The organism is Bifidobacterium sp. ESL0820 (assembly GCF_052606235.1).
On sequence record NZ_CP199594.1, the window covers coordinates 1,038,089 to 1,960,834 of the forward strand.

The following is a 922,746-nucleotide window of genomic DNA, read 5'->3' on the forward strand; positions in this document are numbered from 1 at the left end:
GCCCTGGGCGTACTGGCAGGCGGCCTCTACGGCTATACATTGACCGTCATCTCCGGAGCGCTGATCGGCATGAACCTGGGCTCCGGCTCGGGCGGACACCTGACAGCCGGCGAACAGGGCATGGTCACCTCGGCCCTGCTGATAGGCGCCGCGCTGGGATCCTACCTGGCAGGCAAGTTCAACGACCGCTTCGGCCCCAAGCACATCATCCTGGCCGGGGCCCTGCTGGCCATCCCGGGAGCCCTACTGAGCGCCCTGGCCCCCAGCCTGGCCTTGCTGGGACTGGGCAGATTGATCATCGGAGCCGGCATCGGCATGACCTCGACCATCGTGCCCATCTACCTGGCCGACATGGTCGGCACGGCGGAACGCGGACGGGTGGTTTCGGTCAACTCGGTCATGATCGTGGTCTGGCAGCTGCTGGCGGTCAGCGTCAACGCCATCCTGGACCGGATGGGTGCCGACTGGCGGACCATGCTCTGGGCCCTCGTGCCGCCGGCCATCCTGCTGGCCCTGCTGGCCTGCTTCCTGCATGACAGCCCGGCCCACCTGATCCGCCGAGGCCAGCCGGACCAGGCAGCAGCCTTCCTTCAGTCCACCCGCGACCAGGCAGAGGCCCGGGTGACCATGCAGGAGCTGTCGCAGCCGGCGAGCGCGAAGACCCCCAGCTTCAAGGCCCCCTGGCTGCGGCGGGTGCTGATCGTGGGTATCGGCGTGGCCATGATCAACCAGCTGACCGGACTGAACATCGTCAACTACTACGCGCCGACCATCTTCACCGACACCCTGGGCTTCGACCCCTCCCTGTCCATGGTGGCCACCGTGCCCGTCATCCTGGTCTCCGCCGTAGCGGCCACCATCGGAGGGCTGGGACTGATCGACCGCTTCGACCGCCGCGTCATTCTGGCTGCGGGACTTGCAGGCACCATCGTCTTCCTGGCCGCTATCGGGGTCTGCTACCGGTTCGTCGGCGCCCCGGGCAGCGGGTCACGAACGGCCGCTTGGATCATGATCGGCATGATGATGATCTACGTGGTCTTCGTCCAGGGCCTGGTGGCCCCGGTCACCTGGCTGCTCCTGTCCGAGATCTTCCCCCAGCAGATCAAGAGCCGCGGCATGGGCTACGCCAACGTGGCCATGAACCTGACCAACTTCGGGCTCTCCCTGGTCTTCCCCACCCTGCTGGCCCGTCTGGGCGGCACCGGCACCTACCTGCTCTTCGCCCTGATCAATGTGTGCGCCCTGGTATTCGCCTGGATCATGGTGCCTGAGACCCGAGGCAAGAGCCTGGCCCAGATCGAGCAGGAGGCCCGGGCCCGGGCATGAAATCGGTCATAAAAAGAGGGCGGAACCGAATACCGGCCCGCCCTTATGGAATCTGACACTTCAGATTCTGATGCCTCAGATGTTGAAGGCCTTCTTGGCCAGCTTGGCGATGGTGTCGCCGCCCAGCTGTGCGACATCATTCTTGCACTGGTTAATCCTGCCGAAGAGCTGGTCCGCGTCGTTGTACGACAGCGGCTGGCCGATCTCCTTGGACAGATCAACCAGCTGGTCGATGGTCTCCAGGTTGCCTAGCTTCTCTACCAAGGTCTTCTCGTCCATGAATCACTCCTCTGTAAGCGGCGGTGCAGACACCGGGGGCCTTGCGCCATCGATGCCCACCTTTCTCCTCCCATCATAGCCAGCGACCGGATGAACCGGGCGCGCATAAGGGCTCAAATCAGGTCGTAGGAGAAATCGTGAATCTGATCCAGAGTCTGTCGGCTCTCCTCCAGCCAGGTCATGGCCACCGGATAGACGTGTCCCAGGGTCTGCAGACGGTTGGGTCTCAGGTCGTGCAGCTCGAAGTCGCGGCCCTTCCTGCACAGGATCTCGGCCATCTTGAGCGCGTCGCCCTGCAGGAAGTCGTCGGCGCTGGTGTTCAGGAATACCGGCGGCAGGTGAACCATGTCGACCATCGTCGTCAGGTCTGCCACCTGATCGCCCCCAGCCTGCACGAAGCTCCTGAAGAAAGATGGTGCGACCCTTGTCAGGTCATCGGTGGGCGAACCGGTTGGATGGAAGTCTTCCAGATCCACCGATAAGTAAGGAGTCAGATCGAGCAGGCCTGAGACGAAAGCAGCTCCCCTAGGCCGCAGACCGGCAGGCTTCAGCCCCAGCCTCTGCGCGAATTGGTCATCGGACTCCACAGCCAGCATATAGAGCGCCAGGGTGCCGCCGGCCGAGTCACCCGTCAGAAAGATCCGGTCGGGCGAGACCGGATACTCGTCCAGGTTGCTCTTTATCCAGGTCAGGGCCGTCAGCACGTCGCCCAGCTGGCCCATGAAGTCCGTGCTGGGGATCAGCCGGTAGTTGAGCGAGAAGACCGCAAAGCCACGTTGGGCCAGGTGGGTGCAGAAATTCCGGTTGAGCTCCTTGTAGCCGTACATGAACCCGCCGCCATGGATGTCGATATAGACCGGCGTAACCCTGCCGTTGCGCAGCAGGGCATCATGAGGCAGGTAAAGATCCAGCTTGTGGGCGCGCAAGCCGTCGTCCATATAGGCGATGTCGTTGAAGCAGTCCACCCCCTCGGGCACCTGCCAGTGACGGGAACGGGGAGCATCCATGCGCCCGAAGGTCAGCCGGGAGCCCAGAACAGTCTTGGCCATATCAGGACTGCAACCATCCAGGTCCCCGTCGACCTCGGTCCAGCCCTCCAGGAGTTCACGTTCCTCGTCGGTTACCGTCGTCTCTGCATCCTTGCTCATCATTCAGTCCTCATCACTCCAACCCGCACAGCTCCTCGCATCCGGTCTTTTGGGTTTACAGCCAATATACATTGCCGGCAGACGGACACTCTTGCCCCTGGTCGCACTCCTGCCGGTAGAATAACGGAAACAGCGACAGAAAGGCCAAGGATGACAATCGCAAGCTACGAAGGCGTATCCGCGCGCTCCCTGGGCCTGCCGCCCACCACCGCCATTCCAGCAGCCAAGGGCGAACTGCCTATACGCGCTTTCACCACGCGGCCGCCCGTCTCCTCACGGCTGCGTCAGCACTTCTCCACCAGCGTCGACAAGATTGTCATGCTGGCCCTGCTGCGGCCCGGGACTATCCCTGTAAAGGATGGCGCACACTGCCATGAGGTGCTGGTCATGGCCATCGGGCTGAAGACCCCCGATGTGCCGGAGGATGTGCTGGAACACATCGCCGCCATGCGCTCCTCAGGCATGGTCTTTATCACCATTCACCAGGGCGAAGAGGGACTCGTCTGCACACCGGCTGTGCGCCGGGCCCTGCCGACCAAGGCCGGTCATGAGACCAGGCATACGCTCCACTTGGGCAGGCCCCGTCATGCCGATCAGACCAGTCTGACCCTGGTCGGCGACGATATGGACCAGCTCTGGGACAGCCTGTGCGCCCAGGTGACCCTGGACCAGACTGACGGCAGAGATCTGGACAGCCGACTCGCCGTCCGCGAGCGCATCGAACTGCTCAAGGCCCAGGAGGCCAAGCTAACCGGGGATCATAGCCGGGCCAAAACCACCCAGGACCGCAACACAGCCTTCGCCAAGCTCCAGAAGGTCCGCGCCGAGCTGAAGCAGCTTTCCGCCGATAACCAGGCAGCGGAAGCCGCAGGGCCGAGCCAGGCCTAGTCTGACCTAGTCCATACCTGCCCAAGCGGATCGTGAACCTCATCTGCTCCATGGTCGTGCCCGAACCCATGCTGTCACCCATCGCCGGAATCCTCATGGTCGCCGCCACTTCCACAAGCGTCATCCTGGGCAGCAGCTCCCTCACCAAGTCCATGAACCTGACCTGGGCAAGCACGGTGGGGGCGGCCCCCTTTGAATAGCGGGTAGGCCTTACTATGACTCTGGTGGCCATGCTGGTCTATCTGGTCTTCCGAAGCGACGAGTCAGGAAAGGTCACAACCATGAAAATCATCATTGCACCCGACTCCTTCAAGGGCAGCCTGACCGCCAAGAAGGCTGCAAAAGCCATCGAACGCGGGTTGAGACGCAGCCCTCTCAAGGCCGAAATGGTCCTTGTGCCCATGGCAGACGGCGGCGAGGGCACGGTCCAGTCCCTGGTCGATGCCACCCAAGGCCATATGATCCAGACCCAGGTCACCGGACCCCTAGGCCAGACCGTCACCGCCAGTTACGGCATCCTGGGCGACGGACATACGGCCGCCATCGAGATGGCTGCGGCCAGCGGCATCCAGTTCGTCAACGAACAGACCCGCGACCCGATGATCACCACCACCTACGGTACAGGCGAGCTGATCAGCAAGGCCCTGGACCAGGGCGCACAGGAGATCATCGTTGGTCTGGGCGGCTCGGCCACTAACGACGGCGGCGCCGGCATGGCCCAGGCCCTGGGTGCCCGGCTCCTGGATGCCGAGGGACGTGAGCTGACCCAGGGAGGAGCAGCACTGGCCCGGCTGGAGCGGATCGATGTCTCCGGGCTGGATCCCAGGCTGGCAAGCACCCGCATTCGCTTGGCCTCGGACGTGACCAATCCTTTGACCGGCCCCGAAGGAGCCTCAGCCGTCTTCGGGCCGCAAAAGGGGGCTGACCCATCCATGGTCGCCACGCTGGATGCGGCCCTGGCCCATTATGCAGCCGTCATCCGCAAGGACCTGCACCGTGAAGTGGAGACCAAACCGGGCGCAGGGGCCGCCGGAGGTCTGGGTGCAGGATTCCTGGCCTTCACTCCGGCCGTCATGGCCTCGGGCGTCAATATTGTCGTGGAGACCACCCGTCTTAAAGAGCTGGCCCGCGACGCCGACCTCTGCTTCACCGGCGAGGGCGGCATCGACTTCCAGACCGGTTTCGGCAAGACCCCCATGGGCACAGCCCAGGCCGTCAAGGAGTCCTCCCCCGGCTGCAAGGTCATCGCCCTGGCGGGCAGCGTGGGCTCCGGGACCGAAGAGCTTTACAAGGCGGGCATCGACGCCATCTTCAGCATCAGCCCCGGGGCCGTCAGCCTTGAGGATGCCATGGCCAAGGCCGCCGACAATCTCGCCGCAGTGGCCGAGAACATCGGCAGGCTCCTGGCCTGATCCGGCCTCGGATCAGCAGAACAACAAAGGGGCTCCGGATACCTTGCGCACCCGGAGCCCCCTGTAATCTGTTCGGCATAACCTTCAGCAGTCATGCCGTTAAGTTGGAAAGGATCAGTCGAATTCGGTGATGACCGAACGGATGACCTCGCCGTTGACCAGCTGCTTGTAGGCCTCGTCGATCTGGCTCAGCTTGATGTGCTGGCTGACGATGTCATGCATGTTCAGCCGCCCGTCCACAGCGAAGTCGGCATACATGGGGATGTCGTGCTTGATGTTGGTGGAGCCCATCCACACACCCTTGAAGCCGCGCTGATGAACCAGCAGGTCGGCCGGGTTGATCTCCAGAGAGATTGTGGCATCCGGCTTGGCCAGGCCGATCGGGTAAGCGGTGCCGCCCACGCCCAGTATGTCCCAGGCCTGCTTCATGGTGACGGGCAGACCGATGGCCTCGAAGGCCTTGTCCACGCCGCCGTTGGTCAGCTCACGCACCTTGGCCACGGGATCCTCGTTCTTGGAGTTGATGACGTCGGTGGCACCGAACTTACGGGCGAACTCCAGCTTGTTGTCCAGCAGGTCGATGGCGATGATCCGCTTGGCGCCGCAAATCCGGGCTCCCGAGATGATGTTCAGACCGATGCCGCCGGTGCCGATCACGGCCACGGTATCGCCGGGGCGCACATGGGCGGTGTTGATGGCCGCTCCTGCTCCGGTGATGGTGGCGCAGCCGATGCAGGCTGCCTCATCCCACTTGACCTGGTTGTTGACCACGGCCAGCTGGTTCTCGTGGACCAGTGCCTTCTCGGCGAAGCCGCCGACGCCGAAAGCCTGGGTGATGGGCCGGCCGTCGGGGAAGGACAGACGGGGCTTTTCATCCGCGCCACGCACGCACTCCTGCTGCTGGGTGCAGGACTGAGGCTGGCCCTTGAGGCAGTTGGCGCAGTGTCCGCAGACCTGCTCCAAGGAGGCCACCACGTGGTCGCCAACCTTGATGCCGGACACCTCGGGGCCCACAGCCTCGACGATGCCCGAGATCTCATGGCCGATCACAGCCGGGAATGGGAAGAACTTGTCGTCATCCTCGACCAGATGCAGATCCGAATGGCACAGACCCGAGGCCTGCACGTCCACCAGGACCTCCGCGCCGATGGGATCGTCAATGACGACCTCCTCGGGCTGGGCGAATCCCTTGCCGATACCGTAAGCAATCGACGCCTTGATCTTCTGAGGCATAAGCCATCTCCTAATAACCATGTTCCTGCCGGTTCCATCCGACAGGACAAATGTATATCGTTAAATACTGTACTGCAGCCACGGTGGTCTTCAATGCATACGCCATTGTTGCAGACCACCTTCTATGGTAGCAGGGAAAGGCCTCAACTACCATGCAACTTTCCTAGCAGAGGCCCTCCGGCGTTTCCTCGACGCTGGCTCCAAGCCCCCATAGAATGAGGACCATGTGTGGACGATTCGCGGCTGACCTAGACTACTCCAGCCTGGCCGAGCACTATGGTGCCCGGCAGGCTCCGGGACTGCCCAAGCCCTCATGGAACATCAGTCCCGGATCGGCCATCGCCCTGGTGGCCCAGGACCGACATGGGCAGCGGCACCTGCATACGGCCCGCTGGAACCTGGTCCCCTCCTGGTCGGACAGCGATCAGATGGCCTACCCCACCCACAACGCCCGAGTGGAGAGCGCCCTGACCAAGCGGACCTACGCGGACTCAGCCAGGAGTCAGAGGGCCATCATTCCGGCCAGCGGCTACTACGAGTGGACACCTGACCACCAGCCCTACTACTTCCAGGCTCCGGACGGCCACACCCTGAGCATCGCCGGCCTCTACTCCTGGTGGCGTGCCAGACCTGGCCGACCCTGGCTGCTGACGGCCACCATCCTGACGACACAAGCCACGCCTGAGGCCGCCCGGGTGCACGATCGGATGCCTCTGCTGATCACTGCTGAAAACCTGGACTCCTGGTTGAATCCGAGCATAGAAGGCCAGGAGATCCTGCCCAAAGCCGTGGAGCCTGGCCGCCATGCCTCTGAGACACTGACCATGCACCCGGTGGCACCCCTGAAGGGTGATGGACCGGAACTGACTGAGGATATAGCTCTGGATCAGAAGGTCACAAAGGTTCAGAGAGTGAAGAGAGCCAATTAATAAAGTGGCATATTGAGATGATTACAGCAAAGGAATCTATGCCCTTTTTCAGTAGCTAGCGCAAGCATCTTAATAAAATTATTCAATGAGCGCAGTAATATAGACATATAGCTGAGGAAAGAACCGGCCAGCAGATTTCTTTCGGTTGGATACCGCGTTCGTACTTTCGGTAGACGTTGGAGAAAATATGCCAGCCAAGAGGATCACCATAAGGGATGTTGCCAAAAAGGCTAACGTATCCATTAAAACCGTCTCAAACGTCATCAATGACCGCGATGACCAGATGAGACCAGGCACTAAGTCACGGGTCGAAAGAGTAATCAAAGAGCTTGGTTATCAGGTGAATCGCTCGGCTAGGGCGCTGAAAACAGGCAAAACCAAGGTGCTTGGTTTAGCTATGCCAGATTTCGACCAGCCTTTCATTGGATTCCTGGTGAACGCTTTCAACGAGGCTGCCCACCGGAGGGGATACGCCACGGTAAGCAGTCTTTTCGGTTTCTCCACTGGTCGACGTAGAGACTTCGCAGATAGTATTCCTAGAATTAATGCGGACGGTTGGGCCTACCTCTTTGAAGAGCCCTTTGACTCCGAATCGCCTCTTTTTCAGCAAAACGTGCCTCTAGTCCTGATCAGTGACTATTCCTCCGCTGGCATGTATGACATCATCGCTATGCCTAATACGGAATCTTGTCAATATCTAACCAACACTCTGTTCGACCAAGGATGCTCAAGCATTGGCTTTATAGGGGCTCCCGAAAGCCTGTGTGAAAAAACGGGGGCAGATGAAGCTCAACTTGAGCGTACCATTGTGAATGCAACAGACGGCAATAGCATCCTACGTTTGAAGGGGTATGCGCTAGCCCATCTTCAGCACAAAAAAGCAATTCCCTGGAATTTGATTATACCCACCAAGCACATAACCAGCTTCGACGGAGTTACCGCGACATATAATCTTCTTAGAAACCGAGTTCTACCTGATGCTGTTATCTGTGTCAATGATGCTGTAGCTATGGGAGTTGTCTCCACATTAGCCCGTAATGGTATCTCTATTCCTGAGCAGATCCGCATATGCGGTTTCGACAACATTCCTGAAAGCGAGATCTCAGCTCCTCCGCTGACTACCATCAACTTTCATATAGAACAATTTGCTCAGCTTACAGTTGATGCTCTAGTGAGTAGAATCAACGGAAATCAAGAGCCCGCGAACACATTCACCTCCAGTTTCAATCTCATAGAGCGTGAATCGACTAGAATTCGCCGACCATCACAAAGATGCGGGGATTGTTGAGCAAAAGTGTCGCCTAATGTGATGATTCGATTTTATGCACCTTCATGGAACCAAAAAGCTAATACTTGTTATCGGGGTTCGCATAGCAATCCCTCCCCGATTCGAATAAGTAAGAGGATAAATAACCGTTCAGCCATCCTGGATTTGTCCTCGTCTAACAGCGAGATAATCACTAGTTATCCGCTGAACCAGCAGGTGGGGGGGGGGCTTCCAGCACAGGCCTCCCCCACCAGGTAGAGACGATTTTACTTATTATTCCTTAACTTCAAATCCCTGATTCTTTCCATATTCCAAAAGTCCTTTGCGCCAGTTGTTCAATGCCTCTTTTAGAGTTACATTACCTGCAACAGCCTTGCCTATTGCATCCCCGCTGGTCGTCTGCGCATAAACGTGATAGGGCAAAAATTGCCATTTGGTATCCACGGTATCGGGCGCCTTAGCAAGCACTTCGTTTATCTTTTGGTCACCAAAATAAGGATCAGAACGCTCTTCAAAATCTTTGCTCTGCAGAGTCCTTTTATCTGCAGGAAACTGTCCCTTCTCAACGCGTGCTTTGATGCCAGCCGAGTTATGAGAAACAAAATCTATGAATTTGTAAGCTGCATCAGCCTGCTTGCTTGAATCAAGGATGGCAAGCGATGAGCCACCATCTTCACCGTTTGAAGGATGTCCTTCATCAAGCATTGGCATGGGGGCGACGCGCCACTGTCCCTTAGCATCAGGAGCGGAATCATCCAACATCGAACTCATCCACGCCCCGCACAAAAGCGAGGCGATGTGCCCATTATTCAAACTATGATTCCACTCATCTGACCATTCCACGGACTTAGTATCGAGCAATCCTTCATCGAGCATTTTCTGCCAGATATCAAGAAGTCTGTCTAGTTTGGGGTTATTATCAAAATTAATACCAATTGTTTTGCCTTTGACAGTAAAGGGATGGCTTCCTACGGCCCACATCAAATTCACTAAAGGAGCAAATCCACCCGTATCATTGATGATGTAATAGTCACTGCCAAGCGCATGAATCTTCTTAGCTGCTTCATAATATTGCTCCAAAGTCTTAGGAGCTTCAGTCACACCCGCCCTATCGAAGATGTCCTTATTATAAAAAAGTGCCATAGGACCTGTATCGACAGGCAAAGCATAAATATCACCATTCACATTAACTGAGTTCCAAGCACCCTTAGTGTAAAAGTCCTTGTAGGAGTTGGCTCCATAGCCAGAAAGTTTTTTCAGTGAGCCTTGCATGGCAAACTGAGGAACTGCAGCGTATTCAATCTGGGCTACATCCGGAGCTCCTGAACCCGCGGAGATGGCATTGCTCAGAGCTTGGTATTCTTTGTTGCTGGTGCCTACATTCGTTATCTTGACCTTAATAGAAGGATTCTTCTGCTCAAAGAGTTTGACAGCACCCGTATAGTTTGGATCCCAGGCCCAGACATTTAGGACAACTTTGTCGCCCTTACCTCCCGCGCTGCTGGAGTGACCGCTTCCAGACCCGCAAGCTGATATCGACAGAAGCATTGCACCCGCGATACATCCAGTCAATAATTTCTTCATTGAAACCATTTTGTTATCTCCTTCTTGTTATTTAATTCTCTAGAAACGCTTAAATTGCGAAACCATGTCGTCTGTTTATTACTCTTTGACTGCACCTGCAGCCAAGCCTGACTGCCAATAACGTTGCAAGATCAGGAAAGCAACAATTAAAGGTATGATCGTGATCAAGCTTCCTGTGATAACCAGGTTCTGGATAGCCTGACCTCCGGCTGTGCTCGCCTGATCTTTCCATTGGTTGAGGCCGATGGTCAGCGGATACCATTGTGCATCTTTGAGCATGATCAGAGGTAGGAAGTAGTTATTCCAAGTGGCGACAATCGTAAAAAGCGAACAAGTCACAACACCGGGTGCAAGAAGCGGCAGGCTAATCTGCCGGAACGTACGCCATTCAGAAGCACCATCCACTCTCGCTGCTTCCAAAAGCTCAGAGGGTACAGCTTGTTCCGAAAAAACCCACATCAAGTAGAGTCCGAACGGGCTAATCAGACTGGGAATGATCATGGACCAAGGGGTATTAGTCAACCCAAGTTTGGCAAAAAGAAGGAACTGAGGCACAGCAAGTGCTATACCGGGCACGCTGATTGAGCCAATAATCACAGCGAATACTGCCCGACGGCCTGGGAACCGGAACTTAGCCAAAGCGTAACCGCCCATTACAGCAAATATTGTGGCTCCGCCAGCACCGATGACGACGTACAAAAGAGTGTTAAGAAACCATCTTCCGAAGATACCGTCCTGATAAGTGAAGACAGTTCGGATGTTGTCCCACAAAGCGAATGAGTGTCCTAAGCCCAGACCAAACGTACCAGTGAAGTCAGACTGAGTCTTGGTGGCGTTGATAATCAAATAAACAAAGGGAAATAGACAGTAGATAGCAAAGATACCGCAGACTAGCGTCATCCACATGGACCGGCGGGGATTGGAAGGATTGTAAAACCCTTTAGTCGCAGCTCTTTTCCGCTCAGCTCGTTCATCCTTGGCAATTCTGCGCTGACGTAGCTGTTCACGTCGCTTGACCAATCTGGCATTTTTGATCAAGGTGATATACCTACTCATCGCATCTGCTCCTTCATGCTGTTCAGCTGAACCACGTATGCGATGGCCATAGTTACAGCAGCCATCACAATAGCCAAGGCTGCTGCATAGTTACTTTGATTCCCTGAAAAACTCAGATTATACGCATACATGTTTGGGGTGAAATATGAAGTAATCGAATTCTCCGGCACCATACTTTTCATAACACTTGGTTCATTGAACAGCTGGAAGGACCCGATGATACTGAAAATCACAGTGATCGCAAGCGAACCGCGTAACTCGGGCATCTTAATATTTCGTACTATTTTCCACTCCGAAGCTCCATCAATAGCCGCAGCCTCATAAAGAGAGTGGGGAATCGTGGATAAGGAGGAGTAGAAAATCAGCATGTTGTATCCCGTAAACTCCCAGGTAACGATATTGCCTATCGAGGCAAGAAGAACCGAAGGCTGTAGTACATCTATGCTGGTCCCGAAAAAGGAATTGAACGTACCTACGAGGCCATATTTGGCCCCATACATGAAACCCCAGATCAGTGCTGAAACCACAGCCGGAACCGCATAAGGCAGGAAAGTCGATATACGGAAGAACCTGGTGCCATGTAGTCGCATGGAATCCAGGGCAAGGGCCATCAAAGCTGACATACAGAGCATGATGGGAACCTGGACGATAGTGAATACGCAGACTCTACGAACAGAGGACCAGAATTGAGCATCACGGAAAAGGCGTGTGTAGTTTGCCAAACCAACAAATGAATTGCCGCCAACCAGACGTTGCTGGTAGAACGAGAGCCAGATTGCATAGATGATGGGAATAACGAAGACCAGAACAAACATTATTGCGAATGGACCCATGAACTTCCAACCGCGCCAATCCTTACGGTGACTCATTTCTCTTGTCACGTGGCCTTCGCTACTTTCTCCCCTGGGAATCGTCGGTGAGGTACTGACCCTATCCATCACGTCCTCCTCTTTGAAGGAAAACTTACGGTGTCGTAAGCACAACAACGTTATAGAAGTCAAAGCTGATTATTCATCATGACAATGAATGAGTCGCTTAATTCGAAGAAGACTTCGCAGTCCTAGTTTCTATAACGTTATAGTTATAACATGAGATTATCGTTTTTGCAAAGAACTATTATTGGTAAAACCGTTAGACGTTTACTACATGGAAGAGAAACGTTCTGAATAAATAACTTACTGCATTCGCATGTCTATATACTTTTAATGTCTACCTGCCTGACCCAAGTTGGACATCGCTCCCCAATATGGCACGGGGTTTCGATACAGGATGAGGTAGCTCCAAACACCCCAAAAGATAGGCTGGATCAAGCAGGTAGTGAGAGTTTTCGTACAATCGTCCCGACAAGTAGGTCTATTCCGAACAGCAAATTTAAAACGAAAACCCCAACTCCTTAGCTGCTTCTGCAGGTACCGGGTCAAAAGCCCAGTATTCGCTCAGGTTATCGTCTGAAGAGAGGCTGCGGATCTCGGCCCGGTCTATATATACTTCTCCCGAAAGATGGTCGGTCTCATGTTGAAAAATTCGGGCCGGCCATCCGTGCATGGCCTCCCGATGCTTCTTGCCAGTCTCATCCTGCCAGTTGGCGGTGATGTCAAGCCAACGACTGCGGACAGCCTGGTACCCCTCCAGGGAAAGGCATCCCTCATAGAAGGCCTTCTTGGCAGTACCCATAGGTTCATATGAGGGATTGATGATGGCCCTAAAAGGTAGTTCTGCAATCTCGCGAGGATCGTCTTCGTCATCACGCAAGTGGTCTTCAACCACCGCAATGGCTAGGCTCAGACCAATCTGGGGAGCGGCCAATCCCACGCCGGGAGCATCTAGCATTGTCCTGCGCATGGCCTTCACCAAACGGTTCAAGGTCCTTTTGGAGAGTTGACCAGTATAGGCTTGCGTCTTCTGACGTAGCACTGGCTCTCCCATCTGGACAATGGGTAGGGTTCCCTGTCTCCCAGCGCTAGAGAGCATAGTATCGACCTGACGGTTGAGGGAAGTGTCTATTCTGGCGTTTCTTTCGAACATGGTGTCCTTCCTGGTTTCCAGACAGGCGAGCAATTGGCTCTGCTGAGCTTTAGATGGCCAGCTCGTCGGCCACGACCGACGCCAGCCGCTGGCATACCTGGTCGGCCTGCTCCTGGGTGGCCGCCTCGACCATGACCCTGACCAGGGGTTCGGTGCCCGAGGGCCGCAGCAGGACCCGGCCGGTGCTGCCCAGCATCCGCTCCTCCGCCTCGACCGCATCCTGGACCTTGGCGTTGGTGCGGGCCGCGTTCTTGTCCACACCGGACACGTTGATCAGCTGCTGGGGCAGCTGGGGGAAGTCGGCGGCCAGCTCCTTGAGGCTCTTGCCCGAGCGCACGACCTCCTTGGCCAGAGTCAGGGCTGTCAGGGTCCCGTCGCCGGTGGTGGCGAACTCCCGGTTGATGACGTGCCCGGACTGCTCGCCGCCCAGGGTGTAACCCCCGCGCAGCATCTCTTCAAGGACGTAGCGGTCGCCCACAGCCGTCTGGACGGTGACGATGCCCATCTGCTTCAGGGCCAGCTTGAGCCCCAGGTTGCTCATGACGGTGACCACCAGGGTGTCGTTGGCCAGCTTGCCCTCACGCTGCTTGGCACGGGCCAGGATGCCCATGATCTGATCGCCGTTGACCATGTGTCCCTCTTCGTCCACGGCCAGACAGCGGTCGGCATCCCCGTCGAAGGCCACGCCCATGACCGCGTCTGAGGCCTGGACCATGGCCTGCAGCTGCTCGGGGTGGGTGGATCCGGCGTGCTTATTGATGTTGTAGCCGTCAGGCGAGGCGTTGATGACCACCACGTCCGCCCCGGCCCGGCGCAGGGCCTCGGGAGCGACCACCGAGGTGGCTCCGTTGGCGCAGTCGGCCACGATCCGCAGACCGTCCAAGGGCTTGGTCTCGGTTTTGTCGGGGGCGACAGGGGCAACTGCTTCAACAAGGTGGTCGATGTACATATTGGTGGCGGTCACTGTGTCATGGGAGACGCGGCCCACGCCCTCGCCCACCGGGCGCTCCCAGTCCTGGCCCAGGACCGCTTCGATGTCGTCCTCCTTGGAATCCTGGAGCTTGAACCCGCCCCGGGCGAAGAACTTGATGCCGTTGTCGGGCATGGGGTTGTGGGAGGCGGAGATGACCGCCCCCATCTCCACGTTGAGCACGCTGGTCAGGTAGGCGATGCCCGGAGTGGGGATGATGCCCACATCAATCACGTCGAAGCCGCCCGATGACATGCCGGCAGCCAAGGCCGATGCCAGAAAGTCCCCGGAGACCCGGGTGTCGCGGCCAATCAGGGCCCGTCGGCGGCCCGCGGACCGATCCGCGCCACGACCTAGGACACGGACCGCTGCATCGCCCAGATCCAGGGCCAGCTGTGCAGTCAGGTCTCTATTGGCTAAACCGCGTACACCATCGGTACCGAATAATCTGGGCATTGCTCTCCTCCGAACCTACCATTCTGCATACAGGCGACAGATTCATTATGGCCCCGCCCCTGACCCGTCGCCACTCGGATCGGGGGCGGGCAGGTCGCTCAGCGCAGACGCTCGTTGTATTCGCGGACCTTGAGGATGCGCCTGGAGGACTCCGTGTTCTGGATGATCATCCCGCGCAAGGCCTTGGGGGCTTCGGCGTGGTCGGCCAGCCAGGCGTCGCCCGCCTTGACCAGGGCGGCCGGGTCGGCCTTGGTCGGGTAGAGCCCGCCTGCCGACAGGGGGTTGAGCAGGGTCTCCGCGATGTGGAAGGTCTTCTGGGCCCAGACCTCGTCCACGGCTGCGAAGAAGCGATCCACGTAGGGTGCGAAGAGCTCCTGGTCCCCCGAGCCGGAGAAGCCGTCGGCCAGGGCCTCGATCTGCGAGTTGGTCAGATCCTCGTTGTGCAGGGCCTGATCCCAGGCCCAGGCCTTGGCCCCAGCCGTCGGGCGGGCGGCCCGGGCGCCCATGGCGAACTCGCGGTTCTCCGTGGTGTCTCGAGCGGCCAGCTCCCGGTCGATCTCGCCGTCAGCCAGCAGGTCATGGGCGGACAGGGCGTGGATGATCAGCCAGCGGGTGTTGTTGTCGATGGTCAGCCCCTCCAGCTTCAGGTCGCCGCTCAGCAGACCGCGGGCGTGATCCTCGAAGTCGGCGTCGTCCCCGTAACCCAGGTAGGCGCGGACCAGCTGGAACTGCTCGTCCGAACCGGGCTGGGCCTTCATGGCCAGGTCCCAGAGGGTGCCGGCCACCAGCTGCAGCATGGGCTGACGACGACGGGAGGCGGTGAAGTGGTGGGCGGCCGTGGAAATCTGCGACAGGGCGTAGCGGAAGGTGGTGGACTGGTGCTCGGTGGCCAGGGCCTTCAGGCTCAGGCTGATGAAACGCTCAGCAGGGAACCGCGCATCCCGGGTCATGTCCCACAGGCTGAGCCAGACCACGGCACGGGCCAGGCGGTCCTCGATCCGGTACAGGTTCTGCGTGGCATACTCCAGGGAATCCTGATCCAGACGCAGCTTGGCATAGGTCAAGTCGTCGTCGTTGATCAGGATCAGGGCCGGACGCTTCCTGCCCACAGCCTGGGGCACCTCGGCTCCCTGGCCGTCCAGATCCAGCTCGAACCGGTCTGTACGCACCACCTTGCCGGACTGGCCCTCGTCATAGAAGCCCACAGCCAGGCGATGCGGACGCAGGACCGGGTGCTCCTCGGGGGCGGTCTGGTCGATCCGCATGGCGGTGATGGTCCCCTGCCCATCGGTCTGCACCTGGCTGGTCAGCGTAGTGATGCCGGCCTCCTCAAGCCAGAGCCGGGACCAGTTGCCCAGGTCGCGGCCGCTGGTCTTCTCCAGCTCGGTCAGCAGATCCTTCAAGGTGGCATTGCCGTGGGCATGGGCCGTCAGATAGTTGTGGATGCCCTGGAAGAAGCGCTCACGGCCCACATAGGCGACCAGCTGCTTCAAGACGGAACCGCCCTTGGCATAGGTGATGCCGTCGAAGTTGACCTCGGTGTCGTGCAGGTCGCGGATGGGGGCCACCACGGGGTGGGTGGTAGGCAGCTGATCCTCGGTCAGGGCCCAGCTCTTCTCGCCGGAGCAGAAGGTGGCCCAGTCGTCGGTCCACTCGGTGGCCTCGGCGGTGGCCAGGGTTGACATGAACTCGGCGAAGGACTCGTTCAGCCATAGGTCGTTCCACCACTTCATGGTCACCAGGTCGCCGAACCACATGTGGGCCAGCTCGTGCAGGACGGTCTCCACGCGGCGGTTGATCTGGGCACCGGTGGCCTTGGACTCGAAGACGTAGGAGTCGCGGAAGGTGACCAGGCCGATGTTCTCCATGGCGCCCGCGTTGTATTCGGGCACGAAGATCTGGTCGTACTTGGCCCAGGGGAAGGGCAGGTCCCAGGTCTTGGCGTAGAAGGCGAAGCCCTTCTTGGTCACATCGAAGAGGTACTCGGCATCCCCGTCAAGGGAGTCCTTCAGCGCCTGGCGGCAGTAAAGGCCCATGGGGATGGTCCGCCCATCCTCGTTCTGATACTCGCTGGTCCACTGGGCATAGGGCCCGGCGGCGAAAGCGGTCAGGTAGGAGCTCATGACCGGGGTGGTCTGGAAGACCCAGCGGGTCACGCCCTCGGTGCGGCCGCCCTCCAGGGTTCCCTCAGCGGTGCGGCTGTCCAGATCCTGATGGGAGGCGGCAGGCATGTTGGACAGGACCGTCCAGGATGCCGGGGCGTCCACGGTGAAGTCGAAGACGGCCTTGATGTCCGGCTGGTCGAAGACCGCGTAGACCCGGCGGGCGTCGGGCACCTCGAACTGGGAGTAGAGGTAGACGTTGCCATCCGAGGGGTCCACGCTGCGATGCAGACCCTCGCCTGTCCGCGAATAACGGCAAAGGGCCTCCACCCGCAGCTGGTTGTGCTCGCGCAGGTCGTTAAGCTCAATCCGGTCATCCCGGAAGGCCAGGGCCGGGTCCAGACGCTGGCCGTTGAGCTCGATCAGACTGACCTGGTCGGCGATCAGGTCCACAAAGGTGGACTCCTCCGGCCGGGCATCGAAGTCGATCAGGGCTGTGGAGGGGAAGGTGGCAGGCCCCTTGGTCAGGTCCAGATTGACCTTGTAGCTGACATTGGATACGACGACGGCTCGCTCTTCGGCTTCCACACGAGTCAAATTTGCTCCAGGCATAGGTTCCTTTCCTTTTATGCGGTTGGTGCCGCTAGGCGTATGGACCGACAAGGGGGCCGAGGCTCCTCCGAGCCAATCACTGCTCATGTAGAACAAGTTTAGCCAACCATGCCGAGCAGGAATCAGCGCATCAGAAACAGGGCTACCTGCTCCGCATCGTCATGAATTGACGCTGTAAGCCCATACAAAGCCACATACTCCAGGAGAAGCATAGGACTAACCCCGTTCGTCGCAGTGATCCTCTTGATAAGCATGGCGAGGTCCTTCTATACCTCAGCCATGAATTGGCTATTTCGCGTCAACACAAGCATGATTCTATGCATATTGACTTGTTACGGTAAGGTATGCTATCGTAACTTGTTGAAACGTTTCGATGATGATCGTAAGCATAAACAACGAGGTGGAGATGCCTGGCATAAAGGATGTGGCTCGACTGGCCGGAGTATCCGTGAGTACAGTCTCGTATGTCTTTTCCGGCAAACGCTCCATTTCTCCGAAAACCGCTGAAAAAGTTCGTCAAGCAGTAGAAGAGCTGGGCTACATTCCAAATGCCAGCGCGCAGCGCCTGCGGGGCGGACATAATCGGATCATTGCTATAAGTGAGCCCATCCGCGATGAAATGAACCAGACCCAATACAATGCGTATTTTCTGGAAACCGCCAAGCAGGCTAAGGACGCTGGGTACGATGTACTTATATTGACCAGCGAAGACGCTGTGATCGACATCCAACGAGTGACGGGCAGCAATCTAGTCGAAGGGGTAATCCTTCTCGACTTGATGCACAACGATCAACGGGCCGCGCTAGCTCATCTGTATAGCAAGCCATGTGTGGCCATCGGCTACCCTGTCGAGCATCAGGACTGTGCCTGTATTGACATCGACTTCACTAAAATGGGACAAATGGCCGCACAAACCCTCTACCGCCTTGGACACCGTACCATCGCCTTTCTCAGGGGCCTGGAAGAGGACTATCAGCGCGGAGCGGGTTACATGATTCTGTTCTACGAAGCACTTCTCAAGGAGACACAAGCTCTAGGTATTACGTTGATCGAATCGGAAAAGGTGGATCATCACAACTTCGATGCTGATCAATTTACCCATAGGATTATCAACGGTTCAGAACATCCCACAGCCCTTATCAATCAGTCCGGCTCGGATATACTCAATGCCGTTTTGGATTCCATGCAGAATGCCGGAATCTCTATACCAGATGACTGTTCTGTTCTTTCCTGTGGAACCTACTTGGAAAAGGAACTTGTTCATCAGCCCATCAGTGAAATCCCATTTACCCCTGGCAAACTGTGCACCGGAGCCGTCAGCATTCTGCGGAATGCCATCGAAGATAAACGCGATATACGGGGAGCTGTCCGTCTATTTGAGCCAGAACTGGTCGATCGTGGTTCCTTGGCCAGCGTTCAGTCCCTGACTGAAGGAGGTACAGTATGAAATAATCATTCAGCACCTTGCATCAACGAGGCAAAGCGATGAAGCTCCTCAGTCTTATAAGTTCCGACCGATATTCACAAGTTTATGTCCATAAATATCACAAATAGGGAGGTATATTTTTTTGAATCGAAACGTTTCGACCACAGATTAGTTTTCGTCAAACGCAAAAAGGAAAGTGAAGAATAATGAGAATGAAGAAAGCGCTAGCTACTTTATTAGTTGCCGCATCGACCGTAGCGACCTTGGCAGCATGCGGGAGCGGCGGAAGTCAGTCGGAAGAACAAAAGCCAGAGAGCATTTCCTTCTGGCACTATGACAAAGAGACCTCCGCTCAAACCATGGCTTGGAAAGAAGCTGCAGCCGATTTTACGAAGAAGACAGGGGTCAAGGTCAAATTCGAAGTCAAGTCCTTCGCCCAGATCGCACAGAACAGCAGCCAATTCCTGAATTCTGACCAAGCTCCAGACATTATGGAGTCCAATAGAGGAAACGGCAGCGCTGGCATGCTCTCCTCCATGGGACTCCTCAGCGACTTGGGCCCCTATGTCAAGAAGTATGGGTGGGACAAGAAAGTGACCAAAGCAGATTCCTCCATGGCCAGGTACAACGACAAAGGTGTTATGGACGGCGATACTTGGTACGGTGCCCCCAATTATGCCGAGTACCAGCGCGTCTACTACAACAAGGATCTGTTTGCCAAGCACAACATCAAGGAACCGACCACTCTAGCCGAGTTCGAGGAAGCCTGCCAAAAGTTCAAGGATGCAGGCGTTACACCCATCGCAGCTGATGCCGGTGAGTTCGGCGTGCTCTGGCTCTGGTGGCAGTTGGTCTCTACCAAGGCAGATAAAGGCTTGATTCAAGATTGGCAGATGTATAAGCACCCGGTAAATTGGAAAGATCCAGCCCTTTCCTATGCCACCGAGACTTTGAATGATTGGTTGAACAAAGGATACATCTCCCGTAATGCCACCGGTCTCAAGGCCGAGGACACCACAACTTCCTTCATCAAGGGCGATTACCCGATTTACCAGACCGGCACTTGGAACCAAGGTCGTTTTGTGGAGCAGATTAAGAACTTCGACTGGGATGCCTCTATTCTGCCTGGTTCCAAGTTCGCCCAGGGATGCACCGGCAATCTGCTGACCATTCCTGAGAAGAGCAAACATAAGGAACTGGCCGCTCAGCTGATCGACATCGTTCTGTCTAAAAAAGAGCAGAATGGAATCGCCAAGCATGGTGGAATCCCTGTTGCCGCAGATAACAACAGCATCGACAACCCCAAGAACAAGGCCATGGCCGAAGAGTACACAAAATTCTCCAAGAAGAACGCACTCTCCTATTACCCTGATTACCCAGCTGCCAATCTGACAGATGCCATGCCTGCCGCCCTTCAGGAGCTTGTCAATGGCACCAAGAACCCAGATCAAACCCTGAACGCCATTAAGGATGCCTACACTTCAGGCGTCAAAGACATGGATGTTAAGGACTAGGCTCTACGCAATCCAATCATTATCTGGGCTGGACGGTGCTTGTCATGTTCGGAAAGCACCGTCCATCCTTCCCAATATTAACTAGCAAATAAGGAGATCGGGAGGCTGCCATGTCCCAAGGCGCTAGCAGTAAACAGTCGACAGCGTCAAGACTGCCCGGCAACAAATCGACCAAGTTCATCCCCTATCTGATTCCAGGGATATTGTCCTTGGCTGTAATCATCATTGTTCCTTTTATCTGGAATATCTATCTCAGCTTTACGCGCTGGCGGGGTGTCGGCCCGGTTCGATTCGTGGGCCTGCACAACTGGCAACGACTGATCGGTGACGCGACTTTCTGGAAATCGTTCATCAACTCTTTCTGGATCATCGTGGCAATAGTCGTCATTCCCACTATTTTGGGCCTGCTTATTTCATCTGTCCTGACAGATGTGATTCAGAAAAAGTTCAACTCCGGCAGTGCTTCTTTCATCAGGGCACTCTACTATCTTCCCCAGCTGCTTCCAGTCGCGGTGGCTTCCATCATTATGGGGTGGATCTTCCGGCCGGAGGACGGCGCTTTCAACGCACTCTTACAAAAAATAGGACTTGGCGGTCTCCAGCACAACTGGCTGGGAGACCCAGGCAGCGCATTGCCCGTACTCATGTTCATCTTGATCTGGATACAGCTGGGCTACCCAATTGTCATCTTCATGTCCGGGCTGCAGCGCGTTGACCCCGAACTCTACGAAGCCGCCAGCCTAGATGGGGCCAACTGGTGGCAGAAGTTCAGAGTAGTAACCCTCCCATCCATTATCCCAGAACTCCTGGTAGTCATTCTGACCGCCACCATTGGAGCCTTGAAAACCTTCGGGCCAGTCTACCTGCTGACCAAGGGCGGACCCGGCACAAGCACCATTGTGCCTTCCTACTACTCTTACAATCAGTTCTTCCAACTTCATCAAGTGGGTTACGGTGCTGCAATCTCCACAGCTCTGACCATTGTGATCATCGTCTTTTCTATCGTGTTCACCCTGATTCAGGGACGCGTCGAAAAGAACATGGACTAGAGAGGGGAAACCATGACACAAGCAAATGCGGAAATGGTAACCGAACAGTCAGGCTCTACACTTCCAATCACATCCAATGACAAGAAAAGCAAGCATATTCGTAGTTGGGGCAACTGGCTGGCTCTGATCCTCCTTGTTCTGGGCGCGGTCATCATGCTCTTCCCTCTGCTCATCTTGGCCATGAATGCCTTTAAGACCATCGGAGACTATAACGCAACAGGGCCGCTCTCTCTTCCAGCGCACCCGACAATGAGCGGCATCACATCTTTCTGGGTCAGCAGCAACTTCCCCATGAAATTTGTCAACAGCTTGGTTATCTCTCTTGTTGTCGCAGTGATGGGGGTTGTACTCTCGGTTCTCAACTCGTTCGCCCTGGGCATCGGGCGCGTCAAAGGTAACCGGTGGATCATACTCTTGATTATGCTGGCCAATATGCTGCCTCAAGAGTCCTTGCTCTACCCGCTCTATACCGTCTTTAAAGACATCGGTCTCTATAACACTCAGCTCTCCATAATCATCATTTTCACCGTGATTCAGAGCGCATACGGCACCTATCTTCTCTCGGCGGTATATGGCACTTTCCCACAAGCCATTCTTGAAGCAGCCTCCATAGATGGCGCCAACCGCCGACAGGTGCTGAGCAAGATCGTCCTTCCCATCTCGTGGCCAACCATCAGCGTACTGTTCGTGTTCTTCTTCGTATGGACCTGGAACGAGTACATGATTCCCATGGCTTTCCTCATGGACGACTCAGTGCAAACCGTCCCTCTGGCCTTGGCCACCATTCAGGGACAGCACACCATGGATGCTACTTCCCTGGCTGCAGCTTCACTGCTCAGCATCATCCCGACCATCATCTTCTACGTGATCTTCCAGCGCAAGCTCAACCAAGGGATCGTAGCAGGCGCTGTCAAGTAGACGACGCTTCTTCTGTTGCATTTGGGACGATCCCCTCATCGGGAACCGTCCCAAAACTCCCATTACTGGGGCTGCATATCAGCGGTAATATAGGAATCAGGTGGTCTCCAACGAAGGAGCGTCACCTACCAGCAAGGATGTCATGTTGGGTATTCAACTGCGTCCGTGCAGGATCTATACGCATATCAGAGAGGATATACGATATGAAAGCGTTGATGTACTACGGCAAGGAAGATGTGCGTCTGGAGGACGTGCCCGAGCCTGAGCTCAAACCCGGGACCATCAAGATCCACCCCGCCTTCACCGGTATCTGCGGTTCCGATGTCCATCTGTACTACGACGGAGCAGTCAACGGGGGAGGCAATTCGCCCGACCATCCACATCCCCTGACGGGAGAGACCCTGCCGGTAGTTTTCGGCCATGAGATCTCTGGTACCGTCGAGGCCATCGCCGACGACGTGCACACTGACATGAAAGTGGGCGACTCGGTGGTGGTCGAGGCCGAAATCGCCTGCGGCGAATGCCCAGCCTGCAAGGCCGGCAACTACAATGACTGCGACAAGCTGGCCGGCATCGGCATCAACGGAGGCGGCGGCGGACTCAGCGAACACATCGTGGTTCCGGCAGAGCACGTCTTCCCCGTGGGCGACATCCCCCTGGACCAGGCTGCCATGATCGAGCCCTTCGCCGTGGCCCATCACGCCATCCGCGCCATGGATCCCCAAGAAGGACAGACCGCAGTGGTCGGCGGCGCCGGGCCAGTGGGGTTGCTCATCGGCACCATCCTGCGGGCGAAGGGAGTCCGGGTGATCATGTCCGAGCTCTCCTCGGCCCGTAAGGAGAAGGCCTTGCAGTCCCATTCGGCCGACATTGTGGTCGATCCCAGCAAGGAGGACCTGGCGGAGCGGGTCCGCCGCGAGACCGACGAAGCCGGGGCCGATCTGGCCTTCGATGCAGCTGGAGCCGAGCCGGTCGACCACCAGCTTTTGGAGGCCCTGAAGGCCACTGGCGGGCTCATGGTCGTAGCCCTGCATGGCAAGCCCATTACGCTGAACCTGACCAAAGAGCTGGGCTTCGGCGAGAAGTTCATCCGCGGTACCATGGGATACGCCAACGACCATCCTGACGCCATCAAGCTCATCCATGACCGGAACATCGACCTGTCCACTTTCATCACCGACCGGATCAAGGTCGAGGACATCGTGGACAAGGGGTTCCGCCAGCTGCGTGAGGACGCGGAAAACCACGTCAAGATCATCGTGAGCATGTAAACGCTCCCTATTTACTGATAACACTGAAGGCTCCGGCCGTCCATCTGGGCGACCGGAGCCTTCGGTATCAGTATGCGGGCAGTGGCGTCAGTCCTGCGGCTGCACGTCGGTGGCGATGTCGGCCACCACGGGCACGATCATGGGCCGGCGGTGCAGCTTGCGTGAGATCCAGCCGCCCAGGGTGCGGCGCATCATCTGCTGGAGCTGGTAGGTGCCGGTGGTTCCCTTGGACATGGCATCCTCAAGCTGATCGACAATCTGGGCGTTGATGGACTTGAACTCGCTCTCGTCCTCGGCCACGGCGTTCAGGTAGAGCTTGGGGCCGGAGACAACCTTGCTGGTCTCGGTGTCGACCACGGCGAAGGCGGAGACGAAGCCCTCGGTGCCCAGAATCCGGCGCTGCTCCAGCTCGTCGTCGGTCAGCTGGCCCACGGAGTCGCCGTCCACATAGACGTATCCGCAGGGCACGGATCCGACCACAGCGGCCTGGCCATGGTAGAGGTCCACCACGTCGCCGTCCTCGGCCAGGACCACGTTCTGCGGATCCACGCCGGTCTTGACGGCAATCAGTCCATTGGCCACCAGGTGCCGGTTCTCGCCGTGGATGGGCATGGCGCACTTGGGCTGCACGATGTTGTAGAAGTGCAGGAGCTCGCCCTCGTCGGAGTGGCCGGAGACGTGGATGGCCGCGTTGTCGCGGTTGACCACCTTGGCGCCCAGGCGCACCAGCTTGTTGATGACCTTGTAGACCTCATGCTCGTTGCCGGGGATCAGCGAACTGGCCAGGATGACCGTGTCGAACTCATTGATGGTGATGTCACGGTGGGTCCCGTCGGCGATGCGGCCCAGAGCCGCCATGGGCTCGCCCTGGGATCCGGTGCACATGTAGACGATCTTCTCATCAGGAATGCTGTGGGCATCCTTGAGGTCGACCACGGTGTCCTCGGGCAGGTGCAGGTAGCCCAGGTCGGAGGCGATGGACATGTTGCGGACCATGGACCGGCCGGCGAAGACCACCTTGCGGCCGAACTTGTGGGCGGCGTCGACCACCTGCTGCACCCGGTGGACGTGGCTGGAGAAGGAGGCCACGATGATCTTGCGCTGGGCCTCGGCGAAGGCCTTGTCCAAGGCGGGGGCGATGGAGATCTCTGGCTTGACGAAGCCGGGGACCTCGGCGTTGGTTGAATCGACCATGAGCAGGTCCACGCCGGACTCGCCCAGCTTGGCGAACTCCCGCAGGTCGGTCAGCCTGTGATCCAAAGGCAGCGGGTCGATCTTCATATCGCCGGTGTCGATGATATGACCCGCCGGAGTGCGCACCGAGACGGCCAGGGCGTCAGGAATGGAGTGGGTGACCGCCACGAACTCCAGGTTGAAGGGGCCTACCTTGAGCTTGTCGCGACCCTTGACCTCCACCTCGGTGGGCTTGAGATGGTGCTCCTCGCACTTGGCATCGACGAATCCCAGGGTCAGCTTGGAACCGATCAGGGGGATGTCCGGACGCAGCTTGAGCAGGTAGGGCACGCCGCCGATATGGTCCTCATGCCCGTGGGTCAGCACCAGGGCGTCCACCTGGTCCAGCTTGTCCTTGATGTAGCTGAAGTCGGGCAGGATCAGGTCCACGCCCGGCTGCTCCACCTCAGGGAAAAGCACGCCGCAGTCGATCAGCAGGATGTGGCCGTTGTACTCGATCACATTCATGTTCCGGCCGATCTCGCCTAGGCCACCCAGGGGAACGATGCGCATGGATCCCTTGCGGTACTTGGGAGGCGCCACCAGATGCTGCTCGGTCTGGGTCCCCTTGCCGCGGGCGATGGCGCCGTTGCGGCGGCTGCGGGATTCGCCCCGGGACCTGCCTGACCCCTGCTTGCCGTTCTTGGAGGAGGACCGACGGTTTCTGCTCTTGCCGGTCGTATTTGATTCTTCTTGTTTTCTTGCCATTGTCACTTGTGTTTCTATCATCTGTGCCCCTGCCTATACAGGGGCGACGTTGCTTTCAGGACTGATTCAGATCAGCCCCGCGGCCTTCATTCCCTTGCGGGCGAGAGACACCTGGTCCTCATCGGGACCCAGATTGGGCAGCCTCATGGCCGTCTGATCCAGTCTGCCTGCCACCTTCAGAGCGGCCTTGGCCATGACGGCCTGCTGACCCTGACCGTTCAGAGCCTGGACCAGCGGATCCAGACGTGCGGCCAGTTCCCTTGCGCCATTCAGATCGCCTGCATCGAAGTCGTCGGCCAGACGCTTCATGGGCCCGGATGCCACATGAGCGATGACCGAGATGACGCCGACCGCGCCCAGGGCCAGGAAAGGCAGATAGAGCCCGTCGTCGCCTGAATACCAGGTCAGGCCGGTCTCCTGGCGCTTGCGGGTCATGGAGGCCAGGTCGCCCGTGGCATCCTTGACGGCTGCGATCCCATCCAGCTCAGCCAGCCGCCGGTAGGTGTCCAGCTCGACGTGCAGTCCGGTCCGCCCGGGCACATCGTAGAGAATGATCGGTCGCTGAGCCGACTGGCAGACCGAGCGGAAGTGGGCCACCACCCCGTCCTGGGAGGGCCGCGAGTAGTAGGGCATGACCACCAGCAGGGCATCGGCCCCGGCCTCCTGGGTCATCTCCACCATGCGTACCGTGTGCGCTGTGTCATTGGAGCCAGCTCCGGAGATGACGGGCACATCGACAGCATCCTTGACGGCCCTGACCAGGTTGACCTTCTCCTCCATATGGGTGACGGGAGACTCGCCTGTGGTGCCGTTGACCAGAATGCCGTCGGCCCCATCGGCCACCAAGGTGCGGGCCAGATTGGCGGCAGCCTCGTAATCCACGGATCCGTCCTTATTCATAGGCGTGATCATGGCGGGGATCACCCGTCCGAAGGGTGCAGAAGGAAGCAGATGGGTAACGGTCTCAGTCATATCTTCACGCTACTTGCAGATGGGGACGCTCTTGCGGATATCAGAACAGGTAGTGGTCCAGGCCCACGGTCAGTCCTGGAATGCTTCCAGCACGGCGCACGGCCAGGAGAACTCCGGGCATGAAGGAGACACGCTCGAAGCTGTCTGCGCGGATGGTCAGCTGCTCGCCGGGGTTGCCCATGAGGATCTCCTCGTGCGCGTTCAGGCCCCGCAGCCGGACGGCGTGGACATGGACACCGTCAACCACCCGGCCCCTGGAAGCATCAGCCTGCTGGGTCGCGTCGGGCATGGGACCCATCCCAGCCTGACGGCGGGCCTCGGCGATGGCGGCAGCGGTCCCCAGAGCCGTGCCGGAAGGGGCATCGACCTTGTCAGGATGGTGCATCTCGACCACCTCGGCTGACTCGAAGTAACGGGCAGCCATGGCTGCGAACCGGTCGGCCAGCACTGCGGAGATGGCGAAGTTGGGAGCGATGAAGACACTGAGCCCGGGATGGCCGTCCAAGGCCTGCCTGACCTGGTCCAGACGCTCCTTGGTCCAGCCGGTGGTGCCGATGACCGAGTGGACCCCCTGCTCTATCAGGGTCAGGGTATTGGCGAGGACGGCATCGGGGCTGGTGAAGTCGACCGCCACATCCGTGTTGCTCGGATTGATGGACGACGGATCGTCATCCGGCCCCAGCAGCAGGGCCGTCTGCATATCCTGCGCGCCCTTCAGAGCACGCACCACCTCGGTTCCCATGCGTCCGCCTGCACCCAGCACCGATACGCGGATCATCGGCTGCCTCCTTCTTCACTGTTCATTCACTGTGCATTTTCGGTCTTTTCCACGACCATACCCCTCCTGCGGCTCCTGGCCCAGCCCAGCAGCGCCAAGGGGACAGCGCAGCAGGTGACCACCGCCGGAATGGTCATGCCGCCGTGAGGCCCGAACTGATCCAGGGCGACTCCGGCCAGGGTTGATCCCAGGGAGGTGCCAATGGATCCGCCTGTGGACAGCCAGGAGAGCCCCTCGGTCAGGGCGCGGGCATCCACGTTCTCGCGCACGATCAGGTTGCCGGTGGCGAAGATGGGCGAGACGCACAGGCCGGTCAGCACCTCGGCCAGACCCAGCAGGACCAGGTTGTCCATGACCAGGCGGAAGACCACGTAGCCCAGGGTCAGCAGCACCAGGAAGGTCGTCAGATAGCGCCAGCGGGATCCTTTGAGCTTGACCGAGCCGAAGATCAGCGCTCCGCAGAGGGAGCCCAGGGCGAACAGGGCCAGCTGCAGGCCTACCGCACCCTCTCGTCCCATGGACTTGGTCAGGGCGGTCACCGAGACGTCCACCGCCGAGAAGCTCATGTTGAAGACGACGAAGATCACCACCAGCAGAAGGATGCCCGGGTAGACCAGAGCCGAACGAGAGCCCTGGTGACCGTCAGTGTCGCTTGGCAGGACGTCCCCATGGGCGTCCACCGGGGAATGATCCGCTGCAGACTGGCTGACGGCCTCCATGCGAACGACGGCCGGAGGCTCGGTGGAACGCATGGCGAAGAAGGTCAGCCCGCCGACCAGCAGGGCCAGAGCGGGCAGGTAGAGCTGGGAAACCGGGCTGACCGAGGTGGCCAGGTAGGCGGAGAGGATGGGTCCCAGGATGAAGACGCACTCGTCCAAGCCTGACTCCAGGGCATAGGCGGTGTTGAGCAGATTGGTCTTGTCGTCGCGCAGCACCCAGGCCCAGCGGGTGCGCACCAGGGCTCCGAAGGCGAACTGGGTCAGGCCCATCAGGGCCGCCAGCACAAAGAGTACTCCCAGGGGAACCCGGCGCATGGCCCCCACGGCGAATCCTAGGATGGCCAGAGCCTGTACGATCAGGGCGGTCACCCCGACCCGACGCTGGCCGAACCGGTCGAACAAGCGCGCGTAGAAGGGGGTGACCAGGGCCGCGCAGAGCGTGTAGACGGCACTCATCAGCCCGGCCGAGGTCCAGTTGTCATAGATGTTGTTCAGGGCCAGCACGATGCCCAGACCCATCATGCCCAGGGGCAGACGGGCCAGGACGGCCGACAGGCAGAAACCGGCGGCGCCCGGGTAGGTGAACAGGCGCAGGAAGGGGGATTTAGCGGCCGCCATGATCACCGTCCTTGCCCAGCTGGTCGCTCACGCGGGCGCCGTAGATGAAGATGTCGTCGATCCCCTCGAAGAACTGCGGATCGTCGGAGGGGTCGCGACCGGCGAAGGCCGCATGGTCCCGGCCCTTGAGCTCGGCCAGCCGCTCCATGCCCTGATGGTCGTAGAAGCCCACGTCGCAGGAGGAATCCGTGTGCAGGTAGAAGCGCTCAATGCCCGCCTGGTCCAGATGCTCCAGGGTGTCACGCCACAGGGCGCCGCCTACGCCTCGTCCCCGGGCACGGCTGGAGACCAGGAAGAGCCTCAACTCAGCCTGGGGCGAGACCGCCAGGCCACACTGCTCCTCCAGCCTGACCTCGGTCAGCTGCCACTGGCGGGCCCGGTCCAGGGTCTGGGCGCCCAAGGTTGTGGCAGACAGCTGCTGGTCCACTCGCTCCAGTTCCTCTTGCGCCTGGGGGAAGCACAGTTCGCCAACCCCCTCGGCCAGCAGGGTCACCCCCAGAAAGTCCTGCCCATCGACAGCTATCCGGGCCCTGGTGGCACCCACCAGATAATGCAGGATGAAGTGGGCGGCACTCAGCCGGGACACAGTCCCCTCGGGATCCTCCTGCACCTTCCAAGTAGCGTCGAAAGTCCCCACCAGGTCGGGCATATCCGCCCAGACCATGGGTCGTATTTCCACGCTCCCCCTCCGCCCGGAGGCCTGGTCGTGAATACTGGACGTTGTCATCTGTCTCATTGCTCCATTCGGGCGTGCCCGGCCCAACGACGGCACTTGGCCGTCTGCCGATCGCCTGCTGTTCATGATTGCTGATGCGCGGCACCCATCGCCTTATCCGGCGGGGTCTGCCGCAGACTCAGTCCTCGTCCGACTGCTCGGGTATGCCCTCGGCCAGGGATGCGAGAATTTCTTCTTCGGTCCTGGCACGGGCCCTGATGAGTCGATCCTGGGGCCGGTCTTCGCTTACATAATAAAGGCAGGCGTCGATGGTCGACAAGCCGATACCCTCCAAGCGTGACAGGAGCAGCCGGTAGAAGTCCAGCTGGACCAGACGGCGGTTGGTCGACTCCTCACCGTGCGGTCGGGCACCGGTCTTCCAGTCCACGATGGTGTAGCGCAGATCCGGGCGATCAGGGTCCAGTCCGCCTGCGAAGACGGCATCCAGCTTGCCCTTGACGATTTGGCCTGCCAACACCGCCACGATGGGCCGTTCCACCCAGACAGGGGTGCGCTTGGCCCAGTCAGACTCAGCCAGCCGCTGCTCCCAGGTCAGCAGACGGGCCTGCACGGGATCGGCCTGGGGATCCAGAGACCCCTGCTCCTGGTCAAGCCCGGCCAGCATGCGCGCCCGCTCAGCCATGGCCCCGGGACCCAGCGGACCATCGAGCAGATTCGGCGCTTCCGCCTGATCGGGCAGGTCCACCAGTCCTTGAGGGTCGGAAATCTCGGGCAGGATGAAGCGTCTGGCCCAGTCATGGAAGCGGGTGCCCGCCTCAGCCTGCGGGGAGGCCACCTGGGGTATGGGTCTGACCAGCCCCTGCCAGTAATCCCTCTCCATCTTGGGGTCGCCCCCTGCCGAACCAGCCTGAATGGCAGTGACGCTGCTAGCCCCATGCCCCAGGATCCGTCGGCCGGTGCGCCGCAGCAGATCCAGATCCGTGAGCAGCTGGTCATCAGCGACACCCAGACGACCCGTGCTGACCTGCAGGACGCGGACCGCATTGGCGTAGAGCCCGCCATCGCCCTCCTCATCAACTGCGGGGTCGCCCGGTTCCCCGGCGCGCACCCAGGCGGCCGAGCGATCCAGGGCTTCACGGGTCCGCGCATTGAGCACCGGAGGCCAGAGCGCCTGGTCACGCTGGCCGTCGCGGGCAGCGACCTGGTCCACCTCTTCCAGGGCACGATCGACAATGGCCTGGCGGTAGGATTGGGCGTGCTCACCGACAAAGAGCCCCAAGGGCGGCGTTGACTGGCCCTCCTGCGCATCCTCTGCCTGCTCCAGCTTGACCGCATCGGGCTCTTCCTGGAAAAGCTCCGCCAGCTCGGTCCAGAAGTTGGAGGCCTTATCCGGGTCTGGAGCTGGCGTGTTCAGGGCCGCAGACTCCGCCTGGGAATCCTGGCTGAAGGTCAGCAGCAGGTCATGTCGGGCCCTGGTCGCCGCCACATAGATCAGCCGCCGCTCGTCGTCCAGCAGCCGACGGCCGTACTGTTCGCGCTGAGAAGGGGCTATGGCATCGGCCCGGACCGGGCGCGCCTGGTCATCCAGCCCGCTCTCCCGAGACAGGCCCATGGCCTCCTCCTCCAGGCCCGCAAGGTCCAGCCGACCCAGCAGGTCTTCAGGGTCAGCTCCCAGGGGGGCGTCGTGGGGAAAGCGGGGCAGAATCATGGCATCAGCCCGCACCGGCACCGGCACGGACTCGGGATCGACCAGCCAGGTACGGGCCGTGCAGTTGTACTGGTAGACCGGGCCATCCGGGGATTGGACCACCGGCCGGTCCGAGTCGGGCTTGACCGTGAGCCGGTCGCCCTGGCTGCTGGGGAAGGCTCCACGCTTGAGCCCGACAACCGCCACGGCATCCCACTCCAGTCCCTTGGCCTGGTGGACGGTCATCAGGGCCACATCGGCATGGCGGTCGTCCCCGTCAGTAGGCATTTCGGGACTCTGGTCCAGGGATGACAGCCAGGAGACGAACCCGCGCAGGCTGGGCCCCAGGCCTTGGGGCAGCTCGGACAGGTAGACATCCACCTGATCCAGCAGGGCTTGGATGCCCGCCTTGGCCTGGCTGGGCTCCAGAGGATGTCCAGGATTGGCCAGGGAGCGGGCCAGCACCAGGTCCACGTCCAGATCCAAGGCACGGATGGCGGCGATGACCACCTGGCGCAGGGGGGCCGAGGACTCGGCCTGGACCTGGCAGATGACCCGGGCGGCCTCGGCGGCCAGGGCCCGCCCTCTGGCAGAGAGCCCGGAGCCCTTCAAGAGGTCTGGCAGGTCGTCGCGCAGGAGCAAATCCACCAGGAAAACGTCGTTGGGAACCTGGTCACGGTAACGGTGCAGATCCTCGCGACGGCGGCGCGGATCGGGGTCGGACTCGACCAGGCCGGCCCTAACCAGGGCCCGGTACTGGCTGTCCTCATTGACCTTGGCGGCCAGGGAGGCCAGAGCGCTCAGGTCGGCCGCGTCCATGCCGAACCGGGCCGAGGCCAGCAGACGCATCAGAGAATCGCTGTCGGTATGGTCGCAGACCAGGGAGAGCAGGGCTCTAAGATCCATGACCTCGGGTCGGTCGAAGAGGGAGGAGTACCCGACGACCTGGCAGCTCAGCCCTGCAGCCTCCATGGCCTCGCGGTACCTGGGCAGGGCAGCCTTGGAGCGGAAGAGAACAGCCACGTGCGGCGCGTCGCCTCGGTTGCCATAGAGTTCGCGCGCCCTGAGGGCGAACCTGACCACCCCATCAATCTCCTGACCGCCGGTACTGTAGCCCAAGAGGCCCACGGTACCCGGGTCGGCATCCTCACGGGGACGGAGCCTGGCCACATCCACCTCGCGCAGTTCCGCTTCGGACCGGCTCTCCTGGCCCCGATGGCGCAGGGGGACGGTCAGCTGGTTGGCGGCCTTGAGCACCCAGCTGGAGTTGCGGAAGGTGCGTGACAGGGTCAGCGGATCCTGGTCCTGTGAGCGCCCAAAGGCCGTCACTCCAGACAGAGGGCCGCCGCCGGAGGCGGGCCGGTCGGCCAGCATGCCGAACTGGGCCTGGAAGGTGCGGAAGGCCCCGGGACTGGCCCCGCGCCAGGCATAGATGGACTGGAAGGGGTCGCCCACGGCGGTCACGGCCGACCTGCCGGGAGCCTGTTCCTCCCTCCCCCGGCCCTCCTGCCGATTCTGCGGATGGAAGATGGCCGCCAGCAGCAGGGCCTGGGTGGTGGAGGTGTCCTGGTATTCGTCCAGAAAAACGTGACTGTAGCGGCGACGCAGCTGGGCGCTGATGGAGGGGAAACGCTCGACCAGCTGGAAGGCGGCCAGGGTGAAGTCGCCGAACTCGGCCATGTTGGCCTGACGCTTGGCCCGCTGGTAGTCCTGGACCAGGGTCAGCAGCTTCTCGCGTGTCAGAACCGCCCGTCGCATGGCATCCACCCGGTAGAGGCGAATGCTCTGCCGCTTGTCTTGGAAGGCCTTGATTTTGCCTTGATAGTGCTCGTCGGTCTCCTTCTTGCTGCGCTTGGGCGGCGTCCCGCTGGGTTTGGTCTCGGCGGCCGGCACGGGCTGGTCGCCGATGAGCTGGTCCGCTCGATCCACAAAGGCGCAGTCCCAGGCGCGGATCCGTTCCACAGCCTGGTCGAAATCAGGGCAGTCGCTGCTGATCATGGAGGTGGTCACCGCCCCGGTCAGGGCCAGGACCCGGTTGACGGTGGTCGAGAAGGTCGCAGAGCCCAAGTCGTCGGAGTCGCCCTCCTGCGCCGAGGAACCAGCGGGAAAGATCAGATCCAGATGGTCGGCGACCACCTGGGAGGCCAGCTGGTAGGCCCCTGCCGAACTCAGGGGACGCGTGTCCTGGTCCATGCCCACCAGCAAGCCATACTGGCGCACGATGGACTGGAAGAAGGCATCATAGGTGGACACGGTCGGCTTGAGGAAGTTGCGTTCGGGATCCACGGTCGAGGCGCCCCTGCCCTGGTCGCGTCGGATGACCGCCGCTCCTACCCTGGATTGAAGCTCGGAGGCGGCCTTGCGGGTGAAGGTCAGCCCCAGGATCTGCTCGGAGGGCACTCCCCGGCGGATCAGGGCGATGATCCGGCTGGTCATGGTCATGGTCTTGCCCGAGCCGGCGCCGGCCACCACCAGAAGATCCTCATTGACATCCGCATCGACGATGGCGGACTGTTCGGCAGTCTGCTTCATTCCTGATCCTCCAGTAGATTGGGCGCCACCAGTTGCCATGCCTGACATTCCTGGCCATTGCCGGCCCGATGGCAACGGGCAGGGTCGAAGACCGCGTCATCCAGGCCAGCCGCCAGTTTGACCCCGGCAGCGAAGAAGACCCTGGCTATCATGGTCAGCCCCCATACAGCCTGGGAGGAGACCCTGGCGGCTCGGACCATGGCCCACAGGTCCGCATCCACCCCGGGCGGCACCTGATCAGGCAGGTCCGCAGGCTCGGCCTTGGACTTGAGCGGGGAGGGCATGCCGGTTCTGGGCTGAGCGACAGTGACCAGCCTGTCACCCTCGAACAGGGGCGGCTGATAGGCCATCTCCTCCCGGCGCAGGCCCGTTTGCGCATCCTTGGGCGGGGCTTGCAGCTGCAGGAGCAGGGACTGGCTCAGCCTCATACTTTCGGTCCTCTCCAGGTCGGGGGCCTGCGACAGGCTCCAGGCCGCCCCCACCTCCGGACTACTGCCGGGCGTGGGCGGGAAGGCCAGTCCCAGCTGATAGCAGACCAGCTGCAGGTCGTTGAAGAGCTGCCCCTGGGTATAGGGGACCCTGCCGGTCTTGTAGTCCACCAGCCGCAGACGGATGCCCTCGGGCAGGGACCTGACCTCCAGACGGTCGATGCGGCCGGTCAGCCTGACCGTCGTCCTGGCATCCAGGGCTGCGGGGAAGCCGTCGACCAGGCCTGACATCAGGGCGAAGAGCCCGTCGGCATCCAGAGGCCTGTCAGGGAAGGTGGCTTTCCAAAGAGGGACCAGGTCCTCTACGGACAGGCTGACGTCGAAGGAACGCTCGCTCTGGACCCCCAGCAGGTCGCCGACCGGGACCGGGCTCTTGCCCTCCAGGCCGTATTCGGAATCCGAGGAGCGGACGAAATAAGAGGCCAGGTTGTCCAGGATGGGCCCCACCCTGCTGCTGCGACCGCGCTGGTCATAGAGTTCGTCAGGGTCCCGCAGGCGCTGTTCCTGGGGAGCCAGATCCTGGTAGATGTCCAAAAGCGCATCCCGCACCGGCTGCTGGCGGGCGTCAGGATCACCCTGGCCGGGACGGTCCAGACCCTGGGCTGTGCCCTCGCTGGCCACCTTGTGAATCAGGGAACCGAACTCCGTGGGCACCCTGGATGGGGAAGGGCCGGAGAACTGATCGCCCAGGGCCCACTCCAGCGGACAGTTCCAGATGGCATCGACCGCTGAGGGCGAAAGGAGAACCACCTGGCGGTCGGACCGGTGCTCATGGCGATGGTCACGACCCTGGTCACGGCTTTGTGTTTGATCCGCCTGCCCGACTTGATTGACGGAAGCGTGTGCAGAACGAGGGGCATGGTCCCTTTCAGTAACCGATGTGACAACTGTGGCGGTGGCCACGGCCCTTGACTCGGCGGCCTGTGCAGTATGAACTTCTTCCTCCGAGGCCGGCTCAGCAGCGCCATCCTGGCCATAGTCATAGAGGAAAGGCCAATGCCGGGGATCGGCAGAATCCTGGCCCTGGTCGGCCAGCAGCCGCAGGGCTTGCACGGCATCGTCCACTCGCTCACGGTCGACTTGATCTTCCGGAAGCAGCGCCTGGACAGCCAGGATGGACCGGGCGGCCGCCGTCAGGCCCCTGGCAGACACCTCCAGCCCTCCGTAGCGCTCACTGCCGCCTGAGCCAGCGCCGACCATGCTGAACTCGGCCTGGCTCATATCTGCAGTGCGCGGATAACGTTCAGGCAGATAGCCGTAGAGGAAGTCCGATGGAACCAGGTCATCGTTCCAGACCGCGCTGATGCGCACCTGGGTCCGGGCCCGGGTCAGCGCCTCCAGGAAGCCCTTCTTCTCGGCGTAGAGGATGGAGCGCAGGGCAGGATCATGGCTGAGCGTGTCCGCCAGGGGGTCGCCGATGCGGTCGTGCAGGACCAGATCGGCCAGCTCCTCGGCTCCGAACATGGTGTCGCGGGGGATCAGATTGGGCCAGACCCCGTCCTGGACGGCGGGCAGCCAGACCAGGGGCCAGTCAGTGGCCAGGGCGGCGGCGCCGGCGGGTGTGGTCAGGGTGACGGCGTGCTCGATGGGCCCGATCCGCGCCAGTGAGTCGGCCTCGATCTGCATGGTGCGCACCTGGTCCATGAAGGCCTCGACCGTGGGGAAACGACGGGAGCCGACCGCGTATTGGAAGAGCCGCATGAGCGCGTCCAGACGGTCATTGGCCTCCTCACCCTCCTGGGTGGCCATCAGGGCCCGCCGCTGCCAGTCGTCGGCCAGGTCCAGGCTCCGCCAGGCCTCCCAGAGCACGTATTGGGGCTGACGGTCCTCCAGGGCGCTGATGCGTGTGGCCGTCAGGCGCAGAACCTGCAGGGCCTTGTCCAGGACCTGAACGTCAGGATCCTCACGGCGACCTCCTGCGATGGCGGTCATGGCCTCCAGAATGATCCCTGAGGACCGGTCATCCGGGTCCAGGACCAGCAGGGTCTCCAGGGCCTGAACCGACAGAATTGCTGGCTGTTGACCATCCCGGTCTCCCAGATCCACCGGCTGGTCTGGGGCCGAGGCGGCGGAGAAGAGACCAGACCCGTCCCCTGGCTCGACGGAATCGTGCCTGGTCAACAGGGAGTCATCGACGCTGATGCCGGATGAACGGTCCCTTTGAGCCCGCCGCTCGGCCAGGTCCTCGACCCAGGCCTGCCAGGCCTGTCCCAGGAGGGGCAGGTCGTCCAAGGAGCCTGATGAGTCCGGATCGCTCCCCTGCTGGCCGGACAGGGGGGCCAATGCGGCCATGGTCTCCATGATGGACTCCAGGCGTTCCATCCTGACGGGACGCTCTTGACGAGCGGCGGTGGCGGGAACCCGGAAGAGCGGGCCAGCCATCAGGGTGCGCAGGCGCGAACGGATCCAGGCTGCCACCTGGGCGGGATCGTCCGGGGCGCTTCCGGCGGTGCCAGGGTCCAGCGCCGATTGGGCCAGCTCGACCAGGGCGAAGAGCCCCTGGATGGCGGGCTCCTGGCTGAGCGGACGGGTCACCGAGGAGAAGCGCACCGGCACGCCCTGAACGCGCAGCTTGCGGCCCAGGTTGCGCAGGGTCATGTTGTCGTGGGCGATGACGGCCATGTCGTTCCAGTCACGATCGTTGGCCAGAAACTCATGCTTGATCTGCCAAACCAGGTCATCGTCCTCCTGGTCAGGGGTGTGGAAGAGCCTGGTCTGCACGCTGCCGTCGCAGATAAGGCTGTCACCGGCGGCCAGGGGCGCCACCGGGCCGGCGCCGGGCCAGGCGGGCAGCTTGCCGGGTCTGTCGGGCAGAGGGGTGTCGCTCTCCTCAACCCCGGCGATGCCCAGGCTGACCCTGGCAGCCACCAGATCGGCGTAGGAGCCCTGGACGCTTTCGGCATGCTCTGCGGCCGCTTCAGGAACCACCATCCTCCGGGGTTTCAGGGTCACGGTGGCAGCGCCCAGACAGGCGAAGTCCTGGGCCAGGAGAGGGGCGGCGGCGCCGGGCATGGGCTTGGACAGGGCCTTTAGGCGAGTGGCCAGAAACTCAGGATAGGAGCCGCGGAAGGACTGGACCGACTGATCGGGGTTGCCCACCAGAAGGAGTCGGCAGCCAGCCTGGTTCAAGCCCTGCAAGAGGCCCATCCCGGCCAGGGTGATGTCCTGCCAGTCGTCCACGACCAGCAGGTCAGGCAGGTCGTCATCAGCCAGCCCGCCTAGGCTGCGGGAGGCTTCGACCATAAGCATGGAGGGATCCAGACGGAATTCGTCCGGGTAGCTCTCGGTAATGCTCTGGCGATATTCATCTTCCAGGGCGAAAGCCAGCCGCCACTGCAGGCCCAGCCGGTCGCGACGGTCAGGATCCATGGGCTGTACGGCCAAGGCATCCAGAAGCTGGTCCCGGTCACCCCTGTCCAGGCCTAATTCCGTCATGCGGGCGAACATGTCCCGCAGCTGGGCGATGAACCTGTCGGCGACCCCTACGACCCGTCCTTGACCGTCGCCAACCAGGACGGCCGACCAGCCCGCCCCGTTGCGGAAGTAGCGTTCCAGGAGTCGGCAGACCGCACAGTCATCCCCGGCCTGTACATGCTCCAGATGGACGGTCATGACCTGCCTGAGCAGGGCATCCTCCTCAGCGCCGTTGAGCAGTCTGGGCAGGAGCGGATCGTGGCCCCCCTGGGCCAGCCGGGACCGTGTCAGCAGCCGGAAGGCCAGGGCCTGCAGGGTGCCCACAGGCCGGGTGCGGTCGGACCTGCCCCGCTCAAGAATGACCTGGCGGCTGACCTGGTCGGCCGCGGTCCTACCTGATACGGCCATGCTGGCACCGTCGCCGAACTGCTCCATGCCAGCCAGCAGGGCCCGGGTGGCCAGCCTGGTCTTGCCGCTGCGGGGGGGACCGGCCACCACCAGGGCCCGGGCGGGCCGACCCTCCTCGTTCCGGAGCCGATCACCGATAAGGGCGCGGACCGGTTCCATGGCCTCTTGCGGATCCACCGGTGGCTGCTTGCTCATAGCTACAAGAATAGGGGTCGGCATGGTCCATCTGCAGGCCCGGAACCCACTGGTCCTGAACCGTCCGCAGGAGGCTCAATCGATGCCTGATCGGGAACGGCGTGCTGTTATCGTGGATAGCAGTTTCCAGACAGTCCTTAGGAGGTGATGTCCCTTGCAGCAGAATGGTTCCCAGGCCCGGCGCCCGGGTGCGGTTCCAGCCATGGACCAGGCGCCGGCGCTGCCCGGGCTGCGGCTCCTGCGACCCCTGGACCTGGGAGGCACCGCCGCCGTCTACCTGTACGAGCAGGAGGGGCTCAACCGACCTGTGGCGGTCAAGGCGGCCCTCCAAGGCAGCATGGACCAGCAGACCCATCAGCTCTTTCTGCGCGAGGCCAAGACCCTGGCCAAGCTCTCCACCCATCCCTGCATCCTGAGCATCCACCAGGCCCTGGTCAGCGATGACGGACGGGATTGCCTGGTGCTCGAATACGCTCCGGGCGGCAGCTGCAAGACCATCATGCTCAAGGGGGGCATGGATCAGGAAGGCGTGCTGGACCTGGGAGTGCGCATGGCTTCGGCCCTCTGCTGCGCCCATGAACGCGGGATCCTGCACCGGGACATCAAACCCAGCAACTTTCTGATCACCGACCAGGGCCTGCCCGTCCTGGCCGACTTCGGCATCTCCTCTGGCATCTATGGAGGCGAACGGGCCGGCGGGCTTTCCATACCCTGGGCGGCCCCGGAGGTCCTGGCCAACCGCTCGGGAGGGTCCGAGGCCAGCGACATCTACTCCCTGGGCGCCTCGCTCTTCGGCATGCTGGCCGGCCGCTCCCCCTACGAGTACGCCTACCGGGCCAGGGATGAGGATCACCTGGCCCAGCTGATCCTGACAGCGGAAACCCCGATTCTGCACATGGGTGAGGCCTCTCCTATGCTGGCTGCGGTTCTGGAGAAGGCCATGGCCCATGACCGGGACGACCGCTACTACTCGGCGCTGGAGTTCGGCCGCGCTCTTCAGGAGGTCCAGCAGCAGCTTTACGGCCATGCGACGCCCTTCATCGGCGAGGGAATCGCCCCCTATCCGGAGGGAGATGCACGCTCGCACGCCCATAGCGGAGCCATGGCAGGCCGGACAAAAAGCAAGGAGTCTGGTCACTCCTGGACCGGGACTGGGGTCAGCTCAAAATCGCGCCTGCAACAAGACAGGGAGGCCGTCACTGACCATGAAGGCAGCCAGGCTAGGCGGTTTCCCGGCGGCCGCCGCCGTGTGATTCTTCTGGCGCTGATCCTCGCTGCCATCCTGGCCGTTGCCCTGGTCTGGGCCTTGGTTGTCGGCCTGCCAAACGGATCCGAGCGAGGTTCACAGCCGGCTGCAGGTTCCTCCCAGGTCCAAACCCAGCAGGCGCAGTCCCCGGATCCGACGGATTCGAGCGACCCTCATGACCTGCAGGAGGGCTCAGTTCCCTCGCCCACCCAGGGTCAGGGCCGCTACCAGGGCACCACGGCAGTTTTCACCTGGGCCAATCCCGACCCCAAACCGGGAGACAGCTATGTTTGGCATCCCTTGGACCAGGGCGGCACCGAAGATCGTGGCCGCAGCGTACAGACCCGACAGCCGACCGCCCGCATCGACGATCCGCAGGGGGGCCAGACCTGCATCAGCGTCACCCTGGTGCGGGCCGACCGGAGCATGTCCCAGGAACCGACCATCATCTGCGCCGTTCAGTGAACCCTCGGTGGATGAATTTTCACATTCGACCACCCCGACTTTCACAGACCGCCAAGACCCTGCAAACCAGCTAAAATCAGTCCTCAGAGAGAGCATTGACGGCGGTCCGGGACGAGTTAAGAAGCCAAGCCTGTGTGGCAGGACAGGAAAGGAACCCAGGGGATTATGGACTTGCAGGGACGATTCCTGCGGATGCGCCGGGCCGGGCTGCGCCTGCGGCATGCACTGGCCGTCCGCGCCAGGAACCCTGCCGCCATCCTGGCCGTCACGCTGACGGCGCTGGTCCTGCTCGTCCTGGGCGTCTTATTCGTGCATGGGGTGGACCGCCGTGCCGTTCAGGTGGATGACGGCAGCATCTGGATCACCTCCCAGAACGAGCGCAAGGTAGCCCGGTTCAAGCCCGACATCGGAGAGGCGGACGTGGCCCTTTCGACGGGCACCGACCGCTTCGACCTGGCCCAGAGCGGATACGCGGTCATCCTGGGCCGGGAGGGAGGCATGGCTCCCATAGCGGCCTCCACCGCCACCCTGGGGGACACCACCCGGTCGGATGCCAGGGTTCAACGGATGGTCAACGGGCCCACTCTGGCCCTCTTCCAGGCACGGACCGGCAGAATCTGGGTGGGCCGGGCCGCTTCGCCGGGAGATCTGGACCCTCAGCGCCGAGACCCTGTGCTGACCCTAGGCTCCGGGGCCGCCGTCACTGTGGATGCCTCCGGGGCCGTCTACGCCTACCGGCCCTCGGACGGGGTCGTGTTAAGGATCGACGGACCGGACTCCCGGGCCCACCGTGAGCTGGACTCTCTGACGGACCACACTCCCGTCCGGGCCACTGCATTCAGCGTCATCGACGGAAGACCCGTCCTCTTGGCAGGCGACCGGCTCTACTGGCCTAAGGGATCCATCCGGATACCGCACCGGGGAGACCTGCAGCTCCAGTCCACTCCAGTGGATATGGACCGTCAGGGACCCTGGGTGGGCCTGACCGATCAGGAAAGCGTCCACCTGGTCGATCTGGATCACCCCCGGAATCAGGTTGAGACTCTAGGCACCGGCGGCAGCGGCCAACCCGCCCAGCCGGTATCCTCGGGCGGATGCCTTTGGACGGCCTGGGCCTCCTCGGGGAACAATTTCCTGCGGCTGTGCGCAACAGGGACAGCCGTACCGCGGGTCCGGTCACCCCAGCCGCGCCCCTCCACCCTGGAGGCCATCAGTCCCACCTCGGATCTGGTCTTCCGGGCCAACCACCGGAGGGTCATCCTCAACGACGTGCTGACTGGCGATGTCTGGAATCCTCGATCCTCCACCAAGGTGATTCGGCCGCAGTGGCAGACCATGGAGGTCAAGCACGCGGACAGGACCGATCAGCGTCAGGAATCGGCCGACAATCGCCAGCGGTTCGCGGCCACCTGTCGATCAGGATCCCAACCCATCCAGGCCGAGGACGACAGCCTGGGCATCCGGGCCGGTTCCAGAGCCGTGCTGGACCCCCTGCGCAACGATCGCCAGACCGACTGCTCGGTTCTGCGAATCGAGGATGCGCGCAGCTCGCAAGGGAATCTGCGCCTGACTCCGGTCATGAACGGCCGCTACCTGCAGGTGGATGCCAGCGACGCACCTGTGGGACGGGCCCGAATCAACTACTCCATCACCGACGGACGCGGACAGGTCTCCTCGGCTGGCATCGACCTCAACATCGCCCCTGCCAAGATGGACCGAGGCGACCAGGCACCGGTCCAGAACGACACCCCTCCCGAGTACGAGGTGGAGCAGGGCGCCACGACCACTGTCAACGCCCTGGCCGGCTTCGAGGATCCTGATGGGGACCCGCTGACCCTGGCCGGCGCCGAGTCCGTCAATTCGGATCGGATATCCCTGTCCACCAGGGCTGACGGACAGCTGACCATGAGCGCCGGGTCGGCCACCTCCGGTCGGCTGGCTGTCAAAGTCACTGTTTCGGACGGAGTCATGAGCGGTCAGGGACTGATCTACTTCACCGTCAAACCCGTCAATACCCTGGCTCCACTGGTCGATCCGGTCATTCGCCAGGCCACTGCCGGCAGAGAGGCCACCGTGGACCTGAGCAGGAGCGTACACGCCAATGCCGCTCAGCCGCTCCGCCTGGTCCGGGTCGACAAACCCGATGGAATCCAGGTGGAGGTCAACGCCGAAAGCCTTTCCTTCACCGCCACCGCCGCCAACCCGGGCACCTATTATGTGCCCTACCGGGTGGCCCAGGGTGACCAGGAGACCCAGGGGCTGGTCAGGCTGGAGGTAGAACACGGCCAGGGCGGATCCGCGCTGCCGGTTCCTGTCAACGACGTAGCCCTGCTGGGGGCCGACCAGACCGCCATCGTCGATCCGCTTGACAACGACCTGGATCCCATGGGCGGAGTGCTGGCCCTGACCGATGTGCGCGTGGATCCGGACTCCGGCATCAAGGTCGGCATCGTGGATCACCGCCGGATCTACCTGTCTGCCAGAAAAATCCCCACACGGCCGCTCAGCATCGCCTACACAGTTGCCAACGCCGATGGTACGGCTCAGGGGACCATCGTCCTGCAGCCCCCCTCCCTGAGCAGGGCGGCCTCGGCGCCCAAGGCCCCGAATCTGACGGTTGGGGTCCGCTCATCGGGCCTGGTCACGGTTTCGGTCATGGACAAGGTCGCTCACGCTGACGGGACCAGCGTCACCCTGGACCAGCAGCTGACTACGGATCAGCGGACCTTTGCAGGCTTGGCCTTCGTATCCGGGGACACGGTCAGATATCAGGCCAGCGAGCGCACCGGGGACTTCCCGGCCGCCTATACGGTCAGGGACGATCTGGGCAACGCGGCCTCGGGCACCATCACCTTCCGGGTGCATGCCTCCGACCCGGCCAGCAAGCCCGCGCCTACACCCAAGGATTTGCGTGCCCAGGTGGCTGCCGGGACCAAGGTGCGCATCCCCGTCCCATTGATCGGCATCGACCAGGATGGAGACTGCGACACCCTGTCCGGCTTGGGCAACCAGGCGCCCAGGCTGGGCAGGATCGTCAAAGCCGGGGCCGACTACCTGATCTATGAGGCCTATCCCGACTCGCACGGCACCGACGAGTTCACCTACGCTGTGGAGGACTGGGTGGGGCAGCGTGCCCAGGCGCGCGTACGCATCGGGGTCTTCCCTGACTCGTCGGTGACCGGGGTCTTCGCCCGGGACGACAAGGTCAGGCTGCGGCCTGGGACCGTGGCCGATGTGCCAGTCCTGCTCAACGACATCTCCGGGGATGATGACTCCTTGAGTCTGGACCCCCACCTGGAGCGCCAGGGCCTGGACCAGGCCAGCGTGGAAAACGGCATGATCCGGCTGACCGCCCCCTCACAGCCGGGCACCTCCTACCTGGTCTACCAGGCACGCAACCGGGCGGGACTGAGCGACCAGGCCACCCTGACCGTGGTCTCGGATCCTCAAGCCCCCATCCAGCCGCCCATAGCCCAGGATTACCAGGTGGCTCCCGAGGACACGGTGGACAAGCGCAGCGTGGAGGTCAATCTGGACGACTCCATCAGCAATCCATCCGGCACCCTCGATGACCTGCGCCTTGGGATTCATCCTGGAGCCAGGGCCCACGCCAGGACCGCAGGCGAAGCCGGCTCCGCCAAGCTGGTCATCGATCTGACCGACCAGGCCAGGGCTGTGCCCTACACCGTCACCAACACCCGGTACAAGATCACCTCAATGGCCTTTGTGAAGGTCCCCGCCTATGGGGTATTCCCCCCTGTCCTGAGGCCTCGGGCTCCGGCCCTCAAAGTGCGGGCTGGTCAGAGCATCACCATCGACATCGCCGATCAGGTCAGGGTGGGTGCAGGCAAGACCGCACGGATCACCTCCCGCCAGTCCGTTTCGGCCACCAAGTCCGACGGATCCGACCCCTATGTGGACGAGCACACCCTGAGGTTCACCGCCGCCAAGGACTATGCCGGTCCAGCCTCACTGACCTTTGCCGTCCGTGACGGGGATCCGGGCGGTCAGGCCATCGTCAACGAGTCGGTGCTGACCCTGCCCATCACCGTGGTGGGCGGCAGAGCAGCCCCGCCGGTCCTCTCGGCACCGGTCATCGATCTGGTGGCCGGGGAGCCGGCACAGACCATATCCCTGCCTGCCATGACCCGTTGGCCCCAGGGAAGCGACCCGGCAGACAGCACCTTCTCCTCCGGGGACCCCCAGGGGCCGATCCATGCCAGGCTGAGCCCTCGGGGCCAACTGAACGTGTCCGCTGACAAGACCGCAACGCCTGGCACCAAGGCCACCCTGCCGGTGACCATTACCAGTTCATCCGGCGATGTACATACGGCCCTGGCCTTCCGCATCGTCGCCACCACCCGGCCCCTGGCTTCGGTCCCCTCACGTCAGGTGGGGCTCAAGGCCGGTCAGAGTCTGGAATTGAACCTATTCGACGATGCCCTCAACCCCTTCCCCGACACTCCGCTGCGCTTGGTCGGCCTGGTCAGCGACGACACCTCACGACTGACAGCCAGCAACCTGGGCGACGGGCGGATCGCCATCAAGGCCGATCGTGACATCGGCGCCTCCACCAACACCATTCTGGCCACGGTCGAGGATGGCAGCCGGGATCCGGGCCGCCGGGTGAGCGCCACCATCACCGTGGGCATCATCGACCGCCCGCAGGCCCCCAGAATGCTGGCGGGCGCCGCCCAGGCCGGCGACGGAACGGTTCGCCTGGCCTGGGAGCCGGGCGCAGCCAACGGCAGTCCAGTGGACGAGTACCGGGTCTCCTACACCTCATCGGCAGGCTCGGGACAACGCTCCTGCGGCAATGCCGTCACCTGCCGGGTCGACGGGCTGGCCAACGGCCATGACTACTCCTTCACTGTCCAAGCCCACAACCAGGTGGGCTGGTCCCCTGCCTCCTCGCCGGCGGCAGCCAGACCGGACGCGCTTCCCGGAGGCGTGCAGGCACTGACCGTGGACGGCGGCAGCAAGGAAACTCTGACCGTCACCTGGCGCCCGCCAGAGAATCATGGCTCGCCCATCCAGGGCTATACGGTCCACGGCGAGGGTTCCGGCTGCGGTTCGCCACGATGGCGCGCGGCCACCGCCACCAAGGCGGTCTTCGATGTCGGCCATGACGAGGCAGGAGCCACCTGCACGGTGAGCGTGACTCCGGCCAATATGGCCGGATCCGGACCTGTGGCCTCAGCCTCTGGAGCCACCTGGTCGCATCCGGATCCCCCTGCATTCCAGACTCTGGAGTACCAGGGCAAGGACCAGGTCAAGCTGGTCCTTGCCCCCGGGGGCGAACACGGCCGGTCCTGCGCAGACATCCAGGTGAGCATCGATGGCCTCGACTCCGACAAGGCCTCCTGGACCCTGCCCTGCAACCAGCCGGAGGTCAGTGAAGTCATCACCCTGCCTGCTGGATCCGCCAAGCCAGGTGACACGCTGACCTTCCGGGCAGTCGCTCGCATCCGCGGGATGGGGTCCGAAGGCCATTCGCCTGCCGCCACCAAGGAGATGACCCTGCCCAAGGAGACCGACAAGCCAAGAGACAAGACCCTTACCCGTCAGGGGTCCCCTCAGCAGACAAGGATGAATGACCATGGATGAACGAAACGCACAGGAACCCATCCAGCAGGACGGCACCATCCCGGATGACGCGACCAGGAGAAGTACCCCCAAAGCCGTCCGCGAGGAGGGCAGCGAGAGCCGACGGATCCCTGCCGACCGACTGGATGTACTCAAGCGGCAGCGCCAAGCCCTCATGGCCGGTCTGGGCCAGCAGGAATCCACTCCTGCGGTGAGCGATGACCGGACCCGGCCCGGTCGCATCCCTGTGTCTGCCAGACAAAGAACAAGCCGGGAGTCCGGAGCGGAATCCAGCCCATCTGACCGCACCATGATTGAAGACGGGACCATCCCCGGCCGCCAACCGGTCCGTGACCTGTTCGCCCGGCCCTCATCAGCTCCTGCAAGGCCTGACCTTGTCGATGTCACTGATCAGTCCCGTCACCCCCAGCCGGGGAAGACCTCGGCCCCCACGTACGCAGTCAGGACCGACGAACCCGGGGAGGTGGAAGAGACAGAACGGGACAGGCGGTCTTCCACCGAAGCAGCGGATCGGGCAGCAGGCACCAGGCAGCAGAGGCGATCAGTCCAGACCGCAGGCAGCAGCCAGGCCGCCGTGGATGTGCCGACCTTCGCCGGCCTCTTCCGCTCCATCGTGGACAACGTCGGCCAGGCGGTGCTGGGCAAGGAGGAGACCATCGCCCTGTGCGTCACTGCCCTGATCGCGGGAGGCCATGTGCTCCTGGAAGACAATCCAGGCACCGGCAAGACCCAGCTGTCACGCGCCCTGGCTGCCTCCATCGCCGTGGACTGCAAGCGAATCCAGTTCACCCCCGACCTGCTGCCCTCTGATCTGCTGGGCGTGACCTTCTATGACCAGTCTCAAGGACGATTCTCCTTCCGGCCCGGGCCGGTCTTCGCCTCCCTGGTTCTGGCCGACGAGATCAACCGAGCCTCCCCCAAGACCCAGTCGGCCCTGCTGGAGGTCATGGAGGAGGGTCAGGTGACCGTGGATGGCCGCACCTACCGCCTCCCCCGGCCATTCATGGTTATGGCCACCCAGAATCCCATCGAGCAGCTGGGCACCTATGCCCTGCCCGAGGCGCAGATGGACCGCTTTCTGATCCGCACCTTGCTTGGGGCGCCTGGGCACGATGCCAGCATGCGCATCCTTCAAGAGGCCGACATCCGCGACCGGGCAGGCCTGGTGGAACCGGTGGTCGACGCCGCCCAGGTGGAGGCCATGGCCGCCTGCGCCTCCAAGGTCTTCTGCGATTCCTCCATCATGGAATACGTCATCCACATCATCGAAGCCACACGGCACAGCCCCGCCATCCGGGTCGGCTCCTCCATCAGAGGCGGGCTGGCTCTGGTCCGTTGCGCCAGGATCCGGGCCTGTGCCCAGGGCCGCGACTACGTGATCCCCGATGACGTCAAGGGCCTGGTCGACCCCATCCTGGCCCACCGGCTGGTCCTGACCGCCCAGAGCAGGCTGGCGGACATGGATGAACACCAAGCGCTGGCCGAAGCCCTGGCCAAGGTCCCCGTCCCCACAGGAGAGCAGTGAGCCATGACCGCCTTCGCCAGCCGACCTGCCCCGAAAGCAAGACCGGCATCCTCGACGGGATCCAGACAGAGCCTGCGATCCCGGGCCGCCGGCCTATGGCAGTCGATCACCGCCCTGGGCCGGGCTATGGCTCTGGCCGCACTCCTGTGCGCTTTGGCCTTCGTCCCTACAGGCTGGCGTGAACTGCTGGCGGGCGCTCTGCTGGGCGCGGGCATGCTGCTGTTTGGGCTGCTGACGAGCCTGGGCAACCTGTCCTGCAACGCTGAAACGAGTCTGGACCAAGGCCATCTGGAGGTGGGTGGCCAGGCCGAGCTGGTCCTGGTTCTGACCAACCCAGGCAGCCGTTCCACCCGTCGCGGCCGAATCGGTCTGGCTCTAGGCCAAGGAACGGTCATTGCGCCCCTGCCAGCCCTGGCCCCCGGCCAGAGTCACCAGATCCGCTTGAAGCTGGAAGCCAGGTCCCGTGGCGTGATTGACCTGGGCCCGGTGACCATGGAGGCCGGCGATCCGCTGGGGCTCATCCGTCGCCGCCGAATTCTGACCGGCGCCCGAAAACTCTACATCCATCCCCGCACGGTGGCCCTGCCACCCCTCGAAGCCGGACTGGAACGCGACCTGGAGGGGGATCCTGGTTCCGGCATTGTCGACGATGATCTGGAATTTCATGCCCTGCGCCCCTACGTTCCGGGCGATGACATAAAACGGGTCCACTGGTTGTCCACTGCCCGGGCCGGCACCCTGATGGTCCGCCAGTACGAGCCCACCCTGCGCACCAGGACCGAACTGATCCTGGACGGCCAGGCCGCCTCCTACCGGAACGCGGATGAGTTCGAACTGGCGGTCGAAATTTATGCTTCCCTTGGCTGCCGATGCCTGCTTGACAGCCGTCGGCTGCAAGCGTTGGCTCCGGAACCGGACGATCCTGATGCCCATGGAACCACCCTGCCTACGGAGGATCCCCGTAGCTTTCTGGATGCCTGCAGCGCCATCCGCCCCCGTCAGGACAGCTACGACAAGCCCGACCTGGCCGAGGCTCCCGAGCGGACCAGTCTGACCATCCTGGTGACCGGTTCGCTGGGCGACCGCCAACCCTCAGCCCTGATGGACGGATCGGCCCAAAGCGCATCCCCGGTCATGCTGCTGGCTGCTGACTTGGGCGCCAATCCAAGCCTGCAGACGCAGCCGGGGTTGGTCAACGCTGTTTTGGGCAACAGGAAGGACCTTCCCATCCTCTTGGAGACCCAGCCATGAGCACATCAGCATCGTGGATGGACCAAGCCCAGAGGGAGCCTATCCGCCTGATCGACCGGGCTGGTCTGCAGTCCACTGTCGACCCGACCAGGCGCCGCTCCCCCATGATTCTGGTCGCCGCATTGGCTCCACTCGATCTGCTGGCCGGACTGCAGCTGCTGCCGGTCTATGGCAGCCTGCCCTTTTGGCTGACAGTGGGAGCCGCAGCATGTCTGGCCGGACTGTTGATCGCCATGCTCCCCCGCCGTGGCATTGCCACAGCCCTCCTGCAGCCTCTGCTGCTGATCGCAGCCCAGTTCCTGCTGGGCCCCATCCTCGCTCTGAACGGGACCACCCTGGCCCATGTCCTGCCCACCTGGGCAACCCTGGGACAAGGTTGGTCCGCCACCTTCGGCGCATTCAAGACCCTGGCAGCCATCGATCCCCCACTCGGCCAGGAAGCAGGCGGACTGATGGCTCTGTGGACGCTGATGCTCTGGACCTGCTATCTGGCCGTGCTGCTGGCCCGCCATGGCCTGGGTCGCAACCTGGGACAGCCCGCGCACCCCGTGGCCGTCCTGACAGCCACGCTGCCCATCCTGGCCGCCATGGCTGTGTCAGCAGCCCTAGGCACCAGCAGGGGCCTCTACCCGGCATTGACGGGTGGCATCCTCTGGCTGCTCCTGCTGATCTGGTGCGCCAGCGGACTGGGGCTGCTCCGTCTGCAAGGGCTCGCATCCACTCTTCTGGCCTTGGCATTGACAGCTGGACTGATTTTCTCCGCTGGACTGCTGCCCGCCCCGACCCGGCTGGTCATTCGTGACCACTATCAGCCGCCCATGGACCCCTACCAGTTCACCAGCCCTTTGAGCGACTACCGGGCGTACAGCAAACGCCACCGCGACGATACCCTGGTCACGGTCCGCAACCTGCCCGCTGGCACCCCGGTCCGTATGGCCGTCATGGACCGTTATGACGGCAAGGTCTGGAATCTGTCCGACTCCTCGGGCGCAGGAGCAGCCGACTACCGGCGCATCGGCGCCAAGATCCGCACGGAAAGGCAACAGGAGCAGGCCCAAGACAGCGGACAGGCCGGACAGCCTTTTACTGCGACCTTCCTGATCCGGGAGGGGTTCGACCATGCCTGGTTGCCCTCCGCCGGACAAGTCGACGGCATCGATACGGATCAGGGCCTGCAACGCAAGGACCTCTACTTCAACAAGGCCACAGACACCGCACTGACCGATCAGCCCCTGCAGAAGGGGACCAGCTATTCGGTGCACGGCGTGGCCGAAGGCCGACCCACAACCCGTCGTATAGCTGACAGCGATCCGGGAGATGCGCAGGTGCCTCCCCTGGCGGATGCACCTGAGAGCCTGCCCAAGGCGGCTGCTTCCATGACCTCCATGCAGGTGCGCGGCGGCGCCAGGGCCCTGGCCATTGAGGAACGGCTGCACCGGGAGGGATGGTTCTCCCACGGTCTGGCAGGAGACTACCCGTCGCCCTCCGGCCATGGCGACTATCGGATCAATCAGCTCCTGCAAGGCCAGGCCATGGTGGGCGACAGCGAACAATACGCCTCGGCCATGGCCCTCCTGGCCCGGCAGATGGGCCTGCCATCCCGAGTGGTCTTGGGATTCCTGCCCAAGAACCGCGATGGCTCCATCAGCCGGGCACGGACCAGGACCCAGGCGGACGGGAGCACCAGAATCGACTTCACCGGACGCGATGCCCAGGCCTGGGTGGAGGTCAGTCTGAAAGGACTAGGGTGGGTCCCCTTCTACCCCACGCCACCGGAGACCAAGATCCCGGACAAGTCCCTGGACTCCACGCCACCCAATCCGCGCACCCTGGTCCGCCAGCCGCCGCCCCCGCTGGTCGATCCTCCCCGCGACGACCGGGCCACCCAGGGTCGAACTACCGTCGGCGGACAGGAAGCATCGCGACAATCTTCACCCTCCTTCTGGAAACGGTACGGACCTTTGATAGCCAGAGTGACGCTCTGGACCATGCCGCTCTGGCTGCCGGCTCTCCTGGTTCTGGCCCTGCTGGCTGTCAAGGCTTGGCTACGCCGACGGGCCCGGTCGACCGGCGACCCGAAGACGCGCATCCGCGCCGGCTGGCGACAGATCGGCAACCTGGGCAGACAGACCGGCCTGCCCCTGGAAGGCACCCGTAGGGAGCAGGCCGCTCTGATCGCCCAGACCCTGCTGGCTGACCCCCCAGGGTCCTCGTCGGCTGGTCTGCGCCGGGATCTGGAGCGACTGCGCAACATGGCCGATCAGGCCTCGTTCGACCGGCACCCTTCAGATGAGCAGGAGGCCGTAGACTGCTGGCAGCTGGTAGACAAGCTGCGATCCGCTATCCTGGCATCCCTGCCACGAACCCGACGCTGGCGGACCCTGCTTTCCCCTAGGCACCTGCGCTGACCTATCTGCCACTGTCTGCCGGCAACCTAGACCGCGAGAAAAAACAAGATGAGGGCCCGTGCGATCATAGCGATCGCACGGGCCCTCATCCTTTATCACATATCCGGCAGCCGAATCCGCTAGGCCGGGTCATCCGGCCCAAGCGAATCTGCGGCTATCGGTTGTTCAGACTCTCACTGGTTGGAGTGCTGGTCCTCCGAGGAGGAGAAGGTGGCCGAACCAGGCTGCTGGGACGGCTTCTGATCGGAGTCACTGCCATCGGCGGCATCCGAAGATCCGGCGCCCGCGGCAGCCGTCTGATCGCCGGCCTCAGCTGACGGATCCTGCACGTTGGGGGTGTCCAGATGGCTCTGGCCGCCCTGGTCGTTGAGGAAGTCGTCAGGGTTGAAGTCGTCGCCCAGCTTCAGATCCCCGAAGTCGATGTTGGAGAAGTCCACATCGTTCAGGTCGGCGTCGCTCAGATCCACGTCGCCGCCACCCAGGCCGAAGTTGGGGTAGATGGTGTCGCGGATGGCCTTGTCGGGCTCCACAGTGGCGTTGCGGTACCTGGCCAGGCCGGTGCCGGCAGGGATCAGCTTGCCGATGATCACGTTCTCCTTGAGGCCCTTGAGGTCGTCGACCTTCTGGTTCAGAGCGGCCTCGGTGAGCACGCGGGTCGTCTCCTGGAAGGAGGCGGCCGACAGCCAGGAGTCGGTGGCCAGGGAGGCCTTGGTGATGCCCATGAGCTCGGGGCGTCCAGCAGCCGGCTTGCCTCCGGCCTTGACGGCCTTCATGTTGGCAGCCTTGAACTTGGCCTGGTCAACCAGCTCGCCGGGCAGCAGATCGGTGTCGCCCGAGTCGATGACCGTGACGCGGCGGAGCATCTGGTGGACGATGACCTCGATGTGCTTGTCGTGGATGTCCACGCCCTGGGAGCGGTAGACCGTATGCACCTCGTTGACGATGTTCACCTGGGCAGCGCGCGGGCCGAGGATGCGCAGGATCTTCTTGGGATCCACGGAGCCCTCGATCAGCTGGGTGCCGGCCTCGACGTGCTGTCCGTCCTTGACCATCATGGGCGCACGGCGGGTGACTGGGTAGGTCAGCGCCTCCACGGAGGTGTCATCGGGGGTCAGGGTCACCTGGCGGCCGCGATCAGTGTCCTCCACCTTGACGGTGCCGGGGAACTCCGCGATGGGAGCCTCGCCCTTGGGGGTACGGGCCTCGAAGAGCTCGGTGACACGGGGAAGACCCTGGGTGATGTCGGAGGCCGAAGCCACGCCGCCGGAGTGGAAGGAACGCAGCGTCAGCTGGGTGCCGGGCTCGCCGATGGACTGGGCAGCCACAATGCCCACAGCCTCGCCCACATCCACCAGCTTGTTGGTGGCCAGGGACCAGCCGTAGCACTTGGCGCACACCCCGCGGGTGGACTCGCAGGTCAGGACCGAACGGGCCTTGACCTCCTCCACGCCGTGGGCGACCATGTCGCGAAGGACATCCATGGACAGGGCATCGCCACGCTTGTAGAGCACGGTCTTGCCGTCCTTGGGGTCGATGACGTCGGCGGCCAGGAGCCTGGAGTAGGGTCCGCCGTCGGCGGCCTTGACCAGAACCAGGTTGCCCTGCTCGTCGCGCTCGGCCACCTTCATGGTCAGACCGCGCATGGTGCCGCAGTCCTCCTCGCGCACGATCACGTCCTGGGAGACATCGACCAGGCGACGGGTCAGGTAGCCCGACTCGGCGGTGCGCAGTGCGGTGTCGGCCAGACCCTTGCGGGCGCCGTGCTGGGAGATGAAGTACTCCAGCACCGACAGGCCGTCGTGGTAGTTGGACTTGACGGGTCGAGGGATGATCTCGCCCTTGGGGTTGGCCACCAGGCCTCGCATGCCGGCGATCTGGCGGATCTGCATCCAGTTGCCTCGTGCCCCGGACTGGACCATGATGTTCACATTGTTGTCCGGAGTGAAGTGTTCCTGCATGGCGTCGGCCACCTTGTCGGTGCACTCGGTCCAAAGGTTGATCAGCTCCTGACGGCGCTCCTCGTCGGTCAGCAGACCCATGTCGTACTGGGAGTTGACCTTGGCGGCCTGCCCCTGGTAGTCGTTGACGATCTTTTCGCGCTCGGGCGGCACCACGATGTCGGAGAAGGCCATGGTCACGCCGGACCACTGGGCCCGGGTGAAGCCCAGATCCTTCAGGGCATCCAGGGTGGCAGCGACCTGGGCGGTCGAGTACCGGGTGGCGATGTCGTCCACGATGCCTGACAACTTGCCCTTGGGCACCTGCTCGTTGATGAAGGGGTAGTCCACAGGCAGCGTCCGGTTGAACAGGACCCGCCCGTAGTTGGTGGCGAAGAGCCTGGAGCCGTCCTTGAAGACCTCCTCCTTGACCACGTCGGGGCTGCCGGGCTCGGGGTCGACGACCTTGAGGTCGCCGGGCTTCCAATCCTTGGGCATGACGAAGTCGGCGGGCACCCGCAGCAGGATCTTGGCCTGCATGTCGATCTCACCCAGGTCCAGAGCCATCCGGGCCTCGGCCAGGCTGGAGAAGATCCGGCCCTGGCCCTTGGCACCGTCAACCACAGTGGTCAGGTAGTACAGACCCAGAATCATATCCTGGGAGGGCATGGTGACCGTGTGGCCGTCGGCGGGCTTGAGGATGTTGTCGGAGGCCAGCATGAGCGAACGGGCCTCAGCCTGGGCCTCTGCCGACAGGGGCAGATGGACTGCCATCTGGTCGCCGTCGAAGTCGGCGTTGAAGGCCGCGCAGGCCAGCGGGGGCAGGTGGATGGCCTTGCCCTCGACCAGGATCGGCTCAAAGGCCTGGATGCCCAGACGGTGCAGCGTAGGCGCACGGTTGAGCAGGACGGGATGCTCGGAGATGACCTCCTCCAGCACGCCCCAGACCTCGGGGTCGCCGCGGTCGACCAGCCGCTTGGCGCTCTTCATGTTCTGCGCGTAGTTGAGGTCCACCAGCCGCTTGATGACGAAGGGCTTGAAGAGCTCCAGGGCCATGGGCTTGGGCAGGCCGCACTGGTGCATGCGCAGGGAGGGCCCGACCACGATCACGGAACGGCCCGAGTAGTCCACGCGCTTGCCCAGCAGGTTCTGACGGAAGCGGCCCTGCTTGCCCTTGAGCATGTCTGCCAGGGACTTCAGGGGGCGGTTGGAAGCTCCGGTGACGGGACGGCCACGGCGGCCGTTGTCGAAGAGGGAATCCACAGCCTCCTGGAGCATGCGCTTCTCGTTGTTGAGCATGATCTCGGGGGCGCCCAGCTCGATCAGGCGCTTGAGCCTGTTGTTGCGGTTGATGACGCGCCGGTAGAGGTCGTTGAGGTCGGAGGTGGCGAAGCGGCCGCCGTCCAGCTGCACCATGGGGCGTAGGTCGGGCGGAATGACCGGGACGACGTCCAGGACCATGGCCTCGGGCTTGTTGCCGGTGTTCAGGAAGGCGGAGACCACCTTGAGCCGCTTCAGGGCACGGGCCTTGCGCTGGCCGGAGCCAGTGTCGATCTCGTGGCGGAGCTCCTTGGCGGCACCCTCCAGATCGAAGTCCTGCAGGCGCTTCTTGATGGCCTCGGCGCCCATGCAGCCCTCGAAGTAGTCACCGTAGCGGTCCTGCATCTCCCGCCACAGATCCACGTCGCCCTCCATGTCGCCGGGCTTCAGGGTCTTGAAGCGGTCGAAGACGGCGGTGACCCTCTGGATCTGGTCGTCGTAGCGCTTGCGGATGGCGGTCATGTCCCGCTCGGCCCCGTTGCGCAGACGGGCCTTCATAGAGCCCTTGACCTCGTCGGTCTTCTCCAGCTCGGCCAGGTCCTCCTCCAGCTTCTTGGCGCGCTTGTCGATCTCCAGGTCGCGCTTCTTCCCCAACTGGGTGATCTCGTTGTCGAACTCGTCCTGCAGGTCGGGCAGATCCTTGTGGCGCTTGTCCTCATCCACCTTGGTGACCATGTAGGCCGCGAAGTAGATGACCTTCTCCAGGTCCTTGGGCGCGATGTCCAGCAGGTAGCCCAGCCGGGAGGGCACGCCCTTGAAGAACCAGATGTGGGTGACGGGGGCGGCCAGCTCGATGTGGCCCATACGCTCGCGGCGGACGCGGGAGCGGGTGACCTCCACGCCGCAGCGCTCGCAGACGATCCCCTTGAAGCGCACGCGCTTGTACTTGCCGCAGGCGCACTCCCAGTCGCGGGTGGGTCCGAAGATCTGCTCGCCGAACAGGCCGTCCTTCTCGGGCTTCAAGGTACGGTAGTTGATGGTCTCGGGCTTCTTGACCTCGCCATAGCTCCAGCCGCGGATGTCGTCGGCCGTGGCCAGTCCGATTCTCAGTTTGTCAAATGCATTGACGTCCAGCACTCTATGTCCTGTCTCTGATCTTGTAACTGCTCTGAAGTTTGCCTTTTAGCGGGATGCCCGTCGTGCGGGCATCCCTGTGACTGGTGGCTCAGCGATACTCCGGCTCGGGAGCTGACTGGTCGGCCTTGGCGGCGGCGTCCGGGCGGGCGCCGATGTTGAAGCCCAGATCGTCGGAGGCGGCGTTGGGGTCGTCGTCCTCGTCCTTCATCTCGATCACGTTGCCTTCGGCGTTGAGCACCTCCACGTTCAGGGAGAGCGACTGCATCTCCTTGAGCAGCACCTTGAAGGATTCGGGAATGCCGGCCGCCGGCAGGTTCTCCCCGCGCACGATGGCTCCATAGGCCCGCACACGGCCGTCCACGTCGTCGGACTTGGTGGTCATCATCTCGTGCAGGGTGTAGGCGGCACCGTAGGCCTCCAGGGCCCAGACCTCCATCTCGCCGAAGCGCTGGCCGCCGAACTGGGCCTTGCCGCCCAAGGGCTGCTGGGTGATCATGGAGTAGGGGCCGGTGGACCGGGCGTGGATCTTGTCGTCGACCAGGTGGTGGAGCTTGAGCATGTACATGTAGCCCACGGAGATCGGCTTGGTGAAGGGTTCGCCGGTGCGGCCGTCGTAGAGCACGGCCTTGCCGTCGTCGCCCACCAGGCGCTCGCCGTCACGGTTGGGCAGGGTGGTCTTGAGCAGGCCGTTCAGGGCATCCTGCCGTACGCCGTCGAAGACCGGTGTGGCCACGGCTGTGCCGGGCTCGGCCTTCTCCGCACCTGCCGGAATGTGCTTCTTCCACTCGGCCTCCAAGTTGGGATCCAGGCTGATGTCCCAGCCGGAGTGGGCGATCCACCCCAGGTGGAGCTCCAGGACCTGGCCCAGGTTCATACGCGAGGGCACGCCCAGGGGGTTGAGCATGATGTCGATGGGGGTGCCATCAGCCATGAAGGGCATATCCTCCTCGGGCAGGATCCTCGAGATGACGCCCTTGTTGCCGTGGCGGCCGGAGAGCTTGTCGCCCTGGGTGATCTTGCGGTGCTGGGCGATGTAGACCCTGATCATCCGGTTGACGCCGTTGGGCAGCTCGTCGCCGTCCTCCTCGGCATCCTCGCGGGTGACCTCCTTGACCTCGATGACCGTGCCGGTCTCGCCGTGGGGCACCCTGAGGCTGGTGTCGCGCACCTCGCGGCTCTTCTCGCCGAAGATGGCCCGCAGGAGCCGCTCCTCGGGGGTCAGCTCGGTCTCGCCCTTGGGGGTGACCTTGCCGACCAGGATGTCTCCGGCCTCGACCTCGGCACCGATGCGGATGATGCCGCGCTCGTCCAGGTTGGCCACTGCGTCCTCGCCCACGTTGGGCAGGTCGCGGGTGATCTCCTCGGCGCCCAGCTTGGTCTCGCGGGCGTCGGTCTCATACTCCTCGATATGGATGGAGCTCAGGGTGTCGTCCTGTACCAGACGCTGGGAGATGATGACGGCGTCCTCGTAGTTGTAGCCGTTCCAGGGCATGAAGGCCACCAGGAGGTTCTTGCCCAGGGCCATCTCGCCCTTCTGGGTGGCGGGGCCATCGGCCAGGACCGTGCCGGCCTCGACCCGCTCCCCATCCTTGATCAGCGGGACCTGGTTGTAGCAGGTGGTCTGGTTGGACCGCTGGAACTTGGCCAGCTTGTAGGAGGACTGGGTGCCGTCGTCATTCATGACGCGGATCATGTCGGCGGAGACGTAGGTGACCACGCCCGGCTTCTCGGCCAGGATGACGTCACCGGAATCGATGGCGGACCGCCACTCGGAGCCGGTGCCCACCAGGGGACGCTCGGACTTGACCAGGGGGACGGCCTGACGCTGCATGTTGGTGCCCATCAGCGCTCGGTGGCCCTCGTCGTGCTCCAGGAAGGGGATCAGGGAGGCGCCCACCGAAACCATCTGCCGGGGGGAGACATCCATCAGATCCACCTGGGAGACGGGCACATCCTTGGCCTCGGCCTCGGCGTCACGCACCAGGGCCTCGTCCTCGACGAAGTGTCCGGTCTCGTCGATCTCCTGGTTGGCCTGGGCGATGGTGTGCTCGGACTCCTGGTCGGCGGTCATGTAGACCACGTCGTCGGTCACCTGGCCATCGATGACCTTGCGGTAGGGGGTCTCGATGAAGCCGAAGGGGTTGACCCGGGCGAAGGTGGCCAGGGAGCCGATCAGACCGATGTTGGGGCCTTCAGGGGACTCGATGGGGCACATGCGTCCGTAGTGGGAGGGGTGCACATCGCGCACCTCCATGGAGGCGCGGTCGCGGGACAGGCCGCCGGGGCCCAGGGCCGAAAGACGACGCTTGTTGGTCACGCCGGCCAGCGGGTTGTTCTGATCCATGAACTGGCTCAGCTGGGAGGTTCCGAAGAACTCCTTGATGGTGGCGTTGACCGGGCGGATGTTGATCAGGGACTGCGGGGTGATGGCCTCCGCGTCCTGGGTGGTCATCCTCTCGCGGACCACGCGCTCCATACGGCTCAGGCCGGTGCGCAGCTGGTTCTGGATCAGCTCGCCCACCTGGCGGATGCGGCGGTTGCCGAAGTGGTCGATGTCGTCCACGTCCACCCGCAGCTCGATGTCCTGGCCGTCGCGGCGGCCGGGGAAGGTCTGCCCGCCGGCATGCAGGGTCACCAGGTACTTCAGTGTGGCGATGATGTCCTCGGGGTGGAGGCTGCGGTCGTTGAAGTCGGTCTCGAGGCCGAGCTTGCGGTTGATCTTGTAGCGGCCGACCCGGGCCAGGTCGTAGCGCTTGGTGTTGAAGTAGAAGGAGTCCAGCAGGTTGCGGCCGGCCTCGGGCGAGGCGGTGTCCGCGGGCCGGATCTTGCGATAGAGGTCGGTCAGGGCCTCGTCCTGGGTCTCGATGGTCTCCTTCTCCAGGGCGTCCAGCACCAGCGGGTAGCCCTTGAAGGCCTTGCGGATCTGCGGCTTGGTCATGCCGATGGCCATGAGGAAGACGATGGCGGACTGCTTGCGCTTGCGGTCCACGCGCACGCCCAGCACATCGCGCTTGTCGATCTCGAACTCCAGCCAGGCGCCCCGGCTGGGGATGATCTTGGCTCCGAAGATCTCCTTGTCGGAGTTGCGGTCCTGGGTGCGGTCGAAGTAGACGCCAGGAGAGCGGACCAGCTGGGAGACGATGACGCGCTCCGAGCCGCCGATGATGAAGGTGCCGTGGGGGGTCTGCAGCGGGAAGTCGCCCATGAAGACGGTCTGCGACTTGATCTCGCCGGTGTCCCCGTTCTCGAACTCGGCATTCACATACAGAGGAGCCGAGTAGGTGTAGTCCTTCTCCTTGCACTCCTGGACCGTGTGCCTGGGCTCCTCGAAGTAAGGATCCGAGAAGGTCAGGCTCATGGTCTGAGCGAAGTTCTCGATGGGTGAGATCTCTTGGAAGACCTCATCCAGGCCGGAGACGGGGGCCACGGTATGGGTCCCGTTGACCTGGTCCTCCTCGACCCGCTTCTTCCAGCGGTCGTTGCCGACCAGCCAGTCGAAGCTGTCGGTCTGCACACCCAGGAGGTAGGGCACCTCGATGGGTTCGCGGATGGATCCGAAGTTGACACGGTCGGTGGCCTTGTGCAGTTTGATGTCGTGTTCGTCAGCGCGTGCCTGCGTAGTGGTGGTACTTCTTACAGCTTTATTGGCAGCCAAAATGGACGTTCCTTATCGCTCGCCGTACTCGATCATTCCTGTTACCCCAGGGAGATGCCGAATGGCCGCCATATGCCTATTCGCGGGCATCTCCTCGATGATGCATGCCCGCTATATGACACACCTCATGCAAAGACAAAACTATAGCAGACAAGAACCATGGACGCAATCGGCGTGTCGTATTTGGAAAGCTGCTATTGGACCATGACCGGCACAGGCTGGGAAGCCACCCGGGGATTGGCCTTGAGGACCAGCTTGGCCTGGTAGGAGCCGACATTGACTCGAGGCAGCTGATCGTCGGGCAGGCAGCTGTCCTGGCTGCTGTCGGCATTCCAGGTGATGGTCTGCACGTCCTTGTCACCGGTGGCCATGAGCAGGGTGCGCGCCCCAACCGGACAGGCGTCGGAACGCCAGATGGTCTCCTGGCCGCTGGTGATGATCAGCACCCGGCCGCCGTCGGAGCCGTCCACCAGACAGGAGCCCGTTCCCTTGTGACGAATGGTCGCCGTAAAGTCGATGGATCCGCCGACCCCAGTGCTGGGATCGGGCGCGGCCAGCTCCAAGGCCAAGTCCTCCTTGCCGCAGTCAGGAGCTCCTGAGGAACGCTTCTTGCCGGAGTCCTTCTTCTGATCCTTCTTCTGCTTGTCCTTGTCCTTGGATTTGGTCTTTGGAGTCTGCTCCTGGGCGCTGGTCGAGGCTCCCTGGGCCCCGCTGCCTCCACGCAGTGCTCTGATGCCGGCCCCCACGCCCCAGACCAGACCTGCGCAGACCAGCAGGAAGAGCACCGCCAGCAGGGCAGCCGCAATCCTCCGGCGACGGTACATCCGCCGCTTCTTCTCGCTCATGCGTCGCTTGGCCATACTTCTCCACTCTAATCGTCAGGGCGGCCTTCACTGCGGCAGACTCAGGCTGCCGTCCTGTCCGATCTCCAGAAGGCCGTCCTCGTCCAGGGAGGCGATGCACCGATCAAGTCGGATTTCGTCGTCGCACAAGGGTTTCAGATCCTTCCTGAAGACGGGCGCGCCCGAAGCCTGCCGCAGTGCCTGGAGGATGGATCCGCGAATCTGCCGGTCGGTGCCTGCGAAGCGCTGCCGGGGCCTGGTCCTGCCTGAACCCAGACCGGGCAGCCCAGCCTTGAGGAAACGGCAGTGGCCGGCTAGAGGGCAGATGTCGCAGGCCGGCTTGCGGGCCACACAGACCGTGGCGCCCAGCTCCATGACGGCCTGGTTCCATCGGGCCGAGGGCGGCTCCCGCCAGGCTGCCGACTGGATCTGCGGGTCAGCCGTTTCCAAGCGGTCGTCACCGTTCACGCGATGATCAGAAGCTTCTGGATCTTCGTCCTCAGGCAGGACCTGCCAGGCCAGCTGGCGCTCTTCTCGGCTGGCAGCGCCCCCTTTGGATTCACGCCCAAGAAAGACCCTGGAGAGCACCCTGCGGATATTGGTATCAATGACGACGATCCTCTCGCCGTAGGCAAAGCTCATGACAGCGCTGGCCGTATAGTCGCCGATGCCGGGCAGGGCCACCAGCTGGTCGTAATCCCGGGGCAGACGGTCTGCATACTGGCCGGCCACCTGCCGCGCGCACTCCTGCAGGCGCAGGGCTCGGCGCGGGTAACCCAACCTGCCCCAGGCCGTAATGACCTCAGCCTTTGGGGCGGCGGCCAGTGAGGCCGCATCCGGCCAGACTCTCATCCAGGCCGTCCAGTAGGGCACCACCCGACTCATCTGGGTCTGTTGGCTCATGACCTCGGAGACCAGGACCCCCCAGGGCGTGGTTCGCCCGAAGCGCCAGGGCAGATCGCGGGCATATCGGCTCCACCAGTCGAACAGCCGCAGACGGATGGGCTCCGTCTCCGCCAAGGTCGTCTCCGCACGCTCCATGGGTCACACCGCCCTTCACCATCCGATTCCGCCTCATTCAACCGCCGTATTCTGCCCGACGGTGCCGACCGTCACTGCCTGGCCTGTCGTTTGGCGACGGTAGGTTGGCCTCATGAGCAGGCAGGAGCAGGAGCGGTCCGGTGACCCGTCGAAAGCCGTCGAAAGCATGTACGAGTATGGATACCGCAAATCGAACTATGGTCCCGACGAGCTGGTCACCGACGCCCACGGCAACCCCATATCGGTAGTGGACGCCATGATGAAGGCCGATCAGGCCAGCCGGGTGAAGACCTCCACGCCCCACCTGTGCTACTACTCGCCGCGGATCCCCGGCAACACCGGCTCGGCCATCCGCCTGTGCGCCGTGACCGGGACCATCCTGCATCTGATAGAGCCCTTGGGCTTCAACCTCAAGGACACCAAGCTGCGCCGGGCCGGCCTGGACTACCATGACATGGCCCACGTGGTCCTGCACCCGGACTTCGACGACCTGGTCCGCTCCATGCCCGACAGCCGGATCATCGCTTTCACCGCCCACGCCGACAAGCTCTACACCGAGGTCAGCTACCGGCCGGACGACATCCTCCTGTTCGGCCCCGAACCGGGCGACATCCCCGACCCCATGGACATCATGGCCGGCCCTCATGTAGCCGAGCAGGTCAGGCTGCCCATGCGGCCCAGCCTGCGCAGCCTGAACCTGACCAACTGCGCCTCCATCGCCATCTACGAGGCCTGGCGGCAGCTGGGATTCCAAGGCGGCCGCTGAACCCCGCGAGCGCACTCAGTTCTTGAAGCTGTGAATGGGCGCCGGAATGTGTCCGCCTCGATTGACAAAGTCGGCGCAGGAACGGGTATTGACGGGCACGACCGGCCCGCCGCCCATGAGCCCGCCGAACTCGGCCCACTCGCCCACCTGCTTGCCGATGACAGGAATGACCCTGACTGCGGTGGTCTTCTGATTGATCATGCCGATAGCCGCCTCGTCGGCGATCAGACCGGAGATGGACTCCGCAGAAGTGTCCCCTGGGATGGGGATCATGTCCAGCCCCACCGAACAGACGCAGGTCATGGCCTCAAGCTTCTCCAGGGTCAGGCTCCCCTCTTGCGCAGCCTGGATCATGGCGGCGTCCTCGGACACGGGGATGAAGGCCCCGGACAGCCCGCCCACCGAGCTGGAAGCCATGATGCCGCCCTTCTTGACCTGATCGTTGAGGATGGCCAGGGCCGCAGTGGTCCCGGGGGCGCCCACCTGCTCCAGGCCCATGGTCTGCAGGACCTCCCCCACTGAGTCTCCGACAGCCGGGGTGGGCGCCAGGGACAGGTCGATGATGCCGAAGGGCACCTCCAGGCGACGGCTGGCCTCCTGGGCCACCAGCTGACCCACCCGGGTGATCTTGAAGGCCGTCCGCTTGATGGTCTCGCAGAGCTGCCCGAAGTCCGCTCCCTTGGCCGATTCCAAGGCGGTCTTGACCACGCCGGGTCCGGAGACCCCCACGTTGATGACGGCCGACCCCTGGCTTACCCCATGGAAACCACCGGCCATGAAGGGGTTGTCGTCCGGAGCATTGCAGAAGACCACCAGCTTGGTGCAGCCAGAGCTGTCCGAGTCGGCGGTGCTCTCAGCAGTGGCCTTGACGACCCGTCCCATGAGGGCGACGGCATCCATATCGATGCCCGTTCTGGTGGAGCCCACGTTGACGCTGGCGCAGACGCGTTCAGTCTGGCTCAGCGCCCTGGGCAGGGACTTGATCAGCAGCCGCTCAGCCGGGGTCATGCCCTTGCCTACCAGGGCCGAGTAGCCGCCGATCAGGTTGACCCCGACCTCCTGGGCCGAGCGGTCCAGGGCCTTGGCCACGGCCACATAGTCCTCCACGCTGTGGCAGGCTCCGGCGGCCACTAGGGAGATGGGGGTGACGGTGATGCGCTTGTTGACGATGGGAATGCCGTACTCACGGGCGATGGCATCGCCTGTGGACACCAGGTCGCCTGCCAGGGAGACGATCTTGCGATGAATGTTCCGGCAGAGCATGTCCACATCCTGGCTGGCGCAGTCCAGCAGGCTGATGCCCATGGTGATGGTGCGCACGTCCAGGCGCTCCCGGTCGATCATGTCGTTGGTCTCGAGGACCTCGTCGCGTGTGATCATGGCCGCCTCCTCAGACCCGATGCATCCTGGTGAAGATCTCCTCGCGCTGACAGCGGATGGAGACCCCGATCTCTTCTCCCAAGGATTCCATCCGATGGCTGAGCGCGTCGAAATCATCCCGGCAGGAGGTGCAGTCCACGATCATCATCATGGTGAAGAAGCCGTCCAATATGGTCTGCGAAATGTCCAGCACATTGACACCCTGCTGGGAGAGGTCTGTGCAGACCCTGCCGATGATGCCGATGGCATCCTTGCCCACCACTGTGATGATCGCCTTGTCCATGGCCGTCCTCCTCATCCACCTCGCCCTTGACCGGCCCCTCTGAAAACCGGGACCCCGCTCCCCCAGCTTAGAGGAGCGCCGGGAGAAGCGGGGTCGCAAAGGTCTGCAGTCCGATTCAGGCTTCGCGCACGGCCGCCGATGAGGGCAGGGCGATCAGGGCTCTGGGAGCCTTGAATCCCCTGGAGGCGAATCGTTCGGCGACGTCGCGGGCAAGATCGGAGCCCTTGCCGGCATCAGCCAGGGCGATGATGGATCCGCCGAACCCGCCGCCGGTCATGCGAGCCCCATAGGCCCCGCCCTGACGTGCCGCATCCACGGCCTCATCCAGCTCCGGGCAGGTGACCTCGTAGTCGTCCCTCAGGGAGTCATGGGAGGCGTTGAACAGGCGGCCGGCCAGGACGTAATCGCCCCTGCCGAAGGCCTCGATAAAGCGGTCCACCCGTCCTACCTCGCTGACCACGTGGCGTACCCGCCGACGCATGGTCTCATCGGGCAGCTGCTCCAGCAGGGCAGCCAGGGCGGATGGGGGATCAGCAGCGCCGTTGACCTGGTCTGCCGCCTGGCGCAGGTTGGCCACTCCCAGCAGATGCGCAGCCTGCTCACAGGTGGCCCGTCGCTGATCGTATTGGCCGTCGTTGAGCTGGTGCTGGGCCCTGGTGTCGACCACAAGCAGCTCTAGCCCCGCAGCCTCCAGGTCGAAGGGGACCTGGCGCACATTGCTCATGGCATCCAGTTCTGGCCGGCAGTCCAGCCGCAGGGCGCAACCGGATCGACAGCGCATGGAGGCGCTCTGATCCATGCCACCAGTGGAGGCTCCGGCCATATCGTTCTCCGACGCAATGGCAGCCTGGACCAGCCTGACCCGGCCAGCCTCGTCACCGCCCAGTCCCAGATCGAACAGGTCATCCAGGGCCAGTGCCACGGCACAGGTCATGGCCGCCGAAGAGCTCAACCCGGACCCCACGGGCACGCAGGAGGCCAGGGCCAGGTCGAACCCTCGAACCTGAGGGAAGCCGTCCCGCTGCAGGGCCCATGCCACCCCGACCGGATAAGCTGCCCAGCCTCTCACTCCCCGAGCCTGAAGACCATCCAGATCAGCCTGGACCGGATGCTCGGGATCCATGGTGGAGACCAGACGGACCCGGCTGTCCGTCCTGGGACTGACGGCCACATAGGTACGAGTAGGCAGGGCGATGGGCAGGCAGAGCCCGGCGTTGTAATCCGTGTGTTCGCCGATCAGGTTGACCCGGCCGGGGGCGCTCCAGACGCCCTGAGGATCCTCCCCATAGACCTTTTGGAAGAGCTCCCGGGCCTTGGTAGCGCCTTGGCCGTCGGCGCCCTGGGTCCAGGCCTGCATGAATTCCACTGTCGTCGTCATTGATTCTCTCCATTCTCCAGATCCAGGGGTCCCAGCTGGCGGAAACGGTCGGCGATCCGCTCGGGGGTGGTGTCCGACACCCAGGCAGCCATGCCTGACTCGGATCCGGCAAGATATTTGATTTTGTCCACGGCTCGACGGAAGGAGAAGAACTGCAGGTTGAGCCGGTAGTCCTCCCGCCGCGGATCGTGCAGCGGGGCCTGGTGCCAGGCAGCGATGTAGGGCAGATCCATCCCCCTGCCGTCGCCCTTGTCGAAGAAGGCGTTGCCCCGCTTGAGCAGGGTCGAATACATGACGGCCAGGTCCCAGCGCTCCTGGTCGTTGAGCTGATCCAGGCTCAGGATCCCGTCACGGATGGGGGCCACGTGGACCTCCAGGGGCCAGCGGGCGGCGGCAGGCACATAGGCCACCCAGGTGGCGTTGCGGAAGACCACCCGCCGTCCGGAGTCCAGCTCGGCCTTGAGGATGTCCGCCAGGAGGTTGCCGCCGGTGCGCTCCCGGTAGTCGGCGCACTGCCTCAACTCCTGCTCCAGCCGGGGGGCGATGAAGGGGTAGCAGTAGATCTGTCCGTGCGGGTGGGCCAGGGAGACGCCGATCTCCTGGCCGTGGTTCTCGAAGGGGAAGATCTGTTCGATGCCCTCCATGGCCGAGATCTCAGCAGTCCGGAAGGCCCAGGCCTCCACCACCGTCCGCAGACGGGAGACCGGCAGATCGGCGGGGAGCGCATGTTCGTCAGGGTCGAAGCAGACCACCTCGCAGCGCCCGTTGGCCTCGCGCACCGGCCAGAGGGGGTTGCCGTCCACCAGGGAGGGCTGGTTGGCCGCCTGCGTACTGGGCACCTGCATCATGGAGGGGAAGCGGTTCTCGAAGACCGCCACGTTGTAGTCCACATCGGGGATCTCCCCATCCTGGTAGGGGTCTCCCGGCTTTCTGGCGGCCAGGGGGTTGCCCTTGGCGGTGGCCTGTGGGCCGGCGGTGATGGGCCGGTTCATCCGGGCCGTGGCCATGGGGATCCAGTCACCGGTCAAAGGATCCCGGCGCATCTGCGGCGGCTGGAAGGGCACCGTCCTGCCCTCCTGATCCTGATGGGGGGCGAACCGGTCGGTCAGTGGACGGGGATCGTCCAGACGCCTGGTCCTGCGGCCGGAGACGTACTCGGGATCGTCGTCCAGGTAGAAGAACCGTCGCCCGTCGGCCAGCCTGGTGGGGGTGATGCGGATATGCCCCCTGGCGTAGTCGCCGGGAACATACCGTTGGGGGACATACTGCTCTGACTTCATGCTGCTCCTTCATCGTCCGTGATGATTGACAATCCATGGCAACCAGCTATGGCAACCCGCACACCCCTGTGTGACCTACCGCTCATTGAACCTGGTCCCCAGACCCGTCGGAGGCTCCGTCCTGAGACTGGCCTTCCTCGGGATTAACCGGCACCAGCACCAGCCGTTTGACCAGTGACCGGGTGGCTTCGGCCGACTCCTGGTCCAGCTGGTCGTCGGTGATGACAGTGTCCACCTGGTCGAAGGAGGCGAACAGGGACAGGGAGGTGCAGCTCCACTTGGTGTGGTCGGTCAGGATGATGGTCCGGTCGGCGATGTCCATGAGCGCCATATCGGTGGCCGCCTCCAGGGAGTTGGGCATCAGGAAGCCGCGGGGTATGGAGACCGAGTGGGTCCCCAGAAAGACCGTGTTGACCCGCAGGGAGGCGATGACCTTGTCCGCGATGGGGCCTACCAGGGAGTTGGACCGGGTGATGACGCCGCCGGTGACGATGACCTCGACGTCCTTGCTCTCCATGGCCTGCACCAGTTCGGCCACGGGGATGGAATTGGTCAGCAGGGTCACGCCGGCGCACTGACGGCTCTCCAGGAGGTGCTGGGCGAAGACATAGGCCGTGGTCCCGCCGCCGATGGCGATGACATCGCCCGGGGAGACATAGTCGATGGCGTGACGGGCGATGGTGTCCTTGAGGCCCATGTCCATCTGCGACTTGACCGAGAATAGCGGCTCAGCCAGAAGCGAGCTGGTGGTGACGGCCCCTCCGTGGACCCTCTTGAGCAGGCCCTTGTCTGCAAGATCGGCAATGTCCCGACGGATGGTCATGGCGGAGACGCCCAGCTCCTTGGAGAGAGCGGTGATACGGACTGCGCCACGAGTACGCAACCGGTTCAATATCAGGTGTTGGCGTTGTGACGATATCATTCGAACATTATCGCACACATTCGCCCAAATTGGCAAACCGGCCATTGGACTGCGGTCGCCGTCCAAAAGCAGGGGCGAAAAATCGACATTTCTTCGATGCCTGGACCATTCTTCCATATGCCAGAGGCCTGCCGCGGCTATTGCAGAAATCTGTCAACCAAGGCGAAATCCGTCTTCAAGACGCCAACAAGGGTCTGCAGTGTCGCTTAAGAAAGCGAACACGATGGTGATGCAATGTCAGTTTCGATGGGTCAACCGTTCAAGTCCCCACAGGGTCACCTGGACCATGGCCTCCAGAACGATCCCCGCATCCATCTTCGAACTGCCACGGACCCGCTCCACGAAGACAATAGGCACTTCTACGACGCTCAGGCCCATGGCCTGGACTCGGCGCAGCATATCCACCTGAAAGACGTAGCCGCTGGAGCGAACCCTTCCCAGATCGATCCGCCTCAGCACGTCCGCTCGATAGACCCGCAGGCCGGCGGTCATGTCCCGCACGGAGGACCCCAGGGCGGTGCGAGCATACCAGGATCCTGCACGCGAGATCAGATCCCGATACCAGGGCCAATGTTGAGTGCGGCCTCCACGCACCCGGCGCGAGCCGATGACCAGACCCGGATGCGCCTTGCCTCGGGCCACCGCCAGCATCCTGGCCAGATCCTGGGGCCGATGGGAGCCATCCATGTCCATCTCGCAGATCAGGTCATAGCCATGCCCCAAAGACCAGCGGAAACCCTGCACGTAGGCTGGACCCAACCCGCGGCGGTCATGCCGATGGATGACGTGCACGCGAGGGTTGCGCTTGGCCATGTCCTCGGCCTTGGCGCCGGTGCCGTCCGGCGAGTTGTCGTCGACGACCAGGACATCGACCTCGGGACAGCAGGCCAAGAGCTGCGGAAGGATCACCCCGATATTGTCGGCCTCCTGATAGGTGGGCATGACCACAATGGTCCCTGCTTCGCCACGAACAGCGTCCATGGCCGCTCTCAGCGTGCGATGCCGTAGGCCCCGCGCCGGTAAGGCTCAGGGTAGGGTGCCTGCTGAGCGGACAGCCCCAGTTTGTAGGCGGCCCTGAGCGGCCAGTAGGGGTCGCGCAGGCTGGCTCGACCGATCTCGACCGCATCGGCCAGACCCTTGCGTACGATCCGGTCAGCCTGCCTGGGCTTGGTGATCAGCCCCACCGCTGTGGTGGGAATCAGCACCTGGCTGCGCACCTGGTAGGAGAAGGGCACCTGGTAGTTGGGAGCGGCCGGGATCTTCACGCCTGGCACCAGCCCCCCGGTGGAAACGTCAATCAGATCCACCCCGTGCAGCTTGAGCACCTTGGCAGTGCGGATGGTCTCGTCCAGACCCCAGCCGCCAGTGGCCCAGTCGGTGGCGGACATGCGCACCAGCAGGGGCATGCCCGAGGGAATGACCTCGCGCACGGCATCGGTCACCTGGATCAGCAGGCGCATTCTGCCGGACAGGTCACCCCCGTACTCGTCGCTGCGGCGGTTGATCAGGGGATCCAGGAATTGGGAGAGCAGGTAGCCGTGGGCGGCATGCAGCTCCACGCCCAGGAAGCCGGCTTGAACGGCCCGCACGGCAGCAGAACGGAAGTCAGCCACAATGGAGGCTATCTGCGCCCGTGAGAGCTGGACCGGAACCGCCATCCTCCCGAAGGCGATGGGGCTGGGGCCCACGGGTTGCCAGCCTCCTTCGGCCACGGGCACGGTGGCGTTGATATAGCCCATGGAGGAGCACCCGGAGGAGCCCTTGCGCCCCGAATGGTTGAGCTGGACGATGGGGACGGCTCCAGCGGCCTTGACATCCCGGACGATGCCCTGCCAGGCCCTGGTCTGCTCGTCATCCCACAGCCCCACGTCGCAGGGAGAGATCCGCCCCTGGGGGTTTACGGCCGTGGCCTCCCCGATGACGACTCCGAAGCCGCCCAGGGCCCTGGACACATAGTGTTGATAGTGGAAGTTGGTAGGAACCCCGTCATGCCGCAGGGACGAATAAGTGTCCATGGGCGGCATCCAGATCCTATTGCGGATGTGCTGGTCGCGCAGTTCCATGGGCTGGAAGAGCGCAGGCAGGGCCTTCTCCCGTCTTCTTCCCGATTTTGGTTTCCTGGCCTTTTTGACTCTTTTCGCCTTCTTGGCCTTCTTGTCCTTTTTGGACGATTTGATCCCCTTGGCAGCCTTGCCAGTCTTCTTCTTTCCGTCGGCGGCATCCGACTCAAAGGACCAGATCGGTTTGGACACATCCAACCTGCCAGAGCCGCTCACCGGCCCCGGCATGGCCTGATCCTCGTTAACCCGGCCGTCGGCCCGAGGGGCCTTGTCATCCAGCTCTGAATATTCCTGGACCATCTGTTCCTGCCTCTCCCGGCGGACGGCCGTACCCCTCGTGGTCCCGCCCGTCGACGAATCCCTGATGGTCTCCATTGTAGGCACAGCCTCGCTCGGATCCCAGCCGGGATTCGACAAGCAGTCATCCAGCCAGGTACTAGTCGGCCGCGGGCACTGTTTGAGCCTCTTCCGAGGTCAACTCCCCGATCTCCGGCTCCTGCGCTTCTACGCCACGGGTCATCTGACGCTGCTGCATCGGAGCCGGCTGCTGAGGCTGGACCCCGCCAGTGAAGCGTGCATCGGGATTGCCATAGGAGTTGTCCGGTTGAATGTTGGCAGCGGCCAGGTAGGTGTTCATGAACTCCTTCCATGCCGGGGTGGCGATGTACATGCCGTACCAAGTGCCCATGGACCGTCCGTTGATGACCTTGCCATTGAAGGAGACCTGACCCTCGGCATTGCCCACAGTGACGAAGGAGGCCACCTGGGGCACGAATCCGCCGGTCAGCATGTACTTGTCCTCATGGGTGCCCGTCTTGGCGAAGGTCTTGCGACCCCCGTCCAGCTGGGTCACGGCCGCCTCGCCTCCGGGCTGGACCACGCCCTGGTTGAGGGCATAGGCGGTGGTCTCGGCGATGCCCGGGTCGATGGCCTGATGGCAGTTGGCCTTGGGCACCTTGATGGAACGCTTGTTCTTATCGATCACCTTGGTCATGGCGATAGGGCTGCAGGCCACGCCCTTGGCCGCGATGGTGGCGTAGACGTTGGCCATGGTCAGCGGGGAGGCCTGGACCGATCCGATGGTCATGGGCGGCTGGAAGCTGTTGTCTGAGTGGATGTCCATCTGGTCCTTGGGCGAATTGTGATAGCCCATGTCCTTGGCTGTATCCGCTATCGTGCACAGGCCGATCTGCTGGGCCATGGAGGCCTGGGTGGTGTTGTGCGAGCGGATCAGGCCCTGCAGGGGGCTCTCCGGCGAAGTGGTGCCGCCGCCCGAGTTCTCAACGTGCCAGCTGCCAGTGCCGAATCCATAGGAGGTACCGTCAGCCGTCTTGCAGGCGAAGGCGGTCTGCGGATAGCTGGTGGAGGTGCGCAGGGGCTGGTTGATGGACTTGCCGGCCTTCATCCAGGCCACCAGGTTGATGGGTTTCCAGGTGGAGCCCACGGGGAAACCCCAGCCGCCGCCGTCCTGCTGGTCCACTGCATAGTTGATGGCCGTGCGGGTGCCGCCGCCGGAGTTCTGGGTGGCGTCGTAAATGCGGTTGATGCCGAAGCCCAAGACCTCGCCGGTGCCCGGGCGAATGGCCGCCATGGTGACTTCGAAGCCGGACGGATCATCCACGGGGATGGTGTCCCGGGCCGCCTTCATGGCTGCGGCGTTGGCGTTGACGTCCATGGTGGTGTAGATGTCCAGGCCGCCCTCCTTGAGGAGTTTGTTGCGATCCTCCTGGCTCTTGCCGAACTCCTTGGAGTTGAGGATCTGCTTGGTCACGTAGTCACAGAAGAAGGCAGCGTCCCCGGCCGCCTGGCAGCCGGCGTCCGCAGACTGCACATGCAGCATCTGATCCAGCGGCTTGGCCTTGTTCTCCTCATACTGGCGCTGGCTGATGTAGTTCTCCTGCCTCATCAGATCCAGGACGATGTTCCGCTGCTCCTGAGCGGCCTTGATATTGACGGTGGGATCGAAGCGTGCGGGATTCTTGGTCACGGCGGCGATGGTAGCCGACTCGCCCGGATCCAGATCCTTGGCCGACTTGCTGAAGTAGCGCCTGGCTGCCGACTCAACCCCGTAGACGTTGGTGCCGAACTGGGCGATGTTCAAGTACCCTTGAAGAATCTCGGCCTTGGAGTACTTCTTCTCCATCTGCACCGCGATCAGCATCTCCCGCATCTTGCGGGCTATGGTCTCCTCCTGGGCGTGGTACTCGGCGATGGGGTCGTTGTTTTCCTCGGCCTGGTTCATGAGCACGTTCTTGACGTACTGCTGGGTCAGGGAGGAACCGCCCTGGGTGTCGCCCTGCTTGATGTAGGTCTGGATGAAGGCCCTGAGCACGCCCTGGGTATCCACGCCTGCATGCTCGAAGAAACGACGGTCCTCACGGGCCACCACGGCCTTCTGCATGTAGTCGGAGACGTCCTTGATGGGCACCACGATCCGGTTTTGCGCATAGAAGGTGGCGATGACGGTATGCCCGTCGGAGGCGTAGAGGCGGGACTGCTGGGGCAGATCGTTGACGTTGAAGTCGATGTTCTCCGTCTTCAGGGCGGGCATCAGATTCCTGGAGACGGCGTTGATGCCGAAGACTGCGGGGAACAGGAAACCAGAGACGACCACGCCACCTGCGACGCAGAAGATGAGGTAAGCCAGCAGCAGCGTGAAGAAGCGCCTGACCGACATGGATTTCTTTTGTTCGGGCATGGTCTCCATCCTAGGCCGTCGGCTCTACCTGGCAGCGGCGTTCACATGCGTGAGCGTCGAATCAAAGGTCCGGGCTGGAAAATGATGATGGTGCGGCCCTTGCGAGAGATCCATCCCCGGTTGGAGAAGTCCATCAGGGCCTTGTTGACGGTCTCCCGTGAGGCTCCGACCAGCTGGGCCAGCTCCTCCTGGGTCAGATCGTAGGGGACCATCAGCCCCTGCTCGAAGGGCTCGCCGAAGCGTGTGGCCAGATCCAGCAGGGTCTTGGCCAGACGGGCCGGCACGTCCAGGAAGACCAGGTCGGAGATGCGCTCGTTGTCGGTCCGCAGGCGGTGGGCCAGCACCTGAAGCATGTCCACAGCCACCTTGGGATGCTGGTTGAGCCAATCGAAGAGGGCATCGTGATCCAGGGCAGCCACCTTGGTCTTGTTGACCATGACCACAGCCGAGGCGGTGCGCGGCCCGCCGGAGGGGTCAAAGACGGGAATCTCGCCCAGGATCTCCCCGCGCCCATGGATGCTGAGCAGCTGGATGCGGCGGTCGGGCGACTGGCGGACCAGCTTGACCCTGCCCTCCTCCAGCAGATACATCCGATGGTCGGTGTCCCCCTGTCGGAAGACCGTGGACCCCTTGGCATAGGTGGACTCGTGCATGGTGTCCAAAAGCTGGTCGGCGTCCTGCCTGGGCACCTGTTTGAATAGGGCGGTCTGCCTGAGGGCGTTCCCGTCATCGGGAATCTCGTTGGGCTTGTGAACCGCCATACTCTGCACTCCTTTTCGCCATGTCTGGCGGGTCTGCACCGACTCACGCATGGTTGATGACCTCGCGCCGGGTTCGACGCGACTGAGCACGATTATACCCATACACATCAACCCCCTTGCCGGTCAGGCGATCTGGGCGGTCCACTCCCCACGGCCGTAGCGCTGCTGGGCCAGAGTGCGGGCCCGTTGCTCGACCTCGGGCGCAGGACTTGATATGCGTAGATCCGACACCAGGGAGGGCAGGGTGTCCAGAAGGGCATCGATCAGGGATCGGCGGGACAGCCTGGTCTGCCTGTCGATGGGATCCACCCGGCTTCTGACCGAGGTCACGGCCTTGTCGTGGAATTTCGCCGGATCCACCTTGAGCACCTGAGCCATCAGACCGGCATCCACTGAATAGGAAAGGGTGGTGTGGTGGAGCAGTCCGCCCGGTCCGCGGGAGCCTGCTGGCAGCCTGCGCTGGGCGGCGCCCCCCATCTTGCCCCGCGGGGAGGCGATGTCATTCATGCCCTGCCATCCGGCCTGAATCCCCTGCATGCGCAGACCGCGAACCAGCCAGTAGTCGCAGATCCGGTAGGAGTCGATCAGGTCGGTCCCCTTGACGAAGTCCAGGGGCAGATAGAGCGAATAGGTGATGGCCCGGTCGGGCTGAATGACCATGGTGCCACCGCCGGTGCATCGGCGAACCAGGGTGAAGCCCAGGCTGCGCGCCCGCTCCGCGTGGACCTCCTGGCTCAGGGACTGGAAGCGCCCCAGGATCACCGCCGGCGCCGACCAATCCCAAATGCGCAGGGTGGGCAGCAGCTGGCCCTGGGCTACGGCATCATTGAGAGCCTGATCCATGGCCATCTGCATGACCGGCTCCCGTGGGCGGTCCCTGATCAGATTCAGCTTCAGGCCAGACCAACGGCGGCGGCATTCGACCTCGTCCGGCTGCGGCTGTTGAAAAGACGCCTGGTCGGGCTCTTCGTGCCTGTGGATGACCAGCCCAGCCGGCAGGGCGCGCTCCAGTGCGGTCACCAGGGTCCATGGGGACACGCCGACTACCCGTTGACCATCCCCCTCTGCCATGACCTTGTCCAGCCTCTTCAGAGCCCGACCAGGATCCAAGGGCAGCGGGATGCCGCAAATTGCGGATTCCAGCCGGGGTACCGGACTGCGATCCTCCTCGTATTCACGGGAGGCTGCCAGGGCCGGCTCCGTAAAGAAGTCGCCGTCAATCCTGCAGGAAGCAATGACTGGACGGGAGTCTGGCCCCTGGCCCAAGGTCAGGGTTACGGCCGCAAGCTTACCGCCCATCTGCTTGCCGACGCCGCGCAGAAGGGCCGGATTCAATCCGTCAACTCCCACCCGCGAGCGTCACGATGCCAGAAGGAGCCGGATGAGGATGCCAGAATCAGGATGCCTTCGATCAGCCCCCAAATCATGGCGATGGTCGGCCCGATGAAGAAGAAGAGGAAGCCGATCAGGGTGAGCATGAGCTGAGCCACACCCCGGCCGGTTCTGCCCAGGTAGAAGTTGCCCACGCCGAAGCAGCCCAGAAAGATGCTGAGCAGTCCGGCAGCCAGCTTGCTGTGCGGAGTGGGTGATATTGGATAGGGACTCCTGCCGCTGGGCATAGCCCCGGGATACCCGCCCTGGGGCATCCCCGGGTAGGGCCAAGGCATAGGAGCCTGCGGCGGATACTGCCCGCCAGGATACTGATTGCCTGGATACTGTCCTGTTGGGTATCGATTGCCCGGGTACCCGCTCGGTGGGTACTGGCCAGACGGGTACTGGCCGGGATAGCCCGGTCCCGGTTGATAGGGACTTGGAGGATTCTGGCCCCCAGGATACTGGCCACCGGAATACTGCCCAGCAGGATACTGCTGACCGGTCGGATACTGCTGACCAGCTGGATACCCGGCCGTCGGATACTGACTGGGCCGATAGGGCCCTGCCTGATACGCCCCAGGATATTGTTCGCCCTCCTGAGGGGCAAACGGGTATCCGGCATTGCCCCTCTGCCCTGTCGGATACCCGTCATGGGGATACTGACTGGCGGGAAACCGACCGGTCTGATAGGGGCTCTGGTTCCCCCCGCCGACATCCTGGCCAGCTGGATAGCCCGAAGCCTGCTGCTGCCCGTCGGCTGCATCTGGACCTGACTGGCCCGGCTGGGCTGCTCTGGCATCGGTGTCTCCCCCGGCAGGTTCCTGATGCTCGGGCGGAACCTGCGGGAACGGGGAGGGACCGAAGCCGGGATTCCCTGTCGGCATATCGCTGGACTGCCGGTCGTCCGGCTGGGGGGCATCATCCATAGTCATGCCCTCCAGTCTAGCCGCCATCCGGCCCGATCACAGACGGCTTAGGATATCCCTGCCGATCTGCTCCGTGCTCCGCTGGGTGGAGCCGGAGCGTTCGATGTCGTCCTCCACGGCCCGTTCGATGCTGGCCGCCTCATCCTCGAAGCCCAGATGATCCAGGAGCATCCCGGCCGAGAGGATGGCCGCCGTGGGGTTGGCGATCCCCTTGCCGGCGATGTCGGGGGCGGACCCGTGGATGGGCTCGAACATGGATGGGTAGGTGCCCGAGGCGTTGATGCAGCCGGAGGCCGAGTAGCCCACGCCTCCCACCACAGCCCCTGCTTCGTCCGTGAGGATGTCGCCGAAGAGGTTGTCGGTCACGATCACGTCGAAGCGGCTGGGCTCGGTCACCAGGAATATGGTGGAGGCGTCGATGTGCAGGTACTCGCGCTCCACATCGGGATACTCCTGGCCCACCTGGTCGACCAGCCGCTGCCACATGTCTCCCGCGTTGGTCAGCACGTTCTTCTTATGGACCAAGGTCAAGCGACGGCGACGCTTCATGGCCAGCTGGAAGGCGTAGCGGATGACCCGTTCCGCCCCGTAGGCCGTGTTGATGGAGACCTCGGTGGCCACCTCCTGGGGGGTGCCACGGCGAATGGAGCCGCCGGCCCCGGCATAAAGCCCCTCGGTGCCCTCCCGCACGACCACGAAGTCGATGTCACCCGGATTGGCCAGGGGCGACACCACGCCCTTGTAGAGCTTGGATGGACGAAGGTTGACATACTGGTCCAGCTCGAAACGCATTTTGAGCAGCAGTCCCCGCTCCAGGATGCCGGCCTTGATCCGGGGGTCGCCGATGGCCCCCAGGAGGATGGCATCCTGCTGCTTGAGCCGGTCCAGATCCTCGTCGGGCAGAACGGCTCCATCACGCAGGTAGCGCTCAGCGCCCAGGTCGAAGTCCTCATAGCGGATATCAGCCTTGCCTCGGGTCACCTTCTCCAGCACAGCCTGAGCCTGGGGAACGATCTCCTTGCCGATGCCGTCACCGGCAATGACCGCAATGTGATATGTTTTCTGCTTGCTATTTGTCATACCCCGAGCATAACGAGCCTGCCAGGGCCCTTTCCCGACCCCGACCGAATCCCGGACAGGCCAGGTTCAGCAGCTTTGAGGGACCATGATGGACAGACACCAGGCGTTCTCGAAGGCCAGCTCCTCCCACTGCCGGTAACGTCCGCTGATGCCTCCGTGGCCTGCCTGGACCTCGATCCTGATCAGCGCATCGGCCCCCACCTGCGGCTCCTGCAGCCTGGCCACCCACTTGAGCGGCTCCACGTAGAGCACCCGGGTGTCGTTCATGGATGTGGTCACCAGGATGGCAGGGAAGTGGTCGCTGCCGAAGAGCCGGCGCCTGCTATCAGCGTCAGGCACGTTCTCGTAGGGCGAGTAGGAGCGCATATACCGGTAGACCTGCTGATCATGCAGGGGGTCTCCCCACTCGTCCCATTCGGTCACGGTCAGCGGCAGGTCCGGGTCCAGGATGCTGGTCAGCGCATCCACGAAGGGCACATCCGCCTCGATGCCGGCATAGAGCTGAGGGGCCATGTTGGCCACGGCCCCCATCAACAGCCCGCCGGCCGACCCGCCGTTGGCCACCGTATGACGTGGATCCGCCCAACCCTGGGCCTGCAGGGCGGCAGTCACGTCGATGAAGTCCAGGAAGGTGTTGACCTTGTGCAGCCGGCGGCCCTGCTCGTACCAGGCGCGGCCCATCTCCCCGCCGCCGCGCACATGGGGAACAGCGTAGAGCACGCCTCGGTCCAGCAGGCTGAGCCTACCGGTGGAGAAGCCCGGATCCTGGCTGATCTCGTAGGCTCCATACCCGGTGATGAACATGGGTGCAGACCTGTCCGGATCACGGTCCGGCCATGGGCGGCGTTCAGGGTTTCCGGGAGCCTGGATGACCGTATCGTCGGGCCCGGTCCTCCCGCAGGCATCCAGCTCCGGATGCATGCCCCGACGCCAGACCAGAGACACCGGCACCAAAGCCCCATCCCTGACACGTACCAGAACCCGACGCTCGGCGTAGCGCTCGGGCCGGAAGTCGCCCAGCACCCGGGCCCGCTTGAGCAACCGGTCCACGCCCCGGACCGGGTCCAGCTCGCGCAGCTCGGCCGGGGTCCCATAGCTGCCCCGGATGTAGCGCAGCCCGGGGGCCTGGTAGGAGGGATTGTCCGTGGGGCCGATGCTGTAGAGACGGTCAATGCCGTCCCTGGCCTGGCCGGGCAGGACCTCATGGAAGCGCCAGGGCCGACCAGCCCGCAGATCTTCAAGTGCCTGATCCTTGGCGATGACAGCCATATGAGGCAGGCTGTCGGCCCGGTAGGTCAGAACCACAAAGCTGCGGTGGATGCCCAGCCCCTCGATTCCCAGCCCGCGAGCGCCTTGAAGAATGGCGGGATTGCCCGGGTCATGGTAGGGCTTTTCGGGCGGCAGGGTGGCCAGGCCTCCGGAGCGCTCGCAGCCATAGGGGCTGCCCTGGGCCAGCCGCACCCCTTCTCCCAGGCGAAACGGCGGACGGTGGCTGCGCAGATCGATCAGATCCACCTCGAAGTTGGGGTTGTTTACATTGTGGTAGACCACAGCCACCGGCAGGTCCTCCCCTGCCGGACCGGCATCTTCGAATCTGGCCAGGCTGATGTCGTACTCGACCCCCTCCTTGCGGGGGATCAAGGGCACAAACTCGCCCTGCGGGTCCTTCAGGTCCAGCATGAGCACCTCGCTGGTGGTCTTGGACCCGGTGGCAATCAGCATGGCGGATTCGTCGTAGCTGAGGCCCAGCCCCACCCAGAAACGCTCGTCGCCCTCCTGGTAGACCAGGACATCCTGGTCGGCCGAAGTGCCCACCTTATGCCGCCAGACCGTGTCCGGACGCCAGGCCTTGTCCAGGCCGGTGTAGAAGACCCATCGGCCGTCGGGGGTCAGCACTGCCCCGGAGGAGACCTGGTCGATCCGATCAGGCAGGTCTCGGCCTTGGGAAAGATCCCGGATGCGCAGGTCGTAGCGTTCGTTGCCCCTGGTGTCCAGCCCGTAGAGCATCCATCGACCGTCGGCGCTCAGATCCAGGCAACCCAGGGAGAAAAAGTCGTAGCCCTCCGCCTCGGCGTTGGCGTCGAAGATGACCTCCTCGCCCGGTATGGACCCGGGCGCCGATGAAGCCTGAACCGTTGGAGGATCCCAGTCATTCTGGCCGCGCACCGGCAGACGGCACTGCACCCCGTACTCCTGGCCCTTGAGCGTCCGTGAGAAGTACCAGTAGCCGTGCATCCGGGTTGGCACCGACATGTCGGTCTGCTGCACCCGGTCGGTGAACTCCTTGAGCAAGGTAGCCCGCAGGCCCTTCTGGCCGGCCAGCCGTTCCTGGCAGTAGCTGTTCTGGTCGCGCACATAGGCCTGGGTGGCAGGATCCTCCCGGTTGCGCATCCACTCGTAGGGATCTTCGAAGTGATCCCCATGGAAGCACCGATCAGCGGGACGGCGTTGTGCATGAGGAGGCGCGGGATTGACGGCCGAAAAACTCATGGGGCGATTATATTCTGGCGCGACGACGCAGATAGGGCAGCAGGGTTCGCATCAGGTTGGCGCCCGTGGTCCCGTAGAAGACCGGCACCTGCGTCACCGGCATCGGCTGGGTGGCAGTGCGCTTGAACAAGGATCCCAACCCGGTCTCCTGGAGGCTCAGCTGGCGGATGCCGATGGCCAGGACCCGGTCCGGATATTGGCGCACCACCTGGGCGAAGGTGGCGGGGTCGCTCTGCCCGTCATCGCCCATGAGCACGAAGCGCATCCGAGGGAAGTCGGCCATGAGCTGGTGGATGAACTCCATCTTGTGCTGCACGATGGAGGGCACGAAAGTCTTGGGCCTGGGATCCAGATCCCGCAGCAGCAGGGGGCCGGCCGGAAAGCCGTGGTCGCGAATGAAGCCGCGTATGGACCCTTCCACATTCCAGGGCGAGGCCGACAGGTAGAAAAAGGGCATCCGGGGATCCAGGTCGCGGATGCGGTTGTAGAGCACGGCCATGCCCGGCACCGAGGACCTGCGGTGCGGATTTGACAGGAGCAGGTTCCAAGCAGCCTTCCAATGATTGGGCACCTGGCTGATCATGATGGTGTCGTCCACGTCGGATATGACGCCGACAGGGGTCTGACCGGGCACGATGTACAGCGGCGCATCCACAGGCCGGCGGCCCCGCACCTGGTAGGAGACCCGGTGCACGCCTGGGGTCAGCCGATGCTCGGCCACCAGATCAAGGTAGCCCGATCGGTCGGAGAAGACCGCATCCGCGCTCAGGCTGCGGCTGGGATCAACGGCATCGTAGACCGAGGAATCGCCCACCTGGACCCTCCCGATGGCGGTGCTGTCAATGGCCAGCCTGACCCTGGTCCTGGGCGCGGGTACGGTCAGCAGACCGCGGATGCCCCGGATGGCCGGATCCTCACGTCTGCGGCCGTCGGTCAGAATAGTGCGACAGATCAGCCGGGAGTATGACTCAGTGCCATAACCCACATAGGGTTGGACGTCGGCCGACCAACCCATGCGGCCTGTCATATTGATGGACAGGCCCACCCAGAGGTCGAAGGCGCCCGTTACCAGATGCCTCAGCAGACGCACCGGAGCAGGTCTGCTCTGGATGTCCTCCCCGGGCGTAGCTGAATCGAAGGTGGTGCTGACCGATCGAACCCGCAGGGGCCCTCCGTCACGGCCGGATCGCCTGGTCATATCCGAACCGTCAGTTCAGGCTCTTCAGCAGCTGACCGTACTCCTCGGCGCTCATCAGATCGGGCTCGTCATCCTCCAGGTCGATCTTGGCTATCCAGCCCTCCCCATAAGGGTCTGAATTGATGACTTCAGGATCGTCCGAGGCCGCCCTGTTGACGTAGGCGATGGTGCCCGCCACTGGGCAAACCACCGGCTCCACCGCCTTGGAGGACTCAAGCTCGATGACCTCGTCGCCAGCATCGACGTGGGTGCCGGTCTCGGGCAGATCCAAAAATACCAGGTCTCCCAACTGGTCCGCCGCATATTCGGTCACGCCCATAGGCGCAGGAGACTGACTGGGGTCGATCCAGACGTGATCCTGGGAATACCGCAGGTGGTCGGGCACGTCCAAACGGGAGGTTCCATCACTGTGTTCATCGCTCATGGTTCCAGCCTACTCGACCGTCTGCCGTGACAGGTGCATCTACCGGGCCGGACCCGGCGGAACCTGCCCCTCCACCTTGACCATGGTCCCGGCCGGGGCGTTGTCGTAGATCCACTTGGCATCCTGCTCGTACATATTGATGCAGCCGTGGGATCCGTAGTGGGTGGGGTCGCCCTTGGCGATGCCCCCGTAGTTCCAGTCGGCCGTATGGAAGCCCTCGCTGCCGTTGTAGTAGGAGACCCATCTGACATTGGGCGAGACGTAGCCGGGGCCGCGCATGGTCTGGACTGTGTAACGCACGTTGATGAAGAAGGTGCCGGTATCTGACTGGTCCCCATCGTAGGGCTTACCCGAGCAGATGGGGAAGGTCTTGACCTCGGTGGTGCCATGGTAGGCGGTGGCGGTCTGATCGCTCAGGTTGACCTGGATCCAGGTGTCACCGTCAGGCACGTCGTAGCGGGCCACACGTGTCTGCTCCTTATGCGGGGTGACATCGGCACGCGCCTGAACCGGGTTCGCGTCACCCTGGACCAGAGCTTTGACGACCAGATCAGCTGTGGCGGGTACATCCGAAACCCGGACCCCGTCCACACCCTTGGTGGTCTCAGCCACCACTTCGCCCTTGGTGTTCTTGACGTTGACGGCGGTGACCATATCCCGATCCAGATGCCGGGCCAGCTCCTGGTCCAGATACTGCTGGATGGCCTGCCGATCGAAGCCCAGCTCCATGGTCCCCTTGCCGAGGTCTGTCACCGGCTTGACCCAGGTGGCCACGGTGGCGGCCGGAACAGTCATGACATCGTCATCGGTCCCCTTGATGACCAGGTCCTTGGCCAGCCGTTGATTGGCTTGAGAAGCCACCTGATTGGCCGTATCCAGGCTGATGGGCATGCCCACGTCCTTGTAGACCAACCCTACGGCCAGCCGCCTGCCGGGCTTGTCTATCAGGGAGGAGACAGCATTTTGCACACGGCCCAGCTCGGGCCCCTTGCCGCCACGCCCCTCCTGGGCCCTGAAAGCGTGGGCGCCGGAATCAAAGACGATGGTAGAGGGGACGGAACGGTCCTGGCGGTCGATGAAGTGCTCGGTCAGATACTTATTCATGGCCAGTTGGTCCCGCTCGGCCACCAAGGGTACAGCTTCGCTATGGAAGGGGTTGAGCCGGGAGAGGCCTGCAGAGCCCTTGGCAGTCATGACCCGTGTGACCGTGGCATCCTGATCCACGCTCACACCCAAGTCCTTTAGCCCGGCCCGGGCGGAGGCCCCTTCGCCTTTGAGCTCCACCTGGGAGTCACGCACCTGTTGATCGACGATCTGACGGACCTGGTCGCTGGTCCGGCCCATCATCATCTTTCCGCCCAAGGTGACGCCGGGGGCCACCCGATCACGGAAGAAGGCACGGGCGCCGAACCAGCACCCTACCAGAATCAGCACAGCCAGAAGCAGCAGGGCCAGGATGGTACGCCCCCGATGACGGCTCGACTGGGCCTCGTGGGCGGGACCTGCGCCTAGTGCCCGATTCGCCTGCTTATCAGCGGACAGGTCCACAGGGTCGGGCCCGTCACCGGTCGCCGGCGGCATGGTCACAGTTTCGGCCTGGTCGACGTCCGAGATACGAGGCTCTTCTTGCCCCTCCATGGCCATAGCACACCTTTCGCTGCTTACAGTTCCCTGTAATATCTTACGACAGGACCAGGTCCGAAAGCACGGGACTTCCCAAATGGGTCAGAGCTCGCTGCCATACCATTGCTCAATCATGTACCTGGCCACGCTGGCCGTCTGGGGTATGCGCAACCGGCCCGAGGCCAAGGCAGCGCCGAGTTCCTCCCGCGTGAACCAGTTGGCGTCATCGGTCTCCTGACCATCCACCCGGATGTCCGTATTCAGGGATCTGGCTCTAAAGGCCACCATCAGAGAGGATGGGAAGGGCCAGGGCTGGGAGCCCAGGTACCGCATCTCCCCCAGGTTCAGGCCCACCTCCTCCAGGGTCTCCCGCCGGACTGCATGCTCCAGATTCTCCCCGGCCTCGACGAATCCAGCAGTGACTGAACGAAAACCGGGAGCCCACTGCCGATTGTGCTGGAGCAGAAGCCGATCGTGGCTGTCCACCACGGCCGTGATCACTGCGGGCTCGATGCGGGGAAAGAGCGTGTGCCTGTCTCCTGATGCACTCCCCTGGCAGATCTGAGCCCATCCGGCCTGGCAAGGATGGACCGGAGCGCCGCAGCGGGGGCAGAAGGCCTGGCGTCCATGCCACACTGACAGGGCGACCGCGCAGGTTGCCAGGCCCACCTGCCGCGGACGGCCATGAGGAGCGTACTCGCGCAGGGCGAGCCAATCGAAGCGCTGGTCCGCGGCCTGAGCCAGGTCACGAAGAGGGTCCTGGACAGCCCGACCAGCGCAGGCAAGATTCAGATCCAGGGCCAGCCAGGACTGACGGTCGGCCGTCCCCAGGTAGTAGCAGGGAGGCTCAGACTGGCCCGTCGAGCCTCCCAGAGGACCCCGCAAGTATGCGGCAGGCAGGGTAGCCAGACGGATGCTGGCCCCGGTGCGAGAGGCCAAGGCCGCCTTGCCCCTGGGCACGGCCACCTTCTCGCCCCGCACCAGGATGACCCCAGTGCCTTCCTGTTCCAGCAGATGGTCAAGCAGCCCGGGCTGTTGCCGCGATGCCGTGTCATAGTCCACGTCCCCCTGAGCCAGGGGCAGGAAGGGCAGGGGCCCGGTAAGGGCCAGCGGGGAGAAGACCGTTTCAGGATCGCTCATGCTTGCCTCCCTACGCGATGAACCAGGTCCAGCAGGGCAGCGGCCACCTGATCGGGATGCTCGACGGCGCTGAAGTGGCCGCAGTCGTCGACGGCGGTGAAAGTCACGTCGGTTCCAGCCTGGCGCATGGCCTGAGCCAGAGGCTCCATGGCGTGTGGAGGGCTGGAGGGATCGCAGCGGCCGCTGACCAGGGCCACGGGCACTCTGATGCTGCCGGCCAGGCCGCTCTGATCCGGGCGGCCTGCAGCCATCCGTTCCCGCCAGGCGATGCCCCGGGGGTCCTGGGACTGTATCCATTCGGTCATGGTCTGCACGAAGGCGGGCGAGCGCTTGACTGTGGAATCGCCCTCCTGGGGCCTGGCGAAGTGCATGACCGGATCCAGCGTCCCCTCCACCTCGCAGGTTCTGGCGATCTGCAGGCGGTTGGCCCTGGAGGCCGGACGGTCAGCCATCATGGTGGTGTCGCACAGGGCCAGCCCGGCCACCGTCTGCGGATAGAGCCTGGCCACGGCCTCGACCAGGTAGCCTCCCATGGAAAGCCCGACCCAGATGGCCTTCTGCGCCCCCGTGGCGGCGATCATGTCCACAAAGGCTTGAGCCATGGCATCCAGGGCGCCAGGCAGGGCGCCATCAGAGTCTGCCGGGCCACAGGACGCTGGCCCAGGCAGGGGGCAATCGCCTGCCCCGGGCATATCCGGAGCATAGACAGGGAAGGGGGCCATACCCGCACGATCCGCCTGGTCGATCAGCGAGGCCGCACAGCGATCCCACATGCGGTGGTCCACGGGAAAAGCATGGACCAGCACCAGCGGCAATCCCTCCCCATGGCGATATACGGTATTGGCAATGGTCATGCTCGCCTCCAAGGATTCGCGATTCACAGCGCACCGGCCCAGGTCAGGGCGCTCATCAGCACCTTGCCGTGCCCGCCGGGCATCTGGCTTATGAAGGACTCCAGCATGTCGCCCTTGGGATCGATCCACTCCACATCCAAGGTCTCATCCTGGGGCTTGCAGTCCCCGGCCACCGGCACCAGATAGCACAGAGCGATGGCATGCTGGCGCGGATCGTAATACTCCGAGACCCCTGGCGTGGGGAAGAACTCAGCCACAGTGAAGGGCTGGGGGCTGGCAGGCAGTACAGGCAGGGCCAGCTGGCCCAGATCCTTGGCGATGTTTCTGGCCAGAGCCTCCCTGATGGTCTCATGGTAGAGGATCCGTCCGGTGATCAGGGTGCGCTCGATATTGCCCTGATCATCCACGCGCAGAAGGGTACCCACCTGGGTGACGGCGCTCATCTCATCCACGCGAACCGGCACTACCTCTACATAGGGCATGGGCAGACAGCGCCGCGCACGGTCGATGGCGTCACGGTCCAGCCATCCGGGGGGATTCGAACCCGAAAAGCCTCGGTTGAAGTCCTCTGGTGTGATGTGGGAGAAGGCGCCACGGTCGCGATCGGCATCGAAGTCGTCATCATCGGGAATCTCGTCGTTCAGCACTGGCATGGTTCCATTATCCGTACCAGGCTTGACCGCCCGCAGGACCCCGCCGGACATCTCCACCCAGAGCATATTCGGGCGCTTTCTCCAGCCTTGATGGAATGCTGAGGATTGAAAGCGGTTGCTAAGCACGGGAGCTTCCCGCGCGTCAGTCAAACTACTTCAAGGAGCGTTATCATGGCCACCACGACTATTACTTCGGATAACTTCGAGCAGACCATCAAGGACAACGACCTGGTGCTGATTGACTTCTGGGCCACCTGGTGCGGACCCTGCAAGGCCTTCGGCCCCATCTTCGAGAAGGCTTCGCAGGCCAACACCGACATCGTTTTCGGCAAGGTGGACATCGACCAGAACCAGGATCTGGCCGCGGCCGCCGACATCCAGGCGGTGCCCACACTGATGATCACCAAGCAGGGGCAGATCATCTTCAAGCAGGCTGGTGCTCTCAGGTCTTCTGACCTGGACGACCTGATCGACCAGGCACGCAAGGCCGATTTGTCAACCCCGGCACAGGTCTGAGCCGGTCGAGTTGGTTCCAAGGCAGGTTTGCACTAAAGTAGAGCTGTGTTTGTCCAGTGACCCTTTCGGCGCTGCCGGAAGCGTGCGGTCGATAGGAACTGACCAGTCGACTGATCACTGAGGATCTGTCGGTCCAACAGAGGAGAGTAATGGCGAACCACCGTAGAGGACGGATGAGTGCGGTCAAGGCTCTGACCAAGCGTCAGTGGCTGCGATTGGCTGCCGGTGTCACCGCTCTCGGCATGGTTATTGGCGCGGGCTTTGTCTCGCGCGACTTTTACACTTCCAACGAGAGTTCCGCCAAGGCAGGAGTGGCATCGTATTCAGCCACCCAGGGCCTTGGTACGGTATCCCGTGGGAGCACCAGGCAGGCCATCCGCAATGGTGCGGGCGGTGCCAACTCCGATACCTCATATGTGAATGTGCAGATCAACGGGAAGAACAAGGTGGTGCTGGGCAACGGCTTCACCAATGTCAAATCGGTCTTGGAGGCCGGAGACATCACCTTGCAGCCGGGCGACCAAATCACCCCCTCGCTGACCAGCCGGGTCAGCGAGAAGACCGTCATCCGCATCGACCGGGCCAACGCCCAGGTCAAGACGGATGAATCGCCCATCCCCTTCAACACCATCGAGGAGAAGACCGACTCCCTGCCGTCGGGCACCACCAAGGTCAAGACCGAGGGACAGAACGGCGTCATGGAGACCACCAGCCTGGTCACCGCAGCCGGCAACAAGCACCTGACCAGCAACATCTTCGCATCCTTCGTCAAGACAGTCCCCGTGGACAAGGTGATCCTGGTGGGCACTGGCGGCGGCACCCCTGCGCAGTCCGGCTCGACCACCTCCACGACCCCTGTAGGCGAAGCCCAGAGCATCGCCCATGATCTGGTCACCTCCCGCGGCTGGGGCGAAGACCAGTTCACCTGCCTGGTGCAGCTGTGGAACAAGGAATCCGGCTGGCGGACCAATGCCGCCAACCCCTCGGGCGCTTATGGCATTCCCCAGGCATTGCCCGGTAGCAAGATGGCCTCGGCTGGCCCCAACTGGCAGACCGATGCCCACACCCAGATCGTCTGGGGACTGGGCTACATCCAGGGCCGTTACGGCAATCCCTGTGGCGCGTGGGCCCAATCCCAGTCATCCAACTGGTACTGATCCCTTTTCATAAAACTCAATCAGGAACTTCCGGCAGGCTTCTTCGGTTTGCCGGAAGTTCTTTTTGTATATACGAAACAACCAATCCCAATTTCCTGCCGACTATCCGACCGTCGAGGCAAAAGGAAAGGCATCACCGAGGACTTGGTATTCCAGAGCCATATGATATAAGCTGACTTTGATTGAAACGTCATGCACGCTGGCCATGGGGATTGAGCTGGGGATGCAGATGCCACGTTGCATGCGCCGTTGCTTTCAAAGGGGACTGTATGCAATCGTCATATAGGAATCGTGCATGCTGCGTAGCTTCTCTTGCAGCCATTATCGCCTCAGTGTTGATATTGGGAAATCTCTCGGGGATTGACCTGGCGCAGGCGGATGCAACCGCGTCCCCAACAGCATCGCAAAGCACGGAAAATGAAGCTGAGGGGGTGACCCCTAATATACCTAGCTCAACCCAAGCTCCCCCTAATGCTCCAACGCCAACAGTAACTCAAAAGCTGGATTCCCCTATCCAAACAACACCTTCTCCCCCCTTTCCATCCCCCACTTCACTAGGCTCAGCAAGCCCTGCTCCTTCCACCCGGTCGACAAGCCCCTGTCTAAATAATCAATGTTCGGTCACTTTTGACACGGCACAAGCTGACACAACGACCCCTAACACTCAGACCGTCCCTTCGGAAGGTCAGGCGAAACGGCCGACCGATCCCACCAGGCACGGGTACCTCTTTGACGGCTGGTTCATTGGCCAGGTAGCCTATGACTTCAACCAGCCCGTCACCAGCAACCTGAAGCTGACCGCAAAATGGACAACAGGCGATGGCCATTGGTCCCTGGCACCTGCACATGGAGCTATATCAGGGGGCACCACCGTGACGGTGACTCCCCCAGCAACACGGGGGATCAAATTCTCACAGATCACGTCAGGATCCACCCAGTCACTGGCTTTAGGATCGGACGGCAACATCTATTCCTGGGGCAAAAATGCTTACGGTCAACAGGGCGACGGCACAAACATCGATCACCAAGCCCCAATAAAAGTAGCCAAACCAGCAAATGTACCAGCAGGATTCATTTTCACGAAGGTAGATGCTGGTGATCATTCAGCCCTTGCTATGGGTTCGGATGGCAACCTCTACACTTGGGGATTCAATGCTTCTGGACAGCTGGGCGATGGAACTACCGAAAACCGCAACAGACCTGCTCCGGTGAAAAAGCCGGATGGGGCCGCGCCTGGATTTACCTGGAAGCAGGCAAACACCAGGTGGGACCATACTGTGGCCTTGGGATCAGACGGCAATCTTTATGCATGGGGACTGAACTCATATGGACAACTCGGCAATACCAGCGTTCCGAGAGGTCCTAACAATCCAGCTGCATATAGCACTAAACCCGTCCCTGTCAGCAAGCCGGCGGGAATCACTCTTACCCGGGCGACCACGGGACGATACAGCTGCTTGGCCATGGGATCCGACGGAAAACTGTATGCCTGGGGATGGAACAGTTATGGGCGCCTAGGAGACGGCACCACCACAGATCGTTTGACGCCCACCCAAGTCCTTCAGCCCAATGGGGTCACCTTCTCGCAATTCAGCGTAGGAGCCGACCACAGTTTCGCCATCACTACGAATGGGGATCTTTACGGTTGGGGATGGAATGACAGCGGGCGCCTGGGAGACGGCACCACCACAGACAGGCATGTACCTACGCTTATACCTCGCCCAGCTGGGACACCTGCAGGATTCACCTGGAAGCAGGTCATGGGCAGGGACTACCACAGCATGGGCATCGGTTCAGATGGCAATCTTTATATTTGGGGCGTCAACCGGTACGGCGAGCTGGGCTTTCCGGACGTCCCCACCGGCGAGACCAGCACCGTCATCAGACCCCGGCCTGTGCAAAAGCCGAAACCATCAGTGGCCGGGGAGGAAACCAGCTGGGTTCAGCTCTACGCTGGCTGGGAGCAATCCTTAGCCCTGGGGTCAGACGGAAACCTGTATACCTGGGGATGGAACTGCGGGGGCCAACTAGGTGATCCGACCATTCCCACAGGTTACGACAACAGCAAAGCCAAGAGGCTGACACCGGGTCTGGCGGCATTCCCGCTTACACCGGAGCTTACTGCGGTCAAATTCGACCAAACACTGGGCAGCAATCTCAAAAAAGCAGGTACAAACTGGCAGGTGGTGACACCAGCTCATAGGAAGGGGCGAGTGGATACGGCCATCACCTGGAATCTCTATGGTCCGCAACCCGATGACATCCTGGATTACATCTATGACCCGCCTACCTATGTCGTCACTTTCGACAAGGCCGACGGCAGCCAGCCCACCAGTCAGTCGGTCATCGAAGACCAAATGGCTTCCAGACCGGATCAAGACCCGACCCGTCCCGGCTTCCTATTTGATGGCTGGTTCAACGGCGATGCGGCCTACGACTTTTCTTCCCCCGTCAAGGGTCCCCTGAAACTGACAGCCCACTGGACGGCAGGCAGCGGTCAATGGACCACCTCTCCCAAACAGGGTCCCGACAGCGGTCAGACCAAGGTGACCCTGGTTCCACCTGCAGCGCGAGGCATTAGGTTCAACCAGGTCAGTGCCGGCGATGATCATTCATTGGCTCTCGGATCGGATGGGAACGTCTATTCCTGGGGTGCCAATAAATACGGACAGCTTGGCGATGGGACCACAACGGACCGCTTGACCCCGGTTCAGATTCCCAAGCCGACAGGCGTGAACCGATTCACACAGGTCAGTGCAGGAAAGGCCTTCTCATTGGCCTTGGATGACCAGGGCCACGTCTGGGCATGGGGTCTTAACAGCTCCGGACAGCTGGGCAACAATACCATTGCTACCAATGGCTCATCTGCATACAGTTCAAGCCCGATTCGCGTGCAAGCCCCAAGCGGGATGACGGCAACAAGCTTCAGCCTCACCGGCATCAGTGCTGGAATCACTCATGTCCTCGCCGTAGACGGGCAAGGCAGAGCCTGGGGCTGGGGATCCAATGAATTCGGCAAACTGGGTGTTTCCTCTGGCACTGTGGCGATGACAGGAATCACCACCAGACCCGTCCAGGTCGCAACCCCGCAAGGTGAGACGACGGGATTCCGCTATGCACAGGTCAGTGCGGGCGGCTCACATTCTTTGGCGACCGACACCCAGGGCCGTGCCTGGGGCTGGGGATCAAACCAGAACGGTGACCTGGGCAATACGAGCGATGTGGCGCTTAATAGCTACACCTTCACACCTGTCCAGGCCAAGCCGGGCACCAACCCGACAGGCGGCTTCAAGCCTGTTCAGATCATTGCCGGCAACGGCCACTCCTCCGCCCTTGATGATCTGGGACGTCTATGGACCTGGGGCGGGAACAGCAATGGAGAGCTCGGCCTGGGCGACACCACCACAAGGACTGCCCCATCTCTGGTAGCCATGCCTGCAAACGTCAGCACGTTCACGCAGTTGACAGGCAGCAGAGTTAGCGGCAATTCGCTGGCTCTGGACCAGAATGGAAGCATCTGGGGCTGGGGTCAAAACTCAACAGGCATGTTGGGGACTGGAGGCACAGGCAGCCTAAACAAACCAACCAGGATGAGCAATCCATCAGGCATTGACCACTTCGTCAAGGTCAGCGCCGGCACTGGCCACACCCTGGCCATCGCCTCCAACGGCAGCACATTGGGGTGGGGAAACAACAGCCAAGGAAGGCTGGGAAACAACGCGACACAAACAACTTATTCTCCTGTCAACGTGCTCTTCCCCTTCAGACTCGGCACCCCGTCCGCAGTACAATTCGGAGGCACCTCAGGAACCAGCCTAAGCTCCACGGGGCAGAAGGACGGCGCCTGGACTGTGCTGACGCCGAACCACCAGGCCGGCGACACGACTGTCAGCATCGCTTGGACGCTCAATGGGGCTCCACAACCCAACGATGAGACCAATGCCTTCCGTTTCATCCACTATGGCATCCTCCCCCTGACCGGAGAGGCAGGCATCCTAGTGACCATCCTAACCGGCTTGCTGGCCGCAGTCGCTGGCCTGGCCGCCAACCGGCAACGCCTTGAAGCACAAAGCGCACAAGGCGGAAAAGCAGCCGCTCGGCACAAGCACTGACATGCACGAACGAGCAGGGCCCCGCCACTAAAAGGTGTCGGGGCCCTGCTGCGGTCTCTGTGCCTGATTTGCTCTCTGCGCACCCTCAAACAGTCAGGTCAACCTGACAACAGCATGACGACGAACCGCACTGCTGAACAATGGTTCTGAAGAATGCTGCTTGTGGAGAGCTCGTAATTCTAAAACTGGCTCAGAGCACAGCCTGAAGCACAAAGTCCAGGATGAAGAGGGCAGAGACCGCCCAGATGATGGGGTGGACCTCCTTGCCCTTGCGCTTGCAGACCATGGTCAGGCAGTAGGTGATGAAGCCGGCGGCCACACCATAGGAGATGGAGTAGGCAAAGCCCATGAAGATGGCCGTGAAGAAGGCCGGAATGGCCTCAGACAGCTCGCCCCACTCAATCTCGGCGAAGGAGCTCATCATCATGCAGCCCACAATGACCAGGACGGGTGCAGTGGCCGCCGAAGGCACAGCCGAGATCAAGGGAGCGAAGACGGCGCTGAGCGCGAAGCAGGCGGCGATAACCACCGAGGTCAGGCCGGTTCGGCCACCAGCTGCGATGCCCGCTGCGGACTCCACATAGGTGGTGGTGTTGGAGGTGCCGAAGAGGGCGCCGATGGAGGTCGCCGTAGCATCGGCGAACAGGGCCTTATCCATCTTGGAGCTGAAGCCTCGGCCGTTTTCCAGAGCCTGCTCGTCCTCGGCTGAGAAGATGCCTGAGCGCCGGCCGGTGCCCACAAAGGTGCCGATGGTGTCGAAGGTGTCCGACAGGGAGAAGGCGAAGATGGTCACCAGAACCACTGGCAGCTTGGCCGGGTCGGAGAAGAGCGCAGGGAATCCATCCTGGCTGAAAATGGCCAGGAAGGTCTGCGGCAACTGTGACCAGGCCTGACCCAGATCGACCGACTTGGCCATGCTGGTAACCCCCATGGGAATGCCCAGGAGGGTGACCACGATGATGGCGATGACAAAGGCGCCCTTGTTGATGAAGGCCAGGTGACCCTTGAACTTGAAAATCAGCAGGAAGACGGTCAGCAGCAAGCCGATGACGAAGAGGATGACCCCAGGGGTGTTAAAAGTGGTCAGCCCAGGGTTGGCGCCGGCCGCCGAGGTCTTGTCAGGGGTGAACTTGATGATGCCCACATTGAGCAGACCCACATAGGCGATGAAGACGCCGATGCCACCACCGATGGCGTGCTGAAGCAGGGGTGGAATGGCCTGGATGATCATCTTGCGCAGCTTGGTGGCCGTGACCAGGATGTTGATCAGGCCGCACAGGAAGACCATGCACATGGTCTGCTGCCAGGTGAAGCCCAGCCCCTTGACCACGGTGAAGGTGAAGAAGGCATCCAACCCGACTCCTGGCGCCACGCCGTAGGGCACGTTGGCCACCAGCCCCATGATCAGGGTGCCGATGATGGCAGCGATCAGAGTGGCGAGAAAGACAGCGCCCCAGGGCATGCCCGCTGTAGAGAGCACCGAGGGATTCACCACGATGATGTAAGCCATGGCGAAGAAGGTGGTGATGCCTGCTACCACTTCCGTAGAGACTGTGGTATTATTATCCGAAAGCCGAAATAGCTTATGCATATTCGATTCCTTATTGTCTTATTTGGCGATGAGACAAGGAAAGAATATCACGAGCTCTCGGCTTTTTCTGTTACAAGTCCCCCACCCTATTGAGCTCTAGAGTTATACGCCAAGATTTGTGCCCGTTAGTCTGCGATTTCAGAGTATTTGACTGATACGTGGAACTCGTCCCAGTCACTGGTGGTACCTAGGTGTTGTGCTAGTGAAATCAGAAAGCTATTGGGATGTCAAAAGCTTTCCCGACAGATGTGTTCTAGCTTTCATCTCTGTTTTCAATGGTGCGCAACCTTGTTTCCATGAAATACAGAGTTTGTGCGATGCCTGTCCAGACTGTTGCAGCTTGACTCGTGGAATGATGCTGCTGATGAAGGACCGTGTTGCCGGGTGCATGATTTAATCTAAATCGGCTTCGGATCCTTCCAACGAAACCAGGAAGTTCTAACTCGTATCCTGATCTGTGATTCACAGACTCCTTTAATATATGACCACAAGCCATACCCAGTATGGCCCGGACTAATCGTGCAATATGCGAAAGGCTACCGCCTAAGCAGAGTGCGCCTTATCGCCATGCTTCAAGGTATGACCCTACAATTCACAGCACTTTGCTCCAGTTGAATCCCGTGGTGGTGAAGCCTACGGATTCTTTCACGTTCTGAACAGGATCTCGGTACCTATCAGCAGCTTGCATGATCTGAGACTGGAAATTAATAGGGGGTGCCGTGGGTGAGGAAGTATGGGGCTTCGTTGTGTTTGGTCTGGAAGGCCGAAATCCTAGTGTTGGTTCAAAATCTGAGATAAGGGGTGATGACTTATGGAGCCTTCAGGGAAAGTGCCTGCAGCGTTCTTGTAGTTCCATCAAGTCATACATAAAACATATGAGGCTATGAGGTTAGTCTGGTTTGGGAATAGGAGTGTTAGGACTCTTAGTCGTGGCAGACATATCTCATTGTTACCTGCCCTGTGAAACAGCCGGGCACCTTCTGGCCGTCTTTGGTTTGGTAACCGATGACCCGTCCGCCTTGGCAGTCGACTTCGTATAGATTCCTCACAGCGAACCAAGCCTTTCTCTTTTGATACCGCTTCCTGTATGCCGGAGGATCGTATCCTTTCGGCCGCTGTACGTCGTTCCCATAGCCGTAGGCGACGATTTCACCTACGGCCGCTTTCTTGCCTCCAGCATCAACCAGGAGGATTTCCCTGAGGCGGGATCTGTTCTTTTCTAGCGGTGGTTTCCCGACGGTCATAAAGGTGCGTCCTCCATGACTCTGTGAGTTCTTCAGTTGGGCTTCAATGATCTCTTCCCCGCTGTAGGAACCACTGGAGGTCAGCTTGTAGGCCACGATTTCCTGGCTAGAGGGGAGCGGATCGTTTTGCTGGTAGGACTGCAGCAGCTCCGGGTAATATTTGAGTTTGGCCACTGTCCGATAAGTGCGGCCTGTTTGGTCCATGACCCAGTCACTAATGTAGAGGTCGATGGCCGACAGGACTGCGAGCATCTTATCCAGGTACAGGTCCGTTTGAATACTTAGGACGTTCTCGCCATGGGAGACCCTGTTGCGCAGGCGGCGAATTCTGTCGATATCAAGCAGGAGTTTCACCCGTTGCTGATCATTGACCTTGCTATGGGTCATCTCCGGAAAGGCCTTATGCAAAGCCTCTTTCCAGAGCTGCCGTGCAGCCGCCGCCCTCTTGAGGACTGTTGGGTCTTTGCTCTTGAAATCCGTAGGTCCAAGTAACCGTTGCCAACCTCCGAACATCAAATGCGAGAATGCATCATGCCTGTTCGGGTATTGGCCATGCTTGTGGTGATTAGAATTCTTTTCCCATATCCGGTATACCCTGCGGCATGAGTACCACAGCTTCCCTATTTGGTCTGCGCCCAGTAGTTCCTCAATAAGAGGTGGCGCCTGGCTCAGAGGGGCAGTCTCATGACCTTCGAACCATTCGGGCTGCGGCGTTTTCCCAAGCCAGTCGTCATATCCATTAGCACGAGCCCAAAGTATCAGCTCCTTGTCCATCGCATTGCGCACACTCATCTCGACAAAGGAGATCTGCGTGACTGCCACTCCGGAGAATAAGGTATTCCAACGGTATAAGTCAGCGGCTTCCACTCCCGGGTGTTTCCGGGCCTCTTTCTTATAGGGTTCCAAGCGCTTCTCTGATATCGCCAGATCCATAATCGAGTGAGTTGCATCTTCCATAAGTCTATGATAATTTATAAAAGCAATAAGTTCTTCGCCCCTGTACCGTAAGATATAGGGGCGTCGTATTTTTGGGTCATATGCCAAAATGTTTACAAATTAGTCGGTGCTGCTGAGGTATCTGATGGAGTGTGCAGTTCGTTCCAGTCGATAGCGGTGGCCTGGTGTAGATCTTGTTGGCTGTGTTGCCAAGCGAGATCGTTCAACCATTCGAGATTCTGATCGCTGCAAGCGTAGGCGGCCGGCCGGGCATCTCTCTGGGGGTCGGCGGCGTGTTGATGACCCCGCTGGCAGATGGCTCTGATTTCGTGTTCCGGGCCCAGCCCATTGTGGTTCCTGGGCAAGGCGCGCAGTCGTTAGTTAATGATTCGAGCAGATTTTTATTCACGGGAATCGGGGCCTCGCACCGCTAGCACCGCCACTGGGTGCGACCTGTGCTGGTAGCCCAGGCCAGGCAATTCGGTGTCTTTATGCTTTCTAAGGAAAGCAGGCATCTACTGGACGCTTCTAGCCCTACCCCGATAAGGGCTTAGAGGATGAAAAACGCACGCATTTTGGCGTATAGCCCGAGCTCCAATACCGCCGCAGAACTGTCCGCCCACCTATAATCGGCATACCGGCACGGCCCTGAAGACGTCCCACATGGGATGCGTTAAAGGGCACGGCGCTTTCAAGGAGGGGCATATGGCCAGGAACAATCATTGGGATCCGGACGATCAGAAGCAGTATCAGCACGTGCATGACAGCGAAGTCGATCGTGGACAGGATGAACGCGCCGCTGAGCGGATCGCAGCAGCCACGGTCAACAAGCAGCGCACCCGTGAGGGCCGCACCCTGCGCCAGGAGCAGGAGCGCCGCGGCCAGGGCACAGACGACAAGAAGGACAAGAAGAAGGGCTGAATCTTTAGATGGCGCCCATCAGCAAGTGCGCCAAAACCATGAGCACCGCGCCGATCACCGCAGTCAGGGCCAGGGTGAATCCGGCCAGACGGGCGTTGCCCAAGACCTTGTCGGTGAACATGGTGGCGAAAACCGCCGTCGGAGCCAGGCAGCACAGGGCCACCGCCTGACGAATCAAGGGTTCGAAGGGCAGCAGATACCATGCGACCGTTGCGAACAGGATGCCGAAGGGCAGCCGCCAGGCCAGGATCTGCAATACGGACTTGACATCATCCCGTCCGCCAGGCAAGTCCATGAGCATGCCCACCATAAGCATGGAGCAGAAGGCGTTGGCCGCCGATAATGGGCGGGTGATCTGGGCCGACCAGTCCGGCAGCGAGATTCCGGCCAGCGTAAAGCCCACCATAACCAGGTAAGTGTCGAAGGAGGGCGAGCTCAAGAAGCCTTTGAATATGGAGATGGCCGCGGCCTTGCGATGGAGTTTGCGAGCATCCGGATCATCCAGCTTGACCGGCTCCCCCGCATCGGGATCCAGGGACTGGCCCGGTCGAATATGCAGAAGCCCCTGGGTCATGACGTTGGTTCCAGCGGATACCATGACTGAGTTGCCGATGTCGAACATGGCGGCGGGCACCAGAGCCGCCGTGCCAAGCAGCGACTGAAGCATGGGAAAGCAGAAGCATCCTATGTTGAAACCCGATCCGTTGAGCATCAGAAAAGCCCGCTGAGCCGTAGGCCGATGCCTGCTGGTCAGGAAGATGGCCAGGGGCGGAATCAGCGCGGCCACGAAGGCGAAGGCCGAGACCAGAAGCAGGCTAGGATCGTGAGGGTTGGTAGCGAAGGAGTAGATGATGGCCCCGGGCAGGACCAGGTCGAACACCACGGTCTGCAGCACCCGGTAGTCCAGCGGGCGAAAGAGCCCAAACCGCTTGAACAGGTAGCCCACCAGGATGATGCCCAAGAGGGTGGCCGGTTCCAGCAGTACTCCCATGCCCTCGCTCCTTCCGTGGATGCCGGAACCATGATACCTGACGGGCGGAGGCGCAGACCGGTTCTGTCTCAGCCGAAGCGACCGGAGATGTAGCGCTCGGTGTCCGGCTCGTGCGGGTTGGAGAAGATGGTGGTGGTGTCGTCCATCTCCACCAGATGGCCGGGCTGACCCACGGCCTTGAGATTGAAGAAGGCTGTATAGTCCGAGACCCTGGCGGCCTGCTGCATGTTATGGGTGACGATGACGATGGTGTAGTCCCGCTTGAGCTCGTTGATCAGGTCCTCCACAGCCAGGGTGGAGATGGGGTCCAGGGCCGAGCAGGGTTCGTCCATGAGCAGGACCTGGGGGTGCACGGCCACGGCACGGGCGATGCAGAGCCGCTGCTGCTGACCGCCCGAGAGCCCGATGCCCGGCTTGTCCAGGCGGTCCTTGACCTCATTCCAAAGGTTGGCCCCACGCAGGGCCCACTCCACCAGGTCGTCGGCGTCCGACTTGGCGATGTGCTTCTTGTTGAGCCGGATACCAGCCAGGACGTTCTCCCGGATGGACATGGTCGGGAAGGGGTTGGCCCTCTGGAAGACCATGCCCACATCCCGCCGCACCTCGACCGGGTCCACATCCGGTCCATAGAGGTCGCGACCCTCCAACAGCACCTGCCCGCTCACATGCGCCCCCGGAGTGATCTCGTGCATGCGGTCCAGGGTGCGCAGAACCGTGGACTTGCCACAGCCTGAGGGACCGATGAAGGCGGTGACCTTGTTGGCCTGGATGCGCATGTTCACGTCCTCAACGGCCAGGAAGTCGCCGTAGTAGACGTTGAGATGGCTGATGTCTATGCGTTGGCCCATATTCCGGCCTCCGTTTCTCTCATGGCGGCGCTCAACGGGTCCGCCCAACAGCAAAGATGCGCGAGACCAGCCGCCCCAGCAGGTTGAGCAGCAGGACGATAAGGATCAGCACCAGGGCCGCAGCCCAAGCCCGCTGCATGTGGATGTCGGTCAGGCATCCCGGGTCGGCACCTGGCCCGCAGACGGCCAGCCCCTGGGAATACTCGTTGTATACGAAGACCGGCAGGGTGGTCATCCTCCCGGAGAAGAGGTTGGGGTTGGTGGTGGCGATGAAGCCCGAAGCTATCAGCAAGGGCGCCGTCTCACCGATGACCCGTGCCACAGCCAGGATGGTGCCCGAGACGATGCCGGGCAGGGCCGTGCGCAGAACAATGCTGGTGATGGTACGCTGCTTGGTCACCCCCAGGGCATAAGCGGCCTCGCGCAGGTCGTTGGGCACCACAGCCAGCATATCCTCAGAGGTCTTGACCACCGTGGGCAGCATAAGCAGCGAGAGGGCCACCGAGCCGGCAAGTCCGTTGACGGTACCTGGTCCGACCACCATGGCGAACATGGAGAAGGCAAAGAGGCCGGCCACGATGGAGGGGATTCCGCTCATCACGTCCACCATGAGACTGATGGCCTTGGCCAGGCGGCCTCCGTGGGCGTATTCGACCAGGTAGACCGCGCACATGACGCCCACTGGAATGGATATGACCATGGAGCCAAAGGTGATCTCCAGGGTCCCGATTACCGCGTGCAGGATGCCGCCATAGCCTCCGGTCGGCGTGGGGTTGCCCCCTACCACACCGCTCATATTGTGGGTAAGAAAGTCCGGTGTCAGCCGTCGCACCCCCTTGGACAGGCTGACCCAGAGCACCGAAACCAGAGGAATCAGGGCCACCAGGAAGGAGAGCCCGATCAGGACGGTCATCAGCCGGTCCTTGCGCTTGCGCGCCCGGATGGAGGACCTGGTTGGCCTGAAGCGGTCAAAATCGATAACTGGACCGCGATCAGTTCGGCTTGCCATCATGCACCCGCCTTTGCTGTGATCCTGCGCGCCAGATAGTTGACGATGAAGGTGATGATGAAGAGGACCAGACCGGTGGCCACCAGGAGGGCCACACCCTGGGAGTCCGCCTCCGGGAACTGGGCGGCTATGTTGGCGGCGATGGTCTGGCTTTTCGAAGCCTGCAGCAGCCGAAGGGAGTAGCTGAGGCCTGGCGAGAGGATCATCAGCACCGCCATGGTCTCGCCCAGGGCGCGGCCCAGCCCCAGCATGGAAGCAGAAATGATCCCCGAACGACCGAAGGGCAGGACCGCGAGCCGGATCATCTCCCACTTGGTGGCGCCCAGAGCCAAGGCGGCCTCCTGCTGGAGTCGAGGGGCCTGGATCAGGATGTCGCGGGTGACCGAGGTGATGATGGGCAGAATCATGACCGCCAGCACCAGGGCTACGGTGGCCACGGACCGGGCCGGGGCTGCAACGGGTCCGGAAAACAGCGGAATCCATCCCAAATGAACGGACAGCCAACGCCAGAAGCCGGTGATGTTGGGAACCAGGACCAGAGCCCCCCAGAGCCCGTAGATCACCGAAGGCACGGCGGCCAGCAGGTCGATTACCGTGCTAAGCAACGTGGACAGGCGGGCGGGAGCGTAGTAGCCGATGAAGAGGGCGATGCCCAGGGAGACAGGGAAGGCCAAGAGCAGGGCCAGACCGGCAATCAAAATGGTGCCGAAGACCAGGGGGCCCACATAGCCCAGGAAACTGCTCGCCCGCCCCCCGCTCAGGGAGCGGATGGCCTGGGTGCGGGAATCCGGGTCCCCGGTGAAGGCCGGAAAGGCCCGCAGAATCAGAAAGAGGGTGACCGCAGCCAGGGCCAGCAGGATCAGAATTCCCGCCCCTGTGGCGCAGGCCTTGAAGATCCGGTCCACCCGTCTGGCCTGGTGCAGGGTTGCGGTCTCCTCCGGTTTCTCGCTCATGCCTTCCCTCCGATGGTCTCCACCGAGGCCATGGCCTGACTGCGCAGCCCCTGCCCCAGCTCGGCGCTGCCCGCATTGGCCGCTGCCATGCGCTGACCCTGCTCGCTCAGCAGATAGGTCAGCCAGGCCTTGGCGAACCGAGCCTTGGATCCGTCCGGATCATGTCGATAGGCGGTGCAGACCACATCGTAAGAGACCAGGACGATGGGATAGGTATGCTCCCGGCTGGTGCGATGGTCCACAGCCAGGACCACCCGTCCGGGCTGGCTGGCCTGGGGATCCCGCTGGGCCAGATCAAGCAAGTTGGCTGCGGTCTTTGCTGTAGGTGGCTGCCAGGTCTTCCCCACCTGGACGGCCACAGTGCCCAGCCCGGTGGTCTGGGCTGCGTCCGCATAGCCGAAGGTGCCCTCTGCCTGGTTCATGGTCATGACCACTCCGGCAGTGCCCTTGGCGCCCTGCCCCAGGTCGTTGGGCCAATTCTCGCCCGCTGGATAAGGCCAGGCAGACCCGGCTGTGTCGTGCAGATAGGACAGGAAGCTTTTCGTAGTGCCGGACTTGTCCGAACGATGGATCACAGTGATGTCCAAGTCAGGCAGATTGGCTCGCGGATTGAGGGCTGCGATGCGTGGATCCCGCCAGTTGGTGACCTTTCCGGAGAAGATCATGGCGATCAGAGCCGGGTCCATCCGCAGATGGCCGCCTGAGCCCTTGGGCCACAGGTCAGGGAGATTGTAGGCCACGGCAATCGGAGTGGCGTAAACGGGCAGGTCAATGGCCGTGCCGGAACCGCAGACCTGACGCGAGCGCTCAAGCTGCTCCGTTGTCAGCGGTGCATCGGAACCGGCCCAGATGGTCGAGCCTGACAGGAAAGCCGTGACTCCAGCACCTGAACCTGCCGGATCATAGGAGATGCGCGCCCCAGGATGCTGCTTGCGGAAACCGGCTATCCAGGCCTCGTCGGCGCTCTGCTGTGAGGATGCGCCAGAGCCGGCGAATTCGCCCTGGAAGAGTGCTTGATCTGCAGTATTGCCTGTTCCGCTGCTTGCGGCAGGGACATTGTCACCGCAGGCCGCCAGGGGAATCATCATTGCCAGGGACATGAGGAGGGCCGGGAATCTACCACGACCACGACCATGTACGTGCATGCTACCTACCTTGACCGCCGTTGCATTTCAAACGTCCGTCCTCATCAGTCCGTGTTGGATCCTCACGTATTCACATTACCGAAGCTCGCCTCACACAGCATACTGGAAACGCTGACTGCCGGACAAGGTCGCCACATCCGCGTCAGCCATGTGGAAAAACCCCATCACAATCCACAACTGGGTATATTATAAGGTCATTGTCAGACGCTTAGCTCTCTTGTTCTTTTCTTAGTGTCACCGGTATCGGTATGCCCTGATTTGCTTTCTAGGACGGCACCGCAGGGAGCGGTATGCGCAGTGAAAACCGAACCCAAAGGAAGTGGTGGTTGCATGAGGAAGCAGGAGCTCGCCAAGCAAGGGCGGACCCTCAGCAAGGATGGAGCCTTCGTCAACGGAAAGCTCACCCATGAGGCCTTCCTGTCGCTGGCCATCCTGACCGTCATCACCTTCCTGGGCAACTTCACCCAGCTGCAGCTGGCCTCCGCCCTGCCCACCATTGTGGACGAGTTCCACATCACCCTGACCACCGGCCAGTGGCTGACCTCGGTATTCCAGCTGGTCATGGGCGTCATGGTGCCGTTGACCGGTTTTCTGACCAAACGCTTCTCCACCAGGCAGATCGTCATCACCTCCATGGCCGTCTTCACCCTGGGATCCCTGTTGAGCTGGCAGTCGCAGACCTTCGCTCTGGTCCTGCTGGGCCGCATCCTGGAAGCCATAGGCACGGGAACCATGTGGCCCGTTCTGCAGATCACCGTCTTCTCCATCTATCCGTTGTCCAAGCGCGGCATGGCCATGGGCACTGTGGGCCTGGCCATGAGCGTGGCCCCGGCCATCGGCCCAACCCTGGGCGGCTGGCAGACCGACGCCAACGGCTGGCGCTCCATCTTCCTGACACTGAGCATCTGCGGGGCCGTGGCGCTGCTCCTGTCCATCTTCGGCCTGCGCAACTTCGGCCAGCGCGACACCAGCGTCAAGGCGGACTTCTTCTCGGTGGCCCTGTCCATCTTCGGATTCGGCGGCCTTATGTTCGGCTTCACCAACATCGAGAACTTCCCCATCACCTCCTTCATGACCTGGCCCTTCATGCTGGTCGGCCTGATCGGGATCGTCTGGTTCGTTCTGCGCCAGCTCCATCACGACAAGCCCCTGCTGGACCTGCATGTGCTGCGGATCAAGAACTTCACTGTGGGCACCATCATCGCCTCCATGTCCTTCTTCGCCTTCAGCTCGGTCACCGTCATCCTGCCCATGTACATCCAGACTGACCGCGGCTTCTCGGCCACCATGAGCGGTCTGGTCATGCTTCCAGGAGCCATCGGCACCGCCATCGCCCAGTTCTTCGGCGGCCGGCTGCTGGACCGCTGGGGCGCACGTCCCGTGGCTATGACGGGCTGCTCGGTCCTGCTGCTGGGCACCATCGCCATGAGCCTGATCGGCGCCAATACCTGGATCGGCCTGGTCTCCATATGCCAGTTCATCCGCCAGATCGGCATGGGCTTCACCCTGATGCCCTTGACCACCTGGTCCCTGAACAACCTGGCTCCCAAGGATGTTTCAGCTGGTTCGGCCGTCACCAACACGGCCCGGCAGATCGCCGGCGCTGTCGGCGCACCCATCCTGGTCATCCTCATGGAGACCATCACCACCCTGCGCCACAACGCCATGGGCGGCGGTCACTCCACCCAGATCGCAGCCAACATCTTCGGCGTGCAGTGGGCCCTGCGCATCTCGGCACTCATCTGCCTGGGCATGGTCCTGCTGGTCTATTTCGGCGTTCGCGGAAACGGCGCCGGCTCCGGACGCCAGATGACCCGTATGCTTCTGCGCCACATGCACATCATCCACACCGACGCCCCTGCCATCACCGCCTCCACCGCCGACTCCAAAACCCAGGACTGATCACCTGGTGGTTTTGCGGGCTATGACTTGCGATCCGACAACAAGATCCTGGGGTGCAGTAGCTCTGCCTCCGATACGTCCCAGGACGCGGTCGACGCAGGTTCGTGAGATCCACCCCAAGCAGGAATCCATGGTAGTAAGCGGAGTCTGCAGATAAGCTGACTCCTCGATGTTGTCAAACCCGATGATCTGGACCTGGTCAGGTACGGCTCTGCCGTAAGCAGTCAGTGCTGACAATGCACCGATAGCCAGCTGATCATTGAGAGCGACCACCCCATCGAAGGGCACGCCCGCCTCTAATATCCGTTGCATGGTCAGGTACCCGCTGCCCAAGGTCCAGTCATAACCGGTTACACCCAGAAGCCGGTCATCCAGTTGCAGTCCTCTTGCGTGAACCGCCTTAAGCACGCCTTTCATCCTTAACTCGGCATTGCCTTCGATTGCAGCCTCCAATTGATTCTGGTCAAGCGGCGCATGCAGACCGATGACTGCCAGTGAACGCACCGACCGATCAAATAGATACTCTGCGGCCATCCGAGCTGCCTCGGCATCATCGACCATGACATGATCCGCCACCCCATGGGTAGTCCGCGCGCCTACGCAAACCAGGGGGTAGCGCACATCCAGATCCTCCACGGCAAACCGCTCAAGCTCCGACATGGACAGGATTATGCCGTCGCTGATAGTGCTGTTAAAGGAGGCCAGAATCTCATGCGCTCCCTTGGCAGACCCCTCGGCATATGTGCTGACATACACTGCATAGTCCCGCAGGCGAGCGCTGTCGATGACCCTATTAGCCAATTCGGCCAGATAGGGAGGTGTCAGCGAAGGCACAGCCAGCGTAATGATACCGGTTTTGTTCCGATGCAAATTACGGGCCGCAGCATTGACCTTGTATCCCGATTCGTCGATCACCTGCTGCACCCGCGCACGGGTCGCATTGGACATACGGCCATTGCCGTTGATCACGTTGGATGCGGTCTTCAGCGAGACACCCGCCTTGCTGGCCACCTCGCGCAGGGTGATCCGTTTACCTGGACGACCTTCATCCGTAGCCATAGACACCCCCTAGAATGCGACAACCTCCAAGGCACTATGGCGATCACATCTACTGACGGGTGACCACCACACCATGCACTCCTATAGTGTACCGATTGCCGGATAAACCACCCCCACTGCACCGGGCTGCTCGTTGAACCACCAAAGCCTCACCCATGGTGGACACATCTCTGACAACTGTCGACCCCCGGTTGAAATAGAAATGATAACGGCCCTGTGGCCCGGATCTGATCAGGTGCACCAACCGTGGGTCGCCGTCACGTCCGTTGTGCAACCCTGCCCCTGCTGCGCCAGTGAGGAAATCAGGAGGAACAATCCGATTGATCACCGAGACCAGCGATTCCTTGGTGAAGCCCGTCCCCAGATAGAGAACGCTGCCCTGACCGTAACCATGGATGGTCACCGCAGGCTTCCCAGCCATGTCGAGGTCATAGGAACGACGTCCTTGGTAACGAGCCAGCACCCTTACCGAATCCTCTATGCTCAAGGGCTCGTTGACCCATATATTGCCCTCAATGCCCTCTGATACCAGGATGGATCCACCGCCTTGGTCACTCGTGCCCAAGGCGATCATCTCCTGGGAAGCGATACCTGTCAAATCACGCAAAACCGCAGGATATCCGCCCAAGCCAACATGCATATGGTCGTCCATAATGCCGCTGGCGAAGTCCACCACCAGCCGGCCACCCCTGCTCACATAATCGCGCAGACGGCCGGCTTGCTCCTGATCCAGCAGAATCAGGGCCGGCAACACCACCACGTCATAGCGCTCCCATTGCCCTCTCAGTGGCATTACGTCCGCCCTGTATCCGGCATCAAGCAGAGCCTGATACCAGGTATAAACCTGCTGCCAATGATCTACAGAACAATCGGGCAGAGTCGAATCAGCCATAGACCACTGGCAGTCGGCATCAAAAAGCAGGGCAATGGACGAGGGTTCCAATTGGGTCCCGGCCAGTCCGCTCCGGGAAAGTCCGCGCAAAATGCCTCCCAAATCGGCAACCTGTGCATAAATCGCCGAATCGGGCCCTGCGTGGGGGATCATGGCCGAGTGGAAGGCCTCTGCACCGAAGGCGGACTGCCGCCATTGGAAGAAGTTGATTGCATCCGCCCCCATAGCTACGTGGGCCAGAGCGTCCCGGATCAGTTCGCCTTGACGCTTGGAGGCGTTGAAATTGCGCCAGTTGACGGCTGATGTGGAATGCTCCATCAGGCACCAAGGATGACCTTGGGCATAGGCATCCACCAGTGAATCCGAGCAGAGCAGCTCATCCAGGTGTCCGGGTCCATGGGCGAAATAGTGGTCATTGGCCACGAAATCGACCTGATGGGACCAACGCTCATAATCAAGGACGCATTGGTCTGTCGAGACCATGAAGTTGGTAGTCAGCGGTTTATCAGGGGTGAGCTCCTGCAGCTGATCACGTTCTGCACAGAAAAAATCCATCAACGCATCTGAGCAGAATCTACGGAAATCCAGACGCAGCGCCGGATTGATGAAGGCATCACGCACGCCAGCATGTTCAGGCAGGGGAACCTGATCGAAGTTCTGCAGACGCTGGGACCAGAAATCGTTGCCCCAGGCCCGGTTCAGCTCCTCGATGCTGCCATAGCGCCGGCGACACCAGCCTTGGAAGGCCTTCAAAGCATCCTGCGAGTAGTCAGCAGCGTTGTTCCATCCATATTCATTGCCTACATGCCAGGCAACCACAGTCGGATTGTCGCGGAAGTGCTCTCCCATGACCCTGCAAAGGCGAAGGGCATAGCGTCGAAAAACAGGCGAGGTGGGCCTCCAGGATTGTCGAGCCCCCGGATGGACCAGGGTTCCATCCGCCTCCACGGGCAACACCTCAGGATGTGCCTGGTAAAGCCAGTATGGGGCCGTGGCCGTAGCCGAAGCCATGTCCACGGCGATACCGGCTTCTCCTAGCAAGGTCACCACCCGATCCAGCCATCCGAAATCCCAGACTCCGTCACTGGGCTCCAGACGTGCCCACGAGAAAATGCCCAGTGTCACCATGGTGACGCCGGCCCGTTTCATCAGCGCAACATCTTCGGTCCATACCTGCTCTGGCCATTGGTCCGGGTTGTAATCCCCGCCGAACCAGATTCCTCCCGAATGACCGTTGGGCTCCTTCGGCCATCGGTAAGGTCTATATGGTTGGGGCTGCCGACGGTCATGATGGTCCGTTTTGCTCATGCCTAATCCCGTCTGCGTGTTTCTGCTATTCCTTGACAGCACCAGCAGCCAAGCCGGATTGCCAGTATTTCTGCAGCAGCAGGAAGGCGACGATGATGGGAATGATGGTGACCAGGCTGCCCGTCACCACCAGATTCTGAATGGCATGGGCACCAGCTGTCGATGCCTGATCCTTCCAATTGTTGAGCCCGATTGTCAGCGGATACCAATTGGAATCCTTGAGCATGATCAAGGGCAGGAAGTAGTTGTTCCAAGTGGCCACAATAGTGAAAAGCGCCGTGGTCACGATGCCGGGGGCCAGCAGAGGCAGGCTGACCTGCCAGAAAGTACGGAACTCCCCAGCCCCGTCGACTCGGGCTGCCTCCAGCAGCTCAGTAGGCACTGCCTGGTCGGAAAAGATCCACATCAGGTACAGGCCGAAGGGCGAGATCAGACTGGGGATGATCATGGCCCAAGGCGTATCGGTCAGTCCGATCTTGGCGAAGAGCAGGAACTGAGGCACAGCCAGAGCGATGCCCGGCACGCTGATGGCTCCGATGACTACTGCGAAGACCAGGCGACGGCCAGGAAAGCGGAACTTGGCCAGGGCATATCCACCCAGTACTGCCAGCAAGGTGGCGCCACCGGCTCCCACAACCACGTAAAGCAGGGTGTTGAGCAGCCAGCGCCCGAAGATCCCGCCCTCATAGGTGAACACTTCGCGCAGGTTGTCCCAGAGGGCAAACTTGTGCCCAAAGGCCAAGCCGAAGGTGCCAATGAAGTCCGACTGGGTCTTTGTGGCATTGATGACCAGCCAGATCAGGGGAAACAGGCAATAGAGCGCGAAGATTCCCGCAACCAGGGTCAACAGCCAGCTGCGCCGCGGATTGTCCGGATTGGAGAATCCCGTTCGAGCCGCCCTTCGACGTTCCGCGCGCTCATCACGTGCGACGCGTCGAGCACGCATACGCTCAGCCTTGGCCCCGTCGGTAGTCCTCGAATCAACCGTGCTCATTGCATCTGCTCCTTCATTCCCCTGAGCTGGACGGCGTAGGCAGCGACCATGGTAATGATGGCCATGACGATGGCCAAGGCCGCCGCGTAATTGCTCTGACCGCCCATGAAGCTCAGGTTGTAGGCATACATATTGGGGGTGTAATAGGTGGTAATCGCATTTCCTGGAACCATGGTCTGCAGGACCGAGGGCTCATTGAAGAGCTGGAAACTGCCGATGATGCTGAAGATGACCGTGATGACCAGGGAACTCTTGAGTTCAGGAACCTTGATGCTGCGCACGATCTGCCACTCCGAGGCCCCGTCGATGGCCGCTGCCTCATAGAGCGAGTGCGGCACAGTCGACAGCGAGGAATAGAAAATCAGCATGTTGTAGCCCGTGAACTCCCAGGTATTGATGTTGCCGATGGCGGCCAGAAGCACGCTGGGCTGCAGAACATCGATATGCGTGCCCAGCCATTGATTCAAGGAACCCACCATTCCGTACTTGGTGCCGTAGATGAACCCCCACATCAGAGCCGCCACCACAGCAGGCACCGCATAGGGCAAGAAGGTGGTGATTCTGAAGAAGCGCGTGCCGTGCAGCTTGAGCGAGTCCAGGGCCAACGCCATCAATGCCGCCAGAAGGAGCATGATGGGCACCTGAACCACAGTGAAGAGCGCCACACGGCCAACTGATGACCAGAACTGCCCGTCCTTGATCAGCCTGGCGTAATTGGCCAGACCCACAAAGACGTTCCCTCCGATCATGCGCTTCTCATACAGACTCAGGTAGATGGCATAGAGCACCGGCAGGACGAAAACGAATACGAAGACCAGGACAAAGGGTCCCATGAACTTCCATCCACGCCAGTCGGGCCTGTGAGGCCGCTCCCCAGTGCGACTCTCGCTGGTTCCGCCAGGGCCTTGAGCCCGCGCGGGGGCCGGAACCCGCACAGTCGAACCTTCGACTTCACTCATGATGCCTCTCCTTCTTTCCTGTCGCTGCCCGGAGACGGCCATGGTCAGCCGCCTCCATAATCACTCACTTATTGACCTGGTACCCCTGCTGGTTGCCGTGATCCACCAGCTTCTGCTGGTAGTCCTCAAAAGCCTTCTCCAGTGTGGTCTGCTTCATGTAGGCCTTGCCGATGGAATCTCCATAGGTCGACTGGGCGAAGGGGTTGTAGGGCAGATACTGGAACTTGGAGACCTTGAGGTTGGCTGCCTCGGTCAGAACCTTGTTGACTTCCTGACCTCCGAAGTACTCGTTCTTCTTGCTGGTGAATTCAGTCGAGCTCAGGATGCGTTTCAGCGAGGGGAAGCTGCCCTGGTCGGCCATGACCTGAGCTCCCTTGCCGTGCGTCAGGTATTCTGCGAACTTCCAGGCGGCCGCCTTGTTCTTGGCTTTCTTGGGCACAACAAGAGCCGAACCGCCGTCCTCTGCGGACACGCTGTCTCCCTCTTTCCACTGAGGTAGAGGCGCGACCCTCCAGTTGCCCTTCTGGTCGGGTGCACCGGACTCCAAATTGGTGGGCATCCAGGCACCGATGGTCAGCGAGGCCACCGATCCATCGTTAAGCGCCCTGTTCCAGTCATCGGACCAGTTGGCGGTCTTGGTATCGAGCAGGTCTTCGTCGATCAGCTTCTGCTGAAAGTCGATATACCGCTTCATGCCGGCATCCTTGGTCATGTTGATGGTGATCTTGTCACCATCGACCTTCCATGGGTGGGCCCCAGCCTGCCAAGCCTGTGCAGTGAATGGCTGATAGGCGTTCTTGTCGCCGGCGTTGTTGGTGATGTAAGAACCCACAGCTCGGATCTTCTTGGCATCCTGATAGTACTCATCCCAGGTCTTTGGGGGCTCGGGAATACCAGCCTTGTCGAAGACCGCCTTGTTGTAGAAGAAAACCTCGGGACCGGCATCAATGGGCAGAGCGTAGGGCTTGCCGTCGTACTGGACCTTGTTCCAGGGCCCTGGGGTGAAGTCGCCGGCAAACTTGTCGGCCCCATAATCCGACAGGTTTTCCAGGTTGTCTTCAATCGCGAACTGCTGGACGGTAGGATCCTCCAGCATGGTGACATCGGGGATGCCCTTGCCTGCAGCGACTGCGTTGGACAAGGCCACTTGGGTGTCACCGGCAGTGCCCGTGTTGTTGTACTTCACAGTGATGCCGGGGTTGGCCTTTTCAAAAGCAGCAATGGTCTCCTTGATACCATTGCCCCAGCCCCAAAAGACTATGCGCCCAGAGGCCTTGCTGGTGTCCGCTGGCTTCGATGTTGATCCAGACCCGCTGCTTCCACAGGCAGCGAACGAGGCCAAGGCGACCATGGTGACGCCCATGGTCAGGATTTTCCTTGCAGAATTCATGATGAACCTTTCGATGTTTGTAAAAACCACGTCCTTGATAAGGTTTTGACGCCCTACTCCTTCCAATCGTTGGTACAACTGTGTACCAACGTGTTTCTCAGTATAATCCATAGCCTTGGATTGTCAATTCCGCTCAATGAGACGTCGCCGACAGTACACGGCTACGACCATGGACAGAATGCCCGCCAACAGGCAGCTCGCTACGAAAATTGGAGTGTGGCCGATAGCGATGCCCGTGGCAGCCAAAGTGGAGGATAGACCGCCGCTGCCAGCGACAGGACGGACAGGCAGGGATTTGTCTGGCTCTACAGAACCGGACGCGGACCCTCCAGGGCCTGCCGGCGTACCATTTCCGTCATGATCGGCCACATCATTGGTCTCATTTCCCTTTTCAGGCACACCTGTCAGGGACACGTCATCAACATGCAGGGTCTGGCCTGAACTGCCGGAGGCATCAATAGTGATCTTGGTCTGCCCGCCGGGCAGATCGACCAGCAAGGAGGCTTGCTTCCAGTCTGTGCCGGTAGAGGCAGCCAGGTTAATCTCCGAGGTCTTCCCGCCGGATTCAATCGCGATCCTGGCCTGATCCATGCCTTTGGGGTTCGCATAGGAGAGTTTCAAAAGGAAACGGCCGGCGTGCAGGGGAACATGCCCTGGTTCATCCAAATCCTGGACAATGGAGGCACTGCGGGATCGTCCAGGGGCGAATCGCAGATCATAGTCGCCCACTCGCCCATAGGCATCGGCTACGTTGTTCACGGCATCTGGATTGACCCGCCGCCATCCGGCGATATCGGCAATCACGTTGCCGTCCTTGTCCCGATACCCCTGTTCACCCACCGAAACCCTGTCCGCTTCGAAGGAACCGTTGAGCACATAGTCATTGGCATCGTCAACCGACCAAAGGCCGGTATCGGCATCCAGCTTCCACCGACTCATGGAATTGAAGCGAGGCGTGCCGGAATCATCAAAACTGAGCGGATTCCACTGGTTGTATCCAAGCCCATTACCCGCAAAGTCAGCCCATCGATCGCCGCAGTGAATGACGGTCTCTGCTCGGCTGCCGTGCAAGGTGTAGTAAAAACCGGTCTGAGTGATGTGGCCGAAATCCGCTCGGCTGCCATCCATGATCACCGTCTGATTGACGGGCTGATAGGGACCAAACAGATGATCTGCTACCTGAAAATGAATTCGGGATGCATCCCACCCGAATAGATCGGAACCAGCCAGATAATACCGGCCAGCATACTTGAAAAGCGCATTGCCTTCACGCCCGAAGCCCTGGTAGAGTTTAGTAGGTTCAAGCAGATCCACCTGACCCCCTTTAGCGCCTATTCTGGCCGCCCAAACACTGCCACGGCCACGGCCATAGGAATAAATCAGATAACCTGTGCCATCCTCATCCTGGAAGACGCTCTGGTCACCGGTATTGCTGGTACCCAGCCCGTAATCGCGCATGTCAATACGCCTCTGGGCTTTGAACGGTCCAGCAGGCGAATCGGCTGTAGCGATCATCACCTTTTTGTCGAAATTGCGACCCGTTGCATCCGTTGGCATTTCATGCTGGATAAGCATGGCATAGGTGTGCAACTCAGGGACATAAGCAACTCCCATTCTGCACACCCAACCCGCACGACGACCGCCAAAGTCACTGGCGAATGCATCAGCCTGCGCCCTGTCCAACGCCACGCCTTGATATCTCCAATCGGTCAGATTCGCGGATTTGTAGACATCCACCGAAATGAAATCATTGCCAGTGAGCGCATGTGTTGGGTCCTGGCGATAAGCTTCGGCCTGGGAAAAGTGAACACCATACCAAAAATGAGAAACCTTCCCCGTAGCAGGATCCGGAAAATCGAAAATCCCTCCGCCCTGCATATACATTGGGTTACCGTCAACGTCATTCCAAAAACGGTCATTGACGATCAGCCCATTTCCGCCTGCAGAATCGGACTTTTGCCCTGCTCCTTGAGCGGCAACCGCCTTTGGCGTTCCAAAGGACAAGCCCATAATCATCGCTAGGGCGACAAGCAGAATGGTCAATCTGTGCCTTGCCAGCGTATGATCCCGAATACGGTTTCCGGTTCCGGGTATATCCGAGCCGATATTCTCATTCATAGTCAACCTCTCTGTTGCTGATTGTTGCGGTCATAGACCCTGATCAAATCGAAATCTATGCTGTTGATACAACTGTGTATCAAACTGCAACAATGCTATCACACCTTAAGAGGTCCAGTTCAGTGCAGAAAGTCAGGCTATCAAGCACCTACGCGAATAGACCCTTACATGGCAGTCAATTCCGTTTGTCAGCCAAGGCCAGCGATCAGCGATCCTGCGGGAGGGGCTGGCCCGGGCAGGTGTGCAGAACGGCCAGCATGGCCTGTTTTTCCGAGCTGGTGACACTCAGGGAGTACTTATCCTTGACTCCTATCTGACGGGCCACATACGAGCACTGATAGTCCTTGTTCTCGGGCAGCCAGTAGTCGGCCGAGGCGCTCCCCTTGGCCTGGTTGGCCGGGCCGTCCACAGCAAGCAGATTGTAGGGGTCGTTGCCAAACCGATAGCGGCGGGCCGTGTCCCACTTGCTGGCTCCTGACCGCCAGGCATTCTCCAGAGCGACCACGTGGTCGATCTGCACGGCCGAGCTGGTTTTCGGCCCTCTGACGAATTCGATGATTCGCCCGGTATAGGGATCCTGCAGACGACCGCTGGCCACCTTGCACCCGCCGGGAGTAGTGGTACGCAGGTCAGTCAGGTCGCGGGTCAACACATCCTCGCGCACATTGCAGCCGTTGCCGTCCTCATCGGTCTCCTTGAAGCCGAAGGACTCACGCCGGTACTGGCGGCCAGGGCGGGAATGATCGTCCACTGTCAGACTCTGCAGGGTCTGGGCCGCATCGCCGGTTGCCGTATATCGGCCGGTCAACCGTCCGACTCCACCGTTGACCCTTGGCAATATCAGGCCGATGGTGATGCCTAGGACCACAGCCACTACCAGAAGAATCAGCACCCGTTCAGTGAGCGATTCGCGACGGAAGCGGGCCGGTGCGGGATTGCGCCAGACAGAACCATACCGGCTGCGGCCTCGATACCGATATCTTCTGCGTCTCGGACCGGTCATCTACCGCCGATACCTCCTATGTCGACTGCTTGCATGAATCATCCATCATAGCGGTCAGGCATAGGCGTAGGTCATCGGGTCGTGTCCTGCACGCACCGGGGAGTCCATGGCATCGATGGCGGCATGCTCTTCAGCGGTCAGGCTGAAGCCGAACAGGTCCAGGTTCTCCGCCTGCCTTTCCCGGTGGGCGGACTTAGGGATGATGATGGTCCCGTTCTCGATATGCCAGCGCAACACCACCTGGGCCGGCGTGACCCCGTGGGTCTGGGCGATTTGCTCCAACCTTCCGCCTCCGACTGTCAGATCTGCGCCACGTGCCAATGGCGAGTATGCCTGTACGGCGATGCCATGCTCCTTGCAGAAGGTGGTCACCGTGCGCTGCTGCCAGCTGGGGTGCAGCTCGATCTGATCCACGGCAGGGTACTCCCCCGTCTCCCTGTGTAACCTCTCCAGATGCTCTGGCAGGAAGTTGCAGACCCCCAGGGTCCGCACCCGCCCCTCATCGCGCAGCCGATGGAATGCACGCCAAACCTGGTCGGCCCGCCAATCAAACGGCGTGGGCCAATGGATCATATACATGTCGACATAGTCGGTGCCCAGCAGAGCCAGCTGGCGGTCGAAAGCCCGCAGAGCGCTGTCATAACCTTGTTCGGAGTCACGCAGCTTGGTAGTCAGCCACAGGTTGGCACGCTCAGGTCCGCTCTGGCAGCCGAAGGCCTTAAGGCCACGGCCCACGCCTCCTTCATTGCGGTAGCCCGCTGCCGTATCGATGTGGCGATAACCCAGTTCCAGGGCAGAACGCACTACTCCAGCGGTTTGATCATCGTCGATCCTGAGCACGCCCAGGCCCACCTGCGGAATGCGATTGCCGTCAGACAATTGGATGTCAGGAACTGCTGTCATGGTCCACACCTTCCCAGGATGCCGCCCGGCAGTCTGCCGGGCCATGCTCGCTCCATTTTAGAGCCAGGCAAAAGCCCGGCTGCAACAGAACAGACCTATGTGGTCAAACCTGCCCGCTCATGCACCGACTTACATTTTGCTGATGCTGAAGAAGTACAGCACGTGGGTATCGAACCAGTGGTAGCCAAGGTCGAATACGGGCAGCAGGCTGATCTTCATCATCATGCCGACCGTGCCCCAGGCGAAGAACAGGCCGAGCACCGCCAGCAGCCACATAAAGGCGCTGCAGATTCGTCGGGTTTTGATCAACCGGCGACGGCGTGTGGCTTCTGAACGGGTCTCCTGCTCATGGCTGACCATGATCGTGGCCAGCGGCTCCCCCATAGTCCCAGGTCCTGTCGCCCGAGATTCCAGATGCTCCATCTGCTCCAGCTCATGACGGCAGTTGCGCCTGCGGCGTGAGAGCAGATACCAACCCACCAGGCAGGCCAGGAACAGCGCCAGCAGCACCCAAACCATGTAAATGGGCGCCCCTTCAGGTTGGGTGGGAGGCACATCATCGCCGATATAGTGCCCGCGCACGATCAGGCGGTGGGAGTTGACGCCATAGGGATAGCAGGTCAGCAGGGTCACATAGTTGGAATTCTGGACTGGCTGCAGGGCACTGACATCGGTAGGCAAGATGATCTTAATCTGGTCCACCTTGTAGCTCATGTGCCGCTTGAGTACTCGTATCTGGAAGACGTCCCCCTTGCGCAGCTGCGTCAGGTTATCGAACAGCATGTAGCCGACTTCGCCGGTGTGCCCCGTAATGACGGAGTGGATGGTTCTGTTGTCGGTAGGCACGTGGGTCGTGGCGATGTGCCCCGTGCCATCCTTGAGCACAGCATCGCTGGTGCCGTGCCGCACGGGCAGCTTGACATTGATCTTGGGGATCTCCACATAGGCCATCATGCCTTTGCCGTCTACATTGAGGATTTTGTAGTAGCGACCCAGTGGTTCCTTGACTTCCTTGTACTTGAAGGGGTCCCTCAGCGTAGGCTTGCCTAATTCCTCGTCATACTTCTTGGCATCACGCCACATGGCTCTGCGCTGTGCAGGTGAAAGTGCATCCACGATCTGGTCGTAGTTGTCGACTGCTGAGGAATCCTTGGAATAGTTTACGTAGGCCGCTAACAGCGGATAGAGGAAGATTGCCAGACCAATCAGGAAGGCCAAGGTCTCCAGGAGACCGAACCCTCGCCCTGACTTGCTAGCCTTGCCAGCGTTCTTGGCCTGCTTATCTGCAGTAACAGCTGCCTGACCGGCGTCGCCATTTTGGCTTGCGTCCTGAGCATGATTGCCTGAAACGACAATTATTGGAGCCGACGTTGTAGCTTGACCTGGGACAGACACAGGAGCTGCAATAGCATCTGCATCATCCGATTTCGAAACTCCGCGATCCTTAGGGGTTGCCGAAGGCGGATAGGAAGGCGGCAGATCGGAACTAGGAGCATAGGTAGGCGGCATGTTCACTTGCTCAGCAGGCTCGTCAGACGAGGACGATTCAGTCGGAATGGACTCATAGGCAACATCACCGTTGCCGGCGGCATGAACTGGGCTCATAGTAGCGGAGTCAGTGTTCTGGTCCATCTATAGCCTTCCTCGCACAGCACTTCAAATAGTCCCGTTACTACCTTTTGACATACAAAGACCGGCGGCACCTATATGATACCGCCGGTCCTTAGGCATCCTCACAGATGCCTACAATGCCATTTGCTAGCATCACACCGACATGTGCATGAGAATACCTAGTGTTCATCCCTGTTCCAGGAATGGGCAACAACCGCCAAGTAGAGGCCCATCATGGCCAAGATCATAAGCAAAATGCCAGGCGCTACCATGGATACGCCGGTAGCGGCAAGCTTGCCTGGTCCTGGTCGCACTACTGGCACGACCTGAGGCACGTCCACAAGCTTGGGGCTTATAGTCACATCATAAAGCGGATGGACTTCACCCTGTTCGCGGTAAAGCGGCAACTGCACGACCACTGGGTCGGCTTTTACCTTTGCATTCTTGGGTGTGGCCACCAGAGTGACCAGCCAGTACGAGGCGTGGAAATAGTCACCGTCGAAAACAGCAGGACTTCCGCCTGTCAGACTGGGTACATCTGAATCGAGCTGAGCTCCTGTAAGCCAAACACCTTGCGATTTCGCTTCAGATGCGTTTGTTATGGTGCCTTCTTGATCAGAGACACCGTAGTATTCAGCGGGTTGTGTCTTGTCCTTGAAAGCATCTGGGTTGGCTGCCACCTCGTTACTGATGGCCGCCTGTGCCTTATCAGCGCCAGGATTGTGGTCTAGTGCCTCCACCCGGCTCTTCAGAGTACCAGCATCCAGCCTCAGGGCACGAAAGACATATCCTGCTCCAGCAGATACAGGAGCACTCGGCAGGATGTCGTTCTGACCACCTTGACCTGAATGCCCTCTCTTGAGTTGCACCGTCAGGGTCGGGTTGACCGTCTCCGCCTCTGCCGCCGGCGTCATATCGAAAGCGGTGAGGCCTAAGCAGGCCAAGGCCGCGATCAGACAGGGCAGGACCCGGTGGGTGAGGCATTTCGGCAAGGCAATTCCCTTCATAAACCTTCCCTTCCAAGGCCGCCTTTCGACGACGTGGTTGCGTCAGTTCTGCTGATCCAAAAACCAGACCAGCATCCCGACATGTGCGGACCGCAGAAGTTCAACGTTCCGTATTAAAATGGCGGACGATTCACGGAGGAACCGTCCGCCATCGGGTCACCTCACATGATTCTTGATGTGACCGTGATCATCAGGCCCGGGCGGCGTTATTGCGCCGATTGCGGGCGTAGAGCGCACCACCCATGATCAGGGCACCTACAACCAGCAGGAGCAGGATGCCACGACCACCAGTCAGAGGCAGGGCTAATGGTGAATCACCATCAGTAGTCGCATAATGCATCAGATAAGTTTCGACTGGCACATTATTAAACTTCATCACCTGGCCACCAGCAGCCGTTATATCCGCAGGTGCCTTTCCGAACTTGCCGAATAGCAGCTTAGCATAATCGGGCTGAACCGTGGCATGAGGTCCATACTCCTGTGCTATGTCCTGCTCAGTCTTGCCGGCATCCTTAAACGTCACCTTCTGGAAGGGGAAGCCAGGGCTACGCCAGCCATTGGGAGTCTTGGTCTCGAGCAGCCACCAATCGCCAGCTTGCACCGTCTTACCAGGATCTCCAGCAGCCTTTGGTGTACTCGTTGCATCGCCAAAGATAGGCAATGCAGCAAATGCCACCACACCCTTGTCGTTAGCGGTTGCCTTGTAGAGCTCGACACCAGACGGCAGCGTCTCAGCAGTGGTATAGAAGTTGCCATCGGAGGCAAGATACTTGTCTGACTCGGCTTGCGACTTAACCAGACGGAACTCAGACCCAGGCAGAGCTGCAAACTTCGATGCTTGATTCTTCACATTACCGAAGGCAACGACACCGTTGATCAAATTCGTATGTTCAGGAATAGGATCCTGGTGTTTACCGCTGCTATCAAGGTTTTCGATGAAATCAGAAGCCGCATCGTTGGCAACACCATCAGTGCCGGTAGAATCACCATTTCCGGTGACCTTGGCATCATAATAGATGTTGAGCCGGAAAGATGGGGCATGGAAACCCTGTACCTTGCCAAGAGCCTTGAAGAAGTTGAACTGATAATAAGAGACATCTTTACTTGGCACATCATTTGCAAACATCTTCTTACCAGTAACCAGGCTATCAGGATTTTCTGTCGGTCTTGCCTCGGTATAATCCGTATCCTTTTCGAGATTTACAGGTTCAGGAGTAGTGCCATCGGATTCCAGCTTAACAGTGAAATTACCAACCAACTTTAGGGAGCTCGACATCCGATCTACAATAATCAGATCCTTGCTATCGCCCTGTAATTCACTAACATCAAGCTTGCCATCATTCTGAGTCTTCTCGCCAGCGTTGTAGAGCCTCTGCGACAGCTTGTAAGAAACCGTATCACCGGCGACAGCTGTCCGCTGAGGCTTCGGGTTACCTTGCAAATCTTTGACGGCCTGCACGGTCTTGGAGAACTGTGTGGTGTTCATGTTCTTCGGATACAGGTGCAGATTATAGATATATCCTTGAACCTTATTTGCAGTATTGGTGTCGTCGGTGAGCGAAGTGGCTGCATAGGGCAGGCCGAAGAATGAGGGTGCCGCGTCTGCATACTTCGAAGAATCAATCTTGTTTGGATTATCCTTGTTAAAAGCCCACGACTTGTCACGATTTTCCTGGAGGATGTACCAATGGTTGGCTCCTGCCGGGAAGGTGGCTTCTGCCGTACCATCAGGCGGCATAGCCCCGCCGTCACCCGCCGGGTACCACTTAGTGATTACACCCTGGCCGTTAGTCACACCGGCATACGTTTTCTGGACACTGTATGTACCAGGAGTCATTGGATCGATGTCAGCCAAATTACCTGACGTAGACGTGACATCCAAGACATTGAAAGTGACGTCCTTAGCGGGAACCAGATCTGCCTTCGAACTCAAAACGTCAGCATCTTTAGAGGAACCCGTGGGGCTGTACCCCTGAACCAACGACAGGTACTTGGTGACTGTCAGCTTAGGATTCACTGTTGATTGCAGCGGACCCGGCCTGAAGTCATCTTCGGCATTATATCCGTAGGTCTCAGCGGCTGAAGCGTGGGCGGCAGGCAAAACTACCATGCCCGCCAGGAGCGTCGCTCCGGCAACCGCCAAGCCTAAAAGCTTAGGGAGCCTTATCCCTTCATTATCTCGTTGCATGTGCATGCACGCATTCCCTTCTTTGTTAATAGGCACAGGATGGCCAGGCACATCTTCGCCTCCCCAACCGATCACTTCCCCGACTCAGGGGGGTGGGCAATATGTCAACTTTGGGACATGCCACTGTTCCCATTGCCTAATCATCACTGTACCGACAAAGTAGGGACAACGCAAACCGACAAGCCGAATGTCAAAGGCCCCACCACATGTGTTGTGGCAGGGCCTTGCAACCTTTTCTGAGACAGGCAATCAGTGCCGGTTGTCCAGCCGATGGTAGAGCTCGGCTGCACGCAGATCGGCCTCAAAACGGCGCGGTTCGGTGTTCTCGTCGATGACGGCGAGCTCCACGCCGGCCATCCGGGCGAAGTCCTCCCAGGCCTCGCGACCCACGGTGGTGGTCATGCAGGTATGGTGGGCCGCGCCGGCGCGCAGCCAGCACTCAGCCGAGACCTTGAGCGAGGGCCGGGGCTTCCAGAGGGCACGTGCCACAGGCAGTTTGGCCAGGGACCCGCCGGGCTCGACCACATCCACTACGTTCATGACCAGGCGGAACCGTTCGCGTACATCCGCCAGGGAGACGACCACAGCATCAGTGCAGGGGGTGGCCGTGAAGACCAGACGCACCGGGTCCTCCCTGTCGCCGATGGACAGGGGGTGGATCTCCAGGCGGGGCCGCCCCTCGGTCAGCAGCGTGGGCGAGACCTCCAGCATGTGGGCGCCCATGATCTCCTCGTGGCCGGGCACGAAGTTGTAGGAGTAGTCCTCCATGAGGGAGCAGCCGCCCTTGAGACCGTAGCCCATGACGTTGCCGATCCGGATCAGAACCGAGGTCTTCCAGTCGCCCTCTGCCGAGAATCCGTACCCGTCGGCCATCAGCCGCTGGGCTCCCACGCCGGGCAACTGACGAAGGCCTCCCAGGTCCTGGAAGTTGTCAACGGCGGCAGTGGCGCCCACCTCTTCCATCATGGCCCGCATGCCGAGCTCCTCGCGGGCGGCCACCACCAGGGAGTCGTACCGGGAATCCAGAAGTTCGGGAGCCACCTCATAGCTGCGCTTGTAGTCCTCGATCAGATCCTTGACCTGGTCGTCGGTGACAGCATTCACATGCTCCACCAGCTCGTTGACCGGCCAGGTGTTGACGGAGACGCCGAAGACCCGCTCGGCCTCGGTCTTGTCGCCCTCGGTGACGGCGACGTCGCGCATGTTGTCTCCCCAGCGGCAGACCTTCATGTTGTTGGCTGCATCCCAGCCGGCGCAGGCGCGCGCCCAGACGCCGATCTTGTCGGCAACCTCGGGATCAGTGTAATGGCCGACCACGATCTTGCGCGGGATTCCCAGCCTGGTCAGGATGTAGCCGAACTCACGGTCGCCATGGGCCGACTGGTTCAGGTTCATGAAGTCCATGTCGATGGTGTCCCAGGGGATCTCCACATGATGCTGGGTGTTCAGCTGCAGCAGCGGCTTGCGCAGCTTCTCCAGGCCCCTGATCCACATCTTGGCCGGGCTGAAGGTGTGCATCCAGGCCACCACGCCGATGCAGGCCGGGTTCGACGAGGCATCGACCATGAAGTTCAGGATGGAATCCGAATCCTTCAGCGTGGGCTTCAAGACCAGCTTGACCGGGATCCGACCCGAGTCATTGAGTGACTTGGCGATGTCCGCCGCCTGGACGCCCACCTGGCGCAGGGTCTCCTCGCCGTAAAGGTCCTGCGAACCAACAGCGAACCAAAGCTCTTTGCCCTCGAAGGGATTTTTCATGCTCATACTTCTTGCTCCTTTGCTTATGCTTTCCAGCTCAGTGCTGGCCGTAGACGTGCTGGTACCGGTCGTTGAGCTTGGCTATGTCGGCCGGATCGATGGGCTTGGGCGTGCCGATCTGCTCGGCTGCCCAGACCGTGTGGGCCACCTCCTCGGTCATGGCCGCCGCCTTGACGGCGGCCTCGGCATCGGCTCCCACGGTGAAGGGCCCATGGTTGCGCATGAGCACGGCCGGGCAGCCCGGGTGATCCTTTAAAGTATCAACCACGCCCTTGCCGATGGCCTCGGAGCCGATCAGCTCGAAGGGACCCACCGGCACGGGGCCACCGAACTCGTCGCCCATCATGGTCAGCACGCAGGGAATGTCCCTGCCGGTGGCCGCCCAGGCGGTGGCATAGGTGGAATGGGTGTGGACCACGCCGTAGACCTCGGGCATGTGCCGGTAGATATAGGCGTGGGATAGCGTGTCCGAAGAGGGAGCCTCGGCACCGTCAACCACATTGCCATCCAGATCGGTGACCACCATGGATCCCGGGGTCAGGTGCTCATAGCGCACCCCCGAGGGCTTGATGACCATCAGATCAGCAGAGCGCAGGCGCTGCGAGACGTTGCCCGCCGTCCAGACCACCAGATTCCACCTGGTCAGCTGCGCATGCAGGGTGGCTACCTGCTCACGTACCAGTTTCACCTCGTCGCGCACCTCGGGCGAATAATCAGCCAAGGACACCATCAGCAACTCCTTTTCCCGGCCCGATCCCGCTGATCCGGCCGCTTGACGTTTTCAGCTCCCGGTCTCATCCCTGCAGGGGGATGGTCTTCACGGCCGCCTGCTCGATGGGCAGCCCCTTGGTGAAGCGGTCGAAGAAGGCTCTGAAGCCCTTCACATCAGCCGGGTCCGGCTGTTCTGTTGTGGACTGGACACCCGCAAAGACATTGGCATCCAGGTAGTCGGCCAGGGTCTGGTCGGCATGGCCCAGATAGTCGGCCAGGACGGCCATGCCCCAGGCGCCCCCTTCCACAGCGGTGGACATGACCTTGATGGGGGCATTGAAGGCGGCGGCCAGGATCCGCTGGGCTACCTTGGGCGTGGCGAAAATGCCGCCATGCCCGACCATGGTGTCCACCCGGACATGCTCCTGGCGGGTCATCACATCCATGCCGATAGTGACCGGCGAGAAGGCCGAGAAGAGCTGGGCGCGCATGAAGTTGGCCAGGGTCATCCGCCCCTCGGGGCCGCGCGCAAAGACCGGCCGGCCCTCCTCCAGGCCAGCCAGGAACTCCCCTGAATAGAAGCAGTAGTTGATCAGCCCGCCGGCGTCCTTGTCTGCCAGGAGGGCCTGGTTGAACAGGGTGGCGTAGAGCTCATCCCCCTTGATGTCCAGTCCAGCAGCCTTGGCGAAGTCACCGAACAGCCCCACCCAGGCGTTCAGATCCGAGGTGAAGTTGTTGGCATGGCTCATGCCGGCAGGATCCCCAGCCGGCGTGGTGACCGGATCCACCTCGGGGTGGAAGTCGCGCAGGGGATGCTCCAGGACCACCATGGCGAAGATGGATGTGCCTGCAGACACGTTGCCGGTGCGGGGACGAACCGCGTTGGTCGCCACCATGCCGGTTCCCGCGTCGCCCTCGGGCGGGGCCATGGGCACGCCGGGCTGCAGCTGGCCACTGGGATCCAACAGGGCGGCACCTTCTGCAGTCAGTGCGCCCGCATCGCTGCCGGCGGTCAATGGCTCAGGCAGCAGGTCGTGGATGTCCCAGGGCTGGGCCTTGACCTGGGGCAGTCGGGAGAAGATGTCCAGCAGGCCCTGGTCGAACTCCTTGCGGGAGGAGTCGATGGGGAACATGCCCGAAGCATCGCCTATGCCGATGACCTTGCGACCGGAAAGCCTCCAGTGCATGTAGCCGGCCAGCGTGGTGATGTAGGCCACCCTGGGCACATGCTCTTCACCGTTCAAAATGGCCTGGTAGAGGTGGGCGATGGACCAGCGCTCGGGAATATTGATCTTGAAGACCTGCGACAGCTCCTCATGGGCCTGGCGGGTGTTGGTGTTGCGCCAAGTGCGGAAAGGCACCAACAGCTGACCATCCTTGTCGAAGGCCAGGTAGCCGTGCATCATGGCCGAGATCCCCATGGCGCCGATCTTGGTCAGCGTCACCCCGTACTGACGACGGACATCCTCGGCCATGGCCGCATAGGCCGCCTGCAGACCCTGATGAATCTGGTCCATGGAGTAGGTCCAGAGGCCGTCCTCCAGCCGGTTCTCCCACTCGACGTCCCCGGTGGCCAGCGTCCGGTAGTCATGGTCGATCAGCACAGCCTTGATACGGGTGGAGCCGAATTCGATGCCCAGACTGGTCGCGCCCTCCTTTAATTCACTCACGATGACGCCTTGTTCGCCAACAACCATGTCTGCTCCTTTGCCTGATATGTTAACGCTCACATAGTCTGGTTACGATTGTAACCGAGACCAGAGCATCAGGCAAGCCCGCGGGATGCGGTCCGACAGTGGTCAGATGCGCTTGATTGCATAGCCCAGGGACCGACGCTGGATCACATCCGCCTGGATCAGTCCAACACCGTGGTGGGTGACCGGGAAGTCCACCGGCTGCCCCTGGTGAAGCAGGGCCAGGACCTGCCGCATAGTGGCCACCCCCAGATCCTCAAAGCGGGGACGGACCGTGGCCAGCGGCGGAAACATGTTGTCTACCGTAGGTACGTCGTCGAAGCCCACCAGACTGATGTCACTGGGAATGCGGATGCCATGCTCCTGCAGGGACCGGGCCACGCCCACAGCCTGATTGTCATTGGCGGTGACCACGGCCGAGGGCAGGGAGGTGCCGCTCATGCCCCGCTGATCGATCAGGTGGTTCATCAGCGTGTAGGACTCCCCTGCCTCCCAGCTGCGGGCGTGGACCACGGCTGTTCGTATGCGGCAGCGAGCGCAGGCCACTTTCCAGGAGGCCAGCCGGGTGGCTGCATCCCGCCACTGCGCAGGTCCTGCCATGTAGAGCACCCGCCTATGGCCCCGGGAGACCAGCAGTCGGGCCAGCCGCTGAACGGCACCCCACTGGTCGATTCCGGTCAGGGCTATCCGCCCATCGCCCCGTCGGCGACTCAGGGCCTCTTCGACGCTGGTGATGCCATGCGTGGAGGTGACGATGACCCGGGGCTGGCTCACCTCAACCTGGCAGGCAGCCTGGAACATGGTGTCGGTGGGGGTCAGAAAGATGAAGGCGTCCACGTTCTGTTCCAGGAAGGTGCCGCAGAGCTCCTGGAATCCGGCAAGGGTGCAGGCTGATTCGTCCACCATCATGACCGACATGAACAGTCCATGGGAACGGGCCACGGTCTCGATGGCCGTGATTGACGAAACAGGCCCAAAGAGACTGACACCGCCAGCCACCAGTCCGATGGTCCGGCTGCGGCTGGATGCCAGGGCCCGCGCAGAGTTGCTGGGACGGTAGCCCAGCTTCCTGATGGCCTGCTGAACCCTGATCCGAGTGGCCGGAGAAACGTCCTTGGAATTGTTGATGACCCTGGACACAGTCTGGTGGGAGACCCCGGCCAGCCGGGCAACCTCGAACATGGAGGGGCGTTTGGACCGTGACCTGCCCCCGCTGCCTGCGGGCATGTGACCTTCTTCCGATAGCCGTACGATAGCCGTGTCGACCGTTCCGATATTAGCCCCTGCCGGGACCGGACGAGGGCAAATGCCAGCTGACCCGGTGCAGACGGCTGGGTCCCAGACGGCGAATGGCCTCCAGGTGCGCAGGCGACCCATAGCCCTTGTTGTGCTCCCACTGGTAGGGGGCCAGGGCAGGGTCAGAGGCGGCCAACCGGACCATAAGCCGGTCACGGGTGACCTTGGCGATGACCGCCGCGCAGGCCACACTGGCACAGTGGGCATCACCCTTGACCTGGGTGGAAACCTTGGGCAGAACCGGGAGGTCGGGGGCGTCAAAGCTGTCGGCGGCCGGGGTGATGTAGTCATTGGGGCCGTCAAGGATGGCAGCCAGACGGCGGCCGGGCCCCAGGTCCATCCCATGCTCCAATTCGGCCAGCGCGCGCAGGGCGGCGATGCCCAGGGCGTGGACGATGCCCCACTGGTCGATCTCATGATTGGAGCAGGCCCCCACCGCCCAGCCGGCAGCCCAGTCCTCCAGGTCACGGTACATGGCCAGCCGACGCGCAGGGGTCAGCATCTTGGAATCAGCCACCCCGTCAGGGACCTTCAAATCGGGCAGGTCAGCGGAACGGACCGCCACCACGCCGACCATGGCCGGACCCGCCAGGGCTCCGCGGCCGACCTCATCCAGCCCCAGCACATACTCGGCTCCCTGATCAGCCAAGGCAACCTCAGTGGCCAGGGTCGGCAGGATCCGCCTCATAGCCGGTTCAATCCTGCGTCGGCTCGGGCACGGCATCGAAGACCTTGTGCTGGTTGTTGAGCAGCTTCCAGCTGCCCACCGGGTAATAGGTCAACAGCGCAGTGCCCTTGATGTTGTCCATGGGGACCAGGCCATTGTGTCCGTCGTCCTTGTGCAGACGGGAGTCGGCGGAGTTGGAACGGTTGTCGCCCATGACGAAGACATACCCAGGGTCCACCTTGACCTTGAAGGCAAAGGAGCTGGGCTCCACTCCTGGACGCAGGTAGGAGCTCTCGTCCAAGGCGACGCCGTTGACGGTGACTGGGGCGCCATGACCCTTGCAGGCCACTGTGTCGCCGGGCATGCCGATCAGGCGTTTGACCAGGTGACTGCCACGGAAGCTGGGTGTGGACTCTTCGCCCAGCCAGTTGGCAGGATCAGTGAAGACCACCACATCCCCACGGCGGGGGGCCATCATGGATCTGGTCAGCCTGTGAGTGGTCAGGATTCTGTCCCCGATGCCAAGGGTGTTCTCCATGGAGCCGGAGGGGATGACGTAGATGCTGAACAAAAATATGCGCAGGATGGCGACGACGGCCAAGAGGGCAACCAGCTCGAACAGAAACTCGGGCAGGAAACCGCGTTCGCCCAGACGCGGGTGGCTGCCCTTGGTGGAGCCGCGTCCACCGGGGCGGTCGAAGGCATGACGGGGCGGCACCGGGGCTGAGGTGGCCTGTCTGCCGTCCGGGTACCAAAGTCCCGACGAGGTCGCTTCCTCATCCCGAAAGGCCATATCCACTCCTTGTCATCCGCTGGAACCCGCCCACAAACAGATTCCGCATGCCTCATAGCGTACACACCCAAGCATGGAAAAACCCGGGAGAATTGCATCCCGGGTGTTAGCGGCCTGGCCTGGGCTGGGTCGCCCTGGCTGAATCCTACTTGTTGGACTCGGCCTTGTTGTCGCGACGCTCGACAATGCGGGCGGCCTTGCCGTGCAGACCACGCAGGTAGTAGAGCTTGGCGCGGCGGACACGGCCGTGGCGCAGCACCTTGATGGAGTCAATCTGCGGGGAGTGCAGAGGGAAGCGACGCTCGACGCCCACGCCGAAGCTGACCTTGCGCACCAGGATGGTCTCGCGCACGCCGGAGCCCTGACGAGCGATCACCACGCCCGTGAAAGCCTGGATACGGGAGTTGTTGCCCTCAGTGATGTTGACGTTGACCTCGACGGTATCGCCGGGGCGGAAGTCTGGGATCTGCTCCGCAGGCTTCATGTGGCTGGCGTCAAATTCCTGAATCGCGTTCATGCTGTTCCTCCATGGCCGCCGCACATCGACCCATGACATGGACCGCAACCATCAAAGGAAGCGATCCTGGACGGAACCCGGCGGTCTGCCGTCGGGGGTGCCGATCCGCCGGAGCATCCGGCTGGACCTGAAAGGAAGGGAGCCCATGCGGCAGCTGCCCTTCCGGCAAACAACTGTCCAATAATATACCACCAACCGGACCCGCAGGGACCCGGCATGACATCAGCGGCGGTGGGCCCTGTAGAAGGCGATCAGGGACTTTGTGGACTGATCCTGCTCGGCCAGGGCCTGGTCGTCCCGGGAGATGGCCGGGGTGATCTCGCGGGCCAGCTTCTTGCCCAGCTCAACGCCCCACTGGTCGAAGGAGTCGATGCCCCAGACCGTGCCCTCGGTCAGCGTGATGTGCTCGTAGAGGGCGATCAGCTCGCCCAGGGCGGCCGGGGTCAGCGCATCGCCGAAGATGGAGGTGGTGGGCCTGTTGCCGGTGAAGACCCGGGCCGGGACGATGGCCTCGGGAGTGCCCTCAGCGCGGACCTCGTCGGCGGTCTTGCCGAAGGCCAATGCCTTGGTCTGGGCCAGGAAGTTGGCCAGGAAGAGCTCATGCACGTCCTGGTCGCCGTCCTTGGCCGGGTTGGGGGTATTGGCGAAGGCGATGAAGTCGGCGGGGATCAGGCGGGTGCCCTGGTGGATCAGCTGGTAGAAGGCGTGCTGTCCGTTGGTGCCGGGCTCCCCCCAGAAGATTTCGCCAGTCAGGCTGGTCACCGGCGTGCCGTCCCAGCGCACGGACTTGCCGTTGGACTCCATGGTCAGCTGCTGAAGGTAGGCCGGGAAGCGGTGCAGATACTGGTCATAGGGAAGCACGGCGTGCGAGTGGGCGCCGAAGAAGTTGACATACCAGACGTTGAGCAGGCCCATCAGAGCAACTACGTTTCGATCCAGGGGGGTGGCGCGGAAGTAGCGGTCGACAGTGTTGAAGCCCTTGAGGAACTCCTCGAAACGCTCGGGGCCGATGGTGATGGCCAGGGAGGTGCCCACGGCGGAATCCACCGAGTACCGGCCGCCGACCCAGTTCCAGAAGCCGAAGACGTTGTCCGGATCGATGCCGAAGTCGCGCACCTTGTCCAGGGCAGTCGAAACGGCGATGAAGTGCCGACGGATGGCCTCGGCCGAGAGGTCCTCGCCGTCCTTGGACAGCAGGCCACGCTCCCCCAGGCTCTTCAGGAGCCAGGCGCGGGCCTGGCGGGCGTTGGTCAGGGTCTCCAGGGTGGTGAAGGTCTTGGAGACGATGATGAAGAGCGTGGTCTCCGGATCCAGATCGCGCGTCTTCTCAGCCAGGTCGTTGGGATCGATGTTGGAGATGTAGCGGGCGCTGATGCCGGCATCCGCGTAGGGCTTCAGGGCCTCGTAAGCCATGACCGGGCCAAGGTCGGAGCCGCCGATGCCGATGTTGACCACGGTGGTGATGCGCTTGCCGGTCAGACCGGTCCAGCTGCCCGAGCGGACCTGGTCGGCAAAGGCATAGATGCGCTTGAGGGTGTCGCGGACGTCGCCGACAACATCCTGGCCGTCCACGATCAGCCGGCCGCGATCCTCCTCGGGACGGCGCAGGGCTGTGTGCAGGACGGCCCTGTCCTCGGTGTTGTTGATGTGCTCGCCGTTGAACATGGCCTCGATCCGCTCCTCAAGGCCGACCTCGCGGCCCAGCTGGGCCAGCAGTGACAGGGTCTCGGGCTGAATCAGGTTCTTGGACAGATCAATATAGAGATCACCCAGCTCGAAGCTGAGCTTTTCGGTGCGCTGCGGGTCCTTGGCGAACCATGCGCGCAGATCGATCCCTTGGCGCTGCATGTCGTCGAAGTGCTGGTGCAAGGCCGCCCAGGCCTTGGTGCTGGTAGCGTCCACTGGAGGATTGATGGCCATGGTTGTTCGGGTCCTTTCATGAGGTGATGCCCGGTCTACCGAGCACCCGGTTCTGTAACCCAAACTACTCACAAAAGCAGACAGAAGACAACAAAATCAGCCAATCTACTTGACCGAGCCGAATCGCTGTCAAAGTATGTCGTCACAGCCGTACTGGGCCAACTTGGCCACCATGTCCTTGACTTCCTGACTGCGGGCCCGGGGGGCCACCAGGAGAGCATCGGGAGTGTCGACGACGATCATGTCATCCACACCCAGAAGGGCGACCGTGCGTTCCGAGCCTGGCACGACCATGTCTCCTGCTGAATCCAGATACATGACCCGGTCGGCATCCCCAAGAATCTTGATGTTGCGCCTGTTGGAGGAGGGCAGCAGGCCGGCCACCGAATTGAAGTCGCCGATGTCATCCCAATCGAAGCCCCCTGGAACAACCGCCACGCCACCAGCCGCCGATAGGGGCTCGGCTACGGCATAGTCGAAGGCGATCTTCTCGATGCCCGGCCAGTGCTCCTCCATAGCCTGGCTGCGGGCCTGCTCGCCCTGGTCCCAGACCTGGGCAATGGCCATGACTGCGGCGTGGAGCTCAGGCTTGTAACGACGCAGGCAGTCCAGGAGCACCTGCGCTTGCATGACGAACATGCCGGCGTTCCATCGATACTCCCCTGTGGACAGGTAAGCCTGGGCCGTAGAGGCATCCGGCTTCTCGACGAATTCGCTGACCAGGTGGGCATCAGGGGCCCCGGGAATGCGATCGGCCAGGGAGGGGCCTTGGTGGATGTAGCCGAAGGCGGTGGAGGGACGGGAGGCGGCGATGCCGATGGTAGTCACATAACCGGCCCGGGCCGCTGCCACCGCCTGCTCCACTGAGGACGCGAATGCTTCGTCGTCTCGGATGACGTGGTCGGCGGCAAAGGAGCCCACGATGATTTCCCCGCCATGCCGCTGGGCCAGCACGGCAGTCGCCAGGGCTATAGCCGCCGTGGAATCGCGAGGAACCGGCTCGGCGAAGAGCGCGTCCTCAGCCAGATCCGGAAGCTGCTGACGCACCTGGTCCACATGCCGCTGGCCAGTGGAGACGACCACATGGTCAGCCCCGCAGATGCCGGCCAGCCGGTCAAAGGTGCCCTGGATCATTGTTCTGCCTGATCCCAACAGATCATAGAGGAACTTGGGCCGGTCCTGGCGGCTCAATGGCCAGAGCCGGGTGCCCACGCCACCGGCCGGAATGACGGCATAGAAATCATTGAGATCCATGCCCTCCATTGTGTCAAGAAGCTTGTACACCCTCGGCCCGAAGTGCAAGGCGTTTTTATCGCGCGCATCCAGTATGATGTGACATGTTGTCTTCTTCCGGTAGGTCCGGACGGGAGGCGAAGGCCACTTTAGCTCAGTTGGCAGAGCGTCTCACTCGTAATGAGAAGGTCGACAGTTCGATTCTGTCAAGTGGCTCTTTCACCAGCTGCCCTTTCAACGGCAGGGTATGTCGTACGCGCGAGTGGCGTAATGGTAGCCGCGCAGGATTTAGGTTCCTGTGTCTTCGGACGTGTGGGTTCGAGTCCCATCTCGCGCACAGGTATTAAGAACAGGGCCTGCAAGAACAGGCCCTGTCTTACGTTGCGGGGATCAGCGTCGGCTTTCCTGCCTGTTCCTCAGGCAGGCCACGAAGCCGACCAGACCTAGGGCTATCAGCAGCAGGATCCTGAGCACGGAAAGCGGCCATCCGCCGGTAAGCGGCAGGGAGGAGGTCGAAGGCCGGAACTCCAGCTCCTGCGACACCGAGGCCGACTGGTTCCCGCCTTGGAACTTGCCCTGCGCGTCAGGGCCCTCGGCATCATCCGAAAGCACCTGGACGGCGACATCCCCCTGCTTCATCCCCTCAGGAGGAACCGCCTGCCATATGCCCTGGTCCCCCACAGCCACATCCGTGCCAGTGTTGTCAGGCCAGGTCACATGCACCATGGTCCCCTTGGTCTCAGGAATCTTCCTGTCCCCGTCCACATACTTGTAGGCCCTGCCGGCCACCTGGAAGACGTCATGGCGGTCAATGGTCAGTGTGGTGGGCGTCATGTCGATTTTCCGCTCGATGGATGCCGGGCCCGAACGGAGGTTCATCGGGTTGATCATCTCAACCTGGAAAGTATAGGTCTGCGTTTCATCGTCACCGTTGTAACCGGTGAACTTGTCAGCAGGGATATTCAGCGACCAGGACCAAGTAGAAGCCGCCGTCTTGGTCAGGTTCAGCGTGAGACCTGATGTGGGGTCAGCGACGGAAGGAACAGCGCCGACCGCCGCATCCCTCTGGAAGGTGTTGGCCGGAGTGGTCAGCAGACTGGTCCAGCCCGAGGCAGCATTCTGCTTCATCGAAACGACCATCCTCGAATCAGTCATTCCCAATCCTGCCGAGGACCAGGCCGTATACACAGGCGACGCCTCACCCTTGAACTCGACGACCGAATCCGCCGGCAGGCTTCCGTTGACGGTATGGGGCACCGTGACCGAGAACTTGCTGGCATCCGGGACATCCTCGCCCGAGACGAAATAGGCCGTGCCGATATTCGAGAAGTAGGAGGTCAGGCCGAACCCGGAGACAGACTCAGTCACCCAGGCATGGTAACGCCTGTAGCCGCTGTACTTGTTGCCAGAATCCGGCGACGGATACAGCTTGTTGGTGTCCTGTATCCGCCAGGAACCCCCTTGTTTGCTGCCAGTGTCGACCTGGCACTCAGCCTCGCCAAGCCTGAACCCCCACGTGTCCGTCCCTTTCACCAGGTCATCGCCATTCGTGCCCTGCCCCTCCACAATGGGATTATTGGGATCCTCGCCGTAGAGAACGACCTTGTTGGGACGCGCAGGATCCTTGGAGGGCATGCACTCACCACTGATTACCGGCTCAAGCTTGGTCGTATACACGCTTCCAGAAGCATCCAAACCGGCATCAGCATCGTTTTCGATCTTGGTAATCGTAGGATCATCAGGACGAGGCACATCATACTTATAGAAAGCGGTATTGATAGTCCACCCCGCAGAGATATTCGTATCCTTCTCCACGGTGGACATACCGTCGTTTATCCCTACAAGACCAGCGCTCTTGGGGTTGTACACTTCAGGGCTGACGGTACAAGCGCTGCCGTCCCGGTTCGTGGTGACAGGCCAGGTGACCATCTTGAAATAGCCGTCAAGATCCTGCTTCTCCTTGGCCTCCTTGAAATCAATCCCGCCATCAGCCTTCTGAGCAGGCATGGGATTGCCATCCTTATCAGTGGCAAAAAGCACGTTGGGGTTGTCGAGATATTGAGGATCCTTTGGACTCACGTTGAAAGCGGAATACTTGCTGACTTGGGACGCCTTGCTGGTCGTGGTGGTCGCCGTATTGGGGGACGGCTGCTGGCCCGTCACCAGGACCGGCTCAGGGGTCAGCTCATTGACAGGCACCCACTCGCTATCCTTCAGAGCCACCCACTGGTAATAATACGAATTGGTCTCAGAACATATGCCATCAGGATTGTCATTTGTACTGCCACGCGGATTCAGCCAGTACACAAAGAACGACCGTGCCGGAGCTGTTCCCGGAGCAGTACCGGCGATTGGCCCAGTAACATTGCTCTTATAATCAGGAAAACCGTAATCCGTCACCATGCCCCAATTAGCCTGATTGTTTTGGTAGAGATTTGGATTGTAGTCCCAACCGACCCAAGAATAAGGGCCACTGCACTTCATATCCTCTTTGCTGTCCAAACAGTAACCCATATACACTTTCATCTGTTTGTCCTGGGACATGCTTGCCGTGATATTTGAATATCTATCCTGAGCCTGTAAATCACTCATGGAAGCAGGATCAAAATTGGTGCAGTTATTGGTAGTCCAGGACCAGGAAGAATTGCCGCAAGACAGGGCGGTATTCTGGTCACCAACGATGGCAAAGACATTCAAGGGCTCAGGGTGACCGCCAACCGCAAATTTTGCGGGATCTGGAGACTTATCCTTAATGTTCATATCACCCTCAATGGATATGGTCAGGTAGTCATACAAACCAGAATTGATGATCTTGTGAACGGTGAAGAACTCATCCTGATTCCTGGCCCAGGCTAGGGCACCATCATAAGCGTTGGCATTTTTATTGCTGTCTACGTAATCATCCGGGGTAATAGTGTTCATATACCGCACGCGTCTGTAATAGTCAGGATTTTCAGAACCAACAAACTGATATATGAAAGACAAATTGCATTGTGACGGATTTTTGGTATCAGTCCCACCAACACCGACGCAATCCGGCTTAAATTCATTGTGCTTCACGCGCAGGATGAAGTCCATGCGCAGCTCATCCTGGTAGGCATCGATCCTGTCGTTGAAGGCCATCATCCTATAGAGCTTCGGTGTTCTACTGGCTGTTTCGTCCTGTCCATCAACGGCATTGGCCCGATTGACCGAAAGCGCGCTCAGCCCCAACGGGACAACCATGGCCAGCGTCGCCAGAAGGGTTACCAGAACGGCGATAATCTGACGGCTCACATGCTGTGAACCTTTGGCGCCCCGTTCTTGCAGTCGCTTCAATACAATCCCCCCAAATCAAGATACAATTATGTTCTAGAGCGGCTCTACTTTGCCTTTAATTTATCCCCAGTTGCTTCGACTCTATCATAGAGATAAATAAATAGCATCTTCGCCTTTTCCATACATGCTCCAGGAGCACTGGAATTGCAAGCATTATCCAGGATTCCCATAGGGTGTTTCACGAACGGCATTTCACAACCGTTTACGGTCTTCATCTGGCTGGTCCGGGTTGGAGGTGGAGGCCACCTTGGCAAGGAAAGGCAGACAGTTCGACGCTGTCAAGCGGCTCTCCCGCCAGCTGTCCTTCAGATGTCTGGGCTCGAGTCCCATCTTGCGCACAGGAAACACAAGCAGGGCCTGCCCTCATCCCCCGAATTCCTTGGAGATGAGCACAGACCACCCTGCCTTATGCCCGCCGGAGAATCAGTATCGGCTCTCCTGCCTGTTCCTTAGGCAGGCCACAAAGCCGGCCAGACCCAGTATCAACATCAACAGGATCTTGAGCACGGAAAGCGGCCATCCTCCAGCGAAGGGCAGGGATGAGGTGGAGGGCCGGAATTCCAGCGCATGCGACACCGCGGCTGACTCGTTTCCGCCTTGGAAGTTGCCACTTTGAGGATCGGCGCTTTCGGCATCATCGGAAGAAACCTGAGCGGTGAATTTTCCGTGATTGATGCCCTCAGGTGGAGTCGCCTGCCATGAACCTTGGTCTCCCACGGCGACATCTGTGCTGCTGTTGCCGGGCCAGGTTATATGGACCAGGGTGCCTTTGGTCTCGGGAACCCTGGTGTTTCCGTTGACATACTTATAGGCCTTGCCCGCTACCTGGAAGACATCGTACCGCTCCAAGGTCAGCGTGGTCGGCGTCATGTCGACCGTCCGGTTGATGGAAGCCGGGTCCGAAGGGACATTCAGAGGGTTGATCATCTTGACCTGGAAGGTATATTTTTGCGTTTCGTCGTCGCCGTTGTAACCGGTGAACCTGTCAGCCGGTATGGTCAAGGTCCAGGACCAGGTCGAAGCCCCTGTCTTGACGACCTTGAGCACAGAGCCCGATGTGGGGTCAGTGACGGAAGGAGCAGTGCCGACCGCCGCATCCCTCTGGAAGGTGTTGGCCGGAGTGGTCACCAGACTGGTCCAGTCCGAGGCAGCATTCTGCTTCATGGAAATGGCCATCCTGGAATCAGTCATCCCCAGCCCTCCCGAGGACCAGGCCGTATATATAGGCGAAACCGAGCCCTTGAACGTGACCACCGAACCCGCCGGCAGAATCCCGTTTTTCGTATGAGGCACCGCAACGGAGAGCTTGCCATCCGGAGCATTCTCGTTGGAGACGAAATAGGCTGTTCCTATGTTCGAGAAGAAGGAGGTCAGGCCGAACCCGGAGGCGGACTCAGTCACCCAGGCATGATAACGCCTGTACCCATTGTACTTGTTGCCGGGATCCGGCGATGGATACTGCTTATTGGTGTCCTGTATCTGCCAGGACCCTCCCTGCTTGCTCTTAGGATCGACCTTGCACACCGTTTCTCCCAGCTTGAACCCCCAGGAGTCCGAGCTTTTCACCAGGTCGTCACTGCTCTTGCCCTGCTCCTCCTTGAAAGGATTGCCGGGATCCTCGCCGAACAGAGTAACCGTGTTGGGATGCGTGTCGTCTTTGGAGGGAGTGCACTCACCGCTGACCACCGGATCAAGCTTGCCGGTATAGACGCTTCCCGAAGCATTCAAGGAGCCATCGGTGTCATTCTGAATGTTGGTGATGGTCGGATCATCGGGACGAGGCACATCATACTTATAGAAGGCAGTATCGATAGTCCAGCCTGCAGTCAGGTTCTCATCTTTCTTCGCGTCAGACATGCCATCATCGATGCCCGCAAGACCTTGGCGCATGGGGTTGTATACTTCGGGATTGACGTTGCAGTTGTTGTCGGTGCCGGTGTCATTCAAATTCTTGGTCACAGGCCAGGTAACCAGTTTGAAGTAGCCGTCAAGGTCCTGGTCTTCCTTGGCCTTCTTGAAGTCAATGGAGCCATCAGCATTCTGAGCGGGCATAGGCTGGCCGTTCTTGTCCGTGGCAAACATCTCATTGGAATTATTCGGTTTTTTAGGCAAATTGAACGCCGCATTATCATCGACTGTTCCTTGAGTCCAGAACGTAGAAGTCAGTGTGTTAGGACTCGGCTTCTGACCCTCCACCAGGATCGGCTCAGGGGTCAGATCATCGACAGGCACCCATTGAGTGTTGTTTTTGAGACCTACCCATTGATAGTAATATGAGGTGGTCTCAGAACATATGCCCTTGCCGACATTGCCTCCACGAGGATTTTCCCAATACACGAAGAAAGAACGGGCCGGCGCAACCCCTGGTTGAGTACCGTTGATATTTCCAATAACATTTCCATCGTTAATGTCAGAATAGTCAGGAAAACCATAATCGGTCACCATGCCCCAGTTAGCCTGATTCCCGCCATAGAGCTTTGGCTGGTCATCCCATCCGATCCAGGAGTACGGTCCGCTGCATTGAAGATTAGCACCCGAGCCTAGGCAGTCACCCATATACAGCTTGAAGTTCTTGCCGTTCGCCGTTAAGGATTCGGTAATATTGGATGTTCTATCCGGCGCATTAATCATGGTCGTAGAGTCAAAAGTGCCACACTCATCAACTCCGGAACTCCAATTCCACGGAGAACCAGGACTACCACACGACAGTGATCCCTGCTGTCGACCAACGACCGCGAACACATTTAAGGGCTCGTTCGTACCACCAGCTTTATAATATGAAGAATCTGAGGAACTATCCCTGAGGTTCAAATCGCCTTCAAGGGAAATGGCAAGGTAGTCATATAAACCAGAGTTTATTATCTTATGTACTGTGAAGTATTCTTCTCTATTTTGCGCCCACTTGTAGGCTCCAGACCAAGGCTTACTCGTAGACGATGCTGAAGCTATAGTGTTCAAATACTTTATCCTGCGATACCAGGTTCGATTCTGCGAACCCCAGAACGGATAGACAAAGGATAAATTACAAGTGCCCTGAGTATCGGCACCGTTGGTAGCATTGGCGCAATTAGGATTGAAATCGTTATGTCTCACGCGCAGGATAAAATCCATGCGCAGCTCATCCTGATAGGAATCAATCTTGTCGTTATAGGCCAGCATCTTATAGAGCAAAGGCTTCCTGCTGGCCGTCTCACCCTGGCCATCAATGGCATTGGCCTGATTGGCCGAAAGCGCGCTCAGCCCTAGCGGAACAACCATGGCCAGCGTCGCCAAAAGGGTTATCAAAACAGCCACTATAGGGCGATCCACATGCCGTGGACCCTCATTGACCCCTTCTTGCAATCGGTTCAACACGCTACCCCCCACACCTCAATGCAACCATCTCCAGAATCAGATGGACTGCACGCTTGATTGGTCCCCGGTGCAGGCCACGAAACCCTGGAGCACAAGTACCGCATCCTCACTTATGGCATCTTCTTGTCCCCTTTACATGCTTTAAGAGTACCGAGACTGAAAGCGTGATCTGGGATTCAGATAGGGTGTTTCGCGACCGTCCACCATCTTGACTAAGGACAGTCTGAATTAGGGGTAGGGGTTACTGGCAACGGCAGGGCCCCCACTCATCCTCTCAACTTCATGAGGTGGGGGCGGGTCCTGTCTGATGCTGCCGGGGTCAGTGCCGGCTTTCCTGCCTGTTCCTCAAACAGGCCACGAAGCCGGCCAGGCCGAGGGCTATCAGCAGCAGGATTTTGAGCACGGAAAGCGGCCATCCGCCAGTAAGAGGCAAAGCCGAGTTGGAAGGACGGAACTCCAACGCGTGCGACACCGAGGCCGACTGGTTCCCGCCCTGGAACCGGCCCTGGGCATCAGGGCCCTCGGCATCATCGGAATGCACCTGAGCAGAGAACTCACCCTGATTGATGCCCTCAGGAGGAACCGCCTGCCACGAACCTTCGTCCCCCACAACGACATCCGTACCACTGCCGCCGGGCCAGGTTATATGGACCAGGGTGCCTTTGGTCTCGGGAACCTTCCTGTCCCCGTCCACATACTTATAGGCTTTGCCTGCCACCTGGAAGACGTCGTACCGCTCCAAAGCCAGCGTTGTCGGTGTCATGTCGATCTTCCGCTCGATGGATGCCGGGTCCGAACGGATGTTCGTCGGGTTGACCATTTCAATGCGGAAATCATACAGTTGCGTCTCGTCGCTGCCGTCGTAGCCGCTGAACCAGTCAGCAGGGATGTTCAGCGTCCAAGACCACGTGGAAGCCGCCGTCTTGGTCAATCCCAGCGTAAGGCCCGTTGCGGAATCCGCGACGGAAGACGTGGTGCCGGCTGCTGCATCCCGCTGGAAGGTGCTGGCCGGAGTGGTCAGCAGGGGCGTCCAGTCCGAGGCGGTCTTATGCTTCATCGAAACAGCCATGCTCGAATCCGTCATCCCCAGCTCTCCTGAGGACCAGGCAGTATATACAGGAGACACTTCACCCTTGAACACAACGACCGAATCCGCCGGCAGGCTCCCGTTGACCGTATGAGGTACAGTTACCGAGAGTTTGCTCGCATCCGGCACATTCTCACTCGAAACGAAATAGGCCGTCCCGATGTTCGAGAAGTAGGAGGTCAAACCGAATCCGGAGATTGACTCGATCACCCAGGCATGGTAACGCCTGTAGCCGCTGTACTTGTTGCCTTGGCCCGGCGACGAATACAACTTGTTGGTGTCCTGTATCTGCCAGGACCCTCCCTGCTTGCTCTTGGGATCGACCTGGCATTCAACTTCGCCCAGCCTGAACCCCCACGTGTCCGCGGCTTTCACCAGGTCATCGCCATTCGTGCCCTGCCCCTCCACAATCGGATTGGCTGGGTCCTCGCCGTAGAGAACAACCTTGTTGGGACGCGCGGAATCCTTTGAAGGCGTGCACTCACCGCTGACCACCGGATCAAGCTTCGACGTATACACACTGCCCGAAGCATCCAGAGCGCTGCCGGCATCGTTCTCAATCTTCGTGATCGTCGGATCATCAGGACGAGGCACGTCATACTTATAAAAGGCACTATTGATTGTCCAGCCCGCTGAAATATTCCGTTCTATATCCGAGCTGTTCATGCCGTCACGTATACCGACGAGGCCTTTCTGATCAGGGTTGTACACTTCAGGGTTGACGGTACAAGCGCTGCCGTCCCTATTCGTGGTGACAGGCCAAGTCACCATCTTGAAATAACCGTCAAGATCCTGCTTCGCCTTGGCCTCCTTGAAATCAATCCCGCCATCAGCCTTCTGGGCAGGCATAGGCTGGCCGTTCCTGTCAGTGGCAAACATCTCATTGGGATTGCTGGGCTGTTTGGGCAAATTGAAAGCCGAATACTTGCTGACTTGGGCTGCCTTGCCAGTCGTGGTGGTGACCGTATTGGGGGACGGCTGCTGACCTGTCACCAGGACCGGCTCGGGAGTCAGCTCATCAACAGGCACCCACTCGCTATCCTTCAGAGCCACCCACTGATAATAATAGGAATTGGTCTCAGAACATATGCCATCAGGATTATCTCTAGTGCTGCCGCGCACATTGAGCCAGTACACGAAGAACGACCGTGCCGGAGCTGTGCCCGGAGCAGTGCCGGCGATTGGCCCAGTAGCATTGCTCTTGTAGTCAGGAAAACCGTAATCGGTTACCATGCCCCAGTTAGCCTGATTGCCTCCGTAGAGATTTGGGTTGCTGTTCCAACCAACCCAAGAATACGGGCCGCTGCACTTAAGATCAGCACCCGTGCCAAGGCATTCTTGCATATATAGGGTGAAGTTCTTGTCGTTCGCCGCTAAAGTTGAAGTAATGTTGGATACCCTGTCCGGCGCATTGATCATGGTGTCAGGGTCAAAATTGCGACAATTATCGATTCCGCTAGACCAACTCCACGAGTTGCTAGGGCGCAGGCAGGACAGTGCATCGTCCTGTTTACCAACGACTGCGTAGATATTCACCGGCTCGTTGGCCCCACCAGGTTGGTAATATGACGCATCAGCAGAATTCTTCAGCGCCAGATCACCCTCAATGGAAATGGTCAGATAGTCATATAAACCGGAGTTTATTATGGTGTGCACGGTGAAGTACTCATCTTGATTTTGCGCCCACTTGTAGGCTCCGGACCAGGGCTGATCCGAGGATGATGCTGAGGCTATGGTGTTCAGATACTTTATTCTGCGATAAAAGGAAGTGTCATCTGACCCCTTGTACTGATAGACAAAGGCCAGATTGCAATTGCCCTTGGTATCGGCACCAGAAGTGGCGTCGGCGCAAGAAGGGTCAAACTCGTTGTGTTTTACCCGCAGGATGAAGTCCATGCGCAGCTCATCCTGATAGGAATCAATCTTGTTGTTGTAGCCCAACATCCTATAGAGTTTGGGCTTCCTGCTGGCCGTTTCGTCCTGCCCATCGATGGCGTTGGCCTGATTGGCCGAAAGTGCGCTCAGCCCCAACGGAACAACCATGGCCAGCGTCGCCAGAAGGGTTACCAGAACGGCAATGATCGGACGGTTCACACCTTGTGAACCCTTAGCGCCCCGTTCTTGCAAACGCTTCAATACAATACCCCCCCAAACAACAATGAAATCATGCTCCAGAACAAATCAAGTCTGCTTTTGACCTACCCCCAATTAAGGCAACTGCACATAGAGCACAACAATGCATATAACTTGTTCTTTGCCTTTTCAAGGCTACAGAAATGAAGGGCAAAATCTGGGATTCAAATCGGGTGTTTTGCGGCGGTTCAAGTTCTCGACCATGCAGGACCAGCACCCAGCTGGTGAGAAGCGATATGTTGTCTTCTTCGGGTCGTTCCGGATTGGGGGCGAATACTGCCTTGGCAACGGCAGCAACACGGGAATTAAAAAACAGGGCCCGGGCTCATCTCCATGAAATTGGAAGGATGAGAGCGGTCCCTGTCTTATACGACCGAGGTCAGTGCCGGCTTTCCTGCCTGTTCCTCAGGCAGGCCACGAACCCGACCAGGCCCAATGCCATCAGCAGCAGGATTTTGAGCGCGGAAAGCGGCCATCCCCCGGTAAGCGGCAAAGCCGAGTTGGAAGGCCGGAACTCCAACGCGTGCGACACCGAGGCCGACTGGTTCCCGCCCTGGAACCGGCCCTGCGCGTCAGGGCCCTCGGCATCATCCGAAAGCACCTGAGCAGAGAACCGCCCCTGATTGACGCCCTCAGGCGGGGTCGCCTGCCACGAACCCTGATCCCCCACAACGACATCCGTACCGCTATTGCCGGGCCAGGTCACATGCACCATGGTCCCCTTGGTCTCAGGAACCTTCCTGTCCCCGTCCACATACTTATAGGCTTTGCCTGCCACCTGGAAGACGTCGTACCGCTCCAAGGTCAACGCGGTGGGCGTCATGTCGACCTTCCGCTCGATGGATGCCGACCTTGAACGTACGTTCATCGGGTTGATCATCTCAACCTGGAAGGTATAGGTCTGCGTCTGGTCGCTGCCGTCATAGCCGGTGAATTTACCGGCGGGGATATTCAAGGTCCAGTACCAGGTGGAAGCCGCCGTCTTGGTGAGATTCAACGTGAGGCCTGATGCGGGGTCAGTAACGGAAGGCGCAGTATTGACCGCCGCATCCCTCTGGAAGGTGTTGGCCGGAGTAGTCACCAAGCTGGTCCAATCAGAGGCAGCATTCTGCTTCATGGAAATGGCCATCCTGGAACCAGTCATCCCCAACTTCCCCGCCGACCAGGCTGTGTAGACAGGTGATACCTCACCCTTGAACGTGACCACCGAACCTGCGGGCAGACTCCCGTTGATCGTATGAGGCACCGTGACCGAGAACTTGCTGGCATCCGGGACGTTCTCCCCGGAGACGAAATAAGCCGTGCCAATATTCGAGAAGAAGGAAGTCAAACCGAACCCGGACATGGACTCGACCTCCCAGGCATGGTAACGCCTGTACCCGTCGTACTTGTTTCCTGGATCCGGTGATGGGTATTGCTTGTTGGTGTCCTGTATCTGCCAGGACCCTCCCTGCTTGCTCTTGGGATCGACCTGGCATTCAACTTCGCCCAGCCTGAACCCCCAAGTATCCGCGATCTTCACCAAGTCTCCGCCGTTCTGGCTCTGCTCGTCGCTGATGGGATTGGCGGGATCCTCGCCGTAGAGAACAACCTTGTTTGGGTGCGCTGCATCCTTGGAGGGCGTGCACTCACCACTGACCACCGGATCAAGCTTGGAAGTATACACACTGCCCGAAGCATCCAAGCTGCCATCTGCATCATCCTGGATGTTAGTAATCGTCGGATCCTTAGGACGAGGCACATCGTACTTATAGAACGCACTATTGATTGTCCAGCCCGCTGAAATATTCCGTTCTATATCCGAGCTGTTCATGCCGTCACGTATACCGACGAGACCTTTCTGATCAGGGTTGTACACTTCAGGGCTGACGGTACAAGCGCTGCCATCCCTATTCGTGGTGACAGGCCAGGTGACCATCTTGAAATAACCGTCAAGACCCTGCTTCGCCTTGGCCTCCTTGAAATCAATCCCGCCATCAGCCTTCTGGGCAGGCATAGGCTGGCCGTTCCTGTCAGTGGCAAACATCTCATTGGGATTGCTGGGCTGTTTGGGCAAATTGAAAGCCGAATACTTAGCGGTTTGAAATTGCTTACCTGCCGTGGTGGTGACCGTATTGGGGGACGGCTGCTGGCCTGTCACCAGGACCGGCTCAGGAGTCAGCTCGTCAACAGGCACCCACTGGCTGTCCTTGAGTGCCACCCACTGATAATAATAGGAATTGGTCTCAGAACATATGCCATCAGGATTATCTCTAGTGCTGCCACGATCATTCAGCCAATACACGAAGAACGACCGTGCCGGAGCAGTGCCCGGAGCAGTGCCGGCGATTGGCCCAGTAGCATTGCTCTTGTAGTCAGGAAAACCGTAATCGGTTACCATGCCCCAGTTAGCCTGATTGGCTCCATAGAGTAATGGATAGTTATCCCAGCCTACCCAAGAATACGGGCCACTGCATTGAAGATCAGCACCCTTACCCAGACAGTCGCCCATAAATAGTTTGATGTACTTACCATCTGCTGCCAAAGATGCTGTAATATTCGATACCCTATCTGGCACATTAATCATAGTTTCAGGGTTGAAAGTGGTACAGTCATCGATTCCGCTAGACCAACTCCACGAGTTGCTAGGGCGCAGGCAGGACAATGCCCCGTTCTGCTGTCCAACGACCGCGTAGATATTCAGGGGTTCGTCGGCACCACCAGGTTGGTAATATGACGCATCAGCAGAATTTTTCAGCGCCAGATCACCCTCAATGGAAATGGTCAAATAATCATATAAACCAGAATTGATTATCGTGTGCACGGTGAAGTACTCATCCCTGTTCTGCGCCCACTTGTAGGCTCCAGACCAGGGCTGATCCGAGGATGACGCTGAAGCTATGGTGTTCAGATACTTTATTCTGCGATAATATGATGGACTATCTGAGCCCTTGTACTGATAGACAAAGGCCAGATTGCAATTGCCCCGGGTATCGGCACCACCGCTACTATTGGCGCAAGATGGGTCGAACTCGTTGTGTTTCACGCGCAGGATGAAGTCCATGCGCAGCTCATCCTGCCATGCATCCACCTTGTTGTTGTAGCCCATCATCCTATAGAGCATTGGCTTCCTGCTGGCCGTTTCATCCTGTCCATCGATGGCATTGGCCTGACTGGCCGACAAAGCGCTCAGCCCCAACGGAACAACCATGGCCAGCGTCGCCAGAAGGGTTACCAGAACGGCAATGATCGAACGGTTTACGTGCAATGATCCCTTATTGTCCCGTTCTTGCAAACGCTTCAATACAATACCCCCCAAACCACGATGAAATCATGCTCCAGAACAGATCAACCCCGTTTTTGACTCATCCCCAATTAAGCCAACTGAATATAGAGCACAAAAATGCATCTTCATTCCTTGTTTACGCGTTCCAAGAGTACAGAGATGGAAGGCATAATCTGGGATTCAGATAGGGCGTTTTGCGACTGTCCAAGGTCTTGACCCCGGCAAGCCCAGGACCTAGCTGATCAGAAGCAGTATCTTGTCTTTATCGGAGGACACGCTGCAGGCGTGAGTGGCGTAACGGCAGCATCACAGGAATAAAAAAAAAAGAACAGGGCCCGCTCTCATCTCCATGGAATTGGAAGGATGAGGGCGGACCCTGTTCTTATGCTGCCGGGGTCAGTGGCGGCTTTCCTGCCTGTTCCTCAGGCAGGCCACGAAGCCCACCAGGCCTAGGGCTATCAGCAGCAGGATCCTGAGCACGGAAAGCGGCCATCCGCCGGTAAGCGGCAGGGAGGAGGTCGAAGGCCGGAAGTCCAGCTCATGCGACACCGAGGCCGACTGGTTCCCGCCTAGGAACCGGCCCTGCGCGTCAGGGCCCTCGGCATCATCCGAAAGCACCTGAGCAGAGAACTGCCCCTGATTGACGCCCTCAGGCGGGGTCGCCTGCCATGAACCCTGATCCCCCACGGCGACATCAGTGCTGCTATTGGTCTTGCCGGGCCAGGTTATATGGACCAGGGTGCCTTTGGTCTCAGGAACCTTCGTGTTTCCATTGACATACTTATAGGCCCTGCCCGCTACCTGGAAGACGTCATGGCGGTCAATGGTCAGCGTGGTGGGCGTCATGTCGATCTTCCGCTCGATGGACGCTGGGTCTGAATGAATGTTCATCGGGTTGATCATCTCAACATGGAAAGTATAGGTCTGCGTTTCGTCGTCACCGTTATAACCGGTGAACTTGTCAGCAGGGATGTTCAGCGACCAGGACCAGGTGGAAGCCGCCGTCTTGGTCAGGTTCAGCGTGAGGCCCGAGGCGGAATCCGCGACGGAAGGAGCAGTGCCGACCGCCGCATCCCTCTGGAAGGTGTTGGCCGGAGTGGTCAGCAGGGGCGTCCAGTCCGAGGCAGCATTCTGCTTCATCGAAACAGCCATCCTGGAATCCGTCATCCCCAGCCCGCCCGACGACCAGGCCGTATACACGGGCGACACCTCACCCTTGAACGTGACGACCACATTCGACGGCAAACTCCCATTGACGGTATGGGGCACAGTGACCGAGAACTTGCTGGCATCCGGGACGTTTTCTCCCGAAACGAAATAGGCAGTTCCAATATTCGAGAAGAAGGATGTCAGGCCGAACCCAGAGGTTGTTTCGGTCACCCAGGCGTGATAGCGCCTGTACCCGTCGAATTTGTTGCCAGGGTCTGGTGATGGGTATTGCTTATTGGTGTCCTGTATCTGCCAGGAGCCGCCTTGTTTGCTGCCAGTGTCGGCCTTGCACTCAGCCTCGCCCAGCTTGAATCCCCAAGTGTCCGCAGATTTTACCAGATCGTCATTGTTTGCACCCTGACCATCGTTAAAGGGTTTGCTGGGATCCTCACCGTAGAGCGTCACAACATTCGGATGCGCACTGTTTTTGGAAGGAGTGCACTCACCGCTGACCACCGGATCAAGCTTGCTGGTGTAGACACTCCCAGAAGCATCCAGGGCGCCGTCAGCACCATTCTCAATCTTGGTGATCGTCGGATCATCGGGACGAGGCACATCGTACTTATAGAAGGCGGTATTAATGGTCCAACCCGAGTCCAAATTCTGGCTCTTATGCGAAGCATCCATATCATCTGTTATGCCCGCAAGACCTTTGCGCATGGGGTTGTATACTTCGGGATTGACGTTGCAGTTGTTGTCGGTGCCGGTGTCATTCAAGTTCTTGGTCACAGGCCAGGTAACCATTTTGAAGTAGCCGTCAAGATCCTGGTCTTCCTTGGCCTTCTTGAAGTCAATGGAGCCATCAGCATTCTGAGCGGGCATAGGCTGGCCGTTCTTGTCCGTGGCAAACATCTCATTGGAATTATTCGGTTTTTTAGGCAAATTAAAGGCCGAATAAGAGTCAGCCGTGCCTTGGGTCCCATTAGTAGTAGTCAGCGTATTTGGACTCGGCTTCTGACCCTCCACCAAGATCGGCTCAGGAGTCAGATCATCGACAGGCACCCATTGGCTATCTTTGAGACCTACCCATTGATAGTAGTATGACGTGGTCTCGGAGCATATGCCCTTGCCGACATTGCCTCCACGAGGATTTTCCCAATACACGAAGAAGGAGCGGGGCGGCGCCACCCCGGGTCCAACGGCCTTTATTCCATGACTGGAATCGGCAGGAAGACCATAGTCAGTCACCAGGCCCCAATTAGACTGATGGCTAAGATAAAGCTCCGGATTGTTGTCCCAACCTATCCAGGAATAGGGACCGCTGCACCTGAGATCAGGGCTTTTGGAATCAGAACTGGCGTCATAACAATCCCCCATATACAGCTTCATGCTCTTGCCCTGTTTGGCCAAATCATCCATGATGTTGGCTGACCTATCTTGCAGATTGCTCATCGTATTAGGGTCAAAGTGGTCACAATCATTGGTCCCATAAGCCCAGGAGCCGCCGTTGCAAGACAGCGCATCCTTCTGTTGCCCTACGATCGCATAGACAGTCAGGGGCTCTACGTGGCCGCCGGCTTGGAAATATGGAGCAACCTCAGCCTTCGGCAGATAATTTTTTATATCACCAGCATTATTCAAGAGATCCATATCGCCTTCAATGGAAACTACCAGGAAATCATACAAACCTGAGTTGATCACCTTATGAACAGTGAAAAACTCATCCTGGTTTTTTGCCCATTGCTCAGCACCGCTAGAGGTGTCGTCCGATGCAATAGTGTTGAGATACTTTACTCGGCGATAATGTGCTGGATTACGTGTTCCGTTATACTGATATATAAAGGATAAGTTGCAAGAGCCATTGGTATCAGCGCTGCCTGTTTTCACACAATCCGGTTTGAACTCACCGTGTGCCACGCGCAGGATGAAGTCCATGCGCAGCTCATCCTGATACGAATCGTTCTTGTCGTTGTAAGCCAACATCGTGTAGAGCAGGGGTCTCCTGTTGGCTGTTTCGTCCTGTCCATCGATGGCGTTGGCCTGATTGGCCGAAAGCGCGCTCAGTCCCAGCGGAACAACCATGGCCAGCGTCGCAAGAAGAGTTACCAGAACGGCAATGATCGAACGGCTTACGTGCAGTGATCCCTTATTGTTCCGTTCTTGCAATCGCTTCAATACGAAACCCCCAAATCCCGATAGAATCGTGCGCTATGCCTAATCGACTTTGCTTTTGGTTATCCCCAATACCGCCGACTCTATCACAGAGATAAAATAATCTCTTCTTGGCGATTGCTTTACATGCTTCAGGCGCACTGGCACCTCATGGCATGATTATCGATATTTCGTGACCGTTCACCGCACTGGATCTATAAAGTGAATATATAAAGATTTATCAGTCTCTGCTATGGCCGTCGCCCAGCACCCAGTTGACGAGAATCGGCATGATAGCCGCCAGGGCCTTGCCCCTGTGCGAAATGGCGTTCTTTTCATCCGCGGTCATTTCCGCCGAAGTCAGAGGCTGCTGGCCGCTGGCGCGCCGAGGCTGATCAAGGGGCACGAAGATCGGGTCGTAGCCGAACCCATTGTCCCCTCGTGCCTGACGGATGATGCTTCCGGGCATCTCGCCGATCCTAGTCACCTGATGCCCCCGGACGGCATACCCCGGCACATCCGGAACGACCAAGGCGGCAGCACAGACAAACCGCCCTCCCCTGTGATTATCGGGAATGTCGTTCAGCTGGTTCAGCAAGAGCTCCAAGTTGGCCTGGTCGTCGCCGTGGCGGCCGCTCCACCTTGCCGAAAGGATCCCCGGGGCAGAGCCCATCACATCAACGACCAGCCCCGAGTCGTCCGCCAGCGCGGGCAGACCGGACTCACGGGCGGCCTGCCCAGCCTTGAGAAGAGCGTTCTCCTGAAAAGTGGTGCCGGTCTCTACCGGATCGGGCAGGCCCAACTGGCCGGCCGAAACCAGCTCGATCCTCTGACCCTCAACGGACAGGAAACCGTCGAGGATGCGACGAAGCTCACGCAGTTTGCCCTCGTTGTGCGTGGCCACAACCACTTTTCTGGCCTGCCCCATATCGATCCTCCTCGCTGAAATGCCTGCCCCTGGGCGTCAGTCAGATGCCAGAGCCTTGCGCTGAGCGGCCTGAAGCTCCTTGTTCCCCTTGGATGCCAGGTCCAGCAAGAGGCCGAGCTCCTGACGGCTGAAGGGGCGATGCTCCGCCGTCCCCTGTATCTCGATGAAATCGCCGGCTCCGGTCATCGACACGTTCATATCGGTCATGGCCCTGCTGTCCTCCAGATAAGGAAGGTCGAGCATGGGCTTGCCATCGATGATGCCCACCGAGACGGCCGAGACGCAATCCTTGGTCACCTTGTCGGCACTGCGGATGTGATGGTGGTCCTGGGCCCATCGGAGGGCATCGACCATGGCCACATAGGCGCCGGTGACCGAGGCTGTACGGGTGCCGCCATCGGCCTGAAGCACATCGCAGTCCAGCTGGATCTGATTCTCGCCCAGGGCCTTCATGTCCACCACACCGCGCAGGCAACGGCCTATCAGCCGGCTGATCTCCTGGGTGCGGCCACCGACCTTTCCCCGGACCGACTCGCGTGCAGTACGGTCGCTGGTGGCCCTAGGGAGCATGGCGTACTCGGCCGTGACCCAGCCCAGCCCGGAGTCCTTGCGCCAACGGGGCAGCGTCGGCGTGAAGGAAGCCGTGCACATGACTCGGGTCTTGCCGCACTCGATCAGCACCGATCCCTCGGGGGCCTCCGTCCAATGCCTGGTGATGACGACCGGCCGCAACTCATCAGCCGCCCTGCCGTCAGGCCTCAGCACGGCACCCTCCTGGAGCATGTCCTTGATAGCAACCATCAGTGATGATCCTTTCCCGTTCCGCCCAGGCTCCCCTGGTCTGGTCTCTATTATTCCGTCAGCCGTCTACCGATCAATGGTCAGCGGTGTCTTGGCCGGCAGGATGCGATCAATCAGGAAGACGACCAGCGACAGAGCAAAGAAGACGACCAGATACTCAGCCAGGTTGACCGTCAATTGGGCCCAGCCCAAGTGCTCGAGGTCCAAGAAGGCATAGGGGTAGGGATTGCCGCCCGGCTGCGGTCCCGAATGAGGCCAGATGGCGGCTCTGATCAGCACGAAGGCTACGTAGAAGGGGAAATAGATCAGCCAGGTCAGCACGTTGTGCCAGTGGAAACGACGATGAGGGTCGAACAAGAGGAAGTCCACCGATGCCAGGATGGGGCTGATGACGTGAATCATCCATGTGGTCCGGATGCCCAGGACCAGCTGGTAGTCCGTGCTGTTCAGCCCCAGAACCAGGATGGCCACCAGCCCGGTGATGACGATGTAGAGCGTCAGACATCCTTTGAGCCAGGCGGGAGGCTGGATGCCCTTGAGCAGGGTGGCCGCTCCGGCCCAGAGCATGACCAGGCCCAGGGCGATATTGGTCTGGAAGGTAAAATAGACCCACTTGTTGCCGATTCCCAGCAGCCAGGCCTCGTAGGTGCCGCCCAGGCAGAAAAAGGCGATCAGCAATCGGTAGATGCCCACGACGAATCTCATGCGGATCAGCATAGCCCGACCTTGGGAGGGCAGGGCGAGCCAGTAGGTCGGCAGAGGATTAGACTGGGGGCCAACCAAGGGCTTTTCCACCCACAAAGGGGAAGATATGAACGCTGAAAACAATAGCAAGGACACCGGAACCTCTACGGCTCTGATGACCGACATGTATGAATACACCATGCTGGATGCCGCCTTGCAGGACGGTACGGCCGGACGACGATCCGTCTTCGAGGTATACACCCGGCACCTGCCGGCGGGGCGCCGCTACGGAGTGGTGGCAGGCACTGGGCGGATTCTGGATGCGCTGGCGGATTTCCACCTCAGCGAGGACGAGCTTCGCTTCCTGTCCGACCGTCACATCGTCAGCCAGACCACCATCGACTGGCTGGAACACTTCCGCTTCACCGGAACCATCCGCGGCTACCGGGAGGGCGAGATATTCTTCCCCGACTCCCCCATTCTGCAGGTCGAAGGCGGCTTCGGCGAATGCACCCTGCTGGAGACCCTGGTCCTGTCCATACTCAACTACGACTCGGCCGTAGCCTCGGCCGCCTCCCGCATGGTCACCGCGGCCAAGGGCCGGCCCTGCATGGACATGGGCGCGCGCCGGGCCAATGAATATGCAGCCGTGGCAGCAGCCAGAGCGGCCATAGTCGGCGGATTCCAGGGGACCTCAAACCTGCTGGCGGCCAAGCGATACGGCTTTAAGGCCATCGGAACCGCAGCCCATTCATTCACCCTCCTTCATGACAATGAACGCGAGGCCTTCCAGGGGCAGATCCAGGCCCTGGGCAAGGGAACCACCCTGCTGACCGACACCTACTCCATCGAGGAGGCCGTCAGGACAGCCGTCGATGTGGCCGGACCAGAGCTGGGCGGGGTCCGCATCGACTCTGGAGACCTTGGCTCGCTGGCCCAGCAGGTCCGCGCCCAACTGGACTCCCTGGGAGCCACCAAGGCCACCATCACCGTCACCAACGATCTGGACGAGTACGCCATCGCCTCCCTGCAGGATGCCCCAGTGGACTCCTACGGGGTAGGCACCATGCTGGTCACCGGTTCGGGAGCCCCCACCTGCGCCATGGTCTACAAGCTGACCGAGCGCGAGAACTCCGACGGGGTCATGCAGGCCGTCGCCAAGAAGTCGGTGGGCAAGGCCTCGGTGCCAGGACGCAAGCTGGCCTACCGCTCCTATCACAACGGGGTGGCCGATGCCGAGCACGTCATCTCGGGCGCTGAGGATGCGCTGGCAGCCTTTACTCCTGAGCAGGACTGGCGGGATCTGCTGGTCACCTACGTGGACCATGGCCAAAGCAGGCCGGAGTTCCAAGGCGAGCAGGCAGTCCTGGATGCCCGGGAGCACCGGGCCAAGGCCCTCGAGGAGATGCCCATCAACGCCCTCAGCCTGATGAAGGGCGAACCGGTCCTTCCCACCCTAGTGAGGAGCATCTGATGAACGCACAATCCGAAACCTACCAGCCTGACCCGAACCGATATGATTGCACGACCTACCGGCACTGCGGCGACAGCGGTCTGAAACTGCCGCCCATCTGCCTGGGCTGCTGGCACAACTTCGGCGACACCACGCCCTTGGACCGTATGCAGGAGCTATGCACGACGGCCTTCGACCACGGCATCACCCATTTCGACCTGGCCGACAACTACGGGCCTGGACCAGGCGCCGCCGAGCGCAACACGGGAATCATCCTGCGCCGGTGCTTCAGCCGCCACCGCCAGGAGCTGGTCATCTCAACCAAGGCCGGTTATGGAATGTGGCCTGGCCCTTATGGGGACTTTGGCTCACGCAAGCATCTGCTGTCCGGACTGGACCAGAGCCTGAAACGTCTGGGGCTTGATTATGTGGACATCTTCTACCACCACCGCCCCGACCCGAACACTCCCCTGGAAGAGACCATGGGCGCCCTGGCCCAGGCGGTCACCAGCGGCAAGGCCCTCTACCTGGGACTGTCCAACTATGACGGGCCGACCATGGCACGGGCTGCGGCCATCCTGACTGAGATGCACGTCCCCTTCATCATCAACCAGAACCGCTACTCCATCTTCGACAGAACCATCGAGGACAACGGACTCAAAGAGGCGGTGCTGAAAGAGAAGAAGGGACTGATCACTTTCAGCCCGCTGGCCCAGGGGCTGCTGACCGATCGCTACCTGCATGGGATTCCCGAGGACAGCCGGATTCGTGCCGACGGCCGCTTCCTCAAGGAGTCTGCGTTGACCCCCCAGCGGCTGAAGCAGATTCAGGATTTGAACGATCTGGCCCACCAACGCGGCCAGAGTCTGGCAGAAATGGCCCTGGCCTGGTTGCTCAGGGACCCCGCTGTCACCTCGGTGCTCATCGGCGCCTCCAAGCCCGAGCAGATCCTGGACAATCTCAAGGCCGTCCAGTCGGCCGACTTCAGCCAGGAAGAGCTGGAGATGATCGACCGGATCGCCTTGGGCAAGCGGTCCTGAAGCAGCCTGGACCGTTCAGTAGCGCTCAGTGGCTGCCGCCCGTCATCTGTTCGTAGATGCGCTTGCAGTCCGGGCAGACCGGGTACTGGGAGGGATCGTGCTTGGGCACCCAGACCTTGCCGCAGAGGGCCACGACAGGCCGGCCGGTCAGCTTGGACTCGGCGATGCGCTCACGGGAGACGTAGTGGGCGAACCGGTCAGCGTCGCCCTGGTCGCTCAGCCGGGTCTTCTCGGCGGTCTCGGTGTCCGGACGATCCAGCACGGCCGTGCCAGTGCCCTGGTCGGGGTTCTGCTCCCGCTCCGGATACTCCATGCGAATGCTCTTGCTTGCAGTCATGACATCCATGGTACGGCGGCGAGCTGCACGTTCGCTCCCTATGACGCGCTACGCTGAGAATCATGACTATCGCTGTATGCCCTGGCTCATACGATCCGGTCACCTCCGGCCACATGGATGTGATCGAACGCTGCGCCTGCTTCTTCGAGACGGTCCACGTGGTTGTGGCCGTCAACGCTGCCAAGACCCCCATGTTCAGCGAACAGGAGCGGGTGGCCATGATCCGCCGGGCCCTGGACGAGGACGGATACCCGAACATCACCGTAGCCTCTACCGATGGCCTGATCACCGACTACTGCCGTAAAGTGGGCGCCTCGGTCATCGTCAAGGGACTCAGGCAGAACGGGGACTATGAGGCCGAGCTGGGCATGGCCCTGGTCAATCGCAAGCTGTCCGGAGTGGAAACGCTCTTCCTGCCAGCCGATCCGGTGAGGGAACACATCTCCAGCACCATCGTCAAGGACGTAGCCAGACATGGAGGGGACATCACCGGCATGGTCCCTGACAGTGTCGTGGATGCACTGATAGACACATTGCACAGGGACACACCGCACACGGAAAAGAGCCAATGATGAACGAGCAGACCCAGGAAAGGGACGATGACGAGCCTATCGACGACTCGACCAGAGCGAGCGCGCCCAAGCCAGCAGTCGACATGAAGGACCTGCCCGACCTGCAGGAGGACCGCAACGAAAGCGGGAACCCCCGATCGGAATTCACCACCGTCTATGACATCATCGATCGGATCCAGGCCATGCTGGATGAGGCCAAGGCCCCCATTTTCAGTCCGGGACTGGTCAAGGTTGACCGAGACGAGCTGACCGACGACCTCAACGAGCTCAAGAAAATGCTGCCAGTGCAGCTGGAGCGAGCCTCGGCGCTCATGAGGGAGGCGGAGCGTCGGCTGAATACGGCGCAGACCCAGGCCAACGCCACCATGTCCGACGCCCAGAGCCGGGCTGCAGACATCGTCAAGGAGGCCGGCGAGCAGGCCCGCTTCCTGGCCGGCCAGGAGAATGTGGTGGCCATAGCCCGACAGAAGGCCCAGACCATCATCGACACGGCCCAGGCCCAGGCAGACCGTCTGGTCCAGGGGGCCGATGGGTATGCCGCCCAGGTCATGGGCGAGCTTGACACACAGCTGGGCAAGATGAGCCAGGATGTGCGTGCCGGCCTGGAGGTTCTCCACCAGCGTGAGCAGGAGGCAGCGCGTAGCATGAACGCGTCAGTCTCGGACCAGGGAGAGGAGACGCAGGGATGAGCAGACCGGAAGATTCACCCTGGGCGGTTTCAGTGGCCCAGGTGTCGACGCGGGCAGGGCAGAGCACGCGAGTGGATCGCGATTTTCCAGCCCCGGAGGGCATCGGGGACCAGGTGGTGGGCATCCCGGCAGGAACACCCGTGCATGTGGAGGGCAACATCGACTCCCTGGTGGACGGCCTCTTGTTGCAGGCCCATATCAGCGTACCGCTGAAGACCGAATGCACCCGCTGCCTGAGGCCTGTCGATACCAGCATCCAGGACGATCCGGTGGTCTTCTTCCCCTACAAGGATCCCGAACCGGAGCCGACCCATGGCAAGGAGGAGATTCTGGCCGAGCAGGAGGAGGCCAGCGGCCAGACCTATCCTCTGGCCAGAGGGGGCGCCTTCATGGATTTGGAAGCCCTGCTGCGTGACACCCTGGTGGAGGCCCTGCCCCTGCAACCTCTGTGCCGACCCGACTGCCGGGGCCTGTGCCCCCAGTGCGGCATGGATCTGAACGATCATCCCGATCACCACCACGAGATAATGGACGACCGCTGGGCGGCCCTGGAGGGACTCAAGCAGCGTCTGGAGCAGGAGGAGAACCCCGGCAACGACGGCCAGACTGGCGAATGACCGGAGGTTGCGGTAGACTGCTCTACGCTTAAGCTCGAAGTATTCGATCGAAACAGAGGACAATATGGCACTGCCAAAGTACAAGACCTCGCGCGCCAACACCCATTCCCGGCGCGCCAACTGGAAGACCCAGGCCGCCGCTACGGTGACCTGCCCCAACTGCGGGGCTCCTGCGCTGCCGCACATGGCATGCCCCAGCTGCGGCATGTACCGCGGGCGCGTCTACCGCGACGCCATTCGCTCGCAGTTCAGCAAGTGAGCCAATCGGCGATCGACACGCAATGAGAAAACCCCGGCCATCGACGGGTGGCAGGGGTTTTTCCATATCATCAGACGGCAAGGCCGAGAAAGCGAGAAGGGCTATGCAGACAGGGCACTCCAGGAAGGATCAGGAAGACCACATGCGGCAGGAGGAACAGGAGCAAGTGGATTCCGGCAACCAGGCGGCTGAGGAGCTCTTCCAGGCCTTGGGCGGCAGGATCAGCCCGGAGCTGCTGGTGCACGCCTTGACCCATCGCTCCTTCGCCCATGAGCACCCGGGCATGCCCAACAACGAACGGTTGGAGTTCCTGGGCGACGCGGTTCTGGAACTGGTGGCCACCGAGACCCTGTACAAGGTTCATCCAGACATGACCGAGGGCCAGTTGGCCAAGATGCGGGCCAAAGCGGTCTCCGAGGAGGCCCTGTCGGCCATCGCCCGGGAGAAACTGCACCTGGGGCGGTATATTCTTCTGGGCCGCGGAGAGAGCGAAAACGGCGGGGCTGACAAGGACTCCATACTCTGCGACACCGTCGAATCGCTGATCGGGTCGGTCTTCGTGGAGCACGGCATCGAGGGGGCCAGGACCACCGTCCATACCATTCTTGACGACACCCTGGCCGAAGTGGCCACTGAGGGACCGGCACTGGATTGGAAGACCTCGATCACCGTCAAGGCCCACAAGCTGGGCCTGGGCGAGCCCCGGTACGCCATGACGGTCTCCGGGCCGGAATACGCCCAAGTCTTCACCGCCGAACTGCGCCTGGAGGACGGCGGGACCGTGATCGGCAAGGGCCAGGCCAGCAGCAAGCGGAAGGCCCAGCTGGCTGCTGCCGCCCAGGGGTGGAAGCAGCTGGACGACCAGGACCTGCTTGCGACCCTGCGCGCCGAGCAATCCTCCTGAGATTTCAGACGGAGTTCCGGCATGCGGTACTGTGCCAACGCCCCGACCAGACCCCTGTTTAGACTATGGGCATAACCCGGAGGCACGCCGTCACGAACGGCACAGGTGCCTCCTCCTGATCGGGAATCGTCCGCCCACCCCGCCGACGCTCCGACAGGTTCGTATTTCGACATGCACGGCCGCAGGTCGGCGCGCAGTCTGGAGGTCGAGAGGAAACATGAGTCTGCCGACACCTCTGCAAGCATTCAGCTCGGTACCCAAGAACTGGGACCATGACGACAAGGATGTCCCCGCCCAGGGCGAGCCCATGACGGGAGCCCAGGCGCTGATTCGGTCCCTGGAGGATCTGGGGGTCACCCAGGTCTTCGGCGTTCCAGGAGGCGCTATTCTGCCCGCCTACGACGCCATTGACGAGCAAGTGCGCTTCAACTTCACACTGACTCGCCACGAGCAGGCAGCCGGCCACGCAGCCGAGGGCTACGCCGTCTCCACGGGCAAGGTGGGGGTCTGCCTGGTGACCTCCGGACCCGGGGCCACCAACATGGTCACCCCCATAGCCGATGCCATGATGGACTCGGTTCCCCTGGTAGTGGTGACCGGCCAGGTGGGTGTGGACTCCATCGGCACCGACGCCTTCCAGGAGGCCGATATCGTGGGCATCACCTACCCGGTGGCCAAACACTCCTATCTGGTGACCAAGGCCCAGGACATCCCCCGGGTCATGACCGAGGCCTACCACATCGCCCGCTCGGGAAGGCCCGGCCCGGTGGTAGTGGACCTGAGCAAGACGGCCCAGAACGGCAAAATGCTTTACTCCTGGCCCCAGGAGATGATTCTGCCCGGCTACAACCCGGTGACGCGGGCCCACGGGCACGTCCTGGACGATGCCGCCCGGCTCCTGGTCCAGTCGCACAGACCGGTCCTCTATGTGGGCGGCGGCGCAGTCCGGTCCGACGCGCGTCGGCAGGTCCAGGAACTCGTGCGAGCTACCGGTGCCCCCATGGTCACCACCCTGCCGGCGCGAGGCATCGTGCCTGATTCCGACCCAGCTGTTCTGGGTATGCCCGGCATGCACGGCACGGTGGCCGCCAACGGGACCATCCAGCACTCCGACCTGCTGGTGGCCGTGGGCACTCGCTTCGACGACAGGGTGACCGGCAGCTTGGAGGACTTCGCCCCGGTGGCCCGGGTCATCCACATCGACATCGACCCGGCCGAAATCGGCAAGAACCGGCAGGCTGATGTACCCATCGTCGGGGACGTGGGCCAGGTGCTGGACGATCTGATTCCGGCGCTCAAGGCAGCCCAACGCACCTGGGGCAAGCCCGATCTCAAGCCCTGGTGGCGGCTGATCGACGGCTGGCGGCACGACTACCCCACCACCTTTGAGCCCAGCCCGGACGGCACCCTGGCACCCCAGTGGGTGGTCCAGACCCTGAGCAACAAGGCCGATCCGGATACCATCTGGGTATCCGGAGTGGGCCAGCACCAGATGTGGGCCAGCCAGTTCATCGACTTTGAACGCACACGCTCCTGGGTCTCCTCCTGCGGACTGGGGACCATGGGCTACGGCCTGCCCGCCGCGATAGGAACAGCCATCGGCACCAGGGAAGAGGAGGATCCGCGGCCCGTCTGGCTGATCGACGGGGACGGCTCCTTCCAGATGACCTCCGAGGAGCTGGCCACGGCCGGGCAGGCAGGACTGCCCATCCGCATCGCCATACTCAACAACTCGGTCTACGGCATGGTCCGTCAGTGGCAGACCCTCTTCTACGGCAGCCACTACTCCCAGACCAACCTGGAGGACGGCGGCGCCAAGCCCACAGACGGCAACGGCATCCCCGACTTCGTCAAACTGGCCGAGGCCTATGGCTGCCTGGGACTGCGGGCCTTTACCCAAGAAGAGGCCCTGGAGGCCATCGATAAGGCCAACGCAGTGACCGACCGACCGGTCCTGATCGACTTCCGCGTCTGGAAGGATGCCATGGTATGGCCCATGGTCCCGGCAGGCGCCTCCAACGACACCATCATCTACAAGCCGGGCGTGCAGCCCCTGGCCGGCATCCGTCCTGAGCAGGAGCAGCCCGAGCCGCATGAGCAGACCGGAGCCGACCGGGCAGCCATGGCCAGCGACGCCGCCGGTCGCATGAACAAGTAGGAAAGGGGCACCACATGGCCAATTATCCAGCATCCAAGCCCGGTTCCGAACGGCACACCCTTTCCGTTCTGGTCGAGAACCGCCCCGGCGTCCTGGCCAGGGTGGCCGGCCTGTTCGCCCGGCGCGCCTTCAACATCAACTCCCTGTCCGTCTCGTCCACTGAGCGAGACGACATCTCCCGGATCACGGTCACAGCAGATGTGGAGGCCGTCCCCCTGGAACAGATCATCAAGCAGCTCAACAAGCTCCTGCACGTGCTCAAGATCGTCGAACTCAAGGGCGACGAGGCCGTGGAACGCGAACTGGTCATGATCAAGGTCAAAGCCAACGAACGCAACCGCTCCGATGTGCTGGAGATCGTCAAACTCTTCCGTGTGCGCGTAGTCGACGTCCACCCCGAGTCCCTGACCATCGAAGCCACCGGGGCCGAAGGCAAGTTGGAAGCCCTGCTGCGGTTGCTGCGGCCCTTCGGCATCATCGAGCTGGTCAGGTCGGGCGCCGTGGCCGTGACTCGGGGACCCCGGGCCCTGAGCGAGAAGGTGCTGGGCTCCCAGATCACCGACCGCTGACTCATCCCATTATCCTGGAAGGCGGTGCCCATGACTGACGATGTGACGGCGGAAATGAGCCGGACCGGCCGAATCGAATGGGAGCGGATAGTATCCGGTCAGGTCTATCAGGACACCCATCCCGACATCGATCGCCAGAGGGAACGGGCCGAGAACCTCTTCCTTGAATATAACAGGACCGGCCCCGGACAGAAGCAGGAACGCCGACGGATTCTGGAAGACCTGCTGGGCCAGGTGGGACAGGATGTCGTCATCAATCCGGACTTCAGATGCGAAGTCGGTTGCAACATACGGATCGGCAGTCAGACGCTAATCAATTACGGCGCCGTTATGCTGGATAACGCTCCGATCATCATAGGCAGGAACGTGTGGATAGGCCCCGGCGCAGGGCTCTTCTGCACCAACCATGCCCTGGACTATGAGGAACGGAAGGCTGGCGCCTGCCAGGCCCGACCCATCGAAATCTGCCAGGGTGCCTGGCTGGGCGGTCACGTGGTCGTCCTGGGAGGAGTGCGGATTGGCCGTGGGGCCGTCATCGGAGCGGGGTCTGTCGTCACCCATGACATACCGGATCAGGTAGTTGCGGTCGGCAACCCCTGCACTGTCCTGCGACCTATCACCGATGCGGACAGAACCGGCTATCTAGACAGAATTCGTCAGCGGGACCAGGAAAACAGCCAGGACCAATAACCCCTGAAAGCCCAGAGCTCATTCCATCCAAGGCTGGCGGTAGATTGGGGAATCATGCCCATCTATGATCTCGGTCTGGAACACGTCGCTCTATCCTTTGCCACCAAAACCATCTTTACGGATGTGACGCAGGGCATCTTCGAGGGCGATCGGATCGGCATCGTGGGCCGAAACGGCGACGGCAAGTCCACCCTGCTGCACCTGCTGAAAGGCACCCAGGAACCCGAACAGGGCCGGGTGACCATGCGCAATGGACTCACCTTTGGCATGCTGGACCAACGTGATCCCCTGAAGGACGAGGACACGGTCCGCAAGGCGGCCCTGGAGAATCGACAAGACTACGAATGGGCTGCCGACCCCAGATCCCGCGAAATCGTGGAGTCCCTCCTAGGTGGCATGGAGCTGGAGGCCAAGGTGGGCACCCTGTCAGGCGGTCAGCGCCGCAGGGTGGACCTGGCCCGGCTGCTGCTTCAGGATTGGGACATCCTGGCCCTGGATGAGCCGACCAATCATCTGGATCTGCTCACCATCCACTGGCTGGCCGAGCATCTGAAGAACCGCTGGGCCAAGAATTCCGGAGCCCTCCTGCTGGTCACCCACGACCGCTGGTTCCTGGACGAAGTCTGCACCTCCATGTGGGAGGTGCATGACGGAACCATCGACCCCTTCGAGGGCGGCTACAGCGCCTACATGCTCCAGCGGGTGGAGCGCGAGCGCCAGGCGGATCTGGCCGAGACCAAGCGCCGCAACCTGGCCCGCAAGGAACTGGCCTGGCTGACCCGAGGAGCCCGGGCCCGGTCGACCAAGCAGAAGTTCCATGTCAAGGCCGCGCAGGAGCTGATCGCCGACGTGCCGCCCATGCGCAACAGCCTGGAACTCAAGCGGATGGCCACCTCACGCCTGGGCAAGCAGGTGGTGGACCTGGTCGACGTGACCAAGATCTATCCAGGGGCCGACTCCGATGCCGATGGAAACAAGAACGACCGGGTCCCCTCCCCTTATGCCGAGCGCCCACTGATGGGCTCGGTGACCGTGGCCGCCGATCCCGGCAAGGACCGTCCGGGCACTGCGGCAGCCGACACCCTCACCATCAGCGGACACAAGGTCCTGGACGACGTGACCTGGCTGATCGGCCCCGGCGACCGATTCGGCATCGTAGGCGCCAACGGAGCGGGCAAGTCCACCCTGCTGGGTCTGATTGACGGCAGCGTGGCTCCCACGGCAGGACACGTCAAGGTGGGCAAGACGGTCCGCTTCGCGGTGCTGACCCAGCGTCTGGATGAACTGGAGAAGCTGGGCCGCTATCGGATCAAAGAGGTCCTTAGCCGCTACAAGCCCACCTATCTGGTGGAGGGCAAGGAGGTGTCCCCGAGCCAACTGATGGAGCGCCTGGGCTTTGAAAGCTCCCAGCTGATGACCAGAATAGGCGACCTGTCCGGCGGACAGAAGCGCCGCATGCAGCTCCTGCTCATCCTGCTGGACGAGCCCAACGTGCTGGTCATGGACGAGCCAGGCAACGACCTGGACACCGACATGCTGGCCGTCATGGAAGACATGCTGGATTCGTGGCCGGGCACTCTGATCGTGGTCTCCCACGACCGCTACCTGCTGGAGCGGGTGACCGACCAGCAGTTCGCCCTGATCAACGGCAAGGTGGTTCACCTGCCCGGCGGCGTCCAAGACTACCTGGACATGGTCGAATCGGCCGACCGGGAAGCTGCGGATGCACCGGGCCAGGCATCAGCCAAGGAGACCGGGAATCATAATCAGGCCAAGGCCGAACGTGTTGCCAAGCGAAATCTTAACAAGCAGGCCTCCGCCATCGAACGCAAGCTGGCCAAGCTGGCTGATCAACGCAAGGAACTTGAGCGACAGATGGCTGAGCACGACCCAGGCGACTACCAGGGTCTCAACGAGCTCAACAGCAAGCTCAAGGATCTGACCGGGCAGTCGGACCAGCTAGAGGAGGAGTGGCTGACCATCGGGGAGGAGCTGGAGTAGCCTCAGGCGGCAGCTAGCTGGGCGGCCTGAGTCGAGCACCTGGCCGCAAAGGCAGAGAAGATAGCATCGGCCAGAGGCTGCATCTGCGGCATCCCTTTGATAAATTCTTCGCGCATTTTAGCGATCTTGGACTTCTTCATCGTGCCAACCATGCTCGGCACCTGCATCCACTCCTCGAAAATGGGCGCCGTCACCTCCAGGTGGAACTGCAGACCCAAGGCCGATCCAAGCCGAAAAGCCTGAACCTTGGTTGCCTGGGAGCGGGCCAGAAGCTTGGCCCCCGGCGGGAGGGTGACCTGGTCGGCGTGCCAGTGCAGCACATCCGTGTTCTTGCTCCACATGGCCACGTCGTCGTCCTGCCCCACCCAGCGGATGGGGCCCATGCCGTATTCGGGATCCTGATCCCGCATCAGGGTGCCTCCCAGGGCCCGCGCCAAAATCTGATGACCCAGGCAAATCCCCAGAATGGGCTTGTTGGCAGCCATCGCCGCCTTGGCCAGCTTGGTCTCCGCCTTGAGTCCGGGGTGATGCGCGTAGTCGTCAGCCGACATGGGCCCGCCCATGATGACCAGTCCCGCCAACTCCCGCGAGCGCGGCAGCTTGGGCTTCTTCTCATCCACGATATTGGTGATCTCGGTGTCCAGCCCGCACTCCTGGAGGTTGTCGAGAATGCGACCCGGCTTCTCCCAATCCACATGCTGGACCACCAGCACCCTAGGTTTCGCCATGATTCCATTCTTGCACACATGCCATCGGACCGGGTCTGCAGGCTCGGCATTTCCCCCTGGGCAGTCAGCAAGCCTTGGTAGGCTCAAGGATATGGATACGAGTTCGCAACCGCATGATTCCAAGGCTTCAGTCAGCCTGGCCGCAGCTGGTCTGCGTCTGTATGACACAGCTGGTCACCAGGTGACCCCCTTCCGGCCTATCGAACCGGGCAAGGTTGGCATCTACGTGTGCGGGGCCACGGTGCAGAGCTCGCCCCACATCGGCCACATCAGGACCACCTTGGCCTTCGACGTGATCAGGCGCTGGCTGCTCAGGCTGGGCTACCAGGTGACCCTGATCCGCAACGTGACTGATATCGACGACAAGATCCTGACCAAGGCGGCGGCCAACGGCCAGCGCTGGTGGGAGCGGGCCTACATCTACGAGCGCGAATTCACCCATGCCTATGAGACCATGGGAGCCCTGCCACCCACCTACGAGCCCCGAGCCACCGGGCACATCCCCGAGATGATCGACCTGATCCAGCGCATCATCGACCGCGGCCACGCCTATGTGGTGCCCGACGAACAGGGCCGCCCATCAGGCAACGTCTACTTCGACGTGGCTTCCTGGCCTGAGTATGGTGCCCTGACCCACCAGCAGACCGGCACCCAGCCCGCTGACGAACAGGCCGCCGCCAACGACCGGCTGGGACCCAGCATCGACACTGATGACCAGGCTGCCGATACCGATGAGGAGCCCGGCAAGCGAGACCCCCGCGACTTCGCACTTTGGAAGGCACCCAAGCCTACAGACCCGCCCACAGCTCGCTGGCAAACCCCCTTCGGCACAGGTCGGCCGGGCTGGCACCTGGAATGCTCGGCCATGAGCCACCGCTATCTGGGCGCGGAGTTCGACATCCACGGAGGCGGCCTGGACCTGCGCTTCCCCCACCACGAGAACGAGATGGCCCAGTCGCACGCAGCCGGCTGGGGGTTCGCCCATCGGTGGATGCACACGGCCTGGGTGACCCAGAAGGGCGAGAAGATGAGCAAGTCCCTGGGCAACGGGCTGTCCGTGGACCAGGTGCTTTCGCAGCATCCGGCCTGGGTGGTGCGCTACGCCCTGGTCTCGGTGCAGTACCGGTCCATGCTGGAATGGTCCGACCAGTCCCTGCAGGAGGCCGAGGGCGCCTATGAGCGCATCCGCAACTTCGTGGACCGGGCCGGGCGGATCCTGGGCGCACAACCCGAGCGTGACCGTGTGGCGGGACTGAGTGCGGACGATCTGCCGGAGGACTTTGTGCAGGCCATGAATGACGACATCAACGTCTCAGGCGGCCTGGCCGCCCTCTATGCACTGATCCGTCAAGCCAACGCGGCTATGGATGCGGATCCGAATGCTCTGGATCGGAAGTGGCTGGCTAATGCCCTGCTCCAGGTCAGAGCCATGCTGGATGTCTTCGGCCTTGATCCTCTTGATCCCCACTGGGCCGGGGCTGCAGCCGACCATGACGATCAAGCCATGAACACCCTGGATGCCTTGGTAGGCCAGCAGTTGAAGGAACGCGATCAAGCACGAAAGGATCATGACTTCGCCCGGGCCGATGCCATCAGGGATCAGCTGACGGCGGCCGGCGTGACCGTGGCGGACACACCCGCTGGCAGCACCTGGGATCTGAACCGCTGACCTCATGTCCGATATACGCGATGTCGCCAGAAGGGCCGGAGTCTCGGTCAGCACAGTCTCTTATGCCTTCTCTGGCAAGCGTCCCGTCTCTCCGGAAACCTACCAGCGGATCATGTAGACTGTCGCTGAGCTTGACTTGGCTCTGGCTTCAGGAGGCAAGATCAGCTTCAGCCCACTCTTGAGCTGCAGGACATCTTCAAGACGTACCTTTCTCCTTCCCCCTGTGTTCTATAGTTTTAAATCTGCTGACCTAAACCTTGGCCAGGGGTCCCCTGGCCGATTCGGAACAACCTGGAGCAGCAGTCAGCGATCAGTCGCGCTTGCATCAGATGCCAGAATCGAAAAGCCGCCTCAACAATCGGGCTTAATCAGAATTTTTCAACGAGGCCGACGATCCCGTTCCCCTGTCTCCAGCACCTTTTGCGGGAAAGGTTGGTGGGGCTCCTGCTGGTACCAATACGCCACGCTGGCCAAGTCGTCCTGACGCTCGAAGTATCCCTGCTCATCCACACCTATTTGTTGCAAGGTCACCTTGATGTCACTGGCAAAAATGATGGGGTCGGGTATGTGCCAACGATAGAATCCCCTAGTCACCGGGGTGTCGGCATCCCAGTACTGGGATTCGCGGTTGTCCAACTGCCTGGAGTGGAAGGGGAAGCCCATGTAAGCCCCGCTGTAGGTGGCCTCGTGCATCCGGCCATCCGGATCCTGCCCGGCAAAGCTCCAGGCACCGCCGAAGTAGTCCTCGCTACCTGTGGAGCACCAGGTGGGATAGTCCTTGTCCCCGTCCAGGTAGACCTTGACCTCACCCTCGCCCCACCAACGGCTCTCCAGAGCGGTTAGAGCCAGGTAGGTGCCCACGTAAGAGCCCCGACCATGCACCCCGTCCAAGATGACGTAATCCTGGCCCAGTTCGGTGACCCGCTGACGGCGCCACTGGGCATGGAAGGTCATAACATCCTCGGGCAGCTCGTCCTTTTCCACATAGTCGATCTGGTAGAAGAAAGCCTCAATGGGCTCGTTGTGCCGGTTGCGCAGGACGACCCGCGCCCCGTTATGGAAGGGCATGGGCCAGAAGCAGTTGAACCCGCGGCGCGGGTAGACGGCCACAGGAACGGATTCTACCCGACAGGCCTGTGCATGGCCACAGCAGAAGAAGTCGCCAAGGGGCACGCTGACGGACGGTGTCTGTTCACCATCCCAGTAGCATTCCAGGATCAGATTGCGCAATACGTTGGGTCCTGTAGGCGAAGTGGCATCGGTCACAGTCATCCAGATATGACGGATCTCTCCCGCGCCGGACAAGTCGGCGAGGACGACATCCTGTCCCGAGTCAATATTTTTGAGACAGGGAGTCCCTTTCCTGGAGGGACCCAATTGACTGGCCGTCATAGCCGCCCTGCCCTTGCCCCCCTGAGGGTTCTCAGCATTGACGCAGCGAGTTCGGTCCGTGGTTGTGCGAGTCAGTGCCTCTAGGCCGTTTGCGTTGTTCGGCATGGTCATACCCATGATTATGGTTGCCTTTCGTGTTCGGGCCCTCTGCTCTTCTCCCCTGCTTTTCTAGCGGACGGCCATGTTCAGTGTACTTGCAGCTTGTTAGTTACTTGACAGCGCTCTCCGCTATTCCTTGTGAACGCTTTTGCGAAAATACGATAAAGAAGGCGCTGACAGTCTGCCAAGGCACCCGCAACGATGGCCAATTCCAAACCAATCTGGGAGGGAAGAACCCATAAAACGCAGGAAACGGCTGGGCGCCGTAGCAACACAGAAAGTCAAGGAGGTCGATCCAGCAGCACTGCACGCCACACACTGTACCCAAAAGAGCGATTCGCAGCATTAGCTGGAGGAAACCGAGCCAAAGTAATTGTCCAGCTCTTTGTCGACAGATAGGCCAAAACGAAAGTCGTTCCAGACTCGTTCGACGAGGCGAAGGGAACGGTTCGTAGTTCAAAAATTATGGAAAAAGAAATGAGGACATGGGACCTAGGCCATGAGTAGTTCCGACCGAGATTGCTCGGTTCGACTGTGTTCAAGATGCCAGTAATCGTGCCGCATTCGGCTTGGCATTGCAGGCTGAGGATGAAGACAACGACTCCAGGCAGGTCCTGAAGTCCGCAACCGAGAACCCGACACCTTCCAGAAGCAACATAGCCGATCTCCTTCCGGAACAATCCGGTCAAGCTAAAAGCCATTTCGGGCCTTTGTTTGGCTTTCATGCCGGCTCCCTGCTCCCTCGCATTCATCGACTACGATTCAAGATGTCAACAAGTTTTCGAGGAAAATGCATCACGAGATAGCAATCCTCAGAACGCGCAACAACAATATCGAATCGTTTCGACTTAGTATAACGTCTTAACCGAGTCTATGTCAATAAACAAGATATGCTCAAAAGGTTCTGCAAGCTCAAGAACATTCATTTTCTGCGCTTAATACAGCTGCGAAAGCACTAGGTAGCCAATAGACAGCCACAAGCAGGAGCACAAGGAAGCAGTCACCATCTCCTTATGTCTTGGCGCAGGCGGGCTTATTGCCAGCAACTGCCGGCCAATCTCCCGGCTGACAGGTAGACTTGGGGCATTATGGCAGCATTTTCATCTTTGACCGACCGGCTCTCCCAGGCCTTCACCCATCTGCGTTCCAAGGGGAAGCTGACCGAGGCCGACATCGACGGCACAATCCGCGAGATCCGCCGCGCCCTCCTGGATGCCGATGTCTCCCTGGACGTGGTGCGCTCCTTTACCGGGCGCATCAGGGAACGCGCCCTGGGCGAGGAGGTCTCCAAGGCCCTGAACCCGGCCCAGCAGGTAGTCTCCATCGTCTACGACGAACTGACTGACATTCTGGGCGCTGGAGTGGATCGACCGCTCAATTTCGCCAAGAACCCGCCCACAGTCATCATGCTGGCTGGCCTGCAGGGTGCCGGCAAGACCACGTTGGCCGGCAAGCTGGGCTACTGGCTCAAGGACGCCGGCCACACCCCCTTGCTGGTGGCGGCCGACCTGCAGCGGCCCAATGCGGTCACCCAGCTCCAGGTGGTCGGCGAGCGCGCCGAAGTGCCGGTATACGCACCCGAGCCAGGCGTGCAGACCAGCGGATCCGAGCTGACAGCCCCGGGGCAGGTCACAGGCGATCCGGTCAAAGTGGCAGCCGACTCGATCAGAGTGGCCAAGGACAAGCTCTATGACGTGGTCATCATTGATACGGCCGGTCGGCTGGGCGTGGATCAGGAGCTGATGGAGCAGGCCCGCAATATCCGCGATGCCGTCCACCCCGACGAGATCCTCTTCGTCATCGATGCCATGATCGGCCAGGATGCAGTCGCCACAGCCAAGGCCTTCGACCAGGGCGTGGATTTCACCGGCGTGGTCCTGTCCAAGCTGGACGGCGATGCCCGAGGCGGTGCGGCCCTGTCGGTGGCCTCGGTGACCGGCAAGCCCATCCTCTTCGACTCCAACGGCGAGGGCCTCAAGGACTTCGAGGTCTTCCACCCCGACCGGATGGCCTCCCGCATTCTGGACATGGGTGACATCCTGACCCTGATCGAGCAGGCCCAGCGCCAGTTCGATGAGGAGGAGGCCCGCAAGGCCGCCGGGAAGATGTCCGAGGGCAGCTTCGGTTTGGACGACTTTCTGGAGCAGCTCCAGCAGGTCCGCAAGCTGGGTTCCTTCAAGAGCATCCTGGGCATGATCCCGGGCATGGCCCAGCACCGCAAGGAGCTTGAGCAGTTCGATGAGAAGGAGGTGGACCGGACCCAGGCCATCATCCAGTCGATGACTCCCCAGGAACGACGCGACCCCAGCATCATCGACGGCTCACGGCGGGCCCGGATCGCCTATGGCGCCGGCACTACGGTTTCGGCTGTCAACGGCCTGCTGCAGCGGTTCGAGCAGGCGGCCAAGATGATGAAGCGGATGACCAATGGCAGCCGTTCGATCCCAGGCATGGGCGGCATGGGCGCTGGCGGCGGCAAGAAGGGCAAAAAGGGCAAGAAAGGCCGCAAGGGCTCCCGTTCAGGCAATCCTATGAAGCGGGAGGCCGAAGAGAAGGCGTTACGCGAGCGCCTGTCCGGCAAGGGCAAATCCTCCGGCGGCTCCGCCTTCGCCAAGCGCCCCGAAACTCCGCAGATGCCTGAAGGCCTGCCGGACCTGCCGCCCAACCTTGGCGGTGGACTGGGCGGTCTCTTCGGCGGCCGCTAAACCCCTCTCTCCTGCAGGAGACAATGGCACGTGAACACCCTTCTCTGGATTCTCCTGGGCCTCATCGCCTTGTGGATGGCCCTGCGCTTCCTCCCTGCCGGAGCTGACTGGCACCGCCCTCTGGTGGAGCTGATCGCTCTGATCGACCTCTTGGCCGTTCCCCTGTTGGTCATCTTGGTCTGCGCCATTGTGATCCAGGCCTGGCCACAGTCCGCCCTGGCCCTGATTGAGCTGACTCTGGTCACCTTGTGGAGACTCCAGTACAGGTTTCACCTGTCCTCTCCAACGGGCTCGGGGCACAGAACTGGGCTGCTGTCAAACAATAGGCATCGCACGGATACTAGTAATAAAGCAGATGCCTATGCAGACAGTCCCAAATCAAACCAGCTCAATCAGGTCACGCCTGATTCAGCACAGGTCCACACAGAAACTCGCGACCTGGCTCCAGCCGCTAGCCATCCAGCCCTTTCCTTGAGAGTCATGACGCTAAACTGCCGCTATGGCAAGGCGGATGCGCAGACCATCATGGAGCAGGTTCAAAGCCATGATGTCGACGTTTTAGCCCTGCAGGAAGTGAACTCGACGCTGCTGACTCATCTGCAGAAAGCAGGAATGAGGCAGATCATGCCATACCTGGTGGAGGGGCCGCAGACCCAGAATGACAATGGCGGCAGGAACGCCCTCTTCTCTCGTCTGGAGCCCATATGGCATCAACCATCAGGCCTTGATTTGGAAGCTTCAGCCGTCCCTCTGATGCTTTTGCATACCCAAGCTGGAACAATCCGCGTGGCTTCAATCCATCCCAAGTCGCCCCAACGCGGCGCCAGACAATGGGGCTTAGGCATTGAGCGCCTGGCTCTCTTGAACAGCGAAAAGACGGCGGCCGCCCCAGACATGGAATCGCCCGCATTCACCGTCATCATGGGTGACTGCAACGCCAACCTGCACCACCCCACCTTTCGCGCTATGCTGCAGTCCGGCAGGTTGCGTGATGCCTCCCTTTCCCTAGGTTGCGGGCCGCATCCGACCTTTCCGCATTGCCAGGCACTTCTACCGCCGCTGATCGAAATCGACCATATCCTGGTCAGCCAAGGCATCAGGGTCGAATCGATGAAGGTCATGAAAGTCCCGCACACCGACCACTGCGGCCTTTTGGCTCAACTGCGCCTGTGAGCCTGAGCAGAGGCTGCTCACTTATGATCACCGTGCAGGCAAGGGCCCGGTCCGGTGGACTGCCTGCTGATTATCCGGAAAGGCAGAAAACGCGAACCCGGCTTGTCTCCGGACAGCAGGGCCTTGACTCCCTCCACTCCCATACGGTAAAAGGCCTGGGTGACGCTGGTTATGGTGGGCCTGACCATTTCTACAATGTCCGTGCCGTCAAAGCTCATGACACTCACGTCACCGGGCACATCCAACCCCTGGTCCCTGGCCTGGTTGATGGCACCCATAGCCACCAGGTCGCTGGCACCGATAAGGGCAGTGATCTGTTCTTTCGTCTTTAGACAGCGCTTCATGGCGGCTATCCCATCCTGGTAGAGACATCCCCCACGGAAAACCAGACTTTCCCTATAAGGGATGCTGTTATCCTCCAGGCACTGCCGGTACCCGCTGATGCGCAGAGTGATTGAACCATGCTTAGGAATGCCCGCCAACCCGATCCGTCGGTGACCTTGGTCAATCAAAAACTGCGTGGCCTCATACCCCATCTGATAGTCATCTGAAGTAATGCAGGGCAGCCGTCCGCCGCCCACAAAGGATGAGAGCGATATGCAATCCATTCCCACCTGCTCTATGGTGGCGATCAATGACTCCTGGAGCTCGAGGGAGACCAGAATAATTCCTCTGACGGCACGCTCTACCGCAGTGGTGATGGCCCGCCGCTGGGCTTGCAGATCAGCGTTGCCAGCATGGAGAATCAACACATCCAGGTTCCGTTCCGCAGCTGATTGTTCGATCCCCTCGATGATTGAAGAATCGAAATTGGTCTTGGTGTTGGAGAGGATGACAGCCAAAGCATGGCTCTTGCCCTGAACGAGGTCGGCCGCTGCCGTGTTGCGGATGTACCCCATCTCCTTGGCCGTCTCCTTGACCAAGCGTACCGTCTGATCCCTGTGTTCACCGGTGTCGGAAAGGGAACGCGAAACGGTAGCCGTCGACAGCCCCAACCGCTGGGCTATGTCCTTTAAGGTCACTCTGGAAGCTTCAGCCATGACCTCCATCTTTCCCTCTGCCGAACCCATGCCGGACCCAGTTTCTACGTCATCGGCCATCATAGCCACACGCCCGGGCATGAAAAAGATGAATGAGGCTGTATACTCATACCGTAAACGTTTACAGTAATTGTTTACAAAAGATCAAAGGAGATACCTTGAGCGCACCTCAAATGACGAGTGATGCCTCCACCAAGAAACGGCATTCGCTACCGGATATCACCATGAAGACCATGTTCGCCATCACCTTCGGCTACTGCGGCGTCAACATGGCCTTCTCCCTGCAGACCTCACAGATGAGCCGCATATTCCAGACTCTGGGTGCCGACCCAAGCAAGCTTGGGTTCTTCTTCATACTGCCGCCCCTGATCGGAATGATCATTCAACCAATCCTGGGACGATTCTCTGACGGACACTGGTCCCCACGCTTCGGCCGCCGGATGCCCATCCTGCTTTGGGCGGCTCCCCTGGCTGCCATCGTCATGGTCTTGCTGCCGAATTCCGGTTCCTTTGGTTTTGGTTACGGGTCCCTGACTGCTCTGTGCTTCGGAGCAGCAGCCATCGTCCTTATGGACCTGTCCAACAACGCCTGCATGCAACCCTTCCGCATGATCATCGGCGACATGGTCAACGAGAAGCAGAAGGACCAGGCCTGGTCCTGGCAACAGTCCTTCAGCAATCTGGGAGGCGTCCTGGCCAACCTCTGCCCCTTCCTGCTGACCGGGCTGGGCATTGCCAACATCGACAAGAAGGGAGTGGTCCCCATGTCCGTCCGGCTCTCCTTCTACATCGCCGCGGCCGTCCTTCTGGCCACCTCCATCTACACCATCCTCTCGGTCAAGGAATACGATCCTAAGACCTACGCGCAATACCATAACTTCGAATATGAGGAGAAGAAGCCGCAGAAGTCCTACTGGACCCTTCTCAAGGAGGCCCCCAGCACATTCTGGCAGGTTGCAGTCATCCAGTTCTTCGCCTACTTCGGCGTCCAGTACCTCTGGACCTACACCACCGGGGCCATCGCCCAAAACGTCTGGCACACGGCCGACTCTTCCTCAGCGGGATTCCAGGCCGCCGGCAACTGGTATGGCATCCTCACCTTCGTCCAGTCCATCGTGGGCATCATCTACGGATTCCTGGTTCTGTCCAGGACCAGCCAGTACAAGCGCAAGTTCTGGTACCGGATTGGACTGCTCTGCGGCGGCCTGGGAATGATCTGGACCGCTTTCACCCACAACCAGTACGCCCTGATCGGCTCCTTTACACTGATCGGTATCTGCTTCCTGACCATGCATGCCGAACCTTTTGCTATTTTCACTACGGAAACCGACGGGGCCAATGATGGTGCCTATATGGGGCTCTTCAACATCTTCATCTGCCTCCCGCAGATAATCGCATCGGTCAGCAGCTTCGCGATCTTCCCGTTGGTAGGCAGATCGATGCCGACCATGCTCTTGATCGGAGGCATCTCCTGGCTGATTGGCGCAGCTCTGATGGACATCATCAAGAGCCAGAAGCCCGAATCCAACGAGGCTTAAGAAACTTTACGAAAGGAATACGTCTGCCATGACGAACCTGCATTACACCGCGAAAGGTCAGACCATCACCCTGAGTTCCGACCAGGGAGCATTGATCCTGACCGTGCTGACGGACCAAATCATCCGCGTCTTTCAGGATCGGGGACGACATACCAACTCCTACGCCATCGAAGGCGAGAAGAAGGTGGAGACTCCCTTCGATCTGAAGGAAGTCGACAACCATCTGGAACTGTCTACAGGGCAGCTGACCGTCAAAGTCGGACCTGACCTGCTCTTGGACGTCTTCGACGCTCAAGGCAATCCGTTGATCCTGGACTACCGCGGCAAGAGACGTCCCATCGCTAAGACGATTGATGCCGCCCACCAGAGCATCATGCGGGCCGAAGGCCACGAAGTTTCCGGCGTGAGCCAGACTGAGGATCACTACTACCAGGTAGTCAAGGCCTTGGATCCGGACGAACAATTCTACGGACTGGGCGACAAGACCGGGTATCTGAACAAGCGGTCCTATCAATATGACAACTGGAATTATGATGAGCCACGACCGCATATCGAAACCTTCACCAACCTCTATAAGTCCGTCCCGGTCCTCTTCGGACTGAAAAAAGGCCACCCTTGGGGGATCTTCTTCGACAACACCTACCGGAGCCATCTTGACCTGGGCAGGGAGAACGCCGACTACTACTTCTACTCGGCCGTCGACGGAAACCTGGACTATTACATACTGGGCGGATCCTCCTTGAAGGAGGTGGTCTCCAACTACACCTATCTGACTGGCCGGGTCCCTCTCCCCCAGCGTTGGATGCTGGGTTACCAACAGTCACGTTGGGGCTACAGCATGAGCCAGGACCGGGTGGAGCAGATCGTCGACACCTTCGCCAAGTATCACCTTCCCCTGGAAGCTGTCCACTTCGACATCGACTATATGGACGGCTACCGCGTCTTCACCTGGAACAGGAATATCTTCAAGGATCCCGCCGGGTTCCTGGCGGATATGAAAAGACGGGGAGTCAGAGTCATCCCCATCCTGGATCCTGGAGTCAAAGAGGATCCCGACTATCCGATCTATCAGGAGGGTTTGGATAAGGGGTACTTCGCGACCAACCCGGACGGCAGCGTCTATGTCAACAGGGTCTGGCCCGGCAAGTCCGTATTCCCTGACTTCGGTCGATCCGAAGTCCGCGACTGGTGGGCCGGGCATTGCCGTTTTCTGGTCGACAGCGGGGCAGCCGGCATCTGGACAGACATGAACGAACCCGCCGTATTCGACGGAGAGATACCGGAAGACACCGTCTTCAGCGATGAAGATCAGCAGTCCGACCTTGCCAGGATGAACAATGTCTACGGCCACAACATGGCCAAGGCCACCTATCAGGGCCTGAAAAAAGCCACCGGCAGACGGCCCTACGTCATCACACGCGCGGCCTACGCGGGAACGCAGAAATACTCAACGGTCTGGACCGGCGACAACCAAAGCCTCTGGCCGCATCTGCAAATGTCGATCCCTCAGCTCTGCAATATGGGGATGAGCGGATTCAGCTTTGTCGGGGCCGACATCGGTGGATTCAGCGCCGATACAACCCCGGAGCTGCTGACCCGATGGATCGAAGCCGGCATTTTCAGCCCGCTTCTGCGCAACCATTCCGCACTCCAGGCACGAGACCAGGAGCCTTGGGTCTTTGGCCCTGAGGTCCTAGACATTTACCGGCACTTCCTGCACTTGAGGTATCGCTTCATTCCCTACCTCTACGATTGCTTCGCCAAGCAGATGAAAGACGGCCTGCCGGTTATGCGTCCCCTGGTCCTGAATTACCCAGAAGATGCGCGCACCCGGAACTTGAACGATGAGTACATGGTCGGCGACCGGGTTCTGGTAGCACCGGTGGTAGAGCAGGGGCAGGTCTCAAGAATGGTCTATCTGCCCAAGGGCGACTGGGTGGATCTGCGTACCATGGTCACTTTCGGCGGCCAACGAGATATTTTGGTTGAGGCTCCTCTGGACCAGCTGCCGATCTTCGTCAGGGCCGACACCGTTCTGCCTTGGGGTCGACTGGTGGAGCATATGGACGACCAGCCCGAGGAGTCCATGACATTCAGACTCTTCGGCCAGCATGGCGACTACACCCACTATCAGGATGACGGATACAGCTTCGACTACGAGCAGGGGGCCTACAACCTCTATCAGATCCGCATGGAGAGCCAAGGCCAGTGCTCGGTTACCGTGACCCACTATGGATTCAAGCCTCTCTATCGAAGGATCCATTTGGTCCTGACTGAGCGAACCATGACCCTGATCCTGGACGACAAGAGCCAGGCCCCGGTCTATAGGGAGGCCGAAGCCTAGACCTAGGTCAGAACAGGTTGGAGAAAACCGAACCAAGGGTCTGTTGAGGCATATGCCACAGCAGACCCTTAATCCTATGGTTGAGGTATACTTTTGCTGTTATTCATGTCCGGAGGAGCCCTCTCATTCCGACGGCCGTGAGGAACACGCCAGGAGCGCCACCATGCCCCACATGGAGACGCCGCCGGGCACACCAAGTACCAAGGAGAGCCGTTTTGGCAACCAGAATTCGTCTGAAGAGAATGGGCAAGAAGTTCTACCCCTTCTACCGCGTGGTCGTGGTCGATTCCCGCAAGAAGCGCGATGGCAAGGTCATCGAGGAGATCGGCACCTACGATCCCAACACCCAGCCCTCTTCAATCAAGATCGACTCCGAACGCGCCCAGTACTGGCTGGGTGTAGGCGCTCAGCCAAGTGACCCTGTCTTCAACCTTCTGAAGATCACCGGTGACTGGCAGAAGTTCAAGGATCTGCCCGGCAAGGAAGGCACTCTGAAGGTGCCCCAGGCCGAGATCGATGCCCAGGCCCGCATTGAGCAGGCACAGAACGAAGCTCAGAAGCTTAAGGCTGCCAAGTCCGAGGCTGACGCCAAGGCCAAGGCCCAGGCGGAGAAGGAAGCCCCCAAGGCCGATGAGTCGGCAGATGCCGCCCAGGCCGAGCAGGCAGCTGAGTAAGGCACATTTACTGAGGATTGGAAGGACCGGCTATCATGCTTGCACAGGCCGTTGAGCACCTGATCAGGAACATCGTGGACTTTCCCGATGACGTGTCGGTCAAGTCCCACGAGAACTCTCGCGGAGAGCTGTTGCGGGTGCGGGTCAACCCCGAGGATATTGGCCGCGTGATCGGCAGAGGCGGCAGGACCGCCAACGCCATCCGCACCGTGATCCAAGCGCTGGCAGACCACAAGGTGCGCGTCGACATCATGGACGTGCGCCGGTGAGCCCCAGCCGGTCCACCAATCACGACCCGCAGGGTCCGGACCCTCAGCAGCGAAGGTTGCTGAGGGTCTGCCGTATTGGCCGCGCCCAGGGACTCAAGGGCGAGGTCAACGTATATGCCTACACCGACGAGCCTGAGCGGCGCTTCGCCCCCAACTCCCAGCTGCAGACCGAGGACGGACAGGTTTTCACGGTGGTCTCCTCCCGCCGCTTCAAACAGCGTTGGATCGTCCTCTTCAAAGGCGTGGAAGACAGGAACGCATCCGAAGCGCTGAACGGCATTGAACTGTATGTCCAGGCGGATCCAGCCCAGGAACTGGCGCAGGAGGATGCCTGGTATCCCGAGGATCTGATTGGACTCGAGGTTCGCATGGCTCCGGGCAACTCTCTGGGCGAGCCCTCCGGACGAGTGGTCGGCCAAGTCAGCGACGTGCTGGACGGCGTAGCCCAGCAGCAGCTGCAGATCCGCATGACCACCAAAGAAGACGACGAGGAGGCGGAAGGGCTGATACCCTTCGTCGAAGCCCTGGTACCCCAGGTTGACATTGAAAACGGGTACGTGGCCATCGACCCACCTGGAGGGCTTCTGCCTGGCCTGGTCTGAACCCGTCTTTCAGCAGAAGCGAATGTGGGGGTCAGCGTCCTTCTTCGAGCCGCTGACCCCCACATATGGGAAATGCGCCCTGCCTAAGCAGGAAATGTTATAGAGCTACATGTCTTCAACCACAAGATATGTCATATCCAGGGGGCCATGCACGCCCACCACGATCACCATCTCGATGTCGCCCGTGTTGGAGGGGCCGGTGATGAAGTTGATGTTGGAGGTCTTGAGCTCACCTGAGACCAGGGCCGGATCATAGTAGTCCATGGCTTGCCGTGTTCGGGGCAGGATCTTCGACTTGCGGATGATGCTCAGATAGTGCACCGGCAGGAAGTGGAAGGCACGGCCCTGACCCGGGGTGGTAGCCACGGTGATGGTGCCCGACTCGGCCAGCAGGAAGTCCGCAAAGGCTATGGCCGTCCCGGACTCGTCGGCGGTCTTGATGTTCTCCTCGCGGCTGGCCCCCGGCTTCCAGAAAGTGGCGGGCGGGTTCAGACCGTCCCTCCACTCCTCCAGGCCGAAATCTGCAAACAGGTCGGAGGTGGGCAGCATCACATGGTCGCTGTCATCCTTGCGTGAATCGATGAACTCATCCAGGGCAGTGGGCAACTCGGCCTTGGTGCAGGTGCGGAAGTCCACATGGACGGCTTCGCTGCTCTTCCGGGCGATCTCCAGCAGCTCGTCCTGGGTGTGGCCGGACAGGGTGGTCTCCGGCAGGTCGTTGACCGGCACCAGAGGGTGGTCCTTGAGCTGGTGGCGGGGCCGTCCGCTCTTCTTGGCCAGATAGTCCAGGAATACCTCACGATCGGTCATGCCTGCTGCTCCTTCTTGTGATGAGCGAACCAACTGCGGAAGTTCTGCCCGTGCTTGGGCGGATCTGGCAGATCACGAACCTTGGTCCATCCGCCGAAGACGAAGGGCATCCATTCCACGTGCCGATCACTGGCGAAGAGGTTCTTGGCTGTCTCCGGCTGCTTCTTGGATATGGGCGTCAGCATGGTGTGATCCACCCCTAGGGCGGTGCGGAAGAGCGAGGAATGGCCGGTGCCCAGACCCATGACCCTCATGACCGTGTCGTCGATCAGATTTGCCTGGGACTGGTCGTCCATCATGATCCGCCTGTGTTCGATCATGAGTTGATGCAGGGGGATTTTGACCGGGCAGGTGGCCGTGCATGCTGCGCACAGGCTGCAGGCGTAGGGCAGGTCCCCGAAGTCGTCGTAGCCACCATCCAATACCGGCGAGAGCACCGAGCCCACAGGACCGGGATAGATGGAACCGTAGCCATGACCGCCGATGTGCCGGTAGATGGGGCAGACGTTCAGGCAGGAGGCACAGCGGATGCACTGGAGGATGGGCTCGAAGACCGTCCCCAGGGCGTTGGAGCGGCCGTTGTCCAGAATGACCACATAGACATCGTCCGGTCCGTCCGACTCCTGGCCGGTGCGCGGCGCAGTGTAGGTCAAATAGGAGGTCAGCTTCTGGCCGACGGCGGACCGGGCCAGCATGTTGTCCATGGTCTCGGCCTCCTTCATGGTCGGCACCAGACGCTCCATGCCCATGACCACCACCTGGGTCTTGGGGATGCACATGGCCAGGTCGGCGTTGCCCTCGTTGGTCACCAGGTTGATCATGCCCGTATCAGCCACGGCGAAGTTGCAGCCGGTGATGCCCATGTCCGCCTCGAGGAAGTGCTTGCGCAGAACCTTGCGCGAGAACCGGGCCATGTGCTGGGGGTCGTTGTCGCCCTTGTAACCCAGCTTCTTCTCGAAAACCTGCCGAACCTGCTCGCGGTTCTTGTGCAGAGCGGGGAAGACCAGATGGGTGGGCTGGTCCCAGTCGTCCTCTTCCAGGATGAACTCGGCCAGGTCGGTCTCCAGAACCTCCAGGCCGGGCACCGTCATCAGCGTCGGATCCAGGTTGATCTCGCTGGTCACCATGGACTTGCTCTTGACGACGTGCTTGGCCTTTTTCTCGATGGCGATCTGCTTGATGTACTGGGCAGCCTCATCGTCGGTCTGGGCGAAGAAGACATGGCCGCCGCGCTTCTCCACGTTGTCGGCGAACTCCTCCAGGTAGTCAGGCAGATAGCGGATGACGTGCTGGCGGATCTGCTCGCCCAGGTCGCGCCACTGCTCCCAGTTGCCCAGTTCCTGTCGGGCGGCCTCACGCTTGACCCACTGCGCATCCTGGGCCTTGGCCACAGCCTGCTGGGCGAATTTGTCCTGCTCGGACTCTTTGACCCTGGTCAGGAAAGGAGCCTTGCTGGTCCGCAAATATTGCGCGGCCTTCTTGCCATTGACCATGCTGCTCATACCAGAGCCCCCTCTTCCTTGGCGGCTCTGACGGAGCCCGTAGCCCCATCGCCAGCAGAGCGGCCTTCCACATACTTGACGCGGCTCATATCCACGTTGTGATTGAGCACCTCAGCCAGGTGCATGATGGTGATCTTCTCGCCACGCCGGTTGAAACGGCCTCCGATGTTCATCAGGCAGCCCGGATCGCAGGAGATGAGGACGCTGGCATTGGTGCTGAGCACGTCGTTCACCTTCTCATCCACCATCTGCTTGGAGATCTCAGGCTCCTTCATGGAGAACATGCCGCCGAACCCACAGCAGTTCTCGATATGCGGCAGGGGTATCATGGTCAGACCCTTGACATGGTCAAGCAGGGCGAAGGGACTGGTCCGCTCCCCCAACAACCGGGTCATGTGGCAGGAGCGGTGGTAGGTGGCCACGGCATCAAGCTCAGCGCCCGCATCCAGCACACCCAGCACACGATAGAGGAACTGCGAGAACTCATAGGTCTTGTCAGCCATGGTCTGGGCCTTGGCGGCATAGACCGGGTCGTTCTTGAGATGGAAGGGCAGCTCCTTGAGCATATTCACGCAGGAGCCCGCTGGACCCACGATGTAGTCGGCATCCACGCTCAGCAGGGCATCGACCTCGTTGCGCATGACCTGCATGCTTCCCTTGACATACCCGCTGTTGAAGGTGGGCTGGGCGCAGCAAATCTGCTCCTTGGGAAGGTAGGTGTCGCAGCCAAACCGCTCCAACACCTCCACCATGGCCTTCCCCACGTTCGGAAACATGAGGTCCACCACGCAGGTGGAGAATATCACTACTTTCATTACCACACCTCTCTACAACCTTGCACGCCAGGTCCGAACCATCTCCGGATCGCAGAGAAACCCAACATCACTTGAACCCCTGATCCTCCCACCGCATCGCTGCCTTGCGACCAACCACGCCCATGCAGGCACCGATGTGCAATCCTGAAAGGACCCATCATTATCATGGTATCGACCTGGAATTCGCACCGTCGGGAATCGCCCACCCTCAGCTTTTGAACGTGTGAGATTTACCACATATATGCTACCACGGCAGGCTGGAAAGCAGTGACATGTCAAGGACGAGCGGCGGCTCGTCTGTTCGCTACAGTGGAATAAAACCCTGCCAGTTCGTCCTCGGGAAGGGAAATCAAGGCATGACCAACTATATGCAGCTCCTCCTGCTCTATGCACCCGCCATCATCTTCGGCCTGCTCTTCCTCTGGGACCTGCACAAGGAGCCACGGCAGTTCCGCAATGCCATCTGGTTTCTGCTCCTGCTGCTGACCCTGGGCGGAGCGCTTCTTCTGCAGTTCGGCATGCGCTGGCTGATCCTGCCCCTGGTCATCCTGCTCATTGCCTCTCCCCTGCTGGTGATCTGCTTCCTGCTGGCCAACACGGTCATCGTCATCCGACATGAGGGAATCTCCCTGACCACTCTGTTGCCCGGGCTGCTGGCGCTGGCCGTGGTGGCCTACATGTTTCTTTCGCCCCTCCTCGCAGGCTTTGGTGCCCCCTCATGGTTGCAGAAGCTGGCTGGACTGATCGACCTGGAAGCCACCTGGTTCTTCTTCTCCTTCCTGGCCCTGCTGCTCTATTCCAGTTTTTACAGGCTGCTGCCCCGCAAGCGTCGCTACGACTACATCATCATCCACGGAGCGGGTCTGCGCGGCGAAGAACCTACGCCCCTGCTCCGGGGACGGCTGGACAAGGCTGTAGACCTCTGGAAGCGGCAGGGGCGCCTGGGGCGCTTCGTGGTCTCCGGCGGACAGGGCCCCGATGAGGTCATCAGCGAGGCAAGGGCCATGGCTCAGTATTTGCGCAACTCCTGCGGGGTGCCAGGCGAGGCCATCATCATGGAGGACAGGTCGACCACAACCCTGGAGAATCTGCGCTACTCCAAGCAGATCCTGGACGACCGCTACGAGATGGGCACCGGACCTGAGCATTACCGGGTGGCCCTGGTCACCAGCGACTACCACGTCTTCCGGGCCAGCGAATACGCCAGCAAGGTCGGACTGAATGCCGACGGAATCGGCTCACACACCAAGGGCTACTACTGGCCGACCGCCTTCATCCGGGAGTTCGTGGCCATCACCCGCATGCACTGGTGGCCCTACCTGGTCCTTGCGATAGGCTGGGCCGTCTGGATCGGCATTTCAGTCCTGCATTAACACCATCAACCCTTCAGAAGGAATCAGAGGTCATGCAACCTGAATCCCATCCCTATCCTGATCGGCCAGGCTGCGCTCCAGGAACCATGCCACCAGGAGGATGCCCAGGACGATGAGAAAGACGAAGACGAAAGCCCAGACGGCGCCGAACTGGAAGGCCTGAGGACCGGCATGGATCCCTCTGGCCTTGGGCATGCCAGTGATGATGGCAGCCAGGACGCCGGTCGAGGCGGCGCCTGAATACTGCTGAAGGGTGTTGAAGAGCGCGTTGCCGTCAGGCACCAGTTTGGCTGGGATATGCTGCAGCCCGACTGTGAGCAGGTTGTTGAAGACGCAAGCCTGCCCGACCATGTAGCAGGCGTAGAGAAGGACCATCAGCGGGACGGACAAGTGCCGGCTGAGGACCAGGAAGCCTAAGGCCGAGAGGAAGAAGGCAGTGCTTCCCACAGCGAGCAGTCCACGCAGGCCATGGCCATCCAAATAGCCGCCCGTGATGGGCTGGCAGAGGGCCGAGAGCAGGCTCCCCGGCAGCAGTAGCAGGCCGGCCACGGTGGAGGTCTCTCCCAGTACGGACTGGGCCATGTTGGGCAGGATGAACGTCAGGCCTATCTGAACAAACTGGACCAGGAAGTAGAGGATCAAGGCAAGGGTGAAAGTACGGTTCCGGAAGACCGCGATGTTGATCAGCCTGGTCCGCTGGCGCACAAGAGTACAGACCCCTGCAACAAGTGCCAGGGCACCGATAAACAAGGACAGCCAGGTGATTGGTCCATGCACATCCAAGGTGCTCAAACCCATGGTCAGACCGGTCAGGAAAATACCCAGAAGAAGGAACTGGAGCCAGGCAAAGGGACCGACATGGGCGCTCTCCCTGTCAACCGAGATGAGGGCAATAATCCCGAATACCAGCTCAATGGGCAGCACGATCAGGAAGATGGCTCGCCAGGATAAGGTCTGGATGACTGCTCCGCCAAAAGTCGGGCCCAGGGAGGGAGCCAGGGCCACCGCCATGCCGGCGCTGCCCACGTAACGACCCTGGATGTGGAGAGGAACCTTTTTCATGATCAGAGAGAACACCAAGGGAAGAGCAATACCAGTGCTGATGCCCTGCAGGAGGCGTCCTGCCATAAGGACAGGAAAGCATGGAGCGAGGATGCACATCAGGTCGCTGCCCAGGAATATTCCGACGCTGGCCAGGATCAATGCGCGGGTCGTGAATGAATGCTCCAGCCAGGCGGCGGCCAGAACCGTCAAGGCCACCACCAGCAGATAGCCGGTAGTCAGCCATTGGACTGTGCCCAGCCCGGTCTTGAAGTACCTGGTCATCTCCGGAAAGGTGACATTGAGCGAGGTCTCCAAAAGCACCCCGCAGAAGGCAAGGCCGGCAGTGCCGGTAATCAGCAGTTTTGTTTTCTTGTCAACATGGTCGACCATGGACCGTCCGCTCCTCACACATCAGACTGTTCGCATAGCCATCTCCACGGATCCGTACGGCATGGCATCATCCGATGCCGCTCTCATTGCTGTTTACACAACGGTTATAGCTCTCTGGCTGCGTTGATGACATCTCCCAAGCCGGATTCATACGCGACTTGAAGACCCAGACAGTGTAACACTCATAGGTGTATCAATCCGTGCCCGATTCCGACCCGAACAGGCTTGGGTAGAGTTGGTGACATGCAAATCGATATCGTCTCTGTCTTTCCCGAGTATTTTGACGTAACTGGACTCAGTCTGCTAGGCAAGGCCCAGGAGAAAGGTCTGGTGGCCATACACGCCCACAATCTGCGCGACTGGACCCATGACGTGCACCACTCCGTGGACGATACGCCGGTTGGCGGCGGAGCAGGTATGGTCATGAAACCCGAAGTTTGGGGTCAGTGCCTGGACGATCTGCTGGACATGCCAGATGGACCGACTCAGCAACAACCGCCTTCGGACCAGACAGCCAACACCGCTGATGTTAATGGACAAAAAGAAGCGATGAAGAGGTCCGGCGAGAAAAGCGATGGCACAGCAGCCGAGGCAGATTCACCGGCAGACAGCTACAAGGCTGGTGCGGCCGGTCCAGTCCTGATCTTCCCCAACCCATCCGCACCCCTGTTCACCCAGGCCGATGCAACCGAACTGTCACGGGCGGAGAGGCTGGTATTCGGTTGCGGCCGCTACGAAGGCTATGACGCACGCATCCCCGACTACTACCGGAATCAGGGGATCGACGTCCGGGAGTACTCCATCGGCGACTACGTGCTCAATGGGGGCGAGGTGGCCGTCTCGGTCATGCTGGAGGCCATCACCCGGCTACTGCCTGGGTTCATGGGCAATCCGGAATCCATCGTGCAGGAATCCTACACAGGTGATGAGCCCCTGCTGGAATATCGCCAGTACACACGCCCCACCACCTGGCGTGGCATGGCCGTGCCCGAGATACTGACCAGCGGCGACCACGGAAAGGTGGACCGGTTCCGGCGCGATGAGGCCATCAGGCGGACCAATCGGATCCGTCCCGACCTGATTGCCCGCTTGGACTGCTCAACCTTCGATAAGCATGACCGCCGTCTCTTGGAAGACCTGGGCTGGGACACACTGGAAACGCATCCGAGACCTCTGGATCAGCCGTCAAATTCCATGGATGATCAGCGGGCTGTCAGATAGTAGACTGCTGTCTCCCCATAGGTGCGGGCCTGATCAGTGGCCCATCCTTGAGGAGCCGCGGGCGACGGGGTACGTGTCGATCGCTCCAGAATGATCATGCCTCTATCGTCCACCATTTTTCGGCCAGTCAAACCGGTCATAATGCTTTGGCAGTCCTCCGTCGACAGATCGTAAGGCGGATCCATGAAGACCAGGTCGAAGCAGGCCTCGGACAGACCGGCATCCTCATGACCGGAGGAGAGGGGACGAACAAAGCGCTCGGCACGGTTTCTGCTGACGCGAATGTCCATGGCTGAATCCCAGGCCGGATGATGTCGCAACCCTGCGGCCGAGCGTGACAGCAGTCCGGCGACACGACCAGAAGACTCCACAGCCACCAGGCTCTGGGCACCGCGGGATAGGGCTTCGAATCCCAAGGCACCGGTTCCGGCGAACAGGTCCAGGACCCGAGCACCGGACAGCAGGCCTTCGGACTCCAGATGGGAGAAAATGGCCTCCTTGGTCCGATCGGTGGTGGGCCGGGTGCCCTTGAGGGCTGCGGGAATGGGGAATCCCTTGAAACGGCCGGCGATGATGTGCATATGGTCTGTTGTCCTTTCAGCTGGAGACCAGGAAACCTTCGTTGCCTCTCATAAAGTCCAAGACAGCGCCAGCCAGCTCGGGCTGCCCGGCCAGAGTGGGGTCGGATTCCAGGAGTTGGCCTGCCTGGGTGCGGGCACGGGCGATCATGGGCGCATCGGTGACCACCCGCAGAAGCTTCAGGGAGGAATGGCCGCCGGACTGGGCATCGCCCAACACATCGCCGGCTCCTCTGATGCGGATATCCTCCTCGGCGATTTTGGCCCCGTCAGTGGTGTCGCGAATGACTTCGAGCCGATCGGCAGCAGGGGAATCCGCAGGGGCACGCGAGATCAGGAAGGCCCAAGAGTCGGTGCCGCCGCGCCCCACCCTGCCACGCAGCTGATGAAGCTGGGAGAGTCCGAACCGATCGGCATCGAAGATGACAATGCAGGAGGCTTGGGGCACATCCACCCCCACTTCCACAACCGTGGTAGCCACCAGCAGGGGGGTGCGACCCGAGGCGAAGTCCCCCATGACGGCATTCTTGGTGGCATCGTCATCTCGTCCGGTCAACGTGGCCATGGCAATGCCCTGGAACTGCGGCAGGGCGGCCAGGCGCTGGCTCATTTCGACCACCGAGTGCAGAGGCGGACGCTGGCCATCACCTTGGCCTTCCTCAACAAGAAGCTCAGGCTGAGCATCGGAACCGCCAGATTGGCCGGGCCGGTCAGAGGCAGACGAGGGGTCGTCCTCCTCATCGATGCGGGCGCAGATGACATAGGCCCGCTCCCCAGCCTCGATCCGTCGGCGCAGATGCAGGAACATGGCACCCATGGTCGCCCCATCCGATTCAGCAATGACATGCGTGCGGACCGGTTTCCGGTTGCTGGGCAGCTCGGTCAGGGCGGAGATGTCCAGATCACCGAACCAGGTCATGGCGGCTGTTCTCGGGATGGGCGTGGCGGTCATGATCAGCAGATGGGGAACGCGCTCGGATTTGCGGCGTAGCTCCTCGCGCTGCTCGACCCCGAAACGATGCTGCTCGTCGATGACGGTCAGGGCAAGATTGGGGGCCTGGAAGGTCTTGGAGAAGGCCGCATGGGTGGCGATGACAATGCAGGGACGGCCCGAGGCCGAGACAGCCAGGGCAGAGCGGCGTTGGGCCAGTCTCATGCCTCCGGTCAGCAGCACCAGAGGCAGAACCAGCTGATCCGTCATACGAATCATGGTGACGTTGTCCACAGGCTTATGGCGGCCTTCGACGGCAGTAGCGGTCACATCGGTGCCCATGGCCTTCAGCATGCCGCCGATGGATGCATAGTGCTGTTCGGCCAACACCTGGGTCGGAGCCACCAAAACAGCCTGATGACCGGCCTGAACCGCCTGGAGCATGGCTGCCAGGGCCACCACGGTCTTGCCGGAGCCGACCTCGCCCTGCAGAAGCCGCTGCATGGGCTGATCCTTGGCCATGTCGACACCGATATCATTGATGACCTGACGCTGGCCATCGGTCAGCTGGAATGGCAGAGAGTCGATGAAACGGGCAGGCAGGGTGTCTGGATGGTCGGCACCCGAATCCGCGCATGGATAAGTGGGCTGTTGCTGGGTCTGTCGGCGGGTCTGCAGAAGGGCTGTCTGCGAGACGAAGGCCTCCTCATAGCGCAGGGTCTTGCGTGCCGCAGCGAAGTCGTCAGGGCTGTCGGGCGCATGCATGCCCAGCAGGGCACGAGCGCGATGCATCAGCCCTTGGTCGACACGGACCTGCTCGGGCAGCACATCAGGTATGGCCTGGCTCAGCGCTTCTGGATTGATGCGGACCTCGGCACTGTTGTGTTCCTCTTCTGCGGCACCGGCTGCAGGGATGGTGCCAGATGCATCATCGGCCTGCGCCAGCAGACGCAGAAAACCCAGAATGACATCGTGAATATGGTCTGAGGAGATGCGGGAGCTGGCATGATAAACCGGCCGCGGTCGACGGACCCGCTCCAGGGCCTCGTCAAGGCTGGCTGCATCAGGCCGGGAAGCGTCCGATGAAACCTCCTGATCGGCATCGGCGACAACCAGGGTCTCGGGATGGGTGAACTGGAGCTGATCCATGTAGATGCCGGGCTCACCGGCCACGACCAGATCCGCCCCTACCTGCAGCCGACGGACCATCCAGTCCATATAGGGCTTCTTGTGAGAGAAGAAAACCAGCCTGACAGCCAGTGGAGTGCCGCCTTGACTACTGACGAAGGCTGCATCGTCCACCATCACGTCCAGCCGGAAGCCCCGGTGACCGCTCAGAGGCACCAGACGCACCTGGTCCACCCGGGCGGCGAATGCACAGGGCTCACCCAGCCGAATGCCGGCAATAGTGGTGACCTGCATGGGATCGGTAATGCGGAAAGGATAGTAGGTCAGCGCATCCCCCACCGTGACCACACCCAGAGCCTTGAGGGCGCTCACCCGACGCCTGTTGGCCACCAGCGAGGCCACGGTACTGTGCAGACCAACACGAGCCACTGCCGACATACCCGATCACCTCCCGCAAGCGCCGACCATCATCCCTCAGGATGACAAGAACCCCCGGAGCTTATGCCCCCGGGGGTCCATATACGACCGACGAACCGCACTCAGGCGGCGATGCGCTGCACCTTACCGGCCTTGAGGCACTTGACGCAGACACGTAGACGCACGTTCTGACCATCAACGGTGGTGTGCACCGACTGCAGGTTGGGGCGGAAGATGCGCTTGTTCCGGATATGCGAATGAGAAACACTGTAACCGGTCTGCGGGCCCTTGCCGCACACCGCGCAACGAGCTGCCATGATGACTTCCTTTACGTTGTTTTCCAAGTCGTCCCAGGTGCTCCAGACCGTAGCACAAGGCTACGGATGAACACACAACTTTGTTAGACTACTACATTCCGCCGAGTAAGGCAAATCAGCGGTCTCAAGCACGAGGAGGCTTGCGGAAGATGCCGATCAGAGACTGGAGCACCCCGCAGAACACCCCGCCGATGATCCAGATGGCCCAGAATGGGATGCGCCAACCGAAGAGGTTGTCGTAATTGCCCGAGAAGAGCATAGTCAGGGCCACCAGCGTACAAAGGCCCATGATGGTTCCGCTGATGGCATTGCTTATCCGGTGCTCGTAACGATAGGTATCCCAGCGACCGTCATCGACGGAATCAACCTGCCTGTTGTAGGCACGGAGGTTCATCATCCTATGGCTTGTTCCAGCGTGGACCAGCAGAAAGACCCCCAGAGCCAGAAGAAGGAAGAAGACAAACCCTCTGACCTGATCGGACCAGCCCCAGATCAGGTATCCGGCAGAGTTGATACCCACATCCAGGAGCACGACAGCCAGACCGCAGACCAACTCCCAGGTAGTCTGCCGATAAACTCGCGAGCGCTCCTCATCGGTATAGAAATCCGCCACATAGGGATGCCTGCGGCGAAAGTCCTTCCTGGTGGAAATCGCCGGTATGAGACAGGCCAGGCCCAGGACGATGCCAATCATCAGAGCAAGAAAGGCCAGACCATTCTGGGCGTCGGTCGGTTGACTGACTCCGGCAAAAAGACCACCGAAAGCCAGTCCCAGCATGATAAGGGCGATGCCGAAAGCCATCCGAAGACTGTAGACATTGCTGAAGGAGGCGTAGCCGGTAACGTCTTCCATAGCAGACGGGACAGGCAGCATAGTCGCATGGATTGGCGGAGTCGCCTGGGTGGTTTCCTGATGGTCCGGCCTGGATGCACGCTGCCCGGAACCCGGATGCCGAACATCGCCCAGGACCAGGTCATCAAGGGTGCAGCCGAAGAGGTCACAGATGGCCAGGAGCTTGTCCATCTCAGGATATGCCTTGTCCGACTCCCACTTGGACACCGCCTGACGGGACACCCCCACCAGCATGGCCAGCTGCTCCTGAGTCATGTTGCGCTGCGAACGCAGATACTGCACGTTGGTTCTGAAACTCATATTGTTCTTTCTCCCGATCGGCAGATTGCCGATTCAACCAGCAACGAGGCCATGATGAAACGTGCGGGGCTCCGGCCGCCACCAGCTTTGGGTTGCACCCGGCGAAGACACCGATATTTGCCGTCAACCGACGGTTGCATCCTTGCAATTCCAAGGAAATAAGCAATCACCGAATCCCTGTCATCCTGATGACGACCCGCACATCAATCCCCCTTCCGGCAAGAGATACGACCCCCTACGTTCACGATACATACCTTTCAGGAGCAAATGCGAATCATGGGATTCCACCCTGAACCGTCCCCGATTCGACCCTGAAAACACCCTGACGGGAGCTCTTGCCATGGTCTTATAGAAGAAGGACCATGCAGGCGACGACCGAAAGGAAGACAACGATGCAGCATCGGATGGCCAAGGATCCATACGCACAGACCCCACTCATTCTGAACAAGATCTGCTATGACTATGGAACACGGCAGAAGCAGGGCGCCCGGGTGTTGGACGAAATCAGTCTGGAATGTCAGGCGGGAACCTGGACGGCCATCATGGGACCTTCGGGCGCCGGCAAATCGACCCTCCTCTATTGCGCCGCGGGACTGCTCCAGGTCAGGCAGGGCAGAGTGGCCATCGCCGGGGAGGACCTGACCCGGATGAAAGAGAAAGAGCTGACCAGGCTCCGGCGCGACCATATCGGCTTCGTCTTCCAGGACTACAACCTGGTCAACGCCTTCACCTGCCTGCAAAACACCATGCTGCCCAGCCTCTTCGGCGGCAGGAAAATCTCCGCCCAAGCGGCCCTGTCTGCCCTGTCGAACGTCGGATTGGAAGGGTTCGCCAACACCTATCCGGCCGATATGAGCGGGGGCCAGCAGCAGCGCGTGGCCATCGCCAGGTCCCTGGCCGCCATCCCGGAGATCATCATGGCCGACGAGCCCACCGGCGCCCTGGACACCCATAGCTCGCGGGAGGTCATGGACCTCTTCGACCTGGCCGTCCGCAGCGGCCAGACCATCCTCATGGTGACCCACGACCCCAACGTCGCCGCCCGCGCCCACCGGGTCATCTTCCTCCAGGACGGGCGCATTCAGGCAGCATGCCCGGGCGGAGACCCACAGACCATAGCCCAGCAGCTGGCCAGCATGGATGCTGCGCCAAACCAGGAGGCCTTCAGCCCACCTCTGGCAGTTCCATCCGATCAGCCTCGGTGATGGTACGAATTACCCGGCAGGGCACACCCACGGCCAGGGAGTCAGGGGCAATGTCATGGGTGACCACGGATCCGGCACCGATGACCGCACCATCGCCGATGGTCACTCCCCCGGCCACAGTCACGTTTGACGCCAGCCAGCAGTTCGATCCGATGGTGATCGGGGCACCCAACTCGTAGTCGTAGAGGGAGCCATCCTCATGGCGCCTCAGATTCCGCTCCTGCCACCGCAGGGGATGCAGGGGGGTGGCCAGGGTGACATTAGGGCCGATCATCACATCGTCGCCGATCTGCACAGGGCAGGTATCCAGAACAGTGAAGTTGAAATTGGCGAAGATGCGCGAGCCAAGCTTGGTGAAGCACCCATAGTCGAAGTAGATAGGCCCCATGAAGTCGACGTCCTGACCATGTTGGGGCACCAGATCGTCCAGAAGCCGGCTACGCAGGTCCCGCTCCTGCTCAGAAGAAGCGTTGAAAAGGCGGCAAAGCTCATGGGCCTTGACTCGTAGCTGGCCCAGTTCTGGATCTGAGGCGTCATAGAGCTCGCCGGCAAGCATCCGCTCCCTCTGCGAGCGCCGATTTCCTTTACCGGCTTCGCCAGCCGCACCTGTCAGTTTTGAATCCTTGCCCATGACCAATCCCATCGCTCCCGCATCACTTCAGTATCTCTATTGCAAGCTCGCACTGCTTGCAGAGTCCTCATCCATGTAATCGTCTGGGTCAGACAGCCGACAGCCCCAGGTACCGTTCGTCGTCCGGTTGCGGACATCCGTTCATGCCGAGGGTCAAGCTTGGTAGATTGGAGGCAGCTGAGGACCATGGCGAGGAGGAAGCATGCGGTATGAGGTGAGCGAGGCCATTCCCGAGGATGCCAGGGCCATCCGTAAGGCCGTATTCGTGGAGGAGCAGGGCTTTCACAACGAGTTCGACCGAACCGACGATGCCAGCCTCCATATCGTGGCCTATGACAGGGATGAACCCGTCGGAGTATGCCGAGTCTTCCCCGACCAGGGCAAGACATGGACACTTGGCCGCTTGGCTGTTCTAAAGCCCTACCGCGGTCAACATTGGGGTGCCAATTTGGTAGGCAAGGCTGAGGAAACCGCTCGGAGCCACGGGGCCGACCGGCTCACACTCCATGCCCAAAAACGGGTAGCGGGCTTCTATAAGTCCTTAGGGTATCGGGATATGGGCATTCACGATCAGGACGAGGGATGCCCGCACATGTGGATGGACAAGTCCCTGACGGACAGCACCGGAAACGAGCCGGAGGACCAGGCCTCATGAATCCGACCGTCGATTTTGCCAGCACGAGCATCGCAAGCGTCAATCCGGACAAGGATCCCATGGGAAGGTCCGAACAGGCCATCTCCAGCTTCAGCGATGCCGTCATCTACTGGTTCCGCCAGAATTTCGGAAAGATCGTCCTTCTGATCGTCGTGGCTGTCTGCGCTGCCTTGATCTCCAAGATTGTAGCGGCGGCCATGCGACGTGCCCTGGAGCGAACCAACCTGCCCAGTGCCTCCATCTTCGTCAACATCGTCCGCGCCCTGATCTGGATCTTCGCCGCTGCCACAGTCCTGCAACCTGTCTTCGGAATCAACCCATCCACTGTGGTCGCCGCCCTGGGCGTCAGCGGCCTGGCCCTCTCCTTCGGATTGAAGGATACGATCGCCAACATCGTCGGCGGCTTCGGACTGATGGTCAGCAAGGTGGTCCAGCCCGGCGACATTATCACCATCCAGGGCACCACCGGAACCGTCCGCGACGTGACCTGGCGTCATACCATCGTCATCGACAGGACCGGCAACCAGCTGCTGATCCCCAACTCCATCCTCAACACCACGGCGCTTGAGAAGATCACCGAGGCAGGCGAGGCCGCCACCACGGTTCCCTTCACCCTGCGAGGAGATGCCGATATAGCCAGGTCCTCCCGTTCCATTGCACAGGTGGCGGCCCAGGCAACCAAGGGCATGGCCATGCCAGCCAATCCGCCCATCGTCCAGCTCCAGGGCTTCACCCCTTACGGCATCAAGGGCCAGATAGTCATGTTCGCCAAGCAGGGCGTCATCGCCGCCGATATGCAGGATGCCGCCACCCGCGCTTTGGCGGGCCAGGACTACTTGGTCCAGGAGGCCAAATCACAGATAGGCGGCATGGAAGCCAACAAAAGCTAAGGATGCTCATCCGTTCTGAGCAGACTCTTTATAGTCCACCAGCCCTAATCTCGTAGAACAAGAAGACGTCTCTGACAATCATTAAGAAGCGGTCACAATAGTAACGGACAACCCTATCCTCGCCATGTCTGCTCTTGTCAGTCAAATTCAGAAGGGGACCCCGCAGCGAAAAATCACATTAGAGTAGGACGTTGTTTCACCAGTGCGTATGACGAATCGCACGCCATTCACTCTAGCCTTGAAACCATTTTCGCCGTCGTGTGGGCAGTATGTTAGGGGAATATCGAAACGCTCTTTCACCCAGCGTTCAGCTTCGGTCCCTCTAGCTTCATCCGCCATAAGACCTGTCTCCAGAATCAACTCCGGTTTAAGCACATCCAAGACCTGACAAAAACGAGGCACACCAAAAGCCAATGCCAGATCAATCACTTCCACTCCATCCGGAACTGGTAGGCCCGCATCCGATATCACAAACCTATCCTTGTGTCTGAGCCGAGCCACTGCAGCGGCCATCTGCGCATTCAATATCCCATGAGTTAGCATTCTTGTTTCCCTTACATGCTTTGCGCACACGATGGCACGGGTGTGGCAAGAGCCACACCCGTGCCGTTCGCACGCCTATCTTTTACTGGTATTGCGAGACGTTTTCCTTGGTCACGGTCTTCACCTCAATGGCCTGCGTCTTTTGGACTTTCTGACCCTTGAGAATCTTCGAAGCCGCCTGTACGGCCTTTTGACCCAGCACCTTTGGTTGCTGGGCTATGGTGCCCACAGCCTTGCCATCGGCAACTGACTTGAGTCCATCTTTGGTTCCGTCGAAGCCGAAGATCTTGACATCCTTGCCGGCTTTATCACCCAACGCTTGGACGCCGCCTAACAGCATCTCGTCGTTCTCAGCATAGATACCTGTGGCATCAGGGTGTGATTGCATGAGGTTGGTCGTGACATTGAGAGCTTCAGCACGATCGAAGTTGGCGGTCTGCTCAGCTACGACCTGAATACCAGAGTACTTCTTAATCCGATCCTTGAAGCCCTTGCCACGATCACGAGTAGAAGCTGCTCCGGGAGTCCCCTGCAGGATGATGACCTTGCCTTTTTCGCCGATAGACTTGGCAAGCTCATCAGCTGCCTGGGCACCGCCTGCCACATTGTTAGAAGCAATGTGAGAGTCGACGCTCTCACCAGTGACGGCACGGTCCACGGATATGACCGGCACCTTAGATGAGAGGAGAGGAGCAACGGCTGATGCAGCTGCATCAGAATCCACTGGATTGATGATCACAGCCTTGGCTCCTTGGGATTGAGCATTCTGAGCTTGGTTCTGCTGTGTCGCTGAATCATTCTGAGCATCCGAAACCTGAAGGTCGATACCCAGCTTCTGGGCCTCGGCCTTTGCCCCATCCCGAAGATCCACGAAGAAGGGATTATTGAGTGTGGATACGAGGAGGGCCACCTTTTCATTGCCGGAAGATGAGCTTGACGATCCGCATGCCGACAGACCCACCATGAACGTGCCGGCACAAACCAGTGCCAGAGCCGCTTTCAAGCCCTTTTGGAATTTCACATTAATCATTTCATTCTCTTTCCTTGTTTTTGTTACTTGTTTGGTTTCGATACGGGTACTGCTAAAAGCCGTGGTTTCAGTGAGCATCCTCTTTGCGACGCAAGGTATCAAAGCTCACAGCAGCTGCGATCACAAGACCGATGACAACCTGCTGCCAGAAGGAGGAGACATTCAGGATGTTGAGGCCATTACGGATTACTGCAAGAAGGATGGCACCCACAAAAGTCCCGGAGACTTTACCTTTGCCGCCGGAAAGGGAGGCTCCACCAATGACAGTCGAAGCAATGGCATCCATTTCATATCCCGTAGCAGCCTGCGGCTGTGCAGAGTGGAGTCGACCTGCAATAACCAGCCCAGCCACCGCCGCGAAGATACCTGAAAGAATGAAGACGACAATCTGCGTCTTATGAACTGAAATGCCGGACAACCTGGAAGCCTCCATGTTGCCGCCGACGGCATACATCGACCGTCCAATAGTGGTGAAATTCAAAATAATGGCTGCGATAATCCCCATGATGATCATCATGACAATGGGGACAGGGATATTGAGGATCGTGCCGCCGAAGAAATTCACCACACCAGATGTGCTGATAGGTCTGCCGTCCGATATGACCAGTGTCAACCCTCTGGCAACCGACATCATGGCCAGTGTAGCAATGAAGGATGGAAGCTTGAGATACGCATTGGCGATGCCGCTCAAGGCTCCGAAGACAGCACCGGCTACAATGCCAACGACAACAGTCAACCAAGCCGGCATGCCCATGGAGGCTCCGGCATATGCAGCGAACATACTGGAGACAGCCGCAACAGATCCGACGGAAAGATCAATACCCGCGGCAACAATGGCGAAAGTTTCCCCGAAAGCCAGGATGGCGACTGTCGCGGCCTGTATGCCTACATTAAGGATGTTCGACCCTGTGAGGAAGGCAGGTGTAGCAAGGGAAAGAATGATGGCCAGCAGTATAAGGCCAATCAAGGCCCCGTTCCTCATGGCGAATTTCTTGATTTCTTCCCCTGCGGATCTCCCGACAGCTGTGTTGCCCTCATTCATCTTTTCAGACATTTCTTTTCTCCTTCGCGCTTTGATCAGTCGTTGACGGCTGCTTCATCCATGTGGGAAACTGCCAGAGCCATGACTTTTTGTTGATTGGCCTCTGCGGCGGTCATGGAACCGCTGACCTTGCCATTGCTCATGACGATGATTCGATCGGACATGCCCAAGACCTCCGGCAGGTCGGAGGAAGCCATGAGCACTGCCCCACCATTGGCAGTTACCTGGTTGATCAGCTCGTAAATTTCGACACGGGCGCCGACATCCACACCACGTGTAGGTTCGTCCAAAAGCAGGACCTTGACCTGGGCCATGGCCCACTTACCGAATACGACTTTCTGCTGATTGCCTCCAGACAGGGATCCGGCGTTCTGATCGGTGCCCGCCATGCGGATTGATAGTTTTTCTGCAGTCAGCTCTTCGCGTTTCTTTTGTCCAGAGCGATCCACGAATCCCATACGGGCGGTTGAACGCATGGTAGGCAAGCCCAGATTCTCACTGACTGCGGCCTCTGCGATAAGCCCCTGTGCGCGTCTGTCTTCGGGTACTAGACCAACACCAGCGTTGATAGCCGCATTGATGGAATTCTTAGGAAGGACCTTGCCTTCTACAGTCACAGAACCAGAATCATAATCATCAGCGCCGAAGATGGCACGGATGACTTCCGTCCTGCCCGCACCAACTAAGCCGGCCATGCCGACCACCTCTCCGGCCCTGACTTCAAAAGAAACATCCTCCATGGTGCCTTGGCGCGTCAGGCCGTCTACTTTCAGAAGCACCTTTCCCGGCTTCTGTGCCTGGCGAGGATACTGATCCTCAATGTTGCGCCCAACCATGAGCTTTATCAGTTCAGGCTCCGGCGTGGTTGCAGGAACGGTGTCGATATACTGCCCATCGCGTAAGACAGTAACGATATCGCCCACCTTGGCAAGCTCATCCAGATGGTGGGAAATGAAGACCATGCCCACACCCTTGGCCTTGAGGTCACGCATAATCTCGAAGAGATGTTCACACTCATGATGAGTCAAGGCAGCGGTGGGCTCGTCCAGGATAAGAATGGATGCATTCTGCATGAGCGCCTTTGCTATCTCTACCATCTGCTGGCGGGCCACGCCTAGCTCCCCCATGGGTCTGGAGACATCCTCATCCAGCTGTATCAGCTTCAAGGCCTCTTTGGCCTTGCGCTTCATTTCTTTCTTATTCACTAAGCCCGATGAGGAGGGCAGATTACCCAAGAACAGATTTTCCATGATCGAGAGTTGGGGAACCATATTCAGCTCTTGATGGATGACTGCAATCCCCAGCTTCCTGGCAGCATCGACATTCGGGATGCGTACCTGTTGACCGTCGATTTCGATATGTCCTTCATCCGGCTGGTAAATTCCGCTCATCATTTTGATAACTGTTGACTTACCTGCACCGTTTTCCCCAAGAAGAACGTGTACCTTGCCTGGTTCGACGGTAATAGATACTTGATCGACCACCTTAGTATCGCCGAATTTTTTTGAAACTCCGACGAGAGATAATTGTGTCATAGTGTTCACTTTCATATAAACTCAATGAGCTCCATTGCGGCTGCGCTTATTGAAATCATTCATCAGGCCGTGCGAAAAGCGGGCTACAGCAGTGAAGTACCGCTCTTCATAATCGGCTTACCCATGCGAACTGGGTGGTCGTCGGTTTCCTCTCCCCCTAATGAAGGAGAGACGAAGGTGATTACCGTATTCTCGGAGTACCTAGTGAACCCCGGGGTATGTAAATCGTCTTCACCCGCTCATGAAACTCGATTTCCTTGCCAGCCAACATATCCAGGAAAAGACGTGCGCCTTTGTGGCCGATTTCCTGCACTTGTTGAGATATGACCGAGATCTTGGGAGATGAAAGCGAAAAAAGATCCAGATCATCAAACGAGATCATTGACATTTCCTCACCCGGTGTGGCACCTGTGTCATTCAACAGGGACATCGCTCTCACCGCATCCGGCGAATACCCGAATATCATGGCGTCCGCACCTACATCACTCATGCGATGAAGGACAGAAGCGCAGGAAGCCTGATCGAAACTGGTCGATTCCACGAATAGGTTTTCTTCTCCAAACAAACGAGATGCCACCTGCCGAAAAGCCAGTTCGCGCTCTTGTAAGGACGGAGAATCCAACACTGGGCCGGACACATAACCAACCTTGCTGAATCCGTGGTCACGAACATCACGCAGAGCCGACTCCATACCAGGGAAAGGATCGGAATCCACCACCGGGACATCTCGCATACCTTTGACATGCCGATCAACGAAGATAACCGGCAGACCGCGTGCTACGAGCTGGCGCAGGGCTTTCGTCTGCTCGCCCTGTGGGACGATGATGGCTCCATCGATTCGCTGCGACAGAATGCTCATGATAAAGGCATCCTGACGAGAACCGCTTTCTGAAGAGGTACCGATGAACGTGCTGTAATTTTGCTTGAATAAGGTGTCTTGAATCGCATACGCCAAGTCTGCAAAGTAACCGTTTCGGATATCTGGAACCAGCAAACCTACGGTCTTGGTCCTGGAAGAACGCATGGCTCGGGCCCGCGAATCCGGTATGTAATCCAGTTCCTTGGCGATTTGTTCTATTCTCGCTTCGGTCACCTGGGATACACGTCCAGCATGGTTCAATGCCCTGGAAACCGTAGATACCGATACCCCGGCGCGTTGAGCCACTTCGCGGATTGTCACGTATGCCATCACACCTCCTCTCAATAAACGCTAGCATTCAGTGCTCACCTGACAACGTTCCTTACATACCAACCTGATTGCTCTATCAACCGAGTAGGTAGCAAGAAGTTCCAGAAGAGTAGGGACGAATGTTTGTCTTGATTCATGCGACTTCTAGAGATCCGCAACGTCGACGATACGGACCTATTGCACTCTTTGGATATGAGTGAACAGTCGTCGTCCACATCCATAGCCAGTGCAAGAACGTTCCCGCTATTTTATGCTCTCTCCTTTCAGAAAAGAGCGGTAACGTTGCCACAAGTATATAACTGTCTGTCCAAAGGCCACAACCTGGTTGGAACAAAAGGCGTGTCGTACGGGAAAATTCGGGAACCCACGCACTCGAAAGCTGGCCGCCCCGAGCATCAGATCTGATCAAGCAAGGCAGAGCAATAAGAGCTGGCTGCAACTTTCAAGACGCAAAGCAAACGATCAGCAAGGTACAAAGGCACCATCGATAGCGTAAAAAGTGATACGGCATCTTTTCATGCTCGGGTTCCAGCTGATGAGTTTGAGGCACACGATCATATGCTGTTCCTATGCAATCGAGCACGGACAACAAACCAATTGACTCCGTGGCTCAGCTAACTGCCCAAGATCAGGCCCGCTCGACTTTGCAGAAAGCAGGATTATTGAGCACCAATATATATATCGCTTATGACTGCGAGCACTCTCTCTAGGGCGAAAAGGAGAAAATCTGCAAGAAAGACGGCAGACAATTGAAAGGGCTCCCACTATCAGAACTGACTTTGTCCGCTCGTGCAACCGTCAGTCCACGGCAACTTCAATCAGCTCGGTAATCAGATCGGTGTAGGTGATCCCGGTGGCCTCCCAGGCCTTGGCATACATGGAGATGGGCGTGAAACCAGGCATGGTGTTGATCTCGTTGACGATGACCCTACCCTCGGGCGTTACAAAGCAGTCGACACGGCTCAGACCGGCGCCGTCCACGGTTCTGAAGGCCTTGGCAGCCAGGTCGCGAACCTTCTGAAGAGTCTCCTCCGGCAGGTCGGCGGGAACCTCTACGTGAGAGGCGGAGGAGTCCACATACTTGCTGTCGAAGTCGTAGAAGGCCTCGTCCTGATCAGCCTTGTCCAGTACCACCTCGCCTGGCCAGGCTGTACGGGGCTTTCTGTCCTTGCTCGATGAAAGCACGGCGCACTCGATCTCCCGCCCCTCAATGCCCTCCTCTATCAGAACCCGCCAGTCATGCTTTGCTGCCTCTGCGACCGCAGCAGCCAGGGCTTCGCCTTTGGGCTCTTCCACCTTGACCACGCCAAAGCTGGATCCCGCACGGGAGGGCTTGATGAAGAGCGGGTAATGCAGCTCTGCCTTCTCCACAGCGGCCAGCAGGCCGGCTCCGGATCGCTGTTCACGGGAGTCTATGGTGATGCCAGGAGCCACAGGTATGCCGGCTTGGCTGAGCAGAATCTTGGTATAGTGCTTGTCCATGCATGCGGCAGAGGCGAAGACCCCGCACCCAACGTAGGGCAGGCCCATCATTTCAAGCAGACCCTGTAGGGTGCCATCCTCACCGTATGGGCCGTGCAGCACCGGAAAGACCGCGTCAACATGCCCCAAAGGCTCCAGGGAACCTACTGCCCCGGAAGATTGGGCTCCAGAGACCAGGTCGGCATGGTCGCCGATCAGAAACCCATCTCTGCCACGGGCCATGTCGAGGATGACCGGACGGCTGCCTTCGGTTATCTGCACCCTTGGCAGACTGGCATCGCCCAGACCCCATTGCCTGGGATCCTGGCCGCCGATGGTCCATCGACCGTCCTTGGTGATGCCGATGGGGACGGGCTCATACCGGTCGGTATCGATGGCATTGAGCACGCCGGCCGCTGACACGCAGGATATGGAATGTTCGTCGGCACGCCCGCCATAGAGCACCACAACACGTTTCCTGACCATCATCCCTCGGCTTTCCTCATCCTGGGCACGCATTCCGACCTCACGCACATGCCCGGGCAGATACATCACTCAAGACAGCAGAATATCCCCTTGGCGGTCAGCTAGGCACGGGTGGAGTCGCTCATCCACAAGCTTGGCACGAACAAGGCATGATTGAGCTGACGCAGGCACCAGACAAGTCAGGCGCACGATTGAGTTATAACCCGTATATCGTCAAGCACAATGCTGGTAGCGCCGGCTTCAAAGTCTTCGCGCCCTCTATAGTCGTCAGAATGTTCTGATGGCCGCCAGACTCACTCTGTGGTGATCTGCCCCCCAAACAGCTCGTCGATCATGCCCCGGCAGCTCAGACCTTGACCCAGCACATGGCTCATGGCCGTAGCCAGCGGGGTCGCCACCTGGTAACGCCTGCCCAGGGCGACGACAGCATCGGTGGTGGGCACGCCCTCGGCGACACCCTTGCTGACGCGAGTGGCTTCCTCAAGGCTTTTGCCCTGACCCAGATTAAAGCCGAAGGTGTAGTTCCTGCTCAGGGATGAACCGCAGGTGGCCACCAGGTCGCCGACCCCGGCAAGACCGGCGAAAGTCTTGGACTTGGCCCCGCAGGCCTCCCCTAGAGCAGTGAGTTCGGCCAGACCCCTGGCCTGGATCATGGCGGCTGTGTTCTCCCCGAATCCAGCCCCTCGTGACATCCCGACTGCCAGCGCAGTGACGTTCTTCAGCGACCCGCACATTTCCAGGCCGATCACATCGTCCGAGACGAAGGCCTTGAAATAGTCGTTCGTGCAGGCACGGGCTACTCTCATGGCTGTATCGGCATCAGTGCTGGCGACCACGGTGGCGCTCGGCTCGCGGGCGGCCACCTCCTTGCTCAGGTTGGGGCCGGAGACAGCCGCGAACCTGGCTGAGTCCAGATCCAGTGTCTGGCGGACCACCTGGTCCATCCGTCTGTCAGTGCCTCGTTCAATCCCCTTCATCAGGGAAACCACAATGGCATCATGACCCAGCAGACCCCTGAATTCCGTCAAGGCCTCACAGGCATGCTGAGCGGCTATGGCCACGATCACGATTTCAGCCCCCGAGACAGCCTTGGCCCGGTCACCCTCAGCGCTGATGGCGTCAGGCAGCCTCTTCACGGTCGGCAGGCGACGGGCATTCGAATGCTTGCTGTTGATTTCGTCCACGACATCCGGGTCGATGTCCCACATGATCACCTGATTGCCTGCGTCAGCCAATACCTGGGCAAAAGCGGTTCCCCATGCGCCTGCTCCCAATACCGCGATCTTCGTCATCATTCTCCTTTGCATAATGCCGTGCGCACGGGAACGCCGACCAGCAGCCTCATTCTTGTCTCTACCATCCTATGACACCGCCGCCAGGCAGCTGGAATTAGAGGCGGGTTCCGGCCTTATTGCTCGCTTCTGGGCCGACGGGTCATGGTCACGTAATCGAAGTATCCAGCCGCTGGGGGCTCTTCGCCGCGAATCTCGGCCATGACCTCCTCCATTCGGTTGCGCAGGCGGACACAGAGGGCATGGACGGACTGCTTGGGGGGTTCCGCTCCCCACTGATCCACGTCTTCCAGAAGGTCGGAATAGTCAAGGAGCCGGTCATAGCACATGACCACGTTCTTTCGAGGCCAGGGCCACTTGTGATTGATCGAAGCCGCCCCCCAGGTGATGCTGGGATACAGGGGAACCATGCGGCCCAGCTGCCGCGAGGCCTCCAGGGCGATGAATCCGACACCGGGCTTGAGCGACATGGGCCACTTCAGAGGGTCACGGGACACCGTTCCCTCAGGCCAGATGGTCAAAGGCCTGCCCGAGGTGATGATGCTGATCGACTCCTCCTCAATCGACCTGGCCTTGCCGGACTTGCGCTCCACCGGCTGCATGCCCACCATGCGGAACCAGCTGCCGATCAGGGGCCAATGGGCCATCTCGGCCTTGGCCATGTATCGGGGACGACGACCCAGGTGGAAGAGCGCCATCATGGGAATGAACACGTCAAACTGGGTCACATGGGTGGCTGCGGTGATAAATGGGCCGCTCTGAGGCACCCGCTCCAGACCCCAGGCATAGACCCGGCAGGAGTCTCGCACCACCTGGGAAACTCCGCGCAACAGACGGGTAGTCCCCACAGGGTGTTGACCGTCTATCTCGTCCAGGGCCGGTATGCGGTGTCCGGTGGGATAGTAGCGGGTTGGATCCACCAACCTGTGCCGCTGCGCCAGCAACGCCACCTGCTGGTCGGACAGGGCCGGCACCGCAGAGCGTGGGGAAGGTTTGCCTTTGGAAGCCATCTATGCCTGCCGGATCAGTCGATCTGCGCGTCCAGGGCCAGCAGCTTGTCGCGGAAGTCCTCGTAGCCGCGGTCGATCAGGGAGATGCCGTGGACGGTGGAGGGGCCGGATGCCGTCAGTGCGGCGATCAGGTGGCTGAAGCCGCCACGCAGGTCGGGCACGTCGATGTCCTGGCCAGTCAAGGGGGTGGGACCGAAGATGACCGCCGAATGGTTGAAGTTGCGCTGCTGGAAGCGGCAGGGCAGGGATCCCAGGCACTCCTTGTAGAGCTGGATGGTGGCACCCATCTGAATCAGGGGCTCGGTAAAGCCGAAGCGGTTCTCGTAGACCGTCTCGTGAACGATGGAAAGACCCTTGGCCTGGGTCAGAGCGACCACCAGGGGCTGCTGCCAATCGGTCATGAACCCGGGGTGCACATCGGTCTCAATGGCCACGGGCCGCAGGTCGCCGCCCGGATGCCAGAAGCGGATGCCGTCGTCGCGCACGTCGAACTGGCCGCCAATCTTGCGGAAGACATTCAGGTAGGTCATCATATCGGGCTGATGGGCGCCCTTGACCATAATGTCGCCATGGGTGGCCAGGGCGGCGGAGGCCCAGGAGGCAGCTTCGATCCGGTCGGGCAGGGAGGTATGGGTGAACCCCTTGAGGGATGGCACCCCCTCGATGCGGATGGTCCGGTCCACATCCACGGAGATCTGCGCGCCCATCTTCTGCAGGACCGCCACCAGGTCCATGATTTCGGGCTCGGTAGCCGCCCCTGACAGCTCAGTGCGCCCCTCGGCCATGACGGCTGCCAGCAGGGTCTGCTCCGTGGCGCCCACCGAGGGGTAGGGCAGGTGAATCTTGGCCCCATGCAGACCATCGGGCGCTGTGATGTGTATGCCGGCCTCATGCTCCTTGTCGACATTGGCCCCCAGCTTGCGCAGGGTCTCCAGATGGAAATCGATGGGCCGGCTGCCGATGCGGCATCCGCCCAGAACGGGGATGAACGCCTCCCCCATCCGATGCAGAAGCGGTCCTGAGAAGAGGATGGGAATGCGGGAAGAGCCCGACAGGGTGTCTACATCAGCCACGTCGGCCAGCTCCACATGACTGGCATCGATGGTGACCACACCCTCCTGGGGACGAACATCCACCTTGACCCCATGCAGCCTCAGCAGGTCCGAGACCACATGGACATCGCGGATCTCAGGAACGTTCTTGAGCACTGAAACACCGGGAGCCAGAAGGGCCGCCACCATGGCCTTGCTGACGAAGTTCTTGGCCCCGCGGATCTGGATGGTACCGTGCAGGGGTCTGCCGCCCACCACATGCAGCACATCATTCTGTGTATTCACCTTGGGCATATATCGGCTTCCTTCTCGTATCTGCTCAGAGCCGGGCTTTGGCGCATCATCGGCCCTATCTGCAAGTCTGCCACAAGGGGTGTGGGGACACCGTGAATTGTCGCCTCGGGCATAGGGCGTCCAACCAGTCGGATACTGGTCAGGCGCCAGCTGAAACGAAGGGGGTCAGCATCGTGAAGCCCATGATCAGCAGCAGCATGATGAAAAATGGGCAGGCCCAGGCGCCATAGACGTTCGTATAGGTGCGGTTTTCCCGCAGAAATGCGGTAATCCGATGACGGCCCAAATAGAGGACCAGGACGGCCGCCAGCAAGCCTGCCAGCATCATGAGCACGTTGATGTAGGAGGACATGTTGTCGCTCATAAACCCGAGAAGGAGTTCCAGCCCGTCGCTGACGACCAGGTTGTTGAACACGTGCAGGGCTATGGACCAGAAGATGGAGTATTCGCAGGCCAGATAGCCCAGGAGCAGACCCATGATGAAAGCGAAGAACCCCTGGCCAAGGTCACCATGGAAGAAACCGAACATGACCGCGGAGGTGACGATGGCGAAGACGTGGCCGTAGGGCTTCAGCGCATGCAGGATGGCACCTCTGAAGACCAGCTCCTCGATGACGGGGGCCAGCAGGCTGACGTAGATGAACATGGGAATGGTACCCGAGGCCTGCTGGATCTGCTCGGTCGTGGTCCAGGACTGCTGCACTCCCAGCCGCGCCGTGGTCCAGTCCATGCCTGACTGATACCAGTCGGCCAGGGTCTGCCCGGTCAGCGTCAGCGCAAAGCATCCCAGCAGCACCTGCCAGGTCATGGGGTGCAGATCAGTATGGAAGATGCCCAGAGGACCGGAATCGCAGATCTGCCGACGTCGTGTGAAGACCAGGAAGCAGAGGCCTGTGCAGGCGGCGATCAGGTTGATGATGCCCCCATACTCCTTGTCCGCATGGCTCATCACATATATAAATCCCGAGTGGGCAGGCACTGGATCGAACACGGCATTCCACTCCATTTGAGCCAGCACACCGAACAGAAGACCGACGCTGTTGATGATAAGCAGGTAGACCAGCAGCAGGGCGGCCTGTCGGTTGAGCATACCTCTGGCCGCACTCATCCATGCACGATCCGCCACGCCTCGTCTGGGCTTTTGAGCCTGCCCGGTCCCTGACGCGTCGGGCGCCGTCGCTGTCTGCCCCATGTCACCATGCCCTTTCATGATCCTCTGCAGGTTCGGCCATCCGGCATTGACCTCCAGCTTGTCCAAGTCTACGCCACCACCGCAGCGCCAATGCGTCATGCCTCAGAGCAGGCCGGGCACGAACTTGAAGACCGTCAGCAGCAGGCAGAGCAGCAAGTAGAGCAGGAACCAGGGCTGCCTCCAGGAAACATATGTACCCTTAGGGGCTCGATAGCGCCGCTGGTAGTCCAACAGACTGGTGCGGTGCAGGAAGAACATGAGCAGCCCAGCCAGAACCAAGACCAGCGCCACTGCCAAAATCGACAGACGAGCAGTTCTCGGAGCGCTCATCAGATATCGATTGGGCAGGCCGCTGAAGAGCAGATCACCGAGCACACGGGCTCCGACGGCCCAGATCAGACCATACTCCAGGGAGCAGTATCCCAATGCCAGCCCCAGCAGGAAGATCCAAAGCCCGGAGACCGGATCACTCTGCAGCAGGGCGCAGAGCAGGGATGCAGTCAGAATGGCAAAGACCCGGCCATACCGACGCAGCCCGTTGAGGATGATGCCGCGGAAGACCAGCTCCTCAGCCAGGGGGACCGCCAGGAGGGCATACAGGGCCATCATCGGCGAGGAAGCCCCGGTGACCAGCAGGCTGTGCGAGGCCAGGGAGGGGATGTGCAGAAGCAGACCGAAGTGATTGAAGAACTTGTTCAGTTCATGAACCATCCCTTGGCCCAGCAGGAGCACAGCGACCAAGGCCAGCAGAGCCGCCAGGGTCATTCTTCGATCCGTTCGCCAGCGTACGGCATCCTGTCCCCGCTGATCCACACCTCGAATAACGCTCCACTCTGAAATGCAGGCATAGGTCAGCGCCAGCAGGACCGACAGGAGAGTAATCCCGTCGGATAGGAAGGCGATGGATCTGGGGTCCTTGACCTGTTCCATGACGACTGGCAGGATCATCCCCGAACCGACCATGAGCACCAGAACCGATATGGCCAGATAGACGAAGGCGAAGGCGGCCTGTCCGTTGACGGCGTGGAGGACCCCGGAACTGGCTGTGTAGGTGTTGGACTTGCCGGTGGTGGGCTTGGCCACAACTTCAGCAGCTGGCGCGACAGCGTCAAGTTCACTTGGAACAGCGATCGGCTGCGAGCTGACTGGCTCCGGCCGGCCTGTCCCTGTGACCGGTCCTGCCGAAGCATTGGAAACGACCCGCGGAGCTGCCAACTCGGCTGAAGGACGGGTACGGTTGCGAGCAGCCTGCCGCTTGGACGAGCGACGGGCTCCCCTCTTCCTTTCACGGCTTCTGGCAGATAGGCCGAAATGAAGACCATGCGAAGAACGGGTCGGCTTGGTTGCATTCGCTGCGGCTTCCTCGGTCTCTGAGGACTTGGCCTTGGCCGCCACAGCAGCTGCAGCAGCCTCGGCAGCCTTGGCGGCGAGAGCCACAGAAGCGCCTGGAGCGGATACGGATGTCGACGAAGACGCAAACTGGACGACCGACTGCGTCGCCGGCGCTGCGTTCACAGCCTCTGAAGATTCGGCAGGGGCAGGCTGAACGGCAATCGCTGCCTGACCGGTCTGCATGGGCTGGCCGTCATGATCCTTCTGCGCGAGCGCCGTCTCCTGTCCGTCAATAGCCTTTGACGAAACGACCCGACCACCGGTATCGTCACCGGCGACTGCGGCAGGCTGGGCAACTACCCGTGGAGTCGAACAGACCCGACGCCCCTGATGATCGGTTCCACTGGACACGGATTGTGCAGCAGCACCGTTGTCCCCAGAAGCCGATGAACCAGTGACCAGGGAATCCCAGTCGGCATCCGAGCGACGGACAACGACTGGCCGGTCGGCGAATACCACAGGGGCCTCAGACGCATGAACAGAGGCTGCGGGTGCAGGAATCTCCGAACCCGGTTTCGCAGACATCGAATCCTCAGCGCCGGAACCCGAGGGCGCCTCGAGCATAGTCGCCGACTTTGGTTCGGCTGTTCTGACTGCGGAAGGAGCGGAAGCCGCAGGTTTGCCTGCACGGGTGCTTGCGGACGGCTTACGACGCTTGGGCATATTCCAAGAGAAGACCGGGCCATTGTTCTTTTCGGGCTTCGTCCAGGACCAGACGACCTTGGCCGCAGGCTGCTGAGGCTGCGCCGGGATCTCCTTGGCCTTTGCGGCTTCCGGCTCTCGGCGAACCACCACACGCCGCGGAGACGACTCCTTGTCAGATTCCTTTCCGCCATGCCCGTCTGCTGGCAGATCTTCAGGGGGAAACGCGGGAACTCCCGGTTGACTGGCCATGGTGACCGAGTCCAAAAAATCATAGGATCCTGGAAGCACTGAAGGTCGTTCACCGACTGGTCTGGCACCCTTGCCGCCAGCTCCTTCATCACCCAGAACCGCGGTCTTCCTATGGGCTATCCGTCCCGGGTAGGCCAAGCCATCATCCACGGCCTCCCCCGGCAGGCTCAAGGGCGGCAGGTCGATGGACCCTTCCTCATAATCCCAATGACGGGCGTAGTCCTTGCTGGCACTGTGGCTTGCAGTCATGAGGGCAATAGAGGAGCGCGACATCTTCCAGCGCCCCTGATCGCTTTGAACATCAGCAGACTCGCTGCCGCTGCCGCGATCCTCGTCATCCCTCATCCGTCGATGATCCTTCCCCTTCATGCACTACCGTACGACCGCCAAGGGCGTCCAGCGACACGAACCTTTCCCCACGTTCATATCAACAATACATATCCGAGTCTAGCCCGACCCCGCCCTTCCCCGACGGAATCCCGACAATGGGCCGGCCGCCATCGACTGTCTGGTCAGGCCAGTCCTGGCACGAATTCGCTCAGGGCCATCAGCAGGCATGCCAGGCAGAAGAGCAGGAACCAAGGCGCCCGCCAGGAAGCGTAGATTCCCTTGGGAGCACGATTGCTGCGGCAGTAATCACGGAGAGTCCTTATCTTGAACAGCAGCCCGACGACGCCAACCAGCAGCACCAGGATCATGAGAAAGCCCAGGCCGATGCGGACCACCTCGGGTGCCAGAGGCATGTACTTGGCCAACAATCCTGAAGAGAAAGCGTTGTTGAGCATGTGCACCAGCAGGGACCAGACCAGCCCATACTCCATGGCCAGATAGCCCAGAACCAGGCCGGAAATGAAACCGAACAGACCCTGGACCAAGGAACCATGCATGAAGCCGAAAAGCAGAGAAGAAGTAATAATGGCGAAGACCCGGCCAAAGCGGCGCAGACCGTTCATGATGACCCCGCGAAAGACCAGCTCCTCGGCAAAGGGCCCCAAAAGAATGCCATAGAAGAGCATGATCGGCGTTTCCATGCCTCCATCACCTGGTGCGGACGGCGGATGCAGGCCAGTACTGGACAGAATGGCGCTCAGTCCGGAGTTGGCTACCCCGGCCACCAGCTGACTGAGGAAGAAGCAGGCCAGGGCGATGATCAAGGCCAACAGGCTGAATCGTCGCGCAGTGACCCACTGCACCTGATCCTGGCCATGGCGTTCATGGCCCACGATGACCGGCCACTGGCTGATCAAGGCAAACAGCAGGGCCAGCACTACGGAGATGGCCACCGTCCAGTCACCCAGAGGGCCGTTGATCTGTGCCTCGGAAGCATGCGGGAAAAGAGCAGGCAGAACCGCCTTGCCCCCCAAAAGACCTGCCAGGGTCTCTATGGCCACGTAGATGAAGGCAAAAGCACTTAGGGTATTCACTGCCCGTCTAACGCCCCAGTCGTGCACATCGCCGCTGCTGTGCCTCATGATAACCGCTCCTCTTCACTCGCCAACTAGTCACAGGCGATCAATGGCTGTCTCATTCCATGGTAAGCGAAGAGGGAGCAAATGGCTTTCATATGAGGGCTCACGGCCCGTCGGTCAAATGATGCCGCGGTCAGCCAGGGGTCCAGGCCAGTCGATTTGACCCTCCCTGGCTGAAGTGACCGGCTCTTCGGGCATGTGCTGGGCCGGCAGAGTACGCGGCTTGAAGGGGAATCGCTCGGCCCGCATACGCTCATAGGCACGGATGTCATCCTCGTGCTGGAGGGTCAGATCAATGTCGTCGTAACCGTTCATGAGCCGCCACCGCACATAGTCGTCTACCTGGAAGGGCAGAGTCACATCCGCGCAGGTGACCGTGCGAGCGCCCAGGTCCACGGTCATCTCGGTGCCGGGGTCCTCCTCCAGGAGCTTCCAGAGCAACTCCACTGATTCCTGGGGCATGATGGCGGCCAGAACACCGTTCTTGGCGGTGTTCCCATAGAAGATATCGGCGAAGCGGGGGGCGATGACCACACGGAAGCCGTAGTCCCGCAGAGCCCAGACCGCATGCTCGCGCGAGGAGCCGATGCCGAAGTCCGGCCCGGCCACCAGAACTCGGGCACCTGAATATTCGGGCCGGTTGAGCACGAAATTCGGATTCCTTCGCCAGGCGTAGAAGAGCGCGTCCTCGAAGCCGGTCTTCTGCACCCGCTTCAGGAATACGGCGGGGATGATCTGATCGGTGTCGACGTTGGAGCGGCGCAAGGGCACCCCGACCCCGGTGACAACGGAAAGTGGCTCCATGATGACCTCCTGCCTGCTGGATGGCGATGACGATGACGAATGATTGATGGGCTTACAGATCGGCCGGGGAGCAGATGGTTCCCCGGATGGCCGTCGCAGCGGCCACCTCGGGCGAGGCCAGATGCGTCCTGCCGCCCTTGCCCTGACGACCCTGGAAGTTGCGGTTGGATGTGGAGATGGAGCGCTCCCCCGGCACCAGCTGGTCGGGGTTCATGCCCAGGCACATGGAGCAGCCAGCGTTGCGCCATTCGGCTCCAAAGTCCTCGAAGATGCGATCCAGCCCCTCCTTTTCGGCCTGAATGCGAACTCGCGAAGAGGCCGGAACCACCAAGACGCGATGCAGGTTCTTGGCCTTGTGGTGTCCCTTCATGATGGCTGCCGCCGCGCGCAGATCCTCGATGCGCCCGTTGGTGCAAGAACCAATGAACACGGTGTCCACGGCGATGTCCCGGATGGGCATCCCTGGCTTCAGACCCATGTAGTCGATGGCCTCCTGGGCTGCCTGACGCTTGGCCGGGTCGGCGATCTTTTCGGGCACAGGCACATCAGCGGCAATGGGCAGACCCTGTCCGGGATTGGTGCCCCAGGTCACGTAGGGGGTCAGCTGGTCGGCATCCAGGATGACCTCCTTGTCGAAGACTGCGTCCGGATCGGTGGGCAGGGTACGCCAGTAGTCCAGTGCCTGATCCCACATGGTCCCCTTGGGGGCGTGCGGCCGGCCCTCCAAGTAAGCGAAGGTGGTATCGTCCGGCGCGATCATCCCGGCCCTCGCCCCGGCCTCGATGGACATGTTGCAGATGGTCATGCGCGCGTCCATGGACATGCGCCGAATGGCCTCGCCCCGGTACTCCAGAACGTGCCCTTGGCCGCCGCCAGTGCCGATCTTGGCGATGACGGCCAGGATGACGTCCTTGGCGCCCACGCCCGGCTTGAGCTGCCCGCGGACGGTGATGGCCATGGTCTTGAAAGGCTTCAGGCTCAGGGTCTGGGTGGCCAGAACATGCTCCACCTCGGAGGTGCCGATGCCGAAAGCCAGGGCCCCGAAGGCCCCGTGGGTCGAGGTATGCGAATCGCCGCAGACGATGGTCATGCCGGGCTGCGTCAGTCCCAGGACGGGTGCAAAAGCGTGAACGATGCCCTGGTCCGCATCCCCCAATGGGTGCAGACGGACGCCGAACTCCCGGCAGTTGCGCTCCAGGGTGGAGATCTGCAGGGCCGAGACCTTGTCGGCGATGGGCCGATCGATGTCGATGGTGGGGGTGTTGTGATCCTCGGTGGCGATGACCTGGTCCAGGTGACGGATCTTGCGGCCTGCCAGGCGCAGCCCCTCGAATGCCTGTGGGCTGGTCACCTCGTGCATAAGCTGCAGATCGATGTAGATCAGATCGGGCTCGCCTCCCTGGCCCTTTCTGACCAAATGATCGGCCCAGACCTTTTCCGCCATTGTGCGTCCCATATCGCCTCCTGAAAACCTGCGACCAGCCGGAGCGCCAATCTCATCGGCACCCCGCCGGCCTCTTATCACCGAGTATGGAACTGCCCAACCGTTATGAACTTTTGCATTTCATATACTGAGATGGCATAATTCAACCATGGACACACCTTCTATGAACGATGACGACAGATATCCCTCCGCAAATGATCCGAACATGCATCAGGAGGAGATTCATTCGGGCGTCGGCGTTCTGGACAAGACGGTGCGAATTCTGGACACCCTGGAGACCGGACCCATGACCCTGGGCCAGCTGGTCAACGCCACAGGGTTGGCTCGACCCACAGCCCACCGACTGGCCATCGCCTTGGAGCGCCACCGCTTCGTGCTGCGGGACGCGCATGGTCGCTTCGTCCTAGGCTCCCGCTTCGCCGAGCTGGCCGCTGCCGCCGGCGAGGATCGACTGCTGACCGCCTCGGGGCCCATCCTGCATACACTGCTCAACCGTTCGGGCGAGTCAGCCCAGATTTTCCGCCGCCAAGGCGAAGTCCGTGTCTGCATCGCCGCGGTGGAACGCGCCTCGGGCCTGCGCGACTCCATCCCCGTAGGCGCCCTGCTGTCCATGGAGGCCGGGTCGGCAGCGCAGATTCTGCTGGCCTGGGAGGAACCCGAGCGCCTCCATCAGGGTCTGCGGCACGCCAAGTTCAACGCAGCGACCCTGGCCACGGTCCGCAAGCGCGGCTGGGCCGAATCCATCAACGAGCGGGAAGAAGGCGTCTGCTCCATCTCGGCCCCCATCCGCAACGGATCCGGACAGGTCATGGCCGCCATATCCATCTCCGGGCCAGTCAACCGCATGTCCACTACGCCGGGAAGGCGCTACGCCCCCCTGGTCATGGCTGCCGGCAAATATCTGACAGAAGCCCTGCTGCGAGCCTCATCTCCCGCCCGTCGCAGGGTCTGAGCGGGAATCCCTAACGCCTTGGTCCTGACCGCCGCCTGCTGGATCCCCAGGAGGCGATCAGCCCGGCAAGAGCCGTCAGGCCGCCCGCCAAGAACCCGGGCCGACGCAAGAGGTTGACCGCATCCCCGGTTGAGGTGGGCACATGGCTCATGGCGAAAGTGTAGACCTTGTGGGATCCTGGTCGCCCCACCAATTGCCCGAACTCCAGGAGCTGAGTGCGAGGATGATGGGGATGGCGGATGTCGAACTCGAAGAGCCGGGCAGCCCGCTTGCTGGGCACCGGACCGTATGAGCCGAATCCGCATGTAGGCGTGGCCCCCAGCGTCAGATCACCGCTACGGCCGACAAAGCCATTGCGATGGTCATGCCCGGCGAAGAGGGCGAAATAGCCCCGGTTCCGGGTCAGCAGGTCATACTCTCCGCTGTCCTCATCCGGGCAGGAGACCCCCTCGCCCAGGTAGGAGCCGGGGCAGGTGCGCGATTCGTCCAGGATGTAGCAACGGGAGTCGAAACTTCTGTAGCCCTGGACCGCATAGGCTGTGGTGGCTGGCACCGGCTTGAGCAGATCGTAGAACTGGGGAATGGGCATGTGCTGGAAGACTATGGACCGGTTGCCCAGAAGATCGGGAGCGGCCGCCAGAAAGTCCAGGGCCTGCGCCGACGGTGAGCCATAGCCTCCTGCCCGGGCATAGTCGCCAGAGTCCAGCAGGACCAGGCCCATGACCACCCCGTGACCGTCGCAATCCGCCACAGGCAGCGCGAAAGTGCCCGGAGCGCAGACGAAAGCCGTCTGGGAGGGCAGGGCCGACCCGATCAGCGCATGGACTCGATCAGGATGGGCGACCGTGGCCTCCGGGTTCAGGCAACCGGGCACCTCCCGATAGATGGCATCCATCTGGTCGGTGTCCAGCCCACACTGGAAGTCGTGGTTGCCATAGGTGACGACGAAGGGAATCCCGCGTTCAACCAGCGGGCCGGTGATCAGGCCAACGGTTCTGCGGACCAGATCCTCAGTGTGCTTGATGTTCTGCTGGCGTACACGCTCGGCATCCCTGCGGTCTGGTTCCCGGCGGTCCGCAGCAGCCTGACCATCCTGGGACTTGGCAGAGCGCTTCAGGGAGGCTCCCCCAAATCCCAGAGCGCCACCCATGCTCAGACCAGCCGAGTAGATGCCGTCCAAGGGGGTGCTCCAGCGCCTCTTACGGAAGGTGCGCTCGTAGGCCGTGTCGTAACCGGCTACCTGGTTGCCTGAGAAGACCACGAGATCGGGCTTTGCCGCATCGCAAGCCGCGCCTATCAGCCTGATCGTGTCCGGAGAGACCTTGGGACCTTCCTGGACGTCGGCCAGCTGCAGGAGTCTGAACTTGCCTGAGTAATGGAACTGAAGTCGCCCCAGCCGGGCCGAAACGGACAGCGGTCGATCATGCTCTCCCTTGCCGCCTTGTGGGGAGACCTGATCCGCGTGGTAATGCTGACTCATACATCCAGCCTACTTCACCCGACTTCGCCTCTAGGCCGATGTATGCAGTCCTCTTACGAATCGGATTCAGGCCGCAACGTCACCACCGCAGGCCGGCACCCTGATGTTAGCTTGACCACAGTGATTACGATGACGGCAAGGACCGGGCCGACAATCTTCAGGCCTGGCCCCGGTCTTGGTATATTGGATACGTTGCGGTTCTTAACGAGATAGAGGGAGCGTACCTCCATGGCAGAAGGACAAGAGCTCCTGTTGCGCAAGGATCTTGAGCGGGTTGTCGACCGCCTGCACCAGGAACGTACTCATGTAGCGCCCTATCAGGAGGATTACCGTCGACTGCTGGATAACCACGGCAAGATGATTCGCGCTGCCATGGTGGTTCTCTTTGCGCGGGCCGGAGCGCAGATCGAAGGACGCTTGGACGATACCGTCATCACCGGCGCCGCCGCCATCGAGATGCTTCATCTGGCCACCTTGGTCCACGACGACGTTCTGGACAACGCCCCCATCCGCCGCAACAAGCCCACGGTCCACACCATCCGGGGCAACAAGGCCGCCATCTATCTAGGTGATCTGATCCTCTCCCGCTACATGGAAATCATGGCCTCCATCGCTCCTGACACAGGCTTTATCCGCGAACAGGCCGGCACGGTCTGCGAGATCGTAGGTGGAGAGCTCTACCAGGAGTCCGACCGCCACCACACCCACATAACCATTGACGATTACGACAGAGCCATCTCCGGCAAGACCGCAGCCCTCTTCCGTCTGGCCTGCCTGACCGGGATCCGCCTTGACGGCCAGCCAATTGACCCGGCATTGGAGCAGACCGCCAGAGACTTCGGCGGCAATCTAGGCATGGCCTTCCAGATCATCGATGACATCAACGATTTTGATCTGGATCGCGACACCGGCAAGCCCAAGCTGGAGGATATCCGCGACGGAATCTACACTCTGCCGGTTCTGTTGGGGTTCCAGAAGGATGAGAACTTCAGAGCCCTGGTCCAGCAGGACGATCCCGAACAGGTAATCGACTACCTTAGAGCACATCCCCAGTTGATGGAAAGCAGCCGTCAAACCGCCAAAGACTATCTGCGGCGGGCTTCAGACAGCCTGGAGGATTCCCCCATACCTGAGGGCATACGCAGCTTGCTGCAGCGGATTGTAAGCAAGCTGACTGCCCAGGTCTGACCGAATCGGCGCGACGGAACCGGCGCAGCATAGCTAGAGCGAGTGAGACCAGCCTCCTATCAGCCGCGAGCCGAACATCCGTCATATCTGCCACTTCATGCTTGGCATTGCTCTCTTTTCTGAATCTCACCACAGCTGGCAGCCGCTGATCACAAACACCCTATGACAGCAAATCCCCCGTTCCAGACCATACGATCCGAAGCGGGGGATTTGCCGAAGGGGAAGGGAGTGTTTAAGATCAGCCGACCATTAGGCCAGGGCCACCCGAGCTGGTGCGCCGTGCACCTTGGCAGGCTGGGGTCCATTGCCGTCGTCCGGCTTGTAGAAGGGTCCCTGGTGCAGGGTCCTCCTGGTGTAGAAGATCATGACTCCGCCCAGAACCAGGAAGAGCAGGAAGTAGACAATGCAGGTGAAGAGCAGGTTCGGCACCGTGCTGGTGGGCGAAACGCCATCGGCAATGGTCTGATAACCATAAACCAGCCATGGATAGCGTCCAAGCTCAGTCACCAGCCAGCCACTGGTCGTCGCAGCGAAGGGGGCGAAGGTAAAGATACCCATGATCCAGAGCTTCCAGCGTGTGGTGAACAGGGTGTTCTTCTTCTTACGTGTGAACCAGAGCACCAATGCTGATATCAGGGCAAAGGCAAACCCGATTCCGACCATCAGACGGAAGACCCAGAATAGGGTGGTGACCGGCACGTAGTAGTTCATGTCCTTGCCATACTTGGCATCGTACTTCTCGTGCAACTCCTTGTTGACGGTGTTCATGCCCTTGACGGCGCCTGTCTTCTTGCCGTAAGCCAGCTGTGACATGGCTCCGGGAATCTCGACGGACCCTTCAATCTTATGGTCCTTCTCATTGATCAGAGCCACGGCATTCCAGGGAGCGGGATCACCGGTGTCCTCGTAGATGGCCTCGGTGGCGGCCAATTTCATAGGCTGATCGGTCACGATGAACTTGCCCTGCAAATCACCGTAGGTGATCACGCAGATGGAACCGATAAGCCCGAGCAGGGCGGCCAGACGGATGGACTTGGTGAACAGGTTGACCTTGGCCTGCTTCTCGGAGTCAGCCTCCACAGCGGCCACGGCCTGGTCCTTGTTCCCCATATGCATCCTCAGCAGGCTGAAAGCGCTGCAGCCCATGACCACAAAGGCCCCTGTGCAGACGGCGGCGAAGAAGACGTGGGGGAACTCGATCCACAGCTGGGGATTGGATATGACATCACCAAAACTGCGCAGCCGCACATGACCGGTGGCCTGGTTGATCTCGAAACCAACCGGGTGCTGCATGAAGCTGTTGGCAGCCAGAATCCAGATGGCCGACATGGAGGAACCCAGGAAGGTCAGCCATATGAAGACCGCATGCACGGCCGGCTTGAACCTATTCCAAGTGAACATCCATACGCCGATGAAAGTGGACTCCAGGAAGAAGGCCAGCAGGGCCTCGATGGCCAGGGGGGCGCCGAAGATGTCACCCATGAACCTGGAGTAGTTTGACCAGTTCATGCCGAACTGGAACTCCTGGATGATGCCCGTGACCACGCCGACCGCGAAAGAGAGCAGGAAGATCTTGGACCAGAACATGGTCATCTTCTTGTAGACATCCTTCTTGGTCACCACATAGGTGGTCTCCATGATGGCGACCGCCAGGGCCAGACCGATGGTCATAGGGACATAGAAGAAGTGGAATATCGTCGTCATGGCGAACTGGAATCTAGACAATCCCAATACAGTGAACATCGTTCCTCCCAATCTCTGCAGGGTTCGTCGGGCGCGGGTACACGGGTCGAATCCGGACGGATTCAGATATGACCAGGCTTGTGCCCACAAGAACCTTTCAGCTCTCCCCGACTTCGCGACCTGGTCGCTTCCACGGGCTCCGGTTTCCTCACCGTCCAGTCCATGAACCGACGGCGCACGGTGACCGGCCGGGAAGCCATCCGACAAGATCGGCGACCCGACAACCGTGCAAAATTCATTGCTCGGGAAACAGCCTGATGGTCATTCAACAGGGTTCCGTCCATCTGAATCTGACTGCTTCTTTAAGTATATCCCTTGACCGGCACCATTGTCCACGTCCGAGACATCCATGCGATAAAGTTCACGGAAACGGGCGTTCTCATGGTACAAATCAACAGGTCGACCCTGCATGGCTATATGACCATCCTGCATAAAGATGACCTGGTCGGCCTCCTCCAGCCCCTGGAGGTGGTGGGTCACCCAAAGAAGGGTGCGGTCCTGGCTGACCTTGAAGATCATGGCCATGAGCCGCCGCTCGGTTATGGGATCCAGACCGATGGTTGGCTCGTCCAGAAGAATGATCGGCGTGCGCTTGAGCACAATCCTGGCCAGGGCCAGACGCTGGCGCTGCCCGCCTGAAAGACGGCCGCCAGCCTCATCCACCGGCGTGTCGATTCCCTGGGGCATGTCATCTACGACCTGATCCAGCTGTACAGCCTTCAGAGCCTGGCGAACCTGATCATCATCGGCCTGGGGAGCGCCCAGACGCACGTTGGAGGCGATGGTGGTGTTGAAGAGGAAGGCCTGCTGGTTCAGGTAGCCAAAGAGCTCAGGACGCTGATCCTGCAAGGCATCGACCGGTATTCCATTGATCAGGATGCGGCCACTGGTGGGGCGCAGGTCGCCCAGGAGCAGCTGAAGGACCGTCGTCTTGCCCTCGCCGCTGGGACCGAGCAGGGCCACGCGCTGCCCACCTTCGATTCGCAGGCTGAAGTCGTCCAGCAGCAGGGGGTCATCAGGACCATAGGAGAAGCTGACATGGTCGAAGACGATTGACTTGATCGGCCCCTCCAGCCTGGTCTGGGCGCTCGGCTCAATTCGCCGGGACTCGACCCGCTCGGTCAGATCATTCAGGTGATCCAGCGAGTCTGTGTAGAGGGGAACCTCGGCCACGGCCTGGGAGACCACGATGAAGCAGTCGACCAGAGGGAAGACCGCCAGGACCACGGCTGCCGCGAAGTCCGCAATGGAGGTGGAGCTGGTCATACGCAGATCCGCTCCAACAATCAGAGCCACCACCATGAGGGCGAAAATCATCTGGATGCCGCAGTTGCGCCAGCGTTCAAACCGCTTCTGCTCTTTGCGGCCGGTGGCGATGTCGTTGAAGTCACCGGACGCCGTGTCCACGAAGCGCCGCCGACGGCGGGTAATCACCCAATCCCCCAGGCCCATGTAGCTCTCGGTCACTGCAGTGTATTGATCCTGCCGCCGTGCCTTCTCCATGTCGTAACGCCCGTCTGAATAAGCCAGCGAGACCAGCGGGATCAGGATCAGGATCAGGGCGAAAAGCAGGAAGAGCAGGAGCGAGGTCAGCCAGGAGAAGACGCCTACGGCGATGGTCACCACCACCCACATCATGTAGGCTACGACCGTGGGGAAAATGGTGCGCAGGTAGAAGTTCTCCAGATGGTCCAGGTCGTCCGAGAGCATGCCCAGGACCGTGCCTGTGCGCTCATGCTCGTTCAGGAAGGCCGCATCCTGCGAGAGGGTGCGGTAGAGCTGAACCCGCAGCTTGGAAACCACCCGGAGCACCCAATCATGGCTCTTGATGCGCTCCATGTACTTGAATGTGGGTCGTCCGATGCCGAAGGCCCTGGTAAGGACCACCGGCACGTATACGGCGAAGATGTTGAAGGGATGGCGGGCCGACCTGCTGATCAGGAATCCCGATGTGAACATCAGTCCAGCCGCGCACACGAAGGTGATGGTCCCCAGGAAGAAGATCAGGGCAAGCAGCCCCTTGTTCTCACGCAGGTAGGGCCAGAACCAATGGTCCCGGTGCCAGATATGCATGTAGCCTGACAGCCCGCGGCCGCGGCGGGAGGTCTTCGACGATCCCGTGCCATTTCTTCCGGCGGTTTCAGTCCTGCTGGTAGTCGGCAATCTGGTTCCCTCCCATCTCATCGATCAGCGCATCCAAGGGTCCGCCTTGACCAATCAGCTTGCGCGGATCGCCCTGGGCCACAATTCGTCCATGCTCCAGCATGATCACCCAGTCCATGTTGGCCAGCCAGTGCAGCCGGTGGGTGGCCAGGACAACCAGGTGCCCGTCCATGATGGGCAGCAGGGTCTGCTTCAGGTCGTATTCGGTCTCGATGTCCAGGTGGGCTGTGGGCTCGTCAAAGAACAGAATCTCGCGTGAGGGGTCAAGGATCCCCCTGGCCAGGGCAATTCGCTGGGCCTGGCCGCCGCTGATGCCTCGGTTGCCCTCTCCAATCCGCGTATCCAGACCGTCAGACAATGTTTGCAGCCAGTCGGTCAATCCGGCTCGGTCGGCTGCACGGGCCACGGCGGCATCGTCTGCATCCTGCTTGTAGAAGCGGATGTTGTCGGCCACTGTGCCGTGGAAGATGAAGGGGTTCTGCGGAATATAGCTGATGTGCCGCTGCCAGGCAGCCACGTTGCAATGCTCCAGCTGATGACCATCCAGGTCGATGGCGCCTGCCTTGGGCTGGTCAAAGCCGGCCAGCAGATCCATCAACGTGGACTTGCCGGCTCCAGAACGACCGACAATGGCCACCTTGGAAAAACCATTCAGGTTGAAGTCCAGGCCGCTCAGTGCCAGAGGCTGTTCCTGCGAATCCACAGCTGCCTCGTCTCCAGTTCCCTGCGATGCAGTGGAACCGACCTCAGCCGAGGCCGCTTCCCCATTACCGTCATGAACCTTGGAAGACTTGCGCTTGCTGCCCTTCTTGCCGGACTTTTGGCTCTCGGACTTGGCCATGGCATCCATCTGCGCACCGGCTGAAGCGTTGCTCTCTACCGGCTTGGGGCCAGGATAGGCGAAGTCTATTCTTTCCAGGCGCAGGTGGCTGTCCTCCTTCCACCCGGACCAGTCCAGTTCCTCCAAGCGCTTGGGCTCTGGTTGCGCCAGCATATCCGCAATATCGTCCAAGGCGTTCTTGCCGTTCAGCGTGGCGTGGAAGTCGTCTCCGAACTGGCGGATGGGCATGAAGTATTCAGGGGCCAGAATCAGGGCCAGGAGGGCTGGAAAGAGCTCCACCTTGGCATTGATCAGATTGTTGCCCAGGAAGACGGCCATGATGGCGATGGCCAAGGTGGCAAAGAAGTCCAGAGCAAATGTGGAGGTCATGGCCACCCTGATAACGCTCATGGTCCTCTTGCGGAAGCGGTCCGAGACCGAATAGATCTCGTCCTCGTACTCCTTGTCAATGCCCAGCATCTTCAGGGTCGGCAGGCCCAGGACCGTATCCATGAACCTGGTGTTGAGCTTGCGGAACTGAGCGTACTGCCGACTGGAACGATCCCTGGCTGCCAGGCCCAGGATGACCATGAAGAAGATAAGCAGGGGCAACATGAGCAGGAGGATGAGCCCGGAACCTGCATCCTGGGTCCAGACCACAACCAAGACAATCAATGGGATGAAAATGAGATCCATCATCTTTGGCAGGACCGTCAGCACGTAGGTGCGCACCTGGTCAAGCCCATCCACCAGCATGGTGACGGCCGAGCCCGTGCCACGCCGGGCCAGAGCCGACGGCCCCAGCGAGAAGACCTTGTCCTGAATACGGGGCCGAAGTTCGGCTACGATGGCGTCGGCACGGTCAGTGGCAAAACGATCCTTGGCCACATCGCAGAGCTGTCGACAGGTGTAGGCGGCCAGAAAGATCAGTACCGGCACTACCAGCACCTTGAGGTTCTGAAGGTGCCAAATACGTACCAGAGCCAGGGTCAACCCATAGGCCTGAACCACCACGCCTATTCCCTGGACCAGGGACAGTGCGGCCAGCAGACCCAATGTGGACCGGACTCCGTCGAAACGGAAGAGATTTTTGTCAATCAATGCATTATCCTCCGGATGCGCTCCGGTCCTGCCAGCACTGCCCCCCTGCCTCCTTTAACTTTCAGACGGTCTCAGCCACAGTGGCCGAAGGGGCCACAGGAGAGGCCAGATGGGCACCATCGGTGTCCAGCCGCTTGCGCTGGATGAAGTAGCTCCAGATGAAGTAGGCCAGCATGATGGGCAGGAAGATGCAAAGCACCACAGTCATGATCTTCATGGTCAGCGGCGAAGCCGAAGCATCCTGAATCAGCAGGTTGTGAGCCGGATCATCAGCGATCATCACCCGCGGGAAGAGCCCGTTGAAGATAAAGGCGATGATGGCCATCAGGGTGATGCCCGAGCAGGTGAAAGCGTAGCCGCCATGCTTCTTGAAAACGGCAACGTGACCTCCAATAACCGAGGCCAGGATAATTACGGTGATCAGCCAGGTGGACAGGGGACGCGCCTTGTAGAAGTCGGTGTTGAAGATGGCCAGGAGCACGAAGACGACCAGAGCCGGATAGGCGATCCAGTAAGCCTTCTCGCTGACGTTGAGCATCCGACGGGAATCCATGACCCCCATCTTCAGGCTCAGGAAGTGCAGGCCATGAACGAAGCTGAAGAAGACGACAGCGATGCCGCCGACCACAGACAGCCAGTTGAACACGTCGAAGAACCCGGGCCACGCATCGCCGTTCTTATCCATGGGGATGCCCTGGATCAGGCTGGTCAGCATCATGCCCAGGAAGAATGGCGCAAAGAGCGAGCCGATGAAGTTGGCCCACTGCCAGACACCACGCTCACGGCTGGTCAGCGCGTGGGAGGCGAACTCGAAAGAGACGCCGCGCAGGATCAGGGAGACCAGCACCAGGAAGAGCAGGAGGTAATACCCGGAGAAGAGGGAGGCGTACCAGAGTGGGAAAGCAGCAAACATAGCGCCGCCGGCGGTGATCAGCCAGACCTCGTTGCCATCCCAGTGGGGACCAATAGCCCTCATGAAGGTGGCGCGCTCATCACCATCGCGGGCCACGAACCTGGTAGCCATGCCAACGCCAAAGTCGAATCCTTCAAGCAGAAGGAATCCTGCAAAAAGCAGGCCGATGACAAAGAACCACAAACCTTGTAGAAAACTCATGCTAATGCCACTCTCCTCTCGCTCCTGCCGATCCGCGCACGGGCACGGGGGCCTCCAACATTCTGGCGGAGGCCACAGTCGGCCACGGTCTTCGCCAGAATGAGGAGGAGCAGGAGGTAGTCAATGATGTCGATGGACGCAGGGCCGATGGCCATCGTCGCCCAGAACGATCCAATCCGAGGCTGGGACGGGACGAACATGCGCCGCTTCCACATGACCTGAATCATGTTCGTCCTCCTCTCCCTCGTCGTCTAGCCCTTTGCGTCCCTTGAGACGCTGGTTCAGTTGCTCTCCAACATGGTACGCACGTCAGCCAATTCCAGGACCGACCGCTCGTTCACGATCCACTTCAGGACCGAGACCACCTTGCCCTTGAGCTTCAGCGTGCCCATACGGTCGATTTCGGCAACCCCATCGTGAGGACCGAGAGAGCACACGGTCCCCAGGCTTCGGAAGGTGAACCGCTGGGGCTCCTGCCCCCGCATTCTGGCGAGGACATTCGCGGCCGCGGTATCAGCCTGGGCCATCGAAATCTGTGCAGTGGTTGGATAGAGCCGACCCGATTGGGGGTCGGGAACGGCGCTGACATCACCCACCAGGAATTCCTCTGGATGCTGCTCCACCGACAGGTCATCCCTGACCACTACACGGTTACGCTTCTGATTATACCCGGAATCGGCAATAACGTGGCTACCACGCACACCCGTTGTCCAAATGATTGTATGGGCCTTGAACTCCTGGTCATTGGAGACCACAGCATCCTGCCTGACCTCGGTAATGGGGGTCGAGGTGTGGAAGTTGACTCCCCGCTTGCGCAGGTAATCCACAGCCCAGTCGACCAGGTCCTTGCTGAACATAGGCAGAATCTTGGGCGAAGCCTCTATGCAGTCCACCTTGACCTGATCCATGGGGAAGCCCAGGCGCTTTGAGAGCTGAGGCAGACGGTAGACCAACTCGCCCAGGTACTCGATGCTGGTGAAGCCAGCGCCGCAGACCACGATGCTCAGATCCAGCGGATCATGGCTGGTCTGGTAGCGGGCCAGCGTCTGTTCCAGCTTCTTGCGGGCCGCCAGAGCGGTGTCCACGTCAACGAGCGGCCATCCGTACTCTTCGGCACCCTTGATGCCGAAGGTTTCCGACTCGAAGCCCAGGGCGTTGACCAGGTAATCATAGGACAGAGGATCGTGATGCTCCAGGCTGACCTTGCGGTTGTCCTGATCGATGCCAACCACCTTGTCAATAATCAGCTCCACCGAATCAGGCAGGGACTTGCGCAGGTCGAAGACCACGTCCGCCGGCTCCTTGGTTCCCGCCGCCACCTGGTGCAGCTGGGTGGACTCGTAGTGGTACTCGTTCTGATTGACCAGGACTATATGGGCATCGGTCTTTGCATGAGCCAGCTTCTTGACCACGCGAAGACCCGCATAACCAGCTCCCAACACCATGATTGTCGTCATAATCACACACCTTTATCGAAAAAATCGTACAATGATTCATATACCGGGTGATGTAGCCCGATCAGCCGATGATTGGGTTCCTCACTCAAGCTTCTATGCTCAAAGTATCAGATTCCATCATCGGAAACTCTGACATAGCAGTCTGCCGGGCCTCCTCTTTTTGTTTGCTTGCTCACACCGTGGGCAACTCTGGTGGACGCCTCCGACCGCCGCCTTGCAAACCAGAAGCATCCCTAGAATCCATGGTAATGCGTAAATAAGAAGAGCGGAACACCGTGTCGGTATTCCGCTCCTCGGGACTTCATGTCTCTATCGCTGGGGTACCTGGACTCGAACCAAGAATGGATGAACCAGAATCACCTGTGTTGCCAATTACACCATACCCCAATTGGCTGTGCGACAATCGCTTGGACGATTGCCACATGTCGTACCCCCGACCGGATTTGGACCGGTGTTGGCGCCGTGAGAGGGCGTAGTCCTAGACCGCTAGACGACGGGGGCTTCACTTTTCGCCGCGTACGAACCCGGTTCAGCAGGTCAGTAGCACAACAAAAAAGAAATATACCCGCTCAGAGGTTTTGGCGCAAGTTGGTCATCCTTCGGAGTGTTGTGCCCTTGCCCAGGATCTCCAGGGACTCAAACAGGGGCGGTGAGACCCGCCTTCCCGAGACCGCCACCCTGACCGGGCCGAAGGCCAGACGGGGCTTGTAGCCGCCCTCATCCACCAGCGCCTGAGTGAGCAGGTCGTGCAGGTGATCGGTCTTCCAATCCTGGTCTGGCACATCCTGCAGGGCGGCAATGGCCAGGTCCAGAACCTGTCCAGCGGAGTCCTTGAGCTGTTTTCGGGCATCCGGCTCGGGTTCCAGGTACTCCTCCTGGCTGAGCAGACTGCCTACCATGCCGGAGACCTCGCCCAGCAGACGCACTCGAGGCTGGACCAAGGGGGCGGCCGCGGTCAGAATTCGCTGTTCACGATCGCTCAGATCCTGCCAGCGCTCGGCACTCACCAGCCCGTCGCGCTTGAGATAAGGCAGGGACCGGTCCAGGAAGTCCTGCGGCTCCAGCATGCGGATGTGCTCGGCGTTGATGGCCACGGCCTTATCGATGTCGAAGTGGGCCGGATTGGCCTTGACGTCGCGGATGTCGAAGTGCTCAACCATCTCCTCCATGGAGAAGACATCCCGGTCGGGGCCGATGGACCAGCCCAGTAGAGCCAGATAGTTGAGCAGGCCCTCTGGAATGAAGCCGTGTTCCCGGTGCAGGAAGAGGTTGGACTCGGGGTCGCGCTTGGACAGCTTCTTCTTGCCCTGACCCATGACGTAGGGCAGGTGTCCGAACAGGGGCATGGCCCGAGCGATGCCTAGCTTCATCAAATAGCGGTAGAGGACGATCTGCCGGGGGGTGGAGCTGAGCAGATCCTCGCCGCGCAGAACCACGTTGATGCGCATCAGGGCATCATCCACTGGGTTGGTCAGCGTGTAAAGGGGATCGCCGTTGGGGCGCACAATCACATAGTCGGGCACGGACCCGGCCTTGAACTCGATGTGTCCGCGAATCAGGTCGTCAAAGGCAATGTCCTCGTCAGGCATGCGGACGCGCAGGGCTGGTCGCCGGCCCTGATCGCGGAAGGCCTGACGCTGCTCCTCGCTCAGATCGCGGTCGTAGCCGTCGTAGCCGAAAGCGGCAGGACGGCCGGCGGCCAGGTTGCGCTCCTTGATCTCCTCGGCGGTGGAGTAGGACTCGTAGGCGTAGCCGGCATCCAGCAACTGCCGGGCTACATCGCGGTATATGTCGCCACGCTCGGACTGCCGGTAGGGGCCATCCGGTCCGCCAACCTCCACACCCTCGTCCCAGTCCAGACCCAGCCACTTGAGGGCCTCCAGAATCTGCTGGTAGCTCTCCTCGCTGTCGCGCTGGGCATCGGTGTCCTCGATGCGGAAGACGAAGGTGCCATGCGAGTGCCTGGCCTGGGCCCAGTTGAAGAGGGCCGTGCGGACCATGCCCACATGCGGAGTGCCGGTCGGCGAAGGGCAGAAACGGACCCTCAGATCCTTAGGCAGGTCGGGTTTAGCGTCGTGATCATGCTCATCAGTCATGACACCCATTGTGCCCCGGCAAGGCGACGTAGACCAATTCAGAGCAGGAGCCGGTATCAGCCCCGCTGCTGCTCCTGCTGACGGTCCTTGCTGTAGGTCTCGGGAATGAACCTGGTCTGGTCGTGCAGCTTGGGCCAGATGACCACCTGGCCCTGCTCCAAGGACCGTGGCACGTCGATGATCCGCTGGTTGTCCGAGCCTCGGAACTGGAGCAGGCTGTTTTTCCGATTCTCCAAGTAGCGTCCATCCACCAGCACGTCAAGGTAGGAGATCAGCTGGGCCTTGTCCGGGGTCTCCCCCGGCCGGTTCAGCTCCTCCCAGGTGTAGCCGGTCCAGCACCAGATATCCTTCTCGTGGCCGAACTCGCGCCGAATCCGCTCCGAAAGGCCCAGCAGCATGGGGGTGTTGAGCAGGGGCTCCCCGCCCAGGTAGGTGATGCCCTGCACATAGGACAGCGACAGGTCCTTGATGATGCGGTCTTCAAGCTGCTGGGTATAGGGGTGCCCGGCGCCGAAGTCCCATATGGAGGCGTTGTAGCACCCCTGGCAGCGGAAGGGGCATCCGCTGACGTAGAGGGAGCAGCGGATCCCCTCGCCGTCGGTCATGACCAGACGCTTGTAGTCCGCCACGATTCCCCGACTGAGCCTGCGACCGTCCCACTGGCCGGCCTTGGGATTGTTGGTCAGTGCAGAGGGAACCCCCGGACCGCGCCCCTGCTCATTAGCTGCGAAGTCACGGTGGCCGCCCGTCTTTCTCATGACTGCCTGTTTGTCCGTCATCTGGTCCTCCTCATGACAATGGCGGGCCGCAAACTACCTGGCCCGCCATCAACTGCGTCTTGTCAGAGCTTATTCGTCAGAGCTTATTCGGCCTTGTCGTCGAACCACTCCTTGGTGGATCCATCCTTGAGGACCACGTGGCCGGTCTCGCCCTCCATGTGCTTGACGCGGTGGGCGATCTCCTCGTGCCTGCCGTGGACCATGGGCCGCTGGACGGGGTTGCCCAGGTAGCCGCAAGTGCGCTTGGTCACGTTGCACTTGTCAGGGTCGTCATTGCCGCACTCGGGGCACTTGAAGCCCTCCTCGGTGGGCTCGAAGTCACCCTCGTAGCCGCAGACGAAGCAGTGATCGATGGGCGTGTTGGTGCCCAAGTAGCCGATGCCGATGTCGTAGGCGTAATCCCAGACCGCTTCCAGGGCCTTGGGGTTCTGCTGCATGGAGGGGAATTCGCAGTAGTTGATGAACCCGCCCGAGGCCAGGTAAGGAAAGTCCCGCTCGTAGCTGAGCTTCTCCATGGGCGTGGGCCGCAGCCAGACCGGGTAGTGGAAGCTGTTGGTGTAGAAGTCGTGGTCGGTCACGCCGTCGACTACGCCGAACTTCTCCTTGTCCATCCGGGCGAAGCGGTCGGTCAGCGACTCGGCCGGGGTGGAGTAGACCGAGTAGTGGTATCCCTCAGCCTTCTCCCACTGCTTGCAGAGCTGATTCATCCGGCGCACGATGCTCAGGGCGAATTCCTTGCCCTCCGGATCCCAGGAGTGGTCTTTCATCCAGTCCTTGCCATAGAAGACGCTGGTGGCCTCATAGAGACCGATGTAACCCAAGGAAACAGTGGCACGGCTGTTGCGGAAGAGGGTGTCCACGCTGTCGGTCGGCTTCAGCCTGCCGAAGGCGCCGTATTGGTAGAGGGTCGGGGCGTTGATGGGCGTGGCCTGCTTGCAGCGCATGATGCGGAACTGCAGAGCGTGATGGGCCACCTCCATGCGCTGGTCGAAGATCTTCCAGAAACGATCCTTGTCGCCGCGGGATTCCAGGGCGATACGCGGGATGTTGACGGTGACGACGCCCAGGTTCATGCGACCGTCCTCTTCGTCCTCCCCGGTCTCCGGGTTGGTCCAGGCCTGGAGGAAGGAGCGGCAGCCCATGGGGGCCTTGAAAGAACCGGTGATCTTGATCAGGTTCTCATAGAAGACCACATCGGGGTACATGCGCTTGGTGGAGCACTCCAGGGCCAGCTGCTTCATGTCGTAGTTGGGATCACCCTCGTCGGCGTTCAGCCCATGCTTGATGGTGAAGACCAGCTTGGGGAAGATGGCCGTGTGGCGGTCCTTGCCAAGACCACGGATGCGAATCAGGAAGATGGCGCGCTGAATCTCGCGGGCGAACCACGAGGTGCCCAGGCCGAAGCCCACGGTAACAAAGGGGGTCTGGCCATTGCTGACACGGTTGGAGTTGATCTGGTACTCCATGGTCTGCATGGCATCATAGATGTTCTTGCGGGTCAGGATCTTGGCATAGACCTGGCGCAGCCGAACAATCTGCGGAGCGTCCAGATCGAAGGGGGCGTCCTCGCCGATGGGAGCACGATCGTCCAAGTGGAGCCAGTCAGCCTCCCGGGCCTTGAGGCCGCGGACGACATCCTTGGCCACATCGATGGGCTCCTCGTCCGGCAGGACGGCCTCAGCCATGGAATAGTTCTTCTTGTAGTCCAGACGAGCGTACTTGTCCAGCATCTCGTCGCAGCGGTTGACGGTCTGGCCGCCGTACTGGGAGCCTGCGATGTCCTTGATGATCTGGGTGATCTGCGTGGCGGCCGTGCCGATGGACTTGGGCGAGTCCATCATGGCGTTGCCCAGCTCGAAGCCGTGGGCCAGCATGTCGCCGAAGTCAGGCAGGGAGCAGTTGGTCTCGGCCGTAAAGGGCGAGTAGTCCGCGTCGTGGAAGTGGATGTCGCCCTTCATATGGGCGTTGGAGACATCCTTGGGCAGCATGGCGAAAGCCGAGGCCTTGGAGACCGCGCCAGCCAGCAGGTCGCGCTGAGTGGCGTAGACGTTGGCGTCCTTGTTGGCGTTCTCGCGCACCAAGGTCTCGTCCTTGCTGGTCAGACGGTGAACAGCCTCGTTGACATCAGTGGCCTTGGCCCGCTGAATGTCACGGTCGAGACGGTAGGAGGTATAGGAGCGAGCGATCTCGTAAAGATGGGCATTGACCAGGGCATGCTCGACCAGGGTCTGGATGTCCTCGATCTTGACCGGGTTGGTGTAGCGATCGGTGATCTCGGACTGGACGGTCAGGGCCATGCCCCGGATCTGCTGGCTATCCTCAGGGCTGACCTCGTGCTTGACATCCTTGAAGGCGGCTTCGATGGCATTCATGATGTTGACGGGATCAAAATCGACGATCCGGCCGTCGCGCTTCTCGACCAGAATGCCATCGACAGCATCGCGATCCGAAATGCCACGCTCCTTCACGCTATCGGTCATGACCTCAGTATCCATCGTCACTCCTCATACGACTCATACGGTTACTCATGTGCAGTTGCTTTGGCGTTCCCAAATTCCAGACCGGGAACGGCGAATCACATGGATGTCATTCTTTGCTGACAGAACTCACTCTATCACGCCGAGACCACCATATGTAGTGTCTGAGAATGATTCGTTGCCCACATTTAGTAATTTATCTGTTTTGTGAACTGTGTCACAAATAGCAGGGTCTGGACAAGGGCGGCAAATAGCCGAAAGGCCATTGGAGGTCATCAACAGAGACGACACAGCCGCCCGACACGCACGTATTTTGTCCAGCCCCGACTCCTGCATCAACCAGGAAGAGGCCTAGGCCAGCAGACCCCTGGGCACGAAAAGGGTTTGGGTGCGCAGACGGCGATCCACGCCCATGCCCTCCGGAGCCTGCCGCCCCGGCTCGATCATGGATAGGAGCATATCAACGCCCTGACGGCCCATGCGATCCACCTGCTGGGAGATGACCGACACCTGGGGGCTGATCAGTTGAAAGACCTCCAGGTCGTCGAAGGAGACCATGGGCACGCGCGAGCGCAGATCGCCGTCCCACTCCATGGCGACGGCCTTGATGGCATCAGCCGAGTATCCGAAGATGACAGCGTCAACCCCTTGGCCAAGCAGGCCGCGCATGGTCGCAGCCGCCCGGGGACGATCCTCAAACCCCTGACGGACCACCAATCCTGTCAGCCCCTGACGGACATCTACGCAGTCCAGAAAAGCCTGCTCACGCTCGCGAAAAGTATAGGAGCGGCTCTCCGGGCCCGGGACAAAGGCCACTCGTCTGCATCCCCTGGCTGCCAGAGCGTCCATGGCCGCCTCCAAGCCGGGCACAGGATCGGAATCCACCAAAGGGACACCGGGCAGGGTCCGGTCGGGACGATCCACGAAAACCACAGGGAATTCCCTTGCCAACATGGTGCGCAACATGGGCGAGGTGGGCCCGTCAGGCACGACCAAAACACCGTCCATATGCCGAGACAGAAGGATGCGGTAATAGTCCTCCTGCCTGCTGGCTTGGCAAGAGGACACGCCGATCAGGGGCGCGTAGCCTGCCGAGTAGAGCTGGTCCTGGACGGCGTAGACCAGCTCAGAGAAATAAGGATTGCGGATATCGGGAACCAGCAGGCCAACGGCATGCGAGCGCGAGGAACGCATGGAGCGGGCCCGGCTGTCGGGGATGTAGCCCAGCTCCATGGCCGCCCTGCGGATCCTGTCCTTGGTGGGCGGCGAAATGCGCCCCTTGTCGTTGAGCGCCTGGGAGACCGTGGACACGGACATGCCCGCCTGCTTGGCCACATCACTGATGGTCACCGACATGGGAACCCTCCGTCGACCCCTACCGAGATCGGTTGTCTTGTTCCGGACGAGACCGACAGCGGCCGGCCCGCACGGACCTCTCGTGAGTTTCCAGTATAGAGGCATACGATGCAACCTTTCATCACGGCGAGGCAGGACCGGCAGGCTTGGACTAGAGTGGTCTTGTTCGCGCGGCTGGTGGCAGCAGCCGTGGCACACATCGCAGAATTCCATCGGTCAAGACCGTACCGGATCGTCGCGCGGGCTCCTCACCTTCCCGTAGCGGCCCCGATGCGGATAGGCACCAGGAGTGCCGGAGAGGCAAGGTGACAGTGATGAGCATGTCGAGGAACAGTGGCTTCAGGAGAGTTCCCGGCCACAACCTGATCGTGCGGGCGCTCGCCCTGACAGCTGCGCTCTGCATGGCAGCCACGAGCGCAGCCTGCGGGGCCAAGGGGGCAGACGACAAGGCCGATGACGGCTCCAAACTGTCCTTCATGCTGGATTGGACGCCCAACACCAATCATGTGGGCATCTATGTCGCCCGGCATCTGGGCTACTTCGACAAGGCCGGCCTGAAGCTGACCATCCTGCCCACGGCCCAGGCAGGAGCCGAGACCTCCGTTCAGAACGGGGTCGCCGATGTAGGCTTCTCCAAGCTGAGCAACCTGGCCACCTTCAACTCCCAGGGAGCCGACCTTCGACAGGTCTTCAACATAGGCCAGCATTCCGTGGCGCGCTGGTGCTCGCTGGCCTCGCGCACCGACATCCAGACCCCCAAGGACTTCGACGGCAAGACCTTCGTCAGCTTCGGATCGGCCGAACAGACGGCCGTGGTCAAGCAGATGATCCGCTATGCAGGCGGCAAGGGCGACTTCAAGCGGGTGACCAGCGGCACCAACACCTTCGCCACCCTGACCAGCGGCAAGGGCGACTTCGCAGGTTTCTACGCCAATTGGGAGGGGGTGGAGAGCGAGCTCAAGGGCCCGGCCCTGCACTGCTTCACCCAGGCCGACTGGGGAGTGCCCGGCAACCCCGACCAGCTGGGCTTCGTGGCCAAGAATTCCTGGCTGCAGCAGGCCGGCCACCGTCGCGCCCTGACGGCATTCGTCAAGGCCTGTCTGAAGGGATACGACTACGCCCTGAGCCATCCCGACCAGGCGGCGGACATCCTGGTCCAGGAGACCAAGGGGTCGGCCATCGACCCGACCCTGGCCAAGCGCTCCATGGAGAGCATCGTCAAGGAGGGGTACTGGGTTGACAGTCCAAATCAAAAGAGCATCAGCGGACTGATCAATGTCAAGGATGCCCAGGACTATCTGGACTTTCAGTTCAAGGCAGGCACTTACCGGGACGCTAAGAAGGGCGATCCCAACAAGGCTCCTCAGGCCACGGACCTGTGGACCGATCGCTACGTTCGGGAGGCAGCCGGTCGATGAAGGTACGCAAGCAGAGCAGAACCCGGGCGTTGCCTCCGACCCTCACCCTGCTGGCGCTCTTGATCATCTGGGAGCTGGCAGCCCGCCTGGGCGGAGTCAGCGAACAGGCCCTGCCGGCACCCAGTCGAATCCTGGTTGCCACAGTGCAGTCCCGAGAGGATCTGCTGCCCGCCACCGCCATCACCGCCCTTGAGGGTCTGCTGGGCTTCCTCCTGGCCTCGGTCCTGGGGATAGTGATCGGTCTGGCACTCTACAGCTGGCGCACCCTGCATGATGCCCTCTACCCTCTGATCGCCGGCGCTCAGATGATCCCGCTGATCACCATCGCCCCCCTGTTCGTGATCTGGTTCGGATTCGAGCCACTGGGCAAGGTAGTCATCGTGGCCGTCTTCGCCCTCTTCCCCATCGTGGTCCAGACCTACCGGGGCCTCAAGTCCGTGCCCCGCTTCTATCAGGACGTGGCCCTGAACTGCGGGGCGACTCGGACCTGGACCCTCTGGCACGTCAAGCTTCGGGTGGCCGCAGGACAGATCTTCGGCGGCCTGCGCATCAGCGCCGCCTATGTCTTCGCCACAGCGGCCACCTCAGAGTATCTGGGCGCCAGAAACGGCCTGGGCATATGGCTGCAGTCGGCCTTCAATTCCTTCAGAACACCGCTGATCTTTTCAGCCACCTTGGTCATCATCCTGCTGACCGCCCTCCTGCTGGCCCTGATCACCCTGATCGAGCGCCTCCTGCTGGGCGATGCAGGCGATGATCACATGGTCAATCCAGACGACGAGTGAAGAGTCCCCCCATCCCCTGCACTATTCATGGCTATCAAGCGGAAGAACCGGCCTGCCATAATAGGAACATACGGAAAAGTCAGATTCAGGAATATCAATAGAAGATGAGAGGGACGACATCCATGAGCCATCCAGATGATACGAACGACGGGAACCAGACCCCCAATGACCAAGGTTCGGCCAACGGCTGGCCCCAGAATGACCACGCAGACGGAACCGGCTCAGGGCCCGCAGCCTACCTGAATCAGCCTCAGCCAGGACAATCCGGCCATGCGCCGGCAGCTTCGGATCAGAGCGACGTGTACCATCCGATCAGCGAAGCCCAAAGACCTGCCGACGATTACCGCCGGGAACAGCCGTACCAAGGGCAGCCATACGGTCAACAGCCGCAGGGTCAACAGCCAGGCTACAACCAGCAACAGCCCTATGGTCAGCAGTACTACGGGCAGCAGCAGGCACCCTATGGTCAAGGCCCGAATCCCGGCCAAGCCAATGGTCAGCCCAATGGCGCAACCCCTCCGACTGGCTATGCGCCGGGCAACCCTTATCAATCGCCCGCGGGTTGGCCGCAGGCAAGCTACCAGCCCGGCCCCCAGGTCCCGCAGTATCCGGCCTACCCCTATGCGGATGCCGGATTCAACGGCGAGCCGCCACTGAACGCACCCTGGTACGGCATTGACTTCGTAAACGCTTGCAAGCGTTTCTTCGTCAAATATTCCGTCTTCTCCGGGAGGGCCTCCCGCGGGGAATTCTGGTGGGTTGTTCTGATGATCTTTTTCATCGACCTTGCGATCTCGATCATCACCTCAGGATCCATCTTTTTGGGACGGATTCTGTCCCTCCTGGTCACCCTTGGACTTTTCATACCCAATCTGGCTGTAGGCATACGGCGGCTTCACGACACCAACATGTCCGGCTACTGGATACTCCTGCCCTTTGCAAGCGAGCTGGTGGGCGCCATCCCTCTGGTCTTCGCCATCGTGGCTATTATTGACGGGCATCCGGGATCCTCGCTCTCCCTGCTTGGCTTGGGCGCATTGATCATGATCGCCGGAACCGTCGCCGGGATCATTCTGCTGGCCCGACCCAGCGATCCACGAGGAGCCCGTTTCGATCGCTGAGTCCAGCCAGCCCTTCGCCTTGGACGATAGCAGGGCGAAGGGCAGAAGGTCTCAGAGCTCCACAGGAGGCTTGTTGGGATCCTCGGGCACATGGGCGAACTTGGCCTGCAGGGCCTCGCGGCTCTTGCGCTCGTCATCTTCCTTGGCCTTGCGCTTGGCCTCCTCGGGGTCCCAGAGCACCTCCTGACGATGATGGTCCCACTCGGCACCTGCCAGAGGAGCCAGCAGGTCCGCGAAAGCCTCAGGATCATCCAATAATCCCAGCGCCTGGACGACATCCTCGCCGGACAGGAAAGCCCGGGGAATGCCCAGCCGCTCGTTGAGCTCATTGACATAGACCAGTATTGGCGCAGCGGCCGCTGCGTGATCGGGGTCAGCGCCTGCACGCCGGAGCAGATCACGACAAATCGCCAGGCTGGTGGCCAGGGCCCGGGCCACCCCCTCCTTGTCCTGCAGAGATTTTGGGGATGCGCTCTGGTCATTCAAGGACTGCTCGGCCTTGGCCACGCCGGCGGCTACATCCTGCTGCCGAGCCTGGTCCCAGCCGCTGCCCAAGGTTTCAGCCAAATCCGCAAGCATCCTGGACCGGTCTTCCTGCGCCTGTGCAGCAGCCTCGATGGCATCGTTGGCCGCCATGAGGGCATCCACCAGATCCTGGGGACGACCAGGAATGTCCTCAGCGCCCTCATAGACGTATTCAGCGTCGGGGATGGTCACATCCTCTCCCGTCATCAACTGCGCCAGCACCATGCTGATGCGCACCTGCAGGTCCTCCGCATACTTGGCGTCGTTGGCCAGATGTTCAGCATTCGTCAAGGGCCAAAGGTCTACCAGCCTGGCCCCCTGTTCAGCCGCCTGGGCCACGGCGGGCCGCCCGGCTATGGCCTCCAGGCTTCCCTCTACATCCACCATGATCATCACGCTCCTTCATCGGGTTCTCGGACAGTCATCCACGACAGTATCCTCAGCCATCCTAGGCCGTGCAAGCGGTCTTCACACGCCTGCCGCCGGGTCCGCGTAAGTGATTCCCAGCACTTTGCCGGTCTCACAATCCAGGGTGATGGAGGTCACCGAGGCCAGAGCGGTGGCTCGAAGGAACATATTGTGCTCGGGGTGACCGGTCTCCAAAAGATGACGGTAGGACCAGATGGGCGACTCATGCGAGACAGCCAGGATCTGCGCATCAGGATGGCTACGGACCACCTGCCGGACGAAATCCCCCACTCGCCGGGCGATCTGCCGATAGGACTCCCCCCAGCTGGGTCGGCGCAGGTCCAGGATCAGCCGCAGGTTGGAGGGCCGCCAGAGGGCCCCCTGCCCGCGTCCGATACGCTTGCCGCGGAATTCGTTGCCGGCCTCGATCAGACGACGGTCATAGACAGGCTCCAATGGTTTCAAACCGTGCTGGACACGAGCTGGGTTGATCTGCTCAAGCAGGATGGCTGTGGTCTCCCTGGTCCTGTCCAGCGGAGATGAGTAAACGGCTTCCAGATCGCGCATGCCAGGAGCCTCGGCCATAAAGCGGGCCGTCGCTTCGACCATGGCCCTTCCTCTGGCGGACAAATGGAATCCCGGCAATCGCTCATAGAGAATATGATCGGGATTATCGACCTGGCCATGACGGACGAAATGAATGGTCGTCGCAGGCACGACCCACCTCCCAAGCTCCCCGGCAGACCCGATAAGAGACCATGGCGGGGGGTAGAATTATCAGTATCCCAATGGCACCCATCAGGCGCCGATATGGTTACCACTGTAGCAGTCCCCCAGCAGCCCCACATTCCTTTCATACATCTGGAAGGTTCTGGAGAAAACATGCTTCGGGACTGCAAAAACACTCAAGGAATGCGAGGTGAACAACCCATGCCACGGCAATTGAAAGCGGCCCTGGTCGAAGCCGGTCACAGGGTCTTCGGGGGATACTCGGCGCTCCTGCGACTGCCTCACACGGCACGGTTCGCAGTGGGGTCGGTTATCGCCTCCATGCCCTTCCCCATGGTGGGCATGACCATCACCATCTCGGTGCAGCACTACTACGGCAGCTACTCCCTGGCCGGTGCCCTGACCGCCATCCAGGCCGTGGCCCTGGCCCTGGTCAGCCCCATGCTGGGCAAGATGGTCGACAAATTCGGCCAGCGACAGGTCTCCATCCCCACGGTTCTGGTCTGGATCGTCGCAGCCACGGTCCTGATCACAGCCATCACCGCCCACGCTCCCACCTGGGTGCTCTACCTGGTCACCCCGTTCATGGCGGCCATTCCGCCCTGGGGAGCCATGAGCCGTAGCCGGTGGACGCATCTGCTGCGCGGCGACCACCGAGCCACTAATCAGGCCCTGTCCCTGTCAGGGGTCTTCGACGAGGCCATGTGGGTGATCGGCAATCCTCTAGCCTCCATCCTGGCGGTCATTTCAGGCGTATTGGCCTTCTCCTTTACCGGGATCTGTGTGCTGGTCGGGGCCTTTATGTTCCTATCCTGCCGAGAGACCGAGCCGCCCTCGCAGACGGACATGTCCCGCGCCCAGGGCATCACCCGCAAGGAGTACCGGGAGCGCCAGGCTCAGCAAGTGGCGCGCCTGCGGGACCAGGAGTGCGGAAACGGCCGTAGTGGCGCCTTCTGGAGCGCCGGCATGATCGCCGTCTGCGCCACCTGGTTCGGCCTGGGAGCCTTCCAGAGCGCCGCATCCATCTCCATCATCGCCTTCGCCACCGAACAGGGGATGAAGCAGATGACCGGATTCGTCTTCGCCTGCTTCTCCTTCAGCTCCCTGGTCGGTGCCCTGCTTTACGGGGCCAAGAACTGGACCATCCCCCTCTGGAAGCGTTTCTACTTCTGCCTGCTGGTGGTCAACCTGGGCATCGGAACCTTCATGTTCGCCAGGAATCTGTGGACCATCATGATCATCTACCTGATCATCGGCGTCTGCCAGGCACCCACTTGGATCAACGGCAACCAGCTCATGCTCCACCTGGTGCCGCCCATCCGCTTCACCGAAGGCATGGCTTGGCTGAGCGCCATGAATTCGATCGGGTCCTCAGCGGGTTCGGCTGTGGCCGGGCAGTTCATCGACCGTTACGGATCCCAAGGCGGGTTCGGGGTGGTCACTACTCTGGCTCTGACCTCGCTGGCCATCGCCTTTGTAGGGTTCCGTCAAATCCGAAACAGCACCGAGGAACCCATTCTGACCGAGCTGCCCGCCTGAGGGCGCAACGTAAGGCTTTTGCGCACAAGCGGCTCCCGCTACCCCGCGAACACAGCAGGAATGATTGAATGGGCTATCGTGCGTAGATTAATCGGACAGCTGCTCAAGTTCGGCATCGTGGGCGTCATCGCCTTCCTGATTGACATCGGCATCATGAACCTGCTGATCATGGGGCCGCACCTGAACAACGTCCTGGCAGGGGCCATCTCCTTCCTGATCTCCCTGGTCTTCAACTATCTGGCCAGCATGCGCTATGTATTCAAACACCGGGAGGACATGGCCCGGTGGATGGAGATGGTGGTCTTCTTGGTCTCCTCGGTGATCGGCCTGGGGATCAACGAGGTGATCCTGTGGATGGGCACTGCCATGCTGCCGCCGGACGCCATTACCACCATGCACGCCCGTTACCTGCTCTACGCCAACATCGCCAAGATCACAGCCACCGTGGTGGTGGCTATCTGGAACTTCCTGATCCGCAAGTGGCTGCTGGATGCGCCCGCACCCGGCAAGCCGGTCGACCCCCGTTCTGTGGCCCACCGTCTGGGGGCCTGGTCCCTGAGTCATCGTCCCTTCGGCTGGCGCTAGCCTCGATCAGCTTGGTCGAGGCTACTATGGGACGGGAATAGTCAGCCATCCAGCATACGGACCGAGTCATCCTGATTGGTCATGCCGGACGGACCGGAAAGGAAGCACCATGCCCGTCATCCACACCCATGTAAGCACACCCATCACCGCAGAACAGCGCGAACGGATCAAGACCGCCTACGGCAAGGCCATCACCGCTGTCCCCGGCAAGTCCGAGGGCTGGCTCATGTGCCCCTTCGAGTCGGACATGCCCATCTATTTCGGCGGTGACGACAGCAAGCCTGCAGCCTATGTTGAGGTCAACGTCTTCGGCAGCGACGTACCCAAGTCCGCCTGGGAAAGCTTGACCAAGACCATCATGGACACGCTGGAATCTGAGCTGTCCATCCCCAAGAACCGCACCTACATACGCTATACGGCCACCACTGACTGGGGCTGGAATGGCGGCAATTTCTAGGCGAACGAACCTCTGTAACACATAAAGAGGCCTTCCCGCGCATATGTCTGCTGCGGGAAGGCCTCCTGCTTAAGCCCAGATCCCTATTGCAAAAAGGATCGTTATGGGAAGATAGGTCAGATTTACTACTCAGCGACGACCTTGACCGTGAAAGCGGCCGAGATTTCGGGGTGCAGGGCCACGGTGGCCGGGAACTCGCCAGTGGTCTTGATGGTCTCCACCGAAATGGCTCGGGGATCCACATCGGCCAAGGGGCGAAGAGCCTGGGCGATGGCATCATTGGAGATACCGCCGAAGAGCTTGCCCGAATCAGACACCTTGGCAGCGATCTCGACGGTCTGCCCATCGATGGCGGTCTTGGCAGCCACGGCATCCTCACGGGTGGCCATAGACTTGGCACGACGTGCCCTCTGCAGGGATTCGATCTGTGCAGCAGCGCCCTTGGACCAGGCGAAAGCCAGTCCCTGGGGGATCAGGAAGTTGCGCGCATAGCCAGGCTTGACCCCGACAACGTCGCCCTTATGACCCAGATCGGTCACGGTATCGGTCAGAATTACCTTGGTTTCCTTTGCCATAATCCGGACCTCCCTCAGCGACCGTTGGTGGCGTAGGGCAGCAGGGCCATCTCGCGGGCGTTCTTGATAGCCTTGGAGATCTCGCGCTGCTCCTGGACGGTGACACCGGTGATGCGGCGGGAACGGATCTTGCCGCGGTCAGAGATGAACTTGCGCAGCAGAGCCACGTCCTTGTAATCGATGGTATGAATCTTGGCAGCCCTCAGAGGATTCGGCTTCTTCTTGAAGGGCTTGACCGGCGGTTGCGGCCTTTTACGTGACATTGGTACTCCTTAAATGAATGATGACGCTATGAAACTTCAGAACTCGGGATCGTCTCCAGAACCACCGAACTCGCCGGTGGACCCAAAGGATCCGAAGGAATCGCCGGATCCGGTCGATGACCAAGGATCCTGGGCCGGGGCCTGCTGGCTCTGCGCTGGCTGCTGACGACCCATAGGGGCCGATGCCGCGCCGGCGCCGCCCTGGTAGGATGCCCCACCCTGGTAGCCGCCGTTGCTGGAGCCGGCGAAACCGCCGCGAGATCCTCCGCCACCGGTGTTGGCGTTCCTGGTGACCTGAGCGGTGTTCCGTGTCAGTGCAGGTCCGATCTCGTCCAGACGCAGCTCCACAACCGTGCGGTTGTTGCCCTCACGATCCTGATAGGAGCGCTGCACCAGACGACCCTGGGCTATTACCCTCATGCCCTTGGTCAGGCTGGCCTGAATGTTGGAGGCCATGGGACTGTATGTAGAATCCCAAGCCGAGCAACGCATGAAGAGCGAGTCGCCGTCCTCCCACTGCCCCGAGTTCCTGTTGAACTGCCTGGGCGTGGACGCGATGGTCAGGTTGGCCACCGTGCCTCCGTTGGAGGTCGTACGCACCTCCGGATCCGCAGTGAGATTGCCCACCACGGTGATGTATGTATCTCCCGCCATGTCACGACCTTTCCTCGGAGTGAGGACTTGGGAATGGGCCTACTGGGGCGAATCCCGCACCCTTGGACCTTCGACGCGAGAACTGGATGTCAGCCGACGCTTCGATGTCCTTTTGCTGTTTGCTTACTTGTCATCCTTGCGAAGAATCTTGGTGCGGATGACGGACTCGTTCAGGTTGAGCACACGATCGAGCTCAGCGCTGGCGGCAGGCTCGCAGGTGTATTCGACCACCACGTAGTTGCCTTCCTTGTGCTTGTCGATCTCATAGGCCAGCTTGCGACGGCCCCAGACGTCGATGTTGTCGACGGAGCCGCCTTCCTTGGTGACCACCTCGAGATACTGGTCGGTCAGCTTCTTCAGCGAGCGCTCATCCATGGCCGGATCGGCAATGAACATCAATTCATACTTGTGCGCAGACATCACCCACCTCCTTTGGACTTACAGGTCACGGACCTTCCGTGACAGGAGGGTGTTTAAAGCCGGCGGACCGGCTTGTATGTAACGCCGGAACCACCAAACAATGTTTCTATAATATACCGCTAGCCGGACTGAACCACGGCAGGGATGCTGAACAAAAAATCATTTGCTTCACACCCCATCAGAAGCCCTCCGTCTACAATTTGCTGTAGCCGCTACAAAACCGAGACAAATCGGTATGCATAAAGGGGAGGACTACAAGTATTAAATATAGGTCGGCCCTCCGCACAGTACAAGATCATGAGAAGACTCCACTAGACTGGCTGCTATGACAGTTAGCCAAGACCTGGTATCCATCATCATCCCTGTGTACAACTCGGCCCAGTACTTGCCATACTGCCTTGATTCCATCTGCGGGCAGACCTACCAACACCTGCAGATTATTCTCGTGGACGATGGATCCACAGACGGATCCAGCGACATTTGTGACCGATACGCGGCCCGAGATCATCGCATCCAGGTGATACACCAGGAAAACAAAGGCATCTCCATAGCCCAAAACGCAGGGCTTGATGCCAGCAAGGGCCGCTATTTGGCTTTCGCTGACAACGACGATGTCCTTGACAGGAGAAACATCGAGCTACTTCTCCACGCCCTGAAATCTACTGATGCCGACATGAGCAAAGCCAGATGGCAGCAATTTGGCTCTTCCCAAATGGGATTTATTGTCAATGAAGCTGCTCACGGTGCTGCCACACCCAGGAGCATCAAGGTTTTCACTAACCCCCTCAAGGCCTATCAAACCTACTTCTGCAAGAGCCTTCGGATCTTTATGGACATGACGGGTAAATCTGGTGAGGCCAGGTATTTCAACGAGGCCAATTGGTGCAGACTCTACAAAGCTGGGCTGTGGGAAGGCATCCGCTTCCCCCCCGGCCGCTATGCGCAGGACATCATGGTGGCTGGCCCGCTATACCGACGAATGTCTAAGGTAGCAGACATTGATACGGTTCTGTACTACTGGCTGCAGTCTCCCTTGTCCGTAACGCATGCCCTCCGCAGTATGAACTTCTACCGAGATAACGTCGCTGCAGGCCTGACAAATTTCAAACTAGCTCTTGACAATGGGATTACCCCTATGCGTAGCTACTACTCTATTTGGGATGGACTCCGGTCGGAAACCGCTGCAGCAGGGTCAGACCCGAAAAACCAGCAGAAACTGCGTCTAGACCGGAAGCGAGCCGATGCCCTCTTCCAGAGCATGGGGCTTTTCCAGAGAATCCGTTGCACCATCTCGACCTGGGTCAGACATCTAGAAAAGCTGGTCTATGACGCCCGGATCAAAAATATGGCCTAGCCGGCTGGATATTCAGTCCTCTCGGATCCAAAAGTTACCTGAAGTTCTGGAGAGATTCGGGTTGTAGTAGGGATCGTTTTCAACCGCCTCGACGTGTTTGCGTCGGAAAACCTCCGACTCTCTTTCCAACCTCGCCCTTTTCTGCTTGTCCTTGGCATCGCTTCCCCGGGTCACCGATTCGAAATGGTAGAGCTCAGCCTCATGGGCCCAGACATTGTCCTTGCCCAGCTGATCATGAATCCGCGCACACAAATCAACGTCGTTGTATGCAATCGCCAGATCCTCATCAAAACCGGACACAGCTTGGAAATCCTTGGCCTTGACCATACAACATGCCGCCGTTACGGCGTAGTAGTTGACGTTCTCGACGAGTCTGCCGAAATAGCCAAGGTGGGTCCGCGGCGTGCCGACCATGATATGCCCGGCCACGCCTCCAAGCCCCAGAACAATGCCGGCATGCTGAATGGTGTTGACCGGGTAATAGAGCTTGGCGCCAACAACCCCCACCCGCTGCAGCTGGGCGAAGGAGACCATGCGCGTCATCCAGAGCGGGCTGATGACCTGGGTGTCGTCGTTCAGGAAGAGAAGATACTCCCCTCTCGCCTCCCTGGCGGCCAGGTTGTTGATGCGGGAGAAGTTGAAGGGAATGTCCAGTTCCAGCACCCTGAACCGGTCGCCCAGGCGCTCCTTGTACCTGGCATACAGCTTCTTCATGGCCGGGTTCCTGCTGCCGTTATCGGCAATGAGCACCTCATAGTTGGGGTATTGGGTCTTCCCGATCAGCGAATCCATGCACCGCTCGATATTGTCATAGCCATCCTTGGTGGGAATAATCACCGACACCAAGGCCGAGCTGTCAATGGCATAATGGACGTCGTAAATGCCACTTGGGCCCGCGGATACCACCTCGGCGTCAATTCCCCTGCGTCCCATGGCCGAGCGAAGCGCACGTACTCCTGCTTCGGATGCATAATCTTTGGCACCACTGCTGGAGGCGGTCGAGGTTGGCAGAGTTCTCCAGTGATAGAGCACCTTTGCTATGTGCTGGATCCTTGAAGACTCGGTCTGCTCAATGAACCGCAGAAGCATGTCGTAATCCTGGGAACCTTCATATCCCGTCCGAAAACCACCGATTTTATTGACAATAGACCTTCGGTAAACACCCAAATGACTGATGTAGTTTGTGCTCAGGAGAAGATCAGGCTCGTAATCAGGCTTAAAATGCGGATCAAACCGATGACCCTGCTCGTCCACCTTGTCCTCATCGCTATAGACCAAGTCCGTTTCAGGTTTTGCGTTGAGTCGCTTAACCACCTCAAAAAGGGCCTGAGGAGGCAGTTCATCATCATTGTCGACTAGAGCTATGAATTCTCCGGTTGCAACATCAAGAGCTGAGTTGGTTGCCCGCGATATGTGCCCGTTCTCTGTTCTGAACACAACCTTGATACGCTCGTCCTCTGTGCTCAGTTGTTTGAGAACTTCAGCCACACGTGGATCCGTGGAACAATCATCAGCCAGGCAGAGCTCCCAGTTGGAGTAATACTGGTTGCGGACGGAATCCACACAGGCACGCAACCACCGTGGCTCGACGTTATAGACAGGTACCAGGATAGAGATCAGAGGCTTATATGCGAACCCTTCGATATTGGACTCAACAACCGCTCTATCGTAATGCTCTGTGCGAGCGATGAGCTTTCTGTAAGCTTTCTTCTGCCGGCGAGGTGCCAAGAAGCGATCAGAAATGCGCCGGGCAAGACGACGCGGATGCCTTATAGCAGCAGCCCGTCTGAGCAGATCCTCGAACCTTGACATCGCCCGTGAGTGAGGCACTTTCAAAGCCATTGAAACCTGACCGGAAGGGCCTGAAAAGACCAGCGCGGGGCGCTCAGAGCGAAAGGCCGCCAGCCCGTCTGGCAAACCGATCCTTACCTTGAACCCAAGCTCTGAATCGATGGGCATGGCCATGGCCATATTCACGTCTGGACGAAGTACCCGCTCCATTTTTTCCAGACGGACATTCTCATCGGGTGATATGTCGATCAACGCCGGCTCATGCGCTTCTAAGTCAGCAGCCCAACCTGTAACCGTAATGGCGGAGGAATCCGAAGAAATCAGAATCTGGTCAATGGATCCCTCGACGGGGGCGTGGCCTGGCTCCAGGGAGGGGAAGAAAGCCGAGGCGAAAGGATCAACCAAGTCCTTATGAGCAGCCAGATATCTATCCAAGTCGTCGCGGGATATCTCCGTCAGATTTTCTGTTTTGTCGACAAAGAGGGAATAAGGCTGCCAGAGAGTGGTAAGCCCATGCTCCTGCTGCAGTCTCGCACAGTAGTCAATGCCCTGAAGACCTGCAGGAAGAGACTCATCGAACCCTCTCATTCTCTCGAAATCCTGCCGTCTAGTGACCATGCAGTCCTCCGTAACGGCGAACATATCTCGAGGTAGAAGGTCACGGAAGTAGTAACCGATGCCCTGATCCCAATCTCCTCGCATTTCAAAAGGCCGACCTGCTTTCATTGCCCGAAGAGTAACCCCCACATTGGCAACACGGCCTTGATCATCCATGATTTTGCCACCGACTACGCCAACCTTATTGTCGCGGATATAGTTGACCATCTCGATCAGCCAGTCGGCCCTCTTGGGACTCTTCCTATCCAAGAAAACCAAGAGGTCCTCGTCGCAGCCGCACGCAACTTCGTCACAACTTTTCCCGCCAGTCGGCACAAACTTCACTCGGGGATAGTCCGTTCTGTCCTCAAGTTCATGGAGCTTTTCTTTCGAATATCCTGAAGCAACAACAGCCACAGAGGGTATTCCGCCATGGTAGTCGATCTTGTAAGTGCCCAGGTTATCGAGCATACTGACATTGCCGTCTATCCCCCGACGCTCAAGGGCATTTTCGAGCGCAGACTTGCCGGCCTTATAAGCATACATCTTGCTACGGGGGTCCCCCGCCACGGAGCTGGAAAGGGTCCTCCAGTGATACATAATTTGTGGAATGTGGTGAACCTTCTTCGCCTGCTCGGTCGCTCTGAGAACGAAGTCGTAGTCCTGGCTCCCGTCGAAGGCTGGGTTCAAGCCTCCGACTTTCTGCAGTAAGGCTCTAGAAACGGTCACGAAGTGGGTAATGTAGTTATGGCTCAGCAAGAGGTGTGGAGAAAAATCCGGCTTGAAGAAGGGATCAAATCTGATTCCTTTTTCTGTGATCTTATCCTCATCCGTGTAGATAAAATCAATGGTGGGATCTGAATTGATCGCCACGACCACTTCGTAGAGGGCATTGGGGGCAAGCTCATCGTCATTGTCCATGAAGCCGATATATTGCCCCTTGGCTAGCTCGATTGCAGAGTTCGTGGCAGCAGCTATGCCACCATTCTTCTCCCTGAACACTGCGTGGATTCGAGGATCACTGGCGGATATGTCTTTCAGCAGTGTCCGCACTGACCCATTAGAAGAGTGGTCGTCAGCCAAGCACAGTTCCCAGTTTGAGTACCATTGGCCTCTCATGGAGTCCACGCACTTGCGCAGCCATTGCTCATCCACGTTGTACACGGGAATCACTATCGAAATTAGTGGTTTCTCGGCAAACCCCTCTATGGCACGCTTCGCCGTCTCGGGATTTTCTACCTCGTGGGTCCGTATCCACTCGTCATAGAACTTCTGCCGCTTGGTAACCTTTCTCTTCAAATGCTTCAACAAAGCCCTCACATTGGCCGAGAAGGAATCTCGAATAAGACGGTAGGCAATCTGCTTCAGGCGTTGCCTCTTCCTATCTTTTCTTAGTCTCTGTTCCAAGCGGGACAGGTCTATCTGAATCGGTCGCTCAGCACCATTAATCATGAAGAAAAGACTGAATGACTTCTTGTCAGCGGGAACTACAGCAGCAAATCCTGGTCGAGCCGACGATTCCAGCTCAAAAGTCGTGGTGATGTCCGGTCTGGCCTGCCGTTCAACGGTTACATCCTTATCTTTTGATCGCATGCCCAACTCGATCTTGCGATAGGTATCCACAGCCCAACCGGACACCGTTACGGTGCCAGCCGTGGGGTTTCTCACCAGATCCTCAATGGAAATCTCATAATTTGTGGCGCTATGAACGATCATCCTTTTTCTTCCTCGTCTTCGCACTTCTGAGAGCCCTACGGATTTTGATCAATAAGGCCACAAGCGGCTGACTCCTGAATCGTTGCCACCGCTCAAGATCAGCACGGTCGCTGTCCTGATGCCTTCGGATCCTTTCGGTCAATATGGCCAGAGGCTGAGGAGGGACATGGTCAAGAGGATATACGCGAGCAGTCAGTGATACCTCCCTGCCCGGCGGATCTGTTTCAATATAAAGTTGAGGATCAGCAGAGAGAAAGAACATAGTACCCGCATTCTCAAAAGAGGCATTTGAGCTAACTTTCACCTTGGCTGCAGCAGCTGCATGGACAGTTAGATCGGTAATCAGGCATGGCAGTTCGCCAAAATCGATTCGAAAGATGCTATGATCCCCCGCCGGTATTTCAAGATGGTTCTCCTCATGCATGGATTCACAAAGTGTCGTCTGGTCGTCAATAGAAAAAGCTCTATTCTTACCTCGGAACAGTTGGATCTGTTGCCGGTAAAAAGCCAATCTGGGGTTGTTGGCTAGTTGGTTGGAGCGGACATAATCCTCGACCATCTGGCTGTTCCGAAATAGATAATCGACATAACCCTTATCTATGCCTGTTAAAGACTCTGGTCTGGCAGACATATCGCCAACTACCCGGTCCACGGCCCCGTCAATGGCAAAGCGACGAATGAACTCATCGTGCCGAGCTGTCTGAAAATCGCAGGCGGCAGTATATCCCTCAAGAATCTGAGCCGCTAAGGTCGGGCCATCGATTATGCTCCCGGCATGGCGATTGATTTCATCAACCAAGGATGGGCAGGACCCCTCCATTCTGCCAGAGAAATTGAACCGAGCAGCCTGCTCATAGTTTTCCGCCGTCAAATAGCCTGGTCCGCCAAATCTGTCATAGATGAAGACTGGTATGCCCTGAACCAGGCAGTATTGCACGGTCTTACCGATGGTTACGACACAATCATATCTGTCCAGCAGATCCGGCGTCGTCAAAGAGTTGGCTTGCTCGGTCACATCGCCCAGCCGGTCCACCATTAGGCCCCGCGCTTTGAGGGAGTCAACTGCTCGGAGAAGTTCGGACGGTGTATGGTTTGAGACAATGAGAATTCTGCCCAAGTCAGGTCGAATGGTATGACGCTTCTCGACGAAGCTCATCGGTGCAGGGTTTGGATATATGGCAAGGCGTGAATCGTCCTTGGAAAAGTATCCCTGCTGAGCCTCGAGAGTTCCCGAGGAATTGAATACGATCCGATCCGCAATCCGGTTCTCCAAATCATATGTATAGGGCTGCTCCAGATGGACTTCACGATAAGGAGACATATGAGAGAAGACCACGCACGGGCGCGGACCGGAACCCAGTCCTTCGAGCTGTTGGAAAAAGGTCTTAGGCAGGACCTCATGCTGTACCCAGATGAGGTCAAAATCCGTCATGTGCAAGTCTGCAGACTCCACCATATTGCTGGTAATGATCCGAACACCGGACTGAGCGAATAAGGAACCGACAAGATCATCGACAATCCAGGCATAGACCGTAACGATACATCCGACACTCTGAAGATATCGGGCCAGCTCTAGAGCTTGGACCTCACTACCTCCTATGCGATCCAAAGAGCTCTGGGTAATGAGTACACGTTTGCCCTGCATTCGCCTAGATGTCATCATCAAATCAGCTTTACACTGATCCTAGGGTGAGTCAAGCTTTGGTCATAGAGCTTAGCCTTGCGAACCTGGAACTGATACACAGTCGATTGCTTGAGTAGAAGGTCGTTTCCTGAGGCGGCTGCGATATTGACGTGATAATCTCCAGAAGCCAACACATTCTCGATTTCGAATACAATTTCATGACGTCCCTTAGTGAAGGTGTCTTTGTCCGAATTGACCTTGTTCGAGGTGGCCAGAGCCACCCTGCCCTGCTGATCAATTAGGTTGATGGCGAAGACTCCACGAGGTATATCCCGATCACACTCGAACACGATCTTTATAGTGAAGTTCTGGTTTATATCGAGGAGCTGTGTGCTCCTCCCGTTGGTTGTGACCTGTACATCAACCATCCGGATTCCGTTACCATGCTCCAGGCGAACCGCCTCATTATCTTTCTGCACAGCTTTCTGCTGCTGTTCTAGGAAGTAGTCGGAATATGCGCTGGCCACGTCATCCGGCATGCCAAACTTGGAGATTACCCCATCTTGTATCAGCATGGCCTTGTTGCAGAACTTGCGCACATCGCTCATAGAGTGGGTGACCAGGATTATGGTTTTCTTCTCACGCTTGGCTTCGAAGAAATAATCCTGACATTTCTTTTGGAAAGCCTCGTCTCCTACAGCCAGTACCTCATCCAAAACAAGGATGTCACCCTGCGATTTGATTGCTACAGAGAAAGCAAGACGCACCTGCATACCACTGGAGTAGTTCTTCAGCTTCTGCTCCATGAAGTCACCCAACTCAGCAAAATCGACGATATCATCATACATATCGTCGATTTCTTCCCGGGTAAACCCTAGCATGGCCCCATTCAAATATACGTTCTCCCTGCCCGTAAGTTCAGGGTTGAATCCCACGCCCAGCTCGATGAAAGGCACCAATTTTCCATTGACCTGGACTTTACCGCTGTTGGGAGAGTAAATCCGGGAGATGATCTTCAGAAGGGTGGACTTTCCAGAACCGTTCTTGCCGACGATACCGAAGAAGTCGCCTTTCTTTATCTCGAAGGAAATGTCCTTGAGCACGTGCTGAATGGTGTATCCATTCTGACGACGAATAGTGTTGAAGACGACACCTTTAAGGCTGTTGGTCTTCTCATAGGGCAGTTTAAAGTCTTTGGACACATGGGAAACCCTCAGAGCCACATCATCAGGCAAGCTGTCGGTTTTATTTGAAAACTTCATTTATACCAGCTCCGCGAAGTACTTAGATTTAACGGTGAAGAACCTCAGTCCTAACAGGAAGATCAGCAGGGAAAAAACAACAGGCCAGCAGGCAATGAAAAAGTTGCTTCCCCATTCCCATAAGGTGGGATTGGCCGGAGAAATCAGCACATGTCGGGCATCCTGCACTATCTGAGCCATAGGGTTGAGCAAGAGGTCCAGCTTGGCAAAAATAGGGCCATAGATGCCAGCCTTGGAGGAAATCATACTAATCGGATAGATGATTGGCGTGGCATAAAAACCAGCCTGAGTCACGACCTCCCAAATAGGGTTCAGGTCGCGCAAGTTAACGTAGAGCGCACTAAGAAAGAAAGCGATGCCCAAGGCCAAGAGATACAGTTCAAATACAATTGGCACAATGAGCAGGTTAGACCACGATGGTTTGACACCATTGATCAAGGCGAAGACGATGACAACGATGAAGTTGAACCCGAAATTAATCAGGGCACTCATAGATGATGCCACAACAACCACATACTTGGAGAAGTAGATCTTACGCAGAAGATCTCCATGCCCTACAATCGAGAGCATACCTCCTGTCGTTGTTTCATTGAAGAGGTTCCATAGTATGATGCCAAGTAAGAGAGCCACAGCGAAGTGCGGGACATCTGCTCCGAAACGCATGAAGCGCACAAAGACAACATACATAATGGCAAAGAGCATAAGAGGCTTGAGAACCGACCACAGGTACCCCAAGACAGATTCCTGATACCGCAACTTGAAGTCTGTGGAGACCATGGCCTTGAGCAACAGTCGATTCTTTTTGTTGAAAATTTCAGTAATCTTCAATTCTATCTCCCCAGTGGTTCCTGAGTACAGAATCTGCGTCTCTCGATGCAGGTTCCTGAATCGTCAGGCTTGATCCACATGCTTCTTGAAGATGATCTTATTGTTGGCAACATCCAACAGATGCTGCCCGTATGGAGACTTGCCATACCTCTGGCCTGCTTCAACCAATTCTTCACGGGTGATCCAGCCATTCTCATAGGCCACCTCCTCCACAACAGCGATAGGCAGGCCTTGAGCCTTTTGAACAGTTCTGACGAATTCGCCGGCTTCATAGAGGGAATCCATGGTCCCTGTGTCCAGCCATGCATAGCCACGTCCCAGTGTCTGAACACACAGCGATCCATCTTGAAGGTAAAGACGATTAAGATCAGTGATTTCCAACTCGCCGCGTGCCGAGGGCCTAACCTGTTTAGCGAACTCAGTGACTCTCTCGTCATAAAAGTACAGTCCGGTCACCGCATAGTTGCTGGCCGGATGCTCCGGCTTCTCCTCGATGCTGACGACCTTGTTGTCTTTGTCGAATTCGACCACGCCGTACCGCTCCGGATCGTCCACGTAATAGCCGAACACCGTTGCCCCGTGCTGGTTGCCGGCTGCATTCCTCAAAGTGCGGCCAAGACCGTTCCCATAGAAGATGTTGTCGCCCAGGACCAGAGCACAGGGTTCGCCATCGATGAAGTCCTCACCCAAGATGAATGCCTGGGCCAGACCATCCGGGCTGGGTTGGACCTTGTAGGAGAGGCTGATGCCGTATCGGCTCCCGTCACCTAGGAGTCGCTGGAAATTACCGATGTCCATCGGGGTGGAGATGATCAATATCTCGTTTATTCCCGCCATCATGAGAACACTCAGGGGGTAATAGATCATAGGCTTGTCATACACCGGAAGCAGCTGCTTGGAAGTGACGGTTGTCAGCGGATACAGCCGCGTGCCTGAACCGCCTGCAAGAATGATGCCTCTCATCACGTGACGCCTTTCTTATAACTCATGCACTAATGACTGCATACATCTGTGTCAAACCGAAAACAGCTTACTGCCAACCACCGGCAGGAATCGGTCAGCTGTAAAAAATCTCTGCCGTTCCCCCGCATAAGGTCAGCGGGAAGCAAAAAAAGACTTGACGTAGTCGGACAATGGTGCAATCTTCTGGCTCGGTTCCTACAGCATTTGCGTAGTTGCCCTCAGACGATAATGGCTTCACTTGCCACAGTTGCCATTGCGCGAACGAAGACACAGCTTGCTGTTTCATCCCGGCAGAAAACAAACGATAGACTTCGAATAAGTAGGATATAAGAAAACTGCATTGCCTGCAAATTCAAGAGAAGAAAAATCGCAGCACACGCATCTTAGGTGAAGGTCATCCTGCCGGACCAAGTCAAGATCATTATGCGGATTTCCCATCAGTGAGAAAATCATCATCCTGGCAAAAGCATGTCCTGAACCGCTCACCCAACTGGTTCGAAGCAAGTGGTGCCTGAACAGATCCATAATCATAATATTTCTTATTTGCCATGTTCTCTTTACTGCCCCTCGAAGGTATAACCGCTGAAGACTTCTGCCACTCTGACGATCTTGACCGCCCCCTTGCCCTAGATTTCCGTCCACTCTGATGGCCATAGTTTGTCTCTGCCCCGTCAACCATGAGATAAGCCGAGCATTGATCACACCGTGCATACTCTGGTCGAGCTGGCAGGCTTTAGAGGTTGAAGAAATCAAAACACTCGATGCATGAAATTTGAACCCCTGAAGGTCACAACCTAATACGCACGTAAGGATGGCCTGCCGCAGCCGACCACCTGTACCATTCACCATATGAAGCAGGACCTCGAGTTTAGACCTAGACCAGCATATGATGATTCGAATCAGCTTCGTTCAGTTCGCATTGGGCAAGTAACATAGACTACTCGACGTGTAACTGAGAGCCGGTAAGACTGACAGAGAGATAAGTTTCTCTGTCCAAGGACCAGCGACGATTCGCTGGGAGTACACAGCTCGCGTAGTTAGTCTGTAAGATGTTGCCTGTTCTTTCTGAAGTATGAAATAGTCTCGAGGATGTCCAGACAAGTGACGAGGGGCCGGCCGAAGCCTTTGCCCGAGCCGAGTACACCCGGAGCCGAGAGTTCTCTACTGCCGATGGAAATGAACTTGGACTATAGCACGATATGAATGACCCAGTTGACTACCAAGTGGGTGTTGAAGCTGATATTGTTCTGCACTACGTAAAAATCTTCGTCATCTTGTCTTACTGTCAGTACTACTTTAACTAGCCATGGCTACCGCCATGTACTGGCAGAATAAAACAAAAAATCTGGGAACATTAGTTTTGCTAGCCGTCATCTTTTTTCTTAGAACACAAGATATGGTTGCTCTTCAGTCACTTTCTGAGGAGTAATCAAGCAACAGTTGGTTGAAACAGAAGATGACCTCGCAATCCAACTAGCTACGCTGCTCACGATCTTGTCTTGGTGTCGGTGATTATTCCCACCAAGGATGGCTATGACAATATCGAGCGGTGCATGGATTCGCTGATCGGGAAGACCCAATACCCCAACTATGAGGTGCTCATTGCCGATAACGGCAGCAGGAACCCGGCCATGAAGAAGCTGTATGCCAGGTACAAGGAGCGCCTGGGCGACCGGTTCAGGGTGCTGGAACTGGACATTCCCTTCAACTTCTCCCGCATCAACAACCTGGCCGCCAGGGAGGCGAGAGGGGAGTATCTTCTCTTCCTGAACGACGACACCCAGGTCATCAGCCCGCTCTGGATGACGCGCATGGTCTCCTTCGCCCAGCTGCAGCGGGTGGGGGTTGTTGGCGCCAAGCTCTATTACCCGGTCAACACCATTCAGCATGCCGGCATTGTTCTGGGGCTTGGAGGCGTGGCCGGGCATATCATGGTCGGCACGCCGCGGACCCACCTTGGCTATTTCGGCAGACTCGTCGAGAACGTCAACTACTACGCCGTGCCTAGAGTTAATTTGAGCCGAATACGAAGAGGCGCCTTGTCTTTCATTAAATTGTGAAAGTATTGAAATGACGGAGATCGGATCAGGAGGAGCGCCTTTTGATAAGGCAGAAAGAGCAATAAATCGTTCTCAGCCCACTCGCCTCAACTTGGTTCGGCAAACAGTATAGGCAGAAGCTTTGCCTATAAATCCCGCCATCATACGGAAGGTGGTCCGGTGACTTTATGCACTTTATTCGTAATAGGGCCTCGATTAGACAGACCAGAAGTCACGAACTGATAAACCTTATTATAACCTTTCTGAACCTCAATTATCAAGGCGGAGCATCAGTGCTGAACTTCACCCAGGAATTAACGGTTACTGAAATACCAAACAGTGCGCCAAAAGCATGCCCACATATGACCACACCACAAAAACTGCAACAACTTTTCGCATTACTTTGGGGCGGTCAAAATGTATCCCGATATTTGGCATGAGTAAAACCAACACGGAATACAGAGGAATGTAATATCTGCTCTGAAGCCCTCCAATATATTTGCCCAAAGAACGAGAGCCCCATGAAGATTCCAAACCCGTTCCTGTTAGAGCAAAAAAGGCCAATACTATAAACACCACAACCATAAAGCCGATTCGACCACCATGATGTATACCCGCGCATCCTTTAATAATCAGCAGACAGCAAACTATAAGTACCGGAACCACAACTCCAGCCGGCAAAAGTGCATCTGGCCCGATACCTGTAAACAATTGAACGTTTCGTTCGATATCGTGACTGTCCCCCGTGGTATTGATAGGTTGGATGAAAGATATGGCCAAGCTCCGGATCATCAGAAACGGATGCTGAAGAATCCTATTTTTGGCCAAAACGAATCCATGCTGGTCAATTACCGCACTAGGCGGTATTTGCGAAGTTAAAAACATCCAAGTCAATGAGGCAGAAATTGTGCATGCAGTGGAGAGAACCGCGACTGACCACAAAATTTTAGCCTTGTCCTTACCTTTTCTGGAAAGAGGCAACAACCAAACCAGCAACACCAATATGACACAGGTGATTTTAATGAAGCCCAACAATATCGACATACAGCACAGAACTATTAAAGAACGCCGCTTCAACGGACCAGCTTGTTGAAGGAGAGAAAGTACATAGGCTACAAATACAATGCTGAAAGCATTTGTGACCGCATCGGCCGAAGGCCAGCAGATAGAGGTAAATACAATTGGCAAAAGTCCTATGCCCAAGAATGCAGGGGAGTAGAGGCCTGAGATACGGATACCTACAGCAATGGTCAGAGCACATATTATCAATGTGAACAGAGCTGCCAAGCGCTGGTGCCCACATCCCAGTACCGCTGGAAAATAGACTAATGGTGAATTGATAGCCGTATTATTGAAAACCTGAAAAACACCGTTTGAATCCAGGCCGCCATACCCACCACTGCCATCAGGATTCGGTTGAGCAAGAAGATGACCACTGACTATTTGAAGTACTCGATGCCAGTGATCTTGATAATCAGGCCATGAACGCCGCTTGTCAAATACAATCATACATATACCCGAGGGAAGCGTTACTAACAAATAAAACAAGGCCGAGCAACCCGCCCATTGTCTAAATCTCCTCCAGTATGCCTTTATTTGAGAGCTAAAAGGTGTGAAGTTGTTTGACTGTTTCGTGATATTCTCCTCGAGGGTATTGGCAGGGACAAGCACACGCAGTTCTTCCAGATCAGCAACAAGTATATTAGTGCCAGCTTATCAGGCCTAATCAATCTAAAATAATATGACAAGACTGCACTCTGAATTACTTTCCGGCAGCACCTGACTGATTAAAACATCTCAGCATCGGATAGCTTATTGCTAGCTTGATGATTTTCAAGCTGTAGCCAGCACGATCGTACAGGCGTATGATTCCACCGCACATACCGTGGATTGTCTGAATCCCATCTGGAATCTGTTTTACATCGTTTCGAGCATTGCACTTATCGATAGTAGCTCTACAATTAATTTTGCAGAGATATACAATCAATACTCAAAGCATGATCTTCGCATCAGCATTGCGTATCAAAACGACAGCAACACAAGCTAAGTATAAAATGTCAGCGGTAATCATACAAGGAGAAGATTCCTGGCATTTGCCTGTAATAGCGACATTCTTGATAGGGGCAATATCAATTAGTTCCTGATGGCGCTTATATCGACGAGAGCCCTGAATGGGCAACTGCTTCCTCGAAGAAGTACGCATTTAGGATGTTTACGCGATAGGAGACCTGTATGCCTGCATGGATAAGATTCCTGGCATATATGCTTTGCTTTGTTACCGGTTATTAAGGCCAGACTCGATCAAATATTGAGGAAGAGGTTCTAACTTCTCAATGACAATTTCACAGTTGGCATCTATAACATGTATAACCCCATCCTGTCAGAGAACATCGGCATTACATCCTCCAGGAGTTATTGAACAATCACAGCAGACTACACAACTAACTGCTCCACAAGGTACAACCTGTGCGATTCTGCGATTTAACCGTTTGAACGAAAAACACGTTCATGATCTTTTGGTCAGGGACATGCTCTTAACCCAATTCTATTAATTGACTTCCACCTCATAAAGATTCAGATGATTCTTTGCCTCTATCTTGCGCAAGAGCCTATGACCGTCCACAAATTCAGTGAGCTCACGACCGGTCAACACATGCGTGACTCCAATTTTATGCAAATCCTTAATGGGAATGCTAACAATCATCTTGTCGGGCGTCGCCAGGCTGAATGCAGGACGTCCTGTATTAGTAAAGTCAATATCTACATAGGCATATCGGTTATAAACCCATTCACTTGTATGTTGCGGATCAATCATATGCCATCGCTTAAGTTGCGGATAGATATTCACAGAATTGACGGTAGGGATGCCATTAGCAATCAATGCCTGTCCATGAATAGAATCATCTGTTATAAATACCGCGGCTCGCCCATCTTCTGAATTATGAATTCGCGAGACCTCTTTCAGTGCCATCTCAACAAATGGGCCCTCACGGATACTCTGGGAACCTCGCTGTATAGGATTAACACAGAACCCAGCAAGAGCCACAATCAAAATTGATGAAAGAAACAGTCGACTTGCGTATCCTCGTCCGTAAATCCATTCAAAAACAGCAAGCAGCATGATAGTCAGTGACGACATTAAAAAAATCAGATATACTTTACGCAATGGGTAAGCTGGCGACAATATTGTTGCACCAGTCAGCAGGGCTGCTAAGACAACCGCTAAAGCAACATTACGCAAAAGACGTGTTTTAACTGGATCTTTCTTGGAGGCGACCAACAATTCTTCATCATCCACATCGTTATGCAGCATGGACAAAGACCTGAACAAAAGAATCAAATCAATGAATCCCAAAGCAAATTTGACCCTGCCTGTCGTCGTTCGTCCCATCAGAGTGATGCGGCAAAGCCAATCAGGGAAACCGAACAATCCATAAATCATGAAAATTAAATCACAGATAAACAGAAGTATAATCAGACCGTCGCGTTTTTTTAAGAGGGTCCAGATACTCAGAATGAGCCCGATTGGAAACAAAGTAAAGAACACAGCCCGTTCCGGAGCATTGGGAATAACCTGATGCTCTTCCAAGGGCATAAACAAATTCGCAGTATAATCCATGAGACATTGAAATAGTCCCTGTCCATGGCTAATACGCGATCCTGGATAAACAGTTGAACTCTCCATCAAAATTGCCTGCCGGGATGTATAGATAATCAACAGGATACAAGCGATTAGAGCCACAAAAGTCACTGTTATAGGAGCAATCATGGATAACAGGGAACGCTTCGGGAGCAGCACATCACGATGACGGCAGACAATGAGCCAGATGACGAGCAATCCATAAACATAGGCCAATGGAATCTGCAGAGGTGGGTACAAGACTAGCGAAAAGCCACCCAGGCAGTATGTGGCGGCCATTGCCAGAAGCCATATATAGAGCTTTGAATTGGTATGTAGGTACCTTTTGAAAAGAAGAACCGCAGCTTGACCAAATATCAGCACTTCAGCTGTGCCATTGACGGCAAACCACCATTGGACTATTGGCGCCAAACCTATGAGAATACCGTAGGCCGCGGCTAATTGACGATTATCCTCGGTTAGCCATCTGCCGAATTCATAAGAAACAAGCAGAAGGACAACTAACCGCGCACACCAGAAGAAAGCCAGGCCCCTATCGCTGCCAAAAAGCATAAAGCCCCATAAAAAAGGTCGAAAGAAGGTGGCCAAAGCCCATGCCGGTTGTGCATAGATCATGGTCATATCGATCGATCCGGCCTCAGGTATGGACGATATTCGTGAATACCCTGAATGCGCTTGCGAAAAAGCCAGCGGAGTAAATACCGCCCATTCATCAGAACGAATTGACCGAGGCATGCCAAACAAAGTACCCTTATAAGGCTCACTGCCTATATAGTTGGATATGAATGCCAGTGAAGATCCACTGATGCACAAGAGTGTAAATATAATGATGACCAAACACCCGATCCACCAGCGGTAAGCATGCAAGGCATGCAGAAAACGACGCGCATGAAAATTGAGTATGTATAAGGTGACGAATGCCAGCGTTATCAAAACTACAAGACGTAGAGCATGTTCGGGCTGCCCATGGCCAGAAAAGATCCCCGAAGGCGTGTGTGTACGATCTTCGTGCGCAACTTCTAAAAACATCTCCAAATAAGTTGCAATAAGCACAGCGATACTGAACACGCCAATCCTGTGAACCAGCCCATCAACCTTAAATGCTGATAACCTCGAGTTCATAGGTTTCTTCTCCTTCAAAAAGCGTTCAAGAGCGTGGTTCCAATTGTCTATAGGCTTTAACCCAAAACGGGCAACTGCTGCTTGGATGCGACTGTGGCCAGTGGATACGGACGAGCATACGAGCTACCGTATAGGACTATACATTTTATCTAAATCCCCGTTTCTTAAAGAAATGTACGACTTGTGTTCTTGGAATATCGATCAGTTCATTGTTTCCTCAGCACCTGTTGGAACGAGATGCCATTCAATGTGAGAGTCGCATGCAAAGCGTCAACGCTGCGATCCAGTCAGCCGTTTGACATAATCCTCCAGTTCCTTTTGCCAATCCCGTGGGTTGTAGCCAACCGATTCGATTTTGTCCAGATTCAAGGCGCTATGAGTCGGCCTGGGCGATACAGGGTTCTCTGAACCGGAATAATATGTCTCCGTGCTCACTGGCTGCACAGCATTCCCATTGCCATTGGCCAGATCGAAGACCGCTCTGGCGATATCAGCCCACGACTGGATTTTGCCAGCCCCTGTGAGGTTATATGTTCCATAAGGAGCTTGGCAGTTCAAGAGATGAAATATCGCTCCTGCCATATCCTCAGTAAAGGTCAGACGGCCAAATTGATCATTCACAACCGTCACATGGTCCAAAGCATCGGAGGGATCAGCAACACGATTGGACAATCCGATCATGGTTCGTACGAAATTATGGCCCTGCCCGATAACCCAGCTGGATCGAAGGATATAGTGCCGGGGCACATTAGCCACAGCGAGGTCACCAGCAGCCTTGGTCTGGCCATACACACCCAATGGCGCCAGTGCCTCGTTTTCATCATGCATATCCGTTTGGCCGTCAAAAACATAGTCGCTGGAAATATGAATCAGCGTGATATTGTGTGCGGTCGCAACTTGTGCCAGCAAAGCTGGTCCCTGAGCGTTTGCCTTCCAGGCGGATTTTCGTCCTTGTTCACTTTCTGCCTTATCTACAGCGGTAAAAGCTCCCGCATTGATAATGGTTCCATACAGATCCCAGTTATAACGTGTATATGCTTCGACATCTGAGAAGTCGAAATCATCGATATCAGCGAAATCAAAACCCTGAAGATGATGATCTTCGACGTATCTGTGCACAGCTTGGCCCAGTTGCCCATGAGCTCCTGTCACCAAAGTACGCCGTGGTGCCATGGCAATGGCGTCATGGAGCATGGGATGCCGCAAATCAGCCTCGCTCCGTTCGCTTTCCTCCAATGGAATCGGCCAAGGAATATTGAGATCAGGATCAGCTAAGTTGACGAATGTATAATTCTTCTTCTGCTCGGCAGACCAATGAGCGTTAACCAGATAGGTGTATACGGTTCCGTCCACCAAAGCTTGGAAGCTGTTGCCGACCCCTCGAGGAACATAAATCGCCTTCGACGGATCGAGCCTGGTTGTATACACCTGTCCGTACGTATCCCCCTGGCGCAGATCCACCCAAGCGCCAAATATCTCACCAGAAGCAATGGAAATATACTTGTCCCAAGGCTCTGCATGAATTCCCCTGGTTACTCCGCGCTTGGCGTTGAAGCTAATATTGTTCTGAACCGGGCCAAAATCCGGCAGACCCAGCCGCAGCATTTTCGCACGCTGCCAGTTCTCTTTGAACCAGCCACGGTTATCACCGTGCACTGAAAGGTCAAAGACCAACAACCCAGGGATGTTGGTCCGCTCTACACGCAATTCTTTTTCAAATTCCAAAGACATTGGAACCCCATTAAGCCTTTCCTGCCGCTCTGAATCGGCATTTCCCTGCGAATTAAAAAGTTGACAAGCTGAGCAAACTATCCACGCTTACTGAGCTCGTTTGCTCACTCTATTGTCATTGTCCCTGGCGCTTGTACCTGGCTTCTGTTGCAGCTTTTGCTGGCTCCCACCACTCCCGGTGATTTTCATACCAAGCGATAGTCTGTCTCAGCCCTTCCTCAAAATCGGTATGTTCGGGCCTCCACCCGAGCTCGGTGCGTAGTTTCGTGGAATCGATGGCATATCTCCGGTCATGGCCAGGCCGGTCTTTGACATGATCGAAGGCATCTTCTGGCTTGCCCATAACACGAAGGATATCTTGTAGAACCGTGATATTGTCACGCTCTCCATCGGCGCCGATCAGATACGTCTGCCCCATTCTTCCCTTAGTCAGAATCGTCCACACAGCTGAAGAATGATCCTCTGTGTGGATCCAGTCCCTCACATTGCGACCATCCCCATACAACTTGGGACGGATACCCTCCAATATGTTGGTGATCTGACGCGGGATGAACTTTTCCACGTGCTGATATGGACCGTAATTGTTTGAGCAATTGGACAGGGTCACACGTAACCCAAATGTGCGATACCAAGCCCTGACAAGCAGATCAGAAGCAGCTTTGGTCGACGAATAGGGTGATGACGGGCGATAGGGGGAATCCTCGGTGAATCTGGCAGGATCGTCCAAGGCGAGATCACCGTATACCTCATCCGTGCTTATGTGATGATAGCGGATGTCATACTTTCGGGCAGCTTCCAGCAGACGGTATGTGCCAACGACATTCGTCCTGACAAATGGCTCAGGGTCAGCGATGGAGTTGTCGTTGTGGGATTCAGCAGCATAATGCACAATCGCATCATGCCCAGGAACAATTTGATCCAGCAACGCCGCATCACAGACATTTCCATGAACGAACTCAACTCTGTCCTCAGGCAAACCTTTAATGTTATTAATGTTACCGGCATAGGTCAGCGCATCCAGAACGGTAACATGTACGTCAGGATGATGATCCACCACATAATGCACAAAATTAGAACCAATGAATCCGCATCCACCGGTAACGATGATGTTGCGCGGAACAAACATAGTAGTCATAACCGCCATAGTACTTCAAGGGGATGAATGACTGACGCTTGTTCCTATCCAGCCTTGTATCCGAATGCCGGTAGACTCTATATTATGACGATTCCGGCAAAACATACTGCCTCGGTGGCTGTACTTCTTCCATGCTTCAATGAACAGCCCACCATCGGCAAAGTGATTGATGATTTTCGGGCAGCGCTCCCTTCGGCGACCATTTATGTGTATGACAACAATTCCACTGACGACACAGCACGAATCGCCACGCAGGAAGGCGCAGTAGTCAAGAAAGAACCACGCCAAGGCAAAGGCAACGTCATCCGTGCCATGTTCGAAGACATCGATGCCGATGTTTATATCATGGCCGATGGCGACGACACCTATCCAGCTGAAGCGTCTCCAGCCATGGTCGCTAAAATCCTCGAAGGTTATGACATGGTCATCGGAGACCGCCTAAGCTCGACATATTTCGAAGAGAACAAGCGGCCTTTCCACAACATAGGAAACAGGATGGTTCGTGGAGCAATCAATGGGCTTTTCCACGCTAATATCACCGATGTGATGACAGGCTACCGCGCATTCTCATTCACCTATGTCAAGACCTACCCGATTCAGTCCGAAGGCTTCGAAGTCGAAACGGAAATGACCATCCACAGCTTAGATAAAAACATCCGTATCTACGAGATGCCTATACAATATCGAGATCGGCCGGCCGGATCGGTGAGCAAACTGGACACAGTAGGCGACGGCATCAAAGTGCTATCCACTATTTTCCGTATGATCCGCGAATATAAGCCGCTGCCGTTCTTCGGTGGTTTAGGAACCGTCATTGGTCTGATTGGCTTTGGTTTTCTTTGCTCGGTCATGATTGAGTTCTGGCACACTGGTCTGGTGTCCCGCATCCCCACACTGATCGGATCCGTATTGCTCATACTTGCGGGTCTTTTGATGTTCATTACCGGGATCATTCTCGACGTGATCGCCAAGAATGATCGAAAACGCTACATAGAGAACAATAATCTCTTTGCATGTTTGCGGCGGCACTTTGGATGAATAATTTTGGGAGTATTCGTTCCTGCAAAGAAAATTTACATATTACTGCTCTACCGGGTGAACTTCCACCGCTGAGCTCCTGTGGAGTTGCTAGCATACAGCTGCAGAGGGTTTCCGTTGGTGATACGCCCTGAAGGAATATCTATGAGTTTATCGGTGTTTAAAGCTGAAATAATGCTATAGGCGCCATCGGATTCCCGTCTGATGATCCACTTTTGGGCATCGGTGCCGTTGGCGCGATATTGTTGGACTCTTGCACCATTGCTCGAAGCTGCTCCAGCCGCTTCGAGCACCTTCCCAGAATGCTCATTCACGATAGTGCGATATCCTGATACGTCCTGGGTCACGGACCACTGCTGGGCACCAGTGCCGTTGTCAGAATATAGCTGTACTGTCGCTCCATCTTCATAAGAGCCTCCAGACACGTCAATGACATACGAGCCATTAATCTTCGAGCGTATGCGATAGTGTCCGTCCGGCAAATCATTCCGATGCAACGAAGCAAGCCGATCAGGTTCAGTCATCTCTTTTGTAAGTTTCCATTGCTGAGCCTTCGAACCGTTTTGGGTGTATATTTGTAATCCTTTTCCGGCTATGGCCAGGCCTGAAGGAACATCCAGAGCCTTATTGGAGGCACTGCCTATGAAACCAAACGATTGTCCACCGAAATCTCTGATCATCCACCGCTGAGCCTGCGTACCATTACCAGCATACTGCTGAACTTTCGCACCGTTACTATTGCGACCACCCTGCACTTCTACCTGTTTGCCGCTCGCAGCATTCTTGATAGTATAAACACCGTTGCCCACCTGCGTGAATGCATAAAGCTGTGCATCGGTGCCATTCCAGCCATACAGCTGCAGACCAACGTCATTGTTGTGGGAAGCACCCGGCACATCAAGGACAAGATCTGCACCTGCCGCCGATTCCAGCCTGTAGTGCGATGAGACATCCACTGATGTCGTGGACGCCAGTTGGAAGCGCTGACAATCACTGCCATCAGGCGAAGAAAGAACGATGGTCGAACCATCCGCAAAGGAACCAACAGTCACATTAAGCACCCAATTGCCTAGTGCTGACTGCAAATAATAGGCATTGCCAGCATCGCGCAAATACCAGCGCTGCGCAGCAGTACCATTGAAGTCATATTGCCACACAGTGGCTCCGTTATGAGCTTGTCCACTGGAGACATCCAGCACCTTGCCGGAATTCACATTGGCAATTACGTAGCTGCCATCACCCTGCCGCTTGAATTCAAACTGTTGAGCTTTAGTGTTGTTATAGGAATATATCTGCAAGGGAATTTCACGGCTGAGACTGCCGCCGGCTATATCGATACTTGAGGCATCACGCTTGTGCAGATTGATGTAGTACTTCCCATCAGGCAGATTGATGGGTTCTAGACGATTCATATCAATGGAGGCCTCTGGAGTCAGTACTCCGCATGCATTAAGATCTACAGCTCCGGCGATACCTGAAATTCGTCCATTGTCAGCGTACTGCCAGCACCGGCGATTTGCAGGAAAAGCAAACCCTGTTCGGGAGCCGTAACTGGCGACCCAGTTAGTCCTTTGATGAATTCGCGTGCTGTTAAGCGCTGTATTCAAATAGCTGGTATACGAGTATACGGAGAGCCGGGCAAAACTTGCTGCTTGTAGCTGTTCGTACCAAGCCTCGACAATGCTGTCGTAGACTGCTGGACTAGTGGGCGGCACATGACCTTTCCAGGCCCAGTGTTCAAGGTCATAATATATCGGCATGCTCAAGTCAGAAGGCTTTACCCCTGCCTGTCGAAGCAGATCTGCAGTGCCTTCCCCTTCTTGCCGGGCGGTAGCGGCATCATAGGCATATGAATACAGGTAAAGGCCGAAAGGTATACCCAACCTTTTGCATTCGTTGATGTTACGACGAGCCTTGTTGTCAAGATCATTCCCCCATCCGTACCCTAAGCGGATGATGGCCGCCTCGACTCCAGCGCCTCGAGCCGCATTCCAGTCAATATCCCCCTGCCATTGGGAAACATCAATGACTCCTTTGGCCTGCTGTGCGAACAAGGTGCCATCGGCCTCGAAAAAGGCCTGTGAACCTCCGTATGTTCCCCAATGAGCGCCATAGCCATTGTTTTGTAATGACAGAACACCGATCTGGGCAGATTCAGGCACGCCGACAGAAGGAGCTATTGATGACCTCTCGAAAGATGCAGACGCATGGTTATCATGCTCAATCCCCTCTCTAACCTCGCTTACCTTATGGGGAATGAACCCTGTTCCACCTGTTCGGTAGAGAGGATCAGCCGGATGAGCATCCGTGCCGATAATTTTCGGATCACCGACTGTCTCACCTGTAACGATATTCTTCACTTCTCCATTTGTTGTTACTGCAAAATTTTTGGACACCATGGTCGCATTGTCCGGAATATTGTCAGCGACCGATCCCGCCGGCTGGCTGTCGTTCATCCCAGACACCCCATTGCTGCCAGAATATCCATACTCAACATTCTGCTGATGAACGGTATCGTTTAATCCCTGAAAGGCAGAAGAAGAAGTCGGCGCAAATATCATTCCTAACATAAGGAACAATGCACACCATCTAGACATCATTTACAGAGCCTCCCAAGCCAATGGGCCAAGCGTCACTAAATGTCCCTTATCGAACATAGCGCATGCGCGACACCATAGATGCGAATACCCAAATCCAACTACACTTTGACCGCTACATCAATCTCAATCATACTTCATCAATGACAGGAGAATCTGTATAACGCCCAGTCTTCGTGAGCCTCTGGTGGCGCAACATACTTCTGCACTTTATGCATAGCACCCGACTGTACATAATCATCTATCAGACGTTTATTATGAAAAGGATTGTACTGAGCCCTATAGGTGAACATCTGCAGACTAGGTGCCTGCGGCCCCATATCCAGGAAATATTTGGGATCGGATCTGGCTGGCTGATGACTATGGCTGGTATAAGAAGGATCTACTGGACAAACAGTTTCCAGAAGCTGCTTATCATCTCCTGAAGCAAACGCTTTTTCTACATCTGCAAAAACTTTGCCGTTTTTAGTGTCCATAGGGTTATATACCGGATATAGCATATTCAGCCCGTACAGGGTCATGCCGTACATGGACCCATTCAGGGGATCAGCAATGATCACTCCACGCGTGCCAACAGCCTCATGAACACGTGTCAAAACAACGTATTTGTCACGGGTGAGCTGCTCGTTCCAAGCCGTCTGCCAATTGGTATTACCTCTCGCGATATCAGCTTGTAAAGCCCTGGTACCATTGCCGATGTTGGCCATTACCAGTAAGAGAGCGAGCATTGCGCAAGTCACGGTTCGCAATAATTCGATAAAACCCGGAATTTTATATAGTTCGTCGGAACTTGGCTCGATGCCAATTCGATGGTTATGAGCATTGACCGCCTGGGCAATTAGTCGTGGACCGTGGGCATCAATTGACAGAAGCAGGCAGCGGCACCCGAAGACAAGAAGCGGAATCGTTGCCAGGGGAATCATTGTCAGTGGTCTGGTTTCACCTCGATACCAAGCCGCAGTGATGACGTTAGCCAATGGTCCAGATAGGGCAGCGCTGCATACGAAAATGACACCAGTCAGCACATATGAGCAGACCAGAGCCAACCCATCCTTGAGCCTGTCTCCCGACCATAGCAATGCAGCAATGACTGCCAGCCCTACGCATAATGACATCACCCAGCCGCTAACGCCTGGCAGATAATTGGTTACGACAATCCGTAAGGACTCACCTACGCTACGCGTAGGACGAAAGGTATGGAACCATGTTGCGGGTTGGGAGAAGTTCTTGCCGTGGTCACGGTGGGATACATACCAGTAAAAGGCAATTCCAGCGAAACCTACTGCGCAAAGCATAGATAGCACCGACTGCCAACTTGATTTGAATAATATAAAGAATCCCATAAGTACCAAGTAAGTAAAAGCTATACGTGGATGAGCAAGCAACACGACGAGCCAAAGCACGAGATTCACTACAAGCCAGCAGGCTATATTATGCAGTGAACGGTCGGACACCGTTGTAGCCGCATCAATCAGCTGCCATCCCGCATACAATAAAAATGGAAGTAGCGACATAGCTAAACCATAGGAGAACAAAGGCCCAGCATTGAAAAGCCAGTAGGGATGAGCTGCCGAAGAGACCGATAGACCAGGGATGAGCAGGGCCAACATGGCTTTATACCTGATTCTCAGATCTTTAAAGAAGCAGGAGCACCATAGCAGCATCCCGACGGGGAATACAAGACCTGAAGTGACGATCCAAACCAAATTGACCGCTGCGAATAGCCCCATTCGAATTCCAAGTGATTCACTCAACCGCATCAATCCATAGACGATCAGATGAAATAGCGGAGGATAAAAGCCATCGTTGGGGTTAAGTCGAATCGCTGCAGAAAGCCCATCATTAAGCAGCTTTCTGACGAAATAGTAATGCGAAGGCGCATCAATAGCATGTATAGGCTGGGTCCATACTGCAGAATCTTTCGGAAACCAAGCAAGCACTATTAACAGTGCAACAAGCGTGCCACAAAAACAAGCTGTGGGCATCGCCCAAGCACGGAATGCAGCAAGAATCCGCGGATGCATCACATCACTGCAAGAGGAGCAAACTGGTCCGCGCTCTTCAGAGAAATCAGCTGTACCAGTCGAAGATATTCGTTGGAGCTCCTGCCGGTCATCCGTACATGGATACATCCCGTGATCCTTCATCTTGTATCGTTGACGTATTCAAACTGGTATGAGCCTACACCTCGTTCACAAAAGACTGACCTGAATCAGGGCAGCATGCTCTGCAGACAAGACCAAGGGATCCTTCAACGAGACCTCGGAGTTGAAGCATAAACCTGCAAGACTCACGACGAATCCATCATTCGTCTGCCGAGTCCCAATCTTTACCAAGCAACCCGGCCGTATATTGTGATCGCTGAGCGTACGAAGTATTTGTGGATCCTCGTCGCTGACTCGTTGCACCCTTACCGTCGCCCCGTCGGCTACATCCGAGAGAGGTCTGATGGTTGTTGGCATAGGCGGCAGATCTCCGTCAGCCGATGGTATGGCATCCCCGTGTGGATCCGCAGTAGGGTGTCCGAGATATTCATCGATGCGGTCCACCATCTTGTCAGAGACGGCGTGCTCAAGGCTGTCCGCCTCCTCATGCACCTCATCCCATCCGTAACCGAGGACCTGCACCAGGAAGGTCTCCAGCAGCCTATGGCGCCGGACCATGGTGACCGCATAGCGACGACCGGTCTCGGTCAGCTCCACCTTGCCGTAAGGCCTGTGAGTGACCAGACCGGCATCGACCAGACGACCCAGCGCGCCCGAAACCGTCGACTGTTTCATGCCCGTCCTTTCGGCTACCGCAGTGGGCTGTACAGGGCCCTTGTCCCATTCCTGAAGATCCCAGATGACCTTGAGATAATCCTGGGCGCTGGAAGACAATTCGGCAATTCCCATGTTCCACAGTCTATAGCACAGATCCAAGGCGCGATCCGAGAGCAACCCTGCAGGCATATTTCGACATTGTCACAGATCACCTCTGGTATTCTTCATCAAGCGCCATTAGACTTCGAAGGGTCGAAGTCTATAGACAGCCGCGCGACCGCCATGGTCCACAATCAAGGAAGGTGACATGCCGAACACTCAGACCCGACCCGCCTCAGGGTCCGCCAGTCCAGCCGGATCCGAAGTCAGGACTCCGCCGTCCAGTCGGCAGCACCAATCCCATCCCATCATCGAGACGGCCAACGGACGCTCCCTGGAGGAGATCAATGCCACGGTCTCCGTACCCAACTCAACCTCCTCCTTCTGGAAGAACCTGGCAGCCTTCTCCGGCCCGGGCGCTCTGGTGGCAGTCGGCTACATGGATCCAGGCAACTGGATCACCTCCATCGGCGGCGGCGCCCAGTATGGCTACCTGCTCATGAGCGTCATCCTCATCTCCAGCCTGATCGCCATGATGCTGCAGTACATGTCGGCCAAGCTGGGAATCGTGACTGGTCTGGACCTGGCCCAGGCCACCCGCCAGCACACCAGCCGTCGGCTCAGCTTCGCCCTCTGGATCTGCACGGAACTGGCTGTGATGGCCACCGACATCGCCGAGGTGATCGGCGGGGCCATCGCCCTGAAATTGCTATTCGGCATTCCGTTGATCCTAGGGGTGACGCTGACCGTCCTGGATGTGCTTATCCTTCTGCTGCTGACCAAGATCGGCTTCCGGCGCATCGAGGCCATCGTAGCCACGCTGATCCTGGTCATCATGGCGGTCTTCCTCTACGAGGTTTTCCTGGCCAGGCCGGACGTGCCTGCAGTCTTCCGCGGGTTCATCCCCGACAAGGCCATCCTGGGTAACGGCCAGCTGACCATGGCTCTGGGCATCGTGGGTGCCACGGTCATGCCTCACAACCTCTACCTGCACTCATCCATCGTCCAGACCCGCGACTTCGACCGAAACGACGACCGTCAGGTTGCCAACGCGGTCCGCTTTGCCACCTGGGATTCCAACATCCAGCTGTCCGCCGCCTTCGTGGTCAACTGCCTGCTGCTGGTGCTGGGTGCGGCCATGTTCTTCGGACACGGCGAAGGGCTGGACACCTTCACCGCCCTCTACAACGCTCTCGGCGACAAGACCATCGCCGGCCCGGTCGCCTCCGGTCTGCTCTCCACCCTCTTCGCCGTAGCCCTATTGGCCTCAGGTCAGAACTCGACCATCACCGGCACCCTGACCGGACAGATCGTCATGGAGGGCTTCATCCGCATGAGGATCCCCCTCTGGCTGCGCAGGCTGGTCACCCGTGTGATCTCCATCATCCCCGTGCTGATCTGCACGATCGCCTTCGGCGGCAAGGAGTCCGCTCTGGATAGCCTGCTGGTCTACTCCCAGGTCTTCCTGTGCGTGGCCCTGCCCATATCCATGATCCCCTTGGTCTGGTTCACCTCCTCCAAGAAGATCATGGGCAAGTACGCCAACCCTCGATGGATGGCCTTCCTGGCTTGGATTGTGGTGGCTGTCCTGACCGGACTCAACCTTCAGCTGGTCATCCAGGATGTGGGCGAACTGATACAGATGCTCTGAGCACCAGTGCTCTAATGGGAGCCGCCGCCGTTTGCCGATTGAATAAGGCATCGTCGGCGGCTCTCTTGTAATTCCGCCCGCAACAGACACATCACTCTTCGTCGTCATGAGCATCTTGCTTGATTAGTGACATATCTGACTCTCGCTCTGCGCGCATATCCACCAACTCCATCCCTTGTCAGATACGGTGGAGAATAGCAGGATTTTATCAAGAGTCCTGCTATCAGCGACCGGACAGTCGACCAGAAGCAGGGTCGCAGACCAGGCCCGCATGGAACTGCCGATCGCAAAATCATAGATGTCACAGGAATCGAGCAGATATGAACGATAAACTCACTACCAACGAAGGGCAGCCCTGGGCAGACAACAACCATAGCCAGACGGCGGGCACCCGCGGACCCATCCTCATGCAGGACTACCAGCTCCTCGAAAAGCTGGCCCACTTCAACCGCGAGCGCATACCAGAGCGCGTAGTCCACGCCAAGGGAGCCGGAGCCAAGGGAACCTTCACCTTGACCAAAGACATGAGCGCCTATACCAAGGCCGATGTATTCAATGGAGCCGGCAAGACCACGCCCATCCTGCTGCGCTTCTCCCAGGTGGCCGGCGAATCCGGCTATCCCGACACCCTGCGCGACGTGCGCGGTTTCGCCCTGCGCTTCTACACCCAGGAGGGCAACTACGACGTGGTGGGCAACAACACCCCCATATTCTTCGTCAACGATCCCCTGAAGTTCCCTGACTTCATCCACTCGCAGAAGCGTGACCCGGCCACCCACCTGCGCAGCCAGGAGATGCAGTGGGACTTCTGGTCGCACTCCCCCGAGTCGGTACATCAGGTGACCTACCTGATGGGCGACAGGGGCAACCCTGCCAGCTACCGGAATATGAACGGCTACGGAAGCCACACCTTCAAGTGGGTCAATGCGAAAGGCGAGCAGTTCTGGGTCAAGTACCACTTCCTGAGCGAGCAGGGCGTGAAGAACATGACCGACGAGACCGCCGCCAAGGTCGCCTCCGAGGACACGGACTTCCTCCTGCATGATCTCTACGATGCCATTGACCGGGGCGACTACCCCAAGTGGAAGGTCTGCGTGCAGATCCTTCCCTACCAGGAGGGCCTGGACTACAAGGACGATATCTTCGACGTGACCAAGGTCGTCTCCAAGAAGGACTATCCGCGCATTGAGATAGGCGAGTTCGTGTTGGACACCAACCCGACCAACTATTTCGATGATGTGGAGGAAGCCGCCTTCTCCCCCGCCAACTTCGTTCCTGGCATTGAGCCTTCCCCCGACAAGCTGCTGCAGGGCCGTCTTTTCGGGTACAAGGACGCCGAACGTTACCGTCTGGGCGCCAACTACGAACAGCTGCCCATCAACCGCCCGGTCAGCGAGGTCCACAACTACGAGCGGGACGGTTTCATGTCCCAGGGTCAGGATGGATCGGTCAACTACGAGCCCAACAGCAAGGGCGGCCCCGTGGAAGACAACGATGCCAAAATGCACAGCGATGCCGTCCAAGGGCAGACCGAGTACTCCCGCCCCTATGACAATGATTACTATTCCGCGGCCGGCCGTCTCTATAGGCTGATGAGCCCGGAGGAGAAAGACCGCCTGATACAGACCATCAAGAACACCCTGGGCTCTGTCGATGACCAGGAGATCCAGGTTCTCGAGACCAGGCAGTTCTACCAGGCTGACCCGGAGTACGGCCAGCGCGTGGCTGAGGCTCTTGGCCTTTCCATGGATCAGATCAAGTAATGCAAGAACAGGGTGGGAACTGCCGGCGACACGTCTGGACTGGCCTGCAATCCCCGCCCTGTGTTACTATTTCCTAGTTGCCTTGATCAGGGTCACATAGACTACGACCCCATTCATTGCAGCCATGGAGGATTCGCCTAGTGGTCTATGGCGCACGCTTGGAAAGCGTGTTGGGTTCACGCCCTCACGAGTTCGAATCTCGTATCCTCCGCCAGCAGAGTCTTGGACAATGGCCCAAGACTCTTTTTGTACGCACAATATCGACATTGCCATTCTTTGCACTGTCGATCCTCTTGCTTTCCCCTTTGTTTGGTCTTAGCAGGTCGTTTAGTATAGCGAGCTAGGCGGTCTTGTTACGATAAGGTGCCTCATCATCTAAGCACCTCGCAAGTGAGGAATGTCCGGAGGCGACAAGAGGCTGCGAGCAGAGCGGGACAGAGAAAGTTCAGAGCCATGCCTTTGCAGACTTACGGCAAATGCAGGCGAAGATGTGCTCAGGCCCGTCATCAGCTACAAGTTAGCACCCATATGCTGTGCGACGGGTGATCTTACTTAAGCGAATCACCGGTCGCTTCCTCGCAGGTTCGAGACCGGGTGGAAAAGTCACTGGCAATTCTGGTCGCCAGGCTGATAGGCGCCTCTTCTGGTCTAAGCGCTGAGTACATCCACAGTAGATTGCAGGTTATGCGATGAGAAAACGTGCTTCAAATCAGTTTGTATTTCGTACATCTATATCAGCGTCATACCTTTGCTGCAATCGGGCATTAGCACAAGGGTATGGTCGCCGGTGCATGCAATTGTTCTGCTATTGTTCTGCTATTTTTAGGATGCATCGCCGGCAAGAGCATAACTGATTCGATTACCGAGGGCTTCCTTCGCCCCGTATTGGATAACGCTTTTCTCTTCCTTGTCGAATTCCTGGCCTTGCCCTGCACAATAGTTGTTTTCTACCTCCTCGGTATTTCCCTGCTTGACTGATTCTGGTATCTTTTCGGGCTTGAGTTATTCCGGATGGTGTTGGTCTGCGCCCGAGAAGCAGTCTGGATCCGAAATGGGTTGCCAGGCACTGCAAAAGACGCTCGATAAGTAAAAACCTTTATCTTCATCCTCACTTATGTATGCCTGTCTGGGGCCTACAATAAATTTCCCAATCCAAGCATTTCCCGACAGCAAAGGTTCTCTTCGCCGCTCCAGAATCCTACTCACATTATGCAGTTAGCATTTTTCGATAGTTTTAAACATCAAATTATGGCTGTGCATGCATCCCTGCCCGTTGGCATTATGAGCCAATCCATGTCCGTATAAACCTCTGCATTGAGACGAAAAGACGCCTTTCTTGCTCAGTTATAGTTCTGCGCGAAAGGCCTCACTGGTATCGTCATAGAGCATAATCTGCACTTCATCAGTCATGCCGACTGGGTGATCGATCTGGGTCCATGGGCCGGGAGTGAGGGCGGCAAGGTGCTGTTTGAAGGGGCTCCTCTTGCACTGATGCGCCGCAATGACACTCCCACAGCCCGAGCCATGAATACCTATTTCGGCTTTACCAAGGATTCAGCAACGCAACCTTAAGCGGCTGCATTCAGATCAACAAGAGTTCAGCAATCTTGCAGACGACGCTTCTGCCTGCCATCCTGATCGAAATTGTCATCATCAAGCCAGGTCTCCAGCCGCTCTTTCATTGCTGGCCATTCACTATCTGTTACGGAAAACCAATCCGTATCCCGAGTTCGGCCCTTGTAGACCATATCGTTTCTGAAACGGCCTTCAGCCTTGAATCCCAGCCTCAGCGCAGCTGCCCGGGAGGGCGCGTTGAGGCTGTCGCACTTCCACTCGTATCGGCGATAGCCCAAGTCCTCGAAGACATGCCGAGCCATCAGATACTGGGCTTCAGTTGCCTGTCTGCTTCTCTGCAACTCCCTGGTATAGATGACATGGCCCATCTCGACGCTTCCCATATCCGCCCGAATCCGCATCAAGGCATACATGCCCAACAGATCCGACGAACGATCAAGCTTCACCAGCTCCGGTAAATACGAATTCTCCCCGCCCGCAAGCCGTCCAATACCAAGATCGGATGTGGAGGGCTTACGCAGAATGGCAAAGAAGAGAGGATCCCGGCTTGCAATCATAGATGCGAAGTCTGAGTCGAATGCTGGTCTATCAGGGTAGAGATCGTGGGTGCTATAGGTCATGATGGATTCGTCGCATTCCGGACTGAAAATCCGCTCATAGAAGGCATCACCTTGGTTTTCGTCCAAGGGCACTACCAGAACGGTCCTGCCAGTCAAGTTGACAGGCTCCGGCATCATGGCCCCGGCAAACGAAATCGCATCCCCAATATGTTGACCAAACTCATTGGTCCTCATACCCGCATCTCCTCCTTTGGAACGATGCCCGCTCCGTCATCGTACGGAAGAGGTGGCCCCAAAAGCATCAGCTATAACTCCGTACAATCCTGGCACTTAGGCTACCAAGCAAACACCCAAAAAGTCCGTATGGATCCGCCTCACGCAACCACGTATGATCACCCTTGCTACCTCCTTATCATCTCGTGCACAAAATGCTGATTCGCCGCCATATTTGTCCACATGCATTCAAGCTGGAGGACCGACGCATCTGCGAGAATTAGACTGATACGCACGAGGAAATGAACGAGTAACTCCATCCGGTATTCCCTCTGCCTACCGTCAGCATCGACCAAGGGAGTGATCACCATGTCCAAGGCTTTGATCGTCGTGGATGTTCAACCGACCTTCTGTGAAGGAGGTGAGCTGGGAGTCGAGGGCGGCAACGTCACAGCCGGCAAAATCGCCGACTATGTCCACAGCCGTGCTGGGGACTACGCTTACATGGCCACCACCCAGGATTGGCACATCGAGCCTGGATCTCACTGGTCCGATCATCCGGATTTCGTGGACACCTGGCCCAAACACGGCGTAGCGGGCTCGCATGGGGCGGAGCTGCATCCCAGTATTCGTGGGCTGGGTATCACCCATCACTTCAAAAAGGGTCAGTATTCCGCCGCCTACTCCGGGTTCGAAGGCATCGAAGACAACACCGATCGGATCCAGAGCAGGGAAGAGTTCGCCTCGGCCAAGTCATCAGGCATCACCTTGACCGACGCCCTGGCACATGCTGGGGTCAACCAAGTGGATGTAGTCGGCATCGCCGAATCCCACTGCGTCAAGGAAACGGCCCTGGATGCTGCGAAACTGGGCTACCAGGTCACGGTCTTCGAGGATCTGACTGTCCCGGTCAGCGAGGATCAGGGCGTTGAGGCTCGAAAGGCCATGGCCCAAGCCGGCATTCGTCTGCTTTCCTCCAGCGGCAACTGAAGGCAGCGGCAGAGGAGTTCACCAGGGCTGGATGGTAGGGCCTACGGTGAACTCCGATACATTGGTATCCTCAGGCTGATCGATGGCAAAGGCCACCACTTGGGCCACCCGTTCGGGATCAATCTGGTAGCTGTCGTAGGTCTTGTTCATATCAGCCAGAGTCTGCTTGTCCGTGATAGTACCCAGCAGTTCAGTCTTAATGGCCGCCGGGTAAATGGTAGAGGTGCGGATATGTGTCCCCTCCTGGGCGGACTCCATCCTGAGCACCTCCATCAGATCACGCAGGCCCCACTTGGTTGCCCCGTAGACCGCTCCGCCAGTATAGGCTTTGAGCCCAGCAACTGAAGAGGTGGCGATGAACTGCCCGTGACGCTGCCCGGCGAACTCCGGCAGGGCCGCAGCAATGCCATACAATGCGCCTTTGAGGTTGACGTCAATGGTGCGGTCCCACTCGTCCACATGCAGGGCCGACAAGGGCGAGTTAGGCATGAGTCCAGCGTTGAGGAATACCACGTCCACTCCGCCAAACTGCTTCTTGGCGAAAGCCACGAAGTCCTTATTGGCCTGCCGATCGGTCACATCCAGAGCCATAGAGGCCGCCTGGCCACCACCCTGAACGATGTCGTTCACGATTGCATCCAGCCGATCCTTGCGGCGAGCGCCCAGCACCACCTTGGCACCTCGCTGCGCCAACAGCCTCGCTGTGGCCTCCCCGATGCCGGACGAAGCTCCGGTGATCAACACTGTCTTATCTGCAACTGTCATAACAGTCCCACCTTTCCTTTATCTTCAATCGGCCTGATGGTACAACCTCGAGTCGCTGGAAGTGCAAGTCACAAATGGGCCGCCTGTGACTTACCCATCAGAATCTATGATTTCAAAATCGACAGACCGAACCGGCACGAGGCCACAAACCCCCCTACTAATAGCAAGAATCCGAAATAAAAGGACAATTTTACTGGTCGCAACCCAATTATCCGGCCTTAGTGTGAGACGTAAGGAGACAGCATCGGAGCTGCTTCGGGCCGCTCGACTCCCCCAGACATAACCTTAAAAGACAAAGGAGCAGGTAATGTCGTCAACCGAACAGGTCAAAATTTCGGACACCACCTTGGTCATTCCCACCTACGGAGTCGGCAAACCGGATAAGAATCCTCAATTTATTGAAAAACGCGTCTATCAGGGATCCTCGGGCAAGGTCTATCCGTACCCTGTAATCACTTCCATCAAAGACACTAAGGAAGACAAGTCATACAAAGCAGTCATCATTGAGAATGAATATATAAAGGTAACCGTGCTCCCCGAGCTAGGGGGCAGAATCCAATATGCCCAGGATAAGACCAACGGGTACGATTTCGTTTACCGAAACGATGTCATCAAGCCTGCACTGGTCGGCCTTACAGGACCGTGGATCTCGGGAGGCATCGAATTTAACTGGCCTCAGCACCATCGCCCCACTACTTTCAGTCCAGTTGATTACCGTCTTGTCGACCTCGCCAATGGTGGCAAGGGTGTCCAATGTCATGATGTCGACCAGATGTACGGCACCGAGGTCGTCACTACAATCGCCCTCTATCCAGGTAAAGCGTACATAGCCATCACGGGAGATCTCTACAATGGCACAAGCCTTCCCCAGACTTTCCTTTGGTGGGCTAACCCAGCCGTATCTGTCAACGACCATACCAAGACGGTCATGCCTCCGGATGTGACAGCGGTGATGGATCACGGCAAACGCGACGTGAGCAGATATCCTATCGCCACAGGCACCTATTACAAGCACGACTATTCAGAAGGCGTGGACATAGGCAGATACAAGAACGTCCCCGTTCCCACCTCCTATATGGCTGCTGGAAGCAAGTACGACTTCGTTGGTGGATACGATTATGCAGCTCAAGCCGGCATCCTGCATTATGCCGACCACCACATCAGTCCCGGCAAAAAACAGTGGGTCTGGGGTAGCGGCGATTTTGGACATGCCTGGGATCGGAACCTGACCGATGACAATGGCCCCTATGCCGAACTCATGACCGGTGTATTCACAGACAACCAACCGGATTTCAGCTGGCTCAAACCCTTCGAAACCAAACGCTTCACTCAGTATTTCATGCCGTATAAGGCCTGCGGTCTGGTAAAAAACGCTACGTTAGACGCTGCTGTGAACATGGAGTTTGGCCCTGTTGATCCCGCGAAAGCCGCCGGAGAGACCGAAGGCGTCGATGGCAGCGGCTTGTCGGATGGGCAGGGCCGGGTAACCGTGTACGCCACACACCTTGTAGACCATGGTCTGGTCAAGGTCACGAATCGTAAAGGCGAGACCCTACTCGAACGAACCACTCGACTGAGCCCCGTCAATATCCTCACTGAAGAGTTCGACACTCATGGGGCGGCTCCCACAGACATGACCGTATCGGTCACTGACCAAGACACCGGCAAGGAACTCGTCTCTTACACTCCGGAACCAGATACTATCGACAAACTGCCCAGCCCCGCAAAAGCCGCACCCAAACCGAGCGATGTCGCCACCAATGAGGAGCTATTCCTAATCGGCACCCATCTCGAACAATACCGCCATGCCACATATCGTCCCGATCCCTACTATCTGGAAGGACTGCAACGTGACCCCGGCGATGCCAGGATCAACAATGCCTATGGCCTGCTTCTGCTACGACGTGGCGTATTCGAAAAAGCAAAGGAACATTTCCAAAAGGCCATCGATCGCATAACCAGCCGTAACCCCAACCCCTATGATTCAGAACCATACTTCAATCTCGGCTTGGCCAATTGGTATCTGGGACTGGAAGATCAGGCATACGATGCCTTTTACAAGTCGACCTGGGATGATTCCCAGCAAGAAATGGGCTTCTTCTATCTCGCCGCAATCAGCGCACGCCGCGGCGACTGGTCTCAATCCTTGGACTTCGTCAACAGAAGCCTGGTGAAGAACTCCGAGAACATCAGGGCTAGAGGGCTCAAAGCCTACTTGTTGCGTAAATTGGGCCGAACTGACGAGGCCGCCAGCCAGGTGGAGAAGAACCTCGCCTTAGACGCATTTGACTTCGTCTCACAATACGAACACTACCTGACCACAGGCAACAAACACGATTTGGACCTTACCCGGGGATTCACGAAGAACCACATCAAAGCAGCTCGCGAATACGCGTCCTTCGGAGCCTACGATGAAGCCTTGGCCATGCTGAACCAAGCCAAAGGCCAGGATCCGATGCTGGACTACTACAAAGGCTATTACCTGGCAGCCATGAATCGTACTGACCAAGCCAAGGAAGCTGTCCTGAAAGGCGAGGAAGACGACAGCTACTGCTGCTTCCCCAACACCTTGGACGATATTCAGGTCCTTCAGACTGCGATGAAGATGGGCGCCAACGCCAAGGCACCTTATTATCTGGGATGCCTTTATTACGACAAGCTTCAATCAGACAGGGCTATCAAGCTGTGGCAGACCAGTGCTCAGAACGATCCGAACTTCCCCACTGTCCACCGCAATTTATCCCTGGCATACTATAACAAGCGACATGACGAAGCCGGTGCCCTAGAGCAGATGGAAAAGGCCTTCAGCCTCGATCCAACAGATTCCAGCATTTTCCTGGAGCTGGATCAACTCCGTCGGATGCTTGGATGGACCTACAGCCAGCGTCTGGTCGAATACCGCCGCAATCTCAACGCCGTTCAAGAGCGAGATGACTTGTACATCGAGTATCTGACAGTGCTCAACATGACCGGCAACTATCGCGAAGCCTATGAACTGATGGGCAAGCGGCATTTCCATCCTTGGGAAGGCGGAGAGGGGAAGATCACAGCCCAATACCGCATCAGCCTGACGCTCATGGCAAAGGACGCAATGAATGCCCAAGACTGGCAAACAGCTAAGGATCTGCTGACCAAGGCCCAGTCCTATCCAGAAAATCTGGGCGAGGGCAAGCTCGAAGGACAGAAAGACAACGATCTGCATTATCTCTTAGGCCTGGTCGAGGCACAGATGGGTCATGATGATGCTGCAAAAGCTCAATTCCGTCAAGCGACCATCGGACCGGACGAGGTCAAGGGGGCAATGTTCTATAATGATCAGCCTGCAGAAATGATCCTGTACCAGGGCCTAGCCCATGCTGCACTGGGTGAACACGGACCTGCCAATGCCAGGTTCTACCGCCTGCTGGACTTCGGCGAACAGCACCTGAACGATCAAGCAGCTATAGAATACTTCGCAGTATCCCTTCCTGACTTCGTAATCTACGACAAGGATTACACAAGAATGAACCACATTCATTGCTTGTATGTCATGGCCTTAGCCAACATCGGATTGGGCAAGGCGCAAAAGGCGTCGGATCTGCTCGCCAAGGCTATGTCCGAAGATCCCAGCCACATCCAGGTCAACCTATTTAGCGACGAACTCTCACATCGACATATATTGATGAACAGTTCCGCCGCAACCAAGGCGACAGCATGAAGGCAGCGGACATGTCTGCCAGCGAATTCGGCAGATTAGACGATGATAGAGCCGCACACCTGTTCAAGCTCCGGAATGGACAGGGGCAATCGGCAACAATCACCGATTACGGAGCGCGGCTTGTCTCTTTCCTCACCCCGGACAGTGCCGGAGATCTTAGACAAATCGTCTTAGGGTGCCCGGATTTAGCGAGCTATTGCGCTGACGCCTGCTGTCTGGGTGCCATCATCGGACGCAATGCCAACAGGATATCCAATGCCCAGTTTCAGCTGAATGGACGCACATACCGATTAGAGGCGAACGACGGCAAGAACAACAACCACAGCGGCCCTGACGGTTACGAGCACCGGCTGTGGACGACTGATTCGTACGACGACCGGCATGTCACCTTGAGGATGGATACCCCAGACGGCGATCAAGGCTTTCCGGGAGCCATGTCGATCACGGTATGCTACAGACTTCAGGATGACGGACTCGAAATAACCTTCGAAGGCGCCACGGATACAGACACCATATGCAATCTCACCAATCATGCCTACTTCAATCTGGATGGCGATGGATCTGGCAATATTCTGGATCACACACTGCAGATAAATGCAGATACGTTCTGCCCCATCCTCGGTGAGGATGCCATACCAACAGGCTCTCGACAGGCCGTGGCCGATACTCCGATGGATTTCAGGAAACCCTGCAGCATCGGTGAGCGGCGCGATCCGGCTTTCGACCAGATCAGACTTGGGCACGGCTACAACCATGCCTATCCGATCGACAAAAGCCCCCGGCAGTTCGGCCATATGGCCACGCTAACCAGCGCGAAGACCGGCATTCGACTCGACGTCTTTTCTGATCTGCCCGCAATCCAGATCTACACCGGTGACTATCTGAGCAACACCCGAGCTAGAGATGGCCACCGCTATGGGCCTAGGGAGGGCATAGCGCTTGAGTGCGAATTTGTACCCAACGCCATCAACAGCGACGACCCCATAAAACCCATCTTGAGAGCAGGCGACATTTATGCCGCCAGGATCTACTACCGAACGAGCATCATCTCTTGAAACAACAGCGATCCGTCAACAACATAGAAAGAAGTTTCTCACATGTCTCATCCAACTAAAACCGGCATACCGCCGGCAAAAGGCTTATCCAACGGCAATAGGATCAAACTCATTATCGTTTGTGCGGCCGCTGCCGTCGGCGGATTCATGTTCGGTTACGACACATCCGTCATCAATAGCGCCGTCAAGGCACTGACCAGTCCGGATTCGGGATTCGGCGTCACAGGCTTCATGTCCGGATTCACAGTTTCATCGGCGCTCGTCGGCTGCGCTGTAGGAGCTTGGTTTGCTGGCAAACTCGCCGATCGCTACGGTCGCACCAAGGTTCTTATCGGCGCATCCATACTTTTCGTGGCCTGCGCCTTGGTATCGGGCCTGACAAGCAACGTTTGGGTGTTCTTCATATTCAGATTCCTAGGAGGGATCGGGGTCGGCTTCACCTCTGTCATCGGGCCTTCATACATATCGGAGATCGCTCCTCAGAATCTGCGCGGCATGCTAGGTTCCATGCAACAATTCGCCATTGTCCTTGGACAAATAGCAGCTTTAGGCCTCAATGATCTGTATGCGATGGGCGCAGGCGGTGCTGAAAAGACCTGGTGGCTGGGTCTGGCGGCTTGGCGATGGATGCTGATGACTATGGCTCTGCCAGGCATACTCATGTTCGTGGTGGCACTGATGCTTCCGGAGTCCCCAAGATACCTGGTGATGAAAGGGGAGAACGAAAAGGCCAGGACTATCCTCTCCGAAATCACAGGCGAGCCCGATCCCGACGACAAGGTTCAGGAAATACGTGGAACCATGCTCGAACGTCCGGCGCGCTTGTCTGATCTGAGGGGCAATTGCTTCGGATTGCGCAAGGTCATGTGGGTGGCAATCGGAGTAGCCATGCTGCAGCAGCTCCAAGGTACGAACGTTATCATGTTCTATGATTCGTCCATGTGGCAGATGGTCGGATTCTCCGAGCAAAGCGCATTGCATATGTCGTTCATTCGCACGATCTTCGCTCTGATTGCAACCATGATCGGCATGGCCTACATCGACAAGATCGGTCGGCGCAAGCTGCTGACGATTGGCTCCGTAACCATGACCATTGGTCTGGCGCTTATGGCCGTAGGGTTCTTCACCGGCAAAGTGGTCAACGGTGAAGTGAACGTGACCACAGGCTGGGCCTGGTTCTTGCTGATCGTAGCCAATGTATTCTGGTTCTGCTATTCCGCTACCTGGGCACCTGGCATGTGGGTCGTCATCTCCGAAGTGCTGCCAAACTCCATTCGCGCCATAGGAGTGTCAGTGGCGACTTTCTTCTGCTGGATTGCTTCAGCCGCCTGCAACTGGGTGTTCCCTTCGATGCGTGACGGGATTGGCTTGGGCTGGTCCTACGTGATCTTCGCCCTTTTCGGCGTAGTAGGTTTCCTCCTAGTCACCAAGGCCCTGCCCGAAACCAGCGGCGTGGCGCTAGAAGACATGAGCGAGAACTGAAACCGGGCCCTACACGGGCATTTTGATGATGGCAGGGGCCATAACCACACGGCTCCTGCCATCATCCTTACCCACTTAAGGACCAGACTTATAGCATATCGTTAAGGAATATGGACAAAGAGGAACAGTAATCATGAAACCCGCCGAGCACTTCATCGACTTGGCCAAGTCGGACTTCGTCATGCGAATTCCTTCAGCCACAGCCCGGCGTACATTTCTTTACTTGCTTAGGTCTGGCCTGTTCAGCTACCAGCCCGGCTATCGTCTTGATCGCCGCTCCTTTGACAGTTTTCTCGTCATGCTAGTGCTCTCAGGATCCATGGATTTGGATCTGCCTGCAGGTCATTTGCGGGCCGTGGCTGATCAATTCGTTCTCGTTGACTGCTATTCCCGCCATCGTTATGGGACTGACACTAAAACGGACGTGTTGTGGATGCACTTCGATGGAATAACGGCACGACCGTATTATGATTTGATCACAGCAAAACTTGGAAACGTAATTACCCTTCGCAACCCTTCATATGCGCGGACTCAGTTGCGTGAAATCCACGATATGGCCACGGATCAAGGTGGATACTCCGAACCGGAGATGGCTCGTCATATTACCGATCTGCTCACGGAATTTGCTGTAGAGAACAAGCCTGGAGTCACAGCAAAGCGCTCACATACCATCGATGACTCGATAGCATACATCGCCGATAATCTCAATCAGTCACTAACGGTGAGCTCACTGGCCGAACGGGCATATATGAGCGAATACCACTTTATTCGCATCTTCAAAAAACAAACAGGTCTGACACCTCACGCATATATCACTGCTTCACGTATTGATGTGGCCAAGTTCCTACTTGCCAACAGCGACCTTTCCCTGGACGAAATCCGCAAACAGTGCGGATTCTCTTCGATATCAATCCTGTGCACCACTTTCAAACATCAAGTAGGTATGACTCCTATACAGTACCGCCGTCAAAGCGGTGATTACTGAGTGTTCACTACTCTTCAACATTCAAAAATCCTATTAGGATAATTCGTGCCCATATTGGCATCCTCATCGCAGATTCCGCAACAACATATTGGTATCATCCCACGCAATTCGATCTGCGCGCTATGCTAAGCGCAAGCATCCTTTTGCTGGTTTTAGGCTGTCTGGCAGTTCTACGTCTGCGGATTCATCATGGGCGTGGGCATGCCGGCTGTACTTTACCTAGCCGTACCCATCTTGATCAACGCATGGTTCTGCAAGCGCATCGGATTCAATATAGGTTTGTGCATGGTCTTCACAGGTGTAGGCGGTGCTATTTTCAACCAATTAGGCAACTTGATCATCCAATCCGCACCCGACGGATGGAGACGTAGATGCCTGACCGTTGGACTTATCATCCAGGTCGCCGCTCTTCCATTTACCATATTCGTCGTCCGCTCACATCCATCAGACCTAGATCTACAGCAAAACCCACGAGCAAGGGCATAACAGCACATCAGACCCCGCGTACCCCGGCTTTCTGATCCTTGGAGATATTCTGCGCACTGATCACCATTGATCAGACTGTCTACCAATTCCTGCCCCCCTATGCGACATCCATTCCCTCCATGGCCTCCATGGCAGGTCTGATTGCTTCCTCCTGCATGATTGGACAAGCAATCGGCGAGATCACACTTGGATTCATCAACGACCGGAATGCGGTCCTTAGTTTAGGGGGGGGAGATCAGTAGCGGACTGATGGGCATCTTTGCGATATGAGCTTTCACCAACCAGGGCATCCTGCTGCTGCTCAGTTCTTTCGGATTTGGATTCGTATATACTTGCACGACGGTCGAAACACCTCTGTTGGTGCGCTCGGGCTTCGGAACCTTGGACTATACGGAGATTGATGCCTGCGTACAGATGGACGATTCCGCAGCCTCAGCCGTCGCAGCGATCCTCTGGGAAATAATTGTTGACCGCCACATGGTTGTGCCATACTGCTCACCTTGAGCGCGCTGATCATGGTAACAGCTCTGACAACTGGCTCTCTTCCACTGGTCGATGGCCACAGGATAGAGAGCCTGTATACATGAAATAATTTTTACAGTAATTTCTGTATCGCTGCTTGTTCAAAGATAAGGTACCAAGCTACAAAGGCCGATGAGTGCGGATACGTTATTGACCCAAACTAATTCGTGAACAATACAGTTGGCATCATGCTGATTTACGCCATATAGCATCGCTTTTGAGGTCGAAAAATCTCATCGAGTTACAGCCAGCAGGCTTGGCGAAGCAGTAATACAAATCCACATACCAACCGCAGGAGACGTATCATCCCGAATGGCTCATGCAGCAACCATCAGTATGGGCATGCCATCACATAGGATGAAATACGACAGCACATCTCTATAAAGGAGTGGATATGACTGATCGTCTACAAGGTAAGGTGGCCATCATCACCGGAGGAACCGGCGGCATGGGCATAGGCATCGCCGAATGCTTCGTCCGCGAGGGAGCCAAGGTGGCCCTTACCGACATCAAGGAGACCGATGCCTCCCGCAGCTTCATGCAAGAGCATCCCGGGCAGGTCGTCTTCCACACCCTGGACGTGACGGACGAGGACCAGTGGGTCTCCACCATCGACACCGTTGAAAAGGAGCTGGGCCAGCTGACCACCGTGGTCAATAACGCCGGCGTCGGCGACAAGGGCGTCACCATGGACGAGGAAAGCTACGATGACTGGAAGAAGATCATCGCTATCAACCTGAACGGAACCTTCCTGGGCACCAAGCATGGCATGCGGGTCATGAAAGGCCGCGGCGGATCCATTATCAACATCTCCTCCATCGAGGGCTTCGTGGGCCTGAGCCGGGCCGGAGCCTACAACGCCAGCAAGGGCGGCACCAGGCTACTGACCAAGTCCGCCGCTCTGGATTCCGCCAACAACAACTACGGTGTTCGCATCAACTCGGTCCATCCCGGATTCATCAAGACCCCTCTGATCAGCCAGAGCCTTGAGGACAGGATGAGCAAGCTGACGCCCCTGGGCCATATCGGCGAGCCCCAGGACATCGGCGAGATCTGCGTCTACCTGGCCAGCGACGAATCCAAGTTCGCGCTGGGTGCCGAATTCGTTGTGGACGGTGGATTCATCGCCCAGTAAGGAGTTCCAGTAAGGAATTGCCCCAACCCCTTCTTCTGCCAGTCCGCTTCACAGTGATACAAGTGGCTAGGCTGAAGGAGGGGTTCACTTATGCCCTCAACGAGGGGGCGTCATGCGACTGTGGCATCAAGATTTGATCCGGCTGCTTCCCAGACAGCAGCTGCTGGGCCAGCATAGGGAGATCACCGCCCTGCGGGGCCTTGGATGGGGTCGACGGCATGCCACCGTTGACTATGTCTTCGACCACTGCCCATACAAGCTCTTTCAATTTCATCTGCTGGTCATGGCAACGATGCGCGAGCGCGGCTATCATCCTGATCCTGCCTGGTATGATCCGTTCTACCGCGGCAGGCATTGCCCGCCATACAAGGATCTGACTGCCGTGCCGTTGACGGACCCCATCTACCCCGAGCACGATGCAGCCTATCTGCAGGAGTGTTTGGCTAACCTGGCAGGGAAGGGCATCCATTTGCCCTAAAGGCGATCCTCAGGGCCGGTGTCGACTGGCTGCTGTGGCCATAAAATTCACTGACGTGTACGGCAATATTTGGGAACGGCTGTTTGAATCCGAGTACCTGCCCAAAGATTGTGCTTCGCCCGACAACCGGTTGGCGGAGTTTTGCCAACCGAAGGGCGTCATTCCCGAGTGAGCCTGGACACCGGGGGCACCAGGAGGGTGACCGCCACCAGCAAGAACGCCAAGGGCAACAGCGCCGGCCTGACACCGGTATGGTCGGCCAGAAACCCGATAGCCGGAGGGATGATCCAGGAGACCCCGTAGTAGGCAGTAGAGATGACCGAAGCACGCTGGGCCGCCACGGCTGGATCCTTGGTTGCCAAAGTAGTAACAATGGGTACGCCTAGAGCAGCTCCGACACCCCAAATTCCAGTGCCCACAAGGCTCAATACAAAAGAGGGCGAAAGAGCATAGACCAGGATGCCCAGAGCCGAGACCAGGAGGGTCAGGACCAGCGAGCGCATGTTCCCCAACCGCTCGATCAGATGTGTCCCCAACAGCCTTGAAACGATCATGGCTGCAGCGAAGATCGTGGGAGCAAGACCGGCTTGGGACTCGGGGACGCCGAAGGCATCGACCAGGCCGATCCCGCTCCAGTCGTTGACGGCACCCTCGCTGGCCTCCAGGGCCACATTAATCAGGGCAAGCATGAGAACCAGTGCATCGCCCCAAGCAGCCAACTGCTTGCCGAAGGCGGACGATTGCCCTGAACCCGCCTGCTGATCCGAACGTTCGTCGTCAGCGCCGCCCTTGTAATCCCCTAGAGGCTGAGCCGGGCAGAGCAGAACGCAGGCAATCACCAGAGCCAGGCTGACTAGCGCATTGACCGCCAGGTGCGCACCTATGGCTACACCCAGGTGAGATAGGAGCGAGCCCAGTCCCAGAGCAAGAAACATGCCCAGGCTATATGAGGCATGGAAGCGCGGCATTATGGACCGAGAGGAGAAGCGCTCCACCGCGCCGGCCTCAACGGTGTTGACCGTTCCCCAAAGGCTGATCCCCGCCGAATTGAAGAGCAGGCCCAAAACCACCCCTGGCACCGAACGCAGAGTGACGGCCAAAGCCGCGATCACCATTCCCAGGCACCAGGTGGAGGCTGCCAGCAGCATGGCCCGGCGCACACCCAGCCGATCGGTCAGCACTCCCGAGACCAGCATGCCGACCAGAGCGCCGCATCCGCCCAGAATGGTCATCAGAGCCAGGCCCGAAGGCTGCAGACCGAGACCTGCCTTGACTGTTGGCAGTCGAGAAATCCAGGCCGAAGTACCGATGCCCATGATGATGAAAAACCCGTAAACGGCCGACCGCTCGCGCATTCCGTGACCTGGAGGACCGACCGCCGAAGGCTCACGATGATCCCGTTCACTCATGCGGGTCTCCTTGTTCTGTCCATAATTGACTCTTTTCTTCGGAGTCGCATATCAATAGCGGGATCATAGCCAGTGATTTTGTATACTGCTCTATAGCATTATTATCGGATGACTCAATAACCATCGTAGACAGTCGACCGGATGACCTGAAAGGGATGCCCGGCCCGACGCCCCAGGCGGTCGTCGGCGCTCAAAAGGAGAAACGTGGCAAAGGGTAATTTGAGCGGAAAAGTCCTGGCCGGCCTGATGGCTATGGCCATGTTGATACCCACCATGGCCTTGGCTGATGGCGGGCAAACAGCGGATGCCCAGACCACGGGCTCCACGTCGACATCTCCAACGGCACATGCACAGCAAGCGACTGACACAAACCAGGCATCGTCCACGTCGACCCAAACCTCGACTCCACAGTTAAACACCGCCGCGTCCGGGGCAGCCCAAACCGCTCAGAAGTCGGAGTCAACCTCCTCGAGCCAGGCCGCGCCCATACAACCCAGCACAGGGCCGACCACCAAATCGGCAATCAAGGACATGCTGGACACCGACGACGCCGTGGTCACCACACTGTCCCAAGCTTCCCGCTCCACTGGCACGGCTCCTTTCGACAACGACAACAACCCCGGCGACGACCACGATGCAGACAATGACATAGTGCGCACTTTCGATAAGGTGTCCTACACCTACTCTTTTGCCGTAAATACCCGCAGCGAGACAACCAGCTATCGCCGAGGCCGAATAGGCTTCCAATTCAAACTGAGCCAGCCTGAGGACCAGGTCACCTTTGATGTGAATTCCATGGGCTGGGTGGACACTACGCCGGAATACCAGCCAAAGCAAACTACAGAGACTATCGACGGTCATCCGACACAGGTGCTTACCGTTTACAGGCTACTCACCGCCCCACAGAATTTGTCTACCGTTATTCCGGGATCCTCCAGCGTCACTCTGGTCCTTCGGGTCCGAAGCATGCCCAATGGCAGCAAATTCGCCCCCGAGGTCCAAGCCTGGGGCGCTCCGAATACCACCACCAAGACCGATCCTGCTTCAGCCACATCCGATCAGGTCACCGTGTCGGCCAAGCTTAATCTGAACCTGCGAATCACTGGCGGAACCAATGAAGGCTCCGGCAACCAAACCTTCGACTTCAACACCCCAGCCGCCAGCAATTACCCCAACCATGAGCTGGGTAAGCGCAAGGGGATAATCAGCAAGTTCAACTGGGCCGTTGACATGCGTTGGCCCGATCGAACCAAGGGCCTCAAGGGTCTGGAGGTTCCCACTGGCCCCATTACCTTTTCCCTGTCACTGAGCAATTTGTGGCAGACCGCTGGCGGAGATGCCTACCCGAAGATAGCGGATCTGCAACCCTACTTCTGGGACATCGGCACCATCGACGGCGACTTCAACAACAGCGGACGCAACACCGGCGATCAGGGCTGGAGACCCACTCTCAGCAACTATGGCTATGCCCGATCCACGGGTGGCACGGCTGGAAAGGACCAAGTCCAAGGCAATGGTCAATACACCGTGGCTGAACAGCGCAACAGCCAGGGCCTCAGGCTGGACCTGACTTTGAAGGACTATAAAACCAACGACCCCTTCCCCTACCTGGGACACACCTATGCACCAGACGCCAAGTGCACGCCTGCCCTGGCCTCGACTGACTGCACGCGACAAGAAGTGGCCGAAATCTCCACTGGTTACCTATATGTCTTCAACCCCTCCACTGTCGACGGCAAAGACGTGGCCAACTACTATGGACAGACCGGTCTCAGCTTGCAGAGCAAGGTCGACGACGGCAACCTGAGTGCGAAATCGCTATCAAACCAGTCTTTACCCCATGCCTCTGGCCCCACGGACACGTCAAACCAACCCGACCAGTCCGATGACATGTGGCACAACGTCATCTTCACGCTAGGCTCCAACACAATAAAGGCAGGCATCAGCAACATCATTCAGTACAGTTGCATGACGGCTCCTAACTTTTTTGATGACGGCGTGGACTGCGGGTGGTGGACTGCTCCTGACAATCTACGGGGGACCGACTCAGCAGTCGCAGGGACCAAAGTGCGGGTAACGGCCGGTTTTAACTTCAAAACCAGCAAGGCTGATCTGCCTCTGCTGGGAATGTCCTTGGTCAAGATCGACCCAAAGGTAGTTGGACTGCCAAACTCCGACGGTCTGGATCTTCCCTGGGGCAACGGCATCTGGCAGAACGGCAAATACAATGATCCAACGAGCGATAAAAACCCGTTGCTGGATCTGGTCATGTACGCCACCAAACCCGACGGGAAAGACTGGAAAAACGACACTGAGCAAGCCAATGCCGACATAGAGGATCTGAACTTTTATAGCACGCAGGAGGATGCAAAGAAGCATGGCACGGTTGTAGGCATGCTGCTGGGCGGGCGCACCGCCGCGCCCTCCAGGTTTGCCGAAGAGAATTCCCGATTCGGCTTCGGTGGATTTGTGATCAACGTCCTCCCCGATGCCAAAGTAGGTTCGGTAGCCCAGCTGACATCAGTTTCACGCACTTTCACCCGCAGCCAATTAGCAGCTATGGCCGGGCTAAGCCCCGAGAACTCCAGCGATCAGGAATGGGAGGAGTGGGCCAAGAAACAGAACCCCTACGATCTGGCCAAAATCAAATCTCCCGTCTTAGCCACGTCAGTCGGAGGCTATACCAAGGCCAACTATGACCAAATAAACGGTTACCTGGGCGGAGACACCGGCGGCAATGAACACGGGGACAGCCTCTATGTAGCCGGCGAAACCAACACCATCTCCAACGCCGTAGCACAAGCAAGCACCAATTCCAAACCCAAAGAATACTTTGACATAGACAGCGATCAACGGTTCGTTGACTGGCGGCTAACCATCAACACCGGCACATCAGCTTCCCAAGCCAACAAGGGCGCCAAAACCGAACTCTACATCACCGACAAACTACCGGCAAAGCTCCACTACATCCCCGGCAGCGCCCGATTGGGTGGCACATATACGGAAGCCACGCCTGAAATGGGCCACATAGAGGGCGGAACCGCCTGTGAGCCATCAGTGAGCACGGACCCCGGAACCGGAATCACCACTCTGTCCTGGACACTGACCGACATCCCTGTGGACGGCAACAACCGCGTCATCCACTTCTCCACCTCCCTGGGTGACTTGACTGACCCTAACAAAGACATCGGCTCCAACGAAGACCTGACGACCTCTGCCACAGTTCAGTCAAAACAGAATATGTCCCAGCCCAACACATACTTGAAGACTGCCGACTCCTTCACTATCCACGCTTGGCGGACCAACACCACCAGCCTTTCCACTTCAGCCGTACAGGATACGAATGAAGCCGGCGCACCAATCGGCTTCACCAACATGCTGAGCAGCACCTCAGGCAGTGGCAAGCAGCATCACTATGCCATCGACATCATGCCGTACAAACAGACAAGCGGCAAACCCGACTTCCACGGGGAACCTACTTTTGCCGATATGAGCGTAAAAGCTTCGGCGGGGGCTAGTCTGAGCCGAATCACCATCCGCTACACCACAGATTCTCGATGGCGAGTGAATGACACGAGTTCCATACAATCCCAGGAATACCTCTCTTGGGACAAGGCTGACTTGGACACAACAAGTGGCGAAGTGAAAATGCCTGCAAACGTGGTGGCCTGGGCCTTCGTCATCGATGGGCAGCCCAACCAATTCCGCTATGACATTACTTTCCATATAAACCCCGGAAACAACTCCTCCGGCGACCTCTATCGGAATCGCTGGGGCAATGCACTGAACCAAATGCCGGCCCAGGCCATGGTTGTTCAACGTTCCATCAGTGGCATCGTATGGTACGACGTCGATGGGGACGGCACCCGCTCTTCGGAAGATATTCTGCTTAAAGATGTCAAAGTGACCCTGCTCAACGATTCTGACGACAAGCCCGCCAAGTCGGTCGTCACCCCACATGATGATCTAAGCACAAAATCTGATTCCCAGGGCAAGTACGAACTGACCAATATACCGGCAGGGCAATTCCATCTGCGGTTCGACCCCGCTCCGAGTACGAACTGGACCCACCTGTCTACGACAATCCAGAAGGCCAGCGGAGCCAGCCCGAGCGAAAACTCCTCAGCCAGCGACATACTGGAGGACGGAACTATGAAAGGCGCCGTCATCAAGGATATTAAGTTCCAGAAGGCCGAGGATATGGTGGACGCAGCCAGCCAATCCCTGGATTTCAACAACTGTGGCTTGACAGGAACAATGGACACCAATGAAGTGTCTGCAGGAGTCAAAGTACAGATCCAAGGCAGGAACTGGCTCAACTCAGACTCCTTCACGTTAACTGCCGAGCCCTTGGGTGGCGCACCGTCCGCAGCGTTGCCCAGCCAAATCACCGTAGACGCCGACAACCAAAATATTCAGGTGCCCGTCAACGTGTCTGCTCTGCCCGACGATGGCAGCTACGAGTATCGTATACGCCAGGAAACCGGCTCCATTCCTGGCCTGACGTATGATCAGAGCACTGCAATCCTGACCATCACTTTGACAACCGATGCAGCTCAGCTACACCGTACAGCCAAGGCGCAGTGGACTGACAGCAAGGGCAAGAAGATAGACACGGCGGTCTTCACCAACACCTACCAGGCCAAGCCGGCCACGGTCAGGCTCACCGCCTCCAAGCACCTGGAAGGCCGGGGCCTGAAAGCCGGGGAGTTCGACTTCCTCCTGCAGAACACCAAGGGCGGGAAGCCGGCCCAGGCATCCAACAAGGCCGACGGGACCGTCGCATTCCCCGACCAGACCCTGACCGAGGCCGGCGACTACGCGTACTCCGTGAGCGAGGCCCAGGGCAGCCTGCCCGGCATCACCTACGACCAGAAGACGCACCGGATCACCGTCCACGTCACCGACGACCAGCAAGGCCAGCTCCAAGCCACCATCGACGGCAACAACCCCACCTTCACCAACCATTACCAGGCCAAGCCAGCCAAGCCCGTCATCACCGCCACCAAGCACCTGCAGGGCCGGGACCTGAAAGCCAACGAGTTCACCTTCCACCTGTACGACGGGCAGACCGGCCATGAAGCGGGCTCGGCATCCAACGACGCCCAGGGCAGGATCGCCTTCAACGACCTGACCCTGGACCAGCCCGGCGACTACCACTACACCATCCGCGAGGACCAGGGCAGCCTGCCCGGCATCACCTACGACCGGCACGCGGCCACGGTCGACGTCCACGTCACCGACGACCTCAACGGCCAGCTCCAAGCCACCATCACCAGCAAGGACACCACCTTCACCAACACCTACCAGGCCAAGCCGGCCACGCCAGATAACCCTGACAACCCTGGCAACTCTGGAGGACATGACAAGCCGAATCCACCGGTAGAACCGAGCAAACCGAGCGAGTCCGATCATGCATCCAACAAACCAGATCAAACCAGTTCCAATAGCCAAAAACCGGTGCCAGGAAACCAATCTTCTGATGACCAAGCAAAGCCATCTGCAGATTCTCAAGCCCTAGCCGCCTCAGGCTCAGACATGGTCATGCCTGTAGCACTGACTGTCGGCACTGCCGTCCTCGGCCTGGCACTGATGTGCTTGTTGCGGCATCGCAGGGATCAGGATGCTGACCTGGGCTAATCGTTCCCCGCATGAGAACACAGCTGGGCCTCTTCTTCACTAGTGACAGGCACCTATGGCGAACCTCACGGTTCCCTGCCCCTATCTGCAGGCGAAATTTGCTATTCTTGCAAGTGGAAGGAATCTTGCATCCAGAGGTCACCGTCGACGATGGACGGTCACCTGAACGGTCATGGCCCTGCACGGTCATGATGTCGATTGTCACACGTGCAGGCCGTCATACAGAAAGGTCAGTCATGGCAGACGATACAGTCATTGTTGTTGATACTTCCATGTTCGAAAAAGACGCCGACGCGAAAACCGCCAAGGCCAACGAGGTCGCACGCAAGTACGGCATCAGCGACGAGGCCCTCAAGAAGGTCGAGGATTACAAGGATCAGTTGAGCTACCACCAGGCATGGGATCTGCCGTTCCTGGGCTACGTGGACGAGGACGGCTATGGATACGCCTACGTGCCCAACAAGGCTGTCGCAGCCGATGGATGGGACGCCCACAAGGCCTTCCTGGATCTGCCTGATGATGTCCAGACGGCCTTCGCCATCCGCATGCTCTTCACCCATCGCGACGTCGACCGCCACGGTGCAGAGATGTTCCTTCACCACGGCCGCGGGCTGACAGTCCGCTTCCAGGAGCCCACCTCAGCCAGCTACTGAGCCTGAGCTACCTTAACTCACTCGACCCCCGGTCCCGTCGTAATAACCCCCTGACAGGACCGAGGGCTTTTCCATGCCGACAATCAAGGCAGAAGCCCCATCCAGGCAGGAGCTAGCACACCGACGCAGGCTCCGACGATCGGCCCGGCAAAGGGTATCCAGGCGTAGCTCCAGTCCGCATCCTTCTTGCCGGACATGGGCAAAAGGCAGTATGCCAATCGAGCGGAAAAGTCACGTGCCGGATTCATGGCCGCACCGGAAACCCCGCCGAGGGCCATGACCAGAACCGTGATGACCAGGGCCACGCCCAGGGGCCCGACCTGGGTAGGCGTCCCCCCATTGAGAAAAACCCAGGTAACCAGAATGGCCGTGCCGATAGCCTCCGATGTCAGATTCCAGAAATTCGAACGTATGGCCGGCTTGGTACAGAAAACCATAAGTTTGGTATCTGTATCGGTCGGAAGTTCGAAATGCTTGCGAGTGCCCAGGTAGCCCAGGCAGGAACCAAAGAAAGCCCCCAGGAACTGGGCGGAAATAAAAATGGCTACGTTGGCTAAGGTAACCGGAATGCCACCCTTGCCCACAGCCAGACCGTTCAAAGTCGCCTGCGGATCAATCCAGTGACCGACCACCCTGGCCAGGGTCACAGCCGGATTGAGATGGCCGCCCGTTCTCCACCCCGCATATACGCCTACATAAACAGCAAGACCCCAACCCAATGAAGCGTTGATCCAGTCAGCCCGATAGGCCCCCGTCTTGGGGAGTGACCTGCTGGCTGCGACCATGACCGCGATGGCCATCATAATGGCTGTACCCATAAACTCTGAGCAGAACATCTGCACACCGCTGATCATGCTTTCCCTCCAAGCTTCCTGCCATCAAAGGAGCTGAAGGTGACCAGACTCCCAGAACCGAATAGTCAACTGCTGCCAAATCGACAAAACCACCGGTGGAGCAACCAACAATCTGCTCATACATATAGTCTTTCGATTTGACTAATACATCAAGAATAACCGAAGCCGTGACCCAAGGGTCTCGTCACCATGATGCTGTATTCATGACCATTGACTAGTAGATCAGCAGCCGTTTCGGATCAGCTCAGCAGGGCCAGGAGGTCCTTTCTGCTCAGCCTGGCCACGCTGGCAGCACCGGTGGAGGCAGCCGAATCGACAAAGCGCGATGCCAGGTCGCTCTTGCTGTGCTGCAGGTTGAGGATGCGCTCCTCGATGGTGTCCTTGGCTACGATCTGGTAGACGTTGACGTCCTGGGTCTGGCCGATCCGGTGGGCGCGGTCGTTGGCCTGCTCCTGGGCTGCGGCGTTCCACCAGGGGTCCGCATGGACCACCACACAGGCTCCGGTCAGGTTGAGCCCGGTGTTGCCGGCCTTCAGGGAGATCAGGAAAACCGGCGTGGCATCCCTATTGAACTGTTCCACCAGCTCCAGCCGCCGCTTCTTGGAGGTGGCGCCGGTGATCAGGTCGTAGGACACGTCCAGCCGACGGAGCCGCTGGGCTATCAGGTCCAGGTAGGAGGTGAACTGGGAGAAGATCAGCATCTTGCGTCCGGCATCCTGGCAAGAGGCCACCAGATCCTCGATGGCATCCAGCTTGGCCGAATCGCCGCGCCGGTCTCTACCCTGATCCTGATAGACCAGACGCGGATCGCAGCAGACCTCCCGCAGCCTGGTCAGCTGGGCCAGGACCTGAATCTTGCCGACCTCGTACTCCTGGTCCCTTTCCTTGTTGAGCGTGGCCCTCAGCTCCTGCTCCAAGGCCGCATAGAGCTTGCGCTGGCGACCCTGGAGGGGCACGCTGATCACGTTTTCGATCTTCTCGGGCAGATCCGTCAGCACCTGGGACTTGAGCCGGCGCAGAATGAAAGGCCCCACCAGGGCCTGGAGCCGGGATTGGGCATCCTGGTCGCCGCTGAGTATGGGCATCTCGAAGCGGTCCCGGAACCGGGAGTAGGGACCCAGCATCCCGGGCATCAGGAAGTCGAAGATGCTCCAAAGCTCGGACAGCCGGTTCTCGATGGGCGTGCCGGTCAGGGCGTACCGGTGCAGGCTGTCCAGAGCGCGTACGGCCCGTGCGGCCTTGGTGGCATGGTTCTTGATGTACTGGGCCTCATCCAGAACCAAGGCATACCAGGGCAGGCTCCGATACCGGTCCAGGTCCCGCCTGAGCAGATCATATGAAGTGATCAACAGGTCGTAGGACTGCGCCTGATCCAGCAGAGCCTGACGTTGGCTGCGCCCTCCGGCCAGGGTCGCCACCCGCAGATCCGGCGTAAAACGGCGGCACTCGGCCTCCCAGTTATAGACCAAGGAGGCCGGACAGACGATCAGCGACGGTCCCCGACCCCTGGCCTGATCCCGACGGGAGAGCAGGTAGGCCAGCATCTGTATGGTCTTGCCCAGACCCATCTCGTCGGCTAGGATGCCGCCGAATCCGCGGTCGCTCAGGGTGCATAGCCAACGCAGCCCCTCGACCTGGTAGGGCCTGAGCTGTCCGCGCAGCCCGTCAGGGACCCTGAACCCCTGAGGGTCGGGCTTGCGCTCCTTCAGGTAGTCTCGAAAGCTGGGATCGCGGTCCTGCTCGGGCACCAGCGCATCCAGGTAGCCAAGCTGGAATTCAGGCACATGGACCGGCCCCTTGGCCAGATCAGCAGGGTCGATGCCCAGGTCTTGGGCCAGGGTGTCCACAGCCTCGGTATTCAGATCATCCAATTCGACGAAAGCCCCGTTGCGCAGGCGATGGAAGCGCCGACGGCGGCGATGGTCGGCCAGGATGGCAGCAGCCTCCTCGGGCTGCACCTCATCGGCGATGGGCGAGATCTCGACCAGACCGGAGCGCACCCGCACACCCACGCGGATCTGCGGATGAGAGACGACGCTCAGCCCGTCGAAGGCCGGGGTGGAGAAGACCTGTCCCAGACCCTTGAGCACAGGCAGGCCCCGGGTCAACAGGGTGTGGATGGCCTCCTCGTTCTCCTCGGGGATACGGGCCAGCCCCTCCTCCATCAAGGGGAAATAGCGGCGAACCGTCTGCCGGGCCAAAGACTCGCTCTCCCGATCTCTGCCGGGTTCATCCTCCGAGGCAGGATCAGCGCCGACGGACAGAAGACGGTCCCCGTAGCGGGCCTTGAGGTCACAGCTGACCCCCTGCCGATCCCTGTCCAGGTAAAGTTCGATCCTGCAGGGCGGCCGCCGCCGGGCATCCAGCTCCTCGGGCAGACTGGCAGAGAGCCCGGATCCTTCCTGGGCGCCCTGATCCAGGTCAGGCAGGACGGTCCGGGCGAACAGATCCAGGTCGTCGGCGTCCAGATGCAGATCCCGATCCTCGCCAGGACGGCAGAGGGTCTCCAGCAGATCCCGATGACGCATGAAACGCGCGCTGCAGCGGTGGATGACCGGCCCCGGATCCAGCCCTAAGCCGGGTTGCGAAGGGCGCACGATAACGAAGGAAGAGACCTGACCGACGATGAAGCGCTCCACGGCCAGGGCATGGGTGATCCGGTAGCCATCCGCCTCCTTGCTGACCGCGATGCCAGGGTCCGGATCCCCGTCGAGGACGGGGGCAGGCATGGTCTGCAGGAAGGAGTCCTCGGGAGGCGTGTAGTCCAGGGTGAGCCCGGAGTCTACGAACAGGTCGAGAATCTGCGCCACTTCGTCGTCGCTGAGCCGGATCCCCGCCAATCCTGCGCGTGCAAGGCGGCGGCGCATGCCCCCCTCCTGTTCGGCCAGGCTGCGGCGGATGGCACCGGCCCTTTCAAGAATGGTCAGCAGAGCCTGGGCCCGGTCATCAAAGGTGTCACGAGAATGAATGAAGGCCAGCCGCCGCCCGTAAGACATGAATTCGCCATGGTCCACGGCACGCAGCAGGGCCGGAAGGTCCTTGACCAGGTAGGCGACCCCGTGGGAGGACAGGGTGATGTGCAGACGGACCAGCCAGCCGCCGCGCTCACTGGTCAGATCGGGGATAAGCCCGACCGAGCCGATGGGCAGGTGACGGCCGCCAACCGGTCCGCTCTCCTGCTTGAGCAGGTTCAGCTGGCGGTCACGAAAGGCCTGCCGACGCCGACCCTCCTGCCGGCGCATGTAGGCTGCCAGGGGTCCCGAGGTCGACCGGGCGGAACTGGATCGACCCTGGTCGCCGTCCCAGTCATCCGATCCTGCAAAGGATTGGCTGGACTCGTTGTAGGCCATGATCAGGGCGACGACATGCTTGCAGGCAGGACCCTGGCGCCCAAAGGCCCGGCAGGTGCAGGAGGAGTCGATGACCCGATGGGCCTGCTCGTCCAGCCGAGCCTGGACCATGCAGTCGCCATCCGGCTGATAAGTGGCGGGCACACGCCCCTTGAGAACGGTCAGAGCCCCCAGGTGCCGCAGGCGCAGGTCTGTAAAGCGGCGGTCATCCAGCAGTTGATGGGCGCGGAAGTAGGCCTTGCCGCCCAATCGGCGCAGAGCGGCGTCAGAGATGGTGTCTGGATCGCCGAAGGTCCGCCCCTCCTCATCGTCGCCCGGATCATAGAAGCCATGGTCTCCTGAACCAACGGCTCTTGACCCGTAGACCGCTGCATGCCAATCCACACGCACCCTCCTTATGGTCTCTGACGACCATTCCCGAGCATAACCTTTTCCGTTCCAATGCGGCACGCCTTCGGCGAAGCGAGTAGACATGCCGACTTACGAAAAAATGACCGCCTCCCTAAGATGGCGTGCTGTTTGTCTGAAGAAGGAGATCATCATCGTGCAAAACACGTCCACCTCTGCCTCTGTTCACCGGTCACGACCGGCCGTCCCCCATCCCTGGCCGGCCATCGCCGCGCTGATGATCGGGGCTTTCGTGGGCATGCTGAGCGAGACCTCGCTCAATATCGCCCTGCCCAACCTGATGGAGAGCTTCCAGATCCCCGCTGCCACCGTGCAATGGCTGGTCACGGGGTACATGCTGGTCATCGGCATCGTCCTGCCCTTCTCCAGCCTGATCTCCAAGTGGTTCACCACCCGGCAGACCGTGATCTTCGGCCTGGTCGCCTTCCTGGCAGGATCGGTGGTCTCGGCCATGGCCCCCACCTTCCCCGTCCTTCTGACGGGACGGCTGATCCAGGGCATCGGCACCGGCCTGATCCTGCCGCTCATGTTCACCGTGGCCATGCTGATCTTCCCGCCAGCCCGTCTGGGCACGGTCATGGGCATGTGCGCCCTGGTCATCATGTTCGCTCCCGCCATCGGCCCGACCCTGACCGGGATCATCCTGGGCAAGCTGACCTGGCACTGGATCTTCTGGTTCTTCACCCCCTTCCTGGTTGTGGCTCTGGTCTTCGCCGTCTGCTTCCTGAAGAATGTGGGGACCATCACCCACCAGCGGCCCGACCTGGCCTCCATTCTGGAATCCATTGTCGGCTTCGGCGGACTGGTGGCAGGTGTCAGCCTGGCCAGCCGGTACGGATGGCTCTCCCCCGTCACCCTGATCATCCTGGTCGTGGCCCTAGTAGCCCTTGTCCTCTATATTCGTCGTCAGCTGGGCCTGGAACACCCGGTGCTCAACCTGCGCATCTTCTCCATCCCGGCCTTCCGCTACGGCGCCACCCTGGTCATGCTGGACTTCGCAGTCATCCTCTCCTCCATGTATCTGCTGCCCCAGTTCCTGCAACGTGGGCTGCTCCTGCCCGTGGCCATGACCGGCATCCTCATGCTGCCCGGCGGGGCCATCAACGCCCTGGTCTCGGCCTTCGCCGGCCGGCTCTACGACGGCTTCGGGGCTCGTATGCCCGTCCGCTGCGGCTTCCTTGTCGCCCTGCTCGGCACGGTCATCCTCCTGTTCACCGGCCCGCACACCCCTGTGGCCCTGGTGGTGGCGGCCCACATCATTTTGATGATCGGCTGCCCACTGGCCATGTCACCGGCCCAGACCTACGCGCTCAACTCTCTGAGCGGCCCGCAGTCCGGCGACGGAAGCACCATCATCAACACCATGCAGCAGATTGTGGGAGCCGTGGCCACGGCCGTCACCACCTCCCTGCTGGCCATGGGCGAGGGGCAGGCAGCCGGAGTTGACAAAGCCCAGGCCTTCACCAGGGGCACCCACTACGGATTGATCTTCACCCTGGTGCTGATTCTGGCCGCTCTGGCCGTCTCCCTGAAGGTGCGCAACTTCTCCCACGCCGAGCAGCCAGAGGCCGAACGGGACATTCAGCAAGCTCCAAGTTCGCACCGCTAGCTTGGGAGCGTCCCTGGCTAGACTGGAGGACGGCGACCGGACTTAAGGCCCGCCATCGTGGGCCGCCCGGTCATCCCTGGAACGCTATCAGGAAGGGTGTCATGTTCGTTCTCAAGAACGCCTGGTTCACCATCAGGCGGCATGCGGCGCGGAGCCTGGTCATGGTCCTGGCCTGCCTGGTCGTGGCGGCTCTGACCACGACGGCGGCCACCGTGCTCCAGGCTGACACCAAGGCACGCACCACAGACTACGAATCCCAACAGGTGGATGCCGTCATCAGCCCGCGCAAGGGAACCAAGGCCTCTCCCCTGGGCTGGAACGAGTATTCCAAGTACGCCCAGCGCCTGCAGATGGACGGCATGCAGTACAAGGCCTACTTCCATGAGACCGCCGACATCAGCCCGGAGGGACTGCCCCAGTCAGGCACCTACTCCCTGGTGGGCGTCTCCGACAAGGAGGCCGAACCCACCCTGCCTCACGGCCCCTTCGCCGTGGATCAGGGCAAGGGGCTGGACTACGCCTCCCAGAATGCCTCCGGCGCCCAGACCGTGCTGATCTCCAAGCAAATGGCGCAGGCCAACAAGCTCAAGGTGGGCGACACCCTGACCATCAAGGATCCCCGCCAGCAGGATCAGCAGGTCAAGCTGACCATCTCCGGCACCTACCACTACCGCAAGGCCGCCGATCAGACAGCCAACCGGGCCATTTACACGGCCTATCCCACTTTTGCCATGCTGGGGCTGGATGCAGCCACCAAACCCGGAGACCCCGGCCATGAACTGCTCGTGGCCTTCGTCCTGGATTCGCCGAGCACCTACCAGAAGTTCATCAAGGAGCTGCGCAAGGACGGGCTCAAGGCCTCGCAGTACGACATCGACTCCCCCAGTCTGAAGAACTACCAGCGGCGGATGGAGCCGGTCCACCGGGCCGCCGACCAGGCGCGAATCGCCATTATCCTGGTCTGCCTGCTGGGCGGGCTGGTTCTGCTGGGCTGCCTGTTCCTCATGCTGCGCGGCCGTGCCAACGAAATCGGCATGGCCATCACCATCGGGGTCCACAAGGCTCGGCTGGGTTGGCAGTTCGCCCTGGAGACCCTCTTGCTCACCCTGCCCGGACTGGTGCTGGGCCTGGCTCTGGGCACCGCGATCAGTCGGCCCCTGGGCCGGTCGCTCTTCCGGCTGGGGAGCCTGGCCAGCATGCCGCATGCTGGTCTTATCTGGAAGATGATCCTGATTGGCCTGGCCGTCTGCCTGGTCCTCGCTCTGGCAGCAGCCGCCAGGGTAGCGGCCTTCAGAACCGCCCAGCTATACACCAACGACCTGGAGGACGAGGCATGAGCAAAAAGACATCGGACCAGCAGCCGGACGAAAACTCCCAGGAAAAGGCCGAGACCAAGGCCGCCGATCAGAAGCAAGCCGCTCAAGCAACGGCCGATGCCGAGCGAAAAGCCGACGAGAACACCAGCACCGAACCGCTGCCCGAATCCGGGGAAGAAGCAGCCACTCAGACGGGCGAAAAGTCCGAGGAGGATGATTCCTCTGAAGAGGACGTGTCGATGGCTGCCTTCAAGGTGGTCATCGAGCAGGAAAATGCCGAAGATCCCGACGGCGATCGGGAGGAGGACCCGCTGCTGGAGACCGATGAACAGCGGATTCTGGTTCCTGGCGGCTACCCGGTGCTCTCCCTGAAGCATGTGGATTACACGCGCAAGGTCCAGGGTCGCCCCGAACAGATCCTGGACGATGTCGATCTGGAATTCCAGCGCCGCCGCATCTATTCAGTGGAGACCACTACGCCTTCCGGACGGGCCGCTCTGATGGCCCTAATGACCGGTCTGCGCGCTCCTACCCAGGGCAGCGTGCTCTTCCGGGGCACGGACCTGCGCCAATTGCTGGCTTCCGACTATCGCGGCCATCAGATCGGAGCCATCTTCGGCACCGATGCCCTGAGGCGCGACCTGACCGCCGTACAGAATCTTGTCTACACCATGGAGGCCAGCGGACGCACCTTCCTGGGCCCCAAGGACAATCTGGCCCGTCAGCTGCTGGACGAGGTGGGCTTCCCGGAGCGCCTGCAGGACAAGCTGACGGCTGATCTGGGCCACTTGGACTTCCGCTTGGCCTCCGTGGCCCGTGCCCTGTGCTGCGAGTGCGACGTGCTCATCGCCGACGAACCCACCGAGGGGCTGGAGCCGAGCGACTGGGACACCCTGCTGGCCACCCTGAAGCGGGTCTCCCGCCGTCATGACTGCGCAGTGATCATCCTGACCTCCGGCGGTTCTGACACCGTGGACGAGGGCACCTACGACGACCGATTCATCGTCGATTGAGCCCCAGCCTTCCCGGCCGGGGACGGACAGCACTGCACTGATTTGTTCGGTCATCACCCATGAGGAGTGGATACCCCGGGTCATGACCGAACAAATCGGTTCATGCAACAATGACCCACACCGGCAAGGGAGGGTCATCCTGCATCATCACCATGGATTCGGACCCGTTCGGGAGGTCGGCGTCAAGGAAGCCATATGGATTACCCCAGGGCTGCTGATCGCTCAGAACGCCTGGCTGGCATCCCAAGGCCGTCCCTCATGGGCCCTGTCAGCCCCACCGACTTTGTGGCTGGATGAACTGGACCAGTCCCTGACCGAACGCAGGATTCTGACTGTGACGGCAGAAACCATCCTGACCTGGCGTCGGCTGCCATCGGGCTTGGGACAACGTCCCTGGTCGCAGCTGGCCGCCGGCCGGGTATCGGGCCTGCCTGCGGCCCGACGGACCCTTGAAGGCCTGCAGAGCGATCTGCGGACAGCCCCTGCGCAATCGCTGATTCGAATCCAGACCCACCTGCCCAATATCCATGAGGAGTGGCGGGTCATCATCGACAGGGATCGAATCGCGGCCTCCAGCGGATACTGCCTGCATGAGGACGAGGGCTCTCGAGCCATTACCACGGTCTTCGACGGCGCCATCTTCGATCCCAGGCATCGAACGATCGCCGAGAACTGCGCCCTCCAGGCAGCCAAAGGTCGATCTCCTGCTCCGATCAGCGTGGATCTGGCCTTCCTCCGTGGATCGGATCGGCCTCTCGTCCTGGAGGGAAACCCGGTCTGGTGCGCAGCCCCTTACGCTTACGGGCCGCAGGGCATGGTCTCGTTCTTGAAAGCCGTAGCGACCTGCCGGACCGATCCAGTCGATCCCTATCAACCAGACCCGTGGATGCTGCGCGAATTCGGCGGCCGCTTCCGCAGTTCCTGGGGGCCGGCCCGGCCGGATCAGACGATGGTCATGCCGTAGTGCTTGGCCAGGGGCTGCAGATCCGGCACCCCATACCGGGCCACCAGTTGCCTCCAGCGGGCCAGGTTGTCAGGACCATACTTGGCTGTGCGCTTGGCGGCAGTGGGCTCGGAGACGAAGATGGGCGGCTGGTGCTTGCTGTGGAACTTGTCCGCATACATGACCACCTCCTGCTCAGGGTTGACCGGCAGGTAGTCGTCAGGCGGCAGGTTCAGATGCTCCTCCTCAACCTGGCGGCGGGTCAGCCCCACCCCGGTATGGTTGCGGGCGAACTGGGCCACCGACTCGTCCACCCCAGCGTCCAGCAGCAAGTGGTAACCCTCCAGCCCATGTTCGATGTACCGCTCGCCCTGGAAGGTCAGGGGGCGGCCCTGGGAACCATCGTCCTTGAGGATCCGGTAGGTACCGATGTCGTGCAGCAAGGCGCCCGTGCGGACCAGGTCACGGTCCAGAGGCCGCTCGGGCAGAACCCCGTCAGGATCATCATCACGCAGCAGGCGTTCGTTGACCTGGTCGGCCATACGCACCGCGAGGGCGGCAATGATCTGGCAGTGGGTGTGTATCAGTTCATAGGCGGCTTGGGAGGGCGCATACTGACGGTGCAGGGCCTCGGCCATGGGAACATTGGGAATCATACCGACCATTCTAGGGATTCCTGCCGCAAATGTGACCTTTGCGACGCTTATGCACACTTCAGCGGATAATCGGCCCTGCCCTTCTGCCGCCGACAGTACACTAGGAGCCACAGCATTTCACGAGGAGCACTATGGACACTTCACCACTTGTGCGCTCCGCCGACCAGCCCGCTCCTCCAGACGAGGACGGCGGCCGACAGGCGCCCTGGCACAACCCCCTGCTGGACCCGCGCGATCTGCGCATGCCGCGCATCGCGGGCCCCAGCTCATTGGTCATTTTCGGCGTCACCGGAGATCTGGCCAAGAAAAAGCTCTTGCCGGCTGTTTATGACCTGGCCAACCGGGGGCTGCTTCCAGCCAGCTTCGGGCTGATCGGCTTCGGACGGCGCGACTGGAGCGACCAGCAGTTCGTCGCCTTTGCGGAGGAGAACGTCCGCGCCCACTGCCGCACCCCCTTCAACGAATCCACCTGGCGACATCTCAGCCAGGGCATGCGCTTCGTCAAGGGCAGCTTCGACGATGCCGAGGCCTTCCGCCGCCTGTCGGCCACCGTCTCGGAGCTGGATCGGGTCCGGGGCACACGCGGCAACCATGCCTTCTACATGTCGGTGCCGCCCAAGGCCTTCCCCCAGGTGGCCCGTCAGCTGGCCGAGTCGGGGCTTTCCCACTCCAAGGAAGGGGCCTGGCGCCGCGTCATCATCGAGAAGCCCTTCGGCCACGACCTGGCCTCGGCCAAGGAGCTTGACCGGGTGGTCTCCGAGGTCTTTGAGCCGGATTCGGTCTTCCGCATCGACCACTACCTGGGCAAGGAGACCGTGCAGAACATCCTGGCCCTGCGCTTCGCCAACATGATGTTCGAGCCGGTCTGGAACTCCAACTACGTCTCCCACGTGCAGATCACCATGGCCGAGGACATGGGCATCGGCGGCAGGGCCGGCTACTACGACGGAATCGGAGCAGCCCGGGACGTCATCCAGAACCACCTCCTGCAGCTGATGGCCCTGACGGCCATGGAGGAGCCGGTCTCCTTCTCAGCGTCGGATCTGACGGCTGAGAAGACCAAGATCCTTTCTGCTGTCCGTCTTCCCAAGGACCTGGCGGCCCACACTGCTCGAGGCCAGTACACGGCCGGCTGGCAGGGGTCCCAGCACGTGGTCGGCTACCTGGACGAGGACGGTATCGACCCCTCCTCCACCACTGAAACCTATGCGGCCATCAGGCTGGATGTGGACACCCGCCGCTGGGCCGGCGTCCCCTTCTACCTGCGCACGGGCAAGCGCCTGGGCAAGCGGGTCAGCGAGATCGCCATCGTCTTCAAGCGTGCCCCCCACCTGCCCTTCGAGGCCACGGCCACCCGGGAACTGGGCGCCAACGCCGTAGTCATCCGCGTGCAGCCCGACGAGGGCGTGACCATGCGTTTCGGGGCCAAGACCCCTGGCTCGGCCATGGAGGTGCGCGACGTCAACATGGACTTCTCCTACGGGCGTTCCTTCACCGAGGCCTCCCCCGAGGCCTACGAGCGGCTGATCCTGGACGTGCTCCTGGGAGACCCGCCCCTCTTCCCTACCACCGAGGAGGTCAATCTCTCCTGGAAGATCCTGGACCCCATCGAGGAGTTCTGGGCCGGACAGGGCCAGCCCCAGCCCTACCGAGCCGGCACCTGGGGTCCGCGGGAGGCTGATCTGATGCTGGCCCGCGACGGATACCACTGGAGGATGCCATGATCGTCAGACTGAACAACACCACTACCTCCGCCATCGCCCGGGAGATCGACGAACTCCACGTTGAACGCGGGGAGGCCGCCCAGGGACGGGTGCTGACCCTGGTCATCATCACCGAGCAGGCCCATCTGGAGACAGCCCTGGAGACCATAAACGCCGCAAGCCGCGAACATCCCTGCCGGGTCATCGCCATAGTGACCGATGCCGAAGACCATCAGGCCGGTCAGGATGCGGACCAGAGGACCGCTGCAGCACAGACCTCTGATGACTGCGTCTCCTACAAGAACACCGACCACAACGGGGATCGCACGCTGGATGCCGAAATACGTTTCGGCTCGGATGCCGGTGCCGGCGAAGTGGTGGTCCTGCGTCCAGTGGCAGCCCTGCTGGACCATTCCGATGCCCTGGTCATTCCCCTCCTGGTGCCGGATGCGCCTCTGGTAGTCTGGTGGCCCACCAATCCGCCCCTGGATCCCTCGCAGGATCCCATCGGGACCATGGCCGCCAGCAGAATCACCGATGCCATGGAGGCCGACGATCGCCAGGCCACCTTCGCCGGGCTGCTGGCCCATTCGCACGCTGAGGACGTGGACCTGTCCTGGACCAGGATCACCATCTGGCGAGCGCTGTTGACCTCCATGGTGCAGCAGCCGCCCCACCTGCCCATCCGTTCGGTCAGGGTGACCGGCCAAGCCCACTACCTGCCGTTGGAGCTGCTGGCCTCCTGGCTGGCTCTGAAGCTAAAGGTGCCGGTCACTGTCGAGCGCGACCCGCAGGCTCAGGCGGTCACCGGCGTCTACTTCGAACGTCCGGACGGGGTCATGAGCATGGAGCGCCACCATGACGACCAGGCCCGGATCAACCAGCCCGGTCAGGCCTCGCAGACCATCTCCATGCCCCTGCGCTCTGCCGTGGACTGCATGAGCGAGGAACTGGGTCGACTGGATCCTGACGAGGTCTATCAGGAGGTTATCCACACCGGCTGGGGAATGGTTGACCACCAGTAGACCTCTGCAGTGACTCAATTCATATGCAAACGTCTGGGTGTAGGCTGAGGCCAGCTTCACCTGCATGCAAGGAGGATCAGATGACCGATCGTCGTGTCGTGACTTATGCCACAACCAAGCTGCTCAATCAAGCCACCGCAGCCCGGATCCTGCTGGAGCTGGGCGACCTCCTGGCCCGTCAGGACCGGGCCGACCTGGCGTTGACCGGCGGCCGGGACGCTGCGGAGGTCTATGCCCTGATGGGCGCTGATCCCCTGAGCCAGAGCGTGGACTGGAGCCGGGTCCACCTCTGGTGGAGCGATGAGCGGTTCGTGGGACTGGAAGACCCGGACCGCAACGACGAACAGGCACGGCGGGCCTGGTATGGCTCGCTGATCGACCAGGGGCTGCTGCCCCAGGCCAACGTGCATCCCATGCCCGTGGACACCCGCAGCCCAGCCCAGGTGGAAGCCGCTGACCAGGAGGAGAACGAACAGGCTCTGGCCCAGGCGGCAGCCACCTACCAGCAGGAGATCATCGACCAGCTGGGCCCTGAGGGCCATATGGACCTGGCTGTCTTTGGCGTGGGACCCGACGGCCACTATGCCTCCCTTTTCCCCGACCGGTCCGAGGTCAGATTGCAGGATGACGATCTGCTGGTGACGGGCGTCAGCAACTCCCCCAAGCTGCCGCCGCTCAGGGTCACCATGACCACGCCATTCATCCGCCGGACCCCCAAGGTCTGGCTCTTCACCTCAACCGCTGAAAAGGCTTCGGCCGTGGCTGCAGCCCTGGGAACCACAGACGACCCCCATGTCCCCTCCTCGTATGCCAGGGGCACCCTGGAGACCCTCTGGCTCCTGGACGCTGATGCCGCCTCGAAACTGCGCTGATCCTTCAGCAACAAGAGCCTCTACAGATTTCAGGACTCCGAAGATTCCTCATCCGCAGCAGGGACGGAGCTTTCGGAGTCTTTTCTAGTCATTTGTTCGATAGCCCGGTCGGATTCGTCGACGATCCAATCCATGGCGTGGCGGGCACCCTCTGCATCGCCCCGCCGTATCAGCGCAGCCACGTCCCCGTGCAGCCGCAGCGCCTTCTCATCAGCCTTCCTGGGCATAAGCTCATGCCGGGTCCGCCCAGACAGCACTGAAGCAATCACATCGCCCAGGGCCGCGAACATAGCGTTGCCCGATGCCTCAAGCAGGGTTCGATGGAAGGTTTCGTCAGCCCGAAGATAGTCCGGCCCGTCGGCCCGGTCAGCGTTGGCAACCATGTCAATGGCGGCCCGCGTCAGCTTCGCCCACTGATCCTGATCAGCGTGGCTGGCTGCCAGCTGGGCAGCCATGGGCTCCACGCATGCCCTGAGCTCGGACAGCTCATGCAGGGTTCGCCCCCGGCCAGGTCCGCGCAGCCTCCACTCGATCACCCGCGGATCATAGATGTTCCAGAGCCGACGGGGGTTGACCGTGGCACCGACCTTGCGTTTGACGGTGACCAGACCCATGGCTTCAAGAACCCTGGTGACCTCCCTGGTCACCGTGCGCGAGGGCCTCTGGCTATCCAGATTAGGGGCAGGCAATCGGTCGCCCGGAGCGATGGCGCCATCGACGATGGCCGCCCCCCACTGGTCCAGGAGCCGGTCATGCAGGGTGCCTTCTGTAGCGGTTTCGTCCTCAGGCTTGCTCGCGCTTTCCACGAATTCCACTCTAGCAACCGGGCTCGTTCCCAAAGGGATCAAACGATTCTGCAAACAAGCGGAGGCTCAATCCTGTCCTCAGCATGCCATCTTCCAAACCGTCACAGGTTCGTGTAAGATATGGTCTGTTAAGGCATACGTAATATCACACTGTCGATATTATGTAATGCAAAAATAAGAGCCGGAAAGCTGCTCAGGCCGAACGGTTCGCATCCTCAGAGAAGAGGCAGCAATGCTTTTAGCGTCGCAGCCGACAGCCGGCGGGTACCTGACCCTGGCGGCGAGTCAGGCCGTTTCCCTGAACACCACCCAATTGGGCATCAGTCTGGTGCTCAGCCTGGCAGTGCTCATTTTCCTGGTCACCGTCGTTAAGCTTCACCCCTTTGTCTCCCTGCTGGGTGCCGCCCTGGTGGTCGGCATCGGTTCCGGCTATGGTCCCGTGGCCACCCTGACCAGCTTCACCGGCGAGTTCGGCTCCACCATGGGCTCCGTGGGCATTCTGATCGGCCTGGGAGCCATGATCGGCAAGGTCCTCATGGACACCGGAGCCACCGACCAGGTGGTCAACACCCTGGTCGCCAAGTCCAAGCCCGCCACCATCCCTTGGATCATGGCCCTGATCGGCGCCCTGATCGGCCTGCCCATGTTCTTCGAGGTTGGCCTGGTCATCCTGGTCCCGGTCATCATTCTGGTGGCCCGCCGTACCAAGCTCCCGCTGATGCGGGTGGCCATCCCCACCCTGGCAGGCCTGTCCATCATGCACGCCTGCGTGCCTCCCCACCCCGGCCCCCTGGCAGCCCTGAGCCAGTTCAAGCAGACCGGCAATGTGGGCCTGACCATGATGTTCGGCATCCCCTTCGCCCTGATCACCCTGGTCGTCGTGGGCCCGGGCTTCTCCCGGCTGGCCTCCCGCTGGGTGCCCATCCAGGCACCGACCGACTTTGTGGCCAAGAGCGAGCAGGCGGGCAAGGAGGAGACCCGACTGCCCTCCTTCGCCATCTCGGTCTGCTGCATCCTGCTGCCGGCAGTCCTCATGCTGCTGACCTCCATCTTCGAGATCGCCATTCCCGGCTTCAAGGATCGCACGGACGGCCTGGCACAGACCATCAACTTCATCGGCAACCCGGTCATGGCCCTGGCCATAGCACTGATTGTCTCCATGCTGGTCCTCAAGGCCGCTTCGGGCATCTCCTGGAAGACCGTCAATGACTCCCTGGGAGCCTCGCTGCCCGCTGTGGCAGGCATCCTGCTGATCGTGGGCGCAGGCGGCGGCTTCAAGGGCGTACTGGTCTCCACCGGCATCGGCAAGATCATCGGCACCTTTGTGGAGCACTCCAACATCTCCATCTTCCTGCTGGGCTGGGTCATCGCCGTCTTCGTGCGCATCGCCACAGGCTCGGCCACCGTCTCCATCCTGACCACGGCCGGCATCCTCAGCAACGCCATGACCATGATGCATGCCGGCTCCACGGCCACTACGCTCCTGGTCATCGCCATCGGCGCCGGCTCCATCTTCCTCTCCCACCTCAACGACGCAGGCTTCTGGCTGATCAAGGAGTACTTCGGCCTGAGCGTTGGCGAGACTCTGAAGACCTGGTCGGTTCTGGAATGCCTGCTGTCGGTAGTGGTTCTGGTTCTGGTCATGATCGCCAGCATCTTTGTGCCCATCACCGCCTGAACATCATTGTCAGATTACTTTTCAGAAAGGTTGCACATGGTCGACACATCATCAAAGAATTCCGACGCGCTGAGCGCAGAGGATCACCCGGAGCCCCAGGTCCCCTCGGCAGTGGACAACACGGTTCCCCCGGACTACTTCCAGGGCCGCACGCCCGTTCTGGTCATCATGGGGGTTGCCGGCTGCGGCAAGACCACCATGAACGAGCACCTGGGCAACAAGCTGGGCTGGGACATGGCCGAGGCCGACGACTTCCACCCCCAGGCCAACATCGACAAGATGGCCCGCGGCATCCCCCTGAACGACGAGGACCGTTGGCCCTGGCTGGACAGCATCCATGATTGGATCGAGGATCACATGCGCCGTGGGGTGCCTGGGACCGTCACCTGCTCGGCCCTGAAGCGGATCTATCGTGACCGGTTGCGGATGCCTGGGGTGGTTTTCATCCACCTGAGCGGGGACTACGACTCCATCATGGAGCGGCTCTCCAAGCGGAAGGGCCATTTCATGAAGCCGCAGATGCTCCGCTCCCAGTTCGACGATCTGGAGCCCCTGGGACCGGACGAGGTCCACCTGACCATCGACGTGGGTCTGCGCATGTCGCCCGAGATCGAGGCCGAAGAGGTCATCGACACCCTGGGCCTGCAGTGCGACGTCAAGGCGCACACCGCCCAGGTTCAGGCCGAGCGCGCCCGGCAGGCAGCCCGCCAGTAGCACCGACGATTCGGCCCGACCGCGGCCGACCACCAACCATCGCGGTCAACTTCACACTGTTGCAGTCAATGGAGAGGAACTGACACTATGAAGATTGGCATGATCGGCCTGGGACGCATGGGCAAGAACATGGCGGACCGCCTGCGCACCGGCGGCCACCAAGTGGTCGGCTACGACATCGCGCCGGACTCGGGCAGGGATGTGGACAGCCTGCAAGCCCTGGTCCAGGCCCTCGAGGCCCCCCGAGTGATCTGGGTCATGGTCCCGGCCGGCAAGCCCATCGAGTCCACGCTCGATCAGCTGGGTGAGCTGATGGAGCGCGGCGACCTGGTAGTGGACGGGGGCAACACCCGATTCACCCAGGACCAGGAGCACGCCCAAGCCCTGGCCGCCAAGGGCATAGGCCTGGTGGATGTGGGCACCTCCAATGGCATCTGGGGCAAGGAGAAGGGCTACGCCCTGATGGTCGGCGGATCGGACCAGGACGTGGCCCGGATCCAGCCCATTCTGGACACCCTGAAGCCCGAGGGCGACTACGGTCTGGTCCATGCGGGAGGAACCGGTGCGGGCCACTATGCCAAGATGGTTCACAACGGCATCGAGTACGGGATGATGCAGGCCCTGGCCGAGGGATATGCGGTCCTGGAGGCCTCGGACCTGATCAAGGAGCCAGGCGAAGTGGTGGAGTCCTGGCGTAAGGGTTCGGTCATCCAGTCCTGGCTGCTGGACCTGCTGGCCCAGGCCCTGAAAGAGGACCCGCACCTGAGCGGAATCGCCGGCAAGGCCGATGAGACCGGCGAGACCAAGTGGATGATCGCGGACGCCCTGGAGCTGGGGGTGCCCACGCCGGCCATCACCTCGGCCCTCTATGCCCGCCAGTCCTCCAAGATCGAGGACCCCATGACCATGAAGGTGGTCTCCGCCCTGCGCAGCGCCTTCGGCGGCCACCCCATCGTCAGGGAGTGACCGGGTTCCGGGCCGGGTACCAGTAGGATCCTACCTGCGGACGGACCTGGACCATGGCGCCGTCATCGGCGAAATCCAAGGGAGCGAAGACGATTTCGCGATGACAGCCGTCGCCCCGGCCGTCCTTGGCGAACCTGTGGTAGGCCACGATCCAGTCGTCCTGGCCTGGCACACGGGTGATGCAGTGGTGCCCTGTAGCCAGGATCCCCTTGGCATGATCAGCCTTGATCAGGATCTGGGGCGCGGTCCAGGGCCCGTCCAGCGATGGCGCCTTGGACCAGCGGATCCGGTAGCTCGGATCCCTGGTGTCGTTCTCCGACCAGGAGGCATAGTAGGTGTCTGCCCGTCGGCAAACAGTGATGGCTTCGCGGAAGTTGTCGGGCACAGCGGAACGCACTGAGCCATCTTCCAGACGCAGGCCGTCCGGACTCAGCTGCCCCAAGTAGGCACGGCCATTGCCCCAGAGCAGATAGGGCACATCGTCGTCATCCACAAAGACCGAGGGATCGATGGGCAGGCAGTCGTAGTCCCCCCGGGCGATGAATGGCTCCTGGGCTGCCCGAAAGGGTCCAGTTGGCCCAGGAGCGACAGCCTGGCCAATCTGCCCGTCGGCCACAAAATACAGAATGCAGCGTCCCTGGCGCACCAGCAGGCATGGAGCCCAGGCACCCTGTCCTCCATGCCACCAGGGAACCTGGTCCAAGTCCAGGATTTTTCTGCGGGTCCAGTGGCAAAGGTCCCCGGATTCATAGACATAGAAGGCATGCGAGGACCATTCAGGCAGACCGTCCTCGGTGCAGTAGAGGTACCAGCGGTCCCCGATCATGACCAGATCCGGGTCCGCACAGTAGCGATGCAAGGGGTTGCTCGCCAATCCCATCCCCTTCGACCCTTGATGTGCGCTTGCGAATTCCTCCATGGACTGTGACTCCGATTCCTTACGAGTGCGGCGGCCGGAACCTCCGACCGCCGCCATTGACTACGACCTTGCGACCGGCCGCCTTACCCCTTGACTGCCCCGGCAACCAGTCCGGAGACGATCCACTTCTGGCAGAAGATGAAGAAGACGAAGACCGGGATCAGGGCCAGGACCGTGATGGTCATGAAGCTGGGCCAATCAGTGGTGAACTGGCCGACTGCGTTGTAGACCTGCAGGACGATGGTGCGCAGGTTGGAGCTGCTGATGAAGACGTTGGCCGTCATGAAGTCGTTCCAGGTCGACATGGTCTGGAAGACCACCACCGTGGTCAGGATGGGCCTGATCAGAGGCAGCACGATGCTCCAGAAGATCCTTAGGGGGCCGGCCCCGTCGATCCTGGCAGCCTCGATGACCTCGAAGGGCAGGGACTGCATGTAGCCCACGATCAGGAAGTAGCAGAAGACCGCACCGCCCAGGTACATGATGATCAGGCCCAGGAGCGTGTTGACCAGCCCCACGCTGGACTCCATCCGGTAGAGGGGGATCAGGGTGGACTGGGTGGGAATGACGAAGGCGATCATGAGGATCACCCCGATGACCGAGGTGAAGATCGACTTGCGCTGGATCATCCCAGCGTGGTCTTGGACCCGTCAGCGCCACCAGCCCCGCAAGCACCCATGGCCGACACCACCATGCCGACCCCCAGCGCCGCAGCTATGCCCTTCCATGCTCGCTTCAGCTTCATGACTCCTCCTTGCAATCAATCCTCTGAGCATCCGTCCGGGCTGTTCAACGTCGAGGCCCGGGAATTGACACGATTCACCTGCTGTCACCATATGGTATAGCACGTTGGTTGAATCGTGTCAATTACATCCTGATAAGGCCACCCGCGTGCCTAAGATAATGGCTGAACCCCGGGAAAGGTGCGAGATGGTGACGATGAGCGATGTGGCCAAGGAGGCGCAGGTCTCTCGGGCCACTGCCTCCTATGCCCTTCGAGGCGATACACGCATAGCGGATGACACCAGGCGCAGGGTCCTGCTTGCCGCGCGCAAGCTCCGCTACTCGGCCAACCTGTCAGCCAGAAGCCTGCGCTCAGGCAAGAGCGGCATCATCGGGGTGGCCATCTTCGAGCTGGACAAGCCCTATCCTGCGCAGATGAGTGCGGCCATCTCCCGGCAGATCAACGCCCACGGCATGCAGGCCATCATCCAGCAGACCTCCAACTCCAAGCAAGACGAGGTCTCCATACTCCGGCATGTGACCAGCCAGCTCTGCGACGGCACCATCTTCAGCCCAGGCAGCATCACCAACGAGGAGATGCAGGAGCTGGCCGACGGCAAGCCTCTGGTCCTGCTGGACGACCCCTCGGCCCAGCCGGTCTTCGATTCGGTCATGACGGCCGGATTCGAGGGAGCCGCCATGGCTGTGCGGCACCTGCTGGACTGCGGATGCCGACGAATAGGCGTAGTGGGTTCCGACATGACGGACAGCGCTGATCCGGTCCAACGATATTCGGTCCGCGGCCGCAGGGTAGCCGGCTGCCTGAAGGCTCTGAAGGACGCCGGAATGAAAGCCCGCCCCAAAGACTTCCTGCCCCTGGACCGCTGGGACGGGGAGATGGCCCGCGATCTGGGCCATCATCTGGCGGAAACATCCGGCCTGCCCTTTGACGGCATCTTCTGCATGACCGACTCTCTGGCCTTAGGTCTGATTCGAGGACTGCACGAATGCGGCGTGGAGGTCCCCCGAGACCTGGCCGTCGTGGGATTCGACGGCATCCAGGAGGGAGAGTCCTACATACCCTCGCTGACCACCATCAGCACCGACAAGGAGGATCTGGCCCGCAAGGCGGTGGATGCCCTCCTGGCCCGTCTGCAGGGCGACGACGATAGTCGTCCTCCCACTCGGACGACTGCAGCCTGCCGGCTGGTGGTCCGGGAATCCACAGCCAAGATCCGTTGACAGGTTGACAAAAGGGTCCGCGCTGCCGATTGAGCGGCTGTGCGGACCCTTGCGATTCTGGCGAGAAGCTCAGTCCTGCTTGATCTCGGACTTGTCCTCGGCCCAGAGGGTGTGGAAGGCGCCTGGCTGATCCACGCGCCCATAGGTGTGGGCGCCGAAGAGGTCACGCTGGCCCTGAATCAGGGCGGCGGGGAGCCTATCGGAACGTAGCCCGTCGTAGTAGGACAGGGAGCTGGCGAAAACAGGGATGGGGATGCCGGCCTGGGTGGCGCGGGCCACGACACGCCGCCAGGAATCCTGGGCCTGCTCGACCGCCTGCTTGAAGAAGGGGTCGAAGAGCAGGGAGCCCGGCTCACGGCCAGAGGCGTATGCATCGGAGATCCGATTCAGGAACTTGGCCCGAATGATGCAGCCGCCGCGCCAGATGCGGGCGATGGCACCCATGTCCAGCTTCCAGCCGTAGACCTGGGCACCCTCCTGCATCTCGTTGAACCCTTGGGCATAGGCCACGATCTTGGAGGCGTAAAGCGCCTGGCGGATGTCCTCGATGAAGGACTTGCGAGCCTCGGGGTCGTCGGCCAGGTCGGCCATGACGGCCTTGGGCTGCGGCCCCTTCAGACCCTCTTGGGCCGCCTGACTGCGCAGCTCCGGCGAGGAGGACAGCCCCCGGGCAAAGACGGCCTCGCCGATGCCGGTCACGGGCACGGCAAGATCCAACGCGGTCTGCACGGTCCAGGTGCCGGTGCCCTTCATGCCGGCCTGGTCGGTGACGATGTCGATGAAGGGCTTGCCTGTGGCAGCATCGGTGTGATGGAGCACCTCAGCGGTGATCTGCACCAGATAGGAGTTCAGATCCCCCTGGTTCCACTCTTCGAAGACCTGGGCGATGGACTCAGGCTCCATGCCCAGGCCCCGGCGCATCAGGTCATAGGACTCGGCGATCACCTGCATGTCGGCGTACTCGATGCCATTGTGGACCATCTTGACGAAGTGGCCCGCACCGTCGGTGCCGATATGGGTGACGCAGGGCTCGCCATCGACCTTGGCGGCAATGGACTCCAGGATGGGCCCCAGGGTCTTCCAGGACTCATCGGTCCCGCCGGGCATCATGGAGGGCCCCAGGAGGGCGCCCTGCTCGCCACCAGAGACGCCGCAGCCCACGAAGTGCAGCCCACGGGCCCTGATGGCCTTCTCCCGACGGATGGTGTCCTTGAAGTAGGCGTTGCCGGCGTCGACGATGATGTCACCGGGCTCCATCAGGTCGGCCAGGTCATTGATCATCTGGTCGGTGGGATCCCCGGCCTTGACCATGATGATGGCCGTGCGGGGCTTGGTCAGCGAGGCCACGAACTCCTGCAGGGTCTTGGCCGGAACGAACCGGCCCTCCTGGCCATGATCGTTGATCAGGGTCTCGGTGCGCGAATAGTGGCGGTTGTAGACCGCTACGGTATTGCCGTGCCGTGCCAGGTTCCTGGACAGGCTGGCACCCATGGCGGCCAGACCCACGACTCCGATATTGGCTTGAGCTTGTGTCATCACATCACCTTTCGACGGTAGCCCGGAAAGGCCGGGCACCAGGTTCCATGCCGTCAATTCTATGGCCCGGACTCGATTTGGGCCAGGCTCCCCAGGGTGAGATTCCACTCACTCAGCCCTTGTGGTGCTTGCCGCCCTTGATCTTGCGGGAGGGCAGGACCACACGCGTCAGCTTGGGAACGGCCCTGGTGGAGACGAACAGGGGTTGCACCTCCACAATGGGATTGTAGGGAGCCAGACCGAACCATTTGATCGGCGAGCCCGCCACCTTGCGGATGGCGTACTTGACCTTCAGCGAGAAGGCGCCGCGGGAGTCGATCTTGGACTCGGGCATCAGTGCCTTGTGGACCAGCACATAGGTGACTGTGCCGATCTGCGGGTCTTCGTCCACCTTGGGGTAGATGGAGGGCTGCTTGGGCAGCTCGCCGCTGTCGATCAGCTCGTGCATGATCTGGTGCAGGTAGGTGGCCACATTCTGATCCACCTTGAAGCCCAGCCTCATACGCACGCGGAAGAGGTAGTTGGTGCCGAAGTTCTCCACCGAGTACTTGCGGGTGTAGGGGGCGTCCGTGGTCTGGACCGAGACGGCCCACCAGGCCCGGGCCCGCTTGGGCCGGTTGGCGAAGATGGAGAAGAAGATGTCGGTGTCCAGCCGCCGCATCTCTGCGTCCGAGGTCAGATAGACCAGGTTGTCCGCATAGTAGGGGACGCGGAAGTCGTTATGGAGCATCTCCAAGGCGGGCAGACACTCCTTGGCCGTCATATGCCGGCGTTGCGAGCGCTCCACCTTGGTGCCCACATCCCAGGTGTACATGATGTAGAGGATGGCCGCGGTCAGCAGCATGGTGAACCAGCCGCCGTGCATGAACTTGGCCATGGAGGCCATGAAGAAGAGAATCTGGATGGCCAGGAAGACCGCAGCGAAGAGCAGGGAGAGCGCCCGCTTGCCGTCGTGCCAGATGTAGTCAGCCAGCAGAACGGTGGTGGTGATCATGGTCACCGTCAGAGCCAGTCCGTAGGCGGCTGAGATATGCTCGGAATCCTTGAATATGGCCAGCACCGTCAACGTGGCCACACACAGGACCCAGTTGATGGTGGGGATGTAAAGCTGGCCACGGGTCCGTGCAGGATAGCGCACCTGAAGGTGAGGCATCCAGTTGAGGCCGGTGGCCTCCGAGACCATGGTGAAGGCTCCCGTGATCAGGGCTTGCGAGGCGATGACGCCGGCCGTCACCGACAGGAGGACCGCCACGTACCGCACGGTGGTGGGCATCATCTGGAAGAAGGGGTTGAGCCCGTCCACACCCTGCAGGGCCTTATTGTCGCGGTTTCGCAGGATCCATGCCCCCTGGCCGAAGTAGTTGAAGACCAGGGCGATGTTGATGAAGGGCCAGGTGGCGTAGATGTTGCCGCGGCCCACGTGGCCCATGTCGGAGTAGAGAGCCTCGGCTCCTGTGGTCGACAGGAAGACCGTGCCCATGATGGTCAAGCCCACCGGATTCTGCGGGCTGAAGAGGAAGCGGATCCCGTAGACCGGGTTCAGCGCCTCGAAGATGGACCAGTCGTTGCCGATGCAGTAGATGCCGATCAGGGCCAGGAAGGCGAACCAGACCATGACCACGCTGCCGAAGACCTTGCCGATCCGCTCGGTTCCGCGCGACTGGACCGCAAACAGGATCAGGATGACCACGAAGGTGATGACCATGGTCAGGTTTCCGTTTTCACGGAAGATCGGAGTCAGCACAGGGATGGTCTTGAGTCCTTCGACTGCCGAGGATATGGAGACCGCCGGAGTCAGCACCGAATCAGCCAGGAAGGCTGCGCCGCCGACCATGGCCGGGATGGCCAGCCATTTGCCGTAGTGCCGGACCAGGGTGTACAGGGCGAAGATGCCGCCCTCGCCCTTGTTGTCGATGCGCATGGCCACCAGAACGTACTTGACCGTGGTGATCAGCGTGATGGACCAGAAAACCAGGGAGAGCATGCCCAGCACGGCCGCCCTGTCCACACGGGCCATGCCGCCCTGCCCGGCCACGAAGGCCTGCATGGTGTACAGGGGCGAGGTGCCGATGTCTCCGTAGACCACGCCCAGGGCCACAATGCACATGCCCAGGCTGATCCTGTCTGGCGAGGACTGCACCCGCCGCCACCAGCGGCCCAGAGGACCCTTTGGCGGGGTGCGACGACGCTGGGCTGCCCGCTGGGCCTCGCGCCGGACCCGCTTGAGCTCGTTCTCCTCCTCCCGGGTGCGGGACTTGGCAGAAATCTTGGGAGCCTTGGTGAAGCTCTCCTGAGGAAGTATCGATTCTTTCGTCGGCCGACCCTTACGACGGGCCGTCGTCGGCTTCGCCGCTTTTTCACCGGATAACCGGGGTGGTTCGTCAGCGCCCCTGCCATCATCCTGAGCCGCCAACTCATGCCGCTCATCCGCCATAGAGCCCTCCATCGGCCAATGCCTTCACTCATCTACTTCCGGGTGCCGTATGTTGCTGTGCGCACACGTGCGACGACAACCGTAGCACTCTCCCCCCACACTTGGCGGGGGCGATTCAGACCGCGACACTCCATAAGCTTAATCCCGGTCTGGCACTGTCCGTCGGACATCCCTCACAGGCCATAAACCCGGCGCGTGGTGGTTGCCGTTGCTCGGGCCACCTGGGCCAGGGGGCAGTCCAGCGCATCGGCCATAGCACGCAGGGTGTAGGGAATCATGTAGGGGGAGTTGGTGCGTCCCCGGTAAGGCATGGGACTCAGGTAGGGCGCATCGGTCTCCACCATGATGTGGTCCATGCCGACCACGGACAGGGCCTGGCGGATCCCCTCGTTGCCCTTGTAGGAGACCGTCCCCGAAAAACTCAGATACCAGCCGTGCTCGGCGGCCACCTGGGCCATCTGCGCATCCCCCGAATAGGAATGGAAGATCGTGCGCTCGGGGGCGCCGTCCTCCAGCAGGGTCTCAATAACCTGCCCATGGGCGTCGCGGTCGTGGATCTGCATGGGCAGGTCCAGCTCCTTGGCCAGGGCGATGTGATCACGGAAGGCCTGCCGCTGGATCTCTTCGGCCCCTTGGCCGGTTCGGAAGAGGTCCATGCCCGTCTCTCCGATGGCCACCACCTGGTCGGGATATGCGCGAGCCAGGCGGGCGACCTCCTCAAGCGCCTGCTCGAAAGAAACCTCATGCCAGGGCTGATATTGCAAGGGCAGTCCATCCGGTCCCGGCACCCCTCGATGGCCGTGCAGGACGGCCTCATTGGGATGGATGGCCAAGGCCGCGTGAACCACCCCGGGATGGGCCAGTGCCAGGTCCACAGCCGTCTGCAAGTTGGGCAGCTCGCAACCCACGTCGATGGCCCCGACCACCCCCACAGCACGGGCCCTTTCCAGCTGCTGGTCGACTGTGCGGACGGGGACCGGATCCTGCCCGCGCTCCCTGGCCTGCCGGTCCATCTCCTGGGCGAAGGGGACCACGGAGGCCATGTGGGTGTGATCGTCGATGACTCCGATGCCTTCGGGCAGTGGCTCGGGATCGGGAGCCCAGCTGCGGTTGCGATGATGCTTGCTCATGGTCCACAGTCTAAGGTCTTGTGCGGCCCAATCTTCGACCCGCCCAGGTGGCCGACTCCGCCAAAAGGGAGGACTGCAGCTAGAATCACCTCTGACGGCCCAGGACCAGCCGGATAGGAAGAACGAAGAAGCAGCCGTCGTCCGTCTGCCAGTCCCCCGCCGCCGCGGTACCGTTGCCGAACGCAGAAAAGGTGGATTATGTCTATGGATTGGCAGCCCTCGTTCGAGGCGACCAGCGCCTACCTCTTCGTCCACTTCACCGGCCATGAACAGGCTGAGACGGATGAGCAGCTCTACTTCGCCCTCAGCCGGGACGGCCTGCACTGGCATGACCTGCGCGCCCAGGGAGACCCTGTTCTGACCTGGAGCGAGGGCGAGGGCGGCGTACGCGACCCCTATATTGTTCGAGGCCCTGACGGCCTCTTCCACATCATCGCCACCGACCTGTCCGTCTACCACAGGGGCGGCTGGCAGGAGGGCCGGTCCACGGTGGATGGATCCACCGGCCTGGTCATCTGGGATTCGCCGGACCTGGCCCACTGGGGCAGACCCCGCCTGGTGGACGTGGCCTCGGCCATTCCCAAGGCGGGCATGGCCTGGGCACCGGAGGCCTGCTGGGATGCCGACAGGGGGCAGTGGATAGTCTTCTGGGCCACGGCTGCCGCCGACAGCGCCGAGGACCCGGCCACAGCCGACCTGGCCAACGAGCTGGGTGACGGCATCAACATGTACTACGCCACCAGCACTGATCTGGTTTCCTTCTCCCGCCCGGTCAAGTGGATCGACCGCAGCAACGGCATCATCGACACGACCATGCTCAAGGCGCCTGACGGCTGGTGGTACCGGGCCTCCAAGGATGACCAGATCACCCTGGAACGCACCCGCAACCCCTATGCAGCCACCTACGAGCTGGTGCGTACCGACGACGACCAGGCCTGGTCATACCTGTCCAACCTGACCGACATCTTCGGCCAGGGGCGCTACTCCTCGCGGTATCTGGAGGGCCCCGAGCTCTTCCTCTACAACGATGCCGACGCCGCAGGACCCGACGGCCGGGCCATGCCTTTCGGCTTGATCTGCGACCAGTTCGCCGAAGGCCGGGGCTATCTGCCCTTCCGCTGTGCCGATCTGTCTTCCAGAGAGCGGCAGGACTGGGATCTGGTTACAGATATGAACTTCGGCCGGCTGACCAAGCGCCACGGTTCCATCATGCCCATCACCGAGAGCGAGTACCGAATTCTGAAACGCACCCTGACCCGCTGAGCGGCTCCTTGGCGTATGCGAGCACATGTAGATCCACTGCCCTTCATGCATAACCGAAAATAGGCGGTCAACACGTCCCTAAAGCTCGGCAGGCCCAGGCCGAAAGACATAGGTCAAAGCGGCCGGGCATATGCCCGAGTATGCAGGTCTGGCAGTAATCGTAATAATTCTTGTCCGTAGCCCACATTCAAGAAAGCTTCAGATCTGGTCAAACAAGAGGTTCTGGGTTGAAGTAGAAAAGCACAGATGCAGATACGAACGCTTGACCAAGCGGTAACTAGGCGGATACTTACACCGGTCATGATGCATTCGACGAGGGCAGGGGGCGGCAAAGCACCGCCCCCATTTACCTACCAGAGATTCAGTTCTTTGAAGCCTGGATTTCGGCAGCCCATCCGTCTACGAAACGATGGACAACCGTATTCCAATCACCGGTTCCCTGCGCATACTCCAGCATGGCATCATATATGTTGTTTTGATAAGTAGCAGAAGGCTGCATGGTGTGAACCCAAGGTATCTTCTCGGTCTTCGACTTAGTATCCTTCTGGGATATTTCCACCAGAGGATTGTCTGTCTTAACATCAGCAAAACTCTTGAAAGGTGTGGTGAACCCCATATCTTCGCTCATGGCCTTCTTGCCCTCTTCGGAAGTTATGACCCACTTCAGAAAGTCTTCAGTGGCTTTCCGATCCTGCTTGGATGCTTTCTTATTGATGCACCAGTAGTTCATGGTTCCAGTGGTCAGCCCCTGCTTCTCCTCGCCTTTAATGCCGATGTACATTGGGATCATCCCCACATTCTCTGGCTTAAAGCCTGCATCGCGCAGGTCTGTCCATGCCCAAGTACCGTTTTGGTAGAAGGCCGCACTACCGGTGGCAAATTCAGAGTTGGCATCGTCCAGAGTCAGGGAACCCAGCTTGGATGGTTCGACAGTAGAATCTTTGAGATAGAGATCCCATATCTGCTTGAATTCCGGCAGGTATGTGCCCTTGATGGTTGCGGGCTGCTTTTGGACGGTATTCTCATCCTTGAATTCATAATAGAGAGGCACGGCGGCAAGCTGCTGGCCGAAACGCCAATTGGAAGAGGAATCCATACCCGCCGAGGTGAAGGCCCCCTTGATCCCAAGATCATCCTTATGCTTCTGCAGACCGTCGGCGACTGCTTTGAGTTTCTGGAAGGATTTAATCTCACGCGGGGACTTGACTGCGGCATCAGACAGCTGGCAGTACTTATCCAGAATTTCCTTGTTGTAGATGATGCCAATAGATTCGGTCACAAATGGGACAGCCACCACGTGGCCAGCATCATCTTTGAGTGCTGTTGACTTGTCTTCAAGTTGTTTGTAGGGTTCAGTCCCTGAAATGTCAGAGACGTAGTCCTTCCAGGTCCTTAAACCCACAGGCCCGGTGACCTGAAAGAGTGTGGGGGCCTCCGTCTTCGACATCTCGGACTTCAATGCCTGATCGTAGGTCCCAGAAGCAGCCGTCTGCACATGAACCTGAACGCCCGTTTCGTCAGTGTACTGCTTGGCAAGATCCTCCCACTGCGTAGCCACCTCTGGCTTGAAGTTCATATAGTAAACTTTGCCCCCTGAGGCCTTGCTTCCATTGTTGCCGCCTTGGCTTCCGCACCCCGACAGACCAACAAGCCCCATGGCCAGCGTCACACCGACCACTGTCAGCTTCCGTATGCTTCTTTGCATAATGGTTCCTTTCATTGTTATTTGTTGACAAAATTCCACTTCAGCGAACGCTGACTCTTCTCCCATAATCTTCTTGGAAGAAGAGGGCATGGCCGCCTCGGAGAATCATCCCTTCACCGCACCAGCCGTCACACCGGCAATGATGTATTTCTGGCAAAAGATATAGAAGATGATGATAGGAATAATGGTCAGCACCAGGCAGCCCATCATGGCCCCCATATCCACAGCACCGTATCCGCCTTTGAGATATTGAATGGCTATGCTGGCGGTCTTGTACTTTCTCATGTCAAGCGTCAAGTAGGGCAGCAGGAAGTCATTCCATATCCACATGGTCTCCAAAATGGCCACCGACACTAAGCTAGGCTTCATAATTGGGACCAAAATCGTGAAGAAGGTCCGAGGCACACTGGCTCCGTCAATCATGGCAGCCTCTTCAATATCCATGGGCAGAGACTTGATGACGCCTGTAAACATGAAAACGCACATACCACAGCCGAACCCCAAGTAGAGGACCCAGAGCCCCCAAGGCGTGTTCAGCCCCAACATGTCGGCTATCTTCGAGAGCGGGAACATGACCATCTGGAACGGGACGATCATACTGAAAAGAAAAAGCAGGTAAATGACCTTTGAGGGAATGTTGTTGACCCGAACTATCCACCAGGCACACATAGAGGTGCACACCAGCATCAACCCTACTGCTCCCACAGTCACGACCACGGTCCAGCCAAAGCTGGCGATGAGATTGGTTCGTCGTATTCCACGGGCATAGTTTTGCAAACCTACGAATGTCTTTGAGGTCGGCAGTGAAAAAGTGCTTTGCGAGATGTAGATCTTGTTCTTGAAAGAGTTGACTACCACCAAGGCAATAGGGAAGATCCAGAAAATGGATAATATTGCGAAGATAACGGTCCAGATCCATCCATGTTTAAGATCAGTCCTTTTCATGCCGTCACCTCCTTCCGAGTCGTCAATCTGTTCTGGATCAGAGCCACGATGGCCACAATGATGAAGAAAATCACGGCCTTGGCCTGACCAACTCCCTCATAGCCAGTACGTCCGTAAAAAGTCCGGTAGATGTTCAAAGCCAGCATTTCCGAGGTATTGGAGGGTGCCCCATTCGTCAGAGCAAGGTTCTGATCGAAAAGCTTGAAACCGTTGGTCACGGTCAAGAAGGTGCATACGGTGATGCTGGGCATCATCAAGGGTATAGTGACCTTGAAAAGAATCTGTCTGGACGAAGCCCCGTCGACGGCAGCTGCCTCCATCACGTCATCAGGCAGGGCCTGCATTCCAGCTATGTAGATGACCATCATGTATCCGATCTGCTGCCAGCACATGAGAATGACCAAACCCCAGAACCCATAGGTACCCGAATAGGTCAGCGATCGGCCCCAGTGCCCAAAGACCGCGTTCAAAAGCAACTGCCAAACATAACCCAGAATGATCCCACCGATCAGGTTGGGCATGAAGAACACCGCGCGGAAAAGGTTTGCCCCCTTCATCGCCTTAGTGAACATGTAGGCCACGAAGAACCCAGCCACATTGACCACTAAGGTGGTGACTACAGTAAATAGAACTGTAAAAACCAAGGCATGCTGGAATTCCTTGTCGGAAAACACCCCTCGGTAGTTGTCCAGCCCCACCCAGTGTGAATCGCTGACAGTGGTGAACCTGGTAAAGCTCAAGTAAACCCCCATGATGAAGGGAACCAAAAACCCTATCAGGAACGCCACGATAGTAGGCAGGAGAAAGATGATCCACCATCGGCGTATGGTTTTACCAATCATTGATGTCATAATTGGCCTTCTTTCTTATATTGAACCGGTTCAACTTTCAGGTGCCGAAAAGTCCCCCGACTTAATCGGTGTCGGATAAAGCGTCAGATCTAGATCAGGCCACGCAGACCATGATCCTTACCGTCCCTGGCAAAGAGCGGCACTACGTCCAATGGGGCCTGGACATTTACGGTGGACCCGCCTTTGAAGTCCTCACCGGTTGACAAGCATGTCCACTTCACTTTTTCATCCCCCGGAAGGTAAACACGCCGGCTATCGACGCCGGCATCAGTGACCGGAGCAACTAAAAGATCAGGGCCGAACATATATTCATCGGCGATATCGGAACAGTTCGAATCGTCCTGAAACTCGTAGAAAAGCCCACGCACGATTGGATCGCCATCCTCATGGGCAATCCTGAAAAGTTCCCGCAAATATGGACGCATGGCCTCTCTAATGGTGATGTACTTGCGGAATACTGCCTCCACCTTCTCCCCGTAACTCCAAGGCTCATTGTCTGCACCGGAAGGCAGGCGAGGGGTGCCATCTGATGCATAGATTGGTTCCTTAGGATTGCCGTCCTCACCAATACGGCTGCGATCACCATGGTTCCGCATGACAGGCAAGAAGCAAGAGAAGGCACACCAGCGCATCAGGAGCTCTTTGAATTGGGGGTCTTCGATGTCCCCGTCGTGGAAGCCTCCCATGTCGGTGGTGAACCAGGGGATGCCGGCCATGCCCATGTGGATGGCGCAGGTGATCTGCGCCTTCAGATCCTGGAAGGAGGACCCCACATCCCCCGACCAGACCAGCGCCCCGTACCGCTGCGAACCAGCCCAGGCACAACGGGTCAGATTCACGATCCGGCCCTCCCGGCCCGCCTCCAGCTGACCCTCATAAAAGCCCTTGTTGTACTCCAGGGGATAAATGTTCCCCACCTCCACATTGGGCCCGGCATAATACCGGTAATTGCCGAAATCATACGTCCCGTACTCAGGCTCAGCCTCATCCAGCCAGAACGCATCCACCCCCTTGTCCGCATAGTTGCGCTTGCAAAGATCCCAAACAAACCTGCGAGCCTCAGGATTGGTCGCGTCATAAAACTGGTTGGGCTCCATGAACATCATGCCGACATCAATTCCCTGCTCTGCATTAACCAGGAGGTTGTTGGCATGCATATAAGCATAGTTTTCGCTGGATAATGCTACTTGTGGCCAGACGGAGACCATGACCTTGACGCCCTGGGCATGCAGCCGCTCGCACATGCCCTCAGGGTCAGGCCAGAACTCATCCTCAAACCGGTAATCGCCCATATGCGGCCAATGGAAGAAGTCCACCACCACAACATCCAACGGGATCCCACGACGACGGAACCCCTCCACCACATCCTCCACCTGGCGCTGATTCCAATAGCGCAGCTTGCACTGCCAAAAACCCAGCCCCCACTCCGGCATCACCGGCGCATGCCCCGTCACATCAGCATACCGGCGCACCACAGCCCGCGGCGACGAGCCAGCAGTCACCCAGTAATCAATCTGCCGCGTCGAACCAGCGCACCACCTGGTCCCATTCGACGCAAACGACACCCGGCCAACCGCCGGATTATTCCACAAAAACCCATACCCCGCACTCGACACCACAAACGGCACCGACGCCTGCGAATTCCGATGCGCCAGCTCAAACGAACACCCCTTCAAATCCAACCGATCCTGCTGATACTCACCCATCCCATACAAACACTCATCATCAGGAGCCAGGAATGAGGCCGCCGCCGATAGAGCACCGCCTCCGACTGGCTCGTACTGGCGGGCTTTCAGATTCAAGGAACCACCCGAAGGCATTTCACGGAAGAGAGTCTTCCCAGCATCATCCAAGAAGGTCAACGAGCACCGACTCTGGATACCGCCAGCACCTGCGTTGAATACCTGCTCGATGGTCAACCTTACAGTCAAGGCACCATTAACCAGCTCGGCTACCGAACCGTCCTGGCTAACGGTTACTTTTGGGTGGCCACTGGAGGCCAGTTGGTTTTTGGGCAGGAGAGCCCAATCGGTGTCGAAGATCCTCTGTAGCTTAGAGGCCCTGACACGAACGCTGTCGTCACCCCAAGGCTCGACCTGCAAGCACTCTCCATCGCCCTTCCAGCAGATGATTCCACCCCTGACTGTAAATGATGAAAACATGCGCTCGTCCTTCCCTTTCTGCGAGAACTTCCTTGTCATCAACCCCCTGCATTTATCGCAGGCGGAATCGTCCCTGATCGCTTCGCTTACCAATGCACCGACTACGCAAGACCCGACGTCAGCGTCTGCGACAGGATTCTTGAAGAATCACAATCGGTACCGATTTAGTGAACCGGTTCAACTAAATAATATATTAGAGTGTTCCTATTCACTTCGCAACTTTTGGTGAATCGGTTCAAAGATTAAGTATTGATCCTTCTTCATGCCAAGTGGTATCTACTAAGGTAGTACGCGGCTCACTATCCGGGTGCTCGATCCGCCAGAGCAAAGTATCCACCACGGCCGATGCAATGTCCCTAGTATTAATAGTTACTGTGGAAACCGGCATCCTCATCTTTTCATAGACCACATCAGCCAAGAGGACGGCAACTGATATGCCTCCGGGTACCGCCACCTCTTCCTTCGTCAGTTCCATGCGGGCGCCAACGGCCATCTCCTGATCTTCGACGATCACGCCCGTAACACCAGGATGCCGCTGTATGGCCTGCCGTAGAGACCATCCGGACTGACCACCAAACCACTCTCGCTCGATTCTTAGACCATTGCGTTCAGCTTCCATGTTGACAGACCGAGCAAAACGAAGAGAATAGTTCAAAGGGTTCGGATCGTTCACATCAAAGCTAGAAATCAAAAGAATGCGCCGATGTCCATTGAGCGCGAAATGGGCCACCAGGTCGGCTGCTGCCTGCTCAAAATTCGTATCAACTACATCCATACCGCCGGTCTGCTCGGGCATTCCAAAAAGAACTGTAGGGATACCAGCTGCGAGCGCAGTCGCCACCCGGTTATCGTGGCTGTTGACATCCATGAGGATGAGCCCGTCAATCTTTCGTGCCAGAGCAGCGTCTTCAATTTCCTTGCATCCATCCTCATCAACCATCAGGAGGAGGTCATACCCAAGTTTTCTGGCGTGGCTCGAAAGTCCAGTGAAGTAGATTCCCTTTAAGAGGGGAGATGAGACAACGTCTTCAATATCGGAAGTGGCCACGCCCAGAGTCATAGTGCGGGAAGTAGAGAGGGCACGAGCGGAATGGTTAACGGTATATCCGAGCTTTCGCATGGCTTTACGGACCTTGTCGGTCGTCTTCCTGCTGATTTTCGAGTTACCAGATATAACGTAAGAGACGGTGGTCTTTGATACGCCAGCCTCACGGGCAACATCAAGTATATTAACCATGCGCACTCCCAAAATCCATGCCCTTAAAGACGGCCCCAGAAGTCCTAGTCCTCGGTTCAACAGTATAGGGTTCAGAACTACGTATCTATCTTCTCCCACGATCCGTTTACAATGACAGCCGAATCAAACCAAACTATTGCTCAGGGTCACTCATATGACCCCTTCAGTCTGGATTATGGTCTCCAAAGCGCTTTTTTATGCCTTTTCCAACTAAGCCACAATTAGAGAGAAAGAATAATCGCTTACCTGCTCGAGGTCCTTGAGGACTCCACTGCATGGGCGGCATCTATACCAATGAGACTTTTTCATGTCCAAGGAAATTATGCAGGATTCGGAATAAATTAGTGGGGGGGGGGGAGGATGAGGTGACCGTATACTATCTTCTTGGGAAAATCCTTATATTCTCCGTATGTATACGGAATCCTTGGAGCGGGACAGTCAGCAGAGACATTATTTTAGACTTGACGGCACATGCCCTTCAGATAATATTTTCACTATACAATCGTCCATCAATGAACTTTTGAAGCTATCAATGTAGGACTTACAGGTTAGATAAAGGTTCTTCTTCGATTCCAACACCAATACAAATCAATAATCCTAGCATATAGGAGGTCTCAACGCCTGACTCACCAAGGTCTTTTATTTCTACACCCTGCCATTGGCCATTTGAAACCAAGCAATTTCGTGTTTAACCCTTGCTCGACACTTAAACCTCCCGAGGATGCCCCTGGACTTTAATTTGTATCTGAGGCCCGGAAAGCCGTTCAAGTCTCACCTCATCCCTAGTCACTATCACTTGAAAGCGAGTATCCCCTACTTGCAGCTGATAGGAGAGAGATTCCCACTCCTTAGGCAGGCGGGGGTCAATGCTCAGCCCGGTCCCACCGGTATCCCGAAGGCCGCCGAAGCCGCAGACCAGGCTGGACCAGACGCCTCCGCAGGCAGCCAGGTGGATGCCGTCGGTCGTGTTGGCATGCAGATCGTCCACGTCCGTAAACAGGGACCGGCGGAAGTACTGCATGGCCAACTGGTCGTGCCCCACCTCAGCGGCGAGGATGGACTGGGATGCTGCTGACAGGGTCGAATCCCCGGTGGTCAGCGGATCGTAATAGTCGAAATCAGCCCGCTTCTGCTCCGGAGTGAACCAGGAGCTGAGCAGGTAGAGAGCCATGACCACGTCGGTCTGCTTGAGCACCTTGTGCCGGTAAATGACCAGCGGATGGTAGTGCAGCAGCAGAGGCCTGGCCGTGAACCGATCAAAATGCCAGCGAGGGCGTTGCATGAACTGGGCATCCTGGGCATGAACCCCCTCCTGATCGTCGAAGGGGACGAACATGGCCTCTGCCGCGCTGGACCATTTGTCGGCCTCCTCGTCGTTGAAGTGCAGCCTTTCGCGTATGCCGCCGATCAGATCTGGATGCTTCTCCCGTAGGTGCTGGTAGCCCTTGTAAGCGGCCAGAAGGTTGAACCGGGCCATCTGATTGGTGTAGAGGTTGTCGTCAACCAGGACCGTGTACTCGTCGGGGCCGGTCACGCAGTGAATGTGGAAGCGGCCGTCCTCCTTGTAGCGCCCCAGGCTCATCCAGAGACGGGCCGTCTCCACCAGGATGTCGATGCCCTCAGCCTGCAGGAAGTCTTCATCGCCGGTGACTTGCACATACTGGGCCACCGCGTAGGCGATATCGGCATCGATGTGGTACTGGGCCGTGCCCGTAGGGAAGTAGGCGGAGGCCTCCTCACCGTCGATGGTCCTCCAGGGGAAGAGGGCGCCGTTCAGGTTGAGTGCGCAGGCCCTGCGCCTGGCGGCAGGCAGCATCAGGTAGCGGTAGTGAAGGACGGCTCTTGCCCGGGCAGGCGCTGAATAGATCAGGAAGGGGAGAATGTAGATCTCGGTGTCCCAGAAGTAGTGGCCGCTGTAGCCAGATCCACTCAGACCCTTGGCACCCACGCCGTTCTCGATCTGGGCTGTGGACTGGGCCAGCTGGAAGAGCTCCCAGCGCACCATTTGCTGGGTACGACCGCCATCGTCGGCCTGGATGCGGATATCCTGACGCTCCCAGAACCGATCCAGCCATTCCCGCTGACGCCGCTCCAGCTGATCAAGAGAGAGGGTGCTGACCTCCTCCAGCCGATCGCGGCAGTCCTCGACCAGATTCCTGGTCCCCTCGCCCCGGGTCTGCACGACCAGACCATTGCCGCTGGTGCCAGCCGGAAGAATGGGGTGGCTGCGATAGACGGCGTAACGGACCAGACGGGTGGAACCGCCCTTGGGCACGTCCATGCGCCAACCGGAGCCCTCGACAGGCCGGCCGTCCCTGAACTGCCTGACGCCCAGGGCCAGGCTGAGTCGTGAATTATTGCAACGGAAGACCCTGCAATCCGCACTCAGCTCACCGTAGACCGCATTGTCCAGCACCTCATGGATTCCACAGCCGTCCACAAAGGTCGACTTGCGGGGGTCGCTGGAGTTGACATGGCGGGGGTTGTCGGCGTTGACCGGACCCTCGACGACCACAGCCATGTCCCGGTCGGGCGACTCGACGGTCAGCGTGCAGACGCTCAGGCTGCGGTCATACAGGCAGACCATGCGGGTGAGCACGGTCTTCAGGTGAATGCCGTGGCCCAGATCGTACAAATTGGTGGTGGTTGCGATTCCGGTTCGGAAGTCCAAACGCTGCGTGGTCTTCTCCGGCCTACCTAGGGGCAGTCCCTCCACCTTAAGGGTGAAGTCCGAAGCATCGGGCACCCCTTGGATCAGCTGACCCACTTGGGCGTATCCGTAGGCGCTTTCGGGATGGGCTATCCGGAAGGTGTCATGGAATCCGCTCAGAAAGGTACCGTTGCCCAGGCAGCGTTCCCCGCCGCCTTCGCCCCTGACGCCGACGGAGCCGTTGGTGACCGAGAAGACTGTGGCGCTGACCGCATCGGGCCGACCGTTCTCGCTGAACCCCCACTCTTCTACAGGGAAGCGATCCTCATCCAGACTGGGGTCCTCCGCCTGTGCACGCTCGCTGGCATCGTCGTCGATCAGCTCGATCAGCTGGTCCACCACCAGGTCCGCGCCCGCCTTGAGCAGCTGCTGGCGACCAGCGCCCCTGTTCACGCCCACGACCAGGCCAAACCTGCCCGCGTGACCGGCGGCCACGCCAGAGAGGGCATCCTCGACCACAACGGCATCCTCATTGCGCAGGCCCAGCACCTTGGCCGCATAGGCGTAGGTGTCCGGGGCCGGCTTGCCCTGAAGACCCATCTCGTCCTTGAGGTTGCCGTCCACCACAGTGTCGAAGTATCCGGCGATCCCAGCGGCCTGGAGGACCTGGGCCGTGTTGCGCGAACTGGACACCACAGCCAGACGCTTCTTGTCGGCGCGCAGATGCCTGAGCAGATCCACGGTGTCCGGGTAGGGATCGATGCCCTTCTGCTTCAGCATCCGCTCAAAGGTCATGTTCTTGCGATTGCCGTATCCGCAGACGGTGTCCAGCTGCGGATCGTCATCCGGGTTGCCCCAGTCCAGCTCAATGCCCCTGCTGCGCAGCAGGGCGTCGACGCCGTCATAGCGGGGCCGGCCATCCACATAGGCGTAGTAGTCCTGCTCCGTGTAGGCCGGGACGTTCCCGGGCAGGACCTGATCGAACAACGCCTTCCAGGCGGCCTTGTGCAGGATGGTCGTGGGCACCAGCACCCCGTCCAGATCGAAGAGCACACAGGCGAATTGGGCAATCTTCATGGTTACTCATCCTATGGGTCTTCCATGACGAAAGAACCCGGCGGTTCGAAGAGCCGCCGGGCGAGAAGAGAGAGAGAAGAAGGGGTTCAGTTATCGGGGCCGCACGACCCCCATCGGCCAGTACTTCAACCGACAGAACAAATATAACCAGCGCTACCTTGGAGGAAGTGCCCGAAAACCTCAAAGTTCTCTGTGAATCACGAATGCCGTCCCGGGCGCGTCGACCGTCACTTGCCCTGGTCGCCCAGCTTGGCCTGCTCCGCCTCGAATCGGGCGCGCTCTTTAGCCTTGCGGCGGTCCAGTTGCTCCTGGAAACGATCCAGCTCCTCCTGCACGGCCTCCTTGGGAATGCGCGGAAAGATAGGTGTGGGCCGTTCGATCGGCGTGCCGTCCCTGAGGGGCTCACGCGCCCAAGGGTGGACCGTCTCCCCCAGCCGGTAGTCGCCGGTGATGATGGGATAGTGGAAGCCGGACCGATCCAGGTCGTCAACCTCCTCGACACGAGGCAGGGGCGAGAAGGTGCCCTTGCCGCCCATGGTCTCCCAGACCCGCTGAGAAGCATGCGGCAGGAAGGGGGCCAGCATGGTGTTGGCGTCCAGCACGGCCTGCGCTGCGGTGTGCAGGACGGCAGCCAGTCGGTTCTGGTCATCCTTGATCTTCCAGGGCTCCTGGGCGGAGATGTACTTGTTGATATCGCCCACCAGAGCCATGGCCTCGACCAGGGCGGCCTTCTGGCGATGGTGCTCGATCAGGGAGCCCACGGTATCGAAGGCCTGCAGGCTGCGTTCCAGCAGGGCAGTATCCTCCTCGGTCAGCCAGTCCTCCTCGATGCGGGGGATGCTGCCGAAGTCCTTGTTGAGCAGGTTGGCCACGCGGTTGACCAGGTTGCCCCAGGAGGCGGCCAGCTCCTCGTTGTTGTGCCGGACGAACTCCGCCCAGGTGAAGTCCGAGTCCGAGGTCTCCGGACCAGCGATGGAAATGTAGTAGCGGACTGCATCGACCGGGTAGCGTGCCAGGATGTCCTTGACGTAGATGACGATGCCCCGCGAGGAGCTGAACTTCTTGCCCTCCATGGTCATGAACTCGCTGGCCACCACCTGCTCGGGCAGGTTGAGCTCGCCGTAGGATCCCGGCTGTCCGCCCTTGGACCCCTGGCCGTTGTAAGCCAGAATCTCCGAGGGCCAGATCTGCGAGTGGAAGGTGATGTTGTCCTTGCCCATGAAGTAGTAGCCCAGGGCCTTGGGGTCATTCCACCACTTGCGCCAGGCCTCGGGGTCGCCCTGACGGCGGGCCCACTCGATGGACGCCGACAGGTATCCGATGACGGCGTCGAACCAGACATAGAGCTTCTTGTTGGGGTCGTCGACCCAGCCGTCCACAGGCACGGGAATGCCCCAGTCGATGTCGCGGGTGATGGCTCGCGGCTTGACCTCCTTGAACAGCCCCAGGGAGAAGTTGAGCACGTTGCTGCGCCAGCCCTTGCGGGTCTTCAACCAGGCCAGGTTGGCCTCGGCCAGGGCGGGCAGGTCCAAGAAGAAGTGCTTGGACTCCTCGAACCGGGGCGTCTCCCCGTTGATCTTGGATACGGGGTTGATCAGCTCGTCCGGATCCAGCTCGTTGCCGCAGTTGTCGCATTGGTCGCCGCGAGCGCCGTCAGCACCGCAGATGGGGCAGGTCCCCTCGATATAGCGGTCCGGCAGGGTCCGGCCAGTGGAAGGCGAGATGGCCACCTTCTGCTGGCCTTCATAGATGTAGCCATTGGCCCTGCACTGGCGGAAGAGCTCCTGCACCACCTTCTCGTGATTGCCGGTCGTGGTCCTGGTGAAAAGGTCATAGCTGAGCCCCAGATCGCACAAATCCTTGACGATGACCCGGTTGTAGCGGTCGGCGATCTCCTGGGGACCCACACCCTCGGCGTCAGCCTCCACCAGGATGGGAGTGCCGTGCTCGTCAGTCCCCGAAACCATAAGGACATCATTGCCTTTCATGCGTTCGTAGCGTGCATAGACGTCCGAGGGGACGCCGAACCCAGCGACGTGGCCGATATGACGGGGCCCATTCGCGTAGGGCCAGGCGACGGAAACAAGGATATGACTCATACCAGCAAGATTATCGGCTCAGGCCTACAATCCCCCTGCTCGTCCACAGGACTGCCGTCGAGCAAGCAGATTATCCACAAGTACACAAATTTGGCCCTCCTTCAGGCAAACTCGGGACCAGCCATTTACAGTCGAACCATGAATCGAGAACACGTCCTCGGGGGAGTGACGTGGACGCCTACCACTGCCCATGGCGCCAGTCGCACCCTCAGAGCTAGAACAAAGCCGCCAGGCCGAACACCGCACGCCGACACCGCTCAACAGTGGCCCGGACCACCAGCCGGGGCAGCGCCGATGCGCACCCGCGGCCGTCCTCCTACGACCGATTTTGGGGCCCTGACCCCCGATCCCAAGCCGCTGCCCAGTCTGATCCAAACCGGAGATCTGCCCGGCCCGCTCAGCCTCAGCCTGTTGGTGAATGAGGGGATCGTGACCTGTCTGGACCGATCCTGCTGCTATCTGAACGAACAGGCTGAGGGACTCTACGGTCGCGCCTCCATCGTCATGCCCATGGTCCCTTACGGCGCAGCAGCATGTGGCGGACTGGCGCTCTGGATATGGATCAACGGCCGTTTCCCCGACACGCTGGACATTATCTCCAACTCCCACTTCCGCACGCCCGTTCACGGCAGGCCCCTGCACCCCCACCAGCGACAGCTGGATGCCCGCTATCTGATGAAGCTTGGGAAACTTTGGGTGACTTCGCCGCTCTGGACGGCCTGCGATCTGGCCTGCGACCCCTCTGGCCAGTGCAACGGAGAAGAGACCATGGCGGTCTTGCATGAGCTCATGGAGCGATATCAGGTCAGCTGCGGATCCTGCGAGGCGCTTCTGTCCTCCAACCCCCGCTGGCCTGGCCACGCTCAAGGGCTGGAGACCATAAGAAGACTCAAGGCGATCCTATGAGTCTGACAGTGAGGTATGCCCGAGGTACGCACGGCCATCATCGGCACCGAGGCAGGGCCCGGAGCCATCGTGGGTTGTCCGCCACTGAACGCATGGCCCGGCTCATGACTGCCATCAGCAGCCGGTCGCACTCCCCAGCAGATGACGATTTGAGCCAAGACGAACCTGATGGCATCCACCCGATGGCCCAGATGCGTGCCCCGCCACCGGAGCCTCCCCTGGTGCCCACAGCGCTGATGGCCACAGACCCCGCGACCGACCCGAGCATCCTCTGGGCTATCGCCCGAGAAGAGCCTGAGCTGCGCCGGTGGCTGGTGGCCAATCCCGCTGCTTCGCCAGCCCTGCTGGAGACCATCTCCCAGCTGGGCGGGCCCGGTGTGCGCAGAGCGCTGGAGGTGCTGCTGGATGAGGGAAAGGGGAATCAGTCCTCCTTATCCTCTTGAACGGCCAGGGCATAAATCCGCTTGCGATTAGGCAGGCTGCCATCAGCCAGGGGGTGCTCGGCAGCTACCCGCGCGATGGCCTCCTTGAGCCGCAGGCCCTCGGTTCGAGCCAGATCACGTGCTAGAACCGCCAGCCGCCGATTATCCATGGCCTCAGGATCGTTGCGCCTTGCCTCCAAGGCGGATGCACCAGCCACGACCAGGACCATCTCTCCCCGGGGAGGATCCTCCTGGAGGGAACGCACAATTTCTCCGACTGTGCCCCGCCGGATCTGTTCATGTTCCTTGGTCAGCTCCCGGCAGAGGGCCATGAGCCGGTCGGGGCCGAAGACCTCCTGAAGGTCCTGCATAGCCTGATCAATGCGGTGGGGCGTCTCGTAGAAGACCATGGTCCGCTCCTCGCTGCGCAGGGTGCGCAGATGCCGCAACCGCTCCTGGTGCCGACGGGGAAGAAACCCCTCATAGCAGAAGCGGTCGGTCGGCAGACCAGAGAGGGCCAGGGCATCCAGCACGGCGCTGGGGCCAGGGGCACAGGTGACCGGTATGCCTCGCTCGATGGCCCGCCTGACGATGGCCATGCCCGGATCGTTGATGGTGGGCATGCCTGCATCTGAGACCACCAGCGCGCAGGCTCCGTCACGCACCTGATCCAGGATGGGATCGGCCATCCGCCGCTCGTTATGATCGTGATAGGCCACCACCCTGCCGCCTACGCGCACCCCCAAACGATTGGCCAGATCATAGAGCCGCCGCGTGTCCTCTGCTGCCACCAGGTCCGCCGACTGCAGAAGCTCCACCAAGCGTGTCGAGGCATCGGCGACATTGCCTATAGGCGTGGCCGCCAGCACCACTGTTCCACGTGAAACACTGGGTGAATGCGACCCTGCATGGCTTTCTCCACCCTGTATATGTCCATCACTCCGGCCGTTCATGCTGCTCATGCCTTCAGTATGGCCTAATCTAGGGGTGATGACATCTTTGGCAGGGCTTTCTTCGCAGCATCGCTCCTCCAGACACGGCAGGCACGCCGCCCGCCGGTCCGGTCGCCCTGCCATGCTGTCCATCTTCAGCAAGCCCAAGGGTCACCATACTAAACGAGGGATCTCGATACCCCGGTTCTCCCGGCGGCAGAGCAGCTGGCTGGCCTGCATACTCATGGCGCTTCTGGGCGGGCTTCTGCGGTTCGTGCGGCTGGGCAGCCCTCGGGCCATCGTCTTCGACGAAACATATTACGTCAAAGACGCCTGGACCATGCTGATGACCGGCGAGCCGCGCAACTGGCCCAAAAAAGCCGGCCCCCTTGACCTTCCCATCGACCAGATCTTTGCCCAGGGGCATACCAGCGACTGGCTGCCCCAGGCCGAATACGTGGTTCACCCGCCGGTGGGCAAGTGGTGCATCGCCTTGGGTCTCAAACTGTTCGGCGGAGCCGGGAATCCCTTCGCCTGGCGAGCGGCCACTGCCCTGGCGGGCACCATAGCCATCCTGCTGCTCTGCCGAGTAGCCCTGCGCCTCTTCCATAACCTGCCCATCGCCCTGACAGCTGGCTTCCTCATGGCTATCGATGGTCTGGGCATCGTTATGAGCCGAACCGGCCTGCTGGACAACTTCGTCATGATCTTCGTCCTGGGAGCCTGGCTGTGCCTGATGGGCCACCGGGACTGGGCTCGGACCAGGCTGCGACAATCCTGGGCCAAGGATCAGGCTGATTTCCGCCTGCACTACCGGGTGAAGGTCATTCAGTCACAGGGACAGCAAGGACGGCAAAGCCGTGTCGAACTGCCCGTGGCCACTACCGGCCCCTTCATCGCCTGGTCCTGGTGGCGGACAGGAGCCGCCCTGCTCCTGGGCCTGGCCACCGGCACCAAGTGGTCAGGCGCCTACTTCTTCGCCGTCTTCGCCCTGATCTCAGTGCTCTGGGATGGCTGGGAACGCCATCAGGCAGGATACGGATCCTGGCTGCAGAGCGCCGTGTTCAGGGACGGGCTGCCGGCGGCCCTGCTTATGATCCCCGTCTGGGCGGGCACCTATCTGGCCTCCTGGACGGGATGGTTCCTGCACGGGGATTCCTTCATGCACAGCTGGGCGGCCCAGCACCCTGGCCAGGGTCTGACCTGGCTGCCGGAGGGGTTGCGGTCCCTGGCTGAATACCACCGGCAGATGTGGCACTTCCACACCACCCTGCATACCCGACACCCATACATGGCCAACCCCCTGACGTGGCCCTTGCAGATCAGACCCACCAGCTTCTACTGGCAGAAGATCACAGGCTTCCCCGGCTTGTGCGGACTGGCCAAGGACTCCCCCTGCGTGGCCGCCGTCACATCCTTGGGCAATCCCCTGACCTGGTGGTTGGGCAGCATCTGCATGGTTCTGGCCATCGTCATCGCCGTCGTGGTCAAGCACGGAGATTGGCGGATCTGGGGGGTCTTGGCAGGCATGCTGGCCGGCTGGCTGCCCTGGATCCAATACATGAACCGAACCACCTTCACCTTCTATTCCATCGTCATCCTGCCCTGGATGATCCTGGCAATCTGCTATGTGGTCAACTGGCTACGGCAGAATTCGGACAGCATCCTCTACCGGCAGACCATGATCATGGGCCTGACCCTGCTGGGCCTGACCTCGGTCTTCTTCTATCCGCTGTGGACCGCCATGCCCATCCCCTATGACTTCTGGCGCATGCACATGTGGCTGTCCAGCTGGATCTAGGACAAAGGAGGCGGCCGGACAGGGATGCCCGACCGCCTTGCAGCAGCGTTTGTGTGCCGTCGTGCTCAGACTGCACGATCATGGATGATCTGCGCGTACCGCAGACCGGAATCCTTCCAGATCCTCTCCTGGGTGTCATAGTCGACCCTGATCAGCCCAAAGCGCTTGGTGTAGCCCAAGGCCCACTCAAAGTTATCCAGCAGGGACCAAGCGAAGTAACCGGTCACCCGGGCTCCTTCATGGATGGCCCGGGCCACGGCACGCAGGTGCTCCTCCAGATAGGCCACCCGCTGGGGATCGTGCACCCCTTTGCCGCCGGGGAAGGATGGATCCATGCTGACCTGGTCCTCCCAGGCAGATCCGTTCTCGGTGATCATAAGATCCAGCTTGGGGAAACGGCCGGAGACCTCCATGAGCAGATCGGTCAGCCCCTGAGGCTCCTGGTTCCAGCCCATGGCGGTCAACGGCCCCTGAGGAGGCAGAGTCTCGACCATCTCCTGGGCGGGCATGGGGTTGCGCTCGGAACCAGCACCGCTTCGACCCCGCACGTGGTTGGTCGAGTAGTAGTTGATGCCCAGCACGTCCAAGGGCTGATGGATCTGTTCCAGATCACCGTCACGAACGAAGCTCCAGTCAGTGATACCCTCAGCGGCATCATGGATGCGTTGGTCATAGGTTCCGGCCAGCATGGGGCCCAGCCATACCTCGTTGGCGAACAGGTCTGCCCGGGTCTTGGCCGCCAGATCCGCCGGATCGTCGCTATCGGCCCGGTTGACCTGCAGGTTCAGGGTCACCGATATGCGCGCCCTGTCACCCAGCTCGGCACGGATGGCCTGGGCTCCCAGACCGTGAGCAAGATTCAGATGATGGACCGCTGCCAGAGCCTGCCCGTAGTCGCGGATGCCTGGAGCATGGCCGCCATCGCCATAGCCCAGATAGGCCGAGCACCAAGGTTCGTTCAGGGTTGTCCAAGTCTGCACCCGATCGCCCAGAGCCTTGGCCAGGACGGCTGCATAGTCGGCATATCGTTGGGCGGTGTCGCGGTTGGCCCAGCCTCCAGCCTCCTGCAGGTACTGAGGCAGATCCCAGTGGTAGAGGGTGACTACAGGCTTGATGCCGTTTTCCAGCAGCATGTCCAGCACCCGCCGGTAGTGGTCCAAGCCAGCCTGGTTGATGGCGCCGTCTGCCTGGGGCACAATGCGAGGCCAGGCTACAGACAGCCGGTAGGCCCCCACCCCCATCTGCTTCATCAGAGCAATGTCCTCTGGGTAGCGGTGGTACTGATCACAGGCGACATCGCCATTGGATCCATCCGCTATCCTTCCTGGCTGCCTGCAGTAGACGTCCCAGATGGAGTCTCCCCTGCCGTCCTCATGCGCCGCACCCTCTACCTGGAAGGATGCCGTTGCCGTGCCCCAGGTGAAGTCCTCAGGGAAGGCGAGTCGTTCGTCATTGACCATATGTCCACTCCTCGATTGTGTGACCCTTCCTGCCTATCTTCGCACAGGAGGACCGACGACAGGACCGTGGCCGACAGCCGATAAGTCCGGCAACGATGGGTTGTGTTGTCCTCGCAAGGAATCAGACCGGGGAGTACCAGGTGCCAAGGCCAGCTTGTTAAAGTGTGTCTCGGTTCTGGAAAAGCACACATCGACGGAATGGAACGCGATTCATGGGGTTCGTCAACTGGCTGATACACCTGCTCAAGGATCCGCGCAGCGCCATCGCGAGCTGGATCGCCATGGGGCTGGTGCCGACCTACGGGTTCATCTTCCTGATCATCTTCATCGAGACAGGCGTGGTCTTCATGCCCTTCCTGCCGGGCGACTCCCTGCTCTTCGCCGCCGGCGTCTTCGCCCATGACCCATCCAGCGGCATGGCCTTGGACGTGCTCCTGCCCGTCGTCTGGCTGGCCCCCATCCTGGGCGACCAGAGCAACTACTTCATCGGGCACTTCTTCGGCCGGGCCATCGTCCGTTCAGGGCGCGTGAAGTCACTGACCCCCGAACGAATCGCCAAGACCGAGGGCCTGATCGACAAGTGGGGCCCTCTGGCCGTGGTCCTGGGACGCTTCCTCCCCTTCATCAGGACCTTCATGCCGTTCATATCGGGCATCTCCGGAATGCGCTGGCGGCGCTTCACCCCTTTCAGCATCCTGGGCGGTCTGATATGGTCCACCCTCTTCACCCTCCTGGGCTACTTCTTCGGGGGCATCCCCGCAGTCCAGCAGCATTTCGAGCTGGTCATCATCCTGATCCTGGTCATCTCGGTCCTGCCCACGGTCATCGGCCTGCTCAAGGCAAAGTTCGGCCGCAAGAAGGCGACCACCGAGGAAACCAGCGCCAAGGCGGACTGATGGCTGATCTGAGATATTTTGCGTTTGGCCAGGGCACGCGCTAAAGTAACCTTCTGTTGTTCGGCTACGGTCGGGCAACGAATGGGGCTGTAGCTCAGTTGGTAGAGCGCTTCGTTCGCATCGAAGAGGTCGGGGTTTCGACTACCCTCAGCTCCACAGTGTCGAGATAGTTTTTCCCGCTTTACTTTTTGCCCTTTTCACTGCGTCAAGATGTTGCGCAATGCTCCAAGTCGTCATCATGACCTATAAAAGCTCCGGCAGATTCCAGGCGCATCAACGCAGCGCGTCCCCTCTCCTGTCAGAACCAATCAGGCAGGTAGGCGCATAGCCGCATGATTCAACGATATAAGCAAGAACCCCTGGCATGGGGCCAGGGTTAGCTTGCACGACAACCATGGAATCGGCAGAGTCGTAATTCCTCGCCAAGCGCTCAGCAATGCTTCAGCGAAGACAGCGTAGATCCGATCAGTATCAATAACGGCGATGGGCGCATTATGCAAACGCGCCCATCGATGAATCAGCGCCTGGATGCAGAGCGGAAGGGGTTACCGTCACGACGATGGCGGCGATGACCACGACGGAATCCATGACGGTCAGCATCAAAACGAGAGCCAGCACGACCGCTGCCATGACCGTGGCTATGACGGTCGGTCCGCTCGCTGCCGCCAGTATGACGATGTCCTCTGGTCCGGCCGTCCAAGGGGCCATCCTCGCGATCGAATGCCGGTCGGTCCTCTGAGGACCGCCTGGAACGGGAAGGTCGACGATCCCGATCCCGGCTCCGGCCACCACGATCAAAGCGCCTGTCCGAGCGAGAACGGCCCCGATGTCCGCTCCGGCCACCACGTCCACTATGCGCAGACCGACCATTGGAGGCCTGCGGCTGCTCGACCTGCAAGGACCAGCCATGTACTGGTTTGGCCAACGGCCCCACGAGTTCGGTAACCTCAGGCGAATCGGCGGTCACCTGAACCGGCTTGGCATCGATATGGGCCATGCGCAGCATCCGCCTGGTGTCGCGCCACTGGTCGGGCAGGACCAAGGTGACCACGTCGCCGGAACGGCCGGCCCGAGCCGTACGCCCTGACCGATGCAGGAAGGACTTGGAATCGGCCGGCGGATCCACCTGAACCACAAGGTCTACGTCACTGATGTCCACGCCGCGGGCGGCCACGTCGGTAGCCACCAGGACCTTCACCTCGCCCCGTGAGAAAGCCCCCAGGTTGCGATCGCGCTGGTTCTGAGAAAGGTTGCCATGCAGCTGTGCGGCCGGTATGCCGTTGTCAATCAGGTTCTTGGCCAGCTTCTTGGCCTGGAACTTGGTCCGGGTGAAGAGAATACGACGTCCGGTGCCCGAAGCCAGCTTGCGCACGAGATCATGCTTGGCGGCCTGGGTGGTGCGGAAGATGTGGTGGGTCATCAGATCCACATGCTGGGTTGCCGAGTCCACCTCGTGAATCTTGGGGTCCTTGAGGAAACGCTTGACCACGGCATCCACACCGTGGTCCAGGGTGGCCGAGAAAAGCATGCGCTGACCGCCGGGGCGAACCTGGGCCAGGATCCGCTCCACGGCAGGCAGGAAGCCCATGTCAGCCATCTCGTCGGCCTCGTCCAGCACGGCGATCTCCACGTCCTCCAGGCTGAGCTTGTGCTGACGGAGCAGATCCTCCAAGCGACCAGGGCAGGCCACCACAATCTTGGCCCCGCGCCGAAGGGCATCGACCTGACGGCCCTGGCCAACGCCGCCGTAGACGGTGCAAGTCCGCATGCCGTAGGCCTGGGCCAGGGGGTTGAGAACCTCGTCGATCTGATTGGCCAGCTCGCGGGTGGGAGCCAGAACAAGACCGCGCGGGCGGGGCAGGCTGCCTGATCCGGCGGCACCCCCCCGGCCGTGGCGAACCCGTCCTTCCTCTTCGGCAGCCAGTCGAGCCACCAGGGGGATGCTGAAAGCCAGGGTCTTGCCGGAACCTGTCCGGCCCCGACCCAGGATGTCGCGGCCAGCCAGAGCATCAGGCAGGGTGTCGCGTTGGATGGGGAAGGCGCTGGTCTTGCCGTCCTTGCGCAGGACACGAACCAAGGGTTCAGGCACCCCCAGCTGGTCAAAAGCCATAGGTTCTACAGCAGAATTGTCGGAATTGGACGAATTGGAATCGGGCATGGATGAAGCAGTCACAATGACCTTTCACAACAGGGAAGAAAACGGTACTGTCGGTCGACAGTTCGCAGGCCGCGTGCAAAGCAGAGAATGACGAATTTCGCGCAAGCGGTTTCCCCGTACTCATAGCATTCAGGCGACGATCAGCCGCAGCTCTTGGGCTAGCGGCCAACCTGTACACCATAGCACAGGCCACTCACCTGCTTCAGGAGCGTACGCTCCAGACGATCAGCGATTTGGACTCAGTCGGATCGGCCTCGTCATGCGTCGTGTCCTGCCGCCAGAGCCGGGCCCTGCTGGACCGCCTGACTTCGACGACCCGGCCGTCGGCAGCGGCGGCGAACATGCTGGATCCCTGTGACTGGTGGGAGCGGCGCAGCTGGCGCCTCAGCTGACGATTCTCCTCGGCTAGGGCCAGGATCCTGGTCACCCCGGCCAGGTTGATGGACTCGTCCTGGCTCAGATGCTGAGCCTGACCCAGCCGGTCCAGATCCCGCAGGGAGTATCGGCGTGCACCCCCCTCGGTCCGTTCCGGCACGATCAGACCCAGCCGGTCGTATTGGCGCAGGGTCTGCGGATGGATGTTGGCCAACTGCCCGACCTGGCCGACGCTGAAGACCGGCAGCTCAATGTCCAAGCCGGCATCATCGGCAGCATCCAGACTGATGCGCCCGGCCACCAGACCGCGAGCGCAGGCCAGATAGATCCGCCTGGTCTCGGGATCCACCCTGACCATGATCATCACTCCTCTCCGCTGTTCGTTCCAACCTGATCCTGCATCGGGATCGTCATATCTTCATGCGCTCCCCGGCGATCCGCTCGTCGAAGTCGCCGCTGGACTTGGCAAAGTCACGCATGGCCTTCTTCTGGGCCATGCCCAACCGACCAGGCATGCGGATCTCAAGTCGCCCCACCAGGTCGCCCTTGCCGCGCCGGTCTTGTACCCCCTTGCCGGCGATGCGGATCTCGTCGCCGCTGGAGGAGCCGGCCGGGATCTTGAAGGTGACGACCTGGTCGTCGATATCCCGGGCCTGGACCTTGGCCCCCAGGGCAGCCTCGGATACCGTCACCGGCAGGGTCATGACCAGGTCCCTGTCCTTCATGATGAACCGCTGGCTGGGCTGAACGCTGATCTGCAGGTAGAGGTCGCCATTGGCGCCCCCGTCCCTGCCGGGCCGACCCTTGCCAGCCAACCTGATCCGCTGGCCATTGCGAACCCCAGCAGGGATATGCGTCTTGAAACGCTTGCCGCCCACGCTTAGAGAGACCGTAGCCCCCTTGACCGCCTGACGGAAGGACAGGCCGATGCGCGAATTGCGATCCTCGCCCTTGACTGGCCTGGGCCTGCTCTCCTGGTAGGCGGTCCGGCCGCCACCGCCGGCACCCCCGCCGAAGGAGGAGAAGATGTCAGCGAAGTCCGGCTGCCCCGAACCATCGCCGAAACGGATACGGGTGCCTCCAGGCGCTCCAGCCCCACCGAACATGGAGCCGAAGATGTCCGAGAAGGCATCGGTGTTGAAGCCGCCCTGGCCGGAACCCCCGGCGAACCGGGCTCCCCCCATGCCGAACTGGCGGATGGCGTCGTACTTCTGACGTTGCTCCTTGTTGCTGAGCACGTCGTAGGCCTCGGAGATGTCCTTGAACTTCTCCTCGGCCTCCTTGGTCTTATTGAGATCGGGATGGTATTTGCGGGCAAGCTTGCGGTAGGCCTTGGTGATCTCCGCTTCGCTGGCGTCCTTGGAGACACCAAGGACCTTGTAATAGTCCTTGCTCAGCCATTCATTCTCAGCCATCCATGTCTCCTTTCCTCATAAGCTACGAATATATCGAATTGGAATCCGCCCTTTCGCGTGCGGCGGCGGGCAGGGCCATAACCCACCAGCCGCCGCGTGCGAAGGCGTCTATTCAGCCTGCGGAAGGTCCGCAATCACCGTCCCTGCTACTGACCGGGCGAAGTCACCACTACCCTGGCAGCACGAATCACCCGGTCACCGATCCGATAGCCTGCCTCAACGACCGTGTCAACGGTCTCTTTCTTGGCATCGGGGTCCGGCTTGTGCAGGATGGCCTCATGCTTGGTGGGGTCGAAGTCCTCGCCTTTCTCACCGAACTTCTCGACGCCGAATTTCTCGAAGGTCTTGTCGATCTTCTTGGCTACGGCCTGGAAGGAGTCGTCCATCTGCCCGTGCTCCTTGATCCGGTCAATGTCATCAAGGGCCGGAAGAAGGGCGGTCAGCACATCCACGATGCCGTGCTGGCGGAAGATGTCCTGCTCCTTCTTGGCGCGGTTGCGGAAGTTGACGAACTCGGCCCGCTCGCGCTGAAGGGCCTCCAGGTAATCGGCGGCCTCCTTCTTGGCCTGGCCCAGAGGAGTCAGCCCATCTGATCCCTTGTCTGCGCTCTCCTCCTTGGCCGAGTCAGCATCAGTCTTGTCATCAGCCTGAGCATCCGCTGACGACGCGTCCTTGACGGAGGAATCCGACGAGGACTGGCTAGCCGCCTGGCTCTCGTCTGCAGCGCTCTCGCCGGCATGACGGCCGCGCGCCGCTTTCTGATCGGGTGTCGAAGCGGCGTCAGAGGCCTTGGCCTCGTTCCCATCCGGTTCGCCGGCGGCGGCCGGGTCGCCCTTCAGCGGCCCGGCATCATCCTTGTCGAAGGCCGACATGTCACTCGCCGTCCTTCTTCTTGTCGTCGTCGTCCACGACCTCGGCATCCACCACGTCGTCATCGGCGGACGAGGAGGAGCCTGCACCCGAGGCGGCACCTGCAGCGCCCTGGGCGCCTGCACCGTCAGCGGAGCCTTGCTGGGCGTAGAGGGCCTGGCCGATCTTCTGGGCAGAGGTCATCAGCTCGCTCTGGGCGTTCTTGATCTTGTCCATATCCTCGCCCTTCAGAGCCTCTTTCAGGGCGTTGACCTTGTCGGTGACCTCCTTGGCCACCTCGTCGGAGATCTTGTCCTTGTTGTCGTTGACCAGCTTCTCGGTCTGGTAGGCGGCGGACTCGGCGGCGTTGCGGGTGTCGGCGTCCTCACGACGCTGCTTGTCCTCGGCCTCGTGAGCCTCGGCCTCCTTGACCATGCGGTCGATCTCGTCCTTGGGCAGGGCGGAACCGCCGGTGATGGTCATGGACTGCTCCTTGCCGGTGCCCTTGTCCTTGGCGGAGACGTGCACGATGCCGTTGGCGTCGATGTCGAAGGTGACCTCGATCTGAGGAACGCCGCGCGGAGCCGGAGCGATGCCCGTCAGCTCGAAGGTGCCCAGGGGCTTGTTGTCACGTGCGAATTCGCGCTCGCCCTGATAGACCTGGATCAGCACGGAAGGCTGGTTGTCCTCAGCGGTCGAGAACACCTCGGAGCGCTTGGTCGGGATGGCGGTGTTGCGGTCGATCAGCTTGGTCATGATGCCGCCCTTGGTCTCGATGCCTAGGGAGAGCGGGGTCACGTCGATCAGCAGCACGTCCTTGCGGTCGCCCTTGATGACGCCGGACTGCACGGCAGCGCCGACAGCCACGACCTCATCAGGGTTGACGGTCTGGTTGGCTTCCTTGCCGCCGGTCAGTTCCTTGACCAGGTCCTTGACGGCGGGCATACGGGTGGAGCCGCCGACCAGCACCACGTGATCGATGTCCTGAACCGAAATGCCGGCATCGTGCAGCACGTTGTTGAAAGGCGTGCGGCAGCGGCCCAGCAGGTCAGAGGTCATCTCTTCGAAGTGCGCACGGGTCAGGGTCTCGTCCAGGTGGACTGGAGTCCCGTCGGGGGTCATGGCCAGGTACTGCATGGAGATGCTGGTGGACGAGGAGGAGCTCAGCTCCTTCTTGGCCTGCTCAGCAGCTTCCTTGAGCCGCTGCAGGGCGATCTTGTCCTTGGACAGATCCACGTTGTACTTGTTCTTGACCTCGCTGACCAGCCAGTCGATGATCTTCTGATCCCAGTCATCGCCGCCCAGCTTGTTGTCGCCGTTGGTGGCCTGAACCTGGATGGTGGAGAAGCCGTCGTCGTCCTTGCCGATCTCCAGCAGGGAGACGTCGAAGGTGCCGCCGCCCAGATCGAAGACCAGGATGCGCTCATCCTCCTTGCCCTTCTCCAGGCCGTAGGCCAGGGCCGCGGCGGTGGGCTCGTTGATGATGCGCAGGACGTTCAGACCGGCAATCTTGCCGGCATCCTTGGTGGCCTGGCGCTGAGCGTCGTTGAAGTAGGCAGGGCAGGTGATGACCGCGTCGGTGACGGGTTCGCCCAGGTAGGACTCGGCATCCCTCTTGAGCTTCATGAGGATCTGGGCCGAAATCTCCTGCGGGGTCCACTTCTTGCCGTCGATCTCGACGGACCAGTCGGTGCCCATGTGACGCTTGACCGAGCTGATGGTCCGGTCCACATTGGTGACCGCCTGGCGCTTGGCCACTTCGCCGACCAGAATCTCGCCGGACTTGCTGAACGCCACCACCGATGGCGTGGTCCGCGCGCCCTCAGCGTTGACGATTACGGTGGGTTCGCCGCCCTCCAGGGTTGCAATGCAGGAATTGGTGGTTCCCAGATCAATGCCAACTGCACGTGCCATACTCATTACCTCCTGATGAAATTGGGGCGCAGGGTCTGGCCCTGCACCTCATCGTTCACGTTCTCCGCTCGCGCTTCGTTCGTGGTCCCGATGGTCGGCTCCCGTCGGCCCGGGCAAGCAGCCATCATGACCACTCCGAAACTTGAGCCTACATCACTCAACTTCTTCTGGCAAATATTATTCCCGTTGCGTCTGAATTGCCGATCTGGATAAACTTGATGGTAATGAAAACGTGTGCAATTATGTATCTTCATATTTCAGTCTCAACCGACTTGATTTGGAAATAAGCCCTATTGAATGCTGTTCAAAACACGAAAACCGATGACCGATGGTATTGCTATCGTTGTCATATGAAAGCTAATCAGCAAGACGGCCTGTTTCAAGGAGGAGATGTGCATGACTAACAACAACATGAACGACGACTGGTGGAAACAGGCGGTCGTATATCAGATATATCCACGCAGCTTCAAGGACGTCAACGGCGACGGCATTGGCGACATCCGAGGCGTGACCGAAAAAATGGAATATCTTCGAAACCTGGGCATAGACGCCATCTGGCTGTCACCCTTCTACCCATCGGAATTGGCCGACGGCGGTTATGACGTCAAGGATTACCGAAACGTCGACCCACGTCTGGGCAGCATGGCCGATTTCGACGAAATGGCCGAGACAGCCCACAAAATGGGGCTCAAGGTCATTGTTGACATTGTGCCCAACCACACGTCGAACAAGCACGAATGGTTTCAGAATGCCCTGCGGGCAGCTCCGGGCTCTCCCGAACGGGACAGGTATATCTTCCGCCGTGGCAGGGGTACGAATGGAGAACTGCCGCCAAATGGCTGGATGTCCTTATTTGGAGGACCTGCTTGGGAGCGCGTTGACGATGGCGAATGGTACTTGCATATATTCGCCAAGGAGCAGCCTGATCTGAACTGGAAGAACAAGGAGGTCCATGAAGCCTTCAAGGACATATTCCGTTTCTGGTCCAATCATGGCACGGACGGCTTCCGCATCGACGTGGCCCATGGGCTGGCCAAGGATCTGGACAGCCGCCCCCTGTCCGAGTTGGATAAGTGGCCCGTTCAGGAACAGTCTGAGTACCACAGCAGCGAGCATCCGTTATGGGACCGACCCGAGGTGCATGACATCTATAAGGAATGGCGAAAGGTCTTCAACGAATTTGAACCTCACCGCTTTGCAGTCGGAGAAGCCTGGGTCGTGCCCGAGCACCAGCATCTGTACGCATCCGAGAATGAGCTAGGGCAGGTCTTCAACTTCGAGTTCGCCAAGGCCAATTGGGACTGCCAGGCCCTGTACACCGCCATCGCCGAAGGCCTGCAATCCGCCGAGGATTCAGGATCGACCACAACATGGGTGATGAGCAACCACGATGTAGTCAGACAGGCCACCAGATACGCCCTGCCTCAGGTGGACAGCTCCACGTATCATCAGCTTGACAAGGATTGGCTTCTTCGAGATGGGCAGACATACTTCGAAGACCGGGCCAAGGGCACGCGCAGGGCACGCGCAGGGTTCGCCCTGGAAGCCGCCTTGCCCGGCTCCGTATATATCTATCAAGGTGAGGAACTTGGCCTATTCGAGGTTCCTGATATTCCTTGGGACCGTCTGGAGGATCCAACTGCGCACCGAACCCGCGGCAAATATACTGAAAAAGGTCGCGATGGGTGCCGGGTCCCCCTGCCTTGGGTCGCCGGAAACACACCTGCCCCTGCAAACTGGAATCCCGCCTTTGGAGAAGGGGCCTCCTTCGGGTTCTCCCCCGCTCGCAACCAGGACGGAGGACCAGCCAGTAATCCTCACCTGCCCCAGCCGCTCTGGTTCAAGGACTTTGCTGTCGATAAGGAGGAAAGCGACGAGAACTCGATGCTCTCCCTCTATCGGAATGCCCTGAATTTACGGTCCACACTGCTGACCCCTACAGGCAACGCGAAAATCACGGCTCTGTCCGCCACGGATGGCCGGATCTCATACACACGCAAGGCGCTTGTCAATTTCAAGCCTGCGGAACTGACCTGTCTGACCAATTTTTCACAGACAGCGACCCCCCTTCCACAGGGTCGAACCATACTCGTATCAGACAGCCTTACTGACGACGGCCTGCTTCCCCAAGACACAACCGCTTGGGTGGTTCGCCTAGTGCAGGAATGACGGACAAGGGACGCTAAGACCAAAGCGAACACAAGGGTCCTGTAACAATCCTCCCTATTGCTGCAGGACCCTTGAACAAATCTGGTACGCACCAGGACACCGCTTATCCTTCGAAATACCCGCAGCTCAAGCAGCATCCTGAGAGGTAACTGCGACCACTTATCGCAATATTGCGAGACGACCTCAATGAGTGGTCTTCTTCTGATCTGCTGCAACAGCGGTGGCTCGTGGCATGGAAGCATTTGCAAGAAAATGCTTGAAGGCGCCATTGAGCAGGGGTGTATGCACCATGATCAGGGTTCCGTAGCCGCAAAGTAGCAGCAAAAAGAGCCCTTGGGGCATATAGAACCACGAGAGGATCAGTAGGGCAAAATACAGTGCATCGCAAAACACCATGATCAAAGTCCGCCCAAGGTTGGCCAAGGCAAACACCCATGCATTGAACAAGGTCCGACCTATGGTGTTTTCAAAACGCGCCTGCAAGGCCCAAACCCACTCAAACCCCAACACACACAAAATACTGAAGGCAAATTTAATGATCAACAGCGGCGCGATTTGGAGAACCACCCAAGCATAAAGCAACAGTAGCAGCAATGGCGCAAAAACAAGCCAGATCATAGTTGCCTTGATGAAGTTTGCACGGAAAGCACGAAAATAGTTCGATGTCACATGCCCTTGCCCCTCGAGACTCCTCCTGGCGGCATCATGGCCAGCAGTCAGAGCAGCCCCGATGGATATCAGGGGAATAGACGTGACCATCATGAGGATATTGATCCAAATAGCATCAACAAGATCGGCGAGGCCTTTCATAAAGCCTGAATCAGGAGAGAGAAAATTCAACGGAACCCCCAAGCCGGGAAAGGGCAGGAAACCGGCGACGACACCTGTTCCATACCATGTTGCCGTTTTCCATGATAACCCACTGCAAACCGCCGTAGATTCTGCCATCCTTTGATGACGCATTTCCTGCTCATCGATGGCTCTTGTGGCAGCTGAAGGTCACATATGCTGAGCTGACCGTATTTCAATCAAACGCGCTATCATCAGATAGCTGAGCACCGCTACGGCATCCGATTGCAGGCGCTGGTCCTGGCTCAGCATTGACGAGGAGTATCCATGGAACCCACAATCCAGGACGTGGCCAGACAAGCGAATGTTTCCGTGTCCACCGTCTCCCGGTCGTTCACCCGGCCGGAACTGGTTTCCGAGCACACGCGCTCAAGGGTCCTGTCAATCGCGCAACAATTAAATTTTTCGATTTCGCGCTCTGCGACTGCTCTGAAGTCAGGCCAGTCCTTGCGTGTGGCTGTGCTCATCAGCGGCCACTTGAATACCTGGTTCAACTCGACCATCGTGGAAGGCTTCAACGAGGTCTTTTCACGCAACGGATATGACATCTCCATCTGCCAGATCACCAGCGGCCAAGCGCGAAAAGAATTCTTCCAAGCATTGCCCGTGAAGCGCAACGTCGATGCCGTCATCGTGACCTCCTTCGACATCGAGTCCTCCGAGGTCTCTCGTCTTAGCAGCATCAATGTGCCGATCCTCAGCCTTAACGTCACCGAGGAGAACGGCTTCATGGCTTCGGTCCGCAACGACGATTTCAATGGCGGCATGCTGTCGGCCAACCATCTGATAGCTCTAGGACACACACATATTGCCTATATTCGGTCAACTCCCGTTGCGTCCCTTCGCTTCAGCGTTCAAGCCAGATTGGAGGGATTCTTGAGCGCCTGCAGGGCAGTCGGCATCAAACCAACGGTTCTGGCGGCACCGGCAACCGAAAACCCCACCAGTACTGTACTGGCAAAGCTGGGCAGCATGAGGAACAGGCCCACCGCGATCGCCAGTCAGGAGGATTCTTTGGCGATATCGCTGATTTTCCAACTGCAACGGTTCGGCATCGCCGTTCCCTCGAACATGTCCGTCATCGGATATGACGACAGCAGATTCGCAGGGGCCATCGGACTGACCACCATACGGCAGAAACCCTATGAGATGGCTGTTTCACTGGCGAAGAAGACCCTCCAGCTTATTGAGGGGAACACGCCGGAGAATCTGCATGAGCTGATCGCTCCCACATTGATCCTCAGGTCGTCCACCGCTCCGCTCAAACGCTGAAATCTTCCTTACGATCAACCGATACTTATTGGCCTGATACTTTCCCGCCCAGCGCCATCCCAGCCGGCTGCGGCGTATTCAAGCATGGCACCGAGATCATCCTTCCAAGGCTCCGAAGGCGCAAGCGCGAAGCTCCAGCCCACATGCTCATACTTGGCATCAAAATCTTTCCGCATAGCTGAGACCAGAGGGTTATCAGTCTTTACCTTATTGAAAGTCTTGAAAGGAGTGGTGGAACCCATATCCTGGGCTATGGTATTCTTGCCCTGCTCTGAAGCGATCGTCCAATTGAGGAACTTCTTGGTAGCCTTGATGTTCTTGGAATCGGCCTTCTTGTTCAAGTACCAGTATTGCGTGGTACCGGTCGCCAATCCCTGCTTCTGCTCGTTGCGCAGACCCATGTAGACGGGTATCATACCGACCTTGTCGGCATCCATCCCAGCATTCTGCGGATCAGTCCAAGCCCAAGTGCCGTTTTGATAGAATGCAGCATCCCCCAGGGCAAACTCAGAGTTCGCATCATCGAGGCGCTGGCAGCAAGTCGCGGGGGCAAGGTTTTGACGACAGTCTGCACGCTCGCGGGTGCAAGGTAATCCCGATCCCCATCAAGAACCCAAACAGATAGAAGAGATCGCGACCAGAAAAGTCGTGGACCTGACCACTGGCAAGCGCAATCAACCATCTCATGCAAAACAGTGTCCAGCCAGGTCGATTCTAGGTAGCAGCATGTCTGTCCAAGGCATGGGGCTGAAAGCCTAAGGTCTGGGCTATAATAATTAGGGCCGACAGGGATTACTTCCTGAGCGGGTTTCGAAATCGTCAAACCCACTAAGACAAACTGATATTCAGCTCAATCACACGTTCCACTGCCTGAGCACACGCTTGCCCTGGTAGATGCCAAGAACACCGTAATGCGCCGTATTCATCCGGAACAGCTGGGCCTTATGGGGATCCAAGTCAAGCCACTGCGTCGTCAGGATGCGCAGGATGTGGGCGTGCGCCACCAGGAGCACATGCCGCCCCGAACACACCAGGGGCTCGAGCCATTCGACGATTCCACGCGCACGGGCAGCTACCTGATCCAGACTTTCGCCCTGAGTCACATGTACGGAAACGGGACTGCCCGAAGGCAGATCGACCACCCGGTCGCCACTCAGCTCATCGATGCCCAAAGCATGCGGACCGTCGATCCACAGTTTCCACTCACGGCCAAGGCTGGCCACCACATCCTGAGGACGGTGCCCCTCGGCCGGACCGTAATCCCACTCCAAGATCTCATCCATCGGAGCCGAATCAGGGAAACCGGCCAGCTCGGCTGTCTGTCTGGCTCGTTGCAGGGGGCTGGAAAAAATGCAGTCAGGGTCAAACCCATTGGGGAAGGCCTTAGCCAGCCTTTGACCCGCCTCTTTGGCCTGTTCGCGCCCTTGGTCAGTCAGGGGGATATCAGTGCGCCCCGTATATTGTCCGGTTTCGCTCCAAACTGTCTGACCATGCCGCAGCAGCACAGCGTAGCCTTCGCTCTCGGTCGAGGCATCATTGCCCGACGTATTCTTCGCAATGTCCATGAATAGCAGTTTAACCCACGGTCCGGTCACGCCCCAGACCCCCAGGCGTGTGGGATAATGGACCCATGACGGACTCAGGACGGGAACCTGGCGGGATGGCCGACCAAGTGGTCGGCATGCTTCATCAGGTGGATGGCAAGGTGAATGACATGCGCAACTCGATTGAATCGGACCCGGAATCGCTGACAGACAAGCTGGTCAAGTTTGCGCTTCCCAGCATCGCCGCACTGCTGGCTGGCAAGCTCTTCCAAGCCTTCTGGGGCGGACTGGTCCGCAAGCGCAACGGAGGCGCGGACAGCCCTGAAGAGGATCAGGAGAGCGCTACCGCCGGCCTCCTCTTTGGCGTTCTGTCGGCCGCCGTCACCGCTCTGGTCTCAGGCCTGTTCGAGCGTGGTTCCCAGGCTCTGATCGATCGCCGCCATCAGCGCTGAAAGCACAGGACGCTGACTGATAACCAGGCTGGTCCTGATAACGCTGATTGCGTGATTTTGACGACAAGGTCTTGCATTGGCAGGCGTTGACGGCCAGAATGTCAAAATGACCTTATCAAATTCACAGAAAACCCCGGCCTCGAATCCGGCCGACAATCCCACCATACGGACCTTGCTTGAGCGACGCTCCATCCGCGGATTCACCGACGAACCGGTTGACGACCAGACCATCGCCCTGCTGGAGCAGGCGGCCCAGCATGCAGCGACCAGCCGATACTTCCATGAATGGTCGGCCGTCAGGATCACGGATCATGATGAGGCGCTGGCTATCGCCGATATGGCCCATCAGCGCTATGTTGCCGAAGCCCCGTTGCTCTACATCTTCCTGGCCGACCAGCGCCGCAATGCCGATCTGGTCCGACAATTCGCTGATGATCTGGATCCGGACACCACCCTGCTCAACACTGGTTATGTCTTCCTGCAGTCCCAGAACGATGCGGTCCTGGCCCTGCACGCCATGGAGACCGCCGCCAACGCGCTGGGCCTGGGCGGCGTCATTCTGGGCAGCGTCATCAATGACACGAACAGGTTGATTGATCTGCTGAAGCTGCCCAAACTGGTCTATCCGGTGCTGGGTCTTGCCATCGGCCATCCGGCCCAGGATCCGGATCCCAAGCCCAGGATGCCTCGTCAGGCGCAAATCTTTACCAACACCTATCAGCGGGCCGACGATGATGCAGACATGAAGGATGCCTTGGCTGACTTCGATCAGACAGTCACCCGCTATTATCGCGACATCCGGCACCTGGACGACCCCCACCGCTCGTTCAGCGCCATGATGGCTGACAAGGTTCGCAATCCCGCCTCCGGCCACGAACCCATGCTGGATTCGATCCGCCGACAGGGCTTTGACCCAGCCTGCTAGGCAACGAAGTCCCTGCTGGCCAGACAACTGCAGAGCTCACCTGATATGTTCACCAGCCTAGTTCACCGGCCTTAGGTGAACAGACAAAGCCCAATCGGCCCCAAGCAGTGAGATCAGCGGAATCCGATCTTGCTGCCTGGGACCGTCTGGATCACCTCGGCGACCACCGAGAATGTCAAGTCGAATGCTGGGGCTGCAAGGGGCAATGACTGCTCCTACCGACGACGAGGCTTGTACCCACGTTTGCGGCTATGCGGTTTCAAAGTTCGCGAGCCCATCCTCGTGCGCTGGTAGGAACCCGGCTCATGACTGGTCAGATGCCAGCTCCCGCAGTAGTCGCAACGGTAGACCCACAGAAGAACGTTGCGTTCGACCATGCTGCGGTCGGCGGCCTGCTGGGCCTTGGCCCGATCGTGATACATGATCTTGGACGTAGCAGCGCAACGTCGTGGGGTGAAATAATGCATGACAGCGTACGACTACCTCGAAACCGATCTGACTTTCCTTCTGCGCACTTATACACTCATAGCGCCCAACGCCCGGCCAGACAGGCCCTGCCAGATGACGCAAGCCGATGATGCAAAATCAGACTGGCAGGGCGCAATCGTTCATAACCCGAAGCAGTTAAAGCCGGGTGGAGGTGAGCGACCCTAGAGCACAGATCAGGGCAGGTCGTGACCGGCGCTCAGGTAGAGGTCGTACCATTCCTGGGCGGTCAGATCCACATCCGCACCAGCGGCCATCTGCGTGATGCGCCCGGGGTTCATAGATCCCAGAAGCACCTGTATGCCGGCGGGATGCCGCAGAATCCAGGCCACAGCAATAGCGCTGTTGGCTACCCCATGTTGCTTGGCCAGTTTGTCCAACTCTGCATTGAGTTCGGGATAGCGGGGATTGTCCAGGAAGACCCCGTCGAAGTATCCGGTCTGGAAGGGGCTCCAGGCCTGAATGGTCATGGACTTCAGCCGCGAATAGGCCAGAAGACCGCCATCATGATCCAGGCTGGGATCGTCGCCCATATTGACGTGGATCTCCTGGTCGACCATGCCGGTGTGCCCCAGGCCGAACTGCAGCTGGTTGACCTCCAACCGCTGGCTTACCGCGCTCTGCAGCAGCTCCACCTGCATGGGGTTGACGTTGCTGACGCCGAAGTGCCGAACCTTTCCACTGGTCTGCAGTTCATTGAAGGCCTCGGCCAGATCGTCCAAGTCGACCAGGGTGTCGGGACGATGCAGCAGCACGAAGTCGACATGGTCGGTCTGCAGGTTGACCAGCTCCTCATCCAGGGCCTTCAGCAGGTGATCCTTGGAGAAGTCGTAGCGGGTGATCTGGTCGCTGTCCGGGTTGCGGAAGATGCCGAACTTGGTCTGGATGCCCACGCTGTCCCGGTCTACGCTCAGATCCTTCAGAGCCTGTCCCAGAGCCCGGCTGCTGGCCCCGGCATGGTAGCAGTCTGCAGTGTCGAAGAAGTCAACGCCCGCATTCATGGCCGTCTCCACAATGGTCCGCGCTTCCTCGCGGCTCTTCTGATCGATCCGCATGACCCCCAGGGCCACACGGGAGGCCCGGAATCCGGACTGTCCTAAGTTCATGTATCGCACAATGTCCTCCTCGCAATTAACGTCTAGGCTCGAGTCTACCCGCTCCAGCCGCCTTCCAGCCTTATGCGGTTACTCAAGCAGGTTGCGACGCAGGGCCTCCACCTGGTCTGGCCCGAACCCTAGGGCCTGCCGCGCATAGGTAAAGACGTCCCCATAGGCCTCGATCATGGTCTGTTGGGCATGAGCCAGGTATTCTTTCTTGACGCAGAGCGCAATCTCTAGCGCGTCCAACGAATCCTGGTCGAAGCCTTTGTCGCGGAATTGGTCCAGCAGCTGATTGTTGGCCGCGACCCTCTCTTGGTTGGTCTTCAGATAGTCCGCGAATACCTGGGTGTCGTCCACCTCCAGCAGCCAGAGCACCAGGGCCGCGGCGAACCCGGTCCTGTCCTTGCCGGCAAAGCAGTGGAAGAGCGTAGCCCCCTGGATGTTGCCCACGACGATGCGCAGGAACTTCCCATACCCCTGCTGGGCCGCAGGATTCATGACCAGGTCATGGTAGACATTCAACATGTGGCCGTTGACCTGATCCGCCAAACCCAGCGAGGCGAAATCGTCCAGGCTGGCGCCACTGGCGCCACTTTGCTCCAGCAGATCGATGTTGGTGAAGGTCACACCATCGATCCTGTCGTCCGGACTTTCCTGTCTCTCAAAGGGCCGGCGGAAATCCACAACCTGTGTCACCTGGTAGCGGTCGACCAACTCCCTCTTCGTATCTTCGTCCAGATCCACCAGCTGCCCTGATCGGATGAACTTGTGCTGGCGGACCCGGCGGCCGTGGATGGTCCGAATGCCTCCCAGATCGCGAAAATTGGTGATGTTCATTGACGACCTCCTTCGTTGCGCCCAGTCCCCACGCCAACCCCACCTTCATAAAGGTCACTGGGACACAGTGCACCCAGCGCGCAATCAACAGCAAGAGACAACAGGCAATGCAACCAAGGTATCATTCCTGTTGCTGTGCAGACACACGATGTCTGTAGGTGGGCTTCGTGCTTAAGGAATTGGTCGGTTCCGTTACTGCTGTGCAGTCAGGGCCTGTCTGATGGGCGTGCTGCCTCCGATGATGTTGTAGATCCTGCCTATGGTCTGCTCCAGGTCGACGCAGTCGGCCAGGCATTGTGCCACATCGGCGATCGGTATGGGACCGGGCCCGTCTGGCTCGACCTGGATGGTTCCTGTGCCTTCCTGCTCGGTCAGGCTGCCTGGCTCGATGATGGTGTAGTCCAGCCCGGAGCTGATCAGGTATTGGTCGGCCATGTTCTTGGTCACGTAATAGTCAGCGAGGGCATCGATAGCAGGTTTGACCTGGGGCTGCTCCCAGCGCAGCCAATCGGCTGCATACATGGCTCCCAGCATGACATACCTCGTGATGCCGACCGCTTTAGCGGCCTCTATGGTCTTCATGGCTCCCAGAGCGTCAATCTGGGTGATGTCCTTGCCACGCGATCCTGCAGTGAAGACGACAGCATCCGCATGCGACTTGCGGAATGCGTCGGTTACCTGGGAAAGCGGGTCATGCAAATCCAGAGTCATTGGCTCCACCTGCTGGCTGGCGGGAATCTTCGAGGCCCCTCGTGCGCAGGCAACCACTTCATGACCGGCTTTTACCAGATCAGCGCAGGTCAATACGCCTACTCTGCCTGTGGCTCCTACAAGAATGATTCTTTTGCCCATGTTTATCCGCTTTCTTCGCATATGTGTTTTGTGCGACAGATTCGTCTGCTTTCCATTCTAGATGTCCCGGACCAGAAACAACAGGCGGCAAAACAAGCCAGAGCTTCCGGATCAGTGATTTCGAATATCAAATCGCAGGCTGCTCAAATACAAGTCAGCATGAGTACGAAGCAGCTTTTTCATATTCCGCTTAACCGCGTTCAGTTACTTGGAATGTGGCTTTGCGAGAAGGCATGAATCTTTAAGCCCAGGTCTGTTGCGGATATGGAAAAAGGAGGCATCTCCAAGGATATTGTCCTTGAGATGCCTCCCGTAATCACGTGTTGTGGCGGCGGTGTGCTACTCTCCCACACTCTTCCGGGTGCAGTACCATTGCCGTGCTGGGTCTTAGCTTCCGGGTTCGGAATGGGACCGGGCGTCTCCCCCAGGCCATGACCGCCGCGAATCTTCAATTCTTCCGACCCTGCCGGGTCGGGGTCTCCTGGCGGCTTGGGGACCGGATGGTGGACGCGTGCTCCGATTGTCTGATCGCCTGTGCGTGTTCGTGTTCATTGCCGCAGGCATGTGTTTCGCAGTCGGGTTGATGCCGCCGCCCCTCATGGGGGCGGGTGTGGTGTTGTCTTCGACCATTAGTGCCGGTCGGCTCCGCCCCTTACGGGGTGTCCACGTCCGGTCTATCGACCATGTGTTCTGCATGGGGTCTTCAGAAGCCGCAAGGCTTCATGGAATCCTTATCTTGGAGGGGGCTTCCCGCTTAGATGCTTTCAGCGGTTATCCCATCCGAACGTAGCCAACCGGCCGTGCCGCTGGCGCGACAACCGGCATACCAGAGGTTCGTCCACCCAGGTCCTCTCGTACTATGGGCAGGGCTCCTCAAGATTCCAACGAGCGCAGAGGATAGAGACCAAACTGTCTCACGACGTTCTGAACCCAGCTCGCGTGCCGCTTTAATCGGCGAACGGCCGAACCCTTGGGACCTGCTCCAGCCCCAGGATGCGACGAGCCGACATCGAGGTGCCAAACCATCCCGTCGATATGGACTCTTGGGGATGATCAGCCTGTTATCCCCGGGGTACCTTTTATCCGTTGAGCGATGCCGCGTCCGTACGCCGGCACCGGATCACTATCTCCGACTTTCGTCCCTGCTCGACCCGTCGGTCTCGCAGTCAAGCTCCCTTGTGCGATTGCACTCAACACCCGATTGCCAACCGGGCTGAGGGAACCCTTGGGCGCCTCCGTTACTCTTTGGGAGGCAACCGCCCCAGTTAAACTACCCGCCAGGCACTGTCCCTGGCCGGGATGACCGGCCGAGGTTAGAGGCCAGATGAGGACAGAGCGGTATTTCACATTCCGGCTCCACGGATGCTGGCGCACCCGCTTCGAAGCCTCCCGCCTATGCTACACAGTCCGCACCTAACGCCAATACCAAGGTATAGTAAAGGTCCCGGGTCTTTTCGTCCTTCTGCGCTTAACGAGCATCTTTACTCGTACTGCAATTTCGCCGAGCTCCTGGTCGAGACAGTGGGGAAGTCGTTACGCCATTCGTGCAGGTCGGAACTTACCCGACAAGGAATTTCGCTACCTTAGGATGGTTATAGTTACCACCGCCGTTTACCGGGGCTTGAATTCACCGCTGCCCCCTCCGAAGAGGGATGACGGATCCTCTTAACCTTCCGGCACCGGGCAGGCGTCAGTGCATATACAGCGACTTACGTCTTCGCATGCACCTGTGTTTTTGGTAAACAGTCGCTACCCCCTGGTCTGTGCCGCCCCCACCGGCTCCGCGCGCAAGGCGCCTCACCGGCAGGGGCCTCCCTTATACCGAAGGCACGGGAGTGATTTGCCGAGTTCCTTGACCAGGATTCGCTCGATCGCTTTGGTATACTCTACCTGACCACCAGTGTCGGTTTAGGGTACGGGCGGCGCCACTCCTCACGCCGAAGCTTTTCTCGACGGAACGGCACACCGGATTCGGGGCACAAGGCCCCCCATCATCACACCTCGCGCTCATGCCGGGCGGATTTGCCTGCCCGACGCGCCGCATGCTTGACCACGGATAACCACCACCGCGGCCCGGCTCCCGTTCCGTGTCACTCCTGCGCTACCCGCCACGCATCCACACGCCGGTCCCACCACATCGGCAGGTCCGAAGACCAGCCTCCGAGGCAGGTAAGGGCACGCTTCCGCGTCTTGGATTGGACGGCTTGACGCCGGTAGGAGAATATCGACTCCTTCATCCATTCGACTACGCCTGTCGGCCTCGCCTTAGGACCCGACTCACCCGGGGACGACGAACGTGGCCCCGGAACCCTTGGTCATCCAGCGGGCGGGATTCTCACCCGCCTCTCGCTACTCATGTCTGCATTCTCACTTCCACACGGTCCACGGCCGGCTCACGCCGCCGCTTCGCCCCATGCGGAACGCTCTCCTACCCAGCACAGCAAACTGCGCTGCCGCGTCTTCGGTGGCGTGCTTGAGCCCCGCTACATTATCGGCGCGGAACCACTAGACCAGTGAGCTGTTACGCACTCTTTCAAGGATGGCTGCTTCTGAGCCAACCTCCTGGCTGTCTATGCGACTCCACATCCTTTCCCACTTAGCACGCGCTTAGGGACCTTAGACGACGATCTGGGCTGTCTCCCTCTCGACGACGGAGCTTATCCCCCGCCGACTCACTGCCGCGATACACCTCGCACGTATTCGGAGTTTGGCTGCTGTCGGTACCCGATACGGGCCCTCAAGCATCCAGTAGCTCTACCCCATGGAGGCACTCACGCGACGCTGCACCGAAATGCATTTCGGAGAGAACCAGCTATCACGGAATTTGATTGGCCTTTCACCCCTAGCCCCAGGTCATCGGCCCGGTTTTCAACCCAGGTCCGTTCGGTCCTCCACGCGGTCTTACCCGCGCTTCAACCTGCCCAGGGCTAGATCATCCCGCTTCGGGTCCAGGACACGCGACTGGAAACGCCCTTATCGGACTCGCTTTCGCTACGGCTGCCCCACACGGGTTAGCCTCGCCACGCACCACTGACTCGCAGACTCATTTTTCGATAGGCACGCCGTCACCCCGAAAGGCTCCGACGGATTGTAGGCACACGGTTTCAGAAACTCTTTCACTCCCCTCCCGGGGTGCTTTTCACCTTTCCCTCACGGTACTCGTACGCTATCGGTCAGACAGGAATATTCAGGCTTACCCCACGGTCGGGGCCGATTCACACGGGATTCCACGAGTCCCGCGCTACTTGGGAACAAGAACCGGCAGGCGGCGCGCCTTCGGCTACGGGGCCATCACCCTCTACGGCCGGGAATTCAATCCCGTTCGCCTCACACGCCGCTTTATCACTGCCGCCGGGCCCGTCGGAGCCCGGACGCCAAGTCCCACAACACCCATGCCGCAACCCCCGACGGGTCTCACACGGCACCGGTTTGGCCATCATCCGCTTTCGCTCGCCACTACTCACGGAATATCCTTTCCTGCAGGTACTGAGATGTTTCACTTCCCTGCGTACCCCCCGCACGAATGCGGTGCCGGCCCATAACAGCCGGCGGGTTACCCCATTCGGACACCCTCGGATCAAAGCCCTGTCGGCGGCTCCCCGAGGCCTATCGCGGCCCCACGCGTCCTTCATCGGTCCTGTCTGCCAAGGCATCCACCATGCGCCCTTGCCGACAACACGGCCACAGGCCATGCCACGACAACAACAACTGCGAACTGCCAGACGACAAATCATCACACTAAACGATCACAAAACGATCGACCCGAACCCACCAAAAAAATAGGCTCGGACGAAACAATACAGCAGACAGCCAGCCAGAAAAGCCAGCCATCCGCTCGCGTCCACTATCCAGTTCTCAAGCCACCAGCGCGCCGCCAAGACCCCACAGGGCAACACCCCATGCAGGAACCCGACGGGCGGCAGGAACACCACCCAAAACAAGGTGGCGGTCCGGGAACCCAACAGCGCATCCATGCCACAGCGCTTCCGACCGTTCCACGCCAGCACGCCCACACCATCCGGCCAACCGGCCGGACCCATGGACTCGACCCCACGACCCATAAACAGGCGGGGGATTTCACTCATATCTCCGTAGAAAGGAGGTGATCCAGCCGCACCTTCCGGTACGGCTACCTTGTTACGACTTAGTCCCAATCGCGGACCTCACCTTAGACGGCTCCCCCCCAAACGGGTTGGGCCACCGGCTTCGGGTGCTGCCCACTTTCATGACTTGACGGGCGGTGTGTACAAGGCCCGGGAACGCATTCACCGCGGCGTTGCTGATCCGCGATTACTAGCGACTCCGCCTTCACGGAGCCGGGTTGCAGGCTCCGATCCGAACTGAGACCGGTTTTCAGGGATCCGCTCCATGTCACCATGTCGCATCCCGTTGTACCGGCCATTGTAGCATGCGTGAAGCCCTGGACGTAAGGGGCATGATGATCTGACGTCATCCCCACCTTCCTCCGGGTTAACCCCGGCGGTCCCCCGTGAGTTCCCACCATAACGTGCTGGCAACACGAGGCGAGGGTTGCGCTCGTTGCGGGACTTGACCCAACATCTCACGACACGAGCTGACGACGACCATGCACCACCTGTGAACCGGCCCCGAAGGGAAGCCGCGTCTCCGCGGCCGTCCGGCACATGTCAAGCCCAGGTAAGGTTCTTCGCGTTGCATCGAATTAATCCGCATGCTCCGCCGCTTGTGCGGGCCCCCGTCAATTTCTTTGAGTTTTAGCCTTGCGGCCGTACTCCCCAGGCGGGATGCTTAACGCGTTAGCTCCGACACGGAACCCGTGGAACGGGCCCCACATCCAGCATCCACCGTTTACGGCGTGGACTACCAGGGTATCTAATCCTGTTCGCTCCCCACGCTTTCGCTCCTCAGCGTCAGTGACGGCCCAGAGACCTGCCTTCGCCATCGGTGTTCTTCCCGATATCTACACATTCCCCGTTACACCGGGAATTCCAGTCTCCCCTACCGCACTCCAGTCCGCCCGTACCCGGCGCCGATCCACCGTTAAGCGATGGACTTTCACACCAGACGCGACGAACCGCCTACGAGCTCTTTACGCCCAATAAATCCGGATAACGCTTGCACCCTACGTATTACCGCGGCTGCTGGCACGTAGTTAGCCGGTGCTTATTCGAAAGGTACACTCACTCTCGCTTGCTCCCAATCAAAAGCGGTTTACAACCCGAAGGCCGTCATCCCGCACGCGGCGTCGCTGCATCAGGCTTTCGCCCATTGTGCAATATTCCCCACTGCTGCCTCCCGTAGGAGTCTGGGCCGTATCTCAGTCCCAATGTGGCCGGTCGCCCTCTCAGGCCGGCTACCCGTCGAAGCCTTGGCAGGCCATCACCCCGCCAACAAGCTGATAGGACGCGACCCCATCCCATGCCGGTAAACCCTTTCCCGCACCATCATGCGACAGCGCGGAGCATCCGGCATTACCACCCGTTTCCAGGAGCTATTCCGAAGCATAGGGCAGGTTGGTCACGCATTACTCACCCGTTCGCCACTCTCACCGCCAAGCAAGCTTGGCGGATCCCGTTCGACTTGCATGTGTTAAGCACGCCGCCAGCGTTCATCCTGAGCCAGAATCAAACCCTCCACAAAAAACCATGAAGAAGCCGAAACGACTCTCATAATAAATTGACGGGCCAGCTTCCATAAGGAGGAAACCAACCCACGAAAAACCCCGACACCCCTCACAACGCTCCCACGTACCCGACAACAGCCGGGCGGGCATCGGACTGGCAATCAAAAAGCTATAAGTAGCACAAACACGCTCTTGAGTTCTCAAACCACCACCACACCAACAAGCCATTCAACTTCCTCCCGGAAGAAGAACCGCCGTGTTGAGCAGCAAGAGATAAACTTACCACGAGCCGGCCAAAACGCAACTCGGCCCTCCCGCGAAGACCCTAAAAACAAGCAATAACAAGCCTTTAAACGGCGTGTCGCAACACGTCCTTTTATAACTTCGAGCCTCACCGAGGCGGGACTTCAGCGCAGCATCACAGCTCCATGCACACACTTTATTCACAAAGTATCGGTCAGACCACAGCTGAATCGGCGTGTCAGCATCGCCCTGTCATAATCCTTCCGAATTTTGTTTATAGGCGGCCATATCCGGTGCGGAGTCCTCTTTCCATCTTCGATCGTCAGTCATCCACAACTCATAAATGTTCATGTTGATATAGATGCATATTCGCGCACCATGCTGGTCTTCGGACCATGGATTCTGTTGGCGGATGGTAAGACGGGTGTATGAGCACAACAATTGCAGTACTGACCGGTGCGGGCATCTCGACTTCCGCCGGCATACCGGATTTTCGCGGGCCTGACGGGGTTTGGACCAAGCATCCCGATCAGATGAACGTCTATGACCTGGACCTGTTCATGAGCGACAAGAAGCAGCGGGAGTATTCATGGCGGTGGCAGAAGGAGTCACCTGTCTGGAATGCCCAGCCCGGAGTAGCCCACAAGGCACTGGCCAAGCTGGAGCAGGCAGGCATGCTGAACCTGCTGGCTACGCAGAACTTCGATGCCCTCCACGAGAAAGCCGGCAACTCCGAGGACGTCATCGTGAACCTTCACGGGACCATCGGCAGTTCCCATTGCATGAAATGCGGTCAGGCATATCGGACGGCCGACATCATGGCCAAGCTCGATCAGGAACCCGATCCACACTGCCACAAGCCCATGCCTTACCAAGGCAACATGCCTTGCAATGGCATCATCAAGACTGATGTGGTCTATTTCGGTCAGGCCCTGCCCGAGGGAGCCATGGAAAAGAGCATGAGGCTAGCCAGCCAGGCTGATCAATTCTGGGTGATCGGCTCCACCTTGGAGGTGTATCCGGCGGCCTCACTGGTGCCGGTGGCAGCCCAAGCAGGCGTGCCGATCACCATCATGAACATGGGTTCGACCCAGTATGATTCTCTGGCAACCCGACTCATCCACGAACCCATCGAAGAGGCACTGCCCAAACTCGTTGACAAGACCATCGCTGGGCAGGAATGATTTGCTGGCTGCTCCGCATAACTGTTGGGGCAGAGTAACAATCTGCAGATTCCTGATGGCCCTGCGGCAATTTGCAGGGTCATCAGCCAAGATCAGCGATGGCGCTGGCCATGCTGACTGTTCGTCCGGCCGCGATCCTTATCGCGGAACCTTGGAAGACGGGTACAGGACCACCGGATCCAATCGGGACATAGTGCTCAGTAGTTCTGATGGACCTGGAAGCCTCGGCTACGCAAGGTATCCAGGATCTGGGTGATGTGGTCGGGGCCGTTGGTCTCCACAGTCACCTCCAAGAGCACGCCGTTGTCATAGTGGCCGGAGGATTTGAACTGATCGTGGTTGAGCTCGATTACATTGGCACGCAGATCGGCCAGGACCGTGGCCACCTTGACCAGCTGGCCGGGGACGTGGCCGGGGACGTCGGGCAGCTCCACGCCGAACTGCATGATGCGCCCGCGGGAGATCATCCCCCGCTGGATGACCGCACCCATGGTGACCGTGTCGATATTGCCTCCCGAGATGATGGGGACGATCACATGCGGACCCGGGGCCGACCGGAAGACATCGGACTGCAGATCCAACTGGCCCAAGGCCGCCAAGGAGACCGCTCCGGCTGCCTCGACCACCAGTTTGTGCTTCTCCAGCATGAATAGGATCATCTCGGAGATGTCGCTTTCGGTCACCTGAACCAGATCATCCATATAGCGGCTGAGCAGGGCATAGTTCAGATCGCCGGGACGTCTGACGGCTACGCCCTCGGCAGCCGTACGCATCTGATCCGCTGCGACCACATGACCAGCTGTCAGAGATTCACGCCAGGCCGGAGAACCGACCGGGGTGGCTCCGATGACTCTGACGTCTGCTTTGAAGGTCTTTACGGCGAGCGCCACTCCGGCGCCCAGCCCGCCCCCACCGAGGGGAACCACGATATCGGTGACATCGGGCACATCCTGAAGAATCTCCATGGCGATGGTTCCCTGACCGCAGACGACCTCGTAGTCGTCAAAGGGCGGGACGAAGGTCATGCCGCGATCACGTGCCAGACCCAAGGCGTAATCGGAACTTTCGTCGAAGACCTCGCCCTGCAGGACAACCTCGGCGCCATAGGCCCGAGTGGCATCGACCTTGAGGGGCGGAGTGATCCGGGGCATGACAATCGTGGCCTTCGCGCCACGGCTGCGTGCGGCAAAAGCCACCCCCTGGGCATGATTGCCGGCGGAAGCGGTGACGATGCCGCGGTCCAGCTCGTCCTGATCCAACGAGGCCACCTTGTTATAAGCTCCGCGAATCTTGAAGGATCCGGTCAGCTGCAGATTCTCCGGCTTGAGCAGAACGCGATGGCCTATCCGAGCACCCAGATCATCGGATTGCTCGATAAGGGTGTGACGGGCCACACCTTCCAGACGTTGGGCGGCTTTGCGCAGATCAGCGGCATGATCGGACTCAAGACAGGCAGTGATTGTTGAAGTATCCATGCTCCAAGTATGGTCGGCAAGGCCCGACCAACGGGGTCAGCCGTCAACATGGTGGACACCCAAACCTGCCGAAAACCAAAATATGTGAGCACTCGAACGTTTGGATACCCGAAAAGTTGCCGACAGTTCTCGATAGTCGCCACTAAGAGGTAGCGACAGGCAACAGTCGCAACTACAGCCCATGATCATCCGTCCGCGGTCATCACAGGTTGTCGCCGCAGTGAGCGCCAATCACCGCCAGCTGCCCATGAACTTACCGGGCTTCACGAGCAGTCACCGGTGGGACAAGCGATCGTCTGCCTGACTTGTCCCCGCCTCACTTCTCATCAGTGAGCTGGGCATGCGCCTCGTCGACCACGGTATGGTCGTCGCGGAAGTCGTGGGATGCCACGGGCTCATTGGAGTCACGGGCCACACCGGCACCCAGGTCGGCCAGCAGCAGAGTGACCGCGGTCGGATCGTTGACCCGCAGACGGGCCTTGGTCTGGCCCGGCCCAACCTTGATGGTCCAGCCCTTATCGGGCATGACAGCGAACATGGTCTCGTCTGTTTCATCGTCGCCCAGAGCCATCATGAAGTCGTAGTCGCCGCTGTTGACGAAGGGCAGGATGGCCTGGCCCTTACTGGTGGCCACAGGCGTGACCTCAACGACCTTGGAGTTCTCCATGATCATCAGTCCCAGACCGACCACAACGCCACGCAGACGATGGAGCAGATCCTGACGCTCCTGTTCGGCCACCTGGGCATCGCTCATCCGGTAGTGCCAGGCCACCGCATCGGACTTGCTCTCCACAAAGGAGTTGGGGACCCTGGTGGCCGACTCATCCATGATGGGCCGGATCACCTTCTGCCAGGTATCGGAGTCGGGCAGGCCTTGCGCCCGCTGCCACTCGTCCGAGTCGCTGCCGGGCAGGTTGCGGTTCCAGGCGCCATGCTCGGCAATCAGCCCCACCGGCAGGTCACCGAACCAATCCTGCATGATCTGATGGCTGCGGCCGGAGACCAGCAGGAAGTCCACATCGGGATTGCTTCCCACCTGGGTCAGCAGGCGGCGAAGGGCCTGGGTGGGCTTGGCCCGCTCAGGACGGCGAACAAGCGGGGTCAGCGTCCCGTCATAGTCGCACAGGACCAGACGACGATGGGCGCCGTCCCACTGACGAACGATGGCGTTGTGGTGATCCATACGCAGCCTCCTGTCTGTCATGCCCGGAGTGGAGACCTGCCGCAGGGAGTCGAGGAACGAGGTGCACCAGTTGGCTGCGGTGCGCACCTTGAGCCGGGCCTGCATGCGGATGTTGCGCCGCTTGGACTCCTCGGGGGTGATCTCCAGGGCGTTGTGCAGGGCCTCGCAGACCATGTCGATGTCGTAGGGATTGACGATGAAGGCATCGGTCAGCTCGTCGGCAGCCCCGCACATGTCCGACAGGACCAGGGTGCCGTCGCGTCCGTCATGGCAGGCCAGGTACTCCTTGGCCACCAGGTTCATCCCATCGCGCAGGGGGGTGACCAGGGCTACGTCTCCAGCCGTGTAGATGCCGCAGACCGGCTTGATGGACAGGGAGCGGGTGATGTAATGGATGGGGGTCCAGGCCAGCAGGGAGTAGCGGCCGTTGATCTCCCCCACCAACTGGTCCACCTGGGCCTTGAGCCGCTGATAGGACTCGACGACCTCACGCGAAGGGGTGGCCAGCAGGTAGTAGGTGACATGGCCCACCCACTCAGGGTACTTGTCCAGCATGCGGCCGAAGGCCTGAAGCCGCTCGGGCAGACCCTTGGTGTAGTCCAGCCGATCCACCGAAACGATGACCTTGTTGGAGCGGCTGCCCACCGAGGAAGCCGCCTGCTTGGCCAGCGTGGACTCGGGGATGTCCTTCTCCATGTAGTGGCTCCACCAGTTGGCGTCCGATGTGGCGGCTTCGTTAGCCGCCACGCCCTCGGCAGTCACCGAGGTGCGGTAGCGATGACGGGGGGACTTGCCGCAGACCTCGTCGATTCCTCGACGCATGGCCCGGGCCAGGCCGGAGTGGGCGGTACGCCGGTAGAGGTTGTAGTCGATGCCGATGGGGAAGGCGTCGATGGCTGCTCTGTGGCCGTCAGGCATCTCGACCACGCCGTCCCGGTTGACCGGCAGTTCGGGCAGCAGCCTGTGCAGCGAAGCCAGGAAGCTGGCGGAGAAGTCCACCGTGTGGAAGCCGATCAGGTTGGCGCCCAGGACGCCCTCCAGGATCTCGCGGCTCCAGGGCAGGGAGCGGAAGATCTCGGCGCTGGGGAAGGGCACGTGCAGGAACCAGCCGATGGAGGCATCAGGGTAACGTTCGCGCAACATCTTGGGCAGGAGCATCAGGTGGTAGTCCTGGACCCAGATGGTGTCGCCCTTGCGGATGAGCGGCTCCACCACCTGTGCAAAACGCATGTTGACCTTGCGGTACATCTCCCAGTCCTCCTGGCGGAAGACGGCCTCGTGCGAGAAGTCATGGAAGAGCGGCCAGAGGGTGTTGTTGGAGAACCCGGCGTAGTATCCGTTCAGCTCCTCCTTGCTCAGGAAGATAGGAATGCACCGGCTCTCCCGGTAGGCCTGACGGATGCGGTCCAGCTCCTTTTCCGAGTACTTCTGAGGATCGATGCCGCTCCAGCCGATCCAGAGGCAGTCCTTATGGGAACGGTGGTAGGGGCCGATGGCCGTGGCCAGTCCCCCCACGTTCTGGTGCAAGGTGTAGGAGCCGTCTTCCTGCGCCTGCAGTGACATGGGCAAACGATTGGAGACAATGATCAGACGAGACATGCAACCCGCTTTCTATTCCCGTCCGTGCCGGAATCGTCGGGATTGACCACGGCGCGGACCCATCGCCCCTGGACCCGGGGGACCCATCCGGTCCCACAGGCCCATCGGGGCATCGCTGACTTCCACTCTAGCCTGGAAGTTGTGCCGGCGACGGGGTTTCCTCAGAGTCGGTAGACGAAACCCTCCCATGGGGAGAGACGACCGGTCAGCAGTGAGCTGGCAGTTTGCTCGGGCCGGTAGGTGGATATGAGGATCCGGTCGGGGTCCACAGCCCCAAGAGCCATAGAGGTGAATCCGGTCTGGTCCAAGCCCAGAAGCGCTGCGGTTTCAGGAGGCAGTGAGGCCGGGCGGCTGCTCAGATTGACCACAACCAGCAGGCGCTGGCAGGGCAGGGCATCCAGAACACTGGCAGCCTCGGGTCCCGACTTGGGCTCCGGCGCCTGGTCCAGGCAACGGGTGAATGAATAGATCTGGTCCGCATCCGGATCCAGAAGGGTGAAGTCGCCGGCCGCCACGACCGGATTGGTGTGACGCAGACGAATCAGCTCACGGTAGAAGGCCAGGACCGATTCAGGGTCACGCAGCTCGGTCTTGGCGTTGACCTTGTCCCGGTTGGCATTGACGGCCAGCCAGGGCTCCTTGGGAGCATAAGAAGCCGTGAAGCCGGCGAACTTGGTGGAATCCCACTGCATGGGGGTGCGGGCATTGTCGCGGCTCATATAGGCCAGGGCTGCCATCATGGACTCCGGATCCTGCTCGTGCGCCTGGTCGACCCGCTGATGGTAGAGGTTGATGGATTCCAGATCCTGGTACTGGTCAAGGCTGGTGAAACCGGCGTTGGTCATGCCCAGCTCCTCGCCCTGATAGATGTAGGGGGTCCCCCGGTGCATGTGCAGGAGGAGCCCCAGGGCCTTGGCCGAACGCGAGCGCAGCTCCTCGCTGGAGGTGTCGCCCCAACGGGAGACGATCCTGGGCTGGTCGTGGTTGTCGAAGTAGAGGCTGGCCCATCCGGTCTTGGCCACGGCCTGCTGCTGCTCGTCCATGACCGCCTTGAGCCGGGAGACCTGGAAGGGGCGGATGTCCCACTTGCTGTCCCCGGTGTCAACCTCGGTCTGGGTGAAGAGGAAGAGCATGTCCAGCTCGTGGTTGGCCGGATCGGTGATCTGCCCGCTGCGGGCAGGCGCCAGACTGGGAGCCTCCCCCACGGTCAGGTAGCCCTGCCGACCCTGGAAGACCTGGCTGCGCATCTCTTGGAGGAACTCATCCAGCCTGGGGCCGTCCACGCAGAAGGGCACCGAGGACGAGTACCCCTCAGGCCCCACGGGACCGTCAGCGATGGCCGATCCGTCCTCGCCGGGCAGACGACCCTCGGGGTCGACGGTCTTGGAGATCATGACGATCACATCCATGCGGAACCCGTCGATGCCCCGGTCCATCCACCAATTCATCATGTCGAAGACGGCCTGCCGGACCTGGGGGTTCTCCCAGTTGAGGTCAGGCTGCTTCTTGGAGAACAGGTGCAGGTAGTATTCGCCTCGCTGTGGATCGTACTGCCAGGCGGAGCCCCCAAAGTAGGACCCCCATTGGTTGGGCTCTGCGCCCGGGGTGCCGGGTTCGTGGCCGGCCTTGGCGGGACGCCACCAGTACCAGTCGGCGTGCGGGTCATCCTTGTTGCGGGAGGCCTGGAACCAGGCGTGCTCGTCCGAGGTGTGGTTGACCACCAGATCCATGACCACCTTGATGCCCCGACGGTGGGCCTGGTCCAAAAGCTCGTCCATATCGTCCATGGTGCCGAAGATGGGGTCGATGTCCTGATAGTCGGAGATGTCGTACCCGTTGTCATCCTGGGGAGATCGGTAGACAGGGCTCAGCCAAATCACGTCCACGCCCAGATCGGCCAGGTAGTCCAGACGCTGGGTAATGCCCGGCAGGTCGCCGTAACCGTCGCCGTTCGTGTCCTGGAAGGACCGTGGATAGATCTGGTAGACCACCGCATTGGCCCACCAGGGGTTGGGGGTGGCTCCGTTGGTCCGCACCCGGTCGGGCAGCTGCATGCGTTCTTCCTGGGTCATGATCCTCCTGGCCGGACGGGTTCGGACGTCCTTGTGCCACCCCCACTATAAATCACCCATTCACCCCTGGTTGGCCTGCTCCTCATGATGGACGCGGAAGGCCAGCTCGGCCAGATGGACGCCGTGGGTCAGGAACTCCTGGGTCCGGCAGACGTAGTCATGCTCGCGTCCCAGACGTGCCAGATAGCCGTTGATGTAATCCACCTCGGTCGGGCGGCCCTTGGACATGTCCTGATACATGGAGGGGTAGTGGAGGGGATTGCCCACGCGGCTGACATAGTCCACCTCGTCCAGGGTCTCCTGACGGGTCTGGATCAGCTGCTTGCCGGCCCGCTCGCAGGCGTCATAGGCCTCGTCGATCAGCTGGCGGGACATATCCTTGGCGCCCGGGTAGGAGATGAACTGGCCCATGGTGATCTGGTACATGGTGCAGATGGTGTTGACCACCGAGTTGAAGATGATCTTGGCCAGACAGGTGCCCTCGAAGTTCTCGGTCAGGATGGGGTTGAGGTTGGCGGCCTTGAAGTCCTCGGCCATTCCGCGCTCCAGGTCGCTGGTCTGCTCGGTCATGGCGCACAGGTGCATGGAGCCGGCCCCGGATTTGCCGATGAAGTCCACGTCGCCCGGCCCGTTGAGGACTGTGCCGATCATGGCCGTGCCGCCGTAGATGCGCTCCTTGGGGAAGTACTTGAGCAGCTTGTCGAAATGCCCCCAGCCGTTCATGGCCGAGAAGACCACCTGATGGTCGCGGAAGAGCGGTGCGCAACGCTCCAGGACAGCCTCCAGCTGCATCTGCTTGAGCATGACGATCCAGACATCGGGGTCGCCCTTGTAGTCCTCGGGGGTGTAAATGTTGACGGGCACCAAATGACGATTTTCGTGATCGCGGGAGACATAGACGCCTCCCTGGTCATGAACCTTGTCAATATTGGGCATCCAGGTATCCACGAAATCCACCTGCAGGCCGGCCTGCTCCTGCAGCAGCACACCCAGACGATAGCCCATGGCTCCGGCACCGATGACCGTATATCGCATCGAAACACACCCTCTTCATTTTCTTGATCAGACAACGCACCTCCGGGGACCGGCCCGGGGGATACCAAGCAGTATGCCCAGGCGGCAGAAGGGAACCAAGGCGACGGTCGCATGGTGGACATAAGGACTGGAATATGCCAGGATTCCTGCACCTTGGAGGACTTGGCCGCATACACGGACATCCTGCAATCCCGACGAAAACGTCGACCTAGGCTGGAACCCATGCAGAAAGAACAGAGAGGAGCCGGAAGGATGGATCGGCGGACCCTGGCCATCCTGATCCTGGTGGGCGTGATCAGCGGATTCCTGTCGGGGATGTTCGGCATCGGCGGCGGATCGATCATCGTGCCTGCCCTGGTATGGACCGGACTGCAGCAACGGCAGGCCTCGGCTACCTCGCTGGCATCCATGATCCCCATGTCGCTGGCCGGTGTGGCCTCCTACGCCCTGGGCGGGCATGTGGACTGGCTGGCCGCCCTGCTGCTGGCCGTGGGCACGGTCATTGGGGCGCAGATCGGCACCTGGCTGCTGGACCGGCTTCCAGAGGTGATACTCAGGTGGCTCTATGTGGGCTTCCTGATGGCAGTCATTGCCCAGCAGCTGCTGTCCACGCCCTCCAGAGATAGCAGCATCCAGCTGAGCCCGGCGGTGGCTTCGATCATTCTGCTGGTCGGAATCCTGATCGGAACCCTGTCAGGGTTGCTGGGCGTTGGCGGCGGAGCCATAGCGGTCCCTGCCCTGGCTCTGCTGGGCGCCAGCGACCTGATAGCCAGGGGGACCTCCCTGCTGGCCATCCTGCCCAGTTCACTGTCAGGGACATTCACCAACCTTCGGCACCACCTGGTCCACGCAGGCCAGGGGCTGCTTCTGGGCATCGTGGCTGCTCTGACCACGCCGGTGGGCACCTGGGCAGCCTCAGGAGTCAGCGCGCGAGTGGGCGCCAATCTGTTCGCCGCCTACCTCTGCCTGATCGTCCTGCGCTGCATCTGGGCGGCCCTCCAGGTCACCCCGGCCTTCCAGCGGTACAGAGCAAATCACAGCCACCGCTGAAAACAGGACTCAGTCCCGGCGGTGCCGGGCGAAGAAGTCGGCAAGAATCCCGGCGCATGCCTGTTCACACACGCCGCCCAGCACCTCGACCTTTGACCCGGTGTGCGGGTCACGGGGCAGATCCCAGACCGACCCGCAGGCTCCCATCTTGGGGTCCCAGGCGCCGAAGACCACCCTGCTGAAGTGGCAGGCCATCAGGGCTCCGGCACACATGGGGCAGGGCTCCAGGGTGACGACCATGGTGCACCCTGCCAGATCCCAGCCCGCGTCGGATTTCCCGATGGCCTCCATCTCGGCATGAGCCAGGGGACGGCCCAGGGCCTGCCGCTGGTTGAAGCCCCGACCGATGACCCGGCCCGAGGCATCCAAGACCAAGGCGCCCACGGGCACGTCCCCCTGGTCTCCGGCTATCCCGGCCAGCCGCAGGGCCTCCTCCATGGGCGCCTTCCACCGTTCCTGCACGCGTTCAGTCTGGCAGTCCAGCCCGACAGGCCAGTTCAGTTGATCATGCCTGCGATGCGGCGGCGCATATGGTGCAGGTGGCTCTTGGGCCGCCCGGACGTGTCGATGCCCCGCTTGGCCAGGAAGGCACGAACCATCTTGTCGCCCTCGCTGAAGATCAGGACCGTCAGTCCAATCCCCAGGCAGATGAGCCACTGGCTCGCGCTCAAGGGGGCCATGCCCAGAACGCCCGCAACCGGAGCCAGATACATGGCCCCCGCATGGATGCCCAAGGCCACGAACGAGGCCACCAGAAGGAAGGTGTTGTCCAAGGGATTGAGCTGGAAGATCAGCCTGTTCTCGGATCTGGCCGACATGGCAACGAAGAAGTTGAAGAGGACCAGCAGGGTCAGGGCCATGGTCCGGGCTTGGGCCAGATCCATCCCCGCGTTGATGTTGAGGCGGAAGAGAACCAGGATGCAGGTGGCCATCCAGAGCCCGCAGACGGCAAGTCGCGCCCAAAGCACTCGCGAGAGCAGGCCCTCTCCAGCCGAACGCGGGGGCGACTCCAGCTCATCCCCGTTGCCTGGCTCGAATCCCAGGGCGATGTCCTGGACGCCGTTGGTCACGAAGTTGATCCAGAGCATCTGCAGGGGCAGGAAGAGCAGGGGCTCCTCGGCGATCACATTGACCCCCACGGCGATCATGGCGGCCGCAGCCGTGGACAGGAGGAAGTAGGCGGACCCGCGGATGGCCTTGAAGATGACCCTCCCCTGGCGCACGGCCTGGGTGATGGTGACGAAGTTGTCGTCGGTCAGGACCACATCGCTGGCCTCCCGGGCCACGTCAGTGCCGGAACGGCCCATGGCGATACCCACTGAAGCTGCCTTCAATGCCGGGGCGTCATTGACGCCGTCGCCGGTCACAGCCACCACGTGGCCTTCGTCCTGCAGGGCCTCCACAATGCGCAGCTTGTCCTGGGGGGAGACGCGGGCGGCGATGGAGGTCTCGCGCAGACGGGCCCGGAGGACCTCGTCGCTCATCTCCAGCATTTCGCTGCCGGTCAGCGCCTGGTCGGTGTGCTCCAGACCCAGGCGGCGGCCTATGGCGGCCGCGGTCACCGGGTGGTCGCCGGTGATCATGACCACGCGGATGCCGGCCCCTGCGCATTCGGCGATAGCCTCGCGCACGCCGGGTCGCGGCGGGTCGAGCATGCCCTCAAGCCCCAGGAAGGTCAGGTCGTCGGGCCGACGGCGGGAGGCGGGATCCTGGTCGGAGGAAAGGACCCTGCTGGCCACGCCTATGACGCGCAGCCCCTGGGAGCCCATGGCTTCGTAGGACTTGTGGACGGCCTGCGTGTCCAGGGGAACGACCTGGCCATCCGGGTCCAGCATGGTTCGGCTCATGGCCATGACCGCGTCAGGGGCGCCCTTGACGTATTGGGTCAGGGTGCCGTCCGGACTGCGGCGGATGGTCATGGAATGGAGCAACTCCGGCTCGTAGGGAGTCTCCATGACGATAGGAGCGTCTAGGTCTTCAGCAGTCACAGCCCCGGTCTGGTCGGCCAGGCGGGCCATGGCCATGTCGACCGCGTCGCCGCTGTATTCGATGCCGCCTTCTTCATTCGGCTGCCGGTGGGCCTCATTGGTCAGAGCCCCGGCCCGGGCAAGGGCGGCCAGGCCGCTCATACGGTCGTCGTCGGATACAGCCGCTGCACCCAGGTCCAGGCCCTCTACGGGGACCGGCTGGCCGCCACCCAGGGTGAACTGTTCCACAGTCATGCGGTTCTGGGTCAGCGTGCCGGTCTTGTCCGAGCCGATGACGGTGATGGAGCCCAGAGTCTCCACCGCTGGCAGCGAACGGACGATGGCATGGTATTCGGCCATCCTCGAGACGCCCAAGGCCATGGCCACGGTCAGCACGATGGGCAGAGCCTCGGGCATGGAGGCTACCACCAGAGAGACTGCAGACAGGAAGGCCCCCGTGGCATCGCCATTGAGGATGGCTCCGCCGATGAAGACGAAGATGGCCACCAGGATGACAGCGACGGCGATGCCCACCTCGGTGCGGTGGATGATTCGCTGCAGGGGCGTGCGGCCCTTGGCCACATGGACCAGATCGTTGATCTCGCCCAGCTCGGTGTCGGAACCGGTGGCCACCACCAGCCCTCGGCCACGGCCGCTGGTGACCATGGTGCCCGAGAAGGCCATGCATCGCCTGTCGCCCAGGGCTGCGTCACGGTCCACGGGGTCCGTATTCTTCTTGGCATCCTCGCTCTCGCCCGTCAGCATGGCCTCGTCGATGCGCAGGTGGAGGGCCTCGATCAACCGCAGGTCGGCGGGGATGCGATCGCCGCTCTCCAGGAGGACCAGATCACCCGGAACCAGCTGGTCGGCGTCGATCTGCTCCATCCGGCCCTGGCGCACCACCCGTGTGGTGGGGGTGGACAGGGTCGTCAGGGCCTCCACGGCCTTGTCGGCCTTGGACTCCTGCACATAGCCGATGATGGCGTTGAGGAAAAGGACCAGGAATATGGCCGCAGCGTCCACATAGTGCTGCAGAAAAATGGTGATGATGCCGCAGACCATCAGAACGGCGATCAGGGGGCCGGCGAACTGCTCCAGGAAGAGCTTCCAACGGGGTTTGGCCTGGGCCTCAGCCAGGCTGTTGGGCCCGAAGATCTCCAGTCGGCGTGCGCTCTCCTGCGTATCCAAACCCTGATCCCCGGCGTGCAGGGTCTCCAGCACAGCCGAGGTCTCCAAGCTGTGCCAGTCGGTGTCGTCGAAACGCATGTCAGCCCCTGCCGCCGCTGCGTTCTGATTCTTGATATTTGTAGATGTCATGGATGATGTCATCGGTCAACCTGGCCTTTCCAAACCGGATCGGTCATTTGTCCCCGCATGCGACCCTCTGCAGTCGTTCTTGCAATCTTCCTTCTGGACCGGGGGATGTCCAAAAGCGTCGGGGAAACAATAGCGTGCGCGCAAGTCCCCGGGGTCAGGAGATGGGGGCTCCATGGTCAGCCGCCGCAAGCAGTGCCCGCTGGGAGGTTCGGAGCCTTCCCGGTCTTCACGAGTATACCGATTAAGCCGGCCTTTCATGCGCTTGCGGGGATCCCCGGGCCGGATTTTCACAAATGTTCGCCTATCGCGAGCGCAGTCTGTCCACCGTTTTGACTGGAGGTGTCAACTTAGCGCACATTGTCCATCAATACTGTTCCTGGATATCGCCATTCCGTATACTGGACTATGCGACGTCGATCCTCATACGACCCTGCACTCGAAGATTCCTTCATTGGTCGAACGAACCCTGCTAGTCGGGCCTGCGGCAGCCCGCCCGGGATTGCGTGGCGGAAAGGAAGCCCGTGGAAACATTCATCCTCATTCTGTGCATACTTGCTGCCGTCCTCGTCTCTTCCTTCATTTCCAGATTCATTCCCCGGATCTCCACCCCTCTGGTCCAGATCGCCCTGGGCGCAGTCATGGCCCTGCTGCCCATTTTCCCGCGGATGCGGCTGGATCCTGAGCTGTTCATGGTCCTCTTCATCGCGCCCCTGCTCTACTACGAGGCCCACACCATCAACAAGGTGGAGCTGCTCAAGGGCTTGCGGTCATCCCTTTCCCTGGCCATTGGCCTGGCTGCCCTGACCATGATCATGGTGGGCGTCATCCTGCATGCTGCCTGGCCCATGTTCCCCCTGGCTGCAGCCATGGCCCTGGGCGCCGCCCTGGGGCCCACCGATGCCGTGGCCGTCTCCTCCCTGGGCGAGAGCGCCGACCTCACACCGGACGAACATTCCATTCTTGCCGGCGAATCGCTCTTCAACGACGCCACCGGCGTCATCGGCTTCCAGTTCGCCATCCTGGCCACCGTGACCGGGTCCTTCTCCCTGCCCCGGGCCCTGGGCGAGTTCCTCCTCGAGTTCGTGGGCGGCATCGGCTTCGGCCTGATCATGGGATTTGTGGTCAACTGGCTTTTTGAGTCCGCTCGCCGCCTGGGCTGGGAGACCACAACCACCAGGATCCTGCTGGAGCTCTTCCTTCCTTTCCTGATCTACATGGTCGGGCAGAACATCCTGCATGTGTCCGGGGTCCTGGCCGTGGTCTCCACCGGGCTGCTGGTCCGTTTCGACCACACCGGAGTGGGACCCAATACCTCCAAGGCCAACATCGTCTCATCAAGCGTCTGGAAGGTGCTCTCCTTCAGCCTCAACGGCGCGGTCTTCGTCCTTCTGGGCATGCTGCTGCCAGCGGCCATGGGCACCAGCTGGCGAGACCGGCGGGTCAGCAACTGGATGCTGGTGGCCACCATCACCCTGGTCTGCCTGACCGTGATCGTGCTGCGCTTCCTCTGGACGGCCAGCGTCCTGATCTTCACCAAGGACCATGAAACCGGCAGCAGACGAAGGATCACATCCAAGCTCCTGAGGTCGGCGGCCGTCATGACCTTCGGCGGCCCCAAGGGGACCATCACCCTCTCCTTGGCCCTGACCATCCCCTATATGACCGACGACGGGTCCGCCTTCCCCATGCGCAGCGAGCTGATCTTCGTGGCCGCTGGGGTCATCATCGTCACCCTGGTGCTGGCCAACTTCGCCCTGCCGCTGCTGGCCCCCTCACAGCAGAGCAGCGAGGTGCCGGCCCAGCAGGTCGAAAAATCCATCAAGGTGCTCAGGGGCACGGTCCGGGAGCTCTCCAGCAGGATCACTGACGAGAACCGGCTGGCCATCCAGCAGGTGATCAAGCAGTACAACCACCGCATCGCCAAGCTCAAGTCGCGGATCGGCCAGTACTCCCCCAAGGACTTCCAGGACCTGCAGGTGCAGACCATGGAATGGGAGCAGGACTACATGGAGGAACGGCTGAGCCGGATCGAGGAGGCCCAGGACCAGCTGGAGGAGCGGCTCAAGAGCGAGAACACAAGTATTGAGCAGGCACCTGCATCAACACAGCCTGCGGCCGAAGCCGAACCCAGCACCGAGGCCGAGACTGTGGCCGACAGGGATGCCGACGCCCAGCTGATCGACCGGCGCAGCGACCGCGGAGACGACCAGGAGGAACTGCTGAATCTGCGCAGCCAGGAACAGGCCGCCCGCAGAATCCTGTCCACCATATCCGGATCCCTCTTCCACCTGGACAGGGGCGGGGAGCTCCGCTGGAGGGCCTACACGGCTCGCAGACGACTCAGGGGCCTGCTGCACAGCCAGTTCCACCGCCTGAAGCACCTGACCCAGCCGATCGACAAGGACCGTGTCTTCGTGGCAGGACGCCACCTGCAGGCGGAGATGAACCACTTCCTGATCGAAAAGCTTTACTCCGAGCTGGGCAAGGGCCGATTCAAGACCGAGGATCTGCTCAACACCATCATCAACCATCAGATGATCGAATCTTCGGCGGAGGGCAAGACCGAATACGCGGGCATGCCTGCTATCAGGGATCAGGTGGAGGAGGCCAAGCGCGAGGGCTACGCCATTGAGCTGGGTCAGATCCAAGACATGGTCGAATCCGGGGAGATCTCGCGTACGACAGCCAGGAAGATGCGCCGCAACGTCTACGTCATGCAGGTAGACGCCGACTCGGCCTTGTGAGCCGATCTACATGAGGCCCGAGGTCACGTCAATCTCGCCCAGCCACTGGCGAAGGTCGTTCATTTCGCGCATGTCGACGGCATGATCCAAGTGGTCGTACTCGGTGGTGTGCAGCCATACGTGCTCGTCCAGCCAGGCGGCCAGGGCCCGGAATTCGTACTTGGGCACCGTGGTGTCATCCGAACCGAAGCCCAAGAAGACCGGCTTGTTCAAGCCAGCCAGGCGCTCATCCGCCGGAGCAGTGCCGGGCACCAGGCCTGGGGCAAGGAACCCGGACAGGCATATGGATGCCCGGTAGCGCTCAGGGTTGACCCGAAGCAGATGAACCGCCAGCATGGCTCCTTGGGAGAAGCCCATGGCCACCACAGGTCGGTCCTCGGGGATGTTGGCTGAAACCCAGGCGTCCACAGCCCGGGCCGCTGCATAGCCATCCCGATCCAGGTCCTCCTGCTCGGGGCGCATATCGTGAAACCAGGTGTAGCCCGGACCGAACATGCCGCGCTCGCTGCCTGGCACCACCATGGGCGCCCGAAGGGATGCGTAGTCGTTGTAGGGGGCCACGTAGCGCATCAGGTCGGCCATGTCCTCCTCGTTGGAGCCCCAGCCGTGCATGAGTACAAAAATAGGCCGCGAGGGGTTGCCCGTGCCCTGCTTGCGGGACCAACGGACCTGCTCGACCTTGAGCTCCTGCCCAAAACGTCCGGGCACCACCGTGGAGGGCCGACCCACCAATCCGCCGTCATCCTTTTGTGCTTGATCCATATCTGCCACGATAGTCGACTGGCCCGGTCATTCACTGCTGGCTCATGAGCGGCTCGGCCTGGCCACCCCACTGGCCCTGCAGCCCGGTCACCTGGGTCTTGCTGCCCACCACCATCCAACGCTTGCCGGTCAGCATCCATAGATCCTGAGGCTGCAACCCGCCTCCATAGCGGGAGAGCAGATCAGGCACACGGGCGCGGATAGGCCCTTTGGCCAGGGATGCCGCTGAATCGTTGTCGAAAACCACGTAGGCCATGGTCGTATCGGTGCAATACCGGGCTTGGGAGATGCCCACATACCCGTCTAGGCCGATGTCATGCCAACCCGAAGCACACTGACCGACAGCCTTGTCGATACCGCCGGTCATAGCCTGGGCCGAACTGATGGGCGCTTCGTCACGCGCAGGAGCCTTGATAATGCCCTTGGGAAAAGAGTTGGCGATGAGCAGGCCTGCTACGGTCAAGAGCATTCCACAGATAAGAAGAATAATGCCCGCTGAGCCCACCGAGGGCCGGTTCGGGACTGGTCCGGAATGACGGGCTATGACGACCAGGATTATGGTCAACAGGGCAAAGGCCACAGAGACGCCCACCCAGGCTGAGATGCCCACCTGGCCTATGACCCCCAGCCTGGAGGGTGCTATGGCATGGGCCAGCAAGGCCGCGCCCGCCAGGGCCGAGACCAGTCCCGTAACCGCGGCAAACCGACTCCAGATGTTGGCATGGGCTATCTGGATAGGACGCTCGTCCATACCGGGGTGGGGAGGGTAGGAGGCTGGCAGACCCTCGTCATACCCGCTGTCCGCCAGCCGCTGATCCAGCTGGTTGAATCCATCGGCCATCGACCTCGCCACCTTTCACGGTTGGTTTCAGTCTATGGGGGCGGACACAAGCAGACCAGCGAGGGCGGCCAATGCTTCACCATCCCAACATCCTGCTAGGCTGATAGACGGACATAGTTCTATGGGCATAGGTGCTTATCGCCGCGATGTTCGGCACATGCACAGGCCCGGTGACGGCGAAAGGTCCCAGAGCTCAGTTAGCGTTCACCCCTTGATGTCTCGGGGATCCTTCTTGCCTATGGTGCGCTTGTCGCGGATTTTGTTGCCTCCCTTGTTATGGATGTTGACCTCGCCGCCGCCGGACCGGTCTGCAAAGACCTTGGCCTGCTTGGTGGCCTCCGCTTTGGTGGCGAAGGTGCGGGAGACGCGTGTGGCCCCGGCCCGCTTGACTGTCCAGAGATCGCGATCCTCGTCGTATTGCACGTGATAATCAGCCATGATGGCCGTCCTTTCCGTACTTCCCTGTACCCCCTCATCTTCCACTGCCCGACCTGAGGCACCGTGCTTCGACACTCCGGAATTTTCAGGAATATTGTTCAACAAAGACAAGGCTCTGCAAATACCAAAAAGCACACGCATGACTTCGGCAACGTCGAAGTACCAATAAGACCTGTCACGAACCACTGCTAATAAATACCAATGGGCTATTGCCAAATAATTCGGCTCATGCAGAACAGTTCAAGCTTCGTCATGCGTTAGAACCTGGTTACAAGAAAAGCGGAAATCAGCGTATCAAGTTAGCCTAACAACCGATCACAAAGAACCGTCCGGCTCTGCACGTGTAAGTAAGTTCATAACTTTGATTGACAGAGCAGCGAACATCACCAAGCCTGATCACTTTTCTATAATCACATCCTCAACACCAGTGGGATTGCCCATGTCGGTTTTTCGATGACATCGGCATCGTTGATTCCGTAGGAGTCAACGATCTTGAGAACGGACTGGATTTGAAGGATAACCTCTTAAACCAAGGAAACAGCTGAATTCCAGTTCTAAACGACAGAAGCTACCTGAAGAAGAAATACGAAATGCCATACCTCTTACACTGATTCTATGAGACAAAAGAAATGGACCATACCTGCTCTGATAGCCGGCTCATTCCTCTTTTGCGTTATTCCATACTTCTACCAATGGCTTACTGGCAACACCTCTGACTGGCAAGCTTGGTGGGCTTTTGGCACCTTCCTCATCGCCCTTATCGCAGCCATCATCGCTTATAAAGAGTACAACGCCCATATCAGCGCAACTGAGCCGCTCATCATAGCTCGGGTTGCAAAGGTGAAAGGCAGCACTCTTGATACGGTATTTCTCACCAACGTAGGCGGTTCCATTGCCATCGATATAAAATTTTCGCTTTCGCCAGGAATAAAGCTAAAAAACTATGCAGGCGTAGAATATCTGGCTCGGAATCTTCCAAAACTGAAACCAGACGAAGAAACAATTATTATCGACGCACAATACTTGACCGCGGTTCAACTCCTAGTGGGATCAAACCGTTCTCGCCAGATACTCCACGTTGAGTGGAAAGATGCATTAGGCAGACAGTACGTGAATGATATTCAAAAGCTTGACTTCGGCATTTATTCTTCCGCGTTTGTTACTGAGAAATAATTTTCAAGAGCATCCTTACCGAGAACCAACGAAAGCCGTCTAGGAATAAGGCGCTTCGTGGAGATATGCAGACTCGACAAGTGTATGGCCAACGAACAACCACGTAGGCACCTCATATTCCATATGTGAGATCTGTGAAATAAGACGCGATCTCAAAACCAGATTACATCAATAAAAGTTCGAAATGCATGCGAATATGAAAGGTCTGAAATTCTAACCTTTATTGACACACCTGTAAATCCGACTGGAGCGGGCGACGGGAATCGGACCCGCCTCTGAAGCTTGGGAAGCTTCCATTCTACCAATGAACTACGCCCGCAAATCCGGCTACCAGGGTCAGGCCCCGGCCAACCGCATGCGAGTCACCATAGTAGCAGGTCTCGGCGGTGTGCGCGAATCACCGGAATCGATTGCCATGTTTGGCGGTGCCAATGAAGGTAAAAGTGAGGAGTTTCCATGCGAAAGGGGTGGCGGCGAAAATGTCTGTTCGTACGGAGCAATCCCCCATGGTCAAACTCATCAATCCCAGGCCCATCCACTTTTATATGCACAGTTGTAAGGCGCATTGACGAAACGCTCATCATGCGCAAGCCCTAACCTGCAAACCGGGGAATGAGGAGGGGAATCTCGGTTCACACCCAATCACGGCCATTCCTTGAACACCCGCGGTATGAACGGCATCACAGCCGCAATCATCTGGCCAAACACCAAGCAAGGCCATCTCGCACCAGCACACGTAGTTGCTAAACCAATCTAGCCAGCCGCACCATGCACGACAACACCGCCAGATGCCAAGTGGAACAGATGCATAAGGAACACCTAATTAGAACCGGGTAAGTCCACCCCACCCCCATACCGTCAATAGCCATACTTGTGCATGAACCATTCCAAGCTCACTTACAAACAGACAGCGCCACAACCTTCGAAAAGCAGGAAGATGGGTGTAGCCTAATGCCGTAAAGGTAGATCCGACAATGTTCAGCGCGATCATCAGCCGGCCTCCACAAACCAGGACAGCCAGATGACTGTCAGTTGTGGAGGTATTACAAGTAACCAGCATCAGATTCAAGCCGTACTCATTCAATCCGGATTCCGGTATCGTCTAGGTTAGTCTCTACATCATTTACTCAGGGTGCATATAGACAGCAAATAAACACACGCAGTTCGTGTTCCCCACCACCATCTCGAACCGCTTATGTAAGCAAAAACTGCAATGCTCCGCCCATCCACTACTGTATAGACTGCCAAGTGATAGCACTCGGCTCCAGAACAAAGTCGCAAGATGAGCCATCAGGCAGTCGAACCGTTGTCCTCTGCCTAACCGAGGTGTTATTCACTATGCAGTAGTTCCCACTGGCGGGGAAAACAGCAACCTCGCACTCAGGATTCGACGAACTCCATATCCGGTAAGCCTTTTCCCTATGGGCCGCATAGAAGAGTGATCGCTCCAACAGACGAGCATTGGTGGCGGAGTATGGCAATCCCGCGATATATACAGCACGCCCCTCGCCATAATCATTTGCAGCGAGCTGTACCGCACCATTGCTGGCACGCAGTATATGCACCTGTTCATTGATCGGATAGATATTGATCAGAGGTTGGCCAAAATCGATCACCGACGACGGATCCAAATCCTCTAGGATGAAGTTCCGGTTTTCCTCGTTAGGGAAGTATTTGTCAATGGACAGTGTCTGATAGCGCTCCTCGTCGACTCCCAGGACATCGGCCAGCTGGAAGAACCTCCCTTGCCACGCTGTAGCGGTTGGCTCCCCTAACCCGAGAAATCCGCCTCCTAAACGCACCCAACTCCTAACCACCGTTACAAGACGTGGATTTTGCCAGATATCTCCGCCGCTGAAAGACGTGTTAGCCGGTCCCGCGTTGACTAGTACATCGATATCCGGACTCACGCCTTTTTCCAGCACATCCTCGAAACTTAGAAAGACGACTTTCACCCGCATGCCGCTCAAGGCCTCCAGGAGACCGTAATACGGCTCCGTTTGCTGATTCGGCAACGCATGGGCCACAGTGAATGCCATCCATGTACGCAGAGTTCCCCACGAGTTAACAATCCCTACTGTCAGGTCAGAAGCGGCTGGCTGACTACCGGTCATATCGTGTATTTGTCTGAACTCGTCTGTGATGGAGGATACGGTGTCAATGAAAGTTGGGAATTTATCTGCAAGGGAGAGGTAGCCCCCATATCCCATCCTGTCGATAGGGCTGCGCAGGATCGCTCTGCGAGCTTTGCGCCAATTGTCGAGTGCTGCCAGGCTGGGATCATTGCCCTCGTGGAAGGTGTCGGGAAAGAAGTAGGGCAAGAATCTTCCCTCCGTATACTTGACCCCGGTGATATCAGCAATCATTCGCAGGGTTACGCCGTCGCCTACAGAACCGACGACGGCATCAAGCCCCAAACGTTCGAAACCTTCCCGGTATGGTTCAGTCCCTATCCACTGGTCGCCGAGGAACATCATCGCTTCCTTGCCGGCCTTATGAGTGTCCTCTACCATTTGCGCGACATTGGAACGTACAAAATCACTGATAAATTCGATCCAATCACGCTGAGCCCTACCCGGAATGCGGAAAGTCGAGTTATAGGAGCCTTCGTCAACGAAATCCTCAGGCCTCAACCGATAGCCCTTGACCCGCTCGAATTCATCAAGAGCCCCGGGCGAAACCGTAGCGCCGTAGCCGAACCAATCGACGATCTTCTCCCTGTGCGACTGGTCAAAGACCAGCGTAAACTGGTAAAAGAAAGTGGTGAAACGGACTACGTCAGTGTCTGGATTGTCAGCCAGCCACTTGCGAAAGGTGTCGAACACGAACCTACGGGTATCGGAATTACGAATATCAAAGGGAATCTCGTGCTCACGATCTCCCCAGTTATTGGTCAGATGGTTATACATCTCAACTGGATCCCAGATAATCAAGGCCAGAAAAGTAACGGTATATTCGTGCATCGGCACTACTGCCCGCACATGCACGGTATCTTGCTTGGCATCCAGATCCCACAGGGATTCATCGACGACTTGTCCAGTGGTTCGATCGACGACTTCCCAGTATCGGTGGGGATCCGCTGACCGGTTGGGACGGAGCTGTTCGCTGTAGAAAGAGTCCATGAGCGGAATGTCTAGCCGGGCGTCGACAGCGAGTGCGCGGTCAGTCAGCAGATATATTTGTGGTACTTCATCCAGACGCGGGCGTATCCATTCATTATGTCCGCGCACAGGGAAGTAGGCGCTGTATATCTTCTTACCCAGTGCCTTGACTTCATCGTCTAGTTGCGTACCATCAGAGTTCCTGATGGCGTCAGCCCCCCAGAGTTGGGCTATGCGCTCGGTCTCACTCGCAAAATTTTCTTCACTAGGCAGCGTTACACGTCCTGTTGTCATGGTCCATGTCCTTTCATGGCTTCACCGCTTATTCGTCAATCCGGCACTAGGTCAGCCGGCTCCCGCTAAATCAGCGTTTGTTCAGAATTGTTGACGCACCCGGAGCAAGGTCAATGCAGCGCATAACAGCAGTATCGCTCCTGCGACAGCGACCTCTACATTAACGCCCGTGGAGGCCAGCGATTCTTTCGATGTATCAGTCTGATTACCAGCGGTAGAAGACCCTTTGTGGCTGGATCTGTTCCCTGCATTCAGATTCAAAGAACCATCGTCCACTCGTCCGCGATCAGAGATTCGTTGTAGACCGGTTCGAGCTGTTTCCAAGGCACGGACGGCTCCGTCCACGGCCTCTTGATCGGCCGAGGGATCCGCCAGCACCCGCTTAGCCTGTGCTACTGCCTCTGAAAAACTCTTCCATGAGGCAGGCGTGTAATCACTGGCTATGAATTTATTAGCGGTTTCCACGGCAGCATGCAACGAGTTCTTATCAACGTGATTTGCCGCTTTCCCTTGAACCACGGTGAGGGGAACCCGCAAACTTACCCCCGACTGGAATTCAAATTGAAGACCATAATCTGCCGATGCCTTATCAGCCAAGAAAGCGGCGCTGACTTTGATGGATACCGTGTCTCCATGCTCTTCAGCTGTGTAATCGTCAGGCCCGAGACTGCCTAGCACGTTACCCTCACCGCCGATCCAGCGAACAGTGTCAAGCACGTCACCATCTAGGTTGACAGTATAGCTGGGTAAATCCTGAGGCATGGCTGAGTCGAACCTGTCATGAACAACGGTCACTTTAGGATGGTGGTTTGCCCCATTCTCCCGTTTGTATACACCGATCTCCGTAAGCGTCGGCGTCCACACTACACCTGACTTGACCGAATCGAGACTAACCCTAAGTTTGGTAGAATGCTGCTCAGGGAACATGACCGCTTTGCTTGAACCTATACCTGCTCCTGCCGCACTCTTCCAGAAACGGACCCAACTGCCTGATTCTGCGTCCCACTTCCAGAGGGAATAGTCCGCAATCCTCGCTTCTGTATTTCCATCCAGGAATTCATGAAGGTCTACCTCATCAAACGTAATTTGCTTGCCGAATTCCAAATCAAGTGAGATCGGATAACTCGCCGAGTCAGCCGCAGCCCACCGCGTATCCTGTCTGCCATCAACCAATAAGCGTGCTGAATTCGGCAGCTGCGGATGGGTAGAGCTGGCCGTCACCTTCGCGCCCAAGGCCAGATTGATGCGCGTGTCCTTGCCTTCCTGCTCAATCGGGTCATCGTCAACCGGATTGTTGATTGTTTGACCCTGTTGGACTTCAGCAAGGCCTATATCAGGGGCCTTCCCGCGGTAAGTACCATTGCCAAGCATATCCTTCTGTCCCAGATGCTCGTTATATCGTCCCGCGTCAATCAACTGCGAGTCAGAAGACAGCTTGAATAGAGGCGCAACCTCGGCCAGTTTCCCGGTCGGCGTAGCATCACTCCCGCTGAAGCCAGCGAAACGCGGATCGACGGCCAGACCATGCTTGTCCTTAGGCTGCGTGGCGGATGCCTTTCCACCGGTTTCGTAGAAATCATTATTGGAGAAGACTGCCTTATCGAGTGCTCCATCCTTCCGATACCACTGGGTCGGCTTGGACGAGGTGTTGTAAAAGACATTGTTCATGAAATAAACCGTGTCCTTAAGGATCTCATCGTGGAAGTGCCCACCCTTGGAAGCGTCATAAATCAATACATTGTTGGTGATATATGTAGGTGAATAATTCGTGGACAGCATGTTTTTGAGCATGACCCCATTGTCATTGATAGACAGGTTATAGCGGGCTATAGAATTGCCGCTGTTGCCCATGTAGGCCATCCAACCGGCCTTGTTGTCATGTGAATAATTGAACTGATAAGTCACATTAAAATTGGTGTATTCCAAATCCCAGGGTGTGCCATCGTACTGATTCGCCGGACCATCGTACACTTCGTTGTACTGCATCGTCGAATCAGCACTTGCCCACATGTACAGCGCGCAGGAAACCTCAGAATACCGTTTGAGGTATCCGTTAATTTCGTTGTATTCGGTCAGCGCATTCTTCGTATGGCCTATCTGGATCGCACCCTGCCCTATGCTTTCACAGTAGTTGTGTCCTATATAAACATCACGACTATAAAGATCACGGGAACGCACCCAGTAGTCTTCCCAGCCCTCATGGAATTTACCGGTATCGTCCGTATACCCTTGGTCTTTACCCATCCAGTTGAACCCAAATTGAATAGCATTCAGCTCAACATTGCGGAATTGGTTGTGCTCGATGCGCACATTAGAGAAATAGTAGCCACCTTTACCATATTCCGTGCAAGCCTTGTCGCCGAATACCTGGAAATCAACACCAGCTGCGTAAATGCTCTGCCATTTACTTGCAGCATCAGTATTATGCACATACACATTTGAAATACGAAAGCCGCTCATGATCGTATCTGATGACTTGACATTCTTATCGAACAAATCGGCATTGATGGAGATCGAGATACCGTCGCGTATCCTGCCATCCTGCTCTGTGATATCGCTCGCGAAGTCATCGTCGTTGGACAGTTCGAGGTCGCTGATGCTCCAATGCTGTTGATTACGTAATACCACTGCGCCGGTAGTGCCAACCGTCTGCACATCCTTGTGTGGACTGCGCCCGCCTACACCTGAGTCAAAGGGCACTGCCACATTCCCATCAGTAGCGATGTATGGACGCTGCGGCGCAGTGCCGTAGGCCCCTATGGTTATGGGTTTATCGGCACTGCCTGATCCCTTGGGCCACAATTGCTGCCGATGCCAGACTGAACCTGCTTTCAGCAGGATCCGATCCCCAGGATCGAAGGTGGTGGCATTCGCCTTATTAAGGCTCTGCCAAGCCTGCCCAGGACTCGTCCCTGCCCGTGCATCGTCTCCCTGTTCGGCATCGATATAATAATCGGTGCCCGCATATGGATTCGTATCATTTCCTGCCCACGATTGGTCATGCGTATTTTGGCCGACACTTTCATCAGCGCTAGCTGGAGTACCTGGCAGCAGTGGCATCAACATACAGAGACAGGTGACCGCTGCCAAGAATCCAACTGCTGCTTTTATGCATAGTTTGAAGTATTTCATCTTTGAACTTTCCTTCCAATTAACGGTTGTCATCTCCTGTCATGGACGATGAGTAACGCCCATTACAGGAATGCCTCAGGGTGGATCTATTGCAGTACAGACATGAGTCGTTCATCATCAACCTTGATGTGTGTTTTGCCAGCCTGCTTCCTTACCAATGCCGTCAGTTTCTCCTGCTCAAGTCGGTCAGTAATACGTCCCTGGTATGTACGCCAATCCTGGTCTTCATCTGCAGCATTCACCATGGTGACCAAGTAAGCGACTGCCTGGTCACCTTCTTGACGGAAAGGTAAGAATCCACCAGGCTGCAACTTCGACAAATCTTCCATATTGACTGGCTGATCGATCGGAGAGATCATGCCCGTAGGCATTGGATCAACCCGGCATCCCGGCAGAGCGGCCTCAGCCGCATTCACCAAATCGCTCGGAACCTTGCCCCGCAGCGCGTCCGCAAGCTTGCTATCTAAAACCTTGGTATCCAAGTTGGCTGGTCTGGTTAGCCTTACGCTGAAGATTTTTCGACTGTCAGGCGCATGCCATTGCCAGCGGTGGGCCCTAAAGTAGGCCTTGGCTTCTTCATTCGAGACATGGAGCGGATCTCCGGCCTGTGTCGCGAGTTTGCCCTTCAGGTATTCCTGAGCTTGAGTAAGTACACGGGATCGGAAATCCATCGGTGTGTAGGTCGTCATTCCGTACACTGTTTGGCCATTTTGAACCTGTCTCCTCCTTTGGTCATTGGTCCGCCTCATGGCAGCGGTAAAAGATTCGTACGTGCTGACATCCATGAACCCGTGCTCTCTCGCGAGTACAAGGAGAGCTTTATCCTGACCGATTTGATCCTTTATGGCCTGTCCGCGCTTTTCAATGTCTTTCGCGGAGGATTCGACTTGTCCAGCCGGCAGACTGCCACACCTCTGCACAGCACAGACCCTCGCGTAAAGCTTAAGCTCACCTTCCCCTATTGCGATGGTGGTTTCCTCAGTTGGGGAAGCAGTGGCGGAAGATCTCGACCACACCGCCCAAATCGCACACACGACAATTGCAGCAATGATCGAAACGGCTGAAGTCCTCACCCAGAATCGTTGAGCACGGGTTCTCATGTTAACCAGCCTCGACAGCAGCGCAGAAAGACAGCATCGGAGTCGCCCTGAATTCGTTAATTCTGAGTTCAAGATGCGAGATCTCTACAGGTTCAAACCGCCAGATACGCTGGTATCCAACCGACTCAGAAGCAGCCAGAAGACGCATATCGGAACCCAAGCCACCGTATAGTTCTGCCCGCTCCACCCGCTGCCCCAATTCAATGTGCTCACGTAGGACAAACGCATCAATGCGACGCTGCCGATCAAAATCGATGACGATTTTCGGCATCCGATCGCCAGCATCGGCCATCCAATAGCCAGTGTCGGGATCCATAGAGGTCAACTGATCCTTCCGGGCCCTTAACGGATTCGAAGAATAATACATAGACATTCCGGTTGTAATGAAGCGACGATGAAAGTCACGGATACGGGCACCCAGACCTACCAAAGAACCAATATCACTTGAGGCGAACCGTCCATCCCGGTCTGGAGGGACATTGAGAAGAAAGCAAGCGTTGCCTCCGACGGCGGAAAGCCACAGATTAAAGAGTTCGTCGGCCGTGCGCACTTCGTTGTTCTCGCTGGCATGATAAAACCAACCGGGACGGATCGAGGTATTGACCTCCGCGGGATACCAGACGAGAGGCCCGTCATAATCGGACAGCACAGACCGACTCCCCAGATCTTCTTCATCGGATCGGACCAGACGAGAGAAATGCCCATCGTCACACTTTTGCGACTTCTCCGCCGTCAATTCTGCTGATTGCAAGCGTCGAGGCACAACACTCCACTCGTTCCGGCGCACATGGCCCGCTTCGTTACCACACCATCGCACGTCCGGCCCCGAAACACTAATCACGGCCTCTGGCTGTAAGCTGCGAATCACTTGATAGTAACGTTCCCAATCGTACCGCTGTCGCCTGCCATTAGCTCCCTCTCCACAGGCGCCATCGAGCCAGACACTGAAGATCGGCCCATACTGAGTAAGCAACTCAACCAATTGATTGACATAAAAATCGTCATATGGCTCCCCTTGACCGTACGTCGCCTCAGTACGGTCCCAAGGAGACAAGTAAATGCCGAATTTCATACCATAGCGCCGAGCCGAATCCGAAACCTCCCGGACCAGATCCCCATGCCCCTTACGCCAAGGGGAGGCAGCCACGGTGTGCCTGCTGTATTTGCTAGGCCAAAGGCAAAAACCATCATGGTGCTTACAGGTCAGGATAATGCCGGTCATACCAGCGTCTTTCAAGACCTCCATCCACCGGTCGGTGTCCACATCACCGGGGTTGAACAGAGCCGGGTCCTCATGACCGATTCCCCATTCTCTATTTGTCATCGTGTTCATGCCGAAGTGGATGAAAGCATACATCTCCATACGTTGCCATAGAAGCTGGCGATGCGCCGGCTTGATATTGGCCAAGTATTCTAGATTCATGACCCCTCATCTAAATTTGCGGTTGTAAGACCATATGAGACAGAGAATTCCGACAACGCCCAGCCCCATTAAGCCCAGACCTGCCCAGCTCACAATTTCGTGCCCTTTAATAACCAATGCGACGAAGAAAACGAACAGCACCACTTTCAGGGCGACAGTGGCGACTGCTATCAATCGCTCGTTCACTTGATACCTCCCTGGGTATTGCTCTCCAAGAGCTTCTTTTGAATTACCGCATAAAAGATCAGCACCGGTACCATGACGATGACCATTCCGGCGTACAGGCGGCCATAATTGGCTGCGGCCTTTTGAGCAGTCATCAGATTGAGCAGTCCGACCTGCAGAGTTTTCTGCTTGCCCGTCATAAGGGTCAGGGAAATGATGTAATCATTCCAGAAACTCAAGAAGTTGAACAGGAGAGCCGTGGAGATCGCTGGCGCGGCCATGGGGAAGAAGATTTTCACCATCACTGTGAAGTGCGATGCTCCGTCTATCTCCGCCGCCTCTTCATAGTCCTTAGGGATGGCAGCAAAATAATCCTCTAACAAATAAATGCAGAAGGGCAAGGAAGTCGCTGCATAGACCACAGCCAACACAAAGATGTTGTTGATGAAGAACCCACCGGGGAAAATCGCCACGAGTGCCTTGTCCCAACCCACCAGCATCAGGAAGATAGGAACGACTATGTAATTGACATTAATGAACAAGCCGCCCTGTATACACAAGTTGAGCAAGGTCCTCCCGGGGAATTCAAACCGAGCCAGCACGTAGGCCGCAGGCAAGGCGATGGCCATAGACAGAATCATCGCCATCGCCGTGACCAGGATCGAGTTGATGAAATACTGTCCCATGTGAGCATCAACGAACGCATCAACATAGTTCTGCAGGAAGAGGCCTTTCGGCAGTGCCCAGGGATTTCGGTAGAATTCACTCTTCTGCTTGAAGGAAGCAAAGATGACCCATATCGTCGGAATGGCAATACTTGCCGCGGCAAGGATCAGGACCACATGCTTAAAAATGCGCGAAACTGACCACCGATCCTCAATACTACGGTTCTCCGGCAGATTCGTCCCGCTTTCCCTGCCGACGCTGGCAGCTGTTGCAGTCATATCTAGAGTCTCCTTAATTTGCCAGTTTTGGACGCCAAGTGACTCGACTCACCACTAGTGAGAGGACAAAGGAGAAGATGAAGATGATCACCCCGATGGCCATGCCATAACCATATGAGGAGTTGGTATAAGCCTGATCATACATATAACCGAGCAACACTTGGGAAGAGTTATCGGGGCCGCCGCCTGTCATTGCCTTGACCAACACGAAGCTCAAGTTCACCGAGCTCATGATGAAGAAAGTCAGGGTGGTTCGAATGTTCGACCAGATCAGAGGAAGCGTAATAGAGAACAACTGCCGCGCTTTCCCTGCACCGTCTATTTGCGCAGCTTCGTAAATCTCTCTATCGATGCCAGTCATGGCCGACATGTACATGACCATGTAGTACCCAACCGATTGCCAGATCATAGCGAAGGCAACCGAATATATAACTATCTTCTGGTCTCCCAACCATACCCGTTTTAGAGCATCAAGCCCGAGAAATCCTAATGTGCCGTTGACCAAGCCCGTGTTCTGGTCATAGATTGCCGAGAACATAGCCGCTATTACAACGGCCGAAAGCACATTCGGTATATAGAGAATGAATCTCAGCAGACTGCCGCCCTTGATTTTGTTCTGAACCATGATAGAGGCAAAAATCACTGCCACGGGCAACGTAATGCATGTAACGATGACCAGCAGAAGTAACGTATTGCCAAAGGATTGCACAAATTTCATATCCTTGAACAGGATTTTGAAATTCTGCAGACCTACGAACGTCGAATTATCCGAGAAACCACTCCAAGTAAACAGGGACATCCGGAACACATTGATGCTCGGCAATAGTATGAAGACGACAAAAAGAATCGCAGCCGGCAGGGCGCACAGCACGCCGAACAGACTCCTCTTACGCTTACCTATAGAACGCCCCGGCCGATTAGCTGGGACTTTACCAACTGACCCCATCAGCATTCACCTTTCCTCTTATGCCTCGCTCCAAACATAAACGAAACAAGACAAGACTGACTCCTTTGTCCCCCTACACCCGCACTTCGGAGCCAGCCTCTTAAAAACTGACTTCACTACTTAGCGTCAGCCAATGCGTTACTTGCTTTGTTGAGCGCGTCGATCCACTGCTGCTCGGTCTTATCGCCGGAAATGATCGAACTAACCGTGCCGAACAACGTTTCCTTAATATCGACACCAGGCACAGGCTTCGTGCTGGCGAAGCCGCCGACCACCGGCTTAACACCTTCTGCCTGGTAAGTGTCATAGAAAGGCTTGAGGGTATTGTCGATCTTGCTCTCCACCCCCTTGACAGGCTGGACCGCACCAGCCTTAGCGAAGATATTTACTGCATCATCGGAATAGAAGTATGCCAAGAACTTCTTAGCTTCGTCCTTGTGCTTGGCCTTGGTGGGCACCCAAGCTGTTTCAATGGATGTAGTCAGGTAACGTGTATCACCTTGGACACCGGGCAACGGGGTGAAACCCCACTCGAATCCATCGGTACGCGGGGCATCTTTCATCTCGTTGACGATCCATGTGCCATTGGGCATGAAGACCGACGTGCCATCCAAAATCTGCTGCTGGTTCTTTGTGAAATCCTGCTCATTGGCATAACCGACGGTATCGGGGTTGATGTACTTAACCAGCTTGGTCGTCAAATCCAGAGACTTCTTGGCATCGGCGGACTTCCAAATGTCTTTCTTATAGGTCATCACATCCTTGTAGAAGGATTCACCACCGACATCCGGTAAAAGGGAGAAGAAATAAGCATCCAGATAACCAGTTGTTGGGAAGGTGAACAAGGATATGTTCTTGGCCTTGGCCTCATCGCCTAGCTTGTACATTTCATCCCACGTAGTCGGCACCTGCCAGCCGTTGTCAGCCAGCAATTTTTTATTGTAAACGAGGCCGGTAGGAGCATAGTTCATCGGCATCAAATAGACCTTGTCATCGCCGTATGGATTCGTACCGAGTCCACCAGTGATGCCGGGCATGAGCTTGTCCTTGACCGTCTTGCTTTCACCCGGGATCTTCTCTCCCAGAACGCCAGTCAGGTCATCGATCGCCTTATCTTTGATCATCGTCTCGGTCAAAGCTGCCTTTCTGCCTTGACCAAGCCACACGAGATCGGGATAGTTGCCAGCTTTCATGCTTGGGGTAATCTCATCCTCTATGCTTTTGGAAGCCTGCAATTCAACTTTGACATTTGGGTTGAGCTTTTCGTATTGCGCTATGACCTGCTTATACATATCGATGCCATAACCGCCTTCAAGGGCTGCCATCTTAAGGGTAACTTTATCGCCCTTGTCCCCGTCCGCAGATGAAGACGACCCACATGCTGCCATCGGTATAATTACAGCGCAGGCAACCAAGCCTGTTACCAATGTTTTAAAACTTGAAGAGTACCTCATTTGCTTTCCCTTCTCTTGCTACTCGGTGGGAGAGCACCTTCGCCTTTTCCCCATCGATTTTCCATTTTTACGTCCATCCCACCGCTAACAAAACATCGTCCACGACGGGCTATTCAACTATGAACACTTATAACAATAGAACAATTGGACTCATTTGTAAAGTATCCTTACGTATTTGATTTGTTTAGTACATGATGATAGCGGAAGAGCCAAGGGATTCTGAACCTAATGGACAGGGCAAACAATCCATTCATAGAGGAATATCCCATGACCGCTCTGCCCATTCCCCTCTCCTGCGGCGCATGAAGAAGACGCTGGCAACAGACCCTGTCGTGCCATCTGGGCCGTAGCAGAAACCGACACAGTGGGTCCAGTACACCAATGCAGCAGGCTTCAACACATGTTCAAACGGTGTCGTCAGGCTCGATCAGATCGGCCACCACTGTGGCGCAAGCCCCCAATAGCGCGGCATCCTCACCCAAGGCCGAACGGTCAACCACAAGAGGTCGTCGGAAATCGGCAGCAAGGGCATCATTCATGGTCTTCTCCATGGCACTGAGAAAAATGCGGTTGACCACCCTGGAATCTCCTAGAACAACAACATGAGGAAAGTCCATAAGGCCGGCCGACATGGTTAGCACATGGCCCAGCAATTCACCAGCCCTCCGCAGAATGCCAGCCAGATGGTCGGGATCCCGGTCCATTGCAGCAGTCAGCTTGGGAACACTGATCAGCGATTCCAAGCAGCCGCGTTTACCGCAGCGGCACTGAGGACCAGAGGGATCCACCACCACATGGCCGATCTCGCCAGCCGAGCGATTGCAGCCAGTCACCAGCTCGCCGGCGACCAGTAGCCCTGCCCCCACTCCGTCGCCCAAATGGACAAGCAGTAGGTCTGGCTGACCTGAGCCAAACTGCCGCTCTGCCAAGACCTCGTTATTGGCATCGTTGTTGACAGTCACCTCCAGGCCTGTCTTCTCATGCAAATAGCCACGCAGGTCAGTCTGAACCCAGCCCAAGTTGGTGGCATCATCGACCACCCCTTCACCACTAACGATGCCTGGACTGGATACGCCGATGCCCAAGATTGGGTGGGCTGCACGCTGCATCAACGAATCGGTCAGATCTCCCACCAAGCCCAGGGGAACCTTGCCGTCAGAGGTCAGAGGGATCTCCTCACGCGCGACCACCTGCCCGGTCAGATTGAGCACCGCCCCCCTGAAGACGTAGGGCGTGGAAAGATCCAGGGCCAAGATGCTGCGCCCGTCGGGATTGATGCGCAGCAGCCGTCCACGCTTGCCCGGCCCAGTGGATTTGCTATAACCCACCTCCATGAGCAGATGCTCACCCAGCAACTCAGCCACGATATCCGATATAGCGACCCTGGTCAGCCGGGAGGCTCGGGCCAGATCAGCCCTAGTCATACTGACATCGGGGTAAAGCAGCCTGAGTAGGATGGCGCGGTTATGCTGCCGCACCGACGTAGGTAGCGCCTTGGACAGGTTGCCGGTATTGCTGGTCATGATTCGCCTGACGATCGGTAGGGCGGGAACGGGGACCCCGCCATGGGGATTGGGCATTGAACCCCGTGACTATGCCCAATCCATAATTGCTCTTTAAGCCTTCACCTCATATTGTAAACTTCCTTGACCGGCCGGATCCAGGCTCGGCATGGAGGCCCCAGAACAGTTTGTTTTCGAAACCGTGCACTAGGATCACAGCTAAGTAGGAGTGGCAAGTACAACAAAAAGTTTATTTTCCTAACAATTACGTGTTAGGCTGTGAACAGATACCAGAAACAGCTGCATCCCCTCGCTGAGCAAAGGAGCGATCGCCATGACCACGACACCGGACCATTCGGGAACCTCACCGTCCGCTACCAATCCCCGGTACCTACTAGGCAACGAGGCCAACCGCATCTTCATGGCCTCTCAGACCTACGGTTTCCTGGACTTCGGGCGCGGGTTCCCCACCGAGCAGGGCGGCGCCGGCTGGCTCAATGACGACGGCAGCATCGACCCCGACCAGGGCATTCAGACCTGGATCACCTGCCGGATGACCCACGTCTACGCCATCGGCAGCCTCCTGGGCTACCCGGGAGCGTCGGAGCTGGTCCACCGCGGCGTCCAGGCCCTTCAAGGCAACCTGCACGACGATGAACACGGCGGCTGGTACCCTTCAGTCTCATGGCAAGGCCAGCCCGAGAGCGGCAAGTCCTGCTACACCCACGCCTTCGTAGTCCTGGCTGCCTCCTCGGCCATGCTGGCCGGTGACCCCGACGGGCAGGAGCTGCTGGATCAGGCACTGGAGATTTTCAACCGCTACTTCTGGGATGACGAGAAGGGCCTGGCCGTCGACACCTGGGACAGCGGCTTTACCCGGCTGGACCCCTACCGGGGACTCAACGCCAACATGCACAGCACCGAGGCCTTCCTGGCCGTGGCCGATGCCACCGGCAAGGAGGACTACCGCGAGCGCGCCGGCCGCATCATCGACCAGGTCATCAGCTGGGCCGAGAACAACCAGTGGCGCATTCCCGAGCATTTCAACAGCGACTGGCAGGCCGACCTGGACTACAACCAGGACAACAAGGCCGACCAGTTCAAGCCTTACGGTGCCACGCCGGGCCACGGAATCGAATGGGCCAGGCTGATCACCCAGTACGCATTAAGCAGGTTCGATCAAGAGACCGACCGCCGCCGCTACATCGAAGCTGCCGAGCACCTGTTCGCCAGGGCTGTTGAGGATGGCTGGGCCGCCGACGGAGCCGAGGGCCTGGTCTACACCACGGACTGGCAGGGCCGCCCGGTGGTCCACGACCGCATGCACTGGACCCTGGCCGAGGCCCTGAACACCTCGTCCACCCTCTACGCAGCCACCGGCAAGGCCACCTACGCCGACTGGTACGCCACCTTCTGCAGCTACGTGGACCACTATCTGATCGACCACCAGGACGGGTCCTGGTGGCATCAGCTGGATGCCGACAACCATGTCATCGGCACGGTCTGGCCCGGCAAGTCCGACCTCTATCACGCCTTCCAGTCCACCCTGATTCCCTACAACGACCCGGCGGTCTCCATCGCTACGGCCATCAAGCAGGCCTGCGGACAGGGACAGACGGACCAGGGCCAGGCCCGCTGAACCCCATGGCAACATCAACCCCGCATCCCAGGGCGGACAAAGATAGCGTCCAGGCCGGCCCGATCAGCCTGGGAATTGACATCGGCGGCACCAAGATCGAGGGCGTGGCCATAGATGGTGACGAACACCTGCTGGCCTGCCATCGAACCCCCACGCGCCAGGGCAACCAAGCGGTTCATGACGACACAGCGGCACTTATCCGCCACCTGCTGGATCAGGTGGGCCCAAACCAGGGTCCGGTCACCGTAGGCTTGGGCATCCCGGGGCGAGTGGATGCCAATCGGGGGATGGTGGATGACGCGGTCAACCTAGGCATCCGCCACATGGCTCTGGGCCCTGCCGTTGCCAAGACGACCGGTCTGCCCGTCCGCGTCGAGAACGATGTCAACATCGCTGCTCTGGGAGCTGCCTCGCAGGCTGGCAATACCCTGATGACCCATGGAACCACACCCCACTCCGAGGCTGCCCGGGACCAGGCCCGACGTTCCGCATCAGAGCCCGGGCGTGACGAACCCAGGGCCGTGCCTGACCAGGACGACCATGTGGTGGCCTTCATCAACCTAGGCACCGGTCTGGCAGCGGGCATCATCCGCGGGGGCAGGATCGAACACGGAGCCAGCGGGGCAATCGGCGAAATCGGCCACATCTCAGTGGATGCCCACCAGTTCCCCTGCAAGTGCGGCCAGCGCGGCTGTCTGGAGACCGTGGCCTCAGGCTCGGCCGTGGAAGCCCTCTGGCCGGGAATCGCCCATCCCCTGCCCGACCTGATCGCCCAGGCAAGTCAAGGGAATCAGCGCGCCCAGAGAGTGGAGGACATCATCGGCCATGGCATTGCCCTGGCCGTGCAGATCGTGGCCCTGACCATCGATCCCGCAATCATCATCCTGGGCGGCGGCATGAGCAAAACCGGCCAGCCCCTGCTGGATCTGGTCACCGAGCATCTGAATAGGAGCGCGGCCTGCAGCCACTTCATCGCCTCGCTGAATCTGCCCGACCGGCTGCGCCTGGCCACGGCCGACCTGCCCATCGCAGCCATCGGCGCCGCCCTGGCAGGACGCATGGCCGCCGACAGTCGCCCATTTGACTTTATCGGAAAGGAAATCGCATCATGACCGAAATCATCATCGTCAAGTCCCAGGAGGAAGCCGGCCGAATCTATGCCCGCTGCACGGCCGACCTGATCCGGCGCAAGCCTGACTGCGTGCTGGGTCTGGCCACGGGTTCCAGTCCCCTGGCGGCATACCAGGCGCTGGCCGATCTGGTCCACAAGGAGGGGATCGACGTCTCACAGGTACGCGGCTTCGCCCTGGACGAGTATGCAGGGCTGGATCCGGCCCACCCCCAGTCCTATCGGTCCACCATCGACCGGACCGTGGTCGAACCTCTGGGCCTGGACCCTGCCAAGGTGAGGGTGCCCAATGGGAACCTGGACACCATCAAGGACGCTGGCCGTGTATATGACCAGGCCATCGAGGATGCCGGCGGCGTCGACCTGCAGATCCTGGGCATCGGCACCGACGGGCACATCGGCTTCAACGAACCCGGATCCTCCCTGGCCTCGGGCACCCGCATCAAGACCCTGACCGAACAGACCCGCATCGACAACGCCCGCTTCTTCGACAACGACATGGACCAGGTGCCCACCCACTGCATCACGCAGGGAATCGGGACAATACTCAAGGCCCGCCAGCTGGTCCTCCTGGCCTTCGGGGCCGGCAAGGCAGAAGCCGTGGCCGAGAGCGTGGAGGGCGGCATATCATCCTTCTGCCCGGCATCCGCCCTCCAGATGCACCCCCACGCCACCGTGATCGTGGACGAGGCCGCCGCCTCCCGCCTGCGCAACCGCGACTACTACAAGTGGGCCTATGCCAACAAGCCTGACTGGCAGTCCATCTAGAAGGCAAACCAAACATGTGCAAGGAAGCATACGAGTCGGCGGGGCTAGCGGTCGAGTCATCCCTGAATGGACCGGCCCATCCCCTTGTCCTGACCGGCGCAAGACTGATAGACGCTCGAGGAATCAGGGAAGATAGCTGGATTTTGGCCCTAGAGGGCAGGATTGAACAGGTCGGACAAGGTAGAGAGAGCCTGGAATCCGCACTGCGAGTCGCTGGCCTGCCCAGCCTACCCCCCTCCGTCCAAACTGAATCAGATAACCATGACGTGAATGCGGACGGCGTAGAGTTCATCGATGCGACCGGCTTCATTCTCACCCCAGGGTTCATCGACATCCACTCCCACGGCGGCTGGGTTCACTCCTTCGATGACGGTGACGAGGCCATTCGCACAGCCAGGGCCTGCCATATGGTCCATGGAACCACCCGGCAGGTGCTCAGCCTGATCACCAACCCGGTCGACACGATGTGCACCAATCTGCGCTCGGTCAGGCGGGTCATGGACTCCAGACCCGACGTGCTGGGCACCCACCTGGAGGGGCCCTTCATCGCCCTCTCCCGCAAGGGGGCGCACGATCCCAAGTGCCTGCGCGACCCTGAACCCGCGGTTCTCGACAGTCTTCTGGAGGCCGCCGACGGTTGCATACGCCAGGTGACGCTGGCCCCCGAGCGCGACCATGGCTACGAGGCCATTTCCCGCCTGGCCGGATCCGGTGTGGTGCCCGCGGTCGGCCATTGCGATGCCGACTATGACCAGACCCGCCGCGCCTTTGATGCCGGCGCCCGCATACTCACACATGTCTTCAACGCCATGAACGGCATCCGCCACCGTCAGCCAGGACCCATTCCGGCCGCCGTGGAGGACCCTCGGGTCACGGCCGAGCTGATCAACGACGGTTTCCATGTGCAGGACCCCTGCGTCGATCTGGCCTTCAGGCTCTTCCCCCATCGGATAGCCCTGGTCACCGACGCCATGGAGGCCACCGGCTGCGAGGACGGCGCCTACAAGCTGGGTTCCCTGAATGTAACCGTGAAGGGCGGCCACGCCCGCCTGACCTCCAACGGAGCCATCGCTGGTTCAACCCTGACCCTGGATGTGGCAGTCGGCCGAGCCGTCCAAGCCATCGGCCTCCCAGCCCCACAAGCCGTGGAAGCCGCCACTCTGACACCTGCCCGGGCCCTGGGACTTGACCGTCCCAACCCGATCACCGATGCTCCGCTGGGTCTTCTGGCACCCGGCTATGCGGCCGACCTCCTCCTCCTGAACCCGGCAGACTGGTCCGTCAAAACCGTGGTCTGCAACGGGCGCAGAATTCAGATCTAAAGCACGGATAACCTAAAGCCTCGGGTTCCTCGTTGCCTCTATGACGAGCTGGATTCTTCGCAACTGAGGGCACTAAGGCGGAAACGGTCACCACTATCGACAGGGGTACAGGCGCCTCGGCCCACTGTTCTCTCAGTACCCCACCTGGGCTCCATGCCCGGAATTCACCTGGGTCTGACCCATCTCCTGGCTCATCTGCATCAGGCGGGCTATGCGCTCATCGGTGGGCGGATGGGTGGAGAAGAGCCTGCTGAATCCCCGGACAGAGAAGGGATTCTCGATCATCATGGCGGCGGCGCTCTGGGTGCCGGCGGTCTGCGGCATGGGCGCGGCCTGAGACCCGTAGGATATTTTGTTCAGCGCCGATGCCAGAGCCGCCGGGTCCCCAGTCAGCCGACTGCCGTCCTCGTCGGCGTCATACTCGCGGGTGCGCGAAATGGCCATCTGGATCAGGGAGGCGCCCAAGGGGGCCAGAATCGAACTGATCAGCACGCCCAGGAGGCCGAAGACGCCGGAATCGTTATCCCTGTCCCGGCTGTCGCCGCCGAAATACATGAGGGAGTACCCCAGGTAGGTGATGACCGTGGCCATGGCCGAAGCAACTGCAGAAGTCAGAATGTCATGGTTGTAGACATGCATGAGCTCGTGGCCCAGCACCCCGCGAATCTCACGCTCGTTGAGGATGCGCAGGATCCCCTGGGTGCAGCAGACGGCGGCATGGCGCTCGTTGCGGCCTGTGGCAAAGGCATTGGGCGAGTCGGTGGGGGCGATGTAGATGCGGGGCATGGGCTTGCCGGCCCTCCCCGACAGCTCCCGGACAATCCGATAAAGGTCGGGAGCCTCCTGCTCGCTGACCGGCCGGGCATGCATGGAGGCGATCGCAACCTTGTCGGAGAACCAGTAGGATCCGAAAGTGGTGGCCAGGCCTATGAGGATATAGACGCCCAGCGTCCCCTGGCGACCGCCGGTCAGCCACCAGATGAGCATGATAACGGCCCACATGAGGGCGAACAAAAGCGTCGTTTTCAGGCCGTTGAAATGTCCGTGAACCTTCAGCTTGCCATTCATGGGTTCCATGGTAGACAATGCCGCTGAATTTTTGCTGAACGACCGCTGAAAAGATAGGACTGCTGGGCTCCTCCCCCTACTGTCCTTTCAGAACAGGCCTGGTTGGCTCACGTCTTTCCTCTCGCCTTGAGGCTTAGGAAGAACATATTGGACCTTCTTCATCCTCCCGTTTTCATCGAAGAACCGGCGAAGATTCATGGTCTTTACCCCAAAATGGTCAGCGATATTAGGGATCTTGGGCTCTTTCTTCATGTGCTGCCCCTGTTGAAGCGGAACCCGGGCCTCATCCGTCACGATGACTGCTCCCTCGACCTTGGCCACGGCGATCAGCCAGGGATCCGCCTTGCTCTCCGGCTCCCAGTATCGGCGCGACTCTTCCGTATACTTCCCGCAGGTGACCAGATAATCCTGGATTTGCGCATAGACCTGCCCATACCTGTCATCCTTATGACTTATTTGACGACCTTTGAACACTGCACGTACCCAAAGATCCAGCATATCGGGATCAGCGGCCTGCTCGTTGACCAGCTCGTCGTAGACGACATCCACCAAGGCGATCGCCTTGTCCTCAGCCAGCTTTTCCATCCATCGCCAGAAGGGGTGGAATTCCTTGTAGTCGAAAGGATGGTTGAGCCGGCAGGAGGCGATGAAGACGTTGGAATCGGGCAGGTAGAGGGTGGCGGTCATATCAGCTTCTTTTCACGAATCAACCCCTGATAAGACTGCGGGGAACGCACCCCCACCAGGTCGAAGCCCTCAGTCGGAGCCAGTCTTCCCCCGTCCATGGCGGCATTGACCAGGCGGACGAAACCGGTATCGACCCTGGAGGCATTGGTCCTGTTGCCATTACCGCGGGATTCCCGCTCCTGACGGTGGACGGCCCTGTCATGAAGATGCCGATTCATTCGTGCCTGCAGCTCCTCAAGCGTATCCTCGCCAGTCAAGCCGAGCTGATGGGCTTGTATCCCCATGGCTAAGGCACTCAGATGGAATTCACCAGCTATGGACTCCGCGGCATCGGCCGGCTCTTTATCACCTACCAGCTGCTCTCGCCATACCTGCCGGAAGCGCTCATCGTCAATCACGGCTTTTACCACCGCCCGGTTTATCGCGCGCTCCGTTGCCTTGCGGTCCCCTTGGCCGCCAATGCCGTCGAAGAGCTCCTGAGTGCCCAGCAGTACGTGCCCCACCTCGTGAATCAAGGTGAAGATCATGCCGTCAAAGGAATCATTTCTGTTGATGAACACCAGCGGAGCCATATCGTCGATCAGCACGAATCCCCGGAACTCCTGAAGATCCAGCTTTCGAGAACTCACAGAACCCACCTGGGAGTTGAGCATGATCATGATGCCCGCATGGGAGGCACGTTCCTTGAGCTGACGGAAACGGTCGCTGGAATTGCCGCCCTCCCAGGCAGAGCGCCCATCCAGCCCAAGGGTGGAGCGAAGCGCATCAGCCAGGGAATCGTCCTGCTCGGCATCGCGCACCGAACCGACTAGCGGGTTGGCATCCAAGCCGGACTCAAGCAATTCATCCCTGGCCCACTCCTGCCTGAACCGCATCTGGTCGATGGTGTCCTGCAGATTTTTGCTGGGCTGCACAGACGTGTTGCCTACGGTCCGGTAACGAACCAGAGGCTCAAGGCGACGCTGGGGCACAACCGACCTGACCAGGGCACCGAAAGGCACATGCAGGGCCCTGCTGAGCTGCTCAACCTTGTTGAAGGATACGGATACGGGTTCCTTGGATTCCAGCCAATCCGGCAACTGGCCAAGTCCCCGGCGCTGAGACAGGGCCACTGGATCGGCATCGCTCTCCTCAACGGCCCATTGGAGGGTAGCCGGATAGAGAGTCAGATTAGCCATGTCACGCTCCTTCGATTCCGTGAGGGGCTCTAATGACAATGATAGCTGCACCAGGCCTATCCGTCTGCCGTAAGCACCCAGTAGGGCATACCAAGAAAACAGGGCCTGGGTGAGGATTCATGAACCTCATCCAGGCCCTGCCACTGCTACCGACGACCTAAGAGCGATCGTCTACTCGCCGTGGGCAAGCTGGCGGAGCTGGTCTGGGTCGATGACCTTGATGTGCTCGCGTCCGACCTTGGCGCCCTCGGCGCGCTCATAGGCATCGACCCGCTTCCAACCGGCGAAGTCAATGGGCTGGATGCCCCTCTCCGCCAGGAAACGATCAATCGAATCGTCGTCGCGGTCCTTGGCGAAGCGGCCGTGGTCCGGGCTGGCCGCCAGGTCATCCAGCATGTTGCCGATGGTCTCTAGGGCATCGGATTTGGTGGACCCGATCAGGCCCACAGGCCCCCTCTTGGCCCAGCCCGTGGCGTAGAGACGGTCGATGGGTCGGCCGTCCTGCCCCTCGGGAGCAGTGGTCACGCGACCGTGGACGTTGGAGAGGGTGTAGCCGGAGAAGTCGTAAGGAATGCCGGGAACCTCGGCAGGCTTGTAGCCGATGGCATGATAGACGGCCTGCACCGGGTACTCCTCGTACCGGCTGGTCTCCTCCATGGTGCCCTCGGGCGTGACCTTGGTCTTCTCCACGCGAATGCCGGTCACCCTGCCGTCTTGGCCGATGATCGCGGCAGGCATCCGGTAGAAGTGCATATAGAAACGGCGGTCGGCGGGATTGCCCTCGAAGTCGACGCCGCCGTCCTCAGCCATGTCCTCGGCCATTTCCCTGATGGTGAAGAGCTCCTCCAGCATCTGGCGGGTCAGCTTGTCGGCACCGGCCCGGTCGATGGTCTCCTGATCCAGGTCGAAGTCCTCTTCGTTGATGATGATCTGCACTCCGGGCAGCTTCTCCAGCTCGCGCAGCTCCTGGACCGAGAACTTGGCCTGGGCCGGGCCGCGGCGGATGAACATGTGCAGTTCGCGGGCCTGGTTGCCCTGAATCCCCTGGTAGACATTGCCGGGGATGTCGGTGCCCAGCAGGTCGTCAGCCCGCCGCATCAGGATTCTGGAGACATCCATGGCCACGTTCCCGCCTCCGATGACGGCCACCTGCTTGGCACCCAGGGGCCAGTCCTGGTCAGCGTCGGGATAGCCGTCATACCATTCGACGAAGTGGGCGGCCCCGTGAACGCCTTCAAGCTCGTGCCCGGCGATCTCCAGGGGGCGGTCGTCCACCGCACCGGTGGCGAAGAGGACCACATCGTAGCGTTGAAGCAGATCATCCAGGTTGACGTCCCTGCCGAACTCCACATCCGCATAGAGGTGGATCTCGGGGTTGTCCAGGGTCTTCTCCAAGGCGCCGGCGATGTACTTGATGCTGGGATGGTCCGGGGCCACGCCGTAACGGACCAGGCCGAAGGGAACGGGCAGTTTCTCGAACAGATCGATACGGGCCCGGTCGCCCAGACCCAGGTCGGCACCCTTCTCCCGAAGCTGCCGCAGCAGAATGTCAGAGGCATAGACCCCTGCAGGCCCCGCGCCTATGACGGCCACGCGCAGGGGTGAGCCGGCTTCCTCGCCGCGGGCCGGTGCGGGCATGGTGGAATCGTTGACATTAATATCGCTCATGCTTGTCAGCCTAACGCAAAGCGACGGTCGGGAACAGAGCCAGGCGGGCTCCATCCCCGGGACTTTCACCAAGCGTCGCGAAATGGTCTCAGTCCCGGTCTATCAGCGCGGTCAGGGCCCAGAGGATGGAAACCACGTCGATGGCCTCCTGGGTAAAGGCGCCGACAACCACCGGGATCAGGTCGAAGGCGGCGCAGAGCATGCCCACGGTGGCCAGGGTCAGCCCCAGCATGACCGCCTGGAGCATGACCCGCTTGGTTCTGCGTGCAATGGTGATTGACCTTGGCAGACAAGCGATGTCGTCATTCATGATTACGGCCTGAGCGGACTCAGAGGCAGCCGTGGTGGTGCCGTCAGTGATAGCCATACCCACGTCGGCGGCAGCCAGGACCGGAGCATCGTTGACCCCGTCCCCCACCATCACGGTGATGGATTTGGTCACTGACTCCCCCAGGAATTTGGACAGCCAGATGTCCCAGAATGGCTGCCGGTTGGGCTCCTCCTTGGAGGCCTTGGCGATCAGATCGGCCTTGTCCTCAGGGAAGAGGCCGGCATGCACGTCGGTGATGCCCACCTGGTCGGCGATGATCCGAGCCGAGGCCTCCTTGTCACCAGTAACCATGGAGAGACGGGTGATCCCCAGCTCCCGCAGCTGGGCGATGGTCTGGGCGGCATCCGACCTGGGCACGTCCTTCATGACGATTCTGGCGGCCAGGACCCCATCGATAGAAATATAGGAGGCCATCTCGTCAGGCGCCAGGGGGCCAAAGGAATCACTTGAATGCCCGTCGGCCACGAACTGGGCCCTGCCCACCTTGACCTGACGGCCGTCGACCATACCCTGGATCCCGTTGCCGGAGTCCTCCCGAACCTCCCGCGCATGCAGATGAATCTCGTCACTGCTCTGTGCCCGCAGTCGCTCCTGGGCAGCGGCCCCCGCTTCAGCTATTCCGTTGGCCAGGATGTGGACCGAGTAGGACTCCACAGCGCCTGCCATGGCCAGAATCCGGTCTGTATCCACCTCTTGCTCGCTACCGTCAGGCAGGTCAATCTTGGCTACCTGGGGACGTTTGACGGTCAGCGTGCCGGTCTTGTCGAAGAAGATGTGCGAAACCCGGCCCAGATTCTCGATCACGTCCTGGGTCTTGATCAGCAGCCCCGCCTTGGCCAGCCTCCCGGTCCCGGCCATGTAGGCCACAGGGGCGGCGATCAGCAGAGGACAGGGGGTGGCCAGGACCAGAACCTGGGCGAACCGGGTCGGCACGCCAGAGATGATCCAGGCCACACAGGCGATGATAAAGGCCACCACGGTGAAGGGGACTGCCATCAAGTCGGCTGTTCTGACGACTGCAGCCCGCGAGTTCTGGGCGGAACGCACCAGGTTGAGGATGCGCTGATACTGGGAATCACGGGCCAGCTGCCGGGCCCGCATCAGGAAGGTGCCCGAGCCATTGACCGCCCCGGACATGACCTGGGCATCCTGGTAGAGCCTGCGCGGCATGGGTTCGCCGTTGATGGTGGACATGTCCAGGGTGGCGGTGGGGCTGATCAGCTCGCCATCGACGGGCACGGTCTCGCCGGGCTTGACCACCAGGAGGTCATTCAAACGGACCTTATCGACCGCCACTGTGCTCCAGTCGCTCTCCTTGGGAAGGGCATGCTCCCCCTCCGGCAGCTCTGACTGAACCACATGGGCCACCTGGGGGGCGGCCTGAACCAGCACCGTCAGGTTGTTCTGCGCCCTGTTCCCTGCATACTGCTCGATGGCATCGCCGGAGTAGAGCATGAGGACCACGGCCCAGCTGGCCCAATACTGCTTGACAGCCAGGGTGGAGAGAATGGCGACCACAGCCAGGATATCCACGCCCACGTGGCCCTGGCGCACGTCATCGATCATCCCCTTGAGGGTGTCCACCAGCGAAACGGCCACCAGGACGGCGACCAGCCATTGGGCGGCCTGGCGATAGGGGTGCCAGAGCAGGCCCATGGCCAGCCCGCAAATCAGAACCACCCAAAGCATGGGTACCTTCTTGGCGAAACCCAGGATTTTCGACATGACCACTTCCCCGCTCCGGACTTGTCAGCCTGACAGCCGTAGCCGGATCACGGCTCTCTTTTCCTCTTGACACATCAAGCCTATACCGCGTCGGTGCCGGCGATGGACGGCGAGTACGACAAGGGGCCGCACCCGCCAAAGTGACGGATGCGGCCCCTGGGGGTCAGCCCCGGATCACTGCCCGAAGAAGAAGCGGAAGGGATCCATGGAGTCATCGTCGTCGCCCGAACCGCCCTGGTCAGAGTCGCCGTCCTGACCACTGCCGTCCGAGTTCCTCTTGTTGGTCCTGGGCTTGCCCTGAACGGTCTGCTCCTCGCGGTCCAGAGTGGCGTTCACTTCGGAGGTCTTGCCGTCCCTGACCACGGTGATCTTGACCGAGTCACCGAAGGCGGCAGCCCGGACAAAGCCCAGCAGGGAGAAGTTGTTGTTGACCGCATGGCCGTTGAAGGCCACGATGGTGTCGCCCGTCTTGATACCCGCCTTGTCGGCCGGGGAGCCGGAGACCACCTTGGTGACCTTGGCACCGCCTCGGGTGACCCCATCGGCCTGGGCTGTGCTGCTCTGGATGGTGACACCCAGGGAGACGTGCTTGGCCTTGCCGTCCTTGATGATCTCATCGGCGATCCGCTTGACCAGGTTGGACGGAATGGCGAACCCGATGCCGATGGATCCCGCCTCGGACTTGGAGGAGGCCATGGAGGCAATGGAAGAGTTGATCCCGATGACCTCGCCGGCCGCGTTGAAGGTGGGGCCGCCCGAGTTGCCGGGGTTGATGGCCGCATCCAGCTGGACCGCGTTGGTCACGATCGGGTTGTTGTTGCTCTCGTCCATGACCGAGACCGGGCGGTTCAGAGCCGAGACGATGCCGGTGGTGGCCGTGTTCTCGTAACCCAGTGGATTGCCGATGGCCATGACATTCTCGCCCACAGCCAGCTTTTCGGAGTCGGCGAACTTCACAGGCTTCAGGTCGGAGGGCGCCTGATCCAGGCTGAGGATGGCCAGATCGGCCGTGGTGTCGGTGCCGACCACCTTGGCCGTGTACATCTGCCCGTTGGAGAGGGTGACGTGAATCTCCTGAGCGCCATCGACCACGTGGTTGTTGGTGACCACATGGCCCTGGGTGTCGAAGACCGCGCCCGATCCGGCCCCCACCCCGCTCTTGGTCTGCACCTGGATAGAGACCACGGACTCGGAAACCTGCTTGCTGATGGCCTGCCAGTCGGGAGCCTGGCCGCCCTGGACCTTGGCTGTGCCCTGGCCCGAGGAGTTGGAGGAGACCCCGTTCAGCGAGGAGGACGAGGGCAGGGTGATCCATCCGTTGGACAGTGCCGCCCAACCCAGCCCCAGCATGAGGGCAGCGGCCACTAATGCGGCCACCACAGCGGTGAAGACGTACTTGCCCGTGCCGCTCATGCTGCTGCCGGCGTTATTGCCAGGACCGGACCGGCCGTTGTTGGGGCCGCCGGATCCGAAGGGCACGAAGGGACCCTGGCCGGAGGGCTGGCCACCCTGGGGGCTCTGGCCGGCATTCTGACGGGGCTGGCTGGGCTGCTGCTGACCCTGGTCGTTGGCAGGCGGACGCGAACCTGCGGGTGCGTAGGCACCATACTCGGGCGCAGGCCGGTAGTAAGACTGCTGCTGCGTCTGCGCATCCTGCCCTGTGGCCGAGTCGCTGGAAGCGGAGGTTGAAGCCCCGGTGCCACTGCCGTCATTCGACGCGGTTTCCGCAGTCGTGGACCGTGCATCGCCACCAGGCATGGCAATAGGGGTTGTGGGCCTCTGATCCCAGGCCTGAGTCTGCTGGTCCCCTGCTTCTGGCCCGGGAACCTGAGCAGAGTCGGTCTGATCTGTGGAGGCTCCCGTCTCCTGCTCTTGATTGGCGGCCCCGCGCTCGATGTGGCTTGGCTGCCAGGACTGATCGTCATCGCCGCCCCTCCAAGGGTCGGCCTTGTGCTCTTCAGCCATTTCTGCTCCTTCGGATCGATGCCGCTGCCTGCTATTCGGTCACGCTTGTCAATCTACCCCGTCGCCCGCGCTTTTTGCTGTTTCCGGCTGACAGGCGAAGCGGGTCCTCGCATGCATTGCTTCCAAGTCTAGGGCCGAAATGCTGAATGTTGTCTGGACATTGCATGAAAGTCATATCGACTGTACACAGGGCGGCTGCGGGACGGTTGGATGTCTTGGATACAGTGGAGCCATGAGCCTGATCACCAACCCGCTGGGAGCCACGCCAGGCCGACCCGGCGACCGCACCGCATTCTCATTCGAGACCCTGAACCGTCTGCCTGACAGCCCCGAAGGTCTGGGACGCAATGGCCGCCGCTACGGCCGCACCGGCATCATCCATACTCCGCACGGAGACATCCGCACCCCCGCATTCATCCCCGTGGCCACCCAGGCGGCCATGAAGGCCGTCCTGCCCGAGCAGATGCGGCAGCTGGGCGCCCAGGTCCTGCTGGCCAACGCCTTCCACCTGTTCGAGCGCCCCGGCCCTGACATTCTGGACCAAGCAGGCGGCCTGGCCCGGTTCATGAACTGGGACGGCCCCACCTACACCGACTCGGGCGGCTTCCAGGTGCTCTCGCTGGGGGCGGGATTCAAGAAGACCCTGGCCATGGACGTGACCGGCATGAAGTCGGACCAGGTGATCGCCGAAGGCAAGGAGCGCCTGGCCTTCGTGGATGAGGACGGGGTCACCTTCAAGTCCCCGCTCAACGGCGACCGGCACCGCTTCTCGGCCGAGATCTCCATGGGCATCCAGCATCGCATCGGAGCCGACATCATGTTCTCCTTCGACGAGCTGACGACCCTGATGAACACCCGCACCTACCAGGAACAGTCAGTGGAGCGCACCTTCCGTTGGGCCAAACGCTGCGTGGACGAGCACCACAGGCTGACCCAAGCGCGGACCGGCAAGCCCTACCAGGCCCTGTTCGGCGTGGTGCAGGGGGCCAATTATGAGGATCTGCGCCGACGCGCCGCCCGCCAGATCGCCTCCCTGGACTTCGACGGCGTAGGAATCGGGGGCGCCATAGAGAAACGGCTGCTGGGGCAGACCTGCGCCTGGATCTGCGACGAAATGCCCGAATCCCGGCCCAGGCACGTCCTGGGCATCGCCGCTGTGGACGACATCTTTGCAGGCGTGGAGAACGGCGGGGACACCTTCGACTGCGTATCCCCGGCCCGCTGTGGACGCAACGGGGCCGTCTTCACCCGTGACGGCCGCTGGAACATCAAGCGCGCCCAATTCAAGGCCGATTTCAGACCCATCGAAGAGGACTGCGACTGCTATACCTGCACCCACTACTCCCGGGCCTACATCGACCATCTGCTCCGCGCCCACGAGCTCAACGGCTACACGCTGGCCACCATCCACAACGAGCGCTTCTTCGTAAGGCTGCTGGACGAGATCCGTCAGTCCATCGATGGCGGCTACTTCGACGACTACAAGAAGGAGACGCTGGCCAGGTTCTACGCCCACGGATCCAAGGGCTGAATCAACACGCCATTATTGCGCCGCGCAGACAACCGTGCTAACCTTTCCAGTTGTCTGCGAACGTGGCGGAATGGTAGACGCGCTGTCTTCAGGTGGCAGTGAGCTGATGCTCGTGAGGGTTCAACTCCCTCCGTTCGCACGAAGAAATGGAAATGTCTTCGGCTGACTGATGTCGGTCGAAGACATTTTTTATTGGTCCGATGGCAGCCGGGACTGTTCAGCCCATTCGATATTTCAGGTATACCCACCAGAATTCCCAGTCCGTTTGGACCTGCCCGGCGAGGGTTGCTAAGAGCGAACCAGCCGGGCGATGGCCTCGGAGGCCTCCTGCATCTTCTCGTCGGCCTCTTCGCCTCCCTTTTCGGCAGCCTCGCGGACGCAGTGGTTCATGTGGTCGTCCAGCAGAGTCAGAGCCACCGACTTCAGGGCGCTGGTCGAGGCGGCGATCTGGGTGAGGATATCGATGCAGTAGGTGTCCGACTCAACCATCTGCTCGATGGCCCTGACCTGGCCCTCGACACGCCGCAGTCTGGTGATGGTCCGTTTTTTATCGTTGGCATATCCGGGCACGATTCACTCCATTCGCATTCATCCCATGGCCTTCATGACGCAGCCAAGACTGACTCGAATTCATGAAACCCATCTCGAAATTCACCATCAGTATACCCCTGGGGGGTATAGTGAGCCACATGAGCAGCATCCTGGTCCTTATCGCGGCCCTGGCCATAACGGCGGGCATCATCTGGTACTTCTTCGCGCCCAGAAAGGCCACCCAGGCCAAGGATGAGGGCGGCGTCCAGACAGTTCACATCACAGTCAAGGGCGGATACAGCCCCCAGCTGATCCAAGTCCAGGCCGGGCGGCCGGTCAAGCTGGTCTTCGACCGCCAGGAGAGCGGAGAGTGCTCCTCGCACGTGGTCTTCAACGATTTCAACATCGACAAGACCCTGCCCGCCTTCCAGACCTCGACCGTCCAGCTGACCCCGCCCAAGGCCGGCGACTATCCCTTCGCCTGCGGGATGAACATGCTCCACGGGATGCTCCGGGCCACCGATGGACCGACGACCGGCAGCGCCGAGGCACAATCCAAACAAGCACAGGGTAGCCAGTCACAAGGCGAGCGCCCACAAGCCGAACCCACCGAATCCGCCAAGCCCGCCCAGACCAATGGCGGCAGCGACCAGGACGAGGCCGATCAGGAGCGCACGGCAGAAATCCGTGACCTGACCAGGCGGTTCATCGTAGCCCTGGTCTTTACGCTCCCGGTCTTCATCCCGGCCATGTTCGGCATGTTCCTGCCCATGCCCCACATGCTGATGAACCCCTGGGTCCAGCTGGTCCTGATCCTGCCGGTGATGTTCTATTCCGGCTGGCCCATCCACCGCACCGGATGGCTGGCCCTGGCGCACCGGGCCCCGGAGATGAACTCCCTGGTCGCCCTAGGCACTGCCACGGCCTTCCTCTACTCACTGGTGGTCACCGTGGCCCCGCAGCTCCTGCCTGAGGGAAGCCGCGAACCCTACTACGAGGCTGTGGGCACCATCATCACCCTGATGATCCTCGGCCAGATCCTGGAGGCAAGGGCCCGGCGCGGCACCGGCGATGCGATCCGCGCCCTTATCGGACTGAGGCCCAAGACCGCCACCGTGGTGAGGACCGACCAGGACGGCAGGGAGACCACCCAGGAGATCGCCGTCGACGATGTAGCCGTCGGAGACGTGATTCAGGTCCATCCGGGCGAGAAGCTGCCGGTGGACGGCCAGGTCATTTCCGGATCATCCTCAGTGGACGAATCCATGGTGACCGGCGAACCCATGCCCGTCCTCAAGCAGGAGGGCGATTCCCTGGTCGGAGCCACCGTCAACGGCACAGGCTCCCTGCGCTACAAGGCCACCCAGGTAGGGCAGGACACCGTTCTGGCGCAGATCATTCGGCTGGTCAAGACGGCTCAGACCTCAAAGGCACCCATCCAGAAGCTGGCCGACCGGATATCGTCAATCTTCATCCCCGGGGTCATCCTGGTAGCGCTCTGGACCTTCGTGGCCTGGTGGGCGTTCGGCCCCATGCCCCGGGGAGTATACGGAATCGTGGCGGCGGTCTCCGTCCTGGTCATCGCCTGCCCCTGCGCCTTGGGCCTGGCCACCCCCCTGTCCGTAACGATCGGCACTGGACGCGGCGCCCGTGCCGGCGTGCTCTACCGGTCGGCGGAGGCCCTGCAGGGAGCGCATGACGTCGATACCGTCGTCCTTGACAAGACCGGCACCATAACCCAGGGCCGGCCTGAACTTGCTGATGCCCAGAGCGTGCAGGGGCTGGATGAGGACCTGCTGATCAGGGCGGCCGCGAGCGCCGAGAGCAATTCCGAGCACCCCCTGGCCCAGGCCATCGTCCAGGCCGCCAAGGACCGCAACCTTGAGCTGGTACCGGCCAAGGACTTCGACTCGGTCACCGGCGCCGGCATCGACGCAACCTTCCCCTCTGGATCTTTTAAAGGGAGCAAGGGCACTTCGCATGTCCTTGTCGGCAACCGCAGACTGCTCGAGGGCAAGGGAATCGATCTAGGGAACGGCATGGCGGACCAGACTGGCGCACAATCCCTCTTGGACACCGCCCGCAGCTGGGAGGATCAGGGCCGCACAACCATCTTCGTGGCCATCGACGGCAGGCTTGCCGGGGTCCTGGCCGTGACCGACCAGGTCAAGGCCGGCTCCAAGCAGGCCATCCACGACATGAACGAGCGCGGGATCCAGACCATCATGCTGACCGGCGACAACCAAGGCACCGCCGAGCAGGTCGGGGGCCAGGTGGGAGTCACCCGGGTGGTGGCGCAGATCCATCCCGAGGACAAGGCGAGCATCGTCAAGGCCCTCCAGGCCCAGGGGCACAAAGTGGCCATGATCGGCGACGGCATCAACGACGCCCCGGCACTGGCCCAGGCCGACCTGGGCATGGCCATCGGCACCGGAACGGATGTGGCCATCGAATCCGCCGACGTGACCCTGGTCTCGGGCGACCTGAACGCGGCGGTCAAGGCCATCGACCTTTCAGCGGCGACCATGCGCAACATCCATCAGAACCTCTGGTTCGCCTTCGGGTACAACGGCCTGGGCATCCCCATCGCCGCCGGCGTGCTCTACCCCTTCATTGGCCTCCTGCTCAACCCCATGATCGCCGGTGCAGCCATGGCCTTCTCCTCCCTGTCAGTGGTGCTCAACGCCAACCGGCTGCGCCACACGCCTCTGAAGGCCAGGCCGGTCAAGGAGGCCAAGCCAATCGACATGGATGCCCTGACCAGGGACCTCAGTATTTCCACCCACCAAGAACACAACCAAGAGAAAGGAAACGAGATGGGACTCTTCCATCATCATGACGACATGCAGCAGGATCAGACAGCGACGGACAAGGTCACCGACCCGGTCTGCGGCATGACCATCGACCCCAACACAGCCGCTGCCAAGCGCGACTACCAGGGCAAGACCTACTACTTCTGCTCGCAGAATTGCGTCGATACCTTCGATGCTGACCCGGAGAAGGTGCTCAACAAGTAGGATTGCAGGCGTATCATATTCCTGTAGACACTTTTTCTGTCTACAGGAATATTGGTGGTTATCATGCGTCTGCTCAGAATGGTCGTCGAGGGACTTCAACCCTTTGAAAACCAGACCCTAGCCCTGGATCTTTATGCCCGCGACCAGGTCCGCTCGAAAACCCCTGGCAACGGACTGACTTATCTGGAGAACAGTCCAGGCAGTCACATTTACGCGCAGAACGTGCTGTGCCTTACGGGAATCAACGCATCCGGCAAAACCACGGCACTCAACGCCTTGGCCCTGGCCGTCAGCGTCCTGAGCAAGGATGCCAGCCCTATGCTGTCTTCCGTCAGATCCCTCAGCGCCTTCGGGCCCAGCCTGCAGATTTCTCTGATCTTCGAGTCCAAGCAGCACTTCTACCTGCTCAAGTCACAGCTGGATGCGGTCCACGACGACACTTCCGACGAAAGCATGGATCTCCTGACCGACAGCACCTATCGGTTTTCTCAGGAACAACTTTGGCGCTATCCAAGCAAGCCCCTGCCCAAGTCCGTACTTCGCAATACAGACGCTTTCCAACAACGCTCGAAACTGATCAAGGTCCGGCGTCCGGCAGCCCAATCCTCAGGTGATGCATCCACCGACACCTACCTGACCAAGGAGGCCTTCGACTACCTCTCCCCTCACTCGAGCATCGTTCTGCCAAAAACCAAGACGGATCTGACTCAGGTCATCGCCCGCATCGGACCAGAAACCTACTTTCCCATCGTTCCTGTCGACACCATCGCCGATCCTGTGCTGCACGTCTTCGATGACAGCATCGACTACTTTCATATCGACCAGGAACACCGCGCCCATCTGAGATTCGCCGGCACCTCTCAAGAAGTGGTCACGTCCAACATGGACACGGCCGGGCTGCTCTCCCTGGGCACAGTCCGCGGATCCCGAATCGTCAAAGCGGCCATTCGGGTCCTGCGCACAGGTGGCTATCTGCTGATCGACGAAATCGAGAACAGCATCAACAAGGAGCTGGTGCGCATGATCATCAACCTCTTCATGTCTGCGACCAGCAACCCTCATGGCGCCACCCTGGTGTTCACGACCCACTACGCGGAACTGCTCGACCTGATCCAGCGCAAGGACAATATTTACTTCCTCAGACGTGGCGAAGACGAGCGCAAGGGCATCCAGGCGATCAACTACTCAGAGGCAGTCAGGCGCGGGGAGCTCAAGCACAGCGAGGTCTTCCTATCCAACTACATCGGAGGTACCGCCCCTAAGGCAGCCGAGCTCAAGGCCATGCGCCAATACGTAGCCGACCAGGTGGCAGGGCAAGAACATCATGCATAGCAGGCGGGAGGAGCTTGCAAGGGCCATTGGGGACGATGCAGTTCTCTTCTCGTGCGAAGGCGTAGCCGAGCAGGTCATCGTCGACAAACTGGTCACCAAGCACCTGACCTTCATCAATCGGGATCGCATCATCACCGATCCTTACAACGACGACGCCTGGTCAACCCGCGACAGAAGCGGTGAGAGCCTGGCTCGTGACTTTCTGACCCAGGACTATGGACGAAACGTGACCATCCTCTGCATACAGGACCAGCTGGGCCACCGCACCTTGCTGCGCCAGCCTTACGCCGAACATGCCCAAACCATCAACGTCACCACGCATCCCGAGATCGAGATGTTGATCGTCTACCGCGAGGGCAAGCTGGACGAGTACAACAGCTGGAAGTCACACCATCGCGGCGCAAAAAACAGCAAGCTGAAGCCCAGCCTCTTCTGCAAGGAGGAGCTCGGACAGGAAGACCGCAACTTCCGCAATATCAAGAAATATCCTTTTTTGAATCAATACTGGGATGATGCGGATGCGCTGGTCAGAGCTTTGGAACTGTACAGGGAACTAGCCTCTGCAAAAAAGCAGGGTAGTGACTTTCTGCTGGCCGATCTGCTCGGCGTCTGATCAGCGGTCGTCAGCGAGCTGCCAGGGCTGGTCCAAAAAGTCGAAGATGCGCTCCAAGTAAGGCCTCAGAACCTTGTCGGGCATCTGGTAGAGCTCGTGCATGCTGCCCGGGATGCGCACCAGCGTGGCCTGGCAGCCGCCCTGCTGGACCTGGTCGACAAAACGGTTCTGGGGCATCGGCAGCACAAAGCGGTCGGGCTGAGCCTGGAAAAGCAGCAGAGGGGTCTCCACCCGGCTGCATCGGTCAGGACGCAGTATGGCCCGGCTCATCTCCAGGCTCTCCCTTACCCAGCCGAAGGTGGCGGCGCTGGTCTGGTAATGCACCTCCTTGGCCCGCAACTTATGGGTCCAGGACACCCGAGCCTGGCTGCCATTGGGGTACTTGCCCATGTCCAGCTCGGGACGGAAGGGGCCGAACCCCGGAGCCATGCTGCGCGAGCGGCCCATCATGCAGGCGGCGTTTGTCGCCGTCCATGCCACCGAGGGCATGAACCCGGTCCGCGGCGCAATCATGGGCGATGACAGGACCGCCTTGTCAATAAGCGAAGGAAAAGTTTCCAGCATCCTTGCAGCCACGCCGCCGCCCATGGAGTGGGCATAGAGCACCATGGGCTTGTCCTGGGCGTACTGCTGGCCCACCTGGGAGCAGAAAGCGGCCAAATCCGCCACATACCGCTGCCAATGATCCACCCATACCAGACTGGGATCGTTTACGCCCCGGCCGGAGAAACCGTGTCCCCAGTGCTCGGGAATGCAGACAGAGTACCCCTGCATCAGGAAGTACCAGGCCATCTCCTGATACTTGTCGGCGAATTCCGAAAAACCGAAGGAGATGATTACGGCCCCGCGCACGCGAGCCGACCCTGACTCCACCGCGCCCTGGCGGAAAAGCGCCCTGTCATAGCAGACGTAATGCAGAAGCCGGGAGGGGTCGACGCCGCCGAGATGGGCCTTGTCCAGCAAGGTTCCCCCGTCCTCGCCGCCGTCATGGGAGATCATCCATCCGTCACTGCGACAGGAGGCCAGATCAGGAAGGACGCGATCCTTCATGATCTGGTCGTAGCGGCGCTCCTCAACCAGTTGGACGCTCATGCTCTCACCCTATACCACCTTCTGTTGGACTCGGCCCTACATGAGCCGGGTGCTCTCCAGGTTTCTGACGATCCAGTCATTGAAGCGGATGACGGGCTTGCGCAGGACCAGCCCCAGCAGCAGCGAGGGCACCAGGAAGAGGGCCAGGGTGGCCATCTCCCGCCAGAACTCCATGCCATAGGCTCCGGCAACGGCCGACTGCATGGCCCCGATGGCGTGGACGAAGGGCAGGAAGGGATAGACCCCTTGGAAGAAGCCGGGCAGGGTCTCCATGGGGAAGGTGCCGCCCGAGCCAGCCACCTGCATGACCAGGAGGATGACAGCGATGGCCTTGCCGATGTCCCCGAAAGAGACAACCAGGGTATAGATCAGATTCATGAAGACGAAAGAGGCGAAGACCGCCACCAGCACGAACATCAGCGGATGCACGCACTGGACCTTCAGGTAGAAGAGGTCGCCCAGGGCGATCAGGCAGCCCTGGAGGATGGCCATCAGCGCGAAGACCGCGAATCTGCCGAAGTACTCCTGGTAGAGCTGAAGCCCGAAGCGGCGGGCGTTGCCTGGCGACTCCGGGCGGAAGGCTCCCCAGGAGCGGCTGCCCTCGGAATCCTCATCCAGGTCATCGGCCCTCTTCCAGGCATCCTCCAGGGAGTCCAGGTGCAGGACGAAGGCCTTCTTCTTGTCGGACAGGGCCACCTTCATCATGGCTGCCAGAATGGTGGCGCCCACCCAGATGGAAAGGATGGTGTAGAAGGGGGTCATGGCCGACCCGTAGTTCATGACCGGGAAGACCGCATGCCGATGGATGCCTACCGGCGAGGACAGAAGCGCGGCCAGGGTTTCGGAATCCCCGCTCAGCAGGGTTTTGACCTCCTGCGCATCCTTGCCCTGCGAAGCCTGGGTCAGGTGTCCCCCCAGGTCGGTCAGCCGCTTGGAGGCCTGGTCCAGGCGCTGGGAGATCTCACCCAGCTGGTCCTTGGCCTGGCTGATGTCCTTGGTCATAGGGCCCGTCAGCCCAGAGGCGCCTTTGACGGTTCCGTCCAAGCCCGTCAGCAGCCGGTCGGTCGAAGTGACCACGGTGTCCATGGAGGAAGCCAGGTCATCCAGGCGGGGCTTCAAATCATCGCGGTACTGGGCGCGGACCTGATCCACCGAGGCACGGGCCTGGGCGATCCTGTTCTTCAGATCCTGGCGCTGACCGCCCAGTTTGTCCTTGCCCTCCTTGGCCGCCTGGGAGGCCTGGCTGATCCGATCGGCCAGGTCGCGCTGAGCCGCCTGGGCCGCCCGCATTCCGGCCTGGGCCTGATCGATGGCGGTCAGCAGGGCCTGGCGCTGCTCCGCTGTCAGGTTGGCGTCGGATTCCACCGTGGCACGCAGATCCTCCAGGCTGGCGATCATTCCGTCGTAGTCAGCCGCCGATTCCCTGATCCGTTCGCTCAGGTCGTTCAGCTGGCTGCTGACGGCATCACTCTGCTGACCTACCTTGTCGAAGGCGTCGTCGATTTTGGAACCGATGGTGTCATAGGCCCCCGAGGCCTGGTCAAGGGCGGCATCGACCGCCTGGGCCGACCCGGAGAGGGACTTGCCCAGATCCTTGGACCCCTTGGTTCCCTGATTCAGAGCCTTCCTGGCATCGGCCATGGCGGAGTCGGACCGGCCCAGGATTCTGCCGGTGGAGTCGATCATCTGGCCGGAGGAGCCCAGAAGGCCCGCATAGGCATTCACCTGGCTGGAGGCAGTGGTCAGCCGCTGTGACATCTGGTCGATGTGGCCGGTCGTCCTGGTCAGATAATCCTGGACTTCGGGGCTCTGAGAATAAGTGAAGACCTGGCTGGCCAGATCGATCCCCACCTGCCCCACGGTCTTGACGAAGGTCTTGTCAATGGTTGTGGCCACGGTGTCGGCCCCCTGCTCGGTGACATGGGGGGCGATGGCGTTCTTCTTCTCGTTCAAGTAGTACTCAAGGTTGGCGTGCTTCACATCCTTCGAGAAGAGGGTCATCATGTCCGCGCTGAAATCCTTGGGAATGACGATGGCGGCGTAGTACTCGCCTAAGCGCACCCCCTCCAGGGCCTGGTCGCGGTTGACGAACCTCCAGTCCAGCTGGTCGTTGGCCCGCAGCGTGCTGGTGACCGTCTCCCCCACGTTGATCCTGACCGGGATCAGGTCGGACTTGTACCCCTTGTCGGTGTTGGCCACGGCCACCTTGATGGCCTTGGTGTTCTTATAGGGGTCCCAGCTGGCGGCGATGTTGAACCAGGCATAGAGGGCCGGGACGATGATCAGGCCCATCAGGACGATGATGGCGATGACGTTGCTGGTGGCATCGGCCAGGTCCTTGCGCAGGATCCTCCAAATGTTCCTCATCAGCGGTCACCGTCCTCGTGAGCGTCTTCCTCATCGCGGTTCAGGACTGATTCGCGCACGGCCGTGGTCAGCCTGGTCACGGCCGAGGGACCCTGTCGACGCGGGCGAATCAGGGTGTGGAAGTCCATGCCGGGGCGCTCGGTCAGACCCAGCTGCTGCACATAGCTGTCGCAGATGTACTCGACGATGATCAGGTAGGCGTCGATCAGGACGATGGAGGCGATGCAGGCGATCAGCATGACGATCTTGGCCTCGGTGCTGAACAGCAGGATGAGGAAGAGGACCGGCAGCAGAACCAGGGCCAGACCAGCCCGGATCAGCGTTGGATAGAGGGCCAGGAAGCGATGCGCCCGCCGCCTTATGACAGCGCGGTAGTCGCCCTCGCCCAGGATGGAGCGGGCCAGGCTGCCCAGGCTCAGACGACGGTCGGCCGAATGGTTCTGCTCGGTCAGCATCAGGTCGGTGGCGCCCAGCCGCCGGTCGAAGAGGGCGTTCAGGTTGAGCAGGTACCGCCGCACCACCAGTCCGATCAGGAGGGCCGCGGGCAGGTACCAGAAGATGTGGAGCATATCCTGCCAATAGTGGTTGCCGTACATGCCGCCGATGGTCTCGCGCATGGCGTTGATTCCGTAGGTGAAGGGCAGCCAGGGGTTCAGATTGCGGAAGAAGTCGGGCATCATCTCAATGGGATACATGCCCGATGAGCCAGGTATCTGCAGAATGACCAGGACCACGGCCAGGGCCTTGCCGATGTGCCTGAAGGAGGCGGCCAGGGCATAAATGATGTTGATGTAGACGAAGGAGGCAAAGACCCCGGCCAGGACGAACAGGGCCGGCTGATGGCATTGGATGCCCAGCATCAGGTCGCCCACTGTAGCGATCAGCGCCTGGAAGAAGCCGACGAAGACCAGCAGAAGCCAGCGGCCCAGGTAGGCCTGGGTGGCGGTGCACTTGCGGATGCCCTCCTTGTCGACCTCCAGCTTGTAGATGGCGATCAGGATGAACCCGCCCACCCAGAGGGCCAGATTGGTGTAGAAGGGCGCCACGGACGACCCGTAGTTGCTGACCGGGTAGACCGTGTGGGAATCCAGCTTGACCGGAGAGGCCATGGCCTTTCCGAAGGATTCGGGGCTCAAGCCCAGGGTCTGGGCCATCCGGTTCCAGGCGGCCGAGGATCCCAGGGCCGCCACATCGGTGCGAACCCCCTCCAGATCGGACCTGACCGAGGCCAGGGAGGCCCTGGTGGTGGACAGGGTCGACTGGGCCTGACCAATGGTGGAGTCCAGCTGGTCCAGCAGGGCGTCGGTCTGGGCGGCCGTGGTGGACAGGCTGCTCAGGGCGCCCTGAAGGGAGCCGTTGGAGGCGTTGAGGTTGTCCAGGCCGGTAAGGAGGTTGGGCATGGTGGTCCCCGTCAGGCTCTGGCTGGCCGCAGTCAGGGCCTTGATGCCTGTGTCGCCGGTGTCGGTCATGGCCGAGCTCAGGTCCGATGCGGCCTGCTTGCCCGAGCCCAGGGCCATGGAGGAGTTCTTCTTGAAGGCATCCAGGGATGCCTTCTGCTGCTGGTTGGTCTTTTTCAGATCGTCGATCTGCCGCTGGATGCTCTCGTAGGCCGGATCCCCGGGATGCAGCCCGGACTGGTCCAGACCTGTCTGGAGCCGGTCCACGGCCTTCCCGTTGGCGTCCACCAACTGGCCCAGGCCGGAGTTGACCCGGTCCACCTTGTCCTGGGTGGCGTTCAGGTCGGCGGTAATCCCGCCTGCCACCGTATTCACATCCGTGACCGCGCTGGACAGCCGCACCGACCCGTCCGCCAGAGCCTGGTTCAGGGCGGAGGAGAAGCGAAGGCTGTCGTCACGGGTCCTGGTCATGTGGTCCTGGGCCTTGCTCAGGGTGGCCTGGGTGGCCGATATCTGACTCTGCAGGTCCTTGATGTCGCTTCTGGAGCCGGCCACGGTCTGCCTGGCCTGGCCCATGGTGGAACCAATCCGGTCAAGCTGGCCATCCGTACGATCCAGCTGGCCGATGATTTCCCCCAGGTCGCCCACCACCTGACTGCGGCTCTGCTCGGCCGCGCCCTGGGCATCGCCGGCGGTCTGCAGGACCTTCCCGGCCAGGGCATCGCTGACGGCCGAGACGAAGACGGTGTTGATCTCCTGGTCGATGGTGGAGGCGCCGGTGTCGGTCACCTTGGGGGCGATGGCGTTCTTCTTCTCATTGACGTAATAGTTCAGCGCAGGCCTGCTCCCGGTCCCCTCGACGATGCCGACCAGATCGGCGCTGAACCGTTCTGGGATGATGATGGCCGCGTAGCACTTGCCTGAGTGGACCTCGTTGATGGCTCTCTGGTCATCATCCATGAACTTCCAACCCAGGCTGTCGTTGCCGCGCAGCTCCTGGATGACCGATCTGCCGGCATTTATCCTGCCGGTTTGCGCGGATTGGGCCCCTCGATCCATGCTGACGACGGCCACGGGCAGGTTCTTGACGTTGCTGTAGGGGTCCCAGAGGGCCATGATGTTGAACCAGGCATAGAGGGAGGGCAGCACGGCCACGCCGATGGTCACCACCAGGGCCACGGGGTTGCGCAGTATCCGCCAGAGATCTCGCCTGAAGATGGCCAACACGGTCTTCACCGCCAGGCACCTCCTTCTTGTCTGTCCGGGGTATCACGGCACTGGCCTGCTCCACTCGGATCGGCTGCATCCTCCCGGGACCTACGTCCGGCCCGAGTATAGCCACCCTTCCTTACTGGCCCAGGCCGGTCAGCTGATCGTGAATGCCCGCTCGATGCCCGCTCAATGCTGGAGGCGGAAGGGCAGGCATGCGACCAATGGTGGTTTCATCGTATATGAGTAAGGACGGATCCCTTGGGCGACACGGGCTACCGACGACGGTTTATGCCTTGGCCACGAACAGACGGGAGACAGCCATCGACAGGGCCACAGCCAGGCCCATGGGCATGAAGGCCATGACCGGCAGATGGCAGACCTCCATCAGCATGGCCATGGCCATGAGCGGAGCCTGCTGGGAGGCGGCCAGCAGGGAGGCGGCGCCAATCACGGCACACTGCCAGACCGGCAGGCCGGGCACAAGGCAAGCCAGCAGCAGGCCCAGAACAGCGCCCATGGCGGACCCCAGGGCTATGGACGGCGTCAGGGTGCCGCCGAAGGCCCCGGCACGGATGGTGGCTGTGGTCAGCAGGGCCTTGGCCAGTGCGAAGAGGGCCAGCAAGGCGAGCGACTGAGCCAGCTGGAGTCCCGAGAACCCTGCAGACAGGCGCTGATCCATGCCCATCTGAGCCAGGGCCCGACCGTTGCCCAAGACCTGTGGAACGGCCAGGGCGACCAGACCGGTCAACAGAGCTACCCCCGTCAGCTGCCAGATGGCTGCAGGACCAGTGGTTCTATGGGCCTCAGCCCAGGAGGTCATCCGCCGGAATCCGGCCCCCAACAGCCCCATGACCGGTCCGATCAGCAGAACCACTGCCATGAGCCAGGGCCGGAAGGGCTCGGAGCCGACCTTATAGTAAGGAGCAAACCCCTTGATGGATCCGCCGACCAGGGTAGCCAGGGCTGACATGGCCAGATTGACCGTGACCACTTCGGCATCCACTCGCCGCAGCAGCACCTCGATGCCGAAGAAGGCACCGGTCAGAGGCGCAATATAAATGCCAGCGAAACCCGCACCAGCAGCCGAGGCGACCAGCAGCGGACCGTCCTGATCACGCAGTCCAAGTCGCCGACCCAGCCTGGTCCAGAGACCGCCCAGCAGGGCCCCGGCCTCGCGCGGGGCCACCTCTCTGCCGATGGAGCCGCCGGCAGCCACAAAGAAGATCTGGGTGAGCACATGGACCACGGTCCGCCCCGGGGGCATGGGCACGCCCTTGACAGCCTGGCCGACCGAGGGAACCAGTCTGGTTCTCGTCCGCAGCCAGGCCCAGACTAGACCGGCCGCCAGCCCGGCAATGGTCACCGAGGCCAGCCTCCTGATCGGCGGCACCGCCTCAGCCGTGGGAGCCTTTGGAGTCTCAGCGAAACCCAGCAGGCCGACCTGGGTCAGCTCGAAGAACCTTGCCAACAGGCCCGAGGAAAGTCCGACCAGCAGGCCCAGGCAGAGCACCGAGACCGCCAGGCCCCAGCTGCGGGGAAGCTGGAATCCGCGACTGGACCCTGGAGCCTGGTCAGGCTTTCGTTGGATATGCACAACCCCAATCTAGCGGAAGCAACCGCCAGCAGAGCGTCAGCCCAAACAGCCTTTCCGTCAGTCCGTCTTGTTCTTGAGAGCCTCCCGCAGGAAGTCCCGCTGCAGAATAAGCAGGTTCTCGGCCACGGTCTCGTCATTGGTCATGTGGGTGATGCCGGTCAGCGGCAGGACCGTATGGGGACGGCCGGCCGCCATCAGAGCGCCGGAGAGCCTCAGGGTGTTGGCCACGGAGACGTTGTCGTCCGCAAACCCGTGGATCAGCATCAGCGGGCGGCGCAGCGAGGGGGCGTCATCAATGATCCCGTTGCGGCGGTAGACGGCCGGGTCCAGACCTAGATAGCGCTCGGTGTAATGAGTGTCGTAAAGAGTCCAGTCCGTGGGCGGGGCGCCCGCGCAGGCCGCATGGATCCGGTCGGGAGCCCGCAGGACCGACAGGGCCGACAGGAAGCCGCCATAGGACCAGCCGATCATGGCCACATGTCCCAGGTCTGCCTCAGGAGCGAAGTCCGGCAGGGTCTCCAGAGCCTCAAGCTGGTCATCCAGAGTCACCTGGGCCATGTCCTCGAAAATGGCCCGATCCCAGGCAGGCCCACGACCCGGCGTGCCCCGGCCATCCGCGGTCAGGACCAGGAAGCCCTGATCCGCCCACCACTGGGACTCCCAGTAGTAGGACTGGTTGAAGACCACCTGCTGGGCGCCCGGCCCGCCGTAGGGCTTGAGCAGGACGGGCAGGCTGTCGGCGCTGGCGTAGGGGCTGGATTCGGACGGTCTGACGATGGCTGCGAACAGCTCGTGCTGGCCCATACGCACGAAGTCCACGTTGGGGGTGAACCCGGGATCGCTGCTGGTGTCGGCCAGGACGGCGCTCATGGCTCCCTGGCTATTGATATGACCGGCATCCACGGCCCGCCGATCAGGACGATCCTGATGCTCATGCCGCACAGCTTCGCCAGTCTGCTTAGCGCTGCTGTCGGGGCGGGCTTCACCCACCAGGCCCAGCCCTTCAGCACCCAGGCGGTCCAGATCCCCGTCTGCTCCCAGGTAGCAGTGGCGCACCTGCCCCTGCGCCGAAGCCATGGTCCGGCCGCTGACCACGATGCCATGGCCGGCTCGCGAGGCGGACCACACTCCGGGCAGACGGTTGAGCACATGAATGGAGCCGTCATAGCCCAGGCGCATCAGGTCGAAGCTGCGGGGGTCAGTGGAGACCACCGCCAGCACATCGCGGTCCTCCACGGACAGCACCTGTCGAATCTGGCAGCCAGCAGGAGAGAATACCTTTCCGTCCAGGCGCAGCCGCGTGGTATCGGCTTCTGTATCGATGAAGGCATCCACCAGCCCGCCCTGGGGCTGGTAGGCCGGCAACCCCGGCACCAGGTCGATCCACTGGTCGTTGCCATGCTCCTGCAGCACCCTGGTGGCCACCTTGGGCGCCGCCTCGGGATCAAGCAGGGTCATATTCTGCCCCGGCTCCAAGCCCTGACGTGCATCCGGCACCTGCACATCCAGAATCCTGTCCTCGGTCTGTCGACGGTTCTGAACCAGCAGCAGGGGCCGATGCCCCTCCTGCCAGCGGACCACGGCCAAGTACTCGAAGGCCTGATGATCCCAGTCCACCTCGCCCACCCAGGGGTCGGCGTCATCCTGGCCCAGGAGGACCAGGCTCAGTCCGACGCGGGCGTTGGCGGTCAGAGCCTGGGGATACCGCCGGGCGCGTGGCCCGACCTGGGGATTGGCCGGATCGCTGATGTACCAGATCGGCTCTTCGGAGGAATCAGTGTGCTCGACCAGCAGCGCCTTGGAATCCGGCGACCACCAGAATCCCTGGTAGCGGTCCATCTCCTCGCCGGCCACGAACTCGGCCAGCCCCAGCCGCATTCGATCATCGGTGCCTGGGCGCAGGGCCAGGACAGCCCTTTCTCGATCCTGCCCGGCATCCTGCCCGATAGTGACCACCATCAGCCGGTCGCCAGTCGTATAGGCCACCATGGTGCCGTCCGGACTGATGGCAGGATTGAGCACGGCCGAATCGCTGTCTTCCAGGCTCAGGGGCCGCGTGGAGGCGGTGAGACCATCGGGGGCTATCAGTGAGAGCCAGAGCCGACCGCCCAAGGCAAAGACCACCCGATCCCCGGCAGCATCCACACTGTAATCGACAATGCCCTCGCCGCCCTCCCGCGAGCGCTCCCTGCGAGCCAGCTCGGCGGCCGGCACCTGTTCCTGGTCCGCATCATCCAGCAGGGCCCTAGGGTCGGCCAGGAGCACCTCATGGTGGCGGCCATCCTGGTCAAAGACGGACAGCCAGAGCCCGGTCACCAGGTCTTCAGGTCCGTCGGAGCGTAGAAAGACAGCCCGTGAGCCGTCCCCCACCGCCAGGGCCGACCGTGGCGCACCCAACGTAAACCGCAGGGTCCGGGCCTTGGCCCGCGGATATGCCTCCATCGCCCGATCCACCTCTTCGGCCATGCTCGCTCCTCGACTATCTCTGACATGATCCCCATGATCATGCGTCTGCCACGATGATAAGCGCCCAGGTGCCAAAGGGGAATTCGAATAGCTCAACTGCGATGCGCCGCCCAGCCCGCAGCAGACGTTAATCGTTCTACATGAGAAATTCTTATCGTCGAATATGGCCTATTCCCGGACTTCGGCCGGCCGATGACCATTCCGTGCGCTAGAATTATAGCGTGTTGTCGCCAAAGACTGGTTGATGATGCCTGTTTCCCAGGGGTCGGGGTGTCAAGGCAGGACACCCCATGAATGTATCTGGGGAGCAACCGACAATAAGAGAAAATAGAGGTAACCAATGAATATCATGGTTCGTATCAAACGCGCATGCGCAGTACTCGCTGCCGGCGCCACCCTGGCAGGCGGCCTAGCGTTGCTGCCTACCGTGGCCCAGGCTGTCGAGAGCAAGAATGTCCAGACCAAGGCCGCTACTTACCAAGTCGATTTTCACGACACCGGTGCTGGAACCGTGATTACTCGTACTACCGGCACAGACGGCAAGCTGAAACTCGAAGATGTCCCAACGCCTACACTGTCCGATGAGTTGACCGAGCAGAATGTGAAACCTGACGGCTGGGTTGAGGATCCAACAGACCCAGATCAACATCCGATCGACTTCGCCAATCATGTTTTCACCGACAAGGCCGATCTCTATCCTCACTTCGTGGTGTTAGACCCCGCCGCCATCCCCACTTACACGGTCACTTTCATCAGTGTGAATCCGGAAAATATCGAAGATACATATATGGACCCGGTCGAAACCAATAGTGAGGGAAAGCTATCCAAGGAACCCACGGTTCATAACTTCGATGGTTACACCTTCGACGGTTGGTTTAGCGATAATGGCGGATCCCGTTACGTCCCCGGTGGCACCTACACCGCAGACGCTGTTTTCAGGGCCAGGTACACCAAGGTGACCACTCCCAACGAGCCTAACAAGCCTGGTCAGACCGCTCCGGTTGACAACAACACCAAGCAGCCTGCCAAGGACAACAAGGCTCCCGCCAAGGATCCGGCTAAGAAGGACGCCAAGAACAACAACACTCTGGCTCAGACCGGCGCCGACGCCGTGGCTCCTCTGGCCATCGCCGCTGGCCTCTGCCTGGCCGCCGGCATCACCCTGGGTCTGCGTCGCAAGCTGGCTCTGTGAGCCTGCAGGCCTCGGCCTGACCCATGATGATTGAAGTTCAAAGGCCCCTTGGTCCATTGTGGCCACGGGGCCTTATCCATGCCCAGCAGTCGCGGTCGTTCGAACCTGTTCATTGAAGAAATTGCAAGCATCCGACCGCCCATTACCCCCTTCCGGCAGGGTCACGTACTATGAAAGGGTTATATGGAAAGGGATGACTATGAGCGTTCTCGATCGTTTCGAGAAGAGCGTGGAAGGCGCCGTTAACGGCGTCTTCTCGAAGTTCGGCTCCAAGGACCTACAGCCCGTCGACCTGTCGAGCGCCCTCGAGCGTGAGATAGACTCACAGGCCATGCCCGTCGGTCGCGACCGCACCGTGGCGCCCAACGAGTATCGGTTCAGACTATCCACCCCCGACTTCGACCGCATCGAGCAGTGGGGTTCGGAGGCACTGGCCAACGAGCTGGCAGACAACCTGACCAAGTACGCCGAAAGCCAGCACTATGCCTTCGTCGGCCCGGTCGTGGTCATTTTCGAGGAGGACCTCAACCTGAACAAGGGCGACTTCCACCTGTCTGCCGAGTCGGTCCAGGGCAACGCGGCACCCGTCACCACACCCGAGGAGTCCAAGGACTGCCCGGTGCTGGAGATCAACGGCCGCCAGTACCTGCTGACCGCCCCCATCACCACCATCGGCCGCGGATCCTCCTGCGACATCGTCATCGACGACGCAGGCATCTCCCGCCGACACCTGCAGATCGAGATCACTGACAAGGGCGTGGTAGCCCGCGATCTGGGGTCCACCAACGGCACCTATGTAGAGGGACATCAGGTTCCCGCAGCCACCCTGCTGGACGGCAATACCATCACCATCGGCCGTACCCGCATCCTCTACTGGGCATCGTCGCAGGAACAGGATTCGTAAGTCGCCCAGACCTTGAAGTAAGGTCGAATCATTATGCTGACTGAACTGACATTCGCCATCCTCAAATACGGATTCCTGGCTCTGTTATGGGTATTCGTCTGGCTGGCCATCCGTTCACTCCGCAAAGACATCGAGACTTTCAGCCCCAAGACCTCTCATACCCGCCGACGCAGCGAACGCGCAGCCCAGGGCAAGCTTCCGGCGGCCGCCAGATCCGTACCTATTGCCCCGGTCAGCAAAACAGAGCCTGCAAGTGACGACCCCTCTTTGTTGGTAGTCATTGACGGACCTCTGGCCGGCTCATCCACACCGCTGTCCGGACGGCCAATTACCTTGGGACGCTCCTCCTCGAACACCCTGGTGCTGGACGACGAGTTCGTCTCAGGCCATCATGCGCGGGTCTACCAGGATCCTGCATCGGGCCGATGGGCCATTGAGGATCTGGGATCCACCAACGGCACCGTCGTCTCGGGGCAGAAAATCACGGCGCCGACAATCCTACCGGCGGAGGTTCCCGTACGCATCGGTGCCACCACCTTCGAGTTGAGGTAGCCGCCCATGACCAGGAACGATGCGAGCCAAAAGCTGTTCCTCTACTCCACGGCGGTTTCAGACGTGGGGTACGTGCGCAGCAACAACCAGGATTCTGCCTTCGCCGGCGAGCGCCTGGTGGCCATGTGCGACGGCATGGGCGGCCACGCAGGCGGGGATACGGCCTCGACCATAGCCATCCGATCCCTGGCCCACATCGAACGCGACGACCGTGAGCAGGACGTGCAGTCCCTGGCTCGGATGATGGAGACCTCGGTCATCGCAGCCCATGACGCCATCGTGGGCAAGGCCAAGCGCGAACACCGGCTGTCAGGCATGGGCACCACGGTCACGGCCCTGGCTCTGGCCGACGACTCCTGGGTGCTGGCCCATATCGGGGACTCCCGGGGCTACCTCCTGCGCGATGGCAAGCTGATCCGGATGACCCAGGACCACTCCTACGTGCAGCACCTGATCGACACCGGCCGCATCTCCCCGGCCGAAGCCCGCAACCACCCTCAGCGCAACGTGGTCATGCGGGTCCTGGGGGATTTCGACATCGACCCCCGTCCGGATATCTCCATCACCAAGGCCATGCCCGCAGACCGCTGGATGATCTGCTCGGACGGCCTCTGCGGCGTTCTGGAGGATTCGACCATCGCCGAGGTGCTGTCCACGGTCTCGGACCAGGCGGAGTGCGCCCAGCAGCTGGTCACCTTCGCCCTGAAGGCCGGCAGCACCGACAACGTGACTGTGGTCATCGCCGATGCCACGCTGGCCTTGGACGCCGATGCCTTTGACCTGCCCCATCAGACCCCTCTGGTCGGTGGCGCCGCCAGCTCCAACCTGGAGGCCCTGGCCGACATCCTGGATGAGCCCGTAGCGGCTGCACCGCGCCTGCGCGACCAGTCCCGGGAGTCCCCCGCCAAGCGTGCCGCCGATCTGGCCCAGGACCGGGATACCGCCAAGCAGGAGGACGAGGACGAAGATGGCCGCACCGCCCAGCCTTCGGCTGCCCGCGAGGAGAGCGGCGAACGGCATGTGCCCGACACCAGCGAGATCCCCGTCGTCCGCAAGAAGGACGGCTCGGCCTCAGCCGACCCCTATGACCCCGACGTGGCTGACGCCATCCACAAGGAGCACCTGGAGCAGCGCAAGCGCCAGCGCTCCCGGCACCGGAGAATTCGACTGATCCTGGCCGGCATCATCACCCTGGTAATCCTTGCCCTGGCCGGAGGCACAGGCGCCGCCTATCGCTGGAGCCAGGAACAGTACTACCTGGGCACGGATCAAGGCCATGTGGTCATCTACCAGGGTGTGCCCACCAAGGCCTTCGCCCTCTCGCTGTCCCACCCGGTGCAGACCACGGACATCGCCGTCAAGGGGCTGCCCCAGTCCTGGCGTGACCAGCTGGAAGAGGGCATCACCGTCTCCAGCATGGACGACGCCCAGGAGCACGCCAGCCTGATCCGCAAGGAGGCCGGCGACCTCAAGCGCGAGCGCGCCAAGACGGCTGCTTCCCCGTCAGCCTCGTCCTCGCCGTCGAAAACCAGCCAGGACGGGCGGCACTCGTCATGATCGCCATCCGTCTGCGCCGCATAGGCCTTCTGCTCTTCTCCCTGCTGGTAGGGTTCATCGGCTTCTTCCAGATGTTCGCCCGCTCGGCGGGCCGCTTCCCTGGAGACTACGCCGCCCTGCTGGCAGTCACCGCCGCCCTCTTCATCGCCCTCTGGGTCCTCTTGGAGATTTTCCAGCCTTATGGCAGCCAGGCCATCCTGCCCAGCATCGTCATTCTGAGCTCGCTGGGCATCACCCTGATCACTCGCATAGATCTGCGCAACGCCCGGATCGGCCAACCCACACGAGTGGGCTTCACCCAGCTGATCTGGCTGTGTCTGGCCCTGGTCCTGTGCGGACTGCTGGTCGTGCTGCTGCGGGACTACAGACTGCTGCGACGCTTCTCCTATGTGAGCATGGTGGTGGGCCTGGTCCTGCTCCTGTCGCCCATGCTTCCCGGCATCGGCCGCGAGATCGGCGGCGCCCGCATCTGGATCGGCGTAGGGTCGCATACCCTGCAGCCCGGCGAATTCGCCAAGCTCTTCCTGGCCTTCTTCTTCGCCGCCTACCTGTTCGACCACCGAGACCAGCTGGCCGTGGGCGGCAAGAAAGTGCTAGGCATGCGGATGCCCCGAATCAAGGATCTGGGCCCCATCATCATCGTCTGGCTCATTTCGCTGGCCGTCCTGGTCATTCAGCATGACCTGGGCACCTCGCTGATGTACTTCGCCATGTTCGTCTCCATGCTCTATGTGGCCACCGGCCGCACCAGCTGGATCGCCATCGGCTCGGTCTTCTTCGTCATCGGGGCCGTGGCCGCATCCATGATCTTCGCCCATGTGGGCGCCCGCGTGGACGCCTGGCTGCACCCCTTCAGCGACGCTGAGTTCAGCAAGGCCTTCGGCGGGTCCGGCCAGCTGGTGCGCGGCATCTTCGGCCTGGCCGCCGGCGGGCTGACCGGCACCGGCCTGGGCCAGGGACGCCCCTGGATCACCCCCCTGGCCAACTCCGACTTCATCTACACCTCGGTCGGCGAGGAGCTGGGGCTGAGCGGCCTGCTGGTGATCCTGGCCCTCTACCTGGTCATCGTGGCCTCGGGCATGATCACGGCCATGAAGATCAAGGACGGCTTCGGCAAGCTCCTGGCCTCCGGCCTGGTCTTCACCATGGCCTTCCAGGTCTTCACCGTGGTGGGCGGCATCACCCTGGTCATCCCCCTGACCGGCCTGACCATGCCCTACATGGCGGCGGGCGGCTCCAGCCTGGTGGCCAACTGCATCCTGGCCGTCCTGCTGATCATCATCTCCAACGCGGCCAACAAGCCGGCGCCCGAGGTCAGCTCAGACACCTTCAAGTACGAGGCCCTGGCCGTCCTGCGCCAGCAGGAGACCAGCAAGCGCAGCGGACAGGACGACTCGGACCATAACGATTCGGACCAGGACGAGGAGACCGACCTGCCAGCCACCGGACGCATTCCCGCCCGCCAGGTGCGAGGAGGTGGACAGTGAACAAGGCCCTGCGTCAACTCTTCAACGCCGTCATCGTCCTCTTCGTCATCCTGGGGCTTTCCAGCTCCATCATCATGGTGATCCGGGCCGGGAGCCTGAACTCGGATCCGCGAAATCTGCGCGCCCTCTACCACGAATATGCGGCACCCAGGGGAGCCATCCTGACCTCGGACGGCGCCGTCATTGCCCAGTCCGACCCCATCAACGACTCCTTCCAGTACCAGCGGCACTACAACAAGGGGGCCGTCTACTCGCCCATCACCGGCTACTACTCCATCACCAGCCCGGCCGACCGGGGAATCGAAGCCTCGCGCGACCGCCTGCTGAGCGGCCAGTCCGACAGCCTGTGGATGGACCGGCTCAAGTCCCTCTTCACCGGAACCCAGAACAAGGGCGCCTCCATCGAGACCTCCATCAATCCCGGCATGCAGGAGGCGGCCTATACCATGCTGGGCAACCTGTCCGGATCGGTGGTGGCCATCGAGCCCTCCACCGGCCGCATCCTGGCCATGGTCAGCACGCCCAGCTACAACCCCGGCGACCTGACCGCCCACGACAGCGGCGATGCCTCCCAGGCCTACCAGAAGCTGGCCTCCCGCTCCGACAACCCCATGCTCAACCGGGCCACCTCGCAGCTGTATCCACCCGGGTCCACCTTCAAGGTGGTCGTGGCCGCCGCCGCCCTGGAGTCCGGCCAGTACCACCCCGACAGCCAGCTGCCGGCAGGAGCCTCGTACACCCTGCCCGGCACCAACTACAACCTGACCAACGCCACAGCCACGGGCAACGGGGTCAACGGCAGGATCAGCATGGAGAACGCCCTGGCCTACTCCTCCAACACCGCCTTCGCCCAGCTGGGTGTCAGCCTGGGCGGCAAGACGCTGGCCGAGCAGGCCCGCAAGTTCGGCTACGGCTCCACCATCACCTTGGACGGGACCAACTCCACGGGCCGGCCCATGAAGGCTGTGGCATCCAAGTTCCCCGAGGACCAGTCCCAGGACCGGCTCGCCCTGGCCTCCATCGGCCAGGGGGACACCCTGTCCACCCCCATGCAGGCGGCCATGACGGTCGCCGCCGTGGCCAACGGTGGCAAGCTCATGCAGCCGACCCTGGTTGACCGGGTGCGCTCCAGCGATCTGAGCGTCATCAGCGAAACCACGCCCTCGGTCTACTCACAGGCCTTCTCATCAGATACCGCCAAGGCCCTGACCACCATGATGGATGCGGTGACCACCAAGAGCTACCCGGAGCTGGCCATCCCCGGCATGCAGGTGGCGGCCAAGTCCGGCACGGCCCAGATCGGCGCGGGCAATGCGGCAAATGACGGGTGGATGGTAGGATTCGCCCCGGCCGATAACCCCAAGGTGGCTGTTGCCGTCGTGGTGCATGGAATCTCCTCCTATGGCATGGAGATCGCCGGGCCAATCATGAAACGCGTCATGCAGGAGGCTGCCAAGTGAAACTGGTACAGGGACAGCTCATCCATCGACGGTACCGTCTGGACCGCCGTCTGGCCCAAGGGGGCATGGGCGAGGTCTGGAAGGGCTACGACATCGAACTGGGCCGTGTGGTGGCCATCAAGGCCCTGCGCGAGGACCTGACCAACGAGGAGTCCAAGCTGCTGCGGCTGCGGGCCGAGGCGCACAATTCCGCCAACCTGGCCCACCCCAACATCGCCGCCCTCTTCGAGTACTACGAGCATGACGGCATCGGATTCCTGATCATGGAATACGTGCCCAGCCAATCCCTGGCAGACATCTACCGGGACCGGGGCGCCCTGGACCCCATCGAGCTGCTGCCCATCCTGATCCAGACGGCCCGGGGGCTCTACGTGGCCCACTCCCACGGTGTCATCCACCGGGACGTCAAGCCGGCCAACATCATGGTCTCCGACACCGGCGAGGTCAAGATCACCGACTTCGGGGTCTCATACTCCACCAACCAGGGGCAGATCACCCAGGACGGCATGGTGGTGGGCACGGCCCAGTACATCTCGCCCGAGCAGGCCCAGGGCCTTCAGGCCACCCCCCAGTCAGACATTTATTCCCTGGGCGTGGTGGCCTACGAGGGGCTCTGCGGGCACCGGCCCTTCACCGGCGCCACCCCGGTGGACATCGCGGCGGCACACGTCAACGACCCTGTGCCGCCGCTGCCCGACTCGGTGGACAACCAACTCATGAACTTCGTCATGTCCATGCTGGCCAAGGACCCGCGGGACCGCCCGGCGAATGCACTGGTGGTCTCGCACACACTGGCCAGGATCGAGCAGCGACTGCTGGATCAGCAGGTGGGCGAGACGGAGGTCATCAATCCACGCGCACCCATGCCTCGACGCATTATGAGCAGGCCGCACGCGGTAAAAGACATCTTCAGGCCCTTCTGGGGGCACTATGGAGAAGGAAGCGCACAGCGCGGCCTTGAAGCGACGAACGGAGGGGATACCCTATGAGCATCACACTGCCGCCGTCCCTAGCGGACGGACGATACCGTCTGGGACAGCTGATCGGACGCGGTGGCATGGCCGAGGTCCACAAGGCTGTGGACACACGTTTGGGAAGGACCGTCGCGGTCAAGATCATGCGATCCGATCTGGCCAACGACGAGGTCTTCCTATCGCGGTTCCGGCGTGAGGCCCACTCGGTCGCCCTGCTCAACAACCCCAACATCGTCTCCATCTACGACTCGGGCGAGGAGATACTGACCGACGACCAGGGCAACCATGAGCGGGTGCCCTACCTGGTCATGGAGTATGTCAAGGGCCAGACCCTGCGGTCCATCCTCAAGGAGAACGGCGCCCTGAGCCAGCGCGACAGCGAGCAGGTCATGCTGGGCATGCTGAGCGCCCTGGACTACTCCCACCACATGGGCGTCATCCACCGGGACATCAAGCCCGGCAACATCATGATCTCGGAGCAGGGCATCGTCAAGGTCATGGACTTCGGCATCGCCCGGGCCATGGACGACTCGGCCGCCACGATGACCCAGTCCCAGGGCGTGGTGGGCACGGCCCAGTACCTGAGCCCCGAGCAGGCCCGCGGCGAGAGCGTGGACATGCGCTCCGACCTCTACTCGGCCGGCTGCGTCCTCTACGAGATGCTGACCGGACGGCCGCCCTTCAACGGGGATTCGGCCGTGGCCATCGCCTACCAGCACGTCACCGAGGTGGCCACTCCGCCCAGCAGCATCGTGCCCGGCCTGCCGAAGATGTGGGACTCCATCTGCGCCAAGGCCATGGCCAAGGACCGCCAGAACCGGTATGCCACGGCCTCCGCCTTCAAGAGCGACATCCTGGCCTTCATGAACGGCGGAACCCCGGTGGCTGCCGCCTTCAACCCGCTGACCGACCTGGCCAACGTCAAGGCCCGCAAGGATGCCGAGCAGGGGACTGAAACGGCCACCATGCCGCTGACCGAAGAGGAGACGGCCGCCACCCAGGCCTTCAACCCCGTCCAGGATTCGCTCAACCCTGCTGCCACCGGCGTAGCCACAGCTGAGCGCACAGCCGCCAAGACGGCCCAGCAAAAGGCCAAAAAGCGCAAGAAGATCATCATCGGCGCCGTCCTGGGAGCCTTGCTTCTGGTAGCCGCCGGGCTGGGTCTCTGGACGGTCGTGAACCGGAACCATCATCAGATGGCCGAGGTGCCCACCATCAACGCGCAGATGTCACGGATCCTCGCCCGCGAGAAGGTCACCGCCGCAGGCTTCCACTACCAGGAGAAGGAGGACCACGACTCGGCCGAGCCCAAGGGGACCTTCACCAAGCAGAGCCCCAAGGGCGGAAGCATGGCTCCCAGGGGCTCCACAGTGACCGTCTGGTTCTCCTCCGGGCCCAAGGACACGGCCATTCCCGACGTCAAGGGCATGAACCAGCAGGAGGCCCGCAGAACCCTGGAGAAGGCCGGATTCAAGGTCTCCCCCGCCGCCTCGGTGGAGGACAGCCAGGACGTGCCCAAGGACCATGTGACCCGCACGGATCCCGCCGCAGGCCAGAGCGTGGCCAAGGGAACCAGCATCCTGATCTACATCTCCTCGGGCATGACCAAGGTGCCTGATCTGTCTGGCAAGACCAAGGACGACGCAACCAAGACCCTGCAGAGTCTGCACTTCAACATCACCATCCGCGAGCAGGCCTCCAACACCGTGGCCAAGGATATGGTCATCAGCACCGATCCGGCTGCCGGGTCCTCCGTCCAGCAGGGAGCCATGATCACGGTCACCGTCAGCAACGGCATGCAGTTGGGCAACTACATCGGCATGACCCTGGGCGAAGCCAAGCGCACCCTGGGCCAGGGGGTCAAGATCACGGTCAACGGCCCTGGCAACGACAACGCCGAGGTCACCGGCCAGGATCCTGCCGCAGGCGCCTCCTTCGACAAGTCCAAGGACACCATCACCCTGACCACAGCCATCCGCATCCCGCCCTTCTCCCAGGGCGAGACCTTGGGCAGCTACCGGCAGAAGCTGACCAACAGCGGTGTCAGCGCCGACAGGATCACCTCCATCGGCAAGGACACGGACAAGGTGACCGCTGTAAACCCATCGGCGGGAAGCAGGGTGGACGACAACACACCCATCACGGTGACCACCATCAGCTCCGCCAACTGACCTGATATGGCCCCGGCGGGCACAGTCCTGCCGCCGGGGCCATATGTTGGGTCATATAAGGCCAGGCAGCATGAGTACGGGTGAAGTAGCGGCGCCTTCCAGACCATGGCCACCGTGGTGTCTTAGATAAACTAGGGCAATCACTTCCGGCAGTCGGCAAGATATGACATCAATAAGCGGCGGGGCCGCAGGATCACATTGGATCCTGCGGCCCCGCCGCTCTTCCTATGACGCCCAGGTCAGAAGGTGGAGTAGTTGGACATCTGTCTGAGCATGGGCACGTTGCTGGCCAACCATGGGAAGCCCCATTCCATCAAGGCACAGACCAGAGCCAGCAGAAGCAGAATCAGCAGAAGCCATCGAATCGGGGCTATGCCGGACTGGTGCCGTAGCAGCCAGCCATAGAGGCTGATCATGGGCTGGGGCTTCTCACCCTTGCGAATCTGCTTCAGCAAGGGGTACCGCCAGGCAGCCAGTGCCGCCAGGTAGATGATCAGATAGGCTGCTGCCAAAACCAGGAAGACCGGCTGCAGAGAGCCCAGCCTGGCCATGATCGAGCCCTTGTCGTCGGCGAAGGCCACATTGCTGCCTCGGTCGCCCAGCAGTTCCTTGGGCACACCGTCGGACACCTTGGCCCAGTAGCCGAATTCGCCCCAGCTGATCCACCGATGTGTGGCCGTGGTGTACTTGGGCTCGCAGGTGGTCAGTGTGATCATGCGCCGATCAGGAGCGTCGTTGGGCGAATAAGGGTTGGGGGCGATGACGCTCACCTCTTCGGGCGAGACGATCTTGTAGCGGGTGTAGTGGTAGACGTACCAGTAATCCTTGGTGCGCAGAACGATGGCATCGCCCACTCGCAGCTCGTCTACATGGCCCAGCGGCTCACCATAACCGGCACGGTGTCCGGCAATGGCCACGTTGCCCATCTCGCCCGGCATCTGCGTATTGGGGTAGTGCCCCAGTCCCGCATAGGCCAGCTCCCGGGGCGACGTGCCCTGAACCACATTGCGCTCCCAATGCTGTCCAAACCGAGGAATGTAGGCCTGGGCCATCAGTTCACCCTCGGCGGCCTGCTTGGGCTGTACCGGCGGCGCCCCTTTCTGAGGCTTGGCCACCTTGCGGGAGTCGCCCGATCCTGGGTTGCTCCAGGAGGTCGAGGCCCGGGCCTGCAACTGCTGATGCTCGGACTGCACGCCGGTCCACCAGAGCTGCCAGACCACGTAGAGGGCGCAGATGACGGCCAGGGTAATCAGCAGCTCCCCTACGATTTCCGCAATGCCCACCAGCCAAGTTCGCCGCTTATCCGCCGGTTTATCCGCCGGCTTATCCGCCGGTTTATCGACCGACGTCCTGTCGTTCTCCGAGTCATCTGTCGTCATTTACCGTGCCTTCTCATCTAGCGATGCGTACTGGAGTGGCTGCAGGACAGCCGTCGTCTCAGGGAATTTCAGATTGTCCGAAGATTCGACATTCCATCCCAGACCTACCGTATTCACGTACTCCTTGTAAATGCGGATGGATGGCGAAGCATTCAGGGACTTGGTCATCCGGTCGACTGGTCCTATGGCTGAAATCTTATATGGCGGCGAGTACTTTCGGCCGTGCAGCAGCAGCACATTGCCCACGCATCGCACGGCCGTGGTGGGCAGCACCCGCTGATCCTGGATCCGCATGGACTCGGCTCCCCCGGCCCAAAGCGCGTTGACCACGCTCTCCACATCCTGCTGGTGGATGACGTAATCGTTGATATTGGCCGTCGACCCGTCGGATCCCACCTTCTGTTGCCAGAGCGGGGAATCGTTGAGGGTCACCGTCAGCCCCGGCCCCTGGACGGCCTTGAGCACCGTGCCCGAGCCGGGGTCCTCGCGCGACTGGTCCGAGCTGCCCTTGTCGTCGGTAAGGGTCTTCAGCGCGTTGATCTGGGAGCTCATGTCATTGATGTCCTTGCGCAGCTCAGCAGCCTTGTTCTGGCGCTCCTCCACCAGCCCGGCCGTGTCCGAGGTGACCGTGACCGTCCTGTTGACACGGATGTTGGTGGTCAGCATGTACCCGACCAGGGCCAGCACCACAGCCACGGACACTGTGCCGACCAGGGACCTGCGCGCACCGTGCCGTCCCGTCCGTCTGGTCATAGGCATACCCTCATCCTCGTCTGCGATAGTATTACGTTCGAGTCTAACCGCTACTATGGCTTAGTAGATCTACTGAAGGAGAATAACCTCATGGCAGAGCATCAACTCCATGATGACGAGGACCAGGCGGTGGACGAGGCCAAGACCGCTGACACTGGCGAGGACGCCGAGGACGAGGAGTACGGCCTGTCCATGGACAAGGTGGAGGCTGTGCTCAACCAGAACGTTGACAAAAAGCACATGACCCCGCAGATGCGCCGCATCGTGCAGCGTCAGGAGGAGAACACCCGCCGCGTGGAGGACACCATCAAGAGCACCAAGGCCAATCCACGTTGGTTCGTGCCTCTCTTCGTCACGCTGATGGTGGTGGGCCTGATCTGGATCGTGGTCTACTACATCGCCTCCACCCGGGGCAATGTCTTCCCCATCCCCAGCATCGGCAACTGGAACCTGGCCGTGGGCTTCGGCATTCTGCTGGTCGGCTTCCTCATGACCATGTGGTGGCACTGATCCAGCCACAGTGTTCTTCAGGGACCCCGCAACCGTCCAGACACGGCTGTGGGGTTCTTTGTATACCTGCCTAGAACCGTCCACACCTGAACGTTATGCGTGTGTGGATTCAAGCCTCCAGCTCCACCTATTTCATCCACTGTTGTCAGACTCAAGCCACAGTTATCCACAATCGCCCGAATTCATCGTGGACTTCCTGGGACACTCGTCCACAACCCTACTGCTGATTGGGTTCTGCCTTCACTTATCCACTTTTTGCCGGTATATATGCACCAGTTCTGGATACTTATTCCCAGGTTATCCACACGATTGTCAACAAATGTGGATAGATGACATCCATGTCATTTATCAATTACGGAAGGCAGCGACGCAGCAGGCAGAAGCTGATTTTCAGCGCATGGGGTTGGCCATGTTGCAGCCCAGAGCAAACAGGACCAGGGCCGCCAGGAAGATCAGCGTGGGCAGCAGCCAGGAGAGCAGGCCATGCACCCGCGAGCCAGGCCGGCCCATGTGCAGCAGGGCCAGCATGAAGAGGCCGCCGACTATGAATCCGCCCACATGGTCCTGCCAGGCGATGCCGGGCACAAACAGGGGCATGCAGAAGTTGATGGCCATCCAGACCACCATGGAAACGATGTCGATCCCCAGACGGCGGTAGACCACCAGGATGGCGGCGAAGAGCCCGAAGAGCGCGCCCGAGGCCCCGATGGCCGACGTGCCCCATCCATTGGGCGCCAGGACCGCATAGACCATCAGTCCCAGGTCCCCGCCCAGCCCGCTGATCAGATAGAGGGCCAGAAAACGCCCATGCCCTATCAGATTTTCCAGCACCGGCCCCACAACCCAGAGGGTGATCATGTTGAAGAGTATGTGCGAGACATTGGTGGCGTGCAGAAATATGTTGGTCACGAACATCCAGGGCTCATGAATGGCCGTAATCGGCACGAAGGCCCAGTAGCCCAGCAAAAGCCGCTGGTAGCGAAGCGGAGCCAGCAGGTACAGGGCCATCTGGATGACCCAGGCCGCTATGCAGATCAGGGTGATGGCTATGGTCACCACCGGAGCATGGTCACCCCAGTGCCGCCGGATCCAGCCCAGCGGCCCCCGACCGTTCCCTCCGCCTGCGAAACCGGTGCCCATGCCATTGACCATGAACCTTACCTTACCTGACCATCCGGCCCGGGGTGTGCGGTTTCCGTGCCGCAATGGCACCGATGCGCCCCACAGTTCGCCGCTTTCTACTAGGATGTTGACTAGGTCGGTCGAAGTGGGCAGGACCGACGAAAGTCGTCGAAAGGAGCCAAACATGGAGAATTCATCTTCAAACGGCTGGAAGTTCTTTGCACTGCTCTTCGGCACGCTGCTGGCCGGCGTTGTCGCTCTGTTCGTATACAAGCAGCAGAACCCGGATTACGATCCCTGGGAGGAGCCGTGGGAGAACAGCTCATCGCCAGTCGACCTGGGCCTGGCCAAGGATGAGGAGGACAAGGGATCCGAGGACCCCGAGACCCCTCTGCAAGCGGGCGCACAGGCCTGACCGTTCCGGTCGGGAAGGAATCCGACCCAGCGTCAAAGACGTGAGGGCAACGGGTTCCTTTTTTCATGCCTGAATTCGGCCTGACTGCAGCCTGCTGGACACGCCTGTTGGGGCGGCGCGTCACAATGGAGCCATGAGTGCCATACGGGAAGCAGACATGGAAGAAGGCCGCCGGGATTTTCTGGCCTGGCGCGATGCGGCCAAGGAGGCCGCGAATAATCTGGGCCCGGAGGGCGACCGGCTGACAGTGGCCCCGCAAACAGACAGGCGCAGCAAGGCCATGGCTGTCCGCTATTCCCTGCACATGCTGGAGATCAAGGCCCCCGGCCCCGGCGTAGAGGTCAGGGTGGCGCCTTGGGGGGCCGTCAAGATTCTGGACGGGCCGGCATCCGACCCGCATAACCTGACCCCGCCCGACGTCATCGAACTGGACCCGGATGTCTGGCTGCGGCTGGCCGCCGGCGTCACCAGCTGGAGCGAAGAAGCCGCCGCCGGGCATATCAGCGCCGTGGGCGAGCGAGACGATCTGCACGAGCTGCTGCCGCTGGTATGAGGCCGGCTACTTGCTCGCGGACCCCTTGGCTGCGGTCTTCTTGTCCTTATGGTGTTTGAGCGCGCTTGGCACGGGAATGGGTATGCGCTTGTGGGGCTTGGGCGTGGCCGGCATCTCGCCAGAGGTGGCCTTGGCAGCAGCCTCGGCGGCCCACCGGGCGTAATCGTCCAGATCATCGTCCGTGGAATCCTCGGGGTCCTGGCCCCCCGATTTGCGCGAATCCGGCTTGGCGTACTCCTCTTCAACCATTTTGAAGGGATCTTTGCCCCTGGTTCCGGGTTCCTTGCTGCTGAGCTCTTTGGCCAGCTCGTCGTAATCCGTGTCCGTTGTCAGATATTTGAGCTTCCGGGCTATTTTCGTCTGCTTAGCCTTCTGACGTCCGCGGCCCATCCGACCCCCTTCGCCAGGTAACGTGCACTTAGGCAACTTGAATGTGAATTTGCATCATTTATGAGAGTACCACCTGAGCATCTTGTCGGCTCGGACTTTTACCATAAAAGCAATTCCCAGAACGACATTCGGCACGACGGCAAGGGTGGGACCATGCAGGGAGAAGTCACAGCGGCAGGCAACGAGATCAGCGACAGCTTCAGAGCCGCCAAGCATCGGTCCGACCAGGTGCTGGCCGAGCTGGACAAGAATCCGAGCCGCTACACCATGCTGACCGGCGACCGCCCGACCGGCAGGCTCCACCTGGGCCATTACTTCGGCTCCATCCGCGAGCGCGTCCAGATGCAGAATCGCGGCGTACACACCAACATCGTCATCGCCGACTACCAGGTCATCACCGACCGGGACACCACCGAGCACATCCGCGACAACGTGCTCAACCTGGTGCTGGACTATCTGGCTGCGGGAATCGACCCCGAGAAGACCATGATCTTCACCCATTCGTCCACCCCGGCAGAGAACCAGCTGCTGCTGCCCTTCCTCTCCCTGGTGACCGAGGCCGAGCTTCACCGCAACCCCACCGTCAAGGCCGAGATGGAGGCCAGCGGCCACGCCCTGACCGGCCTGCTGCTGACCTACCCGGTCCACCAGGCCTGCGACATACTCTTCTGCAAGGCCAACGTCGTGCCCATCGGCAAGGACAACCTGCCGCATGTGGAGCTGACCCGGACCATCGCCCGCCGCTTCGACGAGCGTTACCCCGGCCAGGCCCCGGTCTTCCCCGAACCTGACGCCATCCTGTCCGACACCCCTGAGATTCCGGGTCTGGACGGACGCAAGATGAGCAAGTCCTACGGCAACTCCATCATGCTGGGAGCCACCGCCGAGGAGACGGCCAAGCTGATCCGCAAGTCGCCCACCGACTCCGAGCGCAGGATCACCTTCGACCCTGTCAACCGCCCCCAGGTCTCGGCCCTGCTGACCACGGCCGGCCTGGTGACCGACCGGAAGCCCGAGGACATCGCTGAGGAGATCGGCGATGCCGGCTCGGGCGCCCTCAAGGCCTACGTGACCAAGTCGGTCAACGAGTTCCTGGCGCCCCACCGCGAGCGTCGGGCCGAGCTGGCCAAGGACATGGACGCCGTGCGCGACATCCTGGTCGAGGGCAACAAGCGCGCCAACCAGATAGCCGAGGAGACCCTTGATCAGGTCCGCTCGGCCATGGGCATGCGCTACTAGACGTCGTACCGCCAGGAGCGGTCGGTCAGCACCCGGGCCGTGACCAGGCCGATGGGCAGGCAGATGATGACCATGAAGGCCCGGAAGGCCCAGTCCAGGGCGTTGAGCGTATTGAACTGCCCCAGGTAGAACATGGCCCGATACATATACAGGCCGGGCACCATGATGACGATGGAGGGCACGGTCAGGCTGATCCTTGGGTAACCCAGGTGGGGCGGCAGCAGGCCGTGACGGACCGAGGAGCGCCAGACCGTGGCCAGCATGCCGGCCAGGAAGGCGCCCAGAAAGGCGGCCATCTCCGGAGGGACATGAAGCAGGTCCTGCATCTCCAGACGCATGGTGTCGGTCAGAGCGCCGATGACGGCGGCCACCAGGGCCATGCGCTGGGGTGAGTTGAAGAGGACCGAGAAGCCCCAGACCCCGCAGAAGGCCGCAATCAAGCGCAGGCCGGCCATCAGCCAGGGACTCAGGTTCATGGGTTCAAAGCCCTGGGGGTTGAGCATGACCATCCGCGCCACGGCCCAGCCACCCAGCGTGGCCACCAGGATGATCGAGAAGGCATAGGTGATGCGCTGCACCCCAGACGGGAAGTCCAGCTTGGCGATGTCCAGGCCGCCGGTGACCAGGGGGAAGCCTGGAATGACGAAGAGGATGGCGCCGATGTAAGCCGTGTCGTGCCTGAGGGCCACCGGGTCGAAGATGCCCACCAGCCTCAGCGTGCCGACGCAGGCCAGGGCGGCGATGATGACCGCCACTCCGGTGGCGAAGAACTGGTTGATCCGCCTGCCCAGCATCTGACGGCGCACCCACTGGCCTATGCCAGCGCCGACGAAGGCTCCGGCCATGTCATAGGGGCCGCCGCCCAGCAGGAAGACGAAGGCTGCGCAGGCCACGGCCGAGGCGAAGCCTGAGAAGAGGGGCGAATAGAGGGGTTTGCGCCGCTCGATCAGGTCCAGGCGTTCATGCGCCTGACGAACCGTGATGCCGCCCGTTGCCTGCGGCTCCGGGGACGCGGACTTGTCAGAGGAGGCAGGCCGCCCAGCCTCAGAGCCGCGGCCTTGGCTGATTGCAGACGATCCGGTGGCTGCAGAACCGGCGGCGTTCGAATCCGAATCCTTGTCCACGCCGTCGGCAGAAGCGGAAGCAGAGACAGAAGCAACCTTGGAATCCTTGGAATCCTCCGGCCGAGGCGTGGAGCCTACGGTGCCCAGTCCGGCGGCCGTTCTGGTGTCTATGGCCGCCGCATCGATCCGGTTCTGGCTGATCTCGTCCTCGTTGTGTACGGCGGTGGCCACCGCATCCTTGAGCGCCTTGGCCGCATCCTGGTCCTGGGCCAGCACCTCCTTGACCGCCTTGCGGGCCGCCGCGTAGACGTTCGGCTCGTCCAGGTTGTCCACCAGCTCCCGGGAGACCACCGTCATGGCGTGGTAGGTCCCCGCCTGCCCGCACTTGACGCTGAGCCAGTCCGCGAAGTGCTCCAGCAGCCAGATCCGCTCGGTGTTGACCCCGGTGGTGGGCAGGTCCACCACCTCGGTGATGCGGGACACGCCATCCGTGCAGGTGGCTTCGATGTCGGTCAGGTTCACGTCGGCCCGCACATGCACGCCCATGGGGTAGGCAATCCTATGCATCATCTCGCGCACGCGGAAGCTTCCCGTGCCGGCCCCCAGCTCCAGCATGCCCACCCGCACAATCAGGCTGGTCTTGGCCGCGATGCAGGCCTCGACGATGGGCTTGTCGTAATCGCGTTCAATGTCCTCCATGTCCAGCGGTATGGAGTGGGTGTGGTACTTGCTGACCCGTCTGACCTCGGCTGCGGTCCTGCCGCGATAGCCGTCCTTGGAACTCCTGCTCTTGAATTTCACACCCACATTCATACTCCACCCGGGTCACGTGCCCTTGCACCGCCGCACGGGACCATGAAACGCATTCGACCCTAAAGCGTCCTAGAATGGGCCGCGAGCCATCGAACCGAAGGCTGTGGGCCTGCAACGCCGACCACCAATAACCGCGGAGGAGCCGTGGAATGGTCGAAGACCAGGCAACCTGCGATTCGACAAGGAGGACTGATGACAGATAGTAATCAGCAAATCACGGCTGCCGATGCGACCCTGGTCACATCCGGCACCGGGACCAAGGGGCCGGAGGAACGCAAGCTGCCTCAATCGTTGGATGAGGACATGGCCTTGTGCCTGCGGCTGCTCAGGGATGTGTTGGGGGAATTCGATCAACAGCTGCTCAAGCGCTTCGACTCCCTGCGCGAGGACGTGATGACGGCCAGCGCCGAGCACTTCAACCGCCACCCCTCGGACCCCGTGCCCGACGAGGACGGCCTGTCCAAGGCCGTGGCCCTGATCGACGACACCTCAGTCAAGGATTCCCAGCTGCTGGCCCGCGCCCTGACCACCTACTTCCACCTGGCCAACCTCTGCGAGGAGAACTACCGGGTGAAGGTCCTGCATGAGCGCGAGGGCAAGGTGGACCTCAAAGTCAAGGGCACCGACCCCATCAACGAGATGACCAGCGCCTACAGCCAGCTCCTTCAGGAGATGGGCCCGGCCAAGGCCTCGGAGCTGCTGGAGAAACTGGAGTTCCACCCCGTCTTCACCGCCCACCCCACCGAGGCGAGGCGCAAGGCCGTGGAGGGCAAGATCCGGCGCATCGCCAACCTGCTGGCCGTTCGCCGCGGTCTGGGCGGTTCCGAGCTGGAGGAGAACGAGCGTCTGCTGCACAACGAGATCGACGCCCTCTTCCGCACATCGCCCATCGCAGCCAAGAAGCCGACTCCCGTCGAGGAAGCCAACACCATTCTGGACATCTTCGACGCCACGCTCTTCGAGACCATTCCCAAGGTCTACCGCCGCTTCGACGACTGGATGCTGGGCAAGAAGGCCGGCATGGTCAAGCCCGTCTGCCCCGCCTTCTTCCACCCGGGCAGCTGGATCGGCTCCGACCGCGACGGCAATCCCAATGTGACCGCCAAGGTCTCGCGCAAGGTGGCCCGCAAGTTCTCCGACCACATGCTCAAGGCCCTGGTCAAGGCCACCACCACCGTGGGCCGCAACATGACCATGGAGGTGACCACCACGCCGCCCAGCCCCGAGCTGAGGAGCCTGTGGAGCCACCAGAAGGAGATGAGCGAGCGCCTGACCGACCGGGCCACCACCATCTCGCACAACGAGCTGCACCGGGCCGTGGTCCTGGTCATCGCCGACCGTCTGCAGGCCACCATCCAGCGTGACGCCGACCTCATGTATGCCGACTGCGACGACTTCATCGCCGACCTGCGCGTGGTCCAGGACTCCCTGGCCAAGGCGGGCGCGGCCCGTCAGGCCTACGGACCCCTGCAGGATCTGATCTGGCAGGCCCAGACCTTCGGCTTCCACATGGTCGAGATGGAGTTCCGCCAGCACTCCCTGGTCCACGCCCGCGCCCTGGAGGACATCCGCGAGCACGGCCTGCACGGCGAGCGCGGCGAGCTGCAGCCCATGACCCACGAGGTGCTCGACACCTTCCGCGCCCTGGGTGCCATCCAGAAGCGCAACGGCCAGAAGGCCGCCCGCCGCTACATCATCTCCTTCACCAAGTCGGCGCAGAACGTCAAGGACGTCTACGAGCTCAACCGGCTGGCCTTCGAGCATGCCGAGGATGTGCCGGTCATCGATGTGATCCCCCTGTTCGAACAGCTGGAGGACCTGCAGAACTCGGTGGACGTGCTGGAGGAGATCATCAAGATCCCCGAGGTTCAGGCCCGGCTCAAGGAGACCGGCAACAAGATGGAGGTCATGCTGGGCTACTCCGACTCCTCCAAGGATGCCGGACCCGTCTCGGCGACCCTGGCCCTGCACTCCGCCCAGGAGCGCATCGCCAAGTGGGCCGAGAGCCATGACATCGACCTGACCCTCTTCCACGGACGCGGCGGCGCCGTAGGCCGTGGCGGCGGCCCTGCCAACCGGGCCGTGCTGGCCCAGCCTGTGGGCTCCGTCAACTGCCGGTTCAAGCTGACCGAACAGGGCGAGGTCATCTTCGCCCGCTACGGCAACCCGGTCCTGGCCATCCGCCACATCGAGTCCGTGGCTGCGGCCACCCTGCTCCAGTCCGCGCCCAGCGTGGAGGAGCGCAACACCACCATGACCGAGAAGTACGCGGACATGGCCGACAAGCTGGACCAGGCCGCCCACGAGCGCTTCCTGGACCTGCTGCACACGCCGGACTTCGCCCCCTGGTTCTCCATCGTGACGCCCCTAAACGAGATAGGCCTGCTGCCCATAGGCTCCCGGCCGGCCAAGCGCGGTCTGGGCGCCAAGTCCCTGGACGATCTGCGGACCATACCCTGGGTCTTCTCCTGGGCGCAGGCCCGCATCAACCTGGCCGCCTGGTACGGCCTGGGCACCGCCTGCGAGAAGTTCGGCGACCTGGAAACCCTGCGTCAGGCATACGAGGAGTGGCCGCTCTTCAGCACCTTCATCGACAACATCGAGATGAGCCTGGCCAAGACCGACGAGCGCATCGCCAAGATGTACCTCTCCTTGGGCGACCGGGATGACCTGAGCCAGAAGGTCCTCTCGGAGATGGAGCTGACCCGCAAGTGGGTTCTGCAGATCGTGGGCGACGAGTGGCCCCTGCAGCACCGCCACGTGCTGGGCCAGGCCATCCGGATCCGCTCTCCCTATGTGGATGCCCTGTCGGTGACTCAGGTGCGCGCCCTGCGGGCCCTGCGTCGTCGCAACGACAAGGAGGAGCTCAGCAAGAGCCAACAGGCCGACTTCATCTACCTGATCCTCTGCACCGTTTCAGGAGTCGCCGCCGGCCTGCAGAACACCGGCTGATCCCCGCTTAATGGTTCAAGGATGAGGCCCCGTTCTCTTGCAGATAGCAGGAGGCGGGGCCTCGCCGTATTCAAGTGCCTTTGATGTGGTCGTGTGTTGTTTTCTGACTGGGTGGTAGGGTGAAAAGCGGGGGATGTCGAGAAAACGACTGGCTTTTGTTCCGGCTCGTGCAATCTGTTGCACGGACTGATATTGAGCAATGGGCAGCTTTCCGACAGGTAGAATTTTGAATAGGCATGCGGTGTTGATTCCGCTTGGTGTTTGGTGAAGGGGTTTTGGTTTCATGCATCTGGTTTCCCGTCTGCGTCGCATCACGGCGATGATGACCGTCCTGCTAAGCCTGTTGGCAGGCCTGGGCGTCGCATCCGCCCAGGCGGACGCTCCCATACTCACCGGGGGGGGGGGGGGGGGGTCGTCAGACCCCTCGCGTAGCTAAGCAAACCCCCGGCACCCTCCCCAGCAACGCACCAGACACGCCACTACCCTCACCCTCACCAATACAAACCACCACACTACTAAGCTCCGCAACGCCAAGCCCAAGCACCCCGTCATCAACGACGGAAACACCTGACAGCGCAGACTCCGCTCCGGCTAAATCAGCCGAAAAGACAGATGATCAAGCCACACACACGGTGCGCTTCGACCTTGCCGACGGCAGCAAGCCAACACAATCAACCGTGCAAACCGGTGCTCTTGCCAATCCCTTGGAAAAGAATCCTGTGCGTGATGGCTTCCTGTTCGATGGATGGACACTCAACGGCCAGCCTTTCGACTTCCAGACCCCCATCCTCCAGGACACGACCCTGACTGCAAAATGGACCAAGGTCACGGACTGGACGCTGAGTCCGGACCACGGGCCCGCCTCCGGCACACACCTGACCATCAGCCCGCCCAGCCTGCAGGAGCCTCAGTTCGCCAGCATCCAAGCCGCAGGCAGCCAGATCCTCGGCCTGACCGGGGATGGCCGCATCTACACCTGGACGCAAGACAGCACACCTAAACATGTGCCCTTCCCCGCCCAGGCTCCCGACGGGTTCCGCTACCTGCAGGCCGCGTCCGGTAGCGGGTGGCAGGCGGCGCTCGGATCCGACCAGCGGATCTACACCTGGAACAACCGGCAGGTCACACCCACCACCCTCGACACCGGCCGCAACACCAGGTTCACCAGCATCAGCATCAACGATGACCGGTTGCTGGCAGTAGACCAGCAGGGCAAGATCCACGCCTTCCAAGCCAGCCAGAAAGACACTCAGAACACGAGCCCGAAGCCAGAAGAGCTGGAAACAATCAGCCTGCCCGGGCAGGCGCAGGCCGTCCTCGCCGTCGCCTCCGACAGTCGAATCCTCATCGTGGACGCGGACGGGCAAGCCTGGACCTGGAACGCAAGCAAGACCAGGCAAGCCAAGCCCGCACGCGTCAAGCAGGACCCGGGCATACGCACCTTCCAAGCCCAACCCCTCATCAGAGGATTCCTGCTCCTGGATTCAAGGGGACAGCCTTGGTACCTGGCCGACAGCACAACCAGTCCCACAGCCGCTGGCCTGCCGGAGGGCGTGCAGACCAGCAGAATCACCGCCAACAAGGACCAGGCCATCATCACCAGCACGGACGGCCACGTCTGGGCCTGGAAGGCCGACGAAGCACCCAAGCGCGTGGACGACGAGAACCAGCGGTACATGCAGGCCGTCAAAGCCGACAGTAGAATCACCGCCATCGACCGGCAAGGCGACATGTTCACGTGGAACCTAGACCCTCAAAACAATCCGGGCAAGCCCGCCAGACTCGACACCACGCAGGCGCCCACCCTGGAATCAGCCAGCATGGACGGCCAGCCGCTCAAACTCGGCAGGAACAACGGCTCATGGCAGGCGGACATACCCGCCCACAATCCGGGACCAGCCGCCATCCTCATCACCGGCAGGCAGGACGGCCAGCCCTTCGCCAGGAGCCTTGCGTACACGGTCGACCAGCCGCTGGCACGGGCTGCGGAACCAGGATCCGCGTTCACGGTCCGCTTCGACACGGGAGGCGGAAACCCCAAACCAGCAGACCAGACTGTCCCCGCCCCGTACGGGAGGGCGAAGCGGCCCTCCCCCGACCCGGCGCGGGAAGGATTCCTGTTCGACGGATGGTTCACCGGCGAGGTCGCCTACGATTTCAGCAGGCCCGTCGGCAAGGACCTGACCCTGGCCGCCCACTGGACGCCCGCAGGCAGGAACAGCAGGTGGAGCATCAGCCCTGATAAGGGCAGCCAGCTGGGCAGGGAATCCACCACCATCACCCCGCCAGACAATGCCAGCCGGGGCATCAGGTTCAGCCAGATCAGCGGATCAATGAACAACAGTAGTACTTCCTACGGTTTTTCCTTGGCGGTGGGCAGCGACGGCAACGCCTACGCATGGGGATACAACGGCAATGGCCAGCTCGGCGACGGGACAGGCGGCGGCAACCAGTATGCGCCGGTCAGGGTGAAGACGCCCGACCGCAACACGTACCCGGACCTGCCCAAGGACTTCACCTACCTGCAGGTCAGCGCCGGACAAAATCATTCACTGGCCCTGGGCAGCGACGGGAACGCCTACGCCTGGGGATACAACGGCTATGGCCAGCTCGGCGACGGGACAGGCGGCGGCAGCCAGTATGCGCCGGTCAGGGTGAAGACGCCCGACCGCAACACGTACCCGGACCTGCCCAAGGACTTCACCTACCTGCAGGTCAGCGCCGGACAAAATCATTCACTGGCCCTGGGCAGCGACGGGAACGCCTACGCCTGGGGATACAACGGCTATGGCCAGCTTGGCGACGGGACAGGCGGCGGCAGCCAGTATGCGCCGGTCAGGGTGAAGACGCCCGACCGCAGCACATACCCGGACCTGCCCAAGGATTTCACCTACCTGCAGGTCAGCGCCGGAGGCGCTCATTCCCTCGCCCTGGGCAGCGACGGCAACGCCTACGCCTGGGGATCCAACAGCCAGGGCCAGCTCGGCGACGGGACGACCACCGACCGGTATACGCCGGTCAGGGTGAAGACGCCTGCAGGCGCGCCCGGGGACTTCACCTACCTGCAGGTCAGCGCCGGGTACTGGCATTCCCTGGCTGTGAGCAGCGACGGATACACCTACGCCTGGGGATCCAACTACGCTGGCCAGCTCGGCGACGGGACGACCACCGACCGGTATACGCCGGTCAGGGTGAAGACGCCTGCAGGCACGCCCGGGGACTTCACCTACCTGCAGGTCAGCGCCGGACGCGATCATTCCCTGGCTGTGGGCAGCGACGGATATACCTACGCCTGGGGATGCAACCTCGACGGCCAGCTTGGCAACAACGACAGCAGCCGCCCCAATGTGAATCGGGTTCCTGTACGCGTGCGTGACTCCGCCAGTCCCGCCGACAAGAGCAAAGGGTTCAAAGCCGTGCAGGTCAGCGCCGGATACCATCATTCACTGGCCATAGGCAGCGACGGTAACGCATACTCCTGGGGATACAACTACGCTGGCCAGCTGGGCGACGGCACCGCAAGCACCAAGCTGACTCCTGTGCCGGTGTCGTTCAACCTGCAGCCGGTGATCACCGGCGTCAGATTCGACCAGACCGCCGTATCAGGTTTGACGCGCGGTGATGGCAATAGCGTCACCGTGTTCACGCCCGCGCACCAGCCGGGCACGGTCACGGTCAGCGTGGACTACACGCTGGGCGGCGCACCCCAAACGCCCGACACATCCTTGAAGTACACGTACCTGCCAGCAGGCGTGCTCCCCAAGGCCGGAGGGGAAGGCATCCTGCTCACCCTGGCCACCGGCATGACCGGCATGGGCGGGGTGCTGGCCTCACGTCGTCACCGCAGGGAACAACACCAACTGCTTCACGCTTCGCACGAGTAAGAGCGGCCGGGCGGCGTATCAATCCCCCCGCCCCCGGCCCACATAGGGGGAGCAGGGAGGAAACGTGTCACTGAAGGCTCAAACCCCAAGAGAGCCGACACTTCCCTCCCGCGCCCCCACCACACTTCTGCAGGCGGAAGCTGAGGGCAGGCATGCACGCCCCCGCCCCGCCTGGGAGAGAGGGAAACACGGCCAGGTCGGCCAAGAGGCTCAACGGCCACCAGCCAGCCTGGCTGCTGTTTACTCATCCCGTCAATCATGAGTTCCGCCGACACTGGATCAGGCTGTCATAGTCATTGCGCGATGATAGGGTTGTATCACTGTACAAAGACGCAGAAACGGATGACATGCACCGTCTGTTGGGGAGACAGTCGGCAGAGTTCTTGGGAGGCTCTGTAAATGGCATTATCGAATATTCCCCACTGTACTTCGCACGAGTAAGGCCGGGTTCCCATCACTGCAATCCGGCGAACTGGCGGCTGTGCCCATCCCAACCGAGCACGGTCGCCATCTACTTCTAAACGGCGGAAAGGTACCCGTCGTAGCGCTCGGGCTTGTCTGAAAACTCCAGGCCAGCCGACTGATACCAGGAGTATCGGCGGGTGCCGCCGTCGTCAGTCCAGATCTCAGGGCAGTCGTTGACCAGCCAGTCCGAGGGAATGGCATGCGCGCCGCCAGTCGAGGCCAGGGCCAGCGCCTGCCTGAGCTGGTCATCCTGGTCGGCGGTCAGGCTGCCGGGGCGGGCCGAAAAGAAGAGCGGGGTGCCGGTCCGCGCCAAGAGATCCATCCACTGACGGTTGAGCTCCCAGTCGATTGATTCGGATATACCCACGCAGTCGGCATCGGTGGTGTAGAAGCTTCCGTGCTGGGGCAGGCGGAAGGCCAGGGTGTTGACCCCGATCTGCCTGGTCCGCTCCCATTGCAGGCCGCTGGTGTCATCGCCGGTCCGGTTGATCTGCATGAAGCCGACGCCCAGGTGGCCGACCACATTGCACCCCTGGACCAACATCCCGGCCTTGGTAGCCTGCTCGAATATGGCCCGGTAGAGCTGCTTGACCACCTGGGCGCTGGTCAGGCTCCGGTCGTAGAAGTGCCAGCCGTCCGGGCTGGGCCAGGGGTTCATCTGGAAGCCCCACCTGCCCAGCAGGTCGAAGGTGCTGAAATCATGCTTGACCAGCTGGTAGCCCCACTCCCCCAGCTGGGCGACGTCCTGGCGGATGTAGTCCAGGGCCTGCGGGTTCGAGGGGTCCAGGCATCCGTTGTGCGGGAGCCTGAACTGGTCGGCAATGGCCTCGTCCTCGTTGAGGAGCGGGCGGTACCAGATGCCCGGTTTGATGCCCATGGCCTTGATCTGGTCGGCCAGGGCGCCCATGTCGCCGAACTTCTGGTTGCCACGCCGCCAGGGGCCGCCGTTGTAGTCCTCAAGCCGGTGGTGGTCCTGCCAGCCGTCGTCCACGACCATGGTGGGACGGTGGGCGTTGCCCTGGGTCAGGTCGGCCAGATATTCGGCATCGGCAAGAATCCGGGAACGGCTGGAGTCCCCGTAGGCGTAGTACCAGTTGTTGCTCCCGTAGACCGGCTCAGGGGGCATAAGGCCATTGCGGCTGATCCGGGAGCAGAAGTCACTGGCCACGGCAAAGACCGGACCGCCAGCCCGCTCCTGGAGCGGATATTGCAGGCAGATGATGGTGGCCGCTTCAAGCTGCCGCCCATCCAAAACCAGGCCACTGCCGCCGTTGCGCAGGTCCATGAAGAGGGTGATGCCGGCCGTATCGACCTGCCAGAAGCAGAAGGCGTTGGCACCGGTGGCCACCCCGTACCCCTCGGCCTGCTCCTGACCAGCCGCCAGGAAGTACCAGGGCATGAACCGGTTGGCGCGCATGGTCTGGAAACCCATCCGGCCGTAGCCACGCTCCCAGGCATCGCCCAGGTAGAGGTCGTCGGCGGGCATGGGCCTGGTCCAGCGCAGGGCCAGGGAGCGGATGGGGGTGGAGCCGGCGGTCAGGCTGACCGTCAGAGCGGATTCGCCCTTGAGGCTGACCCTCGCATCGGGGGCTGTGCCGAAGGGCCTGCCTGCGGGCACCGTCTCCCTGTCGGCATCGGTGGTCAGCGTGATCCAGTCCGGCTCTCCCAGGCTAAGGCTGGTTGGGTTCATGATTCAGTGCTCCTTCATCCCTGTGGTGTGACTGATGGCGGCGGGTCAGACCCGGACCAGGTCGATCAGGCGGATGGTTTCGGGCTGGCAGCGGGGTATGCGGATGCCCACGCGCTCCAGATAGGTGCCGGTGACCTCGGCGGTGCCCAGCGGACCCGTCGGATCCAGGTGCTCCAGCGAGGCCCTGGGCTTGGCGGGGCCGGTCCAGGCCAGCCGATACCGGGCCTTGGGGTCCAGGCCGGGAATACGTAGATAAACACCACGATTATGCAGGGATTCGTCCAACTGGACGTGGGCCAGGATGGCACGGCTGCGGTCGGGGGCCACCACGCCATGGGCCAGGACCGAGGGGTCGGCCAGGTCCAGGCGAACCACGCGGCCGGAGTGGAGGAAGCCGCGGTTGGCCTTGTACCAGGTGATCCATTCCTTGAGCCGCTCCAAGTCCTCCTCGCTGGCCTGGCGGATGTCCCACTCGATGCCCATGGACCCGAAGACGGCCGTGGCGGCCCGGAAATCCAAGCTGTAGGTTCTGCCGGTCTGCTGGGAGGAGGGCTGGGAGATGTGGGCGCCGATGTACTCGGGGGCCACGGTCTGCTCGGTCCAGCGCTGGATCAGCTGCCTGCTCAGGGCATCGGTCATGTCGGAGTTCCAGAAGCGGCGGACCTTCTCGATCACACCCAGGTCGATGCGGCCGCCGCCCGAGGCGCAGGACTCCCACTCCACCTTGGGGAAGCGAGCGCGGAGGTCGTCCAGCAGGCGGTAGTAGGCCAGGGTCTGCTCGTGGATGGCCGGCGCGCCACCGTGGGCCTGGGAACCGGCCTCAAGCAGGTCGCGGTTGTGGTCCCACTTGACGTAGTCGATGCGGCAGGACTCCAGGACTCGGGTCATGGCCTCCAGCACGTGGTTGAAGGCCTGGGGGTTGGTCAGGTCCAGGACCAGCTGGTTGCGCTGCAGCTCCGGGTTTCTGGAGGATGCCCTCATGACCCACTCAGGATGGTCGCGGAAGGCGTCCGAATCCGGATTGATCATCTCCGGCTCGAACCAGAGGCCGAACTGCATCCCCAATTTATGGACATAATCAACTAAAGGCTCCAGACCCTGGGGCCAGACCGCCGGGTCCACCCACCAGTCGCCCAGACCGGCCGTGTCGTCCCGGCGCAGGTGGAACCAGCCGTCATCCAGAACGAGCCGCTCCACCCCGATGCGTGCGGCCCGGTCGGCCAGGTCGCGCAAGGTATTGAAGTCGTGGTTGAAGGTGATGGCCTCCCAGACGTTCAGGATGACCGGCTGCTCGCGCGGATGCTCGGGCAGGGTGCGCTCCCAGGCGTGCAGGCTGTTCATGATCGGATCCATGCCATGGTCGGAGGCCGTGGCCACGATCCAGGGAGTGCTGTACTCCTGGCCCTGGTCCAGGACCACTTCGCCGGGCAGGAGGAGCTCGCCAGCGCTGACGCCGGACGGGGTGGCGCTGTTCCGGTCCACCCGGAGCACGGTGTTCCCGCTCCATGCCGGCTGAACACAGAGCACCCTGCCGTGATGGAAGTCGAAGCCGGGGGTGCCCACCATGACCACGGGCCCCTCGAAGCCGGTGCGGCCCCAGCGGAACTCGCGCACCCAGGCCCCGTCGGCCAGGTCGTGGCGCTGGGGGCTGCGCTCACGCTCGTGCCTGCCGGCGAAGTCCAGAATCTGGGTCTGCTGGTCGTCCAAGGGCAGGCGGACCTCCAAACCCTCCAGCAGGAAGGGGTCGGCGCCCAGGTTGCGCAAGGTGTGGCGAATCCGCAGGGAGCCGCCGGCCATGGCCTCCACCCTGGTCTCCAACCCAAGCTGGGCATCCTCGTCACGGGCCTTGATGGTCAGCGAGTCGGCGGTCTGCTCGGTCTGGCCTTCCACCAGGAAACAGGGCGACCAGGAACGCCCGGCCTGGATGCCCTCGGGGCCTAGGGCGATCCGGTGCCCGGTCAGGCCCGGATGCAGGTAGGTGTTCTGTGCATGCTCCAGCAGCAGGGGCGAATGGGTAGAGGTCCAGGCGGGGGTCTGTTCCAAGCCATCCAGGTCAGGACCCGCATAGAGCCCCCTGATGTCAGGAATATCGGCACCCGGCGTAATGGGCCCCAGGGCCATATAGGTGAATGGCTGATCAGAATGGACCGGCTGTGGAAAGAGCATGAAAAATCCTTTAGTAACTACGGCACAAATGTGCAAAAACAACGATGCTTGATGAACCAGTGAGCCGCCCAGCCCACTGCAGTTGGGCGGCTCCTGATCGATAGACTACTTGACTGCTCCGGCCACCATCCCTGCAATGAAGTACTTTTGCAGGAACATGTAGGCGACCACCATGGGGGCTGCCGCAATCAGGGATGCCGCTGCGGCGACGCCCAGATTGTTGGTATTGGCCGAGAAGAAGGAGGCCACGCGCGGGGCGATGGTCTGGGCCGAGGGGTCGGTCAGGATGTAGCTGGACAGGGCGTAGTCGTTCCATACTGTCGAGCCGGTCATGATGACCACGGTCGCCGTCACCGGCTTGAGCATGGGCAGGACCAGTCGCATGAAGACCTGGAGCTTGTTGGCTCCGTCCAGCTCGCCGGCCTCGTCGATCGCCGGGGGTATGGCCTTGATGAAGGCCGTGTAGAGGAAGACCGACAGAGGCAGGTTGGTGGCCGTCAGCACCGCGATGATGCCCCAGTAGTTGTTCACCCCGCCGATCTTCACCAGGAAGGAGTAGAGGGGGACCAGAATGCTCAGGGGCGGAATCATCATCATGGAGAGGATGAAGGCCGAGACCAGCTTGTTGAACCGGGTCAGGCGACGAGCCAGGGGGTAGGCCGCAGCCGCTCCCAGGACGCAGACCAGGGCCGTCGTCCCCACGGTCACCACCACGCTGTTGAGCACGGATTTGAGGATGCCGCCCTCATTGACGGCCTCGGTCCAGTTGGACCATGCCATGTCGTGGGTGCGCATGCTCAGAGCCGAGCTCAGATCATCCGAGGGTTTGAGCGAGGTGGTGATCGCCAGGTAGAAGGGCAGGAGCTGGCAGAGGCAGACGATGACCAGGAAGAGGTAGATGGCCCAGCGCCCACGCTGGTATGACCGCTCGGCAGGGGTCATCGCATTCTTGTTCTTGCTAGCCATGTCAGGCCTCCCAATCCAGCTTGGCCAGTCCCTTGTTGACCAGCCAGGTCACGATGGCAATCAGGACGAAGAGGAAGACCCCGATGGCCGAGGCATACCCGGCCGCCTGGTTGTCGAAGTAGATCGTGCCGATATAGGTCGAGATGGAGTTGGTGGCATACCCGGGGCCGCCGCCTGTCAGCACCTTGACCATGTCGTAGAGCTTCAGTCCTCCGATCAGGTTCAGCACCACGCTGGTCGTGAAGGCGGGCGACAGGAGCGGCAGGGTGATGTTCCAGAACTTCTTCCAGCCGGATGCCCCATCGACCTCGGCGGCCTCGACCACCTCCTGGTCCATGGTCTGCAGACCGGCCAGGTAGATGATCATGGAGACGCCGACGAACTGGATGGAATTCACCAGCACGATGATGCAGACCGAGAACCCCGCATTGTTGAACCAGGCCACCTTGTGCAGACCCAATGCCGTCATGACGGCGTTCAGCGCGCCCTGCTGGTACTGGAAGACGAAGTAGTACATGATGCCCATGATGACCGGGGCCACCAGAGCAGGCAGGTAGATGATGGCCCTGATCAGGGTGCGCCCCTTGATCTTGGCGTTCAGCAGCAGCGCCAGAGCCAAGCCCAGGATCTGCTGGAGCACTGTGCTGCCGATGCCGTAGATGAAGGTGTTGATGACCACCTGCTTGAAGTTGGTGTCAGTCAGCATCTGCTTGTAGTTGGCCAGCCCCACGAAGGACTTGGCGTCGTTGTACCCGTCCCAGTTGGTCAGAGAAAGCCCGATCCCCGACAGGAGCGGATAGATGATGAAGATCACCAGGAGGATGACGGCTGGAAGATAGAAGAGATTGATCGAGGCACCCCTGAAGCGGCGACGACGCGGGGAGGAACCCCTGCCGTGGCCGACGGATGCATTCCTGCCATCCCCATGTAACGGTGATTCGGATTGGGTGTCCTGCGAAGGAATCGCCCCTGAGCGACTATCTGTCATGACTCGACTCCTCTTGGTCGACTAATCAGGAAGACTTCTGGCCATACAGGCTGTTGAAGGAGGTCTTGACCTGATCCGCAGCGGCCTGTGCAGTCAGCTGACCGGTCAGCAGACCGTCGGTGGACTTGGCCAAGGTGTTGTACATGCCGTTGGGCAGGTACTTGCGGTCGAAGAAGGGGACCAGCTTGGTCTTCTTCTCGTTCACCCAGTAGTTGTAGGTCGGCTCGAACTGCCCCAGCGCGGACTTGACGCCGGTCAGGGCCGAATCGTTCATGCTCACGTCTACCAGCTTCTGCAGGTTTTCAGGCTCGGCCATGAAGTCGATGAACTTCAGCGCCGCATCCTTGTTCTTGCTGGTCTTGGAGACGCCGAAGGTCAGGGTGTCCTCGCCCGTGGAGAAGTAGGGCTTGCCGACCTCGGCGGGAACCGGCATCATGCCCAGCTTGACGTTGGGGTTGTAGGATTCGATCAGCTGGGAGCTGCCGTTGGCGCGGAAGGAGAAGCCGGCCTTGTCCTGGGCCATCAGCCTGGAGATGTCATCCTGGGAGGCGGAGGTGTAGTCCACATTGAACCAGCCGTCCTTGGCCCACTTGGCCACCCTGGAGGTGTACTTCTCGTAGACCGCAGTATCGAACTTGCCCTTGGAGAGATCCTTGAGCTGGCTTTCGTCGTACATGCCCGGAAGCATGTAGTCTGCAAGGTCGCCATTGGGGCCCGCGTCCTTGTTGGAGGAGATGAGCGGGGTGTATCCGGCGGCCTTCAGCTTCGTGCAGGCCTGTTCAAAGGCGTCCCAAGTGTCGATGGACTTGGGGTCGATGCCGACCGCATCCAGGACCGTCTGGTTGTACATGATGCCCGACACCTGGATGTCGGCGGGCAGGGCGTAGAACTTGCCGTCCTTGGTCTTGAATACCTCGTTGCCTATCGGCTTGAGCCGCTTGGCCCAGGGCCTGTTCTGCAGCGGCTCCAGGAAGTTGCCGTACCGGTCGCGCGACCAGCCGTGGGTGTTCCAGATGTCCGGAGGATTGTGGCCCGCCAGGCGAACCTTGATGTCGTTCTCGTTGTTGTTGGTGCCCGGAACCATCTTGATGGTGATGTCCGGATTCTTTTCTTCGAACTTCTTGCCCAGGCCCTGAAGAGCCTTGAGCTGGGGGGTCCCCGTTGACTGCATGGTCATGAATTCCACGGTTTTCTTGCCCCCGGAGGAGGAAGAGCCGCAGGCAGCCAATGAGGTTATTGCCATTGCGCAGCAGATGCCGACCGCCGCCACCGTCTTGATCCTATTCATCAACCACTCCTTCGTAGGTTGCTTCTTTGCCGAACACGTTCCATGAGATCGGAGCACATTCGTGTTTCTTAATATACACGAGTAGATTCATCTGTCAAATATCTGAAGCTGATTGTCTGAACAGTTGTTTTTGAGGAAAAACGCACTCGCTGCGGCTTGATATTTAGTGCTGTTTTCCTTGATTTTTCAGCTATAGCCAGGCATGTGCAGACAGGTCAATGATGGTGCTGAGCCGACTTTGAAAGCAATATCAATTCGAGTAGATTCTATATTCCGGGTAGCATAAATTGAGACTGGTGAATAGGCAGATGGGAACGAGCTCTGATGGCTGCAAACGATAAGAATCTCCGACAACGCAGAAGGGCCACGCGCACGGATGTGGCCAGGCTGGCCAATGTCTCCACGGCGGTGGTCAGCTACGTCTTCAACAACGGGCCCAGGGCTGTGGCTCCGGACACATCCAAGCGGGTGCGCGAGGCGGCGAAGCTGCTGAACTACCACCCCAACCCCACGGCGCGTGCCCTGCGCACCGGGTATTCCAAGATGCTGGGGGTCATCGTGCCGGATTCGTCCAACCCCTTCAGCGCCGGCATCTACGACGAGCTGCAGACGGTGGCCATGCGACGGGGGTACTCGGTCCTCTTCATGAACGTGCGCAGCGACCCCGAATTGGAGGAGCAGTCCATCAGGCAGCTGTTGGAGCGCAATGTTGACGCCATTTTCCTCTCATCCTCGCGCAGTTACACACAGCTGAGCATGGCTCATCTTGAAGAGAGCCACTTCGTCTTCATGGACCAGCCTCACCGGGTGGCCAACGCCAAGAGCGTGTCGACCGATTTCTTCCACTCTGGCCTGACCGCCACCCAGCACCTGATCGAGCACCGGCACTGCAGTGTTGACATGCTCTTTGGCGGCTCCCCCGATAACCGGGGCGACGCCCGCATCCAGGGCTGGTACGCGGCCCACCAGAACGCCAACCTGCCCGCCGGCAGGATCCGCCAGGCCTTCTTCACACGCGAGGGCGGCTATCGCGCCACCTTGGACCTGATCGACAGCGGCAAGCCGCCCCAGGCCATTTTCGCCGGTTCCGACATGGAGGCCATGGGCGCTCTTCGAGCCCTGCATGAGCGCGGGCTGCGCATTCCCGAGGATGTGGCCATCGTCTCCTTCGACGGCACCGTCGACTCCCTCTACACCTGGCCTCAGCTGACCACCATGCAGCAGGACACTGCGAAAATCGCCTCCTGCGCCATCAATGCGGCCTTGGAGCCGGACCAGGTCCCCGACGTGCAGATCATCAAGGCAGATCTGGTCGTCCGTCACTCCTGCGGCTGCTGAAGCGACAACTAATTAAGCCATGTGAACCCCGGATAATATCCATAGTTTTTCATCAATGCAGACCTGCGACATATATCAGAGAAGGCGCTGGCATCACTGCCACAAAAGCAGTGACACCAGCGCCTTCTCAGACTCTGTTCAGGCTCAGACCCAGGGTCAGGCCCCGATCAGATCCAGCATTTCGGGAACGGACTTCTTGCCGAACTCCACGGTCTCCTGGCCGTCCTTGCGGATGACGATGCAGGGGACGCTCATGACCTGGTACTGGTCCTTGAGCTCGGGGAAGTGGGCCAGGTCGTAGGCCTCGGCGCGCACCTTGCCGTTCTGGGCCGCCACCCGCTGTGCGGACAGGACCGTGGTCGGACACATGGTGCAGGTCAGGGAGACCAGCATCATCACGTCCACCTGGTCCTTGATGGCATCGATCCGGTCCGAGGTGGGCTGATCCACCTGCTGGCCGGGGCCCGCCGCATTGTAGAGGGCCAGGACGAAGGAGTTGAACTCGTGGCCGCTGGGCACGCCATGGAAGGCCAGACCGGTCGGCTGGGAGACGCCCTGGTCGTCCACGCGGCAGATGCGCACGCTGGGACGGGCATCGGGCAGGTCGCCGGCGGGATCGTAATCCTTGCCGTCCTCATCCGTGCGGGAATCCACCCTGGAGGTCAGCTTGCCGTCGGAGAGCCCGACCAGCTCGTCCACGAAGGCCTCCAGCTCCTTGGAGACCTGGCTGCCGTCCAGGTCCAGGGCCAGCTCCAGTTTTCCGGTCATCTTGCCGAAGACCATGTCCAGCTGCTTGCGGATGTCCGGCCCGAAGAAGCCGGAGGTCTTGGCCGGGGCCTGGTCGTGCTCCTGGGCCACAGGCGCGGGCGAGGTCCCCGAGGCCAGTGCGGAGTTCTCGGCCTGCCGCTCGGAGCGGGCGTAGGGGGAATCGTCGGGCCGCGGCGGCACCAGGCCGGTCTTGTCCGACATATTGGAGGCGTAGCGCTCCAGCTCCACGGCGGCCACAGCACCATCGGAGGTGGCGGTGATGACCTGGCGCAGGTTCTTGACCCGCAGATCCCCGGCGGCGTAGATGCCGGGCACCGAGGTCTCCAGGTAACCGTGGGTCAGCACATAGCCGTGGTCGTCCAGATCCACCACGCCCTTGAGCATGCCGGTCTGGGGCACGTAGCCGGCGAAAACGAAGACGCCGAAGGTGCCGCCGTCCTGGGGCTTCCAGGTGGTAGTCTGTCCGCTCTTGCGGTCCAGGATGGAGGCCTCGACCAGCCCGCCGGGGCCTGCGGAGACCCCCTTGAGCTCGGTGGAGTAATGGATTTCGATCTTGTCGTTGTTCCGGGCCTCGTCAGCCACGGCGGCGTCGCAGGTGAAGTCCTCCTCGCGCACCAGCAGGGTCACCTTGGTGGCGTACTTGGTCAGGAAGACCGACTCCTCGGCTGCCGCGAACCCGCCGCCTACCACCAGGACCTCGCGTCCGGTGAAGAACTCGCCGTCACAGGTGGCGCAATAGGCCACACCGCGGCCCGCGTACTCCTGCTCCCCCTGGAAGCCGATCTTGCGGGGGCTGGCGCCGGTGGCGATCAGGATGCCGAAGGTGCGCAGGTCGCCCCGGGAGGTGTGGACCACCTTGATGTCGCCCTGGGCCTCGATGCCTGTGGCCTCGGCGCTCATGAACTCGGCTCCGAAGTTCTGGGCCTGCTGGCGCATGGTCTCGGTCAGCTTGCGGCCGTCGGTGCTGGCCACGCCCGGGTAGTTGACCACGTCGGCCGTGATGGTGATCTGGCCGCCGAAGTCGTCCTTCTCCAGGATCAGGGTGCGGTACCGCGCCCGGGCCAGGTAGAGTCCTGCGCTCAGGCCTGCAGGGCCGCCGCCGATGACGACCACGTCATAAAGATTCTTGTCTTCCGTCATGAATGCCTCTTCCGAAGGAATGCACGGATGTGCTGATGTTGGATGCTGGTCGTGAATACAGAAAAGGGAACCCGCCCTGGTCGCTTCCGATCGGCGAGTTCCCGATGTTGGCAGCTGCGGATCAGAGCTGGCCGACCAGATCCAGGCTGGGCTCAATGGTGTCCTCGCCGGGCTCCCACTTGGCAGGGCAGACCTGATCGCCGTGCTCGTAGACGAACTGGGAGGCCTGGACGCGGCGCAGCAGCTCGTCGGCGTTGCGGCCCACGTTGGAGGAGATGACCTCGTAGGCCACGACCTTGCCCTCAGGGGTCAGAATGAAGTCGCCGCGCTCGGCCTTGCCCTCGGCCTCGTTGTAGGTCTGCAGGTCCTTGGCCAGGGTTGCGGTCGGATCGGCCAGCATGGGGTACTGGACCTTGGCGATCTTCTCGTTGGCCTCGTGCCAGGCCTTGTGGACGAACTCGGTGTCGCAGGAGACGGAGTAGATCTCGCAGCCGATCTTCTTGAAGTCCTCGTACTTGCTGGCCAGATCCTCCAGCTCGGTGGGGCAGACGAAGCTGAAGTCCGCAGGGTAGAAGAAGAGCAGGGACCAGTGGCCCAGCAGATCCTTCTTGGAGACCGAGAAGGTCTTGTTGTCCTGGTAGGCCTGCGTGGTGAACTCAGTCAATTCGTGCTGAAGCTGTGACATGAAAAATCCTTTCGGGAGCGTTGGGAATGTCGGCTTGAAGCCGAACCTGCTTCCGTGTTTCATGCTAGTCAGGTAGCGCTGTATGGGGAAGACGGAGGTTCACCGCTTGGGTGTGACATAGAGCACATGGGGCGTCCATACCCTAGCATTGAAGGCATGGCATTATGGCTGAACATCCTGCTCATTCTCTTCTTCCTCCTGCTCGGTTCCGTCTTCTCGGGGACTGAACTGGCACTGGTCTCCCTGCGAGGCTCGCAGCTGGAGCAGATGGAGCAGCAGGACGCGCGCGGCGCCCGGGTGGCCCGCATCGCCCGCGACCCCAACACCTTTCTTTCCGCCGTACAGATCGGCGTGACGCTGACGGGCTTCCTCTCGGCCTCCTTCGGCGCATCATCCATCGCCCCCTACGTGGTGCCCGTCCTGACCGGGTGGGGCGTGCACGAGGGTCTGGCCGGCACTCTGACCACGGTGATTCTGACTCTGATCATCTCCTACTGCTCCATCGTCATCTCCGAGCTGGTGCCCAAGCGGATCGCCATGCAGCGCACCGAGGCCATCGCCCGGGCCGTCGTTCCGGCCATCGACGTCTTCACCACCCTGTGCAGGCCGCTGATCTGGCTGATCGGCAAGAACACCAACCTCATCGTGCGCATCCTGGGCTTCGACCCCCAGCAGACCGACACCGAGGTCAGCGACGACGAGCTGCGGATGCTGGTCTCCTCCAACACCAACCTGAGCAAGGACGAGCGGATGATTCTGGGCGACGTCTTCGATGCCTCCGAGACCAGCGTGGCCGAGGTCATGCGCCCCCGGGCCGACGTGGTCTTCATCGCCGGGGACATGCCCCTGCAGGAGGCGGTCGAATTCGTGCACGACGAGCCCTACTCGCGCTACCCGGTGACCGGCCGCGACTTCGACGACGTGCTGGGCTTCGTCCACGTGCGCGACCTGATGGACGTGCGCAACCCCCATGCCAAGACCGTGGCCGACGTGACCAGGCCCGGCATCGCCCTGCCCGGCACCTCCAAGCTCCTGCCCAGCCTGGAGAAGCTGCGCAAGAAGGGCATCCACCTGGCCGTGGTCATCGACGAGTACGGGGGCACCGACGGCATCGTCACCCTGGAGGACATGACCGAGGAGCTGGTGGGCGACATCCGCGACGAGTACGACCTGCCCGAGGAGCAGAATCCGGCCCATCCCCAGGCGACCGCCTTCGTCAATGGGGTGGCCACGGTCGACGGCGGCATGACCATCGAGGACTTCGCGGACCTGACCGGGATTGAGCTGGAGGACGGCCCCTACGAGACCCTGGCCGGCTACTTCCTGGCCCAGACCGGACGGATGGGGCAGGTCGGCGACGTGGTCCACTCCGACGACGGATATGACATGGTGGTGACCAAGGTGGACGGGCGGCGCATCGAGACCATCGAGGTCAGGCGGCGCCAGCAAGCCGAGGACCAGGCTGGCGATGATGGCAACGAAGGCGGCGAAGACGGGGTGGATGAAGACAGGAAAGATGAAGACAGGTCGAATTCCAAAGCGGGAGCAGACCGAGGATAACCCGACCGGGTCTAATCTGACCGAGACGACGCTACGACCAGAGCCCAGCTGTCGTCTAGCTGAATCCCAGCTGGCAGTCAGCCGGGGACCGTCCCACGCCAGTCAAGAAAAAATGACTATCAGCGTAGCCGATGGTCCGTGAATGATTTCACTGGTTGATTCCGGCAAAATCCAAGCGTTTCCTTGCCTTTTCCTCTAGTCTGGAGATACAAGGTCGGGCTGACCCGACCGCAGGCATAATTTCATATTTAAGGAGCGATTATGGCATTGAACTTTACCGTACCGGGACTCGACGAAGCGACCAGCGAGAAGGTCATCGCCATCCTGCAGAGCCGTCTGAGCCAGGAACAGGAGACTGCCCTGATCCTCAAGCACGCCCATTGGAACATGAAGGGCAAGGAATTCATCGGCATCCACGAGATGATGGACCCCGAGGTTGATTCGGTGCTGAACATGGCCGACGAGACCGCTGAGCGCATCGCCACCCTGGGTGGCTCCCCCGCCGGGCGCCCTGACGACATCATGAAGAACCGCGACTGGGATGGCATCACCATGACCGGCCGCCAGGATGCTCTGGACTACCTGAAGGCCCTGGACACCTACTACACCACCTTCATCAAGCGCGACCGCGAGGCCATCAAGGAGCTGGACGACCTGGACATCGTCAGCTCCAACATTCTGCAGGACCACGTGCAGGAGCTCGAGCACTTCCAGTGGTTCATGCGCAGCCACCTGTTCTGAGTTGCTGAGTTGCTGAGTTCTGAGAGCTCGTCACAGCTCCGATAAGCGATATGCCAGCGGCCCTGCATCGTGAAAGGTGCGGGGCCGCTGGCATTTTCTCTGACCGAGATAGACTGCTGGGCTTCAGGATAGAATTGACGCTTGGGAGACGGCCGGGCGCTGCCTCACGCCGGGAAGACTGGTCGGCCATGGAAGACCGAACCCTATCCGCCCGACCAGGAGCATCATGCCGCCCACACCTACATTCCCAGCATTCTCTGTCAATCCACGTCGTCAGGATTGCGACGATTCGAATTCGCAACAGAATCTCAAACCTTTCAATCCCAGGCAGTCGGATTCCCGGTCATTAGACCCCCAACCGAATTCCGGACCGTCGGATTCCAAGCCATCGAATGCCCAACCATCAAATCCGCAGCGTGGGCGGGGCGGATCTGACAGGGACCGGCACAACCGACTCCACCCTTCAAACTTCTTCGCCGCCCTGTCATCGTTGGCTGAAAATGATCGGATCACCGGGCTATTCATGATGGCCTGCGCCCTGGCCGGGCTGATCCTGGCCAATCTGCCAGAGACCGGGCCGGGGCTGAACGCTCTTGCCGCTTGGATTCCTCTGGACCTGCCCGGTGGATTGAGCCTGTCCCTGAAGGACTGGATACAGGACGGGCTGCTGACCATATTCTTCCTGACCATGGGCCTTGACCTGCGCCAGGAGGCTGCCGCGGGCACTCTGCGCGACCACAGGCAGGTCCTGTTGCCCATGCTGGCCGCCCTGGGCGGTGTGGCCGTTCCGATCCTGATCTACTGCCTGTTCAACCTGGGCTCCCCTGCCGGGTTGCGCGGCTGGGCTGTCCCAACGGCCACCGATGTAGCCTTCTCCCTGGCGGCTCTGCAACTGCTCCTGCCCAAGGCCGGGCCCGCCCTGCAGGCCTTTTTGATGACCCTGGCCATCTTCGACGACCTGATCGGCGTCCTGCTGATCGCCATGGGCTACTCCAGCTTGGGACAACCGAGCTGGCTGCTTGTCTGCCTAGCCGGCCTTATAGTCTGGGCCTTGCTGGTCCGAGCGGCGAGCCGTCCCGCCCGGCTCTGGCGACCCTTGGTATTTCTCTGCTTGTTGGGCGCTCTCGCAGGCGGTCTGCTGGCCTGGTACAGCCTCTTCAAGGCTGGAATCCACCCGGTGCTGGCGGGAGTGGCGATGGGCCTATTGACCCCTGTTGCCAGGTCGAAGGCGTCTGAAGCGGAAGCAACAGAAGAGGAAGAGCCTTCGGCCAGTACCGCGCCGAATTTAACTGAGCCAACCGAGCATAGGCCAGCTGATACAAAACCATCCGGTACCGAGCCGACCGAGACCCATCCACCAGTGACCAGTCAAGCCAATACCAAACCAGCTGGGTTTGAACCAACTGAGATTGAGCCAAACCGCAACCCGACACTATCACCGGCTGAACGGCTGGACCACTTCCTGACTCCTTTGAGCGCCCTGGTGGTCCTGCCCCTTTTCGCCTTCTTTTCGCTGTCCATCTCCCTGGATCAGCTGGGACCCGGACTGCTGACGGACCGGGTCTTTTGGGGCGCCACTCTGGGACTGGCCTTGGGCAAGCCCCTGGGGATCATGACCATGCTGATCCTGGCAGGTCGTCTGGGACTGCGGCGACCTGCCGGCTCCACGACCGGAAACATGATCGGCCTCTGCCAGCTCTGCGGAATCGGCTTCACCATGTCCTTCCTGATCGCCAACCTGGCCTTCGCCGGATCCCCGCACCTGGAGTCAGCCCTGCTGGGCGTGCTGGCAGGGTCGGTCCTATCCGTGCTCATCGTGGCTGTCGGCACCATTCCCGGTCGACTGCGGTCCGCCAGGCACGTCTCATCCTGACTGCAGGGCTCATCCCCAGCAAAGCTTTTCCCCTGCCAGAATCATCCCATGCCAGTCTCGGTTTCCTACAGAATCGGTCCCCAACCAGGCTCAGCTGCGACGGTAAAGCTTGGTGTAGGAGCCCTCGGCACGGGGACGGACCACAATTTGGTCGATGTCCACAGTGTCGGGCTGCTCCAGGGCCCAGGTGACGCATCCGGCGATGTCGTCGGCGGTCAGCGGGTCGGGCACCCCGGCATAGACCGCGTCAGCCCGGTCGCTGTCCCCGCCGAACCGCTTCAGGGAGAACTCGTCGGTGTGGACCAGGCCCGGGGCGATGTCGACCACGCGTACCGGCTGGCCGATCAGCTCCAGCCGCAGAATACGGGCCATGACCCGTTCAGCCGCCTTGGAAGCGCAGTATCCGCCGCCGCCCTCGTAGGGCTCGATGCCTGCCGTCGAGGAGATGACCAGGACTGTGCCCTCCGACTCTTTCAGAGCCGGGAGCAGCTTCTGTATGACCCGCAGGGTGCCGATGACATTCAGCTCGTACATGCCGCGCCAATCGTCCAGGCTGGAGGTAGCCACCGGGTCCTTGCCGAAGGCCGCACCGGCGCAGTTGACCAGAGCCTTGACCGGCCCGCCCTTGAGCACGGCATCGACGGCCGCCTGGGTGGAGTCCTCGTCGGTCACATCGCAGACCTCATAGGTGAAGCTCTGACCCAGCTGGTCAGCCAGAGCCTTGAGATTGTCCTCGCGCCGGGCCAGGCCGACCACTTTCCAGCCCTTGTCCACCAAGGCCCGCACACTGGCCTGGCCGATGCCGCTGGAGGCGCCAGTCACCACGGCACGCTTGATTGTCTTCTTGGATTCCGTCATTTCAACTGCTCCTTCATGATCTATTGCCCCGGATCGGCTCCACACGCGCCTCCGGGCTACAGAGAGCCTGCCTGACTGCTGCAGTGCCATCCCTCTTCCTCAACGCTAGCGCACCAACATGGGCTGCGGCAGTCTCCTGTCAGTCTTCGATGACCAATGTGGTGCATTACACCAGACTTAAGTAAGTAGGATCAGAACGAATCAATGGCAGATTAGTTGAGTCTGAATAGCTCAAAGCCAGATCGGGCTGAATCAGACCGTATAGTCAGTCTAGATCGGGATAGACAGGACGATCAAAAACCGATTCAACTTCGCACCAGATGGCCTAGCGAGGGTTTGGTCACGAAATCTTCGGCACGGATGATGCCGCAGGTTCGTAATTTACAAGCTCCCCGTCCACAAGTTCAGGACTCATGAGGAGTGTATGACTCCAAGAATCATGAATCTAGAAGTCATGGATCTCAAAGTCATAACTTCCGACGTCTAAGCTTTGCAGGTCACAAAGCCAGATAGCGATTGAGCCGACGACGGCGCTCAGTCCAGTCGGGCATATAGCGATCCATCCGCGCGCGGAAGCCGGGACCATGACCGTGCTCGTAGAGGTGGGTCAGCTCGTGAACCAGCACATACTCCAGCAGGTCAGGATCCAGCCAGGCCAAGTCGGTGTTGAGCCGGATGCTGGCAGTGGCGGGGGTGCAGGACCCCCAGCGGGTTTTCATCTTCCGCAGACTGATGCGCTCAGGCCGGCGACCTACCACGGGGACCCAGCGATCCAGCAGAGTCGGCAGCCTCTCCTGGAGAATTCTCTTGGCTTCGGCCTCGGACCGGTCCGGCGACAGCCGACCATCGGCTCCGGGTTGGGCGTAGACATCGCGCGAGCGGGCCAGACGTTCTCTAGTGGTTGCGATCCAACTGCGCTTGCCGTCGATAAAGGCACGAATCCGGTCGTCGCTCAGGGCCAGAGGCGCCGTCACTTCCAGATGGCCGTCAGGCGGCTTAACCCGCAGATAGACGTTGGCGATCCGCTTCCTAATGACCAGAACCGTCTCATCACCGACCTCCAGCTGCTCCGACCGGACTGGTTCCGCACGCCGTTTCCGCCTCATGACCCCCATTCTTCCGCCAAGACGCGACGCGACGCCGCCGAGATTGACTTGAGAGGACACTATGGTAAGCTATCCATTTGTGTGATTCTTCGGTCACACGGCATGGGCCTGTAGCTCAGCTGGTTAGAGCGCATCCCTGATAAGGATGAGGTCGGAGGTTCAAGTCCTCCCAGGCCCACGCATTTCTTGCGTGGTTGAAGTTCTTTACACATTTACGGGGCTATGGCGCAGCTGGTAGCGCATCTGCTTTGCAAGCAGAGGGTCGCCGGTTCGAATCCGGCTAGCTCCACAGGTAGTATTTCCGGGTTTCTGCTAGGAGACCTTTTTTCATATGGTTTTCCTTGATAAAAGTGGAACTATCAGACGGCGGCCCGGTAGTGAATGACGATGCCACTGCGCGAGAGCTGCACTGACAGATGAAGTCCCTGCAATGGGGCGCTTCATCACTGCCATCCATCCGCTGTTGTTCTCGTAGTCCCCGGCCCGCCTCTACAGGTAGTGAAGGCCAATTGTCGGTGATGCAGATCGGTGAGGGTACCAGGGCTAGGCGGCATATCAGCGGCCTGTATCATTGCAGTTCCAGGCGGTGTGCGAGGTGTTCGCAGTCGATAGCGGCCGAGAGGGTGGACCAGCTGTCTAGGGGGCTGGACTGGTTCATGCATGATGGACTCGGGAACGGCATCGGCCATCAGGTTCTGTTCGCCACATTCACAATCGGGCATTCCTTTGCTGACAAGCCGGATAAGCTGATGAATGCGTTGGGTCATGCCCGAAGCGCTCTGACAGCCGGTGGATCCTGGAGCGGGATCCCGGAGCCAGGGCGACCGGAGGAGATTCGGAGTCTGCGGCATGATTAGCACCGCCGAGGTCACCTGGAACTGCGACATCGGCTACCACTTCCACCTGCATTGTCTGCTGCTACTTCAGCACCCCCTAGGGTATTCCGTCTGTATGGGCGATGGAAGAAGAGTCTGAAAGCCGACAATTTCGACTGCTCGCTTCAGGGGTTCTCAATGCTGCCGTTGACCAGTACCATCGCGATGTCCGACAGGATATCCAGGTATGTCAACAAGGCGGATGCTAGGCGTGCGGCAGCGGAGATGCTCAACGACCAGAGCAAGCTTGGATGCGGTGAGTCGGTAGGGTTCTTCGAACTGCTGGCGTACCTGTGCCTTGATGAGAGGCTGGCCAGGTTCTGGTTCCCGCTCAGGAAGGGGGAAGATGCCTCATGGGATGCTTCGTGGCTTCATGTGGACAACAAGGCAACCGGTGAAATTACCTGGAGTAGCGCCATGGGGGGCGACCAGCAGTATTGGCGTGTGCTGCATTCCATCGAGAAGGTCATGAAAGGCCGTCGGGTCCTGAACTACAGTCATCGCTGCAGGAGGGAAGGCTCGGTTCTGGATAGCCTGTGGAACAGGTTCCTCGACCATGCGCACGCCGCTGGGTCCAGCGATGAGGACATCACCCGGGATGATATGGGGAAAGGCAAGCTCGTCCAGGTCATCAGTGCCGAGACATGGCAATCGGAATTCGTCAATGATTCATCCAGGATAATCAGCCTCTTGAAACCATGATTTACACAGACCAGGCGTTAGATTAGTAGCATCATTATTCAATTGTAGAGGCTAGAACCCCCGCCAGCAGCTATAGCCGCTTATGGCAACCGATCATTTAATATGGGAGAGAGGAACAGAAGTAGCTCATATCAAAACCTATCACCAAATTCTGATTCAGTTTATTCAGTTATATAGTGGGTTCTAATCCCGATAAACAGGAAAAGAACCCGAATATTCTTCTAAAGAATATCAGAACTCTTGCTCAACGATATGATGGTCGCCTTCCCAATGAGCGGTACCGGGCGAACCATCCGTTGTACCAAGCCAAGTAGGATGCCAACTTCCTCCATTACCACCATTAGAGGGTGCAGGAGCAGAACCACCACCAGAAGGAGCACTATAACCACCACCAGAAGGTGCGCGATAACCACTACCACCACCAGAGGGAGCACGGTAACCAGAACCACCAGTAGCAGCGCTCGCAGCTTGGGCTTGTGCAGCAGCAGCGGCATCAGCAGCATCCTGAGCGGCTTTAGCATTAACAGCATTGTTTACAGCCTGAGTTTTAGTGTCAAGGGTGGTCTTGGCATCAGTGAAGGTCTTAAGGACCGATTTCCTGTCCTCAAGGGTCTTCTTGGCCGAGTCAAGGGTCTTGGTCAGTTCATCACGGGAGTGGTCCCCATCGGGCACCTTGCCGTTGGAATCAGCGAGGATCTTGTCTGCATTACCGATAGCATCGGAGAGCTGCTTGTGGGCCTTAGAAGTGTTCACGGCGAGCACCTTGGCCTTGATGGTCCTGACTTCTGCCTTCATTCTCGTGATCTGTGCGGCCAGGTTTTCGGTCGCCTTCTTCAGCTCCCCAGTGGATGCATCCCCCGTTAGGGCGGTTTTAACACTGGTCTTCCTGCTTGATGCGGGTTTGGTGGTTTTCACGTCCCTGGACATGGCCAGGACCGTCTTGGCGTCGCTGACCTCTTCCTCTTTGATGGCAGAAGCGGACTTCACTTCGTCGGAGTCCAGGTACGAGCGGTATCGGCCCTCCTGGCTTGCATAGTCCCTGACCGCCGCCCTGTATGACGTGAGGGCTTGATCGTGTTCCCGAACCGCGTGGTTATGCCACCACAATCCCCCGCCGCAGATGACGGCTACCGCCAGCACCAGAACCACCACTATGACCGCAGGCCTGCGTCTCGAGGTGTCCCCGCTCCCGTTTCCCTTCACAGTCGCCCTTCTCTCTCCACCGACGGCCATCCCCTGTTAACGGCCCGTCCTTGCCGTTGCAAACTTAGTGTGCCATGTACTGGATGCCGCGGCTTTTTTATTATGTCATGCACACGTGCCCACGCAGACATGACATTCCTTTTGCTTGCTTTTTACCTTATCTGAATCTGAAACATATCAATGGCAGAAAATTCGAGTTGAAGTTGCTCATATTGAGTCATTAAGTCCCAGGTTTGTTCAATAATAGGTTACGAAATAGGTTACGATTTGATCTTCATTGATGAGAACCGTTGCAATTACAAGTAAAATTGTGAATGTACGGAGCCCGGCTAGCTCCACAGATAAGAGTTCCAGAAAGTCGACGTGAGTCTCTTTTTATGGAATTTTTAAACGAAATATAACTATTATTCTGGCTTATCGAGAGCTAGATAATTTCCCCCAATCAAGCTTGGATACTTTAGATTTAAATCAAATGATGTCAAAATAATGCATTGAGCTAGACAGATCAGCGACCATGCCGTTACAAAACCTCAAGCAAGGTCTTGCCTCAACCCAATGCCTCCCAGATAAGACAGCTACTGGGTTCTTTTCCTGCACAGTAATCCGAGAATGCAACAGGTAGCTTCTCCTATATTTTTCTTGAACTATCCAAGCAATAGCACTTCCGAGCCTCTATACAAGATCACCTCACCAGAAACATCCTCTCATGCTTCATATACCGCTATGTCTAATCTTCTATGAATCATTGAGACCAATGTGAGCACCTCCAACAGTTCGTCTTTGCTTATGACACGTGTCAATCGCGGGTCATGCGCAGTAGGATTTCTGTAGAGGCTAGAAAGACCCTTCACAAGATTAGCGAAACCGGATTGCTCATCACGGTCCGTCTGGGTGTTCAGCGAGTTTATTGCGAGTTTTGAATGACGGCTTTTCCCCAAGGAAAGAGTGGCATCCACGAGAGCTGCACCGTCACCTTGTTCACCTGACATTTTCCGAATTCGGTCAAAGACGCTTTTAACCGCTTCCAGACAGGCGTGGAAGTTATCGAGTTTGAGTACTTCAAGCGAGCAGTAGCGCAGAACTTCAGGATGTGTCTTGCGACGATTGAGTTCATCTCTTATCGATGTAGCAGCTCGCGTGGCTTCGTCCAAAGTCTGCGTCAAAGCACCTTTCGCGACCTGACCGTTCTCATTAATATGCAAGCCTACGAAAGTGAGATGCTCATTAAGCCGATCGCGTCTGAGAGAGAACAGCTCAGGGCAGTCCCTGTAATTTACTGGTTCCATGGCTCGCACGATGAACGTGATGATTCTTGCAGGATTATGGTCCTTATTCTGCCGTACCACGAAGGCCTCTGTAAGGCGATCTCGTTTTGTCGCTGAAGGTATAGGGTCCACCATATGCAAACGAGCAAGAAGATCGCCGATTTCTCTATTCTTCAACCCTGTATTGGTGTCCGCCAAAACCGCCGCCACATTTTTGAGCACCCCATAGGGCCAGGGAGATAGTCGCTGCGAAACCATTATTACCATCCTAGGGGCCAGAATGAGGGTTTGTCCTGTGCATTAATCGGCGGCAAGGAGTCAACGATCTTCATCGTTTCGATTGACACGGTGACAACCGATTCGAGCAAATCGATGATATATCTGGGATTGCCGCTCTCTCGCACCCAATCGTTAGGATCATTAGTAATCCCACTGACTCTATCAGTTTTCACCCGATACTGATCCATGACCCATTCAATAGCCGACCGGCCTGATACCTTGTATCGATACGCCTCCTCCGGAATGTTTCGCAAGGAAACCTTATCGTTAATGATGATCGTCGACCTGTCCTTGCCTTGAGGATTGTCTTCAGATTTCGCAGTGCGTCCAAATTGGAGCTTCTGCACCCTTCCTGGATCAGAATGGTCGGCTTCTTCGGCCCAATCCTCAACTATGCGGCCGTCCTGACCATCGTCAGTGCTCACATAGCGTTCAACGTTTTCATACCCCACATGCAATGCCGCAAGGCGGCGGCCCGCGAGCTGATACGTGTCGAAATCAGCAACAAATGGGATCCGAGGCAATTCCTTGCGCAAATTCGCAGAGAAATGCTCACGATATTCAGGACTATGCAGCAATCCATACACATAGTAGAATATGTATTCTTTTGCCACTGAGATATCTTCTGTATGCAGGGAACGATTATCGGGATACGCGGCACGGAATACGCACAACGTATCCTCCGTGATGGCATCATGCCTGATATACCGTTTGCCTTGACTATCGCTTACGATCAAGTCGCCAGGTTTAAGAAGGGATTCATATCCAAGATCAAGTTCACCCTCTGGAACCTTCCTGGAATCATCTATCGCCTCATACCAATACAAGGGGAAGCACTGACCCTTTTGCACTGCATCGAGACAAGTGATCTCTTCCGAGATTAAACAGGAAAAACCTGTGTTGCCAACACCAGAAACATCGATTACTCGATTGACAAAAGGCAAAGGAGACGTTTTTACCGGGGCACTGTTGTATACATCGTCCGGACTAGGGAAACCCCCTTTACTTACCAGATTTATCGGAAACAAATCCGCATTTTTATACATCATCTCAATAAGTCTTGAATCATAGTACAGCCACTGTTTCGTGAAGGGACGATAAACGCTCCGCACCAAAAAACGACGAGAGAAATCAATAGCATTTCCCCGTTTAAACTGTTGGAACAATGATCGATTCCACTTGATACGTTTGCCATCATGGACTACAAAATCTTCAACCCTCCCGCTTTGTCCGGACGCTGACCATCGCTTGAGTTCTGATCGGTAGGTGTCGAGTAGCTTCTGAATACTGCTGTTCACAGTATCTGCTGAAAATCCATACGAGAATGCATCACGCCCTGTAGCCACTCCCAAAGAATACGTAGTGAACATACCCGGCAATCGTTGGCGCTTACCTAGCGTAAGAGGAGCGTAATTATCAAAGGAATCATCTCTTTGAGACAACCAGTCGCCATGCTCGTCGGGAACGAGAATCTGCCATTCAAATTTTTCTCCATCTACTGACTCGTCGATATTGGATAGTTTTTCGTCACGCGAACGACTGTAATCGAGAGTGTGGTAATGAATAGTTCCTTGCCTATCGGCGTTGGGGTCACAGATCAATATAGTAATCACTATTGGAGATTTTGATTGTGAACCAAAAACATTATCTCCTTGAAGCTTCAGCTCTTCTCGAGACAAACGGCGAAATTCTTTATTGCCCAACAAATCAAATACATAGATATCGCTGAATTCAGCGCACAAAGCCTTACGAAATCCATCGAAAGCAATGTTATCGAGCCAGCCCCCACCACTCACGAACCCAATTATGCCCTTGCCATCGTGATTGACGCCTGCAATTCTGTCAGACGCCCAACGAAAAGCACGAATATATGAATCATATATCTGACGCTTGTTCGAGGAAGACGAAGTAGCAACATAGGTCTTCTCAATACGCGAGTCAAGCGTCTCGTAGTGTTCGTTGGCGTTGTTCTCATTCGCTGACTTCTGTCCTGCAGAATATGGAGGATTACCGAATATGACAGTGATGGGCTGTTCATTCTCACGCTGTACACGTTCACTGTTCGCCATAAACACTGACTGGTCCATAGTGTCGTTAGCTTCCGAGGTTTGGAAAGTATCAGTAAGTACCCCGCCCGGGAACGGGACATAGAACGAGTTGCCTTTGTCATCAGCTTTGCTAGACTCGGCTAGCTCTATCTGTACGGAGTAGAACGCGGATTCGATGTTGACCATCGCTATGTAGTAGGCGAGCAGCATAATCTCGTTCGCATAGATCTCATGCTCATATTTGTAGAGCAAGTTCTCAGCAGGAATGAGTCCAGAACGCAGCAGCTCAACGATGAAAGTGCCGGTTCCAGTAAACGGATCAAGGATCGTTACGCCCCGATCGCCTATGTGCTTTCCGAAATGTTCACTGAGCCGGCGATCCACAGCGTGAATAATGTAGTCTACGATTTCCGTGGGCGTGTAAACGATACCGAGCTTCTTGGAGTCATCCTTGAACGCGTTGCGGAAGAACGACTCGTAGAGATTCTTCACCAGCGCCTGACGAGCGGATTCATCACTGTGCACAGCCGAAGCAGAAAGTCTCACCTGGGCATAGAGTTCCGACAACTCGTGTTGTGGATCGGCCTCGTTGATTAACGGTTCAAGCAGCTTAGTAATGGGCTCGAGAGCCTGTGATACGGGATTGGCTTGTACGAAGCTCCGGCCCTGCTGATCCTTCTGCTGTGCGAACAGCGCATCAAAAATAGGCGCAGTAAGGATATGCTGAGCGAGCATGCCTATTGCGTCATCTCGGTCGATGCCTGGATTTAGAGTGTCACGCAGTCCTTGTAGGAATATATTGAATGCCTTTCTAACCTGCGCATCATCAACGACGGCATTGTTAATAATCTCCACCGTAGTCTTCGCGATTTTAGCGACGGAGTCTGCCCAATCATCCCAGTAAGCTGTATCTCCACATTTCTGAACCAGTCTTGCTTGGAAATTCTCTGAAATCTGCTTGTCAAACCTTAGCTCACCCTGCACCATAGTAGTCAGAGAGCCATGCTTTTCATTAAATGCCCCCTCATCGATACCATCCTGGTCTACGTAATCACCCCGGCCTACACGGTTCGATTTGCCCGGCTTACGCTGACGCTTATGTTGCTCAGACTGACGATGCAAGCTCAATGCATTGATACGCGCATCCAAACGCTCATCATGGGAACGCAAGGATTGCAAAATCTTCCAGACTGTCTCAAAATCGGAGCTCGCAAGCACGTCATTAGCGTCAGAATCTTCAGGGACAACGACCGGAAGGATGATATATCCATACTTTTTATTCTCAGCCTTGCGCATCACCCGTCCAACAGCCTGAACAATATCAACCTGCGAAGCTCTTGGCTGGAAGAAAATCACTGCATCCAACTGCGGCAAATCAACACCCTCGGTAAGGCATTTCGCATTACTCAGCATGCGGCATTCGCCTTCATCAGGAGGTTCACCCAACCATGAAAGCAAGTCGTTACGCTTACGGGCTGGCATACTGCCGTCAACATGCTTAACACTGGTTTTCAGAAGCCCTTCAACTTTATGTCCGCTCTTTATCTGCTGCTCAAGATATCGAAAAATTACATCATTGAATCCATCGGCAAGCGCCTTTGAATCGGCAATACGCCTCGTAAATGCCACTGCCCTACGTAATGGTTGCACCGTTTCAGTACGGGTTTCCCCCCCAGATTGCCGCTGAGATTGGTTACCCATCACAGCAAATTGGACCTGTTCACCCAATCCCGTATCGATGTCAACGGATTCCAGTGCACTGTTGGTGTGCACTCCTCGGGTCAGCAACCCGTTCCATGCACCAACAATCTTACCTGCGAACGACTGTGCCTGCTCTGCAATCTTGGCCTTGCGCGTTTCTGCAAGAGTATCGCGATCAGCTTTACGTGATCTACGACGCTGAGCCTCGATCTTGTCATACTCATCACGCATGGTTTGCGTGCTGGTCATTTGTTCCTGGAGGTCAGAGGCCTGGCCCTGGGCGACGCCGAGCACCAATACGCGATAATCGCTTAGTATTCCCTGCTCCACAGCGGAGCCGAACTTAAGCCTGTGGAATTCTGGTCCGAATACTGCTTCGTTATCCATCGAATAGGCTGTATAGTCAGCACGCTTGGCCTGGTCTTTTGCGGCATCGGCATAACTTTCGGGGTGGCCGTCATATACAAGCGTCTTCTCGATTTGAGTAATTCAGCATTATGAACCAAAACAAACGGAGATGTCTTACCTCTGTTATCACTGGTGCCAGCGGTGCGATGGGCCTCGTCACAAACCACCAGATCAAATTCAGGCATACCCATGCGCTGTGCATCAATCGTGGTCTGTATTGATTGATAGGTGGAGAACACTACGGAAAGACCGCCCTTTATACTTCCAATTTCCACATTACGCTTTAAAGTCGCAGCATTGGTCGTTGTCGGGAATGGCACATCAAGCACCGAGGAAGACCACGCATCGTTATCTTCACCCCTTGGTTTGTTTGCCGTCTCATCTGAGCACACGACAAAACCTGCCATGCGATCCATCGCTTGATGGGTCCAGTATTGGAAAGTCTGAGAAACTAAAGCGATGGAGGGAGCCAGGAACAAAACTCTGAAAGGTGCATTCTTCAGATCTGGGTACCGCTCGTCGCGTCTGCTCTTCATCTCTTCAGCGAGACGCAAAGCTGTCAAAGTCTTGCCTGTACCACAGGCCATAATTAGTTTACCCCGGTCATGTGTTTCGAATCCCCGAAGGCAATCATCAATCGCCTTGCGCTGATAAGGACGCGGGGAAAATTTCCTGACCGTCGATGACGGAAGAAATGGGGTCCAATCGACAAAATCGCCGTCCAAGGCGGTTGAATCGATGATGGTGGCGCCGAATTGTTCGGCCTCCCGATAAAGAGTTTTTGTGAGACCTGCCCCTGTATGCACAATAATCAAATGATCGGGTTCGACTTTCCTGGCAAAGGCAGCAGTAAAGAATGTAGATATATCAGCCTTGTCTATAACGTGCTGGGTTTCAACATATTTACATTGAATCGCCCACAGCGATCCATCGAGACCACGGGCTACAAGATCGATGCCAGTGTCATTCCTAGGTAGATTATGCGGTTGTCCATGTGCGTCATTTGTAAGAAGCGGATTGCCCTTCTCCGACCACATCCAAACATTGCTGAACTGGGGTGCCCATGCAGAATCATGCGTCAGAAAATATTGTGTCGCCAGCTCAAAAGCCGTCCCGCGGGCTCTCTCTCCGCCTTCTACCTGAGCTGCTGGTGATTTCTCGATAACATTGAGAACATCTTGAAAGACCGTCATGCAATATATTATCTACCATCACTTCGACAGATCAAAATTAATGTCAATGATGGCCCTATACGATGAGCATCTACACCCGTTCGCTTAACCATGCAACATCATGCTATATGCCTCATTCGACCAGCTACTTTCTTAAGGAAGGGATAATTTACTAAATACTGAAATCGTCCAGAGGCATCAAAATCCTGATATATAGCGTAGACTTAATCAAAAGCTATTAATAAATCAAAAATTGAAGTTGAAAAGTCTTAATAGTAACTAGTTCTCTCATCTGAACTACCCTTGCCGCTTTCTTATATCCTCATCTTTTTAAGTAACCTGATTTCGCTCAGACTTACTTTCATAGGTGGCGCAAACTACATCTTCAAGAAGCCTGATAACTGCCTTGACATCTTTTGTGGTTATGTCCTCAGCAATGTTGTACGTAGAACTGTCACCCAAGAGTTTTATAGCCCTCGCATTTTTAGTTGCAAGTTTTGGTATGACCCCGCTTTTTCTGCTTTTTCTATTTTCTTACTCAGCCCTTTATCTCTCCATTTTTCTTTGGACCTACCCGACTTGGACTTATTGGGCTTATCAAATCGAGCCTCACCAATTAACCCATTAACTATATTTTCTAGAACACTACGAGCCCTAATTATCGTAGCTTTATAGGCCTTACATGAAAAACAGTCCCAAACTTTATCGTATGCAGCTTCCAGTTTTCTGTTTTCTACTACGCCACAATTGTGAGGAGTGAAGATAAAAAATCGATTTTATCCCCAACGCTTGTTTTTGTGGATCATTGTATTCCCGCCGTTCTACGGTCGGGTAACCAAAGTGATTACACACATAAATAAGGCAAATATAATCTGCATTATTCCTCAATCCGCCTTCGTTTGGATATGCAGCCAACCATCTGTCATTGCTATCATTCCCAGTCAACCGATCTTCTTGACCTTTACTGAGGACAACAATCATAGCCTCTAAATTGTTACAGCGCCAACAATACTGCTCATGTGTACTACGATCCCTCATCCCCAATCAATTGCTAAATACTGACAAGATATAATTCAACCAAACGGGGTGGCAATCATTTTCAATAAAGACTGGATTATTCCGCAGCATAAATGCATGTAAGATATGCACATTTAAATTGTTTATTATCGCGAATAAGCACACATCATTCTCAAGCCACACAAAATAAAACGTCTTTTGGAGAGGCTTTGACCAAAGCTATATGGCTTTGGTCAACATTAGCTGAAATCTGTAATTCCACAACTAACTGATAATAATCTACAATTGCAGCAATCTTCCTCAATCGGCATAGGGTAAATTATTAACTATATTCGTAGCTGTATACAGAAATGGGATACGATTCAGTATAGGTGCATGGGAGCTACCCGGCTTGATTAACCGAGAGCTACCCGGCTTGGTTAACCGAGAGCTACCCGGCTTGATTAAGCGAGAATCGATCTCGGTATCAATAAACTTACACCCCATCTTTATTAAGCTATGAAATTCCTCTTCATATTTCCCTACTTGTTTATTTAGATCCTTTAATGGAACCCCGCCCTTGCTGAATAATTCATAGTATAAAAGCCAATACTCATCGCGTTCATAAGGCTCTGGATTCAGATCTTCGAAACTAGCGATAAACGCAACTAATTTACTCCGAACCTTATGGCTACGCGTCTCTGTAAGTAATGCCAATGCAAGACTATCTTTTGACTCTATTATTGCATCTACTGCATCTTCGCTAACCGCCTGTCCTTCATGAAGAATGGTATACAACAACCATGTCACCGCGTCAGAATGATCAAGCTTAGAATGCTGAATTATCAAATCACACAACTTGTCAAGATTTGCAGTAACATCATCATTGTTCTTTACAGCACTATTGTTTAGTAGGATTCGGCATAGTGACTTAACTGCTGCCGGATAAAAAAATGCTATATTAAACAACCGATGAACTGTCGTCTTTTTTGCACTATTGTCTAGGCTATCCCATTGCCCTTCGATTGTTATCAGCGCTGTTCGCAAAGCCGATGACTCAGGGTATTGCTTTTGAATTTGTAGAGCTAGGTCAAGGAAATTTGATATAGTTTTCCAATTTAGCCCTATGCTACTTGCTGCTGATATTGTTCGGAGCCAATCAACGGTTTGAACTTCCGGCAAAGGAATGACTTGAGTCTTCCGCTGATTTATTGTCAGCTTATATCTTGCCAACACTTCAGTTAGATCTAATATGAATCTTTCTGCTTCATCTTCGGAAACAGCATAGAAATGAAAATCGTCAATAAAATGGAGATACTGATATTTTTGCATTGTGCTACTGTCATCTACTGCTTTTAGCATAATCTCACCACAAATTGACGAACTCCCCGGACCTATAGAAATTCCGTTGGTTTCATTTCGTCTTGTACGTCTAAGAGCGGCATCAATTTCATTCGCCCCCTCCCCCATGCCTCTATTCTGTTTTGCTTCTTTTATACCCATAATGGCCCATGCAATCGCATGGGTATAAATGGAGTCATAAAACTTAGCAATATCTGTTTTTACTAAATATCTTGCATTTACTGGGACTTCGAGTTTCGCCCTTGGACGCATAATGAAAACCCGCTTATCACCCTTATTGTCTTTGCCTACTCTTATTGCAGACTTCGGATTATTCTGAATTTCTGTCCACTCATCATAGTGATCTATCAACTTCTTGCAGAGGTTGCAGTATGCAAGAGGGTGCGGAATCTCTGTGAGTCTCGGGCTATAGTCAGACCTAATTGAGTTAGCATGAATAACGCCAAACCCGCTTTTTTGCCGCTCGTGGTTGAGTCTGTCGCCTGCATTAACTAATGCTTTATAAGCTTTAAAATCATCCTCACATAAACAGGTTGAAACAAAACATGGCGGGAATTCATCCTGATATTTTGCCACGCGTGGAAAGAAGTTATAACCAAGCAGCCCCTCTTGTAACTCTTTTTCAGTTAACATATTCTGCATCGTTGGTTTCAAAAGATATTCTTCTCTCTATAGCTATAAATACGTATAAGAAGCATCATCTATTAGATTACATCACCAACAAGTAAATCTAGATTTTCCTGGGATATGTTTTAATAAAGACTGAGCTTATCCGGTTATAGCTAGCTGTCGACAGCTGGTCTGAAACAGAATCCTAGTTGATTAGATATTTAATCAATCATGTCTAAATAGTAGGTTTGCAGATGAACATCTACATATCACTATTTTAGCGTTATTTGGACCTGCATGATGCCATTTTTTCGACTATAGAACTCATTCAAAGTGATGCACTTGTAGGTTTCCCGACTGTCCAGTACCGACTCTCTTTAAGGTGAGCAACCTTGGCTACAGCAATGAGTTTCGGTTACATCGTCACTCATCTGCCATCTACGAAGTGGAAAAATTACGCCTGAATAAGTATACCGTCTTCTAACGTCAGTAAGCGATCTGCCTTAGCCATCACAGAGGGACGATGGGAGACGACCAGGCAGGTACGGTCGCCCTTCCTCTCGATCAGCCTGGTCAAGACCCGGCCCTCAAGGAGAGCATCCATATTGCTGGTGGGCTCATCCAGGAGCATGAAAGGCGCCGCGCTCAAAAAAGCACGAGCCAAGGCCACTCGCTGCCGCTGCCCCTCGGACAGATTCGAACCATTATCAGCAAGCAGGTGATCCAAGCCGTCGGGCAGCTGGTCAATCACATCATCCAGGCAGGCATCATGAGCCGCCTGCTCAATATCCTCCCTACTGGCATCGGGTCGGGCCAGAGCGATGTTATCCGCCAAAGTAAGGCTAAATATATAGGTATCTTGACTCACTAGAGTCTGCTGGGCGCGCAGGTCGGCGGTGTGGATGGTCTCAATAGGCAGACCGGAAACCGTCAGATCCCCACCACTGCGCTCCTGGAACCGCATCAGCAGGTCGATCAAGGTTGACTTACCAACCCCGTTGGCCCCCTGGATGCCGATCAGCTCGCCAGGCTTAATGAAAAGATCTAGACCGTCCAAAACCGAGATTCGGCCACCATGTTCACCCGAGTCAGTCTTGCCCGTGTCAGTCTTGCCAGCGTAAGAGAAGGAAACTGCCCTGGCCTCCTCTCCAGTGAACTCCGTCAGGGGATTCCCATGACCGGATTCCACCTCACGTACAGGCGGCTTCTTGTCCAAAAGCGAGAAAACCCGTCGGGCAGCAGCCAGAGTGGGCTGCAGGCCAGCGCCTAGCCGAGCTACCGGTATCAAGGGAGCGAAGGAAGAGAGGAAGCCGACCAGTCCGATCATCCCCCGAGCAGAATCCACCAACCCCGCCGAACCTAGGCGGCAGGCCATCAGAGTGAAAACTCCAGCGCAGATCAGAGTGACCACGTTGGTGACCATATCGTTGGCGATGGTCCGCCCAGAGGTGCGCCCCCTGGCCTCCAGCATCTGGTCCGTAGCGGCCCCCACTCGGCGACGGGTATTCCCCAGAGCGCCCAACCCCGCCAGCTCTGTGCGGCCCTGCAGGGTCTCCAGAAGCAGGGAATGCAGGTTGGCCTGGGCCGTCCGCTCCTGCATGGCTACCTTGAAGGTGGGCCTGGCGCTCAGGATGGGAATGAGCAGACCGACGATCAGGTAGGAGACCAGGGCGGCCAGACCCATCCAGGGCGAGAGCCAGGTGAGCAGGGCCAAGTTGGCCAGAGATGTCACCAAAGCAATGGCGATGGGCGAAAGCGTATGGGCGTAGAAAATCTCCAGCAACTCGATGTCGTTGGTAATCACCGTCACCATGTCTCCGCGCGCCTGGTCCCGCAGGCCGGCCGGGGCCAAAGACCGCATCTTGTCGAAGACCGTCGTGCGGATGTCACGAAGCATGCTAAAGGCCATCTCATGGTTGTAGTACTGCTCCCCATAGGCCATAACCCCTCGGCTGAGAGCAGTCAGGACCGCCACCAGGGCCCAGACGACCCACTGGCCATTCAACTGGGGCCAGTCTGTAACCAGGCCAATCAGGGCCGCTGCGGCTGCCATCATGCTCCAGACCGCGAAGAGGTGGCCCAGGCTGCCGCAGAGGATGGCCTTGCCCTCCGTGCCGGCCAGAGGCTTCATCAGCCGGGCCATGCGGCGCATCATCGTCAGATTGCCGGTCGTCTGCTGCTGCTGCATGTCGTCACTCCCCGTCCTCATACTGGGCCTGCTCCTTCCACTGGGCCGCGAATCCGCCCCCGGCATCCATCAGATCTCGGAAACCGCCGCACTCCGCCAGACGGCCCCCCTGCAGGAAGAGAATGGAATCGGCATTGCGAACCCCGGCCAAGCGGTGGGTGATGGTCAGGACCAGGGACTCCTTGCCCAACGCATCCATCAAAGCTGCCAGTGTAGCGTCATGCTCGCGATCCACGGCGCTGGTGGCCTCATCGAAGATATAGACGGGGGAACGCCGCAGGAGCCCGCGGGCAATGGACAGGCGCTGCCGCTGCCCTCCGGAAAGGTTGCCTCCCTCGGGGTCGATAGGAGCGTCCAGTCCGCCCTTGCTTTGGACAAGACCGGTCAGGCCGACCTGGTCCAGCGCATCCTGCAGCTCCCAGTCCGAGTAGCCCAGTCCGGCCGGGTCCAGATTCGACCTGATGGTCCCGGTGAAGAGGCGATCGGTTCCCCGAACCACAGTCTGCAGGTCGACCAAGTCCTCGCGTGACAGGTCGCTGATCTGGCGCCCGCCAATGATCAGCTCTCCGGCATACCCCTGAAGGCGCCCAGACAGCAGACCCGCCAGGGTGCTCTTGCCGGAGCCGGAGGCGCCGACCAAGCCCACATGTCCCTTGGCAGGCAGATCGAAGTTCAGATCGGTCAGGGCCTGGAAGCCGTCAGGATAGGTGTAGGTCAAATCGCGAGCGCTGATGCCTAGCGAATCATCGCCAGACATATCCACCTGATCCGCCTGCTTCGAAGCGGATTCCAAGTCAGACTCCCGAATTACTTCCTCAGATGTTTCGAGACTCGCTTCCGGAGCCGTTTCCGAACCCGTACTCTTGCGTGACTCAGGAGCCGTCCCCAGAGCCGCCGACTTCTCGTCGCCCTCCTGCCGCGCCTGGAGAATATCGTCGATGGCCTTGCCCTGCTTGATGGCGACCATGCCGGAATGCATCATGTAGACCAGCTGCCGCTCAGGTGCAAAGAGCCTGACCCCAGCCAAAGCAACAACCAAACAGGACAGCACTCGAGAGGGCCCGCCCTGCCCAATCAGGACCGTGGCTGCCACCGCCAGAATGAGGCTGGTGTAGATGACCACGTCAGCCTTGATCAGCGAGCGCAGCTGGCCGCCAAGGACCCCCATGGTTATCCGGCGGAATCCCTCGGACTCCTCGGCCAGGTCATCAGCCTGCCGCTGGTCTGCCCCGAAGATCTTCAAGGTGTTGAGCCCCCTCAGGGCATGCTCGAAGTGGACGCCGACCTTGTCATACTTGCGCAGCTGGCCCAGCTGCACCTTGATGTTCTCGCCCATAGTGGGCTTGGAGGCCAGGGGCAGAGCCACCATGCCGATCACGACGATCGCCACAGCCAAGGGACTGACGGGCAGGAGGACGGCCAGGGCCACGACCAGCATCAGGGCGGTTTGGACTAAGGCCGGAATGTAGGCCGTGAAGTAGGAGACGACCGACTTGACCCCCTCGGTCGAAAGCCTGGCCAAGGTTTGCGCCGGAACGCCCAGGTCGTCCTTCTGCGCATTGGGGTCGAACACAGACAGGTACAGGGCCTGGGAGAGCGCCTTGCCCATCCCATCAGCCAGCCGGGCGCTGACGGACTTAGCGACCGCCTGGGTCAGGAGCCGAACCAGGATCAGCCCGCCTATCAGCGCCGCCAAGGGTCCGGGCCGATTAGGCACCCAGGCAAGGGCATGAGGGACAGGCAGGCCAAGGGAACGGCCCACGGCCGCGATGGCCACCGGCAGGAGGAGGACCTCCGCCAACGCGCCGATCGTCTGCAGGAGGGCCAGCAGGAGGCTGGCGCCCATCCTGGCTCCCGGTAGATGAAGTAGTCGCTTGCTGATCATGCCTGTCCTCCGTGCCGCCTTTCTGATACGCCCCTCTCAGTGGACACTAACAAAATCCTCGCGCGCCAGGCAATACCCTGATTGTGAAGCACTGGCAAGAGACATAAAAAAATATCATTTACTTTCCCTCCCGGCCCTCCTAAACTTGACGGCACAACCTGAAATCGGCGGATATGGCCTAGGGCCGAGCGACCGCCACCCAGATGGGAGCGATCCTTTATGAAAGCACTGAAGACAAAAGACCTGGTCAACGTCGGCATTTTCACGGCCCTCTACTTCGTCAGCATGGCGGTGGGCAACTTCATCACCGTCTTCCTGGCGGGCCTGGTCATGCCCGGCCTGTCCTCCCTCTTCATCCCCGCTGTGGTGGGGCTGGTCTCCGGCCCGGTCTACATGCTGATGATCCGCCGGGTGCCCAGGTTCGGGGCCATCACCATCGTCGGCGTCATCATGGGCCTCTTCCTGCTGGTCTTCGGTCACTTCGCCCTCTCCTTCATCCCCTACGCCTTCTGCGGCCTGCTGGCCGATCTGGTTCAGTCCTCCCTCAGGGAGAGCCGTCCCAACCTGGCCCGCTACCTGAGCTACGTCATCCTCACCTTCGGCTGCACCGGCCCCGTCCTGCCTCTTTGGTTCATGAAGGACGCCTATGTGGCCAGCCTGGTCCGCCGCGGCAAGAGCCAGGAGTACATCAACGGGGTCTTCGCGCCCATCACCGGAGCCACCTTCCTGGTCTGCATCCTGGCCACCCTGGTCGGCGCCCTGCTCGGGGCATGGATAGGCGCCCGGATCGTCGACCGGCATTTCAACCGGATCCCCGCCAAGCAATGAGGCCCATCTCCATCTACACCAGATTCCTGCTGGTCATCTTCGCCAACGCCCTGATCTTCGTCACCCTCCCCACTCCGCTGGTCCTGGCCATCAACATCTACTTCTGCAGCTTCCAGGTCATCGTGGGCAGAGTGAGGAAGGGCCAGGCCTGGCTTCTGGTCTGTCTGGTCTTCGCCCTGGGCGCCTCCCTGGCCATGGTCTTTCCCGAGAACCTGCCGGGGCATTACCTGCTCTTCCTCTTCGTCGGCGTAGGCAGGATCCTCCCCCTGGTGCTGGTGGCGGCCTTCATGATGGGCACCACCAAGGTCTCGGAGCTGGTCTACCTGCTGCGCAAGATCCATGCCCCCCAGTGGCTGGTCATCCCCGTCAGCGTCCTCTTCCGCTTCTTCCCGACCGTCAGACACGACTACGCCCAGATCAGACGGGCCATGAAATTCAGGGGGATCGCGGTCACCACCGGCGACATGGTCCGGCATCCGATGCGAACTATGGAGTACATCTACGTCCCCCTGCTCAACAACGCCACCAACGTGGCCTCCGACCTGACCTCGGCCGCCCTGACCAGGGGGATTGGCGACCCCGGGCCCAAGACCTCCATCCAACGGATTGCCTTCACCGGACTGGATGCGCTTATGTGCGCCCTGGGCTTGGTTCTTATGGGATGTGGAGCCTATGTTGCAATGTTCCAGGCTTAGCTTCACCTACGAGGGTGCCAGCCAGCCATCCCTCAAGCAAGTCTCCTGCCGAATGGGCCAAGGACGGCTGACCGTGGTCACCGGGCCGAGCGGTTGCGGCAAGACCACCTTGTCCAGGGTCATCAACGGCCTGATTCCCGAACTCTACGAGGGCAAACTGGAGGGAGAGTGCCTGATCGGGGGCGAGCCCACCACGGCCCGGCCCATCTACCGGCTTTCGGAGCAGGTAGGATCGGTCTTCCAGAACCCCAAGACCCAGTTCTTCACCACCGACGTCCGCAGCGAGCTGGCCTTTCCCCTGGAGAACACCGGTGTCCAGCCGGAGGCCATCCGGGAGCGCATAGACCAGGTGGCCGACCTCTTCGGCATCACCCAGCTCTTGGATCGGGACATCTTTTCCCTGTCCGGGGGCGAGAAGCAGATGATCGCCATCGCCTCCTCTTGCATGATGGACCCACAGATCCTGGTCCTGGACGAGCCCTCCGGCAATCTAGATGTTGAAGCGGTGGCCAGCCTGGCGCAGATTTTGGGCCGCTTGAAGGACCGGGGCCTGACCATGGTCCTGATCGAACACCGCCTCTACTACCTGGACGGCCTGGCCGACGACTTCCTGGTCATGAAGGACGGCAGGCTGGCGGAGCACCTGACCCCGGCCGCCATGAGGGGACTGGATGGCCCGAGTCGTCAGGCCAGGGGACTGCGGGCCCTGAACCTGGATGCGGACGAGGAGGCGAGCGCCCCTGCCAGAGTCGCCGCTGAGAAGACCCCCGACCTACTCCGGGTCAGGAATCTGACCTATGCCTACCACCACGACCAGGCTCCTGCCCTAAATGTGGACGATCTGACCCTGTCCAGCGAGGACGTCACCGGCATCATCGGCCGCAACGGTGCCGGCAAGAGCACCTTCGCCTCGGTCCTGACCGGACTGCTCAAGCCTGGCGACAGGTCGGAAATCAGCCTGAATGGGACGAAACAGACCGCCAGGGAGCGCGTCGAGGACTCCTACATGGTCTTTCAGGATGTCAACTACCAGCTCTTCAGCGAGACCGTGGAGGGCGAGATGCTCCTTGGAGCCAAACGGACCGACCTCTTCGAGGAGGTGGCACGAAAGCTGGACCTGGAGCGGCTCCTGGGCCGACACCCCAACACCCTCTCCGGCGGGGAAAAGCAACGGGTGGCCATCGCGGCCGCCATACTGTCGGGCAAGCGCCTGGTGGTTCTGGACGAGCCCACCAGCGGCCTGGACCTGCTCCATATGAACCAGGTGACCGGGATGATCCGCTACATGCGCTCCCTGGGGGTCATGGTGGTCGTCATCTCGCACGACCAGGAGTTCCTGGCCCAGACCTGCCAGCGGTTCATCACCTTCCGCCAGGGCAGACCGGTCAGGGACAGCCGGAAACTGGGCAATCTCCTGCAAGCCCTCTGAGCCCTTGCAGGGTCGGTGAACATGACGCCTCCCGGCAGGCGGTTCTCCTGTGCTCCGGACCCCGCGAACGTATACAGTAGTGGGGAAAAGAGCATCAGGGGGCGTCCCTCGCGTCGGACGGCCCCGCCGCACAGCCAGGGTTACGAGAGGGCATGATGGGCTATATCGACGTCATCGGAGAGACGAAACGGTATGTGACCGGCGAGACGACCATCGTGGCCAACAATGAGGTCACCTTCTCCATCGAGAAGGGCGAGCTGGTGGTCATCCTCGGCGCCTCGGGGGCTGGCAAATCGACCGTGCTGAACATTCTGGGCGGCATGGACACCTGCAACGAGGGCCAGGTGATCGTGGACGGGAAGGACATCGCCGGCTACGACGCCCGGCAGCTGACCACCTACCGCCGCTACGACGTGGGCTTCGTCTTCCAGTTCTATAACTTGGTGGCCAACCTGACCGCCAGGGAGAACGTGGAGCTGGCCTCGGAGATCGTGGACGATGCCGCCGACCCTGTCCAGACCCTGGTCGACGTGGGCCTGGGCGACCGGATCGACAACTTCCCCGCCCAGCTTTCCGGCGGCGAGCAGCAGCGTGTGGCCATCGCGCGGGCCGTGGCCAAGAACCCCAAGATCCTGCTCTGTGACGAACCCACCGGAGCCCTGGACTACCGGACCGGCAAGCAGGTGCTGCGCATCCTCCAGGACCAGTGCCGCAAGAAGGGCGCCACCGTGGTCATCGTCACCCACAACGCGGCCATCGCCCCCATCGCCGACAGGGTCATCCGCATGCACGACGCCCGGGTCCAGGCCGTGCAGACCAATGACAGCCCCGAAGACATCGAAAACGTGGAGTGGTGAGGATGCAGCCCGTCAGGAAGGTGCTCTGGCACGACATCCGGGTCTCCCTGCGCAAGTCCCTGGGACGGTTCATCTCCATCGTATGCCTGGTAGCGCTGGGCTCCTTCGCCCTGGTCGGGCTGAGCGTGACCGGGCCGGACATGCGGCAGGCCGGCAACGCCTACCTGTCCGACCACCATCTGGCCGACCTGATGGTCATCAGCAGCTACGGGCTCGACCAGGAGGATCAGGATGCCATCGACACCGCCCCCGGCAACTCGGGAATCGAATACGGGTATCTGAAGGATGTGGTGCTCAAGGGCACCGACAAGAGCCTGCGCATCTACTCCGCCCCCGACAGGATCTCCACCTATGAGCTGGTTGATGGATCCATGCCGACCAGACCCGACCAGATAGCGGTCGACACGGCCCTGGCCGGGAGCCACCCCATCGGCAGCAGCATCCAGGTGGATGAGAATGCCGACCAGCTGGGCAGGAAGGTCTTGAGGCACCACAAGCTGCGCGTGGTGGGCACGGTCAGGTCGACCGAGATCCTGAGCAAGGTCAACATGGGCCCCTCCACAGCCGGATCCGGATCCCTGGACTCCTACGCCGTGACCACGCCCAAGGCCTTCGACTCGGACGAGTACATGATCGCCCGCCTGACCTTCAAGGACCTGGACCGGATCAGGGACCACTATTCCGACCGGTACATCCAGGCCCTGCAGACCCACAAGGACGATCTGAACAGGATCCTGTCAGGGCGCCCCACAGCGAGGCTGAACGCCATCAAGGCCCCCCTGAAGCAGAAGCTGGACCAGGGGCAGGAGCAGGTGGACCAGTCCAGAGCGGAACTCGAAGGGAACCGGCAGCAGCTGGACCAGGCCAGGAAGGATCTGGACCAGGGTGCCCAGAGCATCCAGTCCGCCAAGAACCAACTAGCCGCCAAGACGGTGCAGGCCCAGGCAGCCATCGACCAGGGGCAACAGGAGGTGGATCTGAGCTCGGCTGAGCTGGCCCGAAAGCAGAAGCAGTACCAGTCCTCCGCCAACCAGGTGGCCCAGGGCAGGCAGCAGGCCGACCAGGGACAGCAGGCCATCGACCAGGGACAGGCCAAGCTTGATGGTTCCCGCCAGCAGCTGGAGGGCGGCAAGGCCCAGGCCGACCAAGCTGTAGCCCAGGCCCAGGCAGCGCAGAAGCAATGCAGACAGGGCATCGCACAGGTCACCGGCCTCATTCAGACCATCGACGCCCAGCTGGCCGCCCCCGGACTGACCCCCCAGCAGCAGGAGGAGCTCAACCGCCGAAAGACCGGGCTCCAGGCCCAACTGGCCGAGCTCAACCGGCAGTCGCCGCAGATCGATGCCCTGGCAGCCAAGGCCAAGGCGGGCCGCGATGCCTTCATGACCAACCAGTACACCCCCGGCATGGCCCAGATCGCGGCCAACCAGCGGACCCTGGACGAAAAGCGGCAGGAACTGAACCAGGCAAGAGCCAAGGTGGAAGAAGGCGAGCGCCAACTGGCCCAGGGCAAGGCCCAACTCGACCAAGGCTCAGCACAGCTGGCCCAGGGCAGGGCCAAACTAGTCCAGGCCCGGCAGCAGCTGGCCAGCAGCCGCGCCTCGGCCCAGGGGCAGATCAACCAGGCCCAGGCCACCCTGGATCAGAAAACCGCGGAATACCAGACCAAACTGGACAAGTTCAAGAGGGAGAGCCCGGACGCCCAGAAGAGGATCGACGACGCCCAGAAGAAGCTGAACAAGGCGGCCGACCAGCTGAGCCGGCTGGAAAAGCCGGTCTACGCCCTGGACTCTCGTCGTGAGGCGCCCGGTTCGGAGGGCTACAAGGTCTACGCCTCCGTCTCATTCATTGTGGACTCGCTGGCCAAGGTCTTCCCCTACTTCATGTATCTGGTGGCCGCCCTGGTCACCTTCACGACCATGACGCGCTTTGTGGACGAGGAGCGGATCAACGCCGGAACGCTGAAGGCCCTGGGCTACAGGGACCGGGATGTCATGGCCAAGTTCCTGGTCTACGGCGGAGCGGCTTCGGCCCTGGGCGCCCTCCTGGGCATCATCGCCGGCCACACCCTGCTGCCCTGGATCGTCTACCAGGCCTATGTCCACGCCTTCGACATGCCGCCCATCCACTACGGGTTCCACCTGCCCATCACCCTTCTGGCCTGCCTGCTGGCCTTCCTGAGCGCCGTGGTCCCCGCCTTCCTGAGCGCCTGGCGGGAGCTGCGCGAGAAGCCGTCGGCCCTCCTCCTGCCCAAGCCGCCCAGCGCTGGATCGAAGATCTTCCTGGAGCGCATACCCCTGATCTGGAACCGGCTCAGCTTCACCCACAAGGTCACCGCCCGGAACATCTTCCGCTACAAGCAGCGGATGCTGATGACCATCTTCGGGGTCTGCGGATCGGTGGCCCTCCTGATGGCCGGTTTCGGCGTGCAGGGGTCCATCTCGGCCATCAACGAGCACCAGTTCGGCCAGGTGATCCGCTACGACCTGATCGCCGCAGAGAACAGCCAGGCTACATCCGACCAGCGTCAATCCATCAAAAAACGGCTGGAAAAGCCCGATGTGAGCCGCTCCCTGAACGTGCGCTACGAGGAGATGAGCAAGACAGCCGGCCACAACGCCGACAAGCAGTCCATCACCATGATCGCGCCGGCCAGCGCCGAACACCTGGACGACTTCATCCGCATGGACACCCGGTCCGGGCACAAGCCCCTGAGCCTCAAGGGCGACGGCGTGATCCTCTCCGAGCGGATCGCCCAGCTGACGGGAACCAAGGTCGGCGACAGGATCACCCTGCAGGATTCAGGCGGCAGGGACAGGGCCATGCGGGTAGACGGCATCTGCGAGATGTATCTGGGGCACTTCGTCTTCATGAGCCCGTCGGCCTACAGGACCGTCTTCCACCAGGACTTCTCGCCCAACGCCCATCTGGTCACCTTCAAGGACTCCAGCGCGGAGAACACCAGAAGGCAGGCCGCCTCCTTCATGCGGATCGACGGGATCCAGGGGGTGGTGCAGAACACGACCCTGATGAGCCAGATCGACACCGTGGTCAGGTCCCTGAACATGATCATGCAGGTGCTGATCATCGTGGCCACCCTGCTGGCCCTGGTTATCCTCTACAACCTGACCAACCTGAACGTGGAGGAGCGGATCCGCGAGCTGAGCACCATCAAGGTGCTGGGCTTCTACGACCGCGAGGTGACCATGTACATCTACCGGGAGACCATCCTTCTTTCAGCTATCGGCGTTCTGGCCGGGTACGGATTCGGAGCCTGGCTGCACCACTACATCATCACCACCGTTCCACCGGACAACGTCCTCTTTGACCCATCCATCAGCTGGGTGGCCTTCGTCGTGCCCCTGGTCATGATCACGGTCATCACGGCCGGACTGGGCTGGATGGTCAACAACAAGCTCAAGCATGTGGACATGCTGGAAGCCCTCAAGTCGGTGGACTAGGCCATATCGGCATTTACCCATGCTGATGGCGTAAGCTGGCACTCCAAGAGTCCATAAGTCCATGCCATTAAAACCATTGAGAATCCAGAAAGCGGAGGACGACGGTGCTGCAGATCGAACACATCTCCAAACAGTACAAAACGGGGGACTTCGTCCAGCAGGCCTTGAACGATGTCAGCGTCAACCTGCGCGACAATGAGTTCGTGGCCATCCTGGGCCCCTCCGGCTCCGGCAAGACCACCCTGCTCAACATCATCGGCGGGCTGGACCGCTATGACCAGGGCGACCTGATCATCAACGGCACCTCCACAAAGAAATACAAGGACAGGGACTGGGACTCCTACCGCAACCACACCGTGGGATTCGTCTTCCAGAGCTATAACCTGATCCCCCACCAAAGCATCCTGTCCAACGTGGAGCTGGCTCTGACCATCTCGGGCGTGCATCGGCAGGAGCGGCGCGAACGGGCCAGGAAGGCCCTGGAGCAGGTGGGGTTGGGCCAGCATGTGAACAAGCGGCCCAACCAGCTCTCGGGCGGGCAGATGCAGCGGGTGGCCATCGCCAGAGCCTTGGTCAACAACCCTCGCATCCTCCTGGCCGACGAACCCACCGGAGCCCTGGACTCGGAGACCTCCATCCAGATCATGGACCTGCTCAAGGAGGTGGCCCAGGACCGGCTGGTGGTCATGGTCACCCACAACCCCGAGCTGGCCCACCAGTACGCCACCAGGATCGTGGAGCTGCACGACGGCTCGGTCATCAGCGACTCCGACCCCCTGCCCGACGACCAGGTGCCCATCCGCCGGGCCCGCCACCGCACCTTCGGCAAGGCCTCCATGGGGCTGCTGACCTCCCTGTCGCTGAGCTTCAACAATCTTCGGACCAAGAAGGCCCGGACTGCACTCACATCCTTCGCCGGATCCATCGGCATCATCGGCATCGCCCTGATCCTGTCGGTGTCCACCGGGGTCAACCGCTACATCGACAGAATACAGCGGGAGACCATGACCTCCTACCCCATCACCATTCAGGAGCAGTCCTTCGACCTGAACAAAATAGTGGACTCTGCCCAGGAAACCCAGAAAGAGGCCAAGGCCCACAAGGATCTCAAGGCCATTCAGCCGGACGACTCCAGCGTCAAGGGGGCCTCCAGCCTGACCAGCAGCATCACCCAGAACAACCTGACAGACTTCAAAAAATACTTGGACAATCCCAAGAGTGAAATCCACCAGTACGTAGGGTCCGTGGGCATCCAATACTCCTACGCCACCAAGTTCTCGGTCTTCGGGCACGATCCGGACGGCAAGCTGGTCTCTGCGGACAAGGTGACCATGGGCGGGCAGGACGATGCCAGCTCCACCGCCAGCCAGATGGCCACAGCCAACACTGACAGCGACATGGGCGATATCCAGTCCATGCAGATGTCCTACCTGACCGGCAAGACCGAGAAGAACAAGGCCCCGGAGATCTTCGGCGAGATCATGCCGGGGGCCGATGCCAAGACCACCATCAGCAAGGTGGTGACCGACAACTACCAGGTGGTGAACGGCACCTGGCCCAAGGCCAAGGATCAGGTGGTCCTGGTGCTGGACAAGAACAATCAGATGCCCGTCACCAGCCTCTACAAGCTGGGCATCCTCCCCTCCAGCCAGTACACCGACATGATGAACAAGCTCAACAGCGGCCAGGAGGTCAAGGTAGACACCAAGCCCATCGAATACGCCAAGGCCATGGACCAGAAACTCTCCCTGGTGCCCGCTGCTGACCAGTATGCCAAGGGGACCGACGGCCACTACCACTACATCGGCGACAATACCGACCAGATGACCAAGGCCGCCGACCAGGGCCTGCAGCTGCACATCGTCGGCATCGTCCGCCCCAACCAGGGGGCCAAGGCCACGCCACTCAAGGTCGGCGTCGGGTATACCCGCCAGCTGACCGACTACCTGATTGACCAGGCCAAGACCAGCCCCATCGTCACCGACCAGGAGGCCGACCAGGGCCACAGCGTCCTCAACGGGATGGCCTTCGCCCCTGCCGACGATGCCGCCAAGGCCAACGACGCCAAGGCCTATATCGCATCCCTGGGCGTCAGCCAGAAGGCCAGCATGGCCCAGGAGATCATGAAGGGCTCGGCAGCCATGGCCGGCCAGGACAGCCAAGGTCTGGGTCAGGGCCGGGCCGGAGCCGCTGCGAGAGCCCAAGGTTCTGCGGGGATCCCCACGGGGGCCTCTGCCGAACAGCAGACGGCCCAGGCCTTCGACCAGTACATCGCCACCGCCCCGCAGGATGCCCTGGTCGCCATCTACAACCAGTATGTCTCCACTGGCACCTACGCCGACAACCTGAGCGACTTCGGCCTGATCTCCCGGGACGCCCCCTCCCGCATCAGCATCTACACGGACAGCTTCGAGAACAAGAATTCCGTGGGTGACTCCATCAAGCACTACAACGACAAGGCCGCGGAGAAGAACAGGATCGTCTATACCGACTACGTGGGCCTGATGATGAATTCAGTCACCACCATCATCAACGTCATCACCTACGTGCTGATAGCCTTCGTCGGGGTCTCGCTGGTGGTCTCCTCCATCATGATCGGCATCATCACCTACATATCGGTTCTGGAGCGGACCAAGGAGATCGGCATCCTGCGCGCCATGGGCGCCTCCAAGCGGAACGTGTCCAACGTCTTCAACGCCGAGACCGGCCTCATCGGACTTCTGGCAGGCCTGCTGGGAGTGGGCATCACCCTGCTGCTGATCATTCCGGCCAACAGCATCATGCACCACTTCATGGGGACCACCGAGGTGAACGCGGCCCTGCCTGCATCGGGCGGCGTGGCCCTGGTCATCCTGAGCGTGGTCCTGACCCTGATCGGCGGCCTGATCCCCTCACGGAAGGCAGCCAAGCAGGATCCCGCCACCGCCCTGCGCACCGAGTGAGGCTGAGCGACACTGGGTGACACTGGCAAAGAAGTGAATTCCCGCACAGTCGGGCCTTGGGGGCGGTCCCTCTTTACTCGGGAATGCCATAATGAACCCCGTGAATGAGCAATCCAATCAGATGACAGATCAACAGAAACGGCAGCCCCTCTTCCCCGGGCGGGCCTTCATCAGCACCGTCCTGGACGTGGTCGAGAGCAAGAAGACCATGAGCGGCGCCCTGACCGGCAAGTACATGCAACGAGCCACCATGGCCGGCCTCTTTGTGGGTATCTTCTTCACTGCCTACTTCGTCATCATGGGCCAGGCCGGCCAGAACCCCGCAGACCACGGCCTGATCCTGGCAGGCCGGGTCCTGGCGGCGACCACTTTCGGCTGGGCCCTGGTCCTGATCTACTACACCAACTCCGAACTGCTGACCTCCAACATGATGGTGGTCACCATAGGCGCCTATCACAAGCGCCTGGGCTGGCTGGCCTCCCTGCGGATCCTGGTCCTCTGCCTTCTGGGCAATCTGGCCGGAGCCCTGATCGTGGCCGTCATCCTGCGCTTCTCATCCATCGTCAGCGGTTCGACCCTGGACCAGATGCTGGCGGCCGCAGCGACCAAAACCGGCTACGTCTCCGGCGGTCCCATGGGCTTCGCTGACCTGTTCGTGCGCGGCATCCTGTGCAACTTCTGCATCAACATCGCCATGCTCATGGTCTACAACGGCAAGCTTTCCAACGACTTCACCAAGTGCATCATCATGGTCGTGGCCGTCTTCGTCTTCGCCTTCTGCGGGTTCGAGCACTCGATAGCGGATTCGGCCCTCTTCCTTATCCTGGGCGTCTTCGGGCGGGTCAACGCCTGGAAGGCGATCTTGGTGGTCCTAGTGGCCATGCTGGGCAACTACATAGGCGGCGGCATTCTGATCGGCCTGAACTTCGCCACCATGAACGACGAGCGCCGGTTCAAGGCCTGACTAACCTTCCCGCCTGCTGCCGTCCCCCGCTCATCAGAAACCGCATACGTGCTTACGAGCCTGCGCAAAGACACCTACTCATGAAGAAACTCGAATATTTATATACAGGCAGAAAGCGGAGGTTCATGATGGGCGAGACTGAGACGGCAGCCAGCAAGTCCCTGGTGTAGGAGTTCTACGACCAGGTCTTCAGCCGGGGAGATACCAGTAATATCGACATGTTCATGCGAAACGACTACATCCAGCACAACCCAACATGTGCCGATGGGAAGTCAGGATTCCTGGAGTTCATCAAGGGCTTTCTGTCCCTGGGCCCGCAAATTGACATCATCAGACTGAACGGCGAGGACGACATGGTCTACGTCTTCTTCAAGTGCACATTGAAGAACGACCATGTCAACAAGGTTTGCGACATCTACCGACTGCAGGATGGCCGGCTGGCTGAGCATTGGGATATCATCGAGCACAACGTAGAAGGCGTGAAGTCACGCAACGACAACGGCCTCTTCTGACCCCGAATTCGAGGAGGGGCAACTCCTACAACATCACTTGCCGTAGGAGTTGCCCCTCCCCCATTTCTTTAGTGGAGACTATACCTCGTCTCCCCAAGGTCCCTTAGACCACCAGCGAAAGCAGGAGGACTGCAGCAAGGCCGGTCACAGAAAGAACCGTGGTCACCGTGGTCCAGGACATGAATGTCTCCTTCAGACTGAGTCCGAAGTACTCCTTGATCATCCAGAAGCCTGCGTCGTTGACGTGATCGGCCACGACGGATCCTGCCCCCACAGCCAGAACCATCAGGGCCGGATTTACGGATGACATGGCCATCAAAGGACCAACCAAACCAGCGGCTGTCAGCGAGGCCACAGTGGCAGAACCCAAGCACACCCTGAGAACTGCTGCCACCAGCCAAGCCGCGATCAGTGGTGGCATGTTGATGTGAGCGAACATGGTGGAGATGTAATCCGAGATGCCACCATCCACTAAGACCTGCTTGAAGGCGCCGCCACCGCCAATGATGAGGAGCATCATGGCGATTTGCTTGACCGATTCCGTCATGGATCCGGCAATCTCAGGCATTTTCTTGCCTCGGGCATATCCCATGGACCATACCGCGAAAACCAAAGAGAGCAGCATGGCGATGTCGGGGGCACCGATGAAGGTGATGACCTTAGTAATAAGTGCGGCCTTGGGCAAGACGAAGGAACATATCGTGGCCACAGCGATCAGAATGACCGGCATCATGGAGGTCAAAACACTGATCCAGAACCCGGGGGTGTCCTTCTCTTCGAACTCCTTGAAGTCGCCCAAGACAGCCACATCAATGTTTTTGTGGTACATCGATGGGCAGACACGGTGGAGGAAGGAGTTAAAAAGGGGACCGGCAATGATGACCGTGGGAATGGAAACGATAATGCCATAAATCAGGACCTGGCCCATGTTGGCGCCCAAGGTCGCAGTGATGGCCGTAGGAGCGGGGTGAGGCGGCAGAAAGGCGTGAGTCACATTCAAAGTTGCGGCCATGGGAATGCCTAGATACATGAGAGGCATGTCAAGTTCCCGAGCGATGACGAAGATGATCGGCAGGAGAACAACCAACCCCACCTCGAAGAAGAGCGCCAGTCCGACGATAAAGGAAGCCAGCACTACAGCTATCTGAATACGTTTGCGCCCGAAACGATTGATCAGGGTCATGGCTATGCGATGACCGCCGCCAGAGTCAGAGACAAGTTTGCCCAGCATGGAGCCGAATCCGAAGATGATGGCAAGGTGACCTAGCTGACCTCCGATGCCGGTCTCAATGGTTGTGGGAATCTTGTCAGGAGGAATCTGCAGAACCAGGGCTGCCAGGATGGAGGTGATGATCAGGGAAACGAAAGTGTTGAGCTTGACCTTAACTATAAGAAATATAAGCACTGCTACGGCGCAGGCAACTATAAGAAGCTTCATTGGATCCTCGTTTGTGGGTGACGTCAGATATCGTGTTCAGGATTCCCGATCAACACCGATCGGAGACTGAAGAGGAGTGCCAGTACCCCCAGCCTGCAACTTATGCCGGGGATACCGCATTGCCTATTAGCGCAGAAGGTAACCGCCGTCCACGGGTATCATGACTCCGTTCATGTAGTCTGAGGCCTTGGAGCAGAGGAAGACCATGGCACCCTTGAGTTCCGAGGGCTGCCCCCAACGTCCTGCAGGGATGTGATCCCTGATCTCTACGCTGCGGACTGGGTCTTCCTGGAGGGCTTTGGTCATGGGAGTATCGATATAGCCCGGAGCTATTCCGTTGACTTGGACGTTATATGGTGCCAGGGCATCTGCGAAAGCCCTCGTAAGCCCCATGACTGCATGCTTGCTGGCAGCGTAGGGGAAGATGTATTTCCCTGCCCGGTAGGACTGCATAGAGCCGATATTGATGATCTTGCCAGAACGCTGCTTCATCATCACCTTTGCCACTGCATGGGATAGGTAATACAGGGCGTTCAAATTGAGGTCAATGACAGCCCGCCAATCTTCGTCGGGGAATTCATCCAGAGGGTGACGACGCTGCATGCCAGCATTGTTGATAAGAACATCGATCCTGCCGAACTCCTTCATCGCCCTCTCTACTACCCTGTCGGCCGCACCATCCTGCGTAATGTCCTGCTTCATGAGGACCAGGCGATGCCCTTGGGCGTGGACGAATTCCCCGGTCTTGTCCCAGTTCCTCTCGGTGTCCGAAACGACCATGACATCGGCTCCAACCTGGGTCACAGCCTGCGTGTAGCATTCGCCCAGTCCACTGGCACCGCCCGTGATGACAACCACTTTGCCTGTCAGGTCAAAGCTCTTTAACGAGAAGTCATCGTCCACCATCGACTCATCCTTTCGTTGAACACCCGGCGCGCTGCCCTGTAGCACTTCCTATTGCTCATTTGGCTGACGACGGGGCACAGTTTCTCAGTTTATCGATATTCCTTATATTCAAACAGCAACGTTTTATAAGGTTTATCGATTAACCACAGGTATACACGATTAGGCCCAGCATGTCAATTCAGTCATTCCTCTGAATCCTGTGGCTACAGCGCTGCCGTAATCCAAAACCTGGGCTAGCCTAGTGAAGTACAGGAAGAAGAACCGATACCTGCCGTGTTTTGCAACCGCGGACAAGGAGCGGATTCCAGGAGGACGACATGAGCAAGGCGACCATAGCGGATATAGCCCGTGAGGCCGGCGTCTCCGTCACCACGGTTTCCCGCTTCATCAACGGCAACTATCAGAAGATGAGTACCACCACCAGATTACGCATCGAGGCCACTGTAAACCGTCTTCACTACACCCCTCGTGCCTCGGCAAGACAGCTGAGGCGGGGTCAGAGCATGATCGTCGGCGTCATTGTCGGCGATATTTCCAACGTTTTCTCTTCACTTCTTTTCAAAGGAATCTACAACGTCCTCCAGCCGGCCGGTTATGACGTTATGTTGATGAACTCAAATAATTCAGTCCTCCAGGAAAAAGATGAAATTGACAGACTGCTCTCCCAGCAAGTAGACGGTTTGATTATCCAGCCCGATGCCTACGATTTTGAAGCCTACAAGTCCGTTTCAACGTCTCATCTTCCTCTGGTCATGGTTGACAGGCAAATAGAGGATCAACCCCACCAGATCAGCCGGGTCACCAGCGACAATTTTGACTCCTGCTTCTCCCTGGGTTCCAAACTCCTAGCCGGGCACTATCAGAAAGTGGTGGTTCTGAGCCGAGTGCTGAGCCAGATATCCGCCCAGACGATTCGTGCAGAAGGATTCGCTAGGGCAGCCCAGGCCTTGGGAAGAAAATACGCCAGGATAGAGATGGGCGACCATGACAGATCATGGCTGTCCAAACAGATCAGAAGAGAAATAACTGGCATTGCCGAAGATGGCACCGGCAAGACTCTTTTGGTTTCTTTGATGGGACCGCTTCTCTTCGATGCACTTGCCTCTCTCCGGGAACTCAGACTCGTCTTCCCCAGGGACTTGGGCCTGGTAAGTTTCGACGACTGGGACTGGTCGCAATACGTGGGAAACGGCATCTATCTGCTTGAGCAGAATCCTAAAGCCCTGGGCGAGCAGGCCGCCTCTAATCTCTGCTTGCAGATGGAAGAGGTCAGGGCAGGACACGACCCGTACGGAGTTAGTAAAAGTTATAGCCTGCCAGTCAAAAATGTTCCGGCTCCCTCTGCTTAGGCTTGCAATCCAAGTTCTCACCGTACTGTGTACTCAGGATCAGCTGCGCCATGTCTGCCGGTACACCGTCCAATCAATCTCGTCGATTCTAAGTATGTAAGCATCCATTCAAGCTCATCAGGGCAAGAATGCCTTAAAAGGGTGTGAATTCATCTGACAAGGCGTGTCGCGCCATAGAGAACGCGCAGAGATGCACGGCACGCTCACACACTGCGCTTAACCTATTCGGACCAGCGAGTCAGCTTTTCGTTTTTCTGCGGCAACAGAATGTTGAGCGTGAACCAATTGCTGACGACATCTATCGACACCTCACCCTGATGTTCGTGGGCGATGTGACGAACCGATTTGACGCTATAGCCGTGCAGACCCTTGCTGCTTTTAGTGCTCGCCAAATCTCCATTGCCTTTCCAACGCAACGTCGTGACAAAATAGTTCTCAATACAAATTACGGTGAAATGCTCATGTGCGAACAATGCCAGCCGTATCAAGCGACGGCTGGGGTCGGCAATCTCCTTCGACGCCTCGATGGCATTATCTAACGCGTTGCCGAACAATGTAGAGATATCCATGGATGTCGTCATGCCATCGAGCGGCTTGCCTTTAGCGACTGCGGTAAGCGTGATGCCCTAATCGGCGCACATCTGCTCCTTGATCGGTAACGCAGCGTCTAGCATGGGATTGCCGATGTGCTGCTGCGAACCGTAACGCTGCACCGAAGCTTTCAACTGAGTGAAATTCTGAGACGTGCTCTCAAAATCTAATTCCACGAGCAGAGCCACAATCCAGTGCTTCAAATCGTGGGAGATTCAGCCCGTGGCCTCAAAATTCCTCTTGGAACGCCAAGTACTCCTGATGCTAACTATACGCGCGAGCGTCCATCGACACCGGTTCGAAAATGGCATGATTCTGCCACAGCTTCTCTCGCTAGGCGTACAGCAATACGAAACCGCACACAGGTCCACAAGCGTGCGGATGTAAAACACTTCCAAACCGACCCGGCCGAGAATGGCGTATTAGTGGATACGAAACTCAAATTAGACATACGAACATGGCTATCGTTATCATGACGGTGTTCAGCACACTTCGCTTAGGCAAGGACTTATCGCTGAATTCGGCGAAATTCCATCGCTCCGCAAACCATGCAAACAATCCGTAGCCACCGTAGATTGCCACCAGAATCAGCACCGAAAGCGGCGCGTAAATCGACTGTCCCTGGGGGACGCAGGAAACTGTCAAGCTGCCAATGCTAAGAAGCGATGAGCTCGACCAACACAAATGCCCGCACCATCAGGTACACGCTGCTGAAAGCATCCGCTCCCGAAGCGAGCGCAACGATACCATACATGCACAACACAGCCACGCACATGCTGAATATCCAAAAGGTGATTGGCAGAGAACCGGCCCAATACTGCACGCCGACTATCAGTAACAGACCCACATATAAAAGGAACACAATAACATTTCACCGAGACTTTTTAGACAAGGCACCCCATCCATTCGCTGATCGCTGCATACAGACGCGGAATGTCAGGCAGTGCGCTGAGTATGTGCGTCAATGCTTATCGGCTTTCCCGACGCTGGCAGCTCATCGAATCGTCATCCACCACAGCAACTCTGGTTTCACGCATTATTCGACTTCACCAGCTTGACAGCTTCCATTCGGCAAATTTAGCAGCATACAACATACGGATTTCACTTCCATTGCACCGAATGCCAGCAATCGGCGTCTTTTACGCCACTCTAGGTGACGCCGTGGATTCGCGAATAATCAGTCTGGAAGGCACGTCGTCACTATTCTCGTCTGGATGAAGATTCACTTCGGCGGCAAAGTGCGGCAAAGCATGCCCGCCAGCGGCACCGCTCTCTTCACTTTCGCCCCTCTCCTGATTGGGCTTGTCGGCGAGACGTTCCACGGCGGCAGCACCTATCGTCTGGAAATTCTGCTGCCAGGTTGTGATACTCGGGACTGTAACCTCGCCAATGGGATTGCCGTCGAAACCAGCGACGCTGATATCTTCAGGAACACGCTTGCCTTCCAACAGTATGCCTCGTATCACACCCGCAGCCACCTCGTCATTCCCAGCAAACACGGCGGTGACATCGGGGAATGACGCGAGATACTTGCCAATCTGCTCGGCTTTACGCGGGTCCCAGGTGCAAGCGAGTGGCTCAGGAATCTTGGCGCCGGCATCTTTGAGCGCCTGCCGCCAACCCAAGGATCTGCTATATTTGTTATCATTCTTCGGTATGGAAACATGGAAAACAGTTTTATGCCCCAGTCTGAGCAAGTATTTCGTGACCTGATAGCCGCCTTCATAGGCCCCGAGCATTAGATTGCCGGAATGCAGGTGCACATCGGCCTCATCAATGATGACTGTAGGTAGCGCTTTGGAAATATAGTCAATGAACGCGTGCAGCAGGCTGGAATTGCCCAAATCGATGAGAATGCAGCCGGTGGGACCGTTTTGGATCAGCTGATCCACGGTTTCCTTGGCCTTCTTCTCCCCGTCATCGTCATTCACCAATGTGACGGTGACTAGATATTTGCGCACACGGGCTGCCTCTTCGATGCCCTGGATCAGCTGCATGGAACCGTAGAGAGAAATGTCCGTAGCCATAACGGCAATAGAACGAAATTCACTAGAGACCAGCGCTCGAGCGATGATATTCGGCCGATAATTCAGCTCTTTCACCGCGAGCTCGATGGCCTTACGCCTGCCCTCACTCAGATTGGGGCCGCCGTTGAGATACCGCGAAACAGTGGTCACTGAAACACCAGCCTCGCGCGCCACATCTTTGATAGAAGGCGCCCGCTTTTTCGCTGTAGCCATTGTCAACGCTCCTTTCGCAAGCAAAATTATCCGGCAGCCGTTGAACAGCCGCCGGAAAGTATCAATCGGATCCATTCGCTACTCAGACGCGACCAGTTCTCACTCAACGTACAGCCGGCAGCCATACGTTCGAATCAGCCAACGCCCACAATCGACAAATCCAATCGATGGATCAGAGATCTACTTCACCGCGCCTCCAGTTATGCCAGAGATAATCTTCTTTTGCGCAATGGCAAAGATAATCAGCAACGGTAAACTCATCAGAATAATGTAGGCAAAGATGTAATGCCAATTATTCAAATACATTCCCGCATTTGCCACGTTGTACAAATTCAAAGGTAACGTATCCATTTTACCTGAAAGAATGAACAAGGCATAGAAGACATCGTTCCAAATGTAGAGAATGAGGAGAATCGTCGCGGATGCTAGAGTCGGCCCCAACAGCGGTAGCACAATCGTGAAGAAAACCCTTATCGGCTTGGCGCCATCGATACGCGCTGATTCTTCCAGCGAAATTGGAATGGTACGAATGAAACCAGTGACGAAGAAAATGACCGTCGACAGGTAAATGCCGATGTAGACGCAAATCATGCCTATCGCGGTTCCCGCCAAACCAATCATTTTCAGCAGCAGCATGACAGTCACCACTGCCGGTGGAAGAATCAGACCGGAAATGCACAGAGCGTACACCACTGCCATAGCTTTCGTTGTACGCCGGGCCAGAATCCACGACGCCATGGAACCGAATACCAAGGCTATGACCACTGACGGCAGCGTGACTAGCAGTGAGCCGAAGAACGCCGGAATCATCTTGCCCTGAGCGAGGACGACACTAAAGTTCTCGAACAGATGCCACTTGGTCGGCAACGCCAGTGACAGCCGCAACGCTTCAGCCTGGTCTTTTCCAGCTGTTACCACCAGCAGGTAGAAAGGCACGCCTAAAGCCACCACAACCAGTACAACCAGCAGCACCGTATGCACGATATTCCTGCCATGCCGCTTTTTGTTGACGACAGTGCTCTTAACGGATTGAGAATTTACTACACTCATAGGATCTTTGCCTCTCTTCTACGCAAGTACCAAATAAGCGGAATAGCGATGATCATGACCACAACGAACAACAACAGGCTCATCATCGTTGACTGGGAATACAGCCCTTGTCCGAACGTGCGCCAGACGAAGAGGTTGAGAATCTCCGTGGACCCGCCGGGGCCGCCAGCCGTCGTGGCTTGAACCGTGTCGAAGCCGTTCATCGAGCCCAGCAACGAAGTCGCCACATTGAAAGTAAGCGCCGGTGCCAGCAGCGGGAACTTGATTTTCCAGAAAGTCTGCCACCCATTTGCACCATCAATCTGAGCGGCTTCGAGCACATCCTCATCGATGGTCTTCAGGCCGGACAAATAGATGAGCATGGCGAGCCCGGCCCACTTCCAGCCTTGAATGGCCGAGACGATGACGATCGACCAAGTGGTACTTCCCAGCCAAGCCGTACTGATGGTTCTTCCGGCAAAGAAACCCAGAATCTGGTCAAGAGCACCATTCGCCTGCAGAAGGGCTTGCCAGACATAGCCAACAGCGAGCGCCGACATCAGCACCGGAATGAAGAAAAGCACCCGGGCAATACGGTTTTCAAACGTATCTTTTTCGAGAAATACAGCGAGAATCAGACCAAAGGTATTCTGGAAGAAAGACTCGCAGACGGCGAAAGTCAGCGTGATTCTCAAATCCCTGAGCAGAACGCCGTTCTTGAACAGGCTCGTGAAATTGTCGAAGCCATTGAATGAAACGCTGGTTTTAAACGCAGACCAGTCAGTAAACGCGTAAACGAAATTCAAAACGGTAGGAATGAAGAAGAAAATGAGCAGGACAATGCCTGCCGGCACGAGGAAGCGTAGCGGATAGTTTTTCTTCATCACTTGATTTTTGTAGTTCCGGCCAACAGATTCGGATCTACCGGAATCCTGCTTCACGCTTGCGGCGGAACCAGTAAGGACAGTCTGAGACATCACAGGCCCTTTCTTGTTTTTTGCATTTTTCATGTGTGCGCCAGACTCGACAATCGGCAATCCGCTGGCTGCAGATGGTTCAGAATCGTGCTTCAGCCAGCGGAAGTCGGAAGTCGTGATATCAGAAGCCCTTTGCTCCCTGGGCCTTGGCCACCTGGGTGAACTGATCCTGTGTGGTCTGCGCAACCTGCTGTGGTGTCATAGTGTCGTTGACCATATTGGCCAGGTTCACATAGAGATCAGGGTTAGCAATCGCTTCCAGCTGCATAGCGCCGACGCTGTGCTGGATGGACTTGGCCATGTCCAAACTGGCTTGGGGAACAGTGGCAGGAGAATCCACGTTCTTCTTCACGGAGATGATATTCTGCTCATCAATGAAAGCCTTGTAGTCATCGGTCATCCAGAAGTTAAGGAACTGCCGCGCAGCTGCCTCACGCTTGGCGTCCTTGGTCTTGAACGCCACAACCGCATTGGAACCGTCGGGAATAAGCGTGGCATAGTTGCCCCTCTTCGAGACCGGGAAGTAACCGATTCTCTGGTCGAGCGCGCTCTTGTCGTGATTCGCGAGCGCCGTAACGCCGAGGAACTGACTAGCATTGCCGAAGATCATAGCGGTGTTGCCCTCCCACAGAGCTTTCTCCTGAGCGGTATCTTTGGCAGATCCTGCGTCGGTGTTGTACAAGCCTCTCTTGAAAAGACTTTGATACTCGGTGATAGCATCCAGAATGTGACTGTCGGTAAACTTCTCCTTGCCTGAATTCACACGATCCCAGAGTCCGGCCTTGGCTGCTTCGGCCAGTTGCGCCTGCACAGCCCACTGAGTGCCCCACTGGGAACCGCCCATTTCATACAGCGGCGAACCGACGTTGGGCAGGTTGGCGTCCTTGATCTTTTGCGCCGTAGCGACAAAGTCATTCCAATTCTGCGGTACCTCATTGATGCCGGCAGCCTTGAAGACTTCCTTGTTGTAATAGACTCCGATGGTGGGAGGCATGCTGATGATAATCGAATAACGAGTATTCTTGTAAAGCCCTGCCTCGTCATCGATGCCCTTTTTATAATCCTTTTCGAACGGGGCATTGTCTAGTTTCTGCAACTTGCCTTGTGCCACCAAACCTGTAAGCATAGAGCGCGTAGGCTGCCAGAAAGCAAGATCGGGAACATCTCCAGTTGTAATCTTGCTCTGAGAGTTATTTTCATAAACCTCGGGAATCGTAACCAGTTTGACCTTTGCGCCTGTTTTCTTCTGGAAAGCGTTAATGACCTGAACTGGGATCTTATTGGACTGAGGACCCGACCAGAATGTCAGGTTCACTCCGTCAAGCTTCTGACTCGTTTTCGGCCAATAACCAACTGCTTTCGTGTCTGTGTCATCGCTGCTGGCCACCGGGTTCCCGCATGCTGCCACTGTTCCTACGCACAACCCCGTTGCCAGCATAGCTGCGACCGCCCGAGCGACACGCTTTGTTGAAACTCCGGCGAATCTCTTTACAAGGGGCCTACGCCACTCATGGATTAACTTCATTGTTTATCCCTTTCTATTATAAATAGCAATATTTTGTATACGAATCTCGCGAGCGAGGCGCACCATGACGTATCTCAACATGTTTCAACACACCTCAAACAACCTCAAACACATCTGCACAAGCCTCAGCAAGTTCGCAGCATGACTGTTCTCGCCGTATATGTTCCTTCCGGTATATGAATATCTAAACTGCCCCCTTCCCTGTTCCATCGAAATGACCATTGTCCAGGCAAAGCATTGTTCAGCGCACAGTCAGCTTTGGCGCCGCTATCCCCCGGGAAAACAGGCACTATTTCACAGTCGTGATTTCTAAAAGCCAGTACGGGAAGAGATACCTCGCCGTTATCTGCGTTACGGCCCCAGACGGTAATCAACACCTCATGATCAGCTTCATTCGCTTTGCTGGTCTCAGGAGAAAGCGGTCGGATGCCAAGCGCAACTTTGTCATCATTCCAACCAGGCAAACCGATTGGCCAAAACGGCACACCATTGACAAGCCGGGTTCGAATCGTATTCCGGTAGGCGTCAACAGCTGCGCGAACCATATCGATTTGCTTGTCCGAAAAGCGGTTCAGATACCCCGAAAGGAAAAAGTGCCCCAACATTGTATTCGTCATTGCGAATACAAACTGCTCATCGTCCATGTCCGCAGAAGGATAGGCCCAATTCCCGGCCTGCTCTGGAAGCATCGCCATCGGTGCAGTAGCCGAAATAGTCGCGTAGCGTTTGTAATCCTGTTGATCAGAAGTGGATTGCAAGCGGAAACTCGATGTCTGCGCGAAATCGGTTCGCATTCCTCCCGACGAACAATTTTCCAGCACCAAACCGGGATGACGCTGGTAAAGGTCACGAATCCATGCGAGATAAGCCCGGTTATGCTCAAGCAGGCCGTCACCCGCGCTGTCGGATTGATACGTAGTTCCAGGACCAGGCGTCACGTTATAATCAAACTTGAAATAGCCCACGCCGAAATCATCAATGAGTCGATCCACAACTTCGTTCATGTGATTCACGACAATCGGATTCCTGAAATCGAGCATATAACGTTCCTGCTCCACCACACGCTTGCCGTCATGCTGGAAGAATGCGGAATCCGGCAGCTGTTTGGCCAACGGACTATGGATCCCGACCACCTCGGGTTCCATCCAAAGCCCGGGCACCATGCCATGCGCTTTGATGGCATCGATGACTTCGGAAAGCCCATTCGGGAAACGCGTATGCGACGGTTTCCATTCGCCGACAGATGGCCACCAATTGCCAGTGTCATCGTACCACCCGCAGTCGATGCAGAAAATTTCTGCTCCGACTTGAGCCGCCGAGTCAATCAATGGCAACAGCCGTTCAGTAGTAGGGTCACCGTTGAGGGTATTCATGTAATCATTGAAGATGATTTTTGGTTCTGCGATGTGGTCATCAGGCGTGTGGTAGGCCCGCCTATACAGCGTTATCGTTTCAACTGCCTGATCAAAATTTTGCGCCGGAGCAACAGAAACCGGCACACTGGTGAACGATTCGCCTTTGCCGAGCGTCTTCGACCAGCCATGATCACGGTAATCAGGTCCGCTCAAAGCAAGGTAGCCGTCAGAATTGTCGGCCTCTCCTACTTCCCAGCGCCAGGCACCGTTATTTTCGACCTGAAAAATCCAACCGAAATGTTCCGCGGGCGCAGCGAGCAAACCCATGGGAAGTGCTGTCCCTGTTGAGAATGTGCCTTCGGAAATCAGACTGTGCGCTCCCTGTGGACTTCTGCCGTCCAATTCATTGCCTAAGGATGGGCATAACTCACGCATGGTATTCCAAGACCAACGGCCTTCGCCGAGCCAATCGTTCTTACATTCAGCCAGATACCACTCATCGAGGGAGTCACTCCCCTCATTGAAATTCGCCCTCTTCCCGAAGGGTTGGCAATATGTTGGCACGGATTCCAGTGTCATCGAAGATTCGGCAGTATTGCGCACAGTCGAACGCACACGGAACATACTGCACACGTCAGGCAGTTCAAAAGTCACATCCGCTTCAACGCGTTCAGTCTTATTGCCCAAATGGATGACAAGCCGACTGAACTGTCCCGAATGAGTTGACTCATAAGATTCATAATGCAACATTGCAGCCAGGGACGTTTGGATCAGACGGCGGCCAGCATGAACATGACCCCATCCACGCCCCGATGCCAAGACCTGAAGCATCGGCAGTGGGTTTGGAAAGACAATACGGACATCATTCTCCATATTCCCTGTATCCGTCGGTGGAGCAACCGACGTGACTGCTGAGGCAGCTTCCATCTCGGATGTATGTGCCCCATGCTGCGACAGTGCGTTGGATTCCTGAAAATTTGAAGTGTAGGAACCCGAGCGCGATGCAGAGAATGTCATAGCGGCAACAGTGACCGGACGATCTTCTTTTGTCGTGAACTCAATCTGCAAAAGGTCGTTGCCCCATTTCAACAGAGACCCCATTGTTCTTAGCTCCTTTGGTATCGTTACTTTGGTATCGTTTTTTCCATGCTACACAAGCGCCATTGCTGGAGATAATGTTCATTAGTCCGCACAATTGCAAGCAGATAACATGATTAATATAAATCGGAATCGTTTCCAATGCAAGTTGAGTTTCAGCCTTTTAGAATAACATCTTTGAGGTCTACACACTGCCAAGTGCAAACGGATCTGTATACCCACTATCTATCCCACAGCACCTATGCCCCGATCTGACCACCAGGCCTCTGGCCGACACCACCGACACAGCCGCCGACAGATTACCTGTATCCATCTGATCTTGCCTCTAAGCGGCGTGACATAGCCCTTTGAGTATCAACACATCATCAACAACCGACGCGTTAACCTACCCTTTCAAGCCCAAACCTTACGACACGGCCACTTTACGTTCGCGAAAGAGAAGCCGACCGCAGGTACCCTCATACGTCCACATGCTGACGAAAATACAGGGTAAGGGCATAGACCTTATCTACCAATAATGGCCATTATGTTAGATTCGATTTATCTCAATGTTTTAATGTATTTGGTGCTGTAAAGTTTGCTACTTCGCAGACATACGCTTTGATGCTGTGTTACAAAAGGTAAGCATCTCTATCGCTATACACGCGGTTTGAATTTGCTGAATCCCAACAATTGAGAATTACTACGTCATAAGTTCTGACTTTTCATGCTTGGACTACATAGGAAACAAAAATGTGACATTTCTACTCAGAACACCTGGCCATATGTACAAATTGTTTGGATACTGCAACACTACGCCGTTCGTATAACTAGCTTTATTTGTTTTGTAAACATCATTCCTTCTTACGGCTTTTACTACATCTACGATGAGCCCTTCATCAAAGATACAAACAATGATTCGATAGGCACCGATTCTATAGCGCCATAGAGTTTTCTTGTCACCTTCGAGGGCTTTACGCGATTGTCTGGGCTTTCAAATCCTTGCATATGGTCATCAAGCCATTACACAATACACTTTTGTACCAGACCTTGGTCTGTTGCGGATATGGAAAAAGGAGGCATCTCCAAGGATATTGTCCTTGAGATGCCTCCCGTAATCACGTGTTGTGGCGGCGGTGTGCTACTCTCCCACACTCTTCCGGGTGCAGTACCATTGCCGTGCTGGGTCTTAGCTTCCGGGTTCGGAATGGGACCGGGCGTCTCCCCCAGGCCATGACCGCCGCGAATCTTCAATTCTTCCGACCCTGCCGGGTCGGGGTCTCCTGGCGGCTTGGGGACCGGATGGTGGACGCGTGCTCCGATTGTCTGATCGCCTGTGCGTGTTCGTGTTCATTGCCGCAGGCATGTGTTTCGCAGTCGGGTTGATGCCGCCGCCCCTCATGGGGGCGGGTGTGGTGTTGTCTTCGACCATTAGTGCCGGTCGGCTCCGCCCCTTACGGGGTGTCCACGTCCGGTCTATCGACCATGTGTTCTGCATGGGGTCTTCAGAAGCCGCAAGGCTTCATGGAATCCTTATCTTGGAGGGGGCTTCCCGCTTAGATGCTTTCAGCGGTTATCCCATCCGAACGTAGCCAACCGGCCGTGCCGCTGGCGCGACAACCGGCATACCAGAGGTTCGTCCACCCAGGTCCTCTCGTACTATGGGCAGGGCTCCTCAAGATTCCAACGAGCGCAGAGGATAGAGACCAAACTGTCTCACGACGTTCTGAACCCAGCTCGCGTGCCGCTTTAATCGGCGAACGGCCGAACCCTTGGGACCTGCTCCAGCCCCAGGATGCGACGAGCCGACATCGAGGTGCCAAACCATCCCGTCGATATGGACTCTTGGGGATGATCAGCCTGTTATCCCCGGGGTACCTTTTATCCGTTGAGCGATGCCGCGTCCGTACGCCGGCACCGGATCACTATCTCCGACTTTCGTCCCTGCTCGACCCGTCGGTCTCGCAGTCAAGCTCCCTTGTGCGATTGCACTCAACACCCGATTGCCAACCGGGCTGAGGGAACCCTTGGGCGCCTCCGTTACTCTTTGGGAGGCAACCGCCCCAGTTAAACTACCCGCCAGGCACTGTCCCTGGCCGGGATGACCGGCCGAGGTTAGAGGCCAGATGAGGACAGAGCGGTATTTCACATTCCGGCTCCACGGATGCTGGCGCACCCGCTTCGAAGCCTCCCGCCTATGCTACACAGTCCGCACCTAACGCCAATACCAAGGTATAGTAAAGGTCCCGGGGTCTTTTCGTCCTTCTGCGCTTAACGAGCATCTTTACTCGTACTGCAATTTCGCCGAGCTCCTGGTCGAGACAGTGGGGAAGTCGTTACGCCATTCGTGCAGGTCGGAACTTACCCGACAAGGAATTTCGCTACCTTAGGATGGTTATAGTTACCACCGCCGTTTACCGGGGCTTGAATTCACCGCTGCCCCCTCCGAAGAGGGATGACGGATCCTCTTAACCTTCCGGCACCGGGCAGGCGTCAGTGCATATACAGCGACTTACGTCTTCGCATGCACCTGTGTTTTTGGTAAACAGTCGCTACCCCCTGGTCTGTGCCGCCCCCACCGGCTCCGCGCGCAAGGCGCCTCACCGGCAGGGGCCTCCCTTATACCGAAGGCACGGGAGTGATTTGCCGAGTTCCTTGACCAGGATTCGCTCGATCGCTTTGGTATACTCTACCTGACCACCAGTGTCGGTTTAGGGTACGGGCGGCGCCACTCCTCACGCCGAAGCTTTTCTCGACGGAACGGCACACCGGATTCGGGGCACAAGGCCCCCCATCATCACACCTCGCGCTCATGCCGGGCGGATTTGCCTGCCCGACGCGCCGCATGCTTGACCACGGATAACCACCACCGCGGCCCGGCTCCCGTTCCGTGTCACTCCTGCGCTACCCGCCACGCATCCACACGCCGGTCCCACCACATCGGCAGGTCCGAAGACCAGCCTCCGAGGCAGGTAAGGGCACGCTTCCGCGTCTTGGATTGGACGGCTTGACGCCGGTAGGAGAATATCGACTCCTTCATCCATTCGACTACGCCTGTCGGCCTCGCCTTAGGACCCGACTCACCCGGGGACGACGAACGTGGCCCCGGAACCCTTGGTCATCCAGCGGGCGGGATTCTCACCCGCCTCTCGCTACTCATGTCTGCATTCTCACTTCCACACGGTCCACGGCCGGCTCACGCCGCCGCTTCGCCCCATGCGGAACGCTCTCCTACCCAGCACAGCAAACTGCGCTGCCGCGTCTTCGGTGGCGTGCTTGAGCCCCGCTACATTATCGGCGCGGAACCACTAGACCAGTGAGCTGTTACGCACTCTTTCAAGGATGGCTGCTTCTGAGCCAACCTCCTGGCTGTCTATGCGACTCCACATCCTTTCCCACTTAGCACGCGCTTAGGGACCTTAGACGACGATCTGGGCTGTCTCCCTCTCGACGACGGAGCTTATCCCCCGCCGACTCACTGCCGCGATACACCTCGCACGTATTCGGAGTTTGGCTGCTGTCGGTACCCGATACGGGCCCTCAAGCATCCAGTAGCTCTACCCCATGGAGGCACTCACGCGACGCTGCACCGAAATGCATTTCGGAGAGAACCAGCTATCACGGAATTTGATTGGCCTTTCACCCCTAGCCCCAGGTCATCGGCCCGGTTTTCAACCCAGGTCCGTTCGGTCCTCCACGCGGTCTTACCCGCGCTTCAACCTGCCCAGGGCTAGATCATCCCGCTTCGGGTCCAGGACACGCGACTGGAAACGCCCTTATCGGACTCGCTTTCGCTACGGCTGCCCCACACGGGTTAGCCTCGCCACGCACCACTGACTCGCAGACTCATTTTTCGATAGGCACGCCGTCACCCCGAAAGGCTCCGACGGATTGTAGGCACACGGTTTCAGAAACTCTTTCACTCCCCTCCCGGGGTGCTTTTCACCTTTCCCTCACGGTACTCGTACGCTATCGGTCAGACAGGAATATTCAGGCTTACCCCACGGTCGGGGCCGATTCACACGGGATTCCACGAGTCCCGCGCTACTTGGGAACAAGAACCGGCAGGCGGCGCGCCTTCGGCTACGGGGCCATCACCCTCTACGGCCGGGAATTCAATCCCGTTCGCCTCACACGCCGCTTTATCACTGCCGCCGGGCCCGTCGGAGCCCGGACGCCAAGTCCCACAACACCCATGCCGCAACCCCCGACGGGTCTCACACGGCACCGGTTTGGCCATCATCCGCTTTCGCTCGCCACTACTCACGGAATATCCTTTCCTGCAGGTACTGAGATGTTTCACTTCCCTGCGTACCCCCCGCACGAATGCGGTGCCGGCCCATAACAGCCGGCGGGTTACCCCATTCGGACACCCTCGGATCAAAGCCCTGTCGGCGGCTCCCCGAGGCCTATCGCGGCCCCACGCGTCCTTCATCGGTCCTGTCTGCCAAGGCATCCACCATGCGCCCTTGCCGACAACACGGCCACAGGCCATGCCACGACAACAACAACTGCGAACTGCCAGACGACAAATCATCACACTAAACGATCACAAAACGATCGACCCGAACCCACCAAAAAAATAGGCTCGGACGAAACAATACAGCAGACAGCCAGCCAGAAAAGCCAGCCATCCGCTCGCGTCCACTATCCAGTTCTCAAGCCACCAGCGCGCCGCCAAGACCCCACAGGGCAACACCCCATGCAGGAACCCGACGGGCGGCAGGAACACCACCCAAAACAAGGTGGCGGTCCGGGAACCCAACAGCGCATCCATGCCACAGCCTTCCGACCGTTCCACGCCAGCACGCCCACACCATCCGGCCAACCGGCCGGACCCATGGACTCGACCCCACGACCCATAAACAGGCGGGGGATTTCACTCATATCTCCGTAGAAAGGAGGTGATCCAGCCGCACCTTCCGGTACGGCTACCTTGTTACGACTTAGTCCCAATCGCGGACCTCACCTTAGACGGCTCCCCCCCAAACGGGTTGGGCCACCGGCTTCGGGTGCTGCCCACTTTCATGACTTGACGGGCGGTGTGTACAAGGCCCGGGAACGCATTCACCGCGGCGTTGCTGATCCGCGATTACTAGCGACTCCGCCTTCACGGAGCCGGGTTGCAGGCTCCGATCCGAACTGAGACCGGTTTTCAGGGATCCGCTCCATGTCACCATGTCGCATCCCGTTGTACCGGCCATTGTAGCATGCGTGAAGCCCTGGACGTAAGGGGCATGATGATCTGACGTCATCCCCACGCTTCCTCCGGGTTAACCCCGGCGGTCCCCCGTGAGTTCCCACCATAACGTGCTGGCAACACGAGGCGAGGGTTGCGCTCGTTGCGGGACTTGACCCAACATCTCACGACACGAGCTGACGACGACCATGCACCACCTGTGAACCGGCCCCGAAGGGAAGCCGCGTCTCCGCGGCCGTCCGGCACATGTCAAGCCCAGGTAAGGTTCTTCGCGTTGCATCGAATTAATCCGCATGCTCCGCCGCTTGTGCGGGCCCCCGTCAATTTCTTTGAGTTTTAGCCTTGCGGCCGTACTCCCCAGGCGGGATGCTTAACGCGTTAGCTCCGACACGGAACCCGTGGAACGGGCCCCACATCCAGCATCCACCGTTTACGGCGTGGACTACCAGGGTATCTAATCCTGTTCGCTCCCCACGCTTTCGCTCCTCAGCGTCAGTGACGGCCCAGAGACCTGCCTTCGCCATCGGTGTTCTTCCCGATATCTACACATTCCACCGTTACACCGGGAATTCCAGTCTCCCCTACCGCACTCCAGTCCGCCCGTACCCGGCGCCGATCCACCGTTAAGCGATGGACTTTCACACCAGACGCGACGAACCGCCTACGAGCTCTTTACGCCCAATAAATCCGGATAACGCTTGCACCCTACGTATTACCGCGGCTGCTGGCACGTAGTTAGCCGGTGCTTATTCGAAAGGTACACTCACTCTCGCTTGCTCCCAATCAAAAGCGGTTTACAACCCGAAGGCCGTCATCCCGCACGCGGCGTCGCTGCATCAGGCTTTCGCCCATTGTGCAATATTCCCCACTGCTGCCTCCCGTAGGAGTCTGGGCCGTATCTCAGTCCCAATGTGGCCGGTCGCCCTCTCAGGCCGGCTACCCGTCGAAGCCTTGGCAGGCCATCACCCCGCCAACAAGCTGATAGGACGCGACCCCATCCCATGCCGGTAAACCCTTTCCCGCACCATCATGCGACAGCGCGGAGCATCCGGCATTACCACCCGTTTCCAGGAGCTATTCCGAAGCATAGGGCAGGTTGGTCACGCATTACTCACCCGTTCGCCACTCTCACCGCCAAGCAAGCTTGGCGGATCCCGTTCGACTTGCATGTGTTAAGCACGCCGCCAGCGTTCATCCTGAGCCAGAATCAAACCCTCCACAAAAAACCATGAAGAAGCCGAAACGACTCTCATAATAAATTGACGGGCCAGCTTCCATAAGGAGGAAACCAACCCACGAAAAACCCCGACACCCCTCACAACGCTCCCACGTACCCGACAACAGCCGGGCGGGCATCGGACTGGCAATCAAAAAGCTATAAGTAGCACAAACACGCTCTTGAGTTCTCAAACCACCACCACACCAACAGCTCCAAGTCCTCCGAAGAGTTCTCATCACTGCCGGGCAGCAAGAAGTAAACTTACACGAGTTTGGGTTGACCCGCAAATTGGCATACTGAAATCACGGTGGAACCCAATGATTTCGCGGTTTCTACGGCGTGTCGGTTTTTGCCGACCAAGCCCCGCTCAATTGGCCTTCACCTATCCAGGAGCCCCGCGCACTCTTCAGCGAGGCTCAAACCAATATCTTCAATGACTCATATTAGTAGATTCGGTTCTTCGCAAGAGGTATTTCCACCATGCGGATGGGTGCGTGCAGCCAGGCTGCAGTTCCTTCTTACACAGGCGCTACAAGCAGAGGGCTTTAACCGTTGCTGCGAACCGTTCTGGCTCGTCCCACTGTGGGCAGTGCCCTGACCGGTCAAATCGGATGAACCGATGCGTGCTCTTCAGCCCATCAGCAAACCGCTCAACCAGACTGCCTGGCAGATGACGGTCATACTTGCCGCTGATGAAATAAACAGGGGCCCCGAAAGAGGTCTGCCCGTTGAAATCGACCTGCTCCAGCTCAGCGTCCAAGCGCGCCCGGGACTGAGCCACCCCCTTGGCATGGTTGAGCAGACGCGACCAGTTGTAGCAGGGCGAGCGCAGGTAGGTCATGATCCGTCCCAGAGATCCGAACAGCATGGCAACCCCGCCACGAGACAGCAGCTCATCGATCATCAGCACCATGTCGGCAGCCCCGCTCTCCTTGCTGACGATCGCACCAAGCCGGGAGCCCAAACTCTGTTGCCCCCAATGCCGTCTTAGCCGAAGAGCGGCGCGCATGCTGACGACCTGCCCAAGGCCGATGTAGCAGCGAACGAGCGAGGGATACCGCTTCACCATCTCCAGTCCCAGGACGCTGCCCCATGAATGACCGACGAGGATGAGGGAATCCTGCCCGTAGGCGCGAAGAAGCTGTAGCACGAACTGGTGAACATCCTCAACCATCGAATCGATGGTCACTACCTCGCCAGGCGCAAAAGGATGGTAGGACAGTCCACTGCCTCGCTGATCCAGGTTGATGAAGCGGAAATCGCGCTCCAAGGCCGCGTTGTAACGCATGGTCAGCGGAATGCAGGCATCACCCGGACCACCATGGAGGTAAAGAATGATGGGAGCACGAGGAGGTGCCGGATTCATCGAGAAAACAAAGCGCGCACCATTGATCCGAGTTTGATAGATATGCGAGCGACTGGAAAACGAAACCGTGGGGCCTGTCATACCATCATCCTACTGATTCCCGTTTGGTTCCGTCCTCTACAACCAGGTTGATCCACGCTCTATTAATTTATATTCAGTGACCCGCGAACGCGCTGGTCCTGTGTAGCCCTTGATCCGCTCAATCAGCATATCCACTGCCTGATTCGCAAAATCCGACGCATGCGGGTCGATCGAGGTCAAAGAAGGATTTGCGAACCTTCCCTCGCTGACGTTATCGAATCCAATAATCTGTACATCGTCAGGAATCTTGTATCCACGCCGCTGCAGTTCATGCATTGCGCCCAAGGCAAGGGCATCATTCAGACAGACTATGGCATCCGGCGCATCGGACACCGCCAGCATGTTGCTGACAGCCCGCTCGCCATCACTGCTGATCCACTTGTTTCCAGATACCACAATGCGCCAGTCGATTTTTTTGTGGACCTGGTCGAAGGCCTCGACATAACCCCGTGTTCTCATCGGCCGACCACCCTCCTTGGCCGTAAACAGGGTCTGCCTGTCCGCACCGTCCGGGGCTCCGATAAGACCTATGCGGTCCACTCCACTGGCCAGCAGCCTCCCAACGGCATCACGCACAGCAGCGACATTAGGCATCATCACATTATCCACCTTGCCGCCGGAAATATAATCGCCGACCAGCACCACAGGGAAGTTCTGATCCAATAGGGATTTGGGTTCCACCGGGCGGTCTGCCAGGAATATCCAACCGTCTGCACCAAGGCGGGGTATTTCATTTATGATATCAACCAGCCCAGGCCCATTCGAATCATAGGTATCAATAACCACGCCATAGTGAGCTCGTCGGGCAATCTTGACAACCGTATCGACAAACATGGCAGGGAAAGGCTGAGCGAAATTGAAGGTCGCCACTCCAATGAGTTTTGATCCTCCGGTTTTCAATCTCCGGGCAGAAATATTTATGGAGTACCCCAAATCGTCTATTGCCTTTTCGACCCTCTTCCTGGTCTCTGGTCGCATGCTTCCTGAGTGGTTGATGACATTGGAGACCGTTTTTATAGAAACATGAGCCTGGCGTGCCACATCCTTGATTGTCGGACGACTCTGCATGTTTCTTACCTTACAGAAACCCATACCTTTAGGAGCCTCCGCTGGAACGCCTCCATGCCATTCCAGCGAAAGCAAGCTCTAAGCCTTGACCGACCCTGCTGTAAGTCCTCCGACCCAGTATCGCTGCAGGAAGAGGAAGGCCAAAATTAGCGGTATGACTGAGACAAGCGCACCTGAAGTTATAAGGTTCCACACTTGCTCGGATCCGGCACCTGCGTTCGATTTCACCTGCCACTGCGTGAGGCCGACCGTGATGGGGAACAACTTGGTATCCGACAGGACCACAGAGGGGAGGAAGAAGTTATTCCAGCACCCGACCACGGACAGGAGGAAAACCGTGGTGATGGCGGGGGTCATGATCGGGAGGGATACCTGGAAGAAGGTCCTCAATTCACCGGCTCCGTCTACGCGAGCTGCCTCCATCATCTCATCCGGCAGTGATTGCATGCAGTACACTCGCATCAGATAGGTGCCGAAAGGCGAGAGCAGCGAAGGCAGTATCACCGCCCAGATGGTATCCGTCATGCCGAATTGAGACATAAGGATGAAGGTCGGAATGACCAGGGCCGTGGTGGGAATCATCAGAGCGCCTAGCACTATATTGAAGTATAGGTTCCGGCCTCTGAACCTGAATTTGGCGAATCCATACCCCGCCATCACCGAGATGGCAGTGGCGCCGATCCCGCCAACGATGGCATACAAAAACGAGTTGACAAGCCAGTGCCAGTAAATGCCACCCTCATAGGTGGTCAACTGACGAATATTGCTCCAGAGCGAAAAGTCATTGTCAAACCACATGGCGCCGTGTGCTCCGGAGAAGAGGCCGGCGTTACTCTTTGTGGCGGCGACAATCAGCCACCAGACAGGGAACAGGAAATACACCAGGCAGATGGCCAGCAGAACATAGGCCAGGGTATGCGATGTCTGTATTTTCTTCCCGGCAGCAGCGCCGTAATTGCCATTTCGAGTCGACATAACTCAGCCCTCCAACCCAGACTGATTGCGGGTCAGTCTCATGAAGACGACGCTGAACGCCACCACGAGCAATCCCAGAGCGAAAGAGATCGTCGCAGAGTAATTCAACTGGTTGTAATTGAATGCCAGAGCCTGGGCATACATGTTCGGCGTATATTCAGGCTGAATCACCGATGGGACGTTATTGCGCAGAATCATCGGTTCCGTATAAAACTGCAGAGTTCCTATCAGGGCGAACACCGTCACCATAACCAGAGAACTTGAAATCATCGGGGTCTTGATCTTCAGAGCAATCTGCACCTCTGAGGCCCCGTCGATCCTGGCTGATTCATACAGTTCCGGAGGAACCGACTGGAGGGCGGAATACAGGATAACCATATAATAACCAGTCCACTGCCAAGTCACTATGTTGACCAAGGAACCGAATATCCCACCAGGCTTCAAGAATCCAGGGGGCTGCATACCGAAGAGACCAAATATTGAAGTAAATGGTCCCATCTGCTTCGAGTAGAGGAATCCCCACATCAAAGCGCCGATCACCACGGGTATGGCGTAGGGAAGGAAAAAGATCAAACGGGAAAAGGACGCGAACCTATTGGTCATGGTGTCCAACACCAGGGCCAGAAGGAGGGCAAACCCCAACTGAATAGGGACCATGACCACTGCGTATAAGACCACTCTCCACATACCCGATAGGAAAATGGGGTCAGAGAACGCACGTGCATAGTTGCTCAACCCAGCAAAGACCGTGCCCCTCAGCTGCGTATATGAGAATAGTGAAATATACCCTGCATAGATGAGCGGTATCACCAGAAAAAGCAGGAAAACAAGACCAAATGGAGCAGTGAAGAACCAACCCCAGGCGTTCTCTCTGCTTCGCTTTGTTCCCTTCCCCTTGGCGCCTGACCGCTTTCGCATAGTTGACATTGCTGTACCTCCCAGTGCGGGCCCTAGAAATCCGAGCCCGCACTATTTCATTCATTGAACTGTGAACCCTTGCTGACGCGCATAGTCGGAAAGGCTCTTGTTCAGAGTGCCTAACGAAGCAGAAACATCGGCATTATCGCGGACGATCTTGGTGAAGGTCTTGGTCTGCTCGTCATAGGCATAGGGCTGGAAGGGAAGGAACTCATAACCCTTGTATCCCAAGGCAACCGGGGCGATAATCTCATTGATTTTCTGATCACCATAGAATGGATCCGTCATGTTCTTGAAGGATTCCGAGTTGAGAACCTTGGTCCAGGTGGGGAAAAGGCCACTATCGGTAATAGCCGTGTGCTGTACCTGATCGTCCTTGAACAATTCCATAGCGACCTTGGCGGCCATCTCGGTGTGCTTAGCCTGATCCGTCACAGCAAGCGAAGAACCGCCAAAATTGACAGCTGGTGTTGATGAATCCCAAACAGGGGCCTTAGCAACCTTCCAGTCTGCCGTTGTATCAGCTCCGCTGACGCCCCGAAGTGAGCCGACCAACCAAGAAGCGCAAACAGCTGTGGCCCATGAACCATCGACTATTTTCTTGTACCATTCAGCTGTATAGGCATCATCGGTGGTAACGACTCCTTCCTTGGCCAAGCGCTGCCAATACTCCATAACTTTTTGGGCAGGCTTGGAGGTGAAATCAATACCGACCTTGTCAGGTGAGGAGGCAGAATAGTGGTAGACCTTGCCGCCAGCCTGCGCCATCAAGGTTACGTTGGATCCATTGCCACTAGGCTCATAATTCCCAATATGACCTGTGAAGCCCTTTTCGCGCAGCTCCTTGCCGGCCTGTTCATATTCATCCCAAGTCGTAGGCACTTTTACCCCGTACTTGTCGAATATATCCTTTCTGTAGATCATGATGAGCGGGCCCTGATCAACAGGAATGGCATATACGGACTTGCCGCCGCCCAGACTCACTGAGTTCCAGGCTCCAGGCGTATATTCGTTCTTTACCTTTTCCGCCCCGAACTGGGAAAGATCTACCAGGTGCTTTTCCACACCAGAAACATATTGTCCTAGAACGTCGTATTCAATCTGGACTACATCAGCCAGTCCTGACTTGGCCTTGATCGCAGTCGTGATTTTCTGATATTGCGTCTGCCCAGAACCTGCACGCGTCCAGCAGACCTGAACATCATCGTGAACTTCATTGAATCTATCGACCATTTTTTCAATTGATGGATACCAAGCCCAGACCGTCACCTTCTCCACACCCGGCTTCTTGATGGTGTTCTGGCACTTGGCGTTGTCATTAGCTTTGGCATCACTGTGAACTGCCTGACCTTTACCCGCGTCGCCGGCTGATGAACCAGATGAGCCACAAGCCCCAGTCAACAGCAAGGCCAGACAAGCTGCACAAGCTGAAGCAATCTTCATTGATTTCTTCATTTCATTACCTTCTTCATGATTGATTGAGTTACATTGAGTCAATATCCGGGCACCTGCTCCAGCACGGCCCCGTCATCTATTCCCCTCCTTCCATGCGTCTTCAGTGATGCCGATCCGGCTTGATCAAGCAATCAACTAACATGGATGACGTTCCATGAGACAGGAGCGAGTTCTGCTACAACCTTGTTCTGTTCCGGCAGGAATTCGACCTGTTTGTTTCTCCTGGGAAACACTCGGTCGGGAGCATCCCGGGTATTGGCCAGCATGTAGTCCTCCTCATGAAGGGTGGTCATGCCAGCTGTCTTGTATGACCCGTCCGACCCGATATCAAGGGTGAGCGTATTGGACCTGTCCAGAGAACGGTTCACTGCAAATATGGCTAGGGAACCATCGGCGCACAAGACCGGGACTGCATTGATGTCACTGACCTCCCCGTATCTATCAGTCGGGTGGCGGGAGCCAGTCAACAGACCGCGAACCACCGTGCCACCCTTTGAAAGATGAGCAGCCTGGGAAAACGGATAGAAGGTCGTCTGCCTCCAAGCTCGGCCTCCCGGAGCGGTCATGATTGGTGCTATGACGTTTACCAATTGTGCTAATGATGCCGAATGAACACGGTCTGCATTACGCAACAGGGTGATAAGCAGATCGCCAAACGCAACTGCATCGGCAACTGTGTAGACATCCTCAAGGAGGTGCGGGGCAACCGGCCAGTTGTCGATCCCCATCGGCGTCTGCGACTGTTCAGCATTCTGATACCAGATGTTCCATTCGTCAAAAGAGATGAATACATCGTGTTTGCTCTTCAGCTGGGCCTTAGTCGCATCGATGATGGATCCCACATCCTTGATGAAGCCATCCATATCGTTGCCTGAAGCCAGGAAACTGGCCATATCGTTGTTTACAGGCTGGTAGTAGGCATGAGCAGAAATGAAATTGATGTTCTCGTATGTCTCTTCCAGGACAGTCCGTTCCCAACTTCCGAAGGTTGGCATCGAGTGGCTTGAAGACCCACAGACAGCCAACTCAATGTCGGGATCTATCTGACGCATCCCAGCAGCTGTAATGGCAGCTATCCGGGCATATTCATGGGCCTTCCTATGCCCTAGTTGCCAAGGTCCATCCATTTCGTTGCCCAGACACCACATGCGAATACCAAATGGCGCATCTCTACCATTGGCCCTACGCAGTTCAGACAAGGCCGTACCAGAAGGGATATTGGCATATTCCAGCAGATCCAAAGCCTCCTGGGTACCCTGAGTGCCCAAGTTAACTGCCTCCATCAGCTCATTGCCGCCCAGTTTAGCCAGCCACTTGACCATCTCATGCAATCCAAATTCATTGGTCTCGGTAGAATGCCAGGCAAGATCGAGCCTTCGCGGGCGTTTACTCGGATCGCCTATGCCGTCGCGCCACCTATACCCGGAAACAAAATTACCGCCTGGGTACCGGATGGTCGTCACACCCAGCTCCTTGACCAACTCCATGACATCGGAACGGTATCCGTCATCATCTGCAGAAGGATGGCCAGGTTCGTAGATACCTGTATAGACGCATCTGCCCAGGTGCTCCACAAAGGAGCCGAACAATCGGTTGTTGACAGAACCGATAGGATCGCGATCTTCGATAATCAGTTGAGTCCAACCGTTTTTCCCGGAGTTCGGTACTTCCACTCTTCCAACCGTCCTTTACGCTCCACAGAAGAACTATAAATACAACGTTGTTTCCTCTGTCAGACATTACATAGCTCAATTATTGAAGTACATTAGTACAACCTTGTACTTCTCGAGAACACTATATACCGATATTTCAGGATGAACAAGTCAGAAATACGATTATTGCCAAAACGGACCTTCCCTCAATGGAATCCGTTTCAGGCATGACAGATAGATATATGTCGCAACAGACGACGAAGCGCACTTGCCCAGAGGCCGTTGAATTCCTGTACAGGTTATGTGGCAAAATCGACTTCATGGCCGGCAACCTAATGAACACGTGGTGGTAAGATTGCGAGCTCATGCTGAATGATTTGTATTAATTTACAAAGACACACGTTTTTGAATTGAGCCATTTCTACAGCTGTCGAAACTCAGTAATTGATAAGAACATATAACTGTGCGCTGAACACCTACATCACTCAGTCATCTTTACCAGCCTGACCAGCAATGAGGCAAGTACGACTACATAAGCGGAAATCTAGCATCATGCATCGGACACAATTGCACAGGTCTAGTCTTTTCCAACTATCTTGTACACCTTTTTAACAATCGCAGGAATATTTTCTCCATACGAGCTTCCCGTACCAAGAACTACAATATATACACGTTGCTCGTCGCTACTGATTCCATATCAGATATCTGATCGTAGCAACCGTCTCGCAAGATTTATCATCTATGAAAGGCACGACTGTCGGCTAGGTAAGCGGCGTAAACAAAACAGGTCGAACGCGATGCCGTAGACTTTAGCAAGTTACTAGCATATTTTGACAGCATCGACCGGACTGTGCACAACATGCAACAGTAGGCATGTCCACTACCACCCGCAAATGCCATTTCCGGCAATCAATAAAAATCAACTCCCCCGATACAGCACCACAAATTCCATTCGTTGAAGATGCGGGATCAACAGTTCTTTTAGACCTGACATGGGCAATAACCAAGGCTGAGATTACTTTTACAAACATGGTCATTTTGTGTCAGGGTAAATGGTCAGAAAGTAAATGTGCATCACTGATAACAAAACCGACTTGCTCCTCTGCGCACTCGGATCAAGTGCGGTGAACCCTCGGTCTCCAAAAATACTGTTCAATTAAAATAAAATTAATTATATCATCGTTGCTCTCGTTAACGAAACAATCATGATCAGATAAACACGTTCAGTACACGCTACAACAGTAGACGGAGTGCTTTTTATCGAGAAGCCTCCCATGTGTATGCTAACAACCAGTTTCTTATAGACTTCTTGAATAAGCAAATCGAATAAAACGAATATTAGCACCGCTGAATTTATTCTACACTATCAAAATTACGATATAGAAAAACACTCATCTGCAATGTGACTCTCATGCTCAAAATATGAAATTATTGCAAAATTCGGTTTGTGGCAAGCCGCGTTACCACAGTTTGCCACAAACCGACTTCGTCAGTCTACTCGTAATATTTTTTACACTACAGACTCAAACGAGTGTTCTCTCAAGCTTGAGTGCTCTTCCGTACTTTTGATTTCCGATAGAGCTCAGGGTGAGCCGTTTCGCTGCGCTTACGCCGAATTATCCAAAAACCGATAAGAGCAGCCACTATTACTATTACCACATCAATGCCGTAGAGCAATTTCTTCCATGGGCTCATAGAGTAAGATAATCTTGACTTCGGTGTAATACCATTCATCGCGTTGGAATTCACTACTGTATATGCCACATTGTGCAGTGCATTCCTCATCGCCATACGAGCAGTTGGACTTTCATAGTCAGTTGCATTTCCGTCCAGCTGACTCATGTACATATCATTACCCGATCTAATAGTCATATCACGGAATTCAAGCTGCCTAGTTGGATAGAGATCCGTAATGACTGACCCTCGGAAATTCCATTCGTTACGTAGCACATTCTCAAGCAGACCCTGATGAGCAAAACCCATGATGCCGCCAATACTGTTTTGCGATGACATCATTCCGGTATCCGAGCGAATTACCTTTTTTGACATAGTCCCTTTATTATCGGAAATGTACTTTAGTGTGCTGCGTGCTTGTTCCACGGCTATTTCGAAAGGCCTGAGATAAATTTCTCGTGTAGCTTGCTCATTGGCCCATGTTGCCAAGTACATATCACGGAACGTTTCCTGATCATTAAGCGCGAAATGCTTAAGGCAACTGAATAGGCCTTTATCGCCAGCACCACTGATTGAAGCAGCTGCAAGTTTGCCAGAGAGCAGGCCATCTTCAGAATAGAATTCATAAACACGGCCGGAGAAAGGAGAACGGTGCATGTTTACACCCGGACCGTACCAGCCGGTCAAACCAGCCTGAAGCCCTTCCTCACCAATCGCTTCACCCATTTGCTTGAGTAGGTCAACATTCCATGAAGATGCTATGAGATTCGCACCCCCCCAAGCACTGGCTCCTTTGATGCTCCAGCCCGTCGGACCATCCTTGTCGACTGTCGCAGGCTTGTCGATTGATGGAATGGCAGCAGTTTGATACGCAGCCTTGTATAGAACATCCTTTATGCCCTTTTCATCACCTTTCCAATCAATTTGATCTAACAACTGGTCCCATTTCCGGCTATCGTAGTTCTCCCCGCGCAAATCGATCAAAGCCATATCGTGCTTCGCATTGGACTTGGGTTGTTTACTTTGATAAACCTTACTTGAAGGGACATTTCCTAGGATTTTATCAGTTTTAGGATCAAAATTGTCAAACCACTTAAACTCATCCAAAGCGACCTGCGGTGCTGCCTCTTTCCGGTTGACTGGAGTAGTTGGGAATGTCCCTTTCCAATCACTCCGCGATAGTTGAGTGATTTGCGGGTTATCCATATAGCTGTTCATGGTCTTAAAGACGTTGCTAGGAGCTACATACTTTCTACCCATGTCCGGCTTACCAGTAGGCTCACCTTTGGCATTAATTGCTGACTGTGCATCCTTATCTGACTGACGCAGATCAGTCCCTTCAAAGAAGTGTGTGGAATCTACGGTGAGATGAACGGTATCAATCACATCATGCGAATTATTCTTCAACTGAATAGCATAGTCCCCAGCCTCCAGGACATATGCCCCTGTAGTACCGTTCCTATTCTGATGATGGTAGTCATAAGAAGCCATATCATCTTTATAAAAATTCAACTTAAGAGTCTGGGACGCCCCTGGTGCCAGAAGCTTAGACTTGGCAAAGGCACCCAGCTCTGTGGCTGATTTTTCTACGTGATTTTCTCTATCGTAACTAGTATATGGAGAAGTGTAGTAGAGCTGGACTGTATCTTTTCCAGGTACTTTCCCTATATTCTTGATTTCCACGGTTGCGACGACTTTGCCTTTATTTGTCTCAACTTTATTCAATTTCTGCTGAAATGATGTATAACTTAGTCCGTATCCGAAAGGATAAGCCACGGCTCCACTCTCGGCAAGGCCCCCCTTGCCATCAAGCTGTCCGTATACAAAAGAAGGATCTTCAATGGCGGCCGTCTCATAGTAGCGGTAACCAAAATAGATACCCTCTTCATACTCAACGAATGGGCGATTTATCGTGCCTCTTCCGGTACCTGGCATAATCTCAGCCAAGACGGATTGGTCAGTTACTTTCGAATTGGTGTAATGGTATTCACCGAAGTTTGCAAAAGTGGGATCTTTTGTAAAATCAGAAGCGTACGTATCAGTGAGACGCCCAGAAGGATTCACTTTCCCGCAAAGAATTCTTCCTAAAGAGTCAAAACCGCGCGACCCAGTAATGCCAGCCCAGACGATAGCGTTAGCCTCGAATTGTCCGGACATAAGAGGAGATAATTCTACTGGATTTGCCGTATTCAACACTACAACAACCGACGAGCAGTGTTCTTTGGCGAACTTTATCGTATTTTTTTCGGCAGTAGTCAAAGCAAGGTAATGAGCGGTCCCATCACTATAAGGTTGAGTGCGCTTATCAATACCTTCAGAGCCTTCACGCTTAATATAGACAATGCCAGTTGTATCCTTGACTTTGTCAGCTATTGAATCATAAATGCTCGGATTGTACTCAGGTAGTTGAGTTACCTTACCCTTGTCCAAAATTGCTTGAACTGAATTCTTGTCCGCGTCAAGAGCCGGAGTGCCTGGAGCGGCCTTTGGAGACTTAGCTTTCGCTCCTTTCATTACATCTACTGATGCAGTATTGATCTTGAAATAATTGCTGAGTCCTTTTTCTGTTGTCAGAATATCTTTATCACTGGTGGCAGCGGCACCACTGCCAGAATATGCGGCATGAAGATATCCATAGCCAAGAGGGGTCACCGAACTGCCAGCTTTTAGCGGAAGAGTACCGTCATTCTTCAACAGAACCATACCCTCATCGGTGATGGCTTCAGAAACCTTGTAGCTCCTTTGCTTTGCTTCTTGCATTGATTTCGTTGATTTTTCATAATAATTTGCATTCCAATTGTCAGTACCGGAAGCTTTATTAACAGTTAGCTGACCGCCACCCAAAAAGCTATCCAGAACACTGGCAAACGAATTTCCTGCCACAGTAAGGGCTACAGCGATAGCAAGAAGAATTACTATAACTGTTACCCAAATTCGTCTGAAAACTTTTCCACTCATTTTCAATTTCTCTGGATTTTTCTTTTCCAACTTTTCTCCTTAGCCTCGCCATTGACACTTTGAGCATTTAGCTGACAGTCTAGGAATAGACATGCTGTGCCTAGACTGCCCTCTTACTTCCCATTCTGCTGGCAAAGTCATGCTTAGGATATGCAAGAAAATGCTGTCTTAAGAGACACAAGTACATAAGCTGTCACTTTCTTGGCATAAATTGTCATCTCCAGAAATGCCAACCAAGTTGAATAAACTGATTGTCTTAATATAAGTCCTTGCCTTGCGAATGATTTAGCTATTGACATGGTTTGAAGTTCTACACAATTAGATAAACATGGAAATTCGTAGGCATTTGTCAACAAATATGATTCGCTATACTATCAGAAGACTGTGTTTTTAGGCCTATAGAAATAAAAATCTAATTATTGATTTTAAAAAGAAATTGGCTGACTCATTGTCAATGAAGCTAAACGTTAGGGCAGATAGCTCTGGTGAAATAAAGAATAACTGCTTCTCTTGTGAGATTGAGAATACTAAACAGATCCCTCACACTACGGGGAGACTGAGATATTAAAGCTAGTATCTTCTCTCTATGTTAACCCGTTTCTCTACCAGACAGAGCTGTGCATGACTCATCAAAAAGCAGATTAACACCTCTGTCGAAAAGGGAAATGATCATTCATGATAAGAAAACGACAAGTTATGCAATCAGGCCAAACAAAACTCGACAATTTATGAATAATGAATCTCGGCGGCTAACTGAAGGCTAATCGTGAAAACAATAAGAGTTCTCACCACAGAATCAACTCACGTCATGGAGAGGGAACACTATGGAAGTCAAGGATCTGACAGTTCTGGAACGGGCATCGCTGCTCTCCGGAAAATCCACCTGGGCGACCCGTGCCTTGAAGAGGGCGGGCATCCCGAGCATGGTCCTGAGCGACGGACCGCACGGTCTGCGCCGCCAGACCGGATCAGGGGACAACCTGGGCATGGGCAAGTCCAAGCCCGCCACCTGCTTCCCCACAGCCGGCACGGTGGCCTGCTCATGGGACCCGGAGTTGGCCAAAACCATGGGCCAGGCGCTGGGCAACGAGGCCAGGAGCCTGGGCGTCAACATGGTCCTGGGTCCGGGCATGAACATCAAGCGCAATCCCCTGTGCGGCAGAAACTTTGAATACTATTCCGAAGACCCCCAGGTGGCCGGTCACATGGCTGCAGGCCTGATCGAGGGCATCCAGTCCCAGGGCGTGGCCGCCACCCCCAAGCATTTCGCCATGAACAGCCAGGAGCTGCGCCGCCAGGCATCCGACTCCGTGGTGGACGAGCGCACCATGCGCGAACTCTATCTGACCGGATTCGAGATTGCTGTGCGCCAGGCCCACCCCTGGGCCATCATGACCTCATACAACATGGTCAACGGCACCTATGCCAACGAGAATCCCCACCTGCTCAAGGACATCCTGCGCAAAGAGTGGGGCTTCGACGGCATGGTGGTCTCGGATTGGGGCGGCTCCAACAGCGCGGTCGCCGCAGCCGCCAATGGCTCCTCCCTGGAAATGCCCCAGGCCGGATATGACTCCGTCCGACAGGTCGCCAAGGCCGTGCAGGAGGGCCGTCTGGACGAAGCCGACCTGAACGCCCGGGCCGAAGAGGTGGCACGGCTGGCCAAGCTGACCTACCACTCTGACATGGACCCCGATGGGAACCTGACCGCAGACCAGATACGGGACCATCATCAGGTGGCAAGGAGCATCGCCGAGGGATCCGCCGTCCTTCTGGTCAACCGGGAGGGACGCCTGCCACTGGCCGCCGGCACCCGGGTCGCCCTGGTCGGGGATATGGCCAAAACCGCAAGGTTCCAAGGATCCGGATCCTCAAAGGTCAACGCAGCCAAGCAGGAGAGCATGCTGGACCTGCTCAGGCAGGGCAACAGCGACGGGCTGGAGCTGGCCTCCTACAGTCAGGGCTACGAACGCCATGGCGAGAAGAACCGGTCTTTGATCGACCAGGCTGTGGCTGCGGCTGGCCAGGCTGACGTGATTGTCGCCTGCGTGGGCCTGGATGAGCGCAGTGAATCCGAGGGTCTGGACCGTTCCCACATGGACATTCCCAGCAACCAGGTCGACCTGATCAAGGCGCTGGGTGCGACGGACAAGCCCCTGGTGGTCGTCCTGGTGGCGGGCTCCCCCGTCACCACCGACTGGATCGACCAGTGCGATGCCGTCCTCTACATAGGACTGTCCGGACAGGCTGGAGCATCAGCCACCCTGAACATCCTGACCGGCCGGGTCAACCCCTCCGGCCACCTGGCGGAAACCTGGCCCAAGTCCTATGCCGACTGCCCCAGCGCCGACTGGTACCCCGACCCCGCGCACGAGTCCATCTACCGGGAGGGCCCCTTCGTCGGCTACCGTTACTACCTGACCGCCGACGTGGAGGAACGCTTCCCCTTCGGATACGGCCTGTCTTATGCACACTTCGCCTACGCCGATCTGACCGTGGACGACAAGGGAGTCACCTTCACCCTGACCAACGACTCAGACAGGCAGGGGGCCACTGTTCCCCAGCTCTACGTCCAGGCGCCCAAGGGTGGCGTGCTCAGGCCAGTCCGCGAACTGAAGGGCTTCAAAAAGGTCAGCCTGGAGGCCGGCCAGTCAACCCAGGTCCGCATCGACTTCGACCAGACGACCTTCCGGCACTTCGATACGGCCAGCAACTCCTGGCAGGTCGAGTCCGGCGACTGGACCATCATGATCGGATCCGACGCACGCAAGATGGAGCTGAGCGGGCACCTGAGCGTCCAGGGCACCGTCGATCCACAGAGTCCCGACCCTGCCTTGGGCGCCTACCTGACCGGCCGGGTCAAGGAAGTCGACGATGCCGCTGTGACAGCGCTCTTCGGCCACCCGGTGGTCCGACAGGGCGCTGTCAGCACCTTCGGCGCCAATGATCCGCTCTCGTCCTGGAAGGACTCAAGAAGCGCCCTGGCCAGGTTCGTGGCCAACTTCCTAGCCAAGAGCGAGAACCGCCACGAGGCCAAGACCGGCAACCCCGACCTGAACACCCTCTTCCTGCTCAACATGCCTCCCAGGGCCATGGCCAAGATGACCAACGGGCTGATTGACACGGCCATGGTCGAAGCCATCGTCCGCATCCCCAACGGCCACCTATGGAGGGGGCTGGGCGGATTCATCGCCGGATTCTTCAGGAACATGTCCGCCAACCGCAGGACCGGAAAGGAGCTCAATCATGAGTGATCAGCACAGCCAGCAGGCCGGACAGCCGGCCCAGGGGAAAGCGACGACAACCTCACAGTGGGCGATCGTGCGCTGGTGGCGGCGGTTCAGCGACCGACACACCACCCTGGCCCAGTTCATCGTCTTCTTCATCCTGTCCAACGGAGTCACCGTCCTGCAGCTGGTGCTCATGCCCGTGCTCAAGGCCATCTTCAACGGCACCTCCCTGGTGGGCACCAACTTCCAGATCTGGCGCATGGGGACCGTCGGCGGCAAGCCCTACTACCTGTTCGACTACGCGGCCGGGTCCATCGGCCACGGCGGCGGGGGCGGCCTGGCCTACTTCCTTGCGGTGGAAATCACCCTGCTGATCGCCCAGATCATCAACTTCTTCCTCCAGCGCAACATCACCTTCAAGTCCAACTCCTCGGTCTGGAAAGCGGCCTTCTGGTACCTGGTGGCCTACGTGATCATCACCATCATCGCGGCGGCGCTTCAGGGCTGGTACAAGGACCCCATCTACGGCTTCTTCCAGCACACCCTGAACTGGGGCAGCCTGGGGACCACCATTGCTGATCTGGTCACCATGATCATCAACTCGGCCATCTCCTTCTGGGTCTTCTTCCCCATCTTCAAGGTCATCTTCCGTCAGGAGCCCACCGAATCCGAGGCGAGCGCCCAGTAAAATTCCGGCCCCACTCCCCCGGCCGCCAATGAACCGGCATGCATCGGCAGCCAGAGGTGCGGGGCCTTTTCCTCAAACCCATCATGTACAGTGGTCGCATACAACGGCCGCCGACGGGATTACGGCAACCCCGCCGACATACCCGCCGACCCATTCTTTTGCGAAGTGATCGTTCATGACAGCTGACCGACCGGCCTCTACGAGCCCGCCCGTTCTTACCTTCATCGTCCCCGCCTACAACATGGCCCAGCATCTGCCGACCTGCCTGGATTCGCTCCTGAGCCGGGAGGGGGAGGACCTGGAGGTCATCGTGGTCGATGACGGATCCACCGATGCCACAGCGCAGGTAGTGCAGTCATATCAGGCACGCCATCCGCACACTGTCCGACTGATCAGCCAGACCAACAAGGGCCACGGCGGCGCGGTCAACACCGGCCTGGCAGCCGCCCGGGGCCGCTATGTCAAGGTGGTCGATGCCGACGACTGGGTGGACCCGACCTCCTTGAGTCTGGTCTTGGACCAACTGCGCGACCAGTCACAACGTACGAATCCGGTGGACATGGTGGTCACCAACTACGTCTACGAAAAGGAAGGCCGCAGACATAAGCGGGTCATCAACTTCCGCAGCGTCATGGACCCTGGACGGGTGCTGGACTGGAACCATCTGCGGCGGTTCGGGCTGGCCCAGTACATGATCATGCATGCCCTGATCCTGCGCACCGAGGTGCTCCGCCAGGCCCACACCCATCTGCCCGAGCACACCTATTATGTGGACTTCATCTACTCCTATCAGCCCCTGCCCTGGGTGCACACCCTGCTCTACCTGGACACGAATTTCTACCGCTATCACACCGGCCGCCAGGGCCAGTCGGTACAGACCTCGATCATGATCGCCCGGGTCTCGCAACTGCTGCTGGTCAACGGGCTCATGGCGGATTCCACGCCTGACCCGGGGACGGTTCCCCGTGGACTTTATCGTTATATGATCCACTATCTGTCCATTAACTGCGTGGTGACCTCGGTCTTTCTGATTCTTTCACGCAAGCCCAGCAACTACCGAAACAAGGACATGCTCTGGCGAAGGCTGGAGCACCGCTCCCCCGTCATCGCCTCCGACGTGCGCTCCACCCTGCTCTGCCGGATGATCAACATGCCGGGCAGGCCGGGCCGCTTGGCCATTCGCCTGGGTTACAAGGCCGCCGAGGCCGCCATGGGCTTCAACTGATCGCCCACCCGCGGCAGGAGCACACAGAGGCTGAACCAGTGATGCTCGGTCCGCAGGGTCATCTCGCCCTGGTAGCGGTGGGCTATGTGCCGGATGGACTTGACTCCGTAGCCATGCAGGCCATCCTCAGTTCTGGTCTTGGTGGTGGCCAGCTCGCCGTTGCCCTTCCAATTCAGGGGCGATACAAAATAGTTTTCAATGCGGATCACCACGAATTGTCCCCGTGCGTACAGGGCCACCTTGATCAGGCGGCGGTCTGAGTCCTCAACCTTCCTCAAAGCCTCAATGGCATTGTCCAAGGCGTTGCCGAAGAGGGTGGAGACATCCATGGGCGACATCCCCTCCAAGAGGGAGCCGTCGGCCACCATGGTCAGGGTGATCCCCTCTTCGGAGCATATGCGCTCCTTGGTTGACATGACCACGTCCAGGATGGGGTTGCCGGTGTGCTGCTGCGACCCGTACCGCCCGACTGCAGCCTCCAGCTCCTCGAAATCCTGGGACTTGCGCTCAGGGTCCATCTGCGAGCGCAGGGCGGCGATCTGATGCTTGAGGTCGTGGGCGAGCCTGCCCATGGCCTCCAGATTTTCCTTGGACCGCATGTACTCCCGATGCTGGCTGTAAGCCCGGGCGTTGATGGAGGCCAGCTCGGCGCTGGTATGGCTCTCCCGCAGCTGTTCCTGCTGGGCGTAGAGCATGGCGAAGCCGCACAGATCCACCAGAGTGCGGATGTAGAAGACCTCCAGGCCGACCCGACCGGAGAAGGGGGTGTTGGTGGAAACGAAACTCAGGTTGGACATGGCGAAGGTAACCACAGCGATGACCGCGGCTATGAAGACGCTGCGTCCTGGCACAGAAGGCTGGGCATCGGCGAAGTTGCGCCGTTCCGCCACCCAGGCCAGCAGTCCTACGCCCCCGTAGATCAGCACCAGCAGGATCAATGAGGCCGGGTCGTACAGGCTGTGGCTGGAAGGACGCATGAAGGAGTCCAGCTGCCAGTGCAGGGAGGCAACCAGCTCGGCCAGAACGAAGGCACGGGCCAGCAGATAAGCCCCGTGCAGCGCCCTCAACCCCGAAGCCAGCATGATGATGGCATACATGCAGGCCACGGCCAGGCACATGCTGATGATCCAGAAGGCGATAGGCAGGGTGCCGGCCCAATATTGGACCCCGATGAGCACAGCCAGACCGGGCAGAAGCACAGCCACCATTCTTAGGCGTGAGGTCCTTGCGCCAATAGCCAATAGATAGACCAGGCAACCCAGCCACTCGCTGATGGCTGTATAGAGCCGGGGGATGTCGGGCAGGGCATTGAGGATGTGGGTGCTGGTCATGGCCGACCTGCCACGTAGGCGGTCAGAGCCGTCATGAAGGCCTTCTTGCGGGGTCGGCTGACCCGCAGCCGCTGGCCGGTAGACATGATGCAGTCCTGGTCCTCCATGCCCGTCACATGGGCTAGGTTGACCAGGTAACAGGAGTTGGAGCGGAAGAATCCCCGCTGGTCCAGCTGGCCCTCCAGGCTTTTCAGCGTGCTGTTCGTGGTCAATGAGGAATCCAAGGTGTGGATGACGCTGCTGTGGCGGACGGATTCGATGAAGACGATGTCTTTGAGGGGGATCCTGGTGGATCGGGCACCCTCGGTGATCAGGATGGACAGGTCCACGCGGCCGCGCACCTGGGCGATGGATCGGTCCAGCTCCTGGGAGAAGGCGAACCAGGGCAGGGGCTTGAGCAGATATGAGAGAGCGCCCACCTCATAGCCGTTGATGGCGTACTGGGGGGCGGAGGTGATGAAAACGATGACCACCGACTCGTCACGGGCTCTTACCCTGCGGGCCACTTCGATTCCGTCCATGGGGGTCATCTGAATGTCCAGAAGGAGGATGTCATAGACGGGTCGATAGCCATCCGCAAAAGCCTTGCCATCGGTGAAGACGCTGACCGTCAGTTCTTCCTGACGTTCCTTGCGGTAGCGGCTCAGGTAATTGACCATGGTCCGACAGCTGATGGAATCATCATCCACCACTGCGATTCTGATCATCCTGGCACACACTCCTTACCCCGTCGGCCAAGGACCCATGGCCGCCGTTATCACCGTTCTTCAATAATATCGGAGATGTCCGCATGGCAGACCCCGCTTGCCTGAAGCCGAACGCTGGCAAAGAGGGGTTGGTTTGGAAAAAGCAAACAAGTTTGAACCACTCGGTTTTACGCTGCGAATCTATTCTCACTTGTGGGCGGGAACGATTAGAGTCGAAACATGTCTACCTTCGCACCCTCTTCGTCCTGGAAACCCTCCACCTGGCTGGCCCGCCTGATGCTGCTGATGGCTGCGGCCGCCTGGGGAGCCGGATACACCTTCGAAAAGGTTGCCATGGAGACCCTGACCGTGCGCTGGCTGATGGGCATTCGCATCCTCTGCGCCATCGTGATCATGACACCCTTTTTGCTGCCCAGGCTGCGCAGAACCGGGGCCATACATACCCTGGTGCCGGGACTGATCCTGGGAGTCAGTTACTGGGCGGCCTTCAGCCTGCAGATGATGGGGCTGACCACCATCGCTCCGGGCCGGAACTCCTTCCTGACGGCCACCTACTGCATCTTTGTGCCCTTCCTGGTCTGGATCATGGCCCGCCGACGGCCGGCCCTGCGGCACTTCGTCGCGGCCGCCATCTGCATCCTGGGCGTGGCTCTGATCTCGCTGCCGGCCCAGGGCGGGGGACAGGGGCTGGCTCTGAGCACCGGCGACCTGCTGACCCTGGCCGGCGCCCTGCTCTACGGGGTCAACCTGGTGATCACCGGTTTCCTGACCAAGAAGTTCGATGCCCCCACGCTGACCTACCTGGAGCTGCTCTTCGGCGGCATTCTCTTCCTGGTCTGCGCGCTGATCTTCGATCCCTTGCCCACTGCGGCCGACTTCACGCCCTCGACCATGGGCTCCATGATTTATCTGACGCTGATCTCGACCCTGATGGCCCAGAACTTTCAGAACATCGCCTTCTCCAGGGTCCCCGCCGCCCAGGGCTCGCTGATCCTGTGCTCGGAGAGCCTGTTCGGCATGCTGGTCTCGGTCCTGGTCCTGCACGAGGAGCTGACGGCCACCCATCTGCTGGGCTTCGCCATCATCTTCGCCGCCATCATCCTGTCCGAGGTCAGGCTTCACCCCCGCCGACTGTCGAGGGATTCCTGAGCAGCCGGATCCTCCCGGTAGGCTGTTCCGGGCAAGAGGTCGTAGGGCATCTGCCGTTTGATCAGGTAGAAGACCAGCAGGAGCAGGGCCAGGATGCGCGTCGCTGTCTGAACCTTGCCGGTCCAGGGGCCGAAGACGGCCAGGATGACTGCGGTCCGGAACAGATAGAAGAGGAAGCGGGACCAGCCATGCCGCTGCTTGGTTTCGACGGTCATGTGGGTGAAGGTGGCGCCCAGCGTCCGTCCCCGGCGGGGCAGGGGTATGAGCAGTTCAAAGATCAGCAGCATGGCAAGATCAACCAGGATCCCGAACACATCCAGAGCGGATGGGGCGATCAGCAATCCGCCAAAGCGGTAGTGACCATCCAGCTGATAGGTGCCCAGGCGATGGATCGCATAGGTCACGCCCATCCCCAGAGACAGGGACAGAATGGTGGCCAGAAGCAGATCCAGAGCCAGGGAGACGGCACGGTGTATGAACCCGGGATTGGTGACCAGCTGGGCAGCGTCAGCCTGACGAGTGGGAACGAGCTTGTTGGCCGCCATGGCCACCAGGTAGCCGATCAGAGCGCCTGATGTATTCCAAATCAGGTCGTCCACGTCGAAGAGACGGTAGGCGCAGCCCACGATGCCGAACACCCCGGTCAGCTGGGCCGTTTCGATGAAGAGGGAGACCAGGAAGGCAACCGGCAAGGCCAGGATGAAGCGCCAGCGGAAGACCCGCCCCATGATGAAGCCCAGGGGCAGGAAGAAGGCCACATTGAGCAGGATCTGCAACATGGCCATCCGGCCGCCTGTGCTCAGGTCGGTCAGGAACTGCAGGGGGTTGAGCTGGGGGGTCAGATGATGGGTGGCGCAGAAGGCGGCACGGTCGTCGGGCATGGGCCAGAGGGTGAAGAAGACCAAGGCCAGCAGGTATAAGACGGTCAGGTAGGCCGCCATGGCTGCTGTCAGCCGGAGCCGGTGATAGCGGTTGTAGATCAGGGCAAGAATGGGCAGGGTCAGGATCAGCGAGGCCAGGGGCCAAAAGACCAGAGATATGCCGAAGGAGCCGCTGAAGTAGTCCAGGTATGTCGAGAGCACAATTCCAGTCTAAATCGCGCTTAAGTCTATCGGCCGATTGACTGCGCCGACGAAGAGCTCAGTCGTCGCCCAAGGTTACGTGGATGCCGCCAACCAGGGAGCTGACCAGGTTGTAGAGAAAGGCGAAAATGGTGACCAGAGCCACTACTATGACGATCTCGAAGATAGAGAAAATAGTCACCGAGCTCAGGACCGTCCCCAAGCTCAGCACCTGACCCAGGTCGAAACCACCCGCATCCAGGCCTGTCTTGGAGATGACCTGGGTCAGGTTGTCAAAGAGCCCCATAGCGTTGAGCAGAATCCAGAGCAGGGCGGCGGCCACCACCTGAATGATGGCCCCGGCAATGGATAGCAGGAAGGTGACCTTGGCCACCGACCAAGGTTCCAGCCGGGTCAAGGACAGCTGCATGCGCCGGGCCCGAGGCACGTGAGGACGCGTCGTCGAAGGGGCCTTGACCGGACTGGCAGCAGAAGCTGTGGTTCTTGCGGAACGCCCTGATGCCGTCCTGCCGGCAGCAGAAGCCGGGGGAGTGTCCGATGAGGGTCGGCGGGACTCGCCCTTTTGGGATTCATCAGCCTTGGTCTTGCCGGTTTTGGGCTTTTCTGTACCCTTCTTACCGGTACCGGCCTTGGCCTGCTTCTGATCATCCTGGCTCATCGGCACTCCTTGATCCTTGCATTCACCAGTCCGCGCATACCGCCGCAGGACCTGGACGACTTCTTACGAGGCTACCAGTCTTGTCAGACTGGTAGCGGACCTGCTCAGTCCTCTTGGGCCAGACCTTGGCCGTCGCCGGTTCCGGTGGTGGCGATGGGCTGATCCTTGGCCGCCAGGGGAGCGGCAGGAGCCACGTCAGCCTGACCGCCATTCTCCTCCTGGTCGTCACGCTCGGCATTGCGGGCGATGGAGAGGATCTCATCGCCCTTATCGGGCTTGGCCAGAGTGACTCCCTGGGTGTTGCGGCCGGTCCGCTTGACCTCGGCCACATCGGAGCGGATGACCTTGCCGGACTTCATGATGGCCATGATCTGATCGTCCTCGTTCACCACCAGGGCGCCGACCAGGGATCCCCGGCCCTCCACCATGGCAATGGCCTTAACGCCGTAGCCGTTGCGGCCCTGCAGGCGGTACTCGCTCAGGGCAGTCCGCTTGGCAAAGCCTTCATCGGTGACCACCAGCAGATCATTCCCGGACTCCTTGGCGATCACGTCCATGCTCAGCAGTTCATCGCCGGGGCGGAACCGCATGCCTTGGACGCCGGCGGTCTGCCGTCCCATGGGCCGCAGGGTGGAGTCGTCGGCCGGGAAGCGCACGCTCATGCCCTTGCGGGAGACCAGGATGATCTCATCGTCGGCATTGCAGAGGGCGGCACCCACCAGCTCGTCACTCTGGGGCACCTCTTGCCCGTCCTCGTCGGTGACGGTGCCCAGCTCCATCAGCCGCACGGCGATCAGGCCGCCCTGGCGGGGCGAATCATACTCGGTCAGGCGGGTCTTCTTGACCCGTCCGGTCCGGGTGGCCAGGACCAGATAGTCGGCATCGTCATAGTCGTGCAGGGAGAGGACCTGTTCGATCCGCTCGCCCGGGCCCAGCTGGAGCAGATTGGCCACATGCTGTCCCTTGGAGTCGCGGGAACCCTCAGGCAGCTCATAGGCCTTGAGCCGATACACCCGGCCCTTATTGGTGAAGAAGAGCAGCCAGTTGTGGGTGCTGGTCAGGAAGAAGTGGTCCACCACGTCGTCCTCGCGCAGCCTGGCTCCGCGGATGCCCTTGCCGCCACGGTGCTGGGCCCGGTACTCGTCGGCCTTGGTCCGCTTGACGAAGCCGGAGTGGGTGACGGTGACCACCACCTGCTCATCAGCGATCAGGTCCTCCACGTTCATCTCGCCCGAGTATGGGACAATCCGGGTGCGCCGCTCGTCGCCGTACTTGTCGACGATCTCGTCCAGCTCGTCGCCCACGATGGTGCGCTGGCGCTCGGGGTGGGCCAGAATGTCGTTGTAGTCGGCGATCTTGCGCATGAGATCCTCATGCTCGTCCAGGATCTTCTGCCGTTCCAGGGCGGCCAGACGGCGCAGCTGCATGGCCAGGATGGCATCGGCCTGGACCTCGTCCACATCCAGCAGCTCCATCAGGCCAGTGCGGGCCGTCTCCACGTCCTTGGAGGCGCGGATCAGGGCGATGACCTGGTCGATCATGTCCAGGGCCTTCAGATACCCCTGCAGGATGTGGTCGCGATCCTCGGCCTCCCGCTTCAGATAGCGGGTGCGCCGCTCGACCACATCCAGCTGGTGGTCCACCCAGTGACGGATGAAGGCATCCAGACTCAAGGTCCTGGGGACCCCGTCCACCAGGGCCAGCATGTTGGCCCCGAAGGTCTGCTGCAGCTGGGTGTGCTTGTAAAGGTTGTTGAGGACCACCTTGGGCACGGCATCACGCTTGAGCACCAGGACCAGGCGCTGGCCGGTACGGCCCGAGGTCTCATCGCGCATGTCGGCGATGCCCTGGATCTTGCCGTCGCGCACCGCCTCGCGGATGGAGGAGGCCAGCCGGTCGGGGTTGACCTGGTAGGGCAGCTCGGTGACCACCAGGCACATCCTTCCGCGGATCTCCTCGGTGTTGACCACGGCCCGCATGGTGATCAGGCCGCGTCCGGTCCGGTAGGCCTGCTCGATGCCCTTGTGACCCAGAATGGTGGCGCCGGTAGGGAAGTCCGGTCCCTTGATGATGGCGATCAGGGCGTTGAGCAGCTCCTCCTTGGAGGCCTCGGGATGCTCCAGTGCCCAGTGCACGCCCTTGGATACCTCGCGCAGGTTGTGCGGAGGGATGTTGGTGGCCATGCCCACGGCGATGCCGGCTGATCCATTGACCAGCAGGTTGGGGAAGCGGGAGGGCAGAACCGTAGGCTCCTGGGTTTTCCCGTCGTAGTTGGGGATGAAATCAACCGTGTCCTTGTCGATGTCGCGCACCATCTCCATGGCCAGGGGGGCCATACGGCACTCGGTGTACCTCATGGCGGCCGCCGGGTCGTCGCCGGGGGAGCCGAAGTTGCCCTGGCCGTCCACCAGCGGGTAGCGCATGGACCAGGACTGGGCCAGACGCACGATGGTGTCATAGATGGCTGCATCGCCGTGGGGGTGGTACTTGCCCATGACATCGCCCACCACGCGCGAGCACTTGTTGTAGCCGCGGTCGGGCCGGTATCCGCCGTCGTACATGGCGTAGATGACCCTGCGGTGGACCGGCTTCATGCCATCGCGGACATCGGGCAGGGCCCGCTCCACGATCACGGACAGGGCGTAGGAGAGGTAGGATTCCCGCATCTCCTGCTGGAGGTCGATGGGCTGAATCCGCTCGCCCTTAAGGAGGCCGTAATCGGTGTTGTCCATCTCCTGGGGGCTGAGCGGCTCGCGGGACCCGTCGGGCAGGTTGAGGCCGTCCTGGTCCGGGCTGTTGTCATTGTTGTTATCGTCTGCCAAAATCGATCCTTAGCTCAAATGGTGAAAAGGGGAGGCTTCCGTCTCAGGCGTCGATGAAGCGGGCGTCGTGGGCGTTGCGTTGGATGAACAGACGCCGGGGTTCGACCTCGTCGCCCATGAGCATGGTGAAGGTCTCGTCGGCCTGCTCAGCGTCGTCGATGCGGATCTTCTTGAGGATGCGGTGATCCGGATCCATGGTGGTCTCCCAGAGCTCCTGGTAGCTCATCTCGCCCAGACCCTTGTAACGCTGGATCCCTTCGCCCTTGGGCAGCTGTCGGCCGGAGGCCTTGCCCTCGGCCAGGACCCTGTCGCGCTCGGCATCGGTGTAGACGAAGCTGTGGGGCCCCTTGGTCCACTTGAGCCGGTAGAGCGGGGGCATGGCCACGTAGACGTAGCCAGCCTCGATCATGGGCCGCATGTAGCGGAAGAAGAGGGTCAGATTCAGGGTGGCGATGTGGGCGCCGTCCACATCGGCGTCGGCCATGATGATGACCTTGTGATAGCGCACCTTGTCGATGTTGAAGTCCTCGCCGTATCCGCCGCCCACAGCCGTGATCAGGGATTCGATGGTGTCGGACTTCATCATGCGGTCCAGACTGGCCCGCTCCGTGTTGAGGATCTTGCCGCGCAGGGGCAGGATGGCCTGGGTCATGGGGTTGCGCCCCTGGATGGCCGAGCCGCCTGCGGAGTCGCCCTCCACGATGAACAGCTCGCACTCCTCGGGGTCGCTGGACTGGCAGTCCTTGAGCTTGTCGGGCATGCCGGCCGTCTCGAAGATGGACTTGCGACGGGTGTTCTCGCGGGCCTTCTTGGCCGCGATCCTGGCCCGGGAGGCCTCCATGGCCTTCTGGATGATGGACTTGGCCTCGCCGGGATGGGCGTCGAACCAGTCGCTCAGCCTCTCGGTCATGACCCGCTGGACGAAGGTCTTGGCCTCGGAGTTGCCCAGCTTGGTCTTGGTCTGGCCCTCGAACTGCGGATTGGTCAGCTTGACGGAGACCACGGCGGTCAACCCCTCGCGCACGTCATCGCCCGAGAGGTTGTCATCCTTGTCCTTGAGGATGTTCTTGTCCCGGGCGTAGCGGTTGATCATGCTGGTCAGAGCTGCACGGAACCCCTCTTCGTGGGTGCCGCCCTCGGTGGTCGCGATGGTGTTGGCGAAAGTGTGGACCGACTCCGAGTAGGCGGTGGTCCACTGCATAGCCACCTCGGCGGAGATGCCCAGCTTCAGGTCCTCGGCCTCGAAGTCGATGACCTCGGCCTCCACAGGCGTGGCCTTCCTGACCTTGACCAGGTAGTCCACATAGTCCTTGATGCCGTTGGCATACTGGTAGCTGACGGATTGGCCCTTCTGCTCAGGGGTCTGCTCCTCGCCCGCCACCTCGTCACCGGCCTGGTTGTTGGGGCGCAGATCGGTCAGAGTGATTCTCAAGCCCTTGTTGAGGAAGGCCATCTGCTGGAAACGGCTGCGCAGGGTCTCGAAGTCGTAGACCGTGGTCTCGAAGATTTTGGGATCGGCCCAGAAGGTCACCGAGGTGCCGGTGCCCTCGTCCGGCCCCATGGCCTGATCCTTGGATAGGGGAGCCGTGGGCTTCTGATTGCGGAAGCTCTGATGCCAGTGGTAACCCTGACGGCGCACCTGGACGTCGATCCGGGTGGACAGGGCGTTCACCACGGATATGCCCACGCCGTGCAGGCCGCCTGAAACCGCGTAGCCGCCGCCGCCGAACTTGCCGCCGGCATGCAGCTTGGTCATGACCACCTCGACGCCGCTCTTGCCCTCGCCCGGCACCTCGTCCACAGGTATGCCACGGCCGTTGTCGTCCACCCGGATGCCGTTGTCGGGCAGGATGGTGACTTCAATGTGGTCAGCGTACCCGGCCAGGGCCTCGTCGACCGAGTTGTCGACGATCTCGTAGACCAGATGATGCAGGCCCCTGGGACCTGTAGAACCGATGTACATACCGGGACGGACGCGAACAGCCTCCAGCCCCTCCAGCACTTTCAGATCGCTGGCGTCATAGTGTTCGGGGGAGAGCGAGTCATCCAGCTGCGCGTCGTCCAGCTGATCCTGGCCCGTTATGCCGTCATCCTGAGGCTTGTCCTCCTCATGCTCCCGGCCCTCTTGCGGGGTCCGGGACGGGTCAGTGTTGAGATCTGCCACGGATAGTCCTTTCTGCACCCCCATGGTCGCCCACTGACGACAAAGCAGCTTCCGTTCGTGGTCGAGCGGGGGATCGAGTCATGGTCACCAGGTTCCAAATCGTCCATAAAGGGGCCTTGGAAGCGTTTGACCCTATAACCTATAGATTACCAGCGCTAGGGGACTTTAGGCTGACAGAAAGCTGGGAAGACGGTATCCGCAGATTATGGGTTCACCCGTAGGTGTCGCGCACGCCTCGGCCCGGCGGATCGAACCGTGAACGGCGAAAGCTGTAGTTGTGGGGGCCGGTCACCCGGATCTGCTTGACCGGCATGCCCAGCCGCTTGACAATGGTCGCCTTGAGCTGGGGGACCAGGTAGGTCAGCTGGGTGGCCCAGACTGTGGTCTGCGCCTGGATGATCAGTACGCCCTCCCGGTAGGAGACCACTCTCGAATGGGCGGCGATGCCGGGGCCCACCACACTGTCCCACTGGTTGCGCAGCCGGGCCACCTTCAGGTGGCTGGTCCACCCGCTCCCGGCAGCCAGGCTGGTCACCACTCCTCCCAGTTTGGCTGGGTCACGGCCTGGCTTTCCGAATGCATACCAGGCCTTACGAGAGTTGTCCTCCCGCTGCCGACGAGTGGCCGCCCGTCGTGTGCAACCCTCGAAGACCAGGGCCGGCAATCGACGCTGGTCCAGGTGCAGGGTCTCAACCATGGGAGCCTTCATGACAGGTCGTTCCCCTCTGGCCCATCCTTCGTATCCGAGTCGTCATGAGCCGTCCCTCTGGTTCGACGCAGATCCTGCATGGCAATGGCAATGGCCGGATCCTGAGCGGCCGGATCGGATGGTTGCACAGGCCTCAACCTGGACACATCCACCAAGCTGGCACCCTGCAGGGAGGGGATATCGCTGTCGGCGGCCACAGTGATCAGCACCTGGTCCTGCTGGCGGGCAAAGTCCAGGATCTGATCCCTGCGGCCCCGATCCAACTGGGCGAAGACATCATCCAGAATGACGATCGGCTCCAGGGCGCGACGATCCTTGACCACCTGCAGCAGAGCCAGCCTCAGAGCCAGGGCCAGGGTCCACATCTCACCGTTGGAGGCGAACTCCCTGGCAGGCATGCCGTTGAGGGTGAAGGCCAGATCATCGCGCTGGGGGCCGATCAGATTGGTGCCCCGGGCCACTTCTCCCGGGTATATCCGCTGAAAGTGACGACTGACGGCTTCGGCGACCTCGGAACCGGTCTGCCCATCGGGTCCTATCTCCTCCAGGGAGGGCCGGTAGGTCAATCGAGCATCCTGATCAGGGCCTGCCAGCCGACCATACAGATCACTGAAGGGCTGGTCCAGAGCCTCTACCAGAGCCGCCCGTCGTCGGCTCAGATCCAGCCCGGTGCGAATAAACTGCCCAGTCCATACCTCTAGGCCGGACAGGGCTGCGTCACGCCCGTCACCCGAGGGGTCGCGGCCCGCCTGGGAGAGCTGCTTGAGCAGGGCGGCGCGCTGCCTGGCCACATGGCGAAAATCCTGCCGAACCTGAAAATAGTCAGCATCGAGCTGGCTGCCGGCCTGGTCCAGCACGGCCCGCCTGGTTGCCGGCTCTCCTGAGACCATCAGCTGATCCTCGGGGCTGAAGGTCACGCAGGGCACCCGGCCTACCAGGTCACGCTGATAGAGGGAAGGCCCGCCGTTGATTCTTCCCCGGTTGGCCCCCTTGGCGGCAATGGTCAGCTCATAGTCGGTGGCAGTCCCGTCCTGCTCCAGCCTGGCCCTGACAGTGGCCTTGGACTGCCCACGCTCTACCAGGGGCAGCGAGGATGAGGTCCTATGGCTACCGCCGGTGGACAGAACTTCGATGGCCTCGACCAGGTTGGTCTTGCCCAGACCGTTGCGCCCCTCCAGAATGGTCACTCCGGGCTCCAGATCGAGGACGCAGTGCTCCCAGGAACGGAAGTGATCCAGAACCAGACGGGAGATGTGCACGGCGATCGTTCCTCGAACCTGCCCGGGTGTCAGTTGTTGAAACGCATGGGCACCAGCAGGTACCGGTAGTCCATGGACTCCTCGGAATCCTGCTCCTGCTGGCCGTTGAACTCCACGGCCTTGACCGCCGAGGTCATTTTGATGCGGACATAGGGCTCGGCGATGGCACCCAGCCCGTCGATCAGATAGCTGGGATTGAAAGCCACCGTGATGTCCTCGCCATCTAGATCCGCCTGCAAAACCTCATGGGCCTGTGCCTCGTCAGCCGTGCCTGCGCTCAGGGTCACCTCATTGCCGGAAAAGACCATGCGAATAGGGGCGTTGCGTTCGGCGACCAAAGCCACGCGCTTGATGGCGTCGATCAGATCCTGCCGAGCGATGACCGCCTGGATGGGGTACTCGTCCGAAAAGAGACGATCCACGGCCGGAAATTCCCCATCAATCAACTGGGTGGTGGATACCTTGCCAGCGTTTTCCACGCCCATGATGGTGGGGTTGTCAGCCTCGTAATCCATGGTTACGTTCTGGTGTTCGTCGAGGGAGCGCGCGATGTCTCGCAGCAAGGAACCGCGGATCAGCATCGAGGTGGAGAAATCAGCGTCGCGAGGAGTCCAGGTGAAGCTCGAACGGGACAGCCTGAAACGGTCGGTGGCGGTCATGACCACCTTGTCCCCGTTGATTTCGGTTTTTACGCTAGTCAGGACTGGCCGGCTTTCTTCCCGGGAGACAGCGACGATGGATTGGGAGATGGATTGGATAAAGGTCTCAGCATCCACCTGGCCCATGGGTTCGGGAACGGCAGGGAGGTCGGGATACTCGCTGTCAGGCATCAGCTGTAGGGAAAAAGTGGATTTGCCCGAAGTAATGGTCATCTTGGACCCTTCGGTTGACAGGTAGGTCTTCTCCGATGGCAGTGATTTAGTGATGTCCGCCAGAAGTTTGCCTAGAACTAGAGCCGTTCCGGATTCGTCGATGCCTGCTTCGATATGGTTTCTCGCTGAAACTTCATAATCGAAAGCAGAAAGTTTCAATGTTCCGTCCGAGGCTTCCATTCTCACGCCCGCCAGAATCGGCGAAGCCGGTCGGGAGGGGATGATGCGGGTGGTCCAAGCCACTGCATCCGAGAGTGCGGATGAATTCACTTCTACTTTCATGGGAGCCTTCTTGTCGATGAATGAACTGGGATCATTCTATCGAATAGGTCAGGGGATGTGGTTGGAGTGAAGACGTGTGCTTGGATGTGACGATGATTGTTGCATAAATATACATAGAGTCATCGTAATAAGCTCGGTGGATGATGTGGATAAGTTTCCAAATCCTTGCAACGCGGTGGATATACCTCATCCAGGCGCTGTGGATAAGTGGTGAGATCGATGTGACTAAAAAGCCAAATTATCCACAAGGACGGATTTTTGCTGAGTTATCCACAAAAGCATGGTGGTTATTCGCTGTAGATCCACCACTTGTCCCCGGAAAATCGGTGGGTTATTCCCAAGGTTTGCCCACATCTGGGGATAAGAAGGTGGATATCTTTTTCTGTCGATCCACACCGGTTCCTGCGTGTCGCATCAGTTCTGAGGCTGCTTGAGCCGGACCGTCAGCTCCATGACGTAGTTGTAAATCTCCCGCTTTTCCTGCATCTCATTGGAGATGCGCGTATAGGCATGCATGACTGTGGTATGGTCGCGGCCGCCGAAGACCTCGCCGATGTCTACCAAGGACATGCTGGTCATTTCCCGGGCCAGATACATGGCGATCTGGCGGGCCAGGGCGATGTTCTTGGTGCGCGTACGGCCGACGATATCGTCAAAGGTCAGATGGAAGTACTTGGCCACCTGGGAGATGATGTCAGTGGGCTTGATTTCTACGTCCGTGGAGAAGAAGTCCTGCAGGGTCTGTTCAGCCAAGGCCGTGGTGACTGGCTGGTTATTGAGGCTGGCCACGGCTGTGACACGAGTCAGAGCCCCCTCAAGCTCTCGGATGTTCTCGGTGAAGCGTTCCGCGATCAGATCCAGGACCTCGTTGGGAATGCTGACCCCGTTCATGGAGGCCATCATTCTCAGGATGGCCACCCGGGTCTCCCGGTCTGGCGGCTTGACGTCCACGGTCAGGCCCGAGTCGAAGCGCGAGATCAGTCGCGATTCGAAGCCTTTCAGATTCTTGGGGGCCACGTCCGAGGCGATGACGATGCGCTTGTTGGCGTCGTGCAGGGCGTTGAAGGTGTGGAAGAACTGGTCCAGGGTGGCTTCCTTGCCCCCCAGGAACTGGATGTCATCGATAAGGAGCACATCCACCTGCCGGTAGCGGCGGTTGAATTCTGCGATCTGGCCCGAGCCTTGGGTTGAGTTCTGCAGGGCGTCGATGAACTCGTTGGTGAATTCCTCCGAGTTGACGTACCGGACCTTGAGCGAAGGATCCTTGACCAGGGCATAGTTGCCAATGGCGTTGAGCAGATGGGTCTTGCCCAGGCCTGAGCTGCCATAGATGCACAGGGGATTGAAGTCCTGGCCCGAGCCTTCGGCCACGGCCAGGGCCACGGTCCGTGCGAAGCGGTTGGAGTCGCCTGGGACGAAGGTATCGAAAGTGGCGTTCTTGTTCAGATGAGTCTGCGGATCGCGCTCCACCCGGTTCTGGCTCATGGGGAAACGAGGCACGGTAAAAGCGGGCCGAGACGTTGTCCGCTCGGCCTCGGCCTGCTGATCGGCATCGGCGCTGGCCGTGGACCTTGTAGCAGGGGAGGACTCGGACAGCTCGGCCTGCATGTCCAAAGTCATGGGCACGTAGGTGCCCTGATGGAAATCATTGGCCGAGACGATCGGGGTTTTGGCGGTCCCTGCGGTCTCAGGCCTCCAATTTGAACGGGTCTCTGTGCCGGAGGAGGATCGGCCGGTGCTGTTCTGGCGCTGGTAGTCGCCGTATGGATCCTGGGCTGGGCCGGGGACCTGACGGAACTCGCCGCTTCCCGGGGCGGAGCCAGCCATGGCGGATGCGCGTTGGTCGTTCTGTTGGTCGGCAGCCATCTGCTTGGCCATCTGCTCAGGGTAGACGATTTTGATGGCCGGGAACATTTCCTGATTGGTGACCAGTTGCAATGCGCTGAGGACGGGCTGGCTGAGCGGTCCCTGAATAGCTTCCTGGGTGGCCTTGGAGGAGACACGCAGAACGATGGTGGTGCCGAAGACCGCCTCGGGGGTGATGTCTTCAAGCCAGCCCTTGTCCCTGGAGGTCAGCGAACTGCTGTAGCGGAGCACCTGCAGGACCGCATCCCAGATTCTCTTGGCCTGGGCAGCGGCATCCAGCGGATCCTGCGCCATCAGTGTGCTCCTCTCTTCTCGACGACGGATTTCCCGTGTTTCCTGCTTCTCTCAAAGTCGACAGTAGCCCATTGTTACACCGACTTTGCGTGGTTATCCACAGGATAGCGTGTTGTGTCTGCGCTGAATGTGAATAACAGTGATGTAATTTGTGGATAAGTGAGGAGGCGCTTTCTCGCGCCATGACAGGGTTTGTGCAGGATACGAGGAGGTCCTTGTCATCTGACGGGCGGATGCCTGTTTGACTCCGTCCCGGCTCCTGTGTACCGTGATATAGCTTGACTCATAACGAGCCGTACTCGAGTATGTCTACACACGGGAGCAACGAATTATGAAGAGGACATTCCAGCCCAATAACCGCCGTCGTCACATGAAGCACGGGTTCCGCGCTCGCATGCGCACCCGCTCTGGCCGCGCTCTGATCAATCGTCGCCGGGCCAAGGGCCGTCGGACGCTCTCCGCCTGAATCGGATTTCGATCCTTTCGCAAAAGGTGGAACGGCTGAGGAGCCACCGGGAGTTCACGGCGGTGCTCAGGCGACACCATCGGGTCAGCAGCCGGGATCTGGTCATTCATTATTTGATCCCTGGATCTGACCAGACGGTGACCCCGCTGCCGGTGGCATCGGTTGCGCACGAAGGGCGGCATGACATCCTGCCTGCGGGCAGACGCCGCATGGGGCTCGCTGTATCCAAAAATGTAGGCAAGGCCGTGACTAGGAACAAGGTCAAGCGCAGATTCAGGCAACTTGCCGGATCCAAGGAGGGCCTGCTGCCATCCTCCTGTGATCTGGTCATGCGCGCCAAGCCCAGCGCAGCCAGAGCCACCTATGAGCAGCTGGAGGAGCAAGTGGACAGGCTCTTCCGTGACCTTATGCGCAAGACTGGCAAGATTGCCGGCGGCTCTGAAGGGCGAATGCAATCAGGTTTGCAGCTCGTCGGGTCCAAGCGTCAACCGGCTCAACGGCTGGAAGCCAATGAAGGATGCAGGGCATGAGCGGCCTGGCCTCCCGGGCTCTGCAGGGTGCAGTCCGCTGGTATCAGCGCCATATCTCACCCCTCTCGCCGCCGCGGTGCCGTTACTACCCGACCTGCTCCCAGTACGCTCTGACCGCTCTGAGGCGGTTCGGGGCCTTGCGTGGAACCATCCTGGCCGTTCTGCGGCTATTGCGCTGCACGCCTTTCAACAACGGCGGGATCGATGACGTGCCCCAGAGGTTTTCCATCTTCTATCGGTTCCCGTGGTCCAAGGCCCATGAGGAGGCCCGGCTGACCCCCATGGCCCCAGACAAGGAGACGGCCTGACAATGTTCCAGAACAACGACACTTTCACTTTCGATACGGGCATATACGGCTTCTTCTATAAGATCCTCTACCCCATCGAGTGGCTCATGACCTACATCATGACCTACTGCCACAAGTTCCTGACCCTGATCGGGCTCCATAAGGGTCCCGGGGTGGCCTGGGCGCTCTCGGTAGTGATGCTGGTGCTGGTCGTCAACCTCTGCGTGCTGCCGCTCTTCATCAAGCAGCTGCGATCCATGCAAAAGATGCAGGCCCTGCAGCCCAAGCTGATGAAGATCCAGAACAAGTACCGCAACAAGAAGGATCCAGCCAGCCGAGAGGCCATGAGTCGGGAGACCATGAAGGTCTACCAGGATAACCATGCCAACCCCATGAGTTCCTGTCTGCCCGCGCTGGTCCAGGGCCCGGTCTTCATGACCATGTTCTACGTGCTTTCGGCTGTGCCCTTCATCGCCCGGGGCAAGCGGGCGCCCCTTGGAGCCTTCAACCGACAGGTGGCGCGAGAATTCGAGGAGACCACCTTCTTCGGGCTGCGGATTTCGGACAACTTCATGTCCGCCCAGGGTGCGGGCCGCATAGTCATAGTGGTCTTCATCGTGCTCATGTGCCTGGCCATGTTCTACTCGCAGTTCCACAACGTCCGGCGGAACATGCCCAGGTCGGCCATGCAGGGACAGCAGTACAAGATGCAGCAGATGATGGCCTTCATCTTCCCGGTCATGTACATCTTCTCAGGCATCTACTTCCCCTTCGCCGTGCTGATTTACTGGCTGACCAACAACCTTTGGAATCTGGGCCGAACCCTCTTCCAGGTCCGCCATATGCCTACGCCGGGCTCGCCGGCCGCAGAGAGCAAGGAGGAGCGGGACCACCGCCGTGAGAACGCTCGTCGCAAGCGCCAGGGGCTGCCCTCTTTGGAGGAGGAGCAGCTGATGGAGGCCAAGCGGCTGGAGGAGGAAGCCCGCAACAACAAGAACGTCTCCCACCAGCGTTCTCAGCCCCACCGCAAGCGTCGCGGTCGTTGATGCAGCCACTGGCAGCGGTGGCCGGTGCGGTGACCAAGCTTTCGGTCGGGCGGATACTGGAGTAGTCTGCAATCATCACGTCCGTGTATCCTCAATACTGGACACTCGATTGGTGACCAGGAATCCAGTGGACCTGAGGTTATGAATCGGATGTAAACGCGTGTAAGGAGAGCATAGATGTCTCAGTCTCTGGACCAGGGAAAGACCATCGAGCAACTCAATGAGGAGGCGGATGTCGCCGCCGACTATCTGGAGGGGTTGCTGGACATCGTCGATTACGAGGGCGATATCGAGATGGGGGTGCGCAACCACCGTCCGACCGTGCAGATTGTGGCTGACGACGACACGGATATCAAGCATCTGATCGGCAAGGATGGCGAGGTGGTGGATGCCCTGCAACAGCTGACGCGGCTGGCCGTGCAGCAGAAGATAGGGGAGCGCTCCCATCTGATCGTGGATGTGGACGGCTTCCTGCGGCGCAAGCGCGAGCATCTTCGTGAGCAGGCCCTGGATGTGATCGACGAGGTTCGTGAGACCGGCGATCCCGTCAATATGAAGCCCATGAACTCCTTCGAACGCAAGATCGTCCATGACATGGTCCGAGAGGAGGGGCTGAAGTCACGCTCCCACGGCGAGGAGCCCCACCGGTACGTCACCGTCTACCTGAAGGCCAAGAACGAAGACGAGGACCTGCCTGACGATGTTGAGGACGAACCAGTCGGGTATGATGCCCCGCTGGACTCGGATGAAACCGATCAGGCCGATGATTCGGCTGACTACGCGGCTGATGACGATCCTGCTGGCGCGGACAGGGAGTGATTGCAGAACCAAGTAGGACTGTGCGCCGATGAAGTATTGGTGACGTCAGCCTTGTTTGGATTGTTTCATTGTTTGCTGCAGACAGACTGTCTAAGTTTGCTGTGCTATCGGCCAGGGTCGTGCCATCTGTCAGATGTATTGCCTTGTCTGGCTCATGACGATGCTGAGTTTGCCATGCTGCTTAATTCGGAATGATCTTGGTTGGTCATCCTCTATAGGAGGCCGCTTCCTATGCTGGTTCCGTTAGGATACTGATGTGTGCCTTCGACGCTATTTTGCAGTTGAAAAATCTATGTTGGTAACTGCCTTCGGAATCCAGTGGTTTCCGATGTTGACATGGTGGAATCTCCTGGATGCAAGATGCAAGACATATGACGCTGTCGGGGTCTGTGGCTGTGATTGACTGCGCGTCGAATGTGAATGTGAGGAGTTGAAATGGCTGTTGTGGATGATGAACTGAACGATAGTCCCCTTTTGAGGCAGGTGCTCGGCGATGCTTTGGCACCCATGCAGCGTTTTCACGACAAGCTCTTAGGTGAGGGTGTGGAGAGGGGCATCATCGGCCCTCGCGATGAAGACATTATTTGGGAACGGCACATACTCAATTCAGCTGCCATTGTGCCTTTTGTGCGAGAACGATTGACTACTGATGGTCAGGCAGCAACGGTGGCAGATATAGGTTCTGGTGGGGGCTTTCCGGGCATTGTGCTAGCTGCGTGTCTTCCGCAGTGCAGTGTTGTGCTTGTCGAGCCAATGGAGCGGCGTGTGCTCTGGTTGCGGGAAGTCATTGATGAGTTGCACCTGGTTAATGCCTCAGTGCTTCGCAAACGTGCAGAGGATCTGGCCCCGCGATCCTCTCACGCATCGAATCGGCACAAGAAAAGAGCTTCACAAGGCCACCGTCATGGTCGTCGCCGAAGCGAGGAAGGGTCCAATTCTGTTTCTGGCCATGGTTCTTCAACTTTGGTCACCACCAGGAATGGTGATAGTCAGCAAACCGTGAGTGGTCCTGAATCATCGGCAGCGATGGGCGGAGAAAGTCTGGCAAGGGTAGGTTCCACGCCTTCAGTACCTGAGACTTTTGATGTCGTGACCTGCCGGGCTGTAGCACCTATGACAAAGCTCGCTGGGTGGACCCTGCCACTCTTGAGATCAGGGGGTCAGCTTATTGCCCTTAAAGGCCGTTCGGCGCAAAATGAGCTTGATAAAGCTGCCAAAGAGATAAAAAAATATCATGGAGTGAATCCACGGGTCAGCCAGGCTCCAGTTGCACCTGGTCTTGAAGAAACCCACGTAGTTCTTGTGGACAAACGCTAATACACGACGTCGATACAACATTATTTTATGACTGCGTTGTCAGAGCATTTACCTAATAGCGAGATAAAAATCAGGCAACTTAGGAATTTGCTACCTCAGAGAATAAATTATCGGCATTCGAGCAGAGCCATGTCAAAGCTAATGAGAAATTATTGAACAACTCTTCTTGATTGAAACTGCCTTTTCGGACAGAAACATGAGTGGCTGCCTCCTTATCGTGATCGGCGCCATGCTCAGTTAAGGGGAGTGCAAGCACACTTGTGATCCTGTATTGCCTCCCTTAGAATGGTTTTCACTCCGGAGCTTTTATGAACTTTGACACTCCAGCCTCTATCCTGTGTCAAGGAGTAAGGCTGCAGCTGTTTATACATAATCATAATATTTGAAATAGTCATGCCTGTCTCATTTGCGATTAAGCACAACGCTTTGTATCTTCCGGTTGCTTCGCTCTGAATCTTAGTTGATACTGGTTTTGTCTCCCGTACATCGTTGGGCTAATTGTATGGGATATATCTTCGAACTTGATATACCGCTAACTTTCTGATGCTTGATTAACCGTCTCTGGCGATGTTGTCCTTTTGGTGCTCAGTGATCTATAAATTGACCTGTTTTACCCAGTTCTTGCGTAGACAATTCTATTTATACTCGCCATGGTGTGTTCATTTGCAGGTTCCATTACATACAGGGGATTTAACGTGTTTGAACCTGTGTATCGCCCTTCGTTGTCTGATCATTAACACTTACAGAGCAATATTGATCTTTGTACATGTATGAGCGATAACTGGAGTAATCGATTGGTCAGCCCCGGATAAACTCCGGAATCACTTTTCAACACCGAATATTGTTCTGATGTTGGAGATAGAGGGGGAGGGCTGCACTGAGCACAAGAGAGATATTCGCTAGTTCCTGATGTGTGCACCAGAGATTGTTTCACGTGAAACATTGTAAATACACATTTTATTTAACCCTAAAAAGAAAAACCATGCTTCGTTGCTTACCGATGTCACAAGTTAATACCTGAGTTGATCGCTGAGGGTATGTGACATAGGAGAGAGGTATCCAAGAGAGGTATCCGAGACAGCTATATTCAGCAGCATCTTAGCCATGACCTGATTCAGTTGTTGCTGATCCTAGTGGATGATTTCTTAGTGGAGATTGTCTGCAATGTTTCACGTGAAACAATCGATGCGGAATTCAATAATCTAGATCATGGTTATTGGAGTACATGTGAAAGAATATGGCACTAGCTTCTATATCTTCATTAAAAAACGGCTGGTCTGTGATCTCTTTCTTAGAGTCCTTTATACAACCACACTTGCACCAGGTAGAATACGACGCTTATCGGTTAGTGAGACCTATCGCTTAACAATCATAAATACATTTTTATAATTTAAAATTGAGAAGTGTCTATTGAATCCGTAATATTGAATGCTTGTAGAAGGACAGGCTTTGAATGTACAGCAGGCAAGATTAAAGCACGTAACTACGTGAGCCAACAATCAACAAGGTAATAGTACTTCCCAGACAATAGAGATGTTTCACGTGAAACACTACTCTGCAGTACAGTTGTACAAAGTCCGTCGCCAAGAGGTTTAATAGGAGCGTTGAAGCAGTGTTATAACCGCTATCCAACAGGTTGATGTATTCATTGACAAGTCCCATGAATAGTATTGCATGCTTAAGTGATGTAGTGAATTTATTGATTCCCGATTTTTAAGTTATGCACAATTTAGACCTCACAAATGAATTATCCACATTATCGTTTGTAGACCATGCCGCCTTGTGGGTAGCGCCAGAATTGTCAATAATCACAAGGCAAAGCTAATAATCTATAGAAAGCGACAGCGCTGGAGGCACCAATGTAACTATCCACACTTATCCACAGTTATGAACAACGGCTGTGTGTAACTAGCGGTTATTCTGACATGTCCAACTAGGACGGGAAAATTGAGTTGTTATCAAAAGGAGGAAGGTTCGTGGCCGCATCGAAGAAGGTGAAACCCGTTACGAGAAATACCTCGGATAGCGGTGAGCAAAGTACGCCGAACGCATCAGGTATGGAGTCAGCAACGGATATTCTGAATCGAATATTCGCTGACGGATCAGGTTCGGTGTCCGGTGCGGAAATGGCAGATCTTTCTGCACGTTATCAGGCCTTACGTCAGGCTCAATTCCCTCATCCTTCAAAAACTCGCTTCATTGCCGTTGCCAATCAAAAAGGCGGGGTAGGGAAAACCACTACCACAGTCAATCTGGCATGCGCGTTTGCTGAATTCGATGAACAGGTGCTGGTCATCGATATGGATCCACAAGGCAACGCTTCTACTGCGTTGGGTGTGGCCCATGAGTCTGGTACACCATCAACATATGATGTGCTCGAGGGTCGTCTTGGGATCGATGACGTTAAGGTGGTTTCCCCTGAATTCCCCAACCTCGAGGTGGTCCCATCTTCTATCGATCTAAGTGGTGCTGAACTGGAAGTTGCGGATATGCCCAACCGTAATCAGCTGATGAAAAAAGCAGTTGCCGACTATCTCAAAGTCTGTCACCAACACTATGACTATGTTCTCGTTGATTGCCCACCTAGTCTCGGACTGCTAGTTCTGAATGCCATGTGTTCAGTCAACGAAGTATTGATCCCAGTGCAAGCTGAGTATTATGCTCTTGAAGGACTGCAACAACTACTGCATACTATTGGACTTGTTCAGCAAAGTTATAATCCTTATCTCGTAATCTCCACCATGTTGTTGACGATGTACGACAGGCGGACGTTGCTCAGCAAAGAAGTGTTTGATCAAGTCAAGGAACACTATCCAGAGATAGTGCTGAATACGACCATTCCGCGTTCTGTCAAAATCTCTGAAGCTCCCAGCTTTCGGCAAAGCGTTGTCACCTACGACCCTAAGGGAGCCGGCGCTATCGCTTATGAAGAGGCAGCGTTAGAAATCGCGCAGAGATCCGAGCAAGTGCTGGAACATATTGCTAATAGAAGACAGGGGGAGTGAGGACATGACAAGCCGTTCACGGTTAGGCAAAGGCTTGGGGGCTCTATTCCCTGCCCTGCCAGGTGAAGATGATGAAACCAATGCTGGCAATAGTCGGCGAGAAGATAACAAAGTACCAAATCCAAGCAATAAACAGCCTACTCTTCAAGGTTTGGGTGCGGAGTCGAATGGACGAAAGCGCCTAGAGAAGGACGACACAGCAAAAGGCGAGGCAAAACCAGAAAGAAGAACCAGGCATTCGGATCCTGCTAGCTCAGAGCTCGTGGATTCTGAAAGATTGTCTAAAAGAGGTCGTAAACATACCAACACAGGACAAAAGCGAGTCAGTATTTCCAAGTCGCTCGACGGTGATGTTTCACGTGAAACATCATCCTCGAAGAGGGCTACCAAGCGCAGGTCTGTCCCATCCATCAGCAGCTTGGAGCATCCAAGTGATCTATTCTTCGGTTCTACGACGACAAATGTTTCACGTGAAACATCGCCGATTGCGGGATCGATAGAGGTTGATGACCTTCGGACAAAGGAAACTCGGCAAAGCATTAACCGTGCAGCTGCTATCGACAATGATAGTGGGCTAAATAAAGCGGAGGGCAATAGCCAAGAGGAGCTGAAGCCTGTCCAAGGCGGGTATTTGGCTGAAGTGCGTGTGGACGACATTAGGCCCAATGCTCAGCAACCGCGGCAGATTTTCGATGAAGATGAACTGTTGGAGCTGTCCCGCTCCATCAAGGAAGTCGGTGTATTGCAGCCCATAGTGGTGCGAAAATCAACTTTTGCAGACCGGCCAAGAACAGTCGAGGATAAAACAGCTTCAGCTGCCAGTGCAGGAGGTAAATCCGAAGCATTTGACACTAAGACTAGTGAAGAGCAATCGGGCCAGCTTTTAAACCAGAGAAACGCTAATCTGGGGCAAATAACCCATTATGAAATCATAATGGGCGAACGTCGGTGGCGTGCTACTAGGTTGGCTGGCTTAAATACCATACCTGCAATTGTGAAAACAACGAGCGATGACGCCATGTTGCGTGATGCATTGCTCGAGAATCTCCACAGAGTAGCTCTTAATCCCTTGGAAGAAGCAGCGGCTTATCAGCAAATGATCGATGAGTTCGGCTTGACTCAGGACGGTTTGTCTAAGTCAATCTCTAAGTCCAGACCTCAGATCACCAACACGCTTCGATTGTTGAAGTTGCCTCCAAGTGTGCAGAAAAAAGTAAGCTCCGGGGTGTTGTCAGCTGGACATGCCCGTGCCCTACTTACTTTGCCAGATGAAAAATCCATGACGGCTCTGGCGGACAAGATCATTGCTGAAGGACTGTCGGTAAGATCTACGGAGGAACTCGTAGCATTGCAGACCGGGCAGACGAAGAAGAGAGCAAAAAAGCCTAGGGTCAACGCATGGGTAGATAGTCCTGTACGCCAAGATTTGGAAAGCCGCTTTGATACAAAGGTGGCTATTAAGGGCACTAAAAAGCACGGGAAAATAGAAATCGTGTTTTCTTCGCCTGAAGATATGGACCGCATTGTTGCCATACTCCTGGAAAAGGATCAATCCGCGAGTAATAGCAGTCATTCAGGCGACAAAGGCTGGGTTTGATCCCATTCTGAAATTGCGGCCGCAGGGGTTGCTCAACCAAACCCTGCCGATAAGGCAAGCGATTGTTTCATAGCTCGATCTGATTTTGTATGAGCTGATGAGCAATCGCTGCATTTGTCTTAAACCCGGGATGGTTGAATGCCGTTAGTATGTGCCATTCTCTGCACAGATATATCGGTGTTGAAAGGCTGTGTGCAATATATACGCTGCCTAACTGTCGGATTCCGAATGACTGCTAACCGAGCAATCAGATTATGTTGCGGGCTCACGACATCAGATTCGATCGGTATCTCAGCTCTTTAGCTGTCATAGATGGATGAGTGCCTCCAATAGTGGGGGCGTGCGGTGAGTCGTTGACTAGCCAGCCAGCTAGTGGAGCATACTGGAATGGCTTGTGTGTGTCAGCTAGATAGGTGAGTCTTCACCGCTTAAAGATGGTTCTAGAGCAAGCATCGCTCTTGTCTGGTAGGGCGATAGTATACCTGAGCTGGCAGGGCCTTTAGGAATTTTCGATGTGGCGAGGGGGGCTGGGTTGTGCAATGTCTCCTCAGCGGGGAGCAGTTATTTCAGTGGGGGCGATAGTAGCAGCTGTAAGGTCAGTGATGTTCCTATTGAGCGGGCTATTCCGTCGTGGCCATTGGACAATTAAGGGCAGCTGAATAGGCGGCTGTGATGGTCAATAAACGATGTGCCTGGCAATCGTAAACTGCCAGGCACGTAAATTCTTGTTTACAGGGCGTATCAGGCCTTATCGGTTATCCAGGCTCGTAAGATACTCTTGAGCATCCAAGGCTGCACGGCAACCCATACCGGCAGCAGAAATGGCCTGACGATAGATCTTGTCGGTTACGTCACCAGCGGCAAAGACTCCGGGTACGGAGGTTTTCGTTGACCCACCCTTGACTAGGATATAGCCGTCCTGATCCAGGTCGACTTGGCCATTAAAGAAAGCAGTCTGAGGGGTGAATCCAATGGCAACAAAAACTCCATTCGCCGGAATATTGGACTGCTGACCTGTTGCTGTATTGCGTACATCCAAAGAGGTTACGCCGCTACCGTCGCCGTTGATCCGCGTGACGACTGAATCGAGAAGGAAGCTGATCTTGTCATTGGCCTTGGCTCGGTCCACCATGATTTTTGAAGCGCGGAAGCCTTGGCGACGGTGAATCAACGTGACAGAGGAGCCGAAACGGGTCAGAAAGTCTGCGTCACTCATGGCAGAGTCGCCGCCGCCAACAACCACGATCGGCTTGTTCTTGAAGAAGAATCCGTCACATGTGGCGCAGTAGGAAACCCCTCGCCCAGAAAATTCGCGCTCTCCGGGAATCTCCAACTTTCGATATTGCGAACCAGTGGTGATAACGACTGCTCGAGTTTGGTATTCTTCACCGCCATCGGTGGTGATCCGTTTGATGTCTCCACTCAAGTCAACTGAGACGACATCATCGTATTCGATCTGAGCACCAAAATGTTCGGCCTGCTCGCGCATCTGATCCATCAGATCCGGTCCCAGTACAGCTTTTGGAAATCCTGGGAAATTCTCTACTTCTGTCGTGTTCATAAGCTGACCGCCGGGCGTTAGGGCTCCAGCAATAACGAGGGGAGCATAACCGGCTCTGCCAAGATAAATGGCGGCGGTGTAACCCGCTGGTCCGGACCCTATGATAATGGCATCGTGAACAGTTTGCTTCATAACGCTACTGTATCCATGCATGATGACCGGGTCACACGCGGTGGGCGAAAAGGGTCCTTACTTATCCCACTGTAAGTCCGTTCCTGACAGAGGAGGCTATTCTTAAACCATGGAGAAAACCGTGATAGTGGCTATCGTAACCAATCTTGGGACGATTCTGGTGCTGATCTGGTTTATGCTCCGAGTTGATCGGTTACTGCGGAAGCATCCCAGCCATCAGACAGATGATAAGGATGAGGATGACAGCTGGCATAGCTGGCGTTTTTGGAATCCTCCAAGCTCTGATGACAATGAAGACAAGTTGGACGCAGATTCTCCGGTAACAGACAAAAGCCTGGGGGCTGATGATGATATGACAGTCAGGTCTGCCGACCGATATACATCCTCGACTCAAGAAGAACCGGGTGAAAGTTCTTCGCGCGCATCGGACAAGGGCGAGGAAAGCAGCGGAGATAAGTAAGGCATATTGAGCAAGGCCGCAGATTGTTCAATCATAGTGGGGTGCGGTTTCGATTGTTTGTTTGATCTTGTGAAATGCAGTCCCTGAACAAGGACAGATTGATGCACTTGGATATATTGATCCACTGATTTGCAGAGTAGTTATGGGCTTGTATCTATAGGTCTTGAAGCGGGCACGGGGGAGCAAGCCGCGTCAGCACAATATGACTCGATAAATGAATTCTGATAGGAAGATCGTGCTCTCAGCGAGGGCGATGAACAAACTAGGGCAAATGAACTGGGATAACAATGCCTAGGACCGAATGATAATTCGCAGGTGAAAACACAGCTTTCGCTCTCAGTTCGTGACGGCATAGTCGAAATGGCCTGATTCTCGATGCTTTAAAAGCAGCATCGCCTATATGCCGCCTTGCGGGTTTTTGATGAGACATCTTGGTGAGATAACTTGAGCAACATGATGCGAAACTTGTTGTGATTGCAACCCTATGAAGGCTGTCTTTATTCTCGCTCGATCATATCTTTATTCGACTAGCACTTTTAACGGGAGAATCCGTTGTCGGTCATAGACCGCTATATCGCGTGAGGCTCTCGCTGGAGTTGATGACGTAAGTTGATCACCTCGGAATGTTTCACGTGAAACATTCGATATCGACTGTGTTTGTATTCAAGGGTGTGTATCAATACTGCGGTTTACTGAGCGTGGAGTCTTGGAGGATGACCCAGTTATTGCAGCATCGACAATTTATCAGTCCGCGTCGCTTCTGCGAGTAAGTCTTGTCGGCAATGTAAAAGCCGGAACCTGATTGAACATGCCTTTCGGGCAATGTCGGCCTTGGCTGAACAGTAGAGAAAAAGTTGAGAATACAGCAGGTGTGGAAAGGCGAGCACATCACATAGAAAGAAGGAAATAACCGACAACAAATGGTGAATGGTGAACAGCCGTCATTCGATGGCCGGAAAACAATGCTAATGAAAATATGGTGCCTGCCCTGGGTGCTATCCGCTCGGCCTGTATTGCAATCCGTGTATATTGCAGATCCGCCTGGCGCATATTGTACGAATTGTAAACTATGCAACAGGCGGACCCTGCTCGTGCCAGTGGAACGATAGGCGGGACCAGAGAGGCTTTGCTATCTCAATCGGTTCGCTTTTGATTCAAAACTGATTGAACCAATGCCGTGTATAGCTCTGGCAGATTGTAACCAGCGGCCTGCGCTGACTGTGGCAGCAGCGAAGTGTCCGTCATGCCGGGCGCCACATTGGACTCCAGGAATTGCGGCTGACCTTGGGCATCAACAATGAAATCGGTTCGTGAAATATCGCGGAGCCCCAGAGCACGGTGAGCAGTCAGTGCGGCATCGCTAACAGCCTGCGTGGTCTTGGCATCCAGTCGGGCTGGAACATAGAACTCTGTCGGGCCGGGTGTGGAACGAGCTTCGAAATCGTAGGTGCCTGAGGGAGTCCAGATTTCAAGCGGAGGCAGCACCAGGGGGTGTCCGTCAAACTCGAGGATGGACACAGAGACCTCGGTACCCGTGACAGCCTGCTCGATCAGCGCTACATCACCATAGGCAAAGCAGTTGATCAGCGCCTGAGTGAGTTGGCTCTGTTCAGTCACCATGGTGCACCCCATAGCTGAGCCGCCCATGGTGGGCTTGATGAAGAGCGGGAGCCCCAGCGAGCCTAGAAGCATATCGATAACGGGTTCGACACCCAGCTCGCGGAACATGGATTCGGGCAGCGTCACGGAATGCGGAGTGTGCAATCCGGCCATACGGACAACGTTCTTGGCGATGGGCTTGCTCCAAGCGGTCCGTGAGGCCTTGGCCCGGGATCCGATGTAGGGCAGTTCCGCCATCTCCAAGACATCGCGGATGGAGCCGTCTTCGCCGTTGGCGCCGTGCAGCAGAGGCCAGACCAGATCGGGGCGGGTCGACTCGTCGGTCAAGTACGGCAAAAGCGAGCCATCCATGTCGTGGACGCGGACTGTCCATCCGGCCTCCTCCAGGAATCCCTGGACCCGATGTCCCGAGCTGATGGAGACATCACGCTCATGGCTGAGGCCGCCGCAGATCACCAGGATTGACTTATCAGCACGCTTGGTGGCCTTGCTGGCCAGGGAGGTGACATCGTCCATGGTGACTGGCGTAGCCTCACGGATGGAGCGATGTGAGGTCCGCTTGGTTTTTTTGGCCACTTCGCCAGCAGCTGTGGCTGAAGTGGTGGCCGCAGTGCTGGTCGGGCTTGCGACCGTGGTCGTCGTCGCGCTCGCGGTTGCCTTGGCCTTGCTGGTTGCCGCGGTTTTGCCCCCGGTCTGCTGCCGAGGTGTCTTGCTGTGCTTGGGCGCCATGATTCAGCCCCTTTCCTTGCCGCTGTCAGGCTCGAACAGCCGGACGGTGGCGAGTTCGTTCTCGATGACTGTGGACAGTCTGCGTATTCCTTCCCGGATCCGATCGGGGGTGGGGTAGCAGAAGGACAGGCGCATGTGATCCGCTCCCTCCCCGTTATCGTAGAAGGCTGTGCCTGACACGTAAGCCACCTTGGCGGTGATCGCTCTGGGCAGCATGTCCTTGGCGTTGAGCCCCTGGGGTATCTTCAGCCAGATGTAGAAGCCGCCCTTGGGCTTGAGCCATGAGCAGTAGGGCAAATATTTTTTCAAAGCCTCGTCCATGGCATCGCAGCGTTCCTTGTACATCCCCCGGTAATCATTGATCTGCGATTTCCAGTCGAAGTTGTCCAGGTAGGTGGTGATGGTCATCTGGCTCATGTTGGAGGGGCAGAGAATGGCTGACTCGTTGGCCAGAACCAGCTTCTGTCGGATGCCAGGAGGCGCAACCATCCAGGCCACGCGCATGCCCGGGGCGATGATCTTTGAGAAACTGCTCAGGTAGACAATGCCCTCGGAATCGTAGGAGCGCAGGGCCGGATAGGTCTGGCCGTCGAAGGCCAGCAGTCCGTAGGGATTGTCCTCCACAATGAGCACGTGGTACTTTCTGGCGATCTCGATGATCCGCGGCCGCCGCTCGACGCTCATGGTGGCGCCGGCAGGATTGTGGAAGTTGGGTACAGTGTAGAGGAACTTGACCGCTTTGCCTTGGCGGCGCTGTTCCAGAATGGTCTCCTCCAGAGCCTCGGGAATCAGTCCGTCTCCGTCCATGGCCACGTTGACCACATCGACCTGGAAGGACTGGAAGACGCCCAGGGCACCCACATAATTAGGTGCTTCAGCCAGCACCACATCGCCGGGGTCGCACATAATCCTGGTGATCAGGTCCAGTCCCGACTGGGAGCCGTTGACGATAACCACGTCATCCGGCTGGACATCCTTGATGCCTTCCAGCTCCATAATGGGCAGCACATCCTCGCGCAGGTGGGGATCGCCCTGTGCTGACCCATACTGCCAGGCCACCTGGCCCTTGCTCCGCAGCATGTCGCCAAGCTGGTCGGCCAGCTTATCGAAAGGCATCCGGCCCAGGTAGGGCATGCCGCCGGCCAAGGAGACTACCTCGGGCCGGTTGGCCACAGCGAAGAGGGCACGAATTTCGGAGGCGCGCATCTGCTCGGCCCGTGCCGCATAGGAGCTGTACCAGGGATCGTTCTTGATGACCTTGGATGCGATATTGGGATCATCCGCCATAACTGACTTCCGCCTTCCTGCCGCCGTTGTCTAAGGAAACTGTATTACCTGCTAGGGCTTTGTTGGAGGAAAAATCCAACACATTACCATTTCGGTACACCCATGGTCGGAACCCCGCCTGGGATTCCTGCCCATTTTCCAGGAACTATCAATCCTAGCTGCTTTGAAGATCGGCAACAGCACGGCAGCGGTAAGGATGAACAGCCAAGTTTTTCGCCAAGGACGTGTGGCGGACCTGCTTAGAAGGCCTGGACAGACGTGAAGCGTAGGGAGTTGCCCGGCATGCCGTCCATGGGCACCCAGACGACCAGGTCCTGGGTCGTGACCGGTTCACGCAGGGTGACCTGGGTGGTGCCCGAGGGATCGAAGCTGAAGTCGGCCAGCGGCTGCCCCTGGTTGGGCTGGGCCGCTGTGGAGTTCGCGTAGATCTGAGCATGGCCGCCGCTCTGGGGCATGACGATGGTCAGGCGGGAGACTTCCTCCGGCTTGGTCAGGTGCATGTACCATCCGAATCCCTGCAGGCCGGCGGGCTTGTTCAGGAAGAGCTGCCGATCCGACTGATAGGCCGTGGTGTTCTTGGGCTTGGGCGGATCAGGGACCTTCTTGGCCTCCTTGTCGGCATGGCTGACCTTGTCGGCTCCGGCCTTGGCCTTGCCGTTAGCCTTGGCCTTGCCATTGCTGGAAGTTGTCGCCTCCTCGTCCCCATCAGTCCCACCGGGGAAGGGGACGTTGGACATGACCGGCCAGCCGCCCTCCTCCTTGCCGACGTTGGGCCGGGAGCCGGAGATGGTCGAGACCGCCCAGACCAAGGCCACTACGATGATTGCGGCCGCTACCGCAATGACTACAGAGCGAGTCGTAAAACGGCCGAATAGACGGGTGTCGGCCATGTCTGTCTCGTCATCCAGATCCTCGTCCTGGCCATCGTCCGGAAGCTCCGAATAGGTCACCGGCGCCGGCATGGAGTGGATCTCAGGCGTGAAGCTGGGGGGCAGGGGCTCCATGACCGTGGTCTGCTGCTCTTCTTCATCAACATCGGGCTTCTTGGGAGATCGGGGCGCTCGTTCGGCATGCTGATTCGGGTCGACATTCTGCCGCTCTTCGTATGCCTGGTCGGTCGAGCCGCTGGCCACGCGGGCATGGGTCCTGTCGTGTGCCTCGGCGTCATCCTCGCGCCGGGCATGTGAGTCTCCATTGCTCTGTGGGGCGCTCTGTGAGGCGGACCGGCTGGATGCCGCCCTGGCCTGACGGCCGCCGGACTTGTCGAAGTCCCACTGGGAGAAGCCGCGCTCCACGGGGTTGTCGGCGGTCACGCCGCTGCCGCTGATGGCCTCGGGCGGCCGATGCTGATCGTCTCCCACGGTCGGCATCCGCCCGGTCACTGCCTTGGACTCCTCGTCATGTAAGGCAGCGGGCCTGGCAGTCGTCGTCCTGAGTGCGCTCACATCCATGGCTGCGGTCCTGCGGGAGCGGCTGTTCAGCGAGCGCTGCCGCTGACGTTCGTCGAAGAGCGAGAAGAGGTCGGTGTCCGTGTCTTCGGGATTGAGCATCTCGATTTCGCCCCGGCCGGGGAAGAGCAGTTGGTTGGTCTTCCAGTGCGGCTCATGATGGGTCACAGTCTGTGCGGCAGGCAGGGCGGAGGAGGTCAGCCCATCGGGCAAGGGCAGTACATCCTTGGGATCCACCGGTCTCAGAGCCACGGTCTCGATGGAGGCGCGGCCGTCCATCTCAGGCCAGATCAGATCGCTGTCGGTCAGCTCCTCGGGAGGGATCCAGGGGCTGAGCAGCGCCGACAGCTCGGCCAGAGTGACCAGGGGCACCGGCTTGGCCCCCTGGTCATCAGTCAATCCCAGTCCGCGCATGCAGATGATCCTGAACTCTTCGGGCGTGTGCTTGGGAAGCTCCTGCAGGCTGGGCTGCCGTCCGTCTTGGTCGGGCCGGCGGGTCAGCATGGCGTAGAGCACGCCAGCCAGTTCGCGTATGGCATGCTCCTCGTCCGTCAAACCCATCTCGTTCGGGACTGACGGGTGCGCGATCATGGGCGAGATGGGGGCATCTGCCAGGGTGATAGAGGCCGGCGCCAGCCTGATGGTACTGGTTGAGACTGCATAGTCGACCATGCCGGCGGCATGCAGGGTGCGCATGGCCTCGGTGACCTCGCCCATGATGGTGCCCATGGCCCGGTCGCTCAGCGTCTCGCCGGCGGGCCCGTGCATATAGTCCCTCAGGGACATGCCCGCATCGGGGGCGGTGACGATCAGAGAGACCCCGTCCCGGGTGTGCAGCTGGTAGACCGGAGTGAATCGGCGGTCCTTGTTCAGCGCCAGGCCGGAGGCGTTGACGTTGATCAGGTCCGTGCAGGTCGAATCGCCGGCGATGAAGAGCTGGCAGTCCCTGTCCAGAACCTTGTCCTTGGCCCGCCAGACGCTCAAGCCCTTGGCACGGCGGAGCAGGGTGACCAAGGTGTATCTGCCGAGGATGGTGTCTCCGATATGCGCGTTCATGCTTGCCGAGCTCTCATCAGAAGTGGGGCGTCGCCTGTGGTTGGCGACGCCGTGGTGGACCGTGCTGTTCCTAGGCACAATCCTAACGGGTTGCGGGGCCGGAGGAGCCGGTGGGGGCCCGGCTGTCGCGGATTCTCCATCAGTGCCGGGCTCGCCGGTCTCTTCGAAGTTCTCCAGAGCCGCGTCCATGCCAGGCTGGGTGGAATCAGGGGAGGAGGAGTGCACCACCCTGACCGAGCGGTCGGCCAGCCGGGAGGGCCGTCCCTCCAAGGCGTCCAGGCTGCGGACCGGGTGCCGCGCCGTCCTGCCCAGACGGCGGGCCAGGTCGACCATGAGCCGGGTGAATTCCTCGGTGCGCAGCGCGACCAGGGTCACGGCGTAGATGGCCGCTGTCAGCAGGGTGATGACCACGCAGATAAAGAGCGCCTGCACCCAGCTCATGTGGCCCTGCCGGTCCTGGACCCAGGCGCCGACCAGGCGGGTCAGCGGAGCCTTGACCGTCAGGGAGGCTGCCAGCGCCAGGCCCGCCGCCAGAAAAGCCTTGGCGTAAGTGCTAAGAATGCGCCGACCGTCCAAATATCCCTGGAAGGGTCTGCGCAGCATGCCTGCCAACATGGGGAAGCTGAGGATGTTGCTCAAGGACAGGCTGAGTCCGACCAGGGCCGCCCAATAGCGGGGAGGGGCCAGACGGATGGATGCCAGGACCAGCACCACCTGGATGGTGTTGGAGACGGCTGCGAAGATGAAAGGATGCCGTCCGTCCTCGAAGGCGTAGAAGGTGCGCTGAATGAGCAGGAAGGCGCTCATGGGCACCAGCCCCAGGGACAGGCCTATCAGGGGTCCCGAGATCAGGACTGCCTCGTGGACGCCCACGGAGGGCAGCAGGGCACGGGTGATGGGCACCGGAATGGCCAGCATGACCGCAGTGAAAAAGAACATCATCAGCCCGACATTGCGCAGGGCCTGGCTCAGATCCTCGCGGGCATCCCCGATGCGGCCGTCCGAAACCGCCTTGGACAGCTTGGGGAAGATGGCCGTGCTGACGGAGACGGCCACCAGGGAGTATGGCAGGATGAAGAGGGTGTAGGCGTTCTGGTAGGAGCCGTTGCCGGCGATGTCCAAGGGGTTGCCCTCCAGGGGGGCGCCGTTGTTGATGCGGGCGTTGATCACATTGGCCAGCTGGTCGATGACCACCACACCCATGCTCCAGGCGGCCACCGAGCCCATGGATCGCAGGCCGATGCCCCGCAGACCCCAGCGCGGTCGGTAGCGGAAGCCGCTCATGATCAGGGGGATGAAGAGGACCAGCGCCTGGAAGGCCACCCCCAGGGTCCAGGCTCCGGCGGTCAGGGCCACCTTGCCGTTGTCCCAGAAGCCGACCGGCTGGCTGCGGGCGTTGCCGAACAGGAGGATGAAGACCAGGAAGCCCAGGCAGCTGATCAGATTGGCGCCCACCGAGCTCCAGGCGTATGCGGTGAACCGGCCCTTGGCGGCCAGGATCTGGCCCAGTACCGTGTAGAGCCCGTAGAAGAAGACCTGGGGCATGCACCAGAGGGTGAAGGAGTTGGCCAAGGCCCGCTGTGCGGGGTTCCACTTGGAATTCAGATAGATGGTGGTCAGCACCGGAGTGCCCAGCATCAGCAGCAGGGTCAGCAGGGCCAGGAGAACCATGGCGACCGTGATCAGCTTGTTCAGCCGGTCAGCTGCGTCCCGCTCCTTGAGTGTGCGCACGATCTGCGGAACCAGGACGGCGTTGAAGATGCCGCCCGAGATCAGGGTGAACATGACCTGGGGGATCATGGCGCCGGTTTGGTAGGCATCGGCTGCGATCCCGGTGGTGCCGATGGCGGCTGCCAGCAGGATGGTGCGGATCTGCCCGGTCACCCGGGATGCCGCGGTGCCCGTGGCCATGATGGCGGAATTGCGCCCTACGGAGCTCATTCGTCCGGGTCCTTCGTGCGGTGGAACTGCCGCCAGAGCCCCAGGAGCCCAAGCAGCACGGCGAAGACAATGATGAGCAGGCCGCTCATGTCGCTCAAACGAAGATTGCTGGTGATCTGGGCCCGGCGCATCTGACCGAAGGGGCGGCCCTGGCTGTCCAGCAGGCCGATATCCACGTTGGCCCTGCCGGCCGTCGCCACTCTGACCTTGAAAGTCACTTGGGCCTCGGAGCGGGCGGGAATGACCACATCCGCCAAGCGCGAGGTGACGATCTCCATGGAGTCGGTGCGAGCGCTGATGCGGGCGTGGACCGGGTAGGGGTGGCTGTTGCTGACGGTGACGGGCATGGAGGCCGTCTCGCTGACCACGTTCAGAGACTCGCTGGGCGTGATGCTGATGCCGTCCAGGAGCCGGTGGGATATGGCGCCGGCCTGATCGGCCAGGCCGGCGGCGGCTGCGGTTCCGCCCAGGGACTTCAGGGCTAGATCGTCATGGGCGGCGGTCAGCCGGTTCAGCCACTGGTGTGGATCCTTGGGCTGGCGGGCGGTGGCGTCAGCATCCTGTCGGGCCAAGGCCTGGCTGTCGGTCTTGCCGGTCGTAGCGCTGGCGGTGGGCTGGGAGGCCTGCTGACTGTCGGCCAGAATGGAGGAGGCGAACCGGTCGATGTCCGCCCTGCTGGCGATCAGAGAGTCCAAGGTGGCTGTCGAGCTGTCGCCATGCTTGGCGCCGCCCTGAGCGTCATCGGCTTCCAGGGCCTTGAGCAGGCCCGATGAGCCGCCGGTGAAGTCGGGTGCTCGCATCAGATTGTCCATGGGTTCCAGGCGGATCCAGGGAGCGTGCTCCAGCTCGGTCATGATCCTGTCCGCCTGCTGAGTGTCCTGATCGGCATCGAAGCAGACCAGGAGGGAGCGCTCGGCGTAGGGCTGTTCCATCTGATAGAAGGCGCTCTGGGCCATGAAGCGTGCCGTCTGCCCCGCCTGGGTCTGCTCCCCGGTGGCCCGCGTGGAGCTGGGGTTGCCCCTTGCCAGGTTGCTGAGTTCGCGCTGGGCCGACAGGACGGTCACCTGTCCGGCCTGGGTGTCGATGGTGTACTTGCCGGTGTGGGCGGAGGTGCCGGCTCCTACCTCGAAGCCCTGCGGGGCAATGACCGTCTGGTAGCCGGCGCGACGGGCTGCGGCGATGGATTCCATGGTCCACTCCTGCTTGCCCTGCCAGGCGTATGTGCCAGAAGTGGCATCAGGATAGAGCTTGGCTGCTGTCTGGGCGCTCCAGGACTCGGGGGTGACCCCGGCCCTGGCATAGCGATCCTGGTTCTGGGAGGCGTATCCGGTGATGTCGAAGTCGGCTGGCTGAATCAGCCCTTGGATCCGGGGGCGGTTGGCGAAGGCGGACAGGTAGACCGGATCGCCCAAGGTCTGCAGGGACCCGTGCTTGGCCAGCAGCAGACTCTGCTCTTCCTGGCGGCGGCTCCCTTGACGGGTCAGTGTCACGCTCTGGTCTTTATCCTTGCCCGAGCCTGGATCGGATTCGGCGCCGGGCTGGGTCATCAGCGCTGTCATGGCCTTGTCGTCAATGTTCCAGTCCGAGGAGATCAGCGGCATGACCATGGTCAGAGACAGGGCGGGTGTGCCTGCAGTGGGCAGGCCATCCCATGTCCGGGTCAGAAAGGTGAACACGTCGCCCAGGACCCGGTTCTGGCTGTCGCTCAGGGAAAGCCGGACGGGTTTGGGGCCCCAGCTGGTCATCTTCTTGATCGCGTCTTGATCAGCCGGCACATTGACTGAAACCTCAGTGCTCTGCCCGGCCGGGATTGTCGGTACGGTCTGTGTACCCAGCACGTCCGGGGTGGGGATGCGGGCGTGGCCTTCGGACCAAGCCTGCATGTCGGCCCGGGAGCTGAAGGAGTACAGGGCGCTGGTGGACACGCCCAGATGGGCATTCTCCATGGGCTGGTTCGCGGTGTTGGTCACCGTAGCGCGCAGGGCGTAGCCGGATTTGTCAGTCACCACAGGCGTCGACCAGCGCAGGGCCACCTCGGCCGAGTTCTGATGATTGGGGGCAGCCAGGGCCGGTGTTGGCAGCCAGGGAGTCATCACCAGGGCTAGCAGGAGGACGATCGCCGGTAGGATTCGAGCCCACCGAGCCCATCGGTTGAAGGCATGGGTGCGCTGGCTGGTGCGCCCGCTCGGGCGCAGGGGGGTCTGGATCATGGCTGTTTTTTATACTTCCTCGCGTAGAGCCAGGCTATTTTACGCTCATTAGGGTAACTGAGCACGGAGGTCAGGTCGGAAAAGTCCACCCAGATGGCATCTTCGGCCTCATGATCAGGGTCGCCCTCCACGCTCAGGGATCCGCCGATCATACGCAGGACGAAATGATGGACCAGCTTGTGGACCCGTTGGTTGGTTCCGGTGAACCAGTAGTCGATGGTGGCGATGGAATCGGTCACCCTGCCCAGTATCCCCGTCTCCTCGTGGACCTCGCGCACGGCCGTCTGCTCGGGTGTTTCCCCCTTCTCGATATGCCCCTTGGGCAGACACCATTCCAGGTGGCCCGAGCGGGAGTGACGGGCGATGATGGCCACCCGGTCATGTCGGTCGAAGATCAGTCCACCCGCCGAATACTCCCGCACTACGGGCAGTTCCTGGGCATCCAGGGAGGCAAAGGTGGAAGGCCCTGAGGCATGCTTATGCCGGGGCATGAGGGCAGGCGTGGGAGCGTCATCCTCGGTCTGTATGCGCTCGCGGACCCGCGGATCCAGACGTTCGCTTACAGTCTCCACCAGGTGGTCCCGCCCCTGCTGTCCGCGGGCATGGGTGCCCGCAGAGTCGGCGCTATGTGCAAGCATGCGCGCCATGTCCGCGGGCGTAATCATACTCCAACTTTACGTAAGGTAATGTGCAGGTGGGGTAACGGTATGCTAGTAGGCGCATCAACTCCGTAGGAAAGGGTGAGCGTGGATTTCCAAGTCTGGCCGGAGGCCATCGAGCTCGGGCGCCTCTTCGCCGAGCAGGGATATGAACTGGCGTTGGTGGGGGGTCCTGTACGCGATCTGCTCCTGCACCGGCACTCCCACGACCTGGACTTCTGCACCTCAGCCCGGCCCGAGCAATTCGAGCCCATCCTGCGTCACTGGGGATCGGGCTTCTGGGACATGGGGCGCAAATTCGGCACCTTGGGCGCGCTGCGGCGGCGTCCTGACGGAACCGAGGTCAAGGTGGAGGTGACCACCTACCGGCGAGACACCTACGATCCCAACTCCCGCAAGCCCGAGGTGGACTATGGGGACAGCCTTGAGGGCGACCTTTCGCGGCGCGACTTCACCGTCAACGCCATGGCCCTGCGGGTGCCCGACCTGGTCTTTGTGGATCCCTACCGGGGGGCCAACGACCTGGCCAAGCAGGTGCTGCGGACCCCGGTGGACCCCCGTCAGTCCTTCGACGACGACCCCCTGCGGATGATGCGGGCCGTGCGGTTCGTGGCCCAGCTGGGATTCACCATCGCTCCGGAGACCGCAGAGGCCATCACCCGCATGACCGATCGAATCAGCATCGTCTCGGCCGAGCGGATTCGCGACGAGCTGACCAAGCTCATGCTGTCCGACCACCCCGTCCAGGGCATCGAGGCCTTGGTGCAGTCCGGCCTGGCTGACATTGTTCTGCCCGAGATCCCCGCCCTGCAGCTGGAGATAGACGAGCATCACCGGCACAAGGACGTTTTCGAGCACACACTGATGGTGGTGGACCGGGCCATCGCCCTGGAGACAGGACCTGACGGACCTGTGCCCGCCCCGGATCTGACCCTGCGCCTGGCCGCCCTGCTGCACGACATCGGCAAGCCCGCCACCAGACGCTTTGAGCCCGGCGGCAAGGTCAGCTTCCATCACCATGATGCAGTCGGGGCCCGGCTGGCCCGCAAGCGCCTGAAGGCTCTGCGCTTCGACCACCACCTGATCGCCGACGTCTGCGACCTGATCTCCATGCACCTGCGCTTCCACGGCTATGTGGACGAGCGGTGGACCGATGCGGCCGTGCGCCGCTACGCCCGGGAGACCGGTCCTCTTTATGAGCGGCTCAACCGCCTGACCCGGGCCGATGCGACCACCCGCAACAAGCGCAAGGCCCAGGTCTTCTCCTCCGCTATGGACGAGTTGGAGGACAGGGTGGCTCAACTGCGTCGGCAGGAGGATCTGGATGCCATCCGGCCAGACTTGAATGGAAAACAGATCATGCAGATTCTGGGCCTCAAGCCGGGACCGCAGGTGGGGCGTGCCTATCGGCACATGATGGACTACCGCCTGGATCAGGGCCCGGTCGACCAGCAGACAGCCGAGCAGGAGCTGCGGGACTGGTGGCAGAGCCAGGGCTAGAGCCAGGTCTGGTCCGCATTCTGCAGGTTCGGCTGCCGCCGGATTATATGTAGAAGATGTTTGCCTGGTCATCAGGTGCCAGGCTGGTATTGGCTGTGATTGTTGTACGGCCCGGACTGTTGCTTACTTGTGTGAAGTGTTCATGCTGCCTGTCGTGCGGGCCTGCTTTTGGCGGCTTTTGGCGGCTGTGGCGGCTCCTGCGGTGAGCAGTCCTATGGCGAGCAGAAGGAGCATGCCGTCGCCTCCGGTCAGGGGCAGGCTGGCGATGGGCAGGTACCGGTAGGTGTTGCCCTTGTCGGTTTCCTGCTGTTTGCCGTCCTGGGTCCAGTCGATGGCCACGGGCGCCAGCCCCGGCGTGTAAGGGGGAGTGGTCACCTTCCAGGTGCCGTCGGGGCTGGGCTTGAGGTCCTTGCCTGCGGCGAGGCACGTGCCCTGCTCCTGATTCTGGCCGAAGCATACGCTGGTGGTCTGCGGCTCTCCGGGGAAGCCGACCGGTCCCGGCCGGCTGGCCGGCCAGGCGTTGGAGGGGGCGCGCCCCAGCTGACCGTTGCCGTTGTTTCCCCAGGTGTAAAGCTGGCCGTCGGAGCCGATGGCTGCGGAATGATACCATCCCACGCCGGATTGTTTCCAGGCGAATCCCTTGGGCGCCCCCTGGGGCTTGCTGACCAGGGTCGGCGTCTGCCGGTCGGTGGTGGTGCCGTCGCCCAGCTGGCCGCTGATGTTCCATCCCCAGGCGTACAGGTTCCCATCGGATCCGGAAGCTACAGAATCCCCGTCGCCTAGGCTGGCTTGTGCCCAAGTGAATCCATTGGGCTTCGCGATCTGAATTGGCGTCTGCCGGTTGGTGGTGGTGCCGTCGCCCAGCTGGCTCTCGGAATTTCTTCCCCAGGTGTACAGGCCGCCGTCGGAGCCGATGGCTGCGGAATGATGTTCGCCTAGGCTGGCTTGTGTCCAGGTGAATCCTTCTGGCGCTCCTTGGGGCTTGCCGATTTGCACTGGCATGTTCCGCTTGGTGGTGGTGCCGTCGCCTAGTTCGCCGTACTGGTTGTCTCCCCAGGTGTAGAGGCCTCCGTCGGAGCCGATGGCTGCGGAATGCCAGCCGCCCAGGTTGACCTGTTTCCAGGTGAATCCTTCAGGTGCGTCTTGGGGCTTACCTATCAGGACTGGTCTGTTCTGGTTGGTGGTGGTGCCGTTGCCGAGCTGGCCGTATTCGTTGTACCCCCAAGTGTAGAGGCTGCCGTCGGAGCCGATGGCCGCGGAATGAAAGCCGCCCAGGCTGACCTGTTTCCAGGTGAATCCTTTGGGTGCTCCATCGGGCTTGTTGACCAGGACTGGTCTGTTTTGGTTGGTGGTGGTGCCGTCGCCCAGCTGGCCACTGCCATTGTCTCCCCAGGCGTACAGGTTGCCGTCTGAGCCGATGGCTGCGGAATGCCAGCCGCCAAGGATGACTTGTTTCCAGGTGAACCCGTCCGCCGCCCCCTGAGGCTTGTTGACCAGGGCCGGCCTGCTCCGGCTGGTGGTGGTGCCGTCGCCCAGCTGTCCGTCGTCGTTGCCTCCCCAGGTGTAGAGGTTGCCGTCTGAGCCGATGGCTACGGAATGGTTGTAGCCCAGTCTGATCTGGTTGAATCTGATGCCTCGCTGTGCGGGCGGAGTCAGGGTCACCTCGGTGCCGCCGGTCTCGGGCCCATGGTCCGGGCTGATGGACCAGTGCTGCGTGTCTTCCCTGGTCCAGTGGGCGGTCAGGGTGGTGTCATGGGTGACTGGCTGGCTGAAGTCGTAGGCGACATCGCCTTGGAACCAGCCGTCGAACAGGCAGCCTTCGGCCCTCGGGTCCGGGTAGGGGCGTTCCGTCTGCCCGTCCTGGGTGACGGACTGGCTGGGGGGCATGCCCGTGGGGGTGGGGCAGGAATCGTTTTTGGAATTGAAGCCGACTTGGTATTGGGGGGCGATGTACGTGTATTGCAGGTGATCGTCCGGCTGCGGCCCGTTCCGGCTCCAGCCGACCGTCACGTCCACGCCCCCCGGCTCATGCTTGGGCGTGGATACCTGCCAGGTGCCGTCTTGGTTGGCCGTGATCCCTGTGGCCTTGGCCTGGCCGAACAGGACGCTGGTGGGCGTGACGGCGCCGGGGAAGTTGACCATGCCCGGCCTATTCCAGCTGGTGGTGGTGCCGTTGCCCAGCTGGCCGTTGCCGTTGACTCCCCAGGTGTAGAGGTTGCCGTCCGAGCCGATCGCTGCGGTATGGTTGCATCCTGGGATCGTGTATTTCCAGGTGAACCCGGCGGGTGCGCCTTGGGGCTTGCTGACCGGGATTGGCCTGCCCCGGGTGGTGTTGGTGCCGTCGCCCAGCTGGCCGTTTTCGTTGCTTCCCCAGATGTAGAAGTTGCCGTCCGAGCCCAACGCCTCGGTATGCCAGTCGCCCAGGTTGACCTGTTTCCAGGTGAACCCGGCGGGTGCGCCTTGGGGCTTGTTGACCAGGGTGGGCGTGTGCCGGTCGGTGGTGGTGCCGTCGCCCAGCTGGCCGCTGAAGTTCCATCCCCAGGTGTAGAGGTTGCCGTCCGAGCCTATAGCTCCGGAATGATTGCAGCTAAGGCTGGCCTGTTTCCAGGTGAATCCTGCTGGCGTGCCTTGGGGCTTGTCGACCTTGATCGGCCTGGTCTGGTTCGTGGTGGTGCCGTTGCCCAGCTGCCCATACTGGTTGTTTCCCCAGATGTAGAGGTTGCCGTCCGAACCGAATGCCGCGGTACTCAAGTCGCCTAGGGTGAATTGTTTCCAGGTGAATCCTGCTGGCGTGCCTTGGGGCTTGTCGACCGGGGCCGGTGTGTTCCGCTTGGTGGTGGTGCCGTCGCCCAGCTGGCCGCGGCCGTTTTGGCCCCAGATGTAGAGGTTGCCGTCCGAACCGAATGCCGCAGAATGGTCCCAGCCTATGCTGACTTCTTTCCAAATGAATTTTTCCGGCGTGCCCTTGGGCTTTTTGACTTGGACTGGTGTGGACCGGTTGGTGTTGGTGCCGTCGCCCAGTTCGCCAGCGCCATTGTCTCCCCAGGTGTAGAGGTTGCCGTCCGAGCTGATGGCCGCGGAATGAAGGCCGCCCATGCTGAGCTGGCTGAGTCTGATGCCGCGTTGCGCGGGCGGGGTGAGGGTGACCTTGGCGCCCCCGGCTATGGGCCCTTGGCTGGGGCTGATGACCCAATGGCCGTCTCCCTTGGTCCAGTGGGCGGTGAGGGTGATGCTGCCGGTGACGGGCTGGGTGAAGTCGTAGGCGACGTCGCCTTGGAACCAGCCGTCGAACAGATATCCGTCCCTGGCGGGGTCGGGGCTGGGCCGACTGGCCTGGCCCCCGTCGGGGATGGTCTGCCTGCCAACGCTGCCGCCGCCTGCCGTGTCGAAGCTGACCGTCCAGGCTGCGGAGGACCGGGCCTGGACGGCATCAGCATCGCCGGCAGTGTCGAGCATGGGTGAGGAAGGCATCGGGGTCGTGTGGCTCAGGGGTGAGGACGTTGGCAGGGGTGAGGACGTTGGTGGGGAAGACATTGGTGGGGAGGAGGACGGCGATACGGCCTGCGGGCTATCATCCCCCTGCTGTTTGTCCAGGGTGGTGGGCGCGGCTTCTCCGGATGGACTGCCGGTGCTCCCGGCCAAAGCCGGTGTGCAGGACAGGGCTAGGAGAAAGGCCAGGGCTGCTGCTGCCATGCCTGAACGCTGACGCATGATGAGTCGACCCCCTTCTTCGCAGAGCCTGTACAGCATCCCCCCGACATCGCACTCAAAACTGTATCAAAAAGCTGTACTAAGAAACTGTATCAAGTCCCCAAACACCCACCAACCAAGGGTATTACATTCACTACCATACCACGCGCGCAAACGCCTCAGGTTGAAGGTTCTACAACAGCCGGGTCCGCGCTCCTGGGCGGGATGCCAGGCCGGCAACATTGCTGCGGTGTCAGGCCTTGGGAGCCTTGGGCAGGTTCTTCAGGGAGGAGGGGTCAGCCAGGCAGCCCTTGATGGCTTTGATGTTACGGCCTACGACAGAGGTGCTGTCCTCGTCGTTCAGATCGGTAAAGGTTGCACCGATGACCACATCGATCAGATCGTCGCTGCGGTCGTCCATGACCAGCACGGCATCGTTGAATTGGGATCCCACCGTGTAGCCGCGGTCGATGGCCGAGGCGCCGAAGCGTATCTGGGTGCGCGCTGTCTCGGTCTTGCCCGGATAGTCTGCCACATCCTGCATGTTGAATCCCCGATTGCGCAGGGCCGACGCCAGAGCAGTGGCCAGACCGGACTTGTTGGTTCCGTTGAGCACCCGCACACGGATGTCGGGGTGGTTGACCAGCTTGGACTTGTCGGGCGGACAGGGCACAGCGACCCCATAGTTGGGCTTGGCGATGGTGGCGTGTTTGGCGGTATGCCCGATGGATCCGAAGATGATCAGACCACAGATGACCAGGATGACCACCAGGGCGCTGACGGCTATAGTGAAGACCATCTTCTGCCGCCGTCGTACGAACTGCCTGCGGGCCTCGCGTTCGTCGAGTGGTTCGGGATTCGTCATGTTGCCTACTCTACTGTCCATGGGTGACTCGGAGGGGGACCATCCTGGGCAGGACTGGCGAGTCAGCCTCAATGATTCTGTCTACGGCATTCTGCTCCCGCCAGAGTCTTATCAGTGTAGCCGCCTGGTCCAAGTGAGGAACCATGGCCACCACCGATGGGCCAGATCCCGAGACGAAAGCTGGCCCTGCCCCTGCCCGCCGGGCCAAATCCAGAGCCAGGAGTGAGCGTGGGTGAAGAGCACAGGCGGTTTTTTGCAGGTCGTTCAGGTCGCCGGGGCCGGGGCCGATCGCGTCGAAGGCCTTGTATACCTGGGCTGTGCTCAGCTGATCTTCATAGGCGCCGATCAGCAGGCGGCCGGTCAGTCCGGCATTGCGCAAACTTCGAGCCTCCGCACCTGTCGGATCCAAGGGCTCCAGAACCTGGCCGAAACCCGAGCCGTGGCTGAGGCCACCATGCAGGCAGAAGGGCAGGTCTGCGCCCAGCCCGGCGGCGATCCCATCCAGATCAGCTGCGCCCAGCCCGAGCTTCCAGAGCCGGTTCAGGCCCAGCATGGTTCCGGCCGCATCCGTGGATCCCCCGGCCAGCCCGGCGCCCACCGGTATCCGCTTAGTGATGCGGATGGCCACATCCGGCTGGCGCCCGGTGGCCTGAGCCATGGCTAGGAGGGCCTTGACGGCCAGGTTTGCATGGGGATCAGCGTCATGGTCGGCCAGATCGCCCAGATGCTCCCCCTCCATGTGCAGCCTGAAGCCACTGCCGGGCTCTCTTGGGCGCAGTTCCACTCTGTCCAGGATGCTTACGGCACTGTAGATGGTGTCCAGGCGGTGACGGCCGCCCCAATCCGCTCGGGCGGGTCCGACCCGAAGCAGCAGGTTGATCTTTGCCGGGCAGTCCAGGGCGATTCCCTCCCCGCCGACGGCCGGGCTCACGCGGCCACCTCGCGGCCGGCCCGCTCCAGGGCGGCGAATTCCGCAATGGTCATGGTCTCTCCGCGTCGGCTCGGATCGATGTCCGCCGCCTTGAAGGCCTCGGGGGGCACCAGGCCCTTCAGGGCAGCATGCAGGGTCTTGCGGCGCTGGCCGAAGGCGGCGTCGATCAGAGCGAAAACCCGAATCCGGGTGCGCTCGTCCTCGCCGATGTGCCCTTCCTCGTCACGGACAAAGGAGACCAGGGCCGAGTCGACATTGGGAGCAGGCCAGAAGACGTGACGTCCGATCTTTCCCGCTTGGGTGGCACGGCCGTACCAGGCCAGTTTCAGGCTGGGGGCACCGTAGACCTTGGAACCCGGGCCAGCCGTCAGACGGTCCGCCACCTCCTTCTGGACCATGACCAGGAACCTGCTCAGATTGGCGAACCGGGCCAGGAGGGTCAGGATGATCGGAGTGGCTACGTTGTAGGGCAGGTTGGCTACCAGGGTCAGGTCGGCGGTTCTGCCCGCGTCGTCTGCCAGCTGAGGGGTCAGGGTCAGGGCATCCCGGTTGATCACGGTCAGCCGGTCCAAGGCTTCCGGCATGCGCTCGCTGACGGTCTGAGGCAGACGCCGGGCCAATCCGGAGTCGATCTCGTCGGCGGTCACCAGGCAGCCCGCCTCCAGCAGCCCCAGGGTCAGGGATCCCAGACCTGGACCCACCTCCAGAACGGACTGACCGGGTTTCACCTCTGCCAGGCGCACGATCCTGCGGACAGTGCCTGGATCGATAACGAAGTTCTGGCCCAGACGCTTGGTGGGATGGATGCCCGCTTGGTCGGCGATGCGTCGGATATCGGCGGCACCCAGAAGGCGGTCGCTCTCGCTTCTAGTGTTCATGTCGGTTCGCTGCTCGTGAATGTAGTAGAGAGGTCAGTACCAGTTGTACTGCTCGGAGTGGTGCCAGGCCGTGCTGGGGTTTCCGTATCGTTGGCCGATATACCAGAGGCCCCAGTCGATTTGGATGGCAGCATCGTCACGCCAGTTGGCACCGAATTGACTCATTTTAGAGCCCGGCAGGCTTTGGGGGATGCCGTAGGCGCCCGAAAGGTTCTCGGCATCCCATTGCCATCCTGACTCCTTGTTCCAGAGTTTCACCAGGTCATCGAATTGAGAACCTGTCCATCCGCGCTGGGCGGCTGCACCCGAGGCATAGGCTTGGGCTACGCCGGGTCCTGCATGCCAAAGGCCGCTTGGCGATGGGCTTGGCGATGGCGGCGGGGCTGGTGTGCTTTCGGCCTGGCTCGGGGGATCCGGCTTGGTCGTTGTATTCGAGCCTGATGGCTGCGATGCCTGTGGTGGCGTGGCAGTTGTCTTTCCCGACTGCGCATCCTTGCTCGGCGAGGCGCTTGGGGAGGAGGTGTCCTTGGCATGATCGGACCCCTTGTCCTTGGACTGCTGCCCGCTGCTCTGCCCCTCCTTTGGCTTGTCAGGGCCGACGGCCACCACCTGATCCACTGGCATGGCCACAGTCTCCTCCTTGACGACCTGCTCCGATTCTGCCTGTCCGTCCACATAGGTGACCTGGATGGTCTGCAGACGCTGGCCGGCTACGCCTTCCTGTCGGATCTGGGTCTGGCCTGGCGCCAGGTTCGGGTCGACCACGGTACGCGTAGCAAAGGCCAGGGGGATGGTCTTCTGGGTGTTCCCGTGGGTGACCCGACGGACACGCAGCACGGTGGCGCCCTGGTCGTGCTCCACGCTGACCCGGTCCTCCTTGCCTAGCACGATGCCCTTGGAGTCCAGGATGGAGGCGGCTGGGAGCTTGCCGTCGGGGGCCACCGAGGTCTTCCCGTCAGCTATGACCGTGACCGGCCCCGCCTGGTTGATGACCAGACCGCCGGTCAGCTGGTTGTAGACGTTGCCTATATCCACGGTGACCTTCATGGCCTGCTTGCGGTTCTCCTCGAAGAATCCCAGCAGCTGGTCCATGCTGGTGGCTGTGGTCCAGAAGGGCACTCGCTGGCCCTGGATGACGATGGTGGTCTGATAGGCGGAACGTACGGTGACTGCCGCATGGTTGCGCAGCTGGCCTCCGGAGGTGGAATCGACCAGGTCGTGGGTCTTGACCTTGATCCCCTGCTGGCGCAGCAGGCCGTCCACGCTGTAGGCGTAGGTGGTCACCATTTTGGTCTGGCCGTTGACGCTTAGCGCCACGCTCTTGCGTGCGGTGATGCCGAAAGCCAGGACCATGGCCAGAACAACCAGGAGTGCGCAAGATGCCACGCGGATCCTTCTGAGCACGACGAAACGCCGCGGTGTCCAGCGTCTGGCCATGTGCTCGCCTCCCCGTTCCTGCCTTGTCTGTACCTGGCAATTCTAGCGGCGCGGGCATGGAGCCAAGCCAGACAATCAGCAAGGTCGGGCAAACATCCACATTTGTCACAGACGGGTGGCAATAAAAAAGCCGACTTGACCGTCATCGGTCAGTCGGCTTTTCAAGACCCGGGCCCTGGGCCGGCGGATCAACGTCAAGAGGACGGGAATGAAGGGGAATGATCCCGTCCTCGAATACGAACGGAGATGGTTGGGGAAAAGCTCCGTTCGTACTTCGGAGAACGAGCCTCCGAAATGACTTACTCGAGGGAAGTATTTGCAATTATCCAGGTAATGTCCATCATTATAGCCTGCCCGGAGACAAAGCTGAATAATCGGATTTTATGGTTCGTTCCTGGCGTAGAGCCTCCTGTCAGAGTCGAACTGACGACCTGCCGCTTACAAGGCGGCTGCTCTGGCCAACTGAGCTAAGGAGGCGGTCCCGGTGGTCCATTACAGCTCCGGGCCGCGGTACGGAATGATATCGTACCATCACCGTGCCCCCAAGGGGGACGCTGGACGCGAAATTTCTCTCGACCTGCCCGGTTCAGTCCAGCGAGCGCGGTTGGCCGGAGGCGCCGATGGCGGGCATGGCGCCCTTGACGCCCACTTTGGACTGGTCCAGGCCCAGAGCCTTGAGCAGGCCCGAGCGGTAGTCCAGACCTGCTTGGGACAGGTTGCCCAGCTCCCAGTAATTGCCGTTGATGCGGACCGTGGGCGTGGTCATCTGCCCCTTGTTGGACCCGGAGGGATTCCAGAGCTCCTTGCGCAGGGGGGTGTAGGTGTCCATGGCCTTGATCCAAGCCCGGTAGTGGCCCTTGACCGCCTGGTCAGCAACCTTGGGATCAACCCCGGCCTTGATGGCCTGTTGGCGGATCTTGTCGTTGCTGATGGGGTGGTAGTCGGACTCATCCGGCTGGAAGTCCTTGGCGTAGAGATTGGCGATGAAGGGCAGCAGGTGGTCCGGATCGTGCTGGGCCACGTAGATGGTGGCCGTGCCCGTCCTGGTCGAGTAGTTGTCGGTGGAGAGCCTGTCCATGAAGCTCATGGGATAGATGACCAGGTTGATCTGCCCGGCATCCACCAGACCGGTCAGGGTGGAGTCCAGCCCGCGATGCAGGGCGCCGCAGCCCGGGCACATGAAGTCCATGTAGATCTCCACCGTCGGAGCCTTGGCCACCGGTTTGCCCAGCCCTTGGGAGCTGATCAGAAAGCCGCCCTGGTCATTGGCGGCCGAGGGCTTTTCCTTGACCTTTGCGACGGCCTGACGAGCCTGCTCCAGGTCCTGGGTCTTGACCGGGCGATGGCTGCGCCAGTACAGGAATCCGCCCAGAGCGATCAGCGCGACGAGCACCACGGTGACGATGACGCCGATCATGGTCTGCTGGCGGCGTTCCTTGGCCTCCTGGAGCCGACGGGCCTCTTCCTGGGCCTTGAGCGCGGCCTTGCGGTTCTGCTTGCCCTTGGACATGACCTGGATCCTTTCCTTGGCGTACTGAGCATAGTGTAGCCGCCAGGGGTGGAGCGCGGCCTTAGGCGCGCAGGAGGTGGATGGGGGCCCAGTCCATGGACGGCTGGGTGATCAGTCCGGCCAGGAGGACGGCAATAATCAGCAGCCAGATCAGGAGCAGGATCCACCTGCGGCGGGGGTTGCCTGGCGCCGTGGGATCCTGGCGGCCCATGGGGATGCGACCCGCCGCCAGCCGCAGGACCATGTTGCCGCTGTTGGCTTTGGGGGCTGAGCGGTTCTGCGTCGGCAGGGTCGTCAACAGCCAGCCTGCCAGTGTCGCCAGGGCCAGGGCCAGTCCGCCGACGGACAGGGGCCTGGCCGCTGGCAGGGGGAGGGCCAGCAGGTGCTCGCCCAGGGTCAGGCCTGCGCGGACGGTGGTGAGGGCGCCCGCCCAGGTCAGCGGCAGAGCCACCAAAACCTGGACGAGGATCATGCCCGGCAGGCGCAGCAGGGCGGCCGCCAGGCCCTTGAGCAGGTGCCAGGGGAGGGCGGCTGCGTTCAGCAGGCGGTCGGTGCCCCGCCGAGCGCCGTCGCGGCGCAGCTCGCGCTCGATCTGGGCTTTGATGCTCCATCCGGCAGTGCTCAGGGCCCAGAGAAGGATTCCGGCGGTTGCCAGCGCCGAAACCGGGGCCAGTGCTGTCAGCAGGGCAGGAAGCATTCCCAGCATGACCAGGCAAGGAGTTCCGGCCTTCAAGTAGCGCAGGCGTCGCATCTGGGCAGGGGGCTGGTCTCCCAACCAGTGGGCGTTTGCGTCATTGCCGTATCCGCTGGGTAGGGGCTGTGCCGGCGGTAGCGGATCCTGAACGGTAGTTGTTTGGAGATCTTGACGATCGGCTACTGGCTGGAGATCCTGCCAGGTCTGCGTCTGCTCCTGCTGCTCCTGGGCTGCTGGAAGGGGATTCAAGAGGCTGGTGGGCTGTTCCGAGTCGGGCAGGAGGGTCGTCTGCTCATCGGTTCCCTTATCTGTCGGAGGTCGTGACCAGGCCGTCCGCGGACTGTCTGGATCAGCCTGGGTGATCGGCGGCATGGGCATGGTGGCCGGCTCAACGACCATGGTGGGCGCGTCGGCCTGCCCCTCAGCCTCCGAAGAGTCGCCGCCAAAAGGGCGCATCGTCCCCTGACCGCCCTTGTTGGGTTGCTGATCGTCTTGCTCCCCTTGCCAGGCCTGCGGATCCATGGCGTCCTGGCCGATGGCCTCCAGGAGCTCCTGGGGCGTGCAACGCGCACTCCTATCGGGGGAGAGGGCCGAGCGCAGGGCTCTCATGGTGCTGGTGGGAAGTCCGGACAGGTCGGCATTGCCCGAGGCCTCCCGTTCCAGGACCGCCATCATGGGTTTGTCGCCGAAGACCGCCCGTCCGGTGGCCGCATAGGCCAGAACGGCGGCCGTGCTCCACCAGTCGGTTCCCTGGTCGGCCTCGGCTCCGTCGATGATCTCTGGGGCGATGAAGCCGGGGGTTCCCATGACCAGCCCGGTCCGGGTCACATGGCTCTGCCCCTGGCCCATGGCGATGCCGAAGTCCACCAGCACCGGGCCCGAGACCGAAATCATGACATTGGTGGGTTTGATGTCCCGGTGGACGATGCCCGCCTGGTGGACGGCTGCGACGGCATCGGTCAGCTTCCGTGCCAGCCGCTCCAGATCGTCGCCCCGATAGGGGCCGTTGACAGCCACGTCGTCGCGAAGATTGCGCCCCTCGATCAGTTCGGTCACGATGAAGGCCAGGGCATCATCAAGTTCCATATCCACGATCCGGCAGACGCCTGGATGACGGATCCGTTGCAGGGCCAGAGCCTCGCGTCGCAGGCGCTCGCGGGCCGAGGCGCGGTCCCGTTCATCAGAGTTGTCTGGCGAGGTCTGCTCGTCCTCCTCCAGGGATTCCCGCAGGATCTTCATGGCGTAGTCCTGGCCCCCGCCATCCCGTGCACGCCAGACAGAACCCATGGCGCCGCCGCCCAGGGGCTCAATCAGGGTGTAGCCCCCGACCAGCCGTCCCGGCTTCAGATCCAATCCCTCAAGATCGCTCATATCTCCATTGTGCTCCGACTGCTTGAAAAGGACCTGATTGTTGCCTCCTGCTGTTTCGCGTCCTCGGCCGCTGGGAATCTGGCGGCCTGATCGGAGCCAGCGGCATAATGCATAAACAGGCGTTGATACAATATTATCGTTGGGGAAACATCCAAATATCAAGAAAGAAGGGGCTTCATGGAAGCTTCGCGCTTTGAAAAGGGATCTGAGGCCTTGGCCGCTATTGACGGCAAGGGTGGTCAGGCCGTCATTGACTCTCTCCAGGATATAGCGCCGGACCTGGGCCGCTGGATTGTCGAATTCGCCTTTGGCGACATATACACCCGGAAGGGACTCGATCTTCAGCAGCGTGAGCTGGTCACCATAGGCAGCCTGGTGACGCAGGGTGACACGGCTCCGCAACTGGCCGTTCACATACAGGGGGCCCTGAATGTTGGGCTGAGCAAGGAGGCTGTGGTCGAAGCCATACTCCAATGCGCCCCCTACGTGGGATTCCCGAGGGTCATCAACGCGATCAACGTGGCCAGGACGGTCTTCGAGCGCGGCTCTGAAGATTCCGACAAGTCCAAGGATTGAGTCGGCAAGGGTTCACACGTCGGATTCAGACCCTGGTGTATAGTGGGCACTGGCTCAAGGGAGAGTTTCTCTTAACCACAAAATAGAAAACCGTCGCATGGCCATACCGATGTCGGTGTTGACCCCGGGACGGAAACCACAGTGAACATCAACCCCTTCACTACGGATCGTTCGGCACGTACCTGCCGATGAAAGGATGAATAATGGCAGAAGTGGTATTCGACCACGTCACTCGTATCTACCCGGGCAACGATGAGCCCTCGGTCAGTGACCTCAGTCTGGACATTAGAGACGGTGAATTCCTTGTTCTGGTAGGGCCTTCCGGCTGCGGAAAGTCCACCACCCTGCGCATGCTGGCCGGCCTTGAGGAGGTCAACAAGGGCCGCATCATGATTGGCGACAAGGACGTGACGACCATGCAGCCCAAGGACCGCGACATCGCCATGGTCTTCCAGAACTACGCCCTTTACCCTCATATGACCGTGGCCGACAACATGGGCTTCGCCCTGAAGATCGCCGGCACCCCCAAGGACGAGATTCGCCAGCGGGTGGAGAAGGCCGCCGAGGTGCTGGATTTGACCGAGTACCTGGACCGCAAGCCCAAGGCTCTGTCCGGTGGTCAGCGTCAGCGTGTGGCCATGGGGCGCGCCATTGTGCGTCAGCCCAAGGTCTTCCTGATGGATGAGCCTCTGTCCAACCTGGACGCCAAGCTGCGTGTCCAGACCCGTACCCAGATCGCCGCCCTGCAGCGTCAGCTCAACGTCACCACCCTGTATGTGACCCACGATCAGACCGAGGCTCTGACCATGGGCGACAGGATCGCCGTCATCAAGCTGGGCGTCCTGCAGCAGGTGGGTGCGCCTACCGAGCTCTACGATCGGCCCGAGAACGTCTTCGTGGCCGGCTTCATCGGCTCGCCCTCCATGAACATCAACATCCACCCCGTGGTCAACGGGCAGGCCAAGATCGGCGAGGACACCATCAGCCTGCCTCGCGAGGCCGTCGACAAGCTGACCCCCGAGGACCAGGGCAAGATCGTCGTGGGCTTCCGTCCCGAGAATGCTTCTCTGGCCGGTGCCGACGAGCCGGATGCCTTCTCCCTGAAGGTGGCCAACGTGGAGGATCTGGGCTCCGACGGCTACATCTACGGCAACATTCTGACCGACAACAGCGCGGCTGAGCAGGCCATCGTCATGTCTGACCAGAACAAGTTGACCACCATCCGCGTCAATCCGCGCGACCTGCCCAAGGTGGGCGACGTGGTCAAGATCCACATCGATCCTGAGAAGATGCACCTGTTCTCCCCGGCCAGCGAGCTGCGGCTGAACTGAGTCTTCCTGCGACCCCGCGGTTCGGCCACGGTTTCCCGCCGGTCCGCAGGGCCTGTATCGATCATTGATATCATCTCCTTTCCTTGTTCGACCGGGTGACCAGGAGCCCCGCGCGGTGCATCCGTGCGGGGCTCTTCCCGTATAGGATGGGCGGCGATGGGATGGATGAAGCATGACTAGCGTGAATATCAACCGGGCGACGGCCTCCTCTCTGGACCCCCGCGCCATGAAAGCCACCTCGATAAAGACCACGGCCGATCCCTCCTCCGAGCGGGAGCCGGCAGCCCTGCACATCACAGCCACCAGCTCCAACCCCAGGATGTTCACCCTGCCCTGGGAGAGGCCGCTGGCCACCTGGCCCCGGGATCTGCTGGCCAACCTGCCCAGAGGCATATCCCGGCACGTGGTGCGCTTCGTCCACGTGGGCGACGATGTCTATGCCATGAAGGAGATCACCCAGCGGGTGGCGGAGCGTGAGTACGAGCTCCTGCGCAAGCTGCAAAAGCTGGAGCTGCCTACGGTCAACCCCATAGCCGTGGTCACCGGTCGGCACACTCGCGAGGGCGAGCCCCTTGAGGCCATGCTGGTCACCCAGCACCTGAAGTTCTCGCTGCCCTACCGTGCCCTCTTTGCCCGCAACCTGCGTCCGGACACGGCCGAGCGGCTGATCGATGCTCTGGCGGTTCTTCTGGTAAGGCTCCATCTGGCCGGCTTCTACTGGGGCGACGTCTCCCTGTCCAACGTGCTCTTCCTGCGTGACGCCGATGCTTTCTCGGCCTTCCTGGTCGATGCCGAGACCGGCGATCTGCACGCCAGCCTGACCGACGGTCAGCGCGAGTACGACATCGATCTGGCCAGAACCAACATCATCGGCGAGCTCATGGATCTGGATTCCGGCAACCTGCTGGCCGGCGAGGTGGACGAGGTCGGCGTGGGCAACCGGCTGGTGGACCGCTACCACTCCCTCTGGAGCGCCCTGACGGACGTGGACAGCTTCGATCCGGACGAGATGTGGAAGATCGAGCGCCGCGTCAACCGGCTCAACGATCTGGGCTTCGACGTGGACGAGCTGGAGATGAAGACCGAGGAGGACGGCAACCGGGTGCTGGTGCGCCCCAGGGTGGTCGATGCCGGCTATGCCTCCCGCAAGCTGCTGCGGCTGACCGGCCTGGATGTGCAGGAGAACCAGGCCCGGCGGTTGCTCAACGATCTGGATGCCTACCGGGCATCCACCTGGCGGCAGGGCGAGGACCTGGAGATTGTGGCCACCGACTGGATGCGCGAGGTCTTCGAGCCCACCGTGCGCATGATCCCGCCGGAATACCGCTCGCAGATCGAACCGGCCCAGTTCTTCCATGAGGTGCTCACCCACCGCTGGCTGATGGCCGAGAAGGCCGGCCATGACGTGCCCATGGCCGAGGCCGTGCAGAGCTACATCAGCGAGTCCCTGCCCGAGTACCGGCTGGACTCCGAGGACATGAAGACCATCAACGAAGAGGCCGATGCCGGGGTGGTCGATGACGAGATGAGTTGGCAGGACGCCCATGCCCAGGCTGGTCATGGTAAGCAAACTGCCCGTGATCAGACTGACAAGGATGCAAATGGCCATGAGGAGGGGGGCCATGACGCAGCCAACAGTGGGATGACTGACCAAACCAGTGTTGGAGGCCAGACCGGAGCGGGCACCCAGAAGGATCGTGACCGGGCAGGCGAGGAGGTGCCGTCGCAACCAGCCTTTGAAGACGAGAATGCCGGCCGAAGCTCGCTGAGATCGGTCTACGCCCCCGGCAGCCTGGATGCGGCTGCCGATGAGGACGATCAGGACGATGCGGTCTGGGCCTCCAGTTGACTCTTGGGTTTGTGCGGCACCGGTCTGATGCATGCTGGCTGAGGGGCGCAGGCTGTTGCCGCTCGGGTCTGCCCGTCTTCAGATTGCCGGTGCCGGCCTGGGGCTATTTGGTTTGGCTGGCAGACCGTCGGCGTGCCATGGCTACGGCGTACAGGCTGATGCCGGCCGCCACCGAAGCGTTCAGGGATTCCACCGAGCTGGAGATGGGGATGGAGGCCAGGGCATCGCAGTTCTCTCGGACCAGGCGGCTCAGCCCCTTGCCCTCGGAGCCCAGGACCACCACCAGCGGATCGGTTTCGAAGCCGGTCTCGCCTACTGTGGTGGTGCCTGCGCCGTCCAGGCCGACCGCATAGTAGCCGCGCTCCTTGAGCCCTTGGATGGCCTTGGTCAGATTGACCACACGGGCCACGGGCAGATGGGCGGCGGCCCCGGCAGACACCTTCCAGGCTGCAGCTGTGACCGAGGCGCTGCGACGCTCGGGCAGAACCACCCCCGAGGCTCCGAAGGCCGCGGCTGAACGGATCACTGCCCCCAGATTCTGTGGGTCGGTGACCCCGTCCAGGGCGATGAACAGCGGGCGGGCGGCAACCCTGGTCGCCTGGTCGGCCCCTTCCAGGGCGGCCGCGTGCTTCTCGGCCCTGTCGACCAGGCTCTGCAGGGAGGCGTATTGGTAGGGCTGAACCTTGAGGACCACGCCCTGGTGGTTGCTGGACCGGGCGATGCGGTTCATTTCCAGACGGTCGGCTTCCAGCAGGTTGAGTCCCTCCTGTCCCGCCAGCCGCACGATCTCCCTGGTCCTGTCGTCGTGTTCCATCCGGGCGGCCAGATAGAGCTGACTGGCCGGGACTCCTGCACGCAGAGCTTCCAGGACTGCGTTGCGGCCGATGACCAGGTCGTCGGAATCAGAGGTGAACCGGTCGGCCCGGCGGCGGGCTGCCAGACGTGGATCGGCCGCCTGCCTGCGCTGGGCCGCCTGCCGGGCCTTGTAGGCCTTGTGGTAGACGCGATCCTCGGCCTTGGGGGTAGGCCCCCGGCCGCGCAGTTTGTTGCGGTGCTTGCCGCCCGAACCCTTGGTCGGGCCTTTCTTGTTAGCCATGTCTTCAGTGTAAAGGCAGGCGGGAACCGGTTGGCTGTCTGTCGGTCTCAACATTTGCAGGGTGAAGATACGCTCTACCTTCATCGTTCAGGCCGTGCGGATCGGCCGTGCGGGTCATCCCAGAGCGGCTACCTGATCTGGATCTGGGAACTCCATCCACTCGACCGGGGACTGTCCCTTCGATGCCGGGGTGACGGCGATGTGGGCCATGGATGACCGGCCCGAGGCCCCGTGCCAGTGTCTGACGCCTGCCGGGCAGAAGACCACATCGCCGGGTTCCAGTCTGCGGGGCTGACGGCCCTCCTCCTGCTCCCACCCCAGCCCGGCGGTGACGATGAGCAGTTGGCCATGCGGGTGGGTGTGCCAACGGTTGACGCATCCGGGTGCGAAGGTCACATTGCTGGCTGGGCATTCCGCGTCCGGACCGGTCAGGGAGTGCAGCCAGACATGGCCGGTGAAGTTGGGTCCGTCTGCCGAATCTCCCAATGGATAGGGCCCTGAATCCGGCTCAGTCCCGGCTTTAGATGGGGTTGCAGCGGTATCCTGGCTCTCGTCGTCGCTGTCGCCCTCACCATAGACCTCCTTGGCCAGGTCGAAAGCCGACCATGCCTTGGGCCATCCCGCATAGAAGGCCAGGTGGGTGATCAGCGCCACCATTTCAGTGCGGGTAACGCCATTGCCCTTGGCCATGGCCATATGGCTCTTCAACTGGGGGAAGAGCCCCATGCTCATCAGACCTGCGCAGGTGATCATGCTGCGGTCCCGAGCCGAAAGTTCGTCCTCGCGGGACCAGACCTGGCCGAAGAGCACATCGTCGTTGAGGTGGGCGAATTGTGGCGCGAGCCGACCGAGTTGGTCGTGGCCCGCCGTTTGTTTGATTGCCATGGGTTGATCTCCTTGCCGTCATCTTGGCCGGGTCATTCCGGCAGGTTCAGCTATACTCCTTCGAGTGCGCTCGAAGTCAAGGTGATGGCGGAAGCGGCTGCTGGCAGTCAGCCCGAGACGTCGGCCTTGTAGAAGTTGACGTAGGAGCGGGAAGGGGTCGGACCGCGCTGGCCCTGGTAGTGGGAGCCGTTGTGCTTGGATCCATAGGGGTACTGTGCGGGCGAGGAGAGCTGGAAGAAGCACATCTGGCCGATCTTCATGCCAGGCCAGAGCTTGACCGGCAGGGTGCTCACGTTGGACAGCTCCAGGGTGATGTGCCCTTCAAAGCCCGGATCGACGAACCCGGCGGTGGAGTGGGTCAGAATGCCCAGACGGCCCAGGGAGCTCTTGCCCTCCAGCCGTGCGGCCAGCGTCGAGTCCAGCTTGACGTACTCCCAGGTGGATCCCAGAACGAACTCGCCTGGATGCAGGATCCAGGGTTCGTCCTTGGGCACCTCGAACTGCTCGGTCAGTGCGCCCTGGTCCTCTGCCGGATCCACGTAGGTGTACTGATGGTTGTTGAAGACCCGGAAGTAGCGGTCCAGGCGCACGTCCACGCTGGAGGGCTGGACCATGGCAGGCGTCCACGGGTCCAGATTCAGGTGTCCTGCCTGGTGGGCATCCAGGATGTCATGGTCGCTGAGCAACATGCCTAGGTATCTCCTTCAGGTTCGTTGATCGAGGGTCTCTCCTCTGACGGGAAACCATCCGGAATCCAGTCTAACCGGCCCTATGCCCGCTTTCTGACCTGGCCGGATTCACAGAGAATTTTCAGATAACACTATCGTCACTACAAGGTAGCTGTTCTTTACTATAGGTATCGGCTCAAAAACCGAACGGGCGGTTGACCTCCGTCCGACAACTGATTTCCCTTTCTTCTCTCTCGCCCGGCGGTGTTCAAGCACCGCCGGGTTCTCTTCATTTTGGGGGAAGGGTCAGTGTGCCGACGTTTCACGTGAAACCACCTGGCCAATGGCTCGATTGAGTTCGTTGAGGCTTATTGCAGGACAGCAGGGCATTCGCAAACCCATGAAACGTCTAGTGTTTGATCGGGCCGGGCTTCTGTTCCTTGAGCTTCCATCTCCTTTGGATTTGAGACTCGTGGTCGGCAGATCTCCAAGATGGGCTCGAAAGTTCCGGGCACTCGCATTCTCTGGTTCAGATTCCTCTTCTCTGACGTCTATATAAATTGTGTTTCGGTGTACGGCCCGAGTCGTAGGCACAGAATTGAAGACAGGAGCTGAAGATATGAAGATATGGAAGAACCCCCGTCAGTTATGGCTATGACGGGGGTCCTCCACCGGGGGGAGGGGCGGCGATCTTCTTGCCTTCGGCGGCTGAGGGAAGAGGGGGACTATCACGATGCCGAAAGCAGTCCGAACTCCGCTTCCTCCCCGGTTCGCGCGGCCGGGTGCCGGGCCTGGACCTGACCCATTCCCAAGGCTGGGAAGAGCGGACCGGGCCGTGCGGCTATCCGACCAAGTATGTGTGGGTCACACCAGCCTTACTCCTGGGGAGCCTTGGCTGACATGGCCTTGTGGAAGACGGCCACGATGATCAGGGCCAGCAGGGCGGCCAGCGCCATGACCCAGAACATGTTGGCCACCTGGGCCTGGATGCCGGTCTTGACGCCCGCCAGTGCATGCGACCCGAATTGGGGATTGGCCATGAGTCCGCTGTAGACGGCCATGCCGATGGAGGCCGAGGTGTTCATCATCAGATCCCCGATGCCGATGCCGCGTCCGTTCTGATCCACGGGCAGGGTGGCCGAGAAGGAGTCGTAGAGGGGCGTGTAGGACATGGTGATGCCGGCGATGAAGACCGAGGCCAGCGCGGTCAGGACCCAGAAGCCCGAGGTGAGCATCAGGGCCGAACCTGCAGCTCCGACGATCATGAGCAGGGCAGACAGAATCAGCATGGGCAGGCGTCCCATGGCGTTCATGATGACTCCGGACAGGCAGCCCACCAGGGTGGCCACGATGTAGACGATGGTCAGGCAGAGGGAGACCTGGCTCAGGGAGATTCCGTAGATGCGGTCGCCGATCACGTTGTAGATGGGCACGCAGGCGAAGTTGAAGAAGTAGAAGACGAAGAGGGCCAGCAGGACAGCCATGTAGGCGCCGTTGGTCACGAACCCGCGGCTCAGGAAGGGGTTGGCGCCCTTCCAGACATAACCAGCGAAGATCAGGATCAGGATGGCCAGCACTCCCAGCATCCAAGTGGCCGGGAAGGAGAAGTAGACGGCTACGAATCCGGCGATCAGCGCGAACAGGGCGATGCCGAAGACATCGATACGCTCGCCCTTGATGCCGGTGTCAGGCGTGTACTTGAGCACCGGAGGGATCAAAAAAACGGAGACCAGCGGCACCAGGAAGAGGTAGCGCCAATCGATGGAGGTGATCAGTCCGCCGGCGAAGATGCCCACGGCAGAGGATGCGTAGTAGACAGCGTTGAAGATGCCCAGATAGAAGGCGCGCTCCTTGTCGCTCAGGTATTTCATGGCCATGACCAGGAAGACCGAGCCGGCCACCTGGCCACCCGCAGTCTGGATCATGCGGGCCAGGACTACGGCCCAGAAGTTCGATGCGCCAAAGAAGCCCAGGAGGCTGCCGATGATCAGGGCGCCCACGCCGAACAGGGTCATCTTCCGGGGTGAGATGTAGTCGCAGAGGGTTCCGTAGAGCATGCAGACCACGCCCAGGACGATGCCGGGCAGGGTGCTGATCAGCGAGGCGTTGGCGGACATCCCCAGGGAGTCGCCCACGTTCTGGAAGACCAGGTTGAAGGCCTGGATCATCAGGGTGCCCAGCAGGAAGATGGTCAGCAGGGCCGGCAGGGCCCGCTTGGTGCTGCGGCGGTTTTCGTCCACGGTCGCTTCGGTAGCCTCGGTGGTGATGGATTCGCTCATGACTGCCGTCCTTCTATCGTTCGCTCTCGGTCTTGCGCACCAGGGTCAGAAGCCTGTCCATGAAGCGCCGGGTGAACCGCTCGGCGTCGACCGACAGGGCCACCTTGGTGTTCTTGACCGTGTCCAGAAGCCTGCTGGGGTCGCCGATGGTGCGGGCCCGCTGTGGCCCCTCGGTCTCGACCATCAGGTTGGTGGCGAAGGTGGTGACCAGGCTGGGGTCGATGGCCACGGCGGCGGCCAGGGGGTCGTGCAGGTTGCAGCCGCCCAGGTAGACCCCGCTCTCCTTTTCGCTGATGTCGATGTAGTAGTCGGTCATGTCTGCCAGGAAGCGGCCGGCGCTGGTGCCTGTGGCGCGCAGGGCCTCGGTGTCCTCGCGGCTCATCAGCGCCTGGGTGGTCACGTCCAGGCCGACCATGGTGATGTCTGCGGTGGTGGCGAAGACCCGGTTGGCGGCCTCGGGATCCTGGTTGATGTTGGCTTCCGCGAAGGGGCCTACGTTGCCCGGCTGGGTCAGCGTGCCGCCCATCATGACAATGCTGATGCGGTCGACGATGTCGGGGGCCTTTTCCAGGGCGGCGGCGATGGTGGTCAGAGCGCCGGTGGGCACCACGACCAGCTCGCCCTTGGGGTAGCGGCGGACCGCGTCGATGATGAAGTCCACTGAGCTCTGCTGGCTGGCCTGCCGGTCGGTGCGTGCGGGGATTTCAATGTTGCCGGTGCCGTTGGCCCCGTGGAAGATTTCGGAGTCCGGCGGAACGCTGAAGGATTCGGCCGTGCTGGGGTGATCGATTCCCTTGAAGACCGGGATGTCCTCCCTGCCATACATGGCCAGCAGCCGCAGATCGTTGTCGACGCCTTGGTTGAGCACTACGTTGCCGTAGGTGCCGGTGATCCCGATCAGTTCGGCGTCTGGGGAACCCAGGACGTAGGACAGGGCCAGTGTGTCATCGATGCCAGTGTCCAGATCCAGGATGATCTTGCGGACGGTTTCTTTGCTTGCTGACACGTTGGTCTCCTTCCCAGAAGGATGGGCAGCCCCAACCCTCTGCTTACCTATGTCGTGCCTTCTCTAGGCTGATTCGTTACTGCCGTGAAACAAACAACCTGTTTGATGTAACGTTTCATCAAACTGTACGGAGCTAAACTACCTGCGGCTCGGAGGCTTGTCAAAGTGCGTCGCGGGGTGTTCGCCATCAGGGCAGAGACCTGCAAATCCATCGGTGATGTCTGCAGCTGCGAGTGGCCGGCCGCTTTTCCGCGCAACCGACGATAATGAGGGTATGACTTTAGCGACTCCTGAACGGTATGCGGCAATGCTCGATGCGGCCAGACGGGGGTCCTACGCCTATCCCGCCATCAATGTGACCAGCACGCAGACTCTGAACGCGGCCCTGCAGGGGCTGGACGAAGCACAGTCTGACGGGATCATCCAGGTCTCCGTCGGAGGTGCCGCCTACCTGTCCGGACAGCGTCTGGCCGACCGGGTGGCTGGCTCCATCGCCTTTGCCAAGTTCGCCCATGAGGTGGTCGCCCGCTATCCGAGCATCACCGTGGCCCTGCATACGGACCACTGCGCCCCGCAATATCTTGACGAGTGGGTACGGCCCCTGCTGGCCTACGAGAAGGATCAGGTGGCTCACGGTCAGGATCCGCTCTTCCAGTCGCACATGTGGGACGGTTCCAGCCTGCCCCTGAGGGATAATTTGGCCACGGCCGCGGAGCTGCTGGAGCTGTCCCGCGCCGCCCACACCGTACTGGAGATTGAAGTGGGCACTGTCGGCGGCGAGGAGGATGGTCACTCGGCTGCTATCGACCGGCGGCTCTATTCCTCGCCCGAGGACGGTCCCAAGGTGGTTGATGCCCTGGGTCTGGGCGAGCGCGGCCGCTACATGGTGGCCTTTACCTTCGGCAACGTGCATGGGTCCTACAAGCCCGGTGTGGTCAAGCTCAGGCCCGATCTGCTGGGGCAGATCCAGGCCAGGACCGCCAAGGCAATATCCGATGGGGAGGTTGGCGGCATCCCCGCTCCGAGCGCCCCTGCCGACAAGCCCTTCCTCTTGGTCTTCCACGGGGGCTCTGGCTCGCAGCCGGAGGAGATCGCCTCGGCCGTCGCCCACGGGGTGGTCAAGATGAACGTGGATACCGACACCCAGTACGCCTTCACCAGGGCCGTGGCCGGGCACATGTTCGCCAATTACGACAAGGTTCTGAAAGTTGATGGGGAGGTCGGCGACAAGAGCGAGTACGATCCCCGTTCCTGGGGGCGCCAGGCCGAGGACGGGATGGCGGCTCGTGTAGTCGAAGCCTGCCAGCAGCTGGGCAGCGCAGGGCGGGCCATGAGATGAAACGGCATACGCAATCCAATTCACGCCTGCCCAGACAGGGAATACACAAGACTGCTGCTTGGGGATTGCTCGGGTTCGGCGTATTGCTGATGCTCGATTCCTCAACGACCCCGATGACCGGCCGTCCCTTATGGGCCCAATGGCTGGTGCTGCTGGTCGCCATCCTCCTCATGGGCTTCGGCATCTGGTTCTATGCCAAAGTTGTCATGGTGAGGTGGGCCGGACGTCAGCCTACCGAGTTGACGGCCCATGGTTTCTTCGTCTCCTTGTTGGGCGGACTGGGCATCGGCCTCGGATTGATGGCTCTTTCGGCTTTCATCCTCATAATCTTTGGGTTTTACAGGGTGGATGGTTTCCGCCCATTCGGCGTCTCCCAGATCCTGACCTTAGGAGTTCTGGCTTGCGCGTCGGTTTTTGAAGAACTCATAATGCGGGGCGTGGCTCTCCATGCTTTGGATCGCTGGCTGGGATGGGTACCTGCTCTGATTTTGACTTCGCTTCTTTTCGGGTTCATGCATGCTCTCAACCCTGGGGCTACCCTCTTCTCGTGTCTAGCCATAGCCATCGAAGCCGGTCTTATGCTGGGTTCCATCATGGTATCCAGGCATAATCTCTGGATCTGCATAGGCTTTCATATAGGGTGGAACCTTACTGAGGCCCTGTTGGGAATTCCGGTCTCTGGCCAGAATATATACGGCTTCATGGTCATGAAGGTTCAGGGACCGACCCTGCTGACCGGTGGAACATTCGGCATCGAAGCATCCCTGATTCCGGTCATCCTAGGGCTGCTCGTCAGTGCAGCCTTCCTGCTCTGCCGGGGCCGGGACACTATGATTGGCTCCAGGACCTGACCAGTCTTTTCCAATTTTGGATCGGCCCATGCTGATTTGAAAGGTCTGGAAGACCTCCAGCTCCATACGTAGGGTTAGGCTCGTCTATGGATGGTCTGCCTTTGTTTTCTTTGGATGGCGACCAGCGGATAAGGAGCATCGTATGCCTGGAATCGTGATCGTCGGGGCCCAGTGGGGCGACGAGGGCAAGGGCAAGGCAACGGATTTGATCGGCGAGCACATGGACTACGTCGCCAGGTTCAACGGGGGCAACAACGCCGGCCATACCGTGGTCGTGGGCGATCAGGAGTACGCCCTCCATCTTCTGCCCTCGGGAATCATTCACCCGGCCATCACCCCGGTCATCGGCAACGGCGTCGTGGTCGACCCGGCCGCCCTCTTCGAGGAGATCGATGGGCTCCAGTCCCGCGGCGTTGATTGCAGCCGGTTGAGGATCAGCGAGTCCGCGCACATCATCGCCCCCTACCATCGGACCTTGGACAAGGTGACCGAGCGCTTCCTGGGCAAGCATAAGATCGGCACGACAGGCCGCGGGATCGGCCCGGCTTATGCCGACAAGATCAACCGTGTGGGCATTCGCGTGCATGACCTGTTCAATGTCGACCATCTGCGCGACAAGGTGGAGGCCAGCCTGCACCAGAAGAACCAGATGCTGGTCAAGCTCTACAATCGTCGGGCCATCGAGGTGGAGGCCACCGTTGAAGAGCTGTCGGGATACGCCGAGCGGCTCAAGCCCTACGTGGCCAATACCTCATTGATGCTCAACCAGGCTCTGGAGCAGGGCAAGAACGTCCTCTTCGAGGGGGGGCAGGCCACCATGCTGGACGTGGACCATGGCACCTATCCCTTCGTCACTTCATCCAACTGCACAGCCGGGGGCGCCTGCACCGGCACTGGCGTGGGCCCGACCAAGATCGACCGGGTGGTCGGCGTGGCCAAGGCCTATGTGACCCGTGTGGGGGAGGGGCCCTTCCCCACGGAGCTTGACAACGAGCAGGGCGAATGGCTACGCCGTCAGGGCCACGAGTACGGGGTGACCACCGGCCGCTCCCGTCGCTGCGGCTGGTTCGATGCGCTGGTCAGCCGCTATGCAGTGCAGATCAACGGCCTGACCGACATCGTGCTGACCAAGCTGGATGTCCTCTCCGGTCTGGAGACCATCCCGGTCTGCGTGGGCTACGACATCACCCGCTCCGACGGCTCCAGGGTCAGGGTGGATCAGATGCCTGTGGACCAGGCCGAGTTCCAATCCGCCCAGCCGGTATACGAGGAGCTGCCGGGCTGGCGCGAGGACATCTCCGGCGCCAAGAGCTTCGAGGAGTTCCCGACCAAGGCCAAGGACTACATCCACCGCCTGGAGGATCTGTCCGGCTGCCGCATCTCGGCCGTGGGCTCGGGCCCGGGCCGCGACCAGATCGTGCAGATCCACTCCCTGATCGACTGAGGAATTTCCATGGGTCTGCCCTGCCTGACCGCCTTCCCGGGGGCGGTGGGTACGGGAATCATCATCTCCACGAACAGGCCTCTGGGAGAACGGCTGCACGGCGCCATCGTCGATCTGATTGAGGGTTACGAGCGTGCCCTGTCACGGTTCAGGCAGGATGCCATACCTGCGCGAATGGCCCAGGCTACTCATGGGGGCAGGTTTGTCTTTCCTGACTACTGCCAGGGGCTCTTTGACCTATATGACAGGCTGTATACCGCCACTGACGGGGCCCTGGACCCCATGGTGGGCGAGGACCTGACCCGTCTGGGCTACGGAAGACAGCCCACCTTCCGGCTGCAGGCCGATGCCGCCGGTCATCTGGGACGGATCCACGGGCGACCGACCTGGGGTGATGACCTCAGGCGTCAGGGTGCTGTCCTTATGACTACCGGCCCGGTCAGCCTTGATTTCGGGGCGGTTGGCAAGGGCTATCTGGTAGACCTCATTGCCGATCTGCTCGAACCTCGTGTCGAAGAGTACTTGATCGATGCCGGCGGCGACATGCGTGTGCGGACCTCTCACCTGGTCTCCATCGCCATGGAGGATCCCGGCGATCTGTCTGCAGGCGTGGGTCGGGTCGAGCTCTCCCGCGGCTCCTTGTGCGCCTCGGCACCCAGCCGTCGCCATTGGACCGACCGGTCCGAGGATGCCGCAGCGGCGGGATTGACAGCACTTCACCACATCCTGGACGCCATCGACGGCCGTCCGGTCGACCGTGTGCTGGCCTCCTGGGTGGTGGCCGGAGAAAAGGACAATGAACACCCCACGGGTCTGGCTGACGGACTGGCCACCGCCCTCTTCCTAGTGCCGCCGGATGTGCTGGCAGCCGGATTTTCCTTCTCCTGCGCCCTGATGTATGCCGACCGTCAGGCCGTGGTCTCAGACGAATTTCCTGGTCGGTTCTTTACTGACCCCAATAACCATCCGTCCACATAGTGGACCTGTCTCGTTGAGCAAGCCGGTGTCAGGCCTATGGTCGGCAGCAATGCGGATGCGCAGAGAACGCATCCTGTTCGTGAATGATGAAGGGAGGTTCGCCGTGATGACCAGCTTGACAGACACCCGCCGATTCGGCACCGTGTCCGCACGAATTATTAGCCCGTCCTCACCGGCGGACTGACTCGACAATCTTCATTGTTCGACCCCGTCGGAAGGCGGGGCTGGACGCATAGGCTTCATCGCATCAGACCCTGCCGACAGCGGGGTTTTTCTATAAGGAGATGAGATGAAGTGACGGCAAACGACGTCAGTGTTGCTTCCCCGGCCCCGGCAGCGTCCGCGCCCGGCAGCACCCGTGTGACCCGCAGCTCGGTTCGCACAGTCATCGGGGCCTCCATGGTCGGCACGGCCATCGAGTTCTACGATTTCTACGCTTACGGGACGGCTTCGGCCAACTATTTCCCCAAGCTTTTCTTCCCCAAGACCGATCCGACCGTGGCTCTGCTGGCCTCCCTGCTGACCTTCGCCATCGCTTTCATCGCGCGGCCCTTGGGGTCCTTGATCTTCGGACACTTCGGGGATCGTCAGGGGCGCAAGACCACCCTGGTGGTCTCCCTGCTGACCATGGGCTGCTCCACGGTCCTGATCGGCGTCCTGCCCACCTACGCTACCTGGGGACTCTGGGCCGTGGTGGTCCTCTGCCTGTGCCGGTTCGTGCAAGGCATTGGCCTGGGCGGCGAGTGGTCCGGCGCGGCCCTGGTGGCCACCGAGAACGCCCCGGAAGGCAAGAGGGCACTTTACGGCTCCTTCCCTGAGCTGGGCGCCCCCATCGGCTTCTTCCTGGCCAACGGAACCTACTTCCTGCTGGAGATGTTCTGCACCCCCGAGCAGATGCTGAGCTGGGGCTGGCGCGTGCCCTTCCTGCTCTCCGCCATCCTGGTGGTCGTGGGTCTGGCTGTGCGCGTCTCCATGCAGGAGACCCCTATCTTCCAGATGGCCCTGGATCAGCAAAAGGTTGTCAAGACCCCGCTGCTGGAGGTCTTCCGCAAGAGCTGGCGCCAGGTGCTCCAGGCCACCTTCCTGGTCGCAGTCACCTACACGCTCTTCTATACCCTGGCCACCTGGTCGCTGGCCTATGGCACCAAGCCCAAGTCCCAGGGCGGCGGCGGACTGGGCTTCACCAACCAGGAGTACCTGCTCATGCTCATGGTCTCCATCCTGGTCTTCGCCCTCTTCATCGTGCTGGCCTGCGTCTATGCGGACCGCATCGGCCGTCGCCGGGTGCTGATCGGCAGCTCCGTCATGCTGGTGGTCTTCAGCCTGGTCTTCCCCTACCTGCTCATGGCTCATCACAACACCTTCCAGGTCATGGTCTTCCTCTGCGTCGGGTTCGCCCTGATGGGCATCGCCTTCGGGCCTATCGGCGCCTTCCTGCCGGAGCTCTTCGACGCCAACGTGCGTTACTCGGGCTCCGGCATCGGCTACAACTTGGCGGCCATCGTGGGCGCGGCCTTCGTGCCTACCATCGCCACCTGGCTCTCCTCCCACTGGGGAGTGCGCTCGGTCGGGCTTTACCTGGCCGTCATGGCGGTCTGCTGCCTGGTGGCAGTGCTGACCTGCCACGAAACCAAGGATGTGGACTTCACCAAGTAAGCCTTGGGATGCATCCCGCCGGCCGGTTCCTCGAATCGCGCCGGTGTCCGAACAACGAATTGCGGACAGTCCATCTGGCCATATCACGAGTATGGTTGGAGGCATACCGTATCCATAGGGTACGGATCGGGGTCAAGGACAAAATCCGTCGCCCCGGTCGAAAGAGCATCGTCCGCCTGGAACAACGACAGGAATTCACAGTATTTTGCGTTCCCCCGGCCTGGAAGAGCCGGTCCGGTTGGACCGCACATAAAGGAGTGTAGATAATGGCAGCACAGATCTGGTATGAGAAGGATGGGGACCTTTCGGTTCTGGATGGCAAGAAGGTGGCCATCATCGGCTACGGTTCCCAGGGACATGCTCATGCGCTGAACCTGCGTGATTCCGGTGTGGACGTTGTGGTCGGCCTGCGTGCCAACTCCAAGTCGGTGCCCTTCGCCAAGGAGCAGGGCCTGGAGGTCAAGACCGTGCCCGAGGCCACCAAAGAGGCCGACATCGTCATGATCCTGGCTCCCGACCAGTACCAGCGCAACATCTGGCGGGACGACATCGAGCCCAACATCAAGGAGGGTGCGGCTGTCGCCTTCGCCCACGGGTTCAACATCCATTACGGCTACATCAAGCCCAGCGCCGACCACCCGGTCTTCATGGTGGCCCCCAAGGGCCCGGGCCATATCGTCCGTCGTGAGTATGTCGCTGGCCGTGGCGTGCCCGTGGTCGTGGCCGTGGAGCAGGATCCGCGCGGCGACGCCTGGGACATCACCCTGGCCTATGCCAAGGCTCTGGGCGCCCTGCGCGCCGGCGCCATCAAGACCACCTTCAAGGAAGAGACCGAGACCGACCTCTTCGGTGAGCAGGATGTGCTCATGGGCGGCGTCAACCACCTGGTCGAGGCTGGCTTCGAGGTGCTGACCGAGGCCGGCTACCAGCCGGAGATCGCCTACTTCGAGGTCTGCCACGAGCTCAAGATGCTGGTCGACCTGATGAACGAGGGTGGCCTGAACAAGGCTCGCTGGTCCTGCTCCGACACCGCTCAGTACGGTGATTTCACCTCCACTGTGGTTGACGAGTCCACCAAGGACAGGATGCGTCACCAGCTGCAGCGCATTCAGGACGGCTCCTTCGCCAAGGAGTTCATCGACGACCAGGATGCCGGCGCCCCCAAGTTCAAGGAGCTGCAGGAGAAGTACTCCCACGAGAAGATCGAGGAGGTCGGCCCCAAGCTGCGCGCCATGTTCTCCTGGAACAAGGACGTCAAGGATGCCGACGAGGCCCAGTCCTTCACCGGCAAGATCGCCCGTTCCCAGGTGCAGTGACCTCTAGGTTCTGAGCATCAGCTGCCATTTCCTTGGCATCGCCGCAGACCAGCATTCGATGCGAATCTGGTCTGCGGCGATTTTTTTTTTTCTTATTTGAGGCATCAGGGTTCAGCGTTGTGCCTGGGCTGCATGGTTCGTCAATCCGTACGGTAATGAGATGCCCGTTATTCGTTCCTGCCAATGCTGAGAATCTATTGTTATTGAATCGTTATTCTTTTCAGAGACAGCGGCTAATCGCAGATGCCAGAATGGATTTTGGCATAGGTGCTGATGTGATGATCAATCATGGGTCATGACCCATCTATGAATACTTGTCGTGTCGACTTAGGGCAGTCATCGAAGCCAAGCCGCAGTCGGCATGACACTGCAGGCGGGATTGCGATATCCCGATGAGCCAAAGGTGGTGGAGCGCATGAAAAAAATGAAAACATTGGTGTCGGTCATTGTGACCCTGCCGATGTTGCTGTCCTTCGCGGGAGGTACGGCATACGCCCTTGAGCGCCCTGAGACAAAAGGGCAGGAAACCAGATCACTGACCCCGGTTGCCTCCTATGACTTTAGCCAGGGTAATCTCTTGGATTCAGTCAATGGCTATGCCATGACTCTTCACGGCGGGGCATCCATCGGGGCCTTCGGAGACCGAAACGGAAACGAGGCGCTGAATCTGCAGAACGGTCAGTCAGATACTTCAAAAAACGTTCAATATGCTCAGCTGCCTTCGGAAATCTTCGGGTCAATAGGCAACGAGGCGACCATCGACTTCGCTGCCAAGTCGAGGCATGCTGACGATGGCAATTATTTCTCGCTGGCTATCGGCAAAGATGCCTCACATTACCTTTTCTTCTATCTGAGCAAAACCAGCGCCAAATTGGCGGTTGCGGACAATGGCTGGCACAATGAGCCCTCCTTCAAGGAGCAGCTCGACAATAATGATGGAATCTGGCATGACTTCCGAATCATCATCAAGGATGATTCCATGGCCTTGCTCAGGGACAACAAGTTGGTGGGAATCAAGACCAAGACCGGTATCAAGCTCTCCGATCTGGGGGGTTCCACCACCTACATCGGCAGATCTTTCTATCAGGGCGATGCGTACTGGAATGGCGCCATTGATGACCTGAAGATCTACAAGGGGGCCGATCTGGTCATGCCGACTGGGCTAACCGTGACCGGAACCGGCCTGGTGAACGGATCTCTGGCCTTGATGGAGAATGATGAGCGGCAGCTGACCGCAACAATCACGCCTGAGAGTGCCATCAGCAAGGAGGTGAGCTGGGCCTCGTCCAATCCCTCTGCAGCTACGGTCGATGCCAAGGGCAAGGTCAAGGCTGTGAAGGCTGGAACCAGCACCATCACCGCCACCAGCCGGGCTGGCGGACTGGTCAGTTCAGTCGACGTAACCGTCAAACCCTTGGATCCGGAAACGGCTGCCCAAGATGATGTGGATGCTCTGATCGCCGGGGTTCCCTCTCAGGCGACAGGGAACCTGCCTTTGCTGGCCAAGGGACCCAGACATGATGTTGACGTCACCTGGACCTCTTCCGATCCCGGTCGCATCAGTCCGACGGACAGCAATTACCGGGCACCAGCCAATGGGGCAGCCGACCCCTATCGGGGCGCCGGCATCGTCACCCGACCCTCTTATGGGCAGGGTGATTCCAAGAAGGTCAGCCTGACGGCCACCGCCAAGGCGGGCAATGGGCGCACTGTATCGCGCAGCGTCGATGTCGTGGTCAAGGAGAAGCCGAGGTCTGCGCCCAATGTCGGGTACGCCTCGGTCACTTTTCTCTCTGACGCTGACAAGACCGGAGGAAAAATCGGTGAGGCCCTCTATGAATCGGCGACCTCCACCGAGCGCAATGACTTCTTCTCCTTCAGCCCCATCAACAATGGCGACCCCGTCATCACTTCCAAGACAGACACCACTGGCTTGCGCGATCCATACGTGCTGCGCTCGCATGATGGCGACGAATACTATATGATCGCCACCGATCTGAAGGTCTCGCGCCAGGGCTGGGGCCAGAACCAGCAATATGGCTCGCTGAAGATCGAAGCCTGGAAATCCAAGGACATGGTCAATTGGACGCGGACCAACGCCGATGACGGTTCGGATGCAGGGATCGTCGTCAACTCCCCCAACCAGGGGATGACCTGGGCTCCTGAGGCATTCTGGGATGACGCGCTGAACGCCTATGTGGTCTTCTTCTCCTCACGGGCCTATACCGACGGCTCACGCTCGACAGCCGTCACCGGGAAGAAGGGTTCCCCGTATAACATCGTGCGCTATGCCATCACCCGGGACTTCAAAACCTTCACCCCCGCCAAGGACTGGCAGGACACCGGATACTCGCGCATTGACTCCACGGTTTTCAAAATCGGCAGCTACTACTACCGAATGACCAAAAACGAGGAGAACGGTGCCGCAGGATCCTACGTAGTGGATGGCAAGTCCACCTTCCTGGAACGATCGAAGTGCCTGACCTGCACCACGGCCAGTTCGGATCCCGATGCTGATGAGACCAGCACCTGGCGGTTGCTCGACCAGCGGCTGCTTCCCTTTGAGGGGCCGGAATCCATAGCTCTGAACAAGGATGACGTCAACCAGAACGAAGCCGGTGACGCCATGGTCATCATGGCTGATTCCGGGGGTTATCAACCCTTTATGACCAGCAAGACGGATCTGAGCCGCACCGACTGGTCCCACAGACTTTCGCAGACGCCGGGATGGTTTACTCAGAAGAAGCCGGGCAAGGGCGTCACCGGGTATGTCACGGATGACGGCATGCCCACCCCGAAGAGGCATGGGGCTTTCGTTGCCGTGCCTCGGAATGTTCTGGAAGCCATGCATAGGTACACCACAGCCAACCCCTCGCATCTGGAACCGGTCGCCTCCACAACCCAGGCTGATTATGCCTCGGACAGCCGCAAACTGAGCGTGACCGTCAAGGCCGAAGACCAGGGCGATGTGGCTGGCGCTGTACGTATCACGCAAAGCCCGGCATCGCGGCTGAGCCAGTCCTGGACGGCCGATGTGAAACTGGGGGCTGATGGAAAGGCGACGCTGACTGTGCCGGATGAGGTCTCCGGAGATATCAGAGTCGATTATCTGGGGTACACCGACAAACTGGTCAAGCCATCCTCCACCAAGGTGACCGGGCTTGTCGCCAAGGCTGCAGACATTGGCGTGCCTGGCACGTCGGATACCCACCTCTCCCAGACATCTCCCATTGAGCAAGTCAAGGCAGGAGGTGCTGGGTCGGTTTCACCGGACCCGGGGCTTTCTCAAACAGGTGCATCCGTTGGCGTCATTGCCTTGGCTGCGCTCGCATGCGCAGTCCTAGCAATCTGCTGGTTGCGATCGGCCGGGTATAGGTCGGCATCCAGGCACTGACTGCTCTGGCCGGCTGTCCCTATGGGTCTTTCGAGGAACGGCCGGCGTCGGCAGTCCAAGACAATAGGCTCCCGGAATCAGCTGTTCCGGGAGCATTCAAGAGCCACCGCAATGATGTGGTGGCATTACACAGGAAGAGGCCCGTTAATGAACGGACATGGAAAGAAAGCCCTGGGGCTGCTCCTAGGGTGTGCAACACTGGCATCGGGGTCGCTGCTGCCCCTTGTCGCATCGGGTGAGGAGACAGAGAAACCGCTGATCCATTACTCCTTCGACGCTGCCCCCAGCGGCCGGACCATAGCCAACGAGGGCTCTGACGGTCACAGTGACGCCACTCTGGAAGGCGATGCTTCCGTCAAGGACGGCCGCCTCGTGCTGACCGGCACCCAGGACGTAGTCATTCCTACCAGTGCCTTGAAGGATAAGCAGGACCTTACCGTTTCGATCTGGCTGAAGAATAATTCCGGCTCCATGAACACTTCAGCGGCCTACATAGGGAACGCAGATACCACCAAAGGGTATTTCCTGCTCAACCCATCCAATCCTGCGGGGCGGGTCAAGGCGGTAATGACCACGGCGACCGCCAATCAGCCCAACCAGTCCCCATGGGGCACCGAAGTGGGTCCAGGATCCACCGGGGCTCCCTCATCCGGCTCCAAATCCACTGACGACATGGCCTTGTACACCACAGTCATCAGCGGCTCCACAGGAACGATGAGCTCCTATCTCAATGGCGCTCCGCTGGGTTCTTCCACCTACTCCATACCCATGGGCGGTCTCAGCAATTACGGGGATCTGGTCGCTTACCTGGGCAAATCCTCCTATCCCGATCCCAAGAGCAGGATCGAGGTCGATGATTACGCCATCTACGATCAGGCCATGGATGCCGCTGGGGTCAAGGGGCTCTATACCAGCCAGGCCTTGGAGAAGATCATACCGACGGTAGCAGTCCCTGCTCAGGCGAGTGAGAACTTCACCCTCCCCATGGACCTCTCGGGCGTGCATCTGGACTGGGCATCCGATTCACCGGCCCTGGCAGTGGCTGGTGACGGGACAGTCACTGTCAGCAGGCCTGCTTCCGGGCAGCCGGATGCGAAGGTGACCCTGACGGCCACTTTCAGCCTGAACGGGGTCACTCGCACCAAGGCCTATCAGGTTTTGGTTCCCCATCTTCTGAGCGATCAGGAGCAGGCGCAGGCTGATCTGGATGCCGTGGGCATCGAGAATGCCGACGATGTGCGAACCAACGTTTCCATTCCTACAGTTGGGGAACACGGTTCCTCCTTCACCTGGTCCCTCAAGGATCCGGGAACGGTCGGCGCGGTGATCGTTGATGGCGTCAACGCCTCTTCCAAGACTGTGAAGGTCAACCGTCCCGCCGCTGGCAAGCCGGCTGCAACCGTGGTTCTGAGCCTGGAGGTCAGACATGGCGACAGCAGGCTGGTCAAGGAGTTCACCCTCAAGGTGCAGCCCATGCCTGCCGACAACTCCAAGGATCAGGCCTATGTCTGGGCATTCTTCACTGGCGAGGGCGTCGGCGGCGAGAAGATCAGCCTGGCTGCGTCCAAGGGCAACAATGCGCTGGACTGGAACACGCTGAACAACGGTTCGCCCCTCTTCACCTCCAGCAAGGGCGAGCAGGGGCTTCGTGATCCCTTCATCATGAGGTCCAAGGATGGCGACAAGTTCTACATGCTGGCCACCGATCTGAAGATATCCGGACGCCCCAATGCGCCCGGAGGGCTGAGCGGTTTCATGGGTGCCCAGGCCAACGGATCCAAATACATCGAGATCTGGGAGTCGGATGATCTGACCCACTGGTCCCAGGAGCGGCATGTCAAGGTGAGCAACGACTATGCCGGGAACACCTGGGCGCCTGAGGCCTATTACGATGCTGAGATCGGCAAGTACGTGGTCTACTGGGCCTCCAACCTGTATCCAGGCATCGATCCGGCTGAAAGGACCGCGCTGACTTACAACCGGATGATGTATGTCACCACCGACGATTTCATCAACTTCTCCAAGCCCCAAGTCTGGATCGATGTAGACCGCAGGGGTCAGCCCGGCTCGGGATCCATCGATGCCACCGTGCAAAAGGAAGACGGCCTTTACTATCGCGTCTACAAGGACGAGAAGACCATGACCCTGCGTCAGGAGAAGTCCAAGGACCTTCTGGCCAAGGTTGCCGGATCCTATCCCACTGCCGCATCCAGTGATGCCAGCGGCTGGTCTCTGGTCGGGGAGCGCATCGGCGGCGGGCAGGCCAACGGCTACGGCGGTACTTTCAGCGCCGGAGAAGGCCCATCCCTTTTCCGGGCGAACGATGGGGATGTCAACGGATACCAGTACTACCTCTTTGCCGATCAGCCCAATTACCACGGCGGTCCCAACCACTATGTGCCGATGGCCACGAACAATATATCCAAGGCCGACCAGTGGAAGGTGATCGGCGACAAGATGCCCGAGGCCAACTTCCCGACCAATACGGACGGCGGCAAACCACGGCATGGCACTGTCCTGCCAGTGACCAGGGCTCAGTATCAGAAGGTCCTGGAGGCCTATGCGCCCCATGTGGCGGTCGTCTCGGTTCCGGCCATGTCTGTAGAGACGAAGGTCGGTCAGGATCCCACGCCGAACCTTCCTGCCAAGGTGGAGCTGACCAAGGCTGACGGAAGCAAGGAGCAGGTGAAGGTGGCTTGGGATGCCGTGGATCCGTCCGCCTACAGCCACCCAGGAACCTTCAGGGTAAGCGGAATCGCTGCGGATGCTTCTCGGATGCCCGTGGAGGTCACGGTCAAGGTCCTCTCCAATGACGCCAGCCTCAAGTCTCTGACCGTGGCCGGCCAGCCAGTGGATCTGGCGCAGGCCTTGGCGGGTACTGCTACGCTGGCGCTCGCCGACCTGCCTGGACTGGCTGAAGCCGACATCGCCGCTCTCGCCACGGATGATCAGGCTACTGTCGCCTTGACCTTGGACTCTCCTGGATCAGCTGAAAGGATGCTGACGATCACGGTCACGGCAGCCGATAAGGCCACCACAAGGACCTACCAGGTCAAACTGACCCAGATTCGCAGCGTCCAGCCTGCACCCGACAAGGACAACGCCCAGAAACCGGGGCATTCATCATCCGGCAATTCTTCGGGCACTGCGAACCCGCATGCACAGGCCCGCCCCTCCCTCTCCGCCACAGGTGTGGACCTGTCGAAGGTTCCAGGCCTCCTGCTGGCAGCAAGCCTGGGGCTGGTTCTCATTGCCGTCTGCAGGTTCTTCGTCCGTCGACAGGGGTCGGCATCAGCCATGGATGGAGATGAGCAGAAGTGAAACGATGTGGAAGAATGATCGCCTGGATGATGGCGATTCCGACCGCCTTGGCCGGGTTGGCTTTCATCCCTGCAGCAGCAAGCGCTGTTGAGAGCCTGCCCACCGACGATTTGCTGGCCGAGTACTCCTTCGCCAGCAAGCCATCGGACGGGCGCACGGTCGCCAATACCGCCCCTGGCAGCGCCTTTGGCCAAGCACAGGTGCAGAACCCGGGAGACGATCTGTGGAAGGATCAATCCCTGGTTCTTTCCGGTGGGGACTGGAACGGAGGGGGCAGCTGGGTTCGGCTGCCTGCGGATCTGCTTTCAGACAAGTCCTCCGCTACCGTCCAGATGGAGGTCAAGGCGGATCCCGACATGCTCAAGAGCTTCCACTTCATGTGGAACATCGGCAACGCCTCCAACCAGGAATACCTGTTCAGTTCCCTCAACTGCGCCTTCGGACGCCAGCCCCTGGTGGGCATCAAGGCGAAGGGGATCGAGCATCTGGTCCAGTCGGGCTCCTGCGCGGTCCGGGCCGACCAGTGGATGTCGGTGACAGCCACCTTGGACGGGTCGGACGGCATGGCCAGACTCTACGTCGATGGCGAGGAGGTCGCCTCTGGCAAGGTTCCCGTCACCACTGCCGACATTGGCGACCAGAGCCTCAACACCATCGGCCACTCGCCTTGGAAGGATGTGAATTTCAAGGGCCAGGTGGCCAACTTCCGCGTCTACGGCAGGGCCTTGGACGCTGGACAGGTCAGGAGCATCAGCACTGTCGACGCCAACATCCACAGGAGCGAACTGGTGGACGGACGCATCGATGCCCTGGGCTTCCATGACCAGAGCGTGGACGGCGACTACCTGGCTCTGCCCACAGCAGGCGGCACGGTAACCTGGTCCTCATCGGATCCTTCGGTCATCACCGATAAGGGTATGGTCAACCAGCCGCCCTCCGGCGCTCAGGATCAAACGGTAACCATGACGGCTACCACCACAGTGCGTGGATTGACCGGCAGCAAGAGCTACCGCATCACTGTCAAACCGAGCACGAAGACCAAGGCCGAAAGGTTGCAGGAGGCGGCTGACGGTTACGTCATCCCGCCCCTGATCGCCTCGGGGACCAAGCTTCCTGTGGCTCCGGATCATACGACCCTGCAGCTTCAGGCCGCTTCCGGCATCTCCATCCAAGATGGGGGTCTGGTTTCCATAGCTGGTGACGAGCCTGTCTCTGGACGGATCACTGCCAGAATCGCCGCCGCGGGGGTTGCCGATCCCATTGTCAAAGACTTCGAGGTGAAAGTCCTTCCCAAGTCGAAGGCCAGCACCCTCCTTGCCTACGACCGTAATGCGACCTCGGCGGATACAGCCAACAACGGTGATATCGCGCACAGCATGCATCTGGCCCTCAAGGACGAAGCTTCGGGGCGGTACCAGCCCTACAACGGCAACTATGGCATCTTCTTCCCGCTGGGTTACGCTTCGCAGCCCGTCAACCAGAACACCAGGGACTACGCGCGCAGCCTCAAGGACCCCTCGATTTTCATGATGGGGGACGGGTCCTACGGTATCCTCTCCGTGCGCACCAACCGGGGGACGGATGTGCCGGACAGTCCTGGTCGCCTGCTCTTTGCCCGGTCCACCGACCTGCTTGCCTATGAGGAGTCCCCGAACTCCGCAGGCCTGATTGACCTGGGCGAAACCAACGGGGTCAACAATCCCTATGGGGTCTACGATACGGCATCCAAGACCACCATGATCGGGTGGTATGACGACAACGGAGTGCCCAAGTACACCAGCTTTGCTGAGCTCAAGGACAAGGATTCCGTGCATGGGCCTGTCCATGTCGGGCGGTTCGCCACGGTCGGCGGCAGCCAACCGGCGTCAAAGGTTCAGGGCATCGATGACTATCGCCACGGTTCGTCCATCGTTATTGACCAGGACCGTGTCAAGGCCCTGCAAATCCGATTCGGCCGTCTGACCAACACCGGCGTGGATGGTTTCAAGGACATCACCGTGACCAAAGGGAGTTCGGCTGACGGATTGAAGCTGCCGAAAACCGCTCGACTGACCTATTCCGACGGTTCCACGGGTTCGCTGCCCATCAGAGACTGGGATACCTCGCATCTTGACTTGAACAAAGTCGGGGAATACGAGGTTACCGGCACCATTGGCCAGACCTCCTACAGAGTTCCTTTCGCTGAGGAGCGCGCTGACCCCTCCATCTACAAGTGGCAGTGGAAGCGGCAGGTGGACGGCCACGAACGGGTGGACACCAAGTACCTCATGATTGCCACCAACGACATTGAAGGAGACTGCACCTGGCAGCATGGCAGTCCCCATATGCCTCTGCGGATGGCCGATGCCATTGCCGATCTGGCTGACACCCCTGGCCAGGATTCCGGGTTGATTGATGCCAACGGGTACAACGCCAAGGAGCATATCATCCTTAAGGCGGGGGATCCCGATGCAGAGGGGCAGCCGATCATGCACAGCTTCTGGGCGCCTGAGATTCACGAGATCAATGGCAGGCTGACAGTCCTGTTCATGGCTGGATACGGAAACCAGTGGACCAATGGCAAGGCGGTTTATATGCAGCTCAAGCAGGATGCCGGAGGTCATGATCTCGACCCGACCGTCGCTTCCAACTGGGAGCGGCCGCGAGCCGTGACTCGTTCCGACGGGCGCCCTCTGGCCCTTGCCGCTGATGGAAGTGTCGGCATGTCCTTGGATATGAGCTACTTCCAGGATCAGAAGGGACAATCCTATTACGTCTGGCAGCAGCTGGGGGCCACCTATTTGGCCAGGATGAATCCTGCCGACCCTGCTCATGTCACTACCGACCCGGTGAGGATTGTCGCTCCTGATTACGCTTGGAACGCCACAATCGCCGAGGGGCCCAATGTAACCCTGCACCAGGGCAAGCTCTATCTCATGTATTCCGGTTCTTCGGTCGGCAAGACCTACACCACCGGCATGGCTGTGGCCGACGGATCAGGCAATACCGACCTGACCGATCCAGCCAGTTGGAGCAATCTGAACTACCCCATCCAGAACTCGGGCATTTTCAACGGAAAGTGGCAGCTGGGCACGGGCCATGGCATGTGGAGCGAGGACGAGGACGGCAATCAGATCTACGTCTTCCACGCATACGCCAACAGGACGGATGGCTACCGCAACTATTCCGGGCGGGATACTTTCGTGCGCCGGGTCCATTGGGCAGCAGATGGTCTGCCCGTGCTGGACATGGATGCGAATGAAGAGCTCGCCCACCCTGATGTGAAAGTCCGGGTCAAGGTGGTTGATTCCTCGGTCAAAGTCGACAAATCTGGCCTTTCTGCTGCCTTGAAGAAGGCCGATGGTCTGGACCAGGGCAAATACGAGTCCGGTTCCTGGCTGGCTTTCACTGCGGCTCGAATGCAGGCACAGGCTGTCTATGACGATCCCAATGCCGACCAGGCGGCAGTTGATCAGGCGCTGAAAGGTCTTCAGGAGGCTATCAAGGCCCTGGTTCCCCTCAGCGGACCGGGCGGAAATGGAACGCAAGGCGGCAGTCTGGGACAAGGCACCAGTCTGATCTCTGCCGGTGTCAGCGGAAATGATCGTCACGACCCTGGCCGTGATGCATCAGTCGGGAGCGGTGGCTTGTCCTCCACCGGAGCGGATGTCGCTGCAGTGAGCCTGGCGGCCTTGCTTATGGTCTCGCTGGCCTTGATGGTGGCCATTCCGGTCAGAAGGTCGAAGCCATCGTTGTTGGCCTAGGCTTGGGCTTGGCCTGATGGCGCCCCGCGGATGGAACAGATCATCTGCGGGGCGCCTTCTGCTTCAGCGGGCGGATTCGGCGCCGGACACGTCCATGTCCTTGAGACGCACGATCTTGGTGTGGTTGACGAACTTGAAGCCCAGGTAGAGGACCAGGACCAGGACCACGCTGAAGTAGGTCATGGCCATGTGCGACCAGTTCAGGCTGAGCAGGGAGGGGATGTCCTGTCCGGCGATGACGATGACGCAGAGCACCATGGCCAGGACCGGGCCCAGCGGATAGAGCTTGGAGTGGTACTTGAGCTCGCTCAGGTCGTGCCCCTGGAGCTTGAAGGCCCTCCGGAAGCGGAAGTGGCTCAGGGCGATGCCGATCCAGGCGATGAAGCCGGTCAGTCCAGTGGCGGTCACCAGCCACATGTAGAAGGACTGGCCGAAGATGCTGGAGGCGAAGGTGGCCAGGGACATGCAGACCGTGGCTACCAGGGCCGCCAGGGGGATGCCCCTCTTGGTGGTCCTGGCGAAGATGGCCGGGGCATAGTGGTCCTTGGCCAGTCCGTAGAGCATGCGGCTGGAGGCGTAGGCCCCGGTGTTGACGGCCGAAAGGATGGATGTCAGCACCACCGCGTTCATGACGCTGGCCGCCGAGGCCAGGCCGGCCCGCTGGAAGACCAGGGTGAAAGGCGACATGGCGATGTTCCCATCAGAGGCACCCAGGAGGTTGGGGCTGGTGTAGGGGATCAGGGCGGCGATGACGAAGATGGAGAGCACATAGAAGAGCAGGATCCGCCAGAAGACGTCGTTGATGGCCTTGGGGACCGCCTTGCCGGGGTTCTCGGACTCGCCAGCGGTCACGCCTACCACCTCGGTGCCCTGGAAGGAATAGCCGGCGATCAGGAAGACGCTCATGATGGCCGGGAAGCCTCCCACGAAGGGGGCGTCCTTGTAGGTGAAGTTCTTGAGGCCGACCGCCGGCTGGAACATGATGCCGCAGATCATGGCCATGCCGATGACCAGGAAGACAATGATGGTGGCCACCTTGATCAGGGAGAGCCAGAACTCGGTCTCCCCGAAAGCGGAGACCGTCAGGGCGTTGATCAGGAAGACGATGACCAGGACCAGCAGGCTCCAGATCCATCCTGGGGTGTGGGGCAGCCAGTACTGGATCAGCAGGGCGGCGGTGGAGATGTCCACGGCACCCGAGATGGTCCAGTTCAGCCAGTAGTCCCAGCCCATGGCGAAGCCCAGGGCCGGATCCACGTAGCGGGCGCTGTAGGCGGCGAAGGATCCCGACACCGGCAGGTGGGTGGCCAGCTCGCCCAGGCTGGTCATCAGGAAGTAGACCATGACGCCCATGGCTATGTAGGCCAGAAGTCCGCCGCCGGGGCCGGCTGTGGAAATGGTGGAGCCGGAGGTCATGAACAGGCCCGTGCCGATGCAGCCGCCCAGGGCGATCATGGAGATGTGGCGGGTCTTGAGGTTGCGCTTGACGCTGCCGTAGCCATGATGCTCTTGCCCGGCCCGGTCGGATTGATTGGTGTTCGACGCTGCATTGCTGGTGTTCCGCGTCATGATCCTCCTCCTTTTGGCTGGGCGACGCACCGGGGAGTCCGGGGTCGTACTGAGATTGCGATTCCTGATATGCCGGCTGGATGCCGGAACAGATTCATATGGCCGGGTCCTTGAGCCGGTCCTCGAACGCTTAGGGAGTCTATGCCATTGGTGTGGCTTTCCAGCTCCCATGGTCATAATGTGTCATGCTAGTTGACAAATCTTTCATAGCGATTCCGGATCCCCGCTCAAATCCATCTCCTTCAGGGGAACGATACGGGTATGGTATCGGATCTTGTAGCCCAGGTAGAGCGCAAGCACCAGGGGCACGCTGATGTAGGTGACGCCGATCTCCTGCCAGTTCCAGTTGACGAAGGCCTCGATGTTCTGCCCGCCGATGACGATGATGCACAGAATCAGGGCCAGGATGGGCCCCAGGGGGAAGAGCTTGGCATGGTAGCGCAGCTCCTCAACCCGGTGGCCCTGGACCACCCAGGCGCGGCGGAAGCGATAGTGGCTGAGTGCGATGCCGATCCAGACGATGAATCCGGTGAGCCCAGAGGCGGCCACCAGCCACATGTAGATCCGCTGGCCGAAGATGCTGGCGGCGAAGGTGGCCAGGGAGACCACGAGAGTGGCGACCAGCGAGGCCATGGGGATGCCATGACGGGTGGTGTGCCCGAAGAAGGCCGGGGCGTAATGGTCCTTGGCAAGGGCGTAGAGCATCCGGGTGGAGGCGTAGACCCCTGAGTTGGCGGACGAGAGGACCGAGGTCAGGATGATGGCGTTCATGACGCTGGCTGCCGAGGCCAGGCCGGCCCGTTGGAAGACCATGGTGAAGGGCGACATGGCGATGTCCCCCTCGGCGGAGCTCAGCAGATTAGGGCTGGTGTAGGGGATCAGCGCAGCGATGACGAAGATGGACAAAATATAAAAGAGCAGGATCCTCCAGAAGACGTCATTGATGGCCTTGGGAACCGCCTTGCCGGGGTTTTCGGACTCGCCAGCCGTGACGCCGATCAGCTCGGTGCCCTGGAAGGAGAAGCCTGCAATCAAAAAGACGTTGAGAATGGCGGGGAATCCGCCCACAAAGGGGGCATCCTTGTAGGTGAAGTTGCCTAGGCCCACAGCCGGGCGAAACATGATGCCGCAGATCATGGCCAGACCGATGGCCAGGAAGACGATCACTGTCACTACCTTGATCAGGGAGAGCCAGAACTCGGTCTCGCCAAAGGTGGACACGGTCAGGGCGTTGATCAGGAAAATGACCACCAGGACCAGCAGGCTCCAGACCCATCCTGGGGTGTGGGGCAGCCAGTACTGGATCAGCAGGGCGGCGGTGGAGATGTCCACAGCCACGGTGATGGCCCAGTTCAGCCAGTAGTTCCAGCCCATGGCGAAGCCCAGTGCCGGATCCACATAGCGGGCATTATAGGCGGCAAAGGAGCCGGAAGTGGGCAGGTGGGTGGCCAGTTCGCCCAGGCTGGTCATCAGGAAGTAGACCATGAGGCCCATGGCCGCGTAGGCGACCAGCGCGCCTCCCGGTCCGGCCTTGGCAATAGTGGAGCCGGAAGTCATGAACAGGCCGGTGCCGATGCAGCCGCCCAGGGCGATCATGGTGACGTGTCGGGTCTTGAGGTTGCGTTGGACCCGGTCGTCGGATGTGGAGGGGCTGACCTTTCCGCCCTGCCTGGTCGCCATGGCTGCTCTTCTCCTCGAACTGACCTGAGAGCCCTATGACGACGGTCCCGGCCAGTTCCGCTCAGGCGGAATCCAGGCGGGTTGCCTGTCTGTGACACTGCACATAGCGCTCCGCAACATCGGGTTGCGACAGTCCCGGACCTGTTCGACCCGGGCCCAACGGGTCGGATGGGCGGATCCGAACCGTTTCGGCCGGACATCCTTTCGCCGGGAATAGGCGACACCGCACTGTCTGATCCCGGTTACTGATAGGTTCGGCGACCTCTTCAGTGGCTTGCAATCATAGACTAGCCTAGAGTATTTCTCCGACAAGGACCGCCCGTGTTCCGCATTCAGGCCCGAAGCTTGTGGATGCCTCCGGTGGTGGTTCGATCGCAGGCGATAATAAACCGGCCATGGCGGAACATGTACGGTGATGGCCGGTCGGGTATCGGTTTTATCGGTGGGTGCCAAATCCGGCAATTGCGAATTTGGCACCCACCGATTTGCTTATTTTTCGGTTTTCTGGCCCCGTTCTATAGTCCTGGTGATGATGCGAACGAAGTCGTCCCAGAGCGCTTCCGGCAGTTCGTGAGCCATGCCCGGGTATATATGCAATTCGGAGTTCTTCAGGAGCGAGGCGATATGGATGCCGGCTTTCGGGCTGAAGAAGGGGTCTCGTCTCCCATGGAGGACGGCGACTGGCAGATCGAGCGCAGCCAGTTTGTCCTCATCGGCCATGAAGTCCGCGATGGCCGCCTGCTGTCTTCTCCAGCCGTCCGGACGGTAGCAGCGGTCATAGGTGAGGATCCCCTGTTCCCGCACTTTCTCTTCATTGAAGGGATAAGCCGAGGTCGTATGGCAGGCTCGCTCGCGGGTGACGAATAGATTGACGGCTTCTTCCCGTGATGAGGCCACATCCAATCCCACGTTGCCACCCTCGTCGGCCGCAGATTCCTTGGAAGTCAACCATTCGAGATGTTGGGAGGGGGCGGTGAACCCGATGATGGCCGAGGATATCCGTTGGGAATACTCGGCCAGAATCTGCTGGGTAATCATGCCTCCCATGGAAACACCCATGATGTTGAACCGTTCAAGGCCTTCGGCGTCGGCGATGGCCAGAACATCCTTGGCCATGTCGGTCACATCGTAGAGTTTGCCGGTCTGGTCCGGTGACCCGGTCTGGCTGGACAGTCCGACGTCGCGGTTGTCGAAGACTATGGTTCGGATTCCTTGCTGATTGAGAAGTCTGGTCAGGTCCTTATCCCAGCTGACTAGTTGGGAGGTATACCCGGCGACCAGGATAAGGGGTGCCCCGTCCTTGGGGCCTGCAGATTCGTAGTAAATGGTTATATTGCCGTTCTTTGCGTAGGGCATGACGGTATTTCCTTTCTCTGATTATGGTTAGTGGCGGCTTGTGCGGTGGTTACCTGACCGAGCGAATCAGCATGGTGAATACGCCTCCCAGGAATGACGTGAGAATCCCGAAGACGAAGACTGCTGCGTAGGTGCCGGTGGCGCTGATCAGCATGGATCCGATCAGGGGTGAGAGGGCGGCCGGTACGGAAGTCGCAACGGCCAGAATGCCCAGGTCCCTGCCCTCGTCGGCCTTGGAGGGAAGGACGAGGGACATGACGGCTATATCGACGGAGAAGTAGACCCCGCCGGCTGCACCATTGATGATGGCGTAGATGACCATGCCGATCCAGTTCGGCATGACCAGGGGGACTATAAAGGAGACCATGTAGACGATTGACGACATGGCCACGACCAACTTACGGCGGTCCAGCATGTCAGCGAGTTTTCCGAAGATTATGATGGCGATGATCTGGGCCACGGTCTGTATGGATGAAATGGTTGCCACCGCGGTCGTCGGGTTTTGCCCCGGGATGTTCTTTGTGCCGATGTAGTCGGTCAGCACGTAGAAGGTGAAGCTTGAAATGGCAAAGGCGGCAAAGTAGAAGGTGAATCGGGAGATGAAGGCCATGGTGAAGTCCCAATGCAGGAAGGCTGAGAAGAAATGGCCTATTTCTTTGAAGTTGAAGGTCTTCCGCTTCTTCTCCTTCGGTTCCTGGGGCAGGTTCTCCAATGATGAAGGTTCGGGGGCAAATATGCAGAACACCACTGCTGCTACAAGGAGGAAGAGTCCGACCAGGAGGTATCCCCAGTGCTGACCTGTTCGGGAGGCGAGATTGACAAAGACGAGGATTCCCACGGGAACCCCCAGTCCGGTCACCGATGATGCCACCCCGCGCTTGTCTTCAGGGATCCTGTCCGGAATGACTGCATAGATAACACCTTGGAACCAGTTGGCGAACAACCAGACCAGGCCGGCCATGACGACCAGACCTGCGATGCCGGTCATGAAGCCCATGCCTATGCAGGCCAGGGCTGTTCCAAGTGCGGAGATAATGAGCCAGGGAGTCCTTCTGCCGAACCTGCTCCGTGTCCGGTCCGAAATAGCGGCACCCACAGGGAGGATGATGGTTCCGACCAGTGAATTCACAAAGGAGATCATGGCTGTATCATGCACCTTATTTGTGGGGTCAATGCTGACGATCTGGGCCGGCAGCAGTACTTGCCCTATGGCCTGATAGACTCCATATACACCGATGATGGTTGGGAAAAGCAGTATTAGTATTCGATTGACGCTGACCTTGTCTCTGGCCGGTTTCTGGGTAGTTTCATTCACGACGAGCTCCTTTGGCCGTACATGGTATGAAGTGTGGTAACGCGTGCTACTAACACGTGTTACCACGTAATAATATACTGATTGACAGATATGTCAAATAGACCTCCGGGAAGGAGCGAACCAGTGGCGAAGAAGAGGGTGGTTCGTAGCCAGGATGTGGCTGATCAAGCCGGTGTCTCGCGTACCACGGTCAGCCTCGTTCTCAATCATCGTGACGCATCGATCCCTGAGAAGACCAGGCAGAAAGTCATCAAGGCAGCTGATGACTTGGGGTTTGTTCCTTCCGCGGCCGGGAGGGTACTGCAACGTGGCAGGGGCACCGTTGTTTTATGCCTTACCGTGGATTCCGAGCCCTCGCTCAAGGCCGATGAAGCAACGAATGTACTGAGCCGGAGTCTCCATGACCGAGGGCTGACCTGCCTCTTTTCGAAGACCGCAGGATCGACCACTCCGTTGAAGCAGCTCCTGGAAGAAATCACACCCAGCGTTGTGGTTCCCTTCTTCCAGCTATCTAATGAAGACAAGGACCTTCTGAAGAGGCTTCATATTCCTCTGGTCGAGTTCTTCCGGCCTTCCAGGAAAAAGCACAACGGCCTGCCTCCCGTAGAGCTGTTTGGTGATTTTCAGGAATCCGTTGGCGCTCAACAGGCCGGATACCTCATGGACAAGGGCTGCGAGCGCATCGCCTATGTCGGTACCACAACCTCCAGCAACAGCGCCATTTGTGGGTCGAGGCTGGCAGGTGTACGACGAGGACTCGCTGCAGGGGGGCGGAATCTGGTACTGAATGCCAATATCTCATGGCATGACCACGGCCAGTCGGCAGACGCTCTGGTGAATTGCTTGGTCGAGAACAAATGCGATGGGGTCTGCGTCTACAATGATCAGCTGGCCGCGCTTCTGATCTCCAGGGTCAAGAACAAGGGCATCGAAATTCCCCGAGGCCTGCGCATCATCGGAGTCGATAATGACCCCATTGCTGCCTATCTGCAGCCATCATTGACAAGTATCGATTACGACAATGTTGTCTTTGCCTATATCGATGCCATTGTTGAAGCCAGCGAATGTGGGGACAATCTCGGCAAGACATTGAATCATACGCCACGCATATGGGTCGTTGAGAGACAGTCGGCCTGATTTGGGCCGGGCCCCTTAGTCGCGCCTGTGCCGATGGGTCAGCTGGTAGGCCACCAGGAGGATGGCCAGCCAGATGGGCCCGGCGATGACCGCCACCCGGTAGCTGGGGGAGAAATACATGAGCACCACCACGAAGGCCAGGAAGGCCAGAACCGCCCAGGGGGTCACCCGGGCAAAGGGCAGCTTGAAGTGCAGGGCGTTCAAAGCGCTTTCACCGGTCTTGCCGGCCAGGTCGCCCGGCCCCTCGCCTCGTGCCACGGCACGCCGGAAGAGCATCTCGGTCACCATGATCATGGACCAATTGATGATGGCCGAGATCGTGGCGATGCTCATCAGATAGTTGAAGGCGAACTGGGGCCAGAGGAAGACCACGACCACGGCCAGGGCGATGATGCAGGCTGAGGTCAGCACTCCTGCGTAGGGCACGCCGCCCTTGGACAGGCGGCTCAGGTACTTGGGGGCGTTGCCCTGCCGGGCCAGGGAGAAGAGCATGCGGGAGTTGGAGTAGAGGGCCGAGTTATAAACGCTCATGACCGCAGTCAGGCAGACGAAGTTGAGGATGCCTGCGGCCGCGTGGACTCCCACCGAGTCGAATATCTGGACGAAGGGGCTGACCACCATGCCCTGGGCGTTGGGCTTGCCGATGGCATTCCAGGGGACTACGGCCATGATCACCCCAAGCGTCAGGATGTAGAAGACCAGGATCCTCCAGATGATGGCATTGGTGGCCTTGGGAATGGTCCGACGGGGATCGGAGGCCTCTCCGGCGGTAATGCCGATCAGCTCGGTGCCGCCGAAGCTGAACATGACCACCGCCAGCGACATGAGCAGACCGGTCCACTGGCCATTGGCCCCGTGACGCATGAGTCCGTTGGGCAGGAACCCGCCGCCCACGGTGAACCAGTTGGCGAAGGAGGCTCGCAGTCCGTTGGCCGTGGGCAGGGCCATGACTACGACGGCCAGGCCGCCGATGATCATGGCGACGATGGCCGCGATCTTGATGATGGCGAACCAGAACTCGAACTCGCCGAACTTGCTGACTCCCATCAGATTGGCGGCCGTGATGACCACCAGGAAGAAGGCCGCAGAGACCCAGGCGGGGATTGCCGGGAACCAGAAGTTGACGAAGGTGCCCACCACGGAGAGTTCGACCATGGATACCAGGACGTAGTTCATCCAGTAGTTCCATCCCGACACGAAGCCCGCCCGCTTGGACCAGTAGCGGGTGGCGTAGTAGCTGAAAGCGCCGGACTTGGGGTCTTCCACGCTCATTTCGCTCATGGCCCTGACGATCATGAAGATGGCCAGACCGCCTATCAGATAGGCGATGATGATGGCCGGCCCTGCCAATGAGATGGATTCCCCGGACCCGTAGAAGAGTCCCGTCCCTATGGCGCCGCCCAGCGAGATGAGCTGGATGTGCCTGTTCTTCAGGGTTTTGCGCAGGTTCTTGCCCTGCGACTCCTTGGGTTGATCCATGGGGATGTCATTCCTTAGGTGGTAGTTGTCAGCTGAATGTGACCGGCTGACAGGGCCAACCCTATAGGAGCCGGTCCGAGCGGAATGAGCATGCCTTTGCATTGTGGAACAGAGACGTCCGCCATATGAGACGTTAAATTCACCGAATCGTGACCGTTGGGTCCTACCATGGGCGTCGGTGCCTGCCGTCTGTTCCCGGTTATCGACACCTCTATGGTATTGCTGTCCTACCGGCCTTGATGGGATGTCCCTTCCTGGACGGCGATGATTAATGGGTTGTGAAGACAAGGAGGTGCAGTCGCATGAACCGTACGGGCAATGGCCCTTTGGCGCAGCAGAATCAAGGTGACAGCGCCTCGGCAGGCGACGGCATGGAACGCGGTCTGAGCAACCGTCATGTGCAGTTCATTGCCATCGGGGGCACCATCGGCACCGGGCTCTTCCTGGGGTCGGGCAAGTCCATAGCCCTGACCGGCCCCTCCATCATCCTGGTCTACATCGGCGTCGGCGTGATCATGTACCTGCTCATGCGGGCCATTGGCGAGCTCATGTATCGCAGCCCCGTCCAGCACACCTTCATCGCCTTCATCAGCCGCTACCTGGGCCAGGGGTGGGGGTCTTTCGCCGGCTGGTCCTACTGGATCGTGCTCATCCTGATCGGCATGTCCGAGCTGACTGCCGTGGGCACCTACTTTGTCACTTTCTTCGGCACCTTCGGCATCGATCTGAGCGCTTGGCGGGGCCTGATCGAGCTCTGCTTCCTGGCGGCCATGGTGTGCATCAACCTGATTGCCGTGCGGGTCTTCGGGGAGACCGAGTTCTGGTTCTCCATGATTAAGATCACCCTGATCCTGGCCATGATCGCCACGGCCGTGGTCATGGTCATCACGGGCTTCCACTATCCGGCGGTTCACATGCCGGGGCAGGATCGGATCAGCCCGGCCGGCCATGCGGGCCTGGACAACATCACCAATGGCCTGAGCATGGCGCCCAACGGGTGGATGGCCTTCTTCATGAGCTTCCAGATGGTCTTCTTCGCCTACGAGATGATCGAATTCGTGGGGGTCACCGTCTCCGAGACCCAGAATCCCCGCAAGGTCCTGCCCAAGGCCATCAACCAGATCATCCTGAGGGTGCTGATCTTCTACGTGGGCGCCCTGGTCGCCATCATGCTGATCGTGCCCTGGCGCTCTTTCCGTCCCAACGCTGACGGCAGCTTCACCTCGCCATTCGTCATGGTCTTTCGCTACGCCGGGGTCGACTGGGCGGCCGCCCTGGTCTTCTTCGTGGTCATCACGGCAGCCAGTTCCTCGCTGAATTCCCTGCTCTATTCCGCCGGCCGCAACCTCTTCCAGCTGGCCGCCGCCGGCCACTCTCCGGTGATGCGCAGCCTGCATACGATTTCACGCCGCGGCAAGGTGCCTGCCCGGGCCATCATTCTGTCTGGGGTGTTGATCCTTTTATCCCCGGTGCTGCATCTGTTGCCCGGCTTCGAGGACACCTTCGTCCTGTTCACCTCCTGCTCCAGCGCGGTCATCATCTTTATTTACATCCTGACCCTGCTGGCTCACCGTCGCTACCGGACCAGCCCGGACTTCATGCCTGACGGGTTCCTCATGCCGGCCTACCGGGTGACTGGAGCCGTTGCCATCGCCTTCTTCGTCCTGATCTATCTCTCGCTCTTCCTGGCTCCCGACACCCGGTATCCGGCCATACTGGGATTGGTCTGGCTGCTGGTCTTCGGCGGCATCTGCCTGTGGAAGCACAGGGGCGAGCCCAAGCTGGCCTGAGTTCAGGTCAACAACTAGTTACATCAAGCCATGCGCGACATGTCAGCGGGTCATCGATCCGGTTCCTGATGGCTCGCTGATTATTTTTCCTCATCTTCAAAGGATCTGCTGTTATCCATTGAGGCTACACGCCTTCACCGTTGGCCGGACAGAGGTTGCCTGCTTGATTGGGTACGCGATAACGTGGGTCTTATGTTATCCGGTTGACATATTCTGTTATTGATGTACGCTGTAATCAGCAGGTTCAAGAAAGGCTTGTAAATACAGTTATCTACGACAGATTGCTGATGTAAACCAGTACTCCAGTTTTGGGACTGTACTCAATAGTGTCCTGAATATGTTATTCGATTAACATACAACGGATCGCGATTGTCTGATGCTTGGTCTGCTGACGAAGGTGGTGAGTTGCCATGACCGGTTCCGGGACGAAAGCGTTCATGTTTCTGAAGGGAAACGGCTACTGGTGGGTTACAAAAAGGATAAGAAAATGAACAGACACAACGTGGTGAAAACTGTTGCGGCCTGCTTGGCCGGGATTTTGTCCTTGGGCATGCTGGGAGCGTGCGGCAATCAGGGCAAGGATGCCAGCGGGTCGACGATCATCAAATTTGGCATTCATGTGGCCAATCCGAAAAAGCAAGAGGCTGTGACGTATGACATAGTGCAGGCATTCAACAAGAAGCATCAAGGCAAATACAAGGTGGTCTTCGAAGCATCTGACAAGGAATCTCATTCTAAGAATATGAAGCTCGAGGCTTCTGATGGCACATTGCCCCAGCTGTTCTGGATCGATGCCAGCGAAGCTCCCGAATACAGTAAGTCCGGCGCCTTGCTGGACCTGCGTGATTTTCTGCAGAATAACCCTTCGGTGGCCAAGGCAATCGCTGGGGGAAAGGACTCGTTTGAAGATAAGCAGACCGGTCAATATGGGCTCCCCTATCAGAGCAATGTGCAAGGCTTTTTCTATAACAAGGAGATTTTTGACAAGTTGGGGATTCCTTATCCCAACGATGACACCACGTATGAGCAGCTGATGGAGACGCTTCCCAAGATCAAGGCAGGAGGATATACGCCGATTGCCATAGGAAGCAAAAACAGCTCCTATACGATGTGGGAATTTAACGAGCTTTTGGTTCGATACGGCTGGCAGGACAATCTGAAGAAGATCAAGGCAGGAAAAGAACAATTCAATAATCCTGATTTTCTCAAAGCATTTGATAAAATCGAAAGGTTGGCAAAGGCCGGTGCTTTCCCGGAAAATGTTTCGACCATTGAATACTTCGATGCCAAACAGCAGTTTAATGACGGGAAAGCTGCTTTATTCGGATCTGGGCAGTGGGACTGTGCCGAATTTGATTCTTCTTTAGGGGACAAGGTCGGATTTTGGTGGGGTCCAAAGTTTAGTGATTCCTCATATGACCAAAATGTATCCATGAGGGTCCCGGCGAATCCGATCGTGGTCAACAAGGCTGTAGGCGATGATACGGCGATGAAAGCCGGTGTCTACGAATTCCTCAAGTTCTATTACGGGGAACAGGCCGCAAAGATGTCCTATGCCAAATCGACCTTCCCTGCGACCAATTATCCAGGGCTGAAAGCGACGTCAAACCAATACGCCATGAATGAGATGCTCAAGGCGCTTGGCAAGAACTGGCCTTCGCCAGCCTCTGCACCGGATCTCACCTTGGATGCAGCGAGTCAACAGGCTCTCTATGACGCCATTTTCGGAGTGATCCAAGGTACTTATACACCTTCTGCAGGTTTGAGCAAGATCGATCAAGCCTGGAAAACCAGTCATAAGTAATTGAATATGTCTGCCCATTCTCCAAACGGGGGATTTGAGGGAATGAGGGGCATCACACTTGGAAGAACGGCATCATATGCGTTGGCTCAGCAAGACGCGGTACAAGGTGGGTTTTCTGATACCCACGTGCTTGGTTTACGTAATCTTTATCATCGCCCCTATAGCTATAGCTATCGGATACAGCTTTACTAGATATTCCGGAATCGGGCGGGCAAGATTCATTGGATTGTCCAACTATGTTCGGCTCATCCATGATCCATTCTTTTGGAAATCTGGCGCGAACACAATAATCATCTTTGTCGTTGCCTCAGTACTGCTCATGATTCTTTCGTTTTTCATTGCATTGCTGCTCAACAACAAACTGCGGTTCATCGATCTTTCCAAATCGCTGATTTTCTCTCCTGCGATTATCGCCCCTATCATCGTGGGCATTATTTGGGTCTACATACTGGATCCGAAGGTGGGCATTGTCAATGGTCTGCTGCGAGCAATCGGATTACGAGGTTGGGCCAAGCAGTGGATAGGCGGGACTGTCCTTTCTCCGTATAGCATCGCCATTATCTACTTCTGGCAGCAATTAGGTTATCTGGTCACCATCTTCATCGCCGGTTTGAAGATGATTCCCGAAGAGGTTCTTGAAGCTGCTCAAATCGATGGTGCCACGGGCTGGCAGCGGGTCCGTTATGTCGTCATACCGATGATGCGCTCCACGATATCAACCGTTGCGGTCCTAATCATTACAGGTATATTCAAAATATTCGAAATTGTACAGCAGACTACTGGCGGCGGCCCCAACCATCTCTCCGAGACTCTGGTGACCTACAGCTATTCCATGACTTTCACCAGCAGTGACTACGGATACGGCATGTCCATCGCCAGTGTCACCTTCCTTATTTCACTGGCGCTTACAGGGCTGTACTTCATCTTCAGCAGGAAGGGTGAGTAAGCATGCTTGCGAAACGCACGAAACGCATAATGTATGTCCTAATCGCCATCATTACGGTTCTGGTGGTGTTCCCCTTCATCTGGATGCTTGTTCTGTCGTTTAAGAGCAACGCAGAAATCCTGTCCAACCCACTTGCCTTGCCGCATTCCTTAAGTTGGGGCAACTATGTCAACGCACTGAAAACGCTTGACTATCCAAGACTATACGCCAACACCTTCATGGTCTGCGTGGTCGCTTTGGCCATCGAGCTGGTCATAACCTTCCTGAGTTCATTCGCTCTGGCAAGGATGGTGTTCGACCATCCCAATTTGCGACGGCTGGTCTATGGGTTTCTCATAGCAGGGCTGTGCGTTTCCCCCTTCATCCTGCTGTTTCCGGTGTATAAGATCAATATCTTTTTCGGATTACGGGAACAGTGGGCTCTGGTGTTTCCCTATGTGGCCTCGTCAATTTCTTTCAACACTCTGCTCTTCGTCGGTTATCTGCAGGCGCTGCCGCCTGAAATTGACGAGGCGGCCATTATTGATGGGTGCTCAATATGGGATCTTATGATTCGTATTATTCTGCCCATGACCAAACCAGTCATCGCTACCGTGGTCATATTCAACGTGCTGTACATGTGGAATGAGTATCCCTTTGCATCGGTCATGCTGCGCAGGCAAGCTGACTACACGCTGGCGATGGGTGCCTCCTTCTTCAAGGGCACTTATACGGTCGATTATGGCGGCATTGTGGCATCCAGCGTCATGATCATCATCCCCGAGCTGATTTTCTACGGGCTCTTCCAAAAGAAGATCGTAGGCGGCATGGTTGCCGGGGCTGTCAAGGGATGAATGAGGAAATTGGCGTTTGACCTTCTCTATTCAATAGACAATGAAAGGGCAAAGAATGAATAACATAAACGGGCTGTTTCGAGATTTGACGACAATTACGGATTCGCGCAATGGGCGATTGTCGAGCTGGGACCACAGCGGAAGGAATCAGGACTACTGGGAGGTTCCTGCGGGCAAGACCACCTGCTTAGGGGAAATAGAAGGCCCTGGCTGCATTACGCACATGTGGATGACATCCTCCTGCAGGAGGGTGGCGGCTCCCTCAATCATGGATCCCCAGCAAATGGCACAGGCAGCTCCTGTCATGGAGATCGGTCCCGCCTTGGGCGTGGTCTGGGATGATTATGACCCATTCTATTATCGGAAAGTGCTGATCAGCATCACGTGGGATGATCAGGACAGTCCAAGTGTTCTTGCCCCCTTGGGAGACTTTTTCTGTATAGGGAACAGTTATCCGGGGAATTTCTCATCTCTGCCCTTCAATGTCTCGCTCAAACCCGAAGAGGCTGGAAGATTCGGCGCACCCTGTTCGGTATCGTGCTACTTCCCGATGCCGTTCGATCGAAAGGCTCGCATCGATATCATCAACGAGGGTGATTTGCCCTTCATTCTGTATTTCAACATTGATTATGAAATGTATAGGGATCATCTTCCTGACGATACGGCATATTTCCATGCTTGCTGGAACAGAACCGCCCGCTGTGCAGGATGGGGCGACGATCTGCAGGTCAATGCGCCTGAAGTCAACGGAGTACGAAACCTCAAAGGTGAAAACAATTACACCCTTTTGGACGTTAAGGGAAGGGGACACTACGTAGGGTGCAATCTGACCGTCCACCACTATCAAGGCAGCTGGTGGGGTGAAGGCAATGATATGTTCTTCATAGATGGAGAAGAGTATCCCAGTCTCAATGGCACCGGTACTGAGGATTACTTCAATAATGCATGGGGTATGCAGAGGAACTCTTTCCCCTTCTTTGGGACTATTGTCCATGAGGCAGATTCAAATGGTGTGCAGGTCTCATATCGATTTCATATCACTGATCCGGTCAGGTTCTCTAAGAGTCTGAGAGTCAGCATCGAACACGGACACGCCAACCAGCTTTCTGATGACTGGAGCTCCACCGCTTACTGGTATCAGACTATGCCTGATGAAACGCCCTTGCATATCCTGCCGGTCGATCAGCGGATACCCGATGTGCCCACCTATGCCACACGAGACGGTGGCATGCCTTCATTGACTGACGATATGCGTGAGGCCAGAGAATCCTACGAACGTCGTTGGAAGGCCTATAGACCGCTACGGCAGGAGCAGTTCCGTCTCAAGGAGGAAAAGACTGCTCACGAGTCTGAATTGAATACGCAATTTGCTGCAGAGCAACGCCAGGCGTTCGACCGCTGACCATTTGACCAAGTGAAAGGAAAATCGGAAATGTCCCAGAAGAGCATGGCCTTGGCCATTGCACATGCGCAAAAGCATATTGATGATCACAAGGCTCAGGTGTCTGCAGGAGTTATGAGGCAGGAATACCACTTCATGGGACAAACCGGTTGGATCAATGATCCCAATGGTTTGATCTGGTTCCGCGGACAATATCACATCTTTTATCAATTTAATCCCTACAGCGGGTTTTGGGGCCGCATGTTTTGGGGTCATGCGGTCAGCGATGATCTCTTCCATTGGAGATATCTGCCGATCGCATTGGCTCCAAGCGAATGGTATGACGACCATCCACAAGGTGGCTGCTTCTCCGGGAGCGCCATCGTTAAGGATGACAGGCTGTATTTGCTGTACACCGGCACTTCCAATAATGGCAGAGGGTTTGAGCAGAACCAGTGCCTGGCGTGGAGTGATGACGGCATTCACTTCAAGAAATATGAAGGTAACCCGGTCATCAGCGCCCCCGAGGGGGTGTCTCATGATTTCTTCCGCGATCCCAAGGTCTGGGAGCACGAAGGTGTTTATTACCTGATATGTGGGGCACAACGGCATGGTCAGGCCTGTGTCCTGCTCTATCGTTCCGACGATCTGATCCACTGGCAGTTTCTCAACACTATGGCGGAAAGCAGGGGTGAATGGGGCTACATGTGGGAGTGCCCCGATTTCTTTAAACTTGGCGACCGTTATGTCCTATTCTGCTCGCCGATGGGAGCAGGAGAGCGCACAGTCGTCTACTTCATTGGTGATTTCGATTATCGGACCGGGCGATTTTGTTATACCTCGAATGGAGAGATTGATTGGGGATTCGATTTCTATGCTCCTCAGACCTTTCTGGATGGTTCAGGGCGTAGGATCATGCTTGCTTGGGCGAATTGCTGGGACTGGATGCCGTTTTGGAAGGACTGGGGGCCGACATATCGCGAAGGTTGGTGCGGGTCATTCTGTCTTCCGCGAGAGGTGCGCCTTGAAGGCCAGGATGAATTGGCATTCGAACCTGTTCGAGAGCTCTCGCTGCTCCACGTTGACCCCTATGAGTTGGAGCACATGGCAGTGGGAGTGGAGCCAACCGATATCCCGGTATCTGATGGCGTGCATTATGATCTGACTTTTTCGATTGATCTGGCGACTACCACAGCTGATGTCGTCGAACTGCACATGCGCGCAGACAAGCAGCATGAAACTGTCTGCTATCTTGATCTGAAACGTGCACTCATGGTAGTGGATCGCAATCGGGCTGATGGATGGAGCAAGGGGGCCACTCGGAGTAGTTTGACTGGCGTGAGGAATGCTGCTTTATCAGTTCGCATCGTCAGTGATCGTACATCACTAGAGATTTTTGCGGATGATGGCAGAGTATGTCATTCGCTCAACATTTTCCCCAAAAATGGGTGCAATGGATTTACTGTTTCGACTCAAGGCGGTGAGGCCAACCTGTTGGGTCTGCGATCGTACGGGGTGCGGATTTGATGTCTTTGCCGCAGTGGCAGGCGTAATCTACTAATGATGTGGGTTATCCCGTCGGGTGCCGTGGTTGGCAGAGGTACCGAACACGTGTGATGGAGCCAGTATGACGACGATTAATGATGTAGCACAGTATGCCGGAGTTTCTAAAAATACCGTGTCCCGTTACCTCAATAATCGCGGATACATATCGCAGATGACTCGCGAAAAGATACACAACGCCATCAATGTTCTTCAATACCATCCCAACCAGATTGCTCGAAGTCTGTACAGCAACAGAACCAACCTGGTCGGTTTGGTCATACCAGACGTTACCCAGCCTTTCTTTTCGACGATGACCGCCTGCATAGAGGATCAGTTGGATCGCAAAGGCTACAAGATGATCCTGTGCGATACCAAAGACTCTTCGAGCAAAGAGAAGAAGTACCTGGAGATGCTCCAGGAAAACAAAGTCGACGGCATCATCATCGGCAGCCATTCAATTGATATACGGTATTCGGACATCAGTGCTCCGATTGTTGCTTTGGACAGGAACCTTGCCGATGACATTCCTGTGGTAAGTGCCAACCATGAGCAAGGTGGACGCATAGCTGCGCAGGCCTTTATCAGACATGGGTGCAAGAAGGTCATCCAGCTGGTCGGATATACGAAGGTGAGAACACCCTCAGGAAAGCGTCATGCGGCATTCGGCGAAGAAATGATGAAACATGGCATCGCCTGCCACACCTATGAACTTGGACTGAATCAGTTCGATTTTGACTCTTATCTGGATGTGGCGGATATGATTTTGGATCGGTATCCCGATCTTGACGGCGTGTTCGCCTCAGATATGGTGGCGCTCGCGGTTCAAAAGAGGGCCTTGACAAGAGGGTTGTCTATTCCCGCAGATTTGCTGGTGTTCGGATATGATGGATCCTTCATATACAAGACTGCATACCCGCCATTGCCTACGATCATTCAGCCTTACCGACAACTGGCGAAGGTTGCGGTTTCTGTTCTCATGAAGCTCATCAACAAAGAGAAAGTTGATGAGCTCTCCTACACGATCGATGTGAAGCCATCCATGCAAGAGGGAGGCATATAGGGCGGCAAGGCGCAAAATCCACGCGCATTCTCCTCATAGCTCCCATAGTGTGAAATGGGTAAAAAGTCAAACCTATTTTTTCTGTTTGCTTTGCAGTAGATTAACCCATGGATCGTGTTGTACGGAGATATACAGCTTTATTGATCCTAGTAACGCAGGTGTGGAAGCTGATACTGGAGGTCAGGATGGCTAAGACTGGACGCATATCGGCGCGCATGTCGTCGATCTTGGCATTGCTGACTGTGTGCTTCATCCTATGTTGCCTGCCAATGCAAACGGCCCTAGGGGCATCCGCGTCGACCAGTTATGCTACTTGGACCGATGTGGTCAAGGCCATTGATCAGGATCTGAATTCTGGGCGGCGAGCTTATGCTGATGGTGATCATGCAGGGGCCGCTGCCAATTTCATGGCTGCCTACAATTCAGGCTACATCGGTTCGAATTTCGTTACAGTTACCGCTTCAACATTGGGGCAGGACCGCCGCAACGACTTGGATGAACGTTTTCAGTCTCTTCAGTCGAAAGCCTATGCGGATAACAATCAAGCTGTTATAGACCAGGATTGCGAAGCTTTGCGAGCCGATCTGGCTGCTGCGGCCTCCCAGCTGGATGCCACCCAGGGGCTGGCCAATCCCCGCGCCTATGCCAAGGCCCAGCAGGAGCAGATCAAGGCGGACCGTCGAAGGCTGGACGCAGCCAAGAAGCATCGGAACAACGGCAAGGGCGACCGGACCTGGACCCAGGTGGCCCACGAGATGACGCCCATTCTGGATCAGGCGCTCGCCCAGGCGTCCAAGGGGCAGGGCCAGGCGGGATCCGACCTGGTCAACAAGGCCTATTACCAGTATTACGAAAAGCTGGGCTTCGAGAAAAACGTCATGAACGCCATCAGCGGCAACAGGGTCTCCCAGGTCGAGTACCAGTTCAAGGAGACCCGGATGGCCATGGTGGCGGGCAAGCCGGCCAAGACCCTGGTGAACGACCTGAAAAGCATGCTGGTCGAGGACGCCGCCATTTTGGATGGAGGCGCCGCGGACCAGGTCAATGGGTGGACGTCCTTCCTGACCTCCGCCTTCGGCCAGGCCTTCGTGGTTCTGCTGCGGGAGGGTCTGGAGGCCATCCTGGTGGTGGCGGCCATCATCGCCTACCTGGTCAAGTCCGGCCATAAAGACAATGTCCGGCACATCTACTGGGGCATTGCAGCGGGCCTTATAGCCAGCGGGCTGGTGGCCCTGCTCTTCACTCTGCTCTTCAACGGGAATGGCCCTCAGCAGGAGATCCTGGAGGGCGTGGTGGCCCTGGTGGCCATGCTCATGCTGCTCTACACCAGCAACTGGATGCTGTCCAAGTCCTCTGTGGAATCCTGGAACCACTACATTCAAAGCCGGACGGTGGCTGCTATCTCGAAGGGCAGTGTGATCTCCCTGGCCCTGCTTTCCTTCCTGGCGGTCTTCCGCGAGGGGGCTGAGACGGTCATGTTCTACCAGGCCATCTTCGCCATGGCTCCTGGCGGCACACGTGAGATCTGGACCGGTTTTGCGGCAGCCGCCGTGGTCCTGGTCATCGTCTTCATGCTCATCCGCTTCACCTCGGTCAAGATTCCCATCCGGCCCTTCTTCATCATCACCAGCCTGCTCATGGCGGTTATGGTGGTCATCTTCGCCGGGGGCGGCGTCCATGCCCTGATCGAGGGCGACCTGGTGCCGGCCACCTACCTGCCCGGGGTGCCCACCAGCGACTGGATCGGGCTGTATCCATACACGCAGACCATCGGCGCCCAGATCCTGGCGGCCCTGGTCGTGGTCGTGCTGGCAATTGTGTCGACCCACCGCCTGCACAAGCAGGAGCAGGCGCAGTCGAATCAGGACTCCGGCGGGTCGTCGTCGGCAACCGCCCACCAGGCGGAAACCGAGCAGACCGCCGAAGGGGCTGTGCCCTATGAGGTCACGGCGTCCATGCAAACACCAAAGAGCGAAGGACAATCATGAAGAAGAGACAATTGACCGCCTTGGTCGCGCTGGTGCTCTCAGGCACCCTGGCCCTGGCGGGGTGCGGCTCCAGCGGGTCAGGCACCCGTGAGGCGCCCGCGCCTGAGGCCTCCGGTGCCTCCCAGTCCTCGGCGGGCAAGGGGGCCGGGTTCGAGGAGATCCCCATCCCGCCCGACGATCAGCAGAAGGGCCCTCTGAACATCGGCACGGTCTTCTTCCAGCCCATCGACATGGAGCCTGCATCCATGGGTCTGAAGGCGGCTGATGCCAGCCTGCACCTGGAGGCTGATATCCACGCCCTGCCCAACAACAACCTGGGCTATGCCAAGGGTGAGTTCGTTCCGGATCTGACCGTCAACTACACCATCCAGAACAAGGATGATCCCAACGACAAGCAGTCCGGCACCTTCATGCAGATGAACGCCTCGGATGGCCCGCATTACGGGGCCAACATCAAGATGGAGAAGGCCGGATCCTACAAGCTGACCTATTCCATCGACTCCCCGGAGAAGAAGGGCTGGATGCTGCACGTCGACCCGGAGACCGGCGTGAAGGGACACTTCTGGACCGAGCCCATCGTGGTCAGCTGGGACTGGGACTACACGCCCCACCAGTGGTAAGCTGCTATGCACCATGCTTGAGCAATTTGTCACGGTCTTGCCGGGGACGCTGGCCCCGGCCCTCCTGGTCATGGTTTTCAGCGTGCTGCTGGGGGTGGGCGAAGGCCGCGATCGGCCCCGTTCCTCCTCCTGGCGACTGATCGGTCTGGGGGTCGGCGTGCTGGGGGCGTTGGTCTTCGCCCTCCTGCGCGCCACCGTGATCATCAACCGGCGGACCATGGTCAACTACCCGACCCTGGTAGCCTGCGTTCTGACCGATCTGGCGGCCATCGCGGTGGTGCTGGCCGCCGACCGGCTGGTTTCAGACTGGCATCGCCGCCCCTGGGCCATGGATCTGGCCAACGGTTTCGCGGCACTGGCCATAGCACTGACCACCTTCCGTGCCCTGCCCGATGTCATCCTGCAGCTTACGGCCTTTGTTGAGCCGGGGGAGCCGGTGCTGACCTCGGCCATGCTCCTGCGGGCCCTGGGTTTCCTGCTCGGCCTGGCTGCCGCTGTGACGGTGGCTGCCATTCTGAGGACCATGCATACCTCCTGCCCCCGGATAGCCTTCCGTCTGGCCGCCCTGCTCATGGTGGTCCTGCTGCTGGTCCGGCACGGCGTAGCCCTGGTGGCCCTGATGCAGACCACTGGCCTGGTTCTTCTGCACGGCTGGGCCTTCCGGGTCATGGCCCTGGGTTACAACGCCGACCTGATCCTGGTGCTTGCCCAGGTTCTGGTCTTCATCATTCCAGTCCTGGCCTGCCTGGTCGCAGGCTGGCGCATGCCGGTGACCGGAGCTTCCACGGCCGACGACCGCAGCCACCGGGCCTTCCGTCGAAGGGCCCTGGCATCAGCGGTCTGGAGCCTGGTAGCCATGATCGGTGTCACCCTGGCCCTGACCGTGGGCACGGCCCAGGCCCACAAGGTCCCCGTGCTCTCGCCTCCGGAGCGGTATTCCCTGACTGCCCATACGGCTACCATCCGTTTCTCCCAGGTGGAGGATGGCCACCTGCATCGATTCAGCTACCGGGCCAAGGACGGCACCGAGATGCGCTTCATCATCATCCGCAAGAATGGCGCCGCCTATGGGGTAGGGCTGGATGCCTGCGATAACTGCGGGGATGCGGGCTACTACGAAAAAGACGGCAAGATCATCTGCAAGAAGTGCGACGTAGCCATCAACCTGGCCACCATCGGGTTCAAGGGCGGCTGTAATCCCGTCCCCCTGCCCTACAAAACCGGCCGGGGCGCCATACTGATCAGCACCGCCGACCTGGATGCCCTGTCATCGCACTTCAAGAGCTGAAAAAAAGGGAAGGAGCGGTTGGTATGTTCTTCATGCGCATGATGCTGCGGTCGTTCAGCCGCCAGTTTGGGCGAAGAATGCTCATCGCCGTCACGGTCTGCCTGTCTGCCTGCGTAGCAACGGCCATGCTGGGGGTGGTCTTCGACGTGGGCGACAAGCTCAACGCGGAACTGTCCACCTACGGATCCAACATCACGGTCCAGGCCAAGGCTGATGCCGTGGTCTCCGACCTCTACGGCGACCAGGAGGGCGGCCCATCAGGCGACGAGTCAACGCCGACAGCCTTCCTCAAGGAGTCCCAGGTGCCCAAGATCAAGACCATCTTCTGGGCCTACAACATCACCGACTTTGCCCCCCGTCTGGACCTTCGCGGCACCGTGGACCAGGTCGGCGCCCCCCTGGTGGGCACCTGGTTCGGCCGGACCGTCAAGGTTGACAGCGGCGAGAGCAGCACCGCAGGCCTGAAAGGTCTTCGGCCCTGGTGGAAGGTTCAAGGACGCTGGCCCAAGGACGAGGCTGGGTCCGGCAGCAGGACCGAGGCCATGATGGGCAAAGAGCTGGCTGCACGACTGGGTGGCCGTCAGGTCGGCGACCAGGTCAAGGTGGGTCTGGATGGTAAACAGCAGACCGTCACCATTGTGGGCATCTTCGACTCCGGTGATTCGGATGCCTCCTCCCTCTACCTGCCCACCAAGGCGTTGCAGGAGATGTCCGGCCTGACCGATCAGATCGATCAGGTGGAGGTCAAGGCCCTGACCACGCCCGAGAACGACCTGGCCCGCAAGGCCGCACGAAACCCTGCTGCCCTCTCCCAGGACGAGTGGGAGACCTGGTACTGCACGGCTTATCCGTCCTCCATCGCCTACCAGATCGAGGAGGCCATACCCGGGTCCATGGCCAAGCAGGTCAGACAGGTGGCAGCCCTGCAGGGCGATGTTCTACAAAAGACCCAGGCGGTCATGATTCTGATGACCGTGCTCAGCCTGCTGGCGGCAGCCATCGCCGTGGCCAACCTGATGGCGTCCTCCATATCCGAGAGGTCCTCGGAGTTCGCTCTGCTCAAGGCCTTGGGTGCCACCGATGGAGCCGTGTCCCGACTGGTGCTGGCCGAGACGGCGCTGATCGCCCTGGTTGGGGCTCTGGTCGGCGCCCTGCTGGGCTCCGGAGTGGCACAGATTGTGGGCAGAGTGGTCTTCGGCTCGGGCATCACCATGAGGCCCATGGTCTTCGTGCTGGTCTTCGTGCTGCTGGCCCTGACCGTGCTGCTGGCGTCCATTTCGTCCATCAGATCGATTCTGCGGCTTCGGCCGGCGGAGGTGCTTCATGGCCGCTGATCGCCATACAAGCCATATGACCAACACCCGCATGTTTCTGACCATGCTCTTCGGGGCCGTCTTCCGCCGTAGGGGCCGGGCCCTGATGGCCGTGGTGGCCTCCTTGGTGGGCGCGGCCACCCTTTTCTGCCTGGCGGCGGTCTGCATCGAAGCCCCCAGGCAGATCAACCAGGAGATGCGCTCCTACGGGGCCAACCTGGTTGTCTCGCCCATTCAGGGAGGCAATCGGTCCGGGTCCGGCATCGAGCAGAGCATGGTGGACCACACCACCCACATGGTGACTGCCAAGGCCCCGGCGCGGTACGCCACCTATCGATATGAGACGGTGCAGGTCAATGCCGGGGCTCGCGTGATGGCCGGCATCCAACCCGACCAGGTGCGTCAGCTCAACCGTCACTGGAGTGTGGAGGGATCCTGGCCGCAGTCCGGTTCAGTCATGGTGGGGCGGGATCTGGCAGATTCGCTGGGGCTGACCACTGGCAAGCAGATAACTATTGGCTATCCGGCCGGGCAATCCACCGTCACGGGCAAGGCCGGAGGGCAGGGGCGAGACTTCCGTGTGGGGGGCATTGTCGATACCGGCGGTCCCGAGGATCGCATCATCTACGCTGACCTGGCCGATCTGGAGCTCCTGACCCGGGCCAAACGGGGTACCGATGTCATCGAATACTCGGTCAACACCATGACCTCGGGGCTGAAGACCATCGCTGCCAGCATCAACGACATGACCTCCATGGGGGTCAAGGCCCGGCCAGTCACCAGGATCACAGCGGGCGACAGCCACACCATCGCCATGCTCCAGTCGCTCTTCTGGCTGGTTTCGGTGGTGGTGCTGGTCCTGACCTTTGTGGGCGTGGGGACCACCATGGCCTCCATCGTCTCCCAGCGGCGCAGCGAGATCGGCCTGCGCAAGGCTCTGGGCGCCTCATCGCGGGGGATAGCCATGGAGTTTCTGGCTGAGTCGGCCTGCTACGGATTGGCAGGAGGCCTGATCGGCACCGCTCTGGGCTATGGCTTCGCCCGGCTGCTCTGCTTGTCCGTCTTCCAGCGGCCGCTGGGCTTCAACTGGTGGCTGGCCCTGGGCACGGTCCTGCTGAGCGTGGCCATATCCATGATCGCATCCATCCGGCCGGTCCTCCGGGCTTCGCGTATCGACCCGGCCCTGGTTTTGAGGGAGGAATGACAATGACGCAGGCAAAGGCGAACGAGTCCCCGTCGGGCGGCGGCATGCTGCTGGATCTGGACCATGTATCCAAGATCTACGGCGATCTGCATGCCCTGGACGATTTGAATCTGAGCGTCCCGCAAGGTCAGTGGCTGGCCGTGGTGGGGTCATCCGGCTCAGGCAAGACCACGCTGATGAACATTCTGGGTTGCATGGACACGCCCAGCCGTGGTTCGGTCCGCCTGCAGGGGCGGCCGCTGGAGGATCTGAGCCAGTCCCAGCTGGCCGATGTGCGCAAGAACGTGATCGGCCTGGTCTTCCAGAAGTTCTACCTGGTCCCGCATCTGACCGCTCTGGAGAACGTCATGGTGGCCCAGTACTACCACTCAGTGGTGGACGAAGACCAGGCCATGAAGGCCCTGGACCGGGTGGGTCTGGCGGATCGAGCCCGCCATCTGCCCAGCCAGCTTTCGGGCGGCGAGCAGCAGCGGGTCTGCGTGGCCCGGGCGCTGATCAACGAGCCCAAACTGATCCTGGCTGACGAGCCCACTGGCAACCTGGACGAGGCCAATGAGCGGATCGTGCTGGACCTCTTCCGGCAATTGCATGACCAAGGGACCTCCCTGATCGTGGTCACCCACGATGCCCTGGTGGCCTCCTGCGCCCAGCGGGAGATCATGCTCAACCACGGTGTGCTGGCCGGCGAGCAGTGGAATGATGAGGAGGCCAAGCGGGCCTACCTGGCAGCCGGAGGTCGGCCGGCCTTCAGTGGAGATCCTGGCGATTCCGGGGACCAGGATATTCCGGTGGGCTTCCACGACCCCACCAAGACGGCCAAGACCGGCGGCACCCTGCCGGGATCGGCTGCTGATGCAGAAGGAGGGCGTTGAAATGGCTAAAAGCAAGTCTCGGGGACTGGCCACGGCCTCGGCAACATTGGCGACCCTGGTGGCGGTGGGCTCTCTTTTGGGCGGCTGCGGAAGCCAGCAGGCCAAGCCCATGGACGACGAGTTCGCCGGGTCAGGCGCAGAGTCCAGCTCTGCTCCAGGGTCAGCGGAAGGATCCGGCGCGGCGGGCGAGGGCAAGCCTACGGCCGTCTCGCGTGATGGGTTGCCGGCCGCTCCGGCCGACACGGGCAACTATCACGACGGCACCTACGCTCTGACGGGCAAGTACGGGCGTGACGGGGCCGACACCATCGATGTGGATCTGGATCTGTCGGGAGGGCAGGTGAGCCGGGTCCAGGTCCAGGGGCATTCGGACTCGCCCATCTCGCGCGGTCACATGGAACGCTTCGCCCGGGCTGTGCCCGGTGTGGTCCAAGGGCGTCCGCTCAAGGACCTCAAGGTGGAGAAGGTGGCTGGGGCCAGCTGGACCTCGGACGCCTTCAATAAGGCCCTGGACCTGGCCCGGCTGGAGGCTTCGGCGGACAGATCTTCCTGAGAACCGGGCTGCACGGGTGGCAGAGACAAAAAGGGGCGAGGATTCGATTCCTCGCCCCTTTTCTTCAGATCAACTAGCGATCCCACCAAGGACGCAGCGGGTAGGTGTCCGTGCCGGTCTCGGGATCGGGCTTGATGCACTGGAACTGGTGTATTTGAATGTTGTCGAGCTCGAAGTTGAGCCGCGCGCCGGCCATGTACAGGCCCCAGAGACGCGCCTTGGGCTCGCCCACCATGGGCTTGGCCTGGCCCCAGTGCTCCTGGAGGTTCTCAGTCCAGTGCTTGAGGGTCAGCGCATAGTGCTGGCGCAGGTTCTCCTGGGTGATGACCTCGAAGCCGGTGTCCTGGATGGCCAGTTCGATCTCGGCCGGGCTGGCCAGCTCGCCGTCCGGGAAGATGTAGCGGTCGATGAAGCCGCCGGCCCGCTTGTGGTCATGGGAGTTGGTGCGGGTGATCTGGTGGTTGAGCAGGATGCCGCCCGGACGCAGCTTGTCCATCATCTCTTTGAAGTAGGAGGGGTACTGCTTGTAGCCCACATGCTCCATCATGCCGATGGAGCAGATTCCATCGAATCCGGACTCGGGCACGTCGCGGTAGTCCATCAGCCTGACCTCGGCCAGATCCTGCAGGCCCTCCTGACGAATCCAGTTCTGAGCCCACTCGACCTGCTCCTCAGCCAGAGTCACGCCGATGACGTGAATGCCGCGGCGGGCGGCCGCGATCTCCATGGAGCCCCAGCCGCAGCCCACGTCCAGCAGACGGTCGCCCTTGTTCAGGTGCATCTTGTCCAGGACCATGTTGAGCTTGTGCCACTGAGCGTCCTCCAGGCTGTCGTCCTCCTTCTCGAAGACGGCGCAGGTGTAGGTCATGGAGGAGCCCAGGAAGAGCCGGTAGAAGTCGTTGGACTGGTCGTAGTGGTAGCTGACGGTGGCTGCGTCGCCCCGGCGGGTGTGGGGACGGATGCCCTCAGTCAGTCGCTTGGCCAGGGAGGGCCCTTCGATGGCCGGCGGCTCGGGTACGCGCACCCCGTGTGAGAAGACGGCCGCAGCTGCCCGGGCCAGCTCCATCTTGCTGGGATGCTTGACGAAGTGCTTGAGGCCCATCAATTCCTTGAGAACCTGGTAGGGGTTGCCTGGCAGCAGCTCGGGAGAATCCAGATCGCCCTGCAGGTAGGCCCGGGCCAGACCCAGGTCGTTGGGATTTTCCGTGATGTAGTACATGGCACGGGAATTCTTGACTTCCAGATGCAGCGGCGCTTGGTCCTGCCCGAAGACCGACCCATCGAAGGCGGTCACCTGCACAGGCGCGTCAGGGGTGAGGAAGAGCCCGATCATCTCGGCTACAGTCATCTTGCTTTTGGCCATGAAGCCCCCTTGTGTGACCCGGACATGACCGAACATGGCGGGTCTGGTAGTTAGTGGATACAAGTACTGTCTTCACCCTACCCCTGACACTGGTCCCTATCAGTGTCATGTTCAATGAATTATTCCGCATGGGAAACCTTGCCTGGGTACAGACTCTTTGGTAAGGCTGAACAGGGAGGCGAGCAGGAAATGACCAGCAGCGGATCAGCGTCGGCCGGGGCAGATGAGGCCTGGATTCAGCACACGCTTGCCAGATTGGGACATTCGCGCTTCCGGTCCGGTTTCTCCCTTTCGGCCAAGGATCGCGCCTACGCCCGCGCCAAGGGCAGGGATACCATCGACCGCCACGCCCATGAGATGCTGGCCAAGCGTGTGGGGCCTGCCCACCCTTTGAAGGACGGCAAGCAGACCCCCTACCGCGGGCATCCGGTCTTCACGGCCCAGCATGCCACGGCCACCTGCTGCCGCGGATGCATCGAGCGCTGGCACCACATCCCGCGCGGCCGGGCTCTGACCGATGCAGAGGTTGATGCTCTGGCCAGGCTGGTCATGGCCTGGATCGAGCGCGATTTGGTCAATCATCCGGCTTGATGCTGATGTTGCGATATTTCTATCGCCGATAATGGCTGTGGGTCAGTCGGGAATGATGATGTTGATGAAGCGTTTCCATTCATCAACAAAATCCATGGTTTTGCCGCCTGTCAGCCACCGCAGCTGGAGCCCGTCCATGGCACTGAGCGTTTGCAGGGCTATTCGGTCGGGGTTCTCAAGCCCGTCCCTCTTGGCAACGTAGGCATACTCGTGAAGAACCTTCTGCTCACGATCGAGAAAGAACTGGTGGGCGGGATGGTTGTCTTCCAGGGATTCGCCTTGAAGGACGATATACAGACTGACCAATTGAGGGCGGGAGACGTTCGCCTCCACAGTTGCAGTGGTCAGGGTCTTGAGACTGAAATTACCGTGGTAGCCCAGCCCATCTGAAATATCGGTTTCCTCACTGACTCCAAGGCGCTTGGCGATGGCTTCGGCGTTGATGCTGTCCGCATATTCCAGGGTTTTGACGAGAAGTTCCTCTTTGGACTTGAAGTAGTACAGAAGTCCTGCCTCAGTCACTCCCTCAGCTTCCGCTACATCACGTATGGTGAACCCCCAGAAGCCGAACTTGGAAATACAAGCGATTGTCGATTTCAGAATGCTTGTTCTGCGCTGGTCGGCCGACATTCGCGGTGACGAAGTAGAACGCTTTCGCCTATTCATTGGTCATCCCTCTGAGAAAGTCGACGTGTACCAACAGCATTGTATCCGTATTTGATTTACGCGATGCAACCACTTATATCAGGATAATCCGTCAACCGGCAATGCATTGTCCGAACAAACAGGGGCCAAGCGGGAAACCGTTCCGCTTGGCCCCTGTCCGTTCTTTCAGCTGGGCTGACTTTGAGGATTATTTGCTGAACCCTGCTGTCAAGCCTGCAACCATCTGTTTACGACCGAAGATGTAGGCTGTCAGGATCGGCAGCACCGAAATAACCACTGCTGCCAGTATTCCAGGTGTATCCACTGTGAACTGTCCCTGGAAGAGCCAGAGCGACAGGGGTATCACGCGGTTATCTGCAGACTGGGTCAGAATCAACGGGAAGAGAAAACCATTCCAGACGTTCAGACCGTCATAGATAGCTACTGTGATGATTGCGGGCCTGACCATCGGAACGGCGAGCTTCGTCATGGTCGTGAACTCGCTGGCCCCGTCCACTGACATGGCTTCGAAAAGAGACTGGGGTATGTCTCTCAGAAAGTTGGTCAATATCATTACCGAGATGGGGATCGCAAAGGCCGCTGACGGCAGGATCAAGGCCCACAAAGTGTCATAGAGGCCAATGCGGATAATGAGGTAATACACCGGGATGATCACGGCCTGCATGGGTATGGCCAGGCCGGTGATGATGAATTTGTAGACCCCGCGGGACCACTTGTCGTTTCTGCGCACGATCATGTAAGCCACCATGAAGGTGACCAGCAGAATTATGGCTACGGTGACGACCGTGACGAAGACCGAATTCCAGATATACCTGAGGAAATGATTCTGGAAGACTCTTCGATATGCGTCAAAAGTGACATGGCTTGGCAGCGAAAGCGGGTTTTGGGAGAACAGATCGTTCTGATTTCGGACCGAGGTTACCAAAATGTAGTATACGGGCACAACCACGACGGCCAGCCAGATCCAGCCCAGGAATCCTCCGACGATGTTGATTTGCTTTCCTTTGATTCTGATCATCAGACTCCCTCCATCTGGCTTTCCATCTTGTCGGAACCCGATAGCTTGTTGAGCAGGAGCGATATGACGATGCCCATGACGAGGATGATGACTCCCACGACGCTCGCCCCGCCCATGTCATAGCTCTTGAAGCCTTTGAGATACATGTCCAATGGAAGAATGCGCGTGGCATTTCCCGGACCTCCTGCGGTCATGACATAGACCAGGTCGAAATAGGTCAGCGATCCCACAATCATCAGGGTCGAATCGGTGGCAAAGGTATATTTGATCTGCGGCAGGGTGATGGAGAAGAACTGGCGTACAGTCCCTGCTCCGTCCAGCATGGCTGCCTCATACAGGCTTTGGGGTATCTGCCGTACAGCACCCTGATAGAGCAGTGAATGCAATGGTATGAAGCACCAGGAAACCACAACGATCAGGGTCCAGAGGGCGGTGTTGGGATCGCCCAGCCAGTTGTGCGCGAGCCACTTCCATCCAAAAGCTTTTCCAAGACCGAATTGCGGATCCAGAAGATTCTTGAAGGCTATGGCGACCGCAGTGGACGAGAAAAGGAGCGGAATGAAGTAGAACACTGACAGGAAGGCCCTGTACCGCTGCTTTCCTGCCATGAAGACACCCAAAAGGATGCAGATGGGAGTTTGCACCAGCCAGCTGACAACAGTGAGTATCACAGTGAGCTTCAGACCGTTGAGCACCAGCGGGTCATGGAGCATTCTGATCCAGTTGCCGACGCCATTCCATGTAACCGCCCCCAGTCCGTCCCAGTTGGTCAGGGACAGGATGACCACACCTACCAGGGGAATTGCCGCGAATAGACCGAACAGCAGCAAGGCCGGCAAGGCGTACCATAATGACGGCCCCTTGTGCAGGGTCTTCTCCGCGCTCCTTTGATGTGTTTTCCTCATAGCGCTCCTCTCATAGTTTGTTTGTACCTTGGGAGCTATTTGATCGTTTTGTTCATCGCCGAAACGAACTGATCAGGAGACATGGTATTCAGGAACACCTGCTCCAGATTGTTCAATATGGCCTGGCCCTGTTCAGAGGGAAGCGCAACATCCCAGGAGAGCTGATAGTGTGGCGCCTTTTTTACGGCCTGGTACAGCCAGGGGTAGTAGCCTGAACCATCGTCAGCTGCTTTGATCTTGGAATCGATGTTTTTTACCGGAGGGACCTGCCCCTGCTTGAGCATGGCATCGACCATGGTGTCGGAATAGTTCTTGGTCTTGATGAAGTCTACAAAGGTCTTCTTCTGTTCTTTACTGGCCTTTGACGAAAGCTGCCAGTAGCTGGACAAATTTCCTGTCAGGTCATTGGGGTCGCCCTTGCCGTCCTGGACGGTCGGGAAGGGGGCGTAGCCCAGATCCTTGGAAGTGAAGTCTTTGCTGATGCTGATCAGGTCCGAATACACCCAGGACCCCATGAGTTCAAAGCCCGCCTGTCCAGTGGTGATGAGTGCAGTGTCTTTCCTGTCGTCGGCGGTCAGGGACTGGTAGGAATCGCCGAAGGCACCTGCCTTGACCAGCTCCTGAATCATCGCCATGGCCTTGGTCACCGCAGGATCGCTCCAGGCGTCTTTCTTGCCCTTGAGCACATTGTCGAAGACTTCAGGGCCTCCGATGCGGTCAACAAGGTATGCGGCCCACATCAGGTATGGCCACTTGCTGCCGCCCGCCAGGGAGATGGGGGTCTTGCCTGCGGCTTTCAGTGCTGAGACGTCAGCGACCAGTTCGTCCCATGTTTGTGGGGCCGAGTCGATGCCCGCCTCCTTGAGCACTTTCTTGTTGTAGAACATCAGAACAGGCTGGGCCTGTCCGGTAGGTACGGCATAAAGCTTGCCGTCTCGGAAACCTTCCGCCGAAACCGAGTCAAGCACCTTGCTCTGAATATCGGTCTTGAGTTCTGGGGTCAGATCGGTGATTGCCTTGCTCTTGGCGTAGTCGGTCAGCGGCGACCCTCCCCAACTGGGGAAGAAAGTAGGGGCGTTGCCTGAGCCTACTGCAGTGCGGATTTTCTCCTTGTAAGCGTCATTGGCAAAGCTTTCCTCGCTGATCTGGGCATCCTTGTGGTCCTTGTTCCATTCCTTGAAGGCATCCTTTACGGGATTCCAGGGTGCATCCGTCATAGCCCAGGTCGTCACATTGGCGCCTTCCGCCTTGCTGCCCGACGAGTTTCCGGGCTGGGAACCGCAGGCGGAGGCTCCCAGTAGCATGGCCGTGGATGCTATGGCTGCAATGAGTTTGCCCGATTGTTTCATGTCAGTCTCCTCTTTGAGTCCTATCTTCTCTTCGTTTTGGCTGAGTCCCGACGGCTTCCGTCGTCGGGAGTCGATGATTACTATATACTTAGTAATTACTAAGTGCAAATTAGTTCATTGATTTAATTCCCGTATCTTCAAGGAGGAAATAATGAGACCAGACACTGGGAGCAGGGTTCTGCACGTGAAGGAAGGCTCTGATGACTGCGGCGATGGCAGCGAGGAAAGGCCTTTTCGCAGCATTCAGCAGGCAGCCGATGTGGCCCTGGCCGGCGATGTGGTCATGGTGCATGCTGGCACATACAGGGAGAGCGTGAATCCAATCAACGGCGGAAAGGATCGGTACGACCGGATCACCTATACTGCCGCTCCCGGCGAGCATCCGGTGATCAAGGGTTCAGAGCGTGTCAGCTGCTGGCAGGACCGCGGGAATTCAGTGTGGACGGCCGAAATCGACAACAGCCTGTTTGGAAGCTTCAACCCCTTTGCAACCCCACTCAAGGGTGATTGGCTGGAACGGCCGAGTACATGGAATATGACTCTCGGCGAGGTCTATATCAATGGGAAGTCGATGTACCAGGCTCCGGACGTGGAGTCGGTGCGCAATCCCCAGATGCGCAAGACCGGTTTCGGACCCGACTGGGTCAATGAGGAGGAGCCGGTGGCTCATCCAGAGGATACGGTCTATCAGTGGTACGCACAGGTCGGGGATCGGACAACCTGCATTTGGGCGAATTTCCAAGGGTATGATCCGAACGCCAATCTGGTGGAGATCAATGTGCGACCGACCTGCTTCTACCCGCTGCGTACCGGCATCAACTACATAACAGTAACCGGGTTCGAGATGGCCCAGGCTGCCTGCCAATGGGCTCCCCCCACGGGTGACCAGCAGGGTCTGATCGGCACCCACTGGTCAAAGGGATGGGTCATTGAGGGAAATGATCTGCACGATGCCAGGTGCAGCGCAGTTTCTCTGGGCAAGGACTGGTCCACTGGTGACATCGAATCCACCCGGTGGGGGTACAAGCCCGGGTATCAGACGCAATTGGAGACGGTTTTCCGCGCTCGTCATGCCGGGTGGGATATGGAGACCGTCGGTTCGCATCTCGTGCGCAATAACCATATCCACGACTGTGGCCAGAATGGAGTCGTAGGGCATCTGGGTTGCATCCGTTCGGTGATCGAGGACAATGACATCCATGACATTGGCAATAAACATGAGTTCTTCGGCCATGAGATAGCCGGCATCAAACTGCATACCGCAATCGATGTGATTATCAGGCATAATCATATCCATGACTCCACATTGGGAATCTGGCTGGATTGGGAGGCCCAGGGGACGCGGGTGAGTTCGAATGTTTTCAATGACAATATCCGTGATTTTATGATTGAAGTCACTCACGGCCCCTGCCTGGTCGACAACAATGTGTTCGCCTCGGCATACAACTTGGACAATGTGGCACAGGGCACCGCTTTTGTGCACAACCTGTTCTGCGGGTCCGCCCAGCGCCGCGATGTCCTCAACCGGTTCACTCCCTACCATTTGCCGCATTCGACCACTGTCGCTGGCACGGCCTGCGTCTATGGAGGCGACGACCGGATCTATCAGAACATATTTGTGGGAGGAGAAGCTTATCTGCCTGGGGTGACTACCAGGGGGACAGAGACCTATGAGGGGTGCCCAGGCAGCATGGACGAGTACCGGGACCTGGTTCATGCTCATGGTCCCGGGGATCTTGAGCTTTTCGAACGAGTGAAACAGCCTGCCTATATTGACCGCAACGTCTATCTCAATGGTGCGCAGTCATGCTCTCAGGACATCGATGCCTGCAAGGTTTCGGATAATCCGAGATTCAAAGTCGCAACAGACCGCGACGGATCTGTTTGGCTGGATGGGGAATTGCCTGAGGCCATGTTCCACATGGGTTGCTGCATTGTTGACACCGCCATGTTGGGAGCGCCGCGTATGTCCGAAGAACGGTATGAGGCCCCGGATGGCAGCCCGATTGCCATAGATAGGGACCTGACTGGCATCGCTCGTGGGGATGCCCCGGTGCCCGGCCCTCTTGAGGAGCTAACACCAGGGAAGAATCATGTGCGGCTTATGTAGGAGTTGAATCACGGATGGCCTGAAGCCAGAAAGAGTGGATGGAAGCTTCTTCGAAACTCCATCCACTCTTTCCGTTTGAATGCCGAGGGATGTCGTCATGGACTGAAAGGGGCAAAGGCCTCGGACCTGGGCGTTGACGATGACCTGTCTGGTGGCTGGGAGGAGACTACCCTTCTTGGCGCATCGGCTGAGGAAGCATGTCAGGCTCACGGAGTGCTATGACTTCGTGGGTTTCGTTGAGGGTTTAGCATCCTTCGGTTGTTTTACCTCACGGGCTTTCTTGTCTCCAGAGCGGGGAATGCCCAGAAGTTTGCGAGTCTCGGCAACCAGCTTTTTCGGCGTCTTGCGCACTCCGCTCTCTTCGGCATCCTTGATGATGGTCTTTACGTCCAGATCGGGGTTGCGGTCCTGTGTGGCCACCAGGTCGCGTGCCTCCTGCCGGTTGAGCACGGTGGGCAGGGTGCCAGGCATGGGGCGCCGCGCGGTCTCCGCCAGGAAGAGCACGGTGATCAGACCGCAGGTCGAAGTGAACATGATCCAGTAGGCGGGTGCCAGGGACTTGCCGGTCGCGGTCACCAGTCCTTCCATGATGACAGGTGCGGTTCCGCCAAAGACGGCTACGGCCAGGTTGTAAGACAGTCCCATGCCGCCGTAACGGGAGGCAGTGGGGAAGAGGGCCGGCAGGGTGGAGGCCAGGTTGGCCACGAAGAAGATGACCGGGATGGCCAGCAGAACCAGTCCGCCGAAGACGGCACCTGTGGTCTCATGCTCCAACAGTCGGAAGGCCGGCAGGGCCAGGCACAGTCCGGTGAAGGCCCCCATGAACAGCACTTTCTTGCGGCCGAAGCGGTCGGAAAGGGCTCCGGTAATGGGAATGCAGCAGGCCACCATGAGCAGGACCGGCAGGGAGAGCAGGTTGGCCTGGGCCGTGTTGTAGTGCAGGGTGCCCGACAGGTAGGTGGGCATGTAGGCGGTCAGCGTGTAGCTCAGGGTGTTGGCCGCGGCCACCAGGATGAAGGCCATGAGCAGCTCCCGCCAATAGCCCCGGATCAGGTCCAACAGGCTCTTGTGCTGGCTCTTGGTCTTCTCGTCGCTGGCATCCTGGGCCTGGCGGAAGGCGGGGGTGTCCTGGACCTTGGCCCGGAAGTAGACCGCGATGGCAGCCAGCGGCAGGGCGATAATGAAGGGGATGCGCCAGCCCCAGGCCAGCATGGCCTGCGGGGAGATGGAGAATTCCAGCAGTGAGACCAAGGCTGCTCCGAAGGCGTAGCCCAGGTAGGATCCCACATCCAGCAGGGAGGCGAAGAAGCCGCGATGCCGGTCCGGGGAGTATTCGGTGACCATGGTCGAGGCGCCCGCGTACTCGCCGCCCGTGGAGAAGCCCTGGATCAGCTTGAGCAGGATGAGCAGAATGGGCGCCAGGGGACCGACGGACGCATAGCTGGGTAGAAGGCCGATCAGCAGGGTGGCTGCGGACATGCTCAGCAGAGTGAAGGCCAGAATGCGCTGGCGGCCGACCTTGTCGCCAAGCTGGCCCAGGACCACGCCGCCCAAAGGCCGTGCGATGAAAGTGACAGCGAAAACACCTAGGGAGAAGAGCCGTTGCACGGCATCGGATGCGTCAGACAGGAAGACGCGGCCGATGGTGACTGCCAGGTAGCCGTAGACCCCCACGTCGTACCATTCCATGAAGTTGCCGACCACGGTGCCGGCGATGGCCCGCTTAAGGGTGGACCTGTCCACCACGTTGATGTCGGTCAGATGCAGGCGCTCGCTCCAGCCCCGGTGCGGTCGCTGGTTGCGCTTCTTGGCCTTGCGCTTGGCGATGGCTTTAGCCTTTTTGTCCTGCTTTTGCTTCTGCTTCTCGTCGGTACTGTATCCGTCAGTTGAACTTGTGTCGATTTGTGCCATTATTCCTTCTCGGGCTCTGGGCCGTTATGCGGATCGAGTGTCTTTGTGTGCCTCAGCGGTCTCCTATCAAGTGTCTTTTGAAAAATGTCATAAACAACCATTATAACACTTAGGTTATTTGCTGTTAGTTTGAGGGTAGACTGACATGCCTGTGCCAGGATAACGCCCTATAGTGGTTTATCATGATTGTTCGATTGGCCAAGGCTGATCTGAGCGCCTACCTTGGCGTTGAATAGTCATCAGCGTTATTAAATAAATTAAAGGAAGAACCATTCGACTTTTGCTATAAATGGTGATCAGAGCACACATTTTAGAAAATCAGTAGTAAGAATAAGAGCCATCTCTCATAATCGAGATTGTGGTTTTGACTAATAGTGTGGCCCGGCGGATCCGCTCAACGGGAGCCGCCGGGCCTTGATGAATTCTTGCTGAGTTTTAGCCCAACAGATGAGATATATGAGAACTATCTAATCTGGCCCTATTGTATCGAGCCAAATTGTGTTGCATCTGGGCAATCAGTCAGTTGAATCACGCCTTCAGGAAGTTGGGATCCTGGAATTCGGGATTCGGATAGTGGTAGAAGCCTTGTCCGGATTCTTGCCCCAGCTTACCTTCGTCGATCATGGCCTTGAGCTTCTCAAGCAAGGGCTTTGCTTGGGGGTTGTCGCCCTGGCGCTGGCTGATGATGTTGTAAGCAGTGCGCAGTCCGACCATATCGAAGATAGCAAAGGGTCCCTTGGGGGATCCCATGGCGATCATCCAGGTCTTGTCAATGGTTTCTGGGTCGGCTATGTCGTGGGCCCAAAGCATGCCGCCTGCGCCCATGAAAGGCATCAGGAGTGAATTAAGCACGTAGCCTGGTTGTTCCTTGTGCAGCTCAATAGGCACCATGCCGATTTCTTTAGCAAACTCTACGATTTCCTCGTATACGGCGGGATTGGTCTGGCTGCTGCCCATGATTTCCGCAGTGTTCATCAACCAAATCTGGTTGGCGAAGTGGAGGTTGAGGAATTTCTCAGGGCGACCAGTGTCTCCGGCGAAGGTGCTGGGCACATAGGTGGAGGAGTTGCTGGCGAAGATTGTCTTGTCAGGAGCAACCTTGGCCAGGCTGGTATAGAAGTCATGCTTGATCGACGGCTTCTCAGGAATTGCTTCAATAACCAGGTCCGCATTGGCGACGGCAGCGTTGAGATCTGAGGTGAAAGTCAAGTTCTTCAGACCAGCATCGAATTGTTCGTCGGTTGCCTGGATATCCCGCTTGTAGGAATCCCGCAGAGCGTTGACACGTTTCTCTGCTGCTGCCACTGCATCATCGTTAATGTCGTATACAGTGACTTTCTTCCCCTTAAAGGCCGTCTGATAGGCAATCTGGCTTCCTAGCACACCGCCACCAGCGACGGTAACTTGCGTTATATTTGTCATGCGAAACTTCTTTCGTCATTGGTATCCACCGTCGGATACACACTTCAATCTTAATACAGCGCTGTTCTCATGAATTTGGTGGTTTTCGGCAGGAATGGCGTTTTTTGGCCAAAATAGACTGTTTACTCCAGACATAGTCGCTGATAATTTTGTATTATTTCTCACACTGTCAGCTAGCCTGAGCGGGCATAGGTCCATAGGTCGGATCAGCAGATCTGGCAGAATTCAATGGTCTCCCTGTTGGGTCCATAGATGTTGAAGTACCGAATCCCCTTATCCCAGAAAGTAGGAATGGATTGAATACTGTCTTCCTTGATCTCCAGCCCCAAATCTTTCGCATTCTGGTAGGCGGCGTTGATGTCTGGGGTGTCCAAGGCCCAGTGGTTGATAGCTCCCGTATTCATCGGCGCCTCGTCGCCTTCCCATGTTTCGATGGTCAGATGCCCGTACCGAAGGAAGGCACAGCGGTTCTCTTTATTGGGGAATATTCCTGCTATTTCGAAGCCGAGCTTGTTGGTGTAGAAATCAATTGTTTCGTCCAGATTCTTGGCGATCATACCCGAGTGCTGGAGGTCTGTAGTGAATGAAGACATGGGCTGCATGGATTGCTCCTTTGAAAATCTGTGTGCGATGCTGGGCACGTTCCAGTTCAAGAATAGGTTGATGGTTATAGATTACTGTTTGGCTTGCATAGAGGAATATGGATCGTCTCGAGATGACGGCTTAGGCAGAAGGTCCTCTGGTGAATTGTGCAGGGTTTTGCTGCCGCTCTTTAATGATTCTGAGGTACCTCGATCTGGATTTTGACGTCTTCGGGGTGACCCTCGGCAAATCTGTCGAAAGCCTCCTTGGCCTGCTCCATAGGATAGGTCCGGGAAACGAATGGTTTAAGCTCGATCTTGCCGGCGGCCACCATGTCTATTGCTTTCTGATAGACGTTGGCGTAGCGGAATACGTTTTCGATTCTAGTCTCGCGCGCTTGGACTTCCGTGACGTCCATGGGTATCTTTCCGTCGGCAGGAATGCCAATGATAACAGTGGTGTTGCCAGGAGCTCCCAGTCTCCAAAGATCATCGTAGGACTTAAGGTTTCCTGAGGCTTCGAAAACCCGGTCTGCACCCCAGCCATCCGTTTCCTCCATGACTCTGTCGAGGAAGGATTCCTCTTTCAAGTTAACAGGAACGACTCCTGGGATGCTGGCTGCCAGCTCGAGCTTATCCTGTGAAACATCGGAGATCAGTACTTTAGCGCATCCGCCTGCTATGGCTGATGCTGCTGTCAGGAGGCCGATTGTTCCAGCACCCGCTACGGCCCCAATGTCACCGGGTTTGATGCCAGCCTTAGTGGCAGCCCACATTCCCACTGACAGTGGTTCCATCAGGGCTCCGTCTTCGTAGGTAAGGTTGTCTGGTAATTTGTAGGTGAAGGCAGCCGGATGCACAATTTTCTCGCTCAGACACCCATCTACAGGCGGAGTGGCGAAGAAGCGGACAGAAGGGTCAATATTATACAAACCGAGTTTTGCGGCCCTGGAGTACATATTAGGAATGCCCGGTTCCATGGCTACTCTATCGCCAACCTGGAACCCCTTGACTCCCGGCCCCACCTCTAGAACCGTGCCAGAGGCCTCATGCCCAAGAATCATGGGCTTTTCAACCACGTATTTTCCGACGCGTCCGTTCAGGTAATAGTGCGCGTCAGATCCGCAAATGCCTACGGTATGGGGCGAAATCAGCAGCTCGCCAGGACCTGGGGCCGAAGGGTCCGGTACTTCTCGAACATTGATGACGCCTTTCTTTTCAAGGACGACAGCTTTCATAATCATGCTCCTTTGCCAGAGTGAAAGTCTTGATGTCAATGCAGCATCTGTGTGATTTCATCTTAAGGTCGACCAGGTGTGAGAAGAGGTGCTCTGATAACCAATTCTGATACTATTTTGATTCTTTGCCCTTAGAATGAGCAGGATAGCCTTTTCTGCGCCGTGCAGAGGCTATTGAAAAGCCGCTTTCCTGTACGTGTTGAAGTCGGGTGAGTATATGAGTCATAACATCATCGACCAAGGATCCTTGGAGGTCGTTGTGCCCAAGGGGAATGAGTCTATCCGATGGCTCGAACACGGGTATCCATCAACCTTGGCCAGGTGGCATTATCACCCTGAGATAGAAATACACCTGATTCGCGAGAGCATGGGGACCATGATGGCAGGTGACGGAATGGTACCCTTTGCTCCAGGCCAAGTATCCCTCTTAGGCAGTAATGTTCCCCACAATTGGATTTCCGAGATTGGGCCGAATGAGAGAACAAGCATACCAAATCGTGATGTGGCTTGTCAGGTGCTTCCTAACCGGATCCAGGCCCTGGCGCAGATTTTTCCCGAGGCCATGCAAATACTGACGCTGTTGAGGCGGGGTGACCAAGCCATTGTGCTTAGTGGTCAATCCGCCGGTAGAGTGGCTTCTATCTTGACCGCCATGGGTGCGCACCATGACTTGGATCGGCTCATCGACCTTCTTGAAATCTTCCGCATCTTTGTACAGGCTCCACGAGGGGAGTGGACAACGGTAGTCACACCGGGCTACCAGCCTGAGGCTTCGCCGGGAATGGCGAAACGAGTCAATCAGGCCCTTGCTTATATAAAGACCCATATTGGAGACCGAATCACCCTGGAGGATGTGGCAGCCCAGGTGGCTATGGATCCGTCGTCATTTTCACGGTTCTTTAAAAGGGCCGCAGGGATTAATTTTTCAGAAATGGTCTGTCGTTTGAGAACGGCTCGTGCTTCGCTCCTTCTGGTCACCACAGATCTGCCTATTGCGCAGGTTAGGATCATGAGTGGATTCAGGAACGCGGCTAACTTCAATCGTCGCTTCAAGATGGAAACGGGTACCACTCCGCGCGCATATCGGCAGGCGCATTACCATTAGAGCCAGTTGACTGCCTTGTGGGCGATTGCATCCGATCTGTTTCTGCCTTGATTTTCTATCGTCACCGAGTATAAGGCTGGTGAAGGAATCCCCTAGATCAAGCTCAGTATAAAAGCATAGGTAGCGTTTTTTCTTTTAAGATTCGCCGAGATGTCGCAGCCGGTATTCATGCCGGTAAGGAAAGTTGTTTTTTGATATGCTACATTAAGCCGTTGAATACGACCTCTTGATTGAGAGTCGGATATTGGTCTTGAATTTATTTCAACGCCTCTGACGTCGAATCGGTTAGGATAACAGCGTGGTCACGTGGCATGCGTTGTTGACCAGAGCAAGCTGCATTCACAACCGTTAACCGATAAGGTCGGGAGCCCGCAACAATATTTGGCAGTAGCGCTGTTAAGCCAATAGGGACTTTAGCTGTCCCCTGCTGATCAGAGAAGGAATGGCACCTTCGTGAGCAACGCTGAAACCTGCAGCAAGATTGGCTATGTGCACGGCTTCTTCCAGAGTGCGGTTCTCCAAGAGGCAGGCTGCAAGACAACTGATGAAAGCATCGCCTGCGCCCGTATCATCGATGACCCGGGTTTGCTCTGCTGGGAAGTGCTTATGGTTGTTCTCGGTAACTAGAACGCAGCCTTGATCGGCCAGCGTGACTATCACAGTTCCGACGCCTTTTGATATGGAGTATTGTGCCTTCTCGATGATAGAACCTGGTTGCGGAAACAGTGTCTCGATTTCATTTTGATTGGGAACAAGAATATCGATTAAATTAAGAATATTATCGGGAAGATGTGAGCATGATGAGGGTTTTAGAATCGTGATGGCGTGATGTTTTTTCGCCATCATGCAGGCTTCTTTTACTGCCTCGAGCGGGATTTCAGTTTGTATTAAGCAGTAGGCTGTGTTGCTGAAGATATGCTCTCTTCCATCAATATCGTCAGGCGCTAAAGTGCTATTGGCTCCCGATACCAGGGAAATCATCGATTCGCCATTGTTGTCGACAAAGATATAGGCTTTGCCGGTATCGGTTCTTTTGATTCGCATTACACCTGTGGTGTCAACATGAAATCTATTCATGGCCTGGTAGATGAAGTCGGCCGAGATGTCACTGCCTACGTTGCCGATCAAAGAGACATGATGTCCTAGCTTTGCTACACCTACGGCTTGGTTGGTGGCTTTGCCGCCAGGCGTTGAGGCGAAGTTGCGTGTCGTGACAGTCATTCCAGGCTTAGGCAGTGTCGGCGTAGCAAGATATGTGTCAACGTTGATGCTGCCGATCACGACAATCTTTTTATGCCGCATGTTAGGCGGCTGGCTTATGGTGTGTTCATTGTCCAGGATGAAAAGGTGTTTGAATTCTGTCTGTTCGGCTTTATTGTGTTCGATTGTGTTGATCAGTCTGGAGCACAGATGAGTTCCAAAGTCCGCGTTCCTCATGTTGTAGGAGGATATTTCTGGTATGCCGGGATAATGCAGGGGTTCATCGGAATCGTTTCTGAGGGTGACCAGTGAAAAATCCTGAGGAAGGCGGTAATGAAGGGATTGTGCATACTGTTGCAGCTCCACGGCATGCCGGTAGTGTGACGCGACGACACCTGTGACGTGGCGGTTTTCCATGACTGTGGTCAGGTTATCGTCAATATCGTAGAACACCATATCGTTGTGGAAGGCAATGTTGTTCTCGAAAAGGCAGCGACGGTATCCTCTCAGGAAGCTTTGAGTCCGTCTGCCAGGAGATAGAAGACAGGCGATGTTGCTATGGTTTCGATCCATGAGTTCCTGCGTCAGGTTATATGCCGCTTCTTCATATGGAAGCAGTGCAGATCGATCGTCGCCTAGAGGGCCAATGGTGAGCTCGGGAATTTTTTTCGCTGTGATGGTTTTATTGAGTTTTAGGCTGCTTTTATCAATCGGCTCCCAGATTATCCCGTCCACACGGTGCTCGATCGCAGCCTGAATATTCTGTTCTTCCTGCTCGTGGCTCGAGTAGCTGTTGAATACCAGTGTTCCATAGCCGCTTGCCTGCGCTTGCTGAATGATGCCATCCAGGGTTGAGTCAAGGGAGATGGAGGAACTCAGCAGCACGCCGATGCGCCAGCTGGTCGTATTGGGCTTAGACGACGCGTAGGGAGTATAGTGATATTTTTTTACTAAATCAAGTACTTTATTCCTTGTCGCTTCTGTGATACTCGAGTCTTTATGATTGACAATTTTTGAAACCGTTGAAGTGGAGACGCCTGCAAGTTTGGCAATGTCCTTAATATTCATGGATCTCCTTGCCCAATCCTGTACTCCTGCGCCTTGCGTGGTCGTTACCAGCAATATGCTGCCACATCTGGATGGACTCTCAGTTTACTCGGACACTCGCACCAGTTTTATTATCGTTGTCTTGCCGAGCCGGTCGGTAGTTTGCGTGGAAGGTTTACCTGTCAGTATGTCGTCGCTTCTGGATTGGGCCTTCCGAATTTGACACACGTTTTGACGGCTGATAGTCTCTCTGACTGAGAAAACATTTTAGGAAAATCATTTCCTAAGATACGCAGGTTAGATGACTTGAGACATTGATTACCTGGAAAGACAAGTAGTCAAGGACCAAAGGTGGCGCAGATGATGAAGTCAAAATCGTTTTTGAGGGGAATCGCTGCACAGTTTTCCACGAAATCATTGGTTCTGATTCCTATCGCGGTGGGGATCAATCTTATCGGCGGCACATTGAGCTCAACACTGAAACTTCCGCTCTTTCTGGACATGATCGGCACTACGGTCATAGCCTGCTTGTCCGGTCCTTGGGTGGCTGCTCTATGTGGATTGCTGACCAACGTCTTTCTGTCTCTGGTTGCTAATCCTGTCTACCTGCCTTATGCGCTATCCAGTGTCCTGTGCGGCCTGGTGGTTGGCTACATGGTCAAGGCTGGACTTTTCAAGAAGATCTGGGGCGTCATACTTGTCTGGTTGGCCTGCGCCTTGGTCAATACCATAACCGCTTCGTTAGTGACGGTTTTTGTATACGGCGGTGCAACCGGCGTTAATGGCACTTCCGTACTGACGGCGGCTTTGGTGGTCGCTATGAAGAATATCGTTATTTCCGTCGTCTCCTCTTCAATGCTGGAGAACTTGGTCGATAAGGGAATCACCGTATTCATCGCTTATGTCATAGTGCGTCGAATTCCCAAGCGGTTCTTGAGCCAGTATGCTCTTGATGATACTGACGATGACGAGTTGGATGACATCGATGAGGACGATGACTCGGATGAAGATTCGTCTGAAATGTCCGTGAAGCTTTCCGAGACGGCGACTGATCATGCTGAGGACACTGCTTCGGAATCCGTCGATGGCCATGATGTGACAAGCACTGGCTCGAACAATCAGGGAGAGCGCTGATGTCCGGGTCTGCTTCTGCCGCTATACCTGACTCGCCCTTAGCGCGAATGCATCCCATCGCGAAAATCGTAGGGATTTGTTCGCTTGGTCTGTCCACGATAGCATGGCCGGACTTTATCCTTGGGTTGCTTTTCATCCTCGTGCTTTTCTTGGCGGCAGCAACAGCGCATGAGTTCAAGCCGTTCGCCAAGATCATGCTTGGTTTCGGCATACCGGTGACGATCATGCTGCTCTTCATCCAAGGTTGCTACAGTCCCAAGAACACCAAGACCATACTTGATTTGGGTTTTGCAAGGATGGGGCTGGAAGGCAGTCTTTACGCAGCCAAAATAGTGGTCACCCTTATGGTTTTCCTCGGGTCTTTCTATCTGACGACCAAAACCACGTACATGGGTCGTTTGGTAGCTGCATTAAGCCAAGTCGGCGTTCCGTCCAAAGTTGGTTACCTGATACTGGCGAGCTTGAATGTTGTCCCTCAGATGCAGCGCCGAATAACGGTTATCGAGCAATCCCAGCACTCTCGTGGGTTGGAAACAAGCGGGAACATCATTTCCAGGGCGAGAGCTTTCATACCGCTGCTGGGCCCGGTGGTTCTTTCTTCACTGACTGACTCTCAAGAGAGAGGCATGACATTGGAAACCAGGGGGTTTGGCATCAAAGGCATTCGCCAGACCAGCTATATTGAGGTCCAGTGGAGGCGGACAGACACCCTGTTCACTGCATGTGCCACGCTTCTTTTTTTGCTGGTACTGGCAGGTTCCATCATGTCAGGCATGGGGATCGTTCCCCTTGGCATTCAGTGGGGAGGCCGGGCATGAGAAAAGCAATTGAGGTGAAGGATTTCTCATTCCGCTATCGAAATGCCTCGTCGAGTACGTTGAAGCGCATCAGTTTTGCAGTTGACAAAGGCAGCTTTTTCTGCATCATCGGTGCCAATGGAGCTGGAAAATCTACCCTCTGTAATGCACTGGTCGGATTGATCCCGCACTATTTCGTGGGTAGGTCTAAAGGGCTGGTCCAAATTGAGGGTGTCGATGTGGCCAAGACGACCATAGCTGAATTGTCGAAGACCATTGGATTGGTTTTCCAGAACCCCTTCAATCAGCTCTCCTATACAGCCGGCACAGTGGCTGAGGAGCTTGCATTCGGCCTAGGCAACTATGGAGTGCCGCGGGAGGTCATGCATGAAAAAGTGCTTCAGGTGGCGCGCCTGATGCATGTGGAAGAGCTGCTCGACAAAAACCCCCTGGACTTGTCGGGCGGGCAGGTCCAACGAGTGGCGTTTGGCTCTGCTTTCATCATGGAGCCCAGCATCCTGGTGCTTGACGAATGCACTGCTCAGTTGGATCCCTTGGGAAGCGAAGAGATGTTCAATATCGTCAAAGACCTGAATTCCAGTGGCGTGACTGTCGTCATGGTTGATCATGACATGGAACGCGTCGCGCAGTATGCCGACCAGGTCATGGTGATGCGGAAGGGCAAGGTTGCCGCCCTGGGAACACCAAGGGAAGTATTCACCAACCCCCGTACGCCGAATTGGGGCATTGATGTGCCTGACTATGTCAAGTTGGGCAGAGGCCTGCAGTCTGCTGGTTTTGATCTTGACGAGTTGCCCATTGATGAGAGTCATGCTGTGCAGACAGTCAGGGGTTTGCTATGAAAATTGTTGTCGAACACCTGAAGCATGCCTATCCGAATGGCTATTGCGCCCTGCAGGATGTCAACCTGACCTTTGAGGGCAGCCAGCCTGTGGCCTTGATTGGTCAAAACGGTGCCGGCAAGACGACCTTGGCCAAGCATCTGAATGGAATACTCAGACCCACTTCTGGTCGAATATTGATCGATGGGGTCGATGTCGCGACTGCGCAGACAGCTCAATGGGCCCGAAAAGTAGGGTATATCTTTCAGAATCCAGATGACCAGCTGTTTCTGGATAGTGTGCGCAAGGAATTTGAATTTGGACCCCACCAACTCGGTGTGAGCCATGAGGAGATCGAGCACAGGACAACCAGGATCGCGGAATTGGTCGGGCTGGAGAAGAAACTCGATAGCCATCCCTTCGATTTAAGTCCCACCGAGAAGAAATTCTGCGCTATCGGTTCTGTACTCATGATGAATACCGGAGCCTTGGTATTTGATGAGCCGACTTGCGGACAGGACAAGATCGGGAATGACCGCCTGGCAGCCATTATTTCAAGACTGAAAGATCAGGGCAAGCTATGTATCGCGATTTCGCATGATATGAAGTTTGTCGCCCGGAACTTTCCTCGTGTGGTCCTTATGCGAAAAGGACAGGTTCTTTTGGCAGGAAGCAGGGAAGAGGTCTTTGCGCGCCAAGAGATTCTGCAGAAGGCCTATGTGGCGCCCCCTCCAATCACGCGGGTGGCGCAGGAAGTTGGCATGGCCAAACCAGTTTTCACTGTTGAAGCATTCACCGAAGTCATTCGACAAGCAGGACAGAAAGGAAAAGAACGTGGCTAAGGTCATCGTCCAAATCTACGGCATCAGAAGCGTTGAGGATGCACGAATGGTCATCGACGCAGGGGGTGACCATCTTGGCGTCTCCTATGGAAGCATCAAACGTACTCCAGGCCAGCTCGATTGCGAACAGGCCAAGGCGATATTTGATGCCATAGGTAACGATGCCGTCAAGGTCGGTCTTACCGTTGCTGAAGATATTGACGAAATCATCGACAACCTTAACGAAGCCCTGCCTGATGTCCTTCATCTTTCCGGTGACATCGATGCTATCGAACCCGAACAGATACGTGTTCTCCGCAAGAGGTTCCCGTCTTTGCGAATCATGCAGGCCATCCCAGTATTGGCCGGCGTTCCGCTGGATGAGCAAAGGGTGCTGGAATATGTCAAGGAATACGAGCCGGTTTCGGATTTCTTCCTCATCGACACCAAGGCGCCCGAGGCCGGAGACATCGGTGCAACCGGTCTGACTCATGATCGCAGCATCGACAAGGCCATCATCGAGGCAACCGAGGTCCCCTGCATCATTGCCGGCGGACTTGATGAACAGAATGTGGCTGAGGCAATAGCGCAGACAGACCCCTATGGAGTGGATTCGTTCAGCTTCACCAACTATTCCGATGAGCGGGGTGATGGCCTTCACTGTAAAGATCCCCAGAAAGTCTTAGCTTTCGTCCAGGCGGCGCGCGATGCCTGAAGTAGCGGTTGTCGGCGATGCCAATGTGGACATCATCGTTCCATATCCACGCTTTTTAAATCCAGAGAGGACCAAGGTCGAATACCCGACTCCAGAAGTCGTAGGAGGGGGTACTTGTGCCAATACTGCAGTAGCGCTTTCGAGACTGGGCCGCGATGTGCTCTTTGCTGGGACTGTGGGCGATGATTCTTATGGCCGCTTTACCAAGAAAGATTTGATAGAAGCCGGGGTGGATGTTGACGGATTGGTAGTTGATCGAAAGGTCAATACTGTCGGTGTTTTCGCTTTCATCGATGAAACTGGTGAACGGTATCTCTGGGGCTGGCCGAGAGATCATCAATCCTTCAAAGAACTGGATTGGGACAGGCTTCCTATGAAGAAGCTCGCCGAGGTCTCCTGGATACACAGTTCAGGCATGTGCTTGACCTATGCGGGTAGTTCTCGAGACAGTATCATCCGCTTGTTCGCCTGGGCTCGTGAGCGTGGAATCCGTACTTCACTGGATCTGAATCTTCGCGTAGATAACGGAGAGCTGGATTCCGACCTTGCTGGTGCTTTGAATGAGATCTTGCCTCAGGTGGATTATTTGCTCGGTTCAGGTCCTGAAGAATTTGCTTATCTGGGTCAAGATAACTGGAGGGAGAACGCCAGGAATCTAGCCAGCAATGGCCATGTGGTGGTCGCGCGTGATGGCAGTCGGGGTTCCGTCGGATTTGTCCAGGGGAACGCGGAGATCAACGTTCCTGCTTTCAAGGTCGAAGTAGCAGACACCGTCGGCGCTGGAGATACCTACAATGCAGGTTTCATCAGTGCCATCCTGTCCGGCGAAGAACTCACGGGGGCGCTGAGACAGGGAAACGCTGTATCGGGCTATGAGGTCGGCCACAAGGGCGCTCGGCATTGTCCCGACATTCAACAGCTTGACGATTTTTTCAACAATCACGAATTACTCAAGGAGGAATAATGAAGAAAAAAGTAATCCTGGACTGTGATCCTGGACATGATGATGCTTTCGCGATGATGCTGGCGGTCCAGAACCTGGATGTGCTGGGCATTACGACGATTGGTGGCAACTGCACACTGGAAAACGTCACGCGGAATGCCATCAAGGTTTTGGAAGTCATCGGCCAGGCTGACAATATCGGCGTTTACCCTGGCCATAGCAGGCCAACGGTCATGCCTCTGATCACAGCTCCTCAGTTCCATGGGGAAACCGGACTGGATGGTCCCGTTCTGCCCGAGCCTACCCATTTGCCGCAAGACAAACATGCAGTCGACTTCATCGTTGATACGGTCATGAGCACTGATGATGTAACCCTTATTGCCACGGGACCGTTGACCAATATCGCTGCTGCCCTTAATCGCGAGCCGCGCATGGTCGACCGCGTCCGTGAGATTTGCATCATGGGTGGATCGGTGACTTTCGGTAATTGGACTCCCACTGCTGAATTCAATATTTATGTTGATCCCGAGGCCGCTTATCGTGTCTTTAATTCTGGCATTCATGTCAAGATGACAGGGATCAATCTGACGAGGCAGTGCTGTCTGACCGAGAAGCATATTGCAGATTTCCGGAATATTGGCACCAAAGCTGCCAACTTCGCTGCTGATTTGACCGAGTACTTCCTGAAAACTTGCGAAGACGAAACGCAATTGACAGGAGCCACCATTCACGATGCTTGCGCAGCGGCCTGGATCATCAATCCTGATCTCATCAAGTCGGCTCCCATGCATATTGATATCGAGCTTAAGGGTGAATTGACCAGGGGAATGACGGTATGCGATTACCGGCACCTGCGTGGTATCGATCCGGCTGTCGACATCGAGCGTACGCCGCAGATGGATTTTCGCGGGGAGCAACCCAATGCGGAGGCAGCGCTTGAATTGGATTTCCCTGGTTTTGTGGATCTGCTGTACAAGACGCTACGTCAGTATGACTGAAAACTAAACGACAGGAATTAGGAGTTTTTTGGTGGGTATTCACATGGTGCTGTGGGACTTCGATGGGACCCTTGCAGACAGCAGCAGCGATGTATGGCGCTCGCTTGTGTATGCTGCAAGTCTCGAAGGCGGTGGCTTCCCAGCTGCATTCATGCAGGACAATAGTAATTTGAGCGCCCCTATGAGGACCATTTTCAACCATGTGAATCCCCGCCCTAGCCCAAACAGGCTGGAAGCTTTCGAAAAGAACGTGAACACCCACTACCGGACCATAAATGACTTCCCCTCTACTCGGCTATATCCGGGTATAGCAATCATTCTTGAAGAATTGAGATGCAAAGGCATAGGAAACGTAATCGTCACCATGAAGCCGAAGCCGGCTCTTGAACGATTGCTGACCACCAAGGGCTGGGAGGACAAGTTCCAAGGATGGATTACCCCTGAAGTGGCTTCCGGTCGAGAGATGACCAAGGAAGCCATGGTCTCTTATGTTTTGGATCGATGGCACCTATCTGCGCAGGACTGCCTATTGATCGGTGATAGCCAGGGAGATATCAGGGCTGCTGCAACTCATGCAGTCAGGTCAGTCGGTGTGACCTATGGCGACGGTAACACCGAGCATCTACTTGAAGCGAATCCGACTTATGTGGCTCACGAGGTAATTGATTTGGCTTCGATTCTGAAGAAAGAAGTATGATATGTTTCAAGATTTCACTATCTGCATTAACACCAGATTCATTTTTGGACGAGGTGCTGAGGAACAAGTAGGCCAGGAATTTGCAAAACTCGGGGTGCATAAGATCCTCATCCACCATGATGATGGCAGCTACCTGCAAACCACGGGTCTTCTGGACACGATCAAAAAGAGCTGCGACCAGGCTGGTGTCAAGTATGTCGAGCTAGGCGGCGTGCAGCCTAATCCCAGGTTGAAGAAAGTGCGAGAGGGCATTGAACTCGCCCGCCGCGAGGGCGTGGAAGGCGTTCTGGGCATCGGCGGCGGCAGCAGTATCGATTCCGCCAAGGCTATTGGTCTGGGCCTGGCGAGTGACCGCGATGTCTGGGACTACTTCACGGGCGTTGCCGAGCCCCAGGCAACGGTTCCGGTAGGTGCAGTCCTGACCTGCCCTGCAGCCGGTAGCGAGTCGAGCCAGGTGGCAGTAATAAACAATGAGGATGAGCACCGCAAGTTGCTGGTGAGCAATCCCGTTGTTCGCCCGGCTTTGGCTTTTATGGACCCGCTGCTTTCCGAGTCTCTTCCAGCTTTCCCGACCGCTTGCGGAGTTGTGGATATGTTCTCGCATATCTGTGAGCGCTACTTCACCAAGGATGACACTTTCGGGCTCATAGACCGTATGTCTGAAGGCGCTCTGCGTACCTTGGTCGCCATTGGCCCTAAGTCAGTGGCAGACGGGAAAAACTATGAATACCGTGCGCAGATAATGTGGGCCTCGACGATAGCGCAGAACAACACCCTAGGGGTCGGTCGTGAACAGGATTGGTCAACCCACACCATAGCCAACGAACTGAGTGCCCTTTATGACACCCCTCATGGTGCCACTCTCTCCATCATCATGGGGTCGTGGATGAGGTATTGCATCAACAGGTCTCCTCGGCGCTTCGCTCGGTATGCCCAAGAAGTATTCGGCCTTCACGATGAAACCATGGATGTTACGGATCTGGCCTTGCGTGGCGTGACAGCAACCGAGAACTTCTTCACCTCGATGGGCATGCCGACCTCCTTTGCTGATTACTCGATTCCTGAAGATGGCATCGAGCAGATGCTGGACAATATTGACTTCTATGGACCTGACCAGGCAATAGGTTCCGTAGTCAGGCTGAACCGCGACGACTGCAGGGCGATTTTCCAAAGGGCTTTGGGCCATGGCGTGGCTGCCGATTCCTCAAAGTCAGATGGTGACGTCGCTGCTTCTAAGGCGGAATAAGAGATGAGGGAATCTGCGCTCGTATGGCATTTGAGTCGATTCCCTATGACCAGTTTCCATTAGACATCAAAGAAAAGGAGTGAACTGATGGCTAAACCTCTGATCATCGATACAGATCCTGGTATTGATGATGCCGCGGCAATTACCTTGCTGGTAGATGAGCCTGTTTTTGACATCAAGCTGATTGCCTCGGTATCCGGCAATGTGGGTATCGGACATACAACCAATAACGCTCTCAAGCTGCTGACTTTCCTAGGTAGGAGGATCCCTGTTGCTCGCGGTGCGGTTGCTCCGCTTATGAGAGACAACCGTTTTGCCACGGAAGCGCACGGCAAAACGGGTATGGGTTCTTTTGAGTTTCCCGAGCCTGACGATAGTCTGCTGACTGCCAACAACGCAGTTTTGGAGGAACGACGGGTACTCATGGAGAGCACCGAACCCGTCACCATATTGACATTGGGACCCCTGACCAATATCGCTCTGCTTCTAGCGACATTCCCTGAGGTCAAAAGTCATATCGAGCGCATTGTCTCGATGGGCGGATCAACAGAACGCGGAAATATCGGAGTCTACGGCGAGTTCAACATCTCCGTTGATCCAGAAGCAGCCAAAATGGTCTTCCGCAGCGGACTTCCTATCACCATGGTCGGTCTGGATATTGGCCGAAAGGCTCACCTGGTTGCCAACGACCTGGATGCATTGGAAGCTTCAGGCGAGGTCGGCAAGATGGTCAGCTCCCTCTTCCGCTCTTATGACGGCGGCCACATCGAAGAGGGGATCAAGATGTATGACCCTTCGGCAGCTATGGTTCTGATCGAACCAGAACTGTTTACTATGCGTTCAGCCTTCGTCGATGTTGAAATCTCCAGTCAAATAACTTTGGGCGCGACCGCCGTCGACTATGACGGCATCCTCAGCGAGGAAAAGAACTCGGATGTTTGCGTGGATGTCGATGTGGACGGTTTCCGAAAGAACTTCGTGGACCGCATAGCGCGCGTGCAGCGAAAATAAGTCTTTTCCAAGAGAAAATGAAAGGAAATTGAAAAATAATGAGTGAGTCAACTGTCTCCGAGGAGCAAAGGAACGGCACGCCCGTTCCCGAGGAGGGGACTCCGGAGTTCGCGAAAATGAACAAGATGGCCCGCGTGGCCATCCCGGTGGTCCTGATCATCTTCACCCTGGGCGTGCTCCAGCAGCAGGCCTTCGGTATGATCTACGTGAACATCGGCAAGCAGCTCAACCAGGCCAACCTGGCTCCCCTGATTACTTCCCTGCCAGGCATCATTCTGGGAATCGTCTGCGTCATCTACGGATCCTTGGGCGACTTCGTTTCCCTGAAGAAGATGATGATCCTGGGCACGATCGTCTTCGTGCTGGGGTCGATTCTGGGATGCTTCGGCACTTTCAGCATCTGGATCGTCATTGCCGCCCGCGTGGTGCAGTCTGCCGGTTGGCAGGTTTCTGGATCCATCTTCCTGGTTCTGGTTTCCAAGTATGTGGAGAAAAAGAAGCGCGTGCTCTGGTACGGCGTCTTCGTCGCAGTCTTCCGCTTCGCCGCTGCCCTGGGAGTCTTCTTGGCTGGCTACATGACCCTGCTCGACTGGCGCTGGCTCTTCGGCGTGGGCATCGTGGCCGTCTTCTTCATTCCCGTGCTGGCCAAGAACCTGCCTGACCAGCATGCCGCTGGCGCCAAGATCGATGGAATCGGCTTCACGCTGATTGGACTGTTCGCCGCTTCGGTGACCATGTTCTTCACTGATATCAACTGGGGCTGGGGCATCGCCTGCATCGTGACCCTGGTGGCCTTCCTGGTTTACGTCAACAAGGCCAGCAACCCCTTCATCACACCGAAGATGCTGACCAACCCCGCCTTCGCCATGACTATGACCGTCATCTTCGTCGGTTACTTCTTCAGCTATACTCTGAACGCCGGCGTCAACGCCATTGGTCTGAACGTCTACGGCATCGACTCCTCCAAGGTCTCCAACCTGTTGGTCTGGTCCATCATCCTGGCCGGTATCATGGGATTCGCAGCCGGGCCGATCATCCAGAAGATCGGGCGCAAGGCTTCGGTCATCCTGGCTCTGGCCTGCATGGGTGGCGGCCTGATCGCCATCGCCTTCCTGATCCCCGCTGGCAAGATCTGGGCCTTGGCCGTGGCACCTTGCATCTACTACTTCGGCACATCTTTCTTCTACCAGCCCATCGTTGACACGGCAACTCTGACCGTGGAGCCTGAGGAGTCCGGCCGTGCGCTAGGCTTCAACGACCTTCTCCAGGCCATAACGGGTTCTATTGGTGTGGCGCTCTTCGGTCAGCTCATGGCTAACGGTTCCATGGGTTCGGGCAGCCTGGCTGGCACCAAGCAGGGCCTGGCATCGACCTACGCCAACGTCTTCATGATCGGCGGCGTGATCATTCTGCTGGGCATGGTGCTCTTCATCTGCTCCATGAAGATGATATACAGCCACTCACGCGTGGCTGCGGACGAGGGATGATCCTTCGAGCTGCTAATTGAGAGAACCGGGTCTGGGGATTTGCTCCTGGGCTCGGTTCTTGTCCATAATGGTGTGGACAGAATTCTGTTGGGCGTGATGGGGATATTTCCGCAGCGCCGTTGGCGGATGAACAGTCTTCGGTCTAAAAATGTCCGAATGATGGATACCGATTGGGCGTTTGCATCCTGGTGCTCTAGCATCGTGGCCATGGAGAAAACGACATCACTGAAGCCTTGGTTGCCCAAGGGTGTCTTCTTTTATGTCGATGCCCGATGGCGTTGATGTTTTAGCCGGTTCTTCTTCTGATTCCTATATTTACCTCGGTGTTTGAGGTTGCTCTTTTATTATCTGCGGACATGTTGCCATAGGAAATCCGTATCCTTGGCCTGCTCAATCGGCACCGGGTGGGGTTTCACTGCCGTTTCCAAACCGCAGTATCTGAACTAGGAAGTGCCCTAATGACTATCAACGTAACTATCGAATCACGCCGATTTTCCAGCGACCTCGATGCCCTGGCCATCTATCACCGGCTGCGCACCAGATACCAGGAGGATCAGCTCTTCCTCCTGGAGTCCCTGAGCGGCCCCGATCCAGACCGGAACCGCTCGGTGATTGGCTTCGAGCCGGTGCTGACTGTAAGCGTGACAGACCACGTCATGACCATCGACCCTTTGGGCAATCCTCAGCTGACAGGAATCCTGAGGCCCTTTGACCGGATTGAGCAGGGAGTGGTCCATCTTCCGGTCTCCGGCATCCAGGAAGTCTTTGCAGTGCTGAGGCGGCTGGAATCCTCCTTCGCTATCAGCGGCGACCACGAAGGCCCCTTCGGAATGGGCTGGTTCGGCTACTTCGGGTATGACACCATCTTCATGATCGAGGATCTGGAGGAGCGCATACCAAGGGACGCGGCCTTGCCGGTCATCTCGTTGACTCTTTATCGGGGAATCATCACCTTGGATCTGAAGGCTGGCGGCTACTGCGCCACTTTGATCCATGCCGAAGAGGGTTCGGCCGAATGCGGCATTCCAGAGGGCGGGGAAAATCTGCGAGAGCGCGGATCTTCTACACGGTCTGGTGCACAGATCCAGAATGCGGCAATTGAAAGCGGCGGGCACGGTCATGGATTCGCGTCGTTGGAAGAGGTGATGGAGCTGCTCAATTCCGACGCATTGCCGGAGCAATCTTCTGAATCGCATGCTGACCAGGGTGGCATACAGGATGGCATAGGGCCGGACTATCCATATAAGGCCCACGACACGATTGACCGGGACCTCTTCTATCGGTGGTTTGCCAAGGGCAAGGAGCACATAGCCCAGGGAGATGTGTACCAGCTCCAGCTCGGGCATGAGATTCAGGTGGACTCCAGGATTCCGCCCTTCCAGGTCTACCAGCGGCTGCGTCTGCAGGATCCGTCCCCCTATATGTACTACTTCGTGACTCCGCAGGGGGTACATGTCATCGGCGCCAGCCCCGAGCTCTTCATCGGGCTGACCCCTGATGGTGACATAACCCTGAGGCCCATCGCCGGAACTGTCGGCAATCCCGGAGATGATGAGGCCCGCCAGGCGGCCATCAGGCAGCTGACCGGCGACCCCAAGGAACGGGCCGAGCACCTGATGCTGGTGGATTTGGGGCGCAACGACGTAGCCAGGTGCTGCACACCCGAATCCTTGGAGGTGGACCGGCTGATGACCACCGAGGTTTACTCCCACGTCATTCATATGGTCTCGGATGTGGTCGGTCGAATCCGGCCTGGCCTGGACAAGTACGACGTCTTCTCGGCCGCCTTCCCCGCCGGCACCATGACAGGAACCCCCAAGGTGCGCGCCGTGGAGATCATCGAGGAGACCGAGGTCAGTTCGCGCGGGGTATATGCCGGAGCGGTGGGCTTCCTCGGATTTGACGGCCAGGTACTGACGGCGCTGTGCATCAGGACGGCCTCCTGCCATTCGGGCAGGTACCACCTGCGCGCCTCGGCCGGAATCGTCGAGGATTCTCAGCCGGAAAGCGAATGGCAGGAAACCATGAAGAAGATGAGTTCGGCCTATCTGGCCATCACCGGAAAGGAGCTGGCCCATGAGAGTCTTGCTGGTTGATGCCTTCGACAGTTTCGTCTATGTGGTCAAGAACTACGTGGACCTGTTGGGCGCCGATACGACCATTGTCCGGGTGGACCACCTTGCCGAGGTGGACCCGCTCACCTTTGACGCGGTCATTCTGGGTCCCGGACCGGGTCGCCCGGAAGACTGCGGCTACCTGGAGCTCTTGGACCAGGTGGTAGGACGGAAGCCGGTCTTCGGCATCTGTTTGGGCATGCAGGCCATCGCGGTACACGCCGGAGCTCGGGTGGTCAGGGCCTCCAGTCGTCAGCATGGCAAGGTGAGCGGGATAAGCAACGACGGGAAGGGCTGCTTCAAGGGCCTGCCCGATACCTTCGATGTGACCAGATACCATTCCCTGGTTGCCGACGAGGCCTCGGTCAGTCAGGTCGCTGACCTGGAGATCAGCGCGCGCTCGCTTCTGGACGGGTATGTGATGGGCCTGAGACGTGGTCGATCGCTCATGGAGGGTGTCCAATTCCACCCCGAAAGCATCGGCAGCCAGTATGGTCACCAATTGATCGCCAACTTCTTCCGGGAGTACTGCGGTTTTTTGGGCGCGGACTGAATCAGTTGGACGCCGTTCGGGGAAGATTTGTTGATCGCATAACCCGTGATATTCGCTATCGAGATCACCTGTGGAATATTGGTACCATTTGTTAAGGATTAAATTCGACTCTGGTGGCATCCGGACGGCGACTTCCCGCGTGGCCTATGCAAGGCTTGCAGTCTACCCGCTAATGTGCTGTTTCATGTATGCCTGATTGCACGAACTCAAGTTTTCTGGCTGTAGAGGGCTGACGGACCTTACTCGTGTTCCTGGTAATGGGCCTATAGCATATGCGACAACAATCTCCATGCACCTTTGACATTTGAAACGATCTTTATTATATTGATAACTAGCCAAGGAGGGGACGACCCGGATATAATTCGGGTCTCTTCGATTTCGAGTTATTCGGTTCGTTGTCCGTCGGGCTTGTTTATAACAAGCAGTATTTTCATGGAAAATACGTGTACTAAAGGCGGTACCATGGCGAACACTTCCCATTTTCAAGGACGTAGTCTTTTGTCGACCCGGGACTATACCCGAGATGAACTCAATTGGCTGATCGGTTTTGCAATCCATTTGAAGAACCTTAAGCGTCGCGGAATTCCTCATCGTTATTTAGAGGGTAAGAATATTGCTCTTCTTTTTGAAAAAACTTCAACTAGGACGAGATCGGCTTTTACTGTTGCAGCGAACGATCTTGGAGCCAACCCCGAGTTCATGGGTAAGGGTGACATCCAATTGGGACGCAAGGAGACTGTGCGTGACACGGCCTTAGTTCTTGGGTCCATGTTTGATGGCCTTGAGTTCAGGGGATTCAAACAGGAGCATGTGGAAGAACTTGCCAAATATTCAGGGGTGCCCGTCTGGAACGGACTTACCGACAAAGAGCATCCCACCCAGATGCTTGCTGACTTCATGACCATTGTGGAGGAATTCGGCTCCTTAGAAGGGCGAACTCTCGCTTATTGCGGTCAAGGCCGGAATAATGTGCAGAACTCGCTTATGATCACCAGCGCCATTCTTGGGGTCAATTACGTGAATGCCACTCCGAAGGAGCTTGCTCCTGACCCGTCTATTGTCGAAGTTGCCCAAGGTTTCGCCGATAAGTCAGGCTCAACCATTACTGTTACGGATGATCCGGTTGAGGCAGTGACAGATGCCGACATTATCTATACCAATGTATGGGCGGCCATGGGGGAAGAGTCCCAATTCGCAGAGCGTGTGCGTATTATGCAGCCCTATCAGGTCAATGCAAAGCTGCTGAACAACGTACGAAATCCTGATTATATTGTGCTTCACTGCCTGCCTGCTTTCCACAACTCAGAGACCGAGTATGCGTCGGATATCCGTGATCGGTTCGGTATTTCCGAGATGGAGATCACTGACGAGGTCTTTTATTCGGAGCATGGGCGCCAGTTCCAGGAAGCTGAAAATCGTATGCACACCATAAAGGCGATTATGGCTGCCACCTTGGGCAATCTGTACGTCCCGCAGGTATGAAGGATCGTCTGTAGACACAAGATAGATCTACGTCACGGGTAATCGAATTATTCTTACACTCCGGCGGTTTTGTGCCGGAGCTGAGCTAGTCAAAGGAGACGCTCATGTCTGAAAAGGCCACAAGCGTATCTGAAGAGAAGAAGTCAAAAAAGCGTAAGTCGATGCCGAATACTTACGTCATACTGTTCTTCATTATTGTGTTTATAGCCGTACTCACTTGGTTTGTGCCAGGTGGCGCCTACAAGCTTGATAAGAGCGGTCATGCTATATCCGGTACATATCACTTGACGGCATCCTCTCCGCAAGGCATTTGGGATATGTTCATGGCTCCCATTACAGGGATGCTGGGGTCGAAGACGATCAGCGCAGCCATACCAATTTCTTTGTTCATCATGCTCTTCGGTTCTTTTCTGGAGATGGTAGAGCAAAGCGGTGCCCTGAAAATTGGTTTGCGCAAGGTGGCTATTCTGAGCCAGAAAAATATGTTGCTGCTCATAGCCGTGCTGGTCACTCTGATGTCCTTGATGGGAACGATAGAGGGTGCCTATGAAGAGGGCATCGTCTACATGCTCATGTTCATCCCACTGCTTCTTGCTCTGGGATTGGATAGCGTCACCTGTCTGATGATTGTTGTTCTCGGCACCCAGGCCGGATGCTTGGCGTCGACCATAAACCCCTTTGCGGTAGGCATTGCGTCCAGTATTGCCGGGGTGTCCGTGGGGGATGGACTGGGCCTTCGGTTCCTTATGCTTATCATCTTCACAGCTCTGGTCATTGGAATGATATATTTCTATGCTAAGCGGATACAGGCAGATCCTACGCGTTCAATGCAATATGCAAGGCGAGAGCAGGATCTCAAGGAGTTCCCGGTCACTCATGACGATAATTTGGTTTTGACAGGCCGTCAGAAGGGAGTGCTTGGAGTATTTGTTGCCACCTTCGCTCTGATGGTAGTGGCCCTTGTACCATGGACCAGCCTTAATCCGAATTTCACCTTCTTTTCGGATCTCACGGCTTGGATTGCCAAGACCCCTATTCTGCGTTCCGTCATCGGATCGGACATAACACCATTCGGTTCTTGGTACTTTGCTGAGCTGTCGATGCTTCTCCTTGTCATGTCATACATTATTGGCAGGATCATGAAGTTCGAGACCAACAAGATAGTGGACATTATCATCAAAGGTGCAGCCGGCCTGGTCAGTACTGCGATGATTGTCGCCATGGCACGCGGTATTCAAGTGGTCATGGATGATGGAGCAATCACACCGACAATCCTGCATTTGGGAGAAAGCTCATTAGCGTCCCTGCCTCCCATCGCCTTCGTCATCGTCTCTTTGGTGTTTTACTTCCTCATTGCCTGCCTGATTCCCAGTTCCACAGGGCTGGCCGCAGCAACAATGGCGATCATGGCCTCTCTCAGCCGTTTTGCAAGCATACCGGTCCCACTGATGGTGACCATCTACTGCATGGCTCTTGGTCTGGCCAAGATGGTAACACCCACCTCGATCATCCTGATGACCTGCCTGCAGGCCACCAATGTGTCTTATGCGAAGTGGATCAGATTCATCGCTCCATATGTGCTGATCCTCTTTGCAGTCTGCTGCCTGGTGTTGGCAGCGGCAGTCCTGCTCTGAAGACTGCGAGTCAGTGAATTACACAAGACTTTCCTGGAAACCCAGGAAAAAACAAAGAAAGGTAGTCGATCATGTCAGATGTTCCTGCAGAGAAGACATACGTCACCAATGCGACGAATGTTCTGAAGAAAGTCATGATGTGCTCTCCCGTTGATTACAAATTCAATGCGATCAACGTCATCACCACCGAGTGGATGAAGAAGGGCGACAAGGAGAAGAACGATGTCATGGTTCGCGAATGGCAGACCCTTGTCGATGCTTATCAGGAAAACGGCGTCGAAGTAGTGCAAGTCGAGCCTCGCCCCGAATGCGAAGTGATGACATTCGCCCGAGACTACGGATGCATGGTTAAAGAGGGTGCCATTATCGGCCACTTCCGTCACCCGGCTCGCCAGATTGAGACTCAGTTTTACGAGGCCAAACTTAAGGAAATGGGCGTCCCGATCATCGCTCGCGTCAATGCAGGCTGCATGGAGGGCGGCGACTTCTGGATGCTTGATGAGCACACGCTTGTCTGGGGTGAGGTCGACCGTACCGACGAGGCAGGTGTGGCCAATCTTCGAGAGCAGCTATGGAAGTATGGCTACACGGTAATCGGTGTCCCGGTGAATCCCGATAACCTTCACTTGGACATGTGCTTTAACATTGTTGCCCCTCAGGTAGCTCTTGCAGTGCCGGACCAGCTTCCCTACCAGTTCCTCAAAGCCTTGGAACGTCGGCATTTCGAAATTATCCCCGTCAAGGCCGAGGACGTATTCAAGCACGGCTGCAACGTGCAGTGCATTGGCGATGGCCGTGTCATCGCGATTGAGAAGAACAAGCATATTAATGACAAGATGCGTGCTTTGGGACTCGACGTGATTGATGTGCCTTTCGACCAGATCCTGCACGCAGGCGGCGGCCCTCATTGCCTAACACAGCCCATCGAGCGTCCGTAGGAGCGACTTTATGCGAATATTGATTAGCGACTATCCGGATTCAATGATGCCGGATCATCGGCTTGAGAAGGATATTATTCATGCAGGACTAGGACAGGATACCGTCGTTGATGTCTATCCCTACTCGGACGAGAAGCATGAGGAGTTCCTAGGAAAGCTCAATACTGCTGATGCCTTGTTGACGGCATTCATCAAGTTGGATGATGAGGTAATGGCTCATGCGCCCAATCTCAAAGTCATATCACTGAACTCAACTGGATATGACCGGGTTGACCTTGCAGCTGCGACCAGGCGGGGCATCGGGGTCTGCCCGGTGGGCGAATACTGTACATCTGATGTGGCGGAGGCTGCCATAGCCTTTATCTATGCCTTGGATAAAGGAACCAAGGCATACGGTACGCACATAGACCGCGACCATAAGTGGGATTACACTTCGGTTGAAGCCAGGCCCAGGCTTCAGGAGCAGACTGTAGGCATCTTCGGCTTCGGCAAAATCGGCAAGTGCATTGCCCGCAAATTGACTGGACTTGTTCGCCAAATACTTGTCTGTGACCCTTATGTAGGAGTAGAGGCGGCTGCAGCAAATGGGGCACGGCTGGTGGAGAAGAACGAGCTTCTTGCCTCCAGCGATGTGATTGTCAATGTCATGTTGCTGACTCCGGAGACGAAATACTACTTTGATGGTCCCGCCTTCGAAGCCATGAAGCGGCGGCCGATCTTTGTCAACATGTCCCGGGGACTGTGCGTCAAGGAAGACGATCTGGTAAAGGCTTTGGATTCTAAGCGCCTTTATGGTTATGCAGCCGATGTGCTTGCCGATGAAACCCCCGATCTGGCTCACCACCCACTGGTGGGGAGGGAGAATGTTCTGCTGACTCCGCATTCTGCCTTCTACTCCACAACTTCGCTCCAGTTGCTTGAAAGAATATCCAGCGAAAACATTGTCCACTATCTCAAAGCGGAGAAGGACAGAGTATTCAAACTGGTCAACTGATGGGTTGAGGATCCATTGCGACGCCATAGCGCAATGGATCCTATCCAATTTCAATATTTCTCTGCAGAATGCAGAAAGGAAAGTAATGTCTCACGATCCACGTGTAGTAGTTGCTTTGGGTGGGAATGCACTCGGCAATACCCCGCAGGAACAACTGAAGCGGGTCCGGAAAACTGCAGAATCGCTTATCAACCTTATCGTTGACGGTCATGAAATCATCGTTACGCATGGCAATGGCCCTCAGGTTGGGATGATTCAGAACGCCTTTTCTCTCGCTTCGGAAAAGGATCACAATATTCCTAAAATGGCGCTTCCCGAGTGCGGAGCCATGAGTCAAGGGTATATCGGTTATCATCTGCAGCAGGCAATCCAAAATGAAATTGTCAGGCGAGGAAAGCACTGGGAGGTGGCTTCGGTTGTTACTCAAATCGAGGTCGACCCGGCCGATCCAGCTTTTTCGAAGCCGTCCAAGCCAGTAGGGCCCTTCCTAACGAAAGAGCAGATGATGGAAACCCGGGACGAAGATCCTACGCTGGCGTTTGTGGAGGACTCAGGTCGGGGTTATCGGCAGATCGTTCCTTCCCCGGTTCCTTTGCACATTGTGGAAAAACCATCAATACTCAATATGCTTGATTCGCAGTTTATCGTCATTTGCTGCGGCGGAGGCGGTATCCCTGTGGTTCGTGATGAAGGAATATCCAGAGGCGTCCCTGCGGTTATCGACAAGGACCTTGCTGCGGCGGTTTTAGCTCAGGATGCCCATGCAGAGATGCTCTGCCTTCTGACAGCCGTCGATAGGGTGTCCATAGGATTCGGAACGCCAAAGCAGCAGGATCTTGACGAACTGAGCGTTCATGAGGCGCGCAGACTCTGTGAGGATGGAGAGTTCGCTCCGGGCAGTATGTTGCCGAAGATGCTGGCAGCAATCCGTTTCGTTGAATCGGGGGAGGGCAAAACGGCAATCATCGGCTCCTTGGAAAATGCTGATGCGGCACTGAAAGGCACCTCTGGAACGAGGATTCATTTGTAGTTTCAATGATTGCTGATTATGGAACTGAAATTCAGCAAAGGGGTACCAGACTCCTCGTAATGTCGCGGAAGCGTTTTGCGGTGTTGATGCTGTTATAACCAGGACGCTTTAAATTCGCTTCCCTTCGACAGCGGTGTCTGTTCGTCAAGCAATGGTGTTGCTGGCACACAGAACCAAGGGGGGTAGTAAGTGGAAAGAGACCCTCTGAAATGAAAAAGTTGCATCTTCTAGACTTCGTAGTTATCGGTTTATACTTTGCCATCTTGATTGGTATCGGTCTGTGGTCGGTTCACAGGACGAAAGGCAGGGATGACTATTTGGTGGCCGGGCGAAGACTGGGCTTCCCCTTGTTCTTCGGCTGCATGGCTGCGATGGCGGTGGGTGGCGCTGTAACAATCGGCGGTACCGGGAAAGGTTACAGTGATGGCATAGCCGGCATCTGGGTTGGGGGATCCCTGGGCATGGGGTTGATATTGCTGGGCATGCTGGTATCCAGCAGAATCAGCAAGCTCCGTGCCTTGTCGATCAACGAGGTTCTTGAACGCAACTATGGGACGGGTTCTCGAATTTTTGGCGCTGTGCTGACTGTCATATACACCATTGCCCTAACGGTTGTACAGGTGGTTTCCATGGGAGAAATCACCGCAGGCATATTCAACATCAGTCTCCGATGGGCGATGCTGCTGTCAGGGGTGGTTGTCGTCTTCTATACCTTCCTCGGAGGTATGTGGTCAGTGACGATGACGGATATAGCTCAATTTGTGATCAAGACATTGGGGATAATGATACTGGTGCCAATTTTTGTTCTGAGCAATCCCAGAATTGGCGGTATTTCAGGATTTTTTGCAAAAATTCCCCAGAGTCACTGGAACCTCGGTGCCTATGGTTTCTCCGGTACTCTATACTGGGTCCTTTTGTATGTGCCAGGACTGGTGATCGGGCAGGACATATGGCAGCGCGTGTTTACGGCGAGGAGCCCGAAGATTGCACGTCGGGGGACTATATCTGCCGGGGTTTACGCAATCCTGTATTCACTCCTTTCGATAATGCTCGGTTTATCGGTATATGCTTTAGGAATCAAACTGGACGATCCCTCCATGGCATTTGAAGCTGGAATATCGGTATTCCTGCCGCAAGGTTTAGTTGGTCTCCTTCTCGCAGCTGCCCTCGCTGCTTCCATGTCGGTGGCCTCCGGCACGATTTTGGCATGTTCCACAGTGCTTTATAACGATGTATTTGTCAGATTCATTCGTAAGCAACGAAGCGTAGCCAACGTCACGCCGGGTTCAAAAGAAGATGCTGAGAGCGCCAAGGACGCTTGGATTAATAGGGCAATCGTGCTGCTCGTCGGCATGGTGACCATTCTTCTGTCATTGGTGATTGGTGACATCTTCAAGGCTCTTGACCTGGCCTATGCATTCCTGTCTGGGTGTGTATTTGTGCCCGTGCTTTTCTCTTTCTTGTTGAAAAAAATCTCTCCCAAGGCAGGATTCGTATCCTTGGCATTGAGCGCAATCGCGGTCAGTGGTGCCATGATTTTCGGAGCGGTCAGTAGACAACCGGACTTCGCCTTAGGAGGTAACTGGCCCATCATGATTGGTATGGGAACCGGACTGATTTCCTATCTTCTGGTGACATTGATAGACAAACAGAAAGTCCGGCCCAATATGACCATAGAGGAAGGCTCGTGGGGAGAGGAAGGAGAAACCGGTAGGCAATAAGGTTCTTCCTTATGGCGTTTTACCACCTGCTATGTCCGCCTGCGGTCTTGGAAGCTGATGAGCTGCGCCGATCCCTTCCAGAAGGCTCTGCATTCATGCAGAATTCGTTCTTCTCGTTAGCATCCCGTATGCACGATAGTTGCCGATGGCAGATAGCCGACTGGGTCTGGAATCCACTTGTCAGGACATCTCGCTGCGACCCTGACGCCAATAGCCCATGAAAGAGATGCTGCGCCGGTCCATTCCCCGGTCTCTGACCAGCATGCGCCTCAGTTCGCGGACGGTGGCTGCCTCCCCGGCGATCCAGGCGTACAGGTCGTCGGCATGAATGGAGGCATCCGCCTGGGCGGCATCGGCAGTCTCCCAGAGCAGCTCCTTATCGATATCGACCTCTGTGAATTCCTTGGGGGCTTCAGCGGCTGCGGCCGTAGGTGAATGGATCGGCAGGTCCTCCAGCAGGCTGCGCATGGCTTCAGTCAGGGCGTGCCCATGCCCGGATTCGTCGCAGGTCGTCCAAATTATGCGGATTCCTTCATGCTCGGGCAGCGGAAGACGATCCTCTTCGGTCGGGACTTCGATCACTGCCACCCCGTCGCCCTGCCAGTGGTCGCGGATCAGACTGTCCATTATGGCGGCGATGGCTGGTACCGCCGTCTCGTCGCCCACTAGGAGGAGATGTCTGGATTGCCCTGGATGGAAGTCCATCCCCGCGACCGGTCCTCCGGCCTGTGCATTGGGGCCGATGATGATGGCCTGGTCGCCAGGTTTCGCAGCCTCTGCAAAGGCTCCAGCCGGTCCGGCATGGTCGTGGATGACGAAGTCCACATCTATTTGCTCGCTCTCGGGCCTGACCTTGCGAACCGTATAGGTGCGCAGGGGATTGCGGCTTTCTGCGGGCAGGGTCCTCCACTGCTGGTACCAAGCGAGCGGATCCTCAGGGGTCGCCTCGAAGAAGGAAGGGGGCGGCACGGATCCGTCGGGGAGGGGCAGGAGGATTTTGATTCGCTCATCGTAGCCAGCGTCTGCAAAAATCTTCAGATTCGGTCCCTGGAAGACGATCCGCTTGAAGTGGGGCGAGAGCGTTTCCGCTCTGGCTACGGAGACGCGGAAGGGAATCAAAGGGACAGGCTGATTGTTGGCTTGGTGTTCCATGACTAGCTCTCTTTCGGTTGAGGTTTATGGATTGGCCTTTGTTTCAGGTTCTCGTCGTTCAGGTTGTAGCGGTTTGAGACTTTGTGGTCTAAGGCTTTGTGCTTTGGGACGTCGGGGTAAGCGATGTGGGGAGCGGAACGAGAGGTTTTACATCATTGGGTTGTTTGGTGTCGTCCTGCCGAGTCATCTCAGTGTACGTGTACATTACAAGCCCCGCCAGAGTGGGCTCCGAGGCTATGGAGGGGAGCAGGTGTCATCAGCGGGGTGCCGGTGGATTCATCCTTCACCACGGTGGACGCGATGTCGAATACCTCCGTGACCAGGTTCTCGGTCATGACCTCGTCGGGAGCGCCCAAAGCGACCCTCCTGCCATCCTTGATGGCCAGAATCCAATCCGAGTATCTGGCGGCCATGTTCAGGTCGTGGAGAACCATGACCACTGTGACGCCCTCCTGCCTGTTCAGGGTGCTCAGCAGGTCAAGCACCTCAAGCTGGTAGGCGATGTCGAGATAAGTGGTCGGCTCGTCAAGAAGGAGTATGTCGGTCTGCTGGGCGAGGGTCAGGGCAATCCAGGCGCGCTGGCGCTGGCCTCCGGACAGGCGGTCGATTGGACACCCCGCCATATCGGTCAGTCCGGTCAGGGCAAGGGCCCGTTCCACCGCCTTTTCGTCCTTGGTTGTCCACCGCTCGATGAAGTGGTGGTGGGGGTATCGACCGCGAGCGACCAGGTCAGCGATGGTGATGCCTGCGGGGGCTGACGGGTTCTGCGGCAGCAGCCCCAGAATCGTTGCAACCTTGCGGGTGGGCATGCTGGTGATGGGCTCTCCATCCAGCATGACGGCCCCCGAGGCCGGTTTCAGTATCCTGGCCATGGCCTTGAGGAAGGTTGATTTTCCGCACCCGTTGGGTCCGATGATGGACCCCATCGTGTGTGGGGGTATATCCAGACTCAGGTCCTCGATGACCGTACGCCCGCCATAGGTGAGGCGAAGGTGCGAGGCGGTCAGCCTATGCGCGCTGCTCCAGGAGTCGTGTGCCGGGGGTGACGTCATGATGTTCAGAGCTCCTGTCTGCGGGTCATGAGGACCATGATCAGGATGAGGACGGGGCCGCCCACAATGCTGGTGATAATGCCGACCGGCACTTGGGTTGTGGGCAGATGTTGAGCGACGATGTCCGACCCCAGAACCAGGCAACCTCCCACCAGGCCCGACTGGATAAGGGCCGATGTTCCCTGACCAACCAGGACTGCGGCGATGGGGCCGGAGAGGAACGAAACAAAGGAGATGGGACCGGTGGTCGCCGTTGCGACAGCCAGGAGCAGCACACCCACGATAATCACCTCGAACTGGACACGGCTTACCCTGACTCCCAGTCCGGCGGCCATCTCCGGTCCCAGCTGCAGTGTGCTGACATTCCTGTCGAGTGCCAGCAGGAGCATGGCGCCGACCAGGGTTGTTGTTGCCAGTATGGGTAGATCGGACCACTGGGCATCGGCCAGGCTGCCCGTCAGCCACCGGGTTGCTGCCTGGATGTCCCATTGGTTGCTGCGAACCATGAGCCAGGAACCCAGAGCATTGAACCCTGCGGCCACTCCGATTCCGATCAGTATCAGCCGGGTCGGGTCGAACGAACCGCGCCAGGCCAGGGCCATGACCAGGAGGGCTGTCAGGAGACCGCCCATGACCGCCAGGCAGGCCAAGGGCATGCCCGACAGGCCCAATACGACAATGCCGAAGATGGCGGCCGTGTTGGCTCCTGCCGTGATGCCGATGATATCCGGGCTGGCCATCACGTTGCGCAGGAGGTGTTGGAAACCAATTCCGGCCATGCCGAATGCGATGCCGGCGGCGCAGCCGATCAGTGCCCTGGGCATGCGCAGTTGGAGAATCACGAACCTGGTCCCTTCGTCTCCCTGCCCCAGAAGCGCTCCAATCAGGTCGCTCATGGAGTATGTGCGGTGTCCCAGAACCAGGTCGGACAGCGCGAGAGCAACCAGGAGCACCACAAGCAGGATGGTGACTGCCAGTGAACGAACGGTATGGGTCCGTCGTATCCGTTGCAGGTCGGTCATCGCATCGGGTCTATGCGAATCATGAAGGAGGCAAGCATCCATGCCTATACCTCCGCGGTTCTTCTGCGCCCGGCCAGAATCACGAATACGGGAGCCCCAATCAGTGCCGTGACGATGCCGACCTCCACATCGGATGGACGGGTGATTATCCTGCCCACCACGTCGGCGCCAACCACCAGGAGGGGGCCGATGAGGATGCTCAGGGCCATGATTCGCCTGTAGTCGGGTCCTATAAGCAGTCGTGCCACATGGGGGACCACCAATCCGACGAAGCCAATCGGACCCGCCAGTGCCGTACAGGAGGCGCAGAGGAGTATCGCCGCAAGCCAGGCCAGGCTGCGGACACGCCCGACGTGCATACCCAGTCCTTCGGCCATCTGATCACCCAGGGTCAAGGCGTTGATCCCGGGCGTCAGGCAGAAGGCGAGTATCAGGCCAAGAGCGAGAAGAGGCAGGACCGGCATCATGAGATCGAACCGGGCGCCGGAGATTCCGCCCACCTGCCAGAAACGATAAGAGCTTATGACATTGACGCGTGGCAGAAGGATGGCGGAGGTAAGGGACCCCAGTACCGAGCTGATTACGACGCCGGCCAGGGTCAGCCGTAGCGGAGAGGGGCCGGATGGGCCCAAGGAGCCTATGGCCCAGACGACCAGTGCGGTCGTCGCACTGCCCAGCAGCCCCACCCAGACATACTGGGCCGGGGTCGATAGGGAGAAGAAGGCTATGGAGCAGACGATCGCCAGGGCCGCCCCCGTATTGAACCCCAGAATCGACGGGTCCGCCAGTGGATTGCGAGATATGCCCTGCATCAGGGTCCCGGCCACCCCGAGCCCGGCACCGACCAGGAGGCCGAGGACGGTGCGGGGGATTCTCAGGCGGATGGCCGAGACCGCGATGTCATCCGAGGAGGCGGACAGGGCATCGAGGATGTCGGAAGGGCTGACGGAACGGGATCCGAAAACCAGGGACAGGGCGCAGACCATGACCAGGCAGACCGCCAGAATCAGCCCGGACAAGACCATGGGTCCGTTTCCCTTGCGATTCATGGCTGCCCGCCGACCGCATATATGCGCCACCTCTCCCTCTTTCATCCCCTCACCTGCGGCCTGATCAGACCTTGGCGGCAGCCTCGCCCAGAAGTTGCGCGTAGGTGTCGGTCGTCTTCTGGATGGACAGGGCCGAGGGGTCAAGGGCATTGGCCATCTCGCCGTCACTGTCGATGACCACGACGGATCCGCGCTCAACTGCGGGAATCTTGGAGAGGAGGGGGTCCTTGCGCATCGCTTCAAGCAGGTCCGGGGTGCCGTAGGTAACGATGATGTCGACATCCTTGTACCTGTCGGCATGCTCGGAGGAGATCTCCTTGTAGAAGTTCTTGGTGCCCTTGGAGTCCTCCTTGATGGACTCCGGAGTCTCCATACCGAGGTCGTTCAGGAACTGAGGCCGGGCGTCGGAGGTGGTGTAGACGCTGAACTTAGAGAGCTTGGAAGCATCGAAATACATCACTGCCGCGGTCTTGCCCTTGATGGCCGGTTGGGTCTCTCCGGCCTTTGAGATGCGCTCCTCCAGGTCGGATATCAGCTGCTTGCCCTTTTCGGGTTCTCCGATGGCCTTGGCTGTGGACGTGATGACCTTGCGCCAGGGGTCGCCCCAGGCAACCTCCTGATAGGCGATTGTCGGCGCAATCTTGCTCAAGGTGTCATACTGCTTCTTGGTCATGCCGGAGAGCAGGCCGATGATCAGATCGGGCTTGGACGCGGCGATGGCCTCGACATCGATGCCGTCCGATTCGTCATGCAGCTTGGGCATATCCGCCTTGGCCACACGCATCTCATCCAGGGCATCCTTGGTCCAGGTCAGATACCCTCCATCCACGGTCTTGCCGAAGGCGTTCTTCTGGATGCTGACCGGCACGACCCCCAAGGCGATGAGGTTGTCGGGAGTGGCCCATCCGACGGTGGCGATGCGCTTGGGCTTGGAAGGGATCGAGGTGGTGCCGTAAACATGATCGATCTTGACGGGGAAAGTGCCTTGCCCTGCCGAGGCCTTTGACTGGCTGGACTGGCCTGCCTGCGGGGCCGATCCGCAGGCGCCCAAGAAGAACAGGGCGCTTGCCAGCACCAGGATGGCTGCGATAGCGCGCTTGAATCGGGTGAGGGAAAGGAATGGTCGAATGTGCATGTGGTTCCTTTGATCGTGCTGTCGAATTGGCATGGTGCACCAGAGCCAGACACCAGATGTAGCATCGGCCCGGCGGGAAGAAAAGAGTTGATTTCCTTGGTTGCGTGTGTTAAGCGGAGCATCTGCAAAGGCGGTAGGCAAACGCCGACCCCAGCGTCTTTGTGATCAAGGGCATGGGTAGCCTAATGAACCCAGTCTTCTCTGCCGCTCCGTACACGGTTCCCAACCACTTAGGTGCGGCGTATATCAAGGTTTTTCAGACGGGTTCACACTGGACGTGATGCGTAAAAGCGGTTCTCTACGATTGTCATCATCGGCCGGGGAACCGTACCCCGGCCCGGTGTATAGTGGCAAGCGGGTCCCTGCGGGGGCCCGCATACATGCATGGGGATGGGCCTTTGTAGTCCTGGCCCCTGCGATTTTTGTTATCAGTGGATGGTGAAGTCATATGACTGCCGGCTTCCTTTGCGAGAAGCTGATCCCGGGCAGGGTCCTCTGAAGCCCTTTAGGCTCTGTAGGCCCGCTGGTTCAAGCCGCCCATAGGGGCGGCGACTCCGTTATGCCCGGTCTGGCGCCCCTATGAGGCGTCTCTCGTGGTACTCCGGACCGCATTGGTTCGATCCTGATTTCGTTCACGGTCTGGGTGCGCATGGATTTGTAGACACAGAGCACGGAAACGGCATTTAATTTTGATTGATTTCATCAAGCATTCCAACATAAGTAGACGTGAAAGCTGCGGGTATCCGCAGGCCGGAGGCGATGACAGTCCGGCCCTGGCCCTCTCACACGTCTGGCGGTCCTTCGCCGGAAGGCGAAGTAGGCGGAGGGAGGGACCCCAAACAGTTTTATCAGACATTAGCCTGAAGGTGGACAGGGGAAAGATACAGGCCTTGGTAGGTCTGAACGGGGCCGGTAAGACCACCCTGGTCAAAATCGCTTCCACACTGCTAACCCCTACTCATGGCGAGGTGAGCGTGGACGGGGTGGATGCCCTGGCCGATCCGAGCAAGGCCCGGAAGAGATTGGGGCTGGTACTCGGTGGGGACAGGGGTTTCTACCCCAGGGCCACAGTGATGGCCAATATGCGCTTCTTCGCCGACTTGGCCGATGTGCCCTACCGGCTGAGGGACAGCGAAATCGGCCGTGTCCTGGACAGCGTGGGGCTAAACGGTAAGGAGCGTCATGCAGTATATAAGCTCTCGCGAGGCCAGACCCAGCGTCTCCACATAGCAAGGGGGCTCATGGGTTCCCCCAGACTCCTCCTCTTGGACGAACCAACTGATGGCCTGGACCCGAGCGCAGCCCTGCGCATCCGCAGCCTGATCCGTTCAGTGGCGGATTCGGGGATGGGCATCCTCCTGACCAGCCATGGTATGGAGGAGGTGGAGGAACTGGCCGACCGTATAGCCGTCATCGATTCGGGCAGGATCCTGGTCGATGGGTCCCTGGAGGTCGTCCGGCGGTTCGCTGATGTGAGCTGGGTGGTTTCCTTCACCCTGAGGCCGGACCAGTTGGCCGACCCCGGTATTCTGATTGACTGGGTTGGTCGGCGCGGTGTGGTTCTCACACGGCCATCAGGTCCCGACTGGATGATCTCCATCCTCTGGAAGCGAGCCTCGGAGAAAGAGCTAGGACCTGCGGGTGCAGAGCCGATCCGTCTGAGACGAGGAATGGCCCGGTTCTTCGCGGACCGATCACTCGACTGTCCGGCAGATCTCCTGGTCAGGCCTGCAGGTCTGGAGGACGCTTTGCTGGCCCTGGCCGCCCGTCCAGGCGCGGAGGCGAATCTATGATGAGGATGCTCAGAGAGGCCGCCTTCCAACTGCGCGAATACACCAGAACCACCTACTTTATTGAGATCCTCCTGGTAGCCACCCTCTCAACCTGTCTGGTCCAACGGTTGGGAGTCAGGGCCTGGGGATCCGACCCCTATCAGGGGTTTCTGCGTTCAGCCGTCATAGGCCTGTGGACCTCCTGCACCTCCGCCGCAGGTCTGATCGGTTTCGAACGGCGCAAGGGGACCCTGGCTCATCTCATGGTCAGCAGGTCCGGCCCCCGGCCTGCCATCCTGGCCCTGATCTCTTCAACCGCCACCTTTGGCCTGCTGGCTTTTCCCCTAGCCGGTGTGGCCTGGCTGATTCCAGGACCGGGTGCCCTCCTACCCACCGAGCTGGGGGAGCATTGGCCGGTCCTGGTCCTGGGGGTGCCCCTGATTTGGCTGGGGGCCCTGGTCATGGCTCTGGTAGTGGCCTGTCTCTTCGTGATGACCCCCTATGCCACGGCCTATGAAGGCCTGGTCCTTGTCCCCTGTATGGCCCTGTCAGGGGTTTTCGAGGGTCAGGCAGGAGCGATTGACCTGGGGGAGGGGTTGAAGAATCTGATCCCCACCCGGCCTGCCCTGTCCATTATGAAGGCAGGTGGCATTGCCTTCGGTCCGGAGGCTCCCGTCCTTTGGTGGGACCTGGCCTGCTGGCTGGTGGCCCTCCTCCTGTGGATTAGCCTGGCCGCTCGCCTTGCCGGCATTTCCGAGACCAAAGCCAGGCGTGACGGCACAATCGAGGTGATCTGACCGTGAGTTGGATTCATAGGATGCTCACCGTAGCCAATGTCAGCTGGCGCTCTTCCATGTCTGCTGGCCGTCCCCTGGCTCTCCTGGTATCTCTGGCCGTTGTCCCCATCCTGGACGTGGCCTGCCAGCTTATGCTCGGGGGGTGCCTGAATTCCCCCGCCCTGGCTCGCATCGGATATGCCGGTGGCCTGGTGACTGCGGCCTGCCAGGTGGCGACCGTCATGGCCAGCGGTATGACCATGGACAGGGAGGAGGAAATCATCCCAGAGGTCCTGGCACGTCGTCCGATGGACCTGGCCTACTGGATTGGTCTGGGTCTTCCGGGCGTGGTGGCTGCATCGATTACAGGGCTGGTGACCCTGGCCGGAACCCTGGTCCTGGATGTCGGGCACGGCTCGTTCGATTTTCTCCGAGCCCTGAGCCTCCTGCCTACCGCCATCTTTGCAGGTTTGGCTTTGGGGATCCTTGTGGGTGGCCTCGGACTGCTGACTGCGGATTCCTTCGCTCCACTGAATGCGGTCACTGTCCTCCTCCCGGTGGCTGTGGGCGTGGTTGTGCCTGCTGAAACCTACCCGGCCCCGCTTCGTCGGTTCGCAACCATCCTCCCCTTAGGGGCCACGGTTCAGGCCGTGGGAGGTTATGGCCTATCCTGGACGGCGGTTCTTCTTGCCGAGGCCGTCAGGGGGCTGGTGGAGGTGGCCATCGGTCTGGTGGCCTCTGTAGCGGCTCTGCGCAGAATACGGTCAGGGGTCTACCTGAGGTTGTGATTCAAGCCGGCGGCGGTCGGCTGTCCTAGGAGCGGATGTGGAAGGCAGGAGGGGCTATGCGCGTGCATGCACCCCTCCCTCCTGTCTCAGGTGTTCGTCTAGCAAGAAATTATGGCGGTGTGAGAATCCGTTCCGGCTCCTTTATCTTTCTTTATTTTCCCTCTTTAGTCTGGCTCCTGCCACACGGAAATGAATAGGAGCTGACCATGCGTTACATATTGCGGACCGAGGGGCTGACCAAGGTCTTCGGCCACGGACAGCGGGCCGTCGACCAGGTGTCCCTGCATGTCCCCGAGGGTGGAGTCTACGGGCTCCTGGGGCCAAACGGGGCCGGCAAATCCACTACCCTGAAGATGGTCACAGGCATGCTGCACCCCAGTGGCGGATCCATGATTCTGGACGGGCACCCTTGGTCGCGCCGGGATCTCTGCGACATCGGCGCCCTGATCGAGCAGCCGCCCGTCTACCCCAACCTGACGGCCCGTCAGAACCTCAAGGTGCGTACAACCCTGTTTGGCCTGCCTGATGAGCGGATCGACCAGGCACTCTCCATTGCCGGACTGAGCGATACGGGTTCCAAGAAGGCTGGACAGTTTTCCATGGGCATGAAGCAGCGCCTGGGGATAGCGAACGCCATTCTGACCAAGCCTCGTCTGCTGATCCTGGACGAGCCCACCAACGGGCTGGATCCGCTGGGCATCGAGGAGCTGAGGGGGATGATCCGCAGCTTCCCGCAGCAGGGAATGAGCGTGATCGTCTCCAGCCATATCCTCTCCGAGGTGTCGATCCTGGCGGATCATATCGGCATCATCGCCGACGGTCGCCTGGCCTACGAGAATGAACTGCACGCCGGGGAGGACCTGGAGGGGCTGTTCATGGACGTGCTCAGGAGGTCACGATGAGCAGCAGGAATGCCAACCAATTCGTCCAGCAGGATACGGCTGAAAGAGTCAGAACCAGAGGCAACGGCATCCCCTTTGGCAGGATCCTGGCAGCGGAGATCATGAAGGGCCGGTCGGCAGCACCCAGACGGATGGCCCTGGCTTTCCCCCTGGTGCTCATTGTCATCGTGGCTTGCTTCGCATTCGGACTGCACGCCTGGTTGCCCTCCTGGGTCAACTACTGGTATGTCCTGCTCCTTCCGGCCATGACCGCCCTGATAAGCGTCGCCGTGGCCAACATCGACGGAAAGCAGCGGTGGAGAACGACCCTGTCCCTGCCTGCCGCGCCCGTTATGGTCTGGTGGGCCAAGATCGTCTACTGCCTGCTTCTAGTCGGCCTCGCCACCCTGCTGGCTCTGGGCCTTTCGGCACTCATAGTCGCCGTTTCCGGGGTTCAGGGCCCCTCCCTGGTCGATTTTGTAGTCAGCGCCCTGATGCTGGTCCTGGCCTGCTCCTGGATGATACCGGCGGGACTGGCACTGACCGCCCGGTCCGGCGTTCTGATCGGATTCGGCCTGCCTTACATGGTGGACCTGCTGGTCTCGATTACCTTCTGGGGAAGCCAACGGCTATGGCCCTTCCTGCCGCCCGCCGCCATGATCAACCTGCCGGTGCCCTTCATGAAGGTCATGCCTGATGGCGTGCCTTTGGAGACCGAGGACAACAGTCCGATCAAGGCTGCGCTGTCTGTCTTCGGCGGGCAGAGTCTGACGGCCTTGGTGTCCTGCCTGGTCTGGTTCCTGCTCCTGTCCGTCCTGACGGGCATCTGGTTCTCGCGGAAGGAGACCAACTGACATGACAGGGATGACAGCCGGCCGGGTCGTGGCCTCGGAAGTCGTGAGATTGCACGGATCTGTGCTTATCGCCATCCATGTCGTCTGCGGGTTGGCGGCCGGACTCGTCTTCGGTGCCTACTTCGCCGCAGCCCCCTATGATCCCGGGTTGGAGACCGATGCATTCTTCCAGGTCCTGGGCGCCTTCATGCCCCTGATGGCCGCCATCGTCGTTGCCATAAACATCGAAACCGAGCGGGAGGCCGGCGACATGGCCAACCTTTTGGGGATTCCCAGCCGCCGTCTGGGCCTGGCGGCCAAGGTCCTGGTGCTCTGGCTTCTGGGTCTGCTGGCACTGGCCCTGGCGGCTCTGGCCTTCTGCCTGCCCATGGTTCTGGCTGGCGGACTGGGTGCACCAATCTCGGCCGTCGCGCTCGCCACCGTGGGCATGGCAGGTGGTTCCCTCTGCCTCTACCTTTTCTCCATCGTCCTGGCCCTGCGCTTCGGCAGAAACACGACCATCGCCATTGGGGTCCTCGGCACGGGGATATCCATCAGTTCCCTTGGCGGCCTCTTCAACGGCCTGTACAGCCGTACCCTGTCCGGCGCCGCCAGCACTCCCGGGATTAGCCAGTGGATACCCTTTACCTGGCCTACCAGGTTTGGCTCTCTGGGAATCGAACAGGCTCTGGCCTTGACCATGCCGGAAGGGAAAGGTCTGCGTACTTCAATCGGCATGACGGCTGTGGACAATCTGGTTCCCTGTCTGGTCCTCACCCTGACCCTGGGCCTGGCCCTCCTGCTCTGGATCGGCAGGTTCGAGGATCGGCGAAAGGTCAGCGATTAGACTGGATTACAGGGCATCCGGTCCGTAAGGAATCTGTTCTAGGAATCAGGCTTGCAAGACACCTGGTCCACAAGGCGTTCATTCTCGAAAGCGGGTGGGCTGAGTCTGCAAGCGCAGAAAAGGAGCCAATCGTGGCTGACGTGTACGCCGAAGGTTCCCCCGGGAGCAATCGGCATCGGGCCTCCATCCTGGTGGTGGACGACGATCCAAGGATCACCACACTGCTGATGGCGGCCCTGTCCAAGGACGGCTATGCCGTGACCGTGGTCAACGAGTCGCGGAAGGTCGTAAGCATGGACCTGTCCTCGGTCGACCTGATCCTTTGCGATGTCATGATGCCTCACATGGACGGCTTTGCCCTTTTGACTTCCATCAGGGAACGGGTATCCTGCCCGATCATCTTCCTGACGGCCAAGACCGACGAGGATAGCGCGGTCCTGGCCTATGGCCTGGGTGCCGACGACTATATACGCAAGCCTTTCGGCATTGCCGAACTTCGAGCCAAGGTCAAGGCGCGGCTTTCCCAGGGCAGTCGGCGCGGGCGTCCCCTCCTGCATTTCGGATCCTTGGACATGGACCTTCAGGCGCGGCAGATCAGAGTGGACGGGCGCAACGCCAATCTGACGGATGCGGAATACCGCATATGCGCCCTGCTGGCAGAACATCCCGGTCGGGCCTACGCGCCCATGCAGATATGGGAGGCCTGCCTGGCAGCAGAGGATGACCCGGCCGCCAATGATACGGACAGCGATGCCACGGCTGCGGTCAGAGTGCATCTGAGCAATGCCCGGCGCAAGCTCAAAGCCCTGGGGGTGGACCCCATCAGGACCATCTGGTCGGTGGGGTACCAATGGGTGGCCTGACTGACAGCGTGCCCGAATCGCCGATGGAGCAGAGCGTCAACGGCAAGGGCCGGCCAAGCCGCAAGGGAATGCCCATCGTTCTGCTGATCATCAGATACTTTCTCTACGTGCTGCTGATTCTGGCTCTGCTGTTCGCCGGCATATATATGGTCTGGATAAACCTGGGGGCCAGGGGCGACTTCTTCTGGGCCAACTATGGCGAGCAGCATCTGGAGAAGGTGGGGCAATCTATCAGCCGTTCGACTACTGTTGACGAATCCGTGATTCCCGCCGCTTATTGGTATCGGACCTATGACCATCAGGGGCGTCCCACTGGGGGAGATATGAAGGGCGGCATGGCCAGTGAGGCCGATCAGTTGGCCGCCGACCTTTGGAAGCACAGGGCATCTAAGTCATCGGAAGAGCAGATAAAGAAGACAGGAAGGCCCCTAGCTACTCGCGCAAAGCCGGATGCGACCTACGCCGTCTATGCCGCAGCCGATGGGCGGCCATGCGTCCTGGCCTATCGGGTTCAGCCGCAGTGGGCATCGAGGCAGGCCCGGGACCGCTATCCCAATCCCCAGAACCTGCTGCTCGCGTCTTACGGGATCGCCTTGCTGCTCACCCTCCTGTCGGTCGGGCTGCGGGCGGCCCATGTCATATCGTCCAAGCTCAAGGTCTTCAACCAGGTGGCTGACGATATAGGGCGGCAGGACCTGGACGCCTCACTGCCCCGCAGCAATGTCCTGGAGATCAACCGTGTGCTGGGGTCCTTCGACAGGATGCGCGTCACGTTGAGGGAATCGCTGGAGAAGACCTGGACGGCCCAGGAGTCCCAGCGTCGGCAGGTGGCGGCCCTGGCTCACGACCTGAAGACGCCGCTGACCATCATGCGAGGCAACGCCGACCTGCTGGGTGAGACCGAACTCAGCCAGGAGCAGCAGTCCTACTTGGACTCCATCGAGGATGCTATCCGTGAGATGGCCGACTATGCCCAGGCCATCAGTCAGGGTTCTGTGGGTACCGCTTCGGGGCGATCCGGGGTCACGACGGTTGCCTTGAGGGATATGGTCGACAACCAGGCCCAAGGCTACCTGAATGCCCGGGGTCTGCGGCTTGAGAGAGATGACCGTCTGGATTCAGAGACTGGCCAGGTTTCCGGTAATGCTGTTGACCTTGCTAGGGCGATCATGAACATCGTGGCCAACGCGGCTGACTACTCGCCGGACCATGGTCTGGTGACGCTGACATGGAAGCTGGAGTATGGCCAGGAGGGCGGGCGAGCCTTGGTCGTGACCGTGCATGACCAGGGTCCAGGATTCAGCAGCCGGGCTCTGGCCCACGCCACGGAATGGCTCTATCAGGCTGACAGCAGTCGGCACGGCTCCGGCGGTCACCATGGCATCGGCCTGGCTGCCGCCCGGTCAACTGTCGAGAGTGCAGGAGGCCGCCTGACCCTGGGGAATGCAACCGATGGCGATGGCGCAGTAGTCACTGTATCTTTGCCGGTGCAGTGAATGAGGCGGGGTGAATATCGGCCACGGCCAACTCGGTGTCCGACTAAAAATTGCACAGTGATAAAGATCTGGAAATAGTGTTAATCATGGGTTGATAATTATAAAAATATCAATTTTTAGTGATTATTTTAGTAATCAATTACTAAAGTTTGCCATTCTTTAGTAAATCTGTATGATAAAGATAACAGAGATTATCAATTTGTAGGGGTCTGCATGCAAAAATCAGATGACGTTGAACAGAGCGATCTGTCTCTGGAGGAGGTTGTGCGTTCGATTCAGCGCAAGGGTTGCGAAGGCCAATCGATAGAAGTCAAAGCCGCAAGCCAGGGGACTCCGAAGGTGTATGACTCGCTGTCGTCGTTTTCCAACCAAAACGAGGGCGGCATCATCGTATTCGGGCTGGATGAAAGCCTTGGATTCGAGGTTGTTGGCGTCCACGACGCGCAGGAGCTGGAAAAGGCGGTAACAGCACAGGGCAAAGAGATGTATCCCGAGGTCAGACCAGTCTATAGCGAAAGCCTGATTGACGGCAAGACAGTGGTTTCAGCTTATATCAATGGCAAACCTATGGGCGAGAGGCCTGTCTACCGTAAGACAGCAGGCATCAGCGCAGGCAGCTACACCCGGATCGGGGATGCCGATGCCCGCATGACGCCTACGCAGCTGTATGAGATCGAGACTTTCAAGGACGGTCGGCGCGACGATGTATCGGTAGACCCTCAGGCCGATTCCGATATGTTGAACCCAGGAAAACGTCATGATTTCATTAGTCGAGCACAGCGGGAACGCCCGCTCCTAGCCAGAAGGAATGAGGACGAGATCCTGGAGCTATCGGGTGTCTGCCGTCGTGGATCTCCTACTCTTGCAGGTTTGATGACCCTTGGCGAATACCCGCAGCAGGTGTATCCGAACCTCTGCATTACCGCCGTGGTTGTGCCGGGAACCAAGGCCGGAACTGGTCTTGGGGGAGAGCGGTTCCTTGACAATCAGCGCTTTGAAGGGACCATTGACCGCATGCTTGAGGATGCCATGGCCTTTGTGCGGCGCAACAGCAGAACCAGGACGGTGATCAGGGATGGGGTGCGCACTGATATTCCTGAGTATCCCGAAACCGCAGTCAGGGAAATCCTGACCAACGCATTGATGCATCGTGACTATGGCCCATACTGCAACGGAACGCCGGTCAGATTGACGCTCTTTGCCGATCGTCTTGAATGCTGGAATCCTGGTGGTGTATATGGCGGTCAGAGCATCAACGACTTGGGCTTTGCCAACAGTCAGACCAGGAACCCTACTCTGGTCAGTCTGCTGGAGATTGAGGGGATTGCGGAGAATCGGCACTCAGGGATTCCGGCTATCCGTGAGGAGGCCAAACAGTGTGGATATAAGCCTGTAGAGTTTCAGGATCGGCAGGCTTCCTTCACTGTGCGCTTCTACTCTGTGCCGGAACGTGCTGGTGCGGCGGAAGCAACCGTTCATTGGACTGGGGCCGCAGTATCTGATTCGGCGAAACGCGTCCAGGCCCATGCACTTGGTGGTTCCGATGCCTCGGGAGCAGCAAAGACGGGCAAGGGAATACGCGACAGGATTCTCGGTTTTTGTAAGGAACCCCGTTCGCTCGAGGATATCGCGCATGCGCTTGGGCTGGGCAAGTACTATGTTCGCAGGCGGTACATCGAGCCGCTGCTCGAAGAAGACGCGCTCTCCATGACGCTTCCCGATAAGCCCCGGAGCAAGTACCAGCGATATGTGGCCAGCAATGCCTCAGCCGAGATGTCTTTGTAAAAGAAGACGTGAATGGCATTACCGTAAGAGCAGGTATTGCCGGTTGGTCATGATGGAGCATGGTTATAGCATGCTGATTGTTTTCTCAGTGCGAGTACGCTGACCTGCTTGAATCCCGCTCTACCAGGGTCGGCTCAATCAACACGGAGCCGTGCACATGCCGTGAGTTGCTGAGCTCGCCCATCAAAAGAGTGGCAGCATCGCGCTCCATATCGACATCGGGCGCAGTGATGACTGATAAGGGGATCTGGGGATAGCCGTCCGCGCGTGCGTCTTCGGTGCTGTCGGCTTTGATGTCGTCGGGTACGCGACTCCTGAACGGGATTGACAATTCCCGCACGGAGAGCGTCGTTGCTGGTGGAAGTTGGCTGATCTCACGCTGTCTGCAGAATACTATGCAGCGGTCACATATGGACTGGTTTCCGAAGGAGTGGGAGAGAAGCGAAGGCAGTGTGTTGGCAGCCGGCTCCCCGCAAATATCTGGTCGACATTTGCCCTACAACGAGGTGTCCTCCAGGACGCGGCAGTTTCGGTTGTGCTGCTGAGCTCGACATGATCCACCAGCACTATGGGTAACTTGACCGAGGCCGCACACTCCAGGTCGGAGGAGCAGTCTATTAGGATATAGACACCAAGAGAGCGAAGGAACTTGAGCAGACTGGTCTGTCGCTATGAATCAGAATAGGCATTGGTGCCGATCAGCTGGATATCTTTGTCTTTGTGGATTTCCTGAGCTCCCTCGAATACGGATGTGCACAAGGAATGCTCAATATTGGTCATGATGATGGGGATGGCTGATTGTTTGGTAAGAGTTGTGGATCGATTCGCTGGGCAAGGATCGGCATATTCGGGATGAATCCTGGGTTCTGGTGAGAAGATGGACAGAAGAAGTGCGGCTGGAGGTGTCCCGCATGATTCTGTGCAGGCTAGTGGAATCGGTTTGTGGCAGGCGATGGCCTAGCTTAGAAGGATCATATATTAGATCTTTCCAATTTCAATATATTCATGATTCTAAAACTGCGTTAATGATCTGCTGAACTTTTCGGCTGTTCGAACTTGATTGATGACTTCAGGCTCTGGTTAGAACCTAATCAATTAATCCTGCTTCTTGTCTGTCTAGCCAGAGTCGTTAGCTCGATGCTCTGTCGTAGCCTTGTTAGATACTTGTAAAATCGATTTTACAATGATGATCAAGCGTGGTTGCTGACTGTACTCGGAGGAATAATGGAAAACACGGTTCAACTTATTGCCTATGCGGATCGCTTTGGCGATGGAACTTTGGCATCACTGACCGAAATGTTGCGGACTAGGTTTGCTGGAGTTTATTGTGGCGTTCATATTCTGCCATTTTTTACTCCTTATGACGGGGCAGATGCTGGCTTTGATCCGATTGACCATACAAAGGTAGACCCACGTCTTGGCTCTTGGGATGATGTCAGGGAGCTTAGCCGTACTCATGGAATCATGGTGGATACCATTGTCAACCACATGTCATGGAAATCAGAGCAATTCCAGGATGTTATGCGCCGCGGTGAAGACAGCCCTTTCCATGATATGTTCCTGACTATGTCATCAGTCTTCCCTGATGGTGCATCTGAAGAAGATCTATCAGGGATATATCGTCCTCGTCCTGGCCTGCCCTTTTCCCAATACTCTTGGGCAGAGAAGACGAGACTGGTTTGGACGACCTTTACACCTCAGCAGGTAGACATTGACACTGACAGCAAGCAGGGATGGAGCTACATCCTGTCGATTCTTGACAGACTTGCAGAAGGTCGAGTGCGATATATCCGACTGGATGCTGTTGGTTATGGCGCCAAACAAGCCGGAACTAGCTGTTTCATGATCCCCAAGACATTTCGTCTGATTGAATCTATCAAGCAAGAGGCAGAAAAGCGCGGTCTTGAAACTCTGATAGAGGTCCATTCCTATTACAAAAAACAGATAGAGATAGCTTCCAAAGTCGACCGAGTCTACGATTTTGCATTGCCTGCCCTTCTTCTCCATTCGCTCTATAGCGGAGATTTGCAGGCACTGGCGCATTGGATAAGTGTGCGGCCCAGCAACTCCATCAATGTTCTGGATACGCACGACGGCATTGGGGTTATAGATATCGGTTCCGATCAGACGGACAGAAGTTTAAAGGGTCTAGTTAACGATGCGGCAGTGGATGCCTTAGTGCGCACTATTCATCAGAAAACTGCGGGTCAGTCTCAGGCGGCTACTGGCGCGGCTGCCAGTAATCTGGATCTTTATCAGATCAATTCAACTTACTACTCAGCTTTAGGTTGTGATGATCATCTTTATCTAGCGGCTCGGGCTGTCCAATTCTTCCTGCCAGGGGTTCCTCAGGTTTACTATGTCGGTGCTCTGGCAGGGGAGAATGATATGGAGCTTCTCAAGCGGACTGGCAATGGGAGAGATATTAATCGGCATGCATATTCAGTAGTTGAAATCGACCTGGCTCTTCGGCGCCCCGTGGTCAAGGCTCTCAATGCCCTGTGTAAGCTGCGCAATCGATTAGATGCCTTTGATGGAGAGTTTTCCTACGAATTAATTGATAAAGGCCCTCTTTTTCTGAGGTGGAAAGGTGAAACGAGCAGGATTCAACTCACTTTTAATCCTATGAAAGCAGCCATACCCGAAGATGCCAGTGGTGTCGCCGAGCTGGATTGGGAGAGCGGAACAGGGCATCATCACAGCTCTGACCTCCTAGAGGATCCGCCTACGATCATATGACGAGCCTGGAGGTCCTACCTGTTAATTGATGTGACGTGCTGGGCCGATGGTGTCTCGTAGAATGAGAGAAGCAGGCGCAACTATTCTTGACTGGTCTAATGTCTCCCCGCGGGCCAGTCGTACTGCCATCAGTCCGGCCGTTTTGCCATATTCGTCGGGACGGTGCCTGATCGTCGAAATGCCGAGCGGAGCCGCCATCTCACGGTCGTCAAAGCCTACGACAGAAATATCATCCGGAACACGTACTCCGTAACGCCGTAATTCATGTACCAGGCTAATTGCCACTTCGTCGCTGATGCAGCATATGGCTGTTGGCTGAGGATCTAAGGCAAGTATGGCGCTGACTGCAATGCTGCCTGCTTCAGAACTATGGGGAACGGGAATCTCGTAATCTTTTCGATGGGTAATGCCAGCAGCTCGTATTCCCTGACGGTATCCTTCAATCCGCTGGTCGGCATCCCAGACGAAATCCTTGTTTATCGGAGTCGTCTGGATAAAAGCGATACGCGTGTGCCCCATGACGCAGAGGCGATGAATCAGGTTCTTCAATGCGGAGATTTCATCTACGCCTATGGATGCCATGCTATAACGGTCGTTGAGGTGCATAGTGTTGACGCCTACGATGGGTACTCCCACATCACGTAGAGACTGTCCTTCATTCTCAGTTAGAGCGAAGGAAGAAATGATGACAGCATCCGTATTGCGTTTGATCGGCATTGAAGAGAAGAAATCAGCGCGTTGCTTTCGGTCCGCAACTCGATAGAAGAGCAAATCATAGCCTTCGTTGCTCAGGGCGGAATAAACCCCTTCAGCTAATTCTGAGCTGTACCATCCTGACATTCGGTTGCCGACAATCAGGGCAATTCGCCCGGTTTTCCCGCTTCTCAGTCTCGAGGCTTCCTTGGATGCCGTGAAGCCAAGCTGCTCACTGGCTTGGAAAACCTTACTCCTTGTGTCGGCTGAAACTCTATCTTTACCGTGTAATGCGCGAGAGACTGTTGACGGGGAGACGCCCGCTTTTTTTGCGACGTCGTAAATGGTCGGTTCTCGCATGTATATGCCTCTGTTGTGGTTACTTTAGAACACAACCGATTTTACAGCATGAATTAAGGCGTTGTCATTGCTGAACTTTGATTCGGCGAAGAAGGTGAAGAGGCTTGTTCGGCATAGGAAAAGGTGGGAACAATTTGACAGGAGCTGGATTACGTTTATATACTGTGTGCAACCGATATTACAAACGGAGAGTAAATTAGAAAAAATGATGTCATAAATATAGCAATATCAAATATAATATCGGTTGTGCAAGTTCATCGACGAAGTGAACATCTGTACGGCAGGAGGAAAGATGCAGTCGTTCTTTAAACATGGGGCAGCGATGCTGCTGTCCGTCGGATTAGCGGTTTCGCTCGTAGCCTGTGGACCTGGGGGTTCAGACAAGCAGGCGGGAAGCAACGAACCGGATTCTGTCAGCACCGATCTGGGTGATAAGAGCTACAGTCTGACACTCTGGGATGGTGCAGGTCTAAAGACTGTAGACGATGCGCTGATTAAAGGGTTTACAAAGAAATATCCGAAGATCAAAATTAAAGCGCATTACGATCCGGACAATGTAACATCCCAAAACGGTCCTCGTCTTATTGCGTCTAAGGATGCTCCAGATATTGCTCGTGTCACTGATGTCAACTCTGCTGTCAAGGGAAAGCACGTCATCTCTCTTGAACCTTACGTTCAGGCATACGGCTGGAAGGTTCCGCAGTCGCAGACCCAGCTGTACCGCGCTGACGGAGCAGGCAAGGTAGGTAAGGGCAATCTCTATGCGCTTCCCAACTCCTATTCGGTCGCTGGCATGTATGTAAATACCAAGTTGTTGAAAAAAGCTGGTATCGAGAAGGTGCCAACGACTATGGATGATTTGGAATCAGACATGGCCAAAGTTAAAGATGCCGGTGAGATTCCCGTGATGATTAATGGAAAAGATGGGGGTATTTCTTACATCTTCCAGGCTATGATGGTCAACAATGACTCTTTGAAAACAGTAACCGACTGGATTTTGCAGCGGGACGGATCCACTTTCGATACCAAGGGAGCAAAAAAGGCTGCCGAGCGGATTCAGAGCTGGAGCAAGAACGGGTATCTGCCTTCTGATGTCAATGCCGTTGACGGTTCTTCAGCGCTGAATAGATTTGCCAATGGCCAGGGTGTGTTCTTCCCCAGCGGGAATTGGAACCTGGATCAGATGAACGACTCTTTGGGAGCTGATGTCCAATTCGTTCCATTCCCTTCCAATTCGGCGGATCAAAAGCCTAATATTGCAGCCAATGGAGGAAGTTTCTTTGGTATCCCGACAAACTCGGCCCAGAAAGATGCAGCGGCTTGCTTCCTTAATTACACACAGAGCGATGAGGCCCGTCAGATAATTGCTGATGTCAGCGGTTACTTCCCCAAGACGGTCAAGGGACAGACCGTGCCCAAGGCCAAAAATGATCTGCAGAAGAGCATGTTCGATTCTTACTTGAATGTGTTTGAATCTGGGAACTCTACTGATTTCATTAATAATGCCACTGCCGGTCTTCAGGCCAGTGCTCTGGTGCCTAATTTCCAGCTTCTGGTGGACGGCAGTATTTCACCCAGCCAGTTTACGCAAAACGTTCAAAATGAGTATAAGCAAGAGGTCATGCAGTGAGTACCTCTTTCAAAGCTGAGGCGGGTGCGGAGCGACATTGCTCGAATGCCGTTCGCACCGCCAAGCGAGATGGGCATAGGCGCCATAAAGCTGGTCTTACACTCATCGGCTGGCTTTTCCTGTTGCCTGGGCTCGCTTTCTATATAGTTTTCGTCTTTTGGCCCATCATTCAGACTGCTTGGTACTCCTTTTACAGTTGGAATGGGGTTGATGCCAGCACATGGGTTGGATTCGATAATTTCATCCGTGTTTTTACCGATCCGGTCCTGAGAGGCAGTATTGCTCATTCGTTTTACTTGATCATTTCCTTTGCGCTGATTCCGGTTGCCCTAGGTATCATTTTGGCATCGCTCATTCGAGATGTTCGCAGCAAAACCTTCAGCTCTGTGGCACAGGTCTGCATGTTCCTTCCCAGGGTAATACCTGGAGCCGCGGCAGGTGTGGCTTGGACTTGGATGCTGGCTCAGGATGGCATCGTTAATCAGATGCTTAAAGCGATGGGTCTTGGCTCTCATGCCACGGCATGGCTAGGAAATCAGCGTACAGCACTGAACGCCGTTGGAGTTATTGGGTTTTGGTTGCAGCTGGGATTCTGTATCGTTCTGCTCTCAGCGGGTATCGGCAGTATCAGCAAATCTCTTTATGAGGCAGCAAGCATTGACGGTGCCGGCTGGTGGAGTCAGTTATGGCATATTACCCTGCCTGGCCTGCGTGGTCAGATAGCTGTCTGCTTGACCATGACCATGGTCGCGGCGCTGGCAAGTTTCGATGTCGTCTTTATGGCTACTCAAGGCGGTCCGGGCTATTCGACGATGGTTCCCGGCGTTATGGTCTACCGACTGGCCTTTACACAGAACAAAGTCGGTTTGGCTTCCGCTCTGGCTGTGGTGCTCATGATTTTGGTCCTGCTTGTAGTTGGACCTTTGCAGCGGCTGGTTCAGGGCAAGTCGGAGGAGGCAGCATGAAGCAGTCCTTATCTGTCCGTGTTCTAGGAAATCTGACGCTGGCGCTCACTGTTATTTTTTGTGTCTTGCCTTTTATCAGCATGCTTTCAGCTGCACTACAGCCTCAAGGTTCCATGCCATATGGGATTCAATTTACCGCCCATCCGCATTGGGAGAATTTTGCTGCTGCTTGGAAAGTAGCCAACATCACTCCTCTGCTGATTTCCAGTGTGATCCTGGTCGTGGCTGTGGTTCCGGTAACTCTCATCTGCAGTGCTATGGGCGGGTATGCACTAGGTTCTTTGCATGTTGCAGGTGGTTGGATTGCATACGCCCTTCTCTTTGTAGGGCTGACGCTGCCGTTCGAGGTGCTGGTAACTCCTCTGTATTATGAAATCCAATCAATGGGATTGCTCAATACGCGGCTGGCTATGATCCTGCCGATGATCGGATTGAATATGCCGTTTGGAGTCATCTGGATGCGAACCTACTTCGCCCAGATGCCCCGTGATCTAATCGAAGCTGCCAGCCTAGACGGGGCCGGACAGTTACGTATATTCCGTAGCATCCAACTGCCGCTGGTGATTCCTGCCATATCTTCGCTGGGAATACTAACTTTTCTGTCAACATGGAATCAGTTCCTGCTGGCTGTAGTACTTATCGATGATCCGACCAAGCGGACAATGGCTGGGGCTCTGCAAAGTTTCGTTGGACAGTATTCGACAGATGTCGTTCTGCTCAACGCAGGCTCTCTGCTCATCATGGCGCCAACCATGATCCTCTTCATATTTCTACAAAAATATTTTATACGGGCGATGCTCGAAGGCTCAGTAAAGGAGTGATGGATGATCAACGATATGCTGGACCCAGACTGGTGGAAGAATGCCACTGTCTACCAGATTTACCCCCGGTCTTTCCGCGATGCTAGCGGAGATGGAATAGGGGATTTGCGAGGAGTGAGGTCCGGACTGCCCTATCTAACCAAGTTAGGTGTTGATGCTATATGGCTGACTCCTTTCTATCCTTCACCTCTAGTGGACGGAGGCTATGATGTGGCAGATTATCGTAACGTTGATCCGCGTCTAGGAACCATGGATGATTTTGATGCTTTGGTGCACGATGCCCATGATTCGGGAATAAAGGTGATTGTGGATATCGTTCCCAACCATTGCTCCAATCAGCATCCCTGGTTTCAGCAAGCTTTGAAGGATGGACCTGATTCGCCTATGCGTCAGAGGTTTGTCTTTAGGAAGGGGAAAGGCCCCAATGGAAGTCAGCCCCCCTCTAACTGGCTTTCAGGAGTTGGCGGCAGTGCTTGGGAGCCGTGCGGCGATGGCTGGTACTATCTGCATCTTTTCACCAAAGAACAGCCTGATTTCAACTGGGACAACGAAGAGGTCAGGAAGGACTTTCTGAAGACGCTGGCTTTCTGGAGCGATCATGGGGTTGACGGATTCCGTATTGATGTGTCGCATGGCCTGGCTAAGGATTTAGCTGAACCCTTGCGTGACAGGCCTGATCCTGCTGATCAGGAGCCCTTGTCGGACAAGGGAGATGATCCTTTGTTTGATCGTGACGAGGTGCATGATATCTACCGAGAATGGCGTAAGGTCTTCAACGAATATAACCCACCCCGTATGGCTGTGGGGGAATCTTGGACTCCGATCACGGATCGGGTATATGACTATGCAAGATCTGACGAGCTCGGATCAGTGTTCGATTTCTCTCTTTCTAAGTGTGACTGGGATAGACAGGAATACCAGGATGCTATTGAACGAACATGGAATGGTTTCCGTAGGGTCGGCGGCTCTCCAAGCTGGGTATTGGGCAATCACGATGTACCTCGCGTGGCATCGCGTCTCGCTTTGCCCAAGGGCGCCGATGTGGTCGAATGGGTAACTTCTGCCGGTACTCGACCGGTCATCAATCAATCAGTGGGTCAGGCTCGAGCCCGTGCAGCTGGAATGCTCATTCTTGCATTGCCGGGAACTGCTTACATCTATCAAGGTGACGAATTAGGCCTGCCAGAGGATTTGGACATCAAGGAAGAAGACATTCAGGATCCGAGCTGGGAGCGTTCAAATCATAAGGTCAGGGGCCGCGATGGGTGCAGGGTTCCACTCCCTTGGACAGTTTCGGAGACAAACGCTTACGGATTCAGCTCAGCCAAGTATGCCCGACCCTGGCTTCCCCAACCAAGTTGGTTCTCGACCTATGCGGTTCAGAGAGAAGATGGTAGGCAGGATTCAGCGCTGGAATTGTATCGAAAGGCTTTAGCTCTCCGACGTCAATGGGTGGTTGCAGAAGGTACTACCACTATGGAAATCCTCAAAGACGGTGATCCAAGAATCCTGCATATTAGACTTTCGACAGGGTTGCATTGTCTTCTGAACTTCGGCCCAGGCAAAGTTGGTCTCAATATAGATGGGACGATCGTTCTATGTAGTGACGATATCGATGAGAAGCTTCAAAAAGAGGAATTACGAGAAAATTCCTGCGTGTGGTTTGTGGAGTAAGCATAAATAAAAGAGCTGTAGGTGTGAGCGCTTATGGGCTCTTGGTCTTCTGAGTCGGGTGTTTCTAATCGTCCGCGAGATATGGGCGGCTAACTAGAGCACCGATAAGGTTGAAAGGGCACGGGAAGAATATAAGCCGAGACTGTAGGCCAGTCTTGGCTTATATTCATCAGCAGCGTCAGAATGTATGACATCATGGTGGCGCTGGACCGGGAATTTAGTGCGGGAGTTGGGAGCATGGACGCGAAGATCGAATTAGCCGCTTATTGAGGGGTATAACCAGCTCTTTTCCTGTTGCTGTATCTGTAAGATCGCGATTACTCCCGTCAATTGATAGTCAGAGGGAAACGAACTATGTTTACGCGAGTTGGCTACAGAGAGATCAAACCTTATTGTGTATTGGGTTCTTTGGCTGACTATGTGTTCTTATTCGGAAGAGATTAGGCTTTGTCATTCGACAAAATAGATACCGGGGAACGACATCGTTAATATTGCCAGCAACCGAGAGCCGCCCTTGTCCATCAGGATATGCTTGCTCTAGGCTTGGTCAAAGATCAGGACGAGGGACTGAATGCACGCAAACTGAAAGAGGAGTGGCTACGATCGAGGCCGGATCGTCTATCCGTTTACCGCCGGTAGGGCGGAGCCAAGAATTGAGCTAATAGTGACGGACTGTGCTGCTGTTTAGGATGAAGAACCTACTGGATTCGTTGTATGAAAAACTGACTTTACTGTTTTATTGCAGGTCAGTTATTTTGCGTAGTTAGCTAGTTTTCACGAAGCTGCCTTGGTTTTTCAATCTGCTGCACATGCAACTAATAGACTTGACAGTGAACGAGAACAGATGACGCGAATAAGGGATTGAGGTATTTAAAGCCGAGTTCAGTTCGGTTCATGTGTATCGGTAAAGGAATTGCTGTTGCTTTGTCTTTGAGCAAAGACCTTGACGACTTCGGTTATATTTATGTATATTGTGAATTCAACTTGGTAAACATCCACGCAGCGTTTTGGTCTGGCCGCCTCTGATTTCCTTCAACGGGCCCCTGAAGCGTTGACTACTCCGTGGCATAAGCAGGAGAGTGGCATGACTGGGTTGACCAGCGACTCCAAGCATGAACAATCAACAGATACCGGCGTGATCCCGGCTGCAGGGCAGGACTCCGGGCAGAAGAGCGGGGTGGATGACCCTGTCCTTAAGGATCCTTCTACAGTAGAGGTTGATCAGGTTGCCCTTGCCCTGAACGTGGATCCGGACCGGGGTCTTGACGAGGCCGAGGCGGCTCGCCGGTTGGAGGAATTCGGCCCTAATGAGCTTGCTGGGGCGCCTCCTGTTCCTGCGTGGCGGAAGTTCCTCCAGCAGTTCAAGGACCCCTTGGTTTATCTGCTTCTGGCAGCCACGGCCATTTCGTTGGTGGCCTGGGTGGTGGAGCGCTCGCACCCGGCGGCCGGAGGCGGCGAGCCCCTGCCCTTTGATGCCATCGTCATCATGATCATCCTCATCCTTAACGCCGCCCTGGGATACGCCCAGGAGGCCAAGGCCGAGCGGGCGGTCGACGCCCTGGCGAGCATGACGGCCCCGCGTGCCTCGGTTCTGCGCGACGGTCAGGTGGTCAGCCTGGAGACCAGCAGGATCGTACCCGGCGACGTAGTGGTTCTGGCCGAGGGCGATTCGGTCGGCGCCGACGGAAGGTTGTTCCAGGCCGCGGGCCTGCGTGTGGCCGAGGCGTCGCTGACCGGCGAGTCGCTGCCGGTGGGCAAGCGGCCCGGTCGGCTTGACCGGGCCAAAGCTCTGGGCGACAGGACCAACATGGTCTTCAACGGCACTGCGGTCACCCAGGGCACCGGACGCATGATCGTCACCTCCACCGGCATGGAAACCCAGGTCGGGAAAATCGCCGGCATGCTGGCTGATACCCAGGAGGAGCCTACGCCCCTGCAGAAGGAGATGGCCAGGGTCTCCAAGCTTCTCGGACTGGCCGTCTGCCTGATTGCTGTCCTGGTTCTGGCTGCTCTGGCCCTGATGGAAGGCTTCAAGACAACCCAGGATCTGATTGACTCCCTGCTCATGGCCGTCTCCCTGGCCGTGGCCGCTGTGCCGGAGGGGCTGACGGCCATTCTGACCGTGGTCCTTGCTCTGGGTGTGCAGCGTATGGCCAAGCATCATGCCATCGTCAAGAAGCTCAGCTCGGTTGAGACGCTGGGCTCGGCATCGGTCATCTGCTCCGATAAGACGGGGACGCTGACCCGCAATGAGATGACCGTTGAGCGGGTGGTCGTCCCCTCGGGACAGGTCCGGCTCACTGGCACCGGGTATGCCCCGGAGGGAGCCATGCAGCCGGTCGAGGCCGGAGAGCCTGAAGGCCAAGTGACGGAAACCATTGGCTCGTCATTGGCTGAGGCGGTTGCAGAGACTCTGATGGTCGGGGCCGTCGCCAACGACGGAGACCTTCATTTGCAGGCGGACCAGGCCGGACCGGATTCCCAGGCCCAGTCCGGATCCGGGCAGGGCCGCTGGCAGATTGTCGGTGATCCCACGGAGGTTTCGCTGATTGTCGCCGCCCGCAAAATCGGCGCCGATGCCAGGGCTGATGGCTATCGTCGTCTGGCCGAGATTCCTTTCACGTCCGAGCGTAAGCTCATGTCGGTTCTGGCTGCCCCGAATGATGGCGACGAAGTGCGGTCGCGACTCTTCTGCAAGGGCGCTCCCGACGTGCTGCTTGGCCGATGTAACCGGATTCTCGAAGGCGGCCAGGCCAGGCCTATGACTAGTGCCGATCGGGAGAGGATTCTTGCTCAGGTCAGCAGCCTCTCGGCGGATGCCTACAGGACTCTGGGGCAGGCTTTCCGGCCTGTATCCGACCAGGAGCTGTCGGCGCTGGCCGAAGCCGATGAGGGGGAGGAGCCGTCAAGCACGGTCGGGACGGATCAGACGGACCGGTTGCCTGAAAAGTCTCAGCATGCTCCTGCAGTCCGCTTGTCTGCCGACAAGGTGATCCAGGAAAGCCCCCGACTGGAGAGCAATCTGATCTGGACGGGCATGGTCGGCATCATCGACCCGCCCCGCACCGAGGTCCGTCATGCGGTGGATCAGGCCCATAAGGCCGGCATCAGAACGATCATGATCACCGGCGACCATCCGCTCACTGCAGCCAGAATCGCGGGGGACCTGGGCATCATCAAGCCTGGTCAGCCCGCCTGCACCGGCGAGCAGCTGGATGCCATGGACTCGGACCAGCTTCGGGAGACCACCTCCAAGGTCTCCGTCTACGCCCGCGTGGCCCCCGAGCACAAGCTGAAGATCGTCGAATCGCTCCAGGACCAGGGCAAGGTCGTGGCCATGACCGGCGACGGCGTCAACGATGCCCCCGCTGTCAAGACCGCAGACATCGGCGTGGCCATGGGCATCACCGGGACCGAGGTCACCAAGGAATCGGCCAAGATGATCCTGGCGGACGACAATTTCGCCACCATCGTCCAGGCTGTGCGGGAGGGCCGGGGCATCTTCGACAACATCCGCAAGTTCCTGCGCTACCTGCTCAGCTCCAACATGGGCGAGGTCTTCACGGTCTTCGGCGGCGTGGTCTTCGCTGGTCTTCTGGGCATATCTCAGCCCGGCATGGCGGGCGTGACCGTGCCGCTGCTGGCTACCCAGCTGCTCTGGATCAACTTGCTGACCGATGCGGCCCCCGCGCTGGCCATGGGTGTGGACCCGCAGACCGACGATCTGATGGACCGCCCGCCCCGCTCCATCCATGACCGAGTGATCGACCGGGACATGTGGATCGACATCATCTATATAGGCCTGGTCATGGCTGCGGTCACCCTGATCGGCATGGACATGCACCTGAGCGGCGGCATCTTCACCGACAGGTCCGTCCAGGCGATCGGCCACGAGGCGCAGATCAGGGAGGCGCGGACCATGGGCTTCACCATCCTGGTCTTCGCCCAGCTCTTCAACGCGCTGGCCTCCCGCTCCTCCCGGAAGTCGGCCTTCCTGGGGCTCTTCAGCAATCCCTGGCTCTGGGGCGCCATCGGCATCTCCATACTGCTCCAGCTCCTGGTGATCTACATGCCCTTCCTGGGCGAGGCTTTCGGCACCGTCCCCCTCCAGCCCCAGGCCTGGCTGGAATGCATCGCCCTGGCCTCCCTGGTCCTCGTAGCCTCGGAACTACGCAAACTGTTCAACTGGGCGGTCAGACGGATACGGGCATAACTTAGCTTCTCCCTGACGTGGCGACTGCAATCGCTCTCGCCGCATCAGGTAAGGGCACAGTTGCGCCCTATTTCATCTTTCGCACAGCCATTATGGATCAGCTGTGTGGGGGCCTGTTATACGGGTGCGAGTGCAGCTGTGTTCGGCGTCATTCTCGTTCGGGCGATTTGGTTGTAGTGGAAGACCGCTCGGTATCGTTTCCGTAGAGGTCCACTTCGTCGAAGGTGGCTTGGAAGTATGAGTAATCGGAGTCGACCAGCACAGCATGGAGCAATAGATATGTGCCATTGCTGTCAACTATACGCATTGATGCATTACCATGCACTGCAATTTTGCATTAAAGTAAGAGATCTGCTGTAATTTTGCACTTTAATGCAAAATTATAGACAACGAGGAAGGTGGGCTCCGATGGAGAAGATGTCTCAGATTACGGTGCGTATATCCGATGCGGACAAGCAACAGGTGGATCGTATCGTGAAGGAGCTTGGTCTGGATATGACTACGGTCACCAGAGCCTTTTACAAGCAGATCATTCGGGAGCAGCGGATCCCCTTGGACTTCAGCTTGGATCTACCTGCCGAAACCGAGGAGGCCTTGGAGGAATCGCGCCGTCTGGCCATGAGGGGGAAGACTAAGGGGTACGCCACAGGAAAGGACCTGGTGGATGGCGTGCTAGCAGCTGCTGGCGCGGACCGATGAGGCTTGCGCTGGTTACCACTGGTGCTTTTACGAGAGACCTGAAGCGTCTGGCTCGCAGGCACGTCCCGTTAGAGCCGGTCGAGGAGGCGCTAGATCTGATAGCGGAGAATTCTGAAGCGTCGCTCCATACATTGAAGACGCATCATCGAATGCATATGCTGCAAGGTTATGCGGCTGTGTATGAGTGCCATGTGGGCAATGCTGGAGATCTGCTGCTGGTGTGGCATAGGGAGGGCGACGCTGCCTATATGCTGCGAGTAGGTTCCCACGATCAGGTGTTGGGTAGGCGCGGTAGATACTGAGATTTGACAAATGAATCAAAGCTGTATCAGGGCCTAGCCCATCGTTGTGTAAGTGGATAGTACGGTTACATATTGGATTGGTGCGGTGGTACTTGGGCAGCTAATCAGATGCCGAGATTCTAATGGACAGATTTCTGATATGAGCCAACTTCAGAATGTAATCAACGCCTGACTTCTAGCTTTTTGCAGTTCCTTCTACCTTAAATTGAAGATGATATGCGCTTAGTGTTGGAATTGAAATTATCCCACTCCTCCTGGTAGGACAATAAGCGCAGCGAATTTTCGCGATGAGTCGTTAGGCGATGTTCAGCTTAGGGTGCTGCTCTGGAACACTATTGGTCGTCCTAACGTTTTTTAATCATGATTAATGGCAATGAAACTAGGCGCGTGTGCTGTCGAATCATGGGTTAGCGATAGTTGATGGGTACAATTTGCAGTGGTGTGTGCAGCTTACTCAAACTGGTGTCTACTTTCTTGTATGTGGAGCGTAGCTGGTAGTAAGAAGAGATGAAACCGATCGAGAATTAACCATGTGATTGACATGTTATATCTAATTCTCCTGAGCCCCAAAAAACTGAACTTGGACGAAACAATTTAAGGACTGCCCATGAAGTCTTCTCGTAAGCAAACTCAGCAGGTGCACTTACAAAAAGCTCGCAAGCCTAGTGCGACAGAGCAGATGATGATCACCTTGTTGGATGCAGAATCCCATGATATTACGATTCCCTATGACAAGATAAACCACTACAAGAGGCTTGCCTCCTTCGCCAAAAGGTCGGGGAAGATTCCTGAAGGGATGCAGATTACGGTTGAGAGAAGTTGGGGACAAAGTGGTGCCGCCGTCAGACTTGAGCCGTTGCCTGCTTGGCAGTTGAAGAAGCTGAAGCCAATCCCGGTGTCTGCACAATTACGCAATCCCAATGATGTGACCACACTACTCAAGAACAGTGATGCGTTCCAAGTCAAGGGCGAACCTAAACATCGTGCGCTGCTTCTGATTGAGGCACTCGTCATTGAGGCTAGACGACGTGGCGTAACTGTCGAGGCGAAATTGGGCGAGCCATTGTTCCCTAACCAGTATAGGTATGACGGCCCGAAGCATGATGAGGTTATGTTCGTGTTCGGTCAGGATGAGTATCGCTTATGGTTTGAACAGAAGACGCTGCACAAGCATCATGAGCCGACCAGAAGCGAGATTAACTGGGCGCGGCGTGGCCGCCTGTTCCCTGATGAGGATGAGATTCCTGACACACATCTGAGCCTGGTCCTGCGCGGCGATGGCGGCAAGTTCTGGGCTGATCGCTGGGATGATACGGACAATCACTATCTTGAGGATGATCTTGCGCAGATCCTCGAGGAGATGCAGTTGCGCCATGACGCCATGGACGAACGACGGCGGGATGAGGAGGCTGAGCGCAAACGCAAGCAGGAGCAGTTAAAAGTACAAGCAGAGAAACGTAAACGAAGCCTTGCTGCTGCCAGCAGACAGGCAAAGAGAAACTATCACGACCGCTTCATCGTTGAGACGATGTATCAGCAGTCCCGACAATGGGAGGGTTCCTTGCTGCTGCGCCGCTATGCGCAAGCTATTGAAGCCGCCGCCGCGTTGAAACCAAACAAGAAAAAAGTGCGAATGCTTGCTTGGGCCAAGCAAATCAACGCTCAGGCCGACAGGGACGATCCCCTACCATTAAGGGCAATACGTCCCAACGTCCCTGAACCTACCGAGACCGAGCTCAAGCCTCTGATTGATCGATTAATGAAGGAGAATTAGTAGCCCCACCACCGTGGGGCACGTCGGTATTCGACAATTACCGGCATCTCCGACGGATCAAGTGGACGCTCTACCATCGTGCGATAGTTATACGCAGTAATGCGCTCTTTGACATAGGACTGTTCGATGTACTCAACTGCTTGTTCAAAGCCATTTTTCTTCATCTGATTGAACAGCTTTTCAATCAATATGTTGAGTCGGTGTACTTCAGCCTCAGCCGCCTCGGCGCGCTCCATCAAGGTGACGGCCCGCTGACCACACCATGTGCGTAACAATTCATGCAAGGGACGGCCATCTTCGAGATATTGTTCATACTCCCAGTCAGGACTCGTTGTATAGGGTTTGTTGTCCAAGGTGACGGCAGGACTGCCCATACGGCATTTCTCTTGGTATTCTTTCTCTTCCTGTTCTACCCAGTCAAGTACAGGTATGGGATTCACTCGGCATGCGTACTGGGCCACGCGAAGCGTGCCGTAAGGTGACAGGATGACATCTCCATCAAGTTTGAAACCGGGAGCCTGGGCGAGCATGTCCTCGGCTGATACCCCAATCAGCTTCTCCAACCTGGTGGAATTATGAATCCGGGTCGTCCAATGCACGGGTGACCACTCCGGTTCCGCAATCTCTTTGGGAATCAACAGTATAAACACACGTTCAACTGCGTATTCTTCAATGTCGGAAAGCTCATAGCCCTCAAGGCTCTTCCACTGCGCCATCAGCGCGTCATACCGCTCAACATCCGTCCACCGTCCACGCAGACGACTGCCCGGGACATTCTCTCGTGTGCCTTTCTTCTCGCCATCCAGAAACTCCACCACATAGCGTGGGGTCTTTTTACTGTTATCAATCTCAGCGATACGAACACGTTCCGACGATGCATACTCCCGCACCCGATAGATCAGCTCGTCACCAACAGCAATATCATCCATCGCAATTCCTTATCCGAATGTGCCAGATGCCCTTGGACTGATATGAATATTCTAAATGAGGAATGGTTCTAAGTAGTCAATTCAGCAGTAACGCCTAAATGATTAGGTTCCAATACTTCCGACAGACGTTTGGCTCACTTCAACCAACCAAATTAATTCGGCATGTAGGAAACTAGCGATTTATGACGATTACCGTTTTGCAGGGGCTCTAAGAGTGTTCTTCATCGGACAAGCTGCTCGAGAGGAATGTAATCCATTGATCGAATGGCAGATTTTTGGCAAGTTGTCGCACCTTCTTAAACGCGTCTAGAGCTTGCGCACTCAGATCGCTGGAAAATGTAAACCCTGGTGCACGAAGCACTTGGTAGCATTCTCTTGCCGAGAGATTCGCACCAGGAGTCACAGCTTTTCGTAACAGGTCGGGATCCAATCCTTGACTATGCGCAAAAGCATTGACGGCATCTTCAGACACGGATTTTGTCGATCGCTCATCAGGAATACAGACAGAAATTATGAGTTCTTTTTCCATATACTTAGTGACATCAATTGGACGAACAGGAAACTGCATTACAGATGAAGCTAGCATTGCATACCATATGAGCAGGGGATTTTCAGTTGTCGAATCTGCCATTGCCCCTTTGGGGAGACTTCTTGCTGAGATTACGTTGTGTACATGTTCAATACCATTGGATAGATCGAGCCCTAAATTGACATTGACACCTCTATCCAGACAACATACTGAGTCAATACGTTGATCAATCGGAACGTCTTCTTGGATTTCATTGAGTTTACCCGCGTATAGGTTATCCGAAGCTGCTGCGAATACGGTGTAATAAATTGGAGGATCGATATACTGTTTGCCGTATATCGAGTGTGTGGTTTGAATAGCTTGTGGAAAGTATGCGGTACGTACCAGTTGCTTGACACTTCTACAGTTAGCTAAGCAAATCTCAATATCTCTGCTGCGAAGATGTGTTTTAACCTCTACGACGCCGAGTACCCCTTCTGCTGGTACCAGAGTTATCCTTTCATTCTGATTGGAAAACAGCATGGGAGTATGTTCTGCGTCGTAGAGGATCACATCCACCTGTTTGCTGATTTGTCCTGTGACGTCAAGAATTTGCCCGGTACTGATTCCAATAGACTGTGGCAGTTGGCTGCGAAGGAATTTCGCAACAACAGCCTCCCCGCCTTCGCCAGCCGTACCGTTGTGATCAAAAGAGGTACGAATTTGTTTGAATTCTGACAGCATTTGTTCCGAGGTGTGAGCGAGTATTCGTGATAATCTCGACCCCGTGGGTACGTCTTGAGGTTCTGTATCGTTCATTGTTTAAACTCCCGTATGGTGTGTAGCGCAATTACGTCGCCTTGACTTTTGCGCTCCCCTCAGTATCAAAATATCAAATGGTCCGCGCCATCAAACTCTGAGATCAATGTTTACAGTCAGAAATGTCTGCGGTTAATGGCAAGAATTTTCATTCCGTCGCTTACTTTACGTAAATCATAATTGATGTTCGTTCCGTGGTCTCAGTAGAGATTACCAAGGAATGTCGAATTGTATCGCCAGCTCGCAGATGTTGAGTAGCTTCTATGCATTGAGTATGTCTTGGGAAGGTATGTCTCTCGGCGAGGGTCATGGCATATTGGCCTCTGATGGGTCCGCCTTGTGGGTTTCCGTAGTGAACCTTACAATGTTGAGCATCGATTCGGTTATCACCAGCAAGATTCATGTAGGGGATCTCGAAATAGACTTTGGAACTTCGATTCTGAATGAGCTGTCTAACTGCAACTTCGTGAATGCCAGCCGATAGTTAACGAACTCTTTCTTGTAAAACTTATTGAAGGTGGTTTGAGCACCACGTTTATGCTATAGCCTCCGCTCGCGCCGGCGGCATTGTTATCCGTGTGCTGCTTTCTGGCCAATCTCTAATATAGGTGGGAGGGAAAGGTTCCGGGACGCAGGCAAAGGGAGCTTGCACGAGTGATTTGTGTCCGCAGAAATTTGATGTCGGGTACGGGTGTGCTTACATATACCAGGTATAGGGCAAGAAAACCCAAGTTTACGATTGTTGTCTGAAAGGCAGCATATGCCGCGAAAAGCGGGAGTTCTAGTTCAGTCTGTTGAACACGTGCAACAGCCAAGATTTCGTCCACCTCCTATTTCTTTATGTTCCGGCGGGTGTTCTAGTGCACTAACCACAAACAACACGTGTGTCAGATTAAACGCTCTGACGTGCTTGTTGAGCCTGGAAGCTCCTGCAGGATGCTCTCTGGGAATGATCCCAGTCATTCTTCTTCTCAGAACCGAACTGGGACGCATCAGTTAACGGCTTGCTTTCTTTGGGGCGAAGATTGCGGCAAGGAACGCAGAACGCAATTATGCCCTAACGTGATGACTATTTAGCAGTGATTAGGAACAGTCGCAAGCAGTGTAAAGAACTTTGATGGTTCCTCGTGTCAAATCGTCAACTGGCGTTCTTTGGTAAGTTCTACGTGCAAAAGGGAGCTTATACCGAAGGTCAATTCGGCGAACTTTTCAATATCTTCATGAATCTCTAAAATGCAACGACTTGCTCTCAGCTGTAATAGTGCGAACAAGCTTGGAGATCAAACTCAATTCGTCACAAGCTGAGTGACAGATCCAGAGTGCCCCCCGTGGGACTCGAACCCACAACCCACGACTTAAAAGGACGCTGCTCTAACCATTGAGCCAGAGGGGCAACAGCTCAACACTACATGTTTGTTCTCGATTTTTCCAGTTCGCGGCAAGCCGGTTCTCGGGCGAAGCAAGACCGAGAACCCGTACAGATCAACGAAGAATATCAACTTGAAACGCTACCTTTCCGCCCACTTAAGAAGGTTGTTGAGATGCGTGGGAGAGAGGTGGGGCAAACTCTGAACCTGCCGACGGGATCCGTGCCGGACAGTAAACCAATCTGCCGGTCAAAAGCTTCTGCCAGAGCGTAGTGCGGCTTCCTATCAGTTGCGCAGTGAGTGTGGCTCTGTTTTGCCATCTGTAGATGGCGAAGTGGCGGCCGACGTTGATTCCCCGTACTCGGATTGAAAGAATCATCCCTGCGAGGCGGTCCGATTGACCTCGCAACTGCGCTGAGGGAGGGAGCTCCGATGAAATATCCGGCTCAATACGCAATGTCGCATGTACAGAGCGTCACAGGCTCATACTGGCATTCACCCGTTTGCGAGCACTGGATACTGCCATGAAGCGTACCGCCAATCCTCCCGACCTGAGCGAGCCCTTCGCTATCTATGCATCCGGCCTGTGCAAGCAGGTGTCGCCTAGGAAGGGGGAGACCTTAACTCTCCTGGACAATGTGGAATTCACCGCCTCATGGAGAGTCATGACCGGAATTGTAGGGCCATCAGGTAGCGGCAAGTCAACTCTGCTTTACTGTCTGGCAGGCCTTGAACCTGTCAGCTCGGGCCAGGTGGAAGTTCTGGGCCGGCGCATCTCTGCCATGGGGCCTGCAGCGTCAGCGCGATTCCGCCGTGCGCACCTGGGTTTCGTTTTCCAGTCCTATAATCTGGTGCCTTCGATGAGTGTGGAGGACAACCTCAAGCTGCCCTTCATTCTGCGCAAGACCCGCTGGCCGGAGGATCAGGCGGCCAAGCTGCTGGACAGACTGGGCATCAGGGGACTGCTCAAGGCCAATGTGACCCTCCTGTCAGGGGGCGAGCAGCAGCGTGTGGCTCTGGCTCGCGCTTTGATTTCGGATCCCGATATCATCTTCGCCGATGAGCCTACTGGCGCCCTTGACCAGGAGACTGGCAATGCGGTCGTCAATGAGCTTGCCGCCTTCGCCAATAGGCCTGGCCACGCAGTGATTATGGTCACCCACAGTCCGGAAGTCGCCTCCCGCTGCAATACTCTCGTGCATCTGTGCGATGGTCGCATAGCCACAGCCGACGAGGTTCCCATGCCGAAAGCGGGCATCTGATGCGACTTCTTCTGCGAGATTTCAAGGATGCCCCCTTGGCCTGGTCTGGTGTCGCCCTCGTGCTGATCGCCTCGCAAAGCATGGTCGGCCTGCTTGCCATGATGCTCTCTTCAGCCAAGGCCCTGGGCGACCTTCCCGGCAAGGCCGAGCAAGGCCGCACCGCCTACCAAAATTTGATGATCCCCTTCGTGGCTCTTCTCGTTGCCGCAGTATTGATCGTTCTGCAAGTCGTTTCGTCGGTGATTAACCAGCGAAGACGCAACCTTGCCCTGTTAGCCATGCAAGGCGCCGTGCCCTGGCAACTGACCTCGCTGACTTGTATGCGCGTGCTCATCTTGGCGCTCGCGGCCAGTGTGGTCTCGCTGGTGGTCTCTTTTCTGCTGGTCCGTCCCCTCTATGCCTGGGAGACTTCCCAGTTCCTGATTGGTAGACAGCCTTTCATTGCTAGCCATCAGTTGGCTTCATGGGCAGTAGGAACCTTGTGCGGAATATTGGTGGCCTTGGTCGGCACGCTGCTGACCATCCGAACCATCATCCAGATCAGTCCGGTGGAATCCCTGCGGGCCGCAATCATCCCTCCAAAAGCAGCGGGTTTGGTTCGTCGTATCGCTGCTGCATTGTGTCTGTTGGTAGCGTTGGCGGTTATGTTGACGCCGATTATGCAGGCTCGGACCATTTCTGATGAGCAACTGGTCCGTTTGCACACCGCGGCACCCATCCTGCCTATCGCCATGGGCAGCACTTTCGGTTTCATGCTCCTTCTCGTCGCAATCTGTTTGGCAGGTCCCTCCCTGCTGGGCACGGTCACCAGCGGCTGGACCAGGCTTATCGCTCTTCGCCAGCCCTCATGGCTGGTTGCTTGTCGGCAAGCCAGTGCCCGCATGCGCAGTATCAGCTCCACGGTCATACCTCTGATTGTGGGGGTTTCATTGCTGATGATGACCGATTCCTTCTACCAGACCAGCGCCGATTCCAGTCGCCTGCTGCCTCCCAACCTGGATGTCAGCAGCTCTGATTTCTCCATGCTCATTACGCTCCTGGGCCCCACGCTGGTCGTCACACTGGCTGGAGTATGCGCCGGATACCTGATCTCAGCCCACGGTCGAAGCCTGGATCTGTCCCTCATCTCGATTGCTGGCGCGGATCCGAACCAACTTGAAATCATGTCCGCTCTCGAAGGGCTCATCATGGCAACCACCGCCGTACTGATATCCCTCACCTCCAGCCTTCTGCCGGTCATGGCCTATGCTGCCGGATTTCGCAAGGTCTTCGGGGCTGCCAGCATCGGCATACCTTGGGCTCATTGGGCGCTGGTCTATCTGCTTCTGACTTCGGCGGCATCACTGGCTTCGTGGATCACGGTGCGCAAATCAGCAGGTCGTTCCCCTGCCGGTGTGATAGCACAGTACACTGGCGAATGAACCTGGGGATCCTCGGCATGTGGCGTGAGGGGGTGCGATGAAGGGCATGGCAACCAACCTGTTCGAGCTGTTGAGCAATCAACGCTTGACCAGATTCGTCATGCCTCTGCTGAGCCTGATTTATACGCTTCTCTATGTCAGCGCACCCATGTTTCCTCCAGTCTGGGCTGGGAACATTCCTTTGCCCGTTTGGAAGACGGCCATAGGCCTGATCGGACTCCTGTGTTCCTGCCTGCTGTACTGGAGCAGGCAGATTCCCCTGCTCATCACGACTTTGGAGACCCTGGTATACGTGGGCCTGTCATTTGCCACCTCGGACGATAGCTTCCTGATACCCCTGGTAGGCGCTCTCTATTTCTGCGTCCGTTTATCGCCAGCACCCAGGATTGCAGCAGGCGTAGGTGAGGCAGTCGCGGCCGTCAGTCTGGTCACTGTCAGCATGCATGCCGGGCACATGCTCTTTCTGGAATGGTCGGCCAGGATGGCTGTCATCATGGCGGTCGCGGCCGTTGCCGTAGCAGTCAGGTCCTACCGGATCCGACGCGAGACGCAGCAGCGTGAGGAGCAGGGGCGCATCCGCTCTGAGATGCTTGCCAGGCAAAGGGATCGGGCTATATCACGTGCCCAGGTGGCAGGGGAGTTGCACGACAGCGTGGGCCATGACCTCACTACGATCATCGCCCTGACCCAGGGATTCGCTGACTCGGTTGAGGTCGAGGAGCTGCAAGAGGTGCTTAAGGACATCAATCAGGTTGCCAGGGATGGATTGGCAGACACCCGACAAGCCGTCCGTACCCTTGTCCAAGAGCATGAGGCGCTCCCTCAAGAGTCCGATGATGATGAGCGCAGCTATGGCTCCAGGCTGCACACGCTCGACGAACTCGACACTGTAATCGCCCATGCCCGCGCGGCTGGTCTGGCTGTCGTGTCTACTAAAACAGGGCATCAGCGGCACGATCCCAGACAGGACAACCTCTGCTTCATCATCAGCAGGGAGGCAATCACCAACACGCTCTGGCACGCCTCAGACCCGAGCACCATCGTCATCTCCCGCAATTATGAGCAGGACGGCACCCTCCGCCTCAGCATCAACGACGATGGGCATGGGTATGGGCATGGGCCAGCCTTGGCCGATCGAAAACCGGCAATTCATGATCATCAAGGAGTGGGCCTCAAGCAGATTGGCGAGCAATGCCGACTGATGGGAGGGAGTCTGAGTTGCGGGCCGAGCGAGAACGGGGGATGGACTGTAGAAGCCGTCCTGCCTGGCACCAGCGGGAAAGAGGGCAATGCCCATGATTGACCTGATGCTGGTCGATGACCTTGCGCTCCTCCGCAAGGGGTTGGTGCGCATGATCGAGGCCGACCACGATTTACAGGTCGTCAGACAAGCCTCCAACGGTCAGGAGGCAGTGACCATGCTTCGAGAGATGAAAGTAGCCGCCCAGCCGCTTCCTCAGGTGATCCTGATGGACGTTCGCATGCCGGTGATGGACGGCATCAGCGCCACTGCGGTCATTGCCAAGGAGTTCCCCGACATTCGTACGCTGATCCTGACCACCTATGACGAAGACGATTATGCCTTCACCGGTCTGCACGCAGGCGCCTACGGCTTTCTGCTCAAGGACGTATCCACCAGAGACCTGCACCGAGCCATTCACGCAGTGGCTGATGGGGACGCAGTGCTCACCCCCCGCATCACAGCAGAGCTCATCAACCGCGACAGAGCCTATGCCCGGCATAAGGTCAGTGATCCGCAGGCCAGGCAGCAGCTGGATAAGTTGACTCCCAGGGAGTACGAGATAGCTGGGCTCATCGCTCAAGGGCTCTCCAACCAGGAAATAGCCCAGCGCCTCACTCTCGAAACTACCTCCGTCCGGCGCTACGTAAGCCGCATACTCGACAAGACCGGTCTGCGAGATCGTACGCAAATTGTCATCACATGGTTTCAGGCCGGAATGTCTGACTGACGATCCATGACCAGCCATTCGGGGCATTGGGAGGAGAAAAGCAGAAAGAACGCCAGACGCCAGTTCTATGTTTTCGTTGACCAGATGAAGGCGAAGCCAGGTACTAAAACCCAGAACTTAAGTTTGGGAGAACTTTTGTTGAACTATTAGTGCACATTGTGATTCTTGCTGTATTGAGTTCCAACTATTGAGTTATGCACGCCATGTCCTGGCGACACTTGTTTGTTTTGGAACCCCAGTTCCGTTGAATGCTGCTCAGGTAGGCTGAAACACAAAGTGGTGGCCAAGCACTCGACAGAGGAGGTGGACCATGAGAATCCGTCTGGTGAGGTTGGACCGGCCGGGGGCGGTGGATGCTGAAATGATCTGGGAATATCTGCAGGCCTGCCGTTCTCAGCCTCAGGACGAAGCGGCTGGTCTCGGCCCCTTGGAGGACTGCCACAGCCTGGATGAGGTTCGTCGGTTTGGTCTACCGGAGGTGGCTCGTCAGGCGCGTGGCGATGATCTGCCGCCGGGATTTGTGCCAGCTCTGCAGTTCGCCGCCCTGGACCCCAGCAGCAAACTGGTGGGGATGATTCAGCTGAGGTTGCAGCTTACACAGGCACTTCTGCGAGTGGGCGGCAACATCGGCTATTCAGTTCGTCCGGATTGTCGTCGGCAGGGCTATGCCGGGCTGATGCTGGATGACTGTTTGCGACGGGCGGCTGCTCTGGGCATGAGCAGGGTCCTGATTACTTGTTCCCCGTCGAATCTGGCCAGCCGCCGGACCATCCTCTCGCGTGGCGGGCAACTGGAGAATGTGCTCCCCAGCAGATCTGGTCAGCCAGTAGAACGGTATTGGATTGATTTGCCTGCGGAACGAACAGATCGGTAAACGCAATCTTGGATGCAAAAGCAGCTTTCATGTAATTGCTTCCTGGCTAGGTTCTCTGCAATGATTTTCTCCGGCTATGACGTATATGCGCATCCAGAACGCGAACTTATTTTAAGTTTATTTTGAGCGAATGCCGGTTAGTGTATATTTTGTTTTTATGCACATTCCGTGCATTATGTACGACGGTAAAGGAACCGCCATGAGACAAACAGCTTCGACACAGAAACCATCCGATAAGGCGCAAGTCATTGCTGTCAGGTTTTTTGCCCTGGCATTTATTCTCGCCCATGTTATATCGTTTGCCACCGGTTCACAGTTCTGGAGTTTATGCACATACCCAGCAGTTTGGCTAATGATGATTGTCTTCATGATGGTAAGAGACTGGCGGCGAAACGGTGAAGGCCAGCATCATTCGAGATAGCCAATACGCGAAAAGGGCGAAATAGTGGGTTCCGTCGATAACTTGCAGAGTTTCGCATCATCGCCGTCGTTGTTCGTTCGCGCGGTCTACTGTTGTCGGCGGTCAACCTCCCCACTGGTGAGCATGAGCCGGGGGAACAAGCATCGCACTTTTCTCAATATCCGCTTTTGCTGATACTGGTATGGCTTCTCTTACTAAAGTGCCGATTGGGAACAAAGTAGATGTACCCGTCCGCCCCTTGGTGGCCCGCTTGATAAATGGGAATATGCTGTTCCAGCTGCAGGTAAACCAGTAGTGGAATCAGTGTTTGTCAGTACGTGCTCTTGGACGCCATAATTTGTGGGACGGTGGCGGTTTTATGTCTGATCCAGCTTGTATTTTATTAGAAAATGCCTGAAATTCTGGGCTCATGGGTGAGGAAAGAATATGGATTAATAAGCTATCGTAGTTGAAGCAGATGGTCTCATGGAAAAGACCATCGGAGCCAAAATCACCATACTATGCTGGGCCGGAATTTGGACTGATTCTTTCCTCCACCTGCGCAGACTCAGCAAATTGAAATAGTCATGAATAGACAAGCAGCAATAGACGACACAACCCGCGCTTTACCACATCAGTATTGACGCTGAAAGGCTCTGGAATGGGCAATATCGAAGTAAGCGTATCGAACCTTACTGTTCGAATAAAGAACAAAACGATTCTCTCTCATCTTTCATTGGAGGTTGAAGAAGGGGCCTTCCATGGGGTCATCGGGCCAAATGGCGCTGGAAAGACAACCTTGTTCACCGTCTTGGAAGGACTGCAAAAACCGGTTGAGGGAACGGTCTCTGTTCTGGGCAAGACGCCCTATCCACGCAACTTGGCCCTGCTCCGCCAAATAGGCATCCAGCCTCAAAAGTCGTCCTTCTTCCCTAAAACGACGCTCCTTGAGCACCTTACCGCAGTGGCGGATATCTACCAGGTGCCCCGGTCGCGTGTGGACGATCTTATTGATGCATTGAAACTGGATCATGTGGCATCCAACAAGGTTGAATCATTATCCGGCGGCGAACAGCAGAGATTGGCTATCGCTACGGCCGTCGTCCATCATCCTCGGCTGCTCTTTCTAGATGAGCCCACTGCCGCCCTCGATCCGGAGTCACGCCATGATCTTGTGAGCTTGCTCAAATCGAATCAGCAATTGGCCGCCACGGTTCTTTATACGACGCACCATCTGGATGAGGCGGAGCGGTTGTGCAGCATGGTTTCGATCTTGGTGGATAAGCATATTCTCGTAACAGCCAGTCCCAGCAAGCTTATTGCGCAAGCAGAGATGGAATCGACCATTCTTCTTCCAAATGCCTTGGATCAAGCTGATCAAGTAGCCCATCTCGTGGGGGACGACTATGTAAAGGTCACGCCCGATGGTCTAACAGTACGCACCCGGGATACCGGAGTTACTTTCGCAAAATTGGTTGATTCGGGGATCAATACAAGCCAGGCGCAAGTCAAGGATGGGCGTCTGGAGGATGTCTACCTTCGCCTTCTCGAAAAGGAGAACGTCAAATGAGCAGCTTCAAAACTCTATTCAAATTGATGTTCCACTACGATATTCGTGACTGGTCCACCCTGGTTTTTACCTTTCTCTTTCCGATAGCTCTGTTATTGGCGCTGGTCCTGTCTTTTAAGAGCTACGTTCCTGGAGTTGATATTGCCAGTCAAATCAGCGCCAATGTCATTGCATTTGGCGCGGCCTATGTGGGTATTTTTGCGGGTGCTTCGCACCTTGCTCTCTGGCGTGAGAATGGCATGCTTCAGACGGTTCGCAATTTTCCTCTATCCTGGAATGTGATTATCCTCTCCCAGGCTGTTGTGGGTATCGTCGTCCTCCTGGCGCAGGCTGTAGTGCTTGTCATCTTGGGAATCATTATGGGAATGAGGCTGAAACCGACATTTTTGTCGGGATTGCTTCCCCTCGTTCTTGGCTATCTTTTGTTCTTTTTCCTGGGTGTCATTATCGCCATGATAATTTACTCCATCGCAGGGGTATCCATCCTTGCGAACATCATTATTCTGCCCCTTGGCTTCATCGGCGGAGCTATGATGCCGCTCAATATGCTACCGTCCTGGGTGCAGACCATTGCCCCGTATACGCCCCTATATCATATGAGGGAGGCCTTGTCGATGATGCTGATCGGATCGGGGACCTGGCCTCATGCCTGGCTCGGGATCCTATACCTGGCTGTGGGCTGCATTACCTTAGGACTTGTTTCCATATACGGTTTTCGCTGGAAATAATACTGCTGGCGGTTATGCACCGTTACCGCCATTGCAAGGGACTTGTCGATTTTTGAATGTCTTGATTTCTTGAATGGTAATTGCAGACCTGGCAGAGCGTGATTCCCGCAGAAGCGTTACTTCTCACTTGCAGCCGCCTCGCGTATAAGAAAGATACTGAGCATCCGCTGACCCATCAGTGTGAAAGAGACCGATAGATTCCTCGTGTCTTAGCGCGTCTGCGGCGTTCTTCTGAGAGAATGGCGTATATGGTCTGGCTGATTGTCCTGATATGGGTGCTGGTGGTGGCGGCATTCATCGTATTCGTCATGCGTCTGGCGCTTGGCGAGTCCCAGGACCGTGCTTTCTCCCAGTCTCTGAATGAGCGTGTGCACAGGGCCGCCCGCCGTCAGCAGGAGCGAGAGAATCAGTTGCCACGTGTAGCAGGGGGGCATCTGTCTTTCGCCCCTGGATCGGGCGAGGATGCATCAACCGCTGAAGATTCCGAACATCCCTATCCGGTCTATGTCAATTCCTCCTCCGTGGTGGAAGTTCGAGGCATGCTGGCCTCCGATTCCACGGACGAAATAAATCTGCCCCCGCCACCGAGCAGCGATTCCGCATCGTCGGTCAGCCCGAGACAACAGAAGAATGCCGCGCAGTTGGCTTCTACGGCCTCTGGGCCTCCAGCTCCCAGGAACTCCACCCTGCGATCACCCAGCCCTGAGCCTTCGCGTTCGCAGCGACGGGAGCCTCAGTCCACCACCTCCGACGTCATGCCAGCAGTCAAGAGCGGTTCGCAGGCGGGAACGAGCTATCCAAGCGGAAAGTGATCGTTGGTGGTGACCGTCTGTGTCCCTTTTCGCCTTTAGGCTGGTACCTATGACAACACAGCAGCTCCTTATTCTTATCGCGGTGCTGATCGTCCTGGTGCTGGCCGTGGTCGGCATTCTGGTGGCGGTCCGTAAACGCCGGTCCCAGGGGGATTCCACTCGCTCCGACAGGGTGCAAGAGTCTGATGCCTCCCCAGCGGATTCGCATGCATCGGGTGCTTCTCCCGATCTGGACGCTTCTACGGGTTCCGGCTCAGTCGATTCAAAGGAGTCCAGTCAGCCGTCCTCGGTTGAGCAAGCGGCATCGTCGGCGCAGGAGGAGCTGGCTCATCCGGAGGCCTCTGCATCCCGTATGACCAGACTCAAGGCCAGGCTGGCCAAGAGCCCCAACCCCTTTGGCAAGGCCCTCTTTGCCATTCTGACCAAGGATCATCTGAGCGAGTCCGACTGGGAGGATGTGGAAGACACCCTGCTCATGGCGGATGTGGGTGCCGAGGCCAGCGAACAGCTGGTGAAGCAATTGCGTGACGATGCTCGGATCACAGGGCAGAAGGACCCCGCAGCCGTGCGTCGTGGCCTTCGTCAGCGCCTGATCGATCTGGTCGACCCCGATATGGATCGGACTCTGGCGGCTGCCCGTCCTCAGGCCAACAGGCCGTCGGTCATCATCATGGTGGGCGTCAACGGCACAGGCAAGACCACCACGGCGGGCAAGCTGGCCAGGCTGTTCGTGGCCGATGGCAAGTCAGTGGTCATGGGTGCCGCCGATACCTTCCGTGCCGCCGCCGCTGACCAGCTTGAAACCTGGGGCGGCAAGGTGGGTGTGCCCGTGGTCCGCAGCGACCGTGACGGTGCAGATCCGGCCTCGGTGGCTTTTGAAGCCGCGGAACGGGCCAAAAATGATCAGGCAGATGTCCTCATTGTGGACACAGCCGGGCGCCTGCAGAACAAGGCCAATCTGATGGACCAACTGGGCAAGATCCGGCGGGTGATCGAGAAGAACCTGCCTGTGGACGAGGTTCTGCTGGTTCTGGATGCCACTACCGGGCAGAACGGGATGATCCAGGCCAAGGTCTTCGCCCAGGCCATCGGGATCACAGGCATTGTCCTGACTAAGCTGGACGGCTCGGCCAAGGGCGGCATTGTCATATCTGTCCAGCGGGAGCTGGGCGTGCCCGTCAAGCTGGTCGGGCTGGGCGAGGGGCCCGACGATCTGGCCGTTTTCGATCCCGAGTCCTTTGTCGACGGCATCCTGGGAGACGAGTAGTCCAGCCGGCCGGTTGGTCATACGGTGGTCATCCAATAGTCACCCGCAGGTAATGCGGCGGTGACCTGACCGTCATCCTCTTCCTGTTTGATGAATCGGGAAGTGGAAGAGAATCTGACGTAGGCTGTCCGGAGGAAAGTCCTCTTTATTGGGGACTGCCCGCCCGGATGGGGAAAAGAGAGGTGTAGGCATGGATTCTGGAAATGCTGCCTGGATGCTGGTAGCGGCATCCATGGTTTTCCTAATGACTCCGGCGGTGGCTTTCTTCTATGGGGGTATGGTCCGAGCCAAGGCCGTGCTCAACATGATGATGATGTCCACGCTGGCCATTGCCGTGACCGGGGTTATCTGGGCCTTCTGGGGATGGTCGATTTCCTTTGCAGGCAAGGACATCGGAGGCGTCTTCGGCGACCCCATCACCGGTTTCCTGCTCAAGGACACGGTCACGGCCAAGGACGGGGTCTTCACCTCGCTTGATTCCGCGAACGCCGCTTACCCGCATACGGTGGACATTGCCTTCCAGGCCGCCTTCGCCATGATCTGCGTGGCCCTGATCTCGGGAGCCTTGGCAGAGCGAGTCAGAATCAGCACCTGGATGATTTTCGTGGCCCTCTGGGTCACCTTGGATTACGCGCCCATGGCCCACATGGTATGGAATCACGGACTGCTGGCTGCCGATGGGCCCATCTCCAACGCCATCGGAGCCCAGGCGCACGACTTCGCAGGCGGTACGGTCATCCACATCAACGCGGCAGTAGCAGCCCTGGTCATTGTGCTCATCATCGGCAGGCGCATCGGCTTCCCCAAGGAGTCCATACGCCCCCACAATGTGCCGATGGTCATGCTGGGCGCCTTCCTGCTCTGGTTCGGATGGTTCGGCTTCAATGCCGGGTCTGCCTTCGCCGCCAATGGCACTGCCGGATATGCCTGGGTTTCCACGACCATAGCCGCCAGCGGCGCCACCCTAGGCTGGCTCTTTACTGAACGGGTCCGCACCGGGCATTACACCGCCATGGGTGCTGCATCCGGCATGGTCGCCGGCCTGGTGGCCATCACGCCGGCGGCCGACGTGGTCTCCCCGCTCTGGGCCATGGTCATCGGCCTCTTGGCTGGTTTCGTCTGCTGCCTGGCCTGCGGGCTCAAGTTCCGTTTCGCCTATGACGACTCCTTGGATGTGGTGGGCATCCACGGTGTGGGTGGTTTATTGGGCACTCTGCTGATAGGCTTCTTTGGTACCGGCACGGGCTTCCTGGCCGGCGGCAATTTCCGGCAGCTGCTGGTTCAGTTCCTGGTGGCGCTGATTGCGATCATCTACGCAGCTGCAGTAACCGGTGTGATCGCCTTTGCGCTGGAAAAGACCATTGGTTGGCGAGTCAGCAAGGATCAGGAGGTCATCGGCGTCGATCAGAGCGATCAGGGTGAAAGCGCCTACGACTTCGGGTCCATTCTGAACTGATCAGAAAGGAAGGCAGCATGAAACTCATTACCGCCATCATTCAGCCCGGGCGGCTGGATCAGATTAAGCAGGCCCTGACCGAGGTCGGCGTGCACGGCATGACCGTCTCGACAGCCCAGGGCTATGGCCGGCAGGGCGGCCATAAGGAGGTCTACCGGGGCAGCACTGTCAAGGTGGACCTGGTTCCCAAAGTGCGCCTGGAGGTACTGACCGAGGATCGCCGTGTTGACGAGCTGGTCGACACCATCGTCCAGGCTGCCGCCACCAACACCGTGGGCGACGGCAAGGTCTGGGTGCAGACCCTGGACTCGGTGGTCAGGGTCCGTACCGGGGAGACCGGCGTCGACGCCATCTGAGGCAGCCGCCTGCTGACCAGTTTCGGCAGGATCCCGTAGCTGTGGCCAATTTCATGGTCGAGCGGTCGGGGTCCTGCTTTTTCTATGGCTCTTCAGGCTTTGCTGGCCTGGCCAATGGTCCCCATCCAGACATCCGTGCGCGTTCTCAAGCCGTTGCAGATGGCCCTGACGCCAATGAAGAGGACATTGAGGACGGCCCAGAGCATGGCTATCCGCCAGGTGGGCGTCCAGTTCATGGCCAGAGCCGTCATGCCCAGCAGCCCGATCAGGTAGATCACAGCCGTCAGGGAGCAGGTGGCCGCCAGGTAGCGATAGTCCCCGGCACCTATCAGGATTCCGTCCAGGGCCCACATCCATCCGGCGACGGGCATGAAGACTCCCTGGACGATCATGCCCACGGTGATCAGCGCTCTGATGGCCGGCGTGGGGCTGAACAGGGGGGCGGCGAAGAGGCCCAAGGCGATCATGACCAGTCCGACCAGCACTCCCATGGCCATGCCTGCCCTGGCTGACAGGTCGGTCATGACCCGTGCCCGCGACCGCTGTCCGGCGCCCAGTTCGGTGGCTACCAGTGACTGGCCGGCGATGCCCACGGCATCCAGCATGTTCAGTCCGAAGTTCCAGGCCGAGTTGACCCCCTGGTAGGCCGCCAGCACCTGCTCGCCAAGGTGGGCCGCAGCCACCACGGTCATAAAGAGGCAGACCCGCAGGGCCAGGGTCCGCAGGAAGAGCGGGAAGCCGTCGCCCATGCTGGCCGCCATGCCTGAGAGCCGGGGCCGCAGCTGGGCGCCTTCCCGACGGGCCCAGACCAGGGCGGGGATGGTCAGGAAGAGCCCCATGGCCCACTCGGCGATCAGGGTGGCCAGGCCCGAGCCCAGAATGTCCATGTGCAGGCCGAAGACCAGAAGGATCTCCAGGGCGGTATTGAGGATGGCGCCCGACACGGCGGCCACCAGGGTGATCTTTACCTTTTGCAATCCACGGAAGATGCCGTTGGCCGCGTAGACCAGGAGCATGGCCGGAAGGCCGAAGACCAGGGCATTCAGATAGGTCTGCGCCGCCTGCAAGACCGGCCCGCGGGCTCCCATCAGGCTGCAGATGGGCCGGCTCAAAGCCAGGAGAACAGCACAGACGACCAGGCCGATGACGAAGGCCAGCCACATGCCGTCCACGCCGGCTTGCATGCCCTCGCGGCGGCGGCCGGCACCCATGAGCCGGGCCACCTGGGAGGTGGTCCCGTAGGCCAGAAAGATGCACAGGCCCACGGTGGTCAGCACCACAGTGGATCCGATGGAGAGCCCGGCCAGGGCCGAGTCGCTGATGTGGCCCACGATGGCGGTGTCGATCATGACGAAGAGCGGGGAGGCGATCAGCTGGCCGAAGGTGGGTATGGCCAGTCCGGCAATGGTCCGGTAGGTCGCCCGCCGTTCTTCCGGCGTGATTGATCCGGTCTTGGTTTCGGGGATGTTCCTGTGGCTGCGCATGGACGCCATGCTAATGCTCTGGACTGAAGACACAACCCCTGAAAGCCAGTCCGTGGACGCCCTGCCGGCAGATGACGTATCACCAAACAGCCCTGAGTGCAAGCTGGATTGATGATGTGGAAGACTGTCCCCAAGTTTTGCACAGAGTTATACCCATGAGGTGGATAAGTTGCGCACATGTCCTCTAGGACACGCCTTGAATGTGGATAACTTATTTTTCTGTACACATGCAGGAGCGACTCTATGCTGCATCCAGAGAGCTTGGCGCTTCCTGGTGAATGCCTTGGGTGAAATCCATCTCTCAGAGCTGTCAAGGACGGCCCTCTTCGTAGAATCGTGGCTATGGCTTCCGACGATTACACCGACTACACCCACCCCGAACAGCGCCCCACCGAACATGCCCAGACCGGCCGCGACATGCTCTTTGACCGGGTGCCCCCGCATGACGACGATGCGGAGATGGCCGTCCTGGGCGGCATGCTCATGAGCAAGGATGCCATCGGCGAGGTCAGCCAGATGATCGACATATCCGACTTCTATCAGCCCAAGCATCAGACCATCTATGAGGCCATCGTCACCCTCTTCTCGGCCTCCCAGCCGGTGGATGCGGTCCTGGTGGCCAACGAGCTGCTCAAGTCCGGGGACCTGGAGAAGGTGGGGGGCACCGACTATCTGCACTCCCTGGTGGCCTCGGTCCCTACAGCCGCCAACGCCACCTACTATGCGGAAATCGTCCACCAGCGGGCCATCCTGCGCAATGTGATCGCGGCCGGCACCAAGATCGCCCAGCTGGGCTACTCGGCCGAGGGCTCCCAGGCGGAGGACATCGTCAACCTGGCCCAGGCCGAGGTCTACGAGATGAGCGTGGGCAGGGTCCGCCAGGATTACGAGGCCATCGGGCCGGTCGTCCACGACACCCTGGACCAGCTGGACAAGCTGCAGAACGGGGACATGGAGCGGGGCGTGCCCACCGGTTTCAAGAGCATCGACGACGTGACCCAGGGCCTGCAGCCCGGACAGATGATCGTGGTGGCCGGCCGCCCCGCCATGGGCAAGTCCACCCTGGGCATCGACTTCGCCCGTGCTGCGGCCCTCCACAACAACATGACCACAGTGGTCTTCTCCCTGGAGATGAGCAAGAACGAGCTGGCCCAGCGCATCATCTCGGCCGAGACCGACATCCCCCTGGTCGCCCTGCGCCGGGCGGACGACATCACCCCTGAGCGTTGGAACACCCTGAACACCTTCTGGAGCAGACTCCAGGACGCCCCGCTCTTCCTGGACGATTCGCCCAACATGAGCCTGATGGAGATCCGCGCCAAATGCCGTCGCCTCAAGCAGACCAACGACCTGAAGCTGGTGGTCATCGACTACCTGCAGCTGATGACCTCGGGCAAGCGGGTCGAATCCCGCCAGCAGGAGGTCTCCGACTTCTCGCGCGCCCTGAAGCTGCTGGCCAAGGAGCTGGAGGTCCCGGTGGTGGCGCTGAGCCAGCTCAACCGTGGTCCCGAGATGCGCAACGACAAGAAGCCCATGCTCTCCGACCTGCGTGAATCGGGATCCATTGAGCAGGATGCCGACGTGGTCTTCCTGGTCCACCGGCCGGACTTCTACAACAAGGAGGACCGCCCGGGGGAGGCCGACATCATTCTGGCCAAGCACCGCAACGGCCCCACCGACACCTTCAAGCTGGCCTTCCTGGGCGAGAAGTCCAAGTTCAAGGACATGCCCCAGGACTACCAGCAGGGAGGGGTCTGATCATGCGGTCCAAGACTTCCAAGGCGCAGCCTGCCGATCAGCCCGGTCGTCCCCGTCGGCCTTGGCGCTCGCTCCTGGCCCTTCTGGTCGGCAAGGCGGTGCGCCACGTTTCGCGTCTGTCCCATCACGGCGGTTCGGCCCTGCCTGGCAAGGTGGTGGAGCGGATCGACCCGGGCTTCCTGGCCAGGACACTGTCGGGGCTGCCTCGCGGGGTGGTTCTGGTCTCGGGGACCAACGGCAAGACCACCACTACCCGAATGGTCGCCTCCATGCTGGAATCCCTGGGCCTCAAGGTCTTCACCAATCCGACCGGGTCCAACTTCACCCGTGGCGTGGTCTCGGCCTTGGTTTCCACTCTGGGGCTCTCCGGCCGTCTGCACGCCGATATTGCCGTCCTGGAGCTGGACGAGGCCTATGCGGTCCACTTTGTGCGGCAGGTCAAGCCCCGCTACGCCCTCCTGCTCAATGTCATGCGTGACCAGCTGGACCGGTTCGGGGAAATCGATACTACTGCCCGGCTGCTGGGTCAGGTGGCCCAGGCCACCACGGGCACGGTGGTCCTCAACCGGGAGGATCCGCGCATCGCCAGCCTGGCTGCTCAGACGCCGGCCCGGACCGGTGTGGCCTACTTCGGCCTGTCGGACGATCTGCTGAGCTATTTCCCCACCGATGACGACATGCATGCCTCGGATCAGGATGCTGATGGTGCCGGTGCGGCCAGCACTTCCCGCCCGGTTCGCCCCGGTCACCGGCTGCCAGCCGAGGTTACGCTGGAAAGGGTCATGGACCACAGGGCCGCCTTCCGCCTGGACGGTCGGCTCCTGGAGACCGATCTGCGTCTGGAGGGCGTCTACAACCTCTACAATGCGGCCGCTGCGCTGGCGCTGGTGAGGGTCGTTCTGGAGGACAGGGAGCCTGATGATGCGGCGCTCATGGACGCCCTGTCCAAGGTGACGCCCGCCTTCGGCCGCGGGGAGGTCATCACCTACCGGGGCGCGCCGGTTGAGCTGGTCCTGGTCAAGAACCCCATGGGCTTCCGCCTGGCCCTGTCCTCCTTCAACCCTGCCGGACAGGACACCATGATCGCCATCCGCGACGAGTATGCGGACGGGCGTGACATGAGCTGGCTCTGGGATGTGGACTTCACCTCGCTCAGGGATACCGGCGTGGCCATGGTCTCCGGCACCCGGGCCTATGACATGGCCCTGCGCCTGGCCTATGACCAGGTGCCCACGGAGGCGATCGAGACCGATCTGGATCGGGCGCTGACAGCATTCCTTGAGGTGCATCCCGGCCGACCCAAGCGAATCTACTGCACTTACACATCTATGCTCCGGCTCCGGTCCGCCCTCGGCAGGATCACGAGCGTTGACGATGCCGGGGTGGGCGCATGAGCGAGCGAACCAAAAGGAGCGCAGGAATGCGGCAGACACAGGATAAGGCCAAGGCTGTGGGAGACCATCCGCCGCTGCAGATCCTCTCCCTCTACCACCGTGACATGAACATCTACGGGGATTCTGGGAACATACTCAGCGTGACCCGCAGGGCTGAGCTGTACGGGTTCCGCCCCATGGTCCGCTATTACGATCCCGGTGATGCCTGGCCCGAGCGGATCGATATGATTCTGGGCGGCGGCGGCCAGGACCATGGCCAGGAACGGATCATCGACGACCTGAGGAAGCGGGGCGGGGATCTGCGTGATCTGGCTGACCAGGATGTGCCTATGCTGATGATCTGCGGGCTCTATCAGCTCTTCGGCCATTATTTCGAGACCTCCGACCATGAGCGCCTGGAGGGGGTCGGCATCCTTGACGTGCACACCATCGCCCAGCCCGAGCGGATGATCGGCAACCTGGTGGAGCAGGCAGAGGACTTCGGCAGAGTGGTTGGCTACGAGAACCACTCGGGCCTGACCTATCTGGGGGAGGGGGCCCATCCCCTGGGCATGGTGACCGAGGATGGCCGCGGCAACAACGGCAAGGACCACACGGAGGGGGCCCGATGGAAGAAGGTCATCGGCACCTACATGCATGGGTCGCTGCTGCCGAAGAACCCGGCCATCACGGACTTCCTTATCAAGGGTGCGGCCGAAAGGCGGTACGGCCAGGGCACGTTCGCCCAGATGCAGGAAGCCATGGACCAGAAGAGTCGGAGCGAGCTGGAGCGTCTGGTCTCCCTGGCCGATCAGGCCAGCCGAATTGCCGCATCAAGGCCACGGTGATAGGAGCCTGCGATTCCTGTCGTTAGCCTCTGCAGGACGCAGACTGTCCTTCCGGCCATGGTGTTGCATCGGTTCGGCCTGGAATATCCGGTTAGACTGTAATGGCAGATGGCTGCTTGCCTCTCGGCGGTGAAAAGGGGTGCAGCCGTTCGAATAAGCCCGGTACTTCAAGGGCATATGAATGCTGGGAGGCATGTCATGGCGGATTTGCATATCGGTGATGGATTGCACAAGGTGTTTTTGGCTGGCATCGGTGCACTGGCCACAGGCGTGGAGAAGGGCCAGGAGATCGTTGATGGCTTGGTCAAGAAGGGCGAGCTGACGGTCGAACAGGGGAAGATCTTCAATACGGAGCTCAGGCGCAACAGGCAGAAGCGACCTGCCCCGGCCGAAGATGGGCCACGGCCGGCTGCCCCTGCTCCGGCCCCCAGCGCCGCGCCCCGACCTGCCGCTCCGGCACCGACTCCGGCGATCGACGTGCCCCGTCCTGAGGTTCATGTCGCTCCAGCTGCCCCTCTCCGTCATGACCAGAATCCCATGGCGCCGATGCCAAATCGACGGAACGGGTCCATCCCCATCATCTCCACTGATCCCATCGCAGGTCAACAGGGTTGATAAAAGTCAGCAGCCGTCAGTTCCAATCGTCGGCACGGACGTAGCAGGATTCGTTGTATGACTGAGTGATCCGCATCGACAAGCGGTTCGGCACCATCGCGGCCTCGGGATTCACACTTGTCAAGGTGAGGCAGGTTCTCTGCCCGTGCTTGGAGATTCTTCCCAAGGCTTTCTGCCGCGAGTTGTCCAAGCTGCATGCCGATGTGGATTCCACTCCCTAAGCCGTGGTGACCGGTATCCTGGCAGTCGGGTAAGTTCATCCGCTCGGCCAGATCTTCTCTTTGATTGACTCTGTGCCTCCTTGGATTAGTCTCCTCGATGCAGGTGCATCGGGCCCTCAAGGGTCGGCAGCGCGGCGGCGTGGCGGCTGAATCAGTTGCCGAAGTTTTCGACCACGGCAGGATCTTCGTGGTTCATGAAGGCGGATTTGCCGGTGTCCATGGACCGCAACCGGTCCATCTCCTGGTCGCTGAGCTGGAAGTCCCAGATGGCGAGGTTCTCGCGCATGCGCTCGCGGTGGGTGGTCTTGGGGATGACGATGACCCCGTCCTGAACCAGGAAGCGCAGGGCTACCTGGGCAGCGGTCCGGCCGTGAGCCTGCCCGATCTCGGTCAATGTCGGGTTGGTGAACATCCCCTGGCGTCCCTCGGCGAAAGGTCCCCAGGATTCGATCCGGGTGCCGTACTTGTCCATGTAGGTGCGTTCCTGGGGGCGCTGGTGGAAGACGTGGGTCTCCAGCTGGTTGACGGCAGGGACGATTCTGTTGAACTTGACCAGGTCCACATAGCGGTCGGCGTAGAAGTTCGAGACGCCGATGGCCCGCAGGACACCCTGGTCGTAGAGGTCCTCAAGGGCGTGCCAGGCTGCGTAGTAGTCGTTGAAGGGCTGGTGAAGGAGGACCAGGTCCAGGTGGTCAGTGCCCAGCTTCTTCATGGACTCCTCGACTGAGGCCTTGGTCTTGTCGTATCCGTAGTTGGTGATCCAGACCTTGGTGGTCAGGAAGACCTGGTCGCGGTCGAGGCCGCTCTGGGCCAGGGCATCTCCGACGGCCTGCTCATTTCCATAGGCCTGAGCCGTGTCGATGGCCCGGTACCCGGTCTCCAGGGCGTCCAGAACCGAGCGGCGGCACTCGTCCAGGTCGGCGATCTGGTAGACCCCGAAGCCTTCCATAGGCATGAGGACGCCGTTGTTGAGCTTAACGGACGGGACGGAGGCGGATAAATCATCCTGCATGGTATTGCGCTTCTTTCTTGGCAGATTGCTCGACGGAGTTGGCTAAAGGCGGGGCATGCCTCTCTGATCTGCTTGTTCAAGGATAGGGCCTTCAAGCAGCTTGAAGTCAAGCTCGGCAAAGCGCGTCCAGCCTCCTGCGATGCTAGCGTGGGTAGTGAAGTAGCTGATGGCTGGAGGCGATGATGGGGTCCAAAGCACGATTGGCCGGCAAGGTCGCACTGGGTCTGGGATTCGGTGTTTTGGGAGGCTGGTGCTGGGCCCTGGCCCCTGGCCTTTCAGTGGTTGCAGGCCGGAGAAAGCCCGTCGGTCTGTCCTTGCATCCCTACGCCCATAGGGGCCTGCACGACGCTGGCTCGGGGATGGAGACGACCAATCCCAACCCTGGTCAGACCGCCTACCTGCACCGTATCCATGACTGCCTGAAGATTGAATCCGATCGTCCCTCAGGCAGGCACGCCTCGGCCCAAGCCAAGTCCCCTCGGGTAGTGGCGCCTGAAAATTCTCTGGCTGCCTTCGAGGCGGCCTGCAGGGCCGGCTACGGGATTGAGCTGGATGTTCATCTCAGCCGGGATGGCCAGGTGGTGGTCATCCACGATGGAGACCTGCAGCGGATGGCTGGCGTCAACCGGGCAGTGGCGGACCTGACCTATGAGCAGCTGCAGAGGATTCCCCTGTGCCCAAGCCCTGCCCAGGCTCTTGAGTCCGGGGAAGGAACTCCTGGCTCTGCCGACCACGATGGCGGTCCCGAAACGGAGGGCGGGGACGGGGGCCTCAACGATCCCGACGCGCAGCATGTGCCTCTGCTGTCCGAGGTGCTCGCTCTGGTGGATGGCCGGGTGCCCTTGGTCGTCGAGATCAAGATGGACAGGGGCTTGGATCGGGAGCTCATGCGTCGGACCGATGCCCTCCTGTCCAGGTACCAGGGCCCCTATGTAATTGAGTCCTTCAACGTCCTGGCCCTTGCCTGGTATCGGGTTCACAACCCAGGCGTCACCAGGGGGCAACTGGTCGCCCCCTATCATGGCCGGGTAGATTCGCGCTCCTCGGCCCTGCGCTGGATGGCCGGGTCCCTCCTCTTCAACTGGCTGGGGCGGCCGGATTTCGTGGCCTGCGAGTGGCACAGCGGGCACTCACTGCCCATGCGTCTCTATCGGTTCCTAGGTGGAACGCCCATTGCCTGGACCGTCCGCTCCGAGCATGCGCAGGAGGAGGCCAGTCCGGACTTTGATGGGATTATCTTCGAGTCGTATCTGCCTGAGAGCTGAACCAGCTATACAGGCCTGAGGCCGCAGCGGCCAGGCCTATGGCCCAGAGGGCCATGATCAGGAAGTAGCCGTAGGGGAGGGGCACGACGCTCATGTCCACCTGGCCGGACAACTGATGGAAGATGACGGCCAGCACCCCCGCCATGGCCAGGGCTGAAAGCAGGGTGGCCGAAAGAGCATCGATTACTGACTCCCAAATCGAGGAGCAGACCAATGTTCCACGTGAAACACCGGCAGCCTGCATCCTTCGGTTCTCCTGGCGGCGCTCATTGACTGCGATGGCGCATGCCTGGATCAGGAAGATGGCCGTCAGGACGATGGCCCCGTTCACCATCTGGGGCATGGCCCGCTGTACCTCCTGTGACCTTTGGATGTCGGAACGAATGTACTCTTTCTTGGTGCAGGCCTTGATGCCTTTCCTGTACCATGAAGCATTGAGCTTATTGATCAGATCGTCTGTGCGAATTTCGGGGGCGGTCCTGGCCAGGGTGGTCGATCTGCTGTTGTCGGGCGCCAGTTGCGACAGGTCGGCATCCGTCATCAGGTATTGGCCCATCTGCCCTGTCGGGGTCATGTCGACTACGGCGGTGATGGTCAGCGTATGGCCTTTGTCGTACCTGTCGATCAGAGTCAGCTTGCGTCCGATGGGGTTTTTCTCCTGAGCGCGGCCACTGGCAATAACGGCGATCTTGCCCGGCCCCAGGTCAGCAGCGGAGCCCTCGATGAAGATTGGGCTAATGGTATTGACGCTCTTGCCTGCTTTGTTGACATGCATAGCCATGACGGAGGGTTCGCCATTGCCGCCGGTATCTTCCTTGTCTGCAGTTTTCCAGGATCCCTCGCTATAGGTGACGGCGGATTCGATGTCTGCAGTGGACCGAAGCTGGCGATCCAGGTCTCTTGGATCATTGCTCTCTGCAGTGATCATGGTTTCGGCAGCGACCGGTTTATACCGGCTTATGGCTTCTTGCGCCCAGCTGGACCGTCCTAGGGCTATTATTCCGGTCACGATGACCAGCATCAGTATGATCGGCACTGCGACGGCGGTGGAGCTCCGATTTTCTTTCCGCGCCCTTTGCCGCGCCAGGAGACCTGCACCTCGGAAAGCCAGTTGGAAGGGGATGCCGATCAGGTTGGCGCACGCCGGAACCAGGACAGGAGCCAGGGCACCGATGATGACCAGCAGACAGCCGGTCGTGGCCAGGATCTGGATTTCAATGTCCATGCCGTTGAAGCGGTGATAGACCATGGCCAGTCCTCCAGCCAGGCCGGCCAGGGCGATTATCAGGCGAAGAGGGCCGATTGACTTGGTCCCCGACCGATTTTCTGAGTCCTGCAAAGCCTCGATGGGAGAGATGGCGGTAATCCTTCTGGCGGCGAACCAGGTTCCTAAGAGGCCTGCCAGGAGTATCCCAACGAAGGCGAAGACGATTCCCATAGGGTGGGGATGTGCGGTCATTTCCAAGGCTTCAAGACCTGAGTTGATCAGAGACTTGGCGAATGCGGGCACCAGCAGGCATCCCGCCGAACTGCCTATGAGGGCGGCCAAACCTACCGGAATCATGAATTCCAACAGGGAGATGAGCCTCACCGTGTGGGGAGAGGCGCCCGAAAGCCGCATCATGGCATATTCGCGACGACGGCGCTCGATCAGGAACCCCACAGAAGTGATGACCAGGAAGATGGAGACGAACCCGCATATGCAGGCGTACATTATGGATATCAGTGAAGCGCCGTCTTGTAAGGACAGGGTCATAGCGCGGTCGTAGGAATTCATTGCGCGAGTATCCGGCATCCCGTCGCCCTTCCGAGCGGCAATGGCTACCTGGGCCCAGGCGCTGGTAAGGACTGAAGCGGCCATGACTGCCAGGACCATGACCGTGTAGGAGGACCGATGCTCATGCAGAAAGGATCGCACCAGGGAGGCCAGGCCAGGAGTGCGTGCCTTGGTTCGACCTACGGTGTGCGAGCCACCCCCACCCATCGGTCCTGAGGCCCCAGTTCCTGCCAGCGATCTACCTAGGGAAAGGGACTTGCCCTCCATGGTGTGCTCCTTTCTCGCCCTTGAATGCTGCTGCTGTTCTTATTGCAACACCGGGAGATAGCCCGCTCAGGGTGTTTTCAGGGTCAGACCAGGGGAGAACCAGGGTGGCAATGAGTGATTGTGTGCTTGGCATAGGGTACGAGATGGCAGGAAGAGCACGGACAAAATGACCACTTTGCCGAGTGTCATCAGCAAAGTCTGCCACAGAAAGTGATTGAAAAAAAGGATCCGAACTATGCAAAGTTCGAATCCTCGGAAGATTTGGGGTCTGTGCCCCTGTCAATTTATTGGCTCAGTCGATGACGCCGTAAAGGCGGTCGCCGGCATCGCCCAGGCCTGGCACGATGTAGGCGTGCTCGTTCAGTTTCTGATCGACTGCGCAGACCACCACCTTGAGGTTGATGGAGGGGTCCATCTCCTCCTTGAGGCGGTTCAGGCCCTCGGGAGCGGCCAGGATGTTGATGGAGGTCACGTCCTTGGCGCCGCGCTCGGCCAGGTAGTTGGTGGCGGCGATCAGGGTTCCACCGGTGGCCAGCATGGGATCCAGCAGGAAGCACTGACGTCCAGAGAGGTCCTCCGGCAGGCGGTTGGCGTAGGTGATGATGTCCAGGGTGTTCTCGTCGCGCTTGAGACCAAGGAATCCGACCTCGGCCGTGGGCAGCAGCCGGGTCATGCCGTCAAGCATGCCCAGTCCGGCGCGCAGGATGGGGACCACCATGGGACGCGGGGAGCAGAGCTTCTTGCCCACCATGGGAGCGACCGGGGTCTCGATGGGGTGATCCTCGATGTCCAGATTGCGGGTGGCCTCGTAAGCCTCAAGCATGACCAGTTCGCTGATCAGCTCGCGGAAGGTGTTGGAAGGGGTGTTTTTGTCCCGCAGTACGGTCAGCTTGTGCTCGATCAGCGGGTGTTCCAGTACGTGAAGTTCCATACCTCTCAGCGTAGCTCAGCGGGTCGGCTTCTGGTAGCGACCGGCAAGCCATGCTGCCTTCGATTTGGGAATGGAAATGAAAACGCCGAACCATGCAAGCGCCTGTCGGCGCAAACGCCGCTCGCAGCGGCAACAAACGGAGCCCGGGGCTTAGCCATGGTCCGGCGCAGTCCCCATTGTAGGGCATGCCGGGCCTGATCTGCGCTCACGGCGCGCTTACGCTTCCGGCTTGAAAGGGTGGCGGGTTCTACTCCAGCCGTCCCCGCCGCCAGAGTGATGCGCCCCGCATGAAGTCACGGGCCGTCTGATTGAGGGAGTTGACCGTGCGCTGTGCCGCGTCGACCTCCTTAGCTTCCTGACCGTCCAGCTGTCGGCTCTGGGCATCCCGAATGGTGGTCTTGATGCCGCGAGCGATCACGTCACAGAAGGCTCCGGCCCGTTCCAGGGCTATGGCGAAGTCGCCGGTGAAGGCTCCGGAGAGGATGGAGTCTGCGGTTCGGATGATGTCATCGGCCTCCGGCGCCTGGTCCACGCCGGCGATGGCTGATGCGGCGGTGTCGGTGGGTTCTCCCAGCCGCCACAGACGACTGATACCGTCAGCGTCCTTACGCATCCAGCTGCGAAGCATGTAGAGCCGCCATAGGATGCCAGGCAGGGAGTCGGGGTCGCTGTCGCTCCAGAGCTCGGCCACGACATCCACGCCTTCGCGGTCCACCAGGGTCAGAACCCGTTTTACGATGACGGGGTCGGCGCTGTGGTGGACCCGGTCCAGCAGGGAGGCTGCAGACACGTGGCTCATCTCGCTGATCTGCTGCGGATCCATGCCTCCGGAGAGCTGGTCGGCGATGGCCGGGTCCAGCTGGCCTGGGCGTGAGGGCCTGGATGCTCCGGTGCCGGATGCCACAAATCCCGTGCGGGAGGATCGGATTGAGGATGAGCCGATTCTGGAGTTGCTGTCAGTAGACAATGGGAGTCACCTTCTGTATGTCGATGATGGTCGGATGATTGGGGTCGCCGGTCAGACTGAGGGCGACGGCGTTGCCGGTGGGCATGAAAGGGGAGTCGTCGGGCAGCCGTTTGGACAGTGATCCGCTGGAGCACAGCCCGCGAAGCTTTTCGAATATGCCGCCCAGGACCGGGCGATGCATGCAGATCATAGTAGTTCGGTTGCCTGTCAGCAGGTCGGCCATCTGCCTGTCCAACCAGCTGTGGGCCTGTTCCGGGCGTCGGTGGTAGGAGGACTCCGTCAGGCAGGCCACCATCTCCATGGGCAGGCCTACCTCGTCGGCGTAGGGTCGCAACGTCTGCACACAGCGGATCCAGGGTGAGGACAGGAGGCGGTCGGGCGCGAAGCAGGCCAGCTCCCGAGCCAGGGCATAGGAGGTGCCGGCGCCTCTGGGGGTCAGAGGACGATTCGCATCCTTGCCTGTCCACTCCTTGCGTGCCACTGCCTTGCCGTGGCGGACGATGATCAACTGACGGGCCCGGATGCCACCCTGCTCCACCCGATCCACGAAGGCGTCCAATATGGTTCTGTCGCTGGGGTGGGTCAATAGTTTGCGGGCTTCGGAGGCTCCGACCCATCGTATCTGGTCGACTTCCCTGGAATCAGGCCGGTGGATGGGACCCAGCAGCGCGCTCTGACCGGCGGCGTGTTCCGAGTCGGTCGGCGTGGCCATCCAGTAGCAGATATGTTTGAGCCTGCCGCCCTTGCCGCCCCGGCGTCGGCCCTCGTTGTTCAGGGGATATTCGGCATCTCCCAGGTATGGCCCCAGCCGGACAAGACAGCCTGTCTCCTCGCCCACCTCGCGCACGGCCGCCCGCATGTGGGTCTCACGATTCTCCAGCTTGCCCTTGGGCCAGCTCCAGTCGTCATACTTGGGGCGATGGACCAGGCAGAGCTCCAGCTCATCAAGGTCGGAGCGTGGGCTGGCTCCCGGGGCTGCCCGGCCGTCGTCGCTGAATTTCATCCAGCCCTGGAAGCTTGTGCGCCACCGGTAGAGAATGGCTCCGGCTGCTTCGACCGTCCTGCTCATGGCCGGATGCCATCCCGATCGTCCACCTCGGCGGCGGACCTGCCGGCCTGGAGGCGCATCATCATCGCCTGGCCCTGGGGGTTCGGGCGTGGCGGTCGATCAGGTACTCCTGCGAGTCGACCAAAGGCTTGCCCTGGTCATCCCGGCTGTGGCGCACGTAGGTGCCGTCGGGCTGCATGTGCCAGGAACTGGTGGTGTCAGCCATCTGCAGATCCACATAGTCGATCAGTCCCTGCACCTGCTCGGGCGCAGTGATCCGGACCAGCGCCTCCACACGGCGGTCCAGGTTGCGGTGCATCAGGTCGGCAGAGCCTATCCAGACTTCTGGACCGGCCAGGGGACCCTCGCCGATCTGGGGGCCCTGGGAGTTGGCGAAGGCGAAGATACGGCTGTGCTCCAGGAACCGTCCCAGGATGGAGTGGACTCGGATGTTCTCACTCAGCCCGGGCACGCCTGGCTTCAGGGCGCAGATGCCGCGCTCCACGATGTCGATGCGGACCCCCGCCTGGCTGGCCCGGTAGAGGGCGTCGATGATCTTTTCGTCCACCAAGGAATTGACCTTGATTCGTATCCATGCAGGCTTGCCGTTCAGGGCAGTCTCTTCCTCGCGGGCGATCCGCTGCAGCAGCCCGGAGCGAACCGTGCGCGGGGCTACCAATAGGCGGTGGAAGGATGACTTGGGCGCATAGCCTGACAGCTGGTTGAAAAGCCGTGTCAGGTCCTGTCCCACCACCGGATCACAGGTGAGCAGACCCAGGTCGGTGTACTGGCGGGCGGTCTTGGGGTTGTAGTTGCCGGTGCCTACGTGGCAGTAACGACGCAGGCCGTCCTGCTCCTGACGGACCACCAGGGAAAGTTTGCAGTGGGTCTTGAGCCCCACGATTCCATAGACCACATGGACGCCGGCTCGCTCCAGCTGACGAGCCCAGGCGATGTTGGCCTCCTCGTCAAACCGGGCTTTGATCTCTACCAGGGCCAGGACCTGCTTGCCGGCGTGAGCGGCATCCACCAGGGCGTTGATGATGGGCGAGTTGCCCGAGGTTCGGTAGAGGGTCTGCTTGATGGCCAGCACTCGCGGATCGGCCGCCGCCTGCTCCAGGAAGGCCTGGACCGAGGTGGAGAAGGAGTCATAGGGGTGGTGAAGGAGGATGTCATGCTCGCGGATGGCGGCGAAGATGTCTTGGGCCTGGCTGGATTCCACCTCGGCTATCTGCCGGTTGGTGGTGGGAATGAAGGGGCGAAACTTGAGGTCGGCCCGATCGATGGACTGCAGCTCGAACAGGACCGTGCAGTCCAAGGGTGCGGGCAGTCGATAGACCTCCTCCTGGTTGACCCGGAGCTTGCTGGCCAGCAGCTGTGAGAGGAAGGGAGAAGCGGAGTCGGAAATCTCCAGGCGGATGGGCGGTCCGAACCGCCGCTGCAGCAGCTCCTTCTCCATGGCGTTGAGCAGGTTCTCTGCGTCATCCTCTTCTACGTCAATGTCTTCGTTGCGGGTGACGCGGAAGGAACGGGCCTCTTTGATGATCATGCCGGGGAAGAGGTATTCCAGGTGAGCGATGATCAGGTTCTCCATGGTGATGAACCCGTAGCGCTCCTCCCGGCCCTCTTCGTCGGTCAGATCGTCCACAGGAACCAGACGGGAGAGGTTGTCGGGAATCTTGACGCGGGCGAAGTGGGTCTTGCCTGAGGTCGGGTTCTCCACCAGGACCGCCAGGTTCAGCGAGTTGCCCGAGATATAGGGGAAGGGGTGGGCCGGGTCGACGGCCAGCGGGGTCAGGACCGGAAAGACCTGATTACGGAAGAAGTTGGTGAGCCGTTCCTGCTCCTGGCTGCTCAGCTGTGTCCAGCTCAGCAGGATGATGCTTTCGGCGGCCAGATCCGGCAGAATGTGGTTGATGACATAGTGGGCATGCTCGTCCTGCAGCTTGTGCGCCTGCTCGGAGATGGCCCTCAGTTGTTGACGGGGGCTCATTCCGCTGGCGGCCGTCACAGCGATGCCGGTGTCCACGCGACGCTTCAGACCCGCCACGCGGACCATGAAGAACTCATCGAGGTTGCTGGCGAAGATGGCCGCGAAGTTGGCGCGCTCCAGCAGGGGCACGCTCTCGTCTTCGGCCAGTTCAAGCACGCGTTTGTTGAACTTGAGCCAGCTCAGCTCCCGGTCGAAATAGCGGTCCTCAGGCAAGGGCGAGACCGGGTGATCCGAGTGCCTGGATACATGCCGTGCCTGGCCGTCGGTCTCGGCAATATGCTCCGCGATCTGGCTGCGTAGCAAGGCCTTGGAGGGTGCGTCAAATTTCTGAACCATACCATAGCACTTTATTCGCAGGTGCCGTCCTCTGCAATCGTTGATAACGCTTGTGGATAAATAGGAACGGCCCCCCGCAGGAGGCCGTTCCCACAAGGTCGGTCCAGATGGAATCTCTGCACAACATCATCGTTGCAACGGTCAAGTCTTATACACCCGTCCAACGTATCGGTCCTAGTGGCCATACACTTTGTGGGCTTCCGCGTTCTCGAACCGTCCTTGTATATGCCATTATGCCAGTTTTCAGGCCGCTGGCAAGCCTGTCCATCGGCTGGAGCGGGGAAGGCTGCCGGCTTGGTCTTTTGTGCGATTGCGTGCATTGCGGCAGGCTGAATACGCCAAGTTTGGAGGAATCTGTTGCTTCTGTGTGATCATCTGTGGCCTTTCATGGGCATGGGCTCAAAAATGCTGCAGTTTCAGGCGTGTCGTGGTCTTGATGCGTTTTTGCACAGAGAGGGCGAAGCGATGTGGAGGCATAGGGTCATTCGACCACATCCGTTCCGGGGACTGGTGCTGATGCCAGTGGGCGGGTGTACTGGTAGCCATGACTGGAATGAGCATATGCAGACCGCTGAGGATAAACGGCGGCATGGAAGGAAGGGAGCTCGGACGGACTCCGCGCTCCTTTAATTCAGTCGGGCTGTCTCCGGAACGCCGACCAGGGAGAGTGGCGGGCGCGGTCCGACGGTTTGATTCTTCAGGATCCTCAGGATCAGGTCGCCTGCAAGACGAGGATGCCGTTGGGTTCGAGCAACCCATCCTGTCCGATCGGCGGATTGTGGGTGAAGATGCTGGATATGAGTCCGCCGTGACCGGTCTGGTCTTTCTCTCGGCCTCGGGAGGAATTGGGCTGACAACCATGACGGCTCTGATGGCCAAACAGCTTCGGGACATGGCCCTGTCATGCGCTCTGGTGGATCTGGACCTGGATGGCGGAGGGATGGATGTCCTGGTCGGCATCGAGGGGGCGCCTGGCATGCGGCTTGGGCGAATCCACGCGCCCCTGGGCCGGGTGGATCCTCAGGCGCTCCGTGAAGAACTGCCGATCTGGGATGGCGTCCCGCTGCTCAGCAACGATCCATGGAGTGCCCCGCCACAGGGCTGGTGGGACCTGGATGCAGCAGTCAGCGCAATGGCTGGATTTGCTGATCTCTTGCTGATTGATGCCGGTCGGGGCCAGGGTCTGGGTAATCTGCGCTCGCTTAAAGGGCTGCCTTCGCTGTTGATGGTGGACATGACCGTGCTGGGCCTTGCACGGGCGAAGGCACTTCTCCATGCCCTGAACGGCAGCAGAGGTGCTGGTGATCGAGCCCGAGACAATCCATTGATTTCATGTAGGCCGCCCATGGCTCTGATTGGAATGATGCCCACACAGCACCGGGTCAGTCATGGCGTCGACCCAGAGCAGGCGGAAGAGTTTCTGGGCCGATCGCTGGATGTGGTTCTTAAGCCGCAACCGAAGCTGTCGGCATCCGTTCTGGATGGGCGTGGCCTGGAACGGGTGCCGCGTGCTTATGCCCGGGCCCTTCATCCCCTGGTTGAGCGGATCGCAGGAATGATCGTCGTAGGGGAAAGAAGAGAAGAACGGATCTCTTCTCGCGAATCGGCTCGGTCCGGGGCTGTCAAATGATCATAGGAAGCGGGGAAAGCAATGAAGGTCGATTCTCTGACGACGATTCCGATCAGCCGCCCACTTTCGGATACTTGGATGGGCTGACGAACGATCCTGCGGTGACTGACATCGCAGTGACCGGGCAGGGCAATGTCTGGATCGACCGAGGCGCGGGCATGGAGGAGGTCCTGCTTCGGCCTGGATTCGCAGGCCCTCGAGCTGTGAGGGACTTTGCCGTGCAGTTATGCGCTCAGCTGGGACGTCGCCTGGACGATGCCCGGCCCATGGCTGACGCTTCCAGCAGGGAGGGGATCAGAGTCCACGCCGTGCTGGCCCCACTTGTTCCCGAGGGTGCCGCCATTTCCATCAGACTGCCCAACAGACACCCGCCAAGCCTGGAGGAGCTGGCCGCTGCCGGGCTGTGTCCCGCCAGCTGGCTCTTCATCCTTCGGGCGCTGGTGGTCAATCGGGCCAGCATTCTAGTGACTGGTGGCACGGGTGCAGGTAAGACCACGCTCCTACGGGCCCTGCTGGGCATGTGTCCACGGGAGCAGCGGCTGGTCGTCGTGGAGGAGGTGCGTGAACTGGGTCGTATCGCTGGCCATGGGAATATGGTTTCCTTGGCTGTCAGAGAATCCAACGTTGAAGGGGCGGGGGGTGTTGGGCTGGTCGATCTGGTGAAAGCCACATTGCGCATGCGGCCCGATCGGATCATCCTGGGCGAGTGTCGTGGCGAGGAGATAGCTGATCTGCTGCGGGCTTTCAATTCCGGTCATCGGGGCGGCATGGCAACGCTGCATGCCGACAATGTGGAACGCGTTCCCGCCAGGCTGGCGACTCTGGGGTTGCTGGCGGGGTTGCAGCCGAGGGCCCTGGCTGCTCTGGCGCAGGGGGCGTTCGATGCTGTTATCCATCTGGAACGTTCCGGCGGCCATAGACATATCGCTCAAATTGGCCGACTGACAACTGCAGCTGATGGCCGGCTTCTTGGGGAGGCCGTCTGTACATGGACAGGCCGAGGGGCCGCTACGTATGGAACGGCCTGGTCAAAGTTCGCCAGGCGGTGGGGCATTGTGACCAGCGCCCCGGCGAACGTTCCGTAGTTGAGGTGGATTATGCATGACGAGACTGCAGCCTGGCTGGCTGCAATGATGACGGCTATTGCCTGTCTGGTCTTGCTCGCGCCTAGCGGCAGCGCATCCGCGAGACTGAAGGCCATGTCAGTCAGGCCCTCTGCACAGTCGGATAGGCCCGGCCTGGCGGTGCTGGTCACTTCCCTGCTGGCCTATGTCGACAATGGAGGCGGTCTGGTAGAGGCTTTCGAGGAGGCATCCGGGCGGCGGTTCGCCACCCAGGAGGTCACGCGGGAACGTGTCATGGCCATGCTGGAGAACCGGTGCCTGCCTCAGGAACGGGGGCCGACTCTGACGATTATGGCCCAGGCTCTGATGGCCTGTTATGGTCTCAGCGCCATCCTGGGCTGCCGGGCTTCTGATGGGCTGCGGACTGTGGCAGCTATGCAGAGGCGGCGGGCGGCACTGGATGAGGCGCGAGAAAAAGCCTTTGCTGTGCCTAGGGCCACGATCCGTCTCCTGTCAACCTTGCCGTTGCTGACCATCATCATGGGAGAGTTCATGGGTGCGCGACCGTTGTCCTTCCTATGCCGCCCAGGCCTGGGAACCATATGTCTGATCCTTGGGGCGGCCTTCTATGTTTTTGGTCTGGTTTGGATACATCTGCTGATGAACGATCTGGGCAGGGAGGATCTATGGATCTGAAACCACTGATTGCCGCCCTGTCAAGCATACTGGCCTTTCTGCTTATGGAATCCGACGGCCCGGGTGGGCGATTAGCCGATGAGCAGGTCTCCACGCCATCCTTGAGCCTGGTATTGGCCTTGTTGGGAGTCGCTGTTCGTCAGGGGGCCTCCCTGCCCAGGGCCCTGGGTGTGGTTGGTGGGCTGCTGCCAGGCCCTTATGGGCTTCGGATGGTTCGCGTGGCTCACCTGCTCGGACGTGGCAACGGATGGGATCTGTCCTGGTCGGGAGCGATCGGGGATCCTGATTATGGGCAGTCCATGCAGGTCCTGGCTGACTGTCTGGAGCCTTCCTGGCGTTTGGGATCATCTCCTCTGACGCGTATCGAGACGACCCTGCGCCAGCTGGATCACCATGCCCGCAGCGTGCTGGCCCGGGCCGCAGCGGCGATAACCGTCAGGCTGCTGGTGCCGACCGGACTGTGTATTCTGCCGGCCTTCGTGCTGATCGGAGTCATCCCCTGCATTGCGGCCTTCGTAGGCGGGATTTCCTGAGGGTGGAGCCCATATGGGCAGTTGTCCACAGGCTGCCGACTCAGCTCCGCTCGTCCACATGCATCCGATAAGGCGACCGAGACGGACCGGAACGGGCACAGTGAAAGGTACCGGATGCCGATTCCCTGAGGAACGGCCATTCGCCGGGGCGGGGAAGACAAGGAAAGGCAAAGGTGAGAACGATGACATATTCACAGGAGGTTGCGACGGTCTTCCATCTGCAGGCCAGACATGCAGGAGGACAATTGGTGCCAACTGAGACATGGCCTGCTGTAGGTGCCGGATCCCGGTGGCTGCAAAGAATGAGGCAGCGTTTCAACCGGTTCATAACGGCTTTGTACGTTCGCATCAGCCAAGCCATGGACTCTGCAGCGAGTGCCCTGCGTGCGCGGATGAGTGTGGTGCTGGCCAGGCCTGAATCGGGGGCCATCACTGCTGAATACGCTGTGATCATGGTGGCAGCTGCCACGCTGGCTGGTGTATTGCTGGCCATTGTCAAGTCCTCTTCCACGCGCACTTTGCTGATGGGTCTGGTCAAGAAGGCGCTTAGTGTCGTCGGCTGAGAGACGGTCCGTGTGGAGACGACGGTGGCGATCCGATACCGGTACGGTAACGGCCGAGTTCGCCATCGTGCTTCCCGCCGTCATGGTTCTGGCTCTCTTACTGCTGACGCTGACCCAGACGATCAGGATCGGCATGGTCTGTCAGGATGCAGCCAACGCGGCTGCCAGGGATCTGATCGTCACCCGGGGCAAGGGTGATCCCCAAGGGCTGGTGCACCGGATGGCCGGTCCGCATGCTCAAGTGCAGTTGAGCCCATCGGCCGGGCAGACGGCAGTCAGGGTGTCATGCCCAGTGGTTTCCGGCCCGATGGGCGTGCTGCCTGCACAGGTCCATGGCGATGCCGTGGCCATATTGGAGGAATGAGTCATGCTCGGACATGTCAGGAGGACGCGCGCGGAGCGTACCGGTTCATGGCTAGGGGGTTCGGATCCTGGCTCCGGCACGGTTCTGGGCATCATGCTGATGGCTCTGGTTGGCCTGGGTCTGGTTCTGGCGGCCCTGCTGGGCAATCTCATGATCTGCCGGACGCGTGCACGCACCGGTGCCGATGTCTCGGCTCTGGCTGCAGCTTCTGCCCTGGACGAAGGACAGGCGCAGCCCTGTACTCTGGCCTCCCGGGTCGCCCGTCTCAACCGCGGGGTCCTGACAGACTGCCAGGTGGATGGCAGCGACGTGAAAGTCTCGGTGGGGGTAGACACCGGAGTCTCGATGCTGCCGCGTCTGATCCAGTCGGCCCGGGCAGGGCCCGAGCCCTGTGAATGAGAAAAGGAAGCGTGGCCAGAAGCCTTAGGAAGGAAAGCGAACGTGTCTAAAGAAATGGATAGCCTTGAACCATGGCACTAGCACTCTATCGGCGGTATCGGCCTGACACTTTTGACGGCATCATCGGTCAGAAGCAGGTCACGGTGCCCCTTACCCGAGCTCTGGATGAGAACCGGCTGACCCATGCCTACCTGTTCTCCGGTCCCAGGGGATGTGGAAAGACCAGCAGTGCCCGGATTTTCGCCCGCTGTGTCAACTGCGCCAAGGGACCGACCAGCCATCCCTGCGGCGAATGTGACAGCTGCAGGGATCTGGCCACGGGAGGCCCCGGTTCCATCGACGTGGTGGAGATTGACGCCGCCAGCCATAACGGCGTCGACGATGCAAGGGAGCTCAGGGAGCGGGCAGGCTTTGCCCCTGTGCGTGACCGCTACAAGATCTTCATTTTGGACGAGGCCCATATGGTCACCCAGCAAGGATTCAATGCCCTGCTGAAGATCGTCGAGGAGCCGCCGGAACACGTCATGTTCATCTTCGCCACCACAGAGCCGGAGAAGGTGATCGGCACTATCCGCTCCCGCACCCACCATTACCCCTTCCGCCTAGTGCCCCAGGAGGTCATGGGGCCTTATCTAGAGGGCATCTGCGAAAAGGAGGGCATCAAGGCCGAGCCCGGTGTCCTCAAACTGGCCATGCGGGCTGGAGGCGGATCGGTGCGTGACACCCTTTCTGTGTTGGATCAGCTCATGGTAGGCGCTGACGAGCACACCATCGCCTATGATACGGCTGTAGCTCTGCTGGGGTTCACTCCTGCCGCACTGATCGGCGAAGCTGTGGATACGCTGATCGACCACGATGGTGCTGGCCTCTACGGGGTCATCCAAAAGGTGGTCGTCGGCGGGTTCGAGTCCCAGCGCTTCGTCGAGGATCTGCTGGCCCATGTCCGCGACCTGCTGGTGCTCAAGCTGGCGGGTGACCGGGCTGAAAGCGTGCTTAGCGAAGATGCCGACGACGACCAGGTGGCCGATCTGCATCGGCAGGCGGATGCTTTGGATCTGCAGATCCTGACCAGAATGGCCGGCATCATCAACGATGCGCTGGCGGGAATGAACGGGGCCACTTCACCCAGGATGCGCTTGGAGCTGCTGGCCGCCAGGCTGCTGGCAATTGGCTGCGAACCTATGGAGCAGGCATCGGCCGCAGGGGCAGCTTCCCCCTCCGGGTCGGCCACGGCGCCCGCCCGCGGCGGGTTCATTGGCGCTGACAGGTCGCAGCGGAGCGGTCGGCCGTCCACAGCATCGCAGTCTGGCAGTGCTGATGGCGCTGATCGCCCCGAACAATCCAGCATGGCAGGCTCGCCATCTGTTGCAGCGCCCGCCTCCTTTGCCGGGCCACAGACCATGGCCGGCTCTCGTTCCGATTCCTCCGCTTATGGACAGCGAGAGGGCGAAGAGCAGTCGCCCCATTCCGGCTCTGATCCTATCCAACCCGAGCGCAAGGAAGCTCCCTCCTGGCCGACTGGACAGGCGGAGGGACAAGCTAGGCCATCCAGTCCCTCCAGACCCGCCCGGTCTGCGGAAACACCTCGGCCTGCACAACAGGAGACTGCGCAAGGGCAGGCAAACGAGGTGCCGACTGGTACAGAGCTGGATAAGCGCTGGGATGCCCTGGTTGCTGCCCTGCCTGATGAGGTCCGCCAGTATGTCGTGCGAGACCGGGTGCCCACCGTAGCCATGACAGCAGGCCCCTCCGGCCGCAAGCGGCTGTCTATGACCTTCGACCGGCCACTCAGTCAGCATGCCTTCGCCATGGCCGTGGCTGCACAGTCGGTTGACGGGGAGACCAAGGTGCCGCGTATCGTCATGGTCCGCGCTCGCCAGGAGTTCGGACAGTCCACCATGATCGCCCCATCGGGGACGGCTGCCAACGGTGAGACTGTGGAGTCCGTCAACAGGATGTCTCCCCAGCGCCGGGCAGAGGTCAAGAAGGAGGTGGCTCTAGCGCGAGCCGGTTTAGCCACCATGAACCTTGGAGCGGCGGTCATGCCTCATGCGGCCACAGAGCAGGGGCATGCCCCTAGAGGGATGACGGCCTCGGCCGGTCATGATGGTGGGGCCGGAGCATCGGCATCGGACGGGAAGTCCACTCCTGGAGAAGCTTCAGGCGACGGGAGCTCCGACGACGCTCACCACCCGGTCGGTGGCCCTGTCCAGTCGTCTTCGAAACCGCTTCCAGCGGCGGGTTTCGGCTCGACCGCTTCAACGGTGTTGCCGGACGATGATCCCTGGGCTCACCCCATGCCAGCGGCTCATGCGCCGCAAAAGACCTGGCAGCCTGATCAGGGCGGCGATGGATCCACTGGCCAGAAAGACCATGAGTCCAAAAAGGTGGCCCTGCCGGACATGAGCGATGACACGGATCCTTGGGCCGTGCCCGATTCCGGGACCAGCACCGCAGCCTTTGCGGAGTCTTCCAACAGTCAAGGCCATGAAGCTTCGGATCAGGGGCTTGAAGTTTCGAAGTCGGTTGATTCGTCGGGTCAGGGAAGCGCCTCGGTTGCAACCTCGAATTCGACATTGGAGACCGGGCCGGCTCCCGGAGATGTGGCTGCGGCAACTGGCACCCCAACCTCGTCGGACAGACGGGGTGACGGTCATGGTTCGAGTACCGCCGGTGGCTCGGATGGCCCCCAGGCAATGGCAAAGGCTTCTGGAGCTGAGGGCAGGGCGATGCCAGCAGGCTTCGCCAGTCCGGCCTCCGGTGGTTCCGATCAGGATGGGGCCTCGTCTGCTGCAGTCTCCTCCCAGGCTTCAGGGCCTTCAGTGGATCCAGAGGACGATGTCTATTCCATGGACGATGCCAGGCTCGGGGCGGACAATGCCATGAACCAGGATGAACTGACCAAATTGTTTGACGTGACCAAGGTGGAGGACTTTGCTGCTGACGACCCCCAGAATCCGATCAACGTCCAAAGGCGCCGGCAGGAACAGGCACAACGACAGGGAGGTGAATGATGGCTGCTACCTATGATGGAGCCATTCAAGAGCTGATCGACGCCTTTGCCCAACTGCCGGGCATCGGTCCCAAGGGTGCGCAGCGCATTGCCTTCTACATTCTGGGAGCCGATCGGCGCAGTGCTCAGGATCTGGCCGATGCCATTGTTGCAGCCAAGGAGAAGGTCCGGTTTTGCGAGATCTGTGGCAATGTCTGCGAGACCAGTCCCTGTCCCATCTGCCAGGATCCGAGACGTGACCGCAGCATCATCTGCGTAGTCGAGGAGCCCAAGGATGTCATGAGCATCGAACGTACCGGAGAATACCGGGGCCTTTATCATGTGCTGGGCGGGGCCATCGACCCTATGTCCAACGTCGGGCCCGGCGATCTGCGCATTCCCGAGCTTTTGAAACGGTTGGGCACGGATCAGGTCAAGGAGGTCATGCTGGCCCTGGATCCCAACATTGAAGGCGAAGCCACCACCACCTACCTGGGACGGCTGCTGGGCCCTCTGGATCTGCGGGTCACCAGGCTGGCCAGCGGCCTGCCCGTCGGCAGCGATCTGGAATATGCCGACGAGATCACCCTTGGCCGGGCAATATCCGGCCGTCGCGATCTGTAAGGCCTGCGGTCACTGATTCGCAGCCTCCCTGGCTGCCGTCAATGTTTCGCATATTGGTGGAGGGGGTCTGATAGAACGGTGTCGTTCGTATAATCCATGTAATCAACATGTTGCAGATGATGGTCTAGTGGCTTAACCGTCGCGGGATGGAACAGCAGTGGCACTTATCGTTCAGAAGTATGGCGGGTCCTCGGTGGCTGACTCGGACTCCATCAAGCGTGTGGCCAAGCGCATTATTGACACCAAGCGCGCCGGCAATGACATTGCTGTGGTGGTTTCCGCTATGGGGGACACCACTGACGATCTGATTGACCAGGCCATGGATGTGGATTCCAACCCTCCTGCCCGAGAGATGGATATGCTCATGACGGCCGGGGAGCGCATCTCCATGAGCCTGCTGGCCATGAGCATCCATGCACAAGGCGAGCGCGCCCATTCTTTCACCGGTTCGCAGGCGGGATTCATGACTGATGCACGCTACGGCGCAGCCCACATCCGCCATGTCCGACCCCAGCGAGTCATGAAGGCCCTGGACCGAGGCGAGGTGGGGATTGTGGCAGGCTTCCAGGGGGTCAACCCCGACGGCGATGCCACCACCCTGGGTCGTGGCGGCTCGGATACCTCGGCTGTGGCCCTGGCCGTGGCACTCAAGGCGGATGTCTGCGAGATCTATACCGATGTGGACGGGGTTTTCACCGCCGACCCGCGCATTGTTCCCACCGCCCGTAGAATCGCCCGCATTTCATATGAGGAGATGCTGGAGATGGCGGCCGGCGGATCCAAGGTGCTGGCCCTGCGCTGCGTGGAGTATGCCCAGCGCTTCCGCATGCCCATCCATGTGCGCAGTTCCTTTTCCCATCGCCCAGGCACGCTGATCATGCCCGACGATGTCGATGCTGACAAGATTCCCAATTTGGAGACCGGCCAGCTGCCGGATCGCCCCGCCGCACGCGCTGACAGGTGACGGGATATGACGGAAGGAAGGAAATGACCAACGGCGAATCCATGGGCGACCTGTTCCCGGACCTGAACGGCCCTGAGTCACCCATCATCTCAGGGGTTGCCCACGACCGCAGTGAAACTCAGGTCAGCCTGCGGGCCGTGCCCGACCGACCTGGCGTGGCCGCACAGCTTTTCACTATCCTTGCCGAGGGCGGCATCAACATCGATATGATCGTCCAGGCTGGGGCGGCTACCGGCACCGTGGACATCTCTTTCACGCTCCCGTCCGCTCAGGCTGATCAGGTGGTCCCCATGTTGGATGACTCCCGCGAGCAATTGGGGTTCCGATCAGTGGACATCAATCCCGAGGTGGGCAAGGTGACCCTGGTAGGCGTAGGGATGAAAACCCATTCGGGCATCACTGCCACCTTCTTCCGGGCCTTAAGTGACCGACATATCAACGTGCTCATGATCTCGACCTCCGAAATCCGCATCTCCGCCCTGGTGCCCATCCAGGACCTGGACGAGGCGGTACGGGCCATCCATACGGCCTTCCACTTGGATGCTGATCAGGTCGAGGCGGTCGTTTACGGCGGCACGGGTCGCTGAGCAGAGAGGAGAGAGCAATGACGGATAAGGCTGATTTGGCGAGCAACGGACGCCGTGGCATCAATGTAGCCGTTCTGGGCGCCACCGGCCAGGTAGGCATGGTCATGCGCCGGATGCTGGACGAACGGGACTTCCCTGTGGCCGACCTGCGATTCATGGCTTCGTCGCGGTCTGCCGGAGAGCAGCTGCGCTGGCGTGACAGGACCATCATGGTCGAGGATGTTGAGCAGGCCGACCTGAGCGGGATCGATTTGGCCATCTTCTCCGCCGGCGGTTCGACCTCAGGAACCTGGGCCCCGCGTTTCGCCGAGGCTGGAGCCTACGTGGTCGACAACTCCTCCCATTGGCGGATGGATCCCGAGGTCCCCCTGGTGGTGTCCGAGGTCAACCCCGAGGACCTGGATCTTATCCCACGGCGGATCGTGGCCAATCCCAATTGCACCACCATGGCCTGCATGCCGGTGCTGAGCCCCTTGGCCAAGGCGTACGGTCTGCGCCGTCTGATCGTCTCCTCCTACCAGGCCGTGTCGGGGGCTGGTCGTGCCGGCGTCCTCCAGCTGCGTGACGAGGCCAAAACCGCCGTGGAGCAGGGTGCCGACCGACTGGTCTTCGACGGATCGGCCATCGAGTTCCCACCGCCCACCAAGGTGGTGCGCACCATCGCCTTCAACGCCGTTCCTTTTATAGGCGACTTGGTCGATGACGGCAGCGGGGAGACCGACGAGGAGCAGAAGCTGCGCAATGAGAGCCGCAAGATCCTGCACCTGCCTGATTTGGCCGCCTCCTGCACCTGCGTGCGGGTAGGGGTCTTCACAGCCCATGGCATGAGCATCAACGCCGAGTTCGAGCACGACGTCACCCCAGATCAGGCCCGCGACCTGCTGTCCAAGGCTCCTGGAGTAAGTCTTGCGGATATACCCACTCCTCTGGACGCCGCCGGGAAGGACCCCAGTTTCGTGGGCCGCATCCGCCAGGACCAGGCTGTGGAGGGCAAGAGGGGATTGTCCATGTTCGTGGCCAATGACAACCTGCGCAAGGGAGCCGCCCTCAACGCCGTGCAGATCGCCGAGCTGATCGCCCGCAAGCACTTCGCCGACAGGATCTGATTGCGCATCTGGGCTGATTGCGTGGCATGCCCAAAGTGTCCTGTGCATCTCCTGAGCATGGGATGACCGGCTCTGCCAGGCCCCGTCTGCCTGATGGCTTTCATGTAGGGTCAGCCCTGCTTGGCCTTTGCTCGGCTCGAAACCTGTGAGGCTGGTCCGCCTGATCCCCTCTGCCGTCGATCCAGCTCAAGTATCCCCTGGGCCGTATCGCGGTCGGTGGCCAGTGCTGAGATAAGCCCGGCCCGCAGACAGGCAAGGATGCTGGCGACTTTTTGCGGCCCCCAGGCCACGCCTATGACCAGGGGGATCCGCTTCAGGCGTTCGAATTCAATCGATATAGTGCGTTCGCACAGGCTGGTTCGGATGTGGCGGCCCTGGGCATCGATGTGGTGTCCGCAGATGTGTCCTACAGCCTTGAGCTCGGTCACCTCCTTGATGAAGGCCGCATTTTCGTAGTCCTTGAAAATGTGCCCTGATCTTCCAGCTTTGACCGATCCCACTCCCACCACCGCAACGTCGGCATGTCCGCCCAGGGTCAGGGTGTCGGCTATCTGGCGTTCTTTGCGCATGGCTTCAGCCACAGGGGTTGAAGACAGGATCATGGGCACTGGCAGCGTGGAATAGCTGCCACCCAGTCGTTGGGCCAGCATGCGGCATATCTCCGGTGAGTCTGTCATGGGATTGGTCGGCGACAGGGAGCCGATCATCTGCACAACCTTGGACTTTGTCCAGTTTTGCAGAGGAACTTCGCGAACCGTGTAGGCGACCGCGTTGCCATTGGAGACGGTTATCAAAGAGTCGGGCCTGGTCTGCTCAACCAGGAGAGACGCCGCGCTTCGGGGCACGACATCATACCCGGTGCATCCCTGCGGTGGCTCCGAGACCCGCGCGCAACGGAGATTGAATTGTCGGATCAGCCTGGACTCCAGGTCTTCAAGCCGTTCCAATGGATTCTCGATGGAGATCCTTACCAGCCCTCGCTCCTGGGCCTCTTTCAGCATTCGGGAGACGGAGGGGCGGGAATAGCCTGTCGCTTCGGCGATCTGGGACTGCAGCATGTGATCCTGGTAGTACATGCGGGCTATGCGAAGAAGCAGCTGAACCCGCTTGCGGGCATCCGAAGTGGTCATCATCTGTAAATCGCTGAACATATGTACATTTTATCAGACTCAGTAAAAACTGCTTATTTGCCTTTAAGTGTCGAAAAATACTTGTTTTCATGGGTAAAAATGCAATCTATCTGGGTTTTAACCCATGGTTCAAGTACATATGTTCATCAATATCCTTGTTGTTTATTTACTGCTCACATAGTCTGTCTCCTGTCAAAGGCACTGGGAGGAAGAGCCTGAAGACCGGTGCCGCGAAGTCGCAAAGTACAAACAACAAAGGAGTTCACATGGCATTCGCACGAACCATTCTGGGAGATGTCGACCCGAGCACGCTTGGCGTAGTCAACAGCCACGACCATCTGATCCGGGTCGGAGCCGGTGAGGTCTACCTGGACAAGGACCATCAACTGGATTCGGTCGAGAAGGCAGAGACCGAGGCCGGCTATTTTGCCAAGGCTTCGCTGAAGTGGAGCAAGCAGGGCGGCACCGTGGTGGATATGTGCCCCATCAACTGCGGCCGTGACATCGAGAAGCTGGCCGAGGTGGCCCGCTCGGTGGAGAATCTGCAGATCATCGGAGCCACCGGCTTCCATCGTGAGCATGTCTACCTGGAGACCCAGTCCCATTGGATCAACCGCTACAGCGTGGATCAGATCGCCGACCTGGTCATCGCCGATATCCGCGAGGGCATCGACCGCAACGACTACACCGGTCCCTTGGTGGATCGCAGCCCCTATAAGGCAGGCGTCATCAAGATCGGCACTGCTTACGGAGAGATCACGCCCTTCGAGCACAAGTGCATGGAGGCGGCTGCCAAGGCGGCCATCGAGACCGGCGCGCCCATCAACACGCACACCACCTATGGAACCTGTGGTCTGGAACAGGCCCAGACCCTGATCGGACTGGGGGTCCCCGCCGACCAGATCGCCATCGGCCACATTCAGCGCAACGCTGATGTCTACTACCTGGAGGAGATCCTGGATCTGGGCGTCTATCTGGAGATCGACGGCACCAACAGGATCAAGTATCAGCCCGATTCCAACAGGATGATGGAGCTCAAGGCTTTCAAGAAAGACGGCTATGAGGACCGGATCCTCCTGGGCACGGACTCCGGCAAGCGCTCCTACCAGAAGGTCTACGGCTCTGTGAGCGGTGTGGACTACAACCCGGCGGTGGACGGTCCCCGCATGATCGCCGAAGGCTTCGATCCCGACTATGTGGACAAGCTGCTCATCCGCAACGCCCACAACTTCTTCTCCTTCCGTAAGGAGGCCTGAGCGCAATGGCAGCAGACAAGACCCTGGAACGCCCCCAGCTGCAGATCGCGCTGGACACCTTTGACATGCCTTCGGCCCTGAGGCCCCTGAACGCGGCCGTCAGCCAGGTCGACGTCATCGAGTGCGGAACCGTCCTGATCATCGCCGAAGGGCTGAGGGCCGTGCGCGAGATCCGTGCCCTCTATCCCAATAAGACCATCCTGGCTGATGTCAGGATCGCCGAGGCCGGAGCGGTCATCTCCCGCGCCTGCTTCGAAGCGGGTGCCAGCTGGGTTTCGGTGGTCGCCGGCGCCAGCATGACCACGGTCGAGCAGGTGGTCAAGGTGGCCCAGGAGTTCGGCGGCGAGGTCCAGATTGAGCTTGGCGAGACCTACGATCCCGAGCAGGCGCGCGAATGGCGGCGACTTGGAGCCACCCAGGTCATCGTCCACCGTTCCCGCGACGCTGAAGCGGCCGGAAAGCTGACCTGGGGGGAGGACGACAAGGACCGCATCCGCCAGCTGCATCAGATGGGCTTCAAGGTCACTGTGACCGGCGGGGTTACGGCCAAGGATCTGCCCTTCTTCCAAGGAGTCCCCGTTGGAGTGGTGATCTCGGGTCGAGGCATTGTCAAGGCTGACGACCCACTGGCCGCTGCGACCGAGCTGCGGGAGACCATCGGCAGGGTGTGGCCGCAATGAGTGGCAGCGTAACCCTAGGCATCTATGAGAAGGCCCTGAAGTCCCCCGCCGAGCCGGATGATTGGGATGCGTTCATGTCCCAGGTGGCGGCCGATGGGTTCACCTTCATGGATCTGTCCATTGACGAAAGCGACAAGCGGATGGCCCGCTTGGACTGGACGGCTGCCCAGGCTTCCGCCTTCCGCCAGGCCGCTGACCGCCAGGGCGTCCAGGTCGGAGGGATCTGCCTGAGCTGCCACCGCAAGGTGGGCCCCGGCTCGGCCGATCCGGCCATCCGCCGTCAGGCCTACGAGATCTTCCTCAAGGCAATCGATCTGGCTCATGAGGCGGGCATTCCCCTGATTCAGGTAGCCGGTTACTACGCCTACTACGAGAACCCTGATCCCGACCAGCGCGCCAGGTATGTGGAGGTTCTGGCCAAGGCAGCTGAGTATGCGGCCCAGGCCGGCGTCATGCTGGGCATAGAGAATGTGGACGGCAATGACATCACCTCCATCACCAGGGGGCTGTCCATCTGCGACCAGGTCGGGTCCTCCTGGTTGAGCATGTACCCGGATATCGGCAACCTTTATGAGCAGGAGCTGGATGCCGTGGCTGAGCTCAGGGCTGGAGCCGGCAGAATGCTGGCCATCCATGTCAAGGATGTGCTCCCGGGGCAGCCGCGTCGGATCACCATGGGCGAAGGCTGCGCCGATTTTCCCACGGCTTTCGCCGAGCTGGCCCGGCAGTCCTGGTCGGGGCGGATCATGCTGGAGATGTGGAACGATGATTCGGATCAGGCCGATCAGATCGTCACGAATGCAAGGAAGAAAGTGGAAACCTGGTTGCGCGGGGCCGGCATGGAGGTGCTTGGCCCCAGAGGCTGAAGTAAAGGTCGCAGCCGTCACAGCTGTGATCTGGGGGTGGTTGTGCCGGTCCTCCACCCCCTTGCCATCGGCAGGGAGGCTATGGCGCCAGCGGTTGTCCCTGGAAGGGCCGGCCCGATCGGTGCGAGTTTGAATGCAAAAGGTCGTAATACGGACTGAAACGGACGTCGTGGTCCATGCTGGAAAACGACCGTGTAGACAAGGAGCGAATGATGGCAGAACATGCATATGACCTTTCGACCATAGGAGAGGGGCAGATCAGGCTCACGGTCAGGAGGGGAGAGCGGCTGATGAACGCCCGGTCGGTCCTGATGAATCCCGCCTGTTCCGAGGCCAACGTAGCCGGAGTCCTGGCTCAGCTTCAGCGCAGGACCCTGTGGACCTCCTCACTGCCGGAGGGGGACTTGGGCGAATACATCCTGAGCGAGTACAGGTCTGTGGGCGTTGATCTGAGCACCATGGTCCGCAAGCCGGCCAGCCGGATCGCCCTCTACTTCATGGAGCCGGGCGAACCCCCCATGCCGGCCAACGTCATCTACGACCGCGAGTACACCCCCTTCAGGTCGACGGGGATCGAGGATTACGACTGGGACCGGATGCTGGACACCCGCCTGCTCTTCCTGACCGGGATCACGGCGGCCCTGACCGATACCACGGCCCAGGTGGTGACCTATGCGGCCGAGCAGGCGGAGAAGCGCGGCATCGACATCGCCCTTGACGTGAACTTCCGCAGCAAGCTCTGGACCGGCGACCAGGCCAGAAAGGTTCTGGAGCCCATCGCTCATAAGGCCCGCATTCTCTTCTGCTCCATCAAGGACGCCAAAAGCGTCTTCGGAATCGAGGGGACCGGCGAGGAGGTCTGCGAACAGCTCTACCAACGCTTCGGCAATGAGTACATCGTTTCCACCAATCACCTGGATGGTCCTTACCTGAGGACCTCCAAGGGAATCAAGAAGTACGTCACCACCCCGGTTCCGGTGGTGGACCGTCCCGGTGCCGGGGATTCCTTCGTAGCCGCCACCCTCCATGGCTTCCTCTCCAATGATGTGGAGTGCGGTGTCAGGTGGGGACAGCGGGCCGCCGAGTACGCCCTGACGCATATGGGCGATCTGACCCGTATCCGCGCCCAGGAACTGGATATTCCGCTGGGCGGGGATATCAACCGTTGACCGTTCCTTCATGATCCAGGTTTGCTGCAGCATTCTCCAAGGACGGAGAAGGCGGCCTGGATCCTTCGGTCAGACCCATACCGTGGTCGAGCCGCCGTCATCATGATCATCCGAGAAAGAAAAGCAACCCATTATGAGTGATACACGTGTCACACAGGCCGGGGAAGTGCTGACCGCTTACGAGCAGATAGACGCTCGTCCCCTGACCGGACATCAGAAAAGCGTCATCGGCCTGGCCATAGCCGGCAACATATCCGAATTCTTCGATATGTTCCTGATCGGTTTCGTGGTCTCCCTTCTGACTTCGGCCTGGCACCTGACCGGAGTCTCCGCTGGAATCATCCTTGCCTGCTCCGGGCTGGGCACAGTCATCGGATCCATCCTCTGGGGACGTTTGGCCGATCGCTTCGGCCGCAAGCATGCCTTCCAGTGGTGTGTTCTCTGCTTCGTGGTCTTCACGGCCCTGTCGGTCTTCCTGCCTGACGGTGCCTGGATCCTGCTGGCCATCCTGCGCATCGGCGTGGGCATCGGCGTAGGCGGCCTTAACATCATCTCTGTCCCCTACGTCCAGGAGTTCGTGCCGGCCAGACAGCGCGGCATGCTTTCCGGCCTGGCCTCGGTCTTCATTCCTATGGGTCCGCTCCTGGGATCCGTCTCGCAGAGCCTGATCGGCGACAATTGGCGCGTGCTGGTGGCCTTGGGCGTTATCCCCGTCCTTCTGCTGTTCTGGTTGGCTACCGTGCCCGAGTCCCCCCGTTTCTATCAGAGCGTGGGACGTGACAATGATGCCCGCAAGGCCTTGGCATGGGCTCTTGAGCTTCCCGTGGACCAGGTCGGTGCCCTGCCCAAGGTCGAGCAGGAGCAGAAGGCCAGTTATCGCCTGCTCTTGTCCAAGCATTTAAAGCCGCTGATCATCATTTCGGTCGGCTCCTTCTGCTTCATTCTTGGTTCCTTCGCCATCCAATCCTGGGGTCAGACGCTGATGAAGGATGCCTTCGGCTTTTCAACGCAGATGGTGGCCTACCTGTTCATGGGCGTCTCCGTGGCCGACTGCATAGGCAGATTCGGCTCTGCCTGGCTGGCTGACATCATCGGCCGGCGCTGGACCATGTTCTCCTTCGGCATCATCGGGGCGCTGGGATGCTTCTACGCAGCCTTCTTCCACAATTCCGGCTGGCAGTTCTACATCGCCGTCCTGGTCATCATGACCTTCGCCGACGGTGTCTTCGGCATTCTCAACGCTTTCGGCGGCGAGCAGTTCCCCAACGATGTCCGCTCCACCGGACTGGGGCTGGGATACGGCATCGGCGCCACAGCCAAGATCGTAGGCCCTATATTCATGGGGCTCCTGGTGGGCGGCGACTATGTCTCCCAGCACATCAACATCGGCGTTGTCACCACGGCGTTCACCTTCTTCGGCGTCTGCCTGGTCATCGGCGCCGTCGTATACCTCTTTGCCCAGGAGACCAAGGGCAAGGATCTGGAAAGCCTGTGAGGATGCGCAGCAAGGTCTGCACGCGCAGGTAAGCAAACCGGGCCGGCTTTTCGCAGGAAGATCCGGCCCCATATTGGAAATGGTGGTGGTTCTTATGACGTCCTTGGCTGATTTTCCTGACGAGGTGCGTGTCGAGGTAGGTCTGGTCCGTGAGCATGTTGCTGCCCTGCATGCGCAGTTGATCAAGTGGGGGCTGGTGGTATGGACGGCGGGGAATGTCTCACAGCGTCTGCATTCAGCCGACTTGCTGGTGATCAAGCCGTCCGGGGTGCGCTATGAGCAGTTGACGCCGGAATCAATGGTGGTCACGGATCTGGAGGGGCATGTGGTGGACGGATCCGCCGCCCCATCCTCGGATGTGTTTTCGCACGCTTACATCTACCGGCACATGCCCGAAGTGTTCGGCGTGGTGCATACGCATTCGACCTTTGCGACGGCCTTTGCTGCAGTGGGCCGGTCGATTCCATGCGTACTGACGATGATGGGTGACGAGTTCGGCGGTCCGGTGCCGGTGGGTCCCTTTGCCTTGATCGGTTCGGACCAGATAGGCCGCGGGGTCGTCGAGACCCTAGCGGAGCACCCGGGCTGCCCTGCAGTGCTGATGCGTAATCACGGCCCCTTCACGGTCGGCGCTGATGCTGAGGCTGCGGTTAAGGCGGCGGCGATGACGGAGGAGGTGGCGCGTACGGTGTGGGCTGCTGAGCAAATCGGTACGCCTGTGCCACTGTCCGACGAGGATGTGGCCAGTCTGAACGACCGCTACCAGCACGTGTACGGCCAGCACTGAATCTCAATGCGATGTCCCGCCCCGGCAGGTGGGTATGGACAGTGCAGGTGCTTGCCGCGGCAGATTCGAATTAGACTGGAGGCCATGACCAGATCTTCCCAAGAAGTGCAGCGGCAACTGGATCGGATTGTGGCCCTGGGCTATCCGGATGTGGCGGACATCAGCGCCGCCGCCTTCAGAGCCTTGGCCCAACCCCTGATTTCCGCGCTGGAGTCCACTGAGCTGGGCGAGCAGATCCTGCTCATCCCCACCAGAGAGCTGGTCTCGCCCGAGTCGCTGATCGCCCGGACCAGCATCAACCGCATGGCTGGCTTCACCACCATGCCGCCGCGCGACATCGCCAGCTTCCTGCCTCAGAACGGGTTCGAGCCGCCCGAGGGGCCCTTTTACATCGTTCTGGAACCGCATACCGGCACCTGCTACACCAACCGCGAACCCGATGTGGCCCGCAAGCTGATCGACTCCGACGACCGCCTTCCTCTGACCTTGGAGGAGGGGCTGGCCATCGCCACCCAGCATCCCGATTGGCTGGCGGTCAAGAACGGCTTCAACCTGCTGGGTTCCCACAGCGCCGATGGGCGTGTGCCCAGCATCTGGATGAGCCAGAACGCCCCCCGCCTGGGTTCGGTCTGGCCCAACTCGCGTCACACCTGGCTGGGCAACGCCTACTGCGAGGGCCGTCGCGGCGTCTCCCTTTTTCAGTGAATTCCTTCCACTGAATCTTATGAAGTGAGCACTCTGTCAGCGCTTGCATCGTGTGGTGTTGGCATCCTTGGCAACCCAGCGGATTATGCCAGGTTCTATGCGCTCGCCTCCCACTGCGTCGTAATGCGGACTCGGACCGCATGTCCTGGCTCTTCTCCGGTAAGATAATGGCACCCCCGGTGCGGCTTCGGCATACCGAACCCATGGCCGGGCGACATTGTGGTTTCCGACGAACGAAAGAAGGAGGAGAGATGGATCAGGATCGTGCATCCGTGTTTGATCTTGCGGCCCAGGCCGCGGCGTCCAATGGAGGGAACAACGACCTGCTGCTGCCTCCCCCCAGGTTTGTGGGTTCGCCGCAGAAGCCCAGCGCCATGCCCTACACCAAGTATGTGGCCTACAACAAGCAGGTCCCCTTTGACTATCCGCAGCGCACCTGGCCGGGCAAGACCCTGAAGCGGGCGCCTCGCTGGTGCTCGGTGGATCTTCGCGACGGCAACCAGGCCTTGGTCGATCCCATGGATTCCGAGCGCAAGCTGAGATTCTGGAATCTGCTGATCTCCATGGGCTTCAAGGAGATCGAGGTGGGCTTCCCCTCGGCCTCCGAAACCGATTACGACTTCATCCGCCTCCTGATAGAGCGCGAGCTGATCCCTGACGACGTGACCATCGTGGTCCTGACCCAGGCCCGCGAGCACCTGATCCGCCGTACCTACGAGGCCCTGCGTGGGGCCAAGCGGGCGGTGGTCCACTTCTACAACTCGGTCTCGGTCCTGCAGCGGGAGGTCGTCTTCCACAAGGACAAGGCCGGGATCAAGAAGCTGGCCACCGACGCAGCCGAGCTTTGCCGCTCCCTGGAGGCCGATGCCAAGGGCACCGATCTCTACTACGAGTACTCGCCCGAGTCCTTCTCCGGTGCCGAGCCTGAGTACTCCCTGGAGGTCTGCAACGCGGTCATCGACGTGATCCGGCCTACGCCGGAGCACCCCATGATCATCAACCTGCCCAACACCGTGGAGATGACCACCCCCAACGTCTTCGCTGACGAGGTGGAGTACATATCCACCAACCTCAAGGACCGGGATGCGGTGGTGCTCTCCCTGCATCCTCACAATGATGAGGGCATGGCCGTAGCCGCCACCGAGCTCAGCCTGCTGGCCGGGGCCGACCGGGTCGAGGGTTGCCTGCTGGGCAATGGCGAACGCACCGGCAACGTCGACATTTGCACGGTGGGGCTGAACCTGCTGGTCCAGGGGATCGACCCCCAGCTGGACTTCTCCGACATGCCCGGCATCCGTCGGACGGTGGAGTACTGCAATCAGATCGCCGTCTCCGAGCGTCACCCCTATGTGGGCAACTTCGTCTTCACAGCCTTCTCCGGCTCCCACCAGGACGCCATCAAGAAGGGTCTGGATGCCAGGCAGCAGGCGGCTCTGCGTGCCAACGCCAACCCCGACGACTTCCTCTGGCTGGTGCCCTACCTGCCCATCGATCCCAAGGATGTGGGCGGCAACTACGAGGCCATCATCCGGGTCAACTCCCAATCGGGCAAGGGTGGCATGGCCTACCTGCTCAAGGCCAACCACCATCTGGATCTGCCCAAGCGCCTTCAGGTGGAGTTCGAACGACTGGTCCAGAGCTATGCCGACAGGACCAAGCGCGAGGTCAAGGATGCCGACATCTGGCGGCTCTTCAAGGACGAGTACCTGCCCGTGGAGGCCGGCGGAAGCGTGGTCGGCGGCGAGTCCATGGCCGATCAGCGCGACGAGACCCTGCAGCAGTGGGGACGCTTCAAGCTCCTGAATGTGGCAGTCACCTCCGGCGAGGACGGCTCCGACACCGTCCTGGATGCCACCCTGCTGGACCGGGGACTTGCCCCGGGCGATCCTGAGGAGCGCCGTCGTGTTCAGGGGCATGGGAACGGTCCTATTGCGGCCTTCCTGGATGCACTCAAGTCCCTGGATCAGACCGTTTCGGTTCTGGATTACGCCGAGCACGCTATGACCGCAGGCACGGATGCTCTGGCCGCCTCCTACGTGGAATGCCGGGTGGGCGAACCGGCCAGGTCCCGGGTGATCTGGGGCGTGGGCATCGATTCGTCCATCTCCACCAGCTCCCTCAAGGCCATCATCTCGGCCCTCAACCGCTTCCAGCGCGGCTAGCGGTCATAGGGGAGAAAAGCAACCCCAGACCAGCTAGACCAGCCTTACGGTCCGATCCGAGCGCAGCTGATTCGTCCGGATCGGACCGGTCTGTCCGGACAGCCTTACTGTTGGGATGACTCTGACCCGGAGTTGCCCTCGGTGGTCCCGCCGCTGCCGCCTTCGGCCCCGCCTCCATTGCCTGAGCCCGAGCCGCTGCCGGCTCCTGACTCTTCCTGCGGGACTGTCTGCTGCTGGTTGCGCTGCTGAGGCACGTATTCATAGTTGTAGTTGCGCCTGGGCGTATAGGAGTAGCTCGGCTTATACCCGGTTCCCCAGCTGCCGTCCGGTCCGCCGATCTTGCCATGGTCCTCGGCCGCAGGGAAGCGCTCCACCGGGCTGTTGCCCAGGGCCGACTTCATGTACTGGGTGAACAGCTGGACCGGATAGAACTCGTTCTGATAGACATCAGGCACCTTGAGGGCACTGCCATCCTGACCTTGGTTCCAGACGGCGAACGTGGTCAGAAGCGAGGGGGTGAATCCGATGAAGGAGATGGCTGTCTGATCGTTGGCTGTACCTGTCTTGCCGGCGATGGGCCGGCCCAGGGAACGTGCGTAGGAGGCGGTGCCGTACTGAACCGTGGTGGTCATGGCTTTCTGCAGCAGGGCCACCTGGTCGGCATTGAAGACCTGGTCCGACTGGATGGCCGCGGTGTAGAGCTCCTGATCCTTGGCGTCCTTGACCTGGGCCACCAGATGCAGCAGGGGTCGCTTGCCCCCGTTGGCCAGAGTGGCGTAGCCCTGGGTCACGTCATAGACCGAAAGAGCATCCAGACCCAGGGTGTCGAAGGTGGTCGTGTCGTCGATCTTGCCGGTGATGCCGGCCGTATGTGCCAGTTGGGCCGTCTTCTGGGAGGTCACGTGCTCGCCCAGATCCATGAAGACCGTGTTGACCGAGTTGGCGAAGGCCGAGTAGAGGTTGATGTACCCGTAGCTGACCTGCCCGGCATTAGCGACGGACTTGCCCACGCTGGAGAAGGTGCGTGGAGAGTTGCCATTGAAGACCGTGTTGAGGCTGACCCCATCCTGGATGGCTCCCAACAGGGTGTAGGCCTTCATGGTCGAACCCACTTGGAAGGTGGCCTGGTCCACATTGTTGAGCTGGTGGGTCAGATAGTCGTCCCCCGCGTACAAGGAGATGATGGCGCCGGTCTTGGGGTCGACCGAGAGCCCTCCGGTCTGCAGGGTGGGCGGCTGGTGCTTGTTGCCGGTGGTTGGACTGGCCACCTGGAACATCAGATCCTGTTTGTCTTTCTGAATGGTGGTGATGATCCGGTAGCCGCCCGTGTCCAGGTCGTCTGCCGTGAAGGGGGCCTTTTTGCCGGAGGACAGCTCGTTGCGGACCATGCGCAGCAGGTAGCCGTTGGGCCCCTGGTAGACGTTCTCTGGCGAGTACTTGATAGTCTGCGGCATCTGGGCGCCGACCCGGTCTTTGTGGCTGATGTAGTGGTCCTCTTCCATGATGCCCAGCACCCGGTGGAAGCGCGATTCGGCCTGCTTGGGGTTGATCGCCGGATCCCAGGAGGCCGGGGCGGGGATGATGCCGGCCAGCATGGCCGACTCTGGCATGGTCAGGTCCTTGGCGTCCTTGCCGAAGTAATTCTGGGCGGCGGCCTGGATCCCGTAGGCGCCGCGGCCGAAGTAGATGGTGTTCATATAGTTGCACAGGACCGTGTCCTTATTCTCGGTCCTGGAGATCTTCAGGGAGAGGATGGCCTCGCGCAGCTTGCCCTTGTAGGAGGTGGTCTCGCCCAGATAGTAGCGCTCGGCGTACTGCTGGGTGATGGTGGATCCGCCCTGTCGGGTGCCCTTGGTCACGTTGTTGAGCAGGGCCCGGCCGATGCCCTTGAGGTCGATGCCGTTGTCCTTATAGAAGGAGCGGTTCTCCGAGGCGACGACCGCATTGCCCACGTACTTGGGAAGGACCGTGCAGTCGATGATCTGCCTGTTCTGGTCGGCGTAGGTTCCGATGGGGGTGGTGCCGTCCGCATAGTAGACCGTGGTCTTTTGCGCCAGGGCCTGCTTCTCCGGCGGGATGATCTCGGTGGTCAGATACAGGTAGGCGAAGGCCGCCGCCCCGGCGACCAGCACCAGTCCCAACAGGGCCAGGATCCACTTAAGCACACGATGTGACTTGCGACGTCGTCCCCGGCGGGGCCCGTTACCCCGGGGGTTCCGGTCGGCATGCCGCGATGTGGGGATGTCGGTGCGATTGCCGCCCCCGCGCGACCCGGACTGGGCCCTGCGGGTGGGCGAGGTCGAACTGACTGAACGAGTCTGATTGGCCATGCCAACCACGCTATCCGGCAGGGCTGAAAACTGTTCGACCTAGGGCTGAACGTTCATCATTTTCGTACGTTTGTGCCCTCCCTGGAGGTCTGTCCTGCCAGCTGGCACGCATATGGGGCTCTATTCCACCATGCGATCCACCGGGAGAAGGTATGCTTAGGTTGGAAATAACTCAGTAAATCAGAGGAGTTTGTATGAGCATCCGTGTAGCTATAGCGGGCGTGGGCAACTGCGCTTCCTCGCTGGTACAGGGAGTCGAATATTACAAGGACGCCAAGGATGATGACAAGATCCCCGGCATCATGCACGCCAACTTCGGGGGCTACCGCATTCGTGACGTGGAGTTCGTGACAGCCTTCGACGTGGATTCCCTCAAGGTCGGCAAGGACCTGAGCGAGGCCGTTTTCGCCTCGCAGAACAACACCTACAAGTTCTGCGACGTTCCCAATAAGGGCGTGGAGGTCCTGCGCGGGCCGACCGGCGATGGACTGGGCGAGTACTACAGCAAGATGATCACCGAGTCGGACGCCGAGCCCGTGGACGTGGCCCAGGTTCTGCGTGACAAGAAGGTTGACGTGCTGGTCTCCTACCTGCCCGTCGGCTCTGAGCAGGCCGACAAGGCCTACGCCACCGCCGCCATCGAGGCCGGGTGCGCCTTCGTCAACTGCCTGCCCGTCTTCATCGCCTCCGACCCCGAGTGGGCCCAGAAGTTCCGCGATGCCGGCCTGCCTATCGTGGGCGACGACATCAAGAGCCAGGTGGGCGCCACCATCACGCACCGCGTCATGGCCCGCCTCTTTGAGGACCGCGGCGTGCGTCTGGATCGCACCTACCAGCTGAACGTGGGCGGCAACATGGACTTCATGAACATGCTGCAGCGCTCCCGCCTGGAGTCCAAGAAGGTTTCCAAGACCCGTGCGGTCACCTCCATCGTTCCCCACGATATGGATCCCCACAACGTCCACATCGGTCCCTCCGACTATGTGGCCTGGCTGGATGATCGCAAGCTGGCTTTCGTGCGTCTGGAGGGCACCACCTTCGGTGATGTCCCGCTGAATCTGGAGTACAAGCTGGAGGTCTGGGATTCGCCCAACTCGGCCGGCATCGTCATCGATGCCCTGCGTGCCGCCAAGATCGCCCTGGACCGCCATCTGGCAGGCCCGGTGCTGGCGCCCAGCTCCTACTTCATGAAGTCCCCGGCTGTTCAGCATGAGGACAACGAGGCCCGCCAGCTGGTCGAGGATTACATCGCCGGCAAGGTCGAGGGCGACGAGATCGCCCTGGATGCCGATGTCAAGGCCGCCAAGGAGAACGGCAAGGACGTCTGGCACGCCTGAGCCTGCGGATTCCGCCTGATTGATGTCTGGGGCGCCTCTTCCAAGGTTGTCCCGAAGGCATGAGTGGCAGATGCTTGGTCTGGAAAGAGGCCGACCGCTTTTCATGGGCGGCCGGCCTCCTTGTATTCTGAACGGAACAGTGGCTTCGGATTTGCTGGCTCAACCTGGCGCTGGACTCTTCAGTCTCAGGCTCCCGTCAGGAATTGCCTTGAGAAGATCGTCAGGAGTGCGATCAGGGTTTCAGTCCTTGGTGCGGCCTACCAGGGGAGCGATCCGCTTGTCCCAGGCATCCAGAGCTGAATTGATGACCTGGTGCATGTCATAGTAGGCGTAGGTACCCAAGCGGCCGCCGAAGACCACCTTCGGCTGCTGGGCTGCCAGCTGCTTGTACTGGGTGTAGAGGGCGCGGTCGTCGCCCGTGTTGATGGGGTAGTAGGGTTCGTCGCCCTTGCCGGCGAATCGGCTGTATTCCTCCCAGACCACGGTGCGCTCATGGTTTTGCCGGTCGTAGCGCTCGGGGTTGAAGTTCTTGAACTCGATGGCGCGGGTGTAGGGTACGTCGGGATCGGAGAAGTTCATGACCGGGCAGCCGAAATGGTCGTCCTCGTCATAGCGGAGCTCCTTGAAGTCCACGGTCCGCCACTTGAGTTCGCCCAGGCGGTAGTCGAAGTAGCGGTCGACCGGGCCCGTGTAGACCACGGGGACCTGCCCCACCAGAGCATCCCTGTTCCAGGGCTGTGAGTCGTCGAAGAAGTCGGTTTTCAGGCTCACCTGGATGTGTGGGTCGTCGATCATCCTTTCGAACCAGGCCGTGTAACCGTCCTTGGGCAGGCCCTCCCAGGTGTCCTTGAAGTAATGGTTGTCGTAGTTGAATCGCACCGGCAGCCGCTTGATGATGGAGGCGGGCAGCTGGGAGGGGTCGGTCTGCCACTGCTTGGCCGTGTAGTTCTTGATGAAGGCCTCATAGAGGGGGCGGCCGATCAGGCTGATCCCCTGGTCGTTCAGGTTGCCCGGGTCGGTCCCGGCAAGTTCGCCAGCCTGCTCCCGGATCAGTTCGCGGGCCTGCTGGGGGGTGTAGTGGGCGTGGAAGAACTGGTTGATGGTGCCCAGGTTGATGGGCAGAGGATAGACCTCGCCCTTGTGGGTGGTGTAGACCCGGTGGGTGTAGTCGGTGAACTCGGTGAAGCGATTGACGTACTCCCAGACCTTGCGGTTGGAGGTGTGGAAGAGGTGCGCGCCGTACTTGTGGATTTCGGCCCCGGTCTCCTTATCCATGTAGGAGTATGCGTTGCCGCCGATGTGGTCGCGCACGTCGATGATCCGCACCCGGGCCCCGCTGTGCTCGACCGCCTGCTGGGCCACGGTCAGGCCAAACAAGCCAGCGCCTACAATCACCAAATCAGCATCCATGTCAGCCATTCGTCTTCAGCCATCCATCCCTTGTCGCTACCATGCCGGGGCTGCCTATTGTCAGGACCCGGCATAATCCGTGATCAGCCGCTTGGAGTACGGCGATCCTGCTGTTTACATGCTAGCGGACTGGTCTGGTCAGGGAAGCGGCAGGTGGCGATGTCGACTGAATGCGCACCTGAATGAAGGGGTCGGCGCTTTCCGATGGACAAGTGGAGCCTGTCTGCTATCATGGTGACTTGCTCTCACGTGGCGTTATGTCACCCAATCCCCCCAGGGCAGGAATGCAGCAAGGGTAAGTGGCCTCTGGCGGGTGCGTGGGAGTTTTTTCATAGTTGTCCTGCCCGGGCTGGCTGAAGTCGTGAAGGGAACGCGTCCGTCGGACGGGGTGTCGGCTGTCGACCCAGGGGTTGGTTAGAGTCTTGAGGTATGACCAACAAGCACAAGCAGGGCGAGGCCCAGGAAACCTGGTACAGGGATCCGAATGAGCAGACCGAAGCGGACGGCAGCCATGTTGACCGGGATCCTTTGACGTCTCGCCCCCGGATTTCGGCCCTGGTTCTGTGCCTGGTCGCCGGCCTGGCCTGCCTGGGTCTGGCGGCTCTGGTCTGGTGGGCAGCTGTGTGGACTGTTCCCGGGCAGACCTATGACGACATGGCCCTGACCAACTTCCGCGGTTTCCTTGATCAGGCGCCCCTTGTCAAGGCTTATCTGGGACTGTTCGCCATGCCCTATGTGACTGTGGTGATCTGCGTGGTGCTGGGCCTTGCAGCCCTGGTGGTTGTTCTGGTCAGGCGCCGGTGGTGGCTGCTCGGCCAGGTTGCCGTTTATGCTCTGGTGGTCTATGGGGCGGCGCGCATTCTCAAGCGCTTCCTGCCTCGCCCGGTGCTGATCCATTCTCAGGCTTCCACAGCCAATTCGGCCCCCTCAGGGCACACCATCCTGGCTTTGGCGGTGGTGCTGGCTCTGCTCTGTGTGGTGCCGCGTGTTTGGAGGGCTCCGGTCGCCTTGGTGGGGTTCGCCTTTGACCTGTCTGTGGGCTGCTCGTTGGTGCAGGGAGGCTGGCACCGCCCCTCAGACGTGGTCATGGGCGTGCTTATTTCGGTCGGTCTCTGCCTCATTGCTCTGGCCGTCACTCGTGGCACCGGGATGGACGTTCCTGGAACCAGGATGTCCTCGGCTTCGATCCAGATTGTCGCCACCTTGATGCTGGTGGCAGGGTTCCTGGGGATTCTCTATGCCTGCTATGTCATTTGGCAGGTCAGCCCTGGTCTGGAGATCGGCGCTCGGTGGGCGGCCTACGGGGTTCATTGCTCGGCCGTCATACTGATGGCCTCCCTTCTGTCGCTGACCCTGGGGCTGGTTCTGGCGCTGAGGCAGATCACGGCCTCGCCTCTGACCAGGATGGGCCTTGTCGGTCGGCCCCCGGCTCCTCCCCAAAATGACTGAAGTCAGTCTCTGAGCGTACCGAACGTCTTTGGTTCATCCACTGTCGACCCCAGGGATCCACACCCGTGCACATGACCTCTTGATTTGCATGGTGACGGAACCTCGTGAGTAAGATGGCGTGCGAAAGACCACAATATAAGGAGAGGCCATGGCATCCGGCAATAAGCTCGTCATTGTTGAGTCGCCAACCAAGGCAAAGAAGATCGGCGGGTACCTGGGCAAGGGCTACACGGTCATGGCCTCGGTGGGCCATATCCGCGACCTGGCCCAGCCATCGCAGGTCCCGGCCTCCCAGAAGAAGGCCTACGGCAAGTTCGGCGTGGACGTGAACGATGGCTTCAAGCCCTACTACATCGTGGATGATAAGAAGAAGCACACGGTGTCCGAGCTCAAGAAGGCGCTGAAGAACGCCGACGAGCTCTACCTGGCCACTGATGAGGATCGGGAGGGGGAGGCCATCGCCTGGCACCTGGTCCAGACCCTTAAACCCAAGGTGCCGGTAAAGCGCATGGTCTTTCATGAGATCACGCCAGAGGCCATCAAGAATTCTCTCAAGCACACCAGGGACGTGGATGCCCACATGGTAGACGCCCAGGAGACCCGCAGGGTTCTGGATCGGCTCTATGGCTATGAACTTTCACCGGTGCTCTGGCGCAAGGTGGGTCCGGGGCTGAGCGCCGGGCGTGTCCAGTCTGTGGCGACTCGGCTGATTGTGGAGCGCGAGCGTGAGCGCATGGCCTTTGTCAAGGCCTCCTACTGGGATCTGCTAGCGCATCTGGTGCAGGAGGATGCTGGGGAATCGTCATCGTCGGGCGGTTTTCAGGCGCGGATGATCAGCCTAGGGGAGCAACGGCTGGCGGTCTCCAAGGACTTCACCTCCAAGGGCCAGCTGACGCAGGCTGCAGCCAAGGAGCAGGTCCTGCAGCTGGATGAGCAGCACGCCCGAAGCCTGGCTGAGACGCTGAAAAATCAGGACTTCACGGTGACGGGTATGGAGACCAAGCCCTACCGGCGGCGCCCCCAGCCCCCCTTCACTACGTCTACCCTGCAGCAGACGGCAGGCAACCGGCTGGGCATGAGTTCCCGGGCCACCATGCGCGCTGCCCAGGGGCTCTATGAGAACGGGTTCATCACCTATATGCGTACCGATTCGGTCACTCTCTCCCAGGAGGCCATTGCCGCTGCTCGCAAGGGGGTCGAACGTGAGTACGGGGCCGAGTACCTGTCGGCTGAGTCCAAGCAGTATGTAACCAAGACCGCCGGCGCCCAGGAGGCCCACGAATGCATCCGGCCAGCCGGTTCCACCTTCCACAGGCCCCAGGAGCTGGCCGACCGTCTGGCCCCTGACCAGCTCAAGCTCTACACCCTGATCTGGCGCCGCACCCTGGCTTCACAGATGGCCGACGCCACCGGTTCCACAGCCACCATCCGCCTGTCGGCGCCGGCGGGCAAGGAGGACACAGCCCTCTTCCAGGCTTCAGGCACCGTCATCAAGTTCCCTGGCTTCCTTAAGGCCATGGGTTCAGGCTCTGAACAAACCGATGGGGATTCAACCCTGCCTCCGGTCCAGAAGGGCGACGTGCTTCGTGCTGCTGCCCTTGAGCCTGAGGGTCATGAGACACAGCCGCCGGCCCGCTACACCGAGGCCTCCCTGGTCAAGACCCTGGAGGCCAAGGAGATCGGCAGGCCTTCCACCTATGCCAGCATCATCTCGACCATCATCGATCGCGGATACGTCTACGAGCGCGGTCGCGCGCTGATCCCTTCTTGGCTGGCCTTTTCAGTGGTCAGGCTGCTGGAGACCAATTTCCCCAAGTATGTGGATTATCAATTCACGGCGCAGATGGAGAACGGCCTGGATATGATCGCCCATGGCAAGGAGCGGGGCAAGGACTGGCTGACCCGGTTCTACTTCGGCTCAGGCCCGGGCGCCGCTCAGAACGCTGATCAGGCTCATCAGGGTTTGCAGGAGCAGGTGGCCCAGTTGGGAGACATCGACGCCCGAAAGATCAACACTATCGAGATAGGCGATGGCCTGCAGGTGAGGGTCGGCCGCTACGGCCCCTATCTTGAGGATACGGCTGACCTGGATGCCGATGGCAATCCCAAGCGCGCCTCTTTGCCGCCAACGATGGCTCCGGACGAGCTGACTGTGGCAGCGGGCCATGAGCTGATTGCAGCCAACGCAGGCGGCCCCCGTCAGCTGGGCAAAGATCCGGAGACCGGCGGTCGGGTCGAGGTGCGCAAGGGCCGATTCGGGCCCTACGTGGCCCTGATCAGCCCCGAAGAGGATGCGGCCGAACAGAAGAAGCCTGCCACTAAGACTGCAAGGACGGCCAAGCGAACAGGTCCTAAGCCCAAGATGGCCTCGCTCTTCAAAACCATGGATCCGGACACGGTCACCCTGGAGGATGCCCTGAAGCTGCTCAGCCTGCCCAGGACGGTGGGCAGCATCGAGCTGACCGATGCCAAGACTGGAGCAACCAGCCAGGCCACAGTCACAGCCAGCAATGGCCGCTATGGTCCCTACCTGACGGCCACCAAAGCCGACGGCGGCACCGAGACGCGTTCGCTGACCGACGAGGACCAGATTTTCACCATTGACCAGGCCGGGGCCAAGGCGCTCTTCGATCAGCCCAAGTACGGACGGCGTTCCCGGAGCGCGGCCAAGCCTCCTCTTCGTGAGCTGGGTACGGACCCTGACAGCGGCAAACCCGTCACCATCAAGGACGGATTCTACGGCGTCTACATCACCGACGGGCAGACCAACAGGACCCTGCCCAAGCAGTACACGGCCCAGTCCATCGAACCGGAGGTGGCTTTCCGACTGCTGGCAGAGAAGCGCGCGGCCGGGCCCACAAAGCGGCGCGGCCGGACCACTCGCAGGTCGACCGCACGAAAGTCGACTGCTCGCAAATCGGCCGCTCGCACCCGCAAAACCACAAAGAAGACTAAAACTACCAAGACTTCCAAGACTACGGAGCATCAGGCATGAGCGATGGTTTGTTCATTTCCTTCGAGGGTGTGGACGGGGCAGGCAAGACCACCCAGGTTCAACGAGCACACAACTATCTGCAGGAGTGCGGCCTGCGGTCCCTGGTCACCCGCGAGCCAGGAGGCACTCCGGTCGGATTGACCATCCGGGAACTCGTTCTGCACGGCTTGGCCGCCTTTCCTTCTGTTGCCGTGACCGAGGGTACCGACGTGGTTGACGCCTCCGACGATCTGGCCCCTAGGACCGAGGCCCTGCTCTATGCAGCGGATCGTGCCGAGCATGTGGCCCAGGTGGTGCGCCCGGCTCTGGAGCAAGGAGACATTGTGCTCTGCGACCGGTACCTGGATTCCTCAGTGGCCTATCAGGCCGGAGGCCGTGATCTGTCGGCGGATGTGATCCGTCGGCTGAGCCTGTGGGCCAGTCAGGGTTTGCTGCCCAAGCGCACCTACCTGCTGGATGCGGATCCGTCTCAGTCCAAGTCGCGTCTGAATCATGAGCCTGATCGTCTGGAGTCGGCTGGCGACGACTTCCAGCAGCATGTGCGTCAGGCATTTCTGCAGCTGGCTCACAATGAGCCCGACCGGTTCCTGGTTATCGACGCTACCCAGCCCATCGACCAAGTCTGGCAGATCATCCAAGATGATTTGGACAAGTTGGTCGAAGGACGCGAGCCGGATCTGCCGCAGGTCGACGATGAGAATGATGATGCGCAGGACGATGTCGACGATGATGAATCGGCTGCAGGATACGAGGACGATGAGCAGGATGCCGAGTCGGACTGGACTGAGGCTGCGGATGCGTCCGATCAGACACCGGAGGCTGATCCAGGCCAGGACGACCAGTCCATGGATGCGGGCACAGCCGGCGGGGATGCTGACGACGATTCGATTCCTGCGGATTCCCCAGCTCGCTGGCTGCTTCGGTCCCGGCTCCTGCGGAAGACCCGATGAGCGTCTGGGACGCCATTGTGGGCCAGCAGCCCACGGTCGACTTGCTCAAGCGGACGGTGGCCGCTCAGGCGCAGGGTCATGACGAGGTGGCGCAGTCCTGGCTGATCTGCGGCCCTCCTGGATCAGGGCGCTCCAATCTTGCCCGGGCTTTCGCGGCGGCCCTGATCAGTCCGGATCAGGGGCTGAGCGACCAACCTACCCGCGTCACCCAGCAGGTCCTGGCAGGAACCCATCCGGATGTGACCATACTGTCCACCAACAAGGTCACTATCGGCATCAACGAGGTCAGGGAGCTGATCATGACCTCGGAGCAGATGCCTTCAACCTCGCGCTGGCGGGTCATCATCATCGAAGACGTGGATCGGATGCTGGAGCGGACCACCAATGTGCTGCTCAAGGAGATCGAGGAGCCGGCTGAGCACACCATCTGGCTCCTGTGTGCACCCAGCGCCCAAGATGTGCTGCCCACCATTCGCTCACGGACCAGGGTGCTCAATCTGGCGGTGCCGTCCAACACTGCTGTGGCCGATTTCCTGACCGACCAGGTGGGTGTGGACCGGCCTCTAGCCGCCAAGGCCGCTCGTCTGGCTCAGGGACACATCGGCATCGCCCGTCTCTATGCCACCAAGGATCAGGTTCTGACCGACCGTGATGAGCTGGTGGTAGGTCTGCTGGGTCTGCGGCGTGCCTCAGATGCCGTGATCCTGGCAGCTCGGGTGGTTGATGCGGCCCGTGATCAGGCCACTGCCACCGTAGACGACGAGGTGGCCAGGGACGAGCGGGAGTTTCGGCAGATCAACGGGCTCAGGGACAAGGAGCGCATTCCCCGGCAGCTGCGCGGGGCCTACCATGCCTTGGGGGGCAAGGATCAGGTCCGTCGGCGGGTCACCAGGCTGACCCGGGATGTGCTGGACCGCAATCTGAGCACCCTGGCCAGCGTCTACCGGGATGTGGGCGTCCTGCAGAACGGTGCCGAGGAGAAGGCCGGCTTGGTCAATCTGGAGAATCGGGCGGCAATTGCCGATCTGTCCGTCAGACTCTCCAGGCAGGGGGCTATCGACCGCATTCAGCTGATCGCCCGGGCTCGCAGGAGGCTGGCTGCCAACGGTTCGCCACTCCTGGACTTCGAGGCTCTTTTCTGCACCCTGCTGGTCTGAGTGCAAACCCAAGGGTTCATCAGGCGAAAGTGCCTGGCGAGGTCATGTCGCTGCTGCCGATCCTTGGCGACCAGGTCGATTCCCTGCACTCCAGTGCCGGCGGCAGAGCCACGTGGGATGGCAGAATGGACTGTCCCTTGGCGTCGACCAGCCGCAGGGCCTCCTGGACGATGCCCTCCAGGGGAGTCTTGACTGCGGTCAAGGTCGGACTGCTGACCAGGCAGGCCGGGCTGTCCACGAAGGCGGCCACCTTGACTTGGTCGGGAACCCGGAAGCCCAGTTGGTTGCAGGCCATCAGAGCGCCCAGAGCCAGCGAGTCATCCCCGCAGATGATGGCATCGGGACGGTCGCTTCCCTCGCTGAGCATGGTTATGACGGCGTCGTGGCCGCGCTGCATGCTGCATGGACCGAACTGGACCCAGTCCGGCTGAGGAGTCATCCCCAAGGTGTTGGTCAGGGTGGAGAAGGTCGTGAAGAGCTCGGTGGCCGCGCTGGTGCTCAGTTCGCGGCTCAGATAGGCCACGGCGTGCGCGTTCTGTTCGGCCAGGTGGGCGATGATCAACCGCATGGAGGCGGCCTGGTCCGTGCCGACCCAGCTGGTGTGGTAGGAGACCGGCCTGCCGCCGACCTGAACAATGGGCAGCCCGGATGGCAGGTCGGCGGGCATGCCGACCGGATCGTCGTCCGGCGAAGGAACGACGATGATTCCTTCGACCTGTCGGGCCGCCATTGATCTGATGGCCGCCTCGCGCTCCTGGTCGCCCCTGACGGATATGACCAGCAGGTAGCGACCCTGTTCGGTCAGCCTTCTGCTGAGCAGATCCAGGATGGACCCGTCTAGGCCTGCGGAGGTGCCGCACAGAACTAACCCTATGGTTCTGCTGCGGTCCGAGCGGAGCGCGCTGGCAGCAAAGTTGGCCGAATAGTTGAGCTTCTCGGCCGCAGCCCTGACCCGGCGGCTGATGTCGTCATTCTTGCTTCTATGGCCGGAAAGGACGCGGGACACAGTCGCCGTCGAAACTCCGGCCAGAGCTGCGACGTTGGCAATGGAAGGCTTGTTGTCCGCCGTGTTTCCCATTGGTTCCCTCGAAGGTCCTCTCCACGGATGTCGGCTGCGGCTGGCGGTGGCGTTACTCGGCCTGGGTCAGCTTGGTGACCAAGGAATCGGCCACGGACTCGGCATCATCGCCGTCGACGGTCACGGTGACCTTGTCGCCCTTGGCGATGCCCAGGCTCATGACCATCAGAATGCTGCCGGCGTCCACGGGATTGCCTTCGCCCTTGGCTATGGTGACCTTGCATCCGCTGGATGCGGCGGCCTGCGAGAATTCCGAAGCGGGCCTGGCGTGAATGCCTACCGGGTCGGTGATGACGGTGGAACGTTGTGCTGTTGCCATGATGACCAGCTCTCCTGAAGATACGGCCGGTCTTGTTGAACCGGCATGTCGAGTGATGAATACGCTGGTTATCTTACCACTGTCAAAAAGGAATTACAGAAAACGATTACCGTTGAAAAACAAATGAATTTGTGTATACTGAACATCGTTGCTTAAAGAACGTTTCCACTGCCGTTGCTCAGTTCGCCTCAGGGGCGGCCTACACGCAGTGGGCAGGCACTAAGGAGTGCGACATGGAGATCCAAGGCGTGGGCATTGGCCGCGGCGTTGCCGTCGGCCCGGTCATCCATATGGCGGCCGGACTGGATGTGCCCGGGGATGAGGCTAGGCCTGAGAGCCTGACAGCGGATGCTGAATTCGGCAGGGTCGAATCCGCTCTGGCATCGGTCAACAAGGATCTGCTTGCACGCGCCAAGGCCGCCCAGGATGGGCAGGGGGCCAAGGATGCCGCTCCGATACTGACTGCTCTGGCGCAGATGGCCCAGGATCCGGCCCTGAAGACCTCGATCCGATCCCTGCTGGACGGTGGCAAGACCGCCGAGCGATCCGTCTATGAGGCCTTTGCCGACTTCGAGGGAAAGCTCCAGGCCATCGGCGGCTACATGGGGGAGCGGGCCAACGATCTGCATGATGTTGGCCAGCGTGTCATCGCCAATCTGCTCGGCGTGCCGGCCCCTGGCGTGCCGGAAAGCGACAAGCCATTCGTCCTGGTCGCTCCCGACCTGTCTCCGGCCGACACCTCCAGCTTGGACATGACCAAGGTGCTGGCCATCGTCACCATCGAGGGCGGTCCGACCAGCCACACCGCCATCCTGGCCAGGTCCCGGGGAATCGTCGCTGTCGTAGGCGCCCAGGATGCCGCTGGCCTATCCGACGGACAGACGGTCATCGTCGATGCCGCGGCCGGCAAGGTGACGGCCGACCCCACCCAGGAACAGATCGAGAAGGCTGAGCAGGCCCGTCGTGAGGCTGATCAGGCCAAGGCTTTGCGAGGCCGTCCCGGTCAGCTCAAGGATGGAGCCAAGATCCCTCTCCTGGCCAATGTCGGCAAGCCTGCAGATGCTGATCCGGCCCTGGAGTATGGAGCCGAGGGGGTTGGACTCTTCCGCTCGGAGTTCCTCTTCCTGGGCAACGAGCAGGCGCCCGGCGTCGAGGAGCAGGCCAAGGCCTACCGTGCTCTTCTTGAACGTTTCCCTGGCCGTAAGGTGGTCATCCGCCTGCTGGATGCCGGCGCCGACAAGCCGTTGCCCTTCCTGACCCAGGCTGACGAGCCCAATCCCGCCCTGGGGTTGCGTGGTCTGCGCACGCTGAAGGTCCACAGCCAGGTCCTGGAGGACCAGCTGGAGGCCTTAGCCCGGGCCGATGCCGAGACCGATGCCGACCTGTGGGTCATGGCGCCCATGGTTGCCGACGAGCACGAGGCCGACTACTTCGTCCGTCTGGGCAAGAGCAAGGGGCTCAAGCGCGTGGGCGTCATGGCCGAGGTTCCCTCGATTGCCTTGATGGCCGACAAGGTGGCCAAGGTGGCCGATTTCGTCAGCATCGGCACCAACGATCTGACCCAGTACACGCTGGCCGCCGACCGCACGCTGGGTTCGGTCGCCTCCTATCAGACCGCTTGGCATCCTGCCGTCCTCAGGGCCATCAAGCTCATCGCTGATGCCGGTCAGGCCAATAACATGCCTGTCGGAGTCTGCGGCGAGGCTGCTGCCGATCCGGACCTGGCCGTAGTTTTGGCCGGCATCGGCGTGACCAGCCTGTCCATGACTCCGGTCGCCCTGGATGATGTGCGCGCCGAACTGGCCAAGCACACCATGGACGAGGCCAAGGCGCTGGCCGCTAGGGCTCTGGACGGAGAGTTCTATCATTCCCAGGGGTGGTGAGCAGTCGGCCGGATCCACGCAAATCCCCCGGATCCGGTGCAATCGAGCAAGTCAAACAGCACGAGCAAGGAGCAGACATGACGGATTTCCAAGCCTTCCTTCCCGACACATCCTTTGCCCTGGATGTGCCGGCGGCTGACTGGCGGGATGCCATCCGCAAGGCGGGCGACAGGCTGGTGGCCTCCGGGTTCACCACCGATGCCTACACGGACCAGATGATCGAGACCGTCGAGAAGATGGGTCCCTACATCGTCATCGCCCCAGGTCTGGCTCTGGCCCATTCCCGCCCCAGCGAGGCGGTACTGGGAACCGGCCTGAGCTGGGTAAGGCTGTCCACGCCTGTCGAGTTCGGCAACAAGGCCAATGATCCGGTCTCCCTGGTGATCGGTCTGGCCGGACGGGATGAGCAGGAGCACCTGCAGGTGATGTCCGCCATCGCCGGTGCGCTGACCGACGCGAAGAAAACCGAGCAGCTGGCCAAGGCCGGCACCCCTGACGAGGTCCGCGCCATTCTTCAATCGTGAACAAGAAGCAGTAAAAGCAAACAAGAAACAAAGGAGCAACTCATGGATATTCTCTGCGTATGCGGCAACGGCATCGGCACATCGGTCCTGCTCAAGGTCAACGTCGAGCAGGTGGCATCGGAGCTGGGCATGGATGTGACTGTGACCACCTCTGACGCGGGCAGCGCCAAGGGCACGGCCAACATGAACGACCTGGTGCTGACTTCGCCTCAGCTGGCGCCCGAGCTGGAGGGGACCACTACTCCGGTCGAGACCGTCCAGAACTTCATGGACAAGGACGAGATCAAGGGCATTCTGGAGCAGTACGCCGACTGATGCCCCCCGGCGGGCATTCATCATCGCCAGGCCGATGGGACGCCCGCTCTTTCGAGTTGAGAACAAGAGAGAATAGTTAAGGACAAATAATGAATGTCTTCCTTGCGGTGCTGAACTTCATCAGCCAGGAGATTCTGAATGTGCCCGCCTACCTGATCGGCATTGTGGCGGCCATCGGCCTGATCGCCCTGAAACGGAGCGCAGGCCAGGTCATCTCGGGTGCTCTCAAGGCGGCCATGGGCTATCTGATTCTGGGTGCCGGCGCCACTGTGGTGACCAACGCCTTGGATCCCTTCGGCAAGCTGGTCTTCAAGGCCACTGGCGCCCACGGGGTCGTCCCCACCAACGAGGTGATCGTGGCCCAGGCCTCCAGCCAATTCGGCGCAGCCTCCGCCTACATCATCGTGCTCAGCTTCATCGTCATGATCCTGCTGGCACGGTTCACTCCGCTCAAGTACGTCTTCCTGACCGGCCACCATATGGTCTTCATGTCTACACTGCTGGCCCTGGTCCTTTCGATCGGGTTCGGCAAGGGCAACAACCTGCTCATCGTGCTGATCGGCTCCCTGCTCATGGGCGTGATCATGGTCGCCATGCCAGCCTTCGCCCAGCCGTACATGAACCGGGTGACCGGCAGCGACAAGCTGTCCATCGGCCATTTCAACACCTTGGGCTACGTGGTCTCGGGCGCGGTCGGCAGTGCTGTGGGCAAGAAGTCGCGTTCCACCGAGGACATCGACTTCCCCAAGGGGCTGAGCTTCCTGCGTGATTCCATGGTCTCCACCACCCTGCTCATGGTCGTCCTCTACCTGGTCTTCGCTGTCTGGACCGCCTTTGTGGTGCCGGCCAAGGCCGCCTTCGCCGTCTTCCCGTCACACCCGGCCAACTGGGGAGCCTTCTTCATGGCCGCCTTCGCCCAGGCCTTGCAGTTCGGCATCGGCGTGAGCATCATCCTCTACGGCGTCCGCATCATCCTGGGCGAGCTGGTGCCCGCCTTCCAGGGCATCGCCAACAAGGTGGTCCCCGGCGCCCGTCCTGCACTGGACATCCCCATTGTCTTCCCCTACGGTGCCAACGCATCCCTGATCGGCTTCCTGGCCTCCTTCGCCGGTGGTCTGGTGGCTCTGGTCATCATCGCCGTCTGGCTCGGGCCTGTCTGGGGTCTGGCCCTGATCCTGCCGGGCATGGTGCCCCACTTCTTCGATGGCGGCGGTGCCGGTGTCTTCGGCAATGCGACCGGCGGCCGCATCGGAGCCGTGGTCGGCGGCTTCATCAATGGTCTGCTGATCACCTTCCTGCCGGCCATCCTGATGACGGTTCTGGGCAGCTTCGGCCTGTCCAACGCCACCTTCGGCGATGCCGACTTCGCCTGGTACGGCACCGTGGTCGGCAAGCTGGCCCAGCTGGGTATCCCTGCCGGGGCCGTGGTCCTGGTGGTCCTGGCTGTGGTGATCTTCGCCCTGGCCTGGATCTGGCAGGTCAAGGTGGTCAACACCGGATGGATGCCTGCCGCCAAGCATGCTGAGTTCATCGCTGATGTCGAGGCTAAAGAGAAGGAGGCCAAGGCTCAGGCTCGTGCAGCCGCCAAGGCCGCCCGCGCCGAGGCCAAGGCCGCCAAGGCAGCAAAAGCCGAATAGGCATGTGCAAGCGCGCCCTGCAGGCGCCAGGAGAAAGGTCCTGCTGATTCCTTTCTCCGCCCCAACTCAGAGTCGCCCGTTTCCTTTCTACGTGGAGGGAAACGGGCGACTCTTGCATTTTGACCCAGCGCGATGGGCTTTATTGCTCCAAGCGTCTTTAACGGATGAACTTGACCCCGTCACTGGAGCGGGCGAGAATCGAACCATGAGGATTATCACAGATTTCGGCACCAATCCCGATCGGTACGCCAAGCGTGCCCCGCAGTCCCTTACGCGCAAGGGACGTCCTGTAGTCTCCTTCCCCTTCCGGCTTGAGGATGTACCCCAGGAGGCTCGTTACCTGCATTGGATGCTGGTGGATCCTGATTCCGTGCCGGTCTGCGGCTTCCCTTGGATCCACTGGTCCCTGGCCAATCTGCCTGTTGGCGCTCTGGCCGCCCTGCAGCCTGATGAGGCTGACAGCTCTGTTCTGGCCATTCCCGAGGACTTCTCCAGAAACCTGCCCAATCTGATTCCCGGTGTGCCTCAGGGCCGGACTTCGGCCGCCTCGCCACTGGTCATGGAGGAGGAGATCGCCGACGATCCCGCCGTGCTCATGCGCTACAACGGCCCCACCCCTCCAGACCAGGTTCATGACTATGTGCTGTCGGTCTGGGCCACGAAGGAAGCTCTGCCGAATCTGGAGGAGGGATTCTGGCTGAACGCCCTGGTCCATGCCGTTCATTCCGCCCAGCCTGTAGCCGCTGCAGCTCGGGTTTGGCTGCCAGCCGATGCATGAGAATTTGATTTAGCGCACATCCCCTGATATTGGGACCGATATTGGGGCGGTCTGGCACTAGAGTGAGGCCATGCCCCAAGTGCGCAGACGGCCGTCATCCCTGCCTGCCCACGCAGTCGGTTGGAACGGCATTCCCCGGCATCCGGACTGGTGATGACAGTTGACCGCAATCAGACAAAGGAAGACGCTTATATGCCCTGCACCACGCTTCTGATAGGCAAGCACGCCAGTTATGACGGATCTACCATCATCGCCCGAAATGAGGATTCAGCCAACGGGGAGTTCCGTCCCAAGCGCTTCGTCCTGGTCGCTCCCGACCAGCAGCCACGGCACTACCGCAGCGTGATCAGCCACTTGGAGATGGATCTGCCCGAGGACCCCATGCGTTACACCTCGGTGCCCAATGCCGTGCTCGATCAAGGGCTATGGGCCGAAGCAGGCGTCAACAGCGCCAACGTGGCCATGTCAGCCACTGAGACCATCACTACCAACGAGCGTGTGCTGGGCGCCGATCCGCTGGTGGAACTCACCCCCGCCCAGGGCCGTCCGGGCGATGAAGGCTACTTGGCCGAGGTACCCGGGGGCATCGGCGAGGAGGACCTGGTCACCATCGTCCTGCCCTATATCCGCTCGGCGCGGGAGGGTGTCCTGCGGCTGGGCTCCCTTCTTGAGCGCTACGGCACCTATGAGATGAATGGCATTGCCTTCAGCGACGTGGACGAGATCTGGTGGATGGAGACCATAGGCGGCCATCACTGGATCGCCAAGCGGGTGCCCGATGACTCTTATGTGACCATGCCCAACCAGCTGGGCATCGACGAGTTCGATCTGGACGACGCCTTCGGGGAACAGACCGATCACCTTTGCTCGGCCGACCTGCGGGAGTTCATCGCCGACAACCACCTGAATCTTGCCGTGGAGTCGGCCTCGCCCTTCAATCCGCGTGACGCCTTCGGATCCCATAGCGATTCGGATCATGTCTACAACACGCCCCGGGCCTGGTATATGCAGCGCTTCCTCAACCCCTATGACGAGATCTGGGACGGACCGGATGCCGATCATGCCCCCACCAGTGACAACATCCCTTGGTGCCGTCAGCCCGAGCGTCTGATTACCGTGGAGGACGTCAAGTATCTGCTCAGCTCCCACTACCAGGGCACGCCCTACGATCCCTATGGGCGGACTGGCGACGAGCACACCAAAGGGCTCTACCGGCCCATCGGCATCAACCGCAACGACCAGCTGGCCCTGATCCAGCTGCGCCCCTACCGGCCTGAATCCTGCCGGGCCATCCAATGGATGTCCTACGGGTCCAACGCCTTCAATGCCTTGGTTCCCTTCTATGCCAATGTGGATCGGACGCCCGACTATCTGGCCAACGCCACTGACCGGGTCTCCACTGACAGCCTCTACTGGTCCGACCGGCTGATCGCCGCCCTGTGCGATTCCGAATTCGCAGGCACCTCGGCGGCTGTCGAGCGTTACCAGCAGAGCGTGGGCGGCGAGGGCCACCGGCTGATTGCCGCTGCTGACGAGCAGGTGGCACGGCTGGAGGGCGCCGACCAGGGCACCGACAACGCCGAGGTGCGCCAGGTGCTGGAGGCCGCCAACCAGGACATGGCCGACCGTCTGCGCAAGGAAACCGATGACCTGCTTGGCCAGGTGCTGTATACCGTCAGCATGGGCATGCGCAACGGCTACCACCTGTCCGACAACTGAGCCATCCGATTTGCAAAAACCATTAAGGAGGAGAGCCTCATGAGGGGTTTCGATGATTATGTCAGGCCATACGGCTTGTTTGACAAGATCGATGCCTTCGGCTATTTGAAGGATCTGAGGGAGCATCCGGATATGCCGCGCAAGCAGGGCCGAGTGCTGTTGGTGACCGCCGACACCCCGCTCAAGGCTTCGCGAGGGGAGGGCAAGACCACGACCACCATCGCCCTGATCGATGCTCTGCGCGCCCGGGGGGTGGATGCTGCGGCCGTCCTGCGTCAGCCCAGCATGGGCATCACCGCAGCTGGATCCAAGGGTGGCGCCTCCGGTGGCGGCAAGTCTTCCCTGACGCATCCTGAGCTGGTGGACTGGGGTCTGTGCGGGGAGATGGCGGCTATCGAATCCGCGCAGAACCTGTTGGTCTCCTTTGCTGAGAAGGCTGTGGACGAGGGCCGGCTGGACACCGTCCTGGTGCCCCGGGTCAGCGAGGTGCCTTCACGGTCCTTGCGGCAGATCACCGTGGACCGAGGCAAGGGCGATCTGCCCGAGCGGACCGTGCTGACGCCAACCTGTGAGCTCATGCAGATCGTCGTGCTCTCCCGGAGCATGGAGGAGATCGAACGGCGTGTGGCAGCCATGGTCGCGGGGACCCTGGGCGGTCGCCCGGTCACCTTTGGTGAGTTTGTGGACCTGTGGCGGATCACCGGCATTCTGACCGACGCGGTCAAGCCTGCCTTCACTCAGACCCTGGAGGGTTCACCGGTCTATGTGCATGGCGGACCTTTCGCCAACGTCTCCATCGGCATCCCTAGCCTGGTCTCCGTGGAAATGGCCTGCGCCCGGCACGACGTGGTCGTCGTCGAGGCGGGCTATGGAGCTGATGCCGGTGCCCAGAAGTGGCTGGACATCGCCGCCCGCGAATATGGGGCCCAGTGGCCTGCCGCCGCAGTGGTCGTCACCCGTGCCACCACTTGGCGGGACGATCCCAAGCTGCGCTGGCGCTATCCCTTCCACGTGCATCGTCTGGAGGGACTGGGCATCCCCACCTTCCCGCTGATCAACCTCTGGGAGGGCGAGGACGATCAGGTGAATTCCCTGCGGGAGACGGCCGACGGTCTGGGCTTCCGCAGGCCTATGGCGGGCAACCTCTTCCGTGATGGGGGCAAGGCCCTTGAGCCTCAGCTGGATGATCTGATCAAGGCCTTGCAGGAGCCTGCGAAGGCCCAGGCGGATACGGCCAGCCTGCATGATATGTCTGTGCCGGATCGGATTCGCTGGATCGCCCAGAGCGCTTACGGGGTGCCGGCTGATCGGGTTGTTGAGCGTGAGGGCTTCCAGGACAGCCTCCAGGCGGCCTCAGACTTGTGCAGCAAGGCAGGCATCTCCCTCGAGGATCTGGTGGTGGTGGCGGTCAAATCGCCGGCTACCATGACCGACAATGATCGGGCCGACCAGGACAAGCGCACAGTCACCCTGAAGAAAGTCGAGGCCCATACGGGTGCCGGTCTTCTGCAGGTAAACCTGACCACCTCCCTGACCACGCCCATGCCCAAGATCGTCTAAGCAGGCCATGCATGGATTCGGCAGACCCGTGACGCGCCGTGTTGCGGGTCTGCAGAAACCGTGTATAGTATCTACTTGGCTCTTGAAAGTGCCCTGCCCCTATAGCTCAGTTGGCTAGAGCAGCTGACTCTTAATCAGCGTGTCCGGGGTTCGAGCCCCCGTGGGGGCACAGAGTCAAAGCCCTACAGCCGCAAAGGCTGCGGGGCTTTTTCATTGCTCATTGGATTCTCCTTAAACACGATTTTGTGTGACATCTGTGTGACAAAAGTCTCCGCAAAAGAAAAGCCCCGCCGAAGCGGGGCTCATATTGAGGCTTACTTGAACAGGTCCCAGATGCTGACCGTGGTCTTCCGGTAGATCTTGTTGTAGGCGGCTTTCCTGGGGTTCCGTATCCACCCCATGCCCTTCTTCCCGTATCCGGGGATGAGGGCTTTCTTCGCCTGCCTCTTCCACTTGCCCGTGGTTCGCACCTTGATGGAGCGTCTGGGGCTGGGCGTGCGCATGCCGAACTTCATCCCAGCGGATACTCCCATCCATGCCCTTCGCCCATTTGAGGATAGTAAAGCGTTCCGTCTAGGGAGGGCACATCGAATATGACCTTGCCTTGTGCTTTTGCATTCTGATTCAACGAGCCCGGCAGTTTGTCTGTTTGTACCATGCAGGATTCCGCAGCCGCAGACCCCGGCATCCCGTTCCATTGTGTGCCGTCTTTCTGGATGAGCTGCCACCGGTAGGCGGTGCCGACATCCAATGAGCCGTATTTGTTAGGATTGTAGTTTTCGGTTGTTTTGGCGTTGATGTCGAATTCGATGAAATGGCCATGCTCCGGCTGCTGATGCTCGGGATTTGAGCAGGTCGGGTCAGGGATGATCTTGGTCACGGTCCAGTCGGCCACGTCCTTGCCGTCTTCGCCAGTGATGCCGGCCTCGTCGCCGATGTGTTTTACGATGTTGCCTCGGCTGTTTTTCTTGGGTGTTTGCGATGCTGCGGCAGTTTTGTCTGCCGGCTGGGTTTGAGTGCTGTTGTCTTCACCGCACCCGGATAATCCCAACGCTAGTGCTAAAGCGGCTGCGATAGCAGCGACCGGTCTTCTCATTTTGCCTCCCTATCTGCTTCGACCATCAGCAGACTACTTGTTGTTCTGTACGGTGATTATGACTGTGCTGATTGTCGATAGACTATTGGCGTTCCAGAATGAGAGTGAGTCCGGAATCGCCATTATATGACCAGGTCGCCTCAAGATTGCCCCATGAATCCGACTGCATCCCCGAAAACCCGTTCGTCTGTCCGATCTTCGCTTGGATTGCCTCTGGCATTTCAGTCCATTTCGCTACGCATTTATACGTCTCTTAATCAGCGTGTCCGGGGTTCCAGCCCCAGTGGGGGCACAGAGTCAAAGCCCTACAGCCGCAAAGGCTGCGGGGCTTTTCCTTTACCTGTATCAGGTTCGAGTCTTATCCAAGAGATCGGAATATGGTGCTTGAACACGCAAGTATAGACATCATATTGTCATGTTGTTATAATGTTTGCGAAATTCGATGTTGAAGATTCCGTGGGGAGGCATCCACCCTCCCGCGAACATTCGCTACGAAGCGGATGGGCTTCATCGTATGCGAGGAGGCAAATTGCTGGACGAGTATTTCCCGGAAGGCACCGTCATGTACAGGGACGGCGTGGCCGGTTGGGAGGAAGCAGTGGATGTGGTCACCGCTCCGCTGGTTGACTTGGGAAGGATCAAGCCTTCTTATGTCGAGGCCATCAAGGCTTCCATACGCAAACCAGGCGGCACCTACATTGATCTGGGTCAAGGCATCGCCATGGCCCACGCCAGGCCGGAGGCAGGCGTTGTGACCACTTCCCTGTCGGTGCTGAAGGTCGGCAGGCCCTTTTTGCTGGCCGATTCACAGGATCACCCGATCAACACGTTCTTCTGCCTGGCCGCGCAGGACTCGAACAGCCATTTGAGCCTGATGCAATCGTTGGCGACCTTCCTGAGTGACGGCACCAATCAGGAACGGCTGGGCAAGGCCGCGAACGTTGAGGAATTGAGGACGATCCTCAAGGAAGAAAGGTAATCAATATGAAGATTCTGACGGTTTGCAGCACTGGACTGGGGTCGAGCTTCATCACCCAGCTCAACATTGACAAGGCCTTGAAAGAGCTTGGTGTGACCGGTGTCGAGACCGACCATAGCGATTTGGGCTCGGTCAACAAGGGTGATGCCGATCTTATTTTTGTCGGGCGTGATATCGCTGATGCTGCCAAGGATCTGGGAGACGTGGTTGTCCTGAATAGCCTGATCGATATGAATGAGATCAAAGAAAAGCTGGCCGAGGCCCTGAAGCGCCATGGCATGGATGTTCCTCAAGGAGGGCAGACGGCATGAACGGTGCATTAAAGGTCCTTTTGGACATTTTCCGACAGCCTGCCGTCATTGTCGCGCTGATCTCCCTGATCGGTCTGGCCCTGCAGCGCAAGTCTGCTACGGACGTCATGAAGGGGACTGTCAGGACATTCGTAGGCTTTCTGGTTCTGACCGCAGGCGCAGGCGTGGTCACTAATGCCTTGACGCCTTTCGGAGATATGTTCCAGCATGCCTTCCATGTTCAGGGCGTCGTCCCCAACAATGAGGCCATCGTTGGCACGGTCCTGGTCAAATACGGCTCTATCGCTGCTCTGATCTTCTTCTTCGGGATGATTGTCAACATCCTGCTTTCGGCTACTTCATATTTCAAATATGTGTATTTGTCGGGCCACGTAGCCTTCTATATGGCCACGATGATAACCGTCATTTTCGTCACAGCCGGATTCCCCACCTGGCAGACTTTGCTCTGGGGATCCATCGCCCAAGGGCTGGTCGTGACTCTTTCCCCTGCAATTGTGCAGCCCTTCATGAAAAAAGTCACTGGCACCGATGATGTGGCCCTGGGGCACACCGGCGGCTCAGGCATCGCCCTGGGTGGTCTGGTAGCAACGCTCACCCGCAGCAAGAAGCATCCCTCCAAATCGACTGAGGAGATCAACTTCCCCAAGAATCTGGGCTTCCTGCGCGATACCACGGTCATCGTGGCCCTGTCTATGGCAGTGATCTATGTCATTGTGGCGCTCTTCGCGGGTCCTGCTTATATCGAGAGCAAGCTCAGCGGCGGACAGAACTTCATTGTCTATGTGATCATTCAGGCAGCCACTTTCTCAGCCGGCGTCTATATCATTCTGGCGGGTGTTCGTGTGGTCTTGGGTGAGATCGTTCCTGCCTTCAAGGGCATCAGCGAGCACCTGGTCAAGAACGCCAAGCCTGCCCTGGACGTTCCCGTCACCTTCACCTTTGCCCCTAACGCCGTTCTGATCGGGTTCCTGTCCAGCTTCGTCGGCGGCATCGTAGGCATGGCCATCTTGGCTTTGGCTGGTACGACCGTCATCATTCCCGGCGTCGTGTCCCACTTCATGACCGGCGGCGCCACAGGCGTGATCGGCAACGGCGCAGGCGGGCGACGTGGAGCCGTTCTCGGTTCCTTCGTCAACGGACTGGCCATCACCTTCCTGCCCTACCTGCTCTTGCCGGTGCTAGGCTCCTTGGGCAAGGGAGCCGCCACGTATTCTGGTCCTGATTTCGGCGTTGCTGGTCTTTTCCTGGGGTATCTCGATAAGGCAGGCGGGCAGATTGCCATGATTGTGGGAATCATTGTCGTGCTGGTCCTGGTCTATGTGGTTTCCTACTTCATGAACAAGCGCAAGAAGGCCAAGGCAGCTGCCTGAGGACGAAACCTGATCCTGTCTGAAGTAGGCAGAGATGAACATGAAGGGCCATGGTGCTCGATGGGCTTTCCACAATCGAAACCATGGCCCCTCTGCCGCAGCCGGATTTTTCATCCTGGTCTGCAGCAGTGCGCAAACGCGAAGCTTGTACTATATCGTGGAAGATGACAATCCTTGGTTGGCGCGTATGGCGGGATTGCAATTCATGAATGCAATGAAGTCGGTTGGGGGGTCGGTTCTGCAATGGTAGATGGAATTCCCAAGTATGTGTCCGTGCGAGACCATTTGCGCGGGAGCATCAAACGGATGAAGGATGGAGCGCAGCTGCCTACTGAGTCCGAACTCTGCACACGGTACAAGGTCAGTCGGATCACGGTTCGCCATGCCATAGAAGATCTGATCCGTGAGGGGCTGATCGTTCGTAGCCAGGGCAAGGGGACCTTCAAGCTGAAGTCGCCCACTTCTTCCCGCGAGGTGATCAACGGCCGCATCAGAGGCTTCTGGCGTCAGCAGCATGACCTGGGCAGAACGGTCAAGACCCGAGTGCTGGGCAACAGGATTGTCAAGAAAGCCGATATTGCATCAAAGCTGGGTCTGGAGGCTGAAGCGGACCTGATCGAGCTGGAGCGGTTGCGCTATGTCAATGGCAACCTACAGCAATATGTCTGCACCTACCTGCCGGATGCACAGTTTCCGGAGATACTTGAGCATGATTTCTCCGACGGATCCCTCTATGACTTCATAGAAGGACGATACGACGTCAGGCTCGCCAGGAACGAGGTCGTGGTCCGCATCGAGAATGTCGATTCACGGATAGCCGGGTACTTTCATGTGGACAAGGGTCGGCCCGTGCTGGCTATGGACTCCACCGTCTTCGACGGATTCGGCTCAGTGGTGGCATTCGGCGTGGCTCTCCAACCGCCTGCATATTCCGAAATAGAGTTCGTCATCAACAGCGTGCCGGACTCCAGGTAACATTCCCTGCTCAGGAAGGTCGGTGGTGGCCTCTGGCGATGACTGTGAATGTTTCCCGCCCCTTGGACAGTCCTTCATGGCGGTATTCGGGAATTGCGGTCTAGTTCCCGTGGCAGGGTGCGCCTGAATGGGATCCACTGTCTGTGTGTCGTGTTTGTCGTGCTTGAATGGTTCGTCCTGCCATGGATATGATTGACCATATATGCCCGATTCCTCGCAATGAGTGTATCGGAGATGGGAAGGCAGGTGCGACCATGGGGCGTCTTCAAGGCAGGAAAGAGCGCGAGCCGTTTGTGCTCGAGCATGCCAGTATCGCGACCGGAGATGAGCAAGGCACGGTCCAGAAGGATATGTCTGTTCTGGTGTCCGCGGACGGCCGGATAGAGCAGGTCTGCCCGACCCCGCTGGCCTACGTGCCTTCCGGATATCACCGGATCAACGCTACGGGCAAGTTTGTGGCGCCTGGACTCATCAATGCCCATACCCATCTTTTTGCCGACGGCAAGCCCCTGTCTGGCGGTACGGACCTGTCGCCGCGCGTGGTCGACGCTGCTTTGAAAGTGGTGCACAGCCCTGCCGGCAAAGTCCTTATGGATGCCAGGATCAAAGGCAACGTTTCCACTCTGCTGAATTCTGGAGTGACGACCATCCGTACCCTGGGTGATGTGGGCTATGAGGCGGTTCGTCTGCGTGACAAGATTGATGCCGACGAGCTGACTGGCCCGCGCATGTTGGCTGCCGGTCCGCTCCTGGCGATTCCAGGAGGGCACGGTGATCCCTTCATCGCCCTGTCCTGCTCCTCTCCCGAAGAAGCCAGGCGTCGGACCCGGGAGAACCTGGATCATGGCGTCAATGCCATCAAGGTGGCTGCGACCGGTGGCGTCACCGATGCCACCAAGCTTGGCGAGGCCGGCAGCCCGCAGATGACCGAGGAGGAAATGGCCGCCGTCTGCGATGAAGCCCATGAGTTTGGCGTGCTCGTCGCAGCACACGCTCAAAGCCCCGAGGGGGTCAAGGCCGCTCTCAAGGCAGGCGTGGATACCATAGAACACGGCAGTGCTCTGGATGACGAGATGATTGGGCTCTTCCTTGACAATCCGCGCTCGCTTCGTGGTTTCTCGGCCCTGGACCCCACACTGTCCGCCGGACTGCCGCTGGTCAAGATCAGCCAGCAGGAGCTGGGAATCAGCGACATAGTACGCGGCAACTCCGAACTGGTCGTTGACGGCATGGTCAAGAGCGCCAAGCAGGCTCACGAGAACGGCATTGCCGTCGGCGTCGGGACCGACACCGGCATGACCTTCGTGCCCCAGTACAGCACTTGGCGGGAACTCGACTATCTGGTGCGGTACGCTGACTTCACTCCGGCGCAGGCCTTCCACGCCGCCACCCAGGTCAATGCCCGAAACCTGGGCTTCGACAATGTCACTGGCTCGGTCGATACGGGCAAGGATGCGGATCTGATCGTCCTTGACGAGGACCCTGCCAAGAATGTGCGGACCCTGGCTGACCCCAAGCTGGTCATCGTTCGTGGCAAGCCGGTCTGGCGTCCTGGGGTCAAGCACTTCGAGGAAATAGATCGCCTGCTCGACAGCTTCTGAGCATTTGCCTTGTGCGACCATTCAGGAGCAAGTAGTAGTTTGGCTGCCTGATGCTTCCCTGATGACCGGATGGTATGCAAGCATGTCGGTATGCACAAGGGAGAACCGAGAGTGGATCAGGGCGACCAAGCCAAGGTCGTAGGAAGGTTGGCACCTTCGCCGACTGGGCGAATGCACCTTGGCAATATCTATGCATGTCTGGCGGCCTGGCTGGGTGTCAGGTCGCAAGGATCTGGCGGGGTTCTGCGGCTTCGCATCGAAGACATAGATGCGCCGCGGGTGGTAAAGGACGCTGATCGTTGGATCATGGATGACCTGGCCTGGCTGGGATTGGATTGGGACGGCGAAGTGGTCTACCAGTCCCAGCGCGCCGATGCCTACAGCCAGGCATTGAAATTACTTGAATCACAGCAATTAATTGGCGGGCAGCCCCTGGTCTACCCATGCTTCTGCTCCCGTGCCGACATCCGTGCGGCATCGGCGCCGAATGAGGGCGACGGGTTCATCGTCTATCCGGGCACCTGCCGAGGACTTTCCCATCAGACAGTCAGTGAAAGGCTGGCTCGGGGGCAGAGGCACAGCCTGCGAATCGCAGTCCCCGATCAACCCGACGAGTCGGATGCCGCCTGTCGCTTCAGGGATCTGATCTTTGGCCCGCAGTCCTTCAACTTGCCCAGGCAGGTCGGCGATGTGGTCGTCAGACGTTCGGACGGCTTGGTTTCCTATCAGTTGGCGGTGACGGTGGATGACCTGGCCATGGGCGTCAATCAGATCGTTCGAGGACGGGACCTCCTAAGGTCCACGGCCATTCAGATGTGGATCCGGAATCACCTTCAGCCGCAGGCTCCTCGTGTTCAGTATGCGCATCTGCCGCTGATCGATGGCGTGGACGGCAGGAGAATGTCCAAACGCTTCGGATCGCCGGACCTGGGGTTGCTTAGGAGAGACGGATGGGCGGCCAAGCAGGTGCTGGGGGTCTGCGGCTGGCTCCTGGGAATCTTGGACTGTCCCAGACCTGCAAGTGCGCGGGAGCTGCTGGATGGTTTCACGTGGAACACGTTGGCCGCTGAACGCAAGGACCGGCAGCTTGACCTGAGCAAGCTGAACGTTTCTGACGTAAGGCCGGATCTGTGAGCTCTTCGATTTTGAATTTCCTTGCTCGTTTCTGGCATCAGCTTTCTCCCGGGCTTGTGAGCTTGCCGGTATGAGCCACTGGCTACCATGGCCTCAGTCAAGGCTTCCGGATTTTAAGGAGGTAGCGGGTCATGGTCGCTTATATGGACCACAAGGATCTGGGCAATCGGCAGATCAGCCGGGAACGGGCGGTGCAGATCACGGATGGGGTCAAGCGTGTGGCTGACAGGATCGCCAAAGCGGAGGACTCCGCCGGCCGAAAAGAAGGCTCGGTGACTCTGCTGGCGGCCACCAAGACCCGCGATGTGGGCGAGATCATGGCAGCCATTGATGCCGGGGTGCGTCGGATCGGCGAGAACCGTCCTCAGGAGGTCACCGCCAAGGCCCGGGGTTTGCTGGAGCTCTGTCGGGACAGGGGACTGGTTCTTGGCGCCGACGCTGCAGACAGTGATTCATCAAGCGCCAGCGTGGGCTTCCGCCTCATTGGGCAGCTCCAATCCAACAAGATCAATAAGATCCTGCCATATGTCGACACGGTCGAGTCGGTCGACGGGCCCTCGCTGGCTCGAAAGCTGGCCACACGGGCACTGGCGGCGGGCAGAACTGTGGGCATCCTCCTGGAGGTCAACGAGTCCGGCGAGCAGGCCAAGTCGGGATGTGCCCCCGACCAGGCCCTGGATCTGGCCTATGAGCTGGCCAGTATGGAGGGGATTAGGCTCAAGGGTCTGATGACCGTCGGCGCCCATGTGGATGATGAAGCCGTCATCAGGAGCGGATTCGCCCATCTCCGCGGCCTGCGAGACCGCATCAGGGATTCGGGGGAGCCGGGCACGGACACCTGTACCATGCTGTCCATGGGCATGACCGGAGACATGGAGTATGCGGTGGCCGAGGGGTCGACCGAGGTCCGTGTAGGCACAGCCATATTCGGCCCTCGGGCTTTTATCTGACCGGCAGCTCTCTGTTTCAGAACCCGAACCTGTCAAGAGGCCCGGCCTGGGGCTAGACTGTGCCCTATGAGAATCGCGCGTTTTTCCTACAAGGACACCCCACGATACGCCTTCGTCCAAACTGACAAGCAAGACGGCAAGGACTACCTGGTCGAGCTGAGCGGCTACCCCCTGACCGGCCAGCAGGTCGAACCCACCGGCCAGCGTTACCCATTGGACGACGAGGATGTGCGGCTGCTGGCTCCGGTCATCCCTTCCAAGATTTACGGGGCAGCCAAGAACTACCGCGCCCACGCCGCCTACATGGCCGAGCATGGCCAGTCCTCGAACCCGGAACCACCGGAGAAGCTCATGCTCTTCATGAAGCCCTCCACCTCGGTCATTGGTCCTGACGACCCCATCGTCAAGCCCTCCTACAGCAAGGACATGAATTACGAGCCCGAGGTGGCCGTCGTCATGGGCAGGATGGCACGGAAGGTGAGTGTCAATGAGGCCATGGACTATGTGCTGGGCTACACATGCGTCAACGATGTGACCCTGCGCGACCTGCAGAAGAATGATCCTATGTGGACCCGCTGCAAGGGCTTTGACACCGCCTGCCCCCTTGGGCCTTGGATCGAGACCGACCTGGACTATCGGGATGCGAAGATCTCCTTCAAGCTCAACGGGGAAGAGGTGCCCGAGGCCAGCGGCACCACCGCAAACCTGATCCACTCCATTCCTGAGCAGATCGCCTTCATCTCCAGCTTCGCCACCCTGCTGCCCGGCGATGTCATCATGACCGGTACCCCTAACGCCACAGGTTCGTTGAAAAACCGGGACGAGGCCACGGTCCAGGTGGAGGGGATCGGTTACCTGCGCAATGTGGTCATCGATGAGTAGCGAATGGAGCAACAAGCAAGGCAAAAACTTGAGTCGAATGGGCTCAAGTTTGGGAATAGGTATCCTCCTTCTGCTGTTGTAGAAGACAGATGAACCCGTGACGGGGTCTGGTCGAGTGTTTCGGCAGCCCCCGCCGAAGAATGTTGGAGGATGCTCTATGAACGAAAACTTCACCACCATGGCCCAGCAGGCCATAGGCGATGCTATCCAGTCGGCCTCGGCGGCCGGCAACCCCCAGGTGGATGTGCTCCATCTGTTGGACTCTCTGCTGCGTCAGCAGTCCGGAGTGGTGCCTGGACTGATCCAGGCCGCTGGTGGTGACAGCCAACGAGTCGGAGCAGAGGTCCGTCAGGCCCTGGTGGCTCTGCCGTCGGCCAGCGGGTCCACGGCCTCCCAGCCCGATGCCAGCCGTCAGCTCAGCATGGCCCTGGCCCAGGCGGAGAAGGAAATGCAGGCCATGGGGGACGAGTATGTCTCTACCGAGCATCTGCTCATTGCCATCGCTCAGGGTCCCTCGCAGGCCGCCGATATTCTGAATCGGAACGGTCTGCAGGCCGATACCCTGCGCAAGGCCGTGCCCCAGGTGCGCGGCGGCGCCAAGGTGACCAGCCCGGATGCCGAGGGCACCTACAAGGCCTTGGAGAAGTACTCCACCGATCTGACTGCCCAGGCCAAGGAGGGCAAGCTGGACCCGGTCATCGGCAGGGACCAGGAGATTCGTCGTGTCATGCAGATCCTGTCCCGGCGGACCAAGAACAACCCTGTCCTTATCGGCGAGCCCGGTGTGGGCAAGACCGCTGTGGTCGAGGGTCTGGCCGAGCGCATCGTGGCCGGCGACGTACCCACCACCCTGCAGGGCAAGAGGCTGATCTCCCTGGATCTGAGCTCCATGGTGGCTGGCAGCAAGTATCGCGGCGAATTTGAGGAGCGCCTCAAGGCCGTCCTCAATGAGATCAAGAGCGCCAACGGTCAGGTCATCACCTTCATCGACGAGATCCACACCATCGTCGGAGCTGGTGCGGCCGAAGGAGCCATGGACGCAGGCAACATGCTCAAGCCCATGCTGGCCAGGGGTGAACTGCGCCTGATCGGCGCCACCACCCTGGACGAGTACCGTGAGAACATCGAGAAGGACCCGGCTCTGGAGCGCCGCTTCCAGCAGGTCTTCGTGGGCGAGCCCTCCGTGGAGGACACCGTGGCCATCCTGCGTGGCCTCAAGCAGCGTTACGAGGCCCACCACAAGGTGACCATCGGGGATGATGCCCTGGTCGCGGCAGCTACGCTGTCCAACCGGTACATCTCTGGTCGTCAGCTGCCCGATAAGGCCATCGATCTGGTTGACGAGGCCGCTGCCCACCTGAGGATGGAGCTGGACTCCCAGCCTGAGGAGATTGACGAGCTTCAACGCCGCGTCACCCGTCTGGAGATGGAGGAGATGCAGCTGAAGAAGGCCGATGACCCTGCCTCCAAGGACCGCCTGAGCAAGCTGCAGGCCGAGCTGGCGGACTCCCGTGAGAAGCTGGGCGGCCTCAAGGCCCGTTGGGAGAATGAGAAGGCTGGCCATAACAAGGTCGGCGACCTGCGCGCCCAGCTGGATGCCAAGAGGGTCGAAGCTGACAAGGCCACCCGTGAGGGCGACCTGGAGAAGGCTTCCCGCATCCTCTATGGAGAGATCCCCGGCATTCGCAAGCAGCTGGCCCAGGCGGAGAACGCGGCCGAGCAGGCCAAGAACGCCGCCAATGATGCTGGTCCCGATGGGGCTGACATCGCCGGGGGCCCAGCCCAGGAGCCCATGGTTCCCGACCATGTTGATGCGGATTCCGTGGCTGAGATCGTCTCTGACTGGACTGGGATTCCCGTGGGACGGCTCATGGAGGGCGAGAACGAGAAGCTCCTGCATATGGAGGACTACCTGGGCAAGCGGGTGGTCGGCCAGCAAGAGGCCATCCATGCGGTATCCGATGCGGTCCGGCGCTCGCGTGCCGGCATCGCCGACCCTGACAGGCCTACCGGATCCTTCATGTTCCTGGGCCCCACCGGCGTGGGCAAGACGGAGCTGGCCAAGGCTCTGGCCGACTTCCTCTTCGACGATGAGAAGGCCATGGTCCGCATCGACATGTCAGAGTACATGGAGAAGGCCTCGGTCTCTCGTCTGATCGGTGCTGCTCCCGGCTACGTAGGCTACGAGGAGGGTGGTCAGCTGACCGAGGCCGTGCGTAGGCGGCCCTACTCGGTGGTCCTCTTCGACGAGGTGGAGAAGGCCAACCCCGAGGTCTTCGACCTGCTCCTGCAGGTTCTGGACGACGGCAGGCTGACCGATGGCCAAGGTAGGACGGTGGACTTCAAGAACACCATCCTGATCATGACCTCAAACCTGGGCTCGCAGTTCCTGGTCCGGGACGACCTGGACGAGGAGGGCAAGCGCAAGGCCGTCATGGATGCCGTACACGCCAACTTCAAGCCCGAGTTCATCAACCGGCTGGACGACCTGGTCATCTTCCACCCGCTGACCCGGGACGAGCTGGGTTCCATCGTAGACATTCAGGTCAAGCAGGTGGCCCAGCGGTTGACTGATCGGCGCATCACCCTGGATGTCACCGACTCCGCCCGGGAGTGGCTGGCCAACATGGGCTATGACCCGGCCTTCGGCGCTCGTCCCCTGCGTAGGCTGGTGCAAACCGAGGTTGGCGATCAGCTGGCCAGGATGCTGCTGGCCGGCAAGGTCCACGACGGCGACACGGTTCTGGTGGACCAGACCGGTGGCGACCACCTGGAGCTGACTGCCTGGCCCACCGAGAATCTGGTCGATGACTCGGTCACGGTCGACGATGTGACAGCTGATGGCGATGCCGATGCTGATGCCGGCGATGGCGGACGTGATGGTGGCCGTGGCCGTCATGCCGCTCGTGGCGACGATCAGGATCAGGCCCAGTCTCACTGAGATCAATTAGGGTCGGCACACGGGGATAATTCCGGGTGCCGACCCTTTCTGTATTACAGACTGTGCTCTATGGATTCAGTGCAGAGCGGCCGCCGGATCCTTGCCCTCTTGCATGGACTCCCACTGGCTGTCGACGATGACCTGGGGGCGTCGTGCCGCGACTGTCGGAAGTTGGTCCGTGTCGATCAGGGCGAGGTGTAGCCAGCGACGGCGCAGGTGCCGCAGCCGGTGTAGACGACGAATGTTGAGCATGGCCAGAATGGTGGACAGGGCCCCTGCTGCTGCCGCGATCATGGGGTTGAGCATCCAGCCAAGGAAAGGCTGGCAAATTCCGGTGGCAACGACCAGGGCGATGATGTTGTAGACAGTGGACCAGATCAGGTTCTGCCTGATGACCTGGGTCGTGGCCCGGCTCAGTTCTATGGCCCTGCCGGTTCCGTCCAGGTCGTCCTGGTGCAGGATGAGATCCGGTTGCATCGGGTCTGTACCCTCCGCATCTGCTTGAAATTGGGGACCCAGAGCGATGCTTACTCGGGCCTTGTCTGTCAGCTCATGATCAGCGGTTGTCGCAGCTGCCAAAGCCACTAGGCTTGTTCGGCCCCGTTCCCGGGTGGAGGTGGCGTTTTGACCAGTCCGATCCGCTGGAACCCCCCTGCTGGTCCGGGTCAGGTCGTGGTTGAGCCTATCCATGCACTCGCGTTTGCGCTCGGGGGTCAACTGGGTGATCAACATATCCACGCCTGCCTGACGGGCTGCACGCTCGATCCTGTCGTCCGGCTGGCGGCTCCCGTCCAGGATCAGGCTGCTTACCCGCAGGGCGCGTAGATGGGTGGCGGTTCGGGTCAGGGATTCCGTATGCACTCCTTGGCCCTCCGAGTCATCGGGATCCAGCAGAGAGGAGTCGTCCAGGATCAGGGTCCGCACCCGGCCCAGACGGTTCATGGCTCGTGGCGAGGTGAAGAGCAGGCCGTGGGCCAGGCCCGTCTCCAGGCTGGTTCGGAAGGCCATGGGGATGGTCATGGCCGCGACGGCAGGGCAGGCGATGGTCAGTACGCAGACGGCATTGCCTACAGCGTGGGCCAGGTGGGGCTGCGGACCCAGCATGAGCCAGAGCATGAAGGCCCAGACAGCCAGGATCATGATCATGGCGATGGCTGTGTGGACGATCCGATCCATCCTGCGCATGTCGGGGGATCGCTCGACCAGGGCCTGGGGAATGATCTTTGCGAGCCTGGCTGCATAGGTGTTGTCGCCGACGGCGTCAACGCGGATGGACAGTCGGCCCTCCAGAATCTTGCTGGAGGCCAGGATCCGGTCGCCGGGTCCGCATGGCCGGGGTCTGTCGCCGCCTGTCAGCTCGCTGTCGTCCACCAGGGCCGACCCTGATTCCACAACTCCGTCAGCAGCTGGCCGCTCACCTGTGCGTACCAGGAGCAGATCGCCTGGGCGGATCCGGTCGCGTGCAAGGATCTGGGCGGGGACTGACTGCGGATGCTCGGGATCGGCCACCAGGCCTGAGGCTGGCCGGATCTCCGTCAGGTGGTTCAAGGAGGCCACCAGGGAGGCTTCCATTCTGGTGCCGATGACCCGAGCCAGCAAGAGGAGGGTGATGACCACGCCGATCAGATCGAAGTAGGGGGATCGGGAGCCTTCCGGCAGCTGGGATCCGGCCAGGCAGGTGACCAGGCTGTACAGGTAGGCCAGGCTTGTGGCCAGCATGGCCAGGAGGTCGGAGCTGCAGCGGTGCTCGGTCATGGCCTTCCACCCGTCCACGAGTATTCCACGGCCGCAGTAGAAGATGACTGGGGTTATCAGAATAGCCTGCACCCAGGGGCTGGTCAGCCAAGAGGGCATCAAATCGGGGCCGAAACGATCGAACAGATCCAGAACCAGGACGGGCGCGGTCAGCAGGGCGCTGACGATGGTCGGCCTGAGCAAACGGTGGCTGCGCGAGTCCAGATCGGCTCCCCACCTGCCCCAATCCTCGGGATCGCGCCAGGGAGGGTTGGCCGGGGAGCCCGCGCCCGCATCCTGGTCACTGGCATGGGCTGACGGCATAAGGAAGTACCAGATGATCAGCCAGGTGACCGCACAGGCCACGACCAGATCGGCTATCGCCAGGAAGATATCGATACCCACGGATCTCCTTCGGTCTTGCTCCAACCCCTTGATATTCTCTATTCTGCCCGTCATCGGGGCCTGGCACTGGCTTCAAGGCCGATTCCTTGCGGAAAAAACGAATTTTCGAACTACTGTCGACAGCCTGTCGGGCCGACACAGCCCTGGGGTCCAACGTTGGGGGTTTACTAGAACATATGTTCGATTCTACGTCATCAGTGGTCATGGTGGTGCTTCTCCTGCTGATCGGTATGGTCCTGGGAGGGTTGGCCGGGTATGCGCTGGGTCGCACCCAGGGCCGCAGGGCCGTCGGCATGGGGTCTGATAGCCAGGTGGATGAGCTGCGCTCGCAGCTGGATCAGGCCCAGGACCGGCTCCATGGATCCGAAGCGGCGTTGGTGGAGGCGCGGACCAAGGTGGATGGCCTGAACCGAGAGCTTTCCTTCGTCAAATCCCAGCTGGCCCAGGCCCAGCAGGCCGAGCAGATCAGAATCGAGCAGGAGCGCCGCCGTGCCCAGGCGCAGGAGGAGGAGAAACGGCGCAGGCAGGCTCAGAATCTGGAGGAGCAGAGCAAGGTGCTCTCGGCCCTGGCTCCTGTACAGAAGAACCTGGACGCCCTCCAACACAAGGTGGCCCAGATCGAGGAGGGCCGCAAGCAGGAGATGGGCTCCCTGGGACAGCAGCTGAAGAGTCTGGGCGAGCAGCAGGGGAGGCTGGACAAGGAGACCAGCTCCCTGGCTTCGGCCCTGCGCAACAACAAGGTGCGCGGCGCTTGGGGCGAGGCTCAGCTCAGGAATATCGTCGAGTCTGCAGGGCTCTTGGAGCATGTGGACTTTGACACCCAGGTGGTGGTCACCGCCTCGGATGGACGTGTTCTGCGTCCCGACATGGTGGTCCACCTGCCCGGCGGCAAGACCATTCCCATTGATGCCAAGGCCCCCTATTCCGACTACCAGCGGGCCTGCGAGATCCCCGACACCGCTTCGGATGACGAGCTGCGCCGCCGGGACGAGCTGCTCAAGGCGCATGCCCGGGCCCTGCGCGAGCACGTCAAGGCCTTGGCCGACAAGGAGTACTGGAACGCCTTCGAAACGGCCCCGGACTTCGTGGTGGCCTTCATCCCCAACGATTCCCTTCTGCAGGCCGCCCTGGAGGTGGATCCCACGCTGATGGACGACGCCTTTGCCCAGAAGGTAGCCCTGACCTCGCCGGTGACCCTCTGGGCTGTGCTCAAGTCGGTGGCCTACGCCTGGCAGCAGCAGAACCTGTCCGAGGACGCCCGCACCCTCTTCACGCTCACCCACGAGCTCTATGACCGCTTTGTGGTTCTGGGCGATCGTGCCAACAAATTGGGGCGCTCCATCACTGCCACGGTGACTGCCTACAACAAGTTCGCCTCCTCCTTGGAGTCGCGGGTTCTGGTCACTGCCCGTAAGCTGCAGCAGATGGATCCTGCCAAGGTCATCGATTCGGTCGACATGATCGATTCGGACAAGGGCAACATCAGGGAGCTGACTGCCCCGGAGGTTCTTTCCGACCAAGGGCAGTGAGTGCCGCTTAGGGGCCTCCGGCGCTAGTGTGATAAGCATGAACGAGGCAACGAAGAGACAAGAGGGCTCATCCTTCAGGCCCACGGGGTCGCCGGATCTGATTGGGCGCGAATCTGGAACGGACCTGCCTGAGCCGGTCGATCAGCTGCGCGAACTCCTGGCCCAGGAGATCGGCGGGCGTCCCTTCACCGAGCTCAGCGGGGTCACCTTCCACCACCGCGGGGCTGAACTGGCCGGGCATGTTCTTTTGGATACTTTGGAAGATGCGGGCTATTCAGTCGATGATTTCGATGCGGTCGGAGCCCTGACCGCCGCTGCCGTGCCGCTGGCCGATGCCATGCTCCATGCCGCAGCCTCACGCGGTCAGGATCTGGACGCTTTCGTTATGGACTTCGTCTACCCCTCCATCAAGGGCCCATCCATCGAGGGCAGGCGGGTCATCCTGCTGGATGCCTGGCTGGGCCGGAAATCCTATGTGCAGACTTCATCCCTGGTCACCCTGGACAAGAACAACGAGCTCAATCTTGACTGCGGGATCATCCAGCGTCAGGGTGCAAAGACATTGGCCATCGCATCTCTGGTGGGTGGCCGGACCGATGGCAGCATTCAGGTGGTCGATCCGGTGGACGGATCCCGGCAACGGCTGCCTTTCATTTGCGCCTATCAGGAGGATCAGTTCGTCGGCGCGGCCGACGATTCCCCGGAGCGATCATGAGGGAGCCTGATCCAGTGACCCGAGCGGCCATGGCCTCAGATGAGCCGGTCTTCCGCCAGGTGGGGGTCGGCCCCTGGCAGGAAGAGCATCCTGAGCAGCCCCTGCCGACGGACCCGCGCTATGACTGCGAACTGCTGGATCAAGGGGATCGCCGCAATGTCCTGGACAGATACCGCTACTGGAAGGTAGAGGCCATCCGGGACGACTTGGATCGCCGGGGCCGTCATGATTTCGAAGTAGCTGTGGAGAACTGGACCCACGACTTCAATATCGGCTCCATGGTCCGCACAGCCAATGCCTTCGCCGCCAGCCGCGTCCATATCGTCGGTCCGCACAAATGGAACCGCAAGGGCTCGTTGATGACCGAGCTCTACCAGCACGTGGTCCACGATCCCGACATAGCAACCATGACGACTACCCTGCGAGAAGAAGCAGTCAGGCAGGGGGAGCCCATGCCCCGTATGATCGCCATCGACAATGTCCCAGGGGCCGTCCCCATGGAAACATACCGCTTTCCTCGTCGTTGCCTGCTCATGTTCGGCGCCGAGGGGCCGGGGCTGTCCGAGAAGGCCTTGGAGCTGGCGGACGATGTGGTTTACATCTCCCAGTTCGGATCGGTGCGCTCCATCAACGCCGGGGCTGCGGCTGCCGTAGCCATGCACTCATGGATCTGCCAGCATGCCGGGGTGGCGGGTCAATCAGGCCAGGGGCCTCTGCCATGATCGTCGTCGACTCGCTGACCAAGCGCTACGGCTCCCACAAGGCACTGAACCGTGTCTCTTTCACGGCCAGGGACGGTCGGGTGACTGGGCTTGTGGGGCCCAAAGGCGCTGGCAAGTCGACCACCCTGCGCATCGCTCTGGGGCTGGTTCGCCCTGATGCAGGCAAGGCCCTGTTCGATGGCCAGCCCTTCGTCCGGCTTTCATCGCCCATGCGGACAGCGGGAGCGGTACTGAATCCACGCAACGCCCATCCTGCCTGCAAGGCCAGGGATCACCTGCTGGCCTTGTCTGCGGTCAATGGCATTGATCATCGTCGGGTGGACCAGGTGCTTGAGATGGTCGGTCTGCAATCGGTCGCCGACAGGCCGACGGGATCCCTTTCTCTGGGGATGAGTCAGCGGTTGGCCCTGGCCGCTGCCCTGCTGGGTGAGCCGCACAACCTGGTTCTGGATGATCCCCTTGACGGTCTGGATCCGGAGGGAGCCGACCGGGTGAGAGACATCTGCCGCAGCCTCGCCTCACAGGGCAAGGCAGTCCTCCTAAGCTCCCGTAAGATTGACGAGGTGGCTCAAATCGCTGACGATCTGGTCATCATCGCCAAGGGACGGATCTTAGAGAGAACGACCGTGGCCCGATTCATCGGCGAGCACTCCCGTGACTCCATTTATGCGGTGACGCCGCAGCCTGACCGATTAAAGGCCGCCCTGGCCACGGCTGCCGGAATCAGCATCACCCGTCTGCCCCCAGACAAGAACTGTCCTCCGGATGCCGCCCGCTTCCGCATCCAGGGTGCGCCTCTGTCTTCCACAGCCTCGATTCTGGCCCAGGAGGGTGTGGTGCTCTACGAGTTTCAGCAGGAGGAGGTTTCCCTGGAGCAGGTCTACAAGGACGTCATCCACGGCAGAAAGGATGCGCGGCCATGAGTGCCGACAACGGTCGCCGAGCCCGTCGGAGCCGGCGAGAGGTACCCGCAGGAACTGATTACGCAACTCCACGGCATGGTTCCGACTTCACTCGGCTGCGTCGAACCTCGGGGCTGCCCTTCCTGGATTCGCGTCGTCCATCCGGTCAGTTGACCCTTTCCGGGGCGGTCCGAGGGGAGCTGCGCAAGATGTTCTCCCTGCGATCGACTTGGGTCCTGCTGCTGATCATCACGTTGCTGCAGCCGTTGAGCACCGGCCTGATGGCTCGTGCGACCAGGGTTCTGGCTGGCCTGGACCGGCAGATTGATGACTTCCCAGCCCATCTTTTGTCTGCTTCCAGTGACGTTTTCTGGCTGGCCGTTGCTTCCGGCCTGTTTCCGGCCATGATCATGGCGGGCATTCTGGGGGTTCTGGTCCTTACGCGCGAGTTTTCTGGCGACACCATTGAGAGCACGCTGATGGCCAACCCTCGTCGAGGCATGGTCCTGATGGCCAAGGGTCTTGCCTTGGCATTGCTGACTTGGCTGGCGGCACAGGTGGGCCTGCTGTTTGGCTGGATCCTGGCAACCCTGCTTCTGCCAGGCAAATCCGGCGCCTTGCCCGCCTGCAAGCCTGGGCTTGCGCTGATTGATCTGCTGGGCGGTCCGCTCATGCTGGTCCTCTTTGCCTTGATGGGCCTGGGTCTGGGAGCCTTGAGTCGATCCAAGGCCGGCGGGATCGGCTTGTTCTTGGGGCTGACTGTGGTCCTGCCGCTGATTCTGTGCCTTCTGCGGGGTTTAATCCCTCATGCCGGCTGGCTGCAGACCCTCTTCAGGCTGACCCCCGCCAGTCTGCTGGGGACCTTCCTCTCAGGTCTGGGCTGGGCGCCAGAAGCAGGCATCGGCTGGTGGCCGACCTGGTGGCAGGCGGGCCTGATTCTGACGGTCTGGACAGCCCTGTGCTGTGCTCTGGGAACCCTGGTCTTCCGGCGCGCAGACATCGTTTGACCCTGTCTTCTGCGTGTCATAGAGCACCCATATGATAAGTGGTATGCCAACTTTTACACGTGAAGAGATCAAGCACTTGGGCGATCTGGCCCGAATCGCCTTGACCGATCAGGAGGCCGACCGCCTCAAGGGCGAGCTCAATGTGATCGCCGATTCCATCACCAAGGTCCAGGAGGTGGCCGGCGATGATGTGCCCCCCACTGCCAATCCCATTCCTCTGGAAGCCTACCTGCGCCCCGATGAGGCTGAAGAGCCGTTGACCCAGGAGGCTGCCCTTTCGGGGGCCCCGGTCACCGAGTCGGGCATGTTTGTGGCCCCGCGCATTCTGGGTGAGGAGTGAGACGATGAGCGCACAGGAAGAATTGGTCAAGCAATCCGCCTCCGACATGGCCGCGCAGCTGCGGTCCGGGCAGGTCTCCAGCCGTGAACTGGTTCAGGCTCATCTGGATGTGATCGAGGCTGCCGAGCCCAGCATTGATGCATTTCTGCAGGTCAGCGCCGATCGGGCCCTGGAGCAGGCCGATGCCTTCGACCAGCGTCTGGCTCGTGAAGGCGCCGAGGGGTTGCCGGAGCTGGCTGGCGTTCCCATTGCCATCAAGGACATGATCGTCACCGAGGGCATCCCCACTACGGCCGCCTCCAGGATCCTTGAGGGGTGGGTGCCGCCTTACGATGCCACCGTCATCAAGAAGCTCAAGGCCGCGGGGATGCCCATTCTGGGCAAGACCAACCTGGATGAGTTCGCCCAGGGTTCCTCCACTGAGCACTCGGCCTTCAAGACCACACACAACCCCTGGGACACCGAGCGGGTCCCGGGCGGTTCAGGCGGCGGCTCGGCCTCGGCTGTCGGCGCCTTTGAGGCTCCGCTGGCCCTGGGCACCGACACCGGCGGATCCATCCGCCAGCCCGGATCCCTGACCGGCACCGTAGGTGTCAAACCCACCTATGGCGGCGTCTCCAGGTTCGGGGCCATCGCCATGGCCTCCTCCCTGGATCAGATCGGTCCTGTCTCGAGATCAGTGCTGGACGCGGCCCTGCTGCAGGAGGTCATCGGCGGCTATGACCGCCGAGACTCCACCTCCATTCCCAAGCCGGTCCCCCCTCTGGCACAGGCTGCTCGTCAGGGCCAGAAGCGCGATCTGAAGGGCCTCAAGGTGGGTCTGGTCAAGGAGCTGGGCGGCGAGGGCTATCAGCCCGGCGTCGAGGCTCGCTTCAACGAGGCCGTCTCGCTGCTGGAATCCATGGGCGCCGAGGTGGTCCAGGTCTCGTGCCCGCACTTCCCCTACGCGCTGGCCGCCTACTACATCATCATGCCTTCCGAGGTCTCCTCCAACCTGGCCCGTTATGACGGCATGCGCTACGGCCTGCGGGTCATGCCCCCCGAGGGCGTCCCCCAGACGGCTGCCAACATGATGGCTGCCACCCGTGAAGCCGGGTTCGGCGACGAGGTCAAGCGCAGGATCATCCTGGGCATCTATGCCCTGTCTGCTGGCTACTATGACGCTTGGTACGGCTCGGCCCAGAAGGTCCGCACCCTGGTCATCCGCGACTTTGAGAAGGCCTTCGAGCAGGCCGATGTCCTGGTCTCGCCCACGTCGCCGACCACGGCCTTCCGCTTTGGCGAGAAGATGGACGACCCGTTGGCCATGTACCTGAACGACGTGGCCACCATCCCGGCCAACCTGGCTGGCACTCCGGCCATGTCGATTCCTGCCGGGCTCAGCGACGACGGGCTGCCTGTCGGCTTCCAGTTCTTCGCCCCCCAGATGCGCGACGAGGTCATGTACCGGCCTGCCGCCGCTCTTGAGGCGGCCCTGGAGGAGCAGTGGGGCGGGCCCATCTCCAAGAAGCTGTCCACCCCCTGGCTGGATGGCCTGGCTCAGGATTCGACCAAGTAGGCATCGGAAGGAAACGGAATCATAATGGCTGAAAAACTGATGAAGTACGCCGATGCCGTGGCCAAGTACGACCCGGTGTTCGGCCTGGAGGTCCATGTCGAGCTCTGCACCAACACCAAGCTCTTCTGCCCGGCTCATATCGAGTTCGGCGGCGAGCCCAACACCCAGCTGACCCCGGTCTCCCTAGGTCTGCCTGGCAGCCTGCCTGTGGTCAACAAGACCGCCATCGACTATGCGGTCAAGCTGGGCCTGGCTCTGCACTGCAAGGTCAACGAGTGGAGCCAGTTCGCCAGGAAGAACTACTTCTACCCGGACATGCCCCGCGACTATCAGATCTCCCAGTATGACAAGCCCCTGAATGGCGAGGGTTATCTGGACGTGGAGCTGGACGACGGCAGCATTTTCCGTGTGCCCATCGAGCGGGCCCATGTGGAGGACGACGCCGGCAAGAATACCCACGTAGGCGGGGCAGACGGCCGCATCGAAGGCGCCGACCACTCCCTGGTGGATTACAACCGTGCCGGTGTCCCCCTGGTCGAGATCGTGACCAAGCCCATCGAGGGCGCCGGGGCACGTACCCCCGAGGTGGCCGGGGCCTACGTGAGGGCCATCAGAGACATTGTCCGGGCCCTGGGCATCTCCCACGCCCGGATGGAGCAGGGTAACATGCGCGCTGATGTCAACGTTTCCCTGCACGCCGGGCCGGACGCCCCTCTGGGAATCCGGTCGGAGACCAAGAATGTCAACACCTTCAAGGGCATCGAGAAGACGCTGACCTACGAGATCCGCCGTCAGGCCGCCCTGCTGGAGTCCGGCGGGGAGGTGCTGCAGGAGACCCGCCACTGGGATGAGTCCACGCAGACCACTGCCGGCGGCCGGGTCAAGACCGATGCCAACGATTACCGGTACTTCCCCGACCCTGACCTGGTCATGGTTCATGTGACCAAGGATCATATTGAAGAGCTCAAGGCCCAGATGCCTGAGATGCCGCGCGAACGCCGCGCCCGTCTCAAGAAGGAGTGGGACTTCACCGACCGGCAAATGCAGGATGCGGTCAACGCCGATGCCGTGGATCTGATCGAGGATACGGTCAAGGCCGGCGCCACGGCTGCCGGAGCCCGCAAGTGGTGGCTGGGCGAGATTTCGCGCGAAGCCAACGCCCGTGGGGTCAGTCTGCAGGAGCTGCCCATCTCGGCTCAGGATGTCGCTGAGGTGGAGCAGCTGATTGCTGACGGCAAGCTCAATGACAAGCTGGCCAAGCAGACCGTCTCCGGCGTGTTGGCAGGCGAGGGCAAGCCGGCCGAGGTCGTCAAGAAGCACGGTTACCAGGTGGTTTCGGATGACGGGGCTTTGGATGCAGCCGTCGATCAGGCCCTCAAGGACAACCCGGACATCGTGGCCAAGCTCAAGGGCGGCAATATGAAGCCCATGGGCGCTATTATCGGAGCGGTCATGCGGGCTACCAAAGGTCAGGCCGATGCCAAGGCAGTCAGCAAGATCGTCATGGAGCGCATCGCTAAGTCCTGATCAGGCCCGGTCCGCCGGCCTGATTCCATCGGGCTCAGACCGGCGGACCTGCCCGGCTTCTCATGGTTTTCCCAGGGGCGAGGGATTACAATTGATTGCCATCGCAAGGTGGCGATCATGGAGGTGACGTGATGTCTATGAGCGGCAGGGGCAATGACCGACCGCAAACGCAAGCTGAGAGACCTGACGACGTGGCGAGCCGACAGCTGCCCGACCGAATCGAGATCCCCTATATCCGGGGCGAGATGTTGCACCTGCGTCCGGCGGTCATCGCCGATCTGACGGCAATGGATCAGCTGGAGGCCTTCTACAATTCCACCGGCATCACCGGCAAGGGACCGAACGCAGAACGAGCCGTCGTCAACGCCTGGGTGCGTAGGTCGGTGGCCTGGTCCAAGGGTCTGGCTGCCCGTGATTCCGGCGTGGGTGACCCCGAGTCCCGCCGCACCTTGGCCTGGGCCATGGTCACTGACGCGGACACCGACCAGGATGGCTCGCCCGATGCCGATGCCACCAAGGGGGTCATCGGCATGATCTTCCTAATCGACGTGGACGGCTGGTCGCGCTCAGCCAGGATCCAGGTGGTCCTGGGCAGGCACTTCCGCGGGCGCGGCTACTCCCGGGATGCCATGCCCAGAATCATGACCTACGGGTACGCTGCCGCTCCTACGGGTCTGGGCCTGCACCGGATCTGGGTGGCTGTGCCAGAGAAAAACACACGCTCAATCTCCGTCTACCAGTCCCTGGGATTCATGATCTCGGGCACCTCCCGTGATGCGCTCTGGGACGCCGAGAACGGCAAGTACCAGGATCAGATCGTCATGGACGCCTTGGTTGACGAGTATGATCCCATTCGTTCTCTGAATGCCTTCGGCATGCATGTCATCCGTGAAAATCCTGGTGTGGCCGAAGCCCTTGTTGCACACGGATACGCAGCGGGTGAGGATGGCGGCATAAGCGAAGCCAAGTTTAAAGAGTCCACCTCGGCATCTCAGGATTCGCGGACATCAAGCGAACAGATCAGTCTGGCCCCGAAGAGTGGTTTGCATTCAGGAAAATCTGCTGATGGCCATGCGGAACCCGATGGCAGGAATGATGAGAAGGCGGGCCCTGGTCGGAAGGACGCTGAGGATGCGGGGGAGGAGTCCGGTTCCGAAGAGTCTGTTGCCGGGCAGTCCGACGAGGAGCATACGGCCTCGGATTGGGCCTATGGGTCGGCTGAGGCCAAACGATCCAAACGCGCCTGGTGGCGTACGCTTGGCCATGGCCGTGATCGCGCGAATGGAGGTAGTCGATGAGTGCTGAGGATCTCGACAACTACGAGACCAACGCCGAACTGGCCTTGTACCGCGAGTACCGGGACGTGATCAAGCTGTTCACCTACGTAGTCGAGACCGAGCGGCGATTCTACCTGGCCAACAAGGTGGACTTCAACGTCCGATCCGCTGGTCAGGACGTCTACTTCGATGTCCGGCTGACCGATGCCTGGGTCTGGGATGTCTACCGGTCCAGCCGGTTCGTCAAGAACGTCCGGATCGTCACCTTCAAGGATGTCAATGTGGAGGAAGTGCAGAAGACAGACATCGATATCCCTGATTCACTGGGTTAAGCGTCGCGCAAGGGCGAGCATCATCACGTTTGTTCCACGCAATGGCGGGAATTCGTGAGGGAAGTCCTTCAGCAGCTTCTGACTGGGGACGATCCGGATACAGTGGTGATGATTTTATATGGTTTTCAGGAGGTTGGCATGGAGCGCAAGCAGTCCGTGATCGTCATCGGCGGAGGGCCCGCCGGCTTGACAGCGGCATGGGAACTGGTCAAGGACGGCGGTGACGAGCGCTATGACGTCACTGTGCTGGAGGCCACTAACGCCTTTGGCGGCATCTCACGCACGGTTCGGCACAACGGCAACCGTATGGATATCGGCGGCCACCGGTTCTTCTCCAAGGATGACCGGATCATGGACTGGTGGAAGGAGGTCCTGCCCCTGCAGGGCGCGCCCTCCTATGACGATAAAAAACTTGGCCGCCACCACGATCTGGAGCCCGGCGGCCCCGACCCGGAGAAGACGGACCGGGTCATGCTCAAGCGTCATCGCGTCTCCAGGATTTACTGGAACCACCACTTCTTCGACTACCCCATCTCCTTGACGCCCAACACACTCAAGGCCATGGGCTTCAAGCTGACCATGCAGGCCGGGTTCAGCTATCTGAAGTCTGTCGTCCACAAGCTGCCTGAGGACAACCTGGAGAACTTCTATATCAACCGCTTCGGTCGCAAGCTCTATTCCATGTTCTTCGAGGGCTACACCGAAAAGCTTTGGGGCCGCCACCCCCGTGAGATCAGCGCCGACTGGGGCGCCCAGCGGGTCAAGGGGCTCAGCATCATGGGCGTGCTCAAGAACGCCTTCCAAAAGCTGCTGCCCAAGAAGCGCGACGCCCATCAGGTCGAGACCAGCCTTATCGAGGAATTCTGGTACCCCAAGCTGGGTCCAGGCCAGCTTTGGGAGACCGTGGAGCGTCGCAATGTCGAGCACGGGGTCCACGTGATCACCGATGCGCGTGTGATCGGACTGACCCAGAGCGAAGGCCACATGACCGGAGTGATCTATCGCAACGCTGATGGCAAGGAAGTGACTCTGCAAGCTGACCAGATCATCTCCTCCATGCCCATCAAGGACCTGGTCGAGGCCATCGCCCACGAGGAGCCCTCCACCGACAAGGAAATGGTCAGGGTGGCTCAGGGCCTGCCCTACCGCGACTTCGTGACCGTTGGCCTTTTGGTCCGCCACCTGCGCATCCGCAACACCACCTCCATCAAGACCTTGGGCGATCCGCCCATCGTCCCCGACTGCTGGATCTATGTGCAGGACCCTGGCTACAAGATGGGCCGCATCCAGATCTTCAACAACTGGAGCCCCTACATGGTCAAGAATGTCGATGGCACTGTCTGGATCGGCCTGGAGTACTTCTGTAAGGAGGGCGACGACTTCTGGAGCATGAGCGATCAGGAGACCACTGACTTCGCCATCAAGGAGCTGACACGGATGGGCATCATCAACGGTCCTGCCGATGTGCTGGACTCGCACCGGGAGCGGGTGGTCAAAGCCTATCCGGCCTACTTCGACACCTACCCTCAGATGCCGGAGCTGGTCAAATGGCTGGACTCCTTCGGCAACCTTTACTGCGTGGGCCGCAACGGGCAGCACCACTACAACAACCAGGACCACTCCATGGCCACATCCATGGAAGCCGTGGCCAACATCAAATCGGGGCGTACTGACAAGACCAACGTCTGGAATGTCAACACCGAGAAGTCCTACCACGAGGAGAAGTAAGCAAACCTCAGCCTTCGTTTTCCTCCAAGCCTCCGACTGCAGGGTCGGGGGCTTGGTCATTTTATGACAGGGCGATGGCTGGTGGCTTCAGGGGCAGGCCCAGCAGCTGCGAGAAGAAGGCCACGCTCTCGCGGACACGTTGACGGACCACTTCTCTGATCTGCGGGTGGCCGGCGGCTCCTCTGCCATTGCTGACGATGGACGAGAGCCCGTCGGCCATCAACCAGGCTACAGTGCGGGTGCTGGCTGTTTGGATCAGCTGGGTCTGCGGCAGGTCGCCCCGATCCAGCCAGCGGTCCAGGGCCTTGGTCAAAGGGTCGATGATCTGCCTGACGAAGCCCTCCATCACATTGCTGTTGGTGCTCAGGTAGTTGTACCAGTTGGCCTTGTCTGCGAAGATGACGTCCATCTTCCAAATGGCCCGTATCAGATGCGGGCAAATGTCGTCCAGCGCCTCTTGGACGCTCAGGTCAGAATCCTGCAGAATGTCAACCACATGGTCCACGTAGGAGGCCAGATAGGTGCGCACGCAGGCATCTATCAGGTCGTCCTTGGATTTGAAATAGTAATAGAAAACGCTCATGCCCACGCCCTTGCCGTGGTTCATGGCGTGGATTACGTCGCGCAGGGAGGTGTTTGCAGCACCTTTCCGGTCGAAGACCCGCATGGCGGTGGTTACGAATTCGCTCCGCCGTTGTTCACGCAGAGATGATCGGTCATTCATATGCCCAGTCTAGAGGCTTATCCATAAATTTTTGGACACGCAGGCTGTTCCTTGCACCGGTCGGGCACTCGTTGTAGGCTTATGGAAGTTCGATAAGCCGAGTCGGCATCGAATTTTCATGAGCGGTACCCCCGCACTATTCTCAAGCTATTTGCCTAGCCTAATTAGGCATAGCGAAGGAAAGGCATTACAACAGTGGCAACAAGCCAAGATATTCATTCCATGAAGCTGCCCGAACTCAAGGAATTGGCCAGGCAGCTGGGGTTGCGCGGTATTTCCGGCATGCGCAAGCCTGTCCTGATCGAGACGATCGAGGCGGCACGCTCGGGCGGCAAGGCCCCTGAGGGAGTAACCGTTGGCAAGCCCAAGGCTGCGGCCGCCGTGGCCAAGGGAGGCCAGGCCGCCGATCAGCAGCAGCCGACGAACCAGGAGGCGAAGTCCTCCGCGGAAGGCGGACAGGAGTCCACGGAGACCAAGGAATCCAAGGATGATCGTCCTGTCGGAGACCTCTTCGATGTTTTGGGCATTGACGATCATAAGAGCGGCCATAGCGAGCACCGGAACCGCTTCCCCCATACCGTGGCCGACGAGGAGAACGTGGTCATATCCCGGCGGCGTCACCGCAACACGGATTCATCCCGGGGCTCCCATACCAACCGTGGCCGGAACGAGCGTGAGCATGGCGAGGAGCGCGAAGGCTCCGGCTCCGGTTCAGTGCGCAATTTGGACGATATTCTGGCAGCACTGCCCTCACGGAATGACCGTCCTCGTCGGCGCAGCTACGAGGATCGCGGCGAGGAGGGGCGTGACTACCGGCACAACGGCTATGATCGTCGAAACCGGGGCGATCGCAATGACCGCAATGACCGCAACGATCGGCGCAATCGCAACAACCACCGCAGCAGCAACCGGGATCGTGACTATGAGCCCAGGGAGAACTTCAAGCCCGAGGATCTGGTCCCCGTGGCGGGCATTGTGGATGTGCTGGACTCCTACGCCTTCGTGCGCACCTCCGGTTACCTGCCTGGCCCCAACGACGTTTACATCTCCATGGGTCAGGTCAAGAAGTACGGTCTGCGCAAGGGCGATGCCGTGCACGGTTCCATCCGTCCCCCTCGCGAGGGCGAGCATCGCAATCAGCGCCAGAAATTCGTTCCTCTGCAGGCCATCGACACCATCAACGGCATGAGCGTGGAGGATGCAGCAGGACGCCCTCACTTCAACAAGCTGACCCCCCTCTACCCGCAGGAGCGCATGCGGATGGAGACCCAGCCCAAGAACATCACTGGTCGTCTGATCGACATCGTCGCCCCCATCGGCAAGGGCCAGCGCGGTCTGATCGTTTCGCCGCCCAAGGCCGGCAAGACCCTGACCCTGCAGTCCATCGCCAACTCCATCACCGCCAACAACCCCGAGGTTCATCTGATGGTGGTCCTGGTGGATGAGCGGCCCGAGGAGGTCACCGACATGGAGCGCACGGTCCAGGGCGAGGTCATCTCCTCCACCTTCGACCGCCCAGCCAGCGATCACACCACCGTGGCCGAGCTGGCCATCGAACGGGCCAAGCGCCTGGTGGAGCTGGGGCAAGATGTGGTGGTCCTTCTGGATTCCATGACCCGTCTGGCCCGCGCCTACAACATCTCGGCTCCCGCCTCTGGCCGCATCCTCTCCGGCGGCGTGGACGCTCAGGCCCTCTACCCGCCCAAGCGCTTCTTCGGCGCCGCCCGCAACATCGAAAACGGCGGCTCCCTGACCATCATTTCCTCGGCCCTGGTGGAAACCGGGTCCAAGATGGACGAGGTCATCTTCGAGGAGTTCAAGGGCACCGGCAACATGGAGCTGAGGCTGACCAGGGACCTGGCCGATAAGCGCATGTTCCCCGCCATCGACATCAACGCTTCCGGCACCCGGCGCGAGGAGCTGATCACCGCGCCCGAAGAGCTGGCTGTGGTCTACCGGCTGCGTCGCCTTCTGGGCGGCATGGAGACCGAGCAGGCCTACCAGACCCTGGTGCCCAGGCTGAAGAAGACTGCCACCAACCGGGACTTCCTGTCGGCTATCAACCAGTCCATGCTGGCTCAGAAGTGACTCGGGCCTGACGCCTGACATGTTTATTGGGCCCTATCCGCGATTCAGTTCGTGGATAGGGCCCAATGCATAAGCAGTGGCGAAACAAGACAGCTGTTTAGGGCGATGATCTATTCGAAGCCTGTCAGCCCAGATTTTTCATAGTGTCGTCCCTGCCCCTGTCATGCTGTCATTTTGTTCTCCCGCCGATGGAATCTGGCAGCCATGGCGGCTCCCATGCCCAGCAGGCCAGCTATGATCAGCAGGACCACGCCAGTGCTGCCGGTCAGGGGCAGGACGGCCAACTGGTCGTAGGTGTAGGGCAGGGTCTGATCCTTCTGATCCACGCCTACCAGGCTCCATTGAATGACGGTATCCACCTGCCCGGGCCTGTAACGCGGAGTGACTGCCAACCAGGTGCCGTTCTGATACTGCGGGGTTCCCTCTGTAGCCAGCCCGGCGAAGGTGACTGTCTTAACCAGGCTTCTAATCACAACAGCCTGTGGAGTCTTGCTGTTCAGGTCCGGTCCGGATTGGTCGTCGCCCAGCTGGCCGGCATCGTCGGCACCCCATCCGTAGGCCAGGCCGTCGGAGCCTAGGGCCAATGAGCTCGGGTCGCCCGTGCTGACGGCAGTGAAGCTGAAATCTGCAGGCGTGTCCTCGGGCTTGGCCAAGGATGTTGGGTCTGAGCCTTCTGCGGCATTGCTCCAGGTCAGGATTTGCCCGTTGGAGCCCAGGGCGGAGGATGCTCCGGTGCCGGCGCTGATCTGCGTGATGGCAAACCCCGTCGGCAGTCCGTCGGGAAGGGTCAATAGGGCAGGGGTTTTCTTGTTCTCGCCCTTGACCTGTCCCCAGGTCCAGATGCGTCCTTGGGAATCCAGGGCCAGAGCCTGGTGGTCTCCGGCGCTGATGGCGCTCATCTCGCCCGTCAATCCCTGAACGGCAGACGGCGTGGGGTTGGCGCCGTCAGCGCTCACTGGTAGGGAGGGATCGCCCAACTGGCCGGAATCATTGGTGCCCCAGGCGTAGACTTGTCCATCCACGGTCATGGCTAGTGAATACCGGCTTCCGGCGCTTATTGCCGTTGTAGTAGCCGGGATTCCGGTCACCATGGCAGGGCTGGTTCGCCCGTCTGGCGAGACAGTATCGCCGCCGGCGTTATCCAGGCCCAGCTGGCCGTATTGGTTGGCGCCCCAGGACCAGACTCGTCCCTGGGAATCCAGAGCCAAGGCATGTCCACCACCGGCGCTGATGGACTGGATCTTGGCCGGCAGACCCGGTACCGGATGGGGCCGGCCTTGGGCATTCAGGGTGGAGTCGCCCAGCTGGCCGACATCGTTGTTGCCCCAGGCGTAGGCCTTTCCATCGGACCCTAGAGCAAGGCCATAGTCTCGGCCCGCGCTGACCTGGGTGAAGACGAAGTCGGTCTCCGCCTTCTCGGGCATGTCCACTCGGACCGGCATGGTGCTGGTGCCGCCCTTGGCGATGTTCGCATTGCCCAGCTGGCTGCTGTTGTTCTTGCCCCAGGCGTAGGCCTTCCCATCGGACCCCAGGGCCAGGGACCAGTGGGAACCGGCACTGACCTGGCTGAAGCGAATGCCCCGCAGGGCTGGCGGCGTCAGGGTGACCTTCGTCCCGCCCATCTCGGTTCCATGGTCCGGGGTCATGCTCCAGTTCTGATTCTCAGGGCTCCAGTGGGCTTTGAGCGTCATGGAGCTGGTGACTGGCTTGGAGAAGTCGTAGGCGGTCTTGCCTAGGAACCAGCCATCGAAGCGGCAGCCGGCCTTGGTCGGATCAGCGCTGGGGCGGACTGCCCGCTCTCCCGCTTCCAGACTCTGGCTGGGTGGCGCCGGTGAATCGCTCTCCGACTGGAAGGTTACGGTCACACCGTTCGACAGATAGCGGAAGGGCAGGTGGACCTGGGTCTGTTCTTGGTCGTTCAAAGTCCACGCCAGGGCCACATCCACCAGCCCTGGTGCGTGCGGCGGGGTGGTAGCCGTCCAGGTCCCGTTCTTTTGCGCCTTCATTCCGGTGGTGATATCCGTTGTGTCGAATTTGAGTCCGGTCAGTTTTGCCGGCCAGGGGAAGGCGACCGCAGAGGGCCGGTTATGGGCGTCATCGCCGCTGGTGCCCTGACCCAGCTGACCCATGTTGTCGCGTCCCCAGCTGTAGGTCAGGCCGTCGTCGCAGATAGCCAGGTTATACTCCTCGCCAGCGTCGATGCTGATCCAGTGTCGGCCGGCAAGTTTCGGATCCTCCAAGCGTTCCGGAGTGGTCTGGGGGCTGTCTGCTGCAGAGGTCTTGCCGTCGCCCATTTGTCCGTAGCTGTTGTCGCCCCAGGCCCAGATATTGCCGTCGGAATCCAGAGCCATGGCGTGGCTAAGATAGAAATTGCCGCCGCTAGTGATGGCAGTGATTCTGGTCCCCTGCGGGAAGCTGACCTGGACCGGGTCTTTGAATATATCGGTCTTGCTGGGGCTTGATCCGTTGCCGATTTGGCCGGCTTTATTCATACCCCAGGTCCAAACCCTTCCCTGGTCATCCAGGGCCAGGGTGTTTGCGAAGCCGTTTGCAATGGCCACCACATGGACCTTGTCAAGGCCGCTGATCTTGATTGGCTTAGAGTTGCCAACGACCGCGCCGGCGGATGGGTCCAACTGGTGGTCAAGGTTGCTTCCCCATGACCATACCGTGCCAGCGTCATCCAGAGCCGTTGAGTAGTTCAGTCCGGTCTGCAGGGCGACGATTTTGTGGTTCTTGTCGAATCCTTGGATGAGGCTGGGCCTGTAGTCGCATATGCCGTCGCACTCATGGCTGCCGGTCTGCCCCTCGCTGCAGGTGCCCCAGCCATAGACGTTGCCATCCGATCCTAAGGCCAGGGTGTGGGTGTAATTGCCGTTGACGGCCTTGTAGGTGAATCCGGCCGGCGCCCCTTCAGGCAGCATCACCTTGACCAAATATTCTGAGTAGTTATGCATGCCGCTGTCAGCCACATTGGGGTTGCCCAAGGTCTTCAGATAGTTGTACCCCCAGGACCAGAGGGTGCCATGGTTGTCCAGGGCCATGCTGAAGAACTGACCAGCGTTGACGCTGACGAACCGAAAATCCTTGTCATTGCGGGCCTCTTCGGGCCTAGGCACCCTTATGGGTGTCGACCTGTTGACAATAGTGCCATCGCCCAGCTGACCAGCACGGTTAAAGCCCCAGGCGTAGACGTTGCCATCCGATCCCAAAGCCAGTGAGAACCTGATGCCTGCGCTGACCTGGCTGAAACGGACACCAGAGGGCGGGGGTGGGGTCAGGGTTACCCCGGTGCCTCCTGATTCTGGTCCCTCTTGCGGCTGCATGGTCCAGGTCTGGTCGGCCCGGGCCCACTTGGCTTTCAGGGTCAGGTCTGTGTGCACAGGAGCGGAGAAGTCGTAAGCGACCTTGCCTGCGAACCAACCTTCGAGAACGAATCCTCGGCGGGTGGGTTCAGGATTGGGGCGCGCGACCTGGGCGCCATCGGCCACAGTCGAAGTTGTCGGAGCCACGGACTGCATGTTGTAGTCGAAAGTGACCGTGTGGCTGGTGGCATTCGATGGGGAAGAGGCGGTTGAGGTCGGCTCCGGGGAACCTGCGGCGCCGGGCGAAAGCGAGGACGGCGAGGTGGGCGATGTGCTGGCGGCAGGCGCCGATTTTCCTGTTGCCGTCGCACGAGAGCCATTGGACAGGGTGGGGATGCCCGATGGCGATGATGACGGGCCGGGGGAAACCGAAGGAATCTGTCCGGGAGTATTGGTTCCAGTACCAAGTGTTCCAGTTCCCTGAGTTGCGACTGCGGTCTCATTGGATTCCGGCGCTGCTTGACCGAATTGCAGGCCGAACATGCTGCAGGCGACCAAGACGCAGCATAGACTGACGAGCGCTGTGACGCGACGACTACGTACCATCTTCATGTGAAGGCATCCTCCCCCATGCGTCCGGCACTTGTATAAGCAGGTGTAGGCGAACGAGACTCTCTCCCCAAGAGTCAATAATCCCATCCACTACAATAACACCAGTGTCACAGTGGTGGCAGGGCTTGTCGTAGTCGCCTAGGGCGCTTGATTAGACTGGTATTTTATGAGCGATGCGAAGATGGAAACAGTGATCGATGACCAGGTGCAGAGCGGGGGTCCACAGGCCCAGGCTGCCCGCCAGGTGGAGGAACTGCGTGCCGATGTGGACACCATCGATGCCGCGATTGTCACCATGCTGGCCGAACGGTTCAGGGTGACCCACCGCATCGGGCTGCTCAAGGCCCAGGCAGGATTCGCCTCGGCGGATATGCGCCGGGAGAGCACACAAATAGCTGCCTTGCGAGACAAGGCTGATGATTACGGGCTGGACCCGGATCTGGCTGAGGCCTATCTGCATCTGGTGGCTGATGCCGCCAAGCGCGACCACGAACGGCTGGCCGGCCAGACCAATTCACGCTGAGGGAATCCGTCGTATGGTCATGGCCGACGGCTCGGATCAATTCCTATGCCATCGGCCACAAGGTATCAGCGAGTGCTGGTTAGAGTCTGACGAGCCATTTCCAAGTAATGCTGTCTTGCTGCCAGGACAGTCACCGTTATGAAAAGTCCGACAAGCAGCACGATGAGCAGACCCTGGCTACCGGTCAGAGGCAGAATATCCTTGTAGGTAAAGGGCAGATTCTCGGTTTGAGGGTTGCCTTGGCCCACATTCCAGGTGACGTTGACTGTTGTCCGGCCCGCCTTGAAGGCTGGGGTATAGAAGGTCCAGGTATTCCATGATCCCCATGCGTCGGCTGTGCCGCTCCGGGTCAGTTCAAGAACTGTAGCAGTATCCGGATCCGTGCCTACTGTGACCGAGCTGATGGTCAATTGCGGCGGGCAGACCAAGGTGGCTGCCTTGACGGAAGTGCTGTCCAAATTGGTTCCTAGCTGTCTGCTGCTGTTGTCACCCCAGCCATAGGCCATGTCATTGGAGTCGATGACCAGGACTTGGCGCTCGCCTGCACTGATCTGTATGGTGCTGCCGTCTTTGCTCACCAGAACGGGGGATGCGCTGATGGATCCCGTGACGGAGACATTGCCCAGGGCGTTTTGACCGTTGTTTCCCCAGGTGTATATCTTCCCTTTGTCGTCGATTCCTGCGCAGAACCATCCTCCGGCGCTGATCTCGGTGGGTTTGAATCCATCGCTGCCTCCGTCGGGATCGGCCACCAGGGTTGGTATTGCGGCATCATTGGTGTCTCCGGTGCCCAGTCGCCCGTCGGTATTCGCACCCCAGGCGTAGGCTTTGCCGTCTCTGCCAATGGCCAGGGAGTGCGAGCCTCCCGCGCTGACCTGGGTGGCGAAGAATCCTATCGATCCGTCCTCGTATTTCACGGGTGACGACACCGACACAGGAGTGGCCTGTGAGGATTTGGCATTGTTGCCTAGTCTGCCGCTGTCGCCGTATCCCCAGGCGTAGGTTTGTCCGCTTATGCCGATGATCAGAGAGTGCTGGTATCCCGCACTGACCTGCCTGACTTGGAACCCAGGACTGGTGGCGCTTGCGTTGACGGCTACAGGAGCAGGGGCGTTCCCGGTCGTGTTGCCGTCGCCCACCTGTCCGCCGTTGCTCCTGTCCCCCCAGGCATAGGCCTGATGATCCTTGCCGACGGCCAAGGCATGATAGCCTCCTGCGCTTACCTGGGTGTATGCGAAGTCAGTGCCTGCACCGGAGGGCTTTTTCACTTGGACGGGCGTCGTATTGGTGCCGCCTGCAGCGCCCTTGCCAAGCTGCCCCCTACCGTTGTCTCCCCAGGCGTAGGCATTGCCGTCACTGCCGAGGGCCAACGAGAATCCATATCCTGCGCTTACCTGGGTGTATGCGAAGTCGGTACCTGCATTGGAGGGCTTTTTCACTTGGACGGGTGTCTTGCTGCTATCCTTGCTGCCGTTGCCGAGCTGTCCCGTGCTGTTGTTTCCCCAGGCGTAGGCATTGCCGTCACTGCCGACAGCCAGGGTATGGTTTTTGCCTGTACTGACCTGGGCGAAGCGGATGCCGCGCTGCGAGGGCGGAGTGATGGTGACCTGGTATCCGCCAGTAGATGGACTGACGGTTGGGTCGACAGTAGTTGGAGCCGAAGGCGTCCAGTGCGCGACCAGGGTCAACGGGTCCGTGACTGGCTTGCCGAAGTCGTAGGCCACATTGGAACTGCCGTCATCCGCTTTGACGAACCACCCGTCAAAGAGGAAGCCCGTTTTGGCCAGGGTCTGTCGGGGTACCAATTCGCCTTCCTCGATGTCTTTGCTTGTCCATGCAGCTCCAGTACCTCCCTCGGGGTCAAGCGTTATGCGCTTCTTGGTCCGATCGAAGGTGTAGTCGAACTGCTGTGTCTGCCTTGAGTCTCCGGTATCGTCGGCAACAGTCCATGTGATGGTGAAACTGGAGGGGCCATACGGGTACGTGGGTGTGACGAAGGTCCAATCCCGGTTTGCATCCCAGCTGTCTTTGCCTGTCTGGGCCAGGTTCGTGGCTGGCTTGGTACTGCTGGCCATGGTGCCGAAGACGACCTTAATCAGGGTGATCTGCGGCGGCTGTGTGGTGCCGGGCACTGAGGATGCCCCGTTTCGTCCAAGCTGGTTGTAGTAGCTGTATCCCCAGGTGTAGAGCAATCCGTCAGACCCGATGGCTGTCTGGTGATGGCCGGAGGTGGACACCGCGCGGGCCTTCACCGACTGAGCCAGGGTGATGGCTTTCGGGCTGGTCTGCCAAGAGGTGCTATCGTTCGTCCCGTTGCCTAGCTGTCCGTAGCCCTCCTTGCCCCAGGTATAGATCCTTCCGCTGTCGTCTATGGCTTCCGATCCATCGTCGCCCGCGCTGATGGAGGTGATGTTGACAGGCTCGTCTCCAAAGCTAATCGCGGTGGATCCTCTCGTACTGACATTGGTATCTGTAGTGGAGCCGATGGCGGTGCCGGAACCCCATCCATAGAGGTCATGATCCGTATCCAGCGCCAGCACGTGCTGGTAGCCCGCGCTGATGGCGATATAGAACCGAGTATCAGGCTGTCCGGTGCCCAGGTCTTGAACACGTGTCGGAGTCGGACTGTCATTAGGGGCGCCGTTGCCGAGCTGCCCCTTGTCGTTCTGGCCCCAAGTCCAGACATGGCCTTGACTGTCCAGGGCCGTGCCCGAGGTAAATCCTGCGCTGATGGCGGTGATGTCGGACAGCGTCGCGATCTTGGCAGGGGAGGAGTGGCTGCCCTTGTCTGAGCTGCCGTTGCCGAGCTGGCCTTGAACGTTGTTGCCCCAGGTGTAGACTGTACCGTCCGAGGCCAGGGCCATGGCGTATGACCGTCCTGCGCTGATGGCGGTGATTTTGGCATCGCCTGTCTGTGCCTTTACTGGTTCGCTGGAATAGCTTCCGGTAGTGCCGTTGCCGAGCTGGCCTTTGTCGTTGCTGCCCCAGGTGTAGACCGTACCGTCGGAGGCCAGGGCCATAGAGTAAGTGTCGCCGGCGCTGACGGCTATGAAGATCTTTCCTTTTATGGCATCATTTTCGGCTATTCGCACCGGAGTTGTTGCCGTGCCTGAGCTTTTGCCGTTCCCCAGTCCGCCGCTGGCCTGGTTTCCCCAGGCGTAGACGTGTCCGTCGGAACCCACAGCCAGGGTGTGGTAGCGTCCGGCGCTGGCCTGGGCAAACCTCACTGCTCTGGGCTTGGGGGGAGTCAGGGTGATTTTGGAGCCCCCGGTGTCGTCGCCATGGAGGGCATCAGAGGTCTTCCATTCCATATCTGACGAAGACCAATGCGCTTTCAGATTCAGCGGCCCGGTGACAGGACTGCTGAAGTCGTAGGCCACATTGGAGCTGCCGTCTGCCTCCTTGATGAACCAGCCGTCGAAGAGGAAACCTGCCTTGGTGACGGTGGGGCGCGAAGCCTGCTTGCCTGCGGTGACGAACTGGTCCGAGGCTGATGAGCCTCCGTCCGAATCAAAGGTGATCTTCTGGGCAGTGGGTGTGAATGTATAGTTGCCGATGCTTTGCCCTTGCTGTGCGGCGCCGCCAATGGACCATTGACCGTCGTTGATCCTGATCTTGGTGGTTCCGTAAGTGTGGTGCGGGGTAGTGACCGTCCATGGGGTATTTGAACTCCAGGTGTCGTCGCCTGCTGAAGTTCGGCTAATCGGGCTGTTGGTGTCGGTCTTGGCTACATCCGTCCTGCCGAAGGTCACCTTGGCTAGATCTGTCTGGGGTGGGCTGACCGTTGCAGGCTTGGTCTGCGAACCGCTTTGAGGTCCCTTGCTGCCTTGTCCCAGCTTGCCGCTTTTCGCTTCCCCCCAGCTGTAGGGGAGCCCGTCCGATCCGATGGCCAGGCTGTGCCGGCAGACATCGAATGCAGTGACCGTGACGCCTGTCAGGCTCACCTTGGTCATAGTTGATTTGGGGCTTGTGGTTCCGTCGCCCAGCTGGCCGCTGGAATTGCTGCCGAACATATACAGGCTGCCTGCAGAGTCGACCACCGCAGAGGAGTAGTCCCCGGCGCTCACTGAAACAGGCGTCGCCGTTCCCGGGAGCAGGCTTAACAGACTGGGATAGAAGGAGTGAACGCTGTCGGTATTGGCGTCATTGCCCTTGGTCAGGGGATAGCCCCAGTAGTACACCTTGCCTGTATTGCTCAGTGCAAGGACGTGCAGGTACCCTGCATCGATGTCGGTGTAGACTGTGCTGTCTGGGTTGCCGGTCGAGTCGCCGTAAATGCGCGATGGAGTGTAGACATTGGAACCACTGCTGGTGCCGTCCATGGTGCCGATGCTGAGCTGGCCGCCCTGATTGCGTCCCCAGGCGTAGGCATGTCCTTGGCTGTCCAGCGCCGTTTGAAAATCGTATCCGGCACTGATGGTGGTGAAGGTGACGCCGGATGAAGAGACCGCTGCTGGTGAAGCGTTGACGTTGACGCCCGTGTGCCCGTTGCCGAGCTGGCCGTATTGATTGTCTCCCCATGTGTAGATCGTCCCGCTCGAGGACAGGGCCATGGCATGCCAGTATCCGGCGCTGATGGCGGTGATGGTGGCGTTGAGATTCGCCTTTACCGGTACTGAAGAATTCGTGGTGGACCCGTTGCCGAGTTCGCCGCGACTGTTGTCGCCCCAGGTGTAGACGGTGCCATCCGAGGCTAGGGCCATGGAGAATGTGGTTCCCGCGCTGACGGATATGAAGGTCTTTCCCTTGATGGCCTCGTTTTCAGCGATCCGCACTGGCGTGTTTTTGTTGATTGTGGTGCTGTCGCCAAGCTCGCCCTTGCTGTTGTCGCCCCAGGCGTAGACGTGGCCGTCCGAACCTACGGCCAGGGTGTGGTCGTGGCCGGCGCTGACCTGTGCAAATCTCACCCCTCTGGGCTTGGGGGGAGTCAGGGTGATTGCGGAGCCCCCGGTGTCGCCACCGCTGACGTCGGCTGTCGTCCACTGGGCGTCGTTGACCGATGACCAATGGGCCGTCAGCGACTGCGCGCTGGTGACCGGCTTGCCGAAGTCATAGGCCACATCGGAGCCTTTGAGGAACCATCCGTCAAACAGGTAGCCTGATTTGGTGATGGTAGGAGGGGACGCCAGATGACCTGAGGTTACTGTTTGGCTCAGGGCTGGCGAGCCGGATACCAGCGAGCCCCCGTCAGGCTCGAAAGTAAGGGTATATGAGGATGAATCCCTGGTCTGTGGCGACTTGGCTCTCGGTGAGCTGCTCCCCGAGGGTTTGTCTGTCTTTTCCTCGTTGAACGGTTGGATGGACTTGAACGGGGAGGGGCTGTTGCTGGCCAGCGGTGATGGTGATGCGGTCGGAGCAGCGGCCCCGGCCTCTGCCTCGCTGCCCGTCCTGAGCAATGGGCTCGCGCTGCTGTACGGACTGGGAGAGGGCGTTTGTGTGGTGGGCGAAGGCGCCGTATCGCCCGTGGTTGCGTATGCTCCTGTTGATACGCCGATCAGTGCCAACCCAACCATGGCTGTCAACGTCATCAGTCTGCGTATGCCATGAGCATTCCCCATTCGATGCTTCCTCCCCAAGCGTGCCGATTCCCCAGTTCGTGCCCCAAAATCTGCGTCCGTGCACACTAAAATAAAGTCCCTCTATAACTTCTACTGTAGCATTACAATATTCGGGCTATTCAGAGTTTTGATCAGGCTGTTGCAGCGGGCATGCCTTTGATTATGGAAGCAGCACTTTTTGCATGAGCGAGGCTGGTTGCACTGATAACGGCCTTGTCACCAGTGAAGCGATAGGAAACCGGGGCGGTGCCTATGGCCGAACCGCCCCGGTTGTATTGGCAATTGTGGAGCCTACTTGCGAGGCTTCTTGGCGGGGGGCTCGCCCAGCTGGCTGGCGGTCACCCGGATGCCCGCCTCGTCCTCGCCAGCTCCCGTTGCCTCGGACTGAGCGGTCTCCTCGACCAGGTCCAGATCTCCGGTGACTCTGCCCGCTTCGGCTATGTCGTCCAGGGCGACCTTCACGGCTTCGAGGCCCTCCGGCGCCACGCTCAAGGAGGCGGAGAGGATGGGGGTCTTCATGGAGACCTTGGCCTCGGACTTGATCCGTCGCAGGGAGGCCAAGGCCTTGCCTGCCCAAGTCAAAAGAGCAGGATCCTGGCCTTGGGCGGCGGTCAGATAGTCTTCCGGACGTGGCCAGGAGGCCCGGTGAACCGATCCATCCCCCTGATGCATCCACTGCCAAGCCTCTTCGGTGGCGAAGGGCAGGAAGGGGGCCAGGAGACGATCCAGAGCGTCCAGGACCAGCCCCAGGGTTGTGCGGGCGCTGAGCACCTGGTCTTCGCCAGGGGTCCTGCCGGTGGCATCCGCAGTTCCGTAAGCCCGGTTCTTGGCCAGTTCGATGTAATTGTCGCAGAAGTCCCAGAAGAAGGATTCAGTCACCTCCAGGGCCTTGGAGTGCTCGTAGGATTCCAGGGCCTTGGTGGCCTGGTCGATCACTTGGGCAAGGCCGGCCAGGACTGCCCGGTCCAACGGGACTGTGACGTCAGCGGGGTTCCAGGTGGCCTCCGCTGCCTGGGTGACCTTATGGTTCTCATCCTCCCGCCCGATGGCCAGGGCGAATTTGACGGCGTTGAGGAGCTTGACGGCCAGGCGGCGGCCGATTTTCATCTGCCCCTCATCGTAGGTGGCATCCAGGCCCAACCGGGCGCAGGATGCCCAGTAGCGCACAGCATCGGCGCCATACTTCTTGATTGGTTCGTCCGGCACCACCACATTGCCCTTGGACTTGCTCATCTTCTTGTGGTCCGGGTCCAGGATCCACCCCGACAGAGTGGTGTCGCTCCAGGGCAGGCAACCGTTCTCCAGATGGGCGCGGTCCATGGAGCTGAAGAGCCAGGTACGAATGATGTCCTGGCCCTGGGGACGCAGATCCATGGGGAAGGTGGCCTTGAAGAGGGCCTGGTCCTGTTCGCCCGGCTCGGCCCAGTGGGTCACGATCTGGGGGGTCAGGGAGCTGGTGGCCCAGGTGTCCATGATGTCCTTCTCGGCCGTGAAGCCGCCGGGCTGGTCGCGCTGGGATTCCTCGAAGCCCTCGGGTACATCGCTGCTGGGATCGATGGGGAGCCTGTCCTCGGCCGGGGTGATGGGATGGGCGTAGTCGGTCTCGCCGTTCTCCTTGACCGGATACCAAAGTGGGAAGGGGACTCCGAAGAAGCGCTGCCGGGAGATCAGCCAGTCGCCGTTCAGGCCCTCGACCCAGTTGTTGTAGCGCACCCGCATGAAGTCCGGGTGGAAGTGGAGCTCCTTGCCGCGCTCCAGCAGCTCCTGGTTCAGTTTCTGGTCGGTGCCGCCGTTGCGCAGGTACCACTGGCGGGAGGTGACGATCTCCAGGGGCTTGTCGCCCTTCTCGTAAAAGTTGGTCATGCGCTTGGTGGGCTTGGGCTCGCCGTCCAGGTCGCCGGACTCGCGCAGGGCGTCCACGATGATCTTGCGGGCTGAGAAGGTGGTCTTGCCCTCGGTCTGCTCGAAGATGCGCCGTCCGCTCTCATCGGTGATCCAATCCGGCACGTCCATGACGATTCGTCCGTTGCGCTGGATGATGGACCTGGTGGGCAGGTTCAGATCCCGCCACCACTGCACGTCGGTCACGTCGCCGAAGGTGCAGCACATGGCGATGCCGGCGCCCTTGTCCATCTCGGCGGCGGGATGGGCCAGGATGGGGACTTCCACCTTGAACAGGGGGGAGTAGACCTTCTGACCGAAGTACTTCTGGTAGCGCTTGTCGTCTGGATGGGCGATCAGGGCGCCACAGGCTGCCAAGAGCTCAGGCCTGGTGGTCTCGATGTAGATTGGCGTGCCGTCCGCGAACCGGAAGGCCACCCTGTGGTAGAAGCCGTCATACTCGCGCGACTCCAGCTCGGCTTGGGCCACGGCGGTCTGGAAGGTCACGTCCCAGAGACCCGGGGCCTCCTTCTGGTAGGCCTCGCCCCGGGCCAGATTCCGCAGGAAAGCCTTCTGTGCCACCCGGCGGGGATGCTCGCCGATGGTGTGGTAGGTCTGCGACCAATCCACCGACAGCCCCAGCGACCGCCAGAGCTGCTCGAAGAGCTTCTCGTCCTCGGCGGTCAGTTCCTCACAGAGTTCGATGAAGTTCTGCCGGGAGACGGGCACTTGGTCCTTGGCGCTGATCTTCTTGCCCTTGGTCCCGTGGAAGGGAGGCTTGAAGTCCGGATCGTACTTGAGCGAGGTGTCTACGCGAACCCCGTAATAGTTCTGGACCCGCCGCTCGGTGGGCAGGCCGTTGTCGTCCCAGCCCATGGGGTAGAAGACGTCGTAGCCCTGCATCCGCTTGAACCGGGCGATCACATCGGTATGGGTGTATGAGAAGACGTGCCCCACATGCAAATGCCCCGAAACCGTGGGCGGCGGGGTGTCGATGGAGTAGACGCCGGAGCGCTCGCGGGTGTTGCGGAAGCGGTAGACGCCGGACTCATCCCAGTCGCGGCACCACTTTTCCTCCAGGCCATCCACGCCCACCCTGTCGGGCAGGGGGGTCAGATGGGCATTGACGATTCCTTGGTGTTCAGCAGACATACCAGCATTTTATGGACGAACAGTGACAAGGGGCGCCGGCCTTTTCAGCCCTGGATGCGCAGGTTCCACAGGGGCAGGTAGCGATCCAACAGAGAGCTGGGCATGCCCTGGAGACGGTGAGTTTTCAGTACCAAGGGCGTGCGCTCATACAGCCAGTCGCTGGGGGAGAGGTCGCTGACCTGCCGGGCGAAAGCCCGCAGCCGCTCAGCATAGGTGTTCTGGTCGGTACTGGCCTTGACCTGCTTCCAGGATTCCTGGACCTCGGTGTTGTCGAAGAGCATGGTGGCGTTGGGGTCGGCGAAACGGCCGATGTCGTCATTGTCCATGACCAGCAGGGCCATGTCGTAGTCGTGACGGGTGAGCACCTGGTCGCGGAATGCAGCCTGATCCACCATGGAGACCTGGGTGGGGATGCCCACCGCCTTCAATTGCGTGCTGATCAGATCGCCCACCTGGCTGCCGAATTCCTGGGGATAGACCAGGCGCAGGCCGCCGTGATAGTAGGACTGGGCATAGTAGGAGGATCGACGAGCCGCTTGGACACGATCGAATGGGAAGGCCTGCAGACCGGGATCATAGCCTGGGCTCAGTGGGTTGAGTGGTCCACCTAGCGCCTTGGCTGCGCCGCCTTCCAGATCGGCCAGCGCCTGACGGTCCAGTGCGTAGCGAACGGCCTCGCGCACATGTTGGTCGGACAGCAGGCTGGATGCCTCGTTGTTGAAGGCCAGGACCACATTGTTTGTGCTGGGTGTTGCTGTCGGAGCCTTGCCGGCCTGCTTGGCCGTAGCCGGGTCCATGTCCACTACAGCGTCCAGACGTCCCTGGTTCAGATCTTTTACGGTCTGCTCGGGGCTGCCGGCATAGCTGAAGACGACCTTGTGGATGGCGGCCTTGTCCGGGCCCCGGTAGGACTTGTTGGTGGTCAGGGTCAGGCTGGCTCCCGGCTGCCAGTCATCCACTTGATATGGGCCTGATCCGGCCGATTGGGTGGAGTAGTTGACGCGGGCCTGGCGATCGTAGACAATACCGGCCCGACCGCTCAAAGCGGTCAGCAGATGGGCATCCGGGCTCTTCAGCCTGATCACCAGGGTGGCTTCATCCGGGTTGGTGACCCTGGCCAGGTCATCCAGGTCCTGGTGGCCCTGATACTGATGATCGAGGATCTGCCGCAGGGACCAGAGGGCATCCTCTGAGGTCAGCTGGCGTCCGTCGGCGAAGCGGGCATCATTGCGCAGATGAAAGGTGTAGAGCAGACCATCGGCGGAGATCTCCCAGTTCTGGGCCAGTCCAGGAGTCGGCCGACCTTGGGCGTCGGGCCTGGTCAGGGTCTGGTAGACGTTGCCCATCAGAGCCTGGTCGGTGGCCCGGCCGGGCTCGGTGCGGATGTCCAGGGAGACGGGGGCCTGGCGGGCCCGGATGCGCACTGCCTGGCCCGAACCTCCAAGGTTCCAGGGCAGCCGCCAGCCTCCTCGGCCAGTCAACAACGGCCAGGCCATGTAAGTGCCCGCGGTCAGGACCGCCAGTACCAGGATGAAGATGATTCCGGAGCTGATTCGTCTGTGTCTGCCGCTTGCCATGGTCTTGATTCTACCGAGAGGCCGGTCCGGCCAGGAGCTCGGCGCTGGGGCATGTCTCGGCCAGCGGGCAGTGCAGACAGTCGGGCTTGCGGGCGTGGCAGGTGGCCCGGCCGTGGAGGATCAACCTGTGCGATAGATTGGTCCAGTCCTCGGGAGGGAAGCAGTCGCAGATCTCATGCTCGATCTTCACCGGATCGGGGTGGGTGCTGCGCCAGTCGGTCCGCCAGCGCAGGCGGCCGGTGACCCGGGTGACGTGGGTGTCCACAGGGAATCCTGGAATGTTGAAGGCGTTGCCCAGGACCACGTTGGCGGTCTTGCGCCCCACGCCAGGCAGGCTGGTCAATTCCTCCATGGTCTGGGGGACTTGTCCGCCATAGTCCTCGGTCAGCATCAGTGAGAGCCCCAGCAGGTGGCGGGCTTTGGCGTGGTAGAAGCCCACCGGGTGGATGATGGCCTCCAGCTCGGTCGGCTGGGCCTGGGCCATGGCTGCAGGGTCTGGATAGCGCTCGAAGAGTTCAGGGGTCACCGAGTTGACCCGCTTGTCGGTGGTCTGGGCGCTCAGGACTGTGGCCACCAGCAGTTCGAAGGGGTTGCGGAAGTGCAGGGCGCAGACCGCCTCGGGAAAGACCTGGCAGAGGATGCGGTACTCCTCGTGCATGCGGGTCAGGCGCCGGGCCTTGCTCTCCCTGCCTTGGCGGTGCTTTCGATTGGATGATGCATCAGTCACTATGATCGGTTTTCTTCTTCTTGGCATCTTCGGATTGTTTGGACTGGCTGTCGTTTTGACCGGCGGCATCCGGTTCGCTTCCTGCCTCTGTCGTGGCCCTGGGAGCCTGGGCCGTTCGCGCCGATGAGGGCGGGTCGAACCGGTAGCCCACGTTGCGGACCGTGCCGATCAGGTGCTCGTACTCGCTGCCCAGCTTGGCCCTGAGCCGCCGCACGTGCACGTCCACCGTCCTGGTGCCGCCGTAGTAGTCATAACCCCAGACCTCCTGGAGGAGCTGTGCCCTGGTGAAGACCCTGCCTGGATGCTGGACCAGGTATTTGAGCAGCTCGAACTCCTTGTAGGCCAGGTTGATGGGACGGCCGTGGATTCGGGCCGTGTAGCTTTCGGTGTCCACAACCAGGTCACCCGAGCGGACCTGGCCGGTGGGCACCTGATCCTCCGTCTCTTCCGGCTGGGCATCTGGCTTGCGTGTCGGGGTCACGCGCTGACAGACCAGACGCAGCCTGGCCTCGACCTCGGCGGGTGATGCGGACTGAATGATCACGTCGGCCACACCCCAGCTGGCGTTGACCACGGTGAAGCCACCCTCGCTCAGAATCAGGATGATGGGCGTGGACAGGCCCGAGGCTCGGGTCAGGTTGCAGAGGGTCTTGGCCTCGGCCAGGTCGTCGCTGGCATCGATCAGCAGCACGGTGTCCTCGGGCATTCTTACCAGGGAGGCGGCATCCAGAGGAAGAACGCGCACTCGATGGGAGAGCAGGGCCAAGGCGGGCAGAACCGATGCCGGATCCTCGGCGCAGGTCATCAAGGTCAGATCCGTCACGGGGGTACCTTCTTCCCTGTCCGTTCGTCCAAAGCGGGTGTGGATTCGTTGAACAGTCGTCATCATTGTACAATCGGCCCGTCACAGGGGCTCCGAGTTCACAGGATGGCCTTGCCCTAGGATGTGACTTATGGCTCCCCGACGGGGACAGGCAGGAGGACCCATGGCGCAGACCGTAAAAGAAAACCGGGATGGGCGCGCGCCCGCTCTGACGCAGTTGGTGGCCTTGGCGGCCCTGATCCTGCCGGGCGCAGCGCTGGGCCTGCTGGCAGAGCCCCGGGCCGCCCGATGGGTGCAGGCCGTTCTGGTTTTGGTGTTGGCATCGGCTCTGTTGGCCTATTGGCCCTTGGTGGGCAAAGGCATCCGACCTGGTCCTGACCGAGCCATGTCCGGTCTGCTGACCTTGGTCGCTCTGGCGCCGGCCCTGGTCGTGCAGGGGCCCGGTGTCTTCTGGGCATGGCTGTCGACTGCGGCATTCCTGCTGGCCCTCCTGGCCGTGTTTATGTTTGTTCGGCAGATGCTGCGTCGGGACAGGCGGATGGTCATCCGTGGCATTTCTGCAACCGCCATGGGCGGGGTGACCGCCGTCGCCGCCTCGGGGTGGGTCTTCCTGCCAGAGCTGATCAGAGGCCTGCGACCTGACCTGATGCCGATCCTGGTGGTGCTTGTGGCCTTGCTGCTGCTGGTCGGGCTCATGACCTCGGGTTATCGCTGGGCCCAGGAGGCAGCTGATCGGCGTGGGGCCCTTGGTCTGGCGCTGATGTCGGTTCTTTTGGCCGGATCCATCGTGGTTCTGGCCGTCATGGTCTTGCAGACGACGTTCTGATCTAGGCATTCATCAGGTGGTCCAGAAGGATCTGGATGCCCATGACGATCAGAATGATCCCGCCGGCGATTCTGGCAGGCTTGCGCCAGCGGGACCCGACCGCGTATCCGATGCGCAGCCCCAGCATGGAGGCGGCGGCCGTCACCAGCCCGATGACCAGTGCGGACAGCCAGATGTTGATGCCCAGTAGAGCCAGGCCCGCGCCCACGCCGAATGAGTCGATGCTGGTGGCGATGGCTGCAGGAAGCATCTGCCGCCAGGAGAAATTCTCCTCGCCGTCCGCTCCCTCCTCCTTGCCGTAGACGCCCTCGCGGATCATGTTGACCCCGATGGCTGAAAGGATGCCGAAGACAATCCAGTGATCTACAGCGGCCAGGGAGTTCTGCAGCATGGAAGCGGCGAAGTAACCTAGCAGGGGCAGCAGAGTCTGGAATCCGCCGAACCAAAGTCCGACCAGCCAATGATGGCGCGCCCGCAGTCGGTCCACGGACAGCCCTTTGCTGATGGAGACGGCGAAGGCATCAGAAGATACACCTAAAGCGATAAACAACAATCGAAAGAACACGGCATTCCTTGAAAGGGTTCATCCCTGGTGGGATGGGCCTCGACCAGGTCTCCTCAAACCCGCCTACGCCTCGGGAGCGTCCAGCGCGGAACTGCCGATTGGAGTCGGCTTTGAATTCGTTGAATGCCGTTCACATGCTACGCCATAACTATATGAACATAGATTTTACTTGTCAGCGCTGTGATAATCAAGCATGGCAGGCTATCCGATCGGCCCCTTAGTGAGCCATGGTCACAGTCAGACTGCCCCCTGCCGCATGGACGGCGCTGATGACCGTGCTCAGCGCCGGATCCCCCTGATTGCTCAGGGCCTTGTAGATGCCCGACCGGGATCGGTCGGCATCAGAGGCGATGGCGCTCATATGCCTCTGTGCTCGTGCCACCTCGCCGAGTGCATCTGCGATGATTGCAGCCCCCTGCCGAGAGGTTTCGGCCTTGTCGGCCTCCTCCATGGCAACCTGCAGGTAGCGGACGGCTGTTTGTTCGGTATGTATATGGTCGCCTGCATGGAATTCCCTGATCTTCAACGTCATCACGACTCTGTCCTTAATGTGGTCCGTTTGTTGCCCATCTGGATGCCGTCAGCTCTCCAGATATGACCTCCACAGATGTTTTGCCCGGTCTATGTCCCTCTTCTGGTGAGTCTTGCTGTCGCCGCAAAGCAGCAACACGACCTGTTTGTTCTTCAGTCCGAAGTAGGTGCGGTAATCCGAACCATTGTGAAAACGCATTTCAAATATGCCTTCTCCCACAGTCTTCCAGTCGCCTAAAAGGTGTCCGGATCGTTTTATTTGTTCCCATCGGTGTAGGATGCGGGCCGCCGACTGAGTGTCTTTCAATTCATCAATCCACCGGCTGAATTCCTCAGTCTCCAGTACTTCAATGATGGATAAGGGCATGGTGTCGCTTTCCCCTCTTATTTCGAGAAGATGCGTCCCATTCCCCACAAGAAAGTGTACACTACAGTGTACATTGCAACAATTGCTTATGACACCTGAATGTCGAGTGATTCGCGAATTCTGTAGTCAGTTTTCGAGTACTACTGATCCTGGTAGGTGACGGCATAGAACTCACCGTTCTGGAAGCGCGCCATGTATACATCGCTGACTTTGTCTATGCCCTGCTTGGCCAGTTGCTCGTTGAGCCAGTCCTCGTCCCGTCCCATGGTATCCAGCACGTCGGGATTGACCCGTCCGTCCATGACCACCGGATAGCGCACGTCCTTGTCACCCTCGGAGATGATGGTCAGGCTGCCGTTCTGCTCGACAATACCCCTTTTGACATCGCGGATGTCGTTGATGCCCTTGGTGCGCAGCTTGAAGTCCACCTCCTTGGCCGTCAAGTTGACCTTGAGACAATTTTGTACCAGCAGCTTGCCGTTCTTGATGATGGTGACCGGTTCGCCGTCGATGTACTTGCCCACCGCGTGGATGTGGGTCTTGGCATACCGGGTGATGAGGATCAGCGCCGCCCAGATCAGCAGGATGACAATGTACTGGGCCATGGAGATGCTGTCGCTGTAGATGACCCCGCCGATGATGCCGCCCAGGACGTAGTTCTGCAGCTGGTCCATGGGCGAGGTGGGCGCCAGGTTCCCCTTGCCGGTCACATTGATGAGCAGGGTGATGAAGAGCAGCCCGACGATCAGCTTCAGGGCCACGTTGACGTAGAAATTGATATCCATGGGTCACTCTCCGATCACGGTGATGTCTGGGTGGTACAGGTCGGCGCGCTGCAGCAGGAATTCGGAGCCGGAGCTGTTGAATACCAGGGTGTAGTAGCCCTTGGGGGTCTTGATGATCATGTCGTTGTTGCGCGAGGTGTCGTTGATGCTGATCTGCTCGGGATCGACCTTGAGCTTGGCGGCTGACTTGTCGATGACCGTGGTCAGCTGACCGCTCTGCAGGCTGGCTGTGCGCAGATTGGTGTAGTCGCTGTATTGGATGGCCGCCGCCAGCAGAAGCAGGGTGGCCAGGATGATGGACAGATCCTTGTACTTATGGTTCCAACGGTGGCGGGAGTACATGAACAGGAAGAAGAGAAAGGCCAGGGCCAGAACGACGACCACGATGATCCTGATCATGGTCCAGTTGGTCTGCCCGCCCTTGAGGTATTGGTATGTATAGAAAGTCATAGCCGCTCCTGCCCTTGCGCGCACCCGCAATTGGCAATCGTAGACGGCCGGACGCGTTTTGGGAGGATTTGGGCATGCAAAACCCCGGTTCAGGCGCTCGATTGGGCCCTTGCCGGGGTGGTTGTGACCGCTGGTCGGCCTTGAGAAGTCAGTGCTGTTCGGCCAGGCGCTGGCGTGCAGCCTTGATCTGGGTCTCGGCGGCCTCGGCGTTGGTCCAGTAGTCGCCGGGCATGACCTCCTTGCCTGGCTCCAGGGCCTTGTACTGCTCGAAGAAGTGCTTGATCTCCTGCTTGTGGAAGTCGGAGACGTCGTCGATGTCCTTGATGGCGTCGAAGCGCACATCGGCGGGCACGCAAAGGACCTTGTCATCCCCGCCTGCCTCGTCGACCATGTGGTAGAGACCGACGGCGCGGCATTCGACGATGCAACCCGGGAAGACCGAATCGGGAATCATGACCAGGGCATCCAGGGGATCGCCGTCTTCGCCCAGGGTGCCGTCGATGTAGCCGTAGTCGTCGGGGTAGCCCATGGAGGTGAAAAGGGTGCGGTCCAGCCTGATGTGGCCGCTGTCGTGGTCCATTTCATACTTGTTGCGGGAGCCCCGGGGGATCTCGACCAACACGTCGAATGTCTCTGCCATTGTCCTGTCTCCTTTTCGGTCTGGACGGCATAGGTATGTCTTCTCATACACAGCATAACCGTCCCGGGGCACATTCGACCACAGTGCTTCGCTGACGCTCACGCCTGCTCGGCGGCCGCTCATACTCGATTCATGGGGTGGGCGAAGAGTGAGGATAAGTATGAACAAGCGCAGATGGACGGGTCTGCTGGCGGCCTTGGCTGCACTGGCAACCCTTGTCGGCCCGGCGGCTCCCGCCATGGCTGGCGGCGGATCAGGTCATTCCGGCGGCGGTGCTGAAGGCAATGGCCGGTTTTGGCAGGGCTGGACCTACAAGGATGACGACCAAGGCTCCTTCGGTGGCTATGAGATAGGCAGCATCGACAGGGCCTTCTCCAAAATGGGGATTGTAGATGGCGGCAATGCCACCACTGCTCGGGTCAAACGCCAGGCTCTGGATGAGGCCAACGGCAACTGCCAGGCACGCTTTAACGAGGCCCATGCCGACGAATCCGGACAAAGCCACTGCCGGGTGACCGGCGTGGGTGTGGTCACGGGCTATCGCGGCTCTCAGCGGGTCTTCGATGGGGTCAGCATGGCCATCCATAGCATATGGATGGACAACTGGCGAAACCAGGTGGCCAACCGCACTTTCAGCAACCGCGGGGTGACCTATAGGACCGGCGAACCTTTTTGGGACCAGCCTGGAGACAGCCTGGACAAGTTCGCCGACATGTATGCTGGCAACGAGCACAGCATCTCCCTGGTGGTCTTCATGCTCAACGACTATGAGCCCAAACCGGCCGATCTGCCGCCGAATCCACCCGACAAGAAAGTGGATCCTGGCACCAGCGCGGATGGGATGACCAACCGCACCCGCATCGAGACTGGAACGGGTCGGGGCGGCCGCGAGTTGACCTTCAGCGATGTTTTCGATCCCCAAGGCAAGCAGTACCATGTCGGCGGGCAGATGGTCAAAGACCTGACCAGCGGTGAGGATCTGACCAGCAAATTCGCTTTCAACACCGCCGATGGGAGCCGACCGCCCGGCAATAGGGCCACAGCCACCTGGAAGGGCGGGGCTCTGCCCGAGGAGCATCAATGGGCATGGCAGCTGGACGTGACCGTCGAGCAGCCGGACATTGGGGTAATTCTGGACTCTGGAAAAGTGGATTGGAAGGGCAGCGTCCGTCAGGTTGACCAGTCGACCCCTGAGCGCCGCACTCCCACATGGAAGCCCAGTCCCGACAAATCCTGGATTCTGCGCGATCCCGCCACCGGGCTCTGGAAGGCAGTCGTTGACCCTCAATGGACCAACAAAACTGGTGGCGACGGACGTGCCTTTCTGGACGGCGACAGGGTGGGATCGGTGGTCAACGCCACTGTTGAAGCCCATCTGATCGAAGCGCCTAAGGTTTTCGCTTTGGCTGACGACTGGAGCGCTGCCGACTATCTGGTTGATCAGGATGGCGCTCGGGCTATTCGCGTCTTCGAGGCCGAGGCCAAGGCGGATGCAGATGGGCGCTACCGCCGCAGCAGCATCCAGGACATTGTGGACAAGGGCAGGGATGTGACCGACCGTTTCGAGATCAGCGTGACCGGCACTCGGGCGCGGGCACAGGCCAAAAGCGGATGGCTGAACGGTCTCAAGGGGATGGAGGACCCCAGGCAGGTCACCATGCTGGTTCCCTTTACGGTTCGCTTTGCCAATGGCGGCGGTGCAGCCAAGGTTCGCAAGGACCTGGGCGGAACACCTGACCAGGAACTGACCTTTTGCAAGGCCCCGAACGGCCATGGCAGCCAGGGCGGGGCGCTGACCAACTCAGGCTCCCAGACGGTCAATACGCAGAACGTACAGACCAATAAGCCGGGCATCTGCGGATACCTGCCTCCGGTGCGCAAGGATGTCATCTCGGAGGCCGGTCAAGGCGGGGAGCAGGCCAGTGTTGATGGCAAGGCGGTCTTTCCTGGCCAGCGGTTGGAGTATCAGTTGGATACCCAGCCCAGCCTGCCTGACAATCTGGCCTATCCTGTCAAATCAGTCATTCTGACGGATGTCTACGACCGCTGGTTTTTGCCCGACAAGCAGACCCTTGAAGTCACTGACCTGCAGGGCGGCGATGTCATCGCCAAGACCGGATACGCCACAAAGTGGAAGGACAAGGAGCACAGCCTGCGGGTGACCATCACCGACCCCGCCCGGATCAGCCAGTGGCGTGCCGGGGGCCACCCCAGGATCCGCCTGCGTTTTGAAGGCAGGGTTGATACCAAGGCTCCAACGGATCATCGGGTGGGCAATCAGTGGGTGCTGACGCTGAACAACTCGTTGACCCCTTCTAACCAAGTGAGCAATCCGCCAGCCGACTTCCATCCCTCAAAGAGCGATGTCAGCGCGCATGATCCAGGCATCAGCATCGACGGCAAGGTGCTCTTCATAGGCGACCAAGGGGCCTACCGGATTAGTCTGGACGCCCGTCGCAAAGACACCGCCTATCCTGTCTGGCGGCTGGGCATGACGGATGCCTACGACGCTCGTCACCTGGATATCAATCCCAAGAGCATCGAGGTTCTGGGTTCCGACGGCCGGGATTACACTAAGTCTTTCAATATTCAGGTAAAAAACGGCGTAGTCTTGGTCTTCGCCAAAACCGTGGACACCTATGTTCCGGCCACAGGCGTAACCCTCAAAGGGGATCCCCAGCCAGCTGATCTGGCTGCCTATGCTGCTGCTCGCGGTCATAATCCCCTCAGAGAGCCGGCTATTGACCAAGGGCTACTGGGGCGTACCTACGATGTGGTTCTGCCTTACACGGTCATCCGCGCAGAATCAGGTCACGTAGTACGTAACCAAGCGACCCAGATCGTCAACGACCTGCATAAAGCAACCAACGTGGTCGCTAATCCAGTCAAGCTGCTCAATCCCGCCAAGGATGTGGTGGTCGCCGTGGGCGGGAAAAGCGCACATGGCGGCAGCATCTACCGCGATCGGCTCTTCCTCTATCGCCTGGACTCCAGTCTGCTGCCAGCCGGACGGGCTTACCCGCAGGTGAAAACCTGGCGGATCGAGGATCGGCTGGATCCTGCGGTGGATCGATTCACTGGCCATTGGGCCGTCTACGCTACCCAGGATCTCTACGAGAACGGGCACATCCTGATTCATCATGGACAGATTATGGCTGGTTCGGACATGTCCGCAGATATCCATGGCGGCCCCTTGTTTACGATGACGGCAGACCCGGCAGGTCTGGTCAAAGTGGAGGCCACGCCGCGATATCTGGCCTTAGTCAGCGCTTCAGGCGACCGCCCGGTCGGCTGGAGGGCCTACCTGCAATGCAGGCGGCTGAAGAACGTGGAACGTCATGAGAACCGATTCACCGAGTTCTATCAGGACAAGACCCTGGTCTCCAACACAGTCTGGACCAGAACGCCCGATATGACCCCGGCTCTGCATATCGAGAAATTCGATCAGGCTGGCGGCATGCCCAAGGGTGATCGGGACCAGCCGGAGCAGGCTCTCCGAACTCATGACGACGTCGCTATTGTCTTCCGAATCACCAATGATTCCCCTCGCGATCCCAGCGATGGGACCGGAGCCATTTTCCCCGCCCGACAACTCCATTTGGAGGATCAGACGGTCGTCGGTCAGGGGCGGGTGACCGGAATCCACTATCCTGACAACTGGTCGACCCTGATGCTTCGACCTGGTCAGTCTGTAGATGTGCATGCCACAGTGACAGGCATATCAGGTAGGCACACCGACAGGGCTCGGGTGGTAGGTAGTCCTCTGGTGCCCTGTCCAGTGGAGGATCAGACCTCCCTGCCTCAACTGGAGAATGGCCAAAAAATCTCAGACCGAGCGGATTCTCGCGGAGCGGTGGTCGATGGTCGTCTGCTCTGTGCCGATCAATCTGTCGAATCCAACAGTGATGACTGGAACGCTCTGAAAGCCGCGCTGCCTAAGACCGGAGCTGCGGTGGTGCTTCCATTAGCGCTCGCCACTGCAGCGGTCATGACCGGGTTTGTCATATTCCGCTTGGTCAGACAGATGTCCGCCAAAAACCGCGAGAGGCGGTGATCCTGGAACAGGTACACAGTCAGGTGTGCGCATTTTGGTCTGTCGATTGACGTAACAAGGTCAGTCTTAGATCCAAGGGCGTTCTCGGCCAGCTGCAGGGCAGTCGAGCTGTGCGATGCGCATACCGGCCTTTTCCGGTTCCAAAGTAAGGGCTTGTTGACAAAAAATTTCTGGGTATCCGCAGCCGTTGGAAGCGTTGAATACGCCGGCTGATTCTGAAGATGCTGAGGCCTCGGATGTTTCGACTGTTCCGAGAGTCGTCGAAGATTCGGATCATTCAGCAGCAAGTGATCGGGTCTAACCTACCTGCGCTCCTGACTATGGATACCAAGCCATAGGGAAGTGTGCTAATTCTCCTCCGGTTCCAGTGGCAACACAGCCTGGGGTGGATTGCTGTCAATGGCTCCCACGGTCTCATGCGGCAGGTAGGGCTCCTCCCTGGAGAAGCCCTCCTGAGGTGTGAGCTCCAAATCTAGCGCAGCCGCCGCATCGTCGAGATGCCGGGCTTTGGTGGCCGCCAATGATCGGTGAAGCAACGCCTTTGGCCCGCTGCCAGGCTATGTCTGGGCCATTGGAACGTTGTGTCGCTCTGCCGTTTTCTGTACGGGGTCAATGGTGGCCAGATCTGTCTTCGGCTAGGTCCTTCTCGTCCTCCCGGTAGAGCAGGCTGTAGTGGTTCTCCATGGCACTTAAAGGGTTCCAACCGTTGCCCTGGGAGACTTTCTGCATGTCCTGAAACTGGCGGCATGCATGGCTGAGGCTCCCAGCGATGGCACCTTGCCTGCTTTGACAAGGTCGTTCAGTGCTTCCATGGTCTCTTCGATTGGCGTACATAGTCGAACCTGTGGATGATGTAGAGGTCCAGGTAGTCGGTGACCAGTCGCCTGAGCATCCCATCGATCTCGCGATGGATGGCCTTGGATGAAAGGTCGCCCCTCATTGAAGTAGACCTTGGAGGCGATGACCACCTGGTCGCGGCTTATATGCTTTCTAAGTGCCTTTCCCGGATATTCCTCACTGGTCCCGGCCGAGTAGTCGTTGGCTGTATCGAAGAAAGTGATGCCCTGATCCAGTGCGTGCGCAACGACCGCGTCGGTCCTTTCCTCACCCAGCGCCCAATCGTGCACGGTGCCTGGTTTGCCGAAGCTCATGCACCCCACGCAGATCTTTGATATGTTGATGCCTGTTTCGCCCTGTTGCGTGTACTGCATTTAAGCTCCCTTGAACTTCCTTAGCGCAGATGCAATCATGCTAGCAAGTTCGGGTCTGTGAAATTCTACTTCTTTGGCTTATGAAGCGAATAATAATATTTGTAGTAGGCATTGTCTTCTTATCGCTCTTTGTCAAAGACATGAGACTTTTATGGCATGCCCGGCTTTTGTGCTCAGTTCCGCAGAATGTGTCGATACCGGTGGTGTTATTTCCCGTGAGTGATTTGGAGTCAGTCAGTTCTTAATCTAGAAGTCCCGAGTCTCGTCAATGGTGATATTGGATACCTGATATAACAGCCAGGCAGGGTATGCCTAATGTTTATTGATGTACGCGTGCCGTATACGTACTTTGTTCTGTGAAATGGACGCGATCCGAGCAATGCTGCTTGGCTGGTTGCCAACTGGACATGCCATTATTGTTTGCTGATACAATTGACATAAAAGTTGAAGTTAACCTTTAATGAAGAGGGTTCATGTGGCAGGCAGAAATGATATGAGTTGCCTTGCTTTTTCGCGTTTGTTGCGTTTCAAGCGCTCGCATTACCCGTATTCCGATAAGTACATTCGCGAGGTGGGCAATTCGCCGGATACGCATGCAAGAACAGAAAAACAGCATATGGTGCAGTGGTTTGCAGCTAACGCAACCCATGGATCGGGCGCCTACTCCCGGCAGAAGCCGAATAACAGTGCAAAGAATTGTTATAACAAATTGGAGAACGCTGCGTCGCTGCTGTGGATTGCCGAGGCGGTCGGCATTGAAGAGCCGGCCGTAGCAGCAGCTTTCGAGACTGCAAGGCAGGCGGGAGACTATCGCCGGGCTTGTGGCGCGATCCGCAAGATTATCAGCTGGTCCATGATTATTGAATCCTTGTAATGGTATCGACGTAGATCAAATATAGTTTTCATTAAGTGTCGTATGTGCTCAGCTGTTATGTACTCGGTTTTCAGCACAGACAGCTTGGAGCAGGGGTAGTTTTTAACGCAGGTTTGGAAAGAAAGGGTTGCATATGCCCGAGATTGTTTGTCCCAATTGCAAAACCGCATTCACTATTGACGAGGCCGGATATGCCGATATTTTGAAGCAGGTTCGTGACAAGGATTTTGACAGGCAGCTGCATGAACGGCTTGAGCAGGCTGAGCGTGAGAACAGCAAGATTCGCGAACTGGACCAGGCACAGGCTGAGCAGACCTTGCAGAAGACCAAAAGCGCAAAGGATGCCCAGATACAGGAGCTGCAGGCAAAGCTGGAATCCGAGCAGGCTGCAAAGGAATTGGCTGTTTCAGAAGCCTTGAGGAAGGTCGAGAAGGAGAAAGATGATCTGAGCGCCAAGCTGGACAAGGCCGAATCGGAGAAGCAGCAGGCGCTCGATCTGGCAGAGGCCAATTCCAAGAGCGAGCTGCAGAAGGCGGCTGCGGACAAAGAGGCCGAGATCGTCAAATTGCAGAATCAGTTGGATGCTTTTGAGTTGCAGAAGAAGCAGGAGTTTGCCCAGGCTTTGGGTCCGGTGCAGAAGGAGAGGGATGATTTCAAGGGCAGGCTTGAGAGGCTGCAGCTTGAGAAGGAGTCGGAGGAGAAGCTCTCCAAGGAGCAGCTGAAGTCGCAGCTGCAGGCGGTCGTCGCGGACAAGGATTCCGAGATAGCGGAATTGAAGAGCAGCCTGGACAAGGCGGAGCTGCAAAGCAAGGTCGAGGCCAAGTCGCTCAAGGAGCGTTATGAGGTCCAGATCCAGGATCGTGACGATCAGATTGAGCGGCTGCGTGACTTGAAGGCGAAGCTGTCCACCAAGATGGTTGGGGAGACGCTTGAGCAGCATTGCCAGATCGAGTTCAACAAGCTGCGGTCCACGGCCTTCCCCAATGCCTACTTCGAGAAGGACAACGATGCCAGGACGGGCAGCAAGGGCGACTTCATCTTCCGCGACAAGGACGATTCGGGTACGGAGATCGTGTCCATCATGTTCGAGATGAAGAACGAGACGGACACCACCTCCACCAAGCATAAGAACGAGGACTTTTTCAAGGAGCTCGACAAGGACAGGCGGGAGAAGCATTGCGAGTACGCCATCATGGTCTCCCTGCTGGAGCCTGACAGCGACCTGTACAACACGGGTATCGTGGACGTCTCCTATCGCTGCCCGAAAATGTATGTCATCCGTCCGCAGTTCTTCATTCCGATAATCACCCTGCTCCGGGATGCTGCCAAGAACTCTTTGCAATACAAGAATGAACTTGAAGAGGTGAAGGAACAGAACATCGATATAACTCATTTCGAGGAAGAGCTGGACTCCTTTAAGAGTGCTTTTGGTCGCAATTACGAAATCGCCTCGAAAAAGTTCAAGAGTGCGGTAGAGGAGATTGACAAATCCATCAACCACCTGAACAAGATCAAAGACGCTCTGCTAGGTTCCGAGAACCAGCTTCGTCTGGCCAACAACAAGGCACAGGACGTGACTATACGAAGACTGACCCGAAACAATGAGACCATGAAGGCCAAGTTCGACGAAGTAAAGAAGTCCAAATCCATAGGAGACTAAGAACGTGAACGGTGCAGTCATGTGAAGGGATGGATGCAGAGGGCTTTCTCTGATTTTGCGGTTGGGCCGTCCACCTGTATCTGGCTGCACTTCACTGGCCAGTGTTCCGACCTGCCCCAAGTGCGCTGAGATAGAAAAACAAGATAGAACAATAAAGGCTCGGAATCTAAATGATTCCGAGCCTTACTAGTAGCGGGGTCAGGATTTGAACCTGTGACCTCTGGGTTACTGACCCAGAGGTCACAGGTTCACCGCCCCGGCGGCGAACCCTGCGAGTTCATTTTAACCACGTGATGACATGGCTTCATGTCAAGGAAGAAAGCCCCTGCGCCCCAATGGCGCGAATGCATAGATAAATGGATTGAAACCCTCCAGGCCGGCAGTCTCTCTGCCCTGAGTGTCGACACCAGGCGCCGGCAGCTCACGAAGCTCAGTAACGACTTGAGAGGGTCGCCGCAAAATGTCACCGCAGAAGAGCTGGTGCACTGGTTCGCGGCGGGAGACTGGAAGCCGGAGACCCGTAAAGGGTACAGGAACGCCGCCTCATCCTTTTTCGGATGGCTTTATCGGATGGCTTTATAGGTCAGGCCGGGCCGAGCAGGACATATCCAAGGATCTGCCCAGTATCCGGCGGCCCCACGCACATCCGAGACCATGCCCCGACCGGGTCATCCTGGTCGCGCTGAGCAAAGCCAACGAAACCGAGACGCTCATGATTAGGCTGGCCGCCGAATGCGGGTTGCGGCGGGCCGAGATAGCCCGGGTGCGCAGCGACGACGTCATGGACGACCTGCTGGGCCGGACCCTCATAGTCCACGGCAAGGGCGACAAGCAACGCCTGGTCCCCCTGCCCGACGACCTGGCCCAGAAGATCATCGACCGGCATGGCTGGCTGCTGCCCGGCCGCTGGTCAGGGCACGTAGAAGCCAGCTATGTAGGCAAGCACGTCGCCCGCCTGCTGGGCGGCGAATGGACCGCCCACAGCCTCCGCCACCGGTACGCCACAATGACCTACCAGGAGACCCACGACCTGTACCTGGTAAGCAGGCTGCTGGGGCACGAGTCGGTCGAGACAACGCAGAGGTACGTAGCCATGCCCGATTCGCGGCTCAGGGCCGCTCTGGCGGGTGCCAGGCTGGTCAGCTGACCTATTTGCCGGCCATGCGCATGGGGTTATAGACGACTCCGAAACCGGCGGCGAGATAGCCGCCCACCGTGGTCAGCCAGTCGCCCAGGGCAGGGTTGGCGAAGCTGTGTACACCGCTGCCGATGATGACCAGGGCCATGGCCACGATATAGATGGTGGTCCTGGTCCGTTCGCTGAACAGCGGCTTATATTCCTCGGCGGGTCCTGCAGAATGCTTCGGGTCGCTCATGGCTTGACCTCGTCGACAGTGATATGCAGTTGGTCGAGCTTGTTCTTGACCGCCTGCTGGACCGTGGCAGCGATGTCGGCTGGATTTGCCCCGACTGCCCTGGCCAGGGTGTCTATAGTCGCTCCTTGCGCTGTAATAAGGGTCTTAAGCTCGGCGAGTTCGTTGCGGGCCTGGATGACACCGTCCAAGACGTTACGACCGTCAAGACCGGTTTGCAGTATAAGTGCCTTTTGCGCACCTTCCTGGACGCGATCCCGTAACCAGTTTGTGTGCCACTCGTCCGTCATTTTTTTATCGATAGCCTTCTCTGCGCCCTCTTGGGCTCTGTCGCGAGTCCAATTCGAGTCGAAGGTGTCATACTTCATTGTTTCTCCTCCGTATCGGAGATATGCATTCCAGGGATAGTTGTAATAGGGAGCCACGTTTGTTTCGCCGCCGGTCTGATCGCCTGGAAGGCCGTTAATCCCGCCATTCTCAGAGATAGATGCTTGAGCTAATAAGCCGTGGCCTAGGTATACCGCCACATGCTGCTTGTCGTTGAGCAATAAGTCGCCCGGCTTTGGATTGCCATCAGGGCGCAGCCGCAGCCAGCCTCTTGCCGTGAGCTCAGAACTTAGATTCATGGTGGTAGTGGCTTTCCCCGTGTCAAAGCCCGCTTCTTGCAGGCAATGGACTACGAGGCTGGAGCAATCGCAGTTGCCTCCGGGGCGGATATTCCACCGGTCTGCCTGGCTATATCCGAGGCTCACGGATCCACACCAGTAGCGCATCCGGTCGATTAATTGGTTAATATCGCACATTCTGCCCTTTCAGTCATGGTTGAACAGTCCATCAGGAGGCCCTGGGGGAGGTGGAGGGGCTCGTCGATATATATGGTCTACGAGCTCTCGGTTCCATTGCCAAAGCAAGGCGTTATCGTTCTGCATCTGTTGCGCTAGACGGTAGGCTTCCAGCTTGTCGCGGGCTGCTGATGCCACCGCCTGTATGATTCCTCCCAGCACAACGCCGGCCGAGCCAACGATGGCCACCACCACCGTCTCGCTCATTGGGCCACCGGCCAGCAGACATCTGGCAGGCCGACGCCTTTGCCTGCTGATCCGTATATGTTGTTGATCGTACAGACGCCGTCTGGAGCTGAGATTTTGATGAGCAGGGGTGTCGCGCCGCCGACCGTGTATCCGAGAACATATCGATCGGACGCTGGCCTGGCTGGGGCCGGAATGGTAGTGAAGTCCCAGCCGGAGAAAACCGAGCTCGGAGAGTCAAATTGGCCCTGGATGTGAACCATGCCATCAACGATTTGTACACTAGCAGTCGTCGGTTGACTGTTGTTGCGTGAGGGCAAAGGTTGCCGGCGGAAACTTACAGTCGAGGGCCCGCCTAAAAGCACTTGGCGAACGAATCTGGCGATAACCGCGTAACCAGCATTGTTGGGGTGCATGTCAAGGTTGCCGCCGCCAAGATCATATATCAAGTCCTGGTGTCCATATAGCCAAGTCCAGGCGTCCCAAACGACGGTGGCGCCTTCAATATTCGCGGCTGACCGTATTTCGCTTGCACGGGCTAACGCATCGCTTGTGACTGGCCGGCAATCCCACATGATGGGAATCGCTATAATCTTCGCAGCGGGCCAGTTGGCGCGGCAAGCATCAAACAAACTCTTCGCTGAATTCTCGACACTGGTTGAGCCATCGTTACGACCGCCGGCCACGATTACGATGTCCGGGTTCACGCCGCGACTTTTGGCGTACTGGGCTTGTTGCAAGAATGTTCTGCCGCCGGAACCAGGTATGCTGTACCCGCTGCCACCAGAAGCGAAGTTATATTCAGTCCAGCCCATAGACTGTGCCAGCAGCGTGCTCCATCGTTGGGATGAGCTTGAAGCTCGTAGCCCTTCAGTGTATGAGTCGCCAATAAAAAGGCAAGAACCCCCATATAGAGCTCTCCTGGTCTCCGAGCCTGCGCGCCTGATTAAAGTTGCTAAGCCATTGTCCTGTAAATTCCCTGATGAAGCTGCAAAGGAAGCAGCTTCGTCTCTCCATTTTTTCGTATTAGCTGCTGCTGTTGTAACAGCATCGGCAACTTGTGCTGGCAAGACATCGAGGGTGTTGTCGATGCTTTCCGCCATCGCCTGGAACTGAGAGCTGGCGTTTTTAACAAGGTCCGTTCCGGCGGGGTACTTAATGTGATGACGTGGTGTTTCCAGCATGGTGTCTCCTATCGTTGGAAGTAGGTGATTTGCGAGAACTCGCCCCAGGTGATAGCTAGCTTGTTCCAAGCAAGAGCGATGGGCGCCAGGTCCTGCCATCGGCTTATTTGCGAGGGGATGGTGGGCATGGGCCACAGGTTGATCTCGTTCGAGAGGATGGGCCGGTCGTGTGCCCAGGTGAAGCTGAGGGTGCCGCCAATGGCCATCCAAACGCCTGATGTCGCCGGGGTGCCGTCGTCGCTGAGCAGTCTGGTGTACCGGTTGCTGATGAAGGCGTAAAGGGATGGGGCCGGTTGTAGGTTCTGCTCGGCCAGGTCGATGTCGGCTTTTGCGCTAGTCACGGTGAGCTTTTGTGGGCGTAGGCGTATGGTGCAGGCTTTGATCCATTCCGCCCATTGACTGCGCTGGGCGTCGGTAAGCCGCCACACCTGACCGTGCCAATGTCCCTGCGACTCGTCGGCGATGATGGCATCCGATTCGAAGATGGAGGATTTAATGGTTTCCTTTAGGTTGGGTGGCAATCGGCCCTGGTCGGTGAAGTCGATTTGTGCGTCCTCGAAGATGAGAGCGCCTTGGCTCTGGTCCCATTTGACTTTCTTTCCTTTGACGGTGACCTTGCTGACGGGCTCTGGAAGAGTGAGAGTGTGTGCGTCGACCTTGATCTGGTCGCCGGCGAGCACGGCCTGCGTTCTGCCCCCGCTTTCGGCGGTCAAGGTACCGTCGGAGTGCAGGCTGATGGATGAAGGAGCGCCAGCAAGCCATGCCTCGGTCTGGTCAATGCCGTGTTAGTGGGTTTCGTAGAACAGAGGTATATCGGGGCTTGCCGAGGCCAGGGAGTGGAGGACAGTAGACAGGTCAGGCCAGCTTGACAGCTCATAGGGCGCTAGGTCTCCGGCAGCGTGGTTGAGCCAGGTTACAGTAGTTTCCGATAAGGGCGGACATCCCAGAGAGATGAGCCGTTGTTGCACTTCGTCTATGCGCTGCTTGGTTGACAGGGTCCAGTGCTTGCCGGCCAGAGCGGGGTCGGATGATGTGGGTCCCTGCTGAGTGGTGCGTGATGCCCTCACCAGATCACCGTTGGCATGCAGGCTAAGCTTATAGGTTCCTTGATTGCTTTGCTCGATGCTGTTGCCTGTGGCCATGCTGCCCTTGAAGATGGTCAGCGCCGTAGGGTCCGGCGGTTGGGTCGGGTCAGGCCGGTGAGCCAGGTGGAAGCCGTTCCAGTCCATGATATCGGGTTGGTGCTGCCAATCGGTCGGGTCAGTCAGGTCGGACCATTGGGGCATCCGGGTGAGTTGAATGAGGACCTTGGCTCCGGCCAATCGTGTGCTGTTCCCAGCGAGCTCGCCGGAGCGGTCGATGAGTTTGAAGCTCAGCACGCTGGGGTCGGGCTGACTGGTGGGCTGGCTGGTTCCCCAGTCGATGCTGAATGACGCCAGCGCTGTTGCAGGGCCTTGGTGACCGGTCATGTTCTGCCACCCATGTCCTAGGTCCATGAAGAGGAACGGCTGTCTCACCTGCTCGCCTCCGTGTATTCGCGCAAGGCGCTGGCTATTTTCTTGCCGGTCTCGTATCCGTCTAGGGCGACGCCTTCCACATTGATAGTGACGTAGACCGGAAGGGTACGGCTTCGGGAAGTGGGCCCGGACAAGGTGTATCCGGTCCTGGCCAGTGGAGTGACCCGCGCCCCTCGTGGCAGGTCCAGGAGCTCGGGACCGGCCTCGCCCACGATCACACTGCCTGAACGTGTGAGGAAGCCACCCTGGGCCAGCATGGGGATTCTAAAAGATTTGCCTCCCACGCCCGGTATCCAATCGGGCAGATCGAAGCCGAAACCACCAATGGTGCTGTTCCACAGACCTTTGATCTGGCCGACCGCCCATTTGAAGGGAGACAGGAGTTTGTTCCCTAGGTCGTTGAAGCAGTCGGCAATTCTCCTGGGGACCGATTGGAAGAAGCCGACTGTCGAGTCCCATGCCCCCTGCGCCCAGGTGCCGGCATTCTTGAAAGGCTGGCTCAGCCATTGGCTGATGCCTGCGAAGAAGCCGGATATGGCGCCGGGAATTGATCCGAAGAAGGCTGTGACCTGGCCCCACTTGACCATAATCCAGTCGCCCGTCTGGCTGAACCAGGTCTGGATGTTGGAGATGCTTGAGCCGAGGAAAGAGGTGAAAGCCCCCCATATTCGCTGGCCGGTCTGCGTCTGGGTGAAGAACCAGGTCAGGCCAGCGACCAAGGCAACGATGGCCAGGGTGACCACGGCCACCGGATTGGCGGCCATCACGAGGTTAAAGGCTGCTTGGGCGTTCTTGGCGGCGGTGGTCACCGTGGTCCATGTCTGGGTCACGGAGGTGACAGCCGAAAGCGAGCTGACCCATTGCAGGATGCCTCCTGCGCTCATTATCGCGTATAGGGCCCCAATGCCGGCGGCGAAGGCGCCCACACCTATGACGACCGGAGCGATGGCAGAGGCTATGGAGGCCAGTTGACCGACCCATTGACCCAGTTGACCGGCCATGCCTGGGATATTGTCGGCCAGGTTTGAGACCTTGTCAGCAAAAGTGGCCATGAATCCAGTGACGGTGGGTTTGACCAGGTCCAGCAGGCCGGAGCCGAACTTAACGATGGCCGCGTCGGCATTGCCTGCGGCGTTGCTCATCTGGCTGGTGTCGTTGGCGGCCTTCTTGTCGGCATCCGACATGCCCAGTTGCATGAGGGCCTGGTTGAACTCGTCCGATGTGATCTGCCCTTGAGCCATGGCGTCTCTGAAGTTGCCGGTATAGGCGCCGTTGGCCTTCATGGCCTCCTGAAGCTTCCCAGAGGCTCCGGGGATGGCGTCTGAGAGCTGGTTCCAGTTCTCGGTGGTCAGTTTGCCGGCGCCGGCGGTCTGAGTGAGGACCATGGCCACGCTCTTGTAGGCATCGGCACCGCCCCCGGCCACGGCGGTGAGGTTGCCAGCGGCCTGGGCCAGCTGGTCGTAGCTCTGCACGCCGTTGGCGGCCAGCTGAGCGGTGGTGTTGCGTATATCCGAGAGGCTGAACACGGTCTGGTCGGCGTACTGCTGGGTCGACTTGGTCAGCGCCTTGATTTTCGAGCTGTCGATGCCGGCGAAGTTCAGGGTGTTGGCGAAGCTCTGCGCCGAATCTGATGTTGCCGTCATCTCGCCGGCCAGGTTCTTCACATGCCCGATGACGCTGCTGGTCATGGAGCTGACCACGCCTGAGACGACACCGGAGACAGCGCCGAATCTGGCTGCCAGGCCGTTGGCAGAGCTGGCGGTGCTGCTCATCGCCCGGGTTGCACCCGAGCTGTCCCCGATGATGCGCACCGCCAAGATTGCGCTCTTAGCCATTGTCTACCTCCTTCATCCTTTCGGCTTCCTCATTCATCAGGGCCACGGCAGTGCTCCAGTCCCTCTGGTCGGGCCCAGTCTCGGCCCTCCATGCCCAGGGTGTCCCCCCGAAGCGTGCGGCCAGGATCACGCTCAGATGGTGGAGGGACCCGTCGGGCCATCCGGCAAAGGGGCCGGCAGGTCTCCTGATCCGTCATCCGATGGGGTGCCGGCCTCGTCCCTAGTCCCTTCGGATGTGTCCATGCGGGCCACGGTCTGGGCCCATTGCTCGAAGGTCTGTCCCGTCTGGATAAAGCCCCGCCGACGCAGGGTCGCGTAGGTGGCGTAGGAGGATGTGGCGATCACGGAGGTGCCTCCGCTTCCCCAGCCCTGGGACGTGGCGTACTTCTCGGCCTGGATAGTGTCGAAGAGGGTGGGCTGGCAGGACTGCGTGGTGCCGTCGGTGTAGGTGATGATGACGCTCATAGTTCAGCTTCCTTGTACTTGTTCGATGATTCGTTTGATTTCGTTCTCGTAAAGATTCACCCATGCAGGTTCGGTGGCTTTGGCAGCGTCGGCGAGATAGGGGTGTGGTTTGATGTGGTGGCCGGGCCAGCCCCAGTGAATTGGGCCGGCGTAGGGGACCGATGCCCGTCCCGCCCGGATAATGCCGGCTTTCTGTGTGGCGCCGGCTCGGATGGTCTTGGTCAGCCTCCCACTCTTGACGGGCGCCTGTCCCTGGGCGGCTGGCACCACCAGGCTGGCGGCTTTACGGTTGACTGCCTTGAGATCCTTAGCGTCCGCTCCGGCCTTGCGTAGGCTCCGGGCAAGCTGTGCGGACCCCTTGACCTCAATCAGCGATCGGCTGGTCATCGGCCTTGGCGCCCGGAGTGTGGTCCAGGAGCCTCACGGACGTAGCGGTGAAGCTCACGTCCTGGTCATTGCGTTTCTTCACGTCCCCGCCGATGCCAATGGGGGCAATCAGTACGTCGCCCTGGAAGGCCAGAGTCCCCTTTTCGTTGGGCACGAATGTGAAGGGCTTGGTCTCCCCAGAGTGCTTGAAGCACCAGGCTTGGATGCCGTCCTTGCTGAAGTCCTCCTTGACGGTCGTGTCCAGAGTCCAGGAGACGGTCTGCGCCCCGGACTCGGTGTGGCCGTCCAGGAATTCATCTGTGTCGTCGGTGTCCGCCTTGGGGGTCAGCGAGGTCTTCGTGCAGTCGACATCAAACTTCTGCGAGTCCTGCTCATCGCCGATGATTAGCTGGCCGGGGCCAAGGGTGCGTACTTTGCTGTCTGTCATAATTGTTTCCTTTCTAGAGGTCCATTGGGCCGAGTGTCACCTCGTAGCAGCCCAGGCTTCCGGCTTCCGCGAGGTTGAATGTCGCCGGAGTGGCCTCGTTGATGTTGATGCCAGATGCGGTCCATTCGTCAAGAACTGTCAGGATGTCGATGAAGGCCTTGCCTTGAGTCGTGGGTGTGCCGGCAGTTATGGCGGCCACCCATTTGGCGTCGGATTCGCCCCATTGCTCCGAGGTAATTTCGGGAGGTTGGATCAGGACGGTGACCTTGCCGGGCTTGACCTCGGTGGCGTTGTGGGTGATCACTGAGACGTGTTTGGTCTTCAGTCGGGTCTCGAGTACGTTGAGCTGTTCGCTGATTGTCATGCAATCCCCATTCCCACCGGGATGCCGACCGCGCGGAGTTTAGGTCTGGCGGTCCGCAATGGGTCGCTGCTGACGTGAAAGGGCTCGATGCCGCTGTCCTCGGACAGGCCGATGATGCCATTGCGGGCATCCTTGGCCTGCCACAAGTCTGTTGCAATGCTGACAATGCAGTCGTCCATGACGGGCTCGGGCACTTGCTCGTCCTTGATGGCCAAGTCCAGGTAGGCCCTGGCCTCCTTGATGCGCTTGAGCAGCCGGGGCCGGTCATCCTCGTCGTGCTCGTTGGTCTGGAAGGCCAGCTCCTCGCATAGCTCAGTGTCGTTGCTCATGATCACACCTGGGGGGTGAACTTGACGGGGAGCAGACCGTCCGGGAAGGTCTCGCCGTGGGCCGCATAGCCGTAAACGCTGTAGTCGCGTGTGAGGTTGAGCATGTTGTCCTGCTGGAGGCGGAAAGGCGCGTTGGGCGACTCCCACATCGTGACGGCGGTGTGGTCGATGAAGCAGGCTGTGCCGGCATCGGCCTTGGGCAGGAGCCTCACCTCGAGGGTGAGCAGGTTGCCGGTCACCCCCTTCACATCGATGGAGCCGAGCTGATTGACGCTGGCACCGGACACGTTCATGAACCGGTCGCCGTTGTCCGTGAGGCTGGCAATGGTCTTGAACACGTCGGCGCTCACCCCCAGCACCTCGAGGTTCGCGTTGCGTTCGTCGAATTCCTCACTAGCATCTACGATCAGGCCCAGCCAGTCGTTAGGCTTCGTAGCGGATAGGGTCTTGCCTATGGACAACCTGGCCGTATCGTCTACACCTTTGATGGCCCCGTAGAGGGCATCTCGAGAGCCTTGTTCGCTGTTCTTCGCGTAGCTGTTGACCAATGCGGTCATGAGGGTGGATAGGTAGTCGGTGGTCGACCGTTCGATTACCTGGCGGGAGACCGAGGTGTAGCCGCCGAAGGTCTGGACAGACGCGGACTTGTCGCCCAGCTTGATCTTCCCGTAGGGGAGGGTGTCGCCCTCCTTTTTCTGCTCGCCGGTAGTCGTTGTGTCGTTGTCCAGCACGTGGTAGCTCAGCGTCATGCCTTCGGCCGGCAGGGGTTTATGGTCGATGAGGTTGGTGATGCGGCGTTTGATCGTGAGAATACGGACAAGATCGGCCACCCAGGTGGCCGTCGGGTCGGTGTCCGTGATGCCGGCACCGGTCCAGTCGCGCTCCTGCAAGCGCCGGTATAGATCGGCAGCCTGTTCATCTCCTATGGCCAGGGACTTTAGGAAAGCCCCGGCGTCGCGGTATTCTCCACCGATGGGCGCTGGTTTGGCCTCCTTGGGCGCGGCCTGTATCTTGCGTAGGGTCTCGGCCATCTCATCCTGGCGGTCGAGGATCTTCTGGATATCATCGTTGGGCATGTCCTGCTCGCTTTCTTCATTTAGTTGTGTGGCCGCTGTGGTCTGGTCATGGTTGCGGTGGTCGGTGAGTTTTGCGTCCTGGTAGGCGGGCCAACTCACCAGGCTGGTCTCCAGGAGGCGCACCTTCCTCCGATGGGTGATGCCGTCACGGTCGCGTTCGTCCTCGATAGGAACGAAGCCGATGGAAAGGCTGTCCAGCGCTCCTTCGTCCAAGAGAGCGACCACATCCCGGCCAGTCTCGGTGTCCGCTATGCGGGCTTGGATGTGCAGACCGTCCTCCTGGGTCCGCGCCTGGGTGATGGTGCCGATGAGCTCGCCGTGCTGGTAGCAGAGCTTGGCTTCGTCCAGGCCCTCGAACTGACAGTCCGAGTCGAACGTCTCGGCTCCCTCCCAGGTGTCGATGGTGCGGTTAAAGGGGACGGCCAGCCCCTCGATCGTGCGTCCGTCGCCTCCTTCGGCCTTGCGCAGGCGTATGCCTTTCAGACCGATTTCATGTCTCGTCATCGCTGGTCTCCTTTGTTAGTTGTGGCTCGTCGAGCGGGGTCCGGCCTTCCATGCCCCTCACCTCCGTGGTGGTCAAGATGCCAGCCTGTATGGCTATCTGATAGGTCTCGTAGCGGGTTTTGGTATCCGAGCGTCGCATGTTGTCCCAGCGAAAGTCGACGGTGTTGTTCCTGGGTACCAGTTCACTCAGCGCGTCTTCCAGGGGCTGAACATAGGCCGCCAGAGTGAAGTCGCTGAAGCTTATCCATTCCTGCTCGATGTTTTGATAGGCCAGTGAGGATCCATCGACCTTGTTCATCATCAAAGACTGGGGAATGCCGAAAAGGCGTGCAAGCTGGGTGGTGTCGAACTGTTGCGTCTCCAGATACTGCATGTCGGCGGGGTTGAGCATGAGCTGCTGGTAGGACAGGCCCTTGCCCAGCACCTTGACACCATCTGGGTTCCTCTCGAACCGTTGTTTATAAAGTTCAGCCTCGTCGTCCGTGTCTATAGGCAGGTCGCTGGTGAGGATGCCAGTGGGGTGGTCACCTTGCCTGAACCATTTCGATTTGGCATCCCTAGCATCCTGGGCACCATTAATTTCGTCGCGGGCGGCCTCGATTGGGCCGCGCCCTCGCAGCAGTCCGGGGATGCTTACGAATTTCAGGTGCAGTATGTCTTCCCCTGTATATTCGCGGCCCAGGTACCCATAGCGGCGTTGTGGGCTCGAGGGGTCGCCCGTGGCATCGAATACGCTGACGAGGGCCGGAGGGAGGATTGTCAGATTCACTACGTCGCCGCCCACACCGAATGATTTGAGCCAGAAGGCGTTGCCGTTCAGGGCCAGTGATGCGACGCTCTCCTTGATGAACTCGCGCCGGGACCTGAACACGTCCGGTTTGGTCACGATGGAGGACTGTGCAATCTCGAAGCCGCCACGAGTCTGCACGACCGGCAGGTCTGCGACCGCCGTCTCCAGGATCTGGACCGCCCGGAAGACGGTGCTCATCGACAGAGGGTCGCCCATGGCGCCCTCCCTAGCCGGAGGGGTGGCCAACGGCGACGGTGGTTCACTGTCCTGGCTGCGTCTGCGCCAGGGCAGTCTGCCCATGATCCGTGTTCCAATGCTCATGGGGACTCAGTCTGCCTGCCGCTGGGTTGAAGCGGCAAAAATTATCGGATAGGAGCGGACAGTGGGGGACAGGAGCGGCCATCAGAACACTTGTGGTGGCAGTCTCCTCGGCAGGTGGCGGAGTCCCCAGAGGGCCAAAGTGGCAGCCTCCATTGCAGGGGTGCCGCCGTCCTTGCGGCTCCATAGCCAGGCATCCCCGGACAGTCGTTTCGTGGCCGTCTGGACTTCGCGGTCGAGGTCGGGGTCTGAGGCATGGCTGACTGTTCGCTGCTCCAAAGCGCTGACGAAGGCCTGGGGAGCGGTCACGAAGTCGCCGGCCTTGGTGTCCAGGAGCTCGAGGAGAGGCCGGTGCCACTTGCCGGTCTGGTGCTCGAGCACGTCGTGAAGGGCCGAGCTCGGCCCCCGGTGGTCGATGATGATGGGGGCATGGTATTTTTCCTGGAGCTCCTTGAGCTTTCTCGGTGCTGCCCCGGTCCCCGGCAGCACATCCACGACCTGGACGATCGTGGCTGGGCCGGCCTCAAAGGCTGCTACGATGGCCGTCCTTGACGCGCCCATGTCCACGGCCACGCCGAAGCAGATGCCGTTGGGGAATGGCCTCGGGTGCACCGGCGCCACCCTGGTGGCCTCCCACAGGTCTGGACTGATGGCTCTGTCTGGCACGCCGGTGTCGCGCACATTGCCAAAGGCCCTGGCCCACCCAGCCACGTCGTCGCCGTACTGGCTGCGGAAGTCCTTGAGCTGGTCATAGTCGAACAGCCAGCCAGCTCCCGGATGATGTTCCCAGATGTTGTCCAGGTCCTCCGGGTCACTGCCGGCGGGAATCCCAAAGTCGAAGAAGGCGGTGCGTCGGTCGATATGCGGGGGGATGCCGTCATGGCCGCGCAAGTCATCGAGCAGATTGTTGAGGAACTCGCTGTGCTGGTTGCCTTCGGTGGAGGTATACCATATCTGCGGCCGAATATGGGTGCGTTTGAATCTGGTGGCGGTAGTGGGCAGAAACCCATCCTTGAGGGTCTTCGCATCCAACTCGCTCAGGCTCCAGCACTCGTCGATGTTGATGAGGTCGCCTTGCACGCCGTGGCCAGCCGTGTTGGTCGAGGCCCTGGGGCGGATGGTGGATCCGTTGTGGAATTTAAGCATCATGTTGCCGTTGCTCATCCTGGGGTCGAATGCCAGTTTCCTCAGACGTGACTTTTTGAGCTCATCGGCTAGTTCTCGGAACTGGTCGCCGGCATCCTGCCCGGTCTGTGCCATGTACCAGATGCGCCGTCTGGGCCCCCATTGTGAGTTCCGTAGTTGGTAGCTTTTGGTGATGCTGGTCTTGCCGGCCTGGCGCTGCACTGTCAGTACAAGGGTGTCGTAGTAGTAGCTGCCGGTTGCGGGGTCTATCTCCGAGATCACATCGATGACCTGGCGCTGCCAGGGGATGAAAGGCATGCCGAGCAGTTTCGCATAGCGGGCGACGATTGGCCCGTCGGTCTCTCGTGTCGGGTCGCGTGGTGTGGCAAATCTTGGTTTGATCGCCGGTGTGGATCTGGTCATGCCTTGGAGTCCTTCACGAGTTCGGCCAGCTCGTCGTCACCGTCATCTGGGGAATCCTCATAGATGGATTGCAGCTGTTGGACGTAGCCAAGCAGGCTGGTCATGTTTCTGGATATCTCACGTCCCTTGGCGTTCTGAGCATCTATGTTCTGGGCGAGGCTGATCATCGACTCGCAGATGAAGGCAGCTATTGCGTTCGGTTCTCTGCCTTCCATGAAGCCCTTTATGAGTTTCTGTGTGGCATGTTCCTGTCGGCCCACTATCCTTCCAGCATCCTCGAGCCCGTCAAGCATAGGCATTATTTGGCCCCAATCCGTTTGTGATGTATATTTCCTGATTGAAGCTGTTTTCTGCCTGAAAACAGGGGGTTCCGTCCCTGTTTTCAGGTTTTTATTTTGTTTGTGGGGAATAGAAAACGGTGGGCGCGGGGTGTTCTGTCCACGCCCATCCCAAAAACGGTCTACCAGTCCGGGCGGCCTTGTCGCCGGCCGCCAGCGATCAAGCCGAGATCCAGGAGATGCTCGTGTCTTCTCATTATCTTGGCATCGATGGACTCCTGGGTAAGGCCCGTCCGGTACCACTGCTTGATGCCGGCCTCGGCATGGGGCCGTGGCGCCGCTCTTTGCCGCTCCATCACCATGGCCTTGCCGGGGTCACACACATGGATGTCATAGCCCAAGGAGACCCACTCATCGAGCAATCGTGGTGAGTGGGGTGTGGTCGGCATTGTCTTGACCAGCCATACCCCCACGGGCTGGCCTATCCTCACTGCGTGGCGGTACGCTCCATACCAGGCGGCGCTTGCTAGCTTCCTGACATAACCGCTCTCCACATGCTCGGCGCTAGGCCGGACGCCGGCCAACAGCCCCATGGCCAGCACATCCATGTCCAGCACAATGTCACCATCCAAGGCGTGGGCCCGGACCCAGGAGCTCTTGCCGCCGTGCGGTGGCCCGATGACTGCGTGGATTGTAGCCCCCCACCCACTTAGCACGCGGTCGCCACGAAGCGAGTTGCAGTGCTTACAGGCCCTGCGCAGATTGCTTGGCACGGTCAGGCCACCGGCCACGAATGGGGTGATATGGTCGGTGGTCGTCCCCTTCCCGGTGCATCCCGGGAAGCGGAGCCAGCACTCATTGCCCCACCGGCGGGCCACTAAGGCGGCCATGGCCGGAGGTACACGCTGCCTGCCCTTAGTCGCTCGAATGCTCATTGAGCCACCTCGACACTGCTGCTGGCGAGTATCGGATCGTCTTTACACCGAAGGTCACGAATGCCGGACCGGCCCCCTCGGTTTGTCTCATCCTGCGCAGCTGCCGCTCCGACACGTTTAGAATCTTGGCCACCTCGCTGGTAGTTAGGTATCTCATCCAATCCCCTTTAGAAGAGTTGCTGCTGGCCGAACGCTTGCTGTGGCTGACTGGCGTGCTTGTCTTTGAGCTTGGCGATTTGGCCTTCGACCCAACGACGGAACAGCCTACTGTCGATGTACCATGTGTCGCCGCGCTGGTAGACCACTAGTCCTTGAGCTTGCAACCCGCGAAGATCTAGGACTGTGCCCAGGCCCAAGGGCCGCAGACATTCCTTGGCCGTCAGCTCGGTGGAACCGCACCGACTTGCCGCCTTGTCGATACGATTTGCCAGGTCCATCAGGGCCTGCACAGCCGAGAACGGGTCCATGTAAGGGCTTAAAGCCTCGGACAAAGTCGTCTTGCGTCCCATCAGCCCACCACCAGGTACTCGTAGGAGCGGCACCAGCGGGCCAGCATTCTTAGCGTGGTCTCGATGTCATAGGCTTTCTGGCCGCGGACTTTCAAGGTGTGCCTGGGCATGTGATTGTCATGAATCAGCTTCTGGACCTCGTTGTCGGACAGACCGGATCGACGGATGATGGCCTGTCTGGTGACATACTTGACGCCCTGCTGCTTGAGTGAGTCCAGATAGGGCAACAGGCTTCTGGTCTGCTGCCTGAGTGTTTCTTCAAAGGTGAGTTTTCCGATTCCCATGGTTAGGCTCCTTCCCTAGAGGTTGTGTTTGTGAGGACTTTTGGGTGGTGAGGTTAGAGAAGTCAAGACCTAGTCAGGCCCAGCAGCGATAGTTTCGGCTGGGTCTGACTGTGTAGGTCTTGGCAATGGCTTTCGGTATGGAGCCGGCCGTCGATTGCAAGAGCGTCCGAAGACGCCGGGAATGGTCCCGATGGGCAACCCACATGCGTGGTAGAGCTGCCAGATTCCGCCTTAATCAGCGTCACCCACCGGTCTGGAGCAGAACTTCGTCTCGAAAATAGCGCGACTGCCACGCGCCTGGCGTACCGGGTGCTTAATCCCGGCTAAGCGCCTAGGGCTCCGCCACACGGCCCATTAACGGCATTCGGTTATACATCACTAGCTTTGAGAGCAGGAACTACTGCGGTACCCATTACCCCGGCCAGTCAGCTTTAGCTAACCGGTCATACTCAGTCACCGCATCACTAATCTGGCCCTTCAACAGCCTCACCTGCTCCAGGCTCAACACAACACCTGTTTCACATCGCCCGTAGCAAGCTCAACAGTGAACACATCCGGATGATCCCGCTTCATAAACACATGTGTCTTTGTAGCCATTTCGCTTATCCCAATCAACTAAGAGCAGCACCCAACAAACTAGGACCACTACCAAATACTTCCAAAACTGCAAAAACAAAAGAATCAAACCCACCGGAAACGCCAAGAGACAAACCGCAACCCGATAAGACAACTTCATGGTCGGCTTCCAGGGATATGTCGGTAATCTGGATAGCAAGCAATAGAGCCACGCGCTTTAGCTCACTGACATTCAGCACGCGTGTACCCACACCCCTCACAAACGTCATTGCTGGATTGAAGTGCCTTCCCCCGTCATACACTTGGAGTTGCAAGGCAAGAGTCCGAACGAAGGAAAGGAAAACGATGGACGTTCAATGGGTCATCGGCATGGTTGCCGTGCCCGTCTTCGCCTCTATCATCGGCGCTGTCATACCGATAATTCACGGGAAGAGAGAGGTGCCGAATTCCGAGATTGAGCCACAGGACAAGACTTCGGAAGAACAAGCGACCACGGAGGAAGTCACGGAACCGCGATCGGCTGACTGGCGAATCTTCGCGGACGATACGCACAAGCGGTTCGTTCTGGCCAACATAGGCGATGGTGATGCCCATGACGTGACAGTCATGGCGAAACTCGGATCGTGGAGCGAGAAATGGCCGCAAGAAATGGCTGTAAGGGCCTTCATCTGTTCGGGCGGCAACGATTCCCTTCTGGCGTATGACTTTTTCTCGAACAGACTTCCTGAACTCCGCGAGGAAGGTCAGCAGGGAGGCGAGACGTTTCTTGACGGACACACGGAGGGTGGTGATGGCATGGCGCACGCCCACGCTGATTTCTTCGTGACATGGGTCGGCGATGACAGCAGGACCCACAACAAGAACATCACAATCGACATTAACTAAGCACACGGTCGATTTCCTTTCTGAGTCTCTCCAGTTCTTCGCGGTTTAAAGGAACCATGGAATGCGCCACGGCGCTGTCCTTGCAGAACTCAAGGAAATACGTGCCTGGAACCGTCTCCAGCAGACTGACATGACACAAAGTTGGATGATAGTGGTTAATCGAATCCATTACTGTGCCTCCATTGGTTCACGGCCGAGAACTTCATCAACGTTGACATGAAATAGATCTGCAAGAGCCAAGATGTCACGAAGAGTGAAAGCAGTATCGCCGTTCATCTTTTTAGATATCAAAGAACGAGAAACCCCAAGTGCTCGTGCAAGCTCTGATTGATTCATGGATCTGTCGGCGAGCAAATTAGATACACTTAGCACTACTTTGTTGTAATTACAATCATGTAGTAGAAACATGTTCTACATAGTAGCACGATTCTATGTTTGAATCTACGAAGCAGTTGGAAATTGTTGAATATAGTTCAATTTTGAGTATTATGTGGAATATGAGTACGAAAACTATTACTGAGAATGACCAGACTGTTGATTTAACCAGTGTTGTGAACACAAACATCCGTGTTGCCCTAGCCTTGCGGGGAAAGAATCAGGCGGACTTGTCAGCGGCACTCGGACTATCTCGCGGAGCAGTCTATAGAAAGTTAAAGGGTGACGCTACATGGTCCGTTCCGGATATGGAAAAGGCCGGTGAATTCCTAGGAATTCAACCAGCCAAGTTCCTCGACCCTAATGGGCTCTTGGTAGCGGGGTCAGGATTTGAACCTGAGACCTCTGGGTTATGAGCCCAGCGAGCTACCGAACTGCTCCACCCCGCGTCGGCTGTTCAACACAGCAGTTATCTATATTACGGATTCCATCACAGTTGTCAAGTCCGAGTGTGGGTAGGCTTTACTTGGGAGATAATGGAGCCATGCCTATCACCATCCCCACCGGATTGCCGGCCAGATCCATCCTGGATTCTGAGCGCATCTTCGCCCTGGAAAGCCACGAGGCGGAGCGCCAGGAGATGCGTCCGCTCAAGCTGGTCATCCTCAACCTGATGCCCACCAAGGTGGAGACCGAGACCCAGCTGCTGCGGCTGATCTCCAAGTCGCCGCTTCAGGTGGAGATCGACTTCATGAAGACTTCCACCCATCAGGCCGTGCACACCAGCATGGATCATCTGGTCAAGTTCTACGAGAATCTGGAGTCCTTCGAGGACAACTGTTATGACGGTCTGGTCGTGACTGGCGCCCCGGTAGAGCAGATGGACTTCGAGCAGGTCGATTACTGGCAGGAACTGACCCGCATTCTGGACTGGGCGTCTACCCACGTCTTCTCTACTATGTATCTGTGCTGGGGGGCCATGGCTGGGCTCTACTACCGCCACGGCATCGCCAAGCGCAACCTGGATTGCAAGGTCTTCGGGGTCTTTCCCCAGTACCTGCAGGACGAGTACTGCTTCATCACCAATGGCTTCGACGAGATCGCCCTGCAGCCCCACTCCCGCTGGGCCGGGGTGGATGAGGACCAGGTGCAGGCCTGCCCTGATCTGCAGGTGCTGACCTGGGGCCCACAGTCCGGTCCCGGGCTTATCAGCACCCAGGATTTCTCAGAGATCTTCGTGCTGGGCCACTGGGAGTACGACCGTGACACCCTGGCCCACGAGTACCAGCGCGACATGGCCAAGGGCCTGGACCAGGTGCCTTTCCCGGTCAACTACTATCCTCATGACGATCCGGCATTGGAGCCGGTCTTCTCCTGGCGTGCCCATGCCAACCTGCTCTGGCGCAACTGGCTGAACTGGGTTTATGAGACCACTCCCTACGACCTGAGCCAGGTGCCGACTCTGCGGGCAACGGGCCGACTGGGTACCGACCGATCCATCAGACACGCTCCCGGATGCCCGCGCGCTGACGGATATCGGCCTTTAGCCGGCGACGGGTACGGGCTTATTCCGGGCGCTGTCAAGCGTTGATGACGATTGCATTACATTCGTCATCAACCTGTCCACGCCGCGGTTCGGATTCGACTTGCGGCCCCTATCTGTGACACACTGGATGAATCTATGGTTACCGTGGCTCTTGGTGTGGGCTACACTACCCATACGGTGCAGCCATGAGTCGCATGCGCGCTATAGTGTTCACTGTGTCGTTCAGGAGGCGATAGATGCTAGAGGCAATGGGAAGTGAAGCTTTCAGTCTGGCCATGGCCAAGCCAAGCGAGCTACCCACCATCGAAGATTTCCTGCCTCCTGAGATTCTTTTCCAGGGAACGCCCTTCGCCATGAACCGGATCATCCTGATCAGGTTCGTGGCCATGGTCATCATCCTTCTGGTGCTGGGAATCACTGCTGCAAGGGCCAAGCTGATCCCATCCCGCTGGCAGGGGGCCATCGAGTGGGTCATCGAGTTCATCCGCGACTCGGTCGTCTACGACACCCTGGGCGAGATTCGGGGCAAGCGCTACGTGCCCATGATCACGACCATCTTCCTGACCATCCTGGTCTTCAACCTCTGCGGCATCGTGCCTGGCATGAACATCGCGGCAACAGCGACCATCACCATGCCCTTGGTCTTCGCCATCTGGACTTTCTGCCAGTACATGGTGACGGGATTCCGTGAGCAGGGCGTCTGGGGCTACTTCAAGTCTGAGCTCTTCCCGGCTGGAGTGCCTTGGCCTCTTTACATCATTCTGACGCCCATCCAGCTTCTGGAGATGGTCATCGTCAAGCCGGCCTCCCTGACCATTCGACTCTTTGCCAACATGATCGCCGGCCATCTGCTGGTCGCGGTCAGCCTGGCCTTCACCCAGTTCTATATCATCGAGGCCAGCAACAAGCTTTTGGCCTTCGCTGGTGTGGGCTGGTTCGTCTTGGGCTTCGCCCTGACGGCCTTTGAAATCTTCGTGGCGGCCCTTCAGGCCTACATCTTCGCCATCCTGACCACGGTCTACATCTCCATGAGTTACCCTGAAGAAGGTTGAGCGAAAAGAACAAGCCGCGGTCGGCGCTTCAGGCGGTCGCAGCCCACATATTCGTCGGTTCCGACCGGTAGACGGGGATCGGGGCCGAACCACAATCCAAGAACCGGCAACGGTGGAGGAAAGGAAAATAAATGGACATCATCACACTTGCTGAGGTCTCTGGCAATCTGAGCATCCTGGGATACGGCATTGCAGCTCTCGGCCCCGCACTGGGTCTGGGCATCGCCGTCGGCAAGACCGTCGAGAGCATGGCTCGCCAGCCCGAGATCAGCGGACAGCTGCGCACCACCATGTTCATTGGCCTGGCTCTGATCGAGGTGCTGGCCCTGCTGGGCTTCGTGGCGCTCTTCATCGCCTGAGCCGTGCGATTCCTGCATGATCCGGCTTCGATAAGGGAAAGGAGGAGCCAATGTACGCTCTAGCGGCAGGCAAGGGGATCCAGCTATTCATCCCCCAGCTCTATGACATTGTGTGGTCGCTGGTCATCCTGGTCATCCTGGCCGTCTTCTTCTACAAGTTCTTCATGCCCAAGTTCCAGGCCATCTTCGATGAGCGCTCGGCCAAGATCGAGGGCAACATTCAGAAGGCCGCCAAGGCTAGAGAAGATGCGGATCAGGCCCGCAAACAGTATCAGGATCAACTGGGCAAGGCCCGTGTTGAGGCATCGCAGATCCGCGATGACGCCCGAGCCGAGGCCTCCAGGATCGTGGCGGATGCCAGGACCCGGGCCGAGACCGAGGCCAATCAGATCACCGAGAACGCCCAGCGATCCCTCAAGTCCCAGCAGCAGCAGGCGCTGGTCTCGCTCAAGGGCGAGGTGGGCACGCTGGCCACGGCTCTTGCCGGCAAGATCCTGGGCTCGCAGCTTCAGGACGATGCCGTGCAGTCCTCCATGATCGACTCGATCATCGCGGACCAGGGTGGGCAATCTTCTGACAAGCGGCAGGCATGATGACTGATCGGCGGACGACGGGCGCGCCCGTCTCGCGAAAGGGGAGGTGACATGCGAGGAGAGACTTCGCTGAGCTCCGATAAGGAGACCAGGGCCAAGTATGCCCCTCTGCTGAAGAGCAAGGGGAAGGATGCCCTCCGCGTGGCCATGGAGCTCTATACCTTCGTGACCCTGCTCGATGCCAATAGGCCCCTGGAGCGCGCGCTGACCGACCCCTCCCGTCCAGCTGAGGACAAGTGGCAGGTGATCGACACCATCCTGGCCGACAAGGCCGATCCGCTGACCGTGGATATCCTCCATGATTTGACTGATCATCAGTGGAGCCGTGTGGTGCATATTGCCAACGCAGCCGAGGACATGTCAGTGGATGCCACCGCTTATTACGCCGATGCTCTGGGCATCACCAACCAGGTGGCAGGCGAGCTGGCTGAGATCCATTCGGCCATGCTCGGGATGCCGCTGGTGCTCTTCCGGCTCTCGGACGAGTACAGTGATTCCACAGCGCGAGCCGACCTGCTCAGGGCGCTCCTGGTTGGGCAGCATATGCATCCGGTCACCGAGCAGATGGCCCTGAACGCCACCATTGATCTGCGCGGACGGCGCTTCCCTGACACCATCATTTGGTTGGTGGACCGCTTTTCTGAGCATATGGACCAGGTCATGGTCACCGTCACCACGGCAGTCTCCATGAATGACCAGCAGGTCAGCCGCCTGCAGGAGGTCTACGCGCGCAAGCTGGGCAAGCCGGTCCACATCAACTCGGTGGTCGATCCTACGGTCCTGGGCGGCATGAAGGTCCAGTACGGCTCGGTCTCCACCGACGGCACGGTGGCTACGCAACTGAAGCATCTGAAGCGGCGGATGGCCGTGGCAGGATGAGCGCAGTACCGACAGACTTGAACAAGAACAGAAATAAGGAGTGATCATGGCAGAAATGACCATTGATCCCGCCGTGGTGCGCAAGGCACTCGACCAGTTCGTCGAGTCCTACAAGCCGACGGACACCCCCACCCAGGAGGTGGGCTACGTCCGTACGGCCGGTGACGGCATTGCGCATGTGGAGGGACTGCCTGGTTGCATGGCCAACGAGCTGCTGACCTTCGAGGACGGCACGCTGGGACTGGCCTTCAACTTGGATGCCCGCGAGATCGGCGTGGTCATCCTGGGCGATTTCGCAGGTGTCGAAGAGGGCCAGGAAGTCCACAGGACCGGCGAGGTGCTTTCGGTGCCCGTCGGCGACGGCTATCTGGGGCGTACGGTCAACCCCTTGGGCGAGCCCATCGACGGACTGGGTGAAATCAAGAGCGAGGGCCGCAGAATCCTGGAGGCTCAGGCTCCTGACGTCATGCACCGGCATCCCGTCGACGAGCCCCTGGCCACTGGCATCAAGGCCATCGACGCCATGACACCCATCGGCCGCGGTCAGCGTCAGCTGATCATCGGCGACCGGCAGACCGGCAAGACGGCCATCGCCATCGACACCATCATCAACCAGAAGCACAACTGGGAGTCCGGAGACCCCAAGAAGCAGGTGCGGTGCATCTATGTGGCCATCGGCCAGAAGGGCACCACCATCGCCTCGGTCCGTTCCTCCCTGGAAGAGGCCGGGGCCATGGAGTACACCACCATCGTGGCCTCCCCGGCTTCCGACTCCGCAGGCTTCAAGTACATAGCCCCCTACACCGGTTCGGCCATCGGCCAGCACTGGATGTATGGCGGCAAGCACGTCCTGATCGTCTTTGACGACCTGAGTAAGCAGGCCGAGGCCTACCGGTCCATCTCCCTGCTGCTGCGTCGTCCGCCGGGGCGCGAGGCCTATCCTGGCGACGTCTTCTACCTGCATTCGCGTCTGCTGGAGCGCTGCGCGAAGCTCTCCGATGATCTGGGCGGCGGATCCATGACCGGTCTGCCCATCATCGAGACCAAGGCCAACGACGTTTCGGCCTACATTCCGACCAACGTGATCTCCATCACCGACGGCCAGATCTTCCTGCAGTCCGATCTGTTCAACGCCAACCAGCGTCCTGCTGTGGACGTGGGCATCTCCGTATCCCGAGTGGGCGGCGCCGCACAGACCAAGGCCCTGAAGAAGGTCTCTTCGACTTTGAAGATCTCCTTGGCCCAGTACCGCTCCCTGCAGTCCTTCGCCATGTTCGCCTCGGATCTGGATGCGGCCTCCAAGGCCCAGCTGACGCGTGGCGCCAGGCTGACCGAGCTGCTCAAGCAGCCCCAGTTCACGCCCTATTCCATGGAGAAGCAGGTTGTCTCGGTCTGGGTGGGCACCCACGGCAAGCTGGATGACTTGGACCTGGAGGACGTGCTGCCCTTCGAGTCCGGGCTCCTGGACTACCTGGACCACAACACCGACATCCTCAAGACCATCCGTGACACGGAGGACTTCACTGACGACACCGAAAAGGCCCTGGACAAGGCCGTGGACGAGTTCGCCAAGACCTTCGTGACCCACAAGGGCCAGACCCTGGACGGCCACAAGGCCGACCAGGAGCAGGAGCAGCCGGTGGCCGTCCAGCAGGAGAAGCTGGTGGCTGACGGCAAGAGCGGCAGCAAGGCCGGGAAGCGGTAGACCATGGCCTCACAACTCGCATTCAAGTCAAGGATCGCCTCCACTTCGGCATTGGAGAAGATCTTCAATGCCCAGGAGATGATAGCCTCCTCGCATATCGCCAAGGCCAGGACCGTGGCCCTGGAAGCGAAGCCTTACTCCGATGCGATCTTCGATGCAGTCCAGGCCCTGGTGGCCCATACGGACGACATCCGCCATCCCATTGTCAGGAAGGACGAGAAGAACCCGCGCGTGGCTGTGCTGGCGCTGACGGCCGACCGCGGCATGGCCGGGGCCTACACCTCCTCGGTCATCCGCGAGACGGAGTCTCTGCTGGCCCGACTGGACCAGCAGGGCCGACAGCCCCAGCTCTTCGTCTACGGTCGCCGCGGCGTCTCTTACTACCGCTACCGCAACCGCAGCATCGTCAAGACCTGGGAGGGCCACAGCGATCGGCCCGGCGTGGATGTGGCCAGGGAGATATCCCAGGCATTGCTGGATACGTATATGACTCCAGCGGCCAAGGGGGGCGTCTCCGAGCTCTACATCGTCTTCACTGAATTCATCAATATGGTGGTGCAGAAGGTTCGGGTGCTGCGCATGCTGCCCCTGGAGCTGATCAGGCCTGACCAGGAGCAGCCTGAGGAGGCCGTTGATGCCCCCGTGCCGGACGACGAGCATGGCCGCCAGGGCGACCGCTATGCGGCCCTCTACGACTTTGAGCCCAGCTCCCAGGAGGTCCTGGACGCCGTTCTGCCCAAGTACATTCAGTCGCGCATCCATGAATGCCTGCTCACCTCGGCCGCATCGGAGACCGCCAGCAGGCAGAACGCCATGCATACCGCCACTGACAACGCCAAGGGACTGATCGACGACCTGACCCGCAGGCTCAACGCCAGCCGTCAGGCGGCCATCACGCAGGAACTTACCGAGATCGTCGGCAGCGCCGATGCGCTCAACAAAGAGGAAGAGTAGGAACGCCAATGGTTGCACAGCAAGAACAGCCGACCACAGCGAGCCGCAAGCCGGATTCGGCCTCCAAGGGGCGCGTCACCCGAGTCCAGGGTTCGGTCATCGATGTGGAGTTCCCGGCAGGTCACCTGCCGGACATCTACAATGCCCTGACCGTGGACCTGAGCCAGTCCTCGAACACCGAGGGCGAGTCGCTGACCACCATCATGCTGGAGGTGGAGCAGCACCTGGGCGATTCCACAGTCCGCACCGTGGCCCTGAAGCCCACCGACGGCCTGGTCCGCGGTGCTACCGTCACCGATACGGGCGGGCCCATCATGGTGCCCGTGGGCGACGTGACCAAGGGACATGTCTTCGACGTGGCCGGCAACATCCTCAACAAGAAGGAGGGTGAGCAGATCAAGGTCACCGAGCGGTGGCCCATCCATCGCAACCCGCCTGCTTTCGATCAGCTGGAGTCCAAGACCCAGATGTTCGAAACCGGCATCAAGGTCATCGATCTGCTGACCCCCTACGTGGAAGGCGGCAAGATCGGCCTGTTCGGCGGCGCAGGCGTGGGCAAGACCGTGCTCATCCAGGAGATGATCCAGCGCGTGGCTCAGAACCACGGCGGCGTCTCCGTCTTCGCGGGCGTAGGCGAGCGTACCCGTGAGGGCAACGATCTGATTGGCGAGATGGACGAGGCCGGGGTGCTGGAGAAGACCGCACTGGTCTTCGGCCAGATGGACGAGCCCCCGGGGACCCGTCTGCGCGTGCCCCTGACCGCCCTGACCATGTCGGAGTACTTCCGCGACGTGGAGAACCAGGATGTGTTGCTCTTCATCGACAACATCTTCCGGTTCACCCAGGCCGGTTCCGAGGTCTCCACCCTGCTGGGCCGCATGCCCTCGGCCGTGGGCTATCAGCCCAACCTGGCCGACGAGATGGGCGCCCTGCAGGAGAGGATCACCTCCACCAGGGGCCACTCCATCACCTCCCTGCAGGCCATCTACGTGCCGGCCGATGATTACACCGACCCGGCACCTGCTACCACTTTCGCCCACTTGGACGCCACTACCGAGCTCAGCCGTGACATCGCCTCCCAGGGCATCTATCCGGCTGTGGACCCGCTGGCATCCACCTCCAGGATTCTGGATCCGCGCTACGTGGGGCAGGCCCACTACGACTGTGCCAACCGGGTCAAGGCCATCCTGCAGAGGAACAAGGAGCTCCAGGACATCATTGCCCTGATCGGTATCGACGAACTGGGCGAGGAGGACAAGACCACCGTCAACCGTGCCCGCAGGATCGAGCAGTTCCTGGGCCAGAACTTCTACGTGGCCGAGAAGTTCACCGGTCGCAAGGGTTCCTATGTGCCTGCGGACGAGACCATCGAGGCCTTCACCCGCATCTGCGACGGCGCCTATGACGACGTGCCCGAGCAGGCTTTCTCCGGCATCGGCGGCATCGACGACCTTGAGCACAAGTGGCACGATATGCAGAAGGAATACCGGTAGTCATGGCGGACACAGGCAAGGCCTCCATGCAGGTCAACATCGTCTCGGCGGACAGGCCCATCTGGTCGGGTCAGGCGCGGTCGGTCACCGTGCCCGGCACCCAGGGGTCCATGGGCATCATGCCTGACCACGAGCCGGTGCTGGCCCTGCTGCAGGAGGGCAACATCCGGGTTCAGGCCACCGATGGCGGTCGTCAGTCCTTCCATGTGGACAGCGGATTCGCCTCCTTCGACAGCAACAAGCTGACTGTGGCTGTGGACCACTACCTGGAAGACGCTGATCAGGGAAAGCAGTCCTGACTTTCTTCCTCTTCCGCCCGGCCGGTGCTCTTGCATCGGCCGGGTTTTTCTTTTTCGCCCGGAACGGCGGCTGATATATTGGCATCTGTGCGAATCATTGTTGCCGACTGCTCCGCCGAATACTCCGGGCGTCTCAACGCCAGCCTGCCGCCGGCCAGGCGCGTCCTGCTGATCAAGGCCGACATGAGCTGCCTGATCTTTTCGGAGCTGGGCTCCTACAAGCCCCTGAATTGGATGTGCGCTCCCTGCACCATCAGGGAGATCGAACCCGAGGAAACGAGCAAAGACGGCGCAGGCGCCAAGGCTGATTCCGTGGCCGGGACTGGGCCGGATGAGGTAGCCGAAGCTGCTGCGCCCGATGCGCTGATCGCTCAGGAGCAGGATCAGGACCAGTGTCGGCCTGTACGCAAGGTTCTGCGTGTTTCGGCCGTCAAATCCAGCGATGTGCTCACCATCAGGCTCTACCAGGTCTATGCCGACGACAGCTACGACTTAGGGACCGATCCGGGATTGGTCAAGGACGGTGTGGAAGCACACCTGCAGCGTTATCTGGCCGAACAGATCGACCGCATCGGCCCGGGGGCCACCTTGGTGCGCCGGGAGTATCCCACGCCCATCGGCCCAGTGGACATCATGGCCGTCGACGGCCAGGGGCGGCATGTGGCCATCGAGATCAAGCGGCATGGCGGCATTGATGGGGTGGAACAGCTGACCCGCTACTGCCGCCTGCTCAACCGCGACCCCCTGCTGGCCCCTGTCCGCGGGATCTTTGCGGCCCAGACCATCACCCCCCAGGCCAGGGTCCTTGCCGAGGACAGGGGATTCGAGTGCCTGATTCTGGACTACGAGGCCATGAAGGGCGCCGACAGTGACGAACTGACCCTCTTCTAAGGCATTTTCAGTCCTGTGCATTCGGTATGTCAGGCAGCTCACATATATTTCCCTCAGAGCTTGCAAGACCTGAAAAGCTACTAGATATTGGGGTTTTTGGCCTGACACGCCACTACAGGTGGTATTGTGCTTGAGCCTTGGAGTGTGTAGAGTGCAATCATTAGGTTCCAAGCAGAGAGCTATAGAGCTTGGAGCATCACGGCAACATGTAAGGGAGAGGCGATCATGTCCATCACGGTCTACACCAAGGCGCACTGTCCCCAGTGTGATGCCACCAAGCGTCAGTTGACCAAGCAGGGGCTGGAATTCGAGCAGGTGGATTTGACCGAGGATCAGACCTTGATCGACCAGTTCATCGCCCAGGGATTCAAGCAGACCCCCATCGTAGTCACTGACCAGGAGACGTGGAGCGGGTATCGCCCCGATCTGATCAGGAAGGCAGCACAGAGCGCCAAGGTCTTCGCCTGATCAAAGCACTCGGAGCCCGGTTCACGAATATGTGGACCGGGCTTTTTGTTAGCTTGGTGGGCAGTAGGGTTGATCGAAAACACAGTGTGCGCCTACTTGGCTGGTAGATGCCAGGTAGGCAAGATCTGCAGGTGTCGGCCAGTCTTTGCCGGCTAGGGCCACCCCGGCCGTACTGTCCAGTTGCTGTATGGCTCCAGCCTCATGGTGAATCGCCGTCCGGGTCGCTGTGAGAGCGGATGATAACGCGGTATCCGGTATTCGTATATCGAAAAGCAAAGAAAAGCGGCTTGCGTTATCTAGGATTGTCGACTGAATGCCGCAGTCGGCGTGAAGCGGGCGAGAAGCAGTGAAGAGGAGACGATGAACAGGACGAGAGCAAGTGGGGAGGCGAGGGCATGAATTGGTCTTTCATGGCGCAGAATTTGCACTTCTTCGTCAATGCGGCCTATGTAACGGTCTTCATCTCCTTCTTTGGCGTGGTGTTCTCCATGCTGATCGGGCTGGTCTGCGCCGGGTTGGAGGTCTTCAGGATCCCCCTGCTCTCGCAGTTGGCAAGGGTATATATCGAGCTGTCAAGAAACACCCCGCTCCTGGTTCAGCTCTACTTCCTCTATTTCGGGTTGCCCAAGCTTGGGGTCAACTGGAGCGCCCAGACCTGCGCCATCGTCGGGCTGGCCTTCCTGGGCGGCTCCTACATGGCCGAGGCCATGCGCGGTGGGTTCGAGGCCGTGCCTCAGGTGCAGATCGAATCAGCCCGCGTCCTGGGATTCACGCGTGGGCAGACTCTGTCGAGGATCGTGCTGCCCCAAGCCCTGAGTAGCGCCATACCGGGCGTGGTAGCCAACATCATCTTCCTGATCAAGGAGTCCTCGGTGGTCTCGGCCATCGCTCTGGCCGATGTCATGTACGTCACCAAGGATCTGATGGGCACCTCCTACGACACCTACGAGTCGTTGACTCTGCTCATCGTCACCTATCTGGTCATTCTGCTGCCCATCTCCGTCATCGGAACCGTTCTTGAGCGGAGGTTCGACTATGCACGGCGTTGAGGTGCTCTTCCAGCCAGGGGTCATGCCCAGGCTCTTCCAGGGGCTCTGGGTGACCGTCTGGATAGCCGGCGTCTCGGTCCTGCTCTCCCTGCCCTTGGGGTTGTTGGTCGGATGGCTGATGACCCGGCGCAACCGCTTGATCCGCTTCCTGATGAGGATCTATCTGGACTTCATCCGCATCATGCCCCAGCTGGCACTGCTCTTCATCGCCTTCTACGGGCTGTCCAGGGCATGGAACCTGAATCTGGATGCCACCGGCGCCTGCCTGCTGGTCTTTGTGCTCTGGGGCGGGGCCGAGCTGGGCGACCTGGTCCGCGGGGCCCTGGAGTCCATTCCTCGAACCCAGGTGGAGTCGGCCTACGTGCTGGGGCTGAGCTCCTGGCAGACCTTCTCCAGGATCATCCTTCCGCAGGCCCTGCGCCGACTGTTGCCGGCCAGCGTCAACCTGGCCACCAGGATCGTCAAGACCACCTCCCTGGCCGCCCTGCTGGGCGTCATCGAGGTCATCAAGGTCGGCCAGCAGATCATCGACGCCAACCGTTTCGCCTATCCCCAGGCGACTCTGTGGATCTACGGGGTGATCTTCTTCATGTATTTCTTCATCTGCTGGCCCCTGTCCCTGGTGGCCCGGCATCTGGAAAAGAGGTGGGCCCATGACTGAGGGGCAAACGACGGCGAACCAGCCACAGGATGAGCAGGAGGAAGGGGCGGTGCTGACCGTCGAGCACCTGGTCAAGCAGTATCCGCAGGCGCAGAGTCCTGTGCTCAATGACATCTCCTTCCAGGTGCCCAAGGGCAAGGTCTTTGTGGTCCTGGGCCCCTCGGGCTCAGGCAAGTCCACCCTGCTGCGGACCATAGCCGGGCTGGAGCCCATACAGGGTGGCCGGATTCTTCTGGATGGTCAGGCGGTGGAGACCGGTCGTCCTCTGGGCAAGCACGGCGGAGGTCCCGGCGGCCTGATGTCAGGCAGCCGCAGCTCGGACCTGCGCACCAGGATCGGCATGGTCTTCCAGAGCTACGACCTCTTCCCCAACAGGACGGTTCTGGACAATGTGACCCTGGCGCCCGTCCTGGTCCAGAAGCGCAAGCGGGACCAGGCACGGCAGGAGGCTCTGGAGCTGCTGGACCGGGTGGGTCTGGCCGACCGACGTGATGCCTGGCCCAGCCAGCTCTCGGGCGGCCAGCGGCAGAGGGTGGCCATTTGCCGGGCCCTCATCCTCCATCCCGAGATCATGCTCTTCGACGAGGTGACCGCGGCTCTGGATCCGGAGATGGTTCGCGAGGTCCTCCAGGTCATTCTGGAACTGGCCGACCAGGGGCTGACCATGATGATCGTCACCCACGAGATGGCCTTCGCCAGGGGCATCGCCGACCACATCGTCCTCTTGGATGGAGGCGTCCTGGTCGAGCAGTCAGACGACCCGGAGGCCTTCTTCACCCACCCGGCCACTGACCGGGCGCAACGCTTCCTGTCCACCTTCACCTATGAGCGCAGGCGGGATCAGGACCAGGATCAGGAGTCCTGACGGGGACTCTGCATATTCGTCCGGCGGCATTCGCCGGAACCGCCCACTGGGGCGGCCATAGGAAAGATAAGAGGAAAAGAGGGATCATGACCGCAAGGGTAATGAACCGATTGATACGGGCGGCGCTGGCCACGGGGGCGACGATCGCAATGATGGCTTCCATGGCAGCCTGCGGCCCTTCGGCGGCCACCCCCAGTGATGCCGGAAACGGCTCGGGGGGCGGTTCCGGCTCCTCGGCAGCATCCGGGTCTGCACGCACGCCAGAGCAGATCACCAAGTCCGGCAAGCTCAGGGTGGCCGTCTTCACCGACAAGGCCCCCTTCGGCTACGTGGACAAGGATGGCAAGAACCAGGGCTACGACATCGTTTTTGCCGAGCGTCTAGCCAAGGATCTGGGCGTCAAGCCCGAATACACCTCGGTTGACCCGGCCGCCCGTGTGGACGTGCTGTCCAGCAACAAGGTGGACGTGGTTCTGGCCAACTTCACCGTTACCGATGATCGCGCCCGCAAGGTGGACTTCGCCAAGCCCTACATGAAGGTCTTCCTGGGCGTGGTCTCCCCGGATTCGGCGCTGATCAAAGATGTGAAGGATCTGGAGGGCAAGACTCTGATCATCGCCAAGGGGACAACGGCCGAGCCTTACTTCGAGCAGCACTACCCTAAGGTCAAGTTGCAGAAGTACGACCAGTACGCGGATGCCTACAACGCCCTGCTGGACCACCGCGGAGACGCCATGAGCACCGACAACACCGAGGTGCTGGCCTGGGCCAAGGCCAACAAGGGCTTCTCGGTGGGCATCACCAAACTGGGGGACGAGGCGGTCATCGCCCCGGCCGTGCGCAAGGGGAACAAGCCCCTGCTGGACTACATCAACAAGGAGCTGGACAAGCTGGGCCAGGAGCGGTTCTTCCATGAGGACTACCGCAAGACCCTGGAACCGGTCTATGGCAGTGCGGCCAACCCCGACGAGATCGTAGTCGAGGGCGGCAAGGCCTGAACTGGCTGTCTGGCTTGTGACAGGGGCCCGTACCCATCCGAATGCGACTGGATGGGTACGGGCCCCTGTTTGTTGGTGGATTGACGGGTCAGTAGGCGGCCAGGATGTCGACCACGAAAATCAGGGTCGAATTGGCTGGGATCTTCTGCTGTTGCTGGTTGCCATAGCCCAGGTCAGGCGGAACTACCAGAAGAACCTGGGAGCCCACCGTCTGGCCGGCCAGACCCTGCTGCCATCCCTTGACCACCTGGTCCAGGCTGAAGTCGCTGGCCTGACCCCGGTCCCAGGAGGAGTCGAACTGCTTGCCGTCGGAGGCCAGCCATCCGGTGTAGTTGGCGCTGACGCTCTGATGCTGGCCGACCTTGGCCCCCTTGCCCTTGATCAGGGGCTGGACGACCAGTCCTCCCTTGGGCTGGTAGCCGTTGAGGTCCAGGGAGGGCTTGCCCTTGTCGTCCAGACTGATTTTCGGCAGGTCGCTGGGCAGGTCGGTCACCTTCTGACCCTGGGCGCGGGTCAGGTTTTTGGACCGGGAGACGAAGGTCAGGGCCATAATATAGGACTCGGTCGCCTTGCTGCTGCCGGAGCCTGACTCATCGATGCCCACGGCCACGGTGGAGTTGACCTTGAGGCCCTTGAAGGTGTCATAGTATGCCGGAATGGATTTCTTGCTGATGACGATGGAGCACTCCGGGCTGCTCTTGTCCCAGGTGGAGTTGATCACCTTGCCGGTCTTGGCATCCAGGGCCAGGCTCCTTGTGCATACGCGATCCCCGTCGCGGATGACCTCGCCGTTGCCCTCCTGGATGACCTGATGGGTCTGGTTCTCGACCTTGAAGGGGGTCTTGAAACTGATGTCGGGCTTGCTGCCAAGTTTGCCGCTGGCTGATACGCCCTGCATGGTGTCTCCCGCATGGCCGCCCCCGTCGGATTTCCCGCCGCAGGCTGACAGTCCAAGACATAGGGCCAGAGCGGTCACGGCGCCCAGCAAACGCTTGCTGCCTGATTTCTTTGCGATGATGGTCATAGAAGACCAGTTTAGGGCTTATGGGTGATTTCCCGGTGCCGGAAACCAGATCATAGGGAGCCGACGGTAGAATGTCGATAATATGGAGCAAGTACCCGAAGAAACCGATGAGATGACGCGGCCTGACAAGCCCTCGCGTCACAGCATGATCATGCGCGGCATCGTCACCCCCATCTTCGGATTGCTGGCTGTGGCGGCCATTGTGCTGGGCATCATGAACGCCACGGTCTGGAGGCCTTCGGCTCACGTGGATGCACATGCGCGCACGAAGGCATCTTATGTAGTGACCGATCCAGGTGTGCTTCCCCTGGTGGACAGCAGAGTGACCATGCGTGTGGATGCGGCCTCTGCCGGGGCCTCCGGGTCCACAGGGCACAAGTCGCAGAAGCCGACCATCTGCATGGCTCTGACCACGGCCAAAGATGCGGCTGGCTGGACGGCCGGGCATGATGTGGCCCGGGTGCGTGGCCTGGATGATTGGCAGACCCTGTCCGTCGGCAGGGACACCAGCCCAGGCAAGGCCGTCAAACGTGATCAGGGCGTAGCCTTTCAGGACTCGGATATGTGGAAACAGGTCACCTGTTCTGACAGCAGCGTGTCGATGTCCCTGAAGACCGACGACCCGCAGGCCGTCCTGCTGGTGGCGGTCCCCCAGGGCTCTCCTTCCCTGGGGCTGGAGATGCTCTGGCAGCGGGACAAGCTGCCTAACTTTGCCATGCCCTTCTACTTTGCCGGCGGGCTGCTGGCCCTGCTGGCCGTTCTTTCGGCTACGGTCTTCGCCATGGATCCGGCCAAGCGCCGCAAGCAGACCGAGCCCGAGCAGGAGTCTGAGGAAACCCCCGAGGTCAGCGTGGCCCAGGCTCTGGGAAGCGCCATTCTGCCTGGCCTGGGGCAACGGCGCAGCTCGACCTCGGGCCGGCGTCGGCGTCATGCCCGCGGCCAGGCGCGACAGGGGGATCCAGGGCCCCCGCCCAGGCCGCCCGTGGTGATTGATCCGCGCAACCGGAATCTGGTCGCCGACCAACAGGAAGACAGTGACGGCCGCACCGTCAGCGGCGATCGGGGAGCCGACGATGTGTCGTCCACCAGGGTCATCAGCAGTCAGGAGATGGCCTCCTACCTGGCCAGGCTTGCCCACGAAGGGGAGGAGGAGCGCTGATGAGTAAGAACAAGCCGATGAACAAGGTGGCGGCTGCAGCGGCTCTGGCCTTATCCCTGGCCCTCCTGCCGGGACTGTCTGCCTGCGAGGGGCAGGTCCCCCAAGCTCGCCGGACCGAGCCTCAGAGCACCGCAACCACCGCTCCTGCGCCCAATCTGACCCCTGCCCAGGAGGCTCGCATACGCAAGAGCATCGGGGCGGTTCTGGATCAGGCCAACGAGGCCAAGGATCCGGCCGGGCTGGGCCAGCGGGTCAGCGGCCCCCAGCTGGAGATCCGCACCAGCGAGCTGACCATTGCCCAGGCCACCGGGCAGCTGGATCCTAAGACAACCATTCCTGCCACCATCGCCCAGACGGTCATCCCCGGCGATCCGGGCTGGCCGCGCTCGGTCTTTTCGATTACCACAACCACGCAGGATCAGCAGTCCAAACGCCTCTTGGTTCTGGAACAGGAGTCCGCCCATGAGAACTACAAACTCTGGGGGGTGGCCCGGCTCTTCCAGGGGGCCCAGCTGCCCAAGTTCCCGGTGGCCACCATCGGCGCCAGAATGGGGGAGGGCGACGATCAGGGTCTCAAGGCTACGCCGGTGGAGGCCGTGCGCCGCTATGCCGACCTCCTGCAGAATCCCCAGGACAGCAAGTTTGCCAAGGAGTTCGCCCAGGATGACTTCCGCACCTCCCTGGGCACGCTGACCCAGGTGGTCCAGCAGGGGATCGAAGCCAACAAGGGCAGCCAGTCGCAGACCTTCACCCCGGCGCAGGGGCAGCTGCGGGTCATGCACTCCTCCGATGGAGGCGATCTGGTCGTGGCCCGGATTGATTCGGTCTGGACCAGGCAGGCGGGTGAGGGCCGCGAGTCCTCGCCGGCCTCGGATGCCGAGAAGGCCCTCTTCGGACAGGGCAAGCCCACCAGCACCATGAAGGTCACCTATGTCAACGTGATCGCCCTGTACATACCTTCGGCGGACTCGCATGAGCCCATCAGGGCCGTGGGTGCCGAGCGTGAACCCATCAAGGTGGAAGCGGTCTGAAGGGCGGGATTGCGCTGGGTGAACGCCAGGCCCTTGGACTAGATTGGCTTCCAGGAGTATGCAATCGAGGGCGGGCCGAAGCTGCAGTCGGCGGTCGCGAGGTTTAGGAGGACTGACATGGCGAACAAGAACGGGCAGGGGCAGCCGGGCGTCTCGCTGGCAGGGGCGGTCGACCTGGGTGCGCTCAAGCATCAGGTCGATGCCGAGCCAGGCCAGAAAGGTGGTGCACCAGCTGCCGGCGGCTACGTGATCGATACCACGGAGGCCAGTTTCCAGGCCATGGTTCAGACCTCAGCCACCTTCCCCATTTTGATCCTGCTCTGGGTGCCCACCGACGACCGCCTCTTCCCTCTGGCGACCCGTCTGGCCCAGACCGTCAATGCCCAGGAGGGGCGCATTCAGCTCTCCCGCATCGACATCGCGTCCAATCCGCAGATCGCCCAGACCTTCCAGGTGCAGGGCGCACCGGCCCTCTTTGCCCTGCTGGCGGGCCGACCCATGCCCATCCTGCAGGGGCTGCCCACCGATGAGGAAATGAACCAGATCACCGATCAGCTCATCCCACAGGTGATTCAGATGGCGCAGAAGGCCGGCATCACCGGCAGCGCCCCCTACCAGGAGACCAACGACCAGGGGCAAGAGGAGCAGGCCGGCCAGGCAGCGGCTGATGCCATCCCCCCTGCCCATCAGGAGGCCCACCGGCTGGCCCAGGAGGGCGACTATGCAGCTGCGGCCGAAGCCTATGGCAAGCTGGTCCAGGCTGACGCGACCGATGATCTGGCCAAGCGTGAACAGGCCAAGTGCCTGCTGATGGCACGTTCGGCCAAGGCCGATGTCCGCATGGTCCGTCAGGCGGCTGCCGATGCCCCTGACGACCTGCAGGCCCAGTTGGATGTGGCCGATGTGGACATGATCGGCGGCCAGATCCAGGATGCCTTCGATCGTCTGCTGGACTTTCTGGCCGGGCACCGGGATCAGACCGATCCCATCCGCCGCCGTCTGCTGGAGTACTTCGTCATTCCTGAGCCGACCGATCCTCGGCTGGCCAAGGCCCGTCGCCGTCTGTCCACACTGATGTACTGATCAGTTGCCGACTTTGGGTCAGGAATCTCGGTTCTCGTCGAAGTTGGTGAGGAAGCGCGGTCCGCTGGCTTTCAGCTCCCGGTCAAAGTCGGCAGCCCAGTCGCCGAAGGGATGACCGGCCAGCCCATCGTTGGAGAACCGCGGGTCGTCGGTGATCTCCGTGGCGCAAAAATCAGGGATGGTCAGGTCGGTCACCGGCCCGGTCCGCTCCACCTCGGCCACCACCAGGGGGGCGTTGCCGTCCCCGAAGACATCCAGGTTCCACCAGTCCTCGTCCAGCCAGACTCCATACCGGTTCTTGACGATGGGAATGCCGCCGCGCATGATCAGCTCCAGGGCGATGCCCGGGTCGATGGCCCGTTCGGCCTCGTAGCGGGTGCCGCCGACGGAGGGGCCCTTGGCCGTCATTGAGGCAGCCTCGAAGTGGTCGCCTTCCTCAAGCAGGGTGTGGAGGGCATCGGTCCGTGCCGTCATGGGCACCATCGGGTCCACCTGCCCCTGAAGGCGAACCCGCAGGGCGAAGTTGTCCTCATGCACGTAGTAGCTCTGCACAATCAGGGTCGGTCGACTCTCCCCGAGCAGCTCCCGGGGGAGGTCCCGGCAGAAGAATCTGCGCTCGAACTCGAAATCGTCCTCGTCCTCATTCATGGCCATGCATCCCATGGTACGGTAGGCCGGTTGCGGCCACCATTTCCTGTCCACAGCCCGCTTCGGAGTCCAGGTATGTGAAGGTCGCTTGTGATGGCCGGGTGAAGGAACTAGAGTGTAGATTATCCCGAGAGAAGATCATCCGGGAATGTTGGCGGCTTCGCGCCACCGCATGAGGATGCAATGGCGCAACCGGGGCGGTGGCACGAAGCCTTGCCATCACAATAACTACGAAACGCCTGAAATCTTGCGGCAACACGCCGAGAGTGGCTGGACCCGGACCGACACGTCAGGACGCGCATGGGTGCGAAAATGCGCAAAGTGTCCTAGTATGGTCTCTGTTGTCCACTGGAAAGTGGCTGTCGGGTTCGTAGCTCAGCGGATAGAGCGTCTGTCTCCGGAACAGAAGGTCGAGGGTTCGAATCCCTTCGAGCCCACCAAGATGAAATCCCTGCAGCCAGGAAGAGCGCGGGGGTTTTCTTTATACGACTCCCGTCTGTCATTACGCCCGGGATTATGATCATGGCGCTTGCTGGATGAAATAAGCGCACGCGATGCGTCACGATATGTGTGGTGAATCACTAAGCTTTTGAGGAACATGGCCCTTGGCCCGCTCGTGTCCTCATTTTCAGGTGCCATAGTGAAAGAGTAAGACCGAACGTCGGGGAGGATCGACGCTTCCGCGTTGTGGCGGAGCCTCCTTTCCCCGGTGAAGCAAAGGAGTTCACATGGCCAATCGAATCAATGCAGGGGATGCTGTCCTTCACGTCCTGGAGCAGTGGGGGGTGCCGCGCATCTATGGCCTGCCCGGCGGTTCCTTCGACTCCATGATGAACGCCATCCACAACGAGCGCGAGCGCATCGACTTTATCCAGGTCCGTCATGAGGAGGCCGGAGCTCTGGCTGCCGCCGGCGAGGCCAAGCTGACTGGCCGGATCGGCGTCTGCTTCGGTTCGTCTGGCCCTGGTGCGGTCCACCTGCTCAATGGCCTCTATGATGCCCGTGAGGACGGCGTGCCGGTGCTGGCCCTGGTGGGCGAGGTGCCCCAGGCCTTTATGAACATGGACTTCTTCCAGGCCATGGACGAGGTGCCTATCTTTACCGATGTGGCCGTATTCGCCCGGGCCGCCACCAACGCCCAGGGGCTGCCGGCCCTGGTGGACGAGGCCATCCGCCGCGCCTATGCCAGCCACGGGGTCTCCGTGGTCATCATCCCCAAGGACCTGGCCTGGGCCGAGATCGACGACCGCCCGGTGGCTTCTGCGCCCAACTTCCGCAAGCCGGAGCCTCTGAAGCCCGCGGCCGACCAGGTCAGCAAGGCGGTGGAGATCATCCAGTCCGCCAAGGCCCCGCTGCTCTACTTCGGCCAGGGCGCTGCCGGCGCTCGCGATGAGCTGGTCGCCATGTCCGAGCGTTTCAAGATGCCCATGGTCTCCACCTTCCCGGCCAAGGGGATTGTGGAGGACACCTATCCTGCCTACCTGCAGTCGGCCGGCCGCGTGGCCACCAAGACCGCCACGGAGGCCATCTACACTTCCGATCTGACGGTCTGGGTGGGTTCGGACAACCCCTTCGGATCCATGTTCGTCACCCCCAACACCAAGGTCATCCAGATCGATCTGAACCCGGTCAAGCTGGGCAAGCGCTTCCAGGCCAATGTGGTCCTGGCCATCCAGGCCGATGCCCGCGAGGCCCTCAAGGCCATAACCGCCGCCGGCCAGGATCAGGAGGAGTCCGTCTTCTACAGGGCCTGCCTGCGCAGCAAGGAGAACTGGGACCAGTGGGTGGCCTCCTTCAACGAAGACACTCGCACGCCCCTGCGGCCTGAGCCCGTCTACCACGTCATCGATCAGCAGCTTGAGGACAATGACATCGTCATCCCCGACGTGGGCAATGTGGATATTGACTTCCTGCGTCTGCTGCATCTGAAGCCCACCAACCGCTGGACCGTCTCCGGCAAGCATGCCACCATGGGCTACGCCGTGCCGGCCGCCTTGGCTGCCAAGCTGGAGCATCCGGAATCGACCGTCTACTCCCTGAGCGGCGACGGCGGGTTCGCCATGCTCGGCGAGGAGGTGCTGGCCCAGCTCAAGTACCATGCACCGGTCATCAACGTGGTCTTCTCGAACCGTTCCCTGGGCTACATCGAGGCCGAGCAGCGCGACGACAGCCATCAGCCTCTGAGCGGAGTGGATCTGCCCGACACCGACTGGGCCAAGGTCGGCGAGGGCATGGGCGCCCTGGGCTTCACCGTGCGTACGGTGGCCGATGCCCGCCACGCCTTCTCCGAGGCTCGCAAGGCCGACAGGTCTTCGGTCATCGATGTCAAGCTGACAGGAGCCAGCCCTCTGGATACCCGCTATATGCGGTTCCCGGAGACCTGCTCGGATCCGGACCAGGTCGAGAAATTCGTCAAGACCTACGAGGCCGGCGGTCTGCGCTCCCTGGCCTACTGGATGGGCCAGGAGGCTCGCAAGGGCTGAGACTGATGCCGCTTGCGCCGGGCGGGCACTCCTATAGTGGACGGTGTCTGCCCGGGGCTTCGGCCCTGCATGGGTGCGGCGGACCTGAAGGAAAGGACGGACTCATGGAAGATGGACCGGAAGAGATCGGCACGCCATATGCGCCCCAGGCCTTGGGGGCTTACAGTCAGGCTGTGAAGGCCGGGGGCTTTGTCTTTGTCTCCGGACAGTTGGGCATCGACCCGGACACCGGCGAGCTGGTGGAGGGCACTGCGGCTGACCAGGCCACCCAGGCCCTGAAGAACGTCAAGAACATCCTGGATGCAGCCGGCAGCGGCATGGAGAAGGTGGTCAAGGCCACTGTTCTTATGCGGCGGGTTGAGGATTTCACCCAGGTGGACCAGGCCTACTCCCAGGTTTTTATCGGCTCGGTGCGGCCGGCCCGCGTGGCTTTCGGTGGCGCGGACATCCCCAAGGGGGCCCTGGTCGAGATCGAGGTCGTGGCTCTGGCCTGAGACAGGCCGGTTGCTGGTCGCCGCCGTCGCTAGACTTGAGGGCATGAGTCCTGAAGCACTTGCCCGTATCATCTCTTCGACCGCCGTCAAGATGGCCCAGTCAGGCCGCCTGGGGAGCCTGGAGCCCGACATGGTTCCTGATGCCGACCATCTGGCGGTCATGCGTCCCAAGGACCGCTCCCACGGGGATTGGTCCACTAACATCGCCATGCAGCTGGCCAAGAAGGCCGGCATGAGGCCTGCGGAACTGGGGCAGGCCTTGGCTGAGGCTCTGCGGGAGGACGACGGGATCGCCCAGGTGGATGTGGCTGGTCCCGGCTTCATCAATATAACCTTGGATTCGGCCTCGGCGGCCGCTGTGGTCGATGCGGTCCTGGAGGCGGGCTCCGCCTATGGGAGCAACGATCACTTGAGCGGGCGCACGCTCAATCTGGAATTCGTCTCGGCCAATCCCACGGGTCCCATCCATATCGGCGGCACACGCTGGGCGGCTGTGGGCGACTCCATGGCCCGGGTTCTGGAAGCCAACGGTGCCAAGGTGGTCAGGGAGTATTACTTCAATGATCACGGCACGCAGATCGACCGCTTCTCCCGCTCACTGGTGGCGGCGGCCCACGGCGAGCCCGTGCCTGCTGACGGCTACAAGGGCTCATATATTGACGAGATCGCCTCCCGGGTGGTCAAGGAAGCCGCCGACGAGGGACAGGACATCCTGGCCATGCCCAGGGTGCGCGACGAGGACGGCGCCGAGGGTGACAGCCCCCAGCGCGAGGCCTTCCGCACTCGGGCCGTGCCCATGATGTTCGCCGAGATCCAGCAGTCCATGCGTGACTTCCGGGTCAACTTCGATGTCTGGTTCCATGAAAACAGCCTCTATGAGTCCGGTCAGGTGGAGCGGGCCATTGACGAGCTGCGGGCCAAGGGTGATATCTTCGAGAAGGACGGGGCTACCTGGTTCCGCTCCACCACCTACGGCGACGACAAGGACCGGGTGATCATCAAGTCCGACGGGCACGCAGCCTACGTGGCGGCCGACATCGCCTATTATCTGAACAAGCGTCGCAGGTCCAAGGATCCCTGCGACGAGGCCATCTACATGCTGGGTGCCGACCATCATGGCTACATCGGCCGAATGATGGCCATCTGCGCGGCCTTTGGGGACACTCCCGGCGTGAACATGCAGATCCTGATCGGCCAGATGGTCAATGTCATCAAGGACGGCCAGGCCGTGCGCATGAGCAAGCGGGCAGGCAACGTGGTCACCATCGACGATCTGGTGGATGCCGTGGGGGTGGATGCCGCCCGGTATTCCCTGGCCCGCACCGACTACAACCAGAGCGTGGACATCGACCTGGACCTGCTGGCCTCGCACACCAACGACAATCCTGTTTACTATGTGCAGTACGCGCACGCCCGCTCTAAAAACGTGGATCGGAACGCCTCCCAGGCGGGCATCGACCGTTCCGGAGCCGATCTGTCCCTGCTGGACACTGCTGCTGACAACGATGTTCTGGGCGTCCTGGCCCTCTATCCCAATGTGATCCAGACTGCAGGCGACCAGAAGGCCCCCCACCGGGTGGCCCACTACCTGGAGCAGTTGGCTGGGGTCTATCACCGTTGGTACAACCTGGAGCGCGTGGTGCCCATGGAGCCGACCGGCCGGGCGGATCTGGACCAGGACGAGGACAGGAATCCACAGCCGGCCCGGGCAGCGGCGCGTCTGCGGCTCAATGACGCCGTGCAGCAGGTCATCGCCAACGGTCTGGGGCTGCTGGGCGTCCAGGCCCCGGACCGTATGTAAGCCTGAAGGTCACTGGGAGGTCGTTGATGGAAACAGGGATGTGCGGGCTGGGGCCCGACGGGTTCTGGCCCGGGGCTTTGCAGCGGGACCGTCAGGGCATGCTGACCATGCATGGGTGCCCCATGGAGGACCTGGCCAAGCGTTACGGCACCCCCATGTATCTGATGGACACCGCGATGATGGCGGAACGGGCCTCGGCCTTCCGTCAGGCGGCCCTGCGGGACCTGGGTGGTGCGACCACCAGGGTCAGCTACGCGGGCAAGGCCTTCCTCAGCAAGGAGACCGTGCGGATCATGCTGCGCCAGGGGCTGGATATCGACACCTGCTCCCTGGGCGAGATGCTGATCGCCCAGGCTGCTGGTGCCCCTGGCCGTCGTCTGGTCCTGCACGGCAACAACAAGTCCGACCAGGAGATTGATCTGGCTGTGAAGGAGGGCTACCGGGCCATCGTCATCGATGCGCCCGACGAGCCTGCGCGAATCGCCGCTGCTGCAAGGGCCCAGGGGCGTCGCGCCAAGGTCATGCTCCGGGTGACCGTGGGTGTGCACGCCGGCGGCCACGAGTACATTTCCACTGCCCACGAGGATCAGAAGTTCGGCATCCCCCTGCTGCCCCAGGGCACCGACGTGGGCCTGCTGGACCTCGGGCCTGAGCCTGGATCCTCCGGACAGGCTGGGGCAGCGGCTTCGGCGGCCACAAAGAATGATGCCTCCTTGGCTCCTGGCGATTCCGTGGTCTCCCGGTCGTCTTCAGCCCTGTATTCGGCCGCCAACGGACCCGCTGAACCTGCTGATCCCGCCCGGATCAAAGCCATGTCCGCCCTGGCTGACGGACCGGCCATCGCCCTGCTCAAGGAGATTCGCTCCCACGAGCGGGAACTGGAGCTGGTGGGCATCCATACCCATATCGGCTCCCAGATCCATGACTCTTCGGCCTTCATCGAGGCCGCCCGGCGCATGATGCTGCTGCGGCACACCTTCTGGGCCACCGACGGATACCTGATGCCCGAGGTGGACCTGGGCGGCGGCTTCTCGGTGCCCTACACCCCGGATGAGGATCGGATGGACCTGGACCGGACTCTGACCAGCCTGGGGGCTGACATGGTCGCCATCAACCGTCGCCTGGGCATGCCCATGCCGGTCATCGCCTTCGAGCCCGGCCGCTGGATCGTGGCACCCTGCGGCATGAGCCTGTATCGGGTGGGCACCGTCAAGCCCGTCCCCCTGTCTGACGGAAGCGTGCGCACCTACGTTTCGGTTGACGGCGGCATGAGCGACAACATTCGTCCGGCCCTCTACGAAGCTCAATACACGGCTGTCCTGGCCAACCGGGATGGCAGCGGGGACCGTATCCAGGCCCGTGTGGTCGGCAAGCACTGTGAATCGGGGGATATCCTGGTGCAGGATGTGGCCCTGCCAGCGGACATTCGCCGGGGTGATCTGCTTTTGGTGCCGGTGACCGGCGCCTACGGGCGGACCATGGCCAGCAATTACAACCAGGCTCTGATCCCCGCCGTGGTAGGTCTGGACCAGTCCGGTGCCCATCTGATGCTGCGGCGGCAGACCATGGATGACCTGCTGGCCTTGGATCAGGGATGATGCGCTCCGTCTTGGTGGATGCGGGTGTCGGATTGGCTTTCTAAGATGGAGCAACACCCTGCGACAGGCCCCGATGGGGCGGATGGAGGATCCATATGCCTGAACGCATGCAGCAGCAGGAGGCCGTCAGGCCCATCCGCATAGCACTTCTGGGGGCTGGGACCGTGGGTTCCCAGACCGCCCGCCTCCTGGTGGAGCAGAGCCAGGACCTGGCCAGTCGAGTGGGCCGTCCCCTGGAGCTGGTGGGCATCGCCGTCCTTCATCCTGACAAGGTCAAGGCTGATTGGATCGATCCGTCCCTGCTGACCATAGACTCAGCCGACCTGGTCACCCGGGCGGACATCGTCATCGAGCTGATCGGCGGCATCGAGCCGGCCCGCACCCTGCTGCTCAAGGCCATCGAGTCCGGCGCCAGCGTGGTCACCGCCAACAAGGCCCTCCTGGCCCAGCACGGCCCTGAGCTCTACCGTGCTGCCGAAGAGCGGGGCGTCGACATCTACTTCGAGGCGGCCGTGGGCGGGGCCATCCCCATCGTGCGGCCCCTGCGCGAGTCCCTGGTGGGCGACGGCATCACCAGCCTGGTGGGCATCGTCAATGGGACCACCAACTACATTCTGGATGAGATGACCACCAAGGGTCTTCAATTCGACCAGGCCCTGCGCGACGCCCAGGCCAAGGGCTTCGCTGAGGCGGACCCCACCGCCGATGTGGACGGGCTGGATGCAGCCGCCAAGGCCGCAATCATGGCCACGCTGGCCTTCCACACTGATGTGCGCATGGATGATGTACCCGTGGAGGGCATCCGCACCATCACCGCCGACGATATAGCGGCCGCACAGACCGAGCACCGGGTCATCAAGCTTCTGGCCGTGGCTGAGCGCGGCGAACAGGGCATCTCCGCCCGGGTCTACCCGGCGCTGATTCCCGACAGCCACCCCCTGGCCTCGGTCCATGGCAGCTTCAACGCCGTCTTCGTCACCGCCAAGGCCGCCGACGACCTCATGTTCTACGGCCGGGGTGCCGGCGGGGCGCCCACAGCATCAGCCGTTCTGGGGGACGTGGTCACCGAGGCCCGCCACATCGTCCAGCATGGCATGGGTCCGGGGATCCCCATGTACGCCAACATCCCCATGGCCCCTCTGGATTCATCCCGCGCCGCCTTTGCCGTCCGTTTCCTCATTCACGACAAGCCTGGCGTGCTGGCGGCCATCGCCCAGGTCTTTTCCGAGGCGGGCATCTCCATCAACGGAGTCAACCAGGACATCAAGCCCACCCTGCATGACCCGGGCTACAGCGGCGAGATCCAGCAGCTGCGCGTGGTCACCCACCTGTGCGACGAGGTGACCCTGCGGCAGGTCGTCGAGCGGATCTCCACCTTCGACTCGGTCACTGGGCAGGCCTCTATCCTTCGCGTCTTCGATCGGCAGGCCCAATGATGGCCGCTGCCACAGAGGGCCCGTCTACTGTGCGGGTGCGCGTGCCGGCCACCAGCGCCAACCTGGGTTCAGGTTTTGATGCGGTCGGCCTGGCGCTGGACTACCATGACGAGATCGTCTTCACCCGTTCCGTGGATCCGGGCGACACCACCGCCTATGTGGTCATCAAGGGCGAGGGGGAGCGGACCCTGCCCCGAGATGAGACCCACCTGGTCGTCTCCACCTTCAGGCGGGCCTGCCAGGTCTTCGGACTGCCGAGGTTCGGCTTCATCATGCGCGCGGTCAACCGAATCCCCCAGGCCAGGGGATTGGGATCCAGCGCCGAGGCCATCGTGGCCGGAATCGCGGCGGCTGCGGCCTTCGCCCACACTGGCCCACTGCGCCGTGATGCCGTCTTCGCACTGGCCGCCCAGATCGAGGGGCATCCCGACAACGTGGCACCTGCTGTCTACGGGGGGCTGACCGTCTCCTATGATCTGGCCACTGGCGAGGGCGTGGGTTCCCTGCCCATAGCCGGGGGCGCGCCCCTGGAGGGCGGCTACCACACCCTGCGCTACAAGGTGGACCCGGCCATCAAAGCCACGGTTTTCGTTCCCGGCGCCCATCTGTCCACACAGAAGGCCCGACAGGCCCTGCCCAACCGGGTGCCTTACGCGGATGCCGTTCACAACCTGTCAAGGGCGGCCCTGATTCCTGGCGCTCTGAACCCTGAGTCCCTGGATGACCTGGAGACAGAGGCAGCCGAGCAGTCTGCCAGAGCCAACGCCCTGCTCTTCGTCGCCACCCAGGACCGGCTCCATCAGCCATACCGGGCCGGGCTCATGCCCTCCTCAACCAAGCTCCTGCAGCTCCTGCGCGGTCGGGGCTACGCGGCGGCCGTCTCTGGAGCCGGTCCCTGCATCATCGTCCTGCATTACGGTGATGCCGAAAATGAGCTGCGGACCATTGCCAAGGACTATCTGGATTCCGGCCGCTGGCGGATTCTGTCCTTGGACGTGGACTGCCGGGGGGTCCAGGTGGAACGGGACCAGGAAGGCAATCGTGAACACTGAAGACAGGCATATCCCGTTCATTCTGGCATCATCCTCCCCCTCCCGGCGGCGGCTCCTGGTCCAGGCGGGCATTGACCCCATCATCCGACCCTCAAAGGTGGATGAGCCGGCCGTCCTGGCTGAACAGGCCCACAAACTGGGCCGCCACCTGGAGGACCTGGATGCGCGCGAGCGGGTCGCTGTCTTGGCTGAGGCCAAGGCTTCGGCTGTCCAAGCGACCATGGATGCCGTCAAGGATGCCGAAAGACGCTCGCGGGGCGACCTGGTCACGTTCAGGCCTCTGAGCCAGGGTGATCCGGATGCATCCTCCAGGGATTCCATGAGCCAGGTCATCGGAGCCTGGGGCGGGATGCTCGGAGCCGGGCTTGGGCCCCTCCTGCTGGGGTGCGACTCGCTGTTCAGCGTGGACGGCGCCGTCATGGGCAAGCCTCACCAGCCGGAGCGTGCTCTGGAGCGGTTGATGGCCATGCGCGGCCGAACAGGCACCCTGGTCACCGGTCACTGTCTGATCGATCTGGCCACCGGCCGACGGGTCCGAGCGGTCAGCAGCGCCCAGGTGACCTTCGGAGACTATGACCGGGCCTCCATGCAGGCCTATGTGGCCACCGGCGAACCCTTGGAGGTGGCCGGCTCCTTCACCTTGGAGGGATTGGGCAGCGCTTTCATCCAGGGCATCCAAGGCGATCCCAGCGGAGTGATGGGATTGAGCATGCCCACCCTGCGCGCCCTGGCCCAGGAGCTGGGTGTCTCCTGGCCTGACCTATGGGCCCAACGGGTCCAGCCTGAGCGTCAGCAGGCAGACGGATCGACGCATGGTCCTGAGGGATTGGTCGCCCCTGTGGAGAACGTCCACCAGCCTGGCGACGGGTGGGTGAACTGTGCCTGCGGCAAGCGGCACTGGGGGCTCAACGGGGCTGCCGGCGTCTTGCTGGCCCGGCGCGATGCCCGCACGGGCGCGCCGATCAGCGTGCTTCTGCAACACCGGGCCCGCTGGAGCGCCGAGGGCGGCACCTGGGGTGTGCCGGGCGGCGCCATCTCGGACGGGGAGAACCCCCTGGAGGGCGGCCTGCGCGAAAGCTATGAGGAGGCCAACATCCGTCCGGAGGACATCCAGGTGGTGGGCTCCTACCTGGAGGACCACGGCCCCTGGGGCTATACGACCATCCTGGCCTTCGAGCGCCCCGGCCACCAGGTCGAGCCCCGCATGAATGACGATGAGAGCATTGCCTTGGAATGGGTGGATCTGGACAAGGTCGCGGACCTGCCCCTTCTGAAGGCCTTCGGACAGGACTGGCCGCACTTCCGGCAACGCTTGGAGACTCTGGCGGCCAAAGGCTGAACAGAAGGCCCGGTCGGGTTGATCAGCTCAGGAGCAGGGCGACCAGGGCGATGACCACGGGCGAGCTGATCGTACTCAGCAGGATGCCGTCCCTGGCGAAGGTGGTTCCCACCTCGTACCGGGCCGCGTAGTTGTAGACGTTCTGACCGGTAGGCAGGGCCGCCAGAACCACGCACCCGTACAGCTCCGCCCCGCTGAAGCCCATCATGAACCGGGCCAGCAGGTAGGCGATTATGGGCATGACCAGATTCTTCAGGATCACCGCGCACAGGGTGGCACGACGGTCGGTGCCCTGGCCCATGGGCCGCGAACCCCGCAGGGACATGCCGAAGGCCATGAGGATCATGGGCACGGCCGACTGCCCGATCATGTCGATGGGCTTGTAGACGAAGTCGGGGATGATGAAATGGCCGGCCCGGGCGCTGATGGCCGAAATCACTATGCCGCCTATGGAGCCGATCAGGATGGGCTGCTTCAGGGGCTGTTTGAGGATGGTCTTGATCGAGAGCTTGCCAGAGGTGGTCGCGTCCAGAACGGTCAATCCAATAGGGGTGAACAGGGCCTGTTGCATGACCAGGATGGGTGCCACCAGTGTGGGATTGCCCAGAATATAAGTGGCCACAGGCAGCCCGATGTTGTTGGAGTTCAAATACAGGGAGTCGAGAGCGCCGATGGTGGCTTCGGCAGCCGGCAGGTGAAAGCTGGTTGCGTTCAGGGCTACGAAGAGCAGGCCTACAGCCGCTGCCGACAGGAAGGCCACGATGATGCTGGGGTGGAAGATGACCGACAGCTTCTGCTTGGAGAGGATGGCGAACATCAGGCAGGGCGTTGAGACGAAGAAGGAGTACTTGTTGAGCACCAGCTGGGCCGTTGGACCGCCTACATGGAAGCGGGCGGCCACATACCCCACGGCGATGACCACGCCGATGATGAAGAACCCTTCCATGGCACTGAGCAGTCCAGGCACTCCGGCATCCTCCTCGTCTCGCATGGTGGACGGCGGCCTCCCAGGCGGAGTGCCACCGCTTCTGTCGTCCCCATTGTGCCACCCGGGCCTCATGCTTGCGGCTGCAAGTCCACCTGCGATTCCCGGCCCGCTAGCATGGCACTATGGCCAAGAACACACAGACCGATATTGATCTTCTCGCCGGCGCCCGAGGGGCTGAACCCGCCCAGGCCCTGGCAAGGATACTGGAGTCCATGACCGTCCTGAACTCGGTCAGCGGCCAGGAGGGCGCCCTGGCTGATGCCGTCCAGAGGGCCCTGTCGTCAAGGGCTGACCTCTTGGTCCGACGGTTGGGCGACACGGTCGTGGCTTCCACCCAGCTGGGCCGTCCCCACCGCATCGTCCTTGCCGGTCATCTGGACACCGTGCCCGTGGATGGGAACCTGCCCCCGCGCTGGCTGGAGCCCGGCGACCCGGACATCCGCGCCGACCTGGCCGCCGCCCACCCCGGATCCCGGGTGCTGTACGGCCGGGGCGCCGCCGACATGAAGGCCTCTGATGCCGTTTTTCTCCACCTGGCGCTCACCCTGCAGGAGCCGGTCTATGACCTGACCTTCGTCTTCTACGACCATGAGGAGGTCCAGGCCGATCTGAACGGGCTGGGCCGGGTGGTGGCTGCCCATCCTGATTGGGTGCGAGGGGATTTCGCCATCATCGGCGAGCCCACCGACTGCGCCATCGAGGCCGGCTGCAACGGAACCATGCGCTTCGACCTGATCACCCACGGCACGACGGCCCACTCCGCCCGGGCCTGGATGGGCAGCAACGCCATCCACGCTGCCGCGCCCATTCTGAACCGGCTGGAGCGGTACCGTCCGGCTACGGTGAAGGTGGATGGCCTGGACTATCGGGAGGGGCTCAACGCCACCATGATCGAGGGCGGTCTGGGCACCAACGTCATTCCTGACCGATGCCGGGTGCACGTCAATTACCGGTTCGCCCCCGACAAGAGCCTGTCCCAGGCCAAGGAGCTGATGATGGGTCAGGGGACGGGCGCCGAGCTGGGCAATGGCGAACATGTGGCCCTAGGAGGAGTCTTCCAGGGATTCTCGGTGCGCATGTGCGACGAATCGCCCGCGGCCCGTCCTGGGCTGGACTCGCCTTGGGCTCGTTCGCTGGCGGACCTGGTTGCCCGGACCACGGGTCAGCAGCCTCGCGCCAAGCTGGGATGGACTGATGTGGCGCGGTTTTCAGCCCTTGGCCTACCAGCCGTCAATTTGGGGGCGGGGGACCCCCTGCTGGCCCACAAGGCCGACGAACAGGTGCCCCTGGATGACCTGGTCCGGCTGGAAGCCATACTGGTCGAGTGGCTCAATGGACCTGATGGCCGCTGATCTGTGACATACTAGAGGACGGTGGTTCTGCCTGACCACTTGCAGCGTAGGCGTTGATCCCCCCGGACGGAGACCCAGTGATCCGTACGGGCGTCGGTGTCCGCCTGCGTCAGGAAGACTTTTTGCCAAGGCGTTTCGATCGGGCGCACGCAGGTGCGCGGCTGCAGTGAGAGTGCAGCGTGAGGACGGATCGGAACCGTGAGAGCGGCGCGAGGCGGCGTGCCGCAAGGAGCATTGTGCCCGAAAAAACGAATACTGAGGATACGCAGGATAATAGGTCCGCCATCAGGGATGGGCAGGAAGGGCAGGTCGACCAGATCGCCGGTTCCGGCACCCGTCGTCGCGCTGGACGGCGTGTGGTCAGAGTGGCCGGCGCCGCTGGTGCCGACGTGCCCGTGAAGGTCGAGGCCGAAAAACGCAAGGCCTCCCGCAAGGCCAAGGAGGAGGACGACGAGTCCAAGCCCTCCGCCACCCGTCGCCGTCGCGCCCGCAAGCCCAAGGAGGATCAGGCGGACGATCAGGATGCCCAAGTGGATGAGGGCGAGTCGAAGCCGACCAGGACGACCACTCGTCGTCGCACCCGGACTGGCGCCCGCCGACGCACTGAGGAGCATGCCCAGGAGGGCGAACCTGATCAGGAGCGTCAGGAGCGTGCCATTGAGGCTGTGGAGGCACTGACCTCGGTCCGCAGCCAGAGGGCAGGCCGGAAGGCCGAAGAGCAGGATGAACGCCCGCGCGCCTCCCGTCCCCGTCCTATGACATCCCTGCTCTTCCAGGAGCCGGTCATACCCGCTTCCCGGCCTGAGCACGATGAGCGCGAAGAACGGGATGATGAGGACGAGGATGCCGAGCAAGCGCCCAAGACCTCTCGCCGCAGCAGGTCCGGGAACACTTCGGAGGGCGGTTCACGCCGTTCCCGCAGGCTCAACGCCGAGGAGCGCAGGGCCGCCGACGAGGTGGAGCGCATCGAGGAGGATCTGGACCATGAGGGCATCACCTTCGTGGTCGACGAGGATCAGGAGCAGGACGAGGAACAGCAGGTGTCCGGCACCCGCACCCGTCGCCGCCGCCGTGCCAAGGGCGCTGATGAAGACTCTGAAAAGTCCGTTTCCACCCGTCGCCGCCGTCGTGGGCACGAGCAGGAAAAGGACAAGGATGACGAGGACGAGGCGCCGCTGACCCGCCGTCGCCGCCGTCGCAGGGGTTCCAAGTCCGCTGAGGGCGAGTCAGAGGTGTCCGGCACCCGCCGTTCCCGCAAGCAGCAGTATATTGACGAGATCACCGACGTGGAGGGCTCCACCCGCTTGGAGGCCAAGAAGCAGCGTCGACGGGACAACCGTCGCGAACGCTCCCGTCAGTCCCAGCTGGTCGAGCAGGACTTCCTGGCCCGCCGTGAAAACGTCAACCGTCTGATGGTGGTGCGTGAGAAGGAGCACCACACCCAGATCTCGGTCATCGAGGACGACATCCTGGTCGAGCACTACGTCTCCGACATCCAGGAGGTCTCCACTGTCGGCAACATCTACCTGGGCCGGGTCCAGAACGTCCTGCCCAGCATGGAGGCCGCCTTCGTGGACATAGGCCAGGCCCGCAACGGCGTGCTCTACGCAGGCGAGGTCAACTGGGACTCCACCCGCCTGGAGGGCCAGCCCCGCCGGATCGAGCTGGCCTTCAAGTCCGGCGACCCCGTGCTGGTCCAGGTCACCAAGGATCCCATCGGCCACAAGGGCGCCCGGCTGACCTCGCAGGTCACGCTGGCCGGCCGCTTCCTGGTCCTGGTGCCCTCGGGCGGCATGACCGGCGTCAGCCGCAAGCTGCCCGACCGCGAGCGTTCCCGCCTCAAGAGCATCGTCTCCAGGGTGGCTCCCAAGGACATGGGCGTCATCATCCGCACCGCGGCCGAGGGGGCCAGCGAGGAGGCCCTGACCAAGGACCTGGAGAACCTGCAGCGTCAGTGGAGCAAGATCGAGGACAAGCGCAAGGAGTTCCTGCACGGCAAGCGTCCCAAGCTTCTGCAGGGCGAGCCGGACGTGGCCATCCGTGTGGTCCGCGACATCTTCAACGACGACTTCGCCAAGCTGGTGGTCCAGGGCGAGGGGGTCTACGAGAGGGTCCGCAACTACCTGGAGACCATGGCACCCGACCTGGAGGAGAAGCTCGAGCACTGGGATCCCGCCGAGCACCAGGGCAAGGATGTCTTCGACCGCTGGAGCATCGACAGCCAGCTGCGCAAGGGCATGGAGCGTCAGGTCTACCTGCCTTCCGGCGGCTCCCTGGTCATCGACCGCACCGAGGCCATGACCACCATCGATGTGAACACGGGCCGCTTCATCGGCAAGGGCAAGTCCCTGGAGGAGACGGTGACCCGCTGCAACCTGGAGGCCTCCGAGGAGATCGCCCGGCAGCTGCGCCTGCGCGACATCGGCGGCATGATCATGATCGACTATGTGGATATGGTCATGCCGGCCAACCGCGACCTGGTCCTGCGCCGCCTGGTGGAGTGCCTGGCCCGGGACCGCACCAAGCATCAGGTGGCCGAGGTCACCTCCCTGGGGCTGGTCCAGATGACCCGCAAGCGGGTGGGGCAGGGTCTGGTCGAGGCCTTCTCCGAGGAGTGCCCCACCTGCCATGGGCGAGGCTTCATCCTCCACGACAAGCCGACCATCTCCGCCTCCTATGCCGACCCCTATGCGGTCAAGGGCGGCGACCCCTTCGTCAAGACCAACAAGCATGGGCATGGCTCTTCCTCCAAGGAGACCCTGTCCACAGGCTCGACTCCTGCAGTCAAGGCCAAGCTGGCCAGGATCGCTGCGGCGGCCCAGGCGGCGTCGGACGAGGACGATGCCCAGGCTGAGACGGCGGATGTCGACAAGGAGTCATAAACTGAATTTCGTTTTGTCGGCGGGGCAGGCACATTTGACGATGCGGTGTGTTTGCTTCTATACTGGTTAGCTGGTGTCTGGACGGGTCCGTCAATCGCATGGCGGGACTCGGATGCCGGGCGCAAACAGCTTTGGACAACAGGCAAGGTAGGGCTATGTACGCGATTGTGAAGGCCGGAGGCCATCAGGAGAAGGTCGAGGTCGGTGACCAGATCACGGTCAACCGTCTGGCTGCCAGGAAGGGCGAGTCGGTCGAGTTTCCGGTCGCGCTGGTCGTCGATGGATCCAAGGTGACCATGGCCGCCAAGGATCTGGCCAAGATCTCCGTCAAGGGCGAGGTTGTGGACGACGAGGCCAAGGGCCCCAAGATCAACATCCAGAAGTTCAAGAACAAGACCGGCGTGGCGCGCCGCAAGGGCCACCGCCAGAAGCAGACCGTGGTCAAGATCACGGCCATCGCCTGAGGGCCTAGGTCGAGGTAGGAAAGGAACCAGACATGGCACATAAGAAGGGCGCGTCCAGCTCACGCAACGGGCGCGATTCGAATGCACAGTACCTGGGCGTCAAGAAGTTCGGCGGCGAGGCCGTAGTGGCCGGCAACATCATCGTTCGCCAGCGTGGCACCAAGTTCCATCCCGGCCAGAACGTCGGCCTGGGCAAGGACCACACCCTCTTCGCCCTGACGGACGGAACGGTTCGGTTCGCCAACCGGCGCGACCGCAAGGTTGTTGACGTGCTCACCGCCTGATTGCCTTATCGGCATCGGCCAAAGGCCATCCCTGTCATGGGGGTGGCCTTTTTGCATATGTATGAAGATGCCGGGCATTCAGCTCTCAGGGGCCGCATGTCAGGCCGGATTGAGTACCATGGGCCCCTATGAGCGCATTTGTGGATCAGGTCACCGTCCATGTCAAGGGTGGCGACGGCGGCAATGGGGCGTCCTCCATCCGCCGCGAGAAGTACAAGCCCCTGGCCGGGCCCGATGGGGGCGACGGCGGCCAGGGCGGCTCGGTCATTCTTCAGGCCGACGCCAACGCCACCAGCCTGCTGGACTACCGCTTCCTGCCGCACCGCCAGGCCGAATCGGGCACCATGGGTCTGGGCGGTGACAAGGATGGCAGCCGCGGCCAGGATCTGATCCTGCCAGTGCCTGTGGGCACTGTGGTCTTCACTGCCAAGGGCGGCCAAGGCGAGCGCAAGCAGCCTGGCGAGCGCCTGGCCGACCTGGCCCATGCGGGAGACCGGTTCGTGGCGGCCCAGGGCGGCGTGGGCGGACTGGGCAACCGCTCCCTGGCCACCAAGGCCAGGCGGGCACCCGGCTTCGCCCTGCTGGGGGATCCCGGCCAGGAGCGCGACCTGGTGCTGGAGCTCAAATCAATCGCCGATGTGGCCCTGGTCGGTTTCCCCAGCGCAGGCAAGTCCAGCCTGGTGGCGGCCATGAGCGCGGCCCGGCCCAAGATCGCCGACTATCCGTTCACTACTTTGGTGCCCAACCTGGGCGTGGTCCAGGCAGGGGAGGGCCGCTTCACCATGGCCGACGTGCCAGGGCTGATTCCGGGCGCCTCCCAGGGCAAGGGCCTTGGGCTGGAGTTTCTGAGGCACATCGAGCGCACTGAGATCATCGCCCACGTCATCGATTGCGCCACCCTGGAGCCTGATCGGGACCCTGTGAGCGACTATCGGGCCCTGGAGGAGGAGCTTTCCCGCTATGCCGACCGCCTGGAGCTTCCGTTGGGGGTCATCCCCATGGCCGAGCGGCCCAGGGTGATCATCCTCAATAAGGCCGACCTGCCGGAGGCGCGCGAACTGGCTGAATTCGTCCGTCCCGACTTCGAAGCCCTGGGCCTCAAGGTCTTCATAGTCTCCACAGCCTCGCATCAGGGGCTCAAGGAACTGGGCTACTACCTGGCCGGTCTGGTGGATCGCCTGCGCAGGCAGCTGCGGGAGCAGCAGGAGGCCAGGCAGGAGGAGCGCGTGGTCATCCGCCCCCTGGAGCGGCGGCGCAGGAGCGGCGACCAGTCCGGGGACTTCACCCTTGAGCGGCATCAGACCAGGTCCGGACAGACCTGGTTCCGGGTCTGCGGTGCCAAGCCCGAACGCTGGGTTCGCCAGACCAACTTCGACAACGAGGAGGCTGTGGGCTATCTGGCCGACTGCCTGGCCCGGATGGGTGTAGAGGATGCCCTGCGCAAGGCCGGAGCCAGGCCAGGTGACGAGGTCCGCATCGGTCCTGGCGACGATGCGGTGGCCTTCGACTGGGATCCGAGCGTGGCGGCCGGCGCCGAAATGCTGGACGGCACCCCCCAGGTGGCCCGGGGCCGTGATCTGCGTCTGGAGGAGAGCCAGGGGCTCAACCGTCGTCGCACCAACAGCGAGCGCCGCCGCCAGTACCACCAGATGATGGATGCCCGGCAGGCGGTGCGTCAGGTCATGGAGCAGGAGCGGCGCCAGGGGCACTGGGCCGACCCCTCCGTGGATGACGATCCCCATGACAGGCAGGGCCTGCTGGGGCGCTCGGAGGAGGCTGGGCAATGACCGGCGGGGAGGGATCCGACGAGGCCGCGGTCCGTTCCCGGGTGGCCCAGGCCCGCACCATGGTGGTCAAGGTAGGATCCAGCTCCCTGACCGATCCCCATGGGCACCTGGACCTTGGCCGCCTGCGTTCGTTGGTGGGCGCCCTGGCCTCGGCTGCTGCGGATGGCGCCCGCCTGGTCCTGGTCACCTCCGGGGCCATCGCGGCCGGCTTCGGCACCCTGGGGTTTGACCAACGCCCCGGTGACGTGGCCACCCAGCAGGCTACGGCCTCGGTGGGCCAGGGTCTGCTCATGGCCCAGTACGAGACTGCCTTCGCCCGTTATGGCCTGCGTGTGGGCCAGATCCTGATCACCGCCCGTGACACCACCCATGCCGTCCAGTACCGCAACGCCCGACGCACCCTCTGCCGTCTGCTGGGTCTGGGGGTCATCCCCATCGTCAATGAGAACGATGCCCTGGCCAGCAACGAGATCCGTTTCGGCGACAACGACCACCTTTCGGCCCTGATCGCCAACATCGTCAGCGCCGATGCCCTGGTTCTGCTGACTGACGTGGACGCCCTCTACTCCGAACCCCCATCCCGGCCAGGGGCCCGCAGAATCGGCTTCGTGCCCGATGTGGCGGCCATCATGGACCAGGTGGATGCACAGGGATCCGTTTCCGGGCTGGGGACCGGGGGCATGTCCACCAAGCTGGAGGCGGCGCGGATTGCCGCGGCCTCCGGCATGCCTGTGGTTCTGACCCGCGCCGACCTTGCAGGTCCTGCCCTGGCCGGCGACAGGGTGGGCACCCTCTTCGCCCCCATCCGTCCGCGGGGCTCCTCGCATCGGCTCTGGATCAAGTTCGCCTCCCGTCCCCGGGGTGGCTATCTGGTGGATCAGGGGGCTGTCAAAGCTCTGCGCGGCGGTCGGGCCAGCCTGCTGGCGGCTGGTGCCAGATCTGTCCAGGGCGAGTTCTCTGCCGGGGATCCGGTCTGGATCCACGATGAGTCTGGCCGCCAGGTGGCCAAGGGCCTGTCCGGCTACGATTCCGAGGAGGCCCAGGACATGCTGGGCCTCAACACCAAGGAGCTCCGCCGCCGACTGGGCGCCCACTATGCCCATCCGCTGGTGCATCGGGACTCTCTGGTCCTGGTCTGAGCACAGCCCTGGGGGTGCTGGGCGGTAGCATGGCAACATGACTATGGCGCAATGGCAGACCCTGAGCAGACGCATAGACGCAGTGGCCCCCAGTGCCACTCTGGCGGTGGATTCAAAAGCCAAGGCCATGAAGGCCCAGGGCATGAATGTGATCAGCTTCGGTGCCGGCGAACCCAACTTTCCCACGCCTGACCACATCGTGCAGGCGGCGGCCCGCGCCTGTCTGGATCCGCGCAACCACCGCTATACGCCCACGGCGGGTCTGCCCCAATTGAAGCAGGCCATCGCCGACAAGACCCTGCGTGATTCAGGCTATCAAATCGACCCGGATCAGGTGGTGGTCACCAACGGCGGTAAGCAGGCCGTCTACGAGACCTTCCAGATCCTCTTGAACCCCGGCGATGAGGTCATCATCCCCGCTCCTTACTGGACCAGCTATCCTCAGATGGTTCTGCTGGCTGGCGGTCGGCCGGTTCCGGTGCTCAGCGGAGCCGGCCAGGGCTATATCCCCAGCCTGGAGCAGCTGGAGACGGCCCGGACCGAGCGCACCCGTGCCATCATCCTCAACCTGCCTGCCAACCCAACCGGGGCGATCTGGGACGCCGGCCTGGTGGCTGCCGTGGATCGCTGGGCCATCGAACACCAGATCTGGGTGATCAGCGACGAAATCTATGAGCACCTGACCTACCAGGGGGCGCATACCCCCTATCCGGGCGCTCTGGTGCCTCAGGTACGCGATCAGCTGATCGTGGTCAACGGCGTGGCCAAAACCTATGCCATGACAGGCTGGCGGGTGGGCTGGCTGGTCGCCCCCCTGCCGGTGGCCCAGGCGGCTGCCAAGCTTCAGGGGCACATGACCTCCAACGTGGCCAACGTCTCCCAGCAGGCTGCTCTGGCCGCCCTGACCGGCGGTCTGGAGGACGTGGAAGCCATGCGGTCGGCCTTTGCCCTGCGGCGACGGGCCATTGTGGATGCCCTGAACGCCATGGAGGGGGTGACCTGCCCTGAGCCTCTGGGCGCCTTCTACGCCTTTGCCGACGTGACCGGTCTGCTGAATCGGCCAGTGGGCCCGCAAGGCACGGTCTGCGCCACCTCGGGTGAGCTGGCCGAGGTCATCCTGGAGCAGATCCAGGTGGCGGCCGTGCCGGGTGAGGCCTTCGGCGCGCCCGGCTGCCTGCGTTTCTCCTACGCGCTGGCCGACGATGACCTGGCCGAGGGCATGAGGCGCCTTGGGGCCTGGGTCAGCGCCTGATCCTTCTCCTGGGCAAAATGCTGTGGAGGCAACACGGTTGGACGCAATCCGTCCTTTAGGCTAAACTTGCGATTTGGCGGTTTTTCCTCCCGGTCGAGTAGGCTGGTGGAAAGTTCCGATAGGGAAGTGGCGCAATTGGTAGCGCAACGGTCTCCAAAACCGTAGGTTGTGGGTTCGAGTCCCGCCTTCCCTGCCAAGGCTTGCAGCAGATGATGCAGAACAAACGAAGGACGGATGACCATGGCACAGAAGGATGGGGCTGAGGAAGCCAGGCCGAACTTCTTCATGCGTATCGGGCTCTTCATCAAGCAGGTCATCGATGAGATCCGCAAGGTGGTGACTCCCACAGGCAAGGAGCTGGTGGGCTGGTCCGTGGCGGTTTTCATCTTCGTGCTGCTGCTGATGATCTTCGTAACCGTAATGGACTTCGGACTGGGCAAACTAGCCTTCCTGATATTCGGCTGAGCTGTGACAAGGTAGAAGGTGGAGTGATCCATGAGTGATGATCTGACCAGAGAGGGACTGGACCCCGATCAGGCCGCTGAGTCGGCCCCGTCGGCATCCGAAGATGCCCCCACGCAGGAGGATGCCCAGGTCCAGGATCAGCAGCTCGGAACCTCATCGGAGCAGGCCGAGCAGGACAGCGCACCCGCCGAATCCGCCCAGGCCAAGGACACCCAGGACGATTCTTCCGATTCCGACGACCAGACCGACCAGGAGGATCCCGGTCAGCGTGCCGTGGACGAGTTCTCCAAGAAGCTGCGCACCCTCGAGGGCAAGTGGTACGTTCTGCACACCTACTCCGGCTACGAGAAGCGCGTCAAGGCCAACGTGGAGTCCCGCGTGGCCTCCTTCGGCTTGGAGGACAAGGTCTTCCAGGTGGAGATTCCCATGGAAGAGGTAGAGAAGCACACCGACAAGGGCAAGAAGGTCGTCACCCGGGTTCGTGTGCCGGGCTACGTGCTGATTCGCATGTGGCCAGACGAGAACGCCCGCCGCATCATTCGCGACACCGAGGGCGTCACCGGATTCGTCGGCCCCAGCAAGGAGCCGGCCCCGCTGACCCGCAAGGAGGTCGTCCAGATGATGGCCCCCATGATCGCCTCCGAGGCCCTGAAGGCCGCTGGAGACAAGCCTGAGGCCGCCAAGAAGCGCACGGTGGAGGTCTCCTACGCCGTTGGCGATCAGGTCACCGTCACCGAAGGGCCTTTCGCCACCATGGCTGCCGTGGTCTCCGACGTGGAGCCCACCACCCAGAAGCTGACCGTTCTGGTCTCCATCTTCGGCAGGGACACCCCTGTGGAGCTGGGCTTCGACCAGGTCGAAAAGATCGCCTGAAAGCCTTCGGTCGGTCCTCGGTCGATGCGATAATCATCAAGCTTGTGCTCTCCTGTGGAGCGCATTTGGAAAGAACAGGTTGCGGGAGGGGATCCATGGTCTCCGACATCACCGCTTCGTAGAAAGAAGAACCAGCATATGGCTGCAAAGAAGAAAGTCACCGCGCTGATCAAGGTGCAGATAGAGGCCGGCAAGGCTAACCCCGCGCCCCCGCTGGGCCCTGCACTGGGCTCCCACGGCGTGAACATCATGGACTTCTGCAAGCAGTACAACGATGCCACCAAGGACAAGATGGGCCAGGTCATCCCCTGCATCATCACCGTCTACGAGGATCGTTCCTTCACCTTCATCACCAAGACTCCGCCGGCAGCCGATCTGCTGCGCAAGGCGGCCGGTGTCTCCAAGGGTGCCGGCAACCCGCTGACCACCAAGGTGGGTTCCGTCACCAAGGCCCAGGTCCGCGAGATCGCCCAGACCAAGATGGAGGATCTGTCGGCCCGTGACGTCGAGGCCGGGATGAAGATCATCGAAGGCACCGCCCGTTCCATGGGCATCACCGTCACCGACTGAAATTTTCGTTGTGAGCGGTAGGGCATACGCTTGCCCGCACCGCGACTGCTGATAGGAGAAGCAGATGACCAAGCGTTCCAAGAAGTATCGCGAGGCGGCCGAGAAGGTCGATCGCACCAACCTGTACACCCCGGAGGAGGGCATCGCCCTGCTCAAGAGCATGCCCAAGCGCGGGTTTGACGAGACCGTGGAGGCCGTCTACCGCCTGAACGTGGACCCCCGCAAGGCCGACCAGCTGGTCCGCGGCACCGTCAGCCTGCCCAACGGCACCGGCAAGACCGTGCGCGTCCTGGTCTTCGCCCGTGGTCCCCAGGCGACCGCAGCCGCCGAGGCCGGAGCCGACGAGGTGGGCGACGACGAGCTGGTGACCAGGGTCGCCGGCGGCTATCTGGACTTCGATGCCGTGGTGGCCACCCCCGACATGATGGGCAAGGTCGGCCGCCTGGGCCGCGTGCTGGGCCCCCGTGGCCTCATGCCCAACCCCAAGACCGGCACCGTGACCATGGACGTGGCCAAGGCGGTCACCGAGATCAAGGCTGGACGTATCGAGTTCCGTGTGGACAAGAACGGCAACCTGAGCTTCCCCGTGGGCAAGGTCTCCTTCGAGCAGCAGGCTCTGGAGGAGAACTTCCATGCGGTCGACGAGGAGATCAAGCGCCTGAAGCCGGCCACGGTCAAGGGCCGCTACATCACCAAGGCCACCGTCACCACCACCATGGGCCCGGGCGTTCCCCTGGACATCGCGGTGCTCTGAGCGGGTTCGGCTCTATATTTCAAGGGCGGGAGACCTTCGGGTCCCCGCTCTTTTCATATCTTGGCCAGGCAGCAGCTGGTATGGCGCCAGTCAGTCGGCGCCCGGATGCGACCTGCGGATTCTGCCTATGATCAGGGCTGCCTGGAGGACGAAGGACTCTCGCGGGTCCATGGCATCCCAGCCGGTCACCTCCACGCAGCGCCTGAGCCGGTAGCGCACGGTGTTGGGATGGATGCCCAGCTTCTTGGCGGTGACCTCAAGCGAGTTGCCCGAGCGCAGGAAGGTGAGCAGGGTGGTCGGCAGGGGCCCGTCCGGATCCTGGCCTGCCAGGCTCAGATAGACCTCCTGGTAGAGCTGGTCGGCAGCGTCCCTGTCCCCGTTCAGGGCTCGTTCGGGCAGCAGGTCGTCGGCGTGCAGTGGCCTGGGCAGGGCGGCGGTGATGGGGTCAGCCACTGCCGGGGCTGCCGCATGCGTGCTCAGGGCGGCTCGGATGGAGGCTCCCGCACCGGAGATTCCATGGTGGAAAGGTCCCAGGCAGACAGCTGACTCGTCGGCGAAGAAGCGCAGGATGGATGCGCAGAAGTCGGCCGGGGTGCCCGACCGGTTGGGATCGATCAGAACCACCATGAGCCCTTCGTTCTCGCCCACCAGCGCCCTGCCGCCTTGACGGGCCACCGTGGTGTGGATAGGCTGGCGGGCGTTCTCCATGCCCTGTCCCTCATCGTTGCCTTGGGCCTCGCCAACGACGGCGAAGCAGTCGAATTCGGTCGGCCAGCCCAGCCGGGCCAGATCGTCAACGGTCCGTGTATCCGCCGTTTGCTCAATCAAATGTCGGATGATCCTGGACTCCGTTGTGGCCTTGCGTCCGTTTCTCGCCTCGGCCAGGTCGGCATAGAGAGCGGCTGCTGCGGTGGCGGCATGACGGGTGTAGACCAGCGTGGACCGTTCCCCCTCGGCTCCCATGGTCCGGCCGGCCTCCTCAAGCATGTCCAGAATGACCTGGGTCAGCTCCATGGCCCGGTGGGGGCCCAGGCTCCGGGAGAGCTCTGCTGGCACGGGGGAGGGGACTTCGCTGTCTTCCGCGCCTTGGGCGTCAAGTCGGGAGCGCAGGTCGTCCAGGGCTGTTCGAACGGCCCCTTCCAAGGTTCTGCGTCCATCGGCGGGCAGGGACCTGGTCCAGGGCAGCGCCTCATCCAGATGATCCAGCGTCTTCAGGAGAATCTGCTCCATGGCGGCACCGGAGGCGGCAGGTACCTGGCGAGCCTGCTGCGCCTCTGCAGGGTCTTCGTCCGGCGGTCTGGACCGTTTCGACTTGCCGATCATGACGGCCGGTCCATCAGTTCATCGGCGCGGGCGCGGCGGCTCTGCCGGACCATGTCCAGGATCAGGAAGGGCACCACCATGTCCACCGGCAGCATGTGCCGTTCGAAGTTGTTGGCCGGGGCGGTGATCATGACCCCCATGATCAGCAGGAGGGGGAACCAACAGAGGACCCCGCGCCAGTGACCGGCTGCCAGGCGGGCGACGATCAGCAGCAGGGCGGCCACCACCCAGAAGTTGGCCCGTGCCACCAGGCCCAGCAGGGGGGTGTCGGCCCAGGTCCTGACGAATCCGGTCACCCCGTTGCGCCAGTCGTGGCACCAGGCCGCCAGCCAGGAGCCTGAGTTCTGCACGTAGCCATTGTTGAGGTAGTAGGACATGGCCACGTAGGCAGGGTCGCCGGGGTCGAAGTAGCCGTAGGCCTCGGCCATGAAGGCGTCCAGGTAGATCACCGGATTGCGCAGTCCCACCTGGAGCCAGGCCCGGTTGAGCCGGGACATCTGCTCGGGCGTGACGGTCCTCCAGCGGTAGACGATCAGTTTGGGCTGGTTGCCGGAGGACTTGACCCGGTCGGCCTCCCAGGGGGTGTACTGGATGGCGGCATTGTCCAGGTCCATGATGGGCTCAAGATCAGCCCTTGTCTGGGCCGGAATCCCCTGGGGATTGCGCTGGGCCACCCGGGCGATCTGCTGCAGCTGGATGCTGCGGCTCTCCACGGGGTCACCCTGGATGACCGTCCCTGTGGCCGTCAGGGTCCCGGTCACCCCCGTGAACAGGACCAGGGGCAACAAAAGTCCGATCAGGATGGTGGCCCATTGGCGACGGCGGATGATCAGGGCCAGGACCAACTGGACCAGAACGATGTAGAGGGCGTACTTGGCGCTGATCAGCATGATCAGGGTGCTCAAGGCGAGGCCGGGCCGCAACTTTGCCGCCTGGCTGGCGTAGAGCGGCGAGTCCTTGTCCCCTGACTCCAGCTGGCTCCAGATGCCGAACCACCAGATGAAGGCGAAGGCGAAGAGGGGGGACTTGGTCAGGCTGAAGGTGCTGAAGACCACGAAGGGGGAGAAGAGGAAGAAGAGCATGACCAGGGTGCGGGCCAGGGCACCGACGTGTTCGGTTCCGCTGCCGCGCAGGAAGCGGTCGGCGGTGACGGCGCAGCAGAAGGCCGCAAAGATCACCTGAAGCCCTGCCAGGAGCACGATGCCCGCGTCATAGGATCCGGTCAGATGGTTGGAAGCCATGATGGTCATCCCGTAGACCAGGGTCAACACCATGTTGTGCTGGTCGGTCAGGAAGACGGGGTGCCCTGGCAGCAGATAGTGGCCGATGGGGTAGACGTCCATCTGGGTGAAGGCATTGCCGCCGTAGGGGGGCTGATCGCCCTGCAGCTGGGCCAGGAAGTTGGCGCATTCCTGGGCCTGGGCGTACAGGTCGGCCCCATAGGCGGCCAGCAGGGTGAGAAAGGCCCAGGCCCAGCCCAGCAGAAGCAGGCGCATGATGGGCCGCCAGCCGCTGGTTTGCCGGGTGATGAAGACCGCGTAGGCACGCATCCGTGGGCGCTGCGCCAGGGCGGTCAGCCGCTGTGGCATTCGGAGGGGTTCGCAGCCCAGCAGAATCCGGCGGCAGGCCAGGACCAGGGCCAGGCAGATGGCCAGGGTTCCCAGCATGATCAGCACCTGGGCCAGGCCAACCTGTGTCAGCGAACCCTCTTGACGGTAGATGGGGCCCAAACCAGTGCAGAAAGCGATCCAGAGGCAGGCCAGCAGGGCCAGGACCAGGCCGGCGGCCCGAGATGCGCGGGATCCAGGCCTTCCGGTCTGCAAGGCCGAAGTCTGCACAGGTTGTTCGCCCGCCTCTCTCGGTTGCGTCCTTCCGCTGTCTGCGCTCAAAAGAACCCCTTTCGCGGGTCGTGCCTGGTCTACGGCTTCCCCATTTTATCCAGTGCCCATCCGAGGATGCGCTCAAAGCTGTCCAAGGGTCTCCTGTGAAAAGATACAAAAACCGGCCGCCGCTTTTGTGGATGGTTCGCTACCGGGGCTGACCCCTTGTGCCGTATAGTGGAACGCGTGCCTCATCAGAATATCAAGTGGCAGCCATCGGCATCGCTGGACAGTGGCGTACTCTCCTCGATCGTGGTGCTCGACACCGTCGATTCGACCAATACGCTCGTGGCTCATGCTCTGGAAGCCTCGGCGTATTCGGATGCGCGCGACCGTGTCGAGCGGCTGTTTGGGGGCGGTGAATCGACAACGAGCACGGAGACCGTGAAGGGACTGGCCTCTGGCACAAGGGGAAAAGCCGAAGATACGCCTCGAAAAAACGCCCGTCAGGGTGTTTCTACGACTACACGGTACGAGGGAAGAGTCGCAAGTAAAGGTATTCGGCGATGGCCGGGCGCCGGGGGGAGCACCATGCCGCTGAGCGTAGCGGTTGCCGATGCGCAGTCCCGGTGCCGCGGTCGTCTTGCCCGAACCTGGGTCAATCAGCCCCGATGCTCCCTGCTGGCTACTTGGGCCCTGCCGCTGCCTACTGGACTGCTGACTGGGCCCTTTGGCGGATGGATGCCTATGGTGGCGGGACTGGCCGCTCTGGAGGGCCTGCAGGATGTGCTTGAGTACCACGGCTGCCGGCTGGCCGACGGCGGCGCTCCTGAACGGGTTCTGACCCTCAAGTGGCCCAACGATCTGTTCTGCCGCGGGGCCAAGCTGGGCGGCATCCTCTGCGAGCTGGTCCGGGTGGATCAAGACTGGTCGGCCCTGGCTGTCGGCATCGGCATCAACCTCTTTCTGCCCCGGCAGGCGCTTCCTATTGCGGAGTCCACCTCCCTGCAGTTCCACTACCGGGACCTGCCCGACTACCAGACCCTGCGCGACGACCTGGTCGATGCCATCAGCTGGCACCTGAGCGGGGAGATGGCCCCCCTTGGCATTGACGGGTCGCTGGACAGGGCCTTGAACGGGCCGCAGGGGCTGCGCTCGCGGATTGCCGCACTCAGCTGGACGCTGGGCAGGCGGGTCAGGGTCGTCCCCGTGGCCGGTGAGCCCGTGGAGGGCCGTGCCCTGGAGATCAATCCGGATGCCTCCCTGCGGGTGCGGTTGCCCGACGGCAGCCAGGTTGACGTGTCCACGGCCGATGTGGGCGTCCTGCCCGAAGTGGCCGTTGTGGGAGCCTAATTCCTACCTTGTTCATGCTTTTCGTCAGTCCAATCGCCCTTGATCAACCAGTGAGGAGAGGGGAATGAAAAAACTGCTGATCGCCAACCGCGGCGAAATAGCCTTGCGGGTCGTGCGCACCGCCCAGGAGATGGGCATCGCCACCGTGGCCGTCTATGCCGACCAGGATCGGGACGCCCCCTATGCCCAGATGGCGGACGAGGCCTACCTCTTGCCTGGGGACACCAATATGGAGACCTATCTGAACGAGGACCTGATCGTCTCCATCGCCCGCCGGTCCGGCGCTGACGCCCTCCACCCTGGCTACGGCTTTCTGTCCGAGTTCTCCTCCTTCGCGCGCAAGGTGATTGAGGCTGGCATCACCTGGGTGGGTCCGGCCCCGGGGGTCCTGGACGAGCTGGGCGACAAGATCACCGCCTGCAAGGTGGCCGAGCGGGCCCGGGTGCCCGTGGTGCCAGGCCTGAGCGAGCCGGTCACCGACATGCGCCCCCTGCTGGACTTCGCCGACGAGCACGGCTATCCGGTCATGATGAAGAAGGCTGACGGCGGCGGCGGCCGGGGGATCACCCTGATCAACGACAGCGACGAGTTGCGCACCTTTTACATGAACCATGATGCCCTTCAGGGCGGCGACCTGGGCGACTACTTCATCGAGAAGTTCGTGGACCGGGCCCGGCACGTGGAGACCCAGTCCGGCAGGGACAGCCATGGCCAGTTCACCGTCTATTCCACCAGGGACTGCTCGGTTCAGCGCCGCAACCAGAAGCTGGTGGAGGAGGCTCCTGCCCCCTTCCTGTCCGACGATGTGATCGCTCAGCTGGAGGGGTTCTCCCGCCGACTGTTCGACACGGTGGGCTACGTGGGCCTGGGCACCTGCGAGTTCCTGGTCACCCCAAGGGATGATGTCTACTTCATGGAGGTCAACCCCAGGCTGCAGGTGGAGCACACGGTCAGCGAGCAGGTCTGCGGGCTGGACCTGGTCCGCGAGCAGCTGCGGATCGCCGACGGCGGCTCCCTGAACGTGGCGCCCCCGCCCCGCGGCCACAGCTTCGAGCTGCGCATCACCAGCGAAGACCCGGCCACCAACCTGACGCCCAGCTCAGGGACCATCGAGTCGATTCAGTGGCCATCCGGCCCCGGCATTCGCGTGGATTCGGGCGTCGAGGTGGGCGACACGGTCTCGCCCAGGGATGACTCCATGATGGGCAAGCTGATTGTGACCGCCCAGGACCGTCCGGCGGCCGTGGCCAGGGTTCGTCGGGCCCTGCGGGAGATGAGCATCAGCGGGGTCCCCACCCCGGCCGGCCTCTTCCAGAAGATCTTCACCAACCCCGAGTTCACCGCCGAGGACGGGCACTCCTTCGACGTGTCCACCAAGTGGCTGGAACGGGTCTATCTGAACGTGGAGCCTGCCTCCAATGGCAGCGGCCAGCCCGCTTCGGTCTCCGGCGCCTCCGCCCAGGAACAGGACCGGGACAGCGATCCCATGGAGACCTACAACGTGGAGATCGATGACAAGCGGGTCAGACTGGCCCTGCCCCAGTCGCTGCTGGGCGGCATGGGCGGCGTCGGCGGCCACGGCGGCATTGCCCGGCCTAGGCAGCCCCTGCGCGGGCGCGGGCTACGCGATCAGGAGCCCGGCGCACCCCGGCAGGATGCGGCCCGGTCCGGCGTCATCGTGGCCACCATGCAGGCGGTGGTCACCCGCATCAACGTGGCCCCCGACCAGGAAGTCGACAAGGGCGACCTGCTGGTGGTTCTGGAGTCCATGAAGATGGAGAACTACGTCTATGCCCCGGCCAAGGGCCGTGTGAAGACCATCGACGTGTCCGTGGCACAGGGGGTGGATCCGGGCCAGACCCTGGTCACCCTGGATCTGGGCGGGGAGGAGCAGGCATGAGCGTCACCGAATCCACCCTGGGCTCCCAGCCGGTGCGCCAGGGCATCCATCGGGCCGCCGCCCTGGCCAAGCAGGCCGAGGAGCACGCCCGCGACCGTCAGCACGCCAAGGGCAAGCAGACCGCCCGTGAGCGCCTGGACCTGCTCTTCGACAAGGACACCTTCGAGGAGGTGGGCCGCTTCGCCGGTGGCGACATCGCCGGAGACCGGGCGGGATCCGCGGTCATCACCGGCTTCGGCCTGGTTTACGGGCGCAAGGTCGGCGTCTACGCCCAGGACTTCTCCGTCAGGGGCGGCACCCTGGGCCGGGCCGAGGGCGAGAAGATCTGCCGGCTCATGGACATGGCCCTGCGGATCAAGGTCCCCATCGTGGCCATGATCGACTCGGGCGGCGCCCGCATCCAGGAGGGTGTGGCCGCTCTGACCCAGTACGGCCGCATTTTCCGCAAGACCTGCCAGGCCAGCGGCTTCGTCCCCCAGATCTCCCTGATCCTGGGACCCTGCGCCGGCGGTGCTGTCTACTGCCCGGCCCTGACCGACCTGATCATCATGACCAAGGAGAACTCGGACATGTTCGTCACCGGTCCCGACGTGGTCAAGGCGGCCACCGGCGAGACCATCAGCATGGACCAGCTGGGCGGCGGCTACGTGCACAACACCCGTTCCGGCGTGGCCCACTATCTGGGCGAGGACGAGGCCGACGCCATCGACTACGCCCGGACCGTCCTGGCCTACCTGCCTGCCAACAGCGGCCAGGAGCCTCCCCGGTACGCCTTCATCTCCGGCCATGCCGAGCGCCAGGCCGCCAAACGACTGGCCACGGTCATCCCCGAGAACGACCGGCAGCCCTACGACGTGCTGGACGTCATCCACGCCATCGTCGACTACGGCGAGCTGGTCCAGGTTCAGGAGCTCTACGCCCGGTCCATCGTGGTGGGCTTCGCCTGCCTGGAGGGCCGGCCGGTGGGGATCGTGGCCAACCAGCCCATGGTGGACGCGGGCAGCCTGGATGTGGAGTCCTCCGAGAAGCTGGCCCGTTTCGTCCGTCTCTGCGACGCTTTCAACCTGCCGGTCATCACCCTGGTGGACACCCCTGGCTACAAGCCGGGCTCGGACCAGGAGCATGCCGGCATCATCCGCCGGGGGGCCAAGGTCATCTATGCCTATGCCAACGCCCAGGTGCCCATGGTCACCATTGTGCTGCGCAAGGCCTTCGGCGGCTCCTACATCGTCATGGGCTCCAAGGCCATCGGCGCGGACCTCAACTACGCCTGGCCCTCCTCGCAGATAGCCGTGCTGGGGGCCCAGGGCGCGGTCAACATCATCCACCGGCGCGACCTGCAGGAGGCCAAGGAGGCCGGCCGGGACGTGGATGAGCTGCGAAACAAGCTGGCCCAGGAGTACGAAACCAGCACCGTCAACGCCAATCTCTCCCTGGAGATGGGCGAGCTGGACGGCATGATCGACCCGGAGCAGACCAGACCGGTCCTGGTCCAGGCCATGGACCTCCTGGCAGACAAGCAGCGCGTCAGGGTCAACGACAAGCACCACGGCAACCAGCCTCTATGAGCTTCCCCCTCGTCATCATCAGCAATCCCCAACTCTCTATGAATAGGACATCATGACCAGTACATTCTTCATCAACCGTCTCGCCGAGCAGCCGCACGCGCTCATGTTCGCCGGCCAGTCCAACCCTTGGACCGTGGCCTTGGCCGATCTGCAGGGCGATCCCGACCTCGACAGGTCTCTGAGGGAACGGATGGCTGCGGCCGCCGACCTGCTCAGGGCGGTCAAGCCCGACCTGCTGGCCACCAACGGCCGTCAGCTGGACCTGTTCGGCTACAAGCCCGACCCGGTCAGACTGGGGCCGGCCGCCGACGCGGCGGTCAGCGTGCCCGGCATCGCCCTGGTGCAGCTGGGCGCCCTTATGGACATGGACCAGCTGGGCTACGACGCAGCCCAGGCGCGCCCGGTGGCCCTGCTGGGGCACTCCCAGGGCATTATCGGCGTCCACATGGTCCAGGAGATCCAAGCTGCCGGATCCCTCAAGGCTGCCCAGGGCGCCATCGACCAGATCCTGGCCACCGCCATGCTGATCGGCGCGGCCGGCACCCGTCAGGCCCGTCGCCTGGGCATCCACCGCCAGGGTGAGGCCACCCCCATGCTTTCGGTGCGCGGCGCCACCCGCCATCAGGTCGAGGTCCTGGTCGACCGGGTGCCTGGCGCTCGCGGCCCCATCAGCGTGGCCGTGACCAACTCGGACCGCAACCTGGTCCTGTCCGGCTATCCGGAGGATCTGGCCGCCTTCGCCATCGAGGCAGGCAAGGAGAGCGAGCATCAGCGTCAACTGCGCGAGGACAAGGTCCGTGGTGGAACGGCTTTCTCGCCGGTTCTGGAGTACCTGGATGTGACCCTGCCCTTCCACTCGCCGCTCATGAAGGAGGCCGTGGACCTGAGCGTGGACTGGGCCTCCCGCTGCGGCCTGGACACCGAGCGTGCCCGGGTCTTGGCTGAAGAGGTCCTGCTCAACCATGCCGACTGGGCCGGCCGGATCGCCGAGGTCATGGACCAGCAGGATGCCGCCTCCCTCTGGCTGGTGGATCTGGGCCCGGGCGAGACCCTGGGCAAGCTGGTGGACAACCTGGTCCAAGGCACCGGAGTAGGCGTGGTCGAGGCCTCCAACCAGGCCCGGCGCGCGCAGCTGTCCACCATGGAGGAGGATCCGGCCAGGACACAGGACTGGTCCAAGCTGGCCCCTCGTCTGCTTGAGACCCCGGCAGGTCCCCGTGTGGAGACGGCCTTCAGCCGGTTGACCGGCAAGCCCCCGGTCATGCTGGCCGGCATGACCCCGACCACTGTGGAGCCCGAGATCGTCGCTGCGGCCGCCAATGCCGGCTACTGGGCCGAGCTGGCCGGCGGCGGCCAGGTGACCGCCGAGGTCTTCGACCGCCATGTGTCCCAGCTGGAGGACCAGCTGCAGGAGGGCCGCACGGTCGAGTTCAACGCCATGTTCATGGACCGCTACCTGTGGAACCTCCAGTTCGGCAGCCAGCATATCGTGCCCAAGAAGCGCGCCTCCGGCACCCCCATCGACGGGGTGGTTATCTCTGCCGGCATTCCCGAGCTGGACGAGGCCGTGACCCTGATCCGTCAGCTCAACGAGGAGGGCTTCCCCTACGTGGCCTTCAAGCCCGGCACAGTGGACCAGATCCGCCAGGTCGTGGCCATTGCCCGCAAGGTCGCCCCCACCCATATTCTGATGGAGGTCGAGGGAGGCGCCGCCGGAGGCCACCACTCCTGGGAGTCCCTGGACGACCTGCTCTCGACCACCTACGCCGAGGTCCGCGCCTGCCCCAACATCGTTCTGGTGGCCGGCGGCGGCATCGGCACCCCTGAGCGGGCGGCCGACTACATCAGCGGCCAGTGGTCCCGCGCCTACCACCTGCCGGACATGCCCGTGGACGGCGTCATGATCGGCACAGCGGCCATGACCGCCAAGGAGGCCCACACCAATCCCGAGATCAAACGGGCTCTGGTGGCCACCCCCGGCATCGACAGCTCAACCCCCGATCCGGACCCCTTCGCTCCCATGGGCGAGAAGTGGGTGCCCAGCGGCAAGTCCGTGGGGGGCGTGGGCTCCGGCCTGAGCCACCTGCACGCCGACATCTACGAGATGGAGAACTCCTCCGCCGAGTGCGGCCGCCTGCTGGTCCGGGTCATGAAGCACCCGGAGGAGCTGGAGACCCGCCGCGGGGAGATCATCGAGGCCCTGAACAAGACCGCCAAGCCCTACTTCGGCGATCTGGAGACCATGACCTACCAGGACTGGGCCCAGCGTTTCGCCGACCTGGCCTACCCCTGGGCCGACGACACCTACATCGACCGCTTCCTGCACCTGCTGCGGCGCATCGAGGCCCGTGTCTGCGAGCGTCAGAGCGGCGAGTTCGACTCCATCTTCGCCTCCAGGCAGGATGTGGCCGAGCCCGAGCAGGCGCTTCGCCGACTGCATGAGGCTTACCCACAGGCAGCCGAGCTCAAGGTGGTGCCCACCGACGTGGCCTGGTTCCCCGTCCTGGTGCGCGAGTACCCCAAGCCCATGCCCTTCGTGCCGGTCATCGACAACGACCTGCTGCGCTGGTGGGGCCAGGATCAGCTCTGGCAGTCCGAAGATCCCCGCTACGGCGCCGACTCGGTCAGGGCCATCCCCGGACCCATCTCCGTGGCAGGCATCACCACGGTGGACGAGCCGGTGGCCTCCATTCTGGGACGGTTCGAGCAGGCGGCCATAGACCGGGTGCGCGACCTGGGCAGCGGTCCCGCCAAGGCCTACAGCCAGCTGGCAGGCGCTGCTGGTGCGCAGGAGTTCATCCGCCGCAGCCCCAACATCTCCTGGGTGGGCCATCTGATGGCCAATCCAGCCTACGGGACGGCCATGGACGACCCCGACTACACCATCACCGCCACCGGCCAGGACGACCTGGGCGAGCACTACGACCTGGACATCCACCTGGATACCTACTGGGACGACGACCCTGACGGCGGTCTGGACAGGCATGCGGTGCGTCACATCGTCGTGCCGCTGACCATCAAGAGCGACCAGGTCGGCCTCTTCCCGGTGGTCGACCGCACCCGCCTGCCCAAGGATGTCTACGCTCTGTTGGCCGATACGGCCGGCATCGGCAACACCACCATCACCGGCGACAAGCTGGAGGCCATGCCTGCCATCGAGAAGGACGATGACCCCGAGCACCCCTTCGGCCTGGTCCACAGCGGCTACACCCTGGCATCCAACCTGGGCTTCGACCATGAGGCGGCCACCGGAGGCGCCCTGCCCGATGCGCTGATCCCTTCCGGCTTCGCCCCCGATGCGCTGGTGGGTCCGGCCTGGCCGGCCATCTACGCAGCTCTGGGATCCGTCTATGTGGATGGCTTCCCCATCATCGAGGGACTGCTCAACGCGGTCCATCTGGACCACCTGATCGAGCTGGAGGTCAGCGAGAAGCGCCTGCTGGAGCATACCGGCCAGCGGATCGAGCTGACTAGCTGGGCCGAGCCCTACCAGGAATCTTCCTCCGGCCGGGTGGTGACCATCCATGTGGTCCACGCCGCCCAGGACGGGCCTGTGCTGGCCCGCGAGGTGGAGCGTTTCGCCATCCGCGGCCGCGCCTACAGCGACCAGCTGCCCCAGGAGGCTCCCGAGTACGGCGGCATCCGCGCCGACACGGTGGACACGCCGCGCAGGCTGTTGCGTCGCGTCACCGTCACTGCCCCCAAGGACATGACCGCCTTCGCCCGCACCTCAGGGGACTTCAACCCCATCCATACCTCCAAGCGAGGTGCCGCGGTCTCCGGCCTGTCTGCGCCGCTGGTGCACGGCATGTGGCTGTCGGCCACCGCCCAATACGCGGCCCAGGCCACCGACGAGCAGGGTGTCCACTACGAGATCGCCGGATGGACCTACAACATGTACGGCATGGTCCAGCTGGGCGACAAGGTGGAGATCAGCCTGGAGCGTGTGGGCAAGGTCCGCCACGGCGGCCTGGTCCTGGAGGTCACCTGCAGGATCGACGGCCAGCTGGTCTCCCGCGGCACGGCGATCGCCCGCGCCCCAAGGACCGCCTACGTCTATCCCGGCCAGGGGATTCAGCAGCAGGGCATGGTCCTGGACGAGCGGGCCAAGTCGCCGGCCGCCCGTGAGACCTGGGAACGGGCCGATGCGCTGACCCGCAGCAAGCTGGGGTTCTCCATCCTGGCCGTGGTGCGTGACAACCCGCACACCCTGACGGCCAAGGGGGTCACCTACCACCATCCGGAGGGTCTGCTCAACCTGACCCAGTTCACCCAGGTGGCCCTGGCCACCGTGGCCTTCGCCCAGACCGCCCGCCTGCGCGAGTCCGGCATGGACATCTGGCCCGCCTACTTCGCCGGCCACTCCCTGGGCGAGTACAACGCCCTGAGCTCCTTCGCCGGGGTCATGTCCCTGGAGACGGTTCTGGAGCTGGTCTTCCACCGCGGGTCCACCATGCACTCCCTGATCGAACGCGACGAGCAGGGGCGCAGCAACTACCGGATGGGCGCCCTGCGTCCCAACCAGTTCGGCGTGGGCGACTCCGGCGTCAAGGAGTATGTGGAGTCCGTAGCCAAGGAGTGCGGCGAATTCCTGGAGATCGTCAACTACAACCTGGCCGGCCAGCAGTACGCCATAGCCGGGACCATCGCCGGCCTGGAGTACCTGCGTGCCGACGCCAACCGCCGGGCCAAGGAGGCGGGCGGCAAGCCGGCCTTCATGTACGTGCCTGGCATCGACGTGCCCTTCCACTCCACCCTGCTGCGCAAGGGGGTGCCCGAGTTCCGCGACACCCTGGATGCCCTGCTGCCCGAGCATATCGACTACTCCCGCCTGGAGGGTCGCTACATACCCAACCTGGTTGCACGGCCCTTCCAGATGACCAAGGAGTTCGCGGCCTCCATCCTGGAGGTGGTTCCTTCCGAACGCATCAAGCAGGCGCTGGATGATCCCCAGGTCTGGGATCAGTATGCGGCCGACGACCAGAAGCTTGGCCGTCTGCTGCTGACCGAGCTGCTCTCCTGGCAGTTCGCCTCTCCTGTGCGCTGGATCGAGACCCAGGCGATCATGTTTGATGCCCCCGAGCAGGGCGGCCTGGGCGTGGAGCAGCTGATCGAGGTAGGGCTGGGCCATTCGCCCACCCTGGCCAACCTGGGCACCAAGACCCTGAAGCTGCCCGACTTCCGCGAGCGTCACGTGAGCGTCTACAACCTGGGCAGGGACGAGAGCCGGGTCTATCTGACCGACACTGATTCCATGGCCCCGGTTCAGGAGGAGCCCGCAGCTCCGGTCCAGGAATCCAGCCCTGAACCTACTCAGGCTGGTGCGCCTGCGCCTACATCGGCTCCGGCTCCGGCCCCTGCCCCTGCAGCGGCCGAGGACTCGGCCCCCGCTCCGGCCCCGGCGACCGGCGGCCCATCGGGTGCCGATGTGGCCGACCTGCCCTTCAAGGCCTCGGATGCCATCGCCGTCCTGCTGGCCTACTCCACCAAGATCCGCCCCGAGCAGATCGGGCAGACCGACACCACCGACACCCTGACCAACGGCGTCTCCTCCAGGCGCAACCAGCTGCTGATGGACATCAGCTCCGAGCTGGGCGTGGCCAGCGTGGACGGCGCCGCCGAGGCCAGCATGACCGACCTGAGCGCCCTGGTGAACAAGGTGGCCCCCAACTATCGGCCCTTCGGCCCGGTGCTCTCCGACATCGTGCGTGAGCGCATCCGCGACCTCTTCGGCCCCTCCGGCCTCAAGCTGCAGCAAGTGGAGCAGCGGGTCTCCAACGTCTGGCAGCTGGGTGCGGGCTGGGTTTCGGCCACCGTGGCCAGCCTGGTCCTGGACACCCGTGAGGGCGCCTCCTCGCGTGGCGGCGACCTGGCGCTCCTGCCCACCGAAGCCGTCTCCACTGTGCCTGCGGCCAATGCGCTGATCGACCAGGCCGTTCAGCAGGTGGCCCAGCGTCACGGCGTCACGGTCTCCATGCCCTCTGCAGGCGGTGCCGCTGGCGGTGCCGTAGTCGACTCCGCCGCCCTGGATGCCTTCGCAGCCCAGGTGACCGGCTCCGAGGGTGTGCTGGCCTCCACGGCCCGCTTCCTCCTGGACAAGCTGGGGCTAAAGCCCCCGACCGTCCAGCCTGGCGAGAATGAGGATGCTGCCGTTGTGGCTGCCGTCAATGCCGAGCTGGGCAGCGACTGGCCCGAGCAGGTGGCGCCACGGTTCGAGGCCTCGCGCGCCGTCCTCTTCGACGATCGCTGGGCCAGCGCCCGTGAGGATCTGGCTCACATCTACCACGAGCATGACGACGACCGCAGCCGCCTGAGCTTCGTAGGAGCCGGACGCGAGGTTCACGATCAGGCCTTCTGGTACGCCGAGCAGGCGCGTAACCGCGGCGAGCAGGATCTGGCCCGGGTCTTCAGTGGCATAGCCGACCAGGCCATGACCCCAGCCGACTCGGACCAGACCGCCGCACGATTCGCCAAGGATGTGGCCGTAGTCACCGGCGTGGCTCCCAAGTCCATCGCTGGATCTTTGACTGCCGGCCTCCTGGAGGGCGGGGCGACGGTCATCGCCGTCTGCCACTCCCTGAAGCCACAGACCGTCATCTGGGCTCGCGACCTCTACCGTCGCCATGCCGTGGGCGGTGCCCGTCTCTGGATCGTGCCCGCCAACCTGTCCAGCTACCGGGATGTGGATGCCCTGGTCGACTGGGTCGGCAACGAGCAGCGCAAGACCACGGGGGCCACGACCACCGTGCTCAAGCCTGCCTACGAGCCCACCCTGCTGCTGCCCTTCGCAGCCCCCGCCATGCACGGGACCATGGCCGACTCGGGCCGGCTCTTCGAGTCCCAGGCCCGGCTCATGCTCTGGAGCCTGGAACGCCAGATCGCCGGGTTCGCCGGCATCGGGGCGGACACGGACGTCGACCACCGTCTGCATGTGGTTCTGCCCGGCTCTCCCAACCGCGGCATGTTCGGCGGCGACGGAGCCTACGGGGAGGTCAAGGCCGCCCTGGATGCCATCGTCAACCGGTCCCGCCCCGAGCAGGACTGGTCCGGCCGGGTCACCTTCGCCCACCCGCTGATCGGCTGGGTCCGAGGCACCGGGCTCATGGGCGGCAATGATCCGCTGGTCCAGGTGGTGGAGCGCCACGGCATCCACACCTACTCCACCGGGCAGATGGCTGATTCCCTGCTGGAGCTTTGCACTGTAGAGGCCCGCCAGCAGGCTCTCCAGGTCCCGCTTCAGGCCGACCTGACCGGCGGCCTGGGCTCCAGCCCGCTGGACCTCAAGGCCCTGAAGGCTGAGGCTGCCCAGGATGAGGATCCGTCGACGCCGGCCCCAGCCGGAAAGCCCGGAGATGCGCCCGCAGATGCCGACAAGGATCCGGGCCGGGTCATCAAGGCCCTGCCCACACCCCGGGTGCCCGCCCAGGCCCCGGTGGATCTGCAGGATTGGCAGGGCGTGACCGCTCGGCCCGAGGATCAGATCGTCATCGTCTCCATCGGCGAGATGGGTCCCTGGGGTTCCGGCCGCACCCGCTTCGAGGCCGAGATGGGCATCCATTCGGACGGCCAGGTCGACCTGAGCGCCGCCGCCGTGCTCGAACTGGCCTGGAACATGGGCCTGGTCGAGTGGCAGGACAGCCCCAAGCCGGGCTGGTACGACAAGGATGGCGAACTGGTGCCCGAGCAGGACATCGCCGAGCGCTACCACGACCAGGTGGTGGCCCGCTCCGGCATCCGTCCCTTCGACGACGGCATGGGTTCCGACTACCGCCAGGGCACCAACGAGGAGGAGGTGGATGTCTTCCTGGATCACGACGTGGCCTTCTCGGTGCCCACCAAGGACATGGCCGAAGAGTACGTGGCCCAGGATCCGGACCACACCAGCATCGCCCGAGACGAGCAGTCCGGCGAGTGGACCGTCACCCGCCTGCCCGGCTCCCGCATTCGCGTGCCGCGTCGGGCCACTATGTCCAGAACCGTAGGCGGTCAGTTCCCCAAGGGCTTCGACCCGGTCAAGTGGGGCATTCCCGCCTCCATGGTCGGGGACGTGGATCCGATCGCCCTCTGGAATATCGTGACCACTGTGGATGCCTACCTGTCGGCCGGGTTCACCCCTGTGGAGATCCTCCAGGCCGTGCACCCCTCCAAGGTGGCCTCCACCCAGGGAACCGGCTTCGGCGGCATGGCCTCCATGCGCAAGCTCTACCTGGACCGCTTCCTGGGCAAGGAGATCCCCACGGACATCCTCCAGGAGGCCCTGCCCAACGTGGTGGCTGCGCACGTCATGCAGTCCTACATCGGCGGATACGGCAACATGGTCCAGCCGGTTTCGGCCTGCGCCACGGCTGCGGTCTCCCTTGAGGAGGGCGCTGACAAGATCGCCCTGGGCAAGGCGGACTTCGTGGTCACGGGCGCCATCGACGACATCGGCGTGGAGTCGGTCATCGGCTTCGGCAACATGAACGCCACCGCCGATTCCGCCGAGATGTATGCCAAGGGCATCCAGCCCCGGTTCTTCTCCCGGGCCAACGACCGTCGGCGCGGGGGCTTCCTGGAGTCCCAGGGCGGCGGGACCATCCTGCTGACCCGCGGCGACATCGCTCTGCACATGGGCCTGCCTGTGGCTGGCGTGGTCGGGTACATCCACTCCTTCGCGGACGGTGCCCACACCTCCATCCCCGCACCCGGACTGGGGGCTCTGGCCGCCGGCATGGGCGGCAAGGACTCGGATCTGGTGCGCTCGCTGGCCAAGCTGGGCGTGAGCCCCGACGACATCGCCGTGGTCTCCAAGCATGACACCTCCACCAACGCCAACGACCCCAACGAGTCCGAGCTGCACAACACCCTGGCCCACGCCATCGGGCGGACGGACGGCAACCCGCTCTACGTCATCTCCCAGAAGAGCCTGACCGGCCATGCCAAGGGCGGCGCCTGCATCTTCCAGATCAACGGGCTCACCCAGCTCTTCCGGTCTGGGGTCATCCCGGCCAATGCCTCCCTGGACTGCGTGGATCCGGTCCTGAGGCGCGACGACCATCTGGTCTGGCTGGAGCAGCCCCTGAAGGTGGGCAGGATCAAGGCCGGGCTGGTTACCTCCCTGGGCTTCGGCCATGTCTCCGGCATCGGGGTCATCGTCAGTCCCGGAGCCTTTGAGGCAGCCGTGCTCCAGACCTCCGGCCAGGAGGCCCTTGATGAGTGGCGTCGCCGGGCCAACGACCGTCTGGCCGCTGGTCAGCGCCATCTGGAGGAGGGCCGCATGGGTCGGGCCCCGCTCTATGAGCCCATCGACAACCGCCGCTTCCATGAGGACGGCCACGGGTATGTGGGGCACGAGATTGAGAAGGCCATGCTGCTGGATCCCCAGGCCCGCTTGGGTGCCGACGGCTACTATGACCGGGGATGAGAGCGGCGTGAACCAGCTGGATTTCCGTCTGAAGCAATAGGCGGGAGTCCGGTGAGGGAACAGTCATTGCGATGATCGGGGAGGTGGGCCAGACGGCTTGCCTCCCTTATTGTCTTGCCATTGGGTGCGGCTGTCCCTTGTCTTCATGCCTTATGTACAAGGGCTCCCTTGCAGGTATGCGAGCTATCTGGTCGTCAGGACTTATTGGTCATTGGAGCTGTTGTAATGGCTGCGCATAAGGGATTTTGTCCGAATATTGCCCGCATGTTGCTCAACCGGCGGTGTGCTATTGCCAGGCTGCGATTGGAGCCTTTTCACAAAAAGGTATAAAAAGTAGATGGGTGACCCAGATTTTACTTGGGATTATTGCTGGGCCACCCAAATGGCCGAACTCGTCTTGGGGGAGTGTCCGGCCTCTTACTCGTGCGAAGTTTTAGTGCTAGTGATCGCTGTAATGGAATTCCTACTGCTGAGGTTTGCTGCCATAATACTCATGGCAAGAAGCCCGACTATCATAGCCACGCCGATATTTTCTCCTTCAGCTGTGGGCAGGACGCCTACAGTCAGGGGGAGTCGCTGGTTGTCGATGTCGCCGGATCGGTCGATCGAATTGAACGTTTAGCGGACGGCCACTGTCACCATAATTGGTTGTATGCGGGGGTTGGGGGTGACAGTCCAGGTGCCATCGCCGTTTTGTTTCAGTCAGGTTTTCTGCTTCTGCCAAGGATCACCTCAGCGGACACACCACTTGTAGGGAAAGGCATTTCGACGGTACGACGATTGACTGCATTGAGGGGATTGCCTGTTTTCAGCGGTCTATTCGGGTTGATTCCCTGGACATGAGTCCTTATGTCTGGAGCAAGGCCCTGGGAATGGAAGGCACCTATGCTGCATGAAGTGATTTGTAAGGAGTACCGTCTTATTATTCGGAACAAAGGCAGGCAAACCCCGCGTGTGCACGATGTTGTCGCCCAGCTCTCACTAATTATTGACGCCACACGGATAGGCGCCCCTCATAGGAAGCGGCAGCCAGTGAATAAGGGTAACTCGTACTGTCCGAGCGTTTCCGCTTAGGAACCGCACTCATCGGTGCTCACTGCGCTCGCGTGCATAGTCATATTGCAGCAAGTTATCGTTCATGTCTAAGGGAATACAAGGAACATCGCGACACCGAAAGCGACACCGCACAATCCGAATATCGTAGCCCCAGCAAGTTGCTTCATGTAATCCGGCTTGCCCCAATTGTTTTTGAGGTCATTTGAACATGCTGACAGACAATGTTTAATAACTGATACCATTTCATTCCCTTTCTTAAGAAGGAGCTGCAAGATGCAAGACTGTCAAAATAGGTAGGGTCAATCCCGTCGATGCTGAAGCAGAACAAGTTGTCGCATAGGCTATGGTGCTAGCTGTGCATCAGCAAGTAGCATCCGACCTTATCTGCAAACAAATTTCATCTCTTCGTTAGTCAAAGCAGAAGAACCTGGCTAACTTCTTGTCAATTATATTCGGCTATAGTTCCCCTCTCAACCGGGTCAACTACTTGTTTTCCGCCGTTCTCGTTTTTGAGAACCGCGTAATAGATATTTACTGATGTTGCTGTAAATGCTATCAGAAGAATTGATGCTCATCCTGTTATCGCCAGCATGATTTCAACTTTTGTGATCAATGTTCGGGCATAGCGAATTCCCATTCTCGAAAAATAAGGCTGCTGTGCGTGGCGAATTTGTCGATGCCAATGTCAATTACCTCTGATTTTCATCCTCTAACATCGGATGGCAGCACGTTACCAGTCTGATTCCCCTTGCTCTGCAAGAATGAATAATCTTGCGGAAATCTGTCAGCCAAGTTCCGCGTAGAACATTTATTCTTTCCATCCATATCATCCGACAAGGAGTGGTCACCGCGTGAGCATGGATGATCCCGCAGTACTCCGGCAGTCACTGGAACGGACGAGGTGTTCCTTGGATCCACGGGATTGACCCATGGATACGCAGAGAAGCGATACTGGCGACGGCGCGATCTCTTATTCAGGGTGGATGAACCGCCTGAGACTAGTCCACAGCCGCCAGGGATCAAAATTTCTGTACGGATCTTCACGATTATCCGCAGAGGAGGGATAATCAGCGCCGGTTTCCATGGCGCCGAGGGGTTCTCCCCAGTGATGTATACGTACGTTTATTGCCAAGTTCAACCGGGCGATGACCGATGTACTGCATGTTCCGGCCGGCCCATGTGCTATGCTCTGTACCGAGCCAACGGCTTTGCGGGCGTAGCTCAATGGTAGAGCCTCAGTCTTCCAAACTGATTACGCGGGTTCGATTCCCGTCGCCCGCTCCACGATAATCGTTGGTATTCCGCCATTCTTGGCGGGTTTCCTAACCTCTTGAAGTGGGCAGGGTCGAGCCTGACTGAGTGAGATTTTCCCCAGTAATCGGCAATTTACGGGCTAAATGGGTACACGATAGGGTACACATCGAGGACTGTTGGATAGTGGCGGTTGCCAGGCGGGTCAACAGCGTTATGCCAGCGTTGTGACTCCTGCTACTGACGCAGCGAAATCTTCTTTATTCTTTGCTCTTCTTTGTCGCGCTCGTTCACGCAGGAACAGAACTATCAATGAGGAAACTGGGATGTTGTGGAGTCTTCGAGTCCTGACTGGGTGATTTGCTGCATTGGCCGATGAGGGGCATACTCGGGCCTATGGATGATGCCGGGTTTGGACAAGTGCTGGGGTTGGGACATGATCTGGTCGATCTGGAGAAGTTCGGCCGACAGTTGGCTATGCCAGGCACGCGCATGACAAGCTTATTCTCGCCAAGGGAGCGGCGGCAGGCCGAGCAGCGCGCCCTGCTCAAGCATGACGACACAACGGCGCACTTGGCGGTGCGCTGGGCTGGCAAAGAGTCGGTGCTCAAGGCCTGGTCTCAGGCGCTGGGGACTGAGCCATCACCCTATGGTTTGGATGATTTTCCTTGGAGCGGGGTAGAGATCCTGGACGACGGCCGGGGTCGGCCGAATGTCAACCTAGAGTCCTCCGTGGAAGCCAGGCTTTATGATTCCTTGCCTCTAACCGGTGGTCAGTTCGATCAAATGCAGTTGTGCTGGCACATCGCTCTCAGCCATGATGGGCCAGTAGCTTCGGCGGTTGTGCTTTTGTGCAGGTGCGTCTGAAATTAGACTAAGACGTGGGCGTTCGGTGAATTCGTAACTGGCTCGTTAACCTATCCAAAACAGCAAGTTTGGCAGACGCGATGATACTTTGATCTCATTGGAGTTGCTTCGGATACTCAAGGTCTCACACATGGTAGGTGGCGTGCAGCACATGCGGCGTTCTAAGGGTTGACCGTGGCTACCGTGTAGACTACATACAGCCTCTTCTTGAGGTGTGTTCCCCGCGTGGGTGGGGATGATCCCTTGTGTCATTAGGATTTTATGTGTTCCCTGAATAGTCAGGGCTAATAAAGTAACTTGTGACATTATGAAATTATAAATTTGGTAATTTCTAATTCTCTGTGCTATGCTTAAAAATTGTTACAACGAAGTTGTCCAATTAACAGGGTTGCTGAGTTGAGAACGGGGGAACAATGAACGGAGTGATACCAACAGACTTGGGTCTGGGCGCTAAAGCCATGTCCCTGTGGGGCAAAACAAATCTGCATGACGAGAATGATTGGCAGGGAGATTTCACGCATCTGAGTGATTCCGCTGCAGTGGCTGGGTATTTATGGCGCGACTGGGTGCCTAGGGGTACTCGAGAGATCATCATCCGCGATGTTGGTGATCCGGAGCTGGCTCGCAAAGTCTGCATGTTTATCACCGGTGTCCATGATATCGGCAAGGCAACCCCGGTTTTCCAAAGCAAGCCGCTGACGCATGCACTAGGGATGCAGAACCTTTCCTTGCAATGGAAGCCCAAGCAGGCTGGTCTGCGGTTCCCTGATGTTCCAATTACGGATACGAATTACCCTACGCATCCTATAGCGGGCCAACGGATTCTGGAGTCTTACCTGACTCAGGTACAGCATTGGAGCAAGCCAGTGGCCGAATCCTATGCTTGTATTGTTGGAGGGCATCATGGTCAGCCTCCTACCCGTCAGGCCCTGAGCAAGTCCGATATGGATGTGCGCATGGGTACCGCTCGCGGTTATGAGGACTGGACTAAAGCCCAGCGCGAATTAATTGAATTCGTGGCCCAACAGTGTGAACTCAATGACGATGACTTCGCTCGATTGAGTGGGAAGCGGCTGAACATATACGCCGAATCGGTGTTGGAGGGGCTGGTCATTATGGCCGACTGGATTGCCAGCAACAGCGACGACGATCTTTTTCCCTTGGTGCCGCTCAACCCACCGATTTATGACGAGCAGACCTGGAACCGAATGAATTCAGTACGTACACGAGCAGGTCTTAGGGCTCGACAGGAGCGCGGATGGCGTAACCTCGGCCTGTCTCCGAAGTGGCAGCCGATTCATGAGCGGCTCGGCATAGGGGAGCGCTTCGCCTCCAGGTTCGATCTGCCGACGGGCGCGAAGCCCCGGCCAGTCCAGGAGCAGGCTGTACGTCTAGCAGAAACGATCAAGGACCCGGGCATTATGGTCATTGAAGCGCCCATGGGCGAAGGCAAGACCGAAGCAGCCCTGGCCTGTGCGGAAATTCTGGCTGAACGAACAGGCAGGGGAGGAGTCTGCGTGGCCCTGCCGACAATGGCTACTACCGATGCCATGTTCTCACGGTGCAAGAGCTGGATCGACAGATTGCCTCAGTCTGAAGGGCGTTCTGAGAAATCCACCTCACTCAGACATGGCAAAGCTGCTCTCAACAAAGAATTCATGTCAATGACGGCTTCAGCTAAGGGTTCCGCTACATCATCAGTCTTTGATGAGGATGCCCCTCAAGGCTCTGGTGCGCAAAAGGCCGTCTATCCCGAGGCAGTGGTGAATGACTGGCTGCGAGGCAGGAAGAAAGGGGTGTTGGCTAACTTCCTGATCTGCACTATTGATCAGGTGCTCATGGCCGCTTTGCAGATGAAGCACGTCAGTCTGCGGCAGCTGGCTCTAGCCAACAAAGTTGTCATCATCGACGAATGCCACGCTTACGACACCTACATGCGTGAATACCTCAAACGGACCTTGGAATGGCTGGGAGGATTCCACAACCCAGTCATTCTTCTGTCGGCAACCCTGCCTGCATCGCTGCGACGTGAGCTGGTTGATGCTTATATTAAAGGGTATGCCTCGGTGCTCGACGGATCGAGTAACCATGCGGAGCAGTCCCCCGAAGTTGCACCACGTCGTTTTGCAAGCATGGAGGCGTTTACTGATTGTTACTCCAGACCGCACATCGATAAGGCTTCTTCCCTTTTACAGCCAGGCGACAAGCAGCCCTCTAATGAGGAGAAGGACTCTGACGGCCTGCATGCTTATCCGCTGATTACTTACACGTCTGGAACGACCTGCCAGACTAGCTCGGTGCAGCCTTCGGGTCGTGCGGTAGACATCGAATGTCATGTCATCGACGACGATCTTGAGCATCTGTCAGATTTGCTGCAAGAGCGTCTGGCTGTAGGTGGCTGCGCCGCTGTGATCTGCGACACCGTAGATCGGGCCCAGCAGACTGCTGCAGCTTTGACCCATGTATTTGGCCCGGACCAGGTCAGACTCACGCATTCACGTTTCATCGACCGGGATCGTATGGACAACGAACGAGAACTCCGAGAGCGCCTTGGTCCGGATGCAACCCTAGCCAATGGAAGACGTCCTAGCCGATTGATTGTCGTGGGCACACAGGTTCTGGAGCAATCCCTGGACATCGATTTTGACCTTATGGTCACCGATATAGCCCCGGTGGATCTGTTGCTACAGCGCATGGGTCGTTTGCATCGCCATCGCCGTGGACAAGGTGAGCGTGACCGTCCAGCTGGTCTGCGGAAGGCCTTTTGCTATCTGCGGGGCATAGCCTCTTGGAACGCGGATGGCCCGGAATTTCCTGACTATGTAGACAGGGTCTATCCACCGGCATCCCTGCTTGAAGCCCTTGCTGTGCTTGGACTGCAGGGGGACAGCGCCCACCGCTTGCTGCAGCTTCCTGATGATATCGCTCCGCTGGTTCGCACAGCTTATGATTCTGATGCAGTTGCACAGCTGATACCCAAAGCTTGGCAAGAACGGTATCGGCTGGATGCACATAAGCGTGCCGAAAAGGATGCGGAAGAGATTGACAAGGCCCAAGTCTATTTGATGAAAGATTCGGCCCATCTACTGCAGCAGTCTCACACCTTGGTGGACCTATTTACAAACACTGTGGACGCCAGGTCGGAAGCCAAAGCCAGACAGGCTGTCAGAGACACTCATGATTCAGTGGAGGTGGTGCTTCTGCGTCGGTGCGGTGATGAGTATGCGCTTCTGCCATGGATCGGAAGCGATACAGTACCTTGCGGGGCTCCTGTGCCCACAAAAACCGAACCTGAGAACCGGCTGGCGCAAGTGGTATTGCGTTGCTCGGTAAATCTGCCGGATCGCATCTGTCGTGACATTGATGCTCTGATCAATGAACTAGAGCTCCGAGCCAGTGACTGTGTTGATGCATGGCATCAATCGCCTTGGCTGGATGGCTGCTTGCCTCTGGTCTTGGATCAGGAGAAATTCAATTCGGATCGTCGGAGATTTGTCACCACTGTGCATGGTTACCTTATCGGATACACCCATGAGGATGGGCTGACGTGTGCGAAAGCCGACGAGGACGGAAAGAGCTGAACTTTGCAGTGCCGCGCTAGTTGCCGGCATTTCCACGTATAAGCAACCGAACAAGCAGAAAGGACAATGATAATGAATGATATTGGAGCGACCGGCGGAGGTCGGCCGTCGTTCAATCTCTTGGAGCAGCCTTGGATCAGGGTTACCTACTTGGAAGGACGCGTGGGCCTGGTCTCCCTGCGTGACCTTTTGGTTGAGGCCCATCGAATCCGTGAGATTTCCAGTGACATGCCTCAGCAAACCTTACCTCTCCTGAGGACGGTCGAAGCCGTGCTCTACCAGGCATATGCCCAGCGGTATCAACCCTTGATCGGGGATGATAATCCGACGGCCTTGCTGCAACTGTGGTGGACGCTTTGGCAGACTGGGCAGTTCGACCCTCAAGTTATCGACGACTACTTTGAGCGCTATCACGACAGATTCGATTTGTTTGACTCTAAGCATCCCTTTTATCAAACGCCGGGATTGACCTACACGTCCGATGATAAAGAGTATGACAGCATTGGCGAACTTCAGGCCGACGTGCCAAAGCCCAAGAAGTTTCTCTTCACCATGCGCGCCAAGAACGACCTGGACTCGCTTACCTTGCCTGAGGCAGCCCGATGGCTGGTCTTTCTTCAGGCCTATGACCCTGCAGGAATCAAATCGCCGGTGGACGGAGAGACCCATGTGCGGAACAATAAGGTTTATCCGCCCAAGTCCAAGGTGGGAACCGGCTGGTTGGGTGCTCTGGGCAACGTTTATTTGGAACAGGACAACTTGTTCTCCACCCTGATGCTCAACTGGTGCTTGATCAATCCTCGAGGCCGTGGGGATGATGATATCTGGTTCGGCAAGCCTGGTGATTTGGCGCCCTGGGAGCGTGAGCCGGCCGGTCCTGACATGAATCCTGACTATCAGCCTACGGGCATTGTGGATATGCTCACTCTACAATCACGCAGGGTGAGGCTGGTGCCCGATAGTTCGGGTTCCCGTGTGGTCGGTATCATCGTCTGCTACGGCGATGTCATCAGCGCTGACAACATGGACGCTTATGAACCCATGACGGCATGGCGTTACGGCAGCGAGAACCTACGAAAGAAACTGGGACTGCCGACGGCTCCTCGCATGCCAGTCACATTCACTTCCGACAAGGCCATCTGGCGGCAGCTGCAGCCTTTGATCAGTGCGGGAAGCAACGGTGCAGGTCAGACTGACGACACCCGTCCTGGTGTTATTCGGTGGGTTGAGACTCTACTGAATTGGAATCAGGATGAAGCCGGGTTCGGAAAAGTGATGCAGATGGCTCGCATTCATACCCAGAGCATGATCTATGGTCCGCAGAACAGCTTCTTTTCGGATGCTATTGATGATTCGCTCGACGCAAACCTTCAACTGCTTCATTTGGATGCCGCTGCCGTGGATGTGGTGGTTCAGGTTGTTGAGCGTACTGAGGATTCCGTCAAGGCATTGGACTCCATGGTTGCCCAATTAAACCAATCCGCAGGCGATAAAGCGCAGAAGGACCGCTTCTATGCTGCAGTAGCCCGCGTCAAGGAACGTGCATATGCTTCCCTGGATCAGCTGTTCAGACAACGGATTGCGGAGTTCGGTCCTTCAGAAGATATCGAACGTTACCGGAATGACTGGTTCCAGGCCATTCATCGGGATCTGATCGGCATAGCTGGCGAGTACCGCGATCAGTCTCCGGCGCCGTCTTTCCTGCCCAAGGCCAATGGCGCTCGATCTGCTGAGCCAATCTTCGATAGATTCCTAAGCCAATTGAATAAATATCTAGGTCCACTTCCCTCGCGTGAGGGCGAGACCGTGAATGAAAAGGAGGTTCAATGATGACTGCAGACACCATGGTAAACAATCATGTCTTGTCAGTCGACGACCGCAAACAGGCCGTCGGGCGGTATGCCAACTACCGGATCGGAAAACTGCAGTACGCCTATACGGTTCAGGCCAGCAGCGTGGCCAAGGCTCATCTGTCCCTGCTGCGCCGAGGCATTGACGACGGCAGAGTGCGATGGATGAATGTCGGGTTTGATCTATATGAGGATTGGCCACAGGATACCCTGGGAAACCCAGCCCTCGACAACGACTCCAATATTGTCACTGAAACGCGGGCAATTGCCACTGCCCTGCAGATGTATGCCCTTCATCAGCAATCGAAATCTCAGGGTATGGCCTGGATGCCTGATCATAAGGGCACAGGGAATGGCGCCGAGGCTAAGCAGCGGGCGCGATCCGAACGCTTCCGCTACAGTCTCGGCCACGCATGCCGCATGATTGACACCGACCAGGACGGTTCCAAGGCCACCCCGGTTCTTCGAAGACTACAAATCATGGAGGATGCTCCTGATTTCGACGGCATCCGGCATCAGCTGTATTCGCTGATAAGGATGATGCGGGATCAGGATGTGCAGTTGGACTATCAGGCTTTCGCCCAGGATCTTTATCTTCTGCAGCTGCCTGGTCGGAGGGCCTCTGTCTTTCACCGTTGGGCTCGGCAGTATTACGCCGTGCGCAAGGCCACGGAGGCAAAAGAGGGCGAGGAAGGCCAATAAAACTGCTGAGGTGCAACAGAAGATTCGATGATGACAAATCTTTTCAAATGATTCGTCATTTGGCAAATACAACGATACAAGAACATCGATTTTTCACAAACGAATATTAAGGAGAATATGCCATGTTTATGGATATTTATGCAGTTCAGAACGTACCGCCGAGCAACATCAATCGTGACGAGACGGGCAATCCCAAGACCGCTCAGTATGGCGGTGTCTTGCGCTCGCGAGTCTCCAGCCAGGCCTGGAAGCGGGCCATGCGCGAGACTTTCAAGTCTTTGCTGGACAAGAAACAGCTGGGGGTGCGGACAAAGAATGCAGTCGAGCTGATCGTGAAGGCCATGGTTAATCAACGGCCTGAATCGGCGGACCGAGCTGAAAGCTACGCTTCCATGGTCTTGCAGGCCACCGGCGTTAAGGTCGTCGCTTCAACTCGTGCAGGAGCAGCCAGTGGCAAGCCGGTCACTCAATATCTGATCTTCATCGGCAACACCGAAATCGGCAAGCTGGCTACTATAGCACTGGAATGGATGGATCAGGGAAAGGACCTGGCCAAGGCTCCGGATTCGGCTATGAAGAAGGAGGTGTCAGCGGTCTTCCACGGTGAGCAGGCCGTCGACATAGCCCTGTTCGGCCGTATGCTCGCTGATGCCCCTGACCTGAATACGGATGCCAGCGCTCAGGTGGCTCACGCTATCTCCGTGGATGCCATCAAGCCTGAGTACGACTATTTCACCGCCGCTGATGACTGCACGGAAGCGGACAACGCTGGTGCCGCTATGATTGACTCCGTCGGCTTCAACTCATCTACACTGTATCGCTACGCGACCGTGAACCTGGATGCCCTGCAGGAGCAGATCAGCAATGCGGAGGCTACTGCGAGAGTGGCTTCGGTCTTCGTAGAGGCTTTCATTCGATCCATGCCAACCGGCAAACAGAATTCCTACGCCAACAGGACTCTGCCCGAGACCTGCATTGTGGCCTTCCGTGACAGCCAGCCTATCAATGTTGTGGAAGCCTTCGAACGTCCAGTCGCGGCCGAGCATGACCAGCCGATCTCGCAAGTCGCTGGCCGCAGGCTGGTTGAGGAACTGCACAGGATTCAGGATGCCTATGATGAGCAGCCTGTGCGTGCTTGGGCGATCAGCACGGATTTGTCGGCGCAGGACTTAGCGCCGGTGGCTGAGTCCGTTGGTCTCAAGGATTTGACCAGCAAGGTGGATGCTGAGACTATGCGCGTGCTGGGTCAGCAGGAGTAACCATGAGCATACTGCTGTTGCGATTGTCGGGGCCTTTGCAGTCCTGGGGGAGCTCCTCGCGTTTTACGATTCGAACTACGCAACGGGAGCCTACCAAGAGCGCGGTGATTGGTCTGCTTGCTTCGGCGCAAGGGCGCCAACGCGGTGACGACATTGAGGATCTGCTGCATCTCAGCTTCGGTGTCCGCATCGATCAACCGGGCATCTTGGTCAATGACATGCAAACAGAGCATGGTGCCAATGTCAAAGCCATGCCACTGACCACACGGTACTACCTATCCGATGCAAAATTCCTGGTGGCTTTAGGTGCTGATTCTGCGCTTCTGGAAGGTCTGGATCAGGCTCTGCGTCATCCCCGGTGGCCATTATATTTGGGTCGCCGGGCTTGCCCGCCGGATTACCCGGTCACGCTTGGGTTGGTCCAGGAGGACTGTGTGGATCAGGCTCTGCGCACCCATCCCTGGATGGCTGCTTCTTGGTACAAGAGGCGCCATCAGGGCTGTCGACTGGAGGTGGTCTGTGATGCGGACTGCGCCAAGGACGAAGACAACGGGATTGTCTCTTCTCAGGCAGATGTTCCACTGAGCTTCGGTGCGGCCCGCAGTTATGCGGTCAGGACGGTTAGCCGATACAGAATCCCCAACCCGGATGGTCCCGGTCCTGACGAGCAGCGGACTAAAGCCGTTCCGGATCATGATCCCATGTCGTTCTTCTAGGAGGCAAGCATGTATATATCCAGAATGCCGCTGAATACTGCGCGGTATGCGGCCAAGCAACTGATTGCCTCGCCTTACCGGCTTCATGCCGCCGTGGAGAAGTCCTTCCCCCCGGGTGCTGTACGCAGTGGCGATGGAGGACGCATCCTGTGGCGATTGGATTTCTCCCGTGACGGAGATTCGACCTGGCTCTATGTGGTGAGTCCCGAGCGTCCTGACTTCACCCATATCGTTGAGCAGGCTGGTTGGCCGACCCATGCTGAGTGGGAGGTGAAGGACTACGAGCCCTTGATCACGCATATAGCCAAGGGACAGGAGTGGGCCTTCAGGCTCCGGGCCAATCCTGCCAGACAGGTCTATGTCGACAAGGGGCGGCGGTTCAATCATGCAGTAGTCGGCAAGGTGATGGGTCATGTCACTGCGGATTATCAGCTGTCTTGGCTGGAGAAGCACAGTGAACGCAACGGATTTGTCCTCCTGAGCAGCTCGGATGAGAGCCATGGGCCGTCCTGCCTTGTTTCCCAGCGCCGCAAGGAGCAGTTCGACCATGGAGGCAGCAAAGTCACCTTGGTTACAGCCCAGTTTGATGGACAGCTCCGTGTTACCGATGCGCAAGCATTTCAACGTTGCCTAAGGCAGGGCATCGGCAGGGCCAAGAGCTTCGGCTGCGGGTTGTTGACGGTGGCTCCGATCCGATGAGTAGGGGCCAATCTATGGGGTCTGCCGGGAGAACCGAGATTCCCGGCAGTCCCCCTCCTGAATTGGGTGATCTGGTGCGGGCCGAGGATAGGCTTTCCTTCGCTTATTTCGAGCACTGCGTTATCACCCGCGAGGACAATGCCATAGCGGTCACCAGAGATACCGGGACTATACGGCTGCCTGCCGCCAATCTAGGTGTGCTCATGCTGGGTCCCGGCACCACCGTCAGTCATCAGGCCATGGTGGTTATCGGTGACAACGGTGCCAGCGTGGTATGGGTGGGGGAGCGCGGTGTAAGGATGTACGCGTTCGGCCGTCCTCTGACGCATTCGGCTGCCCTTTTGCAAAGGCAGGCGGCTCTAGTCTCCAACACCCGCAAGCGGTTGGCAGTGGCGAGGGCCATGTACCAGATGCGCTTTCTCAACGAGGATGTCAGCTCTTGTACCATGCAGCAGCTGCGCGGACGTGAAGGCGCCCGAATTCGGCAGGTCTACCGTCACTGGTCGGAATTGACCGGCGTAGCTTGGGATAAGCGAACCTATGATCATGAGGATTTCGATGCCGGCAACGAGATCAACAAGGCCCTGTCGGCTGCTCATACCTGCTTGTACGGTATCGCTCACTCGGTGATCGTAGCGCTTGGATGTTCGCCAGGTTTGGGTTTCGTCCATGTAGGCCATGAGCGTTCCTTTGTCTATGACGTGGCAGATCTGTACAAGGCCGAGATATCGATTCCTGTAGCCTTTAAAACCGCTGCAAAGCAACCCGACGACATCGGTTCGGCCACCCGGCACGCCATGCGTGATGCTGTCTATGATCTCTCGCTCATGCGACGGATGGCTCGCGATATTCCACGGCTGCTTGGGGCACCTGTTTCTTCCTCTTCTGATGAAGATGGTGGGACCTTGGAGCTCTGGGATGAGAAGGTCGGCGGTGTCCCGGCTGGGAGATCCTATGCAGATGAAGAGGAGGAGATGAGCTGATGGTGGTCGTCGTTTTGACGGCATGCCCGGTGGGTCTGCGCGGGGATTTGACCCGATGGCTCCTGGAGATAGCCTCTGGAGTTTTCGTTGGCCACGTCACCGCTAGAGTCCGGGACCGGCTTTGGGAACGCATCACAGGGCAAATCCGAACCGGCAAGGCCATTATGGTCTATTCCGCCCGCAATGAGCAGCATCTGGCATTCAAGGTGCATCGCTCGGATTGGAACCCAGTTGACTGTGAAGGATTGGCTCTTATGGAGAAGCCTGCTGATGGTGGCGATGGCAGATCTGCAGGTGGTGGAAACCGATACCGTCGGACTGGTTGGAGCAATGCCAGCAAGTACAGACGTGCGGCAAGGTTTCGTCGCTCGCGTTCCAGCTGAGCGCAACCGGATCTGTGTACCTTTCAGATGAGCTTTACCGATGAGTGCTGAGCACTGATTACTGGGTGAATGCATGGCTAAGGAGCTCTGTGTAGATGGTCTGAATTGCAGCGGCTGAGACGGAAATAGAGAGGGTTCGAAATGCAAACTCATTAAAAATTAGAGATCTTGTCTATTATATTGTTGGGATTGCAAGGATTTCTAAGTGTGCTCCCCGCATCCGCGGGGATGATCCCAGATGGAAAACGTCAGAGAGGACTACGAGCAGGTGCTCCCCGCATCCGCGGGGATGATCCGGCCTACGAGCTTACCGGAAACGGCGACGGCCCGTGCTCCCCGCATCCGCGGGGATGATCCCCAGCCTTTTGCAGGCGCACATTTCGCCACCTTGTGCTCCCCGCATCCGCGGGGATGATCCTCAATCGGATTGTCTTGAGTCTGATAACGCTGCGTGCTCCCCGCATCCGCGGGGATGATCCCCGATGACGCTGAGGATATTGACAGCATGGTGCGTGCTCCCCGCATCCGCGGGGATGATCCCCATCGGCGTTGTGGAACAACAGACTATATGGAGTGCTCCCCGCATCCGCGGGGATGATCCTGCATGGTCCCGAAATCCATGAACTGCCCGAAAGTGCTCCCCGCATCCGCGGGGATGATCCTTCACGACGAGGTATGGGAGCCATATAAAGCGAGTGCTCCCCGCATCCGCGGGGATGATCCTCCGGCCTTCGACCCGGCCTGGGGTGATTTGGAGTGCTCCCCGCATCCGCGGGGATGATCCTCACTTGACACCCATAGGCCAGGCTCCATATCCGTGCTCCCCGCATCCGCGGGGATGATCCCGGAGAACTAAAATGAATACAAAACACAAAGCAGTGCTCCCCGCATCCGCGGGGATGATCCCGCCCAGGCATATGACAAACACGGCAACCCAGCGTGCTCCCCGCATCCGCGGGGATGATCCCAAGTCCACCTATGTCGACAGGTTCGACGTGGTGTGCTCCCCGCATCCGCGGGGATGATCCTTCCCTTGTTGGGATTCCAACGATTCATCTCCAGTGCTCCCCGCATCCGCGGGGATGATCCCGGGACGGGCACCAAGATCTACGAGGAGATCAAGTGCTCCCCGCATCCGCGGGGATGATCCTTGTAAAGACTTTAGATTTGCGGATTATCCTTGGTGCTCCCCGCATCCGTGGGGATGATCCTCGAACAGCAGCGCCTCCAAGACCCAGTCAGCCGTGCTCCCCGCATCCGCGGGGATGATCCCCATCCTTGGCATCACGGTCCGCAAAGACGATCAGTGCTCCCCGCATCCGCGGGGATGATCCACCCCGAGACCACGCGGAAGGCCCTGAACGGTGGTGCTCCCCGCATCCGCGGGGATGATCCTCGATGGGCAGGCTGCCGCCTTGCTTGGCACCGGTGCTCCCCGCATCCGCGGGGATGATCCTGCTCCAGAAGCAGAAACGGTACCTGCGTCCCTGTGCTCCCCGCATCCGCGGGGATGATCCCGGGTTCACGCCGATGGCCTCCCTATGAACCAGGTGCTCCCCGCATCCGCGGGGATGATCCCGCACCCGCACATGCGACCCGTCCTCCGTCAAGGTGCTCCCCGCATCCGCGGGGATGATCCTATGGCTGACTGGGCAAGAACCGTAGGCGCGCTGTGCTCCCCGCATCCGCGGGGATGATCCCAGCAAATACCCGCAGGGCGCATTGGACCCGGAGTGCTCCCCGCATCCGCGGGGATGATCCTGTGGATCCGGAGACCGCCGAATACCTGGTGCCGTGCTCCCCGCATCCGCGGGGATGATCCCCGAATGAACAAGCGAAACTCACTGTATCTTTCGTGCTCCCCGCATCCGCGGGGATGATCCTACGGTGAGATGGAAAGCCTGAACAGGCTGTTCGTGCTCCCCGCATCCGCGGGGATGATCCCTACTACGACATGCACCACCACGCCATCCAAGGGTGCTCCTCGCATCCGCGGGGATGATCCCGGGGGGTCATCGTAGACAAGACCACGACGCTGTGCTCCCCGCATCCGCGGGGATGATCCGTCGCTTACTTCTATCTTTTTCCTGCCCATAGCGTGCTCCCCGCATCCGCGGGGATGATCCGCTCTACGCATTTGTGGCCGATTGGTACAGCGAGTGCTCCCCGCATCCGCGGGGATGATCCCAACCAGTGTCGCATTTTGCTATCACATCATCTGTGCTCCCCGCATCCGCGGGGATGATCCCAGCGCCGCAGTCCTGGCCGACGCGCTCATGCAGTGCTCCCCGCATCCGCGGGGATGATCCCGACACGGACGCCCGTGGCATTCCCCTCCATCCGTGCTCCCCGCATCCGCGGGGATGATCCTCTCATGACCCGTATAGAGGGTGTGGAGCAGTCGTGCTCCCCGCATCCGCGGGGATGATCCCGTCACCATGTATGATGGCGATGAAGAACTGTTGTGCTCCCCGCATCCGCGGGGATGATCCCACAATCGCCCTCGCTTCGGGAGACCGGAGCGGGTGCTCCCCGCATCCGCGGGGATGATCCTCCAACATCGTCCATCAAGTCCAAAGCAATAACGTGCTCCCCGCATCCGCGGGGATGATCCCTGGCCTTTGCCCAGGCTTCCCTCATCGCCGACGTGCTCCCCGCATCCGCGGGGATGATCCGTATCTGTTCCCCGACCCGCAGCGGCAGCTTGCGTGCTCCCCGCATCCGCGGGGATGATCCCAACCCCATCTTGCATTACAGCGCTAGAGATGTGTGCTCCCCGCATCCGCGGGGATGATCCCATGGAAGACTGCCGGTGGCGGCCACTAGACGGGTGCTCCCCGCATCCGCGGGGATGATCCCGCATGGTCTGGCATAGGAGACTTTTTCAGCGGGTGCTCCCCGCATCCGCGGGGATGATCCTGGCCCGGTCAGCGGGTCGTCAGCACTCACCCAGTGCTCCCCGCATCCGCGGGGATGATCCCGCATCTCTGACGTGTCGGCCCTGGCCCTTGCTGTGCTCCCCGCATCCGAGGGGATGATCCCACGGTGACCATAGGATGCGAGGACCTGGCGGGGTGCTCCCCGCATCCGCGGGGATGATCCTGTGATGATCCTCTCCGATCTCCGTGGCATGTAGTGCTCCCCGCATCCGCGGGGATGATCCCAAGGAGCAGGCCATGGCCCGCACCCCGTACAGGTGCTCCCCCGCATCCGCGGGGATGATCCGGCCCTGGGTATCTGACTTTCACAATCCATTCAGTGCTCCCCGCATCCGCGGGGATGATCCCCAGCAGCGGGAGGCCGACTTCTGGCAGCCGTGGTGCTCCCCGCATCCGCGGGGATGATCCTGTATAGTGCTTGCTATGGTTTTCGGCACTGGGAAGTGCTTCCTGCATCCGCGGGGATGATTCTACGGGCGGCTTGCAGGGCATTGGGGATGATCCTGACGGAGAAGTTGCTGCTCGACCACATCGAGCATGTTCCCTGCCTCCTCGGGGATGATCTTAAGGACATCTAATGGATGCCCTCAGGTTCACCAATATGACAGGAGACGATCAGAAAATACCTGAGGATCTCATAAGAGAAAGAGCACCTAGGGATTGTGCCTGCACCCGTCGTGACAACATTCATGAGGATCTGATCGATGGTTATCCGTCGAGACATCCCCTCATCGAGAAATGGGTGAAACCGAACGCCTGGTCTGGGATTCGCTGGGTGATGCGCACAGGAGAATGATCCAATAGGATCGCATATACTACGGTACAGGCTGCGGTGGCGGCAAAAAAGAGGTGAATTTCTACGAAGTTATCGGCATGAGGCGATTCGACTGGTTCATTCCCGGGCTCCGACATACTGTTTCAATCAGTAAAAGAATCACTATTAGGAGCGTCGGCGAAGAATCCATAACCACTTCATGGTTTGAACATGAGTATGGTTTGAAGAGGATTGTTTGATTCTCTGGAGATGATCCGGCCATCTATGCGGTCAAGGACGAGAATGCTGTGCGCTCCCTGCATACGCGGGGATACTCCCATTGGCGGTGTGGCTGGTGCGGCAGTGGAAAAGTGCCCCTTGGCATCCGCGGGGACAATCCTGCAGGGGAATCGGAAGGATGCCCGCATGTTCGCAAAGTTGAGAGGAGATGAATAGTTGTGGACGAGGATTTCATGAGAAAAATGGCAACCAAGGATAAGGCCTGTAGCACTTATGACCATATTCCCCAAAAGAGGATTGATGACTATACGTCAAAGTATCCCATTACTGATGACATGGATGATGCAGAGCGC

Annotated in this window: 669 protein-coding genes, 17 tRNA genes, 6 rRNA genes, 1 other RNA gene, 8 pseudogenes, 1 CRISPR repeat array and 1 riboswitch (2 of these 703 only partly in view); of the genes and pseudogenes, 351 read left to right on the forward strand and 350 right to left on the reverse strand. The window is 59.4% G+C overall.

Translation table 11 applies throughout. The annotated features are described in order from the left end of the window. Positions 1–1,326 carry the 3' portion of a sugar porter family MFS transporter gene (locus tag ACUIAH_RS04245; RefSeq protein ID WP_445341503.1) on the forward strand. It extends 45 nt beyond the left edge of the window, so the window shows 1,326 of its 1,371 coding nt (coding positions 46–1,371); its start codon lies off the left edge, out of view; its stop codon occupies positions 1,324–1,326. Between the two features lie 75 nt (positions 1,327–1,401). Here ACUIAH_RS04245 and ACUIAH_RS04250 read toward each other — a convergent pair whose 3' ends face one another. Together ACUIAH_RS04250 and ACUIAH_RS04255 are read right to left on the reverse strand one after the other, a co-directional pair. Then, entirely contained in the window at positions 1,402–1,605 is a 204-nt protein-coding gene (locus ACUIAH_RS04250) for a hypothetical protein (protein ID WP_024627492.1), read from the reverse strand. Positions 1,606–1,718: 113 nt separating this feature from the next. Continuing rightward, the gene (locus tag ACUIAH_RS04255; RefSeq protein ID WP_445341504.1) at positions 1,719–2,753 is read right to left on the reverse strand and encodes an alpha/beta hydrolase; all 1,035 of its coding nucleotides are present in this window, start codon (positions 2,751–2,753) and stop codon (positions 1,719–1,721) included. 150 nt (positions 2,754–2,903) lie between these two features. Between ACUIAH_RS04255 and ACUIAH_RS04260 the strand changes: the two genes are divergently transcribed. The 3 genes from ACUIAH_RS04260 to ACUIAH_RS04270 all read left to right on the forward strand — a co-directional run bounded on the left by ACUIAH_RS04260 (position 2,904) and on the right by ACUIAH_RS04270 (position 5,053). Next, on the forward strand, positions 2,904–3,641 hold the full coding sequence (locus tag ACUIAH_RS04260; RefSeq protein ID WP_445341505.1) for a DUF4391 domain-containing protein: 738 nt from the start codon (positions 2,904–2,906) through the stop codon (positions 3,639–3,641). A 32-nt stretch (positions 3,642–3,673) separates the two neighbouring features. Next, positions 3,674–3,841 carry a hypothetical protein gene (locus ACUIAH_RS04265; RefSeq protein WP_445341506.1) on the forward strand — a complete coding sequence of 56 codons (168 nt, stop codon included), beginning with the start codon at positions 3,674–3,676 and terminating at the stop codon, positions 3,839–3,841. 81 nt (positions 3,842–3,922) lie between these two features. Beyond that, positions 3,923–5,053 (forward strand): glycerate kinase, encoded by a 1,131-nt coding sequence (locus ACUIAH_RS04270; RefSeq protein ID WP_445341550.1) that lies wholly within the window; start codon positions 3,923–3,925, stop codon positions 5,051–5,053. A gap of 114 nt (positions 5,054–5,167) precedes the next feature. Here the strand turns inward: ACUIAH_RS04270 and ACUIAH_RS04275 are convergent, their stop codons facing one another. Continuing rightward, positions 5,168–6,286, reverse strand: a complete 1,119-nt coding sequence (locus ACUIAH_RS04275; protein ID WP_052692715.1) for a zinc-binding dehydrogenase — start codon at positions 6,284–6,286, stop codon at positions 5,168–5,170. Between the two features lie 224 nt (positions 6,287–6,510). On the opposite strand from ACUIAH_RS04275, the gene ACUIAH_RS04280 reads away from it, so the two are divergent. Further along, complete coding sequence (locus ACUIAH_RS04280; RefSeq protein ID WP_445341507.1) at positions 6,511–7,215, forward strand: SOS response-associated peptidase; 705 nt, start codon at positions 6,511–6,513, stop codon at positions 7,213–7,215. 187 nt (positions 7,216–7,402) lie between these two features. Then, a complete protein-coding gene (locus ACUIAH_RS04285; RefSeq protein ID WP_445341508.1) occupies positions 7,403–8,503 on the forward strand; it encodes a LacI family DNA-binding transcriptional regulator in 1,101 nt (366 codons plus the stop codon). Positions 8,504–8,755: 252 nt separating this feature from the next. Here the strand turns inward: ACUIAH_RS04285 and ACUIAH_RS04290 are convergent, their stop codons facing one another. The 6 genes from ACUIAH_RS04290 to pepN all read right to left on the reverse strand — a co-directional run bounded on the left by ACUIAH_RS04290 (position 8,756) and on the right by pepN (position 17,287). Continuing rightward, on the reverse strand, positions 8,756–10,075 hold the full coding sequence (locus ACUIAH_RS04290) for an ABC transporter substrate-binding protein (RefSeq protein ID WP_445341509.1): 1,320 nt from the start codon (positions 10,073–10,075) through the stop codon (positions 8,756–8,758). A 69-nt stretch (positions 10,076–10,144) separates the two neighbouring features. Beyond that, positions 10,145–11,122: a carbohydrate ABC transporter permease gene (locus ACUIAH_RS04295; protein WP_445341510.1), complete on the reverse strand. Its 978-nt coding sequence runs from the start codon at positions 11,120–11,122 to the stop codon at positions 10,145–10,147. Further along, positions 11,119–11,991, reverse strand: a complete 873-nt coding sequence (locus ACUIAH_RS04300; protein ID WP_445341551.1) for a carbohydrate ABC transporter permease — start codon at positions 11,989–11,991, stop codon at positions 11,119–11,121. The genes ACUIAH_RS04295 and ACUIAH_RS04300 overlap by 4 nt, the downstream gene beginning before the upstream one ends. Positions 11,992–12,493: 502 nt before the next feature. Beyond that, complete coding sequence (locus ACUIAH_RS04305; RefSeq protein WP_445341511.1) at positions 12,494–13,147, reverse strand: peptide deformylase; 654 nt, start codon at positions 13,145–13,147, stop codon at positions 12,494–12,496. 49 nt (positions 13,148–13,196) lie between these two features. After that, entirely contained in the window at positions 13,197–14,573 is a 1,377-nt protein-coding gene (gene glmM, locus ACUIAH_RS04310) for a phosphoglucosamine mutase (RefSeq protein WP_445341512.1), read from the reverse strand. 98 nt (positions 14,574–14,671) lie between these two features. Beyond that, the gene (gene pepN, locus ACUIAH_RS04315) at positions 14,672–17,287 is read right to left on the reverse strand and encodes an aminopeptidase N (protein ID WP_445341513.1); all 2,616 of its coding nucleotides are present in this window, start codon (positions 17,285–17,287) and stop codon (positions 14,672–14,674) included. A 373-nt stretch (positions 17,288–17,660) separates the two neighbouring features. On the opposite strand from pepN, the gene ACUIAH_RS04320 reads away from it, so the two are divergent. The 5 genes from ACUIAH_RS04320 (at position 17,661) to ACUIAH_RS04340 (ending at position 23,465) form a co-directional block, all read left to right on the forward strand. After that, positions 17,661–18,734 (forward strand): LacI family DNA-binding transcriptional regulator, encoded by a 1,074-nt coding sequence (locus ACUIAH_RS04320; RefSeq protein ID WP_445340451.1) that lies wholly within the window; start codon positions 17,661–17,663, stop codon positions 18,732–18,734. Positions 18,735–18,919: 185 nt separating this feature from the next. After that, the gene (locus ACUIAH_RS04325) at positions 18,920–20,227 is read left to right on the forward strand and encodes an ABC transporter substrate-binding protein (RefSeq protein ID WP_445340452.1); all 1,308 of its coding nucleotides are present in this window, start codon (positions 18,920–18,922) and stop codon (positions 20,225–20,227) included. 110 nt (positions 20,228–20,337) lie between these two features. Then, positions 20,338–21,276 carry a carbohydrate ABC transporter permease gene (locus ACUIAH_RS04330; protein WP_144085402.1) on the forward strand — a complete coding sequence of 313 codons (939 nt, stop codon included), beginning with the start codon at positions 20,338–20,340 and terminating at the stop codon, positions 21,274–21,276. A gap of 33 nt (positions 21,277–21,309) precedes the next feature. Beyond that, complete coding sequence (locus ACUIAH_RS04335; RefSeq protein WP_144085558.1) at positions 21,310–22,194, forward strand: carbohydrate ABC transporter permease; 885 nt, start codon at positions 21,310–21,312, stop codon at positions 22,192–22,194. Between the two features lie 203 nt (positions 22,195–22,397). After that, entirely contained in the window at positions 22,398–23,465 is a 1,068-nt protein-coding gene (locus ACUIAH_RS04340; protein WP_445340453.1) for a 2,3-butanediol dehydrogenase, read from the forward strand. An 87-nt stretch (positions 23,466–23,552) separates the two neighbouring features. On the opposite strand, the gene ACUIAH_RS04345 is transcribed toward ACUIAH_RS04340, so the two are convergent. From ACUIAH_RS04345 to ACUIAH_RS04375, 7 genes are all read right to left on the reverse strand, one after another. Next, on the reverse strand, positions 23,553–25,406 hold the full coding sequence (locus tag ACUIAH_RS04345; RefSeq protein WP_445340454.1) for a ribonuclease J: 1,854 nt from the start codon (positions 25,404–25,406) through the stop codon (positions 23,553–23,555). Between the two features lie 66 nt (positions 25,407–25,472). Further along, positions 25,473–26,378 (reverse strand): 4-hydroxy-tetrahydrodipicolinate synthase, encoded by a 906-nt coding sequence (gene dapA / locus ACUIAH_RS04350; RefSeq protein ID WP_445340455.1) that lies wholly within the window; start codon positions 26,376–26,378, stop codon positions 25,473–25,475. 40 nt (positions 26,379–26,418) lie between these two features. Beyond that, positions 26,419–27,156 (reverse strand): 4-hydroxy-tetrahydrodipicolinate reductase, encoded by a 738-nt coding sequence (dapB, locus tag ACUIAH_RS04355; RefSeq protein ID WP_445340456.1) that lies wholly within the window; start codon positions 27,154–27,156, stop codon positions 26,419–26,421. A 26-nt stretch (positions 27,157–27,182) separates the two neighbouring features. Next, positions 27,183–28,493 (reverse strand): MFS transporter, encoded by a 1,311-nt coding sequence (locus ACUIAH_RS04360; protein WP_445340457.1) that lies wholly within the window; start codon positions 28,491–28,493, stop codon positions 27,183–27,185. Next, positions 28,480–29,220: a GNAT family N-acetyltransferase gene (locus ACUIAH_RS04365; protein ID WP_445340458.1), complete on the reverse strand. Its 741-nt coding sequence runs from the start codon at positions 29,218–29,220 to the stop codon at positions 28,480–28,482. The genes ACUIAH_RS04360 and ACUIAH_RS04365 overlap by 14 nt, the downstream gene beginning before the upstream one ends. A 127-nt stretch (positions 29,221–29,347) precedes the next feature. Continuing rightward, a complete protein-coding gene (locus ACUIAH_RS04370; protein ID WP_445340459.1) occupies positions 29,348–33,388 on the reverse strand; it encodes a UvrD-helicase domain-containing protein in 4,041 nt (1,346 codons plus the stop codon). After that, positions 33,385–37,875: a PD-(D/E)XK nuclease family protein gene (locus ACUIAH_RS04375; protein WP_445340460.1), complete on the reverse strand. Its 4,491-nt coding sequence runs from the start codon at positions 37,873–37,875 to the stop codon at positions 33,385–33,387. The genes ACUIAH_RS04370 and ACUIAH_RS04375 overlap by 4 nt, the downstream gene beginning before the upstream one ends. Before the next feature lie 172 nt (positions 37,876–38,047). On the opposite strand from ACUIAH_RS04375, the gene ACUIAH_RS04380 reads away from it, so the two are divergent. The 5 genes from ACUIAH_RS04380 to ACUIAH_RS04400 all read left to right on the forward strand — a co-directional run bounded on the left by ACUIAH_RS04380 (position 38,048) and on the right by ACUIAH_RS04400 (position 50,395). Then, positions 38,048–39,604, forward strand: a complete 1,557-nt coding sequence (locus ACUIAH_RS04380) for a serine/threonine protein kinase (RefSeq protein ID WP_445340461.1) — start codon at positions 38,048–38,050, stop codon at positions 39,602–39,604. 165 nt (positions 39,605–39,769) lie between these two features. Then, positions 39,770–45,211, forward strand: a complete 5,442-nt coding sequence (locus ACUIAH_RS04385) for an Ig-like domain-containing protein (RefSeq protein ID WP_445340462.1) — start codon at positions 39,770–39,772, stop codon at positions 45,209–45,211. Then, positions 45,204–46,736 carry an AAA family ATPase gene (locus tag ACUIAH_RS04390; protein WP_445340463.1) on the forward strand — a complete coding sequence of 511 codons (1,533 nt, stop codon included), beginning with the start codon at positions 45,204–45,206 and terminating at the stop codon, positions 46,734–46,736. Before ACUIAH_RS04385 ends, ACUIAH_RS04390 begins: the two co-directional genes overlap by 8 nt. Before the next feature lie 3 nt (positions 46,737–46,739). Then, complete coding sequence (locus tag ACUIAH_RS04395) at positions 46,740–47,987, forward strand: DUF58 domain-containing protein (RefSeq protein WP_445340464.1); 1,248 nt, start codon at positions 46,740–46,742, stop codon at positions 47,985–47,987. Next, positions 47,984–50,395 (forward strand): transglutaminase family protein, encoded by a 2,412-nt coding sequence (locus ACUIAH_RS04400; RefSeq protein ID WP_445340465.1) that lies wholly within the window; start codon positions 47,984–47,986, stop codon positions 50,393–50,395. Before ACUIAH_RS04395 ends, ACUIAH_RS04400 begins: the two co-directional genes overlap by 4 nt. Positions 50,396–50,568: 173 nt before the next feature. On the opposite strand, the gene ACUIAH_RS04405 is transcribed toward ACUIAH_RS04400, so the two are convergent. The 4 genes from ACUIAH_RS04405 to ACUIAH_RS04420 all read right to left on the reverse strand — a co-directional run bounded on the left by ACUIAH_RS04405 (position 50,569) and on the right by ACUIAH_RS04420 (position 60,267). After that, positions 50,569–54,729, reverse strand: coding sequence for a DNA-directed RNA polymerase subunit beta' (locus tag ACUIAH_RS04405; protein ID WP_445340466.1), 4,161 nt, complete (start codon positions 54,727–54,729; stop codon positions 50,569–50,571). A gap of 88 nt (positions 54,730–54,817) precedes the next feature. Beyond that, a complete protein-coding gene (gene rpoB / locus ACUIAH_RS04410) occupies positions 54,818–58,384 on the reverse strand; it encodes a DNA-directed RNA polymerase subunit beta (protein ID WP_198201057.1) in 3,567 nt (1,188 codons plus the stop codon). 194 nt (positions 58,385–58,578) lie between these two features. Then, entirely contained in the window at positions 58,579–59,244 is a 666-nt protein-coding gene (locus ACUIAH_RS04415; RefSeq protein ID WP_445340467.1) for a hypothetical protein, read from the reverse strand. A 30-nt stretch (positions 59,245–59,274) separates the two neighbouring features. After that, the gene (locus tag ACUIAH_RS04420; RefSeq protein WP_445340468.1) at positions 59,275–60,267 is read right to left on the reverse strand and encodes an A/G-specific adenine glycosylase; all 993 of its coding nucleotides are present in this window, start codon (positions 60,265–60,267) and stop codon (positions 59,275–59,277) included. Between the two features lie 112 nt (positions 60,268–60,379). On the opposite strand from ACUIAH_RS04420, the gene ACUIAH_RS04425 reads away from it, so the two are divergent. Further along, entirely contained in the window at positions 60,380–61,033 is a 654-nt protein-coding gene (locus ACUIAH_RS04425) for a tRNA (cytidine(34)-2'-O)-methyltransferase (RefSeq protein WP_445340469.1), read from the forward strand. Between the two features lie 15 nt (positions 61,034–61,048). On the opposite strand, the gene ACUIAH_RS04430 is transcribed toward ACUIAH_RS04425, so the two are convergent. The 19 genes from ACUIAH_RS04430 to ACUIAH_RS04520 all read right to left on the reverse strand — a co-directional run bounded on the left by ACUIAH_RS04430 (position 61,049) and on the right by ACUIAH_RS04520 (position 83,557). Next, entirely contained in the window at positions 61,049–62,413 is a 1,365-nt protein-coding gene (locus ACUIAH_RS04430) for a PFL family protein (protein WP_445340470.1), read from the reverse strand. Between the two features lie 10 nt (positions 62,414–62,423). Continuing rightward, on the reverse strand, positions 62,424–62,696 hold the full coding sequence (locus ACUIAH_RS04435; RefSeq protein WP_313838764.1) for an ACT domain-containing protein: 273 nt from the start codon (positions 62,694–62,696) through the stop codon (positions 62,424–62,426). A 115-nt stretch (positions 62,697–62,811) separates the two neighbouring features. Further along, positions 62,812–64,074 (reverse strand): galactokinase, encoded by a 1,263-nt coding sequence (gene galK / locus ACUIAH_RS04440; RefSeq protein WP_445340471.1) that lies wholly within the window; start codon positions 64,072–64,074, stop codon positions 62,812–62,814. Then, positions 64,071–65,354, reverse strand: a complete 1,284-nt coding sequence (gene galT / locus ACUIAH_RS04445; RefSeq protein WP_445340472.1) for a galactose-1-phosphate uridylyltransferase — start codon at positions 65,352–65,354, stop codon at positions 64,071–64,073. The genes galK and galT overlap by 4 nt, the downstream gene beginning before the upstream one ends. A gap of 82 nt (positions 65,355–65,436) precedes the next feature. Then, entirely contained in the window at positions 65,437–66,294 is an 858-nt protein-coding gene (locus ACUIAH_RS04450) for a DeoR/GlpR family DNA-binding transcription regulator (RefSeq protein ID WP_306221788.1), read from the reverse strand. 219 nt (positions 66,295–66,513) lie between these two features. After that, on the reverse strand, positions 66,514–67,257 hold the full coding sequence (locus ACUIAH_RS04455) for a polyprenol monophosphomannose synthase (RefSeq protein ID WP_445340473.1): 744 nt from the start codon (positions 67,255–67,257) through the stop codon (positions 66,514–66,516). An 8-nt stretch (positions 67,258–67,265) separates the two neighbouring features. Beyond that, positions 67,266–68,636 carry an NADH:flavin oxidoreductase/NADH oxidase gene (locus ACUIAH_RS04460; RefSeq protein WP_306222217.1) on the reverse strand — a complete coding sequence of 457 codons (1,371 nt, stop codon included), beginning with the start codon at positions 68,634–68,636 and terminating at the stop codon, positions 67,266–67,268. Between the two features lie 136 nt (positions 68,637–68,772). Further along, positions 68,773–71,034 (reverse strand): transglycosylase domain-containing protein, encoded by a 2,262-nt coding sequence (locus tag ACUIAH_RS04465; protein ID WP_445340474.1) that lies wholly within the window; start codon positions 71,032–71,034, stop codon positions 68,773–68,775. Between the two features lie 41 nt (positions 71,035–71,075). Beyond that, positions 71,076–71,795 (reverse strand): Crp/Fnr family transcriptional regulator, encoded by a 720-nt coding sequence (locus tag ACUIAH_RS04470; protein WP_024627458.1) that lies wholly within the window; start codon positions 71,793–71,795, stop codon positions 71,076–71,078. Between the two features lie 123 nt (positions 71,796–71,918). Then, positions 71,919–73,145 carry a lipoate--protein ligase family protein gene (locus ACUIAH_RS04475; RefSeq protein ID WP_445340475.1) on the reverse strand — a complete coding sequence of 409 codons (1,227 nt, stop codon included), beginning with the start codon at positions 73,143–73,145 and terminating at the stop codon, positions 71,919–71,921. After that, entirely contained in the window at positions 73,127–74,101 is a 975-nt protein-coding gene (locus tag ACUIAH_RS04480; protein WP_445340476.1) for an NINE protein, read from the reverse strand. The genes ACUIAH_RS04475 and ACUIAH_RS04480 overlap by 19 nt, the downstream gene beginning before the upstream one ends. Before the next feature lie 30 nt (positions 74,102–74,131). Further along, complete coding sequence (locus tag ACUIAH_RS04485) at positions 74,132–75,175, reverse strand: 3-isopropylmalate dehydrogenase (RefSeq protein ID WP_045923997.1); 1,044 nt, start codon at positions 75,173–75,175, stop codon at positions 74,132–74,134. A 66-nt stretch (positions 75,176–75,241) separates the two neighbouring features. Beyond that, entirely contained in the window at positions 75,242–77,665 is a 2,424-nt protein-coding gene (locus ACUIAH_RS04490; RefSeq protein WP_445340477.1) for a S9 family peptidase, read from the reverse strand. A 7-nt stretch (positions 77,666–77,672) separates the two neighbouring features. Then, on the reverse strand, positions 77,673–78,863 hold the full coding sequence (locus ACUIAH_RS04495; RefSeq protein WP_445340478.1) for an App1 family protein: 1,191 nt from the start codon (positions 78,861–78,863) through the stop codon (positions 77,673–77,675). Positions 78,864–78,873: 10 nt separating this feature from the next. Next, entirely contained in the window at positions 78,874–79,287 is a 414-nt protein-coding gene (gcvH, locus tag ACUIAH_RS04500; RefSeq protein ID WP_024627451.1) for a glycine cleavage system protein GcvH, read from the reverse strand. A gap of 39 nt (positions 79,288–79,326) precedes the next feature. Continuing rightward, on the reverse strand, positions 79,327–80,931 hold the full coding sequence (locus ACUIAH_RS04505) for a L,D-transpeptidase family protein (protein WP_445340479.1): 1,605 nt from the start codon (positions 80,929–80,931) through the stop codon (positions 79,327–79,329). A gap of 81 nt (positions 80,932–81,012) precedes the next feature. After that, the gene (nudC, locus tag ACUIAH_RS04510) at positions 81,013–82,050 is read right to left on the reverse strand and encodes an NAD(+) diphosphatase (RefSeq protein WP_445340480.1); all 1,038 of its coding nucleotides are present in this window, start codon (positions 82,048–82,050) and stop codon (positions 81,013–81,015) included. Beyond that, positions 82,047–82,904: an alpha/beta fold hydrolase gene (locus tag ACUIAH_RS04515; RefSeq protein ID WP_445340481.1), complete on the reverse strand. Its 858-nt coding sequence runs from the start codon at positions 82,902–82,904 to the stop codon at positions 82,047–82,049. The genes nudC and ACUIAH_RS04515 overlap by 4 nt, the downstream gene beginning before the upstream one ends. Before the next feature lie 23 nt (positions 82,905–82,927). Beyond that, positions 82,928–83,557: an NUDIX hydrolase family protein gene (locus ACUIAH_RS04520; protein ID WP_101431990.1), complete on the reverse strand. Its 630-nt coding sequence runs from the start codon at positions 83,555–83,557 to the stop codon at positions 82,928–82,930. A 171-nt stretch (positions 83,558–83,728) separates the two neighbouring features. On the opposite strand from ACUIAH_RS04520, the gene trxA reads away from it, so the two are divergent. The 3 genes from trxA (at position 83,729) to ACUIAH_RS04535 (ending at position 89,342) form a co-directional block, all read left to right on the forward strand. Further along, on the forward strand, positions 83,729–84,073 hold the full coding sequence (trxA, locus tag ACUIAH_RS04525) for a thioredoxin (RefSeq protein ID WP_045923993.1): 345 nt from the start codon (positions 83,729–83,731) through the stop codon (positions 84,071–84,073). A 149-nt stretch (positions 84,074–84,222) separates the two neighbouring features. Next, positions 84,223–85,230, forward strand: coding sequence for a G5 domain-containing protein (locus tag ACUIAH_RS04530; RefSeq protein ID WP_445340482.1), 1,008 nt, complete (start codon positions 84,223–84,225; stop codon positions 85,228–85,230). A gap of 269 nt (positions 85,231–85,499) precedes the next feature. Further along, positions 85,500–89,342, forward strand: coding sequence for an RCC1 domain-containing protein (locus ACUIAH_RS04535; protein ID WP_445340483.1), 3,843 nt, complete (start codon positions 85,500–85,502; stop codon positions 89,340–89,342). Between the two features lie 190 nt (positions 89,343–89,532). Here the strand turns inward: ACUIAH_RS04535 and ACUIAH_RS04540 are convergent, their stop codons facing one another. Both ACUIAH_RS04540 and ACUIAH_RS04545 read right to left on the reverse strand, forming a co-directional pair. After that, the gene (locus tag ACUIAH_RS04540) at positions 89,533–90,933 is read right to left on the reverse strand and encodes an NCS2 family permease (RefSeq protein ID WP_024627443.1); all 1,401 of its coding nucleotides are present in this window, start codon (positions 90,931–90,933) and stop codon (positions 89,533–89,535) included. A 923-nt stretch (positions 90,934–91,856) separates the two neighbouring features. Beyond that, positions 91,857–93,110: a hypothetical protein gene (locus tag ACUIAH_RS04545; protein ID WP_445340484.1), complete on the reverse strand. Its 1,254-nt coding sequence runs from the start codon at positions 93,108–93,110 to the stop codon at positions 91,857–91,859. Positions 93,111–93,818: 708 nt separating this feature from the next. Between ACUIAH_RS04545 and ACUIAH_RS04550 the strand changes: the two genes are divergently transcribed. Continuing rightward, positions 93,819–94,034 carry a hypothetical protein gene (locus ACUIAH_RS04550; RefSeq protein ID WP_045923989.1) on the forward strand — a complete coding sequence of 72 codons (216 nt, stop codon included), beginning with the start codon at positions 93,819–93,821 and terminating at the stop codon, positions 94,032–94,034. Positions 94,035–94,038: 4 nt separating this feature from the next. Here the strand turns inward: ACUIAH_RS04550 and ACUIAH_RS04555 are convergent, their stop codons facing one another. The 5 genes from ACUIAH_RS04555 to ACUIAH_RS04575 form a co-directional block, all read right to left on the reverse strand. Then, positions 94,039–95,025: an AEC family transporter gene (locus tag ACUIAH_RS04555; RefSeq protein ID WP_445340485.1), complete on the reverse strand. Its 987-nt coding sequence runs from the start codon at positions 95,023–95,025 to the stop codon at positions 94,039–94,041. A 68-nt stretch (positions 95,026–95,093) separates the two neighbouring features. Beyond that, positions 95,094–95,873: a phosphate ABC transporter ATP-binding protein PstB gene (gene pstB, locus ACUIAH_RS04560; RefSeq protein WP_045923987.1), complete on the reverse strand. Its 780-nt coding sequence runs from the start codon at positions 95,871–95,873 to the stop codon at positions 95,094–95,096. A 31-nt stretch (positions 95,874–95,904) separates the two neighbouring features. Next, on the reverse strand, positions 95,905–96,885 hold the full coding sequence (gene pstA / locus ACUIAH_RS04565) for a phosphate ABC transporter permease PstA (protein WP_313837469.1): 981 nt from the start codon (positions 96,883–96,885) through the stop codon (positions 95,905–95,907). Next, complete coding sequence (gene pstC, locus ACUIAH_RS04570) at positions 96,882–97,835, reverse strand: phosphate ABC transporter permease subunit PstC (RefSeq protein ID WP_445340486.1); 954 nt, start codon at positions 97,833–97,835, stop codon at positions 96,882–96,884. Before pstC ends, pstA begins: the two co-directional genes overlap by 4 nt. Next, positions 97,832–98,980 (reverse strand): phosphate ABC transporter substrate-binding protein PstS, encoded by a 1,149-nt coding sequence (locus tag ACUIAH_RS04575; protein WP_445340487.1) that lies wholly within the window; start codon positions 98,978–98,980, stop codon positions 97,832–97,834. The genes pstC and ACUIAH_RS04575 overlap by 4 nt, the downstream gene beginning before the upstream one ends. A gap of 330 nt (positions 98,981–99,310) precedes the next feature. On the opposite strand from ACUIAH_RS04575, the gene ACUIAH_RS04580 reads away from it, so the two are divergent. Next, a complete protein-coding gene (locus ACUIAH_RS04580; RefSeq protein WP_445340488.1) occupies positions 99,311–100,882 on the forward strand; it encodes an MDR family MFS transporter in 1,572 nt (523 codons plus the stop codon). On the opposite strand, the gene ACUIAH_RS04585 is transcribed toward ACUIAH_RS04580, so the two are convergent. From ACUIAH_RS04585 to ACUIAH_RS04680, 20 genes are all read right to left on the reverse strand, one after another. Further along, on the reverse strand, positions 100,883–101,941 hold the full coding sequence (locus ACUIAH_RS04585; protein WP_045923982.1) for a LacI family DNA-binding transcriptional regulator: 1,059 nt from the start codon (positions 101,939–101,941) through the stop codon (positions 100,883–100,885). A 49-nt stretch (positions 101,942–101,990) separates the two neighbouring features. Further along, positions 101,991–104,141: a beta-galactosidase gene (locus ACUIAH_RS04590; RefSeq protein ID WP_445340489.1), complete on the reverse strand. Its 2,151-nt coding sequence runs from the start codon at positions 104,139–104,141 to the stop codon at positions 101,991–101,993. A gap of 25 nt (positions 104,142–104,166) precedes the next feature. After that, a complete protein-coding gene (locus ACUIAH_RS04595) occupies positions 104,167–105,135 on the reverse strand; it encodes a carbohydrate ABC transporter permease (protein ID WP_198189600.1) in 969 nt (322 codons plus the stop codon). After that, on the reverse strand, positions 105,132–106,094 hold the full coding sequence (locus ACUIAH_RS04600; RefSeq protein WP_156147894.1) for a carbohydrate ABC transporter permease: 963 nt from the start codon (positions 106,092–106,094) through the stop codon (positions 105,132–105,134). The genes ACUIAH_RS04595 and ACUIAH_RS04600 overlap by 4 nt, the downstream gene beginning before the upstream one ends. A gap of 64 nt (positions 106,095–106,158) precedes the next feature. Next, complete coding sequence (locus tag ACUIAH_RS04605; protein ID WP_445340490.1) at positions 106,159–107,484, reverse strand: ABC transporter substrate-binding protein; 1,326 nt, start codon at positions 107,482–107,484, stop codon at positions 106,159–106,161. A gap of 123 nt (positions 107,485–107,607) precedes the next feature. Beyond that, positions 107,608–109,602 carry a family 43 glycosylhydrolase gene (locus ACUIAH_RS04610; protein ID WP_445340491.1) on the reverse strand — a complete coding sequence of 665 codons (1,995 nt, stop codon included), beginning with the start codon at positions 109,600–109,602 and terminating at the stop codon, positions 107,608–107,610. A 205-nt stretch (positions 109,603–109,807) separates the two neighbouring features. Then, on the reverse strand, positions 109,808–110,605 hold the full coding sequence (locus ACUIAH_RS04615; protein WP_445340492.1) for an HNH endonuclease family protein: 798 nt from the start codon (positions 110,603–110,605) through the stop codon (positions 109,808–109,810). 54 nt (positions 110,606–110,659) lie between these two features. After that, positions 110,660–111,508, reverse strand: a complete 849-nt coding sequence (locus ACUIAH_RS04620) for an aldo/keto reductase (protein ID WP_445340493.1) — start codon at positions 111,506–111,508, stop codon at positions 110,660–110,662. Between the two features lie 129 nt (positions 111,509–111,637). After that, on the reverse strand, positions 111,638–112,726 hold the full coding sequence (locus tag ACUIAH_RS04625) for a class C sortase (protein ID WP_445340494.1): 1,089 nt from the start codon (positions 112,724–112,726) through the stop codon (positions 111,638–111,640). 572 nt (positions 112,727–113,298) lie between these two features. Continuing rightward, positions 113,299–114,126 (reverse strand): hypothetical protein, encoded by an 828-nt coding sequence (locus ACUIAH_RS04630; RefSeq protein ID WP_045923979.1) that lies wholly within the window; start codon positions 114,124–114,126, stop codon positions 113,299–113,301. 190 nt (positions 114,127–114,316) lie between these two features. Continuing rightward, positions 114,317–116,320 (reverse strand): LPXTG cell wall anchor domain-containing protein, encoded by a 2,004-nt coding sequence (locus tag ACUIAH_RS04635; protein WP_445340495.1) that lies wholly within the window; start codon positions 116,318–116,320, stop codon positions 114,317–114,319. 243 nt (positions 116,321–116,563) lie between these two features. After that, entirely contained in the window at positions 116,564–118,078 is a 1,515-nt protein-coding gene (araA, locus tag ACUIAH_RS04640) for an L-arabinose isomerase (protein ID WP_198200998.1), read from the reverse strand. 31 nt (positions 118,079–118,109) lie between these two features. Next, positions 118,110–118,802, reverse strand: a complete 693-nt coding sequence (locus ACUIAH_RS04645) for an L-ribulose-5-phosphate 4-epimerase (RefSeq protein WP_045923976.1) — start codon at positions 118,800–118,802, stop codon at positions 118,110–118,112. A gap of 64 nt (positions 118,803–118,866) precedes the next feature. Beyond that, positions 118,867–120,480 carry a xylulokinase gene (locus ACUIAH_RS04650; protein ID WP_445340496.1) on the reverse strand — a complete coding sequence of 538 codons (1,614 nt, stop codon included), beginning with the start codon at positions 120,478–120,480 and terminating at the stop codon, positions 118,867–118,869. Between the two features lie 102 nt (positions 120,481–120,582). Further along, positions 120,583–121,704 carry a LacI family DNA-binding transcriptional regulator gene (locus tag ACUIAH_RS04655; RefSeq protein ID WP_445340497.1) on the reverse strand — a complete coding sequence of 374 codons (1,122 nt, stop codon included), beginning with the start codon at positions 121,702–121,704 and terminating at the stop codon, positions 120,583–120,585. 49 nt (positions 121,705–121,753) lie between these two features. Beyond that, positions 121,754–122,461 carry a ribonuclease HII gene (locus ACUIAH_RS04660; protein WP_445340498.1) on the reverse strand — a complete coding sequence of 236 codons (708 nt, stop codon included), beginning with the start codon at positions 122,459–122,461 and terminating at the stop codon, positions 121,754–121,756. Between the two features lie 7 nt (positions 122,462–122,468). Further along, positions 122,469–123,233, reverse strand: coding sequence for a signal peptidase I (gene lepB / locus ACUIAH_RS04665; RefSeq protein ID WP_445340499.1), 765 nt, complete (start codon positions 123,231–123,233; stop codon positions 122,469–122,471). Between the two features lie 145 nt (positions 123,234–123,378). Beyond that, positions 123,379–123,750 (reverse strand): 50S ribosomal protein L19, encoded by a 372-nt coding sequence (gene rplS, locus ACUIAH_RS04670; RefSeq protein WP_024627419.1) that lies wholly within the window; start codon positions 123,748–123,750, stop codon positions 123,379–123,381. Between the two features lie 222 nt (positions 123,751–123,972). Then, positions 123,973–125,670, reverse strand: coding sequence for a glucose-6-phosphate isomerase (pgi, locus tag ACUIAH_RS04675; protein WP_024627418.1), 1,698 nt, complete (start codon positions 125,668–125,670; stop codon positions 123,973–123,975). Positions 125,671–125,799: 129 nt separating this feature from the next. After that, complete coding sequence (locus tag ACUIAH_RS04680) at positions 125,800–126,924, reverse strand: mannose-1-phosphate guanylyltransferase (protein WP_445340500.1); 1,125 nt, start codon at positions 126,922–126,924, stop codon at positions 125,800–125,802. Positions 126,925–127,046: 122 nt separating this feature from the next. Here ACUIAH_RS04680 and ACUIAH_RS04685 point away from each other — a divergent pair. Then, positions 127,047–127,119, forward strand: a tRNA-Thr gene (locus ACUIAH_RS04685). 40 nt (positions 127,120–127,159) lie between these two features. Then, positions 127,160–127,240 (forward strand) — tRNA-Leu (locus ACUIAH_RS04690). 53 nt (positions 127,241–127,293) lie between these two features. Here ACUIAH_RS04690 and ACUIAH_RS04695 read toward each other — a convergent pair. From ACUIAH_RS04695 to ACUIAH_RS04730, 8 genes are all read right to left on the reverse strand, one after another. Beyond that, positions 127,294–129,102, reverse strand: a complete 1,809-nt coding sequence (locus ACUIAH_RS04695) for a hypothetical protein (protein ID WP_445340501.1) — start codon at positions 129,100–129,102, stop codon at positions 127,294–127,296. A gap of 1,542 nt (positions 129,103–130,644) precedes the next feature. Further along, the gene (locus ACUIAH_RS04700; protein ID WP_445340502.1) at positions 130,645–132,303 is read right to left on the reverse strand and encodes a hypothetical protein; all 1,659 of its coding nucleotides are present in this window, start codon (positions 132,301–132,303) and stop codon (positions 130,645–130,647) included. 1,591 nt (positions 132,304–133,894) lie between these two features. Beyond that, positions 133,895–136,756 carry a hypothetical protein gene (locus ACUIAH_RS04705; protein ID WP_445340503.1) on the reverse strand — a complete coding sequence of 954 codons (2,862 nt, stop codon included), beginning with the start codon at positions 136,754–136,756 and terminating at the stop codon, positions 133,895–133,897. Positions 136,757–137,174: 418 nt separating this feature from the next. Continuing rightward, positions 137,175–140,042 carry a hypothetical protein gene (locus ACUIAH_RS04710; RefSeq protein ID WP_445340504.1) on the reverse strand — a complete coding sequence of 956 codons (2,868 nt, stop codon included), beginning with the start codon at positions 140,040–140,042 and terminating at the stop codon, positions 137,175–137,177. A gap of 414 nt (positions 140,043–140,456) precedes the next feature. After that, entirely contained in the window at positions 140,457–143,144 is a 2,688-nt protein-coding gene (locus tag ACUIAH_RS04715; protein ID WP_445340505.1) for a hypothetical protein, read from the reverse strand. Between the two features lie 457 nt (positions 143,145–143,601). After that, positions 143,602–144,288, reverse strand: coding sequence for an RdgB/HAM1 family non-canonical purine NTP pyrophosphatase (gene rdgB / locus ACUIAH_RS04720; RefSeq protein ID WP_445340506.1), 687 nt, complete (start codon positions 144,286–144,288; stop codon positions 143,602–143,604). A gap of 36 nt (positions 144,289–144,324) precedes the next feature. After that, positions 144,325–145,089 carry a ribonuclease PH gene (gene rph / locus ACUIAH_RS04725; protein WP_045935052.1) on the reverse strand — a complete coding sequence of 255 codons (765 nt, stop codon included), beginning with the start codon at positions 145,087–145,089 and terminating at the stop codon, positions 144,325–144,327. Between the two features lie 66 nt (positions 145,090–145,155). Further along, positions 145,156–145,794 carry a Pr6Pr family membrane protein gene (locus ACUIAH_RS04730; RefSeq protein WP_445340507.1) on the reverse strand — a complete coding sequence of 213 codons (639 nt, stop codon included), beginning with the start codon at positions 145,792–145,794 and terminating at the stop codon, positions 145,156–145,158. Positions 145,795–145,900: 106 nt separating this feature from the next. On the opposite strand from ACUIAH_RS04730, the gene ACUIAH_RS04735 reads away from it, so the two are divergent. Both ACUIAH_RS04735 and ACUIAH_RS04740 read left to right on the forward strand, forming a co-directional pair. Beyond that, positions 145,901–147,247 (forward strand): nicotinate phosphoribosyltransferase, encoded by a 1,347-nt coding sequence (locus ACUIAH_RS04735; RefSeq protein WP_101431950.1) that lies wholly within the window; start codon positions 145,901–145,903, stop codon positions 147,245–147,247. Next, on the forward strand, positions 147,247–148,266 hold the full coding sequence (locus tag ACUIAH_RS04740; RefSeq protein ID WP_445340508.1) for an aldo/keto reductase: 1,020 nt from the start codon (positions 147,247–147,249) through the stop codon (positions 148,264–148,266). The genes ACUIAH_RS04735 and ACUIAH_RS04740 overlap by 1 nt, the downstream gene beginning before the upstream one ends. Before the next feature lie 25 nt (positions 148,267–148,291). Here ACUIAH_RS04740 and ACUIAH_RS04745 read toward each other — a convergent pair whose 3' ends face one another. After that, on the reverse strand, positions 148,292–148,603 hold the full coding sequence (locus ACUIAH_RS04745) for a DUF3039 domain-containing protein (RefSeq protein ID WP_445340509.1): 312 nt from the start codon (positions 148,601–148,603) through the stop codon (positions 148,292–148,294). Positions 148,604–148,665: 62 nt separating this feature from the next. Here ACUIAH_RS04745 and coaD point away from each other — a divergent pair, with 62 nt between their 5' ends. The 9 genes from coaD to ACUIAH_RS04790 all read left to right on the forward strand — a co-directional run bounded on the left by coaD (position 148,666) and on the right by ACUIAH_RS04790 (position 157,062). Further along, positions 148,666–149,175, forward strand: a complete 510-nt coding sequence (gene coaD / locus ACUIAH_RS04750) for a pantetheine-phosphate adenylyltransferase (RefSeq protein WP_045923959.1) — start codon at positions 148,666–148,668, stop codon at positions 149,173–149,175. After that, entirely contained in the window at positions 149,172–149,864 is a 693-nt protein-coding gene (locus ACUIAH_RS04755) for a cell division protein (RefSeq protein ID WP_045923958.1), read from the forward strand. The genes coaD and ACUIAH_RS04755 overlap by 4 nt, the downstream gene beginning before the upstream one ends. Beyond that, entirely contained in the window at positions 149,861–150,481 is a 621-nt protein-coding gene (locus ACUIAH_RS04760; protein WP_306221742.1) for a YceD family protein, read from the forward strand. The genes ACUIAH_RS04755 and ACUIAH_RS04760 overlap by 4 nt, the downstream gene beginning before the upstream one ends. 64 nt (positions 150,482–150,545) lie before the next feature. Continuing rightward, entirely contained in the window at positions 150,546–150,740 is a 195-nt protein-coding gene (gene rpmF, locus ACUIAH_RS04765; protein ID WP_015021378.1) for a 50S ribosomal protein L32, read from the forward strand. A 142-nt stretch (positions 150,741–150,882) separates the two neighbouring features. After that, positions 150,883–151,644, forward strand: a complete 762-nt coding sequence (rnc, locus tag ACUIAH_RS04770) for a ribonuclease III (RefSeq protein ID WP_198199199.1) — start codon at positions 150,883–150,885, stop codon at positions 151,642–151,644. A 217-nt stretch (positions 151,645–151,861) separates the two neighbouring features. Continuing rightward, positions 151,862–153,802, forward strand: coding sequence for an acetolactate synthase large subunit (locus ACUIAH_RS04775; protein WP_445340510.1), 1,941 nt, complete (start codon positions 151,862–151,864; stop codon positions 153,800–153,802). 14 nt (positions 153,803–153,816) lie between these two features. Next, positions 153,817–154,371: an acetolactate synthase small subunit gene (gene ilvN / locus ACUIAH_RS04780; protein ID WP_029677724.1), complete on the forward strand. Its 555-nt coding sequence runs from the start codon at positions 153,817–153,819 to the stop codon at positions 154,369–154,371. Positions 154,372–154,401: 30 nt separating this feature from the next. Continuing rightward, positions 154,402–155,061 (forward strand): sugar O-acetyltransferase, encoded by a 660-nt coding sequence (locus ACUIAH_RS04785; RefSeq protein ID WP_445340511.1) that lies wholly within the window; start codon positions 154,402–154,404, stop codon positions 155,059–155,061. Between the two features lie 54 nt (positions 155,062–155,115). Next, the gene (locus tag ACUIAH_RS04790) at positions 155,116–157,062 is read left to right on the forward strand and encodes an ABC-F family ATP-binding cassette domain-containing protein (protein ID WP_445340512.1); all 1,947 of its coding nucleotides are present in this window, start codon (positions 155,116–155,118) and stop codon (positions 157,060–157,062) included. A 2-nt stretch (positions 157,063–157,064) separates the two neighbouring features. Here ACUIAH_RS04790 and ACUIAH_RS04795 read toward each other — a convergent pair whose 3' ends face one another. Then, positions 157,065–157,790: a type 1 glutamine amidotransferase gene (locus ACUIAH_RS04795; RefSeq protein ID WP_306221737.1), complete on the reverse strand. Its 726-nt coding sequence runs from the start codon at positions 157,788–157,790 to the stop codon at positions 157,065–157,067. Positions 157,791–157,881: 91 nt separating this feature from the next. Here ACUIAH_RS04795 and cysS point away from each other — a divergent pair, with 91 nt between their 5' ends. After that, a complete protein-coding gene (gene cysS / locus ACUIAH_RS04800) occupies positions 157,882–159,459 on the forward strand; it encodes a cysteine--tRNA ligase (protein WP_445340513.1) in 1,578 nt (525 codons plus the stop codon). A gap of 4 nt (positions 159,460–159,463) precedes the next feature. Further along, positions 159,464–159,577, forward strand: a complete 114-nt coding sequence (locus ACUIAH_RS04805) for a LacI family DNA-binding transcriptional regulator (protein WP_445340514.1) — start codon at positions 159,464–159,466, stop codon at positions 159,575–159,577. 260 nt (positions 159,578–159,837) lie between these two features. Here ACUIAH_RS04805 and ACUIAH_RS04810 read toward each other — a convergent pair whose 3' ends face one another. Continuing rightward, positions 159,838–160,968 carry a glycoside hydrolase family 172 protein gene (locus ACUIAH_RS04810; protein WP_445340515.1) on the reverse strand — a complete coding sequence of 377 codons (1,131 nt, stop codon included), beginning with the start codon at positions 160,966–160,968 and terminating at the stop codon, positions 159,838–159,840. Positions 160,969–162,038: 1,070 nt separating this feature from the next. Between ACUIAH_RS04810 and ffh the strand changes: the two genes are divergently transcribed. Together ffh and ACUIAH_RS04820 are read left to right on the forward strand one after the other, a co-directional pair. Next, the gene (gene ffh, locus ACUIAH_RS04815; protein WP_445340516.1) at positions 162,039–163,655 is read left to right on the forward strand and encodes a signal recognition particle protein; all 1,617 of its coding nucleotides are present in this window, start codon (positions 162,039–162,041) and stop codon (positions 163,653–163,655) included. A 30-nt stretch (positions 163,656–163,685) separates the two neighbouring features. Further along, the gene (locus ACUIAH_RS04820) at positions 163,686–164,828 is read left to right on the forward strand and encodes an endonuclease/exonuclease/phosphatase family protein (RefSeq protein ID WP_445340517.1); all 1,143 of its coding nucleotides are present in this window, start codon (positions 163,686–163,688) and stop codon (positions 164,826–164,828) included. A 17-nt stretch (positions 164,829–164,845) separates the two neighbouring features. Here ACUIAH_RS04820 and ACUIAH_RS04825 read toward each other — a convergent pair whose 3' ends face one another. Beyond that, positions 164,846–165,868, reverse strand: coding sequence for a LacI family DNA-binding transcriptional regulator (locus ACUIAH_RS04825; RefSeq protein WP_045924248.1), 1,023 nt, complete (start codon positions 165,866–165,868; stop codon positions 164,846–164,848). A gap of 158 nt (positions 165,869–166,026) precedes the next feature. Between ACUIAH_RS04825 and ACUIAH_RS04830 the strand changes: the two genes are divergently transcribed. From ACUIAH_RS04830 to rimM, 5 genes are all read left to right on the forward strand, one after another. Next, positions 166,027–167,406 carry an SLC45 family MFS transporter gene (locus ACUIAH_RS04830; RefSeq protein WP_197071124.1) on the forward strand — a complete coding sequence of 460 codons (1,380 nt, stop codon included), beginning with the start codon at positions 166,027–166,029 and terminating at the stop codon, positions 167,404–167,406. A gap of 28 nt (positions 167,407–167,434) precedes the next feature. Continuing rightward, positions 167,435–169,750 carry a glycoside hydrolase family 31 protein gene (locus tag ACUIAH_RS04835; RefSeq protein WP_445340518.1) on the forward strand — a complete coding sequence of 772 codons (2,316 nt, stop codon included), beginning with the start codon at positions 167,435–167,437 and terminating at the stop codon, positions 169,748–169,750. A 215-nt stretch (positions 169,751–169,965) separates the two neighbouring features. After that, a complete protein-coding gene (gene rpsP / locus ACUIAH_RS04840) occupies positions 169,966–170,424 on the forward strand; it encodes a 30S ribosomal protein S16 (protein ID WP_045923945.1) in 459 nt (152 codons plus the stop codon). A gap of 35 nt (positions 170,425–170,459) precedes the next feature. Further along, a complete protein-coding gene (locus ACUIAH_RS04845; RefSeq protein ID WP_015021362.1) occupies positions 170,460–170,693 on the forward strand; it encodes an RNA-binding protein in 234 nt (77 codons plus the stop codon). Continuing rightward, positions 170,690–171,295, forward strand: coding sequence for a ribosome maturation factor RimM (gene rimM / locus ACUIAH_RS04850; protein WP_445340519.1), 606 nt, complete (start codon positions 170,690–170,692; stop codon positions 171,293–171,295). The genes ACUIAH_RS04845 and rimM overlap by 4 nt, the downstream gene beginning before the upstream one ends. 105 nt (positions 171,296–171,400) lie before the next feature. Here the strand turns inward: rimM and ACUIAH_RS04855 are convergent, their stop codons facing one another. The 3 genes from ACUIAH_RS04855 to ACUIAH_RS04865 are packed head-to-tail and all read right to left on the reverse strand — an operon-like array spanning position 171,401 to position 174,422. After that, positions 171,401–172,105, reverse strand: coding sequence for a LutC/YkgG family protein (locus ACUIAH_RS04855; RefSeq protein WP_045923943.1), 705 nt, complete (start codon positions 172,103–172,105; stop codon positions 171,401–171,403). Then, complete coding sequence (locus tag ACUIAH_RS04860; RefSeq protein WP_306221726.1) at positions 172,102–173,607, reverse strand: LutB/LldF family L-lactate oxidation iron-sulfur protein; 1,506 nt, start codon at positions 173,605–173,607, stop codon at positions 172,102–172,104. Before ACUIAH_RS04860 ends, ACUIAH_RS04855 begins: the two co-directional genes overlap by 4 nt. After that, positions 173,604–174,422 carry a (Fe-S)-binding protein gene (locus tag ACUIAH_RS04865; protein ID WP_306221725.1) on the reverse strand — a complete coding sequence of 273 codons (819 nt, stop codon included), beginning with the start codon at positions 174,420–174,422 and terminating at the stop codon, positions 173,604–173,606. The genes ACUIAH_RS04860 and ACUIAH_RS04865 overlap by 4 nt, the downstream gene beginning before the upstream one ends. A 356-nt stretch (positions 174,423–174,778) precedes the next feature. Here ACUIAH_RS04865 and ACUIAH_RS04870 point away from each other — a divergent pair, with 356 nt between their 5' ends. Next, complete coding sequence (locus tag ACUIAH_RS04870; RefSeq protein WP_445340520.1) at positions 174,779–175,795, forward strand: YdcF family protein; 1,017 nt, start codon at positions 174,779–174,781, stop codon at positions 175,793–175,795. Between the two features lie 30 nt (positions 175,796–175,825). On the opposite strand, the gene ACUIAH_RS04875 is transcribed toward ACUIAH_RS04870, so the two are convergent. Further along, on the reverse strand, positions 175,826–177,229 hold the full coding sequence (locus ACUIAH_RS04875) for an MFS transporter (protein ID WP_445340521.1): 1,404 nt from the start codon (positions 177,227–177,229) through the stop codon (positions 175,826–175,828). A 243-nt stretch (positions 177,230–177,472) separates the two neighbouring features. Between ACUIAH_RS04875 and trmD the strand changes: the two genes are divergently transcribed. After that, positions 177,473–178,450 carry a tRNA (guanosine(37)-N1)-methyltransferase TrmD gene (gene trmD / locus ACUIAH_RS04880; RefSeq protein WP_445340522.1) on the forward strand — a complete coding sequence of 326 codons (978 nt, stop codon included), beginning with the start codon at positions 177,473–177,475 and terminating at the stop codon, positions 178,448–178,450. Here the strand turns inward: trmD and ACUIAH_RS04885 are convergent. The 4 genes from ACUIAH_RS04885 to ACUIAH_RS04900 form a co-directional block, all read right to left on the reverse strand. Then, positions 178,432–179,031, reverse strand: a complete 600-nt coding sequence (locus tag ACUIAH_RS04885) for an RsmD family RNA methyltransferase (RefSeq protein ID WP_445340523.1) — start codon at positions 179,029–179,031, stop codon at positions 178,432–178,434. The genes trmD and ACUIAH_RS04885 overlap by 19 nt on opposite strands. Positions 179,032–179,047: 16 nt before the next feature. Continuing rightward, complete coding sequence (locus ACUIAH_RS04890) at positions 179,048–181,525, reverse strand: ATP-dependent DNA helicase RecG (RefSeq protein ID WP_445340524.1); 2,478 nt, start codon at positions 181,523–181,525, stop codon at positions 179,048–179,050. 101 nt (positions 181,526–181,626) lie between these two features. Then, positions 181,627–181,821, reverse strand: a complete 195-nt coding sequence (gene rpmB, locus ACUIAH_RS04895) for a 50S ribosomal protein L28 (protein WP_015021347.1) — start codon at positions 181,819–181,821, stop codon at positions 181,627–181,629. 124 nt (positions 181,822–181,945) lie between these two features. Then, positions 181,946–182,974, reverse strand: a complete 1,029-nt coding sequence (locus ACUIAH_RS04900; RefSeq protein WP_445340525.1) for a helix-turn-helix transcriptional regulator — start codon at positions 182,972–182,974, stop codon at positions 181,946–181,948. A gap of 392 nt (positions 182,975–183,366) precedes the next feature. Here ACUIAH_RS04900 and ACUIAH_RS04905 point away from each other — a divergent pair, with 392 nt between their 5' ends. Next, positions 183,367–184,179: an ABC transporter ATP-binding protein gene (locus ACUIAH_RS04905; protein WP_445340526.1), complete on the forward strand. Its 813-nt coding sequence runs from the start codon at positions 183,367–183,369 to the stop codon at positions 184,177–184,179. On the opposite strand, the gene ACUIAH_RS04910 is transcribed toward ACUIAH_RS04905, so the two are convergent. Further along, entirely contained in the window at positions 184,139–184,822 is a 684-nt protein-coding gene (locus ACUIAH_RS04910) for a sugar O-acetyltransferase (protein ID WP_445340527.1), read from the reverse strand. The two genes, ACUIAH_RS04905 and ACUIAH_RS04910, sit on opposite strands and share 41 nt — an antisense overlap. 190 nt (positions 184,823–185,012) lie before the next feature. Between ACUIAH_RS04910 and ACUIAH_RS04915 the strand changes: the two genes are divergently transcribed. Both ACUIAH_RS04915 and ACUIAH_RS04920 read left to right on the forward strand, forming a co-directional pair. Beyond that, positions 185,013–185,465 carry a GNAT family N-acetyltransferase gene (locus ACUIAH_RS04915; RefSeq protein WP_445340528.1) on the forward strand — a complete coding sequence of 151 codons (453 nt, stop codon included), beginning with the start codon at positions 185,013–185,015 and terminating at the stop codon, positions 185,463–185,465. Further along, entirely contained in the window at positions 185,462–186,355 is an 894-nt protein-coding gene (locus tag ACUIAH_RS04920; RefSeq protein ID WP_445340529.1) for a mechanosensitive ion channel family protein, read from the forward strand. The genes ACUIAH_RS04915 and ACUIAH_RS04920 overlap by 4 nt, the downstream gene beginning before the upstream one ends. Positions 186,356–186,502: 147 nt before the next feature. Here ACUIAH_RS04920 and rbsD read toward each other — a convergent pair whose 3' ends face one another. From rbsD to leuC, 14 genes are all read right to left on the reverse strand, one after another. Then, positions 186,503–186,898, reverse strand: a complete 396-nt coding sequence (rbsD, locus tag ACUIAH_RS04925) for a D-ribose pyranase (protein ID WP_445340530.1) — start codon at positions 186,896–186,898, stop codon at positions 186,503–186,505. A gap of 82 nt (positions 186,899–186,980) precedes the next feature. After that, positions 186,981–187,928: a substrate-binding domain-containing protein gene (locus ACUIAH_RS04930; RefSeq protein WP_445341552.1), complete on the reverse strand. Its 948-nt coding sequence runs from the start codon at positions 187,926–187,928 to the stop codon at positions 186,981–186,983. Between the two features lie 67 nt (positions 187,929–187,995). After that, a complete protein-coding gene (locus ACUIAH_RS04935) occupies positions 187,996–188,982 on the reverse strand; it encodes an ABC transporter permease (protein WP_198199237.1) in 987 nt (328 codons plus the stop codon). Between the two features lie 23 nt (positions 188,983–189,005). Next, positions 189,006–190,505 (reverse strand): sugar ABC transporter ATP-binding protein, encoded by a 1,500-nt coding sequence (locus ACUIAH_RS04940; RefSeq protein WP_445341553.1) that lies wholly within the window; start codon positions 190,503–190,505, stop codon positions 189,006–189,008. A gap of 181 nt (positions 190,506–190,686) precedes the next feature. Then, a complete protein-coding gene (locus tag ACUIAH_RS04945) occupies positions 190,687–191,694 on the reverse strand; it encodes a LacI family DNA-binding transcriptional regulator (RefSeq protein ID WP_101431917.1) in 1,008 nt (335 codons plus the stop codon). A 798-nt stretch (positions 191,695–192,492) separates the two neighbouring features. Next, positions 192,493–193,641 carry a D-alanine--D-alanine ligase family protein gene (locus tag ACUIAH_RS04950; RefSeq protein WP_445340531.1) on the reverse strand — a complete coding sequence of 383 codons (1,149 nt, stop codon included), beginning with the start codon at positions 193,639–193,641 and terminating at the stop codon, positions 192,493–192,495. Positions 193,642–193,934: 293 nt separating this feature from the next. After that, positions 193,935–194,933 (reverse strand): NAD(P)H-dependent glycerol-3-phosphate dehydrogenase, encoded by a 999-nt coding sequence (locus tag ACUIAH_RS04955; RefSeq protein WP_445340532.1) that lies wholly within the window; start codon positions 194,931–194,933, stop codon positions 193,935–193,937. A gap of 116 nt (positions 194,934–195,049) precedes the next feature. Continuing rightward, complete coding sequence (locus ACUIAH_RS04960) at positions 195,050–195,943, reverse strand: lysophospholipid acyltransferase family protein (protein WP_445340533.1); 894 nt, start codon at positions 195,941–195,943, stop codon at positions 195,050–195,052. A 14-nt stretch (positions 195,944–195,957) separates the two neighbouring features. Beyond that, positions 195,958–197,289: a UDP-N-acetylglucosamine 1-carboxyvinyltransferase gene (gene murA / locus ACUIAH_RS04965; RefSeq protein ID WP_445339632.1), complete on the reverse strand. Its 1,332-nt coding sequence runs from the start codon at positions 197,287–197,289 to the stop codon at positions 195,958–195,960. Positions 197,290–197,428: 139 nt separating this feature from the next. Next, positions 197,429–198,481 (reverse strand): lysostaphin resistance A-like protein, encoded by a 1,053-nt coding sequence (locus tag ACUIAH_RS04970; RefSeq protein ID WP_445340534.1) that lies wholly within the window; start codon positions 198,479–198,481, stop codon positions 197,429–197,431. A 102-nt stretch (positions 198,482–198,583) separates the two neighbouring features. Then, positions 198,584–201,112: a CPBP family glutamic-type intramembrane protease gene (locus ACUIAH_RS04975; protein ID WP_445340535.1), complete on the reverse strand. Its 2,529-nt coding sequence runs from the start codon at positions 201,110–201,112 to the stop codon at positions 198,584–198,586. A gap of 167 nt (positions 201,113–201,279) precedes the next feature. Further along, complete coding sequence (locus ACUIAH_RS04980) at positions 201,280–202,239, reverse strand: lysostaphin resistance A-like protein (RefSeq protein WP_445340536.1); 960 nt, start codon at positions 202,237–202,239, stop codon at positions 201,280–201,282. Positions 202,240–202,353: 114 nt separating this feature from the next. Next, a complete protein-coding gene (gene leuD, locus ACUIAH_RS04985) occupies positions 202,354–203,040 on the reverse strand; it encodes a 3-isopropylmalate dehydratase small subunit (RefSeq protein ID WP_313837125.1) in 687 nt (228 codons plus the stop codon). A gap of 52 nt (positions 203,041–203,092) precedes the next feature. Then, positions 203,093–204,496: a 3-isopropylmalate dehydratase large subunit gene (gene leuC / locus ACUIAH_RS04990; RefSeq protein ID WP_445340537.1), complete on the reverse strand. Its 1,404-nt coding sequence runs from the start codon at positions 204,494–204,496 to the stop codon at positions 203,093–203,095. A gap of 193 nt (positions 204,497–204,689) precedes the next feature. Here leuC and ACUIAH_RS04995 point away from each other — a divergent pair, with 193 nt between their 5' ends. After that, positions 204,690–205,436, forward strand: a complete 747-nt coding sequence (locus ACUIAH_RS04995; protein ID WP_172636696.1) for an IclR family transcriptional regulator — start codon at positions 204,690–204,692, stop codon at positions 205,434–205,436. A 10-nt stretch (positions 205,437–205,446) separates the two neighbouring features. Here ACUIAH_RS04995 and ACUIAH_RS05000 read toward each other — a convergent pair whose 3' ends face one another. After that, positions 205,447–206,916, reverse strand: coding sequence for a serine/threonine protein phosphatase (locus tag ACUIAH_RS05000; RefSeq protein WP_445340538.1), 1,470 nt, complete (start codon positions 206,914–206,916; stop codon positions 205,447–205,449). A gap of 228 nt (positions 206,917–207,144) precedes the next feature. Here ACUIAH_RS05000 and ACUIAH_RS05005 point away from each other — a divergent pair, with 228 nt between their 5' ends. Beyond that, positions 207,145–208,104 (forward strand): polyprenyl synthetase family protein, encoded by a 960-nt coding sequence (locus ACUIAH_RS05005; RefSeq protein WP_445340539.1) that lies wholly within the window; start codon positions 207,145–207,147, stop codon positions 208,102–208,104. A 249-nt stretch (positions 208,105–208,353) separates the two neighbouring features. Here the strand turns inward: ACUIAH_RS05005 and ACUIAH_RS05010 are convergent, their stop codons facing one another. The 11 genes from ACUIAH_RS05010 to ACUIAH_RS05060 form a co-directional block, all read right to left on the reverse strand. Beyond that, the gene (locus tag ACUIAH_RS05010) at positions 208,354–209,847 is read right to left on the reverse strand and encodes a cytochrome ubiquinol oxidase subunit I (protein WP_445340540.1); all 1,494 of its coding nucleotides are present in this window, start codon (positions 209,845–209,847) and stop codon (positions 208,354–208,356) included. Between the two features lie 261 nt (positions 209,848–210,108). After that, a complete protein-coding gene (cydC, locus tag ACUIAH_RS05015; protein ID WP_198199248.1) occupies positions 210,109–211,920 on the reverse strand; it encodes a thiol reductant ABC exporter subunit CydC in 1,812 nt (603 codons plus the stop codon). Between the two features lie 67 nt (positions 211,921–211,987). Next, positions 211,988–213,931: an ABC transporter ATP-binding protein/permease gene (locus ACUIAH_RS05020; protein WP_445340541.1), complete on the reverse strand. Its 1,944-nt coding sequence runs from the start codon at positions 213,929–213,931 to the stop codon at positions 211,988–211,990. A 61-nt stretch (positions 213,932–213,992) separates the two neighbouring features. Continuing rightward, positions 213,993–215,045 (reverse strand): cytochrome d ubiquinol oxidase subunit II, encoded by a 1,053-nt coding sequence (gene cydB / locus ACUIAH_RS05025; RefSeq protein WP_306221705.1) that lies wholly within the window; start codon positions 215,043–215,045, stop codon positions 213,993–213,995. A 281-nt stretch (positions 215,046–215,326) separates the two neighbouring features. Continuing rightward, a complete protein-coding gene (locus ACUIAH_RS05030; RefSeq protein ID WP_198189636.1) occupies positions 215,327–216,502 on the reverse strand; it encodes an NAD(P)/FAD-dependent oxidoreductase in 1,176 nt (391 codons plus the stop codon). Positions 216,503–216,817: 315 nt separating this feature from the next. Then, positions 216,818–216,889 (reverse strand) — tRNA-Gln (locus ACUIAH_RS05035). Between the two features lie 41 nt (positions 216,890–216,930). Next, positions 216,931–217,003 (reverse strand) — tRNA-Glu (locus ACUIAH_RS05040). Positions 217,004–217,071: 68 nt separating this feature from the next. Further along, entirely contained in the window at positions 217,072–218,598 is a 1,527-nt protein-coding gene (gltX, locus tag ACUIAH_RS05045) for a glutamate--tRNA ligase (protein ID WP_445340542.1), read from the reverse strand. A 56-nt stretch (positions 218,599–218,654) separates the two neighbouring features. Beyond that, positions 218,655–219,377, reverse strand: coding sequence for an anaerobic ribonucleoside-triphosphate reductase activating protein (gene nrdG / locus ACUIAH_RS05050; RefSeq protein WP_445340543.1), 723 nt, complete (start codon positions 219,375–219,377; stop codon positions 218,655–218,657). 83 nt (positions 219,378–219,460) lie between these two features. Further along, positions 219,461–221,857 (reverse strand): anaerobic ribonucleoside-triphosphate reductase, encoded by a 2,397-nt coding sequence (nrdD, locus tag ACUIAH_RS05055; protein WP_313837265.1) that lies wholly within the window; start codon positions 221,855–221,857, stop codon positions 219,461–219,463. Positions 221,858–222,205: 348 nt separating this feature from the next. Beyond that, a complete protein-coding gene (locus ACUIAH_RS05060; RefSeq protein WP_445340544.1) occupies positions 222,206–223,210 on the reverse strand; it encodes a LacI family DNA-binding transcriptional regulator in 1,005 nt (334 codons plus the stop codon). Positions 223,211–223,530: 320 nt separating this feature from the next. Here ACUIAH_RS05060 and ACUIAH_RS05065 point away from each other — a divergent pair, with 320 nt between their 5' ends. The 3 genes from ACUIAH_RS05065 to ACUIAH_RS05075 all read left to right on the forward strand — a co-directional run bounded on the left by ACUIAH_RS05065 (position 223,531) and on the right by ACUIAH_RS05075 (position 226,534). Then, complete coding sequence (locus tag ACUIAH_RS05065) at positions 223,531–224,628, forward strand: ABC transporter substrate-binding protein (protein WP_313837141.1); 1,098 nt, start codon at positions 223,531–223,533, stop codon at positions 224,626–224,628. Then, entirely contained in the window at positions 224,625–225,413 is a 789-nt protein-coding gene (locus ACUIAH_RS05070) for an ABC transporter permease (protein WP_045923917.1), read from the forward strand. The genes ACUIAH_RS05065 and ACUIAH_RS05070 overlap by 4 nt, the downstream gene beginning before the upstream one ends. A 122-nt stretch (positions 225,414–225,535) precedes the next feature. Further along, positions 225,536–226,534 (forward strand): DUF805 domain-containing protein, encoded by a 999-nt coding sequence (locus tag ACUIAH_RS05075; RefSeq protein ID WP_445340545.1) that lies wholly within the window; start codon positions 225,536–225,538, stop codon positions 226,532–226,534. 51 nt (positions 226,535–226,585) lie between these two features. Here the strand turns inward: ACUIAH_RS05075 and ACUIAH_RS05080 are convergent, their stop codons facing one another. Continuing rightward, positions 226,586–227,452 (reverse strand): hypothetical protein, encoded by an 867-nt coding sequence (locus ACUIAH_RS05080; protein ID WP_445340546.1) that lies wholly within the window; start codon positions 227,450–227,452, stop codon positions 226,586–226,588. 75 nt (positions 227,453–227,527) lie between these two features. Then, a complete protein-coding gene (locus ACUIAH_RS05085) occupies positions 227,528–228,184 on the reverse strand; it encodes a histidine phosphatase family protein (protein WP_101431893.1) in 657 nt (218 codons plus the stop codon). 213 nt (positions 228,185–228,397) lie between these two features. On the opposite strand from ACUIAH_RS05085, the gene ACUIAH_RS05090 reads away from it, so the two are divergent. The 3 genes from ACUIAH_RS05090 (at position 228,398) to ACUIAH_RS05100 (ending at position 230,777) form a co-directional block, all read left to right on the forward strand. Next, on the forward strand, positions 228,398–229,735 hold the full coding sequence (locus ACUIAH_RS05090) for an MFS transporter (RefSeq protein WP_445340547.1): 1,338 nt from the start codon (positions 228,398–228,400) through the stop codon (positions 229,733–229,735). 78 nt (positions 229,736–229,813) lie between these two features. After that, on the forward strand, positions 229,814–230,320 hold the full coding sequence (locus ACUIAH_RS05095) for a GtrA family protein (RefSeq protein ID WP_445341554.1): 507 nt from the start codon (positions 229,814–229,816) through the stop codon (positions 230,318–230,320). A gap of 109 nt (positions 230,321–230,429) precedes the next feature. Continuing rightward, positions 230,430–230,777, forward strand: a complete 348-nt coding sequence (locus ACUIAH_RS05100; RefSeq protein WP_101431892.1) for a phenylpyruvate tautomerase MIF-related protein — start codon at positions 230,430–230,432, stop codon at positions 230,775–230,777. A gap of 125 nt (positions 230,778–230,902) precedes the next feature. Here the strand turns inward: ACUIAH_RS05100 and rplI are convergent, their stop codons facing one another. From rplI to rpsF, 4 genes are all read right to left on the reverse strand, one after another. Then, positions 230,903–231,352, reverse strand: a complete 450-nt coding sequence (rplI, locus tag ACUIAH_RS05105) for a 50S ribosomal protein L9 (RefSeq protein WP_144085287.1) — start codon at positions 231,350–231,352, stop codon at positions 230,903–230,905. A 14-nt stretch (positions 231,353–231,366) separates the two neighbouring features. Continuing rightward, positions 231,367–231,615 carry a 30S ribosomal protein S18 gene (gene rpsR / locus ACUIAH_RS05110; protein ID WP_015021310.1) on the reverse strand — a complete coding sequence of 83 codons (249 nt, stop codon included), beginning with the start codon at positions 231,613–231,615 and terminating at the stop codon, positions 231,367–231,369. 36 nt (positions 231,616–231,651) lie between these two features. Beyond that, positions 231,652–232,269: a single-stranded DNA-binding protein gene (locus ACUIAH_RS05115; RefSeq protein ID WP_445340548.1), complete on the reverse strand. Its 618-nt coding sequence runs from the start codon at positions 232,267–232,269 to the stop codon at positions 231,652–231,654. 123 nt (positions 232,270–232,392) lie between these two features. Then, positions 232,393–232,689 carry a 30S ribosomal protein S6 gene (rpsF, locus tag ACUIAH_RS05120; RefSeq protein WP_024627581.1) on the reverse strand — a complete coding sequence of 99 codons (297 nt, stop codon included), beginning with the start codon at positions 232,687–232,689 and terminating at the stop codon, positions 232,393–232,395. Positions 232,690–233,014: 325 nt separating this feature from the next. Here rpsF and ACUIAH_RS05125 point away from each other — a divergent pair, with 325 nt between their 5' ends. Continuing rightward, a complete protein-coding gene (locus ACUIAH_RS05125; protein ID WP_445340549.1) occupies positions 233,015–234,043 on the forward strand; it encodes a glycosyltransferase family 2 protein in 1,029 nt (342 codons plus the stop codon). Positions 234,044–234,055: 12 nt separating this feature from the next. On the opposite strand, the gene ACUIAH_RS05130 is transcribed toward ACUIAH_RS05125, so the two are convergent. The 5 genes from ACUIAH_RS05130 to rfbA all read right to left on the reverse strand — a co-directional run bounded on the left by ACUIAH_RS05130 (position 234,056) and on the right by rfbA (position 242,824). Then, entirely contained in the window at positions 234,056–238,147 is a 4,092-nt protein-coding gene (locus ACUIAH_RS05130) for a glycosyltransferase (protein ID WP_445340550.1), read from the reverse strand. Beyond that, positions 238,134–239,792 carry a glycosyltransferase gene (locus ACUIAH_RS05135; protein WP_445340551.1) on the reverse strand — a complete coding sequence of 553 codons (1,659 nt, stop codon included), beginning with the start codon at positions 239,790–239,792 and terminating at the stop codon, positions 238,134–238,136. The genes ACUIAH_RS05130 and ACUIAH_RS05135 overlap by 14 nt, the downstream gene beginning before the upstream one ends. 17 nt (positions 239,793–239,809) lie before the next feature. Next, a complete protein-coding gene (locus ACUIAH_RS05140; RefSeq protein ID WP_029676369.1) occupies positions 239,810–241,033 on the reverse strand; it encodes an ABC transporter ATP-binding protein in 1,224 nt (407 codons plus the stop codon). Beyond that, positions 241,034–241,861, reverse strand: coding sequence for an ABC transporter permease (locus tag ACUIAH_RS05145; RefSeq protein ID WP_445340552.1), 828 nt, complete (start codon positions 241,859–241,861; stop codon positions 241,034–241,036). Between the two features lie 63 nt (positions 241,862–241,924). Continuing rightward, on the reverse strand, positions 241,925–242,824 hold the full coding sequence (gene rfbA, locus ACUIAH_RS05150) for a glucose-1-phosphate thymidylyltransferase RfbA (protein WP_445340553.1): 900 nt from the start codon (positions 242,822–242,824) through the stop codon (positions 241,925–241,927). Positions 242,825–244,326: 1,502 nt separating this feature from the next. Between rfbA and ACUIAH_RS05155 the strand changes: the two genes are divergently transcribed. Next, positions 244,327–244,884, forward strand: coding sequence for a glycosyltransferase (locus ACUIAH_RS05155; protein WP_445341555.1), 558 nt, complete (start codon positions 244,327–244,329; stop codon positions 244,882–244,884). A 300-nt stretch (positions 244,885–245,184) separates the two neighbouring features. On the opposite strand, the gene ACUIAH_RS05160 is transcribed toward ACUIAH_RS05155, so the two are convergent. From ACUIAH_RS05160 to rfbB, 4 genes are all read right to left on the reverse strand, one after another. Next, positions 245,185–246,372 carry a hypothetical protein gene (locus ACUIAH_RS05160; protein ID WP_445340554.1) on the reverse strand — a complete coding sequence of 396 codons (1,188 nt, stop codon included), beginning with the start codon at positions 246,370–246,372 and terminating at the stop codon, positions 245,185–245,187. A 1,039-nt stretch (positions 246,373–247,411) separates the two neighbouring features. Beyond that, on the reverse strand, positions 247,412–249,625 hold the full coding sequence (locus ACUIAH_RS05165; RefSeq protein ID WP_445340555.1) for a DUF7657 domain-containing protein: 2,214 nt from the start codon (positions 249,623–249,625) through the stop codon (positions 247,412–247,414). A 270-nt stretch (positions 249,626–249,895) separates the two neighbouring features. Further along, a complete protein-coding gene (locus tag ACUIAH_RS05170; RefSeq protein ID WP_445340556.1) occupies positions 249,896–251,356 on the reverse strand; it encodes a sugar nucleotide-binding protein in 1,461 nt (486 codons plus the stop codon). A gap of 115 nt (positions 251,357–251,471) precedes the next feature. Further along, positions 251,472–252,491: a dTDP-glucose 4,6-dehydratase gene (rfbB, locus tag ACUIAH_RS05175; protein ID WP_445341556.1), complete on the reverse strand. Its 1,020-nt coding sequence runs from the start codon at positions 252,489–252,491 to the stop codon at positions 251,472–251,474. Positions 252,492–252,575: 84 nt separating this feature from the next. Here rfbB and ACUIAH_RS05180 point away from each other — a divergent pair, with 84 nt between their 5' ends. Beyond that, entirely contained in the window at positions 252,576–253,529 is a 954-nt protein-coding gene (locus ACUIAH_RS05180; protein WP_445340557.1) for a glycosyltransferase, read from the forward strand. A gap of 50 nt (positions 253,530–253,579) precedes the next feature. Here the strand turns inward: ACUIAH_RS05180 and ACUIAH_RS05185 are convergent, their stop codons facing one another. The 3 genes from ACUIAH_RS05185 to ACUIAH_RS05195 form a co-directional block, all read right to left on the reverse strand. Beyond that, positions 253,580–256,099, reverse strand: a complete 2,520-nt coding sequence (locus ACUIAH_RS05185; protein ID WP_445340558.1) for an RICIN domain-containing protein — start codon at positions 256,097–256,099, stop codon at positions 253,580–253,582. Between the two features lie 167 nt (positions 256,100–256,266). Beyond that, positions 256,267–258,150, reverse strand: a complete 1,884-nt coding sequence (locus ACUIAH_RS05190; RefSeq protein ID WP_445340559.1) for a DUF6541 family protein — start codon at positions 258,148–258,150, stop codon at positions 256,267–256,269. A gap of 168 nt (positions 258,151–258,318) precedes the next feature. Beyond that, a complete protein-coding gene (locus ACUIAH_RS05195) occupies positions 258,319–259,020 on the reverse strand; it encodes a metal-dependent transcriptional regulator (protein WP_445340560.1) in 702 nt (233 codons plus the stop codon). Between the two features lie 175 nt (positions 259,021–259,195). On the opposite strand from ACUIAH_RS05195, the gene ACUIAH_RS05200 reads away from it, so the two are divergent. The 3 genes from ACUIAH_RS05200 (at position 259,196) to ACUIAH_RS05210 (ending at position 262,615) form a co-directional block, all read left to right on the forward strand. Beyond that, positions 259,196–260,638 carry an Nramp family divalent metal transporter gene (locus ACUIAH_RS05200; RefSeq protein WP_445340561.1) on the forward strand — a complete coding sequence of 481 codons (1,443 nt, stop codon included), beginning with the start codon at positions 259,196–259,198 and terminating at the stop codon, positions 260,636–260,638. A 320-nt stretch (positions 260,639–260,958) separates the two neighbouring features. After that, positions 260,959–262,401, forward strand: a complete 1,443-nt coding sequence (locus tag ACUIAH_RS05205) for a catalase (protein ID WP_445340562.1) — start codon at positions 260,959–260,961, stop codon at positions 262,399–262,401. A 126-nt stretch (positions 262,402–262,527) separates the two neighbouring features. Further along, a tRNA-Ser gene (locus ACUIAH_RS05210) sits at positions 262,528–262,615 on the forward strand. 1,384 nt (positions 262,616–263,999) lie between these two features. Here ACUIAH_RS05210 and ACUIAH_RS05215 read toward each other — a convergent pair. Then, a complete protein-coding gene (locus tag ACUIAH_RS05215) occupies positions 264,000–264,770 on the reverse strand; it encodes a GNAT family N-acetyltransferase (RefSeq protein ID WP_445340563.1) in 771 nt (256 codons plus the stop codon). A 348-nt stretch (positions 264,771–265,118) separates the two neighbouring features. On the opposite strand from ACUIAH_RS05215, the gene ACUIAH_RS05220 reads away from it, so the two are divergent. Further along, positions 265,119–265,739: an isochorismatase family protein gene (locus tag ACUIAH_RS05220; protein ID WP_445340564.1), complete on the forward strand. Its 621-nt coding sequence runs from the start codon at positions 265,119–265,121 to the stop codon at positions 265,737–265,739. Between the two features lie 18 nt (positions 265,740–265,757). Here the strand turns inward: ACUIAH_RS05220 and ACUIAH_RS05225 are convergent, their stop codons facing one another. Beyond that, positions 265,758–266,504 (reverse strand): SDR family oxidoreductase, encoded by a 747-nt coding sequence (locus ACUIAH_RS05225; protein WP_445340565.1) that lies wholly within the window; start codon positions 266,502–266,504, stop codon positions 265,758–265,760. A 307-nt stretch (positions 266,505–266,811) separates the two neighbouring features. Between ACUIAH_RS05225 and ACUIAH_RS05230 the strand changes: the two genes are divergently transcribed. The 6 genes from ACUIAH_RS05230 to ACUIAH_RS05255 all read left to right on the forward strand — a co-directional run bounded on the left by ACUIAH_RS05230 (position 266,812) and on the right by ACUIAH_RS05255 (position 276,344). Beyond that, the gene (locus ACUIAH_RS05230; RefSeq protein ID WP_445340566.1) at positions 266,812–270,201 is read left to right on the forward strand and encodes a DUF5107 domain-containing protein; all 3,390 of its coding nucleotides are present in this window, start codon (positions 266,812–266,814) and stop codon (positions 270,199–270,201) included. After that, positions 270,198–271,256, forward strand: a complete 1,059-nt coding sequence (locus ACUIAH_RS05235) for an aldose epimerase family protein (RefSeq protein ID WP_445340567.1) — start codon at positions 270,198–270,200, stop codon at positions 271,254–271,256. Before ACUIAH_RS05230 ends, ACUIAH_RS05235 begins: the two co-directional genes overlap by 4 nt. 42 nt (positions 271,257–271,298) lie before the next feature. Next, positions 271,299–272,738, forward strand: coding sequence for a sugar porter family MFS transporter (locus ACUIAH_RS05240; RefSeq protein ID WP_445340568.1), 1,440 nt, complete (start codon positions 271,299–271,301; stop codon positions 272,736–272,738). A 133-nt stretch (positions 272,739–272,871) separates the two neighbouring features. Continuing rightward, the gene (locus ACUIAH_RS05245) at positions 272,872–273,723 is read left to right on the forward strand and encodes an AraC family transcriptional regulator (RefSeq protein ID WP_445340569.1); all 852 of its coding nucleotides are present in this window, start codon (positions 272,872–272,874) and stop codon (positions 273,721–273,723) included. 1,402 nt (positions 273,724–275,125) lie between these two features. Further along, positions 275,126–275,866 carry an SDR family oxidoreductase gene (locus tag ACUIAH_RS05250; protein WP_445340570.1) on the forward strand — a complete coding sequence of 247 codons (741 nt, stop codon included), beginning with the start codon at positions 275,126–275,128 and terminating at the stop codon, positions 275,864–275,866. A 112-nt stretch (positions 275,867–275,978) separates the two neighbouring features. Beyond that, positions 275,979–276,344 (forward strand): TIGR02328 family protein, encoded by a 366-nt coding sequence (locus ACUIAH_RS05255; protein ID WP_445340571.1) that lies wholly within the window; start codon positions 275,979–275,981, stop codon positions 276,342–276,344. 158 nt (positions 276,345–276,502) lie between these two features. On the opposite strand, the gene ACUIAH_RS05260 is transcribed toward ACUIAH_RS05255, so the two are convergent. Continuing rightward, entirely contained in the window at positions 276,503–277,753 is a 1,251-nt protein-coding gene (locus ACUIAH_RS05260) for an MFS transporter (RefSeq protein ID WP_445340572.1), read from the reverse strand. A gap of 204 nt (positions 277,754–277,957) precedes the next feature. Here ACUIAH_RS05260 and ACUIAH_RS05265 point away from each other — a divergent pair, with 204 nt between their 5' ends. Then, positions 277,958–283,393 (forward strand): Spy0128 family protein, encoded by a 5,436-nt coding sequence (locus ACUIAH_RS05265; protein WP_445340573.1) that lies wholly within the window; start codon positions 277,958–277,960, stop codon positions 283,391–283,393. Between the two features lie 236 nt (positions 283,394–283,629). Continuing rightward, positions 283,630–284,046: a hypothetical protein gene (locus tag ACUIAH_RS05270; protein WP_045924232.1), complete on the forward strand. Its 417-nt coding sequence runs from the start codon at positions 283,630–283,632 to the stop codon at positions 284,044–284,046. An 83-nt stretch (positions 284,047–284,129) separates the two neighbouring features. Here ACUIAH_RS05270 and ACUIAH_RS05275 read toward each other — a convergent pair whose 3' ends face one another. Together ACUIAH_RS05275 and ACUIAH_RS05280 are read right to left on the reverse strand one after the other, a co-directional pair. After that, on the reverse strand, positions 284,130–284,900 hold the full coding sequence (locus ACUIAH_RS05275) for an MIP/aquaporin family protein (protein WP_445340574.1): 771 nt from the start codon (positions 284,898–284,900) through the stop codon (positions 284,130–284,132). A 239-nt stretch (positions 284,901–285,139) separates the two neighbouring features. Beyond that, entirely contained in the window at positions 285,140–288,634 is a 3,495-nt protein-coding gene (locus ACUIAH_RS05280; RefSeq protein WP_445340575.1) for an SNF2-related protein, read from the reverse strand. 88 nt (positions 288,635–288,722) lie between these two features. On the opposite strand from ACUIAH_RS05280, the gene ACUIAH_RS05285 reads away from it, so the two are divergent. From ACUIAH_RS05285 to ACUIAH_RS05300, 4 genes are all read left to right on the forward strand, one after another. After that, positions 288,723–290,267, forward strand: coding sequence for a DHA2 family efflux MFS transporter permease subunit (locus tag ACUIAH_RS05285; RefSeq protein ID WP_445340576.1), 1,545 nt, complete (start codon positions 288,723–288,725; stop codon positions 290,265–290,267). A gap of 101 nt (positions 290,268–290,368) precedes the next feature. Continuing rightward, the gene (locus ACUIAH_RS05290) at positions 290,369–291,604 is read left to right on the forward strand and encodes an FtsX-like permease family protein (RefSeq protein ID WP_445340577.1); all 1,236 of its coding nucleotides are present in this window, start codon (positions 290,369–290,371) and stop codon (positions 291,602–291,604) included. Further along, positions 291,601–292,596, forward strand: coding sequence for an ATP-binding cassette domain-containing protein (locus ACUIAH_RS05295; RefSeq protein ID WP_445340578.1), 996 nt, complete (start codon positions 291,601–291,603; stop codon positions 292,594–292,596). Before ACUIAH_RS05290 ends, ACUIAH_RS05295 begins: the two co-directional genes overlap by 4 nt. 82 nt (positions 292,597–292,678) lie before the next feature. After that, positions 292,679–293,560 (forward strand): hypothetical protein, encoded by an 882-nt coding sequence (locus ACUIAH_RS05300; protein WP_445340579.1) that lies wholly within the window; start codon positions 292,679–292,681, stop codon positions 293,558–293,560. Here the strand turns inward: ACUIAH_RS05300 and ACUIAH_RS05305 are convergent. Then, positions 293,539–294,204 carry an HD domain-containing protein gene (locus tag ACUIAH_RS05305; protein WP_045923884.1) on the reverse strand — a complete coding sequence of 222 codons (666 nt, stop codon included), beginning with the start codon at positions 294,202–294,204 and terminating at the stop codon, positions 293,539–293,541. The two genes, ACUIAH_RS05300 and ACUIAH_RS05305, sit on opposite strands and share 22 nt — an antisense overlap. 233 nt (positions 294,205–294,437) lie before the next feature. On the opposite strand from ACUIAH_RS05305, the gene zwf reads away from it, so the two are divergent. The 3 genes from zwf (at position 294,438) to pgl (ending at position 297,795) form a co-directional block, all read left to right on the forward strand. Next, complete coding sequence (gene zwf / locus ACUIAH_RS05310; RefSeq protein WP_231575765.1) at positions 294,438–295,919, forward strand: glucose-6-phosphate dehydrogenase; 1,482 nt, start codon at positions 294,438–294,440, stop codon at positions 295,917–295,919. Next, a complete protein-coding gene (locus tag ACUIAH_RS05315; RefSeq protein ID WP_445340580.1) occupies positions 295,916–296,923 on the forward strand; it encodes a glucose-6-phosphate dehydrogenase assembly protein OpcA in 1,008 nt (335 codons plus the stop codon). The genes zwf and ACUIAH_RS05315 overlap by 4 nt, the downstream gene beginning before the upstream one ends. Before the next feature lie 80 nt (positions 296,924–297,003). Beyond that, the gene (gene pgl, locus ACUIAH_RS05320; RefSeq protein WP_445340581.1) at positions 297,004–297,795 is read left to right on the forward strand and encodes a 6-phosphogluconolactonase; all 792 of its coding nucleotides are present in this window, start codon (positions 297,004–297,006) and stop codon (positions 297,793–297,795) included. 29 nt (positions 297,796–297,824) lie between these two features. Here the strand turns inward: pgl and ACUIAH_RS05325 are convergent, their stop codons facing one another. Next, positions 297,825–298,601 carry a FadR/GntR family transcriptional regulator gene (locus ACUIAH_RS05325; RefSeq protein ID WP_445340582.1) on the reverse strand — a complete coding sequence of 259 codons (777 nt, stop codon included), beginning with the start codon at positions 298,599–298,601 and terminating at the stop codon, positions 297,825–297,827. A 232-nt stretch (positions 298,602–298,833) separates the two neighbouring features. Between ACUIAH_RS05325 and ACUIAH_RS05330 the strand changes: the two genes are divergently transcribed. From ACUIAH_RS05330 to gnd, 3 genes are all read left to right on the forward strand, one after another. Continuing rightward, on the forward strand, positions 298,834–300,279 hold the full coding sequence (locus ACUIAH_RS05330) for a GntP family permease (protein WP_101431850.1): 1,446 nt from the start codon (positions 298,834–298,836) through the stop codon (positions 300,277–300,279). Positions 300,280–300,315: 36 nt separating this feature from the next. Further along, on the forward strand, positions 300,316–300,993 hold the full coding sequence (locus ACUIAH_RS05335) for a gluconokinase (RefSeq protein ID WP_082067524.1): 678 nt from the start codon (positions 300,316–300,318) through the stop codon (positions 300,991–300,993). Between the two features lie 87 nt (positions 300,994–301,080). Then, positions 301,081–301,959, forward strand: a complete 879-nt coding sequence (gene gnd, locus ACUIAH_RS05340) for a phosphogluconate dehydrogenase (NAD(+)-dependent, decarboxylating) (protein WP_445340583.1) — start codon at positions 301,081–301,083, stop codon at positions 301,957–301,959. On the opposite strand, the gene ACUIAH_RS05345 is transcribed toward gnd, so the two are convergent. Next, entirely contained in the window at positions 301,949–302,839 is an 891-nt protein-coding gene (locus tag ACUIAH_RS05345) for a family 43 glycosylhydrolase (protein ID WP_445340584.1), read from the reverse strand. The two genes, gnd and ACUIAH_RS05345, sit on opposite strands and share 11 nt — an antisense overlap. 122 nt (positions 302,840–302,961) lie before the next feature. Beyond that, a pseudogene (locus ACUIAH_RS05350) lies at positions 302,962–303,510 on the reverse strand (carbohydrate ABC transporter permease); the annotation flags it as partial. A gap of 298 nt (positions 303,511–303,808) precedes the next feature. Here ACUIAH_RS05350 and ACUIAH_RS05355 point away from each other — a divergent pair. Continuing rightward, positions 303,809–304,843 (forward strand): LacI family DNA-binding transcriptional regulator, encoded by a 1,035-nt coding sequence (locus ACUIAH_RS05355; RefSeq protein ID WP_445340585.1) that lies wholly within the window; start codon positions 303,809–303,811, stop codon positions 304,841–304,843. Between the two features lie 69 nt (positions 304,844–304,912). Here the strand turns inward: ACUIAH_RS05355 and gndA are convergent, their stop codons facing one another. The 3 genes from gndA to ACUIAH_RS05370 all read right to left on the reverse strand — a co-directional run bounded on the left by gndA (position 304,913) and on the right by ACUIAH_RS05370 (position 309,943). Continuing rightward, positions 304,913–306,379, reverse strand: a complete 1,467-nt coding sequence (gndA, locus tag ACUIAH_RS05360) for an NADP-dependent phosphogluconate dehydrogenase (protein ID WP_445340586.1) — start codon at positions 306,377–306,379, stop codon at positions 304,913–304,915. 112 nt (positions 306,380–306,491) lie between these two features. Continuing rightward, the gene (locus tag ACUIAH_RS05365) at positions 306,492–308,813 is read right to left on the reverse strand and encodes a KUP/HAK/KT family potassium transporter (protein WP_445340587.1); all 2,322 of its coding nucleotides are present in this window, start codon (positions 308,811–308,813) and stop codon (positions 306,492–306,494) included. A 173-nt stretch (positions 308,814–308,986) separates the two neighbouring features. After that, positions 308,987–309,943 (reverse strand): TatD family hydrolase, encoded by a 957-nt coding sequence (locus ACUIAH_RS05370; protein WP_445340588.1) that lies wholly within the window; start codon positions 309,941–309,943, stop codon positions 308,987–308,989. A gap of 198 nt (positions 309,944–310,141) precedes the next feature. On the opposite strand from ACUIAH_RS05370, the gene ACUIAH_RS05375 reads away from it, so the two are divergent. Then, entirely contained in the window at positions 310,142–311,206 is a 1,065-nt protein-coding gene (locus tag ACUIAH_RS05375) for a glycoside hydrolase family 43 protein (RefSeq protein ID WP_445340589.1), read from the forward strand. 361 nt (positions 311,207–311,567) lie between these two features. On the opposite strand, the gene ACUIAH_RS05380 is transcribed toward ACUIAH_RS05375, so the two are convergent. The 8 genes and pseudogenes from ACUIAH_RS05380 to metG all read right to left on the reverse strand — a co-directional run bounded on the left by ACUIAH_RS05380 (position 311,568) and on the right by metG (position 323,932). Continuing rightward, entirely contained in the window at positions 311,568–312,932 is a 1,365-nt protein-coding gene (locus ACUIAH_RS05380) for an ABC transporter substrate-binding protein (RefSeq protein ID WP_445341557.1), read from the reverse strand. Positions 312,933–313,016: 84 nt separating this feature from the next. Continuing rightward, the gene (locus tag ACUIAH_RS05385) at positions 313,017–313,856 is read right to left on the reverse strand and encodes a carbohydrate ABC transporter permease (protein WP_445340590.1); all 840 of its coding nucleotides are present in this window, start codon (positions 313,854–313,856) and stop codon (positions 313,017–313,019) included. After that, entirely contained in the window at positions 313,853–314,707 is an 855-nt protein-coding gene (locus ACUIAH_RS05390; protein WP_445340591.1) for a carbohydrate ABC transporter permease, read from the reverse strand. The genes ACUIAH_RS05385 and ACUIAH_RS05390 overlap by 4 nt, the downstream gene beginning before the upstream one ends. Positions 314,708–314,796: 89 nt before the next feature. Next, positions 314,797–316,209 carry a TIM-barrel domain-containing protein gene (locus ACUIAH_RS05395; protein WP_445341558.1) on the reverse strand — a complete coding sequence of 471 codons (1,413 nt, stop codon included), beginning with the start codon at positions 316,207–316,209 and terminating at the stop codon, positions 314,797–314,799. A gap of 132 nt (positions 316,210–316,341) precedes the next feature. Next, a pseudogene (locus ACUIAH_RS05400) lies at positions 316,342–316,908 on the reverse strand (TIM-barrel domain-containing protein); the annotation flags it as partial. A gap of 196 nt (positions 316,909–317,104) precedes the next feature. Further along, positions 317,105–318,106, reverse strand: coding sequence for a LacI family DNA-binding transcriptional regulator (locus ACUIAH_RS05405; protein WP_445341559.1), 1,002 nt, complete (start codon positions 318,104–318,106; stop codon positions 317,105–317,107). A 706-nt stretch (positions 318,107–318,812) separates the two neighbouring features. Next, the gene (locus ACUIAH_RS05410; RefSeq protein ID WP_445340592.1) at positions 318,813–321,833 is read right to left on the reverse strand and encodes an HAD-IA family hydrolase; all 3,021 of its coding nucleotides are present in this window, start codon (positions 321,831–321,833) and stop codon (positions 318,813–318,815) included. Between the two features lie 227 nt (positions 321,834–322,060). Then, positions 322,061–323,932 (reverse strand): methionine--tRNA ligase, encoded by a 1,872-nt coding sequence (metG, locus tag ACUIAH_RS05415; RefSeq protein WP_445340593.1) that lies wholly within the window; start codon positions 323,930–323,932, stop codon positions 322,061–322,063. Between the two features lie 294 nt (positions 323,933–324,226). Between metG and ACUIAH_RS05420 the strand changes: the two genes are divergently transcribed. Beyond that, on the forward strand, positions 324,227–324,838 hold the full coding sequence (locus tag ACUIAH_RS05420) for a hypothetical protein (RefSeq protein WP_313837228.1): 612 nt from the start codon (positions 324,227–324,229) through the stop codon (positions 324,836–324,838). Next, the gene (locus ACUIAH_RS05425) at positions 324,835–325,281 is read left to right on the forward strand and encodes a variant leucine-rich repeat-containing protein (RefSeq protein ID WP_313839011.1); all 447 of its coding nucleotides are present in this window, start codon (positions 324,835–324,837) and stop codon (positions 325,279–325,281) included. The genes ACUIAH_RS05420 and ACUIAH_RS05425 overlap by 4 nt, the downstream gene beginning before the upstream one ends. Here ACUIAH_RS05425 and rsmI read toward each other — a convergent pair. Further along, positions 325,260–326,213: a 16S rRNA (cytidine(1402)-2'-O)-methyltransferase gene (rsmI, locus tag ACUIAH_RS05430; RefSeq protein WP_445341560.1), complete on the reverse strand. Its 954-nt coding sequence runs from the start codon at positions 326,211–326,213 to the stop codon at positions 325,260–325,262. The genes ACUIAH_RS05425 and rsmI overlap by 22 nt on opposite strands. Before the next feature lie 223 nt (positions 326,214–326,436). Here rsmI and ACUIAH_RS05435 point away from each other — a divergent pair, with 223 nt between their 5' ends. Continuing rightward, entirely contained in the window at positions 326,437–327,993 is a 1,557-nt protein-coding gene (locus ACUIAH_RS05435; protein ID WP_445341561.1) for a dolichyl-phosphate-mannose--protein mannosyltransferase, read from the forward strand. A gap of 65 nt (positions 327,994–328,058) precedes the next feature. On the opposite strand, the gene ACUIAH_RS05440 is transcribed toward ACUIAH_RS05435, so the two are convergent. Continuing rightward, the gene (locus tag ACUIAH_RS05440; RefSeq protein WP_445340594.1) at positions 328,059–329,453 is read right to left on the reverse strand and encodes a GH1 family beta-glucosidase; all 1,395 of its coding nucleotides are present in this window, start codon (positions 329,451–329,453) and stop codon (positions 328,059–328,061) included. Between the two features lie 212 nt (positions 329,454–329,665). On the opposite strand from ACUIAH_RS05440, the gene ACUIAH_RS05445 reads away from it, so the two are divergent. Then, entirely contained in the window at positions 329,666–330,349 is a 684-nt protein-coding gene (locus ACUIAH_RS05445; protein WP_313839016.1) for a DedA family protein, read from the forward strand. Between the two features lie 83 nt (positions 330,350–330,432). Then, positions 330,433–330,505, forward strand: a tRNA-Ala gene (locus ACUIAH_RS05450). Between the two features lie 361 nt (positions 330,506–330,866). On the opposite strand, the gene ACUIAH_RS05455 is transcribed toward ACUIAH_RS05450, so the two are convergent. The 5 genes from ACUIAH_RS05455 to dnaK form a co-directional block, all read right to left on the reverse strand. Continuing rightward, positions 330,867–332,507: a DEAD/DEAH box helicase gene (locus ACUIAH_RS05455; protein WP_445341562.1), complete on the reverse strand. Its 1,641-nt coding sequence runs from the start codon at positions 332,505–332,507 to the stop codon at positions 330,867–330,869. A 202-nt stretch (positions 332,508–332,709) separates the two neighbouring features. After that, complete coding sequence (locus ACUIAH_RS05460; protein ID WP_024627809.1) at positions 332,710–333,240, reverse strand: heat shock protein transcriptional repressor HspR; 531 nt, start codon at positions 333,238–333,240, stop codon at positions 332,710–332,712. A gap of 52 nt (positions 333,241–333,292) precedes the next feature. Continuing rightward, positions 333,293–334,297, reverse strand: a complete 1,005-nt coding sequence (locus ACUIAH_RS05465; protein WP_445340595.1) for a DnaJ C-terminal domain-containing protein — start codon at positions 334,295–334,297, stop codon at positions 333,293–333,295. 146 nt (positions 334,298–334,443) lie between these two features. Next, entirely contained in the window at positions 334,444–335,169 is a 726-nt protein-coding gene (grpE, locus tag ACUIAH_RS05470; protein WP_445340596.1) for a nucleotide exchange factor GrpE, read from the reverse strand. Between the two features lies 1 nt (position 335,170). Then, entirely contained in the window at positions 335,171–337,060 is a 1,890-nt protein-coding gene (gene dnaK / locus ACUIAH_RS05475; RefSeq protein ID WP_445340597.1) for a molecular chaperone DnaK, read from the reverse strand. A gap of 396 nt (positions 337,061–337,456) precedes the next feature. Between dnaK and ACUIAH_RS05480 the strand changes: the two genes are divergently transcribed. Then, complete coding sequence (locus ACUIAH_RS05480) at positions 337,457–339,229, forward strand: glycoside hydrolase family 13 protein (RefSeq protein ID WP_445340598.1); 1,773 nt, start codon at positions 337,457–337,459, stop codon at positions 339,227–339,229. Between the two features lie 183 nt (positions 339,230–339,412). On the opposite strand, the gene ACUIAH_RS05485 is transcribed toward ACUIAH_RS05480, so the two are convergent. Beyond that, positions 339,413–340,069 (reverse strand): DUF624 domain-containing protein, encoded by a 657-nt coding sequence (locus tag ACUIAH_RS05485; RefSeq protein WP_445341563.1) that lies wholly within the window; start codon positions 340,067–340,069, stop codon positions 339,413–339,415. A gap of 276 nt (positions 340,070–340,345) precedes the next feature. On the opposite strand from ACUIAH_RS05485, the gene ACUIAH_RS05490 reads away from it, so the two are divergent. Then, positions 340,346–341,350 (forward strand): LacI family DNA-binding transcriptional regulator, encoded by a 1,005-nt coding sequence (locus tag ACUIAH_RS05490; protein WP_445340599.1) that lies wholly within the window; start codon positions 340,346–340,348, stop codon positions 341,348–341,350. A 14-nt stretch (positions 341,351–341,364) separates the two neighbouring features. On the opposite strand, the gene ACUIAH_RS05495 is transcribed toward ACUIAH_RS05490, so the two are convergent. Continuing rightward, positions 341,365–341,850, reverse strand: a complete 486-nt coding sequence (locus tag ACUIAH_RS05495) for an extracellular solute-binding protein (protein ID WP_445341564.1) — start codon at positions 341,848–341,850, stop codon at positions 341,365–341,367. Between the two features lie 354 nt (positions 341,851–342,204). Continuing rightward, entirely contained in the window at positions 342,205–342,915 is a 711-nt protein-coding gene (locus ACUIAH_RS05500) for a histidine phosphatase family protein (RefSeq protein ID WP_445340600.1), read from the reverse strand. Between the two features lie 65 nt (positions 342,916–342,980). Between ACUIAH_RS05500 and ACUIAH_RS05505 the strand changes: the two genes are divergently transcribed. Next, positions 342,981–343,346, forward strand: coding sequence for a DUF4235 domain-containing protein (locus ACUIAH_RS05505; RefSeq protein ID WP_445340601.1), 366 nt, complete (start codon positions 342,981–342,983; stop codon positions 343,344–343,346). Between the two features lie 106 nt (positions 343,347–343,452). After that, positions 343,453–344,271, forward strand: coding sequence for a nitroreductase family protein (locus ACUIAH_RS05510; protein WP_445340602.1), 819 nt, complete (start codon positions 343,453–343,455; stop codon positions 344,269–344,271). 215 nt (positions 344,272–344,486) lie between these two features. On the opposite strand, the gene ACUIAH_RS05515 is transcribed toward ACUIAH_RS05510, so the two are convergent. The 4 genes from ACUIAH_RS05515 to ACUIAH_RS05530 all read right to left on the reverse strand — a co-directional run bounded on the left by ACUIAH_RS05515 (position 344,487) and on the right by ACUIAH_RS05530 (position 347,567). Further along, positions 344,487–344,738 carry a hypothetical protein gene (locus ACUIAH_RS05515; RefSeq protein WP_313837257.1) on the reverse strand — a complete coding sequence of 84 codons (252 nt, stop codon included), beginning with the start codon at positions 344,736–344,738 and terminating at the stop codon, positions 344,487–344,489. A 195-nt stretch (positions 344,739–344,933) separates the two neighbouring features. Continuing rightward, positions 344,934–345,872, reverse strand: coding sequence for an aldo/keto reductase (locus tag ACUIAH_RS05520; protein WP_445340603.1), 939 nt, complete (start codon positions 345,870–345,872; stop codon positions 344,934–344,936). Positions 345,873–345,941: 69 nt separating this feature from the next. Further along, the gene (locus ACUIAH_RS05525) at positions 345,942–346,694 is read right to left on the reverse strand and encodes a tyrosine-protein phosphatase (protein WP_445340604.1); all 753 of its coding nucleotides are present in this window, start codon (positions 346,692–346,694) and stop codon (positions 345,942–345,944) included. Between the two features lie 192 nt (positions 346,695–346,886). Further along, complete coding sequence (locus ACUIAH_RS05530) at positions 346,887–347,567, reverse strand: SDR family oxidoreductase (protein WP_445340605.1); 681 nt, start codon at positions 347,565–347,567, stop codon at positions 346,887–346,889. Here ACUIAH_RS05530 and ACUIAH_RS05535 point away from each other — a divergent pair. Further along, positions 347,466–347,783 (forward strand): hypothetical protein, encoded by a 318-nt coding sequence (locus ACUIAH_RS05535; protein ID WP_445341595.1) that lies wholly within the window; start codon positions 347,466–347,468, stop codon positions 347,781–347,783. The two genes, ACUIAH_RS05530 and ACUIAH_RS05535, sit on opposite strands and share 102 nt — an antisense overlap. Before the next feature lie 89 nt (positions 347,784–347,872). Here the strand turns inward: ACUIAH_RS05535 and rrf (ACUIAH_RS05540) are convergent. The 4 genes from rrf (ACUIAH_RS05540) to ACUIAH_RS05555 form a co-directional block, all read right to left on the reverse strand. Further along, positions 347,873–347,989, reverse strand: a 5S ribosomal RNA gene (rrf, locus tag ACUIAH_RS05540). A 167-nt stretch (positions 347,990–348,156) separates the two neighbouring features. After that, a 23S ribosomal RNA gene (locus ACUIAH_RS05545) occupies positions 348,157–351,226 on the reverse strand. Positions 351,227–351,292: 66 nt separating this feature from the next. Further along, a complete protein-coding gene (locus tag ACUIAH_RS05550; RefSeq protein WP_445340606.1) occupies positions 351,293–351,631 on the reverse strand; it encodes a hypothetical protein in 339 nt (112 codons plus the stop codon). 10 nt (positions 351,632–351,641) lie between these two features. Next, positions 351,642–353,165 (reverse strand): 16S ribosomal RNA (locus tag ACUIAH_RS05555). The 16S, 23S and 5S rRNA genes sit together here, the layout of an rRNA operon. A 654-nt stretch (positions 353,166–353,819) precedes the next feature. On the opposite strand from ACUIAH_RS05555, the gene ACUIAH_RS05560 reads away from it, so the two are divergent. Further along, positions 353,820–354,575: a Sir2 family NAD-dependent protein deacetylase gene (locus tag ACUIAH_RS05560; protein ID WP_445340607.1), complete on the forward strand. Its 756-nt coding sequence runs from the start codon at positions 353,820–353,822 to the stop codon at positions 354,573–354,575. 197 nt (positions 354,576–354,772) lie between these two features. Here ACUIAH_RS05560 and ilvA read toward each other — a convergent pair whose 3' ends face one another. From ilvA to ACUIAH_RS05580, 4 genes are all read right to left on the reverse strand, one after another. Continuing rightward, positions 354,773–356,050 (reverse strand): threonine ammonia-lyase, encoded by a 1,278-nt coding sequence (gene ilvA, locus ACUIAH_RS05565; protein WP_445340608.1) that lies wholly within the window; start codon positions 356,048–356,050, stop codon positions 354,773–354,775. Positions 356,051–356,366: 316 nt separating this feature from the next. Then, the gene (locus tag ACUIAH_RS05570; RefSeq protein ID WP_445340609.1) at positions 356,367–358,832 is read right to left on the reverse strand and encodes a bifunctional alpha,alpha-trehalose-phosphate synthase (UDP-forming)/trehalose-phosphatase; all 2,466 of its coding nucleotides are present in this window, start codon (positions 358,830–358,832) and stop codon (positions 356,367–356,369) included. 161 nt (positions 358,833–358,993) lie between these two features. Next, the gene (locus ACUIAH_RS05575) at positions 358,994–360,904 is read right to left on the reverse strand and encodes a glycoside hydrolase family 13 protein (RefSeq protein ID WP_445340610.1); all 1,911 of its coding nucleotides are present in this window, start codon (positions 360,902–360,904) and stop codon (positions 358,994–358,996) included. 60 nt (positions 360,905–360,964) lie between these two features. Then, positions 360,965–361,939, reverse strand: coding sequence for a ketopantoate reductase family protein (locus ACUIAH_RS05580; protein ID WP_045923818.1), 975 nt, complete (start codon positions 361,937–361,939; stop codon positions 360,965–360,967). A gap of 222 nt (positions 361,940–362,161) precedes the next feature. Between ACUIAH_RS05580 and ACUIAH_RS05585 the strand changes: the two genes are divergently transcribed. Beyond that, positions 362,162–362,989, forward strand: a complete 828-nt coding sequence (locus ACUIAH_RS05585) for a sulfite exporter TauE/SafE family protein (protein ID WP_445340611.1) — start codon at positions 362,162–362,164, stop codon at positions 362,987–362,989. 9 nt (positions 362,990–362,998) lie between these two features. Here ACUIAH_RS05585 and ACUIAH_RS05590 read toward each other — a convergent pair whose 3' ends face one another. Beyond that, complete coding sequence (locus tag ACUIAH_RS05590) at positions 362,999–363,427, reverse strand: nucleoside deaminase (RefSeq protein ID WP_445340612.1); 429 nt, start codon at positions 363,425–363,427, stop codon at positions 362,999–363,001. Positions 363,428–363,486: 59 nt separating this feature from the next. Further along, positions 363,487–366,273 (reverse strand): cation-translocating P-type ATPase, encoded by a 2,787-nt coding sequence (locus tag ACUIAH_RS05595; protein WP_445340613.1) that lies wholly within the window; start codon positions 366,271–366,273, stop codon positions 363,487–363,489. Positions 366,274–366,794: 521 nt separating this feature from the next. Here ACUIAH_RS05595 and ACUIAH_RS05600 point away from each other — a divergent pair. Then, entirely contained in the window at positions 366,795–369,017 is a 2,223-nt protein-coding gene (locus tag ACUIAH_RS05600; RefSeq protein WP_445340614.1) for a cation:proton antiporter domain-containing protein, read from the forward strand. A 6-nt stretch (positions 369,018–369,023) separates the two neighbouring features. On the opposite strand, the gene ACUIAH_RS05605 is transcribed toward ACUIAH_RS05600, so the two are convergent. The 3 genes from ACUIAH_RS05605 to ACUIAH_RS05615 all read right to left on the reverse strand — a co-directional run bounded on the left by ACUIAH_RS05605 (position 369,024) and on the right by ACUIAH_RS05615 (position 371,058). Continuing rightward, positions 369,024–369,779 carry an alpha/beta hydrolase gene (locus ACUIAH_RS05605; protein WP_024627569.1) on the reverse strand — a complete coding sequence of 252 codons (756 nt, stop codon included), beginning with the start codon at positions 369,777–369,779 and terminating at the stop codon, positions 369,024–369,026. 31 nt (positions 369,780–369,810) lie between these two features. Then, on the reverse strand, positions 369,811–370,620 hold the full coding sequence (locus ACUIAH_RS05610) for a hypothetical protein (RefSeq protein WP_445340615.1): 810 nt from the start codon (positions 370,618–370,620) through the stop codon (positions 369,811–369,813). A gap of 204 nt (positions 370,621–370,824) precedes the next feature. Then, a complete protein-coding gene (locus ACUIAH_RS05615) occupies positions 370,825–371,058 on the reverse strand; it encodes a DUF2188 domain-containing protein (protein ID WP_445340616.1) in 234 nt (77 codons plus the stop codon). A gap of 615 nt (positions 371,059–371,673) precedes the next feature. On the opposite strand from ACUIAH_RS05615, the gene ACUIAH_RS05620 reads away from it, so the two are divergent. Beyond that, on the forward strand, positions 371,674–372,231 hold the full coding sequence (locus ACUIAH_RS05620; RefSeq protein ID WP_445340617.1) for a hypothetical protein: 558 nt from the start codon (positions 371,674–371,676) through the stop codon (positions 372,229–372,231). A 245-nt stretch (positions 372,232–372,476) separates the two neighbouring features. Here ACUIAH_RS05620 and ACUIAH_RS05625 read toward each other — a convergent pair. From ACUIAH_RS05625 to ACUIAH_RS05670, 10 genes are all read right to left on the reverse strand, one after another. Continuing rightward, positions 372,477–372,550 (reverse strand) — tRNA-Gly (locus ACUIAH_RS05625). A 910-nt stretch (positions 372,551–373,460) separates the two neighbouring features. Next, a complete protein-coding gene (gnpA, locus tag ACUIAH_RS05630) occupies positions 373,461–375,626 on the reverse strand; it encodes a 1,3-beta-galactosyl-N-acetylhexosamine phosphorylase (protein ID WP_445340618.1) in 2,166 nt (721 codons plus the stop codon). 81 nt (positions 375,627–375,707) lie between these two features. Next, entirely contained in the window at positions 375,708–378,758 is a 3,051-nt protein-coding gene (locus tag ACUIAH_RS05635) for a hypothetical protein (protein ID WP_445340619.1), read from the reverse strand. Positions 378,759–378,844: 86 nt separating this feature from the next. After that, positions 378,845–379,447, reverse strand: coding sequence for a hypothetical protein (locus ACUIAH_RS05640; protein ID WP_445340620.1), 603 nt, complete (start codon positions 379,445–379,447; stop codon positions 378,845–378,847). A gap of 412 nt (positions 379,448–379,859) precedes the next feature. Beyond that, positions 379,860–381,281 (reverse strand): alpha-L-fucosidase, encoded by a 1,422-nt coding sequence (locus tag ACUIAH_RS05645; RefSeq protein WP_445340621.1) that lies wholly within the window; start codon positions 381,279–381,281, stop codon positions 379,860–379,862. Between the two features lie 6 nt (positions 381,282–381,287). After that, positions 381,288–381,467, reverse strand: a complete 180-nt coding sequence (locus ACUIAH_RS05650; protein ID WP_445340622.1) for a DUF6903 family protein — start codon at positions 381,465–381,467, stop codon at positions 381,288–381,290. After that, positions 381,464–382,390: a carbohydrate ABC transporter permease gene (locus ACUIAH_RS05655; protein ID WP_445340623.1), complete on the reverse strand. Its 927-nt coding sequence runs from the start codon at positions 382,388–382,390 to the stop codon at positions 381,464–381,466. The genes ACUIAH_RS05650 and ACUIAH_RS05655 overlap by 4 nt, the downstream gene beginning before the upstream one ends. Before the next feature lie 13 nt (positions 382,391–382,403). Continuing rightward, positions 382,404–383,336 (reverse strand): carbohydrate ABC transporter permease, encoded by a 933-nt coding sequence (locus ACUIAH_RS05660; protein ID WP_445340624.1) that lies wholly within the window; start codon positions 383,334–383,336, stop codon positions 382,404–382,406. Between the two features lie 116 nt (positions 383,337–383,452). Then, positions 383,453–384,790 (reverse strand): carbohydrate ABC transporter substrate-binding protein, encoded by a 1,338-nt coding sequence (locus ACUIAH_RS05665; protein ID WP_445340625.1) that lies wholly within the window; start codon positions 384,788–384,790, stop codon positions 383,453–383,455. Between the two features lie 404 nt (positions 384,791–385,194). Continuing rightward, positions 385,195–386,313 carry an ROK family protein gene (locus ACUIAH_RS05670; RefSeq protein ID WP_445340626.1) on the reverse strand — a complete coding sequence of 373 codons (1,119 nt, stop codon included), beginning with the start codon at positions 386,311–386,313 and terminating at the stop codon, positions 385,195–385,197. Positions 386,314–386,626: 313 nt separating this feature from the next. Between ACUIAH_RS05670 and ACUIAH_RS05675 the strand changes: the two genes are divergently transcribed. The 4 genes from ACUIAH_RS05675 to nagA are packed head-to-tail and all read left to right on the forward strand — an operon-like array spanning position 386,627 to position 391,150. Continuing rightward, complete coding sequence (locus ACUIAH_RS05675) at positions 386,627–387,931, forward strand: AGE family epimerase/isomerase (protein ID WP_445340627.1); 1,305 nt, start codon at positions 386,627–386,629, stop codon at positions 387,929–387,931. A gap of 5 nt (positions 387,932–387,936) precedes the next feature. After that, the gene (locus ACUIAH_RS05680) at positions 387,937–389,043 is read left to right on the forward strand and encodes an ROK family protein (RefSeq protein WP_445340628.1); all 1,107 of its coding nucleotides are present in this window, start codon (positions 387,937–387,939) and stop codon (positions 389,041–389,043) included. Next, positions 389,040–389,828, forward strand: a complete 789-nt coding sequence (nagB, locus tag ACUIAH_RS05685; RefSeq protein ID WP_045923808.1) for a glucosamine-6-phosphate deaminase — start codon at positions 389,040–389,042, stop codon at positions 389,826–389,828. Before ACUIAH_RS05680 ends, nagB begins: the two co-directional genes overlap by 4 nt. Before the next feature lie 14 nt (positions 389,829–389,842). After that, positions 389,843–391,150, forward strand: coding sequence for an N-acetylglucosamine-6-phosphate deacetylase (gene nagA, locus ACUIAH_RS05690; RefSeq protein WP_445340629.1), 1,308 nt, complete (start codon positions 389,843–389,845; stop codon positions 391,148–391,150). Between the two features lie 132 nt (positions 391,151–391,282). Here nagA and htpX read toward each other — a convergent pair whose 3' ends face one another. The 6 genes from htpX to ACUIAH_RS05720 all read right to left on the reverse strand — a co-directional run bounded on the left by htpX (position 391,283) and on the right by ACUIAH_RS05720 (position 399,772). Next, positions 391,283–392,218, reverse strand: coding sequence for a zinc metalloprotease HtpX (gene htpX / locus ACUIAH_RS05695; RefSeq protein WP_313837540.1), 936 nt, complete (start codon positions 392,216–392,218; stop codon positions 391,283–391,285). An 87-nt stretch (positions 392,219–392,305) separates the two neighbouring features. After that, positions 392,306–392,905, reverse strand: coding sequence for a DUF4411 family protein (locus ACUIAH_RS05700; RefSeq protein ID WP_445340630.1), 600 nt, complete (start codon positions 392,903–392,905; stop codon positions 392,306–392,308). Beyond that, a complete protein-coding gene (locus ACUIAH_RS05705; protein WP_445340631.1) occupies positions 392,902–394,083 on the reverse strand; it encodes an ImmA/IrrE family metallo-endopeptidase in 1,182 nt (393 codons plus the stop codon). Before ACUIAH_RS05705 ends, ACUIAH_RS05700 begins: the two co-directional genes overlap by 4 nt. A 171-nt stretch (positions 394,084–394,254) precedes the next feature. Continuing rightward, positions 394,255–395,721 carry an FAD-dependent oxidoreductase gene (locus tag ACUIAH_RS05710; protein WP_445341565.1) on the reverse strand — a complete coding sequence of 489 codons (1,467 nt, stop codon included), beginning with the start codon at positions 395,719–395,721 and terminating at the stop codon, positions 394,255–394,257. Positions 395,722–395,839: 118 nt separating this feature from the next. Further along, entirely contained in the window at positions 395,840–397,807 is a 1,968-nt protein-coding gene (locus ACUIAH_RS05715) for a heavy metal translocating P-type ATPase (RefSeq protein ID WP_445340632.1), read from the reverse strand. 174 nt (positions 397,808–397,981) lie between these two features. Then, positions 397,982–399,772 carry a trypsin-like peptidase domain-containing protein gene (locus ACUIAH_RS05720; protein ID WP_445340633.1) on the reverse strand — a complete coding sequence of 597 codons (1,791 nt, stop codon included), beginning with the start codon at positions 399,770–399,772 and terminating at the stop codon, positions 397,982–397,984. Between the two features lie 232 nt (positions 399,773–400,004). Between ACUIAH_RS05720 and tgt the strand changes: the two genes are divergently transcribed. Then, positions 400,005–401,303, forward strand: a complete 1,299-nt coding sequence (gene tgt, locus ACUIAH_RS05725; RefSeq protein ID WP_445340634.1) for a tRNA guanosine(34) transglycosylase Tgt — start codon at positions 400,005–400,007, stop codon at positions 401,301–401,303. A gap of 56 nt (positions 401,304–401,359) precedes the next feature. Beyond that, a tRNA-Leu gene (locus ACUIAH_RS05730) sits at positions 401,360–401,442 on the forward strand. Between the two features lie 149 nt (positions 401,443–401,591). Here ACUIAH_RS05730 and ACUIAH_RS05735 read toward each other — a convergent pair. Further along, positions 401,592–401,873 carry a metal-sensitive transcriptional regulator gene (locus tag ACUIAH_RS05735; RefSeq protein ID WP_024627554.1) on the reverse strand — a complete coding sequence of 94 codons (282 nt, stop codon included), beginning with the start codon at positions 401,871–401,873 and terminating at the stop codon, positions 401,592–401,594. Between the two features lie 119 nt (positions 401,874–401,992). Between ACUIAH_RS05735 and ACUIAH_RS05740 the strand changes: the two genes are divergently transcribed. From ACUIAH_RS05740 to ACUIAH_RS05750, 3 genes are all read left to right on the forward strand, one after another. After that, complete coding sequence (locus tag ACUIAH_RS05740; protein WP_445340635.1) at positions 401,993–404,851, forward strand: heavy metal translocating P-type ATPase; 2,859 nt, start codon at positions 401,993–401,995, stop codon at positions 404,849–404,851. Between the two features lie 63 nt (positions 404,852–404,914). Beyond that, complete coding sequence (locus ACUIAH_RS05745; protein WP_445340636.1) at positions 404,915–406,183, forward strand: AAA family ATPase; 1,269 nt, start codon at positions 404,915–404,917, stop codon at positions 406,181–406,183. Beyond that, on the forward strand, positions 406,176–406,796 hold the full coding sequence (locus ACUIAH_RS05750) for a hypothetical protein (protein WP_445340637.1): 621 nt from the start codon (positions 406,176–406,178) through the stop codon (positions 406,794–406,796). Before ACUIAH_RS05745 ends, ACUIAH_RS05750 begins: the two co-directional genes overlap by 8 nt. On the opposite strand, the gene ACUIAH_RS05755 is transcribed toward ACUIAH_RS05750, so the two are convergent. The 5 genes from ACUIAH_RS05755 to ACUIAH_RS05775 all read right to left on the reverse strand — a co-directional run bounded on the left by ACUIAH_RS05755 (position 406,797) and on the right by ACUIAH_RS05775 (position 416,924). Continuing rightward, a complete protein-coding gene (locus ACUIAH_RS05755) occupies positions 406,797–407,888 on the reverse strand; it encodes an alpha/beta fold hydrolase (RefSeq protein ID WP_445340638.1) in 1,092 nt (363 codons plus the stop codon). It lies immediately after the preceding gene. Between the two features lie 36 nt (positions 407,889–407,924). Next, positions 407,925–410,255, reverse strand: coding sequence for a YhgE/Pip family protein (locus ACUIAH_RS05760; protein ID WP_445340639.1), 2,331 nt, complete (start codon positions 410,253–410,255; stop codon positions 407,925–407,927). Beyond that, positions 410,255–412,888, reverse strand: a complete 2,634-nt coding sequence (locus ACUIAH_RS05765; protein WP_445340640.1) for a YhgE/Pip family protein — start codon at positions 412,886–412,888, stop codon at positions 410,255–410,257. The genes ACUIAH_RS05760 and ACUIAH_RS05765 overlap by 1 nt, the downstream gene beginning before the upstream one ends. Positions 412,889–413,150: 262 nt before the next feature. Next, a complete protein-coding gene (locus tag ACUIAH_RS05770) occupies positions 413,151–414,458 on the reverse strand; it encodes a chloride channel protein (protein WP_445340641.1) in 1,308 nt (435 codons plus the stop codon). A 57-nt stretch (positions 414,459–414,515) separates the two neighbouring features. Next, positions 414,516–416,924 carry a prolyl oligopeptidase family serine peptidase gene (locus ACUIAH_RS05775; protein ID WP_445340642.1) on the reverse strand — a complete coding sequence of 803 codons (2,409 nt, stop codon included), beginning with the start codon at positions 416,922–416,924 and terminating at the stop codon, positions 414,516–414,518. 349 nt (positions 416,925–417,273) lie between these two features. On the opposite strand from ACUIAH_RS05775, the gene ACUIAH_RS05780 reads away from it, so the two are divergent. From ACUIAH_RS05780 to pknB, 8 genes are all read left to right on the forward strand, one after another. Then, the gene (locus tag ACUIAH_RS05780) at positions 417,274–418,116 is read left to right on the forward strand and encodes an InlB B-repeat-containing protein (protein WP_445340643.1); all 843 of its coding nucleotides are present in this window, start codon (positions 417,274–417,276) and stop codon (positions 418,114–418,116) included. A 199-nt stretch (positions 418,117–418,315) separates the two neighbouring features. Then, positions 418,316–419,020, forward strand: a complete 705-nt coding sequence (locus ACUIAH_RS05785; protein ID WP_015021121.1) for an FhaA domain-containing protein — start codon at positions 418,316–418,318, stop codon at positions 419,018–419,020. Positions 419,021–419,056: 36 nt separating this feature from the next. Beyond that, on the forward strand, positions 419,057–419,572 hold the full coding sequence (locus ACUIAH_RS05790; protein WP_373312927.1) for an FHA domain-containing protein FhaB/FipA: 516 nt from the start codon (positions 419,057–419,059) through the stop codon (positions 419,570–419,572). Between the two features lie 6 nt (positions 419,573–419,578). Beyond that, positions 419,579–421,129 carry a BofC C-terminal domain-containing protein gene (locus ACUIAH_RS05795; protein WP_445340644.1) on the forward strand — a complete coding sequence of 517 codons (1,551 nt, stop codon included), beginning with the start codon at positions 419,579–419,581 and terminating at the stop codon, positions 421,127–421,129. Next, positions 421,126–422,616 (forward strand): FtsW/RodA/SpoVE family cell cycle protein, encoded by a 1,491-nt coding sequence (locus ACUIAH_RS05800; protein WP_445340645.1) that lies wholly within the window; start codon positions 421,126–421,128, stop codon positions 422,614–422,616. Before ACUIAH_RS05795 ends, ACUIAH_RS05800 begins: the two co-directional genes overlap by 4 nt. Beyond that, the gene (locus tag ACUIAH_RS05805; protein WP_445340646.1) at positions 422,613–424,076 is read left to right on the forward strand and encodes a peptidoglycan D,D-transpeptidase FtsI family protein; all 1,464 of its coding nucleotides are present in this window, start codon (positions 422,613–422,615) and stop codon (positions 424,074–424,076) included. Before ACUIAH_RS05800 ends, ACUIAH_RS05805 begins: the two co-directional genes overlap by 4 nt. Beyond that, a complete protein-coding gene (locus tag ACUIAH_RS05810; protein ID WP_024627542.1) occupies positions 424,073–425,065 on the forward strand; it encodes a serine/threonine-protein kinase in 993 nt (330 codons plus the stop codon). Before ACUIAH_RS05805 ends, ACUIAH_RS05810 begins: the two co-directional genes overlap by 4 nt. Further along, complete coding sequence (pknB, locus tag ACUIAH_RS05815) at positions 425,062–427,221, forward strand: Stk1 family PASTA domain-containing Ser/Thr kinase (RefSeq protein WP_121913886.1); 2,160 nt, start codon at positions 425,062–425,064, stop codon at positions 427,219–427,221. Before ACUIAH_RS05810 ends, pknB begins: the two co-directional genes overlap by 4 nt. 239 nt (positions 427,222–427,460) lie before the next feature. Here pknB and ACUIAH_RS05820 read toward each other — a convergent pair whose 3' ends face one another. Then, positions 427,461–428,600: a class E sortase gene (locus ACUIAH_RS05820; RefSeq protein WP_445340647.1), complete on the reverse strand. Its 1,140-nt coding sequence runs from the start codon at positions 428,598–428,600 to the stop codon at positions 427,461–427,463. Further along, a complete protein-coding gene (locus tag ACUIAH_RS05825) occupies positions 428,601–429,353 on the reverse strand; it encodes a DUF881 domain-containing protein (RefSeq protein ID WP_045923788.1) in 753 nt (250 codons plus the stop codon). Between the two features lie 90 nt (positions 429,354–429,443). Between ACUIAH_RS05825 and crgA the strand changes: the two genes are divergently transcribed. Beyond that, positions 429,444–429,863 carry a cell division protein CrgA gene (crgA, locus tag ACUIAH_RS05830; RefSeq protein WP_445340648.1) on the forward strand — a complete coding sequence of 140 codons (420 nt, stop codon included), beginning with the start codon at positions 429,444–429,446 and terminating at the stop codon, positions 429,861–429,863. 390 nt (positions 429,864–430,253) lie between these two features. Here the strand turns inward: crgA and ACUIAH_RS05835 are convergent, their stop codons facing one another. After that, positions 430,254–431,015, reverse strand: a complete 762-nt coding sequence (locus tag ACUIAH_RS05835; protein WP_445340649.1) for a rhomboid family intramembrane serine protease — start codon at positions 431,013–431,015, stop codon at positions 430,254–430,256. Positions 431,016–431,169: 154 nt separating this feature from the next. Between ACUIAH_RS05835 and ACUIAH_RS05840 the strand changes: the two genes are divergently transcribed. Both ACUIAH_RS05840 and ACUIAH_RS05845 read left to right on the forward strand, forming a co-directional pair. Continuing rightward, a complete protein-coding gene (locus ACUIAH_RS05840; protein WP_015021110.1) occupies positions 431,170–431,400 on the forward strand; it encodes a hypothetical protein in 231 nt (76 codons plus the stop codon). 133 nt (positions 431,401–431,533) lie between these two features. Continuing rightward, positions 431,534–431,953, forward strand: coding sequence for a sterol carrier family protein (locus ACUIAH_RS05845; protein ID WP_045923787.1), 420 nt, complete (start codon positions 431,534–431,536; stop codon positions 431,951–431,953). Positions 431,954–431,959: 6 nt separating this feature from the next. On the opposite strand, the gene ACUIAH_RS05850 is transcribed toward ACUIAH_RS05845, so the two are convergent. Beyond that, entirely contained in the window at positions 431,960–432,343 is a 384-nt protein-coding gene (locus ACUIAH_RS05850; protein ID WP_445340650.1) for a DUF3073 domain-containing protein, read from the reverse strand. 153 nt (positions 432,344–432,496) lie between these two features. On the opposite strand from ACUIAH_RS05850, the gene trpS reads away from it, so the two are divergent. Beyond that, positions 432,497–433,582: a tryptophan--tRNA ligase gene (trpS, locus tag ACUIAH_RS05855; RefSeq protein WP_445340651.1), complete on the forward strand. Its 1,086-nt coding sequence runs from the start codon at positions 432,497–432,499 to the stop codon at positions 433,580–433,582. On the opposite strand, the gene ACUIAH_RS05860 is transcribed toward trpS, so the two are convergent. After that, positions 433,579–435,345 carry a threonine/serine ThrE exporter family protein gene (locus tag ACUIAH_RS05860; protein ID WP_445341566.1) on the reverse strand — a complete coding sequence of 589 codons (1,767 nt, stop codon included), beginning with the start codon at positions 435,343–435,345 and terminating at the stop codon, positions 433,579–433,581. The genes trpS and ACUIAH_RS05860 overlap by 4 nt on opposite strands. Before the next feature lie 306 nt (positions 435,346–435,651). On the opposite strand from ACUIAH_RS05860, the gene ACUIAH_RS05865 reads away from it, so the two are divergent. The 3 genes from ACUIAH_RS05865 to ACUIAH_RS05875 all read left to right on the forward strand — a co-directional run bounded on the left by ACUIAH_RS05865 (position 435,652) and on the right by ACUIAH_RS05875 (position 442,295). Continuing rightward, the gene (locus ACUIAH_RS05865) at positions 435,652–438,411 is read left to right on the forward strand and encodes a phosphoenolpyruvate carboxylase (RefSeq protein WP_445340652.1); all 2,760 of its coding nucleotides are present in this window, start codon (positions 435,652–435,654) and stop codon (positions 438,409–438,411) included. 283 nt (positions 438,412–438,694) lie between these two features. Next, a complete protein-coding gene (locus ACUIAH_RS05870; protein ID WP_445340653.1) occupies positions 438,695–438,847 on the forward strand; it encodes a hypothetical protein in 153 nt (50 codons plus the stop codon). Positions 438,848–439,088: 241 nt separating this feature from the next. Beyond that, positions 439,089–442,295: an RCC1 domain-containing protein gene (locus ACUIAH_RS05875; RefSeq protein WP_445341567.1), complete on the forward strand. Its 3,207-nt coding sequence runs from the start codon at positions 439,089–439,091 to the stop codon at positions 442,293–442,295. Positions 442,296–442,812: 517 nt separating this feature from the next. Here ACUIAH_RS05875 and ACUIAH_RS05880 read toward each other — a convergent pair. The 5 genes from ACUIAH_RS05880 to ACUIAH_RS05900 form a co-directional block, all read right to left on the reverse strand. Continuing rightward, positions 442,813–444,450: a glycoside hydrolase family 36 protein gene (locus tag ACUIAH_RS05880; protein WP_445340654.1), complete on the reverse strand. Its 1,638-nt coding sequence runs from the start codon at positions 444,448–444,450 to the stop codon at positions 442,813–442,815. Between the two features lie 45 nt (positions 444,451–444,495). Further along, positions 444,496–446,616, reverse strand: a complete 2,121-nt coding sequence (locus tag ACUIAH_RS05885) for an alpha-galactosidase (protein WP_445340655.1) — start codon at positions 446,614–446,616, stop codon at positions 444,496–444,498. A 105-nt stretch (positions 446,617–446,721) separates the two neighbouring features. After that, complete coding sequence (locus ACUIAH_RS05890; protein WP_313837592.1) at positions 446,722–447,582, reverse strand: carbohydrate ABC transporter permease; 861 nt, start codon at positions 447,580–447,582, stop codon at positions 446,722–446,724. Between the two features lies 1 nt (position 447,583). After that, complete coding sequence (locus tag ACUIAH_RS05895) at positions 447,584–448,570, reverse strand: carbohydrate ABC transporter permease (RefSeq protein ID WP_445340656.1); 987 nt, start codon at positions 448,568–448,570, stop codon at positions 447,584–447,586. A 25-nt stretch (positions 448,571–448,595) separates the two neighbouring features. Further along, positions 448,596–449,858 carry an ABC transporter substrate-binding protein gene (locus ACUIAH_RS05900; RefSeq protein WP_445340657.1) on the reverse strand — a complete coding sequence of 421 codons (1,263 nt, stop codon included), beginning with the start codon at positions 449,856–449,858 and terminating at the stop codon, positions 448,596–448,598. Between the two features lie 324 nt (positions 449,859–450,182). Between ACUIAH_RS05900 and ACUIAH_RS05905 the strand changes: the two genes are divergently transcribed. Beyond that, positions 450,183–451,196: a LacI family DNA-binding transcriptional regulator gene (locus ACUIAH_RS05905; RefSeq protein WP_445340658.1), complete on the forward strand. Its 1,014-nt coding sequence runs from the start codon at positions 450,183–450,185 to the stop codon at positions 451,194–451,196. Between the two features lie 156 nt (positions 451,197–451,352). On the opposite strand, the gene ACUIAH_RS05910 is transcribed toward ACUIAH_RS05905, so the two are convergent. Both ACUIAH_RS05910 and ACUIAH_RS05915 read right to left on the reverse strand, forming a co-directional pair. Continuing rightward, positions 451,353–453,104: an FAD-dependent oxidoreductase gene (locus ACUIAH_RS05910; RefSeq protein WP_313842310.1), complete on the reverse strand. Its 1,752-nt coding sequence runs from the start codon at positions 453,102–453,104 to the stop codon at positions 451,353–451,355. Between the two features lie 121 nt (positions 453,105–453,225). Beyond that, positions 453,226–453,789, reverse strand: coding sequence for a redoxin domain-containing protein (locus tag ACUIAH_RS05915; RefSeq protein ID WP_024627523.1), 564 nt, complete (start codon positions 453,787–453,789; stop codon positions 453,226–453,228). A 156-nt stretch (positions 453,790–453,945) separates the two neighbouring features. Between ACUIAH_RS05915 and ACUIAH_RS05920 the strand changes: the two genes are divergently transcribed. The 3 genes from ACUIAH_RS05920 (at position 453,946) to ACUIAH_RS05930 (ending at position 457,963) form a co-directional block, all read left to right on the forward strand. Next, a complete protein-coding gene (locus ACUIAH_RS05920) occupies positions 453,946–455,349 on the forward strand; it encodes a hemolysin family protein (protein WP_445340659.1) in 1,404 nt (467 codons plus the stop codon). A 261-nt stretch (positions 455,350–455,610) separates the two neighbouring features. After that, the gene (locus ACUIAH_RS05925) at positions 455,611–456,090 is read left to right on the forward strand and encodes a Dps family protein (protein WP_015021094.1); all 480 of its coding nucleotides are present in this window, start codon (positions 455,611–455,613) and stop codon (positions 456,088–456,090) included. Positions 456,091–456,316: 226 nt separating this feature from the next. Next, positions 456,317–457,963, forward strand: coding sequence for a Na+/H+ antiporter NhaA (locus ACUIAH_RS05930; protein ID WP_445340660.1), 1,647 nt, complete (start codon positions 456,317–456,319; stop codon positions 457,961–457,963). Positions 457,964–458,053: 90 nt separating this feature from the next. Here the strand turns inward: ACUIAH_RS05930 and ACUIAH_RS05935 are convergent, their stop codons facing one another. Together ACUIAH_RS05935 and ACUIAH_RS05940 are read right to left on the reverse strand one after the other, a co-directional pair. Beyond that, positions 458,054–458,821, reverse strand: a complete 768-nt coding sequence (locus tag ACUIAH_RS05935) for an SDR family oxidoreductase (RefSeq protein ID WP_445340661.1) — start codon at positions 458,819–458,821, stop codon at positions 458,054–458,056. 497 nt (positions 458,822–459,318) lie between these two features. After that, entirely contained in the window at positions 459,319–459,927 is a 609-nt protein-coding gene (locus ACUIAH_RS05940; protein ID WP_445340662.1) for a M48 family metallopeptidase, read from the reverse strand. A 104-nt stretch (positions 459,928–460,031) separates the two neighbouring features. Here ACUIAH_RS05940 and ACUIAH_RS05945 point away from each other — a divergent pair. The 3 genes from ACUIAH_RS05945 (at position 460,032) to ACUIAH_RS05955 (ending at position 461,504) form a co-directional block, all read left to right on the forward strand. Next, a tRNA-Ile gene (locus ACUIAH_RS05945) sits at positions 460,032–460,105 on the forward strand. 38 nt (positions 460,106–460,143) lie between these two features. Then, positions 460,144–460,216, forward strand: a tRNA-Ala gene (locus ACUIAH_RS05950). Positions 460,217–460,940: 724 nt separating this feature from the next. Continuing rightward, positions 460,941–461,504 carry a hypothetical protein gene (locus ACUIAH_RS05955; RefSeq protein ID WP_445340663.1) on the forward strand — a complete coding sequence of 188 codons (564 nt, stop codon included), beginning with the start codon at positions 460,941–460,943 and terminating at the stop codon, positions 461,502–461,504. Positions 461,505–461,735: 231 nt separating this feature from the next. Here ACUIAH_RS05955 and ACUIAH_RS05960 read toward each other — a convergent pair whose 3' ends face one another. The 7 genes from ACUIAH_RS05960 to ACUIAH_RS05990 form a co-directional block, all read right to left on the reverse strand. Next, the gene (locus tag ACUIAH_RS05960) at positions 461,736–462,644 is read right to left on the reverse strand and encodes a PspA/IM30 family protein (RefSeq protein ID WP_445340664.1); all 909 of its coding nucleotides are present in this window, start codon (positions 462,642–462,644) and stop codon (positions 461,736–461,738) included. 767 nt (positions 462,645–463,411) lie between these two features. Then, positions 463,412–464,230 (reverse strand): TIGR02391 family protein, encoded by an 819-nt coding sequence (locus tag ACUIAH_RS05965; protein WP_445340665.1) that lies wholly within the window; start codon positions 464,228–464,230, stop codon positions 463,412–463,414. Between the two features lie 2 nt (positions 464,231–464,232). Further along, a complete protein-coding gene (locus tag ACUIAH_RS05970) occupies positions 464,233–468,387 on the reverse strand; it encodes a type ISP restriction/modification enzyme (protein ID WP_445340666.1) in 4,155 nt (1,384 codons plus the stop codon). Next, positions 468,312–469,601 (reverse strand): DEAD/DEAH box helicase family protein, encoded by a 1,290-nt coding sequence (locus ACUIAH_RS05975; RefSeq protein WP_445340667.1) that lies wholly within the window; start codon positions 469,599–469,601, stop codon positions 468,312–468,314. The genes ACUIAH_RS05970 and ACUIAH_RS05975 overlap by 76 nt, the downstream gene beginning before the upstream one ends. A gap of 1,296 nt (positions 469,602–470,897) precedes the next feature. Further along, a complete protein-coding gene (locus tag ACUIAH_RS05980; protein ID WP_445340668.1) occupies positions 470,898–472,571 on the reverse strand; it encodes an RNA-directed DNA polymerase in 1,674 nt (557 codons plus the stop codon). A 430-nt stretch (positions 472,572–473,001) separates the two neighbouring features. Then, entirely contained in the window at positions 473,002–474,756 is a 1,755-nt protein-coding gene (locus ACUIAH_RS05985) for an amino acid ABC transporter ATP-binding/permease protein (RefSeq protein ID WP_445340669.1), read from the reverse strand. Beyond that, entirely contained in the window at positions 474,740–476,620 is a 1,881-nt protein-coding gene (locus ACUIAH_RS05990) for an ABC transporter ATP-binding protein/permease (RefSeq protein WP_445340670.1), read from the reverse strand. Before ACUIAH_RS05990 ends, ACUIAH_RS05985 begins: the two co-directional genes overlap by 17 nt. Before the next feature lie 219 nt (positions 476,621–476,839). Between ACUIAH_RS05990 and ACUIAH_RS05995 the strand changes: the two genes are divergently transcribed. The 8 genes from ACUIAH_RS05995 (at position 476,840) to ACUIAH_RS06030 (ending at position 488,308) form a co-directional block, all read left to right on the forward strand. Then, positions 476,840–477,448: an MptD family putative ECF transporter S component gene (locus tag ACUIAH_RS05995; RefSeq protein WP_101431750.1), complete on the forward strand. Its 609-nt coding sequence runs from the start codon at positions 476,840–476,842 to the stop codon at positions 477,446–477,448. Continuing rightward, a complete protein-coding gene (locus tag ACUIAH_RS06000; RefSeq protein WP_045923762.1) occupies positions 477,445–478,143 on the forward strand; it encodes an energy-coupling factor transporter transmembrane component T in 699 nt (232 codons plus the stop codon). Before ACUIAH_RS05995 ends, ACUIAH_RS06000 begins: the two co-directional genes overlap by 4 nt. Then, positions 478,121–479,572: an ABC transporter ATP-binding protein gene (locus ACUIAH_RS06005; RefSeq protein ID WP_445340671.1), complete on the forward strand. Its 1,452-nt coding sequence runs from the start codon at positions 478,121–478,123 to the stop codon at positions 479,570–479,572. Before ACUIAH_RS06000 ends, ACUIAH_RS06005 begins: the two co-directional genes overlap by 23 nt. A 155-nt stretch (positions 479,573–479,727) precedes the next feature. Beyond that, entirely contained in the window at positions 479,728–480,429 is a 702-nt protein-coding gene (locus ACUIAH_RS06010) for an ABC transporter ATP-binding protein (RefSeq protein ID WP_045923831.1), read from the forward strand. Between the two features lie 2 nt (positions 480,430–480,431). Beyond that, entirely contained in the window at positions 480,432–483,890 is a 3,459-nt protein-coding gene (locus tag ACUIAH_RS06015) for an FtsX-like permease family protein (RefSeq protein WP_445340672.1), read from the forward strand. A 104-nt stretch (positions 483,891–483,994) separates the two neighbouring features. Then, the gene (locus ACUIAH_RS06020) at positions 483,995–486,832 is read left to right on the forward strand and encodes an ABC transporter ATP-binding protein/permease (RefSeq protein WP_445340673.1); all 2,838 of its coding nucleotides are present in this window, start codon (positions 483,995–483,997) and stop codon (positions 486,830–486,832) included. Between the two features lie 121 nt (positions 486,833–486,953). Beyond that, the gene (locus tag ACUIAH_RS06025) at positions 486,954–487,796 is read left to right on the forward strand and encodes a formate/nitrite transporter family protein (protein WP_445340674.1); all 843 of its coding nucleotides are present in this window, start codon (positions 486,954–486,956) and stop codon (positions 487,794–487,796) included. Between the two features lie 218 nt (positions 487,797–488,014). Continuing rightward, the gene (locus ACUIAH_RS06030; RefSeq protein WP_445340675.1) at positions 488,015–488,308 is read left to right on the forward strand and encodes a nuclear transport factor 2 family protein; all 294 of its coding nucleotides are present in this window, start codon (positions 488,015–488,017) and stop codon (positions 488,306–488,308) included. 103 nt (positions 488,309–488,411) lie between these two features. On the opposite strand, the gene ACUIAH_RS06035 is transcribed toward ACUIAH_RS06030, so the two are convergent. After that, complete coding sequence (locus ACUIAH_RS06035; protein ID WP_198201106.1) at positions 488,412–489,746, reverse strand: gluconate:H+ symporter; 1,335 nt, start codon at positions 489,744–489,746, stop codon at positions 488,412–488,414. A gap of 126 nt (positions 489,747–489,872) precedes the next feature. After that, positions 489,873–490,652: an SDR family oxidoreductase gene (locus ACUIAH_RS06040; RefSeq protein ID WP_198201105.1), complete on the reverse strand. Its 780-nt coding sequence runs from the start codon at positions 490,650–490,652 to the stop codon at positions 489,873–489,875. 317 nt (positions 490,653–490,969) lie between these two features. Between ACUIAH_RS06040 and ACUIAH_RS06045 the strand changes: the two genes are divergently transcribed. Next, positions 490,970–492,001, forward strand: coding sequence for a LacI family DNA-binding transcriptional regulator (locus tag ACUIAH_RS06045; protein ID WP_445340676.1), 1,032 nt, complete (start codon positions 490,970–490,972; stop codon positions 491,999–492,001). A 221-nt stretch (positions 492,002–492,222) separates the two neighbouring features. Here ACUIAH_RS06045 and ACUIAH_RS06050 read toward each other — a convergent pair whose 3' ends face one another. The 17 genes from ACUIAH_RS06050 to ACUIAH_RS06130 form a co-directional block, all read right to left on the reverse strand. Further along, positions 492,223–492,582 (reverse strand): ATP-binding protein, encoded by a 360-nt coding sequence (locus tag ACUIAH_RS06050; RefSeq protein WP_445340677.1) that lies wholly within the window; start codon positions 492,580–492,582, stop codon positions 492,223–492,225. Between the two features lie 1,149 nt (positions 492,583–493,731). Continuing rightward, positions 493,732–494,832 (reverse strand): LacI family DNA-binding transcriptional regulator, encoded by a 1,101-nt coding sequence (locus tag ACUIAH_RS06055; protein WP_445340678.1) that lies wholly within the window; start codon positions 494,830–494,832, stop codon positions 493,732–493,734. Between the two features lie 180 nt (positions 494,833–495,012). Further along, on the reverse strand, positions 495,013–495,813 hold the full coding sequence (locus tag ACUIAH_RS06060) for a carbohydrate ABC transporter permease (RefSeq protein ID WP_313842288.1): 801 nt from the start codon (positions 495,811–495,813) through the stop codon (positions 495,013–495,015). Positions 495,814–495,878: 65 nt separating this feature from the next. After that, positions 495,879–496,871, reverse strand: coding sequence for a carbohydrate ABC transporter permease (locus ACUIAH_RS06065; RefSeq protein WP_445340679.1), 993 nt, complete (start codon positions 496,869–496,871; stop codon positions 495,879–495,881). 88 nt (positions 496,872–496,959) lie between these two features. Next, positions 496,960–498,225 carry an ABC transporter substrate-binding protein gene (locus ACUIAH_RS06070; protein ID WP_445340680.1) on the reverse strand — a complete coding sequence of 422 codons (1,266 nt, stop codon included), beginning with the start codon at positions 498,223–498,225 and terminating at the stop codon, positions 496,960–496,962. Positions 498,226–498,488: 263 nt separating this feature from the next. After that, positions 498,489–500,819: a glycoside hydrolase family 36 protein gene (locus ACUIAH_RS06075; protein WP_445340681.1), complete on the reverse strand. Its 2,331-nt coding sequence runs from the start codon at positions 500,817–500,819 to the stop codon at positions 498,489–498,491. 1,104 nt (positions 500,820–501,923) lie between these two features. Continuing rightward, positions 501,924–502,040, reverse strand: a 5S ribosomal RNA gene (rrf, locus tag ACUIAH_RS06080). Between the two features lie 167 nt (positions 502,041–502,207). After that, positions 502,208–505,278, reverse strand: a 23S ribosomal RNA gene (locus ACUIAH_RS06085). A gap of 66 nt (positions 505,279–505,344) precedes the next feature. Next, the gene (locus ACUIAH_RS06090; RefSeq protein ID WP_445340682.1) at positions 505,345–505,572 is read right to left on the reverse strand and encodes a hypothetical protein; all 228 of its coding nucleotides are present in this window, start codon (positions 505,570–505,572) and stop codon (positions 505,345–505,347) included. Positions 505,573–505,692: 120 nt separating this feature from the next. After that, positions 505,693–507,218 (reverse strand): 16S ribosomal RNA (locus ACUIAH_RS06095). 525 nt (positions 507,219–507,743) lie between these two features. Next, the gene (locus ACUIAH_RS06100) at positions 507,744–508,580 is read right to left on the reverse strand and encodes an alpha/beta fold hydrolase (protein WP_445340683.1); all 837 of its coding nucleotides are present in this window, start codon (positions 508,578–508,580) and stop codon (positions 507,744–507,746) included. A 117-nt stretch (positions 508,581–508,697) separates the two neighbouring features. Continuing rightward, entirely contained in the window at positions 508,698–509,729 is a 1,032-nt protein-coding gene (locus ACUIAH_RS06105; RefSeq protein ID WP_445340684.1) for a LacI family DNA-binding transcriptional regulator, read from the reverse strand. A gap of 78 nt (positions 509,730–509,807) precedes the next feature. Continuing rightward, positions 509,808–510,704 (reverse strand): carbohydrate ABC transporter permease, encoded by an 897-nt coding sequence (locus ACUIAH_RS06110; protein ID WP_445340685.1) that lies wholly within the window; start codon positions 510,702–510,704, stop codon positions 509,808–509,810. Positions 510,705–510,707: 3 nt separating this feature from the next. Continuing rightward, positions 510,708–511,631 (reverse strand): carbohydrate ABC transporter permease, encoded by a 924-nt coding sequence (locus ACUIAH_RS06115; RefSeq protein ID WP_445340686.1) that lies wholly within the window; start codon positions 511,629–511,631, stop codon positions 510,708–510,710. A 51-nt stretch (positions 511,632–511,682) separates the two neighbouring features. Continuing rightward, on the reverse strand, positions 511,683–513,077 hold the full coding sequence (locus ACUIAH_RS06120) for an ABC transporter substrate-binding protein (protein ID WP_445340687.1): 1,395 nt from the start codon (positions 513,075–513,077) through the stop codon (positions 511,683–511,685). A 131-nt stretch (positions 513,078–513,208) separates the two neighbouring features. Continuing rightward, a complete protein-coding gene (gene arfA / locus ACUIAH_RS06125) occupies positions 513,209–514,750 on the reverse strand; it encodes an arabinosylfuranosidase ArfA (protein ID WP_445340688.1) in 1,542 nt (513 codons plus the stop codon). Between the two features lie 1,518 nt (positions 514,751–516,268). Further along, a complete protein-coding gene (locus tag ACUIAH_RS06130; protein ID WP_313841249.1) occupies positions 516,269–519,391 on the reverse strand; it encodes a glycoside hydrolase family 3 C-terminal domain-containing protein in 3,123 nt (1,040 codons plus the stop codon). 794 nt (positions 519,392–520,185) lie between these two features. On the opposite strand from ACUIAH_RS06130, the gene ACUIAH_RS06135 reads away from it, so the two are divergent. The 3 genes from ACUIAH_RS06135 to ACUIAH_RS06145 all read left to right on the forward strand — a co-directional run bounded on the left by ACUIAH_RS06135 (position 520,186) and on the right by ACUIAH_RS06145 (position 524,504). Continuing rightward, complete coding sequence (locus ACUIAH_RS06135) at positions 520,186–522,615, forward strand: glycoside hydrolase family 3 C-terminal domain-containing protein (protein ID WP_445340689.1); 2,430 nt, start codon at positions 520,186–520,188, stop codon at positions 522,613–522,615. Beyond that, positions 522,608–523,279, forward strand: a complete 672-nt coding sequence (locus tag ACUIAH_RS06140; protein ID WP_445340690.1) for a hypothetical protein — start codon at positions 522,608–522,610, stop codon at positions 523,277–523,279. The genes ACUIAH_RS06135 and ACUIAH_RS06140 overlap by 8 nt, the downstream gene beginning before the upstream one ends. Positions 523,280–523,454: 175 nt before the next feature. Further along, the gene (locus ACUIAH_RS06145; protein WP_045923746.1) at positions 523,455–524,504 is read left to right on the forward strand and encodes a glycosyltransferase family 2 protein; all 1,050 of its coding nucleotides are present in this window, start codon (positions 523,455–523,457) and stop codon (positions 524,502–524,504) included. On the opposite strand, the gene ACUIAH_RS06150 is transcribed toward ACUIAH_RS06145, so the two are convergent. Next, positions 524,468–525,835 (reverse strand): GHKL domain-containing protein, encoded by a 1,368-nt coding sequence (locus tag ACUIAH_RS06150; RefSeq protein WP_445340691.1) that lies wholly within the window; start codon positions 525,833–525,835, stop codon positions 524,468–524,470. The genes ACUIAH_RS06145 and ACUIAH_RS06150 overlap by 37 nt on opposite strands. Continuing rightward, positions 525,832–526,542 (reverse strand): LytR/AlgR family response regulator transcription factor, encoded by a 711-nt coding sequence (locus ACUIAH_RS06155; protein ID WP_045923744.1) that lies wholly within the window; start codon positions 526,540–526,542, stop codon positions 525,832–525,834. Before ACUIAH_RS06155 ends, ACUIAH_RS06150 begins: the two co-directional genes overlap by 4 nt. 219 nt (positions 526,543–526,761) lie before the next feature. On the opposite strand from ACUIAH_RS06155, the gene ACUIAH_RS06160 reads away from it, so the two are divergent. Continuing rightward, a complete protein-coding gene (locus ACUIAH_RS06160) occupies positions 526,762–527,691 on the forward strand; it encodes a DMT family transporter (protein ID WP_445340692.1) in 930 nt (309 codons plus the stop codon). Here ACUIAH_RS06160 and ACUIAH_RS06165 read toward each other — a convergent pair. From ACUIAH_RS06165 to dnaA, 8 genes are all read right to left on the reverse strand, one after another. Further along, positions 527,661–528,773 carry a VanZ family protein gene (locus ACUIAH_RS06165; protein ID WP_445340693.1) on the reverse strand — a complete coding sequence of 371 codons (1,113 nt, stop codon included), beginning with the start codon at positions 528,771–528,773 and terminating at the stop codon, positions 527,661–527,663. The two genes, ACUIAH_RS06160 and ACUIAH_RS06165, sit on opposite strands and share 31 nt — an antisense overlap. A 58-nt stretch (positions 528,774–528,831) precedes the next feature. Continuing rightward, complete coding sequence (locus ACUIAH_RS06170) at positions 528,832–529,431, reverse strand: DUF3566 domain-containing protein (protein ID WP_445340694.1); 600 nt, start codon at positions 529,429–529,431, stop codon at positions 528,832–528,834. A 104-nt stretch (positions 529,432–529,535) separates the two neighbouring features. Next, a complete protein-coding gene (gene gyrA, locus ACUIAH_RS06175; RefSeq protein ID WP_445340695.1) occupies positions 529,536–532,253 on the reverse strand; it encodes a DNA gyrase subunit A in 2,718 nt (905 codons plus the stop codon). A 43-nt stretch (positions 532,254–532,296) separates the two neighbouring features. Beyond that, positions 532,297–534,336 carry a DNA topoisomerase (ATP-hydrolyzing) subunit B gene (gene gyrB / locus ACUIAH_RS06180; protein WP_216476353.1) on the reverse strand — a complete coding sequence of 680 codons (2,040 nt, stop codon included), beginning with the start codon at positions 534,334–534,336 and terminating at the stop codon, positions 532,297–532,299. A gap of 292 nt (positions 534,337–534,628) precedes the next feature. Beyond that, positions 534,629–535,114 (reverse strand): DUF721 domain-containing protein, encoded by a 486-nt coding sequence (locus tag ACUIAH_RS06185; protein WP_396165886.1) that lies wholly within the window; start codon positions 535,112–535,114, stop codon positions 534,629–534,631. Positions 535,115–535,122: 8 nt separating this feature from the next. Beyond that, positions 535,123–536,385, reverse strand: coding sequence for a DNA replication/repair protein RecF (recF, locus tag ACUIAH_RS06190; protein WP_445340696.1), 1,263 nt, complete (start codon positions 536,383–536,385; stop codon positions 535,123–535,125). 29 nt (positions 536,386–536,414) lie between these two features. Further along, on the reverse strand, positions 536,415–537,539 hold the full coding sequence (gene dnaN / locus ACUIAH_RS06195; protein ID WP_445340697.1) for a DNA polymerase III subunit beta: 1,125 nt from the start codon (positions 537,537–537,539) through the stop codon (positions 536,415–536,417). A gap of 414 nt (positions 537,540–537,953) precedes the next feature. Then, on the reverse strand, positions 537,954–539,699 hold the full coding sequence (gene dnaA / locus ACUIAH_RS06200) for a chromosomal replication initiator protein DnaA (protein ID WP_144084807.1): 1,746 nt from the start codon (positions 539,697–539,699) through the stop codon (positions 537,954–537,956). Positions 539,700–540,030: 331 nt separating this feature from the next. Here dnaA and rpmH point away from each other — a divergent pair, with 331 nt between their 5' ends. From rpmH to ACUIAH_RS06240, 8 genes and pseudogenes are all read left to right on the forward strand, one after another. Further along, positions 540,031–540,165 (forward strand): 50S ribosomal protein L34, encoded by a 135-nt coding sequence (rpmH, locus tag ACUIAH_RS06205; RefSeq protein WP_015022700.1) that lies wholly within the window; start codon positions 540,031–540,033, stop codon positions 540,163–540,165. A gap of 26 nt (positions 540,166–540,191) precedes the next feature. Further along, positions 540,192–540,584 (forward strand): annotated as a pseudogene (rnpA, locus tag ACUIAH_RS06210) (ribonuclease P protein component); the annotation flags it as partial. Positions 540,585–540,691: 107 nt separating this feature from the next. After that, the gene (yidD, locus tag ACUIAH_RS06215; RefSeq protein WP_045925193.1) at positions 540,692–541,003 is read left to right on the forward strand and encodes a membrane protein insertion efficiency factor YidD; all 312 of its coding nucleotides are present in this window, start codon (positions 540,692–540,694) and stop codon (positions 541,001–541,003) included. Between the two features lie 2 nt (positions 541,004–541,005). Next, positions 541,006–542,028: a membrane protein insertase YidC gene (gene yidC, locus ACUIAH_RS06220; protein ID WP_045925058.1), complete on the forward strand. Its 1,023-nt coding sequence runs from the start codon at positions 541,006–541,008 to the stop codon at positions 542,026–542,028. A gap of 177 nt (positions 542,029–542,205) precedes the next feature. Continuing rightward, a pseudogene (locus ACUIAH_RS06225) lies at positions 542,206–542,742 on the forward strand (Jag family protein); the annotation flags it as partial. Between the two features lie 540 nt (positions 542,743–543,282). Then, positions 543,283–544,164, forward strand: coding sequence for a 16S rRNA (guanine(527)-N(7))-methyltransferase RsmG (locus ACUIAH_RS06230; protein ID WP_445340698.1), 882 nt, complete (start codon positions 543,283–543,285; stop codon positions 544,162–544,164). Positions 544,165–546,221: 2,057 nt separating this feature from the next. Next, positions 546,222–547,169: a ParA family protein gene (locus tag ACUIAH_RS06235; RefSeq protein ID WP_045925192.1), complete on the forward strand. Its 948-nt coding sequence runs from the start codon at positions 546,222–546,224 to the stop codon at positions 547,167–547,169. A gap of 4 nt (positions 547,170–547,173) precedes the next feature. Beyond that, a complete protein-coding gene (locus ACUIAH_RS06240) occupies positions 547,174–548,766 on the forward strand; it encodes a ParB/RepB/Spo0J family partition protein (protein WP_445340699.1) in 1,593 nt (530 codons plus the stop codon). A 748-nt stretch (positions 548,767–549,514) separates the two neighbouring features. Here ACUIAH_RS06240 and trxB read toward each other — a convergent pair. Beyond that, complete coding sequence (trxB, locus tag ACUIAH_RS06245) at positions 549,515–550,459, reverse strand: thioredoxin-disulfide reductase (RefSeq protein WP_445340700.1); 945 nt, start codon at positions 550,457–550,459, stop codon at positions 549,515–549,517. Positions 550,460–550,568: 109 nt separating this feature from the next. On the opposite strand from trxB, the gene ACUIAH_RS06250 reads away from it, so the two are divergent. Continuing rightward, positions 550,569–550,919 carry a hypothetical protein gene (locus ACUIAH_RS06250; RefSeq protein WP_445340701.1) on the forward strand — a complete coding sequence of 117 codons (351 nt, stop codon included), beginning with the start codon at positions 550,569–550,571 and terminating at the stop codon, positions 550,917–550,919. A 1,134-nt stretch (positions 550,920–552,053) separates the two neighbouring features. Here ACUIAH_RS06250 and ACUIAH_RS06255 read toward each other — a convergent pair. The 5 genes from ACUIAH_RS06255 to ACUIAH_RS06275 all read right to left on the reverse strand — a co-directional run bounded on the left by ACUIAH_RS06255 (position 552,054) and on the right by ACUIAH_RS06275 (position 561,848). Beyond that, a complete protein-coding gene (locus ACUIAH_RS06255; RefSeq protein WP_445340702.1) occupies positions 552,054–553,268 on the reverse strand; it encodes a D-alanine--D-alanine ligase family protein in 1,215 nt (404 codons plus the stop codon). Between the two features lie 3 nt (positions 553,269–553,271). After that, positions 553,272–554,555: an aminotransferase-like domain-containing protein gene (locus tag ACUIAH_RS06260; RefSeq protein WP_045925052.1), complete on the reverse strand. Its 1,284-nt coding sequence runs from the start codon at positions 554,553–554,555 to the stop codon at positions 553,272–553,274. Between the two features lie 239 nt (positions 554,556–554,794). Continuing rightward, positions 554,795–559,000, reverse strand: a complete 4,206-nt coding sequence (locus ACUIAH_RS06265; RefSeq protein WP_445340703.1) for a lipid II flippase MurJ — start codon at positions 558,998–559,000, stop codon at positions 554,795–554,797. Continuing rightward, positions 558,997–561,210: a DUF6049 family protein gene (locus ACUIAH_RS06270; protein ID WP_445340704.1), complete on the reverse strand. Its 2,214-nt coding sequence runs from the start codon at positions 561,208–561,210 to the stop codon at positions 558,997–558,999. The genes ACUIAH_RS06265 and ACUIAH_RS06270 overlap by 4 nt, the downstream gene beginning before the upstream one ends. Continuing rightward, complete coding sequence (locus ACUIAH_RS06275; RefSeq protein WP_396184227.1) at positions 561,207–561,848, reverse strand: NUDIX hydrolase; 642 nt, start codon at positions 561,846–561,848, stop codon at positions 561,207–561,209. Before ACUIAH_RS06275 ends, ACUIAH_RS06270 begins: the two co-directional genes overlap by 4 nt. A gap of 108 nt (positions 561,849–561,956) precedes the next feature. On the opposite strand from ACUIAH_RS06275, the gene ACUIAH_RS06280 reads away from it, so the two are divergent. Then, on the forward strand, positions 561,957–563,369 hold the full coding sequence (locus ACUIAH_RS06280; protein ID WP_445340705.1) for a CCA tRNA nucleotidyltransferase: 1,413 nt from the start codon (positions 561,957–561,959) through the stop codon (positions 563,367–563,369). A 123-nt stretch (positions 563,370–563,492) separates the two neighbouring features. Here ACUIAH_RS06280 and ACUIAH_RS06285 read toward each other — a convergent pair whose 3' ends face one another. The 8 genes from ACUIAH_RS06285 to ACUIAH_RS06320 form a co-directional block, all read right to left on the reverse strand. Then, a complete protein-coding gene (locus ACUIAH_RS06285; protein WP_445340706.1) occupies positions 563,493–567,080 on the reverse strand; it encodes an RCC1 domain-containing protein in 3,588 nt (1,195 codons plus the stop codon). Positions 567,081–567,312: 232 nt separating this feature from the next. Next, a complete protein-coding gene (locus ACUIAH_RS06290) occupies positions 567,313–567,924 on the reverse strand; it encodes a LytR C-terminal domain-containing protein (protein ID WP_029676096.1) in 612 nt (203 codons plus the stop codon). 10 nt (positions 567,925–567,934) lie between these two features. Further along, positions 567,935–568,855, reverse strand: a complete 921-nt coding sequence (locus ACUIAH_RS06295; protein ID WP_445340707.1) for a 4-(cytidine 5'-diphospho)-2-C-methyl-D-erythritol kinase — start codon at positions 568,853–568,855, stop codon at positions 567,935–567,937. Further along, entirely contained in the window at positions 568,852–569,733 is an 882-nt protein-coding gene (gene rsmA / locus ACUIAH_RS06300; RefSeq protein ID WP_445340708.1) for a 16S rRNA (adenine(1518)-N(6)/adenine(1519)-N(6))-dimethyltransferase RsmA, read from the reverse strand. The genes ACUIAH_RS06295 and rsmA overlap by 4 nt, the downstream gene beginning before the upstream one ends. Positions 569,734–569,766: 33 nt before the next feature. After that, entirely contained in the window at positions 569,767–571,170 is a 1,404-nt protein-coding gene (locus tag ACUIAH_RS06305; protein WP_445340709.1) for a G5 domain-containing protein, read from the reverse strand. A gap of 403 nt (positions 571,171–571,573) precedes the next feature. Next, positions 571,574–571,647 (reverse strand) — tRNA-Thr (locus ACUIAH_RS06310). A gap of 109 nt (positions 571,648–571,756) precedes the next feature. Beyond that, a complete protein-coding gene (locus ACUIAH_RS06315) occupies positions 571,757–572,680 on the reverse strand; it encodes a thioredoxin domain-containing protein (RefSeq protein ID WP_445340710.1) in 924 nt (307 codons plus the stop codon). Between the two features lie 61 nt (positions 572,681–572,741). Beyond that, on the reverse strand, positions 572,742–574,745 hold the full coding sequence (locus tag ACUIAH_RS06320) for a serine/threonine-protein kinase (protein ID WP_445340711.1): 2,004 nt from the start codon (positions 574,743–574,745) through the stop codon (positions 572,742–572,744). 177 nt (positions 574,746–574,922) lie between these two features. On the opposite strand from ACUIAH_RS06320, the gene ACUIAH_RS06325 reads away from it, so the two are divergent. The 3 genes from ACUIAH_RS06325 to ACUIAH_RS06335 all read left to right on the forward strand — a co-directional run bounded on the left by ACUIAH_RS06325 (position 574,923) and on the right by ACUIAH_RS06335 (position 578,501). Next, the gene (locus tag ACUIAH_RS06325; protein ID WP_045925043.1) at positions 574,923–575,321 is read left to right on the forward strand and encodes a carboxymuconolactone decarboxylase family protein; all 399 of its coding nucleotides are present in this window, start codon (positions 574,923–574,925) and stop codon (positions 575,319–575,321) included. Between the two features lie 203 nt (positions 575,322–575,524). Continuing rightward, positions 575,525–576,652 (forward strand): ABC transporter ATP-binding protein, encoded by a 1,128-nt coding sequence (locus tag ACUIAH_RS06330; RefSeq protein ID WP_101433077.1) that lies wholly within the window; start codon positions 575,525–575,527, stop codon positions 576,650–576,652. Between the two features lie 172 nt (positions 576,653–576,824). After that, on the forward strand, positions 576,825–578,501 hold the full coding sequence (locus ACUIAH_RS06335) for a DUF4032 domain-containing protein (protein WP_445340712.1): 1,677 nt from the start codon (positions 576,825–576,827) through the stop codon (positions 578,499–578,501). Between the two features lie 103 nt (positions 578,502–578,604). Here ACUIAH_RS06335 and rlmB read toward each other — a convergent pair whose 3' ends face one another. The 5 genes from rlmB to ACUIAH_RS06360 all read right to left on the reverse strand — a co-directional run bounded on the left by rlmB (position 578,605) and on the right by ACUIAH_RS06360 (position 584,435). After that, positions 578,605–579,597: a 23S rRNA (guanosine(2251)-2'-O)-methyltransferase RlmB gene (gene rlmB, locus ACUIAH_RS06340; RefSeq protein ID WP_445340713.1), complete on the reverse strand. Its 993-nt coding sequence runs from the start codon at positions 579,595–579,597 to the stop codon at positions 578,605–578,607. Between the two features lie 114 nt (positions 579,598–579,711). Continuing rightward, positions 579,712–580,482, reverse strand: coding sequence for a carboxymuconolactone decarboxylase family protein (locus tag ACUIAH_RS06345; RefSeq protein ID WP_445340714.1), 771 nt, complete (start codon positions 580,480–580,482; stop codon positions 579,712–579,714). 107 nt (positions 580,483–580,589) lie between these two features. Further along, a complete protein-coding gene (gene dcd, locus ACUIAH_RS06350; protein ID WP_045925038.1) occupies positions 580,590–581,171 on the reverse strand; it encodes a dCTP deaminase in 582 nt (193 codons plus the stop codon). Between the two features lie 854 nt (positions 581,172–582,025). Next, complete coding sequence (locus ACUIAH_RS06355) at positions 582,026–583,429, reverse strand: MFS transporter (RefSeq protein WP_445340715.1); 1,404 nt, start codon at positions 583,427–583,429, stop codon at positions 582,026–582,028. 13 nt (positions 583,430–583,442) lie between these two features. Then, on the reverse strand, positions 583,443–584,435 hold the full coding sequence (locus tag ACUIAH_RS06360) for a nucleoside hydrolase (RefSeq protein WP_445340716.1): 993 nt from the start codon (positions 584,433–584,435) through the stop codon (positions 583,443–583,445). Positions 584,436–584,709: 274 nt separating this feature from the next. On the opposite strand from ACUIAH_RS06360, the gene fbaA reads away from it, so the two are divergent. The 9 genes from fbaA (at position 584,710) to ACUIAH_RS06405 (ending at position 602,477) form a co-directional block, all read left to right on the forward strand. Continuing rightward, a complete protein-coding gene (fbaA, locus tag ACUIAH_RS06365) occupies positions 584,710–585,774 on the forward strand; it encodes a class II fructose-bisphosphate aldolase (RefSeq protein ID WP_445340717.1) in 1,065 nt (354 codons plus the stop codon). After that, a complete protein-coding gene (locus ACUIAH_RS06370) occupies positions 585,771–586,625 on the forward strand; it encodes a lysostaphin resistance A-like protein (RefSeq protein ID WP_445340718.1) in 855 nt (284 codons plus the stop codon). Before fbaA ends, ACUIAH_RS06370 begins: the two co-directional genes overlap by 4 nt. Positions 586,626–586,767: 142 nt before the next feature. Further along, a complete protein-coding gene (locus ACUIAH_RS06375; RefSeq protein WP_445340719.1) occupies positions 586,768–588,069 on the forward strand; it encodes an adenylosuccinate synthase in 1,302 nt (433 codons plus the stop codon). 9 nt (positions 588,070–588,078) lie between these two features. Next, positions 588,079–589,047, forward strand: coding sequence for an FAD:protein FMN transferase (locus tag ACUIAH_RS06380; protein ID WP_445340720.1), 969 nt, complete (start codon positions 588,079–588,081; stop codon positions 589,045–589,047). 399 nt (positions 589,048–589,446) lie between these two features. Further along, on the forward strand, positions 589,447–590,703 hold the full coding sequence (locus ACUIAH_RS06385; protein ID WP_195760154.1) for an MFS transporter: 1,257 nt from the start codon (positions 589,447–589,449) through the stop codon (positions 590,701–590,703). Positions 590,704–590,969: 266 nt separating this feature from the next. After that, positions 590,970–592,019: a ketol-acid reductoisomerase gene (ilvC, locus tag ACUIAH_RS06390; RefSeq protein ID WP_015022635.1), complete on the forward strand. Its 1,050-nt coding sequence runs from the start codon at positions 590,970–590,972 to the stop codon at positions 592,017–592,019. Positions 592,020–592,434: 415 nt separating this feature from the next. Further along, a complete protein-coding gene (locus ACUIAH_RS06395; protein ID WP_445340721.1) occupies positions 592,435–595,413 on the forward strand; it encodes an Ig-like domain-containing protein in 2,979 nt (992 codons plus the stop codon). A gap of 147 nt (positions 595,414–595,560) precedes the next feature. Beyond that, positions 595,561–598,734 (forward strand): immunoglobulin-like domain-containing protein, encoded by a 3,174-nt coding sequence (locus tag ACUIAH_RS06400; protein ID WP_445340722.1) that lies wholly within the window; start codon positions 595,561–595,563, stop codon positions 598,732–598,734. Positions 598,735–598,760: 26 nt separating this feature from the next. Further along, positions 598,761–602,477 carry a family 43 glycosylhydrolase gene (locus ACUIAH_RS06405; RefSeq protein ID WP_445340723.1) on the forward strand — a complete coding sequence of 1,239 codons (3,717 nt, stop codon included), beginning with the start codon at positions 598,761–598,763 and terminating at the stop codon, positions 602,475–602,477. 63 nt (positions 602,478–602,540) lie between these two features. On the opposite strand, the gene ACUIAH_RS06410 is transcribed toward ACUIAH_RS06405, so the two are convergent. The 4 genes from ACUIAH_RS06410 to ACUIAH_RS06425 form a co-directional block, all read right to left on the reverse strand. Next, the gene (locus tag ACUIAH_RS06410) at positions 602,541–604,046 is read right to left on the reverse strand and encodes an amino acid permease (RefSeq protein ID WP_445339438.1); all 1,506 of its coding nucleotides are present in this window, start codon (positions 604,044–604,046) and stop codon (positions 602,541–602,543) included. A gap of 204 nt (positions 604,047–604,250) precedes the next feature. Continuing rightward, the gene (locus ACUIAH_RS06415; protein WP_372338686.1) at positions 604,251–605,642 is read right to left on the reverse strand and encodes an amino acid permease; all 1,392 of its coding nucleotides are present in this window, start codon (positions 605,640–605,642) and stop codon (positions 604,251–604,253) included. Between the two features lie 180 nt (positions 605,643–605,822). Further along, positions 605,823–606,001: riboswitch (Lysine riboswitch) on the reverse strand. Between the two features lie 214 nt (positions 606,002–606,215). Then, entirely contained in the window at positions 606,216–607,082 is an 867-nt protein-coding gene (locus ACUIAH_RS06420) for an alpha/beta fold hydrolase (RefSeq protein WP_045925026.1), read from the reverse strand. A 49-nt stretch (positions 607,083–607,131) separates the two neighbouring features. Continuing rightward, positions 607,132–608,397, reverse strand: a complete 1,266-nt coding sequence (locus ACUIAH_RS06425) for an MFS transporter (protein WP_445340724.1) — start codon at positions 608,395–608,397, stop codon at positions 607,132–607,134. A 123-nt stretch (positions 608,398–608,520) separates the two neighbouring features. Between ACUIAH_RS06425 and ACUIAH_RS06430 the strand changes: the two genes are divergently transcribed. Next, a complete protein-coding gene (locus ACUIAH_RS06430; protein ID WP_045925024.1) occupies positions 608,521–609,534 on the forward strand; it encodes a LacI family DNA-binding transcriptional regulator in 1,014 nt (337 codons plus the stop codon). 15 nt (positions 609,535–609,549) lie between these two features. Here the strand turns inward: ACUIAH_RS06430 and ACUIAH_RS06435 are convergent, their stop codons facing one another. Then, a complete protein-coding gene (locus tag ACUIAH_RS06435; protein WP_445340725.1) occupies positions 609,550–611,013 on the reverse strand; it encodes an amino acid permease in 1,464 nt (487 codons plus the stop codon). A 302-nt stretch (positions 611,014–611,315) separates the two neighbouring features. Here ACUIAH_RS06435 and ACUIAH_RS06440 point away from each other — a divergent pair, with 302 nt between their 5' ends. The 14 genes from ACUIAH_RS06440 (at position 611,316) to ACUIAH_RS06505 (ending at position 628,210) form a co-directional block, all read left to right on the forward strand. Next, complete coding sequence (locus ACUIAH_RS06440; protein ID WP_445340726.1) at positions 611,316–612,803, forward strand: amino acid permease; 1,488 nt, start codon at positions 611,316–611,318, stop codon at positions 612,801–612,803. A 487-nt stretch (positions 612,804–613,290) separates the two neighbouring features. Then, complete coding sequence (locus ACUIAH_RS06445) at positions 613,291–614,607, forward strand: ABC transporter substrate-binding protein (RefSeq protein WP_445340727.1); 1,317 nt, start codon at positions 613,291–613,293, stop codon at positions 614,605–614,607. Positions 614,608–614,833: 226 nt separating this feature from the next. Beyond that, positions 614,834–615,553 (forward strand): carbohydrate ABC transporter permease, encoded by a 720-nt coding sequence (locus ACUIAH_RS06450; RefSeq protein WP_445340728.1) that lies wholly within the window; start codon positions 614,834–614,836, stop codon positions 615,551–615,553. Between the two features lie 2 nt (positions 615,554–615,555). Further along, a complete protein-coding gene (locus ACUIAH_RS06455; protein WP_445340729.1) occupies positions 615,556–616,386 on the forward strand; it encodes a carbohydrate ABC transporter permease in 831 nt (276 codons plus the stop codon). A gap of 283 nt (positions 616,387–616,669) precedes the next feature. Beyond that, a complete protein-coding gene (locus tag ACUIAH_RS06460) occupies positions 616,670–617,788 on the forward strand; it encodes a glycoside hydrolase family 172 protein (RefSeq protein WP_445340730.1) in 1,119 nt (372 codons plus the stop codon). Positions 617,789–617,818: 30 nt separating this feature from the next. After that, a complete protein-coding gene (locus tag ACUIAH_RS06465; protein WP_445340731.1) occupies positions 617,819–619,294 on the forward strand; it encodes a glycoside hydrolase family 32 protein in 1,476 nt (491 codons plus the stop codon). A gap of 100 nt (positions 619,295–619,394) precedes the next feature. Then, positions 619,395–620,372, forward strand: coding sequence for a LacI family DNA-binding transcriptional regulator (locus tag ACUIAH_RS06470; RefSeq protein ID WP_445340732.1), 978 nt, complete (start codon positions 619,395–619,397; stop codon positions 620,370–620,372). 185 nt (positions 620,373–620,557) lie between these two features. Continuing rightward, complete coding sequence (locus ACUIAH_RS06475; RefSeq protein ID WP_445340733.1) at positions 620,558–622,360, forward strand: FTR1 family iron permease; 1,803 nt, start codon at positions 620,558–620,560, stop codon at positions 622,358–622,360. After that, on the forward strand, positions 622,357–622,980 hold the full coding sequence (locus ACUIAH_RS06480; RefSeq protein ID WP_029678340.1) for an iron transporter: 624 nt from the start codon (positions 622,357–622,359) through the stop codon (positions 622,978–622,980). Before ACUIAH_RS06475 ends, ACUIAH_RS06480 begins: the two co-directional genes overlap by 4 nt. Before the next feature lie 13 nt (positions 622,981–622,993). Then, positions 622,994–624,268, forward strand: a complete 1,275-nt coding sequence (locus ACUIAH_RS06485; RefSeq protein ID WP_445340734.1) for a Fe-S-containing protein — start codon at positions 622,994–622,996, stop codon at positions 624,266–624,268. Positions 624,269–624,291: 23 nt separating this feature from the next. Continuing rightward, positions 624,292–625,602 (forward strand): ABC transporter permease, encoded by a 1,311-nt coding sequence (locus ACUIAH_RS06490; protein ID WP_445340735.1) that lies wholly within the window; start codon positions 624,292–624,294, stop codon positions 625,600–625,602. Positions 625,603–625,618: 16 nt separating this feature from the next. Further along, complete coding sequence (locus tag ACUIAH_RS06495) at positions 625,619–626,785, forward strand: ABC transporter permease (RefSeq protein ID WP_445341568.1); 1,167 nt, start codon at positions 625,619–625,621, stop codon at positions 626,783–626,785. Positions 626,786–626,829: 44 nt separating this feature from the next. After that, entirely contained in the window at positions 626,830–627,657 is an 828-nt protein-coding gene (locus tag ACUIAH_RS06500) for an ABC transporter ATP-binding protein (protein WP_445341569.1), read from the forward strand. A gap of 1 nt (position 627,658) precedes the next feature. Next, positions 627,659–628,210, forward strand: a complete 552-nt coding sequence (locus ACUIAH_RS06505; RefSeq protein ID WP_445340736.1) for an FMN-binding protein — start codon at positions 627,659–627,661, stop codon at positions 628,208–628,210. Positions 628,211–628,283: 73 nt separating this feature from the next. Here ACUIAH_RS06505 and ACUIAH_RS06510 read toward each other — a convergent pair whose 3' ends face one another. After that, positions 628,284–629,573, reverse strand: coding sequence for a class I SAM-dependent methyltransferase (locus ACUIAH_RS06510; protein WP_306221500.1), 1,290 nt, complete (start codon positions 629,571–629,573; stop codon positions 628,284–628,286). A 189-nt stretch (positions 629,574–629,762) separates the two neighbouring features. On the opposite strand from ACUIAH_RS06510, the gene ACUIAH_RS06515 reads away from it, so the two are divergent. Next, positions 629,763–630,164, forward strand: coding sequence for a DUF4186 domain-containing protein (locus ACUIAH_RS06515; protein ID WP_445340737.1), 402 nt, complete (start codon positions 629,763–629,765; stop codon positions 630,162–630,164). A gap of 42 nt (positions 630,165–630,206) precedes the next feature. Here ACUIAH_RS06515 and ACUIAH_RS06520 read toward each other — a convergent pair whose 3' ends face one another. The 4 genes from ACUIAH_RS06520 to ACUIAH_RS06535 form a co-directional block, all read right to left on the reverse strand. Further along, entirely contained in the window at positions 630,207–630,830 is a 624-nt protein-coding gene (locus ACUIAH_RS06520; protein WP_045925014.1) for a TetR/AcrR family transcriptional regulator, read from the reverse strand. 187 nt (positions 630,831–631,017) lie between these two features. Next, a complete protein-coding gene (locus tag ACUIAH_RS06525) occupies positions 631,018–631,848 on the reverse strand; it encodes a carbohydrate ABC transporter permease (RefSeq protein WP_445340738.1) in 831 nt (276 codons plus the stop codon). Next, on the reverse strand, positions 631,848–632,753 hold the full coding sequence (locus tag ACUIAH_RS06530) for a carbohydrate ABC transporter permease (RefSeq protein WP_445340739.1): 906 nt from the start codon (positions 632,751–632,753) through the stop codon (positions 631,848–631,850). The genes ACUIAH_RS06525 and ACUIAH_RS06530 overlap by 1 nt, the downstream gene beginning before the upstream one ends. A gap of 35 nt (positions 632,754–632,788) precedes the next feature. Continuing rightward, positions 632,789–634,102, reverse strand: coding sequence for an extracellular solute-binding protein (locus ACUIAH_RS06535; protein ID WP_445340740.1), 1,314 nt, complete (start codon positions 634,100–634,102; stop codon positions 632,789–632,791). A gap of 151 nt (positions 634,103–634,253) precedes the next feature. Between ACUIAH_RS06535 and ACUIAH_RS06540 the strand changes: the two genes are divergently transcribed. Then, positions 634,254–636,212 (forward strand): right-handed parallel beta-helix repeat-containing protein, encoded by a 1,959-nt coding sequence (locus tag ACUIAH_RS06540; RefSeq protein WP_445340741.1) that lies wholly within the window; start codon positions 634,254–634,256, stop codon positions 636,210–636,212. 216 nt (positions 636,213–636,428) lie between these two features. Here the strand turns inward: ACUIAH_RS06540 and ACUIAH_RS06545 are convergent, their stop codons facing one another. The 4 genes from ACUIAH_RS06545 to ACUIAH_RS06560 form a co-directional block, all read right to left on the reverse strand. Next, a complete protein-coding gene (locus ACUIAH_RS06545; RefSeq protein WP_445340742.1) occupies positions 636,429–638,123 on the reverse strand; it encodes an MFS transporter in 1,695 nt (564 codons plus the stop codon). Positions 638,124–638,651: 528 nt separating this feature from the next. Further along, on the reverse strand, positions 638,652–639,545 hold the full coding sequence (locus ACUIAH_RS06550) for a 3-hydroxyacyl-CoA dehydrogenase (protein WP_445340743.1): 894 nt from the start codon (positions 639,543–639,545) through the stop codon (positions 638,652–638,654). A gap of 206 nt (positions 639,546–639,751) precedes the next feature. After that, positions 639,752–640,147, reverse strand: coding sequence for a VOC family protein (locus ACUIAH_RS06555; protein ID WP_445340744.1), 396 nt, complete (start codon positions 640,145–640,147; stop codon positions 639,752–639,754). 170 nt (positions 640,148–640,317) lie between these two features. Continuing rightward, positions 640,318–641,364 carry an NAD(P)-dependent alcohol dehydrogenase gene (locus ACUIAH_RS06560; RefSeq protein ID WP_445340745.1) on the reverse strand — a complete coding sequence of 349 codons (1,047 nt, stop codon included), beginning with the start codon at positions 641,362–641,364 and terminating at the stop codon, positions 640,318–640,320. A gap of 217 nt (positions 641,365–641,581) precedes the next feature. Here ACUIAH_RS06560 and ACUIAH_RS06565 point away from each other — a divergent pair, with 217 nt between their 5' ends. Beyond that, complete coding sequence (locus ACUIAH_RS06565) at positions 641,582–642,469, forward strand: helix-turn-helix domain-containing protein (protein WP_445340746.1); 888 nt, start codon at positions 641,582–641,584, stop codon at positions 642,467–642,469. A 396-nt stretch (positions 642,470–642,865) separates the two neighbouring features. Here the strand turns inward: ACUIAH_RS06565 and ACUIAH_RS06570 are convergent, their stop codons facing one another. Continuing rightward, positions 642,866–644,737, reverse strand: a complete 1,872-nt coding sequence (locus tag ACUIAH_RS06570) for a PfkB family carbohydrate kinase (protein WP_445340747.1) — start codon at positions 644,735–644,737, stop codon at positions 642,866–642,868. Between the two features lie 339 nt (positions 644,738–645,076). Between ACUIAH_RS06570 and ACUIAH_RS06575 the strand changes: the two are divergent. The 19 genes and pseudogenes from ACUIAH_RS06575 to ACUIAH_RS06665 form a co-directional block, all read left to right on the forward strand. Next, positions 645,077–645,727: pseudogene (locus tag ACUIAH_RS06575) on the forward strand (ECF transporter S component); the annotation flags it as partial. Between the two features lie 122 nt (positions 645,728–645,849). Then, positions 645,850–646,668, forward strand: a complete 819-nt coding sequence (locus ACUIAH_RS06580) for an energy-coupling factor transporter transmembrane component T (protein WP_198199447.1) — start codon at positions 645,850–645,852, stop codon at positions 646,666–646,668. Then, entirely contained in the window at positions 646,665–647,510 is an 846-nt protein-coding gene (locus tag ACUIAH_RS06585; RefSeq protein WP_445340748.1) for an energy-coupling factor ABC transporter ATP-binding protein, read from the forward strand. The genes ACUIAH_RS06580 and ACUIAH_RS06585 overlap by 4 nt, the downstream gene beginning before the upstream one ends. Then, positions 647,507–648,331 carry an energy-coupling factor ABC transporter ATP-binding protein gene (locus ACUIAH_RS06590; RefSeq protein WP_445340749.1) on the forward strand — a complete coding sequence of 275 codons (825 nt, stop codon included), beginning with the start codon at positions 647,507–647,509 and terminating at the stop codon, positions 648,329–648,331. The genes ACUIAH_RS06585 and ACUIAH_RS06590 overlap by 4 nt, the downstream gene beginning before the upstream one ends. Further along, positions 648,324–649,025 carry a phosphoribosylanthranilate isomerase gene (locus ACUIAH_RS06595; protein WP_445340750.1) on the forward strand — a complete coding sequence of 234 codons (702 nt, stop codon included), beginning with the start codon at positions 648,324–648,326 and terminating at the stop codon, positions 649,023–649,025. Before ACUIAH_RS06590 ends, ACUIAH_RS06595 begins: the two co-directional genes overlap by 8 nt. Next, positions 649,018–649,989, forward strand: coding sequence for a carbohydrate kinase family protein (locus ACUIAH_RS06600; RefSeq protein ID WP_445340751.1), 972 nt, complete (start codon positions 649,018–649,020; stop codon positions 649,987–649,989). The genes ACUIAH_RS06595 and ACUIAH_RS06600 overlap by 8 nt, the downstream gene beginning before the upstream one ends. Then, positions 649,989–650,966, forward strand: coding sequence for a nucleoside hydrolase (locus ACUIAH_RS06605; RefSeq protein ID WP_445340752.1), 978 nt, complete (start codon positions 649,989–649,991; stop codon positions 650,964–650,966). The genes ACUIAH_RS06600 and ACUIAH_RS06605 overlap by 1 nt, the downstream gene beginning before the upstream one ends. Before the next feature lie 31 nt (positions 650,967–650,997). Beyond that, positions 650,998–651,663, forward strand: a complete 666-nt coding sequence (locus tag ACUIAH_RS06610; protein WP_445340753.1) for an HAD family hydrolase — start codon at positions 650,998–651,000, stop codon at positions 651,661–651,663. A gap of 1 nt (position 651,664) precedes the next feature. Continuing rightward, entirely contained in the window at positions 651,665–652,909 is a 1,245-nt protein-coding gene (locus ACUIAH_RS06615) for an iron-containing alcohol dehydrogenase (RefSeq protein WP_445340754.1), read from the forward strand. An 87-nt stretch (positions 652,910–652,996) separates the two neighbouring features. After that, complete coding sequence (locus ACUIAH_RS06620) at positions 652,997–653,920, forward strand: nucleoside hydrolase (RefSeq protein WP_198199457.1); 924 nt, start codon at positions 652,997–652,999, stop codon at positions 653,918–653,920. Between the two features lie 38 nt (positions 653,921–653,958). Next, positions 653,959–655,407, forward strand: coding sequence for an MFS transporter (locus ACUIAH_RS06625; RefSeq protein WP_198199459.1), 1,449 nt, complete (start codon positions 653,959–653,961; stop codon positions 655,405–655,407). 458 nt (positions 655,408–655,865) lie between these two features. Then, entirely contained in the window at positions 655,866–657,503 is a 1,638-nt protein-coding gene (locus ACUIAH_RS06630) for an anthranilate synthase component I family protein (RefSeq protein ID WP_445340755.1), read from the forward strand. Further along, on the forward strand, positions 657,484–658,074 hold the full coding sequence (locus tag ACUIAH_RS06635; protein WP_445340756.1) for an anthranilate synthase component II: 591 nt from the start codon (positions 657,484–657,486) through the stop codon (positions 658,072–658,074). Before ACUIAH_RS06630 ends, ACUIAH_RS06635 begins: the two co-directional genes overlap by 20 nt. Before the next feature lie 462 nt (positions 658,075–658,536). Further along, positions 658,537–659,556, forward strand: a complete 1,020-nt coding sequence (gene argF, locus ACUIAH_RS06640) for an ornithine carbamoyltransferase (protein ID WP_445340757.1) — start codon at positions 658,537–658,539, stop codon at positions 659,554–659,556. 104 nt (positions 659,557–659,660) lie between these two features. After that, positions 659,661–661,190: a YfcC family protein gene (locus tag ACUIAH_RS06645; RefSeq protein ID WP_445340758.1), complete on the forward strand. Its 1,530-nt coding sequence runs from the start codon at positions 659,661–659,663 to the stop codon at positions 661,188–661,190. A 71-nt stretch (positions 661,191–661,261) separates the two neighbouring features. Continuing rightward, the gene (locus ACUIAH_RS06650; RefSeq protein WP_445340759.1) at positions 661,262–662,128 is read left to right on the forward strand and encodes a dimethylarginine dimethylaminohydrolase family protein; all 867 of its coding nucleotides are present in this window, start codon (positions 661,262–661,264) and stop codon (positions 662,126–662,128) included. 10 nt (positions 662,129–662,138) lie between these two features. Further along, positions 662,139–663,122 carry an NAD(P)-dependent oxidoreductase gene (locus tag ACUIAH_RS06655; protein ID WP_445340760.1) on the forward strand — a complete coding sequence of 328 codons (984 nt, stop codon included), beginning with the start codon at positions 662,139–662,141 and terminating at the stop codon, positions 663,120–663,122. A gap of 85 nt (positions 663,123–663,207) precedes the next feature. Continuing rightward, positions 663,208–664,152 (forward strand): carbamate kinase, encoded by a 945-nt coding sequence (gene arcC / locus ACUIAH_RS06660; protein ID WP_445340761.1) that lies wholly within the window; start codon positions 663,208–663,210, stop codon positions 664,150–664,152. Positions 664,153–664,361: 209 nt separating this feature from the next. Continuing rightward, entirely contained in the window at positions 664,362–665,873 is a 1,512-nt protein-coding gene (locus ACUIAH_RS06665; protein ID WP_445340762.1) for a sodium:solute symporter family transporter, read from the forward strand. 180 nt (positions 665,874–666,053) lie between these two features. Here the strand turns inward: ACUIAH_RS06665 and ACUIAH_RS06670 are convergent, their stop codons facing one another. From ACUIAH_RS06670 to ACUIAH_RS06690, 5 genes are all read right to left on the reverse strand, one after another. Next, the gene (locus tag ACUIAH_RS06670; protein WP_445340763.1) at positions 666,054–667,025 is read right to left on the reverse strand and encodes a siderophore-interacting protein; all 972 of its coding nucleotides are present in this window, start codon (positions 667,023–667,025) and stop codon (positions 666,054–666,056) included. A gap of 188 nt (positions 667,026–667,213) precedes the next feature. Further along, complete coding sequence (locus ACUIAH_RS06675; protein WP_445340764.1) at positions 667,214–668,077, reverse strand: ABC transporter ATP-binding protein; 864 nt, start codon at positions 668,075–668,077, stop codon at positions 667,214–667,216. A gap of 5 nt (positions 668,078–668,082) precedes the next feature. After that, positions 668,083–669,099 carry a FecCD family ABC transporter permease gene (locus ACUIAH_RS06680; RefSeq protein ID WP_445340765.1) on the reverse strand — a complete coding sequence of 339 codons (1,017 nt, stop codon included), beginning with the start codon at positions 669,097–669,099 and terminating at the stop codon, positions 668,083–668,085. A gap of 44 nt (positions 669,100–669,143) precedes the next feature. After that, positions 669,144–670,124 (reverse strand): FecCD family ABC transporter permease, encoded by a 981-nt coding sequence (locus tag ACUIAH_RS06685; protein WP_445340766.1) that lies wholly within the window; start codon positions 670,122–670,124, stop codon positions 669,144–669,146. A gap of 88 nt (positions 670,125–670,212) precedes the next feature. Continuing rightward, positions 670,213–671,283 carry an iron-siderophore ABC transporter substrate-binding protein gene (locus tag ACUIAH_RS06690; RefSeq protein WP_445340767.1) on the reverse strand — a complete coding sequence of 357 codons (1,071 nt, stop codon included), beginning with the start codon at positions 671,281–671,283 and terminating at the stop codon, positions 670,213–670,215. A 773-nt stretch (positions 671,284–672,056) separates the two neighbouring features. Here ACUIAH_RS06690 and ACUIAH_RS06695 point away from each other — a divergent pair. The 9 genes from ACUIAH_RS06695 (at position 672,057) to ACUIAH_RS06735 (ending at position 681,324) form a co-directional block, all read left to right on the forward strand. After that, positions 672,057–673,076: an ABC transporter ATP-binding protein gene (locus tag ACUIAH_RS06695; protein ID WP_445341570.1), complete on the forward strand. Its 1,020-nt coding sequence runs from the start codon at positions 672,057–672,059 to the stop codon at positions 673,074–673,076. Beyond that, the gene (locus tag ACUIAH_RS06700) at positions 673,076–673,852 is read left to right on the forward strand and encodes a multidrug ABC transporter permease (protein WP_445340768.1); all 777 of its coding nucleotides are present in this window, start codon (positions 673,076–673,078) and stop codon (positions 673,850–673,852) included. The genes ACUIAH_RS06695 and ACUIAH_RS06700 overlap by 1 nt, the downstream gene beginning before the upstream one ends. A 2-nt stretch (positions 673,853–673,854) precedes the next feature. Next, positions 673,855–674,619: a hypothetical protein gene (locus ACUIAH_RS06705; protein WP_445340769.1), complete on the forward strand. Its 765-nt coding sequence runs from the start codon at positions 673,855–673,857 to the stop codon at positions 674,617–674,619. A 206-nt stretch (positions 674,620–674,825) separates the two neighbouring features. Next, on the forward strand, positions 674,826–675,521 hold the full coding sequence (locus ACUIAH_RS06710; RefSeq protein ID WP_445340770.1) for a lantibiotic protection ABC transporter ATP-binding protein: 696 nt from the start codon (positions 674,826–674,828) through the stop codon (positions 675,519–675,521). Beyond that, the gene (locus ACUIAH_RS06715; protein ID WP_445340771.1) at positions 675,518–676,354 is read left to right on the forward strand and encodes a hypothetical protein; all 837 of its coding nucleotides are present in this window, start codon (positions 675,518–675,520) and stop codon (positions 676,352–676,354) included. The genes ACUIAH_RS06710 and ACUIAH_RS06715 overlap by 4 nt, the downstream gene beginning before the upstream one ends. Before the next feature lies 1 nt (position 676,355). Continuing rightward, positions 676,356–677,180, forward strand: a complete 825-nt coding sequence (locus ACUIAH_RS06720; protein WP_445340772.1) for an ABC transporter permease — start codon at positions 676,356–676,358, stop codon at positions 677,178–677,180. Between the two features lie 131 nt (positions 677,181–677,311). Beyond that, positions 677,312–678,043, forward strand: coding sequence for a response regulator transcription factor (locus ACUIAH_RS06725; protein WP_445340773.1), 732 nt, complete (start codon positions 677,312–677,314; stop codon positions 678,041–678,043). Further along, positions 678,031–679,539, forward strand: coding sequence for a HAMP domain-containing sensor histidine kinase (locus ACUIAH_RS06730; protein ID WP_445340774.1), 1,509 nt, complete (start codon positions 678,031–678,033; stop codon positions 679,537–679,539). Before ACUIAH_RS06725 ends, ACUIAH_RS06730 begins: the two co-directional genes overlap by 13 nt. Positions 679,540–679,752: 213 nt before the next feature. After that, a complete protein-coding gene (locus tag ACUIAH_RS06735; protein WP_445340775.1) occupies positions 679,753–681,324 on the forward strand; it encodes an ATP-binding protein in 1,572 nt (523 codons plus the stop codon). Between the two features lie 85 nt (positions 681,325–681,409). Here the strand turns inward: ACUIAH_RS06735 and ACUIAH_RS06740 are convergent, their stop codons facing one another. Continuing rightward, on the reverse strand, positions 681,410–681,664 hold the full coding sequence (locus ACUIAH_RS06740) for a substrate-binding domain-containing protein (protein WP_445340776.1): 255 nt from the start codon (positions 681,662–681,664) through the stop codon (positions 681,410–681,412). Positions 681,665–682,548: 884 nt separating this feature from the next. Here ACUIAH_RS06740 and gtfA point away from each other — a divergent pair. Further along, positions 682,549–684,063: a sucrose phosphorylase gene (gtfA, locus tag ACUIAH_RS06745; RefSeq protein WP_445340777.1), complete on the forward strand. Its 1,515-nt coding sequence runs from the start codon at positions 682,549–682,551 to the stop codon at positions 684,061–684,063. 21 nt (positions 684,064–684,084) lie between these two features. Here gtfA and ACUIAH_RS06750 read toward each other — a convergent pair whose 3' ends face one another. Continuing rightward, positions 684,085–685,116, reverse strand: coding sequence for a LacI family DNA-binding transcriptional regulator (locus tag ACUIAH_RS06750; protein WP_029678295.1), 1,032 nt, complete (start codon positions 685,114–685,116; stop codon positions 684,085–684,087). 292 nt (positions 685,117–685,408) lie between these two features. On the opposite strand from ACUIAH_RS06750, the gene ACUIAH_RS06755 reads away from it, so the two are divergent. The 8 genes from ACUIAH_RS06755 (at position 685,409) to ACUIAH_RS06790 (ending at position 697,194) form a co-directional block, all read left to right on the forward strand. Continuing rightward, positions 685,409–686,746 carry an ABC transporter substrate-binding protein gene (locus ACUIAH_RS06755; protein ID WP_445340778.1) on the forward strand — a complete coding sequence of 446 codons (1,338 nt, stop codon included), beginning with the start codon at positions 685,409–685,411 and terminating at the stop codon, positions 686,744–686,746. A gap of 104 nt (positions 686,747–686,850) precedes the next feature. After that, positions 686,851–687,711 (forward strand): carbohydrate ABC transporter permease, encoded by an 861-nt coding sequence (locus tag ACUIAH_RS06760; protein ID WP_445341571.1) that lies wholly within the window; start codon positions 686,851–686,853, stop codon positions 687,709–687,711. Beyond that, on the forward strand, positions 687,708–688,532 hold the full coding sequence (locus tag ACUIAH_RS06765; protein WP_029678292.1) for a carbohydrate ABC transporter permease: 825 nt from the start codon (positions 687,708–687,710) through the stop codon (positions 688,530–688,532). The genes ACUIAH_RS06760 and ACUIAH_RS06765 overlap by 4 nt, the downstream gene beginning before the upstream one ends. A 3-nt stretch (positions 688,533–688,535) precedes the next feature. Beyond that, positions 688,536–690,206, forward strand: coding sequence for a glycoside hydrolase family 13 protein (locus tag ACUIAH_RS06770; protein WP_229132143.1), 1,671 nt, complete (start codon positions 688,536–688,538; stop codon positions 690,204–690,206). A gap of 1,084 nt (positions 690,207–691,290) precedes the next feature. Next, positions 691,291–694,419: a cation-translocating P-type ATPase gene (locus tag ACUIAH_RS06775; RefSeq protein ID WP_445340779.1), complete on the forward strand. Its 3,129-nt coding sequence runs from the start codon at positions 691,291–691,293 to the stop codon at positions 694,417–694,419. Between the two features lie 417 nt (positions 694,420–694,836). Next, positions 694,837–695,118, forward strand: a complete 282-nt coding sequence (locus tag ACUIAH_RS06780; RefSeq protein WP_445340780.1) for a type II toxin-antitoxin system RelB/DinJ family antitoxin — start codon at positions 694,837–694,839, stop codon at positions 695,116–695,118. After that, the gene (locus ACUIAH_RS06785) at positions 695,115–695,420 is read left to right on the forward strand and encodes a type II toxin-antitoxin system RelE/ParE family toxin (protein WP_445340781.1); all 306 of its coding nucleotides are present in this window, start codon (positions 695,115–695,117) and stop codon (positions 695,418–695,420) included. Before ACUIAH_RS06780 ends, ACUIAH_RS06785 begins: the two co-directional genes overlap by 4 nt. 607 nt (positions 695,421–696,027) lie before the next feature. After that, positions 696,028–697,194: a hypothetical protein gene (locus ACUIAH_RS06790; protein WP_445340782.1), complete on the forward strand. Its 1,167-nt coding sequence runs from the start codon at positions 696,028–696,030 to the stop codon at positions 697,192–697,194. Here ACUIAH_RS06790 and ACUIAH_RS06795 read toward each other — a convergent pair. From ACUIAH_RS06795 to ACUIAH_RS06805, 3 genes are all read right to left on the reverse strand, one after another. After that, the gene (locus ACUIAH_RS06795) at positions 697,191–698,123 is read right to left on the reverse strand and encodes a hypothetical protein (protein ID WP_445340783.1); all 933 of its coding nucleotides are present in this window, start codon (positions 698,121–698,123) and stop codon (positions 697,191–697,193) included. The two genes, ACUIAH_RS06790 and ACUIAH_RS06795, sit on opposite strands and share 4 nt — an antisense overlap. Before the next feature lie 208 nt (positions 698,124–698,331). After that, a complete protein-coding gene (locus ACUIAH_RS06800) occupies positions 698,332–699,450 on the reverse strand; it encodes a DUF6602 domain-containing protein (RefSeq protein WP_445340784.1) in 1,119 nt (372 codons plus the stop codon). Positions 699,451–700,770: 1,320 nt separating this feature from the next. Beyond that, a tRNA-Lys gene (locus ACUIAH_RS06805) sits at positions 700,771–700,843 on the reverse strand. Positions 700,844–701,341: 498 nt separating this feature from the next. Between ACUIAH_RS06805 and ACUIAH_RS06810 the strand changes: the two genes are divergently transcribed. The 11 genes from ACUIAH_RS06810 to ACUIAH_RS06860 all read left to right on the forward strand — a co-directional run bounded on the left by ACUIAH_RS06810 (position 701,342) and on the right by ACUIAH_RS06860 (position 712,933). After that, positions 701,342–702,079, forward strand: a complete 738-nt coding sequence (locus tag ACUIAH_RS06810) for an ABC transporter ATP-binding protein (protein ID WP_445340785.1) — start codon at positions 701,342–701,344, stop codon at positions 702,077–702,079. Then, positions 702,079–703,500 carry an FtsX-like permease family protein gene (locus ACUIAH_RS06815; protein ID WP_445340786.1) on the forward strand — a complete coding sequence of 474 codons (1,422 nt, stop codon included), beginning with the start codon at positions 702,079–702,081 and terminating at the stop codon, positions 703,498–703,500. Before ACUIAH_RS06810 ends, ACUIAH_RS06815 begins: the two co-directional genes overlap by 1 nt. Before the next feature lie 37 nt (positions 703,501–703,537). Further along, positions 703,538–704,803: a sensor histidine kinase gene (locus ACUIAH_RS06820; RefSeq protein ID WP_445340787.1), complete on the forward strand. Its 1,266-nt coding sequence runs from the start codon at positions 703,538–703,540 to the stop codon at positions 704,801–704,803. Next, positions 704,796–705,470: a response regulator gene (locus tag ACUIAH_RS06825; protein ID WP_110417865.1), complete on the forward strand. Its 675-nt coding sequence runs from the start codon at positions 704,796–704,798 to the stop codon at positions 705,468–705,470. Before ACUIAH_RS06820 ends, ACUIAH_RS06825 begins: the two co-directional genes overlap by 8 nt. Positions 705,471–705,780: 310 nt before the next feature. Further along, positions 705,781–706,344, forward strand: coding sequence for a GNAT family N-acetyltransferase (locus ACUIAH_RS06830; RefSeq protein WP_445340788.1), 564 nt, complete (start codon positions 705,781–705,783; stop codon positions 706,342–706,344). A 1,061-nt stretch (positions 706,345–707,405) separates the two neighbouring features. Next, positions 707,406–708,314 (forward strand): ABC transporter ATP-binding protein, encoded by a 909-nt coding sequence (locus tag ACUIAH_RS06835; RefSeq protein ID WP_445340789.1) that lies wholly within the window; start codon positions 707,406–707,408, stop codon positions 708,312–708,314. Continuing rightward, complete coding sequence (locus ACUIAH_RS06840) at positions 708,311–709,042, forward strand: ABC transporter permease (RefSeq protein WP_445340790.1); 732 nt, start codon at positions 708,311–708,313, stop codon at positions 709,040–709,042. The genes ACUIAH_RS06835 and ACUIAH_RS06840 overlap by 4 nt, the downstream gene beginning before the upstream one ends. 248 nt (positions 709,043–709,290) lie before the next feature. Then, positions 709,291–709,854: a hypothetical protein gene (locus ACUIAH_RS06845; RefSeq protein WP_306221451.1), complete on the forward strand. Its 564-nt coding sequence runs from the start codon at positions 709,291–709,293 to the stop codon at positions 709,852–709,854. Between the two features lie 49 nt (positions 709,855–709,903). Beyond that, positions 709,904–711,121 carry a signal recognition particle-docking protein FtsY gene (gene ftsY / locus ACUIAH_RS06850; RefSeq protein ID WP_306221449.1) on the forward strand — a complete coding sequence of 406 codons (1,218 nt, stop codon included), beginning with the start codon at positions 709,904–709,906 and terminating at the stop codon, positions 711,119–711,121. A 190-nt stretch (positions 711,122–711,311) separates the two neighbouring features. Further along, complete coding sequence (locus tag ACUIAH_RS06855; RefSeq protein WP_101432993.1) at positions 711,312–712,577, forward strand: ammonium transporter; 1,266 nt, start codon at positions 711,312–711,314, stop codon at positions 712,575–712,577. A 17-nt stretch (positions 712,578–712,594) separates the two neighbouring features. Then, positions 712,595–712,933, forward strand: coding sequence for a P-II family nitrogen regulator (locus ACUIAH_RS06860; protein ID WP_306221447.1), 339 nt, complete (start codon positions 712,595–712,597; stop codon positions 712,931–712,933). Positions 712,934–713,025: 92 nt separating this feature from the next. Here ACUIAH_RS06860 and ACUIAH_RS06865 read toward each other — a convergent pair whose 3' ends face one another. Next, positions 713,026–714,417: an MATE family efflux transporter gene (locus ACUIAH_RS06865; RefSeq protein ID WP_445341572.1), complete on the reverse strand. Its 1,392-nt coding sequence runs from the start codon at positions 714,415–714,417 to the stop codon at positions 713,026–713,028. A 417-nt stretch (positions 714,418–714,834) separates the two neighbouring features. Here ACUIAH_RS06865 and dnaB point away from each other — a divergent pair, with 417 nt between their 5' ends. The 4 genes and pseudogenes from dnaB to ACUIAH_RS06885 all read left to right on the forward strand — a co-directional run. Continuing rightward, complete coding sequence (gene dnaB / locus ACUIAH_RS06870) at positions 714,835–716,175, forward strand: replicative DNA helicase (RefSeq protein WP_045925168.1); 1,341 nt, start codon at positions 714,835–714,837, stop codon at positions 716,173–716,175. A gap of 2 nt (positions 716,176–716,177) precedes the next feature. Beyond that, positions 716,178–717,569: a MurT ligase domain-containing protein gene (locus tag ACUIAH_RS06875; protein WP_445340791.1), complete on the forward strand. Its 1,392-nt coding sequence runs from the start codon at positions 716,178–716,180 to the stop codon at positions 717,567–717,569. A gap of 26 nt (positions 717,570–717,595) precedes the next feature. Continuing rightward, positions 717,596–718,396: a type 1 glutamine amidotransferase gene (locus tag ACUIAH_RS06880; protein WP_445340792.1), complete on the forward strand. Its 801-nt coding sequence runs from the start codon at positions 717,596–717,598 to the stop codon at positions 718,394–718,396. 198 nt (positions 718,397–718,594) lie between these two features. Beyond that, positions 718,595–718,846, forward strand: a pseudogene (locus ACUIAH_RS06885) (phasin family protein); the annotation flags it as partial. Positions 718,847–719,383: 537 nt separating this feature from the next. On the opposite strand, the gene ACUIAH_RS06890 reads toward ACUIAH_RS06885, so the two are convergent. Continuing rightward, on the reverse strand, positions 719,384–720,244 hold the full coding sequence (locus ACUIAH_RS06890) for an aldo/keto reductase (RefSeq protein ID WP_445340793.1): 861 nt from the start codon (positions 720,242–720,244) through the stop codon (positions 719,384–719,386). Between the two features lie 182 nt (positions 720,245–720,426). On the opposite strand from ACUIAH_RS06890, the gene ACUIAH_RS06895 reads away from it, so the two are divergent. Next, a complete protein-coding gene (locus tag ACUIAH_RS06895) occupies positions 720,427–721,509 on the forward strand; it encodes a glycerophosphodiester phosphodiesterase family protein (RefSeq protein ID WP_445340794.1) in 1,083 nt (360 codons plus the stop codon). On the opposite strand, the gene ACUIAH_RS06900 is transcribed toward ACUIAH_RS06895, so the two are convergent. The 5 genes from ACUIAH_RS06900 to ACUIAH_RS06920 form a co-directional block, all read right to left on the reverse strand. Continuing rightward, the gene (locus ACUIAH_RS06900) at positions 721,478–723,553 is read right to left on the reverse strand and encodes an FtsX-like permease family protein (RefSeq protein WP_445340795.1); all 2,076 of its coding nucleotides are present in this window, start codon (positions 723,551–723,553) and stop codon (positions 721,478–721,480) included. The genes ACUIAH_RS06895 and ACUIAH_RS06900 overlap by 32 nt on opposite strands. Before the next feature lie 292 nt (positions 723,554–723,845). Further along, positions 723,846–724,484 (reverse strand): uracil phosphoribosyltransferase, encoded by a 639-nt coding sequence (upp, locus tag ACUIAH_RS06905; protein ID WP_110413538.1) that lies wholly within the window; start codon positions 724,482–724,484, stop codon positions 723,846–723,848. Between the two features lie 247 nt (positions 724,485–724,731). Then, on the reverse strand, positions 724,732–725,427 hold the full coding sequence (locus ACUIAH_RS06910; RefSeq protein ID WP_024626983.1) for a hypothetical protein: 696 nt from the start codon (positions 725,425–725,427) through the stop codon (positions 724,732–724,734). A 13-nt stretch (positions 725,428–725,440) separates the two neighbouring features. Beyond that, positions 725,441–726,520 carry an NUDIX hydrolase gene (locus tag ACUIAH_RS06915; RefSeq protein WP_306221439.1) on the reverse strand — a complete coding sequence of 360 codons (1,080 nt, stop codon included), beginning with the start codon at positions 726,518–726,520 and terminating at the stop codon, positions 725,441–725,443. Between the two features lie 61 nt (positions 726,521–726,581). After that, positions 726,582–728,828: an RNA degradosome polyphosphate kinase gene (locus ACUIAH_RS06920; RefSeq protein WP_045924951.1), complete on the reverse strand. Its 2,247-nt coding sequence runs from the start codon at positions 728,826–728,828 to the stop codon at positions 726,582–726,584. 667 nt (positions 728,829–729,495) lie between these two features. On the opposite strand from ACUIAH_RS06920, the gene ACUIAH_RS06925 reads away from it, so the two are divergent. From ACUIAH_RS06925 to ACUIAH_RS06980, 12 genes are all read left to right on the forward strand, one after another. Continuing rightward, complete coding sequence (locus tag ACUIAH_RS06925; protein WP_445340796.1) at positions 729,496–730,458, forward strand: ATPase; 963 nt, start codon at positions 729,496–729,498, stop codon at positions 730,456–730,458. Then, a complete protein-coding gene (locus ACUIAH_RS06930) occupies positions 730,455–731,543 on the forward strand; it encodes a CpaF family protein (RefSeq protein WP_445340797.1) in 1,089 nt (362 codons plus the stop codon). The genes ACUIAH_RS06925 and ACUIAH_RS06930 overlap by 4 nt, the downstream gene beginning before the upstream one ends. Before the next feature lie 12 nt (positions 731,544–731,555). Continuing rightward, a complete protein-coding gene (locus ACUIAH_RS06935; protein ID WP_445340798.1) occupies positions 731,556–732,218 on the forward strand; it encodes a hypothetical protein in 663 nt (220 codons plus the stop codon). Continuing rightward, positions 732,209–732,751, forward strand: coding sequence for a hypothetical protein (locus ACUIAH_RS06940; protein ID WP_045924948.1), 543 nt, complete (start codon positions 732,209–732,211; stop codon positions 732,749–732,751). Before ACUIAH_RS06935 ends, ACUIAH_RS06940 begins: the two co-directional genes overlap by 10 nt. Before the next feature lie 182 nt (positions 732,752–732,933). Continuing rightward, positions 732,934–733,314, forward strand: a complete 381-nt coding sequence (locus ACUIAH_RS06945; protein ID WP_445340799.1) for a DUF4244 domain-containing protein — start codon at positions 732,934–732,936, stop codon at positions 733,312–733,314. 10 nt (positions 733,315–733,324) lie between these two features. Further along, positions 733,325–733,678, forward strand: a complete 354-nt coding sequence (locus ACUIAH_RS06950; RefSeq protein WP_198183162.1) for a TadE/TadG family type IV pilus assembly protein — start codon at positions 733,325–733,327, stop codon at positions 733,676–733,678. 3 nt (positions 733,679–733,681) lie between these two features. Next, positions 733,682–734,077 (forward strand): Rv3654c family TadE-like protein, encoded by a 396-nt coding sequence (locus tag ACUIAH_RS06955; protein WP_306221431.1) that lies wholly within the window; start codon positions 733,682–733,684, stop codon positions 734,075–734,077. Positions 734,078–734,148: 71 nt separating this feature from the next. Continuing rightward, positions 734,149–737,091 carry a DNA polymerase III subunit gamma and tau gene (locus tag ACUIAH_RS06960; protein ID WP_445340800.1) on the forward strand — a complete coding sequence of 981 codons (2,943 nt, stop codon included), beginning with the start codon at positions 734,149–734,151 and terminating at the stop codon, positions 737,089–737,091. Then, positions 737,091–737,693 carry a recombination mediator RecR gene (gene recR / locus ACUIAH_RS06965; protein ID WP_015022549.1) on the forward strand — a complete coding sequence of 201 codons (603 nt, stop codon included), beginning with the start codon at positions 737,091–737,093 and terminating at the stop codon, positions 737,691–737,693. Before ACUIAH_RS06960 ends, recR begins: the two co-directional genes overlap by 1 nt. A 157-nt stretch (positions 737,694–737,850) precedes the next feature. Next, positions 737,851–738,657, forward strand: coding sequence for an aspartate kinase (locus ACUIAH_RS06970; protein WP_082067745.1), 807 nt, complete (start codon positions 737,851–737,853; stop codon positions 738,655–738,657). Positions 738,658–738,680: 23 nt separating this feature from the next. Then, complete coding sequence (locus tag ACUIAH_RS06975; RefSeq protein WP_015022547.1) at positions 738,681–739,244, forward strand: ACT domain-containing protein; 564 nt, start codon at positions 738,681–738,683, stop codon at positions 739,242–739,244. Between the two features lie 17 nt (positions 739,245–739,261). Beyond that, positions 739,262–740,350, forward strand: a complete 1,089-nt coding sequence (locus ACUIAH_RS06980) for an aspartate-semialdehyde dehydrogenase (RefSeq protein ID WP_445340801.1) — start codon at positions 739,262–739,264, stop codon at positions 740,348–740,350. Positions 740,351–740,460: 110 nt separating this feature from the next. Here ACUIAH_RS06980 and ACUIAH_RS06985 read toward each other — a convergent pair whose 3' ends face one another. After that, positions 740,461–741,501: a sugar-binding transcriptional regulator gene (locus ACUIAH_RS06985; protein WP_313838521.1), complete on the reverse strand. Its 1,041-nt coding sequence runs from the start codon at positions 741,499–741,501 to the stop codon at positions 740,461–740,463. Between the two features lie 245 nt (positions 741,502–741,746). On the opposite strand from ACUIAH_RS06985, the gene ACUIAH_RS06990 reads away from it, so the two are divergent. The 8 genes from ACUIAH_RS06990 (at position 741,747) to leuA (ending at position 750,600) form a co-directional block, all read left to right on the forward strand. Continuing rightward, positions 741,747–742,736: a phosphotriesterase family protein gene (locus ACUIAH_RS06990; protein WP_024626968.1), complete on the forward strand. Its 990-nt coding sequence runs from the start codon at positions 741,747–741,749 to the stop codon at positions 742,734–742,736. Between the two features lie 5 nt (positions 742,737–742,741). After that, positions 742,742–743,416, forward strand: a complete 675-nt coding sequence (locus tag ACUIAH_RS06995) for a 3-keto-L-gulonate-6-phosphate decarboxylase UlaD (RefSeq protein WP_024626967.1) — start codon at positions 742,742–742,744, stop codon at positions 743,414–743,416. Further along, complete coding sequence (locus tag ACUIAH_RS07000) at positions 743,413–744,282, forward strand: L-ribulose-5-phosphate 3-epimerase (protein ID WP_445340802.1); 870 nt, start codon at positions 743,413–743,415, stop codon at positions 744,280–744,282. The genes ACUIAH_RS06995 and ACUIAH_RS07000 overlap by 4 nt, the downstream gene beginning before the upstream one ends. A gap of 212 nt (positions 744,283–744,494) precedes the next feature. After that, on the forward strand, positions 744,495–745,451 hold the full coding sequence (locus ACUIAH_RS07005) for a sugar kinase (RefSeq protein ID WP_445340803.1): 957 nt from the start codon (positions 744,495–744,497) through the stop codon (positions 745,449–745,451). A gap of 133 nt (positions 745,452–745,584) precedes the next feature. Then, positions 745,585–746,946, forward strand: a complete 1,362-nt coding sequence (locus ACUIAH_RS07010; RefSeq protein WP_445340804.1) for an MFS transporter — start codon at positions 745,585–745,587, stop codon at positions 746,944–746,946. A gap of 94 nt (positions 746,947–747,040) precedes the next feature. After that, positions 747,041–747,733, forward strand: a complete 693-nt coding sequence (locus tag ACUIAH_RS07015) for an L-ribulose-5-phosphate 4-epimerase (protein ID WP_101433020.1) — start codon at positions 747,041–747,043, stop codon at positions 747,731–747,733. An 84-nt stretch (positions 747,734–747,817) separates the two neighbouring features. Next, on the forward strand, positions 747,818–748,438 hold the full coding sequence (locus ACUIAH_RS07020; protein ID WP_024626962.1) for a DUF5701 family protein: 621 nt from the start codon (positions 747,818–747,820) through the stop codon (positions 748,436–748,438). Positions 748,439–748,689: 251 nt separating this feature from the next. Further along, a complete protein-coding gene (leuA, locus tag ACUIAH_RS07025) occupies positions 748,690–750,600 on the forward strand; it encodes a 2-isopropylmalate synthase (RefSeq protein WP_445340805.1) in 1,911 nt (636 codons plus the stop codon). 104 nt (positions 750,601–750,704) lie between these two features. Here the strand turns inward: leuA and ACUIAH_RS07030 are convergent, their stop codons facing one another. Then, positions 750,705–752,930 (reverse strand): transglycosylase domain-containing protein, encoded by a 2,226-nt coding sequence (locus tag ACUIAH_RS07030; protein ID WP_445340806.1) that lies wholly within the window; start codon positions 752,928–752,930, stop codon positions 750,705–750,707. Positions 752,931–753,124: 194 nt separating this feature from the next. Between ACUIAH_RS07030 and ACUIAH_RS07035 the strand changes: the two genes are divergently transcribed. Continuing rightward, positions 753,125–754,267 (forward strand): inositol-3-phosphate synthase, encoded by a 1,143-nt coding sequence (locus ACUIAH_RS07035; RefSeq protein ID WP_445340807.1) that lies wholly within the window; start codon positions 753,125–753,127, stop codon positions 754,265–754,267. A 240-nt stretch (positions 754,268–754,507) separates the two neighbouring features. Here the strand turns inward: ACUIAH_RS07035 and glf are convergent, their stop codons facing one another. Next, complete coding sequence (gene glf, locus ACUIAH_RS07040; RefSeq protein WP_445340808.1) at positions 754,508–755,686, reverse strand: UDP-galactopyranose mutase; 1,179 nt, start codon at positions 755,684–755,686, stop codon at positions 754,508–754,510. Between the two features lie 230 nt (positions 755,687–755,916). On the opposite strand from glf, the gene ffs reads away from it, so the two are divergent. From ffs to ACUIAH_RS07065, 5 genes and pseudogenes are all read left to right on the forward strand, one after another. Continuing rightward, positions 755,917–756,007, forward strand: an RNA gene (ffs, locus tag ACUIAH_RS07045) — signal recognition particle sRNA small type. A gap of 99 nt (positions 756,008–756,106) precedes the next feature. Then, the gene (locus ACUIAH_RS07050) at positions 756,107–757,126 is read left to right on the forward strand and encodes a phosphatase PAP2 family protein (protein ID WP_445340809.1); all 1,020 of its coding nucleotides are present in this window, start codon (positions 756,107–756,109) and stop codon (positions 757,124–757,126) included. A gap of 148 nt (positions 757,127–757,274) precedes the next feature. After that, positions 757,275–760,121: a type I DNA topoisomerase gene (gene topA / locus ACUIAH_RS07055; protein WP_445340810.1), complete on the forward strand. Its 2,847-nt coding sequence runs from the start codon at positions 757,275–757,277 to the stop codon at positions 760,119–760,121. Then, positions 760,118–760,771 (forward strand): annotated as a pseudogene (tmk, locus tag ACUIAH_RS07060) (dTMP kinase); the annotation flags it as partial. The gene topA and the pseudogene tmk, both read left to right, overlap by 4 nt. 296 nt (positions 760,772–761,067) lie before the next feature. Then, positions 761,068–762,228 carry a DNA polymerase III subunit delta' gene (locus ACUIAH_RS07065; RefSeq protein WP_445340811.1) on the forward strand — a complete coding sequence of 387 codons (1,161 nt, stop codon included), beginning with the start codon at positions 761,068–761,070 and terminating at the stop codon, positions 762,226–762,228. A gap of 19 nt (positions 762,229–762,247) precedes the next feature. Here ACUIAH_RS07065 and ACUIAH_RS07070 read toward each other — a convergent pair whose 3' ends face one another. Both ACUIAH_RS07070 and ACUIAH_RS07075 read right to left on the reverse strand, forming a co-directional pair. Then, entirely contained in the window at positions 762,248–763,306 is a 1,059-nt protein-coding gene (locus ACUIAH_RS07070; protein WP_445340812.1) for a LacI family DNA-binding transcriptional regulator, read from the reverse strand. A gap of 52 nt (positions 763,307–763,358) precedes the next feature. After that, positions 763,359–763,625 carry an HPr family phosphocarrier protein gene (locus tag ACUIAH_RS07075; protein WP_024626952.1) on the reverse strand — a complete coding sequence of 89 codons (267 nt, stop codon included), beginning with the start codon at positions 763,623–763,625 and terminating at the stop codon, positions 763,359–763,361. 233 nt (positions 763,626–763,858) lie between these two features. Here ACUIAH_RS07075 and ptsP point away from each other — a divergent pair, with 233 nt between their 5' ends. The 8 genes from ptsP (at position 763,859) to ACUIAH_RS07115 (ending at position 772,210) form a co-directional block, all read left to right on the forward strand. Then, positions 763,859–765,508, forward strand: a complete 1,650-nt coding sequence (gene ptsP, locus ACUIAH_RS07080) for a phosphoenolpyruvate--protein phosphotransferase (RefSeq protein ID WP_445340813.1) — start codon at positions 763,859–763,861, stop codon at positions 765,506–765,508. Between the two features lie 77 nt (positions 765,509–765,585). Next, the gene (locus ACUIAH_RS07085) at positions 765,586–766,032 is read left to right on the forward strand and encodes a PTS sugar transporter subunit IIA (RefSeq protein ID WP_144084939.1); all 447 of its coding nucleotides are present in this window, start codon (positions 765,586–765,588) and stop codon (positions 766,030–766,032) included. A 42-nt stretch (positions 766,033–766,074) separates the two neighbouring features. Further along, complete coding sequence (locus ACUIAH_RS07090; RefSeq protein WP_024626949.1) at positions 766,075–766,347, forward strand: PTS sugar transporter subunit IIB; 273 nt, start codon at positions 766,075–766,077, stop codon at positions 766,345–766,347. 89 nt (positions 766,348–766,436) lie between these two features. After that, a complete protein-coding gene (locus ACUIAH_RS07095; RefSeq protein WP_144084940.1) occupies positions 766,437–767,984 on the forward strand; it encodes a PTS ascorbate transporter subunit IIC in 1,548 nt (515 codons plus the stop codon). A gap of 205 nt (positions 767,985–768,189) precedes the next feature. Next, complete coding sequence (locus ACUIAH_RS07100) at positions 768,190–768,762, forward strand: YbhB/YbcL family Raf kinase inhibitor-like protein (protein ID WP_445340814.1); 573 nt, start codon at positions 768,190–768,192, stop codon at positions 768,760–768,762. Between the two features lie 192 nt (positions 768,763–768,954). After that, the gene (locus ACUIAH_RS07105; RefSeq protein ID WP_445340815.1) at positions 768,955–770,481 is read left to right on the forward strand and encodes a C69 family dipeptidase; all 1,527 of its coding nucleotides are present in this window, start codon (positions 768,955–768,957) and stop codon (positions 770,479–770,481) included. 39 nt (positions 770,482–770,520) lie between these two features. Then, the gene (locus ACUIAH_RS07110) at positions 770,521–772,041 is read left to right on the forward strand and encodes a formate--tetrahydrofolate ligase (protein WP_445340816.1); all 1,521 of its coding nucleotides are present in this window, start codon (positions 770,521–770,523) and stop codon (positions 772,039–772,041) included. A 95-nt stretch (positions 772,042–772,136) separates the two neighbouring features. Beyond that, a tRNA-Lys gene (locus tag ACUIAH_RS07115) sits at positions 772,137–772,210 on the forward strand. Positions 772,211–772,355: 145 nt separating this feature from the next. On the opposite strand, the gene ACUIAH_RS07120 is transcribed toward ACUIAH_RS07115, so the two are convergent. Then, positions 772,356–772,556 carry a hypothetical protein gene (locus ACUIAH_RS07120; protein WP_445341573.1) on the reverse strand — a complete coding sequence of 67 codons (201 nt, stop codon included), beginning with the start codon at positions 772,554–772,556 and terminating at the stop codon, positions 772,356–772,358. Continuing rightward, complete coding sequence (locus ACUIAH_RS07125; protein WP_445340817.1) at positions 772,553–773,137, reverse strand: hypothetical protein; 585 nt, start codon at positions 773,135–773,137, stop codon at positions 772,553–772,555. Before ACUIAH_RS07125 ends, ACUIAH_RS07120 begins: the two co-directional genes overlap by 4 nt. Positions 773,138–773,579: 442 nt before the next feature. Between ACUIAH_RS07125 and ACUIAH_RS07130 the strand changes: the two genes are divergently transcribed. The 9 genes from ACUIAH_RS07130 (at position 773,580) to clpB (ending at position 784,280) form a co-directional block, all read left to right on the forward strand. Continuing rightward, positions 773,580–774,116, forward strand: a complete 537-nt coding sequence (locus tag ACUIAH_RS07130) for a PTS sugar transporter subunit IIA (RefSeq protein WP_445340818.1) — start codon at positions 773,580–773,582, stop codon at positions 774,114–774,116. 5 nt (positions 774,117–774,121) lie between these two features. Further along, positions 774,122–774,427: a PTS sugar transporter subunit IIB gene (locus tag ACUIAH_RS07135; protein ID WP_198199565.1), complete on the forward strand. Its 306-nt coding sequence runs from the start codon at positions 774,122–774,124 to the stop codon at positions 774,425–774,427. Further along, positions 774,424–775,797 carry a PTS ascorbate transporter subunit IIC gene (locus ACUIAH_RS07140; RefSeq protein ID WP_445340819.1) on the forward strand — a complete coding sequence of 458 codons (1,374 nt, stop codon included), beginning with the start codon at positions 774,424–774,426 and terminating at the stop codon, positions 775,795–775,797. The genes ACUIAH_RS07135 and ACUIAH_RS07140 overlap by 4 nt, the downstream gene beginning before the upstream one ends. A gap of 306 nt (positions 775,798–776,103) precedes the next feature. Next, complete coding sequence (locus ACUIAH_RS07145; protein ID WP_232349471.1) at positions 776,104–776,772, forward strand: GntR family transcriptional regulator; 669 nt, start codon at positions 776,104–776,106, stop codon at positions 776,770–776,772. Positions 776,773–777,026: 254 nt separating this feature from the next. Continuing rightward, positions 777,027–778,373: an amidohydrolase family protein gene (locus ACUIAH_RS07150; RefSeq protein WP_445339343.1), complete on the forward strand. Its 1,347-nt coding sequence runs from the start codon at positions 777,027–777,029 to the stop codon at positions 778,371–778,373. Between the two features lie 90 nt (positions 778,374–778,463). Continuing rightward, a complete protein-coding gene (gene gluQRS / locus ACUIAH_RS07155; RefSeq protein WP_445340820.1) occupies positions 778,464–779,507 on the forward strand; it encodes a tRNA glutamyl-Q(34) synthetase GluQRS in 1,044 nt (347 codons plus the stop codon). A gap of 131 nt (positions 779,508–779,638) precedes the next feature. Next, positions 779,639–780,457 (forward strand): YggS family pyridoxal phosphate-dependent enzyme, encoded by an 819-nt coding sequence (locus ACUIAH_RS07160; RefSeq protein ID WP_445340821.1) that lies wholly within the window; start codon positions 779,639–779,641, stop codon positions 780,455–780,457. 66 nt (positions 780,458–780,523) lie between these two features. Further along, positions 780,524–781,339 carry a fumarylacetoacetate hydrolase family protein gene (locus tag ACUIAH_RS07165; RefSeq protein ID WP_101432943.1) on the forward strand — a complete coding sequence of 272 codons (816 nt, stop codon included), beginning with the start codon at positions 780,524–780,526 and terminating at the stop codon, positions 781,337–781,339. Between the two features lie 157 nt (positions 781,340–781,496). Next, positions 781,497–784,280, forward strand: a complete 2,784-nt coding sequence (gene clpB, locus ACUIAH_RS07170; RefSeq protein WP_445340822.1) for an ATP-dependent chaperone ClpB — start codon at positions 781,497–781,499, stop codon at positions 784,278–784,280. Positions 784,281–784,355: 75 nt separating this feature from the next. Here clpB and ACUIAH_RS07175 read toward each other — a convergent pair whose 3' ends face one another. After that, positions 784,356–786,419, reverse strand: coding sequence for a P-type ATPase (locus ACUIAH_RS07175; protein ID WP_445340823.1), 2,064 nt, complete (start codon positions 786,417–786,419; stop codon positions 784,356–784,358). Positions 786,420–786,595: 176 nt separating this feature from the next. Here ACUIAH_RS07175 and rmuC point away from each other — a divergent pair, with 176 nt between their 5' ends. The 11 genes from rmuC (at position 786,596) to ACUIAH_RS07230 (ending at position 798,056) form a co-directional block, all read left to right on the forward strand. Beyond that, positions 786,596–787,948, forward strand: coding sequence for a DNA recombination protein RmuC (gene rmuC, locus ACUIAH_RS07180; RefSeq protein WP_445340824.1), 1,353 nt, complete (start codon positions 786,596–786,598; stop codon positions 787,946–787,948). Positions 787,949–787,985: 37 nt separating this feature from the next. Continuing rightward, positions 787,986–788,663, forward strand: a complete 678-nt coding sequence (locus ACUIAH_RS07185; protein WP_045924914.1) for an orotate phosphoribosyltransferase — start codon at positions 787,986–787,988, stop codon at positions 788,661–788,663. Then, positions 788,660–789,385, forward strand: coding sequence for a TrmH family RNA methyltransferase (locus tag ACUIAH_RS07190; protein WP_445340825.1), 726 nt, complete (start codon positions 788,660–788,662; stop codon positions 789,383–789,385). The genes ACUIAH_RS07185 and ACUIAH_RS07190 overlap by 4 nt, the downstream gene beginning before the upstream one ends. After that, entirely contained in the window at positions 789,382–790,308 is a 927-nt protein-coding gene (locus ACUIAH_RS07195) for an ATP-binding cassette domain-containing protein (protein WP_445340826.1), read from the forward strand. Before ACUIAH_RS07190 ends, ACUIAH_RS07195 begins: the two co-directional genes overlap by 4 nt. Then, the gene (locus tag ACUIAH_RS07200; protein ID WP_445340827.1) at positions 790,305–791,294 is read left to right on the forward strand and encodes an ABC transporter permease subunit; all 990 of its coding nucleotides are present in this window, start codon (positions 790,305–790,307) and stop codon (positions 791,292–791,294) included. The genes ACUIAH_RS07195 and ACUIAH_RS07200 overlap by 4 nt, the downstream gene beginning before the upstream one ends. A 43-nt stretch (positions 791,295–791,337) precedes the next feature. Beyond that, positions 791,338–791,634, forward strand: coding sequence for an Asp-tRNA(Asn)/Glu-tRNA(Gln) amidotransferase subunit GatC (gene gatC / locus ACUIAH_RS07205; RefSeq protein WP_015022515.1), 297 nt, complete (start codon positions 791,338–791,340; stop codon positions 791,632–791,634). A 4-nt stretch (positions 791,635–791,638) separates the two neighbouring features. Continuing rightward, positions 791,639–793,192: an Asp-tRNA(Asn)/Glu-tRNA(Gln) amidotransferase subunit GatA gene (gene gatA / locus ACUIAH_RS07210; RefSeq protein ID WP_045924910.1), complete on the forward strand. Its 1,554-nt coding sequence runs from the start codon at positions 791,639–791,641 to the stop codon at positions 793,190–793,192. Between the two features lie 24 nt (positions 793,193–793,216). Continuing rightward, positions 793,217–794,719 (forward strand): Asp-tRNA(Asn)/Glu-tRNA(Gln) amidotransferase subunit GatB, encoded by a 1,503-nt coding sequence (gene gatB / locus ACUIAH_RS07215; protein ID WP_445340828.1) that lies wholly within the window; start codon positions 793,217–793,219, stop codon positions 794,717–794,719. A 245-nt stretch (positions 794,720–794,964) separates the two neighbouring features. Then, positions 794,965–796,017 carry a GNAT family N-acetyltransferase gene (locus ACUIAH_RS07220; RefSeq protein WP_445341574.1) on the forward strand — a complete coding sequence of 351 codons (1,053 nt, stop codon included), beginning with the start codon at positions 794,965–794,967 and terminating at the stop codon, positions 796,015–796,017. Further along, entirely contained in the window at positions 796,014–796,328 is a 315-nt protein-coding gene (locus ACUIAH_RS07225) for a DUF2469 domain-containing protein (RefSeq protein ID WP_015022511.1), read from the forward strand. Before ACUIAH_RS07220 ends, ACUIAH_RS07225 begins: the two co-directional genes overlap by 4 nt. Positions 796,329–796,466: 138 nt before the next feature. After that, positions 796,467–798,056, forward strand: a complete 1,590-nt coding sequence (locus ACUIAH_RS07230) for an NAD(P)/FAD-dependent oxidoreductase (protein ID WP_445340829.1) — start codon at positions 796,467–796,469, stop codon at positions 798,054–798,056. Positions 798,057–798,117: 61 nt separating this feature from the next. On the opposite strand, the gene ACUIAH_RS07235 is transcribed toward ACUIAH_RS07230, so the two are convergent. Next, positions 798,118–798,780, reverse strand: a complete 663-nt coding sequence (locus ACUIAH_RS07235) for a TetR/AcrR family transcriptional regulator (RefSeq protein WP_445340830.1) — start codon at positions 798,778–798,780, stop codon at positions 798,118–798,120. Positions 798,781–799,002: 222 nt separating this feature from the next. Here ACUIAH_RS07235 and rho point away from each other — a divergent pair, with 222 nt between their 5' ends. Beyond that, entirely contained in the window at positions 799,003–800,868 is a 1,866-nt protein-coding gene (rho, locus tag ACUIAH_RS07240) for a transcription termination factor Rho (RefSeq protein WP_445341575.1), read from the forward strand. A 161-nt stretch (positions 800,869–801,029) separates the two neighbouring features. Here rho and ACUIAH_RS07245 read toward each other — a convergent pair whose 3' ends face one another. Continuing rightward, positions 801,030–804,785: an RCC1 domain-containing protein gene (locus ACUIAH_RS07245; RefSeq protein WP_445340831.1), complete on the reverse strand. Its 3,756-nt coding sequence runs from the start codon at positions 804,783–804,785 to the stop codon at positions 801,030–801,032. A gap of 166 nt (positions 804,786–804,951) precedes the next feature. Between ACUIAH_RS07245 and ACUIAH_RS07250 the strand changes: the two genes are divergently transcribed. Further along, positions 804,952–805,308, forward strand: coding sequence for a chorismate mutase (locus ACUIAH_RS07250; protein WP_445340832.1), 357 nt, complete (start codon positions 804,952–804,954; stop codon positions 805,306–805,308). 65 nt (positions 805,309–805,373) lie between these two features. Here the strand turns inward: ACUIAH_RS07250 and ACUIAH_RS07255 are convergent, their stop codons facing one another. The 5 genes from ACUIAH_RS07255 to ACUIAH_RS07275 form a co-directional block, all read right to left on the reverse strand. Continuing rightward, positions 805,374–810,866, reverse strand: a complete 5,493-nt coding sequence (locus ACUIAH_RS07255) for an RCC1 domain-containing protein (protein ID WP_445340833.1) — start codon at positions 810,864–810,866, stop codon at positions 805,374–805,376. Between the two features lie 291 nt (positions 810,867–811,157). Continuing rightward, a complete protein-coding gene (gene valS, locus ACUIAH_RS07260) occupies positions 811,158–813,899 on the reverse strand; it encodes a valine--tRNA ligase (protein ID WP_445340834.1) in 2,742 nt (913 codons plus the stop codon). 44 nt (positions 813,900–813,943) lie between these two features. After that, positions 813,944–815,476 carry an ABC transporter substrate-binding protein gene (locus ACUIAH_RS07265; RefSeq protein WP_445340835.1) on the reverse strand — a complete coding sequence of 511 codons (1,533 nt, stop codon included), beginning with the start codon at positions 815,474–815,476 and terminating at the stop codon, positions 813,944–813,946. Positions 815,477–815,486: 10 nt separating this feature from the next. After that, positions 815,487–816,134 carry an endonuclease III gene (gene nth / locus ACUIAH_RS07270; protein WP_445341576.1) on the reverse strand — a complete coding sequence of 216 codons (648 nt, stop codon included), beginning with the start codon at positions 816,132–816,134 and terminating at the stop codon, positions 815,487–815,489. A 61-nt stretch (positions 816,135–816,195) separates the two neighbouring features. Further along, the gene (locus ACUIAH_RS07275) at positions 816,196–817,026 is read right to left on the reverse strand and encodes a winged helix-turn-helix transcriptional regulator (RefSeq protein WP_445340836.1); all 831 of its coding nucleotides are present in this window, start codon (positions 817,024–817,026) and stop codon (positions 816,196–816,198) included. Between the two features lie 163 nt (positions 817,027–817,189). Here ACUIAH_RS07275 and ACUIAH_RS07280 point away from each other — a divergent pair, with 163 nt between their 5' ends. Further along, positions 817,190–817,852, forward strand: coding sequence for a hypothetical protein (locus tag ACUIAH_RS07280; RefSeq protein WP_445340837.1), 663 nt, complete (start codon positions 817,190–817,192; stop codon positions 817,850–817,852). Between the two features lies 1 nt (position 817,853). Here ACUIAH_RS07280 and ACUIAH_RS07285 read toward each other — a convergent pair whose 3' ends face one another. The 6 genes from ACUIAH_RS07285 to ACUIAH_RS07310 form a co-directional block, all read right to left on the reverse strand. After that, positions 817,854–818,417 carry a manganese efflux pump MntP gene (locus tag ACUIAH_RS07285; RefSeq protein WP_445340838.1) on the reverse strand — a complete coding sequence of 188 codons (564 nt, stop codon included), beginning with the start codon at positions 818,415–818,417 and terminating at the stop codon, positions 817,854–817,856. Positions 818,418–818,634: 217 nt separating this feature from the next. Continuing rightward, on the reverse strand, positions 818,635–818,949 hold the full coding sequence (locus ACUIAH_RS07290) for an addiction module antidote protein (protein WP_024626894.1): 315 nt from the start codon (positions 818,947–818,949) through the stop codon (positions 818,635–818,637). Positions 818,950–818,997: 48 nt separating this feature from the next. Further along, positions 818,998–819,315 (reverse strand): type II toxin-antitoxin system RelE/ParE family toxin, encoded by a 318-nt coding sequence (locus ACUIAH_RS07295; RefSeq protein WP_445340839.1) that lies wholly within the window; start codon positions 819,313–819,315, stop codon positions 818,998–819,000. Positions 819,316–819,455: 140 nt separating this feature from the next. Then, entirely contained in the window at positions 819,456–820,100 is a 645-nt protein-coding gene (locus ACUIAH_RS07300) for a DUF421 domain-containing protein (RefSeq protein WP_024626892.1), read from the reverse strand. A 3-nt stretch (positions 820,101–820,103) separates the two neighbouring features. Beyond that, positions 820,104–820,550 carry a DUF3290 family protein gene (locus ACUIAH_RS07305; protein WP_045924896.1) on the reverse strand — a complete coding sequence of 149 codons (447 nt, stop codon included), beginning with the start codon at positions 820,548–820,550 and terminating at the stop codon, positions 820,104–820,106. A 148-nt stretch (positions 820,551–820,698) separates the two neighbouring features. After that, the gene (locus ACUIAH_RS07310) at positions 820,699–821,190 is read right to left on the reverse strand and encodes an inorganic diphosphatase (RefSeq protein ID WP_101432914.1); all 492 of its coding nucleotides are present in this window, start codon (positions 821,188–821,190) and stop codon (positions 820,699–820,701) included. 160 nt (positions 821,191–821,350) lie between these two features. Between ACUIAH_RS07310 and ACUIAH_RS07315 the strand changes: the two genes are divergently transcribed. Further along, positions 821,351–825,244 (forward strand): LPXTG cell wall anchor domain-containing protein, encoded by a 3,894-nt coding sequence (locus ACUIAH_RS07315; protein ID WP_445340840.1) that lies wholly within the window; start codon positions 821,351–821,353, stop codon positions 825,242–825,244. A 799-nt stretch (positions 825,245–826,043) separates the two neighbouring features. On the opposite strand, the gene ACUIAH_RS07320 is transcribed toward ACUIAH_RS07315, so the two are convergent. After that, on the reverse strand, positions 826,044–826,184 hold the full coding sequence (locus ACUIAH_RS07320; RefSeq protein WP_445340841.1) for an aldo/keto reductase: 141 nt from the start codon (positions 826,182–826,184) through the stop codon (positions 826,044–826,046). Positions 826,185–826,930: 746 nt separating this feature from the next. On the opposite strand from ACUIAH_RS07320, the gene ACUIAH_RS07325 reads away from it, so the two are divergent. From ACUIAH_RS07325 to ACUIAH_RS07335, 3 genes are all read left to right on the forward strand, one after another. After that, complete coding sequence (locus ACUIAH_RS07325; RefSeq protein ID WP_445340842.1) at positions 826,931–827,329, forward strand: hypothetical protein; 399 nt, start codon at positions 826,931–826,933, stop codon at positions 827,327–827,329. Positions 827,330–827,462: 133 nt separating this feature from the next. Continuing rightward, complete coding sequence (locus tag ACUIAH_RS07330; protein WP_445340843.1) at positions 827,463–828,989, forward strand: DUF2130 domain-containing protein; 1,527 nt, start codon at positions 827,463–827,465, stop codon at positions 828,987–828,989. 712 nt (positions 828,990–829,701) lie between these two features. After that, complete coding sequence (locus ACUIAH_RS07335; RefSeq protein WP_445340844.1) at positions 829,702–830,136, forward strand: tyrosine-type recombinase/integrase; 435 nt, start codon at positions 829,702–829,704, stop codon at positions 830,134–830,136. A 1-nt stretch (position 830,137) separates the two neighbouring features. On the opposite strand, the gene ACUIAH_RS07340 is transcribed toward ACUIAH_RS07335, so the two are convergent. The 20 genes from ACUIAH_RS07340 to ACUIAH_RS07435 form a co-directional block, all read right to left on the reverse strand. Then, positions 830,138–830,365 (reverse strand): hypothetical protein, encoded by a 228-nt coding sequence (locus ACUIAH_RS07340; RefSeq protein ID WP_445340845.1) that lies wholly within the window; start codon positions 830,363–830,365, stop codon positions 830,138–830,140. Further along, a complete protein-coding gene (locus ACUIAH_RS07345; RefSeq protein WP_445340846.1) occupies positions 830,362–831,165 on the reverse strand; it encodes an NlpC/P60 family protein in 804 nt (267 codons plus the stop codon). Before ACUIAH_RS07345 ends, ACUIAH_RS07340 begins: the two co-directional genes overlap by 4 nt. 242 nt (positions 831,166–831,407) lie before the next feature. Next, complete coding sequence (locus ACUIAH_RS07350; RefSeq protein WP_445340847.1) at positions 831,408–832,574, reverse strand: SGNH/GDSL hydrolase family protein; 1,167 nt, start codon at positions 832,572–832,574, stop codon at positions 831,408–831,410. A gap of 8 nt (positions 832,575–832,582) precedes the next feature. Further along, the gene (locus tag ACUIAH_RS07355; protein WP_445340848.1) at positions 832,583–833,287 is read right to left on the reverse strand and encodes a hypothetical protein; all 705 of its coding nucleotides are present in this window, start codon (positions 833,285–833,287) and stop codon (positions 832,583–832,585) included. 72 nt (positions 833,288–833,359) lie between these two features. Further along, positions 833,360–834,091, reverse strand: a complete 732-nt coding sequence (locus tag ACUIAH_RS07360; RefSeq protein ID WP_445340849.1) for a hypothetical protein — start codon at positions 834,089–834,091, stop codon at positions 833,360–833,362. Beyond that, positions 834,088–835,926, reverse strand: a complete 1,839-nt coding sequence (locus tag ACUIAH_RS07365) for a tape measure protein (protein WP_445340850.1) — start codon at positions 835,924–835,926, stop codon at positions 834,088–834,090. Before ACUIAH_RS07365 ends, ACUIAH_RS07360 begins: the two co-directional genes overlap by 4 nt. Positions 835,927–836,058: 132 nt before the next feature. Continuing rightward, positions 836,059–836,391 (reverse strand): hypothetical protein, encoded by a 333-nt coding sequence (locus ACUIAH_RS07370; protein ID WP_445340851.1) that lies wholly within the window; start codon positions 836,389–836,391, stop codon positions 836,059–836,061. 3 nt (positions 836,392–836,394) lie between these two features. Further along, positions 836,395–836,778 (reverse strand): HK97 gp10 family phage protein, encoded by a 384-nt coding sequence (locus ACUIAH_RS07375; RefSeq protein WP_445340852.1) that lies wholly within the window; start codon positions 836,776–836,778, stop codon positions 836,395–836,397. Continuing rightward, positions 836,756–837,205 carry a hypothetical protein gene (locus ACUIAH_RS07380; protein WP_445340853.1) on the reverse strand — a complete coding sequence of 150 codons (450 nt, stop codon included), beginning with the start codon at positions 837,203–837,205 and terminating at the stop codon, positions 836,756–836,758. The genes ACUIAH_RS07375 and ACUIAH_RS07380 overlap by 23 nt, the downstream gene beginning before the upstream one ends. Before the next feature lie 13 nt (positions 837,206–837,218). Further along, positions 837,219–837,569 (reverse strand): hypothetical protein, encoded by a 351-nt coding sequence (locus ACUIAH_RS07385; protein WP_445340854.1) that lies wholly within the window; start codon positions 837,567–837,569, stop codon positions 837,219–837,221. Next, positions 837,566–837,898, reverse strand: coding sequence for a hypothetical protein (locus ACUIAH_RS07390; protein WP_445340855.1), 333 nt, complete (start codon positions 837,896–837,898; stop codon positions 837,566–837,568). Before ACUIAH_RS07390 ends, ACUIAH_RS07385 begins: the two co-directional genes overlap by 4 nt. A gap of 2 nt (positions 837,899–837,900) precedes the next feature. Further along, on the reverse strand, positions 837,901–839,478 hold the full coding sequence (locus ACUIAH_RS07395; protein WP_445340856.1) for an HK97 family phage prohead protease: 1,578 nt from the start codon (positions 839,476–839,478) through the stop codon (positions 837,901–837,903). Then, complete coding sequence (locus tag ACUIAH_RS07400) at positions 839,465–840,589, reverse strand: phage portal protein (protein ID WP_445340857.1); 1,125 nt, start codon at positions 840,587–840,589, stop codon at positions 839,465–839,467. Before ACUIAH_RS07400 ends, ACUIAH_RS07395 begins: the two co-directional genes overlap by 14 nt. 81 nt (positions 840,590–840,670) lie before the next feature. Beyond that, positions 840,671–842,134 (reverse strand): hypothetical protein, encoded by a 1,464-nt coding sequence (locus tag ACUIAH_RS07405; RefSeq protein ID WP_445340858.1) that lies wholly within the window; start codon positions 842,132–842,134, stop codon positions 840,671–840,673. Next, complete coding sequence (locus tag ACUIAH_RS07410; RefSeq protein ID WP_445340859.1) at positions 842,131–842,433, reverse strand: hypothetical protein; 303 nt, start codon at positions 842,431–842,433, stop codon at positions 842,131–842,133. Before ACUIAH_RS07410 ends, ACUIAH_RS07405 begins: the two co-directional genes overlap by 4 nt. A 161-nt stretch (positions 842,434–842,594) precedes the next feature. Then, positions 842,595–843,347, reverse strand: coding sequence for an HNH endonuclease (locus tag ACUIAH_RS07415; protein WP_445340860.1), 753 nt, complete (start codon positions 843,345–843,347; stop codon positions 842,595–842,597). After that, entirely contained in the window at positions 843,328–843,504 is a 177-nt protein-coding gene (locus tag ACUIAH_RS07420; protein ID WP_445340861.1) for a helix-turn-helix transcriptional regulator, read from the reverse strand. The genes ACUIAH_RS07415 and ACUIAH_RS07420 overlap by 20 nt, the downstream gene beginning before the upstream one ends. 10 nt (positions 843,505–843,514) lie before the next feature. Continuing rightward, positions 843,515–843,856 carry a hypothetical protein gene (locus ACUIAH_RS07425; RefSeq protein ID WP_445340862.1) on the reverse strand — a complete coding sequence of 114 codons (342 nt, stop codon included), beginning with the start codon at positions 843,854–843,856 and terminating at the stop codon, positions 843,515–843,517. Beyond that, entirely contained in the window at positions 843,856–844,140 is a 285-nt protein-coding gene (locus tag ACUIAH_RS07430) for a hypothetical protein (protein ID WP_445340863.1), read from the reverse strand. Before ACUIAH_RS07430 ends, ACUIAH_RS07425 begins: the two co-directional genes overlap by 1 nt. 611 nt (positions 844,141–844,751) lie before the next feature. After that, on the reverse strand, positions 844,752–844,955 hold the full coding sequence (locus ACUIAH_RS07435) for a hypothetical protein (protein WP_445340864.1): 204 nt from the start codon (positions 844,953–844,955) through the stop codon (positions 844,752–844,754). Between the two features lie 106 nt (positions 844,956–845,061). On the opposite strand from ACUIAH_RS07435, the gene ACUIAH_RS07440 reads away from it, so the two are divergent. Continuing rightward, entirely contained in the window at positions 845,062–845,601 is a 540-nt protein-coding gene (locus tag ACUIAH_RS07440) for a hypothetical protein (RefSeq protein ID WP_445340865.1), read from the forward strand. 168 nt (positions 845,602–845,769) lie between these two features. Here the strand turns inward: ACUIAH_RS07440 and ACUIAH_RS07445 are convergent, their stop codons facing one another. Next, positions 845,770–846,009 (reverse strand): helix-turn-helix transcriptional regulator, encoded by a 240-nt coding sequence (locus tag ACUIAH_RS07445; protein ID WP_445340866.1) that lies wholly within the window; start codon positions 846,007–846,009, stop codon positions 845,770–845,772. Positions 846,010–846,098: 89 nt separating this feature from the next. On the opposite strand from ACUIAH_RS07445, the gene ACUIAH_RS07450 reads away from it, so the two are divergent. Next, positions 846,099–846,392 carry a helix-turn-helix domain-containing protein gene (locus ACUIAH_RS07450; protein WP_445341577.1) on the forward strand — a complete coding sequence of 98 codons (294 nt, stop codon included), beginning with the start codon at positions 846,099–846,101 and terminating at the stop codon, positions 846,390–846,392. Here the strand turns inward: ACUIAH_RS07450 and ACUIAH_RS07455 are convergent. Then, positions 846,349–846,425: transfer RNA gene (locus tag ACUIAH_RS07455), tRNA-Met, on the reverse strand. The genes ACUIAH_RS07450 and ACUIAH_RS07455 overlap by 44 nt on opposite strands. Positions 846,426–846,520: 95 nt before the next feature. Here ACUIAH_RS07455 and ACUIAH_RS07460 point away from each other — a divergent pair. The 15 genes from ACUIAH_RS07460 to ACUIAH_RS07530 all read left to right on the forward strand — a co-directional run bounded on the left by ACUIAH_RS07460 (position 846,521) and on the right by ACUIAH_RS07530 (position 859,788). Further along, on the forward strand, positions 846,521–847,567 hold the full coding sequence (locus ACUIAH_RS07460) for a homoserine O-succinyltransferase (protein ID WP_445340867.1): 1,047 nt from the start codon (positions 846,521–846,523) through the stop codon (positions 847,565–847,567). A 191-nt stretch (positions 847,568–847,758) separates the two neighbouring features. Beyond that, positions 847,759–848,574 carry a F0F1 ATP synthase subunit A gene (gene atpB / locus ACUIAH_RS07465; protein WP_045924886.1) on the forward strand — a complete coding sequence of 272 codons (816 nt, stop codon included), beginning with the start codon at positions 847,759–847,761 and terminating at the stop codon, positions 848,572–848,574. A gap of 131 nt (positions 848,575–848,705) precedes the next feature. Further along, the gene (atpE, locus tag ACUIAH_RS07470) at positions 848,706–848,933 is read left to right on the forward strand and encodes an ATP synthase F0 subunit C (RefSeq protein ID WP_015022486.1); all 228 of its coding nucleotides are present in this window, start codon (positions 848,706–848,708) and stop codon (positions 848,931–848,933) included. A gap of 50 nt (positions 848,934–848,983) precedes the next feature. Then, positions 848,984–849,526: a F0F1 ATP synthase subunit B gene (locus ACUIAH_RS07475; protein ID WP_306221360.1), complete on the forward strand. Its 543-nt coding sequence runs from the start codon at positions 848,984–848,986 to the stop codon at positions 849,524–849,526. Between the two features lie 51 nt (positions 849,527–849,577). After that, entirely contained in the window at positions 849,578–850,405 is an 828-nt protein-coding gene (locus ACUIAH_RS07480; RefSeq protein WP_445340868.1) for a F0F1 ATP synthase subunit delta, read from the forward strand. Between the two features lie 46 nt (positions 850,406–850,451). Beyond that, positions 850,452–852,110, forward strand: a complete 1,659-nt coding sequence (atpA, locus tag ACUIAH_RS07485; protein WP_445340869.1) for a F0F1 ATP synthase subunit alpha — start codon at positions 850,452–850,454, stop codon at positions 852,108–852,110. Positions 852,111–852,113: 3 nt separating this feature from the next. Beyond that, positions 852,114–853,064, forward strand: coding sequence for a F0F1 ATP synthase subunit gamma (locus ACUIAH_RS07490; protein ID WP_045924882.1), 951 nt, complete (start codon positions 852,114–852,116; stop codon positions 853,062–853,064). Between the two features lie 8 nt (positions 853,065–853,072). Further along, a complete protein-coding gene (gene atpD, locus ACUIAH_RS07495; RefSeq protein ID WP_445340870.1) occupies positions 853,073–854,557 on the forward strand; it encodes a F0F1 ATP synthase subunit beta in 1,485 nt (494 codons plus the stop codon). 2 nt (positions 854,558–854,559) lie between these two features. Continuing rightward, on the forward strand, positions 854,560–854,856 hold the full coding sequence (locus tag ACUIAH_RS07500) for a F0F1 ATP synthase subunit epsilon (protein ID WP_306221357.1): 297 nt from the start codon (positions 854,560–854,562) through the stop codon (positions 854,854–854,856). Positions 854,857–854,943: 87 nt separating this feature from the next. Continuing rightward, positions 854,944–855,747, forward strand: a complete 804-nt coding sequence (nucS, locus tag ACUIAH_RS07505) for an endonuclease NucS (RefSeq protein ID WP_445340871.1) — start codon at positions 854,944–854,946, stop codon at positions 855,745–855,747. Positions 855,748–855,972: 225 nt separating this feature from the next. Continuing rightward, positions 855,973–856,215, forward strand: coding sequence for a glutaredoxin-like protein NrdH (gene nrdH, locus ACUIAH_RS07510; protein WP_024626874.1), 243 nt, complete (start codon positions 855,973–855,975; stop codon positions 856,213–856,215). A 395-nt stretch (positions 856,216–856,610) separates the two neighbouring features. Then, positions 856,611–857,264: an amino acid ABC transporter permease gene (locus ACUIAH_RS07515; protein WP_445340872.1), complete on the forward strand. Its 654-nt coding sequence runs from the start codon at positions 856,611–856,613 to the stop codon at positions 857,262–857,264. Continuing rightward, positions 857,251–857,925 (forward strand): amino acid ABC transporter permease, encoded by a 675-nt coding sequence (locus ACUIAH_RS07520; RefSeq protein ID WP_306221354.1) that lies wholly within the window; start codon positions 857,251–857,253, stop codon positions 857,923–857,925. The genes ACUIAH_RS07515 and ACUIAH_RS07520 overlap by 14 nt, the downstream gene beginning before the upstream one ends. Continuing rightward, complete coding sequence (locus tag ACUIAH_RS07525; protein WP_045924876.1) at positions 857,918–858,790, forward strand: amino acid ABC transporter ATP-binding protein; 873 nt, start codon at positions 857,918–857,920, stop codon at positions 858,788–858,790. Before ACUIAH_RS07520 ends, ACUIAH_RS07525 begins: the two co-directional genes overlap by 8 nt. An 86-nt stretch (positions 858,791–858,876) precedes the next feature. Beyond that, positions 858,877–859,788, forward strand: coding sequence for a cysteine ABC transporter substrate-binding protein (locus ACUIAH_RS07530; RefSeq protein ID WP_313838406.1), 912 nt, complete (start codon positions 858,877–858,879; stop codon positions 859,786–859,788). Between the two features lie 88 nt (positions 859,789–859,876). On the opposite strand, the gene ACUIAH_RS07535 is transcribed toward ACUIAH_RS07530, so the two are convergent. Then, complete coding sequence (locus ACUIAH_RS07535) at positions 859,877–860,812, reverse strand: FKBP-type peptidyl-prolyl cis-trans isomerase (RefSeq protein WP_445340873.1); 936 nt, start codon at positions 860,810–860,812, stop codon at positions 859,877–859,879. Between the two features lie 82 nt (positions 860,813–860,894). Here ACUIAH_RS07535 and ACUIAH_RS07540 point away from each other — a divergent pair, with 82 nt between their 5' ends. The 3 genes from ACUIAH_RS07540 to ACUIAH_RS07550 all read left to right on the forward strand — a co-directional run bounded on the left by ACUIAH_RS07540 (position 860,895) and on the right by ACUIAH_RS07550 (position 864,085). After that, the gene (locus ACUIAH_RS07540) at positions 860,895–861,971 is read left to right on the forward strand and encodes a hypothetical protein (RefSeq protein WP_445340874.1); all 1,077 of its coding nucleotides are present in this window, start codon (positions 860,895–860,897) and stop codon (positions 861,969–861,971) included. Further along, complete coding sequence (locus ACUIAH_RS07545) at positions 861,971–863,002, forward strand: hypothetical protein (RefSeq protein WP_156147974.1); 1,032 nt, start codon at positions 861,971–861,973, stop codon at positions 863,000–863,002. Before ACUIAH_RS07540 ends, ACUIAH_RS07545 begins: the two co-directional genes overlap by 1 nt. A 117-nt stretch (positions 863,003–863,119) precedes the next feature. After that, entirely contained in the window at positions 863,120–864,085 is a 966-nt protein-coding gene (locus tag ACUIAH_RS07550; RefSeq protein ID WP_445340875.1) for a co-chaperone YbbN, read from the forward strand. Positions 864,086–864,103: 18 nt separating this feature from the next. Here ACUIAH_RS07550 and ACUIAH_RS07555 read toward each other — a convergent pair whose 3' ends face one another. Then, the gene (locus tag ACUIAH_RS07555; RefSeq protein WP_445341578.1) at positions 864,104–864,733 is read right to left on the reverse strand and encodes a hypothetical protein; all 630 of its coding nucleotides are present in this window, start codon (positions 864,731–864,733) and stop codon (positions 864,104–864,106) included. A 364-nt stretch (positions 864,734–865,097) separates the two neighbouring features. Between ACUIAH_RS07555 and ACUIAH_RS07560 the strand changes: the two genes are divergently transcribed. The 8 genes from ACUIAH_RS07560 to ACUIAH_RS07595 all read left to right on the forward strand — a co-directional run bounded on the left by ACUIAH_RS07560 (position 865,098) and on the right by ACUIAH_RS07595 (position 874,936). Continuing rightward, a tRNA-Arg gene (locus ACUIAH_RS07560) sits at positions 865,098–865,173 on the forward strand. A 288-nt stretch (positions 865,174–865,461) separates the two neighbouring features. Continuing rightward, positions 865,462–867,216, forward strand: a complete 1,755-nt coding sequence (gene spxB / locus ACUIAH_RS07565; RefSeq protein WP_445340876.1) for a pyruvate oxidase — start codon at positions 865,462–865,464, stop codon at positions 867,214–867,216. A 104-nt stretch (positions 867,217–867,320) separates the two neighbouring features. Next, positions 867,321–867,710: a Rid family detoxifying hydrolase gene (locus ACUIAH_RS07570; protein WP_306221346.1), complete on the forward strand. Its 390-nt coding sequence runs from the start codon at positions 867,321–867,323 to the stop codon at positions 867,708–867,710. 43 nt (positions 867,711–867,753) lie between these two features. Then, positions 867,754–869,511, forward strand: coding sequence for an arginine--tRNA ligase (gene argS / locus ACUIAH_RS07575; RefSeq protein ID WP_445340877.1), 1,758 nt, complete (start codon positions 867,754–867,756; stop codon positions 869,509–869,511). A 26-nt stretch (positions 869,512–869,537) separates the two neighbouring features. Continuing rightward, on the forward strand, positions 869,538–871,109 hold the full coding sequence (locus ACUIAH_RS07580; protein ID WP_445340878.1) for a diaminopimelate decarboxylase family protein: 1,572 nt from the start codon (positions 869,538–869,540) through the stop codon (positions 871,107–871,109). Positions 871,110–871,204: 95 nt separating this feature from the next. After that, positions 871,205–872,545 (forward strand): homoserine dehydrogenase, encoded by a 1,341-nt coding sequence (locus ACUIAH_RS07585; protein WP_445340879.1) that lies wholly within the window; start codon positions 871,205–871,207, stop codon positions 872,543–872,545. Continuing rightward, on the forward strand, positions 872,545–873,597 hold the full coding sequence (gene thrB / locus ACUIAH_RS07590) for a homoserine kinase (RefSeq protein ID WP_445340880.1): 1,053 nt from the start codon (positions 872,545–872,547) through the stop codon (positions 873,595–873,597). The genes ACUIAH_RS07585 and thrB overlap by 1 nt, the downstream gene beginning before the upstream one ends. After that, complete coding sequence (locus tag ACUIAH_RS07595) at positions 873,587–874,936, forward strand: Maf family nucleotide pyrophosphatase (protein ID WP_445340881.1); 1,350 nt, start codon at positions 873,587–873,589, stop codon at positions 874,934–874,936. The genes thrB and ACUIAH_RS07595 overlap by 11 nt, the downstream gene beginning before the upstream one ends. A gap of 22 nt (positions 874,937–874,958) precedes the next feature. Here ACUIAH_RS07595 and ACUIAH_RS07600 read toward each other — a convergent pair whose 3' ends face one another. Beyond that, positions 874,959–875,903: an AEC family transporter gene (locus tag ACUIAH_RS07600; RefSeq protein ID WP_445341579.1), complete on the reverse strand. Its 945-nt coding sequence runs from the start codon at positions 875,901–875,903 to the stop codon at positions 874,959–874,961. 143 nt (positions 875,904–876,046) lie between these two features. Between ACUIAH_RS07600 and dapE the strand changes: the two genes are divergently transcribed. The 12 genes and pseudogenes from dapE to rplA all read left to right on the forward strand — a co-directional run bounded on the left by dapE (position 876,047) and on the right by rplA (position 887,746). After that, on the forward strand, positions 876,047–877,276 hold the full coding sequence (dapE, locus tag ACUIAH_RS07605) for a succinyl-diaminopimelate desuccinylase (protein ID WP_445340882.1): 1,230 nt from the start codon (positions 876,047–876,049) through the stop codon (positions 877,274–877,276). Positions 877,277–877,512: 236 nt separating this feature from the next. Continuing rightward, positions 877,513–880,158: an Rne/Rng family ribonuclease gene (locus ACUIAH_RS07610; protein ID WP_445340883.1), complete on the forward strand. Its 2,646-nt coding sequence runs from the start codon at positions 877,513–877,515 to the stop codon at positions 880,156–880,158. Between the two features lie 155 nt (positions 880,159–880,313). After that, complete coding sequence (gene rplU, locus ACUIAH_RS07615; protein ID WP_024626855.1) at positions 880,314–880,622, forward strand: 50S ribosomal protein L21; 309 nt, start codon at positions 880,314–880,316, stop codon at positions 880,620–880,622. 32 nt (positions 880,623–880,654) lie between these two features. Further along, on the forward strand, positions 880,655–880,906 hold the full coding sequence (rpmA, locus tag ACUIAH_RS07620; protein ID WP_015022457.1) for a 50S ribosomal protein L27: 252 nt from the start codon (positions 880,655–880,657) through the stop codon (positions 880,904–880,906). Positions 880,907–881,034: 128 nt separating this feature from the next. Further along, entirely contained in the window at positions 881,035–882,693 is a 1,659-nt protein-coding gene (gene obgE, locus ACUIAH_RS07625; RefSeq protein ID WP_445339283.1) for a GTPase ObgE, read from the forward strand. Next, positions 882,690–883,832, forward strand: coding sequence for a glutamate 5-kinase (proB, locus tag ACUIAH_RS07630; RefSeq protein ID WP_445340884.1), 1,143 nt, complete (start codon positions 882,690–882,692; stop codon positions 883,830–883,832). The genes obgE and proB overlap by 4 nt, the downstream gene beginning before the upstream one ends. A gap of 43 nt (positions 883,833–883,875) precedes the next feature. Continuing rightward, the gene (locus ACUIAH_RS07635; RefSeq protein WP_445341580.1) at positions 883,876–885,084 is read left to right on the forward strand and encodes a pyridoxal phosphate-dependent aminotransferase; all 1,209 of its coding nucleotides are present in this window, start codon (positions 883,876–883,878) and stop codon (positions 885,082–885,084) included. Positions 885,085–885,204: 120 nt separating this feature from the next. Beyond that, positions 885,205–885,280 (forward strand) — tRNA-Trp (locus ACUIAH_RS07640). A 44-nt stretch (positions 885,281–885,324) separates the two neighbouring features. Next, complete coding sequence (gene secE, locus ACUIAH_RS07645) at positions 885,325–885,549, forward strand: preprotein translocase subunit SecE (protein WP_024626851.1); 225 nt, start codon at positions 885,325–885,327, stop codon at positions 885,547–885,549. A gap of 255 nt (positions 885,550–885,804) precedes the next feature. Beyond that, positions 885,805–886,422: pseudogene (gene nusG / locus ACUIAH_RS07650) on the forward strand (transcription termination/antitermination protein NusG); the annotation flags it as partial. Between the two features lie 138 nt (positions 886,423–886,560). Further along, positions 886,561–886,992 carry a 50S ribosomal protein L11 gene (rplK, locus tag ACUIAH_RS07655; protein ID WP_015022451.1) on the forward strand — a complete coding sequence of 144 codons (432 nt, stop codon included), beginning with the start codon at positions 886,561–886,563 and terminating at the stop codon, positions 886,990–886,992. 64 nt (positions 886,993–887,056) lie between these two features. Further along, positions 887,057–887,746, forward strand: coding sequence for a 50S ribosomal protein L1 (gene rplA / locus ACUIAH_RS07660; RefSeq protein ID WP_029678147.1), 690 nt, complete (start codon positions 887,057–887,059; stop codon positions 887,744–887,746). A gap of 90 nt (positions 887,747–887,836) precedes the next feature. Here rplA and ACUIAH_RS07665 read toward each other — a convergent pair whose 3' ends face one another. Both ACUIAH_RS07665 and ACUIAH_RS07670 read right to left on the reverse strand, forming a co-directional pair. Next, positions 887,837–889,069, reverse strand: a complete 1,233-nt coding sequence (locus tag ACUIAH_RS07665) for a PucR family transcriptional regulator (protein WP_445340885.1) — start codon at positions 889,067–889,069, stop codon at positions 887,837–887,839. Next, positions 889,066–890,958: a DUF6020 family protein gene (locus ACUIAH_RS07670; protein WP_445340886.1), complete on the reverse strand. Its 1,893-nt coding sequence runs from the start codon at positions 890,956–890,958 to the stop codon at positions 889,066–889,068. The genes ACUIAH_RS07665 and ACUIAH_RS07670 overlap by 4 nt, the downstream gene beginning before the upstream one ends. A gap of 522 nt (positions 890,959–891,480) precedes the next feature. On the opposite strand from ACUIAH_RS07670, the gene ACUIAH_RS07675 reads away from it, so the two are divergent. The 15 genes from ACUIAH_RS07675 to ACUIAH_RS07745 all read left to right on the forward strand — a co-directional run. Further along, positions 891,481–892,242 (forward strand): biotin--[acetyl-CoA-carboxylase] ligase, encoded by a 762-nt coding sequence (locus ACUIAH_RS07675; protein ID WP_313841407.1) that lies wholly within the window; start codon positions 891,481–891,483, stop codon positions 892,240–892,242. A 64-nt stretch (positions 892,243–892,306) separates the two neighbouring features. Continuing rightward, positions 892,307–894,142: an acetyl/propionyl/methylcrotonyl-CoA carboxylase subunit alpha gene (locus ACUIAH_RS07680; protein ID WP_445340887.1), complete on the forward strand. Its 1,836-nt coding sequence runs from the start codon at positions 892,307–892,309 to the stop codon at positions 894,140–894,142. Then, on the forward strand, positions 894,139–895,710 hold the full coding sequence (locus ACUIAH_RS07685; protein ID WP_261253713.1) for an acyl-CoA carboxylase subunit beta: 1,572 nt from the start codon (positions 894,139–894,141) through the stop codon (positions 895,708–895,710). Before ACUIAH_RS07680 ends, ACUIAH_RS07685 begins: the two co-directional genes overlap by 4 nt. A 52-nt stretch (positions 895,711–895,762) precedes the next feature. Further along, the gene (locus ACUIAH_RS07690) at positions 895,763–905,113 is read left to right on the forward strand and encodes a fatty acid synthase subunit beta domain-containing protein (RefSeq protein ID WP_445340888.1); all 9,351 of its coding nucleotides are present in this window, start codon (positions 895,763–895,765) and stop codon (positions 905,111–905,113) included. A 2,266-nt stretch (positions 905,114–907,379) separates the two neighbouring features. Continuing rightward, positions 907,380–907,453 (forward strand) — tRNA-Gly (locus tag ACUIAH_RS07695). Positions 907,454–907,816: 363 nt separating this feature from the next. After that, entirely contained in the window at positions 907,817–908,287 is a 471-nt protein-coding gene (locus ACUIAH_RS07700) for a holo-ACP synthase (protein WP_445340889.1), read from the forward strand. A gap of 413 nt (positions 908,288–908,700) precedes the next feature. Further along, positions 908,701–911,868: a CRISPR-associated endonuclease Cas3'' gene (locus ACUIAH_RS07705; RefSeq protein ID WP_445340890.1), complete on the forward strand. Its 3,168-nt coding sequence runs from the start codon at positions 908,701–908,703 to the stop codon at positions 911,866–911,868. Between the two features lie 162 nt (positions 911,869–912,030). Then, complete coding sequence (gene casA, locus ACUIAH_RS07710) at positions 912,031–913,698, forward strand: type I-E CRISPR-associated protein Cse1/CasA (RefSeq protein WP_445340891.1); 1,668 nt, start codon at positions 912,031–912,033, stop codon at positions 913,696–913,698. Next, positions 913,695–914,420 carry a type I-E CRISPR-associated protein Cse2/CasB gene (gene casB, locus ACUIAH_RS07715; protein ID WP_445340892.1) on the forward strand — a complete coding sequence of 242 codons (726 nt, stop codon included), beginning with the start codon at positions 913,695–913,697 and terminating at the stop codon, positions 914,418–914,420. Before casA ends, casB begins: the two co-directional genes overlap by 4 nt. Before the next feature lie 122 nt (positions 914,421–914,542). Next, positions 914,543–915,679, forward strand: a complete 1,137-nt coding sequence (gene cas7e, locus ACUIAH_RS07720) for a type I-E CRISPR-associated protein Cas7/Cse4/CasC (protein ID WP_445340893.1) — start codon at positions 914,543–914,545, stop codon at positions 915,677–915,679. A gap of 2 nt (positions 915,680–915,681) precedes the next feature. Then, positions 915,682–916,395 (forward strand): type I-E CRISPR-associated protein Cas5/CasD, encoded by a 714-nt coding sequence (cas5e, locus tag ACUIAH_RS07725; protein WP_445340894.1) that lies wholly within the window; start codon positions 915,682–915,684, stop codon positions 916,393–916,395. Between the two features lie 9 nt (positions 916,396–916,404). Next, positions 916,405–917,094, forward strand: coding sequence for a type I-E CRISPR-associated protein Cas6/Cse3/CasE (gene cas6e / locus ACUIAH_RS07730; protein ID WP_445340895.1), 690 nt, complete (start codon positions 916,405–916,407; stop codon positions 917,092–917,094). A gap of 14 nt (positions 917,095–917,108) precedes the next feature. Then, positions 917,109–918,077 (forward strand): type I-E CRISPR-associated endonuclease Cas1e, encoded by a 969-nt coding sequence (gene cas1e / locus ACUIAH_RS07735; RefSeq protein ID WP_445340896.1) that lies wholly within the window; start codon positions 917,109–917,111, stop codon positions 918,075–918,077. Next, complete coding sequence (gene cas2e / locus ACUIAH_RS07740; protein WP_313841418.1) at positions 918,077–918,460, forward strand: type I-E CRISPR-associated endoribonuclease Cas2e; 384 nt, start codon at positions 918,077–918,079, stop codon at positions 918,458–918,460. Before cas1e ends, cas2e begins: the two co-directional genes overlap by 1 nt. A 207-nt stretch (positions 918,461–918,667) precedes the next feature. After that, positions 918,668–921,870: a CRISPR direct-repeat array (repeat unit 28 nt; unit sequence GTGCTCCCCGCATCCGCGGGGATGATCC). A gap of 741 nt (positions 921,871–922,611) precedes the next feature. Then, positions 922,612–922,746, forward strand: partial view of a hypothetical protein gene (locus tag ACUIAH_RS07745; RefSeq protein WP_081709230.1) — the start only. The gene runs 144 nt beyond the window's last position; only the first 135 of its 279 coding nucleotides appear in the window; its start codon is at positions 922,612–922,614; the stop codon falls past the right edge of the window.

Coding starts and splice junctions, on each gene's coding strand:
- ACUIAH_RS04775 (WP_445340510.1), top strand. CDS start 151,862: ATGAGTCTGCCGACACCTCTGCAAGCATTCAGCTCGGTACCCAAGAAC.
- rfbA (WP_445340553.1), bottom strand. CDS start 242,824: ATGAGAGGCATCATTCTTGCAGGCGGTTCAGGCACGCGGCTGTATCCG.
- rplK (WP_015022451.1), top strand. CDS start 886,561: ATGGCTGCAAAGAAGAAAGTCACCGCGCTGATCAAGGTGCAGATAGAG.
- trxA (WP_045923993.1), top strand. CDS start 83,729: ATGGCCACCACGACTATTACTTCGGATAACTTCGAGCAGACCATCAAG.
- ACUIAH_RS04505 (WP_445340479.1), bottom strand. CDS start 80,931: ATGGCCATGGAGGGGCAAGAAGAGCCTCGTATCTCGGACGTCGACCAG.
- ACUIAH_RS05420 (WP_313837228.1), top strand. CDS start 324,227: ATGCGCACCCGCGGCCGTCCTCCTACGACCGATTTTGGGGCCCTGACC.
- ACUIAH_RS07130 (WP_445340818.1), top strand. CDS start 773,580: ATGTTGAAGATTCCGTGGGGAGGCATCCACCCTCCCGCGAACATTCGC.
- ACUIAH_RS05405 (WP_445341559.1), bottom strand. CDS start 318,106: ATGGTTAATATACTTGATGTTGCCCGTGAGGCTGGCGTATCAAAGACC.
- ACUIAH_RS05985 (WP_445340669.1), bottom strand. CDS start 474,756: ATGAGGACGGGGAGTGACGACATGCAGCAGCAGCAGACGACCGGCAAT.
- ACUIAH_RS06045 (WP_445340676.1), top strand. CDS start 490,970: ATGAGCAAGGCGACCATAGCGGATATAGCCCGTGAGGCCGGCGTCTCC.
- ACUIAH_RS04470 (WP_024627458.1), bottom strand. CDS start 71,795: ATGGCGGTTCACAAGCCCAACGAGATTCCCGATGACGGGAACGCCCTC.
- ACUIAH_RS06385 (WP_195760154.1), top strand. CDS start 589,447: ATGGTCGGCACGGCCATCGAGTTCTACGATTTCTACGCTTACGGGACG.
- ACUIAH_RS05500 (WP_445340600.1), bottom strand. CDS start 342,915: ATGGACATTGCGAAGAATACGTCGGGCAATGATGCCTCGACCGAGAGC.
- ACUIAH_RS05740 (WP_445340635.1), top strand. CDS start 401,993: ATGAGCAGCATCCTGGTCCTTATCGCGGCCCTGGCCATAACGGCGGGC.
- ACUIAH_RS07545 (WP_156147974.1), top strand. CDS start 861,971: ATGAGTAAGAACAAGCCGATGAACAAGGTGGCGGCTGCAGCGGCTCTG.
- casB (WP_445340892.1), top strand. CDS start 913,695: ATGATGACTGCAGACACCATGGTAAACAATCATGTCTTGTCAGTCGAC.
- ACUIAH_RS05890 (WP_313837592.1), bottom strand. CDS start 447,582: ATGGCTAGCAAGAACAAGAATGCGATGACCCCTGCCGAGCGGTCATAC.
- ACUIAH_RS04995 (WP_172636696.1), top strand. CDS start 204,690: ATGCATCAGGAGGAGATTCATTCGGGCGTCGGCGTTCTGGACAAGACG.
- ACUIAH_RS07020 (WP_024626962.1), top strand. CDS start 747,818: ATGACCAGATCTTCCCAAGAAGTGCAGCGGCAACTGGATCGGATTGTG.
- glf (WP_445340808.1), bottom strand. CDS start 755,686: ATGGCTGACATGGATGCTGATTTGGTGATTGTAGGCGCTGGCTTGTTT.
- ACUIAH_RS07010 (WP_445340804.1), top strand. CDS start 745,585: ATGAGTGATACACGTGTCACACAGGCCGGGGAAGTGCTGACCGCTTAC.
- ACUIAH_RS06825 (WP_110417865.1), top strand. CDS start 704,796: ATGATTGACCTGATGCTGGTCGATGACCTTGCGCTCCTCCGCAAGGGG.
- ACUIAH_RS07705 (WP_445340890.1), top strand. CDS start 908,701: ATGAACGGAGTGATACCAACAGACTTGGGTCTGGGCGCTAAAGCCATG.
- ACUIAH_RS06475 (WP_445340733.1), top strand. CDS start 620,558: ATGGCTAAGACTGGACGCATATCGGCGCGCATGTCGTCGATCTTGGCA.
- ACUIAH_RS06545 (WP_445340742.1), bottom strand. CDS start 638,123: ATGGCACAAATCGACACAAGTTCAACTGACGGATACAGTACCGACGAG.
- ACUIAH_RS06375 (WP_445340719.1), top strand. CDS start 586,768: ATGCCTGGAATCGTGATCGTCGGGGCCCAGTGGGGCGACGAGGGCAAG.
- ACUIAH_RS07570 (WP_306221346.1), top strand. CDS start 867,321: ATGGAAGATGGACCGGAAGAGATCGGCACGCCATATGCGCCCCAGGCC.
- ACUIAH_RS05330 (WP_101431850.1), top strand. CDS start 298,834: ATGCTTTTAGCGTCGCAGCCGACAGCCGGCGGGTACCTGACCCTGGCG.
- ACUIAH_RS05125 (WP_445340549.1), top strand. CDS start 233,015: ATGACAGTTAGCCAAGACCTGGTATCCATCATCATCCCTGTGTACAAC.
- ACUIAH_RS06875 (WP_445340791.1), top strand. CDS start 716,178: ATGCGGTCCAAGACTTCCAAGGCGCAGCCTGCCGATCAGCCCGGTCGT.
- trxB (WP_445340700.1), bottom strand. CDS start 550,459: ATGAAGCAAACTGTTCACGATGCCATTATCATAGGGTCCGGACCAGCG.
- ACUIAH_RS05435 (WP_445341561.1), top strand. CDS start 326,437: ATGGCGCTTCTGGGCGGGCTTCTGCGGTTCGTGCGGCTGGGCAGCCCT.
- nrdG (WP_445340543.1), bottom strand. CDS start 219,377: ATGACGGACAAACAGGCAGTCATGAGAAAGACGGGCGGCCACCGTGAC.
- rlmB (WP_445340713.1), bottom strand. CDS start 579,597: ATGGCTAACAAGAAAGGCCCGACCAAGGGTTCGGGCGGCAAGCACCGC.
- ACUIAH_RS04590 (WP_445340489.1), bottom strand. CDS start 104,141: ATGAGCAAAACGGACCATCATGACCGTCGGCAGCCCCAACCATATAGA.
- ACUIAH_RS04385 (WP_445340462.1), top strand. CDS start 39,770: ATGGACTTGCAGGGACGATTCCTGCGGATGCGCCGGGCCGGGCTGCGC.
- ACUIAH_RS06815 (WP_445340786.1), top strand. CDS start 702,079: ATGCGACTTCTTCTGCGAGATTTCAAGGATGCCCCCTTGGCCTGGTCT.
- nth (WP_445341576.1), bottom strand. CDS start 816,134: ATGCACGAGGAGTACCGCATCCTCTGCCAGGTCTTTCCCGAGGCGGTC.
- ACUIAH_RS06995 (WP_024626967.1), top strand. CDS start 742,742: ATGGCAGCAGACAAGACCCTGGAACGCCCCCAGCTGCAGATCGCGCTG.
- metG (WP_445340593.1), bottom strand. CDS start 323,932: ATGAGTCATATCCTTGTTTCCGTCGCCTGGCCCTACGCGAATGGGCCC.
- ACUIAH_RS07290 (WP_024626894.1), bottom strand. CDS start 818,949: ATGACGTTGAAGATCAGGGAATTCCATGCAGGCGACCATATACATACC.
- ACUIAH_RS06520 (WP_045925014.1), bottom strand. CDS start 630,830: ATGAATAGGCGAAAGCGTTCTACTTCGTCACCGCGAATGTCGGCCGAC.
- ACUIAH_RS05865 (WP_445340652.1), top strand. CDS start 435,652: ATGACAGATAGTAATCAGCAAATCACGGCTGCCGATGCGACCCTGGTC.
- ACUIAH_RS06135 (WP_445340689.1), top strand. CDS start 520,186: ATGGAAGTCAAGGATCTGACAGTTCTGGAACGGGCATCGCTGCTCTCC.
- ACUIAH_RS07335 (WP_445340844.1), top strand. CDS start 829,702: ATGATTAGGCTGGCCGCCGAATGCGGGTTGCGGCGGGCCGAGATAGCC.
- ACUIAH_RS05895 (WP_445340656.1), bottom strand. CDS start 448,570: ATGACAGATAGTCGCTCAGGGGCGATTCCTTCGCAGGACACCCAATCC.
- gatB (WP_445340828.1), top strand. CDS start 793,217: ATGGCTGAAAAACTGATGAAGTACGCCGATGCCGTGGCCAAGTACGAC.
- ACUIAH_RS05850 (WP_445340650.1), bottom strand. CDS start 432,343: ATGGGCCGCGGACGTCAGAAGGCTAAGCAGACGAAAATAGCCCGGAAG.
- ACUIAH_RS05585 (WP_445340611.1), top strand. CDS start 362,162: ATGCAGAAAGAACAGAGAGGAGCCGGAAGGATGGATCGGCGGACCCTG.
- ACUIAH_RS04330 (WP_144085402.1), top strand. CDS start 20,338: ATGTCCCAAGGCGCTAGCAGTAAACAGTCGACAGCGTCAAGACTGCCC.
- ACUIAH_RS06440 (WP_445340726.1), top strand. CDS start 611,316: ATGAACCGTACGGGCAATGGCCCTTTGGCGCAGCAGAATCAAGGTGAC.
- pgl (WP_445340581.1), top strand. CDS start 297,004: ATGACCGATCGTCGTGTCGTGACTTATGCCACAACCAAGCTGCTCAAT.
- cydC (WP_198199248.1), bottom strand. CDS start 211,920: ATGCATATCTGGCACCGGGACCATTGGTTCTGGCCCTACCTGCGTGAG.
- ACUIAH_RS07395 (WP_445340856.1), bottom strand. CDS start 839,478: ATGACGAGACATGAAATCGGTCTGAAAGGCATACGCCTGCGCAAGGCC.
- ACUIAH_RS06480 (WP_029678340.1), top strand. CDS start 622,357: ATGAAGAAGAGACAATTGACCGCCTTGGTCGCGCTGGTGCTCTCAGGC.
- ACUIAH_RS07525 (WP_045924876.1), top strand. CDS start 857,918: ATGACTGAGGGGCAAACGACGGCGAACCAGCCACAGGATGAGCAGGAG.
- ACUIAH_RS07120 (WP_445341573.1), bottom strand. CDS start 772,556: ATGAAGTTCGGCATGCGCACGCCCAGCCCCAGACGCTCCATCAAGGTG.
- ACUIAH_RS06170 (WP_445340694.1), bottom strand. CDS start 529,431: ATGAGCCAGGATGATCAGAAGCAGGCCAAGGCCGGTACCGGTAAGAAG.
- ACUIAH_RS06110 (WP_445340685.1), bottom strand. CDS start 510,704: ATGTCGACTCGAAATGGCAATTACGGCGCTGCTGCCGGGAAGAAAATA.
- coaD (WP_045923959.1), top strand. CDS start 148,666: ATGACTATCGCTGTATGCCCTGGCTCATACGATCCGGTCACCTCCGGC.
- zwf (WP_231575765.1), top strand. CDS start 294,438: ATGCCGCGCATCGCGGGCCCCAGCTCATTGGTCATTTTCGGCGTCACC.
- rplI (WP_144085287.1), bottom strand. CDS start 231,352: ATGGCAAAGGAAACCAAGGTAATTCTGACCGATACCGTGACCGATCTG.
- ACUIAH_RS05185 (WP_445340558.1), bottom strand. CDS start 256,099: ATGTTAGGAATGATATTTGCGCCGACTTCTTCTTCTGCCTTTCAGGGA.
- ACUIAH_RS06890 (WP_445340793.1), bottom strand. CDS start 720,244: ATGCAGGATGATTTATCCGCCTCCGTCCCGTCCGTTAAGCTCAACAAC.
- ACUIAH_RS06105 (WP_445340684.1), bottom strand. CDS start 509,729: ATGCAGAGTCGTCCGACAATCAAGGATGTGGCACGCCAGGCTCATGTT.
- ACUIAH_RS04970 (WP_445340534.1), bottom strand. CDS start 198,481: ATGGGGCAGACAGCGACGGCGCCCGACGCGTCAGGGACCGGGCAGGCT.
- ACUIAH_RS04795 (WP_306221737.1), bottom strand. CDS start 157,790: ATGGCGAAACCTAGGGTGCTGGTGGTCCAGCATGTGGATTGGGAGAAG.
- ACUIAH_RS05240 (WP_445340568.1), top strand. CDS start 271,299: ATGTCTCATCCAACTAAAACCGGCATACCGCCGGCAAAAGGCTTATCC.
- ACUIAH_RS06955 (WP_306221431.1), top strand. CDS start 733,682: ATGCTCGGACATGTCAGGAGGACGCGCGCGGAGCGTACCGGTTCATGG.
- ACUIAH_RS06960 (WP_445340800.1), top strand. CDS start 734,149: ATGGCACTAGCACTCTATCGGCGGTATCGGCCTGACACTTTTGACGGC.
- ACUIAH_RS06115 (WP_445340686.1), bottom strand. CDS start 511,631: ATGTCAACTATGCGAAAGCGGTCAGGCGCCAAGGGGAAGGGAACAAAG.
- ACUIAH_RS06665 (WP_445340762.1), top strand. CDS start 664,362: ATGAAAAAGTTGCATCTTCTAGACTTCGTAGTTATCGGTTTATACTTT.
- ACUIAH_RS06645 (WP_445340758.1), top strand. CDS start 659,661: ATGTCTGAAAAGGCCACAAGCGTATCTGAAGAGAAGAAGTCAAAAAAG.
- ACUIAH_RS05075 (WP_445340545.1), top strand. CDS start 225,536: ATGAGCCATCCAGATGATACGAACGACGGGAACCAGACCCCCAATGAC.
- ACUIAH_RS06015 (WP_445340672.1), top strand. CDS start 480,432: ATGCAGCCCGTCAGGAAGGTGCTCTGGCACGACATCCGGGTCTCCCTG.
- ACUIAH_RS06550 (WP_445340743.1), bottom strand. CDS start 639,545: ATGACAAATATAACGCAAGTTACCGTCGCTGGTGGCGGTGTGCTAGGA.
- ACUIAH_RS07255 (WP_445340833.1), bottom strand. CDS start 810,866: ATGGGGAATGCTCATGGCATACGCAGACTGATGACGTTGACAGCCATG.
- ACUIAH_RS04255 (WP_445341504.1), bottom strand. CDS start 2,753: ATGAGCAAGGATGCAGAGACGACGGTAACCGACGAGGAACGTGAACTC.
- ACUIAH_RS04345 (WP_445340454.1), bottom strand. CDS start 25,406: ATGGCAAGAAAACAAGAAGAATCAAATACGACCGGCAAGAGCAGAAAC.
- ACUIAH_RS05795 (WP_445340644.1), top strand. CDS start 419,579: ATGACCAGGAACGATGCGAGCCAAAAGCTGTTCCTCTACTCCACGGCG.
- ACUIAH_RS06635 (WP_445340756.1), top strand. CDS start 657,484: ATGAGAGTCTTGCTGGTTGATGCCTTCGACAGTTTCGTCTATGTGGTC.
- ACUIAH_RS05235 (WP_445340567.1), top strand. CDS start 270,198: ATGAAGGCAGCGGACATGTCTGCCAGCGAATTCGGCAGATTAGACGAT.
- ACUIAH_RS06005 (WP_445340671.1), top strand. CDS start 478,121: ATGTTGCAATGTTCCAGGCTTAGCTTCACCTACGAGGGTGCCAGCCAG.
- ACUIAH_RS07195 (WP_445340826.1), top strand. CDS start 789,382: ATGATCGTCGTCGACTCGCTGACCAAGCGCTACGGCTCCCACAAGGCA.
- ACUIAH_RS05465 (WP_445340595.1), bottom strand. CDS start 334,297: ATGGCTGAGAATGAATGGCTGAGCAAGGACTATTACAAGGTCCTTGGT.
- ACUIAH_RS05335 (WP_082067524.1), top strand. CDS start 300,316: ATGGTCGACACATCATCAAAGAATTCCGACGCGCTGAGCGCAGAGGAT.
- ACUIAH_RS07540 (WP_445340874.1), top strand. CDS start 860,895: ATGGAGCAAGTACCCGAAGAAACCGATGAGATGACGCGGCCTGACAAG.
- ACUIAH_RS04955 (WP_445340532.1), bottom strand. CDS start 194,933: ATGACGAAGATCGCGGTATTGGGAGCAGGCGCATGGGGAACCGCTTTT.
- atpD (WP_445340870.1), top strand. CDS start 853,073: ATGGTTGCACAGCAAGAACAGCCGACCACAGCGAGCCGCAAGCCGGAT.
- ACUIAH_RS05590 (WP_445340612.1), bottom strand. CDS start 363,427: ATGGAGGAGGCCCTGCGGCTGGCCGGGATAGCCGGAGACCAGGGGGAC.
- ACUIAH_RS06335 (WP_445340712.1), top strand. CDS start 576,825: ATGACTAGCGTGAATATCAACCGGGCGACGGCCTCCTCTCTGGACCCC.
- ACUIAH_RS05080 (WP_445340546.1), bottom strand. CDS start 227,452: ATGATCATGGTGGATGTAGAGGGAAGCCTGGAGGCCATAGCCGGGCGG.
- ACUIAH_RS06765 (WP_029678292.1), top strand. CDS start 687,708: ATGAAGCAGTCCTTATCTGTCCGTGTTCTAGGAAATCTGACGCTGGCG.
- ACUIAH_RS04585 (WP_045923982.1), bottom strand. CDS start 101,941: ATGGCTACGGATGAAGGTCGTCCAGGTAAACGGATCACCCTGCGCGAG.
- ACUIAH_RS06840 (WP_445340790.1), top strand. CDS start 708,311: ATGAGCAGCTTCAAAACTCTATTCAAATTGATGTTCCACTACGATATT.
- ACUIAH_RS05915 (WP_024627523.1), bottom strand. CDS start 453,789: ATGTCACAGCTTCAGCACGAATTGACTGAGTTCACCACGCAGGCCTAC.
- rdgB (WP_445340506.1), bottom strand. CDS start 144,288: ATGGGGCAGGCCAGAAAAGTGGTTGTGGCCACGCACAACGAGGGCAAA.
- ACUIAH_RS06555 (WP_445340744.1), bottom strand. CDS start 640,147: ATGCAGCCCATGTCTTCATTCACTACAGACCTCCAGCACTCGGGTATG.
- ACUIAH_RS05440 (WP_445340594.1), bottom strand. CDS start 329,453: ATGGTCAATGACGAACGACTCGCCTTCCCTGAGGACTTCACCTGGGGC.
- ACUIAH_RS06510 (WP_306221500.1), bottom strand. CDS start 629,573: ATGGCCAAAAGCAAGATGACTGTAGCCGAGATGATCGGGCTCTTCCTC.
- ACUIAH_RS07375 (WP_445340852.1), bottom strand. CDS start 836,778: ATGACCAGCCGATCGCTGATTGAGGTCAAGGGGTCCGCACAGCTTGCC.
- ACUIAH_RS07250 (WP_445340832.1), top strand. CDS start 804,952: ATGAGCGATGCGAAGATGGAAACAGTGATCGATGACCAGGTGCAGAGC.
- ACUIAH_RS04825 (WP_045924248.1), bottom strand. CDS start 165,868: ATGGCTGAAGCTTCCAGAGTGACCTTAAAGGACATAGCCCAGCGGTTG.
- ACUIAH_RS04495 (WP_445340478.1), bottom strand. CDS start 78,863: ATGACCAGGCGATCCGGCCGTGACGGAGGGCCCCTGCGGGTTCGATCG.
- ACUIAH_RS05375 (WP_445340589.1), top strand. CDS start 310,142: ATGTCTATGGATTGGCAGCCCTCGTTCGAGGCGACCAGCGCCTACCTC.
- ACUIAH_RS07165 (WP_101432943.1), top strand. CDS start 780,524: ATGAGAATCGCGCGTTTTTCCTACAAGGACACCCCACGATACGCCTTC.
- ACUIAH_RS07460 (WP_445340867.1), top strand. CDS start 846,521: ATGCCTATCACCATCCCCACCGGATTGCCGGCCAGATCCATCCTGGAT.
- ACUIAH_RS04960 (WP_445340533.1), bottom strand. CDS start 195,943: ATGGCTTCCAAAGGCAAACCTTCCCCACGCTCTGCGGTGCCGGCCCTG.
- ACUIAH_RS07225 (WP_015022511.1), top strand. CDS start 796,014: ATGAGTGCTGAGGATCTCGACAACTACGAGACCAACGCCGAACTGGCC.
- ACUIAH_RS04865 (WP_306221725.1), bottom strand. CDS start 174,422: ATGAAAGTAGTGATATTCTCCACCTGCGTGGTGGACCTCATGTTTCCG.
- ACUIAH_RS07280 (WP_445340837.1), top strand. CDS start 817,190: ATGGCGCAGACCGTAAAAGAAAACCGGGATGGGCGCGCGCCCGCTCTG.
- leuC (WP_445340537.1), bottom strand. CDS start 204,496: ATGGGACGCACAATGGCGGAAAAGGTCTGGGCCGATCATTTGGTCAGA.
- ACUIAH_RS05665 (WP_445340625.1), bottom strand. CDS start 384,790: ATGAGGTACTCTTCAAGTTTTAAAACATTGGTAACAGGCTTGGTTGCC.
- ACUIAH_RS04835 (WP_445340518.1), top strand. CDS start 167,435: ATGACGAACCTGCATTACACCGCGAAAGGTCAGACCATCACCCTGAGT.
- ACUIAH_RS07480 (WP_445340868.1), top strand. CDS start 849,578: ATGCGAGGAGAGACTTCGCTGAGCTCCGATAAGGAGACCAGGGCCAAG.
- ACUIAH_RS04940 (WP_445341553.1), bottom strand. CDS start 190,505: ATGACACAATTATCTCTCGTCGGAGTTTCAAAAAAATTCGGCGATACT.
- ACUIAH_RS05645 (WP_445340621.1), bottom strand. CDS start 381,281: ATGAATCTAGAATACTTGGCCAATATCAAGCCGGCGCATCGCCAGCTT.
- ACUIAH_RS06755 (WP_445340778.1), top strand. CDS start 685,409: ATGCAGTCGTTCTTTAAACATGGGGCAGCGATGCTGCTGTCCGTCGGA.
- ACUIAH_RS06100 (WP_445340683.1), bottom strand. CDS start 508,580: ATGAATCCGGCACCTCCTCGTGCTCCCATCATTCTTTACCTCCATGGT.
- ACUIAH_RS06985 (WP_313838521.1), bottom strand. CDS start 741,501: ATGTTCAGCGATTTACAGATGATGACCACTTCGGATGCCCGCAAGCGG.
- ACUIAH_RS07230 (WP_445340829.1), top strand. CDS start 796,467: ATGGAGCGCAAGCAGTCCGTGATCGTCATCGGCGGAGGGCCCGCCGGC.
- ACUIAH_RS05750 (WP_445340637.1), top strand. CDS start 406,176: ATGCATAGCAGGCGGGAGGAGCTTGCAAGGGCCATTGGGGACGATGCA.
- rfbB (WP_445341556.1), bottom strand. CDS start 252,491: ATGACTACTATGTTTGTTCCGCGCAACATCATCGTTACCGGTGGATGC.
- ACUIAH_RS07700 (WP_445340889.1), top strand. CDS start 907,817: ATGGATGATGCCGGGTTTGGACAAGTGCTGGGGTTGGGACATGATCTG.
- ACUIAH_RS04745 (WP_445340509.1), bottom strand. CDS start 148,603: ATGACTGCAAGCAAGAGCATTCGCATGGAGTATCCGGAGCGGGAGCAG.
- ACUIAH_RS04935 (WP_198199237.1), bottom strand. CDS start 188,982: ATGTCTGAAAAGATGAATGAGGGCAACACAGCTGTCGGGAGATCCGCA.
- ACUIAH_RS04420 (WP_445340468.1), bottom strand. CDS start 60,267: ATGGAGCGTGCGGAGACGACCTTGGCGGAGACGGAGCCCATCCGTCTG.
- ACUIAH_RS04555 (WP_445340485.1), bottom strand. CDS start 95,025: ATGGGAGTACTGCTGGAACCGGCCACCCTCTTGGGCATCATCCTGGTG.
- ACUIAH_RS05900 (WP_445340657.1), bottom strand. CDS start 449,858: ATGAATAGGATCAAGACGGTGGCGGCGGTCGGCATCTGCTGCGCAATG.
- ACUIAH_RS05995 (WP_101431750.1), top strand. CDS start 476,840: ATGAAAGCACTGAAGACAAAAGACCTGGTCAACGTCGGCATTTTCACG.
- ACUIAH_RS05300 (WP_445340579.1), top strand. CDS start 292,679: ATGACCGAACAAATCGGTTCATGCAACAATGACCCACACCGGCAAGGG.
- nagA (WP_445340629.1), top strand. CDS start 389,843: ATGTGCAAGGAAGCATACGAGTCGGCGGGGCTAGCGGTCGAGTCATCC.
- ACUIAH_RS06400 (WP_445340722.1), top strand. CDS start 595,561: ATGAACGGACATGGAAAGAAAGCCCTGGGGCTGCTCCTAGGGTGTGCA.
- ACUIAH_RS05130 (WP_445340550.1), bottom strand. CDS start 238,147: ATGATCGTTCATAGCGCCACAAATTATGAGATTTCCATTGAGGATCTG.
- ACUIAH_RS06410 (WP_445339438.1), bottom strand. CDS start 604,046: ATGACGCGGAACACCAGCAATGCAGCGTCGAACACCAATCAATCCGAC.
- ACUIAH_RS05250 (WP_445340570.1), top strand. CDS start 275,126: ATGACTGATCGTCTACAAGGTAAGGTGGCCATCATCACCGGAGGAACC.
- pstA (WP_313837469.1), bottom strand. CDS start 96,885: ATGATGGCAAGCCGAACTGATCGCGGTCCAGTTATCGATTTTGACCGC.
- ACUIAH_RS06620 (WP_198199457.1), top strand. CDS start 652,997: ATGGCTAAACCTCTGATCATCGATACAGATCCTGGTATTGATGATGCC.
- ACUIAH_RS05370 (WP_445340588.1), bottom strand. CDS start 309,943: ATGAGCAAGCATCATCGCAACCGCAGCTGGGCTCCCGATCCCGAGCCA.
- ACUIAH_RS04455 (WP_445340473.1), bottom strand. CDS start 67,257: ATGGACGCTGTTCGTGGCGAAGCAGGGACCATTGTGGTCATGCCCACC.
- ACUIAH_RS04700 (WP_445340502.1), bottom strand. CDS start 132,303: ATGTTTGCCACGGACAAGAACGGCCAGCCTATGCCCGCTCAGAATGCT.
- ptsP (WP_445340813.1), top strand. CDS start 763,859: ATGGAGATCCAAGGCGTGGGCATTGGCCGCGGCGTTGCCGTCGGCCCG.
- ACUIAH_RS07380 (WP_445340853.1), bottom strand. CDS start 837,205: ATGACAGACAGCAAAGTACGCACCCTTGGCCCCGGCCAGCTAATCATC.
- ACUIAH_RS05190 (WP_445340559.1), bottom strand. CDS start 258,150: ATGCATCCGCGGATTCTTGCTGCATTCCGTGCTTGGGCGATGCCCACA.
- ACUIAH_RS07035 (WP_445340807.1), top strand. CDS start 753,125: ATGAGCATCCGTGTAGCTATAGCGGGCGTGGGCAACTGCGCTTCCTCG.
- ACUIAH_RS04600 (WP_156147894.1), bottom strand. CDS start 106,094: ATGAGTGAAGTCGAAGGTTCGACTGTGCGGGTTCCGGCCCCCGCGCGG.
- ACUIAH_RS06915 (WP_306221439.1), bottom strand. CDS start 726,520: ATGAGCAGGACGGTCGAAGCAGCCGGAGCCATTCTCTACCGGTGGCGC.
- upp (WP_110413538.1), bottom strand. CDS start 724,484: ATGGAACTTCACGTACTGGAACACCCGCTGATCGAGCACAAGCTGACC.
- ACUIAH_RS04615 (WP_445340492.1), bottom strand. CDS start 110,605: ATGACCGGTCCGAGACGCAGAAGATATCGGTATCGAGGCCGCAGCCGG.
- rbsD (WP_445340530.1), bottom strand. CDS start 186,898: ATGCTAACTCATGGGATATTGAATGCGCAGATGGCCGCTGCAGTGGCT.
- ACUIAH_RS05195 (WP_445340560.1), bottom strand. CDS start 259,020: ATGGGAATTGCCGAATTGTCTTCCAGCGCCCAGGATTATCTCAAGGTC.
- ACUIAH_RS04400 (WP_445340465.1), top strand. CDS start 47,984: ATGAGCACATCAGCATCGTGGATGGACCAAGCCCAGAGGGAGCCTATC.
- ftsY (WP_306221449.1), top strand. CDS start 709,904: ATGACAACACAGCAGCTCCTTATTCTTATCGCGGTGCTGATCGTCCTG.
- ACUIAH_RS06515 (WP_445340737.1), top strand. CDS start 629,763: ATGACCAGCAGCGGATCAGCGTCGGCCGGGGCAGATGAGGCCTGGATT.
- ACUIAH_RS04620 (WP_445340493.1), bottom strand. CDS start 111,508: ATGACAGCAGTTCCTGACATCCAATTGTCTGACGGCAATCGCATTCCG.
- ACUIAH_RS07410 (WP_445340859.1), bottom strand. CDS start 842,433: ATGCCTATGCTTGACGGGCTCGAGGATGCTGGAAGGATAGTGGGCCGA.
- ACUIAH_RS07365 (WP_445340850.1), bottom strand. CDS start 835,926: ATGGCTAAGAGCGCAATCTTGGCGGTGCGCATCATCGGGGACAGCTCG.
- ACUIAH_RS06880 (WP_445340792.1), top strand. CDS start 717,596: ATGCGGCAGACACAGGATAAGGCCAAGGCTGTGGGAGACCATCCGCCG.
- ACUIAH_RS05720 (WP_445340633.1), bottom strand. CDS start 399,772: ATGGCTGAAGAGCACAAGGCCGACCCTTGGAGGGGCGGCGATGACGAT.
- ACUIAH_RS07030 (WP_445340806.1), bottom strand. CDS start 752,930: ATGGCCAATCAGACTCGTTCAGTCAGTTCGACCTCGCCCACCCGCAGG.
- cas1e (WP_445340896.1), top strand. CDS start 917,109: ATGGGGTCTGCCGGGAGAACCGAGATTCCCGGCAGTCCCCCTCCTGAA.
- ACUIAH_RS05315 (WP_445340580.1), top strand. CDS start 295,916: ATGATCGTCAGACTGAACAACACCACTACCTCCGCCATCGCCCGGGAG.
- ACUIAH_RS04630 (WP_045923979.1), bottom strand. CDS start 114,126: ATGAAGGGAATTGCCTTGCCGAAATGCCTCACCCACCGGGTCCTGCCC.
- ACUIAH_RS04540 (WP_024627443.1), bottom strand. CDS start 90,933: ATGCATAAGCTATTTCGGCTTTCGGATAATAATACCACAGTCTCTACG.
- ACUIAH_RS06680 (WP_445340765.1), bottom strand. CDS start 669,099: ATGACCGACCTGCAACGGATACGACGGACCCATACCGTTCGTTCACTG.
- ACUIAH_RS06525 (WP_445340738.1), bottom strand. CDS start 631,848: ATGATCAGAATCAAAGGAAAGCAAATCAACATCGTCGGAGGATTCCTG.
- ilvA (WP_445340608.1), bottom strand. CDS start 356,050: ATGGATACTTCAACAATCACTGCCTGTCTTGAGTCCGATCATGCCGCT.
- htpX (WP_313837540.1), bottom strand. CDS start 392,218: ATGAATGGCAAGCTGAAGGTTCACGGACATTTCAACGGCCTGAAAACG.
- ACUIAH_RS06050 (WP_445340677.1), bottom strand. CDS start 492,582: ATGACGACATCCATGGATATCTCTACATTGTTCGGCAACGCGTTAGAT.
- ACUIAH_RS04490 (WP_445340477.1), bottom strand. CDS start 77,665: ATGAGTTTTTCGGCCGTCAATCCCGCGCCTCCTCATGCACAACGCCGT.
- ACUIAH_RS04360 (WP_445340457.1), bottom strand. CDS start 28,493: ATGGCGGCCGCTAAATCCCCCTTCCTGCGCCTGTTCACCTACCCGGGC.
- ffh (WP_445340516.1), top strand. CDS start 162,039: ATGGCAGCATTTTCATCTTTGACCGACCGGCTCTCCCAGGCCTTCACC.
- ACUIAH_RS06075 (WP_445340681.1), bottom strand. CDS start 500,819: ATGGGGTCTCTGTTGAAATGGGGCAACGACCTTTTGCAGATTGAGTTC.
- galK (WP_445340471.1), bottom strand. CDS start 64,074: ATGACGACGACAGTGGAATTCATGCAGGCCTGGACCCAGGGCGCCGAC.
- ACUIAH_RS05990 (WP_445340670.1), bottom strand. CDS start 476,620: ATGATCAGCAAGCGACTACTTCATCTACCGGGAGCCAGGATGGGCGCC.
- ACUIAH_RS07005 (WP_445340803.1), top strand. CDS start 744,495: ATGGCAGAACATGCATATGACCTTTCGACCATAGGAGAGGGGCAGATC.
- ACUIAH_RS05270 (WP_045924232.1), top strand. CDS start 283,630: ATGGCAGACGATACAGTCATTGTTGTTGATACTTCCATGTTCGAAAAA.
- ACUIAH_RS04595 (WP_198189600.1), bottom strand. CDS start 105,135: ATGAGCACGGTTGATTCGAGGACTACCGACGGGGCCAAGGCTGAGCGT.
- nudC (WP_445340480.1), bottom strand. CDS start 82,050: ATGAGCGATCCTGAAACGGTCTTCTCCCCGCTGGCCCTTACCGGGCCC.
- ACUIAH_RS06030 (WP_445340675.1), top strand. CDS start 488,015: ATGTTCATGCGAAACGACTACATCCAGCACAACCCAACATGTGCCGAT.
- ACUIAH_RS07635 (WP_445341580.1), top strand. CDS start 883,876: ATGGCGCAATGGCAGACCCTGAGCAGACGCATAGACGCAGTGGCCCCC.
- ACUIAH_RS06625 (WP_198199459.1), top strand. CDS start 653,959: ATGAGTGAGTCAACTGTCTCCGAGGAGCAAAGGAACGGCACGCCCGTT.
- ACUIAH_RS06565 (WP_445340746.1), top strand. CDS start 641,582: ATGAGTCATAACATCATCGACCAAGGATCCTTGGAGGTCGTTGTGCCC.
- ACUIAH_RS04855 (WP_045923943.1), bottom strand. CDS start 172,105: ATGACCGATCGTGAGGTATTCCTGGACTATCTGGCCAAGAAGAGCGGA.
- ACUIAH_RS07425 (WP_445340862.1), bottom strand. CDS start 843,856: ATGGGACGCAAGACGACTTTGTCCGAGGCTTTAAGCCCTTACATGGAC.
- ACUIAH_RS05275 (WP_445340574.1), bottom strand. CDS start 284,900: ATGATCAGCGGTGTGCAGATGTTCTGCTCAGAGTTTATGGGTACAGCC.
- ACUIAH_RS06270 (WP_445340704.1), bottom strand. CDS start 561,210: ATGATCCAGACCCCCCTGCGCCCGAGCGGGCGCACCAGCCAGCGCACC.
- ACUIAH_RS06315 (WP_445340710.1), bottom strand. CDS start 572,680: ATGTCCAAGGGCAAGCAGAACCGCAAGGCCGCGCTCAAGGCCCAGGAA.
- ACUIAH_RS06865 (WP_445341572.1), bottom strand. CDS start 714,417: ATGCGCAGCCACAGGAACATCCCCGAAACCAAGACCGGATCAATCACG.
- ACUIAH_RS04430 (WP_445340470.1), bottom strand. CDS start 62,413: ATGATCACACGCGACGAGGTCCTCGAGACCAACGACATGATCGACCGG.
- ACUIAH_RS07555 (WP_445341578.1), bottom strand. CDS start 864,733: ATGAATGAGGACGAGGACGATTTCGAGTTCGAGCGCAGATTCTTCTGC.
- ACUIAH_RS06800 (WP_445340784.1), bottom strand. CDS start 699,450: ATGAACGATACAGAACCTCAAGACGTACCCACGGGGTCGAGATTATCA.
- ACUIAH_RS06435 (WP_445340725.1), bottom strand. CDS start 611,013: ATGGATCAACCCAAGGAGTCGCAGGGCAAGAACCTGCGCAAAACCCTG.
- ACUIAH_RS05515 (WP_313837257.1), bottom strand. CDS start 344,738: ATGCATTATTTCACCCCACGACGTTGCGCTGCTACGTCCAAGATCATG.
- ACUIAH_RS06540 (WP_445340741.1), top strand. CDS start 634,254: ATGAGACCAGACACTGGGAGCAGGGTTCTGCACGTGAAGGAAGGCTCT.
- ACUIAH_RS06325 (WP_045925043.1), top strand. CDS start 574,923: ATGGAAGCTTCGCGCTTTGAAAAGGGATCTGAGGCCTTGGCCGCTATT.
- ACUIAH_RS06235 (WP_045925192.1), top strand. CDS start 546,222: ATGGAGTCAGCAACGGATATTCTGAATCGAATATTCGCTGACGGATCA.
- ACUIAH_RS07135 (WP_198199565.1), top strand. CDS start 774,122: ATGAAGATTCTGACGGTTTGCAGCACTGGACTGGGGTCGAGCTTCATC.
- ACUIAH_RS04900 (WP_445340525.1), bottom strand. CDS start 182,974: ATGAGTTTCAGAACCAACGTGCAGTATCTGCGTTCGCAGCGCAACATG.
- ACUIAH_RS06495 (WP_445341568.1), top strand. CDS start 625,619: ATGACCAACACCCGCATGTTTCTGACCATGCTCTTCGGGGCCGTCTTC.
- ACUIAH_RS05820 (WP_445340647.1), bottom strand. CDS start 428,600: ATGACGACAGATGACTCGGAGAACGACAGGACGTCGGTCGATAAACCG.
- ACUIAH_RS05260 (WP_445340572.1), bottom strand. CDS start 277,753: ATGAGTGAACGGGATCATCGTGAGCCTTCGGCGGTCGGTCCTCCAGGT.
- cydB (WP_306221705.1), bottom strand. CDS start 215,045: ATGAGTTTTCTACAAGGTTTGTGGTTCTTTGTCATCGGCCTGCTTTTT.
- ACUIAH_RS06150 (WP_445340691.1), bottom strand. CDS start 525,835: ATGACCAGCACCCACATCCTCAATGCCCTGCCCGACATCCCCCGGCTC.
- ACUIAH_RS06065 (WP_445340679.1), bottom strand. CDS start 496,871: ATGAAAAATGCAAAAAACAAGAAAGGGCCTGTGATGTCTCAGACTGTC.
- ACUIAH_RS05845 (WP_045923787.1), top strand. CDS start 431,534: ATGAGTGCCATACGGGAAGCAGACATGGAAGAAGGCCGCCGGGATTTT.
- ACUIAH_RS04635 (WP_445340495.1), bottom strand. CDS start 116,320: ATGCACATGCAACGAGATAATGAAGGGATAAGGCTCCCTAAGCTTTTA.
- ACUIAH_RS07675 (WP_313841407.1), top strand. CDS start 891,481: ATGCCGCTGAGCGTAGCGGTTGCCGATGCGCAGTCCCGGTGCCGCGGT.
- ACUIAH_RS07200 (WP_445340827.1), top strand. CDS start 790,305: ATGAGTGCCGACAACGGTCGCCGAGCCCGTCGGAGCCGGCGAGAGGTA.
- tgt (WP_445340634.1), top strand. CDS start 400,005: ATGAGCCTGATCACCAACCCGCTGGGAGCCACGCCAGGCCGACCCGGC.
- ACUIAH_RS04250 (WP_024627492.1), bottom strand. CDS start 1,605: ATGGACGAGAAGACCTTGGTAGAGAAGCTAGGCAACCTGGAGACCATC.
- ACUIAH_RS04275 (WP_052692715.1), bottom strand. CDS start 6,286: ATGCCTCAGAAGATCAAGGCGTCGATTGCTTACGGTATCGGCAAGGGA.
- ACUIAH_RS05245 (WP_445340569.1), top strand. CDS start 272,872: ATGAAACCCGCCGAGCACTTCATCGACTTGGCCAAGTCGGACTTCGTC.
- ACUIAH_RS06670 (WP_445340763.1), bottom strand. CDS start 667,025: ATGGAACACCAAGCCAACAATCAGCCTGTCCCTTTGATTCCCTTCCGC.
- ACUIAH_RS05290 (WP_445340577.1), top strand. CDS start 290,369: ATGTTCGTTCTCAAGAACGCCTGGTTCACCATCAGGCGGCATGCGGCG.
- ACUIAH_RS07490 (WP_045924882.1), top strand. CDS start 852,114: ATGGCCTCACAACTCGCATTCAAGTCAAGGATCGCCTCCACTTCGGCA.
- grpE (WP_445340596.1), bottom strand. CDS start 335,169: ATGTCGGCCTTCGACAAGGATGATGCCGGGCCGCTGAAGGGCGACCCG.
- ACUIAH_RS06675 (WP_445340764.1), bottom strand. CDS start 668,077: ATGACGTCACCCCCGGCACACGACTCCTGGAGCAGCGCGCATAGGCTG.
- secE (WP_024626851.1), top strand. CDS start 885,325: ATGGCACAGAAGGATGGGGCTGAGGAAGCCAGGCCGAACTTCTTCATG.
- ACUIAH_RS06230 (WP_445340698.1), top strand. CDS start 543,283: ATGGCTGTTGTGGATGATGAACTGAACGATAGTCCCCTTTTGAGGCAG.
- ACUIAH_RS06855 (WP_101432993.1), top strand. CDS start 711,312: ATGGATTCTGGAAATGCTGCCTGGATGCTGGTAGCGGCATCCATGGTT.
- ACUIAH_RS05140 (WP_029676369.1), bottom strand. CDS start 241,033: ATGAAGTTTTCAAATAAAACCGACAGCTTGCCTGATGATGTGGCTCTG.
- ACUIAH_RS04460 (WP_306222217.1), bottom strand. CDS start 68,636: ATGGTCCAGGAATATTCAGAGCTGGATGACAAGGCCCCTCGGGCCGAC.
- ACUIAH_RS06500 (WP_445341569.1), top strand. CDS start 626,830: ATGCTGCTGGATCTGGACCATGTATCCAAGATCTACGGCGATCTGCAT.
- ACUIAH_RS06255 (WP_445340702.1), bottom strand. CDS start 553,268: ATGGCGCCCAAGCACAGCAAGACACCTCGGCAGCAGACCGGGGGCAAA.
- ACUIAH_RS04760 (WP_306221742.1), top strand. CDS start 149,861: ATGAGCAGACCGGAAGATTCACCCTGGGCGGTTTCAGTGGCCCAGGTG.
- ACUIAH_RS04520 (WP_101431990.1), bottom strand. CDS start 83,557: ATGCCAGTGCTGAACGACGAGATTCCCGATGATGACGACTTCGATGCC.
- ACUIAH_RS04535 (WP_445340483.1), top strand. CDS start 85,500: ATGCAATCGTCATATAGGAATCGTGCATGCTGCGTAGCTTCTCTTGCA.
- crgA (WP_445340648.1), top strand. CDS start 429,444: ATGGCAGAGCATCAACTCCATGATGACGAGGACCAGGCGGTGGACGAG.
- ACUIAH_RS04320 (WP_445340451.1), top strand. CDS start 17,661: ATGATGATCGTAAGCATAAACAACGAGGTGGAGATGCCTGGCATAAAG.
- ACUIAH_RS05005 (WP_445340539.1), top strand. CDS start 207,145: ATGGCAGAAGGACAAGAGCTCCTGTTGCGCAAGGATCTTGAGCGGGTT.
- ACUIAH_RS05680 (WP_445340628.1), top strand. CDS start 387,937: ATGGCAACATCAACCCCGCATCCCAGGGCGGACAAAGATAGCGTCCAG.
- dapB (WP_445340456.1), bottom strand. CDS start 27,156: ATGATCCGCGTATCGGTGCTGGGTGCAGGCGGACGCATGGGAACCGAG.
- ACUIAH_RS05255 (WP_445340571.1), top strand. CDS start 275,979: ATGCGACTGTGGCATCAAGATTTGATCCGGCTGCTTCCCAGACAGCAG.
- ACUIAH_RS06580 (WP_198199447.1), top strand. CDS start 645,850: ATGTCCGGGTCTGCTTCTGCCGCTATACCTGACTCGCCCTTAGCGCGA.
- ACUIAH_RS06710 (WP_445340770.1), top strand. CDS start 674,826: ATGCGTTACATATTGCGGACCGAGGGGCTGACCAAGGTCTTCGGCCAC.
- ACUIAH_RS05060 (WP_445340544.1), bottom strand. CDS start 223,210: ATGTCGGTGACCATCAGTGATGTGGCCAAGCAGGCGGGCATGTCCGTG.
- ACUIAH_RS07105 (WP_445340815.1), top strand. CDS start 768,955: ATGCCCTGCACCACGCTTCTGATAGGCAAGCACGCCAGTTATGACGGA.
- ACUIAH_RS07690 (WP_445340888.1), top strand. CDS start 895,763: ATGACCAGTACATTCTTCATCAACCGTCTCGCCGAGCAGCCGCACGCG.
- ACUIAH_RS04435 (WP_313838764.1), bottom strand. CDS start 62,696: ATGGACAAGGCGATCATCACAGTGGTGGGCAAGGATGCCATCGGCATC.
- ACUIAH_RS07340 (WP_445340845.1), bottom strand. CDS start 830,365: ATGAGCGACCCGAAGCATTCTGCAGGACCCGCCGAGGAATATAAGCCG.
- ACUIAH_RS05705 (WP_445340631.1), bottom strand. CDS start 394,083: ATGGCTAATCTGACTCTCTATCCGGCTACCCTCCAATGGGCCGTTGAG.
- ACUIAH_RS04980 (WP_445340536.1), bottom strand. CDS start 202,239: ATGAGGCACAGCAGCGGCGATGTGCACGACTGGGGCGTTAGACGGGCA.
- ACUIAH_RS06700 (WP_445340768.1), top strand. CDS start 673,076: ATGAGGATGCTCAGAGAGGCCGCCTTCCAACTGCGCGAATACACCAGA.
- ACUIAH_RS05225 (WP_445340565.1), bottom strand. CDS start 266,504: ATGACAGTTGCAGATAAGACAGTGTTGATCACCGGAGCTTCGTCCGGC.
- pknB (WP_121913886.1), top strand. CDS start 425,062: ATGAGCATCACACTGCCGCCGTCCCTAGCGGACGGACGATACCGTCTG.
- ACUIAH_RS06305 (WP_445340709.1), bottom strand. CDS start 571,170: ATGGCCAGACGCTGGACACCGCGGCGTTTCGTCGTGCTCAGAAGGATC.
- ACUIAH_RS06320 (WP_445340711.1), bottom strand. CDS start 574,745: ATGAGCGATCTTGAGGGATTGGATCTGAAGCCGGGACGGCTGGTCGGG.
- ACUIAH_RS04915 (WP_445340528.1), top strand. CDS start 185,013: ATGCGGTATGAGGTGAGCGAGGCCATTCCCGAGGATGCCAGGGCCATC.
- ACUIAH_RS06750 (WP_029678295.1), bottom strand. CDS start 685,116: ATGCGAGAACCGACCATTTACGACGTCGCAAAAAAAGCGGGCGTCTCC.
- ACUIAH_RS05620 (WP_445340617.1), top strand. CDS start 371,674: ATGAGACAAAAGAAATGGACCATACCTGCTCTGATAGCCGGCTCATTC.
- ACUIAH_RS06160 (WP_445340692.1), top strand. CDS start 526,762: ATGTCTACCTTCGCACCCTCTTCGTCCTGGAAACCCTCCACCTGGCTG.
- ACUIAH_RS06250 (WP_445340701.1), top strand. CDS start 550,569: ATGGAGAAAACCGTGATAGTGGCTATCGTAACCAATCTTGGGACGATT.
- ACUIAH_RS05230 (WP_445340566.1), top strand. CDS start 266,812: ATGTCGTCAACCGAACAGGTCAAAATTTCGGACACCACCTTGGTCATT.
- ACUIAH_RS04365 (WP_445340458.1), bottom strand. CDS start 29,220: ATGACAACGTCCAGTATTCACGACCAGGCCTCCGGGCGGAGGGGGAGC.
- ACUIAH_RS05635 (WP_445340619.1), bottom strand. CDS start 378,758: ATGAAATACTTCAAACTATGCATAAAAGCAGCAGTTGGATTCTTGGCA.
- ACUIAH_RS07110 (WP_445340816.1), top strand. CDS start 770,521: ATGAGGGGTTTCGATGATTATGTCAGGCCATACGGCTTGTTTGACAAG.
- ACUIAH_RS05980 (WP_445340668.1), bottom strand. CDS start 472,571: ATGTTAACTGAAAAAGAGTTACAAGAGGGGCTGCTTGGTTATAACTTC.
- ACUIAH_RS07075 (WP_024626952.1), bottom strand. CDS start 763,625: ATGGCAACAGCACAACGTTCCACCGTCATCACCGACCCGGTAGGCATT.
- dapA (WP_445340455.1), bottom strand. CDS start 26,378: ATGACTGAGACCGTTACCCATCTGCTTCCTTCTGCACCCTTCGGACGG.
- pepN (WP_445341513.1), bottom strand. CDS start 17,287: ATGCCTGGAGCAAATTTGACTCGTGTGGAAGCCGAAGAGCGAGCCGTC.
- ACUIAH_RS07580 (WP_445340878.1), top strand. CDS start 869,538: ATGGAAACAGGGATGTGCGGGCTGGGGCCCGACGGGTTCTGGCCCGGG.
- pstB (WP_045923987.1), bottom strand. CDS start 95,873: ATGGGCCAACGCATAGACATCAGCCATCTCAACGTCTACTACGGCGAC.
- ACUIAH_RS04335 (WP_144085558.1), top strand. CDS start 21,310: ATGGTAACCGAACAGTCAGGCTCTACACTTCCAATCACATCCAATGAC.
- ACUIAH_RS07320 (WP_445340841.1), bottom strand. CDS start 826,184: ATGAGGGGCGACCTTTCATCCAAGGCCATCCATCGCGAGATCGATGGG.
- rpsR (WP_015021310.1), bottom strand. CDS start 231,615: ATGTCACGTAAAAGGCCGCAACCGCCGGTCAAGCCCTTCAAGAAGAAG.
- ACUIAH_RS04920 (WP_445340529.1), top strand. CDS start 185,462: ATGAATCCGACCGTCGATTTTGCCAGCACGAGCATCGCAAGCGTCAAT.
- ACUIAH_RS06975 (WP_015022547.1), top strand. CDS start 738,681: ATGACCAACGGCGAATCCATGGGCGACCTGTTCCCGGACCTGAACGGC.
- ACUIAH_RS07070 (WP_445340812.1), bottom strand. CDS start 763,306: ATGGGAAACACGGCGGACAACAAGCCTTCCATTGCCAACGTCGCAGCT.
- ACUIAH_RS05305 (WP_045923884.1), bottom strand. CDS start 294,204: ATGGTCGGTATGATTCCCAATGTTCCCATGGCCGAGGCCCTGCACCGT.
- ACUIAH_RS05070 (WP_045923917.1), top strand. CDS start 224,625: ATGAAGGTACGCAAGCAGAGCAGAACCCGGGCGTTGCCTCCGACCCTC.
- ACUIAH_RS07305 (WP_045924896.1), bottom strand. CDS start 820,550: ATGACTTTCTATACATACCAATACCTCAAGGGCGGGCAGACCAACTGG.
- ACUIAH_RS06290 (WP_029676096.1), bottom strand. CDS start 567,924: ATGACGAATCCCGAACCACTCGACGAACGCGAGGCCCGCAGGCAGTTC.
- ACUIAH_RS05575 (WP_445340610.1), bottom strand. CDS start 360,904: ATGACCCAGGAAGAACGCATGCAGCTGCCCGACCGGGTGCGGACCAAC.
- ACUIAH_RS05975 (WP_445340667.1), bottom strand. CDS start 469,601: ATGACGGTCTTTCAAGATGTTCTCAATGTTATCGAGAAATCACCAGCA.
- ACUIAH_RS05880 (WP_445340654.1), bottom strand. CDS start 444,450: ATGAACCCAACCAGCCTTAGCCTGGGAGAGCCGGACTGGATCACGCTG.
- ACUIAH_RS06265 (WP_445340703.1), bottom strand. CDS start 559,000: ATGAGCTCCGTAGGGCGCAATTCCGCCATCATGGCCACGGGCACCGCG.
- yidC (WP_045925058.1), top strand. CDS start 541,006: ATGTTCCAGAACAACGACACTTTCACTTTCGATACGGGCATATACGGC.
- ACUIAH_RS06790 (WP_445340782.1), top strand. CDS start 696,028: ATGAAGTCTTCTCGTAAGCAAACTCAGCAGGTGCACTTACAAAAAGCT.
- ACUIAH_RS05785 (WP_015021121.1), top strand. CDS start 418,316: ATGAGCGTTCTCGATCGTTTCGAGAAGAGCGTGGAAGGCGCCGTTAAC.
- ACUIAH_RS06355 (WP_445340715.1), bottom strand. CDS start 583,429: ATGAGCGAATCCATCACCACCGAGGCTACCGAAGCGACCGTGGACGAA.
- ACUIAH_RS05345 (WP_445340584.1), bottom strand. CDS start 302,839: ATGGGATTGGCGAGCAACCCCTTGCATCGCTACTGTGCGGACCCGGAT.
- ACUIAH_RS05710 (WP_445341565.1), bottom strand. CDS start 395,721: ATGCCCGCACCGGCCCGCGGCGAGGAAGCCGGCTCACCCCTGCGCGTG.
- ACUIAH_RS07100 (WP_445340814.1), top strand. CDS start 768,190: ATGAGGATTATCACAGATTTCGGCACCAATCCCGATCGGTACGCCAAG.
- ACUIAH_RS06120 (WP_445340687.1), bottom strand. CDS start 513,077: ATGAAGAAATCAATGAAGATTGCTTCAGCTTGTGCAGCTTGTCTGGCC.
- ACUIAH_RS06940 (WP_045924948.1), top strand. CDS start 732,209: ATGGATCTGAAACCACTGATTGCCGCCCTGTCAAGCATACTGGCCTTT.
- ACUIAH_RS04515 (WP_445340481.1), bottom strand. CDS start 82,904: ATGACCATTGCCAATACCGTATATCGCCATGGGGAGGGATTGCCGCTG.
- ACUIAH_RS05615 (WP_445340616.1), bottom strand. CDS start 371,058: ATGGCTGATTATCACGTGCAATACGACGAGGATCGCGATCTCTGGACA.
- ACUIAH_RS04740 (WP_445340508.1), top strand. CDS start 147,247: ATGAACGCACAATCCGAAACCTACCAGCCTGACCCGAACCGATATGAT.
- ACUIAH_RS04575 (WP_445340487.1), bottom strand. CDS start 98,980: ATGCACGTACATGGTCGTGGTCGTGGTAGATTCCCGGCCCTCCTCATG.
- ACUIAH_RS07415 (WP_445340860.1), bottom strand. CDS start 843,347: ATGAGCATTCGAGCGACTAAGGGCAGGCAGCGTGTACCTCCGGCCATG.
- leuD (WP_313837125.1), bottom strand. CDS start 203,040: ATGGAGCCACTTTCCGTTGTCACCGGGGTCGGGGTGCCCTTGCGCCGC.
- trmD (WP_445340522.1), top strand. CDS start 177,473: ATGCAAATCGATATCGTCTCTGTCTTTCCCGAGTATTTTGACGTAACT.
- ACUIAH_RS06590 (WP_445340749.1), top strand. CDS start 647,507: ATGAAAATTGTTGTCGAACACCTGAAGCATGCCTATCCGAATGGCTAT.
- ACUIAH_RS07150 (WP_445339343.1), top strand. CDS start 777,027: ATGGGGCGTCTTCAAGGCAGGAAAGAGCGCGAGCCGTTTGTGCTCGAG.
- atpB (WP_045924886.1), top strand. CDS start 847,759: ATGCTAGAGGCAATGGGAAGTGAAGCTTTCAGTCTGGCCATGGCCAAG.
- ACUIAH_RS05135 (WP_445340551.1), bottom strand. CDS start 239,792: ATGCAGGGCAAACGTGTACTCATTACCCAGAGCTCTTTGGATCGCATA.
- ACUIAH_RS04845 (WP_015021362.1), top strand. CDS start 170,460: ATGCTTGCACAGGCCGTTGAGCACCTGATCAGGAACATCGTGGACTTT.
- ACUIAH_RS05920 (WP_445340659.1), top strand. CDS start 453,946: ATGGCATTATGGCTGAACATCCTGCTCATTCTCTTCTTCCTCCTGCTC.
- ACUIAH_RS06395 (WP_445340721.1), top strand. CDS start 592,435: ATGAAAAAAATGAAAACATTGGTGTCGGTCATTGTGACCCTGCCGATG.
- rpmF (WP_015021378.1), top strand. CDS start 150,546: ATGGCACTGCCAAAGTACAAGACCTCGCGCGCCAACACCCATTCCCGG.
- ACUIAH_RS04580 (WP_445340488.1), top strand. CDS start 99,311: ATGAGGAAGCAGGAGCTCGCCAAGCAAGGGCGGACCCTCAGCAAGGAT.
- ACUIAH_RS04730 (WP_445340507.1), bottom strand. CDS start 145,794: ATGAGATTCGTCGTGGGCATCTACCGATTGCTGATCGCCTTTTTCTGC.
- ACUIAH_RS04680 (WP_445340500.1), bottom strand. CDS start 126,924: ATGGATCTCAATGATTTCTATGCCGTCATTCCGGCCGGTGGCGTGGGC.
- ACUIAH_RS04655 (WP_445340497.1), bottom strand. CDS start 121,704: ATGCCCGCAGGCAGCGGGGGCAGGTCACGGTCCAAACGCCCCTCCATG.
- ACUIAH_RS04875 (WP_445340521.1), bottom strand. CDS start 177,229: ATGGTCGACCATGTTGACAAGAAAACAAAACTGCTGATTACCGGCACT.
- ACUIAH_RS07535 (WP_445340873.1), bottom strand. CDS start 860,812: ATGACCATCATCGCAAAGAAATCAGGCAGCAAGCGTTTGCTGGGCGCC.
- leuA (WP_445340805.1), top strand. CDS start 748,690: ATGGATCAGGATCGTGCATCCGTGTTTGATCTTGCGGCCCAGGCCGCG.
- gnpA (WP_445340618.1), bottom strand. CDS start 375,626: ATGACAACAGGACGTGTAACGCTGCCTAGTGAAGAAAATTTTGCGAGT.
- ACUIAH_RS05295 (WP_445340578.1), top strand. CDS start 291,601: ATGAGCAAAAAGACATCGGACCAGCAGCCGGACGAAAACTCCCAGGAA.
- arcC (WP_445340761.1), top strand. CDS start 663,208: ATGTCTCACGATCCACGTGTAGTAGTTGCTTTGGGTGGGAATGCACTC.
- ACUIAH_RS05285 (WP_445340576.1), top strand. CDS start 288,723: ATGCCGACTTACGAAAAAATGACCGCCTCCCTAAGATGGCGTGCTGTT.
- ACUIAH_RS07550 (WP_445340875.1), top strand. CDS start 863,120: ATGGCGAACAAGAACGGGCAGGGGCAGCCGGGCGTCTCGCTGGCAGGG.
- ACUIAH_RS04270 (WP_445341550.1), top strand. CDS start 3,923: ATGAAAATCATCATTGCACCCGACTCCTTCAAGGGCAGCCTGACCGCC.
- ACUIAH_RS05535 (WP_445341595.1), top strand. CDS start 347,466: ATGACCGGCTTTTACCAGATCAGCGCAGGTCAATACGCCTACTCTGCC.
- ACUIAH_RS05930 (WP_445340660.1), top strand. CDS start 456,317: ATGCCGCCCACACCTACATTCCCAGCATTCTCTGTCAATCCACGTCGT.
- ACUIAH_RS04715 (WP_445340505.1), bottom strand. CDS start 143,144: ATGGACTTCATCCTGCGCGTGGCACACGGTGAGTTCAAACCGGATTGT.
- ACUIAH_RS04905 (WP_445340526.1), top strand. CDS start 183,367: ATGCAGCATCGGATGGCCAAGGATCCATACGCACAGACCCCACTCATT.
- ACUIAH_RS06615 (WP_445340754.1), top strand. CDS start 651,665: ATGTTTCAAGATTTCACTATCTGCATTAACACCAGATTCATTTTTGGA.
- ACUIAH_RS04860 (WP_306221726.1), bottom strand. CDS start 173,607: ATGAGCAGCATGGTCAATGGCAAGAAGGCCGCGCAATATTTGCGGACC.
- ACUIAH_RS04930 (WP_445341552.1), bottom strand. CDS start 187,928: ATGATTAATGTGAAATTCCAAAAGGGCTTGAAAGCGGCTCTGGCACTG.
- ACUIAH_RS07520 (WP_306221354.1), top strand. CDS start 857,251: ATGCACGGCGTTGAGGTGCTCTTCCAGCCAGGGGTCATGCCCAGGCTC.
- ACUIAH_RS07300 (WP_024626892.1), bottom strand. CDS start 820,100: ATGGATATCAATTTCTACGTCAACGTGGCCCTGAAGCTGATCGTCGGG.
- ACUIAH_RS06980 (WP_445340801.1), top strand. CDS start 739,262: ATGACGGATAAGGCTGATTTGGCGAGCAACGGACGCCGTGGCATCAAT.
- ACUIAH_RS04550 (WP_045923989.1), top strand. CDS start 93,819: ATGGCCAGGAACAATCATTGGGATCCGGACGATCAGAAGCAGTATCAG.
- ACUIAH_RS05090 (WP_445340547.1), top strand. CDS start 228,398: ATGCCACGGCAATTGAAAGCGGCCCTGGTCGAAGCCGGTCACAGGGTC.
- ACUIAH_RS06820 (WP_445340787.1), top strand. CDS start 703,538: ATGAAGGGCATGGCAACCAACCTGTTCGAGCTGTTGAGCAATCAACGC.
- ACUIAH_RS06275 (WP_396184227.1), bottom strand. CDS start 561,848: ATGCTTGCACATAGCGCCGACTCTGCGGGCACCCATGCCCGCGGACAG.
- ACUIAH_RS07315 (WP_445340840.1), top strand. CDS start 821,351: ATGAACAAGCGCAGATGGACGGGTCTGCTGGCGGCCTTGGCTGCACTG.
- ACUIAH_RS04395 (WP_445340464.1), top strand. CDS start 46,740: ATGACCGCCTTCGCCAGCCGACCTGCCCCGAAAGCAAGACCGGCATCC.
- rsmA (WP_445340708.1), bottom strand. CDS start 569,733: ATGAACACTAGAAGCGAGAGCGACCGCCTTCTGGGTGCCGCCGATATC.
- ACUIAH_RS04305 (WP_445341511.1), bottom strand. CDS start 13,147: ATGTTCGAAAGAAACGCCAGAATAGACACTTCCCTCAACCGTCAGGTC.
- ACUIAH_RS04755 (WP_045923958.1), top strand. CDS start 149,172: ATGATGAACGAGCAGACCCAGGAAAGGGACGATGACGAGCCTATCGAC.
- ACUIAH_RS04290 (WP_445341509.1), bottom strand. CDS start 10,075: ATGGTTTCAATGAAGAAATTATTGACTGGATGTATCGCGGGTGCAATG.
- ACUIAH_RS05910 (WP_313842310.1), bottom strand. CDS start 453,104: ATGACGGAAGACAAGAATCTTTATGACGTGGTCGTCATCGGCGGCGGC.
- ACUIAH_RS06000 (WP_045923762.1), top strand. CDS start 477,445: ATGAGGCCCATCTCCATCTACACCAGATTCCTGCTGGTCATCTTCGCC.
- valS (WP_445340834.1), bottom strand. CDS start 813,899: ATGTCTGCTGAACACCAAGGAATCGTCAATGCCCATCTGACCCCCCTG.
- ACUIAH_RS05610 (WP_445340615.1), bottom strand. CDS start 370,620: ATGGCCGATGGATTCAACCAGCTGGATCAGCGGCTGGCGGACAGCGGG.
- ACUIAH_RS06630 (WP_445340755.1), top strand. CDS start 655,866: ATGACTATCAACGTAACTATCGAATCACGCCGATTTTCCAGCGACCTC.
- nagB (WP_045923808.1), top strand. CDS start 389,040: ATGACCGAAATCATCATCGTCAAGTCCCAGGAGGAAGCCGGCCGAATC.
- ACUIAH_RS04370 (WP_445340459.1), bottom strand. CDS start 33,388: ATGAAGCAGACTGCCGAACAGTCCGCCATCGTCGATGCGGATGTCAAT.
- dcd (WP_045925038.1), bottom strand. CDS start 581,171: ATGTTGCTCAGCGACCATGACATCCTGGATGCCCACCAGGCAGGACAC.
- ACUIAH_RS04610 (WP_445340491.1), bottom strand. CDS start 109,602: ATGAATGAGAATATCGGCTCGGATATACCCGGAACCGGAAACCGTATT.
- ACUIAH_RS06690 (WP_445340767.1), bottom strand. CDS start 671,283: ATGCACATTCGACCATTCCTTTCCCTCACCCGATTCAAGCGCGCTATC.
- ACUIAH_RS05755 (WP_445340638.1), bottom strand. CDS start 407,888: ATGAGCGTCCAACTGGTTGAGGAGCGCCGCTACGACCAGATCATGAAG.
- ACUIAH_RS04415 (WP_445340467.1), bottom strand. CDS start 59,244: ATGGCCAAGCGACGCATGAGCGAGAAGAAGCGGCGGATGTACCGTCGC.
- ACUIAH_RS05100 (WP_101431892.1), top strand. CDS start 230,430: ATGCCCGTCATCCACACCCATGTAAGCACACCCATCACCGCAGAACAG.
- ACUIAH_RS06835 (WP_445340789.1), top strand. CDS start 707,406: ATGGGCAATATCGAAGTAAGCGTATCGAACCTTACTGTTCGAATAAAG.
- ACUIAH_RS06600 (WP_445340751.1), top strand. CDS start 649,018: ATGCCTGAAGTAGCGGTTGTCGGCGATGCCAATGTGGACATCATCGTT.
- ACUIAH_RS04605 (WP_445340490.1), bottom strand. CDS start 107,484: ATGAATTCTGCAAGGAAAATCCTGACCATGGGCGTCACCATGGTCGCC.
- dnaN (WP_445340697.1), bottom strand. CDS start 537,539: ATGAAAGTAGAAGTGAATTCATCCGCACTCTCGGATGCAGTGGCTTGG.
- ACUIAH_RS05560 (WP_445340607.1), top strand. CDS start 353,820: ATGAGCACAACAATTGCAGTACTGACCGGTGCGGGCATCTCGACTTCC.
- ACUIAH_RS04295 (WP_445341510.1), bottom strand. CDS start 11,122: ATGAGTAGGTATATCACCTTGATCAAAAATGCCAGATTGGTCAAGCGA.
- ACUIAH_RS05925 (WP_015021094.1), top strand. CDS start 455,611: ATGGCATTGAACTTTACCGTACCGGGACTCGACGAAGCGACCAGCGAG.
- rplS (WP_024627419.1), bottom strand. CDS start 123,750: ATGAACGCGATTCAGGAATTTGACGCCAGCCACATGAAGCCTGCGGAG.
- ACUIAH_RS07680 (WP_445340887.1), top strand. CDS start 892,307: ATGAAAAAACTGCTGATCGCCAACCGCGGCGAAATAGCCTTGCGGGTC.
- ACUIAH_RS05065 (WP_313837141.1), top strand. CDS start 223,531: ATGTCGAGGAACAGTGGCTTCAGGAGAGTTCCCGGCCACAACCTGATC.
- ACUIAH_RS07405 (WP_445340858.1), bottom strand. CDS start 842,134: ATGACCAGATCCACACCGGCGATCAAACCAAGATTTGCCACACCACGC.
- ACUIAH_RS04975 (WP_445340535.1), bottom strand. CDS start 201,112: ATGAGGGATGACGAGGATCGCGGCAGCGGCAGCGAGTCTGCTGATGTT.
- ACUIAH_RS07295 (WP_445340839.1), bottom strand. CDS start 819,315: ATGCCCTTATCCATCATTGAAGTACTGGAGACTGAGGAATTCAGCCGG.
- ACUIAH_RS05010 (WP_445340540.1), bottom strand. CDS start 209,847: ATGTTCACTGTATTGGGATTGTCTAGATTCCAGTTCGCCATGACGACG.
- ACUIAH_RS07585 (WP_445340879.1), top strand. CDS start 871,205: ATGCCTGAACGCATGCAGCAGCAGGAGGCCGTCAGGCCCATCCGCATA.
- ACUIAH_RS04810 (WP_445340515.1), bottom strand. CDS start 160,968: ATGGGTATGACCATGCCGAACAACGCAAACGGCCTAGAGGCACTGACT.
- lepB (WP_445340499.1), bottom strand. CDS start 123,233: ATGGCCTTTCGGGATGAGGAAGCGACCTCGTCGGGACTTTGGTACCCG.
- ACUIAH_RS04285 (WP_445341508.1), top strand. CDS start 7,403: ATGCCAGCCAAGAGGATCACCATAAGGGATGTTGCCAAAAAGGCTAAC.
- pstC (WP_445340486.1), bottom strand. CDS start 97,835: ATGAGCGAGAAACCGGAGGAGACCGCAACCCTGCACCAGGCCAGACGG.
- ACUIAH_RS04390 (WP_445340463.1), top strand. CDS start 45,204: ATGGATGAACGAAACGCACAGGAACCCATCCAGCAGGACGGCACCATC.
- ACUIAH_RS07500 (WP_306221357.1), top strand. CDS start 854,560: ATGGCGGACACAGGCAAGGCCTCCATGCAGGTCAACATCGTCTCGGCG.
- rnc (WP_198199199.1), top strand. CDS start 150,883: ATGCGGCAGGAGGAACAGGAGCAAGTGGATTCCGGCAACCAGGCGGCT.
- ACUIAH_RS04785 (WP_445340511.1), top strand. CDS start 154,402: ATGACTGACGATGTGACGGCGGAAATGAGCCGGACCGGCCGAATCGAA.
- pgi (WP_024627418.1), bottom strand. CDS start 125,670: ATGGCCATCAATCCTCCAGTGGACGCTACCAGCACCAAGGCCTGGGCG.
- ACUIAH_RS05480 (WP_445340598.1), top strand. CDS start 337,457: ATGACTAACAACAACATGAACGACGACTGGTGGAAACAGGCGGTCGTA.
- ACUIAH_RS07235 (WP_445340830.1), bottom strand. CDS start 798,780: ATGAATGACCGATCATCTCTGCGTGAACAACGGCGGAGCGAATTCGTA.
- ACUIAH_RS04890 (WP_445340524.1), bottom strand. CDS start 181,525: ATGTCGGCAGTGGCTCGTGTTGGTCTGCACAGTACCGTGGCCTCGCTG.
- ACUIAH_RS07125 (WP_445340817.1), bottom strand. CDS start 773,137: ATGAGAAGACCGGTCGCTGCTATCGCAGCCGCTTTAGCACTAGCGTTG.
- ACUIAH_RS06455 (WP_445340729.1), top strand. CDS start 615,556: ATGCTTGCGAAACGCACGAAACGCATAATGTATGTCCTAATCGCCATC.
- cas6e (WP_445340895.1), top strand. CDS start 916,405: ATGTATATATCCAGAATGCCGCTGAATACTGCGCGGTATGCGGCCAAG.
- cas7e (WP_445340893.1), top strand. CDS start 914,543: ATGTTTATGGATATTTATGCAGTTCAGAACGTACCGCCGAGCAACATC.
- ACUIAH_RS05550 (WP_445340606.1), bottom strand. CDS start 351,631: ATGAGTGAAATCCCCCGCCTGTTTATGGGTCGTGGGGTCGAGTCCATG.
- ACUIAH_RS05490 (WP_445340599.1), top strand. CDS start 340,346: ATGGAACCCACAATCCAGGACGTGGCCAGACAAGCGAATGTTTCCGTG.
- cas5e (WP_445340894.1), top strand. CDS start 915,682: ATGAGCATACTGCTGTTGCGATTGTCGGGGCCTTTGCAGTCCTGGGGG.
- ACUIAH_RS05205 (WP_445340562.1), top strand. CDS start 260,959: ATGAACGATAAACTCACTACCAACGAAGGGCAGCCCTGGGCAGACAAC.
- atpE (WP_015022486.1), top strand. CDS start 848,706: ATGGACATCATCACACTTGCTGAGGTCTCTGGCAATCTGAGCATCCTG.
- ACUIAH_RS05385 (WP_445340590.1), bottom strand. CDS start 313,856: ATGAAAAGGACTGATCTTAAACATGGATGGATCTGGACCGTTATCTTC.
- ACUIAH_RS05935 (WP_445340661.1), bottom strand. CDS start 458,821: ATGACGGAATCCAAGAAGACAATCAAGCGTGCCGTGGTGACTGGCGCC.
- ACUIAH_RS06420 (WP_045925026.1), bottom strand. CDS start 607,082: ATGCCCTACGCAAAGAACGGCAATATAACCATTTACTACGAATCTGCA.
- ACUIAH_RS04870 (WP_445340520.1), top strand. CDS start 174,779: ATGACCAACTATATGCAGCTCCTCCTGCTCTATGCACCCGCCATCATC.
- ACUIAH_RS04480 (WP_445340476.1), bottom strand. CDS start 74,101: ATGACTATGGATGATGCCCCCCAGCCGGACGACCGGCAGTCCAGCGAT.
- ACUIAH_RS06010 (WP_045923831.1), top strand. CDS start 479,728: ATGGGCTATATCGACGTCATCGGAGAGACGAAACGGTATGTGACCGGC.
- ACUIAH_RS07350 (WP_445340847.1), bottom strand. CDS start 832,574: ATGCTGGAAACACCACGTCATCACATTAAGTACCCCGCCGGAACGGAC.
- ACUIAH_RS07445 (WP_445340866.1), bottom strand. CDS start 846,009: ATGTTTCTACTACATGATTGTAATTACAACAAAGTAGTGCTAAGTGTA.
- ACUIAH_RS04300 (WP_445341551.1), bottom strand. CDS start 11,991: ATGAGTCACCGTAAGGATTGGCGCGGTTGGAAGTTCATGGGTCCATTC.
- gnd (WP_445340583.1), top strand. CDS start 301,081: ATGAAGATTGGCATGATCGGCCTGGGACGCATGGGCAAGAACATGGCG.
- ACUIAH_RS05580 (WP_045923818.1), bottom strand. CDS start 361,939: ATGCGATATACGGTCATCGGTGCCGGAGCCATGGGCTATCGTCTGGGT.
- ACUIAH_RS07140 (WP_445340819.1), top strand. CDS start 774,424: ATGAACGGTGCATTAAAGGTCCTTTTGGACATTTTCCGACAGCCTGCC.
- ACUIAH_RS05655 (WP_445340623.1), bottom strand. CDS start 382,390: ATGACTGCAACAGCTGCCAGCGTCGGCAGGGAAAGCGGGACGAATCTG.
- ACUIAH_RS06785 (WP_445340781.1), top strand. CDS start 695,115: ATGAGGCTTGCGCTGGTTACCACTGGTGCTTTTACGAGAGACCTGAAG.
- ACUIAH_RS06935 (WP_445340798.1), top strand. CDS start 731,556: ATGCATGACGAGACTGCAGCCTGGCTGGCTGCAATGATGACGGCTATT.
- nrdD (WP_313837265.1), bottom strand. CDS start 221,857: ATGACCGATAGCGTGAAGGAGCGTGGCATTTCGGATCGCGATGCTGTC.
- ACUIAH_RS06780 (WP_445340780.1), top strand. CDS start 694,837: ATGTCTCAGATTACGGTGCGTATATCCGATGCGGACAAGCAACAGGTG.
- proB (WP_445340884.1), top strand. CDS start 882,690: ATGACCGGCGGGGAGGGATCCGACGAGGCCGCGGTCCGTTCCCGGGTG.
- ACUIAH_RS06530 (WP_445340739.1), bottom strand. CDS start 632,753: ATGAGGAAAACACATCAAAGGAGCGCGGAGAAGACCCTGCACAAGGGG.
- ACUIAH_RS06860 (WP_306221447.1), top strand. CDS start 712,595: ATGAAACTCATTACCGCCATCATTCAGCCCGGGCGGCTGGATCAGATT.
- ACUIAH_RS07090 (WP_024626949.1), top strand. CDS start 766,075: ATGGATATTCTCTGCGTATGCGGCAACGGCATCGGCACATCGGTCCTG.
- ACUIAH_RS06380 (WP_445340720.1), top strand. CDS start 588,079: ATGGGTCTGCCCTGCCTGACCGCCTTCCCGGGGGCGGTGGGTACGGGA.
- ACUIAH_RS06345 (WP_445340714.1), bottom strand. CDS start 580,482: ATGGCAATCAAACAAACGGCGGGCCACGACCAACTCGGTCGGCTCGCG.
- ACUIAH_RS07160 (WP_445340821.1), top strand. CDS start 779,639: ATGGTCGCTTATATGGACCACAAGGATCTGGGCAATCGGCAGATCAGC.
- ACUIAH_RS06090 (WP_445340682.1), bottom strand. CDS start 505,572: ATGGATGCGCTGTTGGGTTCCCGGACCGCCACCTTGTTTTGGGTGGTG.
- gatA (WP_045924910.1), top strand. CDS start 791,639: ATGAGCGCACAGGAAGAATTGGTCAAGCAATCCGCCTCCGACATGGCC.
- ACUIAH_RS06585 (WP_445340748.1), top strand. CDS start 646,665: ATGAGAAAAGCAATTGAGGTGAAGGATTTCTCATTCCGCTATCGAAAT.
- rho (WP_445341575.1), top strand. CDS start 799,003: ATGAAGCTGCCCGAACTCAAGGAATTGGCCAGGCAGCTGGGGTTGCGC.
- ACUIAH_RS06185 (WP_396165886.1), bottom strand. CDS start 535,114: ATGGTTGAGACCCTGCACCTGGACCAGCGTCGATTGCCGGCCCTGGTC.
- ACUIAH_RS07015 (WP_101433020.1), top strand. CDS start 747,041: ATGACGTCCTTGGCTGATTTTCCTGACGAGGTGCGTGTCGAGGTAGGT.
- ACUIAH_RS04260 (WP_445341505.1), top strand. CDS start 2,904: ATGACAATCGCAAGCTACGAAGGCGTATCCGCGCGCTCCCTGGGCCTG.
- ACUIAH_RS06830 (WP_445340788.1), top strand. CDS start 705,781: ATGAGAATCCGTCTGGTGAGGTTGGACCGGCCGGGGGCGGTGGATGCT.
- ACUIAH_RS06650 (WP_445340759.1), top strand. CDS start 661,262: ATGTCAGATGTTCCTGCAGAGAAGACATACGTCACCAATGCGACGAAT.
- ACUIAH_RS06570 (WP_445340747.1), bottom strand. CDS start 644,737: ATGAATATTAAGGACATTGCCAAACTTGCAGGCGTCTCCACTTCAACG.
- ACUIAH_RS06770 (WP_229132143.1), top strand. CDS start 688,536: ATGATCAACGATATGCTGGACCCAGACTGGTGGAAGAATGCCACTGTC.
- ACUIAH_RS05510 (WP_445340602.1), top strand. CDS start 343,453: ATGACCTTATCAAATTCACAGAAAACCCCGGCCTCGAATCCGGCCGAC.
- ACUIAH_RS06505 (WP_445340736.1), top strand. CDS start 627,659: ATGGCTAAAAGCAAGTCTCGGGGACTGGCCACGGCCTCGGCAACATTG.
- ACUIAH_RS07515 (WP_445340872.1), top strand. CDS start 856,611: ATGAATTGGTCTTTCATGGCGCAGAATTTGCACTTCTTCGTCAATGCG.
- ACUIAH_RS05445 (WP_313839016.1), top strand. CDS start 329,666: ATGGGGTTCGTCAACTGGCTGATACACCTGCTCAAGGATCCGCGCAGC.
- ACUIAH_RS07530 (WP_313838406.1), top strand. CDS start 858,877: ATGACCGCAAGGGTAATGAACCGATTGATACGGGCGGCGCTGGCCACG.
- ACUIAH_RS05715 (WP_445340632.1), bottom strand. CDS start 397,807: ATGTCGAAAATCCTGGGTTTCGCCAAGAAGGTACCCATGCTTTGGGTG.
- ACUIAH_RS06370 (WP_445340718.1), top strand. CDS start 585,771: ATGAAACGGCATACGCAATCCAATTCACGCCTGCCCAGACAGGGAATA.
- ACUIAH_RS07050 (WP_445340809.1), top strand. CDS start 756,107: ATGACCAACAAGCACAAGCAGGGCGAGGCCCAGGAAACCTGGTACAGG.
- ACUIAH_RS05955 (WP_445340663.1), top strand. CDS start 460,941: ATGCTGCCGTTGACCAGTACCATCGCGATGTCCGACAGGATATCCAGG.
- ACUIAH_RS05525 (WP_445340604.1), bottom strand. CDS start 346,694: ATGAACATCACCAATTTTCGCGATCTGGGAGGCATTCGGACCATCCAC.
- ACUIAH_RS06930 (WP_445340797.1), top strand. CDS start 730,455: ATGATCATAGGAAGCGGGGAAAGCAATGAAGGTCGATTCTCTGACGAC.
- gatC (WP_015022515.1), top strand. CDS start 791,338: ATGCCAACTTTTACACGTGAAGAGATCAAGCACTTGGGCGATCTGGCC.
- ACUIAH_RS05825 (WP_045923788.1), bottom strand. CDS start 429,353: ATGACCAGACGGACGGGACGGCACGGTGCGCGCAGGTCCCTGGTCGGC.
- ACUIAH_RS07420 (WP_445340861.1), bottom strand. CDS start 843,504: ATGAGATACCTAACTACCAGCGAGGTGGCCAAGATTCTAAACGTGTCG.
- ACUIAH_RS06405 (WP_445340723.1), top strand. CDS start 598,761: ATGATGGCGATTCCGACCGCCTTGGCCGGGTTGGCTTTCATCCCTGCA.
- ACUIAH_RS06445 (WP_445340727.1), top strand. CDS start 613,291: ATGAACAGACACAACGTGGTGAAAACTGTTGCGGCCTGCTTGGCCGGG.
- ACUIAH_RS07220 (WP_445341574.1), top strand. CDS start 794,965: ATGTTGCACCTGCGTCCGGCGGTCATCGCCGATCTGACGGCAATGGAT.
- ilvN (WP_029677724.1), top strand. CDS start 153,817: ATGGCCAATTATCCAGCATCCAAGCCCGGTTCCGAACGGCACACCCTT.
- ACUIAH_RS05905 (WP_445340658.1), top strand. CDS start 450,183: ATGGCTGCAAACGATAAGAATCTCCGACAACGCAGAAGGGCCACGCGC.
- ACUIAH_RS07265 (WP_445340835.1), bottom strand. CDS start 815,476: ATGGCAAGCGGCAGACACAGACGAATCAGCTCCGGAATCATCTTCATC.
- cas2e (WP_313841418.1), top strand. CDS start 918,077: ATGGTGGTCGTCGTTTTGACGGCATGCCCGGTGGGTCTGCGCGGGGAT.
- ACUIAH_RS06685 (WP_445340766.1), bottom strand. CDS start 670,124: ATGGTCTTGTCCGGGCTGATTCTGGCGGTCTGCCTGGTCATGGTCTGC.
- ACUIAH_RS06735 (WP_445340775.1), top strand. CDS start 679,753: ATGCAAAAATCAGATGACGTTGAACAGAGCGATCTGTCTCTGGAGGAG.
- ACUIAH_RS06990 (WP_024626968.1), top strand. CDS start 741,747: ATGGCATTCGCACGAACCATTCTGGGAGATGTCGACCCGAGCACGCTT.
- rpmA (WP_015022457.1), top strand. CDS start 880,655: ATGGCACATAAGAAGGGCGCGTCCAGCTCACGCAACGGGCGCGATTCG.
- fbaA (WP_445340717.1), top strand. CDS start 584,710: ATGACTTTAGCGACTCCTGAACGGTATGCGGCAATGCTCGATGCGGCC.
- rmuC (WP_445340824.1), top strand. CDS start 786,596: ATGTTCGATTCTACGTCATCAGTGGTCATGGTGGTGCTTCTCCTGCTG.
- ACUIAH_RS04910 (WP_445340527.1), bottom strand. CDS start 184,822: ATGGGATTGGTCATGGGCAAGGATTCAAAACTGACAGGTGCGGCTGGC.
- dapE (WP_445340882.1), top strand. CDS start 876,047: ATGGCCAAGAACACACAGACCGATATTGATCTTCTCGCCGGCGCCCGA.
- ACUIAH_RS06560 (WP_445340745.1), bottom strand. CDS start 641,364: ATGAAAGCTGTCGTCCTTGAAAAGAAAGGCGTCATCAATGTTCGAGAA.
- murA (WP_445339632.1), bottom strand. CDS start 197,289: ATGCCCAAGGTGAATACACAGAATGATGTGCTGCATGTGGTGGGCGGC.
- ilvC (WP_015022635.1), top strand. CDS start 590,970: ATGGCAGCACAGATCTGGTATGAGAAGGATGGGGACCTTTCGGTTCTG.
- ACUIAH_RS05215 (WP_445340563.1), bottom strand. CDS start 264,770: ATGAGGACCAATGAGTTTGGTCAACATATTGGGGATGCGATTTCGTTT.
- ACUIAH_RS07310 (WP_101432914.1), bottom strand. CDS start 821,190: ATGGCAGAGACATTCGACGTGTTGGTCGAGATCCCCCGGGGCTCCCGC.
- rph (WP_045935052.1), bottom strand. CDS start 145,089: ATGGTTGCTATCAAGGACATGCTCCAGGAGGGTGCCGTGCTGAGGCCT.
- ACUIAH_RS06920 (WP_045924951.1), bottom strand. CDS start 728,828: ATGGTTCAGAAATTTGACGCACCCTCCAAGGCCTTGCTACGCAGCCAG.
- ACUIAH_RS04530 (WP_445340482.1), top strand. CDS start 84,223: ATGGCGAACCACCGTAGAGGACGGATGAGTGCGGTCAAGGCTCTGACC.
- ACUIAH_RS06155 (WP_045923744.1), bottom strand. CDS start 526,542: ATGATCAGAATCGCAGTGGTGGATGATGATTCCATCAGCTGTCGGACC.
- rpmB (WP_015021347.1), bottom strand. CDS start 181,821: ATGGCAGCTCGTTGCGCGGTGTGCGGCAAGGGCCCGCAGACCGGTTAC.
- ACUIAH_RS04735 (WP_101431950.1), top strand. CDS start 145,901: ATGAACGCTGAAAACAATAGCAAGGACACCGGAACCTCTACGGCTCTG.
- ACUIAH_RS04950 (WP_445340531.1), bottom strand. CDS start 193,641: ATGGTCAGGAAACGTGTTGTGGTGCTCTATGGCGGGCGTGCCGACGAA.
- ACUIAH_RS07330 (WP_445340843.1), top strand. CDS start 827,463: ATGCCCGAGATTGTTTGTCCCAATTGCAAAACCGCATTCACTATTGAC.
- ACUIAH_RS05160 (WP_445340554.1), bottom strand. CDS start 246,372: ATGATTGTATTTGACAAGCGGCGTTCATGGCCTGATTATCAAGATCAC.
- ACUIAH_RS05355 (WP_445340585.1), top strand. CDS start 303,809: ATGGTGACGATGAGCGATGTGGCCAAGGAGGCGCAGGTCTCTCGGGCC.
- ACUIAH_RS06260 (WP_045925052.1), bottom strand. CDS start 554,555: ATGGCGGATGATCCCAATATCGCATCCAAGGTCATCAAGAACGATCCC.
- ACUIAH_RS06795 (WP_445340783.1), bottom strand. CDS start 698,123: ATGGATGATATTGCTGTTGGTGACGAGCTGATCTATCGGGTGCGGGAG.
- ACUIAH_RS05570 (WP_445340609.1), bottom strand. CDS start 358,832: ATGTCTCGTCTGATCATTGTCTCCAATCGTTTGCCCATGTCACTGCAG.
- ACUIAH_RS07190 (WP_445340825.1), top strand. CDS start 788,660: ATGAGGGAGCCTGATCCAGTGACCCGAGCGGCCATGGCCTCAGATGAG.
- ACUIAH_RS04280 (WP_445341507.1), top strand. CDS start 6,511: ATGTGTGGACGATTCGCGGCTGACCTAGACTACTCCAGCCTGGCCGAG.
- ACUIAH_RS05030 (WP_198189636.1), bottom strand. CDS start 216,502: ATGACGACAATCATGGTGTTGGGAGCTGGTTATGCGGGTCTTCGCGTG.
- ACUIAH_RS05170 (WP_445340556.1), bottom strand. CDS start 251,356: ATGTCTTTGGAATTTGAAAAAGAATTGCGTGTAGAGCGGACCAACATC.
- ACUIAH_RS07390 (WP_445340855.1), bottom strand. CDS start 837,898: ATGAGCAACGACACTGAGCTATGCGAGGAGCTGGCCTTCCAGACCAAC.
- obgE (WP_445339283.1), top strand. CDS start 881,035: ATGAGCGCATTTGTGGATCAGGTCACCGTCCATGTCAAGGGTGGCGAC.
- gluQRS (WP_445340820.1), top strand. CDS start 778,464: ATGCACAAGGGAGAACCGAGAGTGGATCAGGGCGACCAAGCCAAGGTC.
- ACUIAH_RS05455 (WP_445341562.1), bottom strand. CDS start 332,507: ATGCCCGATTCCAATTCGTCCAATTCCGACAATTCTGCTGTAGAACCT.
- rpmH (WP_015022700.1), top strand. CDS start 540,031: ATGAAGAGGACATTCCAGCCCAATAACCGCCGTCGTCACATGAAGCAC.
- ACUIAH_RS06490 (WP_445340735.1), top strand. CDS start 624,292: ATGTTCTTCATGCGCATGATGCTGCGGTCGTTCAGCCGCCAGTTTGGG.
- ACUIAH_RS04805 (WP_445340514.1), top strand. CDS start 159,464: ATGTCCGATATACGCGATGTCGCCAGAAGGGCCGGAGTCTCGGTCAGC.
- ACUIAH_RS05835 (WP_445340649.1), bottom strand. CDS start 431,015: ATGGTCAATGGCATGGGCACCGGTTTCGCAGGCGGAGGGAACGGTCGG.
- ACUIAH_RS06605 (WP_445340752.1), top strand. CDS start 649,989: ATGAAGAAAAAAGTAATCCTGGACTGTGATCCTGGACATGATGATGCT.
- argF (WP_445340757.1), top strand. CDS start 658,537: ATGGCGAACACTTCCCATTTTCAAGGACGTAGTCTTTTGTCGACCCGG.
- ACUIAH_RS06330 (WP_101433077.1), top strand. CDS start 575,525: ATGGCAGAAGTGGTATTCGACCACGTCACTCGTATCTACCCGGGCAAC.
- spxB (WP_445340876.1), top strand. CDS start 865,462: ATGGCCAATCGAATCAATGCAGGGGATGCTGTCCTTCACGTCCTGGAG.
- ACUIAH_RS04790 (WP_445340512.1), top strand. CDS start 155,116: ATGCCCATCTATGATCTCGGTCTGGAACACGTCGCTCTATCCTTTGCC.
- ACUIAH_RS06715 (WP_445340771.1), top strand. CDS start 675,518: ATGAGCAGCAGGAATGCCAACCAATTCGTCCAGCAGGATACGGCTGAA.
- cysS (WP_445340513.1), top strand. CDS start 157,882: ATGGATACGAGTTCGCAACCGCATGATTCCAAGGCTTCAGTCAGCCTG.
- thrB (WP_445340880.1), top strand. CDS start 872,545: ATGGCCGCTGCCACAGAGGGCCCGTCTACTGTGCGGGTGCGCGTGCCG.
- ACUIAH_RS05530 (WP_445340605.1), bottom strand. CDS start 347,567: ATGCGAAGAAAGCGGATAAACATGGGCAAAAGAATCATTCTTGTAGGA.
- ACUIAH_RS05460 (WP_024627809.1), bottom strand. CDS start 333,240: ATGGTCAGGGTGGATCCCGAGACCAGGCGGATCTATCTGGCCTGCGCT.
- ACUIAH_RS05390 (WP_445340591.1), bottom strand. CDS start 314,707: ATGACATCAATGATTGGTAAAACCATACGCCGATGGTGGATCATCTTT.
- ACUIAH_RS05660 (WP_445340624.1), bottom strand. CDS start 383,336: ATGGGGTCAGTTGGTAAAGTCCCAGCTAATCGGCCGGGGCGTTCTATA.
- trpS (WP_445340651.1), top strand. CDS start 432,497: ATGCAGGGAGAAGTCACAGCGGCAGGCAACGAGATCAGCGACAGCTTC.
- ACUIAH_RS07370 (WP_445340851.1), bottom strand. CDS start 836,391: ATGAGCGTCATCATCACCTACACCGACGGCACCACGCAGTCCTGCCAG.
- ACUIAH_RS05760 (WP_445340639.1), bottom strand. CDS start 410,255: ATGAGGAACATTTGGAGGATCCTGCGCAAGGACCTGGCCGATGCCACC.
- ACUIAH_RS07085 (WP_144084939.1), top strand. CDS start 765,586: ATGACGGATTTCCAAGCCTTCCTTCCCGACACATCCTTTGCCCTGGAT.
- ACUIAH_RS05675 (WP_445340627.1), top strand. CDS start 386,627: ATGACCACGACACCGGACCATTCGGGAACCTCACCGTCCGCTACCAAT.
- ACUIAH_RS06485 (WP_445340734.1), top strand. CDS start 622,994: ATGCTTGAGCAATTTGTCACGGTCTTGCCGGGGACGCTGGCCCCGGCC.
- araA (WP_198200998.1), bottom strand. CDS start 118,078: ATGAGCATGAAAAATCCCTTCGAGGGCAAAGAGCTTTGGTTCGCTGTT.
- ACUIAH_RS05220 (WP_445340564.1), top strand. CDS start 265,119: ATGTCCAAGGCTTTGATCGTCGTGGATGTTCAACCGACCTTCTGTGAA.
- ACUIAH_RS05870 (WP_445340653.1), top strand. CDS start 438,695: ATGCATCTGGTTTCCCGTCTGCGTCGCATCACGGCGATGATGACCGTC.
- gltX (WP_445340542.1), bottom strand. CDS start 218,598: ATGACTGATGAGCATGATCACGACGCTAAACCCGACCTGCCTAAGGAT.
- ACUIAH_RS06285 (WP_445340706.1), bottom strand. CDS start 567,080: ATGCGTCAGCGTTCAGGCATGGCAGCAGCAGCCCTGGCCTTTCTCCTA.
- ACUIAH_RS05115 (WP_445340548.1), bottom strand. CDS start 232,269: ATGGCGGGAGATACATACATCACCGTGGTGGGCAATCTCACTGCGGAT.
- ACUIAH_RS05840 (WP_015021110.1), top strand. CDS start 431,170: ATGGAGAATTCATCTTCAAACGGCTGGAAGTTCTTTGCACTGCTCTTC.
- rplA (WP_029678147.1), top strand. CDS start 887,057: ATGACCAAGCGTTCCAAGAAGTATCGCGAGGCGGCCGAGAAGGTCGAT.
- ACUIAH_RS05410 (WP_445340592.1), bottom strand. CDS start 321,833: ATGAAGATTGCCCAATTCGCCTGTGTGCTCTTCGATCTGGACGGGGTG.
- ACUIAH_RS06145 (WP_045923746.1), top strand. CDS start 523,455: ATGACAGCTGACCGACCGGCCTCTACGAGCCCGCCCGTTCTTACCTTC.
- ACUIAH_RS06470 (WP_445340732.1), top strand. CDS start 619,395: ATGACGACGATTAATGATGTAGCACAGTATGCCGGAGTTTCTAAAAAT.
- ACUIAH_RS05670 (WP_445340626.1), bottom strand. CDS start 386,313: ATGACCAGCAATACCGGCAACCTGTCCAAGGCGCTACCTACGTCGGTG.
- ACUIAH_RS07095 (WP_144084940.1), top strand. CDS start 766,437: ATGAATGTCTTCCTTGCGGTGCTGAACTTCATCAGCCAGGAGATTCTG.
- ACUIAH_RS05745 (WP_445340636.1), top strand. CDS start 404,915: ATGCGTCTGCTCAGAATGGTCGTCGAGGGACTTCAACCCTTTGAAAAC.
- ACUIAH_RS05605 (WP_024627569.1), bottom strand. CDS start 369,779: ATGGATCAAGCACAAAAGGATGACGGCGGATTGGTGGGTCGGCCCTCC.
- ACUIAH_RS05860 (WP_445341566.1), bottom strand. CDS start 435,345: ATGGAGGACATTGAACGCGATTACGACAAGCCCATCGTCGAGGCCTGC.
- ACUIAH_RS06810 (WP_445340785.1), top strand. CDS start 701,342: ATGAAGCGTACCGCCAATCCTCCCGACCTGAGCGAGCCCTTCGCTATC.
- ACUIAH_RS05940 (WP_445340662.1), bottom strand. CDS start 459,927: ATGAGGCGGAAACGGCGTGCGGAACCAGTCCGGTCGGAGCAGCTGGAG.
- ACUIAH_RS06040 (WP_198201105.1), bottom strand. CDS start 490,652: ATGGTGGACGATGACTTCTCGTTAAAGAGCTTTGACCTGACAGGCAAA.
- ACUIAH_RS04650 (WP_445340496.1), bottom strand. CDS start 120,480: ATGGTTGTTGGCGAACAAGGCGTCATCGTGAGTGAATTAAAGGAGGGC.
- ACUIAH_RS06240 (WP_445340699.1), top strand. CDS start 547,174: ATGACAAGCCGTTCACGGTTAGGCAAAGGCTTGGGGGCTCTATTCCCT.
- dnaA (WP_144084807.1), bottom strand. CDS start 539,699: ATGGCGCAGGATCCGCTGGATGCCGCTGCCCAGGCCAAGAGAATCTGG.
- ACUIAH_RS07685 (WP_261253713.1), top strand. CDS start 894,139: ATGAGCGTCACCGAATCCACCCTGGGCTCCCAGCCGGTGCGCCAGGGC.
- ACUIAH_RS05965 (WP_445340665.1), bottom strand. CDS start 464,230: ATGGTTTCGCAGCGACTATCTCCCTGGCCCTATGGGGTGCTCAAAAAT.
- ACUIAH_RS04885 (WP_445340523.1), bottom strand. CDS start 179,031: ATGCACATCATCGCCGGCCGTTTCAAGGGATTCCCCATTCCCGCAGCC.
- ACUIAH_RS06035 (WP_198201106.1), bottom strand. CDS start 489,746: ATGAAGCTTCTTATAGTTGCCTGCGCCGTAGCAGTGCTTATATTTCTT.
- galT (WP_445340472.1), bottom strand. CDS start 65,354: ATGAAGTCAGAGCAGTATGTCCCCCAACGGTATGTTCCCGGCGACTAC.
- ACUIAH_RS04945 (WP_101431917.1), bottom strand. CDS start 191,694: ATGGCATACGTGACAATCCGCGAAGTGGCTCAACGCGCCGGGGTATCG.
- ACUIAH_RS06655 (WP_445340760.1), top strand. CDS start 662,139: ATGCGAATATTGATTAGCGACTATCCGGATTCAATGATGCCGGATCAT.
- gcvH (WP_024627451.1), bottom strand. CDS start 79,287: ATGAGCGATGAACACAGTGATGGAACCTCCCGTTTGGACGTGCCCGAC.
- ACUIAH_RS07440 (WP_445340865.1), top strand. CDS start 845,062: ATGGACGTTCAATGGGTCATCGGCATGGTTGCCGTGCCCGTCTTCGCC.
- rpsF (WP_024627581.1), bottom strand. CDS start 232,689: ATGTCTGCGCACAAGTATGAATTGATGTTCATTGCCGATCCGGCCATG.
- gndA (WP_445340586.1), bottom strand. CDS start 306,379: ATGACACAAGCTCAAGCCAATATCGGAGTCGTGGGTCTGGCCGCCATG.
- ACUIAH_RS05425 (WP_313839011.1), top strand. CDS start 324,835: ATGAGTCTGACAGTGAGGTATGCCCGAGGTACGCACGGCCATCATCGG.
- ACUIAH_RS05165 (WP_445340555.1), bottom strand. CDS start 249,625: ATGAACTCGAGGTTATCAGCATTTAAGGTTGATGGGCTGGTTCACAGG.
- dnaB (WP_045925168.1), top strand. CDS start 714,835: ATGCTCTTTGACCGGGTGCCCCCGCATGACGACGATGCGGAGATGGCC.
- atpA (WP_445340869.1), top strand. CDS start 850,452: ATGGCAGAAATGACCATTGATCCCGCCGTGGTGCGCAAGGCACTCGAC.
- ACUIAH_RS07185 (WP_045924914.1), top strand. CDS start 787,986: ATGAACGAGGCAACGAAGAGACAAGAGGGCTCATCCTTCAGGCCCACG.
- ACUIAH_RS06900 (WP_445340795.1), bottom strand. CDS start 723,553: ATGGAGGGCAAGTCCCTTTCCCTAGGTAGATCGCTGGCAGGAACTGGG.
- ACUIAH_RS04325 (WP_445340452.1), top strand. CDS start 18,920: ATGAGAATGAAGAAAGCGCTAGCTACTTTATTAGTTGCCGCATCGACC.
- nrdH (WP_024626874.1), top strand. CDS start 855,973: ATGTCCATCACGGTCTACACCAAGGCGCACTGTCCCCAGTGTGATGCC.
- ACUIAH_RS05700 (WP_445340630.1), bottom strand. CDS start 392,905: ATGACCGCCACCCTCTACCTGCCCGATTCCAACGTCTTCATCGCCTCC.
- ACUIAH_RS05200 (WP_445340561.1), top strand. CDS start 259,196: ATGCCGAACACTCAGACCCGACCCGCCTCAGGGTCCGCCAGTCCAGCC.
- rsmI (WP_445341560.1), bottom strand. CDS start 326,213: ATGAACGGCCGGAGTGATGGACATATACAGGGTGGAGAAAGCCATGCA.
- ACUIAH_RS05800 (WP_445340645.1), top strand. CDS start 421,126: ATGATCGCCATCCGTCTGCGCCGCATAGGCCTTCTGCTCTTCTCCCTG.
- ACUIAH_RS07450 (WP_445341577.1), top strand. CDS start 846,099: ATGAGTACGAAAACTATTACTGAGAATGACCAGACTGTTGATTTAACC.
- ACUIAH_RS04645 (WP_045923976.1), bottom strand. CDS start 118,802: ATGGTGTCCTTGGCTGATTATTCGCCCGAGGTGCGCGACGAGGTGAAA.
- ACUIAH_RS07245 (WP_445340831.1), bottom strand. CDS start 804,785: ATGAAGATGGTACGTAGTCGTCGCGTCACAGCGCTCGTCAGTCTATGC.
- ACUIAH_RS07345 (WP_445340846.1), bottom strand. CDS start 831,165: ATGTGCGATATTAACCAATTAATCGACCGGATGCGCTACTGGTGTGGA.
- ACUIAH_RS06720 (WP_445340772.1), top strand. CDS start 676,356: ATGACAGGGATGACAGCCGGCCGGGTCGTGGCCTCGGAAGTCGTGAGA.
- ACUIAH_RS05180 (WP_445340557.1), top strand. CDS start 252,576: ATGACGATTCCGGCAAAACATACTGCCTCGGTGGCTGTACTTCTTCCA.
- ACUIAH_RS07475 (WP_306221360.1), top strand. CDS start 848,984: ATGTACGCTCTAGCGGCAGGCAAGGGGATCCAGCTATTCATCCCCCAG.
- ACUIAH_RS05780 (WP_445340643.1), top strand. CDS start 417,274: ATGGTTCGTATCAAACGCGCATGCGCAGTACTCGCTGCCGGCGCCACC.
- yidD (WP_045925193.1), top strand. CDS start 540,692: ATGAGCGGCCTGGCCTCCCGGGCTCTGCAGGGTGCAGTCCGCTGGTAT.
- topA (WP_445340810.1), top strand. CDS start 757,275: ATGGCATCCGGCAATAAGCTCGTCATTGTTGAGTCGCCAACCAAGGCA.
- ACUIAH_RS04545 (WP_445340484.1), bottom strand. CDS start 93,110: ATGGATCTGGCGATATCAGAGAAGCGCTTGGAACCCTATAAGAAAGAG.
- ACUIAH_RS06730 (WP_445340774.1), top strand. CDS start 678,031: ATGGGTGGCCTGACTGACAGCGTGCCCGAATCGCCGATGGAGCAGAGC.
- ACUIAH_RS05775 (WP_445340642.1), bottom strand. CDS start 416,924: ATGGCCGAAGAGGTGGATCGGGCGATGGAGGCATATCCGCGGGCCAAG.
- ACUIAH_RS07430 (WP_445340863.1), bottom strand. CDS start 844,140: ATGGGAATCGGAAAACTCACCTTTGAAGAAACACTCAGGCAGCAGACC.
- ACUIAH_RS06845 (WP_306221451.1), top strand. CDS start 709,291: ATGGTCTGGCTGATTGTCCTGATATGGGTGCTGGTGGTGGCGGCATTC.
- ACUIAH_RS05505 (WP_445340601.1), top strand. CDS start 342,981: ATGACGGACTCAGGACGGGAACCTGGCGGGATGGCCGACCAAGTGGTC.
- ACUIAH_RS05595 (WP_445340613.1), bottom strand. CDS start 366,273: ATGACATCTACAAATATCAAGAATCAGAACGCAGCGGCGGCAGGGGCT.
- ACUIAH_RS05885 (WP_445340655.1), bottom strand. CDS start 446,616: ATGCTCTTTCCACAGCCGGTCCATTCTGATCAGCCATTCACCTATATG.
- ACUIAH_RS06025 (WP_445340674.1), top strand. CDS start 486,954: ATGACAGATCAACAGAAACGGCAGCCCCTCTTCCCCGGGCGGGCCTTC.
- ACUIAH_RS06055 (WP_445340678.1), bottom strand. CDS start 494,832: ATGGCTACAGCGAAAAAGCGGGCGCCTTCTATCAAAGATGTGGCGCGC.
- ACUIAH_RS05365 (WP_445340587.1), bottom strand. CDS start 308,813: ATGGCGGATGAGCGGCATGAGTTGGCGGCTCAGGATGATGGCAGGGGC.
- ACUIAH_RS04425 (WP_445340469.1), top strand. CDS start 60,380: ATGAGCAGGCAGGAGCAGGAGCGGTCCGGTGACCCGTCGAAAGCCGTC.
- ACUIAH_RS05970 (WP_445340666.1), bottom strand. CDS start 468,387: ATGGATAACGAAGCAGTATTCGGACCAGAATTCCACAGGCTTAAGTTC.
- ACUIAH_RS04485 (WP_045923997.1), bottom strand. CDS start 75,175: ATGACAAATAGCAAGCAGAAAACATATCACATTGCGGTCATTGCCGGT.
- ACUIAH_RS05000 (WP_445340538.1), bottom strand. CDS start 206,916: ATGAGTCAGCATTACCACGCGGATCAGGTCTCCCCACAAGGCGGCAAG.
- ACUIAH_RS06775 (WP_445340779.1), top strand. CDS start 691,291: ATGACTGGGTTGACCAGCGACTCCAAGCATGAACAATCAACAGATACC.
- ACUIAH_RS07000 (WP_445340802.1), top strand. CDS start 743,413: ATGAGTGGCAGCGTAACCCTAGGCATCTATGAGAAGGCCCTGAAGTCC.
- ACUIAH_RS07665 (WP_445340885.1), bottom strand. CDS start 889,069: ATGATCGGCAAGTCGAAACGGTCCAGACCGCCGGACGAAGACCCTGCA.
- gtfA (WP_445340777.1), top strand. CDS start 682,549: ATGGAAAACACGGTTCAACTTATTGCCTATGCGGATCGCTTTGGCGAT.
- rplU (WP_024626855.1), top strand. CDS start 880,314: ATGTACGCGATTGTGAAGGCCGGAGGCCATCAGGAGAAGGTCGAGGTC.
- ACUIAH_RS06415 (WP_372338686.1), bottom strand. CDS start 605,642: ATGATCGCCCTGGGCGGCTGCATCGGCACCGGCCTGTTCATGACTTCC.
- recR (WP_015022549.1), top strand. CDS start 737,091: ATGGCTGCTACCTATGATGGAGCCATTCAAGAGCTGATCGACGCCTTT.
- ACUIAH_RS07145 (WP_232349471.1), top strand. CDS start 776,104: ATGAAGGATGGAGCGCAGCTGCCTACTGAGTCCGAACTCTGCACACGG.
- argS (WP_445340877.1), top strand. CDS start 867,754: ATGAGTCCTGAAGCACTTGCCCGTATCATCTCTTCGACCGCCGTCAAG.
- dnaK (WP_445340597.1), bottom strand. CDS start 337,060: ATGGCACGTGCAGTTGGCATTGATCTGGGAACCACCAATTCCTGCATT.
- ACUIAH_RS04660 (WP_445340498.1), bottom strand. CDS start 122,461: ATGAGGCGGATCCTGCCGACCCTGGCCACTGAGGTTGCCTTGGCTGAT.
- ACUIAH_RS06895 (WP_445340794.1), top strand. CDS start 720,427: ATGGGGTCCAAAGCACGATTGGCCGGCAAGGTCGCACTGGGTCTGGGA.
- ACUIAH_RS07385 (WP_445340854.1), bottom strand. CDS start 837,569: ATGACAATCAGCGAACAGCTCAACGTACTCGAGACCCGACTGAAGACC.
- ACUIAH_RS05640 (WP_445340620.1), bottom strand. CDS start 379,447: ATGACGACCTACACACCGATGGATTTCCGATCCCGTGTACTTACTCAA.
- ACUIAH_RS06535 (WP_445340740.1), bottom strand. CDS start 634,102: ATGAAACAATCGGGCAAACTCATTGCAGCCATAGCATCCACGGCCATG.
- ACUIAH_RS07065 (WP_445340811.1), top strand. CDS start 761,068: ATGAGCGTCTGGGACGCCATTGTGGGCCAGCAGCCCACGGTCGACTTG.
- ACUIAH_RS06465 (WP_445340731.1), top strand. CDS start 617,819: ATGTCCCAGAAGAGCATGGCCTTGGCCATTGCACATGCGCAAAAGCAT.
- clpB (WP_445340822.1), top strand. CDS start 781,497: ATGAACGAAAACTTCACCACCATGGCCCAGCAGGCCATAGGCGATGCT.
- ACUIAH_RS04465 (WP_445340474.1), bottom strand. CDS start 71,034: ATGCCCGAACAAAAGAAATCCATGTCGGTCAGGCGCTTCTTCACGCTG.
- ACUIAH_RS06460 (WP_445340730.1), top strand. CDS start 616,670: ATGGCACAGGCAGCTCCTGTCATGGAGATCGGTCCCGCCTTGGGCGTG.
- ACUIAH_RS06140 (WP_445340690.1), top strand. CDS start 522,608: ATGAGTGATCAGCACAGCCAGCAGGCCGGACAGCCGGCCCAGGGGAAA.
- ACUIAH_RS06945 (WP_445340799.1), top strand. CDS start 732,934: ATGACATATTCACAGGAGGTTGCGACGGTCTTCCATCTGCAGGCCAGA.
- glmM (WP_445341512.1), bottom strand. CDS start 14,573: ATGCCCAGATTATTCGGTACCGATGGTGTACGCGGTTTAGCCAATAGA.
- ACUIAH_RS04340 (WP_445340453.1), top strand. CDS start 22,398: ATGAAAGCGTTGATGTACTACGGCAAGGAAGATGTGCGTCTGGAGGAC.
- ACUIAH_RS07400 (WP_445340857.1), bottom strand. CDS start 840,589: ATGAGCATTGGAACACGGATCATGGGCAGACTGCCCTGGCGCAGACGC.